Genomic DNA, 915,457 nt, shown 5'->3' on the forward strand with positions numbered 1-915,457 from the left:
CTTCGATTCGCGACGTGACCGCTTCGACCGAGCATGCGCGGAAATGCACCTCATATTGCGGACACGGGTGCGGTCCGACCGGGCGATCGGTCATCGGGCCGACGAGCAGGATCGCCGGATCGCCCGCCAATGCGTCGCGCAGCGCAGCGGCGGCGGGGCGCTCGGCGGGATCGTAATAGATGTGGGCGTGATAGGGGGCGTCGGGATCGGTCATCCCATGCAGCTAGCAAATAGTTTCCGCAAAAGGGAGGGCATCGTTCGCAAAGCCTTGCCCAGTCGCGCTGCGCGCCCTTGTATCCGCGGCCAAATCCGCTAAGGCCGCGCCGGGCCGGCGCTGGTCGTTTCGTGGCCCGAATCTGCAGGACAGCATCATGGCAAATGTTACCGTCATCGGGTCGCAATGGGGCGACGAGGGCAAGGGCAAGATCGTCGACTGGCTGGCCAGCCGCGCCGACGCCGTGGTCCGCTTCCAGGGCGGGCACAACGCCGGCCATACGCTCGTCGTCGGCAACCAGACCTACAAGCTGTCGCTGCTCCCGTCGGGCATCGTCACCGGCACGCTGTCGATCATCGGCAATGGCGTCGTGCTCGATCCCTGGGCGCTCAAGGACGAGATCGCCAAGCTGCGCGGCCAGGGCGTGACGATCAGCCCCGACAATTTCGCGATCGCCGACAATTGCGCGCTGATCCTGCCCTTTCACCGCGACCTCGACGCGCTGCGCGAGACCGCGGCGGGCGCGGGCAAGATCGGCACCACCGGGCGCGGCATCGGTCCCGCCTATGAGGACAAGGTCGGCCGCCGCGCGATCCGCGTCTGCGACCTCGCGCATCTCGATCATCTCGAGCCGCAGCTCGACCGCCTGACCGCGCATCACGACGCGCTGCGCGCCGGCTTCGGCGAGCCGCCGATCGACCGCGAGCAACTGGTCGCCGAGCTGCGCGAAATCGCCGACTTCGTGCTCGAATATGCGCAGCCGGTGTGGAAGCGGCTGAAGAAGGTCCGCAAGGCGGGCGCCCGCATATTGTTCGAGGGCGCGCAGGGCGTGCTGCTCGACATCGACCATGGCACCTATCCCTTCGTCACCAGCTCGAACACGGTGAGCGGCACGGCGGCGTCGGGATCGGGCCTCGGCCCGTCGGCGGTCGGCTTCGTGCTCGGCATCGCCAAGGCCTATACGACGCGCGTCGGCAGCGGCCCCTTCCCCACCGAGCTTGAGGACGAAACGGGGCAGCGGCTCGGCGAGCGTGGGCACGAATTCGGCACCGTCACCGGGCGCAAGCGCCGCTGCGGCTGGTTCGACGCGGTGCTGGTGCGGCAGAGCTGCGCGGTCGCGGGGGTGACGGGCATCGCGCTCACCAAGCTCGACGTGCTCGACGGCTTCGAAAAGGTCCGCATCTGCACCGGCTACCGGCTGCGCGGCAAGATCCTCGACTATTTCCCGAGCCACGCCGCCGATCAGGCCGCGGTCGAGCCGATCTATGAGGAAATGGACGGCTGGAGCGAATCGACCGCGGGCGCGCGCAGCTATGCCGACCTGCCCGCGCAGGCGATCAAATATATCCAGCGCGTGCAGGAACTGATCGAGACGCCGATCGCGCTCGTGTCGACGAGCCCCGAGCGCGAGGACACGATCCTGATCCGCGACCCGTTCAGCGATTGACGTCAATAACATCGTCATTGCGAGCGCAGCGAAGCAATCCGGAGCCTGCGTAGAACGCCCTGGATTGCTTCGCTGCGCTCGTAATGATGGACAGGGCGGCTACCGCCCTTTCCAATTGCCGTCGGCCATGGCACCACTGCCGCCATGACCCGCTCGATCCTCATCCTCTATGGAAGCTATCGCCGCGACCGGCAGGGCATCAAGCTCGCGCGCTGGCTGGTCGACGCCATCAACGACCGCGGCGACCGCGCCGAGCTGATCGACGCCAGGGCGGTCGATCTGCCGATGCTCGACCGGATGTACAAGGAATATCCGAAGGGCGAGGCGCCGCCGGCGATGGAGGAACTGGCCGGCAAGATCCGCGACGCCGACGGCTTTCTATTCGTCACCGGCGAGTATAATTGGGGACCGCAGCCTGGCCTCAAGAATCTGACCGACCATTTCCTCGAGGAATGGTTCTGGCGCCCCGCGGCGATCGCCTGTTACTCGGCCGGTCCGTGGTCGGGAGTGCGCGCGATGATGGGCTGGCGCGACATACTCGGCGAAATGGGGATGGCGGTCACCTCGTCGATCCTCCCGGTCGGGCGGATCGGCGGCGCGTTCGACGCCGACGGCCGGCCGGCGGGCGAGGATGGCGCGCGGCTGGAAAAGGCCTTCCCGCGCTTTGCCGATGATCTGGGTTGGTGGATCGACGCGGCGAAGGCGCAGCGGGCCAGGCAGGCGCCGCCCTATTAGACCATCGCTCCATAAATCTGCACCGTTTCCCCGAGCGGAGACGAGGGGCCATGCCGAGCGAAGTCGAGGCTGCGACGGTACGGTTCTCGCTTCGCTCGAAAATGCCCCTCGTCTTCGCTCGGGGAGACGGAGTGATTCCGATTCCCTGCGATTGGCCCTATCCCGATTTGAGTTCGCTGCCGAGCCGCAGGCTCGCGCGCCAGAAGAAGAAGGCCGGGATCAGCCCCAGCCATCCCGCGCCATAGAGCACATAGCGCACGCTTTCCTCGCCATAGGCCGGCGCGAGCGCGTCCGACAGCACGCCGAACAGGAACGGCCCGAAGCCGAGCCCGATCAGATTCTGCCCGAACAGCATGATCGACGCGGCGACCGCGCGCGCCTGCGGCCGCACCAGCCCCTGCACGCAGGCATAGGCGGGGCCGTAATAGGCCGAGTTCAGGATCGTCGGCAGGACCAGCATGGCGACCGCGACGCGCCAGTCCTCCATGGCATAGCCCAGGAAGAGGATCGGCGCGCCGATCGCCATGCCGAAGGCCGGGAGCGAGAGAATGTGGCGCTTGTCGCGCTTGCCGAAGATGTCCGCGCACTTGCCGCCGAGCCAGGTTCCGAACACGCCGGCAAGCCCGAGGACGATCGCCATCGACAGCCCCGCCTCGGTCGTCGAGAGGCCGTGGCTGCGGATGAAGAAGCTGATCGTCCAAAGCGCCTTGCCATAGCCGAGGAAGGCGGTGACCGACGCCGCGATCAATATATAGACGAACGCGCGCGAGGCGAAGATTTCCTTGAACGCGGCGCGCGCGCCCAATTGCGGGGGCCGCGCCGCGACCGCGCCCTCGATGGCGTGGCGATGGCGCGGCTCGCGCATGAAGAACAGCACCGCGAGCGCCAGCAGCAGCCCCGGCGCCCCGACGAGCATCAGCGCTATGCGCCAGCCATAAAGGTCGTTGACCACGCCGCCGAGGATCAGCCCGAGGAGCGAACCGATCGGCACGCCGAGGCCGTAAAAGGCGATCGCCGACGAGCGCTTTTCGGCGGGCACGCTGTCGGTGATCAGCGAGTGGGCGGCAGGCGTGCAACCCGCCTCGCCGACCCCGACGCCGATGCGCGCAAAGAGCAATTGCACGAAATTCTGCGCGAGCCCGCACACCGCGGTCATCGCCGACCAGATGGCGAGCGCTCCGGCGATCAGGCGGACGCGGTTGGTGCCCTCCTTGTCGGCATAACGCGCGATCGGAATGCCGAGCAGCGCATAGAAGACCGCAAAGGCCGGTCCGGCGAGCAGGCCGAGTTCGGTGTCGCTGAGCTTCAGGCTGTCCTTGATCGGTTCGGCGAGGATGTTGACGATCTGCCGGTCGAGGAAATTGAAGATATAGACGATCAGCAGGATCCACAGCATCACGCGCGTCTGGGCTTTGACACTGTCGGCTGAGGGTGGAGCGACCCCCGCGGCAAGGGCAGGTTTTCCGTTCATTTTTCTCTCCCGGGCAACGAAGGTGCAGAGCCAGGGAGAGGCTGTCAACGCCGTTGCGGCGCCCCGAAAACCGCCGCGTGCGATTGCCGCTACGGCTGCCGCGGCAAATCCGGCGCAAAAATTTTCGCCCGGCGCGGCGGTCGCCTATTCATGCTCGAGAAATTCGGTGGGCACCTTGATCGCGTGGGTCGCCAGCCGGACCTCATAGAGGAACAGGCCGAGCGAGAGCAGCAGGAAGAGCATCGCGAGGACGAACACGCCCGAAATCGCCAGCCCGATGTGTAGTCCGGCCGCATATTGCAGGAAGAGCAGCGACACGAGGACGCACACGACGAGCCCGCCGCAGACCGCGCAGAGGATCGCATTGTTGATGACGCGCATCCGCTTCACGAGCAGGCGCAGCTCGTCGACGAGCCGCGCATGTTCGATGCCGCTCGTCGCGCCGTGCCGTTCGGACAGCTTGCGCGAGCGGTCGATCACGCGCGCCAGCCGGCCGGTGAAGACGTTGAGCAGATTGCCCATCGCGACCAGCAGGAACACCGGCGCGACGGACAATTGGATCGTCTGGGCGATCGTCGGCGCCCCGTCGAGGATGGAAGTCAGCGCCTAGCTCCCGCTACCGGCGGCGACCGAGGGTGTGTTGACGCCGTGCATCGACAGGAATTTGCGGATGTTGCGCGCCGCCTGGCGGATGCGCTGCTCATTCTCGACCATCGCGATGCGGACGAAGCCCTCGCCGTCCTCGCCATAGCCGACCCCCGGCGCAACCGCGACCTTGGCATGGGTCAGAAGCTGCTTCGAAAATTCGAGGCTGCCCATGTCCTTGAGCGCAGGCGGCAGCGGCGCCCAGGCGAACATCGAGGCGGGCGGACTCGGGATATCCCAGCCGGCGCGCGCGAAACTTTCGACCATCACGTCGCGGCGCTTCTGATAAAGCTCGCGGTTCTTCGCGACGATGTCCTGCGGCCCGTTGAGCGCCGCACACGCCGCCGCCTGGATCGGGGTGAAGGCGCCGTAATCGAGATAGGATTTGACGCGCGTCATCGCGGCGATCAGCCTTTTGTTGCCGACCGCAAAGCCCATGCGCCAGCCCGCCATCGAATAGGTCTTCGACATCGAGGTGAACTCGATCGCGACATCCTTCGCGCCCGGCACCTGCAGGATCGAGGGGGTCGGATTGCCGTCGTAATAAAGCTCCGAATAGGCGAGGTCCGAAAGCACCCAGACCTTATTCTCCTTCGCCCAGGCGACGAGCCGTTCGTAGAAGGCAAGATCGACCGCCTCGGCGGTCGGGTTCGACGGATAGTTGACCACCAGGATCGACGGGCGCGGCACGGTGAACGCCATCGCGCGGTCGAGCGCACGCCAGTAATTCTCGTCGGGCGTCGTCGGCACGCTGCGGATCGTCGCCCCGGCGATGATGAAGCCGAAGGTGTGGATCGGATAGCTGGGGTTCGGCGCGAGCACGACGTCGCCGGGGCCGGTGATCGCGGTCGCGAGGCTCGCGAGCCCTTCCTTCGACCCCATGGTCACCACGACCTCGCTTTCGGGGTCGAGCTCGACGTTGAAGCGGCGCGCGTAATAGTTCGCCTGCGCGCGGCGGAGGCCCGGAATGCCCTTCGACTGCGAATAGCCGTGCGCATCGGGCTTTTGCGCGACCTCGCACAGCTTGTCGATCACATGCTGCGGCGGCGGCAGGTCGGGGTTGCCCATCCCCAGGTCGATGATGTCCTCGCCCGCGGCTCGCGCGGCCGCTCGCATCGCATTCACTTCGGCGATGACATAGGGCGGCAGGCGCTTGATGCGGTAGAATTCATCGTCGGACATGGGAAACTAGAACAACTCCTTTTCGTTAGGTAATAAAATGTCGCGAACGGCGCCTCGCCAGCCACGACGTGACTTGTTATACGCAACAGACGAGAGGCTTACCAGCGGGAACCAGCATGAGCGAGCGAGGCCAGGACGGAACGGACGAAGCCGGCAACACACCGAACCCCTTCATGCCCGCACCCGAGGATTTGCAGCACTGGACCAGCGTGATGGCGCGCGCTCAGGCGATGATGCTCGAATATGCGCTGGGGCAGGCGGACGAGGAAAAGGACGCCCAGCCGCTGTTCGACCCGTCGAAGTGGCTCGGCAGCGACGGCGCGCAAATCTGGGCCGAACAATCGGCGAAGATGTGGGAACAGGGCGCGCGCTTCTGGTCTTCGCTCGCGGCGCTCACTCCCGGCCTCACCCCCGGCCTCACCCCCGGCACCGCCGCCGAAGCCCCCAGGGACCGGCGCTTCTCCGATCCCGACTGGACGCAGAACCCCGCCTTTGCGCTGATCCGCCAGACCTATGGCCTGCTCTCCGATCAACTGCTCGAAACCGCGCGCCAGCTGCCCGGGCTCGACGCCGAAGCGCGCGCGAAGATGGAGTTCGCCGCGCGCTCGATGGCCGAGGCGCTGTCGCCGACCAACCTTGCCGTCACCAACCCCGAAGTGATCAAGCGCGCGATCGAGACGCGCGGCGAAAGCCTGCTCAAAGGGCTGAAGCACATGCTCGCCGACCTCGCGCGCGGGCAGTTGAGCCATGTCGACAGGGATGCGTTCGAGCTCGGCGTGAACATCGCGACGACGCCGGGCAAGGTCATCCACGAAACCGGCCTCTATCAGCTCATCCATTATGCGCCGACGACGAAAGAGGTGCTGACCGTCCCGCTCGTCATCTTTCCGCCGTGGATCAACCGCTTCTACATCCTCGACCTCAATCCGGCGAAAAGTTTCGTCAAATGGGCGGTCGAGCAGGGATTGTCGGTGTTCATGGTCTCGTGGAAATCGGCCGACGAGACGATGGGCGACGTCGTGTGGGACGATTATGTCGCGGCCGAGGTCGACGCGATCGACACGGTTCGCGAGTTGCTCGACGTGCCGCACGTCCATACGATCGGCTATTGCGTCGCGGGCACCACGCTTGCGGCGACGCTCGCGATGCTCGCCGCAAAGGGCGAAGCCGACAAGGTGAAGTCGGCGACCTTCTTTACCGCACAGGTCGATTTCGAGCGGGCGGGCGACCTCAAGCTGTTCGTCGACGAAAGCTATCTGGCGCTGCTTCAGCAATTGTCGTCGCAAGGCTTTCTCGACGGCCGCTACATGGCCGCGACCTTCAACGCGCTGCGCGGACGCGACCTCATCTGGAACTATGTCGTCAGCAATTATCTGCTCGGCAACGACTATCCGCCCTTCGACCTGCTCTATTGGAACGGCGACGTCACCAATCTGCCGGCGAAATGGCACCGCCAATATCTGGTCGACCTTTATCGCGACAACCGGCTGGTGATCCCGAACAGCCTGTCGGTGCTGGGCACGCCGATCGACCTCAGAAAGATCCGCACCCCCGCCTATATCCAGGCCGGGCGCGAAGATCATATCGCGCCGCTCGCGAGCGTCTGGCGGATGATGGATCATCTGTCCGGCCCCCGGACTTTCCTGCTTGCAGGTTCGGGACATATCGCCGGCGTGGTTAATCCGCCCGCGGCGGGCAAATATCAATATTGGACCGGCGACAATGCCGCCGGGAGCCTGGAGGAGTTCATCGCCTCGGCAAGCGAGACCAAGGGCAGCTGGTGGCCGCACTGGATCGGCTGGATCGCCGGACAGGATGCCGGAAAACGTCCGGCCAAGGGCGCGCGCGTGCCGGGCAAGGGCGCGAAGAAAGCCATCGAGGACGCCCCCGGCCGCTACGTCAAACAGCGGTAATATCGCTGCCCTATACGGAGGCCGCGCGATTGCGGCTTTCTGACTTTTGTGCGCCGCACAAAAATCTCTTGCAATCCGCGATTCGCTCCTATATTGTGCAGTGCAACATAAAGGAGTTGTCCAATGGCTAGCAAGATGGACAGTGCTGAAAAGGCTTTCGAAGCCGCGACGCTGGAAACGGCCGCCAAGCCGGCGACTCCTGCGGCAACGGCAGCGACCGAAGCCGCCGTTCCGGCCCCCGCGAAGGTCGAAGCGCCAAAGACCCCGACCGTGAAGGCAAAAGCCAAGCCGGTCCAAAAGAAGGCCGCAAAGCCGGCCGCGAAAAAGGCTGCTCCCAAGAAGGCGGCCGCAAAGATCATTGCCCCCAAGCCCACAAAGGCGGCGCCGAAGCCGGCCGCTGCCCCGACCAAAGGATTCAAGACCATGAACGACACCGTCAAGAAGTTCGCTGACGAAGCCAAGACCCGCACCGAAGCGCTGACCGCCGAATTCAACGAAAAGGCGAAGGAAGCGATGGCGAAGAGCAGCAAGCTCGCCGAAGAGGCCGTCGAGTTCAACAAGGCGAACCTCGAAGCGCTTGTCGAATCGGGCAAGATCGCGGCCAAGAACCTCGAAACACTCGGCCAGGAAGGCGTCGCCTTCGCCCGCAAGAGCTTCGAAGACACGACCGCCGCGATGAAGGGCTACACCGCCGTCAAGTCGCCGGCCGAATTCTTCAAGCTCTATGCCGAGAACAGCAAGAAGGCGTTCGACGCCGCGGTTGCGCAGACCTCGAAGACCAGCGAGCTCTTCGTCAAGATGACGAACGACAGCTTTGCGCCGATCTCGAACCGCGTCTCGGTGATCACTTCGAAGATGAAGGCAGCCTGAGGGCCTTCCTCTTTCCCGAACGTCGGCGCGGGCCTCTCTCCCCTCCTCCCCGCCTGCGCCGACGCTCCCAAGGCCGCCCGCTTCCCCCCGAAGCGGGCGGTTCTTGTTTGCCCGGCACCTGCAAAAGGGGGTTAATGGACCGGCACCCTCTTGCGAATCCCCTTACGCGTGCGATATTCTGTCGATGATGCTTCCCGCTTCGATCCCCTATGCGGTCCGCCTGATGGCGGACAAGGACGAGGATACGCCCGGCGCACCCGGCGTGGGCATTGCGACGCGCACGCGCGCGAAGCCCAAGAAGCCGTCGATGTACAAGGTGCTGCTGCTCAACGACGATTATACGCCGATGGAATTCGTCGTGATGGTCCTCCAGCGTTTCTTCAACATGGACATCGAGCGTGCGACGCAGGTGATGCTGCACGTCCACCAGCAGGGCGTCGGCGTATGCGGCGTGTTCAGCTATGAAGTCGCCGAAACCAAGGTCAATCAGGTGATGGACGCCGCACGGCAGAACCAGCACCCGCTGCAATGCACGCTCGAAAAGGCGTGATCTAGCCCGCCTTCGCCAGCCGCTCGGCATCGAGCGCCGGCGATCTTTGCCCTCGCAAGTCCCCGAAACCGAGTTCGGCCCCGCACCCCGGGCAAACGGTGGCCGTGCCGACGTCGGCCCCGCACGCCTTGTGGATATAGCCGATCGCATAGTCGGCTCCGGTCTCGCCCGGCGCATAAACCCAACGCTCGGCCCAGCCGCGCAGCGCATAGAGGACGCCGAACAGATCCTTGCCTTTGTCGGTCAGCCGATAGTCGTAACGCGGCGGGCGCGGCTGATATTCGTGGCGCGTGACGACGCCCTCCGCCACCAGCCGCTTGAGCCGCGCCGAGACGAGTTGCGGCCCCAGCCCGGTATTCGCGGCGATCGCCTCGAACCGCCGGACGCCGAAGAACAGCTCGCGCAGGATCAGCAGCACCGCGCGGTCGCCGAGCAGTTCGGCGGCACGCCCGACGGGACAAAAGGTTTTCGACAGATCGGTGCGTCGGGGCATCTGTGCTCCTTGCCGTGGCGGGACGTCGCGGACATTTTCATCTCGCGGAAAAATCGCTTGCAACTATGATTATCATATCTACTCTTGGCGGCCAAGAGGAGAGTCGCGATGCCCAACCCCGCAGCCGTCATTATCGGAGCCGGCGATGCCACCGGCGGCGCGATCGCCCGCGCCTTTGCCGCCGAGGGGCTGACCGCGTGCGTCAACCGCCGCGAGCGCAATGCCGACGCGCTCGAAGCGCTCGCCGCGTCGATCCGCGAGGCGGGACATGACGCGCGCGCCTTTCCGGCCGACGCACGCAGCGAAGAGGCGATGATCGGCCTCTTCGAGCGCGTCGAGGCCGAGGTCGGGCCGGTCGAGGTCGCGGTGTTCAACATCGGCGCCAATGTGAACTTTCCGATCGCCGAAACCACGCTGCGCGTTTACACAAAGGTCTGGGAAATGGCCTGCCTCGGCGGTTTCCTGATGGGGCGCGAAGCCGCGAAGCGCATGGCCTCGCGCGGCCGCGGCTCGATCCTCTTCACCGGCGCGACGGCCAGCTTGCGCGGCGGTTCGGGCTACGCGGCCTTCTCGGGCGCCAAGGCGGCGCTGCGGATGCTCGCCCAGTCGATGGCACGCGAACTGGGGCCGCAGGGCATCCATGTCGCGCATGTCGTGATCGACGGCGCGATCGACACCGACTTCATCAAGGGCCGCCATCCCGATTTCGACAATGCGAAAGCGCAGGATCTGATCCTCAGCCCGCACGCGATCGCCGCCAATTATGTGATGCTCCACAAGCAGCAGAAAAGCGCCTGGACGCACGAACTCGACCTGCGCCCCTGGGGAGAAAAATGGTGACCAAAAGCCTCGAATTCATCTTCGATTTCGGCAGCCCCAACGCCTATCTGGCAATGAAGGCGCTGCCCGACCTGCTCGAGCGCACCGGCGCCGATCTCGTCATCACCCCCTGCCTGCTCGGCGGCATTTTCAAGGCGACGGGCAACAAGGCGCCGATGCTGCAATTTTCCGGCGTGCCGGCGAAGCTCGCCTATGAAAATCTCGAGATGCGGCGTTTCATCGAGCGGCACGGGCTGATCCGCTTCCGGCTCAACCCGCATTTTCCGGTCAATACGCTGCTGATCATGCGCGGCGCGATCGTCGCCGAAGACGAAGGCCTGCTCGACGACTATGTTGACGCCGTCAACAGGGCGATGTGGGAGGAGGGCCTGAAGATGGACGATCCCGAGGTTGCCACGGCTTTCCTCTCGGAAAGCGGCTTCGACGGCCCCGCCCTCCTCGCCCGCACGCAGGAACCCGCGATCAAGGCCAGGCTCGCCGCCAATACCGAGGCCGCGGTCGCGCGCGGCGTGTTCGGCATCCCGACTTTCTTCGTCGGCGAGGCGATGTTCTTCGGCAAGGAGCGGCTGGGCCAGGTCGAAGAGGCCTTGCTCGGTTGAGAATATGCCGGGACGAGGTCGGCTTTGGGGTGGGGAGCGGCCGGTCCTCCCCCTTGGGGGAGGGGGACCACCCGCAGGGTGGTGGAGGGGCACAGGCGGTTTGCCTTTCCCTCTTTGAACGCAGCGTAAACCGAGGGTGCCCCTCCACCATGCTTCGCATGGTCCCCCTCCCCGTGCCGGGGAGGACCCTTATGACCGCAATCGGTCACCACCGGACATCGCCTTGAGCACCGCAATCACCGCCCCCGCTTGCACGTCCGCGCGCATCGGCTAAAGACGCCCGATGGATCAGATCGTCATTCGCGGCGGCCAGCGACTCAAGGGCCGAATCCCCATCTCGGGTGCCAAGAACGCCGCGCTCACCCTGTTGCCGTGCGCGCTGCTCACCGACGAGCCGCTGACCTTGCGCAACCTGCCGCGGCTCGCCGACGTCGACGGCTTCGGCCATCTGCTCAACCAGCTCGGCTGCTCGACGACGATCGAGGGGTCGCGGCCCGAGGATTTCGGGCGGGTGATGACCGCACGCGCGACGACGCTCACCTCGACCGTTGCCCCCTATGACATCGTGCGCAAGATGCGCGCGTCGATCCTCGTCCTCGGCCCGCTGCTCGCGCGTGCGGGCGAAGCGACGGTGTCGTTGCCCGGCGGCTGCGCGATCGGGAACCGCCCGATCGACCTGCACCTGAAGGCGCTCGAGGCCTTCGGTGCCGAGATCGAGCTTGCCTCGGGCTATGTGAAGGCGAGCGCGCCCGGCGGGCGGCTCGCGGGCGGAAAATTCACCTTCCCCGTCGTTTCGGTCGGCGCGACCGAAAATGCGGTGATGGCGGCGGTGCTCGCCAAGGGGACGTGCGTGCTCGAAAATGCCGCGCGCGAGCCCGAGATCGTCGACCTGTGCAACTGCCTCGTCGCGATGGGCGCGCAGATCGACGGCATCGGCACCGAGACGCTGACGATCGAGGGCGTCGACCGGCTGCACGGCGCGACCTATCGCGTCATGGCCGATCGCATCGAGGCGGGCAGCTATGCCTGCGCCGCGGTCATCACCGGGGGCGACGTCGAACTCGTCGGCGCCAAGGCGAGCGAGATGGAAGCGACGCTCGCCGCGCTGCGCGAGGCCGGCGCGACGGTCGAAGAGGTCAAGGGCGGCATCCGCGTCGCCATGTCGGGCCGCGCCGGACCCGTCACCTTGTCGACCGCGCCCTATCCGGGCTTCGCGACCGACATGCAGGCGCAGTTCATGGCGATGGCGACGCTCGGCACCGGCGCGTCGCTGTTCACCGAAACCATCTTCGAAAACCGCTATATGCACGTCCCGGAGCTTGCGCGCATGGGCTGCGACATTCAGGTCAAGGGCCGCACCGCGATCGTTCGCGGCGTCGATCATCTGATCGGCGCGCCGGTGATGGCGACCGACCTGCGCGCCTCGATGAGCCTCATCATCGCCGGGCTCGCGGCCGAGGGCGAGACGCAGGTCAACCGCGTCTATCACCTCGATCGCGGCTACGAACGGCTCGAAGAAAAGCTGCAGGCGGTCGGCGCCGACATCGAGCGGATCAGCGCGGGCTGACCTTCGCGGTCAGATGCTCGGCGCGGCCGTAGCGGCCCGCGACATCGCCCTTCATCCAGTCGCCGAGCAGCTTCAGATAGCCGTCGGTGATGCGCGTGATGTGCCGCTCGCCAGCCGCATCGGTGGTGAATTCGACCATGCCATGGTCGGTCTGGGGGAAGAGATAGACATCGACCGGCCGCCCCGCGGCGGCAAGATCGGTCAGCGCGCCGCGCGTCGTCTCGATCGGCGCTTCGCGGTCCTCACCGGCGAGCACCCACAGCAGCGGGCTCTCCAGCTTTTTCAAGGCCGCGACCGCGTCATAGTCCCAGATCAGCTCCAGATTGTCGAAACGCGCGCGGCCGATGCGCCGCAGCGTCGCATCGTCCATCCGCATCATCGCGCCGCTATATTCGCCCTCGATCGCCTTCGCCCATGGCTGGCCGGCGAGCGCCGCGCGCGCCGCGTCGAGCTCGGCATAGCCTTCGGTGAAATTCGACAGCAGCAGCTTTGCCGTCGCCTGCGACAGCCGGTTGACCTTTGCCTCGGCATCGGCGCCGAGCCCCGCGGCGCGAACCTCCGACACCAGCTGCTCGCGATCTTCCTCGATCGGCGAGGCGACGAGCCCGAAGCCGACCGCAACGAAATCGGCGGGCGTCAAGGTCGCGGCGAGCGGGGCGACCCAGCCGCCCTGGCTGCCGCCAAAGAAGCCCGCGCGCCCGAACCGGCCCTGCGCCATCGTCCGCGCCTGCCCGAGCGCCGCCGCGGCATCGCTCGCCAGCAGCTCGAAATTCTGCGTATATTCGCCCTCCGACGATCCGGTTCCGCGCTTGTCATAAACGAAGACCGTCAGCCCCTGCGCCGCCATCGCATAGCCATAGATGCCCCCGATCGGCGAGCTTCGCTCCGACCCGTGCACCATCACGACCAGCGGCCGCTTCGGACCGGCATCGACGGGTTCGATCAGCACGCCGGCCAGTTCGGTGCCCGCGCTGTCGAAGGTCGCGGGAGTTTCGCGAAAGGCGATCCGCGTCCATTGTTTTGCCGCCGTGCCCTCACCGACCCGCATTCCCTCGCCGGTGCAATGGACCGGCGAGCCGGCGTCGCCCGTAGCGCCGCGCCGCCCGTCGCGGAACAGGTAGCGCAGCCCGCCGGCGGGGTTCAGCGTCGATTTGGCGAGCGCGACGAAATCGCCATCGGAACCGCGATAGGCGCCGGCCTGACAGGCCTCCTCGGCAAATGCGGGGTGCGCGGTGGCCGCGAACAGTGCGAGCGCGAATAATTTCCTTATCATATCTGTGACTCGAGCCTCTTCTTTGAACCAGGCAAAGGCCGTTCGATCAACCGTCGGATTCGACCGGCAAAGAGACCATATTGCCGCTGACCGACGGCTTCTCGGGCCGCTTCGCCACCGCTATCACCAGTCCGACGAGCGCCACCGCGCCGCCCGCGATCGACAGCGGCGCCCAATGATAGCCCTCGAAGACGGTCGAAAAGCCCATTGCGATGATCGGGATGAGCACGCTCGACCACGCCGCCTGCCCCGGCCCGACCGCGCGGATCACCCCGAAATAGAGCGGGAAGGTCACCGCGCTTGCGACAACACCCAGATAGAGCACGCCGCCGAGGTAGGAAAAGCGCGTCTCGATCACCGGCGGCCCGGTGGTGATCCACGCGAAGAGCGCATCGCCGAGCGTGCCGAACAGCATCGCCCACGCGATCATCACGATCATCGACTGCGCGCGTGCAAAGGCGGTGCCCTGCATGATATTGGCGGTCGACGCGCAAAGCACGCCGGTCAGCGTCAGCGCGGTCCCGGCGACGACCGCCGCCGGACCGAGTGCCGCGGCGCGATATTCGTGGACGATCATCAGCGCGACGCCGACGATCGCGATCCCCGCCCCGAGCAGGAAGCGCCCGGCGAGCGGCGTCTTGAGCATGGCCCGCCCGAGCAGCGTATTGGGCACGATCAGCAGCGCGAACAACACCGCGACGAGCCCCGAGGTGATATGCTGCTCGGCGCGATAGACGAAGTTGAAGTTGAGCGCGAATTGCGCGATGCCAAGCACCGCGGCAAAGGCAAGCGCGCGCGGTCCGGGCCACAGCCGTTCGCGGCGCAGCAATGCAAAAACGAACATTGCGGCCGCCGCGACGCCGAAGCGATAGGCGACCGACCAGCTCGGCGGCACGATGCCGAGCTGCCCCTTGATGACGATCCACGTCGATCCCCAGATCAGGGTGACGAGTGCGAAGGGAAGGAAGACGCGCGGGCTGAGCAGCGTCGGCGGCGTCTCGCTCATAGCGCCGCGATCGCCGCGGCGAACGGCCCCACGGCGGCGGCGTCCTGATCCCAGCTGACCACCAGGCGAGCCGCGCCCTCGCCCCAGTCATAGAAATCGAAGCCGGCCGCGCGCAACCGTGCGGCTTCGTCGGCGGTCAGGCGCACGAACAGCTCGTTCGCCTCGACCGGATACATCAGCCGTCCCTCGCACGCGCGCGCGAGTTCGGCAGCCCCCGCGTTCGCCGCGCGCGCGTTGGCGAGCCACAGATCGTCCTTCAGCATCGCGCGGATCTGCGCGGCGACGAAGCGCCCCTTGCTGAGCAGATGCCCGCCGCGTTTCTTGAGCTCGCGCACCCCCGAACCGCCGCTGCCGCCGAAAAAGACGATCGCCTCGGCCATCATCGCGCCATTTTTGGTAAAGCCGAACGACAGCGCGTCGACCCCGGCGCGCCAGGTCACGTCGGCGGGCGCGCAGTCCAGAAAGGCGACGGCATTGGCGAAGCGCGCGCCGTCCATGTGCAGCTTCAGCCCTTCGGCCTTCGCCACCTCGCTGATCGCGCCGATCTCCTCGGGGCGCCACGACAGCCCATATTCGGTCGCGTTGGTGATGCTGATCGCCGCGGGTTGCACCTGATGCACATCCTTGCTGATGCCCGCGAGCCGCGTCTTCAGCGCGTCCGCGTCGATCTTTGCGCCGCGTCCCGGCAGCGGCATCAACTTGGCACCGCCCGAATAAAAGGTCGGCGCGCCGCATTCGTCGACCTCGATATGCGCTTCCTCATAGCAGAGGATGCCCTGCCACGGCCGCACGAAATGCGCGAGGATGATGCTGTTCGCCGCGGTCCCGGTCGGGATCCACACGACTTCGCAGGTCGTTTCGAACACTTGCGAAAAGGCCCCGTCGAGCGACTGGCTGAGCGCGTCGCCGTCATAGGCGGTATCGACGTGATTGGCCGCGGCCAGTGCATCCATCACCGCCGGATGAACGGCGGCGGCGTTGTCGGAAAAGAAGCGGGTGGCAGTCATCGGCCGCCCTTAGCGCAGGTCGCGGGGCCGCGCTAATCCTTCATTGCATTTTTGGGAACGGCCGCGCTCAACGCGCAACGCGATAGATCCGGTCACCCCGCGACCGCGAGCGGCGAACAAAATAGCTGCCCGGCAGCAACAATCGCGTATGCACCCCCTGTCGATTCATCAGCTTGCCGATACGTGGGAAAATCAGCGAACAGGGTTGCCAATCATATTCATCAAGACCGGCATTCGAAGGCTCGTCCATGCGTACTATCCCGCTTGGCCGCCGCCCTGCGAGCGACGGGTTCCGTTGGCACATCTCGACCCTGTTGCGGCCAGTCGGGTAGCAAATTTTCCGATTCGCGTCACGCGCCAAATCGCGATGATTCCAGAGCGGAACCTCTATATTCAATATCTTGTCTTGCTCGGCGTCACGAGGCCGGGTGTCCCCGGCCGAACGATCACCGGTCGCGCCGGGCGAGCAGTTTCAGGCGCAGCGCGTTCAATTTGATGAAGCCCGCGGCGTCCTTCTGGTCATAGGCGCCGGCGTCGTCCTCGAAGGTCACATGGCGTTCGCTGTAGAGGCTGAACGGCGACTTGCGGCCGACGACGCCGGCATTGCCCTTGTAGAGCTTGAGCCGCACGGTGCCGCTGACCTTTTCCTGACTATGGTCGATCGCGGCCTGGAGCATCTCGCGCTCGGGCGCGAACCAGAATCCATTGTAGATGAGCTCGGCATATTTGGGCATCAGCTCGTCCTTCAGATGCGCCGCGCCGCGGTCGAGCGTGATGCTTTCGATGCCGCGATGCGCGCGCGCATAGATTTCGCCGCCCGGCGTTTCATACATGCCGCGCGACTTCATGCCGACGAAGCGGTTCTCGACGAGGTCGAGGCGGCCGATGCCATGCTTGCGGCCGAGGTCGTTCAAGGCCGCGAGCAGCGTCGCGGGCGACATCGCCTGCCCGTTCAGCGCGACGCCGTCGCCTTTTTCGAAGTCGATCGTGATATATTCGGGCGCGTCGGGCGCGTCCTCGGGGTTCACCGTGCGCGAATAGACATAGTCGGGGGTCTCTTCCCACGGGTCCTCGAGCACCTTGCCTTCCGACGAAGTGTGGAGCAGGTTCGCGTCGGTCGAGAAAGGGCTCTCGCCGCGCTTGTCCTTCGGCACCGGAATCTGGTTCTTCTCGGCAAAGTCGATCAGCGCGGTGCGGCTCGTCAGATCCCACTCGCGCCACGGCGCGATCACCTTGATGTCGGGATCGAGCGCATAGCAGGACAGCTCGAAGCGCACCTGGTCGTTGCCCTTGCCGGTCGCGCCGTGGGCGACCGCATCGGCGCCCGTCTCGTGCGCAATCTCGACAAGCCGCTTCGAGATCAGCGGGCGCGCGATCGAGGTGCCGAGCAGATAATCGCCCTCGTAGCGGGCATTGGCGCGCATCATCGGGAAGACGAAATCGCGCACGAATTCCTCGCGCAGATCGTCGATGAAAATATGATTCGGCGCAATGCCCATCAGCTCGGCCTTGGCGCGCGCCGGCTCAAGCTCCTCGCCCTGCCCCAGATCGGCAGTGAAGGTCACCACCTCGCAGCCATAGGTCACCTGCAACCATTTCAGGATCACGCTGGTGTCGAGACCGCCCGAATAGGCGAGGACGACGCGCTTGATGGACTCGGACATGGCGGGAACCCTTGGCTGGTGTGAACGCGGGCGCGGCTAGCAGGGCGCCACGCGCCGCGCAATGGCAATCACGGCTGGGTGCCAAGCCTGACGCGCCGAAAGAAAGCGGCTAGAGATACGCTGCTTCCGCCGCCGCCATATAATCGCGCGTCAGCGGCAGCGCGTGGCGGCTGCGCGCGAACTGGATCTGGTAATTGCCCATGCCGCCGCTTTCGAACGCCGCGGTCGCGCCCGCCAGATAGAAGGTCCACATGCGGAAAAAGCGATCGCCCATCATCGCGACGATCTCGTCCCGGTGCGCGAGCGTGCGTGCATACCATTGGCGCAGCGTGAAGGCGTAGTGCAGGCGGAGCGTTTCGACGTCGGTGACGATCAGCCGGCTCTTTTCGCTCGCCGCCAACGTCTCGCTGAGCGCCGGGATATAGCCGCCGGGGAAGATATATTTGCGGGTGAAGGCGTCGGTCGATCCGGGGCGGCCGAAGCGGCCGATCGTGTGGAGCAGCATCACCCCTTCGGCGGTCATCAGATTGGCAGAGGCGCGAAAGAAGGTGTCGAAATTATGCGCACCCACATGCTCGAACATGCCGACCGAGACGATGCGGTCGAAGCGTCCGGCCTCGCGCTCCGCGAGGTCGCGATAGTCGATCAGCTCGAAACGCACGCGGCCCGCAACCCCCGCCGCCGCGGCGCGTTCCCTAGCGAGCGCGAGCTGTTCCTCGGACAGGGTGATGCCCAGCACCTCGACGTCGGCGAGCTTGGCGAGCGTGATCGCCATCCCGCCCCAGCCGCAGCCGATGTCGAGCACGCGCTGTCCCGGCGCGAGCGCCAGCTTCGCCGCGATATGCGCCTTCTTCGCCTCCTGCGCCTCCTCGAGCGTCATGTCCTCGCGCGGCCAATAGGCGCAGCTATATTGCATATCCGCGTCGAGGAAGAGGCGGTAGAGATCGTTGCCGATGTCATAATGGTGCGCCACGTTCGCGCGCGAGCGGCTGCGGCGGTTGATCGAATTGATCCGCGTCTTGATCCAGTCCATCGCCTCGCCCACCGGACCGCGGTCCTTGAGCTTGCTGCCGCGATCCCATGGCGTATTGGCGCGCAGCAACTGGATCAGCTCCATGATGTCGCCCTGTTCGATCGCCATCTCGCCGTCCATGAAAGCCTCGGCAGCGCCGAGGCGCGGGTCGAGGACGATCCGGCGCATCCCCTTCCGGCTCGCGAAACGCACCGTCACGTCGGGGAAACCGGCCGCGGGCGTCCCGAAGACTTCGCGCGATCCGTCGGGGGCGATGACGGTCAGCTGGCCCTGGCGGATGACGCGCGAAAGGAAGGGGCGGAGAATGGACATAGGCGATCTTTCCAATCGTGAAAGTTGGAGTCAGATACCAGCATACCATTCATAGTCCACGCGATCTTCCCAGTAACCCCCCTTGCCCGCGCCGATCCGGTCGAGGCTTGCGACCGCCTCGATCGCGGTCAGATATTTGGCGTGCTTGTAGCCGAGCTGGCGTTCGATCCGCAGGCGCAGCGGCGCGCCGTTGGCGATCGGCAGCACCTTATCATTGAGCGCCCAGGCGAGGATCGTCTGCGGATGCAGCGCATCGACCCTGTCGCAGCTTTCGTAATAATCGGCGTCGCCGATCCGGTCGGCGCAGCGAAAGACGATATAGCGCGCGCCGTCGCGAAGCCCCGCCGCTGCAAGCACGCGGTGCAGCGGCACGCCCGTCCACTCGCCGATCGCGCTCCAGCCCTCGACGCAGTCGTGGCGCGTGATCTGGGTGCGCTGCGGCATCGCGCGGATGTCGGCCATCGACAGCGACAAGGGCCGCGCGACCAGCCCCGTCACCTTCAGGCGCCAGTCGGCGAAGCCGCGCGCGACATGCGCGGCATAGTCGGCACCCGCCGGCATCCGCGTTCCGTTCGAGCGGAACACCGGCGACAGGTCGGCGCGGGTGAATTCGCGCGCGAGGGCGTCACGGTCGGTCAGCGCGCGCTGGCTCGCGAAGTGCATCTCCTCGCCGAGCGAGAGGATCTTGCGCACCGGTTCGGCATCGTTGATCGCATCGCAGCCCGAAAGCAGCGGCAGCGCGCCCGCCGCGGCGACAAGGCCGCCGGCGCGCAGGATGAGGTCGCGGCGCGGAAGGATCAGGTCGCTCATTCGGCCTCGCCCTTCGCTTTCGGCAGGCGGAACCAGCCGGTCAGCATCGACCGCACCTCGTTCACCGGCCCTGCGAGCAGCACCATTGCGATATGGACGAGGAAGAAGGCGACGAGCAGCCATGCGACGATGAAATGGATCGAGCGCGCCGATTGCCGCCCGCCGAACAGGTCGAGCAGCCACGGCGCGGTCGCGTTGAAGCCCGGCGACATGGTGAGCCCGGTCGCGACGATCAGCGGCAACAGGATGAAGATCACCCCGATATACGACAGCTTCTGCAGGATATTATAGCGTGCCGCCGCCTCGCCGGCCGGAAAGCGCAGCCGTGCATGATCCTTGATGTCCTGCCAGATGTGCCGCGGCGACCATTCGCCGCGCCGGACGTGCAGATCCTTGCGCAAATGCCCGCCGAACGCGCTCCACAGCATATAAAGCGTCAGCGCGATCGCGAGCACCCACGCAAAGCTCAGATGCCAGCGCCGCGCATCGGCGAGGCTGTAGCGCGTCGGGATCGTCGCCCAGCCGGGAAAGGCCCAGGTCTGCTCTACCCCATCCTTGTCCGTCCAGCGCCCCAGCACCCCCGTCGTCTCGACCCGCAGGCTGCCGACGCGCAGAAAACCCGTCGTCTCGGTCGCCCCGATCGCGAGCCACGCATGATCGTAGTTCGCGCCATATTGTCCCCAATAGAGGCGCGGGTGCGCGTTGAAGATCATCAGCCCGCTCATCAGCAGGACGAGCAGGGTCAGCGCGTTCGTCCAATGCCAGATGCGCGTCGGCAAGCGGTGGCGATAGACGCGGCGCGGCGCGGCGCGATCGTGCGAAACGGTCGACCCCGCCGGCGGCGACTGGGGGGGAGCGTCGGGGGTATCCGGCGGGGCCATAATCCCTGTTCGCTCCCTTGCGGCCTTTGGTTACGCGGCAAGCTCCGCCGCATATTCCTCGCGATAATGATTGCGCAGGCTCACCTTGTCGATCTTTTCGCTGCCGAGCTTGGGCAGCGCCTCGCTCGCCATCCAGATTTTCGCGGGCACCTTGAACGGCGCGAGCCGCTCGCACAGAAATTCGTGCAGCATCGCCGCGTCGGCCTTGCTGCCCGGCGCCATCCACACCACCGCGCCGACGACCTCGCCGAATCGTTCGTCGGGCAGGCCGAACACCGCGCATTCCTTGGCATCGGGATGTTCGTAGATAGCCGCCTCGACCTCCTGGCAGCTGATATTCTCGCCGCCGCGGATGATGATGTCCTTCTTCCTGTCGACGATGAACAGATAGCCGTCCTCGTCGAGGTAGCCGAGGTCGCCGGTGCGGAAATAGCCATTGTCGAAGAAGGCGGCCTTCGTCGCTTCGGGATTGTTCCAATAGCCTTCGAAATTGCAGATCGAGCGGATGCAGACCTCGCCCACCTGCCCCTGCGCGAGCGGCTTGCCCTGTTCGTCGAGGATCGCCAGGTCGACCAGTGGCTTCGACGCCGGCCCCGTCGAGGTCGGCTTTTCGAGATAATTTTCGTTGATGATCCCGCAGCCGACGGCGTTGGTTTCGGTGAGGCCATAGCCGAGCAGCGGCTTGCCCTCGCCCATTTCGGTCGACAGCCGCTTGACATGCTCGGGCGGGCGCGGAGCACCGCCGCCGGCATAGCTTTTGCACGTCGACAGATCATATTTCGAACGGTGCGGATGGACGAGGATTTCATAGCTCATCAGCGGCACGCCGACGAAATAATTGACCTGCTCGTCCTGGATCAGCCGCATCGCCTCTTCGGCATTCCATTTCGGCATCAACACCAGCTTGCGCCCGAGCGCGAAGCTCTGAAGGAACACCGGGATTTCGGCGGTGACGTGGAACAGCGGGGTGCAGATCAGCGTCGCGGGCTGGATGTCCGACATCAGCCCGTCCTCGGTGAGCAGATGGACGATGCTCGCGGTCTGGGTGACATAGTTGAAAATGCCCTGCACCACCGCCTGATGCCGCGAATAAGCTCCCTTCGACTGGCCGGTCGAGCCCGAGGTGAAGAGAATCGTCGCAAGGTCGTCGGGGCCGAGTTGCGGCAGCGCGGTCGCCTCGCTGCCGCCGGCGCTCGTGATCGGCGCGATCGCCTCGTCGATCGGGCGCGTGATGTCGAGCGTGACGACCTTCGCGCCATGCGCCACGCCGGCGAGACGTTCGGCGCGCTGCGGGTCGGCGATGACCAGCTTCGCCTCGCTGTCCTCGATCCCCGCGGCGAGTTCGCCGCCCTGCCACCAGCCGTTGAGCAGGGTCGCGCAGCCGCCCGCCATCAGGATGCCGATATAGGCGACGCACCACGCATTGGCGTTGCGCATCGCGATCCCGACGCGGTCGCCGCGCTTCACGCCATGCCCCTCGACCAGCCCCGCGGCGACCTTGCGCGCCGCGGCATAGACCTGTTTGAAGCTCAGCCGCTCATGCCCTTCGACCAGGAAGGTGGCGTCGCCATGCTGCGCACAAAAATAGGCGACATAATCGACCAGATTCGACGGCGCATTGGTGATGAAGGGCAGCTCGCGCCCGTCCTTTTCGATGGTTCCGACCTGGATCGGCCCGCCCGGGCCGGTGATCAGTTGGTACGCGGCTTCCAGGCGCAGATCGAGCGCGGATGGCATGGAATATCTCTCCTCTTGGTCTCGCAGCACTTACCCCTTATGGGGAAGGCCTCTCCTGGGGAAGGTCCGAGACTTTATGACATTTTCTGCGCTCCTAGCGGAAGCAACGCAATATGTGAACTTCAACGATCTGATGGGCGAAAACAGCAGCATCGCCTTCAGCGTCTTCGGCTGGCCCATCCGCTGGTATGCGCTCGCCTATCTCGCGGGAATCTTCGTCGGCTATTGGTATTTGCTGCGCCTGATCGCCCAGCCCGGCGCGCCGATGGCGCGCCGCCACGCCGACGACATGATCTTCTATGCGATGCTCGGCATCATCGTCGGCGGACGCCTCGGCTATGTCCTCTTCTACAACCTCGGCAATTATGTCCGCAATCCGATCGAGATATTGCGGCTGTGGGACGGCGGCATGTCGCTCCACGGCGGCGTCGCCGGAGTGCTGATCGCCATCTGGTATGTGACGAAGAAGGAAAAGCTCAGCTTTCTGCGCTTCTGCGACTATATCGCCTGCGTCGTCCCCTTCGGCCTCTTCTTCGGCCGCCTTGCCAATTTCGTGAACGGCGAGCTGTGGGGGCGTCCGACCAGCGTGCCATGGGCGATCATCTTTCCGCACAGCGGCACGCTCGATCCGCGCCACCCGAGCCAGCTCTACGAAGCGGGGCTCGAAGGCCTCGTGATGTTCGCGATCCTCGCCTTCTTCTTCTGGCGCACCGATGCCCGCTACAAGCCCGGCTTCCTCTTTGGCATGGCGGCGATCATCTATGGCCTCAGCCGCTTCGCGCTCGAATATGTGCGCGAACCCGATGCCCAGCTCGGCACGCTGCCGTGGGGGCTGACGATGGGGCAGACGCTGACCATCCCGATGCTCGTTGCGGGCGTCTGGCTCGTCGCGACGGCCAAGAACCGCCGCCAGCGCGTCGAGCCCGTCGCGGGGACCGACAGCGTTGCCTGACGGTCCACCGACGCCGGCCGACCTCATGTTCCAGATCGCCGCGCAGCGCGCGATGAGCGTTGCCGACTATATGGCGGCGGCGAACGCGCATTATTACGCGACGCGCGACCCGCTCGGCGCAGACGGTGACTTCACCACCGCGCCCGAGATCAGCCAGATGTTCGGCGAAATGGTCGGCATCTGGATCGCCGACCTGTGGCAGCGCGCAGGCCAGCCCGCCTTCCGTTATGTCGAGCTCGGCCCCGGACGCGGCACGCTCGCCGCCGACGCGCTGCGGACGATGGCGCGCTTCGGCTGCGTCCCGCAGGGCGTCCATCTGGTCGAGACGAGCCCGGCGCTGCGCGCGGCGCAGGCATCGCGCCTTCCCGAAGCCCGGCATCACGCCGATCTTTCCGAGCTCGACGACGATGTCGCGCCGATCATCGTCGCCAATGAATTTTTCGACGCGCTGCCGATCCATCAATATGAAATGACGGACGGCGGCTGGCGCGAGCGGATGGTGGCGCGCGAGGCGGGACGGCTCGCGGCAAGGCCCGGCGACGTCCCCGCCGACGAAGCCGTCCCCCCCGGGCTGCGGCACCAGCCCGTCGGCACGATCGTCGAAACCGCGCCGGCCGCCGCCGCGGTCATGCAGAGCTGCGCCTTTCGTCTGTCGCGCCGCGGCGGCGCGCTGCTCGCCATCGACTATGGCTATTGCGGCCCCGCGGCGGGCGACACGCTGCAAGCCGTCAAGGCGCATCGCTTTGCCGACCCCTTCGCCGATCCGGGCGAGATCGACCTGACGGCGCATGTCGATTTCGCCGCGCTCGCCTTTGCCGCGCGCCACGCCGGCACGCGCGTCCTCGGCCCCGTCGGGCAGGGCGAATGGCTTCGGCGGCTCGGGCTCGACGCGCGGCTCGCCGCGCTCGCCAAGGCCGCGCCCGGCCGCGCCGACGACCTTCGCGGCCAGCGCGACCGGCTGGTCGAACCGCAGCAAATGGGCGAACTCTTCAAGGTGATGGCGGTACACGCATCGGGCTGGCCGACCCCCGAAGGCTTCCCCAATCTGAGAGGTGCCGCATGATCGCCGTCGAAACCGCCACGCTTGCCGACGCCGAAGCGCTGTCGGCCTTTGCCGAAGCCTCGTTCGTCGACACCTTCGGTCATATCTACGATCCCGCCGACCTTTCGGCCTTCCTCGCGGAGTGGAACCCGCCCGACCGCATCGCGGCGCAGATCGCCGATCCCGACTGGACGATCGCGCTCGTCCGCGATGCGGAAGGCACGATCCTCGGCTTCGTCAAGCTCGGCCCGATCGACTTCGCCCTGCCGCCGGGCCAGCCGCACGACGGCGCGACCGAGCTCCACCAGCTTTATGTCGGCGAAGCGGCGAAGGGCACCGGCGTCGCGGCGGCGCTGATCCTATGGGGCATCGCCTGGGCGCGTGAGCGCGCGTCGATCCTCTATCTGTCGGTGTTCAGCGAAAACCACCGCGCGCAGGCCTTCTATCGCCGCTACGGCTTCGTCGACGTGGGGCGTAACGCCTTTCGCGTCGGCAATCATATCGACGAGGACCGGATCTGGAGACTCGACCTGTGAGCCCGCCCTTTACCACCGCGGCGCCGCTCGGGGGCGTGCCGCACGGCTTTTTCGGGCGGCGCGGCGGTGTGTCGACGGGCGAGCTCGCCTCGCTCAATTGTGGGCTCGGCTCGGGCGACGATCCGGCGCTGATCGCCGAAAACCGCGGCCGTGTCGCCGATGCGGTGCTGCCGGGCGCCGCGCTCGCCGGACTCTATCAGGTGCATGGCAACCGCTGCGTGATCGTCGACGAGGCGAGCGATCCGTCCGACCGCCCCGAAGCCGACGCGCTCGCGACGCGCACGCCGGGCATCCTGCTGTCGATCCTGACCGCCGATTGCGTCCCCGTGCTGTTCGCCGACGTCGAAGCCGGCGTCGTCGGCGCCGCCCATGCCGGCTGGAAGGGCGCGATCGCCGGTGTCACCGACGCGGCGCTGACCGCCATGGAAAGCCTCGGCGCCCGCCGCGATCGCGTCGCCGCCGCGATCGGTCCGTGCATCGGCCGCGCCTCCTACGAAGTCGACGACGGCTTCGTAGAGCGCTTCCTGTCCGACAACCCCGCGAACGAGCATTTCTTCGCCGCCGCCCGCCCCGGCCATGCGATGTTCGACATCGCCGCCTATGTCGCCGCGCGGCTCGCCGCGGCAGGCGTCGGCACCGTCGCGATCGGCGGGCAGGATACATGCGCCGAAGCGGATGATTATTTCAGCTATCGCCGCGCCTGCCTGCGCGGCGAGGCGGGCTATGGCCGGCAATTGTCGGTGATCGGCCTGGGGAATCCACAGACACCATAGGTTCGTCAGCCCGGAGTTGAATGGTAATTATCCCTTTGCACCCCTGTTCCCGTCATTGCGAGCGAAGCGAAGCAATCCAGAGCGGTTTACGCACACTCTGGATTGCTTCGCTTCGCTCGCAATGACGGGACAAGGGGCGCGAAGGGGATAGTCGCCGACTTGATCCGGGGGCCGCCTTCCTTGAGTAAGGGGCGCCGGCTCGGTCGGGCATGACGCTGCGGGATAGGGGGAGCGATGACGCGCACACGGTTTTTCGGATTGGTCGGCGGCCTGATCATCTTTCTCGTCATGCTTATGCTCCCCGCGCCCGAAGGGATGGCCCTCCCGGCGTGGCGCATCGCCGCGCTGACCTTGCTGATGGCGGTGTGGTGGATGACCGAGGCGCTGCCGCTCACCGCCACCGCGCTATTGCCCTTTCTCGTCGCGCCCTTTGCCGGCGTGATGTCGGCGAAGGACATCGCCAACGAATATTATGATCCGATCCTGTTCCTGATCCTCGGCGGCGCCTTCCTCGCGCTCGCGATCGAGCGGGTCGGCCTGCACCGCCGGCTCGCGCTCGCACTGCTCAAGCTCGCGCCGCCGACGCCGACCGGGCTGCTTTTCGCCTTCATGGGCGCGACCGCGATCCTGTCGATGCTGATCTCGAACACCTCGACGACGCTCATCATGGTGCCGATCGCGCTGGCGGTGCTGCGCGCCGGGGGCGTCGAGGCGGCCGAGACGCGCGGCTTTGCTGGCGCGGTGATGATGGGGATCGCCTTTTCGGCCTCGATCGGCGGTCTCGGCACGCTCGTCGGCAGCCCGACCAACGCGATCGCGGCGGGGCTGATCGAACGCGCGCTCGGCCTGCACATCGGTTTCGCGACCTGGGCGCTTTACGGCATTCCCGTCGTCGCGCTGTCGGTGCCCGCCGCCCTCGTCATTCTCGCGCGCGTCCAGCGGCTTGCCGATCATCCCTTCGACGGCGCCGCGGCATCGAAAGCGCTCGGGCATCAGGCAATCTGGTCGACCGCCGAGCGTCGCGTCGTCCCGATCGTCGCGCTCGTCGTCGGGTTGTGGATGCTCCAGCCGCTGCTCGCGCCGCTGGTGCCGCAGGGTGCGCTCACCGACGGCACCATCGCGGTCACGGGGAGTCTGCTGCTCTTCATCGTCCCCGACGGCACCGGCCGCCCGCTCCTCGTCTGGAAGGAGGCAGACCGCGCGCCGTGGGGCGTCATCATGCTCTTCGGCGGCGGCCTCGCGCTCGCCGCTTCGATCACCGCGAGCGGGCTTGCGGCGTGGCTCGGCAGCGTGCTGGCGCCGCTCGGGTCGATCCCGACGATCGCGCTTGCCGCGATCATCGTCGCGCTCACCATATTGATCACCGAATTTGCGAGCAATGTCGCGACCGCGAGCGGCATCACCCCCGTGCTCGCCGCGCTGATCGCCGCGACCGGCGCCGATCCGATCCTGCTCGCCTTGCCCGTCGCGATGGCGGCGAGCTGGGGCTTCATGCTCCCCTCGGGCACCGGCCCCAATGCGATCGCGTGGGCGACCGAGCATATCGCCCTTCCCCGGATGCTGACCGCGGGACTGGCGCTCGACATCATCGGCGTGCCGCTGCTCATCGGAACGATCTGGATCATCGCATCGTTGGGGTGACGGACGGGGCGAAGCGCGCTAGTTACAGCAGAAACCAAATCAGCTCGCGAGGAACCCATGCCCACCATCGACAATAACGAACTCACCGGCGCACCCGTTCGCCGCAAGCCCAAGCAGGACGTCACCGAAATCGGCGGCCATCCCCTGTCGCCCTCGACCTTGATGATGGGCTATGGCTATGACCCGATGCTCTCCGAAGGGTCGCTGAAGCCGCCGATCTTCCTCACCTCGACCTTCGCCTTCGAAAGCGCCGCCGCGGGCAAGCGCCACTTCGAAGGGATCACCGGAAAGCGCCCCGGCGGCGCCGAAGGCCTCGTCTATTCGCGCTTCAACGGCCCGAACCAGGAGATATTGGAAGCACGGCTGGGCGTCTGGGAAAAGGCGGAGGACGCGCTCGTCTTTTCGAGCGGCATGTCGGCGATCGCGACGCTGCTCCTCGCGCATGTCAGCATGAACGACGTCATCGTCCATTCGGGGCCGCTCTATGCCGCGACCGAGACGCTGATCGCGCGCATATTGTCGCGCTTCGGCGCTTCCTACGTCGATTTCCCCGCCGAAGCGTCGCGCGCGGACATGGACGCGATTCTGGCCCGCGCGAAGGAGATGGCGGAACGGCAGGGCGGCAAGGTCGCGATGGTCTATCTCGAAAGCCCGGCGAATCCGACCAACGCGCTCGTCGACGTGCAGGCGATGCGCGCCGCGGTCGAGGCCGCGTTCGACGCCGATGCGCGCCCGCCGATCGCGATCGACAACACCTTCCTCGGCCCGCTCTGGTCCGCCCCGCTGCGGCACGGCGCCGACATCGTGCTCTACAGCCTGACCAAATATGCCGGCGGCCACAGCGATCTCGTCGCGGGCGGCGTGCTCGGGTCGAAGCAGTGGCTCGGCCCCATTCGCATGATGCGCAACACGATCGGCACCATCTGCGATCCCAATACCGCGTGGATGCTGCTGCGCAGCCTCGAGACCGTCGAACTCCGCATGACCCGCGCCGGCGAGAATGCCGAAAAGGTCTGCGCCTTCCTGCGCGATCATCCGAAGGTCGAGGGGCTCGGCTATCTCGGCTTCCTGAAGGACGGACCGCAAAAGGATGTGTTCGACCGCCATTGCACCGGCGCCGGGTCGACCTTTTCGCTGTTCGTGAAGGGCGGCGAGGCGGAAAGTTTCCGCTTTCTCGACGCGCTCAGGATCGCCAAGCTCGCGGTCAGCCTCGGCGGCACCGAAACGCTCGCGAGCCACCCCGCGGCGATGACGCACCTGTCGGTCCCCGACGAACGCAAGAAGGCGCTCGGCATCACCGACAATCTGGTGCGCATTTCGATCGGGATCGAAGCCGCCGACGACCTGATCGCCGACTTCGACCAGGCGCTGGCGGCGGTGTGATATACGCCCAATTGGCGAGGTGAATGACGGTTTTCGGACGGTTGCGATCATTCTTAAGCCCCTCCTCTTGAGAGGAGGGGTTTGGGGTGGTGGCGCGCGATAGCGCGCAAGAGGTCAAACACCACCCCGCTGCGACTAGGCCAGCAAGCTGGCAAGTCTCGCTGCCCCTCCTCTGAAGAGGAGGGGTTGAGCCAATTATGCTATCGCCGCCGCCAGTCCACGACCTGCCATCCCATTTGCGGCGCCAGACGTTTCAGCTTGCGCGACGGCGTCGTCGCGACCGCCTCGTCGGCGAAGCGGAGCATCGGGTGGTCGGAAACATGGTCCGAATAGGCCCGGATATGCGCGCCCTCGCGGGTGATCGCATTGTCGGCGAGCCAGCCGCTGATCCGCGCGAACTTGGCCTCGCCATAGCAATTGTCGCCCGACAGCCGCGCGTGGATATGATCGCCGCCATCGGGTTCGTCGAGCCGCGTCGCGAGCACATCGTCGATCCCCAGCCGCCGCGCGATCGCATCGACATAGAGGTGGAAAGAGGCGGTTGCGAGGAGCAGCCGGTATCCCGCCGCGCGGTCGGCCGCAATCTGTTCGAGCGCCGCGTCGTGCAGGCCGCGCGCGACGACCCTGTCGGCGTAGCTTTCGGCGAGCGGCGCGATCTCGGCGCGGCTGAAACGCTTGCCGACGAGCAGCCGCAGGTTGATCGCCTTGAGCTGCGAGCGGTCGATCAACCGCAAGGCATAGGCGAGTCCGGCCAGCCCGACGAGCGGCAACAGCAGCAGGCGCCATTGCTGGCGCCGCCGCGCGACGTGCATCAAAAAGCCGCTGTAGGTGCCCGCGCGCGTGATCGTGCGATCCATGTCGTACATTGCGACGCGGTGGGCATAGTCAGGCGGGCCGGGTTCGCTCATCGAACGCTTCTTAGCCCCGCCACATGACGCGGCCAAGGCTTGGCCGCCATGCCACGGATTCGCTTGAGCTTGTTCGGCAAATCATCCAAGGTCCGGCTCGATGGCGGCCAAGGCGGATTTCGAAACGAGCGATGGAGCCGGGGGAGCCGAGGTGCGCTTCACGGGGCGCCTGACGCTCGCGCGGCTCGGCGACCTGCCCGCGCGGCTCGACGCGCTCGGTCCGATAGCGGCGCTCGACCTGTCGGGCGTCGAGCGGATCGACACGGTCGGCGCGTGGATCGTCACCCGCACCGCGAATGCCCATGATGCACGGATTTCGGGCGCCAGCGAGGAAGCGCAGCGGCTTTTGCAGGCGCTCGCCGACGACAAGAGCGAGTATCGCGTTCATCGCGACCGCCGCCCGATGTGGGCGCGGATGCTCGAACAGCTCGGCACGGCGAGCGCGGGGGTTTGGCACGAACTCGTCGGCATCGTCGACTTCTTCGGTGCGATGCTCATCGCGCTCTTCATCCAGATTCGCGCGCGGCGGCGCATCCGCTGGAACGCGATCGTCACGCGGTTCCAGGCGGTTGGCGTCGATGCGCTGCCGATCATCGGGCTGATGAGCTTTCTGATCGGGATCGTCATCGCGCAGCAGGGGGCGGTCCAGCTCGAACAATTCGGGCTCGATGTCTTCACCATCAACCTCGTCGGGCGCGCGTCGATCCGCGAGCTCGGCCTGTTGATGACCGCGATCATGGTCGCCGGCCGGTCGGGATCGGCCTTTGCGGCACAGATCGGGACGATGAAGCTGACCGAAGAGGTCGATGCGATGCGCACGATCGGCGTGTCGCCGATGGAGGCGATCGTGCTGCCGCGCGTCGCGGCCTCGACGATCGTCATGCCGTTGCTCGGCTTCTATGCCAGTATCTGCGCGATCGCCGGCGGTGGCGTCTTTTCGTGGATCGGGCTCGACATCCCGCCGCTCACCTATATTCAGCGGCTGCGCGAGATCATCCCGATGACCGATTTCTGGGCGATGCTGATCAAGGCGCCGGTGTTCGGCATATTGATCGGCGTCACCGGCTGCTATTCGGGGATGCAGGTGCGGCAAAATGCCGAGGAAGTCGGCCGCCGCACGACCTCCGCAGTCGTCGCTGCGATCTTCCTCGTCATCGTCCTCGACGCCTTCTTCGCCGTCTTCTTTTCCTCGATCGGATGGAATTGATGAGCGAAGACGAGGAACAGGCCGAAATCCGGCACGAACTCGCATCCGCCGAAGCGGTGCGTCCCGAAGAGTTCGACGTCGCGATCCGCGTCCGCGGCCTCGTCAACCGGTTCGGCGACGCGGTGGTCCACGACCATCTCGACCTCGACGTGCGCTCGGGCGAGATTTTGGGCGTTGTCGGCGGGTCGGGGACCGGCAAATCGGTGCTGATGCGCTCGATCGTCGGGCTGCAAATCCCGCAGGCGGGCGAGATCGAGGTCTATGGCAAGTCGCTCGACACGATCGCCGACGAAGAGGAATCGCGCGACCTGCGCCGGCGTTGGGGCGTGATGTTTCAGGGCGGCGCGCTCTTCTCGACCTTGAGCGTCGCGGAGAATATCCAGGTCCCCTTGCGCGAATATTATCCGCGCGTCGACCAGCAGTTGCTCGACGAGATCGCCGCCTATAAGGTCGCGATGGTCGGCCTGCCGCCCGATGCCGGACCCAAATTTCCCGCCGAGCTGTCGGGCGGCATGGTCAAGCGCGCCGGCCTTGCGCGCGCGCTCGCGCTCGACCCGGCGCTGCTCTTCCTCGACGAACCGACCGCGGGGCTCGACCCGATCGGCGCCGCGAAGTTCGACGCGCTGATCCGCGAGCTGGCCGACACGATGGGGCTCACCGTCTTCCTGATCACGCACGACCTCGATACGCTCTACGCGACGTGCGACCGCGTCGCGGTGCTCGCCGAAAAGAAGGTGATCGCGGTCGGCACGATCCCCGAACTGCTTGCCACCGAGCACCCGTGGATACAGGAGTATTTCAACGGGCCGCGCGGCCGCGCTGCGGCAGGATGCAACCAAATTGCCGAGCGGCGATAGGAAAAGCTGATGGAAACACGTTCGAATAATGTGCTGGTCGGCGCCTTCGTGCTCCTTTTCACCGCCGCGCTCGCCTTTTTCGTCGTCTGGATGGCGAACGACAGCGGCGGCGCGAAGCGCGAATATGACATTTTCTTCAAGCAGTCGGTCGACGGGCTGAGCAAGGGCGCGCAAGTGCAATTCTCGGGCGTGCCCGTCGGGCAAGTGACCCAGATCGAGCTGTGGCGCGACGACCCGCAGTTCGTCCGCGTGCGCATCGAGGTCGAAGAGCGGGTGCCGATCCTGCAGGGCACCACCGCCGCGCTCGAAGGCGTCGGTTTCACCGGCGTCTCGCAGATCGCGCTCGATGGCGCGGTCAAGGGCGCGCCGCCGATCACCGACAAGGGGCCGGCGGGCAAGCCGGTGATCCCCAATCGCGTCGGCGGGCTCGGCGAAATCCTCAACACTGCGCCGCAATTGCTCCAGCGACTGTCGACGCTGACCGAACGGCTCGCCGAACTCGCCGACGATGAAAATCAGGCGAGCATCCGCGGCATTTTGAAGAATGTCGAACAATCGACCGCGATCCTCGCGCGCAACGGCCCCGCGCTCGAAAAGGCGCTCGCCGACACGCGCGTCGCGATTCAGCAGACGGGCCAGGCCGCCGAACAGATCGGCAATCTCGCCGCCGCGACGCAGGGAACGATCGACCGCAACGTCGATCCCGCGATGCGCAATCTGCGTGATACGCTCGCCTCCGCGAACGAGTCGATGAAGACGCTCGAAGCCGCCATCGCCGATGCGCGGCCGGGGCTGCAGACCTTCAGCCAGACGACGATTCCCGAAGCCAATGCGCTGATCCGCGACCTGCGCCGCACCTCCTCCTCGCTCTCCAGCCTGACCGACAAGCTCGATCAGCAGGGTGCAGGCGCGGTGATCGGCGGAGCCAAGCTGCCCGACTATAAACCATGAGGTATCCGACCATGCTTCGCCGCCTGCCCGCTCCGCTGCTCGCCGCGCTCGGCGCCGCGACCCTGTCCGCCTGCGTCAGCTTCGGCAGCGAGCCGCCCCCCTTCCTGCTCACGCTCGACGCCGACGCGGCCCCCGCGGCGGGACAGGCGCGCACCGCGGGCGAGGATCAGGCGCTCACCATCCTGATCCCGACCGCACCGCAAAAGCTGCGCACCCAGCGCATTCCGGTGCAGCAGGACGATGCGAGCATCGCCTATGTCAAGGATGCGCAATGGGTCGAGGCGCCGCAACGCCTGTTCCAGCGCCTGCTCTCCGAAACGGTTGCCGCGCGAACCAGCCGCGTCATCCTCGACGAAGGCCAATATCTGACCGCGCCGGGCGAGCAGCTCGCCGGGCAGTTGATGGAATTCGGCGTCGACGAGGCGACGAACGAGGCGGTGGTCGTCTATCAGGCGATGCTCGTCGAAGCCGGCGGCAAGACCGTCACCCAGCGCCGCTTCGAGGCGCGCGAGCCGATCGGCGGCAAGATCGAGGCAAAGCCGGTCGGCACCGCGCTGAGCGCGGCGGCTAACCGCGTTGCGGGCGACGTCGCTGGGTGGCTCGCGGGATAGCGCCGATTGCTATAGTATCGGCCGCTGAACGGAGGCGGCCGTGGCATATCGTTTCAAGCTGAAGGACCGGTCCGTCGCCGACGGCATGCGGCGGATCGCCGGCGAGCAGATCGAAAAGGCACTCGCCTCGGTCGAGGCCCGCGATCGAAGCGACGCGATCCACGACATCCGCAAGCGATGCAAGAAACTGCGCGGACTGGTGCGGCTCGTCCGCCCGGTGTTCGACGGCTATGCGCAGGAAAATGCCGGGTTTCGCAGGCTGGCCGACAGCATTTCGGCGGCGCGCGACAGCAAGGTCATGCAGGACACTTATGATGGGCTGGTGAACGAGTTCGCCGACCGGATCGACCGCCGCGCGCTGGACTCGATCCGCCGGCAGTTCGCCCTGCAACGGCGCGCCGAAGCCGGAACCGACGGCGAAGCGCGGATGCGCGACGTGCGCGACGGGCTGCGCGAGGCGCGGGAGCGGGTCGCCATGTGGAATTTGAGCGCCGACGGCTGGGAGGCCATCGCCGACGGGCTTCGCAAGACCTATCAGCGCGCCTGCGCGGCGTCGGCACAGGCGCGGTCGTGCCCCGACAGCCGGAATTTCCACGAACTGCGCAAGCGGATCAAATATCACTGGTATCATTGCCGCCTGCTCGAAAATCTCTGGCCCGACCTGATGGAGGCCCGCCAGCGACCCGCCAGACGGCTCTCGGACCTTCTCGGCGATCATCACGACCTCGGCCTTTTCATCGCCAAGCTGGAGGGCGATCGGCGCGCATTCGGAGACCAACGCGACGTCGAAGTGGCGATCGGCCTCGCGCGCGAGCGCCAGGCGCGGCTCGAAAAGGCGGCCTGGCCGATGATCGACCGCCTGCTCGCGCAGCAACCCAAGCCGCTCGCGCGGCAATTCGGCGCTCTGTGGGCCGTCTGGCGGCAGGAAGACTGAGCGGCGCTATTGCCAAAGCGCCGCGGTGGAGCTAACGGCGCCCGCACGACATCCAGTCTTTTGTGCAGCGCCTCTTTCCGGGTTTCCGGCCTGCACCATCCCGACGAGCCCGCCAACAGCAAAGGACTCGCCTATGGGATGGATCATCCTCGCCATCGCCGTTTTCACCGAAATCATCTGGGCGCTCAGCCTCAAATGGGCCGCATCGCAGGGGACGTGGCAGGCGTCGGCGGTGCCCGTGTCGCTGAGCTTCCTCAACATGGCGCTGCTCGCCTTTGCGATGCGCGAAATTTCGGCGGGCACCGCCTATGCGATCTGGACCGGCCTCGGCGCGGTCGGAGTGATCGTCGGCGGCGTCATCCTGTTCGGCGAAAAGGTGAGCGCGGTGCAGGTCGGCTTCATGGCGCTGATCGTCATCGGCGTGGTGGGGACGAAGCTGTTCGCGGCAAGCTGACCACCCAGGAGAGCCGCACGGCCGTTAACGACCGGTTGCGGTCATAAGGGTCCTCCCCGGCACGGGGAGGGGGACCATGCGAAGCATGGTGGAGGGGCACCCTCGGTTTACGCTGCGTTCAAAGAGGGAAAGGCAAACCGCCCGTGCCCCTCCACCACCCTGCGGGTAGTCCCCCTCCCCCAAGGGGGAGGACCGGCCGCTCCCCACCCCAATGCGGACATCCGCCGCAAAAAACCGCTGTCCTACATTATCCGGCTGTGCCAGCCTTCGTCTCGGCTCTTTCGATATGTAGATACAAGCGGTCACGGCCCGGCTTTGCGGATGCGGGAACCGGCGCGACAGGTTCGCCGAACGCAGCCCATCGGCGGCTGCACAAGGCTGACCTTTGCTGAACTTTGAAACGCCACCGCCAAGCGGTCGCTCGCTACCCCATCAAACTCTTCGACGCCTGCTCGGTCGTATCGCGCGACAGGCCGGGCTGCGCCAATATCCGCTCGAGTTGGGCTTTCATCAGTTCCTGCCGCGCGACGTCGAAGCGTTTCCAGCGGCCGAGCGGCGGGATCATCCGCGCGGCGGTCTGCGGGTTCTTCGGATCGAGCGCGATCACGAGGTCGGCGAGCAGGCGATAGCCCGCGCCGTCGGCCTGATGGAACGCCGCCTGGTTCGCGGCGAAGGCGCCATAGAGCGAACGCACGCGATTGGGGTTGGCGAGCGTGAAGTCGGGATGCTGCGCGAGGGCCGCGACTGCGGCAACGGTGTCGCTGCGCAGCGACCACGCCTGCACCTGAAACCATTTGTCGAGCACCAGCGGATCGTCGCGATAGCGCTGGTAGAAAATGTCGAGCGCGTGCGCACGCTCGTCGCTGTCGCCATGCGCAAGCGTCGCGAGCGCCGCCTGCCGTTCGGTCATCCCGTCCGCCGACGAAAAAATGCCGAACGCCAGCGCCGCCACATCCTCCTTGCCGGTCGCGGCGAGATAGGCGAGCGCGACGCCGCGCAGGCGCCGGCGCCCCTTGGCGGCGGGCGAAAGGTCGGTCGCCGCGGGCGCGGGGTTGCCAAGGATAGCGCGCCATTGGCCTTCGAGCGCGTCCCCGATCGCCCCCTGCAAAGCCATGCGCGCGCTGCGGATCGCGTCGGGGTCGACCGTCACCATCTGGTCGCCGATAAACGCCTCGCTCGGCAACAGCACCGCTTCGGCGACGAAAGCCGGATCGTCGGCCGCGCCCGCCAGCGTCCGCGCGACGGCGCCGATCACCGCGTCGCGATTCCCCGCCTCACCCGAGACGGCCGCGACCAATGTGTCGAGCATCAGTTGCTGGAGCGCTTCGTAGCGTGCGAACGGGTCGTCGTCGTGCGCCGCGAGCCATGCGAGTTCGCCCGGTGCGCGTTCGTAATCGACGATCACCGGCGCCGAAAAGCCGCGGTTGACCGACAGCGCGGGCCGCGCGGCAAAGGCGCCGAGCGGCACGCGCTGCGCCGCCCCGGTCAAGGTCACCAGCGTATCGGGCAGCGCCGCGCCGCCGCCGTCCATCGCAAAGGCGGCGAGCCTGAGCGGCATCATCATCGGCGCCTTGTCGGGCTGGCCGGGGGTCGGGGGCACCGTCTGCACGATGTCGAGAAACCATTCCCCACCTTCTTGCGCCAGCGTCAAATGCAGCTTCGGCGTTCCCGCCTGCTCGTACCAGCGGCGGAATTGCGTCAGGTCGATCCCGCCGCCTTCCTCCATCGCGCGGATGAAATCCTCGCAGGTCGCGGCCTCGCCGTCGTGGCGGTCGAAATAGAGGTCGGTGCCGCGCCGGAAGCGTTCGGGGCCCAGCAGGGTCGCCATCATGCGGATCACCTCGGCGCCCTTGTTATAGACGGTGGCGGTGTAGAAGTTCGAAATCTCCTGATAGGAGTCGGGGCGGATCGGATGCGCGAGCGGACCCGCATCCTCGGGAAACTGCGCCGCGCGCAGCACGCGGACATCCTCGATCCGCTTGACCGCGGGCGAGCCCATGGCGGCCGAAAAACTCTGGTCGCGATAGACGGTGAAACCCTCTTTCAGCGAGAGCTGGAACCAGTCGCGGCAGGTGACGCGATTGCCCGACCAGTTGTGGAAATATTCATGCGCAACGACGCCCTCGACCCCGTCATAATCCATGTCGGTCGCGGTGTCGGGATCGGCGAGGATGTAGCGGGTGTTGAAGATGTTCAGCCCCTTATTCTCCATCGCGCCCATGTTGAAATCGCTGACCGCGACGATGTTGAAGCGGTCGAGGTCATATTCGCGGCCATAGACCTCCTCGTCCCACTTCATGCTGTGCTTGAGCGCCGCCATCGCGTGATGCGTGCGGTCGAGGTCGCCGTCGCGCACCCAGATGCCGAGATCGACCTTGCGGCCCGACATCGTCGTGAAGCTGTCGCGGTTGACCACCAGGTCGCCCGCGACGAGCGCGAAGAGATAGGAGGGCTTCGGCCACGGATCCTCCCACAGCGCCCAGTGCGTGCCGTCCTCACCCTCCCCCGACGCGATACAATTGCCGTTCGAGAGCAGGATCGGGAAGCACGCCCTGTCGCCCGCCATCCGCACCCTGTAGCGGCTGAGCACGTCGGGGCGGTCGGGGTGGAAGGTGATGCGGCGGAAGCCTTCGGCCTCGCACTGGGTACAGAGCATTCCGCCCGAGGCATAGAGGCCCATCAGCTGGGTGTTGGTTGCGGGATGGATCAGCGTATCGACCTCGACCGTCGCAGCGGTGCGATCGCCCAGGTCGACGACCAGGTCGCTCCCCTCCATGCGCCAGTCGTTCCACACCGCGCCGTCGACGCGCACCTCGGCCGGGGTCAGCGCGTCGCCGCGAAGCAGCAGCGGCGCCGGTGCATCGGCCGCGCGCACGGCCGACAGCGCCGCGGTGACGCGCGTTTCCTCGATCCCGAGCGCGAAATCGAGCGCGATGTCGGGGATCTGCCATTCGGGCGGGCGATAGTCGTCGCGGTGGATGGTGACGGGCACGGCGGGAGCGGAAGAGGCATCGGTCATGCGAATGATCTAGGCTTGGCGGCTGCGCTGCGCAATAATACCATATCCCGGTGATCCCGACCGATGAGGATTGGTGGTCCCGTTTGCTGGCGAGGAGCGGCGGCAGCGGCGATGTGGTTCATCGTCGCGACGCCGCGACGGCGTCCAGCGGGCGGGACCACCAACCCGAAGGGCCGTTTCTGGTGGCCCTCGGACCGCGTCGCCTTCTGGCCCCGATGAACCACATCGCCGCTTCGAAGCCTCCTTGCCGAGAACCACCAGAAACGGTCCTCATCGGTCGGGATCACCGGGATATGGTATGAGGCCACCGATGGGCATGATGCTGATTTTCGGAATGGGCTATAGCGCCCGACATATCGCCGACCGCCTGCTCGCGCGCGGCTGGGACGTGGTGGGCACGACGCGCGACGCGCGCGCCGGCACGATCGCGTTCGACGATGAGGCCGCGGTGCTCGCCGCGCTGCGTTCGGCAACGCATATCCTGTCGTCGGTCCCGCCCGCGGAGGGAAGCGACCCCGTGCTCGCGCGCTATGGCGAGGCGATCGCGCTCGCGCCGGCAGGCTGGGTCGGCTATCTCTCCTCGACCGGCGTTTACGGCGATACCCGCGGCGCGTGGGTCGACGAAAGCGCGCCCGTAAAGGGCCGCCGCGAAGCGCGCAACGCCGCCGACGCGGCGTGGGCCATGCTGCGCACCGGGGTGCGGGTCTTTCGACTCCCCGGCATCTATGGACCCGGCCGCTCGATCCTTCAGCGTATCGAAGAGGGCCGCGCACACCGGATCGACCTATCCGAACAAGTGTTCAGTCGCATCCACGTCGAGGACATCGCAGGCGGGGTCCTCGCCTCTTTCGCCGGACCGCCGGGCATCTATAACCTCGCCGACAACGAACCCGCGCACCAGAACCGCCTCGTCGAATGGGGTTGCGCACTGCTCGGCGCGCCGCTGCCGCCGCTGCAATCGCTGGACGAAGCCGGCCTCTCCCCCGCCGCGCGCGCCTTCTATGCCGAGAACCGCCGCGTCGCGAACAGCAAGGCAAAGCGGCTGCTCGGCTGGACGCCGCACTATCCGACGTTTCGCGAGGGGCTCGCCGCCTGCCGCTAAAGCAACACGTCGACCGAGTGGATCGCCACCCCGACGAGCCCGCCGACCAGCGTGCCGTTGATGCGGATATATTGCAGGTCGGCGCCGACGGCATTTTCGAGCCGGTCGGTGATCGTCTTGGCGTCCCAGCCACGGATCGTGTCGGACACGAGCCGCAGCGCGGTCTCGCCATAGCTGTCGACGACGCCGACCACTGCACGCCGCGCATAGCGGTTGAGCGTGCGCTTGATGCCGCGGTCTTCGCCGAGCATCGTCCCGAACTGGGTGATCAGCTCGCCGAGCCGCCCCGCGAGCATCGTGTCGGGATCGCGTGCGGCGCGCAAGAGCGCGCTGCGCCCCTGTTCCCACAAGCCGTCGAGCCAGCGCTTGACCGCCGGATTGTCGAGCAGCTCGGCCTGCACCCGCGCGACCTTTGCCTGAACCTCGGGATTTTCCTGCAGGTCGAGCGCGAGCTTCGCCATTCCCTCCTCGACGCGCAGGCGGATCGGATGGTCGGGCTCGGCCGCCATGTCGGCGAGCAGCTTCGCAAGCCCCTTGACGATGCGGTTGGCAATGCTTTCGTCGAGCCCCGTGAAGCGGACGATCGCGTTCGAATTGTCATGCACCATCTGGTGGATCAGATGCTCGTTGAGATCGAGCGTCTTCGATCCCCATTGGACCGCGGCGTCGAGCAACGGCTGATGCCGCCCTTCGGCGAGCGCCGCCTGTAGCGCCTGACCGAGCAGCGGGGCGAGATCGAGTTCGCGCAGGCGATCGGCAATCGCCGATTTAACCATGCCGCCCAGCCTTTTCTGGTCGAGCGCGCCGAGTGCATCGGCGATGACCCGCGACGCGCCGAGCTTCAAACGCCCGCCGCCTTCGGCCGGCTGCGACAGGAACTTGCCGACCGCGCCCGCGATGTCGACGTCCTGCATCTTGCGCGCGATCAGCCGCGGCAGCAGGAAATTGGTGAGCAGGAAGCGCGCGAGCGTGTCGCCGATCCGGTCCTTGTTGCGCGGGATGATCGCGGTATGCGGAATCGGCAGCCCCATCGGATGGCGGAACAGCGCGGTGACCGCGAACCAGTCGGCCAGCCCGCCGACCATCGCCGCCTCGGCAAAGGCGCGCACGAACCCGACCGCCGGGTGGACGTCCTGAAAATTTTTGGCGGTGATGAAGATCGCCGCCATGACGACGAGAAGCCCCGTCGCGACGATACGGATGTTGAGCCCGCCCGTCGGAAGCGAGACCCCGGCCCGCGAATAAAGGCCGCGCCCTCCGATCGACGGGGAAAGACGGTCGTTCATGTGCTTCAAATGGCGCGCCGCGCCAAAGGTTGCAACCGGCGCAGCGTCAAAGCTGCGCCGGTTGCCCGATCACTCCGCGGGATGCGGCACCGGGTCGGCGTGCGGCTTCGTATCGTCGCCGGGGCGATAGGTCAGCAGATTGCTCGAGAAGAAGCGACCGAGCCGTTTCTCGATGCTGTCGGCCAGGCTGAAACCCGCGGGGACGATCAGCAAGGTCAGCATCGTCGACAGGATCAGCCCGCCGATCACGACCACGCCCATCGGCGCGCGCCACGCGCCGTCGCCGGACAAGGAGATCGCGGTCGGCACCATGCCCGCCACCATCGCGACGGTCGTCATGATGATCGGCTGCGCGCGCTTGCGCCCGGCGTCGATCAGCGCCTCGACCTTGCCGATCCCCTTGTCCATTTCCTCGATCGCGAAATCGACGAGCAGGATCGAGTTCTTCGCGACGATGCCGAGCAGCATCAAAAGGCCGATATAGACGGGCATCGAAATTTCCATGCCGGTCACGAGCAGGCCGAGCAGGCCGCCGAGCGGTGCGAGCAGCAGCGACGACATGTTGACCAGCGGCGACAGGAAGCGGCGGTAGAGCAGCACGAGCGTCGCGAAGACGAGCATCAGGCCCGACACGACCGCGATCATGAAATTCTGGATCATCTCGGCCTGCCACTTGGCATCGCCCTGGATCACCTTGCGGATGCCCTGCGGCATATTCTTGACCGCGGGCAGCGCGTCGATCTTGGCTTGCGCGTCGCCGGTGACCAGGCCGGGCGCAAGATCGGCGCCGATCACGATACGCCGCGTCTGGTTATAGCGGCGAAGCTCGGTCGGGCCCGAACCGAAGCCGATCTCGGCGACCGACTTCAGCGGCACCGTGCCGCCGTTCGCAGTCGGAACCGGCAGATTTTCGAGCGTCGCAAGGCTGCGGCGCGAGTCTTCGGACAAGAGCACCCGGATCGGAATCTGGCGGTCGGACAGCGAGAATTTCGCCGCATTCTGGTCGATGTCGCCCAGCGTCGCGATACGGATCGTCTGGCTGAGCGCCGCGGTCGTCACGCCAAGGTCGGCGGCAAGGTCGAGCCGCGGCTTGAGGATGATTTCGGGACGCGGAATATCGCCCTCGATCCGCGGCGCGCGCAGTTCCTTGAGTCCCTTCATCTCCTCGACGATCCTGTTCGCGTGCTTTTCGAGCGCGACCGGATCGTCGCCGCCGATGATGAACGTAATGTCGCGGCCCGAAAAGCCGCCCGACTGGCTCTGGAACGACACGCGCGCGTCGGGGATCGCCGCGAGCTTGGGTTGCAGGCCGCGCTCCCAATCGACGCTCGAAATCTCGCGATCCTTCTTGAGCGTCAGGAAAGCGTTCCCGCCGCCGACATTGACGTCATAGAAGGCGGTCTCGACCACCGGGCTGTCGTCGAGGATCGCCGAAATCTGCCTCGCGATGACCTCGCTCTGCTCGAGCGTCGAGCCCGGCGGCAGTTCATATTTGACCTGGCTGTAATCGCTGTTGGTCGTCGGCTGGAACTGCTGCGGCAAGGTCGCGAACAGCACGAGGCTGAGCACGAAGGCGCCGACCCCGATGCCGACGATCCACACGCGATGGTCGAACAGGCGCGCATAAGCGCGGCGCAGCATGAACGCCGCCCATTCCATGAAGGCCCAGCGCCGCACGTTGAACGCATAAGCGACGCCGCCCAGGACGATCGCGACAAGTTCGCCGACAAGAAAGGCCATGACCGCCGTCAGCGGCATCAACAGCATGAAGTGCAACGCCGGGTTGGGCGCATCCTGCCCCGCGGGAACGGGCTGGAAATATTGCGCGATCGACGCGAGCACGGAAACGCCCGCGACCACGAGGCCCGGCGCCATGAACGCCAGCCGCGTCGGCACCGCGTCATAGCGCGCGCGCACCGCCTTGTGCTTGCCGCTGTTGAGCGTCCAGCCGAGCACGCGCTCGTAACGGTCGATCCACGGTCCTTCGGCGTGGCTCTGCTCGCCCTGCGCCGAGAGGAAATAGGCCGCGATCATCGGCGTGATCATGCGCGCGACGGCCAGGCTCATCAGCACCGCGAACACCACGGTCATGCCGAACTGGATGAAGAATTGCCCCGACACGCCGGGCATCAGCGCGACGGGCAGGAACACCGCGACGATCGACATCGTCGTCGCCACCACGGCGAGGCCGATCTCGTCGGCGGCGTCGATCGCCGCCTGATAGGCGGTTTTGCCCATGCGCATGTGGCGGACGATATTCTCGATCTCGACGATCGCATCGTCGACGAGCACCCCGGCCACGAGGCTGAGCGCGAGCAGCGACAGGCCGTTGAGCGAAAAACCCATCAATTCCATGAACCAGAAGGTCGGGATCGCCGACAGCGGGATCGCCATCGCGCTTATCAGGGTCGCGCGCCAGTCGCGCAGGAACAGGAAGACGACGACAACTGCAAGCACCGCGCCCTCGATCATCGCCTCCATCGAGCTGCGATATTGTTCCTTGGTATATTCGGTGCGGGTGAAGAGGATCTTGAACTTCACCTTGGGGTTGTTCTTCTGGATCTCGTCGAGCTTCTTTATCGCCGCGTCATGCACGGTGACGTCGGATGCGCCCTTCGCCTTTTCGATCGAGAAGGACAGCACCTGCCGCCCGCCGATCTTGGCGAGGTTGCGCTGTTCGGCGAAGCCATCGGACACGCGCGCGACGTCGGACAGTCGGATCGTGCGGCCATTGCCGATCGAGATCCGCGTTTGTCCCAGTTCATAGGCGCTGCCGGCATTGCCCAGCACGCGCACCGCCTGTTCGGAGCCCGCGATTTCGGTGCGCCCGCCCGCGGCGTTGACGTTCACCTGCCGCAACTGCTGGTTCACCTGGCTCGCGGTCAGGCCATAGCTTTGCATACGCGCCGGATCGAGGATGACCCGGATTTCACGATCGACGCCGCCCGAGCGGCTGACCTGCGCCATGCCGGGGATCGACAGCAATTCCTTCGCCACCGTGTTATCGACGAACCAGCTGAGCTGCTCGAGCGTCATATCGGCGGCTTCGACCGAGAAATAGGTGATCGGGCCGCCGGCGATGTCGACGCGCATGATTTGCGGTTCGAGAATGCCGTCGGGCAATTCGCTGCGGATCTGCGACACCGCCTGATTGACGTCGTTGTAGGCGCGGTCGATCGGCGTGCCGATCGCAAATTGCACGAAGGTTCTGCTGCTGCCCTCGCTGACATAGGAGGACATTTCATCGACCCCGCTCACCCCGCGAACCGCCGCCTCGACGCGCTGCGTCACCTGCGTTTCGAGCTCGGTCGGCGCGGCGCCCGGCTGCACGACGATCACCTGCACCGCCGGGAATTCGACGTCGGGATTGTCGTTGACGTCCATCCGGTTGAAGCTGACGAGGCCCGCGAGCAGCAGCAGAATGAACAATACGATCGGCGGCACCGGGTTGCGGATGCACCAGGCGGAGATGTTGCGGAAATTCATGGATCAAACGCCTCTGTGCAGTGCCGGTGCGATTATTTCGATGCCTTCTGGACGACGGGCTTCACCTTGTCGCCGGGGTTGAGGAAGGCGCCCGCGAGCACGACCACCCTCTCCTGCCCCGTCAGGCCGGACGCGATCGACACGCCGTCGTCGGTGACGGTGCCGACCTTCACCGGCTTCTGCTCGATCTTGTCGTCCTTGCCCACGATCAGGACATAATTGCCCTGCGGACCGCTCTGTACCGCGCTTTCGGGAAGCAGCGGCGCTTCGTCGGCACCGGCGATCAGCCGCGCATCGGCGAAACCGCCGGGGCGCAGCGCCTTGCTGTAGGGCACCGCGATGCGCACCGTGCCCTGCCGCGTGTCGGGATTGATGACCGGCGAAACCTGCCACACCTGCCCCGCGATCTCGAGATTGGTGCCCACCGGCGTGACGATTGCGCGCGTGCCGACCGATATGCGCTGCAGGTCCGCATCGGCGAGCTGCGCGAGCATTTCCATCTCGCCGCCTTTCGCCATGCGGAACAATACGCCGCTGCCCGCGCCGACAACCTGCCCGGGTTCGACCTGGCGCGTCAGGACCAGGCCCGCCGCGGGTGCGACGATGTTGAGCCGCCCGTTGCGCGCGACCGCTTCCTGATATTGCGCCTGCGCGACGCGGACGCGCGCCTGCGCGGCGTCGCGGGTGGCGCGCTTGCGGTCGATGTCGGCCTTCGACACGAAGCCGCGCGCGACGAGGGCCTGCGCGCGGTCGAGTTCGGACTGCGCGAGTTCGGCATCGGCCTGCGCGACGCGGATCGACGCGGCGAGGCTCGCCGCCTGCTGCGATTGCACCGACCGGTCGATCACCGCGAGCGGCTGGCCCGCGCCGACCCATTGGCCGGGTTCGACGAGCACGCGGACCACCTGCCCGCCCTCGCCCGCCACGCCGACGGGCATTTCGCGCCGCGCGGCGATCGTACCGTTCGCGGCGATCGCCGCCTGCACCGACTGCTGGCCGGGGATCATCACCGTAATCGTCGGAACGGTGGCGCCGTCCTCCTCGCCCGCGGCGCCGCCCGCCGTCGCGGCGTCGCCGCCCTTGGCCGCCGAGAAGGCATACCATGCCGCAGCGAGTATCAGTGCCACCAGGACGAGCCCGATGATCAGCCGCATCCGCTTGCGGCGATTGTCCGCCGCCTCATAGCTTTCCGCCTCTTCGTAAAAGCCCTGGGTCGAACCCGCCACGCTGTCCATCGAATCCACTTTCCGCTCGTAGTTCATACCCGCATCCCTTTCTGCCGCTTTCGGCAGCCGGAACCCCGATCGCCCTGCGACCCCGCCCCCCGATCGGCATGACGAGACCTCTGGAAAATCCTCGAAGGTGTATTACCGAATTAAATCACCCCTGACAAGGGGAAACGAAAGGCGTCTATAGCGCCTCCGCCCAAAGCCTCGGGGTGCCGTTCATAAGCCTTTTCGTCAGCGCTTTCCAGCGTGCTGGACGCAAAAAGGACGACCGGCCTTTCGCCGGTCGCCCGTTGCTTCGGTGGGCCGCGAAGGCCCCAGCGACCTTGAACCTAGCGCACCCGGCCGCGACGGATCAGGTTGACGATGGCCAGCAGGATGATCGCGCCAAGAAACGCGGTCAGCAGTGTCATCGGATCGTACCACGCGCCGTCGGACATCTTCCCGCCTTGTAGCCAACGACCCAAAAGGAAGCGGCCCAGAATCGAGCCGACGCAACCGACGATGATGTTGAGGAATATGCCTTGCTGCGCATCGGTGCGCATCACGATGCTCGCCAGCCAGCCGATGATGCCGCCCACGATGAGTGCCATTATGAAATCAAGCATGTCTGTGACCCCCTACGATCAGTAGTACTGCCCGCCATTGCGGACGGGACAACGCTAAAGCAGATCGTCTGATTTACCTAGCGGAATGGCGGCAGCGCTGGGCCGCTGCCGCCATCCGGTCCGCCTTGCGGACGCGCAATCCTTAGCGCACGCGGCCGCGCCGCACGAGATTCACGATCGCCAGAAGGATGAGCGCCCCGACCAGCGAGGCGAGAAAGCTGTAGAGGGTGATCCCCGCATTGATCGAACCGCCGAGCAGCAAGCCGCCGATAAAGGCGCCGACGATACCGACGATGATGTTGAGGAAGATACCCTGTTGCGCGTCGGTGCGCATGATGATGCTGGCGAGCCAGCCGACGATGCCGCCGATGATAAGCCAGATGATGATACCCATGGTTTTGCTCCCTTCGTTGCACCGGAGCGATGGGCGCGCGACGCGTGCTTTCGCAAACGCCCGGTCGCTTCCGACCATCGTTTCGCCGAGTATCAGCACAATGCCACGATGAAGCAAAAGGTTCCCGGCCGCACCGCGAGCGATCCGGCCGGGAGAGTGGGATCAGTTCCGGTCGGGGAACTGCTCCGGGTCGCAAGGCCGGGCATAGGGTGCGATCGGCGGCCGCGATGTGACCGCGATCACAGAGCCGGGATTTTCGGGACGGGCGCCGATGGCTGCGCGCATACGAAATGGGGGCCGGCATCGCTGCCAACCCCCACTATCCGGAATTTGCGCTAGGCTTCTCTGCTTCGGGTCATCCCGGTCCGCTTCTCTTGCGATCGGCGGCCCGCCAAACGATCCGTCGCGGTAGCAGGCAACGCAGTCCGGCGACGGTTTGGTCGGCCCCCTTGCGGGGGCCGGCCGCACCTGAAAAGCCCTTCATCATCTTGTCCGAGCGTCTGCCGAAGCACACAATCTTCAAAAGCGATGGACTGCTTTTCATCCGATCGGGTCGGTTGCAACTCGTGGGAATTGCGGCCTTCCGTGATCGGCTATCGGTCCGTTTCCTCGTCGATCCGTTCCGTTTCAATCGGGCTGGTCTTGCAACGAGCCTTCCTGTCCCGGGGGTTCGACGTCTCTGCCGTCCCGATGAGTTGAAGCTGTCACGAAGCGGGACGCGCGCCAACAAAAAAGCGCGCGAAACCGCGCGTGGTTGTGGATAAGTCGGGCATTAGCAATTTGGCTTTGCCGCGCAGCATTTTTGTAACGCCGCCGCAACATTTTCGGATTCGGATTACGGCCCGAGCCAGCCCTCGCGGAGCTTCGACTCGGATCACCGATCGCGACTCGGACTCACGCCCGCCCCAGATCGCCCTTGCCCACGGTCCCCGACGCCATCTCGAGCATCCGGTCGAGGCTCTTCTTGGCGCCGAGGCGCAATTCCTCGTCCATCTCGATCCGCGGCTGAAGATCGCGCAGCGCGACGTAGAGCTTTTCCATCGTGTTGAGCGCCATATAGGGGCAGATGTTGCAGTTGCAGTTGCCGTCGGCGCCCGGCGCGCCGATGAAGGTTTTTTCGGGCAGCGCCTTTTCCATCTGGTGGATGATGTGCGGTTCGGTCGCGACGATCAGCGTGTCGCCGGGGAAGCTCTTCGCGAACTGCAATATGCCGCTCGTCGAGCCGATATAGTCGGCGTGGTCGACGATATGCGCCGGACATTCGGGGTGCGCCGCGACGGGTGCGCCCGGATGCTGCGCCTTCAGCTTCAGAAGCTCGGTCTCGCTGAACGCCTCATGGACGATGCACACGCCGGGCCACAGCAGCATATCGCGCCCGAACTTGCGGTTGAGATAGCCGCCGAGGTGCCGGTCGGGGCCGAAGATGATCTTCTGATCCGCGGGGATCTGGCTGATGATCGTCTCGGCGCTCGACGAGGTGACGATGACGTCCGAGAGCGCCTTCACCGCCGCCGAGCAGTTGATATAGGTCAGCGCGATATGGTCGGGATGCGCTTCGCGAAAGCGTTTGAACTGTTCGGGCGGGCAGCTGTCCTCGAGGCTGCACCCCGCGTCCATGTCGGGCAGCACGACGATCTTCTCCGGCGACAATATCTTGGCGGTCTCGGCCATGAACTTGACCCCGCAAAAGGCGATGACGTCGGCGTCGGTGTCGGCCGCCTTGCGCGACAGTTCGAGCGAGTCGCCGACGAAATCGGCAAGATCCTGAATCTCGGGCTTCTGGTAATAATGCGCAAGGATCACCGCATTGCGCTCCTTGCGGAGCCGGTCGATCTCGGCGCGCAGGTCGAGGCCGGCGAGCGTTTCGCGGACGGGAGCAGTCATGGCTTTTCCTTATCTGGCCTTTGCCTTGAGCGCCCTCCTACACAGGGGGTCCGGACAGGGCAATTCGGAACCTCAGCCGCCGGCGAGCCTCGCCGCGAGCGCCGCGACGGGGGGCGTCAGCGACAGGCCATAGATGGCGATGCGCGTCGCGATGACAACCCCCGCCACCGCCCGCGTCGCCGGATGGATGCGCCCCAGCGTGCGGCGATCGTAAAGCGCGACGATCCCTACCGCGACCAATTGGCATAGCGCGACGGGGATGTCCGACCAGCCGATCATCAGCGGCAACGGCAGGATGCGCCCGAGCGCGGGTTCGAGGATCACGATCGTCGCGCCGATCATCAGCCGGCGGTGCCAGTCGGTGCGGCGCCGGTTCCGGATCGCGGCGGCGACCATCGCGCCGAAGACCAGCGCTTCGACCGTCGTCAGCGCGAGGAAATAGGGCGGCGTGAAGAAGGGCGGATAGCGATGCAGCACCAGCGACGCGACGCCGGTGAAGATGCCGAGCGCGACGATGAAGGCCGCGAGCGCGGCGGCGATCCAGCCGAGCCGCCGGTGCCGCGCCATGTCATCCCTTATGACGAAGGTCGGCTGCACAACCAGCACGCCCAGCCAGGCGAGCATCGCCAGCCCGTGCAGATGCACCCATGGCGGTGCGCGCAGCGGATCGACGAAACCGCGCGCCGCAAATTGCAGGAAGCCGAAGACGATGAAAACGGCAAGGCCGATCGCCATACGCTGCCAGAACCGTTCCGCGCGCACCGCGCCCGCCACCGTCGCCATGCCCCACCCTCCTGAACCGAGGAGGTGCTGTTTACCCCAGTTCGCGCGCCGCCGGAAGCCGGATTCAGCCGGCGGGCGCGCCCGCAAAACGCGCCGTGACGGTCGCGTCGATTCCGGCGGCCCTCAGCGGCATGGCGAAACTCTGTTCGATGGCATTGCGCGCAGCGCCCTCGGCAAGCCGCATCGGCGTTGCGCCCCTTGCCTGCTTGATCAACTCGGCCTGTGCGGCCTTGCGGTTGGCGGCGTCGAGCACCGCTTCGGCGTCGGTGAGCGTCAGCAGGATTGCGCCGTCGCGAAACTCGCTGATCGCGTCGATGTCAATCTCGGGTCCGGCGAGTCGCAGCGGCGGCAGGGTCACCGTCAGCGATTTGGTCGCCGCGTCCCAGTCGAGGTCCGACGGCTCGAGCTTCGCCAGATCGACCTCGTAACGCACCGTGCCCGGCATGATCAGCGTCTTCTTCGCACTGAGCCCCAGGCGGCTTTGTGTCGAGGTCACCACCGCGACATAGCGCGCGGTGAAGGGGACGAGCACATTCTGCTCCTGCAGCCCCTGCAGGCTCGCCGCCACGACCGTCTGCGGGTCATAGCTTCGCTGCCAGCCATCCCATGCGCGCCAGCCGAGGAACAGCGCGAGCGCAAGGAGCGCGACGACAAGGATGCGAAACGCGCCGCGGGTCATGCGACCAGCCTCCACGCCTCGTCGTCGCGCGCGACGCGGCCGCGCTGTTCGAGATCGAGGAGATGCGCCAGCACCGAGCGGCCCGCAGCGCCGGTCAGGCGCGGGTCGAGCCCCTTGTACATATGCTTGACCATATCGGGGATCATCGCCGTCCCGCGCTCAAGCTCGCGCAAGATCTGCCGCTCGCGCTGCTTGCGATGGCCGAGCATCCCGCGCACGAGCTGGCGCGGCTTGGCGACTGCGGGGCCGTGCGCGGGATAATAGACGCGGTCTTCGCGCTCATGGAGTTTCGAAAGGCTGGCCATATAGGCCGCCATGTCGCCGTCGGGCGGGCTGACGACGCTTGTCGACCAGGCCATGACATGATCGCCGGTAAACAACGCCCCGCTTTCGAGGAGCGCAAAGCAGAGATGGTTCGACGTGTGCCCCGGCGTCGCGACCGCCTCGAGCGTCCAGCCGTCGCCCGCGACGCGATCGCCGTCGGAAAGGATGCGGTCGGGCGCATAGTCGGGGTCGAACGCCGAATCGGCGCGCGGGCCGTCGTCCTTGAGCACCAGCGGCGCGCAGCCGACGATCGGCGCGCCCGTCGCTTCCCTGAGCGGCGCCGCAGCGGGGCTGTGGTCGCGATGTGTATGCGTGCAGAGGATCGCGGTCACGCGCTGCCCCTCGGTCGCGCGCAGGATCGCGTCGACATGGCCCGTGCCATTGGCGTCGGGCGGGTCGCCGATGCTCATGCCCGATCCGGTCGGGCCGGGGTCGATCACCGCGACCTCGGCGCCGGCGCCGACGATCCACGTCTGGGTGCCGGTGAAAGTATAGGGCGATGGATTGGGCGCAAGCACACGGCGCACCAGCGGCTCATGCTGCTCGCACTCGCCGGCGCGGATCGTGTCGGGCCAGGGCTTTTCTTCGGTCACGCGCCTCATGTGGCATCGCCGCCGCCAAAGAAAAAGGGGGGGCGCAACGGAAAAGGGAGCGGGTGAAGTGTCCGCTCCCTTTCCCCGCCCCTGCCGCCGATCCCAACCGGGGACGTGGATCGGCGTCGTAAACCGTCGCGACTCTTAGTGTTTCGTGCGCTCCATATCGGCGATCGCGCGGTCCATGTCGGCGATGACCTTGGCGCGCATTTCGGCCGACAGCTGCGACGACGCCGCGCCGCGCGCAAAGCGATCGCGCGCCTTTTTGAGCGCGTCGATCTGGCCCGAGAAATCGGCCTTGCTGTCGCAGCGGACCATCAACACCTGACTGTGCGAATGGTCCTCGCGATCGACGATCGGCACCGCATTCCCACCGTCGGCACAATGGGCGAACGCCATCGCCTTGCCATCCTTAGCGATCCACGCCGCTTCGGGCGGCATCGGAGGAATCGGCGGCATCGGGGGCAGCGGCGCCAACGCGACGCGGAAGCTCTCGCGGCGCTTCGCCTCCAGCTTGTCGGCGATCGCCTCGGCCTGCGCGCCCGAAATACCCTGTTCGGTCAGGGTGGCGAGAATGTCCGCGCGCGACAGGCGGCCGGAGACGCGAAATTCCATGGGACGAGCGTTGGGTCTGTCCTCGCCGCCTTCGTCGCGGACGACGACGCGCGTCACCTCGCGGCGCTGGTCGCCCGCCGCTTCATCGCCTTCGCGCGTGACGATCATCGTCCTATACACGCCTTCGATGGGTGCGGGCGGCGCGGGGGGAGCGGGCGGCGCGGGAGGTGCCGGAATATCGCTGACTGCGGGAGGGGCCGGCGGCGCCGGAACATCCTGCGCTTGCGCTTTCGCGGTGCCCGCCGGAACGAGCGTCGCAGTCGCGGCGAGCACGCCGAGCGCGGCACCGCCGACGAGCAGGCGCCCGACGAGGCCGCGCGTGGGCGAAATATCCTTCTGCATCAGCATCGTCAGTCTCTCCTGCAAATTGTCGTGCGAGGCCATCGGCGCGGCGAGCGCGAGGCGCGGGCCCACCGCGGTCTTGGCGATCGCGGTCGCATAGCTGGCCGTCCGCGCGCGCCGCTCGCCTGTCGCCGCCGCCATCGTCAGCACGCGCGCGTCGCACGCCGCCTCCTGATCGAAGCGAAAGGCGCGCAGCGCACGCCAGGCAAAGGGATTGAACCATTGCGCCGCGAGCAGCAGCAGCGCCGCGGCATTCGCCCACAGGTCGCCGTGCCGGTGGTGCGACAGCTCGTGGTCGATCGCCAGCGCCCGCTCGTCCGCGGCATAGCGGGCGAAAAAATCGCGCGGCACCGCGATGAAACGGCGCCACAGGCCAAAGGCGACCGGCCCGTCGACCGCATCGGTCATCACCAGCCGGATCGACCCGAACGGATCGAGGTCGGCACCCCCCGCCAGCACCTCCGCCTTGAACCGGCGATGCGCGGCCAGCGCCCGCACCAGCACGAACAGCGTGCCCGCGAGCCAGAGCGCGAAGAGCGGCGGCAAGGCGTCGGCAAACGCCCAGCTCGCGTCCGGCGCGGTCGCCGGGGTTGCAATCGCGTGCGCCGTATCGGCCATTCCGATCAGCACCACATCGGCGGGAACCGCGGGCGCTGCGACGGGCACGGCGGCCGGGTCGCCGAAAGGCAGCGGCGGCAGCACGAGGCGAAGCGCGGGAATCGCCCACAGCGCATAGGTCAGCCCCGGGCCGAAGCGCCGCGCAAAGGGCTTGCGGACGACGAGCACTGCCGCGACGAGCAGTGCGGTCGCGAGCATGGTATCGCCCCACGCCTCGAGCATCAGCGCGGCGCTCACGACTTCAGCCTCTTCAGCAGCGCCTCAATCTCTTCGATATCGGCGTCGGACAGCGCCTCGCGCTCGGCGAGATGCGCGATCAGCGGGCTGACGCGGCCGCCGAACAGGCGGTCGACGAAGCGCTGCGATTCCTCGCCCACAGCCTCGGCGCGGTCGATCGCGGGGCGGTAGAGATAGCGGCGCCCGTCGGCTTCGGCGGTGACCGCGCCCTTTTGCACCAGCCGCGCGATCAGCGTCTTGACCGTCGCCTGGGTCCAGCCGTTCGCGGCGCCGATGCGCGCGGTAAGGTCGGCGGCGGTCTGCGGCGCCTCGTCCCACAGGGCGCGCAGCACCTGCATTTCGGATTCGCTTGCGCGTTCGGCCATGGAACCCCTCCTTCGCCTTCATCCTGCAATACGACTACATGTGTAGTCAATTCCCTGAACGCTGGCTGAATGGCGACAGCAAGGGTCAATGTGTCGGGATTTTTGACAGGCAGAGAGGATGGTAAGAAATCAATAACCATCGAACGGGCCCCGAATGCGTGCGACGCGCCATTTGGCACGCGCCTTGTATGGTGTGATGCGTTCCCGAGTGTTCCGCTCAACTGAGCGGCAGGGGATATCGGTCTGGTCCCTGATATCCCCTGCCCTCACCGGGAAATCCCCACTTACCCCCCGAGGCAAATGGGGGGCGAGCGGCCGAAAGGCCCCGCCCCCCGATGCTGCGTCGCTGCGGAGCCATTTTGCCCGGTCCGCTCTCTACGCGCATGTCTGCCACCTTATCGGGCTGAAGGTCCGCGAGCGCCCGATGAGGCCTTGGGTGTCGGCGAAAATCTGCCTATCGTCATCGGGATACTCGCTACGGCGACGCGGCTGACGGGGAAGGATATTCGATGGGCGGCCATAACCAGGGCCATTCGCATGCAGGGCACAGCCATGCGCCGCGCAGCTTCGGCATGGCATTCGCGGTCGGTATCGGCCTCAATGTGGCGTTCGTGGCAATCGAGGCGGTCTATGGCGTCCTGAGCAATTCGCTGGCGCTGCTCGCCGATGCCGGGCACAATCTGAGCGACGTTTTCGGGCTCGCCATCGCATGGGCGGCGGTCCTCGTCGCGAAAAAGAGACCGACGCCGCGCTTCACTTATGGGCTTCAGGGAAGCACCATCCTCGCCGCGCTGGCCAACGGCGTGTTCCTGATGCTGGCGGCGGGCGCGATCGCGTGGCAGGCGATCCTGCGCTTTTCCGACCCCGAACCCGTCGCCGGCAACACGGTCATGACCGTCGCCGCGATCGGCATCGCGATCAACACCGGCACCGCCTTGATGTTCCTGCGCGGCCGCAAGGGCGACATCAACATCCAGGGCGCCTTCCTGCACATGGCGGCGGATGCGGCGGTGTCCGCAGGCGTGGTGATCGCGGGACTCGCGATCCGCTACACCGGCTGGAACTGGCTCGATCCCGTTACCAGCCTGCTGATCGTGGCGGTGATCGTCTGGAGCACATGGGGCTTGCTTCGCGAAGCCGTCGCCATGTCGCTGGGGGCGGTCCCGTCGGGGATCGACGCCGAGGCGGTCGAGCGCCATCTGGCCGCGATCGAGGGTGTCGATGCGGTCCACGACCTGCATATCTGGGCGATGAGCACGACCGAAACCGCGCTCACCGCGCATCTGGTGGTGCCGATCGAGGGCGACCGCGACATTTTTCTGCATCGCGTTGCGGGCGAGATGCACGATCATTTCGGGATCGGCCACACCACGCTCCAGATCGAGCGCGATGCCGAAGCCTGTGCGCTCGAGCCGATCAACGGCAGCGGCTGTCGACCGCCGGGCCATCGGCACCGGCCGGACGGGCTGTGCGAGCGGGAAGGAAGCGCGCAGGCGCACCGCGGCGCTGGACATTGACGCCGCCGCCAGCCAAATTCGCGCGCCATGCGGGAAAGAGAATAGCGAAAATGAAGGCCTGGCGCTTTGCGGTGGATCGCGGGGGCACGTTCACCGATGTCGTCGCGACGACCCCCGGCGGGCAGTTGGTGACCGAGAAGCTGCTATCCCAAAACCCCGGTTTCTATTCCGATGCGGCCAGCGAGGCGGTGCGGCGGCTGATGGCGCGCCACGGCGCGGGGCCGATCGCCGAGCTTCGCATCGGCACGACGGTGGCGACCAATGCGCTGCTCGAACGCAAGGGCGAACGGCTGGCGCTGGCGATCACGCGCGGCTTCGGCGACGCGCTGCGGATCGGGACACAGGCGCGGCCCGAAATCTTTGCGCGGCATATCGTGCTGCCCGAGCAATTGCCCGCGCGGGTAGTCGAGATCGACGAGCGGGTCGGGGCCGATGGCGCGGTGCTGCGGCCGCTCGACGAGGTGCAGGCGCGGGCCGACCTCGCAGCCTTGCGCGGCGAGGGTTTCGATGCGCTGGCCATCGTCCTGATGCACGGATGGCAGTATCGCGATCATGAGGCCCTGCTTGCCCGGATCGCGCGCGACATCGGCTTCGCGCAGGTCAGCGTGAGCCACGAGGTCGCGCCGCTGATCCGCCTCGTCCCGCGCGGCGACACGACGGTGGTCGACGCCTATCTCTCGCCGGTGCTGCGGCGTTACACCGACCAGCTGCAAGCCAGCCTTCCGCCGAGCGGAACACTACGCTTCATGCAGTCGAACGGCGGCCTGGCCGAAGTCGGCGCGTTTCGCGGCAAGGATGCGATCCTCTCCGGCCCGGCGGGCGGCGTGGTCGGCATGGTCGCGGCGAGCGCCCCGCTGGGCCACCGCAAGCTGATCGGCTTCGACATGGGCGGGACCAGCACCGATGTCGCGCATTATGCCGGAACTTACGAGTTGACCGGCGACAGCGTGGTCGCGGGGGTTCGGATCGCCGCGCCGATGATGCAGATTCACACCGTCGCGGCGGGCGGCGGCTCGATCTGCCGCTTCGACGGCTCGCGTTTCCGGGTCGGGCCGGAGAGCGCGGGCGCCGATCCCGGCCCGGCTTGCTATCGCAAGGGCGGGCCGTTGACCGTGACCGACTGCAATCTGTTCCTCGGCCGGATCGACCCGGCCTTCTTTCCCGGCGTCTTTGGCCCGAACGGCGACGAGCCGCTCGACCCGGCGGCGGCGAAGGCGCGGCTGGCCGAGGTCGCGGCGATGCTGCCCGAACCGAAGTCGCTGCACGAAATCGCCGAGGGCTTTCTGGCGATCGCGGTCGATAATATGGCCAATGCGATCCGCAAGATCAGCGTCGCGCGCGGGCATGACGTGACGACCTATGCGCTCGCCTGTTTCGGCGGCGCGGGCGGGCAACATGCGTGCAGGGTCGCCGATGCGCTGGGGATGGAGACCGTGCTCGTGCATCCGCTGGCGGGGATATTGTCCGCCTATGGCATCGGCCTCGCGCCGGTTAAGGCGATCCACGAGGTCAGCCTCGTACGACCGCTCGGGGAGGACTTCGCCGACGATCTCTCGACGCTCGAAGGTCAGGCGCGGCAAGCGTTGCTCGATCAGGGCATAGCCCCCGAGGCCATCGTCCTCGAAAGCCGCGCGCGCCTGCGCTTTGCGGGCAGCGACAGCGCGCTCGCCGTCGCGTGCGGCGACCGGGCCGAAATGGATGCGACCTTCCGCACGCTCCACCGCCGGCGCTTTGGCTATTCGGACGCCGAGACCGCCATCGTCGTCGAGGCGCTGAGCGTCGAGGCGAGCGGGCATTCGGGCGGCCTCGGCGCCATCGTGCCGCAACCCGTCGCCGCGCTTGGCAAGGCTTCGGGCGATTGGCCGACCATCGAGCGTGCGGCGATGCAATCCGGCGAGACGGTAAGCGGGCCGGCGCTGGTGATCGACCCCGGCTCGACCACCGTGGTCGAGGAGGGCTGGCAGGCGCGGCGCGAGCAGGAAGGGAGCCTGATCCTGACGCGCGCCGCCGCGCTCGTGCGCGACCGCGCGGTCGGCACGAAGGTCGATCCGGTGCGCCTCGAGATATTCAACAATCTGTTCATGGCGATCGCCGAGGAGATGGGGGTCGTGCTCCAGTCGACCGCCACCTCGGTCAACATCAAGGAGCGGCTCGACTTTTCCTGCGCCCTCTTCGACCGCGCCGGCGCGCTGATTGCGAACGCGCCGCACATCCCGGTCCATCTCGGCAGCATGGGCGACAGCATCGCCCGCGTGGTTGAGGCGCGCGGCGCGCGCCGGGACGGGCGCGGTTTCCGGCGCGGCGACGCCTATGTGCTCAACGATCCCTATCGCGGCGGCACGCATTTGCCCGACATCACGGTGATCGTGCCGGTCTTTTATGGCGAGGAAAGCGCCGAGCCCGATGCCTTCGTCGCCGCGCGCGGCCACCACGCCGACATCGGCGGCATCGCGCCGGGGTCGATGCCGCCCGAGAGCCGCACGATCGAGGAAGAGGGCGTGCTGATCGACAATGCCCTGCTCGTCGACGAGGGACGTTTTCAGGAGCGGGCGACGCGCGAATTGCTCGCTGCGGCGGCATTCCCGGCGCGCAACCCCGATCGCAACCTGTCCGACCTGCGCGCCCAGCTCGCCGCCTGCACGCGCGGCGCCGAACTGCTGCAAGGCGCGGCGAAGGAACAGGGCGCCGAGGTGGTCGCGGCCTATATGGACCATGTCCTCGCCAATGCCGAGGAAAGCGTCCGGCGCCTCCTCGACCGGCTCGACGAGGGCAGCTTCGCCTATGAAATGGACAATGGCGCGGCGGTGAAGGTCGCCATCCGGATCGACCGCGCCGCGCGCTCGGCGGTGTTCGACTTCACCGGCACCAGCGGCCAGTTGCCGGACAATTTCAACGCCCCGCGCTCGATCACCCGCGCCGCCGCGCTCTATGTGCTGCGGACGCTGATCGACGATGCGATCCCGATGAACGACGGCTGTCTGCGGCCCGTCGAACTGGTCGTGCCCGAAGGGTCGATGCTGAACCCGAAACCCGGCGCGGCCGTCGTCGCGGGCAATGTCGAAACGAGCCAGGTGGTCACCGACGCGCTGTTCGCCGCCACCGGGCGGCTCGCGCCGAGTCAGGGGACGATGAACAACTTCACCTTCGGCAACGAACGCCATCAATATTATGAGACGATCTGCGGCGGCTCGGGCGCCGGGCCGGACCATGACGGGACCAGCGCCGTGCAGACGCACATGACCAACAGCCGCCTCACCGATCCCGAAATCCTCGAAACCCGCCTGCCCGTGCGGCTCGACCGTTTCGCGATCCGCCGTGCCTCGGGCGGAGCGGGGCGGCACCGCGGCGGCGACGGCGTGGAACGGCGGGTGACATTTCTCGAACCGATGCGCGCCAACATGCTCGCCAATCGCCGCCGGGTCGCACCGCGGGGCATTCGCGGCGGCGGCGACGCGCAGCCGGGGCGCAACTGGATCGAGCGCAGCGACGGGTCGCGCGAGGAATTGGGGGCGACGGGGTCGGCGGACATGCGACCGGGCGACGCCTTCGTGATCCTGACGCCCGGCGGCGGCGGATTTGGCGAGGAAGCCCAATGAACTACTGGCCGCTCCTCGGCATCGCCATCGTCGTCGTCGGCTTTGCGCTGCGGTTCAATCCGCTGCTGGTGGTGGTCGGCGCGGCGGTGGCGACGGGCGTGCTCGCGGGGCTCGATCCGCTTGCTGTGATCGAGGCGCTGGGCAAGGCCTTCAACGACAATCGCTATATATCGGTCACCTGGATCATCCTGCCCGTGATCGGCCTGCTCGAACGCTATGGCCTGCAGCAACGCGCCCGCGCGGTGATCGAGGGGATGCGCGGCGCGACCATGGGCAGGCTGCTGGTCGCCTATCTGGCCTTCCGGCAAATCACATCGGCGCTGGGCATGAAGGACATCGGCGGCCATCCGCAGGCGGTGCGCCCGCTGGTGGCGCCGATGGCCGAGGCGGCGGCGATGAAGACCCACGGCGAGTTGTCGGGCGACGAGCGCGACAAGGTCAAGGCCATGGCCGCGGCGACCGACAATGTCGGCCTGTTTTTCGGCGAAGACATTTTCTTCGCCATTGCCTCGATCCTTCTGATCCAGGGCGTATTCGAGAGCGCGGGCTATCGCCTGACGCCCCTGCAGCTTTCGATCTGGGCGATCCCCACCGGGATCTGCGCCTTCCTGATCCACGGCTCGCGCATTCTCGCCTTCGATCGCAGGCTGGGGAGCGTGTCCCGGTGATCACCTATGAATGGCTCTATGGGCTTGCGGGCGCGGCCTTTACCATCTGGTCGCTGCTGTCGCTGCACGACCGGCGCTGGGGCAATGCCGGCTTCTGGGCGCTGCTCGCCGCGAGCTTCCTGATCGGCAGCCATGTGTCCGACCTCGTCAACGGGCTGCTGGTGCTGGCGATGGTTGCGATCGCCGGGCTCGGCGGGCTGAAACGAAGCGATCCGCCGACCACGGGCGCCGAGGAACGGCAGCGCCTGTCGGCGAGGCTCGGCAACCGGCTTTTCCTTCCCGCGCTGATCGTGCCGCTGACCGCGGTCGCGGGGACCTTGCTCTACAACTACACGCCGCTGGGGCAGACCGGACTGTTCGAGGCGCGGCGCGAGACGCTGATCCTCTTCGGGGTCGGCGTGGTGGTGGCGCTCGGGGTCGCGATGCTATGGCTGCGACCGCCGCTGCTCGCGCCCGCGCAGGAGGGACGGCGGCTGCTCGACTCGATCGGCTGGGCCGCGATTCTGCCGCAGATGCTCGCCGCGCTGGGCGCCGTCTTTGCGCTGGCGGGCGTGGGTGAGATCATCGGCGGACTGGCGAGCGCGGTCATTCCCCAGGGCAGCGTGTTCCTCACCGTCCTCGTCTTTGCGCTCGGCATGGCGCTGTTCACGATGATCATGGGCAATGCCTTCGCCGCCTATCCGGTCATGGTGGCGGCGATCGGCATTCCGCTGCTCGTCCAGCAATATGGGGGCAGGCCGGCGGCGATCGGCGCCGTGGGCATGCTCGCGGGCTTTTGCGGGACGCTGATGACCCCGATGGCGGCGAACTTCAATATCGTGCCCGCGGCGCTGCTCGAGCTCAAGGATCAGAACGGCGTGATCCGCCAGCAGATCGGGACCGCGCTGGCGCTCTGGGTCTGCAATGTCGCGATCATCTATGTGGGAGCCTTTCTGCTGTGGAACTGACCGGGGATCTCGCTCGCCGTTTCGCCAGCGTCGCGCTCGGCCATGTGACGCGGCCCTATCCCTATAAGGACGATCATGTCTTCGAAAGCGACGCGGACGTCCGGCCGCCGCGCGCCGCGCATCCCGTTTTTTTCGGCAGCTTCGACTGGCACAGCTGCGTCCATGGGTGGTGGACGCTGCTGACCTTGCGGCGGCGCTATCCGGACATGCCCGAAGCGGCGCCCATCGAAACGCTCGCGGACGAAAGCTTCACGCCCGCCAAGCTCGCGGTCGAGCTCGCCTATCTCGACCGGGCGACGTCGCGGGGGTTCGAGCGGCCCTATGGCTGGGCCTGGCTCCTCTACCTGCATCGCGAAGCCGAACGGCACACGGACCGCGAATGGGCGGCGCATCTCGGGCCGCTGGCACGGGCCTTTGCGATGCGCCTGCGCGACTATCTGAATATCCTGACCTACCCGATCACCGTCGGCACGCATTTCAACACGGCGTTCGCGCTCGTGCTTGCGCGACGCTGGGCCTGCGGCCGCGATGCGGCGCTGGTGGCGCTGATCGACGCGTGGGCAGAGCAAGCCTTCGGCGATCGCAGCGACTATCGCGGGTGGGAGCCGGGGGGCGACGAATTCCTGTCCCCCGTTCTGACCGCCGCCCTGCTGATGGCCGAGGTCCGTCCGCGGCCCTCTTTCGCGCCCTGGTTCGAAGCGCTGGTGGTGGCCAATGGCTGGCTTGCGCGCGAATGCCGGCCGGTTTTCGTTTCGGACCGCAGCGACGGTAAGATTGCCCATCTCGACGGCCTCAACCTCAGCCGTGCGTGGTGCCTGCGCGCCATCGCCGGGGCGCTTGACGACGAGGGGTTGCAATGGCCGCTGGCGCAGCTTGCGAACGGGCACCTCGAAGCGGCACTGCCGCATGTCGCAGGCGACTATATGGGCGAGCACTGGCTCGCGAGCTTCGCGCTGCTGGCGTTGCTCGTGCCGGAATGAATCGAGCCGAAGAGCAGGCCATCGGGCTACCCGCGTGGCCCGCCGCCGCTGCCGGTTTCCCGGACTATTGCCGGGGCGCTCGCCAGCCGGCGTCGCGCGCCGCGCGTTCCGCGTCGGCGTCGAGCGGACCATCCGCCGTCATCATGGCGGCCGCCGTCGCCGCCAACTCGCCCGAGGACGCCTGGCGATAGGCGCCGCCAGCTTCGCTGCGCGCCGTCCGTTCGAGCTGCCAGCGTCCGTCGTCACGGCACCCTATGCCCGCCAGCGCGCCGCTGTCGAAGCTGCGGCAATAGCGCCCTTCGCGGTCGCGGAAGCTGAGGCCGATGCGAACCTCGGCATTTTGCGGCTGGTTCGAGGCAAGCTGGCTGTCCAGCGCCTTCGCCAGCGCTCCGGATGCAACGAGCCGGCCCTGCTCGGATGCAATGTCGGCGGCAGGCGCCCAGGGCTTGAGGCCGATCGTCAGCCCCAGCGCGAGCGAGGCCGCGATCGCCCCCCAATGGATTGCGGCAAACTGCGATCGCTTTGCCTCGCGCCGTGCGGCAAGGCTGGTGTCGATCTTGCCATCGGCCGCCAGGAGCGCGCGCAGCCGTTCGGGCACGGGCTCTTCGGCAATCGGTGCATAATGTGCGGCCAGCCTGCCCCTGAGCGCCCGATGCCGGGCTATTTCGGCGGCCAGCGCCGGGTCGGCTTCGGCCTCGCGTTCGATCCGGCGCGCGGTTGGACCGTCGAGTTCGCCGTCGACGAACGCCGCCACGGTTGCAGGGTCAAAGGTCATGCCGCCTCTCCCAGTAGATGCATCAGCGTCTCGCGCCCCCGTGCGAGGCGCGACGTCACGGTCCCGATCGGCACGCCCAGTATCTCCGCCGCTTCGCGATAGGCATAACCCTCGACAAGAACCAGCATCACGACCTCGCGCTGCTCGTCGGGCAGACGTGCCATTGCGCTGTCGACATCGCCGCGCATCGTGCCGGCCTCGACCTCGGCCGCGCCGTCGCCCGCGATCTGGACAACGGCATCGTCGATCGGGACATGCGCCCCGCGCCGGCCCGCCGCGCGGCGTTCGTCGATCCAGAGGTTGCGAGTGATGCGATACATCCAGCTATCCAGTTTCGTCCCTCGTTGCCATTGGCCCTGCGACTTCAGCGCACGTTCAACCGCCGCCTGGCACAGATCGTCCGCACTGCCGGCGTCGCGCGCCAGCCCACGGGCAAAGCGGCGCAGGCGCGGCAAAAGCTCGACCAGTTCCTCTTCGAAGCGCATCGTCGCCTTTTCGTCCGTTCGGGGAAGAAACGACAGCCTTTTACCGTTTCTTCCATATCGTGCTAAATTTTTGCGCCGACGGGGAGCGAAGGTCAAACAGGACAGGATATGCGATTACCGACCGCCCTATTGCTCGCCGCAAGCCTGCTGCTGACCGGGCCGGGCGCATCCGCCCAGATCGGATTGCCGTCGGTGCGGCTTCCCGATCCGACGCAGACATTGCCGCCGCTCCCCTCGATCGGTGCCGAGCCATTGGCGACGGTGGACGATATGCTGGCCGGCTTGCGGCTCGACCGGATCGCTACCTTGCTGCGCCAGAATCCGGACCGCGTCGAACTCGACGAGCGCGGCGAGCCGGCGGTGCGCGCTGTTCTGATCGCAAGCGGCATCGACGACGCGATGGTGTCGCGCGCGGCCGGTGAGGGTTTCGCGCTTCTCCACCGCGAGCATATCGAAGGCCTTGGCCTCGACCTCGCACGCTTTCGCGTGCCCGACGGACGCAGCCTTGGCCGCGCGCGCAAGCAGCTCGCGAAGCTGCTTCCGGACGCCGAGGTCGATGTCGACAATCTCTATTTTGCAAGCGGAGGCAACGCCGCCGCCGGCCATGCGCCGCTATCGGCGGCGCTGGCGGCCACGAGCGGCGCCGGGACGGCGGCGCTTGGCCTGATCGACGGCGGCGTCGCGGCGCATCCCTCGGTCGCCGGGCGGGTCGAACAGCGCGGCTTCGCAACCGGCGCCCCTGCGCCGAGCCGTCACGGCACCGCCGTCGCATCGCTGCTGATCGGCGAAGGCAGTGTGCGCGGATCGGCGCCGGGGGCACGGCTGCTGGCCGCCGACGTCTATGGCGTCGATCCTGTGGGCGGCAGCGCCAGTGCGATCGCCCGCGCACTCGGCTGGCTTGTGCAGAATGGCGTTGCGGTCACGACGATCAGTCTCGTCGGCCCCGACAACAAATTGCTCGCCATCGCCGTCACCCGCGCCCAGCAGCGCGGGATGCTGATCGTCGCGGCGGTCGGCAACGACGGCCCCGCCGCGCCGCCCGCCTACCCCGCCTCCTATCGGGGCGTATTCGCAGTCACCGGCGTCGATACGAAGGGACGCGCGCTACCCGAGGCCGGCCGGGCCCTGCATGTCGATTTTGCCGCACCCGGCGAGGCCGTGCTCGCCGCGACCGGGGTGGCCGGGACCGACAGGATGCGCGGAACCTCCTTTGCCGCGCCGCTCGTCGCGGGGCGGTTGGCGCGACGCTACCCCGCGCCCGCGGTCGACCGCATCGGCCCGGCCATCGCGGGACTGGTTCTGGAAGCCCGCGACATCGGCAAAAGGGGTCGCGATAAAATTTATGGCCACGGCCTGATTTGCGGAACGTGCGGCCGCTGACCATCACCCACAATCGGTCCGGAAGAAATTCCCGGCCACCATCGTTCTCTCCTCAGGCCCATCCCCTCGCGGCCGCAAATTCAGGAGTAGGACAAATGGCAAATCATATTTTCACCTCGACCATGGTGCTCGCGGCGTCGGCTCTGGCCTTCTCGGCTCCGGCCTCGGCGCAGCTGCTCGGCGGCGGAGGCGGACTCACCGGCGGGCTCGGCGGCACCTTGGGCGGCACGCTCGGCCACCCGGCCGGTCCCATCGGCGGCACGCTGGGCTCCGCGGGCGAACTTGCGGGGTCGGGACGCGGCGAAGCCCATGTCGACCGCCGCGCGGGCCGCGTGCAAGGCCGGGGAAGCGGCGACGCGAGCGGCAGCGGATCGGCCGTTGGCGGCAGCGACCTGATCGGCAACGCGATCGGCGGCAGCGCTGAAGGTTCAGGACGTGCCCAAGGCGGCGGCAGTCTCGATGCGCAACTCATCGGTACCGACCATGTCCGCCAGGCGGGCAGCAGCGCGGCCGGGACCGCGAAGGGCGCCGCCTCGACCGCGACCGGAACCGCCAGCGGCGCCCTTGGCGGCGTTCGCGACCAGGCGGGCGGCGCGCCTTCAGGCGCGGCGGGCGCTGCGAACGGCGCCGGATCGGCGGCTGGCAACTTCGAAGGCAGCCTCGGCGGGCTCGCCGCCGCCGGCACCGGCGCGGCGAACGGGGCCGGCATGTTCGCGGTCGAACCAGGCATGGCGGTCACCGACGCGCGCGGCAAGGTGATCGGCCATGTGCAAGCCGTCCGCCAGGCCGGCCGCGGCCTTGTGCAATCCGTCACCGTCAAGGCCGGCGATCGCTTCGCGACGCTTCCCGCGACCAGCTTCACGGGATCCGGCGATGTCCTCGTCACCGGCATGACCAGGGGCGAGCTCAGGAAGACCGCCAAACAGCAGGAAGAGGCATCGGCCGAACCCCGGCCGCAGCGTAAGGGCCAGCCGGCGCCCGAATCCGCCGCGGCGCGCGGCAACGCCGCCGAACGCCGCGGCGCGCACGCCGACTGACCATTGGAAATCCGGAAAGGATAATGCGCCGGCCTTCGCGCCGGCGCATATTTTTGCCGTCGCGGCAAGCGGAGAGAAAACCGGATGACGGGCGAAGATGACGCATTTTCGAGCCGATCGCCGGGAAAGCCGATGCGCCCGCGTCCTGCGCCGCTTGCAGCGCCTCCCCGCTCGCGGAGTTGGGGAGCGGCGGCAAACCCGCTATGAGCCCACCGCCAGCGCGCTCGCATGGCGGCGACAACAAAAGCTCGTCAGTGCTTGTCATGCGCCAATCACGCTGCTAGGGGCGCCCCTCGTTGCCGCTTTAGCTCAGTTGGTAGAGCACATCATTCGTAATGATGGGGCCACAGGTTCGAGTCCTGTAAGCGGCACCAGTCCTCCCCCTGAAAATGGACCGCTGCTGCTGGATTCGGCGACTGTCCTTTCGCGTCCGCGCCTATCTGCAGGAGCGAAAGACCGTCCAAGCGGCCCCAACATGGCAAGCCTACCTGATTCCGAGGATGTTTGATTAAATCATTTATGCCAAGCTGACGATTGTGCCGCCGAGCGGTGGCGCTTTGGTAATTTGCTTGATCGGACCCGCGGTTGAACAAGGAAGAATCCGGCCACCTCGGCGCCGATCTGCCAGCGCCGCTTCTGCTCGTCGAAGATGAGCAGATCATGCATGTTCGTCTGCGATCGATTCTGGGCGCGCTGGGTTACACCGAAGAGGTGCTTTCCTTCGCGTCGAATCTTGCCGAGGCCAAAGCGCTGCTTGCCGCCCAGCCTTTCGCCATGGCCTTTGTCGACATCGGGCTGCCCGACGGCAACGGCGTCGACCTGATCGGCGAAATGCACAGAAATGACCGCGCGTTGCCGATCCTCGTCATCTCGGCGTGGAGCGACGAACAGATCATTCTCCGCGCGCTTCAGGCCGGCGCGAGCGGCTATCTGTTGAAGGAACGCGACGATATCGAGATCACGCTTTCGATCCGCAGCGTCCTGCGCGGCGGCGCCCCGATCGACCCCTTTGTCGCGCGCCATATTCTGGCGATGATCGGCCCGTCCGAAGCCCCCGCCGAGGCCCCGCCGCCGCCCGCCGCCGGTCCACCTCTCACGCCGCGCGAGATCGAGATATTAACGCTGGTCAACAAGGGCTTCACCAACAAGGAAATTGCGGAACTCGCCGGATTGTCCCCGCTCACGGTCGAATGCCATATCCGGAATATCTACAAGAAGCTGGCGGTGCGTTCGCGTACCGAAGCCGTGTTCGAAGCGCGGGCGCATGGCTTCCTGCCTTAGGTGGTTCGCCTGGCTCGCGATCTTCCTGTTCGTGCCAAGGCCCGCGGAAGCGCGCCCGGCCCCGCTATCGTTCGCAAGCGTCGAAGCCGCGAAAGCGGACTGGGATTCGCAAGCGCCGCCGATCGCAGGCTGGCACCGCGTGGCGTTGCCCGACGACTGGTCGACGCGCTGGCCCGGCCATGACGGTGTCGTCTGGTATCGGCTGACCTGGACGCAGGGGAACGCGGCGCAGCCGGTCGGGGTGGCGGTCGATTACTGGACGCTGGCGGGGGCGGCCTTTCTGAACGGGCAACCGATCGCGCGCGATGCGCAATTGACCGAGCCGCTGTCGCGTTCGTGGAACCAGCCGCGACACTGGCTGCTCACCGCGCCGGCGCTGCGCGAAGGCCGCAACACGCTTCTTTTCCGGGTTTCGGGCTATGCCCGATATCAGCCGGGGCTCGGCCCCGTCACGATCGGCGATCCAACCCGCGTGCAGGCGCATTATGAGGCGGCGCGCAAGATGCGGCGCGTGCTGCCCCTGTTCAATATGGGGATCACCGCCGCGCTCGCCATCTTCTTCCTCGCCATCTGGCTGCTTCGACGATCGGAGACCTCCTACGGCTGGTACAGCCTCGCGCTGCTCGGATGGGCGGGATATTCGCTCAACCTGGTGGCCACGCGGCCGTGGCCGTTCGCCACGAGCGATGGCTGGGCGCGCGCGACGCTGAGTATGCTGATCCTCTTCGCGGCGAGCTATTGCATGTTCGTCATCCGGTTTCTCGAACAGCGCTCGCCCCGCATCGAACGGCTGCTGTGGGTGAGCGTCGCTTGCGCCATCGCCGCAATGTGGCTCGTGCCGCACCATCTGATCGGCGTCACGCGCACCATGCTCGCAATCGCGAGCGTCGCGCTCTATTTCGCGACCGCCGCAATGTTGTTCGCCAAAACCTGGCGCAGCCCCCGCGTCGATTATTGGGTGCTGAACCTGACGCATGGGCTCATGCTGATCGCGGGCGCGCACGACCTGCTGGTCTTCATCGGAATATCGCGCGACAATGTCTATTATTCGTCGATCGTCTCGCAGGTTCTGATCGTCTGCATGGCGGTCGTGCTGGCCCGGAAATTCGTTTCGGCGATGCGGCGCGTCGAGCATTTCAACGAACAGCTGAGCGCCGAGATCGCGGTCGCCCGAAACGAACTCGCCGACATGCTCAATCGCGCACATGCGCTGGAACTCGAACGGACCAAGCTGGAAGAGCGGATGCGGCTTGCCCATAATCTGCACGACGGCATGGGGGCGACGCTGGTCAACAATATCGCGATGCTGGAACATGACGGACGCGCGGTTTCCACCCCCCGTTTTCTGTCGATCCTGAAGGAATTGCGCGAGGAACTGCGGCTCGTCATCGACATGTCGGCAGGGGTTCGTCCGGCCGACCAGCCGCTGGCGGGATGGCTCGCACCGCTGCGTGCCCGGCTGACCCTGTTGTGCGAGAATCGCGACATCCGGTGCCGCTGGGACCTCGACGACCTCGACGGTTTCACGCTGCCTGCCGCGAACAGTCTCGATATCATTCGCATCGTTCGCGAGGGGTTGACCAATGTCATCAAGCACAGCGGCGCCAGCGAGGTGGAGGTTGCCGTCAGGCAGGGGGACGCGGCCCTTCGCATCACGATCGTCGACAATGGACGCGGGTTCGAGGAGCGGTCCACCGGCGAACGCGGAATCGGACTTCAGAGCATGGCCTCGCGCGCCGCGCGGCTGGGCGGAACGTTCGACATCGCCTCGGCTCCCGGCCGAACCGCTCTGACCGTCACCATCGCCCGGCCGGCGGAGCAATAGGGCCGCGAAATCCTTGCAAGCGATGCGGCGCGGGTGCCGTCACCACGAGAGGGTCAGGCCGACATGCGTGCCATAGTGGCGCCCGCGCGGATCGGTTCCGGGATCGCCGATCTGCACCCCATGGTCGAGCCTGAAATCGAGATGATTGCCGAGCTGGTACCGCACGCCGAAGCCGACACTGGCGAGCGAGTAGCGCGCGCGTTCGTCGGGCAGCGGCGAATGCACGAAGCCGAGCCCGTAGTCGACGAACCACAGCAGCTGCATCTGGTCGGCGAGCTTGCCGCCCAGACTTCTCAGCACCGCCATGGGCGGGTGACGAAGCTCGTTGCGCAGGACGAAGCCTTCATCGACATAGACCTGCCCCTCGTCGAAGCCGCGCAGCGACCCGGCGCCGCCCATCGCCAGCTGCTCGCTGCCGAGCAGATTGGTACTGGTCACCTGTCCCCTCAGATCGAACACCCAGGTGAAATCGCCGGGCAGCCGCGTGTGGCGATTCAGCCCGGCGTTCAAATAGGTGTAGCGCGCCCGTGCCCCCGCGCGTTGGGCCTGAAAGGCGGCGTCGGTGTTGCGATCCGAAATGTCGCCGGGGCTCAGCACCAGCGTCACGTCCATCGCGGTCACGCCGCCCGCGTCTTCGAGGCTCGCGCTATAGCCGACACTCGCCTGCATGATGTCGGTGGCGGCACCGAAAACCGGGGCCTCGGCGAACAGCAGATTATTGTCGCTGCGCTTGTAGTCGAGCCCGAGCGTCAGTTCGTGGTGAAAATTTCCCGTGCCCGCCAGCGGGGTCAGATATCGCAGCGAGAAGGCCGACGATTTGCCGCGCTGATCGAGCGGTTCGGGCACCCGGCTCTTGACGTGCCCCACCGAGACGCTGGCGGTGAGCAGGTGCCGCCAGGGCAGCGGCACCGTGTAGTTCACCGAGTCGCTGCGAAACAGATCCCAATCGTCGATCGAATGGGTGTGCTGATAGCCGAGCTGGTGCCCGAGCCCGAAGACATTGCCCCAGTTGAGACCGACGAAGGCGCGGCCATAGCCGGTGCTGCTCGTGCCGCTGTTGTTGATGCCGCCATAGACGCGCAGCGGACGCTGCTCGGTCGTCTGGAGCGTCAGATCGACCTCGCCTGCCGTCGCGCCGGGCCGGGTGACCAGCTGCACGCGGCGAAAGGGGTTGCGGTTCAGCCAGTCGATGTCGGCATCGAGCGCCGCATGGTCGATCGGATCGCCCGGCTCGATCCGCAGCTCGCGGCGATAGCTGGCTTCGGAAAAATATTTCGCCCCCGCCACTTCGATCGTGCCGGCGCGGCCGCGCAGCACGAGCAACTGCACCGCGCCGCCGGGCACCTCCTGCGCCGGCACGACGACGCGCGCAAAACGCTCGCCGCCGTCGAGCAGCGCCTGGGCAAGCGCGGCGCGCATATCGTCGAGCAGCGCCAGATCGAGAGGCTTGCCGATGAAGGGCGCGAGCGCTGCCCGAACGGACGCACCGGGAAGCGCGGCGGTGTCGTCGATCGCGATGCCTTCGACGGCGGCCCCTTGCTTTTGCAACTGCGCCGGATCGGTCAGCACCCGAACGCCGCGCAGAACGCCGTAGCTTTCGGTCGCCGTGTCCGGCGGAGCGGGCGCATCGAGCGGCGGCGGGACCGGCTGCGGCTGTACCGTCCGCAGATCCTGCGCGAACGCGGGGAGCGGCGAGACCAGGGCCAGCGCGGCGGAGAGCGCGCCGAGCGGCCATGTCCGGGCGGCGGGCGATTGCCGGCGATCTGCTGTCACGGCTGCGTCTCCGGCCCGCCCGAAGGCTGGGCGACGGGTTCGGGCGGCGCCACGACGATCGGCGCCATCGGGGTGCCCTGGACGGGCGTCGAGGTCATGGTGATGGTTCCGTCGGGATTGGTTACCGTCGTGGTCTCCAGCGTCATGATTTTCGAAGGATCGAGCACGATCGGCGGCTGTTCGATCACCATGCCGCCGCCCGGAAGGGGGCCGATCTCGGTCGAAGTCGTCGACACCGCGCCTTCGGTCGTGCCGCCCGACAGCAGCGCCGCCAGATTGGCGACCGTGCCCATCTGCAATGCCGGATTGTCGCTGCTGCCCAGCATCTGCGTGATCGACATGTTGCTCCGCGATTGCTCGGCCGCTTCGTAGAGCTTGTCTTCGAACTGGCTGTCGTTCACGACCTTGACTATGCCGCTCACGGCAATTTGCAGCGCCGTGGTGACGATGACCAGCGGCCCCGCAAAGGCGCTGCCGGCCGCCCCGGTCGTGCTTGCGCCATAGCGCGCGACCTGGGTAGCGAGGCCTACCGAGATCTCGGTTATGTTGGCGGCCGCAACCCCGCCGACGCCGGCCCCGACCCAAGCCGAGCCGGCGGCACCGAGGACGCGCGCCATGATTTCCGGATTCGCATCGCCGGGGTTGGCGCCGCCGCCTGCCGCCGTCATCAGCTCCTGCGGCGGACTTTCGCCCAGGTCGAACAGGCCGAGCAGCGTGGGCAGCTTGTCCGCCTTCTTCTGCTCCGACGCGACCTTCCAGTCCTTATAGGCCTGGACGGCGGCATCGGCGGCGGCAATGCGCTTGTTCTGCAGATCGGTCATGATGTAGTCATAGAGCGCGGCATCGCTCGCGCTCGGGACGGTCGTATAGCTCTTCAGATCGGCCAGCCGCTGGCGGAGTTGCCATTCCGATCCGCCATAGTTGAACTGCACCAGAGCCCGCTCGGTAGGCGAAGCCGTGCCATCGAGATAGCGCTCGATCATGCCGATCCGCTCCGCATTGAAGCTGTTGCGTTCATAATCCTGCATCCAGCTCAGGATAAAAGGCAGGATCTGGCCATAGGCATCGGGATTCTGCGCGTTCGCGAGCAGCCAGTTGTTGACGCTGGCGGCGTCGCTGGGCTGGCCCGCGGCGGCCAGAAAGCGTCCGACGATCGTGTCGAGCTGCCCGGTGAAATTGGCGGGCAAGCCGAATATCTTTGGAACGCCGGTAAAATTATAGAGCGGCACCCGTTTCGGGCTGGCATTTTCGACGAGCAATTGCGTCACGGGCGCGAACAGGCATTTCTTGCCTTCGCACTCGCCCGGCAGATGATAGAGGCTGCCGTCTTCGTTGAGGACGGTCAGCGTTCCGCCGCTATATTCGACGTCATAGGGACCATAGCCGTCGCGCACGCCGTCGAAGGTCGCGGGGCCGGTCGGGGTGATCGGATAGAGCCCCGGCGTTCCTATGGTGGCGGTGGTCGTCCAGCCGAACTGGTCGTCGTGAAAATCCTTGCCCTCGCGTTCGGCGGCCTCTGGGCCGCGAAAACCCCTGAAGACGTAGCGCGGGCTGAAAACCAGATCCTGCGCCATCGCATAGAGGTCGGCGATCGACACCGTCAGCGTCGGATTGTGGACCGTCAGCCAGCCGATCCCCACGGGCTGCGCAAGCGTGATGCGATAATTGGGCGACGCGCTGAGCGTCCCCAGATCGAGCCGATAGGCGCCGTTCACCCCGTCGCCGGTAAAGCTGGGGGCACCGCTCAGTCCGAAGTCGGTTCCGGCGAAGCCCGAAACCTGCCATTCGAACTTGTCCTCGGTTCCATATTGGCTCGTGAAGCGCGACCGATAGGTCACCGCACTGCCGGGATTTTGAGCATCGAAATCGCTGGTCATCGACACCAGATCAACCGGCGTGTCGCCGCGCACGACATCGCCCGACAGCAGCCGCACGATCAGCTCGGCGGGCGAAATGGTCAACGTACCGTCCACTTCCCCGGCGAGCTTGTAATTGCCCGAAAGCAGCGTCGCGTTGGGTGCGATAGCGTAGCTGCCGACGTTGCTGCCGACGGCCGCGGTGGTCGTCGGTGTATAGCCGACGACATCCGCGGCGCTGTCGCCATTCTTCAAGCCGGTCACGTTGGCGGTGAAGGCCGGATTGGCTTCGCCATAGAGGCGGCTCGCATCGGCAGCGGTCACCATCAGCGGCGCCGGGGTGATGGTCAGTGTGCCGTCGTTCTGCGCCGCGAGCACATAATTGCCCGAGAGCAGCACCGCGTTGGGTGCGATGCGATAGCTGCCGACATTGCTGCCGGCGGTTGCGGTGGTGGTCGGCGTATAGCGGATGACGTCCGCCGCGCTGTCGCCATTTTTGAGGCCGGTCGCACTCGCGGTGAAGGCCGGGTTGGCGTCGCCATAGACGCGGCTCGCATCCGCGGCGCTCACGGTCAGCGGCGCCGGGCTGATGGTCAGCGTGCCGTCGGTCTGTGCCGCGAGCACATAATTGCCCGAGAGCAGCACGGCATTGGGCGCGATGCGGTAGCTTCCGACGTTGCTGCCGATGGTCGCAGTGGTGGTCGGCGTATAGCTGACGACATCCGCCGCGCTGTCGCCATTCTTCAAACCGGTCACGCTGGCGGCGAAGGCCGGATTGGCATCGCCATAGAGACGGCTCGCATCGGCGGCCGCGACGGTTAGCGGCGCGGGGGTGATCGTCAGCGTGCCGTCGGTCTGGCTCAGCGTGTAATTGGCGGACAGCAGCGTCGCATTGGGCGCGATGCTGTAGCTGCCGACATTGCTGCCAATGGTCGCGCTGGTCGCGGCGTTGTAGCCGACCACCTGTGCGGCATCATCGCCGTTCCTGAGACCGGTGACGGTGACGCCGAAAATCGGGTTGCTGCTGCCATAGAGGCGGCTCGCATCATTCGCGACGACATGGAGCAGCGCCGGATTGATTGTCAGCACGCCATCGACATAGGTGACGTCATAATAGGAAGGCGCGCTCGCGCCATAGGGGCGAATCCAATAGGTTCCGGCATTGCTGCCCAAAAGCGCATTGGTGCTGAACTGCAGTCCGGTAACGTCGCTCGCATCGTCGTCGCCGACGAAGCCCGCATAGCTGGCGGTAAACGCCGGCAAGGCGCTCGCGCCATAGGTCATCGCCTTGTCGTCGGCGGTGATGGTCAGCGCATAGCTCGTCGGCGTGCCGCTGCAGATCAGCTTGCAATGCACCCCCAGGTCCATGAAATTGCCGCCCTCGCCGCGCCATTCGGCGGCGGTGCCATAGCCGCTCGGCACCCAGCCGCCGAGATCGACCAGCGCATCGGACACGCCCCAGATCGACACGCCGGCGGCGGAGGCGAGATTGGTGTCGACCAGCCGGATCGCGCCCTCGCCCACGGCGAGGCGGGTCGGGAAATCATTGTCGGCGATCAGCAACAGGGGGATGCCCGATGCACCCGCCGAAGCGAAACTGCTGTTCTCGAGCAGCACATGGCGGCCCGCCTCGAGGACGACGAGATCGGCGGAATCGACCTGCGTTCCGCCTGGCGCCGTGACGATGTCGCGCCCGGCGTGATATTCGAATCCCCCGCCGCTCAAGCTGCCGCCTGCGCCGCCCACCGAACCGCCGGAGCCGCCATGATCGGCGCCCGTGAATTGCTGGCGAAAACCGGTGGCCGTCCCGCCGAGCTGGATGTCTCCGGTGGAGCGGATCACCAGATCGCCCGCCCCGACGAAGCCCGCATCGACCCCCGCGGTGCTGCCGGCAATCGCGCCGTCGCCGCCGCGCGCGGTCGCCGACAGCATCGTATCGCCGAGCAAAAGGACATCGGCCGCATCGACCTGAAAGCTGCCGGCGGTGGCATTGCCGGCGCCGCCCGAGCCCCCCGGAGCGCCGCCATCGTCGCTTCCCGATTGTCCGCCGATGCCCGTCGCGTCGTTGGAGAGCTGCGCGCCCGCGGCAAGCGTGAAGCGATTGCCGGCGACGAGATCGAACTGCCGGGCCACGGCGGTGGCGATGCCTCCACTGGCTGCTGTGCCCGCGCCGCTCGACGCCCCGCCGGCACCGCCCTGCGCTTCGACGATCTTGGACATCTGGGCGCCCGCCGCGACGGTGATGTCGTTCGCGGCGTCAAAGCGAAAGCCGGACCCTGCCCAAATCTGCGCCGCACCGCCCGCGCCCGCCGTGCTTGCGGCACCGCTGCCGAGTCCCGCCGCGCCACCGGTCGAGCGCACCGACATGGTGACGTCGGCGTTGACCGCGATGTCGCGCCCCGCTTCGAACAGGGTCGACCCCGGGGTCAATTGCACGGTCCCGCCTGCCGTCCCGGTCGCCCCGCCCGAGGCATCGCCGCCGCGTCCGCCGGTCGCCGTAAGCGAGACGGAAAAGGCCTCGTTCAGCACGATGTCGTTCCCGGCCCGAAACAGAAGATCGCCGAGCGTCATCGCCGAAGACCCACCCCCGGCAGCGCCATCCACGCCGGTCAGAACGGCCGACACGTCGAACCCGGTGTCGAAGACGATGTTGCGCGCCGCGTCGAACGTCAGCGCGTTGGGCAGGCTGGTCGCGAAGGGCGTGCTGCCCCGGAAAATGATGTCGCCATTGCCGCCGCTCACCGCGGCGTCGGTCTCGACGGCGATCGCGCCGAACGCCAGCTGGCTGTTGATCCACTCGTCGGTGAGCGTGCTCGTCGAACCGCTGACGCCATTGGCCAGGGCGTCGGTGTCGACGACGATGTCGTTGGGATCGAGCAACAATTGGCCGGCGACCCCATGGGGTGCGCGCAGATCGGCATGACCGTTCATCGCCAGCTGCTTGCCCGACACTTCGGCAAAGCCGCCGTCGCCGCCCAGGCTGCCGCCGCGCGCCGAAATGCTGCCCGAAAAATCGGTGCGGCCGTCGGACCATACCACGACCCGGCCGCCGTCGCCGCGTTCCGAACCGGCGCCGGCGTCAATGACGGCCGAACCCGTCACGCGGACATTGGCCGCATGCGCGACCGCGGGATCGTCGCCGCGCACCCCGCCCCCGATCAGGATCGTCCCGCCGCTTCCATCGGCGTCGCGGGCCGTGATGGCGCCTTCGACCGCGACGTCTCCGCCATCGGCGGTGAGCACCACCCGGCCGTCTCGCTGGCCGATGCCCGACGCCTCGATCACCCCGCCGGCGCTGACCGCCAGGGCATAGACGTTGCCGCCGGCTGCAACCAGCTCGGCCTCGGCCGCGCGGATGGTTCCGGCATTGTCGATTCCGGTGCCGCCCCCGGGCAGCGCGGTGCGCACCAGGACGCGCTGGTCGCCCGACGATTGCAGCACAATGTCGTTCCCGGCGGCCAGCACCGCGCTCCCCCTCGGCGCCTCTATCGTTCCGCCGTTGACGACATGACGCCCGACGAGCACGACATCGCCCGAAGCCGCGCGAATAAGGCCGAGATTCTCGACCGACGCCCCCGACGCGCCGCGGAAGTTCAAGGCATCGCCCGCCATGAAGGCGGCGTCGTCGACGTCGAGCGTCGATGCGACGAACGACGCGGTCCGGATCATGCCATCGGGGCCGACGAGCACGCCATTGGGGTTGATCACAAAGACGCGCCCGTTGGCCTTGATCTCCCCCATGATGCGGCTCGGGTCGCCGCCCAGCACGCGATTCAGGATCGCGCTGTCGACGCCCGGCTGGACGAACTGCATCCATTGGCCCGCCGCGACCGAGAAATCGCTCCAGTCGATGATCGCGCGCTGGCTGGCCTGCGTGATCGTCGTATTGCCGCCGTCGCGAACGATGCTCGCCTTGCCCGCCACCACCGCGGCATCCTGAGCGTGGGCCGCGCCGAAAGCGAGCATGGTCGCCAGCGCGATGGCGCCGCGGCTCGGCCGCGACAGCCAGACAGTGGATGTGCGCATTTCAGTACCCCCGCAAGCCCGATGAAATCTCCATTTCATCCTACCGCGGCGAGGCCTCCAAAGGGCATCCATGAAATCAGGTAGTTGCGAAGCGCGATGGCGAGGGCGGCGGCAAAGGGCGCCAGCTGCCCGGTCGATGCTTTCCGCCAGGCCGGCGCATCTTCAACATCGACGCCAGGTATCGGACCGCATTTTCAATCCTGTTGCGATCAAGCAGAATTTGCGCAGCGCACAAATTGAACCAAATAATCAGGACAAGTCAGTTGCGGCGGCGATTAACCGGCTGGGAAAACTTAGTGTAAATGCGGCGCCGCCGTCGGGATGGTTGGCGGCGGCGATGTCGATGTTCAGTGCGTCCGCAAAACCCCTTGCGATCGCCAGCCCCAGGCCGCTGCCTCCGTGACGGTCGCTCCCCTTTCCCTGCGCGAACGTGTCGAAGATCGTCCGTTCGGTTCCCGGCTCCAGCCCCTCGCCGCGATCGCGCACGGTCAATGTCACGGCATCGGGGGTCCGGCGGCCGACGATGTCGATCGGACCGGCGCTGCCGCCGTACTGGATGGCGTTGGCGAGGAGATTGAGGAGAATGTGATGGAGCAGCCGCTCGTCGACGCGGACCAGCGGCAGGCCGGCGGGGACCTGGAAGTTGATGTGATGACCGCGCAGGGGTTCTTTGAGATCGTCGACGACGGCGGCGACGACGTCGGTCAGATCGACCGGCGTCAGATCGAGCCGGACGCCGCCGGCGTCGAGACGCACCAGTTCGACGAGATTATCGAGAAAACGGCGCAGTCGCGATACTTCGGCGCGCGCGACGGGCAAGGCGGCAGTGTCGGGATGCTCGTCGGCGATCGCCTCGATCGCCGCGGTCACGCCGGTGAGCGGGGTGCGCAGATCGTGCCCGATCGACGAAAGCAGCGCCGCGCGCAGCCGATCGCGTTCTTCGAGTACCGAGAGGCTGCGCATCTCGTCCTCGAGATGGAGTCTTTCGTGCGCGAGCGCGGCCTGGCCGACGAGCGCCGACAACAGCGCCGCGCGGTCGGGCGCGATCGGATTGCCGCCGTCGTCGCTCGCGATGCCGAGCACCGCGAGCACGCCGAGCCCCGTCTTGAGCGGATGGAATTGCCAGTCGGACGCGACGAGCGTGCTGGTGCCGCGCCCTGCGGGCTCGCCGCTCGTCCACGCCCATTCGGCGGCGGCCTGATCGACCGGCGAAATGCGCGCGTCTGCGGGTCGCGCGACGATCGGGCGCAGCAGGCCGTCGCGTTCGCCGAGCACGACGCTGCGCACGCCGAGCAGGCGCGAGACTTCGTCGCAGGTAGCGGTAGCGGTGGTTTCGCGGTCGGATGCGCGCGCGAGCATCTGCGCGAAGGCCGCGAGCGACGCATTCTCCTGCGCGCTGCGCACCCCGATCCGCGCGCGTGTCCGGAGGCGCCCCGCAAGGTTGCTCGTCACCGCGGCAACGCCGGTGAGGATCAGGACCGTGAGCACGCTCTGCGGCTCGGCAATCGTGAAGGTGTAGAGCGGATGCAGGAAGAAGAAGTTGAACGCCAGCGCCGCCGCGACGCTCGCGAACAGGCCGGGCCGCAGTCCATAGAGCGTCGCCGCGACGATCACCGGAACAAGATAGAGCAGGTCGACCGTCCCCGTGCCGATCCACGGCTCGGCGAGCTTGGCGAGGCCCGTCGTCATGGCGATCAGCAAGAGGGCGACCGCATAGTTGCCCGACCGCCCCCAGCCGCGCGTCCAGCCACCGCGGCGGTGCGTCGTCATGGCGGTTCCGGGCGACGGAATGACATGCACCGCAAGCCCCTCCCCCTCGCGGATCAGCGCCTCGACGATCGACCCGTGGCGCAGTTCGAACCACCAGCTGCGCTGCGAGCGGCCGATGACGAGCTGCGTCGCGCGCAGCGCTTCGATCTGTCCCCGCAGCCCGACGATCACATTTTCGGACGGGACGGTGGCGATCGTCGCGCCGAGCGTAGCGGCGAGCGCGAGCGATGCGGCGATGCGGCGCTGCGCTTCCTCGTCGAAACGCTCGCTGCGCGGCGTTTCGATATGCACTGCCGTCCACGGCGCATTGAGCCCGTCGGCAAGGCGCTTCGCCGTGCGCACCAGCGTGTCGGTGCCCGGCTGCTCGCTGATCGCGACGAGGATGCGCTCGCCCGCGGCATAGGTGCCGGCCAGCCCGGTCGCGTCGAGATCGTGAAGCATCTGCCGGTCGACGCTGAGCGCCGCGCGGCGCAGCGCCATTTCGCGCAAGGCCGACAGATTGGGCTTCGAAAAGAAATGGCCGAGCGCGCGGCTCGCCTCGTGCGGCACATAGACCTTGCCGTCCTTGAGCCGCTCGATCAGCTCGTCGGGGGGCAGGTCGACGAGCTTGATCTCGGCGCCCTCGAACACGCTGTCGGGCACGGTTTCGCGCACCCGGACGCGGGTGAAGCTCGCGACGACGTCGTTCAAACTTTCGACATGCTGGATGTTGAGCGTCGTATAGACGTCGATCCCCGCGTCGAGCAGTTCGTCGACGTCCTGCCAACGCTTGGGGTGGCGGCTGCCCTCGACATTGCTGTGCGCATATTCGTCGACGAGCGCGAGCGCGGGCCTGCGCCGCAGCACCGCGTCGAGGTCCATTTCGGCGAGGCGGTGGCCGCGATAGTCGATCTCGCGCCGCGGAACGACCTCCAGGCCGCGCATCAGCGCCTCGGTCTCGGCGCGGCCGTGCGTTTCGGCGACCGCGACGACGACGTCGGCGCCCTCGCGCGCGAGCGCGGCGCCCTCGGTCAGCATCGCATAGGTCTTGCCGACTCCGGGTGCGGCGCCGAGGAAAATCTTGAGCCGCCCGCGCGCCTCGCGCTTCGCCTGGCGGAGCAGCGCGTCGGGCAAGGGCCGCTTGTGCTCAGAGGGTGGCGGGCTGGGCATGGGCGAGGGTTCGGCGTCCGTTTGAGACAAGGAACTATCCCACTTCCGCCGCCCCGAGCGAAGACGAGGGGCTAGGCCGAGCGAAGTCGAGGTCCGGTGCGGGTTCTCGCTTCGCTCGAACGGCCCCCTCGTCTTCGCTCGGAGCGGCGGAAGATTGGGGAGTTGTTCTTCAAACAAGCCATAGCCCAGCATGATGATGCACGCCAAGCGAAGCCGGTTCGACTTTACGGAAACTTTACGCAAACCGCGAAATTCGCCCGCGAAACTTTACGGCGAAGGGGCGTAGCGGCCGCCACATCCTATCCCGGCCCGTTCACCATCCGGGCCTTTGCCGGAGACCCGCCATGTCCGATCTTTTGTGGCTTGCCCTGCTCGGCGCGCTGTTTGCGCTGACGCTCGGCTATACGCGCCTGTGCGAGCGAGGGTGATGCGATGACGACCCCGATGCTCCTCGCCGGCCTCACCGCCGCCGCCCTGCTCGTCTATCTGCTCGTCGCGCTCTTGCGCCCCGAACGTTTCTGAGAGGAGACGCGACCATGACCTTGTCCGGCTGGGCGCTGATCCTGCTGTTCATCGCCCTCACCGCCGCGCTCGCCAAACCGATGGGACTTTGGCTGTTCGCTCTCTACGAAGGGCGCGCGACCCCGTTCCATCGCCTGCTCGGCCCCGTCGAGCGCGGTTTCTACCGCCTCGCGGGGATCGACCCCACCGAAGAGCAGGGTTGGCGGCGTTACGCGCTCCACTTGCTGCTCTTCAACCTCGCGCTGCTGCTCTTCACCTATGCCATCCTGCGGCTGCAGGGCGTGATGCCGGGCAATCCGCAGGGCTTCGGCGCAGTCGGCGCCGACGGCGCGTTCAACACCGCGGTCAGCTTCACCACCAACACCAACTGGCAATGGTATGGCGGCGAGGCGACCTTGTCGAACCTGTCGCAGATGCTGGGCCTCACCATCCAGAATTTCCTGTCGGCTGCGACCGGCATCGCGGTCGCCTTCGCCCTGTTCCGCGGTTTCGCGCGGCGCGAGGCGAAGACGATCGGCAATTTCTGGGCCGATATAACGCGGATCACCCTCTATCTGCTGCTCCCCATTTGCGTGGTCTTTGCGATCTTCCTGATCGCCAGCGGCGTGCCGCAGACCTTTGCCGGGTCGGTTGATGCGACGACGCTCGAAGGCGCGCGGCAGACGATCGCGCTCGGTCCCGTCGCGAGCCAGGAAGCGATCAAGATGCTCGGCACCAACGGCGGCGGCTTCTTCAACGCCAACAGTGCGCATCCGTTCGAAAATCCGACCGCGCTGACCAATCTCGTCCAGATGCTGTCGATCTTCTCGATCGGCGTCGGGCTGAGCTGGTGCTTCGGCAAGGCGGTTGGCGACACGCGCCAGGGCTGGGCGATCCTTGCGGCGATGGGCGTGCTGTTCGCCGCCGGCGTCAGCATCGCCTATTGGCAGGAAGCCGCGGGCAATCCCGTCCTCCATCAGCTCGGCGTCGCGGGCGGCAATATGGAAGGCAAGGAGGTGCGCTTCGGCATCGCCGCCTCGGCGCTGTTCGCGGCGATCACCACCGCGGCCTCGTGCGGCGCGGTCAATGCGATGCACGACAGCTTCACCGCCTTGGGCGGCCTTGTCCCCCTGTTCAACATCCAGCTCGGCGAGGTCGTCGTCGGCGGGGTCGGCGCGGGCATCTATGGTTTTCTGCTCTTCGCGATCCTCGCGGTGTTCGTCGCGGGCCTCATGGTCGGGCGCACCCCCGAATATGTCGGCAAGAAGATCGAGGCGCGCGAGGTCAAGCTCGCGGTGCTCGCGATCGCGGTGCTGCCGCTCGTCATCCTCGGCTTCACCGCCCTTGCGAGCGTGCTGCCGCAGGGGCTCGCCGGGCCGCTCAACAAGGGACCGCACGGTTTCGCCGAAATCCTCTATGGCTTCAGCTCGGCCGCGGGCAACAATGGCTCGGCCTTCGCGGGCCTGTCGGCGGGCACGCCCTTCTACAACGGCCTGCTCGGCGCGGCGATGTGGCTCGGGCGCTATTTCGTGATCGTCCCCGCGCTCGCGATCGCCGGCAGCCTCGCCGCCAAGCGCCATGTCCCGGCATCGAGCGGCTCCTTTCCCACCACCGGCGGCCTGTGGATCGGCCTGCTCGTCGGGATCATCCTGATCCTCGGCGGCCTGACCTTCCTCCCCAGCCTCGCCCTCGGCCCGATCGCCGACCATCTCGCGATGGTCAGCGGCCAGCGCTTCTAGGAGCCTGATGTCATGACCGCACCAACCTCGATGTTCAGCACCGCGCTCGTCGTCCCCGCGATGCGCGACGCGGTGACCAAGCTCAAGCCGCGCGAACTGGCCCGCAATCCGGTGATGTTCGTCACCGCGAGCGTCGCCGCGCTCCTCACCCTGCTCCTCGCGCTCGGCGAGCCCGGCCTTTCGACGGGTTTCCAACTCCAGCTCGTCCTGTGGCTCTGGTTGACCGTGCTGTTCGGCACCTTTGCCGAAGCGCTGGCCGAAGGCCGCGGGCGCGCGCAGGCGGCCTCGCTGCGCGCGACCAAGGCCGAGTTACGCGCCAAACTGATGCTTGGCGTCGGCGACACCTATGAACTCGTTCCGGCGAGCCAGCTCGAAAAGGGCGAGATCGTGCTTGTCGAGACGGACGACCTGATTCCCGCCGACGGCGAGGTGATCGAGGGTGTCGCCTCGGTCAACGAAGCCGCGATCACCGGCGAAAGCGCGTCGGTGATCCGCGAGGCCGGAGGCGACCGTAGCGCGGTAACGGCGGGCACGCGCGTCATTTCGGATCGCATCAAGGTTCGCGTCACCGCCGAACCCGGCCAGGGCTTCCTCGACCGCATGATCGCGCTCGTCGAGGGCGCCGAGCGCCGCAAGACACCGAACGAGATCGCGCTGACGATCCTGCTCGTCGGGCTGACGATCATCTTCCTGATCGCGGTCGCGACGATCCCGAGCTTCGCCTCCTATGCGGGCGGCGCGATCCCCGTCGCATTGCTCGCGGCATTGCTCATCACGCTGATCCCGACCACCATCGCCGCGCTGCTCTCGGCGATCGGCATTGCGGGGATGGACCGGCTCGTGCGCTTCAACGTCCTCGCCAAGTCGGGCCGCGCGGTCGAGGCAGCGGGCGACGTCGACGTGCTGCTGCTCGACAAGACCGGCACGATCACCATCGGCGACCGCCAGGCGAGCGAGTTTCGCGCGCTGACCGGCGTGGAGGTCGACACGCTCGCCGAAGCCGCGCTGCTCGCGAGCCTCGCCGACGAAACGCCCGAAGGGCGCTCGATCGTCGCGCTCGCGCGCGAACGCTATGCGATCCGGGTCGAGGCGCTGCCCGCGGGATCGGACGTCGTCCCCTTCTCTGCGCAGACGCGCCTGTCGGGCGTCACCGTCGCGGGCGTCACGATCCACAAGGGCGCGGTCGATTCGGTGCTGAAGGCGCATCCGCAGGACGAAAGTGCGCCCGCGGTGCAGGAATTGCGCCGCATGACCGACGAAATCGGCCGCTCGGGCGGCACCCCGCTCGCGGTGATCAAGGACGGGCGGCTGCTCGGCGCGATCCACCTGAAGGATGTGGTCAAGGCGGGGGTGCGCGAACGCTTCGCCGAGCTTCGCAAAATGGGCATCCGCACGGTGATGATCACCGGCGACAATCCGCTCACGGCCGCGGCGATCGCCGCTGAAGCGGGGGTCGACGATTTCCTCGCCGAAGCGACCCCGGAAGACAAGCTCGCGCTGATCCGCCGCGAACAGGGTGAAGGCCGGCTCGTCGCGATGTGCGGCGACGGAACCAACGACGCGCCCGCACTCGCGCAGGCCGACGTCGGGGTCGCGATGAACACGGGGACGCAGGCGGCGCGCGAGGCGGGCAATATGGTCGACCTCGACAGCGATCCGACCAAGCTGATCGAGGTCGTGGGGCTCGGCAAGCAATTGCTGATGACGCGCGGCGCGCTGACCACCTTTTCGGTCGCCAACGACGTCGCCAAATATTTCGCGATCATCCCCGCCATCTTCGTCGCGCTCTATCCGGGGCTTGGGGTGCTCAATATCATGGGGCTCGCGACGCCGCAAAGCGCGATCCTGTCGGCGATCATCTTCAACGCGCTAATCATCCCGTGCCTCGTTCCGCTCGCGCTCCAGGGCGTTCGCTATCGGCCGATGCCCGCCGGGCCGCTGCTCGCGCGCAATCTGTCGATCTATGGCCTCGGCGGCCTCGTCGCACCGTTTGCCGGCATCAAGCTGATCGACCTCGCCGTCTCCACCCTTCATCTTGCCTGAGGACAAGCCGATGCTTTCCGATCTCAAAACCGCCGTCCGTCCCGCGCTCATGTTCACCCTGCTCTTCGCGACACTGCTCGGTCTCGCCTATCCGTTCGCGCTGAGCGGTGTCGGCCAGGCGCTGTTTCCCGCCCAGGCGAACGGCAGCCTGATCCGCGACGGGAGCCGCATCGTCGGCTCGGAACTGATCGGCCAGAAATTCGCGAGCGACGCCTATTTCCATGGCCGCCCCTCGGCTGCCGGCGCCGACGGCTATGACGCCGCGGCTTCGTCGGGATCGAACCTCGGCCCCGCGAGCCAAGCGCTCGCCGCCCGCGTCGCCGCCGACGTCGAGGCCCTTTCCGAAACGGCACCGGGCCGCCCTGTCCCGCCCGACCTGGTGACGACCTCCGCCTCGGGGCTCGACCCCCATATCAGCCCCGAGGCGGCCTTTTTTCAGGTCGCGCGCGTCGCAAAGGCGCGCGGCGCGCCGGAAAGCGACGTCCGCTCGCTGGTGCAGCAAGCGGTCGAGCGCCCGTTCCTCGGCTTCCTCGGCGAACCGCGCGTCAATGTGCTCGGGCTCAATCATGCGCTCGACGCGCACTACAGGGCGCAGTAGAAAGCCGCGATGCCGCAGGTTTCGAAAATCCTCATCGTCGAGGACGATGTACACATCCGGCGGCTGCTGAAGGCGACGATGCAGCGCGCCGGGCACGACGTGGTCGAGGCGGCCGACGCGCGGCAGGCACTCGCCCTGCTCGACATCGAGCATCCCGACATCGTGCTGCTCGATCTCGGCCTGCCCGATCGCGACGGGCTCGAGCTGATCGAGCCGGTGCGCCGCCGCTCGACCGCGACGCTGATCGTCGTCTCGGCGCGCGAGGACAGCGCCGAGAAGGTCGCCGCGCTCGACCTTGGCGCCGACGATTATGTCACCAAGCCGTTCGACACCGACGAGTTGCTCGCGCGGATCCGGACCGCGCTGCGCCATCAACGCGCCACGAGGGACGAAGAGACAGGCGTGGTCGACGTCGGGGCGCTGCGCATCGACCTCGATCACCGCCGGGTTTTGCGCGACGGGGAGGAGGTCCATCTGACGCCGAAGGAATATTCGGTGCTTGCCGAGCTTGCGCGCCGTCCGGACCGCGTGCTGAGCCACACGCAGCTGTTGAAATCGGTATGGGGGCCCGCACAATCCGATCGCGTCGAATATCTGCGGATCGCGATACGCGGGTTGCGCCAGAAGCTCGAAGCGGACCCGTCACGACCGAAGCTGATCGTCAACGAACTGGCCGTGGGATACCGCCTTCGAACTTGAAAGCCGCGCACCGGTGAATCAAGATCTCTCAGCGGGCGTCACCGAAGACCATCCTGCCGTCGATCCAGGTCCGCCGAACCCTGCCTTCCTCGTCAAGCGCTGCCAGATTGGCTCGAAGCCCTGGCGCGATGCTCCCCATTTCGGCCTCCAGTCCGATAAATCGCGCCGGATTTCGCGTCGCCAGGCGGATCGCATCGTCGATCGTCAGATCCAGGAGCGCGGAGGCGTTGCGGACCGCCGATGCCATCTCCAGATCGGCGCCCGCGAGCGTACCGTCGGCCCGCCGGCAAACGCCGCCGGACGCGAATATGGTTTCGCCGTTGAGTTCGAACTCCTTCCGGTCGTGCCCGACCGGCGGCATCGCGTCCGATACCAGAAGGAAGCGATCGAGGCCGCCCTTGGCCTTGATCGCCAGGCGCAGCGCGACCGGATCGACGTGAAAGCCATCGACGATGATCCCGCACCAGCATTGCGGATCGGCCAATGCCGCCCCCACCACGCCCGGCTCGCGCGGCGTGATTTGCGACATGGCATTGAACAGATGGGTCACCCCGGTAACCCCGGCAGCAAAGGCCCGCTCCATTTGGGCGAAGGTCGCGTCGGTATGGCCGGCGGAGACGACGACGCCGCATTGCCGGAGCTGGCCGATCCGCTTTTCATCGGTCACCTCGGGCGCCAATGTCACCAGCGTCCTGCCCCGGCGCAGCCCGGTGATCGCCGCAAAGCCTTCGTCGTCGAGCTTGCGGATCGCCTTGGGGTCGTGCGTCCCCTTGCGGTCCACATTCAGAAAGGGCCCCTCGATGTGGATGCCCGCAATGCCCGGGACGCCCGCCGCGATCGCGGCATCGACCGCCTGCACCGCCTCGCGAATCTTGGGGATGCTGTCGCTGATCAGCGTGGGCATCAGGGCTGTCGTTCCGAAACGGTGATGGGCGGCGGCGATCCTTCGCAATGTTTCCACCGACGGATCGTCGTTGAACAAGGCGCCGCCGCCGCCATTGACCTGCACGTCGATGAGGCCGGGCACCAGCATCGCGCCCGCCAGATCGACCGTGTCGATCGCGGCATCGAGATCGGCCACCGGGACGATGGCCTCGATCCGCCCGTCTGCAATGACGACAGCGCGCCCGTCGAGCATCCGGCCATCGGCAAGGACGGGACCGTTCGAAATGGCAAAGCGCATCAGACGGTTTCCGTCACTTTGCGCAGCAAGGGCGGGCGGTCCGGATCATGCCCCCGCGAAATCGCGAGGCTGCTGATCGCCTTGTAGAAGGACTGGATTTGCAGCATCGGTTGCAGCGCGGCCGGAGCATCGACGACGGGCAGGTTGATCGCACCCCCGCAGGGGCCGGGGCCCGCAACCAGCAGCTTCGCGCCGATGGCCAGCAACTCCTTTATCAACGCATCGACGCCCGATGCCGATTCATCGTCCTGGCGGAAAATCAGCATCGGCAACCCCGTCGCGGCAAGCGCCATCGGGCCGTGCCGGACCTCGGCGGTGCTGAACGCTTCGGCATGAATGCCGCAGGTTTCCTTGAATTTCAGCGCCGCCTCCTGCGCGATGGCGAGGCCCGGCCCGCGACCGAGCACGAACAGGCCCTGACTCTCGTTGAACGCGGCGACCATCGGCGACCAGTCGAGCCGCCAGGCGGCACGCAGCAAGCCGGGCAGAGCAGCGAGATCGGGCGCAATCCCGCCGTCGTTTCGCTCGAGCGAGCCGACGATACGGGCGATCGCGGCGAGCGAGGCAATATAACTCTTCGTCGCCGCGACGCTGTTCTCCGGTCCTGCGCAGAGCGGCAACGTCCAGTCGGCGATTTTCGACAGCGGCGTATCGGGTGCATTGACCAGCGCCAACGTTCGCGCGCCCTGACGCGACGCGCGCTCGACGGCTTCGAGCAGGTCAGGGCTCTTGCCCGACTGCGAGATTGCGAGGAACAGGCTGCCGCCGAGCTTCAACGGTGCTTGATAGATTGAACTGATCGACGGGGCTGCGGACGCCGTGACCCATCCCAGCTGTCGCTCGAAGGCATATTTGGCGAAGGTCGCGGCATGATCCGAACTACCGCGGGCGCAGGTGACGACCATCGACGGCGGATCGGCGGCGAGCGACCGCAAAATGTCGATGATGACGCCTTGCGCGCAGCCAAATTGCCGCTCGACGGCGTCGCCCGCGCTGGCGGCTTCCTGAAACATCAATGTGCGCTCGGCGGATGTCGCCACGTTCATCCCTCCACCAGCTCGGCGATGAAATCATAGGCGTCGCCGCGATAGAGGCTCTCGGTCATCTCGACGATCCGGCCGTCGGCAAGGAAGCCGCGGCGTTCGATCAGCAAGCCCGGCGCCCCCGGCTCGATATCCATGATCGCCGCCGATTCGGCGTCGACCAGAATCGCGCGCAGCTTTTGCAGCGCGCGCACCGGCCGATGCCCCGTCTTGTCGAGCGCCGCATAAAGCGAATCGACGACCGCATCGGGGTCGGTGAGCGCATAGCTTGCAATCGTCGATCGCTCGATTGCCATCGCGATACCGTCGGCACAGCGCAGGCGCGCGAAGCGATAGATACGCGACCCGGGGCTGAGCCCGAGGGACAGCGATTCGTCGGGGGTGACGAAACTTTCGATCCTGTCGAGCCAGCGGCTCGACGGCACGCGGCCGCGCGAAATCATGTCTTCGGAAAAGGAGCTGAGCTTCGCGAACTGCTTTTCGACGCGGTCGACCACGAAGGTTCCGGCCCCGTGCCGCCGCACGAGCAGGCCTTCGCTCACCAGTTCGTCGACCGCGCGGCGCACCGTGACGCGCGACACACCATAGCGCTCGGCGAGCATACGCTCGGGCGGAATCGCGCCGCCGGGCGCGAATTCATGGTTCGCGATACTCGCGCGCAGCATGTTGCCGAGTTGCTGATAGCGCAGCCCGGCCGGCTCGGTGTCGGCCGGTTTGGATTCGTCGCCTGCGATGACCATGGAACGCGTGCCCTCACTCCGATTTGATAGACCAATTCAACACCAATTTTCGACGCAACGCAAGAAAAATTCACAAAATGTCCTATAAATCTTGGAAAATCTCGCTAATTGGCGACGGATACGATTTTTTGGTTGATATTGGTATTTTCTCTATGTTACCAAATTAGGACCATTACATAGAGGGGGACTCGCATGTCTGGATCGAAGCCGCTTTTGGCCACCGCAAGCGCCATCGCCTATATCGCCTGCATCTCGCCCGCTGCCGCACAGGACAGCGCCCCGACCGGAGACGGCCAGGAAATCGTCGTCACCGGCTATCGCGCCTCGATCGCGCAGTCGATCGACGCCAAGCGCGACCTGTCGGTGATTGCCGACGTGATCACCGCCGAGGACATCGGCAAATTCCCCGACCGCAACGTCGCCGAAGCGCTGCAGCGCGTCCCCGGCATCGTGATCAACCGCGAATATGGCGAAGGCGAGCGCGTCTCGCTGCGCGGCACGGCGCCGAACCTCACGCGCACCACCGTCAACGGCCATGCGATCGCGACCGCCGACTGGTTCATCCTCGACCAGCTCGCTTCGACGCGCAGCTTCAACTATCTGACGCTGCCGTCGGAGATCGTCGGCAAGATCGAAGTATACAAGAGCCCACAGGCCGATATCGAGGAGGGCGGCGTCGGCGGCACGATCAACGTCAACACGCGCAACCCGCTCGACCTGCCGAGCTTCACGGTCAGCGGATCGGCGCAGCTCGTCTATTCGGACCGGTCGGACAAGACCAATCCGCAGTTTTCGGGCCTCGTCAGCTGGAAGAACGACGCCGAGACCTTCGGCATCCTGATCGGCGGCGTCTATCAACGCCGCGAGATCCGCCGCGACGGCGTCGAAGTGCTCGGGTATCAGACCGTTCCGGGCGCCGCGGCCGATTCGCCGCTGGCGCCGTCGCTGATCGGATCGGCGCTGTTTCAGCAGGACCGCGAGCGCTATGGCGGCAATATCGGCATCCAGGTCAATCCGTCGGATGCGGTCGAGATCAACGTCACCGGCCTCTATGCGGTGTTCAATGCCGACAATTTCAACCAGAACTACCTCGCCTGGACCGCGAACGCGCTCGGCGGCGGCGGGACGCTGACCGACACGACCGTCGAGGACAACACCTATGTGAAGGGGACGGTCACCTCGACCCCGGGCGGGCGCGCGGTCGTCTATGACGCGATCGACCGTTTCGCCAAGGCGAAGACCGCCTCGGCGGACTTTGACCTCAACTGGCATCCCACCGACGGATCGACGCTCCACTTCAAGGCGGGCTGGACCAAGGCGAGCGGCGACACGACCTCGCAACCTTTTTACGAGGGCGGCGCGCCGGGCGGCTTCACCTATGACCTCACCGGCCGCGCGCCGCAGGTCAGCTTCACCGGCATCGACCCCGACAATCCCGACGACCTCATCTTCGACTTCGCCTCGCTGCACCAGATCACGAACGACGACGAAGAAAAATATGTCTATCTCGATTACGAACATGCGCTCGACCTCGGCCCGCTCCAGGCGATCAAGGTCGGGGTGAAATATACCGACCACGACCGCGAAACGGGCTTCCTCGCAACGACCTATGGCGGCTTTTTCCTGCCGCTCGCTGCCGAAGGCTGCGGCGGCCCCTGCCTGTCGTCGGACTTTGCGGGCGGGTCGCTGCCCTCCGACTTCCTCAAGAACATCGCTTCTCCGGGAACGCTCACGAGCTATTTCAACATCGACCGCAAAAAGCTCGAACAGATCTTCTTCAGCCAGCCCGAATCGGTGCGCGCGCGAATCCTGAACCCGCCCGAAAATTTCACGATCAACGAAAAAACCTATGGCGGCTACGTCATGGCCAAGCTCGGCGGCGACCGCTGGAGCGGCAATTTCGGCCTCCGCATCGTGCGCACCGACCAGCGTTCGTCGGGCAATATCCTCGGCGTGCCGCCCGGACCGGGCACGGTCGACGACAATGCGTTCGGCGTCTATCTGCCGGTCACGATCGACCGGTCGTACACTGATTTCCTGCCCAGCGTGAACCTCAGTTACGACCTCACCGACGCGGTGAAGCTGCGTTTCGCCGCGGGCCGCGTGGTCGCGCGTCCGGACTATACCGACATCGTGCCGCGGGTCAGCCTGAACCCCGGGGCGCTGACCGCGAGCGGCGGCGACCCCTTCGTGAATCCCTTCCGCGCCAATCAATATGACCTGTCGCTCGAATGGTATCCCGAACGCGATACGATCGTCGCGGCGGCGCTCTATTACAAGGATATCCAGTCCTATATCGTCAACCGGACGATCCAGGAGACCTTCCCGGTCGAAACCGCGACGCCCAATCTGTCGCGCTGCACGCCGTCGGGCGGGAGCAATCCCAATCTGTACGACTGCGTCTTCGACGTGAACCGGCGCTCGAACGGCAGCGGCGGCACCAACAAGGGCATCGAGTTGCAGGTGTCGCGGCCGCTGTGGGGCGGCTTCGGGGCGCTCGTCAACTACACCTATTCGGACGCCAAGTCGGAAGATGGCGACCCGATCCCGGGCAATTCGAAACATGCGCTGAACCTGACGGGCTATTATGAAAGCGACCTTTTCTCGGCCCGCCTGTCGTATAATTACCGGTCGAAATTCTTCATAGACATCGACCGCGCCTCGCCGCTCAACCAAAAGGCGACCTCGTCGCTCGACGCCTCGCTCAGTGTCCATATCACCGAAAATGTATCGCTCTTCGCCGATGCGGTGAACCTGACCAACGAGAAGATCGAGCAATATTCGGGAACGACGGCGCGGCCGCGGGCCATTTACGACAACGGCCGCCAGTTCTACTTCGGGGTGCGGGGCAAGTTCTGACCGCCCGGCCCCGGACGGCCCGTCCGGGGCTCGTCCGTCCGAACGGCGGGCGAGCCCCGAGGGGCGCCCGGCTATTGGGGAGATATATGGCACTCGGGCGATCTCTATCCTGTGCGCTGGCCTGTCTGATCGCCTTGCCCGGCGCGGGCGAGGCGCAGCCCGCGGGCACACCGCCGGCCGCCGCCACCGTGTCTGCGACCGGCCAAAGCCAGGCGATCTTTCCGACCCCCCGCCATGTCGAAGCCGCCAAAGGGCACCTCGACCTGACCGCGGGCATCCGGATCGTCGCGCAGCCCGGCGACGCGGCGGCAGGCAGGATCGCGGGCATATTCGGCCAATGGACCGCCGGCCGCTTCCAACCCGCCGGCGGCGCGGGAGCGGCTCTGCACCTTCAACGCGCCAAAGGCATGGCGCCCGAAACCTATCAGCTCGACATCGGCCCCGCGGGCGCGCGGGTGACCGCGAGCGACGACCGCGGGCTATTCTATGGGCTCGTCAGCTTCTGGCAGCTGGCGACCGCGTCCGACGGCCGCTCGATCGCCGCGCAGCGCATCGACGACGGCCCCGCGCTCGGATGGCGCGGCGCGATGCTCGACAGCGCGCGCCATTTTCAATCGCCGCGCTATGTCCGGTCATTCATCGACTGGATGGCCGCACACAAGCTCAATCGCCTGCATTGGCATCTGGTCGACGATCAGGGCTGGCGCATCGAGATCAAGGCGTTCCCGAAGCTGACCGGCATCGGCGCGGCGCGCCGCCCCGCGAGGGCGCCGGGCGCGCCGCCCCTCCCCGACTATCGCGGCTTTTATACCCAGGCCGAACTCCGCGACATCGTCGCCTATGCCGCCGACCGCGGTATCGAGATCGTGCCCGAAATCGACGTGCCCGGCCACGCATTGAGCGCGATCCGCGCCTACCCCGAATGGGGCATGGGCGTGCCGGTTCCGCCGGGCACCGAGGCCGATTGGGGCGTCTTCCCGTGGCTCTACAACAGCGACGCGGCGACGCTCGCGGCGCTCGAGACGATCCTCGCCGAAGTCATCGACATCTTTCCCGGCCGCACCATCCACATCGGCGGCGACGAGGCGGTGAAGAACCAGTGGCGCGCGTCGGCGGCGACGCAGGCGCGCATCGCCGCGCTCGGGCTGAAGGACGAAAATGCGCTGCAGGGCTGGATGATGAGCCGGCTCGCGCGCTTCCTCGAAGCGCATGGCCGCACCGCGATCGGCTGGGACGAAATATTGGAGGGCGACGTCCCGCAATCGGTGGCGGTCATGTCGTGGCGCGGCATCGACGGCGCGATCGAGGCCGCGCGAAAGGGGCATGATGCCGTGCTCAGCCCGTCGCCCGACCTCTATCTCGACCATATTCAGGCACAGCACCCCGGCGATCCGCCGGGGCGCGGCGGCATCATCTCGCTGGCGTCGGTGCTCGCCTTCGAGCCCCGGCCCGCCGAACTGTCACCCGCCGAGCGCACGCATATATTGGGCGTGCAGGCGAATATCTGGACCGAGCATATCCGGACCGAGGAGCGCACCTCCTTCATGGCCTTCCCGCGCCTGTCGGCACTCGCCGAAGTCGCGTGGACGGGACATGGCAGCAAGGATTATCCGGCGTTCCTGCGCCGGCTGATGCCACAGCTCGATCGTTTGCGCCCCTTGGGGTTGGAGCCCTCGTCCAGCGCATGGACACCCGCCATCGCCATCGAGCCTGCCGGTGCGCGCGCGCGCGTCGCGCTGTCGGTGCAGGGCGGCCTGCCCGTGCAATATTCGGTCGATGGCGGCCCTCCCCTCCCCTACAATGCTCCCTTCACGGTCGATGTGCCGGCCGAGGTCGCGGCATGGGCACTGCTCGACGGCCGCAAGCTCGGCGTCGGCACGACGCGCCGCCTGACTGCCGACGGGTTGCAACGGCGCGACAGCCGCGAGCTCGAAACCTGTCAGCGCAAGGTCGATCTGGTGCTCGAGGATGATTTTCCCGCAACCGGTCGACGCGCGGCCTTCCTGATCGACATCCTCGAACCATGCTGGATCTATCGCGGGGCAACGTTCGACAGGGTGACGGACATCGAACTCGGAGTCGGACAGCTCCCCTTCAACTTTCAGGTCGGCAAGGACCGCGATGCGATCCACTTTCGCACGCCGAAAACCCCCGCGGGCGAGTTCGAAGTGCGGTTGGACGACTGCGACGGCCCGGTGATCGCGACCTTGCCGCTCGCCCCGGCCGTGAGCAATCCGGGGGTGACGAGGCTGACCGCGCCGGTCGCGCCGACGACGGGGCGCCACGACCTTTGCCTGACCTATACGGCGACCGGGCCCGACCCGCTGTGGGCGATCGAGACGGTCGACTTGCTGCAACGGGAGCCGAGGTGACGACCCGAATTCATGCGCCGATCGCCGGAATCGTCTGTGCGCTCGAACAGGTCCCCGACCCCGTATTCGCGCAGAAGATCGTCGGCGATGGCCTCGCAATCGAGCCCTTGGCAGACCGTTTGCTCGCCCCTTTCGACGGCGAGATCGTCGCGGTGGCGCCGACCGGCCACTCGGTCACGCTGCGGTCGGACGGCGGCATCGAACTGCTGATCCACATCGGGATCGACACAGTGGCACTGGGCGGCAAGGGCTTCGTGCCGGTGGTTGCGGCGGGCGACCGGGTTGCGGCGGGCGACGCGCTGATCGGCCTCGATCTCGACCATATCGCGCTGGCCGCACCCAGCCTCGCCACCCCGATCGTCGTCACCACCGCCGGCGCCGCGATAGAGTTCAGGGCCGGGCCCGGGCCGATCGCCGCGGGCGAATTGCTGCTCGAAATAGAAGCTCCCGCGGCCGCCGATGCCGCGGCGCCGCGGGGCGTGCAGGCGACCGCGCATGTGCGCGCGATCCTACCGGGCGGCCACGGTATCCATGCGCGGCCCGCGGCGCGGATTTCGGCGCTCGCGCGCGCATTCGGCGGCGAGGTCCGGGTCGCCTGCCGCGATCGCAGCGCCGACGCCAAAAGCGTCACCTCGCTGCTGGCGCTCGGCGCAATCGCGGGCGACGAACTCGATATTCGCGTCGTCGGCCCCGAGCCGCGCGCTTTTGCCGTGCAGCTCGCCGAGATCATCGCGCATAGCGGTGCCGACGACGGCGATGCCGTCACCCCTGCCCGTCCCGACGAGGACGCGGCCGACACGCCGCTCCGGCCCGGCGAATTTCGCGCCGTGCGCGCGTCGCCCGGCCTCGCCGTGGGACCAGTCTTTCGTATCGAGGGCGCCGATGCGCCGATTGCGGTCGAAACCGGTGAACCGCGCGAAGAGCTGGCGCGCCTGACGGCCGCGAGGGAACGGTTGGTGCAGCGGCTCGCCGCGCGCGCGTCCGATCCGGATGCCGGACCCGCCGCTGCCATTGCACAGGCACATATTGCGCTGGTCGAGGATGTCGCGCTGGGTGAGCGCGCCGCCGCGCTGATTGCGGGCGGCGCCTCGGCGGCCTTCGCCTGGCGGCAGGCGTCGCGGCAAGAAGAGGAGGCCTTGTGCAGCACCGGGGTCGCGCGCCTCGCCGAACGCGCGATCGACCTGCGCGATATCGAGCGGCAGTTGCTCGCCGAACTCGCGGGGACCGTCCCCGATGCCGTCGAGGTGCCCGCGGGCGCGATCATCGTCGCAGCGGACCTCGCTCCGTCTTTCCTGCTCGAGCCCGCGCGTGCAAACATCGGCGGAATCCTGCTCGGCGCGGGCGGCGCGACCTCGCATCTCGCCATTCTGGCGGCGGCAAGGGGCGTGCCGATGCTCGTCGCGGCGGGGGCCGGCGCTGCGGCGCTGGCACAAGGCGCGACCATCGTCCTCGACGCCGACCGCGCGCGGGTCGAGACCGCGCCCGATGCCGCGCGGATCGCCGGCGTTCGCACCGATCTCGCCGCGCGCCGTGCGCGGGCCGCCGATGCGCTCGCCGCGGCCGCGCAGGATTGCGTGATGGCCGATGGACGGCGGATCGAGATCTTCGCCAACCTCGCTTCGGCCGACGATGCCCGCCACGCCGTCGCGATGGGCGCCGAGGGATGCGGGCTGCTGCGCACCGAGTTTCTCTTCGCCGAATGCGACACGCCGCCCGGCGAGGATTGGCAGGCCGGCGTCTATGCCGACATCGCCACGGCGCTGGGCGGCAGGCCGCTGATCGTCCGCACGCTCGACGCGGGCGCCGACAAGCCGCTGCGTTGCCTGCCCTTTGCGCCCGAAGAGAATCCCGCGCTGGGGATGCGCGGCATCCGGTTCTCGATGCAGCGGCCGGACGTCCTCGCAACGCAATTGCGCGCAATTTTGCGCGGCGTTCCGGCGACGCAACTGCGGATCATGCTGCCAATGGTCGTCGAGCCCGGCGAGCTTCGCGCCGCCCGCGCGCTGCTCGACGACGCCCGCCGCGACCTCGGCATCGCGGCGCCGGTCGAGCTCGGCGCGATGATCGAAACCCCCGCCGCGGCGATATTGGCCGACGCGATCGCCGTCGAGGCCGACTTCCTGTCGATCGGCAGCAACGACCTTGCGCAATATGCGCTCGCGATGGACCGCGGCAACGCAGGGCTGGCCGCGCGCATCGACGCGCTTCACCCCGCGGTGCTGCGCCTGATCGCCGCCGCAGCGGAGGGCGCACGCAAGCACGGCCGCTGGTTCGGCATCTGCGGCGGGATCGCGTCGGACCCCGACGCCGCGCCGCTGCTGATCGGGCTCGGCTGCCGCGAGTTGTCGAGCGTCGCGAACCCGATCCCTGCGATCAAGGCGCGCGTCCGCACGCTCGATCTCGTGGCGTGCGAGCATCTCGCGCGCCGCGCCTGCGCGCTGGACAGCGCCGAAGCGGTGCGGGCGCTGCTCGAGGAGGAAAAGCCATGAGCGTCAGAACCGTCGTCCAGAACCGCCTGCAACCCATCGGCCGCGCGCTGATGCTGCCGATCGCGGTCCTGCCCGTGGCGGCGCTGCTGCTTCGCTTCGGGCAGCCCGACCTGCTCGGCCTTGCCTTCGTCGCCAGCGCGGGGTCGGCGATCTTCGCCAATCTCGGCCTGCTCTTCGCGATCGGGGTCGGGGTCGGGCTGTCGAAGGAAAATCACGGATCGGCAGGGCTCGCCGGCGCGGTCGCCTATCTCGTACTGACCGAAGGCGCGCGCGCGTTGATGGCGGTGCCGCCCGGCGCGGTGCCGGCGGCGATCGCCGACCCCGCGATCCGCGATACGCTGACCGCGGCGTGGAAGAGCAAGGAACTCGCCAAGCTCAGCGTCCCGGCGGGGATTATCGCGGGCCTCGGCGCGGGTTATCTCTATAATCGTTTTCACGCGATCCGCCTGCCCGAATATCTCGCCTTTTTCGGCGGCCGGCGCTTCGTGCCGATCGCCGCGGGCCTGTTCGGCCTGCTCGCGGCGCCGTTCTTCGGGCTCGGCTTTCCCCTGATGGAAAGCGCGATCGACCATCTCAGCCAGTGGGTGATCGGCGCCGGTTCGGTCGGCCTGTTCCTCTATGGCGTGCTCAACCGGCTGTTGATCGTCACCGGGCTGCACCACATCCTCAACAATCTCGCCTGGTTCGTGCTCGGCGATTTTCACGGCGCATCGGGCGACCTCAATCGCTTCTTCGCCGGCGACCCGGCCGCGGGCGCGTTCATGAGCGGCTTTTTCCCGGTGATGATGTTCGGCCTGCCCGCCGCCTGCCTCGCCATGTATCGCGCCGCGCCGCGCGAACGGCGTCCGGCGGTGCTCGGCATGATGTCGTCGATGGCGCTCACCAGCTTCCTCACCGGCGTCACGGAACCGATCGAGTTCAGCTTCATGTTCGTCGCCCCGCTCCTCTATGCGCTGCACGCCGTGCTGACGGGGGTGTCGATGGTGGTGATGGACCTCATCGGCGCGAAGCTCGGCTTTGGTTTCTCGGCGGGGCTGTTCGACTATCTGCTGAACTTCCGCCTCTCCACACGGCCGCTGCTGCTGCTGCCCGTCGGGGCGGTCTATTTCGGCATTTATTATGCGAGCTTCAGCTTCGCCATCCGCCGCTTCGGCATCATGACCCCCGGCCGCGATCCGGCGGAAGTTGCGGCAACGGGTGCAGGCAACGAAGGGCCGCCGGCCGACCGCGCCGGAGCCTTTGTCGCTGCGCTCGGCGGCCGCACGAACCTGCTCGGCATCGAGGCATGCACCACGCGCCTGCGCCTGACCCTGGCCGACCGCGCGCTCGCCGATCCGCACCGGCTGACGGCCTTGGGGTCAAAGGGCATGATCGCGGTCGGCGACCAGGGCGTGCAGGTCGTGGTGGGACCGGAGGCCGACCTGATCGCGAGCCAGATGCGCGCCCATTGCGACGGAGCTTCGCGCGCCGTCGCACAGCCACCGAAGATGGCGCCGTCCGAAACGCTGCCTTCGGATATCGCGGCGATATTGGGCGGAATGGCCAATATCGCCTCGGCGCGGCGCATGGATCGACGCTGGGTCGTCACCCTTCGCGATTGGCAGGATCGGTATGCGGCGCCCCTGAACGCCAACTGGTCGAACCGCTGGACTCGAACTGCCGCCGGAGCCGTTCACCTGATCCTGGACTGATCAACCTGGCGCAGCTTTCGATCATTCCGCGGGCCTCGCCCTTTTTGCGCTTGGGCAATCCGCTTCGCATGTTCACTTTCGTCGCTCGGGCGCCCCCGATAGGGACCGGCGCGACGCGGCATTGGCCTGGGCGAGCAGCTTGAGGCGCCCCGCGTCACGCAGCCGGTCGACCACCAGCAGCGCGCCTTCATAGGTCAGATGCCCATAGTCGAACTGCGCCGGCGCGCCCGATCGCGTCTGCGTCACGCAGCGCCCCGCGTCGCACATCGCCCGGAGCACCGAGACGTAGCGCACATTGCCTCCCGCTGCACCGACCGCGGCCTCCATCGCGTGGTCGATCCGCTTCACACGCTCGAGTTCGCGCGCGTCGGCGACCATCCGCCCCTCGCCCCGCGTTTGAGCAAGCGCAAGCAGGCGCGGCAGCGGCATCCGGTATTCGACCGGCGGACCGACGACATAGACGCGCCCGGTGCGCCGCTTCAGATAGCGAACCGTGCGCACGAGCGCCCCCACCTCCTCCTCGCGCCAGCGCCCCGCGAGAATGATCGCCGCGAAATCCCGCCGGCGCACCAGTCGCTTCAGCCCCATGCGGATCAGGCCGACGCAGCGGTCGGCGCCTTCGGCGGCGAGAAGCGGGCGGCACCCCGTCGCGGTCACTTGCGCGATCTGCAGCCGGGGGAAGGTCGCGTGCAGCGCCTGATAATATTGCGCGGCATAGCTGTCGCCGATCAGCAGCACCTGCTCGCGCCCCGCCACCGGCGGCGGGATGCAGTGGCGCGCATCGAACGCATCATCCTCCTTGTCGGCCTCGGCGTTGATCAGGCAGGTGCCGGCGCGAAACCGCGTCTGGGCGTCATAGTCGAGATAGGCGATCAGCCGGCTCGACTGCCGCTCGCGCTTGTCGGCAAGCCCCCCGTTCGAAAGCAGCACCACCGCAAGCACCGCAACCAGCGCAGTCGATCCCGCGCCGAAAGTGAAGATCTGCTGCCGATAGCGCGCGATCGGCAGCCGCCGAGCGGGACATTCGACGAAGCGATAGAGAAGCCACGCTGCGACCAGCGAGCCCGCGAACATCGCCGCGAGCCCGAGCGGCGCCGTCTCCGGCCCGTAATTCGCCCGCACCAGCACAACGATCGGCCAATGCACCAGATAGAGCGAATAGGAGATGCGCCCGACGAAGACCAGCGGCGGCAGGCTCAGCCAGCGCCCCGCGACGATCGGCGAGGACGCGCCGGCGTGGATCACCAGCGCCGAGCCGAGCACCAGCGGCAGCGCGACCGGCCCCGGCACCGGCGATACCTCCGACAGCAGCAGGATCGACCCGCCCACGGCCGCCAGCCCCGCAAATGCCGCGCCATCGGCGACGCGCGGCGCCAGCACCCGCGGCCGGGCCAGCGCCAGCAGCGCGCCCGCGCCGAATTCCCAGAAGCGCGTGACGCTGAAAAAGAAGGCCGCGTCCGAATCGCGCTCGACCAGCCACCCGGCATAGACGAGCGAGACCAGCACCATCCCCGCGACCGCGGGCAGCTTCCAGCGCGGCGCATAGCGATGGAGCGCGAACAGCAGGACGGGGAAGACCAGATAGAATTGCTCCTCGACCGCCAGCGACCATGTGTGGAGCAATGGCCGGATATCGCCTTCGGAAAAATAATCCGCCGCCTGATAGAAATAGAAATTCGACGTATAGGTCATCGTCGCGACCGCCGCCTTGCCGACGCGCATGACTTCGGTCGGGAACAGGAGCGGCACCGACGCCGCGAGGGTTATCAGCACGGTGACGACCAGCGCCGGATAGAGGCGCCGGATGCGCTTGGCGTAAAAGCTCGCCATCGAAAAGCGCCCGGCGGCAAGCCCCGCGTCGATCTGGCCGCCGATCAGAAAGCCCGAAATGACGAAGAAGATGTCGACTCCGGCAAAGCCGCCGGTCAGCTTGACCGGATCGAGATGAAACAGCACGACGGCGAGCACTGCGATCGCGCGCAGCCCGTCGATGTCGGCGCGATAGAAGCGCGTCGGGTCCTCGCCCGCAGCCGATGGTCCCACACCGCTCACCCTCGCTGCTCGCCCGCCGTCGGCTGCGCTGTCATGGAATCGCCTCCGAAGGCCGCAGTCATGGCGCCATCATCGCAAGGCCCGGCCCCTCCCGCCATGGCGCATCGGGCTTACTCCGTCCGGGCGGAGACACGCCCTCGCGCAAGACATGCTATCCGGATTGACTTACCGGGTATTGCGAGATTTTCTCGAATGCCCTGAAAAAGGCGAATGGCCGGAGGCGGGATCGAAAGGAGCGCTATGCAGTTGGAATAGTGCAGTTCTTTTTCGGGGGGGGGATTTTCAAGTTACCGCAATTCCGTGCAACTTTCGGGGGCTCGATGCCAGAATTCCATGATCTGTGCTCGTCTTGCGATGAATGAATTACGTTCGCCCCTGGCGCGTCGTGGACTGCCCAGTCCCATCTCTTGCTTACAAGCCGCTTTCACCAATGGGCTGCTGGCTATTTCTGAGACCGATGGCGATCGCTATCAGCCGCTTGTAAAGCTTCGCCGTTTCGGAACCGATTTTATCGATCATTCGGGATTCTCGCGCCTTACTCTCGCCTTGCAGCGTGGCGCGGAATTCCAGGGAAACACCCTCCGATATGGAGGACTCGAATTGTAGCGATAGCCTGCGGCTATGAGGGCGGAAACTGTTTGCAATCGCTGCCAGGGGCGGCGTTGGTATTTGTGCACGCTCAGCTTTGGAGGAACAGAATTCACGATGATACGGGCATGGTTTCGACTGTCGCTTTGGAAGCGGGTGCTCCTTGCTCTCGTTCTCGGCCTGGTTGCTGGGATAGCCCTCGGAGAGGATGCCGTATCCATCAAGTGGATCGGAGATTTGTTCATTCGCTCGATAAAGATGCTGGTCGTACCGCTGATCTTCTTTTCGCTGATTTCGGGCATTACTGCGGTTGGAGACATAGGGCGCCTTGGACGGGTCGGCGGTCGCGCCTTGCTGATCTTCATGGCCACGGCCCTGATCGCCGTATCGTTGGGCATGACATTGGCCGCGATCGTGCAGCCGGGGGCCCATCTGTCAATCGAGCTGCCCGTCGGCAGCGTGGTTCCGTCGGCGCCCGATCAGTCCCTCGTCGCCATGATCATTTCGCTCGTTCCGGACAATCCGATCATGGCGATGGCCCAAGGCTCGATCCTCCCCGTCATCCTGTTCTCGGTGTTGCTGGGTATCGCGATACTCGCCTCGGGCGAAGAAGGTGCGCCGCTGGTCAAGGCCATGCAGGCCGGCTCGGTCGTCATGCAGAACATGACCATTCTGGTGATGGAGCTAACCCCATTCGGCGTTTTTGCGCTGATTGCATGGGTCGTGGGCACATTCGGATTCGACGCTCTGGTCCCCTTGGCCAAGCTGGTCGCGCTGAACTACGTCGGATGCGCCATCATTCTGGCAATCATCTATCCGTTGATCTTGCGCCTCGTTGCCCGTCTGCCCGTACTTGACTTTTATCGAGGCATTATTGACGCACAGGCCGTTGCCTTCTCCACGGCTTCGTCGAATGCCGCTCTGCCCGTGACGCTGCGCTGCGTCGAGCGCAATCTGGGCGTTTCAAACGCCGTCGCGAGCTTTACCGTCGCGCTCGGCGCTACGATCAACATGAACGGCACCGCCATGTATCTTGGCGTCATCGCACTGTTCGGTGCCCAAGCTTACGGCACAGAGTTGAACTGGATGTCCTATGCACTGATTGCACTGACATCCACTTTGGGAGCGATCGGCGCGGCCGGTGTCCCCGGGTCCGGCCTCGTCATGATGAGCCTGGTCCTGTCCTCCATCGGAGTGCCGCTTGAAACCATCGCGTTCGTCGCCGGCATTAATCACATTCTCGACATGGCCCGCACGATGACGAACGTGACGGGAGATGCTGTCGTCGCGGTGGCAGTCGGGCGTTTGGCGGGAGAGCTCGACGTCGACGAATATGTGTCGGCCGACGACATATAGGCAGGTGTGACGTTGCCCTGGCCGCGTTCCACGCGGTGCCCTTCGCTTTCATTTCGCGACGCGAAGCAAAGATCATTCCAGCCACGCGACCGCTTCAATCTCCACATCGCCGGCGACCAGGCCGGAAACCACCGTCGACCGAGCAGGAAAGGGTTCTGCGAATACTTCCCGGTAAACTTCGTTGAAGCCCGGCATCCGGGCGGCATCGGTAAGCCAGGCGGTGACTTTGACCACCTGGTCCATCCGCGCGCCGGCCTCTGCAAGCACGGCTTCGAGGTTCGCAAGCGCCTGCCGGGTCTGGACCTTGATGTCTCCGGCAACAATGCTCCCGTCCGCGCCCCGCGGAAGCTGACCTGACGCGAAGACGAAATTGCCGGCCCGGCGGAAGCGACTGAGCGGGGGACGAACGAAATCTGTCATTTTCACCGGACCTTTCGTGCCGTCATCGTGTCATTGTCGGCAGACTCGACCAGGGCAGCGAGGCGTTCTGCACTGCCGCATGCGAAGGTCCAGCCCAGCATGCCGTGACCGACGTTCAGGAATAACCCTGGCGCGGCCTGCTTGATGATCGGGCGGGAATCGGGCGTCATCGGCCTCAGTCCTGCCCAGTGTGCGCCGGCGCGTTCGTATCTCGCGGCGTGGGGCAGCGCAGCCTTTGCGTCATCGAGAAGCGTCTGCATCCGTGCCGGTTCGATGCTGCGGTCGCGGGCATCGAGATCGGCAAGGCCGGCAACGCGAATGGCGTCGCCGAGCCGACAGAAGACGATCTTGCGCGCCGTGTCGGTAATGCTCACGGATGGAGCATGCCGGCCCGGCGGGGCCGTAAAACTATAGCCTTTCATCGGCAGGATAGGTACGCCTATGCCCATATCACGGAGGAAGTTCGCCGCCTCGGCGCCAAGGCAGATCACGGCACGTCTGGCCGTCAAGGTTTCTCCCGTAGAACTGGTCGCAGAAAATCTGTCCTCGTGGCTTGTGAGGCTGATAACGTCGAAGCCGAATCGCTGATCCACGCCATATTCGTTGCGGAGTATCGAGAGCAGTTCCCGGCAAAAGCGATAAGGATCGCCTATTTCTTCGCCCGGCGTCCAGAGCGCCCCCTCGAACGGGTCCGTATCCTGTAGAGCCGGCTCTATTTCGAGGGCTTGTGACGGCGATAAGAATTCCTGCTCCACGCCGAAGGGACGTTTGATCGCCGCGATCTTGCGGGCGCATTCCATGCCCGATGCTTCCCTGAAGATATGAAGCTTGCCCGGGGTCGCGTGACCGAACTCGAAGGAGTGGCGATACCGCAAGTCGGCCATTGCAGACTGGGACTCCAGGCCAAGTTCAAGCGTGGCGCGCGTGTTCGCAGAGAAGCGGGCCTTCGTACAGTTGCGCAGGAACGCCAGTATCCACCGCGCAAAGTCAGGATCCGCTGAAAGATGGATTCGAAAGGCATGGTCCCGTCCAGCCAGCAGGGCCGGCATCTTTACGAGCAGCCCGGCCTGAGCCAGGGCATCGGTGTAGACGTAGCTAAGCTGCGCCCCGTTGGCGAACGAGCTGCCCTTGGCTGGCCCCTCCGCCCGGTCGGCCACGATGACGGAATAGCCTCTGCGCGCGAGGGCATAGGCTGTCGTAACGCCGATGACGCCTGCGCCAAGGACGAGCACGTCTGCATCGGGACCCGTCCTCCCCGGGGGCTGGAGGCAAAGGCCTCCCTTCGCTGGACGCGAATCTGTCATGTGTTCCTCGAAATTTACCTGCCAGTCGGCGTACGAACCGAAAGCGATGAGTTGGCCTCTACACGCCGACGACAATCATGGCGGACAGGTGCCCGGCGGCGGGCGGTGGCGGATGGCCCTGCCGGCGGCAATTCCGGTCGGTTTCCCGTCAAGAATGGCTGTTTTGCCGTTGACGAACAGCGCTTGGACACCCACCGCAAGTTCGCGGGGCTGAACATATGTGGCCACCGGACGATATTTTACCGGATCCAGTACGACGACGTCGGCTTTGTAACCGGGTTTCAGGTGCCCTCTGTCGGACAAGCCGAACATATCCGCAGTGCGTCCAGTGCTACCGTTGATGAAAGTGGCCAGATCGATCACGTCCAGTTCATTGACATATCGAGCATATTTCTGCGGAAAGGTCGCATACATTCGCGGGTGACCCTCGGACCCGTCGGAACTGGTCACAACCCATGGTTGCTTCATGAAAGCGGCGATGTCAGTTTCCGCCATGTTGAAAGAGACCAGTTTGCCGCTGTGATCCCCGTCTTGGATTATGCGGACGGCGGCGACGATCGGATCGACGGACCAGCTCTTGGCGATTTCATCGAGTCGCTTCGCGGTCCATTCGTGGCCCGGATCGGTCAGCAGCAGCGCATGTGCTCCGCCCCTCCGACGCAGGTTTTCTTTCATCTCCGCTTCGATCTTTTCGCGCGTCGCCGGAGAGTCAAACCGCCTCAGCAAGGCCTCGCGTCCGCCGTCCTGGGCCCAGCCGGGAAGAAGCGCCGCCTGCAGGCTGGTTCCGGACGCATCCCAAGGATACTGATCTGCGGTGACCTGCACCCCGTCAGCCCGCGCGCGCTTGATCTGATCGATGATCTCCCCCGCCTTGCCCTGCACGTCGACGCCAAGTACCTTGATATGGGCAAAGTGGACCGGGATGCCCGCCTCGCGACCTATCGTCAGTGCTTCCTCGACCGATTTGCTTACGCCGATGGTGTATGTCGCCTCGTCGCGCTGATGGGTGTCATAAACACCGCCGCGTACGGCAGCTTCGCGGGCAAGAGCCACGACTTCATCCGTCTTGGAAAAGCTTTGCGGAGCATAAAACAGGCCGGTGGAAAACCCCAGGGCTCCTTCGCACATGCCTTCGGCGACAAGGGCCTTCATCCTGGCCAGTTCAGCATCATCGGGAGCCCTCGCATCGTCCTTCAGGACGGCGCGACGGACCGGCGCGAATCCGACGTAGGCCGCGACATTGGTCCCGAAACTGCGGCGTTCGACATCGTCCAGAAAACCGTCGATCTCAGGCGTGCCGCCGCCGTCCACTCCGGCAAAGATCGTGGTTACGCCCTGCATAAGCCAGGGCAGGTTAAGGCGGTCTTCGCTTGCGTTGCTTTCCAGAAAACGCCTGGCATGGGTATGGGGATCGATGAACCCCGGGGAAACGATCATGCCCTTGGCATTTATGATACGCGCACCGCGCGGGACCTTTCGCCTCGGTCCGACATAGGTGATCTCGTCGCCGTCGATGACCACGTCGCCGATGACGGGCGCTTGCGCCTCCCCGTCGTATATGGCGCCGCCTCTGATGACGATCATTTGGGATTTTTCTGCCGCCGCAACATTCGACGTGTTTCCTGCCACGGCGAGCGACACGAGCACGGCGACCATCGATCTTCCGGACATCAGTTTGCTCCCCCTTCGCCAACGCGCGTGAACAGAAGCTCACCGATGTCTCCGCGCTTCACGAGAATTCGCGACGCATCGTCGGTCGGCGTGACTGTCATTGTGCCGGCGTGGAAGCGCCCATCGTCTTTCGGAACGAAATGCAGCGTGGTCGTGCTTTTCGAGATCGAGGAGGAAATGTCCGCTCGCAGTCCATCACCCTCGGGCTTCAGTCGATAGTCGGCGTCGAGTTCATCCGAATGGAAAAGACCGGTCGGTTGGATGAGCGGCATGCCGGGGTACGAACTGCCGCTGGCCACGACAATCCTTTTCAGCTTTTCGCTGGCCGTCCAGTCACCACGATTGCAGAAGACGACAAAAATTTCACCCCTGTCGGGAAATCGGAGGAAAGCGTGCTTGAACGCTTCTGCCGAACCGGTGTGCTGAACGATGCGCTCGCCGCCCCTTTCTCCCAAATGAAGCCCTCCGCCGTAACCAAGCCCGGCGCCATCCTCGACGGGAGAGCCGTCGGTATATCGGCCCGGCGTAAGCAGGATCTTGGCGATTTCCGGCGTCCACACGCGGTGGACGCGGTCAATATCGTCCACATAGCGGGCAAAGTCGTTCATTGAGATCATGAGCCCGCCTGAACCGCTGAAACGCGGAAAGGTGTCGCGCATTGCAAAGCCGCTTCCTTCGGGAACATAGCCATGCGCGAATGCACCCGGTCGAGGAGCACCGCCGTTCAGAAAATATGCGCTGCGCATGCCGAGGGGCTTGAAGATCGCTTGATTTGCATAGTCGGCAAACGCCATGCCCGAAACGCGCTCGACGATCTCAGCGAGCAGCAGGTAGCCGCCATTGGAATAACGATAGGCTGTGCCGGGAACCAGCGAGGTGTCATTCTGCCTGAATAGCAACTGCAGCGCCTCTTCCTTCGAAGCCTGCCCGACGTTGTCCATTCCTGTCATGCGCAGCAAACCGAGAGAATCCCGAATGCCGGAACTATGATGCATCAGCATGCCCACCGTTACGGGCGCACGATAGGCGGGCAACTCGGGAAGATAGCGCCGGACGTCGTCATCAAGCGAGAGCTTGCCATCGACGATCAAGGTCGCAGCCGCGAGCGCAGTGAACTGCTTGGAAATCGACGCGGCATAAAACTGCGTGTCGGAATCGATCATCCGGCGGGCGTCGAGATCCGCATAACCCTGAGCGACGATGCTGGTGGGGCGACCATGGGCAAATGAACCGGCGATGCAGCCCGGCGCATCTTGATGACTCGGGTCGCTAATGACCGCACGGACAGAATCCTCCGATTGTGGGGATTGCGAATTGCCCCAGGCCGGAAAAGACGACAAGGTCGTTGCCGCAGCCACCCCGAGCAAGAGGAGACAGTAGCGGGGCTTTCGGATTCGAAGAGAAACAGACAAGCGCATTCCTTTGGGCAAGCCGGCTCGCAAGGCATCATCAGGGAGGAATTGTTTGGAGTTCCCGGACACGCAAGGCAATGTCGAGTTCTTGCCCCGCCTATAACCCCAGACTATGGATTGAGCCCCTGACCCGCCCTGACAGCAGCGTATTCCGCCATCACTTCGCGGACCGCTTCGACAAAAAGGCCTGCCAGATCTGCCGACGGGGAGTTTTCCAGCGCCAACGCATAAATGGGGGCCTGGACATCGGGTTCGAGCCGATAGCAGGATAGGCTAGGGGTCGAAAGGGCGGCAGCGGTATATTCGTCGGTTACGGTCACGCCGACGCCTTCGCGCACCAAGGCAAGGGCCGCATAGTAGGTATGCGAAGTGACGATTTCGCGCGGCGCAATTTCCAGCCTGTTCAATTCGTTGACGAAGGCATCCGCCAACGGGCCGCTGTCGCGCAGACCGATGAAGGGAACTTCGTGGAGTGCTTCCATGGATATGGGACGGTCATCCGCACCGAACCGTCCCCGGGGTGCGACGAGCACCATGCTGACGCTGCCGAGTTGAGCATGCCTGAGACGATGCTGCCGCGAAGGACGAAAGCCGATGGCCACGTCACATTCGCGTTCGTGCAGACCGCGTTCCATTTCGCGACTGTGCAGGGTCGTGATTTCCGACGTGACCTCTGGGTGCTGGGAACACAGTCGGGCAAGCGCCCGCGGCGCGGCAGCCAGGGCAATGGCCGGAAGGACAGCTATGCGCAAATGCCCTCCCTTGCGCGCGCCAAGGTTGCGGGCCGTCCGCGCCAGCCGGCTGAGGCTCGTATAAACTTCGGCCACCTCGGCGAAGAGCTCGTGGGCCTGCTCGGTCGGGATCAGCCTCCCCTTTGTCCGGCGAAACAGATCGTAGCCCAGCTGATCCTCCGCATGTCGCAGAACCTTGCTCACCGAAGGCTGGGAAACATTGAGCGCCCGCGCCGCCTCGCTAATCGAACCATGCTCGTAAACGGCGTGAAAAATCTCGATATGGCGTAAGCGCATGCCTCGTTCCAATGTTGAGCGAACCGCCTCGCCGATGTCTGCCGATCGGCGGCGACCGGAATTTTCGCACCTCCCGACATCCACATGCGCAACATGGACAGCCGGAAAGGATTGCAATCCTCCGATTTGCCACCCACGGGGCCGCCCTTGAATCGAACCGGAGATTCGAACCAACCCCAAAAGGCATAACGTCAGGTTATGAACATGCAATCGCTTATTACTTCGCACACGCCGTCTTCATTGCAAGATTGTGACATCACGCAATCAGAGGTGAAGGGGTATATCGTGCGGAACAAATTTGACGAACAGGGGAAGATTGCAGGGAAATCCCGGCAGCGGCGGTCGGGGCTGTTTTGCGGCACCGCGCTCGCTCTGTGCAATGTTTCGCCCGCCCTTGCCCAGCCTGCCGCTCCGGCGGAACCCGCAGAAACGGCTGCCCAACTGGCTGACGACATCGTCGTTACCGGTTCGCTCCTTTCGCGCAATGGCTTCGATGCGCCCACCCCCGTCACGACCATCAGTTCTGACGAGCTTATCCGCACTGCTGCTCCGGACATCGCCGACGTTATAAATCAGATGCCGTCGGTCAGACCGTCTTTGACGCCGGCCAGCACCGGCAATCTCAGCAGCATGGCCGCCGGCAACTATCTTGACCTCCGCGGCCTGGGATTCCAGCGTACGCTGGTCCTTGTCGATGGTCGTCGGTACGTGCCGAGCACTCCGGACGGCGGCGTAAATATCAGCTCAATCCCTCAGGCTCTTGTCAAAAGCGTTGATATCGTGACCGGAGGCGCTTCGGCCGCCTATGGTTCCGATGCGGTAGCGGGTGCCGTCAACATCAAGGTCGACGACGAGTTCCAAGGCCTGAAGGGCAAACTTCAGGGCGGCATCACCGATCACAATGACTATCGCAACTTCCTGGCCTCGATAGCCTATGGCACCAATTTTGCCGGCGGACGTGTCCGACTGACCATCGCTGGAGAAGCCACCCAGAACAGCGGCATCGACTTCATCGGCGATCGCGGCTGGGGCAACAATCCCGCCCGTATTGCCAATCCTGCATACACCGCCGACAACGACGAACCGCGCTATCTCCTCGTGTCCAACGCTCTCGCATCCAATGCAAGCTACGGTGGCGTCATCAACTCGCCCGGCGTCCTGAAAGGCATCCAGTTTGCACCGGATGGTTCGGCCATTCCGTTCGAATATGGCTCGCAGGTTTCGTCCTCCTCCATGATCGGGGGAGACGGGAGCGCGCTCACGGCGGACAACGTCGGTTCAGTGCCGTTGAAGCGCTACAGCGGTTTCGGGCGTCTGACTTTCGAGGCGAGCAGCGCGCTGTCGCTTTTCACCGAATTCAACTATTCGAAGACTACTTCGAACTACCCTACCCTTGCCCGTTCGCGGCAATACACCATTTCCGTGGATAACGCGTTCATTCCGCAATCGGTTCGCGATGCGATGATCGCGCAGAGCATTTCCAGTTTCGTTCTGGGTCGCAATCTGGGCGACTTTGCCAGAAACGACCTGAACATCGAAATCGAGACGATACAGGCCCTTGCCGGAGCTGAAGGCGGGTTCGGCGACGGGTGGTCCTGGGACGCCTACTATAGTTACGGGCGCACTAAGAACACTCTGAATCTGGAACAGTACGTCACCGACAGGTTCAATCTGGCGCTGGACTCGATCGTCGATCCCGAAACGGGCGCGGCCGTCTGCCGCTCCACCCTGACCGACCCGGACAATGGATGCGTTCCCATCAACCTGTTCGGCGAAGGCAATGTCAGCCAAGCCTCGCTAAACTACATCAACGGAATTTCCCGTCGCAAATGGGACCTTCGGCAGCACGTCGTGGCAGGCAAGGTCCGCGGTGAGCCCTTCTCCACCTGGGCCGGCCCGGTGGGCATTGCGGTGGGCGCAGAGTATCGCCGCTCAAGCGTCGACACGACCTCCGATCCCATTTCGCAGGCACAAGGCTATCTTAGCGGCGGTACGATACCCTTCTCCGGCAAGGTGGAAATCAAAGAGGCTTTCGGCGAAATCCTGGTGCCCCTGGCCAGCTATGAAAGCTGGGCGAAAGACCTCAGCCTCAATCTCGCTGGTCGTGTCACCGACTACAGTACTTCCGGCACCGTCGAAACGTGGAAAGCAGGCGTCAGCTATACGGTAAACGATGCGATTCGGTTCCGTGCGACCCGTTCCCGCGATATCCGCGCTCCCGGCCTCGACGAGCTCTTTGCCGTGGGGTCGACCAGTTCGCTGAACGTGCAGGATCCGGAACTGAACGGCGCAACCTATTCGGTTCGCGCACTCAATACCGGCAATCCCCACCTTACTCCCGAAAAGGCCGATACATTTACGGCGGGCGTGGTCTTGAGGCCGGAATTCGCTCCCGGCCTCAACGTCTCGATCGACTACTATGATATCAAGCTGAAGAACGCGATCATCAACCTCACTCCGGCGACGATCGTCGATAGATGCTATTCAACAGCGCCGCAGCTGTGTTCGCTCATCACGCGCGGTCCGGACGGACGGATCGTGACTGTTTTGAACGGACCCGTCAATCTGCAGCGCGTGCAGGAACGGGGAGTCGATGTCGAAACTTCATACAGCACGCCCCTTGGCGATGGCGACCTCGGCCTTCGAGCGCTCGTAACATATATCGACAAGGCCCAGATGAACGACGGCATCACGACGACCGATCTGGTCGATGCCGTCAATCAGCCCACCATCGCTGCTCTGGGCGGAAATCCTCGCTGGAGATTCAACAGCAGCGCAAGCTATTCGACGGACGTCTGGCGCCTGAGCATGGCGGCGCGATATGTCGGCGGAGGGCGCATCGACCCCAGCTATACGGAAAAGGATATCAACATCCTGCGCGTAAGCGGACGCCTCTATTTCGATCTTTCCGGCGAATATACGATCATCGAGAGGGGCGACAGCAAGGTATCGCTCTACGGCAGCATCCGGAACCTGCTGGATCAGGATCCGCCGATCACCGGCGTTGGCGGCTACGGCACCACCCGATCACTCTACGACACTATCGGGCGCGTCTATAATATTGGCGTCCGATTCCAGTTGTAACGCGAGAATCCCGGGCGGGCCAGTGCGCTCGCCCGCGGATCCCGAACCGGGCCGGGGGTGAAGACGCCCAGCGTGGCGGCAATCTGTGCTTCGATCACTTGCGGCTTCTTCCCGAAAATGACTCGCGAACCACGCCCCCCTCCCCCCGCCGGGATACAAGCCAGTCAGCCCGACTGGATTCTGGTACCGATACTTGCGAATAATCTCGCGCAGGGACGCTGGGCGCATCGCCAGGCGCTTGCCATCAGCGAGAACGCGCAGTCCCGTTTCGTCGGGATCACGAGCTGACACGGCCCGGGCTGGATTCAGAGCTTCGTCGGCGCAGCGCCGGTCGACGGCGGCGATGATTGAACATCCCAAACGAGCCTTCATGCATTCTGGCCGGTTGGAGACAGTCCGCTTTCAGAATTTATCTGTCCCACAGTGCATCCTTCCATTCCCGGCTCAATAATGCACCATCAAATGCTGGGACCAAACACCTAGTACAAGACCGGGTCCCATGATCGCACCAAGGTCGCCCTTGAGCAAACCCGCTCGTTTACTCAGCTCCTGCGGGTCCCGTCGGGATTGAGCAGGATTGTTCGGCCCGTCTCGGCCGAGCCATAGATCGCTTCGATCAGACGCAGATCTCGCAGACCCATCTCTCCTGGCGTCCTGATCTGGGCGCCATCGCGGATCGCATCGGCAAGATGATCGAGTTGGCGCGCGAACTGAACGGTCGAGTCACCCGGTGCGAACTTTCGACGATCGCGCCCGGCTTCCAGGACCATCTCGTTACCCGAGTAGGCGGTTGCCGGCTGCATCATCAGCGCCCCCTCAGTGCCACGCGCTTCGGCAGCATTGATGCCGGCCGAATCATAAGAGGTGACCAGCTGAGCAACCGCGCCCGACGGGAAGCGCAATTGCGATGAGACATGGGCGAAGATTTCGGCAAAGCGCGGGTCGTTGGAAGGCCGGAAAGCGGTGGCGCTGATACTTTCCGGCATCTCGCCGGACAGATAGAGTGCGGCCTGAAGCCCGTAGATCCCATAATCCTCGAGCGGACCGCCGCCGGCCAAGGCTCGGTTCGCGCGCCAGTTCTCCATCGGGCTTGTCGGCCCCATCCGATAGGATTGCTCGGTGCGTATCAGCCGGAGCTGGCCGACGGCCCCCTGGCCCATCAGGTCCATGGCCTGCAGGTTGTACGGCTCGAAATGACAGCGATAGGCGATCATCAGCTTTCGGTCAGCTCGGCGCGCCGCGGCGATCATTCGTTCGCATTCGGCGCTGGAAAGCGCCATCGGCTTCTCGCAGAGCACGTGCTTGCCAGCGGCGAAGGCGCGCTCGGTCCATTCGGCGTGAAGCCCGCTCGGCAATGCGATGTACACGGCATCGATCCCGCGATTCGAAGCAATGTCAGCGAAAACCTCGTAGGAGTAGCGGGATTGAGGCGGAACGCCGTAGGCGTCCGCTACCCGCTGCAACTTGTCAGGATTCCCGGACACGAGAGCCGCAACATGCGCGCGCTCCGCTTGTTCGAAGCGCGGCATCATCTGATTGAGTGCGTAACCACCCAGACCGACTATGGCGAAGCCGACGCTGTCCGGCCGCTTGGCGCGCTGCGGGTTATCGGGAAGCTTGACCCCATAAGGCATCGGCTGTCCAACGGCAGCGGTGCCCCGCGCTTGCCCGAGCGCGGCCCGGCTGGACAGCATCAAGGAAGCGGCCGCCGCACTCCCGCCGACTTCCAATACCCGGCGTCTTGTAACCCAGTTTCCAATCATCGGTTCTTTCCCGGTCTGCCACTGAAAGCACTGGTCTTGTTTCGCTCGACGAGCTCACCTCATAGCCTGCCACTCCAGCAAACCGAACGGGGCACAATCGGCGTTGCTGAGCAACCGCGAAACCCGAACAGTGCGATAGCAGAAGTTCCACTATTCGACGAGGATGGCTTCCCCTCAGCTTGGCCCGTTGGCCTGGGACCCCTGCGAACACTCCGCATGTTCGACTGCTCCACGGCTCAAGTTGGGCGGCCGCGGACCGGCAGGTTCCGACGTTGGCCGAGCTTCAAGGCGCGCCGAACATTCACAAAAATGGGTTGGAGTTTCCTCGGTGAATACCTCGCTTGCATAGCTGGCGACCTATGACCGACAAAGCGCGATCGATCGCTGCGTCGTCCGTGCGCCACGACGAAAGGCTGAGGCGCCACGCGGGACGCCCTTGCCAGACACTCGCACCAAACCATATTTCCCCGTCGGCGATGATTTGCTCGCGAAGCGCCCTTGTCGATCGGTCGTCGGGCAGCCGCACCAGAACCTGATTCAGGCATGTGCGGTTCAACCTTTCGAATCCCATCGCTTCGAGGCCATGGGCAAGACGCCGCGCAAGCCGGCAATGCTCGTCGACCAGTTGTTCGACCCCGTCGCGCCCGAGCGACCGCAACGCCGCCCAGATCGCTATGCCGCGGGCGCGCCGCGAGAATTCCAGTCCCAGATTCTTCTGGCTGTCCGCCGCCGCGGCCGAATAGGCCGCGTCGCTGTTCATCGCCCCCGCGAGCGCCGCGGCATCGCGCACGATCGCCATCGCGCCGTCATAGGGGGTGTTCAACCATTTATGCGCATCGACAGTCCAGCTGTCGGCGCGATCGACCGCGTCGGTCAAGGATCGAAGGTTGCCGCTGGCACGCGCCCACAAGCCGAAAGCCCCGTCGACATGGACCCAGCTTCCGGCTTCGCGCGCGCGGTCGACGATGGCGGCGAACGGGTCGAATTCGCCGGTGTTGACCTCGCCTGCCTGCAGGCAAATCATCGTCGCCCCATCGAGCGGCGGCAGGCGCTTCGGATCGATCCGGCCGTGGGCGTCGACCGGCGCGACGGTCAGATCGTCGAGGCCAAACCCCAGCACGCGCAGCGATTTCTTCACCGTGATGTGAACGAGTTCGGAGACCACGACCCGCACCCGCGGCGCACCCGCCAGCCCGCGCCGGTCGATATCCCAGCCGCTACGCGCGAGAAGCTCGCGCCTTGCCGCCGCAAGACACGCGATGCCGCACGCGGTCGCCGAGGTTCCGAAGTTCACCGCGCTCGCACGCGGTAGGTCCAGAATTTCGAGGATCCATCGCGCGGCGACCGCTTCGATCCGGTCAGCGGCGGGCGAATTGTCGAAGGAGGAAGCGCATTGGTCCCAGGCGATCGCCAGCCGCTCGGCGGCGGCCGCCACCGGCAGGGTTGCCCCGATTACGAAGCCATAATAGTCGGGACCGTTCGACGCGACCGTCGCCGGCGAGCCATAGCTATCGAGCATGGCGATCGTGTCGGCCGCGCTCGCTCCGGTGGCGGGTAGCGGTTCGTCGAAGGCCGTCAACGCTTCGATCGCCGCCGGATCGGGAAAGGCGCGCCGGTTGCCTATGCCGGCAAGATAGGCGCGGGCGCGCCGGTCGGCCTCGGCCGCCAGTTCGAGTTCGGTCGCGGGATCCGGGTCAACGGCCACAGGCGTCCTCGAAGCGCGGCGTCCCGCAAAGGGCAAATCGCTCTGCGGCCTCACGCATCAGCGCCGCGACGATGTCCGCTGCACCGACGATCGCGTCGATATTGCCGGCGCCCTGCCCCGCGGTCAGGCAGGCGAAATCGAGATCACCCTCGAAATCGGGCGTGGGCAATATCGCGCTGTAACGCGGCAAAGGAACGCGCGCTCCCCCGACGGTCGCGTGCCCCATGGGCACATCGTCGATCGCGACCTGCCCGCCGTGCCGGACGCGCTCGAGGCCGGGGTTGACGATAGCCCGCACCGGTTGGTCGGGCCATTCGGGGCCATAGATCCTCGTAATCGCCGTATCGCCGACGTCGGCGGCGAGAACCGCTGCCTTGTATCCGCTGTGCGCCGACGCTTCGCGCGACGCGAGAAAACGCGTGCCGCACCAGACCGCATCGGCCCCGAGCATCAGCGCCGCCGCCATCGTCGCGCCATCGACGACGCCGCCCGCCCACAGCATGGCCAGCGCCGGATAGCGGCGCCGCAGCCGCGGAAAAAGCGTGAAGATGGACGCTTCCGACCGGTTGTGCCCGCCGGCCTCGGCGCCTTGAACGATGAGCGCGTCGACCCCGGTTTCGACCGCGGCATCGGCCTCTGCGACGCTGCCGACCTGCATCCAGACCTCCGCGCCCACGCCGTGCAGCCGGGCCACCTGCGCCGGCGACGGCAATCGCCAGAAGAAGATCGCGACGGCGACGCGCTCGTCGACGAGGACGTCGACATGGGCGTCGGTCGCGAAATCGCCGATCAGGTCGACGCCGAACGGACGATCGGTCCGGCGCGCGGTCTCGCGCACCATCGCGCGCAGCGCATCGGGGCCTTCGATGTCACAGCCGATCGTTCCGAGACCGCCGGCATCGCTCACCGCCGCGGCGAGCGCGGGGCGGGCGACCATGGCCATGCCGGCATTCGCCACCGGCGCCGTCAATCCCAACCGGCGCGTGACCCGTGTGTCGAACATCCTCACCTCCTCTATACTTCGCATCGCGCCGAATGCGGCGCCAGCGCGCCAATCGCGGTGAGCAATCCGATCTCGTCGATGTGCAGCCAGCATTCGGCAATGCGCCCGCCGTCGATGCGATAGAGAACCATGCCGTCGAAGCCGATGCGCCGGCCACTCGCCGGCACGCCGGCAAAGGCGCCGCAGTGCGTCGATTCGATCCGCCAGCGCGCGGCAACATGCCGCTCGTCGGCGACGAGCGCGCCGACCGTCCAGTCCATTTCGTCGAACGAACGGCGAAAAGTCCGGAAGAAGTCCTTATAGCTTTCGCGGTCGTGCGGATTGCCGCCGGGGAAACCGTGGCAGACGACGCGCTCGGCCACGGTCTCGTCGATCACCGCCAGATCCGAAAGGTCACGCGCATGTGTTCCCGCAAGGAAACGCTCGACGAGCACCCGGTTGGCAGCGCCGTGCAGATCGCGGGTCATGCTGCGGCTCCCTGCCTTGCCGTGAAGGAGTCGCGGGCCGGAACCAGCGCACGGCGCGCAAGGTCGAGCAGGTGCAGGACCTCGTCCTCGCCGGTCGCCGCGGGGAGGTGGCCCGAAAGCAGGCGGGTCGCATCCAGTCGTCTGAGCCGCGCGAGCGCTTCGGCAAGCCGGCACGGCTCGACATCGGCAAGCCACGGCGCATCGATCGCCGACCAGGCGGCGAGGCCGTCGGATAGCGCCGGCGGGTCGACCTCGGCGAGCCGCGCACAAACCCGCGGCAAGAGCGCTCCAAAGCTGTCGACGGCGAACAATGTCCGCGAATTCGAATCGAAAAATCCCATCGATTCGGGCGCGTCATAATAGGGTGGGCGCAGCGCGATCAGCCGCATAGCGCCGATCCTGAGGCTTTCACCCGGGATGACGAGACGGAGCCGATCGGGCCGGATGCCCGCCATGTCCAATTTACCCGCTCCCAGGAAATTGGTGACGAGGGTCGCACCGGGCGCGCGTTCGAGGATTGCGGCCAGATTGCCGGCATGGTCGGCATCGGCATGGCTGAGCCAGATCCATCGCAGTTTCGCAAGGCCGACCGCTTCGTCGATCAGATCGAGCATCGGTTCGCGCAGCGCTGCGAGCCCGGTATCGATCAGGACCGGCTCGCGTCCGCGCAGCAGAAAGGCATTGACCGCGAGCATCCCCTGGCCCGCGACCGGCAACCAGCCGGTCAGGCTCGACCAGCCGCCACCGAGATCGCTCGATCCGGCGAAATGCGGCTTCGGGTTCGCAACGGCTTCGGGTTTCGCATTCATGATCTGCCTCCGTCCAATGAGGCAGCCCATATGTGACAAGTAAAACCATCCCTCAAACGATATGATATTGCTCTGAGAGCAAGTAAATCTTATGCTTAGAGAATGTCGTCCCCGCCGCTTGCCTATTTGCGGACGTTCGAAGCCGCCGCGCGACACGAGAGCTTTGCGCGCGCCGCCGCGGAACTGCACGTTACGCCCGCGGCGGTGAGTCAGCAGATCCGCCTTCTCGAAGACCGGCTCCAGACGCGCCTTTTCGTGCGCGGCGCCCGCAATCTGCGCATCACGCGCGAGGGGCGCGACTATGCGGCGTCGGTGGGTGCCGCACTCGAGCGTATTGAGGAAGCCACCCGCGCGCTGTCGTCGCAGGCGGTCACCGGCCCCTTGCGGATCGGCACCTTTCCGTCCTTTGCGCTGCATTGGCTCTTACCGCGGCTGACCGACTTTCGCGCCCGCCATCGGGGCATCGATCCGCAATTGTCGCTGAGCACGGCGATCGAACCTCTTGGCGCGGGCGGCGTCGACGTCACTATTCGCTTCGGCGCCGGCAAATATCCCGGCTGCAATGCGGAACTTCTGATGCGCGAATATGTCTTTCCCGCGTGCAGCCCGGCGCTGCTCGAAGGGCGTCCCGTTCCCGCTCGGCTCGAAGACCTCGCGGCGCTGCCGCTAATCGACGACAAGGGGCTGGCCGCGGGCGAGCAACGCATGGCGTGGGAAGACTGGCTCGGCGATCATTATACGTCCGCGATGCCCCGCATCTCGCTTCCCGACGGTCTCTTCACGATGCAAGCGGCTCTTCTCGGCCAGGGTGCGGCGATCGTCCGGCAATCGCTCGCCGGCCCCTATCTGCGCGAGGGAAGGCTGGTGCGCCTGTCGAAAGAACGGCGCGCCACCGACTATTCCTATTGGCTGGTCACGCCCCAGGGTGAAATCGACCCGAAAACCGAGCGATTCAAACATTGGTTGTTTGATACGCTTTCCGCGTCCTCGCCGTCCTGAACGCGAAGGTTCGCTATGTGGTTTGCCGATAGGTTAACCGTGCCAATGCCCGGCCTGGCGGATTCAGGATCGCAAAGGGGCGATAGCGGACAAAGCAACACGCGCGGCCGGCAATCGTGGCTATCTGTCGCTATTCGATCACTCACGCCGATTTTCGGCGTTCGGATGGCGGGTGGGGCAACGCTATCAGGAATTTGTGGAACGCTGGCTCTGCGCCCTGCCCGTTTGGCCATCGAGCCAGTCGGCCAGATTCACCGGAAATGGAAAGATAATCGTCGAGTGGCTGCGTTCGTTGGCGAGCACGTTGAGCGTCGAAAGATAGCGTAGCTGCATCGCTTCGGGCACTTCGCTCAGGATGCGCGCGGCTTCCAGCAGCTTGGCCGCAGCCTGATGCTCGCCTTCGGCATTGATCACTTTCGCCCGCCGCTCGCGTTCCGCCTCCGCCTGACGCGCGATCGCCCGGATCATCGATTCGTCGATATCGACATGCTTGATCTCGACATTTGCGACCTTGATGCCCCAGGCGTCGGTCTGTTTGTCGAGGATTTCCTGAATATCGGCGTTGAGTTTATCGCGCTCGGCCAGCATTTCGTCGAGATCATGCTTGCCGAGCACCGAGCGCAAGGTGGTCTGCGCCAACTGGCTGGTCGCCTGAATGAAATTTTCAACCTGAATGATCGCGTTGTTGGGATCGAGCACCCGGAAATAGACGACCGCATTGACCTTCACCGAAACATTGTCGCGCGAAATCACATCCTGCGTCGGGACATCGAGCACGACCGTGCGCAGATCGGTACGGACCATCTGCTGGACGAAGGGAACGAGAAGGATCAGGCCCGGCCCCTTCACGCCGGTGAACCGGCCGAGCGTGAAAACGACCCCTCGCTCATATTCTCGCAGAATCTTGATCGCCGCCCACAGAAAGACCATGCCCAGGATGATGAGGGGCACGAAAAATCCGACGCTTTCCAGATTATCCATCTTCGCCTCCGTTCGCTTGCGTCTCCGATGTCTTCGCTGACGAAACCTCCAATGTGAGGCCGCTGATGCCGTCGACCACGATCGCCTCTCCCCGCCGCAAGGATTGCGGCCCCCGCGCGTTCCACCTCTCGCTGCGCACGAACACATGCCCCTTGCCGGCGGCCCAATCGAGAATCTCGCCGCGCGCGCCGATCATGTCCTGCATTCCCGTTTCGACACGTCCGCGGTGCGACCGCAGCCCGAGACGGGCGATCACGACGAGAAGGCCGACGCTGAACAGCGCCAAGGCCGCGATGACCGACCAGTCGATCTGGAAGGCCGGAACGTCGGTGTCGATGAGAATGGCCGACCCGAGGATGAAGGCTGCCAGCCCGCCCATTCCCAATATTCCGAAGGAGGGCGCAAAGGCTTCGCCGATCATCAAGCCGATGCCCAGCAGGATGAGCGTGACCCCGACGATGTCGACCGGCAGGACGGCGAGAGCATATAGACCGGTCAGAAGCGAGATCGCGCCCACGGTGCCGGGAACGAAGGAGCCGGGATTCATGAACTCGAACAAGAGGCCATAGACGCCGATCATCATCAGGATCAGCGCGACATTGGGATTGGTGATCGTCGCCAGAATCCGCGTAAGCCACCCCGGCTCCACCTTCGTGAGCGCAAGATCGCGCGTATCGAGCCGATGCTCACGGCCGGCCATGACGATCCGCGTCCCGTCGATCTGTGCGAGCAGCGACGTCATGTCTTTCGCGACGAATTCGACAACGCCATTTTCGAGTGCCGCCTTGGCGGAGAGGCTCGCGCTCTCCCGAACCGCCTTTTCCGCCCAATCGGCATTGCGTCCCCGTAGCTCCGCCAAGGCGCGGATATAGGCGACCGCATCGTTGACCGCCTTTTGCTCGCCGGCGTCCCTCGGCGCCGCCGCCTCGCCCTTTTCGCCGGCCTCGTCGGGCACGGCGGGTGCTGCCCCCACCTGTATCGGCGTTGCTGCCCCCAGATTGGTGCCCGGCGTCATCGCCGCCACATGGCTGGCATAGAGAATATAGGTGCCGGCGCTCGCCGCGCGCGCGCCGCTGGGATGGACATAAGCTACGACGGGTATCGGCATCGCCAGAATGTCCCGAATGATCTCGCGCATCGACGTATCGAGCCCCCCGGGCGTATCCATCTCGAGGATGACGAGCACAGCCTTCTCATCGCGCGCATGGCGCAGGCCATCGCGTATATAGGTTGCGGAAGCCGGTCCGATGGCGCCGTCGATTTCGAGAATGACGGCGCTCCTGAGCGACGCACTCGCGGCAGGAAACGCATTCCCGAGATAGACAAAAGCGAGCACACAGCATAAGGCCAGCCGGCGGAAAACCGATAGATCGATTGGGAGGGTAACCATTTCCCCTCCTTTCCGGTGCAGCCCGTCGCTGCGTGTAGCTCGCTCTCCACGTTCAGAATTCGCGTGGGCGAATAGCTATAGCATAGTTTCGGTCAAACGGGAAAATCGTCCCCATCCATCGCGCAGGTTCATTCACTTTCCAACGGGCCGAAATTTCCAGCAAACAAACAAGTGCTGCAATAACGCGGCTGGAGGGAACAAGCGCTGTCGGCCGCTTGGAGATGATCAGCTTCCAGGCGGGGAAGCTAGAGTGCGTTCGGTTTTGATGGAATCAAAACCGGCACTCTAGATTCTTGTTTTGCCGTGATTTCCGAGCCGTGAAATGTTCCATTTCACTCGAAATCACTCTAGGTGTTTAGTCCCAGCATGTGCTGGCGTTGAAGATATCCGGCTTGGATTTCCAGCGCTCTTCGATGGCTTCATAGCCACCTTCGTAGCGCAGCTTGGCGATGTCGAGGTGGAAGTAGCCGATCTCATACGCCTTGAACTTCTTCGGCTTCTCGCGATCCGCCTTCGGCAACCGGCTGATCCCGTGCCGCTGCAGGCAGCGGTGAAGCGACGAGCGCGTCAGATGTGGGATCACGGCCTTCAGGGCGATAAACACATTATCGAAAGGCAATCGGGCCTGAACCCGGAGCGCCACGATCGCCGCTTCTTCCATCGGCGACAGCACGGTGCTGCGCCGTTCCTTCGGCCCCATCGGCATATCCTCTACCGACTGCCGGCTGCGCCACTTGATCCCCCTCTTCGCGCTGCTCGTTCTTGCCGAGAGACTTGGCCCGATCGGCGTCGTCGATCTGGCTGGCCGTGTCGGTCGCGACTACACCACCGTCAGCCGGCAGGTTGCTCAACTGGAGGCGCTGGGCCTGGTCACCCGGCGTTCGAGCGCAGCTGACGAGAGATTTCGCGAAGCCATTGTCACACCGCAAGGAAAAGCGGCGACAGACGCGCTCCATGCGGCGCGGGAGCAAATGGAGGCGCGGCCATCTGGCAATAATCGGCGCTTTCTCAATAATATGCTGCATATGTCGCGGGTTGGCTGCATCCCGACCGGTAGCGATGCTTCCGATTGCACCGCTGCCGGAACCGCTGATCGCAGTTTCTCGTCGCCACACCCGATCTGCCCGAACGTACCGCGACGAAAAATTGTCAATGAAATTGAAAATAAAATCATTAGCGACATTTTGGTTGTGCCAGCGCCGCTTTTGGCTTTCCTTGTGCATCACCGGCACAGATCGGATGAACTGGGAGTGATAGAAATGACGAAGGCACGTTCGGCAGGTCTGGCAAGTCTGATCAGCCATATTGCGGCAGGTGTTTCGCTGGCTGCGCTGATATCGCCGCCGGCCATGGCACAATCCGCCGAGGCGCAAGGCGATAATTCGGGCGATGAAATGGAAGCGCTTCCATCGCCGGCGGAAATCGTCGTGACCGGTAGCCGCGTCAGCAATGGCGCTCCCGTTGGAGCCACCGCGATCGTGCTGGGCAGGGAAGAGATCACCGAGTCGGGAGCCATCACGATCGACCGCGTGATCAAGGAACTGCCCCAGAATTTCGACCTCGGCGTGTCCGAGAATTCGCGCGGCCAAGCAGGGGGGTCGGGCAATATCGTCTATGGCAATACCGTCAACCTGCGCGGTATCGGCCCATATGCGACGCTGGTGCTGATCGACGGGCACCGGGTCGTCAACAATAGCCGCTCCACCGACCCGTCGGTGCTACCGACGCTTGGCGTCCAGCGGGTCGAGGTGGTCGCCAACGGCGCGTCGGCCATCTATGGCTCCGACGCGGTGGCCGGCGTCGTCAACCTGATCCCGCGCCGAAACCTCGACGGCGTGGAAGCCTTCGCTCGCTATGGCACGGCCGAGGATGGCGCCTTCCACGAATGGTCGGCCGGAGCGGCGCTCGGCAAGACGTTCGACCGCGGCCAGATCATGATCGCCTACGAACATGTCTATCGCTCGAACCTCAGCGGAGACGACCGGGATTTCTTCACCTCCGACCAGCGCCGCTTTGGCGGCAACGACTATCGCATCACGGGATGCGCGCCGGGCAACCTGACCTATGACGGCAATAGCTATGCTCTGCCCGACCGCTACACGCAGGCCAATGCCGGCGAAATCCAGGCAGGCACCCTCAACCGGTGCGACAGCAATCCCGGGCAGGACCTCTTTCCGCAGCAGCAATATGATTCCGTCAACGCGACCGCCACCTACGACATTGCCGACTGGCTGACGTTCTCGTTCGACGGCTTCTATTCCAAACGCAAGTTCCGCAGGCTCGGCCCGGTGATCAACACGCGGCTTACGGTGCCGGATACCAACGCCTTTTTCGTGACCCCGCCGGGCTTCACCGGTGACAGCTATACCATCGACTACAGCTTCATCAACGACGTGCCGACCACGCAAACGACCGGCTTTGCGGAAAGCTGGCAGGTCGCCCCCGCCCTGCGCGTGCAACTGCCCTTCGACTGGGAGTTGAACACGCTGGTCAGCTATGGCGAGACCAGCGATTTTTCGGGCAGCTACGACGGATTGAACCGCGCCGCGCTGACCGCCGCGCTGGCCAGCAGCGATCCCGAAACCGCCCTCGATCCTTATGGGTTGGGCCGCACCCGACAGGCTGTGCTGGACGAGTTGTTCAACCAGATCTTCCTTGCCCCCACAAAGGGCCAGCTGACCTTCTATGAGGCTTCGGCCAATGGCCCGCTGTTCGCGCTGCCGGGCGGCGACGTCATGCTGGCGGCGGGATATGAACGGCAGGATTTCGACGCACAGCTGGGACTGGCGCGAGGCAATCCCGATACGCCGATCACCTTTCGCAAGTTCGGCCGTAAAGTGGATTCGGTCTATGGTGAAATGCTGATCCCGGTCTTCGGCCCCGGCAACGCGATTCCCGGCTTCCGCGAACTGAAGGTCACCGCGGCGGTCCGCTATGATAGCTACAGCGACGCGGGCAGCACGACCAATCCGCAGTTCGGGGTCAATTGGCGCCCGTTCGACATGCTGACGCTGCGCGGGAGCTATGGCACTTCGTTCCGTGCGCCAACCATTCCCGAGATTTATGGCAATAGCTCGGCCTTGTTCGGGCAGAGCTACCAGAACCCCGATGGCGGTCCGCCGTTGCTCGGTTTCGCGCAATCCGGCGCGAATACCGACCTCCGCCCCGAAACCGCGACGACATGGTCGGTGGGTGCGGATCTGGACCCGCTCGACAATCTGCGCCTGTCGATCACCTATTTCGACGTGGCGTATGACAATCAGGTATCCGCCAACCTGTCGAACCTCGCCATTCTCGCGTCCGAGGATCAATATGCCGGTACCGGCGTCATCCTGCACGGCCAGGAAGCGCGCGACAGGGTCCAGTCGCTCATCGACCAGGGCTATGCCGTGCTCAATCAGCCGATCCCCGGCGGCGACATCAACAATGTCGATCTGTTCGTCGACGGCCGCAGCCTCAATCTCGGCAAGTCGATCACACGCGGCATCGACTTCAATCTGCGCTATCTTCTGGACCTCGGCACCGACGACCGGCTGACGCTGACCGCATCGGGCACCTATCTGACCGATTACAAGGTCGCCGTGGCGCCTGCGGGCGACCTGCTCGACCAGCGCAACCTGATTTTCCAGCCGCTGAAATTCAAGGCTCGCTTTGCGGCGAACTGGGATCACGGGCCGATATCGATGCGCGCCGCCGCGACCCATGTGGGCGGCTATACCAATATCGCGGTCACGCCTTCGGAAAAGGTGGACTCATTCACGCCGGTCGACCTGTCCGTGACCTGGCGAGTCGGCGAGAGCTTTCCTGGCGGCATGATGAAAGGACTCGAACTGGTCGCGGAGGCGCGCAACGTCTTCGATACCGATCCGCCCTATGTGAATATCGCGCCGAGCGGCAATGGCAGCGGCGGCTATGACGCCAGCGCGGCCAATCCGATCGGCCGCCAGTTCGCGATCGGCGCGCGGGTCAGCTTCTGAACGGAACCCGCAACCCAGTGTGAAAGCGCCGGTCAGGCGCTTTCGCGCGCGATAATTCGAAAGCCCACGTCGATGGCCTTGTGCGAGATTTCCTCGCCTGCGCCATGGCGGCGAAGGACGGCCATCACCTCGCGCGCGATGCGCGAGCCGTCGATGTCGACCGTGGTGATCGTAGGGCGCATCTCGCCCGCGATGAGGCTATTGCCGAACCCCATGACGGCAAGGTCGTCCGGTATTCGCAGGCCCGTCGCCTGCGCCTCGACGATGATGCCCTGGGCAAGATAGTCCGAACCGCATACGACGACGTCGGGCATGGCATCCAGCCGGCGCATTTCGGCAAAGGCGCGGCGCGCGTGACCGAAACGGGAGGGGATGTCGACCAGCGTCTCGTGCGGTTCGCCGCCACCGCCCAGATTGCGCCATTCCTCCAGGAAACTGTCGCGTCGAAGGCGCGCCCTGCTGCCGTCGGCGGTGACGAGAAACGGCCTGCTGTACCCACGCGAGGTAATAAAACGTGCCACGTCGCGGCCCGCATCGCGATGGGAAAAGCCGATCGCCATACCCACCGGGTCTTCCGGCAGTTCCCAGATCTGGATGAAGAGTGTGTGGCTGCGCCGGATGACATCCACAATCTCTTCGCTGATCGGCCCGGTCGAGATGATCGCATCCACCCGACGCGCCAGCGCCGCGCGGATAAGGTCCTCCGTCCGCGCAACCGACGTTCCGGTCAGGCCCAGCATCACATTGCTGCCGCTGACGGTCAGGTCCTCGGTCATGCGCTCGATGGTGTCGTTGAAGAGCGAGTCGGTCAGATGGGGGATCAGGACCGCGACCATACGGCTCTTGCTCGATGCCAGGCCGCCGGCCAGCGCATTGGGAATATAGCCGACCCGTTCCACGGCTTCGCGGATCCGTTCAGCCGTCGCCTCGGCCACAATCTTTGGATTGTTCAGGAAGCGGCTTACCGTCGCAGGAGATACCCCCGCATACTGCGCCACATCGTCCAGGGTCGGCACGCGAGCGGTGGGCGCGGCCATGTCGGGATTATCGCTCATGTCGATCTATTGCCCCAGCGGAAACGCAAGGGCAATCGCTGCTATTCGAAGCGGAGCGGTACCGACAGGGCGCCGATTTCAGGCCAGCGGGTCGGCACAACCGGACCCGATACCTCGAATCCGTGCGTTGCCGCCAGCAGTTCCTCCAGCGCGACGCGCAGTTCCATGCGCCCGATATGCAGGCCGGGGCAATTGTGCGGGCCGCGTCCAAAGGCGAGGTGATCGGAGATATTGGGCCGGTCCATCACGAAGCGGTCACCATCGGGAAAGACCTGCTCGTCGCGATTGGCCGAGGCATATAGCAATGCCACCGCCTCTCCCTTGCAGATCGTCCGTCCGCCGATCTCGACATCGCGGGTGGGCGTGCGGGCAAAGCCGCGATACGGGGAATAGAGGCGCAGGAACTCTTCGACCGCGCCAGGGATCATCGACGGGTTTTCGCGCAACCGGGTCTGCAACTCGCGATGACGCGAAAGGTGGACGCAGATCGACCCCACCATGACCATGGGCGCAACCATGCCGACCACCAGAATCTGACGGACCGTGCCCACGACCATCTCGTCGTCGAGGGGTTCGCCATTGACCCGCGTCGCCAGTAGCGCGCTCGTTGGATCGATGGCGGGATCGTGCGGATCGACCCTGCGGCGGGCGATCAGTTCGCGGGCCATCTCATAAAGCGCGAGGCTCGTTTCCTTCATCGCGTCGGGCTTGGTCGAATGAACCGCGAGGATGAAGGCGCGCCCGGCGTCGTGCAGCGTATCCAGCCAGTCGTCGGGCACGCGCATCCATTCGCCGAATACATGCACGGGCAGGTAGCTGGAAAACTCGGCGCAAATATCGCCGCCGCCCTTGGCCACCATGGGGGCGAGCAGTTCGCGGGCCAGTTCGCGCGTGCGCGGTGCAAGCGCTTCCGACCGCTCCTGCGACAGCAGCGGATTCAGCGCGCGGCGATAGGGCGTATGATCGGGCGGATCGAGATGCAGGGGCGGTCGCCGACCGGTAAAGGCGACCTTGGGGATCACGTTCTGGACCGTGGTCGTAAATGTGCGGGGGTCGCTGGCGGCCCTCTGCACGTCGTCGTAACGGGTCAAGGCCCAGAAGCCGCCCAACCTGTCGGTATGGGCGACCGGACATTCGGCACGCAGGCGCGCGTAATCCTGATGGGCGCTGTCGAAATTCTCCGGCAGGTCGGGATCAAAGTCTCGTTCGAGGTCTTTCGCGCTCATTTCTTGTCCATCATTGGTGGGAAGCCAGTCCGCGCCCGGCCAGCGCGTGCCTGAGGGCACGGCCACGCATCGAACAAAGTCCGGCAGCCGCTGCGGGGACTGATAGGGTCGGAAAACGGATTACGCAAGCGCTTTCATTTGCCCTTTGGGCGCGTTATCAAAGCGCTGGAGGTCACGCCAATGACGACGACAGACATAGAAAGCGCCATCGGGCGCAAGGTGCTGTGGCGGCTTGTCCTGCCAAGCGCGTTGTTCGTCCTCATCGGCGCGATCGACCGCACGAATGTTGGCTTTGCCGCCCTGCAGATGAATGAGGCCATCGGTCTCAGCGGCGTGCAATACGGCTTTGGCGCGGGCGTGCTGTTCATCGGCTATCTCGCGGCCAAATATCCCAGCGTGCTACTCTATGAGGCAGTGGGCATGCGGCGCTGGCTGGGCATCATCACCTCGGTCTGGGGGATTGCAGCCTGCCTGATGTCACTGATCGGCAGCGAGTGGGAGTTGTATGCTCTGCGAGTCCTGATCGGCTTTGCGGAGGGCGGCCTGTCCTCGGGCTTGATGATCTATCTCAGCGGCTGGGCGACGGAGCGTTATCGCGCCTCGATCCTTGCCATCCCGATCATGTCGATCTCCATCGCGCAGGTCGTCGGCGCGCCGGTCTCGGGCTGGTTGCTGACGGTCGATAACCCGCTGGGGATCGAGGGGTGGCGTTTCATGTTCATCGCGGAGGGCCTGCCCGCGGTGCTGCTGGGCCTGTTCGCCTGGTCCTATTACCCCGACAGCCCGCGCGACGCGCGCTGGCTTTCCGCCGATCAGCGGACATGGCTGGCCGCCCATGTGCAGGGCGCGACCAAGCCGGTCACGACAGCAGACCGAAGCGAACGCTGGGCCGCGATCAAAAGCCCCATCGGATGGACTTGCGCGCTGATCTGGTTCTGCATCCTCGCGGGCAATTATGGCGTGATGTTCTGGCTGCCCCAGATCGTCGAGGGGATGGCCGGACTGACTCCGCGCGAAACGGGATGGATTGTGGCCCTGCCGTGGGCGGGCAGCGCAATCGGGCTCTATTTCAACGCGCGCCATTCCGACCGGACGCAGGAGCGCTTCTTCCATATTGGCGTGCCCGCACTAATCGGGGGAAGCGGATTGATTTCGGCCTATCTGCTGGGGCCTGGCCTGCCGGGATTGGTCGCGCTGATCCTGGGCGGGGCCTGCACGGGCTGCACCGTTGCCGCATTCTGGGCCATCCCGACACGGTTGCTCAAGCCCGGCAGCCTCGCAATGGGCATCGTGATGATCAATATCGTCGGCAGCATGGCTGGCGCGACGATCCCGCCGCTGATGGGCCTTCTGGCCGAACGGTCCGGATCATATCTGCCCCCCACCCTGCTGCTGTTCGGCCTTGCCGTGCTTTGCGCGTGCCTGTGCCTGTTCGCCCGGGCTCAGGACCGGCAGCTGGCGGCCGCGCTGCAGCCAGCGTGAAAGGCCGGGCGCGCCCCGCCGTGAGGCGCAGCACGATCGTTGCGCTGGCCGGGATTTCGGCGATGGGGTCGATGGCCACGCACATGATCGTACCCGCATTGCCGCGCATTTCCGATGATCTCGGAATCGGTATCGGCACGGCACAGAATGTCATCGCGGTCTATCTCATCGGGCTGGCGGTCGGCCAGCTGATCGCGGGGCCGATCGTCGACCGCGTGGGTCGCCGCCCGGTGCTCCTTGCCGGTCTGGTTCTGTTCGTCGTGGCGGGCTTCGCCTGCACCTTTGCGCCGGGCGCGGCCTTGTTGCTAACCGCCCGTTTCGCGCAGGGGGTGGGCGCGGCGGCCGGGATCGTCACTTCTCGCGTGATGACCGGCGATCTGTTCGACAAGGCGGAGGGCGGCCGAAGGCAGGCCAATCTGATGAGCGTGGTCATGCTGTCTCCCGCCATAGCGCCGGTCGTGGGCGGCATGCTGGCCGACACGGCGGGATGGCGGCCGATCTTCGCGCTGGTTGCAGCGGCAGGCGCCGCGGCTCTTGTTGTGGTGTGGCTGACCGTGGCCGAATCGATGCCGGCCACCATGCACCGCCATCGTGCCACGCACCTTTTTCATCGCCATGCACGCCTTGTCCGCAATCCCCGTTTCCTGCGCACCGTCGCCGCCATCGCGGGAGGGAGCACCGCGCTCTATATGTTCCTGTCGGTCGCGCCGTTCCTGCTGATCGACAATTGGGGCCTTAGCGAACGACAGGCAGGTTTCTGCCTTCTTGCTGTGGCGTCGGGCGGAATCCTCGGCACGCTGCTCGTGGGCTGGATCGAGCGGCGGTCCGATGCCCTGCGCGCCGGACTTTCGTGCAGCGTGCTCGGCGCCGGATTGGCGGTGGCCCTGGCGCTCTATGCGCAGGGCGGCGGCAGTTGGGCGATGCTGATCGGTCCGATGATCCTTGTAGCGCTGGGAGCCGGGATTGCGGGCCCGTCCGGCATCGCGGCCATCATCCACATAGAGGAAGGCGTCGCGGGCACCGCCGTCAGCCTGTCCGGCTCGATCCAGATGGCCGCGAGCAGTGCCGGCGCGATCGCGCTGGGACATGTTGCGCATCCTGGCTTTCCCATCCTTTCGGCCGCCTTGCTGGCCGTCAGCCTCCTTTCGCTGGCCATCGCTCCCCGAAAACCGTTCGAATAAGGGCGGCCGCCCTCATGCAAGCCCTTTCATAACGTCCTTGCAAGGGCTTTCATCGTTGATATAAGCCTCCCAAACAAATTGGGAGGATGAGCATGTCCATGCGTATCACAGCGCGGCTCGCGGCTTTTCTGGCTGCGGGCGTCTCGACTGCAGCGATAGCTCAGGAGCGAGCGGCAGATAACGGGCCCGTCGCGAGTAGCGGTCTTCAGGAAATCGTCGTCACGGCCGAACGGCGGGAACAGAGCCTGCAGGACGTGCCTATCTCGGCCACGGTTCTGACCGGCGACGATCTCGAGAAGAAGGGCGTCGTCAACATCAATGACATTCAGCAAGTTGCGCCGTCGATTGCGATCAATAGTTTCAATCGCTCGACCTTCATCAACATTCGCGGGGTCGGCATTGCCCAGTCGGCGCCTACGTCCAATCCCGGCGTTGCCTATTATATCGACGGGCAATTGATCCCGCACGAACAGTTCATCGGCCAGAGCTTCTACGACATCGGCACGATCGAGGTCCTGCGCGGGCCGCAGGGTACGCTGACCGGACAAAATTCCACCGGCGGCGCGATCTATGTCCGCACGCCAGAACCCGAATTCGGTGCGAACTTTGGTTCGGGTGAACTGACTGTGGCGAACTACGACCAGTATCGCGGCGTCGTCACCGCGAACCTGGGCGGCGATACAGTCGCCCTGCGCATCGCGGCCGTCCATGACGAGCGCGACAGCTTTACCGCGAATATCGGCCCCGCTCCCAGCCAGCCGGGCAATTCGAACCTTGACGCCGCACGATTCAACCTGCGGATGCTGGGCTTCGATGGCCGGCTCGAGCTTCATGTGCGCGGCGAATATTTCAATCTCAAAACCGACAATAACGCCGTCAAGAACCGCAATGACGCAGTAACGGACGATCCCTTCGTGATCGAGGAGGATGGCCGTTCCTATATGAACCAGCAGGGCTATCGCCTCTCTACCGAGGCGCGCTACAACCTGTCCGACGCCGTTCAGCTGCGCGGCCTTGTTTCGTGGCAGGATGGCTATACCCACGACCAGACCGATGGGGACCGTACAGCCACCGCCTTGCCCGTGCCCGCGGGGCTGCCCGCCACCGGAGCCAATCGCTCAATGTATCCCGGCCGCGTCAGCCGTGCGAGTACGGATTTCCGGACTCTGATTACCGAAGTCAATTTGCTGTCAAGCGGTTCGGGGCCGCTCCAATGGGTCGTCGGCGGATTTTACATGGACGAAGATGTTCCCGTTACGCTGGAGCGCGACAATTACCACACCGACGATTTCTATTCATCGAGCAGCGACATTATTACGCTGGCCGAAAACACCAGCAAGTCGCTGTTCGGGCAGGTCAATTATTTCGCGACCGACCGCCTGGAACTGCTCGTCGGCGCGCGGCACAGCTGGGACAAGCAGGTCTATACCCGCTATGCCGTGCCGGGACCGCCGCTGCCCGAACCCTATGTCAGCGATGAGACGTCGAGCGAATGGACCGGAAAGCTAGGCGCAAACTATCATTTCGGCGACGACAATATGGTCTATGCCTCCGCCTCCAAGGGCTACAAGGCGGGGGGTGTGAACCTGACGCCGGGGCAGGACCCGTTCGGCCCGGAAACGAACTATGTCTATGAAATCGGATTCAAGACGGAGTTGCTCGACCGGCACCTGCGCGTGAACGGTGACCTCTTCTATTCCGATTACAAGGATATCCAGTTGGCGAGCCTGTTGAATGGCCTGCCCATTACGCAAAACGCGCTGTCCGGCGAAGCCAAGGGCGCAGAGGTCGAGGTGATGGGTCAGTTCGGCGGCCTCGCGTTCAACGCGGGCGTCGGCTATCTCGATGCGAAATTCGCCAATGCGGATTGCATCACCGACACCAATGCTCCGGGCACCGACGATGGTTGCCCCACCAATTTGCGCTTCGTGCCCAAGGGGCGCGTGCTGCCATTCAGCCCGAAATGGACGATCAATGCAGGGGCGCAATACACCATCGACCTGACAGGCTTCAGCCTGACGCCGTCGATCACATGGTCCTATCTGTCGAAGCAGAACGCCACGCCCTTTCCCAGCGAAAACACGCTGGTGCCGGGCCGCAATGTCGTGAACGCGCGCCTCACCGCCGAAATCGGCGATCGCTACACGATCGAGGGCTTCGTCAACAATCTGACCGACAAGACCTATATCGCCACGCAGATCCAGAACAGCTCCAGCGCCGATGGTGGGATCATCTATGGCGCGCCGCGTACCTATGGCGTGCGAGTCAAAGTGACGTTCGGAAACTGAATTGAGACGCGGCCCCGACTCCCGCCGCCCTTCTCCCCGGGCCATGCGCCTCGCTACATTCGCCGCGGCGGCGCTGGTTTTCGCGGGGTCCGCCGTCGCCAGCGGCAACGGAGCGAGCGATGCGCCCGGCCGCTGGTGGCAACCCGGGGAGGGCCGCGTCATGCCGGCCGAGCTGGACTATGAAAACGATAGGGGCGTGCTGCGAACCGTCCTGATCGACGGGCCGATGGAAACCGCGGGACATCCGTTCTTCGAGCCCATCGGCCCCGACGGACGCGCCTGCGTCACATGCCACCAGCCTGCCGACGCCATGGCGCTTTCGGCGCGGAGCGCGCGCGAACGCTGGGACGCGACGGGCGGAAGAGACCCGCTGTTCGCCGCCTATGACGGCTCCAACTGCCCGATCCTGCCGCAGGGCCAGCGCGCCTCCCACTCCCTTCTGCTCGACCGCGGGCTGATCCGCATCCAGCGCCCCTGGCCCGTCACCAAATGGAACGGCCGCCCGGTAACGCCCGACTTCACCATCGATGTCGTGCGCGATCCCAATGGCTGTAACAGCGCGCCCGGCTATGGCCCCGATGCGGGCAATATTTCGGTCTATCGCCGCCCTCGCCCGGTGGCGAATATGAAATATCTGCTCGCGGTGGGCTTCCCCTTCGATCCCAAGCAGGGGCTGGCCCTGCCGCGCGATCCGGACACCGGCCGGATGATGTCGGGCAATCTGACGGCCGACAACCGCACCGGCTCGCTGCGCCTGCAGATGGACGATGCGGCCAGGACCCATCTCGCCTTTGCCCAGCGGCTCACGCCCGAGCAGCGCGATCGGATCCGCGATTTCGAGATGCGCGTTTTTACCGCGCAGCAATCGGGTCCCGGCGGAGCAGCGGACAGCGATGGCGCAAGTGGGGGTCCGGCGGTGCTGCGGGATTCGGCCGCCGGCGCATTGGGCAGCATCGGCGTTCCGGTCTGGAGCGAGTTCGAGGCGTGGGAGCATATGTCCGACGCCGAAAAGGCGAAACTGACGCCGGAACAGATCGCCTTTCGCGAATCCGTCGCGCGCGGTGCGCGGACATTCCGGGAAAAAATGTTCCTGATCACCGACACTTCCGGGATCAACACCCCGATCGGCTTCGGCAATCCGGTACGTAACAGCTGCGTTTTCTGCCACAACATGACGCGGATGGGGAATGACGTGGCGCCCGGTCAGGTCGATCTGGGCACCACGACCCTGCCCTTTGCCGATCCCTGGGACGATCTTCCGCTGTTCCGCATCACCTGCCTGAAACAGCCGCATCCCTATTACGGGCGGGTAATCTATACCTATGACCCCGGTTTCGCGTTGACGACGGGCCGCTGCGCGGATGTGGGCAAGATCACGCTGCAATCGATGCGCGGGCTCTCGGCGCGCGCGCCCTATTTCTCGAATGGCCTCGCAAAGGATCTCCGCGGCGTCGTCGATTATTACGAGCGGCGCTATAACATCGGCTATACCGAACAGGAAAAGCAGGACCTCGTGAACCTGATGAGCATGTTGTGAAGCGCGCCGCCCTCACCCTTGCCGCGTTGGCGGCGCCACTGTCCGCCGCCGCGCAGGACACCGGCGAATTGGTCCGTTTCGTCAGCTGCCCCATCTATCGCGATACCGATGCGGGCCGCAAATCGGGGTGCTGGCTGGCCGACGATCGCGAAAGCGGGCGTCGCTATGACGTGACCAATTCGCCCTACAAGCCGGACTGGAACCGTGCCGTTCTGGTGGAGGGCCGCGTGTCCGACGCCCCGTCCGATCCATGCGGATCGCCGGTGCTGGACCCGGTACGGACATCGACGCTGATGGACCAGAACTGCCCGAGGCACATGATCCCGGCAGAGGGTTTTCCCGGTCACCCCTATTCGCTGCCCCCGCGCAATATCGCCCCGCTGAGTGTGGAGCGAAAGGCACCCGAGGGACCGTTTTCGGAAACGACCTTCCACCTTTTCTTCGAATTCGACCGTAGCTTCCTCGTCTATCAATATGACGATTATCTGATCGACCGCGCGGCGACGTGGATCAGGGCGGCAAGGCCAAAGAGGCTTGTGGTCACAGGCTTTGCCGCAGCCCAGCCCGAAACCGTGTCGGGCCGGACGCTGGCCGAACGTCCCGACGTCGCACGCGAGCGCGCCGAAGCCGTCGCCCTCACACTGGAACGGCTGATCCCGGGCATCGCGATCGAGACGCGCTGGGAAACGGAAAGTCCGCCCGTCGACTTGCCCGATGCCGATACCATCCCCGGCCAGTCCCAACGCCGGGCCGACATCAGAGCCGTATTCTGAAGCCGGATCAGGCCAGCACTTCTTCGTGAAGCATCGACAGAACGCCAAGCCCTGCGCTGATATGCGCCTGCATCTCCGCATTGGCGCGCACCGGGTCATTCGCCTTGATGGCGGCTATCACGCGATGATGGTCGGCATTGGCTGCGCTCAGGCGATCGGTGCTGTAGAAGCTTTCGAACATCAGCCGATGGATCGGGACATGCAATCGTTCCAGCAGGCTGGCAGCGACTTCATTGCCCGCCCCCTCGATCAGCTTGCGGTGCCACGCCAGGTTGAGCCGACCGAACTGCTCCGGTATGTGCTTTTCGACGCATTCGTCGAGCTGGCGCTGGATTTCCATCAGTTCCTCGCGCTGGTCATCGCTGGCATTGGCGATGAACTCTGCGGCGCACAGCCCCTCGAGCGCCGCGCGGCAGTGATAGATCTGGCGCACTTCATCGATGCCGGCGTCGCGCACCGATGCCCCGCGATATTCCTCGATTTCGACAAGGCCTTCCACTTCCAGTCGCTGGAATGCCTCGCGAACCTTGGCCCGGCTCGCGCCGGTCTGGCGAATGATCTCGACCTCCACGAGACGCTGCCCGGGAACCATACGACCCCGCCGAATCCGGTCGCGAATCCAGTCGGCTACCTGCAACGCACCGGGCGCCTTGGAGTTCGATCCCAATGTGAATTCCATGCAATGACCTCCCATTGATCCGCGCTCTAGATTGTTGACGATATTATTTATGATAAAGAAGTTGCAAGCGGATTCGCCAATCGCGATGGTCCCCTGCAAGAAAGGACGGGAGAGCATCGATGCGTATCACCAATGCCATCCGCGCGGGCGCGCTGGGCCTGATGGTCACGTCATGCAGTCCGGCCGCCATTTCGGTCGCGCCGACCTCCGCGCCAGCTCCGGTCACGGCAGGAACGGCGACAACCGCCTCTTATCCCGATACAGTCCGCACATCATTGTATGTGCCCGTGCGCGACGGGACGCGGCTTGCCGTCAATATCTATCGCCCAGCGACCGGCGAAACGCCTGCAGCGGAAAAACTGCCCGGCATCTTCGTCGCCACGCCCTATCGCGCGCGCTTTAGAGACGACAAGGGCGAGGTCGTCGAACTGGCCGACAGCGACCGTCTGGCCGTGCAGACCCTGCTCGAGGCGGGCTATGTCGTCGCGGTGGCCGATATTCGCGGCAAGGGCGCATCCTTCGGCACCCGGCGCGGATTTCAGGATCGGACCGAGGCCAGGGACAGCTACGACCTGATCGAGTGGCTGGCGAAGCAGGATTACACCACCGAAAAGGTGGGCATGATCGGCTGCTCCTATCTGGGCGGCACCACTTTTCATGCCGCGACCGCGGCGCCGCCGTCGCTGAAGGCGGTGTTCGTGGGCGCTTCCGACCTCGACAAATATGGTTTCGTGCGCCGCGGCGGCATTCCCGCGCAGTTCAACACGCGCCCCGACGAACCGCCCGAGGTGGATCTCGCCAGCATTCCGGTCGATGCCGACACCGACGGATCGCAATTGAAGGCGGCCGTTGCGCAACATGCCGGCAATACACCGATGGCCGGGCTGTGGTACGGCATGCCTTATCGCGACAGCGTTTCCGCCTATACCGGCAACCGCTTTTGGGAAGAGGTCGCGGTATATCGATATCTCGATGCGATCAGAAAAGCCGGCATCGCCACTTATTTCTGGGGCAACTGGCATGACGAGCCCACGGCGCAGTCGATCCTGAGCGCGGCCAATATGCCGGGTTCGAAATTCCTCGCCGGTCCGGGCGATCATTGCGTCCCGCCGCCGGGTTTCGACTTTACCGGAGAGATCCGCCGCTATTTCGACCATTATCTGAAAGGCGTCGACAACGGCATCGAAGGGGAGGCACGCGCCAAATTCATCGTCGAGAACCAGGGCTGGATGCAGTCGGACAAGCTGCCCGGCGAATTCGCGACCGCAGTGCCTTTCTATCTTGCAGGCGGCAAGTCCGGCACCGCGAAATCGGTCAATGACGGGACGCTGCTCGCGTCACCGTCCGTTGCCGGGAGCGACCGCTTCACCGTCGATTATAATGTGCCCGACAGCGAATATTTCGCCTTCTGGGCACCGCCGATGGACGCGCACGGACTGAGCTATACGAGCGCGGAACTGGATGCGCCGATGACATTGGTGGGCTATCCGGTGGTCCATGTGCCGGTATCGTCGAGCACAGCGGACGCCAACGTGTTCGTCTATCTCGACGAAATCGACGCGAGCGGAAAGGACGAGGTTATCGCCTTCGGCCGGCTGGCGCTGTCGCACCGCAAGACCGGCAAAGCGCCGTTCGATACGCTGGACCTGCCCTGGCACTCGGGAATGGAGGCCGATGTCTCGCCGCTACCCGCCGGACAGAAGGCCGATCTGGCCATCGATCTCACTCCGATTTCACGGGTCGTCCCCGCGGGACACCGCCTGCGCGTCACCATCACCGGGGCCGACCCGCGGCAACGCAATCTGGCCGAGATCAAGCAGAATCCCGCGCCGGTGCTGACGGTGTGGCGCCGCGGCGGTGCGGAGTCCGCCCGCATTGACCTGCCGGTTGCCAATCCGGGCGCGATGGAGCCGCTGGATTGAATGACAATGCCCCTGACGACCCGCGTGAAAAACCGGACATGAGCGCGCACGACCCGATCCGTATCATCGTTACCGGCGACCTGGTGCTGGACGAGCCCGACGGCGATCACTGGCTGTCGGGAATTGCGCCCGCATTGCGCGGCGCGGACCTCGTCATCGGCCATCTGGAAGTTCCGCATGCCGAGGGCGCAGAGGAATTGGCGGGCGATGTCCCCGCCCCCGCGGCTCCGCCCGAAAACCTCGCCGCCCTCGCTCGCGCAGGCTTTGGCATGGTCAGCCTTGCGGGCAATCATATCGCCGACTGCGGGGCACGCGGCATTGCCGAAACGCGCGCCGGGCTGGCAGCGCAGAATATCGCCTTTACCGGTGCGGGAGCCGACATGGTCGAGGCGAGCGAGCCGGCCATCGTCACGATCAAGGGCTGGCGCGTCGGTTTCCTCAGCTATAATTGCGTGGGTCCGGAGGCCGGGTGGGCCACCGATAGCCGCGCAGGCTCCAATTATCTGCGCGTCGACACCGCCGATGGATCTCCCGTCGCACCCGCCGCGCCGCTGGCGCATGTGCCGCAGTCCGAACTGGACCGGTTGACGCAGGACATCGCCGCACTGCGCAAACGCGCCGACATCGTGCTGGTCGCCCTGCACAAGGGCAAGGTGCATACACCCGTCCTGATCGAACCCTATGAGCGGGCGCTGGCCGATGCGGCCATGGCGGGCGGCGCCGACGCCGTACTCGGCCACCACTCCCATATCGTGCGCGGCATCTCGTTCGCGGGCGACCGACCCATCTTCCACGGTCTCGGCAACGGCTGTGTCGTGACAAGCGCACTCGGCCCGGTGCAGGATCACCCCGCCCGGCGCGAATGGGCGGAACGGCGTAAGCGCCTGTTCGGCTTCGAACCCGATCCCGCCTACACGTTGGCGCCATTTCACCCCGAAGCGGTCAATGCCTTCATGGGCGAACTGATGTTCACCGGGCACGCTCCGGTGCAGACCTCCATCATAGCCGTGCGGGTAGAGCCGCCCGGCCGCCCCGTACTGGCCAAAGCCAGTGAGTGCGGGCCGATTTTCCGCTACGTCGAGGCAATCACCGAAAAGGCCGCACTGCCGCCGATCGCCATCGCTGCAAACGGCAAGGTCGCTCCGGCATGAACCGCGCCCTCCGTTGGCTCAGCTGGCTGGGCGGGATCGGCCTGCTTCTGGTCACCGCCGTCGATACCGCGGGGGTGATCGGCCGCCATATCGGCCTGCCGCTGCACGGTTCGATCGAGTTGATCCAGCCCGCGATCCTGCTCGCGGGGGTCGCGGGGCTGATCGCAGCGACCGATGCCCGTTCACATGCGAAGGTCCATCTTGTCATCGACCGGCTGGGCGAAAAGGCTAAGCACCGGGCGCGCCGCACGGCCGATATGGCTGCCCTGCTGTTCTTCGCGGGCCTGCTGGTCGGCAGCGGCTGGATCCAGATCGACATGTGGAACAGCCACGAACGCAGCGAGCTGCTTGGCGTACCTTGGGCCGCCATGCGCGCGGTGGCGACGGCGGGACTGTTTGCCATCACCTGCCTGCTCGCCTGGCGCGTCGTGCGGAGGCAGCCATGATCTTCGCCAATGCCCCGACCGGGCTTGTGGGCGTCGTCCTGCTGTTCGCACTGCTGGTGGCAGGCATGCCGATTGGCGCGGCGCTCGGGCTGGTCGGACTGGGCGGGCTGATGCTGATCCTCGGTATCGAGCCCGCGCTGATCAAATCGGGCGTGATTGCGATCGACACACTCACGCGGTACGAGCTGGGCACGCTGCCCCTGTTCATCCTGATGGCGCAGCTATTCTTTGCCGCCCATGCCAGCCGCGACCTGTTCGACGCCGCTGCCAAGTTCATGGGGCACCGCCGCGGCGGACTTGCCTATGCCGCGGTCGGCGGCTGCGCGGGATTCGGCGCCATCAACGGCTCCAGCCTCGCCACCGCCGCTACCATCGGCATGGTCGCGCTGCCGGAAATGCGCAAGCGCGGCTATTCCGACGCGCTGGCCACCGGGACGGTCGCGGCGGGTGGCACGCTGGGGCAGATGATCCCGCCATCGGGCGCGCTGATCGTGTTCGGTATCATCGCCGAACAATCCATCGGATCGCTGTTCACCGCGGCCATCATCCCCGGCATCACGCAGATGCTGTTCTATGGGCTGGTGATCTGGCTGCTTGTCCTGTTCCGCCCCTCCATCGCCCCGCGCAGCGAGCGCGCCAGCTGGCCCGACCGGTTTCGCGCCCTGCCGCGCATCCTCGACATGCTGGTGCTGATCGCGCTGGTTATCGGCGGAATCGCGCTGGGCTGGGTGAGCCCGACGGAGGCCGCCTCGCTCGGCGTGTCGGGGGCATTGCTGATCGCGCTGCTGCGCCGCCGCCTCTCGCTCGCCATGCTGCAGAGCGCCTTTGCCGAGACGCTGCGCACCAGCGGCATGATCCTGCTGGTGGTAATCGGGGCGCTGATATTTTCCGTCTTCGTCAGCGTTACCGGACTCGCCGATGCCTTGGGCACCCTGGTCACGGCGTTCGACCTCGGCCCCGTTTCGACGCTGCTGCTCGTCGCACTGCTGCTGCTCTTGCTGGGTTCGGTGCTCGACGGGCTTGCGCTGATGCTGCTGACGACGCCGATCCTGCTGCCGATCGTGCAGCAAATGGGCATGTCGCCGATCTGGTTCGGCATCTTCATCTGCCGCGCGATGGAAATCGGCTTCGTCCACCCGCCGCTTGGGATGAACCTGTACGTCATTCAGGGCGTGGCCAAGGACGTGCCGATCTCCCGCATCTTCAAGGGCGTCACGCCCTTCCTGCTCAGTGACCTGCTGCATCTGCTGCTGCTGATCCTGTTTCCCGCCATGGCCCTGTGGCTGCCAACGATATTGGGATGAACGCTATGATCGCCTCCGTCGGGCCGGTGCTGCCCCTTCCCCTGCTGCGCGCGACGGGCCGGTATCGCGGCCCGCTCGCCTGGAACGTCGATCGCGCCATGCCCTTCGCCGATCGATGGCTCGAAACGAAATTCCCGCCATGGGCCTTCTCGATCCTCGAAGACTGGGCTGCGGGGAAGTTCGACAATCTGGAGGCTGTGGTCTTCTCGCGCGCGGAAGATGCCGCGCAGCGCCTCTATTACTATGTCTGCGAATTGCAGCGTCGCGGCATAATAGGCGGGCCGCAGCCGCTGATCTGCGACGTGTCGCTTATTCCGCGCCCAGAAAGCATGGCCCATCTCGAAGCGGCGCTGGCAAGACTGGCAGAAATACTGGGCATCGGCGACGATGCGCTGATCCGCGCTCTGGGGAATGCGGGAACCGATACACCCCCCTCCGACGCCGGGACCGGCGCGCTGTGCCTGCTGGCTGGAACGCCTCCGCCCGACCGCCGGCTGCACGATGCCGCGACGCAGGCCGGCTGGCGGATGCACGGCCCCACGCTGGCCGAAAGCTGGAGCGAAATGGCGCCCGTGACGCTCGAGCCGGACGAAAGCCCGTTCACCGCGCTCGCCCGCGCGATGCGCGGCACCGCGGCGGGCAACCGGGATTTCCGGGACCGCAAGGCAGCGCTCGCGCGCGAAATCCGCCAGACCGGGGCCAGCGCCGCGGTGCTGTGGTTCACCGAAGACGACGAAGCCCGTATCTGGGATCTGCCCGGCCAGCTGCGCGTGCTGGACGAAATGGGGGTGCCGGCACTTGCGCTCACCCGCCGCGACTGGGCGGCGCGCGACGGCGCGGGCAGCGAAATCCGTCAATTCCTGAAGGAGCTATCCGCATGAAGCCGCTGGCCGGACACCGTGTTGCGACGCTGGGCGCCATGCAGGATCGCCCGCTCGCCCGCTATCTTCTGTCCCTGGGTGCGCAGCCTTGCGACCGGGTGGAGGATGCCTCCTTCGTCATCGACGATCTTGGCCTCGAAGCGACACGCGACCTGCCGATCTCCGCGAGCGCGGTCCATGTCTCGGTCACGCCCTTCGGATCGGGCGGACCGATTTCCGGCTGGAGGGCGGGCGAGCTCGTCGCCTCGGCCATGGGCGGGGCGCTAAGGGTCACGGGCGAACCGGGCTTGCCGCCGGTCAAGGAAGCGCTCGACGCCTGCACATTTCATGCCGACATGGTGGCCGCATGCGGCGCGATGGCGGCGCATTATGCGCGTGGAAGTGACCGGCACGGGCATGGGCGCGGGCAGCATGTCGACGTTTCGATCCAGGAGGTCGCCTTCAGCCGTAATTTCAACGGCGTGCTGGTCTGGCAGTTCGACCGGCGCAAGCTCGAACGCGTCGGCGGCGCCCTCGCCTATGGCAAGGCCAAGGTGCGCGCAATCTGGAAACTGGCCGATGGCTGGTGCTTCCATTCGCTGATGACCGGTCGGCTGGGCGCGCCCGCGAACCAGGCGCTGTCCGACTGGATGGACGATGCGGGCATGCCCAATCCGCTGGCCGGCACCGACTGGCTTTCGTACAACCGCTCGACGCTGCCTGCCGAAACGCGCGCCATCTGGGAAGCCGCCATCGCGGCCTTTTTCGCCAGCCGGACCAAGCTGGAAATCGCCGATGAGGGACACCGGCGCGGCATCAATGCATGCGTCGTGAACGAACCGGCGGACGTGCTGGCCGACCGGCACCTCCAGGCCCGGGGCTTCTTCGATACGCCCAGCGGCCTGCCCGAACGTTTTGCCGTCCTGCGTGAAGGAGCGGCGGCATCGCCCCCTGCCCCCGCCGTGCAGACCGGCGACAGGCCCGGCCCGCTGGCAGGGGTGAAAGTGCTGGATTTCGCCTGGGCGCTGGTGGGATCGATCACCACCAAGACGCTGGGCGACATGGGGGCCGAAGTCGTCAAGATCGAAAGCCGCACCCGGCCCGATCTCGCACGCCTCGACGTGCAGGTATCGGCGTCGGAACACGGCAACCTCGACGACAAGCCATGGTTTGCCCATCTCAATAGTTCCAAGCGCAGCCTCTCGCTCGATATGAAGAACCCGCGTGCGCGCGAAATTCTGAACCCGCTTATCGAATGGGCCGACGTGGTGGTTGAGAATTTCTCACCCGGCACGATGGCAAAGCTGGGGCTCGACTATGAGGCGCTCGTGCAGCGCAACCCCGGCATCGTGATGGTATCGGGCAGCGTGTTCGGCCAGACCGGACCGATGGCGCAGGAATGGGGCGTGGATGGCACCGGCGGCGCATTGTCGGGGCGTACCTATCTCACCGGCTACCCCGATCGCGATCCGGTGATCCCCGGCGCGGTGCCCTATGGCGACGTCATCGTGCCTTTCGTGATGGCTGCTAGTGTCGCTGCCGGGCTCCAGCACCGGCGCGAGACGGGACGCGGCTGTCACATCGACGCGTCGATGTACGAGATCTGCGTCCAGCAGATGCGCCCCAGCCTTGCCGCCGCGCTGGCGGGCGAGCGTCCGCAGCGCATGGGCAATGCCGACCCGCAGGTCCATTTTCAGGACGTGTTCCCCGCCATGGGCGAGGATCGCTGGGTCGCGATCAGCGCGTTCACCGCTGCCGAATATGAAAAGCTGACCGCGATCACAGGCAGCGACATCGCCGCGTGGACCGCCGTGCGCGAGGATCGCGCCATTGCCGAGCAGCTTCAGGCGGCGGGCATCGCCTGCGGTGTCGTGCAGGATGCCGAGGATATGATCGAACGCGACGCCCAGATTGCCGCCCGCGGTGCTTTGATCACGCTCGACCACCCGATCCTTGGCCCGTTCGGCCATATCGCTACCCCGATCCGCTTTTCGCATGATGAGCTTGCCCCGTTCCGTGCGCCGCGCATAGGCGAGCATTGCCGGGAGATCGCCCGCGACATTTGCGGCCTGGACGATGCCGCCATCGACGAGCTCACACAGGCCGGAGTATTCCAATGAGCAACGCCCCATCACCGTCCGCTACCGGACAGCGCATGCGCAAGACGCTGGCCTGCACCGCCGAGGCCAATGCCTATCAGAAGGCTTATGGCATGGACCTTCGCCGCCGGGTGGTGGACGAAGGCGAACCCTTCGCCATCGTGCAGGCCGACACCCCGCACGAGATTTTCCACGCCATGGACATCCCGATCATCACCAACCAGTGGTGGTCGGCCTATATTTCGGCCAAGCAGTTGTCGGGCCATTATTTCGAGGTGCTGGCGGACAAAGGCTATCCCGGCAACAGCTGCAAATATTGTTCGCTGGGGCTCGCCTGCACGCTCGCGAACGATCCCGCCACCGCGCCCTGGGGCGGATTGCCGCGCCCCACCGTGCTGGTCGCGCGCCTGACCTGCGACTGCATCCAGCACGTGTTCGGCCAATGGGCAGCGGCGATGGATACCGAGTTTTTCCCGATGGAAGCCCCCGCGTGGGAGCATAAGGACCCGTGCTGGTTCGAAAAATCGCGCGACAGCTGGGAAGAAGTCTATGGCCCGGCCCGCATCGACCTGATGGTTGCGGAAATGCGCGAGTTGATCGCCATTCTGGAACGGCGCACCGGGCGGCGCTTCGACGAGGAGAAATTCCGGCACCTGATGGAGCAGATCAATGTGCAGGAAGGCTATATCTGGGAAGCGAACCAGGCGCTGGCCAAGGCGCGCCCCTGCCCCGTTTCCATCGGCGAGCAGATGTCGAACACGATGATCCCGCAGTGGCATCGCGGATCGGACTGGGCCGTCGCGCATGCGAAAAAATTCCGCGACGAGGTGCTGGAGCGGATCGCGCAGGGCGAAGGCGCCGCGCAGACCGAAAAGGTTCGCCTGATGTGGATCGGCGCCGGCGTGTGGCACGACCCGGGCTTCTACCAGGCGCTGGAGGAGACGATCGGCGCGGTCTTCGTGTGGTCGATGTACATGCCCTTTGCCGGGCCGCAATATATCCGCGAACTGAAAGGCAGGCCGATGGAGGCGCTGGCCAGCCGGATCTGTTCGATGAACGAGGTTCTGCACTTGCCGCCATGGATGAACGGCTGGATCGGCAACGAGGCCCGGCGCTGCGACATCGATGCCGCGCTGGTGCTGCTGCCGCCGGATAATCGCCTGTCGCAATCGGGCACGAAGATAACCGCGCACACGCTGGAGGAAAGTGGCGTGCCGGTGCTGATGCTGGATGCCGACATGGTCGATGCGAATAAATGGGACCATGACCGCATGGTGGCGATGGTGTGCGACTTCCTGAAGGAAAAGGGCGTGGCATGACCGCCGCGCGCGCAACGCTTGGCTCATGGGCTGCAAGATGGCTGCTCGTGGCGCTGGCCGCGCTGCTGGCGGGTTGCGCCCGTCCTGCTCCGCCGGGGGTGACCGTGCTGACCTATGCCAGCCCCTATGGCCCCGGCCACCCGTTCAGCCGCGCCGACCGGGCGTGGATCGACTGGGTGGAAAGGGAATCCGGCGGCAGCATCCGGATCCGGCCCAACTGGTCCGGCCAGCTACTGTCGTCCGACATGTCGCTGGAGGAACTGCGCCACGGGGTAGCCGATATCGGTCTTATCACGCCGATCTATTCGCGCGGCGGCACACACCTCACGCGCATCCAGACAGGGTTCTACTCCGGCGCGGACAGCATGCCGCAGCAGCTTGCACTCTATCGCTGCATGCTGCGCAACAGCCCCGCACTTGCCTCTGAAACCGCCGGACTGAAAGTGCTGGCCGTGCAGGGCGGGCCGACCGTCGGCATCGTCACGCGCAATCGCAGGCTGAAAACGCTGGACGATCTGAAAGGCCTGCGCATCCGCGCGCCGACCGAGCTTTTGACCGTGCTGGGGACGCTGGGCGCCGACCCGGTCAACATGCCGATGGGCGAGGTCTATTCCGCGCTGGCCAAGGGCGTGATCGACGGGGTCGTCGCCCCGGCCGACACCTTTCGTTCGCTGCATTTCGCCGAGGTGGCGAAGCATTTCAACACGCTGGTCATTCCGCGCGGCGCCTATCCCGCCCGCGCGATGTCGCAGGCGCGTTGGGACCGACTGACGCCGGAGCAGCAGGCGCTGCTCGAACGCGGCATCGGCGTGTGGGAAGCGGCGATGATGGCCGAATTGAAGACCGCCTGGCAGCAGGGCTATGACGAGGCGGTGGCGCAGGGGATCGAGATTTCGGGCATGTCCGAAGCCGACCAGGCCCGTTTCGACGCGCTCTACCTTGCAGATGCAGAGCGCAATGCGAAGGCGCTGAACCGGTTCGGCATCGACGGTGAGGCGGTGTTGCGCATCGCCCGGCGCAGCCTGCGCGGAACCGGTGTGATCTCATGCGAACAGGGGAGTTGACGATGGCGCGGACACGAGCGGGCCTGCGGCGAACGGCCGCGGCAATCGCGATGGGCGTGGCAGTACTGACGATGGGCGTGCCCACAATAGCAGCAGCAGACAAGGAAGCGCCCGCTCCGCCGGGACCGATCGGCGATCCGACGGGCAATGGCGCGTGGCCCGCGATCGCGGAATCGCGCGCCGATGCGCCGGGCTATACGATCTATCGCCCTGCGGACATGCCCGCGGAGCCCTTGCCGCTCGTGCTCTGGGGCAATGGCGGCTGCCGTGATGCGGGGCTGACGGCGAGCCATTTTCTGCGCGAGATCGCCAGCCACGGCTATGTCATCGTCGCCAATGGCGCCCCGCGCGGCGAGCGCCCCGTCAAAACGGGCATCCCCGGCGAGGATGCCGTCGGAGCGCCTGCTCCCACCCTGCCCCTCACGCCTCCAAGGCGGGAGCCTGACGAGACCAGCACCGACCAATTGCTGGCCGCGATCGATTGGGCCGCGGAGGCCAATGGGCGGACGGGCGACGATCTGGAAGGCCATGTCGACACCACTCGCATCGCAGTGATGGGGCACAGTTGCGGAGGATTGCAGGCATTGCAGGCCGGCGCCGACCCCCGCGTCGATACGGTGGTCGCCTTCGCCAGCGGCGTCTATGTCCGCCGCGGTTCCGGGCTGAGCGGGGTCGATATTACCAAGGCGGATCTGGTCAGGCTGCACACGCCCGTGGCCTATGTACTCGGCGGGCCGACCGACATTGCCTATGCGAACGGCATGGACGATTTCGACAGGATCGGTCACGTGCCGGTGATGGCCGCCTCGATCCCCGTCGGGCACGACGGCACATTGTCCTATGCCGCGGGGGGCGATTGGGCCTTGGTCGGAACCGCGTGGCTCGACTGGCAGCTCAAACAGGACGAGGCGGCGCGGCACTGGTTCGTCGGCCCCGATTGCCGCCTTTGCGTATCGCCGGAATGGACCATCCAGCGAAAAAACTTCCCGGAGACCCCATGAGCCAACCCCTAACCGGTATTACGATTGCCGATTTCAGTCATGTCATGGCAGGCCCTTATGCCACGCATCTACTGTGCATGCTGGGCGCCGACGTTATCAAGATCGAGCCGAAGTCCGGCGACAATTTCCGCAACTATGGCGGCGATCGGCGCTATGACGGCATGTCGCCGGCCTTCATCGCCGCCAATGCGGGGAAGCGCTCGATCGCACTCGACCTGAAAGAGGAAGGCGATGCGGCCATCGCACAGCGCCTTGTCGCGCGCTGCGACGTGGTGGTGGAGAATTTCCGCCCCGGCGTGATGGCGCGGCTGAACCTCGGCTACGACCATGTACGCACGGTCAATCCCGACGTGATCTATTGCTCGATTTCAGGCTATGGGCAGGAGAGTCCGCAGCGGGACTGGCCCGCGATCGACAATATCGTGCAAGCCACCAGCGGGATGATGCTGCTCAGCGGAAGCGAGAGCGACGATCCGGTGCGCGTAGGCTTTCCCATCGTCGACACGCTGACCGGCCAGTCCGCGGCCATCGCGATATTGAGCGCGGTCCTGCGCAAACAGAATGGCGGCGGCGGCAGCCATATCGACGTCGCCATGTTCGATGCCGCGCTGGCCTTCATGACCTCCGCGCTCACGCCTTTCATGGTCACGGGCCAATCCATGCCGCGCATGGGCAATACCGGCTATTCTGGTCTTCCCACGGCCTCGCTGTTCACCGCCCGCGACGGGCGCGAGATTTCATTGGGCGTCGTCCAGCCCAATCAGTTTACCGCCTTGGCCCGCTTTCTGGACAGGCCGGACTGGCTCGACGATCCGCGCTTTGCCACCCCCGATGCACGGCGGGCCAATTTCGCAGCCATGACGGAGGAACTGGCCAGGATGTTCGCCGCCCGTGACGCGGCCGAATGGGAAGCCGAAATGAGCGCCGCCGGGATTCCATGCGGCATGGTGCGCAAGGTGGACGAAGCGGTGGCAATGGCCGGACCCGACGCGCTGCTGAACATTGCGATAGAGGGGATTCCGGGCGCGGGTACGGTGTCCATTCCCAATGCCGGTTTCCGCATGACGCCCGATGGTCCGGGCACCGCGGCGCCCCCGCCCAGGCTCGATGCCGATCGGGCCGACATTTTGGCATGGCTCGACAGCGATTGAACGATTGCTCGCCGGTCTTGGATAGCGCTCATCCAGCGCCCGCCAGCCGGCGCCGCATCAGGACCATCCGTCCTGCGCCTCGAGGCTGGCGGCGAGCTCGCCGATCACGCGATAGCAATCGAGAACGTCGGAAACCGAGCTGTTGGGGTGCCGCCCTTCCTTGATGGCGGCGACGAATTCGCGGTCCTGCAATTCGATGCCATTCATCGACACATCCACGTCCGAGACGTCGATCGGCTCCTCACGTCCCGTCACCAGATCGTCATAGCGGGCGATATAGGTGCCGGTGTCGCCGATATAGCGGAAGAAGGTGCCGAGCGGTCCGTCGTTGTTGAACGAGAGCGCCAGCGTCAGGATCTGGCCCGCCTCGGTCTTCAACTGGATCGACATGTCCATCGCGATGCCCAGTTCCGGATGTTTCGGGCCCTGCAGCACATTGGCGGCAACGACCCTGGAGCCGGTCATATACTGGAAAATATCGATCGAGTGCGCCGAATGGTGCCACAGCAGATGGTCCGTCCAGCTGCGCGGCTGCCCCTTGGCGTTCATGTTTTTGCGGCGGAAGAAGAAGGTTTCGATGTCCATCGCCTGGATGTTGAACTCGCCCGCGTCGATCTTTTTCTTCACCCACTGGTGGCTGGGGTTGAAGCGACGCGTGTGGCCGACCATGCATATCAGCCCTGTTTCCTTGGCTTTGGCCTCTACCGCCAACGCATCTTCCCAGCTGTCGGCCAGCGGGATTTCCACCTGCACATGCTTGCCCGCTTCCATGCAGGCAATCGCCTGGCCGGCGTGCATCTGCGTGGGGGTGCACAGGATCACCGCGTCGACGTCGGGCAGCGCGAGCGCTTCGGACAGATCGGTGCCCGAATGCGGCGCTCCGTATTTGGCGGCGACTTCGGCGGCCTGCTCGGCCTGCCGGGAAATCACCGAAGCAATTTCGACCCGTTCGATGTTCTTGAGGCCGTCGAGATGCTTTTCGCCAAAGGCGCCTGCGCCGACGAGTGCGATTTTCATGGGATAGTCTCCTGAATGATGTTTTTGCGAAGGGATCAGGCGATCCGCGCCTGTGCCGCTGCACTGTTTCCTTCGAGCGTCGGGCTGGGCGGCACCGTTCCATCCACCGGTTCCAGCACCATATGGCCCAGCGCTGTATTGCTGACGGGCACGTGGTAATGGCGGTGCAGCGCTTTCGTGCTCTTGCCCAAGGCGCCGCGCATGATCAGCCACATGACCATCTCGATCCCCTCGCTGCCGGTTTCGCGCAGATATTCAATATGGGGGATATGGCGCAGTTCCTGCGTATCACCGACCAGCCGGTCAAGGAAGCGGTTGTCCCACTCCTTGTTGATCAGCCCCGCACGCGGGCCCTGTAACTGGTGACTCATGCCGCCGGTGCCCCAGACCTGCACCTTCAGATCCTCGGGGAAACTCTCCACCGCACGGGCGATCGCCTCGCCCAGCGCCCAGCAGCGGTTGCCCGACGGCGGTGGATAGGTGACGACATTGACGGCGAGCGGGATCACTTTCGTCGGCCATTTGTCGACATGGCCGTACATCATCGACAGCGGCACGGTCAGGCCGTGGTCCACTTCCATCTCGTTGATGATGGTCATGTCGAATTCGTCGAGGATCAGGCTTTGCGCGATATGCCATGCCAGATCGGCATGGCCCTCCACCGGCGGCACGGGCCGCGGGCCGAAACCTTCGTCGGCGGGCCCGTAAAGCTCGCCGCAGCCGATGGCGAAGGTCGGAATGATCTTCATGTCAAAGGCAGAGGCGTGGTCGTTATAGACCAGGATGACGACATCGGGCTTTTCTTCCGCCATGAACTGCCGCGTCCACCCGAAGCCGTCGAAGGCGGGTTTGAAGTAAGCCTCGCCTTCCTTGCCGTGATCGAACGCATAGCCCAGCACGGGAATGTGGCTGCAGGCGATGCCATGGGTAATGCGGGCCATCAGTTCTTGTCCTTGATCGAGCGCACGCCTTCGGGCGAACGTCCGCCGGCGTTCATCATCGCCTGATAGTCCTCGACGCTCATGCCCGTCATCGTCGACACGGCCTGCACGAAGGACAGTCCGTCCGACGAGAACAGCTTGGAGAGGAAATAGATATTGCCGCCAAGGTCCAGCAGCCGGTTATAGTCGCGATCGAGAACGGCCTGCTTCTGCTCGTCGGTGATCGGCCATTCGTCGAGATAGGCCCGCTCGTCAGCGTGGAAACGCTTGCGGTTTTCTTCCTTCATCAGGCTCATCGCGAACTGGTTCAGCTGATAGCCCTTGCGCGCACGGGCGGCGGTATAGACCCGCGTGCCGGGGATATCGTCGAATTCGGCGAGATAATCGTGGATGTCAGTCACAATCCGTCCCCCCCTTACAAATTCTTGGCCTTGAGCATCGCGTCGAGGCGCGGAAACACCTTGCGCGCATTGCCTTCGAAAATGGCGGTACGCTCCTCGTCGGAAATATCGAGCGCGTCGATATAGCGCTTGGTGTCGTCGAAATAGTGGCCGGTCTGCGGATCGATCCCGCGCACGGCGCCCACCATCTCGCTGCCAAACAATATGTTCTTGTTGTCGATCACGTCGACCAGCAGGTCGATGCCCGGCTGGTGATAGACGCAGGTGTCGAAGAACACATTATTCATGATATATTCGTCGAGGCCGGGCTTCTTCAGCATGTCGGCAAGCCCGCGATAGCGACCCCAGTGATAGGGCACCGCCCCGCCCCCATGCGGGATAATGAAGCGCAGCTTGGGGAAACGGCTGAACAGGTCGCCCTGCATCAGCTGCATGAAGGCGACCGTGTCGGCGGCAAGGTAAAAACCACCCGTCGCGTGCATCGCGGGATTGCAGCTGCCCGACACATGGATCATCGCGGGCACGTCCAGTTCGCACATCGCCTCATAGATCGGGAACCAATATTCGTCGGTCAGCGGCGGATGCTCGAAATGGCCGCCGCCCGGGTCGGGATTCAGATTGCAGCCGATGAAGCCCAGCTCCTCGACACAACGGCGCAGCTCCTTCACGCTAGCGGCAAGGTCCGCCTTGGGGCTCTGCGGCAACATGCAGACGCCGACGAAGCTATCGGGGAACAGCTTCGTCACGCGATAGACCAGATTGTTGCAGTGCCGCGCCCATTCCTCGGACACGGCCTGATCGCCGACATGGTGCGCCATGGCCGAGGCGCGCGGGGAAAAGATCGTCAGGTCCGCGCCGCGTTCCCGGATCAGGCGCAGCTGGTTGTCCTCGATGGTCTGACGGATATCGTCGTCCGAAATCTCGGGATAGGGGGGCGGCGCCTCGCCGCGCTCGAAGGCGGCCTTCTGCTCCTCGCGCCATTGGTCGTGACCCTTGGGCAGCACCGTGTAATGGCCATGGCAATCGATGATCAGGCTCACGCGGGTTCACTCCTCTGCGCATCACATATCGGCGCGGCGCCCGCCATCTCGCGCTGGCGGCGCACGGTAGCGCTGGTCATGGCCGGATCGACGCCCAATGCCGCCAAAGTCTTGGCGCTTTCTTCCATTTCGGCGGCGCGGCGCAGGCCATGGGTGGCCATGCGCTCCAGATTATAGGCGGCGCGCTTGCTCCAGCCCCAGTCCTTCTCGCTCGCGTCGAGCGAGGCGAGCACGTCGTCGACCACGCCCGCACGTGTCGCGGCCAGCATCATCTCGGCCGTCAACGCCTCGATCCCCTTTACCATGACCGAGCGGAGCATCTTGATAGCAGAAGCGCGGCCGACTTCGGTTCCGACGATCCGGATATCGGCGAAACCGGCCCGCGACAGCGCCGTGGCGGCATCCGCCGCAGCTTCGCCCGACAGCAATAGCGGCACATTCAGCCGACCCGGTTCGACGGGGGCCATCACCGCGACATCCACATAGCGCCCGCCCGTCGCATCGACGGCAGCGGCAGCCTCGCGCTTCGTTTGCGGCGCGATGGAATTCATGTCGCAATATAGTGCGCCATCGGTCAACAGCGGCGCGGCGGCGCGAGCCACATCGGCCGCCGCGTCGGCCGTCACCAGCGACAGCACAAGGCTCGCACTCGCCAGCGTATCGCGCAGGTCGGCGCCACAGGCCACGCCAATGTCGTGCATGACGGACGCACGCTCGGGCGCGACGTCATAGGCGCAGGCGTCCGCTTCCCAACCGGCAGCGGCCGCAAAGACCGAACCGGCCTCTCCAAAGCCGATGATGGCGATCGTCTTGCTCATGGGCCCTGTCCTGTCCCAGCCGGACCGCACAGGCCAATGAATTGATTGACCGCCGCATTAGAATTTACGAAAGATCGAGTCTTCCCTTTTCGCGCAACAGGTCGAGCATGGCCGCTTGCGGCTCGGTCGGACGCCAACCGATGCGCGTGGTGATCCCGATCCGCCGCATCACGGGAACGGGCGGCTCGATCGCCACCAGCAACCCTGCCTGCAGCTCGACCCGAAGCTGCGCAGGCGAAGCCATGCTCATCATGTCGCTGGCGATCAGCAGTTCGCGGATCGTCAGGATCGAACCGCAGGTGATCTTCACTTCGGGCGCGTCCAACCCCAGCGCGGCGAACATATCCTGCCAGTAATGCCGAAGCGGCGTATCGGGTCCGGGCATCACCCAGTCATATTTGGCCAGTTCCTGCGGGTCGCAGCACTTCGCAAGCGGATGACCGGTGCGACAGACGAGCCGAGGCCGGTCGTCGAAAACCGCTTCCTGGACAAGGTCCTCGACCCCCGGCCCGTCCCGCACTGCGCCCAGAAGCATGTCGATCTCACCATCGCGCAGGGCCGGAGAGAGATCGGAGTGGCTCCCCTCTACCACGCGCACGCCGACATCGGGATAGGCCCGTGCAAAGATCAGCAGCACTTGCGGCAGCCAGCGTGAACGCGACAGCGGCATGGCACCGATCGTCACCGATCCCGCCGCCTTGCCCTGCCAGCGCGCAACCTCGTCCAGGCCGCTGCGCAATTCGGCGCGTGCCAGTCCGAAGGCCCGGGCGCGGCGCAGGCCCGCAGGCGTCAGCGCAATCGTGCGCCCGCGCTTTTCGATCAGGCGCTGGCCCAGTGCGACCGTCAGGTCGGAAACCGCACGATGCAGCGAAGCCGCCGCCAGCCCGGTCTCTTCCGCCGCCCCCGCATAGCCCCCGGCGCCCGCGACGGCGAGAAAGGCGCGCAGCTGGGTCGACGTGACGCGCCATGATCCGATCAGCGCCAGCGCCGTTTCGGCGCGCGCGATCAACAATAATGCGGGTTCGGTGGGCTTCATTCCGTCCGGGGCACGTTCGAACAAGGTACAGTCCAGCTCACGCTCCAGACCTGCGATGGCCTGCGTCAAGGCCGGCTGGGTCAGATTGATCTGGCGGGCGGCCCGCGTGACGCTGCCCGAGCGGGCTGTGGCGACCAGCGCGGCCATGTGCCTGATGTTGGGAAAGGACCAGTCCATCCATTGATGATTAGCATTAATTTATTCCCCGCGCCAAATTCGGATTGGTCCCGCTCGCTCCCGCGCGCGCATGACGCGGCCTCAATGCAAAAAGGAGATCGCGGCATGGGTGGCATCGTCGTACAGAATATCGAGCGCGCACCGCGCGACATCATCGACGGGCTGGCCGAATGCGGGGTCGCCACCGTTCACGAGGCGCAGGGCCGAACCGGCCTGCTCGCCAGCTATATGCGTCCGATCTATGCGGGCGCGCGCATCGCGGGCAGCGCCGTAACCATCAGCGCCCCGCCGGGCGACAACTGGATGGTCCACGTCGCGATCGAGCAGCTTCAGGAAACCGACATTTTGCTGCTCGCTCCCACTTCTCCTTGCGAGGATGGCTATTTCGGCGATCTGCTGGCCACCAGCGCACAGGCGCGCGGCTGCCGGGGACTGGTGATTGACGCGGGCGTGCGCGATGTACGCGACCTGACCGAAATGGCCTTCCCGGTCTGGTCCAAGGCGATCTTTGCGCAAGGGACGGTAAAGAACACGCTGGGCAGCGTGAACGTGCCGGTGGTCTGCGCGGGCGCCGCGGTCAATCCCGGCGATGTGATCGTTGCCGATGACGACGGCGTGGTCTGCGTGCCCCGGGAGAAGGCGGCCGAAGTGCTGAAAGCCGCGCGCGCGCGCACCGCGAACGAGGACGAAAAGCGCGAGAAGCTGGCTTCGGGCGTGCTCGGCCTCGACATGTACAAGATGCGCGAGCGGCTGGAGAAGGAAGGGCTGAAATATGTCTGATCGCGCTCCTTCGGCGGAAGCGGGCACCGGCCCCGCCCTTCGAAGGGACGGAGGAACGACCGCATCCGCTCCCGTTATGTGGATGCGGGGAGGAACGTCCAAGGGCGGCTATTTCCTCAAGTGCGACCTGCCCTCCGACAAAGAAGCGCGCGATGCCTTCCTGCTCCGCGTCATGGGCTCGCCCGATCCGCGCCAGATCGACGGCATGGGCGGCGCCGATCCGCTGACCAGCAAGGTCGCTGTCGTGTCCAAGTCCGATCGCGCGGGGATCGACGTCGATTATCTGTTCCTGCAGGTCTTCGTCGATCAGGCGATCGTGTCCGACGCGCAGAACTGCGGCAATATTCTTGCCGGCATCGGCCCCTTTGCGATCGAACGCGGGTTGGTCGCGCCCGCCGGCGAGACAACTAGCGTGTCGATCTATATGGAGAACACGGGACAGGTCGCGGTCGCCACGGTGGAGACGCCCGGTGGCATGGTCAACTACACGGGCAATGCGCGTATCGACGGCGTGCCCGGCACCCACGCGCCTGTCCCGCTGGAATTTCGCGACACGGCAGGCTCCTCCTGCGGCGCACTGCTGCCCACCGGCAATGCGGTCGACGTGATCGAGGGCGTGCCCTGTACGCTGATAGACAATGGCATGCCCTGCATCGTCTTCAAGGCGGAGGACGTAGGCGCGACGGGCTATGAAAGCCGCGAGGAACTGGACAGCGACACTTTTGCTCCGATCCGCCAGAAGATCGAGGCAATCCGGCTTGCCGCCGGGCCGCTGATGAACCTTGGCGACGTCAGGGATAAGAGCGTGCCCAAGATGACGCTGGTTGCCCCGCCGCGCAACGGCGGCACGGTCACCACGCGCGTGTTCATTCCGCACCGCGCCCATGCCTCCATCGGTGTGCTGGGCGCAGTGACCGCCGCAACCGCCTGCCTCGTCGAAGGGTCGCCCGCTGCCGAAGTGGCCGAGACTCCCGACGGCCCCCGCAAGATTCTCTCCATAGAACATCCCAGCGGGGAAATGAGCTGCATTCTCGAAGTGGGCGAGAGCGGCAATGTTACCTCGAGCGCCCTGCTGCGCACCGCGCGCAAGCTGATGGATGGGATCGTCTATGTCTGACCGTATTACCTCGTGGCATCCGACCCCGTCGAAGCCGAACTTCACTCCGCCCAAGGGCGCGGTCGACGCGCATTGCCACGTGTTCGGCCCAATGGCGCAATTTCCTTTCAGTCCGAAGGCCAAATATTTGCCTCAGGATGCGGGGCCGGACATGCTGTTCGCGCTGCGCGATCACCTGGGTTTTTCACGCAATGTGATCGTGCAGGCCAGCTGTCACGGCACCGACAATGCGGCGACGCTCGACGCGATCGCAAAGTCGAACGGAAAAGCCCGCGGCGTGGCCGTGGTCGATCCCGACATTTCCGAAACCGATCTTGCCGCGCTGCACAACGGCGGCATTCGCGGCATCCGCTTCAATTTCCTGAAGCGCCTTGTCGACAACGCGCCCAAGGACAAGTTTCTGGAGGTGGCCGCGCGCCTGCCCGCCGACTGGCACGTGGTGATTTATTTCGAAGCCGACATCCTTGAGGAAATGCGCCCCTTCGTTGCCGCCATCCCCGTGCCCGTCATAATCGACCACATGGGCCGCCCCGACGTGACCCAAGGACCCGACGGGGCCGACATGACCGCATTCCGCTCGCTTCTCGACAGCCGCGAAGACATCTGGTTCAAGGCCACCTGTCCCGAACGGCTCGATGCGAAGAAGGAAGGCGGCATGGGCGACCCGTGGGACAATTTCGCCGCCGCAGTCGCGCCGCTGGTCGCCGATTACCCCGACCGCGTGATCTGGGGCACCGACTGGCCGCACCCGAACATGCAGGACGAGATTGCCGACGATGGCCATATCGTCGACATGATCCCGCGCATCGCGCCGACGGCCGAATTGCAGCGCAAGCTGCTCGTCACCAATCCGATGCGGCTTTACTGGCCAGAAGACCTTCAGACGGGCAGCCCGACGTAATTCTCCGCGATAGAGGTCTGCGCTGCGCGGCTGGAGGCGATGTAATCGAGTTCGGCCACTTGCATCGCGCGTTCGAAGCGACCGTCTTCGGGGAAACGGTGCATCAGGCGGGTCAGCGACCAGCTGAAACGCTCCGATTTCCACACGCGGGCAAGTGCCTTGTCGGAATAGGCCGCGATGGCCCCGCCGTCATTCTTGCCGAAGAAACCGATCAGCGCTTCGACCGCGTAATAGACGTCGCTCGCCGCAAGGTTCAGGCCCTTGGCGCCGGTCGGCGGTACGATATGCGCGCTGTCGCCGCATAGCAGCAGCGATCCGTACCGCATCGGTGCGAAGACATAGGATCGCAGCGGCGCGATGCTCTTTTCAATGCTTGGCCCGCGGGTGATGTTGGCGGCAGCTTCGGGGCCGAGGCGGATCGCCAATTCGTCCCAGATGCGTTCGTCCGACCAGTCCTCGACCTTCTCGGTCAGCGGCACGTCCACATAATAGCGGCTGCGCGTCGCCGAGCGCATCGACGCCAGCGCGAAGCCGCGTTCATGATTGGCATAGATCAGCTCGTGATTGCAGGGCGGCACATCGGCCAGGATGCCCAGCCAGCCGAACGGATAGACACGCTCGAACTCCTTGCCTTCGCTGGCCGGAATCGCCTGACGGCTGGGACCGTGGAAACCGTCGCAACCGGCGATGAAGCGGCAATCGACGCGCTGCTCCAGACCGTCCTTCACATAGGTGACATAGGGGCTGGCGCTGTCCACGTCGTGGAGCGCGACATCCTCCGCCCCATACACCACCTGAAGATCGCGTTCGGCGCTGGCATCCATCAAATCGCGGGTCAACTCGGTCTGGCCATAGACCATGACGTGCTGGCCGGTCAGTTCTTCGATGTCGATACGGATCAGCCGCTCGCCGTCGGCAAGGTTGAACCCGTCATGCGGCAGGCCTTCACGCTTCATGCGGCCATCCAGCCCAAGGCGCCGCATCAAGCCGACCGTCACCTGCTCGAGCACGCCGGCGCGAATACGGCCCAGCACATAATCGCCGGTGCGTCGTTCCAGCACCACGCACTCGATGCCCTCTGCACGCAGAAGATGACCCAGCAACAGCCCGGCCGGCCCGGCCCCGATAATGCAGACCTGTGTTTTCATGGCTTTGCTCTCCCGCGTTCGCCTGTCGCCTTGCAATGCCAGCAGCAGCGCGAATTCGAAGGGACAGAAGCGAAATAATCTGGTATTTTCCGGACATGACCAAACCATCCCCGCAAATTCCGCGCTATGCGCTTCTGGGCGAGGCGCCCAGTGGGGACAGCGAGGAACTCGTGCATTGCGAGACGATCGCCGCGCGCAGCCTTCGCTACGACTGGAATATACCGGCGCACCGTCATCCGGCCTTGTGCCAGTTGCTCCTGGTATTTGACGGACAGGCGGCGACGACGCTCGGCTCGCATGTCGCACGGCCGCAAAGCCCTTTTGTCCTCGTAGCGCCCAGCGGGATCGTCCATGCCTTTCAATTCCAGCCGGGCATCGACGGGCTGGTGCTGACCTTGTCCAACCCGCTGGTGCAGACGCTGTCGAAGGACGAGCTTTTGCGCGGTCTGCTGGCCGAACCGCTCGTCCTGCCTGTCAGCGCGGCCATTGCGCAGCGCATCAGGGGAGTCGGGCAACAGATTCTGCTGGCATCCGGCCAGGACAGCGGGCGAGAAAGGTTGCGCCGCACGCTGGCCGAAGCCCTGCTGCGCATTGCGGCAGAGGCAGTGGAGGAACCGGCGCGCCATCATGGCGATCGGCTCGTCTCGCGCTTCCAGGCGCTGGTCGACGCGCATTGCCGTAGGGAACGGCGCTTGGGCTTCTATGCGGACGAACTGGGCTGCACCGAACGCACCCTGTCCCGCCATGTGCGCGAAGCGCTGGATGTGACGCCGCTGGCCTTCATCAACCACCGCGTCGCGGTCGAGGCGACACGCCTGCTGCGCTTTACCAATGCCGGGTGCGCCGACGTGGCCGACGAGCTGGCCTTCGAAGATCCGTCCTATTTCTCCCGCTGGTTCCGGCGCATGACCGGTCGGCGCCCGAGCGAAATCTCGGGCATGGAGACTGGCTGAATACGGCCACGGCTAGGCGTTCTCCTGCTGCCGGATCGCGCGGTCTATTGCTTGCCGCGCGCGAACGCCGCCCTGATCGATGGCATAGGCGTTGAGCTTCAGGTCGGGATTGTCCCGGATCGCCCGCTGCTGCGCTTCGAGGATGACCTTGTCCTCGGCAAAGACGCCGCCCTGCTGGCTGCGAAAACGCGCGGTGAAACCCTTGTCGTCGATGTCGAAATTGCGCGCCATGCCCCAGAAATAATGATGGCTTGTTTCGCTCTCCGGCGTCATGAAATCGATCACCATCCCGCGCACGCCCTGATCGTGCTGCTCCAGCGTGGCGCCCGCTTCAACCGGCGCCACGCCGACGTCGATCATCACCAAGGACGGCAGGTTGAACTGGCAGACCTGCCAGCGGTCCACCGGCCCCGGCTGCTTCAGCGCGCCGCGCCAGAACGGGGGCGCGTCGATACCCGGCATCCAGCGCGAGAGCCAGACGGTCGATCCCTCCACCCGGCATTGCAGCGGCGCCTCCAGGATTTCAGGCTGCCCGATGGAGCCGGAATGCACATAGGTCTCGTGCGTCAGGTCCATCAGATTGTCGATCATCAGTCGGTAATTGCAGGCGACGTGGTAATAGCCGCCGTCATGGGTCCAACCCTCTTTCTCACAGGGCCACATGTCGGGAATGAGCGCGGGATCGGCCTTTTCCCTGTCGCCCACCCAGATCCAGACGAAACGATAGCGTTCGTGGACGATGAAAGTCTCGGCGCAGACGCGGCGGTTCACCGCCTCGCTTTTCATCGGCATTTCCTCGGCCACGCCGTCGGGGCCAAGCTTCAGCCCATGATATTTGCAGCGTATGGAATCGCCTTCTCTCATGCCCATCGACAGGGGCAGCATACGATGCGGACAGGCATCGCGCATCGCCACGACCGAACGGTCGAGCTTGCGATAGAGCATGACGGGCACGCCGCAGATCGTGCGTGCCAGAGGTGCACTGTCGACCTCGTAATCCCAGGCCGCGATATACCAGCTGTTGCGAAGCCAATCACTCATTCACTCTCTCCGAACGCCGCATCTGCGGCCCTGTTATTTTTCAGCGCCGGCGCCGCCTCAACGCCCGAACAGCAGGTCCAGCGCATTGGTCTTCAGAATCGGCTCGTGAAGCTCCGGCTTGAACCCGGCCTCGCGAAATGCCGCGATCCATTTTTCCGGCGGCAGCAGCGGATAGTCCGACCCGAACAGGAATTTGTCGCCCAGCTGGCCATTGGCATAGCGCACGATCTGCGGCGGGAAATATTTGGGGGACCAGCCCGACAAGTCGATAAACACGTTGGGCTTGTGCAGCGCCATCGACAAAGCCTCGTCGGTCCAGGGCCAGCTGGGATGGGCCAGGATGATCTTCATGTTCGGAAAGCGCACCGCAACATCGTCGACCAATATGGGCTGGCCCCATTTCAGCCGAATTCCGCCGCCGCCGGGCATACCGGTGCCCATGCCCGAATGGCCGGTGTGGAAGATTGCGGGCAAGCCGTAATGGTCGATGATCTCGTAAAGCGGCCACGCCATCGGATCACCGGGATCGAAGTCCTGAAGCGGCGGGTGGAACTTGAAGCCCCTGACCCCATAATCCTCGATCAACCGGCGCGCCTCGAGCGCACCGGCCTTGCCCTTGTGCGGGTCGATGGAAGCGAAGGCCATCATGATATCGGCGTTTTCGCCCGCCGCCTCGGCGATTTCCTCGTTCGGGATGCGAGTGATGCCGGTTCCGCTTTCCATGTCGACGGTGAACATGACGAAGCCGATGTTGCACTGACGGTAATAGGCGATGGTCTCGGCAATCGTGGGTCGTTTTTCGGGGATACCGAAATAGGTCGAGGCATGGGCGTTGAATTCGGCCTGGATCGGATCGAGCGGCTGACGGCAACTGATCTCGGCATGCACATGCACGTCGATGGCCGCCAGCTTTTCCGCTTCTTCCCGGTTTCGCATGACCTATCCTGCCTGCATCAGCGCATCCAGCGCAACACATCCCTCGCCTTCCGGGAAAACGACCACGGGGTTGAGATCGATTTCCCTTATTGCGGGCGTGCCGCGCACGACGGCTCCCAGCCTTTCGACGAGCGCGGCGAGCGCCGCAATGTCGAGGGGAGCCGAACCGCGAAACCCGGTCAGCAGCGCCGCGCCCTTGAGCGCGAGCAGTTCGGCCTTGATAGCCTCGGCCGACAGATCGGGGGTAATAAGGCGCACGTCCTGGTGCAATTCGGCCTGCACGCCGCCGAAACCGGCAAGGATCACCGGACCCCAGTCGGGATCATTCCTGGCGCCGACGATCATTTCCACGCCGCGCCGGCCCATTTTCTCGATCAACACGCCGTCGAGCGTCAGCGCCGCGTCATAGGCCGCGACATCGGCGTGGAGCTTCGCCCAGGCTTCGGTCATAGCGGCATCGTCGACAATATTCAGAATCACACCGCCCGCGTCGCTCTTGTGGCTGAGCCGGGCCGACTGGGCCTTCAACGCGACCGGATAGCCGACCCTTGCCGCCACCGCCTTCGCTTCCCCGGCGGTGGTGGCAAAGCCCCGGGGAGGGAATGGGATGCCAGCGGGCGCCAGCAAGTCCTTGGCGCGATATTCGGCTATGGTGCCTGCCATCGGGACGTCGAGCGCAAGCGGAGCCATTGCCGAGCGCGAGACGCTCTTGCCCGCCGCCTCGCCGTAGCGCCTTATCGCGCGGAATGCGCGATCGGGTGACGGGAAATAAGGCACGCCCAGGTCCCGCAGTCGTGCAATATAGGCGGCCGGAACCTCCGCTCCGTCATCCATTCCGGCGAAGATCACCGGCGTATCGGGGCGCAATTCCTCTATCGCGGCGATCACGGCGGGGAATTTGCGTTCGCTGGTCGGCACGTCGGTCTGGATCAGCGCAAACACCACGCTGCCATATTGCGGATCGGCCAGCAGTGCCTGCAGCGCGCGGCGATAGAGATCGGGATCGACCAGCGCCTGCGCCGTCAGATCCATCGGGTTCGAAACAGGGATGAAGTCGGGCATGGCTTCACGCAGCCGGGCACTCGCCTCGTCCGATGGATGCGGCAATTCCAAACCGATCTGTTCGCCCAGATCGAGCGTGAGCGCCTTGAACGCGCCGCTTTCGGTGAGCACGGCCGCCGCACCCACAGGAGGACGGGGGACACGAGCCGCAAGGTCGAGCACGTCGCCCAATTCCTCCAAACTGTCGACCAGCACCACCCCCGCATCGCGCACCTTGGTCCGCATCAGGCTGTAATCGCCCGCCATCGCCCCGGTATGGGTGGCGGCGGATTCGCGCGCCGCCGCGGACTTGCCGGGATGCAGCAATATGACGGGCTTGCCGATCTCCGTCGCGCGGCGCGCGAGCGAGAGGAAGCGCGCCGGATCGCGAAACTGCTCGACGATCATGCCGATGATGTGCGTGTCGTCATCGTCCAGCATCTGTTCCACATAGTCCTCGACGCCCGTCGCCGCCTCGTTCCCGGTCGAGATAAAATAGGACAGGCCCAGCCCCTTGGCGATCAACGTCGTCGTCTCGACGATGGCCATCGCGCCCGATTGCGACACCAGCGCGATGTTGCGGCCTTCGCGGCGCGGAACCGGCGGGATTTCGACGAAGGTCAGCGGAATCCCGTCGATGAAATTGGCCATGCCCAGGCAATTGGGCCCTTCGATCACCATGCCCGATTGGCGGGCGATCTCGCCGATCTCGGCCTGCGCGGCCATCCCTTCGTCGCCGCCCTCGGCAAATCCGGCGGCGAATATGATCACCGCCCCTGCCTTGCGCCGGGCCAGCGCGCGCACGCTGTCGAGCACGGCTGGCCCCGGAATGGCCAGCACCGCCGCGTCGACGCCTTCGGGCAGATCGTCGATGGAAGCGACGCAGGGCCGTCCGTCGATCTCCGCCCGCTTGGGATTCACCAGATGCAGATCGCCCGCAAAGCCGAGACGGTCGAGATTGCGCATCACCGAATTGCCCAGCGCGCCCGGCGTGGGCGACGCCCCCACGATCGCGACGGATCGCGGTCTCAACAACCGCGACACGTCGGGCGCACCTGCCGTTCCATCGGCACCGGCGGCGGACAGGCTGTCGGTCGCCATGGGGATCAGCTCTGCTTGCTCAGGTCATAGGCGCCAAGGCCCGGTTTATAGGTCTTTTCGTCGATGAACTGCCTGATGCCTTCCTTGCGACCTTCATTGTCGTAGCTATTGGCCGCTTCCTGCGCTCGCACGAGAAAGTCCTCGGCATTGTCGTATGTCATCTCGCCCACGCGGCGGATCGCATCCTTGGTGGCCTTGAGCGCCACCGGGTTCTTCTGCAGCAGCACCTGCGCCACGTCGGACACGCGCTGCTTCAGCGCGGCGCCGGGCACCGCTTCGTTCACCAGCCCCCATTCGGCGGCGGTCTTGCCGTCGACATTCTCGCCCATCATCGCGTGATACATCGCGTTGCGGAAACCGGTCAGCTCGCGGATGATCTTGGTCGCGCCGCCGCCGGGCAGAATGCCCCAGTTGATTTCCGACAGCCCGAACTGCGCATCCTCTGCCGCAAAGGCCAGGTCGCAGGCGAACAGCGGGCCATAGGCGCCGCCGAAGCACCAGCCGTTGACCATCGCGATGGTCGGCTTCTGATACCAGCGCAGGCGCCGCCACCAGCCATAGGACGAGCGCTGCGCCGCGCGCGTCGCGCCAAGGCCCTTCGCCTCGGTCTCCCGGAAATATTCCTTCAGGTCCATGCCCGCGGAAAAGGCGGTGCCCTCGCCCGTCAGAACCAGCACGCCGAAATCGTCGCGAAATTCCAGCTCGTCCAGCACCGCGTTCATGTCGTCGTTGAGCGTCGGATTCATGCAATTGCGCTTATCGGGGCGGCTGAAATAGAGCCATGCAACCCTATTGACGATCTCATAGGCGACGGTGCCGCTCGCGGTGGTAATTCTGCTCATGCAATGCTCCTTGGGTAAAACGGTCCGGCCTATTCGACCGAGTAAAAATCGATGATCACGCGATCGGGAAAACGCACGCCGCGCGCGACGAAAACCTGCCGCTCGAGCCATTGGTGCGGGCCGTCGGCCACGCGAAAGCGCGGTTGCGTACGGAAGTAATAGCTTTCCTGCTCCACCGGTTCGCCGATACGCAGCTTTTCGATGGTCGCCTCGTCCGCGACGCGCACGCCGGGATTATGGACCTCGATCACGGTGCCGTCCTCGGCCTTCAGGAAATAGCGCGCCTCGATGTCGGTCAGCCCGTCATTCCGGATGACCTGCCAGTCGCCGCCGCCGGGCAGCACCGTGCCCTTCAGCCTTGGACCATAGACCTGGCCTCCGGTAATCGGAATGAAGCGCGCGGCGCCGCCGTCGATCTCGCCCTGCTCGATCGTCGGGCCAACCTCGACCCGAACAGCAAAGACCCATTTCAGTTCGGGCATGGGGGCGACCGGGCCGGACTGGCCCTGTGCCGCCGCACCCGATGCCAATCCTGCCGCTGCGGCGGTGGCCATGATCATTCTGCGCATTGGACTAGGCCGTAAACTCATAACCATCGCCGTCGAGGCGCCCAAATGGCGAACAGCTCGGGGCGAAAGACGCGCCGGGAAGGCTGGTTGCCTTTCCAAGCGGCTTGCGCCCCGAGATGGAAGCCATTTGGGCGTCCCGAAGGGATTTGACCAAAATGGCCCATTGCTTCGTCAAGAAGCCTTGAAATATCGACATATTACTGCGCCTTCTCTCCTCGCACTGGGCCATTTTGCTTCAAACCTCGATGGCGATGGTTATGAGTTTACGGCCTAGGCTCGTCGATCAGATCGGGAAATGGCCGGGCTGGGTTTCCATCGTGATCCAGCGCGTTTCGGTAAAACTGTCGACGCCCTGCCGCCCACCGAACCGGCCATAGCCGGACGCGCCAACGCCGCCGAAAGGCATTTGCGCTTCGTCATGCACGGTGGGCCCGTTGATGTGGCAGATACCCGACTTCACCTGTCTGGCGACGCGCAGACCGCGCGCTGCGTCCTTGGTGAAGACCGCAGCCGACAGGCCGTATTGCGTATCGTTCGCCAGCTCGATCGCGTGCGCCTCGTCCCGCGCGCGGATCATGGCGACGACGGGTCCGAAGCTTTCGTCGCGATAGAGCTTCATCGCATCGGTGACGCCGTCGACCACCGTGGCAGGCATCAGCACGCCATCGGCAGTGCCGCCGACCAGCAGCTGCGCACCCTTGACTTCGGCGTCTTCGATCAGCGCATTGACGTGATCGACGGCCTTACGGTCGATCACCGCGCCCAGCGGCGTATTGCCCTCACGCGGGTCGCCGGTCGCCATCGTGCCGACCTTGGCCGCGAATTTGTCGGCAAAGGCGTCGGCCACGGCATCGACCACGATGATCCGTTCGGTCGACATGCAGATCTGGCCCTGGTTCATGAAGGCGCCGAACGCCGCGGCCTTCACCGCCTCGTCCAGATCGGCATCGTCGAGCACGATGAAAGGCGCCTTGCCGCCCAGTTCCAGCAGGCAGGGCTTCAGATGCTCGGCCGCGCGTTTGGCAATGATCCTGCCGACGGCGGTCGATCCGGTGAAATTGACGCGCCTTACCTCGGGCGCGTCGATCAGCGCGCCCACGACTTCGGCGGCATCCTCCGGCGCATTGGTCACTACATTGACGACGCCGTCGGGGAAGCCCGCTTCGGCAAAGGCCTCTATAATCAGCGCATGGGTGCGCGGGCAAATCTCGCTCGCCTTCAATATGACGCTATTGCCGCAAGCCAGTGGCACCGCGATTGCGCGCACGCCCAGGATGATCGGCGCGTTCCACGGCGCAATGCCCAAGATGACGCCGACCGGCTCCTTCAGCGCCATGGCGAGGCAGCCCGGTTTGTCGGAGGGGATGACCTCGCCCGCGATCTGGGTGGTCAGGGCCGCCGCCTCGCGCACCATGCTGGCAGCGAGGCCCAGGTTGAACATCGCCCAGCCCGCGGTCGATCCGGTTTCGCTCATCATCGCCGCGACGAAATCATCCTTGCGGGATTCCAGCGCATCGGCGGCCTTGGTCAGCACCGCGCGGCGGGCATTGGGACCCATTTGCGACCATTCGATAAATCCTGCCTGCGCCCTGGCAGCGATGGGCGCAATGTCGCCGGTCTTCATGGCGGTCGCGGTGGACGCGACTTCCCCCGTCAGCGGATCATGACGCGAGAATTGTTCGGCGGTGGATCGTTCGGACGCTGTGGCCATTCTTCCTCTCCTCAGTTGTTATGGACCATAACAATAAGAGGCGTTGGGTGCAAGCGGTTGCATCCGGAAATTCTCGCCGCCCGATAAATGTTGTGCGAAATAACAATATCAGTATGACCGGACCCGACAACAAGGACTGCATGACAGCCCGCAAAGAGAGGATTTTTGCAAGATGGATCCCCGCAGGACAATCGAAACAGGCGCCATGTCCCGCTTTCAATGGTCTGTGGTGGCGATCATGGTCGGGCTGCTCGCGCTGGACGGGTTCGATGTGCTGTCGATCAGCTTCGCTTCACCCGGCATCGCCGCAGAATGGGGCATCGATCGGTCGGCACTGGGTCTCGTGTTGTCCATGGAGCTGATCGGCATGTCCGGCGGGTCGATTCTGTTCGGAAGGCTGGCGGACAGTTTCGGCCGCCGCTCCACGATTCTTGCCTGCCTTGGCGTCATAACGTTCGGGATGCTGGGCGCTTCAACGGCGACCGGGATCGTCTCGCTGTCGGCATGGCGCGTCGGCACCGGACTGGGCCTGGGCGGTATGCTGGCGGCGACCAACGCGGCTACGGCAGAGGTCGCCAATGGCCGCTTCCGCGCGCTGTGCGTGGTGATGATGGCCGCAGGCTATCCGCTGGGCAATGTGATCGGCGGCAGCGTGGCGGCGCAATTGCTCGCGGTGTACGACTGGCGGGCGATCTTCCAGTTCGGCGCGATCGTCGCGGTGCTGTTCATCCCGCTCGTGTGGTTCTACGCGCCGGAATCGATCGAATTTCTGATGCACCGCCGCCCCGCGGGCGCCCTTGCCAAGGTGAACCGCACGCTGACCCGCATGGGCAAGCCCGCGATCGACACGCTGCCCGACTTGGAATTGGAGCGTGGAAAGGCGGGGCTGCGCGCACTGATGAAGGGCCAGCACATGGTCCCCACTCTGGCGCTGACTTTCGTTTATTTCGCCCATATCATGACCTTCTATTTCATCCTGAAATGGATCCCGAAGATCGTCGCGGACATGGGCTTCGAACCGTCCGCCGCAGCCGGCGTGCTGGTGTGGGCCAGCGTTGGCGGGCTGCTGGGCAGCGCCTCGCTGGGCCTTTTGACCATCCGGGTCCGGGTGTTCTGGCTGACGGTTGTCGCGATGGCCGTCTCGTCGCTGATGGTGGTCTGGTTCGGACAGTCGCAAAGCGATCTCGCCTCGCTCTCCCTAACGGCAGCGGCGGCGGGCTTTGCGACCAATGCGGGCGTGGTGGGCCTCTATGCCGTGGTCGCCTCTGCCTTTCCCACGGCGCTCCGCGCATCGGCGACGGGCGTCGTCATCGGGATCGGGCGCGGCGGTTCGGCGCTGGCCCCCGCTCTGGCCGGCTTCCTGTTCGCCGCTGGCTATGGCCTTGGCGTGGTTGCGCTGTTGATGGCGCTGGGTTCGCTCGCGGCAGCTCTTGTGCTGCTGCTCGTCGTGCGCCATGCCCTCGCGACATGACCGACCAACGCGACAATCTCGGCCCACTCGATCATCTGGCCGGTTATCATTTCCGCCGCACCTCCAGCGCGATGCGCAAGGATTTCGAAAAGGCGGTGGAGGGACTTGGCGTCGGCCAGGTTTCCTTTGCCGTGCTGTCGGTCATTTCGGCCAATCCGGGCGTCCGGCAGGGTGAAGTCGGCCGCATGCTGGATATCCAGCGCGCGAACATGGTCGCCGTGATCGGCGATCTGGTCAAGGCCGGGCTGGTCCAGCGCGGCTGCGACGATTCCGATCGCCGGGCGGTGACGCTGTCGCTGACACCGCGCGGCGACGAGCTTCTCGCGACCAGCCTCAGCCGCATACAGGCGCGCGAGGCGAAGGCGTTGGCGGGGCTTGACGCGGAGCAGGTCAAAACGCTGATCGCGACGCTGACCGCCATCCGACGCAATTGCGAGAATTCGGACTGATACCAAGGAGCCGCCGGAGACCGGTGCGAGAAGCGACCAGCCTCCGGACGGCGCGTCTTGCGTCAGAACTCCGCTGAAAGCTGGACGTACCAGTTCCGCGGGCGGGCATAGATTTTTTCGGCATAGCCCAGCGTGCCCAGCGATGCGTTGCCCTGGATCAGATAATCCTTGTCGAACAGGTTGATCACGCCTGCCTGCAGGCGATAGCGATCGAGGAAACCCAGTTCGATCGAGGCATTGCCGACGAAATAGCCACCCTGTTCGATCTCGGGCACGCTGCCGGTGATGAAGACGAGGCTGGAGGTGTAGCTGCCGTCGAAGCGCGGCGTCAGCGTATAGCCGTCCCCCAGTTCGAATTCGTAGCCGATACCGAAATTGCCCTGGAACGACGGCGTCAGCGGCAGGTCGTCGCCCGGCTGCACCGTTGCCGTCGCGCCCGGCACTTCGGTGATCGATTTGATCTTGTCATCCAGCAGGCTCATCCCCGCGTCGAGCCGCAAACCGGTATCGAACGGGTGATAGCTCACCTCAGCCTCAAATCCACGAATGCGCGCCTTGCCGGCATTGAACAGCAGCGGCACCACGCCCTGCCGGAAGACCAGTTGGATATCGCTGTATTCCGCGTTGAACGCCGCGAGGTTCAGGCGCACATCACCCAGCTCCATCTTGGCGCCGACCTCAAAGCTGTCCACCGTCTCCTCACCGAAGGGAACCGGCTCGAAATCGGGTGGCGGCGCGTTGTAGCGCGTGTTGAAGCCACCCGACTTGAAGCTGCGCGAGTAGGAGACATAGGCGTTCAGCCAGTCCGTAAACCGGTATCTGGCGCTGGCCGATCCGGTCAGCGCGCTGAAGGTGTCGCGAAACGGCTCGTCATAGATGAACAGCGGGCCGCCTTCGGGAATGGCCTTCGTCGGCAGGGGGTCGGGATCGGGCAAGGTCGCGGGGAACAGGTTCAGCACCGTCCCCGCATAAGTCTTGCGATCCTCGGTATAGCGCAGGCCGCCCGTCAGTTCGAGATCGGTGACGACCTCGACCGATGCCTCGCCGAACACGGCGATGGAGCGGGTTTCCAGCGTCGAATATTGCAGATCCCGCGTGCCCGGCCCGCCGGACAGGATCGAACCGACGACCGGCGGCGACGGCGGGAACGACAGCGGCACCGTCGCCCGCTCGCTCGTATCCTCGTCGAAATAATAGACGCCCAATATACCGCTGAGCGGGCCGGAATCATATTGCAGCTGCAGTTCCTGGCTGAACTGGTCGGACTGCGATCCGACATCGGTGGTGATCATCAGGAACGGCGTATTGTCCGCATCCCGAATCCCGCGGGAATCGGTCGAGCGATAGGCGGTGATGCTCTTGAGCGTGATGCTGTCGGACAGGTCCAGCGTCACCGTGCCTGACAGGCCCCAGACTTCCGACGAGCTCATCACATCGGCGGTGCCGCCATTGGTGAACTTGCCCAGCGCCTGAAAGTCGTTGGCACAGCGCGGATCGTCGATGCTGGGCACGAAGGGCGCACCGAAGTTCGGATCGCCGGGCGCGACCGGCGCAAAGGGGATCGTCGCGCCCGGACAGCCAGCCGCCACGCTGACGATGGCAGGCACGGGCGCGGTCTCGTTGATGCCGGCAAAGACGAAGGGTGCGCCATGCTCCTTGCGCTTCGTATAATCGCCGCGCAGCGAAATCTTGAGATTGTAGGCCGGTTCCCAACGCAGCGCGGCGTTCAGCGTGCGGCTATTGTCATTGCCAAGGTCCAGCCCGTCATAGGCGCGGATGACATAGCCGTCGCGCTTGCGGAAGCCGCCGGATACGCGCGCCGCGATGCTTTCGCCAATGGGAAGGTTGAGCGCGGCGAACCCCTCGATCAGATCGTCCTCGCCGGTGCGGAACCGTCCATTGCCGGAAAATTCGCCGAACTCCGGTTCCTTGGTGCGGACCAGGATGGCACCGCCAATGGTGTTGCGTCCGAACAGCGTGCCTTGCGGACCGCGCAGCACTTCGACGCCGGCGATGTCGCCGAACTCGATCGTGCCCCCGACGGCCCGGCCGACATACACCTCATCGATATAGATGCCGACGCCCGGATCGACCGCCGCGGTCGGATCAAGCTGTCCGACGCCCCGGATGAACACCACCGAAGACGCGCTATTGCCCGAGAGTTGCCCGGCGGGCTTGAACTGCAGGCTGGGCGTGATGCGTTCAAGGTCCTGCGTCTGCGTGATCAGCCGCTCCCGCAAGGTTTCGGCGCTGAAGGCGGAAATCGCGATGGGCGTTTCCTGCAGGCTCTCCTCGCGCCGACGGGCGGTCACGATGATGGTATCGTCGGGTTGCTGGGCGCGTTCGGCCTGCTCCGCACCCGAACCGGCGGCGCCTTCCGCGTCCTGCGCGGCCGCCGGACAGGCGTACATGGCGGCCATCATCAGCAAGGCCGAACCGCCCAGCAAATGCAGCTTGCGCACATCTGATGTCGTGAAAGTCATCGTCAATCTCCCCCAATTCTGTCCCCGCCTTTGCGTCGAGTCAGACTTTTCTGGCATTTTGTTATCAAGGATAACAGATATAGCCAACAACAATATTCCTCCGCGTAAAGCGAACGCGAAGCGCAACATGTCCGTTCTGAGGGGGGAGCGGCTTTCGAACAGCATTGCCGGTCAGCCGGAGCGTTCAGGTCAGGGGCACGAAAAGGCTCCTTACTTCCTTGATTTCGTGAATATTCTTGGCCGCATCGGCCAGCCGGTCGATCCGGTCGGCATCGGGGCGAATGGCGGCACGCGATGCGCAATCGACAAACTTGGCAACCAGTTCGTCGTCGCCAAGCGGACGCGATGGCGCACCGCGCGCGACGGGAATCGTATGACGCTGGCGCGTACCATCCGTCAGGCGCACGCTGGCCGCGCCGCCGGCGCCGCTGTCCAGGACTGAATTTTCCACGACTTTGGCAGAGATCCGCCTTGCCATCGCCCGTATCACAGGGTCCTGCAAGGAGGCCGGCGCGAAATCGTCCAGCGTCACCCTGCCCCGCACGATGGCCAGCGCCATCACGAAGGGAATCGAGAATTTCGCGTCGATGACGACGTCCGGCGCCCGCTTGCGGTCCAGCGGATCGACCAGCATCTGCTGGACGGCACTGACTTCGACCTCGATGCTTTCGATCATGGATGGATCGGTTTTCGCCAGGGCCAGCCCGATCTCGATGAACGGATGCGTGCCCCGGCAACTGGGCCAGGGCTTGAAGGTCAGCTCCTCGATAAAGAAACGCTCGCCTATGCCTTCCACCAGCCGCTCGGGCGAAAATGCGCCGCCGGCGAACAGGGCATAGAAACCGCTTTGCCCTTCCAGCGGCGTCTCGAACCCGGCCACACCGCTTGCGGCCAGTTCGGCGCTGGTGACGGCCGCCTGCGCAGGAAACGCTTCGCGCACGGCCCGCAGCACCGTGCCGCGCGAATATTTGATCTCTCCGGGCATAACGGCTTGGCACAGCATCATCGAAATCGCGTCGCGCAGGCCGCGCGCATCCAGACCCAGCATATGCGCCGCCCCTAACGCAGCGCCGAACGCGGCGTTGATCGGTGGAGGATACCATCCCCCCTCCTCCATACGCCGGTCGAGCGCGAGGCCGATGCGGCAGGACAGATCGCAGCCCAAAGCAAGGGCCGTCACCAGACGCTTGCCGTCCACGCCGCCCCGATCCTGCGCCAGCGCCAATAACGCCGGAACCAGCGAGGCATTGGGGTGCGCTGGCGCGGCGTCGAACGCATCTTCGTAATCCAGTGCATGGGCCAATGCCCCGTTGGCGAACGCCGCCTGCGGTGCGGCGGCGGTCAGCCCGGTGCCGAGAATGGTGCAGGGGCCGGGCGATTTCGCGGCGAGGTCGATGAAAGGCCTGGCTTCCGGCGCCATGCCGCTTGCCGCCATCATCACTCCGCTTGCATCCAGCAGCACCCGGCTGCACGCCGCCACCGTGCTTGCGGGCAAGTCGTCAAACCCGATGGCCGCATAGGCTGCGCACAGCCTGTCGGTGACGTCGGCGTACATCGCTCAGGCCGCCTCCGCCCGTGCCCGCCGCGTCGAGACATCCAGGCGCGGCGCCACCGACAGCAGCACGATCGCCGCGATCAATATGCCTGCGCCGATCAGTTCTGCCGAGCGCGGCTCCTTGAGCCCCCAGAACCATGCCAGCAATAGTGCCGCGCCGACGCCCGCGACCAGACTGGCGGCGCGCTCCAGTGGCACGCAATAGGCATTCTCTCGCGGGTCGAGCAGGATGATGATCGCCACCACCGAAATCGCCGTCAGCGTCAGCCCGATCCAGAAGATCGGCCACAAGGCGGGATCGGTCCAGATCTCGACGAAGCCCCATTCCAACTCTCTCGGCTGGCCGCCGATCCCGGTGGCCGACAATATCGCCAGCGCAGCGACGGAAAGCGGAAGCGCGACGAGCTTTTCTTCGACGAAATAGCGGCGCACCATGCCGGGGTCGCCGTTCTTCGCCGTCTTGTTCATCACCACCAGCCGCAGGAAATAGCCCGCCGTATAAAGCACGATCGTTGCAATCGCGATCGGCGGCAGCTTCAGCCCGCCGCGGTCGAACAGGGTCAGCGCCAGCGCCGCCAGCACCATCACCAGCGCGGTCCAGCTCCACCAGCGCACCCTGCGCCCGAACATCAGGTCGACGATCGGCGCGATGATCAGGATGTCGCCGCGCATCAGCAATTGCATGAAGGGGATCGAAACGCCCTCGATCGTGAACGACATCGGCACGGTGAACAGCACCAGCGCGGTCCCGACGCCCGACAGCGCGGTGTAGCGCGTCGGTAGCGGCACCCGAAGCCCCCCCAGCTTCACACCATGCGCATCGCGGTGCCAACCCGAAAGCCAGATGAACAAATAGGTCAGCACCAGCGACACGGTCAGCGAAGCCGGCAGCGTTTCCAGACCCGTCAGCGGTCGGCCAAGGCCGGGATGTGGCGTGCTGGTGATCAGCTTGGTGATCATCGCATTGGGAAGGTAGAGAAGAAGGTAGAGGACGATCCACCCTTCGATCGGCAGCGCCGCGATCAGGCTTTTGCGACCGGTCATGACAGCAGCACCATATGGTCCCCCGCACTGTAGCGCGCGTTGAGTCCGGCCTCCTGCGTCACGGCGCTCATATATTCGACGATCTCCTGATATTCGGCGCTGCCGGGGACGGCGAAGCGCGGCACCGCGTCGCGCCCTATGGTGACCGGCAGGAATCCGGCGCGCAGCAGTTTGCCGTCCGCGATCTCCAGCCGCGCGACGATATTCTTGCGGCTTTCGGCCGGAAAATTGAACAACCCCTCGAAATCCGGCTCCCACTCCTCGGCCAGCACGCGAATCTCGTTCCAGCTCTTCGACTTGGCGTGCGCCTCGTCCATGCGCAGGTCGACCGCGAAGTTCGACAGCGAGTAGAATACGGGCTTTCCGTCGATCATCTCGCAGCCCTTCAGCACATGCGCGTGCGTGCCGAGGATCGCGTCCGCTCCGGCGCCAATCGTCGCGCGGGCCACGTCGCGCTGATAGTCGGCTATGGTCGCGCGCACGAAATGGATGCCCCAATGATGTGACACGATGACGAGGTCGGCGTGTTCCTTCGCCGCACGAATGTCGTCCTGCATCGCCTGAAGATCGCCCTGATGCGGCCAGGTGTGGATGCGGGCCGGCGTGCCGGGCTGGTCATGCTCGATCTGCTCATAATGGGTGAAGGCGCGCATCGGGGCGCAGCCGGGGCGGCGCTCGTCCGCCCAATAGGCCTGCGGCAGGATCGAGGAATAGGCCAGCATCGCAAGCCGCGTGCCATCGCCCAGGGTGAAGATCGACGGAGTGCGCGCCTCGGCGATATTGGCGCCCGCCCCGACCACGCGAATGCCCGCGGCCTGCAGATTGTCGCGTGTCTCGAGGAGGGCTTCGTTGCCCCAGTCGAGGCAATGGTTGCCCGCCATCGACACGCAATCGAACCCCGCCCGGCCCAGCGCGGCGGCTCCTTCGGGCCGCGCCATCACCGCATGGCGGGCCTGCGGCATGCGCGTTCCGCCCGAAGCGAAACTCGTCTCGATCTGCCCGAATGTCACGTCGGCGGCGCGCAGAACGTCTGCCGTCGCGACGAAGCTTTCGTCATAATTGTCCCGGTCCATCGCAAGGTCGCCGGTCGCCAGCAGAATATGGGGGGCGCTCATGCGCGGTCCCTCAGCGGTCGAAGGGTGGTAAAAAACATATCCGGGTCATCTCGCATTGGAAGGGAAAGGGAAGCAGAGCGTTTCACGAATTGTCCAGCATCGCGCGCAGAACGGGATCTTCCGCGCAAGCGAAGGATTCGGCGTCATCGGTCGACGCGCCGCTGCGGTGGCGGGCGCTTTGCGGGAACGGGCACAGCCGGCGGGTCAGCCCCGGCGTACCATCGGGATCGCGCGCCGCCACAATGCTCTCAGGCTTGCGTCCCTCCTCCACCCAGCGGATCAGCGCCCACAGCATGTCGCGCGTGGGATCGGCACCAGCGGCAATAGGAAGCTGGCCCGAACCGCCAAAGATGTCGGCGCCCGACCCGCCCCGGCAATGGTACATCCCCGGCACCATGAACAGGCGCACCGTGTCCGACAGCGGACCGATGCCGCCATTGTCGCGGGCGAGCGCGCGATAGAAGTCGATCGTCGGTCCGGCATTGGTCGATGGATCCTGCCAGCCCTGATAGATGATCGCCTTGTTGCCGCGCGCGATGAAGGGACCGATCGCCGTCCTGTCGGCGCGCAATTCGGGCATGGCGGCATTCGCCTTGGCCAGATCGCCGCTGCGAGAGAAACGCATCGCATCCCAGTCGGGATCGTCATAGACGCCATCAGCCCACATCGCGCGCAGCAGCGGCGATGGCGGTCCGGGGCGCGTGCGCACGCCGGGGAACAGCCCGCCATCCATCGGCGCGCCCTGTTCGTCCGGCATGGGCGCGATAATGGCGTCCAGCATGGCAAGACGCGGTGCGGTCAGGCAGCCGCCGATTTCGCCGGGCTTGCACAGCAGCTTTGCGGTATCGAATTGGCAAGCGGCCGGATTCTCGACGATTCGGTCCCGCACCCCGTCATTGGCATCGCAGGTCCTGGTCACGCTGGCTTCATAGAGCGCCCAATCCTCTTCGCGCAGCGACCCCTGCGGGGTGCGCTGCTGCTCCAGCGCAAACCATAGCATACGCACCGACTGCAGCGGCATATAGGGGCCGGGCGCGCCCGCGAGTACGCCGTCATAATCGTCCGGGTAGTTCTCCATCTCCTTGAGCGCCTGTCGCCCGCCGCCCGAACAGCCGGTGAAATAGGCGTGCAAGACCGACTGCCCGTAATATCGGTTCGCCAACGCCTTTGCGGCGACGGTCGCGAGATGGACGGCGCGATGCTCATAATCCACGCGAGCCTTGGCATCGGCCATCCAGCGCGCGTCCGCGGCCTTGTGCCCGCCATCGGTGGTGACGGTGGCAAACCCCTGCGAAAGCCGGGCCGCCATGTCGGTATAATTATAGACGCCCGCGGGGCCGCCCACGCCCGCGCCCAAAAGTCGCCCGTTCCAGCTGCGCGGCAGCCAAAGCTCGAAACCGATATTACCTTCGATCCGCCCCGCGACGCGGCAGAACACATCACGCACCGGCACAGCGCGGATACCGGCTTCGGGGTTGGCGACGAAGAAGGGGTCGGGGACCACCGGCGTGGCGCTCGACACCTCGACCTCGCCGCGACGTCCGGCCAGTGCGGAGCACTCATCCTGCCACCGATCGGCCGGGGCGGCGGCAGGGGCCGCGGCGCTCGTGTCAGACGGTGCCAGCTGCGCAGCCAGCAGCGTCAAAATTGCCAGGATCATGCCATTCTCCACTTGCGAGGATGGACGGGGACATGGACGATCGCCCCATGAGGCGGGCCAAAACAGGCGGGCCTGTCCGCCCGCGCCATTGCCGGGGTGCCTGTCACAGCTTCAGGCCTGCCCTGATCGCGATGGTGCGCGGCAGCGGGTTGGACGATTGCGGATCGTAGCCGCGCTCGACATCGACGAAGGGCGGCTTTTCGTCGAACAGATTGCGCACATCGACGCCGAAGCGGAATTTTTCGCTGACGTCCCAACCCAAGCTGAGGTCGAACGTGTTGTAATCGGAAACCTTCTGCACCGGATCGACCGTATCATTGTCGTAACCGGGCAAGTAGTTCCACGTCAGCCGCGCGCTGAACGAGTCCCACGTCCCGCCGATATCGGCGCGCAGACGATATTTCTGCGGATTGTTGACGGTGCCAAGGACGTCGTCCAAGCCAAGTCCCGGCACGGATTCGAACTCATATTTGGTATAATATGTGCCCTGCAGGCTGCCATCCATCATCACCGAACCGAGATTCCACGCGCCCAGAATGCCAAAGTCAAAGCCGCGGACGATGGTCCGGCCCAGATTCTGGCGGCGGCCGTCTGCAATGAAGCTGACGTCCGACGTATCGATCGGCGAGTTGATCGGCAGGCCCGAAGCGATCAACGCGGCCACCTGCTCATCGGTGGGATCGAGAATACGGAACGGCGCATAGGCCGGATTGGTCAGATAGCCCGGCGTGCGGCGCAGGGCGATGATCTGGTCCTTATAGTCGATATCGAAATAGGTGGCCGTGAGGCGCAGGTCGCGGGTCGGTTCGAATTCCGCGCCCAGCGACCAGGTCGTGGCAGTTTCCGGCTGCAGGTCCGGATTGCCACCCGCAATGCCGATACCGTTCAGCAGCGTGCCGTTCGGTCCTGGCTGGTTGCGATCGTAGTACAGCCCCGCGCCGCCCGCGATTTCCGACACCTCGGTAAAGGTCGGAGCGCGAAACGACGTGCCATAGCTGCCGCGAAGGACGAGTGCGTCGACCGGGCGATACGTCACGCCGATCTTGGGATTGGTCGTCGATCCGAAGTCGCTGTAGTCCTCGTAGCGCCCCGCGACCGACAGCGACAGTTCCGCGATCCCGGGCATGGCATTGTCGACGCCCACGATGGGCACATAGAGCTCGCCGAAGATGGCCTTCACATTACGCGATCCGCCATCGGCGACGTCGTCATACGCCGCGCTCGACCCGATCTTGAGGCTGGTGAAGGTATATTCGTCGCGATACTCGCCCCCCACGGCAAGCCGCACCGCGCCGCCCGGCAGGTCGAACAGCGAACCGTCGGCTTGCACGTTGAACACGTCCAGCTTGGTCTTGCCATAGATGACGAACAGCCGATCGCGGATCGCGGCGATGGTGTCGAGATTGTTCGGCCCGCCGAACACGTTTAGCGCGGTGGCCGGATCGGTGTCAGCCAGCGCCGCATTGAGGGCATCGCCGTTGAGCCCGATACGGCGATCAGCGATGTCTTCGGATTCGCCGTGCTGGTAATAGGCCGTCGCGCGCCAGTCGGAAAAGGCGCTTGCCTCGACGCCGCCCGCGATATTCCAGAAAGTGCCTTCATAGGGGTTGACGTCCGGGCCATATCGGGGCGTCAGCGAATAGGCGACATTCACCGAGGTCGCGCCGGCCACCGGTGAAACGAAGAATGGATTGGTGTTGGGCACGACCGCGTTGATCGCGCTCGTCGCCGCGATCTTACCCTTGCGGTGCGAATAGAAGCCATCGGCAAAGAGACGGACGCCGGGCCCCAGATCCTGTGAGAAATTTCCGGCGAAACTGTAGCGGCTTTCGGAAGGGATGACCGTTTCCTGCCCGGTGTAATCGCATCTATTGGACGTTCCCGCCACCAGCGTGCTTTCTTCGCCCGGCACGACGCCGCCATCCGGAATGGCATATGTCTGTCCGCCTGCGGTGATCGTGCCCGGGTCGCAGTTGGTCGTGCGGAAATCGCGGCCGCCGCGGTCGCTATTGTCCAGGCGATAGAAATCGAGATCGCTGCCCCGCAGCATCGAGTTATGGGTGTATTCGCCCGCAATCGTCAGCGAGCCGCTGCCCCACGTCTTGCCGACGATGCCGGACAATTGCTGCTCGGCGTAATTGCTGTCGCTGAAACCCGAACGCGCGCGGAATTCCGCCCCATCCATGTTGCGGCGAAGGATGAAGTTGACGACACCCGCGATGGCGTCCGATCCATAGATCGCCGATGCGCCATCGGCCACGACCTCCACCCGCTCCAGCGCGATGGTCGGAATGACGGAGGGGTCGGTATATTGCCCCTGCGTGCCCTGCGGCGGAAAGCGGCGGCCATTATACAGCAGCAGCGTCGCGTTGGTCGAAATGCCGCGTAAATTGACGCCGCCGCCGCGCGTGGCGTTGGCCGCGCCGTTCTGCGCGCTGCCGCCCTGCTTGTTGGCGCCCAGCGACACGACCTGCGGCACCCGGCGCAGCAGGTCGCCGGTCGACATGACCGGTTCCTTCGCGATCTCGTCAACGCCGATCGCGATGACATTCGAACCGACAGCGTCGACGCCGCGAATACGGCTGCCAGTGACGATGATTTCGTTGTCCGGATTGCCCGCTGTCGGCGCCGGAGACGCTGAATCGGTTTCGACCGGGGTATCCTGCGCCCATGCGGGGGCCACCATGCCTGTGATCGCGAGAACCGAGGCAGCGCATGCCAGGCGCTTGATAGTTTTGCCGTTCATGTTTCTTCTCCCAGATATTATGTGTCACCTTGCGCCCAGTTCGGACGCAGGTGGCGGAGTTTGATCGATGCAAGCCCTTTCAGGAGCTCGCGCGCGACCGCTGACGCCAATGTTGAATGCCCCTAATCCGTGGCCCTGCCCCCATTGCGCTTGAGGGGAAGGTCCAGTCGCGACGGGTGCTGCGCGTCGCGCCATATGCTGATCGTGGCCCCATTTCCCGCGAGCGGCGCGGCCTGGTAGGCATTGCCCACATCGGTTGCGATGCTCAGCCGGATGCGATGCCCCGCGCGGAACACATAGGAGATGGGGAAGAAATCGAAGGTCAGTTCGGCGGGGACGCCGGGCTGCAGCGGAGCGATGTCCTGCTCCAGCCCGCTGAGCCAGCGCAGGTCCCCCTGCCCCCAGTCGGGTGTCCGCAAGCGGCGCCACGAAGCGCGGGCCATGCCGTCGGTCACATAGTACGCGCTGCCGTCCGGGGCCACGTCCTCGATTACGGCGAAGACATTGGTGTCGGGCTTGTCCGCGCTGATCCACAGATGTGCGACGGGCGTGCCCGTCATCTCGACCGCCTCGACCAGCGGGGCGCCGGTATGAACGAGACTCTTGGCATCGGCAGCGCCCATGTCGCCAGGCCACCAATGCGCAAGCGGCGTATATTTTCCGTCGAACCAAAGCACGGTCCGCGGCGCATATTCCGCCGGCGTTCCGCGCTGCGGGCGCCGAGATACCAGGGCGCCATCGGCCAGAAACAGCGCGCTGTTCGAAGCGACGACCGGCCAGGATTCCACAGTGCGCCATTCGTCGCCTGCCGGGGCGTTCATGGTGTAATAGGTGATCCCGTCGGCGTTCACGCCATTGTCGGCGCCCTTCAGGAAATGGTCGAACCATCGCAAGGTCAGCGCCTTGAGATCGAACTCCGCATTGGGGAAGGCGCTGCCTTCGGGCACATGATTCCCGTGGAACCACGGCCCCATCACGACGCGCCCGCCGAACAGGCGCTGCGCCTCGATCTGCCCGGCGACGGCGGCGTCGTACCATCCGCCAAGCTGCAGGATCGCAATGTTGGACGCCGCGATGTTGCGCCAGCGGGTCATTGGCGTATCGTCGACCCCGGGATGCCCGCCGGTGAAGCCATTGCCCCCGTCGCGCGGCATGTTCAGCCAATATTGCCCCAGCATCGGCGCGGTGCAGCCGCGCGTCGCCAGAGCCTCGGTCAGAAGCGAACCGTCGCTGTCGCTCTGAACGGGTTTCGGTGGCGAGGGCGGCAAGCCGGGCGCGGCGCCTCCACGCGTCCCTTCGGGACAGGTGCCGTCATAGGGTGCGGGCTTCGCCGGAAAGATGGGGACGCCGTTGCGGGTGACCGCATGGTCAAAGAACATCGGGCTGGCGCAGGCAGGCGCAATGGCCTTCAGCGATGCAGGTTGCAGCGCGGCGACGCCATATTGCCAGATGCCCTGGTTCGAGCACCCCATCGCGCCGGCCTTCCCGGTCGAAAAATCCTGGCGCGCCAACCAGTCGATCACGGCCTTCGCGTCGCGGCGATCGGCATCGTTCACGAATCCGGCTTGGGTGCCGAAAGAGGCCCCGGTCCCGCGGCGGTCTTGTGACACTACAATATAGCCGCGAGTGACGAAATATTTGCGGATCGGATCGAACCGTTCGGGATCGGAGCTGCGATCCTGCGTCACGATGACCGGCAGCCGTTGCTGCTCGACCTGTCCGCCAATCGTCGGGCGATAAATGCTGACGGCAAGGCGCGTGCCGTCATAAGACCGGATATAGAGCGAGGTTTCCTCCACGCCGTCATAGGCCGGCGTTTGTCCCGACGCGGCGGGCGCGCTGGCCACGGCAGTTTCAAGCGCGGTGGCGCTGCCACCCGCCAGCGCCGCGCTGACACCGGCAAGGCACGATGCGACGATGGCGGTCGTGCGCAAGCTCATTCGCCCTGCGCCTTCGTATCGGCCAGAAAGCCCTGTTCCCCCAGCCATGCGATCAGCCGGTCGCCCCAGAGAGAGATATTCATCGCATCGGTGGGAACATCATAGACATGCAGTTCCACAGCGGCTCCCGCGGCCGCCCAGATGCCACGCAACGCAATGATGCCGTCGGTCACCGGACCGTGGTCGGCGTCCACCGCCAGGAATAGCGGCGGCGCATCGTCCGTTATCGCCACGTCCTGAAGGGCCGGCCCGAAGTTCGAGACAATGAAGTCGGGGCGCGTGGCGGCGTCGCCCGCCAGCAAAGCACCAAAGGCGACACCGCCGCCCGCCGAAGTGCCGATCATGCCCACCCGGTGCGGATCGACGCCCCATTCGCCAGCATGGGTGCGCACATAACGCATGGCGGTTTCGGCATCATGCGTGGCGAATTCCAGCACCTCGTCCATCGCCGGATCGCCGCGGGCGGGATTGGCGTTGCCCTTCACGATCTCAACCGCTGGAAGATTGCCGGGCGATGGTCCGCGCTGCGGCGGAGCGTCCGGGTCGACCTGCAGGATGCGGTATTTTAGCAAAATCGCCGTGATGCCATGCGCGTTCAGCCGCGCGATCATCGCCTGCGTATCGTCGCCCACGCTCAGGATGCGGAGGCCGCCGCCGGGAAGGATGACGACGGCCGCGCCGTTCGCCACTTCGGAATCGGCGGGATAGACGCTGAGTTCGGGATTGCGGACGTTATGGATGATGCGGCGCGGGCCGGATTCCTCGATCCGCTCGGCATAGGTCCAGCTTTCCGATCCGGGCGCTGGTCCCTCATAGAGGCGAACGATCCGATCCTGCGCACATAGCGTCGCCGACGTCAGCAGGCTGCATGCCAGCAGCATTTTCGAAATCTCGCGTGCCATCGCCGCCCTCCTCTCCGCGGCGCGCCTCTTCCAGGGCGCGTTTCTCTGGTTGGCGCATCTCGCCTCAGGAGAGTTTGTTATCAGGCACAACAATTTTTTGCAAGCGCTTGCACAGGAGTTGTTCGTCATTGCGCAACTCGTTGCGTAGCGACGCTTTTCGCGGATATCAGAACGCGAACTCGGATCGGCGGGTGCAGCGGACGCAAGGGGCCTCGCGCTTATCGCGCGCCATCGCGAGGCCGGTGTCGGGATAGACACCCAAGGAAATCGTCTTTCGCTTGCCCGCGAACCTGTAGCTGAAGCGCCAGTAGCGGGCGCCGTTCGGCATCACGAGAAGATAGAGCCCGCGCTCGTCCCAGAGCTTGTACTGAAGGGCCTGCGGACGGGCGTGCGCAACGGCTGTGGCGCTGAGCATTGGCGGTAACTCCTTTCGCTCACCTGCGATAGTTACCGCAAATCTGTGCGAAAAGAGGCTGGGATGCAAAGCGACGCCCCGAGACGAGGCGAGCGGATAAATCATTTATTCGGAATGACTTACCGGACGTTCTGGGATTATTTGGAATGCCCTGAAAAGGCTAATGGTGCCCGGGGGCGGGATCGAACCACCGACACTGCGATTTTCAGTCGCATGCTCTACCAACTGAGCTACCCGGGCACGGGATTTGCGAGGCCGAGGCCTGTTCGCGAGCGGCGGCTATAGGCAGCGTGCCGCGCCGTGTCCAGCGTCTTTTCGGACCAATTTCATGCCCCTCAATCCTGGGGTCAGGACCCATTAATTGCACGTTCGAGGTTTGAAGCGATTTTGCTCAGGGCGAGGAGAAAAGGCGCAGGAATATGTCGATATTTCCAGACTTTTCGACGAAGCCATGGGCAAAATCGGTCAAATCGCGAAGCGACGCCGAAATGGCTTCGATCTCGCCTCCGCACGGCCTTGCGGGTAGCGATGCTACCCGCTGCACCCGCCCGAACCCGATCTCTTCGCCATTTCGACGCCTCGAACGTGCAATTCATGGGTCCTGACCCTAGTCGTAGCGGTCGGTCTCCATCGTGCCGTCGGGCGCCTGTTCGGCGGGAACGCGATAGTCTTCGTCGAACCAGCGATTGAGGTCCCGGTCGCGGCAACCGCGGCTGCAAAAGGGTTTATAGGCCTCGTCGCGCGGCTTGCCGCACAGCGGGCATTTGCGCGGTTTGGCGCGCGATTCACTGGGCATGGCCCGCTCCTTTGACTTGCGCGTCGGCGACGATCTCGACGCGGCGGCCGACGCGCGCCTGCAAGGCATCGACCCAGTCGCGGCGCGCGGCGATATGATCGGCAACGGCCGGACGCGCGACGAGTTGCAGCGTTCCCGTGCCGACCGCGCGCCCGGCGTGCCGCAACAGCTCGGCCGCGTCGGTCGCCACCGCATCGAATCGCACCTGCTCGATCAGCGAGGGGCGGCTGCGGCGACGGACGATCTGCATGAAGCCGAAGCCGTTCGTCGCGGTACGCTCGAAAGGTTGCGGCAGCAATGCATCGACGAGCGCGTCGACCGCCTGCCGCTCGGCGCGCCCCGCGAGCGAAGGAAAGTCGATACCGATCGCGCCGCCGACATCGCAGCAGCGCACGACCTCGATCGCCGCCGCGGCGCCGGCCTTTGCGAGATCGAGCGGATCGCCCTCGCCGTCGATGTCGATCAGCAGCATCGCCGGGGTCGGGTCGATCCACAGCGCGCCGCCGGCGAAGGGCCAATGCCCTTCACGAATCCGCTCGATCAGGTCGGACCAGCCTGCCGCTTCCAGCCGATCGGGTCCGTTCGGCGACAGCTCGACGACCGGCGCATCCGTCGCCGCGATCCGTGCCCGCAGATCGGGGCCGTCGGTGAGCGCCGCGCCCTCGCCCGCGAGGCGCGCGCGCGCCGGCTTGGCGCGGCCACGCTCGCGCAGCGCCATGCGGGTGATTTCGACGATGAGGCGGCTGCCGAGCGACAGGCCGCGCGTCCCGGACAGCGTCGCGATCGGCTCCCCGGGCGCATCGAGCGCGACCTTGCCCGGCTCGACCAGCCGCGCAGCCAGCACCGCACCGACGCGCGGGCCGTCGCTTGCGCGTTCGATCCGCGCCTCGATGATCCGACCATCCTCGGCCAGCGCCGCGCGCGTCTCGCCGATGCCGGCATCATATAGCCATTCAGCCAAGCGGCACCCCGACGCTGGTCAGCAGCGCACGCGTTTCGAACAGCGGCAGGCCGACGACGTTCGAATGGCTGCCGGACAGGAAACGCACGAACATTTCGGCGCGCCCCTGGATGGCATAGCCGCCCGCCTTGCCCATCCCCTCGCCGCTTTGGACATACCAGCCGATCTCGGTCTCGGTCAGCCGCTTGAAGGCGACGACAGTGTCCGCCACGCGGACGCGCGGCTTGCCGTCAGGGCCCACAACGCAGACCCCCGACCAGACATGGTGCCGACGCCCCGACAGCAGCGCGAGCATCCGGCGCAGATCGGCCTCGTCGGCGGGTTTTTCGAGGATGCGGCGTCCGACCGCGACCGTCGTGTCGCCCGCGAGCACGACCTCGTCCGCGGCACGCTCGACCGCGAGCGCCTTGCTTGTCGCAAGACGCGCGACATAGGCGCGGGGAAGCTCATCCTTGTGCGGCGTTTCGTCGATGTCCGGGGCCGCGATGCGGGCGGGCTCGATTCCGATCCGCGCCAGCAACTCGCGCCGGCGCGGTGACGTCGAGGCAAGAACGAGCGCGGGCATGATCGCCGCGCCGCTCACTTGAAGCGATAGGTGATCCGACCCTTGGTCAGGTCATAGGGGGTGAGTTCGACGAGCACCTCGTCGCCCACCAGAACGCGGATGCGGTTCTTGCGCATCTTGCCGGCCGTGTGGCCCAGAATCTCGTGGTCGTTTTCCAGTCGCACGCGGAACATCGCGTTGGGCAACAGCTCGACCACCTGGCCGCGCATTTCGAGAAGTTCTTCTTTCGCCATCAATCCTCTATGGGCTCGAAAAATCTGGATGCGCGCCCATAGCGGCAAATGCGCCCAATTGGAAGCGATCTGTCGCGCTTCAGTTGACCAGACGCAGCCTGCGCGCGATCCGCCAGCCGACGGTCTTGATCCGCGCATGGCCGGGCCAGCGCGGCGGCATGGCCGGGTCCATCCCCATCCGGCGCAGCAGCGCATTGGCGGCATGCGCCTCGGACTCGCGATAGCTCCATTCGCTGCGCCAGGTGATCGACAGCGAAATCGACGGCGCATCGCCATTGGCGACGAAGTGCGGCGCCATCACCGGGACGAGCACCGCGTCGCCGGGGGCGAGCGGCACGCGCTGTTGATGCCCCTCAAAGGCCTGTTGCCACGGCAGGTTGCGGTGGCCGCCGCTGTGATAGCGCTCATGCTCGATCCGGTGCGCGAAACGCTCGTCGCCCGCGGGCCAGACGTTCATCACCTTGCTGCCCCTCAGCTGCAGCAGGATATTGTGCTCGGGGTCGAAATGATAGGGCGTGATCGAGCCGGGCGAGGAGACGAAGATGAAGCCCTGCGGCGTCAGCATCGCGCCGGTGCGCGGCTCGACGACCGGTTTCAGTTCGCCCAGCAACCGCATCAGCAGGTCGCGATAGGCGGGCTCGCTCTCGATATTCTTGAGCACCGCCCAGCTGCGATTGCTGTCGATCGTGCGGATCGTCTCGCCGATCGACAGGCCGTTCGAGGGAACATCTTCGGGCCGGATGCCGACCGGCAGATCGCCCGGATTATATTCGACCTGACTGGCAGGCAGGCCTTCGCCGAGCGCCGCGAGCGCGTCGAGCGACAGCAGCGGATGGTCGGGCAGGCCGTGGCGCAACGCCCCCGCCTGCGACGGGTAGAGCGCCGCCACCCGCTCGAGCGTCTCGGCGGGAAAGACGGGGGCAGTGATCGGCTGATGCATCGTCATGACGGGTCCTGTTCCTGCCCCACCTTAGCCGCGGGACGCTTCCAGCGCCGCCACAATTTTTCGGCCCGCGCCAGCGCGTGAAAGCGCCAGCGATCGCCTGCCGCCGACAGCGGCACATTGACCCAGACGAGCCGGCGGCGCTCGCGCCAGATGCTGTCGATCATCGGATGGCCGGGCGCGGCGCAGCTGTCGACCCAGTCGATACGATCGTCGCCCAGCAGGTCGAGATTGGCCTGCTGGAGCAGGACGCCCGGCGAAAAGCGCGCATACTCCTCGTCGAACGCGGTCTTGAAGGAAAAGCCGCCCGGCGGGCAGAGGAAGTTGATCAGCATCGCGAGCGGCCGCTCGCCCAGATAGAGCGCGCGCATGTCGAGCTTGCCGGCCTCGGCAGCGCCCGCCGATATGGCGCGGAACCAGGCTTCGGTGTCGCCATGGCTGGCGAGCGCCGACCCCGCGCGTCCCTTCCACCCGCGTGCTTCGAGCGCCAGGAACGCGTCGAGCCACGGATCGAGCGCCTCGCCCGCCTGCCGGCGGCGGATGACGATCGCCCCCTCTTCGGCCAGCCGGTTCGCTTGCCGCCGGAGTTCCTTGCGCTTCTTGGCGCGCATCGCCGCGTCCCAATAGGCGTCGGGTGAGAGATCGCTTTCGAGCAGCGCGCGTTCTTCGTGGTGAACCACTTCGGCGTCGCCGCCGCGCATATGCGCGACCTCGATCAGCTTGCGGTGGAGCGGGCCGTCTTCGGTCAGCCGCGGGATATGGACGAGCGTCTTCGCCCAGGTCGCGGCGTCGCACCAGCCGAGGAGGATCGACCAGAACAGGCCTTCGAACCCCGCGCGCACGAGCGGCGCACCATGGAAATGATTGGGATGCGCCCAGCCTGCGACGTGTCGCAGCGGCAGACGGCCATAATGGAGCGCGGGGGCGAGCGGCATCACGCCGATCACCGCCCCGCCCTCGCCGTCGCGCACCATCACGAGCCGCGCCTGCCGCTTGGGATCGAGCAGGTGCAGCGCCGATTGCAGGCACCAGCGCTCGGCAAAGGGATTGGGCTCGCTCGCATCCGCGGCCAGCGCGTCCCATGCAGCGGCAAGCTCGTCCGAGAGCGACAGGGGATCGACGACACGCACCGCCAGCGGCGCGGCAGGCCCGGCGGCCGGGAAAGCAGGATGGACCGTCATCGGATGCAGCCTAGCCGCGAAGCGTTAAAAGGTGGTGGCGATTTTGATGGGACCTTCCCCTTGTGGGGGCTGACGGTAGGTCGCTGCCATTTTTAAAGCCCCTCCTCTGAAGAGGAGGGGGTGGGACAAGGCTTCAAATCCCGAACAATTTCGCGAGCGATTTTTCGAGCATGAAGAATTGCCAGATCAGCCGCCCATGGTCGCGCCGCCCCGACTGATGCGCGGCGACGATCCGTTCGATCTCGGCCATGTCGAACCAGCCCGCGCGCGCGAGCGTCGATGAGGTCGAAAGCGCACGCGCCTGAGCGGTCAGGGCCCCACGGAACCACTGCGACACGGGCGTCACGAACCCCATCTTGGGCCGATAGAGAATATCGCGCGGCAGATAGGGCTCCATCGCCCGCTTGAGGATCGCCTTGCCGGTGCCGCCCTTGACCCGCATCGCGGCGGGAAGCGCCGCGGCGAATTCGACCAGGCGATAGTCGAGCAGCGGCTCGCGTGCCTCGAGGCTGACGCCCATGCTCATGCGGTCGGTCTTGGTAAGGATGTCGCCCGGCAGCCAGATCTTGAGGTCGGCATATTGCGCGCGGTCGAGCCGCTCGCGCGCCGGGGCCTCGGCCATCGCGCGCCAATAGCGCCCCTCGGCGACATGATCGCCGAGCGCCGCCTTCGCCGCGCCGTTGAACAGCCGCGCGCGCTGTACCGGGCCGGTGACGCCGACCGCTTCGGCATAACCCTCCGCCCCGCTCTTCGAGAGGCTCGCGAGCGTCGCGCGGGCGCGGAGCGGGCGCGGCGCCCAGTCCATCTGCGGCCAGACGCGCGCGAGCGGGCCGAGCAGGCCGCGCCGCAGCACCGGCGGGATCATCGCGCGCAGCCGCTCTTCCTGATGCTGGAAGACGAGCCGGCGATAGCCCGCGAACGCCTCGTCGGCACCGTCGCCCGACAGCGCGACGGTCACCGTCTCGCGCGCGAGTTCGCACACGCGGTAGGTCGGGAGCGCGCTCGCGTCGGCGAAGGGTTCGTCGAACAGATCGGCGATGCGGTCGATCAGCGCGAAATCGGCGGCGGCGACGGTGCGCGTGCGGTGGTCGGTCGCGAAACGCTCGGCGATCGCCTGCGCATAACCGGTTTCGTCGAGCGCCGCCTGATCGAAGCCGATCGTGCAGGTCTTGACCGCCTTGCTGCTCGCCTCGGCCATCAGCGCGACGACCGCGCTCGAATCGACGCCGCCCGAAAGGAAGGCGCCCAGCGGCACGTCGGCGACCATGCGGCCGGTCACCGCGGCGCGCATCAGGTGGACGAGATGCTCGGCCGCTTCGCCCTCGCTGGCGCGGATGCGGTTCGAGAAATCGGGCGCCCACCAGCCGGTCGGGGCGGGCACCCCCTTGCCGCGTTCGAGCAGCAGAAAATGTCCCGCGGGCAGCTTTTGCACGCCCGCGACGATGCAATTGTCGTCGGGGACATAGCCGAGCGCGAGGAAATCCTCGACCGCCGACAGATTCGCCTCTTGCCGCAACAACGGGTGGCGGAGCAGCCCCTTGAGTTCGGACGCAAAGGCGAGCGAGCCGTCGGACAGCCGCGCATAGTGGAGCGGCTTCACGCCCAGCCGGTCGCGCGCGAGGAACAGGCAGCCGCGCCTATGGTCGTGGATCGCAAAAGCGAACATGCCATTGAGCCGGGGCAGGCACTCAGGCCCCCATTGCCGCCACGCCGCGATGATCACCTCGGTATCGCCGCTGGTGCGGAAGCGGTGGCCGCGATCCTGCAATTCGGCGCGCAGCTCGCGATAATTATAGATTTCGCCGTTGAAGCTGATGGTGACGGCCTCGTCGTCGCTCGCCATCGGCTGCGGGCTGCCCTCCACGTCGATGATCGACAGGCGGAGATGGCCGAAGCCGACGCCGGGCGCGGTCCAGGTGCCCGATCCGTCGGGACCGCGATGCGCCATCGGATGCAGCATCGCGCGCAGCCGCGCCGGATCGACAGGCTTTGCTGTTTCGAGGTGAAAGATGCCCGCGATGCCGCACATATCAGAGCGACGATCCAGGCTTGATCCGCATCCCCGAGCGAAGACGAGGGGCCGGGCCGAGCGAAGTCGAGGCTGCGACGGCGCGGCTTCTCGTTTCGCTCGAAGAAGCCCCTCGTCTTCGCTCGGGGAAACGGAAATTTGATGCACCAATCATAGATGATCGAAGGCCTAGCGCAGTTTCAGCGCGCGGTCAGCCATCGCCTGCGCACCGCCCGATGCAGCGACGAAATCGGCGATGGCGCCGCGCCCGCCCTGCCCCGCTTCGCTCGACACGATCAGCGAGAGTGCGCGCGGATCGCCGCCGATCAGGCGCGCCCTGAGTTCGGCGAGCTTTGCCGCGCGCGGATCGCCCGTCGCCCGGCCACCCACGACATACCAGGTCGCCGCATCGCGCAGCAGCGGCCCCGGATGGAGCAGCCGCTCGGTCTTGCCGCCGTCGACGCCGGGCAGCGACGCGCTCCACATCCATCGGCCGTCGGGATCGGCGGCGCCCTGTCCGAAACCGACGACCTCGCGCCCTTCGTCCTGCCGTTCATAGCCGCCGATCGCGACCGTGACGCGGCGCCCCTTCGCATCGACGAAATCGCGGATCAGCCGCTGGTCGGCGCCGTCGAAGCGCGGGTGCCACGGCGTCCCCTCGCTGGGCGCCTCGCTCCAGCCCGGCGGCACCGCGAGCGGCATGGTCGCCGGCAGCTGTGCCGAACGCCCGCCGACGAGCACCGCCCAGCCGGCGAAGAGGAGCGGGATCGCCAACGCCGCCGGCACGATCGCAGACCCTCGGCCAGCGTGGCGCGGCAAGGCTTTCAGACCGCCAATGTCCACCGCCGGATCGTTCGCCGGCCGGTCGAACCAGCGCCGCGCGACCAGCATGACGAGCAGGATGACGAGCCCGAAGAAAATCCAGCCATAAAAGATATGGTCGATCCCGCCGGCGCGCTCGATGCCCCAGATTTCGGCCGCGACCATCGTGCCATAGGCGCGCAGCGCATTGGCGAGGATCGTCGTCGCGAGCGCCGCGATGACGAAGACGATCCGCCGCGGCCAGCTTTTGAAGCATAGATGCGCGGCGAGCACCGAATAGGCGAGCATCGCGATCAGGAAATTGATCCCCGAACATTCCTCGGCGACTTCGAAAAAGCCGGCGCGCGTGGTGATGAAGACGCCCTCGACCGCCGCTTCGAGACCCGACAAATGGAGCAGCGCGACGCTGATCCGCGCGGTGAAGGTCTGAAGCAGGGGCACCAGTTCCTCGCCGAAGGGCACGAGGAGCAGCGCATAGGCGAGCGGGAAGAGCAGCGCGCGGACGAACTGTCCGCCGAGCGCCGCGCCGACGACGCCCTGCAGCATCAGCACCAGCCCCAGTTGCCGGAACAGCGCCACCCCCGCCGCTTCGCCGACGAGCCACACCGCCCCCGCGCCGGCGAGCCAGAACAGCGCGGGCCACCACCAGACGGGCGTCAGCGCGCGGACGAGCGGCACGCGCAGCGACACGAGCCAGCCGATCATCGGCACCATGAGCAGGCAATGGGTGAAGGTCGAACTGTGCCACCAGATGCCCGCCATATCGGCGGCGTCGCGGTGGAACAGCGCGAGGATCGCCACCGCCAGCACCGCGAGCGCGGCCAGATGCCGCTGCCAGACCGACCAGTGCCGCGGGCGCGCCGGGTCGAAGACCGCCGCCATCAGTCCGCCAGTCCCAAAAGCTGCCCGAGCGGGGCGAGCCGCGCGTCCCAGCCGTAGCGCGCGATCATCCGCGCCCGCGCCGCCGCGCCCATTGTCGCCGCCGCGGCGGGATCGTCGAACAGGCGGCAGACGGCCCGCGCCATCGCCTCGGCACCCTCGGCGACAAGCAGATGCTCGCCATCGCTTGCGTCGATACCCGTCGCCGCGGCCGAACTCGCGACCACCGGCCGCGCCATCGCCATGGCCTCGAGCAGCTTGTTCTGCACCCCGCGTGCGAGCAGCAGCGGCGCCACCACCGCGTCGGCGGCCGCCAGCCACGGGCGGACGTCGGGCACCTCGCCGGTCACGACCACCCCCGGCAATTCGCCGAGCACGCGCACCTCTTCGGCCGGAGCGCGCCCGACGATCGCAAAGCGTGCGGCCGGGTGCCGCTTGCGGATCAGCGGCAGGATGTCGGCGGCGAACCAATGCACCGCGTCGATGTTCGGGCGATAGTCCATCTGGCCGGTGAAGACCGCGAGCGGCCCATCGCCCTCCCCGACCGGCGCGAAGGTCGCATCGGGGTCGAAGCGATCGGTGTCGATGCCGTTTTCGACCGCGAAAACAATGTCGCCGCCGAGCCCGCTTCGCTTGCGGAACAGCGCCGCCTCGGCCTCGCTGACGAACAGGCTCGCGTCGACCTCGCGCGCCACCTTCGCTTCATGGGCCGCCAGTTTCACCGCCTCGCGCGCGTGGACCCAGTGCATCGGCTGGCTTTTGTCCTGCTCGGCATAGGTCGCAAATTTCGCCGAATCGACATCGACGAAATCCATGATCACCGGGCCGTCGAACCGCGACGGCAGATATTGCGCCATCTGCCCCGAAAAGGCGACGATATGCGTGATTGTCCCGAGCGCGAGCAGCGCGCCGACCTGCTCGGCAAGCGCGGCGCTGCGGAAAAGCCGGTTCGAGATGGGCTCGCCATGCAGAACCGCTCCGGCGAGCGCGACGGGTCGCGAGACATCGCGAACTTCGATGCACAGGCTCTTGCAAAGCGGCGCCATTTTCTCCCGCGCCGCCCTCGCGTCGGCCGCATTATCGGCGAGCGCGGCGACATGCACGGGCGCGAGCTTCGCCAGCGCCTCGAACATATGCCAGCTGCGAATGCGGTCGCCGCGGTCAGGCGGCCATGGCGCGCGATGCACCAGAAACAGGATCTCGGCCATCAAAACGCATCCGTCATTGCGAGCGCAGCGAAGCAATCCAGAGCGGCCTTGCCTAGCTCTGGATTGCCGCGCGGCTTCGCCGCTCGCAATGACGAAAGTTGATGGTGCACCACAGGATCTTAACCCAGCCCGCGCGCGATCAGCGGCCCGATGCGGTTCGCGGCCCACAGCGGCAGCCTTTTCCACAGGTCGACCTGCAATCTGTATTTGGTGCTGTTCGGGTTGGTGTCGCGCGGGCGTTCGCCCGGCGCGAGCCACCGCGCATAGACGAGCGGCTGCGGCTCGAAACCCCAATTCTTCTTGTAGGACCAGGGGCCGGTTCCGACCTTCGACCGGCCGAAGTCGAAGCGGCTGCACCCCTTCGCGCGGGCATGGTTCATCAGCGCATAATACATCAGCTCGTTCGCGCGCAGGCCGCGCGCGGCAAAGGTGCCTCCGCCCCAATAGGGCATGACGGTGCCGCGCCAATAGAGGCTGAGCACGCTCGCGACCGGCGTTCCGGCGTGGCGCACCGTGAGGATGTCGGCGTCTTCGCCGAAGGCGTCGAGGACGGCGTCGAACAGCGCCTTCGGAAAGACCGGCGTGCCAAGGTTGCGTACGCTTTCAGCATAGACGCGGTAATGATCGCGCCGCTCCTTCGCGTCCGTCCCCACCGTCACGGTCAGGTTGCTCGCCAGCGCCTTGCGCACCTCGGCGCGCTGCTTGCGCGGAATGGCGAGCAATTCGGCTTCATCGTCGGCGGCGAGATCGCGCGCGAAGCCGGCATAGACGCCGTCTTCGCGCTGCCAGCCGGTGCCGCCGGGAAGCACGCCGCCGCGCAGTTCGACCGAAGGCGCGCGCAAGGTTCCGGCAAGCGTAACCGCCGCGCCTGCAAGCGCCTCCGCCGCCGTGTCACTATTCGCGAGCAACCCGCCATCGACCGCAAAGCCACTCGCGACCAACGCCTGGCCGAACAGCGGCGAGCGGATATGATGGAGCGGCAGCAGCCCGACGAGCGCCCCGCTGGCGTCGCGCGCCGCGAGCGGGTGGCAGCCGTGTCCGGTCGCGCGCGCGATCGCCTCGCACCACGCTCGGCTGTGAAAGGGCGTCGCGGAGGGATGCGCGGCAACATAGCCGTCCCACGCAGCGGGGTCGCCAAGCGGCGCGACCGCGATCTTCGCGGCCGCTGGATGCACCGGGGCGTTCACGCCGCCGCGCGCCACGGCCGGGCGCGCTCCTGCTGCGCCGGAACCAGCACGTCGGCGCGGGTCCAGTCGAATTCGTCGAGCAATTTCTTCAGCTTGCCGGCCATCGCGGCGAGACCGCTGTAGTGGCGGATCTTCGATTTGAGCGGCGCATCGGCGACGCGCGGCTGGCCGGGGTCGATCTCCCACGGATGGAAATAGAGGATCGCCGGATGCCCTTCCTCATTCATGCGCGCGATGGCCCAGCGCGTGAAACGATAGGGCAGCAGCCGCATGAACCCGCCGCCGCCCGCCGCGAGCGTGCGCCCGGCGACCCGCGCCGTCGCGACCGGCCATTCGACGAGGTCGCTGCCCGCCACGGGGCGCCACGCGGTGCGCGGGCTTTGCGGCCAGCCATAATGATCGTGGACAACGGGCGCCACGCTCGACGAATAGGCATAGCCCTGTTCGGCAAGGATCGGGTGTGCCCACGGCGTGCGCGCGTCGATCGAAAAGCTCGGCGCGCGATAGCCGCGCACCGGCACGCCGCCCAGATCCTCGAGGATTGCACGCGATTTTTCGAGGTCCGCGGCAAATTCTTCGGCGGTGAGCGTGAAGACGCGCTTGTGGTCGTAGCCGTGACTCGCAAGCTCGTGCCCCGCCGCGACAATGCGCTTGATCAGTGCCGGGAAGCGCTCGGCGACCCAGCCGAGCGTGAAGAAGGTGCCCGTGACGCCGGCATCGGCGAAAATCTGGAGTACGGCATCGCAATTGGCCTCGACCCGGCTTTCGAGCGCCGGCCAGTCGGCGCGGTCGATCGTCCGCTCAAAGGCGCCGACCTGGAACCAGTCCTCGACATCGACCGACAGGCCGTTCCGCATCGCCGCTCACCTCCGCGCGCCTTTCCATAGCCGAAAAGGGGTCAGGCCGCCCACACCTTTGATTTCGTGGGGTTCGGCGCATTTTCCGGGTCGCGTTCGACCCATTCGATGAGCAGGTCGAGCACGCGGCGCAGCGCCGCATCCTGCTCGACGAGCCGCGCTTCGAGGTCGGCGATCTGCGCCTTCAGCTCGGCGACCTCCTCGGCAGCGACCGGCGGCTCGGAATGGCCTGCCTCTTCGGCCGCCGGCGCTTCGGCGACGGCGGGCGCGCCCGCCCGGCGCTCATCGCCCGCACCGCCCAGCCTCGCTCGGCTCAGGTCGAGCGGCTTTTCAGGCACCTCGGGCGCCGCGAAAGGCGGACGGCTGCCGGCGCGGACTTCGGGCTCGGCGACCGGCCATTCGAGAGCGGTTTCGGCCTGAACGGGGGCTTCAAATGCGCGCGCCACCTCTTCGACCGGCGCCGCCAGCGCGGATTGATCGAGCCCGCGGTCGGCCTCGATCTCGCCGATCACCTCGCGGACATGCTGCGCGGTGATGCGGCTCAACTGCTCGACCGCGCCAAAGAGCAGCAGCCGGCTCACCAGCACGTTCAGCTTGCGCGGCACGCCTTCGCTATAGTCGAAGATTTCCTCGAACGCGTCGGGGCTGAAGCTGGGGTTTCCCGTCCAGCCGACCTTGCCGAGCCGGTGGAGGATATAGGGCTCGACCTCCTCGGGCTCCATCGGATCGAGGTGGTGCGTCGCGATCACGCGCTGGCGCAGCTGTTCGAGCGTCGGCGTATGAAAGAGCGTCTGGCGGAATTCGGGCTGGCCGAGCAGGAAGATCTGGAGCAGCGAATGGCCGCCGAGCTGGAAATTCGACAGCATGCGCAACTCTTCGAGCGCCGAAATGGCAAGATTCTGTCCCTCGTCGACGATCAGCAGGGTGCGGCGCCCGGCGCGGGCCTGTTCGCGCAGATATTGCTCCATCGACCGCAAAAGCTCGGCCTTGCTCTGCCCTTCCCATTCGATCCCGAACTGTTCGGCGACGAGCCGCAACAGGTCGTCGCCCTCGACCTGCGTCGACACGAGCTTCACCGCGGTCAGGCGGTTGGGGTCGATCGTGTTCATCAGATGGCCGACGAGCGTTGTCTTGCCGGTGCCGATGTCGCCGGTGATGACGATGAACCCCTCACCCTGCGCCAGCCCGTAGCCGAGATAGGACATCGCCTTGCGGTGCGTCCCGCTCTCGAAATAGAAGCTGGGGTCGGGGGTCAGCTGAAAGGGGCGTCCGGTGAAGCCGTAGAACTGATCGTACATCGGAATATCCTCTTGTCTGGATCAGAAATTATAGCGCAGGCCGAGCAGCGCCGAGCCGATGAGCTGGCTGTTGAACCCGTCCTGGTCGAAAGCGTTGATCGAGGCCGCCGCGGTGCCGGTCAGGCCGCGCCACAACCGCCGCGAATAGGAGCCCGAAAGGCCCGCCGACTGCGCGTCGGACGCGCCGGGCGCACCATTGTCGAAATAGTTGACGAAGCCGGTCACGCTGACGCTCGAATCGGCATCGAGCTGGCGGCCAGCGGTCAGGAAGAGATAATAGCTCTCGTCGACGACGCCGTTCAGATCGGCGAGCACCGACGTCTCCGGAACGAGCAGGCGGCGGCGGTCGTAGCCGATACCGACGCCATAGTTCCAGCGGCCGTAGCGCGACGAGAGCAGCGCCTGCACGCCGCTGCTCCGATACTGCGCCGCGGTCGCGCTCGCGAGTTGCGGCGAGAGGCAGCCGCCGCCCTGCTGCCCGAAGACGCACGGGCTGATGCTGCCGTCGACCGGGTTGCGCGTCGGGTCGAACTGCGTCGGCAGCGCCGAAAGCCCGCTCGACAGCCCGCGGCCGAAGCTCGACAGCCCGTCATAGACGCCGATCTGGAGCATTGTCGCATGATCGGGGCGATAGGCGAAGCTGCCGGTGTAGATGGTATCGCCATAGCGGCGTCCGACGCGCGCGGTCAGCGACGTGCGCCGGCTCGGCCGCCACATGACGCCGGCGTCCCAGATCAACCCCTCGGTATCGAAGGCGAGCTGGCGCGGCTGCGATTTGTCGGTGACATAGCGCCCGTCCGAATCGATCACCGGCCGCCCGTCGGCGTCGAGCACGGGGTCGCGCTGGCTGATCTCGATATCCTCATAACCGACGCCGCCGAGCAGCGCGACGGTCGGGCTGATCGGCACGGTCACGTCGGCGCGGACATATTTGCCGTCGTAGCGCTGGTCGAGCTGGCTTGCATCCTCGCGCTCCCAGCCGCCCGAAAGCTGCCAGCCGAACGGCAGGTCGCCCGGCCGCGCGCCGACGCTCGCCCAGGCGACATGGTTGGTCGAGCTGTCGAAAATGCCCTCGGGGATGCCGGCCGTCGCCGCGCCCGGCGTGTCGATGTCGGTCTTGGTATAGCCGAAGCGATAGCCGGCGCCGACGTCGAGCCCCGCGATGCGGCGCGCGAAGGTCGGGCCGGCGTAAAAGGAATAGACGTCGGCGATGTTCGTCGCGTCGGCGAGGAAGATGTCGGCGCTGCCATAGCCGTCGGCGCGGGTGCGCGTCGCGAGCGCGCCGGCCTCGAGATTGAAGCCGCGCGCCGCCTCGAGCCGCGCGCGGAGCAGGCCGCTGATCAGGTCCGAATCGCCGAGACCGCCCGATTCGCCGATGCGATGCTCGTAGCGCAGCGACGCGGCGACCTCGGCGCGGCGCGTCACCACCGCTGCATCGACCCCCGCGGCGAGCGTCGTATAGGTCAGGACATCGCCGCCATTCTTGAGGTCGGCGTTCAGCACCTGTCCGATTTCGAGATAGGGGGTGACGTCCACCGTCCGCTGGCGCTGCGCCTGGCCCGCATCCGCCTCGCCGCCGCCATAAGGGGTTGCGGGGCCTGTCGCCGGCGCATCCCTGTCGCCCGCGCCCTCGTCGCCCGACCATTGCGCCTGCGCGCCGCTCGCCGCCCCGGCGAGCAGGAGCGCGGCAAGCATCGCGCTGCGGCGTGCAAGGCGGAAGCGCGCACTCATTCGGCGGGGCTTCCCTGTCCGTAATAGGTGCCGAAGCGGCGGCCGCCGGGGGAGAATTTCACGCCGTTGAGCAGCAGCTGGATATGCGGGCACGCCCCCATCAGTCCGACCGCATCGCGCAGCGAGGATTCGAGCGTTTCGTCGGCGCGCACGACGATGACAAGCTGGCCGACATGCCCCGCGAGCACCGCTGCGGGCGACGCCGCGAGCACCGGCGGCGAATCGAAAATGAGGATTCGGCCCGGCGCGCCCTGCTCGAGCGCGGCGAGCAGCGTTTCGGTGCGCGCCGATGCGAGCAATTCGGTATCGTGCATGTGCTGCGCGCCGGCGGGCATCACCTTCAGCCCGGCTATGTCGGTCTGGATCATGCAATCGCCGAGCGGCAGGTGCGGGTCGGCGAGCGCGTCCATCAGCCCCGGCCCTTCGTCGAGCCCCAGCACCGAAAGCACGCTCGGCTTGGCAATGTCGGCGTCGATCAGCAACACGTCGTGATCGGCCTCGACCGCAAGGCTGAGCGCGAGATTGACCGCGGTGAAGGTCTTGCCCTCGCCGGGGTTCGCCGACGCGATCAGCACGCGATGCCCGCGCGGGACGACCGGGCGGTTGGCGGCACCCGAAAAGTTCCGGATCAGCTCGCGTTTCACGATGCGATATTCTTCGGCGATTCCCGTCACCGGCGCCCCCGGCACGACCATGCCGTGCGCTGCGAGCCGGTCGCGGTCGATCTTGCCCTGGCGCGCCGGAACGATCGCGGGGGCGGCCCTCGCCACCTCCTTGCGCGGCGACGGCGCGGACGCCAGCTCGATTTCGGGCGCGGCGGGTTCGATCTTCCCGGGCACGGGCGCCTGTTCGGCCGCCTCGATCTTGCTCCTGCTCTTCTTCTTCTCGGGCTCGGGCGGCAGCTCGGCGGGATCGATCGTCGGCCCGCTCGACGCATCTATGCCGAATATGTCGGCGGCGCGTTCGAGGAGCGACGGCTTGCGCTTGAAGGGGCGGTGTTCGTTCATGTCCTTGTCCCCCGTCACGCAACCAGGCCGCGTTGCACGAATTCGGCGACGAGCAGCAGCGCATAAAGCGCGACGAGTGCGCCCGCGCCGCTCGCCAGCCAGACGAGGCGCTTCTTGCGTTCGACCTGACGCTCGGGCGTCACGACCTCGGTGATCGAGCCGATCACCGGCAGCCCGCTTGCCCGCTCGAGCCGGGCGGCGGTCGGATAGCTGGTCCGTATCTGCGCGAGGCCGAAGGCCGCGCCGATCCCCCCCGCGATCCCTGCGAGCAGCACCGCAGTCAGGAACAGCGGCCGGTTCGGCGCCGAGGGCGTCGTCGGCTTCGATGGCGGGTCGAGCAGCTCGACCTTGATCGCGTCGGTTTCGGTCTGCACCTGCCCGCGCAGCCGCACCTGTTCGCGCTGCGCGAGCAGCTTGTCATATTGCGCCTTGAGCGCGGTATATTCGCCGTTGATCCGGTCATATTCGGCCGCCACGCCGGGGTTCTGGATCTGCTGCGACGTGATCCTGGCGATGTCGCCGGTCAGTTGCGCCTTGCGCGCACCGAGCGCGCTAACCGTCGCCTGCCGCTCGGCCCGCATCGCCGCGAGCGAGGCATAGGCCGGGTTCTGCGCATTGCCGCCGCCCCCGCCATTGCCCTCGCGCTCGGCCTGCGCCTTCAGCGCCGCGATCTGGCTCTTGACCGCGATGACGTCGGGATGCGCATCGGTCAGCCCCTTGGCGCGCATCTGCGCCAATTCGTTCTGCGCCCCCGCAAGCTGCTGCCGCGCGACCCCCGCGCCGGTCGCCGGCGCGCCGGGGACGTTGATCGTCGCCGGGGTCTGCGCGAGCTGGCCGTTCGCCGCCGCGAGCGCCGCCTGTGCGGCGACCAGCTGGCTGTCGATCTGGTTGATCTCGGCGCGCATCGCATCGACGCGCTGCGCCGGCGATCCGGCGCCGCCGCCGACGAGGCCGATGTTCGACGCCTCGAACGCCGCGCGCCGCGCCTCGACCTCGCGCAGCGCCTTTTCGCGGTCGGCGATCTGCGCGTCGAGGAATTTCAGCCCCTCGCGCGCGTCGATCCGGCCCCCGCGCAGCTGGTCGTCGCGAAACACGGTTATCAGGCTGTCGAGCACGCCCGAGGCGAGCTTCGCATTGTCGGCGTCGGACAGGCTGCCGACCCCGATGCTCGAGGTGATTTCGAAGATATTGTCCTGCTGCGGCACCACCTTGATATTCTGTTGCAGCATCGCGACCGCGCCTGCCTTTTCGCGCTCGCCCGCTGCCGCCGGCAGCAGGCCGGTGGTCACCGCGACCTTTTCCATGTTGCGCGCGCTGGTCAGCGTCGCGCGGATCTGGTCGACCTGCTGCTGCGCGCCGAGCCCGCCGGGGGTGTCGTCCGGCAATATCTGGTTGACGTCGACGAGCAGGCGCGCGCGCGAATCATAGCGGTTGGGGATCGACGCGATCGCCAGCCAGCCGAGGATGCAGATGCCCCAGGCGACCGCAAGCACGAGCCACCGGCGCGTCCAGACGCTGTGCAGCGCCACCCGGAATTCGTCGTAGAGGCTGTTCATCGGCGGGGGTCGTTCCTTGGAAGATGGCTCGGTCGCGTCGGTTCGTCAGAACATGCTTTCGGGGATGATGATGACATCGCCCGGCTGCAGGCGGACATTCGCCTTGATGTCGCCGCGCTTGATCAGGTCGTTGAGGCGCAGCGCATATTCGTGCTGCTTGCCCGTCCCCTTGTCGAAGCGCACCAGCCGCGCCTTGTTGCCCGCGGCATATTCGCCGAGCCCGCCGACCGCGATCATCGCGTCGAGCACGGTCATGTTCGCCCGATAGGGGATCGACGCCGGCTTTTCGGTCGCGCCGACGACGCGCACCTGCTGCGAAAACGTGCTGTTGAAGCTGGTGACGATGACGCTGACGATCGGGTCCTTGATATATTGGCTGAGGGCGAGCTTGAGATCCTGTTGCAGCATCGTCGGCGTCTTGCCGACCGCAGGCAGGTCGGTGATCAGCGGCGTCGTGATGCGCCCGTCGGGCCGCACCTGAACCTTGCCGCCGAGTTCGGGGTTGCGCCACACAAAGATCTGCAGCTCGTCGAGCGGCCCGATGATATATTCCTCGCCCGGCCCTTCCTGGTTCGCGACGAAATTGGCGCTCGGCAGCTGCGGCGCATCGGCCACATTGCTGCAACCGGCAAGCAGGGTCGCCGCAATGCCGGACACGAGCGCGGCGCGGGCGGCGCGGAGCGCGGGAGAGGACGTCATAATCAATTACCTTTCGACCGGCCGGGGTGAGGCCGCCCCGGCGCGGAAGCCCGTGGCGACAGCCATTGCGTCGGGCTCAGCCATGCTCGGAAAGGGTGAACATACCGTTAGTATTGGGTTATGTTCAAACCTCAGCCCGCCGCAACCTGTCCCGTTATGAAACGGAACGTGGCTGGTTCAAACAAGCATTTCGCGCGCGGGCCCCTGTCCCAGAAAGGCCGACGGGCTCGCCGACGCGCCATAGGCGCCCGCCTGGAAAATGGCGACGAGATCGCCGGCCTCGGCGCGCGGCAGCGCGACCTGATCGCCGAGCCGGTCGAGCGGGGTGCAGAGACAGCCGACCACCGATACGCTTTCGACCGGATCGGCGCCGAAGGCATTGGCGATCGCAATCGGATAGTTGCGGCGAATGACGGTGCCGAAATTGCCGCTCGCGGCGAGCTGGTGGTGGAGCCCGCCGTCGGTGACGAGGAAGGTCTCGCCATGGCTGGTCTTCCGGTCGATAATCCGCGTCAGATAGACCCCCGCCTCGGCGACGAGCCAGCGGCCGAGTTCCATCGCAAAGCGGCTCGGCCCCAGCACCGGATCGCGCGCGGCGAGCGTTTCGGCGAGCCTTGCCCCGACCCGCGCTGCATCGACCGCCGTATCGCCCGGAAAATAGGGAACCCCCATGCCGCCGCCCAGATTGACGAGCGGCGGCGGCGCGCCGACCGCATTTGCGAGGCGCGCCGCGAGCGCGACGGTCTGCGCCTGCGTATCGGCGATCGCGTCGGCGTCGAGCGCCTGCGATCCGGCGAAAATGTGAAAGCCCTGCCAGTCGGCGCCGGCGTCGATCAGGCGCCTGACGAGCCCCGGCACCGCCTCGGCATCGACCCCGAAAGGCTTGGCGCCGCCGCCCATCTTCATCCCCGACCCCTTGAGGTCGAAGTCGGGATTGACGCGCACCGCGAGCCGCGGCGCGATCCCGAGCCGCGCGCCGATGGCGAGCGCCCGTTCGGCCTCGCCCGCCGATTCGAGGTTGAGCGTCGCGCCCGCGGAAATCGCCGCCTCCAGCTCGCGGTCGCGCTTGCCCGGCCCCGCGAAGCTGATGTGCCCGGCCGCCATGCCGCTCGCCAGCGCGGCGGCGAGTTCGCCCCCCGATGCGACATCGAACCCGTCGACGATACCCGCCATATGCGCGAGCAGCGGGGCAAAGGGGTTCGCCTTCATCGCATAATGGAGCTGCACCCCCTCGGGCATCGCGGCGCGCCATTCGGCGGCGCGCGCCTCCAGCATCGCACGGTCGTAGACGAAGAGCGGCGTATCCCCTGCCCGCTCGGCGAGTTGGTCGGCGCGCGCACCGCCGATCAGCAACATGCCGTCGGGGTCGGCCGAAAAGCCGGGCGGGATCGGGCCGTGCGGCTTCACGCCGTCACCTCCGCCTGCCAATCGGCCGCGATCGCGACGCGGTCGAGCTTGCCGTTCGGATTGCGCGGCAGCGCGTCGCGCCATTCGATGAGCTTGGGCTGCATGAAATTGGGCAGGCTCTGCCTCAGATGCGCCGCCAGCGCCTCGCGGTCCGCGGCGCCCTTGCCGCGCACGATCAGCACGATCGCCGCGCCGAGCCGCGTGTCGGGGACGCCGAAGGCGACGGCTTCATAGACCAGCCCCGATGCCGTTGCCGCCTCCTCAATCTCGGTCGGGCTCACCCGATTGCCCGCCGTCTTGATCATCGCATCGTCGCGTCCGACGAAATACAGCAGCCCCTCGGCGTCGCGCCGCACCGTGTCGCCCGACCACACCGCAGTGCCGCCATAGGCCGAAGCGGGCGGCGCCGGCCGGAAGCGCTCGGCCGTGCGTTCGGCATCACGCCAATAGCCTTGCGCGACGAGCGGGCCGCAATGGACGAGCTCGCCCGGCTCGTCGTCCGCGGTAATGGTTCCGTCGGAGCGGCACACCAGAATCTCGGCGTGCGGGATCGCGCGGCCCATCGAGGCCGGATGGTCAGCGACCAGCGCCGGATCGAGGAATGTCGAACGAAAGGCTTCGGTGAGCCCGTACATCGGGTAGATGGCCGCTTCGCGAAAGGTCGCGCGCATCGCGTCGATCAGCGACGGCGTCAGCGCGCCGCCGCTGTTGGTCAGCCGCTTGAGCAGCGCCGCGACCTCGGCGGGCCAGTCGCTTTCGACGAGCTGGACCCAGAGCGGCGGGACGCCCGCGAGCGTCGTCGCGCGGTGCCGCGCGACCGCCTTCACCACATCGCGCGGCGTCAGATAGTCGAGCGGCGCGACCGCACCACCGGCATACCAGGTCGAAAGCAGCTGATTCTGGCCATAATCGAAACTCAAGGGCAGCACCGCGAGCACCCGGTCGTCGGAGATGAGTTTCAGATAGGAGGCGACGCTCTCGGCCCCGAGCCATAGATTCGCATGGCTGAGCATCACGCCCTTCGGCCGCCCCGTCGAGCCGCTGGTGTAGAGGATCGCCGCCAGATCGTCCGGCTGGGCGAGCGACGGCGGAAGGCCTTCGCCGCCCGAATCAATGACTTCTTCGGCAATCTTCAGATCCTGCACCGCGCAGCTTTCGGGTCTCCCCTCGCCGAGAGAGTCGGCACGCGCTGCGTTGGTGACAATCAATCGGGCGCCGCTGTCGGCCAGGATATGCGCGGCCTGCGGCGCCTTGAGCAGCGGGTTGACCGGCACATGGATCAGCCCCGCGCGCGCCGCCGCGAGCGGCATCAGGCAGGCGGTCCGCGTCTTCGCGCTCCAGCTCGCGACGCGCTCGCCGGGGCCGCCCGCCTGTTCGAGCAGCCACGACGCCAGCCGGCCGACGCCCGCGTCGAGTTCGGCAAAGCTCGTGATCCTGTCGCCGATCAGCAGCGCAGGCGCATCGGCCGCGCCGCGGCGGGCGAGATGGTCGATCGGATACGACGGAGGGCTTAGCGGTTCGGTCATCGGCTGTTAGGAGAGTGGTGATAGAGGGCCGCACGATGCAAGGGAACGGTGAAGATCGCGCTAATGATGCCGTGCTGCCCGCCGCAGCACGCGGCACGGGCTTCGCTTCGCCCTTCGACCGCGCGCAATGGTTCGACCTGCTGACCGCGCACGGCTTTGCAGGCGAAGGCCGCGAGGACGCCAGCGGAAGCGCGGGCGCCACGGCTGCCTGGCTACCGCTGCGCCGCGAGCGGGCCGGCCATTATTCGGGCCTCGCCAATTGGTACAGCTTCGCGATCCGGCCGCTCTACACCGGCGAAGACGAACGCCCGGCGGCGCTGGCCGACCTGTTTCGCCGGCTGCGCAGGCGCGCGGCGCGCTTGACGCTCTATCCGGTCCCCGATGCCGAAAGGGAGCCCGTTGCCGCCGCGCTCCGCTCCGCGGGCTGGTGGGTGAACGCCGCACCCAAGGGCGACCGCCACTGGCTCGACCTTGGCGGCATGGACCATGAAGGGTGGTGGGACAGCCGCCCCGGCGCGCTCAGGAATACGGTGAAGCGCAAGGCGAAGAGGGGCGTTGTCGCCATCGAACTGCGCACCGAATTCGACGCTGGCGCATGGGCCGCCTATGAACGCATCTACGCCGCGAGCTGGAAGCCCGAAGAGGGCGACCCTGCGCTGCTTCGCGCCTTTGCCGAGGCCGAAAGCGCGCGCGGCACCTTTCGCATGGGGCTGGCGCGGATTGCGGGCGACCCCGTCGCCGCGCAGTTCTGGACGGTCGAAGACGACACCGCCTTCATCCACAAGCTCGCGCATGTTGAGGACAGCCTGAAAGCCTCGCCGGGCACCTTGCTGTCGGCCGTACTGTTCCGCCATGTGATCGAGGTCGACGGCGTCCGGCGCGTCGATTTCGGCACCGGCAACGACGGCTACAAGCGCGACTGGATGAACCGGCACGAACCGCTGTGGCAGATCGAGGCTTTCAATCCGGCGCGCATCGCGGCATGGGGACCCGCGTTGAAGGCTTTTGCGCGCTCGGCACTCGGGCGCGAGTGAGGACATGAGTGTGACCGATACCGTCGATGCCAATCTCCGCGCGCTGCTCGCCGATGTTCTGGGGCTGGGCGAGGAGCGCGCCGCCGCGCTGACCGCCGACAGCGGCCTGTTCGGCGAACTGCCCGAATTCGATTCGATGGCTGTCGCGACCGTGCTGACCGAAATGGAAGACCGGCTGGGCATCCTGATCGACGATGACGAGGTCGACGGCGAAATATTTGAAACCTATGGTAATCTTCTCGACTTCGCCGAGCGGAAAGTTCGCGGCTGAGGCGGGAAGCGGGGGCGCATGGACGAACAGCTCTTTCGCCTCTCCCCCGCAGGAGCGCCGCGCGCCACCGTCCTTTTCGTGCCCCCGCTGTTCGAGGAAGCGAACCGCACGCGGCGCACGCTGGTGCTCGCGATGCGCGCGCTCGCGGCGCAAGGGTTCGCCGCGCTGCTGCCCGACCTGCCGGGGCAAAATGAGAGCCTCGTTCCGCTCATAGAGGCCGATCTCGAGCGCTGGCGAAGCGCCCTCGCCGAGATCGCACGCGATGTCGATGGTCCGCTGATCGTCGCCTCGCTGCGCGGCGGTTGCCTGATCGATCACGGCGCCGCGGCCGATGCATGGTGGCGCCTCGCTCCGGCAAGCGGCGCCTCGCTGCTCCGCACGCTGCTGCGCGCCCGCATGTCGGCCGACCGCGAGGCGGGAATCGCCTCGTCGATCGAGGGTTTGCAGGCGGCGGCGGCGAGCGAAGCCCTGCTGCTCGCGGGCAACCGCCTGTCGCCCGCGATGGTTGCCCAGCTTGGCGCGGCCGAAGTGCAGGCGGTCGAGCCTTTGCGCACCGTTACGCCCGGCGGCGGCGAGGGGCAGATCGCCGGCACCCCGCTGTGGCTGCGCGCCGAGCCCCGCGAGGACGCCGTGATGGCGCGCGCGATCGCCGCCGATCTCGCCCTGTGGAGCCGGTCATGCGGCGTCATCTGAGCTTTGCCTGCGAAGGCGCCGCGCTCGCGGCGACGCTCGATGACGCGCCAGGCACGACGGGGCTCCTCATCGTCTCGGGCGGCAACGAGATTCGCAGCGGCGCACACCGCAGCATGGCGATGCTCGCGCAGCGGATCGCGGCGGCGGGCCATCCGGTCTTCCGCTTCGACCGTCGCGGCATCGGCGACAGCGAGGGCGAGAATCGCGGCTTCGAGGCAAGCGGCCCCGACATCGCCGCCGCGATCGCCGCCTTTCGCGCGGCGGCGCCACAGCTGACGCGCATCGTCGCTTTCGGCAATTGCGACGCCGCGAGCGCGCTCTTGCTCCACCAGCCGCTCCCGCTCGACGCGCTGGTCCTCGCCAACCCCTGGACCTATGAGGGCGACGAACAAGACGCCGACGAACCCGCCCTGCCCCCGGCCGCCGCGATCCGCGCGCGCTATTGGTCGCGGCTCAAGGATCCCGCCAGCCTGCTGCGGTTGCTGCGGGGCGACGTGAACATCCGGAAACTCGCGCAGGGCCTCTCGGCGCTCGGCAAGCGCAGGACGCCCCTCGCGGTCGAGAGTCTGGCCGCGCGGCTCAACGCCGCGATGGCGTCGCTGTCACTCCCCGCGACCATCCTGCTCGCGACCGGCGACCGGACCGCGCAGGCCTTTGCGGAGGCCTGCCACTGCGGCACGATCCCGGTCGAACGGCTTGCAAGCCCCTCGCACAGCTTCGCGGGCGACGATGCGGACTGGCTGGCCATGCAGATCGTTAAAAGGCTGAGATAGCCACCGGACGGGCCATCGGCGGCTTTGGGTGGAGAGCGGCTATTGAGGGGCAGGTCGCCCCGCGAAGGCAGTTCCCCGCCCGAAACCCGCCGGTCAATAGCCCATCAGGCTCAGCACTTCCTTGCGGCTGCGCTCGTCGTCGAGGAAGCAGCCGAGCAGGCGGCTGGTCACCATGCCGACGCCGGGGGTGCGGACGCCGCGGCCGGTCATGCAGCCGTGCTGCGCGTCGATCACCACCGCGACGCCCTGCGGCTGGAGATTGTCCCAGATGCACCGTGCAACCTCGGCGGTCAGCCGTTCCTGCACCTGCAACCTGCGCGCATAGCCGTTCAGGACGCGCGCCAGCTTCGAAATGCCGACGACGCGATCCTTGGGCAGATAGGCGATCGACGCCTTGCCCGTGATCGGCGCCATATGATGTTCGCAATGCGACTGGAACGGGATGTCGCGCAGCAGCACGATCTCGTCATAGCCGCCGACCTCCTCGAAGGTGCGCGACAGATGCACCGAGGGATCTTCGGAATAGCCCTGGCAATATTCCTTCCACGCCCGCGCGACGCGTTTCGGCGTATCGCGCAGTCCTTCGCGCGCGGGGTCGTCGCCGGCCCATTCGATCAGCGTCCGGACCGCGTCGGCGACGTGCGCGGGCACGACGAGCTTGCCGTCCGCGTCGTAGCGATCGTCCACCAGATCGCCGTCCCCCGGCGTGCCTTCTGCCTGCGTCATATCCCCGCTTTCACTGTTGCCATCATGCCGCACATTTCGGGCACGCGAGGGCGATGCGCAACCCTCGGCCGGCAAGAAAATCAATGCCCGGGCCAAGTTGACGTTGCGGAATCGGACCTTTTTTATCCCTAGGAGTTGCGCGACTTTCGCAGCCTTAGCTTTCGAAACAAGTGACTTGACGCTTTCGTCAACTCGGCGCAACTTTAGCCCTTACAGAGCTCGCCGAAGCGGGCCGTAATCCGGAGAGGCCGGCGTATTCCCCGACGCCGGTGGGAGAGGACGATGACCAGCACCGCTGGCGAGAGGGATTACCCGTGGCGCTCGGCCGACCAGGCCCGGTGCCCTTTGCCATGTCTGGTCGAAGCCCCTCCCCTGACCACAAATTGATCATTTGGGCGGCCGCGCATTCGCGGGGCTGAAAAAGGGAGGCATAAATGAAGTTCAACGCATTGATCGGTTCGTCGATTCTGGCGGTGGCGGTGGCGACGCCGGCTTTCGCGCAGGACGAGGGCGCCCCGCAACGGGATGCCTTCGGCGGCGAGATCGTCGTCACCGCGCAGCGCCAGTCGGAACGGCTTCAGGACGTGCCGATCGCGGTCAGCGCCTTTTCGTCCGAAGCGCTCGAGGCGCAGCAGATCAAGACCCCGTCCGACCTGCAGCTGACCCTGCCGAACGTCACCTTCACCAAGACCAACTTCACCGGCGCGAGCTTCACGATCCGCGGTATCGGCGACCTGTGCGTCGGCACGACCTGCGACAGCGCGACCGCGATCCACCTGAACGGCGACCCGCTGTTTTCGACCCGTCTGTTCGAGACCGAATTCTTCGACCTGGAGCGCGTCGAAGTGCTGCGCGGGCCGCAGGGCACGCTGTTCGGCCGCAACGCGACCTCGGGCGTGGTCAACGTCATCACCGCCAAACCCAAGCTCGGCGCCTTCGAGGCCGCAGCCGAGGGTGAATATGGCAATTATGATTCGATCAAGGGCAAGGCGATGGTCAACATCCCCCTTGGCGAAAATGCGGGCATCCGCGTCGCGGGCATCTACCTCAACCGCGACGGCTATACCAAGAATACCTTCCTCAACACCCGCATCGACGACCGCGATCTCTATTCGGTCCGCGGATCGTTCCGGTGGGAACCCACACCCGATACCACGATCGACCTCATGGGCTCCTATTTCCGGGAAAAGGATCGGCGCACGCGTATCCAGAAGCAGCTGTGCCAGCGCGACCCGACCGGCATCCTCGGCTGTCTCAACACGCGGCTCGACAGCTCGCCGTTCAACGGCAACGCGACCTTCACCGCGGCGCTGACGTCGCAGGAGTTCCTTGCCACCCAAGGTATCCCCGCGGTCTTCGCGCTCGGCAGCCTCTATGGACCCGACGTCTATGCAAACACCACGGTGCCCAGCGATCCGCGCACGGTGAACACGGCCTATACGCCGAGCTATTTCACCAGCGAGCTGATCCTGCAGGGTCAGATCGACCATAATTTCGGACCGGTTTCGCTGCAGGTTTCGGGCCAGTATCAGAAGGTCAAGCTCGACGCGTCGCAGGACTATAACAGCAATGTCGGCGACCGGTCGCTCTATGCCGGCGGGCTCACGACCTTGCAGGCAGCAGCGAATGGGGCGTTTGGCCCAGGGCTCCAAGCCTATTTCGCTCCCATTGCCGCGGCAATCATTCCGGACGGTCCCGATGGCGTGCTGTGCACGTCGCTGGCCGAGGAAACCGGCACCGGCTCTTTCGGCGGCAACAGCATCTGTAGCGACCAGTCGCTCCAGTTCGACCGGTCGAACCAGTATAACAGCAGCTGGTCGACCGAAGCGATCCTGACCAGCGATCTCGACGGGCCGTTCAACTTCCTGCTCGGCGGCATCTATGCCGATTATCACCTGACCGAGAACAGCTATTATGTGAACGCCTTTCCGATCGACTATCTGACAGGCGTCCTCGGCGCGTTCACCGCAGCAGGCAACGGCCTTCCGCCGTCGTTCCTCGGCACGCCGTTCTTCCGCAACAACACCGACGATCTGAAGATCAAGTCATACGGTATTTTCGGCGAAGCCTATTACGAGTTCGACGACCGGGTGAAGCTGACGTTGGGCTTGCGATACAACAATGACAAGAAGTCCGTTGTCGCACGGTCGACGCTGGCCAGTTTCCTGGTCCCGATCGGCCAGACGGGTTCGGCGTTCGATTCACCTACGGCAGCGGGTTTCGACGCCGATCCGGCGACGGTTTGCCCGACACCGGGAAGCGCGATCGTCGGCGGCATCGGATCGGTTGCCGGGTGCGAAGCCTTTCAGGAGCGCAGCGTCAAGTTCAACAAGCTGACCGGTCGCGCCGTGCTCGACTTCAAGATCACGCCCGACAATCTGATCTATGCATCCTATTCGCGCGGCTATAAGTCGGGTGGCATCAATCCGCCGCTCCAGCCGATCTTCGAAGTGCCCGAATCCTTCCGCCCCGAGCAGGTCGATGCCTTCGAAATCGGGTCGAAGAATGCTTTCGACAACGGCAGGTTGCAGCTCAACCTCACAGCCTTCTACTACAAATACAAGGATTTGCAGCTCAGCAAGATCGTGGCCCGCACCGCGGTCAACGACAACGTCGATGCTGATATTTATGGTCTTGAGATCGAAGGCGTCGTGCATCCCGATCCCGACTGGCTGATCAACCTCGGCTTCAGCTATCTGCACACCAAGGTCACGTCGGACAAGTTCACCAGCAACCCGCGTGATTTCGGCGGCGGACGGTCCGACGCGGTGATCATCAAGGACATCACCAACGCCGCCAACTGCGCCGTCGCGCCGGGCACGGCCGGCAATGCGGCGGGCAGCAACGGTTTCGTTAATTTCGTCAACAGCGAGATCAACGCGGGCAATGTTCCGGGTCTCGCCGGCGGAGCCGGGTTGCAGCCGACAACCAGCTTCCCGGCCGACGGCGGTATTGCTTCGACCGGCGCGTTCAGCATTTGCCAGGTGCTACAGGGCTATGCGGATGCAGCGGGCGCCCTCTTCGATCCGAACGGGATCGAAGTCTATTCGGCGGGTATTCCGGTCAATCTGAAGGGCAACAAGTTGCCGCAGGCGCCGAACTACAAGTTCAGCGCGGGCGTGCAATATACCGCGCATCTGGGCGGCGACATGACGCTCGTCCCGCGCTTCGACCTGGCCTACACCGGCGACAGCTATGGCAGCATCTTCAATGGCAGCGTCAACAAGATCGAGGGCTATGCGCAGGTCAACGCCCAGCTGCAGCTGAACGGCGCCGACGACAAATGGTTCGTGAAGGGGTTCATCCAGAACATCTTCGATTCGAACAGCGTCACCGGCCTTTACATCACCGACCAGTCGTCGGGCAATTATACCAATATCTTCACGCTCGAACCGCGCCGCTATGGCATCGCGGCCGGCGTGCGCTTCTGACGACAGCGGCATAGCGCCAAACAAAAACCCCGGTCTCTCGATCGAGAGGCCGGGGCTTTCTTTTGCCCGGGCGCAGGTGGCTGCTCCGCCGGCGATCCGGGTGCTCCCGCGAAGGCGGGAGCCCATCTCCGGCCGGTGCCATTCTGACACGGCAGGTGATGGGTCCCCGCCTTCGCGGGGACACAAGTCTTCAAAAGCCAGCGCGTTATCGTCCCGCGCGCTCGGATCAGAATTTGAAGCGGCCGGTCACGCCATAGGTGCGCGGCTGGCTGGGGTAGCCCGAGACGCTGCCCGACTGCGCGACGGCGGGAAAGATCGTCGTCAGATAGTGCGCGTTGGTGAGGTTGCGGCCCCACACGCCGAGCTCGAGGCCGTTGTTCAAGGCAAAGGTGAACGACGCGTTGAGCTGGTTCACTTCGCGCTTGAACTGGTCAGAGAAGCCGTCGGGGAAGCCCTGCAACCCGTCAACGAGGCGCGTCGGGCTTTCATAGAGATAGTCGACGTGGAAGATCGCGCGATTGCCGCCGTCGAACTCGTGCGTATAGGTCGCGCCCATCGCGGCCGACAGCTCGGGGATCGTCGAGGGCTGGGTGCCCGAAATATCGCCGAACGACGAGTTGGTGAAGCTGTCGTATTTCGGGTCGAGCCACGTCACCGCGAGCGTCAGGTTGAGCCCGCGAACCGGCCGCACCGATCCGTCGAACTCGACGCCCCAGGTCGACTGCTTTTCCGCGTTCACCAGCTCGAAGCCGGTGCCGTTGAAGACATTCGACTGGAATCCCTTGATCGACTGTTTGAACACCGCGACGTTCGCGGCGGCGACCGACCACTGACCCTTCAGGCCGATTTCATAGACTTCGGATTCCTCCGGCCCCGCAAAGCGCGAACCCGCGGCGAGGTTCGGTGTCGTCAGGCCCGCGGCGTCGATCGCCGGCAGGTCGGATGCGAGCGGGCGGCTGTCGCGCGACAGGTTGATCGAGCTTGCCTTGAAGCCCGTCGCATAGGTCGCATAGACGTTGACCGTATCGGTCAGCTCGTAGGCGAGGCGCGCGCTCCATGCGAGGTCGTTGTCATGCGTCTTGCCCGGTTCCACCGCGTTCGGAACGTTGAGGAACGGCGGCAGGAACTGGAACGCCTTGAGGCCTGCGAGCGGGTTGGCGCTGCTGCCGTCGGGCAGGACGATCGTCGGGTTCGCCGCGAGATAGGCGGCGGTCGCCGGATCGACGCCCCCGCCGATCAGCAGCGCCTCACGGAACGGCGTATAGGCCGGCGAATCGAGATCGACCGCCGAGAAAGTGTCGGTGCTCACCACGTCGGTCGAGAAACGCTTGCGGTCCTGCGTATAGTTGGCGCCCGCGGTGAAGGTCAGACGGTCGGTGATTTCGAAATCGACGGTGCCGAAGATCGACCAGCTCGTATTCTTGAGCTTGTACGCCTCGTCCATTCCGTCGCCGGCGCGGAAGAAGGTGCCCAGATATTTGGCCGGATCGCCTTCGAGCGTGCCGAGCGTTCCTTCGAGCGTCGCGACATCGAGCGCGCCGCCGCTCGCCGCCTGGATCAGCGCATTGCCATAGGGGCGGAAGTCGTCGCCGAAGAAAAGCTGGTTCTTCTGGTCGATCTTTTCGTTGAAATAATAGCCGCCGACGAGGAAGTTGACCGGTCCGTCGAAATCGGACGCCAGACGAACTTCCTGCGTGAAGGTGTCGATGGCGACGTCGGCGGACTTGCGGCCGATCAGGTCGGCGGCGGTGAAGTCCGAATCCTGGTTCGCGAACGAACGCACTTCGCGATAGGCGGTGATCGAGGTCAACGCCATATTGCCGAGATCATAGTCGATCTGCGCCGAACCGCCATAATTCTCGATCCGGTTCTCCGACAGGAAATTGTTGTACACGTCATAGGAGAAGGGATTTTCGCGATCGACGCTCGGCCCGCCGACGATGAAGTCGGTGATGTCGACCGTCGGCCCCGCGACGACATTGCCGGCGATGCAGCAATTTTCGTCGATCTTGTCATAGTCGCCGATCAGTCGGATCGACAGCGCGTCGCTCGGTTCGAAGAGCAGCTGCCCGCGCACGCCCCAGCGGTTGCGGTCGTTGACGTCGGTGTCGAGGTAGAGGTCGCGCGCATAGCCGTCGTTGCGGTTGAAATTGCCGCCGAGCGAGAAGGCGATCGTGTCGCTGATCGGGCCGGTGATGTCGCCCTTGACGACGACCGCGTCATAATTGCCGTAGCTCGCCTCGATCGAGCCGCCGAAGTCGAACTGCGGCTTTTGCGTGATGATGCTGATGACGCCCGCCGATGCATTCTTGCCGAACAGGGTCGACTGCGGCCCGCGCAGCACCTCGATGCGCTCGACATTGGGCAGGTCGCCGATCTGGGCGGCCGAGCGCGAACGATAGACGCCGTCGATGAACACACCGACCGACGGCTCGATGCCGGCATTGTTCGCGCCGTTGCCGAAGCCGCGGATGACGAAATTGGTGTTGGCGCTCGACTGGAGCTGGCTGACGCGCAGGCTGGGCACCGACGATTGCAGGTCGATCAGATCGCGAATCGCCGAATTTTCAAGGTCCGCGGCCGTGGCTACCGACACCGCGACGGGCGTATCCTGCAGCGTCTGCGAGCGCTTCGAGGCGGTGACGATGATCTCGCCGCCATAATTATCTGCGGGTGCCGCCGCATCGTCGGCGGGCGCGCTGTCCTGGGCAAAGGCGTAGGCGGGGGCGGTTACGGCGCACAGCATCGTGGCGCCCAACAAAATGTTGCGCAAGGTCATCATCTCTCTCCATCCCGGGGAGCCGGCCCTATGGCCTGAGGAGGGGATACTCCGCCGGTAGCGGGCCGATGTAACGAGGCCGCCGGGGGCGTCAACGAAGACGCTGAGCAAGCTCAGCTTTTTCTTGAGGCAAGTGGCCTATTGGCAACAGTCCACCGATGCGGCGGCACGCCCTGGACCGTGGCGGCCGCCGAAATCGCGCGGAAACTCGGTAGAACGCAGGAAACCAACGGTCTGGCTCGCGCGATAATTGACGCCGGGGGCGCCAGCCAACATGCCCGGGCGAGGCCTCCCCCCGCCCACGCCAGTTGAAAGCCCGAACCCCTTCCATGAGTTTTTTCGACCGTTTCGCGTCCAGCGCGCACGACATCGCCATCGACCTCGGCACCGTGAACACCGTCATCTATGTCCGCGGCAAGGGGATCGTGCTCAACGAGCCGTCGGTGATCGCGCTCGAAACGCGCGACGGGGTGCGGCACGTCAAGGTGGTCGGTAACGACGCCAAGCTGATGATGGGCAAGACGCCCGCGAATATCCAGGCGCTGCGCCCCTTGCGCGACGGGGTGATCGCCGACATCGAGATCGCCGAGCAGATGCTCAAGCATTTCATCGAGAAAGCGCTCGGCGGGTCGAGCCGTCTCAGGCGCCGCAGCAATGTCGTCGTCTGCGTCCCGTCGAGTTCGACGATGGTCGAGCGCCGCGCGATCCGCGACGCCGCCTCGAACGCCGGCGCGCTCGGCGTGCAACTGATCGAGGAACCGCTCGCCGCCGCGATCGGCGCCGGCCTGCCGGTCACCGAGCCGCGCGGCGCGATGGTGATCGACATCGGCGGCGGCACGACCGAAGTCGCGGTGCTGTCGCTCGGCGGCGTTGCCTATTCGGGGTCGATCCGCATCGGCGGCGACAAGATGGACGACCAGATCGTCTCGCACATCCGCCGCAAGCACAATATGATGATCGGCGAAATGACCGCCGAACGCGTCAAGCTCGCGATCGGCTGCGCCGTGGCGCCGCAGGGCAAGGGCATCGTGATGACCGTCAAGGGCCGCGACCTCGTCAACGGCCGCCCGTCGGAGGTCGAGGTGACCGAAGCCGAGATCGCCGACGCGCTCGCCGAGCCGGTCGGGCAGATCATCGGCGCGGTGCGTCAGGCGCTCGAGCAGACGCCCCCCGAGCTTGCGGCCGACATCATCGACGAGGGCATCACCCTGACCGGCGGCGGCGCGCTGCTGCGCCGCATGGACCAGGCGATCGCCGAGGCGACGGGCCTGTCGGTGCGCGTCGCCGAGGACGCGCTGATCTGCGTCGCGATGGGCGCGGGCATGGCGTTCGAGGACCGCGTCTATCGCGGCGTCCTTCTCGCCGCCTGACAAGCCTCAGCCCTCGCGCAGCACGAAGGGGATTTCGACCAGTCCCCTGACGCGCACCGCCTGACCGCCGCGGATCGTCGGCGCCCAGCGCCACTTGCTCACCGCGCGCAGCGCCGCGTCGTCAAGGCGGTCGAAGCCGCTGCTCCGCGCGATCGAAATCGTCTCCACCGTGCCATCGAGGTCGAGCGTCAGCGCGAGCACGACCGTCCCCTGCTCGCGGTGGCGCCGGCTTTCGCGCGGATAGCGCGGCGGCGCGCCCGACAGCATCCGCGTGCCGAGATCGTCGGCCTGAACCGTAGCGGGCGGCGCGGGCGGCGCAGGGGGAGCGGGCGGGACCGCCACCGCGACAGGCGGCGGCGGCGCGGAATCGGGCGGCGCGAGCAAAGCGGGCTTACCGTTGGGCAGCGCGACCAGCGGGCGCGGCGCGGTGACGGGCGCCGCAGGCTGCGGCACCGCTTTGGCGGGCGGGGTCGGCGGCGGCGCGGGGGGCGGCGCGACCGACAGGTTGACGACCGTGAGCTCGGCCGCCGCGGCCTGCTTGTGCCGATAGCCCGCCTGCGCCAGCACCGCGAGAAACAGCCCCGACAGGAGCAGAGTGAGCGCCGCGGCGGGCAGACTGGGCCGGCGATCCTCGCCATAGCGGCCGATCGGCATGGCGGCCGCGGGCCGGACGAAGCTGCGCGGCTCCGTCACCTCCGCCGCCGGGCACCTCGCCGCTTCGTCAGGTCTCCGACCAGCGGCGGAGGAGATTGTGATAGACGCAGGTAAGTTGGAGGACAGCATCGTCGTCGGCCCCGTCTTGGGTGAGTTTCTGGATTGCAGTGTCGAGTTCGAACAGCATCCGCCGCAGCTCGGCGTCGCGCACGAGGCTCTGTATCCAGAAAAAGGAGGCGAGCCGTGCGCCACGGGTCACCGGCTCGACGCGGTGGAGGCTGCTGGCGGGATAGAGGATCGCGTCGCCCGCGGGCAGCGCGACCGCATGTTCGCCATAGGTGTCGCTGACGATCAGCCGCCCACCCTCGTAAGCGTCGGGGTCGTTGAGGAAGAGCGTGCAGGAAAGGTCCGAGCGCAGATGCTCACCGTCCGCCAGATGCATCACCGCGCCATCGACGTGAAAACCATATTCGCCGCCGCCCGCGTAACGGTTGAAGCGCGGCGGCAAGATCCTGCTCGGCAGGGCCGCGGCAAAGAACATCGGGTTGCGCTTCAGCGCCGCGAGGACCGCGGCGCCGAGTTCGGCCTTCACGGGCGAAGCGTCGGGCAATTGTTCGTTGCGCTTGACCTTCGCCCCCTGCGCCCCGACCGTCTCGCGCCCGTCGGTCCAGTCGGCGGCGTCGAGGCGGCGGCGGAATTCGGCCGCCTCTTCGGCGGTCAGGACGTTCGGAATGTGCAGCAACATGCCGGTGTTCCCATCATCTCCAAATGGCGAAGGCGGGAGGCACGCCCCCCGCCCGGCCCCGGTGCCGCTGTGCCCTAGAAACGGACATCGGCGCTAAACAGGAAGGTTTGCGGCTGCCCCGGAACATAGCGATAGCCGCTCTTGTTGATCGCCGCGACATAGTCTTCGTCGAACAGATTATAGGCGTTCACCCGCAGCGTCAGATTGTCGGTCACCGCATAGCCGAGCAGCGCGTCGACCACGGTATAGCCTTCGGTGAAGGCGGGCGTGCCCTGCGCCCCGTCGGTGCCGCGGTGCAGCCCGCCATTATGCCGCACCCCGCCGGCAAGCTCGAGCCCGAAGGGGAAGCGGTAATTGGTCCACAGGGTAAAGGAATCGCCCGGAATATAGGTCAGGTTCGGCGTCCCGTCGCTGGTGATCGGCGCGCCTTCGGTAACGCGCGTCTTCAAATGGCTGTAGCCGCCCGAGATCGACCAGGCGTCGGTGATGCGCCCGACCGCCGACAATTCGATGCCCTTGACGCGCTTCCTGCCCGTCTGCGTCGGATTGCCGTCGTCGTCGAGAATCTCGCTGTTGATCTCGTTGGTCACCGTGGTCTGGAAGATTGCCGCGGCGAGCGCGAGCCGCTCGCCGAGCGCGTCCCATTTGATCCCCGCCTCTATCGTCTTCGCCTTTTGCGGGTCGAACTTCGGGTTGCTCGCGCTGCTCGCCGACGAACTCAGCGTGAAATTCTCGCCGCCCGGCGGCTGCTGCGAGATCGCGTAATTGACATAGAGGCTGACCGGTTCGGCGGGCTTGAACACCGCGCCGAGCTTCCAGTTGAACAGCGTGTCCTTGTCGTCGAGGTCGGCGGTCGTGACGACCGTCCCCTCGGGCGCACCGTCGCACGGAACCGCGCGGCGTCCGGTGCCACCGCACGGCGTGCTGCTGAAAAAGCTCGTCTTGTAGTGATCGACCCGGATGCCGCCGGTGACAAGGAACAGGCCGTCCGCGAACTTCGCGGTGTCGAAGAGATAGACGGACTGGGTATCGGTCTTGCCCCTCGCAATGCCCCCGTTGCGAGCGACGCTGAGCGTGCCTGCGTCGGTCCAGTCGGGATTATAGAGGTTCGCCGGCGGGCGCGCACCCGACGCCGTCTGGCCATAGGTCACCTGCTTTTCGCTGGTGATCTCGATCCCGGCGCTCAGATTATGCTCGACCGCGCCGGTCGCGAAATCGGCGCGCAGGTTGAGCTGGTCGGTGAGGATGCGGTTCGTGACGTCCTTCAGCGTCGGAAGGCTGCGCGCGATCGTATAGGTCGACAGGTCGTTCGGATCGGTCCATTTGATATTGCCGCCCATCGGATCGTCGGCGCTGCCGCCCGTCGACATGAAGGCGGTGAGCAGATAATCCTGCTTCGTCTGCCCCCAGCGCGCGATGTTCGACAGCGTCACATTGTCCGAAAAATCATGTTCGACGCGCAGCGTCGCCATTGCCGCGCTGACATTGTCGCGATCGTCGCGGGTGCCATAGAAATTGGTCGAGGCGACGGGATGGCCGGCGAGCTGTTCGAGCCCCGGCTGCGGTTCCCAGCCCGGCAGGCCGATCGTCGGGACATAGCCGTCGGGGATATTGTCCTGATAGACATAGAGAAGGTTCACATAGGCGCGCGTCGAGGTGTCGAGGCCGAGGCCGAGCGATGCCGCGATGCCGAGGCGCTGATCCTCGACATGGTCGCGGCCCGGAACGTCGCTGTCCTGCCACAAGAGGTTGAGGCGAAGCGCGTTGCTGCTCGCGCTGCCGAGCGTCTGGTTGACGTCGGCGGTGACGCGCTTCTGCCCGTCGACGCCGAAGGAGGCGATCCCCGACACCGCGGTTTCCAGCATGGCCTGCTTGGTCACCATGTTGATCGCGCCGGTCGGCGCGGTGCGGCCGTTGTCGGTGCCCGCCGGCCCCTTTTCGACCTCGACCGCCTCGGTGTTGAAGATGTCGCGCGAAATCGAGCCCAGGTCGCGGATCCCGTCGACGAAAATACTGCTCGACGTGTCGAAGCCGCGCATACGGATCGAATCGCCGGTCGTCGTATTGCCATTCTCGCCGGCATAGAAGGTGCCGACGCCGGGGCTGTTGCGCAGCACTTCGGTCAAGGTCGTCGCGCCCTGTTCGGTGAACAATTGCTTGTCGATCACCTGAATCGTCTGCGGCGTATCGCGCAGCGGCTGGGTGAATTTGGGCGAGGAGGCACGGTCGACCTTGTAGTCATCCTCGTCGATCGCGCTGTCGGTGACCGTCACGCCGCCGAGCATCGGCAGTTTCGCTTGCTCTCCACCATCCTGCGCCGCGGCGGGCGCCGCCGCGAGGCCGAAACAGCTCAATGCCAGATAGGCCGGAGCCGCCGCCGAGATGGAGTCGCGCAAACGCAAGAATGACATGATTTTCCCCTGTTGTGGTTGATGCCCGAATAGTGCCGAAGCGCTATTGCGAGTCGTTCTCATAAATGCAAGCGAATTTGTCGCATTGTGTCGCGAAACGAGCTTTCCGGCTTTCTCGGAGCACGGAAAAGTGCGGATTTCGGGTGGCGAGCCCGCATCGCCTTCGAGAAGGATCGCAGCCTCTTCGACAATATTGTTGTATTTGCGAATCATTCGCGATACTGGCGCCCGACCCAAATCGACCGGACACCCATGCACCAGCCCCGCATCATCCAGCCCAAAGCACGCAAGAGCCCCAAAGCCTTTTGGCTGAAGCAATTGCATATGTGGCACTGGATGAGTTCGGCGCTGAGCCTCGTCGGATTGCTGCTGTTCGCGGTGACGGGCTTCACGCTCAACCACGCCGCCGACATCGAGGGCGCGCCCGCGGTATCCGAACTCAGCGCCCGGATGCCGCCCGCGCTGCGCGCGGCGCTGGCCTCGGCGCCGGTGAACGGCACCGCACCCCTGCCAGCGCCCGTCGCAGCGTGGGTCGAGGAACGCTTTGACGTGCGCGCGTCGGGCGATGCCGAATGGTCCGAAGCCGAAGCCTATCTCGCGGCGCCGCGCCCCGGCGGCGACGCATGGGTCGCGATCGACCGCGCGACCGGCGCGGCGACGGGCGAGGTCACCGACCGCGGCTGGATCTCCTACCTCAACGATCTGCACAAGGGGCGCAATGCGGGCGGCGTGTGGAGTTTGTTCATCGACGTCTTTGCCGCCGCCTGCCTGATCTTCGCGCTCACCGGGCTGCTGCTGCTCCAGCTCCATGCCGCGAAGCGCAAGAGCACCTGGCCGCTCGTCGGCGCCGGACTGATCCTGCCCGCAGCGCTCGCGATCTTCTTCATCCACTAGGGAGGATATTATGCCGAACCCCCGCACCATCGCCATCGCCGGCAGCGCCGCCGGCATCGGCGCGCTGCTCGCAGCGCCCGCCGCCGCGGCGCCGCGCACGATGGACGTGATCGTGACGATCCCGCGGCTGAAGGTCGCCGAATATCACCGCCCCTATGTCGCGATCTGGGTCGAGAAGGACGGCGCGAGGGCGAAGACCGTGGCGCTTTGGTACGACCATGACATGAAGGGCGACGAGGGCACCAAGTGGCTGCGCGACATTCGCCAGTGGTGGCGCGCCGCGGGCCGTTCGATGCGCCTCCCCGCCGACGGCATCACCGGCGCGACGCGCGCGCCCGGCACGCACAAGCTGAGCTTCTCGCGCGCGCAGCTCGGCGCGGCGGCGCCCGGCACCTATACGCTGGTGGTCGAGGCGGCGCGCGAGGTCGGCGGCCGCGAGCTGCTGCGCATCCCCTTCACCTGGCCCGCGGCGCCCGGCGTCGGCGGAAAGGCGGTGGGGAAGACCGAACTCGGTTCCATTTCCATAGCATTTCGCTGATCGACGAAGGGGTTAGACGATGAAAAAACATATTCTGGGTTTCGCCGCGACCGCCGCGTTCGCCATCCTCGCCGCCGTGCCCGCCGAGGCACATCGCCAGTGGCTGCTGCCGTCGGCGACGGTTCTGTCGGGCGACGATGTCTGGGTCACGGTCGACGCCGCGGTGTCGAACGACCTTTTCTATTTCGAGCATTTCCCGCTGCGCCTCGACGATGTGAAGGCGTGGGCGCCCGACGGCAGCGAGGCGAAGATCGAGAATGCGGCGACCGGCCGCTATCGCAGCACTTTCGACGTCCATCTGACGCAGAAAGGGACGTGGCGCATCGCCTCGGTCGCGGAGATGCTGACCGGCAGCTATGCGCTGAACGGCAAGCGCGAGCGGCTGCCGCGCGGCACCACTGCCGCCAATCTCGCCGAAAAACTGCCCGCCGGCGCAACCGATGTGCAGACCGCCGAAGCGAGCAACCGCAACGAGATTTTCGTGACGGTCGGCGCCCCGACCACCACCGTCTTCGAGCCGACCGGCAAGGGGATCGAGCTGGTGCCCGTCACGCATCCGAACGACCTTTATGCGGGCGAAAGCGCGACCTTCCAGTTCCTGCTCGACGGCAAGCCCGCCGCCGGCCTGCCCGTGACGGTGATCCCCGGCGGCATCCGCTATCGCGATCAGCTGAACCAGATCGACCTGACGACCAACGCCGAGGGCAAGGTTGCGGTGACCTGGCCCGAACCGGGGATGTATTGGCTCAACGTCACGACTCCGCGCGGGCCGCGCGGTGCGGCGGGCGAGGATGCCGCGCCGGCGCGCCGCGCGAGCTATGTCACGACGCTCGAGGTGCTGGCGCCCTGACCGGGCATGTCCTCATCCCGCTCGCGCTGACCCCCGCCGCCTTCGCCGCGCGCGATCCTTCGGCGGCGGTCCAGCGCTTTGCGGGCGAAACCATGGGCACCAGCTGGTCACTGCTCGCGGTCGCCCCGCCCGCCGGTGTCGAACGGGGCGTGCAGGCGACGCTCGACCGCGTCGTCGCGCAGATGAGCCAGTGGGAACCGGCATCGAATCTGTCGCGCTTCAATCGCAGCGCACGGGGCGAATGGCAGGAGGTGCCCGAGGAATTTGCCACGGTGCTCGACGCCGCGCTCGCAGTCGCGGCGGCGAGCGAAGGTGCCTTCGATCCCTGCCTCGGCCGGCTCAGCGAGCTATGGGGCTTCGGCAGCGCCGGGCCGGTCGGCGCGGTTCCGAAGGCGGAGTCGATCCATGCGGCGCGCCGCGCGCCCGCCGCAATCGAGTTCGACCGCGAAGCGTGCCGCGTCCGCCGCACCGGCGACGCGATGCTCGACCTGTCGGGGATCGCCAAGGGCTTCGGCGTCGACCATGCCGCCGAATGGCTGCTCGGCCAGGGCGTGCGCCACTTCCTGATCGAGGTCGGCGGCGAACTGCGCGGCGAGGGCGTGCGCCCCGACGGCCAGCCATGGTGGGTCGACGTCGAGGCGCCGCCGGACGCGCCGCATGACCCCTTCCGCATTGCGCTCCATGACCTGTCGGTCGCCACATCGGGCAGCTATCGCCGCGGCTTTGCGGTCGATGGCCGGCACTATTCGCACAGCCTCGACCCCGCGACCGGCTGGCCGATCGTTCACGGCGTCCAGTCGGTCACCGTGATCCACCGCAGCTGCATGATGGCCGATGCCTGGGCGACCGCGCTGACGGTGATGGGCGCCGAACGCGCGATGGCGACCGCCGACCGGCTGGGCCTTGCCGCCCATGCAAGCGCGGGCGAGCGCCAGCATATGTCGCAAGCGTGGCGCGCGATGCTCGGCTGATCGGCCGTTATTCGGCGCGGGTCGGGACGCCGTCCATCAGCTGGTGCAGTTCGCCGGCTTCCCACATTTCCATCATGATGTCGCTGCCGCCGACGAACTCGCCCTTCACATAGAGCTGCGGGATCGTCGGCCAGTCCGAATATTCCTTGATGCCCTGCCGGATTTCCATGTCCTGCAGCACGTCGACGGTGCCATATTCGATGCCGAGCCGGTCGAGCATCGCGACCGCGCGCGACGAAAAGCCGCACTGCGGAAAGAGCGGCGTGCCCTTCATGAACAGCAGCACGGGATGGTCCGCAACCAGCTTGGCGATGCGGTCCTGAACATTGGGGTCACTCATAATCAATCTCCGGTGGCGCGCGCGGCGCCGAAAATTTCGCTGATGCCCCTATGAAGGGACGGCGGTGGTCAATTGCAAGGCGTGAAGTTCGCCGCCCATCCGCCCGCCGAGCGCGGCATAGACCGCCTTGTGCTGCGCTACCCGGCTCAATCCGCGAAACTCCTCGCTCACGACATGCGCGGCATAATGGTCGCCGTCGCCGGCAAGGTCGGTGATCGTCACCTCGGCGTCGGGAAACGCCGCCGCGATCATCGCCTGCAAATCCTCCTCGCGCATGGCCATTCCGCAGCCGCTCCTCAATTCTCTTTGTCGATGAACTGGCGCCGCGCCTCGGCGGTCTTCTGGTTCAGCGCCTCGCGAATCTCGGCATCGCTGATCTCGATGCTCGCCGCGGTCAGGTCGCCTGCGAGCTTGCGGATCACATCCTCGTCGCCCGCTTCCTCGAAATCGGCCTGGACCACCGCCTTCGCATAGGCGTCGGTTTCCTCGGGCGTCAGTCCCATGCGCTCGGCCGCCCATTCGCCGAGCAGGCGGTTGCGCCGCGCGGTGATGCGGAATTGCACTTCCTGATCGCGCGCGAACTTCGCCTCGAAAGCGCGTTCCCGGTCGTCGAATTGGCTCATTTTGTCCTCGCCTGGTGAAAGCCCGAGCCTTGCAGATAGGTCGCGCCTTGCCCCCGCGCAAGCCGCCTGTGCGCCAGATCACTTCCCATTTTGTCTATAAGGGGTTAGGGTTCGCACCAACGGGATGGGTCGCATTGCAGCACGGGAAACTGCACCATGCCGCTACGCCGCTGCATGGCGCCACGATGCACGGGTTTGGGGGAATTGCGCCGATGATCGTTCGAGTTTCATTTGGCATGCCGATTCTGGCGGGGCTGGCGCTCGCCGCAGCGCCGGCGGGCGCGGCGCAGGCGGGCGACCCGACGCTGCGCGACCGCTTTGCGATCGGCAGTCAGGGCGGCGCGCTGTGCGAAGTCCAGGCGACGGTGCGCGACCGCGTGGTTGCCGGCATGTTCGACCGCGCATGGCTGATCCTGTGCCGCGATGCGAGCCAGCCCGTCGGCACCGTCCGCATGCTGCGCGCGAGCCCCGATGCGGCACGCGAGCGAATCGAACGGGGCCGCGCGGACACCATCAACTGCCCTGCCCCCGACGCCTGCACGGTGAAGGGCAGCGACGTCGCGTGGCGCACCCGCATCGAAGCCGACGGCGACACGAGCTATGCGGTCGAAGGCTTCGCCGCCTATGGCGACGCGCTCGACCTCGCGCTCGAATCGATCCGCCAGCGCCGGATCGTCCCGGGGGTGATCGACGTCGCCACCACCTCGGTCGGCGGGGATGACAGCTTCGCGCGCACGCTCGCCGGGACGGTCGACCTCGACAAGGCGCTCGCCGAAGGATATCGCCGCAATCACAGCGGCGACTATGCCGACGCCGCCGAATTTTTCGAAGCCCTGTCGCGCCGCGCAGAGGAAGAAAGCGGCGTGACGGGTCTCGACCCAACCGAATTCACGCTCAACCGCGCGCTGCAGAAATCGAACCTCGGCCAGTTCGCCGAGGCCGAGCGCCTGTTCACCGAGGCCGAGGCGGTGCCGACAAGCGATCCGGTGCAGCTGCGCCTGCGCCGCAATTTTCGCGCGATCCACGCGCTCAACCAGCAGGATTACGACGCAGCGGCGACGATCCTGCAGACACCGATCGCGCCGCTCGCCAACCCGATCGAGACCGATGGCGCGAGCGTGACGCTGACGCCGCAGATCGCGGCGGGACTCAACAGCGGCGGCGCGGGCGTGGTCCAGCAGGCCGCAGACAGCGAACGGCTGACCCCCGCCGAGCGCGCGACGATCATCGACGCGCAGGCGACGCACCTGCTCGGCGTCGTCGAGCGGCTGCGCGGCGATGCGGCGGCGGCGAAAGCGGCGCAGCTCAAGGGTTTGTCCGACGCGCTCGCGGTTCGCGAGGGCCGCGTGACGTCGATCATCCGGCTGCGCTCGCAGATGCTCGGCGAACTCGCGATGAGCGAGGAGGATCTGGGCGACGAGGCCGGGGCCGACGCGCGTTTCCGCGGTTCGGTGGCGCTGCTCGCGGCCGAATATCCCGAAACGACCGCGCTCGCTTCGGCGCGGGCGCGCTATGCCGCCTTTCTGGCGCGCCACGGGCGCGAGGACGAAGCGCTCGCCATCTATCACGACGTCGTGACCGCGCTCGCCGGGTCGCAACGCGCACTGACCGGCATGGCGAACCGGATGGCTCCCTATTACCGGCTGCTTGCCGCGCGCGCCGCGACCGACCGCCAGGCGATCGCCGATTTCTTCGTCGCGAGCCAGATTCAGGTCCGGCCCGGCGTCGCCGACACCCAGGCCGTGCTCGCACGCGAACTGTCGAGCGGCAGCGACGACGGCGCACGCCTGTTCCGGCAGGCGACCAATCTCGACCGCGACATCGAGCGCGCGCGCATCGAGGACGCCCGCCTCGCCCAGCTTCCCGCGACGCCCGAGATCGCCGCGCTGCGCGCCGACCTCAAGACGCGGCTCGACAATCTCGGCTTCCAGCAGGCGGAGACGCTGGCACGGCTTTCGGCCTTTCCGCAGTTCCGCGTCGTCGCGCCCGGCACGCTGGGGCTCGCCGACCTGCAGGCGGTGCTGCGTCCCGACGAAGCCTATCTGAAGATGCTCGTCGTCGGCGACGCGGTCTATGCGATGCTGGCCGGTCCGGCCGACGCGCAGCTCTGGCAGGCCGATATCGGGGCTGCGGACCTCGAAGGCGCAGTCGACAAGATCCGCGCGACGATCTCGACCGTCGAGGGCGGCCAGCGGGTCACCTATCCGTTCGACGCGGCGACCGCGCGGGCACTTTATGCGCAGCTGTTCGGCCCGGTCGCCGATCGCCTGCCAACGATCGCGCATCTGATCTTCGAGCCCGACGGGGCGATGCTGCGCCTGCCGATCAACCTGCTCATCACCTCCGACCAGGGGCTCGCCGACTATCAGCGGCGGCTCGCCGATCCTGCCGCCGATCCGTTCGACATGCGCGAGATCGCGTGGCTCGGCCGGACCGTGCGGCCGAGCACGTCGGTCTCGGCGCTCGCCTTTCGCAACGCACGGCAGGCGGCGCCGTCGCGCGCGGCGCACCAATATTTCGGCCTCGGCCAGAACCAGCCGGTCACGGGCACACTGCCCTCGCTCGGGTCGCGCGGCGGTGTGCCGGGCACGGTGGACGACGACTGCCAGTGGAGCCTTGCCCAGTGGAGCCGGCCGATTTCGGCGGACGAGTTGCGCATCGCGAGCAGCGCGATGAAGGGCGACGCCGCGGCGCTGCTGACCGGAAGCGCCTTCACCGACACGGCGGTAAGGACACGCGCCGACCTCGATCAATATCGCATCATCCATTTCGCGACGCACGGCCTCGTCACCGCGCCGCGGCCGTCCTGTCCCGCGCGTCCGGCGCTCGTCACCTCGTTCGGCGACGCGAATTCGGATGGGCTGCTGACCTTTCAGGAGATTTACGATCTCAAGATCGACGCCGATCTCGTGATCCTGTCGGCGTGCGACACCGCGGGCGCGGCGACCGTCGCCGCAACGCGCGAGGCGGGGATTTCGCAGGGCGGCGGCAATGCGCTCGACGGGCTGGTGCGCGCGTTCGTCGGCGCCGGGGGGCGCTCGGTGATCGCGAGCCACTGGCCTGCGCCCGACGATTTCGACGCGACCAAGCGGCTGATCGGCGGGCTGTTCGCGGTGCGGCAGGGCGAAAGCGTCGCCGACGCGCTGTGGGCGACACAGCAACGGCTGATGGACGACCGGCTGACCTCGCACCCCTATTATTGGGCGGGCTTCGCGATCGTCGGCGACGGCGCGCAGGCGCTCCTCCACAATGGCGGGACGACCACCGCGGCGGCGGCAGAAGTGGCCGGCGGGCACGCCGGGGGCTGACCGATGGCGCGGGGGGATAGCATCGACGACACGCGCGAGACGCCGGCGACCGACACGGTCGAGGCGGTGCCGCTCGGCAAGCGGGTGCGGCAGCTCGCGACGCAGCTTGGCCCCGCACGGCTGATCGCGACGGTCGTCTTCCTCTGCCTTGCGGTGGTCGTCGCGCGCTTCGGGTGGGAACTGCCGCTGACCAACGCTGCCGAGCGCGCGCTCTACGACGCCCGCGCGACCGCGATGGCCCCATATGTCGGACAGGACAAGCGCATCGTCCTCATCACCTATAATGACGAGACGCTGTTCAACACCGGCATCCGCTCGCCGCTCGACCGCACGACGCTCGCGCGCGCGCTCGCCAATATCGACGCGATGGGGGCGAAGGCGATCGGGATCGACATCGTCTTCGACTCGCCGCGCCCCGACGACGATCTCTTGAAAACCCAGCTGCGCGCGATGCGGACGCCGACGTGGCTCGCCTATGCCGAGCATGGCAGCAATCCCGACGCGATCCAATATGCGCAGCAAAGGTTCCTCGAGGGTTTTCTTGCCGACGTCACGACCGCGCGGACGCGGTCGGCGAGCGTCTTTTTCCTCACCGATCCCGACGGGGTCATCCGCAACTGGCCGCCGCGGCCGAAGGGGCTGCCGCCGCTGATGGCGAACGCGCTGGCGCCGGTCGACGCCGCATATGCCGACTTTCAGGGCAATATCCGCTTCCTGCTCCCCGCGCGCGCCGCCGAAGGGCAGGAAGAGCCGGTGTTCGCCAATATCCCCATCGACAGCTTCGCGATGCCGATGGACGCCGACCTGCGCGCAGGCTTTTCGGAGCTGGTCAGGGACCGCTATGTGCTGATCGGCGGCGACATCATCGACAATGACCAGTTCTATACGCCGTTCAGCCGCTTTCCCGATGCGCAGACGGGGCGCCTCGAAACGATGATCGGGCTCGAGGTTCATGCCCATATGCTCGCGCAGCAGCTTGACGATGCGTGGACCAACCGCATTCCCGGCCCCGCCCTGTGGGTGCTCGCGCTGCTCGTCGTCGCGGCGGGCGGGCTCACCAGCCTGATCGACCTGCGCGCGCGCTGGGTCGCGCTGGCTTTCCTGGGGCAGATGGCCTTTTTCGTCGCCTTTCCCTTCTGGCTGCAGGGTCAGGGGCTCGACACCACGACCCTGCCCGCCGCCGGCTGGGCGCTCGGCTGGCTGTTCGGCTATGCCGCGGTCGGCACCGCCGCGCGCACGATCGGGTCGCGCCAGCGCGCCTTCGCCCAGTCGGCGCTCGGCAAATATCTGCCGGTCGACATCGCCGCCCAGATCATGCGCGACCCCGACCGCCTGTCGCTGTCGGGCGAGAAGCGCGAGATTTTCTGCGTTTTCACCGACCTCGAAGGATTCACCCAGCTCAGCCACGCGATCACCCCCGAAACGGTCGCGCGGCTGCTCAACGAATATCTCGACCGCCTCTCCGACGTCGTGCTCGACCATGGCGGAACGATCGACAAATTTGTCGGCGACGCGGTCGTCGCCTTCTGGGGCGCGCCGATCGGGCGGCCCGACGACGGCGAGCGCGCGGCGGCGGCGGCGGTCGCCATGTATCTGGCCGGCGAGCGCTTTCGCGTCGAACTCGCCGACGGGGTGCCGCCGATCGGCATGACGCGCGTCGGGCTGCATGTCGGCGACGCGATCGTCGGCAATTTCGGCGGCGAGGACCGCATCCAATATACCGCGCTCGGCGACAGCATGAACACCGCCTCGCGTCTCGAATCGGCGAACAAGGCGCTCAAGACGGGGGTGCTGATTTCGGCCGAGGCCGCCGAGCGATCGGGCCGCCGCGATCTCGTGCCGATGGGCCGCGTCACCCTGCGCGGCCGCGCGCGCGCGGTCGATATCTTCACCCCCCGTCCCGACCTGACGCCCGACCAGCGCGCACGCATCGCTGCGATGGTCGCCGCGCACGCCGCGGGCAAAAAAGAGACTTATGTGACCTGCGCCACAGCGGTGCGGGCCGAATTCGCGCAGGATGCCGCCATCCAGTTTCTGGTGGAACGCCTGAACGAGACCGAAGAGGGAGAAAGCTATGTCCTGTCCTGAAGCCCCCACGCGCCGCCTGTGCCTGACCGCGGCGGCCGCGATCATGGCGGTCGCGCTCGCCGGCACCGCCGCGGCGCAATCCTTGGTCGTCCGCTCGACCGGCCCTTCGGCGAGCCAATATCCGACGGGCGCCAGGCTGAAGGCAAATGCGCGGGTGACACTCGTCGCCGGCGACCGCGTCATATTGATGCAGGACGGCAAGACCCGCACGCTGAGCGGCCCCGGCACCTATAGCGCCGGCGGCACGGTGCAGGCGAGCCAGTCGATGGGATCGACGGTGGCGCGGATGCTGTCGCCCGGACCGCAGGGCCGCGCCCGCGGCGGGTTTTCGCGCGGGGACGCGCCCGAAGAACCGTCGGCGCCGAACATCTGGGTGCTCGACTATCGCCAGAGCGGCACCTTCTGCGTCGCGAACCCCGCGACGCTGCTGTTATGGCGCCCCTATATGGAGAGCGACCAGCTGCTCAAGATCGAAGCCAAGGGCAAGAGCGAGACCGTCGCTTTCGTGTCCGGCGCCAACTACCGCAAATGGCCGACCGAGGCGATCCCGGTCGAATATGGCATCGACTATCGCCTGTCGGGCGCCGGGCTGAGCGCGCCGGTGACCGTCCGCTTCGCCGCGATGGACGCGGTGCCCGAAGAGGCCGAAGGCGCGGCCGAAGCCCTGATGGCGAAAGGCTGCACGCCGCAGCTCGACCGGCTGGTCGACGCGATGTCCGAAGCCGAGGCGACGGGCGGATAGGAGTCCGGGCCGGCATTGAACCGGCCCGATCTCTCTGATAATAGGGAAGGAAAGCCGCCAGTCGAGCGGACTCTCCTTTCCTTGGGTCGAAAAACTGGCGGCGCCGCGCCCATGCGGCATGGCCCGCCGAACGGGCGCCGACGCAAAGCGCGGCGGCGCCATTGGGCAAGGGGTGGTGATGAGCGACGTCGGGGCTATTGTCATGGGCCGCCATCCGCGATGCGGCGTCCGCACCGCGCTGGGCTGGTCGGCCGGCCTGATGCTGGCGACGCTGCCGGGCGCGGCATGGGCGCAGCTCCCCCGCCCGGCCCCGACGCGCGAAGAAATCCAGCCGCCGACACTGCCCCCGGCCGCGCCGCCCGCCGAGCGGGTGGTCGCCGCGGACGACAGTGTCGAACGCGCACCCTGCCCGCTCGCCAGCGGCGAATTCGCCGACGTCCGCTTCACGCTGCGCAGCGTCGAATTTTCGCGCGTCGAGGGGATCGACCCGGCGATGCTCGACGCCGCCTGGCACGACCGCGTCGGGCAGGATCTGCCGATCGCGGTAGTCTGTGATATTCGCGACCGCGCTGCGACCTTGCTGCGCGAAAAAGGCTATCTCGCCGCGGTGCGCGTGCCGCCGCAGCGGATCGAGGACGGCGTCGTCAGGCTCGACATTCTGGCCGCGCGTATGAGCCGGGTCGAAGTGCGCGGCGATGCCGGCGCCAACGAAGATCTCCTCCAGCGCTATCTGGCGCGTCTCGATGACGGGACGATCTTCAACATCCGCGATGCCGAGCGCTATCTGCTGCTGGCGCGCGACATTCCCGGCATGGACGCGCGGCTGACGCTGCGGCCCGGCGGCGAACCCGGCGAAGTCGTCGGCGAGGTGCTCGTCACCCGCACGCCGGTAATCTTCGATGCCAATATCCAGAATTTCGGATCGAAGGACGTCGGCCGCTGGGGCGGCATCGCGCGCGCGCGCTTCGCCGGGCTGACCGGCCTCGGCGATCTGACGACCGCCAGCCTCTATTCGACCGCCGATTTCGACGAGCAGCAGGTCGTCCAGCTCGCGCATGAATTCCGCGTCGGCGGCGAAGGGATGCGGCTCGGCGGCAGCTATACCTACGCGTGGACGCGGCCCGACCTGGCCGGGCTCGCGATCAGGACGACCACCCAGGTCGTCAGCCTCTTTGCTTCCTATCCGGTGACGCTGACGCAGGCACACCGGCTGACCGTGGGTGGCGGCTTCGACATCATCGATCAGGATGTGCGGCTCGCCGGGATACCGCTCAACCGCGACCGGCTGCGCGTGCTCAACCTGCGCGCCGACGCGAGCTGGATCGACCCCGCCTCGATCGCCGGCCGCGCCGGTTATAATCCGTCCGAGCCGCGCTGGTCGCTTGCGACGTCGTTCGAAGCGCGGCAGGGTCTCGACATGCTCGGCGCCAGCGACGATTGCGGCCCGACCGGCACCGCCTGCTTCGCGCCGGGCCGCGTGCCGCTGTCACGTATCGAGGGGAAGCCCGACGCCTTCGTGCTGCGCACCGAGGCCATCGCCGAATGGCGGCCGGTCAAGACCTTCACCCTTTCGGTGGCGCCGCGCGCCCAATGGGCGAGCGATCCCCTCCTCTCCTATGAGGAATTTTCGGGCGGCAATTTCACGACCGGTCGCGGCTACGACCCCGGCACGATCATCGGCGATAATGGTATCGGCGTCGCGCTCGAGGCGCGCTACGGCTCGCTCGTTCCCGCCAATACCAAGGCGTTCGCGGTGCAGCCCTTCGTCTTTTTCGACGCCGCCTGGGTGTGGAACAAGGACAGCGCCTTCGACGGGTTCAACCCGCAAAAGCTCTATTCGGCGGGCGGCGGCGTGCGCGTCGCCTATGGCGACGTCGCGCGCCTCGACGTCGCCGTCGCGGCGCCGCTCAACCGTCCCGACCTGCTCGCCCGGCGCCCCGACCCGCGGCTGCTCGTCACGCTGACCACCCAGTTCGGCGTGCGGGCGCGCTGAGCCATTGAGGATGACTGCCATGCGTGCCTCCGATGCCAATCCGCCGATCCGCAGGGGCAAGCACCGCCTGCTCGAAAGCTGCGCGATCGCCGCGGGGCTGATGGCGCTGATGCAGGGCGGCCCGGCGCTGGCGCAAGTGGCGGGCACCGGGCAGGTGGTGAGCGGCAGCGGCAGCATCTCACCGCCCGACCCGCTCGGCCCCACGGCGCCGCCCAATTCGACCCAGGTCGAAGTTTCGACACCGCAGACGATCATCAACTGGACGCCGACCGACGATGCGCCGACCGGCGGCACGATCGACTTCCTGCCCGCTGGCAACACGCTCGAATTCTACGGGACCGGCGACTACACCGTCCTCAACCGCTTCGTCGACGCCGGGGGCGGCTCGATCGGACGGCAGGTTGCGCTCAACGGCACGGTGAACAGCTATGTCGGTTCGCGCTTTGCGAGCAGCGGCAATGTCCAGGGCGGCAATATCTGGTTCTATAATGCCGGCGGCGTGCTGATCGGCAATGGCGCCGCGATCAACGTCGGCAGCCTGCTGCTGACCGCCAACGACATCGACACGACCGGCGGCCTGTTCGGCGCGGGCGGCGAGATCCGCTTCCGCGGCGCCGCGGGCACCTCGCGCGTCGAGATCGCCAATGGGGCCACGATCAACGCCGCGATCGCGGGCAATCCGGGCGGCAGCTATGTCGCGCTCGTCGCGCCGCGCATCGTGCAGAGCGGCGCGGTCCGCGTCGACGGGTCGGCCGCCTATGTCGCCGCCGAACAGGCCGACATCCGCATCAACGGCGGCCTGTTCGACATCGACGTGCTCGTCGGCGCCGACGGCGGCAATGCGATCGTCCACGACGGCAGCACCACCGGCCCCACGCACGAGCAGGGCGATGTCGACCAGAGCCGCATCTATATGGTCGCGATTCCGAAGAATGACGCGGTCACGATGCTCGTCTCGGGCGAGGTCGGCTATGACGATGCCGTCGTCGCGCAGACCGACCCCGATGGCGCGATCGTGCTGTCGGCGGGCTATGGCGTGACGGCGGGCCAGATCGACGCCAGCCCCGCAAATGGCACCGCTGCGAATATCGCGGTCAGCGACACGATCTTCCGCAGCAGCGTGCGCACGCACGCGAGCGGCGCCTTCACCGGCGCGCCGGCCAATCCGGTGCCACCCTCCCCCATCCCCGGCGCGCCCGCGCAGGGTATGCTGGTCACCGAAGGCGATGCAACCTTCATCGGCGATGCGAGCGCCAGCCTTACCGCCGGCATCGGTCAACAGGCGGGCGCGACGGGCAACCTCTCGCTCCAGTCGGGCGGCGCGGCAAGCATCGCCGTCGCCGGCGGGCAGCTGACAACCGGCGGCACGCTCGATCTCGCATCGACCGGACAAGTGCAGGCCGACGGGTCGAGCGTCGGCGGCGACGTCACCCTTTCGATCATCGACGGAACGGTCCAGGCGGCAAGCGTCACCCTCACCTCGACCGGGAACGCCGGCGTCGGAGGCACCGGACAGGCCGGAAACGGCACCGGCGGCGCTGCCTCGCTGCTCGTTTCGGGGACGGATGCGTCGCTGACCGCCGACGACATCGCCGTCCAGTCGGTCGGGCGCGGCGGCGGCCTGACCTCTTCCAGCGGCTTCGTGGTGAGTGCCGCCGACACAGGGGGCGACGGAACGGGCGGCAGCGCGACGCTGCGCGTCGAAAACGGCGCCAGCCTGGCCGCCAGCACCGTCATTTCGGTCGGATCGACCGGCTATGGCCAGACCGGCAATATCCAGTCGGGCACCGGCACGGGCGGCACTGCGCTGCTCAGCGTCAGCGGCTCGGGATCGACCTTGACCGCGGCCTTCACCAGCGTTTCCGCCGATGGTTTCGGCGGCGAGAATTATCTGCAATCGCCGGCGCCCGACTTTCTGACGCTAAATGGCGGCGACGGCATCGGCGGCACCGCGTCCGTGAGTTTCACGGGCGATGTGCCGACCGACACGAATTTGGGGAAGGCGACCGTTTCGGCGAGCGGCTTCGGCGGCGGCGCGAGCGCGGGCGAGAATGCCGTCGGGGGCGACGCGCAAGGCGGATCGGTCGCGATGACCATCGACGGCACGCTCACCATCGAGGCTGCCGAGCTCGACCTGATCGCGACCGCGAACAGCGGCTCGGCCGCGTCGCCGAGCCTGACGACGGCTCTGTCGGGCGACGCGCAGGGCGGGTCGGTCGCCTTCACCGCGACCGGCGGCGCCCTTTTCTCCACAAGCACCGACATCATCCTCTCGGCCGATGGCGCCGTCGGCAGCGGGGAAAGTTTCGGCAGCGGCGCCGGCGGCGACATCGCCGTGACGGCGACCGGCGGCGGAACGATCGGCGGCCAGGGCTTGTCCGCATCGGCCAGCGGCGGCAGCGATGCGCTCGACGCAGCACGCGGCTCGGGCAGCGGCACCGGCGGTCATATCGGCTTCACCGCCGACGGCGGCACGATCAGCAGCATCGCACATAACCTCTATGCCGAGGGACGGACCCCCGACGCCGATGTCGGGGGCGTCGCACAGGGTGGCACGATCGACCTTCTCGCCTCGAACGGCGGGTTGATCGAGGTGAGCGACCCCGCTTCTTTCAGCGATTTCAGCGCCGACGCGCAAAGCGGGCAGAGCATCGACGGCGCGGCGGCGACCGGGGGCGCGATCCGGTTCATCGCCGATGCCGGCACGATCAGCCTGCCGGGGTTCGCCTCGGTTTCGGTCAACGGCATATCGGGCGGCGCCAGCCCTTCCAGCGGCGCGGTTCCGCTCGGCCGCGGCGGCACCTTGCTCTTGCGCACCGTCGCCGAAGCCTCGGACAGCAGCGCGCTCCTCTTCGGCTCTCTCTCGGGCTATGTCGACGGGAGCGCGGGTTTCGGCTCGGAGGGGTCGCCGGGTTCCGGAATACCCGTGGGCAACGGCCTCGGCGGCGACATCAGCGTCGACGTCCAGGGCGGCAGCTTCACCGTCACCGGCCTGCTAAGTCTCGGCGCCACCGGCTATGGCGGCGGCGTCGGGTCGAACGGCGGCACCGGAACCGGCGGGACGGTCGGCTTCACCCAGACCGGCGGCGCCACGATCGGCGGCGACATCGGGATCAGCGCCGACGGCTATGGCGGTTATGATCCGAACGGGGCGGGCGACGGCTTCGGCGGCACGGCGACGATGGACCTGCTCGCCGGCACGCTCAACGCGGCCGAAGTCAGCGCGTCCGCGCGCGGTTATGGCGGCTATGGCTTCGAAGGCGACGATTTCGATCCGGCGAACATCATCCCGGCGGCGTCGGGCGGCGATGGTGCGGGCGGGGTCGCGACCATCACCCTTGCCGGGACGATCGCCGAAACGAGCAGCCTTGCCGCGGTCGCGACGGGGAACGGCGGCGACGGCGCCGGCTTCTATGTCTATAACGGCACGCCCGCCGTCGCGGGCGATGGTGGCGACGGTGCCGGCGGCCTGGCGACGGTCAACATGATCGCGGGCACACTCATCACCACCTCGCTGACCGTCGATTCGCGCGGCATCGGCGGCACCGGGGGCAGTGTCCTCGATTCATCGAGTCCGGGTGCAATCGCCAGCATTGGCGTCGGCGGGACCGGCGGAAACGGCGGCGGCGGAATTTCGACCCTTGCACTGGCCACCGGCGTCGAGCCGGGCGCGGAAGTGACCGTGGTGTCGCAAGGCACCGGCGGCGGCGGCGGCTCGGCGGGGACGGGCGGCGATGCCGGCAGCGGCAGCGGCGGCACCGCGCAGATCGTCGTGACCGACTATGACGCCGACCTGCTGCGAGCGACGGTCGACGCCTCGGCGACCGGCGGCGCGGGCGGCTATGGCGACGATGGCGCCGGCGGCGACGGCGGCGCGGGCGGCGGCGGCACCGCGCGGGTGCAGGCCGACGGGCCGAACGCGCGCGTGACGGTGAGCCAGGCCAATTTCGTCGCGAGCGGCACCGGCGGCGCCGGCGGCGCGGCGCACGGCTATGCCACCTCGGGCTTTGTCACGGGTCCAAGCGGCGGCGACGGCGGAGCCGGAACGGGCGGCACGCTCGAAGTGGTCGCAACCAACGGCGGCGCGCTCTCGGTCGGACCGATCCCCGACACGACAGGAACCATAGCACTCAGCGTCGGCGGGACCGGTGGGACCGGCGGCACTGGCGCCGACAATGATTTCGGCGCCGGCCTTAGCGGCGGCGACGGCGGCGACGGCGGGATAGGCGCGGGCGGCACCGTCCACCTTTTGGCCGATGGCGGGACCGTTGCGACGACCGGCGAGCCGGTCGATATTGCGGTGAGCGGCGTCGCAGGCGCGGGCGGAACGGGCGGCGCGGGTACCGCCGGCGCAGGCGCGGCGGGAGCGCCGGGCACCACCGCTGGCGGACGCGCGGTGATCGAGGCGCGCACGACGACCGTTCCGACGGCTGCGATCAACCTCGGCGACACCAGCATCGGTGCCAATGGCGATGCCGCGGGCCGCATCGAATTCCTCGGCAACGGCGCCATCACGATGGCCAGCCTGACGGCAGAGGCGCTGGGCAGCGCCGCGCCGACGAACAATGACACCGATACCGCGGCAAGCGGCATCTTCTTCGGTGTTTATGGCGGAACGGTGCAGACGGCCGGCAACGCGACACTGACCACCGACGGCTCGATCGGCGTCCATGGTCAGGGGGGCGGCATCGTCGCGATCGGCGGCGACCTGAGCCTCCAGGCGGGCGACCAGATCGACATTCGCCACGACTTCCGCGCCGGAACCGCGCCAACGATCCAGGCGGGCGGCAATCTGATAGCGACCGCAGGAACGGGCATCAGCAGCGCCGCAGGCAGCCTGCTCGCCGCGAACGGCACGCTGTCGCTCACGGCGACCACCGGCCTAATCGGGGTCGACCAGCTCCATGGCGCCGACATCATATTGAACAGCGCAGGCGCGACGCGCGTCGAACATGCCGAAGCCGACACGGATTTCACCACGCAGGCGGCGAGTTTCGCGACCGGGCCCAACTCGATCATCACCGGCGGCAATATCGACATCAACGTCCCGGGGGTCGTCGACCTCGGCAATTCGAGCGCGGGCGGCTATGTTTTCGTCGTCGGCCAGTCGATCAGCTTCAACGCGATCGACGCCGGCACCACGATCGGGCTGAACGCGAATGGCGCAGGCGCGGCCGACGGGATCGACGGCGGCGACCTGACAGCGGCGGGCAATATCGTCCTGTCGGGCAATCATGTCGCGGTCGCCGGCACGATCACAACACCCGCGACCCTCGCGATCAATGCCGGAAACGGCAGCGCCGCAGCCAGCCTCGCCGATGTCGGCGGCTCGATCAGCGTCGTCGCGGCGGGCGACATCGACGGCATATTTCGGGCCGGCGGGAATGTCGTGCTGACAGCGGGCGGCAATATCGCCGCCGAGGCCGATGCGGCGGGCGGCTATGTCGATCCGAACGGCATTCCCGCCGAAGGCTATGTCTTCGCCGACGCCGATGGCGAGGCGTTTCTGACCGGCAGCAGCGCCGCGACGATGCTCGCGGTGCGCGCGGGCGGCGCTGCGGGCATCGACGGGGGGGCGGCGGGCGAGGATATCTTCCTGCTCGCCGGTACGACCGCCACCCTCGCGAACCTGACCGCAGGCGACGACATCGACGCGACGGCGGGCGGCGCGATGACGATCGCCGATGCAGCGACGACGGGCAGCGGCAGCGACACGCGCAGCGTCGTCTATGCACCCGGCGCCTCGGTCCCGACGCCCTTCCTGCAAATCCAGGCGAGCCCCGCCGACCTGTCGAACATCACCCTCTCGGCGCCGACCGCGACGATCGCCGCCGCCGACCTGTCGGCGTTCGACAATCTCACCGCAACCGCGGGCGGCGCAGTAGCGGGAACGGGTTTGCTTCAGTCGGGGCTCGCGACGAGTATCAGCGGGAGCGCCCTCTCCTTCGCTGCGATCAGCGCCGGCACCGACCTCGACCTGACCGCGACGACGGGCGGCATAACCTCGACCGGCGTGTTCGCCGCGGGGTATGACGCGACGCTCGACGCGGCAGGCGGGATCGACCTGTTCGAGGTCGACGCGGGCGACGATGCGATGCTGACCGCCGCGGGGCCGGTCGCGGTCGGCGCGGCCTATAGCGGCACCGGCAGCTTCGACGACGAAGGCGACGGCGGCAATATCACTATCGCGGGCGGCGCCACCACGGTGGGCCATGCCGAAGCCGCGGACGATTTCACCGCCGATGTCGCGAGTTTCGCGACCGGAACCAGCACGATCATCGCCGGCGGCGATATCGACATCCGGTCTACGGGCGCCGCCGACCTCGGCAATTCGACCGCGGGCGGTTATATCGCAGTCGACGCCCGGTCGATCGCCTTCGCGGCGCTCGATGCCGGAACGACGGTCGATCTGACCGCCGCCAATGCGATCGCCGGTGACTCGATCGCCGCGGGGGGCGGCATAGCGCTTGCCGGCGGCAGCATCGCGGTCGGAAGCCTCGTCGGCGATGCGGCGCTCTCGGCGACCGCAACGGCTGGTTCCGTGACGGTCAATCAGGCCGATCTGGCGGGATCGGTTGCCGTCGATGCGTCGGGCGATATCGCGGGCAGCTACGCTGCGGGCGGCGATATCGCGCTTTCGGCCGGGGGCGCCATCGACGTGGCGAGCATCGCGAAACAGGGCGCGGGCAGCGTCACGCTGAACGGCGCCGGCGGCATCGCCGCCGATACAATCGTCAATCAGGGCGCCACCAGCCTGACGAGTGCGAACGGCGCGATTGCGGTCGCCTCGCTCGCTTCGGCGGGCGCGGTCGATGCCACGGGCGCGAGCGTCGCGATCGGCGGCAGTGGCGATCTGGTCTTTACCAGCCTCGTTGCCACCGCGGGCGATGCCACGGTCGGCACCGCCGGCACGCTGTCGGTCGCCAGCGCCACCGTCGCCGGCCTCGCCGATCTCGGCGGCGATCAGGGGCTGACCGTGGGGACGCTCGACGCAGGCGAGGCGCGGCTCGCCGCGGCGAACGGCGATATTCTGTTGACGGGCGCCAGCGTCGCGAGCGGCCTCAGCGCCGACGCGGGCGGCGCGATCGCGATCGACGGCACCGTGACCGGCGCGGCCATCGCCCTCGCCTCGCGCGACATTGCGATCGGGGCTGCGGGACAGGTCGGCGCCGCCGGGACGACCGCCAGCCTTTCGATCGCCAACAGCGGGACCCAACAGACCTTCGTCGGCGGCGACGGCAGCGGCGACGGCTATAACATCGACGCCGATGAAATGGCGCGCCTCTATGGCAGCGACATCCGCATCTTCGCGCCGGTTGCGGCGGGCGCTGCCGGCGGGCCCGATCTGGTCGTCGGCGATTTCACGATGACGGGCGGCAGCGACACCTCGAACCTCGGTCCCGCGGGATCGCTGATCCTCGAAACCGCCGGCCGCGCCGAAGTGGCGGGCGCCGTCGCGCTGACCGGCCTGTCGAACGCGAATCAATTGTCGATCATCGCGGCGAGCACGCTCGACATCGTGCTCGGCGAGGGGTCGATCCGGCTGACGGGAGCAAACGATAGCGCACCGGGCGGCCGGCTGTCGCTCGCCGCCGACCGGATCGCCGTCGCGACGCGCACCGCGATCGCCGACGTCGATGCCGCGACCTCGACCGATGCGATCGAGGGCCGGCTGGCGCAGAATGACGGCGTCGCCAGCGACGAAGGCGCGCTGTTCGCGCGCGGCATCGACGTCGGCGCCGTCAGCGGCTTCTATGTCCAGAACAGCGGAACCGGCGTGGATTTCGACCAGCGCCGCGGGCTGACCTTCGGCGACGGCGGGTTCAACGTCGACACCGCCGGGTCCGCCACCCGCCTCGTCCTCAACGGCGTCTATCTCGGCCCGCAAGGGCAGGTCGTCGGGCTCGACGCGATCCCGCTGCTGACGGTCAACGGCAGCGCAGCGACCTTCGGGAGCTTCGAGGCGCGGTCGCGGTTCAACGGCTGCCTGATCGCGGCTCCCGTGCTGTGCGGCCGCGGGTTCGACAGCATTCCGACCTTCCCCGTGCAGGATGTGATCGAAGAGGAGGTCGGAACCGACGGCAAGCCCGACGAGGGCATCACCCTGCCCACCGCGCTGATTATGATCCGCGACATCGACCCGCCGACCGGCGCGCCGCTGCTTGACGACCCGGTGACGGGCGCGGGCAACGACGATCTGTGGACGCCGCCGGCGGAGGACGACGGAAACGAATAGGCTTTCGGTTGACGCGCGCCCCCGCGTCGCGGCATGGGCGCGGGGATGACCGACGACCTCCCCGCCCCCGGCGCGCCGCTGATGCTGTTCGACAGCCTGACGCGCAGCCTTCAGCCCTTCGCCCCCGTGCATCCGGGCGAAGCGCGCGTCTATTCGTGCGGGCCAACGGTCTATAATTATCCGCATATCGGCAATATGCGCGCCTATGTCTTCGCGGACACGCTAGGGCGCACGCTGAGCTACAAGGGCTACCGGCTTACCCACGTCATCAACATCACCGACGTCGGCCACCTGACCGACGATGCCGACGCGGGCGAAGACAAGCTGGAGAAGGCGGCCGCCGAGAAGGCGCAGTCGATCTGGGACATCGCGCGCCACTATACCGAGGCCTATTGGCAGGACGTCAAGGCGCTCAACATCCGCCAGCCCGCGCATTGGTCGATCGCCACCGACTATGTGCCGCAGATGATCGAATTCGCAAAGGCGATCGCCGACAAGCATTGTTACGAACTCGACAGCGGCCTCTATTTCGACACGGCGACCGTCGCCGACTACGGTCGCCTCGCGCGCCACAGCACCGACGAGGGCGAGAGCCGCATCGACCCCGTCGACGGCAAGCGCCATCCCGCCGATTTCGCGATCTGGCGCAAGACCCCGCCGGGCGAAAAGCGCCAGATGGAGTGGGATTCGCCGTGGGGCCGCGGGGCGCCGGGCTGGCACCTCGAATGTTCGGTGATGTCCGAAGCCCTGCTCGGCTTTCCGTTCGATATCCACACCGGCGGCATCGACCATCGCGAAATCCACCATCCGAACGAGATCGCGCAGAACCAGGCGCACAGCTGCTCCGACGCGAGCGGTGCGCGCATCTGGATGCACAATAATTTCCTCGTCGAGCGCAGCGGCAAGATGAGCAAGAGTGCGGGCGAATTTCTGCGTCTGCAACTGCTGATCGACAAGGGCTATCACCCCCTCGCCTATCGCCTGATGTGCCTGCAAGCGCATTACCGGTCGGAACTCGAATTTTCGTGGGAGGGCCTCGGCGCGGCATTCACCCGGCTCAAGCGGCTGGTGATGGCGGCGGCCCCGGTGCGCGAGGCGCAAGCGGCCGATGTGTCGGACAGGCGGCTCGCCGACCTGCTCGCCAAGTTCGATGCGGCCATCTCGGACGACCTCAACACCCCGATCGCGCTCACGCTCATTGAAGAGGCGGCGGCGATGAAGAAGGTCGATGCCGGCCAGAAGCGCGCCGCGATGGACGCGATGGACGCGGTCCTTGGCCTCGACCTGCTCACCCTCTCGCGCGAAGCGCTCCGCATTCGCCCGAAGGCGGCGGTGATCGGCGAAGCGGAGATCGAAGCCCGCCTGACGCGCCGCAGGGAAGCGCGCGCCGCCAAGGATTTCGCCACCTCCGATGCCCTCCGCGACGAACTGAACGCCGCGGGGGTCGAGGTCATGGACGGCGACCCGCTGGGCTGGGACTGGCGGCTGGACAATTGAGTTCCCCTCCCGCTTGCGGGAAGGTTTAGGGGAGGGCATGTTAGGCTGACCCCGTTGCGCGTGGACAGGCCCTCCCCCTGCCCCTCCCGCAAGCGGGAGGGGAGAATTATGACCAAAACCGTCACCGTCCTGTCCGGCCTTATCCGCCCGCTCGTCGAAAATCGCCTGCCCGAATGGGTCGAACCCCGCTTCTTCCAGTCGAAGGACGAAGCGATGGCGCTCGCCCCCGAGGCCGAGATCGGCTGGTTCGACATGTACGACAAGAAGGATATGGCGGCGGCGATCGGCGCGGCGACGCGGCTCAAATGGCTCAACTCGATCTATGCCGGGGTCGACGGCATGCCGCTCGACCTGCTGCGCGAGCGCGGGACGGTCGTCACCAACGGCGCGGGCATCAATGCGATAACGATCGCCGAATATGTCGTGATGGGGATGCTCACCGTCGCCAAGGGCTATCGCGAGGTGGTGCGCGCGCAGGAGCGGCACGAATGGCTGACGGACTCGCCGGGCAAGGTCGAGCTTTACGGATCGAAGGCGCTGCTGCTCGGCTATGGCGCGATCGGCAAGCTGGTCGAGGAGCGGCTGAAGGCGTTCGCGGTCGACGTCACCGTCGTGCGCCGCTCGCCCGGCCCCAACACGCTGAGCCCCGACCAGTGGTGCGCCCGGCTCGGCGAGTTCGATTGGGTCATCCTCGCGGTTCCGGCGACGGCGGAAACCGACGGGATGATCGGCACCGACGAGCTTGCGGCGATGAAGCCGAGCGCCACGCTGATCAACATCGCCCGCGGCACCGTCGTCGATCAGGCCGCGCTGGTCGAGGCGCTGAAGGCGAAGCGCATCGCCGCGGCTTTCCTCGACGTCACCACGCCCGAGCCGCTACCCGCCGGCGACCCGCTGTGGGGCCTCGACAATGCGCATGTCACCATGCACCTGTCGGGGCGCGCGCAGGACAAGATGTTTATGCGTTCGGCGGCGCGCTTCCTCGAAAATCTGGACCGCTGGCACCGGGGCGAGGCGGTCGAGCCGCGGGTCGATCTGGCGCTGGGATATTAGCTTGGCCGCTCGCCTTTCAACTCCTTCACCAGGGGCTGCAACCGCTCGTCATATTTGGCGAGCATCGTGTGTGCGCCGGCATGGTCATAGAAGCTGACGAGTTCGCGCCCGTTCCAATGGTGGAGCGCATAGGCGGGGTCTTCGGCGACGATCATGGGCCGATCGTCGGGATGGTTCTCGTCGATCGGGCGCAGGTCGAGCGATACCTGCGGCGCGGTCGACGAGCAGATCGCGACGGTGCGCCCTTCCCACGCGACGGTGACACTGCGGTGCAAATGGCCGCAGATCAATCCGCGCACCTGCGGGTGGCGGCGCACGACCTCGGCAAAGCGGTGGACCCAGGGTTCGTCGGGGTGGGTGTTCATCCAGTCGATACCGCTTTCGACCGGCGGATGGTGCATCACGATATAGGTCGGCTTTGCGCTGTCCTTTGCCAGTTCGGTATCGAGCCATGCGGCGCGCGCGGTGCAAAAGGCGCCGCCGTGGCGCCCTTCTTCGAGCGTATCGACGGTGACGAGGCGCAGTTCGGGCAGGTCGAGCGCATATTGGACGAAGCCGTTGCCGTCGTCGAACCCTGGGAAGTGCGCGTGGAAATTGTCGCGCAGATCGTGATTGCCGACACTCGGCCAGACGGGAAAGGGGCAGCGCGAAAAAGCGGTGACGAGGCGGCGATAGCTGTCGGCGTCGCCGCGATCGGTGATGTCTCCGGTCGCGAGCAGCAGGTCGGGGCGGTTCGGTCCCTCGATCAGCCGGTCGAGCACCTCGTCGAGGCGCTTGCGATTATATTCGGCCGGATTGTCCGGATCGAAACCGATGTGCAAATCGGTGATCTGGGCGATCAGCATCTCCGTCCCCTGCTCCGCGCCGCTGTCGCGGCCGCGCGATGATTATCCACCCCAATCCGCGTGCCGCAGCGCCGGTCGGCGCCATGCCACAGCGTAAAGGCCGTGCCGAGTCGGCCCTGTGATCTTGCTCACAGCATAGGCATGGGCCGGCGGCGGCTCTGTGATCGCGGTCACAGGCTTCTTGCGCTGCCGCGCCGGCACCCACGGCTTGCCGCCGTCGCTGTGATATTCGTGGCACATCGCGCAGGGCGAGGCGGTCGCGGTCTCGACCTTGACCAGCGTCGCCCCGCCCTCGCCGACGTGGCAGGTGCGGCACTGCGTCAGCCCCGGCACGAGCAGATCGCTCGCCTGCTTCGACCCGCGCGCCGCGGTGTGGCAGCCGGCGCACGCCGTTTCCTTGTGCGCGTCATGGTCGAACCAGCCTTTTTGCAGAAAGCGCGGCGTCTGATGCACCGGCATAACGCGCCAGCCGCTCCCCGATTCCGGCGCACGGATCGTGTGGCAGTCATAGCAGGCGCCACCCTTTGAAAAGACCGCACGCACCGCGTCGGCGGCGCGGCTCGGCCGCACCGCAGTTTCGCGGAAATAGATGTTGTAGACCTGCCCCTCGGCATATTGGCCGGGCCGCCGCCGCGCCATGCCGCCGAGCTGAAGCGGGCGCGCCGGTCCGGTCGAGCGGTAATAGGCATAGAGGTCGGCGACGACCTGATCGGGTTCGCCATGGCGCAGCGTGCGGGTGACGCCGCCGACGGTTTCGAAGGCGAGGCTGTGGCACATCGCGCAGTCGCGCTCCATCTTCACCGGCGCGATGCGAACGCCATCGGCTTCGGGCCGGTGGCAATTTTCGCATTCGAGCTTTTTGCCAAAGTCAAAGCGGCCGCGGAAGCTCGCCGCCATGCGCGCGACACCGCCGTTCGCCGCGAGATGCAGGTCGTGCGGAAATTTGAGCCCGTCGAAATCGGCAACCGGCGCTTCCCCGAGCTTCGCGCGCAGCGGCTTCGCGCCCGGCGCGGCGCGGACGAGCGGGCGAAAGTCGGGGTGGCTCGTCCCGAAGTCGCCGGCGTCGGCAAGCCGCGTCTCGAACCCCGCCGACGTCAGCCGCGCCGCCATGCCGTCGTGGCAATCGGTGCAAAAGGCCTGCGGCGTCGCGGGCATCGGCCCCGCGCCCTCATGTTCGGTGTGACAGCCGACGCAGCGTCCCTCAGGCTTGTTGAACGCTTTGGCAAAGCCCGCCAGCAGCTTGCCCCCCGGCCCCGGCGGCGCCCGCGCGGCGAGTAGCATCGCGGTCGAAGCGCCCGCATGGGCCTGGCTCATCGCCTTGTGCTCGCCGGTGTGGCAGCCGACGCACGCTTTGTCGGTCACCGCGACGAAAGGCTCGACGTGGCAGGCCTGACAGTCGTTCTTCAGGCTCGCGTGCGCGCTCGACAGCGGCCCCGACAGCCACGCCTGGTCGGCATGATAGCCCTGCGGCCGCTCGTCGACGCTCTTGTAGCTGTGCCACGCCCAGATCGGCCCGATCAGGAAGGCGAGCAGCAGCAGCGCCGCGAAGCTCCACGCCCCGATGCGCTTGCCGGGCATCACCCCGGCGAGCGAAAAGGCGCGCGCCTCGTCGACGTCCTTCGACGCCTGCGACAGCTCGTCGATCCGTTCGACGCGCAGGATGACGTCCTCGCCCTCGCGCGCGATCGTCAGCCGGTGCCCGCCGAAGCGCAGCTCGGCGCCCGCCGCGCTGTCGATATCGGCGATGTCGAGCGTGCGTCCGTTGAGGTCGAAGCCGAGCCCTTCCTGCGCCACAATGCGGACGTGGCGCCCGTCGGCGCTGCTGATCGTCGCATGGTGCGGATTGACCGCGAGGTCGGCGACATGGATCGCGTTGCCTGCGTCGCGCCCGAGCGTGATGCTGTCGCCGTCGAGCGGCTGGTCGCGGACGATCTCTTTGCCCGTCTTGGTCGTCGCGATCCGGCGCAGGATGAAGCTCATCGTCCCCTCCCCGCCTTACCAATAGAAAAAGACGCTGATGATGTGCGCCGACAGCGCCGCGATCAGCGCAAAGGTCAGCGGCACATGCACATAGAGCCAGATCTCGAGCAGCGCGCGGAGCCGGAGGTGCCGGCGCAGCCGCGCCAGCGCCGCTTCCTTCTGGGTCAGCAGCGCGATCACCTTCGCGCGCGCCTCGGGCTCGCTGCCCTGCGACGCGGCGAGCGCGCGGTGCGCCGCGGCCGTCGCGCACTTCGGATAGCGGCCCGAAAGCCGCGCGCGGATGCCGCCCGCGAACGGGTCCTCGTCGAGCGCCGCAAGCACCGGTGCCGTATCCGCGGGACCGAGCGGCTGCGCGGCGGCGTGGAGCTGGCGGTCGAAGGCGCGGATCGCCTCGAGCATCTGCATCTGCGTCATCTGTTCGCGATTGTTCGACAGCGCCGCGGGCAGCGTCGCATAGACGGCCACCCCGAACATCCCCGACAGGATGACGAGCATCATCAGCGCCCAAGCGAGCGTGTGGACGTTCCAGCCGAGCTGAAAGCCCGTGTGCCAGGTGCCGATGACGATCAGGCTCAGCCCCAGATAGACATGCGCCGATGTCCACGCCTTCAGCGACCAATAATCGCGCGTCATCCGCCGCTTGCGATAGCCGAGCGCGGTGAGCCACAGGATCAGCAGCGCGCCGATCGTGCCGAGCGTATAGCCGTACCAGCTGCCGCCATTGGGGCGCGGCTGAACGTCGATCAGCGAATAGCTGACGATGACGAGCAGGCAGAGGCCGCCCGAAATCTTCGCCCAGCGGAAATCGGCGTAGCGCAGAAAGCCCTCATGCTTGCTCTCGCGCACGCGTTCGGTCTGCGTGGCCTTGCTGCGGCGGCGCTTGAAAAGGCTCGCCATCAGCCGGCATCCTCCTCGAGCCGGGCGATCGACAGGAACTCCTCGGGCGAGACGCGGATCGCGGCGCCGGTCGGGCAGGCACGGACGCAGGCGGGGCCGCCGGCGATCCCCTTGCACATGTCGCATTTGACCGCGACCTTCTTGGGCTTCTCGTCGCCCAATTGCTTCTTCGTCCATTTGGGCGACGGCTCGCCCGGCCCCGGGCCGCGGCCGAGCAATAGCCAGCTCAAAAGCCCCGGCTTGGGCGGCGGTGCCGCCTCCATGCGGATCACGCCATAGGGGCAGTTGCGCATGCAATTGCCGCAGCCGATGCACCCCGGTTCCATGAACACTTCGCCGTCGGGGCCGCGGTGGATGACGTTGGGCGGGCAATCGGCCATGCAGTGCGGATGCTCGCAGTGGCGGCAGCTCGTCGGCACGTGCAGATGCGCAAAGGTCTTGCCCGCCTCGCGGTCGAGCCGCGACAGGCCTTCGTGGCTGTCGGCGCACGCCTTTTCGCAATTGTCGCAGCCGACGCACAGATTTTCGTCGATCAGCAGCGCGTCGGTCGCCTCGCCCAGCCCCTCCTTCATGATGAAGCCGGCGGTGTCCGAATAGAGGTCGACCGCGCTCGAATAGCTCGCCTTGCGCGATTCGATGAAGTCGTTCATCGCGGCGCGCTCGGCGACCGCGGCCTCGGTGGCTTCGCGCACCTGCGGCCGCGCCGCGAGCATCGCCTTGAAGCCCGCGCCGGTCAGCCTGATCACCTCGCTGCCGACCGCGGCTTTCACTGTCGCATTGCGCTTTTCGCCGCTCAATACCGCCATTTCGCCGAAATAGCTGCCCGCGGGCAGATAGCGCAGGAAGATGGGTTTGCCGCCGATGTCCTTTTCGACGACCATCGAGCCCGATCGGATGACATAGACGTCGTCGCCGTCGTCGCCCTCCTCGACCACCGCCTTGCCTGCCGGAACGTGGATCACCTCGGCCTCGTCGACCACGGGTGCGAGGTCCTCCACGGTCAGTCCGCCCTTGAAGATCTGCAACAGCTGGCGTTCGAGCGAGATGCGGTTGATCGCGCGCTTCGCCCCCGGCACCGCCGCCATCAGCTTGAGCGCCGCGGTGCGCGATAGTTCGACGAAGATGCTGTCCGCGCCCGCGCGGATCGTCGCGCCGCGCTTGCGCCCCGAAATCAGGCCGACCTCGCCAAATATCGACCCCTGCTCGATCGGCACGGTGACGCCCGGCCCTACCTCGACCAGCGCCTCCCCCTCGGCGATGGCGAACAGCGACGACCCCGGCTCGCCCTTCTCGAACACCACTTCGCCCGCGCGGTAGAAGGCGACCTTCGAATCGAGCATGAATTCGCGCATCTGGAGCGGCGAGACGTCGGCGAAGATGCGGACGTGACTGCGCAGGAATTCCAGCCACTCGCTGACCGGCATGTCATAGGGCAGGCTGGCGAAGATCGCCGCCAGATCCTTTTCGTCGGCGGGGGTCAGCGCGTCGTTGCCATTGATGAACTCGGCGACGTCATAGCCCTGGTTCATGCAATGCTTGATCAGCGGATAGCCCGCGAGCGCGCCGATAACATAGATGCCGGGCACCGTCGTTTCGAAGGTTGGCGACAGCTTCGGAAAGGCTTCGCGGTCGGGGCCGGTGAACGCGATCCCCATCGCCTCGACGAAGGCGCGCGGCGCAACCGACCCCAGCCGCGCGACGATGGTGTCGCAGGCGATGCGCTCCTCGCCATTCGGCGTGTCGAGCGTCAGCCACCCCTCCTCGACCAGCTTGGGCTGCGTTTCGGTGCGGATGTCGATCAGCCCGTTTTCGCCCGCGTCCATCAGGTCGGCGACATTCTTCGCCTTCGCGCGCGCGAAATCCTTTGACCGGTTGAGGATGGTCACGCGGTTGCCGAGCGCTTCCTCGGCGACGCCCAGCGCATTTTCGATCCCCGCATCGCCCGACCCGACGACGGTGATGTGGCGGTCACGGAAATCCTCGGGGTCGTCGACCTGATAGATGATGTGCGGCAGCTCGTTTCCGGGGCAGCGCAGCCGGTTCGGATTGCCCTGCGTGCCGATCGCGAGGACGATCGTTTCGGCCGCGATCGTCTCGCCCTTCGCAGTCTTGATGAGAAAGGCACCCTTGGCGCCCGACACCTCGACGACCTCCGCATTGTAGAGGATGTTCAGCTTGTTCGCGGCGGCATCCTCGTCCCAATTGGCGAGGATCGTCTCGCGCGCGCCCTCGCCGAAGCGGCAGTCCGACCGCAGGTCGAGCCGGTCGGGGGTCGCAAGCACGCGCTTGCCCTTCTGATATTTGAAGATGGTATCCGACAGATGGTCGGTCTTTTCGAGCAGGACGTGGCTCAGCCCGAGCTGCGCGGCGCGCGCGGCCGCACTAAGGCCCGCCGGGCCCGACCCGATGATCGCGACCTTGACGGTTTCGCTCATCGCACCGCCGCTCCGATCGCTGGCGGCGGCCTGTATCTGCGCGCGGGCATCCCAACCCCCATCGCCCTTCCCCCTCGGCGACCAATAACGGATGCGACCCGGACTTACGTCCTGAAAATACAGCTATGCCCTTGAACGCAAGGCGAGGTCAACCGGCGGACTAGAGTGCGTTCGATTTTGATAGAATCAAAACCGGCACTCTAGATTCCTGTTTTGCCGTGATTTCCGAGCCGTGAAATGTTCCATTTCACTCGAAATCACTCTAGTGTTTTTGGCGCGGCGTCAGGCGAGTTCGAAGATCGCCGCGACGCGATCCGACGCGATCGGTTCGAAGCGCGACCAGCCGTCGGGGCCCAGTTTTTCGAGCGGGCGGAAGCGCGCCTTGTACGCCATGCGCGCCGATCCCTCGATCCAGTAGCCGAGATAGACATAGGGCAACCCCGCCCGCGCGGCGCGCTGCACATGGTCGAGGATGATATAGGTGCCCAGCCCCTCGCGCAGCGGATGCTGCGTGTCGAAGAAGCTGTAGATCATCGACAGCCCGTCGCCCTGCCGGTCGGTCAGGCAGCAGCCGACGAGCCGCCCGCGGCTGCCGTCGCTCGTCGGCTCGCGATATTCGATCATATAGCTGTCGACCGGGGTCTGCTCGACCATGTCGGCGAAATCCTGCTCGTCCATATCGGCCATGCCGCCGTTCGGGTGGCGCGTCGTCAGATAGGAGCGCAGCAGTGCATATTGTTCCTCGGTCGCCCACGGCCTGCACGCGGTGACGACGAGGTCGCGGTTGCGGCGGACGTTGCGCTTCTGCGACTGGCTGGGGGCGAAGTCATTCGCGCACACGCGCACCGACACGCACGCCGAGCAATCGGCGCAACTCGGGCGATAGGCGACCGACTGGCTGCGGCGGAAACCGATGCGCCCGAGCGCGTCGTTGAGGTCGTTCGCATTATTGCCGCCGAGTTCGGTGAACACCTTGCGCTCGGTCTTGCCTTCCAGATAGGGGCATGGCGCCGGGCTGGTCACAAAGAAGCGCGGGAAACGAAATGGTGCGGACACGCGAGCTGGACCTCCGGATTGGCAACGCGCCCTCCCACGCGGGCGCCGACGCTTCACTGACAGCGACTATGCCGCGCGCCGTCAATGGTTCAAAGCCCATTTACCATTTTTCCCCGTCCCGATCTGAATCAGGCCCGAAATTTTCTGAATCGCCCGGTAACTTTTGTGCCGATTTGAATCGATTCGCGCCGGCGCTCGCGATCGGCGCGCGGAATCGGCGGCTCAGCTATAGCCTTTCAGCTCGTCGCCGGTCAGCGTCGCGACGTGGAGCACATTGGTCGATCCCGGCGTGCCGAAGGGAACGCCCGCCATCATCACCAGCTTCGACCCCGCCTGGCCGATGCCATGGCGCAACGCCATGCGCTTGCCCTTGGCGATCATCTCCTCGAAACTGCCGATGTCCTTCGTCGGCACGGCATGGGCGCCCCAGAGCAGCCCCATCCGCCGCGCCGCCTCGCGCTTCGGCGTCAGGACGAGGAGCGGCGCGCCGGGGCGCTCGCGCGCGACCCGGCGCGCGGTCGAGCCCGACGCGGTGAAGCAGATGATCGCATCGGCGCCGATCGTCCCGATGATGCTCCCCGCCGCCTCGGCGAGCGCGTCGGCGGTCGTCGGATCGGGAAAGGTTTCGGTGAAATGGAGGCGGCGGAAATAATCGGGGTCGCTTTCGACCGAGCGCGCGATCGAATCCATCATCGTCACCGCCTCGACCGGCCAGGCGCCCGCCGCGGTCTCGGCCGACAGCATGATCGCATCGGCGCCGTCGTACACCGCGGTCGCGACGTCGGAAACCTCGGCGCGCGTCGGCGACGGCGAGACGATCATCGATTCGAGCATCTGCGTCGCGACGACGACCGGCTTGCCCATGGCCCTCGCGGTGGCGACGATGCGCTTTTGCAGCGGCGGCACCGCCTCGGGCGGCAGTTCGACGCCCAGGTCGCCGCGCGCGACCATCGCGGCGTCGGCGATCTCGAGAATTTCCTCCAAGCGCGCGACGCCCGCGGGCTTTTCGAATTTGACGAGCAGCGCCGCCTTGCCGCCGATCAGCCGCCGCGCCTCGGCGACGTCCTCGGGGCGCTGGACGAAGGAGAGCGCGATCCAGTCGACATGCTGTTCGAGCGCGAAAGAGAGGTCGCGGCGGTCCTTTTCGGTGAGCGCCGCGAGCGGCACGACGACATCGGGGACGTTGACGCCCTTGCGGTCCGAAATGCGGCCGCCGACCTCGACGAGCGTCTCGATGCGATCCGCCGTGACCTGCTTGACGCGCAGCACCAGCTTGCCGTCGTCGACGAGCAGCCGCGTCTCGGGCTCGAGCGCAGCGAACAGTTCTGGATGCGGCAGGTAGACGCGCGTCGCATCGCCCGGCGTCTTGTCGGTGTCGAGGACGAAGCTCGCGCCCTTCGCAAGCTCGGCGGGTCCGTCCTTGAAGGTGCCGACGCGCAGTTTCGGCCCTTGCAGGTCGACGAGGATCGTCGACGGGCGGCCGGTTTCCTTTTCGAGCGCGCGGATCGCCGCGATCACCTTCGCATGGCCCGCATGGTCGCCATGGCTCATATTGACGCGGAAGGCGTCGGCGCCGGCGCGGTGCAGCGCCGCGATCATCTCCGGATTGGCACTCGCAGGGCCGAGCGTCGCCAAAATGCGCACCTTGCGCTGGCGGGGGGAAAAACTCTGGACCACGATTGCTCCGCTTGCCTGTTTGCCGTTACGGTGAGCGTGGCATGGCGCGTCGCGCCTGCCAAGGCAACCGCCGTATAGCTATTCAATTACCACCAGGAGGCGAAGAATGTCGTGCAGCGAAGATCAGGGGGAGAGAAATGATGCGGTCGACACGCTCGACGATGCCGTCGCCGCTGCGGCCTTTCGCCGCCTCGTCCGCCTGCTCCGGCATCGTCACGACGCCGCGAACATCGACCTGATGGGCCTTGCGGGCTTTTGCCGCAACTGCCTCGGCGACTGGATCGCCGAAGCGGGCGGCATCGACAAGGAAGCGGGCCGCGCGATCGTCCACGGGATGCCGACGGCCGACTGGAAAGCGCGCTATCACGTCGCCGCGACCCCCGAACAGCTTCGGCGGATGGAAGAAAGCATGGCCAAGAATCCCTGACCCGGCTACGGACGCGCCGGGGCGATTCTCGCCAGACCACATCCAATCCAGCGGAGCATAAAATGAGCGAAGCCACCACTGCCGACGAACAACTGCGCCTTTTCATCGAGCGCATCGAGCGGCTGGAGGAAGAGAAAAAGGGTATCGCCGACGATATCCGCGACGTTTACAACGAGTCCAAGTCGCAGGGTTACGACCCAAAGATCATGCGGCAGATCGTGCGCCTGCGGAAGATGCCGGTCCACGACCGCAAGGAAATGGAAGCGATCCTCGACGTGTATAAATCGGCGCTCGGTATCGACTGACGCGGGGGCGCACCGGCAAGGAGACGGAAGGATGTTCAGCACCACCACCAATGTCGTCGAGGGCCGTCCGGTCCGCGAATATCTGGGGATCGTCACCGGCGAGGTGATCGTCGGTGCGAACATCTTCCGCGATCTGTTCGCGAGCATCACCGACATCGTCGGCGGGCGATCGGGCAAATATGAGGACGTGCTCGCCCGCGCGCGCAAGGAAGCGCTCGGCGAGATGGAGGCGGAGGCGGCGAAACTCGGCGGCAATGCCGTGGTCGGCGTCGACATCGACTATGAGGTGCTCGGCCAGAACGGGTCGATGCTGATGGTCTCGGCGAGCGGCACCGCGGTCGTGCTCTGACGCCGCGGTTGTGCGCCGCACGCAGGCGCGCTAGGGGCGGCGCACGATTTTCCGCATCCGATGGAGGTAGGCCGTGGCCGGCCATAGCAAATTCAAGAACATCATGCATCGCAAGGGCGCGCAGGACAAGAAACGCAGCGCCCTTTTCTCCAAGCTCAGCCGCGAAATCACCGTCGCGGCGAAAATGGGCCTGCCCGATCCCGACGCCAATGCGCGTCTGCGCGCCGCGGTCAATGCCGCCAAGGCGCAGTCGATGCCCAAGGACAATATCCAGCGCGCGATCGACAAGGCCGCGGGCGGCGACGGCGACAATTACGAGGAAATCCGCTACGAAGGCTATGGCCCCGGCGGCGTGTCGCTGATCGTCGAGGCGCTGACCGACAACCGCAACCGCACCGCGACCAACGTGCGCACCGCCTTCAGCAAGAATGGCGGCAATCTCGGCACGTCGGGCAGCGTCAGCCACGGCTTCGACCGCCTCGGGCTGATCAGCTATCCCGCCGCGGCCGGCGACGCCGACACCATCTTCGAAGCGGCGCTCGACGCGGGCGCGGACGATGTCGAATCGTCCGAGGACGGGCACGACATCTGGACCAGCATCGACAGCCTGCACGAAGTCGCGAAAGCGCTCGAAGCCAAGCTCGGCGAGGCCGAGGGCGTGAAGCTCGCGTGGCGCCCGACGCTGAAGAGCGAGGTCGGCGACGAAGCGACCGCGCAGACCTTGTTCAAACTGATCGACACCCTCGACGACGACGACGACGTCCAGGCCGTGTGGGGCAATTATGAGATCCCCGACGCGGTGATGGAGAAATTGGGGTGACAAAGCCCTCCCCTCCCGCTTGCGGGAGGGGCCGGGGGTGGGCCGATGCACGGCGCGCCGCTTGCCCACCCCAAATCCCTCCCGCAAGCGGGAGGGGCTTCTGACATGATCGTCCTCGGCCTCGACCCCTCCCTGAGCTGCACCGGCTGGGGCGTGATCCGCGTCGAGGGCAGCCGGATCAGCCATGTCGCCAACGGCCAGGTCAAGACCGACGCAAAGGCGCCGCTGCCGGGCCGGCTCGCGCATCTCGACACCGCGCTGGCCGCGGTGATCGCCGATCATGCCCCGGCGTGCGCCGCGGTCGAGGAGGTGTTCGTCAACGACAATCCGCAATCGACGCTGAAGCTCGCGCACGCGCGCGGGGTCGCGCTGCTCGCCTGCGCGCGCGCCGGCCTGCCCGTCGCCGAATATGCGCCGCGGCTCGTCAAGAAAGCGATCGTCGGCACCGGAGGCGCGGCGAAGGAGCAGGTGCAGGCGATGCTCCGCATCCTGCTCCCCGGCGCGAAGATCACCGGCGCCGATGCCGCCGACGCGCTGGCGGTCGCCATCGCGCATGCGCATCACCGTCCGCGCTGATCCTCGAAGCGTAGAGGGAACTCCTTCGCGCTGTCGCGGTTAGAACAGCGAAAGGGAATGATCATGCCGAACCGCTTCCAACGCTTTCCCCTGCTCCCTGCGCTCGCCGCGTCGCTTGCGGCCGGCGCCGGTCTCGTCGCGCTGTGGCGGAAACACCGCAATACACGGACACCCGCGCCCGCGCCACGCCACGGCGCCGCCTTCGCGGACCACGAAACCGATCCCGAAAACGCCACCCAGACGCGCTCGGCCGGCCCCGGCGCGATGCGCGACGGGGCGCAGCGGCGCTGGGACAATGTCGACGAAGCAAGCGACGAATCCTTCCCCGCGAGCGATCCGCCCGCCTATTGAGCGTCGAAGCGGCCGGGACCGAGCGCTATTGTCCGATCCCGGCCGCGCGGATCAGCGTCCGACCGGCGCCGAAACCTCTGGCAGATTCTTCTTGGTCCAGTTCGACCGCTCGATCACATAGGCGCGGATCGCTTCGGCATCGGCGGGCGTCAGCACCTTCGCAAAGCTCACCATGCCGCGGTCTTTCAGCGCGCCGTCGAGCAGCACGCTCTTCCACGCATCGGCATTGCCGAGCGTGCCCGAGACGCGCAGGTCGGGGGTGAAGCCGTTGCCGATCGCGCTGTCGCCGTGGCAGACTTGGCAATAGCGGCCGAAATGCGCCTTGCCCGCGGCGATCTGTTCGCCCGTACCGATCGGGGCCGGCGGATTCCACGCGAGCTTGGTCGTCGGTGCCGGCGGCAGTTCGACCGTCCCGCCGAGCTTGAGCACGACGAGGCGCGGAATATTGGGCACCTTGCGCGCCGCGCCGCCGGCAATTCCTCCGGCGAGCGGGAAGGCCCCGCCCTTGCTGGTCATGAAGGCTACATATTGAACGCCGCCGACGCGGAAGGTTGATGGTGCGCCGACGATTCCCGACTGCATGTCGAGGTCGAGCAACTGCTTGCCCGTATCGGCGGCATAGGCGCGGAAGCGGCCGAGGCTGGTGCCCTGGAACACCAGATTGCCCGCGGTCGTCATCGTGCCGCCGTTCCACGCCGCGGGATAGTCGACGCTCCACGCCACCTTGCCCGCGCGCGGATCGAAGGCGACGAGACGGCCGGTGGTCGCGGCGATCGCCGCCTTGAACGCCGCGGCGTCGTCGGGGAGCATCGTCCCCGAAAGCGAGGTGCCGACATTGAAACCGAGCACCTTCCTCTTGTCGAGCTCGGTCATGTCCTGAAGATAGCCCTGCGGCACCTGCTGCGCGGGGATATAGACGAGGCCGGTCGCCGGGTTGAAGCTCATCGGATGCCAGTTGTGTGCGCCGAGCGCGCCCGGAATCGCGATGAACGGCTTGCCGGTCTTGTAATAGCGCGCCTCGGGGTTCTCGATCGGGCGGCCGGTCTTGAGGTCATAGCCCGTCGCCCAGTTGATCCCGTCGACGAAGGGTTCGGCACCGACCAGCTTGCCGGTCGTGCGGTCGATGGTGAAGAAAAAGCCGTTCTTCGGCGCATGGTAGAGCACTTTGGTCGGCCGCCCATCGACCTGCTGCTCGGCGAGGATGATCGGCTGCGTCGCGGTATAGTCCCACGTCTCGGCCGGGGTCTCCTGATAGTGCCATTTATAGGCGCCGGTGTTGGCGTCGAGCGCGACGATCGAGGAGAGGAACAGATTGTCCCCGACCCCGTTCGAGCGCGTGCCATGGTTCCACGGATTGCCGTTGCCGACGCCCAGATAGATCTGGTCGAGATCCTTGTCATAGACGATCGCGTCCCACACCGTGCCGCCGCCGCCCGACGTCTTCCACTCGCCCTCGTCCGACCAGGTCGGGGCCGCCTTCGATGCCAATATATCGTCGCTCGCCGCATTGTCGGGGCGCCCGTTCGGGTTGGGCACGGTGTAGAAACGCCATTTCTGCTTTCCGGTGTCGGCGTCATAGGCGGTGACATAGCCGCGCACGCCGAATTCGGCGCCGCCGTTGCCGATCAGCACCATATCCTTCACCACCCGCGGCGCGCCGGTGATCGTATAGGGCTGGCGCACGTCGAAGGTCTGCGTCGACCACAGCTCTTTGCCCGTCTTTTTGTCGAGCGCGATCAGGCGGCCGTCGATCGTGCCGACGAACAGCTTGTCGCCCCACAGCGCGACGCCGCGGTTGACGACGTCGCAGCAGGCGTTGACCGCGCGGTCGCCGGGCACCTGCGGGTCGAACGCCCATAATTTCTTGCCGGTCGCCGCGTCCCATGCATCGACCTTCGACCAGGCGTGGCTGACATAGAGCACCCCGTCGACGACGACCGGGGTCGCTTCCTGCCCGCGCGCATCGTCGAGGTCGGCGTACCAGGCGATGCCAAGCTCGCCCACATTCTTGTCGTTGATGTCGGTGAGCGGACTGAATCGCTGCTCGTCATAGCCATAGCCGATACCGGCCCAGTCGTCGCCATTGCCGCCGGTCTTGAGCAAGGCTTCGCTCGCCTGCTCGGCGGGGTCGAGGGTCGAAACGCTGCTCGTCGCGTCGCTGTCGTCGGTGGTCGATGCGTTGCAACCAGCCAGAATCAGAGCCGCACCGCCCAGCAGCGCGGCACTCCACACCCGTTTCGCCATGTCTCTCTCCCTCGGCGCCTTACTTGACGTTTACGTCAAGTCTGCGCGCAAAGGAGGGCCGGTGCAAGCGGGAAATGGGGGAGGGAGGCAATCCCCTATCGTCACCCCGGACTTGATCCGGGGTCCACGAAGGTCAGCCCTGCGCTGGAAGTTCATGGATCCCGGATCAAGTCCGGGATGACGAAAAACAGTCGGGCTGATCAACTTTGCCAGGGCGGCGCGTTCAGCCCCTTCGGACTCGCGGTGAAAATCTCGCAGCCGTCCTCGGTAATGCCGATGCTATGCTCGAACTGCGCCGAAAGCGAGCGGTCGCGCGTCACCGCGGTCCAGCCGTCGGACAGCATCTTCACGGCATATTTGCCGGTGTTGATCATCGGCTCGATGGTGAAGAACATGCCGGGGCGCAACTCGGGGCCGGTGCCGGGGCGTCCTGCGTGGACGACCTCGGGCGCGTCGTGGAACATCTGTCCGACGCCATGGCCGCAGAAATCGCGCACCACCGAATAGCGGTGGCGTTCGGCGTGACTCTGGATCGCGTGGGCGACGTCGCCCATCGTGTTGCCCGGCTTAGCCTGCTCGATACCGAGCATCAGGCACTCATAGGTCACATCGACCAGCCGCCGCGCCTTGATCGGCACCTCGCCGACGAGATACATACGGCTCGTATCGCCGTGCCAGCCGTCGACGATCGACGTCACGTCGACATTGATGATGTCGCCTTCGCGCAGCGGCTTGTCGTCGGGGATGCCGTGGCAGACGACATGGTTGATGCTGGTGCAGCAGCTGTGGGTGAAACCGCGATAGCCCAGGGTCGCGGGGATGCCGCCGCCCGCGAGCATCATCTCGCGCACCTTGTCGTCGATCGCGCCGGTCGTCACGCCGGGCTGGATGAAGGGAACGAGCGCGTCGAGAATCTCGGCCGACAGCCGCCCCGCCTTGCGCATCCCGGCAAAGCCCGCCGCGTCGTGCAGCTTGATCGTGCCGTCGCGCACCGCGGCAGGGGCGCCGGCGTCGTCGGCGGTTACGGAGATATAGTTATACATGGGGCCAATATAGGTGCGGGGGCGGCAAAAAGCGAGGGTGGTAAGCCCCTCCCCTTCAGGGGAGGGGTTTGGGGTGGGGCCATCGGCCTTGCGCAAGGCCTGTAAGCCCACCCCGCTGCGACCAGGTCCGGCTTCGCCGTACCAAGTCTCGCTGCCCCTCCCCTGAAGGGGAGGGGCGTGGCGATGACCCTATTCGGCCAGCTTTTTCAGCGCAGATTGCCGCTTCTTCATAACGGCCCGTGCAACCGTCAACTGCTGATCCAATTCCGTTGACGCCAAGGCGCGCAAGATGTCGCGGTCCTCGGCCATGCGCATCTTGTCGCCTTGATTGATCGCGCCTTTCCTCACTCCGCCGCCTTCTCGGCCTTGCCCTTGGCCTTGCCCTTGCCCCCCTTGGGCGGTGCGGGGGTGATTTCGAAGGTCAGCGGGTTGCCGACCTTGGCATCCTCGCCCGCCTTCATCTTCACCTTGACCTCGCCGCCGTGGACGAGCTTGCCGAAGAGCAGTTCCTCGGCGAGCGGCTGCTTGATCTTTTCCTGGATCAGCCGGCCCATCGGGCGCGCGCCATAGAGCTTGTCATAGCCCTTCGCCGTCAGCCACTGACGCGCCGGATCGTCGAGCTGGATATGGACGTTGCGGTCGGCGAGCTGCAATTCGAGTTCGAGGATGAACTTGTCGACGACGCGCGCGACGACCTCGGGCGGCAGATAGCCGAAGGGGACGATCGCATCGAGGCGGTTCCTGAATTCGGGGGTGAAGAGTGACTTCACCGCTTCCTCCTGCACATCCTCGCGCGTCGACTGGCCAAAGCCGATCGATTCGCGCGCCATGTCGCTCGCGCCCGCATTGGTCGTCATGATCAGGATGACGTTGCGGAAATCGACCGTCTTGCCGTGATGGTCGGTCAGCCGGCCATGGTCCATCACCTGCAGCAATATGTTGAACAGGTCGGGGTGCGCCTTTTCGATCTCGTCGAGCAGCAGCACGCAATGCGGATTCTGGTCGATCGCATCGGTGAGCAGCCCGCCCTGGTCATAGCCGACATAGCCCGGCGGCGCGCCGATCAGGCGGCTCACCGAATGGCGCTCCATATATTCGCTCATGTCGAAGCGCTGGAGCGGAATGCCGAGCAGGCTCGCGAGCTGCTTCGCCACTTCGGTCTTGCCGACACCGGTCGGGCCGCTGAACAGATAATTGCCGATCGGCTTTTCGGGATCGCGCAGCCCCGCACGCGACAGCTTGATCGCCGAGGCGAGCACCTCGATCGCGGTATTCTGGCCGAACACGACGCGTTTCAGGTCGGTTTCGAGCGTTTCGAGCACCTTCTTGTCGTCGCTCGACACCGATTTGGGCGGAATGCGCGCCATCGTCGCGATGACCGCCTCGATCTCCTTCGCGGTGATCGTCTTGCGGCGCTTCGACGGCGGCACCAGCATCTGCATCGCGCCGACCTCGTCGATCACGTCGATCGCCTTGTCGGGCAGCTTGCGGTCGTTGATGTAGCGCGACGACAGCTCGACCGCCGCGTTGATCGCGTCGCTCGTATATTTGACATTGTGGTGGTTCTCGAACGCTTCGCGCAGCCCCGCGAGGATCTTCTTCGTATCCTCGATGCTCGGCTCGATCACGTCGATCTTCTGGAACCGGCGCAGCAGCGCGCGGTCCTTTTCGAAATGATTGCGAAACTCCTTGTAGGTCGTCGATCCGATGCAGCGGATCACCCCGCCCGAGAGGGCGGGCTTCAACAGGTTCGACGCATCCATCGCGCCGCCGCTCGTCGCGCCCGCGCCGATCACCGTATGGATCTCGTCGATGAACAGGATCGCGTGCGGCAGGCCTTCGAGCTCGGAGACGACCTGCTTCAGCCGTTCCTCGAAATCGCCGCGATAGCGCGTGCCCGCGAGCAGCGCGCCCATGTCGAGCGAATAGATCACCGCTTCCCTCAAGACCTCGGGCACGTCGCCCTCGACGATCTTGCGCGCGAGCCCTTCCGCGATCGCGGTCTTGCCGACGCCGGGATCGCCGACATAGAGCGGATTGTTCTTGCTGCGGCGGCAGAGGATCTGGATCGTGCGATCGACCTCGGCGCCGCGGCCGATCAGCGGATCGACCTTGCCGCCTTTCGCCTTTTCGTTGAGATTGACGGTGAACTGGTCGAGCGCCGTCTCCTTCTTGTTCTTGGCGTCCGACTTTTCCTTCGCTTCCTCCTTCTCCTCGGGCTCGGCCTGCGGCGAGGGCTTGCCGCCCTTGCCGACGCCGTGGCTGAGGTAGGACACGGCATCGAGCCGCGTCAGATCCTGCTGCTGCAGGAAATAGACGGCATAGGATTCGCGTTCGGAAAACAGCGCGACGAGGACGTTGGCGCCCGTAACCTCGTCCTTGCCAGACGACTGGACGTGCAGGATCGCGCGCTGGACGACGCGCTGGAAACCGCTGGTCGGCGAAGGGTCGCTGTGCCCTTCGACCTTCAGGCTGTCGAGTTCGGTGTCGAGATAGTGGACGACCGCCGATTGCAGGTCGTCGAGCGCGACGCCGCACGCGCGCATCACCTCGGCGGCGTGCTCGTCGTCGATCAGCGCATTGAGCAGATGCTCGAGCGTCGCATATTCGTGATGCCGCTCCGACGCGGCCTTCAGCGCATTGTGCAGGGTCTTTTCGAGGGACTCCGAAAAGGACGGCATGGGTCTTTCTCCTTGCGGGGACCGAGCCGGGGAGAGGCGGCCCCCTCTAGGAACATAAGGTGGCGATGCCACCGCCCCGCCGCAAGGGAAAAGCGGTCGGCGGTGTGAAATTACGATGACAGCCTTGCTTCATGGTTAACGAAGGCTTGTCATTTTTCGAGCGGAACCCGGCGCAACCCACAAAAAGACGGTCGCCGCAAGGGACTGCGGCGACCGTCACCATACTGATCGTCGGGAGGGAAGCGATCAGAAATTGGCCGAAACGCCGAACTTCGCGGTCCAGCTATAATCCTCATATTGCAGCAGACGGCGGCGGCCCTCGAACTGCTGATAGGCGAAATAGGGCGCATCGGTGACATTCACCCATTCGACGAAGACGCGCACGCCGGGCGTGACGCGATATTTGGCCGACAGGTCGAGCCGGAACTGGTCGGCGACGATCCGGTCTTCCTCGGCCACGCCGCCGATCTCGTCGAGATATTTGTCGCGATAGGTGCCGGCGGCGCGCAGCGACAGCGGCCCCTTTTCATAGCCGAGCACCGCGTTGAACGTGTTCTTCGACGAAGAGGGCAGCATGATCTCGCGCGGGTCCTCGATGTCGCCGTCGGCGAACACCGTGCCCTTCGCGTCGGTGTAGGTATAGTTGAACTGCGCTTGCAAACCGTCGAACGGTGCGGGCAGGAAATCGAAAACCTGATTATAGCTGAATTCGAAGCCCTTGACCGTCGCCTTGTCGCCGTTGATCGCGGTCGTCGCCTCGTCGAGCGTCACGCCATTGTAGACGACGTCCTCGAGCGTCTGGTCGACGATATAGTTTTTGACGTCCTTGTAGAAGACCCCGGCCGAGACGGCAGCGTTGCTGCTGAAATAATATTCGGCGGCGAAATCGAGGTTCCAGGATTCATAGGGCTTGAGGTCGGGGTTGCCGAACTCGCCTTCATTATCCTCGATCACCGCGCGCGGCGCCAGCTTCGAAAGCTTGGGCCGCATCAGGCTCTTCGAACCGCTCGCGCGCAGCACGAGGTTCTGGACCGGTTCGTAGCGCACCGTCAGGCTGGGCAACCAGTCGGTATAGCTGCGGCGGAAGGTCTGCGGGGTGATCAGCACATCCTCGTCCTGGATCACTTCGCCTGCATCGTCCTCGATTTCGGGAATGAAGGTCAGGATGTTGCCGGTGATGCGGTTCCTGGTGCGCTCCATGCGCACCCCGCCGATGACGCGCAGCGTGTCGCTGTCCCAGCGGCCGAGCAGATAGGCGGCGGTCACATCTTCGTCGACGCTGTAATCCTCTTCGGCCGACGCCGATTTGGTGTCGAGCGGGTCGAGTTCGAAACTGCCGATATTATCGTCGAAGAAGTCGCGGAAGCCCGTCTTCGACAGTGTGGGCTCGATGATCGCAAGGTCATAATCCTGCTCGCCCAGGAAATCGGCGAGCGTGATGTCGCCGTCGAACCCCTTGTAGATGTCGAAAGTGCCGTTGTAGGATTTGGTGCGCCAGCGCTGCTTGGCGCCCGCCTGGATGGTGAAGTCGCTATTGTCCATCGCAAAGCTGCGCGCGATGTCCGCTTTCAGCGCGAATTCCTCGTCCTCCGAGTCCGACAGCGTGGTGCGCTCGACCTTGTCGAATTCATATTCGGTCGGATCGAGGAAGGCCGCCTGCCCCGCGGTGATCGTGTAGGGGACGTGCATGTCGCGCGCATAGTTGAACGACACGCCGAAATCGTCGCCATTCTCGAACACGCGCTCAAAACCGACGGGGTCGATCGAGCCATGTTCGGTCTCGCTCGATTTCGCCCAGCTGCCCGAATATTCGAGCTTCCACGGGCCGGTTTCGGTCTTGCCGCCGAGAACGAGCGAGCGGATGCGCTGCCGCTCGAAGCGATCCTTGAGGTCGCGCTGGACCGAGATTTCCTGATCCTCGTCCTCCGACGAGAAGCCGACTGCATCGGCGTTGCCGCCGCGCGGGCCTTCCTCCATTTCGAAAGTCAGCCGGCGGCGATATTCCTGATCGTCGAACTGGCTGTAGAGGCCGCGCGCATAAAGCGTCGTCGTGTCGGCCGGACGGAAATCGAGGGACAGCGACCCGCTGATCCGTTTCCGCTCGACGTCATAATCGCGATATTCGACCGTGTCGGCATAAACGAGCCCGTCGTCGGTCGTATCCCAGCCGTCGACCTCCTGATTGTTGGTCGCGAACTTGCGGCGATAGAAGCTGAGACCGCCGGCGATGCCGAAATTGTCGCCGAGCTTCTTCGAGAAATCGACGCTCCCCTTCGGCGACACGCTCTCGGTCAGGTCGTTGTAGCTGCCCTCGGCCTTGACCGCGAACAGGTCCTTCTTGCGGTCGAAGGCGCTGGTCGTCTTGATCTCGATCGACCCGCCCACCGCGTCGGCGTCCATGTCGGGGGTCAGCGACTTCTTGACCTCGATCGATTCGATGATGTCGCTGCTGATCACGTCGAGCGCGACCGAGCGAACGTCGCTCTCGGGCGCCGGCAGGCGGACGCCGTTCACCGAAGATGCGTTGAGCTCGGGGTCGAGGCCGCGGATCGAGACGAAACGGCCCTCGCCCTGGTCGTCGAGCACGTTGACGCCCGGCAGGCGGCGCAGCGATTCGGCGACATTCTGGTCGGGGAATTGCCCGATCGCGTCGCGGGTCAGCACATTTTCGACGCCGTCGGCGGCGCGCTGGCGCGACAGGGCGCTCGCCTGATTTGCCGCCTGGCCGATGACGAGAATATCGCCGCCGCCGGCGCCCGACAGCGCAATATTGACCGTGATCCGGCCCGTTTCGGGAACCTCGACCGTCTGGCGCACCGGTTCGGCGCCGACATAGGTCGTCTCGAGCGTATAGGTGCCCGCGGGAACGTCGGCGAAACTGTAGCTGCCGTCGCGCGCGGTCGTCGTCGCGCGCCCGAGTTCGACGATGCGCACATTGGCCGCCTGCAGCGAGCGCGTGCCCGACGCATCGGCGACATTGCCCGCAAGCTCGCCCGCGTGCGCGATCGTCGCGATGGAAGTCCCCGCCAGCAACAATGCCAGCCCGCGCACGACGCCGAATCCCTTGACCATGAAAGCCCCCTTTTTGAGTATCAATGGCGGGCTCGCTAGGGACGCTCGGTGACAGGGTGGCGTCGCACGGTTGACAGGTTGATGACGCTTGAAGGTCATTTCGGTGACAAGGCGGCCAAGCCCATGCCGCAGCGCAGCATTTCGGCCGGTCGATTTGCAGCGAAGGGTCGGGGAGGCCGAGAAAAGACAGGCCCATTTCCTTGGAGATTGGGGCGCCGATGTCGCGTTTCGGCCGGTTGCTGCCCTGTTGATCATCGTCACCCCGGACTTGATCCGGGGTCCATGACTTCCGCGCTGCTGTGGATCCCGGATCAAGTCCGGGATGACGAAAGAGAGCAGGCGAACGTCCGCTCCCCACCCCAAGCCGGACATCCGCCGCAAAAAAACCGCTGTCCTACATCATTCGGCTGTGCCAGCCTTCGTCTCGGCTCTTTCGATAGGTGGATAAAAGCGGTCACGGCCCGGCTTTACGGATACGGGCGCGAGCCGGCGTGGCATGTTCGCCGAACGCGACCCATCGGCGGCTGCACAAGGCTGAACTTTGCTGAACTTTGAAGCGACGAGGCGGACCCGGCCCGCGATTACCAAAGACGGGCGATGGCAACTGGACACCCCAAAGCCGCCACAGCCGCCGACGCGCGATCGCGTCCTGCCGCATCGAAACACCGCCACAAAAGAAGGAAAGGTGGGACGATTCTGTTGCCCGGCTCGTCCCCAGCCGCTGGTATCCGATTCTGTTGCCCGGTTCGGTCCGAACCGCGTTCTATTTGTCTAACCTTAGGCCGTGAGGCTTATCGGTTAGGCAGCAAGAGCGAGTGCTTCGTTATCGTTAGCACTTATAGGTTTGAGCCTTTTACGGGTTACTCAGCCCGGAAGAAAACATCGTCTTTGAACACACGTCGATCCTGGTTCGGCCCCGTCAGAAGCCCGCGCGCCCCTTCTGGCAAACGCGGGTTTGTGGTGGAGCCGCCGGGTACTGCCCCCGGGTCCGCTGTGTCTATTCCACGACACCATTTATCCTCATAGCCGGCCGAAACCGGCACGACCCATATAGGAAGCCCGACCGCGCATGGAAAGAGCGCAGGCGGGCTTTTTGTCGCGGATACGCCACCGGCGCGGGGCGAGCCGCGCGGGCAAAACGGCTATTTCCTGCGCAGTTCGTCGCGAATCTCGACGAGCAGGTCGACCTCGCTCGGCCCCGCGGGTGCCGGTGCGGCTTCCTCCTGCTTGCGCGTCATCCGGTTCACCGCGCGCACGAGCAGGAAGATGATGAAGGCGAGAATCAGGAAATTGATCACCGCGGTCAGAAAGGCGCCATAGCCGATCATCGCGACCCCCGCCTCTTTGAGTGCGGCATAGTCGCCTGGCGCGACACCCTCGGGAAGCGGGCCGAGGCGGATGAACTGGTTCGTAAAATCGGCACCACCGAAGATCGCGCCGACGATCGGCATGATGACATCTTCGGTCAGCGATTTGGTGATCGTCGCAAAGGCGCCGCCGATGATCACCCCGACGGCAAGGTCCATGACATTGCCCTTTGCGATGAATTCCCTGAATTCTGCCAGCATGTTAAAGCTCTCCTGCGCTTGGCTGCCGAGGCCCAAGGGTGCCGCGATGATTGCGCAAAGGCAAGCGGCATCCTATGTCCTGTATTGTTGCGGCAAAACGCCGCCGGAGGGAGATAAATCCATGAGCTTTCGTTCCGCCCGCTGGATGATCGTGCCCGTCGCGGCAGTGTCGCTGTCCGCCTGCGGCATCAACAGCGTTCCGACCAAGGAAGAGGCCGCCAAGGCGCAATGGGCGAATGTCGAGGCCGCGTACCAGCGGCGCGCCGACCTGATCCCCAACCTCGTCGAAACCGCAAAGGGCGCCGCGCAGATCGAGCAATCGACGCTCGAAGGCGTGATTCAGGCCCGCGCCTCGGCGACGCAGGTCAAGCTGTCGCCCGACGACCTCGAAGACCCGGCCAAGGTGCAGGCATTCCAGCAGGCGCAGGGCAATGTGTCGAGCGCGCTCGGCCGCCTGCTCGTGACGGTCGAAAAATATCCCGACCTCAAGAGCCAGGGGCGCTTTGCCGACCTGATGACCCAGCTCGAAGGCACCGAAAACCGCATCAACATCTCGATCCGCGACTATAACGCCGCGGTGCAGGATTATAACACGACGATCCGCACCTTCCCCGACATCATAGGCGCCAAGATCGTCCATGGCGCGAAGCCGATGACCCCGTACAAGGCGACCAGCCCCAACGCCAACGAGGCGCCCAAGGTCGACTTCGGGCAATAAGGTGGGCCTGAACGCCCTCACCCGCCCCTTCGCAGCAGTGGCGCTCTCCGTGGCGCTGCTGCTGCCGGGCGCACCCGCGGCGGCGCAGGATTTTCCCAAGCTGACCGGCCGCGTCGTCGATCAGGCGGACATCATCCCCGCCGACAAGGAAGCGAGCCTCACCGCGCAGCTCGCCGAGCTCGAAAAGACCAGCGGGCACCAGCTCGTCGTCGCGACGGTGAACAGCCTCGAGGGCAATGACGTCGCCGACTATGGCTACAAGCTCGGCCGCGCGTGGGGGATCGGCGGCAAGGCGGAAAATGACGGAGTCGTCTTCCTGATCGCCCCGAACGAGCGGCGGATGAACATCTCGGTCGGCTACGGGCTCGAACCGGTGCTGACCGACGCCATGTCGGGCCGGATCATCCGCGACGACATCACTCCCAAATTCAAGGACGGCGACTATCCGGGCGGCATCCAGGCCGGGGTCGATGCGATCGCCGAGCAGATCCAGCTTCCGCCCGAAGAGGCCGCCGCGCGCGCGCAGGCCGCCGCCGCCGAAGAACGCGACCGGGCCGACGACGGCAATATCGGCGGGCTGTTCTTTCTGGGCTTCATCGTCTTTTTCTTTTTCATCCTGCCGATGCTCACCGCCTTCGGCCGGCGCGGCAAGCGCCATCGCCGCCACCGGCCGTGGGGCGGCGCGCCGATCATCATCTGGGGCGACGACCATTGGGGCGGCGGTGGAGGCGGCGGCTCCTCGTGGGGAGGCGGCAGCTGGGGCGGCGGCGGTGGCGGCTTCGGCGGCTTTTCGGGGGGCGGCGGCAGCTTCGGCGGCGGCGGCGCCTCGGGCGGCTGGTAGGAGATCGAAGCGATGGCATTGAGGAAAGTCAGCCACGTCAGCGAAGCCGATCATCAGCGCGTCACCGACGCAGTGGCGGCGGCCGAGGCGCACACCGATGGCGAGATCGTCACGGTGATCGCGCGGCAGTCGAACGATTATGACGATGTCGCGCTCGTCTGGGCGAGCGCCATCGCCTTTCTCGCCATGTCGCTCGTTGCGCTCTGCCCCGAATTCTTCCGCGCCAAATATGACTGGCTGACCGGCGGCTGGGGGCACGAACTCACCGCGAACGAATGGCTCGGGATCGTGATCGGGCTCGGCGCGCTCAAATGGATCGGCGTCTGGCTGGTCCTGCTGTGGCGCCCGCTGCGCCTCGCCCTGACCCCGCGCGCCGTCAAGGCCGGCCGGGTGCGCGCCCGCGCGATCGACCTGTTCAAGGTCGGCACCGAGGCAAAGACGCTCGGGCGCACTGGCGTGCTGCTCTATGTCAGCCTGAAGGAGCATCGCGCCGACATCGTCGCCGACGAGGCGATCGCGTCCAAGGTCGCGCCGACGGTTTGGGGCGAGGCGATGGAAGCGCTAATCGACCGCATCCGCGCCGGCGAGCCCGGCGCGGGCATGGCGGAGGCGGTCACGCGCATGGGCGCCGTGCTCGCCGAACATTTCCCCAAGAGCGACGGCAATCCGAACGAATTGCCCGACCGGCTGATCGAACTGTAATACCAAGATGCAATGATCGCAACCTATGAGGACGGCCTTCTGGCGGTTTCCGGCAAGGAACGGCCGAAGGGGGCGATGGGTTCATCGGTCCGAGGGCGTGACGCTGTCCGGGAGCCGCCAGAAGGCCGCCCGCAGGGTTGCCAGTCCCGTCCGCTGGACTTCGTCGCAGCGTCGCAACGATGAACCACATCGCCGCTTCCGCTGCTCCTCGCCAGCAAACGGGACTGGAAATCCTCATAGGTTGCGATCATTGCATCTTGGTATAAGCCCTTCGTCATTGCGAGCGGCGAAGCCGCGCGGCAATCCAGCGTTGGCGCGCACCGCTCTGGATTGCGTCGCTTCGCTCGCAATGACGGATAGGAGATACCATGACCCGCCCCTCCCCCGACACCCCCATCGAAACGCCATGGGAAGGCCGCTTCATCACCGTCAGGCAACAGGGCACATGGGAATATGTCGCGCGCTCGCGCGGCATCCACGCCGCGGTCATCCTGCCGATCGACGATGCGCCCGACGGCCGGCACGTCATTCTGGTCGAGCAATATCGCGTGCCGCTGAAGATCAATTGCCTCGAGCTGCCCGCGGGCCTCGTCGGTGACGAAACGAGCGGCGAAGCGGCGGAGATCGCGGCGACGCGCGAGCTGGAGGAAGAGACGGGCTATGCCGCCGCGCACTGGCGCACGGTGGGCGAATTCTACAGCTCGCCGGGGATGGTGAGCGAGAGCTTTACATTGCTCGTCGCGACCGGGCTCACCCGGATCGGCCCCGGCGGCGGAGTCAGCGGCGAGGACATCATCGTCCACCGCGTCCCGCTCGACGGCATCGCCGACTTCGTCGCGGCGAAACGCAAGGAAGGCTGCGGGATCGACGTGCGCGTCGCGATGCTGCTCGCGGGCGGGTTGCTCGAAACCGCCCAATGATCCCGCGTCCCCGAGCGAAGACGAGGGGCTCTGCCGAGCGAAGTCGAGGCTGGTGGCAGCACCGGTTCTCGCTCCGCTCGAACGGGCCCCTCGTCTTCGCTCGGGGATGCGAGGGAGTTGAAGTCGTCAGGCGATCAACGCCCCCCGAAACGCCAGCGCAGCAGCGGGCGCGCCAGGGCAAGCCCCGCGACAAAACCGCCGACATGCGCCCATATCGCGATCGAACCGAAACCGCCGCTCCCTGCGAAGCCGAGCAGCAATTGCACCCCGATCCACGCCGCGGCGAGCCACAGCGCGCGCACCCAATGGCTGGGGATCGGGCCGATCGCGCGCGTTTCGGACCGGCTGAAGATCAGGGCGAAGACCGCGATCAGCGCCGAAATCGCTCCGCTCGCGCCGATCATCGGCACCGCCGACTGCGGCCCCGACAGCCAGTGCGCAAGCGCGCCGGCATAGGCGCCCGCGACGAGCAGCACCGCGGTCGCCTTCGACCCCAGCGGCGCTTCGAGCTGACGCCCTATATAGAGCAGGACGACGAGGTTGAAGGCGATGTGGAGCACGCCGCCATGCAGGAAGGCGGCGGTGAGCGGCGTCAGCGCGAAGGGCACGAACGTCCCCGGCGGCAGGACCAGTTCGCTCCCCGCGCGCGCCGGAATGAAACCCGCGCGCACGATCGCGTCGACCTGAAATCCCGTGATCGACAGCAGTATGAAAAGGACGACGCAGGCGAGCGCATAGCCCGTGACCAGCGGCGCGGCCTGCGCTTTCATCGCCTGCCGTCCCTCAGAGGAACTCGATCTTCGTCACCAGATAATATTTGTCGCCCGCGGGCACGGTGACCTCGATCTCGTCGTCGACCTTGCGCCCGATCAGCGCGCGGCCGAGCGGCGAGTTGTAGCTGATCTTGCCCGCCTTGGCATCGGCTTCGGCCTGTCCGACGATCTGATATTTGACCGGCTTGTCGTCCTCGTCGGCGAGCGTCACGGTCGCACCGAACACGATGCGGTCGCCCGACAGCGTCGAGGGGTCGATGATCTGCGCGCGCGACAGCTTGTCCTCGAGGTCGCCGATCGAGGCTTCGACCTGGCCCTGACGCTCTTTCGCGGCGTGATATTCGGCATTTTCGCTAAGGTCGCCGTGCGCGCGGGCTTCCTCGATCGCATCGACGATCTGCGGTCGCTCGGCCTTGAGAGCGGCGAGCTGCGCGCTCAGCTTCTCATAGCCTTCTGCCAGCATCGGCACCTTTTCAACGCTTGCCATTATCCTGTTGTCCTTCGTCAATAATCCAGCACCAGCGAAGCTTCGCCGGGCGGCCAGGCCGCTGTTTCCGTCAATGTCGGGGAGTGGAGCGGTGCCTCAATAATAGTCCTGAAGCGGCTTCACTTCAAGGGACCGTGCGCGCAGCGCCCCGATCGCCTCGGCCGCCGCCTCGCTCGCTGCGGCGGTCGTATAATAGGCGATGTCGGCGGCGAGCGCCGAAGCGCGGATCGACTGCGAATCCTGCAAGCTCTGCCATCCCTCGGTGGTGTTGAAGATCAGCTGGACGTCGCCGTCCTTGATCCGGTCGACGATGTGCGGGCGCCCTTCGGCGACCTTGTTCACGCGCTCGACCGCGATTCCCTGCCCGGCCAGATAGTCGGCGGTGCCGCCGGTTGCGATCACCTGCCAACCCCGGTCGGCGAGCTTCCTCACTGCGGGCACGATGCGCGGCTTGTCGCTGTCCTTGACCGACACGAACAGCCGCCCGTCGGTCGGCAGGCGGTCGCCCGCGCCGAGCTGCGCCTTCGCAAAGGCGAGGTTGAAATCGCTGTCGATTCCCATGACTTCGCCGGTGGACTTCATCTCGGGGCTCAGCACCGGGTCGGTGCCGGGAAAGCGCGCGAAGGGAAAGACCGCCTCTTTCACCGCAACATGCTTGATGTCGCGGTTGATCTTCGGCAGGTCGGCGAGCTTCTCGCCCGCCATCACCCGCGCCGCGATCTTGGCGATCGGCGATCCGACCGCCTTGGCGACGAAGGGCACCGTGCGGCTCGCGCGCGGGTTGACCTCGATCAGATAGACTTCGCCGTCCTTCACCGCATATTGCACATTCATCAGCCCGCGCACGCCAAGCGCGCGCGCGAGCGCGTCGGTCTGGCGCTCGATCTCGGCGATGATGCCGGCGGGCAGGCTGTAGGGCGGGATCGAGCAGGCGCTGTCGCCCGAATGGACGCCGGCCTCCTCGATATGCTGGAGCACGCCCGCAACGACGACATCGGTTCCGTCGCACAGCGCATCGACGTCGACCTCGATCGCGTCGCGCAGATAGCGGTCGATCAGCACCGGCGAATCCCCCGACACCTGCACCGCGGTCTCGATGTAGTTTTCGAGCTGCGCCTGGTCGTCGACAATCTCCATGGCGCGGCCGCCAAGGACATAGGAGGGCCGCGTGAGCACCGGATAGCCGATGCGCGACGCGACCGCGATCGCTTCCTCGCGGCTGCGCGCGATGCCGTTCTCGGGCTGCTTCAGGCCCAGCCTGTTGACGAGCGCCGCAAAGCGTTCGCGGTCTTCGGCGAGGTCGATCGCGTCGGGCGAGGTGCCGAGGATCGGGATACCCGCTTCCTCGAGCGCGCCCGCGAGCTTGAGCGGCGTCTGGCCGCCGAACTGGACGATCACCCCGGCGAGCGTGCCCTTCGACATTTCGACGTGCAATATTTCGAGCACATCCTCGACGGTCAGCGGCTCGAAATAGAGGCGGTCCGACGTGTCATAATCGGTCGACACCGTTTCGGGGTTGCAGTTGACCATGATCGTTTCATAGCCGACCTCGTCGAGCGCGAAGCAGGCGTGGCAGCAGCAATAGTCGAACTCGATCCCCTGCCCGATCCGGTTCGGCCCGCCGCCCAGGATCACGACCTTTTTGCGGTCGGACGGATTGGCTTCATTCTCGGGCTCGCCAAAGCTCGGCGCTTCATAGGTCGAATAGAGATAGGGGGTCTGCGCACGAAATTCGGCGGCGCAGGTGTCGATCGTCTTGTAGACGGGGCGCACGCCGAGTTTATGACGTAGCGCGCGCACCTCTGCCTCGGTGACACCGCCGGTCATCGCCTTGACCGTTTCGTGGATCAGCCCGGTGCCGTGCGCGACGCCGCGCCCGCCGTTCCGAAGATGCGCCGACTGGAGCGCCAGATAAGCGAGCCGCTTGTCCGAAAAGCCCATGGCCTTGAGCTTGCGCAAGCCTTCGGCGTCGCGCGGCAAGCCATCCTTCATCACCGCATTTTCGGCGGCGACGATTTCGGCGATGCGTTCGAGGAACCACATGTCATAGCCCGCGATGCGGTTGATCTCCTCGAGCGCCAGCCCTTCGCGGATCGCCTGCGCCGTATTGAGCAGCCGGTCGGGAGTGCGCCGCGCGAGTTCGCTCTTCAATTGCTCGTAGCTCGCGCCGGCGAGCCGGTCGACGAAGTTGAAGCCCGAGAGGCCCGTCTCCAGCCCGCGCAGCGCCTTTTGCAGCGATTCGTGAATCGTGCGGCCGATCGCCATCACCTCGCCCACCGACTTCATCGCGGTCGAGAGCAGGGGTTCGGACCCCTTGAATTTTTCGAAGGCGAAGCGCGGGATCTTGGTGACGACATAGTCGATCGTCGGCTCGAACGACGCCGGGGTCACGCCGGTGATGTCGTTCATAATCTCGTCGAGCGTGTAGCCGACCGCGAGCTTCGCCGCGACCTTGGCGATCGGGAAACCCGTCGCCTTCGACGCCAGCGCCGACGAGCGCGACACGCGCGGGTTCATCTCGATCACGATCAGGCGGCCGTCCTTGGGATTGACCGCGAACTGGACGTTCGACCCGCCCGTCTCGACCCCGATCTCGCGCAGCACCGCGATGCTCGCGCTCCGCATGATCTGATATTCCTTGTCGGTCAGCGTCAGCGCAGGGGCGACGGTGATGCTGTCGCCCGTGTGGACGCCCATCGGATCGACATTCTCGATCGAACAGATGATGATGCAATTGTCGTTGCGGTCGCGCACCACCTCCATCTCATATTCTTTCCAGCCGAGGAGCGATTCCTCGATCAGGACTTCGGTGGTCGGCGAGGCGATCAGGCCGCCGCGGACGATATGCTCGAATTCCTCGCGGTTATACGCGATGCCGCCGCCGGTGCCGCCCAAGGTGAAGGACGGACGGATGATCGCGGGAAGCCCGGTGCGTTCGAGCACCGCGAAGGCTTCGTCGAGCGTGTGCGCGACGCCCGAGCGCGCGCTTTCCAGCCCGATCTTGTCCATCGCGTCGCGGAACTTCTGCCGGTCCTCGGCCTTGTCGATCGCCTCGGCATCGGCGCCGATCATCTCGACGCCATATTTGGTCAAGGTGCCGTCGTTGAACAGCGCGAGCGCGGTGTTGAGCGCGGTTTGCCCGCCCATCGTCGGCAGCACCGCCCAACCACCCGGAAACGCGGTGGTCTCCTTTTCGATGATCTTCGCGACGATCTCGGGCGTGATCGGCTCGACATAGGTGGCGTCGGCGAGGTCGGGATCGGTCATGATCGTCGCCGGGTTGGAGTTGACGAGGACGATGCGATAGCCCTCCTCCTTCAGCGCCTTGATCGCCTGCGTCCCCGAATAGTCGAACTCGCACGCTTGACCGATAACGATCGGGCCGGCGCCGATGACGAGGATGGATTGGATGTCGGTTCTTTTGGGCATTATTCTTTTTCCGTCTGGGCCACGCAGCCCCAACCGTCGCACTCGACGCCGAAACTGTCCTCGATTTGCAAATAAGTCATCGTCAGGTCGCGAATTGCTTCATTGTCCGTCGTTTGCGTTCGGACCAAAAACAACCAAGGCTCGCCCTCCTCGTCGGCCTCGATGAACTCCTGCACGGTAAAGCCGAAATTCTCACACGCCGCTTGGAGCCGCCGGAGCGCGTCCATCGGACCGCGAAAGGAAACGTCAATCTCGCGCGGGACGTCCGGTAAATCGCCATTCTCGCGCAAATTTTGCAGGACATCGAGATCCGCCGCCCAGACCTCATCCCACTTCTCGGGAAGACCCATCTCAGAGTTCACTTCAGCCCGCCCACGAACTTCTCGAACAGATAGAAACTATCCTGTGGCCCGGGGCTCGCCTCAGGGTGATATTGGACGCTGAACGCCTGCTTCCCCGTGATCGCGATGCCGCAGTTCGATCCGTCGAACAGGCTCTTGTGCGTCTCGACCACGCCCGCGGGCAGCGTCGCGGCGTCGACCGCGAAGCCGTGGTTCATGCTGGTGATCTCGACCACGCCGTCGGCGAAATCGCCGCCGACGCGCTGTACCGGGTGGTTCGCGCCGCGGTGGCCCTGGTGCATCTTCACCGTTTTTGCCCCCGCCGCGATCGCGAGCATCTGGTGGCCGAGGCAGATGCCGAAGATCGGAATGTCGCGCTCCAGCAGCCCCCGGATCACCGGCACCGCATAGGTGCCTGTCGCCGCGGGGTCGCCGGGGCCGTTCGAGAGGAACACGCCCGCGGGCTCCAGCGCCAGCACCTCGTCGAGGCTCGCGGTCGCGGGCACCACGGTGACGCGCGCGCCGGCCTTTACCAGGTTGCGGAAGATATTGTCCTTCGCGCCATAGTCGATCGCGACGACATGGGGGCGATCATCTCCCCTCCCGCTTGCGGGAGGGGGTGGGGGAGGACCTGTTTCGGTGGAGGCGGAGGTCGACATGCCCTCCCCCGCCCCCTCCCGCAAGCGGGAGGGGGACTGGTAGCCCTTGCCCAATTCCCATGTCCCAGCATCCCACTCGCCCGTATCTCCTCGGCTGACCTCCTTCGCCAGATCCATCCCCTCGAGCCCCGGCCAGCCGCGCGCCATGGCGAGCAGCTCGTCGATATCGAACTTGCCGTCGGGGCTGTGCGCGATCACCCCGTTCGGCGCCCCCGCATCGCGGATGCGCCGCGTGAGCGCGCGCGTGTCGATGCCGGCGAGGCCGATCAGCCCTTGCGATTCCATCCATTCGGGCAGCGGCATATGGCTGCGGAAATTGCTGGGCGCGGTCGGCAGCTCGCGCGTGATCGCACCGATCGCCGCACGCCGGTCGCGCTCGACATCCTCCGGGTTCGCGCCGACATTGCCGATATGCGGAAAGGTGAAGGTGACGATCTGCCCCGCATAGCTCGGATCGGTCAGTATCTCCTGATAGCCGGTCATCGAAGTGTTGAAGCAGATTTCGCCGACCCCGGCGCCGGTCGCGCCATAGCCCTGCCCCCAGACGATCGTGCCGTCGGCAAGGACAAGGACGCCCGTGGCGCCGGCGGGCTGGGTTTCGGGCGTGGCTTTGGGCGTGGCGGGGGCCATTTCTCGTGCTCCGGTCGGAAGGCTAAACGGCCGACCAACTAGTAGGCAAAAAAGTGATTCACAAGCTATCGGATTATGAATCTTGTCGCTAAAGAGACTTCTTTCCGAAATGGCAGCGCATGGGGACACGCATGATTCGCGATGACATCAAGGCTGCGCAGGTCGCCGCGATGAAGGCCGGCGACAAGGCGCGGCTGGGCACGATCCGGCTGATGCTGGCGAAGATCAAGGACCGCGACATCGAACTCAGGACCGGCACCGCGCCCGCCGACGACGATGTGCTGGTCACCGATGTCCTGCAAAAGATGGTCAAGCAGCGCCGCGAATCGATCGCGATGTACGAACAGGGCGGCCGCCAGGAACTCGCCGACGCCGAAGCCGCCGAGGTCGCGGTGATCGAGGATTTCCTGCCCGCGCAGATGGGCGAGGACGAAGCCAAGGCCGCGATCGCGGCGATCGTCGCCGAACTCGGCGCAACGAGCGTCAAGGACATGGGCCGCGTGATGGCGGCGGTGAAGGAACGCCACGGCAGCCAGCTCGACATGAGCAAGGCGAGCGCGTGGGTGAAGGGGGCTTTGGGCTGAGCTTCCGGCAAGCGCTGTCCTCCCTTGGCCCTGCTCGCAAGCGGGAAGGGAGCAACGGCAGCGATCTTACTTCTCCCCTCCCGCTTGCGGGAGGGGTCGGGGGTGGGCATACGCCCTAGGATGGACGGACAGTTTCAGCCCCGCGACACGCCGCGCGCCAGGGAGTTGCGCAACGCCGCCACGCCAGCCGAGCGAACGCTGTGGCGCTGCCTATCGCGACGAAAAGTCGCTGGTTGGAAATTCAGCCGCCAAATGCCCGTCGGCCCCTATTTTGCCGATTTCCTTTGCCGCGAAGCCCATTTGGTCATCGAACTGGACGGACATTCGCACGACATGCGCCAAACCCATGACGTACATCGCGACAATTGGCTGACGGAAAGCGGCTACCGAGTCCTTCGCTTTACGAACAGCGATGTGATGGGAAATATAGACGGCGTGGTGCGCGAGATCGAGCGGCAGCTTGCCCATCTGCCCACCCCTAACCCCTCCCGCAAGCGGGAGGGGGACATATGACCGCGAACGTGACTCTTCTCCCCTCCCGCTTGCGGGAGGGGTTGGGGGTGGGCATGCCACGCTGATGACCCTCACCCCCCAATGGCTCGACGAACTGCGTTCGCGCATCACCCTGTCGACCCTCATCGGTCGCACGGTGAAGATCACCCGCGCGGGCCGCGAGTATAAGGCGTGCTGCCCCTTCCATAACGAAAAGACGCCCAGCTTCACGATCAACGACGAGAAGGGCTTCTATCACTGCTTCGGCTGCGGCGCGCATGGCGATGCGATCCGCTGGATGACCGACCAGCGCGGGCTGTCGTTCATGGATGCGGTGAAGGAACTCGCCGGCGAGGCGGGGATGGAGGTTCCCGCGCCCGACCCGCGCGCGGCGAAAAAGGCCGAGGCGCAGGCGAGCCTGCGCGACGTGACGCAGGCGGCGGCGGAATGGTTCGTGCAGCAGCTGGATAGCGCGAACGGCGCGCCCGCGCGCGACTATTTGGCGAAGCGCGGCATTTCGGAGGCGACGCGGCGCGCCTTCGGCTTCGGCCTTGCGCCAGGCAGCCGCACCGCGCTCAAAGAGGCGCTCAAGAAATTCCCGACCGCGATGCTCGTCGAATCGGGCATGCTGATTTCGGTCGACGACAAGGAGCCCTATGACCGCTTTCGCGGGCGCCTGATGATCCCGATCCGCGACGCGCGCGGCCGGGTGATCGCCTTTGGCGGGCGCATTCTCGGCGATGGCGAGCCTAAATATCTGAACTCGCCCGACACCCCGCTGTTCGACAAGGGACGCACCCTCTTCAATCTCGACAAGGCCAGCCCCGCGTCGCGGCAGACCGACCGCGTGATCGTCGTCGAAGGCTATATGGACGTGATCGCGCTCGCCGAGGCGGGGATCGCCGACGCGGTCGCGCCGCTCGGCACCGCGCTTACCGAGAACCAGCTAGGAATGCTCTGGCGGATGGTGCCCGTCCCGCTCCTTTGCTTCGACGGCGACGCCGCGGGGCAAAAGGCGGCGATGCGCGCCGCGATGCGCGCGCTCCCCCTCCTCCGCCCCGGCTTCAGCCTTGCCTTCGCGACGCTGCCGGCGGGGCAGGACCCCGACGACCTCGTCCGCGCGAAGGGTGCCGAGGGCTTTGCCGCGATCCTCGAGGAGGCGCAGCCGCTCGTCGAGCGCCTGTGGGCGCACGAGGTCGCGGCGGCGCCGCTGACGACGCCCGAGGAACGCGCGGCGCTCAAGACGCGGCTGCTCGCCCACGCCGATGCGATTCAGGACCCCGACGTGCGGCACCATTATCGCGAGGCGTTTCGCGAACGGCTCGATGCGCTGTTCGCGCGCGCCCGGCCCGAGCGCGGCCCGCGCGTGCCGTGGGCGCCTTCGGGACACCAGCGCGGCGGCGGACGGCGCTTCCTTCCCGACCCGCGATTGCAACCTCCGGGGGCAGAAACGCGTTCGATCGGCGAAGCCGGCATCGCCGCGCCTTATATCGCGGCGCTGATCGGCGGATTGCTGCGCTATCCCGAAGCGCTGGCGCGGCACGAGGAGGACTTGTCGCGGCTGACGATCGGCAATCCGGCCGACGCCGAACTGCTCGCGGCGATGCTTGACAACGCAATCGCTCAGGAAGGGCTTGATTGCGAGGGGTTGCTTGCCATATTGGAGCCGATGAAAGTGTATAATAGGGCGACGACGCTGCTCAGAGCCGATGGAATGCACTTCTCGTTCACTCGACGGCTGGAAGACGGCGAAGGGGCCGATGCGGCGCGGGAAACCGCGCTTCGCGACCTCGACGAATATATCGGCGTGCTGGTGACCCAGCCGGAAATCCGTGCGCGGCTCGCAGAAGCAACCGCGGATTATATGCGCACGATGGACGACGAAGGCCATGCGCGACAGCAGAAACTGCGCGCGATGGACGAGGATTTGACCCGCCGGCTGGCTGCGCTGACCGAAAACAGCCAGCGCTGATATTTGAGTTTATGCCCTTTAGGCAGGAAGAATAGATGGCCACCAAGACCAACGCCGAAACCGATGCTCCGCTGATCGACCTCAACGAAGCCGACGTCAAGAAGCTGATCGCGCGCGGCAAGAAGCGCGGCTACCTCACCTATGACGAATTGAACGAGGCGCTGCCGCAGGACCAGATGTCGTCCGAGCAGATCGAGGACATCATGTCGGCGATCTCCGACATGGGCGTGAACATCGTCGAAAGCGACGAGGACGTCCAGGAAGAGGCCGAGCAGGAAACCGACGACGAGGTCGACGTTTCCGCCGGCACAGGGTCGGTGTCGAACCCCGCGGTCGAGAAGAAGAAGGAAACGGTCGACCGCACCGACGACCCGGTGCGCATGTATCTGCGCGAGATGGGCGCGGTCGAACTGCTCAGCCGCGAAGGCGAAATCGCGATCGCAAAGCGCATCGAGGCGGGCCGCGACACGATGATCCTCGGCCTGTGCGAAAGCCCGCTGACCTTCAACGCGATCATCGAATGGTCGAACGCGCTCAACAATGGCGACATGCAGCTGCGCGAAATCGTCGATTTGGAAGCGATGCTGACCAAGGATCCGGCGCCCGAAAACCTCGACGAAGAGGAAGAGGACGACGGCGAAATCAGCGAAAAGAACGCCGGCGTCTCGTTCAAGGACGACGACGAGGTCGAGGACGAGCCCGAAGCCGATGGCGACGACGAGGATGGCGAAGGGTCGGCCAAGAAGCGCGAAGGCTTCGACGACGACGATGAGGACAATACGCTGAGCCTCGCCGCGATGGAGGAATTGCTCAAGCCCGACGCGCTCGAGAAATTCGCGGCGATCACCAAGAGCTTCAAGGCGTTCCAGAAGCTGCAGGACGCGCGGCTCGAGGCGCTGTCGGCGGGCGAGGAATTTCCCGCGGCGTCGGAAAAGAAATATCACAAGCTGCGCGAAGAACTGACCGCGCAGGTCGAAAGCGTGCAGTTCCACGGCACCAAGATCGAATATCTGGTCGACCAGCTCTACAGCTACAACCGCCGTCTGACCGCGCTCGGCGGCCAGATGCTGCGCCTCGCCGAGCGCCACAAGGTGCCGCGCAAGTCGTTCCTCGACCATTATATCGGCCGCGAACTCGAAGAGAATTGGCTCGACGAAGTCGGCGGGATCGACAAGAAATGGGCCGCCTTCGCCGAAAATGAGGCCGCCGCGGTCGACCGCATCCGCACCGAGATCAGCGAGATCGCGCAGGCCGCGGGCATGAGCCTGGCCGAATTCCGCCGCGTCGTGAACATGGTCCAGAAGGGCGAGCGCGAGGCGCGCATCGCCAAGAAGGAAATGGTCGAGGCGAATCTGCGCCTCGTCATCTCGATCGCCAAGAAATATACCAACCGCGGGCTGCAGTTCCTCGACCTGATCCAGGAAGGCAATATCGGCCTGATGAAGGCGGTCGACAAGTTCGAATATCGCCGCGGCTACAAGTTCAGCACTTATGCGACCTGGTGGATTCGTCAGGCGATCACCCGCTCGATCGCCGACCAGGCGCGCACGATCCGCATCCCGGTGCATATGATCGAGACGATCAACAAGCTGGTGCGGTGCAGCCGCCAGTTCCTCCACGAAAGCGGCCGCGAGCCGACGCCGGAGGAAATGGCCGAGCGCCTGTCGATGCCGCTCGAAAAGGTGCGCAAGGTGATGAAGATCGCCAAGGAGCCGATCAGCCTCGAAACGCCGATCGGCGACGAGGAAGACAGCCACCTCGGCGATTTCATCGAGGACAAGAATGCGATCATCCCGGTCGACGCCGCGGTGCAGTCGAACCTCAAGGAAACGGTGACGCGCGTTCTGGCTTCGCTCACCCCGCGCGAGGAGCGCGTGCTGCGCATGCGCTTCGGCATCGGCATGAACACCGACCATACGCTCGAAGAGGTCGGGCAGCAGTTCAGCGTGACGCGCGAGCGCATCCGCCAGATCGAGGCGAAGGCGCTGCGCAAGCTGAAGCACCCGTCGCGGTCGCGCAAGATGCGCAGCTTCCTCGACCAGTAGGGGCGCGCGGGCGCAGCGTCGCCCTGCCGCCCTTCGCCCATTCATCGAAAATCAAGGGTGGCCGGTCTAATCGGCTGCCCGCATCGCCATGCGGCCTTGTAGGGACGGCACGCGCGTTCCCTAAGGGGCCGCGTTGCACTCTCCCGCCTTTCGGCGCCTCATGATGAAGACAGGATTCGATGGTGTCATTTCCCGAATGATGGGGAAAATTCCCGCCCCGCCCGCGTGCCAAAAACCGGACGCAGGCCTAAAATCATCGGAAAATCGGGCATCTTAGAATTTGGCACATCCCTTGCGGAGAAGGGGACATGAGCGCGGGAAGGCCCGCCGCCAAGACGAAAGACGAAACCATGGACAACGAAACCACCAATCTCTTCCGCCGCCGCGACACCTTCTTCGGGATCTGCGAGGCCGTGGGCCAGGACTTCGGCTTCAACCCGCTGTGGCTCCGCCTCGCGTTCATCGCGCCGCTCTTCTTCTTCCCCGTGCAGACCTTCATGGCCTATTTCCTGCTCGGCGGCGTCGTGCTCGCCGCGCGCCTGCTCTTTCCGGCGCGCAAGGCCGAAGCCGCGCCCTCGGCGATGACCGCGATCGAAGGCGACGCACCCGCCGAAAAGCGCGACGAAATGGCGCTCGCCGCCTGACATTATTGCCGGATTGCCGGGGCCGGCGGGCATCCCTCTCCCCGCTACGCCGCCCCGGCCTTTTTGCGGCCTTCCATCCGCGGGCCGCATCGAAAGGACCGGCTGGCCAGACAAGGCCCGCCGGTCCTTTGTCGCATTTTTCCCCCGGCCCGTCCCCGACTGGCACAGCGACGACGCAATTCCGTCCGGCGCATAAACGCGACGTTTACGACGTTGGCCTAAAGCCATCCCTTGCCATTATCGCGCGCGGTCCGACCATGCTGCGACCAGTGAGGAAGAAGCGTTGAGCCAACCGATCCCGCTCCAGACCCCGACGCGCGGCGTCGCCGACCTGCTCGATGCACTCGTCGCCAGCGAGGGCACCGGTGCGCATCCGCACGTCAAGTCGGGCGCGCTGTCGAGCGGCGCCGACGCGATGCGGAATCTGGCGGACGCCGTTCACTTTATCTGCCTGCTCCACGGCCGGTACCCAGGCGTGATCGACGGCGCCGCGCGCAAGGCGGTCGACAGCCCGGCGCGCCGCTGGCTCGACGAGGCCGCGCAGGCCTTTGCGCAGGAACGCGCCTTCCTGTCGAAGATCGCCGCGGCGGTCGGCCCCGTCCCGAGCACGCCCGGGCAGGACCAGTGCGAAGCCGCGGTCGCCGCCCAGTGCAAGGCGCTCGACATGCTCGCCGAATCCGATCGCCACGGCTGCGCGATCGGCGCCGCGATCGCCCTGACGCTCGACTGGCGCACGATCCGCGTGCTGCTCGACATCAGCGCCCAGCGGCTCGACCTGTCGCCGCAGCGCTGCGCCCTTCCCGACCTGCGCGACACCGCGCGCCTCGCCGCCGCCGTCGCCGACGGCCCCGCGACCGAGCGCGCGATGAGCTTCGGCGCGCAGCAGCTGATCGCGCAGCACAGCGGCCTGTGGGACCTCCTCGCCGCACGCGCCGCCGCGCGGGCGCATAGCTGACAAGATTTCCCCTCCCGCTTGCGGGAGGGGTAGAGAGGCTTGCGAGCTTGCTCGCTAGCCGCAGCGGGGTGGGCCAGCCACACCGCGATCATGCCCACCCCGCTGCGGCTAGGTCCGGCTCCGCCGAACCAAGTCTCGCTGCCCCTCCCGCTTGCGGGAGGGGTGCCAGCCCATGCTTGCGCCCTCCCCCTCCCGCCGCTATGCCGATCCCGAGTTGACGTTCACGTTAAGGGAAAGGTTCTCCGCCCATGCGCTTCGAAGGCACCAGCGCCTATATCGCAACCGAGGATCTGAAGGTCGCGGTCAACGCCGCGACGATGCTGCGCCGCCCGCTGCTGGTGAAGGGCGAACCCGGCACCGGCAAGACCGTGCTCGCCGAAGAGGTCGCGAAGGCGTTCGACGCGCCGCTGATCAGCTGGAACATCAAATCGACGACCAAGGCCCAGCAGGGCCTTTATGAATATGACGCGGTCGCGCGGCTGCGCGACGGCCAGCTCGGCGAAGAGCGCGTCCACGACATCCGCAACTATATCAAGAAGGGCAAGCTGTGGGAGGCTTTCACCTCGCCGCAGCTCCCGGTGCTGCTGATCGACGAGATCGACAAGGCCGACATCGAATTTCCGAACGACCTGCTTCAGGAACTCGATCGCATGGCGTTCCATGTGTACGAGACCGACGAGACGATCACCGCGAAGGAGCGCCCGATCGTCGTCATCACCTCGAACAATGAAAAGGAACTGCCCGACGCTTTCCTGCGCCGCTGCTTTTTCCATTACATCAAATTCCCCGACCGCGACACGATGGCTGAGATCGTCGAAGTCCATTTCCCGGGCATCCAGAAGACGCTGGTGAGCCGCGCGATGGATATTTTCTACGACGTGCGCGACGTCCCGGGGCTCAAGAAAAAGCCCTCGACGAGCGAGCTGATCGACTGGCTCAAGCTGCTGCTCGCCGAGGACATGCCGCTCGAAGTGCTCCAGAACCGCGATGTCGGCAAGGCGATCCCGCCGCTCCACGGCGCGCTGCTCAAGAATGAGCAGGATGTGATGCTGTTCGAAAAGCTCGCCTTCATGGCGCGGCGTCAGGGGAGCTAGGGATGGCCTATACGGGAAGCTGCGCGTGCGGCGCGGTGCGCGTTGAAATCGCCAGCCCCGCACTTGCGGCACGCCAGTGCTGGTGCAGTCATTGCCAGAAACTCGCCGGTGGCGGCCCGATGCACAACGCCTTCTTTCGCACCGATGACATCATTCTCACCGGCGAGCTGGCGTCGAACAGCTACATCGCCGATAGCGGGACCGAGATACGGTGGTATTTCTGCCCGGCCTGCGCGACGCATGTGTTCGCGGGCGCCGATATCCGTCCGCATATGCGCGCCGTGCGCATCGGGATATTCGACCGTCCGCACGACCTGAAGCCAGAGATGGCAATCTGGACGCAGGAAGCGCCGGCTTGGGCTGCGATCGACCCCGCTCTGGAACGATATCCAGCAGCGCCCCTTCCGCCGCCGGCTTTGCCTCAGAGCTGATAGGCGACCTCGACATCGCCCCAACGGCGTCCGCCAATGACCGCGGGCATATAGACGTTGCGCACCGTGATATAGTTGATACCGTCGCCCTCCTGCCGATAGACGGTCATGAAGAAGGGCGCAGTGCTACGCTTCGCCGCAGCGTCGGTCTCGTCGAACAGGATGCGGCCGTTGCGGCAATGCGCGGTGTCATGCTCGATCTCGCCGGTCGGCGTGCGCGAGCAGTCGGTGATATGCGTCGGCAGAAAGCCGTTCATGTCGCCCGCCGACGACATCTTGATTTCAGGATGGTTGGCAACGACGCGGTCGAACAGTGGTCGCCAGTTGGCGTCGGCCCAGTCGCAAAGCGTCGTACGGAAGCGCTCGGGGTTCGAGTTCGGAACGCGCACATAATTGGTGTCGAAGAGCTGCTCCATCGTCAGCTCCCCCTTGGCGAGTGCGGCTTCGGCTAGGGCGACGAACTCGTCGCGAACTGTCGAAGCAAGGTCAACGATCGCCGAATCGCGCGGACTGACCCCTGCGGAGATCACCGCGTTGAACATGCGGTTCGACACATGCTCCATCGACAGGATCGAATCGCGCGTGGCGTTGAGGGTCGCGCCATTTTCGCGCACCGACGTCACGACGCGGTCCATCGCCTCGCGCACCTTCGCGCCATTGGCATGGACCATCGCGCTCGATTGCGCGATGCGGTCGCTCTGATCGTCGAGCAGCGCGACGAGGTGCGTCGCGTCGTGCAAGGCATCAGTGATCGTTTCGAACTGCGCCTCGGCGCGGCTCGATTGCTCGACCCCCGACTGGATCTCGGTGACGAGCCCGCTCGCTTCGGTCGCGAGACTGCCGATCGAGCGGCGAATTTCGTCGGTCGCGCCGCGCGTATTCTGCGCGAGCTTCTTCACCTCGGCGGCGACGACCGCGAAGGTGCGCCCGGCGTCGCCCGCGCGCTCGGCCTCGATCGCGGCGTTGAGCGCGAGCATGTTGGTGGTCTTCGCAATCTGCTCGATCGACTGGCTGACCTGCTGCACCTGCTCCATGACCGCGGCGAAGTTGGTGACATGGGTGCCGAGCCGTGCGACGAGGTCGATAACCGAACGGAATTCGGTGACCGCAGCGTTGACGCGTTCGGCCCCCGCGTCGAGCTGTTCGCACGCCCGCGCCGAAAGCAGCTTCGCCTCGTCGGTCGAATCGGCGATCTGGCGCTGGTCGGCCTCCAGGCTGACGACATAATCCTCGAGCCGTCCGAGTTCGGAAATCTGGCGGTCCATCTGGTCGGTCGCGCGCTTGATCCGGCCCGCGGCTTCGCTGCAGCCAACGGCGAGCTCGCCGCAGTCGCTCGCGACCGACTGGTCGAGCACTGGCTGCGCCGGATTGATCGGATCATGTTTCATTGCGCCACCCACGTGATTTGATCGCGATGCTATGCCCGACATTGGTTAACCGGGCGTCAATGGACCGGCCTGCCGCGCGTCGTCCGCCCGGCCAAAGCGCTTGCACTCGTCCGGCGAATCGGCCACAACTTTACGTGAACGTAAAGGTAAAGCAGCTCGCGAGAGGATTCTTCCCCATGACCGACATCCCGACCTTCGACACGATCAGGCTCGACGTCGCCGACAACGTCGCGACGATCACGCTCAATCGGCCCGAGCGGCTCAATTCGATGCCGCCCGCGATGGCCGACGACATCCGCGCGGCGCTCGACTGGATGGGCGTGCTCGGCGCGCGCGCGCTGCTCATCACCGGCGAAGGCCGCGGCTTCTGTTCGGGTGCCGACCTCGCGGGCGACCGCACCGCGTCGGCCGTCGGCGGCGGCGCGAACAGCCGCAAGGCGCTGCGCAACCACTACAACCCGATGCTGCTCGCCCTCGCCAATCTCGACATTCCGGTGGTCACCGCGGTCAACGGCCCGGCGGCGGGTGTCGGATGCAGCTTCGCATTGTCGGGCGATTTCACCATCGCGGGCAAGAGCGCCTATTTCCTGCAGGCCTTCGTCAACATCGGGCTGATCCCCGACGGCGGCTCGTCGTGGCTGCTGCCGCGCCTCGTCGGCCTGCCGCGCGCCGCGCAGATGATGATGCTCGGCGAAAAGATCGGCGCCGAACAGGCCGCCGATTGGGGCCTGATCTACAAGGCGGTCGATGACGAGGCGCTGATGGACGAGGCGCGCGCGCTGGCGAAACGGCTCGCGAACGGCCCGACGGTGGCCCTCGGCACGATGCGCAAGGTGCTGCGCGGCGCCCTCACACAAAGCCTTTCCGACACGCTCGACGCCGAAGCGATGGGGCAATATGTCGCGGGCAACAGCGCCGACGCGATGGAAGGCATCATGGCCTTCCAGCAGAAGCGCAAGCCCGCGTTCAAGGGTCAATAAGCCCGAAACGAACAAGACCCCGGCGCAAACCGGGGTCTCGACGAGTTCCTAAGGAACTGGGCCCCGGCCGTATCGGCCGGGGCCTGTTTTTTATTCGGCCGGCTCTTCGGTCATCACCTTTTTATAGATGCTCTGCTTCGGCCGCGCGCACAGCCGCATCACCATCGGCTCGAAAAAATCGAGCGGAAGCGTGTCATAGTCGGGATCGAAGGCGGGCTGATCGTATTTCTCGCAGAATTCGGCGCAGGCGGCGGCATAGGGATGGCCGGCGAACTGGTCGCGCATGTCGCGGTCGAGGCCGATATAGTGGAAGAAATAATGGCCCTGGAAGATGCCGTGATGCTGGACGATCCAATGATTCTCTTCCGACAGGAAGGGCTTGAGGATCGCCGCGGCGATATCGGGGTGGTTGAAGGCGCCGAGCGTGTCGCCGATGTCGTGGAGCAGCGCCATCACGACATATTCCTCGTCGCGCCCGTCGCGATGCGCGCGCGTCGCGGTCTGCAGGCAATGCGTCAGCCGGTCGACCGGAAAGCCGCCATAGTCGCCCGCGAGCAGCTTCAGATGCTGAAGGATGCGCGCGCCGTTGTCCGGAGCAAACGCCTTCTGCTCGGCGGCGATGATGTCCCAGTCTTCCTGCGTGCCTTCGGTCATCGCGCGGAATTTGGCGCGCGGGTGCGTCATGTCGTTCATTTGCGGCTCTCCCGATTTTCCAGATCAGTCTAGGCCTTCCGTTGCACTTTGCAACCGGCGTGATCGTCATTCGGGCGCGTAGGTCACGCCATATTTGAGCGCCTCGTCGAGCGTCAGACAGCGGCGCGTCGACTTGTTCTCCTCGGTCGCCACCGCGCTCTGGCGATACATGATGTCGGTCAAGAGCTTGCGCGAAATGCCCATCCGGATCAGGAAATCATTGTCCTCGCTCGCGAGCAGCGCCGAATCCTGCTCGATGTCACCGATCAGTTCGCGCGTCGCGTCGGTCCCCATCGCGACGCTCATGTCGATCGCGCCGCGGTCGCCGGTGCGCGTGAACATATGGACGATGAACAGCCCGCCGGGCTCGATCATCCGCGGCTGCCCGCCCATGAAGACGAAATTGCACGCGCTGAAACACGCCCAGCCGCCGGGGATTCGGGTGCCGAGCCCGAAGTTCGAGCGGATGATCCGCCCCGCGGCATTGCCCGCGCGCGCATCGCCGCCAGGCGAGCGCAGCCAGATTTCGGACACGTCGGGATTGGCCTTGAGCGCGGCGGTCAGGCGATCGGGAAGGCCGGCATCGACCCGCCCTTCGGCCAGCATGACCTTCATATTGCCACGCTTTTCAACGGTCAGCTTCATTTCGGGATAGGCCGACCAGTTGGGCTCGAGCGGACAGGTCGGGTTCGCCGGGTCCATCACCGTCGCCCCCGTCAGGCCGGCCAGCGCAAGCGCGGCGACGAACAGGCGCGCAGGCTTAGGTCGCAAGGACATAGCGCGCATCGCCCGGCCCCTTGCACATGCGTTTGGACACGCGCGTCTCTTCGCCCTCGACGATGATGAAATCATTGACCGTCATGCACCGGCGCCCATCCGATTCATCGTTTCTCGCGACGACGGTCGACGATCCGCTGACATTCTCGCGCGTTTCGCTGGTCCAGCTCGACGATGCGCCGACCTCTTCGCCGCGCACCACCTCCTCGGTCGCCGCCGCCGCCTGCTTCTGCTCTTCGGGATCGAGGCGGCAGGCGATCGCGTCGGTCAGCGTGTCGCTGACCTCGCTGATCGGGACATAGCTATATACTCCGGCCTTGCTCGCCGCATCGCCGACGACATCGCGCAGCACCCCGCCCAATATCCCGCGCCCGACGCTGCTGCCCGACTTGCCCTTGGGGCAGCCGCCATTGTCCTCGCCGTCATTCGAGCTTGGCGCAGGAGCAGTCGCCTGGCGCAAGATGCTTCCGAACTGCGCCGTCGCCGGAGTCGCCGTAAGCCCCGCAACCGCCGCCCACGCGGGAAGCCATAACCATCGTCGCATCGCCTGCTCCAAAAAAGTCAATCTGTTGGCGACCCTTGTTTAGCCGCGAAGCTACCCCCCGCAGTGATTTCGATCAATGGCGCAAAGATTGTCATGCTGACAGGTTGAAATTGTTTTCGAAAGGGCTCAGACAGCGGCCATGCTGTCGCAAAAGACCCGCTATACGATCCGTGCCTTCCAGCACCTTGCCGATCATTGGGGCAAGGGGCAGGTGCAGCTTGCGGACATTGCGGAGGCACAGAATATTCCGCCGAAATTCCTGACCGTGATCCTCTCCGAAATGGCGCGCGAAGGGCTGCTCATCTCGCAGCGCGGACGCGACGGGGGCTATCAGCTCGCGCTGCCTCCGATCGACATCAGCTATGGCGATCTCGTCCGGCTGACGCGGGGTTCGCTCGCACTCGTCCCCTGTGCGAGCCGCAACGCGCACGAGACCTGCAAGAACTGCCTTCCCGAAGCCGAATGCCGGATGCGCAGCCTGATGTTGAAGGTGCGCGACGACACCGCCGCTATCCTCGACAAGATATCGCTCGCCGACCCGATTCGCATGGAACCGGTGTTCGAAAAGGACGAGCTGGCACTCTGAGGCTGGCACCGCGAACGAAAGCCGGGGCCGATTGATCCGTCGCCGGGGGGCGGGCCGAACAACCGATAGCGCAACGGAATTCGCCGTCCCGCGTTTCGATGGGGTTCGAGCATAAATGTCTCGCTCGCGCGCCGAAGGGACGAAGGCCATGGCGACACCCGACGGAATCGAAGAGCCTGCCGAAAAGGGCGGCTTATGGGACCGTCATGCCAGCCCGATCTCGATATTGTTGCTCGGCGCGCTGATGCTGGCCGCGCTTTCGGGGGTAGCCGGAGGACAACCGGGCGAGCGCCGGCTGGCCGACTTCGGCGAAGCAAAGCTGCTCGTCAAATCGCCCTCGGTCATCCGTAACGGCGAATTTTTCGAAATGGAGATCGCGGTCGAGGCGAAAACCGATCTCGACGCCCCGGCGATCGAGGTCAGCCCCAGCCTGTGGCGTGACATGACGATCAACACGATGATGCCGGCCCCGGCCGAGGAGCTCTTCGAAAAGGGCGGCTATCGCTTCGCCTATGACCGGATGCCCCGCGGGAAGCGCTTGCTGATCAAGATCGACGGGCAGATCAACCCGCCGCTCTTCGCCGGCACGCGCGGCGATATCGCGGTCTATGATGGCGGGCGCCGGCTGGGTGCGATGCCGCTGGCCATAGAGGTCCTCCCCTGATGGATATCGTGCTGCGCGCCACGGTCATGTTCGGCCTCCTCTACCTGCTCCTGCGCTTGCTCGGAAAGCGCGAGCTGGGGCAGATGACGCCGTTCGAATTCGTCATGCTGGTCGTCATGGGCGACCTGATCCAGCAAGGCGTGACCCACAACGACTTCAGCCTGACCGGCGCGATGCTCGCGATTTCGACTTTCGCCTTCTGGGCGCTCGTGCTCAGCTGGATCACCTATCTCTTCCCGCGCGCCAAGGGACTGCTTGACGGCGAGCCCCGCGTCGTGGTGCGCGATGGCCGTCTCGTCGAAGCCAATCTTCGCCGCGACCGGCTGACACGATCCGAAATCGAGTCCGAAATGCGGCTCGCCGGAATCGCCAGCCTCACGTCGGTCGAATGGGCCATCCTCGAACCGCAGGGCAAGATCAGCTTCATCAAAAAGGACGGCGGCCCATCGCGGCAGCGCGACGAAGAGCAGTCGGCGACATAGACGCGGCCGCTGCTTCGGCCCTTCGCTCAGCGCCGCGCTTTGCCGGCGCCGACCGGGTCGCCCGGCCAACCATGCTCGCCGATCAGGGGAACGAAGACGACCGCGCCCAGATCGTCTTCGCGGAAATCGGACGCGCCGGTGCGCGTGACGCGCAGCAGCCGCTGCGATCCCCCTTCGCCGACGGGAATGACGAGGCGGCCGCCGGGCGCCAGTTGGTCGAGCAGCGGACGCGGAACGCGGGGGCTGCCGGCGGCCACGAGTATGACGTCGAACGGCGCCGCATCCGCCCAGCCCCGCGTTCCGTCGCCCGTGCGCAGCGTCACATTGTGGCAACCGAGCGCGGCGAGCCGCTCGGCGGCCCGATCGGTGAGTTCCGGGTGCCGATCAATCGCATGAACGGCGCGGCCCATGCGGCTCATCACCGCAGCGGCATAGCCGGAGCCCACGCCGACCTCCAGAACCCGATCGTCGGGGCCGATCGCCGCGGCTTCGATCATCAGCGCGACGATATAAGGCTGCGAGATCGTCTGCCCCGCCTCGATCGGCAGCGCCGAATCTTCGTAGGCGAATTCGACCATGTTTTCGGGCACGAACCGCTCGCGCGGCACCGCGCGCAGCGCGGCGAGCAGCCGGTCACCGCCGATGCCTCGAGCGACGATCTGATAATCGACCATGGCATCGCGGCGGCTCGCAAAGTCCGACATCGCCCCCGCGTCAGACGTTGAGGCAGCGGCGCCGACCTCGCCCTGTTGTTCGCCGGCATGGCACGACCTGCCGCCTCCGGACATGATGACTCTCCTCGCCGCCCACACCCTATGGAAAACCGCGCGAGACTCCCAGGGTTCCCTCTGTTCGTCCGATCGAACCGGTGACCTCTAATATGCCATAAGCAGCGCTCTGCCGCGCCGCAAAGGAAAATGGTGGAGCCTACCGGGATCGAACCGGTGACCTCTAATATGCCATGAGCAGCGCTCTGCCGCGCCGCAAAGGAAAATGGTGGAGCCTACCGGGATCGAACCGGTGACCTCTAATATGCCATGAGCAGCGCTCTGCCGTGCCGCAAAGGAAAATGGTGGAGCCTACCGGGATCGAACCGGTGACCTCTACAATGCCATTGTAGCGCTCTCCCAGCTGAGCTAAGGCCCCGTGCCATTTCGTGCGATCGCTCTGGGTGATGCGACCGGGACGCCGCCTTTACCAGCGAACGCCCATGATGCAAGGGGCCAAATGCATCGCGCGATGCTTTTTTGGCCCCTCGCCGATACGATCAGCTCTCGTCGTCTTCGTCGTCGCCGGTCGCGACACCAAGGTCGTCGTCGCCGCCCAGATCGACGTCGTTGTCGGGCGAATCGCTGTCCTCGTCGACATCGACGTCCAGATCCAGATCGTCGTCGCTCGACTCTTCCTTCGTCTTGGCGGGCTTGGCCGCCTCTTCGAACGGCATCGGCTGCTTCGACTTGAGCACCGATTCGGGGATCCAAGCGTAGCCGCAATTGATGCAGGTTACCGGATCGTCGTTGGTCAAATCATAGAATCGCGTGGCGCATTTCGGGCAGCTGCGTTTCGTGCCCCATTCAGCCTTTACCATATAAGCCTCGTAAACCTTTGGAAACGGGTGTAGAATTTCGGAAAACAAACGGCGCCTCGCGGCCGATCCGTCAAATCGGCGTGCGCCTTGCCAGATTGTCGGGCCGCTGTCAAAAGCCGCACGCCATGAATGACCCGATCGCCACGCCGCGCGCCTTTTCCGCTTCCGCTCCACTCAAAGGTAGGATCGCCATTCCCGGCGACAAGAGCATTTCGCACCGGTCGCTGATGCTGTCAGCGCTCGCGGTGGGAAGGAGCCGGGTTACCGGGCTGCTCGAGGGCCATGACGTGCTCGCCACCGCGGCCGCGATGCGCGCGATGGGTGCGCAGATCGAGCGCCGCGAAGGTGGCGAATGGGTGATCGACGGCGTCGGTGTCGGCGGCCTGCTCCAGCCCCGCGAAGCGCTCGACATGGGCAACAGCGGCACCTCGACCCGGCTGCTGATGGGCCTCGTCGCGAGCCACCCGATCACCGCGACCTTCGTCGGCGACGCCAGCCTGTCGGGCCGTCCGATGGGCCGGGTGATTGATCCGCTGAGCGCCATGGGCGCCGATATTTCGGCCTCGCCGGGCGGCCGTCTGCCGCTGATGGTGCGCGGCCTCGCGCCCGCCATCCCGCTCTCCTATCGCCTGCCGATGGCGTCGGCGCAAGTGAAGAGCGCGGTATTGCTCGCGGGGCTCAACACGCCGGGCATCACCGAGGTCATCGAGCCGGTGCCGACGCGCGACCACAGCGAGCGGATGCTGCGCGGCTTCGGCGCCGACCTGACCGTCGATACCGACAGCGACGGGACGCGCCACATCCACATCCGCGGCGAGGCCGAATTGAAGCCCCAAGTGATCGACGTGCCGGGCGACCCTTCTTCGGCGGCCTTTTTCATTGTCGCGGCGCTGATCGTCCCGGGATCGGAGGTGACGATCGCCAACGTCGGCCTCAATCCGACGCGCGCCGGGCTGGTTGCGGTGCTCCGCGCCATGGGCGGCGACATCGAGGAACTCGACCGCCGCGACGTAGGCGGCGAACCCGTCGCCGACCTGCGCGTCCGCCACAGCGCGCTGAAGGGCATCGACGTCGATCCGGCGGTCGCGCCGAGCATGATCGACGAATTTCCGATCCTCTTCGTCGCCGCCGCGCTGGCTGATGGGCAGACCACGACGGCCGGGCTCGACGAGCTGCGCGTCAAGGAGAGCGACCGGCTGGCGGTGATGGCGGCGGGACTGCGGGCGATCGGCGCGCGCGTCGAGGAACGCGAGGACGGGCTGATCATCGACGGCAGCGGCGGCGATACTCTGCCCGGCGGCGCGACGATCGCGGGGCATCTCGATCATCGCATCTGCATGAGCTTCGCCGTCGCGGGGCTCGCCAGCAAAGCGCCGGTGACGGTCGACGATATCGCCCCGGTCGCGACGAGCTTCCCCAATTTCGAAGCGCTGCTCGCAGAGTTGCAGGCATGATCGAGGGGCTGTCGGGCACCGCCGCGAATGTCATCGGGCTGGTCGGCACGGCCTGCGTGCTCGCAGCCTTCGCCTATATCAACCTGACCGCAAAGCCCAACGGGGTGCTGTTCAACGCCGCGAACCTGATCGGTGCGCTGCTGCTGATGATCTCGCTGCTCGTCCACTTCAACCTTGCCTCCTTCCTGCTCGAGATCGCGTGGGCGAGCATTGCGCTCTGGGGTCTCGCGCGGGCCCTCTGCAAAAAGGATAATGGAGGCGCGGCATGATCATCGCCGTCGACGGCCCCACCGCATCGGGCAAAGGCACGATCGCCCGCGCGCTCGCCGAGCATTACGGCTTGCCGGTGCTCGACACCGGTCTCCTCTATCGCGCGGTCGGCTATCAGACGCAGCTCAACCACGGCGACGCCGACAAGGCCGAGGATGCCCTTTCCGCGTGCGAGTTTCCCGACAGCCTGCTGGGCGACCCGGCGCTGCGCTATGAAACGACCGGCGGGCTCGCGAGCCGCGTATCGGTGCATCCCGCGGTGCGCAAAGCGCTGTTCCAGCGGCAGGTCGATTTCGCGAACCAGCCCGGCGGCGCCGTGCTCGACGGGCGCGACATCGGCACCGTCATCGCGCCGCACGCCGACGCCAAGCTGTTCGTCACCGCCAGCCCCGAAGAGCGCGCACGGCGGCGCCATGCCGAGATGCATTCGCGCGGGGTCGAGGTCGATTATGCGACCGTGCTCGCCGATATCCACGCGCGCGACGCGCGCGACAGCGGGCGCGCCGACGCGCCGCTGACGCAAGCGCACGATGCGGACTTGCTCGATACGGGCGAAATGACTATAGACGCGGCCGTCCAACGGGCGATTGCGCTGGTTGAGGCACGGACAGGCCGCCGCTCCACCTGAGCGTCGGGCGTGACGGGGCGCACTCGTCGCGCCTTTTTTGCTTTGCCCGCTCCTCCTTCCTCGCCGCGTCTTTGCGGATGTTCCGTTTCGCATTCGGCGAACGGGACGGATCGGCCACAAGACCAGCGGAACCAACCGCTTGGCCGGAACAAATGAAGTAAGGAAGAACTCTCTATGGCCTCTACGGCTTTTCCGACGCGCGACGATTTCGCCGCGATGCTCGATGAATCGCTGGGTGGTGCCGAGGGCGGCTTTGAAGGCCGCGTCGTCAAGGGCACCGTAACCGGCATCGAAAACGACCTGGCAGTGATCGACATCGGCCTGAAGAGCGAAGGCCGCGTGCCGCTTCGCGAATTCGCCGCACCGGGCCAGAAGGCCGACCTCAAGGTCGGCGACGAAGTCGAGGTCTATGTCGACCGCGTCGAAAACGCCAATGGCGAAACCATGCTCTCGCGCGACCGCGCCCGCCGCGAAGCCGCGTGGGACCGCCTCGAAGAAGAATTCAACAAGGAAGCCCGCGTCGAAGGCGTCATCTTCGGCCGCGTCAAGGGCGGCTTCACCGTCGATCTCGGCGGCGCCGTGGCCTTCCTGCCCGGTTCGCAGGTCGACATCCGCCCCGTGCGCGACGTCGGCCCGCTGATGGACCTGCCGCAGCCGTTCCAGATCCTGAAGATGGACCGCCGCCGCGGCAACATCGTCGTCTCGCGCCGCGCGATCCTCGAGGAAACGCGCGCCGAACAGCGTTCGGGCCTGATCCAGAACCTCGAAGAGGGCCAGATCATCGAAGGCGCGGTGAAGAACATCACCGATTACGGCGCCTTCGTCGACCTCGGCGGCATCGACGGCCTGCTCCATGTCACCGACATGAGCTACAAGCGCGTCAACCACCCGAGCGAGATCATCAACATCGGCGACACGGTCAAGGTGCAGATCATCCGCATCAACCGCGACACGCAGCGTATCAGCCTGGGCATGAAGCAGCTCGAAGCCGATCCGTGGGAAGGCGTCGCCGCCAAATATCCGGTCGGCGCGAAACTTACCGGCACGGTCACGAACATCACCGACTATGGCGCGTTCGTCGAACTCGAACCGGGCATCGAAGGGCTGGTCCACGTCAGCGAAATGTCGTGGGTCAAGAAGAATGTCCATCCGGGCAAGATCGTCTCGACCAGCCAGGAAGTCGAAGTCATCGTGCTCGAGGTCGACAGCGAAAAGCGTCGCATCTCGCTGGGTCTCAAGCAGGCGCAGTCGAACCCCTGGGGCGCCTTCGCCGAAGCGCATCCGGTCGGTTCGGTCGTCGAGGGCGAAGTCAAGAACGCCACCGAATTCGGCCTGTTCGTCGGCCTGCCCGGCGACGTCGACGGCATGGTCCACATGTCGGACATCGCCTGGGGCATCTCGGGCGAGGAAGCGCTGCATCTCCACCGCAAGGGCGAGACGGTGCAGGTCGTCGTGCTCGACGTCGATGTCGACAAGGAACGCATCAGCCTCGGCATCAAGCAGCTTGAAAAGGGTGCGCCCGCGGTTGGCGCCGGCGCTGCCGCCGGTTCGCTCAAGAAGAACGAGACCGTCACGGTCACCGTTCTCGAAGTCCGCGACAACGGCCTCGAAGTGCAGGCCGGCGACGACGGCGCGACCGGCTTCATCAAGCGCGCCGACCTTGGCCGCGACCGCGACGAACAGCGCCCCGACCGCTATCAGGTCGGCCAGAAGTTCGACGCGATGGTCATCGGCTTCGACCGTTCGAAAAAGCCGAACTTCTCGGTCAAGGCGCTGCAGATCGCCGAAGAGAAGCAGGCGGTTGCGCAATATGGCTCGTCCGACTCGGGTGCGTCGCTCGGCGACATCCTCGGCGAAGCGCTGAAGGCAGGCAAGAAGGACTGACCCTTCGCGCCACGACGAAGTGACGGAAAGGCCCGCCGAATGTCCCTCGGCGGGCCTTTTTGCATCCGCGATATGTTTTTGATCGCTTCCTGATTCATGTTAGTCTCGCCCGCGCGTTGGGAGGGGTCTCACGCACGGGTGCCGGCAACGACCGGAGGCCGCATCGTCGCGATGCGCGTGACACAGAGGGGAAGCACATGATCCGGTCGGAACTGGTTCAAAAAATCGCGAGTGAAAACAGCGATCTACGCGTCGAAGAGGTCGAACGGATCGTCGACGCTTTTTTCGATTCCATCGTTGACCAGCTCGCCGCCGGCGGCCGCGTCGAACTGCGCGGCTTCGGCGCCTTCTCGACCCGCGCGCGCGAGTCGCGCACCGGTCGCAATCCGCGCACCGGAGCGCCGGTTGCGGTGAAGGCGAAAAACGTTCCCTATTTCAAGCCCGGCAAGGAAATGCGCGAGCGGCTGAACGATTGAACGCCCGATCGGTTTGGAGTGGAACGGGTTCGGGTATCTTCTCCTCCGCTATTGAAAATGCTGTGTGCTCCCGCGAAGGCGGGAGCCTATCTCCGGTCGGAACGATTTCGAGCCGGCGGGAGATGGGTCCCCGCCTTCGCGGGGACACATAATCAATCACGGACGATTATGTTCCGCCTCAATTTTTGAGCCGGTAGCCCGTGCGGAACATCCAGAAGATGACGCAGAGGCACAGCGTCAGGAAAAAAGCGACTGCGCCCATGCTGACGCCGATACCGACGTCGCCCTGCCCGAAGAAGGTCCAGCGGAAACCGCTGATCAGATAGACGACGGGGTTGAACAGCGTCACCGCCTGCCACGCCGGCGGCAGCATCGAAAGCGAATAAAAGGCGCCGCCGAGGAAGGTCAGCGGATAGACGACGAGCAGCGGGATCACCTGCAATTGCTCGAAACTCTGCGCCCAGATGCCGATGATGAAGCCGAACAGGCAGAATGTCACGGCCATCAACAGCATGAAGCCGACCATGAAGAGCGGGTGCGCGACCTCTACGTCGACGAACAGATGCGCGGTCGCAAAGATGATCGTGCCGATGATCACCGATTTGGTCGCCGCGGCGCCGACATAGGCGATCACCATCTCGAGCGGCGACAGCGGCGCCGACAGCATCTCGTAGATCGTGCCGGTCCATTTCGGCATATAGATGCCGAAGCTCGCATTGCTGATGCTTTCGGTGAACATCGTCAGCATCATCAGCCCCGGCACGATGAAGGCGCCATAGGGCACGTCGCTGACCGAACTCATCCGGCTGCCGATCGCCGAGCCGAAGACGACGAAATAGAGCGTCGTCGTGATGACCGGCAGCATCAGGCTGGTCCAGAAGGTGCGCCCGAAGCGCGCCATTTCGAAGCCGTAGATCGAACGGATCCCGCGCAGGTTCGAAATCATGCCGCGCGCTCCTCTTCCCGCTTCTCATGCACCAGCCCGACGAAGATGTCCTCTAGCGAGCTCTGCGTCGTGTTGAGGTCCTTGAAGCCGATGCCGAGGTCGCTCATCCGCCGCAGCAGCGACGGCACCCCCGTCGCCTCGGCCTGGCTGTCGAATTCATAGACCAGCTCGTGCCCCTCGCCCGCCAGCGCGAGATTCCATTGCGCCAGCTCGTCGGGAACGGTCGCGAGCGGCTCGGCGAGGTTGAGCGTCAGCGTCTTGCGGCCGAGCTTCTTGATCAGCGCATTTTTTTCCTCGACGACGATCAGCCGCCCCTTGCTGATCACCCCGACGCGATCGGCCATTTCCTCGGCCTCCTCGATATAGTGGGTGGTCAGGATGATCGTCACGCCGCGTTCGCGCAGACCGCGCACCATGTTCCACATGTCGCGGCGCAGCTCGACATCGACCCCCGCGGTCGGCTCGTCGAGGAACAATATCTCCGGCTCGTGGCTCAGCGCCTTGGCGATCATCACGCGGCGCTTCATTCCGCCCGACAGCTCCATGATCTTCGCGTTGCGCTTGTCCCACAGCGACAGGTCGCGCAGCAACTGCTCGATATAGGCGGGGTCGCGCGGCTTGCCGAACAGGCCGCGCGAAAAGCTGACCGTCGCGATCACCTTCTCGAAGGCATCGGTGTGCAGTTCCTGCGGGACGAGGCCAATCATCGAGCGCGCGGCGCGAAAGTCGCGTTGGTGGTCGTATCCCGCAACGGTCACGGTGCCGCCGCTGGGTGTGACGATACCACAGACGATACTGATGAGCGTCGTCTTGCCCGCGCCATTGGGGCCGAGCAGCGCGAATATCTCGCCCTTGTCGATCGTGAGGTCGATGCCGCTGAGCGCCTGGTGGCCGCTTTTATAGGTTTTCGCCAGGCCAGCGATGGAGAGCACTGGTTGCATGGCGCCCTCCTCTAGCCGACACGAGCAGCCGGGTGAAGCCGCAAACAATCCTTGACCTCTTCGGGGTCATCCGCTTGACCGTCCCCCGGTGCGCGGACGTGGCGGAACCGGTAGACGCAGCAGACTTAAAATCTGCTATCCATATGGGTGTGCGGGTTCGAGTCCCGCCGTCCGCACCAGCGACGGGAGCAGCAGCGATATGACGGCAGGACGCATCGGCGCGCGGATTCTCGCTGCCGGATTGCTGGCGCTGTCGGCGACGAGCTGCGGTCTGTTCGGCGAGCGGGGGCCGGTGCGGATCGCGGCGATCGGCCCGCTCTATCCCGCCGCCAACCCCATCCGCGGCGAGCTTTCGGCGACCAATGCGGCGCTGCTCGAAGCCACCGCGCAGGGGCTCGTCAGCTATGATTCACTCGGTCAGATCGACGTCGGACTCGCCGAACGCTGGACGGTCACTGCCGACGGGCGCAGCTATATCTTCCGCGTCCGCGAAGCCAAATGGTCGAACGGCGACAAGGTCACGGCGGCTGAGGTTGCCGCCATCCTGCGCGGCTATCTCGGCCGGCGGAGCAAGCATGTCCTGAAGGACGATTTCCCCGAGGTCGAAACGATCAAGGCGATGACCGACACGGTGATCGAAATCCGCCTGTCGGTACCGCAGCCCCATTTGCTCGAGCTGCTCGCCCAACCGTCGATGGCGATCGTCAAGCGCGGGATGGGCTGGGGGCCGATGCGGCCGAAGAGGATCGGCGCGGCGATGCTGCTGACGCCCGTTCCCGACCCGCTGGCCGACGACCCCGAAGAAGCCGAGGCGGCCGCGGCCGATCCGGCGGCCTCGATCGAACTCGTCGGCACCGACGCCCCCCGTGCGCTGGCGCGGTTCAAGAACGGCTATGCCGACGGCGTGCTCGGCGGGCGTTTTTCGACCCTGCCCTATTTCGTGGCGTCGAATATCGGACGCTCGCGGCTCGTCGTCGATCCTGTGCCGGGATTGTTCGGGCTTTCCTTCGTGCGTGCCGAAGGCTTTCTCGCCACCGATGCCAATCGCGAGGCGCTGTCGCGCGCGGTGCGGCGGCAGCGCCTGGTCGACGCTTTCGGGCTCGCCGAATGGCAACCGCAGGTGACGCTGCGCCCCGCGCTTTACGCCCGCGACGGCGGCCCGGTGCCGCTGCTTCCCGCCTGGGCCGACTATGACGACGCCTCGCGGGTCGCGCAGGCGAAGCGCGTCGTCGATGCGTGGAAGGCCACGGGGCGCGAAATCGAACCGCTGCGCATCGCAGTGCCCGATTCGCCCGGCGGGCGCATTCTCTATGCCTATGTCGCCGCCGATTTCGAACGCATCGGGGTGCCGAGCAGGCGCGTCGCCATCGACGCCGAGGCCGACCTGACGCTGATCGACGAGGTCACGCCCAACGACGACCCCCTTTGGGGCCTGCGCCGCCTGTCGTGCCGCACCGACACATTGTGCAACGGCGAGGCGCAGCGCAGGATCGACGAGGCGACGGCGGCGACCAGCCCGACCGATCGCGCGCGCCTGATCGGCGAGGCGGAAGCGATCCTCGGGCGCTACGCGCCCTTCATCCCGCTCGCGACGCCGCTGCGCTGGTCGGTCGCATCGCAGCGCCTGTCGGGCCTCACCGCCAACGCGCGTGCGCAGCACCCATTGAATCACCTGCGCGACACTCCCAACTAGGGGGAAGCGTACGCATTCTGTGCGCTCAGAAAAAGGACGCCAATGGCCCCTTCGACTCCCGATACCGACGCGATCTTCGATGCACTGATCCCGAATCGCAACGACCCCGCCGCGCTGCGCAAGCGCGTCGAGACGCTGGAATTTCTGCTCGAACGCAGCTTCACCATCCCCGGCATCAACCGCCCGGTGGGGCTCGATGCGATCGTCGGCCTCGTCCCCGTCGTCGGCGACGTCGTGACCGCGGCGATGGGCGCCTATCTGATCTGGGAGGCGCGCAACCTCGGCATGCCGAAATGGAAGCTGTGGCGGATGATGGGCAATCTTGGCCTCGACACCGCGCTCGGCGCAATCCCGCTCGTCGGCGATGCCTTCGACCTGGTTTTCCGCTCGAACAGCCGCAACCTCAAGATCATCAAGCGCCACCTCGACAAGCATCATCCCGGCACGATCACGATCGACCAATAGCCATGGGCAGCAGCGCCACCGCCCGAACCGGTCGGGCCTGTCTTCGCGATGTCGAAAGATGGGAGGCTGTGTGTCGAACCAATATACTACTACATGGAATGATGCGCGATAACCCTATCCGGGGTCGATCATCGGACAATCGGGACGTTTCCGCCATGAAGATGCTGATATCCATTCTCCTTGCCTGGCTTTTCCAATTGCCGCTATCCGCCGTCGCAAAGGAGCGCGCGGACCTGCTGATACGCCACGCGACGATTGTCGACGTCGCGGGCGCCCGGTTGGTCGCCGACCAGACGGTCGCCACGCGGGGAGACGTGATCGTCGCAGTGGGCGGCGATGCCGAGGTCGCGAAGGCATGGACCGCCAGGCGCGCGATCGATGGCGGCAATCGCTTCCTGATCCCGGGCCTTTGGGACATGCACGTCCATTTCGGCGGCGGCCCCGCGCTGGTCGAGGAGAATCAGGCGCTGCTGCCGCTCTATATCGCGCACGGCATCACGACGGTGCGCGACGCCTCCGGCGACCTGCCGAACGAGGTGCTGGCGTGGCGCGGCGACATTGCGAGCGGCAGGCTTTTCGGCCCGACGCTGCTGAGCTCGGGTCCCAAAATCGAGGGCATCAAGCCGGTCTGGAAGGGCACGATCGAAACCGGTTCGAAAGCCGACGTCGATGCAGCGGTGGCGAGGCTGAAGGGGCTCGGCGTCGATTTCGTCAAGATCACCGACAGCACGATGAAGCCCGACCTCTTCCTCTACGCGATCCGCAAGGCGCGCGCCGCGGGGCTGTGCGTCTCGGGCCATATCCCGCTCGCGCTGACGGTCGATCAGGCGGTCGATGCCGGGATCAGCTCGATCGAACATATCGGCTATGCCTATAAGGCGGGGGTCAAGGACGAAGCGACGATCGCCGCCGACTTCGCGGCGGGGCGCATCGACCGCGCCGAGGCCTATCGCCGCATCGACGCGGGCTTCGACCCCGGAACCGCCATGGCCGCCTATCGCAAGCTCGCGGCGAAGGGCGTGTTCGTGACCCCGACGCTGAACGGCAGCCGCGTCATCGCCTATCTCGACCAGGACGATCACAAGACCGACGATTACCTCGGCCTGATCGGCCCCGGCCTGCGCGCGACCTACCAGTGGCGCGTCGACCGCGCCGCCAACGCCGACGCTGCCGGAATCGCCGCGCGCCACGCCGAATATGAACATGAGGCATCGGTGCTGCCGATGCTGCAAAAGGCGGGCGTGACGATCATGGCGGGAACCGATGCGGGCTTCCTCAATTCGTTCAACTATCCCGGCATCGCGCTGCATCAGGAACTTGCGATCTTCGTCGACAAGGGGCTGACGCCGGCAGAGGCGCTTGCTTCCGCAACGCGCGCCGGTCCCGCGTGGTTCGGCAAGCTCGACCGTTATGGCGCGGTCGAGGCGGGCAAGGCCGCCGATCTCGTGCTGCTCGACCGCAACCCGCTCGAAGACATCGGCGCAACACGCGCGATCCGTGCCGTGGTGCTGCGCGGCGCCGTCTACGACCGCGCAGCGCTCGACAAGATGCTCGCCGACACGCGCTCCAAGGTCGCCGCGTGGGATGCGGCGGCGGCGAAGTAGGCGGAAAGGTTGGATGATGGACGCGCCGGCCGTCTGGTTCGGGGTGGCCATAGCTTGGCATCGCCGCGTCGCGGCGCGCGTTGGAATGCCGACCTGGCACGCCGATTATCGCCGATGCTGTTGGCAATGGCGGCATTGGAGAGCGAAGCAAGGGGTCGTGTGGGACCGAAAGCTCTCCGGGGGCTGCGCACGAACCAGGCAGCGTCAGCCGTTTTTTCCGAGATCGCGGGCGAAGGCGGCAAAGCCCGCGGTCAACAGGATTGCGGCCAGAGGCAGCGCCACGCCCGTCACCAGCGCGATCGAATAGCGCAGCGCGGCATCATCGCCGAACAGGTGGTCGGTGAGCAGCGCGATCAGCATCGGGCCAAATCCGAGACCGGTCAGATTGACGACAAAGAAATAGAGCGCGGTCACGCGTGCGCGATACGCATTCGGCGTAATCAGCTGCAGCGCTACGGTTCCGACACCATGCATCGTCAGCATCGGAAAGGCGCAGGCGAGCATCGCAAAGGCCAGCAGCGCATCGGGCATCAGTGTCGCCGCGAGCAGCGGCGGCCCGCCGAGCAGGATCGACAGGCGCATCACGCGCAGATGCGCATCGGCGACGCCGCGGGCAAAGGTCCGGTCGGCGAGCGTTCCGCCCATCACCAGCCCGGCCGCACCGCCGATTGCCATGATGATGCCGAACCACAGCCCGGCTTGCGACACATCCATGCCATAGGTGCGCGCGAAGAAGGTCGGCACCCATGCGATGACCCCGTACATGACGAGCCCGATCAGCGACATGCCGGCGAACAACGCGCCGAGCGCCGCGCGCTGCTGTTTCAGATGGGCGATAAAACCCGGGGCGGCCCGGTTGCCGGTATCCGCCTGACGCAGCCCGCGCCGCAACGGCTCGCGCACCGTCAGCAGCAGCAGGCAGACGAGGAGCCCCGGCGCGGCGACCCACAGGAAGATCGTCCGCCACGCCGCGACCGGCCCGATCAGCGGCAGATCGACCATCGGTGCAGCAAGCACCGACTGGACGACAAAGGCGCCGAGGACCATCGCGACGCCCGAGCCGAGCGGCACGCCGATCGAATAGACCGCCATCGCCCGCGCCAGCCGGTCGCGCGGGAAGATGTCGCTGAGCATCGAATAGGCGGCGGGCGACAGCGCTGCCTCGCCCACGCCCACGCCCATACGCGCGGCGAACAGGGCCGCATAGCTGCCCGCGAAGCCGCAACTCGCGGTCATCGCACTCCACAGCGCGACCCCCACGACGATCAGGTTGCGCCGGTTCCAGCGGTCGGCGATCCACGCGATCGGGAGCCCGAGCAGCGTGTAGAAGAGCGCGAAGGCGAGCCCGATCAGCAGGCTGACCGCCGTATCCGAAATGTCGAGCGCGGCGCGAATCGGCGCGACGAGAAGACTCAGGATCATCCGGTCGACGAACGACAGCGTATAGGCGAGCAGCAGGACGCCAACGACATACCATCCATAGAGCGGACGAGGCCAACCCGGCGCTTCGCCATCCGTGCCGGAAACCGGTCCCGCCTGCGATCCGCCGTTCGCGGTTCCCATCGACATCCCCTCCATCGCCCGGTTGCGCCCGGTCTTGCGTCGCGGGTCGGCCTGCTATATAGAAATACTTACTTAGCAAACTAAGTATGTAGACGATCCTGTCAAGTATGAACGGGACGCGCGAAAAACATAACAGGTGGGAGAAGCGAGATGGCACAAATCGGAAGGACCCGGTCCGCCCTGTTTCTGACCGGAGCGGCGATCGCGGCTACGCCCGTCGCGGCGATCGCGCAGGACGCTGCCGAAGGCATGAGCGGCGACATCATCGTCACCGCGCAGCGGCAGGAACAGCGACTTCAGGATGTCCCGGTGTCGGTCACAGCATTCGGCGCCGACCAGCTGCGCGAAAGCAGCATCGAAACCGTGCAAGACATTGCGACGCGGACGCCGGGCCTCGCGATCACCGCGGTCGATCCGATCAACACCAATTTCGCGATGCGCGGTATCGGCAGCGCACCGGGAATCAGCCAGAATGCCGGCGGCGATCCGTCGGTCGTCGTCTTCGTCGATGGCGTCTATGCCGGGCGCGGCGGCACCCCCGATCTCGATACGCTCGACCTCGAGCGGGTCGAGGTGCTGCGGGGGCCGCAAGGCACGCTGTTCGGCAAGAATGCGATCGGCGGTCTCGTCCAGTTCGTCAGCCGCAAACCTGACGACGAGACCAGCTTCTATTTCGACGGGACCTATGGCAACTATAGCCGCGTCGGCATAACCGCGCGGGGCAATCTGCCGCTCAGCGACAAAATCTTTCTGTCGGCGGGCGTCGCGCACAAGCAGCGCGACGGGTTCGAATATAATGAAACCACCGGCAATGACGTCAACGACCTCAACCTGACGACCGGCCGCCTCGCGCTGCGCTTCGTGCCGACCGACACGCTCGGCATCATCCTGCGCGCCGATGTTTCGCATCAGGACCAGAAAGGCAATCCGCGCCACAATAATTGCGACGCGACCTTCGACGGCGGTATCCACTGCGTCGGCATCAACCCCGACCCGCGCGTCGTCGATGCCTATATCGACGGGCAGATCAAGCGGACGATCCAGACCTATTCGGCCGAGGTCAATCTGGACCTGCCGTTCGGCACGCTGACCTCGCTCACCGCGCTGCGCAAGGTGACGTTCGATTTCGTCACGCCCTTTTTCAGCAATCCGGTCAATCCGCCCGCGCAGATCGAGTCGACGAGCTTCGGCGACGAGGACGACAGCCAGTTCAGCCAGGAACTGCGCCTGTCGTTCGACGCATGGAACGGGCGGCTGAAGGGCCAGACCGGCCTCTATTTCCTCAAGGAGAACAACGACCGCGTCGAGGGCCAGATTCAGGATTTCCCGTCCCCTGCCATCTCGGGCACCGGCATCTATCCGCAATCGGTCAATGCCCGCAGCTTCGCGGTGTTCGGCCAGGTCGATGCGGAGATCGTGCCGTCGCTCACCGCCACGCTTGGTGCGCGCATGACGTGGGAGCGCAAGAGCGGCCGCTTCGCCGGTTTCAAGGTCGACGATGGCCCGGGCGTTCCGCCGCCACTCGGTTCCGCCGACGGCTATGACGTGACGAGCAGCAAGAAGTGGAACGCCTTCACCCCGCGCTTCGCGCTCAACTGGAAGGCGAACGACGACGTGCTGCTCTATGCCTCGGTCGCGCGCGGCTACAAGAGTGGCGGCTATCAGGGGATTTCGGGCACCGCCGCCGGGGCTTCGACACCCTATGATCCCGAATTCGCCTGGAGCTATGAGGTCGGGGCCAAGACCGACTGGTTCGACCGCGCGCTGCGCGTCAATCTCGCGGCATTCCGCACCGATTATTCGGACCTGCAAATCTCGCAGCTCGTCCCGCTATGCTGCGTCGTCGTGACCAATGCGGCCAAGGCACGGATCAAGGGGTTCGAGATCGAAACGGTCGTGCGTCCGGCAGCTTGGCTCCAGCTCGACGGCAGCTATGCCTATCTCGACGCCAAATTCACCGAATATGCGATCCCCGGCCAGGATTATACGGGCAACCGGCTTCCGCGCTCGCCAAAGAACAAGGTCAATGTCGGCGGCCAGATCGAGGCGCCGGTCGGCGCGCTGGCGGCAAAGCTGCGCGTCGACTACAGCTGGGTGGACGACGCCTATTTCGAGGCGTCGAACATCCCGCAGCAGCTCTGGCCGGCGCATCAGAATCTCGATGCCCGGCTGTCGCTCGCGGGTCCCGACGACCAGTGGGAGCTGTCGGTTTGGGGCAAGAATCTGACCGACGAACTGGTGCCGACCTATGTCACCTATTTCGCGCCCTATCGCCAGATACTGACGCCCTATGCGCCGCCGCGCACCTATGGCGTGACCCTGGCGTTCAAGCTCTGACCAGCGCACGGCGACTTCGCGTCGCCGCCGCCATTTCGAAAGGATGACGATGCAGGAACCGGCTTTTCGCTATCTCTGTTCCTACCGCGCCGCTTTCACCGAGCCACAACAAATGGTCGGGCGCGCGCATTTCGGGCGCCGCATGATCGCCGCGCTGACCGGCGGGGAAGTTGAGGGCGAGCGGTTGCACGGCCGCGTGATGCCGAGCGGCGGCGACTGGGCGACGATCGACGACAGGGATACGCTGCGGCTCGACGCCCGCATCACGCTTGAAACGCATGACGGCGCGCTGATCTATGTTTCCTATCGCGGTGTCCTGCGCCCGCTATCGGTCGCGCACAAACATGCGCGCAACGGCGGGCCGCAGACCCCTGAAGAATGCGCCGAGGTCTATTTCCGTACCACGCCGATGTTCGAAACCGGAGATGAGCGCTATCTCTGGCTCAATGACATCGTCGCAGTCGGTCTCGGTGCCAGCATCGGCGGCGCGGTGCGTTACGACGTGTTCGAACTGCTGTAGGAGCCTCGTTTAGACCGGCGCATCGCCGGCTTATACCAGTTCGCCCCGACGCCGATATCCGGCGGTGGCGACCATCCCCCTCAGCAACGACTGGAAAACTCTTCCTCCGCCAGATTGGCGACGATGCGGAACAGAAGGCCGCGCAGCCGCTCCACCTCTTCGGGCGACAAACCGCGGGTCGCCGCTGCCTGCACCTCCCGCGTGACCGGCAGGAGCGTGCCGGCAAGAGCGCGCGCGTGCGGGGTCAGATAGACGAGCGTTTCGCGGCGGTCGCGGCGATTGACGCGGCGATGGATCAGCCCTTCCTTTTCCAGCCCGCGAAGCGCAACCGCCGTCGTCGCGTCCTGCATCACCAGCCGGCGGCTGAGCTCGTGCTGGCTGACGCCGTCCTCGCGCCACAATTGCCGCAGGAAAGGCCAGTGCCCGGCCGACACGCCATGCTCGCGCGTTTTCGCCTCGCGCAACATTGAAAAGGACCGAAAGACCAGGCGAGCGAGATAGCCGAGGCTGTCTTCGAAAGCCCAATAGGCGGCAGTGCGATCCGCTTCGCTGCTCGTCGGCATTGTCCGCTTCCTACGCCCGCGCGACCTCCATGACCGACCGCACCAGATCGGCCAGCAATCCGGCGAGCATGGGATCGGCGAGGCGCCCGCGCGCGTCGAAGGCGCGGTGCGCGTGCGGCACGCTGAGCTGCTCGGGCACGACGAGCGCCTGCACGGTCGTCAGGATATGGCGGAGCTGCGAAAGCCCCCGGAGACCGCCGAACGGGCTCGACGAAGCCGACACCAGCCCGAAAGCCTTGCGCCGGAATGCGCCATAGGTCTGTGGCGCCTCTCCACGGCTGGGGCACGACATCCAGTCGATCGCATTTTTGAGCATCGCCGTGACCGAGCCATTATGTTCGGGACTGGCGAGGATGACTCCCCCGTGGCTGCGAAACATCGCCTTGAGCGCGAGCGCTTCGGGCACCTCGTCGATCGTCAGCGCCTCGGCGCCGAACAGCGGTAGCGGATAATCGGATAGCGATAATCTGGTCGTCCGCAGCCCCAGATCGTTCGCAATGTCGGCGGCGCAGCCGATCAGCCGTTCGTTGAGCGATCCGGATCGAATGCCCCCCGCCATCAACAGCAGATCGCCCCGCGCCGCCGCCATGTTCAAAAATCCAGCGAGAGCTGCACCGTCACCGTCCGCGGCGCGCCGACCATCGCCATATGGCTGTTGCCGCCGAACACCGGGGTGTTGAAGCCCTGCGTCGTCGTGACCTTGTCGGTCAGGTTACGGCCGACGAGTGCTAGTTCCCACCGCCCGTCTTCGCGTCCGACCGCCAGCCGCGCGTCGAATTTGGTGAACGCACCCTGCGAGTTGAGCGGGTTCATGTCGGGCTGAAAGAAGGAGCGTGACTGGTGGTTCGCCGAAACATGCGCGAGCGCATAGAGGCGATCGGACACCGGATATCTGGCCTCGATGAAACCGCTCGCGGTCCACTCGGGCGCGCGCACGAGTCTCTCGCCGGCCAGATTGTTCGTCTGCGGCGTACAGGTCGGCGGGGCGTCATAGAGGCAGGCGCCGCCCGGATAATCCTTATAATGCGCGTCGAGATAGCCGAGGCTGCCGCCGATCCGCCAATAATCGCCGAGCCCGATGTCGGTATCGACCTCCACCCCCTGCGCGATCGCCGAGGCAGCATTGCCGGTGACGAAGGCGGTGCCATTATATTCGGACACCTGAAGATTGCTGAAATTGGTGCGGAACAGCGCGACGTTCAGATTCCCCTTTCCATCAAGGAAGCGGAATTTGCCGCCGACCTCCCACGACCGCGCGCGCTCGGAATCATATTGGAAGGTCGCGATGCCGTTCTGGATATTATAGAGCAGCAGGGCGTCGTTGGAGACGAAGCCGCCGCCCTTGGTCCCCGTCGCATAGCTCAGATAGACATAGGCGTCGGGGCTGAATTCGTAACGCGCGCGCAGCGAATAGTCCCACAGGCTTTCCTTGCGCGTTTCGGTGAGGTCATAGGGCAGATAGGTCGGCGGAAAGACCCCGTCGTTGAACGAGCGGGCGCGCCCGGTCCGCTTTTCGTGCGAATAGCGCAGGCTGCCGCTGAGCATGATCTGCTCGCTGACCGGCACCTCGAGCGAGACGAAGGGCGACAGCGATTGCCCCGTCTGGTCGAACTGGCGCGTCGACAGGCCATTGAGCGGCGCAGGGCTGCCCGCGCTCGCCGCATTGAACAGCGACGCCTGCTGGATGTGCAGGTCGGTGTCGATATAGGTCAGGCCCGCGATGAACGCGCCGCCGTCGCCTATCGGGCGCTGTGCGCGCACTTCCTGGAACAGCGAACTCGATTCTTCGGTGATGTCCGATTCGAGGAAGGTCAGCGGCCCATCATAATCCGAATTCACCCCGCCATCGAGGTCCTGCCACGCGGTCACCGAGGTGAAGGTCCAGTCGCCGACGTCGAGGTTCATCGTCAGCTCGGCCATCGTCGTGTCGGTGTCGTCATATTCGGGATTCACGGTCCGCGCGGCGCGGCGATAGCTCGGATATTCGGGGACTTCCTCCCCCGAATTGCGCACCGCGTCGCACAGCAGGCAGCCGGCATCGCCGATATAGTTGAAGACCGTCGTGCCGCCGTCGATCCGGTTCGAGCCATGCTCGACCTTGACCAGCGCCTCGAAATTGTCGGTCGGCTCCCACAATATCTGGCCGCGCACCGCTTCATAACGCGATCCGTTTTCGTCGCGTCCCGTGATCGTGTTGCTCATCGTGTCGCCGATCGCGCCGACGCGGCCGGTCAGGCGGACGCTGAGCGTGTCCGATACGGGACCCGATACCGCGCCTTCGAGATTCCAGCCGCCGTGCTCGACCTCACCGCTCGCCCGCGCAAAGCCTTCGAAGTCGCGCGTCGGGCGGCGGGTGACGACGCTGATCGCGCCGGCGTTCGTATTCTTGCCGAACAGCGCACCCTGCGGCCCGCGCACCACCTCGACGCGCTCGATATCGAGCAGCGGGTTCTGGAAGGCGCGCGAACGGCTGAGATAGACGCCGTCGATGAACAGGCCGACCGATTGTTCGAACGACAGATTGCCCGTTCCGGCGCCGAGTCCGCGCATGGTGATCGCGAAATTGCCGTTGGTGCGGTCGATCTGGAGGTTGGGGACGCTGTCCTGCACGTCGTCGAACAGCAATATGCCCTGCTTTTCGATCTGATCGCCGCCGACCACCGCGACCGAAATCGGCACTTCCTGAAGCGTCTGTTCGCGGCGCGTCGCGGTGACGATGATCGCTTCGGGATCATCGAGCGTCCGCGCGCCGGCTTCCTCCGCCTCCTGCGCGAGCGCAGGCGTCCCCAGGGCGAGCGCGAGCGCGCTCCCCCACAACAGTCTCGCAATGGTCATTTCCCTCTCCCCAACTGGATGGATCAGGTCAGCTTCAATGTCCTGTATTGCGAAGCCGGACCCGGATATTCGGCGCCATTATCTTCACCGATTTCGTCTGCAACGAGCGCATTGATCTGGGCATTCAGGCGCTCGATCAGCATCTTGTGCGCGTCCGGCCGCCACGCGAGATTGTCGATCTCGTCGGGGTCGGTCGCAGTGTCGTAGAGTTCGAGGTCGTTATAAGCGACCAAGTCTTCCCAGCGCCGCGGCACATGGTGCTGCGCCGGCGCGAAATAGCGCGCGAACTTGTAGCGCCCGTCGTGAACGCCGCGATGCAGGCGGCGCAACATCAGGTCGTTTTCGGCGAGCGGCTTCGCCTCGGTCACGCCCGGCGCGACGTCGGGCGCGTTCCAGCCATAGCGCACGGCATAGTTGAACAATATCCCCGCCGCGTCGCGCCCGGTGCGCACCGTCGGCATTGCGATCGCCGCCGACAGATCGTGCCCGACGAGCGCCGGATGCCGCTCGCGCCGCTCGGCGTCCGAAACCCCCGCCAGCGCCAGGATCGTCGGCACGAGGTCGACCGAACTGCCCAGCGCCTGCGTCGTCCGTCCGCCCGGCAGGTCGGGATGGACGACGATCAGCGGCACGCCGACATCCTCCTTGTAGATCGTCCCGCCCTTTTGCCGCATCCCGTGCGCGCCCGCGCGTTCGCCATGATCGGACGTGAAGAGGATGATCGTATTGTCGAGCTCGCCCGACGCCGCGAGCGCGTCGAGCACCGTCTTCATATGGCGGTCGGCGTCGCGGACGCAGTTCAGATAATAGTTGAGGTTGCGGCGCCACACCGCCTCGTCGCCGTGCGGCATCTTGCCGTAAAAGGCATATTCGCTCGCGTTGATCGCGGCGTGCGCGCGCGGCTTGCGCGACAGGTCGTCGGCGTAGAAGCTGCGCGGCAGATCGAAACCCCAGTCGCGGTCGTAAACCGGGTCGCCGGGCGCAGGCAGCAGCGGCGCGACGAGGTTGGGGCGCATCCGCGTCGCTTCGCCCTCGCCCGTCGCATCATAGAACATGATGTCGTGCGGATTGACGAAATTGACCGCCATGAACCACGGCGCATCCTCGCCGTCGTTGGCATAGGCGCGGAGCTGGCCGACCGCTTCGGCAGCGGTCACGCCGTCGTTGATGAAGCCCTCCCACGTCAGCCCGACGCGCTCGCCGTCGAAATTATACTGGCCGAAACCGAAGGGTTCGAGAACGTCGACCGTATTGGGAAAGATGCCCCCGGCGACCCCGCGGAAGTTCAGCCCCTTGTTGATGTTCGAAAGATGCCATTTGCCCTTGTAGGTCGTGCGATAGCCCGCCTGTCGCAGCATCGTGCCGATCGTCGGGATGGCGGGACTGAGTTCGGGATAGGGCGGCGAATTGGGGTTGGCATAGACGCCGGTATGCTGGGTGTGCAACCCCGTGTAGATGCTCGATCGCGACGGCCCGCAAGGCGTCGTGTTCACATGGAAACGGTCGAACGACAGGCCCCGTTCGCGCAGCCAGTCGTGCGCTGGAAGCGGCAGCGACGCGGGAATGTCGGCGAGTGCGCGCTCCTGGTCGTTGACGATCAGCAGGATATTCGGCCGCCCTCGCCGCCTCCGCGGCTTTGCCGGCGCCGGTACGGCGGCCTCGGCAGACGCGGCCGGCGCCGCGACGATGGCGGCCGAGCCCCCGGCGAGCAAGGTCCGCCGGTCCATTTCCATTCTCTCCCGCATCTTCGCGCCTCCCAAAAGCCGGACCGATGCATCTTCTTAGTATACTAAGATAATGCTCGCATCTATTTTTTTGTCAAGCATCTTGCGTATTATTTCGCCGCGATCAGAACACGGGCGTGTTCGGCGGCAGCCCGATCAGCGAGCGGCCGAGCAATTCGGTCGCGGCATCGAAGTCGTAAACGACGTGGCTCGCCATCACGTTGATGTCGCGCATCGCGCGCTGCAGCGGGCTCGACAGCATGTGCGCACTCGACCCCGCGCCTTCGACGAGCAGGCGCACCGCGTCGCGGCAGAGATCCATCGCGAGCGCGACCTGCGCGCGCAGCGCGATACGGTCCTCATTGCTCACCAGCCCCGTACCCGCCGCTTCGGTGAGCGCGACGTTGCGGCGCCCGACGTCGCGCAGGATCATTTCAGCGGTCTGTGTCTTCGCCGCCGCCTCGCCTAGCCGCATGTGCGCCGACGCCTTTTCGACCTGCTTGACCGTCGTGCCCAGCATCGTGCGCACACCGATGCGCTCGCGGAAATTCTCGACCGCCGACCGTGCAACGCCGACCGCCGCGATCGCGGCGGTGATGGCGAGGAACGGCGTCATCGGCATCCGGTAAATCGGATTGTGTGCGTGGATCGTCGCGCCAGGTGCGCAGCCCATGCGCATCTCGCCCATGTCCATCACGCGATGCTCTGGGACGAAGACATCCTCGCAGCGAATGTCGTTGCTGCCCGTCCCGATCATCCCGTCGACGTGCCAGGTATCGAGAACCTCGACCTCGCCCGCCGGCACCGCCAGGAACAGCTGGCGCGGCGGATTTTCCCCCGGGATCATGCCGGTGATCATCACCCAGTCGGCGTGCATGATGCCCGTGCCCCATTTCCAGCGCCCGGTCAGCCGGTAGCCGCCGTCGACCGGCTGCGCGACGCCGGGGGGATTGGTCGCACCCGGCGCGATGATGTAGGGAAAATCGCCGCCGAAGGTTTCGTCCTGCAGCGTTTCGGGGAATTGCGCGAGCATCCAGTTATGCTCGACGCAAAAGGCGGTAACCCAGCCGGTCGAGGCGCAGCCCTCGGCGATCGGCAGCATCGCGTCGATGAAGCTGTCGATGTCGAATTCGAGCCCGCCATAGCGCCTGGGCACGAAGTGATAGAAGACCCCGGTCTTGCGGATCGCGTTCCACACCGCGTCGACCGGGCGCCGCAGCGCCTCGCACTCGGCGGCATGCGCCGCGACGAGCGGCTTGAGCGCAGTGGTCCGCCGCACCAGCTCCTCGGGAGTCAGCGCCGCGAGCTCCTCGCGCGACAGCCAGTCCTTCTCCTTGGGAATGCGCCGGTCGGCGAACGCCTCTTCGTCCGCCCGACGCGTCTGAACCGCTATATTCATGCCTCGTCTCTCCCAGCCGGCCCGAATCGGCCTGTCGAGACAAGAATAGTAAGAGGTCTAATTATGTCAAGAAACTTGACTAAAACTGGTCGGCGGCGTGCCCGGTCGGTTGGTCGGCTTCGGCGTCCACGATCACCTCGGGCGGCACGGCGGGCGGATCGCCCCAGTCCATCCGCATCGCGTCGCGAAGGCCGTGATAGGCCGGCAGGCCGATGCGCTCGACGAGCTTGAGCTCGAGGTAGTGAAGGATTTTCGACGCCGCGCGCCGCGTCTCGTTCGCCTCCTCGGCGAAGCGCACGATACGCGCCCGGCGGTCGTCGGGGTCGGGCACGATTTCGACGATGCCGCGCGCTTCGAGTTCGCCGAGCATCAGGCTGATCGCCTGGCGCGTCACCCCCAGATTGCGCGCAATCCGCGTCGCGCGGTGCTCGCCGGCCGAGATATTCGCGATCAGCATCGACTGCGCGCGCGTCACATTGGGAATGCCCGCCTCCCTGAGCGCGGCCTGGAGCGCCTCGTCGAACCAATAGAGCGCGCTTAGCAGATTCATCATCAGATAGGGACTGTGCATCGACGGACCTTCGGCAGACCAGGTCAGCGGCATAATACGTCCGCGGCCGTCAGGGCAACCTGCGGCGAAGGCAAAGGGCGGCCGGCACAGCTTCCTGCCGAATGCGATGGCCGCCCCGAAGTTCAGTGATCGCCGCGAACCGCCCCGGCCGGCGAACAGGTAGCGGCGACAGGCTTGCCCGCGATCGCCTGGCGCGCGAATATTCGCGAGTCCGCAAAGGAGCGATTGAGCGTCGCCGAATGGTCGAGCCCGGGATAGACATGCGCCTCGATCGTCGAACCGGCGGCGCAGGCGCTTTCGACGAGGGCTCGCTGCATCGGCGCGGGGGTATCGACATCCTCGCTTCCTGTGCCGATGAACACCGGGGTAGTGATCTTGAGCGTCGGATAGCCGGCATGTTTCAGCACCGGCGCATAATAGCGCCAGAAATCGCCCTTGAAGCTGTTCGCACGCGTCAGCCCGGCATCGACCACCGCCTTGAACATATCGACCACGCAGGTGTCGGCCGCCTCGGCGAAAGCGGGCATCGCGCGATCGGTCAGGACGGCCGCCGGGTCGTATTTCGGGTCGATCTGCTGCGCTGCCGAGGCGATATAAAGCAGATAGGCGATGATCCGGTCGACCTTGTCGGCCGCGTCGGGGTCGGTTCCGGCCGAGGCCGCCGCCGTGAGGTTCGGGATGCCGGTCGCTATCGTCCCGCGAACATCGACATCGGGCGCATAGTCGGGGGCATAGCCCGCCGTGGCGAAGGCCGCGCCCGCGCCCTGCGACTGGCCGACGACCAACACCTTGCCCGACAGGCCGAAGCCGCCCCCCTGCACCGCACGGACCGCATCGAGCGTCGAATAGGCGGCGGCGCGGCTGTCGAGATAGGGATGCGGTCCCGGCGAGCCGAGTCCCTGATAGTCGGTCGCGACGACCGCATAGCCTTCAGCGAGCCAATGATTGAGATAGGTGCGGTCGCGCAGCGAACGGACGTTGCGCGACGGCGCGCAATCGTCGCCGATGCCGACGGTGCCATGCGCCCAAGCGACGAGCGGCCAGCCGCCTTTCGGCGGGGCGCCCTGCGGCAGGAAGAGCGCACCGGTCACCTCGATCGCGCCCTGCCCCGCCACGCCGTCGGTCGAACCATAGCGGATCGCCAGCGCCCGCCCGGCCTCTTCGAGGCCGAGTTCGGGCGCGAGCGGCCGCGCATCGAGCAGCCGGCCCGGCGCGGCGGCGGTCGTCTCCGCCGCCAGCACCGTCTGCGCGGATACCGCGAACGGCACCGCCAACAGCCCGAATGCCGCGAGCATCGCAGCAGATCGCAACCGGTTCGCCATCATCCTCTCCTTCATCCCGTGCCTCAGAAGCGCGCCGTCGCCGACAGATAGTAGGTCCGGCCGAGCACATCATAGGTGCCCGCATCGGTGGTTCCGGGAACCCCGCTGACGACGGGGGGCGTCTTGTCGAACAGATTGTTGACCCCGAACCGCACGCTGAAGCGCTCGGCGGGATCGACGCGCAGCGACAGGTCGAAATAGTCATAGGCTTTCACGCCCGGCGTCGTGCTCGCGGCGTTGGTGACCATCGACGCATCGTCCATCGCGCCGATATGACGCCAGCGCAGCAACGCGTTGAAGCTGTCGGTGCCGTAGGTGAACGACGTAGTCGAACGCCAGCGCGGCAGGGTGGTGCCCGATCCGATCGTGTCGGCGAAATCCTGGAAGGGCGAACCCGGCAGGTTCTGGATCTCGAACTTGTCGAGATAGTTGATCACCGACGAAATGCCGAAGCGTCCCGATCCGTCGCCGAGCCCGACGTCGGCGAGGCGCACCGACCAGTCGAGCTGGATGTCGACCCCCGCGGTGCGATAGCCGCCGAGGTTCAGATAGGGCTGGAGCGCATTGGTGATGCCCCCGGTCCCCGCATCGCGACCGATCAGCGCGCAATAGAAATTCGCGGCGTCATAGCCCGGATTGCTGCCGTCGCCATTGAAGCATTTGTTGAGCGAGACCGACACCGGGATCACCGCGATCGCATCGTCGATCGCGATATTATAATAGTCGACCGACGCCCGAAAACCCGAGAGCCAGGGCGAAGCCGCGCGCGGCGAAAGCACCGCGCCGATCGTATAGGTGTCGGCCTTTTCGGGTTTCAGATTTTCGTTGCCCGACAGATAGGCGGCGACCTGCGCGACATTGTTGACGTAGACGTCGGCGATCGCGTCGGGCATCCCCTGCGCGACGCAGATGTCGCGCACGTCGCCGCCGTTGCTGCCGGTACGGAAGCTGCTGCGGATATCACACGGGTCGCCGCCGCCGTTCGCGATCAGACCGATCGTCGGATAGAGGCCGGTGGTCGCGGTATAAAGCTCGCCGACATTGGGCGCGCGGATCGCGCGCTGATAGCCGCCGCGCAGCCGCACCCCGTCGGTCACGGTCCAGTCGACGTCGACCTTGTAAGTCGAGACCCCGCCGCTCTGCTTATAGTCCGAATAGCGATAGGCGAAGTCGAGGGTCAGGTCCTGCACCGCGAACATGTCGTGCAGCACCGGGACGAGCAGTTCGGCATAGCCCTCGATCGCGCGGGTCGAACCCGCGGTCGGCGACGTGCGCGCGATCGCGACGACATTGCCCGTCACCTGTTGCGCGTCGGGATCGAAGCTGAACTCGTTGCGGCGATAGCCCGCGCCGACCGCGAAGCGCATTTCGCCTGCGGGAAGCTGCGCCAGCCCGCCCTGGATATTGAGTTCGACCACGTCCTGCTTCGTTTCGGTGCGGTTGCGCGTCACCCCGCTGATATAGGCGACGCATTCGGGTGAATTGGTCGCGCTGAACGGATCATAGCCGCCTGCGCAGATCGACGCGCCGCCGTCGGCCGCCGACACGAGCGTCTGCACGCGGTCGGTAAAGACCGACCCGTTCGCAATATCGTCGACGACGCTCTTGCCGGTCGAACCGTAAAGCTCCCAGCTGATGCCGCTGTCGCCGAACTTGCCCGACGCGCCGCCGAGCAGCTGCCAGGTCGTCGCTTCGTGATCGGTGCGGCGCGGCCCCACTTCACTGTAGCGCTTGGTCACCACGACCGGCGCCGCCGGATTGGCGCGCGCGTCGATCAGCGGGCGCAGCGCGTCGGGGATGAAGGGGCTCGTGACCGGAACGCGCATCGTCCACAGCCCGGCGTTGGGCGCGGCGTCGGCGATCGTCGTCGACGTATAGTCGGTATAAAGGCCCTGCACGAACAGCGTCAGACTGTCCGACGCTTCAAAGGTCGCGCGGCCGAAGGTTGAAATACGCTCGAGCGGGATTTGCGAATAGGTGAGCTGCGGCGTTGCGAGCAGCGCGGTCCCGGTGTTCAGCACATAGGGGACATCATCGCGATAATTATAGACGCCGCGTCCGGTCGAAAAGAGCGTGCCGTCGGGATTGATACCGATCGACGAACTAGCCGGAACCGAGCCCGGCGCGACGCCATAGGCGGCAAAGGCGGCATCGACCGCCGCCTGGTCGGGGGCGTTGGCGCCGGGGGTGAAGAGACCTAGCGGGATGGTGCTCGATACACCGCGGTTCTCGCGGAAAAAGGCGCGCGAATTGACGTTGATTGCGTCACGGTCGGTGTAGGAGACCCCCGCCGTCACCCGCCCGCGACCGTCGGCGAAGCGCGTGCCCGCGCCGAGTGATATTTCGCGAATGCCGCCGTCGCCCCGGCTCGTGATCGTGTTCTGCCCCGAAATTTCAACGCCGTCGATCTGGCGCAGCTTGAAATTGACCACGCCCGAAATCGCATCCGATCCATAAACGGCGGAGGCGCCGCCGCTGATGATCTCGGTCCCGCCGATCAGGATCGTCGGCAAGGTGTTGATGTCGATGACCTGGCTCGAATTGGAGGGCTGCAGGCGCCGCCCGTCGAGCAGCACGAGATTGCGCTGAGCGCCGAGGCCGCGCAGGTTGAGCGTCGCCTGTCCCGTCGAATTGAGATCGTTCGAAAAGGCGGTCGAATCGGCTGTGAACTGGGGAAGCTGGTTGAGCGCGCCTTCGAGCGTGACGCTGCCGGTCGCGGACACCGCGTCGCTGCCCAGCGTGACGATCGGACTCGACGCCTCGAAGTCACGCCGCGAAATGCGCGATCCGGTGACGACGATCTCCTGCGCCGGCGCTGCTGCGGCGGCTTCGCCGTCCGATTCGTCCTGCGCCGATGCCGGCGCGCTCAAAAGCGAAATGACCGAGGCCGAAATGGCGAGCGTCAGCTTGCGATTGTCCAACATTTTCAAGAAATCTTCCCCTTTTGCCCTGGCGCGGCGGCGACGCGGACGATCGGCCCGAAGCGCCGCCTCATTATCTGTCGTCGCCCCTTAAAATTACGATACAATCATGCATCGAAATAGGCCCTTGGCGCAAAATGGGTTCGCCTGTCAATCGCCGCCTGGCGGCCCCCGCGAACCGCGCGGCGATCGCGTCGAGGTCGAAACGCTTGACCCTGCATCATATTTCGATACATATTTGTATCGTATTTATTTGCTGTCGCATGCGGCGACCCGTTGGGGCATGAGGAACGGGGCAAGATGGACGTCATTATCTTGGGCGATGAAAAGGAAACGGCGGTCGGGCGGCCGCGGCAGGCCGATCTCGACGAGCGCATCAAGCTCAGCGCCGTCGCGCTGCTGGGCGAGGAAGGCTTTGCCGGGCTGTCGGTCAACCGCATATGCCAGCGCGCCGGGGTTCCGCGCCCGACCTTCTATCGCCGCTGGCCGTCCGCGGTCGCGGCGCTGGTCGACGCCTTCAACGACCGCTTCCATGATGCGCTGCTTGTCGACACCGGCGATGCGAAAGCCGATTTGCTGGCGTTCGCGACCAGCGTGCGCAACCGCTATGACGATCCCGTCGTCAGCGTCTGCCTGCCCGCGATCTACGAAGCGCGGCGCCGCGAACCGGCGCTTATCGCACCGATCATGGAGGCGCAGCGGGCGCGCCGCCGGTCCAACGTCGCGACGCTCGAGCGCGCGCTGAAGGAACAGCGGATCGAACCCGTTCTCGGCCCGTTCGAGATTCTCTTCACGCTGACCGCCGCGATCGACCAGGGCTATCTCGCCGGCCGGCCGCTCGCCGACGATTTCCTCGACCGCCTTGTCACCGTAGCGCTGCGATAATCCGGCGGCCGACCCGCGCCGATGGTTTTCCGAGCCGGCGCCCCGTTCCCAGCAAGAAGGACATGAGAATGATGCACAGGAAGCTGCTGACGCTGACCACCGCGCTGATCGCCCTGCCGGCGCTCGCCCAGGCGCCGGACGGCGCGCCGCCCGCCGCCTTCGACGTCGCCGCAGCGAAAGCGCGGATCAACGCGACGCTCGACCGGCAATATCCGCATCTCGACGCGCTCTACAAGGATCTTCACGCGCATCCCGAGGTCGGCTTTCAGGAGACGCGGACCGCGGCGCTGCTGGCCGGCGAGATGCGCAAGCTCGGCTTCACGGTCACCGAAAAGGTCGGCAAGACCGGCATCGTCGCGATCTACAGGAATGGCGATGGCCCGACCGTGCTCGTGCGTACCGAACTCGATGCGCTGCCGATGGAGGAAAAGACCGGCCTGCCCTATGCCAGCCGCGCGCAGCAGGAGGTGAACGGCGAACTCAGCTATGTCGCGCACAGCTGCGGCCACGACAGCCATATGGCCTGGTGGGTCGGCACCGCCGCCGCGCTCGTCGCGATGAAGGATCAATGGCACGGCACGCTGATGTTCATCGGCCAGCCGTCCGAAGAGACGGTCAGCGGCGCCGAAGCGATGATCGCCGACGGCCTGTTCACCCGCTGGCCCAAGCCCGATTTCGGCTTTGCCGCGCATGTCGCGCCGATGCCGGTCGGAACGGTGCTGGTGAAGGACGGCGTCGTCAGCTCGGCCTCCGACGCGATCCACATCACCTTCCACGGCGTCGGCGCGCACGGATCAATGCCCGACAAGAGCATCGACCCCGTGATGATGGGCAGCCGCTTCGTCACCGACGTCCAGTCGATCATCAGCCGCGAAAAGGACCCCAAGGCGTTCGGCGTCATCACCGTCGGCAGCTTCGTCGCCGGAACGGTGAACAACATCATCCCCGATCACGCCGATCTGAAGCTGACGCTGCGCTCGCACGACGATGCGACGCGCAAATTGCTCGTCGAGGGCGTGGAGCGCACCGCGCGCGCGGTTGCCGAGATGGCGCATGCCCCTGCGCCCACGATCGAACATCCCAACGGCACCAATGCGGTCCACAATGACGCAGCGCTTTCGGCGCGGTCGGCGGCGGTCCTGAAGACCGCCTTTGGCAAGGACGTTCTGTTCGTGCCCGCGAGCGAGGCCGGCGGCAACGCCAGCGAGGATTTCTCCGAGTTCATCGACGCCGGCGTGCCCTCGATCTTTTACGCGATCGGCGGCTATGACCCCGCGATGATTGCCCGCTGCAAGGCGGACGGAAAGCCGCTGCCGGTCAACCACTCGCCCTATTTCGCCCCGGTGCCCGAACCGACGATCAAACGCGGGGCCGAAACGCTGGCACTGTCGGTCCTGATGGCGATGGCAGGCAACGAGCAAGAGAAATAGCCGGACCATCGGCGGGCTTCGAAGGAAGCCCGCCGATGGTTCGAAACGCCGCAAAGGCGCCTCGTGGACCTGCTGTTCGCCTTGTGCTCGAAGCGATTGGCGTCGGTCCCGGCGCCGGGATGGCTGCGGCTTTCCGTTACAGGCCGAAATCCTCGTTCCGGAACGCAAAGCGCTCGCGCGAAGGAAAGGCCGCATAGGCGGTCATTTCGCCGCGCTCGAACCGGAAATGCCACGTCTGCGCATTTTTGGGTACAGGGCCTTGAAAGACCGCCGGATCGAAAAGCGCGACATTGGCGCGGTGCTCTGGATCGCGCACCGATGCGTAGCGGATCGCCTGGGTGCCGATGGTCCGGGCTTCGGCCGCGAAAGCCTGGCAGGCCGAATAATCGCCGGGGTCCATCCACAGCGCCTTCGCTGCATCATAGGGCGGCGCGCAAAGATCGAGCAGCCGTTCGATCGCGACCGTCACGCTGATCGCCGTATGCTCGACGATAGAGGCCGGCGGCTGGAAGCCCGGCGAGCGCGAATAGAAGCGCAGCCGCCAGTATGCGGTCTCGGCGAGCGCGGTCGCGACCGTTTCGGCCGCATAGAAGATGCCGGGCTTTTCCCCGGCCTTGCGAAAGCGCGAACTGCTCTTGTGTCCGTAGCGAAACGGCGTCGCGAGCAGGTAATGGAGATGCCGTGCGGCGACGGGCTGTACCGGCTTCACCTCTTCGACGAGTTGTTCGAGCAACGCCTGATCGTCGGCGCCCGACGCGAGACGGTTCGTCGAGATCCGGTGCTGCGCCTCGACGATCCGCCAGAGCTTGCCGCGATAGTCGCGAAACGTCTCGGCCTTGGGCGTGCGATCAGACTCTGGCGCGATAGTCATCGACATAGTCGGCGACGTCGCCGAGGCCGCGGATCGTTCGAATGAGATCGATCGGACGACCGCCCAGATCGAGATTTTCGGCCTTTAGCCAGGACATTGAGGCTGCATCGTCGCTGCCCATCAGCGCGTCGAGGCTACGGAACAACCGCACGAGAAACTGGCCGAGTTCGAAGGCCTTGTCAGGCCTTTCGAGCCGATAGCTGCCCGAACGAAGCCGCGAGGCCGTGGCGGCCGAAATGCCGAGCACCAGACCCAACTGCTCGTTTGTGAACTTCCAGCAGGCGGCCACGCGGGCGACAGCTTCCGAAAGCACCCGCCCCTGATCGACGGCGGAAGCATATTGTGTGGCCATATCATTCTCCTGAACAAATGATAGAAATATCATTCATAGTAACGGAACGAGGGTTTCACAAGAGTAGATGCCTCCCGTCCAGCACAAGATGCCCGTCGCCGCCAAGCCGTGCCACCGCCCGGTTCCCGAAAGGCGTGGTTTTCGAAACCGGCGAGCCATTGACGCGCATAGTTGCAGCCGCAGAAGCCAATATGCCCCGCCTGATGCGACAAAAGCATCGCGACCGTGACGGCAGCCTTCCCGTGTGCCGCAAACTCCGGCCAATAATTGGCGACGGGCTGGTTGTAGTCGATGAAACCGCGGCTCGCCAGCATCGCAAAGCAGATCGCCGCGACGCCCTTGGTCGTCGACCAAACACTTAGGGTCTTTGGCTCGTCCCGATGTCGCGTGCGACAGTCCGTCGAAACGTTCGGTGGTTCTAATTGCGGCCGTCGCCGAACGGTGCCAGTTGGAGACAGAAACGGGGCACCACCAAGCCCACGGTCTCTATTATGTGTCCAATCGGCGCAAATACACCTCCATACGGGTGCAACGAGTCGAGAGCTACAGTATTGAGCTAAGGAGAAAAATGGAGACGTTCGTAGACGATGCAGACGATTTTGGTATGCGACGATGATGAGCTGTTGGTGGAACTCCTCACGCATCGGCTTGGAGCCCGCGGCTACCACGTCGTCGTAGCCGGAGACGGCGGCGCGGCTGTCAGGCAGGCATCGGAATGCGATCCGGATGCCATCGTACTCGACATGATGATGCCCGTACTCGACGGCCAGCAGGTATTGCGACGATTGAAGGCGGATCCGGCCACGGCCGATATTCCGGTTATCATGCTGACCGCGCGGCGCCAGGAGCGGGACATCGTCGGCGCGCTCGATCTTGGCGCCGACGATTATCTGGTGAAACCGTTCATTCCGGAGGAACTGATGAGCCGCCTGAACCGCTTGATGACGACACGCAGATGATCCGCACCTGCTTGTTTGCCTTGGCGCTTAGCTGCGCGACGACCGTACAGGCACAGAATTCCGCGCCCACCGACTATGAGCTCGCCGTACAAGCCCGGCTTGCCGGCGATGCTGCCCGCGCCGCAGACTTGCTCGAACCGTTGGTCGCAGCCGATCCCCACAACAGCGACGCACAGGTCCAACTGGGGCTTGCACGTATGGCTTTGGGCGAGCTGGATGCAGCGGAGGCCGCATTCCGGGCCGCGCTCGCCGTCGCGCCCGGCTATACCGACGCGCATGTCGGCCTCGCCAGGATTGCGCAGCGGCGGGGCGATAACGCCGCGGCGCTTCGCGCGCTGGATGCGGCGGGTGTGCAAAATGCGGAGATCGCCGAGCTCCGCCGCCAGCTTGCCGACGCGCCTTCCGATCCGCGCTGGAAAATCGATGTGGACGCCGCGTATAGCTGGATTGACGGTCCGCAACCCGACTGGCGCGAGCTTGCTTTTCAGCTCCGCCGATCCGAAGGCCGGGCCGCTATCGGCGCCCGGGTCGAATATGCCCGCCGCTTCGACAGGGACGACGTCTATGGCGAAGCACAAATCGATTATCGCCTGTCGGACGCCGCCCGGCTGTACGCGACGCTGGGGGGAACGCCGGATGCCGATTTTCGGCCCAAATGGCAACTCGGGCTGGGCGGCTCGCTTCGCGTCAACGGTGGTCTCAACGCAACGGTCCTGACGCTCGACGGCCGGCAGGCGCGTTTCGTGACCGGCGATGTACAAAGCCTGAGCCCCGGCATCGAACAATATCTCGGCGGGCGCTTCTGGCTTACAGGCCGCTGGATCAACCTGTTCGACGAACGGGGCACGCACCGCTCAGGCTACTTCGTGCGCGGCGATGTCCAGGCCAGCGAAGCGCTACGCCTCTTCGCCGGCTACAGCGATGCTCCCGATACCGATGAGGGTGTCGTCGTCGATGTCCGGAGCCTATTCGGCGGCGTATCGCTCGACCTCGGACGCCGCCATTCGTTTCGGCTGGCGATCGCGCACGACGACCGTGCGACGGGAGCGGACCGGACCCAGCTGACGGTGGGTTTCGGGCTGCGCTTCTGACAATGTTGCGGTTGATCTGGGACCTTTCGTTGCTGCTCGCCAGCGCGGCCCTCGCCTTGATGTCGCTGCTGGTCCTTCTTCGCGCTGTCTCGACCTGGCGAGGCGAGCGACTGCTCGCCGCGCGACGGCGGCTCGCTCCTCTTCTGCTCGAAACTTCCACCGGATCGGACGCGGGAATTGAAGGCATCGCGGATTCCGTCGTGACGCAATTGACCCTCGACCTTATCCAGCTCGTCCGCGGCGCCGAGCGGACACAATTTATCGGGAAGGCGGCAGAACTCGGCGTGCCGGATCGGCTGAGGCGTCAGCTTCGGTCGTTCTCGCGGCGGCGGCGCATGATTGCGGTCCAGGGGCTTGCCCTGTTCGACGATGCCTTATCCCGCGAGGCCTTACTGGACACGCTCGGCGACCGCGACGACGAAATCCGGCTCGCGGCGGCTTTGGCACTGGGACGTGGCGATGACCGCCCCGGGCTCGACGAGTTGGTCGCCCGCCTCGGGCTGCGGGACGATCGATCCTCGCTCCTGACGATCAGTCTGTTCCGGCATTATGCCAATGAGGCGCCCGACGAGGTACAAGCCTTGGTGCTCGATAACGACCTGCCGCTCTCCGTCCGCCTTGCCGCGATTGAGGCGCTGGCCGTCTCCGGCGATTATCGCCTCGTCCCCGCCATCGTCGAACTCGGCCTTCGCGCGCCCCACGATAGCGAAGAATTGCCCCGCTATTTGCATGCCTTGGGACGTATCGGGCACCCTGCCGCACGCGAGGCCGTGCTTGCCGGTCTTGCCAGCAGCTCAATGCCCGCACGCGTTGCCGCTGCTGGCGCGGCAGGCCGGATTGCGCTCCTCGAAAGCGCCGATCAGTTGGCGGGCCTGCTCGACGCGCCGGAATGGTGGGTGCGCTTCCGATCGGCCGAGGCTTTGCTCCAGCTCGGCGACGCCGGCATCGCCCGCCTGCGGGAAGCCGCGGCATCGGGCAGCGAACTAGCCCGCGAGGCGGCCGGAACAATGCTGGCGGAACGGGGGCTCGCACCATGACCGACATTCCGGACTGGTTGTTTCGCGCGGCCGAGATCGTGACGTTGTTCGTGATCGCGTGCGGACTCATCCAGATATTATTCTACATCGTCCAGCTGCTCTTCGCTGCGCTCGCGCTCCATCGCCGGCCGGCCTACGCCTCGACCAGCGCCTTGTGGGACCGCTTTGGCGATATCGCACCTTCGATCGCCATCGTCGCCCCTGCCTATAACGAGGAACTCACCATCATCGAGAGTGTCGAGGCCCTGCTCGCGCTCCATTATCCCGATTTTGAAGTCATTGTCGTCAACGACGGGTCGAAGGATGCGACGCTCCAGACCCTGATCGACCATTATTCGATGCGGCCCGTCGCGCGCTATCACGATCGCGCGCTTGCGCATCAGCCGATCCGCGGCCTCTACGCAGCGCCCGATCGGCCGCGCCTGTTCCTCGTCGACAAGCAGAATGGCGGCAAAGCCGATGCGATGAATGCCGGCATCAATGTCGCCCGGACGCCGCTCGTATGCGTGATCGACGCGGACACGCTGCTCGAGCCTGACGCGCTGATGCGGGCCGTGCGCCCCTTTATCGACGATCCGGCGCGCACGGTCGCCGTTGGGGGAACGATCCGCATCGCCAACGGCTGCCGCGTCGAAGGGGGACGCGTGGTCGAGGCACGCCTGCCCCGCAACTTCTTCGCCCTGATGCAGGTCCTCGAATATCTGCGCGCTTTCCTGATGGCGCGGCTCGGACTGAGCGAGATGCAAGCGCTCTTGATAATCTCCGGCGCGTTCGGTCTCTTTCGACGCAACAGCATGATCGATGTCGGCGGCTTCAGCGCGGACACGGTGGGCGAGGATATGGAACTCGTGGTCAAGCTCCATCGCCGGATGCGCGACTTGAAGCGCCCGTACCGGATCGTCTATATCCCGGAGCCGGTCAGCTGGACCGAGGCGCCCGAGACGGCGAGCATACTCGGCAATCAGCGCGCACGCTGGCAACGCGGATCGCTCGAAACCTTCCGGACACACAGGGACATGTTCCTCAATCCCCGCTACGGTCGGATCGGCCTGGTCGGCTTCGGACAAGTGTGGGTCGTCGACGTCATCGGCCCGATCGTCGAGGTGGCGGGCTATCTGCTCGTGCCGCCGCTGTGGATGCTCGGACTCATTTCGTTCGACTATCTGCTGGCGTTTCTGGCGGTCATTTTCACCTTCGGAGTCTTCATCAGCGTCGCGACGCTCATCCTCGAGGAAGTGCAACTGCGCCGTCTGCCGCGCGCGCGCGACCTGGTAATTCTGACCGCCCTCGCCGTGCTTGAAAATTTCGGCTACCGGCAGCTCAACAATTTCTGGCGGCTGCGTGGCTGGTGGCAGTTTCTGCGCAAGAAACAAGGCTGGGGAGACATGGTCCGCAAGGGCTTTCAGCGATCCTGACGCAGTCCATTCAGGCAATCGAGCAATTCCGTGGCAAGACGTTCGATTTCGCCCGGCGAGGCCTGATCGTCGATCGCTTCCTCCACCGCGCGGGCCGCGTCGCCGATCGGGGCGTGGCCGAACATTCCGGCGCGTCCTGCAAGACTGTGGCAGGGTATCGCCAGCTCCGCCCACGCGCGGCGCGCAAGGCACGCTTCAATGGCATCGGCGCTTTCTATCGCTTGTTCCACGAATCGCGCGCCCAAGGCGGCGAGGCGTTCATCCATTCCGTTCATCTAGGAAATCCCGCACCTGACCTGCCAGCGCCATCGGATCGAACGGTTTGGCAATCACCCCGCAGGCGCCGAGCGCGCGCAAATGGGCGACTTCCTGCGCCTGCGTACGGGCGGTGATGAAAACGACCGGAATACCGGCGGTCATGGGATCCTCTCTCAACAAGCCGAGCACGGTCGGCCCATCGAGTTCGGGCATCATCACGTCGAGCAGAATGAGCGCGGGGTCCCAGTCGCGCGCGGCGGCGATACCTTCGCGGCCCGATCCGCGGGTTTCGACCGCGAAATCCGGATCGAGCTCCAGCGCCATCTGAGCGATTTCCCGAATGTCCGCTTCATCGTCGATGTAGAGGATCCGTATGCTCATCGGTCTTTCTCCAGGTCACTCGCGGCGCCGATCCGTTCGAGCATCTCGCGAACCAGAAGATCGAGGCTAGCCCTCGATTTGACCAGTACGAGGTCGATTTCCTCCGCCGCGTCGACCTCTTGCGCCGTAAAAAGGATGATCGGGATCGCGCCCGATTGCTTGCGCAACGGTATGGCGAGATCGGTCCCGCAGCCGTCGAGCAACCCGACATCGAGGATTGCGCCGTCATAACGATGACGCCGCACGAGCCCGCGCGCTTCCGCCACGCTGGGGGTCGAATGGACCTGTGCCTTGTCCTCGAACATGCCGGCGACGACGGTCAGCATATCGGGATCGTCATCGACATGGAGAATGGTCGGCAGCGACGCATCGTGCGCGTTGGTCTGACCGCCGTTTTTCTTTGGCGCCGCGCCCGGGAGTTCAGCCGTCGGCAGATCGACGTGGAAGACCGTCCCCTTGCCCTCCTCACTTTCGAAGCTGACCGAACCGCCAAGCCGGACGACGATTTCACGCACAATGCTGAGGCCCAGGCCCGTGCCGCCCTTTTGCCGCGAGTCCGAGGCGTCGGCCTGCGCGAACTTTCCGAAAATCCGGCTCCGGAAAGCCTCCGGAATGCCGGCGCCGCGATCGATTATGCTGATGCGGCTGCGCCGGTCCAGCGCAGTCACCCGGACTTTCACTGTCTCTCCGCGCGGCGAAAATTTGATCGCGTTGGAGAGGAGGTTCGACACGACCTGCATCAGCCGATCCTCGTCGGCGAATACCGCTGTGTCCGAGGCCAGAGGCTCGATGTGAATGGACACGTCATACTCGCGCGCGAATCCCGCCATCTGATGCATCGCCTCGTCGAGGATCGGACCGAGCGCCAGGGGCCGGATGTCGAACGGCATTCGTCCCGCCTCGATCTTCTCGATATCGAGGATATCGTTGATCAGCCGTACGAGCCGCGCGGCATTGCTGTGCGCGATCTCGACGAGGCGTCCAATCTTCGGCGGCACCTCGCCGGCCGCGCCGCCGCTGATCAGCCCGAGCGATCCGGCGATCGACGTCAGCGGGGTCCGCAGTTCGTGACTTACGGTCGCCACGAATTCGCTTTTCATCTGCTCGACCTCGCGCCGCTCGCTGATGTCGCGGATCACCGCGAGAAACAGTGTTGCATCCATGAGGTCAACCGGACTGACGGAAACTTCGAGCGGAAAGCTGGTTCCGTCGCTTCGGCGCCCGATGAATTCCTGAATTTGCCCGGGATTTGCTTTCCGGTTCGCGGAGAGGCGGCGAAGGAAGGTTTCGATCTGGCCGCGATCAGGCGCGATCTCGAACAGCGAGCCGATGTCGCGGCGAAGAAGCGATTCCTGCGTTACGCCGAACATCGCTGCCGCGGCCGGATTCAGGCTTTCGATGCTGCCGCTCGGATTCAGGACGATCATGCCGTCCTTCGCGCTGTCGAAAATCGCCTCCTGCCGGGCCGCGAGATCCTGCGCGCGGCGATAAGCCTTGTTTCGCGCCGCCTGGCTGCGCGCGATCAGAACAGTTGAAAGGGCAAGCAGGAATATTAGGCCGACCAACAAGACGACGGTGCGCTGGCGGAGAGATTGGCGCGCGGCGTCCGCGATCGCGGTGCGTTCTCGAAGGCGCTCGCGCTCGGCTTCCGATATCTGCGCCACTAGTGCGCGAATCCGGTCCATCGACGCTTTGCCCGCGCCGCCGGCGATCAGACTGATAGCAGCGACGCGCTCCCCGGCTTCCACTTCGCCGATCGTTCGCGAAACGAAACGCCGCTTTTCGGCCGACTCCCGGCGAAGCTCGGTAACCAGCGCCGCCTGCCCCCTGCCCGCGCGCTTGGCGAAGGCATCGAGATTCGCGTCGATGCTTTCCTCAGCATTCAGATAGGGCTGCAGAAACCGGGTGTCCCCCGTGATGACATAGCCACGCTGGCCAAGTTCGATATCCAGATGCCGGTTCAGGACCGCCTGCAACGCGGCTCTAGCGTCGTAGGAGTCGGAGACGTCCTGCCGCAGACGCGCATTCTCCTCGAAGCCCCTGTTGATGTCGATTGCGAGGAAAAGAAGGATTAGAAGCGCCGCGGCGCATGTGCCGGCAAGCAGACCGTTCGCGATGATAGCGCGATGCCAACCCGACATGGAAATCCGTTCTAAATCAAATCGCCAACTGCAAGGTCGAATAGATACCATGCCCTTTCGTCGACTGCACGCCATGATACCACGACGCGCCAGAAACACCGCCGATCCGGAAGCCGCGATGGGAATTGGCCGGTTGCGGTCTGGCAGCTTTTGGCGCGAATATCGCTAACGCTGACATATGCATTGCCGGTCTGGGGTGATATAAATCAAGCGCACCGGTGTCGTGGGTCGGTCTCGTCCTAACACTGCTCGACCGGGGCGAGGAACGACTGCTTGCCGCCGTCGAGACCGGGCTCCTTCCGGTGAGCTTGGCGGTCGAAATCTCGCGCGCGGAAAGCGACGAAGCGCTCACCCGCCGATGCGTCGCATGGCGCGAGCGGAGGTTCAGAACTGGATGACCGAGCGGTTCGGCGAGCGGGCGGGCAATGCCGGCGCTGAGCGGCAGCAATTTGGCGCTGCCCAGGCCGATGTCATGACGCTTGCCATCACGTTGCGGGCGCAAAAGCCAATAAGCCCCACCCCGTTTGTCGACCTTCAGGAAGAGCCCGTCCCCGTCCTGGTAGGTGCCGGGATTTGCCAATCCCGCCTTGACCGCCAAAGCCGTGAGCTTTGTCATAGGGTTAACCTACTTTTTTGCCCCCACACTCGGAAGCCAGATTTTAAGGGTCGAAAAATTTACCCCCACATTCCCCCCAACAGTTTTCACTGCGCTGCAATGATATCGAAAGAGACGCAGAGGGCCGAACCGTGCGACGATACGCCAGGGTTTTCTGCCATTTCTAGGGATTCTAGGGGATGCCCTCGGACCTGAGGGTGGTGGACAGGGCTGGATTCGAACCAGCGTACGGGAAACCCGGGCAGATTTACAGTCTGCTGCCTTTAACCACTCGGCCACCTGTCCATGGGGTCCGCGTCGGGAAGCGGTGCCATGGCGAAACGAGGCTTGCCTGTCAATGGCAGTCGTGGGAAAGGCGCCGGCATGAGGCAATTTTCCCGACATCGCCGTCCGCAGGGCGGGCAGAATCGCGGCCAGGGCATACGTTTCTGGGGCCGCCACGCCGTGCTCGCCGCGCTTGCCAACCCCGATCGGACCGTCAAGCGTATCTGGGGGACGCGCGAGGCGCTGGGGCAGCTCGATCTGCCGCCCGTCGTTCCCATTTCCTATGCCGACGTCGCCGACCTCGCGCGACTCGTCGCGCGCGACGCGCCGCATCAGGGACTGGTGATCGAGGTCGATCCGCTCGACAGCCCCTTCCTCGGCGATATTTTGCAGGAAGAGGTCGATGCGGGCAGCAAGCGCCCGCTGATCGTCCTCGACCAGGTCACCGATCCGCATAATATCGGCGCGGTGCTGCGCTCGGCGGCGGCCTTCGACGCCGCCGCGATCGTCACGCAGGACCGGCACAGCCCGCCCGAAAGCGGCGTGATCGCGCGCTCGGCATCGGGCGCGCTCGAAAGCGTGCCATGGGTGCGCGTGGTCAACCTGTCGCGCGCGCTCGAGGAAATCGCCGAAGCGCAATATTGGCGCATCGGCCTGACCGGCGACACCGAAACGACGCTGGGGGCGACACTCGACGGCAGCAAGGTCGCGCTGGTGCTCGGGTCGGAAGGCGAAGGGATGCGCCACAACGTCATGGAGCATTGCGACGTGCTCGCGCGGCTGCCGATTTCGCCGCGCATGGAGAGCCTGAATATCTCGAATGCCGCGGCGATCGCGCTCTACGCGGTGGCGACGGCAGGATGATCTTCAAAACCTCGTCATTGCGAGGAGCGTAGCGACGCGGCAATCCAGCGTGGCGCAAACCGCTCTGGATTGCTTCGCTTCGCTCGCAATGACGCTTTCGGACTCAATCCTCTTCGGCGATCCGCACCTTCAGCCCGTCGAGCGCGTCGCTGAAGGGAATCTGGCACGACAGGCGCGAATTTTCGTCACGATCGCTGGTCGAATCGAGCAGGTCGTTCTCGTCCTCGCTCATCGCGGGAAGCGCGTCCGTGTTGCCGGCCTCGACATGGACGTGGCAGGTCGCGCAGGAACAGCAGCCGCCGCACAGCGCGAGCAATTCGTCGAACCCGGCGTCGCGGATATTTTCCATCACGGTCAGGCTGGTGTCGCCCTCGATCTCATGCTCGGTCCCGTCGCGCGTCACCACAATCAGCTTGGCCATGCTTGTCCCCAATATCGTTTGATTCGCGAGGGGCTATGTCGCGCGTTGCGCCGCAAATCAAGCATTGCTAAGGATGGCACAACGGAACAAAAGGGGAATATGCGATGGGCTTGAGCCAGGAACAGCTGAACGCGGGAATCGACGCGCTCGCGGGGCTCGAGCCCCATTTCGCGCGCGCGCTCGGCCATGCCGGCTATCCCGAACCGCGGATTCGCGAGCCCGGCTATACGACGCTGCTGCGCACGATCGTCGGTCAGCAGGTCAGCGTCGCGGCGGCCAATTCGATCTGGAACAAACTCGAAGCCGCGTTCGGCGCAGGGTGTCCGGCGGAGGTGATGGCCGCCGCCGAATTCGACGCGCTGCGCGCGTGCGGCCTGTCGGCGCAGAAGCAGGGCTATGCAAAGAGCCTCGCGCAGCTCGTGCTCGACGGCGAACTCGACTTCGCCGCGCTGCCCGCCGACGATGAGGAGGCGATCGCGCTGCTCACCAAGGTCAAGGGCATCGGGCGCTGGTCGGCTGAAATCTATCTGCTCTTTGCCGAGGGACGCCCCGACATCTGGCCCGCCGGCGATCTCGCGGTGCAGGAAGCGGTCGGCCGCATCCTCGGACTCGAAGCGCGCCCGAGCGAAAAGCGGGTCCGCGAACTCGCCGAAGGCTGGCGCCCGCACCGCGGCGCCGCGGCGATCTTCAGCTGGCATTGCTATAATATGGACGTAATCTAGGCGGGTCGGATCGGGTCCGGTCGAGTCACGAGCGGCACAATATTTCCAAAGTTCAGGGAAGTTCAGCCTTGTGCGCCCGCCGATCCGGGCCTGATGGCGGGGCCGGAGGCCTCCCGTCCGCCTCGCCGGGGCGGTATCCCAAGCGGGGCAGCGACCGCTGTTATCCACCAAATGAAAGAGCCGGATGAAGGTTGGCACAGCCGGATAATGTAGGACAGCGGTTTTTTTGCGATGGCGGTTTTGGGGCGGGAAGTTGTCGTCCCTCACTCTTTGTCATTCCCGCGAACCCGGGGGCACCGATGTTATAACTCGGCTTTGGCCCGGTTGCGGATTGTCGTTTGCGAAGTCAAGGATGCCCATGAGCGAGCCGTGGAGCGTGGCGCCGATCTCGCCGCGCTTATCGCCGGGATGGAGGACGATCTTGCCGACGAGCGACCGGATGTCGGATGAGGCGTCGAGCCGCGCGTCGGGGTCGCTGAGCACATCGGTGAGCGCTGCGACCTTGCGCTTGTAGATTTCGGCGATGCCGGGATGAACGTCGGGAACGGCGGGCGGCACTTCGGCGAGCCGCGCGGTGATTTCCTTGCGTTCGCGCTCAAGCTCGGCCATGCGCGCCTTCATCGACGGCTGATAAAGCCCGTCCTCGATCGCCGCCATGATGCCAGCAACCGCACGGTCGATCTTGGCGAGCGCACGCTCATCGGCATCCGCCTGGATACGTCGCTCGCGGTTTTCGCGGTTAATATGGGCGGCATAGGCGGCAACCGCCGCCTCGATCTTGTCGGGCGACACCAGCCGGTCAACCATGCCCGCGAGCGCACGGCGTTCGAGCAGTTTGCGCTTGATTGTCCGCCCATTGGTGCAGGTGCGCTTGCGGTGATGTCCGGTGCAGCCGTAGCGGTCCTGGACGACGACAGCATAAGGACCACCACAGACGCCGCATTCGAGCAGTCCCGAGAGCAGATAGGCCGGGCGCCGCTTGGCATGCAGCGTGCGCGCCTGTGCCGCTTGTTTGACCGCCGCGTAGCATCTGGCGATGTCCTCCTGTTGGCGCTTGACCGCCGCCCACAGCTCGTCGCTGACGATGCGCAGCTCGGGAACCTCTTTCCTGATCCATTCGGATTCGGGATTCAGGCGCGTGACGCTCTTTCCCGTCGCGGGGTCTTTGACATAATGTTTGTGGTTCCAGACGCGGACGCCGACGTACAGCTCGTTGTTGATGATGCCGGTGCCGCGCCGCGCATCGCCCCGGATGCTGGTATCGCGCCATGCGATGCCTTTCGGGCCGGGGATACCATCGGCGTTGAGATCGCGCGCGATGGCGCGCGGGCTTTTGCCACTCGCGAACTCGCGGAAGATGCGCTCGACGACAAGCGCTTCGGCCGGATCGACCTCGCGTTCGCCGCGCACGAGCTCGCCCTCGCCGTTGAGGCGCCGGACGATGCGATAGCCATAGGCATTCGGCCCGGCGGAAAAACCCTTCTCGACCCGCCCGCGCAGCCCGCGATGGGTCTTTTTGGCGAGGTCTTTCAGGAACAGCGCGTTCATCGTGCCCTTGAGCCCGACATGCAGCTCGGAGATTTCGCCTTCGGCCAGGGTAACGAGTGGCACGCGCGCGAACTGGAGATGTTTGTATAATGTCGCGACATCGGCCTGATCGCGCGATACGCGGTCGAGAGCTTCCGCGATCACCATGTCGAACTTTCCCGCCTGGGCATCCGCAAGCAACGATTGGATGCCCGGTCGCAGGATCACGCTCGCCCCCGATATGGCGGCGTCTTCGTAGCTCCCCGCGATCACCCAGCCTTCACGCTCCGCGCGCTCGCGGCAGAGACGGAGCTGATCGGCGATCGATGCAGCATTCTGTTGGTCGGACGAATAGCGGGCATAGAGCGCGGCGCGGATCATGGCATTGTCCTTCTGCAAAGGGCGGACTGGAAGTCCGCCCGGCCGGACTAGACAGTCTCGCGCGGAATTACCCTAACCTCAACGCTTGGGGGCCGACGGATTCTTCGAGATCGGTTCATTGTCATTCGCCGCTTTGCAGATACCGATATGCTCCCGTGCGATATGGCGTCCGATGGCTTCGGCGATGCGCGTTAGCGCCGCATCGACGGCGGTGGATTCGAGGACGGACGGATTGTCGTTCGCGGCTTCGAGCGACCGCGAGCCAGGCGCCGCATCGCCTTTCATACCGGTTCATTTTCCGGGTCCCGGTTGTCATTGTCGGCGCGGTAGGCAGGCGGATTTGCGATCCAACGATTGACCGCGGATTCGTGCCATCCCGCGCCGTGAACGCTGATCTTCACCTGCTCCGGAAAGGTGCCGTCGGCAATCTTGCGATAGAGCGTCGAGCGTGAGAGCCCGGTACGGGCGAGAACGGTCTGGAGGCGGATGATCCGTTCGGTCACAGGCATGGGTTTACTCCTTCGGCTGGGGTTGGCTGGGCTCCCTTGGGCCTAGAATTGGTGATCCCGCCGCGGGGAACAACTGTCTCTTCGTGGTGTCTCAGGCTGCGCAGGGTGGCGTGTCGTCTCTTGTCGTTTCCTGGCGTCCGCTGTCGTTTGACGGCGGGGCCACAATTTTTTTCCCATGCCGTCCCAGCCACGGATTTGGTGTCGCGCAGGGCAGCCGACGCTTGCCTTTGTGGCCGCGCGAGCGCGCCGAATCGAGTGGGCGGAGCGATTGCCGGCACCATTTCGCTTTCGGCGATCGCCTAGGTTGCGAAAAGATCATTTCATGAGGTCATGCGCCAAGGATTGGCCGAACCGCGCCTCCCGGAAACTACAGTTTCGGCGCGTCTGAGCGCATTCGACGGAATTCAGCGCACAATGTTCGGCGGAAATTACTGACATCACGCCGCAAACCCGTTCACGCCGGACCGTGCTTCAGCTCGCGCCTGATAAGCGGCGTCAATGGTGTTGAGGCTTCGCTATGGGAGTGTGATGGCTCCCGGCCTTATTCTGGTGATCACTAGAACGATCGGTCGGCCATCAGAATCACGGCGGAGATTAGCTTGTTGGAATAGTATTGGCGGAAATTTCGCCGGATCGTCCTTGGTGTCGGTTGGGGGCCAGTACTTTTTGAGGAAGACTATGGTTTCGGACGCCGAGACTGCCAACGGATCCGGCAGCCCGGGAGACCGCGGCAGCTTTGTGAGCCGGTTCGAAATGTACCACACCCGCATCCGACCAACCGCGGTACCTCCGCACGCGAGGCGAATGTCCTGGACCACGCCAGCGTCATTGGTGACTGGTTGCAAAACTGCGGGAATTTTTGACGTCATCGCCACGGTTGTGGACGCGACTATCAGCGGAGCGCGGGCGGCCTTTGGGCGCCGACAGTTCTTGTCGAGCACCATCCAGGCCGGGCTGGTTTTGAGCTGTGCAGCGAGATTGTCGATCTCGGCAACAGCGGCGATCGCTTGCGTGGGAGTCGTCAGCATCTGGTCGTGGGCGGGCCACCAAATCTTCATCAGCAGGCCGGCGAGATACCAGCCGATATTTACGAGCAGCAACAAAGAGAAGGTTAGGAAGGCGCGCAGCAAATATTCATGCGCCATCTTGATGCAGGTGACCTTCCAATTGACCCCTTTGCTGTTGCGGCGAGTATGGAGCAGCAACCGCCGCGCGAGCGTTTGTCTCGGGTGCGGAACCGCCCAAGCCTTCTCGAAATCGGATAGGCCCGGTTCGTGCGACACAGATACCTTCAGCTCTCGGAAGGCCCAGTGGCCCGCGCTTGCCGTATAGGCGACTGCCAGCCCGAGTAACACCATGTTGAGCCAAATCGGTGCGCTGCCGGCCTTCTTCTCCCACAACGCGCTGACCAAAGTCAGTACGAGCGGGATCAAAGCGGCCACCAGCGGCAGGTAGGTCGCGGCCTTTTGGTCAGTGCCGCGGCGGCGCTCCGTCTCACTGTCGGCAAGGCGACGCGCTTCTTCCAAAGCTGCCTCGGGATCCTTGCCGAAATCGAGCGCATCGATCCGCGCCTCGTCGCGCGTGAGATCGTCCTCAAGTTTCTTCTTTTGCGCGGGTGTCAGATCTTCGAGCCACGGCCAGAAGAACTGGCCGGTCGCGAAAAGCCATTTGACGAGCTCTTGCCTCGCTTGCGCGGCGCGCGCCGCGATCCCTGTCATCATTGGATGATCGCTTCGAGTTCATCGACGATGGCGGCGGCGAGCGGCAAGCCGGTGCGGCGCTGGATCCAGGCCCACTGGCCATTGGGGTTGATCTCAAGGAACCAGTACTGCCCGTCTTGGTCGGCGATTAGGTCAATCGCGCCGTAGCGCAGGTCGAGTTGTTTGGTGAGTGCCAGGCATTTGTCGACGATGGCGGCCGGCAGCTCGATCGTCTCATGGCGTAGGTCGAGCCGTGTACCCGACCGCCAATCCACCTCGGTCTCACCATGGTCCTGCGAATGAATCGCCGCGGCAAAGACGCGGTCGCCGATCACGGTCGCTCGGATGTCAAAGGCCTTGCGCACCTCGCGCTGATAGATGACCGGCGCGAGCGACACCGCCGTCTGATCCATCGGGTTGAGTGGATCGAGCCGCGCGGTGAACAGCACCTCGCCGGCCTCTCCACGTTCGACAAGCGAATGGCGGAGTGGTTTGCCAATCACGTTGCCGTCCGCGACGAACGAGCTGGCCGCCGCGAAGTCGTTCGAGATCAGCGTCTCGGGGACACCCAGCCCCAGCTGCGACGCGAGGGTCAATTGACGTGGCTTATCCTCGGCGCGCAGGATCGCGAATGGCGAACTCAGCCACCGGCCTTCCAGCGCATTCCACAGCGCCTTGGTCACCGCCGACCATTCGTCGGTCAGGTATTTGGTTGTGGCCTCATCCTTGGCCACGACTGGCTCGGGTGCACCGGGCCGACGGTAATACGCCGCACCGACGTCGTCGAGGCGGAGGGTGAGGTCGGGCGTCTCAATCTCCCAGCCATGCCCGGCGCGCGGATCGAACCGGACCTTCGCTTGTGGTAGGCTTTCGGTGTTGAGGCGATGAAAGGCGCGACCCCGGCGCCGCAGTTCGACGACGATGAAGTCGGTCGTGAGGTCGCGCTTGTTGGTGACGAGCAGAATCACGGCTAGGACGATCCGATCAATGGATCATCGAAAAGTCGTCATCGTCTCCCTCGACATCGGCTGAGGTTTTGGTCTGGAGTTCGAGCAGCAAGGCGGGAAAATCGTCATCAATCCCCTCCTGATTGTTGAACGACCGGGTCTCGAGTTCCAGCGTGCCCGCGCTCATCTGATCATCGCTTTCCTGCTGCACGTCCGTCTTGGTTGCGAGTTCGGCGAGCATGTCGAGAGGGCGACGCGGCATTCCCAGTGTCTCGTCGCTGGTCAGATCGTCGTCCGCACTTTCCTGACGGACCTTGGTCAACGTGCTGGTGTCGAGCAAAGCATCGAAGCTACGAAGGTCGGTCGACGCATCCTGATCGTCGGCTTCCATCCGCACCAATGTGATCGTCGTCTCGGCGAGCGCGATCGCGGCCAGTTCGGTCATGTTCGAGTAATCTTGATCGTCGCCTTCCTGGCGCACGCGGGTCGAGGTGTTGGTCTCGACAACGGTCGACGCCGCCATTTCTATCACCGGCACGAGCCCGGCCTCGGTCTCGATCACCCAGAGCTGCCGGGCTGGATCGTAGTGACCGGGAAGATCCGCCGACGACGTGCGGGGGGTTGCATGTCGAAAGAGGAGCGGCGCCGCGTGCGCTGTTTTGCCTGGCTCTGGCAGCATCGTCAAATCCCTCCACTGGACGGCAAGCCGTCCTTCCTTTGTTCTATGCCTAGGTCCAAAAACGCCCAAATTCAAATTGTATTGTAATCGACCTGAAGCGCCTCGAGTCACCTGTTCCTCCACATTTTGCCCGGCGCAAAGCGCCGGGCAATCTGCTCTTGCCAAGTGACGGGCATTGCCCGAAGATTCCTGCGCCCATGCGAACCGACGTCGATCATCTTCCCGCCGCCAAGCAGCGCGAGCTTGAGCGCATCGTCGAAATCATCTTCGACGAGTTCGGTGCCGCGACCGAGAATGCGACCGGACGCCGCAAGGGCGCGCGCATCCTCAAGATCATCCTGTTCGGCAGCTATGCGAGGGATGATTGGGTCGATGCCCCGGCATCCGCCAACCAGTATAAATCCGATTATGATATACTGGTCATTGTCAGCCAGAAAGAGCTGACCGACCGCGCCGCATATTGGTCCAAAACCGAAGAGCGGCTGATCCGCGCCTATACAATCGAAAAGACGCTGCGGACGCCGGTGAACTTCATTGTCCATTCGCTGCACGAGGTAAACGACGGGCTTGCGCACGGCCGGGTCTTCTTCATGGAGGTCGCGAAGGACGGCATCGCGCTTTACGAGGCCGATGACCGCGAATTGGCGACGCCGAAACCGAAGACTTCGGAGCAAGCTTTGGCGACCGCGAGAGAATATTTTGAGGACGGATTCCCGTCTGCGATGAAGCGGTATGAATTTGCACGGTTTGGAATCGACAAGGGGTATTTGAAGGACGCTGCCTTCGATATGCACCAGACCACCGAGCGTCTTTATGCCTGCCTACTGCTGACGCTGACCTATTACACGCCGTACAACCACAACATCGCATTCCTGCGTTCGCTCGCCGAGGGGCTGGATCGTCGTCTCTATGGCATCTGGCCCGAAGCTAATCGCCGCGAACGTGCAATGTTCCAGAAGTTGAAGGAGGCCTACACCAAGGCCCGCTATTCCAAGCACTACCGGATCAGCGAAGAGGAACTGACCTGGCTCGGCGAGCGCGTCGAAGAACTCGGCCGCGTCGTCCATCAGGTCTGCACCGACAGGATCGCCGAACTCGAAAGGGCGGCGCGCGAATAAACGCGGTCGTCCGCCCGGCTTGCCGGGACTCCGCGCTTCTGGCATAATCCCGCGCACGGGATGGAATGACTGGCGGCCATCTCCGAGGATTATCCTGCCAGCATCATGCAGGTCCGGCCGAGGGTCGGGCAGTTGCTGTACGCCGCTCGATCGGCACGCAGCGGACACCGCTTGCACATTCGCGCGATGACGCGCGGACCGCCGCTGTGCGAGCTCAACATGCATACCCCCAAAGCGAACGACGTTTACGCGCGCGAAGTCGTGATGGCGCGCGTCGGCCATCTGATCCGCCGCAAGCAGCAGGAGGTCGAACGGATCACACGCATCCTGCGCGCCTGCTTCGATCCCACCCGCGTGCAAGCGCCCCAGCCGGGCGAAATCCGCCGCATCGTCCTGATCGGCCCCTATGCGCGGAAGACTTGGTATGAAGACGACGAGACGATCAACTTTTCCGATTACGAATTCTGGATCGTCGTCAATCATCCGCTGTTCAAGGAAGCCGAATGCTGGACCCGCGCCCGCGAGGTCATCGACAGCGAACTCGGCAACCGCTGCGCTGTCAGCCTCGAACTCTATTCGAAGGCCGACATCCGCGTCGCCAAGGCCGAGCGCGACACCTTCATCCTCGACCGCATTGAAGCGGGCATCACCCTCTATCGCGCCTCGCGCGATGCACCGCTGAATGACCGCGAGCGGAAGGCGGTGCGGTCGTGACCGCGCCGGCTTCGGCGGTCGCCTTCGACGCCTTCTATCGGGCCGAACATGCGCGGGTGAATGGCTTTTTCCGGCGAAAGGTCGGGCGCGACGAGGCGGCCGATCTGACGCAGGAAGCGTTCATGCGCTTTTATGGTAGCGGCAGGTTCGCGACGCTAGAATGTCCCCGGGCCTATCTGGCGACGGTCGCGCGCAACATATGGCTGAACCGGATACGTCAGCAAAAGCGGCGCGGAATCCTCTATCCGCTGGACGAGGAGCGAGAGGCTGCCACGCCGCCCGAACAGGAGCGGCGGTTCGAGGGAAAGGAACTGCGGCGCGCCTATTGGCGGGCGCTTCGCCCCCTGTCGCGAAAGACACGGCGCATCTTCCTGATGCACCGCCTACGCGGCATGACCTACCGGGACATTGCCGACGAACTCGGAATAAGCTGCAAGGCGGTTGAAAAGCGCATCGAGCGCGCGTTGGCGCGATGCCGAAAGGTCGCCGCGCGCCATACTTGAAGCAGAACCCTGATGCGTGCATGTCGATAGCCAACAACAGTGCGGTTCATTCCGCCGGGTCGAGGGAGTATGAAAATGGAAGATGCCGAAGCGCTCGTATCGCTGACCGCAGACATCGTCGCGGCGCATGTCAGCAACAATAATGTCGCAGTTTCCGATCTGCCGCTGATCATCCAGTCGGTGCACGATGCACTCGCCGGACTGGGCAAGGCCGACGAGCTCGAAGTTAAACAGGAACCGGCAGTGTCGATCCGCGCATCGGTGAAGCCCGATTACATCGTCTGCCTCGAAGACGGCAAGAAGCTCAAGATGCTGCGGCGTTACCTGCTGACGCATTACAACATGACGCCCGACGACTATCGCGCCAAATGGAATCTGCCGAAAGACTATCCGATGGTCGCGCCCGCCTACGCCGAGAAGCGCCGCGCGCTCGCGAAAGAGATCGGGCTCGGCACCAAAGGCCGCGGCGGCGGGCGCAAGAAGACCGTCACGCGCCACGCGAAATAGCCGTCAGGCCTTGGCGTCTGCCTTTTGATCAAGCGCATCGGCGATCATCGCTGCGAGCGATTCTTCGGCGCGAATGCGCGCGACCGGGTCTTTGGCGTCGAGATCGCGCCGCACCCATTGCGGCGCGCGCTCAACCACCCGGAGAATGGTGTCGGTCAGTTCCCGCGTCATGGCGCGCCTATGGCATTGGGGTGGTCGTCGGGCAACGCCTCTGCAGCGAATGCCCGCTTGCCGCGCCGCCGCCAGAGCGCAGAAGCATCGGCGCCACCATCGCTCCTGATCTTGTTCGCCATCCACAGGAAAGCGCCATAAAGCATCGCGCGGTCATCGTCGGTCAGCTCGACCAGCCCGGCTTTGACGATGAGTCCACCGAGTTCGATGAGCCTGCGCGTCCGCTCGCGGCGCTTGACCTGCCAGTCGCGCATGTCGCTTCGCGCCTTCGCCGCCTCAAGCCGATGGCGCATTGTTATCGCCCGGCGCAGCGCCTTCGTTATCGCGACCAGCTCGCGGCGCAGGCTTGCGGGCCGAGCGTTGAAAGAAGCGCGCGCCCGCCTTGCGCCAGCCCTCCTTCACGCTTGTATCCTTGGCCGCGACGGCGCCGAGCAATGCGCCGGCGAACATATCGGCATCGAGCGCGTCGGCGCCCGTTGCAATGACGAGTTCGCCAAGCTGGCGAACGCGGCGTTCCTTGAGGGCCTTTGCTTTTGCTTCGAGTGCCTTCAGTTCCGAATCGATATCGCGCGGTTTACGCATGACCAAGTCTCCATTGAGTGACGATGCGGCCATGATAGAAGAAGCGCGGCGCCAGCGCAGTAGTGTCGCCGGGACAGTCTGACACCGCCTAGTCCCGTCCGAGAATTTATTCGAGAAGGGCGCGCTTATACGTCGTGCCGACGTGCGCTTCGCAGTGTAACTGAACGATCGCTATGGCGATCTTCCATTTCAGCGTGCAGGTCATCGGGCGCACTTCGGGCCGCAGCGCGGTCGGCGCAGCCGCCTATCGCGCGGGCGAGCGCCTGCACGACGAGCGCCTCGACCGCGACCATGATTTTCGCGCCCGCTCGGGTGTCGAGCATAGCGAAATCCTCCTGCCCGAAGGTGTGCCGGACCGCTTCTCCGATCGCGAAACCCTCTGGAATGAAGTCGAGGCGGTAGAGCTACGCAAGGACGCGCAGCTCGCGCGCGAAGTCGAGTTCGCGATCCCGCGCGAGATGACGAAGGAACAGGGCATCGAGCTTGCCCGCGATTTCGTCCAGACCGAGTTTGTCGACCGCGGCATGATCGCCGACCTCAATGTCCATTGGGACATCGGCGCGGACGGGCTCGTCAAACCCCATGCCCATGTCATGCTCACTATGCGCGAGGTCGGCGAAGACGGGTTCGGGGCGAAGGTTCGCGAATGGAACGAGCACGCGCATGTCGGCCAGTGGCGCGAACGCTGGGAGGCCCATGTCAATGCGCGGCTCGCCGAACTCGACATCGATGCCCGCATCGATCACCGGTCGCTGGAAGCACAGGGCATCGCGCTTGAACCGCAAGACAAGATCGGCGGCCCCGCGCAGCGCATGGAGCGCGAGGGACAGCTTGCTGACCGCGCAGAAATCCACCGCGAGATTGCGCGCGAGAACGGCGAGCGGATTATCGCCAATCCGGGCATCGCTCTGGACGCCATCACGCACCAGCAGGCCACATTCACGCAGCGCGATATGGCGATGTTCGTGCATCGCCATTCGGACGGACAGGAGCAGTTCAATGCGGCAATGAGCGCAGTGCGCGGCTCACCCGACCTGATCGCGCTTGGCCAGGACGGACGCGGCGAAGATCGGTTCACCAGCCGCGAGATGATCGAGACCGAGCAACGGTTGCAGCGCGCCAGCGAGCTGATGGCGGAACGCGATCGGCACCGCACGTCGGATGCCGACCGGGAGGGCGCGCTGGCGCGCGCGGAGGCGGGCGGGCTTGTGCTGTCGGGCGAGCAGCGCGCGGCGTTCGACCATGTGACCGACAAGCAGGGTCTCAGCGTCGTTATCGGCTATGCCGGAACCGGCAAGAGCGCGATGCTCGGGGTCGCGCGCGAAGCGTGGGAGGATGCCGGGTTCCGTGTGCGCGGTGCGGCGCTGTCGGGCATTGCCGCCGAAGGCCTGGAGAATGGCTCGGGCATCGCGTCGCGCACCATCGCGAGCTTGGAACATGGCTGGGCGCAAGGCCGCGATTTGCTCACCGCTCGCGACGTGCTCGTCATCGACGAGGCGGGCATGGTCGGCACGCGGCAGATGGAACGCGTTTTGTCCCATGCCGCCGACGCCGGCGCGAAGGTCGTGCTGGTCGGCGATCCGCAGCAATTGCAGGCGATCGAGGCGGGCGCGGCGTTCCGCTCGATCCACGAATGGCACGGCGGCATCGAGATTACCGAGGTGCGCCGCCAGCACGAAGGCTGGCAGCAGGATGCGACCCGGCACCTTGCCACCGGCCGCACAGGTGAGGCGATCGACGCCTATGCCGGGCGCAGCATGGTTCATGCTGCTGACACACGCGAGACGGCGCGAGCCGAGCTGATCAATCGCTGGGATCGCGACCGGCGGGCGAGCCCCGATGCCAGCCGGATCATTCTGACCCACACCAATGCCGAGGTGCGCGAGCTTAACGACGCCGCACGCGAGGCGATGCGCGCATCGGGCGATCTTGGCGACGATGTGCGCGTGAAGGTCGAACGCGGCGATCGGGATTTTGCCGTCGGCGACCGCATCATGTTCCTGCGCAACGAGCGTAGCCTGGAGGTGAAGAACGGCACGCTCGGCACGATCGAGCGTATGAGCGAAAGCAGCATGGCGGTGCGCACCGATGACGGGCGCAGCATCGCATTCGACACCAAAGATTATCGCGACTTCGATCATGGCTATGCCGCCACGATCCACAAGGCGCAGGGCATGACCGTGGACCGCGCCCATGTTCTCGCCACCCCCGGCATGGATTGCCACAGCGCTTATGTCGGCATGTCGCGCCATCGCGAGGGCATGGCGCTGCACTATGGCCGCGATGACTTCAAGGACGACGGGCGCCTTGTCCAGACCCTGTCCCGCGAGCGCGCCAAGGATATGGCGAGCGATTACGAGCGCCGTGATCCGGCGCGAGACTTCGCCGAGCGGCGCGGCATCAGCTTCCGCGAGCGGGTTGCCGAGATCGTCAAGGCCATCCCCGAGACGACGCGCGGGATCTTCGACAATTTCCGGCCCAAGGCCGAAACGCAGCGCAAGCGCGACATGTTCGCGAGCTTTCGGCCAGCGCCCCGGCCGCACCAACCGGAACGGAGCGACCGGCTCGCGCGCAGCCCGCAGCCCGCTTCCGCTGGCGGGCTGCGCAGCGCGGTGGCGCGCTATGCGCGGGCGCTCGACGCCGTACAGCAAACCCATGCGCAGGGACTTGAGGCGATGCCTCATCAGCGCATAGCGCTCGACCGGGCCAAGGAGTCGCTGGACGCGATCCGGCCCCACGCCTCCACCGATCTTGGCGCCGCCTTCGAGCGCCAGCCCGAGCTTGTCCGCGAGGCAGCCGAAGGGCGCGGACAATCCGCGCTCCGGGCAATGCAGCTTGAGGCGGAAATCCGCATCGACCCATTCCAACGCGCCGACCGCTTCGTCGAGGGCTGGCAGCAATTGCAGCGCCAGCGCGAAGAGCTGGTGCGTGACGGCGATCTACGCGGCGCGAAGCGTGTCGCGCAGAGCATGGCGGGCATGGCGAAGAGCCTCGAACGCGATGCCCAGCTTGAATCGGTGCTCGGCGGGCGCAGCCGCGAACTCGGCCTCGAGATCAGCCGCGACATGGGGCGCAGCCTATCGCGCGACCTCGCGAACTCCATTTCCTTCGATCAGGTCCGCGACCTCGGGCGCGGCATGGGTATCGGTCATTAGCCAGGAGAATAGAGATGGACGAACAACGATTGCCGTCGAATGCGCCGGAGCCGGAACCCCGAGAGGAAACGGCGGCGGAAGCGTTCGCGCGGCTCGACGACCGGGTGGCGGGACTCGATGGGCGCATAGCGCTCATGGCCCGCGCCGTCGAGCATATGGCGACCGAGCGGCTGAACATCGAGATTCCCGACTATAACCCGACGCTGGAAAAGACGAACGCCTACCTCGCAGCGATCCACAAGCGGATGAAGGCTATCGAGGATGCGCCCGCACTCGACATGACCCCGGAAGATATGGGCGCGCGCATCGCGGCAGCGGCGCACAAGGCGCGTGAGACCGACCGGGCCAGCGTCCAGCAAGTCCAGCAGAGTCAGGCGGAAGCCGTGCAGGCATTACATCGGATCGTTGGTAACGCTCGAACGCGGGGGCAGCAACGCGAGCATCTATGGTGGAGCATCGGCGGCGGAGTCCTTGCCGGGTGCCTGCTATGGTCGTTCCTTCCCGGCACTGTGTTGCGCGTGTTGCCGCAAAGCTGGCACATGCCGGAAAGCATGGCGGCACATATCATCGGCGAACCGACCTTATGGGAAGCAGGTGCTCGGCTTATGCAGGCGGACAGCCCGCAGGCTTGGGCCGCACTCAATCAAGCCGCCGAGATACTGCGCGATAACCGGGAGGTTATCGAGAAATGCCAAGCGACGGCCAAAAGGACAAAAAAGGCTACGCGCTGCGCCATTCAGATAAGCCCCCTACCGTGATGCGAAGGCAGAACTGGACGCGCGCGGTTCCGTTTGCACACTTTGCCGATAGGGCCTCAGCGGCTATGGATCGGAACATACAGGGGGTGCCTTTTGTCTGATTCCGTTTTGTTTATTTCCGGCGCGCTGTTCACGTCATGGGAAGCAAGGCCGGCAATGACGTGATCGGACAGGCCCGGCAGCCGCTCACCCTTCCGGCAGCTGGGGCCGAAAGGGCCGCAGGGCCACAAATCCATGCTGCCGTCTGCCCGTTCACGCTAAACACGGCGCCGGAACAGGGTAAATCAAGGTGTCCGGCTGATTCCATTGGTGGAGCCATGTCTGGGCTTCCTCTTCGGTGCGCGCCCAAACGCCGGTGGCGACGATCCGGGGGATGGCTCTACGGCCATCATCGCACAGCTAAGCTACGCTGGTGCAGGGGCCGTCCATCCCATCACGTCAAATTTGTAGTCGCCAGGTTCTGCCGGATGAATCGATGCTTCCAATCATCTCGAAGCATGAAGCCGGCATTGCTCCTGCACAGCTCCTCTGTCCTTTGCAGAATGGATTCGTCGCTTTGGTCGAGATCCAGAGGGTCTCCGTAAGGCTGCGGAATGTAAAAGGGAGTCTCGTAGTAGATTTCGAGCCTGTTCCCTTCAGGGTCGTCGGCATACACGGAGAGCGAGGTTCCGTGGTTCAAGCACAAGAGGCTTTTTGCCCCATTGCTCTTTGCTCTGTCACGGACGTCGCGTAGAATCTGTATGGAAGGGACCAGGAATGAGATCTGCATGATCGTGCTGAACGTCGTGTCGCGGGGCCGGCCAGTCGCAAGTACGAGTTGATGATGATGTTCCGGGGAACTGCTGAGAAATACGAGCTCGGCACCAATCGACCGTCCAATCCCCCTGTCTGTGACGATCATACCAAAAACATTCTGGTAGAATTCAACCATGAGCGGAAGATCCCAGACATAAACTCCTAGGTGGGAAAGAAGTGGTTGTTGCACATTAGTCATCTCAGTCTCCTGATGGTTGTGATTGACCGTGGGGCAGCCTTTCACGCCGCACAGTTCTGAACCCAACGTGCGAAGTGGCGATTTCGGTTTCTTGCGGCACCGCCGCCGAAGGCCGAAAATTTGCACAGGCATTGAATGAACAAAGATATGACCCGCCCTTCAGGACCGGGGTTCCATCAGCGACGCTGCGTGTCAGCTCCCAGACGTTTCCAATCATATCGTAGAGTCCGTAGCGGTTCGGCGGAAAGGACCCGACCGGCGCAACGCCGGCAAATCCGTCCTCGGCGGTGTTAAAATCCGGGAAAAGTCCTTGCCAGGTATTGGCCAGCGGAGTTCCGTCCACAGCATAGGCCCATTTCAACGAGGACGTGGAAGCGGAATCGCCGCCTGTCGCTGCGCGTTCCCACTCGACGTCGGTCGGCAGATCCCTTCCCGCCCATTTGGCGAATGCAAGTGCGTCGTCGTAAGTAACTTGGGTAACCGGTTCGCATCGGCTTGCTTCTGGCTGACCGGGGCCCAAAGGGTGGCGCCAATCTGCTCCTAGTACCGCGACCCACCAGTTTCCTGTCAATCGGGCAGCATCGGAGCGGCGATGGAAGACGGCCGACCAGCCGACGCGCTCGGCATGGGTACGGTAACCAGTCGCTTTGACGAACGCCTCGAACTGGGCAACGGTGACCTCCGTCCGATCGATAAGGAATGCACGACCAGCTGGTGCCGAACCCCCACTGCCGTTGGGGCCAGCCGCAGGCACGTGCACTTGCCCGGGTTTGCCGGCACAAGTACTCACCGGCGGGGTAGCCGGTCCGCTGCTCAGCGACGCGAGAAGTGCCGTCACGACAATCGCCGAACCAGACGCGAACGCCTTGGCGAATGGCAGTTTCAACGTGTGTCTCCGCTGGTTTTGGCAAACGCGCGCCCAGGTAAGACTACCGAGTTCCGTGCTGCATAGCGTTCCCACTCACGCCGCATGGCGTTAAGACGCTGAGGCTGCTCTGCCGCAAGGTCGTGAATTTCGCCCGGATCATGCTTCAGGTCGAATAGCTGCCAATGGACTTGGTCGAGCGGAGTATGTTCCTTGAACAGCGGAATAAGGCTGGGTTGGAACACGGCCTTCCACCGACCAACGCGGACGGCGCGCCGATACAGCAGTTCCCATCCCACCATATCTCGTTCGGAACGGACTTCCGACACACGGCCCGCCAGCAGGTCGATCCAGGATCGTCCTTCGGGGGCGATGACTGGCTTTCCCTTTACGACACGTTCCACTGAAGCATGCACTAAGTCGAGCACGGTAGAAACGACGTCGGTGACATGAGTCACCGTTCCGTTCAGCTTTGCGCTCCGGACGCCCGGGCCGGCGATGATCGCCGGAGTGTGGATTCCGCCCTCCGTCATATCCAGTTTCACTCCGCGGAATGGTGTCGAGCTGACCTGCGCCCAAAGATGCCCCGTTCCTGTATAGGATCGCGCCGTGCCGACGCTCTCCAGGCTGTTGTCTATCGACGTGCCGGCGACTTTACCTGGTTGCGGCAGATCGAATGGATGCTCGATCGGGTATCCTTCCGCACCGTTGTCAGACAGAAAGATAATGATCGTGTTGTCGAGCTGGCCCGACCTTTTCAGATAATCAATGATCCTTCCGACATTCTGATCGAGGCGATCCACCATCGCGGCATAGACTTCCATCTTTCGCAATTGGATCGATTTCTCAAGCGGACCCATGCGGTTCCACGCCGCGGCATCCACGGGATAAGGTACCACGTCGTCCTTAACGATGCCGAGCCGCTTCATCCGTTCCAGCCTGGCCTTCTGGACGACGACAGGGCCGGCGTCATAGTGATGGCGATAGCGGGCGATATCTTCGGCGGGAGCCTGAAGCGGCCAGTGAGGACCTGTGAAGGCGAGATAGGCAAAAAACGGTCGCTGGGCCTGCCTCTGCTTAAGGAATTCGATCAGCTTCGTCGTAAAATAATCGTCACCGTAAACGCCCAGCGGGAAGTAGGCAGGTTGGCCATTCAAAACGTAATCCCTTCCTGCACCCACCATCCGGTAAGCAGGCCCTTGGTCATATCCAAAGTGATTATGGTCTCCCTGCAGCAGGGCAAAGGAACGGTCGAAGCCGCGGTCACTGGGAAACTGGCCGCGCCTTCTTCCAAGATGCCACTTGCCGGTCATCATCGTGTCGAAGCCAGCCATCTTGAGCCGTTCAGCGAGTGTCGCCGCGCGCTCATTGAGGTATCCCTCGTAACCCAAGGCGCCGCGTTGCTCCGGCGTGAGCAACTCCGCCATGCTGCCTAGGCCGACCTTGTGATTGTCCACTCCTGTCAGAAGCATGGCCCGTGTCGGCGAACAGGTCGACGATGTGTAGAACCCTGTCAGCCGAACGCCGCGGCGAGCGATTGCGTCCAGATGGGGGGTGCGGATTTCACCGCCGAACGAGCCCAGGTCGGAGAAGCCGAGATCGTCGGCAACGATCAGCAGGATGTTGGGCGGGCGAGTCGTCTGCCGCGGCCTGTCCGCCGTGCTGGGCGCGCCGCCGAGAAGGGCAGCGGCAGCGACCAGCAGACGAAGAAGAGCCCGCCGAACGCTCACCTCTATTGCCGCCACGACAGCTGAAGTCCCACGGAGCGGCCGGGATCTTCAAGGACCTGGAAGCTGCCCGGGCTCGCGATATTCTGGCGCCAGTTCGCCGTCCGCTTGTCGGTCAAGTTCTTGCCGACGACCGCCAATTCCCAGCGGCGGTTGCTCGGGCCAATGGCGAACCGGGCGTCGATCTTCGCATAGCCGGGCTGACTGAGGTTCTTGTCGGCAATCGGCTGCTGATAGTACCACGACGTGAAATAGACATTGGTGTCGAAACGGAAGTCGAGAGCAGCATTGAGCGGCCGGTCCACGGATAACGCTACGTTCCCGCTCCACTCCGGAGCAAAGGCCCGGCGTTTCCCTGAGAGGTCCTGAGTGCAGGGATTCGCGAAAAGCGACTGCAGAGCCGTGCACGGCGCATTTTCGTAATCCTTATAGCGCGCGTCGAGGTACGCAACATCCGTGGCCAGCGAGATTCCGTCGGCAATCGTGAACCTTGCAGTCAGCTCGACGCCCTTGCTCGTCGACTTCGCGACGTTCCCGACGATCTGCCTGGTCGTTCCAAGCTCCGTGAAAATCGTCGTTGTCTCCTGCAAATCGTTATAGTCGCTGTAAAATGCCGCGACGTTCACGACACCCCTGCCGCCAAGGATTGTCGATTTCACACCCGCTTCGAATGCATCCACGGTTTCGGGATCGAAGATCGACTTGCCGGCGTATCCGGCGAAGCCACCGGCCTTGAATCCTTTGGCATAGGACACATAGGCCATCACGTTTGGGCGGACGTCGTACTCGACGCTGACAGCAGGCATGAATTTTTTGTCGGTTCGCGAAGTGTCGTCGAACTGTCCTGGCTCCACGCCCACGATCGGAAACAAGATCGCTTGTCCGCCAGGCGGGCCAGGAGTGAAGTCGTCGGGGTTTGGCAGAGAGTCAGCGACGGTTCCAAGAACAGTCTCTCGGGAAGCCTTCTTTTTCACGATTGAATAGCGGCCGCCAAGATTCAGTCGCGAGTGCGGCAAAAGGCGTAGCGTTGCGGACGCAAAGGCAGAATAGGTGTCATTCTTTTCCTGGTTGCGGATCATGAAGGCGATCTTGTCCGCTGGAGTGAAAAAGCCGGGGGCGAAAGCGCCGAAGGGCAGGAAGAACTCTCCCTGGTAAGTGCTCGCGTCCAGGCTGCTGTTGTAATAGTACAGGCCAGCCATATACTCGAGAGTGCCACCGGTGGGTGATTGGAACCTCAGCTCCTGACTGAACAGGTGGAAGTCCTCTAAGATCAGGTCGGGGAGGGATTGCGTGGTGTTGAACACGCTACCGCCCTGGTCGGGTGGAAAGGGCAGCACATCATTCAACAATTCATACTCGTGCTCGAAATATCCGGTGGTCAGGGTCAAGGAGTGCTGACCGATGCCGATCGTTGTGGTCTGCGCCGCCTCCAGATAATCGTAGTTGAAGAACGAGCCCGCGGTTGACGAAACGCCGTCGAGCTCGTCGTCGGCATCGCCTCCGGCGGCGGCAAGGTAGCGCTGGCAAACAACAGCCCGGGGCAGAAACTCGGGCGGTGGCGGACAGCTGACGAGTTGAGTCGACCAGACGCCATCGTTGCGCATGCGGCCGACGTCGACACGCGCATCGACGGAAACGCTTTCCGCCGGTTCCCATGCCAACGCGACACGACCGATTTTCTCCCGCGTCCGCGGCGACGTGTCATCGAGATACTCGTTCTTGATGTAGCCATCCATGCCGTTCGCTCGGCCGGCAACACGAACCGCCAGGCGCGGCGTCAAGGGGACTGAGATCCCGGCTTCGACGCTATATTCTCCGAAATTGGGAGCGTAGAACGCTGTCGCGTTGGTCTCCAGCGACTGCGATGGCTTTCTCGTCGTGATGTTGATCGCGCCGGCTATGGTGTTGTTTCCGAAGAACGTTGTCTGCGGACCTTTGAGGATTTCGACCTGCTCGACGTCGAACAACGCAGCACGGATCGCTCGCGACCGCGGCCGATACACGCCATCGACGAATACCCCGACTGATTGCTCGAATCCAAGATTGAGCGATGAGCCAACTCCTCGAATGTTAATCAGATCCGATAGAGGCCCCGGGGAGATGCGGACGTTGGATACTCGGGAAGCAACTGTTTCGACGCTTTGGATGTTATAAACGTCCAGTGATTTTCCGCTGACCGCCGAGACGGAGATGGGGACGTCCTGAAGCCGCTCCGTCCTCCGCCTCGCAGTCACGACAATGTCGCCTACAGCCAAATCTTTATCTTTGGTTTCCTGCGCTACCTCATCGGCCGACGTCGCGGCGGGTGACGGTGCGTTTGGCTGCTCGGTTTCGGGCGGATTGACCGGCTGAACCGCCGGCTCTGCGCCAGTCTGGACCATCGCGGTTTCCGCCATCGCCGCCGAACTCCAGACAGCAAGCACGGAAACCCCTGCCGTCAAAACGGCAAAGGATGCCTTCATCATGTCTCTCCCCTCAACGGTGCTCGTCTGACCGCACGATCGAGTCCCACAATCATTTCACAGCCCCACTTTTCATGAGTTATGGAATCCCGGCGCCTGCTACGGAGATTTCGATCGTCTCTATCGAACAGGATGACTCGCCTCTCATGAATCTCTCCGGCGTCGTTTCCGACAGGACCAGGAACAACGTGCGCCGGTCAGCCCCCCCGGTCACACATGCGGCCGCGAAGCGGCCATCGACGTCGACCACCACGGCGATTTCGCCGCCCTCGCGCGCGCGCAAGACTTCGCCAGTTTCTGCTGAGGCCACCCACACTGCGCCTTCGCGGTCAAGGCAGATTCCGTCTGGCGTGCGGCCATCAAGTCGAGCAAATTCGCGGCGGTCCCCAAGTGAACCGTCCGGCCGGATTGAAAATGCGGTCAGACGATGCGCGAAGGTTTCGGCAACGATCAGCGTGTCGCCGTTTTCGTTTATGGCCATGCCGTTCGGAAAGATCAGACCGTCGGCAACCTCGCTGGCCTTCCCATCCTCAACCAGAACGAGGTTCGTCGGTTTGGGATCGACGCCCTTGAAGAGATTGCACCCGGCATTGCCCACATAGGCGCGGCCATGTCGATCGATCACCATGTCATTGGGCGTACCGCGGCAAATCGACGAAAGATCCGCGTAAGCATCCATCTTTCCGCCGGCGACCGAGAGAAGCATCGAATCTGTCATCGAAACGACGATCATCCGACCGTCAGGCAGCCAGCCGAGGCCGGACGGCGCACCAGGAACTTCGATGATGGTTTCAACCGTCGCGTCGGCTCCGATGCGCACCACCCTTTTGCCAAACATGTCCGAAACGAAGAGGGCGTCATCGTGCCAGCGTGGGCCTTCGCCGAACTGAAGACCGGTCGCATAAACGTGTCTCGGCTGGGCAATCCGAGTCGGACCTTCGGCTTCGACCCGCCCGCTCATTCGAGTACTCCGTCGATGTCCCAGCGGGCACCTTCTTCCCCACGCATATCTGGCAACACGCGGCCGCGTTCTTGACCGATCGGCTTCTTCGCCGTCGCGCAGAAAGCTCGCCCACTGGTCGCGCACTTCACGATTGATGCTTCCGCAGCAGTCACATTCATGCCTTGATCACCCCCCCCTCCTTCCGAAGTCCGACGCATGACAAGTATGCCCCACGGGATATATAAAGGCAATAGAGAGATATCATGTGGCTTAAAATATTTTTTCGGTGGACGGCAGATGCAGACCATTGTAATATCCTGTCCATCGACTTGGCAGTGCCTCAGGTACGTTGTGTGCTAAAAGCTCATGAGGAGTGGGCAAGTGTCCTCACCGTTGCCGTCAGTGAATCGCAACGTTCCACGTATCACGAGGCTGCTTGCGCAGGCTACGCGCGCATTCGCCAACAAAGATGCGATTTCCACTCCTGGGGCCAAGCTTTCCTATGGCGGCATGTTCGCCAGAATGTTGGCGCTCTCGGAACGGCTGTCGCAGCTTGCGCAGCCCGGCGCGCGGATCGTCGTTTTCATGCACAACGGCATTGACGCAGCCCTGCTCCCGCTATCCTTGCGTGACGCCGGTCTGGTCGGCGTTCCCGTGAACTGGAGGATGTCGCCTCTCGAGCTTGCTAACGTTGTCAAGGCGAGCGAGGCGGAACTGGTTCTTCACGACTCGGCTTCGGCCGGTCCGGTCCAGGAAGCACTGGCAAGGTTGTCCGAAACACGCGTGCGGACTGTGCCGGTCGAACAGCTCGACCTCAACTCGATTGCCCATGCTGATCCGGGCGCACGGCCTGACGCGGATGAAGGCGCGCTTGCTTCGATTCACTACACATCGGGCACACTTGGAGCGCCGAAAGGCGTGATGCAGAGCCACCTCAACTGGGAGACTGTGTGGCGCAACCTGATGACCGTGAGGGACTTCAGGCGAAGTGACGTCGTCGCTTTGACCGGACCACTCAGTCATGCTGCCGGCACCTATGTCGTCCCCCTGCTGCTGTCCGGTTCGACCATCTTCCTGCCGGAAAACACTGATCCCGATTCGCTGGCGCGCGAGATCCGAGACCATTCAGTCACGGTTCTGCAATGCGTCCCGACGCTCATGACCCGACTGATTGCATCTGACGCTTTTTGCGCCGCTGCCCGGCAGTCGCTTCGGCTCATCGTCTACGGTGCCGAAAGCATGCCTTACGCAACGTTGCGGGCGGCGGTCGAAAGCTTCGGCCCGATCATCGCGCAGAACTATGGGTTGACCGAGGCGATGATGACTTGCGCAACCTTGCCACCCGACGAGCACGCTGTGTTCAGCAACGGCAAGCTTGTGGAGCTTCGGCATGGTGTGGTCGGCAGGCCGTATCCCTTCGTCGAACTCATGGTTCGGCGCAAGGACGGCAATCCGGTCGAGGGGGACGAAATCGGCGAGATCACGGTTCGCTCACCCCACATCATGCTCGGCTACTGGCGCGACCCGCAGGCGACCGCGGAGGTCCTTCGTGAAGGATGGCTGTGGACAGGTGACCTCGCCCGCTGGACCGCAGATGGCTATCTCTCGCTCGCCGGCCGAAGAAAGGACATGATCATCTGTGGCGGAATGAACATGTACCCCGCCGAGGTCCAGTCGTTCCTTTGCCAGCTTCCCGACGTTCGACAGTGCGCGGTCTTCGGCTTGCCCAGCGCAGAGTGGGGTGAGGAACTCGCAGCGGTCGTAGTCCTGGCCGCTGACGACGAAGAACGACGAGAAAGCTTTCGCCGGAAGGCCCGCTGCGATCTCGGAATCCGAACGCCCAAGCGGTGGATCTTCGCGCAGGACCTGCCACGAACAGCCAACGGGAAGATCGATGTATCGGCTCTGAAGGCGCTCGCGGAGCGGGAAGCTGCACAATGATTCGCTCTGGCGTTTTCATTTACGCCGTTGGTCGAACGCCTTTCGGCAGGTTCCTTGGACGCCTGGGGGGATACAGCCCCGCCGAGCTCGGCGCGTTGACCCTAGACACTCTGCTGGAACGGACAGGCGTCTCGCCTGATGCGGTCACCCGAGTGGTTGTCGGTACTGCGATGCCGGGCGGTGGAACACTCACGGCTGCGAGGCAGACCGTGCTGCGCTCCCGCGTTCCTTTCTCGACGCCGTCGCTGGGAGTCGACCGCGCCTGCTGTTCAGGAATGTCGGCAATCGCCCTGGCAGCGACGGAGGTCGCCGCGGGCGCAGCGGGACTCTTCATCGCGGGCGGCGTCGAAGTGCTCAGCCGCACTCCACGCCTGTTCGAGCGCTCGTTTCACAGGATGGGGAGCCTTGAGCTGAAGGATCCGCTGCTGCTCGATGTCCCGTTCGGCGAGGGCTCTATCGCGGGTTACACGAGCGAAGAGGCGCTCAAAGCCGGAGTAGATCGCGAGACTCAGGACGCCTGGGCCCTGCAAAGTCACGAACGTTACTTCAAGGCGGAGCGGGAAGGCTTCTTTGCGTACGAGCGGTTTGCCGTCCCAGCCCGCCCGGCGACAGGCGGCCCGTCCGGGGATGCGGTTACCACCGACGAAAGCCCCCGCAGTGACACCAGCGCCGAGTCACTCGCGGGACTGCCCGTTGTACGGGGCAGCTCAACGATAACGGCCGGCAACGCGCCGGGCCTGAACGATGGAGCGGCCTTCGTGTTGCTCGGCAATGAGGAGGCCGGGCGCAACAACAATCTCGAACCCATAGCCGAACTGGTCGGGACGACCTCGGTCGCGGAAGGGCCGACCTCCGGCACGCGAACACCGGCGCTTTCAATCCTCAAGATGCTCGAAGAGCAGCGCCTGAGCATTGCGGACGTAGACGTTCTTGAGATCAACGAGGCCTTCGCGGCGACACCGCTCGTCAGCACGCTGGTGCTTGCGGAATTTGACACGACGTCGGCCGAGCGCCTTCGCCGCAAGACCAACCCCAATGGCGGCGCGGTCGCGATCGGCCATCCGATGGGCGCCAGCGGTGCGCGGCTGGTCATGACCGCCATTGCGGAACTGCGCCGGCGCGGTGGTGGCAGGGGCATTGCAGCAATCTGCGGCGGCTTCGGACAGGGCGAGGCCATCATGGTCAACGTCTAGCGGCACATCTTTCGCCTGTGATCATTGAGGACTGGGGAGCACATGAAAATTGCACGATTGAGCAGCGGTGGATTCGGGGTCGTGGAGGGTGATCGACTCCTGGATGCAAGCCACCTCGCAGACGCGATGGAACGGACCGACCATTGCGATCGCATGGTCGATATCATTGTCGGCTTTGACCGGTTCAGATCCGAATTCGACCGGGCCAGGGCCTCGCTGCCTTCACTGCCCCTGTCCGAAGCCGCGCTGGATTCCCCAGTGATGCGGCCGGGCAAGGTGGTGGCCATGGGGTCGAACTATCTCGAAGGGACCGATGGTCCGCCCCTTCCAATCTGGGCCTTCGTGAAATCGCCGCAATCGATCACCGGGCCAGGAGGCACCATTCGGTTGCCGCCGGTGGCGGCGAAAGTCTTTCACCATGAAACAGAGCTGGTCGCCGTCATCGGCAAGACGGGGAAGGACATCAAGGCGCAAGACGCCCGGTCTCATGTCTTCGGCTATATGGTCGGAATAGATGTCTCAGGCCGCCGCGATGTGCTTCCGCAAAGCCTTTTCAACAAGTCGCACGACACCTTCTCTCCAATCGGCCCGGTGATCGCGACCGCCGACGAAATTCCCGATCCGCACCGGCTCGGCGTTCGTCTGTGGGTCGACGGCGAGCTTCGCCAGGATTTCAGTACGTCGGACATGGGGCACAACGTCTGGGAGAGCATCTCCTACGTGTCGTCGGTGACCACGCTCAATCCCGGCGACCTCATCTTCACCGGCACCAACCATCAGGGACTTGGACCGCTTCAGGACGGGGAGATGGTCGAAGCCGAGATTGAGGGCATCGGTCGGCTCGCGCTTCGAGTGTCGGATCCGCTGAAGCGCAGCTGGCCCAAGGGTGTGGATACGGAAATTGGCCAGCGGGTGCTGCGCATGTTGAGAGAGGGGAAAGCCGTTGGAAGCGTTTGAGGAGATCATGCCGGATTCGAGGGCCGACAACGCCGCGGACAGCTCCGACATAGCTGCCGGATGGGTCGAGCGGTTCAACCGGGCGCTTGCTTCGGGCGAGGAAGCGCAGCTCGCGAACGTTTTCCTGCCGGAGGGCTATTGGCGAAATGTGGCTGGCCTCGAGCGCGGAATCCGAACCATAAGCGGCGCGCCGCGCATTGCGCGCGAGCTATCCGCAGCCGCCAGGCGGTCCGGCACGAGGGCGGTCCGCCTCGATACGCAACTTGCTCCCCCGATGCCTGGCGAATTTGCCGGGCGGCGAACGATCGATGCCTGGCTCCGCTTCGATACCGCCGTCAGTACCGGGGTCGGCCAGGTCAGGCTGGATATTGCCGAAGGCCCCGAGGCGCCTCGCGCCTGGACTTTGATGACGGCGATCGACGAGCTCAAAGGACATGATATCGAGACCGAGCGCCGAAAGCGCGACGGCACTGCCTTTGAGCGCGACTGGAAGCGGCCGAACTGGACCGAGCAGCGAAAGTCGAGCGCGGCATTCGCTGACCGCGAGCCCAGAGTGCTGATTGTTGGGGCCGGACACGGCGGACTGACGGTAGCCGCCTGGCTCAACGCACTCAACGTGGACAACCTTGTAGTCGATCGCCACGCGCGCATCGGCGACAGCTGGCGGAAGCGCTACAACAGCCTCAAGCTCCACAGCCCGACGGCCAGCGTGCATTTTCCTTTTCTCAGCTATCCGCCCACCTGGCCCAAATACATTCCGAAGGACAAGATCGCCAACTGGATGGAATTTTACGCCGACGCCATGGAGATTAACTTCTGGCCAGAGACGGAGTTTGTGTCGGCGACCTATGACCGCCCCTCTCTATCATGGGAGGCTCATCTCAAGACCGGTATATCCGCAGAACGCGTTGTGCGACCGGCCCACATCATACTCGCCACCAGCCAGATCGGCGCGCCCTACATCCCGGATATCCCGGGCATTGCGAACTTCAAGGGGCCAGTGATTCACTCCAGCCAGTTCAGCGGGGGAGCGGCCTGGGCAGGAAAGCGAGTGCTGGTGATGGGGACCGGGACGAGCGCACACGACATTGCCCAGGAACTGCACGCGCATGGCGCGCAAGTCACCATGGTGCAGCGGGGGACGACCGAAGTAATCAAGATCGAACCAAGCGCGCATGTATATCTCGACGCGCTGTACGAACTCGATGGGCCATCCCTTGCACTCAAGGACCTCATTGCCTGCTCGGCTCCGATCGAGATCGTCAAGGCCGAGCACCGCCGTTTGACAAAGCTCGTGCGAGCTAATGATTCCGATTTGCTCGACCGTCTCGAACAGGCTGGGTTCAAGGTCGAGCGCGATCCCGAGAGTGGCGGCTGGCCGATGAAATACTTCACCCGGGGAGGCGGCTATTACATGAATGTCGGCTGCTCGGACCTCATCGCCGACGGCGAGATTTCAATCGTCCAGTTCGACCAGATCGAGTCCTTCGAGACGGGCGGACCCGTTCTGTTGGGCGGGCGCAGGATTCGGGTCGACCTCGTCGTGCTCGCAACCGGGTACAAGGGCTATGATGATGCCCTCCCCCGCTGGTTTGGCGATGACATTGCTGAAAGGGTGGGCCAAGTCTGGGGTATTGACCCCGAAACCGGGGAACTACGAAACATGTGGACGCCTACCGCACAGCCTGGCCTGTGGTTCGCTGGCGGTTCGTTCGTCCACAGCCGAATCTATGCAAAATATGTTGCCCTCCAGATCAAGGCAGAGGAAGAGAAGCTTTGCCCCGCTAGCTAGATGAGTAGATGAAGCTCGACAGCGAGACGGCGCGGCAGCAGCATGAGCTCTTGAATGGGGAGATCTTCTATACACTGGCCGAGGCGAAATCCTGATCGAGGCCTGGCGGCAGCACTACAACAACACCGTCAAGCCGCACAGCTCGCTGGGCTACCGGCCGGCCGCCCCAGAGACTGCGACGCCGCCACGGCCGCCCTCCTGTTTCCGTGCGGCCGGCCATGGCACCGGAGAGGACAATGTGCTAACAATCAAACTGGACCACTCGGTGGGGGCCGATCACCTTGAAGGGGTGCGCAGCGCCGAACCTGCGCTGGTCTGATTTTGTTCTATATGGAGGCGTAGTGAATGCGAACGAGAGTTGCGGCGCCTTCAACTGCGCAGTCGAATGGCGCGCTTCCGAGGCGATCGATGGAGCAGTTCTCAGCGGCCAACTTCTCGATGAGCCAGAGCTCATATGCCTATGCGCAGATCAGGAGCGGCATTCTGGCGGGCGAGATTAGCGCAGACGAACGACTCAAGATCCGGGGCCTTGCTGAAGAACTTGGAATCAGCCCAGGCGCGGTACGGGAGGCGCTTTCGCGGCTTGTTGCCGAACGGCTCGTCATTTCGAGAGACCAGAAGGGGTTCGTCGTTACTCCTCTCAAGATCGAAGACTTGACAGACCTGACTGACCTCCGCTGCGAACTTGAAGGAATTGCGCTGCGGCGTTCGGTCCAACGAGGCGGGCTGGAGTGGGAAGCGAACGTGATTGCCGCCGCGCATCGCCTGCGCGGAACCGAGCAATTCGTGCCTGGAACTGATCGCGTTCTGCACCAGCCGTGGGCCGATCTCCACTCCGCCTTCCACACCGCATTGATAAACGCCTGCGGCAGCGAGCGCCTGATCGCGCTTCATCTGGATCTGTTCGAACAGTCAGCCAGATATCAACGTCTCGCCGTGTATGTCAGCTCGAAGCGGGATGGTGCCGCCGAGCATCAGGCACTGGTTGACGCGGCGATCGAGCGGGATGCCGACCGGCTCGTCGAGCTTGCCACTACGCACATACGCACGACCACGGACTTGATCGTTCAAGCCATGCGCTACGCGCCCGAGGCTTGCTGAAAAGAAGGTATGTCAATTGCTTATTTGTTTTTAATCCGAAACTCGCCAGTTCGGCCGCGAAGGTCCCGATCGTCGAGCGCTGGTTGTTCGGGCGTCTGCGACGCCGGACCTTCTACAGCCTGGCCGAGTTCAATGCCGCGATCGCCGAACTGCTTGCCGAGCTGAACGATCGGCGCGTGCTGCGCCCGGGTTGGCCGTAAGCATACGCCGAGTACCGCGGCGCAGTTTGGATCAGGCGGCGAGCGCGACTTGGGCGGCCTTCCAATTCCACGGGAGCAGTTCGTCGAGGCGGCTGACGGGATGGTCGGCGATGCGGGCGAGGACGTAGGCGAGCCATGCCTGCGGATCGACGTTGTTGAGTCGACAGGTCAGGATCAGCGAATAGGCGACCGCCGCCCGCTGGCCACCGCGATCCGAGCCGCAAAACAGCCATGACTTGCGCCCGAGAGGCACGCAGCGCAGTGAACGCTCGGCGGCGTTGTTTGAGAGACAGACCTTGCCATCGCTGAGGAAGCGGGTCAAAGGTCATAGCATTTCAGAAATCGCGGTCCAGCTGCAACTCGGGCGACCAAAAGCTGCGGGGGGGACTTGAATCGCAACCGGGTGCCCGAAAATGAATGCGCGACCGATCATCGACACGGCATCATCAATGAGTCTGCAACGGCGTCCCAGCAAGATCCGAACCATACCATCAAACCCCACACAAAACGTGGGAACATATGTGGGGCTGGCTTTCTCGCCTCACCACTTTATCATGCAAAAACAACACGATAAAGTGGTTGACTGGTGCCCAGAAGAGAACTGAACTGGGCATCAAAGCGGCGGAAATCCGATGCAATCAACAACGAGATACCGCTGAAACCATCATAGAAACCATCACACAATTTGGCAAGGGCTGGACGATATCGGAAGCCGATTTTTGGTTGCCAATTCGCTCGCGATCGCAGTCGCAGCTTTTCAAGTGTGGATCAGCGTTGGCGCGCGCCCCTCCTCTTTCACGATCTATCATTTTGAATTATCGTAAAAAGGTGGTTTTGACCGGGGTCCCGATAGGCGCCGCCCGGGACCCCGACACGCGCCAGTATAGGCATAACAATCAACGCCTATGCTTTCGTGAAGCGTGGCATCACTCTGACGCTGATCGACAATTCTCCGTCTCGAAGACCGCAGCATCCGAGCATTGTCGCTGGCCGCGAATTTGCTCAGTCTTCGATCGGAAGGGTCGTGCCTCTGCTCAAGGTTTTTGCACAATCTGACGCTGTGTCGGCTGATGGATCGGAAGCCTGAGGTGCGACAAGCGTGTCGGGAATGACGATTTCGGGCTGGCCTGCCCGATCGCGACCCTTGCCGCGCAACACGTCAATTTCCCGCTGCCGCATCTCAAGATACAAGCTGCGCGTCTCCACATAGGGATCAGCGCTTTCCTCTTGCAAACGCTCGATTTCCGCGTCCCGCGCGACACGATCGTTCAGCCTGTTGATGACGGTGGTCGGGACAGCATAGGCGGTCTGGTTGAAAGGCTTGCCAACGGAAACGGGCAAGACGAGCAGGTCGATGCCGTCGCCGACCATATCGCGCAATGTCGTGGGCCCCACCAGCGGAAGGAAGAAATAGAGCCCGGGCTCCACCCCATAGAAGCCAAGCGTGTTTGCGAAGCCGTTGGATCGATAGGGCAGATTGACGGGCGCCTTTTTGGCGACGTCGAATACACCCGCGACGCCGATCGTCGAGTTGATCGCGAAGCGGCCGACCGTTTCCAAAGCCTTTCCTATCTTGAACTGGAGCAGGAAGTTCACAAAATTGATCGGCTCGCTGAGATTGCGCAAGGCGTTGCCAAGACCATCACGGATCGGCTTCGGAACGCCCCCCTCATATCCCTTGGCGATCGGCCCAACGAGCGCCTTGTCGACCGACTGAGCCACCTGGAAGGCCTCAATATTAACATTCTGGAGTGGGTCGCCCGGCGGCGCTTCGCCCCGCGCGGTTACGATAATCTCGTCCGGCGCTGCTTCAGCCGTATTTTCAGGATTCGCCGGCACATCGATCGATTGTCCCGTTTCCACCGGCTCTTCGCCGATCATGACAGGGGTCTGCACTTCGCCCTGTGAATCCACAATCATCGGACATGGTTCGGCAGAAGCTGCCTGAGCTTGATCTGTCCGGACCAATGGCTCATTCTGGTGAACAACGCCTATTTCTTCGGGCTGCGTTCCGATCAGAAGGAAAGCGGCAGCACTGGTTACGACGCTCATTTTGCGGTTATCTCCGATATATCGAACATCTTTGGCGTCCAATCTTCTGCCAACGTCTTTAGGCTGGATACGCCCTGGTCAGCGGGAAATCAGTAGCGGAACCCGCGCGCTCGACAGCAGCGATCGAGTGACACCGCCGAAGAGTATCTCGGTGGTGCGCGGGTGGCTGTAAGCCCCGATCACGAGCAGGTTTGCGTCGCGTTCCGCCGCCTGGTCGAGGATCACATCCGCCACCGGTGCGCCCTCGGACGTGATGTTGGCGATCTCGACACGTGCGCCGTGTCTGGACAAATGTTCAAGGAGATTGGCACCAGGCTCTGTTCCAAAACGTTCGGGGTTCCGGCCGCTGTCGATGGTGAGTATCGTCACGTTGGACGCGGAATTGATGAACGGAATTGCGTCGTTCACCGCCCGCCGCGCTTCTCGGCTGCGATTCCATGCGATCAGCACATTTTCGCCGATCGTCTCACCGCCCCATCCCGCAGGGATCATCAGCACGGGAATTCCGGTGGCCAGCAACAGTCGCTCGGCCGACCAGCCTGACGGGAGGTCTGCCGGTTTGGGATGCGCCGCGACGATGAGATCGCAGTGCAGCGCCCGCAACATGCTTTCGTCGCGCAGGTCATCGCGCCACACGATCCGGAATTCGGAGCCGATGCCATATTCGCGGGCCAGCTCTCCAAAATGGCGGGCGGCGGCAATAATTTTCTGTTCGTCGGCAAGCCGTTGCCGCGTCAGCACGTCTCGAATCGCCGCAGTGCCCCTTGCATAGGTTTCGGTGGGATGCGCGTTTTCGTGGGACACGCCATAGACGCCCACCAGATGCGCATTATGACGTTGCGCGATCGCAACCGCACGGCGACCTATGTGTTCGCCCTCGGGCGTGGCGGCGAGGAAAACGGCGATATCTCTCCAGATAGGCAACAAGGGTTACGATCCTCCAGTTTACGGTTGTCCTCTATCAGATCAGCGGCGTCCTGGCCGAACTGCAGACCAAGACACCGAAAGGCTTCAAGACGGGGATTTGAGAGAGGTTGAAGGTTTGCTTGCGCGGTCCATCGGCAAAAACGCCGATAAAGTCGCCTGATCCAGGTTGATCCAGAGGGCAGAGGTCCATAACCGGCAGCCGCATCTTGCATGCCGATCCAAATCGCGCGACGTTCCAACAGGGAGGGTGAAATCCCGCGGTCGGCTAGCCCGTCTGCGGGGCCATCGACTGACGGGCTAGCAGACAGGAGGTAGGCCTCACAGGAACCTTCGCCTGCCAAGGACAATGGCTGCAAGAACAATCGGCGAGCAGATTCATCCTGAGCACGCGACGCATTCGGAAATTGGCCGAAGGCTCCTTCCACTTCACGACCCTCCCTCATTTCTCGTTGGAATGAGCCCTCACTCCAACATCGAACGAGTAAACCTTCCAGGAAAGGCAGTCAAGACAGCCCATCGCCTCATCTCTCATTTCAGTCAGCCGTCTGTCAGTGGGCGTGTAATTCTCCGCGAAAGTGGGCATTGAAAATTCCCTGATTGTTGGAGCTGGTTCCCCAATGCGCCGGGGTTAACCCCGGCGCATTGGGGAACGCCAAAATTGGCGCGAGAAGGTCTCCCGACAGGAGGCGACGCCGATGATCCGACTTGGAGAAGCCATGATGATATTGGAGCTGCACCGGCAGGGGCTGTCGGTAACTGCGATTGCCCGCCGCACAGGCCGCGATCCCAAGACTGTTCGCAAGTATATCGAGCGCGGTGTGGAAGCGCCGGACTACGGCCCACGGAGAATAGGGCGGCCCTGTAAGATCGCCCCGTACATGGAGTTCCTGCGCGAGCGCGTAAAAGCGTTCCCCGACCTGACGGCGTCGCGCCTGACCCGCGAGATCCGGGAAATGGGCTACATGGGCGCCTACACGGCGGTGAAGCGCTATCTGGCGGCGATCCGGCCCGAACATGATGTCAGACCTTACGAGGTCCGCTTCGAGACCAGGGCGGGCGTCCAAGGCCAGGTCGACTTCGCGCGCTTCGTTGTTGAGTTTACCGACGAGCCTGGCGTGGCGCGCATCGTCTGGCTGTTCAGCATGGTGCTGGGCTACTCGCGCTTTCTGTTCGCCCGCTATGTGTTGCACCAGGATCTGCAGACGCTGCTGCGCTGCCATATGCAGGCGTTCGAGGCGATGGACGGCGCGCCGATCGAGATCCTCTATGATCGAATGAAGACGGCAGTGACCGGCGAAGATGACCAGGGTCATATCGTTTACAACAGCTCGCTGCTGGCGCTGGCGAAGCATTACCGCTTCCAGCCGAGGGCGTGCCGGCCCTATCGCGCCAAGACCAAAGGGAAAGTCGAGCGGCCGTTCCGTTACATCCGTGAGGACTTCTTCCTGGGGCGATCCTTCCGCACCATGGAGGACCTCAATGCCCAGCTCATCGTCTGGCTCGACACGGTCGCCAATGCACGGGTCCATGGCACGACCCAGCGCGTGGTCGCTGAAGCCTTTGCCGAAGAACAGGACGAACTGCAGCGCCTGCCTGAGCACCGCTTCAATGCGGTGTTGAAGCTTGAGAGGCGGGTCAGCCATGACGGGCTCGTGGCGGTTGGTGGAAACTACTACAGCGTGCCCGGCCGGACACGTCGGGTCGTCGAGATCGAGCAGCTGCCGGACCTGATCCGCATCATCGACCGCAGTATCGTGGTTGCCGAGCATCCCGTACTTGAAGGGCGCCGACAATATCGCATCGACCGGCGCCATCGCACCGGGCGGCCGCAAGCGCGCACGCCCGATCGGCCGACGATGATGATCGGTCGGATCGGCGATCATGTGCCGCTGCGCTCGCTGGCGATTTACGAGGCAATCGGCGCGAGCCTGGCAATGGAGGGGCGGCCATGAACGGCGCGGCTCCTTCTGCGCGCGTGGACTCGATCCGCCGGAGTCTCGTGAGCCTCAAGATGCCCAGAGCGCTCGAAATCCTTGATGCGACCTTGCGGCGCATCGAGCAGGGCCAGATCGACGGCATCGAGGCGCTCGACGAGTTGCTGGGCGAAGAGCTGTCACTGCGCGAGAACCGCCGGATCAAGGCGGCCCTGCGCATGGCGCGGCTGCCTGTGGTCAAGACGTTGGCCGGCTACGACTTCTCGTTCCAGCCCTCGCTCGACAGGAATCGCATCCTGGCACTGGCGGGGCTCGACTTCATCGAACGCGCCGAGGTCGTCCACCTGCTCGGACCGCCCGGGACCGGAAAAAGCCACATTGCCACAGCACTGGCGGTCGAGGCTGTCCGTGCCGGCAAAGCGGTCTACTTCATCCCGCTCGCCGATCTGATCGCGCAGCTCGCCAAGGCTGAGCGCGAAGGCACGCTCCGGGAGAAGATCCGCTTCCTCACCAGGGCATCGCTGCTCGTTGTTGACGAAATCGGATATCTGCCGGTCACGCCGGGCGGCGCCAACCTGTTCTTCCAGCTCGTCAACGCCCGATACGAAAAGGGCGCCATGATCCTGACATCCAATCGCGGCTTCGCCGAATGGGGCGAGGTCTTCGGCGATCCCGTCGTCGCGACCGCGCTGCTCGACAGGCTCCTCCATCACGCCGTCGTCATCCAGATCGAGGGCTCCAGCTACCGCATGCGTGAACATGCCGCGCTCGTGCCCGAAAACCTGCGCAGCGGCACCGCGTTCAATCCGCCAACGCCAAAGCGGCGCGGCCGCCCGTCAATGAAAGGAAATCAAGATCCAGCTCACGGCTGATCACCAAAACCCCGCAACCACCAACATAGGGAATTTTAACCGCCCACTTCTGCGGAAACTTCGGTGCCCATTGACAGCCGTCGGCACGCAATACTCGACGATGTGAAGTGATATGCAGCCGTTCCTGGTACCCTCCTTCTGAAGCGGTGCGTGCACATCCGGCTACCATTGCGTGATGCGGAGGTTGTGTTGGCGCAGGGCGCCATGACCGCGGAGGCGCGTCGGCGGATCGCGACGGTCGTACCCGGCGGCCTGAGTTAATGGGCAGGCCACATACGTTTGCTAAAGCAACTATTGCCGATTGAATAAATCGCCGAGAGTGCTAATGCTCGCGCCATGTCAGTAACCTCTGGTAGCCCCGCTGCGGCCGCGCTGTTCGCGCTCACCAACACTCTGCAGCCGATCAGGCGCTCCTGGGTGCAGGCGGTCATGATGGTCCTTGCGGAGCTCGGGCTGCCCAGTTCGCTCACCACTGCTGTCATCCTGGCTTCGCGCGGCGGCGACGCGGGGATCAGGCAAAATGTCCTCGCCGAGGAAGTGGGCGTTAATCCCGGCGCAATGGTGCGGATTCTGGACCAGGCGGAAGCGGCTGGCCTGCTTGAGCGACGTGCGTCGGCCGAGGATCGGCGCGTTAATACCGTTCACATTCTTCCCAAGGGACAGTGTCTTGCTGGAAAGATGGAAGCGGCTGTCGCAGATTTGCGCGAGGCGCTGCTCGGCGATCTACCGGTCGAGGACATCGAGACCGCCACGCGCGTCCTGCGACTGTTCGAGGGACGGATCGGCGCGTTCCTGCAGGCGGAGCGCGTCAACCGGTGAAAGTCACGTCCGATCAGATACTGTTCTCGGTCAAGCTGTTCATCGCGGCGATGCTGGCCTTCGCGGTAGCGGTCCGGATCGGGCTCCCGCAGCCCTATTGGGCGCTTGTCACCTGCTGCGTGCTGATGAACCCCGCCACAGGCGCGATCCGCTCCAAGGCGGTCTATCGCTTCGCCGGCACCCTGGGCGCCGGCATCGTGACACTCGGCATGGTGGCGCTTTTCGCCAGCGTACCGCTCCTGCTGATCATCTCGTCAGGCATCGTTGCGACGATCGCCTTTGGCGTATCATTCCTCGATCGGACCCCGCGGGCTTATGGGTTCCAGCTCTTCGCGGTGACGCTGATGCTGGTCGCCGTTGCCGGCGTGGACCATCCCGAGACGATGTTCGACACGGTTGTCGCACGCGTCACCGAGATCAGTCTCGGCGTGCTCGCGACCACATTAGTCGACAGTGTCGTAGCGCCTCGATCACTTGGCGGCTTGATGCGCTCAAACCTGCGTCGCTGGCTGCCCGACATGGAACGCTGGGCGAATGATGTGGTCGATGGCCGCGAAACGGGCGCACAGGAAGCACATGACCGTCTGAAGATCCTCTCGGACGTCACCGCCCTGTCACAGATGGTGGTCTGGTTGCGCTACGATCCGACCGTCGACCGCGGCGAACTGCGCCACGTCCTCGCCATCCAACAGCGTTTGCTGAGCATGGTGCCGCTCCTTTCCGCGATCGCCGCTCGCATAGCGGGACTGACGCAGGCGGACCGCGCCGCGCTTGCACCATATCTTGCCGAGGCGCGCGATACTTTCCGAACCGGAGCAATGCCTTCTGCGCGCCTGGCCGATGGCGTGCGCAGCCTTCCGCTAGAGGCCGGGCGTGAACGACCCTGGCAGCAACTGGTCCATGATGCCCTCGCCGACATGCTCATGGATCTCTTGACGCTCTGGAGCGAGATCTGCCGAATCGACAGGGCGTTTGAGGGCGGGGCCGAGCTCGATCAGGAGCTCGCGGGTCAGGTTCGGCGGACGGCAGCATTCCCGCTGGCGTCCGATGTCGATCATGCAGCGCGCTCAGCCGCCGGCATTTTCGTAGCCTATATTCTGCTCTCCGGCCTGTGGCTGGCCACCGGATGGCACCAGGGACCTAATGCGGTGCTGATGGGAACCGTCGCGGTGGCCTTCTTCGGAGGGGGCGATGAACCGGGCAAGGCCATAGCCGCGTTCGGCCGCTTTGCGGTCCTTTCACTCTTCCTTGCCGCCATTCTCGCCTATGGACTGCTTCCCCTGACCAACGATTTTCCGACATTCCTGATCGTCATGGGCCTGTTCATGCTTCCGATCGGCATGTGGGCGGCGGCAAACCCGATGGGCGTTCTCGTCCTTGCCTTCGGCCTCAGCAACATCAACCTGCAAGGTCACTATATGCCGTACGATTTTGCCTTCTTCCTCGAGGTCGGCTTCGCGAGCCTGATCGGCATGTATGTCGCCTTCCTGGGCGCGGGCTTGTTCCGCCAATGGGGCGTCTCGCATCAGGTGCATCGTTTCCTGCGGAGGGAAGCACAGGAGATTGCCCGCCTCAGCCATTCGGCGACCCGGCGCGCTCGCGACCTTTATATGCAGCGGGCTCTCGATCGCATTGCCGGGATGACCATGCGGCTTGCCGCAAGCGGCCAGGTGGAGCGCAGCGCTGCGCTGCTCGCGCGCTTGCGCGTCGGCGTCAATATTGCCGACCTACGGATCATCGGGACCATGCTTGATCCCGCGGTGCGGGACGCAACCGTGGGAGTACTCGAGCAGTTTCGCAGGGAGTTCGATGCAGCGCAGCCATCACCCCGCCTGCTTGCCCTGGTCGACGAGGCGCTCAACCAGCTGTGGCCCCGACGAGACAGCCAGAAAAGCAGTCCGGTGACCCAGGCGATCCGTTCGCTTGCCGGACTGCGCATTGCGCTGTTCGAGCGCGCGCCGGCATGGATCCCCGCGTCGTGATCGGTGAGATCAACCTCGCCGGCGTGTTCTTCTCGCCGTTGCTGTTCTGCATGGCCGTCGCTTTTATACTCCGGATCCTGCTGTCTCGCCTCCTTGAGACCGTCGGTTTCTATCGGGCCATATGGCAGCGTCCGCTCTTCGATACCGCCCTCTTCCTCATCCTCACCGGCGCGGCCTTCCTCGCGCTGCGTGGGCTCACCCATGGTTGAAAATCGATGATAGCATTAAACCGCGCCACGCTACTCCGCCTTCTCAAGCCGGTACTGACCATTCTCGCCGCCGCCCTTGCCGCGCTCGTGCTCTGGCATCTCTACACCTACTATACCTATGCGCCGCAGACCCGGGACGGAAAGATACGCGCCGACGTAGTGCCGCTGGCCGCCGATGTGTCCGGCCGGGTTGAGGAGGTGCATGTCAGGGACAATCAGGTGGTCCGCAAAGGCGAGTTGCTCTTCACCATCGATCGTGTGCGTCTTCGCAATGCCCTGGCCCAGACGGAGGCGGCCGTCGCGGTGACGCGTGCGACACTCGATGCGGCCGAGCGGGAGAACAGACGCTATCGGCAGCTCGGAGATATCGTGTCAGACCAGCAGCGCGACGAACGACGTTCGCAGGCCGAGGAAGCGCGCGCGCGTTATACGCAGGCGCTCGCCGACCGCGACCTCGCGCGTATCAATCTTGAACGATCTGCCGTCCGCGCGCCCGTCAACGGCATCGTCACCAATTTCTCGCTGCGCCCTGGCGCTTATGCAACCGCCGGCCAGCCGGTGATGGCGCTGGTCGACTCCGACAGCTATTATGTCGCGGGCTATTTCGAGGAGACCAAGCTCTCCCACATCCATCCGGGCGCACCTGTCACGATTCGCGTGATGGGCGAGGACCAGCCCCTCTCGGGGCATGTCGAGGGCCGCTCCGCCGGTATCGACGACCGCGAGCGGACCACCGCTGCGGGGAGCCTTCTCGCCAATGTCAACCCCACCTTCAGCTGGGTCCGCCTCGCCCAGCGTGTCCCCGTTCGCATTGCGATCGACAAGGTTCCGACAGGGATCGATCTTATCGCCGGGCGCACGGTCACCGTGACGGTCGAGGGCGCGGAGGATGCCCTGTTGATCGGAGGGGGCAGCCGGTCGTGAGAGCGATCCGGTTTCACGCGCTGGCCGTGCTTGTATCGGCCAGCCTCATCGCCGGCTGTACAGCGGTCGGACCTGAATACAGAGCACCCGCCCTTCCCGCTCACGTCGGAGAGACGCCCACCGGCTTCAAGGAAGGGCGCTCCCCAGCCTATTCGCCCGCCCCCCTGCCGGCGCACTGGTGGCAACTCTATGCCGATCCGCAGCTTGATGAACTGGTCGAGGAGGCGCTCAAGGTCAATACCGATCTTCGGGTCGTCGCCGCCAACCTTGAGCGGATGCGCGCCGTGGTGAACGAAGCGCGGGCACGAGCCGATGTGAAGACCTCGCTGGACGGCGTTGCTTCCGTGGGGGAAACCTCCAATCTCGGCATTGGCTCACCGGCCGGCATGCATGCCACGCTCGATGCCGGAATCGGCATCTCTTACGAGCTCGACGTAGTCGGCCGCATCAGGCGGACCATCGAGGCCGCCCAGGCTGACGCCGACGCACAGTCGGCGGCTTATGATCTGGCGCGGATCACCGTGGCCGCAAATGTCGTCGGCGCGTACAGCGATGCGTGCGCTGCCGGCGCGCGAATTGCGGTCGCGACCCGCTCGGTCGATCTTCAACGGCGGAGCCTGGCGCTTACCGAGCGCGGGATGCGTGCAGGCCTCTACACACCGCTCGACGCAACCCGGTCGCGGGCCATCCTTGCACAACTGGAAGCCGCCGTGCCCCCGCTTGAAAGCAGCCGCAATGCTGCCCTTTACAGCCTCGCCGTCCTGCTCGGCCGGGCGCCTGGAGATTATCCGGCACAGCTCGATGAATGCGCTGTCATCCCTACAGTCCGGCAATCGCTGCCCATCGGCGACGGCGCCGCCCTCATCCGTCGCAGGCCCGATATCCGCGAAGCGGAGCGCGCACTCGCCGCTGCAACCGCCCGGGTCGGGATCGCAACCGCCGACCTCTATCCCAGCGTCAGCCTTGGAGGCTCGCTTGGCACGACGTCGCGAAGCGTTGAAGGGCTCGTCGACAGCTCGGCATTCCGGTTCAGTGTCGGTCCGCTGATCTCCTGGAGTTTTCCCAATCGCAGCGTCGCGCGCGCGCGCATAGCACAATGGGACGCGACAGCGCGGGCCGCGCTCGCGCGCTTCGACGGCAGCGTGCTGTCAGCGCTCCGCGAAGCAGAGACCGCGCTTGGCACTTATGCCCGCGATCTTGAAGAGAATGCGAAGCTTAAGGTCGGGCTGGATGAAAGCCGCAAGGCTGCGGCTCTTCAGTCGCGGATGACGCGGGGTGGGTTGACGTCCAGTCTTGAACTGCTGGATGCCGAGCGAAGCCTTGCCAGTGCCGAAGCCGCTCTGGCCGTCTCCAATGCCACGATCGCCGCAGACCGTGTCCGCCTTTTTCTCGCTCTTGGTGGTGGATGGGAAACGTCTTCCGCCGGGCAGACGGGGGAAGCTGAAAAAATGGAACAGGCTTGCCGTCAGATCGGTCTATCGACCACCAGCACCCGAAACGATCAAAATGCCAGCCTGGCCGCTCGGCTCCGCTGCGCTCCGCCTCCCGCCAAGGCTGGCATCGGAGGCGATCTCCAACTAACTATGCAACCGGACCAGTCATCGCGGGCAGTCCATAGGCACGACCATCGTCTCTCCCGCGCATCCTCTACATGCGCGTCTCGTCATTTGCACTGTCTGATTTTCTTTCCAGGCCCGGTCAGGGTGATCCCGCTTGCGTCTACTGTCATGGTCACTCCGCCGCCTTGGAACGGTCCGCCTGTTTCAGTCGCCTTGAGTTGGGCAAGATTGCCATCTGTTCGGAGCGTGGCCGTTAGACCGTCATTCAGGAAATCCACCGAGACTATGCCGTTGTCCTGGCAGCGATAGGTCATACTTTTCTCGATTGCCGGTGGCAGCTTTGCGGGAGCGATCGGTTTCGCGACGTTGGTTGTGTTGCTCGCGTTTGTCGTGCCGCTATCGCAGGCTGACAGGAGAACAGCAGACGCGAGCGCCAATCCGCCAAGTGTCCGCACGACTGACGACGATAGGTTGTCCATGTGCTTCCTTTTATTCTTCCGAACATACAGCTCAGTTGCGGTTGATTGATCCGCTCTTCTTCAGGCGCAGCCGAGGGTGCTCCGCGCTTGTGTCCTCCGAGGTCCGCTCGTTTTCCCCGTTCGGCTCGTCCTGCCAGCCCCGGAGACGAAGGATGGGTCGCCGACCGCCACTCGTTGGTGTTTCCAAGGTCATCATACCAGCCTTTCGCGGCGTTCGCCTCGACGGACGATGCTTTCATTGGTCCTGCCAGCCGGCGCGACGCGACCCGAAGGGCTTCGACCAGTGGACAATGGTAGCCGGTTCAGGGAATACCGGCTGGCAGGTGGCGGGACCCGGCGCCTAGGGTAGGGAGAAATAGCGCAAACGGGCCCGTCAAACCGAACGGAAAAAACAATGCTGCGGAGAACCCCATGATCGCGAGCGACCGTGCCGGCTTCCACAGGGGAATGAATGCGCTGGTTCCCATTATCTCTCCGGAGCACATTATGGAATGAGCGCTCATTCCAATTTCCAATAGGCAACCCCGTTTCTCTGGTCAAGCAGTAAATTCAATTCTGGTCAGCGTCTGTGCTGCGATCATACGCCTCGCGCTTCCGGTCTTTAAAGGGCAGATCCCAGCGGACACAGCTCAATCACCCGATGATAGCCGCTGCTCAGCTGAATCCAGCGGCATCATCGCTTATACTCGCCGCAAGTCAGGGCTGCGGTCTAAAAGCTTCACCGTCACCGATGTCACGATGGGTCCTTCCCCGCTTACGGCCTTGCGCGCATTTCGGAGTCGTCACGGCTGGGCTTGCACGCGACCGCTTTCCAGTCCCGCTAGACCGAGCGCGCGCATCATCAGGCAAGCAGTGCTGTGGCTTGTCGCCTCGGCATCGACGGGTGGCGACATCGCCGTGCGATGGCCGAGGCCGATGAAGCAGGCCATCATGACATCTCCATAGGAGTCGAGCTCGGCCGCGGGCACATCGGGCCGCGCAAGCGCAGCGAGGCGGCGTATGCCATCGCGGTAAAAGGCGGTCTGCGTCTCGAACCGCTCCGCGACTGTCGGATTTCGGCAAGCCTCCGCCAAAATCTCATAGAACAGGCTGCTATCCTCATTGTGCAACGAACTGGCAGCGATTGCCTTGATCGCCTCGAACATCGCAAGCTCGCGCCGTTCCACAGCGTCGAAAATCGAGTGCATCTCGGCTAGGCGAACGCGCACATTTTCTTCTACTATTGCGAGGATGACGTCGTCCTTGTCGGTAAAGAGTCGATATATCTGGCCGACGCTGACCGATGCTTCTTCCGCCAATTCCGCCGTTGTCGTCGCATAAAAGCCCTTCGAACCGAACAATCTGCGAGCAGCATCGACTATTCTCTCGCGCGGCGACTCTCCCTCGACATAATTTCTTGAAGAACGTTTCATTCGAACCTTTCCCTGCGTCCTCTGTTTGACGATCTTTGGACGCGACACATGCCGGTCCATCCGGGTCTATCCCGCAGGCCTACATTTCATATGGATGAGGGGGAAGCACTAACAGCTTGCTGAAATGGGCTTCATCGCGCGGTCGACAGGATTCCGTTCCCGCCATTGGACTAGGTGTTTAGTCCCAGCATGTGATGGTGTAAGCTTGTTATCGTCACAGCGGGAGGGATTATGGGGCAGCTTTTACATGGGAGCGCCAAGACCACGCACGCCGTTCGAGCGGAGCTACAGCGATCGCAAGCTCCGGTCGCGCAGCTCGCGAAGCGGTGCGGGATCAACGAGAAGACGGTGATCAAGTGGCGTCGCCGACAGTCGGTCGAGGATATGCCGATGGGGCCGAAGGAACGGCGCAGCACCGTGCTGTCGCCGATGGAAGAAGCCGCGATCGTGGCGCTCAGGGTGCAGGCCCGGCTGCCGCTCGATGACGTCTTCATCGCGTTGAAGGACGTGATCCCGAACCTGACGCGCTCGTCGCTTCACCGCTGCCTGCAGCGGCACGGGATCAGCCGATTGCCGAAGGCGGATCGCGAGAAGCCGAAGAAGTTCAAGAAGTACGAGATCGGCTATTTCCACATCGATATCGCCGAACTGCGCTACGAAGGCGGCAAAGGATTCCTCTATGTCGCGGTGGACCGCACCTCGAAGCTGGTGTTCGCCCGCATCTATCGACGGGCGACCAAGCTCGCCGCGGCAGCCTTCCTGCGCGTGCTGATCAAGACGGTTCCCTACAGGATCCACACCATCCTGACCGACAACGGCGTGCAGTTCGTGCAGCGTGACCAGGGCGGCACACTGGGATGGATCGGCCATATCTTCGGCCGTGTCTGCGAGCAGAACGGCATCGAGCATCGCCTCACCAAACCCTATCACCCATGGACCAACGGTCAGGCCGAAAGGATGGTGCGCACCATCAAGGAGGCCACCGTCAAATCTTTCCATTACACGTCGATCAACGAGCTGCGCCGCCATGTCCGCGACTGGTTGGTCGCTTACAACTTTGCCAAGCAGTTGAAGGCACTGCGCTTCAAGACACCCTATGAGGCCATCGAAGAACTCTGGAAATCCAAGCCGGATATCTTCAATATGGAGCCACACCATCACACGCTGGGACTAAACACCTAAGCAGACCGTAGCGGTTGCCAGCCCATTGAATGACGGCGTTGCCGATCGAGGCAATTGAATGGGGGTAAGCAGCGCCGCATCGGCACGCCGCGAGCACCGAATTCCAAGGTAACGGAGGTCATCAATTCGATCAGGCTGCATGCGACATCAATTCCGACCAGCAATCTTCCCGATTAGAGCGTCGTGCGTTTAATCTGCAACATATCCAGCTTCCTTGAGGTAATTCCGGCATTCTTCTGGTGAGTAGAGTGCGCAGATCGAGCCGACGGCTTGCCAGAGGGCCTCGATGGTTCGAGCCTGGGCTTTTCGCAGATGGGCCTTGAGCTTGGCGAAGGCCATTTCGATGGGATTGAGGTCGGGGCTGTAGGGCGGCAGGAAGAGGAACCATGCGCCGCGTTCCTTGAGGATGGCCTTGGCCTTCTCGCTCTTGTGGCTCGATAGATTGTCAAGAATGACCATGTCGCCGGGCCTCAGCGTCGGCGCGAGCTGGGTTTCGACATAGGTCTCGAAGAGACGCCGGTTCATCGGGGCGTCGATCACCCAAGGCGCGGTGAGCCCATCATGACGCAGCGCGGCGATGAAGGTTTGCGTTCCCCAATGACCGAAGGGCGCGGTCATCCGCAGCCGTTGCCCCCGGCGCGACCGGCCGCGCAGCCGGGTCATCTTCGTCGTCGTCCCGGTTTCGTCGATGAACACCAGCCTTTCGGGCCGTTTCTTCATCCAGGGCTGGCGATATCCGCTCCATACCCGCCGCGCGCGGGCGACGTCAGCGCGATCGGTTTCGCTCGCCAGCAGCGTTTTTTTTGACGGTAAAACCGTGCCGGAGCAGCAACCGCGATAGCGATGCCGGGTGCGCTTTCACCCCCCGTTCCGCAAGAAGACGCGCCGCCAACTCGGGCATCGTGATGTCTCCATTCGCCTCGACCCAACCGATCAGAACATCGGCATGGCGATCAAGCATACCGCTCCCCCTCGGACGGCCCTGACACGCAGGTGCCACCGAACCCGTCTGCGCCTTGCGCTGCGCCAGGCGAACCGCCGTCGCCGCGCTCACCCCAAAGCGACGCGCCGCTGCACGGCGCGAACTTCCTCGCTCTATCTCGCCAACGATCCGATCCCGAAGATCAACCGAACTGCTCTTGCCCATGATCCACCTCCAACAACGGTGAATCATAAATCCGCACCAAAGGGAATCCCCGCGATTCAGATTAATAACGCGACGCTCTAAGGTTCAAATGGCTATTTCCAACGAGTTATAACAAAGCTGTGCCCGGGAAAGCGGGAATCCAGTGTGGAGTCAGCCGACGCACGCTCTGGATTCCCGCTTTCGCGGGAATGACAAGGTTATGAAATGCCGATCGTCGCCTACCGGTCGATAACGGACAACACCCCACCGTCGTCATCGCGGGCCAACCATATGGAGCCGCCGCCCGCCCCCGACCACGAATAGCAAAAGGCCGGGCGGAGCATCCTCCACCCGGCCTTTCGATTTCCAGGCTCGCGAAGATTATTTCTTCGCGGGCGCAGCCTTTTTGGCCGGGGCCTTCTTCGCAGCCGGCTTTGCGTCGGCGTCGGCCTTTGCCTTCGCGGGCGCCTTCTTGGCAGCGGCGGCGGGCTTGTCCTCCGCTTTCGCAGCCGCGGCCTTCTTGGCCGGAGCCTTCTTAGGCTCGGCGGGTTCGGCCGCATCGTCCTTGGGCCCGGCCGCTTTCTTGGCTGCGGGCTTCTTGGCCGCCGGCTTCTTGGCGGGCTTTTCGTCGTGATCGTGGCCGCAGCCCGGACCGTGGACATGCTCCTCGTCGGCTTCGATCGCCGCTTCGAGTTCTTCGCGGGTCACTTCGCGGTCGCTGATCTCGGCCTTGTCGAACAGGAAGTCGACGACCTTGTCCTCATAAAGCGGTGCGCGCAGCTGCGCGGCGGCGAGCGCGTCCTGCTGGACATATTCGACGAAGCGCTGGCGATCTTCGGGGCGATATTGCTGCGCGGCCTGCATGATCAGCCGCTGCATTTCCTGGTTCGACACCTGGACGCCGTGCGCCTGGCCGATTTCGGAGAGCAGAAGCCCCAAGCGGACGCGGCGCACCGCGATGCTGCGATATTCGTCGCGATCCTTTTCAAGCTCGGCCTTCGCCGCCTCGGGATCTTCCTCGTGGCTGGCCTCGTGCTCGAGCTGCTGCCAGATCTGGTTGAATTCGGCCTCGACCATCGTCGGGGGGACGTCGAAGTCGTGCGACGCGGCGAGCTGGTCGAGCAGCTTGCGCTTCATATAGGTGCGCGTCAGCCCGTTATGCTCCTGCTCGACCTGATCCTTCATCAGTTCCTTGAGCTTGTCGAGACTTTCGAGGCCGAGCGACTTGGCGAACTCGTCGTCGATCTTGCTGTCGGCGGGCACCTTGACCGTCTTCACCGTCACGGCGAATTCGGCATCCTTGCCCTTCAGATTTTCGACCGGATATTCCTCGGGGAAGGTCACCTTGACGGTCTTTTCGTCGCCGGCCTTCACGCCGACGAGCTGATCCTCGAAGCCGGGGATGAGCTGGCCCGAGCCGATTTCGACCGCCATATCCTCGCCGGTGCCGCCGTCGAAGGGGGTGCCGTCGACGCTGCCCGCGAAGTCGATGATCACCTGGTCGCCGGTCGCGGCTTTCTTCGTCTTCGGCGCATCCTCGAAACGCTTCATCTGCGCGGCGAATTCCTGGATCTTGGCCATCACCGCCTTGTCGTCGGCGGGGACGGTCAGGCGCTCGAGCGTCAGGCCGTCGATCGAGGGCGCCTCGATCTCGGGCAGCACTTCCAATGCGACGGTGATCTCGGCATCCTTGCCGCGCTCATAGCCCTCGCCGAGCGACACCGCGGGTTGCAGCGCAGGGCGCAGCTTTTCCTGGTTCATCAGGTCGCGAACGCCCTGGTCGATCGCCTTGTTCAGCGCGTCGGCCGACAGCGCCTCGCCGTGCATCTTGCGGATGAGGTTCGGCGGCACCTTGCCGGGGCGGAAGCCGGGCATGCGCACGGTCGGCGCGATGCTCTTGACCTCGTCGTCGACGCGCGCGTCGATATCCTTGGCGGTGATGGTCAGGCGATATTCGCGCTTCAGGCCTTCGTTCAGCGTTTCGACGGTCTTCATTGCCTTGGTCTAATCCTTACTCAAAATCTCGTAACGTCCCGGCCTGCGCTGCTGCGGGGCTGGTGCGGGCGAAGGGACTCGAACCCCCACATCTTGCGATACTGGTACCTAAAACCAGCGCGTCTACCAATTCCGCCACGCCCGCTCAGAGCTTTCGGCCGGGCTGCACGAAGTCATGCGCTGTACCGCACACGCCCGTGCGGGCCGGGCGGCGCTATAGCAGACGGGGCGCCGAGGGCAAGGGCGAACGCCGCGAAACGCACCGGCCGGAACGAGGTGCGCGTCCGAGCGTTTTGAGGCGCGAGGAGACAGACGATGGCCGACCCCTATCCCAAGCCGCAGCCCGACAAGATCGAACCCCAGTCGCCGCCCGAAACCCCCGCGCGTCCCGCCCCGCCCGAAGGACCGCCCGGACAGCCCGCCGAGGTCCCCGGCCACCCCGGCGGCGGCGACGTGGACGAGCCCGGACGCGGCCCCGACGAACTGCCGCAGCAGTCGCAAATTTAGTATTCTAACCACTTGACCGGCGACCTCTCCCGCCGCCAGAGTTGCGGCAGGGAGAGAGAATGATGCTGAAATGGTCGGGGGCGCTCGCTCTGCTGGGCGCCGCATGGGCGCTGCCCGTGGCGGGACAGGATACGACGCTCTATCGCGGCGGGCCAATCGTCACGATGGACGGCGACACACCGCAGACGGTCGAGGCCGTCGTGACGCGCGGCGACCGCATCCTGTACGTCGGCAGCGAGACGGGCGCCGAGGCCGCCGCCGGCAAGGACGCCGCGATCCACGAGCTTCACGGCGCGACGATGCTCCCCGGCTTTATCGACGCCCATTCGCATTTTGCCGTCGCGATGCAGATGGCGGGCGGGCTCGACCTGTGGGACAAGTCGCTGCCTCCTGTCACCGACATCGCCGGCCTGCAGCGCGTCATCGGCGATTTCATCGCGCGCGAGGCGATCCCGCCCGGCGGCTGGGTGATCGTGTGGCAATATGACAATGAAAATCTCGCCGAAAAGCGCCACATTACCCGCGCCGAACTCGACGCGGTGGCGGCCGACCGCAAGATCGTCGTGCTCCACCAGTCGCTCCACGCGCTCGTCGCGAACAGCGCCGCGCTCGCCGCGGCGAAGCTCAGCGACGCGAGCGAGCCGCCGCCGGGCGGCATGATGCTGCGCGATAGCGACGGCCACCTGAACGGCGTTCTGCTCGAAAAATCGACCTTCCTGATGCTCACCGCGATGCCGCAGCTGACCCCCGAACAAAAGCTCGCGCGGCTCGACGCAGCGCAGCAGCGCTATTTCGCCGAGGGCTATACCCACGCGCAGGATGGCGCGACGCAGCCCGCCGACCTCGCCTTCTTCACCAGTCCCGAGGCGCGCGCGCATCTGAAGATCGACCTCGCGCTCCTGCCCTTCTACACCGGGCTCGACGCGTTGCTCGCCGATCCGGGCATCCGCTTCGGAACCTATGACGGGCATGTGAAGCTCGCCGGGGTGAAGTTCATCCTCGACGGCTCGCCGCAGGCGCGCACCGCCTTTTTCACGCGCGATTATGCGCGCGGTGATCCCGCCGGCCATCATCCGTGGCACGGAAAGCCGATCATCAGCCAGGACGAATTCAACCGCCTCGCGCGCAAGGTCAATGATCGCGGCTGGCAGATTTTCGTCCACGCCAACGGCGACGCCGCAATCGACATGGCGATCAGGGGATTCGATGCGATCGGCATCAAGGCGGCCGACGACCGCCGCCCGATCGTCATCCACTCGCAGTTCCAGCGCCCCGACCAGCTCGCCGACTATGCGCGCATCGGCGTCGGCCCCGCCTATTTTTCGAACCACACATGGTTTTGGGGCGACGTCCACCGCAGCAATTTCCCGAAAGAAGTGGTCGATTTCATCAGCCCCTTCCGCTCGGCGCGCGCCGCGGGGCTGATCCCGTCGAACCATAGCGACTTCAGCGTCACGCCGCTCGACACGCGCTTCCTGCTCTGGACCTCGATGGCGCGCGTCTCGCCCACCGGCGTCGTCAGCGGCGAGGGCGAGCGGCTGACCGCCTATGAGGGGCTGCAAGCGCTCACCACCGGCCCCGCGTGGCAGATATTCGAGGAAGACCGCAAGGGCCGGATCAAGGCCGGCCTGCTCGCCGACTTCGTGATCCTCGACAAGAACCCGCTGACGACGCCGACGGGCGGGATCAGGGACATCAAGGTGCTGGAAACGGTGAAGGAAGGGCAGACGGTGTGGAAGGCGAAGGGCGACTGACAAGGGCCGCCCTGCTCCACTCCTTTACGACAGCGCCTTCTTCAGCAGTTCGTTCACGACCTGCGGGTTCGCCTTGCCCTGCATCGCCTTCATCGTCTGGCCGACGAAGAAGCCGAACAGCGCTTCCTTGCCGCCGCGATATTGTTCGAGCTGGCCGGGATTCTTCGCCAGCACCTCGGCGATCACCGCCTCGATCGCGCCGGTGTCGCTCGTCTGCTTGAGGCCTTCGCGCTCGACGATCGCCGCGGCGCCGTCGCCGGTTTCGAGCATGATCTCGAACACCTGCTTCGCGATGCTGCCCGAAATCGTGCCGTCGGCGACGAGGCCGAGCAGTTCGCCCGCCTGCGCCGGGGTCACCGGGCAGTCGGCGATGTCCTTGCCGAGCCGGTTCAAGGCACCGAACAGTTCGCTCGTCACCCAATTCGCCGCCGCTTTCGGCTCGGCGCCGGTTTCGAGCAGCGCGTCGAACCAGCGTGCGCTTTCGACCTCGGCGGTCAGCACCCCGGCGTTATAGGCCGAAATCCCCGCCGCCTCGTAACGCGCGCGCTTGGCGTCGGGCAGTTCGGGCAAGGATTCGCGGCACTCGGCGAGAAACGCATCGTCGAGTTCGAGCGGCAGCAGATCGGGGTCGGGAAAATAGCGATAGTCGTGCGCGTCTTCCTTCGACCGCATCGTGCGCGTCGTCCCGGTGTCGGGGTTGAACAGCCGCGTTTCCTGGTCGACCGTGCCGCCGCTCTCCAGCAGCTCTACCTGGCGCTTCGCCTCATATTCGATCGTCTGCATGACGAAGCGCACCGAATTGACGTTCTTCGTCTCGGTGCGCGTGCCGAAGGGGTCGCCGGGCTTGCGGACGCTGACGTTGACGTCGGCGCGCATCGAGCCTTCCTCCATATTGCCGTCGCACGAGCCGACATAGCGCAGGATCGACCGCAGCTTGCGGACATAGGCGCCGGCTTCGGCGGGCGAGCGCATGTCGGGCTTCGACACGATTTCCATCAGCGCGACGCCCGAGCGGTTGAGGTCGACATAGGACATCGTCGGATGCTGGTCGTGCATCAGCTTGCCCGCATCCTGCTCGACATGGATGCGCTCGATCCCGATCACCTTGTCGGCGGCGATGCCGGCCTTTTCGTCGGCCTCGATATGCAGCGAGCCTTCGCCGACGAGCGGATGATAGAGCTGCGAAATCTGATAGCCCTGCGGCAGGTCGGCATAGAAATAATTCTTGCGGTCGAAGCGCGACCATTTGTTGATCTGGGCCTCGATCGCCATGCCGGTGCGCACCGCCTGGCGGATGCATTCGCGATTCGGCACCGGCAGCATCCCCGGCATCGCGGCGTCGACGAGGCTCACCTGCGTATTGGGCTCGGCCCCGAACGCCGTCGCGGCGCCCGAGAACAGCTTGGCGTTGGAGGTGACCTGCGCATGGACCTCGAGGCCGATCACAACCTCCCACTCGCCGGTTTCGCCCTTGATGCGATAATCAGTCATTTCAAATCCTCAGTGTGTCCCCGCGAAGGCGGGGACCCATCTCCTGCCGCCTCAACCGGAACCATCCCGAGATGGACCCCCGCCTTCGCGGGGGAACACCTCATTTCATCACCACCACTTCTCCGCCCGCGCGGTAAAGCCCGCACGCTCCTCGATCGCCAGCCCGGCGTTGAGCACGCCCTGCTCGTCGAACGCCTTGCCGATGATCTGCAAGCCCAGCGGCAGCCCTTCGCGGTTCAGCGCCGCGGGGACCGACATCGCGGGCAGCCCGGCGAGGCTCGCGGGCACCGCGAACACGTCGTTGAGATACATCGCCAGCGGATCGGACGTCTTTTCGCCCAGCCCGAACGCCGCCGACGGCGCGGTCGGCGCGAGGATCACGTCGCACGTCCCGAACGCGGCCGTAAAATCGCGCGAGATCAGCGTCCGCACCTTTTGCGCCTGCGTGTAATAGGCGTCGTAGAAGCCCGCCGACAGCACATAGGTGCCGATCATGATGCGGCGCTTGACCTCCGGCCCGAAGCCGTCGGCGCGCGTCGCGGCGTACATGTCCTGCAACCCCGCGCCCTGCGGCAGGTCGCGGAGCCCATAGCGCACGCCGTCATAGCGCGCGAGGTTCGACGAGGCCTCGGCGGGCGCGATGATATAATAAGCCGGTAGCGCATATTGCGTATGCGGCAGGCTGATCTCGATCACCTCGGCGCCCGCATCCTTCAGCATCGCGATGCCGGCGTCCCACATCGCGTCGATGTCGGGATCGATGCCCTCCAGCCGATATTCCCTGGGAATACCGACCGTCTTGCCCTTGAGATCGCTCGACAAAGCCGCTTCCCAATTGGGCACGGGCATGTCGAGGCTGGTCGCATCCTTCGGATCGAAGCCCGCCATATTTTCGAGCATGATCGCGCAATCGCGCACGTCGCGCGCCATCGGCCCCGCCTGGTCGAGCGAGCTTGCGAACGCCACGATGCCCCAGCGCGAGCAGCGGCCATAGGTCGGCTTGATGCCCGAAATGCCGGTGAACGCCGCGGGCTGGCGGATCGAGCCGCCGGTGTCGGTCCCCGTCGCCGCGGGGCACAGCCGCGCCGCGATCGCCGCCGACGATCCCCCCGACGACCCGCCCGGCGCGAGCGCGGCATTGCCGCCGTCGTTGCGCTTCCAGGGCGAGATCACATTGCCGAAATAGCTCGTCTCGTTCGACGATCCCATCGCGAACTGGTCGAGGTTGAGCTTGCCGAGCATCCCGCAACCCGCGTCCCACAATTTCTGCGACACGGTCGATTCATAGCGCGGCACGAAACCTTCGAGCATGTGGCTCGCCGCGGTGGTCTGGACGCCGTTGGTGCAGAACAGATCCTTCATCCCGATCGGCACGCCCGACAGCGGCTTCAGCGTCCCCGCCGCGCGGTCGGCGTCGGCCGCCTTCGCCGCCGCGAGCGCATGGTCGGGCGTCTCGACGATGAAGGCGTTGAGCGCCTTGGCGCCCGCGACATTGGCGCTGAACGCTTCGGCAACCTCGACGGCCGAAAAATCGCCCGCGCGGTGGCCGTCGCGGATCTGGGCTACCGTTAGATTCGTAAGGTCGGTCATACTTCAAAAACCTCGTGCCCCTGCGAAGGCAGGGGCCCATCTCCAGACGCGTCGTGATGGATCCCCGCCTTCGCGGGGATGATCGAATGATCCGCTACGCTCCTCATTCGATCACCTTCGGCACGCCAAAGAACCCATGCTGCGGCTCGGGCGCATTGGCGAGTATGTCGTCGCGGCGATTGCCGCCGGTCAGCGGGTCGGCGTCGATCACATCGTCGCGCAGCCGCAGCTGGTTCGGGATCACCGCGGTCATCGGCTCGACCCCGCTCACATCGACCTCGCCGAGTTGTTCGACCCAGCCGAGGATGTTGTTGAGTTCGCCTGCGAGTCCGTCGGCTTCCGCATCGCTGATCGCGATGCGCGCCAGCGACGCGATTTTCCGTACCGTTGCCTGATCGATTGCCATTCTTATCCTGCCTTTGCGGGAGACGCCGCGCCGCTAGCACCCCGCCCCGCGTCCATCAAGCGCGCGCTATTCGAAAGGCGCCGATTCGGGCACTCCGTCGACGGTGATCCGGCGGCGCGCGACCGTCTCGACGTCGATGCGGGCCTTGGACAAGTCGACGCCAGGCCGGTCGGCGGGCTTGGGAAAGACCCCGTCATCCTGTCGCCAATCCCCCTTGTCGCCGCGGACGAGGATATAGGAATCGACCGCCGCGCCGGGTTCGTCCTGCCCCAGCACCCCGATCCGGCCCTCGCCGAGCCGGACGGCGACGCAGGCCGCGACGCGGCGACACATATAGCCGCTCTCGATCGCTTTCAGCGCCTCGGGCGGCAAAGCCTGCCCCTGCGGGACGACGCGCAGCCGCTCGGCAAAGGGTTTGAGCAGCACGGGGCCGCGCGGCCCGGTCAGATCCCAGCGATTTTTCGCCTGCAATGCGGCCTTCGCCTTGTCGGCGCGCGCGGCCCCCGGCGAATTCGCGAGCGCCTTCAGCCCCGCACGCCCCGCCGGACCGAAATCGAACGCCATCGCCGCCCAGTCGAATTTTTCTTCCGTCACCGCCCCCGACTTCAGCCGCGCCAGCTGATCGCGTGCCGAAATCGCACCGAAATCGAGGATCGGCAGCGCGAGGAAAGCCGCGAGCAGCATCAGCCCGATCGCGAGCTTCTGTTGCAGCGGGCGCAGCCGGTCGTCGAATGCCTCCCGCCCCTTCGCGACCGCCCACAGCCCCGACACTCCATAAGCGAGCGCCACCCCGACCGCGATCACGCCCCAGATGCGCTCGGGCGTCCAGCCATATTGCCCGATCCTGAGCCCCATCGACACCGCGGCGATGATCGCGAGCGGCAGCACCGCCACCGCAAGCACCGCCGCCGCGCCGTGCAGCGCGCGGCTTCCCGACCGGTCCTCGGCGCCATTGCCGATCACCGCATTGGCGAGCAACACCGCAAAGGCCGCAACCCCGAGCATCAGGCCCGCGGTCGAAAAACCCGCGTCCCACAGCTTTTGGAGGCCGGTGCCGAGCAGCGACAGGAGGAAGAGGATCAGCGCCACGGCGAGCACCGGCGCGAGCACCGCGAGCACGGTCATCACCAGCCGCTGCAAGGTCGCTACGAGCCTGTCGCGTTCGCGCAGCAGCCCGACCGCGCCCCCGAACGCCGCGCCCGCAAGCATCCATCCGAACCATTCGTCGTTCAAAAGGTCGCGGATCACCTCGATGCCGATCAGGTGGAACATTTCGCCGATCAGCACGGTGAGCAGGAAGGTCACGCCGACGAAGGCGAGCGCGGCCGCGCCGATCACCGCGTCGGTCCACGCATGATCGTGCAGCCGTGCATAGGGCATCCGCCACAGCGTCCAGAAGCGCCAGTCGGGCGCGACGTCACGCCGCGTCTGGAACAGCGGGGTCGCGACGAGCACCGCGAGGATGCCCGACCAGAAGGACCATTCCACCGGCGAATGGCTTGCGTTGTAACCCGCCGAATGCCAGGTGATGAGCCCGATCACCGCCCCCCACAGCAAGGCGAAGCCCGCGGCCCAGTGCCAGCGGCGCAGCTCGACCCCCAGCACGAAGACGATCGTCGCGACGGCAACGAAAGCGGCGAGCGCATTGCGCCCCGGCGCGTCGGGCGCGTCCCAGGCGCGGTCGATCAGATGGTGAAAGATCAGCCCCGCAACGGCGCAGATCGCCGCCATGATCCAGGGGCGCAGCGGCCAGGGCGCGTCGGCGGCGTCGAGCCGTGCCGACACGGGGCGTGCAGGGACGGAACGGGGCGACTCGGGGGCGGGCGGAGTTGCAGGTGCATCGGTCATGCCCCACATCTGGGCTTGTTTCATGCGCGCGCGCAAGCCAGATAGCGCGACGCCGTCCCGCCCATGGAGCGCCCCTTGGCCCGCAAGTTTCTTTACCTCGTCGCCGCAATCATCCTGATCGTCCTCGGTTTCGGTGTCGCCTATCAGCTCAATCCGGGCTGGTTCGGCCGCGTCGCCTTCGTCCCCAGCGCCGAGTTCGAGCCGCAGGAAGCGATCGCGCCCAACGCCTATGACGAAGCGGGCATGTGGCTCGCGCGGCCGGGGATGGAGGATAATCCGTCGGACTGGCGCCCCGTCGTCGCCGACGCGCCCGCGCCGCCGCCCGACAGCGCCGCGGCGCAATCGCGCGACCAGCTCATCCCGCCCGCAAACGCCGCCGAACGCCTGCTTGCAACATCGGCCGTTGAAAAGGGCGACGCGGCTGTCTTTTTCGTCCACCCGACGAGCTATTACAGCAAATCGAGCTGGAACGCGCCGCTCGACGACGCCGACGCCAATTACCGCGCGGGCCTGTTCATGCGCGGCATGGCGAGCGCCTTCGCCGATGCGGGCGAGGTCTGGGCGCCGCGCTATCGCCAGGCGACGCTCGGCGCCTTCCTCGCCGAAGACCGCGTCACCGCAGGCAAGGCGATCGACGCCGCCTATCGCGACGTCGAACAGGCATTCGACGCCTTCCTCGCCGCCCAGCCGAAGAACAAGCCGATCATCCTCGCGGGCCACAGCCAGGGCGCGCTGCACATCGAGACGCTGATCAAGAACCGCATCGCCGGCACCCCGCTCGCGAAACGCATCGTCGCGGCCTATATCGTCGGCTGGCCGATCAGCCGCGAGACCGACCTCGAAGCGCTCGGCCTGCCCGCCTGCGAAACCGCCGAACAGGCGAACTGCATCCTCGGCTGGGCGAGCTTCGCCGAACCCGCCGACACCTCGATGGTGACGCAGGCCTATGACGGCACGATCGGCTATGACGGCCGCCCGCGCCGCGACACGCGGATGCTCTGCACCAACCCGATCACCGGCGTCCCCGATACCCAAGCCCCCGCCGAGGCCAATCTCGGCACGCTGAAGCCGCGCGAAGGTTTCAAGGGCGGCGAGCTGGTCGCGGGCAAGGTCGGCGCGAAATGCGACGATGCGCGTGGCTTCCTGATGATCGGGGAAGCCGATGCGGTGAAGCAATATGCGCCGAACTATGTGCTGCCCGGCAACAATTACCACGTCTTCGACATCACCCTCTTCTGGGCCGACGTCCGCGCCGACGCGCTGCGCCGGCTCGCCACCTTCGAGGGGAAACCGTCACCCGTTCCGCCGGCGGCGGTGCCGGTGGCGGCGCCCGCGTCGGACACCGCTCCCCAAACCTGACCCGTCATTGCGAGGAGCCGAAGGCGACGCGGCAATCCAGGGCGCCCGTAAACCGCCCTGGATTGCTTCCCCCGGCTTTCGCCGGGGTCGCAATGACGTTCTTTTGCGATTAGAGGCGAGGAATGATCACCGCCGCCGCCCCCGACTTCGCCGCTGCGCTGCCGAACGGCGGGCGCCTTGCCGGGCTCGACGTCGGCACCAGGACGATCGGCGTGGCGCTGTGCGATGCCGGATGGAGCTTCGCGACCCCCGACAGGACGATCCTCCGCAAGAAGTTCGCCGCCGACCTCGAAGCGCTGAAGGCGCTCGTCGCCGCGCAGTCGGTCGTCGGCCTCGTCGTCGGCCTGCCGCTCAACATGGACGGCAGCGACAGTCCGCGCACCCAGTCGGTGCGCGCCTTCGCGCGCAACCTTGCGCCGCTTGCGCTCCCCGTGCTGCTGTGGGACGAGCGCTGGTCGACCGCCGCGGTCGAGCGCGCGATGATCGCCGCCGACGTCAGCCGGGCGAAACGCGCCGAACGCATCGACAGCGCGGCCGCGGCGTTCATTCTGCAAGGCGCGATCGACGCGATGGTGCGGTGATCCTCCCCGGAAGCGGGGAGGGGGACCGCCGAAGGCGGTGGAGGGGGCTGGCGGCCTCACACGACGTTGAAGGCCGATAACCCCCTCCGTCATCGCTTCGCGATGCCACCTCCCCGCAGGCGGGGAGGATCAAGACTTGCGAAAATCGCAACGCCCTCCTAAACGCTGCCCTTTAATGACAAGCGCAACGATCCGACCCGCCAGCGACTATCCGCCCGGCGGCGATGCCTTTCGCCATCGCCACCTGACCGGTATCGCCCAGCTCACGCCGTGGGAGATTTCCTACATTCTCGACGCCGCCGAACAGTGGGTCGAGCTCAACCGGGCGGGCGCCGCCAAACATGACGACGCGCTGCGCGGGCTGACGATCATCAACGCCTTTTTCGAAAATTCGACGCGCACTTTGCTGTCGTTCGAAATCGCGGGCAAGCGGCTCGGCGCCGATGTCGTCAACATGCACGCCGCGCAATCGAGCGTGAAGAAGGGCGAAACGCTGATCGACACCGCGATGACGCTCAACGCGATGCGCGCCGATGCCATCGTCATCCGCCATCAAAGCTCGGGCGCGGTACAGCTGATCGCCGACAAGGTCGACTGCCCGGTGCTCAACGCCGGCGACGGGCGCCACGAGCATCCGACGCAGGCGCTGCTCGACGCGCTGACCATCCGCCGCCGCCTGGGACGGGTCGAGGGACTGACCATCGCGATCTGCGGCGACGTGCTCCACAGCCGGGTCGCGCGCTCGAACATCCTCGCGCTCACCCTGCTCGGCAACGAGGTGCGCGTCGTCGCGCCGCCGACGCTGATCCCGCCCGCGATGGAGCGGATGCACGTCCGGGTCTTCACCGACATGGACGCGGGGCTCGACGGCGCCGACGTCGTGATGATGCTGCGCCTTCAGAATGAGCGGATGGACGGCGCCTATCTCCCCAGCCCGCGCGAATATCATGCGCTCTATGGCCTGACGCCGCAGCGGCTGGCGAAGGCAAAGCCCGACGCGATCGTCATGCACCCCGGCCCGATGAACCGCGGGGTCGAGATCGACAGCAGCGTCGCCGACGACGCCGACCGCTCGACGATCACCGAGCAGGTCGAGATGGGGGTCGCGGTGCGCATGGCCTGCCTCGACATATTGACCCGCCGGACGCGGAAGGTGCCGGGATGGAACTGAAACCGCTCCTGATCGAAGGCGCCCGCCTGCTCGGCGGCGATACCCGCCGCCTGCTCGTGGCCGAGGGCAGGATCGCCGCGCTCGATCCCGCCGATGTACCGGCAGCTGCCGAACGCATCGATGCCAAGGGCCAGTGGCTCGCGCCCGGCATCATCGACCTCGGCGTCTTCGCGACCGACAAGCCCGCCTTTCACTTCGGCGGCATCACGCGCGCCGCGCTGATGCCCGACGGCGGCCATCCGCTCGACCATCCGGGCCTGGTCGAACGCGCGGCAAAGGGCGGCAAGCCCGACCTGTGGGTCCACCCGCTCGCCGCGGCGACCAAGGGCCTTGCGGGCAAGGAACTGGCCGAAATCGGGCTGATGAAGGCCTCGGGCGCGCGCGCGGTCGCGACCGGCCGCGCGCGGATCGCCGACGCGGGCGTGATGCGCCGCGTGCTCGTCTATGCCGCCTCGCTCGGCCTGACCGTGATCGCGCATGCCGAGGACGAAGGCCTGACCGCGGGCGCGGTCGCGACCGACGGCGAGATGGCGACGCGCCTCGGCCTTGCCTCGGCGCCTGCGATCGCCGAGGCGATGGCGGTCGCGCGCGACCTGATGCTGGTCCGGGAAACCGGCGCCCCGCTGCATTTTCGCCAGATCACGACCGCGGCGGCGCTCGACCTGATCCGCGAGGCGAAGGCGGCGGGACTGCCCGTGACCTGCGGCATCACGCCGGCGCATCTCTTCCTCTCCGACACCGCGATCGGCGATTTCCGCACCTTTGCGCGCCTGTCGCCGCCGCTGCGCAGCGAGCACGACCGCCACGCCTGCCTTGCCGCGATCGCCGATGGCACGATCGACGTCCTCGCCTCGGGCCACGACCCGCGCGGCCCGGAGGACAAGCGCCTGCCCTTCGCCGAAGCGCTGCCCGGCATGGCGGGCGCCGAGACGTTGCTCGCGATGGGGTTCCAGCTCGTCCGCGACGGCCACGTCACGCCCGCACGGCTGTTCGACCTTCTCGCGGCGAATCCCGCGAGGCTGCTCGGCCTCGACGCCGGAACGCTCGCCGAGGGCATGGACGCCGACCTGATCCTGATCGACGAAGGCACGCCTTGGCAGGTCGATGCCAAGAAGATGGCGGCTTGGGCGGGCAACACCCCGTTCGATGGCATGCCGGTGCAGGGCCGCGCGACGGCGGTGTGGAAGGGCGGCCAGCGGATACGCTGACGCCGCCGGCGCAGGTCCTTTACCCGATCGCCGCGAGCATGGCTTCCAGCGTCGGCCGCAGGCGCCGTATTTCGTCGCGATGCGCCGAGGAAAGCGCCGCGAGCACTTCGTGCGCTTTAGCGGTCAGGCAAAGCAAGGCGCGCCGGCGGTCGTCGGGCGCGGCGGTCCGCTCGATAAGACCAAGGCGTTCGAGGCGGTCGATCAGGCCGGTGGCGCTGTGCGGCTTGAGCGACAGGCGTTCGGCGACATGGCCGACGGTCGGAGCGCCGGGCGCTGCGCGGATGGCCAGCAACGCCTGATGCTGCTGCGGCGTCAATCCCTCCGCACCGGCGCGCGCCTCGCTGAACGCCTGAAACTGACGCAGCGCATGGCGGAAATCGGCGAGCGCGGCATAATCGGCGTCGGTCAGCGCGGAAGGCGGCGCAGGGGTGGGGGCGGACATCGGCAATGGCTCCATTGAAATATATCGTATTGCGATATATTGGCGCGAACGCCCGTTCAACCCAACCATGGAATCGCGATGACCGCCACCCCCGCCCGCGCCCCTCGCCTCGCCGATCACAGCGCCGACCGGCGCATGTTGCTTCTTGCAGCCATGGCTCTGGTCGTGGGCGCCGGCGGCGCGGTCGGCGCCTGGGCGCTGCTGGCGCTCATCGCGCTTGCGACCAACCTCTTCTGGTTCGGGCGCCTCTCGGCCGCGCATGTCGCGATGACCGATTCCTCGGTCGGGCTGGCGGTCGTCGCTATTCCCGTTGTCGGTAGCCTGATCGTCGGCGTGATGGCGCGTTTCGGGTCGGACAAGATTCGCGGTCACGGCATTCCCGAGGCGATCGAGGCGATCCTCTACAATCAGAGCCGCCTGTCGCCCAAGGTAGCAATTTTGAAGCCGCTATCCTCGGCCATCTCGATCGGCAGCGGCGGGCCGTTCGGCGCCGAAGGGCCGATCATCATGACCGGCGGCGCCATCGGGTCGCTGTTCGCGCAATGCTTTCGCTTGAGTTCGGCGGAGCGCAAGACCCTACTCGTGGCGGGCGCGGCCGCGGGGATGACCGCGATTTTCGGCACCCCGCTCGCCGCGATCCTCCTCGCACTCGAAGTGCTCCTGTTCGAATGGAAGCCGCGCAGCTTCGTGCCCGTGGCGGTCGCGGTGCTCGTCGCGGAGGCATGCCGGCCCGCGCTGGTCGGCGCGGGGCCGATGTTTCCCCTCGCGGCGCCGCTGCCCGCGATCGGACCGGCGCTGCCGGCGGCTGCCGCACTCGGCATCGCGGTCGGCTTGCTGGCCAGCCTGCTCTCGGTTCTGCTCTACCGGATCGAGGACGTCTTTCACCGCCTTCCGCTGCACTGGATGTGGTGGCCGGCGGCCGGCGGGCTCGTCGTCGGGCTCGGCGGGCTGATCGACGCGCATGTGCTCGGCGCGGGCTATGCGAGCATCCAGGCGCTGCTCGACGGTTCGCTCGCCCTGCGGGTCGTCGTCGCGCTGCTCGTCGTAAAGGCGATCGTCTGGCTCGTCGCGCTGGGATCGGGCACGTCGGGCGGCATTCTGGCACCCCTCCTGATCCTCGGCGGCGCGGCGGGCGCGCTCGCCGGACAGCTCTGGCTCGGTCATCCGGGCGTGTGGGCACTGGTCGGCATGGCCGGAATATTGAGCGGGGCGATGCGCGCGCCGCTGACGGGTGCGCTGTTCGCTGCCGAGGTCACGGGCCTGTTCGGCGCGCTGCCGCTGACGGTCGCCAGCGCGGGCGCGGCCTATGCGGTAAGCGTGCTCGTGATCCGCCGCTCGATCCTGACCGAAAAGATCGCCCGACGCGGCCGCCACATCCGCCAGGAATATGTCGTCGATGCGATGGAGCTCATGCAGGCGCACGATCTGATGACGCCCGATCCCGCGACCCTGCCCGGAACGATGACCGTCGGCGAGGTCCTGACCCATTTTGCGGGCGAAACGGCGCATCGTACCTACCCGGTCGTCGACGATCGGCAGCGGCTGATCGGGCTCGTCTCGCGCGGCGACGCGCTCGCATGGCGAACCGCCGACATGCCCCCGGACCGCTTGTTGTCCGATATGATATCCGATGCGGCCGGTGCAGTTGCCTATCCGGAAACGCCCGCGGGCACAGTCGCCGACATGATGGTCGAAACGGGCGTCGGGCGTATCCCCGTCGTCGATCGGACCTCGCGAAAAATCGCCGGCATATTGACGCGCCACGATCTTTTGAAGGTGCGCGGCGACGGGCGCCGCGCCGAAACGGACCGGTCCCGTTTCGGAACTGCCGACGGTCGATAAATGCCCGGGCCTTAAGGAAAGTTTCGCTCGCTCGCCGCCAGGTGTGGATTTACAGAGCGATTTCCATGACGGCAGCCTTCATCCTTGCGATCAACCTCTTCATCGCCGGCATCTTTGCCGTGGCCTTCGGTGTGGTCGCGGCGACGAACCGCACCGCGCGCGGGGCGGGATGGCTGGCGGGCGGTTATGCGCTGGGGATCGTCGATGTCGTGCTCGAACTCGTCCTGCCCGAACAGGCCGATCCGACGCCGGTCGCGGTCGGTATCTTCCTCGTCTTTCTGATCGGCCAGACCTTTTGCCTGATCGGCGTGGCGCGCCATTATCGCGTGCTGCCGCCGTGGATCGCGATTGCGGCGATCTCCACGCTCAGCGTCCTCGCGATTCCGCTGATCTTCACGCTCGACTATGGTTCGCCGCTGCGCAGCCTCGCCTATCAGCTTCCCTATTTCGCGATGCATTCGTTGATCGTTTTCACCATCTTTCGCTCGCGGTGGCGACAGGCGCTCGACGTACTGCTGATGGTGCTGACCGCGATTACCGCCCTGCTCTATCTCGTTCGTCCGCTGATCGTCTGGATCGTCGGCACGGCGAACGCCCCGCAGGGCTATATGGCGACGACCTATGCCGCGATTTCGCAAAGCGTCGGCGCGGTCACGCTGATCGCGATGGCGCTCGTGCTGTTGCTCGTAATCATGCGCGATACGGCAGCCGAAATGAATATACGGTCCGAAACCGATTCGCTGTCGGGCGCGCTCAATCGTCGCGGCTTCGACGCCCACGCCGAACGCCTGTTGGCGCAGGCGCAACGAACCGGCGCGCCGCTGGCGCTGGTGACCGCCGATCTCGACCATTTCAAGGCGATCAACGACGGCTTCGGTCATGCCGCGGGCGATATGGTGATTGCGCATTTCGCGTCGCTTTTGCGCGGCTCGGCTGCCGCGGCGGCGATCGTCAGCCGGCTCGGCGGCGAGGAATTCGCGGTGCTGATGCCGGACGCGACTATCGCGGAGGGACGCCGCTACGCCGAAACCGTACGGACCGCACTCGCGGCCGCGCCGCTTTCGGGGCTGGGCGTCGATCAACGCGTCACAGCTTCGTTCGGCGTCGCGCAGGCGATGCCCGGCGACACGCTGTTCGACCTGTCGCGCCGTGCCGACGCCGCGCTCTATCGCGCCAAAGCGAGCGGGCGCAATCAGGTGAGCGCCGCGCTCGCCGACCTCTCGCCGACCCCGACGCCGCAGCGCGGACTCGCCTGAGGCAAGCGGCATCGCCGGCGGGCATTGCCTTCGCCGGCCATTCGCGCCATAGGGCGGCGGCCCTTTCCTCCCCGGGTCCATTGCGCAATCCGCGCGACCAAAGGGTGTTTGCATGACTGATTTCCTCGACCGCCACGGCCTGTCCGTCGATTCGCGCCTCGTCGCCTTCGTCGAGGAAAGGGCGCTTCCGGGCACTGGCGTCGATACCGATAAATTCTGGGCCGATTTCGCGGCACTGCTCGGCAGGTTCGCGCCCGAAAATGCGGCGCTGCTCGCCAAGCGCGAAGCGTTGCAGACGAAGATCGACGCATGGCACGAAGGCCATGCGGGTCAGCCGCATGACGCAGCCGCCTATGAAGCCTTTCTGCGCGAGATCGGCTATCTGGTGCCCGAGCCGGCACCCTTTGCGGTCGGCACCGACAATGTCGACGCGGAGATTGCGACGATGGCGGGGCCGCAGCTCGTCGTGCCGGCGCTCAATGCGCGCTTCGCGCTCAACGCCGCCAATGCGCGTTGGGGCAGCCTTTACGACGCCTTCTATGGCACCGACGCGCTCGATGCTCCGCCCGCGAAGCCCGGCGGCTATGATGCCGAGCGCGGCGGCGCCGTCATCGCGCGGGCGAAGGCCTTCCTCGACGAAGCAGTGCCGCTCGCATCGGGCAGCTGGGCCGACTGGCAGGGCGGCGACCCGGCGCTCGCCGATCCGTCGCAATGGGTGGGCAGCAGGCCCGGCGGCATCCTGCTCCGCCACAACGGCCTGCATATCGAACTGATCGTCGATCCCGAGAGCCCGATCGGCAAGACCGATCCCGCCGGAATCGCCGACGTCCTCCTTGAAGCTGCGCTGACGACGATCATCGACCTAGAGGACAGCGTCGCCGCGATCGATGGCGAGGACAAGGTGCTCGGCTACACCAACTGGCTCGGGCTGATGCACGGCGACCTGGTCGAGAGCTTCGACAAGGGCGGCAAGACGGTTACCCGCCGCATGGAGGCCGACCGCGAATGGACCTCGCCGGACGGCGATCCCTTCACGCTGCACGGCCGCAGCGTGATGTTCGTGCGCAACGTCGGTCATCTGATGACGACGCCGATGATCCGGCTTACGGGCGGCAGCGAGGCGCCCGAGGGGCTGTGCGATGCCGTCATCACCAGCCTTTGCGCGCTCCACGACCTCAAGGGGCTCGGCGCGCTGACCAACAGCCGCGCGGGCAGCATCTATATCGTCAAGCCCAAGCAGCACGGGCCCGAGGAGTGCGGCTTCACGAACCGGCTGTTCGACGCGGTCGAGGATATGCTGGGCCTCGCACGCCACACGATCAAGGTGGGGGTGATGGACGAGGAACGCCGCACCAGCGCGAACCTTGCCGCGTGCATCGAAGCGGTGAAGGACCGCATCGTCTTCATCAACACCGGCTTCCTCGACCGCACCGGCGACGAGATCCACACCTCGATGCGCGCGGGGCCGATGATCCCCAAGGGCGAGATGAAGGCGTCCGACTGGATCGCCGCCTATGAGGATCGCAACGTCCGCATCGGCCTTGCCTGCGGCCTCAGCGGCAAGGCGCAGATCGGCAAGGGCATGTGGGCGATGCCCGACATGATGAAGGCGATGCTCGAAGCCAAGATCGGCCATCCGAAATCGGGCGCGAACACCGCCTGGGTGCCCTCGCCCACCGCCGCGACGCTCCACGCGCTGCACTATCATAGGGTCGATGTGTTCGCCCGGCAGCGGGAGATTGCCGGCGAGGCGGTGCCAGCGCTGTCGCGCCTCCTCACCATTCCGGTGGCCGAAGGACGCAACTGGAGCGAAGCGGAGGTGACGCGCGAACTCGACAATAATTGCCAGGGCATTTTGGGCTATGTCGTGCGCTGGATCGACCAGGGCGTCGGCTGCTCGAAGGTGCCCGACATCGACGATGTCGGTCTGATGGAGGACCGCGCGACGTTGCGCATTTCCAGCCAGGCGCTCGCCAACTGGCTCCTCCACGGCGTCTGCACCGGCGAACAGGTCGATGCGGCGCTCGCGCGCATGGCGAAAAAGGTCGATGCACAGAATGCCGGCGATCCGCTCTACGAGCCGCTGACGCCCGGCGGCATCGCCTGGCAGGCGGCGCGCGCGCTGATCTTCGAAGGGGTGACGCAGCCATCGGGCTATACCGAGCCGCTGCTGCACAAATATCGGCAGGCGAAAAAGGCGGCGGGTTAGCGCGCAACGGTGGGCCGACGCCGGTAACGCGGCCTTCGCCAAGGCGGCGGCGACGTCCCACCGCGTCGCCGGCTCGCCATGACGCGCGCGCCCTTTCCCTTCTGTCGGATTAACTTACAGTTTACCATCGCTGCCGCGCACCGAATCGCGGTTTCGCGCCACTGGCACACCTCTTGCTGATCGGTGAGTGATGCTGAAAAAAATCGGACGCCTCTTCGTCATCAAGACGCGCTTCGAAGCCTGCCTGATCATCTACGCGCTCGGCGTCGGCGCGATGGCGCGCGGGACCGCCTATCTGCACGAATATCCCGGCGTCGGCGGCAAATTGCTGCTCGTCGCGTGCAGCGGTTCGGTGTTTCTCGCCGGCGCCAAGATTTTCGATAGCCTGCGCCACGAACGTGCGGCGCAGTCCGATAAAGCGTCCCGTTCCGCAACATAGGCCCGCGCGGTCTTTCGCAGCGCATCGCTTTGTGCCAAGGCCCCCGCCATGAGCAGGATCGGCGGCAATCCCGACATCACTCTGGAGCATGTGTACGGCCTGACCCTGCGCGTCGCGCGCTGGCGGGCAGGTGCCGCCGGGACGCCGCTGCTCTTCCTCAATGGCATCGGCGCCGACATCGCGGCCGCGGCGCCGCTTCTCGCACAGATTCACGGGCGCGAGGTGTGGACGCTCGACATGCCGGGGGTCGGCGGCTCGCCCGACGCGCTGATGCCCTATGGCGCGGCGACGATGGCGGCGACGGTGATGGAGATCGCCGACCGCTTCGGCCAGGCTACGCTCGACCTCGCCGGCTTCAGCTGGGGCGGCGCGCTCGCACAGCAGATCGCGGTACAATTCCCGGGGCGCATCGGGCACCTCGTGCTGATGGCGACGACCCCGTCGGTCAATGCGCCGGGGATCGGCTGGGCAGCGCTGCTCGACGACGACATGCTCGCGAGCGGGCTCAAGCTGCCGACCGCGACGCCGCTCGGCCTGGCCTATCAGGCGGCGGCGATGGCGGGCTGGACCAGCGCGGCGATGCTGCCCTCGCTGAAGAATGTGCCGACCCTGATCCTGATGGGCGAGCGCGACGGCGTCGTCCCCACCTGCCACGGCCAGTCGATCGCCGACCTGATCGACGGCGCATATCTCGAAACCATGCCCGGATCGCACCTCTTCCCCTTCACCCATGCGGCGAAGGTCGCGGCGCGGATTACGGCGTTTCTGGATCAGCCGGCGATGCGCCAAGCCGCCGCTTGAGGAAGCCGGCGATCGCCGACGCGGTCGCATCGGGCGCTTCCTCCATCGGCAGATGGCCGACCCCGTCCAGCAGCACGACCTCCGATCCCGTAATCCGCTCGTGAAAGGTCTGCGCGGCGCTGGGGTTTATCAGCCGGTCCGCTTTGCCGAACAGGATCAGCGTCGGCGCCTTGATCTCGCCGATCCGGTCGGCCATAGCGGGTTCGCGGTCCTGCGTTGCGCGCAGCGAGGTCGCCTCGCGGTTGCCCGGAAAGCGCAGCAACTCCCAATAGCGGTCGATCATCGCGTCATCGACGATCGCCTGATTGGCGACCGAACCGCGCAGCGATTCCTCGATCAGCCCGCGCGGCGTGATCTGGCTCGCGAGCCAGCGCCCGAACGGATATTCGAGCAGGCGGAAGCCGACGTTCGACGGCGGCGGCTTTTCGCCCTTGCGCAGCGGCATCCCCGCGGCGTCGATCAGCAGCAGCGCATCGACCGGGTGCGCGCCGGCGAGCGCATAGCGCCACGCGACCCAGCCGCCCATCGAATTGCCGCCGAGGATGAAATGATCGAGCCCGAGCTTCGCCGCGACGACGTCGACCGCCGCGATCATCCCGCTCGCGCCATAATCCTTGTCGGGGGTGCCGCCGGTCAGGCCGTGGCCGGGCAGGTCGAGCGTGACGATGCGATAGTCGCCGCCCAGCCGCCGAACGAGCGGCTCCCACGTCTGAAGGCTGCTGTTCGAGCCGTGGAGGAGGATCATCACCGGCGCATCGCGCCGGCCCTGGTCGCGATAGTGGATATTCTGCCCCGCCGGCCCGGCGGCGAACTGTGCGTTCGGGCCGCCATATTTGGCGATCATCGCGTCGCGATCGGTATCGGGGGTGCGCAGCGCCAGGAAAGCGGCGAGGATCGCGAGCAGTGCAGCGAGCGGCATAAGCACGCGCTTGCGCCGGAAGAGCGGCCGGCGCGGCGGCGGTGCCTCGAAATCCTCGTCGTCGATCATCTGGCCCTCCCCGACCGGTCGCTCGCAAATCTAGCGGGCAAGGCCGCGCGGTCAATGCGCGGTCAGTGATGAATCGCGCGGCGAAAGGTTTCGGGCAGGAACAGCAGGCCGACCACCAGCGTCAGCAGGGCGACAGCGACCGGATACCAGAGGCCGTAATAGATATTCCCGGTCGCCGCGACCATCGCGAAGGCCGTCGTCGGCAGGAAGCCGCCGAACCAGCCATTGCCGATATGATAGGGCAGCGACATCGCCGAATAGCGGATGCGGCTGGGGAAAAGCTCGACGAGCAGCGCCGCGATGGGGCCGTAAACCATGGTGACCAGCAGCACGAGCCAGAAGAGGATCGCGACGACGCGCGGCTTGTCGATCGCGGCGGGGTCGGCCTTTGCCGGATAGCCGGCGGCGGCCAGCGACCTGGAAAGGGCGGCATCGAAACTCGCCTTGCCGGCAACGGGAACCACGCGTTCGCCGACCCGGACAACCGCTCGGTCATCATAGGCCCCATCCGCATTGGCATAGGGAATCCCCGCTTTGGCCAGCGCGGACTTGGCAATATCGCAGCCGGTCCGGTCGAACGCGGTGCGACCGATGGGATCGAACTGGAACGAACAACTGTCCGCATCGGCGAACACGACGACCGGCGCGCGAGCCTGGGCCGCGGCCAAGGCGGGATTGGCGGCAGCCGTCAGCATGTGAAACGCCGGGAAATAGGTGAGCGCGGCGAGTGCGCAGCCGGCGAGGATGATCGGCTTGCGCCCGATCCGGTCGCTGAGCCAGCCGAAGAAAATGAAGAAGGGCGTGCCGAGCGCGAGAGCGAGGGCGATCAGGATGTTCGCGGTCGCGCCATCGACCTTCAGCGTCTTTTCGAGAAAGAACAGCGCATAAAATTGCCCAGTGTACCAGACCACCGCCTGCCCCGCGACGGCGCCGAGCAGCGCGACGAGCACCCATTTGAGGTTCGCCCATCGCGCGAACGCCTCGGTCAGCGGCGCCTTGGAGGTCTTTCCCTCGGCCTTCATCTGCCGGAAGACCGGGCTCTCCTCGAGCTGGAGGCGAATCCACAGCGATACGCCGAGCAGGATCACCGAGATCAGGAAGGGAATGCGCCAGCCCCAATCCGCGAACGCCGCTTCGCCGACGAGAAAGCGCGTCGCGATGACGACGAGCAGCGCGGCGAACAGGCCGAGCGTCGCGGTGGTCTGGATGAAGCTGGTGAACAGCCCGCGCCTTCCCTCGGGCGCATGTTCGGCGACATAGGTTGCGGCGCCGCCATATTCGCCGCCGAGCGCGAGGCCCTGAACGAGGCGGAGCGCAACGAGCAGGACCGGTGCAGCGACCCCGATCGACGCATAGCTCGGCAGGACGCCGACGAGGAAGGTCGACAGGCCCATGAGACCCATCGTCACAAGAAACGTATATTTGCGCCCGACAATGTCGCCGACCCGGCCGAATACCAGCGCGCCGAACGGCCGTACCGCAAAGCCCGCCGCAAAGGCGGCAAGCGCGAAAATGAAGCCCGTCGTCTCGTTGACGCCCGAAAAGAACTGCGCCGAGATGATCGTCGCCAGCAGGCCGTAGAGGTAGAAATCATACCATTCGAAAATGGTCCCGAGCGACGAGGCCAGGATGACCTTGCGTTCGCTCTGGGTTCGCTCGAGAGGTAGCGCTACCACTGCACCATCCGTCATCCGCCCTGCTCTCCCCCCATATACATTCTTTGATTGCGCACAAAATAGGCCCCTCCTCTGGAGAGGAGGGGCCGGGGGAACCTAGCGGCCAGGCGGCTGACGTCAACCGACGCGTGTCACGGCGCCCTTGTGTGCGCCGACGCCGCCGCGACGCGGGCGGAAGCGGCGCTTGCGCTGCGGCTGGGCGCCATCGCCCGCACCCTCGCGGCGCGGCTGGCCGCCGTCGCGATGGCCGCCCGCCTTGCCGCGCAGCGCTTCCTCGCGCTGGCGCTGGGGGTTGCGGCCCTTGCCGCCGGTGTTGCGCGGCGGATTGACCGGCTTGGGCAGGTTGCGGACCATCTCGCCGAAACCGTCGGGCAGCTTGACCGGCTCGGCCTTCGTCCGCGTCACGCGCTCGATGTCGCGCAGATAGGGGCGCTCGTCGGGCGCGACGAAGCTGATCGCGATGCCCTCCGCCCCGGCGCGCGCGGTGCGGCCGATGCGGTGGACATATTGTTCGGGGACGTTCGGAATCTCGAAGTTGATCACATGGCTGACCCCCGACACGTCGATGCCGCGCGCGGCGATGTCGGTCGCGACGAGCAGCCTGACCTGCCCCGAACGGAAGGCCTGGAGCGCGGTGGTGCGCTGCGCCTGGCTCTTGTTGCCGTGGATCGCGAAAGCGTCGATACCCGCGCCCTTCAGGTGGCGCACGACGCGGTCGGCGCCATGCTTGGTGCGCGTGAAGATCAGCGCCCGGTCGATGTCCTCGATCTTCAGCACATGATGGAGCAGCGCCTGCTTCTCCTTCTGCTCGACGAAGGTCACCTGCTGGCGGATCTTTTCGGCGGTCGTCGCTTGCGGCGCGACCGAGACGGTGACCGGATCGTGCAGGAACTGCTGCGCGAGCGCGGCGATTTCCTTGGGCATCGTCGCCGAAAAGAAGAGATTCTGCCGCTCTTTGGGGAGCAGCTTCGCGACGCGGCGCAGCGAGTGGATGAAGCCCATGTCCATCATCTGGTCGGCTTCGTCGAGCACGAAGATTTCGACGTCGTCGAGGCGCAGCGCGCGCTGGTCGACAAGGTCGAGCAGGCGGCCCGGCGTGGCGACGAGGATATCGACGCCCTGCCCCAGTTCGCGGATCTGCTTGTTGATCGGGACGCCACCGAAGACGGTCATCACGCTGAACTTCGTGAAGCGGCCATAGTCGCGGCAGCTCTGCGCGATCTGCGCGGCGAGCTCGCGCGTCGGAGAGAGCACGAGCATCCGGCAGCCGCGCGGGCTGCGCGGTTTCGGGTTGTTGAGCAGATAGTCGAGCGAGGGCAGCGAGAAGGCAGCGGTCTTGCCCGTCCCGGTCTGCGCGATGCCGCACAGGTCGCGGCCCTCGAGCAGCACCGGGATCGCCTGTTGCTGGATCGGGGTCGGCTGGCTGTAGCGCTTGGCCGTCAGCGCACGCTCGATGTCGGCGTGGAGGCCGAAGTCTTTGAATTCCATTATAATTTACTCACATATGGGCCGTGAACGCGCCGAAAGACGGCCGCGCACGGCGGGCGGGTTCGAAACGACCCGCGTGAAAGGGTGCCTCTGGGGACAAAGCGCATGTCCGGCTCGTCCCGCGCCTGGTTCGGGCGGGAAAATCACGCTGCCGGTGGTTGCGGCGGACCAGTCCGCCATGCTGCGCTGGCGGGCATATGGCGAATGTTACGCGAATTTGCAAGAAGATTGCTTTTGTCGATCGAACTTCGGGATCGGGTAGAGGGAGAGGATTCGCGCAGAGATCGCAAAGGCGGAAGAAGAGGATTCACGCGGAGACGCGGAGACGCGGAGAAGTAGTAAGGTGCCGCGAAGCGGCCGTTATCATTCTTCGGCGCGCCATGAGGCCCCGTCGATTGGAGAAGGGCCTTTCGGCCCAAATCATCATCTCCGCGCCTCCGCGTCTCCGCGTGAACAAAGTCTTTGCGATCTCTGCGGCCTCTGCGCGAAATAGTATCGTCTCGCGTTCCGGCGGCCTTGTTCGAAGGGTGCAGCTTTGGCAGGCTGATGGTAACGGACAGGGGATGCGCATTGGCCGAAAAGATCATCGTCATCGACGCGGGAACGACCTCGACCCGCACGATGCTGTTCGCGGCCGACGGCACCCCGCTCGGCAGCGCGCAGCGCGAGTTCCGGCAATATTACCCCGGCCCGGGGCTCGTCGAGCATGATGCCGCCGAAATCTGGACCGCGACGCTCGCCTGCACGCGCGCGATGATCGAAAAGGCGGGCGGCGCCGACCGGATCGCCGCGATCGGGATCACCAACCAGCGTGAGACGGTGGTGTTCTGGGACCGCGCGACCGGCGAGCCGCTCGCCCCCGCGATCGTCTGGCAGGACCGGCGCACCGCGGCCGATTGCGCGGCGCTGAAAGAGGCGGGACATGAAGCGGCGGTGCGCGCGAAGAGCGGGCTGCTGCTCGATCCCTATTTTTCGGGGACCAAGATCGGCTGGGCGCTCGAAAACTGGCCGCAGCTGCGCGAAGCGGGCGATCGGCTCGCGATCGGCACGGTCGAATCCTGGCTGGTCTTTCGCCTGACCGGGGGCGTGCATGTGAGCGACGCGACCAACGCCGCGCGCACCCTGCTGATGGACATCGGACGCGGGGGCTGGGACGCGGGGCTGTGCGATCTGTTCGGTGCGCCGATCGGACTGCTTCCCGAAATCGCCGGCTGCACCGCGACCGTGGGCGCCACCGCCCCCGACCTGTTCGGCGGCGCGATTCCGATTTCGGGCATGGCGGGCGACCAGCAGGCGGCGACGATCGGCCAGGCGTGCCTGTCGCCGGGCCAGACCAAGGCGACCTTCGGCACCGGCGCCTTCATCCTGTCGGCGAGCGGAACGCGGCGGCCGGCATCGGACAACCGGCTGTTATCGACGATATTGGTGCAGGAGGGCGACACGCGCCTCTATGCGCTCGAAGGATCGGTGTTCGTCGCCGGCAGCCTGATCAAATGGCTGCGCGACGGGCTGGGCCTCTTGTCGAGCGCGGGCGAGAGCGAGGGGCTGGCGCGGTCGATCCCCGACAATGGCGGGGTCTATCTGGTCCCGGCGCTTGCCGGGCTCGGCGCGCCGCACTGGCGGCCCGATGCGCTCGCAGCGCTATCGGGCCTCAGCTTCGCGAGCGGCAAGGCGCATGTCGCGCGTGCCGCGCTCGAGGCGCAGGCCTATCAGGCGCACGACCTCAAAGCGGCCTTCGCCGCCGACGGGGTCGATTGGGCCGAACTGAGGATCGACGGCGGTATGGCCGCGAACGACTGGATGGCGCAGGATCTGGCGGACATGCTGGACCTGACCGTCGAGCGCCCCGATTTCGTCGAAAGCACAGCCTTGGGCGCGGCGATGCTCGCCGCGACCGGCGCGGGGCTCTATCCGGATCTCGCGAGCGCCGCGGCCGCGATGCGCGGCCGCACGACGCGCTTCACCCCCGCGCTCGATGCCGCCAAACGCGAAGCGCGCCTTGCCGGCTGGCAAAGCGCGCTTGCGAAGGTGCTGGAATGACGTCGTCCCAGCGGAGGCTGGGACCGCTTTCGTCCCGAAACCGCCAGCGATCCCAGCTTTCGCTGGGATGACGGGTTCTCAGCGCTTGAGGGTGAGGCCGCCGAAGCGCTTGTTGAACTTGGCAACCTGGCCGCCCTGGTCGAGCATACGGCCCTGGCCGCCGGTCCAGGCCGGGTGTGCGGTCGGGTCGATTTCGAGCGTCATCGTGTCGCCCTCGCTGCCCCAGGTCGAGCGCGTCTGATATTCGGTGCCATCGGTCATCTTGACCGTGATCATGTGATAGTCGGGGTGAATGTCTTTTTTCATCTCATAAGCTCCTGTGCCGCTGGTTTCCGACCAGCAGCGTGAGTCTGCATCCGGGGACGCGAAGTGGCGGCCTTTAGGCAGGAACGGAGAAAAATGCAACACCATCCCGTTTCCCCGAGCGAAGACGAGGCCGCACCGTTGCTGGTTCTCGCTCCGCTCGAACGGGCCCCTCGTCTTCGCTCGGGGGAGACGGAATGGAATCAATCGCTCGGCGGATCGGCGATCATCGCGGTGAACTGGCACTCGGTCGCAAGCTGCTCCCCCAGCATCGCGCGTCCTTCGAACTTGCAGATGTTCCGCTTCGCCTGAAGGATGGTGACGTGGAGATCGAGCAGATGGCCGGGTTCGACGGGCTTTCGGAACTTCACGCCGTCGATGCCCATGAAATAGACGAGCTTGCCGGAGCCCGCGAGGCCGAGCGATTCGATCGCCAGCACGCCGCCGGCCTGCGCCAGCGCCTCGACGATGAGGACGCCGGGCATGATCGGCCGGCCGGGAAAATGCCCCTGGAAGAAGGGCTCGTTCATCGTCACCGCCTTGACCGCGTGGATCGACTGGTCCTTGACCATCGAGACCACCCGGTCGACGAGCAGCATCGGATAACGATGCGGCAACAGGCTGAGAATCCGGCGGATGTCCGCCGGCCCAAGCGTTTCGCCCTGCCCTTCCCCAGCGGTCATCGGCTCAGCGCGTCGTCGGCTGGTTGCCGGCGGCCGGGGCCGGGGTCGCCGCCGCGCCCTGCTGCGAGCGCGCCGCGTCGATCAGCTGCTGGTTGCGCTGCTGAACGAGCTGGCCGGGCTTGTAGCCCGCCGGCACCACGGTCGAGACCGACGGCAGGATGCGGTTGAGTTCGGTGACGACCGCATCGGTGATGTCGGCGTTGTTTTCCCGCGCGAGGACGGCGTCGGGCTGGAGCAGCAGATCGACCTTCTTGGCCGTCATCGCGGCCTTGATCGCCTCGTTCATGCGCACGCTGATCTGGTCCTCGACATAGGCGAGCGCGAGTTCGACGGGCGCGCCGATGCGGTTCAGTTCTTCCGAAGCCGACTGGCGCTTGTCCTGCACCGCCTTGGCAGCGGCCTGAAGGGCGGCCTGATTCTGCGGCGTCTTTTTCGCCTCTTCATTATATTTGGCGACGAGCACGTTCAGTTCCGCCTGCAGCGTCTGGCCGCGCGATTCCTGTTGGTCGATCTGCGCCTTGTAGGTCGTCTGGATCTGCTGCGACGCGGTCTTGAACGCGTTCGACTGGGCGGCGGCGGCACGCACGTCGGCGACGGCAACCGAGCGCGCCTGCGCAGCGGCGGGAGCGGCGAGCATCGGCGAAATCGACAGGCTGGCGATCGCCAGCGCCGAGGCAGTGAAAATTTTCTTCATCAGAATTGGGTTCCTACGTTGAATGAGAAGCGTTTGGTATCATCGCCCTCTTCTTTGCGAAGGGCGTAAGCGAAGTCGATCCGGAAGGGACCGAAGGGGGAGTTCCAGTTGACGCCGGCGCCGATCGAAACACGCGGCTTCCAGCTGTTTCCGTAAAAGCGTTCCTCGAACGGAGCCAGCGCCGAATAGCCGGTGGGACATTGGTTGTAGAGGCCGGTGGGGTTGCCGTTCGAATCGGTTCCCTGCGTCGCGAACTGGCTCGTTCCTTCCGCCGAGTTGCGGCAGAGATATTTGGTCAGGCCATCCGACGGGTCCGTGAAATTGGCCAGGGTCGTCAGCTCTGGCTTGACCACGCTGAACACCGAGCCGACGTCGACGAAGATCGACGGACGCAGGCCCATTTCCTTGGCACCGGCGCCGAGCGGGATGTCGAGTTCGAGGCGCCCCTTGTAATAGGCCTTGCCGCCGAGCGCGTCGTCGATCAGCTGTCCGCGGTCGGTGGTCAGATCGAGCACCGGATTGGCCGGATCGGTGAGGTCGACGCCGGTGTAGCGGATGACGCGCGGGCCGACGCCGCGAATGTCGAAGCCGCGCAGGTCGGGTTCGCCGAGCTGGAAGCGGTCGGTCAGCCGCACCGCGTCGGTGAAGGGATCGGGCTGATCTTCGAGCGGATAGATGTAGCCGCCCTCGAGATAGGCGTTGAGAATGAAGCGGCCGCCGAGGCTGCGATGCTTGCTGGCCGTGGCGCGCGTGCGGAGATATTTGACGTCGCCGCCGAGGCCCGCGAAATCCTGACTGAGGGTGAAGGACTGGCCGCGCGTCGGCCGGATGCGGTTGTCGCGATCGTCATAGGCGAGGGTGAAGCCGATCAGCGAGGTCGTCCGCTTGCCGATCGCATCGCACAGATAGCGCCCGGCGATCAGGGGATCGCACTCGTCGCCGAAATAATAGACGCTCTTGTCGAGCGTCACATCGTCGAAGTTGAGACTGTAGCGCCCGAACGCCGACATGAACTCGGTCAGCGGAACGCCGACGTTCATCTGGAAGCCGGTCGTCGTCTGCTCGAACGTCGTCTGGCGGTCGTTGTTGATGAAGTTGAACGAATTGAGATCGCGGCGATAGACGCTGCCGCCGATCGAAATGTTGCGATCGAACAGATAGGGTTCGGTGAAGCCCAGTTCGATCGACTTCGAATAGCTCGAATAGTTGACCGACGCCTGCAGCTGCTGGCCCATGCCGCGGAAGTTGCGCTGACGCACCGACGCCTGGACGAGGAAGCTTTCGATCGACGAGAAGCCCGCCGACAGCGACAGTTCGCCGGTCGGTTTCTCCTCGACATTGGTGTCGAGGATGATGCGGTCGGGGGTGCTGCCTTCCTTGCGCTCGATTTCCAGATTCTCCTGGAAATAGCCGAGGCTGTTGATGCGGTTTTCGGTGCGCTTCAAGGCGAAGCTGTTGAACGCGTCGCCTTCGTTCAGGCGGAATTCGCGGCGGATGACCTTGTCCTGTGTCAGCGTGTTGCCGTTGACGTCGATCCGCTCGACATAGGTGCGCGGGCTTTCGCCGACATTGAAGGTGATGTCCATCGTCCGGTCTTCGGGATTGCGATGGAATTCGGGGTTGATGTCGGCAAAGGCATAGCCGAACAGACCTGCGGTTTCGCTGAGGCTTTCGACCGTATCCTCGACCTGCTTGGCGTCGTACCAGTCGCCGGTCTTCATCGGCAGCAGCTTCTGCATCTGCTCGGGCTTGAAGTCGCGCAGGCTGCTCTCGATCTTCACATCGCCGAATTTGTAGCGCTCGCCCTCTTCGACGACATAGGTGATGATGAAATCCTGCTTGTTGCTCGTCAGCTCGGCGACCGCCGAAATGACGCGGAAATCGGCATAGCCGTTCTGCAGGTAAAAGAGGCGCAGCTTCTGCTGGTCATAGGCGAGGCGGTCGGGATCGTAGGTCGTGTTCGACGACAGGAAAGAGAGCAGGCCGCCGGTCGTGCGCGTCGCCATCTCGTCCTTCAGATCGCCGTCGCTGAATTTCTCGTTGCCGATGATATTGATCTGGCGGACCTTCGACTTCGGCCCTTCGGTGATCTCGAACACGACATCGACGCGGTTCTGGTCGAGCTGGACCATTTTCGGATCGACGGTCGCGGCGAAACGGCCCTGCCGCTTGTAAAGCTCGATGATGCGCGCAACGTCCGCGCGCACCTTCGACCGGGTGAAGATCTGGCGCGGTGCGAGCTTGATCTCGGGCCGGATCTTGTCTTCCTTGAGCCGCTTGTTGCCCTCCAGGATCACGCGGTTGATCACCGGGTTTTCGACGACCTGGATCGTCAGCGCCCCGGCATCGTCGGTGATCTGGTAATCCTTGAAAAGCTCGGTCGAAGCGAGATCCTTGAGCGCCTGGTCGAGCGTCGCGCGATCATATTCCTGACCGACGCGCAGGCGCAGATAAAAGAGGATCGTCTGGGTTTCGAGGCGCTGGTTGCCGGTCACGGCGATCGACTTGATCGTCGATGCGGTCGGCACGGCCTCGGGCGTCGGCACCGGCACGGTCGGCACCGTCTGCGGCGGCGCGGCCTCCTGCGCAAAAACCGGCCCGGTCAGCATCGTTCCCGCCAACAGGAGCGCCGACAGCTGCATCCGCGCCGTAAATTTGTGTGAAACCACGCTGTTCATCCCGCCAATAATATCGTCCCAGCGCCCGGACCCCCGTAAAGTCCGAGCGCGCTCTCCCTGCCCGACTCCGGCTATCCAATCAAGCGGGCGATCCCGTCCCACAAACCGAATGAGCCCAAATCGTTGAAAGTCACGACCAGCATGAGCGTCACGATCGCGGCAAAACCGAATCGGAACGCCCATTCCTGTGCCTGCGGCGGGGCCGGGCGCCGCCTGATCGTCTCATAGGCGTAAAAAAGCAAATGACCGCCATCGAGCATCGGCAATGGCAACAGGTTGATGAACCCCAGATTGATGGAGACGAAGGCGATAAAGGAGATCAGCGCCACGGGGCCGAGCGTCGCCACTTCACCCGATTGCTTCGCGATCCGAAGCGGGCCACCCATATCCTTGACCGAACGCTGGCCGGTGACGAACTGGCCGAGCACTTCGCCCGTGAGCCGCACCATGTCCCACGTCTGCCTGGCCCCGGCCTCGACCGACGCGATCGGTCCCGCCGGGGTGAGCGTCGGGGCGCCGGGCATGATGCCGATGATCGCCCGCTCGGACGTGTTGCCGAACCGGTCGGTTTCGGACACGATCCGCGGCCGCAGCGAAATCGTCCGCTGCTCGCCGCCGCGCTCGACCGAAAGGTCGATCGGCCTGCCGAGGTCGAAGGCGACCGCGATGCGGATGTCGTCGAAGGTTTCCATCGTCCGGCCGTCGATCGCCGCGATGCGGTCGCCCTCGCGCAGCCCCGCTTCGGCCGCGGCGCTTTGCGGTTGCACGCCGGCGATCACCGGCGGGGTCGTCGGTACGCCATAAGCGAGGTTGAAAGCGGCGAAGATCAGAATCGCGAACAGGAAATTGGTGAAGGGCCCGGCCGCGACGATCAGGGCGCGTTTCCACACCGGTTGCGCCGGAAAGCTGTGCGACCGTTCGGCGTCAGGAAGCGACTGCCAATCGGCGTCGGGCTGGCTCACCGCATCGCGGTCGCCCGCGAACTGGACATAGCCGCCGAGCGGCAGCCAGCCGATCTTCCATTCGGTGCCGCGCTTGTCGGTCCAGCCGACGAGCTTGCGCCCGAAACCGATCGAGAAGGCGTCGGCTTTCACCCCGCACCAGCGCCCGACGATATAATGGCCATATTCGTGGACGAAGACGAGCGGTCCCAGCACGAGGATGAAGGCGAGGATGGTGAAAGGGATACCGGGCGTCTCAAGCATGTACGAGTTGGTCCACAAATATCTGCGCGGCCGCGCGCGATGCGGCATCGACGCTGAATATGTCCTGAAGCGAAGCCGGCACCGCCGGCGCCTCGGCGTCGATCACGCGCCGCACCGTATCGACGATCGCGGGAAAGGCAATGCGTCCCGACAGAAAGGCGGCGACCGCCACCTCGTTCGCGGCGTTGAGTTGCGCCGGGCGCGCGCCGCCCTCGGCGATCGCGGCGCGGCAGAGCGCGGTCGCGGGAAAGCGCGCTTCGTCGGGCGCTTCGAAATCGAGGTGGCCGATGCTCGCCAGATCGAGCGGGGCGCATGGCGTCGCCATCCGTTGCGGCCAGGCGAGCGCGCTCGCGATCGGGATGCGCATGTCGGGCGAGCCGAGCTGCGCGAGGGTCGAGCAATCGACGAATTCGACCATCGAGTGGATCACCGACTGCGGATGGACGAGGATTTCGATGCGGTCGAGCCCGACGGGGAACAGATGATGCGCCTCGATCAGCTCGAGCCCCTTGTTCATCATCGTCGCCGAATCGACGCTGATCTTCGCGCCCATCGACCAGTTCGGGTGCGCGACCGCCTGTGCTGGGGTGACCGCCGCCATCGCTTCGGCCGCCATGGTGCGGAACGGGCCGCCACTCGCGGTCAGCACAATGCGCCGCACCTCGTCGATGCGCCCGCCGGCAAGGCACTGGAAAATCGCATTATGTTCGGAATCGACGGGCAGGATCGTCGCGCCCGATGCGCGCGCCGCGGCCGTCATCAGCTCGCCCGCCGACACCAGCGCTTCCTTGTTGGCGAGCGCGACGTCGTGCCCGGCCGCCAGCGCCGCCATCGTCGGCGCGAGTCCCGCGGTGCCGACGATCGCCGCCATCACGAGGTCGGTCGGGCGCTGCGCCGCCTCGACGAGCGCTTCGGCGCCCGCCGCCGCCTCGATCCCCGTCCCCGCGAGCGCGTCGCGAAGCGCGCCATAGCGCGCGGGATCGGCGATCACCGCAATGTCGGGGCGGAATTCGTGCGCGAGCTTCGCCAGTTCGGCGACGTCGCTGTTCGCGGTGAGCACGGTGACGCGCCACGCCTCGCCGTCGCAGCGGACGAGATCGAGCGTCGAGCGCCCGACCGAGCCCGTGGCGCCGAACAGCGACAGGCGCCGCGTCATCTCAGCCGCCCGCCCGCACGGCCAGCGGCCCAAAGGCCGCGAGCGCACCGATGACGAGCGCGACGGGGAGCAGCCCGTCGACGCGGTCGAAAATCCCGCCATGCCCGGGGATCAGCCTGCCCGAATCCTTGACGCCTGCGCGCCGCTTCATCCAGCTTTCGCCGAGGTCGCCGAGCTGCGCGAGCAGCCCCATGAACAGACCGATCCACAGCGGCACGCCGATGATGCCGGCACGGTCGCCGATCGTCGCGCTGGCGATCAGCGCCGCGACCATCCCGCCGGTCAGCCCCGACCAGGTTTTCGACGGGCTGATCGCCGGCGCAAGCCGCGCGCCGCCAAAGGCGCGGCCGGCGAAATAGGCGCCGATGTCGGTCGCCCACACCATGCCGAACAGCCACAGCGCCGCGGTCACCCCCAGCGCATCGCGCACGAACCAGAGTCCGCCGACCGCCCCGGCGACGAGGATCAGGCCGAGGGCGATGAAGCCGCCCCGCCCCCCGCTCCCGAGCGGCATCGCGCGGACGAGTGCGGTCCATTCGACGAGCGTGAGCGCCCCGCCGACGAGCAGCAGCAGGCCATAGGCGATGCCGCCGAGCCAAAGCGCGACCCCGGCGATCGCGAACAATATGATCGCCGAAAGGATGCGCACCCAGAGGTCGGACTTCGCCGCGGTCGCCATGGCCTATAATCCTCCGAAACGGCGTTCACGCCGCGCAAAATGATCGAGGGCCGCCTGCAGGTCGGCGGGCGTGAAATCGGGCCACAGCCGGTCGGTGAAATAGAGTTCGGCATAGGCCGCCTGCCAGAGCAGGAAGTTCGACAGCCGGACTTCACCCGAGGTACGGATGAGCAGGTCGAGCGGCGGCAGGCCGGTGGTGTCGAGATGCGCCTCGATCGTCTCGGCGGTGATCCCGCCCTCCTCCGCCGCAGCGGCGCGCGCGGCGCGCACCAGCTCGTCCTGCGCGCCATAGTTGAGCGCCACCGCGAGCGTCGTGCGCTTGTTGCCCGCGGTGCGGTCGAGCGCATTTTCGATCAGCGCGACGACGTCGGGCGCAAGCGCGCGCCAGTTGCCGATCACCTTCAAGCGCACATCGTTGGCGGCGAACTCGTCGAGGTCGGAGAGGATGAAGCGCTTCATCAGCCCCATCAGGTCGCTGACCTCCGCTTCGGGACGTTTCCAGTTCTCCGACGAAAAGGCATAGAGCGTCATCGCCTCCAGCCCCATGTCCCCCGCCGCGCGGACGATCGTGCGCACCGCCTCCACTCCCGCGCGGTGGCCGGCGACGCGCGGCAGATGGCGCTTCTTTGCCCAGCGCCCATTGCCGTCCATGATGATGGCGACATGACGCGCGCCGTGGTCGAGGGTGGTCATCAATCCTCCCCGCTTGCGGGGAGGTGGCAGCGCGAAGCGCTGACGGAGGGGGGGGGCAGCATCAAGCGAAGCTCAAGGCTGTGACTCCCCTCCACCATGCTTCGCATGGTCCCCCTCCCCGTGCCGGGGAGGATCGCAATGACCTCTGCGACGCCCATCGACTTAGCCCAGGATTTCCTTTTCCTTTGCACTCGCGGCTTCGTCGATGTCGGCGATCACCGAATCGGTCAGCTTCTGCACTTCGGTCTCGGCGCGCTTGCGCTCGTCCTCGCTGATTTCCTTCTTGTTCTCGTCCTGCTTCAGCGCGTCCATGCCGTCGCGGCGGACGTTGCGGACGGCGACGCGCGCCTTTTCGGCATATTGGCCGGCGAGCTTCGACAATTCCTTGCGGCGTTCCTGCGTCATGTCGGGGATCGGCAGGCGCAGCATCTGGCCGTCGACGATCGGGTTGAGCCCGAGCCCCGCCGAGCGGATCGCCTTGTCGACCGGGCCGACGTTCGCCTTGTCCCACACCTGCACCGACAGCATCCGCGGCTCGGGCGCGCTGATCGAGGCGACCTGATTGAGCGGCATATGTGCACCGTAAACCTCGACCGTCACCGGGTCGAGCAGCGCCGAATTGGCGCGGCCGGTGCGCAGGCCCGCGAGGTCGTGCTTCAGCGATTCGAGTGCGCCGTGCATCCGGCGCTCGAGATCGGCCTTGTCATATTTCGCCATTGTCTTTCCTCTCTGTTCGATCAGGCGGCATCGCCGACGACGGTGGCGACGCCCTCGCCCGCCAGCACGCGCGCCAGATTGCCGGGTTCGCGGATGTTGAACACGACGATCGGGATATGATTGTCGCGGCACAGCGCCACCGCGCTCGCGTCCATCACCTTCAGATTGTCGGCGAGCACGCGGTCATAGCTGAGGCTGTCGTAGCGCACCGCGTCCGGGTCCTGCTTGGGGTCGGCGTTATAGACGCCGTCGACGCTCGTGCCCTTCAGCAGCGCATCGCACTTCATTTCGGCGGCGCGCAGTGCGGCGCCGCTGTCGGTGGTGAAATAGGGCGCGCCGACGCCCGCGGCAAAGATCACCACACGGCCCTTTTCCATATGGCGTTCGGCGCGGCGGCGGATCACCGGCTCGCACACCTTGTCCATCTCGATCGCCGACTGGACGCGCGTCTCGACGCCGAGTTGCTCGAGCGCATTCTGCATCGCGAGCGCGTTCATCACCGTCGCGAGCATTCCCATATAGTCGGCCTGCGCGCGGTCCATCCCCTTCGCCGCCCCCGCCATGCCGCGAAAGATATTGCCGCCGCCGATGACGAGGCAGAGTTCGAGGCCGCGATCCTTCGCCGCCTTCACTTCGGCCGCCATGCTGGCGACGGTTTCGGGGTCGATCCCGAAGGGGCTGGCGCCCATCAGCGCCTCGCCCGACAATTTGAGCAAGATGCGTTTCAGGCCGGGCAATGCCATGTCTGTGGGAACCTTATTATATGGGTCGATATGCGAATGGCGCGCACCCTAGTCAGAGTGCGCGCCATTGCCAAGCGGACTGCCGCACCGGAGGCGCGGCAGTCGCGATCCAGTTTAGCGGCCGGCGGCAGCGGCGACTTCGGCGGCGAAGTCGCTTTCTTCCTTCTCGATGCCTTCGCCGAGCTGGAAGCGCACGAAACCCTTGAGCGTGATCGTCGCGCCGACATCCTTGCCGGCGGCGGCGACGACTTCGGCAACCGGGGTCTTGCCGTCGATCACGAAGGGCTGCGAGAGCAGCGCATTTTCCTTGCGGAACTTGGCGATCGCACCATCGACCATCTTCGAGACGATGTCGGCGGGCTTGCCCGACTGCGCCGCCTTTTCCTCGGCGATCGCGCGTTCGCGCGCGACGAGGTCGGCATCGAGATCGTCGCCGTTGAGCGCGAGCGGGTTCGCGGCGGCGACATGCATCGCGAGCTGCTTGCCGAGCGGTTCAAGGACGTCGGCGCCGGCGCTCGATTCGAGCGCGACGAGCACGCCGATCTTGCCGAGGCCCGGCGCGACGGCGTTGTGGACATAGCCGGTGACGACGCCCGATTCGACGGTGACGACTTCCGAACGGCGCAGCGACTGATTCTCACCGATCGTCGCGATATTGTTCGTCAGCTTTTCGGCGACGGTGCCGCCCGACGGATAGGCCGCGGCGCCAAGCGCTTCGATGTCGTTCAGCGAACCGGCGAGCGCAACCTCGGTCACGTCGCGCACGAAGTCCTGAAACTGCTCGTTCTTCGCGACGAAGTCGGTCTCGCTGTTGACTTCGACCACCGCGCCGCGGGTGCCGTCGGTCGACACGCCGACCAGGCCCTCGGCGGCGACGCGGCCGGCCTTCTTCGCGGCGGCGGCCAGCCCCTTGGTGCGCAGCCAGTCGATCGACGCTTCGATGTCGCCGCCGGTTTCGGCGAGCGCCTTCTTGCAGTCCATCATGCCCGCGCCGGTGCGTTCGCGCAGTTCCTTGACGAGAGCGGCCGTAATCTCAGCCATGGGTCATTCCTTTCCATAGGGGCGGTTCGCAATGTCGAACCGCTGCTGCGCCGCGCACATGGCGGCGCGATAGGTCAAAACGATGACCGGGACGGCACCCCGTTCAAGGCAGGGCGCCGTCCCGTCATTGCAGCCGGCGCGGATCAGGCGTCGCGCTGAACTTCGGTTTCGGCAGCGGCGGCGGCCGGAACCTGTTCGTCTTCGGTCACGACGGCGGGCTCGGCCGCCGGCTCGACGGCTGCGCCCAGATCTTCGCCGGCGTCGGCGCGCGCCTGCTGGCCGCCGCGGGTCGCCGCCTGGGCGACCGCTTCGCAATAAAGGCGGATCGCGCGCGCGGCGTCGTCATTAGCGGGGACCGGGAAGGCGATGCCGTCGGGCGAAACGTTCGAATCGAGGATCGCGACGACGGGGATGCCAAGGACATTGGCTTCCTTGATCGCCAGCTCTTCCTTGTTCGCGTCGATCACGAACATCACGTCGGGAATGCCGCCCATGTCGCGGATACCGCCGAGGCTCAGCTCGAGCTTGTCGCGCTCGCGCGTCTTGTTGAGCACTTCCTTCTTGGTCAGGCCCGAGGTGTCGCCCGAGAGTTGCTCTTCGAGCGCCTTCAGGCGCTTGATCGAGTTCGAGATCGTCTTCCAGTTGGTGAGCATGCCGCCCAGCCAGCGGTGGTTGACGAAATGCTGGCCCGACGCGCGCGCCGCATCGGCGATCGGGCCCTGCGCCTGGCGCTTGGTGCCGACGAACAGCACCTTGCCGCCGGCGGCCGCGGTCGACGCGATGAAGTCGAGCGCGCGCGCGAACAGCGGCACGGTCTGCGACAGGTCGAGGATGTGGATGCCGTTGCGCGCGCCGAAGATATACGGCTTCATGCGCGGGTTCCAACGGTGGGTCTGGTGGCCGAAGTGCGCGCCGGCCTCGATAAGATTCTGCATCGTGACGACAGGAGCCGCCATAGCCTTTCTCCTTCCGGTTGGTCCTCTGGAAGGCAAGAACCGGGCTATCCTCAAAGGACGATCCCGGCACCGGTATGTGCGCCTTCCATGTGGAATGGGCGGCCCGTTAGCGTCCGGAGCGCGCAAATGCAAGGGGGGAATGGCGCCCGGCAAGCGGCCCAAGGCGCAGCACATCGCAGGCGCGGCTCAGTTCATCGGCGAAAACACTCGCTTCGCCGCAAGCGGGTTGAGAACAAATAGGGAACATGGAACGAAGAACAGAGCGGAAACGTCGTTCGGACGACGGTTTCGCACAAAGCTGCCGAAAGGACAAGATCATGGGTCAGGTCGCCGCCGCTCTCCTCTTCGCTCTCGCCGCCGGGTTCGGCCTGATGGTGATCGTCGCCATGGTCCGCAGCAATGGCGATGCGATCCTGTCGGCGCTCGCTGGCGACGGCGCCTTCCCGGCCGCAGCGGGGCCGAGCCCCTCGCCCGCGCCGCAGATCGTCAGCGTGCGACGTTTGGCACCACGCGGCGCGCGGGTCCCTAGCGCTCTGCGCCCGCAGCTGCGCCGCGCCGCCTGACCTTTGCATAGCTTGCGATGCCGAAGGGCAGCAGCGCGACATAGACGATGCAAATGGCGAGCAAGCTATGCCACGGCGCGGTCACCAGCGCCGCGCCGAGCAGGCCGACCCCGGCGAGCGCGAACAGCCGCCACGAACGCCGGAGCCGGATGGACGACCAGCTGTAGGTCGGGATCGCCGAAATCATCAGCATCGCGATCGCCAGCGCCCACGGCATGACGACATACCATTCGCGGAACAGCGTATTACCTGTCGTCAGCCACAGATAGACGGGAACGAAAGCGAGCCCTGCCCCGGCGGGTGCGGGGATGCCCGTCATGAAGCCTGCCGACTTGTGCGGCTGGACATCGGCATCGAGGCGCGAATTGAAGCGCGCGAGGCGCAGCGCGCAGCAGACGGCGAGCGCAAGCGCCGCGGTCCAGCCGAACTTCGGCGCATCGGCGAGCGACCAGAGGAAGAGGATCATCGCCGGCGCGACGCCGAAGGCGATGACGTCGGAGAGCGAATCGAGCTCGGCACCGAACTTGCTCTGCGCGCGCAGCAGCCGCGCGATGCGCCCGTCCATCCCGTCGAGCACGCCGGCAAAGATAATCGCCGCGAGCGCCTTTTCCCACTCCGCCCCGATCGCGAAGCGCACCCCGGTCAGCCCGAAGCAAAGCGCGAGCGCGGTGATCGCATTGGGAATGAAGGCGCGCAGCGGGATGCTGCCAAGGCGCCGCCCCGGATCGCGGGGCGAAGGCTGGGCCGGCTCTGTCACCCTATTGCCCGACGCCGTCGAGCGCGCCGTTCTCGCCGATGCGCGCGACGATCGTCTCGCCGGCGAGCGTGCGCTGGCCAAGCAGCACCTGCGGCGTCGTGCCCGCGGGCAGATAGACGTCGACGCGGCTGCCGAAACGGATCAGCCCGACGCGCTGCCCGGTCTCAAGCTGGGTCCCCATGCTGACGAACGGCAGGATGCGCCGCGCGACGAGCCCCGCGATCTGGGTGAAGCCGACGCGCAGCCCGTCGGCGCGCTCGACGACGAAATGCTGGCGCTCATTGTCCTCGCTCGCCTTGTCGAGATCGGCGTTGAGGAATTTGCCCGGAATATAGGCGAGCTTGCGCAGCGTCCCCGCGATCGGGGTGCGGTTGATGTGAACGTCGAACACGCTCATGAAGATCGACACGCGCAGCAGCGGCGCATCGCCGAGCCCGTCGGGTCCGGCGATTTCGGGCGGCGGGGGCACCTCGGCGATCTGGGTCACCAGCCCGTCGGCGGGCGCGACGATCAGGTCGGCGCCGACCGGGGTGATGCGCACCGGATCGCGAAAGAAGGCACCGACCCAGATCGTCAGGCCGAGCATCAGCCACCCGGCGATTTCCCAGCCGAGCAGCCAGAAGCACAAGGTGACCACGGCGGCGATGAGCAGGAATTTCCGGCCCTCGGGATGAACCGCGGGCCAGCGCCACTTGATGCCGCCGCCCGGACGGTTCGAAGAGATGGTTGTCGACATGCGGTTCTTCTACGGTGCGCCTCCGGGACTGACAATGGATAAGCGCGGTCGCGGTTCCGTCAGGGCAGTTGATCAATTCGGCCGCATTGCCTAAGGCGCGCTCAACTCAACTCCCCGCAGGAAAAGGCACGCACATGGGCAAGATCAAGGTAGCGAACCCCGTCGTCGAACTCGACGGCGACGAAATGACCCGGATCATCTGGCAATGGATCCGCGAGCGCCTGATCCTCCCCTATCTCGATATCGACCTGCATTATTACGACCTCGGCATCGAGGAACGCGACCGCACCGACGACAAGATCACCGTCGAAGCCGCCAATGCGATCAAGAAATATGGCGTCGGCGTCAAGTGCGCGACGATCACCCCCGACGAAGCGCGCGTCGAGGAATTCGGCCTGAAAAAAATGTGGAAATCGCCGAACGGCACGATCCGCAACATCCTGGGCGGCGTCGTCTTCCGCGAACCGATCGTCATCAAAAATGTTCCGCGCCTCGTCCCCGGCTGGACCGACCCGATCGTCGTCGGCCGCCACGCCTTCGGCGACCAGTATCGCGCGACCGACTATCGCGTTCCCGGCCCCGGCAAGCTGCGCCTGGTGTTCGAGGGCGAGGACGGCACGATCATCGACGAGGAAGTCTTCCAGTTCCCCTCGTCGGGCGTCGCGATGGCGATGTACAACCTCGACGATTCGATCCGCGACTTCGCGCGCGCCAGCATGAACTATGGCCTCGCGCGCGGCTGGCCGGTTTACCTGTCGACCAAGAATACGATCATGAAAGCCTATGACGGCCGCTTCAAGGATCTGTTCGAGGAAATCTATCTGGACGAGTTCAAGGCGAAGTTCGACGAAGCGGGCATCACCTATGAGCACCGCCTGATCGACGACATGGTCGCCTCGGCGCTCAAATGGTCGGGCAAGTTCGTCTGGGCCTGCAAGAATTACGATGGCGACGTCCAGTCGGACACCGTCGCGCAGGGTTTCGGTTCGCTCGGCCTGATGACGAGCGTGCTGATGACCCCCGACGGCCAGACCGTCGAGTCCGAAGCCGCGCACGGCACCGTCACGCGCCACTATCGCATGCACCAGCAGGGCAAGGCGACCTCGACCAACCCGATCGCGTCGATCTTTGCCTGGACCGGCGGCCTCAAGCATCGCGGCAAGCTCGACGGCACGCCCGAGGTGACGAAGTTCGCCGAGGACCTCGAGCGCGTCTGCATCGAGACCGTCGAAAGCGGCAAGATGACCAAGGATCTCGCGCTGCTGATCGGCCCCGACCAGAACTGGCTGACCACCGAAGGCTTTTTCGAGGCGATCGTCGAGAATCTCGAAAAGAAGATGGGCGCCTGAGGGCGGGCGGCTTTAGGGTGGATAGGAGACGACCGCCTGAACCCCTCCTCTTCAGAGGAGGGGCAGCGAGACTTACGCGCTTTGCGCGTTAGTCGCAGCGGGGTGGTGGCCTCGGCCGAACGCCAAGCCGCTGCACCACCCCAAACCCCTCCTCTGAAGAGGAGGGGCTTACCATGGTCCCCGGCCCCACCCCCCTTCTCACCCAAGCAAGTGATTTAGTTGACAAAGGTGGCTAGCCAAGCGCGGGCCGCCTTCGTAAGACCGTTTCATGGCGATTGAAGCGGAAACCTCGAGCCTTGGTAACGCCCTCGTCGTGTTGGGCGCGGCGGGGATCGTCATTCCGGCGTTCGCGCGCTTCCGCATCACCCCCGTGATCGGCTTCATCCTCGTCGGCCTGCTCGTCGGGCCATCGGGGCTCGGCGCGCTCACTGGCGATTATCCATGGCTGCGGCACGTCACGATCCGATCGCCCGAGGATATCGCGCTCTTCGGCGAATTCGGCATCATCCTGCTGCTCTTCTCGATCGGCCTCGAACTGTCGTTCCGGCGGCTGTGGCAGCTGCGCAAGCTCGTCTTCGGCGTCGGCGCGGCGGAGCTGCTCGTCAGCGGGCTGATCCTCGGCGGCGTGCTGCTGATGATCGGGACGCTGACGCCGCCCGCGGCGTTCGGGCTCGGCATCGCGCTCGCGCTCTCCTCGACCGCGCTGGTGCTGCCGATCGCGGGCACGCGCTCGGCGGTCGGCCGCGCCTCCTTTTCGATGCTGTTGTTCGAGGATCTGGCGATCGTCCCGATCATCTTCATCCTCGGCGCCTTTGCGCCCAACGCCGCCGGCGACAACGCCCAGCTGCTGCTCACGACATTGTGGCAGGGCGCTCTGGTCGTCGCGGTCCTCGCGGTCGCGGGCTGGTTCCTGCTGCCGCGCATCTTCGCGCAGGCCGCGCGCGCGAAGGACCCCGAGCTGTTTCTCGCGGCGAGCCTGCTCGTCGTCATCGTCGCCGCGCTCGCGACCGCGACGGTGGGCCTTTCACCGATCGTCGGCGCGCTGCTCGCCGGGCTGATGATCGCCGAAACCGAATATCATGGCGAGGTCGAGGCGATCACCGCGCCATTCAAGGGGCTCGCGCTCGGCGTGTTCCTGATCAGCGTCGGCATGGGGCTCAACCTCGCGACCATCGCGCGAAACTGGTCGACACTCCTCCTCGCGGTGGTCGCGGTGGTGGTCGTAAAAGCGGTCGTCACCGCGCTGCTGCTGCGCTTTTCGGGCGCGCGGCGCGGGACGGCGGCAGAGGTCGGATTGCTGATGTCGAGCCCGTCCGAAACGACCCTGATCGTGCTCGCGACGGCCTATCAGGCGCAGCTGATCAGCCGCGCGACCGCCGAATTCTGGCAGCTGGTGACCGCGATCGGCCTGACCATCACCCCGCTGCTCGCGCGCGTCGGACACGACGTCGCGCGCCGCATCGAGATGAAGAGCGCCGACGGCGAAAGCGACGACGAAGCGCCGGTCGCGCGCACGGTCATCGTCGGTTTCGGGCGCGTCGGGCACACCGTCGCCGAGCTGCTGCGCGAACATCGGCAGCCCTATGTCGCGGTCGATGCCGACATCGACACGGTGGCGGCGGCGCGGCGCGACGGCTTTGCCGTGCGCTTTGCCGATGTCGTGCGGCCGAACAGCCTCGACAGGCTGGGGCTCGAACATGCCAATGCGATCGTGCTGACGATGGACGATCCGGTGCAGCAGCTGCGCATGACGCGCAAGCTGCGCGAAAAATATCCCGACCTGCCGATCATCAGCCGCGCGCGCGACGCCGATCATGCGGGCGCGCTCTACAAGGCCGGAGCGAGCGACGCGGTGCCCGAAACGCTCGAAAGCTCGCTGCAACTCGCCGAGGCGGTGCTGATCGACCTCGGCATGGCGATGGGTCCGGTGATCGCGTCGATCCACGACGTGCGCGCGAAGATGCGCCACGACATCATGACCAAGGGCGCGCTCGACCGCGAACCGCGCATCGAGCGGCTGCGGTCCAACCCCGCCGGCGAAGACGCCTGATAACATATCCCGAAGGCTGATCGTCTTTGGATGGAGCGCTCATGCAAGTTCGTGTGTCCCCGCGAAGGCGGGGACCCATCTCCGGTGGGCGCAAAATGGAGCGGCCGGGAGATGGGCCCCCGCCTTCGCGGGAGCACACGGTCTGTTCGGCAAAGATGATCGCGCTTTAGAGCATCTTGCCGGAAATCTGCACCGTTTCCCCGAGCGAAGACGAGGGGCATTGCCGAGCGAAGTCGAGGCGGCGACGCTGCGGTTCTCGCTCCGCTCGAACGAGCCCCTCGTCTTCGCTCGGGGATGCGGATGATTCAGATTTCGCGCAATTTGCTCTAACGCCCGCCCGCCACCGGGGCGGGAGCATTCAGCGCCGCCGCCCCGGCAAGCGTCATGCCCTGGGGCAGGATCGCCAGCGACCATTGCTTGTCGGGGGTCAGATACTGGCGCGCGAGCCGCTGGATATCGGCGGCAGTCACCGCCGAAATATCGTCCTCGATCGACAGCGCCGCGGCGGCGACGCGGGGGTCACGTGTCGCGCCTTCGAGCAGGAACATCCAGTAGACGTTGCCGGTCGATGCGCGCGCGACCTGTTCGCGGATCGGCCCCGCGCTGCGCGCCAGCTCGTCGGCGCCGACCGGCCGCGCGACGAGATCGGCCGCGATTTCCTTTGCGATGGCATAGAAGCGATCGACATCCTTGGGCGCGAGCAGGCTGCCCGCGAGCAGATAGCCGCCGCTCCCCTCGAAGCCCGTCGGCCAGTGGCTGTCGACCGACGGGCCATAGCTCGCGCCATCCTCGGCGCGCAGCCGGTCGAACAGGCGGTCGTTGAAGATCGCCGCGAGCACCTCGAGCGCGCGGGCATCGCGCGGCGCGGCGAGCCCGCCGCTCGTCGGCCAGGCGATCATCGCCGCCGCCTGTCCCTTCTCGCCCTTGTGATAGGCGAGCTGCGGGCTGGCATTATGTTCGGCGAAATGGACGCGCTGCCCGTCCGGCGGCGCGATCGCGCGGCGCGGCGGCAGCGCGCCGAGCGTTTCGGCCAGGATCTTGCGATAATCGACGCTCGCAAGATCGCCGAAGATCTGCACCTCGATCGGCCCGCTCGCGAGCCGGGGCGCCCAGAAGGCCTTGAAGGCGGCCGGCGTCAGCGCCTCGATCGCAGCGCGGTCGGGCGGCGCCCAGCGCGAATCGCCATCGGCGAGCCAGCCCTGCAAATTGCGTTCGATGACGGCGTTGGGCGTGGCATCGTTGAGGTCATAGCCGGTCAGATAGCCGACGCGCAGCCGCTCGACCGGCGCCGTATCCCAGCGCGGAAAGGCGAGCTTGCCGGCGATCAGCTTCATCTGGTCGGCGAGGTCGGCGGGCCGGCTTTCGGCCGAAATTTCGAAGGCGTCGTCGTCGATGTCGAAATTCAGCTCGATCTGGCGGCCGTTGGTGAGCTGGTCGATCGCATTCTGGCCCCATGGTCCGATCCCGCTCGCCATCAGCGCATAGTCGCCGGTCCACAGCAGATTCGGTGCGTCGGCGGCAACGCTGCGATTGCCGCTGCCGAAGCGGACGTTGACGCGGACCTTGCCGGGTTCGACCTGGTTGTTCGAGATGAGCGCCGTCACCCCGTTGGCGAATTCGATGCGCTCGGCGCGCAGGCCCGGGATCGCGGTTTGCGACACGATGGTGCCCGGATCGCCGATCTTCGGAAGCTGATCGAAGTCGGCCTTGACCGCTGCGAGCCGGTCGTCCTTGATCGTCGCCGGGCGCGCGAGCGCGGCGAGCAAGGCCTTGTCGCCGCCGGGCACCGGCTCGGGCGTGGTCAGCACGAGCCGCGTGACCGGTCCGGTGAAGATCGCGCGGCTGATGTCGAGCATCACCTGCGGCGTCGCCGACGCGCGGATCGCCTTGAACATGTCGACCTGCCCCTGTGGGCTGGTGACGGTTTCGCCGATATCGACCGCGCGCACGAGGTCGTCGGCGAGCCGCGCGCCGGGTTCGTTGCGCGCATTCTGCAGCTCCTTCTGCAAAAAAGCCTCGATCTCGTTCGCCTCGCGGTCGATGTCGGCCTGCGACGGCGGGGTTTCGAGCGCATCGGCGATCACCCCGCGGACGTCGGCGAGCGCCGCCTGCCAGTCGCCCAAAGGCACGATCTGCGCCATGGTGATGTCGGCGCTGCGGCTCAGATATTCCTGGTCGATCGTCGCGACCAGATAGCTGCCACCGCTGCGCGCCCGATTTTCGAGCCGGCGGTTGACCAGCGAGATCGCAAGGAATTCGAGATAGAGCCGCCGCGTATTTTCGACCGTGTCGATGCGCTTTTTCCACGGGCGGATCGTCGCGAGGGTCAGCGAGAGCGGCTGGTTCGCCTCGACGATCTCTTTGGCAACCGGCGCGCTGGGGTCGGGTTTGCCGAAATCGGGTTGCTCGGGGTTCGATCCGCCGGCCTGCCAGTCGCCATAATATTTCTCGATCAGCCGCACGAATTCCGAAGGATCGCCGTCGCCGACCATCACGACCACCGCGCGATCCGGGCGATACCAGCGGTCGTGAAACGCCTGTACCGCGCCGGCGCGCGCTGCGGCGAGCGATTCGGGCGTGCCGATCGGCGAGCGCTCGCCGAGCAGCTGGCCCGCGAACAGATGCGCAGTCGTCGCGTCGGCGATGCGCTTTTGCGGCCCGTCATTCTCGCGCAGTTCGGACAGCACCACGCCGCGCTCGGCATCGACCGCGGCAGCGGAAATGCGCGGTTCGCGGACCATGCCGGCGAGCAATTTCATGCTCTCGTCGAGGCTCGTCGGCGTCACGCTCGGCAGGTCGAGCTGATAGACGGTCTGCGTCGGCGTCGTCTGGGCGTTGGAATCGCTGCCGAAGGTCACCCCGAAGCGCTGCCAGATGCGCTTCGCCTCGCCGTCGGGAATATGTTCCGACCCGCGAAAGGTCAGATGTTCGAGGAGATGCGCAAAGCCGCGCTCCTCGTCGGTCTCGAACATCGAGCCGACGTCCATCCGCACGCGGATCGACACCTGCCCCGGCGGCACCTGATTATTGCGCACCGCATAGCGCAGCCCGTTGGGCAGTTCGCCGAACCGCCATGCCGTGTCGCGCGGAATGTCGCTGCCGGCATAGAGCCAGCTGTCGTTCTTCGCGCGCGCGGTGACCGACGCGTCCTGCGCCGGCGCGGGCGCCGAGGGAACGAGCAGCAGTGCAGCGGCGGCACAGGCAGAGAGAATCGAACGGCCGAGGCGCAGGGGGCGCGGCAGGGGGGAATAGCGCATCGCGCGATCTTATCCTGTTCGAACCTTGCTGGCCACTGAACTATCCAGGGTCAGGCCCCAAAGCGCTTGCCCCGATCGCGGGACCGCCCTAGCCCGGGATCATGGCTGCACCCGCCCCTATCGCCGCGCTCGTCCAGATGACGAGCAGCATCGACCCCGACGCCAATCTGGCGGCGATGGACGCCGCGCTTGCCGAGGCGGCGGCGGCGGGTGCCGCGATGGCCTTCTTTCCCGAAATGTCGGTGCTGCTCGACCGCGACCGCGCGCGCTCCGCGCCGCATATCGTGCGCGAGGCCGACAGTGTCTGGCCGGGCCGTCTGCAAACAATGGCACAGCGCCACGGCCTGTGGCTGCACACGGGATCCATGCCGCTGTTGTCCGACGACGGCGAACGCCGCGTCAACCGCAGCCACGTCATCGCCGCCGACGGCAGCATCCGCGCGCGCTACGACAAGATTCACATGTTCGACGTGACGCTGCCCTCGGGCGAGAGCTGGCGCGAATCGGCCGCCTTTGCGGGCGGCGATGCGGTCGTCGTCACCGACACGCCGCTCGGCCGGCTGGGGCTCAGCATCTGCTATGACCTGCGCTTTCCCGAACTCTATCGGGCATTGGTCGACGCGGGAGCGACGCTGCTCGCCGTGCCCGCCGCCTTCACCGTCCCGACGGGGCGTGCGCACTGGCACATCCTGCTCCGCGCCCGCGCGATCGAGACCGGCTGCTTCCTGTTTGCCGCGGCGCAGGCCGGCGCACACGCCGACGGCCGGACGACCTATGGCCACAGCCTAGCGGTCGATCCGTGGGGCGACATCCTGTCCGACGGCGGCCCCGGAGTTGATGCGCCTGCGATGGAGGGGGATGCCGCGCCGTCCCGGGTGGCGCTGGTCTCGGTCGACGCGTCGGCGGTCGAAACGGCCCGTCAGGCCATCCCGCTCGCCGAATCGCGCGCACTGCGCCGCCTCAAGATCTGATCGGCGTCGCGGGGAGGCCTGTTGCCGCAGATTGGGGATTCGCCAGGCGACCGCCCAAGCGGAGCCGCCGCGCGCAGAACGGACGCAAAGAGAGCAGGTTGCTTGCACGAGAGAGGCAATCCGCTTTGGGGCGGCCAGTGGCCATCGCCCGTCTTTGGTAATCGCGCGCCGGGTCCGCCTCGTCGCTTCAAAGTTCAGCAAAGTTCAGCCCTGTGCAGCCGCCGATGGATCGCGTTCCGCGAACATGCCGCGCAGGCTCCCGTCCGCATCTGCAAACCGGTGTGTGGCCGCTTTTATCCACTTATCGAAAGAGCAGGGGCGAAGGCTGGCACAACCGAATGATGTAGGACAGCGGTTTTTTCGCGGCGGGTGTCCGACTTGGGGTGGGGAGCGGACGTTCGCCTGCTCTCTTTCGTCATCCCGGACTTGATCCGGGATCCACAGCAGCGCCGACGTCATGGACCCCGGATCAAGTCCGGGGTGACGATGATCAACAGGGCAGCAACCGGTCGCTTCCGGTCATTCGGCGCAGGATCGCCCGAATAGCCACACCCGCCCTAAAAGCCGTCATCCTCGCCTGCCGGGCACGCAAAACAAAGGGCCCCGGATATAATCCGGAGCCCTTTGCTCTAACTCGGAACCGAGCGCGGCTTAGGCCGGGCTGGTCGGGGTGTCGCTGTCGTTGTCGGCAGCGATGATGATGCCGCCGATGATCGCGGCAGCAGCGAGAACGGCGATGATCCAGCTCGAACCTTCGAGGCTGTTCTGGCCCGAGGCGGTCGAGGTCGCACGCGCGCCATCAACGGCGGGAGCAGCGGAAGCCGCAACCGGCGCCGCAATCATCGAGGTCGCGGCGAGAGAGACCGCAGCTTTGGTGAGCAGATTCATCATTTTCTCCATCCACTGGAACTTTAGATATTCTCGAATCGCGCCGAAGGCTTTTGCCCCCCGACCCGCTTCAGCAATGCCGTTCTATGCATAGCAGCCAGTAATTGCAATGCCTTTTCGTCCGATAGCGACCAATTGCGACCAACGTCTTAACGTAAAAAGCGACCATATTGAAAGCATCCTACCCCCGCCGCACACGCTCGAAGGGTTCGCTCGTCACCGGATAGCCGAGGTGCGAGGGGATGCAGAGGTGCGTTTCGCCGCCGCGCGTTTCGATCCAGGGGGTAACCAGTTCGACCGGGTGTGCGGCAGCATGTACCGAAAAGGAAAGGAAATTATCCGCCTGCGCGAGCCGCTCCAGATTGCGCCGCGTCGGAAAGATGATCGACACGTCGCCGCGATCGGCCATCGCCAGCGTCTCGCGTGCGCTTGCCCAGAAAATATGGCTGTGCTCGGCGACTTCGACGGTCAGTTCGTGCCGGTGCGGCGGCGCCTCGACCGCGAAGAAGCGCGTGTCGAACGTCCGCGCTTCCTTGAAATTGGGGCACCAGCGCGCGAACGGAACGAGCGAATCGAGCGCCAGCCGGTCGCCGCGCCGCGCCAGAATGTCGGACAGCAGCGTTTCCGACAGCAGCGCGCGGCGCACCCTGTCGACCTCTTCCTCGGCCAGCGTCGGCCAGCCGACCGCGAGCCCTGTTTCCTCGAGCGTTTCGCGCAGCGCCGCGACGCGCGCCGCAGCCTCGGCATCGTCGGGCGCAAAGCCATGCTCGGCCGCGACCCGATAGTCGTCAGGGTCGATCCGGCCGCCCGGAAAGACGACCGCCCCCGCCGCAAAGGCCATCGTCCTGGAACGCTTCACCATCAGGATTTCGTCGGCGCCGCCGCTTTCGCAAGGTCGCATGATGACCAGCGTGGCGGCGGGAATGGCGCCGTCGGGCAAGGCCTGCGAACTGCCTGGCTGCACGTTGTTATCCGTCATGAGAAACAGCGATAGCCAGCGCCGCGGCGCTTGTCATCCACCATTGCGGGCGGAGCGATCGCGGTGCAGGGTGGCGCCGCGGCGCAATGGGCAGGAGCGGATCTTGTGGGCATCGTCGAGATATTGGGCGTGGCGGGCAGCCTGAGCCTGCTCGCCGGATGGCGGCTCTATCTGACGCTGCTCGCCGCCGGGGTCGCGATGCACTTTGGCTGGCTTCCGCTTCCCGAACATCTGAAAGCGCTGCAGGTGCTCGCCAATCCGTGGATCCTCGGTATCGCGGCGATCGGCACCATCGCCGAATTTCTGGCCGACAAGGTCGCGTGGATCGACACCGCCTGGGATACCGTACACAGCGTGATCCGGCCGCTCGGCGGCGCGCTGCTCGCGCTCGCGCTGGTCGATTCCTCCGATCCGGTCTGGCAGGCCGGCGCCTTTCTGCTCGGCGGCGGCGGCGCGCTGCTCAGCCATGGTGCGAAGGCGGCAACGCGCGCGGTCGTGAACATCAGTCCCGAACCCTATAGCAACGCCGCGGTATCGACCGGCGAGGATGTCGCAACAAGCAGCCTCCTTGCGCTGGCGATCGCCTTCCCGCCGCTCGCGATCGCCATCGCGATCCTGCTCGCGGTCGCGGCGGTCGTCGTCATCGTCGCGCTGCGCCGGCTGCTCCGCAACATAAAGGCGGGCCTGAAGCGCGCGCTCGGCGATGCGCCGCCCCCCGGTTCCAGCGGCTCGCCGTGACGGCGGCGCCCTTCAGATTTCGGCGAACGATCGCGAGGGTTCCGGCCGGGGCCGTATCGCCGCGCGCGCCGAATAGATGGTGTAGCCGCACAGCAGGCCGTAAAGCGCCAGCCCCTCGACCTGCCAAAAGGGCATCGTCGCCATGTTGAGCACAAAGAAGGAGGCATGCGCGGCGAGCAGCAGCAGGCGTTCGCCCCGTGCCGATGCCGCGGCGGCGGCCATGACCGTCCACAGCATGACCATCGCCGCGACGCCGAACCAGCCGAGTTCGTAGAGCGTTCCGACCAGCGTGTTGTGCGGATAGACTTTGAACACCCCTTCCCAGCTTTCGGGGCCGAGGCCGAACAGATGCTGGAGCGGGGTCGCGTCGGCCCAGGCGTAGAGATAGCTGCTCCAGATCAGCGGACGCGCCGACATGATCTGCCGCTCGATCAGGTCGAACTCGCGCGGCGGCTTGATGAGGCTGCCCGGATGGGCGAGGAAGGCGGCAAGATCGGCGAAGCGGTCGCCGTACGACAGGACGGCGACCGACGCGAGCATCAGCCCCGCCACCGCCGCGACCGCCGCCATCGCGGCGCGCTGATCGCGCCGCACGGCCATCGTCAGTCCAATGAGGAAAATGGCGAGCGCCAGCGGCGCCAGCGCGAGGATCGTCGTGCGATAGCCCGCAAGGAAAATGCCGAGGGTCGCGGCCAGCAGAAAGGCGACGCGCGGCGCGCGCGGCGCCGAGCGCGCAAGGCACCCGACCAGAAAGCCGGTCAGCAACGCGACCGAAAACGCCGCTTCGTGATTATAGCCGCCGATCCACACCAGCCCGCCGCCGTCCTCCGACCCCTTGGGCAGGTTGAGCGCCAGCGACAGCGCTTGAAAGACGAGAAGCGGAAGGAAGGACACCATCGCCCAGCTGAGGAAATGCGCATCCGGGTCGCAGCGCAGCGCCTGGAACACCGCGATCAGCATCACGATCATATAGGCATATTTGACCGCGGCATTGACGCCGCCCGCCGCGTCGCCGTTCAGGCCGGCGCTCAAGAGCGCCAACAGCACCAGCGCATAGACCGGCAGCAGCCATTTCAGCGCCAGATTGGGTGGGCGCACGACGAAAAGCAGCCCGAATCCGGTTACCGCGATCGAAAGCAGCGCATTGCCCGACAGGCCCGCCGCGAGCGGCTTGAACATATAGAGATGATAGGCCCCGGCGATGCAGCGCAGCCACAGCGCCACGATCACGAAGGCGCCGGCAAGGCTGCCCGCCCGCCGCGCGGCGATGACGAGGGGGACGACGAGCAGCGCCGTCACCGGCAGCAATATGGCCGGCCCGAAGGCCGGACCATAGGGCAGCGCCTGCGCGGTCACCGCGCCGCCCCGTCAATCGGCATAATAGGGGCGATAGGCGCGCAGCGAGGTGCCGCCATGCGCATAGCCGCCGCGCTCCTCTTCGCGGACGTCGACGAGGGTCAGCACCGCGCCGAGCACCTCGGCGTGAACGTCGTACAGCCGCCGCAGCGCGACCGACGCCGCCTTGGCGGGGGTTCGGCGCCACCGGACGAGGAACACCACGCCGTCGGCCATGCTGGCGATCACGCGCGCGTCGTCGACGGGCAGCACCGGCGGCATGTCGAGAAGGACCAGGTCGTAGCGGTCGCGCACCTGCTCGATCAGTTCGGCGAAGCGGGGGTTTTCGGCGAGGCCGGGCCCCTTGGAATCGAGGCGCTGCGGCAACAGCCAGGCGTCCGACAGGCCGTCCTTCACGATCGCCTGCTCCAGCGTCGCCGCGCCGCTCAGCACGTCGTCGAGGCCGAGGGCAGCGCCTTCGGCGAACTGCCGGCTCGACGCACGCCGGCGCGCATCGGCGTCGATCAGCAGCACCTTGCCGCCCGCCGCCGCGGCGGCGCGCGCCAGGCCCATCGCGGTCGTGGTCTTGCCTTCGCCGGGCACGGCCGAGGTGATCGCCACGACCCGCACCGGGCGCGCCGCCTCGGCGAACTGGATCGACGTGCGCAAGGTGCGGAACGCCTCGGCATAGGCGGATTGCGGGCGCTTGACCGGAAGTTCGGCCGGCGGTGCGGGCAGGCCCGCCTTGCGATAGCCCGGCATGGTCGCCGCGTCGGGGATCGCGGCGAGCGTGGGCAAACCCAGCGTCGCCTCGATCGCGTCGCTCGTCTCGAGCCCATGTTCGAGCAGCTGGAGCAGCACCACGAGCAGCACGCCCACGCCCAGCCCGCCGACAACGGCCATCGCCGCATAGATCAGCGCATTGGGTGAACTCGGCGCACCGGGCACGCGCGCGCGGCTGACGATATAGGAATCGCTCTGCTCGAGCCCCGACTGCGCGACAGTCTGGCGATAGCGGTCGAGAAAAGCCTGATAGAGCGTCCTTGCCGATTCGGCGTTGCGCTCCAATTCGCCCAGCCGCACCGACGCCTCATTGTCGCTGGCGAGCTTGCCTTGCGACTGCGCAACCGATCCTGCGAGCGAGGCAGCGCGTTGATTGGCGATGCGCGCCTGGATCGAGGCATTGGCGACGATGCGCTTCACCTCGGCGGCGATCTGCTCGTCGGCCGTGCGAAGCTGGTTCTGCGCGCGGATCAGCTCGGGATGGCGGGGGCCATAGCGCTTCTCGAGCGCCGCGACTTCGCGTGCCGCTTCGGCACGCTGGGCACGGAGCTGGCTGACCACAGGTGAATCGAGCGAATCGCCAAGCTCTTCGCCGCTGCGCCCGCGGCGGAGTTGCTCGCGGGCGGCCGACAGGCGCGCCTGTGCCGCGGCATTTTCCGCCCTGGCTTCGGCGAGCTGGGTCGAAAGGCCCGACAGTTCCTGCTGCGTGGCCGTGCTCGCGTCGGAGACGGCGAAAAGATTGTGCGCCGCGCGATAGTCGGCGACCTCGCGTTCGGCACTCAGCACCTGCGCGCGCAGCTGCGTCAGCCGCTTCTCGAGGAAATCGCGCGCGCGCCTGGTCGCCTGAGCCTTCGAACCCGCCTGGCCCGAGACATAATCCTCGACCAGCGTGTTCGCGACCTCGGCCGCCTGCACCGGCGTGCGGCCTTCGAACGACACGCTGATCGCATAGGAGAGGCCGTCGCGCTTGACCGTCAGGCCGCTTAACAGCGTGCTGATCGCGCGCTGGCGCCCGATCGGGTCGGGCTGCCGGGGCGCGGGGCCGTCCGCCGCCGCTTCGTTGAAAGCCGGGTCGCGGTCGAGGTGCAGCCGGTCGACCACCCGCCCGATCAGTTCGGGCGAGCGCAACGCTTCCACCTCAGTATCGACCGCCGCCGAATCCGGATCGACGGTCGGCACCACCGAATCGACGTTGATGACCTTTTCCGCGGTTCGTTCGAGCGCGACCTGCGCGGTGGCGAGATAGCGCGGCTCGGCGGCGAGATAGGCGGCCGCGGCGATCACCACCGCCGCGACCATCGCCGCGCACAGCACCATCCATCGCCGCCGCAAAATCGCGCCGACATGGCGCAGGTCGATCAGCGCGCCGCGATCGACCTGCGGGTCCGGATTCCGCCGGGGCGGCGGGCGCCGTGCCATCCTGTCCATGTTACGCGGCGGCCAGAAAGGCGCGCACCGCCGGCGCGATGTCCGGCCGCGCGAGCGCGAGCGCCAGCGTCGCGGTCACGAAGCCGCTCTTGTCGCCGCAGTCATAGCGCTTGCCGGCGAAGGTGACGCCGTGGAACGGTTGCTGCCCGATCATCCGCGCCAGCGCGTCGGTGAGCTGAATCTCGCCGCCCGCGCCTTCTTCCTGACTGCTGAGCACGTCCATCACCTCGGGCTGAAGGATGTAGCGGCCGATGACCGCCAGCCGCGACGGCGCGGCGTCGGGCGCGGGCTTTTCGACCAGCCCCTTCACCTCGGTGATCGTTCCGGCGCGCGCGCCGGGCGTGACGATGCCATATTTGCGGGTGTCCTCCGCCGGCACTTCCTCGGTGCAGATCAGATTGCCGCCGAGTTCGGCATAGGCATCGACCATCTGCTTGAGGCAGCCGGGTTCGCCGACCATCAGATCGTCGGGGAGCAGCACCGCGAAGGGTTCGTCGCCGACGATCCGCCGCGCGCACCACACCGCATGGCCAAGGCCGAGCGGTTCCTGCTGGCGCACGATGCTGATGTCGCCTGGCGACGTCCGCGTGCCGTCGAGCGTCGCGAGCGACTTGCCGCGCCGCGCCATCGTCTCCTCGAGCTCGAACGCATGATCGAAATGATCGTCGATCAGCGATTTGCCGCGGCTCGTCACAAAGATGAACTGGTCGATCCCCGCCTCGCGCGCCTCGTCGACGGCGTACTGGATCAGCGGCTTGTCGACGACGGGAAGCATCTCCTTGGGCATCGACTTGGTCGCCGGAAGAAACCGGGTTCCAAGACCGCCGATGGGGAATACGGCCTTGCGTATTTTTCGCATTTTCCACCCTTTCCTGGTTTGCTGGGTCCCCCCCAAAAAACCAGCATCGGCAGCAGACGGATTGTTCACAGAGAGAGAGCCGACCGCCGACCAACGGTTCGTGCGCCTCTACGCTGCATCGCAGCAAGAGCCCGGCGTCGAAGCGTGTCCAAAGTGAGGCCGGGCTGGGGCCCAGTCCCGTTCAGGCGGAATCGATTCTCACCGTAGCCCCGAGCCTGTCGAAGAGCCTTCTCGTCGATAGGCGGCCTTCGACAGGCTCGGGGCCACGGTTCAATCCAATCGGGACAGACTTGAAAGGCTGTAGATCAGAGCTTTGGCGGCTCGCCTGCGAAGGAGACGCCGCCGGGAACCGAACCGCCGCCGCGCGAGCGAACGAGCGGCGTTCCCGGCGGCACCTGAATGTCGTGCGAGCCGATGATGATCTTTGCCGGCCCGTCGTGAACGTCGAAGATCGGCCAGCCCCGGTCGCTCTTCACGGTCAGATGTTCGATATAGATGACCAGCGGCTCGCCCCCCGCCTGCCTCGACATGATCGAGAAATGGTTGGTATCGCCGGTGCCGCCGATCTTGACCGGATCGAGGCTGATGAGCCGCGTCGCGCGGATGCTCGACCAGAGGCGGAAATTGCGCGCGTTGCGGCCGCTGATGCAGTCGTCGAGCAGCGATTCGGTCGATTTGAGGTCGAAGCCGCCGTCGCTATTGTCCCAGGCGGCGCATTGGCGGAACATGATCCGCGCATTGCCGCGCTCGGTCGAAAAGCCGTCGCCGTTCCAATATTTACCCTCGCCGCGGTCCCAGCGAAAGCCGCGCATCGAACAGCGCTCGACCCGGAAGTCGTGCGCGGTGTCGGCGAAGCCGATCCCGACGGGCAGATTGCCCGACCCCGTGGTGAGCATGCCGCTGGCGCTGACGTCCTCGATCACCCCGTCGTGGCTGTCGTAGCGGATGCGCGCGAAGCCGCGTTCGAGGCCGCTCGCCCTCGCCTGGCGCACGCGCAGCCCAACGCAATCGGCCCCAACCAGATCGGGCCCTGCCGTATTCTCTATGACGCGATAGCCGCCCGCAACCCGGACGTCGATAATCTGAACATCGTGGACCGGCTCGCGGAACACGAACAGACCGTTGCCGACGTTGCGCGCGCGCACCCCGCGATAGACGGCGCCCGAGCGGACGAAATAGACGGATTCGCCTTCCGCGTCGATCAAAACCGCCCCCCGGGCGAAGCTGGAAGACATGTCGGCCATGCCCGTGCGCTAGTGGAAGACGCCCGGCCGTGCGAGCTTGCTGCGGTGCAGCGTGGCCCCCGCGCGATCAGCGAAGCGCGGGCGCGGCCTCTCCCACTCCGTCGCCGGCTCGGCGCCCGGCCCGGCCCAAAAAACCGAACAGCCGCGGCCGGCAGACGCGCCGGATTCGGCTGAACCGGCGGAAATCCGCTTCGCCGCGGCCGATGTCGCGCCCCGCGTCGAGCCCGGCCTTGGCCAGCGATGGAACCGCCCCGTCGATCGCGATCGCCGAGGACAGGCTCTGCTCCAGCACATGACGGCGCTCGGCCGCGTCGCGCCCGAAATAATAGATGGAAAGCGGCGGCGGGCGGCGGCGGATCGCCGCGATCGCGTCCTCGATCCGCGCATAGTTGCGGATCGGCAGGATGGGGCCGCGAATATCTTCCTGCATCAGCAGCATATCGTCGCTCGCATGGCGGACGATATGGAACGGCATCCCGCCGCGACGCGGCTCGGCGGTCCTCACCTCGCCCCCGCGCGCGCGCGCGTCGTCGAGCAGGCGGGTCAGGCGTCGCTGTTCGGTCCCGGACAGCAATGCCCTGTCCCCTCCTGCGCGCGCTGCCGCGCGCCACAACCAGTCGGCAATCGCCTCTTCCTGATCGTCGGGGGCGAGCAGAAAATCGGGGGCGAGCGGCGCTCGCCCGCCGTTCGCGCGTTTGTGCGCCACGATCGTGCCGGCGATCTTCGCAAAGTCGGCCGAGCGGCCGACGATCACCGGCGACTTGCCCGAGCGCGCGGCCATTGCTGCATGATCCTCCTGCGGCTCGTGCGTCAGCAACAGGTCGAAAGCAAGCTCCGCAAAGCCGCCGTCGGTCACGACCGCCAGTTCGAGCGGGTCGAAGAAATGCGGCGCCAACTCGCCAACCAGCTCCGCAAGCCGCGGCGAGGCGGCATCGAATTGCAGCATGACCCGATTGCCCGCCGCGAATATGCCCGCGAGAAGGCCCGCGATGCGGAACAGAGGGAGCGACGCAGGCAGGGCGACGCCGATCACCCCGATCGGCTGATATTCGACATGATCGCCGCGCAAGCGAGCGAGCAGCCCGCGCGCCTTTTCGGGCTGCATCCAGCGCTCGACGCCGTCCAGCGCCGCCCGCAGCGCCGCGAGCGCTGGTTCCACTTCGGCGGCCCGCGCCGACTCGGCATCCGGAGCCGTCCCGTCGGCGACGAGCGCGCGGCAAAGCGCCTCGGCATTCTGCCCGATCATCTGCATGGCGCGCTGCAACCGGTCGCGCCGGCTGGCCGGCGAGACCGGCAAGCCGGCGTAAAAAGCCGCGCGTTGCGCTTCCAGCATCCTTGCCCTCCCCACAGCTTATCGCTCCCAGCTTCTAGTCCGCCGTCGATCCGTGGCAAGTTCAAGTCGAATCGTTTCATCGCACGGGAGCCAATGGGCGTTTCCGCCGTTTAGGCGAAGGCGCGAGCCATCTTCAAATAAAAAACGAATTATTTCATCTTGTTAGCCAAATATCGGCTCGATCGGAAACCCATATCGCTTCGCCTTCGAATTGGCTCTGTTCAAAGCGGGCAAGTTGACGCCCCCGCTCCCGCAAGGCGATTGTTCGCAGGCGCACAATAAATCGCCTTCATAAAAGGGAGCAACGCGTCATGCGTATCGTTATGATCGGGTCCGGCTATGTCGGGCTGGTTTCGGGCGCCTGTTTTGCCGACTTCGGCCATCATGTGACCTGCGTCGACAAGGACGCGAACAAGATTGCGCGCCTGCACGCCGGCGGCATCCCAATCTATGAGCCGGGTCTCGACGATCTGGTCGCGCGCAACGTCGCGGCGGGCAATCTGGCCTTCACCACCGAGCTTTCGGAGGCCGTCGCCGCCGCCGATGTCGTGTTCATCGCGGTCGGAACCCCCAGCCGCCGCGGCGACGGGCACGCCGACCTCTCCTACGTCCACGGCGCCGCGCGCGAGATCGCAGGGGCGCTGAGCGGCTTTACCGTGATCGTCACCAAATCGACCGTGCCCGTCGGCACCGGCGACGAGGTCGAGCGGATCATCCGCGAATGCAATCCCGCCGCCGACATCGCCGTAGCATCGAACCCCGAGTTCCTGCGTGAAGGCGCCGCGATCGAGGATTTCAAGCGCCCCGACCGGGTCGTGATCGGCATCGAGGACGAGCGTGCGCGCGCGCCGATGGAGGAAGTCTATCGTCCGCTCTCGCTGAACAAGGCGCCGATCGTCTTCACTCGCCGCCGCACGAGCGAACTGATCAAATATGCCGCGAACGCCTTTCTTGCGATGAAGATCACCTACATCAACGAGATGGCGGACCTGTGCGAGCATGTCGGCGCCGACGTTCAGGAAGTCGCGCGCGGTATCGGGCTCGACAACCGGATCGGCGCCAAATTTCTCCACGCCGGTCCCGGCTATGGCGGCTCCTGCTTCCCCAAGGACACGCTGGCGCTGATGAAGACCGCGCAGGATCACGACGCGCCGCTGCGGCTGATCGAAGCGACGATCGCGGTCAACGAGCAGCGCAAGCGCGCGATGGGCCGCAAGGTGATCGCGGCGATGGGCGGCGAGGTGCGCGGGCGCACGGTCGCGGTGCTCGGCCTGACTTTCAAGCCCAACACCGACGATATGCGCGACGCACCCTCGATCGCGATCATCCAGGCGCTGCAGGACGCGGGTGCGAAGATCCGCGCCTATGACCCGGAAGGCATGGCTGCGGCCAGGGCGGTCCTCGAAGATGTGGACTACGCCGCTTCGGCCTATGCCGCGGCGGAAGGGGCATCGGCGACGGTGATCGTCACCGAATGGGACGCCTTTCGCGCGCTCGATCTGGCGCGCCTCAAGGCGGTGATGGCCGAGCCGCTGCTCATCGACCTGCGCAACGTCTATCCGCCCGCTCAGGTCGCCGAAGCGGGCCTGCGCCATGTCGGCATCGGCCGCCCCGGAACCGCGGACGCCGGCCCCTCCCTGAACGCGAGGGAGGCAGCGTGACCGGCGGCAATCCCATATTGGTGACCGGCGCCGCGGGCTTCATCGGCCATGCCGTGTCCGAACGGCTGCTCGCGCGCGGCGAGCGCGTGATCGGCGTCGACAATTTCACCGACTATTACGATGTCGCACTGAAAAAGGCGCGCATGGCGCGTCTGGCCGATAGTCCCGATTTCCGCCTGATCGACGGCGATATCGCGAGCCCCGGCCTCGTCGCCGAGCTGGTCGAAGCCAACGGCGTGCGCCGCATCGTCCACCTCGCCGCACAGGCGGGCGTGCGCTACAGCCTCGAAAACCCCTTCGCCTATGAGCACAGCAACTTGAAAGGGCATCTCGCGGTGCTCGAAGCGGTGCGCCACACGGGCGACATCGAGCATCTCGTCTATGCCTCGTCGAGTTCGGTCTATGGCGACCGTCCGCTCGGTGGCGCGGGATTTCGCGAGGACGAGCCATGCACCGCGCCGGTCTCGCTCTATGCCGCGACCAAGCGCAGCTGCGAGCTAATGAGCCAGAGCTATGCCACGCTCTATCGACTGCCACTCAGCGGCCTGCGCTTCTTCACCGTCTATGGCCCGTGGGGGCGGCCCGACATGGCCTATTACGGCTTCACGCGCAAAATCCTGCTCGGCCAGCCGATCGAAGTTTATGGCGAAGGGCGGATGGCGCGCGACTTCACCTATATCGACGACATCGTCGACGGGGTGGTGGGCGTGCTCGACCGCCCGCCCACGCGCGGCGATCACCGGCTGCTCAATATCGGCGACTGCAATCCGGTCGGTCTGATGGACATGATCGCGATGATCGAGCGCGCGCTCGGCCGGCCGGCGATCAAGCTGATGCGGCCGATGCAGCCGGGCGACGTGACCGCGACCTATGCCGACATTTCGGCGATCCACGCGCTCACCGGATATAGTCCCAAAGTCCCGCTCGCGCGCGGGATCGAGCGGTTCGTCGACTGGTATCTCAGTGAAATCGAACGGGGTGGGAGAGGCCCGATGGCAGCGGTGGCCTGAGCCGGAAAACCGGCCGGACGCATGTGGAGGTTCAAATGCTGCAACGGACGACTATGCCCGCCAGCGATCCCGATGGGTCGCCCGTCATCTGCGTCACCGGCCTGCGCGGCTTTCCGCATGTGATGGGCGGGGTCGAGAGCCATTGCGAGGAACTGCTGCCGCGGATCAAGGCGTTATGGCCCGGCCACCGCTCGGTGGTGCTGGGCCGCGCGCCCTATCTGCCCGAGCCGGCGGGCGAGCATCGCGGGGTCGAGATCATCGGCATCCCCTGCCCGCGCTCCAAGCATCTCGAGGCAGTGGTCTCGACGCTCCTCGCGGTCTTCGCCGCGCGGCGGCGCGGCGCCGGGCTGATCCACATTCATGCGATCGGCCCCGCATTGATGGCGCCGGTCGCGCGCCTGCTCGGCCTGAAGGTGATCGTGACACACCATGGCGCCGACTATAACCGTGCCAAATGGGGCGTGCTCGCGCGCAGCGCGCTGCGCGCCGGCGAATGGCTGGCGCTGACCTTCGCCGACCGGATCATCGCCGTGTCGCCCTCGCTCGCATCGCAGCTCAAGCACAGCTTTCCGAAGCGGTCGCAGGCGATCGCCTATATTCCCAACGGCACGTCCGAATTGCCCGACGATGCCGATCCCGCGCTCGTGCTCGAGCGTTTGGGCATCGCCGACGACGAGTTCGTCCTCGCAGTCGCGCGGCTGGTTCCCGAAAAGGGACTGCATGATCTGATCGAGGCGTATGAGCGGTCGAACTGCCGCGCGAAACTGGTCATCGCCGGCTCGGCCGATCACGAAAGCGACTATGCCCGCGACCTGCTCGCGCGCGCCAGCGACCGGATCATCTTCGCCGGCGTCCAGTCGCGCGCGACGCTGAAGCGCCTCTATGAACGCTGCGCGCTGTTCGTGATGCCCTCCTATCACGAAGGCCTGCCGATCGCGGCGCTCGAGGCGGCGAGCTGCGGCGCGCGGGTGCTGCTCAGCGACATCCCGGCCAATCTCGACATCGGTTTGGACGCGGCGAACTATTTTCCGGTCGGCGATGTCGCCGCGCTCACCGAACGGCTCGACGCCGATTGCGCCAATTTTCAGGTCGATGCCGAAACGGTGCGCGAACGGTTCAGCTGGGACCGTGCGGCCGAGGATACACTGAAAGTCTATCGCGACGCGCTCATGCGGGGACGGCCGGCGCGGCGCCCCTCTACCCGCCCCCGGATCGTCGAAGGCTAGAGCATCGTGCCGGAAATCTGCACCGTTTCCCCGAGCGAAGACGAGGGGCTCTGCCGAGCGAAGTCGAGGCTGCGACGGTGCGGGTTCTCGCTTCGCTCGAACGAGCCCCTCGTCTTCGCTCGGGGAAGCGGATGATTCAGATTTCGCGCAATTTGCTCTAGAGCAAGATCAGCTTTGACTGAATAAGCCGTGTGCTCCCGCGCAGGCGGGAGCCCATCTCCCGGCGGCGGAATCCTGCACCGGTCGGAGATGGGTCCCCGCCTTCAGCCTCTGGCTGAAGTTTATCCTGAGCGCCTGCCAAGGCAGACGAAGGGCGGGGACACACGAACACGCACAGGTGCTTCATTCAAAGACGATCAGACTCTAGGAATCAGGCGTTCAGGCGGGTGACCACCTCGGCCCGATCGGCGGCGGCAATCCTGCCGCTGAACCGGATCTTGGCACCGACGCGCGTTGCGTGGGCGACGACGGGCCGCCAGGCGCCCGCCTGCCACTGCCAGCTGCGGATGCGCCAGCGCCCCGCCCCCTCCGATGCGATCGCCAGCGTCGGCCGGCCGGCGTGTTCGGCACCCGCCTCGCGTGCGGAGCATCCACCGACCGCCGCGGTGCCGGCCATCGAGGCCAGAAGTGTTCGCCTGTTCATCGCTCTATCCTCTTCGTTGGCCATCCACACATCAACACTTCCGGCGCCCATCGGTTCGCTCGCGGGGTCAAAAGACTTCAGGGCGCGGCGATCGTCTCGGGCGCGGTCTGATAGGCACGCGGGCCGCTGCGCCCGGTCGCCCGCTTGATCAGCGCCTTGCCGAGCCGCTGTCCGGGCAGTTCGACCAGCCGGTAGGTGGCAAAGGCGAGCGCATAGGTCGCCGGCGCGACGATTGCCCCGGTCAGTGCGAACCGCCCGGCAGCGCCGAGACCGGTTCCGAAGCGCCCGATCACCGCCGCCGCGACGGGCTGGAGGATCAAAAGGTGGATCAGATAGGTGCCGTAGGACAGCTCGCCGAGCCAGAAAAAGGGCCGGCTGCCGAGCAGCCGGGATACCCAGCCGACGGGCGCGAGCGCGCGCCAGTGAACGAGGGCGAAAAAACCGAGCAGGAGCAGTTCACGCACGGCAAAGTGCAAGAAGTCTTGCTCGCCTCCGATCGGGATCGCGGCGAGCAGCATTCCCGCGCCGAGGCGACCACCCAGCCGCGCACGACTTTCCCCAGGGTCGGCCGAGATCAGCATACCGGCCAGGAAAAGCTGCAGCTTGAGCGGCAGGAAGGAGGGCATCGGATAATCGAGCCCGGCCGCCCAGGCGAGCAGGGCGATCGCCACGCCGCCGCCCGCCGCCACCAGCGCCGAAGGCACCCAGCCGATCCGCCGTCCGAAGAGGATAAGGAAGGGGAAAAGCAGGTAGAATTGCATTTCGAGCCCAAGGCTCCAGTCGGGAAGCGGCGTGCGAAAGGCATAGTCCGGAAGCAGTCCGAAGGCGAAGCTAAGATGCGCCGCGATATTGACCAGCCCCGCGTCGGTATAGCGTTCGGGCGGCTGAAGCGCTTGCCCGAGGAAGCTGTCGATGGCCACCCGGTCGGCATAGATCAGCGGCCCCGCGATCAGCGCCGCCGCGAGCGTCACATAAAAGAGCGGCGCGAGGCGAAAGAAACGGCGCGTCCAGAAGGCGGCCCAGGTGCCGGGCGCGCGCCAATCCTCGCGCTCGGCGCGCAGCCGGTACTGGAACATCATCAGAAAGCCCGACAGCAGGATGAACAGATCGACCCCGAGGTCGGGCTTGCTCACCAACGGCAGACGAAAGCCCGTGAGGATCATCATATGCCCGACGAGCACCCAGAGCGCCGCGAGCCCGCGTAAGCCGTCGAGGCACTCGACCCGCCGGACGTCCATGTTCGATCTCCGCAATCGTTCGTCGAGACCCTCGTGATAGAGGTGCAGCGCCGCAAAACCACCGCGCGCGGGCCCTGAATCGGTCAGCCGCCCCCCGGGGGCGATGAAGCGGGCGCCCCTCCTGTGCACTGCAGCAAAGGTGCGTGGTAGACAGGTCGCGAACCGACGGTCGGACGAGAATCCAGCGAGGGACGATGCCGCACAAAAGGCGGATATTATTCGCGATCAATTCGCTCGCGGGCGGCGGCGCCGAGCGCGTTCTCGTCACGCTGCTCGACGCGTCCGGTCCGTGGCGCGAGCGATTCGACATCCATCTTGCGCTGCTCGACGACGAAGCGCGCGCCTACGCGATGCCCGACTGGGTTGCGGTCCATCAGCTCGACGCGCGGCACAAATTGCTGCCGAGCCTGATACAGCTTCGCGCGCTCGCGGGGCGGCTTTCGCCCGATGCGACGCTCAGCTTTTTGACGCGCGCCAATGTCGCCAACGCCTTTGCGATGGCGGGGCGCCGCCGGCCGTGGCTGATCAGCGAGCGGGTCAACACCAGCGCCCATCTGGGCGACGCACGCGCTGCAAAGGCCATGGTCCGCCTCGTCTATCCGCGCGCCGCGCATGTCATCGCGGTGTCCGAGGGGGTGATCGACGATCTCGCGGCCCATTTCGGCGTCGCGCGCGCGCGCCTGTCGGCGATCGCCAATCCGGTCGACCATCGCCGCATCGCGGAACTCGCCGCAGAAGAGCCCGCCTTCGCCGTCGAGGGTTCCTATATCGTCGCGGCCGGACGGCTGATGCCCAACAAGAATTTCGCGCTGCTGTTGCGCGCCTATGCAAAGGCCGCACCGGCCGAGCGCCTTGTCATTCTGGGCGAAGGGCCCGAGCGGGAGGCGCTTGCGGCGCTCGCGGCGTCGCTCGGTATTGCCGATCGTGTCGATATGCCCGGCTTCGTCGCCAATCCCTTCGCGATCGTCGCGCGCGCGCGGGCCTATGCGATGCCTTCCAATGCGGAGGGGTTTCCGAACGGGCTGGTCGAGGCGATGGCATGCGGCGTGCCGGTTGTCGCCACCAATTGCGCCTCGGGCCCGTCCGAAATTCTGGCCGACCGGCCGCGCGATGCGATCGCCGGCGGGATCGATGTCGATGCCGGTGCGTTGGTTCCGACCGACGACGTCCCGGCCTTTGCTGCGGCGCTCGAACATGTGCTTGCCGAACCGCGCCGGAGCCTTTGCGGCGCGCGCGCGCGCGAACGCTCGCTTGCCTATGGCGTCGAACGGGCGGCGCAGGCCTATTGGGCGCGTATCGAAGCGGCGCTCGCTGCGCCGTCCGCAGCGCTCCGGCACAAAGAGATTGCAGCATTACAGTCAGGAGTAAGCCGATGAAATGGCCCATGCAGATCGCGCTCGCGGGCGCGCTCGCGCTCGGCGGGTGCAGCGGTCAAACCCCGCTCGCGGGCAGCGGTGCCGCGCCGCCGCCCGCCGCGGCGTTCAGCCTCTCGCCCGGCGACAAGCTGAAGATCGCGACCTATGGCGAAGAAGCGCTGACCGGCGAGTTCGAAATCTCGCCCGCGGGCACGATCGCCTTTCCGCTGATCGGCGACGTCAAGGCGGCGGGATTGCAGCCCGAGGAACTGTCCAAAGCGATCGAGGCGAAGCTCGGCGACGGCTATCTGCTCGAGCCGCGAGTGACGGTGCAGGTCGCCAATTTCCGTCCGGTCTATGTGCTCGGCGAGGTGAACAAGCCCGGCGAATATCCCTATACGCAGGGGCTCACCATCCGCGGCGCGGTGGCGAAGGCCGACGGCTTCACCTATCGCGCGAACGAAAAGCGCGTCTTCCTGAAACGCGCGGGCGAAGCCGACGAGCGCGTCTATCCGATGACCGCCGATTTCCCGGTGCTGCCCGGCGATACGATCCGTTTTGGCGAGCGCTATTTCTGATGGAGATGGCCAGCATTCCCGCGGCCTCCGCGCCCGCGGCCGAAGCCTCTGACGAGACCGGCAAGCCGCATCGGCGGGGCTGTGCGGTCAGCTTTGCCAAGCTCAGGGCGCTGCTCGCCGCGGACCTTTATCGCTACGCCGGGCGGGTCGGCGCCGGCCCCTTCCTGCGCCACTATGCCTTCACCCCGGGCTATAAATATACCGTGCTGATGCGCACCGCCGGCTGGCTCAAGCTGAAACCCGCCAAGGCGCTGGGCCTCTATTATCTCGCCAAATGGCTGCTGCTGCGCGCGCGCTACAAATATGGCTTTGCGATCCCCGAATATATGGAGATCGGACCGGGGCTGTTCCTCAACCGCTTCGGCGGTTTCTATTTCCATGGCGACGCGGTGCTCGGCAGCAATGTCAACGTCACGCACGGTGTCGTGCTCGGTTATATGAACCGCGGCGGACGGCGCGGCGCGCCGGTGATCGGCCACCGGACCTTTCTGGGATCGGGCGCCAAGGTCATCGGAGGCATCCATGTCGGCGCCGAGGCGGCGATCGGCGCCAATGCGGTGGTGACCAAGGATGTGCCGGAGCGCGGCGTCGTCGGCGGCATCCCCGCGAAGCTGCTCTCCGATCAGGGGTCGGCGGGCTATATCAACCGCCTCGCACCGCCCGAACTGCTCGCCGCCTGCGAAGGTGCGCTTCTGGGATGGTGCGAGGATGCGGCGAAGGCGAAGCGCGGCTGATCGCCCGGATCGCCCGGCCGGCTTTGTATGAGGCGCTTATGAAAGCTGGTGTGTCCCCGCGAAGGCGGGGACCCATCTCCGGTGGGCGCAAGATGGAGCGGCCGGGAGATGGGCTCCCGCCTTCGCGGGAGCACACGGTCTTTCACAATGGCTACCCTTAGAGCCCCGAAAAGGTCACGCCCACCGACACGCGATTGTCGGCGAAACCGCGTCCCGCATCGACACCGTCGCTCGACTGGGTGCGCCGCTGGACGTCGAAGCGTAGTGCGATCCGCTTGCTCACCAGATAGGAGGCGTTGGCGCGCCACGTCCAGCGGTCGTCGCGCCGGTCTATATCGTTGAAATCGCGCTGCTCCAGATCGACGCCTGCGCTCAGGATCAGGTTGCGCAGCAGCTCGTAATCGGCGCGCAGCGTCATGTCGGTAGCGAGATAGCCGGTCGCGCCGTTGACGCCGGTTTCGCGCACGCCGCGGTCGATCGTGCCGGTGATCGTCACGAGCGGGGTCAGGAAATAGGCAAGCTCGCCGCGCACGAGGAGGCCCGAGACATCCTCGAACTGGTCCGACCGGTAATCCTGACGCAGATAGCCGAGCCGGAGCGACCCGCGCGCCTTGCGTCCAAGCTCGAAACTCGCACCGCCCGCGACGTCGAAACCCGTTGAATCGCGCGCATCGACCTCGCCCGTGCGTTCGCGATAATCGCGCTGGTTGACCGAGCCCGCGACGAACAGCGCGATGCTGGGGTTCAGCGCATATTCGCCGATCGCGGTGCCGGTGTAGATGGTGTGATCGCGGAAATCCTGATCGATCGGATCGCCGGTGGGCGTCTCGCTGTCGCTATAGTTGCGATTTTCGGCGTCGACCACGGCGCGCAGGCGCAGCCGGTTGAAGACATGGGTATAGGTCGCGGTGCCGCCGGTCAGCATGAAGCGGATCGGCCGTGCCGCCTGCGTCGGAGAGTCCGGCGAAACGCGCTCCTGGCTATAGCGTCCGTTGCGCAGCGTGACGTCGAGCGTGTCCGATGTGCTGATCGTATAGAGCGCGCCGGCATCGACGCGATATTGGGTGGCGTTCTCGCTCGACCGGTCGGCGTAGCGCAGCAGGTCGAGTTCGCCGTCGAGCGACAGTTTCAGGTTCGGCGATGGCCGCACCAGCGAAAAGCGCGGGCGGATGCGCAGATAGGCGTCGCCGATGCGATCGTCCGGCTGCGCATAGAGATTGTCGTCATAGCCCGCGCCGATCGCGATGCGCGGCAGCAGTTCGAGCGCGCCGACATGGATCGGCTCGGGCGAATAGTCGGGCCGGCGCCGCTCGAGCACGCTGATATTGCGGTCGCGCCCGAAGGGATTTTCGGTCGAAACCGATCCCAGGCCGTCGGTCGCGTCCGATTGCTGGGCAAGTGCTGGCGAGGCAAGGCCGCAGCCGAGCAGCACAAGGGGAATGACGCGCTTCATCGACGGGCGACCGTCACGAGGATCGGCCGGTGATCCGATCCGGTCGCCGGCAGCCGCCGCGCCGATACCAGCCCCCAGCGGGGCCCGGCATAGAGATGGTCGATCGGCAGGACCGGTAGGGCGCGCGGCCAGCTCGGCAACGCGCGCGTCATGCGGACGAGGGGCGCGAGGGCGCGGTCCTGTTCGCGCATCGCCGCGGCCCACGGTGTCAGGTTCATGTCGCCTGCAACGATCAGCGCGTCGCGATCGATCCGTGCCAATGCCCGCGCCACGTCGCGTCTTTGCACCGCCTGGGCCCGCGACGTGGGGTGGGTATAATGGAGTGTCGCCGCCGTGAAGGCGCGTCCATCGGGGCCTGCGATCCGCGCCCACAGCACCGGCGGACCGAATTTTCGCCCCTTCGAATCCCTGAAAAAATATCCGCTGTCGACGATCGGCCAGCGCGAAAAAATCGCGAGATCGCAAACCGCGGGGCATTTTGTCGCATAGGGGAGATGCTCGCCCAGCGCCGCGAGCAGGGGGCGGAAGCTTCCGCCCGCTTCCTGCAGCATCAGGACATCGGGTCTCGCGTCGATAATCGCCTGCGCCGTATCCGCCGGATTGGGGTTCTTCCGCCAGACATTGTGCGTGAGCAGGCGGATCTTCGGGGCTTCCTGCGGCGCGACCGGTATCGTGCGCGTGAGTTCGGGCCACAGGCCGATCATCACCGGCGCCAGGCCGAGCAGCGCGGCAATGATGGTCGAGATCAGCCGCCGCCGTGCAAGCAGCAAACCGAAAAGGATGATCGAACCGAACAGCGGTAGAAACGAAGCGAGGGGATCGAGCAGCGGCACCACGCCGCCGGCGAGCGACAGCCAGGCAGCAAAGCTCCCGCCACCCGCCAGCAGGATGCCGAGGGTGCGGACCGCTCTCACGCGCGAGCGAGCAGCCGGTTGCGCAAGGCATGGGTCGATTGCCGGAGCGGGGCGGGGATCAGCTTGGCGGCGAGCAGCAGCGCCGCGGTGCCCGTTCCCTCCGGCAAATAGAGGTCGCCCAGCCGGATCGACATGCGCCCCGGATATTTCATCGCATAGCGCGCATAATGCCCGATCTCCTGATTCACCAGCCGCCGCAGCAGCGCGGCCTCGCGCCCGGCCGTCCGTGCGAGCATCGCCCGCGCGGTTTCGACCAGGCAGGGCAGCTCGAGCGTCGTCGTCGATTTACTGACCTTGTTCTCGCTGTCGCGATGGAAGACAGCAGTGACGCGCGGATCGTAGCGCAGCGTTCCGCGGGCGAGCACGCGCAGCCACAGATCCTTGTCGCCGCCGCGTACCGCGCGCCCTTCGGGAAAAAGCCCGGCCTCGATCAGCGTGTCGCGCCGGATCGCGATCGCGCCGGTCCACATCGGACATTCGCGCACCGCGAGCCAGGCGGTCAGAAAGCCGGCGAGGTCGAGGCTTCGCGGCCGCGCGAGTTCGGGCGCGATCCGCTGGAGCTGCGACCGGTCGCCGAACCTATGGTCGAACCGGGTCGCCGCAGCGCACGCACCGGGGTCCGCGGCTATCGCTTCGGCAAGCACCGCAAGGTGGTCGGGCTGCCACAGGTCGTCGGCGTCAAGAAAGGCGATCCAGTCGCCGCGCGCCGCATGGATGCCGAGGTTGCGTCCGGCATAACCGCCGGGGCCGGGTGCCGGCAGGTCGAGCAGCCGAATCCGCTCGTCGTCGATTGCGGCCACCAGTTCGCGCCCGCCGTCGGTCGAGCGATTGTCGATGACCAGTATCTCATGCGCAGGCAAGCTCTGCGACAGCGCACTTTCCATCGCCGCGCGAACATGCGCCGCCTTGTTATAAAGCGGCATCACCACCGAAAATCGTGGGGAGGAACGGGTAACCGTCATCAATCGCGCGCTGCCTTTCGTCCGCCGGCAAGGCTGAAAAATTCGAGGACCGCGACGCCTGCCAGTTCCAGCGTCAGGATCATCACCGCCAGCCGCCGCTGCAACGGCAAATCGCGCGAGACCGCCACCCGGCGAAGTCGCCGAAGCGTGTCATAGGCGGTCACGCCGAGCACATGGAGGAGGCGCGGGCGCCGCGTCGTGCGATCCCAGCGCCCGCCGCTCAGCCGCTGGCGCTTGCGGACGAGTTCGGCCCGGCTGGCGCGCACCGGATGGCGCACCACCATCGCGGGGACATAGACGAGCGGGCGGCCGGCGCCCCTGATGCGCAGCGCCATCTGCCGGTCGCCGCCCGACTTCAGCGCCGCGTCGAACCCGCCGAGCTGCCGAAGCAGCGCCGTCTCGCTCGCCCAATTGGCGGTCGCGCAATTGCCGCGCGCGGCGTGCGCCTGCGGGAAGCTGAACAGCCGCTCATAATCGCCGAACACCTCGCGCTCCTCCTCGATCTCGTCGAACAGCTCGATCCGTCCGGCGAGCACGCCGAAACCGGGATTCGCCTCCGCCGCGCGCACTATCTGTTCGAGCCAGTCGGGCGCGGGTTCGCAATCGGCATCGGTGAAGGCGGTGATCGGTGCCCGGACACGCTCGATCCCCCGATTGCGCGCCGCATAAGAGCCGGGGGCGGGTTCTTCAAGCAACTCGACGCCGGGACAGGAGCGCGCGATGGTGCGCGTCGCGTCGCTCGATCCATTGTCCACGACGATGATCTGGATGGCGTCATGCGGAAGCGTCTGACGCGCGAGGGCGTCGAGGCAGCGGCCGATCACCGCTTCGCCGTTCCACACCGGTATGACGACTGCGATTTGAAACATGGTAACGCCTGTTCGAAGGTGCCGGTCGCCGCTCAATCGGCTTCCCGCGCGGCCCAGGTCAACCGCATGCTGCACCTGCGAAGATGAGCCGCCCCGTTGGCCGGACGACCGGAGCCGCAGCACCTTCGCTGCCGGGGAAATGCCCGCTACCAAGGGATGGTTCCGGTCGCTGGTGCGCGGCGCACATCATTTCGACCCAAAGGAGGCGCAAAGACGTGGGCCACCCCCTGCCCCAAGCGACCGAGGCCGCCGAAGTCGTCGTGGTGTCGCTCGACTCAGCGCGCGCGCGGCGCGCGGCCTTTGCCGCACATGCGGCGGGCACGTCGCTCGCCTGGCGCTTCTTCGACGCATGTACCGGCCCGGCACCGGGCATGGTCATCGACGAGGCCGCGATCCGCCGCAACAAGGGACGGCCGCTGAGCAAGGGCGAGATCGGCTGCTATGCGAGCCATGTCTCGATCTGGCAGGACATGATCGCGCGCGGGGTGAAGCAGGCGATCGTCCTCGAGGACGATACGCTGGTCGACTGGGCCTATCTCGAACCGCTCGCGCGTACCGACCTTCACGCCGAAGGCATCGACTATCTGCGGCTCTACGCCAAGCGGCCGACGTGGCAGCGCGTCGTGCGCCGCGATTTTCTCCAGCATTCGCGCGCGATCGTCGAACTGGTCGGGCTCGCCTACGGCACGCAGGGCTATGCGATCACGCTCGACGGGGCGAAACGGCTCGCCGGACATTGCCGCACCGTCCGCCGCCCGATCGACGACGAGATGGACCGCTCGTGGGCGCATGGCCTGCCCAATCTGGCGCTCTATCCCGCACCGATCCTCGAAGCGGCGATCGTTTCGGAGATCGGCGCTTCGCGCTTCGGACCGAAAGCCGATCCGCTCTATCATTCGGTGCGGCAAAAGGCGTGGCGTCATGTCGAGCGCGCGCGAATGCGGTTGCTGAAAGCGAGACGCCTGCTTGAACGCTGAACCTCCCGCCCGCTTCGACAAGGGGCTCCGCGCACGCAGCCGCAGCTCGATCGGCTGGACGGTGCTGCGCTTCCTGTCGGACCAGATCTTCTCCTTCATCGTCTTCGTGGTGCTCGCGCGCCTGCTCGCGCGCGCCGACATCGGCGCCTTTGCGATCATGGCCGTGACCGCCGAGGCGTTTCGCATCATCGCCACCGCCGGCCTTGTGCAGACGATCGCACGCAAGAGCGAATTGAGCGCGGCGTTTCTCGATACCATCTATCGCTCGCAACAAGGCTTTTCCTTCCTCTCCGCCCTCACGATCATCGCGCTCGCCCAGCCGATCGCCGCGTGGATGAACGCGCCCGACATCGCCCTGCCGCTCGCGGTGATGAGCCTCGTGCTGCCGATCTCCTCCTTCGGCGCGACGCACCTGGCGCTGCGCCTGCGCGAATTCGGCCACCGCACCACCGCGCTGCGCTCGGTCGTCGGCGGGCTGATCGGCGGCACCTGCGCGGTCGCCGCCGCTTTTGCCGGGCTGGGGCTGTGGAGCCTCGTCATCCAGCGCCTCGTCACCGAAATCATCGGCGTCGTCCTGTCGCGCGCCTCCTATGACTGGAAGCCGGGCTGGCGGTTCGATTTCGCGATCCTGCGCGGCAATCTGGCGCTCAACGCGACGCTGATCTATGTCCAGCTCGCCTCGCTCGCGACGGTGCGCGTGCAGGAAATGGTGATCGGCGCCGGCATCGGGCTTGCCGCGGTCGGCGTCTATCGCACCGCGTGGCGGACCGTCGAGCTGATCGGTCGCGGCGCCATCCAGCCCTTCACGCAGGTGGCGGTGCAGACGCTCGCGCGGGTCAAGGACGATCCCGTCGAGCTGCGCCGCGCCTATGGCTGGATGATTTCGCGCGCCGCGGCACTCGCCTTTCCCGCGCTCGTCGGCTTCGGCGCGCTGGCGCCGATCGCCATCCCGACCGTCTTCGGCGCCAAATGGGCCGAGGCCGGGCAACTCGCGCAGATATTCGCCTTCATGGCGCTGCCCTTCACGCTCAACTTCTTCGCCTCGCCCTCGCTCAGCGTGCTGGGGGCATCGCGCAGCCTGATGTCGCTGTCGACGACGCAGCTGGTGCTCGGCGTGATCCTGACGCTCGCGGCGCTGCCCTATGGGCTGCTCGCGATCGCCATTTCCTATGTCGGCCGCGCCTATCTGACCTTGCCGCTGCAGATCCTGCTGCTGCGCCGCACCTCTGGCATCCGGCCCGTCGACAGCCTGCGCGCGGTCGGCGCGCCGCTCGCCGCCTCGACCCTGATGGGTGTGGCGCTCGCGGTCGCGATGCGGTTGCCGGGCGCGCATCTTGCGGGTTGGCCGGCGCTCCTGTCACTCACCGCGGGCGGCGCGCTCATTTACGGCCTCGCGCTGTTCGCGCTTTCGAAAGCGTGGCGCACCCGCCTCCTCTCGCTCCCCCTCACGCTCAGAAAGAGCCGCATATGACCCAGAAAACCGCCGATCAGCTCGTCGGCGAACTCGCCCGGCGCTTTTCCGCCACGCTCGACACCGTCTTGCCTTCGGGCAAGCTCGCGCTGGTCGATTTTCCCGACCACTCCAATGTCGGCGACTCCGCGATCTGGCTCGGCGAAATGGCCTATTTGCGTTCGCAGGGGCGCCTTCCCGTTTATTATTCGGCGATCGCCGATTTCGACGATGCCGACTGCCGCGCGGCGACCGGCGGCGGGCCGATCCTGATCCACGGCGGCGGCAATATGGGGACGCTCTGGCCGAAGCATGAAGCGTTCCGCCTGCACCTGCTTCGCGCGCATCGCGGCCGCCCGATCGTCCAGATGCCGCAGTCGATCCATTATGCCGATATCGCCGCCGCCGCCGAAATGGCCGACGCGATCCGCGCGCACGGTCAGTTCACCCTGCTGGTGCGCGACGCGCGTTCGCTCGCCTTCGCACGCGCGCATTTCGACTGCCCGATCCATTTGTGCCCCGATGCCGCGCTGATGCTGGGCCGCCAGCAGCGCGGGCCGGCGACCGCGCCGGTCTTCGCATTGCTGCGCACCGATCATGAGCGCGCGGCGGGCGCGACCGATCCGCTTCCGCCCGGGGTTATCGCCGACGATTGGCTCGAAGAGGATGCCGCACAAAAGCGCTATCTGCGCCTCTCGCTCAAGCTCGACCGCCTGCTGATCCGCGACCCGATGGCGCAGCGCGCGGCGCGGCAGCGGCGGCTCGCCGAATGGCGGGTGCAGCGCGGCCTCGCGATGCTTTCCACCGGAGAGCGGGTCGTCACCGACCGGCTGCACGCGCATATCCTCTCGCTGCTGCTCGATATTCCGCACGTGCTGCTCGACAACAGCTATGGCAAGGTTGCCGGCTTCGCCGACCAATGGACCGGCGACTACGACGGCCTCGCCCGCGCCGCCACCCGCGCCGCCGCATTCGAGGCCGCGCAGGTTCGGGCACCGGCACTCTAGGTCACCGACTCATTATGCCGCGACCAAATCCTGATTGATGCGAGTTGGACGGAGGCGAGGAAATTGTCGTCGCGCTTGTCGTATCGTGTTGCCACAGCCCTGAAATGCTTGAGTTTGTTGAAGAAGCGCTCGATGAGGTTGCGGTATCTATAGAGGAAGGGGCTGAAGGCGGGTCGGCGGACACGCTGGGGCATCGGCGGGATGTTGGCGAGAGCGCCTTTGTCAGCGATCGCTGCGCGCAACTTGTCTGCGTCATAGGCACGGTCGGCCAGCAATACCGAGCCGGGCGTCAAGCTGTCGAGCATCCGGTACGCACTATGCCCGTCATAGGCCTGGCCTTCGCTCAGCACGAGGCGGATCGGCAGGCCGTTGGCATCGACCACGGCATGGACTTTGGTGGTCAAGCCGCCGCGCGAGCGACCCATGCAACGGGATCGGCCGTCTTTTTTTGGGCGTTGGCAGCGTGCTGGTGGACGCGGATCGACGAGCTGTCGATCATCTGGATGTCGCCTGCATAAGCTTCTGAAACAGCATCCAATATCCGCTTCCATACACCCGCCCTACGCCAGCGGTTGAAGCGGTTCACGCAGGTCGTGCAGGGGCCGTAGCGTGAGGGAATATCGGCCCATGGCGCACCAGTCCGCAGCCGCCAGAATATCCCGTTCAGCACCCGCCGGTCATCAACCCGCTTCACTCCGCGAACCTTCGTCGGCAGCAACGGCTGGATCACCGACCACTCAAAATCCGTCAGATCAAAGCGTGCCATCGGCGTCTCCCTTCCCGGAAAACACTGAATCACAACTCATCCCGCTTGGGAATCCCATTTATGAGTTTACGACCTAGTGACATCGGTCACAGCCACGGCGGTAGAATCTGTCATCCAGGTCTGCAAATATTCCTGCAGGGCGGCCTTGCCGACAAGTCGCTCAATGCCCTGCCCCTTGATTGTTCGTCGGAAATGACGAAGCTATGATGTTGGAACGAATAGGAAAAGGATCGCATATGGGAAAGCTGAGGGGCGCACTGATCCTGCTGACGCTGGCGGCGTTGCCGGCTGACGCCGAAGAGCGGGGGAAGCCGCCCCTCTTCGAAATAGCCGATGTCGATCGCGACACCGTTCCGGCCGGGACGCCGGCGGCATTCGAGGCGATATTCGGCCGCGCGCCGCACAATGAAGCGCGTCGCGAGGTGGGGGATTCGGCATATCTGTTCGTGCCGTTGACGCTGATCCCGCTCGCCGACGGACGGACCGCGCTGGTCAGCACCGGCAGCAGCGAATGCACCGGTCACGCCTGTTCGGGCGTCAATGCAGTGCATTATCTGCAAAGCGCGAGAGGCAGCTATACGGTCGAAGGCGAATGGCTGGATGTCGGTGCCAGCGGCACCTTCGGCAATCCGGCGCGGCGCTGGGGATGGAGCGACGCCATCGCCGGCGACCCGGTGCTCTACACCGAAGGCGGCGGGGTGTGGCAGGGCTATGCCTGTTCCCATGCCGCGCTGACCGCGCTGACGTCCGGCGGGCCGGTCGAGATTGCCGCTATCCCGGTCTATTATTCCAGCGAAGGGGCGCTCGATACCGGCGGCACCGTGCTGGAGGGCACGATCACCGCAGCGGAAAAGGGCCGCAGCTTCACCGTCAGCTACAAGGGGTCGCGGGCCTTCAGCGAGCGCTATGTCCGCGGACCCGACGGCCGCTATGCGGTGCGCGGCGGAACCAAAGTGCCCGGTTGCTGACAGCGGAACGTGAACAAGGCATCGGCTGAAGGAGGATATGGGTGAGGTTTTCCACGACATTATGCCTGGGGGCCGCAATAGCGATCACGGCAATCTTCGCTGCGGGCGACGGGCGGGCGCAGATGACCCATGCGCAGAACCAGCAGATGCAGCAGCGGCACGCCCGGGACATGAATGTGCAGGGGTGGCTGAACCAGCAGCGCCAGATGCAGGGGCAAGGGCCGCAGCAACAGTCGCCGCAGCCCGACCCGATGGAAGGCGCGGTGAACAATATGCGGGCGCTGATCGACTTGCGGCACAAAAGCCTGACCGCCGCGGCACAGGGGCTGCAGGCGCTGGCGAGCGACCCGCGCTATCAAAAGCTGCGGCAGGGCTATTGGACCCAGTATCAGGAAGGCACGGCGCCCGAACCCGGCCGGAATTGCGCGGCGACCTTCATGAACATGGACGGCATGCTCGGGATCACGGCGCTCGGCGGCTACCGCGATCCCGCGCTGCTGCTGCTCAGCGGCGCGGATGTCCCCAGCCCGGAGCAGATGGCGCGGGTCACCGCGACGCTGCATCAGACCGGCGAGCGCCCGCAGACCGTGCCGGTCTATAATTTCACCGCGCCGGGCACCGATGCCGGCACGGTCGCCTTTGCGGTCCCGAGCCTCGAGGCGGCCGCGCAGGGCCTTGCCGACAAGGCGGAGATTGCCGTCGATATCGGCGGCAAGCGCATTTACGCGGTGGAATATCACAATGGCCGCAAGGCGAGCAGCGACATCATCCGCTGCGCCGGGGCCAAAGATAAGGGCAAATGAAAATGCCTTCGCTATCCGCCGTATTTGGGAAAAGCTGCCCGGCCATTCTGCTGCTCGCATTGGGCTGGTGCTTCTGGCCCGAACCGGCCGCCGCGCAGCATGTCTGTTCGGGTCGGCCCGACGAAGTGATGGTTGGCGTGGGACGTGGCGGTCCCGGCGTGGCCGGCCCGCCGCTGTGTCAGTGGGTCGCGCAATCTGGCCAGGGTCAGGCGCCCGCACCGGCAAGGCCGATGCCCAATTTTTACATGGCCGTCGCCACGCACCGCGACAGTTCGGACATCTGGGCGACATGGGGCCATGGCAGTAACGGTGCGGCGGAGCGCGCCGCGCTGAAGGGCTGCGAGCGCGCAATGGGCACGGGATGCGAGATTGCCGCCGCATGGAGCAATCTCGCCGAAATCGCGGTCGCGCGCGACGTCGCCGGTACGCTGTGGGTCGAGGGCGCGGCCAAGGAAAGCGGCAATGCAAAAAGGCTCGCGCTCGCCGCTTGCCGCGAAGTTTCGACCGGCTGTCAGGAGGCGGGCACCGTTACCAACGGAACGAACCGCGGCGAATATTTCCCGACCGCGCCTGCCGCGCGAAGATATTTTGCGATTGTCGCCTGGCCAAAGAAGGATCCGGGACCGCAATGGCAGGGCAAGGTCTGGCTGGTCAGCGGAATGCGGGGCTATCAGGCCAGCGAGCAGGCCGTTCTGCAGCGCTGCAAGGCAGAGAGCGGCGCGGAATGCGAGGTTGGCAAATGGGACGCCGGCGGGGCGCTGGTCCGGGTCATGGACGATCAGCGTCAAAGCTCCTGGCTTCGCACCAGCGACGCCAGCATCGCCGACCAAAGGGCAAAGGTCACCTGCGCGAAGGGCCGCACTTGCCTCGCGGTCGAGCTCTATGACGCGCAGACACCCCGCGCGCTCACCCTCGACCTGTCCGGGGATTCACAAAATCCGATCAGGGGATTTTTCTCTATCGCCTGGCCCAAGGCCAAATCGTCATGGAACAAGCTGGCGATCGTCACGGGGCGCAAGAACCGCGCAGAGGCCGATGCGGCGGCGATCGCATTGTGCGAAAAGGATAGCAGGGAAGCCTGCGAACCCTATCTGGACAATGGCGACCGCGGGTTCGATCGATTTGCTCTCATCCTTCAGGACAGTGGCGGGAATATCCGCGCGCACTTCGGCATTTCGCCGGACGATGCGCAAGGGAGAAAGCGGCAATCATGCGCCGAATATGGCGTCACCTGTCCCGAGGGCCGGTTGATCGATCTCGCCGATCGCGCCGACCTGGTCGTGAGCTACTGACCCTGCCCCGCGACCACTTCCATGCCGCAAACCACCGAAGGATGAAGACGATGAGGACCATTCGACGCAGCCACAAGGCCATGCAAGCGGCCGTCCTGCTTGCCCTGTTTGCCGCCTTTTCGCCGACGGCCGGCCAGGCCCAGTATCGCGTGGTCGAGAACGGCCCGCCCCGTATCAAGCTGCCGGGGATGCCGACGCGAAGCCAGATCATCCGCGACATCTATTTCGAAAAAGGCGCCGGGACACCCTCTGGCGGACCCGTTGCCTTTGATCTGGGCGACGGCCGCGAGGCTGTCTGGTGGTATGGCCATGGCTTCGATTTCGATGACAGGGATTATATCACCGCCTTCGTCTATCTGGCGCGCGGCGGCGATAGTCCGGACGGCGGCGATGATCTGGCGAGCGTTGCGCAGGCGACCTACAGGATGGGCAGCGCCGGATGGGAGCTGATCGACAGCGACGGCCATATCGGCGGCTTCGCGCTGGGGCGCATCAACGAGCGCGCCGCCGAAATCGACACCGAGGCCCGGGAAATCGTGCGGCATGAAACCGCCGACGGCCGCCTGTTGCTGGCGGTGCCGGTGCGGACCTTCGCCTATGGCGTCGAACAGCTCGAATATGAGCTGTTCCTGTTCGATCCCGCAAAGGTGGACCCGATCCGCAACGGATTATGGGCCGCGCTCGGCCCGGTTCATGCGGGCGAAAACAATGCCGCCGATTGCGGCGAGGAGTTCGGCCGCGCCTGCTGGGCGATGACGGGATCGCTGTCCTTCGTTCCCCGGCCCGGCGGCCTGCCCGATGTGAAGATAAGCTATCGTGGAAACCGGCTCGAAGGGCCGGACCATATCCGCAAGCTCGGCCCGGACGACTTCATGTCCTACCGCTATGATCCCGACGAACGCGGATATGTGATCGCGGCATCGACGATCGCGGCCAGCTGAGATCATATCCATCGAACGCGAAAAGGCGCGCTCCTGCCCGGAGGCGGAAGCGTATGAAAACCGAATGTCATCAGGAGACCGAATTTGCGACCTGCCATATTTCCCTTCGCCCTGATCCTGGCTCTCTCCGCCTGCGGACCCAAAGAAGGCGGCGAGGAGAGCGCCCCCGGCAAAGAAGCCGTCGCCGATGCCTCCGCTCCGGCTACGACCGCAAAGGACGCCGCCCCGGCCGGTTTCGACATCGCCGCCATCCCGGTCTCCGAAGCACCGCTGGGGGCGTTCCCCTATTTTTCGCTCCCTGCGGGCTATGAACCGGTCAACAAACCCGAAACCCAGGATTTCGGCCACTTCATGTTCTGGACCGGCAAGGAACTGCGGGACGTGGAGGGCAAGGTCTATTTCTCAGGCATCACCTCGGCGGACGACAAGACCTACTCGGCCTATGAACTGAAAAAGAATGTCGAAGCCGTCATTCGCGAAGCGGGCGGGGTCCTGCTGACCGAAAGCAAGATCCCGAGCGAGCTTCGCGACCGGATTCCGCGCGACATCCGCGTCGGCATGGTCGATGGCCTTGGCGACATATATAATGATCCGGTCAGCACCTGGCTGATCCGGCGCAACGACCGCCAGATCTGGGTTCATTTCACGAGCACGAGCGCTGGAGCCAGCTGGACGATCGTCGAGACCAGGCCCTTCGAGCAGACGGCGAGCCTGCTGCCCGCCGCGAAGCTGCGCGATACGCTGGCCAAAGACGGAAAGGCGACGATCCAGGTCAATTTCGCCACCGACCGCGCCGACATTCTGCCGGCTTCCAAGCCGCAGATCGGCGAAGTCGCGGCGCTGCTGAAGCAGGACCCTTCGCTCCGGCTGGCGGTGAACGGTCATACCGACGACAGCGGTGGGGCGGATCATAATCGCGCTCTTTCGGACGCCCGGGCGAAATCGGTGGTGGCCGCGCTTGTCGCCGCGGGCATCCCTGCTTCACGGCTCGAGGCGAAAGGATTCGGCGCCGATCAGCCCGTTGCCGACAATGCGACCGAAGAGGGCAAGGCCAGGAACCGGCGCGTCGAGCTCGTGCGCCTTTGAGGCCAGGCGTCGGCGGCATGGGGGGAGCGAAGGGAGTCCGCTTTGCCGTTTGCGAGCGTAGACGGTGGGAAGCGCCGTCCTTTGCCGGCGAAATCGGCTTTGGCAAACATCCGCCGTGCGTCCCCGGGCGATGCCGGGCAGCGCCATGCCGTCGCCGGAGCGGGCGTGGTCCGCGTCCGACAGACGTTCAAACTCTTGTGCGAGACCCGGCGAGTGGGCGCAGCATAGCCTTCAGCGCCGCCGTGAGCCGGGCGATGTCGCCGGCGCCATTGAAAAGTGCGGGCGTGATGCGCACACAGGCGCCGCGCGCCGGGCCGGTGCGATGGACCGAAAAGATGCGGTAATCATCGAGCAGGCGCCGGGCGATCGCGATATTGTCGGCGTCGCTGGTCCGGCCCGAAAAACGAAAAGAGGTGATGCCGCCGTGCAGTCTCGGGTCCGACGGGGTCAATATCTCGATCCCTCGCGCGTTGCGAAGCGGCTCCGCCCAGAGATCGCGCAGGTAGCGAAGGCGCGCTGCGCGCGCCGCGTCGCCAATAGCGTCCTGAAAATCGAGCGCCGCCGGGACGCTGAGCTGGGCCGCGAAATCGACCGTTCCGGTGTGAATACGCGCATGGGCGTTCGCCCCGAAGGGCGGCGCGTTGGCGATATCGGGGTCGATCAGATCGACCTTCTCCCTTCGGATATAGAGCGCGCCGACGCCGAGCGGCGCGCCGATCCATTTGTGCAGATTGAGTCCGACGAAGTCGGCATCGAGGTCGGGCAGCGCGAAATCGAGCTGCCCCCAGCTATGCGCCGCATCGACGATGGCATCGACGCCGCGTGCGCGCGCCATCGCGACGATCTCGCGCACCGGGATCACGAGTCCGGTGCGGTGGCTGAGGTGGGTCAGCAGGATCAACCGCACGCGCGGATGGGCGTCGAGCGCCGCCGCATAGCAATCGATCAGCCCCTGATGCGTCGCCGGCTCGGGAAGCGCGATGCGAACGACATCGACGCCGCGGCGTGCCTTCAGCGATTCGCAGCAGGCCTGCATGCTGTCGTAATCGAGATCGGCATAAAGCACGGCATCGCCGGGACGCAGCCGGTTGTAACCGCCGATCAGCGCCTTCAGCGCTTCGGTCGCATTGCGCGTGAAGGCGATTTCTTCGGTCGAAACGCCCAGCTTCGCCGCGACGCGCTCTTGCACCGCGATCAGATCGGGGACGAGGCCGCGCCGGGCATAATAGCTGGTTTCGCGGTTCACGCGCCGCACCGCCGCTTCATATGCCTCGAGCACGGGGCGCGCCATCATGCCCCAATTGCCGTTTTCGAGCTGGGTGATCCCCGCCACCACATCATATTGCGCAGCGACGGCTGCCCAATAGGATTCGTCGCCGGGCCGGGCCGGATTTCCGGCCGACGCCGCCACCGGCAGTGCCTCGACGCGCCCCGCCACCGGCGCCGTCGCCGCCGCCATCAGCATCTGCCTGCGGCTGAACTCCATATTCCTCGCCTTTCGCCTCAGAAGGTGATGCCGAGCCGGACATAATATTGGCCGCCGTCGGTGTCATAGGGCGCATTGCGCGAATAGATGAGGCCCCGTACCGCCTGGTTCGTCGCTTCGTCGGGATAGGCGTCGAAGATATTCTCGGCGCCGGCGCGAACCGTCAGATGGTCGTTCAGCTTCAGGCTCGCCGACAGATCGAACAGCAGCATCGACCCGAAACGCTGAAACATCTCCCCGGTCGCATTGCCGCTGACGTCGGTCCATGCACCATAATAGCGCGCCCGCGCCTGCAAGCCGAATGCGCCCACGGTATAGCCGAGCGACGCGGTGGCATTATGCTTTGGCAACCGGTCCTCGAACAGCACCCGCTGCGTTTCGTTGGCAATCGCCGCGGTCGTCCCGCTCGTCACCTTTGTCTCGTTGTAGTTATAGGCCAGATTGATGTCGGCACGCCCCGGGCCGACATCATGCGCATAGCCCAGTACCACGTCGACGCCGCGCGTGCGCGTGTCGAAATCATTGGTGAAATAGGTGACGGCGGTAAAGCGTTGCGGATTGGGCAAGTCGCCGGGGACCGTGAAAGTTGCCGATTGGCCGAAACGATCGCGCAGCTTGATCTGATAGACATCGACGCTGCCCGTCAGGCCGAAGGCGGACTGGAAGGTCAGGCCTGCGGTCAGGTTCCGCGATTTTTCCGGTTTAAGCGGCTGCGCGCCGAGTGCGATCGCGATCGGATCGCTTGGCGACAAACGGCCGCGATTGAAGATTTCCAGCGTCGTCGTGTCGAGGCCCTGCGTCGTGTTCACGGCGTTGAGCTGACCCGGCGTCGGCGCGCGGAATCCGGTCGAATAGGTCGCGCGCAATGCAAGCCCGCGAACCGGCTCGAGACGCGCCGACAGCTTGTAGTTGAACGTGTCGCCGAACTCGGAAAAATCTTCGTAGCGGCCGGCGGCACCCAGCGTCAGCATTTCGACCGGTCGCAGTTCGACGTCGACATAGCCCGCATAGCTCGTCTGCGACCATTCGCCGGCGTTCAGCGGACTGAAGCCCGGAAAGCCGTTGCTGTTCGGCGCCAGACCCGACGCTGCGCCCGGCCCGATCGCATAGGATGCGGGGTCGCCGGGATAGATGGCATAGGTTTCCTTGCGCCGTTCGGCTCCGAAAGCGATGTTCGCGGGCTCGACGAGACCGAGCGGCAGGCGATAGACGAAATCGGCGTTGAGATTGAATTCGCTCTGCCGCTGCCGCCCCAAATAGAAGCTGGTCGGGCTGTCGGGGCCGAGCGACGCGTTGAGCGATTCCTGCATATTGTAATCAATGCGGCTCCGGCCGGCCGACGCACTGAGGTCGTAGGTGAAGGCATCGCCCGCTTCGCCGCGAAATCCGCCCACCGCCTGATAATCGTCATAGTCGGTGCCAAAGCGCGGGGTGAAGCCGGCAGGATAGATGTCGGTGAAGCTGAAATCGGGAAAGGCGGGGCTGGGATTATAGACATTCCCCGTATTCGCGGGATTGCGCCAGTTGAAATCGGTGACGCCTTCGCCATCCGTTATCGTCCCGAAAGCGTAAACGGTCACGCCCTCGGCGATCTGATAGCCGGCGTTGACCGCTCCGCGCACCGAGCGCAGGTCGGGCTGGCCCCAGCGCTGGACCGGATCGGGAACGTCGAGTTCGGGGTGCGCAGCCTGAAAGGCTTCGGCATCGGGACGCTGACGCGTTCGCGAGGTCGCGTCCGATTTGGTGAATTCGCCGGTGAAGACGAGCGCGCCACGGTCCCCGAGCGCGATGCCGCCCTGTGCGCCGCTCTGATAGCTCGCCCCGTCGCCTTCATAATATTGCGAAAATTGCCCGAAGGCATCCATCCCCGGCTGATCGTCGAGGATGATGTTGATGACGCCGGCGATCGCATCCGATCCATATTGCGCCGAGGCGCCGTCGCGCAGCACTTCGACGCGCTTGATCGCCAGATTGGGAATAGTGGCAAGATCGGCAGCCTGGGCACCGCGCGTTCCAAGTAGCGCCGACCGGTGATAACGCTTGCCATTGACCAGCACGAGCGTCTGGTCGGGCGACAGGCCGCGCAGCGTCGCCGGGCGAACGAAAGCGAGCCCGTCGGCGGCCGGCAGACGCTGGACGTTGAACGACGGGAGCAACTGCGCGAGCGTGTCGGACAGATCGTCGGAGATGCTGCCGTCGATTGTTCTGGACGGCAACACGTCGATCGGCGCCAGCGTGTCGAACTGCGTGCGCTGCGCATCGCGCGTGCCGGTGACGATGATCGTGTCAACGTCAACCTCCCCTGCATCGGCCCCTGCATCGGCCGAAGCGAAATCCTCGGCATAGGCTGCCGAGGGCGCAGCAAATTGCAGCGCGACAAGCGCGCAGGCGGTAAGGCTTTTCATGAATGCTCCTTGGAACGCGACGGGAGAGTTATGGTCTGGTTCCCGGGCGCCCTAGTTATGCAATGTGACAGAGGCATGTCGCCGGCCTCGTGGCAGGCGCTGGCCGATAGCGGCCGGCAATCCGCGCAACAATGATTACGATACCGGCTTCGATAGCGGCGTCCATGCCGGCGCCCTCATCAGTGCCCCCCAATCTTTTTGATGGAATGGTTTGAGTCCCAACACACTCCGTTGAGGCACCGAGCAACCTGATTGGGGCTTACCGAAAACCTGCTTGTTGACCGAACGGTCCTTCAAGATATCGATAGCCTCGGGCGCGATGCCGTCGAGAAGGTTACGAGATCGCGACCTTCGCGCCGAGCATAACCACGCTGATGTGCTCCGCGGTGCCTTGATCGTTCCGAAGGTCACACATCGTCCTGCGCCAGCCATTCGACGCCATAGAAGGTCGCCATCTTGCAGCCCATTGCGTCGCCGCGCGCGCCTCGGCGGGATCCAGCTTCCGATGACGGCTCGGCCCCTGGTGGCGCGGAGAACGATGGCATCACCCCGGCACGCGCTCGAACTTCCGGCGCGGCGGATGGTTCTCCATATCGTGGTCGCAGCTCGTGAGGCCGCGTACCAGCGAGCGCAGTTCGCCCAACCGCTCCTCGTAGAGCCCGCGCGGGGTCGTCGCGTGGAGATTGCAAAGATAGGCCGCCGCCGCCACCGCAACGCCATGCTGCGCCCCATTGCCCATCAGCTTCGTCGCCGAGCCAGCGACATGGGTAACGCTGATATGCTTCCCCGCCGCTAGCAGGTTCTCGATGTTCGCCGAATAGAGACAACGATACGGAATCTCGTAGGACGACCGGTCGCGTTCGTCGAAGATCCAGTCCTTGAGGCGGAAATCATATTCGCCCTCGCCGGGCTCCCACGCGCAGTGGATACAGAAGGCTCCGTCGTTCGCGACCAGCGTGTCGTCGAAATGGACATTGTCGCGAATATCGTTTTCTGTGAGCACATAGTCGCCGCGATAGCGCCGGAATTCGCCCTGCGCGGCGACAAACGCCATCCACTCCAGTTCGAGATTCGCATATTCCTCGGGCGCCATCCTTTTGACGTTCGAGAAGGTGCCATAAAGCGCCCGCATGAGATAATCCCTGACTTCCTCACCCGAAGTGTAAGGGTCGAGCCATTGGCCATATTCCCAGAAATGGGTCGCAGGAAAACTGCCCCCATCGGGCCGGAACTTGAATTCGGGTGTGTTGGGATTGTCGCCGGCCTTGGGGCCTTTCCCGTTCTCCAGGCCGGGGCGGATCAGCTGGCCGCTGAGGTTGGCATAATCCTTCGCCACCTCGATCGCCCAGGGAACGTCCGGAAAGTCGACAGGATTCTCCGCCATCCTCGTGCGGAAGAACAATGTGTTCCCGTGGTGCATCGCATCGGCGGTTTCGGGAGCATAACCTTCGTCGAACTCGGACCGCGCTTCGCGGCCGAACATCGTTTCGGCGCCCGCGAGAAGGCCGATGATCGCAACACCGCTCGCGTCAATGAACATTTTGCCGGCAAAGCGACTTTCCTTACCGCCGCGCGCCGATACCGTGTCCACGGACACGACCCTCTTGTCGTCGGTCCTGGCCGCAACGAGGCGGTGTTCGAGAAACACCGATGCAAGAGGTTCGGCTTCGAGCAGCGATATCGCAGCCAGGTCGCCATCGGGCGTGCGTTCGGAAAGCTCCTTCAGGAGCGCGCCCTGCGCTCCGCGCGGCATCAGACCGATTTCCTTGCTGGCGTTCCCTCCCAATACCGGGCGATCGTGGAGGAGCGCGACGCATTGTCCCAGTCTCGCCGCGGCAAGCGCTGCAGCACAGCCGGATATCCCGCCACCGACGACGACCACATCATATTCGCCCATATCGACCGGATGGTCCGGAAGGCCGCGAAGCCGCCGCCGCCAGGCCCGGCTCTCGTCGTCGACGGCGTTGGGTGGAATATCATCGCCAGTGGTGAAATAAATCGCATCGCACCGTCCGTCGAAACCGGTCAGATCCTGTAGCCGGAGCGTGAGCGCGCCCTCCGCGAGATCGAGCCGGTCCGCCGATACCCACGACCAGTCGTTCCCATCTGCACCAAATACGGTTTCGAGCGGCTTGCCATTCACGACGAGCCTGAAGGTGCCGGGATGATGCGCGGGAACCCAGTCCTTGCAGCGAACCCAGACCTTATATTCTCCGGCCTTCTCGACCCGGACCTCGGTGACGGCGTCGGCTACGGGGCGTCCGAGTCCGTGTGCGAGAAGATAAGGGGATCCCATTTGCGTTTCGAACTGCGAATCGAGCACCCAGCCGCCGTGATCGGCGAAATCCTCCGCCTCTACCAGGAAGGCGGGAAAGGCGTCCTCTACTTGCATATGTCCTGACATGGCGAGGCTCCTTCCTGCTGTCTGCGCTCGATCTCGAAGGGCGGTTCATAGCCTTCGAGACCCGGGCAAATGGTCTTCTTGTCAATCTTGCCGGTGGCCCTCAGGGGATATGGTCGACGAACAGGATATCGCCCGGGAGTCACGCGGGATGAGCCACCCACCACCGCGGCGATCGCCACTGCTTCTGGCCGAAGGCGATATTCTCGATCTCTATCGAGTTGCCCCTTCCGTCGCCCGATCCTTGGCGCGATCAAGGAAGGGCGGCGGCAGGCCGCGACGCCCCCCGCACGCCTTATTGTCAGGCTGCGACCGGCTCGCCGAGGCTTTGGACCGCCCGCTCGGCCGCGCGCTTGCCCATGATCACGCCAGATTCGAGCGAAACGAGATTATAGTCGGCATTGGCGTAAGAGAGACCCGCGTGCCGCACGGCATCGTCGCGGAACTCGAGAAGCCGCTTGCAATCACCCGGAGCCTGCCGCGCATAGGCCCAGTCGTGCCGCACCACTTCGGCATGTTCGACCCATTCGGCCGAAAGCCCCGGGTAGAAGAGCTTCAATTCCTCCAGCGCACGCGCCAGAACCTCATCATCCGACTGCGCGAGCAGGTCGGATGCATCGGGATATGCGGACCAGCCCGAAATAATCGCCTTGCCGCTCGGCACGAGGAACGGGCGCATGGCGGTATGGTTGATCGACAGGTTGAAGTAGCGCTTTTCGGGATAGGCGATGCCGAAGCTCACCCCGGCACTCTCGACCGGACGATCGAGATAGAAATAGGCCAGCGCCAGACGGGTGTGATGGAAGTCCTTGAGAAACGCCTTGGGACGCGCGAACTGTTCAGGGGTGATATGTGCGGCCGCATTGGGCGTCGTGCAGAGAATGACGTGACCGGCTTCGACGCTGCGACCGTCCGCCAGGGCGACGCCCGTGACCTTCTCATTCTCTACCGTGAGACCGCTGACTTCGGCGTTGAGGAGCACCGGGACATGTTCGGCCAGCTTTCGCGGCAACGACAGATTGCCGTGGCGGAAGCCATAATGTTTCGGCTTCTTCAGATTGCTTCTGAACAGCCGGACCGCATCGAACAGGCTGAGGTGATCGAGAAAGGTGCCCGCGCTGCCGTAGCACATCGGACGCAGGACGAAGTCGCGGAACTTTTCGCCGGCCCAGTCCAGTCCTTCCTGCGCGGTGACAGCGTCATATTCCTCGACGCAGGTTTCGAGGTCGTACGTGGGATAGGATTTCCCCAACGTCCCGAGTTGCAGCGTGGCCCGGGCGAGATCGGCAGCGCCTCGGACTCCCAGGAACCGGAGCAGATCGGCATCGCCTTCGACGATGTGCGATTTGCCCTTCTTGTCGATATATTGAATGGCCTCGGTCTTCTCCTCGATCAGGTCGCCTGTCAGTCCGAGTTCGTCGATCAGCGCCAGCGCATTGTCGTATGTCGACAAGACATATTGCTGCCCGACCTCGACCTTGTCGCCGCCGCGCTCGCGGGTCATGATCCGTCCGCCGACATGGCCGGATGCCTCGAGCACGAGCACGCTGCGCCCGGCCTTCTGGACGGCATAAGCGGTGGAAAGCCCGGTAATGCCCGCGCCGACGACAATCACGTCGGCCTTGTTGATTTCGGTAACGATCGGCATTTTTTCCTCCCGGGCATTTGAAAGCGGAGCGCTCGTCATGCGGCGCGGGTCGCGGCTCCGCGGGGTGTGCGACGGCCGGCCCGGCTCAGAGCAACTGGTCGGAATATTTGGAGCGATAGGGTTCGCCGGGCGTCAGCGAGGGATCATTGATGCCGCTGATGTCATATTCGTAGCTGCTGCCGCCTTCGACCGGCAGCGGTCGATAGAAGGTCTGGTCGCCATGGAAGCGGTAGACCAGCGTGTGGCGCGTGGGACAATCCGGGGTGACCGGCGCTCCGCCGTGCAAGATTCCCGAATGGAATATGAGCGCATCACCGATATCCAGATCGAAGGTGAACACATCCCAGGAATTCGGATCTTTGGCGCGCTCGGCCTCGATGTCGGGCAGCCGCGGCCAGTCTGTCTTGTGCCAGAGCGGCTTCGTATGGTCGTTGGCGTCGTTGTACGATGTGCCATTATACTGGATTCCGCGATGCGATCCACGGACGAACTCCAGGGCATTCTTGCGCGGAATCTTCTCGAATGAAGTCCAGATGTTGAGAAGGTGCGGACCTTCCACCGGCGAATAGGAATTGTCCTGGTGCCGCGGCGAACGGCCCCCGAGGCCACCCTTTTTAACGAAAAGCTCCTCGCCGACGAACCAGACATGCCTGGAGCCCCAGAGCGACGCCACCAGCTCGCCGAGGCCTAGATCCTTGACGGTCTGAAGGTGAACGGCGCGGTTCTCGTAATTGCCATAGTCGTTGAAGGTTTCCTGGTCGGTTCCCCTGTAGGCATAGCCGTGCAGCGGGCTCGGATGAGCAATCCCATAGTCGAAGGCCTCGCGAAGACGCTCAAGCCGTTCGGGCGAGAACAGGCCGCGAAGAACGATCGCGCCGTCGATGGCCAGATCCTGCTTCTGCTGCTCGGAAACCTGCACGCCATCCTCCCTGCCGGACATTTGATTCATAATAAGATAACATTTGTTTTCTATATGTCAATTGGGGTGAGCGACCGCATAGATCGATCGATATTCCGACCGGAATGCGTCCGCCCGACTGCTGCGGCAGGGACAAATCAGCGGGCGATGCGACAGGGAAGCCCACGCATCAGCCACGACCCCATGATCGGATCGACATCTCCCGGATCGTTACTGGTGCAAACATTGATGCTCGTTGCGAGCACGCCGAATGAGTCTTCCGGGGTCGCTTCCCCTTCGGGATACCACCAGCGATCCGCATGGACCACGTCTCGCTGATGGCGATCGTCGAAACGCACCATCTGCCGCACATGGCCGACCGGCGTTTCGATCGTGACCCATTGCCCTTCGTCGACCCCAAGGTCGCCGGCGAGATCCGGATGCAGCGAGACGAACGGGTGCGGGTTCTTGCGGCGAAAGGCGTCTGTCTGCTGCGCGCTCTGGTGAAATCCCTCGATCTGTCGGCCGCCGGTCACAAGAATGAGAGGATAGGCCGCCGCCCGTTCGAATATGTGCGGGCGCCGAAAATAGGGCAAAGAATCCTGCCCCCATTCTTCGAGCAACCCGCTTCGTAACTCGACCTTGCCGGAAAGTGTCCCATAGGCGGTGGCGGAAGGCGCCGGCGGACCGGCGTGGTCCGGATGACGCGCGGCTGCGCCCGACAAGGGACCATGATGTGCGGCGACCTGATCGAAACTCATCCCGGCCGGCGCGAGCGCCTGCCCAAAAAATTCCTCTGCCCGTTCCGGCCAATGCTCCCTCTGCCCGCATCGCCAGCCGAGGTCGCGGAAGAAATCATAGTCGCTGCGATGTTCGAATTGGGGAGCGATCACGGCGTAATTGGCCTCGACATAGTCGCCTGACCACGCAAGCGAGGCGCCGCCCATCGAGAAATAGGGCTTCTCCATCCAGTGCGCCGCGGGCAGCACATAGTCCGCCAGTGCGGACGTCGCGTTCAGGAACAGATCATGCGCCACCAGCAATTCGAGCTTGTCGCTCAGCAGCGCCTCGCGAACGCGCGCCGTATCGGGGCTTCCCCCAACCGGATTATGTCCCTGAACGATCAGCGCCCGCACCGGATAGGGATCGCGAACGAGTATGGCTTCCCACAAGGTCGGTTCATGCGCGCTGGACAGCCAATGCGCGACTCCGCGCTTGCCGTACCACGCCCGACCGACCAGCTCGTCAAGCCGGTCATGTTGGCCGATGCTCGCGAAACGGTCGGCCCCAAGGGCCTTGGCACGCTGCGCTGGCGGAAGGGCATCGGTCGCCATCCATTCGCCATTGGCGAGAATGTCGCGCGGCGGGCCTGCCAGAAAATTCCCGCCCCGACGGTTGAGGTTTCCCGTGATGGCAATCAGGCAGGCGAGAATCCGGCCATGCTGGACGGCCGTAACGCCCGCCTGGCACAAACCGTTTCCGGCCATGAAAGCGGTCGGACCGCTTCCCGACATCATATAGGCGGCCTTGCGGATGTCGTCGGCGGGCACCCCCGTGACGGCGGAAACCCGCTCGGGCGAATATTCGGACGCCCGCTCCGTGAGTTCCGCATATCCCACCGTCTCGCGGGCGATGAAGTCGGCATCGATCCGGCCCGCGTCGATGATCGCGTTCAGAAACGCCATGCCCAGCGCCGCGTCGGTGCCGGGGCGCGGCTGGAGCCAAAGGTCGGCGCGGCGGGCTTCTTCAGTCCGAGCCGAATCGATGACAAGGAGGCGCGTGTCCCCGGCCAGGGCCGCTTCCTTCGATCTCCACGACGGCCGCGCGGATTGCATCGGGCGCGAGCCCCAGAGCACGAAACATTCCGTTATGCCTGCTTCAAGCGCCGGCAAGGAGGGACCAAAGCCATAGGTGAGAAACTCGCCGAGCGCGGTCGGCCCGACGCAGATCTTGTCCTGCGCGACGGCGTTGGGACTGCCCAGAAGGTTCATGAAGCGCGTGCCGATGGCGCAATCCGAACTACGGATCGTGCCAAAAGAATGCGCAATCGTTTCAGGGCCATGGGTTTCGGCAAGCGCGAGAATCTTCGCGGAGATCTCGTCCAGCGCCTGATCCCAGGAGATTCTCTCCCATTCGCCGGCGCCGCGCGCGCCGCGCCGCTTCAGCGGATAGTGGAGCCGATCGGGCGAATTATGCAGTTGCGGCGCCTGCGCGCCTTTGGGGCAGATGAAGCCGGCTGTTCGCGGGTGTTGGCGATCACCCATCAATCGCACCACCTCTCCACTTCGCACAACGGCGATATGGCCGCATTGTTGAGCGCAAGCGAAGCAAATGGCGTGCTTCTTTACCGTGTCATCGTCCGCCATCGTCGATCGCTTTCATAGCAATTCACCGTATCAGCAATTAAAGATGACATATGTTATTTTTAATTACAATGAGACTTCCGGTTCGGCAGTCGATTCGTTTGAAGAACGTTGCCGATCTCGGTCTCATCGGTTGGCCTCGAACGGCCGTTGGTGGCCGTTGCGCGAACCGCTTCGCGGACTGATGCGGCACTGTTAGCGAAGGTCGACGCCCGCCAGCGCGCGGTCGAACGTCAATATCCCGTCGTCGACCGGGCTGTTCTTCATCCAGCGGCGGTCGGTCAGATAATCCTGCTCGAGACGCCAGGGCAGGCAGGATGCACTTTTCGGCATCACCCCGCGCGCGCGTTGCAGATAGCCCGAGGTCATCTCAAAGGGTTCGATTGCGGCGGGCTCTTTGCCGGGGAGGAGAGTCGGCGTTGCGATATCGGCGCCGACGCCGCGCATCATATCGAGCAGACGCGAGACATAGTCGGCGACGAGCGAAAGGCGCAGCGTGAAGCTCGCGTTGAAATAGCCCAGCGACAACGTCATGTTCGGGACGTTGGAGAGCATGCAGCTCTTGTAGAAATAATGCTGGCTGAAATCGAGCGGCCGTCCGTCGACCGACATCGCGATCTTGCCGCCCAGAACCATCTTGAGGCCGGTCGCGGTGACGATGATATCCGCCGGCAACCGGCGCCCCGATCGCAGCAGGATGCCGTCCGCCTCGATCTGTTCGACATGATCGGTGACGACATCGGCCTTCCCCGCCTTCATCGCCGCGAACAGGTCACCGTCGGGCACCACGCACAGGCGCTGGTCCCAGGGATCGTAGGGAGGGGTGAAGTCGGCGGCGCGAAAACGGGTGCCGAGTTGCGCGGAAATTCGTTTCAGAAGAAATTTCCGCGCCTTGTCCGGACGATTGCGCATTCGCCTGAACATCCAGTCCTGGAAGCGCGTGTTCTTGAAACGCGTCAGCGCATAAGCCAGTTTCGCGGGCATCAGCTTGCGCATCGCGTTGGCGAGCGCATCGCGCGACGGAAGAATGGCGACCCATGTCGGCGTCCGCTGAAGCATCGTCACATGCGCGGCCCGTTCGGCCATCGCGGGAACGAGCGTCACCGCGGTCGCGCCCGAACCGATGACGACGACCCGCTTGCCCGCATAATCGAGATCCTCGGGCCAGAATTGCGGGTGGATCAGCGCGCCCTCGAAAGCTTCGCGCCCGGGCAGCGCCGCGTCGTAGGGCTCGTCATGATCATAATAGCCCGCGCCCAGATGGAAGAAGCGTGCGCGCACGAGTTGCCGGACGCCCGCCTGATCCTCGAGAAGGACGCGCCAGCGCGCTTCCCCGCCGTGCCAGTCGGCCGACACGACGCGGTGGCCGAACAGGATTTTCCGGCGCAGATCATATTTGTCGATGGTGTGGTTCATATATTGGAGAATGGCGTCCGCTCCCGCGATAGCCCTGTCTTCGCGCCATGGCTCGAATTCGAACCCGAGCGTGTGCATGTCGCTGTCCGACCGAATGCCCGGATAGCGGAACAGCGCCCAGGTCCCCCCGACATCGGAGCGGCGCTCGACGATGAGGATATCTTCGCGCGGATTCTTCTGGCGGAGCGTTGCCGCCATGCCGACGCCCGAAAGGCCCGCGCCGACGATCAGCACATCGAGGTTGCGGCACGCCACATTCAAGTCCGCTTCGGCCATTGCCTCTACCCTTCCCGGTCCGGCGCAGCAGCGACCGCGCACTTTCTTCTTTTCATCATAGGCGCATTCGACATTTAACGCAACGACTGTTACTTAAATTTTCCATCTGCCGGCGCGCCTCTTCCGGACGGTCCCGGCCCGGAGGCGCGCGGGCAGCCGGCCCGGTTCGCCGTCCCCGATGCCGCCGTGCTTTACGGGCACGGCGACCGTCGCCTCCGCAGGACGCCGCCGAAGGCCGCCGGACGGGCTGCGACCTATTCGCCTTGCGTCGCAGCCCGACCCGGCTTATTAAGATAACAATCGATATTATAAATTATCGCGGAGAAGGGAAGGCGGGGATATGAGTATGCACCGAGAGATGGAAGCCCGGATTTCCCGCGCAGCCGATGTCTATCGCCCGATCGGAGGATGGATCGAGCGGCCGTCCGATCCTCAACCCGCGCTCGAAGGCGAGGTCAGCGCCGATGTAGTCATCGTCGGTGCCGGGTTCGCCGGGCTGTCGACCGCGCTCGAACTGACCGCGCGCGGCGCGCAGGTCGTCGTTCTCGAACGGGAATTTGCCGGTTTCGGAGCGAGCGGGCGAAACGCCGGCTACCTCGCCGGCGGACAGGGTCTCGACTATCATCTGTTCATGAAGCGCGTAGGCCGCGAACAGGTCTCGCGGATCGTCCGCTATTTCGAAGACGGCGTTGCCTATGTCGAGCAGAAACTCGATCAATATGGCATCGATTGCGATTATATTCGCTCGGGGCTGATCCGCGCCGGCGTCCACGCGTCGCAGCAGAAGGTGCTGCGCGCGAATATGGAACTCGGGATCGAGCTCGGCGCCCCTGCCCGCTATCTCGACGAGGCCGAGATGCGCGCGCGCGGCATCCCGCCCGCCTTCCTCTTCGGTTATGCGACACCCGGGGGAGGCACGCTTCATCCAGGGAAATATGTCTCGGGCCTGCGGCGCGCGGCGATAGCGGCAGGCGTAAAGCTCTACGAAAGCAGCCCGGTCCGCTCCTTCAGCGAGGGCGCAACGATCGCGTGCAGAACCGACCGGGGCGTCGTTCATGCCCCGCACCTCGTGCTCGCCTCCAACGCCTACACGCCGCAACTCGGGCTGCTGCGCGACAAGGTCGCCCCGCTTCGCGTTTCCGCGATCGAAACCGAGCCCCTTTCCGATGCCCAGATTGCGAGCCTCGGCTGGCACGGCCGCGAGGGCATCACGACCCAGCATCTCGTGATGGAAAGCCATCGCCTGACCGCACACAACAGCCTCGTCATCACGACGAAGCGTCTCGACTATGCTTATGGCTCATCGACGCCGAACATCGCGGCCAAGCCGACCTACCGCGACCTCGCGGTCGCGCTCTACGAGCGATTTCCCACGCTTCGCGACGTTTCGATCCGGTCGAGCTGGAGCGGCTACATCAGCTTCGCCTACGATGGGCTCCCGGTCGTCGGCGCAACGGGCGACCATCGCAACATCCATTATACCGCAGGTTGCTCGGGGCATGGCGTCGGCACCCAGTCCTTCGTCGGCCTGCTGCTGGCGGAGCGCATCAAGGGCGAGACGCACCCCTATTATGCGGCGCTCCAGCACAAGACGCCGTCGACCTTACCCGAACCGCTGCAGTGGGTGGCGATCAAGTCGCTGCTCGGCGGCGCGCATTTCATGGATGAGCGCGTCAATCGACGCGTGCGCCGGAACAGCTAGTCCGAAGGCAGGCGAGCCCGCCGGGGGTCTGCTCATTCCTGCCTGGATAGCGGAGGCGTTCGGCGCAAGCGGCATGATTGCCTCACCCGCGTTGCGGGGTTTTTACCGACAGGAATGAGGGACGGACCCATTGCGATCCGCCCCTCCATTCCCCGCAGCGGATGCGCGGCGTCAGACCAGCTGTTTGAACACCGGCGAGCGGAACCGGTCGCCGTCCTTGAGCTTGGCCATTTCCTCGACGAAGAGGATGCCTTGCGTGGGGAAGCCCGACTCGCTGTGCTCGGGAAGCGGACGATAAAAGGCATCGTCACCGAAGAAGCGCAACACCAGCGTATGGCGCTGCGGAAAGTCGGCATCGACATGCGCACCGCCGTGCAGCGAGTGCGGGTGAAGCAGGACGACATCGCCGGGATCGACCGCCCAGGAGACGACCTCGAAGCTGCCGGGATCGCGTTCGCGTTCGGCATCGATGTCGGGAAGCCGCGGGAGGAAGGGAACCGCCGTTTCGCCGTGCAGCGGCTGGGTCGGATCTTTCGGATCGACGAAATTCGGGCCGTCATACTGGATGCCGCGATGCGATCCTTTGACGATCTCGAGCGAGTTTTTCTTCGGTACCGACTCGAAGCTGATCCAGGCGTTCCCCCAATGCTTGCCGGTCCACGGCAGGTAGGAGGTATCCTGGTGGAAGGACGTCCGCCCGCTCTTGCCGCCGGCCTTCAGGAAGACCTCCTCGGCGAAATACCAGACATGCTTCGAACCCCAGAGCTCCGAGAATATCTTGCCGAACGGAAGCTTGGTCACCAGCTCGTCGAGCCGCTCCTTGGCATTGGGATTGGCGTTGTCGACATGCGAGCTCTGCTCGGTGCCTTCGAACATCATCGTGGCATTGGGGCCGTGATTCTCCACTGCCCAATCGAACGCCTCGCGGCATAACGCCAGTTGCCCTTCGTCGAGGCAGTTTTTCACGAGGACCGCACCATCCTCCTCAAAGCTTTGTCGCAGCGCAGAATTCATTTTGCAGCACTCCCAGTCTTGATCGCGACTCGTGCTTTAACATCTCCGTCACTTTTACACAACGATTGTTATAATAAATTGAGAGAAGCTGCGTCCTCCCGGTCGGCGAACCGGGCCTTCAGTTCCTTTTTCAATATCTTGCCATTGGCGTTGCGCGGCAGTGTTTCGGCGACGAAGCGGATCGCGACCGGAACCTTGAATGCCGCGAGTCGCGCGCGCACCCAGTCCTGCAGTTCGGCTTCGGTCGCGGTCATACCGGGCGCGAGATGCACGACCGCCGCGGGTTCCTCGCCGAGCGTGCGGTGCGGAATGCCGACGATCGCGCAGTCGGTCACTGCGGGATGCTCATAGAGCGCATTCTCGACCTCGGACGAATAGATATTCTCGCCGCCGCGCAGCACCATGTCTTTGGCGCGGTCGACGATGTAGAGAAACCCTTCCGCATCGAGCCGCGCAAGGTCGCCGGTGCGCACCCAGCCATCGACGAAGGTTTCGGCGGTCGCTTCGGGTTTGTTCCAATAGCCCTTCACGATCATCGGCCCGCGCGCCCACAGCTCGCCCACCGCGCCGGTCGGCAGCACCGTCACCCCGTCGTCGGCACGGATTTCGAGGTCGGCGACCGCGACCGGCGGCCCCGCGCTCGTCGGGCGGTTCAGATAATCCTCCGACGAATGGTGCGTGACGGTCGCCATCGTCTCGGTCATCCCCCAGCCATTCGCCGGAAGAGCGCCGAACTCCTGATAGATACGGCGGACCAGTTCGGGGGCCGAGGGCGCGCCGCCGTAGATGATCGCTTCGAGAGAGGAGAGATCATAGCTCGCGCGATCGGGATGCTCGATCAATTGCCAGGGGATCGTCGGCACGCCCCCGGTGACATTGACCCGTTCGCGCTCGATGATCTCCATCGCGCGCACCGGCTCCCATTTTCGCATGAACACCGTCGTGTGGCCGATGGTCATCGCGCTCATCAGCATCGCCGAACAGGCGGTGACGTGGAACATGGGAATGACGGTCAACATCGTCCGCGGGGCAGGCTCGGGCAGCGGGTCTCCGCGGCGCAGCGCGCTGCGCGCCGAAGAGAAGCCGCCCGACAGGACGTTGGTCACGAGATTGCGATGGGTCCCGAGTGCGCCTTTTGGATTCCCCGTCGTTCCGCTCGTGTAGAAGATCGTCGCATCGTCATCGCCCGCGAGTTCGACCCGGGGCCGGTCGAACGCAGGAAGGTTCGCCCAGTCTTTCGGGGCGCTGACGATCGCCTCGAGCGCGACCGCGCCTTCGGGCACGGCGTCGGCGCGCGCCACGATCAGCTTTTCGACTGCCGTCAGCTTGGCCAGATGGTCGGCAATACGGGCATGACGCTCGGCATCGACGATCAGGATCTTCGCCCCCGAATCGCCGATTCCGTATGCGAGTTCGCCACCGGTCCACCAGGCGTTCAGGGGCACCGCGATCGCGCCGATCGAGGTAATCGCGAAAAAGATCATCGGCCATTCGGGAAGGTTGCGCATCGCAAAGGCGACGCGATCGCCCTTGCCTACGCCCATCTGCTGCAAGGCCCGCGCGAAAGCGGCGGCCGCGAGCCAGTTTGCTTCGAAGCTCACACGGTCGTCATCGAGGATCGTGAACGAACGCTCGCCATGCGCGCGCGACAGGTCGAGCAATTCCCCGAGGTCATGCGGCGCATTTTTCCAGACCCGGGTCGCAATACCCCCTACGGTGATCGTTTCCATTTCGAACGGCGCGCCCGGTGCGGTCAGGGCGGCGGTTGCTTCGGCGAGCGACATCTTCGGCCACTCGGGATCGAGCGGCACGACGGGTCCGTGGCTGAGATCATCGGTCAAGGCAAACTCTCCATCGATATGGCGGCCGGCTTCGCCGGTCCGGTGCTGAAGCGGCCATGAAGGCGCGAAAGCCGGCCGCCGGCAACCCGCACATCCCCCTCTCCAGCACCCCTCAAATCCGGGCATTGCATTTTATATAACACTTGTCATTATAAAAACTGTTTGCCGAACGGGAGCAGGACAAGACCCGACGGCTCCGCAGAGAGAATCGCATGATCGTCAGTTGTTTTGTGGCCCCGGGCGGCGTCGGCGCGCTTACGCGCGACGGATGCGGCGGGAGCCTTCCGGACACCCTCCGGCCATGGACCTTCTGCCGCCTGATAGTATTGGGCAGCGGCAAGGACGATCTTGCCGCGGTCCGCCTGATCCGGCGTCAGGGCTACTGCCTGTTCCGCTACGCTGGATAAAGTTCCTCACGCCGAATCCGACAGCCCGCAAATTATAGCAACATATGTTGCGTAAAATTGCGGGAATTGGTATCCGCTCCCGGGCGACAGCAACTCCCGTGACCGGAGTACGCACGCCCGATATCAATTTCCAATGGGAGCAGACGATGAGCGCAAGCAACGGAATGCAGCAGTCCTTCAATCCGCCCGGCACCGAGGGGGCCGCGGACCAATATCGTCTCTCGCAAGCGATGCGGGTGGGTGACATGATCTGGGTGTCGGGTCAGGTCGGGGTGACGCCCGATCGGACGGTGCCCGACGGGATCGAAGCGCAAACGCGCCTGACATTCGAGAATCTCAAGACCGTGCTCGAATCGGCGGGCGCGACGCTCGACGATGTCGTCGAGCTGACCCTCCTCCTGACCGATACATCGATCGATCTCGAGCCCTTCTACCGCGTGAAGGACGAATATATCCGGCCGCCCTACCCCGCGATCACCGGTTTCGGCGTGTCGAGCCTCGCCTTGCCGGGGCTGCTCCTCGAGGTTCGGGCCGTCGCGGTCGCCGGGTCCGCCGCGAACAGATGAGCGACCTCGACATGGAGGGGCTGTCGCGCTGGCTGCGCGGCGCCCTTCCCGCCCTGCCGCCGGTCGCGCGGCTCGAGAAATTTCCCGGCGGGCAGTCCAATCCGACCTATCGGCTCGATGCCGGCGACCAAAGCCTTGTGCTGCGCCGGCAGCCATTCGGCCAGCTTCTGCCTTCGGCGCACGCCGTCGACCGCGAGTACCGCCTTCTCGAAGCGCTCGCGCCCGCGGGTTTTCCCGCGCCGCGCCCGGTCGCGATGTGCGACGACGCCGATGTCATCGGTTCCAAATTCTATCTCATGGAGCGGGTCGAAGGCCGGACCTTCTGGGACGGCGCTCTGCCCGACCTCGCGCCTGCAGACCGGCGTCCACTCTACCACGCGCTGGTCGATACGATCGCGGCGCTGCACATGATCGACCATGAGGCGGCGGGTCTCGGTGATTTCGGCGCCCCCGGCAACTATCTCGAACGGCAGGTTCATCGCTGGACGAAGCAGTATCGCGCCGCGCAGACCGACGAGATTCCCGAGGTCGAGCAGCTGATCGCCTGGCTGCCGCTCACCATCCCGGCGCAGGACCGCAAGGCGATCATCCATGGCGATTACCGGATCGACAATGTGATCGTCGCGCCCGACGCGCCGCGCGCGCGCGCCGTGATCGACTGGGAACTCGCGACGATCGGCGATCCACTCGCCGATTTCGCCTATTTCGCCATGGCGTGGGTGATGCCGCATGAAGGCGGGTCGGGCCTCGGCGGGATCGATCTCGACGCGGAAGGCATTCCGTCGCTTGCCGGGATCGTGAAGCATTATTGCGAACGCACCGGCCGCAGGAGAGAACCCGACCTGCACTGGTATTTCGCCTTCAACCTCTTCCGTCTCGTCGGGATCCTGCAGGGTATCAAGCGCCGCATGCTCGAAGGCAATGCGTCGAGCGCGACGGCCTCCGAGAAAGTGGCGCAGCTTGGCACACTCGCGCAGCTCGGCTGGCAGCAGGCAAGGCTCGCATGCGGCCTGCGCCCGATCTGAACTCGTCGGGGCAGCTGACTGCCCGATGTCATCCGGCGAAGGCCACGCCGATCTTGAGGAGAATAAGATGTTTGCAGCGATCATGGTCGACAAGACCGAAGGCGGACAGAGCGTCGCCGTGAAAAGCCTTGCCGAGGATGAACTCCCCGACGGCGACGTGTCGGTCGACGTCGCCTATTCGACGCTCAACTTCAAGGACGGTCTCGCGATTACCGGCCGCTCGCCGGTGATCCGGAAATATCCGATGATCCCGGGAATCGACCTTGCCGGGATCGTCACCGAGAGCCGTCACCCCGACTGGAAGGCCGGCGACATGGTCGTGCTCAATGGCTGGGGCGCCGGCGAGGTTCACTGGGGCGGGCTCGCGCAAAAAGCGCGCGTGAAAGGCGACTGGCTCGTTCCGCTTCCCGCGGCATTGACGGCGGCGCAGGCGATGGCGATCGGAACTGCCGGATATACCGCCGCGCTGTGCGTCGATGCGCTTGTCGAAGCCGGCGTAGCGCCGGGCGACGGCGAAATACTGGTCACAGGCGCGACCGGCGGCGTCGGGTCGGTCGCGATCGCGCTTCTCAAAAAGGCCGGGTTCCACATCGCGGCGCTGACCGGAAAGATGGATCAGCAGGCCTATCTCGAGCATCTCGGCGCGGACCGCGTGATCGACCGCGCAACGATGGATCAGCCCGGCAAGCCCCTGCAGGAAGAGCGCTGGGCAGGCGTGATCGATGCCGCGGGCAGCCATACGCTCGCCAATGCCTGCGCGCAGACGCGCTACGGCGGAGCGGTCGCGGCGTGCGGGCTTGCGCAGGGCATGGATTTTCCCGCGACGGTCCTGCCTTTCATCCTGCGCTCGGTTCGCCTGCTCGGAATCGACAGCGTCATGGCGCCGAAGGCTCTGCGGCTCAAGGCATGGGACCGGCTGGCGCATGACATCGACGCGGATGTGCTCGATGTCATTGCCGAAGAGATCGCGCTCTCCGAGGCGGTCGACGTCGCCGCGCGGTTCATGTCGGGCGAGGTGCGCGGCCGCTTCATCGTCGACGTCAATCGCTGAGCGAAACCCGGCGCATATATTTCGCAGATATATGCCGCCGGGCTTCCCCTGCCCCCGGCACCGCCGGATCGCTACCCTCCCGCAGGTTCGGCAGCATGTCGTCAAGAGGCCGGGACACGCGCCGCGCGCCTTTCAAAATGACCCTTTCATTTTATCGATACGACCGTTATCAAAATTCGCTCGCCGTGGCGGCGAGGCACGAGCGGACGGCCGAACGCGGACCGGCGCACAGCAGGGACCGGCTATGAACCACGACGTCCGACGACCATCCCTCCCGGCGACCGGCGCCCGGCCGGGCCGCGAAATCCTCCCGCGGATACGCGGATACCGCCGGGCATGACAGCAGACCGCTTCGGGACGGCCGCCGCGGCGCCGTTGACGACAGGTACCGGTTCGATGCCGCGATTTTCAGGTCTTTCCGCCGGGACGCTCTGGTCGATCGGCATTCTTCTCCCGAACATTCTCTCGATCATTTTCCAGGCAACCCAGCAGAGCCGCGGGATCGGCGAAAGCGAGCTCGGATCGCTCGGCGCGGCTTTCGTCCTCGGCCGGGGCATCGTTATCGGCCTCGCTCCCTTCTGGGTGTACCGGACCAATCCGCGCTGGACGAGCATCGCCGCCATCGGCGCGACCGTCGCCGCGCTCCTCGCGGTCGCCTTCCTGATCGGCACCGACCATCTCAGCTATGGTTGGTTCCTCGTGGGGCTGACGAGCGGCTGCGTCGCGACGCCGGCCTTTACCGCGCTCGGAAATGCTCCCGACCCCTTGCGCGCCTACAGCATCGCGCTGTTCGGATCGTCGCTGATCGCCGCAATCATCGCCTATCTCCTGCCGACCGCCATTCTGCCGCATTATGGCGAGAAGGGCGCGCTGATTGTCATCGCGGCCCTTTTCCTCGCGGTCATTCCCTGCGCCGCCGCGCTGCGCGACGCGCAGTTCATCGGCAAGAATGCGCGGCCCGCCGAAGCGGAGGTTCCACCGCGTCCGGCGATACAGCCCGCCGATCTGGCGGCACCGCTTATCGCCGCTATCGCCGGCGCTGTCTTCACCGGCGTGTTCATGGGCGGGGCTGGCGCCTTCGTCGCCTCGATCGCCACCGCCAACGGCATCGCGGCGAAGTCGGTCGGCCTCTTCGTCGCCTTCGCGTTGATCGCTTCGCTCGCGGGCGCGCTCGTTCCGTCGGTTCTGCGCGAGCGCGTCTCGCCCACGGCGATGATCGGGGTGGCCACCGGCGGCATTCTTGCAAGCTATGTCGCCATGACGAGCGGCTCGGCGCTGATCTTCGGCGCCGGCTATGTCGCCCACGCGATCTTCGCGACGATCGGCTATGTCTATTTTCTCGGGCTCGTGCGTTCGCTCGACTTCACCGATCGCATCTATGTCGCCTATCCAGCGATGGATGCCGCCGCCTTCGCGGCGAGCGCCGAACTTGCCGGCGCGCTTCTGTCGCGGTCGACGCCGCTCGCCCTGTTTCTGGTTTCAGGGACGGTCCTCACCGGCTGCTGGCTCGCGGCGACGATCGCCAGCCGGATGGCGCCGACGAGCAGTGCTGCCGCGCGCCCGGGAATGCAGGCGACGCCGGACCGGCACGCCGCCACCGATACTTCAGGCGCCGATGCCATCGAGATTTCCGCTTTCTGATTGCAACAACACAGGATTGACGACGCCGTGATCACGCCACCCTTTCCCCTTGAGACCCTCAATCTCGCCGCGCCCTTCGATGTCTTCCGCGGCACGGTCCCCAATGCATGGACCGACTGGAACGGCCATATGAACGTCGGCTATTATGTTGTCGCCTTCGATCATGCGACGGGCCAGATCTTCAACAATCTGGGCCTCCCCTACGAATATACCAGCAACCGGATCGGCATGTATTTCGTGCTCGAGGCGCATGTGAATTATGTAAGCGAGATGAAGGAGGGGGACGGATTTCGGGTCGAGAGCCAGATTCTCGACCATGATCATAAGCGCGTCCATCTGTTCCACACGATGTTCGCGGCCGACGACGGCCGGCTCGTGGCGACGAACGAACTGATGCTGATGCATATCGATTATGCGACGCGCCGCTCGGCACCCTGGCCCGAATGGGCCATGGCCCGGATCGGCGCGATGGCGGCCGCGCACGGCGAACTGCCGCGTCCCGGACAGGTGGGCAGCCGGATCGGCATTCGAAAGACCTGAGCGGCGGCACCGGCCGCCCGCTCTGGACGGAACCGGGCGGCCAGCGGTCTAGCGTCCGACGGGAGCGGCGTCCTTCGCCAGATTGGCCTTGGTCCAGTTCGAGCGGTCGACGACATAGGCGCGGATCGCCTCGGCATCGGCGGGCGTCAGCACCGGGGCGAAGCTCACCATGCCGCGATCCTTGAGCGCGCCGTCGATCACGACCGATTTCCACGCCTCGGCGTTGGCGAGGGTGCCCGAGACGCGAAGGTCGGGGGTGAAGCCGTTGCCGATCGCGCTGTCGCCGTGACAGATATAGCAATAGCGGCCGAAATGCGCCTTGCCCGCGGCAATCTGGGCGGGCGTGCCGAACTGCGGCGGCGGGTTCCATGCGAGCGTCGTCGTCTCCGGCGGCGCGGGAAGCTTCGCGGTGCCGCCGACCTTGAGCACGACGAGCCGCGGGATGTTGGGTACCTTGCGCGCCGCGCCGCCCGCGATTCCCACGACGAGCGGAAAGGCGCCGCCCTTGCTGGTCATGAAGGCGACATATTGGATACCGTTCACGCGGAAGGTCGATGGCGCGCTGACGATCCCCGACTGCATGTCGAGGTCGAGCAATTGCTTGCCGCTATCGGCGGCGTAGGCGCGGAAGCGGCCCGTGCTCGTTCCCTGGAAGACGAGATTGCCCGCGGTGGTCATCGTGCCGCCGTTCCATGCAGCGGGATGGGCAACGCTCCACGCGACCTTGCCGGCGCGCGGGTCGAAAGCGACAAGGCGGCCGGTGGTCGCCGCAACCGCAGCCTTGAATGCGGCCTTGTCGTCGGGCAGCATCGTCTTGTTCAAGGAGGTGCCGACGTTGAAGCCTAGCGCCTGCCTCCGGTCGAGATCGTCCTGGTCGCTGAGATAGCCCATCGGAATCTGTTGCGCGGGGATATAGACGAGGCCGGTCGCCGGGTTGAAGCTCATCGGGTGCCAGTTATGCGCACCGAGCGCGCCGGGGATCGCGATGAAAGGCTTGCCGGTCCTGTAGAAGCGCGCCTCGGGGTTCTCGATCGGGCGGCCGGTCTTGAGGTCATAGCCCGTCGCCCAGTTGATCCCGTCGACAAAGGGTTTGGCATCGATCAGCTTGCCGTTCGTGCGGTCGATCGTGAAGAAGAAGCCGTTCTTCGGCGCATGGTACAGCACTTTGGTGGGCTTTCCGTTCACCGTCTGCTCGGCGAGAATGATCGGCTGGGTCGCGGTATAGTCCCACGTCTCGGCAGGGGTTTCCTGATAGTGCCATTTATAGGCCCCGGTGGTCGCGTCGAGCGCGACGACCGATGAGAGGAACCAGTTGTCGCCTTCGCCGTTCGAGCGCGTGCCATGGTTCCACGGGTTGCCGTTGCCGACACCGAGATAGATCTGGTCGAGATCATGATCGTAGACGATCGCGTCCCACACGGTGCCGCCGCCGCCCGAGATCTGCCATTCGCCCTTGTCGGACCAGGTCGCGTTGCCTTTCGACGCGAAGATGTCGTCGCTGATCGCGCCGTCCTTTTCCTTCTTCGGATTGGGCGCGGTATAGAAGCGCCAGCGCTCCTTGCCGGTGTCGGCGTCATAGGCGGTGACGTATCCGCGCACGCCGAATTCGGCGCCGCCGTTGCCGATCAGCACCATATCCTTCACCACCCGCGGCGCGCCGGTGATCGTATAGGGTTTCGACGCGTCGAAGGTCTGCGTCGACCAGATCTCCTTGCCCGTCTTCCTGTCGAGCGCGATCAGGCGGCCGTCGAGCGCGCCGACGAAGAGCTTGTCGCCCCACACGGCGACGCCGCGGTTGACGACGTCGCAGCAGGCGTGGACCGCACGCTCGCCGGGCACCTTGGGATCGAAGCTCCAGAGCTTTTTGCCGGTCGCGGCGTCCCATGCGTCGACCTTCGACCAGGCGTGGCTGACATAGAGGGTGCCGTCGACGACGACGGGCGTTGCCTCCTGCCCGCGCGCATCCTCGAGGTCGGCGAACCAGGCAATGCCGAGCTGCCCCACATTCTTGTCGTTGATGTCGGTGAGCGGGCTGAAGCGCTGTTCGTCATAGCTGTAGCCGATGCCGGGCCAGTCGTCGCCGTTGCCGCCGGTCTTGAGCAACGCCTCGCTCGCCTTCTCGGCATCGTCGAGCGATCCGCCGCCCGAGGCGCTGTTGTTCTTCGAGGCGTCGCACGCCGCCAGCGCCAGTGCCGCGCAACCCAGAAGCGCGACCGAAAAGACCTTCTTCGCCATATGCCTCTCCACCAATTGGTGCCGCCCTCTTCCGGGCGGTCGCCCTTACCAAAACCAGTGCCGATCAGACGTTCGCCCGTGTCGTCATCCCGCCGTCGACGATGATCCCTTGCCCGTTGACATAGCGGCCGGCGTCCGAAGCCAGGAACAGCGCCGTCCCGGCGATATCCTCGGGTTCGCCGATGCGGCCGAGCGGAACCGCCTGCCGAAGCGCGGCCTCGGCGTTCGGGTCCTCCCAGAGGGCACGCGCGAAATCGGTGCGGATGACGCCGGGCGCGATCGCGTTGACGCGGATGTTCTGCCGGCCGAGTTCGAGCGCGAGATTGCGTACGAGCTGAAAGTCTGCGGCCTTCGAGATATTGTAGGCGCCGATCGTGTCCGAGGCGATCAGCCCGCCCACCGACGACACGATGATGACCGCTCCCGCGCCGCGCGCGGCCATTTCGGGAGCGACCATCGTAACCAGCCAATGGTTCGAAAGCACATTATTGTCGAAGATCTTGCGGAACTGCTCGTCGCTGATCCCCGCCATCGGGCCATAATAGGGATTGGTCGCCGCGTTGCAGACGAGGATGTCGATCGGTCCGAATTCCTCGCGCGTGCGGTCGACGAGATGCTGGAGCGCCTCCTTGTCGGAGATGCTCGCGGCGACGGCGAGAGCGCGGCCCGCTCCGAACTTCGCATTGATCTCGGCGGCAACCGCTTCGCAGGCATCCTGCTTGCGGCTCGAAATCACCACCCGCGCGCCGGCTTCGGCGAAAGCCTCGGCTATCGCGCGGCCGATGCCGCGGCTCGAACCGGTGATGATCGCCGTTTTGCCGCTGAGGTCGAATAATCTCATGGCCTGTCCTTCATGGTTGGGCGCCGGAAAATGGTGCGGAGCGGCGTGCCCTGCCGCCCCGCACACTCCGGGTTGAGAGAAACCCGGGAGTCGATGGGGTCAGGACTCGCCGGAGCCGGCGACGGCGACAACGCGGATTTCGACCTTATATTCGGGTGCCGCGAGCTGGGTGACGCCCACTGCGGTCCAGCATGGATAGTCGTTCGGGAAATAGGCATCCTTCACCTTGACGAAATCGGCTATTTCACCGCGCAGATCGGTGTGGAAGCTCATCAGTTCGACGACATCGGCAAGACTGGCACCGGCGGCCGCAAGCGTCGCCTTGATCGCCTCGAAGGCGAAGCGCGCCTGCTCTTCCATATCCTTGCCCGCGACGAAGTCGGCGTTGATCCCTACCTGCCCCGAAAGCCAGATCCGGTCCCCGACACGGATCGCCGGTGCGAAATGATAATTGTCGTAAAGGGGCTGCGTTCCCTCCGGGACGATCCTCTGCATCTTGTCGTTCATATCCTTCTCCTCGACTCGCTGCATAAACGGGTCGAAATTTTTGCGCAACTATTGTTATGTGAATTATGAGCTCCGCGCGGACAGGCCCTCAGCTTCGCCTCGCGCAGGGTCGGGTCCGCACCATCGATCAAGAGGCGAAGGCATCAACAGGGTGGCGAGACACGCGCGCTGCTCTTCCTGTCCCGAAGTGCCAAAGATTATTTCGCGAGGCTGTTATGATAATTGAGTATGGGGCAAATATTGCTACGGTATCCGCATGAGTGAACTTGAGACCGCAAAGCGACCGGCCACCGAAGCCGCGTCCCCGAAACCACAGAAGCGCGCCAGCCGGGGCCGGCCCGTCGGCGATCGCGACGCGCAGCGCAGAAAATTGCTGCGCGCCGGCATCAAGGTGATCGCCGAGGAGGGCTACTCGGGCGCTTCGCTGCGCAAGGTGGCCAAGGAAGCCGGGCACACCACGGGGGCGATCACCTATTATTTCGCCGACAAGGAAGCGATGGTCAGTGCGATCATCGAATATATGTTCGACGGCTTCGACGAGATGCTCGACCTCGGTGACGAGGTGGTCGATCATGCCAAGCGTTACAAGCGCTGGGTCGAGCTCAATTCGAACTCCGACGGCTGGCTTGCCGGCTTCCAGTTGCTGGCGCGCGCGCGCCACGAGCCGAAGTTCGCGGCCATATATCGCGAACGATACGAAAGCTATCGCGCACGCCTCGCGGAGATCATCAAGAAGCAGCAGGAAGCCGGCTCCATTCGTGCCGACATCCCTGCAGAACTGCTTGCCGACACCGTCGGGTCGATCGGGGACGGCTGGATGATCATGCTGCCCATCGAAACCGAGCGCTTCGCACCGGAGCGGCTCGATCGGCTCATCGATTCGATCATGCAACTCCTCCGACCGGTCCCGACTGCTCGCAGCAGTTGAGACGGCGCCAGGCCGCCCGCACCCGGGCGCCGATGAGAGTGAGATGGTAGAAAGCCCGTCACCATCGCATCCGAAACAGGCCGAACTCGAGACCGAGCTCGCGCGTCGTCTTGCCGGGGGAGACCGGCGAGGTTTCGCATCGGACGACCATGCGGCCGCGGTGCGAATATTGCGGGCCTTGGGGCGTCATGGCGAAGCCCTGGCGCTGATCGATCGCCTCGCGGCGATGCCTTCAGGCGGCGCCGAGGACGATGAGGCGCTCGCCTTCGCCGCGTTCGAGGCGGGGGCGCACGAGCGATCGCGCGACTGGTACGCGCAGGTCGTAAAGGCGCGGCCGGCCGACGCGCTGGGATGGTATAATCTGGCGTCCGGGGAACAAACCGTCGGCCGCCTCGATGCGGCCGAAGCCGCCTGCGACCGGGCCCTCCGTCTTGCGCCCGGGATGGTCGAGGCAGCGCTGCTTCGTTCGCAGCTTCGCACCCAGTCTGCGGATCGCAACCATGTCGATGCCCTGCAGGCCATGCTCAAGCGAACGTCGGACGCGGGTGCGAGGGTCTTTCTGCATTATGCGCTGGGAAAGGAGTATGACGATCTCGGCGATTACGACGCAGCCTTCGGCCATTTCTCGAGCGGGGCGCGAACGCGGCGGCGAACGCTCGAATATGATGTCGCCGACGACGCGGCGAAGCTGCGGCGGATCATCGAGAGCTTCGATGCCCGGCGTCTGATGCAGGCGCCTGAACTGACGGCACCGGCCTACGGGTTCATCGTCGGGCTGCCGCGTTCGGGGACGACGATGATCGAGCGCATCCTGACCGGCAGTCCCCGCGCGCGCAGCAACGGCGAAACCGACAATCTGTTCGGCGCGCTGGCCGAGGGCGCGGCGGCGACCGGGACCGATATCTTCGAACGCGTTGCGGACGCCGACCCCGTTCGGGTGCTCTCGGGCTATACGCGGCGCGCTGGCGTGCCCGATGCGGGCGATGTGATCATCGAGAAGCTGCCGTTCAATTATCTCTATGCCGGCGCCATTCGGTTGACGATGGCAAGCGCCCGCACCCTGCTCGTCAACCGGGCGCCCGCCGACAATCTCTTCGCCATGTATTCGACACTCTTCGGCAGCGCCTATCCGTTCAGCTATTCGCTCGACGATCTGGCGTCCTATTATATCGCCTACGACAAATTGCTCGATCACTGGCGCGCCACGGCGGGTTCGCAGTTGCTGGAAATCGCCTATGAGGATGTTGTCCGCGAACCGCAGGAGATCGGCCGCGAAATTGCCGGGCATATGGGCATCGCATGGAACGATGCGATGGTACGGATCGAAAAGAACAAGACGGCGTCCGCCACTGCCAGCGCGGCCCAGATCCGCCGTCCGATCTACCGGACCGCCGCAGGCCGCTGGCGCCGTTACGAGCGGCATCTCGGCCCGCTGATCGGCGCGCTGGAAGCAGCCGGTATCGATCCGTTCCATGCACGCAGCAAGGGGGAAGGCCGGAACGGCGCGCGTTGACCGCGCGCCGTCCGATATCGCGTCAAAAGGATAGCCTGTCCCCGGAGGACCGCCGCGGCCACCTGAAGCAGCGCGGCGATCCCCGGGATCACCAACTCTTGCTCAGCCGGATGCCGACCTCGCGTGGGCGCGAGACCGAGTAGCTGTTACCCCAGTTCCCGAGGGTCGCGATCGAGTTGAGGGTGCGGAGGTTGGCTGCATAGACCGCCCGCTTGTCGAGAAGGTTGGTGCCGTAAAGCTCGATATTCCAGTCATCGATCGCATAGCCGATGCTGCCATTGAGCATGACATAGCCCGACTGCTTGCTGGCAGGCGTATTGGTGCTCTGGCTGCGAAGCTGGTTCCACGTCCCGCTGCGGAAATCGAAGCCGAGGTTCCAGGTCATTTCCCCTTTTCCGGCCGCGTGAGTGTAGATCAGCGACCCCGCGCCGCTCCAGTCGGGCGCGCCCGGCAGCTGGTCACCCTTTACGCCTCTGATGGCATTGGGGACTTCGCTGCCCGCGCCATCGCCGGCGGGCAGACCAAAGTCCTCGCTGAGCCGCGCCCGCGCATAGGCGAGGCCGAGGTTGAAGCTCAGCCCGTCGATCGCGATCGGCCCCGACAGTTCCACCTCGAACCCCTTCGATTCGGCGGCCGAGCCGTTCACGACCGCGGGAAAGAGGTTGTAGGGCGTCTGGAGGTCGATCTGCGGATCCTTCCAGTCGATATAGAAGGCGCTCAGCGAATAATAGATGCGCGACATCGATCCCTTGATACCGACCTCGAAATTGTTGGTGCGGTCGGGCTTGTAGACCACGAGCGCTTCAGGCTCGAAAATGATCGGGTTGATCTCGGGAGTCGAAAAGGTGTTCGTGCCCCCGCGACGAAAGCCCTGCGAGAAGGTCGCATAAATCTGACCACCGCCCTCCAGCTTGTACGAGGTGTTCACCTTGAAAATCTGGTCGGTCCCCTTGGTGGAGCTGGCCGAATTGGTGAGCGATACGCCGACGCCATCGACCTCGGGCGACCCCGGTGGGGCGAACAGGGTGCTGAGCAGATCCTGATCGGACGAGAATTTCTGCTTGAAGACACGCGCGCCGCCGGTGACCGACCAGGCGTCGGTAAGGTGGAAGGTCACATCGCCGAAGAAGGAGACTTCGCGGAACCGCTGCGACGTAACCTGGCTGTAGGTGAGCGAGTCGCTGAGCGTCGGGATGTAGGTGGCGTCAGGTTCGCCGAAAAAGCCATGATAGATCGGCGTCCGGCTGCCGCCCGCCGCGAAGCTCTGCTCGGCAGCGCCCGGCGCATAGACGAACAGATCGATCTTGCGGCGCTGCTGCTGGAGGAAAACGCCCGCAGTATAGTCGATAAAACCGCCTTCCTTCGATACGATCCGCAGCTCCTGGGTCCAGGACCGGTCGCGGTCGTTGTTCGCGACCGGAATTACCGCACGCGGATTGGCGGGCGCGCCGGTGTAGAAGAAGCCGTAGGGCGAGCCGAGCAGGCTGATGGTGGAATCGTTCGACGATTCTCCTTTCGTCTCGCCATAGGCGACCGTCGCCGCAACGGTCGCGAAGCCGAGGTCGTAGCTCGCATCGAGCGACGCCAGTTCGGTCCGCCGTTTCCAGGGTTCGAGCATGGGGATCGAGCGTTCATAGTCGCCCGTCGCCTCGAGCTGGATGCGGGGGTCAAGCGGCGAGGCGCCGCCTTCGAAGCTGTTGTTGTCGATATTGCCGCCGACGCCCTTGGACTTGGCGAAATTATAGGCGAGGCTCAACGAGAAATCCTCGGTCGGCTCCCAGCGGAGGGCGGCGCGGGCCGAGGTCGTGTCGGCGTAGTTATAGTCCTTCTCGTTGAAATAGACGCCCGGGCTGTTCGCGACATCGGACGTATCGGCCAGAAGGGGGGCTCCGTTGATATAGCTGTCGCCCTGGCGCTTCAGCACGTCGTGCGCATCGATGAAGCCGCCTTCGCGCTGTTGCCGGGCGTAGAAACGGACGGCCAACGTATCGCCGATCGGCAGGTTCACGATGCCGCCGAACGAATAGGATGGGTCACTCGAATGCGATGTCGTCCCGACCGAGGCGGCAACTGTGCCGCTTGTTTCGCCGAGCTGGGGATCGGTCGGCACGACGCGCACGGCGCCCGACAGCGAGCCGGCGCCATAGAGCGTGCCCTGCGGGCCGCGCAGCACCTCGACCCGCGAAATATCATAGAGCGGCAGCGCGCCGGTGACGGGCGCATTGCCGAGATAGAAGCCGACGGGCGACTGGAAATAGCGCGCCGCGTTCGAGGTCGTCTGCGAGGCGTTCAGGCCGCGGATGATCGGAATCTGCGCCGCGGCCGTCCGCGCGCCGGCGTCGATGATGTTGAAGTTGGGGACCTGGCGCGTCAGCGAAGCCACGCTGCTGATGTTCGCGCGCTCGAGCTGCTCGCCGCCATAGGCGGAGATGTTGAAGGGCAGGTCGGTCACGCGCTGCTCGCGGCGGCTCGCCGTCACGATGATATCGCCGCCACTGTCGGCCGTCGCTGCCGATTGATCGGGCTCGGCGGCGGCCTCCTGCGCCGATGCCGGAACGGCGGAAAGAACCGCCGTCAGCGCCATCATGCAGCCGGTCGTGCCGAGCATTGCCTTCCGGCGGCGCGCCATGAACGCAAATTGATTGATCACCGCTAGTCTCCCTCTTTGATACGTTAGTCCCGTCCTGCCTGCGGAGGCGCACGACGCCGGTGAATCGGCCATTCGTAACGATCGTTTTCTTTTTGTTATCGCACACCCATACACTTAAAATAACAAATGTCATTATAATAATCGAGCCTTGCCCTATCGCGCCACCGCGAGCGGCCCGGGACGACGGCGCCAATCGGACCAGCGGGTCGCCCGCCATGCTGAGAAAAGGGGAGTCGCCGCGAAAGCCACCGCCGCGACGAGGAGGAATCCGACGGCGCCGAAATGCGTCAGCGTCCAGCCGCCGACGAAGCCGCCGGCCGCGTAACCGACCTGGATCGCGAAGTACCAGGCACCGTACACGGCAGAGAAGCGCGGCCCGCTGGCCTCGCGCTTGAGCAACCCGATCCAGAGCACTTCGGCTGCCCCGCCGCCAAGCCCGACGAGCACCGCTGCAAACATGGCCACCGCCGCCAGCGGAGCGGCGGTAAGGAACAGATAGATCGCCACGCCGGCGAGATAGCAGCCGCCCACAGCCACTCCAGGCCAGGCCAGTCCGAACCGGTCGGTCAACCAGCCGATCAGGAGGGCGCCGATCATCGAGGCCGCGGCATTGACGCCCACGATCAGCGCGACGGTGCGGGAATCGATTCCGAAGCTTCCGAGCAATTGGGGCTTCAGAGCGAGAAACGAGACGTTGGCGCAGCCCAGCGCAATCGTCGCCACGACGATGCCGGAGATAAGGATCCAGCCCGTTCCCGCCGGACCCGCAGCGTCCGCGGAGGGCGTCTGCGCGGCCCCCTCACCGTCCTTCGCGGGAGCCTTTGCCACGCTCTGTTCCGGCGGCCTTGCCCGCGCCATTGCGGCGGCGATCACCGCGACGACCGCGATCCCGCCTGCCAGCGCCAGCGCAGAAAACCCGAAGCCCGCAGTCCGATCGAGATATTCGACGAGCGGCGCGACGAGAATGCCGCCGGCGCTGCCGCCCGCCCAGACGATCGAGATCGCTGTGCCGAAGCGGAGATCGAACCAGCGCGCGACGACCACGGGCACCGACACCATGATCGCGATCTTGCCGAACCCCATGAGGACGCGCAGTGCATAGACATGCCAGAATTCGTTGGCGATCGCGAGGCCGGCGAATGCGATCGAAAGGAGGAGCAGGCCTCCCACGATCAGCCCCCACGGGCCGAAACGCCTGATAGCCGGTGCGCTGAAAAGCGCGAGCGGTGCAACGAGCCACATCGCCGATACGAGGCCGCCCGCAGCCATGTCGGACCATCCGTGCGCGCGCGCCATCGTGTCGGCGATCATGATGAAGCCGTAGATCGAAGTGCCCATCAGCGACGCCGTGCACAGGAAGAGGACCGCGACGATGTTCCAGCCGAAATCATATCCCGGGAAGGCTCGCGCGCTGCTCATAATGCTCGAATCCGAATTCCGCCGGACCGCGCCGGACACCAGCCTTGCGCGCCGCAACATGACATCGTCGATCGCCTGAACTTCATGCCGTCGCCCGATCAGATAATTATAATAACAACAGTTGTTATTGTTATGGATGAGCCCGCGCGCTTGTCAACCCGCGACGCCGGCGGCGTTGGGGAGAGCGACAGACCCAAAGGGGACAGGATGGAAAATCACAGGCTTTTACAACCGGATGACGGGTTCGGTAATCGTTATGCGCGCGGCGTCGAGACCATCCCGTCCTTGGCGACGCGACCCTTGCCCGGACGAGGGGGCGTGTATATGACAACTGTTGTCATGCGAACATGGTCGAATCTCCGGCGAAGTTCGACCGGCAGATTCGCTGCCCGTCGACGGAGGAGGTCCCTTGAAAAGCGAGCGCCAGCCCGGAAATGCCGGCGATCACCGCCAAGGCAGCGGGAAGGACCCCGACGAACGGAGGATCGAGGTGCTTCGCGCGACGCGCCGGGTGATCGCGCGCGAGGGCTTCGACAAGGCGTCGATGCGCGCGATCGCCCGCGAACTCGGTACGACCACGGGTGTCCTCACGCATCATTTCCGGAACAAGGAAGAGATACTCGATCTCGTCCTTCACGCGACACGGCACGGGAAATATGACGGGCGTTTTCCACCCGACGCGCAGATGTCGGACCTTGTCGATGCGCTCACAACCACCCTTCCGCACAACGAGGAGAGTCTCGACGGCTGGAAAGTGTTTTTCGCCTTTCTCGCCTATCTGTTTCCCAGGCCGGACAAGGCCGAGAGCTACGCTGGCGACTTTGAGCGCTGGCGCAGGACCTGGGCGGCGGTGGTCCGCTCCTTCGTCGAGCGCGGTATCATTCGGAGCGACATCGATCCCCAGCTGGCCGCCGATACGCTGCTCTGCCTCTTCGAGGGTGCCGGCGTCCATGGTGTCGTCTCGCCCGAAAGTTTCGGAGCCGAACGCCAGAAGGCCGTAATGCTCGGCTATTTCGAAACGCTTCTCGCGCAAAAGCCCTGAGCGGTGCCAGCCGCCAATGCGGCGAGTGCGGGCGCCCGATCACGCAGCGGCGGCATCAGGGCACCGCGGTGTTCCTCAAACCACCTGCGCGAAGATCGGCGACCGGAACGGTTCGCCGTGGTTCAGCACCGCCATTTCCTCGCGGTACAGATTGCCGTTGCGCGCATAGCCCGACCGGCTGATTTCCGGGAGCGCATGGAAGGTCGCGTCGTCGCCGAAGAAGCGGAAAACGAAGGTGTGGCGCTCGGGGCAGTCGGCGTCGATCGTCGCGCCGCCATGCAGCGAAGCTGGGTGGAGGAACAGCACGTCGCCCGGCTCGGTCGCCCAGGAAAGGATCTCATAGGCGTCGGGATTGGCCGCACGTTCCGCCTCCACGTCGGGCAGGCGCGGCAGCGCGTCGCCGCCGTGCAGCGGATCGGTCGGATCGTCGGGGCTGAAGGTCGTGCCGTCGTAGCGCGGCCCGCGATGCGACCCGCGCACGATCTCGAGCGCGTTCTTCTTGGGAATGGATTCGAAGCTGATCCAGGCGTTGCCCCAATGGTTGCCCGCCCACGGCAGATAGGAGGTGTCCTGGTGCCAATAGGTGCGCGTTCCCTCGCCGCCCGCCTTGAGGAACACTTCCTCGGCGAAATACCAGACGTTCTTCGATCCCCAAAGATCGGCGAACATCCGGCCGAGCGGCAGCGTCGGCATCAGCGCGTCGAGCCGCTCCTTGGCATATGGATTGGCATTGTCGACGTGCGACTTCACATGCTGCTTCTGGTCGCCGCGATACAGCGCATGACCATTGGGTCCGGGGTTCGCGACGATCCAGTCATAAAGTTCGCGGCACTGCGCGAGTTGCTCGGCATTGAGAACATTCTTCATGAGGACGGCGCCGTCCTCGGAATAGGCCTTGCGTATCGACTCATCCATGATCCGCTTCTCCCAGACATCGATTCCCAATCCCGGAATAGACGATCAAATTATTTTATGCAACATCTGTTGTGTTAAATATAGCGGGCGGAACCGGACAAAGCGTCCCATGACCGGGTTGCGCGGAGTAGCGACAACTGAAGCAATGGCGCGGCCCTTCACGCTCCCGTGAAATGCTCCGCCCGCAGGTTGAGGCAGGTCGTGTCGAGCGCGCGGACGAGCGTGAAGCGCGGATGCACGTGCGGCAGCTCGTAGCGGAAGAAATAACGGCACGCCGCGACCTTGCCTTCGTAGAAGGCGGCATCGCCGCGCGCCTCCCCCAGCGCGGCCGACGCCGTCATCGCCTGCCGGAGCCAAAGCCAGGCGATCACCACATGGCCGAAGGCGTCGAGATAGGTCGTCGCATTGGCGAGGCCGCAGTTGAGGTCGCCGCTCGCGACGACAGTCTCGGTCGTCGCGGCGAGCGCCGCCATCGCTGCCTGCAAAGCCGCGGCTTCCTCCGCCAAGGCGGCGGGAGCCTCGGCGATCGTGTCGGTCATCCGCCCCAGCAGCAAGTGAAGCGCGCGCCCATCGTCCATCCGCACCTTGCGACCGAGCAGGTCAATCGCCTGGATGCCGAATGTCCCCTCATGGATATGGTTCAGGCGGTTGTCGCGATAGTGGCGCTCGACCGGATAATCGCGCGTATAGCCATAGCCTCCAAGCACCTGGATCGCCCATTTATTGGCTTCCAGGCAATGTTCGGACGGCCAGCTCTTGGCGATCGGCGTCAACAGGTCGAGCAGCAACTCCAGCTCCGCGACCTCGGCGGCGTCCGCGCTCGCCTTCTGCCGGTCGACAAGCAGCGCGCAATAGGCCGTCAGCGCGAGCGCGCCCTCGACCGCCGCCTTCTGCGCCATCAACATGCGCTTGACGTCGGCATGCTCGATGATCGGCACCTGTGGGTCGCTCGGCGATTTCGCCTGCGGCAGCCGGCCCTGCGCGCGGGTTCGCGCATAGTCGAGCGCGTAGAGATAGCCCGCGAGCGCCGACATCACCGAGGCGTGGCCGACCCCGATCCGCGCCTCGTTCATCATATGAAACATGTAGGAAAGGCCCTTGTTCGCCTCCCCGACCAGATGGCCGATGCTCGGACCGTCCTCGCCGAAATTGAGCAGGCAATTGGTCGTGCCGCGATGCCCCATCTTGTGATTGAGCCCCGCAAGCGCGATGCCGTTACGCTCGCCCGGAACGCCGTCGTCGCCGACGCGATATTTGGGCACGATGAAGAGCGAAATCCCCTTCACCCCCGGCGGCGCGTCGGGAAGACGCGCGAGCACGAGATGCACGATATTCTCGGCAATCTCGTGGTCGCCGCCCGAAATCCACATCTTGTTGCCGCTGATGCTGTAGCGGCCGTCGCCCAGCGGTTCGGCGCGCGTCCGGACGTCCGAAAGCGACGATCCCGCTTGCGGCTCGGACAGACACATGGTCCCGAACCAGCGCCCCTCCAGCATCGGCGGCAGGAAGCGCCGCCTTTGTTCCTCGTTTCCGAAGGCGGCGAGGAGGTTGGCGTTGGCGATGGTCAGGAAGCTGTAATTGGCAACGCCGAGGTTCGCGGCGGTGAACATGCCGTTGATCGCCATGGTGACGACGTGCGGCAATTGCAGGCCGCCTACCTCCTGATCGGCGCCCGCGGCGAAGAAGCCCGCCTCGGCATAGGCGCGCAGCGCGGTGCCCACCTCGGGCATGATCTCGACCTTGCCATCGACGAACCGCGGCTCGTTCGCGTCGAGGCTCGCCGCGAACGGCAGATATTGCTCTTCGGCGATCGCCTGCGCGGTATCGAGGATGCTTTCGACCATGTCCCGGTCGAGCGCACTATAGCGCCCGGTCGCGAACAGCGTGTCCGCGCCAAGACATTCGAACAGCAGGAAATCGATGTCGCGGCGGTTCACGATCAGGGACATGGAGCGGATCTCCCAAAGGAATGGAGGTCGGGACAGGGCCAGAGGCCTGGACCAATGTGACCGTTGTCGATGCGCGTCAATCGAACCAGGGATAGAAATCGGGCATCGCCGACGCCTTGCCGGCAAAATCGGGCGCGCGCTTTTCGAGGAAAGCCGCGACGCCTTCCTTCCCGTCGCCGATGCTGGTGTAGAACATCGCCAGCGAGTCGACGCGGTGCGCCTCGATCGGATGGCGCTGCGCGGCGTTGCGCCACAGCATCTGCCGCGCGAGCGCGACTGCGACGGGCGAGCGGTTCTCGGTGAATTTCCGGGCAAGCGCCCTGGCATCGTCGAGCAGCGCTTCGGGTGCGTGCACCGAGCGGAAGAGGCCGCCGCGCAATCCTTCGGCGGCATCGAAGATGTCGGCCGAGAGCACCCATTCGAGCGCCTGCTGCGGCCCGACCAGGCGCGGCAGGAACCAGCTCGAACAGGCTTCGGGCACGATCCCGAGGCGGCCGAAGACGAAGCCCATGCGCGCCTTCTCCGATGCCAGCCGGATATCCATGGCGAGCGTCATCGTCGCACCGATGCCGACCGCCGGGCCATTGATCGCGGCGATCACCGGCTTCTTGCAATTGAAGATCGAAAGGGTGACGCGGCCGCCGTCATCGCGGATCCGGTCGCGCACCGAAAGCGGGCCGAGCGCATCGCGCATATACTCCATATCGGGCGAGCGGCTTTCGTCGAGCCCGAAGACATTGCCCTCGCCGTTCAGGTCCATGCCCGCGCAGAAGGCGCGGCCTTCGCCGGTCACGATCACAGCGCCCACATCATCATCCTCGCTGACCCGTTCGAACAGATGGACGAGTTCGCTCGCCATCTCGACGGTGAAAGCGTTGAGCTGGTCGGGCCGGTTCAACCTGACCACCAGGATATTGTTCTCGAGCTCGCACACGAGAGTCGCGTAATTCATCCCCTTCTCCTGTCGGAAAAATGCACCGCCGTCTGGGCGAGCATCACAATCTTGCTTTTACATAACGACAGTTATAATAAATGCGCGCGGGCGACAAGGCCTATATGACGCAAGATAGGCTATGCCTGCGCAACCGGCGAAGGACGGGCGGACGGGAGAAGGAAGATGGCGGGTTTCGGAGGGTATCAGAACGAGATTTACGGCGCCGGCCTGCAGGGCGTCCTTCCGACGATCCCGGTCGACGCCGCGACCCTCGAGGCCCGCGCGACCGCGGCGATGTCCGAGAGCCTGCGCAACTATGTTCAGGGCGGCTGCGGCGACGAGCACACGCAGAACCTCAATTCGACCGCCTTCCGCCACTGGGGACTTGTCCCGCGGATGATGGTCGACACGACCGTTCGCGATTTGTCGATCGAACTTCTCGGCCTGTCCCTTCCCACCCCGCTGTTCATGGCGCCGATCGGCGTCACGGGAATGTGCACTCCGGACGGGCACGGCGATCTGCACGCGGCCCGCGCCGCGACATTGACGGGCGTGCCGATGATCGCCTCGACCCTCGGCAACGACCCGCTCGAAGATGTGGCGGCAGCGATGGGCGATACCCCCGGCCTGTTCCAGCTCTACACCCCGAAGGACAAGGAGCTTGCCGAGAGCCTCGTCGGCCGCGCCGAGCGCGCGGGATACCGCGCGATTGTCGTCACCCTCGACACCTGGGTCACCGGCTGGCGCCCGCGCGACCTCAACAGCGGAAACTTCCCCCAGCTTCGCGGACATGTGCTCCAGAATTATTTCGTCGATCCCGTCTTCCAAAAATTGCTTGGCAAGCCGGTCGATGACAATCTTCCCGAGGCCATCCAGCTATGGGGCCGGCTGTTCGGCAAGGTGCTGACGTGGGCCGACATGGCGTGGCTTCGCTCGATCACCTCGCTGCCGATCATCCTCAAGGGCATATGCCATCCGGATGACGTCCGGCGGGCGATCGACACCGGTGCAGCGGCGATCTACTGTTCGAATCACGGCGGCAGGCAGGCGAACGGCGGCATCGCGGCGATCGACATGCTGCCCGATGTCGTCGCCGCGGCGGGTAACACGCCGGTGCTGTTCGATTCCGGCGTACGCTCCGGAAGCGACGTCGCGAAGGCGCTCGCGATCGGCGCGCGCGCCGTGGGGATTGGTCGCCCCTTCGCCTATGGCCTCGCGCTCGGGGGCGCGGAAGGCGCGGCGCATGTGCTGCGCTGTATTCTTGCCGAAGCGGACTTGCTGATGGCGGTGAATGGCTATCCGACGATCGCCGATCTCAAAGCTGCGGAAATCAGGCGGGCGGCGGGCGGCTGGTAAGCGTGATCATGCCGAGCCATAGTCGCGAGGCGCGCAGCCGACGCTGTTGCGAAACACGCGGCTGAAGTGGGCCGGATCGCTAAAGCCCACGGCATAGCCGACCTGCGACACCATTATACCTGACGATCGCCGCGAACCGAGCAGCAGCCGGGCCTCGCGTATGCGCCTGTCGCGGAGAACTTCCGAGCATGTCTCGTTGTGCGCGGCGAATATCCGCTGAAGATAGCGGTCGGAGAGTCCCATCATCGCAACGAGGCGCTCGACGTCGAACATGGGATCGGCATAATGCCGGTCGATCAGCCGGAGCGCGCGCCGGCGATGCGCGCTGATCACCGAGGTCTCGCTGCAAGAAATGTCGGCGCCCGACAGCACCAGCCCGAGAAGATCGATAAGCCCGGCCGTGACTTTTGAAATTTCGTCTGAATTGAGATTGGCGGCATTGCTCCAGAAAACCCGGGCGCAGCACCTCCTGTGCGGTGATCTTCGAGATCGACCGATTGCCGATACGCGAATAGGCCTTGTCGAGAAGCCAGCGGATCTTGCTGAGTGTGATCTCAGCCATGCCTTCGCGCTCGTTCTTCTTCAACCATTCCTCTGCGACGAGCTTGAAACTATTGTCCTCCGAGATCGCAGCGCGGGCCTGTTCCGGCTTGCGCTCGTGCGAGATGTCGAGGCCTGCTGCAATCTGGCGGCGGGCTTCCTCGCGCTTTCCGCGCGCGTCGGCGAGGCTCACTTCCGGCCAGGCGCCGAATGATAGCGTCCGGTACCGGCCCAGATATTTGTAGTTCATGCGCCACAGTTTGCTTCCGTTCGGCCGGACCAGGAGAAAGAGGCCCTCGCCATCGGTAAGCTCATAATCGCGCTCGCTCGGCCTGACATTGGTGACGGTAGTGGCAAAGAGTCGGTTCATGAGGGTATCGCCCTTCGAAAAGGGGCCGGAACGATACCCTCCATGATACTCTCTTTGTTCCCGATTGGTGCCGTATTCGCCCGGATTTGGTCGGAACGATACAGCAGAAAAAACGGCTTAAATCAGCCGTTTTCCGGACGTTCCCGACGTGCTCGGAAGAACAATGGTGCCCAGAAGAGGAAATTAATACTACTCCTATGATTCTGATAAGAAAAAATCAAATATTTTTGCAGATACAATATGGCTCCATAGATGACACCATAAGCTTAGAGATGTCGTGTTTCGTTTACCAATAGTGCCACTGCGTCTCAAAAATCTCTGTACATTCTAAAGATGTCTCATGCAATACTTTTAATGAGTCCTTCATCTAGAGTGCCTTTGCATCGTTGGGGTGCAACTTTCCGCGCGGCGCGATCGCTCCCAGCTTCCCAACCCAAACCAGTCGTTCAGGATTTTGCGATACTGCGGCCGAATGAGACAGCCCCGACGCTATCATGAACCCCCTCGGCACTACCGGGGACGCCAGTATCACCCACGACGCGGCTGGTCGCCGGGAGTCAGCCTTTTGGGAATTGGGTTGCTAGCGGCGATTCTCGGAGGTGGTTGGGCGGTAGCCACTCCCAAGCAGAAGGACACTGCACTTAGGGCGGCAGAGCGCTTCACGATCGACACCGGCGCCGTAAGGGCACGCGCCCCGCAGGAAGGCGACTATTGGCGCGGCTGCGATGATGCGCGGGCGGCCGGCACCGCGCCGATCTACCGAGGGGAGCCAGGCTATCGAGAAGGCATGGATGGAGACAACGATGGGATCGCTTGCGAGCCTTATCACTGACCGTGACGAATGGCCGATAGCGGTCAGGCAACTTTCAGAGCAGAATCGGAAGAAGCGGACTTTCGCGGCGATGTGATCTTAACGCCTAATGGTTCCGCGCTGTTGAACATTGACACCTCGCGCGCGAGGCGGGCCGATGCCTGCAATATCTTGAGGAGCCGGCGGTCAGGGTCGCCGATCGGTAGAAAGCTCATTCCTTGTCCGGCCCCTCTCTCTGCTCTTCGGGCGGCTCCTCATCCTTGCGGCGGTGCAGATAGGCAAATTGTTGGGCGATCCTGCGGTCATCGTCCCCGGTGTAATCCTCCGCATCGTACCATTCAGCCTTGTCGAGCTCGCTACCGAACGATGCACGCAGCTGATCGTAGAGGAGGTCCGTGTCGAAAATGACGGCGAGTACGTCATATGTATCCCGATCGAGGTCCGCGATCCTGGTCACTCCATCGCCGCCCTGCGACCGGTTCGCGAAGGCTTTGATGAATTGAATCGCGCTCGCGGATTTTTCCGCGAGGATTTCGCCAAGCAGCTGACGAATGCCCAGGCGGGTCTCGTGGGACCCGCCAGCATGGATCGCGTTCACCACTCGCCCCAACCGCTCGCCGACGCATTCGAAGATATCGCCCTTAGCGGCCTCCGAACGGACGCGACCGAGGAGGACAGCGGCAAGAGGTTCGACCCGCTCGGGCGGTAGCGATGCACGGTCATTGGGGCGCTTCGCACGGGCGCGTGCTCGTCCGATCACATGGACCGCGAAAAGAAAGGAATCGGTTTCCTCGATCGCGGATGTCAACCAGATATCCTGCTCCTCGGGCGTTGCGCGGCCGGAAAGCCTCGCAACGAAAGTCGCGGCCTGCGCCAAGGCGAAATCGCCAAGCATGAGATCCCGGCCGATCGGTATATCGGCTGCGTTCGCGGCTATCGCCCGGATCAGGGGATGGGCGGCGGCAAGCGGCAGCTGTTCCTCCCGGCTGCGAAGCCGCCGAACGAGAAGCTCTGCGGATCCGAGCGTGAAGGCGTCCGCGACGAGAACGCGGGCCGCGCCGACGTCGCCGGCTTCGGCGCGGGCGATCAGTTCGTCGACGAGATGATCGGACACGTCGCCCTGCGGCACCGCATAGCCGAAATATCGGGGAAAATAGTCGCGGCTGCAGATCCGTTTGTCGGCAGTCCACGGTGCTTCCCAGTCGGAGCCATATCCCATCGTGCCGAAACGGGGAAACAGCCCGACGAGAAGATCGCGCACCGCTTTCTTTTCTCCGGCCGTTGCCTGCAAGGCCTCGATCGCAGTCTCGACCGGCGATTTCGCCTCGTCATCGCCGTCGCGCTCACGCAGCAGGCAATCCGGATTCTTGCGTACGGCCTCGTAGATTTCGGGATAGAAGATGCGTAGCGCTTCAATCTGGATCTGGTCGACGACGCGCACTTCGCCTTTCAGAAGAGGCACGGCGAAGGTGACCGCATTGTCGAGGAGCTTGACCTGCCGCGGCGTTTTCAGCGCAAAGGAAAAGCCTTCGGACAGCGCATTGCCGAGCTCGCTTCCCTCTCCCTCCTTGAGTTCGATCTTGTTCGCAAGAAGGGTCCGGTCGCACGCGGCGAACATCAGATCCCGCAGTTTTTCGGGCCGTACCGGCGGCAGATGCAGCGGCACTTGCACGATCTTCTCGAGGAAACGCCTTCCAGCCAGGCTGTCCCCCGAACCATATGCCTGTCCAAGCGCCTCCGCGACGACGGCATCGTCGAAGGCGAGAATATAGGTTGTGTGGTCGAAGCCGCCAGAGAGCCGGACGAGCTTGAAAAGCGTCTGAATATCGCCGCGATCGAGACGGTCGATATCGTCGACGAAGATGACGACCTTCTTGCCGTGCCGCCGCAGAATTTCGCCGAGCTTGTCGCGTGCGTCGGCGAGCGCCTCGCTGCTCAGCGCCTGGCCGATCCGTTTGAAGCTGTCGCCTGCATAAGGGATGCCGCCGAGCCCTTCCATCACGGCCCCGATATTCTCGCGGTTGAAGTAGCCGCTCTTCTCGAGTTTTTCCCTGATGGAGGCAAAGAAGCTGCGCGTGAGCTGTTCTGTGGTGTCGCCATAGAACCAGGGATTATAATCCATCGCGATGATATCGGGATCGACCTCGAGGGCCTCGCGGATCATCGTCAACGTCGAGGTCTTGCCGTCACCCCACGGCCCGTAAAGCCCGATGACGAGGCTCGACTTCTCGCTTCTTCCGGCGATGATCCCGGCGATCTGCTCGGCAAATGGCGCGCGGTCGAAGATATCCTCAGACCTGCCGTCAATCGGTCGATCCGCCTGCATCGACGATTCCGCCGGCAAATCTCCGCCGGTTTCCGGTGACGACCCGTGGCCGACGTCATCCGCCGGCCGTGCTCCGCCCTTGCCCCCAGACACCCTCTTGAGCCAGTCCCACATCCTCATTCGCCCCCGTCAAATCTATCCCCGGTTTATTGGGGTATCTCCACATGGCCGCCGAATCCCGCCCGCATCGCAGATAGCAATTTCTCGCCGAACCTGTTGTCGCTTCGCGATCTGAAACGCGCGAGCAGCGCAGCCGACAGCACATAGGCCGGGACAGCCTCTTCCATCGCGGCATCGATCGTCCAGCGTCCCTCGCCGCTGTCGTTGACCCGGCCGCTATATTGCGCGAGCTCCGGATTTCCGGCGAGCGCCGTAGCCGAGAGATCGAGCAACCAAGACGAAAAAACGGAGCCGCGCCGCCACACTTCGGCAATATCGGTCAGATTGAGATCGAACCGTTCCTCGGGTGGCAGATGGTCGGAGTTCTTGTTCTTCAGGATGTCGAAGCCCTCGGCATAGGCAGCCATCAAGCCATATTCGATGCCGTTATGCACCATCTTCACGAAATGCCCGGCCCCCGCCGACCCCGCATGAATATAACCCTTCTCCGCGCGTCCGTCATATTCCGGGCGCGCGCGTCCGGGCGTCCGGTCGATCGTGCCATATCCAGGTGCCAGTGCGTCGAAGATTGGATCGAGCCGGTCGATAACGCGCGCATCGCCACCGATCATCATGCAATAGCCGCGCTCCGCGCCCCAGATGCCGCCCGAGGTACCCACATCGACATAATCGATCCCGAGCGCCCGTAACTCCGCCGCGCGGCGAATGTCGTCCTTGTAGAAGCTGTTTCCGCCGTCGATGATCGTATCGCCCGCACAAAGCCGGTGCGACAAGCGTCCGATCGTCTCCTCGGTGGGCTCGCCCGCGGGCAGCATGATCCAGATCGTCCGCGGTGCGAGCAGCCGATCGACCAGATTGTCGAGCGACGCTGAACCAAGCGCGCCGTCGGCCGCGACCTCCGCGACGGCGGATTCATTGCGATCGAACACAATCGTCTCGTGCCCGGCGCGAAGCAACCGCCGCGCGATGTTGCCGCCCATCCGACCGAGGCCGACGATTCCGATCTGCATGTAATTGCCTTTGCTGAAGCTTCGCGCACAATCGACTACAACAGCTTGGATATGACAACCAGACCAGAGCCGATGGCAGGCCCCGTGCGCGACCTCGCCTGAGGAGCGTCCTTTGGCCGATTTCGGACTGGCAGGTTTCGGGGAGACGCGAGGCTATAGCTGCCATTCCCGCTTCATCCTCGTGAGGCTGGGCCGGCCGCCGTTACGCTCACCTTATTCGAATTCGTCAGAACGTGCCCAGACGCCGGTCGCGCCAAAGACAGCGATATCCCATCCTATGGCGGAACCCACCCTCAAAGACGAGAGGTGGATTTCACCTGAGCGGCCGCCTCTCTGGCGAATTTGCCGGGTGGACAGCCCTGTCGCTTACGAAATGCGGTACTGAACGCACTTGCCGATTCATAGCCGATCTCGTCGGCAATCTGGTCGAGCGACTTTGCGCCTTGCGCGAGTGCCTGTTTTGCGATCGCCATTCGCCAGCGCGCCAGATATTCGATGGGTGGGCAGCCCATAACCTCTCCGAACCGGGCAGAGAATGCGGAGCGCGACATGCCGGCGACGGCAGCGAGCCCGCCGACCGTCCAACCCGCGCGGATGTCAGCGTGGATCGCCCCCAGCGCGCGCGCGAGTCCCGCATTGCGCATCCCGTTCAATAGACCCGCAACCGCGCCGTCGCTGCTTTCGCTCTGCCAACGCAGCGCCTCGATGAGCAGGGCCTCCAGCATGCGCCGAAGAAGTAGATCCTTGCCAGGATGATCGTTGGCGCATTCATCGGCAAGGAGGTCAACAAGCCGACCGAAGCGCGTTGCCCTGCCCCTCGACGCAGGAATATGGATGCGGCCCGGAAGCAGGGAGAGAAGCAGCGGCGCGTTAACCCGATCGAACGCGAAACTGCCACCGAGTGCAACGAAATCGGGGTCACCGTCCGGCTCGCCATGCCGGACGTCTTCGACACGCGGTTCAACCGGATCGCACCGGATGCCCGGTTCGCTGCTCAGCGAAAAGGCAGGCGTCGTAGGGAGGAGAAGGAAATCGCCCTGCGTCAGGGCGAGTGGCTCTTCGCTTTCGAAGCTTAACCAGGCTCTCCCGGCTAGAACGATGGTGAAGCCCGGCGCATCATGCGCTGCGTAGCTTACTCCCCATGCCCCCTTGCCGGAGATCGGCTTGGAGATGGCCGCGTCTGGTCGCAGCAGGGCGATGATATCGCTCAAAGGATCCATCTGGACGATCCATAAATATATTTGGATATTTGATTATATATTGTATCGAATTGTCTGTCTATCGGTCGATCATCGACACCATGGAGAACGACGATGACTGATACGATCCTCATCACAGGCACCTCATCGGGCTATGGCAAGGCCATCGCCGAGCATTTCTTGCACGAAGGCTGGCATGTCATCGCGACGATGCGCCGCCCGGAAGCCGCTGCGTTCGAAGGCGAGACCAGCCGGCTTCACGTGCTGCCGCTCGACGTGACGGATGCCGACAGCATTGCATCGCTGATCAAGGCCGCCGGCCCCATCGACGTGCTGGTCAACAATGCCGGCATCGGCGCGGTCGGCGCCTTCGAAGCGACACCTATGGCGCTGGTGCGTCGGCTCCTCGAAACCAACACGATCGGCGTGATGGCTATGTGCCAGGCAGTAATTCCGCAAATGCGGTCGCGCCGCGCGGGCACGATCGTCAACGTGACCTCGAGCGTCACGCTTGGCGCCTTCCCCTTGGCCGCGGCTTATACGGCAAGCAAACAGGCGATCGAGGGGTTCACCGGTTCGCTAGCGCATGAACTCGCTCATTTCGGCATCCGCGCGAAATTGGTGGAGCCCGGTTACGCACCGACCACGCGGTTTGGCGCCAATGCCATCATGCCGGTCGAGCAGCTCATCCCCGAAGCCTATGCCGCCTTCGCCCATCCTATCATGGAAGCGTTCGCCGCGCCGACCCTGACGACGCAAGAGAGCGATGTCGCCGAGAGTGTGTGGAACGCCGTTCATGACACCGGAGAGCAAATGCGCTTTCCGGCAGGCTCCGATGCCCTGGCGCTCGCCGGAGCGCCTTGAGCGAACAGAGGTATGTTTGGGACCGCGTCACCCCCATCAGGGTTCCGGAACACGCGAGTTTCCGCTCGTTTTCTCGATAGGTTAGCTGCAGAATCTATCAACTGGCTGCTTGCGGACCGGCCACTTTCGAGTTCAATCTTCAAGGAGCTGACATTTACCAGCCATATTAGTTGGATGGCCGGATAGGCTGATTTGAGGCGATCGGACCGCTCGTTGCGTTACCTATCAGCGGAATTTCGACGGATCCTTTGGCCAAATGCCGGTGTTGTCCGGCGCCGCCAGTCTTTCCATCGCGTCGGGCGACGCCGCCGCGCTTGAAAGCAGCAGTCCTAAAACGCAGCATCCGCTTAAGAACCCAGAACGCATTATGGAATACCATTTTCATTATGCCTTTATATAGAATTATGTTCCAACTCGCTTGCTCCGCCGCTATGTCGTTGATGCCGTGTCAGGGAGGGGGCGGCACATCATGCTGACATTGGCATCATTTCTGTTCTTCACGGCTTTGGTAGGCGGTCTGGTCTACGCAATGACGCGCAACGACAAGATGGGCGATTCCGACGCCTATTTCCTTGGGGGGCGCTCACTTGGGGCGTGGGTGATTGCTGGATCGCTCGTCCTCACCAACCTGTCGACCGAGCATTTGATAGGGCTGAACGGCGACGCTTATCGTCACACGATCGCGGTGATGGCCTGGGAAACGACCGCAGCCCTCGCCATGGTGCTGATGGCGCTCTTCTTTCTCCCACGATATCTACGCAGGGGGTTCACGACGATCCCGCAGTTCCTCGCCGAACGCTACGATCAGCAGACCGCGACGATCGCGACCATGTTGTTCCTGCTCTCCTATATTCTCGCCATATTGCCCGTCGTTCTGCTGTCGGGGGCGACGGGGCTCGAAAGCCTGTTCGACCTTTCCGGCCATCTCGGCATCACCCGCGCACAAGGCGTGTGGCTGTCGGTCTGGGGCGTGGGAACGATCGGCTCGCTCTACGCTATCTTCGGCGGCCTTCGCGCCGTCGCCCTGTCCGATACGATCAATGGCGTAGGCTTCTTGGTCATCGGGCTGCTGGTTCCCGTTCTGGGTTTGATGGCGATCGGCGACGGCAACCTGTTCGCCGGCACGACCAAGCTCTATGCCAGCGAATATCGCAAGTTCGATATTACCGGCGACGAGCCCGGCTCTTTCCTGCCCTTCGGCGTGCTGTTTACCGGCATGATCGTCAACCAGATCTTCTTCTGGTGCGCCAACCAGCAGATCGTCCAGCGAACCTTTGGCGCGAAGAGCCTGAAGGAGGGTCAGAAGGGCGTACTCATCGCGGCCGGTTTCAAGCTGCTGGGGCCCGTCGCGGTCGTACTGCCCGGCATCATCGCCTTTCATATGTTCAGCGACACGCTGACCGGGGAAGACGCCTATCTGAGGGCTTATCCCGAGCTCGTGAAAGCGGTCCTGCCGCCCTATCTCCTGGGCTTTTTCGCGGCGGTCATGGTCGGGGCAATCCTGAGCACCTTCAACAGCGTACTCAACAGTTCGGCGACGCTGTTCAGCAAAGACATCTATGCCACGATGATCAATCGCGATCCCACCCAGCGCCAGCTGGTCGTTACGGGCCGGATTTGCAGTATCGTGCTCGCGATCGGGGCCATGGCCACGGCGCCGCTCATCGATTCCGAAGGCGGGCTCTATAATTATCTGCAAAAGATCAACGCGACTTTCTTCGGGCCGCTGCTCGCAGTGCTCCTGCTCGGCTTCTTCACCCGTTCCGTATCGTCGCTCGCTGCCAAATTCGGGCTGATCGGCGGGCCGCTCGCATTTTACCTGCTGGTGTTCGAGTTCGGCGATACCGTTCAATCTCTGCTCCGCGCCATCTTCGGCAATGCCGACGATGTCCACTTCCTGCATTTCCTTGCCCTGATCTTTATCGCAACGGCGGCCGCGATGCTCATCATCAGCCGTTTCAGGCCGGCGCAAAAAATCTATGATCCGCCGTCCGCAATGGTCGTCGACCTTGCGCCCTGGCGCTATGCCAGGCCGGTCAGCGCAATCCTCGGCCTACTCACCGTCGGATGCTACTGGATACTCGCGCAATGACGCGATCGCGGTGCGCGGCCTGAACAATGTGGTCGGCGAGGACGCCCGTCCCCGCCGGCTTCAGATCCAAAGTAGCGGTTGAGCGGACGGCAAGCGCGCGCCCGATCGGGCTGTACGCCGGCTATTCCAATCCGAGCGCTTCGGCTATGCGCGTCCACGAGACCAGCTTGAAATTCTGGTTCTCGGGTGGCGAAACGTTGCGACCGTCCTGCGCCACCATCAAGCCCTCGGGAAAGGCAGGACCCGCCGCCATGCTCGTGACGTCGAGCCCGTCGGTTTCGGACACCCCGTCGATGCCGGCTGCCATATCGGCCCCGATCCGGAAGGAGCCGACATACGCATTGTCGCCTTCGCGGCGAAAGATCGCATAGCTGTCGTTGCCCTGGCTCGACACGACGAGATAGCCAGTCCCGTCGGGCTTTGCGTAGAGGCTCATACCCTCGACATCGTCTTCAAGCGCCGGATTGTCGGCGACCGTCGCCAGCACCGTGCGGGGCGGACCGCCGCGCGGCTCCGCGCCTTCGCGCCAGATGCCGACGTCCTCTTCGCCAACGTAGAGAATGCCGGTCGCATCGTCCGCCACGCATCCTTCGACCTGCGTTGCGAAAGGGAGATCGCGCATCAACTTGGCGCGTACCTTGCCGGCCGGGCTCGCGACCAGTTCCCATTGGCGCATCTTTCCATCGGACTGATTGACGAAGACGAAAGTCTTGCCGGACCGCGTGCTGCGATACATGCAAAGTCCGTAGGGATCGTCGAAACCGGTATCCTGCAACCCGTCGGCGACATCGGTGAGTTTGCGCGTCGCCGAATCGAGCGCATAGATCGAGATTCCCTTCGTCGTGCGATTGCTCGCGGTGACCAGCGTCACGTCGCGGCCACCGAGACGAAAGCCGCTGCGCAGATCGACATTGTTCATCCGGCCATCGGGCAGGAACTGAATTACCTTGCCGTCGAGGTCATAGACATAGAGGCCCGACTTCTTTTGCGTTCCGATCACGACCGACCGCGCGGGGTCGGCGGGGTCGATCCATATCGCCGGATCGTCGGCGGCGTCGCCACCCGTTTCGACGGGCGCCGTCTCGACCGAGGGTCGCGCGAGCGGCATCGTTTCGGGTGCCGGGACCGGCGAACGCTCGGACAGTCCGGCAGCTGCGAAAACCGAACTCCATGTGGCAATCTTGAAATTGGGGAGATCGGGGGAATTATCGTCATCGGCCACGACGACCGTCGGCCCGGCGATTGTCACGCTACCGCCATCTTCGACACGATCATCGCCAGCAGCGAGCGTCACCGAACCACGATAGGCGTAGTCCTCGGCGGGGTCGTAGATATTGAGGCGATTAGCGCTCGCATCCGACACCAGCAACCGGCCGTCGGGGGCCACGGCCACGCCTTTCGCTTCGTCCGCGATATGCCCGAGACGGACGATGTCGACGATTTCGGGCTTGATCTCGGCTTCGGGCTCGGCGGCGAAACGCCACACGCCCACTGCCTCCTGCGAGACATAGATCGATCCGCGATCGTCGGCGGCGCAATAGCCTGCTTCGGACCCGAGCGACCAGCGGCGTGCGATGCGGCCCGTCATCCCGCCCGCATCATTGGCAAAGAGGCCCCATTGCTCGATCGCGCCGGTGTCGCCAGTGAGAAAAAGATAGAGAGTGCCGTCACGATGGCTGCGCGCGAAGCAAAGACCGGCAATCGTCATTTGCGGCTCGATCCCGGTCAGCGCGAGCGGTTCGGGAACGCCATTGCCGCGAATACGAAAGAGGCGCGGTGCATTCTGCTTGCCGTCAAGGCCGACAAGAAGCGGTCCACCCGCCCCATCCCCTCGCACGTCGAGCGCGCGAATGTCCCCGACCTTGTGCGACGCGATACGCTTTCCGGAAAGGTCGAAGACGTCGATGCCGCCCGATTCGGCTCCGGCCAGGATGAGCGATCGCGAAGCATCGGCGGGATCCGCGACCACGACAGCACCGTCCGCACCCGAACCCAACGTAGGCTGCGTCTCCGCGAGAGCCGCTGCGGCCGGCGTGGCGCCGGGCGGCTGCGCCGCCATGGCGGTCGGAAAAGCGGCCAATACGGCTGCAACTGCGAATAAACTGGTTTTCACTCAGCCCTCCCTTGTCATATCCCTGTGCGGACCGTCGACTAGAGCGTCCGCTTTCGTTGAGATCTTGGCCTCTCGCTTTGGGCCACAGACCGGAATCGATTTTCGGAACAATTTTTCTATCTTTATTTGAAAACAGAATGTATATTCATTCCATGCCTATGTCACCCCTTATTTCCGCCATGACCGCTGCGGCGCGTGCCGCCGGCAAGGGTCTCCTCAATGACCGTGCGCGTCTCGAGACGCTCACGGTCCACAGCAAGGCGGGCGCAGCCGACATGTTCACCGAGGCGGACCTCAGAGCCGAAGCGACCGTGCGCGAGCAGTTGCTGACCCACGCCCCGGACTTCGGCTTTCTCGGCGAGGAAGGCGGGCTGGTCCCCGGCCGCGATACCGATTATGTCTGGATCGTCGATCCCCTCGACGGTACGACCAACTTCCTGACAGGATCCCCTCTCTTTGCCGTCAATATCGCGCTCGCCAAAGGCGGCGAGGCTATTGCTGGCGTGACCTACGTCCCTGCGATGGAAGAGCTATTTTGGGCCGAAGCAGGCAGCGGCGCATGGCTTGGCGATCGGCGCATCCGAATTTCTTCGCGTGCCACGCTCGAAGAGTCCGTTCTAGGGGTCGGCATCCCTTTCGCGACCAAGGACCGCCACGAACAATTTTATGCGGAGATGGAGCGCCTGACACGCCGCGTGACGGGCATTCGCCGTCTCGGCGCAGGCGCGATCGACATGGCATGGGTCGCATGCGGCCGCCACGATGCCTATTGGGAGCAGAGCGTCAGCGCGTGGGACATGGCGGCCGGCGTCGCGATCGTGCGCGAGGCCGGCGGCCTGGTAACCGACACCCGCGGCGGCGCGCTCGATCTCATGAACGGCACGGTACTGGCGTCGACTCCGGCCATTCAGACGCAATTGCTGGAGGCCCTAACACCAGTCGAGAATGGCTAGCCTAAGGCTTTGCCCACAGACCCTCGCGGTGGGATCGGCGGATAGCGTCGGCCACACGTTCGACCGCCAGAGCTTCGGCAAAGCTTATGGCGGCAGACGGTAATCCCGCCGCCGCCTCCACGGCCGCGCGGGCTTCGATTGTCTTGAGGTCGTTATAGCCGAGTTGATGGCCGGGAGCCGGACAAAAAGCCGCATAATCGCCATGCTCCGGACCCGCGCAAATCGTCGTGAAACCGCTGGTAAGCGTCGATCCTTCGCGATAAAGCTTCAGTTCGTTGAGCCGTTCCTGAGAGAATAGGATCGAGCCGCACGTGCCGGTGATCTCGAAAGCCAGCCCCATCTTTCGGCCGCTCGCGATCCAACTCGCAGACAGAGTTCCTGCGGCGCCGTTGGCGAATGCTACGACAGCATCCATCTGATCGTCGATCACGACGACACGGTCTCGCCCCTGTGCGTCGCGCCGCATCGGGTGAGCGGTATGCAGGCGCCCCGAAACGGCAGCAATGTCCCCGACCAGATAGTGCGCCATCGCAATGATGTGGCTTCCGATGTCAGCAAGCGCTCCGCCCGCCTGACCCGCTTCGCAGCGCCAACTGAACGGCGCATCGGGCGCCGCCATGAAATCTTCGGCGTGGACACCGCGAAATCCCGTTACATCCCCGATTTCACCCGCGGCGACCAACTCGCGCGCCAGCCCGATCATGGGATTGTGGAGGTAGGTAAAGCCGACCGCGGTCGGCCGCCCCGTCCTGCCGGCTATGGCGACCATGGCTTCGGACTCGGCGATCGACGTTGCCAGCGGCTTTTCGCAATAGACGGCTTTGCCAGCCTCGAGGGCAGCGATGGCAATCGGAGCGTGTAGGCTGTTCGGAGCCGCAATCGCAACCATGTCAATCGCGGGATCGCTTATCGCATCGCGCCAGTCGTCGGTTGCGCGATCAATTCCGAGGCTCGTTGCCGCAGCCGCGGCCGTTTCGGGATCGCGATCTGCCAGCAGCACAATCTCGGGCCGGCGAGGAAGATCGAACGTCCGCTCTGCAGCCGCAAAGGCGAGCGCGTGCGCGCGGCCCATGAAACCGCTGCCGATCAGCGCGATATTGAGTGCCGGCCGGCTCATGCGCCCGCGACTTCGCGATATCGCTCGCGCAGTCGTTCGAGCGTCTTGCGTTTCACTGGCTGCCCGTCGCGCAGCTTGTACCAGGTATTCTGGCTGATCCGATAGGTTTCGAACAAGCCTTCCGACGTTGCTCTGGGCAGGCGCGCCTTCATCTCCTCGAACTCGTCACGCGGCATGGCGATCATTTCGAACCGCATCTGTCAGTCACCTCCATAATAGCTTCCGCCGCGTTCCTTTCGTTCGCGCCGTTCCAGTTCGTCCTTGTCGATCACCGAGCGCCAGCTCTGCCGGCCGTTGACGAGGTCGGCGGCGCGCAGGACGACCGGGTCGCCCGAAGCGGGCGCACCGCTGACGTCGCGAATGCTCAGTTCGACACGCGGCTCGGAATCGAAGCTGAATTCCAGAAGGCCAAAATTGGCGCTGCGCACCCAGGGTTGACGCAAGCGCACCTCGGGATCCTGATCAATGAATTTCGGCGACAGATATTGGGCGAGGCCTGAACTCACGAGGTCATAGAAATCATAGCCGCCATGCTCCGACCAGGGAACGCAGTTCACCTCGCCCTGGTGAACGTCGCCCGAAATGCCGAAACAGCCCCCGACACGATTGTCGCGAATGAAATCGAGGATCTCATTCCGTTCGTGGACATAGGAAGCCCAGCTGTCGCCGCCTCGTTCGGCCATCGACCAGCCGGTCCCCGACGCGAGGATTTTGAAGGGCGCGCGCGAAGCCATCAGTTCGCGCTTGAGCCATGCCTTCTGGGCCGAACCGAGCATCGTCTTGCCCGATCCGTCCGGCTGTTCCGACGGGTCGCGGTAATAGCGTCCGTCGAGCATGAAAATGTCGACGGGTCCGAAGCTGTGGCGAAAGAAGACACCGGGCGTATCGGCGGTCCCGGCCGACGGGTTCGCCCACCAGCGCCCGAAAAGCCGGTGCGTCATCGCCTTGGCGGGGTTGTGCCGGTCGGAATCATTATATCCGAAGTCATGGTCGTCCCAGATTGCCAGCTGCGGAACCGAGCGCAGGAAAGGCACGAGACTCGCGACGTTGCGCTGACGCGAATACATTGCCGAGAAGGCCGTCTCGCTGTCGCTGTCGGCATAAATATTGTCGCCCAGCCACAGGAAGAGGTCGGGCTCCATTGCCGCGATCGCTTCGAAGACGGGCTGCTCGGGATAGAGCTGCACGCGCGCGCACGAACCGAAGGCGATACGAATCGGGCGCGCCGAGGCGGGTGCGGTGCGGGTCCGGAACGGCAGCGGCCGATGACGGTCGTCGATCCCATCGGTCTTGATCCGGTAATAATATGCGGTGTCGGGTTGCAGGCCATCGACCCGAATCCGGGTACACAGGTCGTTGTCCTGAACCGCGGCAACCGGTTCCGATATCCGGGCATCGGCAAAATCGCGCTGCGTCGCATATTCGACTGCGACGTCGAACGCACCGCTCGCGCGCGACCAGATGGTGAAACTCTCGGGGGTCGTCGCCCCGACCATCGGTCCGTCGAGAAGACGCGGATATCCTGTTGCGGCTGCGAAGAGACGGCGCGGCAAGGCCGCGAGTGCGGTCAGGGCTGCGGTGCCCCGCAGCAACGTACGGCGGTGCATATTCTTCTCCTCAGTCGCGCAATTTGGTGTTCCACAGGGCGGTGGCGAGCAGCGTCGCGAGCAGCGAGCAGCCGATCCAGAAGGCGATCGCGGGTCCGAAATCATAGATGCGCTCGCCGGCAACCATATGCATGTTCGCATCGATCAGCGCCCCCGATACCTGCTCCTGGATGGCAGCGCCGATGTAGCTGAACACTCCGACCATACCGAGCGCGGCGCCGGCAACGCGCTTGGGGCAGATATCGATCGCGAACAGGCCGCCAAGCGACGTCACGAGCCCTGTCATGCCGAGCCCGAACAGAATGACCGCGATCAGGACGATGGCTCGATTGTCCGGCCCGAAGAAGAGAAGGAGCAGCCCGATCAGTTCGAGAATGCCGAACAAGAGATTTGCAGGCGGTCGGCGGGCACCGAAAAATTTATCCGACACGAAACCGAACGCCACCGCTCCGACGATTCCGGCAAGCGTGCTTGCGGTCAGCATCGCCCCCGCTTCGGCGAGCGAATAGCCGCGCGCTTCCTGAAGATAAAGGATTCCCCAGCTGTTGATCGCATAGCGCGTGACGTAATTGGCAGCACTCGCGAGCGCGAGGATCCAGACCGCCGGGATCGCGAGGATCGACAATTGGGTCGCGAACACCCCGCGCTCGGGCGTTCCTGGCGCGGTCGGTGCGTAGTGATCGCCTCGCCAGTCGCCGACAGTCGGCAGGCCGAGTGTCCGGGGGCGGTCGGCCATCGCAAAATAGGCGGCGATCCCGGCCGCGACCGTGGCGATACCCGGTCCCCAAAATCCCCAGCGCCAGCCGCCGAACGCCACGAGCGCTGACACGATCGCAAAGGTCAGCCCCTCTCCCATCGAATGCGCGGTCGACCATATGCCATAATAGCGCCCGCGCTCGCGATTCGAAAACCAGCTCGCGAGCGCGACGACGCATGCTGGAGCACCATAGCTCTGGAACCAGCCGTTGAGGCCCCAAAGCAGGAGATTGACCCAGAACAGCGTCGAAAAGCCCATGGCGATGTTACACAGCGCCGAGAGAATCAATCCTGCAGCTAACAGACGCTTCACATTGCTGTGATCGGCCACGAACCCGTTGATCAGCTTGCCCGCGGCATAGGTGTAGAAGAGCGCCGACCCGATCATGCCGAGCTCGAGCGGACTGAAAATCCCCGCGTCGATCAGCGGCTTCTTCACGATGTTGATAGCGAGGCGGCACGTATAGCCGACGGCATAGGCAAGCGTGATCGCCAGGATGATGCGCATTCGGTACCGGCGGAAGGTGGCATCGACGTCGACATCGCCGCGCAGAGGCGCGTCGGCACCCGCAGCAAAAATTCTGAACATCGATCCCTCCCTGGCCCGCTTGATCGCAGCCTTATGAATTCAAGTGTATTCTATTGCTATATGATATGGAAGATTTGTTTCATCATGCCATGGTCGGAATAACGAAGGCGCTATCCCCCGCGCCGCCATCGGGCCATCGCTGCGTCACCGTCTTCACCTTGGTCCAGAAGCGGACGCCTTCCATCCCATATTGATTGGTGTCGCCGAACGCTGAGCGTTTCCAGCCCCCGAACGTATGATAGGCGACGGGCACCGGGATCGGCACGTTGATGCCGACCATGCCGACGTTGACCCGCGCGGCGAATTCGCGCGCGGCGTGGCCGTTGCGCGTGAAGATCGCGACGCCATTGCCATATTGATGCTTCGAGGGCAGTTCGAGTGCGGTTTCGAAATCGGGCGCGCGAACGATCTGGAGCACGGGGCCGAAAATCTCTTGCCTATAGCTTTCCATGTCAGGGGTGACATGATCGAAGAGGGTCGGGCCGACGAAGAAGCCCTGCTCGTGTCCCTGCAAGCTGAAACCGCGGCCGTCGACGACGAGCTCGGCGCCTTCCTCGGCGCATCTGGCGATCCAGTCTTCGACCTTTTCCTTGTGCGCGGCGGTCACGACCGGGCCGTAATGCGCTTCGGCATCGGTCGAGACCCCGACGCGCAGCGCCTCGATCGCGGGCACGAGCTTGGCGCGCAGCCGTTCGGCGGTGTCCTCGCCGACCGGGACGACGACCGGCAGCGCCATGCAGCGTTCGCCCGCCGAGCCGAAGGCCGCGCCGGTCAGGTCGCTGACCACCTGGTCGAGGTCGGCGTCGGGCATGACGATGCCGTGATTCTTGGCGCCGCCCATCGCCTGCACGCGCTTGCCCGCGCGCACGCCGCGCTCATAGACATAATGTGCGATGTCCGACGAGCCGACGAAGCTGACCGCGCCGATGTCGGGGTGGTCGAGGATCGCGTCGACCATTTCCTTGTCGCCGTGGACGACCTGCAAGATGCCCTCGGGCAACCCTGCTTCACGGAACAGCTCGGCAAGACGAACCGGAACCGACGGGTCTCGCTCGCTGGGCTTCAGAATGAACGCATTGCCACACGCGATTGCCGGACCGAACATCCACATCGGGATCATCGCAGGAAAGTTGAAGGGGGTAATCCCGGCAACCACACCGATCGGCTGGCGCATCGAATAGACGTCGATGCCCGGACCGGCGCCTTCGGTAAACTCGCCCTTCTGGACGTGCGGGATGCCGCAGCAGAATTCGATGACCTCCAGGCCGCGCTGAACATCTCCGCGCGCATCGGCGACGACCTTGCCATGTTCGCTCGCAAGGAGCGTAGCGAGCGCGTCCATATTATCCTCGAGAAGCTGCCTGAAACGAAACATCACACGCGCGCGGCGCTGGGGATTGGTCGCAGCCCAGCTCGGTTGCGCTTCGCGCGCAGCTGCGACCGCCCGATCGAGATCGGCAGGCGACGAAAAGCGCAACTGCGCCTGCACCGCGCCCGTCGATGGGTTATACACGTCGCCTGCGCGCACGGAAGCTGTGCCGCCGGACGTTCCGGCGACCATCTGGTCGATCTGTCTCATGTCTCTTCCTTACTGGCGCACGATCCAGTCGTGCGCGGGGTCGTTGCGGAACACCCAATTGCGGCGTGGCCCGGCCATCACGTTCAGATAATAGAGGTCATAACCATGTGGCGCGCCCACCGGGTGATAGCCGCGCGGCACCATCACCACGTCGCCGTCCTCGACCGCCATGGTTTCGTCGATGTCACGCGAATCTGTGTACACACGCTGAAATGCGAAGCCCTGGGGCGGCGACAGCCGATGATAATAGGTTTCCTCAAGGAAGGTCTCCTCGGGAAAAGCGTCGCGGTCGTGCTTGTGCGGCGGATAGCTCGACCAATGGCCGCCGGGCGTCACGACCTCGACGACAAGTAGGCTTTCGGCCGCATCGGAATCGGACAATATATTACGAACATGGCGCGTATTGGTGCCTTTGCCACGCACCTCGACAGCATCCGAACGGATGAGCCGGACAGCCCCCGCCCCGCTTCCCGGCGCGGTACAGATTGCGATTTCCGCATCGGAATCGGCCGCGATCGAATAACCGATCCCCGCCGGTACATAGACCGAGGTCGCCGCGCCGTCGAAAACCGACTTGCGCCCGCCGATCGCTTCGAAACGCTGCCCCCCTGCGACCACGGTGACCTTGCCCGTCAGGATGACGAGACAGGCTTCGCGTCCCACCTCCACATGCTCATAGCTTCGGCCCTCGTCGAGCCGGACGACGCGGAAACCGACGTAGCGCCAGCTGGCGCTTTCCGGCGTAATGTCGAGCACCGTCCCATCGCCGGCCGGTTCGTGCGGACGAACGCGAAGCGACATCAGACGAGCTCCTCCTGCCGCGCCAGCCGCTTAAGCGTATCGAGCCCGAGCTGGCTATAGTCGCGCGGATTGGCAACGGCGGGGTCCTGCTCAGCCTCGATCACGATCCATCCCGAATAGTCGATGTCGGCAAGCGCCCGCATGAACGGCGCGTAATCATAGTCGCCGTCTCCCGGCGTGGTGAACATTCCTCCGACGACGCCGTTGAGAAAGCTGGTCCCGTTGGCCCGATATTCCGCAAAACGGGGCGTGCGCACATCCTTGCAATGGACGTGTGTCACCCGCTCGGGGCGGCCGCGAACGATATCGACCGGCTCTATTCCACCGCACAAAGCATGTCCCGTGTCGAGCACCAGCCCGACATGGTCGTCGGTCGCTTCGAAAAAGCGATCGAGCTCGTCCGCCGTTTCGACAATCGTCCCGAGATGGTGATGATAGGCAAAGCGCAGTCCGCGATCGTTGATGAAGCGCGCGACCGTGTTGAGCCTTTCGCCGAACCGCTTCCACTCTTCGGCCGGAAGAACCGGATGACTGTCGAGACGGCTGCCATAGCGATCGCAATGCACGGCGTTCGAGGTTTCGGCGAGAATGAAGACGCCCGATTCCATATATTCGAGCAGCGCCAGGTGCGGCGCCAGCGCCGCAATTTCGGCCTCGGCGTCGCGCTGCAGCAAGCTCGACGAATACCAGCCGCCGACGATATCGAGGCCGTAGCGCGCCATGATGGGCGCTAACACCTCCGGATCGCGGGGGAATTTATTCCCCAGCTCGACGCCCTCGAAGCCGATATCGCGCGCGTCGGTGAGCAATTCGTCGAGCGTCGTGTCGCCACCCAGTTCGCGCATATCGTCGTTGCACCACGCGATCGGGCTTACGCCCCAGCGGATCGTCATGTCCGGTCTCCCTTGAGCTTGTCTTCATAGGCGCGCCGCGCGGCGCGCACTTCCGGTCGGTTTGAAACTTCGGGAACCGCGACGTCCCACCAGTGCCCGCCCGCCTCGGTGGTTACCGCGGGGTCGGTATCGATCACGATCACATAGCTGCGTCGCGACTCTTTTGCCCGATCGAGCGCCGCCTCGAGTTCGGCGATCCCACACACTTTCTCTGCATCGGCGCCGAGGCTGCGCGCGTGACTCGCAAAGTCGATGTCGGGCAAGAGGTCGTGCGCCGTATCGGTGAGCAGATTGTTGAACGGGCGGCCGCCTGTTCCCTCCTGCAACCGGTTGATGCAGCCGAAACCGCGATTGTCGAGGAGGATCACCGTCAGCTTGAACCCGAGCATGACCGAGGTCGCGAGTTCGGAATTGAGCATCAGATAGCTGCCGTCTCCGACCATGACGTAGACGTCGCGATCGGGTTCCGCCATTTTGACGCCCAATCCGCCCGCGATTTCATATCCCATGCAGGAGAAACCATACTCGACGTGGTAGCCGCCCGGCCGATGACTGCGCCATAGCTTGTGCAACTCACCAGGAAGCCCACCCGCGGCGCACACAACGGTCGCATCCTCGCTTGCCTGCCGCCACACCGCGCCAATCACCTGCGCGTCCGACGGTAGCGCGTTCGATGTCGCCGTGGCGGCCGCCCAGGCGGCGTTCCACTCAGCCACCGCCGACGCATTGGCGTCGCGCCATACGGCACCGGCCTGCCAATCCGGCAGCGCCTTGTCGAGGGCGCTCACGATCTCCAGCGCGTCGCCGACGACCGCTTCGGCGCCCTGCTTGATCGCGTCGGGCGCGGCGATGTTGACCTGAATCAGGCGCTTGCCGGAGAACAGGGTCCGCGATCCCGTCGTGAAATCCTGCAATCGGGTACCGATCCCGATGATCAGGTCGGCTTCCGCCGCAGCGCGGTTTGCCGCGCTCGTGCCCGTGACCCCGATGCTGCCGAGCGCCTGCGGATGATCCCAGGCGAGCGCGCCCTTGCCGGCCTGCGTTTCGGCGACGGGGATCGCCGTGCGCGCCGCAAAGCGCGCCAGCGCTGCCTCGGCGCCGGCATAGAGCACGCCGCCGCCAGCCACGATCAGCGGCGCGTTGGCACCGCGCACCGCGGCCACCAGCCGGTCGAATTCCGCGCGGTCCGGTCGGAGCCGGCGCGGCGCCCATAGACGGGACTGGAAGAATTCGGCAGGAAAATCGTAAGCTTCCGCCTGCACATCCTGGCAGAGCGCAAGCGTCACCGGACCGCATTGCGCCGGGTCGGTCAGAACACCCATCGCGCGCGGCAGGGCGTCGAGAAGTTGCTCGGGTCGCGTGATGCGATCGAAATAGCGCGATACGGGACGGAAACAATCGTTCGCGCTGAGTGTCGCGTCGGCGAAATCCTCGATCTGCTGCAGCACCGGGTCGGGCCGACGGCTCGCATAGACGTCGCCCGGCAGAAACAGCACCGGCAGACGGTTGACATGCGCGAGCGCTGCGGCGGTCACCATATTGGTGGCGCCGGGGCCGATCGAGCTGGTGCACGCCATGGCACGGCGGCGGCGGCTCGCCTTGGCGAACGCGATCGCCGCATGCGCCATGCCCTGCTCGTTATGCGCGCGATAGGTCGGAAGGTCCTCCGCCAACTCGGCGAGCGCCTCGCCCACCCCTGCGACGTTGCCATGACCGAAGATCGCCCAGACGCCAGCGAAAAATGGCAGGGCGGCGCCGTCGACCTCGACCTGCTGCGCCGACAGCCACCGCGCCAGCGCCTGCGCCATCGTCAATCGCACCGCCTTGCTCATGCCGCCACCCTAGCACGACGCGCACCGCGCCAGCCATCGACCAGGACGCGAAGATTTTCGCATAGTCTGGCCACTGCAACGTCGTCGTCGATCGTGCCTGACATCCAGGCATGGGCCACGTCGTGAAAAATGGTGCGCCCCACCGCGAACCCCTTGACGAGCGGAAAGGGAGCAGCTGCGACGATGCCGGCCAGCACCTCGTCCTGCGGCGCCGAAAGGCCGAGCAGGACGATACCGCGGCACAGCGGATCGTGACGAAGGATCGCCGCTTCGCTCGCTTCCCAGGCGGCCGCATCGGTCGTCGGCTCGAGCTTCCACCAGTCGGGATAGATGCCCAGCGCGTAAATATGATCGATGACCTGTGCGATCGTCTCGCTCCCGACAGCTCCATTCTTCGAAGCGATGATTTCGAGCAGGAATTCGTGCCGCGTGCTTCGGCACGCATCGAAGAGACGCAGGAGCTGGCGATCCTGCTGCGCCCGCAGCTCCGGCTCGTCGTCGGGATGATAGAAGACGAGGCATTTCACGACGTGGTTCACGGGCCAGTCGCGCAGCGTCATCCCGACGTCGGGCGAGCCCTCGAAGCGGAGTGGGCGCGATCCCGGCACCTCGATCGGCCTGCCGATCCAATAGGGAAGATCGGCTGCCGCTTCGAGCGCCCGCGCGCCGAAGCGTCCGTCGAGCAACATGCCGTAACAGCTATCGCCGTCCGCCAGCTCGTGCAGCGCGCGGAGCGAAAGATCCTTGAAGCGGGAGACGCGCTGGGCATCGCTGCTGCCAAGGTCGGCAAGCAGATCGTCGAACTGGCTGCGGTGGTCGATCGCAAGAACCGTCAGCTCGTCGCGCTCGCCGTGCCGATTGGTTGACCAGTGCAACTGTTCGAGGTCCTGACTCTCGCGCAGGCGGTGCGGCCACTTGCCGGCAAGGAAGCGCTGCAATTCCTCCCACGATGCCATGGCCGGCGCGCAACCGTGCCGCGATACGACAAGTGCGCCGCAGGCATTGGCGATCTCGCAGCATTTTTCGAGCGGCATATCGCGGAGCCATCCACGCAGGAAGCCCGCCATGAAGGCATCGCCCGCGCCAAGAACGTTGAAGACCTCGATCGGAAAGCCGCGCCCGACAATACCTTCGTCGAGGCTCGCCGGGATGGATCCCGGATAGGCGATACAGCCCCCGGCCCCGCGCTTGCACACCAGCAGCGCCGGGCTGATGGCGCGAATGGCGCGCAAGGCATTCAATGTCTCCGTGGTGCCGCCGAGGATGTGGATCTCCTCCTCGGTCCCGACGATCAGGTCGCACAGCGGCAGAATCTGCTGCAGCGCCGCGGTCACTTCGGCACTGGCGACGAAGCGATCTTCTCCATTTGCCTTTTGCGCAAGACCCCACAGAACCGGGCGATAATCGATGTCGAAAACGATGCGCCCGCCCGCCGCCTTCATCACCGACGCGGCCTTGAGGCTCGCCGCGAAAACGCCGGGCTTCGACAAATGCGTGCCGTTGATGAGAAGCGCGTCGGCCGAGGCGACAAAATCGGGATCGATATCGTCGGCGCAAAGCGCCATGTCGGCGCAATTTTCACGGTAGAAGATGAGGGGAAAGCTGTCGGGATCGCGTATTCCCAGAATCGCGAGCGCGGTCAACCGCTCGGGATCTTCGATTACGCCCCGCGTCTCCACTCCTTCGCGAGCGAGTTCCTCTTGGATGAAGCGGCCGAAATGATCGGCGCCGACACGCGTGATCAGGCCTGCCCGCAAACCTAGCCGCGATACACCGACCGCCGTATTGGTCGGGCTGCCGCCGATATATTTCGCAAAACTCGCCATGTCTTCGAGGCGCCCGCCGACCTGTTCGCCGTAGAGATCGATTCCGGCGCGTCCCAATGTGACGATGTCCAGCCGGCCCTCTCCGTAATTTTGATCGTATCGTTGCGCCATCGGTTGTCAGACCATCCTTCCTTGGTCTGTAACGCATATTCCAATGTTAGAATGTTTGCAACATATGTTTCAGAAAATCGGAACGCCTGCGATCGCCTACCCCTGGCCGCCATCGCGAACCGACCCGTCGGTCCGCGTCGCCTCGAAAGCGAAGTTGATGACAAGCGCCTGAGCCAGACACATCGAGGCGGAAAGCGAGCGAAATTTGCGGACTTCAGCCTCGCGCACCTGCAGGACATGTTCCGCCGGCTTGGCGACCGGGCTGACCAGGCTGTCGCTGATGGCAAGGATCGGGCTGCCGTTCGATCTGACGGCGTTGACGAGTGCGACCGTCTCTTCGGAATAAGGGTGGAAGCTCACGGCGATCAGCAGATCATCGGCCCCGACCGCATGGGCCTGCTGCAGTCCGAGTCCGCCGACGCCGTCGATGAAGACCGCACGTTTGCCCGCCTGCAGCAACGAATAGGCGAGATAGGATGCCACGGGAAAGGAGCGACGAAAGCCGGCGATATGGACCGTATCGGCCGCCATGATCAGATCCACCGCCGTCCGCATGTCCGAGCCGCTGACCGTCTGGAGCAGATTCTGGATCGCAAGGCTGTTGCCCTCGACGAATTCGGACAGGAGATCGGCCGGCTCCGCATCGTCGGCGCTGGTCGCCTCGTCGAGCTGGCGAACGCGCTCCGAATATCCGAGCGCGGCATTGTTGCTGAGCAGCCCGTCGCGGAAAAGGCGCTGCATCTGGCTCGCGCCTTCGAAACCGAAACTTTTCGCGAAACGGACGATTGCAGACGGCTGGACCCCGCAACGCTCGGCGATCACCGCCAGCGTTTCCAGCGCGATGTCGTTAGGCTCGTCGAGAATATAGCGCGCGATCTGCTTGAGCCGCTTGCTCAACGACTCGTAGCGGGCCACGATCTCGGCCCTCAGTTCCTCCGCAGAAGCAGGGGCGCTCGCCACCTCGTCCAACATCATTCTCCCCGACCAAGCTCGAAAACGGAATATCTGTTCAATTCTTGTAACGCAACTATCGCCCGCGACGAGAATATCGTCTATAGAATAGATGTTCCATAAAAATTGCATGTGGAACACAATTCCAGCTGGAGAGGCCTTAATGCATAATATCGCCCTGATCGGTGCCGGCAGAATCGGCAAAATTCACGCAGCAAACCTCGCCGCGAGCCGACGCGTGCGGCTTGCCCGCGTCGTTGATCCCTTCGGAGACGCCGCCGCAGCATTGGCGGGCGAGCATGGCGCGCAGGTCTCGACGCTCGAGGATGCGCTCGCCGACCCGTCGATTTCAGGCGTGCTTGTGGCAAGTTCGACCGATACGCATCTCGACTACAGCCTCGCGGCGGCGGAAGCCGGCAAAGCGGTATTCTGCGAAAAGCCGCTCGACCAGGACCTGGCCCGCGCGCGCGCGGCGACAAGGCGCTTTTCCGAGGTCGATGCCCGCCTCTTCCTCGCCTTCAATCGCCGCTTCGATCCGAATTTTGCCGCGCTGCAAAGCCGTCTTGCATCGGGCGAGGTGGGCGCGATCGAGACGCTCCATATCATCAGCCACGATCCGGCGCCGCCGCCCGTCGACTATGTCAAGGTTTCGGGCGGAATCTTCAAAGACATGGTGATCCATGATTTCGACATGGCGCGCTGGCTGCTCGGCGAAGAGATCAGCGAGGTCTTCGCCAGCTCCTCCGTGCTCGTCGATCCCGCGATCGGCGATGCTGGCGATGCAGATACCGCAAAGACCCTGTTGCGGACAACGTCCGGCCGCCTCTGCATGATCTCCTCGAGCCGCCGAAGCGGCTATGGCTATGATCAGCGGATCGAAGCCTTCGGGTCGAAGGGCATGATCCGGGCGCAGAACCAGCTTGAATCGACAGTGGAAATCTGGGGCGAGACGGGCGCGGCGGCCGACCGGTTCCAGAATTTCTTCCTCGATCGCTACGCCGTCGCCTATGCGCGCGAGATCGACCATTTTGCCGATATTCTCGATGGCAATATGACACCGCTCGTCGGTTTCGAGGACGGTGTCGCGGCGCTGGCACTGGCCGAAGCTGCGGCCCGGTCGGCGCGCACCGGCGAGCGCGTGCTGCTTTAGCGCGGTTGGGCGGCGCCCCTCGCAGGGTGCCGCCGGTTCCGGATCCAACATGGCAAAAGGGCCGGGGAAACCCCGGCCCTTTGATTTCGGCTTCGAGTCCGTCAGAATTTGAACTGGATGCCGGTCTTGACCGAATATCCGTAGCGTTCGACCTCGTCTATGCGCGAAGGAATCCCCTGATAGGCGCGATAGGGCTCGTCGTTGAGATTGGACCCTTCGAGGAAGATCGTCAGGTTCTTCACGACATCATAGCCGATCCGCGCATCCCACTGGTTGAACGCGCCGACATAAAGATCGCTATTGGTGTCATCGCCGGGCTCGAGCAGATAGGCCGAACGATAAGTGTAGGCGATACGCGCCGACAGGCCATATTTCTCGTACGAAAGATAGGCCGAAGCGACCCGGTTCGACTGATTGGCCAGCGGCAGGCGTTCGCCATCGCGCCCGGGGATGCCCTTCGCGCGCGATTTGACGAAGGTGATGCTGCCGCCAATGCTGAATCCGTCGAGCGGCGAAGGCAGGAAGCTGAGCTCGGTCTGTGCGTTGAGTTCAAGCCCCTTGACGAACGCACTGTCGGCATTGACTGGCTGGGTAACCTGCGCATCGACCAGCGCCTGTCCGGCGAAGGTTCCGGTCTGGACCGTCGTTGCCGAATAGATCGGATTCGATATCGTCTTGTAGAAGCCGGCAATGCTGATGATCCCCTTGCTCCCGATGTAATATTCGGCAGCGACGTCATAGTTCGTTGACGTAAGCGGCTGCAGGTCGGGATTGCCGCTATCGACTTCATTGTCGCCCGTGTTGACGATCGTTGTTGGCGCAAGCTGCTCGTAGTTCGGGCGGCCGATCGCGCGCGTGACCGCCGCGCGAAGCACGAGCGAACGGCTCGCATCCCAACGCAGGTTCAGTCCCGGAAACCAGTCGGTGTAATTTTGCGAGCCGAAGCTGTCATAGTCCTTGTCGAGGTCGGCTACGGTCGAGGAATCGAGTACGGACTTCGCCGCATAGTCGCTCTTGGTCTTTTCCATGCGAACGCCGGGAATGGCGGTGAAGTCGCCGGCCTTCAGTGTCGCCATCGCATAGGCCGCAAAAATCTTTTCGCGGATGAGATAGTCTCCAGCCAGGCTGTCCCCGACGGTTCCTTCTTCATCGAGTTCGAAATTGTCGAAATTGGATGCAAAAAAGGCATCGGCGCTGGGCCGATCGATCGTCGGACCAAAAGGATAGCGCCCGTCGAATACGCTGCTAATCGGCACGCCTTCGACTTCGTCCATGGTGAAATCGCCATCATAGCCGTCATAGACCACCGCGTCGGCGTCGTTCGTCTTGCGACGCTTGGTATATTTGACGCCGATCTTGATCGAGGAGTCGTCGCCGATCGCGATCGGCGTGCGAAAATCCGCGCGTGCCTGATAAAGATCCTCGCGCGCGCGCCGATGCTCATAGCTCGTCTCGTCGAACTCATAACCCGTCGGGTCGAAAGCACTGGCATCGGCGTGGAACACCGGCATGCTTTCGGACAGGTCATAGGATCCGGTGAGACCTTCGCCAGTGAAGGAGATTTCGTCGCGATGCGGATCGCGCTTGTTGGCGCGCGTATAACTACCCTCCACGCTCAGCCAGTTCGGTCCCAGATCGAACTCGCCACCAAAGGATGCGGTCAGCGTATCCGAATCCTCTTCGCGCGAGCGAAGCGCGCGCTCGGTCTCGGCTTCGGCGAAATCGCCGCTCGTGGCCGTCTGGTTGGTGATCTCGTCTTCGTCGAGTTCGATAGTGAAGCCGGGGCGGCTCTCCCGATCCTTGTATTTCGAGTAGAGAAAGCGCGCGAAGATTTTCGCTTCGTCGGTCGGGCGCCAATCGAAATTGGCAACGGCGCCATAGCGTTGGCGCCGCGTATGATAGTCGCGAACAGTCTGTTCGAGCGGAACGAATTCCCCGTTCACCTCTTCCCAATGGCCGCCCGACTGCACGTTCTGCGCCTCGAATTCGCGGTTCGAATAGTTGAACGCCAGCACGATGCCGAACTGGTCGTACGCCCCAAACTTGGTCCCGAGCGATGCATCCATTTCATAGGGATGCTTTCCGTTGAGATCATATTTCCCAATCGCCCCACGCACGCTGCCGAAGGTGCCCTTGCGATCGAATGCCGTCACCGTTTCGATGTTGGCGGCCCCGGCGATCGCATTGGCGTCCATGTCGGGGGTCACCGTCTTCGACACCGTGACCGCGCCGATCAGGGCCGACGGAATGTCGTCGAGCTTGACCTGCCGCGAGTCCGGCTCGGGTGCGGCCGCCGTCTGGCCGTTGAGCGTCACGTTGAGAAGGTCGGGTGACACGCCGCGGACGGTCAGATAGCGCCCCTCGCCCTGATCATTGGCAACGCTAAGACCCGGAAGCCGGCGCAGGGTCTCGGCCACATTCTGATCGGGCAGCCTACCGACATCGTCGGCACGGATCTGGTCGACCTGCGCATCGGAATCGCGCTTCGACTCCAACGCCGCGCGATCGGCGGCGCGTCGGCCGCTGACCACGATCGTCTGGTCCTGCACCGCGGCGTCCGGCGAATCGGATGGCTGCGAAGCCTGCGCCCAAGCGCTCGCCCCCGGCAGCGCCAGACAGGTTGTGAGCAAAAGTCCCCGCGCGAACGACCGTGTCATATTCATGCCTCTCCTCCCCGGCGCGATTCTCTATCGCGCTCAATCACGAGAGATAATGACACAATTATTCCATATTGCAAGCTAAATAGAATATCTCTTGCACTGAATCGTCGAATTCGCCGGTTTTCTGAGCCACTCTGGCAGGAGTCTGACGAGACACCCAGACGGGATCAGGTCGAAAGCAGCCAGCTCACACGGACTTCGAGGCCACCGAGCGAAGAGCGGACAAGCGCGAGCCGGCCGCCGGTCGCTTCGGCCAGTTCGCGGGCAATGGCAAGCCCGAGTCCATGGCCCTCGCCGGCCGAATCGAGCCGCGCCCCGCGCAACACCGCTTCATCGCGCTGCGCCGTGTGGAGACCCGGTCCGTCATCGCCGATGGCCAGCGTCCGCTGGCCGTTCTGATCTTCGACCCGAATCTGAACGAGACGACGCGCATGGCGCGCCGCATTTTCAAGAAGCGGTCCGATGAGTTCGGCTGCATCGTCGCTTGCCAACGGCAGGGTCAGCTCGTCGTCGAAGGAAAGGGAAAAAGCAATCCGCTCGCCGGCCTCGGTCTGTTCGATCACCGCCACAAGCCGCTCGACGAGCGGGAGCGCCCGCGTGCTTCGACCATCGTGAACGAGACTTATCCGCGTTCGCGCCAATTCTCCGTCAATCGCCGCCCGCATGGCTGCAATCGAAGAATCGAGCCCGTCGGCTATCGACGGCGAGCCTCCGACGCGGACGCGCGCGCTCTGCGCCGCGAGCGCGGAAAGGGGGGTCTTCAGGCCATGGGCGAGATCCGCGGCCCGGCGCCGCGCCCGCGCGACATCGGCCTCGCGCGCATCCGCGAGAGCGTCGATCGATTCGATCAGCGGCGCGAGTTCGCGCGGATATCGCCCGGACAGGCGCGCGGTAGCGTCGCGTCGCAGTCGCTCGACATCGTGCTCGACGCGCCGGAGCGGTTGAAGCCCCAGGCCCACTTGCACCCATGCGGCCAATGCAAGGACGCCCCATAGAAGAGCGAGGAAGAAGCCCATTTCGCGAGCGAATTCGCGCTGCGCGGGGACCAGCGCGGCAAGGTCGTATCCGAGCTGGACGAGGACCACGGGATCGCGCGGCTGCAGACGGATCGTGCGTTCGACAAGCAGCAACCGCTGGTCGAAAGGCCCCCGAGCCTTTCGAATGCGCCATTCGTCCGACGGAGGAGCATGAGCGCCGGGCAGACGGCTATCCCAGAGCGAGACCGAGCGGGCCGTCCCGGCTGATGTCGACAATTGCCAATAAAGGCCGCCCGCAGGCACGGCAAAGCGGGGATCGGCGGGTTCGGCGCCGACGGACGGCGCGCCTTGCGACAGTCGCAGATCGGCGAGAAGCGGACGCATCTGGACGAGCAGGTCGTCCTCGACGCGCCGTTCGACATGCGCATTGAAGAGCCAGGTCATGGCGAACCACGCCACCACCAGGGCGACGCCGATGGCGGCCCCGGCTCCCGCAATCAAGCGCAGCCGGAGCGAACGGCTCACGTGCCGCCCGCCGCCAGCAGATATCCGAAGCCGCGGCGGGTCTCGATCGTCTCGGCACCGAGCTTGCGTCTGAGCCGCGCAATCAGGGCCTCGATCGCATTGGCATTTTCGCTGTCCGCATCCCCGTAGAGATGGTCGGACAATTCCGTCGCGGGCACGGCGCGCCCGACATGATGCGCAAGATAGTCGAGCAACCTATATTCCAGCGGAGACAATTTGACCGGTATGCCGTCGAGCGTCGCGCTCATACGCAGCGTGTCGATGCGCAGCCCTCCGGCTTCAAGCGTCGGGCTCACCCGCCCCGCAGACCGACGGATCAGCCCGCGCACACGCGCAACCAGCTCCGCCATTGCCCAGGGCTTGGTCATATAATCGTCGGCACCGATCTCGATCCCGGCGACCTTATCAGTCCACTGGCCGCGCGCCGACAGGATCAGCACCGGAAAGCTCCTCCCGGCCTCCCGCCAGCGCTTGACGACCGACAGGCCATCGAGCCGCGGAAGCCCCAGATCGACGATAGCCACGTCATAGTCTTCGACATCGCCGTTGAACCAGGCTTGCTGCCCGTCCCCAGCCAGATCGACCACGAAGCCGGCCGCGTTCATGCCGCGCACCAGTTCCGAGGCAACGACCGGATCGTCTTCGACCACCAGCGCGCGCATCAATCCTCCTCGATCTTCATGATTCGGCCGGTCCGGGCGTCGACTTCCACTTCGCGCACCCGGCCGCTGCCCGTGAGGATTTTGACCTCATATTTGAACCCGAAGGATTCGCGCTCCAGTTTCACCTTGAGCACGTCGCCCGCCACCCGCCCGGTCGCGATGGCGAGGACCCGCCCGATGGGCAGAATCTCTCCGCGCGCGAGCGCCGCGCTCGCAGCCCGCTGATCGGCTTTGTCATCCCCCGCCAGCGTGATGGCCGGGAGCGCGAGAGCGACGGCGGCGAGGGCCGCAAGGAAAACAATCTTCATCTCCTCCACCTGCCACAGCCGCGCTGACACCGCGCTGACACGCGAGCGGGAGATCGCCTTTTGCACAATTGACATTGATAGAATGTATATTTCGTTTTACGCTGTGTCGACATTAATATTCCATCGGGAGGGATTCGGTGAAGATCGCGCTGCTTTCGTCGACGCTGTTGCTGGCGGCTTGCGCCGCTCCAGCGCCTGCAAGTCAGGCCGCCGCCTCCACGACGGATTCGCTCAAGCTCGAGCGGGTCGTCATGCTGATGCGCCACGGCATCCGCCCTCCGACCAAGGCCGTGGTGGTTCCGCCCGGCTACTCGGCGGAGCAGTGGCCAGCCTGGCCGGTCGATTTCGGCGAACTCACGCAGCGCGGCGCGGCCGGCGCCACGCTGCTCGGCGAAAATGATCGTGCGTGGTTCAAAGCGCGCGGGCTGTTTCCGGGCGAATGCCCTGTTTCGGGCACGATCCGGATCAAGGCGAGCTACAAGCAACGCACTATCGACACTGCACAGAGTTGGTTGGAGGGATTCATGCCCGGCTGCGCGGTCGACATCTCGCATCCGTCCGCATCACACGACGACGCCCTTTTTCATGGCTTCTCAAGCGACATCGCGTCCTTCGACGGAGAGCGGGCGCTCGCCGCGGCGCTCGCGCAAGCCCCTACGGGGGGACTGGCGACCGAAACCCGGCGCTATGGCGGCGAACTGAAGCTGCTTGCCAAGGTGCTGGATTGTCCCGAGCCCGCCTGCCCCCTCTTGACCGAACCGAGCCGGCTCGTCGCACAGCCGCACGATCGTCCCGATCTTGAGGGGCCGCTCGACGCGGCATCGACCGCCAGCCAGACACTGTTGATGGAATATCTCGAAGGCAAGCCGATGAAAGAGGTCGGCTGGGGTCGCGTGACCCGGGAAGAAATCGAACAATTGCTCCGCTTCCACCCGCTCAAATTCCGCTATTCCAACCGTCCGGGCTATATCGCCGCGACGGCCGCCGCTCCGATCGCGAAGGAAATACTTGCGGCGCTCGGCGATAATCAGCCCGCTCGCCTGACGCTGCTTGCGGGACACGACACCAATGTCGCTGACCTTGCCGGCTTCTTCGATCTTCACTGGCAGGTGCCGAGCTATCCGGCCGACGAAGTTCCCCCCGGTAGCGCACTCGGTTTCGAACTCGTCAGCGACGCCGCGGGGCAACGCTTTGTCCGCGCCTTTTATCGCGCGCAGACCATGGATCAGCTGCGACAGCTCGAACCCCTGAAACCGGTCGACCGGCTGTTCCGCGAATATCTTCCTATTCCGGGGTGCGGCAATTCGGCCGATGCAAAGGCCTGCGCCTGGAGCGATTTCGTGCGGCTGGCAGCGCCGCGGGGCTAACCCGTTGCCCCGAAGCTCCGCTCGATCGTCAGCCCGACATAGCGGCCGCTGCGCAACAGACGGAGCTCACGGAAGCGCAAGGGATTCCGCCCCCGAACGCCGTCATAGATGTTGCGCGCCCGCGTCGCCGCGCTGTCGGTCAAATTCTTGCCGAACAAACGAAAGGTCCAACGCTGGTCGGGGCGATATTCGGCGAACAGGTCGAGCCGCCCGCCCAGGCGCTCGGTCTCGATTTCGTCGACCTTGAAACGGGTTTCGCTCCGGGCGAAGGAATAGCTCCCGCCCCAGCGCAGCTTCCATTTCGTAATATCGTGCGCAAACGACACGCGACCTTCGAAGGGCGCATCGTCGGAGATACGGCGCGCTTCGCCTGTCGATGGATCCCTGGCCCGGCTTCGCCGCGCCAACATATCGGCGGTAACGACGACACCGCGGGCCCCGAGGCGCTCGAGCGGGAATTTCAGCGAGGCTTCGAATTCGAGGCGGCATGCCGCCCCGATATTGCCCACCGCATCATAGACCACGCCATTCGCCACAAGCGGCAACTGGTCGACGAGATCGGATATCCATTCCCGGCGCACCACCGCCGTCAGTGAGCCGCTACCGAAGCGGCGCTCCCAACTCAGTTCGAGCCGCCACAAGCTGTCGGGTTCAAGATCGGCGTTGCCGGCGCTTATCGTCCCGCTGGTAAGCGAGGCCGCGCCGACGAAATCCCCGAAATCGAGCTGGCCAACCTCGCGCTCGACCAGAAGGCGCAAGGTCTCGGTGGCCGTCGGCGTCCAGCTCAGACGAATGCGCGGCTTCAAAAAGGCGAGCGATTTGACGCGATCGGTGTCGCCGGTCTGGGTCAGCCGGGACACTTCGTAGCGAATGCCGAACTGGGCACTGGTCCGCGCAGCGAGCGGCCGGCTCAACGTCGCGAAAAATTCGGCACGGCGCTCGGCGACCTTGATGGCGGCGTTCGGGAGCGGAACCTCGATGCCGTCTTCGGTCAGGCCGTTTCGGCCATCGAGACTGTTGATCGCGCCCTCCGCACCCAAGTCGATCGTCGAGCGCCCACGCTGGCCACGCAGCGCGGCGCGGAAGATGATTTCGCGGGCCGTCTCCCGCTCCTCGGATAGGCTGCTCTCCGACGGCGTCATTTCGCGATCGACGCCGATGTTTGCTTCGGACCGATAGCTTCCGACGATCTCAAGGCCCGTTTCGGGTCCGAGGGCATGCTCATAGCGCAGCCCCCCTTCATGGGTCCGCACATGCTTGCGCTCGCTGCCGACGACCGCCTCGACCGCGGGATAATAGATCGCATAGTCGATATCGGCGAACTTGCGCTTGTCTTGGACAAGGCCGTTCAGCTGTAGCGATCCACCCCACACCGGTTGCCGATAGGCGACCGTCGACTGCACGACGTCGGCGCCTTCGGGCTGGGCATAGCCGGCCAATCGCATCGCTGTGCCGTCCGCCGCATATCGGTGCCGGACGCCGAATCCATGTTCATCGTCGATCTCGCGATAGACGGTGCCGAACAGGTCGAGGCCTCGCATTTCGTTCCCGATGCTCGCCTGCGCTGCCAGGCGCGGCGCGCTTCGCCCGTGGCGATAGAGCGCCTGTTCGGCTTCGATCCGGCCGCTGACACCGCCGGTTTTGGTAAGAATGATATTCGCAAGCAGCGCATAGCCCTGCATGTCGTAGTGCGAAGAGCCGGCGTGTATCAGCTCGATCTTCGCAACCCGCGCAGCAGGTATCCGCTTCAGCATCGCTTCGAGCGAAACCGTCTTTCCTGCAGGGCGCTCTCCGTCGATCAGGACGTTCCCGGCGGCCCCCGAATAGCCCCGGACTTCGCTATCGCCTTCAACCAGCGCAAAGCCCGGCAACAACAAAAGCATCTCATAAGCGTTGGCCGGTTGCGTATCGCGAAAAAAGACCGCCTCGAACTCCGTTCGGCGTTCGGCGTCCTGAGCGGCGGCAGGTGTCATCGCGCAAAGACCCGCACCAAAAAGCAAAGCAATACGAAGTCCGATTGTCACCGTGGCGCGCCCCTCTCCGAGCAGCAGCAAGGTCTGCTCGATGAACGCTATCCACGACCCGCCCTGACGAGAGAGCGGCGGTGACCGTCAGCGAAATGTCAGCAAATCGCTTTACCTCCGAGCAAGGACCACCGAGCCGCTGCGATTGGCCGTTTGGAGAACGGCAGGTTTCGGCGAGGCACCCGGCTATAGCTGTCGTTCCCTCTCTATTTTGGCAGGTCAGCTATCGCCGACAAAGCCGACATCTAGCGTCCAAGATTGATTCACCAAAAGCTGCCGCTGGCTCAGGCGCACGGGGAGGGCGGCAATGGGGCTGTTTGCAGACAGACCGGCATATACGCGAGACGAGCATCAGCCGGCCGTTGTCAATCAAGTCCGATTACAAGCTGAAGCGAAGGAGGGGCGGACTAATGCTCTGCGCCCCCGACCGCGCAATCAGGCATCACAAATTTGAAACCCCGGATTGAGCGCGAGCGGATTGGCGTTCGGCACTGCGCGACGTGCATCGAGTGCTCGCAGATCGAGGTCAATCACTGCATCGACCTGGTCGCCGTGCAGCAGCCGCAGGATCTGACCGAGCATCAGCACGCCGGCCACGGTCCCGACGAAAGGGGCGCCAACCGCAGTGCCCGCAAGCCGAGCCAGGCCGCATTCGTCGACGCCGCGCTCCCGCAGGCGCTGATATCCCTGCGTTTGGGCGACCACCCCCGTCGCGTCCACCATCTCTGTATTCCAGAGTGCGGCCGCTTTTCGACGAGACGGAAAGGTGTGGAGCCGGATTGCCTGGAAGTCCTGCGCGGACCGACCGATCCCGGCCTCGACGATGAGTGGAAATCCGGGCGCTTCGAGTTGGCTGCGGGCATGGGCATTGTCGACGCCGCAGATTAGCACCGATGGATCCTCCGGCCGCCGCTTGAACTGGTCGTCGAATGGCCGCTCTATGATCACCGTTGAGAAGCCCATCGCCTCCAGCGTGCGGGCGACATCGCGGGTCTTGCGGCCCCGCGCCGCCTTCATAGTCAAGATAGAGGTACTCGCCGTCGATTCGGTGATGTCGTCCATGTCCTGAAGGACCAGGCTCACCTGGGCCCGATCGGCATAAGGGCACATGGCAAGCGACCAGAGAAAGGCCTGTCCAAGATGGCCGAGTCCAAGGATCCAGAGCCGGTTCGGCAGAAGAAGAAGCGGTGGCCCGTCGCCTACCGGCGACAACCAGTCCTGATCACCGTCCGGCCGCCAGATCGACAGTCCGCGCGGGCGACGGCCGGACGCGACCTCTTCGCGCAGCATGGCGAAGATCTCGGCCGCGCCGATCGCCGCCGCGAGAACGGCGGACATTGCCGTCCCCTTTGCCTCATTGAGCCGGGCGGCGCCTGCAGGGACGATGCCCCCGCGCCATCCCTCGAAGGTCAGCTGGATTGCGCGGTCAACGACGTCGTCGGCGGTGCCAACAATGGCGGTGGGGCAATCACCGGCCGGTTCGCCAGCTGCCCCACCCAGCGCATCGACCGCCGCCATCAGGGTCCGACCAGGCCAAGGTGCCAACATCGGTACGTCGAGCATACCGGACAGGGTCACGCCGCCGAGCGCGAAGCGCGACAGGATGTTTACCAGCGTCAGCACGGCAATCTGATGCGCGGCACTGCCGGAGACTTCAGCACCGACCCGGACATGAGCGGCATAGCCCTTCAGCCGCGCCATGGCCGCTTCCGGGTCGGCTGCCTCGCCCAGGTCGAGATCGAGCTTGGCGAGCCGGTTGGGCGAAGATGCCAGCGAGATGCTGTTCCGTTCTTTCGACGCCTTGCGCATCGTCGGGATGCTGGACGATATCGGCATCGCCATCACGCTGGAGGGTCTGGAGGTTTCCGAGCTGAACCATTTCAGCGATGGCCAATTTCAGTCGGTGTATGTCTTTGCAGTCTCCGAGATATTCAAACGCCGCAACTGTCTAACCCTGCTGGATGAACCCGACGCTTTCTTGCATCCCGAGTGGCAATTCGATTTTCTCAATCAGGTCACTGCAATTTCGGCTGAGGCGGCACGCACAAACCACATCCTCTTGAGCAGCCACAGCGCTTCCACTGTGGCCGCCCAATGCGACAACCGCATCCGGCTGTTCTCGGCGGGCGCTGGCGGAGTGACGACCGAGCAACAGGACAAATCCACCATCGTCCACTCGCTCTCGGCTGGGCTGATCACGTTTTCGGAGACAGAGGCCGGCCTAAATATCGAACAATTCCTCGCTAACACTTCAGGCTCAGTCCTGTTTACTGAAGGCGTGACAGACGCTGAAATTGTCAAGACAGCGTGGAAGAAACTCAACCCGGGAGTGAATCCACCCTTTGAAATCGCACAGTGTTTTGATTGCGGTCACCTTCGCAAGCAAATGGGCCGAGAGGAGCTCTACCAAGGGAATCCAGGCCGAACGTTTTTTGCGCTATTCGATTTTGACAATGCCTATGGCGATTGGGCTGCGGTAGGGAAAGTGAAGGCAGCGCAGATTGCCAACGGGGGTCTGGAAGAGAATGATGTTTCGAACGGCCTTGCCTGCAAACGTGACGGCCAGCCAGGTTACGCCATCATGCTCCCTATTCCAGCAGGGCTAAGCGTACGTAATCAGGTCTGCAATGCAACTACCGGCCGAACGTTTGGCGATCAATCCAGTCTTACTATTGAACTGTTGTTTCACGATGTTCCTGGACTTGAAGCACATTTCGCTGCTGATCCCGAGCACCCCGCTGGCTGGCGACGGTTCGTTGGCGGTAAAGTTCACTTTGCTCAAGAAGTAGTGCCTGGTCTTGATGCGGTGCATTTCGAGCCCTTTCGCCCGGTTTTCAACTTCATCTTGAACAAGATTGGAGCGGTGTAGCGAAGGAACGGCGACGGGTGAACAACCTAGTGGAATATCTGATGCGCTAGGCTGAATTCGTGCCTGGTTGGACAGGGTCCGTGGATGGGCGCGGGCAACTGCCGGCCCCCGTTTGCAGATTCTGCCGTTCCAGAGGCGTCGTGATTACGTCTGCGATCGCCACAGATCAGCCAGCACCCAGCCATCTTTGCTTTGCAATTCCCAATCGTTCCAACCGTTTCGGCTAGTTTGCGTCACGGCAACCGACGCACCTGAGAATGAACTGAATGCCCCGTCAATGCCGTCGACCTCAAGTTTTCGTACTTTAACGATACCCTGATAAGTGTTGCCGCCGTAGTTGAACCGACAGATGGTTCCCTCGCGCGGGAGGTTACCGTTCTCTCCCAGTCGTCCAAGGTCAGGGAAGGCGGTGCCGATCTCTTGCGGCGGCGTCCAAAGCTTTCGGGCAATCTCGAACAGGGCTGCCCCTCGCTCCTTAACGCATTCCTCATCCCAACGGTCAAAATTATTGAGTTCGCGATTCAAGGCAAGGCTCGTGAAGGCTTTGATCTGAGGCATCTTGGTCGCGAACGGCCCGTTCGAAACCGATGAGTTCAGCGGCTGCGTGATCAGCGTCAAGTTACCGAGCTTGTCGATGCAGCCGTCGCGCTCGACCTCGGCTACGAGCTGATCAGTGTCCAACTCCCCGTCCGCAACGTGCTCGAAGCCGGGAACGGGCCAGTTTTCCCGCCACCGCTGAGGCATAATGTGTTCGATCGTCAGCGCAGACCTGATTTCTATATCTTCACTGAGCGCAGTTCGTTTCGCCTGCTCTAGATGCTCGAAAATATATCGCAACCTCGGCTGCCTGGCATTCTTGTACTGATCACGACCAAGCCAACCTTGGCGAAACTCGGTGTCGTTTGGCCAACGGTCAGTGTCGTTGGGACGAGTAGATAACCAGCGCGCGAGCGCTTCAACCTTGCACCCTTCGCTTTCACGGAGGCGGTCAATCGTACCAACGAAGAGACGGTTATAGCTTTTGGTAGATAGACCGACGATGTCACGCCGCAGGATGAAGCTTTCCAACATCGCCAAAGCTTCCGGGAGCTTTTCGCCAACATCCGCTTCAGTCGCAAGGTAGACGACAAGGGGGAATGCGGTGCTGACATCAAAGGCCTCAGCGAAAAGGCCAAACTTTCCAATCGGATCAGCCTTGTTCTGCTGGAAAATCTTGTGCTCCACCGCCGCGGATGCGGTTATCGACTCAAGCTCCTCTTCGACGGAAGCGAATGGCTGCCTTTCGATTATCCATCGTCTGTAGTTGTCGAAGAGATTTTCCTTCGAGACGATGTCGGCCTTTTTCATCGAAAGGTGATCTGTCAACATCCAATCGAGCTTGGGGGCACCTTGGCGGCCGCGGTTAACGCCCTGAGTCCAGAGGGGTCCGTCAAGCGGAAGCCAGTGTTTCTCGTAAAGCTTATCAACAGCGAGAGAGGCTTCGGCGTCTTGGCCCAGCCCCTTCGCTCGCTGGAAAATGAAGTTGCGCATGAGATCACCGGGCGTGAGATCGACGCCTCGGCTGTTAAGGGTCTCGAAAATGGTCTGGGGATCGTCGCCGCCTTCAAGTTCAATAGAAACGACGGCGAGCCCGTCCTTCATGGCTTCGAACAGCTTCTCCATCTTGAATTCGTCGTAATTGTCGCCGATGCCAACATGGGCGGTGATCTGTGAACGGAACCACTCATAGGCCAACGTAGCCTTCCGCGCATTTCCATCCTCGCCAGGGAACGGCTGCGCGATTTCGTCGAGATCGACCTTCGCATCCACAACGCAAGCGAATGCTCGACGGTCCATTCGCGACGGCCAGACCTTGAACCGCTCAATATGCGGCCTCTCCATGATTCCGTCGTTGAGGAGGTACCTCTGAAGATGTGCAGCGTAACGGGATCCGTTCGCTGCGGCAACGTCTCGAAGCGAGGCGAGCAGAAGCTGAAACGTGGTCAGACGCTGCTGGCCATCGATCACTTCGTAAGCCTGGACCTCCTTCCCGAATGTTTTCATCTGGGAAATGACCATCGCCCCCATGAAGTGGGGCACCAACGACGCACGATCAGTAATCACCCGATCATATGCACGTCCGATGTCATCCCATAGGAGTCGGAGCTGCGGTTCTACGTTCCAGGCATATTGGCGCTGATAGAGCGGAATGAGGTAGCGCTTCTCACCGTCGAACAGGTCAATGATTGAACGAGTAAATGGCTTCACGGCTGCCCCAGTCCCCTTGTCACCTGTCGGGCAGGAACATTGCCGACCGGTTTCAGCGGGTCAACCATCTCAATCCGGACAAGGCCGGCACGCAGGCTCGCTGCGCAACTGGCTGGGGAGACGAGTACCTCTCCGCAGCTCGTCCCCGATGCTCCAAAGCAGCGATGCGCAGGACAAAGTAACTGGCTGGCTGTCGAGCCAAGCTCACCAAGTAGACAAAAGCGGGCCATCTGGGGCCATTTTGGCCTTCATGATGGCCCGTTTTGAGGTGAGATCGTGTGAAATGCCCTCGGACAATCTGAAACAAAACCCACTGAAAACTAACATTTTTTCGGGATTTTGTCGATTCCCCTGAGAGGAGCAAATGGTGCCCAGAAGAGGACTCGAACCTCCACGACCTTGCGATCGCCAGCACCTGAAGCTGGTGCGTCTACCAATTCCGCCATCTGGGCACGGGGTAGGAGCGGGCGCTTAGCGGCGGGGGGCGCCGCTTGTCAACCGCGCGCGGCCGCGGCGCGTATAAAATCTTTCGCGCGAACGGATTTGCGGGCGCGCGGGCGGGCTTGGCCCTTGCCCCGCCCGGTGCTTCGCGGCATGGGAGGCGCAGGCCGCCCGGACGGCGGCGATACGAGACTCAGGTTACGGACAGACATTATGCGCAACCTCGAAGGGCAATTGATCACCGTGCTGGGCGGCGGCGGCTTCATCGGCCGCTATGTCGTGCAGCGCCTTCTGGCGCGCGGCGCGCGCGTTCGCATCGCACAGCGCGAGCCGCGGCAGGCGACCTTCTTGAAACCGCTCGGCGGGCTCGGCCAGACGCAATTCGTTGCCGCCGACGTGCGCAACCCGGCAAGCGTCGCACGCGCCGTGCGCGGCAGCGATGCGGTGATCAATCTCGTCGGCAGCTTCGACGATATGCAGGCGGTGCAGGCCGCGGGCGCGAAACATGTCGCAGAGGCGGTGCGCGATGCGGGCGTCCGCCGCCTCGTCCACCTGTCGGCGATCGGCGCCGACACGAACAGCCCCTCGGCCTATGGCCGCAGCAAGGGCGAAGGCGAAGCCGCGGTGCGCGCGGCCTTTCCGGGCGCGGTCATCCTGCGGCCGTCGATCGTCTTCGGCCGCGAGGATAAGTTCATCAACCGCTTCGCGACCATGATCCGGATGATGCCGGTGGTGCCGGTGATCGCGCCCGCGGCGAAATTTCAGCCCGTCTATGCCGGCGACGTCGCCGATGCGGCGGTTGCGGGGCTCGACGCGTCGGCCGCTGGCCGCACCTTCGAGCTCGGCGGCCCCGAAATATTGACGATGACGGCACTCCAGCACTGGATCGCCGCCGCGATCGGCCGCAAGCGCCTGTTCGTCGAAGTGCCCGACGCGGTCGGCGCCGCGCTGGCTAGCGCGATCGGCTGGCTGCCCGGCGCGCCGATCACCAGGGATCAGTGGCTGATGCTGCAGGTCGCGAACATCGTCGCCGGCGGCAGCGAGGGACTCGCCCAGCTCGGCATCGTGCCGACCGCGCTCGCCGATGTCGCCGAGGGATGGCTGGTCCAGTATCGCCGCCACGGCCGTTTCGCCCAGGCTGCGGCTCAGTGAGGCTTTGCCACGGCGCAGCGTGGACGCGCCGGCTGGAAAAGGCGACACGAGCCGCCTAAACATTCTTCCAAGGGCGTCCGGCCTTTCGCCGGGCGCCTTTCCTTTGACCCGACGACCCGGAGCCCGCCGATGAGCCCCCTTCCCCACGTCCCGATGCCCGCGAGCCGCCGCGCATGATCTGGCTGACCGCGATCATCCTCGGCATCGTCGAGGGCCTCACCGAATTCCTTCCCGTTTCCTCGACCGGGCATTTGATCCTCGCGACCGAGCTGCTCGGCTATGACGCGGCGAAATGGGCGGTGTTCAACATCGCGATTCAGCCGGGCGCGATCCTCGCGATCGTCGTCCTTTACCGTCATCTGTTCTGGGACATGTTCGTCGGCCTGTTCCGCGGCGACCGGCAAGCCATCGCCTTCGTTCGCAACCTGCTGCTCGCTTTCTTCCCCGCGGTGATCCTGGGGCTCGCTTTCGGCGATTATATCGAGATGCTGCTCGAAAATGCGGTCGTCGTCGCCTGGGCGCTGGTGATCGGCGGTTTCGGCATATTGCTTGTCGAACGCTTTGCGAAGCCGGAGGAAAGCGGCGGCGTCGCGGCGATGTCGGTGCGCCAGTCGATCGTCGTCGGCATCGTCCAGTGCCTCGCGATGATCCCCGGCGTCAGCCGCTCGGGCGCGACGATCATGGGCGCGATGGCGCTCGGCGTCGACCGCAAGACCGCGGCCGAATTCAGCTTCTTCCTCGCGCTGCCGACCTTGACCGGCGCGACGGTGCTGCAGCTCTTCAAGCACCGCGACGCGATCACCTCGAACGACCTCGGACTGATCGCAGTCGGCGCCTTTGTGTCCTTCATCGTCGCCTGGGCGGTGATCAAGGCGTTCCTCGCCATCGTGACCCGCTATGGCTTCGCGCCCTTCGCCTGGTACCGCATCCTCGTCGGCGGTGCGGCGCTGATCTGGCTCGCCATGCGATAGGGCCGTTCCGGTATTAAATATGAAAGATAATTACGTGTGATACGGAATGGAGAAAAATGGCGCCGAATTTAGGTCATATATACTGACCTTATTGCCATTTTGTCCGTGACAGCCGCCGGCCAGCCATGCATTTGCCCCTTCAACGAAGGGAATCATCATGGCTGCCGAACGGATGCTCCAATTTGTGGGGCGCGACCAATCCTACCCCGACAAGCGCTCGCCCGAAGAGCGCGCGCGCGACTTTCGCGAGATCGCCGAGCGCTACGCCGCGCCGGACGCCGATGCGCAGGCGGCGCGCTGTTCGCAGTGCGGGGTTCCCTATTGCTCGGTGCATTGCCCGCTGCACAATCACATTCCCGACTGGCTGCGCCTGACCGCCGAGGGGCGGCTGCGCGAGGCCTATGAGCTGTCGAACGCGACCTCGACGATGCCCGAGATCTGCGGCCGCATCTGCCCGCAGGATCGCCTGTGCGAAGGCAATTGCGTCATCGAATTTTCGGGCCATGGCGCGGTGACGATCGGCAGCGTCGAGAAATATATCACCGACACCGCCTGGGCCGAGGGCTGGGTCGAGCCGGTGGTCGCGGGCCCCGCGACCGGCCAGTCGGTCGCGGTCATCGGTGCCGGCCCCGCCGGGCTGACCGCCGCCGAATATCTGCGCGTCATGGGGCACGAGGTGCATGTCTATGACCGGCACGACCGCGCGGGCGGGCTGCTCACCTATGGCATCCCCGGCTTCAAGCTCGAGAAGGATGTCGTGATGCGGCGCGTCGAGCGGCTCGAAGCGGGCGGCATTCAGTTCCACCTCGGTTTCGAGGTCGGCAAGGATGCGACGCTCGACGAATTGCGCCAGCGGCACGACGCGGTGCTCATCGCGACCGGCGTTTACAAGGCGCGCGAGATCAATGTGCCGGGCAATGGAGCGGAAGGCGTCGTCGCCGCGCTCGACTATCTGATCGCGTCGAACCGCAAGGGGTTCGGCGACGACGTGCCGGCATTCGACGACGGCCGCCTCGATGCGAAGGGCAAGCATGTCGTCGTCATCGGCGGCGGCGATACCGCGATGGACTGCGTGCGGACCGCGGTGCGCCAGGGCGCGAAGTCGGTGAAGTGCCTCTATCGCCGCGACCGCGAAAATATGCCGGGATCGCAGCGCGAGGTCGCCAACGCCGAAGAGGAAGGCGTCGAATTCGTGTGGCTGTCGGCCCCTGAGAGCTTCACCGCCGACAAGCGCGTCAAGCAAGTCGCGGTCGCGGGAATGCGGCTCGGCTCGCCCGACGCGAGCGGCCGCCGCAGCCCCGAGCGCGATCCGGGCCGCACGTTCGACGTGCCCGCCGACATGGTGATCAAGGCGCTGGGCTTCGACCCCGAAGAGCTCCCCAACCTGTTCGGCGCGCCCGACCTCAGCGTCACGCGCTGGGGCACGCTGCGCGTCGATCATCAGACGATGATGACCAGCCTGCCCGGCGTCTTCGCCGCGGGCGACATCGTGCGCGGCGCGAGCCTGGTCGTGTGGGGCATCCGCGACGGCCGCGACGTCAGCGAACAGATGGCAAAGTGGTTGAAGGCGAAGGCGAAAAGCGAAAAGAAGGCGGCCTGACCAACAGGGAAGGAATCACCAATGTCGACCTGGAAATCCATCTTGCTTGCCGGCACCTTTGCGCTGACGCCGCTGGGCAGCGCAATCGCGCAGGAAGAGGCGCCGAATGCGGACGTCGTTCACCCGCACGACGACAGCGTTCTCGATGCCGACGCCGGCATCGCCGAAGCGAAGGCGAAGATGCAGAAGGAGATGGACGAGGTCATCGCGCTGATCGAACAGATGTTCGGCACCGACGACCTGCCGCCGATCGAGCCCGCGCGCCTGGCGCTCGCCGAGCAGACGACCGCGGCGCTCGTCCCTTCGGGCAGCCTCGAGCGGCTGATGGACAATCTCTATGGCAAGATGTTCAAGACGATCATGGATCAGGCCGACGGTTCGTCCGACCTGATGCTGTCGATCAAGACCGGGGTCGAGAGCGACAAGATCGCCGAACTCGACAAGGACACCAAGACCGCGATCGCCGACCTGTTCGACCCGCACCGCAAGGAACGCGAAGAACAGATCACCAGGGTCGTGAAGCCGCTGATCAGCGAAGCGCTCGCCGATCTCGAGCCGCCGATGCGCGAGGGCATGGCAAAGGCCTATGCGCGCAAATTCTCGGCCAAGCAGCTTGGCGAACTCAACGCCTTTTTCGCGACGCCCACCGGCCGGGTCTATACCGAAGAATGGATGGCCGCGCAGGCCGATCCCGAAGTGGTGCTGGCGATGGCCAAGGCGATCCCGCCGATGGTGCTCAAATTCATCGACCGCGCCCCGGAAATCTCAAAGGATTTCGAGGATCTGCCCAAGGAGCGCGCGCTCGCCGACCTCAGCGATGCCGAGATGAAAAAGCTCGCGAAGATGATGAAGGTCGACGTCAAGACGCTGCAAGATAATCGCGACATGTGGAGCGAGACCGCCATGGACGCCATAGAGGCGGACGAAGAGTGGAGCAGCGACGACCAGGCCGTCGATGCCGCGGCCGACGCCGCCGAGGCTGCCGAAGCAGCGGCCGATGCAGCGGCGGACGCGGCCGAAGACGCCAGCGACCCCGCATTCGACCGCGACAATTGGTCCGACGCCGACCGCCAGCGCGTCGAGGAACTCGAAACCGCGGCCGCGAACGCATCGGCCGCCGCCTATGAAGCCGAGGATGCCGCGATCGCCGCCGCGCGCGAACGCCTCGGCCAAACCGATCCGTCCGAATAGGGCGATACCCGTCAGGAACGAAGACATGACCCATTATCCCACCCCCGAGCATCGGCGCCTTGCCGAAGAGGGCCTCTATCGTCCCGATCTCGAATCCGATGCCTGCGGCGTCGGGCTGGTCGCGGCGACCGACGGCAAGCCGTCGCGCCGCGTCGTCGAGGCGGCGATCGAGGCGCTGCGCGCGGTCTGGCACCGCGGCGCGGTCGACGCCGACGGCAAGACCGGCGACGGGGCGGGGATCCATGTCGACCTTCCCGAACGCTTCTTCGACGATGCGATCGCGGCGTCGGGGCACAAGGTGCTGCCGAACCGCCTCGCCGTCGGCATGATCTTCCTGCCGCGGACCGATTTGTCCGCGCAGGAAGCGTGCCGCACGATCGTCGAGTCCGAGATCATCGAGGCGGGCTATACCATCTATGGCTGGCGCCAGGTGCCGGTCGACGTGTCGGTGATCGGCGACAAGGCGCAGCGCACGCGCCCCGAGATCGAGCAGATCATGATCGCCGGCCCGATGCCGGGCGAATCCTCGCTCGCCGAATATGAAAAGCAGCTCTATCTGGTGCGCCGCCGTATCGAAAAGAAGGTGATCGCGGCGCAGATCGCCGATTTCTATATCTGCAGCCTGTCGTGCCGCTCGATCATCTACAAGGGATTGTTCCTCGCCGAGAGCCTGGCCGATTTCTATCCCGACCTCGCGAACAAGCTGTTCGAAAGCCGGGTCGCTATCTTTCACCAGCGCTATTCGACCAACACTTTCCCGCAATGGTGGCTCGCGCAGCCGTTCCGCACGCTCGCGCACAATGGCGAGATCAACACGATCCGCGGCAACAAGAACTGGATGCGCAGCCACGAGATCAAGATGGCGAGCCTTGCCTTCGGCGAGCATAGCGAGGACATCAAGCCGGTGATCCCGGCGGGCGCGTCGGACACCGCCGCACTCGACGCGGTGTTCGAGACGCTGTGCCGCGCCGGGCGCGACGCACCGACCGCGAAGCTGATCCTCGTCCCCGAAGCCTGGGCGAACGATCCCGACGTGCCGCCCGCGCATGCGGCGATGTATAGCTATCTCGCCAGCGTCATGGAGCCGTGGGACGGCCCCGCCGCGCTCGCGATGACCGACGGCCGCTGGGCGGTCGCGGGCATGGACCGCAACGCGCTGCGCCCGCTGCGCTATACGCTGACCGCCGACAATCTGCTCGTCGTCGGCTCCGAAAGCGGCATGGTGGTGCTGCCCGAGGCGAGCATCCGCAAGAAGGGCCGCCTCGGCCCCGGCCAGATGATCGCGGTCGACCTCGACGAGGGCACGCTCTACGAAGATCGCGCGATCAAGGACAGGATCGCCGGCGCGCACGACTATGCCGCGCGGGTCAAGGGTTTCCGCACGATGCGCGACCTGCCGAAGGGCGGCAAGTCGAGCCTGCCCGAGTGGGACCGCGCCGAACTGCTGCGCCGCCAGGTCGCGGCGGGGCTGACAATGGAGGATATGGAACTCATCCTCTCCCCGATGGTCGAGGATGCGAAGGAAGCCGTCGGCTCGATGGGCGACGACACGCCGCTCGCGGTCATTTCGGACAAGCCGCGCCACGTCGCGCAATTTTTCCGCCAGAACTTCAGCCAGGTCACCAACCCGCCGATCGACTCCTTGCGCGAACGGCATGTGATGAGCCTGAAGACGCGCTTCGCCAATCTCGCCAATATCCTCGACGAAAAGGGGCAGAGCGAGCACGTCCTCGTAATGGATTCGCCGGTGCTCGTCGGCGACGATTGGGACCGGCTGCGCGCCTATTTCGGCGATGCGGTCGCCGATATCGACTGCACCTTTCCAGTGGGCGGCGACGCCTCGACGCTGCGCGACGCGATCGCGCGCATCCGCCGCGAGGCCGAGGATGCGGTGCGCGCGGGGCGCAGCGAGCTGTTCCTGTCCGACCAGAATATCGGCGAGGGCCGCGTCGGCGTCGCGATGGTGCTCGCCGCCGCCGCGGTTCACACGCATCTCGTCCGCAAGGGGCTGCGCAGCTATGCCTCGGTCAACGTCCGCTCGGCCGAAGTGCTCGACACGCACGGCTTTGCGGTGCTGATCGGCGTCGGCGCGACGACGGTTCACGCCTATCTGACCGAGGCGACGATCGCCGACCGTCAGGCGCGCGGGCTGTTCGGCACCCTGTCGCTCGACGATTGCCGCCAGCGTTTCCGCAAGGCGATCGACGACGGGCTTTTGAAGATCATGTCGAAGATGGGGATCGCGGTGATCTCCAGCTATCGCGGCGGTTATAATTTCGAGGCGGTCGGCCTGTCGCGCGCGCTGGTCAACGACCTCTTTCCCGGTATGCCGGCAAAGATTTCGGGCGAGGGCTATCAGTCGCTCCTCATCAACGCGACCGAGAAGCATGAAGCCGCCTATGACAGCCGCGTCACGACGCTGCCCATCGGCGGCTTCTATCGCCAGCGCGCGGGCGGCGAGGCGCACGCCTATTCGGCGCAGCTGATGCACCTGCTTCAGACCGCGGTCGCGACCGACAGCTATTCGACCTATCTGCAATTCGCGCGCGGGGTCGCCGACCTGCCGCCCGTCTATCTGCGCGATCTGATGGAGTTCAACTATCCGGCGCAGGGCGTGCCGCTCGACAGCGTCGAGGCGATCACCGAAATCCGCAAGCGCTTCGTCACCCCCGGCATGTCGCTCGGCGCGCTGTCGCCCGAGGCGCACGAGACGCTGGCGATCGCGATGAACCGCATCGGCGCCAAGGCGGTGTCGGGCGAAGGCGGCGAGGACAGCTCGCGCTATCGGCCCTATGCCAATGGCGACAATGCCAACAGCAATATCAAGCAGATCGCGAGCGGCCGCTTCGGCGTCACCGCCGAATATCTCGGCGCGTGCGACGAGATCGAGATCAAGGTTGCGCAGGGCGCCAAGCCCGGCGAGGGCGGTCAGCTTCCGGGCTTCAAGGTCACCGAGTTCATCGCCCGCCTGCGCCATTCGACGCCCGGCGTGATGCTGATCAGCCCGCCGCCGCACCACGACATCTATTCGATCGAGGATCTGGCGCAGCTCATCTATGACCTCAAGCAGATCAACCCCAAGGCGCGCGTCTGCGTCAAGCTGGTCAGCTCGGCGGGCATCGGCACCGTCGCCGCGGGCGTCGCGAAAGCCCATGCCGACGTGATCCTCGTCTCGGGCAACACCGGCGGCACCGGCGCCAGCCCCCAGACGAGCATCAAATATGCGGGCACCCCGTGGGAAATGGGCCTGTCCGAAGTCAATCAGGTGCTGACGCTGAACGGCCTCAGGCACCGCATCCGCCTGCGCACCGACGGCGGGCTCAAGACCGGGCGCGACATCGTGATCGCCGCGATCCTCGGCGCCGAGGAATATGGCATCGGCACGCTGAGCCTCGTCGCGATGGGCTGCATCATGGTGCGCCAGTGCCATTCGAACACCTGCCCGGTCGGCGTCTGCACGCAGGACGAGAAGCTGCGCGCGAAGTTCACCGGCAGCCCCGAGAAGGTGATCAACCTGATGACCTTCATCGCCGAGGAAGTGCGCGAAATCCTCGCCAAGCTGGGGTGTCGCAGCCTCGACGAGGTGATCGGCCGCACCGAGCTGCTGCGACAGGTCAGCCGCGGCGCCGAGCATCTCGACGACCTCGACCTCAACCCGATCCTCGCGAAGGTCGACGCGCCCGACGACCAGCGCCGCTCGAAGGGCCCGCATTTCCGCAATCCGGTTCCCGACAGCCTCGACGCGCAGATTTTGAACGACGCGAAGCCGCTGTTCGAACGCGGCGAGCGGATGCAGCTGACCTATAATGTCCGCAACACGCACCGCGCGGTGGGCACCCGCCTGTCGGCCGAAGTGACGAAGCGCTTCGGCATGAAGGGCCTCGCCGACCGCCACGTCGAGATCCGGCTGCGCGGCACGGCGGGGCAATCGCTCGGCGCCTTCCTCTGTCAGGGCATCACATTGGAGGTGTTCGGCGACGCGAACGACTATGTCGGCAAGGGCCTGTCGGGCGGCCGCATCATCGTGCGGCCGACCGTGTCGAGCCCGCTGGTCAGCCAGCACAACAGCATCGTCGGCAACACCGTCCTCTATGGCGCGACGGCGGGCACGCTGCTCGCCGCGGGTCAGGCGGGCGAGCGCTTCGCGGTGCGCAACTCGGGCGCCAATGTCGTCGTCGAGGGCTGCGGCGCCAATGGCTGCGAATATATGACCGGCGGCACGGCGGTGATCCTGGGGCCCGTCGGCTCGAACTTCGGCGCCGGCATGACCGGCGGCATGGCCTTCGTGCTCGACGTCGATGGCGCTTTCGAGCGCCGCGCCAACGGCGAATCGATCCAGTGGCAGCGCCTCGCCAGCGCGCATTGGGAAGGTGTGCTCAAGGAATTGATCGCCGACCATGCGCAGGCAACGGGCAGCAAATGGTCGGAGGAAATCCTGTCCGACTGGGATCGCCGCAAGGGCGAATTCTGGCAGGTTTGCCCCAAGGAGATGGTCGGCCGCCTGATGCACCCGCTGAGCGACGCCGAAGCGCCCGAGGTGGTCGCGGCCGAATAGTGCAGGATCCTCTCCGTGCCGAAGGCATGAGGAGGGGGACCGCGAAGCGGTGGAGGGGCCGAGCGCGTCGCGCTCGCTACGTTCGCGGCCCCTCCGTCAGCCCTGCGGGCTGCCACCTCCCCATCGCTGCGCGACGGGGAGGACCGATTGTCGCGCGAGCGATGCGGTTCGCCGTATCGCCCGCAGCGTTCAGCGCAGCGAAAGCGTCGGTCGGTTAAAAGACGCGCGCCAAAACTCCGCGTCCGCGCCCGAAAGGAATGACGCCATGTGCCGCCTGCCCCTGATCGCCCTTCCCCTGCTCGCGCTCGCTGCGCCGCTGCCCGCGTCGGCGGGCGAGGGCTCGCTCGGCGACGCCGCCGCCACGCTCAGCGATCCGGCGGCGCAGGACCGGATGGCCGACACCGTCGCCGCGCTCGTCGGGGCATTGATGCAGATGCCCGTCGGCCCGCTCGCCGAAGCGGTCGCACGCATCGACCCCGAATCCGACGCTGCCTATATCCCGCCCGACGCCACGCTCGGCGAGATCGCGGGGAGCGACCCCGACTATGGCGAGCGGCTGGGCGACGACGTGCGCGCCGGCACCCGCATGGCGGGCAGCATGGCCGCCGCGCTCGCGGCCTATGCGCCGGTCCTCAAGGATATGGCGCGCGACATGGCGGCGCAGTGGGAACGCGAGCGCGCCTCCGCGCGGCGATAACCGTCCCCACTATAGCCGTTGCACCCCGCGCCCCGCTGCCGCTAATGGGTGAGCATGTGGCAGCTTTATCAATTCCCGCTATGTCCCTTTTCGCGCAAGATCCGGCTTTTGCTGGGCGAAAAGGGCGTCGGCTATGAATTGCTGCGCGAGTCGCCGTGGGAGCGGCGCGACGAATTCATCGACCTCAATCCCGCCGGGCGCACCCCGGTCATGGTCGATCAGGATCGCGGCCAGGTGCTGATCGACAGCACCGCCATCGCCGAATATTTCGAGGAAACCGTCGAAGGCAAGGCGATGATCAACGGCACCGCGGCGAACCGCGCCGAGATCCGCCGCCTCGTCGCCTGGTTCGATCAGGATTTCTATTTCGAGGTCACCGGGCCGCTGCTGTTCGAGCGGATGCAAAAGCGCATCGTCCACCGCCAGCCCCCCGACGGCGGCGCGCTGCGCGAGGCGATGAAGGCCGCGAACAACCATCTCGACTATATCGACTATCTGATCGACCACCGCACCTGGCTCGCCGGTGCGACGATGAGCCTCGCCGACCTGGCCGCCGCGGCGCATATCTCCGTCGCCGACTATCTGGGCGGGATCGACTGGACCGGGCACGAACAGACGAAGGGCTGGTATTCGGGCCTCAAGTCGCGCCCGAGCTTCCGCCCGCTGCTCGCCGAGCGGATGGAAATTGTGTCGCCGCCGAAATATTATGAGGATGTCGATTTTTGACGCGCCACGGAATGCGAAGCGTTCCGAAGCGTCAACCCCCGCAAAGGCGGGGGTCGCCTGCGGCCCGATGCCGCCATCTCGGAATAGCCCGACAGCGCCCCCCGCCTTCGCGGGGCGACGTCTTGTTAAATAGGGACAGTCCCTATTTTTTACGCCGCGCCGCGATCAGATAGTTGAGCGCCTCGCTGCCGCCGAGCTTGAAGCCGCGCGTCGGCGAGGGCGCGAGGCCGGTGCGGTCGACGACTTCGAGCCCGGCGTCATCGAGCAGGGTTTCGAGTTCGGCGGGTTTCAGGAACCGGTCCCAGTCGTGCGTGCCGCGCGGCACCGCGCCGATCCGCTCCGCCGCTTCGACGAGCAGCAGCTTCGACAGCGTGGTGCGGTTCGGCGTCGAAAGGATCATCAACCCCTCCGGCGCAAGCCGCGCCGCGAGTTCGCCGATGAAGGCCGCCGGATCGGCGACATGCTCGACGACCTCCATCGAGGTGACGAGATCGAAGGTCGCGGGCGGCAGCGCCGACAGTTCCCCGGCATGATAGGCGATCGCCAGCCCCTGCCCCGCCGCATGATCCTTTGCAGCGGCGATATTCTCCGGCGCCGCATCGACCCCGGTGACCGCCGCGCCGAGCCGCGCGAGCGGCTCGCACAGCAGGCCCGCGCCGCAGCCGACGTCGAGCGCGCGCTTGCCGGCGAGCGGATGACGCTCGCGCGCATCGAGATGCCAATGCGCGTCGATCTGCGCGCGGATGTAGGACAGGCGCACCGGATTGAGCCGGTGGAGCATCGCCGACGAGCCGTGCGGGTCCCACCAGTCGGCGGCAAGCGCCCCGAAATGTGCGGCTTCGTGCGGATGGATCGTGGCTGTCGTCATAGGCAAGAATTGGCACCGCGCGCGCGCCGACGCAAGATAATTGCCCGGCGGCGGCCACCGATCGGGCGAAACACCGCTTTGGATTGCGCCGCGCGAAGAAAATATATCGCCGCGCATCATTCGCCGCCTTGCCTTCGCCCGTCCCCTTCCCTAACAGCGCGAAGCTCGCGGAAAACTCCGAAAAAGTTGCCGCTGAAACCAGGGAAAGAAGGCAGGCGAGATGGCGCGGATAGTGATGAAATTCGGGGGCACGTCGATGGCGGGCACCGAGCGGATTCGCACCGTCGCAAAGCTCGTCGCGCGCGAAGTCGCGCAGGGTAACGAGGTCGCCGTCGTCGTGTCGGCGATGGCGGGCGAAACCGACCGGCTGGTGAATTTCTGCCGCGAGGCGAACCCACGCTACGACCCGGCCGAATATGACGTGGTGGTCGCGAGCGGCGAACAGGTGACGTCGGGCCTGCTCGCCCTGACCTTGCAGGCGATGGGCGTTCCGGCGCGCAGCTGGCTCGGCTGGCAGATGCCGATCCGCACCGAGGAAGCCCACGCCCGCGCGCGCATCGCCGATATCGAGACCGGCGCGCTGCTCGCGGCGATGGGGCGCGGCGAGGTCGCGGTGATCCCGGGCTTTCAGGGGATGATGGACGACGGCCGCGTCTCGACGCTCGGCCGCGGCGGGTCGGACACCAGCGCGGTCGCGGTCGCGGCGGCGGTGAAGGCCGACCGCTGCGACATCTACACCGACGTCGACGGTGTCTATACCACCGACCCGCGTATCGTCGCGCGCGCGCGCAAGCTCGATTATGTCACCTATGAGGAAATGCTCGAGCTCGCGAGCGTCGGCGCCAAGGTGCTCCAGACGCGCTCGGTCGGGCTCGCGATGAAAGAGGGCGTGCGCGTGCAGGTGCTCTCGAGCTTCGTCGACGGCGACGAGGCGCCCAAGACCGGCACGATGATCGTCAGCGACGAGGAAATAGAGGAAGTCCAGATGGAACGGCAGCTGATCACCGGCATCGCCCACGACAAGAATGAAGCGAAGGTCATCGTCACGCGCGTGCCCGACCGGCCGGGCGGGGTCGCCAACATCTTCGGTCCGCTCGCCGCGGCGGGGATCAACGTCGACATGATCATCCAGAACGTCGGGCGCGACAAGGGCGAGACCGACGTGACCTTCACCGTCCCCGCCGCCGACCTGCTGCGCTCGATCGACCTGCTCGAATCCGAAAAGGAAAAGATCGGTTTCAACCGCATCCTCAGCGACGACAAGGTTGCCAAGATCAGCGTCGTCGGCGTCGGCATGAAGAGCCACGCCGGGGTCGCGAGCACGATGTTCCGCGCGCTTGCCGACCGCGGCATCAACATCCAGGCAATCTCGACCAGCGAGATCAAGGTCAGCGTGCTGATCGACGAGGACGAAACCGAACTCGCGGTGCGCGTGCTGCATACCGCCTATGGGCTCGACGCGGAATAAGCCTCATTCCGCTTTTGCTGCCGAACGGCCGGAATCGGCCGATAGGCGGTCATAAGGGTCCTCCCCGGCACGGGGAGGGGGACCATGCGAAGCATGGTGGAGGGGCACCCTCGGTTTACGCTGCGTTCAAAGAGGGAAAGGCAAACCGCCTGTGCCCCTCCACCACCCTTCGGCCTCGCGGGAAGCAACGCGCCCCGCGCGTTCCTTTATCCCGCTCGCTCCCCCTCCCCCAAGGGGGAGGACCGGCCGCTCACCACCCGAAGCGGCCGACACACACCAGGCAAAAAGAAGACCCGCCCCCGGGCCCATGTCCCCGGAGGCGGGTCGCGACCCGTCGTCTGGCCGGGCGGGCGCGCCGCCGCTACGCGGCCGGCGCGCCCGCTCCGTCAAACGAGGTCGAAACGGTCAGCGTTCATCACCTTCGTCCACGCCTTGACGAAGTCGCGCACGAACTTTTCTTCATTGCCGTTCTCGGCATAGACTTCGGCGACCGCGCGCAATTCGGAATTGGAGCCGAAGACCAGGTCGGCGCGAGTCGCGCGCCAGGTCTCGCCGCCGCCCGCACGGTCGGTGGCGACATATTCCTGATCGTCCGATCCCTCGACCGCCTTCCACACATTGGTCATGTCGAGCAGGTTGACGAAGAAGTCGTTGGTGAGTTGCCCCGACCGTTTGGTGAAATGGCCATGCCCGCGCTCGCCATGATTGGCGCCGAGCACGCGCAATCCGCCGATCAGCACCGTCATCTCGGGCACCGAAAGGCCGAGCAGCGAGGCGCGATCGAGCATCATTTCCTCGACCTTCACCGCCAGCTTCTTCTTGCCCAGATAGTTGCGGAACGCATCGGCCTCGGGCTCCATCACCTCGAAGCTTTCGACGTCGGTCTGCTCCTGGGTCGCATCGCCGCGGCCGCCGGTGAAGGGCACCGCGACGTTGAAGCCCGCATCCAGAATCGCTTTCTCCAGACCCACGACGCCGCCGAGCACAATCGCATCGGCCATCGACAGGCTGCCGCGCAGCCCGTCGAGCGTATCGAGCACCTTGGCCAGCATCGCCGGTTCGTTGACCTCCCAGTCCTTCTGCGGCGCGAGGCGCACACGCGCGCCGTTGGCGCCGCCGCGGAAGTCGGACTTGCGGAAGGTGCTGGCCGAGGCCCAGGCAGTCTTGATCAGCTGGCTGACCGTAAGACCGCTATTCGCGATCCTGTCCTTCACCGCCTTCACCTCGGCGTCCGACGGCATGGTGCCGGCGGGGATCGGGTCCTGCCAGATCAGGTCTTCGGCCGGAACTTCGGGACCGAGATAACGGACCTTCGGCCCCATGTCGCGGTGCGTGAGCTTGAACCAGGCGCGCGCGAAGGCGTCCTTGAACGCTTCATGGTCGTTGCGGAACCGCTCGCTGATCGCGCGATAGGCGGGATCGCGCTTGAGTGCCATGTCGGCGGTGGTCATCATGGTCGGAACCTTGATGCTCGGGTCCCACGCCGCGGGAGCCATATCCTCCTCTTTCTGGTCGATCGGCTGCCACTGGTAGGCACCGGCAGGCGACTTCACCAGTTCATAGTCATAGTCGAGCAGCAGGCGGAAATAATTCTCGGACCACTCGCGCGGCGTGTTGGTCCACGCGCCCTCGATGCCGCTGGTGACGGCATGTTCGCCGATGCCGCCGCTCTCGTGGCTGCTGACCCAGCCGAAGCCCAGCGCGGCGAGGTCGCCGCCCGCGGGCGCCGGACCGAGCAGCGCGGCGTCGCCATTGCCGTGCGCCTTGCCGAAGGTATGCCCGCCGGCGGTGAGCGCGACGGTTTCCTCGTCGTTCATCGCCATGCGCTTGAAGGTTTCCTTCATGTCGCGCGCCATGCCCGCGTCATCGTGGGGATTGCCCTGCGGCCCTTCGGGATTGACGTAGATGAGGCCCATCTGGATCGCGGCGAGCGGCCCTTCGATCGTCTCCATTCCCTTGGCGGGGTCGATGCGCGTCTGGACGCCCTCATTGACCCACTTGTCCTCGCTGCCCCAATAAATGTCGCGCTCGGGCTCGTAAACGTCGACGCGGCCGCCGCCGAAGCCGAAGATCGGTCCGCCCATGCTCTCGATCGCGACATTGCCGGCGAGGATCAACAGGTCGGCCCAGCTGATCCTGTTACCATATTTCTGCTTGATCGGCCAAAGCAGGCGGCGCGCCTTGTCGAGATTGCCATTGTCGGGCCAGCTGTCGAGCGGCGCGAAACGCTGCTGCCCGCTGTTGGCGCCGCCGCGGCCGTCGGCGGTGCGATAGGTGCCCGCGGCGTGCCACGCCATGCGGATGAAGAAGGGACCATAATGCCCATAGTCGGCCGGCCACCAGGGCTGGCTGTCGGTCATCAGCGCCTTGAGATCGTCCTTCAGCGCCTGATAGTCGAGCGACTTGAACGCCTTGGCATAATCGAAATCCTCGCCCATCGGATTCGACGATCCATTGGGGGTCAGGATTTCGGTCGCCAGCATGTCGGGCCACCAATCCTTGTTGGTGCGGCCGAGCAGCGCGCGGACGCCGCCGGGCTGGTGGATCGGACATCCCTTTTCGGGGTCGATGGGGGTCGGGTCGTTCATGCTGTCTCTCCTCTCTTGATCCGGCTGATTTGCGTGGCGCGCAGGGATGACGGGTGCATGACGAGCGCGCGAATGCCGGCGTCTCTGGCTGGAACCGTCATGGAAAAGCGTGAGTCGATGGCGCGCATCCTTTCGCTTTGGCCCGGGCAGGATAGGCGCGCGGGTGCGTTTCGCCAAAACCGAATAAGATGGATTGAGTGATTGACCGGGCCGATTAGTCGGGCAGCGGCGGCAACGGCCGGCGCGCACGCGCAACGCCTTGCCGCATTGCCGGAAACATCGCCCTGCTCTCGCGGGTTTCCCAGGCGTCGCGACCGTGATGGCATGGCCGCGGCACTTTGCAGGAGACGGAAAAATGGCCAATCAGAATCAGCAAGGCCAGAACCCCCGGAAGACGGACCGCAATCCGGACCGCCAGCAGCAACAGCAGGGCGGACAGAACCGCCAGCAGGGCGAACAGCCCCGCCGCGATCAGCCCGACCGCGACCGCGACCAGCAGCGCTGACAGGGCTGCATCGAAAAAGGGGCCGCCCCGCGCCGGGACGGCCCCTTTTTCGTGCGCGCGATCCGAAGCGCGCCTTGATCGAACCCGCCGACCGTGTTGCCGCAATGAAACGGGCGGCAAAAAAATTGACCGCGCCCCTCTCGCTTTGCCGAGACCCGATTGCGCCCGCCGCCCGGTGCTGGCAAAGGCGCATCAATGAGCAAATTACATGATCTGATGGCGCGCGGGACCGAGTTGCTCGGCAGCGACCACGCCATCCTGTGCGGGGCGATGAGCTGGGTCTCGGAACGCCATCTCGTGAGCGCGATCAGCAACGCCGGCGGCTTTGGCGTGATCGCGTGCGGGGCGATGACGCCCGAGCTTCTGGACACCGAGATCGCCGCGACGAAGGCGCTCGCGACGCGCAATTTCGGCGTCAACCTGATCACCATGCACCCGCAGCTGTTCGAGCTGATCGACGTGTGCGCGAAGCATGGCGTCGGCCATGTCGTGCTCGCGGGCGGCCTGCCGCCGAAGGGCAGCCTCGAGGCGATCAAGGCGTCGGGCACGAAGGTCATCTGCTTCGCCCCGACGCTCGCGCTTGCGAAGAAGCTGATGCGTTCGGGCGTCGATGCGCTGGTGATCGAGGGGATGGAAGCGGGCGGCCACATCGGCCCCGTCTCGACGAGCGTGCTCGCGCAGGAAATCCTCCCCGCGCTCGCAGCCGAACTGCCGATCTTCGTCGCCGGCGGCATCGGCCGCGGCGAGGCGATCGCCGGCTATCTGGAGATGGGCGCCTCGGGCGTCCAGCTCGGCACGCGCTTCGTCTGCGCGAAGGAGAGCATCGCGCATCCCAATTTCAAAAAGGCGTTCATCCGCGCCTCGGCGCGCGACGCGATCGCGAGCGTCCAGATCGACCCGCGCCTGCCGGTGATCCCGGTGCGCGCGCTCAAGAACGCCGGCACCGAAGCCTTTACGATGAAGCAACGCGAGGTCGCGAACAGCCTCGACGCGGGCGATGTCGACATGGCCGAGGCGCAGCTCCAGATCGAACATTATTGGGCGGGCGCGCTGCGCCGCGCGGTGATCGACGGCGACGTCGAAAATGGTTCGTTAATGGCCGGGCAATCGGTCGGTATGGTAACAGGCGAAGAGACGGTCGCGGAAATCGTCGCATCGCTGGTGCAACAGGCCGAAGCGGCCTTGAACAATCGGGGTTGAGGCCGCATGACATTTGCGGTCGGGGAGAGCATCATGAATTTGTCGCGCAAGATCGTCGCCATAGGGCTCTTGGCAAGCGTCGCTGCCTGCGCGCCCAAGCCGGTCGCACCGCCGCCGCCGCCGCCCGAACCGGTTGCGGTCGTCATCCCGCCGCGGCCGACGCCGCCCAATTATGCTTCGCTGACGCAGATCCTGCCGATGCGCGGGCTCGACGGGCGTTTCCAGACGCTGAACAGCAATGTCAGCGGCGACCGTGCCTTCTGGCAGCTCAAGATCGCGCTGAACGTTGCGGCGATCGGTTGCCGCGGGACCGAAGAGCCGACGCTCGTCGCTGCCTATAACAATATCATCAAGAACCACGCCAAGCCGATCCGGTCGACCGAAAAGACGGTGATCGCCCAGCTCGGCAAGGAAAATGGCACGAACGGCATCGCGGCGCGCGACAAATTGTCGACCCAGCTGTTCAACTATTTCGCGCAGCCCCCCGCGCAGCGCGACTTCTGCGCGCGCGCCAACGAGGTCGCGCAGATCGTGTCGTCGACGCCGACCGCGCAAGTGATCGAACAGGCGCCCGCCAATCTCGCCAGGCTCGATCAGCCCTTCCTCGATTTCTACGAGGCCTATGCCAAATATCAGGCCGACGTCGCGGCATGGGACGCCCAATATGCGGCGAGCCCCGCGATCTATGCCCCTTCGACGGCAGTGCCCGCCGCTCCGGCGGGTCCGGCCGATACGGCCGCCACCGCAGGCGTGAATCCGCCGGCGACCGGAAGCTGATCCGGCAAGCCCTTTCCCTCCCGGCCGCCCGCGCGACGGGAGAAGAGGCAAAGGACGCGCGGGAGCGATAGCGCTCGTCCCCGGCTTCTGTTAGCAGGGTGGCGATGACCAACGCGCCTCCTCCGCCGACCACCGCCGCGCAGTCGGCCCGCACCATCCTCACCCGGCTGCACGAGGTGATGGCGTCGCGCACCAACGCGCAGGGCAAGCTCAACCAGGTCGTCGGGATCATCGGCGAATGCCTGCACAGCGAGGTCTGCTCGATCTATCTGCTGCGCGACGGCGCGCTCGAACTCTATGCGACGCGCGGGCTGAAACAGGAAGCCGTTCACGTCACCCGTCTCGCGCTCGGCGAGGGCCTCGTCGGCACGATCGCGCAGCAGATCGAGACGCTGAACCTCGATGAAGCCGCGGCGCACCCCGACTTCTCCTATCGCCCCGAAACGGGCGAGGAACTGTTCCACAGCTTCGCCGGCGTCCCGATCATCCGGCGCGAACAGGCGGTGGGGGTGCTCTGCGTCCAGCATTCGGACCCGCGCCGCTATGAGGAAATCGAGATCGAGACGCTGCAGACGGTGGCGATGGTCCTGTCGGAGCTCATCGCCAACGCCGACCTCATCGACACCGCGGCGCGCGCGCACGCCGCCGAGGCCGATCAGACCTCGCAGCGGCTGACCGGGCAAAAGCTCGTCGATGGCATGGGCGAGGGCGTCGCGGTCTTTCACCAGCCGCGCGTCACCATCGAACATACGATGGCCGAGGACATCGAGGCCGAGCGCCACCGCGTCTATGCCGCGTTCGACAAGATGCGCGAGCAGATCGACCGCATGGCGAGCCAGGCCGAATTCGGCATCGGCGGCGAGCATGAAGAGGTGCTCGAAACCTACAAGATGTTCGCCTATGACGAAGGCTGGTCGCGGCGGATCAACGAGGCGATCGACAGCGGGCTGACCGCCGAGGCGGCGATCGAGCGCGTCCAGCAGCGCACCCGGATGCGGATGCGTCAGATCGACGACCCGCTGCTGCGCGACCGGATGCACGATCTCGAGGATCTGTCGAACCGGCTGATCCGCATCGTGTCGGGGCAGATGGGCACCGCGGCGCAGCTTGGCCTGCGCCACGATTCGATCCTGATCGCGCGCAACCTCGGCCCCGCCGAACTGCTCGAATATGACCGCCGCCGCCTGAAGGGCGTGGTGCTCGAGGAAGGGTCGCTGACCGCGCACGTCATCATCGTCGCGCGCGCGATGGGCGTGCCCGTGCTCGGCCGCGTCCGCGACGTGCGCACTTCGATCCGCGAAGGCGATCTGCTGCTCCTCGACGCGAGCGCGGGCGCGCTCCACGTCCGGCCGACCCCGGCGGTGCAGGAGGCGTTCGACGCCAAGCTCGAACTCTCGCAAAAACGGCGCGCCAACCTCGCGGTGCTGCGCGACCTGCCCGCGGTGACGAAGGACGGCGTGCCGATCGAGCTGATGATCAATGCGGGCCTTCGCGAAGACGTCGCGGCGCTCGACCTGACCGGCGCGCGCGGCATCGGCCTCTTCCGCACCGAATTCCAGTTCCTCGTCTCGGCGACGCTGCCGCAGCGCGAGCGCCAGCAGCGGCTCTATCGCGACGTGCTCGACGCGGCGGGCGACCGGCCGGTGATCTTTCGCACGGTCGACATCGGCGGCGACAAGGCGCTGCCCTATATGACCGTCGACGACGAGGCGCTCGAGGAAAATCCCGCGATGGGCTGGCGCGCGCTGCGCCTTGCGCTCGAACGCGAGGGCCTGCTGAAAGTGCAGGCGCGCGCGCTGATCGAGGCTGCGGCGGGGCGCACGCTCAACGTCATGTTCCCGATGGTTTCCGAGCCGTGGGAATATGAAGCGGCGCGCCAGCTGTTCGTCGGCCAGCGGGCGTGGCTCGCGAGCCGCGGCAAGAAATTGCCCGCGGCGATCCGCTATGGTGCGATGCTCGAGGTGCCGGGACTGGTCGAGACGCTCGACCTGATGCTGCCGCACCTCGATTTCCTGTCGATCGGCACCAACGACCTCACGCAATTCCTCTTCGCCGCCGACCGCGCGCATCCGCGGCTCGCCGAGCGCTACGACTGGCTGTCGCCGATCGTGATGCGCTACATCGCGCGCGTCGTGAAGCTGGTGTCGGGCACCAAGGTCGCGCTCGGCGTGTGCGGCGAAATGGGCGGGCGTCCGCTCGAAGCCATGGCGCTGCTCGGCGTCGGGATCGAACGGCTGTCGATCACCCCGGCCGGCGTCGCCCCCGTAAAAGCGATGATCCGCTCGCTCGACCTCGCCGCGCTGCGCACCGACATGCCCGCCATCCTCGCCCGCCCGTCGTCCGACCCGCGCGGCCAATATCGGGCGTGGGCGAAAGCGAACGGGGTTGATTTGGGGGATTGAGCGGGAGACGCCGGAGTCGGTCTGCTCAAAGCAGCTCTACATGACATCCCATCCGGCGCAGATTCCCGGCGAGCCGCAGGTTTTCACCGTCGAGCGAGGGCGATATCATGACACCGAAATAGTCGCTGACCGGTTTCAGCGTCGCCGGACCGACAAGCGCGACCGACGGGTGTGTCGCGCAGAGCCGTTCCTGCAGGCCCGGATCTAAAGCCTCGCGCAGCAAACGGATCGGGTGATTTGTCAGGAACGGATCGTTGCGCACCAGATCGCTTGAGAAATGCGTATCGCTGGCGCCGACCACCACATAGTCTGCGGAAACCGTATCCATGCGATCGGACACCTTCGCATAGGATGCATAGAAATCGTGGGCCATCCACGCCTGCAAAGGCAGGATGATAAAACATGACGCGGCGGTGGTCCGCAGCAGCAGCGATCGCCAGCGGCCGACATCATCGCCGAGCGAAACCCATCCATAGACCGCAAGCAGAATGAAATTGCCGATCAGTCCGTGGATCGAGCGATAGCCGAGTCCGTGTCCCTGATAGGGTTGGAACGCGATCCGGACCAGCAAGGTCAGGACAATGCCGCCCAGCAGCGCAGCCGCGAGCCTGTCGCGGCGGGCCGCTCTTATGCCCAGCACGACCAGCGGCAGGAGCAACAGATGCTGCCACGCGATCATGCGCAGGAGATTGGCGGTCATATTGGAAAGCCGCAAACCATCAATCCTGTCGAGATTGGTAATTATCCGGCTGAGATAATCAGTCCTTGCCGCATCGGCCATGAGCGGTCCGCCGGCCACCAGCGTCGAACTCCAATAGTGCCACCATTCCCAGAACAGCGCGATCGCCAGATAGCCGATGACGTAGAAGGCGACGCGACGCCAATCCCTCTCGAGGATCAGGAGAAACAATATCGGTGCCGCGAATAGCGGATGATAATGGAGCTGGTGAAGGCCCACCGCCAGGAACCCCAGCATCAGCGCTCCGGCATCGGCCCACCAGATGCGCCGCAATACAAGCCAGAGCCAGGCCAGGTTGACGGCCAGATGGGCCGGCATCGCATAGGCGGTCATGCCATTGAGCCATATCTGACCGGCTCCCGCATAGAGCAGCACCGCAATGACCGGAGCTTCTCGGTTGGCGGGCCATATCCGGCGCGTGCAAGCCCACAAGCCGAGAGCGCCGGCCAGCGTCATCAGCGGCCCGGTAAGCGAACGGGTGCCCAACAGGCCGATCAACGCGCGCAAAGCCGCATGGCCGGGCAAATAGTTCGATGCCCATGCTTCGCGGGGGTCGGCGCGATACATGAACATCGTATTGAGCGCGTCGCTATGCGCCTGCCACTGCATCGGAAGCGGCGCCACGACATGCCCTCGTGCAAATATCGCCGCGTCGAAATTGGCAAGCCGTTCGTCGAGGCTGAGATCGTATCCCGACAATATCCCGTAGTGGCCAGCCAGTGTCCCGAGCGCCATCACACCGCCCACGGCAAGCGCGAGCCGCCAGGTCGCGGCGAGAGATGCCGAGCGATCAGGCAGGTCGCGAACACAGCAAAGCAGGGCTATGGCGCCGAAGATCAACAACCATTGATCCTGTCGCCGCAAATAGAAAGGCCCCAGACCCGATCCCGGAATCCAAGCTGCTGCGACGACACCGAGCGTCGCGAGAAGGAGCGCATAAAACGGCAGTTGCGAGAGCAACAGCGAGCGTTCGGGCGCGCTGGGTGTCCTTGTCGCGAGGCGGTCCATTTCGGGCCTGTTGTGCTCCTTCATGCTTTATTTTTCGTTAAGCTTGCGAATGCCGGTATCTCCTTGGGGGTTGCACGAAGCAGTATGTTCATATTATGTTCCTTCCCGCTCCAACGAAAAAGGAACCGATCATGTCCGACGTTTCCCCCCGCGCCTCCGGCCAGTGCCATTGCGGCGCCATTCGCTATTCGATGCCGACCGCGGTCGAACATCACGCCCTTTGTCATTGCAGCGACTGCCGCCGCCACGCGGGCGCGCCGATGGTCGGCTGGGGCCTCGTGAGCCGCGACGCGCTCGAGGTGAGCGGCACGCCCAAAATCTATGCCTCGTCGGAGCATGGCCGGCGCCACTTCTGCGGCGACTGCGGCACTGGGCTCTTTTACACCAACGAGGCGATTTTCCCCGGCCAGATCGACGTCCAGACCGCGACGCTCGACGACCCCGACCTGATCCCGGCGCAGGTGCAGATCCAGACGGCCGAGCGCATCGGCTGGATGGAAAAGCTCGACGAAATGCCGAGCTTCGAACGCTATCCGGGCTAGCCTTGTCGACTAGGGGCGCGGACCGAACGCGGCGCGCTGTGCCTTTTTCGCGCGGTCCCACCAGCCGCGGCGGATGACGTCGGCGACCCGCTCGGGATCGTCGGAACCATAGCGAACGAGCAGCGCGTGCCAGCCTTCATAATGCGGCGTCTGCCAGAAAGTGCCGGGGTCGGTTTCGAGGAGCAACAGCTTTTCGTCGGGCCTGCACATCACCGCGAAACTGCCTGCCTCGCGCCCCGGCGACGCCAGCGCCTTGCCGTTGAGCTTTGGGCAGGGCGTGCCATAGAAGGGCAGCATTTCGACATCGGGAAGCGCGCAGGCGAAAGCGACGACATCGTCCCAGCTGTCGAAGCGCGGCGTCATTCCCCTTCCCTGCGCTCTTTCCGCCGCGCGTCCCACCAGGCGAGGCGTTCGGCGATGCGCGCTTCGAAGCCGCGGTCGACGGGGCGATAGAAGGTCGCGGGCATCATGTCGTCGGGCCAGTAATTGTCGCCCGAAAAGCCCTCGGGCGCATCATGGTCATAGCTGTAGCCCGCGCCATAGCCCAGATCCTTCATCAGCTTGGTCGGCGCGTTGAGGATGTTCGCGGGCGGCGCGAGGCTGCCCGTCTCGCGCGCCGCCGTCCACGCCGCCTTCTGCGCGGCATAGGCGGCGTTCGACTTGGGCGCAGTCGCGAGGTAGAGGCACGCCTGCACGATCGCGAGTTCGCCCTCGGGCGAGCCGAGGAACTGATAGGCGTCCTTCGCCGCGAGGCACTGCACGAGCGCCTGCGGGTCGGCGAGGCCGATGTCCTCGCTCGCGAAGCGGGTCAGGCGGCGGAGCACATAGAGCGGCTCCTCGCCCGCGACGAGCATCCGCGCGAGCCAATAGAGCGCGGCCTGCGGGTCCGACCCGCGCAGCGATTTGTGCAGCGCCGAGATCAGATTATAGTGCCCGTCGCGATCCTTGTCATAGACGGGCATCCGGCGATGGAGGAAGGCCGTGAGTCCGGCCGCATCGAGCGGCGCGTCGATCGCAGCGGCGAACAGCGTTTCAACCTGGTTGAGCAGGAAGCGCCCGTCGCCGTCGGCGCTCGCGATCAGCGCGGTGCGCGCTTCGCCGGTGACCGGCAGCGCGCGCCCGACCTCGGCCTCGGCACGCGCGAGCAGCGTTACGAGCGCCGCCTCGTCGAGCCGGTGCAGCACCAGCACCTGCGCGCGGCTGAGCAGCGCCGCGTTGAGCGCGAAGCTGGGGTTTTCGGTGGTCGCGCCGACGAGCACCACCGTGCCGCGTTCGACGAAGGGCAGGAAACCGTCCTGCTGGGCGCGATTGAAGCGGTGGATCTCGTCGACGAAGAGCAGGGTGCGCTTGCCCGCCGCGGCCATTTTCTCAGCGTCGGCGAAGGCTTTCTTGAGGTCGGCGACCCCCGAAAACACCGCCGACAAAGGCGCGAAGCGCATTCCCACCGCCTCGGCGAGCAGCCGCGCGATCGTCGTCTTGCCGGTGCCCGGCGGCCCCCAGAGGATGATCGACGCGAGTTGCCCCGCCGCGACCATGCGGCCGATCGCGCCTTCGGGGCCGGTCAGATGCTCCTGCCCGACGACGTCGGCAAGGCTCTTCGGCCGCAGCCGCTCGGCGAGCGGCACCGCGCCGGCGGGAGCGCCTTCGGGCTGCGCGGGCGCGTCGTCGCCGAACAGGTCCGCCGCCATTGCGTCAGCCCACGCGCTGTTTCTGGCGAATGAGGCGCAGATAGGTGTCGGCGACCGACTGGTTGATCGTGTCCCAGCGATAGGCGCCGCTTTCCTGCTCGGCCGCCGCGCCGTGCGCGGCGCGCAAATCCGCATCGCGGCAATATTGTTCGAGATCGTCGGCAAAGAGGCTGATCGCGCCCGGCGCGACGAGATAGCCGGTCTGGCCGTGCTTGACGATGCTCGCGCTGCCCGTCGCGCGCGCCGCGACGACCGGCAGGCCGCACGCCATCGCCTCGAGCGTGACATTGCCGAAGGTTTCGGTGACCGACGGGTTGAAGAACATGTCGCACGAGGCGAGCGCGCGCGCCAGATTCGCACCGCCCTGGAATCCGACGAAATGCGCGCGCGGCAGGCGCGATTCGAACCAGTCGCCCGCCGGCCCCTCGCCGATCACCACGACCTCGTGCGGGACGCCGCGGCGGCGCAGCACGTCGATCGTGTCGGCGAAGACGTCGAGCCCCTTTTCCATCACCAGCCGGCCGAGGAAGGCGATCACCGGCACATCGTCGGCGATGCCGAGATCGCGGCGCCAGCCCATGTCGCGGCGCCCCGAATGAAAAATGTCGCGCTCGACGCCGCGCGTCCAGATGCCGATGTCATAGTTCATCCGCTGCTCGCGCAGCACCTGCGCAAAGCTTTCTGACGGCGCGATCAGCGCGTCGCAGCGGCGGTAGAGGCGGCGGAGCCAGGCGACGCACACCGGCTCGAGGAAGGACAGGTTGTAATAGCGAAAATAGGTTTCGAAGCGCGTGTGGACCGAACAGGCGACGGGAATATGCCGCCGCCGCGCCCAGGCCGCGGCCTGCCGCGAGACGCGGTCGGGGCTGGAAATGTGAAGGACGTTCGGCGCAAAGCGCGCAATGTCCTGACGGACGCGCGAGGAGAAGGACAGGGGGATGCGATATTCGCTGCGTCCCGGAATCGCCATCGACGGCACGCTGACCAGATCGCCGGTGGGCTCGAAATCGGGATTCTCCACGGTCGGCGAATAGACGCGCACCGCCGCCCCCTGGCTGAGCAGATAGCCGACGAGCCGGTTGAGCGCCTTGTTCGCGCCGTCGACCGTCATGTTGTAGTTGCCGCTGAACAGCGCGATGCGCAGATCGGAAATGTCCATTTCCCGCCCGCTAGTCGCATCGCGCGGCAAAGGCAATCGGGGGGCGCCCGGCGTCAGAAATCCTCGCCGCGCGTCGACGGCGCCTCGAGGTCGGCCTCGACCGGCGGGTGCAGCCGCAGGCGGTGGACGCGCTTCTCGTCGGCCTCGGTCACCTCGATGCGCCAGCCGCTCGGGTGGAGCAATATCTCGCCGACCTCTGGCACATGGTTCGCCAGCACCGCGGCGAGCCCGCCCAAAGTGTCGACATCTTCCTCGACCTCGGCGAGCCGCGGGTCGATCGTCTCGCCGATGTCGTCGAGTTCGGCGCGCGCATCGGCATCCCAGCAGCCGTCCTCGCCCTGCGAAAACAGCAGCACCGGCTCGTCGTCATGCTCGTCCTCGATCTCGCCGACGATCTCCTCGACCAGATCCTCGATCGTCACCAGCCCCTCGGTGCCCGAATATTCGTCGATGACGATCGCGAGGTGGGTGCGCTGCGCGCGCATGTCGGCGAGCAGGTCGAGCACCCCCATCGACTGCGGCACGTAGAGCGGCTGGCGAATGAGGTCGAGCAGAGGCGGCGGGTCGCGCCCTTCGGCGAGCACCGCAAACACATCCTTGACGTGGATCATCCCGACGACCTCGTCGAGATTTTCGCGATAGACCGGCAAACGGCTGTGCCCCGCCTCGGCGAAGAGTGCGACGACCTCCTCGAAGCGCGCGCTTTCGTCGATCGCGACGATGTCGGCGCGCGGCACCGCGACGTCGTCGACCGTCTGTTCGCCGAAGTGGAGCAGGTTGCGCAGCATCTTGCGCTCGATCGGCGACAGGTCGCCGACGATGCTGCTGCCGCGGCGTTCGGGACCGTCCTCCTCGGCCTCGTCGATCGCCTCCTCGATCTGCTCGCGCAGGCTCGGCTCGCCATTGCCGCCGAACAATAATGTCTTGAGGCCGGCCAGCAGGCCGGATCTACTGTCCTCTTCCGATCGGTTCGAAGACCCCTGGTCGTCGGGCATGATGGCGCGTTTGTCCTTGTTCAATCCTGATCGTCATATGGATTGGCGATGCCCAGCGATGCAAGGGCTTTCGCTTCGAGCGCCTCCATCGCGCTCGCCGCGACATCGTCCATATGGTCATAGCCGACGAGGTGCAGCGCGCCGTGGACGATCAGGTGCGTCGCATGGTCTTCGACGCTGATCCCCTTCTCCCCGGCCTCGCGCGCGCAGGTCTCGCGCGCCAGCACGATGTCGCCGAGCAATATTTCGCCGTCGTCGCTGTTGTCGAGGCTTTCGAGCAGGTCGGGCTGCACCTGCGGAAAGGACAGCACATTGGTCGGCTTGTCACGCCCGCGAAAATCGCGGTTGAGCGTCTGCACCTCGGCATCGTCGGTCAGCCGCACCGCCACCTCGACGAGCGGCGCCGCGTCGACGAGTTCGGCGAAGGGGGTGAGCCCCAGCGCCGCCGCGACCGCTTCGGACGCGCGCGCGTCCCAGTCGAGCCGGCTCGGCCACGGCGCGGCCTGATGCGTTTCGACGGTCAGCATGGGGGCGGGCTCTGAACGAAAATGGCCGAAATCTGCGCAACTTCACTGTGGAATCGCATGGTCGGCACCGGATGAGGAAAGGCGGGTGTCATATATCGGACGCTACCGCGCCGGGCCGATGCAGGACAGCGGAAATTGCAGACACTCGCGTTCGGTTGCAGCCGCGCTCCCGGTCGACAGGCCAACATGTGTGCTCCCGCGAAGGCGGGAGCCCATCTCCGAAGGGTTCAAAATAGCACCGTCCGGGAGATGGGTCCCCGCCTTCGCGGGGACACACAGAATTTCACAGGCGCTGCATTCCAGAGACGTTAGTCCTACGGCTGCGGCGCCGGCGGGGGTTCAGGCGCCGGCCCCGCTTCGGGCTGCGGCTCGGCCGACCGGTCGCCGAGCGGCAGGCGGAGGTCGATCGGCGTGCCGTTGATCTCGGTCCGCACCACCGCCTGCCCGTCCTGCACCCCCACCGTCGTCTTCTCGCCGACCGGAATGGCGCCGATGTCGGGGACGTCGAGCGGCTGCACCGGCCCCTCGGGGTCGACCGCGGGCGCGGGCCGCTTCGGCGCGCTTTTCTGCCCCAGCGCCTGCGTCATGAAATCGCGCCACACCCGCGCGGGCAGGCCGCCGCCCGAAATGCCCTTGAGCGGCCTATTGTCGTCGTTGCCGATCCACACCCCGACGACGAGCCCGCCGGCATAGCCGACGAACAGCGCGTCGCGATTGTCCTGGCTGGTTCCGGTCTTGCCGTAATTGGGGACGCTCAGCATCGCGGCGCGCCCGGTGCCGCGGTTCACCGCGGCGCGGAGCATCTGTTCCATGTCGCCATGAACGCGCGAGGAAAAGCTGTCGGGCCCCGAAAAGATGCGCGCGAACCAGCCCGGCTCTTCGGCCGCGAAGGCGCGCGGCTCGACCGGATAGCTGTCCGCGGCGACCGCCGCATAGGCCGATGTGAGTTCGAGCAGCGACATGCTCGACGTGCCGAGCGCGAGGCTCGAATCGCCGCGCGCGAGCGGTGCGGTCACGCCAAGTGCGCGCGCCATCGCGATCACCCGGTCATCGCCGACCCGTTGGAACAGCCGCACCGCGGCGACATTGCTCGACGTCGCAAAGGCGCGTTCGAGCGTGATCGCCGGCGAATAATGGCCCCCCGAATTTTTGGGCCGGTAGCCGCCGGTCTCGATCGGCCGGTTGTCGATCATGTCGTCCGGTTCCCACCCGGCGCGCAGCGCGGCGAGATAGACGAACAGCTTGAAGGTCGATCCGGGCTGGCGCCGCGCCTGCGTCGCGCGGTTGAACGGGCTGTCCGCATAATCCTTGCCGCCGATCATCGCGACGACCTCGCCGTTCGGGCGCATCGCGACGAGCGCGATCTGCGCCTTGCCGAGCGGCGCGCGCGCCACCGCGCGGCGCGCCGCGGCCTGGAGCCGCGAATCGAGCGTCGTGCGGATCGTCTGGCGCGCATAGCCGACGTCGCTCAGCTTGCGTGCTTCGGGCAGCGCCCAGTCGGCGAAATAGGTGCCGGTCGGCAGGTCGGCGCGCGAGCGCGGGTCGATCCGCGGCGCGCGCAGCGTCTTCGCCTGCCCCGGCGTGATATAGCCCTCTTCGGCCATCGCATCGAGGACGAGGTGCATCCGCTTTGCGGCGAGGTCGGGATTGCGCGTCGGCGCGAGGCGCGAGGGCGCCTTCACCAGCCCCGCGAGCATCGCCGCCTGCGCAGGCGTCAGCTTTTCGGGCTGGCGGTTGAAATAATGGAGCGAGGCGGCGCGCAGGCCATAGGCGTTGTCGCCGAAATAGGCGTTCGACAGATAGCGTTCGAGGATCTCGTCCTTGCTCAGCCACGCCTCGAGCCAGAAGGCGATCAGCGCCTCGCGCGCCTTGCGCCCCAGCGTGCGCTTGGGCGAGAGGAAGGTGAATTTGGCGAGCTGCTGGGTGATCGTGCTGCCGCCTTCGGTGCGGCCCGAGGTGATGTTCGTCCACAGCGCGCGGCCGATGCTGCGCGGGTCGATGCCCCAATGGCTGTAAAAGCGGCGATCCTCGATCGCGAGGAAGGCGCCGCTGACATGCTTCGGCAATTTCGCGACCTCGACCGGCTTCTCGACGATCGCCCCCGTGCGCGCGATCGGCGTGCCGTCGGACGCGAGCAGGGTGATCTCGGGCGGCGCGATCGGTTCGAGCGATTTCGACAGCGGCGCGGTGATCGCGAGCCATGCGACGAGCACCACGAACAGCAGCGCAAGCCCCGCAAAACCGCGCCCGGCCCACCGCAACCGCCGCCGCCACCGCGACTCGGGGCCCGACGCCCCCTCGCCCGGCGGGACGAGCGGCACTTCCTCGGCCGGCGGCGGCGGCGAGGTGAAAAGCGGATGGTCGAACGCGGTCATGCCGGCGGCCGTATTACACTTGCAATACAGGCGAAGCAAATGCGTTCGGTGGCGGTTGTAGTGTGGTGGCAATGGGGTGGGACGCGGACGTTCGCCTGCTCTCTTTCGTCATCCCGGACTTGATCCGGGATCCACAGCAGCGCCGAAGTCATGGACCCCGGATCAAGTCCGGGGTGACGATGATAAATAGGGCAGCAACCGGTCGATTCCAGCCGTCGAGCGCAATCGGCCGCACGACCGACATGGAATGAAGCATGAGGCTTGCCTCCTCCCCCCTTGCCTTTCGCGCCGCGCATTGCTTCGGTCCGCGGCGATGACGAGCAAACCGACTCACCTCGACGACAGCGGCGCGGCGCATATGGTCGACGTCGGCGCCAAGCCCGCGACCGAACGGCGCGCCGTCGCCGGGGGGCGTATCGCGATGTCCGCCGACGCACTCGCCGCGATCCGCAGCGGCAACGCGCCCAAGGGCGACATACTCTCGACCGCGCGCATCGCCGGGATCATGGCCGCCAAGCGCACCGCCGAGCTGATCCCGCTCTGCCACCCGATCGCGCTGACCAGCGTGGCGGTCGATTTCGCGTGGGAGGAGGACGGCATTTCGGTGCGCGCGGCCGCGGCAACGACCGGCCCGACGGGGGTCGAGATGGAAGCGCTCACCGCGGCGTCCGTCGCGCTCCTCACCCTCTACGACATGGCGAAGGCGCTCGACCGCGCGATGCTGATCGGCGATATCCGCCTGCTCGAAAAGAGCGGCGGCCGCTCGGGCGACTGGCGCGCCGAATGAGCGCGCTCCTCCCCGTCGAAGAGGCGCAGGCGCGCCTGCTCGCGCTTCGGCCTCCGCTTGCGGGCGAGAATGTCGCTTTTTGCGACGCACTCGGCCGCTATCTGGCGGAGGATGTCGTCGCGCTGCGCGATCAGCCCGCCGCGCCGTTGTCGGCGATGGACGGCTATGCGGTCCGCTGTGCCGATCTGCCCGGGCCGTGGACGATCGCCGGCGAAAGCGCCGCGGGCGGCCCGCCCGCCCATGCGCTGGCGGCGGGCGAAGCGATGCGCATCTTCACCGGCGCGATGCTTCCCGAAGGCGCCGATACCGTCGTCATTCAGGAGGATGTCGCGGCCGAGGGCGGGCGGCTGGCACTCACGACCTCCGACGCCATCCGCGAGCGCCAGCACGTCCGCGCCCGCGCGAGCGATTTCGCCGCGGGCGAGCGGCTGCTCGCCGCCGGAACCCGCCTCACCCCCGGCGCGATCGCCGCCGCGGTGATGAGCGGGGCGAGCCAGCTGCACGTCGGCGGCCGCCCGCGCGTCGCGATCCTGACCACCGGCGACGAGCTTGTGCAACCGGGCCGCCCGCTCGCGCCCGGCCAGATCCCCGACAGCAACGGCGTGATGCTCGCCGCGATGCTCGCGGGCGAACCCGCGCGCACCGGCCTGCCGCTTCACGTCGGCGATGCGCGCGCGCGGATCGCCGCAGCGCTTCAGGATCTCGCGCGGCATCACGACGTGATCGTCACCGTCGGCGGTGCGTCGGTCGGCGACCACGATCATGTGCAGGGCGCGCTCGGCGACGCCGGGGGCCGCGTCGATTTCTGGAAGGTCGCGATGAAACCCGGCAAGCCGCTGATCGCGGGGACGCTCGGCGACGCGCTGCTGCTCGGCCTACCGGGCAATCCCGCCTCGGCCTTCGTGACCGCGACGCTGTTTCTCCTGCCGCTCGTCCGCCATCTCGCCGGCGCGGCGGCGCCGCTGCCGCCGGTCCTCTCGGCGCCGCTCGCAAAGCCGCTTGGGCCGGGCAAGACGCGGCGCGACTATCTGCGCGCACGGCTCGATCGCGGCGCACTGCATCTGTTCGACGGGCAGGACAGCGGCCGCACCTTCCCGCTCGGCGGCGCCAACGCGCTGGTGATCCGCGACATCGGCGCCCCGGCGCGCGCGGCGGGCGAGCCGGCGGACTATATCGCCATCGCTTGACAAGTTCCGCTCTGTTCCTCTATCGTTCTCCATATGTCCGGATATGGCAGCATGGAGACCTAAGCGATGTTGACCGCGAAGCAGCATGAACTGCTCCACTTCATCCAGCAGAAACTCGACGAAAGCGGCATCTCGCCCTCGTTCGAGGAGATGAAGGAGGCGCTGGGCCTCAAGTCGAAATCGGGCATCCACCGTCTAATAAGTGCCTTGGAAGAAAGGGGTTTTCTTCGCCGCCTGCCCAATCGCGCGCGCGCGCTCGAGGTGATCCGGCTCCCCGAGGGCGCGAAGAGCGCGATGCACGACCATCGCGACAATGTGACCCCGCTGCGCAAGGCGCCGCCGGCGCTCAAGCCGGTCGCCGCGAACGACATCGTCGAAGTGCCGCTCCACGGCCGCATCGCCGCGGGCGTGCCGATCGAGGCGTTCGAGGATCACAACCAGCTCGCGGTCCCCGCGGCGCTGCTCGGTGCGGGCGATCATTATGCGCTCGAGGTCTCGGGCGATTCGATGATCGAGGCGGGCATCCTCGACGGCGATTATGCGCTGATCCAGAAGGCCGACACGGCGCGCGAGGGCGACATCGTCGTCGCGCTGGTCGACGGGCAGGACGCGACGCTCAAATATTTCCGCCGCGAGGGCCGGATGATCCGGCTCGACCCGGCGAACAGTTCCTACGAGCCGCAGCGCTACGAGGCCGAGCGCGTCATGGTGCAAGGGCGTTTGTCGGGACTGCTTCGTCGTTACCACTGACCGCAAGCGGGCGCCGCCACGGATGTTCGTCGCCGCGGCGTAGCGCGGTGGCAACCTGCGGCGCGCTTCCGAGATAGAGCGCGAGCCCGCCGCTTTCGGCCAGGCTGTCGCGGTCGACCGTCAGCCAGCGTGCGCGGCATTCGCGCGGCAGCCAGCGGTGGCTGATCACGACATCGGCCGCAGCGCAGGCGGGCGCCATCGCCGCGCCGTCGATGCGGTCGTAGCCGCGCTGCGCGAGGATCGTGCGCCCGCGCTGGCGCCAGCGGCAGAAATCGCGGTTGCACGCCACATGGTCCAGATCGGTGAGCGCGCCGAGCGGTTCGTCGACCCCCGCCGCCTCGGCCATCGCATCGCGCACATAGTCGCCCGCCCGCCCGCGCAGCAGCGCATAGCCGCCGCCCGGCACCGCTGCGGCGATGTGCCGCCCGTCGCCGCTGACCAGCAGATCGGGACGCGGCTGCGCGAGCAGCGCAGCGCCGCCGGCGAGCAGAGGGAGGAGCCCGGCAAAGCGCCAGCGCCGCTGCCACAGCAGCAGCCACAGTCCGCCGAGCACGGCGAGCGCGAAACCCCAGGCGGGAAAGATCGGCAGCGCCGCGACCGCGCCCGGCGCCGCCGCGACGTGATGCGCGAGCGCGATCAGCGCGGCGAGCGCCTGTCCGGCGACCCACCAGAAGAGCGCACCGATCCCCGCCGCGTCGAACAGCAGCGCCAGTGCCTCCGCCGGCATGATGACGAAAGTCGTGAGCGGAATCGCGACGACGTTGGCGAGCGCGCCATAGAGTCCCGCCTTGTGGAAATGGAAAAGCGCGATCGGCGCGAGCGCGACCTCGACGACGAGCCCGGTTATGACCAACCCCGCGATGCCGCGGCCGAAGCGCACGACCCACGGCTCGTCGCCCCGGCCCACGAAATCGCGCATCCAGCGGCTCTCGTGCAGCGCGATGATCGCGGTCACCGCGGCGAAGCTGAGCTGAAAGCTCGGTCCGACGAGCGCCTCGGGCCGCCAGACCAGCACGAGCAGCGCCCCCGCCGCGACGAGGCGCAAGGTGATCGCCTCGCGCCCGAGCAGGAACGCCGCGAGCACGAGCAGCGCGGCGATCAGCGAGCGCAGCGTCGGCACCTCGGCCCCCGCGAGCCAGGTATAACCCGCACCGGCCAGCGCGCCCGCCGCCGCCGCGAGCGGCAGCACATGGCCCGCAAGCGCGAGCCGCCGATTGAGGCCAAGCAGACGCATCGCGAGCAGCATCGCGAAACCGACCACCGCGGTGACGTGCAGCCCGCTGATCGACAGCAGGTGCGCAAGCCCGCTGCGCCGCATCGCCTCGGCATCGTCGTCGCTGATCGCGCCGCGATCGCCGGTGACGAGCGCTGCGGCGACCCCGCCGGGCGATCCCGGCACCGCTTGATGAATATGCGCGCTCAGCCGTGCGCGCAGCGGCGGCCGCCCTTCCCCGGCGCCCGGCGCGCGGGCGATCTCGCCAAGCGCCGTGCCGACCGCGCCGATCTGGTCGAACCAGGCGCGCTGCGCGAAATCATAGCCGCCGGGCAGGCCTGCGGTCGGCGGCGGCATCAGCCGCGCGCGCAGCGCGATCGCCTCGCCGGGCACGATTCCCCGGCCCTGCTCGCCGCGCAAGGTCACGCGCAGTCGCGGCGGCAGGTCGCGGCGCCCCGCGGGGCGCAGCACCAGCCGCACCTGCCCGCGCGCGGGCAGCGGTTCGACGCTTTCGACGACCGCCGAAAATTGCGTCGTCACGGGCCAGGCGAGCACCGGCGCCGCGACCCACGCCGCGCGCGCCCAGATCAGGAGGAACCCTGCCGCAACCGCGGCGCAACCGATCGCGACGACGCGCCCGAAGCGCCGCTGCCAGCCGATCAGCCATCCGGTGAGCGCGCCGCCGCCGAGCAGCAAGAGCAGCCCGATCCAGTCGATCTCGCGCGGCAAGGCGAACCAGCTCGCAATCCCCGCACCGAGCGCGACGGGCAGCCACAGCGCGATCCGTTCGCGGTCGGCGTCGAGCCGCGCCTCGACCCAATCGGCGATCCGCCGCGGCGCCCGCATCGGCGCCCCGGCAATGGGCGTTTGAAGCGGCCATGTTGCCATGCTAGGGGCACCCCCGATCCCTGCGGCGCCGGCTCTCGCGGCGCGGGCAACCTGATTGAAAGAGTCGCCAGTGGCAACCCAAAACCCCACCGATCCGGTCGAAGCGACCGGCGCCGATGTCGTAACGCGCTTTGCGCCTTCGCCGACCGGTTTCCTTCATATCGGCGGCGCGCGCACCGCGCTGTTCAACTGGCTGTTCGCCCGCCATCACGGCGGCAAATTCCTGCTGCGCATCGAGGACACAGACCGCGCGCGCTCGACCGAGGCGGCGATCGAGGCGATCCTCGACGGGATGCGCTGGCTCGAACTCGATTGGGACGGCGATGCCGTCTATCAGTTCGCGCGCGCCGACCGCCACGCCGAGGTCGCGCAGGAACTGCTTGCAAAGGGCGAGGCCTATCGCTGCTATCTGACGCAGGACGAGCTCGCCGCGATGCGCGCCGAGGCGCAGGAAAAGCGCAAGCCCTTCCGCGTCCGCAGCCCGTGGCGCGACCGCGACGACGGCGACCCCGCGCTCCCCCACGTCATCCGCCTGCGCGCGCCGCAGGACGGCGCGACGACGATCGACGACCGGGTGCAGGGCGAAGTGACCGTGCAGAACGCCGAGCTCGACGATTTCATCCTCCTGCGCTCGGACGGCACGCCGACCTATATGCTGAGCGTCGTCGTCGACGACAACGACATGGGCGTGACGCATGTGATCCGCGGCGACGACCATCTGAACAATGCCTTTCGCCAGCTCGCACTGCTCCGCGCGATGGGGTGGCGCGAACCCGTCTATGCGCATGTCCCGCTGATCCACGGCGCCGACGGGGCGAAGCTGTCGAAGCGTCACGGCGCGCTCGGTGTCGATGCCTATCGCGACGAAATGGGCTATCTGCCCGAGGCGGTGAACAATTATCTCCTGCGCCTTGGCTGGGGGCATGGCGATGCCGAGATCATCAGCCGCGAGCAGGCCGTCCAATGGTTCGACCTCGCGCACATCGGCCGCTCACCGTCGCGTTTCGACTTCAAGAAGCTCGAGAATCTGAACGGCCATTATCTGCGCGAGGCCGACAACGACCGGCTCGCCGCGCTCGCCGCACCGCGCGTCGAAACGCTGATCGGCCGTGCGCTTACTGGCGACGAGCACGCGCTGCTGGCGCAGGCGATGGAATCGCTGAAGCCGCGCGCCAGGACGCTGATCGAAATCGCCGAGGGTGCGACCTTCCTCTTCGCGCCGCTCCCGCTGGCGATGGACGAGAAGGCGGCGAAACTGCTCGCCGATGCGCCCGAGGGGCTGCTGGCCGCTGCGGCCGACAGGCTGCGCGCGCTGGACGACTGGTCGGCCGAGGCAATCGAGGCCGCGGTGCGCGAAACCGCCGAATCGGCTGAACTCGGCCTCGGCAAGCTCGCGCAGCCGCTGCGCGCCGCGCTCACCGGTCGCGCGGTTTCGCCGGGGATTTTCGACGTGCTCCTGCTTCTCGGCCGCGACGCGAGCCTGGCGCGACTTGACGCAGCGCACAATTATCCGGCAGGGGCGTAGCCACATCGCCTTCGGCCTCTAGCACAGGGAACAAACCATGACCGACAAGACCGCCACCATCACCCTGGGGGACAAGAGCGTCGAGAGCCCGATTCTGTCGGGAACCGTAGGGCCCGACGTCGTCGACATCCGCAAATTCTATGGTCAGACCGGGGCCTTCACTTACGATCCCGGCTTCACCTCGACCGCGAGTTGCGAGTCGAAACTGACCTATATCGACGGCGACGAAGGCGTGCTGCTCCATCGCGGCTATGCGATCGGCGAGCTTGCCGAACATTCGAGCTTCATGGAAGTCGCCTATCTGCTGCTCAACGGCGAACTGCCGAGCGCCGACGAGCTCAAGACCTTCGACAATACGATCACCCGTCACACGATGCTGCACGAACAGCTCGCGACCTTCTATCGCGGATTCCGCCGCGACGCGCACCCGATGGCGATCATGTGCGGCGTCGTCGGCGCGCTGTCGGCCTTCTATCACGACTCGACCGACATTCAGGACCCGCACCAGCGGATGATCGCGAGCCACCGGCTGATCGCGAAAATGCCGACGATCGCGGCGATGGCGTATAAATATTCGATCGGCCAGCCCTTCATCTATCCGAACAACGAGCTGAGCTACACGGGCAATTTCCTGCGCATGACCTTTGGCGTGCCGGCCGAGGAATATGAAATCGTCCCCGCGGTCGAACGCGCGCTCGACCGCATCTTCATTCTCCACGCCGACCATGAGCAGAACGCCTCGACCTCGACCGTGCGCCTCGCCGGCTCGTCGGGCGCGAACCCCTTCGCGTGCATCGCGGCGGGTATCGCCTGCCTGTGGGGTCCGGCGCACGGCGGCGCGAACGAAGCGGCGCTCAACATGCTGCGCGAGATCGGCCGCCCCGAGCGCATCCCCGAATATATCGCGCGCGCGAAGGACAAGGATGACCCGTTCCGCCTGATGGGTTTCGGCCACCGCGTCTACAAGAATTACGACCCGCGCGCGACCGTGATGCAAAAGACGGTGCGCGAGGTGTTCGCGGCGCTCAAGGTCAGCGACCCGGTATTCGACGTCGCGCTCCAGCTCGAGGAAATGGCGCTCAGCGACGATTATTTCGCCGAAAAGAAGCTGTTCCCGAACGTCGATTTCTATTCGGGCGTGATCCTGTCGGCGATCGGTTTCCCGACGACGATGTTCACCGCGCTTTTCGCTCTCGCCCGCACCGTTGGCTGGGTCGCGCAGTGGAACGAGATGATTTCCGACCCCGCGCAGAAGATCGGCCGCCCGCGCCAGCTTTACACCGGCCCGGCGCAGCGCCCCTATGTGCCGGTCGACAAGCGCTGAACCGCAGCACCATAACCATGGTCGAAGGAAGGGGTCGCTCGCGGCCCCTTTTTTTGGTTCAATGCAAATGGACGAGCTTGTCGGGATTGCGCACGACATAGATGCCGACGATGCGACCGTCCTCGATCTCGAGCGCGGTCGTCTGCACCTCGCCATCGGACTCGCGCGTAACGAAGCCCGGCAGGCCGTTGATCATGCCGGTGTGGAGCAAGGTCGAGCCATATTTGCCGAACAGCACCGCAAGGCTGCGGTGGACCTTCATCACCGTGTCGAAGCCGAGCACCGGAACGACCGCCGCGGGGCGCTTGCCGCCGCCGTCGGACCACATGCCGACGTCGGCGGCAAGGAGCGCGCCGAGTGCCGCCATGTCGCCGCTGCGCGAGGCGGCGAAGAAGGCCTCGGCGATTTCGAGTCCGCGCGCCTTTTCGAGCTTGTAGCGCGGGCGCGCCTCGCGGACGTGGGTGCGGGCGCGCGCGGCGAGCTGGCGCGCTGCGGCGGCGTCGCGGCCGATCGTCGCCGCGACCTCGTCGAAACCGACGCCGAAAACGTCGTGGAGCAGGAAAGCCGCGCGCTCCAAGGGGGAGAGCCGTTCGAGCGCGAGCATCAACGGCAGCGTCACGTCATCCGCAGGCTCGTCCTCGACGAGCGGTTCGGGAAGCCACGGGCCGACATAGGTCTCGCGCCGCGCCCGCGCCGATTTCAGCTGGTCGAGGCACAGCCGCGTCACGGTGCGGCGCAACCACGCCTCGGGCACCGCGATCGCGTCGCGATCGGCGCCGAGCCAGCGGATGAAGGCATCCTGCACGACATCCTCGGCATCGGCGACCGACCCCAGCATACGATAGGCGACGCGGACGAGCAGCGGACGCAGCGGGTCGAAACGCGCCGCCGCGTCCGCCGCGTCACGGGTGCCTCGCGCCTCCTCCATCAGGCAGCCTTGGCCGGGGCGCCGCCTTCGTACCAGAGGCCGAAGCCGACCGCGATGCGGTTCCAGCCGTTGATGATGTTGATCATCAGCGTCAGTTTCATCTGTTCCTCCGGCGTGAATTCAGCCTCGATCGCCTCCTTGGCAGCCTTGTGTGTGTGCCCCTGCGACAGCCCCGTCAAGGCGTCGGTCCAGGCGAGCGCGGCACGTTCGCGCGGCGTGTAGCAGGGCGCCTCGTGCCACGCGGCGAGCAGGTAGATGCGCTGTTCGCTCTCGCCTGCGGCGCGTGCTTCGGCGGTGTGCATATTGATGCAATTGGCGCAGCCGTTGACGATCGACGCGCGAATCTTGACGAGTTCGATCAGGCTCTTCTCGAGGCTGTCCTGCACCGCGAGCGAAGTCGCCATCCACTGCTTCATCAGCTGCGGCGCGGCGGCGAAGGGGTCGGTTACCTTGGTCATGTCCATGCTCCTTGGTTTGGGTTGCACCGATATGACGAGGCGGGATGCGCCGCTGTGACATGCGCCGCGAAAAAAATTCGCGCCGAGGGAGAAATCGGGTAGTTTGCGCCACCGACAGTAAAGGAAGGGGCGTGCCATGAAGTTTCTCGATGGTTTCACCGAACAGGCCTATGCGTTGCTGCGTATCGTTTCGGGCCTGTTGTTCCTCGCGCATGGCGTGCAGAAATTCCTGAACTTTCCGACCGATTTTCCGATGCCGCTCAATCCGATGCTCTATGCGGCGGGCACGATCGAGCTGGTCGCGGGCGCGCTCATCGTCCTCGGCCTGTTCACGCGCCCCGCTGCCTTTATCGCGAGCGGCATGGCGGCGGTCGGCTATTGGGTCGTCCACGGCAGCCAGAGCCCCTATCCGATCGTCAACGGCGGCGAGACGATCGTCCTCTACTGCTTCCTCTTCCTGTTCATCGCGACGCGCGGCGCGGGAATCTGGAGCGTCGACGGCGCGCGCAAGGCATAGAAGGCCGGCAAGTTTAGAAAGGCCGGTAGCGACCGATGGACGACGATCGGCATTTCATAACCTTGTCATTCCCGCGAAAGCGGGAGTGACAAAGAGAGAGGGACGGCCGCTTCCCACCCCAAAGCCGACATTCCCATAAATGCCGCGGCCTCTACGCCCCCGGCCCCTCATAGGCTTCGACGATCCGCCCGACGACCGGATGGCGAACGACGTCGGCGCTGGTGAAGCGGCTGACGCTGATCCCCTCCACACCCTCGAGCCGCGCGACCGCGTCGGCAAGACCCGAGGTTGCGGGCGCGGGCAGATCGACCTGCTTGGGGTCGCCGCAGATGACCATGCGGCTGTTCATGCCGAAGCGGGTCAGGAACATCTTCATCTGCGGGATCGTCGTATTCTGCGCTTCGTCGAGGATGATGAAGGCATCGGCGAGCGTGCGGCCGCGCATGAAGGCCAAAGGCGCAATCTCGATCTCGCCGCTCGCGATACGGCGCTCGACCTGCTCGGCGGGCAGACAGTCGTGGAGCGCGTCGTAGAGCGGACGCAGATAGGGATCGACCTTTTCCTTCATGTCGCCGGGAAGGAAGCCCAGCTTCTCCCCCGCCTCGACCGCGGGGCGCGACAGGATCAGGCGCTGGACGCTGCCGGTGATCAGCTGCGCGACTGCCTGCGCGACCGCGAGATAGGTCTTGCCGGTGCCCGCGGGGCCGAGCGCGAAGATCACATCGTCGCGCGCGATCGCCTGCATATAGGGGATCTGTGACGGCGCGCGGGGGACGATCGTCTTCTTGCGCGTGCGGATCATCACCGGCGGCGCCTCGGTCGCCTCGTGGCGGATGATGCCGTCAAGCGTCGGCTGCGCCGACATCGCGATCACCGCATCGACGAGCCCAGCGTCGACCTCTTCGCCGCGCTCGATGCGGGCATAAAGGTCGGTGAGCACGTCGCGGGCGCGCGCCGCCGCCTCGGCCTCGCCCTCGATCTGCACGCGGTTGCCGCGCGCCGAGATATAGACGCCGAGGCGGTTTTCGATCGCGACAAGATTGCGGTCGAATTCGCCGAAGAGGATGCCGAGAAGCTGTGTCCTTTCAAATTCGGCCGTCAGTCGAACGCGGTCGCCGGGTTCGGCGGGGGCAGCGGCGGTCATCGGGCGTTTGGACACGTGGGCAGGGCTCCTCAGCTGGCAATATATTCTGTGTACTCCCGCGAAGGCGGGAGTCCATCACTGATGCTCTCCAAATTCGGCGGACGGAGATGGGTCCCCGCCTTCGCGGGGACACACGAACCCCGAACCGGCATCAGGCGACCGTCTCCAGCACCGGCTCGGCGCCGAGGCTGTTCGGACCCGCCGAGATGATGCGCACATCGACCATATCGCCGATGGCGAATCCCGGCGCAGTGACGTGGACTGACTGGAGCCACGGCGACTTGCCGATCAGCTGGCCGTCGTGCTTGCCTGTGCGTTCGAGCAGCAGGCGCGTCGTGCGGCCGACGGTCGCCTCGTTGAACGCTTGCTGCTGTTCGTTGAGCAGCGCCTGGAGCCGCTGGAGGCGGTCGTTCATCACCGCTTCGCTGACCTGACCTTCCATCGCCGCGGCGGGGGTGCCGGGGCGGCGCGAATATTTGAAGCTGTAGGCCATCGCGTAGTTGGTCGCGCGGACGATATCGAGCGTCGCCTGAAAATCCTCTTCGGTTTCGCCCGGAAAGCCGACGATGAAATCGCCCGAGATCGCGATGTCGGGGCGCGCGGCGCGGACGCGCTCGATGACCTTCAGATAGGATTCGACGCTGTGGCTGCGGTTCATCGCCGCAAGGATGCGGTCGCTGCCCGCCTGCACCGGCAGGTGGAGGAAGGGCATCAGCTTCGCGACCTCGCCATGTGCGGCGATCAGCCCGTCGGTCATGTCATTGGGGTGGCTGGTCGTATAGCGGATGCGTTCGAGCCCATCCTCCTTCGCGAGTTCGCGGATCAGCCCGTCGAGCCCGATCGCCCGCCCCTTGTCGTCCTCGCCGTCCCACGCGTTGACATTCTGCCCGAGCAGCGTGATTTCGCGCACCCCGCCTTCGACGAGCGCGCGCGCTTCGGCGATCAGGTCGGCGAAGGGCCGGCTGATTTCGGCGCCCCGCGTATAGGGGACGACGCAATAGGTGCAGAATTTGTCGCAGCCTTCCTGCACGGTCAGAAAGGCGGTCGGGCGCTGGCCGCCGGCGCGCTTCGGCAGCGCGCCGAACTTGCTCTCCGCCGGCATGTCGAGATCGACCGCTTTCTCGCCGCGCCCGGCGCGCGCGATCAGCTCGGGCAGGCGGTGATAGGCCTGCGGCCCGACAACGACGTCGACGCTCGGCGCGCGGCGCGCAATCTCGGCGCCCTCGGCCTGCGCGACGCAGCCCGCGACGGCGATCGTCGGGCGGGTGCCGTCGTCGCGCTTCAGCCGGCCGATGTCCGAATAGACTTTCTCGGCCGCCTTTTCGCGGATGTGGCAGGTGTTGAGCACGACGAGATCGGCATCGGCGCCGTCGGCGGCGGGCACATAGCCCTCGGCGCCGAGCATCTCGGCCATGCGCTCGCCGTCATAGACGTTCATCTGGCAGCCGAAAGATTTGACGCGATAGGTTCTGGGGGAGTCGGATTTCATCGCGCCGCTATAGGCGATGCGCGTGACGGGCGGAAGGGCGGTCCGCCACAGCCTGCGTTGCGGCGATCGCGCGGCGCGCCGCTTCGCTGATTGCCTTGCGGTCGTGCGTCGTTTCATAGGGCAGCGGATCGAGATAGTGGATCGTCAGCCAGATCGGACGTTTGCGCGCGATCAGCCGCTTGAAATTGTCGAGCCCCGATTCGGGGTCCTGCCACGAAATGTCGGTCGCATCCTCGCCATAGTCGAGGAACACCGGCTGGACGCGCACCCCGGGCGGCGGCGGCGTCACCGCGGCGAAGAGCGAGGCGCGGAACGGCAGCAGCCCGTCGCCCGGCCCCGTCGTGCCCTCGGGAAACAGCGTGACCGGCTGGCCGCGCTTCAGCGCGCCGCGCAGGCTGCTGGCCTGATTGTGGATGTCGCGCCGCGCCTCGCGCTCGACATAGACGGTGTTGTTCTGGTCGGCGAGCCAGCCGACGAGCGGCACCGTCTCGATATCGGCGCGCGACACGAAGGCCGACCGCGCCGCGCCGCCGAGCGCCAATATATCGAGCCAGCTCAGATGATTGGCGGCGAACAGCACATTGCGCTTCAGCCTTTTGCCCGTCGTGCGGATGCGCAGGCCCGCGATCCAGCCGGCGGCGTTGAGGAACGCCATCACCATCGGCGAGGGGCGCCCGGCGGCGCGGTAGCAGAGGTGCGGAACGATCAGGAAGAGCAGCGCCAGCACCATCGCGGTGAAGCGCAGGACCGAACGCCAGGTGACCGGAGCGCGATCAGTCGCGCTTGCGATCGAGGGAGACACCATAAAGTTCCATGCGGTGGTCGACGAGCCGGTATCCGAGCCGCTCGGCGATCACCTTTTGCAGCGCTTCGAGTTCGGGATCGACGAATTCGACGACCTTGCCCGTCTCGACGTCGATCAGATGGTCGTGATGCGCCTCGGGTGCCGCCTCATAGCGCGAGCGGCCGTCGCCGAAATCGTGGCGGTCGAGAATCCCCGCCTCCTCGAACAGGCGTACGGTGCGGTAAACGGTGGCGATCGAAATGCCGCTGTCGATCGCCGAGGCGCGTTCATAGAGCGTCTCGACGTCGGGATGATCCTCGGAATCGGAGATCACGCGCGCGATGATCCGGCGCTGTTCGGTGATCCGCAGACCCTTTTCGTGGCACAGGGCTTCAAGGTCGATCGTTCCGGACATGCGGGCCTTTCCTGCTGATGCGCAGTCGTGTCGTTTATGACACCTGTATAAGGTCGCTCAGCGCATAGAACAAGGGCGGCACCCGCTGCGCCGTCCCCGTTCCAAATCGTTGAAAGCCGGTCCTATACGACCTTCTTGCGCTTCCGTCCGCCACCGCGACCCTTGGTACCGAGGCCGATTTCCTTGGCCAGCGCGCGGCGCTTTTCGGCATAGTTGGGCGCGACCATCGGATAGTCGGCGGGCAGCCCCCATTTGGCGCGATAATCGTCGGGGGTCATCCCGTAGTGCGTCATCAGGTGGCGGCGGAGCATTTTCAGCTTCTTGCCGTCTTCCAGACAGACGATGTGATCGGGCTTTACCGACGCGCGGATCGAGACCGCCGGCACCGGCTTTTCTTCCTCGACCGGCTGATTGCCCAGTCCCGACAAGGCGCTGTGGACATTATTGATCAGCATGGCGAGATCGGAAATCGCGACGCTGTTGTTGCTGACATGCGCGGCGACGATATCTGCCGTCAAAGTGACGAGCATTTCATTGGTATCAGATTGTTCCGACATTTCGGAGATTCCTTATTGGGCGACCCGGAGAACACAGACAGGAAATAGTGATGTCATTTCTTGCCCGTGATACATTCATGCCATTATGGCACCAGTTTCGCAATGGAGGATTGGCGCGGTTCGGGCGTTCACGCGCGCCGCATCGTAATCGCATCGCGAACGACACCGTCGCGGCCGCGATAATATTGCCGCCGGCGTCCGCACTCCGCGAAACCTGCGGTTTCATACAGATGAACTGCCTCGTTATCGGCACGCATTTCGAGAAAATATTCATTTACGCCCTTATTGGCGGCCCAACGCATCCAGTCGTCGAGCAGGCGGCGGCCGACCCCGCGACCGCGCCACGCGGGATCGACCGCGAGCAGCAGCAGTTCGCTCTCCGGCCCCGCGATCCGCGCCGCCGAAAAGCCGCACGGCACCTCGCCGTCCCAAGCCAGGCACACGCGCGCCGTAGACAGCGCGAACAGGGTAGCAAGCTGCGCGGTGCTCCACGCTTCGCCATAGGCGGGATCGAAGGCCGCCTCCATCACCCGCATCACCGCGCCGGTGTCGGCGATGCGCGCGTCGGAAAGGCGGATTTCGCCGCTCATCGCGCCGCCATCGGTCTGGCGTCGGGAGCGCGCCCGTAAATCGGGCTGGGATCGTCGAACAGCGCGCTATCGGGCAGCGCCGCAAAGCTGCGCGCATCGGGAAGCAGGGGCAGCGCCCGTCCCGCGCCGCGGCGCGCGACGAAGGCCTCGGCGCGGTTGCCGATCACGAGCGGATCGGCCGCCGCAACCGCCGCGTCGGGAAGCAGCGAGCGCACCGCTCCGCGCGGGGCCAGGTCGGCAGCAAAAGGCTGGACGAACCATTGCCCGTGCCCGCCCTCCATCGCGACGAGCGCACCGCCCGCCTCGCGAATCGCATCGGCCGCCCCCGCCGCGACGAGCGCGAGGGTCGAAAAGCCGCGGACCGGCACGCCCCAGCCGAGCGCGAGCGCACGCGCCGCCGCGACCCCGATGCGCACCCCGGCAAAGCTGCCCGGGCCGCAGCCGACCGCGAGTCCGTCGGCGCGCGCGCCATCCGCCAGCTCGGCGATCAGCGGCACCAGCCGCTCGGCATGGCCGCGGCCGATGACTTCGTGGCGATGGTCGGCGAGCAGCCCGTCGTCGAACAGCGCCACCGAACAGGCCTCGCTTGCCGAATCGACGACCAGGGTTCGCATCGGTGCCCGCCCGCGGCCTCAGTCGATGCGATTGAAGCGCGCGAAATCGGGACGCGGGCTGCGCTCGAAGATGCTCGCGGGGTCGCCATAGCCGAGCGTCGAGATGAAATTGCTCTTCACATTCGGCGTGTCGGCAAAGAAGGCGGCGTCGACCGCGGCATTGTCGAAGCCCGACATCGGCCCGGTGTCGAGCCCGAGCGCACGCGCCGCCAGGATGAAATAGGCACCCTGCAGGCTCGAATTGCGAAAGGCGGTGACCTCGGCGAGCGGCGCATTGCCCGCGAACCAGCTGCGTGCATCGGTGTGCGGGAAAAATTCGGGCAGATGCTCGAAAAACTCATGATCCATCGCGATGATCGCGGTGACCGGGGCTTTCAGTATCTTCTCGCCGTTCGCGGGCATGGCGAGCGCGGCGAGCTTTGCCTTCGCTTCGTCCGAGACGCACCAGACGATCCGCGCCGGCAGGCTGTTCGCGCTCGTCGGGCCGAACTTCATCAGGTCCCAGATCGCGCGCAGCTGCGCCTCGCTCACCGGCTTGTCGAGATAGCCATTATAGGTGCGCGCGGTGCGAAACAGCTGGTCGAGGGCGCCATCGGGCAGCGGCTCGCTCATCGGGCAATCTCCTGTTGCTGGGATGGAAATCCGCGGCGATCAGACGGCGTGAACCGCGGTCACCTCGGGAACATAATGTTTGAGCAGCGCCTCGATGCCATTCTTCAGCGTCGCCGTCGAGGACGGACAGCCGGCGCACGCACCCTGCATCTTCAGATAGACATTGCCCTTGTCGAAACCGCGATAGACGATGTCGCCGCCGTCGTTGGCGACCGCAGGGCGGACGCGCGTTTCGATCAGTTCCTTGATCTGGTCGACGATGTCGGCGTCGGCGGGATCGTCGGCGAAACCGCCCTCCTCCTCGGCCGGAACCGCGAAGCCGGCGCGCGCGGGGTGAAAGAGCGGCATATCGGCGAGAAAATGATCCATCACGATGCCGAGCACGTCGGGCTTCACATCGGCCCATTCGGCACCCGGCGCGATCGTCACCGAGACGAAGTCGCGGCCGAAGAAAACGCCGGTGACGTCGCCGAGCGAAAAGAGCGCGGTCGCAAGCGGCGAAGCCTCGGCCTCTTCGGGGCTCGCAAAGTCGCGCGTCCCCGCTTCCATCACCGGCCGGCCGGGCAGGAATTTGAGCGTCGCCGGGTTGGGCGTCGATTCGGTTTCGATCAGCATGGGCTGCATGTGGGGCGCCAGGCGACTTTGTGCAAGGCACCGCACATGCGCTAAGGCGATGCGATGCGCCGCTTCACCCATTTCGCCGCCCTCGACTGGTCGGGCGCCCGCGGCGAGCGGCAGCGCGGGATCGCGCTTGCGGTGGCGAGCGGGGCGGCCGCGCCGGCGCTCATCCGGCCGGGACATGTCTGGTCGCGCGCCGAGATCGCCGCCTGGCTGGAAGAGGTCGCGGCCTCTCGCGCCGACATGCTGATCGGCTTCGACTTTTCCGCCGCCTTCGCCTTTGCCGACCGCGGCGCCTATTTCCCCTTATGGTCCGAAAGTCCCCCGGACATCCGTGCGCTCTGGGCGCTCGTCGAGCGGCTCGCGGGCGGCGATCCGCACCTCGAATCCGGCGCTTTCCTGGCCCACCGCGAGGCGCGCCGCCATTTCCGTCACGCGGCGGGCGATGTCGGCGACCTGTTCGAACCCGGCGCCGGGCGATTGCGGTGCGTCGAGTGGCATCAGCGCGCGACGCGGCAGGCCGCGAGCGTCAGCAATTTCAACCTCGTCGGCGCGGCGCAGGTCGGCAAGGCAAGCCTGTCGGGGATGCGCCTGCTCCATCGGCTCGGCGGCCGTATCCCGCTCTGGCCGCTCGATCCGGTGCCCGCGCGCGGCCCGCTGCTCGTCGAAATCTACACCAGTCTCGCCGCGCGCGCCGCCGGCGTGCCCCACGGACGCAGCAAGATTCACGACGGCGGCGCGCTCGACGCCGCGCTGGCGCAGCTCGGATCGCAGCCGGTCGGAATGAAGGGGCCGGTAAGCGACCATGCGAGCGATGCGCTGCTGGCCGCGGCGTGGCTGCGCGCGATCGCGGGCGAGGCGGCGATATGGACCCCTGCGCCCCTCACGCAGGCGATTGCCGACACCGAAGGCTGGACCTTCGGCATCATTTGACGCAAAGGGCCACAAGCGCCACGCCGGCTTAGCTCAGTTGGTAGAGCAACCGCCTTGTAAGCGGTAGGTCGTCGGTTCGAGTCCGACAGCCGGCACCAGCTTCCCGCACGGCCCCTGCCCGCCGCTCAAAGCGACGCGATGGGCCCCCGGACCGCGTCGAACTGCGCGGCGACATGCCGGCTATAGGGCAGGCCCGCCTCGCGGACCACCAGCTCGTCTCCCTCCCATTCGACGATGCCGCGCCGTTCGAAATCGCGAAAGGTGGCGCGAATGTCCGCGGGCTCGGCATCGTCGAACCGGGATCGGCCGCGGCACAGGATGTCGCGGATGTGCCGCCCGCGACGCTGCTGCGCCGGACCGACCCGAACGCCGCGCACGGCGGCCAAATGCCCCGCGCCGACAAGATCCCGATAAAGGCCCGAGCGCTTTTCGTTCTGGACGATCAGGTCGGGAAAGCCGCTGATCGCGCTGGCGCCGAAGCCGATGAGCACTGCGGCATCGTCTTCGGTAAAACCCTGAAAGTTGCGATTCACCCTGCCCTCGCGCGCGGCGATGGCGAGCGGGTCGCCCGGCCGTGCGAAATGATCGAAGCCGATCGCGGTATAACCCGCGGCGGTCAGGCGGCCGTGGCCGTGCGCGGCCTGGCGAAAGCGCTGCTCGTGGCCGGGCAGGCAGCGCGCGTCGATGCGGCGCTGGCGCGGGATCATCGCGGGCAGATGGGCATAGCCGAACAGCGCGATGCGGCTCGGTGCGAGGCGGACCGTTTCGTCGAGCGTCGCGTCGAGATCGGCGAGCGTCTGCCCCGGAAGCCCATACATCAGGTCGAAATTGATCGCCTCGATTCCGCGCAGCCGCAGCGCCGCCACCGCCGCCTCGATCTCGGCGAGCGGCTGGATGCGCCCGATCGCCGCCTGAATCTGAGGCGAAAAGGTCTGCACCCCCATGCTGACGCGCGTCACCTTTGCCGCGGCGAGCACGAGCGCCCATTCGGCGGTGAAGCCGCGCGGGTCGATCTCGATCGAAATATCGGCGGTGCCGACGTCGAAGACGGTGGTAATGCGGTCGAGAAGGCGCACGAAATCGACCGGCGCGATCGCGTTGGGGCTGCCGCCGCCAAAGGCGATGCGCCGCACGCGCGCGCGGCCGCCGAGCCGCCTGGCGACGACCGCAATCTCGGCGCGAAGCGCGGTCAGATAGTCGGCGAGCCGTTGCCTGCGTCCCGCCGCGCCGGTGTTGCAGCCGCAATACCAGCAGATCTGTTCGCAATAGGGGATATGGACATAGAGCGACACCGGCGTCGCGGGCGCGACGCGGTCGAGCGCGGCGGCATAGTCGTCCGCACCGACATCCTCGGCGAATTCGAGCGCGGTCGGATAGCTCGTATAGCGCGGCACGGGCCGGGCGAGCAGGTCGGGATAATAGCTCCACATGGCATCGGACTAGGCGTGCCGCCCCGCCGCTGCATTGACCGGGATCAAGGTCCAGGGCGTGTCAGCAGCAACCGCCGCGCTTGCCGTCCTTTGCCTTGGTCCGCCGGTCGGTCACCGCATGGCACGCCTTGGCGCATTGATCGCCCTTGCCGCCCGGCGCCGCCGGATCGCCCGGAACGACGAGCAGATGCGCCCCGCCACCGCAGGCCGGGAGCAACAGCAGCTGCGCGTCGGCGGTGAGCGGCGCGATGGCGAGACCCGTCGCGGCGCCGAGCGAGGCGAAAGCGCGGCCGATCATGGTGCGGCGTCCGGTTCGTCATCGACGAAAATGCGCAGTGCGGCGCCGTCGAGATCGTCGAACTGGCCGCTGCGCAGCGACCAGAAGAAGGCCGCGAGGCCGAGCAGCCCCAAGCCGAGCGCGATCGGAATGAGGAGCAGCAGGCCGTTCATCGCAGGGCTCGTTTCAATCGCATCGCATTGCCGACGACGATCAGCGACGATCCCGACATGGCGATCGCGGCGATCAGCGGCGTGACGAGGCCGAACAGCGCGAGCGGCACCGCGACGATATTATAGCCGATCGCGAGCGCGAAATTCTGGCGCACGATCGCCTGCGTCCGCCGCGCCATCCGCAGCGTCTGCACCACCGGCATCAGCCGGTCGCCGAGGAAGATGCAATCGGCGGCATTCTTGCCCGCGTCGCTCGCCGACCCCGGCGCCATCGAGGCGTGTCCGGCCGCGAGAGCCGGCCCGTCGTTGAGCCCGTCGCCGATCATCAGCACCTTGTACCCGGCCGCGGTCTGGCGCGCAATTGCAGCGAGCTTGTCCTGCGGGCTCATCCCCGTCTGCGCGAGCACGCCGAGTTGGCGCGCGACGGGCGCCACCGCTTCGCCGCGATCGCCCGACAGGATCGTCGGCTCGATCCCGTCGCCGCGCAGCGCCGCGACCGCCTCGCGGGCGTCGGGGCGCAGTTCGTCGGCAAAGCGCACCAGTGCCAGCCGATCGCCATCGACCGCGAGTTCGCTGGCCAGCGCATCGTCGGCAAGGGCGTGCCGCGGTCGCCCGAGCGTGACGCTGTGGCCGTGCCATCGAGCCTCGACCCCGAAACCGGGTGTCTCGCGGGCGATCTCGATCGTTTCGGCATGGACGCCGCGCGCGACGAGGCTCCGCGTCAATGCCTCGCTGAGCGGATGACGGCTCGCCTGCGCGAGCGCGAGCAGGAGCGGGCCATAGACCGGGTCGACCGCGTCGAGATTGATCGCCACCGGCCGTCCGAGCGTCAGCGTCCCGGTCTTGTCGATCATCGCGCGGTCGACCTCGGCAAGCCGTTCGAGCGCCGAACCGTCCTTGACGAGCACGCCGATACGCATCAGCGCGCCCGCCGCGACGATCTGCGCCGCCGGCACGGCGAGGCCGAGCGCGCAGGGGCAGGTGATGATGAGCACCGCGACCGCGATCAGCAGGCTCTGGTGCCAACCCGCGCCTGCGACCATCCAGCCCGCGAAGGCGGCGAGCGCGAGCCCGTGCACCGCCGGCGCATAGAGCCGCGCGGCGCGGTCGGCGATACGGACGTAACGCGACTTGCCCTGCGCTGCCTCGCCCATCAGCCGCGCGATGTCGGCGATCGCGGTGTCGGCACCGGCAGCGGTGACGCGCACGCGGATCGGCGCGCCCAGATTGAGCGTGCCGGCGTGAACGGGGTCGCCGACATGCATCGCCTGCGGCGCGCTTTCGCCGGTGAGCAGCGACAGGTCGATCTGGCTCTCGCCCGCGGTGACGAGCCCGTCGGCGGCAAGCCGCTCGCCCGCGGCGACGAGCATCGCCATGCCGGGGACGAGCGCGGTCGCGTCGACCCAGCGCGGCGCGGCATCGCGCTCGATCACCATCGCGCCGGTCCCCATGTTGCGCAGCAGCGCGGTGACGCCGCCGCGCGCGCGGTCGCGCATCACGCTGTCGAGCCAGCGCCCGCAGAGGAGGAAGAAGAGCAGCATGACCGCGCCGTCGAAATAGGCGTGCACCCCATGCGTCGCGGTCTCGTAGAGGCTGAGGCCGGTCGCGAGCAGCACGCCGATGCTGATCGGCACGTCCATATTGGTATGCCGGTGCCGCAGCGCGCGCGCCGCCGAGCGGAAGAAGGGCCGCCCCGCATAGGCGATCGCCGGCAGCGCGATCGCCGCCGACAGCCAGTGAAACAGGTCGCGCGTCGCCCCCGCCGCACCCGACCAGACCGCCACCGACAGCAGCATGATGTTCATCGTCGCGAAGCCCGCGACCGCGACCGCGCGCAGCAGGTCGCGGCTGTTCGCCGCCCCGGGGTCCACCTCGCCCGCCGCATCGCCGATCGGGTGCGCCTCGAATCCGAGCAGCGAGAAGGCGCCGATCAGGTCGGGCATCGCCGCGTCGGGCGTGTGCGTCAGGTGGACACGCTTTTCGGTGAAGTTGACGCGCGCGGCGGCGATCCTCTTGTCGCGCACGAGCCCCTGTTCGAGCTTGGCGATGCAACTCGCGCAGCGGATGTCGGGAACCGCGAAATCGCGCTCGATCAGCGGCGTGGCGGCGGCGGCTGTCATTGCAGGTCGACCCGGTAGCGCGCTTCGTCGCCGCCGCGACGGACCGAGAGGTCGAGCCGCCAGCGCCCCGCCGGAACGCGCTCGCGCGATATAAGGACCCCGCCCGCGGCCGGAACGAAATGCACCGCCGTCGGCGGCGTGCGGCCGAGCGGATGGCTGAGCGTCGCGGTCACCGCCACCCCCGCGAGCGGGCGCCCCTCCTTGCCGATCGTCAGCTGCACCCGCCGGTCGGCGCCGAGCACGATCGTCGGGCTCCAACCGAGCCCGTCCTGCGCCGCGGCGCGCTGGAGCCATTCGTTATAGTGCTGGCTCGCGACATAGCTGTTCTCGACTACCGCACCGCCGAAGGTCGACAGCGCGAAGCGCGCCATGACGAAATTCACCGTCACCACCACCGCAAAGAAGGCGACGAGGATCGTCGTCATATGCCAGCCGGTGAAGGCTTTGTGCGCGCGCTCGGTCATTGTCCTGTCTCCGGCCGGTCGAACTGGATGGTTTCGCTGTCGCCGCGCGGGTCGCCGTCAAGGCCCCGCGTCGAAAGCGTGAAATCCTGCCGCGCCGGTCCGGCGCCGGGCGCCGCGACGAACAGCCGCGCGCGCGTGACGCTGTTGGCGGGCAGCGTCAGCTCGATACGCTGTCCGGCGCTTTCGCGCGCGCCGTCCTCGCTCCACAGCTTCGCGTCGCCGAGCCCCGTCATCGCGACTTCGACCCGGCGTGGGCGCGTTTCCATGTTGCGCAGCTTCACCGTATAGCTGTTGCGGATATGCCCGTCGGAAAGCTGGACATAGAGCGGGCTGCGATCGTGCTGGACGGCGAGGTCGAGCCTTATCCGCTGGCCGAGCGAAAACAGCATCGCGGCGCCGATCGCGCACCAGATCGAGAAGTAGACGATCGTGCGCGGGCGCAGCAGCGTCTGGCGCACCGGCCGCGCCGCACCGCCCGCCTTCTCCGTCGCCGCATCGTCGAGCGTGCAATAGTCGATCAGCCCGCGCGGGCGTCCGACCTGCGCCATCACCCCGTCGCACGCATCGATGCACAAGGCACAGGTGATACAGCCGATCTGCGGTCCTTCGCGAATGTCGATGCCGGTCGGACACACCGCGACGCACTGGTTGCAGTCGATGCAGTCGCCGAACGCGCCGGGATGCTTCTCGGCCTTCTTGACGCTGCCGCGCGGTTCGCCGCGGCAGTCCTTATAGGTCACGAGCAGCGATTTTTCGTCCATCATCGCGGTCTGGATGCGCGGCCAGGGGCACATATAGATGCACACCTGTTCGCGCAGGAAACCGCCGAGAATGAAAGTCGTCGCGGTGAGCAGCGCGACGGTGCCATAGGCGATGGGCGCCGCCTGCCCGGTCCAGAAATCGCGCGTCAGCGTCGGCGCGTCGGCGAAATAGAGAATCCACGCGCCACCGGTCCAGAAGGCGATCGCCAGATAGACCGCATATTTGAGCCCGCGCTTCACGATCTTTTCCGCCGTCCACGGACCGTTCGCGAGGCGGATCTGCGCGTTGCGATCGCCGTCGATCAGCCGGTCGACATGCTGGAACAGGTCGGTCCACACCGTCTGCGGACAGGCATAGCCGCACCAGGCGCGCCCGACGGCGCTGGTGACGAGGAACAGCCCGATCCCGGCCATGATGAGCAGGCCCGCGACATAATAAAATTCGTGCGGCCAGATTTCGATCTGGAACATGTAAAAGCGCCGGTGCGCGAGATCGACGAGCACCGCCTGATCGGGCGCGTATGCGCCGCGGTCCCAGCGCAGCCACGGCGTGACGTAATAGATCGCGAGCGTGACCGCCATCACCAGCCATTTGAAGCGGCGAAAGCGGCCGTCGACCTTCTTGGGATAAACGCCCTTGCGCGCTTCATAGAGCGAAGCGGGGCCGCCGGTCAGGTCTTCAGGGCTGGCCATCGGCTCCCTGCCCTTGCGCGGCGGCAACCGTCGCCGGTGCCCTTTCGCCGCCGCCGAGCGAATAGACATAGGCGGCGAGCATCTTGATCGTGACGGGATCGAGCCGCTCGCCCCAGCGCGGCATCACGCCGTTGCGCGGGTTGGCGACGGTCGCGGCGATGCTCGCGCGGTCGCCGCCATAGAGCCAGATCGCATCGGTCAGCTTCGGCGCGCCGACCTGCCGCCCGCCCCCGCCGTTCGCGCCGTGGCAGACGGCGCAATTCGCCTCGAACAGCGTCGCCCCGCGCGCCGAGGAGACGCTCGGCTTTTCCTGCCCGCTGATCACGCGCACATGGCTGACCACATCGGCGATCTGGCGCGCGCCGAGAATGGCGTCACGGCCGAAGGCGGGCATCAGGCTGGTGCGCGTCTCCGGATGCTCGGGGTTCCGGATGCCGTGGGTGATCGTATAGTCGATTCGATCGAGATCGCCGCCCCACAGCCAGTCGTCGTCGGTCAGGCTGGGGTAGAGTGTCTGCACTCCCGCGCCGCCCGACCCGTGACACTGGACGCAATGGACGCGAAACGCCGCCCCGCCGCCCTGCACCGCCGCCTGCATCAGCTCGGGCCGCGCGGGGAGTTCGGCGATCGGCGTCGCGGCGATCGCGTTCACCACGGGCGCGCGGCGCGTCGCATCGGCGGCAAGCTCCTGTTCGAGCTGGCCGCGGCTCGACCAGCCGATTACGCCCCTGGTCGCGCTGTTCACCATCGGCCACGCCGGATAGAGGACGACATAAACCGCCGCCCACGCGATGGTCAGATAGAAGGTCCACAGCCACCAGCGCGGCATCGGCGTGTCGAGTTCCTCGATGCCGTCCCATTCGTGACCGACGGTGCGCGTGCCCGTCGCTTCGTCGATACGCTGCTGCTCAGCCATGCTCGTCGTCCTTGAAGATCATCGTTGCGGCTTCGCGGTTGCGGTCGCGCGCGCCGCGGCGGAACGGCCAGGCGACCAGGCCGAGGAACAGCAGCGCCATGCACAGAAGGCCCCAACTGTCGGCAAAATGGCGAAGCTCGTTGTAGGTCATTGCGCCGCTCCCGCAGGGGCGGGCTCGACATGCGCCTGTTCCTGCGGCGCCGCCTTGTCGACGTCGACGAGGGTGCCGAGCATCTGGAGATAGGCGATCAGCGCATCCATTTCGGTCACGCGATAGGGGTCACCGTCGAAATCGCGCACCTGCACCTTCGGATAGCGCGTCGCGAGGTCGCCGGCGCCGGCATCGGGATCGGCCTGCGCGCGGATGTCGTCGTTCGCCTTGGCGATGTCGTCCTGCGTATAGGGAACCCCGACGCGATAGAGCGCGGTCAGATCGTTCGCCATGTCGCCGGTCTTCAGCTCGCGCTCGCCAAGAAAGGCATAGGGCGGCATGATCGATTCGGGCACGACGCTGCGCGGGTCGATCAGGTGCGCGCGGTGCCATTCGTCCGAATAGCGTCCGCCGACGCGCGCGAGGTCGGGCCCGGTGCGCTTCGACCCCCATTGGAAGGGGTGGTCGTACATGCTCTCGGCGGCGAGGCTGTAGTGGCCATAGCGCTCGACCTCGTCGCGGAACGGACGGATCATCTGGCTGTGGCAGGTATAGCAGCCTTCGCGCATATAGATGTTGCGCCCCGCCAGCTCGAGCGGGGTGTAGGGCCGCATTCCGTCGACCTTCTCGATCGTGTTGTCGATCCAGAACAGCGGCGCGATCTCGACGATGCCGCCGATCGCGACCGCCACGAGCGCGAACAGGCCGAGCAGCGAGACATTGCGTTCGAGCTTCCTGTGGCTGAAGCGTGGTTCGGCAGGTTGGGTGGCCATCGACTAGGCGCTCCTCATTCGGCGGGAACGGGCGCGAGCGGGCGGTCCGCCGCGGCGTTGTAAGGGGTTTCGGTCATCGGCTTTTCGGCGCGGACCTTGCCCGCGAGCGTCGCCCAGACGTTGACGAGCATGATCACGAAGCCCGCGAGATAAAGCGCGCCGCCCGCCGCGCGGATCAGATACATCGGGTGCATCGCCGCGACGCTTTCGGCAAAGCTGTAGACGAGGTAGCCGTCGGCGCCATATTCGCGCCACATCAGCCCCTGCATGATCCCCGCCACCCACATCGAGGCGGCGTAGAAAACGATGCCGACGGTCGCGAGCCAGAAGTGCCAGTTGACCATGCGCAGGCTGTAAAGACGCGGACGGCCCCACAGGCGCGGCACCAGATAATAGAGGCTGGCGAAGGTGATCATGCCGTTCCAGCCGAGCGCGCCCGAATGGACATGGCCGATCGTCCAGTCGGTATAGTGCGACATCGAATTGACCCATTTGATCGACATCATCGGGCCTTCGAAGGTGCTCATCCCGTAGAAGGCGAGCGCCATCACCATCATGCGGATGATCGGGTCGGTGCGGATCTTGTCCCACGCGCCGTTCAGCGTCATCAGCCCGTTGATCATGCCGCCCCAGCTCGGCATCCACAGCATCACCGAGAACACCATGCCGAGCGTCTGCGCCCAGTCGGGAAGCGCGGTGTAGTGAAGATGATGCGGCCCCGCCCAGATGTAGAGGAAGATCAGCGACCAGAAGTGGATGATCGACAGGCGATAGCTGTAGACGGGGCGTTCGGCCTGCTTGGGCACGAAATAATACATCATCGCGAGGAAGCCCGCGGTCAGGAAAAAGCCGACCGCATTGTGGCCGTACCACCATTGGGTCAGCGCATCCTGCACGCCTGCGAAGGCGGCATAGCTCTTCGATCCGAAGAGGCTCGCGGGCATCGACAGATTGTTGACGATGTGGAGCATCGCGATGGTGATGATGAAGCTCAAATAGAACCAGTTCGCGACATAGATATGCGGTTCGCGCCGCTTGACGATCGTGCCGACGAACACCGCGAGATAGGCGACCCAGACGATCGTCAGCCACAGGTCGACATACCATTCGGGCTCGGCATATTCGCGCGCCTCGGTAACGCCCATCAGATAGCCGGTCGCCGCGAGGACGATGAAGAGCTGGTATCCCCAGAAGACGAAGCGCGCGAGCGCCGGAAAGGCGAGCCGCGCGCGGCAGGTGCGCTGGACGACGTAAAAGCTCGTCGCGATCAGCGCATTGCCGCCGAAGGCGAAGATCACCGCCGAGGTATGGAGCGGCCTCAGGCGCCCGAAGGTCGTATATTCGAGATTGAGGTTGAGCGCGGGAAAGGCGAGCTGGAGCGCGATATAGAGCCCCGCCGCCATCCCCGCGGTTCCCCAGAACAGCGTCGCAATCGCCCCCCAGCGGATCGGGTCGTCGTCATAGACGCCCTCGTCACCGGGCATCTTCAATATCCCGCGCGCGATCGCGTCGAAATCGGCGCGCGACACCGTCGCCCACAGCGCGATCAGGCAGGCGGCAGCGACAATCCCCATATGGACGGCAAAGGGCGCGTCGGCCGCGGCCGCGGCCATGACGAGCGCGAGCAGCGCCAGCGCCATCCATCCCCCCGCCTTTGAAACCAGACTGTCCATGTACGAATCCCCGCTCGGCGCGGCCGCGCGGGGCCGCCTGTCGGGCCCGCCATGGACGCACGGGCGCCGCGAAACATTGATACCGATCAACGAAAGTTTTGCGCCGCATCAATGTCGTGCAATTGCGGCGGGCGCAGAGGGGTTCCGGCAACAGAGGAGCCCGAGAAAAATGAAAACGCCTGTTCTTCCCTTATTCGCCCTCGCCGCTGCGGCGGCGGTTCCCGGTCAGGCCGCTGCAAAGCAGGGCGACGTCCAGCTCAAGCTGCTCGCGACGCTCGTCGCGCCCGACGGCAAGATCAGCGACGTCGAACTGGACGCGATCGGTCTGCCCGCGGGAACGCAGACCAGGGCGAACGACAATGTCACCCCGACGATCGCGATCGAATATTTCGTCGCCGGCCATGTCTCGATCGAGACGATCGCGGGGGTGACGCAGCACGACGTCGACGGGCGCGGGGCGCTCGATGGCGCCGAGCTGGTGTCCGACGCGAAGATCGTGCCCGCGACCTTGACGCTCAAATATCATTTCGGCGCCGACGGCGGCATCCGGCCCTATGTCGGCGCGGGTCCGAGCTATTTCATCTTCATCGACGAAAAACCCGGTGCGGCGGCCGTCGCCCTCGGCGCGACGCGGCAGAAGATGGACGACAGCTTCGGCGTCGCGCTGCAAGCGGGGGTCGATGTTCCCCTGAACGCCAAGGGGCTGGGGCTGACGCTCGATGCCAAGCGCTATTTCCTGCGCCCGACCGCGCACTGGTATGCCGGAACGACCGAAGTGCTGCGCACCGAGCACAAGCTCGATCCATGGGTGATCAGCGCGGGCGTCGCGTATCGCTTCTGAGGCGGGCTTCAAAGCCGCCTGACCCATCGCCGCGCGGTCGCCAATCGCGATCGCGCGGTGCGCTGGGGGCGGCGAAAGTCCGGAAATCGCGCGGTGCCCGATGTCGTGGATGAGAACCCCGAGCAAACGTCCGTGATCGACGCGCGACCCTATGCGTGCGGCTTTTATTAGCGCGTGGGAGACGCGCAGCCCCCCGCATCGCGACGTTCGCATATAATTGCGGATTCGCGGGCCAGCAAGCGGAGTCGTGAGGACGTCATCGACCGCGATTCAATCCGATCTGTCGACCCAACGGCGTTCGACGATGCGCAGCAAGGTCAGCATGATCAGGCTGACGATTCCGCCGATCAGCACCAGCGGCCATTGCGCCGCGCCGCACGCGATCCCGAGCACCGCGGCGAGCCACAGATGCGCCGCGGTCGTCAGATTATGCACCTCGCCGCGGCTGAACACGATCAGCCCTGCGCCGATGATCCCGATGAAAGCCCCCGTTGCTTCGTAGAGGCGCAGCGGGTCCATCCGCGCGCCCTGGAGCTGGCCGTAGAGCGCGATGATCGAGACCGTCATCGCGGCCGCGGCGAAACAGATCAGCCCATGCGTGCGCAGCCCTGCCGCATGGCCGCGCATTTCGCGATCGAGCCCGAGCAGCAACCCGAGCACCGCCGCGCCCCCGAGCCGCACCAGCAGGTCGAGGTCGATCGAGTGAACCAGAGTTGGCGCGTTGAGCTCCATCGCCGATAGAGCGCGGCAGCGGCGAAAGGGTTCCGCGGCCGCCGCGACGCCGAAAAGTTCTCCCCCTGTTCTCTTTCCTTGCCGCGGCGCCCCGTGCGCGCTAACCCTGCCGCCATGATCGCGAAACTGACGGGGCGGCTGGATTCGAGCGGAGCGGGCCATGCGGTGATCGACGTCGGCGGCGTCGGCTATCTGGTCGAAGCCTCGGCGCGCACCCTCGATGCGCTCGGCGCGGTCGGCGGCGAGGTGACCATCCACACCGAGATGCTCGTCGGCGAGGATTTCCTGCGCCTGCTGGGCTTTGCGCGCGCCGAGGAGCGCGACTGGTTCCGCCTGCTCACCAGCGTGCAGGGGGTCGGCGCAAAGGTCGCGCTGGCGATCCTCTCGGCGCTCGAGGTCGCCGACCTGCAACGCGCGCTCGCCAGCGGCGACAGCGCGATGATCGCGCGCGCCAACGGCGTCGGGCCGAAACTGGCGCAGCGCATCGCGCACGAACTGAAGGACAAGGCGGGCGCGCTCGGCGGGATCGCGGGCGGCGGGACGGTCGCGGTCCCGGCGGCGGGTCCCATGGGCGACGCCGTCGCCGCGCTCACCGGCCTCGGCTTCAAGCCCGGTGAAGCCAGCGCGGCGGTCGCGGCGGCGAGCGACGAACTGGGGGCCGGAGCAAGCCTCGATGCGCTGGTGCGGGTGGCGCTCAAGAAGGCGGCGAAATGACCGAAACCACCCGCCACGCCTCCTGCCGCTGCGGCGCGGTCCGCATCGCCTGCACCGGCGAGCCGATCCGCGTGTCGGTGTGCCACTGCCGCGAGTGCAAGGCGCGCAGCGGCAGCGCCTTTGCCGCGCAGGTCCGCTTCCCGGCCGAGCAGGTCCGCACCGAAGGCGAGCCGAAGCTGTGGCAATATACCGGCGACAGCGGCCACACCGCCGACTTCTTCTTCTGCCCCACCTGCGGTTCGGGCGTCTGGTACCGCGCGCGGCCCTATCATGACGCCTTTGCGATTCCGCTCGGCAATTTCGAGCCCGGCCACGGCTTCGTGCCCGACTATTCGGTTTATGAGGAGCGCAAGGAGCCGTGGGTGTCGATCACGGGCGACGGGATCGAGCATTATGACTGAATGCACCACAGCGCGGGTTCGGATGGTGCCCAGACAGGCCGCACGATAAGATGGCAGGCGAAAGGAATGCGCGATGCAAGTGACCGCTGTATTGACGCCGGCGAAGGAAGGCGGCTTCGTCGCCTATAACCCCGAAACCGGCACCACGAGCCAGGGAGAAACGATCGAGAACGCGATCGCCAATCTGCGCGAAGCCGTGGAACTCTATCTCGAAATGTTTCCCCTGCCCGCGGGCGGCCCCCCGCTCGTCACCTCCTTCGACGTCGATGCACACGCCGCCTGATGCCGAAACTCCCGGTCCTCTCGGGTCGCGAGGTCGTAGCCGCGCTAGAACGCCTCGGTTTCGTCCAGATGCGCCAGCGCGGCAGCCACGTAATCCTTCAGCGCGAGGGGGTTGGCGTCGTGGTGCCGCTGCACCGCGAACTGAAGACGGGAACGCTGGCCGGAGTGATCCGGCAGGCCGGACTGTCGCAGGATGAGTTTCTGAAAGCGGTGCGGTAAGGCTCGCGGGGAATGGAGATGGGACCGGCAGGTCGAAACAAGTTCAGCATGACGAGATTTACAGGTATCGCGACACCGTGACCGACCTCACCACCCCGATCCGCACCCCCGAGGATGCCGATGCCGCGCTGCGGCCCAAGTCGCTTGCCGAATTCGTCGGGCAGGCGGCGGCGCGGGAGAATCTGCGGATCTTCATCGAGGCGGCGAAGGCGCGTTCGGATGCGCTCGACCATGTGCTCTTTTTCGGGCCGCCGGGGCTCGGCAAGACGACGCTCGCGCAGATCGTCGCGCGCGAACTGGGAGTCGGCTTTCGCTCGACCTCGGGGCCGGTGATCGCCAAGGCGGGCGACCTCGCGGCATTGCTCACCAATCTGGAAGACGGCGATGTGCTGTTCATCGACGAGATCCACCGCCTGTCGCCCGCGGTCGAGGAGATCCTCTATCCCGCGATGGAGGACCGCGCGCTCGACATCATGATCGGTGAGGGACCGTCGGCGCGCAGCGTGCGCATCGACCTGCCCAAATTCACCCTCGTCGGCGCGACGACGCGGCAGGGGCTGCTCACGACGCCGCTGCGCGACCGCTTCGGTATTCCGGTGCGGCTCAATTTCTATACGCACGCCGAACTCGAACAGGTGATCGGCCGCGCGGCGCGGCTGCTCGGCCTCGGCATCGCGCCCGACGGCGCGCTCGAGATCGCGAAGCGGTCACGCGGCACGCCGCGGATCGCCGGGCGGCTGCTGCGCCGCGTGCGCGATTTCGCGACCGTTGCCGGCGCCGCGACGGTCGATGCGAAGGTTGCCGACGCCGCGCTCAACCGGCTCGAGGTCGATGCGCTCGGGCTCGACGCGATGGACCGCCGTTACCTGACGATGATCGCCGACATCTATCGCGGCGGGCCCGTGGGGGTCGAAACGCTCGCGGCGGGGCTTTCCGAACCGCGCGACACGATCGAGGATGTGATCGAGCCCTATCTGCTCCAGATCGGCCTGATCGCGCGCACCGCACGCGGGCGGATGCTCAATGCGAGCGCGTGGAAGCACCTTGGCCTCAACCCGCCCGCGGGAGTGCAGGACGGGCTGTTCGACCAGGGCAAATGACGCTGAATAGCTAGTCAGGCGTCCATCAGCCGCCGCTTCGCCGCGACGAACCGATTTAACCCTCTTTGCGACGAGTCGTGCAGCCGCTATCGCTCGTCGCGATGGATGACGTCCCACCCCCCTTCGTCCCCGGTGCCTTCGCCGGCGCCGCGCACCATTACCGGCTGCGCGTCTATTTCGAGGACACCGACCTCAGCGGCATCGTCTATCACGCCAATTATCTGCGCTATATGGAGCGCGCGCGGTCGGACATGCTGCGCCTCGCCGGAATCGACCAGCGCGCGGCGATGGAAGCGGGCGAAGGCGCATGGGCGGTCACCGACCTTGCGATCAAATATCTGAGGCCCGCGAAGCTCGACGACGACCTGCTCGTCGTCAGCCATGTCGAGGCGGTGCGCGGCGCGAGCGTCGTCATCGCACAGCGCATCCTTCGCAGTCATGGTGCGTTAAGCGACGACTTGCTGACGGAGGGGCGCGTCACGGCGGCCTTTCTGTCGCCCGAAGGCCGGCCGCGCCGCCAGCCCGCGGGCTGGGCCGACCGTTTCACCGCCGTCATGAATGGAGAGACCATCCCTTGCTAGACAATATCTCGCTGGCCGCCGACGCGGCGACCCTGTCCCCGATCGCGCTGTTCCTGCACGCCGACTGGATCGTGAAGGGAGTGATGATCGGCCTGCTCGCCGCGTCGATCTATGTCTGGGCGGTGATCTTTACCCAGGGGCGCGGCACCACCAAGCTGATGCGCGCATCGGAGCAGTTCGAGCGCGATTTCTGGCGCGCGGGCAATATCGACAAGTTCCACGACGAGAACGCGCGCGATCCGCTGCCGAGCGCCAAGATCCTCGCCGCCGGCGTCTCCGAATGGCGCCGCTCGACGGCGGGCAAGACGGTGGACCGCGACGGCACGCGCGAGCGGCTGAGCGTCGCGATGAACAGCGCGATCGAGGGCGAGGTCGACCGGCTCGCCGAAAAGATCGGCACGCTCGCGACGATCGGCGCGGTCGCGCCCTTCGTCGGGCTGTTCGGGACCGTGTGGGGCATCATGCGCAGCTTCACCGCGATCGCGGCGGAAAATAACAGCAGCCTCGCCGTCGTCGCGCCGGGCATCGCCGAGGCGCTGTTCGCGACCGCGATCGGGCTGTTCGCAGCGATTCCCGCGGTGATCGCCTACAACACCTTCTCGCAGCGGCTGAACCGGCTCGAATCGCGGCTGGGCCGCTTCGCCGACGGGCTGCACGCCACGTTCAGCCGCGAGCTGGAGGTCGAGGCCTGATGGCGATGACCGGCCCTTCGGGCGGCACCCAGCGCCGGCGCGGGCGCGGCGGGCGCCGCTCGCCGATGGCGGAAATCAACGTCACGCCGCTCGTCGACGTGATGCTGGTGCTGCTGATCATCTTCATGGTCACCGCACCGCTGCTGACCGCGGCGGTGCCGGTGAACCTGCCCGAAACGCGCGCCAAGCCGATGGACAATCCCGAGCGCGAGCCGGTGCAGTTGAGCGTGACCGCCGACGAGACCATCTATATCGGCGAGGAACCGGTCAGCGCCGCCGAGCTGCCCGCGCGGCTCGAGGCGATCAAGCGCGCCGACGAGGGCGCCGACCAGCCGCGCCAGATCATGCTGCGCGCCGACAAGAGCCTGGTCTTCGGGCGCGTCGCATGGGTGATGGGCGAACTCAATCGCGCCGGACTGACGCGCATTTCGATGGTCACCACCGGTTCAGACAGCGCACCCTAGGTTGAGATGATGGCGGCAACGCAGGCGAAACAGGGAGTGGAACGACGTAACATCGCCATCGCGGTGGCGCTGCATATCGTCGTGATCGGCCTGCTGTCGATCCAATGGACCGCGGGCGACCGCCGCTTCGACAGCGCGCCGATGGAGGTCGATCTGATCGCCGAAAGCGCCGCCGAATCGACCGCACCGGTGCTCAGCCCGCTGCCCCCCGCCGCGCGGCTCGGCGACGAATATGCCGACGACATCGCCGTGTCCGAACAAACCCCGACGCCGCCGGCGCCCGAACCGGTGACGCGCACCGAGCCCGCCCCGGCACCGAAGCAGGTCGCCGAGCCGAAAACCTCTCCGCCGAAGAAGCGCACGCCGCCCGCCCGGAAGGAACAGCCCAAGCCGACGCCGAAAGCCACGCCCAAGGATCGCCCGACGCGCCCGACCGGGCGGCTCGACGGCATCGCCGAGGGGCTGTCGCGATCGCAGCCCAAAAATGCGTCGAGCGAAGGCGCGCCCGCGCAGGCGACCGCCGCCGAGGTGAAGCAGGCGATCGACGTCAGCATCAAGGCCGCGGTCCGCCCGCGCTGGAACAGCTGCCGCGTCAGCGGGGTCGACGTCGACCAGCTCAAGACGGTGATCCGGTTCCGCCTGTCGCGATCGGGCGCGCTCGCGGGCTTCACCAGCGTCACCACCACCGGCGAGAATGACAGCAACAAGTTCCAGGTGCAGCGCCACCAGGAATGTGCGAAGCGCGCGGTCGAACTCGCCTCGCCCTTCGACCTGCCGGCCGACGAATATGACGTCTGGCAGAATTACACCCTCGATTTCATCAAGAGGTAAGAGAGATGCCCTTTCGCACCGCCCTGTCGCTCGCCCTGCTGCTGACCGCAGCGCCCGTATTCGCGCAGGAAAGCCCGACCGGCCCGCCGCCGCCCGCAACGGTCGAAACGACCCCGCGCGAAACGATCGAAGGCCAGCTGTCGCAGGACCGCACCGTGATCGCGGTGCCCGCCTTCGCAACGCCGTCGGTGACGACGGTGGCGGGGCTGCGCACCGACAGCCTCGGCCGCCAGATCGGCGAGGTCGTCGCCGCCGACCTCGAGCGCAGCGGGCTCTACGCGCCGCTCGGCCCGGGCAGCGTCCGCGCGATCACGATGGACGAGGTCACCGCGCCGCGCTTCGCCGACTGGAAGGCGCGCAATGCGGAGAATGTCGTCCACGGCTTCGTGCGCGCGACGGCCACCGGCGGCTTCATCGTCGGATGCTATCTCTACGACACCGAGCTCGGGACCGAGCTGGTGCGGCAGGGCTATGAAATCGTGCCCGGCGACTGGCGCCGCGCCGCGCACAAATGCGCCGACGCCATCTATTCGCGCCTGTCGGGCGAGGCGCCCTTCTTCGACAGCCGCATCGCCTATATCGCGGAGAGCGGGCCGAAGGGCAACCGCGTCAAGCAGCTCGCGATCATGGATTCGGACGGCGGCAACCACAAGTTCATCACCAACGGCCAGGCGCTCGCGATCAGCCCGCGCTTCTCGCCCGATTACAAGAAGATCGTCTACGTCAGCTATTTGAACAACCGCGTCCGCGTCTTCATCTATGACGTCGCAAGCGGCACGCAGAAGCTGGTGACCGAAAGCAGCAATGCCACTTTTGCACCGCGCTGGTCGCCCGACGGCAGGCAGATCCTCTATTCGATGGCGGTCGGCGGCAACACCGACATCTATCGCATCTCGGTCGACGGCGGCACGCCGGTGCGGCTGACCAACACGCCGGGGATCGACGTCGGCGGCAGCTTTTCGCCCGACGGCAGCAAGATCGTGTTCGAAAGCGACCGGTCGGGCGGTCAGCAAATCTATACGATGAACGCCGACGGGTCGAACCAGCGCCGGATCAGCTTTGGCGGCGGGCGCTATGCGACCCCCGAATGGTCGCCGCGCGGCGACCTGATCGCCTTCACCAAGATGGGCGGCGGCGAATTCCGCATCGGCGTGATGACCCCGTCGGGCGGCGGCGAGCGCATGCTGACCAACAGCTGGCAGGACGAGGCACCGACCTGGTCGCCGAACGGGCGCGTAATCCAGTTCTTCCGCACCACGCCGGGCAAGAGCGGCAAATCGACGATCTGGCAGGTCGACCTGACCGGCGTCAACCTGCGCCGCCTGCCCACGCCGCGCGACGGATCGGACCCGAGCTGGGGGCCGATCCTGCCCTGATTTCCGCGCGGAACCAAAATCTGCAACCGGGGTATAATCAACTTAGGTTAGCCTCGATTCGGACTGAACCAAAGGCCACAACAGAAGAAGAGGACCTAATATCATGACGATACGCACAACGACCGCAACGATCGCGGCCATCGCCATGCTGGCGGTCGGCGCGTGCGCGAAAAAGGCGCCCGAAGAACTGCCGCCGCCGCCCGCGGGCACCGACACCCCGACGGACTCCGGCATCAGCAACGCGCCGATCCCCGGGTCGCAGCAGGACTTCATCGCCAACGTCAGTTCGGACCGTATTTTCTTCGACTTCGACCAATATAATGTCGATGCGCAGGATCAGGCGACCTTGCAGAGCCAGGCCCAGTGGCTGCAGCGCAACCCCGCGGTGCGCGTGACGCTCGAGGGTCATGCCGACGAACGCGGCACCCGCGACTATAATATCGCGCTCGGCGAGCGCCGCGCCAACGCCGCGAAAAACTATCTCGCGTCGCTCGGCATCGACCCGTCGCGGATCAACGTCATCAGCTATGGCAAGGAACGCCCGGCGGCGCTCGGCTCGAACGAGGAAGCCTGGGCACAGAACCGCCGCGCGGTGACCGTCGTCATCGAGCGCTGATCAGCGGCCAGAGGGGCACTGCTGCGAAAGCGGCGGTGCACGCAAAGACACCAAAGGGGACCGGTCGCAACGCCAGCGGCCGGTCCCCTTTTCGCTGCGCGACGACTGCCCAGCCAATGCCGCCGAGGCTGGCGAGCAGCAGTACGAGCGGCAGCGGCTGCCAGCCGAGCCAGCAACCGATCGCGGCGACGAGCTTGGGATCGCCGCCGCCCATCCCTTCGCCGCCGCGCACGCGCCGATAGGTCCAGGCGACGAGCGCGAGCAGCGAACCGGCCGCAAGCGCGCCGATCCAGCGATCGAGCAGGCTCATCTCGAGCATCGGACCTGCAAGGAACAGACCGGAAATCGCGAGCACGGCATTGAGGCGGTCGGGAAGCCACATATGGCGCGCGTCGAGCAGCCCGAGGGGCAGCAGCAGCCAGCCGAAGAGCGCCCACAGCCAGCCGGTGGTGCCGGGCGCCCATGCGAGCGCGAGCACGCCGATCAGGCCCGAAACAAGTTCGACCCGGCCGTGGAAAGGGTCGATGCGCGCACCGCAGGTGCGGCAGCGTCCACGCGAGACGAACGCCGACACCAACGGCACGAGATCGCGCACGCCGAGCGCGCGGCCGCAGCCGTCGCACCGCGACCGGCCGCCGAGCGCGCGCCCCGCCGGCCAGCGCAGCACCAGCGTCGCGATGAAGCTGCCAAGGATGAGGCCGATCAGCGCGGCCAAAGCGACGCCCGCGCCAAAGGGCAAGGCGTCGAGCAGGGGCATGTCAGAATCGGCCGTTCGTCGTCAGCGCGAACCCGCCCGGACCCGACTGGAAACCGAGCGCGGCGAGCGCCGCCGCCATCGCCGGGTCATCGTCGACATTGATCGCGAACTGCGCGCGGTACGCGCCTTGGCCGTCGAACGACAGCGTCAGCCGCTCCATCCCCGACTGGCTCGCGAGCGCAGCCTGCGCGCGGCCACCGGCGCAGCGCAGCGGACCCGACAGGCCGCGCGAGAGATCGAGCCCCGCGATGGGCGCGGTGACCATCAGTTGCAACCGCCCACTCGCCTCGACGCATCGGCCGTCGGCGCCGAAGCGGATCGTCGCGCCCTCGAAGCGCACCGTATCGACGGGAATCGGCCCGAGCCCGCCCGCAAGCGTCGTGACGCCATCGACGTTCGATATGCCGCGCGGGCTGCTGCCGTGCAGGCGTCCGGTGAGCGCCCCCAGCCGTTCGTCGCTGCGCGAGAAAGCAAGCTCGGTCTGGCCGAGCAGCAGCGCAAGCGGGGAAAGGCTGGCCTCGACGGTGCCGAGCGGGATCGCGCCGAGCCGCGCATCGACGAGTTCGCCCGACCAGATCGAGCCGCGCACCGCGCGCGCGGCAACACCCGCATCGCCGGCGCCCGACCAGCCGAGCGCGAGCCGCATCGGAAAGGTCGCGACGATCAGCAGCAGCGCAAGCGCCGCCGCCGCGATCGCCCACGTCCGCCGCGCGCGCATCACGACCCGGCCCTGCGCAATTCGGCGGTCATTCCGACCGTGCCGTCGGCGGCGGGGGTGATCGTCAGCTGGTCGACGACGAAGCCCTGCGCTTCGAGACCGGCGAGCCAGTCGATGAGCACCGGCGCCTTCGCCGTCGCGATCGCGATCGTCGCCTGACCCGATCCGCGTGCGTCGTTGCGGTCGAGCGTCAGCCCGATCTCGCCCGCCGACTGGGCGAGAAACTGATCGACCGCGACGGCGCCGGATGTCGCCGCCGCCTTGGCGGGACGCTTCGCGAGGAGCTTGACCTTCGCCGCGACCCGGCCCTCGCGGTCGATCGCGGCCCGATGCGCGTTATCGAGGTCGACGAAGGCGGCATAGGCGGGCCGGCCGAGCGCCCAAGCCAGCACGCCGAGCGCAAGCGCCCCGGCGACGCCGACGAGCCAGCGCTCGCGGATCGACAGTCCGGCCCACCAGTTTCGTATCCGTTCGATCATGGCACCGCCCGAACCGTGATATTCGCCATCTGCTGCCCGTCGGCCCCCGCCATCGGCTGCGCGGTGACGCGGTAACCGCGCGCCTGCAGCGCGAGCAGCACCTTGTTGATATCCTCGGCGCGCGGCGCGGCGAGCGTCGTCGTCAGCGTCCCGTCGGTGCGGTGCGACAGCGTTTTCGTCGTCACCCCGGCGGCATCGCGCATCGCCTCGAAGAGCGCCGAGGCGGGCACCGAGAAAGCAAGCGGCCCGCCGCCCGCCGCGGCGAGGCGGCGGTCGATTTCGGCCTCGGCGGCTTCGGCGTCGGGCGCGGTGACGCCGGCGTCCTTCGCCATCGCGACGACCGCGGCATCGGCACGGCGGGTGTCGGCGGCGAGGCGGATCAGGTGAACGAGCGGGATGGCAAGGCTGACGATCAGGAGCGCGACCAGCAGCTTCCTGCCGAGCGCGACGAGCGCGGGATCGACCGCCCAGCGCCGCTTCGGCTTCCACGCGCCGCTGAGCAGGTCGAGCGGCGGCGCGCCGAGCGAAAGAAGCAGCGCCTCGCGCATCCGCTCGGGATCGAGCGGGGCGATGTCGCGCCCCGCGGCGATCAGCGGATCGAGTTCGGGGTCCGAAACGAAGGCGCGATCATCGGTGCGGACGATCGCCTCGCCGCCGGCCTCGGCGAGCCACAGCGCGCCCGCCTCGGGGGGCGGCACCGTCGCTGCAGCGGGCAGGATCGCCGACGCGTCGAGGCCGCGCGCGGCGAGCCAGCCGGTCCACGCCGTCATCGCCGCGTGCGTCGTCACCGCGACCGGAACCGCCTGCCCCGCCGTCGCGGGCTGCCCGGCAACGATGTGCAGGCCCGCGGGATCGCCCAGACTATGCTTCAGCGCCTCGATCCGCGCCGCCGCGGCAGCCTGCGCGGGGGCGGCGTCGGGGAAATGATACCAGCGCAGCGGCACGTCGGCGGCGGGCGCGAGCGCGACCAGCCGCGCGTCCGCCTCCTCGTCCTCCCCCGGCCGCTCCCACATGTCGACCCAGCCGTCGTCCTGCCCCGCATCGACGACCACACCGTCGTCGACGCGCAGCCATGCGACGCCCGTATCGTCCGCAGCGCCGAGCGCCTCCAGCCGGGGCAACCATATCAGCAAGGTTTGCGTCACTTAGAGTCTGTCTGATGGATATTTACGCACTGTGATTGCCGCAGGAAGCGTCCCCGCAAGAAGCGTTGCGCAGGCCGGGCTGGTGGCCCGGACCAGCAACGCGACGCCGTCCGGGGCGCTTCCTGCGGCAACCCCAAAGGGCGGGCCGCTTTTGGCCGAGCGCCGCGTCCTTCGTCGGTCCCTATGCTTCGGCATGGCTCCCTCCTCACTCCTCGCGCTCGGCCAAAATCGGCTCCGTCACAGCGCGCAAATATCCATCAGACAGACTCTAGTCGCTCTCGCCCCAGTCGCGGCGCACGATCGCCGGCGGCGCGCTTCCCGCCGCGGGGGCGCCGCCCCAGGCGTCGATCAGCGAATTGGCCGTCAAATTCCCATCCCCCAGCGTCACTTGCGTCCTCAATGCGAGCCAGCGGCTCGTCACGCCGACCTGCCGGTCGACCCCGCTCGGCGGGTCGATCCGCGCGAGCGGACCCGACTGCCAGAATCGCACGCTGCTGCCATAGCCGTCGGCGGGCCGCGCCGCCAGCACCGCGCGCGCATCGGCAAGGCTGAGCTTGCCGGGCAGCAGCATCGCGATCAGCGGCGCCTGCGCGGGGAGCAGCGTATTGGCGTTGAGCGTCACCGGCTCGGCGACCGGCAGCACGCACAGCCACGGCTTCAATCGCGCATAGATTTTGGGGGTCATGCCGCGCACCGCCCTGAGTTCGCTGACGTCGGCCATCTTGCGATTGCCGGGCAGATAATTGCCGTCGTTGGTGCGATAGGCGCCATCCTCCGCGCCCGAGGGGCCGTCGCGGCTGTCGCTGTCGATCCAGTCGGCCGCGGCGCCTGCGATGCCCTGCGCCTCGCCCTGCCCCACACCCAGGAGCAGCATCAGCTCGGCGAACTGCCCGACCGCGGCGGGACGCTGGCTGAGCTTTCCCGGCGCGGCTTCGGTGACGAGGCTGTTGAGGTTGAAGCAATTATTGGCGTCGGTCAGCTTCGCGCTCCCCTGTCCGCCGGGCAACGGCAGGACGAAGTCGCGCCCGAGCCAGTCGCCCGCCAGCGTCAGCTTGGCGGGATCGCGCGACACGAGATCGCCGACGCGACGCAGCGCGATCTGTTCGGCGGCGAAGCTGTAGGCGCGCCCCTGATCGACCGTCGCGGCGCTCCCCGCGATGCGCGTCGCGAGCGTCAGCCTGTCGAGCGCGGTCGCGGCAATCACCGCCATCACCGACACGAGCAGCAGCACGCTGAGCAGCGCCGCGCCGCGTTCTTCGGATATGGCGCGCGTCACGGCGCCTCCTCCTCGCTGCCGGGCGGCGGCGGCGGGGTCGGCGCGGTGAGGAAGAGCATCGTCAGCGGCGCGCGCCCGCGGCGCGTCAGCCGCACCTCGACCGCGCGCGGCAATTGGTCATTGACCCCCGACGACCATGTATCGCTCCAGCTCCCGTCGAGGCTGCGATAGCGCACAGCGGCGCTGTTCACGTCGCCGATCAGCCGGTCGCCCGCGCCGAGCGCGGTGCCGTCGAGCATCGGCTGCGACGCGCGCCGCCATTCGCCGCCCATCAGCGCATAGCCGACGCGCTCGATATCGGGGCGCGGCCCGGCGCCCGCCCCGCCCGCGCCGGCGTGGACGAAGGCGAAGCTCGTCGACGTGCCGATAAAGGCAGGCACCTCCTCGCCCGAAGGCCCGCGCGTCGCACGCGGCAGCGCCTGCGCGAGGTCGTTCGCCATCACCGCGCGCAGCCGGTTGACCCCGCCCATCGCCTGCAACCGCCCCTGCACCGCGTCCTGCGTGTCGATACTGCTGCGCAAGAGCCCGACCCCCATCGCCGCGATCGCCGCAAAGATCGACAACGCGACGAGCATTTCGACGAGGGTGAAGCCGCGTTGCCGCGTATCTGCGATCACGGTCGACGAATGGCACTTCACCGGCTTGGCCTGATGATCGTCAGCACCGCCTGCCCGCGCCCGCTTTCGGGACGGACGGTCAGGTCGATGCGCAGCAGGCTGTCGTCGGCGGTCCGGGCGACGCGCTGTTCGACACGCCAGTTGCGTCCGCCGTTGGTCACGGCGGTTACGGCATTGCCGATCGTTGGCGGCGCGGGGTCGGTCCACAGTTCGACCGCGCGGTTCTGTGCGACGATCCCTGCCATCGTGCTTTCGTCGAGATCGCCCGCGGTGCGCACCGCATAGGCGTCGAGCCGCACGAGCGTCAGCGCCGCGATGCTGATGATGCTCAAGGCAACGAGCATTTCGAGCAGGGTGAAGCCAGCGTCGCGCGAGAAATCGGAACCACGGGCCGCCAATATAAACCGCCTCCCCGAGCGAAGACGAGGGGCATGTTCGAGCGAAGCGAGAAGCCGCACCGCCGCTGCCTCGACTTCGCTCGGCAAAGCCCCTCGTCTTCGCTCGGGGAGGCGGATCGATTCGGATTTCGCCCGACTGTCGTTAGCGGTCACGGCTGACCTCCCCCGTCGCCGAGACGCGCACGACCTCGCGCGCCTCGCCGCCCGACAGCATGACCGCCAGCGGCGTCGGGCTGGTGCCGACGCGATCGAAGAGGATGCGCGCGACGCCTTCGCCGCCCGCCGCGAAGCGGACGTCGCGCGGCCAGTTGCGCCGCTCGAACGCGCGTCCGGGCAGGGGCTGCCATTCGCCATCGACGCGCCGTTCGAAGCCATAGCCCGAGGGCGCGAAATTCACCGCGACGCTACGCCCCTCGATCACCGCGACGTCGCGCGCCGCCGCGAGGCGCGCGGCGAGGCGGTCGGCCTCGCTGCGCACGCTGCGTTCCTCGCCGGGAAGCGTCAGCACGACCGCCGCCGCGGCGAGCCCGAGGATCGCGAGCACGACCATCAGCTCGACCAGCGTAAAGCCGTTCGCCTTCGTCCCGCGGGGATCGGGCGCTGGCGCCCTAGCGGTCTCCACCGTGAATATCCGCATTTTCGTTGCTGCCGCCGGGCGCGCCGTCGGCACCGAGCGACCAGATATCGAACGCCTGCCCGTTCGGCCCCGGCGCCTGATAATTATAGGGGCGCCCCCACGGATCGGCGGGCAGCTTCTTGATATAACCGCCGCGGCGGTATCGTTCGGGCTGCGCGAGCGACGGCGGCGCGGTGACGAGCGCACCCAGCCCGTCGGTCGAGGCGGGATAGGTCAGATTGTCGAGCCGATATTGTTCGAGCGCGCTTTCGAGCGTCGCGATATCGGCCTTTGCCTTGGTGACCATCGCGCGGTCCTGGCTGGGCAGCACGTTGATCATCACCACCGTCGCGAGCAGCCCGATGATGAAGATGACGACCATCAATTCGGTCAGGGTGAAGCCGCGTTCGCCCTTCTTGCGCCGCGGTGCGGCGGAGCGGGACGGATCGAGCATCAGGCGAAGGAAAAGCTGCATCAGCGACATGATATTATAGCCCTGCAAGACTCTGCAACTGGAGGATCGGCAAGAGGATGGAAAGGATGATAAGAGCCACGCATGACCCCATGACGACAATGATGACCGGTTCGAGAAGCGCCATCGAAGCCGCGGTGAAGCGGTCGAACTCGCGCTCGAGATAATCGGCGGCGCGTTCGAGCATCGCTTCGAGCCGCCCCGCGCTCTCGCCGCTCGCGGTCATGTAGACGAGCAGCGGGGGAAAGACGCCGGCATCGCGCAGCCCCGACGACAGGCTGCCGCCCGCGCGCACCTGGTCGATCAGATTGGCGGTCGCCGTCGCAAGCGCGGCGTTGCGGATCGTCGGCACCGTCAGCCGCAATCCTTCGACCAGCGGCAGGCGGCTCGACACCATCGTCGACAGCGTGCGCGCAAAGCGCGCGGCATAAAGATCGCGGAGCAGGCGTCCGAGCAGCGGCAGCCTGAGCAGCCGCGCATCGACACGCGCCTTGAAGGCGGGGCGGCGGATCGCGCTGACCCAGCCGAAGGCCGCGGCGGCGATCAGGATCGCGATCAGCCACCACCAGCTCGCGGCGAAGCTCGAAATCGCGATCACCGCGCGGGTCAGGAAAGGCAGTTGCTGGCCGACGTCGGTGAACTGCTCGACGACGCGCGGGACGACGAAGATCATCAGCGCCGCGACGACACCGATAGCGACGAAGGTCAGCACGATCGGATAGGCGAGCGCGGCGATCAGCTTGCCGCGCACTTCGGCCTGGCGTTCGAGCAGGTCGGCGAGGCGCGCGAGGATGACCGTCAGGCTGCCCGTCGTCTCGCCTGCCGACACCATCGCGCGATAGAGCGGCGGGAAGCTGGGCGATTGCCGCGCCATCGCGTCGGACAGCCGGCGCCCTTCGAGCAGCCCGGCGTGGACGTCGCCGATCACCGCGCGCGCCGTCTCGGCCTCGCTCTGGCGCGTCAGCGTGCGCAGCGCCTCTTCGAGCGGCGCGACTTCGGCGAGCGTCGCGAGCTGGCGCGTGAAGAGCGCGAGATCCTTGCTGCTGAGCCGCGTGCGCCGCCAGCCGAACAGCGCACGCCCGCGCGCTTCGCGCGAGCCTGCGGGTTCGACCGCGACGATATGGAATTTGCGGCGGACGAGGTCGGCGCGCGCGGCATCGTCGTTCGCGGCGGTCAGCCGTCCCGTCCGCTCGCGGCCCCTGGGGTCGATCGCCACATAGCGAAAATCAGGCATCGACGTCCTCGCGCCGCGCGACGCGGATCGCTTCCTCGGCGGTGGTCAGGCCCTTCGCGACCATCGCGCGCGCCGAGCTCGCAAGCGTTGGGGCTTTCAGAAACGCATGTTTGGCGATCATCGCCTCGTCGCCGCCGGCGTAGATGTAGCGGCGGACGGTCTCGTCGATCCTGATCGCCTCGAACACGCCGATGCGGCCCTTGTAGCCGCTGTGGTTGCACTGGTCGCAGCCCCTGGGCTTCCAGATCACCGTGCCGATGTCGAGGCCGAGCATCGCGGCGATGCTGTTGTCGGCCTGGACGGGTTCGCGGCAATTTTCGCAAAGTTTGCGCACAAGCCGCTGCGCAATCGCCGCGCGGAGGGTCGAGGCGAGGAGAAAAGGCTCTACTTTCAAGTCCTTGAGGCGCGTGATCGCACCCACGGCATCATTGGTGTGGACGGTCGAGAGCACGAGGTGGCCGGTGAGCGACGCCTGCACTGCGATGTCGGCGGTCTCGCGGTCGCGGATTTCGCCGACCATCACGACGTCGGGGTCCTGGCGCAGGATCGCGCGCAGCCCGGCGGCGAAGTCGAGCCCGACCTTGGCATTGACCTGCGTCTGCCCGACCCCGTCGACCGCATATTCGACCGGATCCTCGACGGTCAGGATGTTGCGCTGGCCGTCGTTGAGCTGTTTCAGCGCGGCATAGAGCGTCGTCGTCTTGCCCGATCCCGTCGGGCCGGTGACGAGGATGATGCCGTTGGGCTCGGCGAGCGCTTCGCGCAATATGCGATCGGTTTCGCCCGTCAGGCCGAGGACGTCGAAGTCGATCCCCGCCGTATCCTTGTCGAGAATACGCATCACGACGCGCTCGCCGGCGCGGCTCGGCAGGGTCGAGACGCGGACGTCGACCGCCTTGCCCGCGAGCGTCAGCGCGATGCGGCCGTCCTGCGGCACGCGGCGTTCGGCGATGTCGAGCCGCGCCATCACCTTGATGCGGCTGACGACGACCGGCGCGACGTGCGGCGGCATCCTCAGATGCTCGCGCAGCACGCCGTCGGTGCGCATCCGCACGACGAGCCCGCTTTCATAGGGTTCGATATGGATGTCGCTGACCCCCTGGCGCACCGCTTCGGCGATGATCGCGTTGATCAGGCGGATCGCGGGGGCATCGTCGGCGCTGTCGAGCAGATCCTCGGCGCTCGGCATCCCGCTCGCGATCAGGTCGATGTCGCCGCCCTCGAGCGAGCCCGCCATCGCGCTCGTCGCATCGACGGCATAATGGTCGGAGAGCAGCCGGTCGAAATCGGCGACGTTCGCGGTCGCAACGCGCAAGGGCGCGGAGAGGTAGCGCTTGACCTCGATCAGCACCGCCGGATCGGCGCCGTCGCGCAGCGTCGCGAGCCAGCGTCCTTCTCCGTCGGGGGCGATCACGACGCCGTGCGCGCGCGCGAAGCCATAGGGAATGTCGACCGGCGCCGCGGGCGGCGTGCCGGCCGGGTCGCCGTCGGTCACGGCTGCTCTCCTTGCGGGGTCGAAGGCGGAATATCGACGGGCGCCGGCGGCGCGGGGCTCACGGTGACATCGGCCGCGGTCGGCGCGCTCGGCGCGGGCGGCACGGTGCCCAGATAGTCGCGCACCAGCGCGTCGATCGCGGGTTCCTGATCGGGATTCCGCTGGAGCTGGAAGTTACGGATATAGCCGTAGCGGCGCGCGGTGAGCGCGGCATTGTCCTCGCGGCTGCGCAGGATGGTCGGGCGAATGAAGACCATCAAATTGGTCTTGGCGCGGCTGCGCGTGCGCGATTTGAACAATTCGCCGATCAGCGGAATGTCGCTCAAAAGCGGAATGCGCTCGATCGTCCGCCGCTCATCGTCGTTGAGCAGCCCGCCGATCGCGAACATCTCGCCATCGTCGACGGTCAGCACCGTTTCGAACGAGCGCTTGTTGAGGATGAGGTCGCTGTTGCGCGACGACACCGGGCCGGCGACGCTCGACACTTCCTGCCGGATGAACATCTTGACCTCGCCCGCGGCATTGACCTGCGGCGTCACCTCGAGCTTGATGCCGACTTCCTCGCGCTGGACGGTGCGGAAGGCATTGTCGAAATTGTCGGACAGCGCCTCGCCGGTCGTGATCGGCACTTCCTGCCCGACGAGGAATTTCGCCTCCTGATTGTCGAGCGTGACGATGTGCGGCGTCGCGAGCAGGTTCGAGGTGGTGTCCGACTTCACCGCGTTGATGATCGCGCCGAAGATCGTATTCTTGCCGATGTCGCCCGCGAAGCCCGCAAAGCCGCCCGTTGCCGACAACAGCGACGCCGCCGCCGCGTCCTGAAACGCATCGCCCAGCGCGCTCGACGTCGTCGTGACGACGGTGGTGCCGTCGGTCGTCGTCGTTTCTTCGGAGATTTGCGTCGAGGCATAGGCCCCCGCGAGCGTCAGGATATTGGGTTCGGCATTGCTGTAGCTCGTCGCGACGAAGGGGATATTCTTGCCACCGAGCAGGAACTGCACGCCCAGCTTTTTCGCGGCATCGTCGCCGATCTCGACGACGATCGCCTCGACCAGCACCTGCGGCCGCCGCGAGTCGAGCTGGCGGATCAGTTCGCCGATCTTGCGCTGCACGTCGGTGTTGGCGGCGACGATGATCGCATTGGCGCCTTCGTAGCGCGTGATGATCGCGGGGCCGCGCGTCGCGATGCTGCCGCCGGTGCCGCTGACCGTGCTCGGCGTCGATGCCGGCGCCGGAGCGGGCGTCGCCTGGCCGCCGTCCATCGACGAGGAGGACGAGGAAGAGGGCGACAGGCCGGCCTTCGGCGCCGGATCGCTGCCGCCGCCGACGAGCTGCTGCAAGGTCGGCAGCAGCGTTTCGGCATTGGCATGTTCGAGCCAGTAAACGCGCAGCTCGGTGCCGCCCGCCGCGCGCTGATCGAGGTCGTTCGCCATGGCGACGAAGCGCGCGACCATCGCCTGGTCGCCCCTGAGCGCAATCGCGTTGCTGCTGTCGATCGGGACGATCGCGACCGGCGACTGCGCGCCTTCGCCCGCCGCGGGGACGAGCGCCTGCAGCGCGGAGGCGATTTCGCGCGCACCGGCGTTCTTGAGCGTGACGATCTGGCTGGTCGAAGTATCGCGGTCGATGCTCGCAGCGAGCGCGCGGATGCGGCGGATATTGTCGGCGAAATCGGCGACGACCAGACTGTTGGCGTTGCGGTTCGCGGTGAGCGAGCCCTGCGGGCTGACGAGCGGGCGCAGCGTTTCGACCGCGGCGACCGCGTCGATATGCTTCAAACGGATGATCTCGGTCACGAACTGGTTCTGCGCCGCGCTGGCACTGCCGATCCGGCCGGGCTGCGACGCGGCGCCGTCGATCGGCTGGATGCGGTAGCTGCCGTTGGGACCGGGCACCGCGACAAGCCCGTTCGAGCGCAGCGTCGCTAGGAAAATCTCGAAATATTCGCTGCGCGACAGCGGCCGGTCGGTGACCACCGACACCTTGCCGTTCACCCGCCCGTCGATGACGAAGGTGCGCCCGGTAATCCGCGCCGCGTCCTGAATGAAGGCGCGGATGTCGGCGTCGCGGACGTTGAGCGTATATTGGGCGTGCGCGGGGCTGGCGGAGATCAACGCAGCGGCGAGCATCAGGGACAGTCTAAGGCGCATGAAAACCTATTGTTTCGAGAGAAAGATGGCGACGGGCACGATATTGGCTCCCCGCTCGACCTCGAGCGCGATGCGCGCGCCCGGGGTGAGCTGGCCCGCGAGCGACGCCGCATCGCCCGCCGAGGCGATCGGGCGGCCGTTCACCGCACGGACGACGTCGCCGGGACGCAGCCCCGCGGCGCGGAACACCGCGCCGTCGCCCTTGGGCTGAACGAGCAGTCCGGTGACGCGGCCCTCTTCGGTGCGCGGCGCAAAACCAATTCCCGCCTGCAGCGCCGCGGGCGACATTTCGCCATTGGCGCTGCGGCCGTCGGCCGGCGCTTCACCCCCTTCGGGCGCGCCGCCGGGGACGCTGGCGATCGGCGCGGCTCCGCTCTGATCGAGGAACAGCGTCTCCTTCGCCCCGCCGCGATCGAGCGTCACATGATCGAAAGCGACGGCAGCAAGCGTCACGCCGGGGACGATCTCGTCGCCGATCGCATAGCTGTTCTGCACTTCGTCCTCGCCGGCGATGATCGCCGAGCCGCCGCCCGTCGCTTCGTTGATATTGACGCCATAGAGCGTGAGTCCGAGCGCGGTGACCGTCGCGGCCGCTGGCCCCTGCGAGCTGGTGCGGAAGAAGGGATCGAAGCTCGCAAAGAGCGCGCGGCGCTCGGCGGGCGAGGCGATCACGGCGGTCTGCGGCTGCCACGCGCCGAGCGGCGAGAGCGGGACGATCAAGGCCCAGAGGAGCCGCACCGCCTGCCAGACGAGCAGGCCTGCGAGCAGGGCAACGACGATCCGCGGGGCGAGGTCGCGCGCCGAACGCGGGCGCACACGCAGCCAGACGGGCAGCGCGCGCGGCAGCCTGAAGGCCGATCCGGGCATCAGCGTCGCCATGGATTATCCGCTACCCCCGACTGAAATTGCGTCCTCGCGAATCGCCTAGGGGCGATTGATGACAATCAGTTGACGGGGAGATTACAGTTTTTTGTCAGCGGGGCGAGTCCGGGGAGGGTGGCTGTTCGAAGAAGCGTCCGTTCCCGCTCTCTCCCCTTCGGGGGAGAGATACGAAGGCTTGCCGGTTTGCCGGCTGGCCGCAGTCGAGAGGGGAAAGTCCGCATACCGGCCCTGCCCCTCTCCAAGCTTCGCTAGGGTCGCGCTATCCTCTCCCCTGAAGGGGAGAGGGCATTTTACGATCAGAATTTCACCGACGCGCTGAGCGAGAAGAGGCGCCCGAGCTTGTAGCGGTTGAAATAGATCACATTGTCGCCCGACTTCTGCAATTCCTTGTAGGTCCGGCCGGTGAGGTTGCGCGCCTCGAACTTGAGTTCGATTTCCTTGCCCGACAGCATCACGCCCTGGCGCGCGACGAAGTCGAGCGAGATGCCCGGTTCTTCCTTGATGTCGGGCTGCCCCGACGGACCGCGGCTGGTAACGCGCGGGCTGGCATAGGTGAAGAGCAAGGTCTGCTGCGACAGGCTGTCGGTATCCTCGAGCCCGATCTGGAAATTGACCAGATGGTCCGACTGACCGGTGAGCGGCGCGCCGTCGAAGAAGAACACATTCGCCGGACGCGTGACGCCGTTGATGATCGTCGTGTCGCCGTCCTGCACCTTCAACTCGGATTGGGTATAGGTGTAGTTGCCGATCAGCACGAGACGCCGCGACTGCCAGAACGGGGCATCCGATATGGTATCGAGGGAGAAATATTTCTGCACCTCGACCTCGGCGCCATAGAGCGTCGCCTTCGGCGCGTTGGCATAGCTCGTCGTCACCAGATTGTCCGACGCCGACGTATAGGCTTCGATCGGATTGTCGATCGACTTGTAGAAGGCCGCCGCCGTAAAGCGTTGGTCGCGATCGAAATACCATTCGTAGCGAAGCTCGGCGTTCCACAATTCGCTGTCGTTCAGGGACGGGTTGCCGCGATAGAGGCGGTTCGATTCGGGGTCCTGATAGACTTGCGCGACGAGTTCGCGGAACTGCGGCCGCGCGATCGTCTTCGACCCGTTGGCGCGGATCTGCATGTCGGGCGCGACTTCCCAGGTCAGCGTGACCGCGGGCAGCCAGTAATCATTGTTGAGATTGGTCGGGACGAACACCGACGAACCGGTTCCGAACAGATCGACCGGAGCGACGGTCTGCTTCGCATCTTCGTAGCGCACGCCGGCGTTGATGTTCAGGCCCGGGATGATTTCAGCCTGCAGCTGTCCATAGCCCGCGTTGGTGCGCAGCTTGGCGTCGAACGCCGCGGTGCCGTCCTGCGCCGAGGTTTCGAGCAGCACAATATCATAGAGCTGGATCGACGCGTCCGAAAGCAGATAGTCGGGACGCAGCTGCTGGACCGCAATCGGCAGATTCTGGGCACGGAACTGGAACGCGCGGCGAACCGACGTGCGATGCGTGTCGCTATAGGCATAGCCAACCGTGGCGGTGATGCGCGGCGCCAGCTCATAGGAAAGATCCACACCCCCCGACCACAGATCTTCGTTCAGGTCCGAAAAGGCGATGGTCGCATCGCCCTTGTTGCCGCCAAGGTCGTTGACGAACTTGTCGCCGACCGGGTCGAGGTCGGTCGACAGGTTCGACCGGACATAGGTGAAGCTGCGCTCGTAGGGTGCCTCGCGCTGCGAATTGGCGTACCCGCCACGCAGGTCGATTTTGAGCGGATCGAAGTCGAGCTCGGCGACGAGCTGGCTGTTGATCAGCTGGCGCTCGTACCAGGCCGTGTCCTGCTGCATCACGTCGCGATTCGGCTGGTTCTGGTTGCGGCCAAGACCGAGCCGCGCCTGCTTCAACGTGTCGCGGATATAGAGGTTGGTCCAACGGAACTTGTGATCGCCGAGTTCGAGGCCGAAGCCGAGGAGACCGTTCACGACGATGCGGTTGTCGGTGATGACGCGCTGAAAATCCGACTGCGGCGTGCCCGAAAGGTCATCGTTGAGCGAACTTTGCTGCAAGGTGTCGCGCGTGCGCCACTTGTTGCTGATTCCGGCGGTCGCGATGATGCCGAGTTCGCCGTCGGACAGCTGGATCGTCGTGCCGCCGGTGAGGCCCGCCGACCAGTTGATCGGCATATGGTTGTTCTGCTGGAGCAATGTGGTCGGCGCGTTGACCAGCTGCATCTCCATCGCCTCGAGGTCCTCGGCGGTGAAATCGGCGCCTTCGAGGATCGGCTTGCCGCTGTCCATCGCCGTCTTGAGCAGCGGCGGAATGTCGCGCGTGCCGTCGTCGAAGCCGGTCCAGTCGGTGTCGCTGCCATAATAGGTATAGCCGAGCTGGTTCGTCGTCTCGCTGTCCCAGCCGATGCCGCCCGAGAACGTCAGGAAGGATTCGCGGGGACTCGCCTTGGTCGTGAGGTTGATGACGCCGCCGCCGAATTCGCCGGGGAAGTTCACCGAATAGCTTTTCTGAACCAGCGTCGAATCGATGACGTTGGTCGGGAAGATGTCGAGCGGAACGACGCGCTTGAGCGGCTCGGGGCTCGGCAGCGGCGAGCCGTTCAGAAGCGCGAGCGAATAGCGATCGCCGAGGCCGCGGACATAGACGAAACCGCCGCCGACGACGCTGAGGCCGGTAACGCGCTGGAGCGAGCCCGAAATGTCGCCCTCGCCCGTGCGCGCAATGTCGGCCGACGAGAGCACCGAAACGACTTCCGGAGTGGCGCGCACGGCATTGGGGACATAACGACCCGTGACGACGATCTCCTGATCGGCACCGCCGGGGATCGAGACGTCGACATCGTCTTGCTGCGCGGTGGCCGCATCGTCCGCAGGCGGCGTTTCGGTCGCGGGTCGGGGCTCGTCGGTCTGGGCGAGCGCCGCGGGCGACACCATCGCCGACGAAAGGAGCAGGAGGCTGGCGAAAAGCGACCGCTTGGTCATGATGGAAAACCCCTATTGGAGGTGGAAATGAGGGCGGGGCGCTCCATCGCTGGTGCGCCCCGCCCCTGCATTGGACGCCGGCGCGTCAGGTGACCGGAATGTCGGTGCAGTTGCCGCTGGTATCGCCGAACGAAGCCGTGGCCGAATTACAGGTCCAGCCCTGATACCAGCTGTCGTTGGCATCGGCGACGGCGCCGACATAGGCCGTGTCGTCGAAGAAGGCGTTGATCGCGCTCGCCGCGAACGGCGTCAGCGCCGTTTCATTCGCTCCGTTGACGAAGATGCCGGTCAGGCTCGACGTATAGGCCGCGTCGTTGTTCGTGCCCATGTTGAAGATCGCCTCGACCTCGGCATTGGTAACACCGCTCGTGCCGAGGAACGGCGTCGCACCGCACTGCAACGCGACCGATTCGAACACCGGCGGACCCTGTTCGTCGGTTCCGGTTTCCTGCACCGTCGTCGCGCTGTTCAGTCGGACGCACGAGGCCGGCGTGACGATCAGGCCATTCGCGAAGGTGTAGTCGGCACCGCCGCGCACCAGGATCGCCGCCTCGTTGCCGGCCGCCGCGTTGCGGTGGATGAAGGTGAAATTCGAGATGGCGACGCGCTGACGCGGCGATGCGTCCTCATTGCCGTTCGAGTCGATTTCCATGATCGAGTCGCCAACGGCGCCACCGTCGCGCTGCACGGCGATCAGATACTGCATATAGCCCTGATAGCCGACGTCCGTATCGAAGCTGTCGTCTTCGGCGCCGGTCATCACCATATATTTGAAGTTCGGGCGGCCGCCGAACACTTCCATGCCGTCGTCCGAGCTGTTGTGGATCTGGATATGGTCGAGCTGCGTCGCCGAGCCGACGCCCGACGGAGTCAGACCCTGAAGCTCGCTGTTTTCAGACAGGACAAAGCCCGAATAGCGGATCTGGACATAGCTCATGCTGCCCGAATTATCGTCGGCGGTCGCGCCGCCATAGAGCGCGTTCGACGTGCCTTCGGTATCGCGTTCGCAATCGACCGTGCCCGGGGTGGCGCCGGCCGCATCGCAATCGGTGATCGGCGCGCGGCCGAGCAGGACGACCCCGCCCCACAGCTGCGAGGTCTGGTCGGTCGCATCACCGACGACGTTGCCGTAGCCCGTGAACACGATCGGCTGGGTCGGCGTGCCGACGGCGTTGATCTTGTTGCCGCGGTTGACCACCAGGAAGGACGTGCCGCTCGCTCCGAAGATGGTGACGCCCGGTTCGATCGTCAGCGTGACATCGGCGGCATCCGACGCCTCTTCGGTCGGCCCCTGGTCGCTGCCGACATCGACGCGGCCGAGCAGCGAATAGATGACGCCCTCCGCTTTCGGAATTTCGGTCGACGAGTTGAAGCGCGTCGGAAAACCGCAATTGCGCCACGTGCCCTGCGGGCCTTCGATCGTGCCGAGATCAATGAGTTCGTCGCTCCCCGCGATGTTCGGACAGCTCGCGGCCGGCGTCACCCCCGTCGGCGTGGGCGTCGGCGTCGGGGTCGGCGTGGGGGTCGGAGTCGGCGTGGGGGTCGGCGTCGGGATGACGATGACGCCCTCACCCGGCGACGCGACGCCGTCGGCACCGCAGGCCGCAAGGATGGAACAGGCCACGCCGCTGAGCATGACCAAACGAACGCGTGCGAAAGCCGCCATGAAAATCTCCGTTCCCGGTGTGCGCCCGCTGGCGCCCCTGATGAAAAATACACCGCGGGCGAGAACGGGATTCGCCCCTCACCCCCGGTGACGCCGCCACTAGGGTGATTCGATGACGCTCTGACGGTAGAGCGATGACAGTTCGGAGACTCCTTTGCGTCATAACGATGACAAGCGGCGGGAACGCTCGCTCGCCCCGCAAGGGTGGCGAAAATAAAATGTGACGAAGCTCGCTTGCATCGCCGCAGGCGCTTTGCTAAGCGCCCGCTCCTACCTGGTGCCGGACCCGTTTCGGCCCTTCATGATGTGCGGTCGTGGCGGAACTGGTAGACGCGCAACGTTGAGGTCGTTGTGGCCGAAAGGCCGTGGAAGTTCGAGTCTTCTCGACCGCACCATCCGCCCGCTCGCGGGCTCCGATAATCGGCAGAACAGGCAGGCGGCTCCATTGGGAGATCGCCCCTCCTCCCGTCGCGGTTCGTCGGCTGCAACCTTTGTCGCGGGCCGGCGAATAGGATAAGGGAAGGCGTCGGGGTGCCCGGCCGGCCGAGCAGGAGCTATGCAGATGACGATGCGAAAGACGATGGCGACGATCCTGGGCCTCGGCCTGTTGCTTGCGGCGCTGCCCGCGCCGGGCATCGCGGCGCTTCAGCAGGGTGCGAAGGCGCCCGATTTCACGCTGAGTGCGGCGCGCGCCGGCAAGCCCTTCAGCCTGTCGTTGAGACAGGCGCTGAAAAAGGGGCCGGTCGTGCTCTATTTCTTTCCCGCCGCCTTCACCCCCGGCTGCACGGTCGAAGCGCATCTGTTCGCCGAAGCGGCCGACGACTTCACCGCGCTGGGCGCAAGCGTCATCGGCGTCACCGCCGGCAACATCGACCGCGTCGCCGAATTCTCGCGGTCGGAATGCCGCGACAAATTCGCCGTCGCCGCCGATCCGGGCGCCAGGGTCGCGGTGAAATACGACACGACAATGCGCAGCGGCGATCAGACTTTGCTGTCCGACCGCACATCCTTCGTCATCGCGCCCGACGGCACGATCCTGCTGAGCTACACCGACCGCAATCCGCAGGCGCATGTCGAAAAGACGATGGCGGCGGTGCGCGCGTGGAAGGCCCGGCGCCGCTGATCCCGACGCAGAAGCGGGCGGCGCGGCAAGGAGCGTCGTCCTGCTTGACTCCGCATCATCGCGCCCCAATGTCTGCCGCTCCAAAAATCCCCTCATGCGAAAGGATGCCGCGATGACGATCAAGACCGGAGACAAGCTCCCGGAAGCCACGCTGGTCAAGGTGACCGAAAATGGTCCCGAACAGGTGAATAGCGCCGATTATTTCAAGGGCCGCAAGGTCGCGCTCTTCTCGGTCCCCGGCGCCTTCACCCCGACCTGTTCGGCCAAGCATCTGCCGGGCTTCGTCGACAAGGCCGACGAACTGAAGGCGAAGGGCATCGACGAGATCGCCTGCACCGCGGTCAACGACGCCTTCGTCATGGGCGCGTGGGGCAAGGGCGCACACGCCGACGGCATCACCATGCTCGCCGACGGCAATGGCGATTTCGCCGAAGCGGTGGGGCTGACAATGGACGGCAAGGCATTCGGCATGGGCAAGCGCGGCCAGCGCTATTCGATGGTCGTCAACGACGGCGTCGTCGAACAGCTGAATGTCGAAGCGCCCGGCGAGTTCAAGGTGTCGAGCGCCGACCATATGCTCGAGCAGCTCTAAACTCGCACCAAGCCCCTCCCCTTCAGGGGAGGGGCTTGTCGCCCCCTTCCCTTTTGTCACAATTTCGTGCAAGAGCGCCGCGATGACGACCTCATCGACCGCCAACGACATCGCCGATCCCACCGCCCGCGTCGAGGCGATCCTCGACGAGCTCAAGGCGCGCTTCAAGGCTTCGGTCTCGGCGCTCAAGGCGGCGATCGCCGCCTATGTCCACGACGGCACCCTGCCGCCTGCCGACGCCGCCTCGACCGGCCTCTTCGACTATCCGGCGCTGCGCCTCACCACCTCGGGCGAGCTGCTCGCCGGCCAGGGCCATAATCTCGCCTTCGGCCATTTCGAGCGCGCGGGCGAATATGTCACCACGGTCACCCGCCCCGACCTCTTCGAAAATTATCTGCGCGACCAGCTGAGCCTGCTCGTCCGTCATTACGACGTCGAGATCGAGGTGACGCGCACCGGGCAGCAGATCCCCTTTCCCTATGTGCTCGACGCGAGCGACGGGTCGGACATGGGGCGCGTCACCCCGCTCGACCTCGCGCGCCATTTCCCGACGACCGAGCTTGCCGACATCGGCGACGAACTCGCCGACGGATTGTTCGGGCTCGACCCGACCGCGCCGCTGCCGCTCGCGCTGTTCGACGCGCTGCGCACCGATTTCAGCCTCGCGCGGCTGCGCCACTATACCGGCACCGCGCCCGAGCATTTCCAGCGCTATATATTGTTCACCAACTATCACCGCTATGTCGACGAATTCGTCGCCTGGGCGGGGTCGCAGGTCGGCCAGGGCCGCTATACCGCGCTCGCCGGCGCGGGCGGCCTCTATGTCGACCGGTCGGGGGTCAATGCGAGCGCGCTCGTCGCCGACAGCGCGTGGCGGCGGCACCAGATGCCCGCCTATCATTTGATCGCGCCGAACGGCAGCGGCATCACTTTGGTCAACATCGGCGTCGGGCCGTCGAACGCCAAGACGATCTGCGACCATCTCGCGGTGCTGCGCCCCGAGGCGTGGATGATGATCGGCCACTGCGGCGGGCTGCGCCCCAGCCAGCGGATCGGCGACTATGTGCTGGCGCACGCCTATCTTCGCGACGACCATATTCTCGATCAGGTGCTGCCGCCCGAAATCCCGATCCCGCCGATCGCCGAGGTGCAGCAGGCGCTGGCGCGCGCCGCCGAGGCGGTGTCGGGGACGAGCGGCGCCGACCTCAAGAAACGGATGCGCACCGGCACCGTCGTCACCACCGACGACCGCAATTGGGAGTTGCGCTTCACCGACTCGGCGCTGCGCTTTTCGCAGTCGCGCGGCATCGGCATCGACATGGAATCGGCGACGATCGCCGCGCAGGGCTATCGCTTCCGCGTGCCCTATGGCACCCTGCTCTGCGTGTCGGACAAGCCGCTGCACGGCGAACTCAAGCTGCCCGGGCAGGCGAACCGCTTCTATGAGGAGGCGATCGCCGCACACCTCCAGATCGGCATCCGCACCTGCGAGATATTGCACGACGAGGGCGCGAAGCTGCACAGCCGCAAACTCCGCGCGTTCAACGAGCCGCCGTTCCGGTAGGTGGCCGAAGATGGACGCAGATCCTCCCCGCTTTGCGGGGAGGGGGACCGCCGAAGGCGGTGGAGGGGGATCGCGGCTGAAGCGCCGCCGCGTAAGGACGCCAGCCCCCTCCGTCAGCGCTCCGCGCTGCCACCTCCCCACAAGTGGGGAGGATTTCTTCGTCCGCCCCCCGCCCCGGAGCGGGCATCCCGGTCGCCCCGGAAACCGCGCGCTACTTATACATATCGGCGCGCAGGTGGATGCCGTGCTCGATCCAGACCTTGAGCGCGCAGAGCATCTGCGACCAGCCCTGGCAATTGCCATAGGAGGCGCCGAGCGCGCCCTGATTTTCGCGCCAGCCCTCTTCGGCGATCTCGACGAGGGTGCGGCGGCCGTCGTCGAGCGGCTTGAACGCCATGGTGACGCGGGTGCGATAGTCGGCGTCCCTGGGCTCGCTGCCTTCGACATTGTGCGCCTCGCCCTCGCTGGCCTGCCATTCGAGGATGATCCGCTCGTCGGGCACGACCTCGATCACATGAACCGGAAAGGCGCCGGGGAAATCGTGGAAGTCCCACGTCACCGTCGCGCCGGTTTCGAGCCGGCCCTTGGCGCCGCCGGTCGTGAAATATTCGCTGAGCTGCGCGGGGTCGGCGACCGCCTCGAACACCTCATGCACCGGCTTCGCAATCCGCGCCGCGACCCTGAATTTCAGTTCCATGATCCGTCTCCGCTTGAGTCGCACCCGATTATGTTGTAAATTCATAACATGTCAATCCACGACGATTTCGACCGCCTTTTCAAGGCGCTCGCGCACGCGGTGCGGCGGCAGATCCTCGACGACCTCAGGGATCAGCCGCTGACGACGGGCACGCTGTGCGCGCATTTCCCCGAACTCGACCGCTGCACGGTGATGCAGCATCTGAAGGTGCTGGAAGATGCCGATCTGGTGATCGCCGAACGCCGCGGGCGCGAGCGCTGGAATCACCTGAATGCAATGCCGATACAGGACATCCACGACCGCTGGATCGGCCCCCACGCCGCCGCCGCGAGCGCACGGCTGGCGCGGTTCAAGCAGAAGGTGGAGGCGGCGTCCCGAGAGGATGCGAATGGCGATGACTGAAAGCGACCGGTTGCGGACTTTCTTAAGCCCCTCCTCTTCAGAGGAGGGGTTTGGGGTGGTGCGCTGGCTGGGCGTTCGGTCGAGGCGACCACCCCGCTGCGACTAACGCGCAAGGCGCGTAAGTCTCGCTGCCCCTCCTCTGAAGAGGAGGGGTTGGGCCAATGTCTCGAATCCACCCCAAGTCGGACATCAGCCGCGAAAAAAGGCTGTCCTACATTGTCCGGCTGTGCCAGCCTTCGTCTCGGCTCTTTCGACGTGTGGATAAAAACGGTCACGGCCCGGTTACGGATGCGGGCGGGAGCCGGCTCGGCATGGTCGCCGAACGCGGCCCATCGGCGGCTGCACAAGGCTGAACTTTGCTGAACTTTGAAGCGACGAGGCCGACCCGGCCCGCGATTACCAATGACGGCGATGGCAACTGGCCACCCCGAAGCTGCCGCTCCATAAAAAAGGGGCCGGGAAATACATCCCGGCCCTTTCGCAAAACCCAAGGCGGCTTACCACCCCGACGGATGCCCCTTATTCTGTTCGTCGAGCCATTTCTTGAGCGGCGCGAAATACTCCATCATCGCCTTGCCCGACATTTCGCGCGTGCCGGTGAAGGCCTGGAGCGCATCGGGCCACGGTTTCGACGCCCCCATTTCGAGCATCGCGTTCAGATTGGCGCCGACCTTCTTGTTGCCATAGAAGGAACAGCGGTGGAGCGGCCCCTTCCACCCCGCCTGCTTGCACGCCGCCTGATAGAATTGGAACTGCAGGATGCGCGCGAGGAAATAGCGCGAATAGGGCGTGTTGCCGGGGATATGATATTTGGCGCCGGGATCGAAGGCGTCGGCGCCCCGCTCGACCGGCGGCGTGATGCCCTGATACTGGCGGCGCAGATCGGTCCACGCCTTGTTATAGTCGGCGGGCTGGATCGTGCCGTCGAACACGCCCCAGCGCCAGCGGTCGACGAGCAGGCCGAAGGGCAGGAAGGCGACCTTGTCCATCGCCTGCCTGAGCAGCAGCCCGATATCCTTGTCGGCGCCCGGCACCTGCGATTTGTCGAGCAGCCCGATGTCGACCAGATATTGCGGCGTGATCGAGAGTGCGATGAAGTCGCCGATCGCCTCGTGGAAGCCGTCGTTGGCGCCGTTGAGGTAGAGATAGGGCTGCTTGTTATAGGCGCGTTGGTAATAATTGTGGCCGAGTTCATGGTGAATGGTGACGAAATCGTCGCTGTTCACCTTGATGCACATCTTGATGCGGATGTCGTCCTTGTTGTCGACGTCCCACGCCGAGGCGTGGCACACGACCTCGCGGTCGGCGGGCTTCAGGAACAGGCTGCGCTTCCAGAAGCTGTCGGGAAGCTTCGCGAAACCGAGCGAGGAATAGAAATTCTCGCCCGCCCTGACCATGTCGAGCGGCCCCTTGCCCTTCGCCTTCAGCAGATCGCCGATGTCATAGCCGAGGTCGCCCGAACCCGCCGGCGCGACGAGCGGATAGATATTGCCCCATTCCTGCGCCCACATATTGCCGAGCAGGTCGGCGCGGATCGGGCCGGTCTTCGGCTGCACCGCATCGCCATATTTCTCGTTCAGCTTCCAGCGGACATAGGTGTGGAGCGCCATGTAGAGCGGCTTCACTTCCTGCCACAGCCGTTCGGTGGTCTTGGCGAATTCCTCGGGCGGCATGTCATAGCCCGATCGCCACATCGCGCCGACGTCGCTGAAGCCCAGCTCCTTCGCGCCTTCGTTGGCGATGCCGACCATGCGCGCATAATCGTCCTTCATCGGCGCGCCGACATTGTCGTGCCAGCTCGCCCACATTTCGGCATATTCGGCGGGCGTATGGTCGAGATTGCCCATCTCGGCCTCGATGTCCGAGCCCGAGATCGGCTTGCCGCCCAGCGTGCCCTTGCCCTTGCCATATTGCGACTGAAGATCGGTCGCGATCGTGTTGAGTTCGGTCGCCGCGCCCGGCGTCGTCGGCGCGGGAAGGACGAGGCCGGTGCGCAAAATGTCGAGCTTGCGCTTCGTGTCGGCGCTGAGCCCCGGCACATTCATATATTTCGCGGCTTCGAGCGCATATTGCACCGATTTTTCGGTGCCGACGGCGTTGATCCGCGCCGCCATCGCGTCGGTGTCGTCGGTGATATAGGTCGCGTTGACCCAGTTCACCTGGCTCGCCTCGACGCTATAGTCGAACAGATCCTTTTCGACGGCGGCGACGAAGGCATCGGCATCGGCGGCGGTCGGCGCGGCCGCGGGCTGGCTGGCGGCGGCGGGTGCGTCCTGCGCGAAGGCGGGGGCGGCGAGCGCAAGCGACATCGCAAGCGACACGGTCGAAATCATGGCTTTCATGGGGTGCTGTCCTCTGGGTGTGGGGTGCGCTCTCGACGGCGCGATGACCCCAGCTTGGCGCGAGCGCGCCACAGGGTCAAGCGGTGAGGAAGGCCGCGATCGCCTCGCCGAGCTCGGGCTCGGTCACGCTCGACATATGCGTGCCGGGGATCGTCCTGAGCCGCGCATCGGGCAGCGCCGCGACCAGTTCCTCGGCCGACCCATTGTCCTGGTCCTTGTCGCCGCACACGACGAGCACCGGCATCGTCAGCGCCGCCAGCGCTTCGGGCGGCGTGTCGGTGAAGCTGTCGAGCAGATGGCCGGCCGCGATGCGGTCGACCTTCATCGTCTTCATGAACTGGATCGACAGCCAGGTGTCGTCGCCGCGCTTCGCGCTGTCATATTCGGCGATGGCGCGCTTGAAAAAGCGCCCGCGCCGCTGCCAGCCGGCGAGCCCCGCGAGCCCCATGCCGCCGAGGATCAGCCGCCGCGGCCGCATTCCGGCAACAACCGCGCGGACGCTGGTGCGCGCGCCGAGCGAGAAGCCGCCGAGGTCGAAATCGGCAAGGTCCAGATGCGCGACCAGGTCCTGCAGGTCGTCGACGAGCACGTCGGGCGGGTAATGCTCCGCCCCGTGCGGCGCGTCGCTCGACCCGTGGACGCGCAGATCGGGCATGATGACGCGGTAGCCCGCTTCGGCGATCCGCGCCGCCGTCCCGAACTTGATCCAGTTGACCTCGGCGCTCGAAAACAGGCCATGAAGCAGCACCAGCGGCGCCCCCTCGCCCATTTCGCGCCACGCCAGCCGCACGCCGTCGCGCGCCTCGAAATAATCGGGTTCGATGCTCATGGCCTGATTCCTTACGCGCGCGGCGGCGCCCGGCGCAATGACCGGCGCAGCGCGAGCGCGCTTATTTTCGCGCCGCAGCGCTCCGGTCGCGGATCGCCTTGAACTCGCTGCCCGCTTTCCATTCGGGCCAGCGCGACGAGTGCGCGAGTTCGTCGCCGATTTGGTAGAAGAGCGCGATGTCCTGCACCGCGCCGCCCAGGTTCCAGTCGGGGCTCCAGGCGTCGCACGCCTGATGATAGCATTGGCCGGTATAGGCATCGACCCACGCCTGTCCCGCTTCGCGGCCGCCCTCGACGAGGTCCGACGCGCCGGCGATTCCCATCATCAGCAGGACGGGAACGCCGCGCTTGGCGAGGCTGAAATGGTCGGCGCGAAAGAAGAGGCCGCGCTCGGGCAGGCTTTCCTCCGCCACGCTACGCCCCTGCTTCGCGGCGAGCCGCGCCAGATCGTCCTCGAGCGTCCCCTGCCCCTTGCCGACGAGGATGACGTCCTTCGCCGGGCCCGCGGTCTGGAGAATGTCGAGGTCGAGGTTGGCGACGGTCTTTTCGACCGGATAGACGGGGGCGGCGGCATAGGCTTCGGAGCCGAGAAGCCCGCGTTCCTCGGCGGTCCAGAAGGCAAAGACGATGCTGCGATCGGGCGGCGGCGCCGCCTTGAAATTGCGCGCGATCTCCAGCAATCCCGCGACGCCGAGCGCGTCGTCGTTGGCGCCGGCGCGATAGATGCGGCCCTGCGCGTCGGGCGGCCCTTCGCCATAGGCATCCCAATGCGCGCCATACATCACCACTTCGTCCGGCCGCTTGGCGCCCGGAATTTTCGCGAGGACATTCTGGCTTGGCAAGACTTCGTGGCGAACCGGGATTGCCGCATCGAAGGTCGTGCCAAGGTCGACCGGTTTGAAATCGCTGCGCCGTGCTGCCGCGCGCAGCCGGGCAAGATCCTGCCCTGCGCCCGCGAAGAGCTTTTCGGCCGTCGCGCCCGAAATCCAGCCCTGCAATGCCAGGCTGGTGAGCTGATCGGGCGCGCGGACGATGTCGTAATTTTCGCCGCCCGGGCTTTCGACGACGTTCCAGCCATAGCCCGCCGCCTCGGTCTCGTGAACGATCAGCGCGGCGACCGCGCCGCGGCGGGCGGCCTCCTCGAACTTGTAGGTCCAGCGGCCATAATAGGTCATCGCCCGCCCGCCGAAGCGGCCCGCGACCGCCTCGCCCGGCTGCGCCGCGAAATCGGGATCGTTGACCAGAAAGACCGCGACCTTGCCCTTCAGGTCCTGGCCCTTGAAATCGTCCCAGTCGCGTTCGGGCGCGCTCACGCCATAGCCGACGAACACCAGCGGCGCCTTGTCGACGACTGCGCGGTCGCTCGGGCGAAGCGTCGAGAGATAGATGTCGGTGCCGAAAGTCAGCGGCATTTTCGCGCCTCCGCGCTCGAAGGCGAGCGTGTCGGGCACGCCGAGCCGCGTGTGAAGCAAAGGCACCGCCTGCGTCCAGCCGCCGCCGGTGCCGCCGGGTTCGAGCCCGAGCGCCTGAAGGCGGCCGATCAGATAGCCGATCGTGCGATCCTCGCCGGCGGTGCCGGGCGCGCGCCCCTGAAACTGGTCGGAGGCGAGCGTGCGGACCGTCTGGACGAGATTATCCGCGTCGATCCCGCCCGCGGCATCGGGCGTCGATTGCGCCGCGGCAGGCGCGGCGAAAGTGGCAAGCAGGGCAGCGAAAGCAAAGCGCATGGACATGAAGCAAGGATTTCCCGGTTGTTGACCGGCCTAGCCTAGAGACTTTTGCCCAGCGATTGAAGGCGGTTGCCCGAAAACAGGCGGTCGGCGTGCCCGATTGCTGCCGAGCCGCCGCGCTCAGCGCGGCTTGAGCCCCTTTTGCGCCATGCGCCACTTCGCCATCTCGATCCGGTCCTGACCGAAGAAGGGCTCGCCGTCGAAAACCAGCGTCGGCACGCCCCAATGGCCGGCGATTTCGAGCGCGACCTGGTTCGACGCGATTTCGGTGTCGAGCGCCTCGGCCTCGCGCTCGACTTCGGCATCGAGTTCGGCAAGGTCGAGCCCAGCCCGTCGCGCGGCGCCCGCGAGATGGTCGCCGAGGTGCCAGTTTTCCGCCCCGCCCCAGATCAGCTGCGCGACCTCGTCGCAAAAGGCGAGACTCTTGCCGCGCCGCGACGCCGCCTGGCCGAGCCGGGTCAGGCGATAGATATAGGGCTGATCGGCCGCGATCTCGCGCGTCATGACATTCTGGACGATCGGGTCGGGGCGCGGCGGGCCGAAGGGGATGCCGTGGAACTGCGCGACGCGGATCATGTCGCGCATCGTATAGCTGAGCCAGTTCGGATGGTTACGTTCGAAAAAATCGGGCTGGCGGATCGCGAGCGGATAGACGGGGCGCAGGTTGATCGCGATGTCGTGGCTCGCGCTGAGCGCGCGATAGCGGCCGATCGCCAGATAGCTGTAGGGCGAGCGAAAGGACCAGAACAGATCGGCGGACAGGGTCATTGGCGCCATCCTGCCGAAAATGCGGCGTAATTCAAGCACCCGCGCGGCAATCGCCACCGCAATGGATATTTTGCTGCGACGCAGCATTGTTTATAGTAGCAATTGCTATTATATGCAGCGCCATGAGCGAGACGATCGGCTTCCTCTTGAACGACACCGCGCGGCTGTTCCGCCGTGCCTTCAACGCGCGCACCCGCGACAGCGGTATCACCGCGCTGCAATGGCGGCTGCTCGTCTATCTCAGGCGCCACCAAGGCATCAGGCAGGGGCCGCTCGCCGATCTCATCGAGGTCGAGCCGATCACCCTGTCGCGCATGGTCGACCGGCTTGCGGAGTCGGGCCTCGTCGAGCGCCGCGCCGATCCGACCGACCGCCGCGCCTGGCTGCTCTATCTGACGCCGCGCGCCGACGCGCTGCTCGACGGGATGCGCCGCACCACCGACGCGCTCGCCGAGGAAGCGACCGAGGGGCTGAGCGATGCCGAGCGCGCCCAGCTGATCGCGCTTGTCGGCCGCGTCCGCTGCAACCTGTCGCGCCGCGATGCGATCCCCGAATCCGAACGAGAAAAAGAGGCCATATAATGGACCAGCTCTCCCCCGACCGCCCCGGTGCCGCGACGCGCGCCGAAGGGGTGAAACCGCCCAAGGCGGCGCCGAAGGCCGATCCGGTGCCCGCGCCGGCACCGCCTGCGGCCGCCGAAACCGAAGCCAGGCCGAACTGGCGCACCCGCGCGCTGATGTTCGGCATGCCGCTGGCACTGGCGCTCGCGGGTGGTGCCTGGTGGCTGCTCAGCGGCGGATCGGTGTCGACCGACAACGCCTATGTCCAGATGGACAAGGTGTCGGTCGCGGCCGAGGTCGGCGGACTGATCACCGAGGTCGCGGTCGACGAAGGCGAGCTCGTCAAGAAGGGCCAACTGCTCTTTCGCATCGACCCGCAGCCCTATGCGCTGACCGTCGCGCAGGCGAGCGCGGCGATCGCTTCGGCCCGGGTCGATGTCGGCAATCTGAACGCCAGCCTTGCGGCGACCAACGTCGACATCAAGGCGGCCGAGGAGGACATCGCCTTCGCTCAGTCGCGCTTCGAGCGGCAGGCGGCGCTGATGGCCAAGGGCTTCACGACCAAGGCCGATTATGATGCGGCGAAACATGCGGTCGAACAGGCGCGCGCGCGGCTCGGACAGGCCCGCGCGGACGCCGCCGAAGCGCGCGCCAGGCTGGCGACCGGCGGCAGCGGCACCAACCCCGAGGTCGAAGCCGCGCGCGTCCAGCGCGCGCAGGCCGAGGTCAATCTCGGCCGCACCGAAGTGCGCGCGCCGAGCGGCGGCCGCGTCGCCGAATCGGACCGGCTCCAGATCGGCCAGATGATGGTCGCGGGGCTGCCCGCGGTGACGCTCGTCGATACCGAGCATCCGCGCGTCGAGGCCAATTTCAAGGAAACCGACCTTGCCGACATGTGCGTCGGCCAGCCCGCCGAAATGACCTTCGACGCCTATCCGGGGCTGAAGGTTCGCGGCCATGTCGAGACGATCGGCGCGGGCACCGGCAGCGAGTTTTCGGTCCTGCCGGCACAGAATGCGACCGGCAACTGGGTCAAGGTCACGCAGCGCGTCCCCGTGCGCATCGCCTTCGACGAAGTGCCCTCGCGCGCGATGATCGCGGGGCTGTCGACCGACGTGAAGGTCATCACCTCGGGCGGCTGCAAGTAACGGAGCGGTCATGGCGAGCCGCGCCTTCCCCCGCCGCGCCGCGCCCGCGGCGACGCAGGTCAGCGACGACCGGCCGCTCCACGAGCAGGTCCAGTTTCGCGGGCTGCTCACCGTCGCGGTGATGGGCGCGTCGGTGATGCAGATCCTCGACACGACGATCGCCAACGTCGCGATCCCGCACATGCAGTCGAGCCTCGGCGCGACGAGCGAGACGGTGAACTGGGTGCTGACCAGCTATATCATCGCGACCGCGGTCGCGATGCCGATCACCGGCTGGCTCGCCGACCGCGTCGGGCGGCGCAGGCTGTTCCTCCTGTCCGTATTCGGCTTCATCATCGCCTCGATGGCGTGCGGCGCGGCGCAGAATCTCGAGGAAATGGTCCTGTTCCGCTTCCTCCAGGGGATCAGCGCGGCGTTCATCGGCCCATTATCGCAGTCGGTGATGCTCGACATCAATCCGCCCGAGCGCCACGCGCGCGCGATGTCGATCTGGGGCATGGGGATCATGGTCGGGCCGATCCTGGGGCCGATCATCGGCGGCTGGCTGACCGAGAGCGCGAACTGGCGCTGGGTCTTTTACGTCAACCTGCCCGTCGGCGCGGCGACCTTTGCCTTGATGTGGGCGCTGCTGCCCGCGACGGGGCGCAAGAGCCGCAAGTTCGACCTGTTCGGCTTTTCGATGCTCGCGCTCGGCCTCGCCTCGCTGCAATTGATGCTCGACCGCGGCGCACAGGAGGACTGGTTCGACAGCATCGAAATCTGGATCGAGTGCGGCGTGTCGGTCGCTTGTTTGTGGATGTTCGTCATCCACCTGCTTACCGGGCGCAACACGCTGTTCGATCGAAAGATGCTCGCCGACCGCAACCTGCTGACCGCGCTCGGATTCATGGTGGTGATCGGCGTGGTCATGTTCTCGTCGATGGCGCTGCTTCCCCCGATGCTCCAGCGGCTGTTCGACTGGCCGGTGATCGACACCGGCTGGGTGCTCGCGGTGCGCGGCATAGGGATTTTCATCAGCATGGCGATCGCGGGGCGGCTGCTCGGCAAGATCGACGCGCGCTGGCTCGTCGGCAGCGGCCTCGTCATCGCCGCCTATTCGCTGTGGCAGATGAGCCACTGGTCGCTGACGATGGGGGCGTGGCCGGTGGTCGTCAGCGGGCTCGTCCAGGGCCTCGGCATGGGTCTGATCTTCATTCCGCTCAATACCATGGCCTTTGCAACGCTCGGCCCGACGTGGCGCACCGATGGCGCAAGCCTGCTCAACCTGCTGCGCAGCGTCGGCGGGTCGGTCGGCATTTCGGTGGTGACGACGCTGCTCGGAACCAACACGCAGGTCAGCCACGCCGACCTCGCCGCGCATATCACCAGCGGTTCGGTGCCGCTGATCGACCCGTCGACCGCCGACCGGTTCGGCGCGCTCGGCGGTGGCGCGCTCGCGATCGTCAATGCCGAGATCAACAAGCAGGCGGCGATGGTCGCCTATATCGACGATTTCTGGGCGATGATGTGGGTGACGCTGATTTCGGTGCCGCTCGTCATCCTGCTCCGCCCGCCCGGAGCGAGTGCGGCAACGGCATCGGCCGCCGACATGGGGCATTAGCCAAAACCCTTGAGCGGCGTGCCGCCGCCCGTGCTATGCGAACGGCATTCAAGGGAGAGCAGATTGCGCCGGCACGATGGCAAAGCCCGTATCGACATGGCACCCGGCGCGGGCGACGGGGCCAGCGAGGAACTCGCGCTGCTGATCGACGGCGCGCAGGGCTATGCGCTCTATCTCCTCGATGCGGCGGGCCGGGTGTCGATCTGGAACCGCGGTGCGCAGCGGCTGCTCGGCTGGACCGAGGATCAGGTCATCGGGCGCGACGCCGCGATCTTCTATCCCGCCGATGCCGTCGAGGCGGGACGGCCCGGCAAAGATCTGGCCGAGGCCGGCCAGAGCGGGAAATTCACTACCGAGGATTGGCGCGTTCGCAAGGATGGGGCCGAATTTCTCGCCGAGGTTTCGATCACCGCGCTGCGCCACGCCGACGGCAGGCTGCGCGGCTTTGCGACGGTCGTGTCCGACATCACCGCCCGGCGTGCGACCGAGGATGCGCTGCGCGCGCAGGAAAGCCATTTGCGCTCGATCCTGTCGACCGTCCCCGACGCGATGGTCGTCATCGACGACCGCGGGCTGATCCTGTCGTTCAGCGCCGCCGCCGAGCGGCTGTTCGGTTATGACGAAGCCGAATTGCTCGGCGCCAATGTCAGCATCCTGATGCCCTCGCCCGACCGCGAGCGCCACGACGGCTATATCCAGCGCTATCTGCGGACGGGCGAAAAGCGGATCATCGGGATCGGCCGCGTCGTGTTCGGCCAGCGCAAGGACGGATCGACCTTTCCGATGGAATTGTCGATCGGCGAGGCGGCGAACGATGCGCATCCGCTGTTCACGGGCTTCATCCGCGACCTCACCGAAAGGCAACAGACCGAAGCGCGGCTCGAATCGTTGCAATCCGAACTCATCCATGTGTCGCGTCTCAGCGCGATGGGGACGATGGCATCGACGCTCGCGCACGAGCTCAACCAGCCGCTCACCGCGGTCGCCAACTATGTCGAGGCGATCCGCGACATGCTCGCCGACCCCGACCCCGACGACATGCCGATGATCCGCGAAGCGCTGGACGACACGGCCAGGGAAGCGCTGCGCGCCGGGCATATCGTGCGCCGGCTGCGCGATTTCGTCGCGCGCGGCGAGGTCGAGAAGACGATCGAGAATCTGCCGGTCCTGATCAACGAGGCGGCGGTGCTCGGCCTGATCGGCGCGCGCGAAAAGGGCGTCGAGCCGCGCTTCGACCTCGACCCCTATGCCTCCCCCGTGCTCGTCGACAAGGTTCAGATCCAGCAGGTGCTGATCAACCTCATCCGCAATGCGGTCGAGGCGATGAGCGATTGCCCGGTGCGCCGGCTGACCGTATCGAGCCGCCCCGACCAGCCGGGTTTCGTCCGGGTGGTCGTCGCCGATACCGGTGCCGGCGTGCCCGCCGACCTTGCCGGACGATTGTTCACCGCCTTCGTCAGCACCAAGGCGGGGGGCATGGGGCTGGGCCTGTCGATCTGCCGCACGATCGTCGAAGCGAACGGCGGCCGCATCTGGATGGAGGCGGGCGACGACGGCGGCACCCAATTTCATTTCACGCTGATGAGCGCGAACGGGGAAGAGCGCGATGACGGATAGGAAGCTGGTTCACATCGTCGACGACGAGGACGCCATTCGCCGGTCGGCGGGGTTCATGCTCAAGACCTCGGGCTATGACGTTCAGACCTGGCCGCACGGCGCGGCCTTTCTGAAGGAGGTTCGCCACGCCCCCGACGGCTGCATCCTGCTCGACGTGCGGATGCCCGAGATGGACGGGCTCGAAGTGCAGCAGGCGCTGCTCGACCGCGGCGTGACGATGCCCGTGATCGTCCTCACCGGCCACGCCGACGTGTCGATCGCAGTGCGCGCGATGAAGGCGGGGGCGGTCGATTTCCTCGAAAAGCCCTTTGAAAAGGCGGTGCTGCTCGGTGCGATCGAGGCGGCTTTCGAGCGGATGAGCGCCGCCGGCAGCGCCGCCCGGCGCGCCGCCGAAGCCAATGTCGTGCTCGGCGTGCTCACCCCGCGCGAGCGCGAAGTGCTCGAAGGGCTGGCGCAGGGCCTGCCGAACAAGACGATCGCCTATGACCTCGGCATCTCGCCGCGCACCGTCGAGGTGCATCGCGCCAATCTGATGGCGAAGCTCGAGGTGCGCAGCCTGTCGGACGCGCTGCGCCTCGCCTTCGCCGCCGGGCTCGGTGCATAGGGAGCAATACGTAGCGACCCTGTCGCCGCGCGCGGTAAAAGGACGGCATGTCAGTCGAACGCCCGCCCGTGAGCCCCCGCGCCTCTCATCCTTCGATCGACGCGCTGACCGAACGCGAGCGCGACGTCGTCGCGGGGCTGGTGCGCGGCTTGACCAACAAGCGGATCGGGGAGGAACTGGGGATCAGCCACCGAACCGTCGAAGTGCATCGCGCGCACGTCATGCGCAAGCTCGGCACGCCGACGCTCGCCGCGCTGTTGACCGCCGTACTGCCTCAGCGAAACAAGCTGTCGGACCGCTGAGCGTCAAAGCAGCAGCGCCGCCGCCGCCAATGTCCCCGCAATTGCGCTGGCGACCAGCGGCAATGCGGCGGTCCAGCCGCGGCGCGTGCGCGCAAGCGCCGGCGGAATGATCGCCTTGAGCAAGGTGTTCGCCAGTACCGACGCGGCGATCGCCATCCCCGCGGCGCGCGCACCCAGCACCCCTGCCGGCAGACCGCCGATCGTGATGATCGCCGCATCGACGTCGGCAATTCCCGACAGCGCGAGCAGCGCCGCGATGGCCGTGTCGTCGACGCGCTCCATCAACCAGCGCACGAGCAGCGCCATGACCATCACCAGCGCGGTCAGACCGAGCGCCGGTCCGAAGTTGAGCGGATTGCGCAATTCCACCGGCGCCGCCGTCGCGCCGTCGCCGCGCCGCGCCGCGAGCAGCGCCCAGCCGGTCGCGGCGAGGCTGACCAGCAAGGCCGGCACGACAATCAGCGCCAGCGACTCGAGCGCGCGCGGCGCGATCAAGGCGACGAGCAGCATCACGCGCAGCTGCATCACGACCGATGCGGCCGCGATGCCGGCGATCAGGATGGGCGCATTTTCGGCTTCGTCACGCAAGCGGGTCGCGAGCGCGGTCGTCACCGCGGTCGACGACACCATCGCCCCGGTCGCCGCCATCGCCAGCGTTCCGCGCGTCGCGCCAAAGCGCTTGCCGGCGATATAGCCGGCGAAGGAAAAGCCCGAAACGAACACGACGACGAGCCAGAGCTGCCGGGGATTCCACGCATCATAGGGGCCGAGCGCGCGGTCGGGCAGCAGCGGCAGGATCACCGCGGCGATCAGGGCGAAGCGCGCGATCGCCCCGACCTCGGCTTCGGTCAGCGTGCCGACCCAGCGATGCAGTTGCGGCCGCAGCGTGAGGAGCAGCGTCGTCGTCACCGCGGCGATCGACGCGATCCGCGCTTCGCCGCGCGTCGCAAGATAGCCGCAGGCGAGCGCGATCAGCGCCGCGATGCCCGCCGTCCCGCTGACGCTGCCGCGCGTCCGCGCGGTGCGTGCATAGCCGAAGAGGATGAGCAGCGCGGCACCGCCGAGGAGCAGGACGGCGACGGGGCGGTCGATCGGCTCGATCACCCCGGCGATGCCGCCGGTCAGCCCGAGCAGCCCATAGGTGCGGATGCCGGCAAAGCGGCTGCCCGCCGCTTCGTGGCGCAGCGTCCAGCCGCGCTGGACGCCGATCAGCAGCCCGAGACCGAGCGACAGCGCGAGCTCCGCGAGCAGCGGCACATCGCCGATCGCGCTCATCCTTTCTCCTCTCGCTCGCCGCAGACCAACGGCCTTTTCGTGCGTCCAATCGGCGCCGCGGTCGTTACGCAATTTTCCTTACACGCGGGCAGCCGCGGCGGAGACCCGCTCGCTGCGCCAGCTACGTACTCTTCCCTACTCCCATCGGCGCCCGGCTCGCATAAAAGCAGGCCACAGATATTTGTCCAATCCGGGGTACGCCGATGAGCAATTGCCAGTCCTGTCCGGTGCGCGGCCGCGCGATTTGCGCGAGTCTCGACGGCGACGAACTCGCCGCGTTCAGCCGGATGGCGCGCCATCAGCGCGTGCCGGCGGGCCATACGCTGATCTGGGAGGGCGAAGACGTCCCGCTGATCGCCAATGTGATCGGCGGCGTGCTCAAGCTCGTCGTCGCCGCCGCCGACGGGCGCGAACAGATCGTCGGGCTGGTCTTTCCATCCGATTTCATCGGCCGGCCGTTCGGCAAGGAAAGCCCCTATCGGGTGACCGCACTGACCGATGCCGAAGTATGCATCTATAACCGCAACAGCTTCGACGCCTTTGCCGCGGCGCACCCGCATCTGCAGCACAAGCTGCTCCGCCGCACGCTCGATGAGCTCGATCGCGCCCGTTATTGGATGCTGCTGCTGGGGCGCAAATCGGCCTCGCAGAAGGTCGCCTCCTTTCTCCTCGAAATGTCGGATCGGCTTGCCCGGCTCGACCGCAAGGAAGCGGGCTTCGAACTCCCCTTCGGCCGGCAACAGATCGCCGACATTCTGGGCCTGACGATCGAGACGACGAGCCGCCAGCTGACGCGCCTGCGCGCCGACGGCATCGTCGACCTCCCGTCGCGCCGCGCGGTCGTCATCCACGACCGCGGCGCGATGGAGCGGATGGCGGGCTGACCGGCCCCGCGGCGAAGCTTCGCGCCGTCCGCCGCCTACGGGAAAATGCGGATAGGCGATGCCGCGGCAAAGGGTTCAGACAGCGGGCGCCTGGCCGGAGGTCATCGCGTTTTCGAACCTTTGGAGGGGCTTTGTGCGCCGTCGATCGGTTCGCGATCGCAGCCGCCGCCAGCTCCTCGAGCGCGATCCGGACCTCGGCCGGAACGATCGGGGGGGCGGCGGTGCCGCGGGGCGCCTGCGACCCGCTTTCCGCGGCACCGCCTGCCCGGCCCGGGCGCTTCGCGCATAGCGGGCGACACCGCCGCGCCCGGGCGTCGGCCGGATCGTCGACCGCGCCGATGCCGCGCTTTCCCGCGGCCGTGCCAAAACCCGAAGCAGCCGGGGCGGAGCGCTTCGAGGGTCCGGCGAAGTCATATCCGGCGAGAACGATGCAACCGCCCTCGGCGCCGGCGGGCACGGAAACCGACCGGCGGACCGCACCAAAAAAATTCGAGGAAGTATGTTGCTAATGCGATTGACTCTCATTAGTTGCCCCTCTCCGTTGCTTATCCGAATTGGGGGTCTTTCATGAGAGTCGCGCGTTTCACCTTGTTCCTCTGCACGGCGCTCGCGAGCGGCCAGGCGCTGGCCGAAGAGGCTGCATCGGCCGACGAACTGGCTCAGGACCAGATCGTCGTCACCGGCTATGCCGGGACCAAGACCGACACCGCGCTCACCGAACTGCCGCAACCGGTCAAGGTCATCACCGCCGAACAATATGAGGCGCAGGGCGCGATCAGCATCAGCGACACCGTGAAATATGCCGCCGGCGTCCTCGCCAACCCCTATGGCCGCGACACGCGCGTCGACGGCTTCAACGTGCGCGGGATCGACGCGCTGCAATTCCGCGACGGGATGCGCGACATCTTTTCCTATTACGCCAGCATCACGTCGGACCCCTATAATTTCTCGCGCGTCGAAATCGTCCGCGGCCCCGCCTCGGTGCTCTTCGGCCAGGGCTCGATCGGCGGCATCGTCAACCTCGTCTCCAAGACCCCCGATTTCGTCACGCACGGCGAGGTCAGCGCCGTCTATGGCAGCTACAACCGCAAGGAATTGCTGGCCGACGTCAACTATGCCGTGTCGGATACGCTGGCAGTGCGCGGGGTCGGCCGGCTGCGCGACGCCGACACCTATGTCGACCATGTTCCCGACGATCGCGTGATGTTCGCGCCGTCGATCCGCTGGCAGCCGACCCCCGACACCGACGTCGTGCTGACCGGTCTCTATCAGGAGGACGACGGCGGCTCGACCTCGCAATTCCTGCCGATCGTCGGCACCTTCAAGCCCAACCCCGGCGCGCCGGGGCCGCTCGACCGCTTCACCTTCGTCGGCAAGCCCGGCTTGGATCGCTATGCGGGCCGTTCGCTGCAAGGGATGGGCAGCGTCACCCACGACTTTTCGGACGCGGTGCGGCTCAGCCTCAAGGCGCGCTATATCGACAGCGACCTCGAATATTTCACCCATTATACGAACAGCTACAGCAATCCGACCGATCCCTATGGCCCCGACCATCGCACGATCGGCCTCTATGCCGACGCCAGCGACGCGCGGATGAACGTCTTTTCGACCGACAATAATCTGCAGTTCAACTTCAACACCGGCGCCAATATCGAGCACAAGCTGCTCGTCGGCCTCGACTATAGCTGGAACAAGGTCGGCAAGCGCTATGCTGGCGGATATGAGATCATCGACCTCTACGACATCGACTATGACGCGCTGTTGACCTACGATCCGTCAGGCCCCTTCGCCGAAGAGTCGCAAAAGCAGCTCGGCGTCTATGTCCAGGACCAGATCCGCTTCTACGACCGTGTCTCGGTCGTGCTCGGCGCACGGCGCGACCGGGTCACGGGCTCGTCGGGACAGAAGGACAATGCGACCACCTTCCGCGCCGGCATCATCGGCGAGATCGGCGCGGGGCTGTCGCCCTTCTTCAGCTACACCGAAAGCTTCCTGCCGATCGCCGGCTCGCTGACCGATGTCGACGGCACCATTGGCGACCCCTTCAAGCCGCAGACCGGCAAGCAGTTCGAAGCGGGCATCAAGTGGCAGCCCGATCCGGGCACGCTGGTCACGATCACCGCCTTCCACATCAAGGAACGCAACCGCGTTCTCTATGGCGAGGGCAGCTCGACCACCCAGTCGGGCGAGCTCACGACCAAGGGCATCGAGTTCGAGGCGAGCCACACGCTGCCCGGCAATTTCGAGCTGCTGGTCAACTATGGCTATAACAAGCTCAAGTCGGAGACGAACACCGATCTCGACTATCTGCCGCGCCACATCGCCTCGATCTGGTCGACCAAAAGTTTCGGCCTGCCCGGTGAGGCACAGCTGCGCCTCGGCGCCGGCGTCGTGTATAACGGCAAGCGCCGGTCGGACGGTCCGGCGTGGAACATCACGACGCCGAGCAACACAACGGTCGACGCACTCGCCGAGATCAGCTGGGATGACTGGCGCTTCGCCGTCAACGCGACCAACCTCTTCGGCAACGACTATTACGCCTCCTGCCTCGCACGCGGCGACTGCTTCATGGGCGCGCCGCGCAACGTGATGGCGACCGTCGGCTACCGCTTCCGGTGAGCACCGCCTCGCCCCTCGTCTGGTTCGGGTCGGCGGCGGCGGTCGCGGCGATCCTGCTGCTCCGCCGCGCCTGGGGCCTGCCGAGGCGGTCGGCGGCGCAGAATGGCGCGGCGTGGGCGCTGCTGCTCGTCGCGGCCGCGCTCGGTATCGCCGGCAATGGCGCGTGGGGCGCCGCGATCGTGTCGCTCTTCGCGATGGGCACCGCGGCGCTGCTCCTCGTGCACGCCGCGGCGACGGCGCGCGCGGGCAAGGCGCGCGCCTCCGACCGCAAGGCGCATATTCTTCCCGAAGCGGGCGAGCCGCGCCGCATCGGCCGCCGCATCACCACTTTCGCGATCACCGTGCCGCTCGCGCTGATCGCGTCGCTGCTCGTCGCGCTCGGCGCGCGGGCGCTGGCGGCGCTCGCCGGCTGGGCCGACGCCGACAGCAACGCCCTCGCGCTGCTGTTGCTGCCGCTCGTCTGGGGAATGCTCGCCTTCGTGCTGCTGATGCTGCCAAGCCGCCGCGCGCAATTCGTCTGGCTCGCGCTTCCCGCGGCGGCGAGCCTCGGCCTGATCTGGGGCCTGATCTGGATCGGAGGCGCAGCATGACCCAGCCCATCGCCAAGACCACCGTCCAGCGCGCGCTCCACGCGCACGCCGCGATCGGCCTCATCGCCTCGGCGCTCCTCTATCTCGTCTGCCTGACCGGCACGGTCGTCGTTCTCTATCAGGAATGGCAGCGCATCGAGCAGCCGGACGCACCCGAAATGCTGACGATCGCGCCCGACGCGGTGCAAAAAGCCGCCGCCGTGGTGCTCGCGAGCGAAAAGGGCAAGCCCGGCACGACGCACCTCTATGTCCATATGCCGGTCCCCGGCCTGCCGCGCACGACGATCACCACCGACAGCCAGGCGGTCCATGCGAACGCCGACGGCACGATCGCCGGCCCCGAGGAAAACGCCTGGTCCGAATTCCTGCTCGCCGCCCATTATGCGCTCAACATTCCGGGGCTCGTCGGCATGATGATCGTCGGCATTCTGGGCGTGATGATCGTCGCGCTGTCGCTGTCGGGCGTGATCGCGCACCCGCGCATCTTTCGCGATGCCTTTCGCCTCCGCGCCCGCGACAATCAGGGCGTCGGCCTCGCCGACTGGCACAACCGGCTGAGCGTCTGGACGCTGCCCTTCGCGCTCGCGATCGCGCTCACCGGCGCGATGATCGGGCTCGGCTCGGTCGGTGCCTATGGCCTCGCCACCGCCTTCTACAAGGGCGATCTCGAGGCCGCCTATGCCCCGATCTTCGGCGACGAAGCCGCGCCCGACCCCAGCCCCGCGCCGCTCGCCGACATCGCAAAGCCGCTCGCCTGGATCGCCGCCGAACACCCCGAAGTGCGCCCGACCTATGTCATCGTCCACGATCCGCAGACGCGCGGCCAGCATGTCCAGATCATCGCCGAGCATCCGCAGCGCCTGATCTATGGCGAAAGCTATAATTTCGGCGCCGACGGGCGCTTCGAGGGGAGCGTCGGCCTCGCCGACGGACACCTCGGCCAGCAGCTCGCGGCGTCGACCTATAATCTTCACTTCGGCAATTACGGCGGCCTGCCGGTCAAGCTCGCCTATATCGTCTTCGGGCTCGCGCTCACCGTCGTCGTCGCGACCGGCACCTCGATCTGGCTCGGCAAGCGCGCGCGGCGCGGCCTCCACGAGCCGCGGCTGCGCAGCCTGTGGGACGGGGTGATCTGGGGCGTTCCGCTGGCGCTCGCCCTGACTTTCCTCGCGCGGCTGCTGATCGGCAACGATGCGCCGCTGACGGCGATCTTCTGGACCCTTTCGGTGCTGGTTCCCGCCGCCGCGATCGCCCTCCCGGCGCGGCGCCCGAAGCGCCTGCTGCAATATCTGCTCGTCGCGGGCCTGGTTGCGGCGCCGATCGTGCGGGTCGCTACGCTTTGACATCGGACCGGATGCGCCGGTTCAGGCTGTGGCATTGCAGGATATCGCACAAAGACACGAAGCCACAAAGCGGCGCGATCCTCCGTCGTCGCTTGCCGCCGCAGAAGGCGATGAAGAGGAAGGGCGCTTCGCGCGGCTTGGAAAGCAAGCGCAGCGCCCTGCGCGACGTCTTCGTGGCTTCGTGCGAGGCTTTGAAACGGCGATGAAACCGTCGACGTGTCGTCCCCCAAAGGACGATCCCATATTGCTCCGCCCTCACGGCTGTGGAATGACCGCGCGCAACTGGAGAGGGGTTTCCGCGTGCAAAAAGCGATCGCCGGCAAGGAACGCCGGACCTGGATTTTTCTGATCGGCGTCGCCGCGGTGACGATCGGCGTGCTCCTTCACCTGCCGATGTTCTGGATGGGCCGGTCGATGGGTTTCCACATGGCGGGCATGGCGATGGACCCCGGCATGATCGCCGGCATGTGGCTGATCGTCGGCGGAATCGGCGTCGCCGCCTATGGCCTGCTGCCGCGCAACCTGACGCGGCAGCTCGCTGCGTCGGGCGAACTCGCGGTCACCGCGCCCGAAGATGCGCCGCTCTCGCCCGCGCATTGGCGGCTGATGTTCGTGCTGGTCGTCGCGCTGATCATCGACGTGATGAAGCCCGCGAGCCTCGGCTTCACCATCCCCGGCATGATCGACGAATATCGGGTGCCGCGCGAAACCGTCTCGCTCGTCCCCTTCTTCGCGCTGATCGGCACGGTGCTCGGCTCCTTTCTGTGGGGCGTCGTCGCCGACGTCTATGGCCGCAAGGCGTCGATCCTCCTGTCCGCCGTGATGTTCGTCGGCACCTCGATCTGCGGCGCGATGCCGTCGCTCGCGTGGAACATCGGCATGTGCTTCCTGATGGGCGCCGCGGCAGGCGGGATGCTGCCCGTCACCTATGCGCTGCTCGCCGAAATGATGCCGAGCCGCCACCGCGGCTGGAGCCTCGTGCTCGTCGGCGGCCTCGGCGCGGTCGGCGGCTATGCGGCGGCGAGCCTGATGTCGGCGTGGCTGGTGCCGACCTACAGCTGGCGCATCCTGTGGCTCGCCAATCTGCCGAGCGGGCTCCTCCTCGTGATGCTCGGCGCCTTCATCCCCGAATCGGCGAAATTCCTGATGGCGCGCGGCCGGCACGAGGAGGCGCGGGCCGTGATGGCGCGCTTCGGTTCGAGCGTCCGGCGTCTGGCGCCGGCCGAGACCGGGGGGACACCGACTCCGTCGCAGGCCGCACCGATGGCGCGTGCCGCGAAGGCAAAGCTCGCCGCACTCAGCCTGACCGCGATCTGCTGGGGCCTCGTCAATTTCGGCCTCTTGCTCTGGCTGCCGATCGAACTGGTCGCGCGCGGCTACAGCATGGCGGTATCGAGCAAGCTTCTCGCCGCATCGGCGCTGATCGCGCTGCCGACCGTCTTCCTCGTCGCGTGGATCTATAGCGCGTGGAGCACGAAAAAGTCGGTGCTCGCCGCGATCGCGGTGACCCTGCTCGGCCTCGCCGGCGTGCTGTGGCTTGCGATCACCTCCGGTGCCAGCCCCGTTCTCCCCGTCGCGCTGCTGATCGTCGGCAGCAACGGCATTATCGCGATGCTGCTTCCCTATGCCGCCGAAAGCTTCCCCTTGCGTATCCGCGCCCGCGCCACCGGTCTCGTCGCGGCGTGCAGCAAGCTCGGCGGCGTGCTCGCGCAGGCGCTTGCCATCCTTGCGATCATCCCGACGCTGGCGGTCAGCGCGCTGATGATCGCGCTTCCGACCGCCCTGTCGCTGATCCTCGTCGCGCGCTTCGGCCGCGAAACGCGGGGACTGGACCTGCGCGACCTCGATCCCGAGGGCCATGTGTTCGACAAATCGGGCTATTAGAGAGTGATTGCGAGTGAAGCGAACCATTTCACGGCTCGGAAATCACGACAAAACAAGAATCTGGAGTGCCGGTTTGATTCCATCAAAACCGAACGCATTCTAGGCCAGCGTCGAGCCGCTTCAGCCGGGACTCGTTGCACTCGGAACTCTACATCCGGGAACACGGGAAGGCCGGAGTCGAACTGGTCTCGATCACGCAGGAGGCCCCCTCGGCTGCAAGGGTCTGCGCATGCCGATGGACAAGCTCGATGGCATCGCGATCGGTTAGGCGACGAAGCAGATATGGCAGCCCGATCATCTGAAAGAGTTGCTGGGCAGCTATCTGCGCACGGCAATCGAACGCAAAGATCGCAACCGCGATCGACCGCAGCAGATGCGCCAGGACCGCAAGGAACCCGAAGCAGGCATCGCCCGGCTGCTGGAACTGGTCGAGAAAGGGCTGATGGATGCCGAGGACGCTTCGATGCGCGAGCGGTTGGTCAACCTCCGGTTTCGGCGGGATGAGCTTGCCGAGCAAGTTTCCGATCTCACCCGCCGCCTCGCCATGGCCGAGCCGATAATCACGCCTGCCAAGATCGAGAAGCTGGCACTGCTTCTCCGTGATAAGCTGCATCACGGCCAGCCTGATCTGCGTCAGGCTTATGCCCGGCTGCTGCTCAGCGAAGTGCGCGTGAACGATCGGGAAATCCGTATCGGCGGCTCCGTCGCCGCGCTGGCCCGGAGTGCTGCAGCGGGCGTGGCCAAAACCACGCCCGCAGTTCTCTCTTTTGTTCGAGAATGGTGCGCCCGGCAGGATTCGAACCTGCGACCACCCGCTTAGAAGGCGGGTGCTCTATCCAGCTGAGCTACGGGCGCGCGGCACCGGAGTGCGCCCGCGCAGATAGCGTGGTTTGCGCGCGACGCAAAGCGCGTTAAGCAGCACGCCATGACCGAGCCCGCTTCCGCCGCGTTCCGCGCGCCCGCCCCTGCGCATGTCAACGCCGCGAGCGTGCGGCATTTTCGCTATTACGACCTCGTCATGGCGGCGTTCGTCGCGATCCTGCTCCTCAGCAACATCATCGGCGCGTCGAAGCCCTCCTATATCCCGATGCCGGACGGCGGCCAGTGGGCGTTCGGCGCCGGGGTGCTCTTCTTCCCGATCAGCTACATCATCGGCGACGTGTTGACCGAAGTCTATGGCTATGCGCGGGCGCGGCGCGTGATCTGGACGGGCTTTGCGGCGCTGATCTTCATGGCGTTCATGGCGGCGGTGGTCGTCGCGCTGCCCCCCGCCGACGGCTGGCCGGGACAGCCGAGCTATGAATTCGTGTTCGGCAACAGCTGGCGCATCGTGCTGGCGTCGATGACCGCTTTCTGGGCCGGCGAATTCGCCAATTCCTATGTACTGGCGCGGATGAAGCTGGCGACCGGCGGGCGCTTTCTGTGGATGCGCACGATCGGATCGACGATCGTCGGCCAGGGGCTCGACAGCCTGATCTTCTATCCGCTCGCCTTCTATGGCCTCGCCGGCTGGCCGCCCGAGCAGCTGGTGCAGGTCGTGCTGTCGCAATGGGCGATCAAGACCGCGTGGGAAGCCGCGCTGACCCCGGTAACCTATGCCGTCGTCGGGCTGCTCAAGCGGCGCGAAGGCGTCGACGTGTTCGACGAAGACACCGACTTCTCTCCCTTCCGCGCCAAGGTTTGACCCCCATGACCCTGATCGAACTCGCCTCGCTGTTCGAGGAGCGCAAGCTGTGGATCGTCACAGCGAGCGGCCTCGATAAGGACGCGCTGCACATCTATTTCGGCATGGCGCTGTTTCTCGCGGTGCGGCTCGTGTGGCGCGGGCCGCGCGGCTGGCTGGTCGCCTGGCTCGCGGTGGTCGCGATGGCGTGCGGCGGCGAATGGCTCGACCTCACCGTCGAGGCGAGACACGCCGCGATCCAGCCCGACGCCGCGCATTGGCATGACATCTGGAACACCTGCTTCTGGCCGACCGTGATCCTGCTCCTCAGCCGCTGGTTGCAGCCGGCGCGGCGCGAGGTGCCTGCGCTGACGTCAGGCGAGGGCGCCGAGCGCCGCTTCGAACAGGCGTAGCCCGTCGGTGCCGCCGTGCGCGGGGTCGATCGCGCGCTCGGGGTGCGGCATCATGCCGAGGACATTGCCCGCGTCGTTCAGAACACCGGCGATGTCGCGCGCCGAGCCGTTGACCGGTTCGGCGTAGCGGAAGGCGACGCGCCCCTCGCCCTCGATGCGGTCAAGCGTCGCGCTATCCGCGAAATAATTGCCGTCGTGATGCGCGACGGGAATGCGGATCGTCTCGCCCTTCGCATAGCTTGCGGTGAACAGCGACTGGCTGTTCTCGACCGTCAGCGGCACGGTGCGGCAGACGAAGTTGAGCCCGGCGTTGCGCATCAGCGCGCCGGGGAGCAGCTGCGCCTCGGCGAGCACCTGAAAGCCGTTGCACACGCCGAGCACCGGAACGCCGCGCCCCGCCGCCTCGACCACCGCGCGCAGGATCGGCGAGCGCGCCGCCATCGCGCCCGAGCGCAGATAGTCGCCATAGGAAAAGCCGCCGGGCAGCGCGATGAAGTCGGTTCCGTCGGGAAGCGCGCTCTCGCGGTGCCACACCATCGCGGGGGCGCGGCCGGTGACCGTCTCGAGCGCGACGGCCATGTCGCGGTCGCAGTTGGAGCCGGGAAAGACGATGACGGCGGTCTTCATGGGGAGGCTCCCTTCGTTCGCGTCAGGCGCGTTCGATGCGGTAGTTTTCGATGACGGTGTTGGCGAGCAGCTTCGCGCACATCGCATCGAGATCGGCGTCGCTGACGTCGTCGGCAACCTCGAGCTCGATGAAGCGCCCCGCGCGGACATCGTCGACCCCGGCAAAGCCCAGTCCTTCGAGCGCATGATGGATCGCCTTGCCCTGCGGGTCGAGAACCCCTGGCTTGAGCGTCACATAGACATTCACTTTCATGGCTGCGGACCTTTGCGGATGGGCGGGGGAAGATGCGCGCGCCTATGCCCGCGAATCGCGCGCCGGGCAAGGGGCGGGCGCCGCCTTTTTTCGCGCGTTCGACCGTGCGAGGCGTTCGCAACTTTCCTGTTGCGAATCGCTCGCACTATCCCTAGATCATGCTTGTTGAGAGGGATTCGCATATGGTCGTCTGTGTCTGCAACGCAATAAGGGAAAGCCAGCTGCGCGATGTCGCGCGGAACGGCCAATTGCGCTGCGCCAAGGCCGCCTATGCGCAACTGGGTCGCAAACCCAAGTGCGGCCAGTGCCTGTCATTCGCTCGCAATATCATCAGCGAGGCCGTTGAGGCCGCCTGATTTTTCGCAGAAATCCGCCATTTTCACCCTTGGCCTGAACGGGTCCGGGGCGGTATAATGCCGCCCGGCTTCCCTACCCGAGAACAGACAGGACAAGAGACATGAAGGGCGACGAAAAGGTCATCGACTTCCTCAACGAAGCGCTCAAGAACGAGCTGACCGCGATCAACCAATATTGGCTGCATTACCGTATGCTCGACAATTGGGGCGTCGCGCGGCTCGCGCATTTCGAGCGCGAGGAATCGATCGACGAGATGAAGCACGCCGACAAGCTGGCGGACCGCATCCTCTTCCTCGAAGGCCTGCCCAATTTCCAGCTGCTCGGCCGGCTGCGCGTCGGCGAGACGGTCGAGGAGATATTGAAGGCGGATCTCGCGCTCGAAGAAGAGGCGATCCCGCTGCTCAAGGACGCGATCGAACATTGCGAGAAGGTGCGCGACTATGTCAGCCGCGACCTGTTCGCCGACATCCTGGAAAGCGAGGAACATCATGTCGACGAGCTGGAAAAGCAGTTCGACCTGATCGAACGCATGGGCCTCCAGAATTATATCCAGTTGCAATCCAAGCCGGTCGGCGACGACTGATACCAAGGTGCGGCCGGGGACGAATCACGGCCTTTCCTTCGTCATCCCGGCGAAGGCCGGGATCTCGCCGGTGCATCGTAAAGCCAGGTCGAGATCCCGGCCTTCGCCGGGATGACGCAGACTGGCGAAGCACGGTTTTCCGGCATATTCAGAGGCACTTTCGGGTGCCTCTCTTTTTTGCTTGTATTTGCGATTAATTCTCAATAGCACGGTCGAGCAGTCCCCTCCTGCCGGCTGCTGCTCGATGCGGCGGCCGGCATCTTTTTCGAAGCGAGAGGCCCGGCGGGACTGCGTATCGAGCCGGGCGCGCGGGAGGATCGACGTTGGAGAGCAGCACCCTGATCCGCGAGTTGACCCGCCAGCCGCTCGTCCGCGAGTTGCCGGTCGACGCGGCACAAGCGGTGCTCGCGCTGCGCTATTGCATCCTCTGCCGCCGCGCCGGCCGCGATCCGATGCCCGAACTCGAGCGGCGCTGGGGCAACATCCTTGCCGCGCGCCGCTACCGTGTCGTCGTCGAGGCGATCGCGCACGTCTGGCCCGAAGCCTTCGCGGTCGCGCCGCCCTGTTGCCCGCGGGTCAGCCACGACGAGGCGCTGCTCGCCGCGATGGTCGGCGCCGCGGCGCACGGCAATCGCGTGCATTTCGACTGGCTGCTCGCCGAAATGCTGGGCGGCGACGCGCGCGAGATGCTGTTCGTCGCGCTCGGCAATTTCCTGCGCGCGCGGATATCGGGACGCGTCTGACCCGCCCAAACAAAAGCCCCGCCGGATCGCTCCGACGGGGCCTTGTTTGCCACCAGAACCGCGATGCCTACATCGCATGTCCCGCGAGCGCCGCGAGCAGCAGCAGCGCGACGATGTTGGTGATCTTGATCATCGGATTGACCGCCGGACCGGCGGTATCCTTATAGGGATCGCCGACGGTGTCGCCCGTGACCGCGGCCTTGTGGGCCTCGCTACCCTTGCCGCCGTGATTGCCGTCCTCGATATATTTTTTCGCGTTATCCCACGCGCCGCCGCCCGAGGTCATCGAGAGTGCGACGAACAGCCCGCCGACGATCACGCCGAGCAGCAGCGCGCCCAATGCCGCAAAGCCCGCCGCGCGGTCGCCCGCGACCCAGCTGATCGCGAAATAGACGACGATCGGCGCCAGCACCGGCAGCAGCGAGGGGACGATCATCTCCTTGATCGCCGCCTTGGTCACCAGGTCGACGGTGCGCGCATAGTCGGGCTTCGAGGTGCCCGCCATGATGCCCGCGTCGTTCGCGAACTGCTCGCGCACGTCTTTCACCACGTCGCCCGCCGCGCGGCCGACCGCGGTCATCCCCAGCGCCCCGAAGAGATAGGGTAGCAGCGCGCCGAGCAGCAGCCCGACGATGACATAGGGATTTTCGAGGCTGAAATCGACCGACAGGTCGGGGAAGAATTCCCTGAGGTCGGTCGTATAGGCCGCAAAGAGCACCAGCGCGGCGAGCCCCGCCGAACCGATCGCATAGCCCTTGGTCACCGCCTTGGTGGTGTTGCCCACGGCGTCGAGCAGGTCGGTCTTTTCGCGCACGCTGTCGTCGAGCCCCGCCATTTCGGCGATGCCGCCGGCATTGTCGGTCACTGGACCATAGGCGTCGAGCGCGACGACCATGCCCGCAAGCGCGAGCATCGCGGTCGCCGCATAGGCGATGCCGATCAGCCCCGCGAGCTGATAGGCGATGATAATGCCCGCAACGATCACCAGCGTCGGCAGCGCGGTCGCCTCGAGGCTGATCGCGAGACCCTGGATCACATTGGTGCCATGACCCGTTTCCGACGCCTTGGCGATCGAGCGCACCGGGCGGAAGCCGGTGCCGGTATAATATTCGGTGATCCAGATGATGAGGCCCGTGATGATGAGCCCGAGCAACGAGCACCAGAACAGGTCCATGCCGGTGAAACCGCCATTGGCGCCGTCGCCGCCGATCGCGGCATCGAGGTTACCCCCAAGCCCCCAGTGCAGCGCGCCATAGATGCCGATCACCGAGGTGATCGCGGTGACGAGGAAGCCCTTGTACATCGCGCCCATCACATTGTTCGATCCGCCGAGGCGGACGAAATAGGTGCCGATGATCGAGGTGATGATGCACACGCCGCCGATCAGCAGCGGCAGCGCCATCAGCACGCCGAGCATTTCGCCCGCGCCCTTCAGGAGCAGCGCGGTCAGCACCATCGTCGCACCGACGGTGACGACATAGGTTTCGAAGAGGTCGGCGGCCATGCCCGCACAGTCGCCGACATTGTCGCCGACATTGTCGGCGATCACCGCGGGGTTGCGCGGATCGTCCTCGGGGATGCCCGCCTCGACCTTGCCGACCAGGTCGGCGCCGACGTCGGCGGCCTTGGTGAAGATGCCGCCGCCGAGACGCGCGAAGATCGAGATCAGCGAGGCGCCGAACGCCAGTGCGACGAGCCCGTCGACCACGGTGCGATCCTCGCCGCCGACGCTCTTGCCCATCTGCGTCGTCAGCACCCAGTAAAAGACCGAGATGGCGAGCAGCGCGAGCCCCGCAACGAGCAGCCCGGTGATCGCGCCGGCGCGGAACGCCAGCGTCAGCCCCGATTGCAGCCCCTTTTGCGCGGCCGCGGCGGTGCGCACGTTCGAGCGCACCGAAATATTCATGCCGATGAACCCGGCGACGCCGGAAAGAATTGCGCCGATGACGAAACCGGTCGCGGACACGCCGCTGAGCGTCGCCGCGATGATGATGGCGACCACGACACCGACGACGGCGATGGTCGAATATTGACGCTTCAGATAGGCCTGCGCCCCTTCCTGGATGGCGGCGGCGATTTCCTGCATCTTCTCATTCCCCGCCGGTGCGCCGAGCACTTGCCGCGAGGTAATGAAGCCATAGAGCACGGCCAAAAGGCCGCACGCTATCGCGATCAGAACCGGATCGTTCATGCGTGTCTGTTCCTTCCCCATTGAACGGGATGGCCACAGCTTAGCAGTCGAGCACGTCCGACCTATTGTTGCCGGTTCGCCCTCTCCCCTGATGCGACCGCCCCAAATTTGGACCGCCGGGTTATGGGAAGAAAGGCTTTCGAGGGCAAGCCCGCAATGGCCGTCATCCCGGCGAAAGCCGGGATCTCGACGTTCCGTCATGGCGCATCGGCGAGACCCCGGCCTTCGCCGGGGTGACGACAAGGCCGATCAATGCATGAAACCGAGCCGGTCGGGCAGCGCGACGCGCCGCGCATGGTCGGTCAGCACGATCCCTTCGCCGACCGCCGCATGGCCGACCGGCGTAACCGCGACGTTCAGCCCTTCGGCGATTTCGCGGATATGGTCCGCCTCGCCCGCATCGGCTGCAAAAAGCAGTTGATAGTCGTCGCCCGCGGTCGCGGCGGCGAGGCGCGTGTCGAGCACGTCGGGCCGCACCGCGAGCAGCGCGGCCGACAGCGGCAGCACCTCCATCGCCAGCGCGATCCGGCAGCCGCTCGCCGCCGCCATCCGTTCGGCGTCGATCAGCAGGCCGTCGGAGATGTCCATCATCGCGTGGACGTGCGGCACCAGCGCCTGCCCGAGCGTCAGCTGCGGCTGCGGGCGGCGATAGGCGGCAAGGCACGTCTCATTGGGCTCGAGCTCGCCGAGCCGCATCGCGAGCCCGACCCCGGCGTCACCGATCGTTCCGCTGACCCATATCCGGTCGCCGGGTCGCGCGCCGCCGCGCGAGGGGACGTCGCCATCGGGCGCGCGGCCGATCGCGGTCAGCCCGAAGCTGCGCGGCGCACCCGCCGGCACGCGCACCGTGTCGCCGCCGAGCAGCGGCACGCCGAAACGCCGCAGCGCCACCGCGAGCCCCGACGCGAACGCCTCATCCCACGCCGCGTCGCCGGTCAGGCTGTAGCCGAGCAATACGCCGAGCGGCGCCGCGCCTTTCGCCGCGAGGTCGGACAGGTTCACCGCGACGAGCTTCCACGCGACGTCCTGCGGGGCCTCGTCGGGCAGGAAATGCACGCCCTCGACGATCATGTCGTGGGTGAGCACCAGTCCTTCGAACAGCGCCGCATCGTCGGCGAGCCCGCGCGCCGCGGGGTCGGTCGCGATGTCGCGCAGGCGGGCGATGAAATCGGCTTCGTTCATTGGGAAATCGTAATGGATAGCGCTATGGTATGAAAGATGCCGTAGCGGCGTGTCCCGGCGAAGGCGGGGACCCAGAGCGCATTTGCGCCACCGTTCGGCTCATCCGCTCTGGGCTCCCGCCTGCGCGGGAGCACACGGCTTTATTCTTCATGGCCGCTACTTTCGGACATCCTTGCCGATCGCGTCGAGCAGGCCATTGGCGAAGCCCGCTTCGCGCCCGTCGAAGAAGGCCTTGGCCACATCGACATATTCGCTCACCACCGCGCCCACCGGCACGTCGCCGCGCGCGATCAGTTCATAGGCGCCGGCGCGCAATATCGCCTTCATCGTGCGGTCGAGCCGGTCCATCGTCCAGCCGCTTGCGAGCCGCGCGGTGATCGCGGCGTCGAGCTCGCCCGCCCGCGCGAGCGTGCCCTTGACGATATCGTCGAAGAAGGGGACGTCGGCCTCGGCATATTCGGCGTCCTCGATGATCGCCCCGATGCGGTGCTGGTGGAACTCGTGAATCAGCTGCGCGACCGGCGTGCCCTCCATCTCGTGCTGATAGAGCGCCTGCACGGCGGCGAGGCGGGCGGCGGAGCGGGATTGGGCGCGTTTGTTCATGGTTTCTGCTTTTATCTCAAATCGTCATCCCGGCGAAGGCCGGGATCTCGACCTCGCGTCATGAGGCACCGGCGAGATTCCGGCCTGCGCCGGAATGACGAACATGGGGATCAAGGATGGTTTGGCTTCAATCTGTTCCGGACGCTGAGCGCATGGGCGGGAAGCCCCTCGGCTCCCGCGAGCGCCACCGCGGCGGGTCCGATCGCGGCGAGGCTCGCTTCGTCGAGCGCGAGGAAGCTGGTGCGCTTCATGAAGTCGGTGACCGACAGCCCGCTCGAAAAGCGCGCGCGGCGTCCGGTGGGGAGGACATGGTTGGGACCGGCGACATAATCGCCGATCGCCTCGGGGGTCTGGCGGCCAAGAAAGACCGAACCCGCGTGGCGGACCAGCGCGAACAGCGCGTCGGCCTCCACCGGGTCGACCGCGAGTTCGAGATGCTCGGGCGCGAGCCGGTCGCACAGGGGGATCGCGTCGGCCAACTTCGGCACGACGATGATCGCGCCATTATCGGCCCAGCTCGCCTGCATCGTCGGTGCGGTCGCGAGCGTCGGGATAACATGCGCGACCGCCGCCGCGACGGCATCGGCGAAGTCACTATCGTCGGTGAACAGGATCGACTGGCTCGTCGGGTCGTGCTCGGCCTGGCTCAAGAGGTCGGCTGCGATGACATGCGGTTCGTTCCTGGCGTCCGCAACGACGACGATCTCGCTCGGCCCGGCGACCATGTCGATGCCGACGACGCCATAAAGCTGGCGCTTCGCTTCGGCGACCCACGCATTGCCGGGGCCGGTCACAACGTCGACCGGCGCGATTCTCCCGGTGCCATGGGCGAGCGCGGCGATCGCCTGCGCGCCGCCGACGCGCCAGATCTCGTCGACCCCGCCGATATGCGCCGCGGCCATCACCACCGGATTGACCTCGCCGCCCGGCGTCGGAGTGACCATAACGATCCGTTCGACCCCCGCGACCTTCGCGGGCAGGATGTTCATCAGCACCGACGAGGGATAGGCGGCGCGCCCGCCGGGGACATAGACGCCCGCCGCATCGACCGCGCGCCAGCGCGCGCCGAGCCGCGCGCCGGCGGCGTCGCGATAGTCGCGGTCCTCCGGCAATTGCGCGGCATGATAGGCGCGGATGCGCTCCGCAGCGAGGGTCAGCGCGTCGCGCAGCTCGGGCGCGAGCGCCTCATGGGCCGCGGCGCATTCCGCCTTCGAAATCGTCCAGCCGCGCGCATCGAGGTCGAAGCGGTCGAACTTCGCCGTATAGTCGGCGAGCGCGGCGTCCCCCTCGGCCTTCACGCGCGCGACGATCGCGGCAACGTCGGCCGACACGTCGGACGCGCTCTCGCGCCGGTCGTTCACCAGCGCGTCGAAATCGGCCGCGAAGCCGGGCGCCGAAGCGTCAAGCCGCCGCATCGCCCTGCCCCACGATCTCGCGGAACCGCTCGACGAGCGCCGGCACTTCGGCCGAGCGCAGCTTGAACGCCGCGCGGTTGACGATCAGCCGCGCCGACACCTCGCTGATGATTTTCTGCTCTTCGAGCGCGTTTTCGATCAGCGTGCGCCCGGTCGAAACCAGGTCGACGATGTGCGAGGCGAGACCCAGCTTCGGCGCAATCTCCATCGCGCCGTTCAATTTGATGCACTCGGCCTGGATGCCCTGCCCCTCGAACCAGCGGCGGGTCGTCGCGGGATATTTGGTCGCGACGCGGATGTGGCTTTCGCCGAGCCCCGGCGGCGCGCTGCCCGCCGGTCCCGCGAGCGACAGGCGGCAATGCCCGATGCCGAGGTCGACCGGCGCATAAAGCTCCGAATAGCCGAACTCGTCGACGACGTCCGATCCGACGATACCGAGCTGCGCCGCGCCATGCGCGACGAAGGTGGCGACGTCGAAGGCGCGCACGCGGATCAGCGAAATATGCGGCTGGTTCGTCCCGAACACCAGCGCGCGGCTCTTTTTGTCGAAGAAATCCGCCGCGGGCTCGATCCCGGCCGCCGCGAGCAGCGGCAACGCCTCGTCGAGTATGCGTCCCTTGGGGATGGCAAAGATGATCGGTTCGGGCATAAGCACGCGCGCACATAAGCGCCAGCGGGAGAAAGGGCAATGAGCGACCGGTACCAGTTTGTGGACATGGCCGAAACCGGACGCGCGGCGGTCGATACCGCCTTCGCCAACCAGGTCGCCTATTGCCGCAGCGCCGAGGCCCCCGTGACCGCGCGGATCGTCGCCGCGCTCGCCGCGCTGCTGAAGCACCCCGACAGCGAATTCGCGCGCCGCATCGCGGCGTGGGAGGGCGCGCCGCTCGCCGACGCGCTGCCGCTGCGCGCCGCGGGCGGGCTCCACGCGCTGCACCTGTCGGGCGAAGCGCCCGAGCTCGCGCCCATCTATGCCGACAGCGAAGACATCAACGACGCCGCGGTGGTCGCCGGCGTGGTGCGGCGGCACGACGCGGCGCTGCTGCCATGGCTCGACGGCCCGCCGCAAACCAATGAGGCGGGCCGCTCGGCGAATTTCATCGCCGCGATGCTCTGGCTCGTCGATCAGGGCTTGCCGCCGCATTTCGAATGTCTCGAAATCGGGTCGAGTGCGGGGATCAATTTGATGCTCGATCGCTATCACTATGACCTCGCCGGCGTGCAGGTCGGACCGCAGCCCGGCGCGATGGATTTCGCCCCCGAATGGCGCGGCCGCCACCCGCCGCAGCACAAGATCGACTTCGTGGGCGTCAAGGGCTGCGACGTCGCGCCGGTCGACCTCACCGATCCCGCGCAGGCGCTGCGCCTCAAGGCCTATATCTGGCCCGAGCATCATGTCCGCTTCGGCCGCATCGAAGCGGCGATTGCCGCCGCCGAGGCCGACCCGCCCGACCTCGTCCGCATGAGCGCCGCCGATTTCGTCGAGGCCGAGCTGGCAAAACCGCAGGCCGCTGGGACGACGCGCGTGCTGATGCACTCGATCGTCTGGCAATATGTCCCCGCCGACCAGCAGGCGCGCATCACCGCGGCGATGGAGGATGTCGGCGCACGGGCCACGCCCGACCGCCCGCTCGCGTGGATCGCGCTCGAAGCCAATCGCACGCTGCATCTTCACGAACTGGTCGTGCGTCACTGGCCCGGCGGCGCCGAACCGAAGATGCTCGGCCGCTCGCACCCGCACGGCGCGTGGGTGGAGTGGACGGTTTAGAGCGGCGGATTCCCCACTATCCGCCCGCCTTGTCGCTGATCGCCTTGATGACCAGCGCCTTGTCGTCGACCAGGTAGCGCACCGCGAGCGCCTGCAACTCGGCGGGCGTCGCGGCCTCGACCTCCTCGATCGCGTGGCGGCTGCGGTCGAGGCGATCGGGGCGCGTCGAGGCTTCGGCGACATAGTTCATCCAATAGCTGTTCTCGCGCCGCGCCTTGACGAGCGCCTCGACGAAGGGGCGGCGCGCGCGGTCGAGCAGGTCGGTATCGACCGGACGATCACGCAGGTCCTTCGCGATGCCGAACATCGCCGCACGCGTCGTCGCGATATCCTGATAGTCGACATTCGCCGCCGCGAAGAGATGGCCGAAATGCGGAAACTCGTCGGACAGGCTCGCCGCGGCGCCGGGGCTGTAGCTTTCGCCGAGCCGCTCGCGCAATTCCTCGGTCAGCTTGAGCTGCATCACGCGCGCGAGCAGGTTGAGCCGCATCGCTTCGCCAAGGTCGCTATCGTCGCGCGCCGGCCAATAGACGCGCAGCTCGGCCTGATCGGCCGGCCCCTTGTGGATCAGCGTGCGTTCGCTGGTGTCGGCCTGATATTCGCGCACGCGCGATGCCGCGCGCGGGTCGAAGGCGGCGCGGCGTTCGGGCAGCGCGCCGAATGTCGCCGCGATCGCGTCGATCGCCGCAGCCTCGTCGATGTCGCCGACGACGCCGATCTCGATCGCGCCATGCGCCAGGCTGTCGGCGATGACGGGCTTGAGCTGGCCCCAGTCGAGCGTCAAAAGCGTCGCGAGCGGCGGCGTCTCGGCCCGCGGATCGTCGTTGGCGAGGATGCCGCCGACATCGCGCCCCATCACCGCCGCGGGGGTCGCATCGTTCGCGGCATAGCGCTGCGGCAGCACGCGGCGGATCAGCGCGAGCCCGTCGGCGCGATAGCCCGGATGGGTGACATAGGCCGCCATCAGATCGGCCTGCAGCCGGAAATCCTCGGGCGAGGTCACGACCCGGCCGCCGAAGGCGTCGATGTCCGACCCGAAGCTCGGCGCCACCGTCTTGCCCGCAAAGATCGTTCGCAGATCGTCATAGCTGTGCGCCTCGAGCCCGCCGACGCCGAGCGAGCCCGCGAGCGCGACCTTCGTCGGATCGTCGCGCGTCGCGAGCAGCGTGCCGCCATCGACGCGCACCGACAGCCAGACCTTGTCCTTCTGGAAATCGGTGCGCTTGATGTTGAGCATCACATTGTTCGCAAAGCGGATGCGGCGGATACCCAGATCCTCGACGCGCTCGTCCGACACCACGCGCCCCGGCGTGCCGAAGCCGGTGTATGCGAAGGCGGTGCTTTCAGTCGCTGCGGGCGGCGCGACCGCGACCGCCTGCGACGCCTTCAATTCGGCGAGGATCGCGCCGGTGCCGCCGTCGATCGGCGTCTTGCTGGTCACCCGCGCGAGCGGCGGGCTCATCCCCGAAACGCGCTGGCGGAAGGCGTCGGAGACGGTCGCGGCGTCGAGCGACGGTTCGGCCGCCGCGAACAACGCCGCGGTCGTTTCGGGGCGCACGAAAACGAAATCGCCGTCGGCGGCATTGACGAGCCCGTCGGCGAGCGCCTCGCTGCGCCGCGTCGCCGCCCCCGCCACCGCGGTCTTGAGCGCGTTGCGCCGCCGCGCGAGCTGTTCGTCGACCTCGGACTGGGTAAAGCCATGCTCGACCGCGCGGCGATATTCCTGCTCGACCAGCGCGAGCGCATCCTTCCACGCGCCCTCTTTCGCTACCGCGCCCGCGGTGACAAGGTCGAAGGTCTTCCACCCTTCCAGATCGTTCACATAGCCCGACAGGATCGGCGAATCCTCGGCGAGCGCCAGCCTGGCAAGGCGCCGGTCGACGATCGCCTCGCCGACTTCTTCGGCGAGGTTGCGGATGCGCTTCGCCCTGGTATCGGGTTCGTCGGCCCACGGCTTGAAGCGCGCGATCGTCACCCCGTCGTTGATCGCGGGATCGACGAAATCGTCGGCGGCCGACGCGCGATCATAGTCGATCGAGCCGAGGCCGGGCTCCGGCCCCGCAGGGCCGCGCCCCTGCCAGTCGGCAAAGCGTGCCTTGATTTTCGCCTCGACCGCCGCGGTGTCGAAGTCGCCGACCATCACAAGGGTCGCGCGCTCGGGACGGTAATAGCGATCATAGAGGTCGCGCAGCCGCGATGCGGGCGCGGTGCGGATCACCTCTTCGGTGCCGATCGGCAGCCGATCGGCGACGATCATGCCCGGCATCGCGAAAGCAAACTGGTCGGCAAGGTTACGCAGTTGATAGCTATCGCGCGCACGGCGTTCGGAGAGGATCACCCCGCGCTCGCGGTCGATCGCGGCGGGATCGAGCGTCAGCTCGCTCGCGGTCTCGCGCATCAGCATCAGCCCGGTGTCGATCAGATCGTCCGACGCGCTGGGCAGGTCGAGCTTGTACAGCGTCTGGTCGAAGCCGGTCGAAGCATTGGTGTCGGCGCCGAAGGCGAGCCCCTTCCGCTCGAGCAGCTTGATCATCTCGCCTTCGGGCACATGCGTCGAGCCGTTGAACGCCATATGCTCCAGGAAATGCGCGAGCCCGCGCTGGTCGTCGGCCTCGTCGAAGCTGCCGACGTCGAAACGCATCCGGATAATCACGCTGTCCCTGGGCGTTTCATTGTGGAGCAGCGCATATTTCATGCCGTTCGGCAGCACGCCGAAGACGATGTTCGGATCGACCGGCACGTCGCTGTCGGCATAGTTCCAAGCGCGCGCCGCCGGGGTCTGCGGATTGACGGGGGCCGACGGTGCGGGCTGGGTTGCTGCGGTTGTGGCGAGGATAAGCAGCGGCGACAGCGCGATCGCGACGCGCCGGAACGGGAAAATGGTCATGCAAGCGGTTTGGCTTCCCCCGCCAAGGGGGTCAAGCTGCGCCGCCGATGCTTTCGACGGACGACGTTTCGAGCCGATCGGCGGGCTTCGCGGCGGCCGACGACATCGGGGAAACCCCCTCCTGTTCAGAGGCGACTATCCCCCAGATATTCGTGGACGCCCCATACTCCGTCATTGCGAGCGAGCCGAAGCAATCCAGAGTAGGCGTAAACCGCCCTGGATTGCTTCGCGCAGTTTATCCTGAGCGCCTGCAAGGCAGTCGAAGGGCTCGCAATGACGAGATCAGCGATGCGAACGGGTCAATCGCCAACCTGTTTCAGAGCGACGAAAGGCCTTGGGTGTCGTTTCCTGTCGAAAGCGGTCGTGCTTGCAAAGGATATGACCCCTCCGAAGAGGAGGGGCTTATATGCTCAGCTGCCCTTTTTCTTGCGGTGGGTTTCGAGGTCGAGCACCGCATTGTCGCCGCCCTCGGGCATCAGGCCCAGCCGTCGCGCCACTTCCTGATAGGCCTCGACCTCGCCGCCCAGATCGCGGCGGAAACGGTCCTTGTCGAGCTTTTCGTTCGTGACCATGTCCCACAGGCGGCAGCCGTCGGGGCTGATCTCGTCGGCGAGGATGATGCGGCTGTAATCGCCGTCCCAAAGCCGCCCGAACTCGAGCTTGAAGTCGATCAGGCGGATACCGACCGCGGCGAACAGGCCGCACATGAAATCGTTGATGCGGATCGCCATGTCCTGAATATCGTGCAGCTCTTCCTGGCTGCACCAGTTGAAGCAAGCGATATGCTCCTCGGCGATCAGCGGGTCGCCGAGCGCGTCGTCCTTGTAGCAATATTCGATGAGGGTGCGGGGAAGCTGCGTCCCCTCCTCGATCCCGAGCCGCTTCGACAGCGAGCCCGCGGCGACGTTGCGCACGACGACCTCGATCGGCACGATCTCGACCTGGCGGATCAGCTGTTCGCGCATGTTGAGGCGGCGGATGAAATGATGCGGCACGCCGATCTGGCCGAGCAGCGTGAACACATGTTCCGAGATGCGGTTGTTGAGCACGCCCTTGCCGTTGATCGTCCCGCGCTTCTGCGCATTGAACGCCGTCGCATCGTCCTTGAAATACTGGATCAGGGTCCCCGGTTCGGGGCCTTCGTAGAGGATCTTGGCTTTGCCTTCGTAGATCTGGCGGCGACGGGCCATGGCGTGCAACTTTCTGCCGGAACGAAAAGAATGACCCCGGCGACTGGCGACTCAGGAAGCGGCCGGCGCCGGGGCGAAGGAGCGCCCTATAGCGGCAAAGCCACGGCGCGTCATCCTTCACTTCGCCGGGTGCGGGAAGCTGAGACCCCGCCCCGTTTCAATCCTCGTCACCCTGACTTGTCTGGCGATTATCCCTATTGCATCCATATGCCCCGTCATTGCGAGCGAAGCGAAGCAATCCAGAGTGTGCGTAAACCGCTCTGGATTGCTTCGCTTCGCTCGCAATGACGAAATCCGGAATACGGATGCGAAGGGAATAATCGCCAACTTGTTTCAGGGTCCATGGCCCGAGACGCAGCTTACGCTTACGTCCACGTCAACTTATGCTTGCGCTCGCGTGCCGCGCTTGCGACGATAACCGCAATATAGACGGGAGAGTGTGTGATGAGCTTCGACCAGATTCGCCTCGACAAGCAGGAAGGGATCGCGCTGCTGACGCTGCACCGGCCCGACCGGATGAACGCCTTCACCACCGAAATGATGCTCGAGATCGTCGCGGCGCTCGACGAATGCGACGCCGACGACGGCGTGCGCGCGGTGATCTTCACCGGCGCGGGCGACCGCGCCTATTGCGCCGGCGCCGACCTCGGCCAGGGCGCCGCAACCTTCGACTATGACAAGCGCAGCGACAAGGCGGCGACGCTGCCCGACGGCGTATCGGCGAGCCCGGTCGCCGAGGATGGCACGATCGATTGGTCGCACCCGCTGATCCGCGATTCGGGCGGGCGCGTGTCGATGCGGATATTCGAAGCGAAGAAGCCCGTGCTCGGCGCGATCAACGGCGCGGCGGTCGGCATCGGCGCGACGATGACGCTGTCGATGGACGCGCGGCTCGCGAGCGAGACGGCGCGCTATGGCTTCGTTTTCGCGCGCCGCGGCATCGTGCCCGAAGCGGCGTCGAGCTGGTTCCTGCCGCGGCTCGTCGGTATCCAGAACGCGGTCGACTGGTGCTATTCGGGCCGCCTGATCGACGCGCGCGAGGCGCACGAAAAGGGCCTCGTGCAGTCGGTCCACGCGCCCGGCGCGCTGATCGACGCCGCGATCGCCAAGGCGCGCGAGATGACCGAACAGAGCGCGCCGGTCTCGGTCGCGCTCACCCGACACATGCTGTGGCGGATGCTCGGCGCGCCGCACCCGATGAGCGCCCACCGCTGGGACAGCCGCGCGATCTTCGCGCGCGGCCGCAGCCCCGACGCCGCCGAGGGCGTGACGAGTTTCCTCGAAAAACGCGCCCCCAATTTCACCGCGAGCGTCGCGAACGACTATCCGTGGTTCGGCGAGTTCGAGGATGCGCCGCCCTATTCGTGAGGCGGCTTTGGGGTGGGGAACTGCCATTCGACCGACCCCTCCTCTTCAGAGGAGGGGCAGCGAGACTTACGCGCTTTGCGCGTTAGTCGCAGCGGGGTGGTGCAAGGGCACCCGCGCGCTGACGCGCGCCACCACCCCAACCCCTCCTCTGAAGAGGAGGGGCTTAAGAACAACCGATACCGCCCGCTATCCGCCGTCCTACCGCCGCGACGCCTTCGATGCGTTCGCCGCGACCGCTTCGCGCACCAGCGCCTTGAACGCCTCCGCGTCGACTTCGTCGCCCTCGAACAGGTCGATCGCGCGGCGCGTGCCGCCATCGAGGCTCGCATTGAACAGCCCCGCCGGATCATCGAGCGCCGCGCCGCGCGCGAAGGTCAGCTTGACCTTGTCCCTATAGGTTTCGCCGGTGCAGAGGATACCGCCATATTCCCATACCGGAACGCCGTGCGGGTTCGACGGCTTGCGCCACTTCACCGTCTCGACGACCTCGGGTTCGGCGGCATGGATCAGCGCGCGCATGTGTGCGAGCGTCGCGCCCCGCCAGTCGCCGAGCTTGGCGATCTTCGCGTCGATCGCTTCGGATGCGCTCTGGTCTTCGTCGGTCATAATCCTCTTTTTCCTCATCAGCGGCCGGTGATCCAGCCGGGAATCGCGGCGGCCTGTTTCAGCCAGCGCGCAAGCTGATCTTCATCAACGTCCTCGCCTTCGTGGATGTGGAGATAGCGCACATCGGCGTCCTTCGATGCAACGGGCGGCGGCGGGTCGAGCGCCGCGCCCTTGAAGAAGGTGATTTTGATGTAGCGCGTGAAGCAGTGAAAGCTCGCGAACCATCCCTTGCCCTCGACGCCGTAGAAGGGCGAGTTCCAGCGCACCGCCTTTTGCACGTCGGGCACCGCCTTTTCGATGAGCGCGTCGAGCCGCTCGCCCGCGGCGCGCTTCCAGTCCGGCATCGCGGCGATATAGGCCCGCACCGGCGCATCGCCGTCGCCCTTCGGGATCTGCGGGTTGCCGCCCGAGAGCAGCTTGGGGGTCTTGTCGGCCATGCCGCTATCCCTCGGCGCGGCGCGCCCGCGCCACATAGGGCAGGACGAACATCCACAGCCCGGTCAGCGTCATCAGCGCGAGCGGGCCGAGCGGCAGATAATAGACCCATTGCACAGGCTCGCGGCCGAGCGCGAGGGTCAGGAAGATCGCCCCGACCACCAGTGTGAAGAGGATCGAGAGCCAGCGGTGAAGCTGGCGGATCGCGCCATTCCAGTTCATATCGTCTCCCTTCGTCAATCGATCCGCGCGAGCAGGTCATCAAGCGCGCCCAGGAAGCGCGGCCAGCCGGCCTTCGCGCCATGATAGGCGAGTTTCTGGTCGGGCTGGAACCCCGTCTGCTCCATCCGCAGATGCGTGCCCGCCGCGGTCGGGGTGAGCGTCCAGGTGACGGTGCTTTCGAGCCCCATGCCGTCCCAGCTGTAGGCAAGCGTGCGTTCGGGCTCGACCTCGACCACTTCGCAATCGACATGGCCCCAGTCGGCGCCGAAGGCGAAGCGGTGGCCGAGCGTCGGGGCGACGTCGCCCGCCATCAGCCATTCGGCGACCAGCTCGGGCCGGGTGAGCGCGCGCCAGACCTTTTCGGGCGGGTGCGCGAATTCGCGCTCGACGACGATGGTGCGCGTTGCGGCGGCGGCGTCGGTCATTGATCCATCCTTTTCAAAACATCGTCGAGATCGTCGAAGCGCGCCTCCCAGAAACGCGTCATCCGCCCGGTCCAGTCGACCAGCGGCGCGAGCGCCGCGGGCTGCGCGCGATAATAGGACTGGCGCCCCGCATGACGCCCCGCGACCAGCCCCGCCTGCCGCAGCACCGCAAGATGCTTCGACACCGCGGGCTGCGAAATGCCCGACGGTGCGGTGAGCGCGCCGACGCTCTGTTCGCCGCCCTCGCACAAGCGCTCGAACAGCGCGCGGCGGGTCGGGTCGGCAAGCGCCCGGAAGAGGAGGTCGCGACTCTCGATCATGTCAATCCATAACCTCTTGGCTATGGTTTACCCATAACCAGATAATTATGGATTGGTCAAGCAGCCACCCGATCAGCCAGCATCATAGACGTTGCGCCCCTGCTGCACCGTCATGCTGTGCGTGCCCGCAAGGGCGCGCGACGGCTGCGCCACCGTGTCGAGGAAATGCCAGCTCGCGGTCATCCTGTCGGGCGTCAGCGCGACGGTCGCATAACCGCGCCGTTCGGTATTCGCCCAGCGCAGCTGCGGCGACGAGCGGCGCAGCGCCGCGACGCGATCGGCGTCGCTCGCGCCTTTCGCCGCCGACTCGATCCCCGGCGAGCTGACGCTATGCCCCGCGACCTCGACCCCGGCGGGGTGGCCGCCGTGCGGCAGGTCGAACGCCCAGCCATTGTGGCTGTCGCCCGCCAGCGAGACGAAATTGGCGCCCGCCGCCTGCGCCGCGCCGAGCAACCGGTCGCGCGCGGCGGGATAGCCGTCCCACGCATCGAAGCTGTAGGGCAGCCCGGCATCGGCGACCAGACGTGCGGTCTTCACGCGCTCGATCACATAGTCGGGCAGGTCGCCCGCATACCAGTTCGCCGCTTCGCGCGGCGTATAGGTGGTGCCCATGATCAGCTGCTGCGCGCAGACCTGCCAGCGCTTGCCCGCCTTCGCCGAGGCGCGGATGGCGTCCAGCAGCCAGCGTTCCTGGTCGGCGCCGAGCATCTGGCGCGCGGGGTCGATATAGTCGGTCTCGCGGAAACGCTTGAGCGCTGCGACCGGATCGCTCGCGCCTTCGATGATCGCGGCGGGCGAATATTGCCTGTCGCGCCCGGTGAGCCGCGTTTCGGGAAGGAAGATCGTCGCAAGCTCGCCGACCTCATAATGGCGCCAGCGAATGTCGGCGACGGGCATCCATTCGCGCCAGGCGCGCTCGGCCGCCGCCGAGCGCACGCTCCAGTCGCCCTCGTCGGGCTGATGGTTCTGCGCCCCGCCCTTCCACGCGTCGTTGGCGAGTTCGTGATCGTCCCACTGCGCAAGCATCGGGAACAGCGCGTGGAGCCGCTGAAGATCGGGATCGCTGCGATAGGTGGCGTAGCGCAGGCGATAATCGGCGAGCGCGACGAGTTCGTGATCGGGCTGGATCGTCCGCCCCGGAATCGCTTCCTTCAAGGTCGGATATTGGCCGACCTGATATTCGTAGAAATAGTCGCCGACATGGACGCACAGGTCGATGTCGGCCCGCGCCGCGGCATGGCCATAGGCGTTGAACCAGCCGAAGGGCAGGTTCGAACAGGAAAAGAGCGCGAGGGTGAAGGCCGCGGTCGGCCCGGCGGGCAGCGTGCGCGTCCGGCCGACGGGCGAAGTCGTCCCGTCGGGTGCGACGAAGCGATAATAATACCAGCGGCCGGGATGCAGCCCGTCGACGACGATCTTTGCGGTGTGATCGCGCTCGCCCGCCGCGATCACGCTGCCGCCGCCGACGATACGCGCGAAGTCGGCGCTTTCGGACAGCTCGGCGGTCAGCGCGCTATCCGACGGCGCCGCATAGCGCGTCCACAGCAGCACCGAATTGGGGCCGGGCTCGCCGCTCGCGACGCCGTGGGTAAAACCCTACGCCATCATCGCCGCCGCCGCGCCGGGGATGGCCAGCGCCGCGAGCCCGCCGGTGCCGAGCGCGATCAACCGCCGCCGGTCCAGTTCCGCCCATAGTCCGTGCATCGCGCTCCTCCTCCATATCGCTCCCGGTCTGACCGGTCATTGTTACGATTTGGCGCGCCGCTTTCCTCAGCCCATCGCTCCCAGCGTGAGCAGCAGCAGCAGAAAGGCGATCATCGCGAACAGGCTGAACAAGAGCAAAAGGCTCGTGCGAACGAGCGCGCCGGCGCGCGACGAGCGATAGGCGCCGCGCAGCTGGCGATACATGTGAAAGGGCATATAGAGCATCGCAAAAAAGGTCGCGAGTTCGCCGAATATCGTCAGATTGAGCAGCCGCACGACGACGAACAAGAGCAGCACGAAGCTGATCGAATAGGTGACGAAGACGAAATGGTCATAGGTGTGGAAGCGCCGGCTGAACGGAAAGAGGAGCCACATGAAGGGCAGCGACAGCGGGATCAGCGCCCACGCGAACTTATAGGCATTCGCCTGTAATTTATAGAGAATCAGCCCCGGATTGGCGAGCGCCTTCTTGATCCCGTGATCGATGAAGGGCACCCCCGTATCGACCTTGTTGACCGCCACGAACTGCGCGCTCGTCGTCACCTGCTCCACGGGATCGGCGAGCACCGGCGGACCTTCGGCGCGCGCCGCCTCGCGCTCGGCCTTGCTGCGGCTGCGCGCGACGCCCAGATAGTCGGCGCTCTTCTGCAACGTCTCGCGCTCATCGAGCAGCTTGCGGCGATCGTCGGCGGACAGATTCTTGCTCGCGAGCCGCGCGTCGACGCGGTCGACCTCGTCCTGCAGGCTCGACTTGACCGCATTGGTCCGCGTCTGCTCGGCGGCGGCCTTGTTCAATTCTTCGCCAAGGCCGCCGCCCGCGCCGACCGCCGTCAGCACCGCATAGGTCAGGAACACCGCGAACAGGAACAGCGCGAGCGGCGAAATGAAGCTTGCACGCTCGCCGTGGATATAGCGCCGGGTCAGGTCGCCCGGCCGCCACGCGAGCAGCGGCAGCGTGTTCCACAGCTTGCCCTCGAAATGGAAGATCGCGTGGACGAGATCGTGGCCGATCGCGGCGAAGCTGCGATGCACGTCGGCGCGCTGGCCGCAATGGTGGCAATGCGATCCGGCGAGCACCGTTCCGCAATTGAGACAGCGGGTGCCGGCATAACCCGGTCCGCCCTCGCCGCGGTGCGATTCGACCGCGCGTGCCGCCAATCCCGCGGTGACCGCCGCGCCGATGCCCTCGATATCCCCGCTCATGCCGCCCTGCCTAAAGCGCTGCGCGCCGCCGCGCAACGGGGCTTCGTCACTGCCGCAAAGCATGATAGGGCCAGCGCCATGACGACCGATACGCTCTCGCCCCCGCCGCTCCGCGATGCCGATGCGCTGATCGCCGACATGGGCGCGCGCGCGCGCGCCGCGGCAAAGCGCATGGCGACCGCCCCGACGGCGAAAAAGGCCGCGGCGCTGAAGGCTGCGGCGCAGCAACTGCGCGCGCAGGCGGCGGAGATTCTGGCGGCGAATGCACAGGACATGGCTGCGGGCGAAGCGGGCGGGCTGACGTCGGCGATGCTCGATCGGCTGCGGCTCGACGAAGACCGGCTGAGCGCGATCGCCGGGGCGGTCGATGCGGTCGCCGCGCTTCCCGATCCGATCGGCGCCGAGATCGACCGTGTGGAGCGCCCCAACGGGCTGGTGCTCAGCCGCGTGCGCGTGCCGCTGGGCGTGATCGGGATCATCTATGAAAGCCGTCCCAATGTCACCGCCGACGCCGCGGCGCTCGGGCTGATGTCGGGCAATGCGGTGATCCTGCGCGGCGGCAGCGAGGCGGTGCATTCGAACCGCGCGATCCACGCCGCGCTGGCGGCAGGCCTTTCCGAAGCGCAGCTGCCCGCCGATGCGGTGCAGCTCGTCCCGACGCAGGACCGCGCCGCGGTCGGCGCGCTGCTCCGCGCGCAGGGGCTCGTCGACATCATCATTCCGCGCGGCGGCAAGGGGCTTGTCGCGCGCGTGCAGGACGAAGCGCGTGTTCCCGTGCTCGCGCATCTCGACGGCATCTGCCACACCTATATCGACGGCGCCGCCGATCCCGCGACCGCGGTCGCGCTCGCGGTCAACGCCAAGATGCGCCGCACCGGCGTCTGCGGCGCGACCGAGACGATATTGATCGACCGCGCCTATCCGGGTCCCGCCGCCATCGTCGACGCGCTGACCGCCGCTGGCTGCGAAGTGCGCGGCGACCGCGACATCGCGGCGCTCGCCGCGCACGTCACCCCCGCCGATGCGAGCGACTGGGACAGCGAATATCTCGATGCGATCGTGTCGATCGCGATGGTCGACGGCCTCGAAGGCGCGCTCGCGCATATCGACGCCCATTCGAGCCGCCACACCGACGCGATCGTCACCGAGGACGCCGCCGCCGCCGACCGCTTCCTCGCCGAAGTCGACAGCGCGATCGTCATGCACAATGCCTCGACCCAGTTCGCCGACGGCGGCGAATTCGGCCTCGGCGCCGAAATCGGCATCGCGACGGGCCGCCTCCACGCGCGCGGCCCGGTCGCGCTCGAAGGGCTGACGACCTATAAATGGCAGGTGCGCGGGACGGGGCAGGTGCGACCTTGAATCATTTGTATACAAGTAGTATGTCTGTCTGATGGATTCGACGTCGCCCATTACGACACGGTTGGACGCAGCCACGCTCGAAACGCTCGACCGGCTGGGCGAGCGCTATGATCGTTCGCGGTCCTGGTTGGTTGCGCAAGCGGTTCGGCAGTTCGTCGAACGCGAAGCCGAGATGCTCGCGATCATCGAAGAAGGCGAGCGGTCGGCGCGCGAGGAACCGCTGATCTCCCACGAGGAAATGCTGCGCCTGATCGACGCAAAGCGTGCCGAGCTGCGCGCGCGCCGAGACAAAGCGGCAGCGTGATCAATGTCCAATGGTCGCAGGCCGCGACCGAAGACCTCATCAAGAACGCCGACAGCCTTTTTCCGATCGATTTCGATATCGCCGACGCGCTTTTGGCCGAAGCCAGAGGAGCGAGCGATTTTCTCGCCCTGACGCCCTACGCCGGGTCGCCCGTTGACGCGACGGGGCTTCGCAAATGGCGCCTCGGGCAATTGCCTTTTGCCTTGCTCTACAATGTCAACGCCGAACGGCTCCTCATCCTGCGCATGATCCACCTTCGCAGCGACTGGCAAAGCCTGCTGTGATCACCACCGGCCTCCTCGGCGGCAGCTTCAACCCGGCGCATGGCGCGCATCGGGCGATCAGCCTGAACGCCATCGCTGCGCTCGATCTCGACGAATTATGGTGGCTCGTCTCGCCGGGCAATCCGCTCAAACCGCAGGCGGGGATGGCGCCTCTGGCCGCGCGCCTCGCCTCGGCGCGCGCGATGGCGCGGCGCTCGCCGATCCGCGCGACCGCGATCGAGGCCGAGCTCGGCACGCGCTACACCGCCGACACGCTGAAAAAGCTGATCCGCCGCTACCCGAATCGCCGTTTCATCTGGATCATGGGCGCCGACAATCTGGTCCAGCTGCCCCGCTGGCGCGACTGGCGGGGAATCGCGCGCTTGATGCCGATTGCGGTTGTCGCGCGTCCGGGCTATAATGGCCGCACCCACGCCGCGCAGGCGATGGGCTGGCTGCGGCGCTTCGTCCGGCCCGCGGACCAGAAAGCTCATTGGACGGACTGGAGACCGCCTGCCCTCGTGTTCCTGCGTTTTTCGCCCGACGTGCGATCCGCAACCGCTATACGGCAGGCCAATCCCCGCTGGTACGAATGCTATGCTGGCCGCGCGCTGCGCGACCCGCTGACGCATTCGCGTATCGGCGACAGCGAAAGGAAAGGACCCGCTTGATAGCCGCCAGTCAGGATGCCGCGCCCAGCGCCGCACCCGCCAACGACAGTGTGGACGCGCTCCACGCGCTGATCCTCGATCAACTCGACGAGGATCAGGCCCAGGAAATCATTTCCATCCCGCTCGCCGGAAAAAGCAGCATCGCCGATCATATGGTGATCGCGAGCGGCCGCTCGACGCGCCACGTCTCGGCGATCGCCGACAAGCTGGCGCAGCGGATCAAGCAGGAGGCGGGCCGCAGCGTCCGCGTCGAAGGGCTGCCCAACGCCGATTGGGTGCTGATCGACGCCGGCGACGTGATCGTCCACCTGTTCCGGCCCGAGGTGCGCAGCTTCTACAACCTCGAGCGCATGTGGTCGTTCGGCGACGCGCCGCCGGTCGCAGCCGCGAATTGACGTTTTTGGTCTGTTCGGCCTAGAGCCCGAACAGAAGCGGCACCAGCCCGCTCCCCCTCCTGGCCTCCCATAGGCTACTGTTGTGAGGGAGGCCGGGAGGGGGAGCGGGCTGGTGCCGCTTTCACCGAGGGTGAACGAAAACGTCATGTTGCTGCACATCATCGCGCGGGGGCGCATCGGGCGTTCGCCCGAGGCCGATCTGGTCGCGCGCTACATGAAGCGCGTCAATTGGGCGCAAAAGATTTCGGAACTCCCCGACACCGGTGGACGGGTTCCCGCGGCGCCGGACAACAGCCGCACGATCCTGCTCGACGAGGGCGGCGAGCAGATGTCCTCGCTCGAATTCGCAAAATTGCTCGAAAGCTGGCGCGATGCCGGAGTGCGCGAGGCGCGCTTCTGCCTCGGCGCCGCCGACGGCTTCACCCCCGACGAACGCGAAGGCGCCGACAAGGTGATCGCCTTCGGCCGCGCGACCTGGCCGCATCTGATGGCGCGCGCGATGCTCGCCGAACAATTGTGGCGTGCGACCAGCATCATCGCGGGCCACCCCTATCATCGCGAGGGGCGCCAGTGAGGCGCGCGCTCGCAGCGCTTGCCGGTCTCGCCGCGCTCGCACTCGGCGCGCTGGCGCTCGCGCAGTCGGATGTCTTCGACCCGCAAGCGATCGCCGCGCGCGAGCGGGCGCAGCTAGTCAACGCCAAGCAGCAGTCGGCCGACGCGATGGCGCGCAGCGCGGCGCTCGAGGCGCAGGCGCAAAAGGCGACGAACACCGCCGATCGCCTGAAGAAACGCAGCGCCGCGCTCGCCGCGCGCATCCAGTCGGCCGAGGCCGACATCGACGCGGGCGAGGCACGCGTCGCGCTGGTGAACCGCCGTCTCGCGGCGCAGCAGGCGCGGCTCGCCGAGCAGCAACAGCCGCTCCTGGAACTCGCCGCCTCGCTCCAGCAGCTGTCGCGCCAGCCGCCGGTCACCGTGCTCGCGCAGCCGGGATCGCTGCGCGACATGGTCCACGCCCGCGCTGTGCTCGACGCGGTGATGCCGGTGATCGAGCGGCGCACCGCGGGGGTGCGCGGCGAACTCGCCGATCTGCGCCGCACCCAGCGGCAACAGGCGGTGGCGCTGGGCGCCTTGTCGGCGAGCAAGACCGCGCTTTCGCAGCGCCGCGACGAGCTGACCCGCCTCGAAAACGAGGGGCGTATCCACGCGCGCGAGTTGATGAGCAGCGCGCGACTCGAAGCCGACCGCGCGCTCGGCCTTGGTGAGAAGGCGCGCGACATCGTCGACCTGATGGACGCGGTCGAGGCCGACGCCGCGGTGCGCGCCGAGCTGGCCGAGCTCGCCGGCCCCTTGCCCCGACCGCGCGACCCCGAAGCCGCAGACGCCGCCGTGCAGCCGCTCACCGTGCGCGAAGCCGAGCTGACGCGCGGCGCCTATCGCCTGCCGGTCGTCGGGCGCATCGTCGAGGGGTTGGGCGAGGTCAACGACAGCGGCGTGCGCTCGCGCGGCATCACCGTCGCGGCTCGCCCCGGCGGCCAGGTCGTCGCCCCCGCGCCGGGCCGCGTCAGCTTCGCGGGCGATTACAAAGGCTATGGCAAGATCGTCATCATCGACCATGGCGGCGGCTGGACCACGCTGCTCACCGGGATGATCGCGCTGTCGGTCGACGTCGGCGACACGATCGAGGCGGGCACGCCGCTCGGCCGCGCCGGATCCGACGACAGCCGCATCACCGTCGAACTGCGCCGCGCGGGCAAGCCGGTCGACGTCGCCGCGATGCTGGGGTGAGAGTAGCGCCAGTTCGGTTTAGAGCATCGTGCCGGAAATCTGCACCGTTTCCCCGAGCGAAGACGAGGGGCTCTGCCGAGCGAAGTCGAGGCGGCGACGCTGCGGTTCTCGCTCCGCTCGAACGAGCCCCTCGTCTTCGCTCGGGGATGCGGATGATTCAGATTTCGCGCAATTTGCTCTAGATCGAAACCCCTCCTCTTCAGAGGAGGGGCAGCGAGACTTACGCGCTTTGCGCGTTAGTCGCAGCGGGGTGGTGGTTGACGTCTTGCGCGCTAATCGCGCGCCACCACCCCAACCCCTCCTCTGAAGAGGAGGGGCTTGAGAGGAGAGGTTTGATGGGTTCAACCCGGACAGGAGCAAGCCCAGGCGAAACACCCCGCTTGACGCCGCCCGAAAGCCGTTGGAGGATGGCGCGCCGGGGCGTATAAAGTGATTTTCCTGCTGGACTGAAAGACACGCATGACCGACTCGACCAAGATCGCCGCCTCGCGCAAGCGCCGTTTCGCCCTGTGGCAGGGCGCCGCCGCGCTGAGCACCCTCGCGCTGGTGCCGCTCGCGACCGGGGCGATGGCGACGGTCGATGCCTCGACCACCGACGAGATTTCGCGCTTCATGGACGTGCTGCTCGAGGTGAAGGCCAATTATGTCGAGCCGGTGAGCGACGCAAAGCTGATCGACGGCGCGATCAATGGTATGCTCGCAAGCCTCGACCCCCATTCGGGCTATCTCGACGCGAGCGACTATTCGAACCTGCGCACGCAGACCGACGGCGAATATGGCGGGCTCGGCCTGTCGGTGACGATGGAGGACGGCGTCGTCAAGGTGATCGCGCCGACCGCCGACACCCCCGCCGCACGCGCGGGCATCAAGGCCGGCGACTATATCACCCACATCAACGGCCAGCTCATCTTTGGCCTGACGCTCGACGAGGCGGTCGAACAGATGCGCGGGAAGCCGGGCACAAAGATCGACATCACCGTGGTGCGCGAGGGGCAGGACAAGCCGATGGAGCTGTCGCTGACGCGCGAGATCATCGACCTGAAGCCCGTCAAATGGGAAGTGAAGGACGATGTCGGCGTGCTGACGATCAGCAGCTTTTCGGCCGACGCGACCGCCGACCTGAAGGGCGCGATGGTCGCGGTCGAAAAATCGCTCGGCCATACCCCGCGCGGCTGGATCCTCGACCTGCGCTCGAACCCCGGCGGGCTGCTCGACGAAGCCGTGGGGGTCAGCGACATCTTCCTCGACCGCGGCGAAATCGTCTCGCAGCGCGGGCGCCGCAAGGGCGACATCGAACGCTATTTCGCCGAAAAGGGGGATTTGGCGCACGGCGAGCCGCTGATCGTGCTGATCGACGAAGGCTCGGCCTCGGCCTCGGAAATCGTCGCGGGCGCGCTGCAAGACCAGCATCGCGCGCTGATCATGGGCGAACGCAGCTTCGGCAAGGGGTCGGTGCAGACGGTGCTGCCGCTGTCCGACACCACCGCGCTGCGGCTGACCACTGCGCGCTATTACACGCCCTCCGGGCGCAGCGTGCAGGAAGGCGGGATCGACCCCGACATTCGCGTGCCACAGCTTTCGGACCCCGATTACAAGGACCGCCCGAGCTTCCGCGAAAGCGATCTGCGCCGCCACCTGATCAACGAGAAAAAGGTCGACAACAGCCTGCTCGAAAAGGACGACAAGCCCGATCCGCGCTTCACCGCGACCGCCGAGGAACTGAAGGCCAAGGGGATCGAGGACTTCCAGCTCCACTATGCGCTCGAAACGATCGGTCGCATCGGGCCGAACGCGGCGCGCATGGCGCAGGGCGGCAAGCCGCCCGCCGCCAAGCCGACACGCCGCAACTGATCGCGCTTGCGATTGAAAAAGACATCGTCATTGCGAGCGAAGCGAAGCAATCTCCAGCCCGCGTTCTTTCGGGACGATAGCTGGAGATTGCTTCGTCGCTACGCTCCTCGCAATGACGATCCGCTGCTTCTCGTCTGTCCCCCCATCCCCAGGATCCGCCCATGCTGAATTCGCGCCTCGCCGCGCCCGTCGCCGCGCTGCTCGTCCCGCTGCTCCTCTACGGCGGCGCGCTCGTCTCGCAGTTCGGCTTCGGCCTCTATCCGTGCGAAATGTGCCATTGGCAGCGCTGGCCGCATCAGGCGGCGATCGTGCTGGCGCTGCTCGCGCTGCTGCTGCGCGCGAACGACCGCGCGATGCGCGTGCTCACCCTGCTCGCCGCGCTCGCCATCGCGATCAGCGGGCTGATCGGCATTTTTCACGCCGGAGTCGAATATGGCTGGTGGGAGGGTCTGACGACGTGCAGCACCAGCCAGAGCGGACCGGTGACGCTCGACAGCATCATGGCCGCACCGCTGATCCGCTGCGACGTGCCGCAATGGACGCTCGCCGGGGTCTCGCTCGCGGGTTTCAACGCGATCTTCTCGCTCGCCGGCGCGGGCCTCGTGTTGACCTTGCTCCGCCGCGGGCGCACGATGGCGGCATGAGCACGCCGCCCGAAAAGACCGACCGCCGCACCGCGTCGATGATCCGCGTCGATCAGGCCGGCGAATATGGCGCGACGCGCATCTATGCCGGGCAGCTCGCGGTGATGGGCGACCGTCATCCGATGGCGCGCGACATCGCGCATATGGCCGAACAGGAGGAGCGTCACCGGCAGTTTTTCGACGCCATGGTCGCGCGCCGCGGCGTGCGCCCGACCGCGCTCCAGCCGGTGTGGGACGTCGCGGGCTTCGCGCTTGGCGCGGTCACCGCCGCGATGGGACCGCGCGCAGCAATGGCGTGTACCGCCGCGGTCGAGACCGAGATCGACCGCCACTACCGCGAGCAACTCGCCGAACTCGGCGACCGCGATCCCGAGCTTTCGGATGCCGTCGCCGATTTCCGCGCCGAAGAACTCGAGCATAAGGAGGCGGCACTCGCCGCGGGCGCCGAAAGCGCACCCGGCTACCCGCTGCTCAGCGTCGCGATCCGCGCCGGCTGCCGCGCAGCCATCGCGCTCTCCAAGCGTATCTGATAAGGGCCGCCGAAAGCCCGTGGCGTTCACCGCGCGTGCAGGCTAACGATGCCAGGCTCTTGAGCGAACCAGTGAAGGAAAAGAGATGACCCGCCTGCCCCTCCTCGCCCTGACGTTCGCCGCCGGGGCCTTTGCAGCCCCCGCGCAGGCGCAGGAAGGCTCCGCCGAGGCCGCGAACGACAAGGTCAATCAGGTCATCGTCTATGGCGACGACAAGTGCGAACAGAGCAGCCCCGACGAAATCGTCGTCTGCAACCGCCTGCCCGAAAGCGACCGCTATCGCGTCCCGCAGATCTTCCGCGGCGGCGACCCGCTCGACCCGCGCAATCAGGCGTGGCTCAACCGCGTCGTCGCGATGGAGCGCGTCGGCCGTTTCGGCACCGACAGCTGCTCGCCCGTCGGGCTCGGCGGCTTCACCGGCTGCACCCAGCAATTGCTCGAAGGCGCGAAGGCCGAACGCCAGGCCGCCGACAAGACCGACTGGGAAACGATGATCGCCGAAGAGCGCGCCAAGCGCCTCGCCGGCATCGACGAGGCGGCCGCCGAGGTGCAGGCGGCGGTCGACGCCGAGCAGGAGGCGCTCGAACAGCGCCAGCGCGCCGCCGAGGAATTGCAGCGTCAGGCGAACGGCGAAACCGCGCCGCCCGCGGCCGACGCCGCGGGCGACCCCGACGCCGAACCGCTGCCGGTCCCGCCGTCCGCGACTCCGCCGCCGCAAAACTGAGTTCCGCCCCCCAAAAACCTCCGCACAACGGCCTCCAGAGGCACTCCGACGCAATTTTGTTCCGATTTTGCGGTGAATCGACGCAGAATTTTAACGAATCGGTGCGACGGTGGCTTGACTTGGGGATGAACGGCTGAAACCCTCGGATTTCTTCTGGGAACGCCAGCCGGGGAGGCTGAACAATGGCATCGACATTCGGGGCGCGTCCGATCGGACGCACGACGCACAGCGTGCCGCCGGCACGAAGTCTGGGGCGCCGAATGACCGTCCATGCCGCCGCGGCGCTGATCGTCTTTGCCGTCCTGCAGGTGTGGCTGGTGTCGAGCGCGATCGCGGCCGGGGCGCCGTCCGCCCTCACCGTCGCCGCGCTGGTCATCATTCTGGCACTTGCGGTGCCGACGGTCCGCATCGTCGAACGCCATTGGCATCATCTGAGCCGTCAGGCGCTCGCCAGCTGGGGCCTGCACGCGCGCTTCCGCCGCGACGTCCGCCGCCTGTGGCTCGCCGCGCTCGCGCTGCCCTTCCTGTGGGTCAGCGGCGCGATGGCGGCAACCGACGCGATCGCCGCGATCACCGGCTGAGCGCTCGGGTTCAGCGAGTTCAATTGCCTCGACTTCGCCCGAAGGGGCGGTTCATATTTTGCGCATGATCGGCATCGACTGAGCGGCCAATTGAAGATTTTGTGTCCCCGCGAAGGCGGGGACCCATCTCCGGCCGGTCAAAGATGAAACGGACGGGAGATGGGCTCCCGCCTTCGCGGGAGCACACCGCTTATTCAGTCAAACATGGCTACGTCCCTCGCTCCGCCACCCCATCTCTCCCGACTTTAGATTTTGACGGCCCCGCCCGCGCGGTCTAGGGCGCGGCGATGCTGACCGTTTCCGAAGCCCTCAACCGTGCGCAGCTGCTCTGCGACGCCGCGACCAAGGCGGGCGCCGACGCCGCCGACGCGCTCTATTATTGCAACGCCGCGACCTCGGTGTCGATGCGGCTCGGCGAGCTCGAGGATGTCGAGCGCTCCGAGGGGCAGGATATTTCGCTGCGCGTTTTCGTCGGACAGCGCAGCGCGAGCGTATCGACCGCCGACATGGACGCGGGCGAGCTCGAAAAGCTCGTCGCGCGCTGCGTCGCGATGGCGCGCGAAGCGCCCGAGGACCCCTATGCCGGCCTGGCGCCCGAAGAGCTGCTGTTCAACGGCCCGGTCCCCGACTTCGACCTCGACGACGGCAGCGAAGCCGATCCGCAAGCGCTGCGCGAGGCGGCGCTCGCGGTCGAGGACGCGGCGCGCGCGGTCGCGGGCGTCACCAACAGCGAGGGCGGCAGTGCGAGCCACAGCCGCACCCGCTTCGCGCTCGTCACCAGCCACGGCTTCGCCGGCGGCTATGGCGCGAGCGGTCACAGCCTGTCGGCGAGCGTGATCGCCGGCGAAGGCGCCGCGATGCAGCGCGATTACGACTGGCACAGCGCGCATCACCTGTCCGACCTCGAAAGCGCCGAGCAGATCGGCGCGAGCGCCGGCGCGCGTGCGGTGCGACGGCTGAATCCCGGCAAGGCGCCGGTCGGCAAGCTGCCCGTCGTCTTCGATCCGCGCATCGGATCGAGCCTGCTCGGCCATCTGCTCGGCGCGATCGGCGGCCCCGCGATCGCACGGCGCACCAGCTTCCTGCTCGGCAAGGAAGAGGCGCAATTGTTCGACCCCGCGATCCTGATCCGCGACGAGCCGCACCGCTCGCGCGGACTGCGCAGCCGCGCCTTCGACGGCGAGGGGCTGCCGACCGCGGCGCGCGACATCGTCGCGGACGGCAAGGTCACCGGCTGGCTGCTCGACACCGCCTCGGCGCGCCAGCTTGGCCTCGCCCCCACCGGCCATGCGAGCCGCGGCGGCGGCGCATCGGGGGTCGGCGCGAGCAACCTGCATCTCGCCCCCGGCACCGTCACGCCCGAAGTGCTGATGGCCGACATCGAAACCGGCGTCTATCTGACCGAGCTGATCGGCCAGGGGGTCAATCCGGTCACGGGCGACTATAGCCGCGGCGCGTCGGGTTTCGTGATCCGCGGCGGCCAGCTCGCCGAGCCGATCGCCGAATTCACCGTCGCGGGCAATCTGATCGACATGTTCGGCGCGCTCACGCCCGCCGACGACCTCGTCTTCCGCCAGTCGGTCAATGTGCCCACGCTGCGCATCGACGGCATGACCGTCGCGAGCAGCTAGCGAGGCGAACCATGAATATGATCCGCATCCCCGAGCGAAGACGAGGGGCATTTTCGAGCGAAGCGAGAACCAGCGACGCCGCTGCCTCGACTTCGCTCGGCATGGCCCCTCGTCTTCGCTCGGGGATGCGGATTGATTTTCCGCAATCAGCTCCGGCCATGCCATGACCGCCACCCACAATCTCGAAGCGGTGATCGCCGCGACGCGCGAGGTCGGCGACATGGCGATGGCGCGCTGGCGCGGCGAGGGCAAGGCGGTCGACGTCTGGCACAAATCGCACAACAACCCGGTCAGCGACGTCGATCTGGCGGTCGATGCGCGGCTGAAGGCGGTGCTCGGCGCGATGGTGCCCGAGGCGGGCTGGCTGTCTGAGGAGACCGCCGACAGCGACGAGCGCCTGTCGCGGCGCGCGATCTGGTGCGTCGATCCGATCGACGGCACGCGCGACTTCATCCGCGGCCGCCCCGGCTGGGCGGTGTCGGTCGCGCTCGTCGTCGATGGCGCCTCCGAACTCGGCGTGCTCTATGCCCCCGCGCTCGACGAGCTGTGGGTCGCACAGCGCGGCCGCGGCGCGACGCTGAACGGCGAAACGCTGCGCGCAAGCCGCCGGATGATCTTCGACGGCGCGCGCGTTCCCGCCGACAGCCTGCCCAAAATCGACCGCGACCTGATCATGGTGACCAAGCCCAACAGCATCGCGCTGCGCATGGCGCTCGTCGCCGATGACCGCGCCGACCTTGTCGCGACGCTGCGCTGGGGGTTCGAGTGGGACGTCGCCGCCGCGACGTTGATCGCAACCGAAGCCGGGGCGACGGTGACCGATGCCTTCGGCCAGCCGCTCGTCTTCAACACCCCGCGCGCACAAGCCTTCGGTGTCATCGCCTGCGCCCCCGGCATCCACCGCGCCGTCGTCGGCCGCCTCCACGACCGGGCGGTCGAGTTAACGTCTCCCGCCAATAGATAGGGACAGTCCCTTATTTACCGTCGCGCAGAGATGACTGCGCCGGGTAGAGAGCTACCGCGCAAATTTTGCGTAATATTTACGTAACTCTTGATCACGACCGATCGGTGTGTATATAACTACACATGGAGCGGGACAGCAGAAAGATCGTCAGGCGCCTCGAAGCCGAAGGTTTTCTGCTCGTCGGAACGAAGGGTTCGCATCACAAGTTCCGCAAGGGCACCGTCACGATCATCGTCCCGCATCCGAAAAAGGATTTGCCGATCGGCACCGCCCGCAGCATCGCCCGGATGGCGGGCTGGCTTTGAAAGGAAGAGACGATGACCCACTATATCGGGATCGTTCACAAGGATGCAGGCAGCAGCTATGGCATCAGCTTTCCCGACCTGCCGGGCTGTTTTTCGGCGGGCGAAGACCTGATCGAGCTCGAGCGCAACGCGATCGAGGCGATCGAATTGTTCCTCGACGATCAGGATGCCGCCGACTTTCCGGCGCGCGACATGAACGAGATCGCCCGGAGCCGCGAGGCCGACGGCGATGACCACATGCTGATGGCGATCCCCTATATCCGCTCGGGCGGCCGCGCGGTGCGCGTCAATGTGTCGATCGACGCGCATATGCTCGCCGCGATCGACGCTGCGGCCAAAAGGCGTAAGCTGTCGCGCAGCGCCTTCCTGGTCAGCGCCGCGCAAAATGAATTGGCCGGCGTGCATTGATGCCGGCCTCGGTCCGCCGCAAAACCCGCGGCTTCGCTTGACAATCGGGGCGACTCGCCCTAACTGCGCCCTATTCCAACAGCCCGACCGGACGGCGAAGCGCGGAAGCGTGTTCGTGGTCCGTTTTTTGCGTTGGAAAACAGACGCTTTGAGATAGGGCTCGTTTGCCAGCGAACCCTGTGGAGCAGGAGAAAGAATCACATGGCACGTATCGCGGGCGTCAACCTGCCCACCAACAAGCGCGTGATCATCGCGCTCACCTATATCCACGGTATCGGTCGCAAGACCGCCGTCGACATCGCCGACAAGCTGGGGATCGACCACAGCCGCCGCATCCAGGATCTTTCGGACGCCGAAATCCTGCAGATCCGCGAAGCGCTCGACGCCGACCACACCGTCGAGGGCGACCTGCGCCGCGAAACGGCGATGAACATCAAGCGCCTGATGGACCTCGCCTGCTATCGCGGCCTGCGCCATCGCAAGGGCCTGCCGGTCCGCGGTCAGCGCACGCACACCAATGCGCGCACCCGCAAGGGCAAGGCAAAGCCGATCGCAGGCAAGAAGAAGTAAGGGTCGAGCGCGTCCGCAAGGGGCGCGCTTCCTTTGTTTCGCTGCCCGGTGCGCCGACATATCGCCGCCGGCCAGCTTTTCGGATTTAGGTAGGATAGATCACAATGGCTCGTGAACCGCAGCGCCTTCGCCGGCGCGAACGCAAGAATATCTCGTCGGGTGTCGCGCACGTCAACGCGACCTTCAACAACACGATGATCACCATCACCGACGCGCAGGGCAACGCCATCGCCTGGTCGAGCGCCGGCATGATGGGCTTCAAGGGCAGCCGCAAGTCGACGCCCTATGCCGCGCAGGTGTGCGCCGAAGACGCCGGCAAGAAGGCCGCCGAACATGGCGTCCGCACGCTGGAAGTCGAAGTGAAGGGTCCGGGCGCGGGCCGTGAATCGGCGCTGCGCGCGCTGCAGGCCGTGGGCTTCCACATCACGTCGATCCGCGACGTGACGCCGATCCCGCACAACGGCGTCCGCCCGGCCAAGCGCCGCCGCGTCTGACGCCGCTTTTCGGACGGCGCCCCGCCGCGGGGGCGCCGGCCGACCACCTCTTTAACGCCGGACCGGCCGGAACCCGCCCCCCGCCCGTCCCGCCAAAAGCAAAGGGAAGTCCATGACTGTCAACATCCGGAACTGGCAGGAATTGAAAAAGCCCAGCAACCTGGAAATCAAGGCCGGCAGCGACGGCAAGCGCAAGGCGACCTTCGTCGCCGAACCGCTCGAGCGCGGCTTCGGCCTGACGCTCGGCAACGCGCTGCGCCGCGTGCTGCTCTCCTCGCTCCAGGGCGCTGCGATCACCTCGATCAAGATCGAGAACGTCCTCCACGAATTTTCGAGCCTCGCCGGCGTCCGCGAGGACGTCACCGACATCGTCCTGAACGTGAAGCAGGTCGCGCTCAAGATGGAAGGCGACGGCCCGAAGCGGCTCCAGCTCTCGGCGACCGGTCCTGCGACCGTCAAGGCCGGCGACATCATGGTGTCGGGCGACATCAAGGTGATGAACCCGAACCATGTCATCTGTCACCTCGACGAGGGTGCGACCCTGAACATGGAACTCGTCGCCGACACCGGCAAGGGCTATGTCCCCGCGACGGGCAACCGTCCCGCCGACGCGCCGATCGGGCTGATCCCCGTCGACTCGCTCTATTCGCCGGTGCGCCAGGTCGCCTACAAGGTCGAGAACGCCCGCATCGGGCAGGAACTCGACTATGACAAGCTGAACCTGACCGTCGAAACCGACGGCACGGTGACCCCCGAAGATGCCGTGGCCTACGCCGCGCGCATCCTCCAGGACCAGCTCCAGGTCTTCGTCCACTTCGAAGAGGCGATGAACGACAGCGGCCTGATCGGCGTCGCCGCGCCGAGCCAGGCGAGCGACGAGTCCGACGTCAACCAGCTCAACCGCTTCCTGCTCAAGAAGGTCGACGAACTCGAACTGTCGGTCCGCAGCGCGAACTGCCTGAAGAACGACAATATCATCTACATCGGCGACCTGGTTCAGAAGACCGAGGCCGAGATGCTCCGCACGCCGAACTTCGGCCGCAAGTCGCTGAACGAGATCAAGGAAGTGCTCTCGTCGATGGGCCTGCGCCTCGGCATGGACATCCCCGGCTGGCCGCCGGAGAATATCGAGGAAATGGCCAAGAAGCTCGAACAGGAGCTGCTGGGTTAAGGAATTTGCGTCGCCCCAGCGCAAGCTGGGGCCGCTATCGTGGCAACACGCCGCAGGCGATCCCAGCTTTCGCTGGGATGACGATATCGGGAATGGGCTCCCCCGCAAGCGAGCCTGGCTTGGGGTTCCGTGAAACGGCCCCTCTGACAAACGAAGGAAGAAACCATGCGTCACAAATCGGGTGGCCGTAAGCTCCAGCGCACCAGCGCGCACCGCATCGCGATGTTCCGCAACATGTCGGCGTCGCTCATCAAGCATGAGCAGATCACGACGACGCTCGCGAAAGCGAAGGAACTGCGTCCCTATGTCGAAAAGCTGATCACGCTCGCGAAGCGTGGCGGCCTCGCCAACCGCCGTCTCGCGCAGAGCCGCCTGATGGACGACGCCCAGCTGGCCAAGCTGTTCGACGTCCTCGCCGAGCGCTACAAGGACCGCAACGGCGGCTACACGCGCGTCATCAAGGCGGGCATCCGCGCCTCGGACGCGGCGCCGATGGCGATCATCGAATTCGTCGACCGCGACGTCGAAGCGAAGGGCCAGGATTCGGGTCCGGTGCTGACCGACGAGGAACTGGAAGACGCGTAAGCCGCGCTTTTACCAGCGAAAGACAAAGGGCGGCGTTCGCAGGAACGCCGCCCTTTTTCGTGGATCGTTTAAGTCGGATCGACTTTGAATGAAGCGCGTGTGTCCCCGCGAAGGCGGGGACCCATCTCCGATCGGCTCAAGATAGAGCGGCCGGGAGATGGGCTCCCGCCTTCGCGGGAGCACACAGGCTTATCCGGTCAAAGATGATCTCATGCTTTGGGGTCCTGAGCCTAATCCGACAGCAACCGCTTCAACCCGTGCAGCGCGACGACCTCGTCGCCGACGCAGACCGGCGCCGCGATCAGCCGCACCCAGCGCGGCCGCGCCAGCGCCGGGCCGATTTCGACGTCGAGGGTGAAGCCGCGCCGATGCGCGATCGCATGTGCGCGCAGCCGCTCCATCGCGGCGCGCGACCCTTCGCAATATTGCGCAACCGCATAGGGACGCGTCGCCGCGACGCCGCGCGCGAGGCCGAACATGTCGTGGACCGCGTCCGACCAGCTCAGGCGGTCGTTCAGCAGGTCGCAGTGCCACGTTCCGATCCCCATGGCGGCCGCCACCTCGGGGTTCAGGTCGGACGGCGTATCGGCAGTTCCGGGCGGGCGCCCCCCGTCGCGCTCGACCCAGCCGAGATCGAAGTGCCGCGCGCGTTCGAACAGCGGCCAGCTGTGGTGCAGCGGCAGCGGATAGCGATGCGGTATCACGTCCATGACAGGCCCCCCGCGCCCGACTATCGCCGATCGCGCCCGGCGATCAAGCCTGTTCGCGCAGCTTCGCCATCATCCGCTCTTCCTTCGCGATCCACGGCGCGAGGCTCGGCCGCGCGAGGATCGCCTCGCTCCACGCGGCGATCTTCGGATAGCGCGCCGGGTCGGCATCGGCGCCGCAATGGCGGATGTTCATCAGCGGCGACACCGCGGCGAGGTCGGCGAGCGTCAGCCGGTCGCCGACCAGGAAGCCCGACGCCGGGATCGCGCTTTCGAGATAGTCGAGCAGCTTCGGCAATTCCTCGGCCTCGGCCGCGGCCGCGGCGGCAAGGTCGCCCTCGCGGCCCAGAAAGCGCGGCGCGACGATGCGGTTGAAGAACATCTTGCCGCCGCACGCGGCGAACACCGTATCGCCGAACTCGTCCCACCAGATCACGCGCCCGCGCTCCTGCGGATCGGCGGGGATCAGCGCGGGTTCGGGATATTTGGCCTCGAGATAATGGATGATCGCGCTCGAATCGGCGAGGAGAAAGCCGTCGTCGTCCATCGCGGGCATCTTGCCGAGCGGCGATGCGGCCCGGAAACCCGGGTCGGGATCGCCGATGCCGACCCCCTTCAGCTCGAACGCGATCCCCTTCTCGCCCAGATAGCCGAGCAATTTGCGCACGAAAGGCGACACCACCGAACCATAGATAATCATCGCGTCCATCCTTTTGCCATTGTGCAGGCACCATAGGCTTCGGGTTGCGATTCACAACCCATGCCGGCGCGCCCCTTATGCGGGCCGAAACGAGTGCAAAGCCGCTTGCTATCAGCCGCTTGGCGTGAAACAATTTGGTCCCAAGGGGCGGTACTGGGGCGGCCTTCGGACAGGATTATTTTATGCGCCCATCCGCTTGGGCAGACCGGCTGATGGCCTTTTCGGTCCGCGCGATCGGATTTGTCATCATTCTCGCCGCCCTCGCCGGCGCGACCGCCAGCTTCATCTACAACAAGACCCAGGAAGCCGACCAGGCCGAGCGCGTCGCGATGCTCGTCAACGGCCGGCTGCGCGATCAGCTCGCGGTGCTCGAGGGGGTGCGCGCGCTCTATCAGTCGGACATGATCGACGGCGGCCCCGGCATCCGCGCCTATCTTGCGGCGCTCAGGCCGCAGGAGCGCGCGCCGGGGATGCAGGGCGTCGGCATCGCGCTCGCGATGCAGCCGGGGAAACCGGCTCCGGTCGAGGACCGGCTGCGCGAAAATTACGGGCAGGTGCTGCGCGTCTGGCCGCAAACCGATCAGGCGATCGGCTTTCCGATCATCCTCATCGAACCCGACGATCCGCGCAATCATCGCGCGCTCGGCTATGATATGTACAGCGAGCCGGTGCGGCGTGCGGCGATGCGCCGCGCGTGGCACTCGGGCCAGCCCGCGGCGAGCGGCGTCGTCGAGCTGGTGCAGGAAGGCCGCATCGCGAAAAAGCAGCCCGGCTTCCTGATCTATGTTCCCATCTATGCCCGTGTCGCGACATGGGAGGACGCGCTGCGGCCCGCGCCCCTGCCGCGCTTCGACACCGACGCCGAGCCCGCCGATGTCGTCGCGACCAGGCAGGGCGCCCGGCCGATCGAGGGCTTCGTCTATGCGCCCTTCCGCATCGGCGACTTGATGGAGGCGGTGCTCGGCCCCGAACTCGAACATATCGACGGGATCGAGATACTGACCGGCGACGGTCCGCAGGCGAAGCGCATATTCGCCCACGGCCGCATCGGCTGGGACGCGCATGAGGAGCGACTGCGGGTCGCCGACCGGCAGTGGGTGATGCGCATCTCCTATGGCCGCTTCATCGACCGGCTCGGACGGCCGCTCGCAATCCTGCTCGCCGGCTTCGCGCTCGCCTTCCTCGCGATCCAGCTCCACAAGCTCCAGCAACGCCGCCTCGGCGCCTTCAAGGCGCTTGCCGAGGAACGCGCGCGCCACGCCGAGGACCGCGAGCTGATGATCGGCGAGATGGCGCACCGGATGAAAAACGCCTTTGCGCGCATCGGCGCGCTCGCGCGCATCACCTTACGCGAATCCACCGATCTTGCCGATTTCGAAACGCGCTTCGACGGTCGGCTGCGCGCCCTGTCCGATGCCAAGCAGATGCTCGTCACCGGCGCGGTCGACACCGTCGACCTCGGCGCTCTGGTCCGCCGCGAACTCGAACTCGCGGGCTGGTCCGCCGAACGCCGCGCCGCGCTCGACGGCCCCGAAGTCCGCCTCCATGACGACGGCGCGCAGGCCTTCGCACTCGCGATCCACGAACTCGTCACCAACAGCGTCAAATATGGTGCGCTCGCCGGCAAGGGCGAGCTGGCGGTCGCATGGCGCCGCGACGGCGACACGATCGAATTCGCCTGGACCGAAAGCGCCCTCCCCCAAACCCCGCATTTCGACACCGAAAGTTTCGGCACCCATTTCATCCGCACGATGATCGAGCGCCAGCTCGGCGGCAGCTGGCGGCGCAGCGCCGCCGACCACGCCCTGTCGGTGGTCATCCGCTGGCCGGCGCCTACAGATTGACAAGGCACCGCCCCGCGGCAAGAGAAACCGCGAGGGAGAATGACCAGGTGAGCGGAAAATTGATGCGCCCCACATCGTTCGACGTCGCCGAGCGCGCGGGCGTGTCGCAATCGACCGTGTCGCGCGCGCTGAGGAACAGCCCCGGCGTCAATGCCGAAACGCGCGCGCGCGTGTCCGCCGCGGCGCGCGAGCTCGGCTATGTCGTCGACCGCCACGCCTCCAGCTTGCGCCTCAAGAGCAGCGAGACGATCGCGCTCGTCACCATCTGCCGCCCCGGCGAGGACCGCAGCGCGATCAACCCCTTCTACTTCGCGCTGTTGGGCAGCATCGCTGCCGCGACCTCGGCGCGCGGCTTCAACCTGCTCGTCAGCTTTCAGGAGAGCGAGGCAAATTTCCGCGCCGATTTCGTCGCCTCGGGCCTCGCCGACGCGATGATCGTCATCGGCACGACCAGCAACCGCGCCGCATGGGATTATTTCGCCGACGCGCAAGCCGCGGGCTTCGACTTCACCTGCTGGGGCAGCCCCGGCGACCCCTTCCACTGGATGCGCAGCGACAATGACATCGGCGGCCGCCTCGCCGCCGAGCATCTCGTCGCCAAGGGGCGCCGTACCCTCGCCTTCGTCGGGCCGCAGCGCTCGCCGCAGCGCCAGTTCGACGAGCGCCGCGACGGCTTCATCGCCGCGCTCGAAGCGCGCGGCATCACCCCCCTGATCGCCGAACCGCCCGCCGGCCCCGACCGCCATGCGCAGGGCGTCGCCGCGGCGCGCGAACTGCTCGCCGCGCATCCCGACATCGACGGCATATTCGCGGCGAGCGACATGCTCGCGCTGGGGGTGCTTCAGGGGATCAAGGAAACGGGGCGCAGCGTCCCCGGCGACGTCGCGCTGATCGGCTTCGACGGCATCCGCGCCGGCACCCTCGCCGACCCTGCGCTCACCACCCTCGAGCCCGACCTCGACGCCGCCGGCGAAGCGCTTGTCGCGATGGCGCTCGAAGATGCCGACCACAGCCGCAGCGGCACGCGCATCCCCGTCCGCCTCGCGGTCCGCGGCACCGCCTGAGCGCCAACCGACCCTCCCGACCCCCTTGCATTTCCCGCCCTCCGGCGTAGGGAGGCGCCGAACATAAACCGCGCGCGCGACTCCCCTTTGCCCCGCTCTCCCGGCCGGGCTTGCGGGCGGTCATTCCCCGCCGCGCCCGACAAGGGAACTGCACATGACCAGCACCGGCCACGACACGCTTGGAACCCGTTCGACGCTCGACGTCGGCGGAAAAAAATACGCGTACTATTCGCTCGACAAGGCGGCGGCGAAGCTCGGGGACGTGTCGCGGCTGCCCTTCAGCATGAAGGTGCTGCTCGAAAATCTGCTGCGCTTCGAGGACGGCGGCTTCACCGTGTCGACCGACGATGTGCAGGCACTGATCGACTGGCAGTCGGACCCGCGCTCGGCCCGCGAAATCCAGTATCGCCCGGCGCGCGTGCTGCTTCAGGATTTCACCGGCGTTCCCTGCGTCGTCGACCTGGCTGCAATGCGCGATGCGATCGCGAAGCTCGGCGGCGACACGTCGAAGATCAACCCGCTCGTCCCCGTCCACCTCGTCATCGACCATAGCGTGATGGTCGACGAATTCGGCACGCCGAAAGCGTTCGAGCGCAATGTCGAGATCGAATATTATCGCAACGGCGAACGCTATGACTTCCTGAAGTGGGGGTCGAAGAGCCTCGACAATTTCAAGGCGGTGCCGCCGGGCACCGGCATCTGCCACCAGGTCAACCTCGAACATATCGCGCAGGCGGTGTGGTCGAGCGAGGACGGATCGGGCGAAACCGTCGCCTATCCCGACACCTGCGTCGGCACCGACAGCCACACGACGATGATCAACGGGCTCGGCGTGCTCGGCTGGGGCGTCGGCGGGATCGAGGCCGAGGCGGCGATGCTGGGCCAGCCGGTGTCGATGCTGATCCCCGAAGTCGTCGGCTTCAAGCTGACCGGGCAATTGAAGGAAGGCGTGACCGCGACCGACCTCGTGCTCACCGCGACGCAGATGCTGCGCGCCAAGGGCGTCGTCGGGCGCTTCGTCGAATATTACGGCCCCGGTCTCGACAGCCTCAGCCTCGCCGACCGCGCGACGCTCGCCAATATGGCGCCCGAATATGGCGCGACCTGCGGCTTCTTCGGCATCGACGACAAGACGCTCGACTATATGCGCCTGACGGGGCGCAGCGAAGAGACGGTCGCGCTGGTCGAGGCCTATGCCAAAGCGCAGGGTCTGTGGCGCCACGCGGGTATGCCCGACCCCGTCTTCACCGACACGCTCGAGCTCGACATGGGCAGCGTCGTGCCCAGCCTCGCGGGGCCGAAACGCCCGCAGGACAAGGTCGTGCTCACCGAAGTCGACGACGTGTTCAACGCCGACCTCAAGAAACTCTACAACAAGGATGCGGCAAAGCGCGTGCCGGTCGCGGGCAAGGATCACGACATCGGCGACGGCGACGTCGTGATCGCCGCGATCACCAGCTGCACCAACACCTCGAACCCCGGCGTGATGATCGCCGCGGGACTCGTCGCGAAAAAGGCGAACGAGCGCGGGCTGAAGCCCAAGCCGTGGGTCAAGACGTCGCTGGCGCCGGGGTCGCAGGTCGTCACCGACTATCTGGCCAAGGCGGGGCTGCAGGATCATCTCGACGCGATCGGCTATAATCTCGTCGGCTATGGCTGCACGACCTGCATCGGCAATTCGGGGCCGCTCGCCGAGCCGATCTCCTCGGCGATCAACGGCAACGACATCGTCGCCGCGTCGGTGCTGTCGGGCAATCGCAACTTCGAAGGCCGCGTGTCGCCCGACGTGCGCGCGAACTTCCTCGCCTCGCCGCCGCTCGTCGTCGCCTATGCGCTGAAGGGCACGGTGACACAGGATTTCACCACGACCCCGATCGGGCAGGACAAGGACGGCAAGGACGTGTTCCTCGCCGACATCTGGCCGACCAATCAGGAAGTCAGCGACGCGATCGCGGGCGCCGTCGACCGCGACATGTTCCTGGGCCGCTACGCCCATGTCTACAAGGGCGACGAGCATTGGCAGAAGATCGAGGTCGAAGGATCGGACACCTATCAGTGGCGCGCGGGCAGCACCTATGTCGCGAATCCGCCCTATTTCGACGGCATGGAAATGACCCCGGCGCCGGTCGCCGACATCGTCGGCGCCAAGCCGCTCGCGATTTTGGGCGACAGCATCACCACCGACCACATCAGCCCCGCGGGTAGCATCAAGGCAGACAGCCCGGCCGGAAAATGGCTTATGGAACATCAGGTCAGCAAGGCCGACTTCAACAGCTACGGCTCGCGCCGCGGCCACCACGAAGTGATGATGCGCGGCACCTTCGCCAACATCCGCATCAAGAATGAAATGGTCCCCGGAATCGAAGGCGGCATGTCGCGCTACAAGGGCGAAGTCATGCCGATCTATGACGTAGCGATGCGCCACAAGGCCGACGGCACCCCGCTCGTCGTCGTCGCGGGCAAGGAATATGGCACCGGCTCGTCGCGCGACTGGGCGGCGAAAGGCACCAACCTGCTCGGCGTCCGCGCGGTGATCGTCGAAAGTTTCGAGCGCATCCACCGCTCGAACCTCGTCGGCATGGGCGTGCTGCCGCTCCAGTTCAAGGACGGCGACACGCGCGAGACGTTGGGCCTGACCGGCGACGACAGCTTCACCATCACCGGCATCGCCGACCTGAAGCCGCGCCAGACGGTGACGGTCGAAGTCACGCGCCCCGACGGCTCGACCTTCGCCTTCGATACGCTCTGCCGCATCGACACCGCGAACGAGCTCGAATATTATATGAACGGCGGGATCCTCCACTATGTGCTGAGGAAGCTCGCTGCGTGAGCGAAAAGACGGCGGAGCCGGCGGCCGGAGAGGCCGCCGACGAGGTCAAGGACACGGTTTCCGAAAAGGTGACCGAAACCGCCAGGCACTGGCGCTGGACCCTGCTCCGCCGTATCGTCCACTTCCGCGAGCGCTGGGCCGAGGAAGTCGCGCAGATCGACCAGGTCGCGGTGATCGACAAGATCGCCCACGACGGCGACTGGTCGAACCGCTTCGCCTTCATGACTTCGATGTCGGCGGCGATCGCGATCCTCGGCCTGCTTCAGAACAGCGTTGCGGTGATCATCGGCGCGATGCTGCTCGCTCCGCTGATGGGCCCGATCGTCGCGCTTGGCTTTGCGATCGCGACGGTCGATTTCCGCTGGATGAAGGATTGCGTGCTCACCCTGCTCGGCGGTGTGCTGCTCGCACTGCTGCTTTGCGTCGTCATCGTCAAGGCATCGCCGCTCGAGGCGGTGACGAGCGAAATTGCCGCGCGGACGCGACCCAATCTCTTCGACCTCGGCGTCGCCTTCTTCTCGGCGCTCGCGGGCGCCTATGCGGTGGTGCGGGGGCGCGAGGGGACGATCATCGGGGTGGCGATCGCCACCGCCCTGATGCCGCCGCTCGCGGTCGTCGGCTTCGGGCTCGCGACCGCGCAGTGGAGCATCTTCGGCGGCGCGCTGATGCTCTTCTTCACCAACTTCATGACGATCGCGCTGTCGGCGGCGATCGTTGCGCGCGCCTATGGCTTTTCGGCCACCTTGTCGCCCGACCAGACGCGCTGGCAGACCTTCATCATCGTCGCCTCCTTCCTGCTTCTCGCGGTGCCGCTCGGCTTTTCGCTGCGGCAGATCGCGTGGGAAGCGACGGTGCAGACGCAGGCGCGCGCCGCGATCCGCGACATCTTCCCGAGCCCCAGCCGGATCACCGATTTCGCGGTCGATGCGACGGGATCGCCGATCGTCGTCCAGGCGTCGGTCCTCACCCGCGCCGCGCAGCAGGGCGCCGACGCCAAGGTCGAAGCGGCAATCGAGAAGCGGCTGAACCGCGATGCGAGCGTGACCCTCGACCAATATCTGATCGGCGCCTCGGTCGATCTTGCCGCGGCGCGCAGCAGCATGGAACAACTGCGCGACGTCGCGGCGCGCGCAGAGCGCGACAATGCGGCGATCAGCCACGATCTCGCGCTGCTCGCCGGGGTCGCAGAAAGCAATGTCACCGTCGACAATGAAAAAAAGCGCGCCACGGTCCGCGCGGCGCGCCTGCCCGATACCGGGCTCGCCGCCTATCGCGCGCTCGAACGGCGGCTGCAGGCCGCGCGCCCCGGCTGGACGATAGAACTCGTCCCGCCCGCGCTGCCGCTCCCGTCCGTCATGGTCGCCGACGACAAGATCGTGGACGGCTCGGCCGCCGACTATCAACTCCTGCGCTGGGCCGCGACGCGCGGCATCCTTCCGGTCGAACTCGGCGGCCCGGGCGCGGCGATGTTGCAGAAAATTCTCGAAGGCGACGGCACATCGGTTACGGTCGCGGACGACGCGGCGAAAGGCGGCGGCACCGTGACGGCCAAATGGCAGATGCCGGACGCGGGTGATGGTTCCGCTGGTGGGCGCTGACGGGCTCGAACCGCCGACCCTCTCGGTGTAAACGAGATGCTCTACCAACTGAGCTAAGCGCCCGATAGCCGGGAAGCGCGCCCCTGCCACAGCTTTGCGGCGCTGACAAGCGTCCGCCTCTATTCCTCGAGCGCTTCGAAGTAGCGGGCCATCGCGTCGCACGCGCCCTCGGCAAGCGCGATGAAGATGCGGCGGCCGTCCTGCGGATCGGCTTCGCGCACGAAGAGGCCGGCCTCGGTCATCGTCTTGATCCAGCGCAGCGCGGTCGTCGCGGGAACCGCCGCGGCGATGCACAGGCTCGACACCGAAACCGGCCGGTGCTCGAGCCGCGCGGCATAGAGGTCGAGCAGCATGTCCCATGCAGGGTCGGCGAACAGGTCGGCGGGGAAATATTGCTCGCGCATCCGCCGCTGGCGGAGCATCCGCCGCACATTCTTCGCGCGCTGGCGGTCGAGCGCACGTTCCCCGGATTCGAAGCTGCGCGGCGCCAGGGCGAAGTCGCGCACCGGCGCGCGCACCTGCCCCGGATAGCCGACAGACCGATGGCCGCCGCCCCCGTGATCGTGCGGCGTCCCCGGAAGCCCGCCCGGCCCGGCGAAATCGCCGAGCAAGCGCGCGATGCGCGCAACCTCCTCCTGCAGGCGATCAATGCGCGCCATGGCCTCGTCGCGGGTTACGTCATTCACTTCGAGCGGCCGCACGCGCGTCATCGCGGCTACGGCCATGGCGCGATCGAGCGGATCCGCATCGACGAGCCACTGCGTCGGGATCGCGTCGGCAAACAGCGCATCAATCCGGTCGAGCGCCGCGAGTGTCGTTTCGCCTATCAGGCTGCAGCGCCGTTCCGCCAGGGCGGTGCAAAGCGTGGACAAGAGCGCGTCGTCGAGCGATTCGGCGCTCCGCAACCAAATGATCCCGGGTCGCGCCATGGCCCGGATATGATCGGCGGCGCCCTGCGGCGAGACTGTCGCGGCCGGGCGCATCCCTGCGATCCCTTCGCCCACCGATTGCGACGGGGGCGCAGCCACCGCCACCAGCAGCGGACGCTCATCGTCGAAATGCGTTGGGAACCGGGCCGGCTCCGGGCTGTCCGCACGGCCGGGTTCGACGGCCTCCTCGTGCGACGAGCGGTTTACGTCGATATAAATCATCGCCTTGCCCCCCTTCTCTGTCCGTCCTGGCGCAACTATCCCGTCACAATGGCTGGATTCACCTTATGTTCGTTCGCATATGCCGCCAATTCGGACCAATGTTGCTTTTCATGCCCGATCGTCGCGCCCCGACTCTCCACTGGCAGGTCCATTCTGGACACTATTTGTTCTCATCGTCAAGCCCGTTGACCGGATAGATGCAGCATTCCGCTCGCGGGCGCTCGACGCGAGGCGAATGCCGCCGCTTTGCCTCGCTGCCGTTTCAGGCTAGTGCGGGCGCCATGAACACGCTTTTTCCCGTCATGCTCGGCGGCGCGCTCGGCGCCGGGTGCCGGCACCTGCTCGGCCAGATCATGCTCGCGCGGCTCGGCCCCGGTTTTCCGTGGTGGACCTTCACCGCCAATATCGCCGGCAGCCTCGCGATGGGGCTCCTCGTCGGCTGGCTCGCGCGCAGCGGCGGCAGCGAGACGACGCGACTGTTCCTCGGGGTCGGGCTGCTCGGCGGCTTCACCACCTTTTCCTCGTTCAGCCTCGAATTCTGGCTGCTCTTCGAGCGTGGCGCAATGGGGCAGGCCTTGGCCTATGTCCTGTCGTCGGTGATCGTCGGCATTGTCGCCTGCGGGCTCGGCATGGTCGCGATGCGGCAGCTTCCGGCATGAACGGCGACGCGCACGACACGGCGGTCGTCGCCGAAGACGATGACGGCATCCGGCTCGATCGCTGGTTCAAGCGGCACCGGCCGGGCACGCCGCACGCGCTGATCGCGCGCTGGGCGCGCTCGGGCGAACTGACGCTCGACGGCAAGAAGGCCGACGTTTCGGACCGCATCGAGGCGGGGCAGCGCATCGCGATGCCCGTCCCCCCCGCCGCGCCGAGCGGCCCGCGCCCGCGCAAGGACAAGCCCCTGTCGCCCGCCGATATTGCGCTCGCCGAGGCGATGGTGATCCATCGCGACGCGAGCGCGCTCGTGCTCGACAAGCCGCCGGGTCTCGCGACGCAGGGCGGGACGAAGACCGAGAGCCATGTCGACGGCCTGCTCGGCGCATTGCAGGGCGATGCGCCGGTCCGCCCCAAGCTCGTCCATCGGCTCGACAAGGACACCTCGGGCGCGCTGCTCGTCGCGCGCACCCCGCGCGCCGCGGCGTGGTTCGCCAAGGCCTTTTCGAACCGCAGCGCGAAGAAGACCTATTGGGCGATAGTCGTCGGCGTGCCCGACATCGCGCAGGGCGAAATCGACCTGCCGCTCGCCAAGCAGCCGGGTTCGGGCGGCGAAAAGATGCACGTCGACGAAAAGGGCCTGCCATCGAAATCGCGCTATCGGATCATCGAGCGCGCCGGGAACAAGGCGGCGTGGGTCGAGCTGCAACCGCTGACCGGGCGCACCCATCAGCTCCGCGTCCATATGGCGGCGATCGGCCATCCGATCGTCGGCGACGGCAAATATGGCGGCAAGGACGCTTTCCTGACCGGAACGATCAGCCGGAAATTGCACCTGCACAGCCGCCGCCTGCGCATCGACCATCCCGACGGCGGCGCGCTCGACGTGTCGGCGCCGCTTCCCGACCATTTCGCCGCGAGCCTCGACGCGCTTGGTTTCGATCCGATCCTCGGCGACCTGCTCGTCGAGGACGAACCGCGGACGCCGCCCAAGGCGGCGCAGAAAGCGAAGGCCAAGGCCCATGCCAAGCAGGTCCGCAAGGCACGGCGCGGCGAACGGCGCGGGCGAGCCGAAGCAAAGGCCAAGCCTGCCGGTAAAGTCGGGGCGAAGCGCGGGCCTGCCAAGGCCGGCGCGCGCAAACCGTCGAAACCTGCGCCACGCAGGCCGCGCTGATGCATCCCAATTCCGCTTTCCGGCCGCAACAGGACGAGTTGCCCGCGCTGCTGGTGCGCGAGATCGGCTTTGCCGCGATTTTCGCGGCGACCCCCGACGGCCCGCGCGTCGCGCATACGCCGGTGCTGATGAGCGAAGACAATGCGACACTGCGCTTCCATCTCGCGCGCGGCAATGCGCTGACCCGGCACCTCGACGGAACGACGGCGCTCGCGGTCGTGCAGGGCCCCGATGCCTATGTCAGCGCAGGCTGGTATGCGGCAACCGATCAGGTGCCGACGTGGAATTATGTCGCGGTCGAGATGGAAGGCATCGCGCGCAAGCTGAACGACGACGCCTTGCTCGATCTGCTCGATGCGCTTTCGGCACATCATGAGGCGCGCATCGGCGCGACGCCGCCGTGGACGCGCGACAAGATGAACCCCGCGCTGTTCGGCCGGATGACAGGTGCGATCACCGGATTCGAGATGCGGATCGCTGCGTGGCGCCCGACGATCAAGCTGTCGCAGAACAAGAGTGCCGACGAGCGCGAGCGCGTCGCGGCGGGGCTCGATGCCACCGGCCATGGCGCGCTCGCTCGGTTGATGCGTCACCTCGGCGGCGATAGGGAGCAGCCATGACCGACGCCGCCGACGCCCTCGCCAAAAAGCGCTTCTTTGCCCTCAATGCCATCCGCATCACCGGCGCGATCTTCGTGCTCGCCGGCTTCGTGCTGATCCGCGGCGGCTGGGCGCTCGCCGGGCAGCCGGCCGACCGCTGGATCGGCGTCGCGATCGTGCTGGTCGGCCTGTTCGACTTCGCCGTGATGCCGAAAATCCTCGCGCGCCGCTGGCGGTCGCCCGGCGCGCGATGAAGCGCTTCTGGAAGACCGCCAAGGCCGCCCGGCAGGACGGCGGCTGGGGCATCGCGCTCGATGGCCGCGCGGTGCGCACCCCGGCGCGCGCGCCGCTCATCGTCGCGAGCGAGCCGCTCGCGCGCGCGATAGCGGCCGAATGGCAGGGGCAGGGCGAGACGGTCGATCCCGCCGCAATGCCGCTCACCGGCATCGCCAACGCCGCGATCGACCTTGCCGCGCCCGACCCCGCCGCCTTTGCCGCGCCGATCGCGGCCTATGCGGAAAGCGACCTCCTCTGCTATCGCGACGACCGCGATGCCGCCTTGCAGGCCGAGCAGGCGGCGGCATGGAACCCGCTGCTCGCCTGGGCCGAGGGACGCCACGGCGTCGAGTTCGCGCTTGCGCAGGGCGTGCTGCCGGTCGACCAGCCGAAGGCCACGGTGGCCGCGCTGAAAGGCGCGGTACATGCGCTCGACCCGTTCCGGCTCGCCGCGCTGTCGCCGCTGGTCACGATCGGCGGCTCGCTCGTCGCGGGGCTGGCGCTCGCCGAGCGCGCCTTCGACGCCGATGCCTTGTGGCAGGCCGTCAGCCTCGACGAGCGCTATCAGGAGCGCCGCTGGGGCACCGACGGCGAGGCCCAGGCAATGCGCGCGCGCCGCGAAGCCGACTGGCACAATGCGGCGCGCTTTCTGGAATTGCTCGAATAATTATCGCCCCCGCCTGCGCGGGGGGCGACGATCAATCGACGAAATTCGGCTTGCGCTTCTGCATATGCGCCATCACCGCCTCCATCTGGTTGGGGGTGCGGATGACCTTCACCTGCTCGTCGCTTTCGGCCTGCAATATTTCGGCATCGCTTGCGTCGGCGAGCATGTTGCAGAGGCGCTTGGCGCCACGGATCGCGTGCGGATTCCTGTCGGCGATCACCGCCGCCAGCTCCATCGCCTTCGCCAGCGGGTCGTCGGCGACATGCGTCGCAAAGCCCAGCAGCTTCGCTTCGGATCCGGTGAATTCGCGGTTGGTATAGATCATCTCGCGCAGCACGTCGTCGGCGACCTGCGTGCGCCACAGCGCCATGCCCGCGACGTCGGGGACGAGGCCCCAGCGCATCTCCATGATGGCGATGCGCGTGTCGGGGTGGACGATGCGGATGTCGGCGGCGGCCATGATCTGACTCCCCGCGCCGAATGCGACGCCGTGGACCGCGGCGATCACCGGCACCGGCAACTCGCGCCAGCCCCACGCGGCATATTGGGCGTTGTTGGCGATCCCCTTCGTGCGGTCCGACAGACTGCCGCCGGCGCTGCTCGCACCCGGCTCGCGCTCGCCGCCGAGGCTCGAGAGATCAAGCCCCGCGCAAAAGGCGCGCCCTTCGCCCGACAGGACGACAACGCGCAGCCCCGCGGTCGCCTTGAGCTGGTCGATGGCCTGCGCCAGCGCCTCCCACATCGCGGCGTCGAGCGCGTTCATCTTGTCGGCGCGGATCAGCCGGACGTCGGCGATGCCGCCTTCGAGCATCGTGATCGAGATACGGTCCTTCATGGGGGTGTCCTTCTGAGCGCGGCTTCGACGAGCGGGAGCTGGTCGTTGCCGAAATACATGTCGTCGCGATCGACGAAGATCGTCGGCGAGCCATAGCCGCCGCGCGCGATGACTTCATCGGTGTTGGCGCGCAGCCGCGCCTTGACCGCATCGCTCACCGCCGCCTCGGCGATCGCGCCGCCGTCGAGGCCTTCGGCGTCGGCGACCGCGATCAGCACCGCCGGGTCGTCGAGATTTTCCTGGCGGTCGAAATAGCTCGCAAAGGCCGCGCGGGCAAAGCGGACGAGGGCGGGCTGGTCGTCTTCGAGCGCCGTGCAGAAACGCATCGCGGCGATGCTCTTCGCCGGATGCCACTGCGACGGGAAGTTCATCGGCACGCCCGCGAGCCGTGCCCAGTCCTTCAGTATCTTCCAGCTATGGTCGAGCTTGCGATTGTCGGCCTGCTCGCGCGCGGCATAGACGGCGGGATTGACCGCGTTGAACACCCCGCCAACGAGAATCGGGCGATAGATCGCCCCCGCACCGGTGCGATCGAGCACGGCGGGCAGGTTGTGAAAAGCAAGGCAGGTCCAGGGCGAAGAGAGATCGAAGAAGAATTCGACGCGGGTTTCCATCACGCCTTTTCCTTCGCCTTCTCCCAATATTGATCGCGCAAGAGGCGTTTGTAGAGCTTGCCCGTATCGTGGCGCGGCAGCGCGTCCATGAAGTCGATGCGGCGCGGCACTTTCACGCCCGACAGTTTTTCGCGCGCGAAAGCGATGATCTCGTCGCGGAAGGCGTCGGTGGCGTCGGCCATGTCGGCGGGCTGGATCACCGCGATCACTTCCTCGCCCATTTCCTCGTGCGGGCCGCCGACGACCGCGACATCGGCGATTCTGGGGTGGGTGACGAGGTGGTTTTCGATCTCCTGCGGATAGATGTTCACGCCGCCCGAGATGATCATGAAGCTCTTGCGGTCGGTGAGGTAGAGGAAGCCATCTTCGTCAACTTTGCCCACATCGCCCAAAGTGGACCAGCCCTTCGAGTTGCGGCTCGACGCGGTTTTTTCCGGATCATCATGATATTCAAAGACATTTTCGCTTTCGAAGAAGACCCCGCCCTCTTCGCCCGCGGCGAGTTCGGTTTCATTGTCGGGGCCCATGATGTGGACGGTGCCGTGGATCGCGCGGCCGACACTGCCCTTGTGCGCGAGCCAGTCGGCGCTCGTCGCGAAGGTCATGCCATTGCCCTCGGAACCCGCATAATATTCGAGCAGGACCGGCCCCCACCAGTCGATCATCGCCTGCTTGACCGGGATCGGGCAGGGCGCGGCGGCGTGGATCGCGCTCTTCATCGAGGAGACGTCGTAGCGCGCGCGCACCTCCTCGGGAAGCTTGAGCATCCGCACGAAATGGGTCGGCACGAATTGCGCGGCGTTGCAGCGATATTTTTCGATGGCCGCGAGCGCGCCCTCGGGATCGAATTTCTTCATCAGCACGACGGTTCCGCCGAGGCGGTGGATCGTCATCGACCAGCGCAGCGGCGCGGCGTGATAGAGCGGCGCGGGCGACAGATAGACGCTGTCCGGACCGATGCCGAAAGCCGCCGCGGCGAGCATGACGAGGCTGTTCGGCGCGTCGATCGCCCGCTCTTCGGGCAGCGGCACGCGCACCCCCTTGGGCCGCCCGGTGGTGCCGGACGAATAGAGCATGTCGACCCCGGCGCGCTCGTCGGCGATCCGCGCGGCGGGCATCTTCGCCAGTTCATCTTCGATTCGCGGCCAGTCGGCGATCGCGCCGCCCATCGCAAAGCGCTCGATCCGCGTTTCGAGCCGTTCGGCGGCGGGCGCGAGGCTCGCCGAGACGATGAGCATCTTTGCCCCCGAATTGTCCAGGATATAGTCGGTTTCGTCCTGCGTCAGCCGCGACGAGATGCAGACATAGCGCAGCCCCGCGCGCTGCGCGCCCCACGTCAGGCCATAATAATGCGGCGTGTTGTCGAGCATGAAAGCGACGACATCGTCATGCCCCAGCCCATGCGCGCGAAAGAGCTGCGCCGCGCGGTTCGAGGCGGCGTCCATTTCGGCATAGCTGATCGTTTCGCCGGTTTCGGCGACGATCACCGCCGGCTTGTCGGGATGGGCATGGGCGTGGACTGAGGGGTGCATGGCAATCATCTCCGCGGCTTTGTGGTTTGTTTATGCCGCAAATCAGTAGCGACTTGAAACTTTCGGTCAAGCGAGCTTCCCGTGCCGGGCGCGGCGTTGCACGCCGAGCCGGCTGTGCTAACCAAAGGCCCATGACCAGTTCCGACCTGCTCGCCGGCGATTTCGCTACCCTCTCTGACCTGGTGCGTGCCCACGCCGGCGAACGCCCCGATGCCGTAGCGGCGGCCGATCCGGTCCGGCGGCTGACCTGGGCCGAACTGGACGCGATGGTCGACCGAATCGCCGCGCGCCTGCAGGCCGAGGGACTCGCGAAAGGCGACCGCACAGCGATCGCGGGGCTGAACAGCGTCGAGCAGATGGCGGCGATTTTGGGCACGCTGCGCGCCGGCGGCGTCGCCGGGCTGATCACCAACAGCGCGACGGGCGAGCAGATGGCGGCGATGATCGCCGACACCGGCGCGCGCCACCTGTTCCTCGACAGCGCCGCAGCGGCGAGCCTCGAAGGCCAGAGCGTCACCGCCGGCGAGCGCATCGCGATGGACGACAGCACCGTCGGCGCGGCGCTGGACGACTGGATGGCGCCCGAAGGAACGGCGCCCGAGCCGGTCGCGATCCTGCCCGAAGACGGGTTCAACATCATCTATTCGTCGGGAACGACGGGCACGCCCAAAGGGATCGTCCACAGCCACGCGATGCGCTGGCAGCATATCCAGCGCGGCGTGCCCGCCTATGGCCCCGCTGCCGTGACGATCCTGTCGACCCCGCTCTATTCGAACACGACGATGGCGAGCTTTCTGCCGACGGTCGGGTCGGGCGGGCAGGTCGTCTTGATGAAGAAATTCGACGCGCGCGGCTTCCTCGAGTTGGCCGAGCGCGAGCGCGCGACGAATACGATGCTGGTGCCGGTGCAATATCGCCGCATCATGGCGCTCGAGGATTTCGATCGCTTCGACCTGTCGAGCTTCGTGATGAAATATTGCACCTCGGCGCCCTTCCCCGCGGCGCTGAAAGCCGATGTGCTGAAGCACTGGCCGGGCGGGCTCGTCGAAATATATGGCATGACCGAGGGCGGCGCGGCCTTCATCCTCGAGGCGCATCAATTCCCCGACAAGCTGCACACCGTCGGCAAGCCGGCGCCGGGCCATGTCGCGAAGGTGATCGACGAGGCGGGCAACGAACTGCCGCAGGGCGAGATCGGCGAGGTCGTCGGCCGATCGCCCGCGATGATGACCGGCTATAACAACCGGCCCGAGGCGACCAGAGCGATGCACTGGTACGACGCCGAAGGAAATCTTTTCTATCGCCACGGCGACATCGGCCGCATCGACGAGGACGGTTTCCTGACCCTGATGGACCGCGCGAAGGACATGATAATTTCGGGCGGCTTCAACATCTTTCCGAGCGACCTCGAGGCGATATTGATCGCCGACGAGCGCGTCGTCGAGGCGGCGGTGGTCGGGATGCCGAGCGAGGAATGGGGCGAGACCCCCGTGGCCTTCGTGGTGCTGAAAGCGGGGGCCGACCCCGAGGCCGTGCGCGCCGACTGCAACGCCAAGGTCGGCAAGACGCAGCGGCTGAGCGCGATCCGCGTGGTCGAAGAGCTGCCGCGCAGCCCGATCGGCAAAGTGCTGAAACGCGAACTGCGGGACGCGCACGCGGGGTAGCGGGGGCGGCGGTGAGGTGAGGTCTCGCGGATGAACCGATGGCCGAGAGCGGCTAAATGCCGACCCTTCCTCTTTTCGTCACCCCGGACTTGATCCGGGGTCCATTAAGCGCAGCGCCGGGAAAATGGATCCCGGATCAAGTCCGGGATGACGAAGAAGGCAAATATCGGCTCTCGACTGATTGCGGCCGCACCCCGAAAAACGACTACTGTTTTACGCAGCCTTGGCTGCGGGTCATAAATCCAACGGTGATACCGCCCTTGTCTGAACATTTGTCAGCTCGAAGGATAGCAATCGTCACGCTTCCAAGGAATAATGCCACGACAGCGGCAAACAAAAATATGTAACGATAGCGCCTCATTGGAGCGGGCTTATCTTCCTTTGGCCCAGCAGCGTCAATGACTGCTTCCTACCCAACAGCCGGCCTTCGGTCCGGCCGGGCGGCGGGTCAGGCGGCGGTGCCGCGGGCCGAGCCGGCGACGAGGTTGGCGACCAGTTTCGGCAGGCTGCGATAATTCGCCCGGTGATATTGCGAATCGGCGGGCAGCGCGGCCTTCAAGCGGCGGTGCGCCTCGGGAAGCGCATGGTAGGGCACGCCGGGCAGCAAATGGTGGAGCGCGTGATAGCGCAGGCCGACCGGCGCCCATAGTTCGGGCAGCAGCCCCGGCGGCGGGACGTTGACGCTGTCGAGAAACTGCGCGGTCACGGTCAGCACTTCGCCGTCATTTTCCCACAGATGCGCGACGAGGGTGCGGATCTGGTTGAGCACCACCGTCGCGGAGGCGATCGCGCCGAAGATGACGAGGGCGCGCAGCGGCACCCAGCCGAAGACGCCGGCGGCGATCAGCAAGGTCGACCACGCCCAGGCGCCGCCTTCCTGCCATGCCCACTGGCGGCGGAATTCGCCCTCGGGCGGCTTGCGGCGGAACAGCGGGTTGATGATGAGCCCCGAATAACGCTCGCGCACCAGCCGCCGCAGCGGCGGGATCAGGAAAGAGAGCGGGGTGAGCACCGCATAGCGAAAGACGAGCGCGAGCGGCGCGAACGCCGCCGCGACGACGAACAGCGGCACGGTCCACGGCTTCATCAACGCGAGCGGCAGATATTCGGGGTCCTCGACCGTGCCATATTTGGTGCGGTTGTGGTGCAGGCTGTGGATGCCTTCATACATGAAGGACGGGATCAGCAGCGGCACGCCGATCAGCATGTTCCACACGAGGCGAAAGCCCGGCAGCGCATTTTTGCGGATATGCGTGATTTCGTGGATGAAGCTGCCCGCGCGATAGAGGGCGAGCACCGCGACCAGCGCCGCGACGAGCATCCAGCCGGTCGACGGCGCGAGGATCGCCGCGGCAACGCCGGCATAGCCGACAAAGGCCGAGGCGAGGAAATCGGTCCAGTAGATGCGCGCGCCTGGCGTCACGAGGTCGCGCGTCAGCTCCGACGCGGCGCGGATCATCGCCATATCGTCGGCGATCGCCGACTTCGGCGTCTTGACCGTCGGTGCTGCAGCGCGCGTTGCGGCGCGATCGGCAGGAGGAGTCATCGTCGTCATATCGGGCGTTTCACCATGATTTCGTGGCAGCAAAATGGCCGAATGCGGGTCGCCAGCGCCGCATCTATGCCCTAATGCCTCGCCACAAAATATAGGAAGCTCCAACCAGGAAACCAGAGATGGCCGCACACGCCCAGGGTCCCGTCAGCATCATTCCGGTCAGGACGAAAGCCGACAAACGCGAATTCGTCGAGCTGGCCTTTCGGCTGAACCGCGGCGACCCGGCGTGGGTGCCGCCGCTCAGGAGCGAAGCCTTCGACCTCCTCACCCCCGGCAAGAATCCGTGGTTCGAACATGGTCGGGCGCAGTTGTTCCTCGCGCGCCGCGACGGGCGCACCGTCGGCCGCATTTCGGCGCATATCGACGAACTCGCGCTCGCCCAGCCCGCCGGGCAGGGGATGGGGCCGGGGACCGGAAACTGGGGGCTGCTGGAGGCCGAGGACGAAGGCATCGCGCAGGCGCTGCTCGCGCGCGCCGAGGCGTGGCTGCGCGATCAGGGGATGACGCGCTCGCTCGGCCCGCTGTCGATCTCGATCTGGGACGAGCCGGGTCTGCTCGTCGAGGGGTTCGACACGCCGCCGACGATCATGCTCGGCCACAACAGCGCGCTCTATCGCCCATGGGTCGAGGGCGCCGGCTATCGCCCCGTCAAGACACTGCTCAACTATAAGGTGCCGATCGCCGACGGCTTCCCGCCGATCGTCAACCGCATCGTCGCGGCGGGCGAAAAGAATGAGCGCATCCGCATCCGCCGCGTCGACAAGCGCCGGTTCGACGCCGAGGCGCGGCTGATCATGGGCATCCTCAATGACGCCTGGTCGGACAATTGGGGCTTCGTCCCGCTGACCGACAGCGAGATCGCCTTTGTCGGCAAGAAATTGAAAGCGCTGGTGTTCGAGGATCTGATCCGCGTCGCCGAACTCGACGGCGAGCCCGTCGCCTTCATGATCGTGCTGCCGAACATCAACGAGCTGCTGATCGACATGGACGGCTCGCTGCTCCCCTTCGGCTGGGCGCGGCTGCTCTGGTGGCTCAGGAAGCCGAAGAGCCGCACCCTGCGCGTGCCGCTGATGGGCGTGGTCAAGAAGCTGCAGAACAGCCGCATGGCGAGCACCCTCGCCTTCATGATGATCGAATTCATCCGCCGCGACGGCGTCGCCACCTATGGCGCCGAATATGGCGACATCGGCTGGGTGCTCGACGACAATCAGGGGATGATCGCGGTCGCCAAGGCGATCGAGGCGACCGAGAATCGCGTCTATCGCATCTACGACAAGGTTCTGGCCTGAGACGCAGGGCAGCAGGACGAGCACTGAATCGCCAAGCCCGAAGCCCGCCCCTGTCGAATGTGCCGAAGGGTCATCATGCGAATCGCCGGTCAGGACGGATTGCGCGCGGTGACGATCCACGCGGCGCCGTCGATCATCACCGACCGCTCACCCGGCCGCGCCGCAAAGGCGCGCCGGACCGCCTCCGCCGCGCGCGCGCGGACGGCGTCGGGCTGATCGGACAGCGCGCGTGACAGCGGGCCGACCTGAAAGGCCATGTCGACCGCATCGTCGATCGCCGCCGCGCGCGTCGCGCCCTCGCCGAACGGAAGCTCATGGTCGAACGGCGCGATCGCGACATCGGCGAAGCCCGCGGCCGTCAGGATGCGCGCGACGCGATCGCGGTCGCCGAAGGAAAAGGGTCCGGGCGCCTCGGGATCGGGGGACGGAGGTGGAGGCACGAGGTCACGGATCGCCCCCATCGGCAACCGCACCCAGTCATTCTCCGCCGCCGCGCGCCAGCACACGAACGCCAGCCGTCCGCCGGGTCTTAGCGCCCTGCGCATATGCGCGAACGCCGCCGCCGGATCGTCGAAGAACATCGTCCCGAAGCGCGAGAAGAGCAGGTCGAAGCTCTGCGCCGGCAGCGCGGTGCGGCCGGCGTCGGCCAGTTCGAAGGTCAGCGGCGTCCCGGCCGGCGCCCTGCTGCGCGCATGCCGGATCAGCGGCTCCGAAATGTCGACGCCCAGCACGCGCCCCCGCGACCCGACGCGGGCGGCGAGCGCGATGCTGGTCGTGCCCGCGCCGCAGCCGACGTCCAGCACCCGGTCACCGGCGGCCGGCGCCGCCGCCGCAATCGCGGCGTCGCCGAAGACGGCGAGCATTTGGTCGAGCCGCGCCTGATTGGCGACCCATTGCTCGCCGTTCCGGCCGTTCCAGTCCGCGACCTGATAGGCGCTTGTTTCCGGCATGAAAAACTCCTGTTGCGAGTCGTTCTCAATTAGACCGGAACGTCCTTCAAGACAAGGAGCGGCGCGACTATCGGAACTGCGCCCAGGTCGGCGCGTGGTCGCTCGCCTTTTCGCGGCCGCGATAGTCCTTGTCGACCCGCGCGTCGATCAGCCGGTCGGCCATCGCCGGGCTGAGCAGCAGATGGTCGATGCGGAAACCATGGTCGCGTTGCCAGCCGCCCGCCTGATAGTCCCAGAAGGTCCAGACATGCCCCGCGGGGTGGCGGCTGCGCAGCGCGTCGGTCCAGCCGTCGCCGAGGATGCGAAAATATGCGTCGCGCGATTCGGGCTGCATCAGCGCGTCGGCGGCCATGGCGCGCGGGTCCCAGACGTCGTCGTCGTGCGGGATGACATTGTAGTCGCCCGCGAGCACGGCGGGGATTTCGGCGGCCAGCAAGGCCTGCGCGCGCGCGCGCAGCCGCGCCATCCAGCGCAGCTTGTAATCGAATTTGGGGCCGGGCTGCGGATTGCCGTTGGGCAGATAGATCGACGCGACGCGCACGCCGAATATATCGGCTTCGAGATAGCGCGACTGCTCATCCTCCTCGCCGGCGAGGCCGCGCTGGATCTCGACCGGCTCGGCCCCGCGCGCGAGGATCGCGACGCCGTTGAACCCCTTTTGCCCGTGATAGAGCGCGCCATAGCCCGCCGCCTCGATCTCCCTGGCCGGGATCGTCTCGTCGCTCGACTTGAGTTCCTGAAGGCACACGATGTCGGGCTGCGTCTCTTCGAGCCATTCGACGAGGCGCGGCAGGCGTGCCTTGATGCCGTTGATATTGAACGTCGCGATTTTCATGCGCCCCCTATGACAGGAAGCGCGCGCCCAAGAAAGGCGTCAGATCGCGAAGCTCGACCCGCAGCCGCAGCCGGCCGCGGCGTTGGGGTTGTCGACCTTGAACGAGGAGCCGCCGAGCGAATCGACGAAATCGACCGTGCAGCCGCGCACGAGGTCGATGCTGACCGGATCGACGACGAGCTTTACCCCGTCGGTTTCGGTGACGATGTCGTCGGCGTCGATGCTGGTCGCAAGTTCGAAGCGATAGGTGAAGCCCGAACAGCCGCCGCCGTCGACCGCGAGGCGCAGCGCGGGCTGTGCCCCGCCCTTGCGCTCGGCGATCCAGCGGACGCGGGTCGCCGCCGCGGGCGACAGGGTGATGTCGGAAAGCTGCGTGGCCATATGGTCAAGATAGGGAGCGGCAGCGCAAAAGAAAAGGGCGCCTCGGCCGCGGGCCGGAGGACGCCCCCTCCTCTCCGAACCCTTGAAGGATTCCTATTCCTCGGGGCCGCCCATCGCCATCCTGGCCTGGTCGCCCGACAGCGCAGCGACGGCCATCTGGTCCGACCGCACAAAGGGCAGCGGGTTGACCGGCGATCCTTCGATGCGGACTTCGTAATGGAGGTGGTTGCCCGTCGAGCGGCCGGTCGAGCCGACATAGCCGATGACCTCGCCCTTCTTCACCCGCTCGCCCGCATGGACGACGAAGCGCGACATATGGCCGTAGCGCGTCTGGATTTCGTTGCCGTGGTTGATTTCGACATAATTGCCATAGCCGCCGAGGCGCTGCGCGCGGCCGACGATGCCGTCCGCGGTCGCATAGATCGGCGTGCCATAGGGCGCCGGAATGTCGATGCCGTTGTGGCGCGCGACCTTGCCGGTGATCGGATGGACGCGCATGCCGTAGGACGAGGAGAGCGACATCTGCTCGATCGGGCGGCGCGACGGCACCGCGACGCCGAGCGAGGCGGTGAGGCCGGTGTCGAGGCGCTTCCACGCCTGAAACACCGCGCGCGCTTCGCTGTCTTCGCCGACCGACGGCGCGACGCCCGCGTCGAAGCTGTCGTCATCGGGTTCGTCGGGGACGATCACGCCGGCATCGGCGCTGTTCTCGACCGCATGGGCGGCCGGGGCGGCGGCGCCTGCGAGAGCCATTGCACAAAAAATGAATCCGAGACGGAACTTCTGCGTAAAGCTTTCGTTTCGCACGTATCGACCCCGCTATTCGCCATGTCGCCGGCGACGCATTCGCGCGCGTCACCGGTGCCGGTTGCTTGTCTGAATGGGTTCATTCCCCGCTCGCGAGCCTTGGTGCATGGACAATGGTTACTAAGCAATAACCGCGTAGTATTCTTGCGTTAAACCGGCGTCCCGGCGCGCCGAGTCGTTGAACGGCGGCTTCAAACTCCCGCGAAAGCGCGCTTTTACGAGGCTTTGCCACGTTGCGCGCGGTTCGACCCGCCGTTCGTCGCACAGCCATTCGAACCAGTTCGTCCCCGCCCCGACGTGCCGAATCTCGTCGCGATAGATTCGTTCGAGGATCTTCGCCGAGGCTTCGTCGCCCGCGCCGCGAAAGCGCGTCACCGTCGCCGGGGTGACGTCGAGCCCGCGCGCTTCGAGCACCATCGGCACGATCGCGAGCCGCGCCAGCGCGTCGTCGGCGGTCGCCTCGGCAGCTTCCCACAGGCCGGCGTGCGCGGGGAGCGCGCCATAATGGCTGCCGAGCGCGCGCAGGCGGCGGTCGAGCAGCGCGAAATGCATCGCCTCGTCGGCGGCGACGTTGAGCCAGTCGTCGACGAAACCGCGCGGAAATTCTCCCCCGAAGCGCCCGACGAGATCGACCGCGAGGTCGATCGCGACAAATTCGATATGCGCGAGCGCGTGGAGCATCGCGATGCGGCCGCGTTCGGACCCGCCCTTGCGGCGGCGCGGCATCTGCGCCGGCGCGAGCAGTTCGGGCGCCGCGGGCCATGCCGGCCGGTCGGGGAGCGGGACGTCGCAGCGATGCGCGATGTCGCCGCGCCGCCAGCCGCGCGCGAGCGCCCGCGCCGCGCGGCGCTTGGCGTGCGGGTCCGGCGTCAGCAGGACCGCGCGCGCAGCTTCGCCGAGCGTGGTCATGATCCGACCCGTTCGTCCTGAGGAGGGGCTGAGCCTGCCGAAGCCCCGTCTCGAAGGACAGAGGCGCAGTGCTGACGTCCTTCGAGACGCCATTTCGTCAAGCTCAATGGCTCCTCAGGACAAACGGAAGGGCAAAATGGCACGGTCAAAGCGCCTTCGCCGCCTCCAGCACCGCCTCGGCATGGCCTTTGACGCGGACCTTGCGCCATAGCTTCGCGAGCTTTCCGTCGGCGCCGAACAGGAAGGTCGAGCGCTCGATCCCCATATAGGTCCGGCCGTAGTTCGTCTTTTCGACCCAGGTGCCAAAGGCTTCGCACACCGCCCCATCCTCGTCCGAGGCGAGCCGCACGGTGAGCCCATATTTGTCGCGGAATTTGCACAGCTTTTGCGGTGCATCGCGCGACACCGCGACGACATGCGCGCCGAGATGCGCGAAATCGGGCGAAAGCCGCGTGAAATCCTGCGCCTCGACGGTGCAGCCGGGCGTATCGGCCTTGGGATAGAAATAGACGATCAGCGGCGCGCCCTTCAGGCTGGCGAGGTCGATCGTCGCGCCGTCGGCATCGGCGAGCTTTACCGGGGGAATCGCATCCCCGAGGGCGATTGCGCTCATCATTTCGTCTCCTGCTGTTCGTCGGCGGGGCGAATCGCCGCCCACCAGCCGGCGACCTCCTGCCGTGCGGCGTCGTGCGCTTCAAGCAGCGCCGGCCAATTGTCGCAGCCGCACGCCGCCGCGACAAGCTGCCGCGCCGCCGCCGCCTGCGGCTCGCCGTCGGGCGCGGTCAGCCGCAGCATCACGAGCAGCCGCGCGAGGAGGCGGTGCGCCGCGACGATCGCGTCCGGCGCAAGCCCCGCCGCCGCAAGGCAGGCGAGCGCGGTCGGGATATGCGGATCGTGGCAGCGGCCCGATTGCAATTGCACCACCTGCATCGCGAATTCGAGGTCGACGAGCCCCCCCGCCCCCGCCTTGACGTCGAGCGGCCCCGCCGGCGGCTTGTGCGCGGCGATCCGCGCGCGCATCGCCGCGGCTTCGGTGGCGACGCTGCCGCCCCGCGGACGGGCGAGCACGTCGGCGATCACGCGCGCGACCTCGCCGCGCGCCGCGTCGCTGCCATAGACCGGGCGCGCGCGGAGCAGCGCCATATGCTCCCACGTCCAGGCCTCTTCGCGCTGGTAGCGTTCGAAACTGTCGACGGTGACGACGAGCGGCCCCTGCGCGCCCTGCGGCCGCAGGCGCACATCGACATCATAGAGCTTGCCCGCCGCGGTCGGCACCGACATCGCCGCGGTCACGCGCTGCGCAAGGCGGTTGTAATAGGTTGTCGCGCCGAGCGGGCGCGGGCCGTCCGATTCGGCGAGATGGTCGCCGGTGAACAGATAGATGAGGTCGAGGTCGGAGGCGTGGGTCAGCGCCTGCCCGCCGAAGCGCCCGAGCGCGAGGATCACGAGTTCGCTGTCCGGCACGCGCCCGTGCGCCTCGACGAATTCGGCGACCGTCGCGTCGGCGAGCAGCTGCAACGCCGCTTCGGCGAGATCCGAATAGCCGCGCGCGACGATCAGCGGGTCGGCGGCGCCTGCAACAAGCTGCGCGCCATAGGCGAAACGCCGTTCGCCGACGCGGTCGCGCACGCGGTCGAGCAGCCGTTCATAGTCGAGCCCGGCGAGCCCCGGCGTCCATTCGGCGATCAGCTCCGCCTTGTCCGCCGGCGCGTCGAAGGCGCGCGCGTCGATCAGCCCGTCGATCAGTTCGACGCGCGCGGCGAGCGCGTCGGCGAGCGTCGGGGCGAGCGACAATATGCGCGTCGCGACTCGGGCGAGCGCGGGCTGCGCCGCGAGAAGATGGAAGAAATTGACCGCGCTCGGCAGGCCCGCGACCAGCTTGTCGAAGCGGATCAGCGTCGCCGCCGGATCGGGCGCGGCACCGATCGCCTTCATCAGCTCGGGGAGCATCGTTTCGAGCGCTTCGAGCGCCGCGGGACTGCGCAGCGCGCGCAGCTTGCCGCTGCGCCATTCGGCGATCGTGCGCAGCGCGGGATCGGGCGGCTCGAAGCCCGCCGCGGCGAGCGCCGCCGCCAGCTCGCTTTCGTCGCGCGGCAGGCCGGTCGCCACCGCGCGGTCGGCGACGAGCCTGTCATAGCAAGCGCCGACATCGCTCACGACGGGGCGCAGCGTGTCGAGGAGCGCCGCACCGTCCGCCTCGCCGTCGAGGCGCGCGACCGCGTCGAGCGCGTCCGGCTGGACGGGCAGGCTGTGCGTCTGCTGGTCGTCGATCATCTGCAAGCGGTGCTCGATACGGCGCAGCGTCGCATAATGGTCCGACAGGCGCGCCGCGACGTCGGGGGCAACACGGCCCGCGCCGGCAAGCGCCGCGAGCGCATCGACCGTCGCGGGGGCGCGCAGCGCGGGGTCGCGCCCGCCATAGATGAGCTGATGAACCTGCGCGAAAAATTCGATCTCGCGGATGCCGCCGCGCCCGCGCTTCAAGTCATAGCCGGGGCCGAAGTCCTGCCCCTGCGCGAAATGGTCGCGGATGCGGTCGCTCATCGCCCCGATTTCCTTGAGCTGCCGGAAATCGAGGCTGCGCCGCCAGATGAAGGGCTGAATCGCCTCGAGGAAGCGCGTCCCGAGCGCGCGGTCGCCCGCCGAGGCGCGGCTGCGGATGAACGCCGCCTGCTCCCATGCGAGCGCTTCGGATTCATAATAGGAGATGGCGGCGTTCACCGGCAGCACGATCGGCGTCACTTCGGGATGCGGACGCAGCCTGAGGTCGACGCGCAGCACATGGCCGTCGGCGGTGCGCGCCGAAAGAATCTCGACGAAGCGCCGCGCGATCCGCACTGCGGCCTCGTCCGGATCGTCGCGCTCGCGGCGCGGCAGCGTTGCGGGATCGAAGATCAGGATCGGGTCGATGTCCGACGAATAGTTGAGTTCGAAGCTGCCGAGCTTGCCGAGCGCGATCACTGCGAGGCCCTGCGGCGCGGCGTCGGGGACGCGTTCGGCAAAGGCGGCGGCGAGCGCGAGGTCGCAGGCGGTATCGGCAAATTCGGACAGGCGCCGCGTCGTCGCCGCGACATCATGCTCGCCCGAAAGATCGCCGAGCGCGAGCAGCAAGGCGGTGCGGCCGCGCCAGCGGCGGAGCGTGCGCATGACCTCTTCGTCGACCGCGGGCGCTGTCACGGCGGCCAGCGCGGTGTCGGTGCCGTCGGCGAGGAAACGCGCGACATCCTCAGGAAAAAGCTCGGCGAGCCGCGCGAGGAAAGGCGCGTCGGCGGTGAGCCGGTCGAGCGCCGACCGGCGGGTGGAGGGCGGCAGGGTCATCGCCGGCCGCTATCGCCCGCGCCGCGCGCCTTTACAAGATGCACGGCGTGCCGCGAAGAACAGGGGTGATCGCTTACCCCCGTGCGAACCGATTATATATATTATGGCAAGGCTTTGCGGTGCATGGCCGGGGCCGCGCCGGGGCTAGGACGTCGACCCATAAATTGGCCGCTCGAGGTTTGAAGATCAAGATCGACCAGAGCTTCGTGCGCGGCGCGACCGCGAAGGGATCGCGCAACGCCGCGATCGTCGCGCTCGCCGAGGCGCTGGCGATGGAGACGGCCGCCGAAGGCATCGAATCGCTCGACCAGCTCGACCTCATCCGCAAGCTGTCGCCTCCCCGCCTTTACGACGACGACCGGCTGGCGGGCCGCCTGACCGGAACCGTGCCGCCGATCGGCCGTTCCGACCTGCGAACTTACTCGCAGAACGGAGCATATCATGGCCGAGACCAAAATCTTCGCCCGGCTGAAGGCCGATCACGACCGCCACCGCAAATTGCTGCGTCAGATCGACGAGACGCACGGCGACAGCCCCGAGCGCGAAAAGCTGTTCGAGGCGTTCCGCGTCGAGGTGACCGCGCACGCCGCGTCGGAGGAAATGTCGCTCTATGCGACGATGCTCGCCAAGCCCGGCCTGCGCGACGACGCGCAGCACAGCGTCTCCGAGCATAAGGAGATCGAGGATATGCTGACCGAACTCTATGAGATGGACTTCGCCTCGACCGGCTGGCTCACCCGCTTTCGCACGATGAAGGACCGCTATCTCCACCATATCGACGAGGAAGAGGACGAGATGTTCCCCGCGGCCGAAAAGGACCTCCCGGAGGCCGAAAAGTCGAAATTGCTCGCGACCTTCGAAAAGCAAAAGCCGAAGGAGAAGGTCAAGGCCGCCGAGGAGGAGCCGTCGAGCGACGACGAGCGCGAATAGGGCCGGCGCTCGACTTTCGGGCGCCCGCCCGCCATAGGCGCGCCCGATGACGACACGATTCGCCTTCTCGATCGCCGCGACCGACGGCGCGGCGCGCACCGGCACGATCCGCATGATGCGCGGCGACATTCGCACGCCGGCCTTCATGCCGGTCGGGACCGCCGCGACCGTGAAGGCGATGCGCCCCGCCGAAGTACGCGCGACCGGTGCCGACATCATTCTGGGCAATACCTATCATCTGATGCTGCGCCCCGGCGCCGAGCGCGTCGCGCGGCTCGGCGGGCTGCACGGCTTCATGGGGTGGGAGCGGCCGATCCTGACCGACAGCGGCGGTTATCAGGTGATGAGCCTGTCGGCGCTCACCAGGCAGAGCGAGGAAGGCGTCGCCTTTCAGAGCCACCTCGACGGCTCGCGCCACATGCTCACCCCCGAACGATCGATGGAGATTCAGCGGCTGCTCGGCAGCGACATCGTGATGGCGTTCGACGAATGCCCGCCCAACGGCGTCGACGCAAAACGGGCGGAGGCGAGCATGGAGCGCTCGATGCGCTGGGCGGCGCGCAGCCGCGCGGGCTTCGACGCGGGCGAGGATCATGCGGCGCGGTCGGCGCTGTTCGGCATCCAGCAAGGCTCGCTCGATGAAGCGCTGCGCCAGCGGTCGGCCGACGCACTGATCGACATCGGCTTCGACGGCTATGCGATCGGCGGGCTGGCGGTCGGCGAGGGGCAGGAGGCGATGTTCGGCGTGCTCGACTATGCGCCCGCGCAGCTACCCGCCGGCAAGCCGCGCTATCTGATGGGGGTGGGCAAGCCCGACGATCTGGTCGGCGCGGTCGCGCGCGGGGTCGACATGTTCGATTGCGTGCTGCCGACGCGCTCGGGGCGCAACGGGCAGGCGTTCACCTGGAACGGACCGGTCAATATCCGCAACGCCAGACATGCCGAGGATCCGGGCCCGCTCGACGCGGCGTGCGACTGTCCGGTGTGCAGCAGCTGGTCGCGCGCCTATCTGCATCATCTCGTCCGCTCGGGCGAGATGCTCGGCGCGATGCTGATGACGCAGCATAATCTGCATTTCTATCAGGCGCTGATGCAGGCGATGCGCGAGGCGATCGCCGCAGGGCGTTTCAAGGAATTTCAGAGCGATTTCGCGGCGCGCTATCGCCGCTGAGGTCAATCGAGCTTGGCGAGCAGATCGAGCATCGACTTCGGAATCGATTCGTCGAGCGCAGACTCATAGGCACGGCGCAGGGCGATGTTGACGTCCCGCCCCTTTCCCGACACCTTCTTTTTGGCGTCTTTTCCGGCAGCCTTATGGTTGGGCGAACCGGATTCAGACGACATTATCGCGACATCCGTTGGACATGGGGCCTTCTGCTAACCGCGCCTTTACCAAATCGCAATGGCACTTGAACCTTTTATATGAAACCATTTTATCGCCGAATCGTTCCACTTCGGTAAAATTATGCCGAACGCGGATGGATTTTTTATTGCCATCTGCGGGTTTCTGCGGATTTCAAGCGGGCGAACCGTCTGCATCAGGAGGGTAATTTCTATGTCACTGGGCCAGGCGATCGCGCCGCATCTCCCCTATCTGCGGCGCTATGGCCGCGCGATTTCGGGAAGCCAGGCGAGCGGCGACGCGCTCGTCGCGAAATTGCTCGAAACGCTCGTCTCGCATCCCGACGCAATCGACGCGGGCGGCGACCTTCGAATCCAGCTCTATCGCATGATCCACGACAATTTCGGGGTGATCGCCGAAGCCGCCGCTGCCGACGAAGCGGCGGCTCCCGACGCGCGGATCGCCGACGCGCGGCTTCGCCGCATTCCTTCGCTCGCGCGGCAGGCGCTGCTGCTGACCGCGGTCGAAGGCTTCAGCGAAGCCGAAACCGGCCGGATCATCGGCCGCGACGTCGATGATGTCCACAAGCTGGTCGCCGACGCGATGGACGAGATCGACCGCCAGACGCGTGCGCGCATCCTGATTATCGAGGACGAGCCGATCATCGCGATGGACATCGAAATGATCGTCCGCGACCTGGGGCACGAGGTCGTCGCGGTGGCGACGACGCACCGCGAGGCCGTCGCCGACGCACAGACGCACCAGCCGGGCCTGGTGCTCGCCGACATCCAGCTCGCCGACAATAGTTCGGGGATCGAGGCGGTGCAGGAAATATTGAGCGAGACGAAGGTGCCCGTGATCTTCATCACCGCCTTCCCCGAACGGCTGCTCACCGGCGATCGGCCCGAGCCCGCCTTCCTGCTCACCAAGCCCTATCAGCCCGCGACGCTGCGCGCGGCGATTTCGCAGGTGCTGTTCTTCGACGAGAGCACGGTGCCGGCCTGATCGCCGGCGCCGCGGAAGGGCATGGTCGCCGCTATCGCTCCGGCAGCAGCAGGCTGGAATCGCCATAGCTGTAGAAGCGGTAACCTTCCGCGATCGCGTGGCGGTACGCCGCGTGCATCACGTCCAATCCCATCAGCGCGCTGACCAGCATGAACAGGGTCGATCGCGGCAGGTGGAAATTGGTCATCAATCCGCCCACCGCGCGAAAACGATAGCCCGGCGTGATGAAGATCGACGTGTCGCCCGCGAAGGGCGCGATCGTGCCGTCGGTCCGGGCCGCGCTTTCGAGCAGGCGCAGGCTGGTCGTGCCGACCGCGATAATCCGCCCGCCGGCGGCGCGCACCGCGTTAAGGCGCGCCGCGGTCTCGGGCTCGATACGGCCCCATTCGGCGTGCATCACATGATCGTCGGTGTCGTCGGCCTTGACCGGCAGGAAAGTGCCCGCGCCGACGTGCAAGGTCAGCGTTTCGGTGGCGATGCCGGCGGCGGCGATCGCGTCCAGCAGGCCAGGGGTGAAATGCAGCGCCGCGGTCGGCGCCGCGACCGCGCCGTCATGCTGCGCGAACATCGTCTGATAGTCGGCGCGGTCGGCGTCGTCGGTGGCGCGTTTGCCCGCGATATAGGGCGGCAGCGGCATCGTGCCGGCGCGTTCGAGCAGCAGCTCGACGGGCTCGTCGCCCGCGAAGGCGAGTATGAAGCTGCCGTCGGCGAGCCGCTCCTCGGCGACCGCCTCGACCCCCGAACCGAAATCGACCGTTTCGCCGACGCGCAGCCGTTTGGCATTGCGGACGAACGCCTGCCAGCGGCGCAGGTCGACGCGCTTGTGCAGGGTGGCGCCGATCTTGGCCCCCGGCGCGCTCGCCGCGCCGTCACGTCGAACGCCCCGTTGGCCTTCGAGCTGCGCGGGGATGACGCGCGTGTCGTTGAAGACGAGGCAGTCGCCCGCGCGCAGCAGCGCGGGCAGGTCGCGCACCCCCGCATCGCGCATCGCGCGGCCTTCAACGACGAGCATCCGCGCCGCATCGCGCGGCCGCGCCGGGCGCAGCGCGATCCGCTCAGGCGGAAGGTCGAAGTCGAAATCGTCGACGCGCATCGGCTGAAGTCCGTTCGGCAGATTGAACCGTAGCCCTGAGCTTGTCGAAGGGCGCCTATCGACGAGAAGCGCCCTTCGACAAGCTCAGGACTGATTTCGATTGGGGCAGGCCCCGCGGAGCCCTCCCCTGCGCCTCGCTTACCGGATCGGCGCGTTGAGATCGTCGGCGGAGATGTCAGGCGCGGCCGGCTTGTCCTCGACCAGCATCGACGCGGGCGGCACGGGCTTCTGGTCGGCGGCGACCGACACCTGGACCATGCGCGACATCACTTCGGGCGGCTCGCCCTTATGGATCGCATCGACATATTGCATCCCCGACACGACGCGCCCGAAGACGGTATAATTATGGTCGAGCGAGAAGCGCGGCTGGAGCATGATGAAGAACTGGCTGTTGGCGCTGTTCGGATCATTGGCGCGCGCCATCGAGACGGTGCCGCGCAGATGCGGCTTGTCGTTGAATTCGGCCTGAAGGTCGGGCAGGTCCGACCCGCCCTGCCCGGTCGCGGTCGGATCGCCCGTCTGCGCCATGAAGCCGTCGATCACGCGGTGGAATTTTACGCCATTGTAAAAGCCCGAGCGCGCGAGCTGCTTGACGCGCTCGACATGGTGCGGCGCGACGTCGGGATAGAGCTGGATCACCACGCGGCCACCGGTCGAAAGGTCGAGGTTCAGCATATATTCGGGGTTGCCCATATATTGTTCGGGCGTGATCGTCGGCGCGGTGGGGGGTACCTCGGTCGGCGCGGCATCGGCGGCCTCGGGTGCCTCGGCGGGCGGTGCCTCGGTCAGCGGCGGCGGGGCCGGCTCGGGCGGTTCGGCGGGCGCTTCGTCCGGGTTCGGCGAGGGCGCGGGCGGCACCTCCTGCGCGACGGCCGCTACCGTCAGTCCGAGCGCCATCGCGGCCAGAAGCAAGGGGCGGAAACTGAATGTCATATCTCGTCGACCTTTGTCACTATATCCGTCTGGCGCCCCGTCCGGCGCGGCCTAGCGGGAAAAAGCTGAATGCTCAATGATCGGCTTAGCCCTCGCCCTGCCGTAGCCCGCGTTCGGCGATGCGGCGCTCGACCGCCTCGCGCACCGCTGGGGTCACGAACTTGTGGATCTCGCCGCCGAAGATCGCGATTTCCTTGACCAGCCGCGACGCGATCGGCTGAAGCCCGACGTCGGCCATCAGAAAGACGGTTTCGATGCGGTCGTTGAGTTGCTGGTTCATCCCCGCCATCTGATATTCATATTCGAAGTCGGCGACCGCGCGCAGCCCGCGCACGATCACCGTCGCCCCTTCGCGCTCGGCGAAGTCCATCAGCAGCGAATTGAAGCCGACGACGTGAATGTCGCCCTCGATCGCCTCGACCTCGCGCCGCACCATCGCGATCCGCTCGTCGTCGTCGAACAGCGGCGATTTGGCGATGTTGGTTGTCACGCCGATGACGAGCCGGTCGACGAGCTTCGCGCCGCGCCGGATGATGTCCATATGCCCGAGCGTGATCGGATCGAATGTTCCGGGATAAACCCCAATGCGCATCAACGGTCCCTTTCCACCACATAGCGCGCGATGGCGCGCAGCAGCGCGGCCTCTTCGCCGAAATTCGCGAGATGATCGACCGCCTGCTCGACGAGCAGCCGCGCCTGTTCGCGTGCGCGGCCCAGGCCCATCAGCGTCACGAAGGTCGCCTTGCCCGCCGCATCGTCCTTGTGCAGCGCCTTGCCCGCGAGCGCCTCGTCGCCTTCGACGTCCATGATGTCGTCGGCGATCTGGAAGGCGAGCCCGATGTCGCGCGCATAGCCGCGCAGCGGCCGGCGCCCTTCCTCGGGGATGCGCGCGAGGATCGCCCCCGCCTCGACCGAAAAGCCGATCAGCGCACCGGTCTTGAGCTGCTGGAGCCGTGTCACCGTGCGCAGGTCGAATTCGGCGGTCTCGGCCGCGAGATCCATCATCTGCCCGCCCGCCATGCCCGCCGGTCCCGCGGCGTGCGCGAGTTCGCGGATCAGCTCGGCGCGCACGAACGGATCGCTGTGCGTCGCGGGATCGACGAGCCATTCGAAGGCGAGTGCATGCAGCGAATCGCCCGCGAGCACCGCGGTCGCCTCGCCGAACGCCTTGTGTACCGTCGGCTTGCCGCGGCGCAGATCGTCGTCGTCCATGCAGGGCAGATCGTCGTGGATCAGCGAATAGACATGCATCGCCTCGACCGCCGCCCCGACGCGCAGCGAAAGCGCGCGATCGACGTGATAGAGATCGCCCGCCGCGCGCGCGAGGAGCGGGCGCAGCCGCTTGCCGCCGCCGATCGCGGCATAGCGCATCGCTTCATAGAGCGTGCTGCGCGGATCGGCGGGGATCGGGAGGAGCTGGTCGAACAGCGCGTCGATACCCGATGCGACGTCGGCCTGCGCCGCGCGCAGCAACAACGCCGCTTTCGCCGAATCATCCCCGACGAGCTCCGCCACCGGTCAGCTTTCGCCGAAGAGCGTGGTTCCCGCCGGCGCGCCGTCGGCGCCCAGGCTGACCTGTTCGATCCGCGCCTGCGCGGCGGCGAGGCGCGCTTCGCAATGCGCGCGCAGCGCATGGCCGCGCTCGTAAAGCGTCACCGATTCCTCGAGGCTGACGTCGCCGCTTTCGAGCCGCCGCACGATCGATTCGAGCTCGCCCATCGCGGCCTCGAACGACAAGGAGGCGATGGCGGGGGCGGCGGGGGCGTCGGGCAGATCCGTCATGGCCCCTGCTTTGGCCCCTTCGCCCCCATGCGGTCAAGCTTGACGTCGCCAGCCGGGGCGATAGCTTCCGTTCATGTTCATCGGCCATTTCGCCCCGGCGCTGGTCGCCGCTTCGCGCCCGCGCGCCGCGGGGCTCGGCACGCTGTTCGTCGCGGCGCAGCTCGTCGACATCGGCTTTGCGGTGCTGCTCGTGCCGGGGGTCGAGGCGATGCGCATCGTCCCCGGCATAGCCGCGATGAACCCGATGGACCTCTATCATATGCCCTATACGCACAGCCTGCTCGGCGCGATGCTGTGGGGCTTGCTGTTCGGCGCCGCCGTCTGGTTTGCGACGCGGCGGCGCGAGGCGGCGATCGGCGCGGGGCTCGTCGTGCTGTCGCACTGGCTGCTCGACCTCGCCGTCCACATCCCCGACCTCACCCTGTTCGGAGCGCCGCCCAGGCTCGGGTTCGGGTTGTGGAACCATCCGGAAATCGAAATGCCGCTCGAGATCGGGCTCGCGGGCGGGGCGCTCCTCTATTATGCGCGCCGCACCGGCAGCGAGCGCGGCAACGGCCGGCTGTGGGTGCTCGCGGCGCTGCTCGCGCTGTTTCAGGCGATCGACTGGTTCGGGCCGAAGCAATCCGCCTATTCGCTCGCGATTCCGGCGACGATGCTGTTCGCCTATGCCGCGCTCGCGCTCGCCGCCTGGTGGGCAGGACGCGGACGCGCCGCCGCCGCGCGCTGAAGCCAGAGCCTGTCCGGTTCAAGTGGAATCAATTCTCACCGTAGCCCTGAGCCTGTCGAAGGGCGCCTCCCGACGAGAAGCGCCCTTCGACAAGCTCAGGGCTTCGGTTCAAGCTGAACAGGACGGTCTCCAGCACAATCCCGTTTCGACTTTTTGCAATTGCCTCGCCGGCCAAAGCGGGTCATGTTGCACTGCACAACACAAGAGGGGCTTAAAGGCAAGTTTTGTTCTCAAAGACAAGGACTTGCATCATGAAAACCATTTTCCTCCCCATCGCGCTCGGCTTTGCAGCGCTGGCGCCCGCCGTCCATGCCGAAGAGGCCGCGCCGCAGCGGTTCGAGCATGACGGCCACATCTACAGCTACACGGTCGAAGAAGCCGACGGCTACCGCGTGATCCGCGGCGTCGAAGAGCGCACGGGCAAGACGTTCAAGCTGCGCGTCGGCGAACATCGCGTGCGCGGGACGGTCGGTTCGCAGCAGGTCAGCTTTTCGCTGCGCGACGTCCAGCCGCTCGACAAGCCCGCGACGACGCTCGCCTCGCGCTGAGCCGGACATATTTGGACCCCATGCGGCCGGTTTCGGCCACATGGGGTCTGTTCCTATCGCGCGCGCGACGCTAAAGGCGCGCCATGACTCAGCCCGCGCCCGCCATCACCCCCGAAATCGTCGCCGACCATGGGCTTTCGCCCGAGGAATATGAGCGCGTCCTCCACGCGCTCGGGCGCGAACCGAATCTCGTCGAACTCGGCATCTTCTCGGTCATGTGGTCCGAGCATTGCAGCTATAAAAGTTCGCGCATCCACCTGAAGAAGCTCCCGACCGAGGCGCCGTGGGTGATCTGCGGCCCCGGCGAGAATGCCGGCGTGATCGACATCGGCGAAGGGCCGGACGGCAAAAGACTTGCCGCCATCTTCAAGATGGAGAGCCACAACCATCCGAGCTATATCGAACCCTATCAGGGCGCGGCGACGGGCGTCGGCGGCATTTTGCGCGACGTCTTCACCATGGGCGCGCGGCCGGTCGCGAACCTCAACGCGCTGCGTTTCGGCCGCCCCGACCATCCCAAGATGAAGCATCTGATCTCGGGCGTCGTCCACGGCATCGGCGGCTATGGCAATTGCGTCGGCGTGCCGACGGTCGGCGGCGAGGTCAATTTTCACAGGGCCTATGACGGCAATATCCTGGTCAATGCGATGACCGTCGGCGTCGCCGAGCAGGACAGAATCTTCTATTCGGCGGCATCGGGCGTCGGCAATCCGATCGTCTATGTCGGCTCGAAGACCGGGCGCGACGGCATCCACGGCGCGACGATGGCGAGCGCCGACTTCGGCGAGGATGCCGAGGAAAAGCGCCCCACGGTGCAGGTCGGCGACCCCTTTACCGAAAAGCTGCTGATCGAGGCGTGCCTCGAGCTGATGGCGTCGGACGCGATCGTCGCGATCCAGGACATGGGCGCCGCGGGGCTGACCAGCTCGTCGGTCGAGATGGCGTCGAAGGGCGGCGTCGGCCTCCACCTCAGGATGGACGATGTGCCGCAGCGCGAGACCGGCATGACGGCCTATGAGATGATGCTGTCGGAAAGCCAGGAACGCATGTTGATGGTGCTCAAGCCCGGCAAGGAAGAGTTCGCCAAGGCGATCTTCGAGAAATGGGAGCTCGACTTCGCGGTCATCGGCACCGTCACCGACACCGGCCGCATGGTGCTCGAACATCATGGCGAGATCGTCTGCGATATTCCGCTTGGCCCCCTCGCCGACGACGCGCCGCTCTATGACCGGCCGCATGTGCCGACACCGAAACAGGCACCGCTGACCGACGTTCCCGAAACGAAGAATGTCGCCGCCGACCTCAGGACGCTGATGGGCACCCCCGACATCGCGAGCCGCCGCTGGATCTGGGAGCAATATGACAGCCAGGTCGGCGCCGACACGGTGCAGACCGGCGGCGATGCCGCGCTGGTGCGTATCCACGGGACGAACCGCGCGCTCGCGATGACGACCGACTGCACCCCGCGCTATTGCTATGCCGATCCGTTCGAGGGCGGCCGCCAGGCGGTCGCCGAAAGCTGGCGCAACATCAGCGCGGTCGGTGCGACGCCGCTCGCGATCACCAACTGCCTGAACTTCGCCAACCCGCAGCGGCCCGAGATCATGGGGCAGATCACCGGTTGTCTCGACGGCATGGGCGAGGCGTGCCGCGCGCTCGACTATCCGATCGTGTCGGGCAATGTGAGCCTCTATAACGAGAGCAAGGCGACCGGCGGCGGCAGCGCGATCCTGCCGACCCCCGCGATCGGCGGCGTCGGGGTGATCGACGATCTGGGCAAGGCGGTCGGCATCGGCTTCAAGCGCACCGGCGACATCGTCCTCGCGGTCGGCGAGCGCATGGGCCATCTCGGCCAGTCGATCTGGCTGCGCGAAATTTTGGGCCGCGAGGAAGGCCCGCCGCCGCCCGTCGACCTGAAAGCCGAAAAGCGCACCGGCGATTTCATCCGCGACGCGATCAATGCCGGCTGGATCACCGCCTGCCACGACGTGTCCGACGGGGGCGTCGCGGTGGCGCTCGCCGAAATGGCGCTGAAGTCGAACATCGGCGTGCTGGTCAGCGAGGAGCAGCCCTTCGGCGTCGCCGAGAGCTTCTTCGGCGAGGATCAGGGCCTCTATCTCGTCACCGTCTGCGACACCTGCCTCGCCGACTTCCTCGATGCCGCGGGCCGCGCCGACGTGCCGGTCGACCCGCTCGGCCGCACGATCAAGGACCGCATCGTCTTTGAACTGCCCGAAAGCGATCATCAGGTGACGCTGGCCGAACTGCGCGAGGCGCACGAAGGCTTTTTCCCGAATTTGATGGGGGCCGACGCGGCGCTGGCCTGAGATGCCTGCAAGAACGACTCGCACAAAGCCACGAAGCCACAAAGGGGTGCGTAGCTGCGACGTCATGCGCCGATGCGCGTAGCACTATAACGGGCGGCCCTCGCAAAGGGCGATGAACGTCGGATCGGCCCACCCCCTTTGTGGCTTCGTGGCTTTGTGCGAGATTAGGAGACAAGCACAGCCGTTCGCGGGAGAGAACCGAGTCATGAGCATCCATATCGGCATCGGCGGCTGGACCTTTGAGCCGTGGCGCGGGACCTTCTACCCGCCCAAGCATCCGCAGAAGCGCGAACTGGAATATGCCGGGCAGCATCTGACCGGCATCGAGATCAACGGCACCTATTACGGCAGCCAGAAGCCCGAGACCTTCGCGGGCTGGGCGGCATCAGTCCCCCACGGCTTCCAATTCAGCGTCAAGGCGTCGCGTTTCTGCACCAACCGCAAGCAGCTCGCCGATGGCGCCGCCTCGGTCGAGAAATTTCTGACGCAGGGGCTGACGCGGCTCGGCGACCGGCTCGGCCCGATCCTGTGGCAGTTCATGGCGACGAAAAAGTTCGAGCGCGACGATTTCGCCCGCTTCCTCGACCTGCTTCCCGACACGCAGGACGGCCTGCCGCTGCGCCATGCGCTCGAAGTGCGGCACGAAAGCTTTCGCGATCCGGCGTTCGTCGAACTCGCGCGCGAGCGGAACATGGCGATCGTCTTTGCCGACAGCGACGAATTTCCGTGTATCGACGAGCAAACCGCCGACTTCACCTATGCCCGCCTCCAGCGATCGCAGGACGATGTCGAAACCGGCTATGCCGGCGAGGCGCTCGACCATTGGGCGGAGCGCGCGCGCGGCTGGGCCGCGGGCGGCCGCGACGTCTATCTCTTCTTCATCGCCGGCGCCAAGGTGCGCAACCCCGCCGCGGCGCAGGCCTTGATCGCGAGACTCGAGCGCGAGCCATAAAGGATCGCGCGTTAAATCGGGATTCCATAGTTTCCGTTCGTGTCGAGCGAAGTCGAGACACCCATCGACCTTGCGCTATCGCGAGGGGCATCTCGACTTCGCTCGATGCGAACGGATAAAATTCAATGTCCGATGGCCCGATCAGGCCGCCTGCGCGAGCTCTGGCACCGCGCCCGCCTCGGCCGCTTTCTTGCCGAGCAGATCATAGGGGTCGATGCCGTCGGCGCGCATCATCGCGTGGACCTGCTTGTAGGTCGCGGGGTCGGCGATGCCGAGCCGCGCGCGCGCCGCATCGAGCGGTTCGGCGAGCAGCGCCGCAATGTCCTGATGCGCGATCGGCTGGGCCGCGCGGCCGATGCGCTGCCCCTCCCGAACCGCGGCGTAGATCGGATAACGGCTCCCGAGACCCTTGCGGATCTCGCGCGCGCCCGCCCAGGCGATGAACAGCGTTCCCCAGCCGGGGTTCTGGCTGTACGAAAAGGCGAGCACGCACTGTTCGCCGAGCGCGTCGCGGCCATAGCCGGTCAGGATGTGGAACAAGTCGTGCGTGTCGCGCAGCCGCTCGCCATAGAGTTCGAGCTGGTCGTCGTACCGCGGCTTGCCGTGGCGGAATTTCAGCGATTCATCGACCAGCCCCTGCGCGGTCAGCCCTTCGCGCTCCATGAAGTCGACATAGACGCGCCCGACGCTGCCCTCGGGCAGCTTGCGCAGCGCGTCATGGTCGTCGAGCATCGCGGGCAGACAGGGACGCTCGGCGAGAATCTTCCTGCCCTCCGCGGTCGCGAAAAACGCCCGCGCCGAACGATCGAAACGCCTGTCGCGCAGCGCGTCGATGATGTGGAACACCTGTTCGGTGTCCTCCTTGTCGGCGATCAGCTTGCGGAAATAGTGCAGCGCCTTCAGCGGGCGGAAACCCGTGTCGATGCGATCGGGGTGAGAGAAGGGGAGCGTGGTCATGTCGGGTCTCGCGCAGAATCACATTGCACTCAATCTATCACTACTGACATAAATGTCAATACATCTTTGCAGCGGCCCGCAAAGCGCTGGACCGCGCGGCGCTCAAGGCGTAGTGTCGCAGCAATACAGCAGGGGAAAGACCATGGCCGCATCGCCGCAGCCGACGCGGTATCAGAGCCTTGATGCCATTCGCGGCGTTGCGGTGATGGGGATTTTGGCGATGAATATCGTCGCCTTTGCCCTGCCCTTTTCAGCTTATGCGAACCCCGCCGCAGGCGGGCCGCCGGGCAGCGCCGACGTCGCGACATGGTTCTTCAATTTCGTGTTCGTCGATTCGAAGATGCGCGGGCTTTTCTCGATGCTGTTCGGGGCGAGCACCTTGCTCGTCATCGACGGCGCCGCCTCTGCGGGCCGCAGCGCAGCAGGCACCCATTATTCGCGCATGTTCTGGCTCGCGCTTTTCGGCCTCGCGCATTTCTATCTGATCTGGTTCGGCGACATCCTCTTCCTCTATGCGATGTGCGGGCTGCTGCTTTTCCTGTTCCGAAACCTTTCGGTGAGGGCGCTGCTTCTCTGGTCGATCCCCTTCTTCCTGATCGGCATCGGCCTGCCCGCCAGCCTGTGGTCGATGCTGTCGATGGCGCAGACGGGCAGCTTGCCGCCCGAAGCGGCCGCGGGAATGAAGGAGGCGCTCGCGCAGATGAACGCCGACATGGGCCCTTCGACGCCGGCCTATGCGAAGGACATGGCGCTTTATCTCGGCAGCTATTCCAGCATCGTCGCGCATCGCACCAGCGAAATGGCCGGCGACCCGCTTTTCTTCCTCAGCCTGTTCCTGTGGGAAACAATGGGGTTGATGCTGATCGGCATGGCGCTGTTCAAATCGCGCATGCTGACCGGCGAGTGGGAGGCGGCGCGCTATCGCAAATGGGCGCTGATCTGCTTCCTGGTCGCCGCGCCGCCGCTGGCGGGCCTTGCCGTCTATCAGATGCGGGCGGGTTATGATGCGGTGGCGATCTTCGGCTCGACGATCGCGCTATCGGTGCCGTTCGACACGCTGATGACCGTCGGCTGGGCGGCGCTGATCATGCTGCTGATCCGGACAAGGGCGAGCGCGTCCGTGCGCGTGCGGCTCGCCGCGGCGGGGCGCATGGCCTTTACCAACTATCTGACGACCTCGATCGTCATGACGTCGATCTTTTACGGCTATGGCCTGGGCCTGTTCGGCAGCGTCGGACGCGCGGCGCTCTATCTCTTCTGCCTCGGCATGTGGGCGGCGATGCTGCTGTGGTCGAAGCCGTGGCTCGACCGCTTCCATTATGGCCCGTTCGAATGGCTATGGCGCAGCCTGGCGCGTGCGAAGCTGCAACCGATGCGGCGGCGCGCGCTTCAATAGCTGGGAGCAGCGCGGCCGAAGCTGGCCGGGCGGCGCTGGACGAGCGGATTGGCCTCGCGTTCGAGCGCGCCGAGCGTTTGCTCGAACAATGTGCGCAGTTCGACGACGCGCGGCAGATATTCCTCGGGGCTGACCTGGCTTTCGACGCAGCGGCGCGCGAACATTTCGATGTCTTCGGACAGCGCGCCGAGCCGTTCGGCGCCGAACTGGCGCGCCTCGCTCTTCAACGTATGCGCAGGCATGACGAGGCCGCGCGCGTCGCGGGCGCGCATCGCCTCCTCGATCGCGGCGACCGACTTGGTGCCGTCTTCGCGAAAATAGCCGAGAATCCGGATGAACGCGGCGCCCAGCTGGCTACGCGTCGCGCGGAATTCCTCCCAATCGACCAGGGTCTCGTCCAACGTTGCGTTCCTCGGTGTTCAAAATCGGTCCTTGGTCCCGGCGCCTTCATGCCGAAAGGGGGTAAAAAAGGCGTTACAGCCGAAGCGGCGCACGCGCGCCGAGTCCCGAAATGGGTCAGCGGCGAACGCGCCAGCGCTCCGCGCCCTCGGATTCGACCGTCCATCCCTGCTCGGCGGCGAGCGCGGCGATTTCGCGCCCCGCCTGCGGATCGTCGGCGATCAGCCGCACGTCACTGGCGCCGCGCATTGCGCGCGCGAGCCGCAGCGCCGGCCACGGGCAGCGCATCCCGCGCGCGTCGACGATAACCGGTCCCGCCTCGTCGGCGCGGTCACTCGCCATAGGGGTTGCGCGTGTTGCGGAAGTTGATGCGGATCGGCACGCCCTGAAAGCCCAGTTCCTTGCGCATCCCGTTGACGAGATAGCGATGATAGCTCGCGGGCAGCGCGTCGGTGCGGCTGCCGAAGATCACGAAGGTCGGCGGGCGGGTGCGCGCCTGCGTCATATAGCGCAGCTTGATCCGTTTGCCGCCCGGCGCCGGCGGCGGATTGGCGGTGACCGCGCCCTCGAACCAGCGGTTGAGCTTTGCGGTCGATACGCGGCGGGTCCAGATGTCGCGCTGTTCGAACGCGACGCGCACCAGCGTGTCGATCCCCTTGCCCGTCGCACCCGAGATGCTGAGCAGCGGCACGCCCTTGATCTGCGACAGCCCGTCGTCGAGTGCGGCGCGCACGCCATTAAACAGTGCCGATGGATTGTCGGCAACGTCCCATTTGTTGAGCGCGACGATCAGCGCGCGTCCTTCCTCGAGCACGCGGTCGGCGATGCGCAGATCCTGCGCCTCGAGCCCCTTGGTCGCATCGAGCAGCAGCACGACGACTTCGGCGAAATCGACCGCGTGCAGCGCGTCGGCGACCGACAATTTCTCGAGCTTGTCCTGCACCTTCGCGCGCTTGCGCATTCCCGCGGTGTCGAACAGCTGGATCGGATGGATCGCGCCATCCTTTTCCCATTGCCAGTCGACGCGGATCGAATCGCGCGTGATCCCCGCTTCGGGGCCGGTGATCAGCCGGTCCTCGCCGATCATCCGGTTGATCAGCGTCGATTTGCCGGCGTTCGGCCGGCCGACGATCGCGAGCTTCAAGGGCCCGAGCGGTTCCTCGCCCTCCTCGTCGAGGTCCGCGGTCTCCGCCTCTTCGGCTTCCATGAAGGGCTCGACGATCGGGCGCAGCGCGTCGAACAGCTCGACGAGCCCCTCGCCATGCTCGGCGCTGAGCGCGAGCGGATTGTCGAAACCGAGCGCATAGGCCTCCATCAGCCCCGCCTCGCCCTGCTTGCCCTCGGCCTTGTTGGCGACGAGGATGATCGGCGTGTCCTCGCTGCGCAGCCAGCGCGCGATTTCCTCGTCGAGCGGAGTGACGCCGGCGCGCGCGTCGATCATGAACAGCGCGGCGTCGGCCTCGCGCACCGCCTTTTCGGTCTGCACGCGCATCCGTCCCGGCAAGGTCGCGGCGTCGTGATCCTCGAACCCCGCGGTGTCGACGATGCGGAAATTGAGCCCGAGCAGCTGCCCGTCGCCCTCGCGCCGGTCGCGCGTCACCCCCGGCTGGTCGTCGACGAGCGCGAGGCGCTTGCCGACGAGCCGGTTGAACAGCGTCGATTTGCCGACATTGGGCCGGCCGACAATGGCGACCGTCGCGGATCGCGCCATGCTTTTATCCTATCTTCCTTGCGGCATCGCAGCCGCACAAGACCACAGCCGTTCGTCCTGAGGAGCCATTGAGCTTGTCGAAATGGCATCTCGAAGGACGGTAGCGCAACTCTCGCGTCCTTCGAGACGGGCCTTCGACGGGCTCAGTCCCTCCTCAGGACGAACGGTGTGAATCCAATTCAGTCGTTACCGCCAGGCGGTGATCCGCCCGTCGTCCGAAAGGATATAGAGCGTCTGATTGGCGACCACCGGCGTCTGCGACAGGGGCGAATCGAACTCCTGCGTCGCGATCGTCGAGCCGTCGGCCGGCGAGATTTCGGCAAGCTCGCCAAGGCTGTTCACCGCAATCAGCCGCCCGCCCGCAAGCACCGGGCCGGTCCAGCGCACGGGGTCCTCTTTCTTCTTTTCCTTGTCGACGCGGTAGCGGCGGAGCTGCCGGATCCAGCGGATCTTGCCCGACGCGCGCGCGACGCAGAGCAGCTTCGCATCGTCGGTGAGCGCATAGACCCATTCGCCGACGACATAGGGGGTCGAAATGCCGGCGATCGAGATTTCCCAGCTGCGAAGCCCGGTGTTGAGCTCGTAGCTCGCCATGCGGCCGCCCTGCCCCAGCGCGAAAACGCGGCCGCGGTCGATCACCGGGTCGGCGTCGACGTCGGTCAGCGTCGAGACCGACAGCGCGATCGAGGTGCGCGCAAGCGCGTCCTCCCACAGATCGCGGCCATTCTCGTAGCGATAGGCCTGCACCTCGCCCGACGAGAAGCCGGCGACGATCGTCGCTTCGCCCGCCGCCGGCGACGCCGCGCCAAAGACGCTGCCCGCCTCGAGCGAGGCGGTCGCCTGCCACAGCACCGCTCCGTTGGCGGCGCCCAGCGCGATGATCTGATTGTCCTGCGTGATGACATAGACGCCGCCGAAGGCGATCGTCGGCGCGCCGCGCAGCGGGCCGGCGGGCTTCACCTTCCAGATCACCGATCCGTCGGCGGCATTGAGCGCGGCGACGTCGCCGACCCCGCTCGTCGCATAGACCACGTCGCCTTCGACCGCGGCGCCGCCGCCGAACAGCGAATCCTTGAAATCCTTGCCCGTGCTGCCGATCGCGGTGTTCCAAAGCTTTGCGCCCGTATCGGCGGCAAAGGCGGACACGACCGCATCGGTGTCGACGACGAACAGCCGGTTATCCGCAATCACCGGCGACGCGGCGAGGCGCTGCGCCTTGGTGCTGCCGGCGACTTCCGCGCTCCAGACCAGACTGCGCGAGGCGGCGAGCGCGAGGTGGCCCATAGATTTCGAGGCATTACCCCCCGACTGCGACCAGCTGGCGTTGACCACCGGTTCGGGCAGCACGACGGCGGTTTCGGCGAGCGACGGGTCGACCTTGATGCTGTTGTCGTCCGACAGGATCGAGACGCGCTCCCCGACTGTCGGGGTCTTCTTGGGGCCATCGCCCTTGAACACGCTGCATCCGGCCAGCGGCAGCGCGAACAGCGCCGCGGTCAGTACAAACTGCCTTTTCCGCATATTATTGGACTTCCTCGCTTTTCGCGGCGGCCGCTGCCTTGGGCGCGGCTTCGCCTTTCCGGTCCCTGGCGGCGCTGTCGTCGGCGCGGTCCGCGACGGCGTCGACCCCCAGCATCCCCGCCATCTGCACGCTGCGCGACTGGAGCGACTTCGGAATGTCGGGCAGCTTGGCGATGCGGCCATAGAGCGCGCCCGCCTGATCGAACTGGCCGAGCTTGTAGTGGGCGATCGCGGTCAGCTCGGCAGCGCTCGCGAACCACGGCGAGGCCGGGTCTTTCGCATCGACGAGCGGCTTCATCCGCGCGATCACCGTTTCGGGCTTGATCGTGCCGAGTTCGAATGCCGTCTGGCGCACCAGCGCCATGTTGCGCAGCGCCGGGTCGATGTCCTGGTCGGCGGCAACTTTTGCGACAAGCGCCGCGGCGCCCTTCATGTCGCCCTTTTCGGCCTGCATATTCGCCTGCTGGATCAGCGCGATCGACCGATAGGCGGCGTCGTCGCCCGCGGCGATCTTTTCAAGATCGGCGGTCGCCCCGCGCGGCTGATTGGCGTCGAGCTTGTCGAGCGCGGCGACCAGCGCCTCGGCGCGCTCGCCCCGTGCCTCATTCTGCCGGTGCTGCCAGAAGAGGTAGCCCCCAAAGGCGAGCAGCGCCGCGACCACCGCCGCGACGATCAGGCGCCCGTGGGATTTCCAGATCGAATCGAGCCGGTCCCTGCGGACGGCCTCGTCGACTTCCTGCAACAGCGCGGCATTGTTCGTCGGGCTCAGGGCCAATCAATCCTCCATCTCGTCGTTCGGACGCCGGGCGCACGGCGCGCCGCTGGGTTCCTTAGCGACGGCACGGCAAAAGGCCAAGCGTTTCACTCGGCCGCGCCCGTCCGGCGACGCGACGGTCAGCCGGCGTAGATCTGATCGGGGGTGGGAAATGAACGGGACCTGACCTGATCGGCATATTCCTTGACCGCGCCGCTGATCACGCCCGACATGTCCTGATAGCGTTTGACGAATTTGGGGACGCGCTCGAACATGCCGAGCATGTCGTCGGTGACGAGCACCTGCCCGTCGCACTGCGCCGATGCGCCGATGCCGATCGTCGGACAGTCGACCTTGCCGGTGATCTCAATCGCGATCGATTCGAGCACGCCTTCGATCACGATCGAAAAGGCGCCCGCCTGCGCAACCGCGAGGGCGTCGTCGACGATCGCGCGCGCTTCCTCTTCGCTCTTGCCGCGCACGCCATAGCCGCCGAGGATATTGACCGCCTGAGGGGTCAATCCGACATGCCCCATCACCGGGATGCCGCGCTGGGTCAGAAATTCGATCGTCGGCGCGAGCACCCGCCCGCCCTCGACCTTCACCGCCGCGGCGCCGGTTTCCTTGAGCAACCGCGCGGCATTGTCGAACGCCTGTTCGGGGCTGCCCTCATAGCTGCCGAAGGGCATGTCGACGATGACCGCGGCGTGATAGCTGCCGCGCACCACCGCGGCGCCGTGCAGCGCCATCATCTCCATCGTGACGCCGACCGTGTGCGGCAGGCCATAGATCACCTGCGCGAGCGAATCGCCGACAAGCAGCATGTCGCAATGCGGGTCGAGCAGCTGCGCCTGCCGCACCGTATAGGCGGTCAGCATGACGAGCGGCTCGCCGCCCTTGCGCTGGCGGATGCGCGGCACGGTAAGCCGCTTCATCGGCTGCGGCGTCGGATTGGCGCGGCTGGTGGAGGTGTCGAGGGTGAGCGTTTTGGGAAGCGTGGACATGGCGCCGGGGTAGCCGCCGATGTTGCAGTGCAAAAGCAGTTCCGCCGTTCTTGTTATATGGATTTGACTCGATGTTAAGTTTATATGACATTGGCTCGGAAGCATTGGCGAGGAGATGCGAAGCCGTGACGAAGCCGCCGTTCCTCAATGACATCCGAACGCTACGATTCCACGCCGCAGAAATGACGCAGACCGAGCTGGGCAAGCGCGTCGGGGTCACCCGCCAGACGATCGCCGCGATCGAGCAGGGCAGATATTCCCCGTCGCTCGAGGTCGCGTACCGCCTTGCGCGCGTCTTCGGCAAGCCGATCGAGGCGGTGTTCCGGTGGAGCGACGAATGACGCCGCCACGAGATATGTGCGGCAATGCCGGGGGCGAAGCGGGGCCAGCCCCTATGCGCGGCCCGCCTGGTCGAGCGCCGCAATCTGTTCGGCGGTCAGCATCGCGTCGAGGCTGCCGATGATCTCGTCGAGCTGCGCCACCGACGTCGCGCTGGCAATCGGCGCGGTGACGCCGGGCTGCGCCGCGACCCAGGCAAGCGCGATCTGCGACAGCGTCGCACCCGTTTCGGCGGCGATCCGGTCCATGACGGCGAGCACCGCCGGCCCCTGGCCCTTCATATAGGGTGCGACGCGGCCGCCGCGCGGGCTTTTGCCGAGGTCGCCCGCGTCGCGATACTTGCCGGTCAGATAGCCCGAGGCGAGGCTGAAATAGGTGACGACGCCCAGCCCCTCGGCGATGCAGAGCTGTTGCAACGCCCCTTCATATTGCGCGCGGTCGATCAGGTTGAGTTCGGGCTGCATCGCGGTGAAGCGCGGCAGTCCCTTTTCGGCCGACACGCGCAGTGCCTCGGCAAGCCGGTCGGCCGAATAGTTGGACGCGCCGATCGCGCGCACCGTGCCCGCGTCGACGAGTTCGCCGAACGCGCCGAGCACTTCGTCGAGCGGCACGTCGGGATCGTCCTTGTGCGCGAAATAGAGGTCGATCGTGTCGATGCCGAGCCGGTCGAGCGAGCCCTGCACCGCGCTGCGGATGCGGTCGGGCTTGAGGCCGCCCTCCATCATCCCGACCTTGGTCGCGATCAGCACCCGGTCGCGCGCGCCGCTCTCCTTCAGCCAAGCCCCCATCATGCTTTCGGACTCGCCGCCCCTGTGCCCCGGCACCCACGCCGAATAGACGTCGGCGGTGTCGATCATCCCGCCGCCGAGTTCGACGAAGCGGTCGAGCACCGCGAAGCTCGCGGCCTTGTCGGCGGTCATGCCGAAGACGTTGCCGCCAAGGACGAAGGGACGGATCGAGAGGCCGCTCCGGCCCAATGCGCGTTCGGTCATCGCTTTGCTCCTTGCTTCGCCGCGGGCACCGCTTCGCGCGGATTGTCGCTGAACAGCCCGTCGACGCCCGTCGCCAGATAGGCTTCGATCTCTGCCGCGAGGTTGCCGTGCCCGGCGGGGTCGAGGCCACCCTTGCCGGCAAGCGGAAGGAAATAATTTTCGCGGCGAAAGGTCCAGGGATGAACCTTCAGCCCCGCCGCATGGGCATCGCCGACGAGACGCGTCGGCTGCCCCAGCGTTCCGAGCGCGCCGCGCGGGATCACCATCGTCTTGTTGGGCCCGATGCCGTCGGCATAGGTGGCGATCGCCTTGAGCCCCGCCGGAGTCGCCATTGCGGCGTAGCTCATGTCCGGATCGTCGGCGGGACCGCCCTCGCCGTCCATCAGCTGGATCAGCGGCAGGTCGCTCTTTGCGCGCAGCGCCTTCAGATTGCCGACCTCGAAACTCTGGATGAACACCGGCGCCGCGCGGCCGCGATAACCATATTTATCGAGCAGCGCGAGCAGCGGCGCTTCGTGCGGCAGGCCGATCGACGCGAAATAGCTCGGGTGCTTGGTTTCGGGATAGACGCCGACCGGATGCGCGCGCCCTTTGTTGACGCGGGCGAGCAGCTTCAGAATCTCCTCGAAAGTCGAAATTTCGAACCGGCCGTCATAGGCGGTGCCGCGCAGCTGCGGGATGCGCTCCTTCGCGCGCAGGGTCTTGAGTTCGGCGAGCGTGAAATCCTCGGTGAACCAGCCGGTCACCGCCTTGCCGTCGATCGTCCTGGTCGTCTTGCGTCCCGCGAACTCGGGATGGTCCGCGACGTCGGTCGTCTCCGAAATCTCATTCTCGTGCCGCGCGACGAGGATGCCGTCGCTGGTCAGCACGAGATCGGGTTCGATGAAATCGGCACCCTGCTCGATCGCGAGTTCGTAGCTCGCGAGCGTATGTTCGGGCCGTTCGCCCGACGCGCCGCGGTGCGCGATGACGATCGGCGGCTGGCCATCGAGGGTCGGCTGCGCGGCCATCGGCTCAGCGCTGCATGCCGTGGGAAGCAGCAGCGCGACGAGCGCGGCGCGCCAGAGCGTCATGCCGCAAAGCGCGCGGACCAGTCATCGGCCGAAAAACCGACGCTCACCCCGCCGGGCGCCTCGACCACCGGGCGGCGGATCATCGCAGGCTGACCCAGCATCAGCGCCTTCGCCTTTGCCGCGTCGAGACCGGCCTTGTCAGCATCGGGCAGCTTGCGAAAGGTCGTGCCGCTCTTGTTGAGCAATTTGTCCCAGCCGAGCGCGTCGATCCAGCCTTGCAGCTTTTCGGGGTCGAGCCCGTCCTTGCGGAAATCGTGGAAGCGATAGGGCACGCCGGCCGCGTCGAGCCAGCGCCGCGCCTTCTTCACCGTGTCGCAATTGGGAATGCCATACATGGTCACCGTCATATCGCTTCCGATTTTCCTTCTTTCCGTTCCCGACGCGTCATTGCAGTCAAACTAGGATACCGGGCGCACCGGCGAAATGGTTTCGCTGCTATCCGCCCAGTGAAGAAGCGCCGAAGCAAGCCACCGAGCCTCATCTGCCTGTAGTCTGACCGCGACACGCCGACCATCGGCAACCACAACAAATTGCAGACGACCGGGCGCGGTCGCCCCGATTTCCAGCCCGTCGAGCGTTGCTGATAGGTCTTTACGTTTGAACATCAAATAATGGTGCCATTCAGTCGGTCCGTTGTTGCCCCGCCGGTCAAAAAGCAATCAAAGTGCATCAGCTTTGGACTCCCACAATTTTCGCGCCCACGCGTGCGATATTGCTCGTGACCCGAAATGCCGTAAAGAATCAGGTCCATGCGGTCAGGATAGCGGCGGCATATCGGCAATGCGAGTGTTTGCGCTCGCCAATTTGCCGCGCAGCGCGCGCGCGAAGCCTTCGTGCAGCACCGCGGCGATGTCGGGGTTGGCGGCGAGATAGGCACGCAGCGCCGCGGCGGGGACGAACCACAGCCGCGCGTTGCTGGTCAGGATCACCGTTCCCGTCGCATGGCTGCCGTCGAGCACCGTCGCTTCGCCGATCAGCGCGCCGTCGGCGAGCGTGCCGACGTCGGCGCCGTCGCGCTGGATCAGCGCGCGCCCTTCGGCGAGGTAGAAGAGGCTCGGCGCCGCCTGATTCTCGCGGATCAGCACTTCGCCGCGCTTCGCCGAGATCCAGTGCCCCTGGTCGATCAGCCGGCGCGCATCATTCGCGCCGAGCCGGTCGAAATGCAGCCCGCGCAGCGCAAGCTCTTCCGCCGTGAAATGCGTGCCGACGTCACGATACCAGCCGCGCGCGGCGAGCGCGAGATTGAGCGCCAGAATCGCGACGAGCAGCGCCGCCGCGCCGATGCTGTGCCATTCGAACAGCGCAAAGGGCAGCGCGAGCAGCGCCGCGATCGCGAGCGCCAGCCGGATAAACTCGATTCGGGCAAGGAAACCCATCGCCAGAAGCGACAAAAGGGCGGCATAGCCGAACCAAGCCGGGTTCAAATTCCCCATAGCAGCCCATCGTTTTTCGCGTTGCGGTCCCGCTTAGGGGCCTAAGTAAATTGCCTTAACGATTGCCGAACATCGGACGCCGCCCCCGGATGCGTGCCCTCTATGATCCATAGCAAACTATCAGTTTTGCAGGCCCAAGAAAAGCATAGGTGCGCAAAACCGCCGACGATGCTAATTTCCTTGCCCTTGCCTCGCGCGCCCAATCGCGCCAAGGCAGCGCGCGATTCGTTAATGGACAGCAAAGACCCGATTATGACGCAGAATTGGCAACCGCAAAGCTGGCGCTCGCATGAGGCGAAACAGCTTCCCGCCTACAAGGACGAAGCCGCGCTCGCCGCCGCCGAGCGCGAGCTCGCCGACTATCCGCCGCTCGTCTTTGCCGGCGAGGCGCGCGAGCTGACGAGCGAGCTGGCGCGCGTCGCCGAGGGCAAGGCGTTCCTGCTTCAGGGCGGCGACTGCGCCGAGAGCTTCGCCGAATTCCATCCGAACAATATCCGCGACACCTTTCGCGTGCTGCTCCAGATGGCGGTCGTGCTGACCTTTGCCTCGAAAATGCCGGTGGTGAAGCTCGGCCGCATGGCGGGGCAATTCGCCAAGCCGCGCTCGGCCGACATGGAAGAGGTGAACGGCACGTCGCTGCCGAGCTATCGCGGCGACATCATCAACGACATCGCCTTCGAAGCCGAGGGGCGCGAGCCCGATCCGAAGCGGATGATCAAGGCGTACAACCAGTCGGCGGCGACGCTCAATCTACTGCGCGCCTTCGCGCACGGCGGCTATGCCAATCTGCACCAGGTCAATGCGTGGACGCACGACTTCATGGACCGCAGCCCGTGGGCCAAGAAATATCAGGAGACCGCGGCGCGCATTTCCGAAGCGCTCGCCTTCATGGAAGCGTGCGGCGTGACGCCCGAAACGGTGCCGCAGATCAAGGGCACGAGCTTCTATACCAGCCACGAAGCGCTGCTCCTTCCCTATGAGCAGGCGCTGACGCGGCAGGACAGCCTGACCGGCGGCTGGTACGACACCTCGGGCCATTTCCTGTGGGTCGGCGACCGCACCCGCTTCGAAGGCTCGGCGCATATCGAATATCTGCGCGGCATCGGCAATCCGGTCGGCATGAAGTGCGGCCCGACCCTCGAGCCCGACACGCTGCTGCGCCTGCTCGACACGCTCAACCCCAATCATGTTCCGGGGCGCATGACGCTGATCACCCGCTATGGCCACGACAAGATCGAGGCGCATCTGCCGAAGCTGGTGCGCGCGGTGAAAGCGTCGGGCCATCCGGTCGTCTGGTCGTGCGATCCGATGCACGGCAACGTCATCAAGACGGGCAACGGCTACAAGACGCGCCCGTTCGAGCGCATTCTCGCCGAAGTGCGCGGCTTCTTTGCCGTCCACCGCGCCGAGGGCACGCACGGCGGCGGCATCCATATCGAGATGACCGGGCAGAACGTCACCGAATGCACCGGCGGCGCGATGGACGTGACGCAGATGGACCTTGCCGATCGCTACCACACGCATTGCGATCCGCGGCTCAACGCCGGACAGTCGCTCGAACTCGCCTTCCTGCTGGCCGAAATGCTCAATCAGGAAATGACCGAGCGCGCGAAACAGGCGGCATGACCGAGCGGCGGGTCATCGTGCAGAAAGAGGTGATCCGCAACGGCGTCGGCTTCGGCAGCGCGCTTGCGATCGCAATCAGCTTTACCACGCACAAATCGGTGCTGTGGGCGATCATCCACGGCCTGTTCAGCTGGTTCTACGTCGCCTATTTCGTGCTGACCCGCTGATCCTGGTTACTCGCCCGGCCAGCGCTTGCGGTCGGCGAAGGCGCGCCCCAGCGCGACGTGCAGATCGGCGTCCTCAGCCGCGCCGCCGAGCGGGATCTTGTCCGAGAACTCGTCCGCCGGCCGATGATAATCGCTGCCGAGGAAAGCCTCGAGCAGCCCCATGTCCGAAAAGCTGCCCCCGACCATCAGCGCGGTGACTCCCTTGGCGCCGAGCGCCCAGCCGTCCTGCCGCTGCGCGAAGGCATCGGCCTCGCCGTCGTCGTCGATCGTGCGGCCCAGCCTGGCCGCGACCTTGCTCACCAGCGCGTCATAGGCCGGCTTGCCGCGCCCGATCGTCGCGACCGGCGTTCCGCGCGGCGCGATCGCGACGGTGTCGAGGTTGAGCGCGACGGTGATGTCGCCGAGCGGCACCACCGGATGATCGGCGAACCAGCGCGCGCCGAGCAGCCCCTTCTCCTCGGCGGTCGTCGCGAGGAAATAGATGTCGCGATCGGGCCGCGCGCCCGCGGCGAGCCGCTTCGCGACCTCGATCAGCACGGCGATGCCGCTCGCATTGTCGACCGCGCCGTTGCAGATGCGGTCGGCGGCGGCGTCGGGGCGGCAGATGCCCAGATGATCCCAATGGCCGAGAAACAGCACCGCCTTGCCGTCGGGATTGGCGCCGGGCAGCCGGGCGACGACATTGTGGCTCGCGAAGGACCGCACCGCGGTGCGCGTTTCGATGTCGGCGGTCACCGGCAGCACCACGCCGCGATAATCGGCTGCGCGCGCCGCCTCGCGCAGCGCCGCGCCGTCGAGGCCGGCGCGCGTAAACAGCGCGTCGGCGGCTTCGAGCGATATAAAGCCGCTGACCTGCGGCCCCGCGCCGGCGTCGCCGCCGAGGCGCACCGTCTTGCCGCCCAGCGCGTCGCGAAGCTGCGTCCACGGCACCGCGTCGGTCGCGACCACCAGCACCCCGGTCGCGCCGGCATCGGCGAGCATCTGTCGCCGCTCGCGATAGCGCGGCTGCGCCTCGCCGAAGGGCGGCGTGTCCATCAGCATGATCGCGAGCTTGCCGCGCACGTCGGCATTGGGCCGGCCCGCGGCATCGACGCCATAGCCGACGAAAAGCGCCGGGAGGTCTTCGAGCGACACCGATGCGTCGCGCCCGCTGACGATGATTCCGTCCTCCTCGAGCTTCGCATCGCGGCCGCGCACCTTGAACTTTGCCGTGCCGCCCAGCGCCTCGCTTTCGACGAGCGGCACCGGCTGCAGCCACGGCGTCGCGCTGCCCGGCACCGCCTCGAGCCCCGCCTTCGCCCATTCGCCGACGATATAGGCGATGGTGCGATCCTCGCCTTCGGTGCCCGGGGCACGCCCCTCGAAGGCGTCGTTCGAGAGCGTGCGGATATGCGCGGCGAGATCGGCTTCGGCGATGCGCGTATCGGCGCCCTTGGCATGAGCAGCGGGCGCGGCGAAGGCGAGGAAAGCGACGGCCGCGACCGCGGCGCGAAAAGCGGATTTCTGCATGGACCGGCCGCATGGCACGGCGGGGTGGGCTAGGCAAGGCGCGTTCGACGGGCGGCGGCGGGATTGGATTCGCGCAGAGACGGCAGAGAGCGCAGAGATTTCGGTTCACGCGGAGACGCGGAGAATTGGAGCATGCCGCGGAGCGGCCTTTTTCCGATTCCCGCGTTCCAGATAAGGGCCGCAGAGATGAAGAGGCCTGTCGGCCGGGCCATCTCCGCGTCTCCGCGTCTCCGCGTGAACAAGATTCAGCCCCTCTGCGCTCTCTGCGGCCTCTGCGCGAAATCAGCCAGCGTCCCTCGCCCGATTTACGAGCGCCCCGCCCGCGCGAGCAGCGCGCGCGCCGCCGCGACGTGCATATCCTCGATCATCCGGCCTTCGTGCCGCTGCGCCCCGCCGGTCGCGGCGGCGACGAGGGCTTCGGCCGCGGCGACCTCGCGCTCGGTCGGCGCGAAGGCGCGGTTGCACGGATCGACCTGCGAGGGGTGGATCAGCGTCTTGCCGTCGAAACCGAGCCGGTGCCCGTCGGCGGCCTCGGCGGCGAACCCCCCGGCATCGTCGATCGCATTATAGACGCCATCGAAGCACCAGACGCCGCCCGCGCGCGCGGCGAGGACGATCGCCTGGATCGAAAGGCTCATCGCGCCGCGATCGCCGCCGGGCAGCCGGAGTTCGTGCGCAAGGTCGTTGAGCCCGGCGATCAGCCCGCGCACCGCCGGATCGGCGGCGATGTCGCGCGCGGCATAGATCGCCGCGGGCGTCTCGATCATCGCGAGGGTCGGCACGCCAAGGCCGCGCGCGGGATCGAGATCGGCCTGCCGCTCGACCTTCGGCAGCACCACCGCGTCGAGCGCGAGGCCTGCGACGGCGCCGAGATCGGCCGCCTGATGCGCGCTGCCGCTGGCGTTGATCCGCACCGCGACGCGCTTGCCCGGATAGCCCCCCGCCACCGCGGCGCGCATCGCGGCGCGGGCTTCCTCCTTGCGATCCTCGGGCACCGCATCCTCGAGGTCGATGATCAGCATGTCGGCGGCGAGGCCGCGCGCCTTTTCGAGCGCGCGTGCGTTCGAGGCGGGGACGTAGAGCAAAGAGCGGGGAGCGAAATCGGCCTGGGTCATGCGCTTTTCTGTGGCGCAGCGCGGCGGTTGCCGCAATAGTGGGCGGGCAATCTGCAAGAGGGGATGACCATGTATTTCGCGCTCGCGCTGGTGCTGCTCGCACTCGTCTTCCTGATCTGGGCGCTGACGCCCGTGCGGCAGGGCTTTGCCTATACGATCGAACGCTTCGGCCGTTACACGCACACCGCGCAGCCCGGCCTCAACTTCATCATGCCGATCTTCGACCGCGTCGGTCGCAAGGTGAACATGATGGAACAGGTGCTCGATATTCCGGGGCAGGAGATCATCACCAAGGACAATGCGATGGTCGCGGTCGACGGCGTCGTCTTCTTTCAGGTGCTCGACGCCGCGAAGGCGGCCTATGAGGTCAGCGACCTCTATCTCTCGATCATGAACCTGACGACGACGAACCTGCGCACCGTGATGGGCTCGATGGACCTCGACGAGACGCTGTCGAAGCGCGACGAGATCAACGCGCGGCTGCTCCACGTCGTCGACGATGCGACGACGCCGTGGGGCGTCAAGATCACCCGCGTCGAGATCAAGGACATCCGCCCGCCCGCCGACATTTCGAACGCGATGGCGCGGCAGATGAAGGCCGAACGCGAAAAGCGCGCCGCGATCCTCGAGGCCGAGGGGCTGCGCGCCTCCGAAATCCTGCGCGCCGAGGGCGAGAAGCAGGGCCAGATCTTGCAGGCCGAAGGCCGCCGCGAAGCCGCCTTTCGCGACGCCGAGGCGCGCGAGCGCGAGGCCGAGGCCGAGGCCAAGGCGACGCAGATGGTGTCGGACGCGATCGCGAGCGGCAATGCGCAGGCGATCAACTATTTCGTCGCGCAGAAATATGTCGAGGCGGTGAGCCAGTTCGCGACGAGCCCGAACAGCAAGACGATCCTCTTCCCGGTCGAGGCGACGCAGTTGATCGGCACGCTGGGCGGCATCGGCGAACTTGCCAAGGATGCGCTCGGCAAGGGCGGCGAGGCGGGAGCGCGCTGACATGCCCGACTGGATCGCGAACATGGAACCGCATTGGGCGTGGCTGTCGCTCGGCGTGCTGCTCGCCGCGGCCGAGATCGTCGCGCCGGGCTTTTTCCTGATCTGGCTCGGCGGCGCCGCGGTCATCACCGGCATCGTCGCATGGGTGCTGCCGATCGGCGTGCCGCTTCAGCTCGGCATCTTCGCCGTGCTGGCGGTCATCATCCTCTATGGCGCTCGCAAATGGCTGCGCGACAATCCGATCGTTTCGACCGATCCGCTGCTCAACCAGCGCGGCGGCCGCCTGATCGGCGAGGTGTTGACGGTCACGCAGGCAATCGAGGACGGCCGCGGCCGCGCGAAGGTCGGCGACGGCGAATGGCCGGTGCGCGGCCCCGACGCCGCCGAGGGCACCAAGGTCCGCGTCGTCAGTGCCGACGGCGGCGTGCTGGTGGTCGAGGCGGTGTGATCCAAGTCGTCATTGCGAGGAGCCGAAGGCGACGCGGCAATCCAGCGTAGCGCAAACCTCTCTGGATTGCTTCGCTCCGCTCGCAATGACGACCAATTCAGCCGCCCCGCGGCCGTGAATAGATCGCCACGACATGCCCCAGCGCATCGCTGTCGCCGATGCGGGCGAAGCCCAGTTTCGCCGCGACGCGTTCGGACGCGGCATTGCCGGGGTCGATGATGCAGCGCACTTCTTTGGCGTCGAGATGCGCGTCGGCCCAGCCGAGCGCGGCGGTCATCGCTTCGGTCGCGAGCCCGCCGCCCCAATGGTCGGCATCGAACGCCCAGCCGGCTTCGGGCAATCCTTCGAGTTCGGCTATGCCGCGGCAGAAATAGGACAGACCGCCCATGCCGATCAGCGCGTCATCGGCCTTGTCGGCAAAGACCCAATAGCCGAACCCCATCACCGGCCACAGCCCGGCGGCGCCCAGGAATTTTCCCCAGCTGACGTCGGGCGCGCGCGGCTCGCCGCCGATGAAGCGCGTCACGCGCGCGTCGGCCCACATCGCGATATGGTCGTCCTTGTCGGCGAGGCGGGGTTCGCGCAGGCGCAGGCGCGCGGTTTCGATGACGGGGGGCGAGGCGGGCATGATGCTGCGCTATCAGCGCGCCCCGCGGGCGGCAAGTAGGCCCGAACTTGATATTATTTTCAGTTCGCGCAAAGGCGCAAAGAACGCAAAGAGGTTGCGCGAGCCCGCGAAGCGGGTTTGCCGATCGACGGTGCGGATGCCGCAACGAAGCTGGAAATGGGGCCTGCCGGCCCGAACCGGCCTCTTTGCGCTCTTAGAGCATCGTGCCGGAAATCTGCACCGTTTCCCCGAGCGAAGACGAGGGGCCTTGCCGAGCGAAGTCGAGGCGGCGACGCTGCGGTTCTCGCTCCGCTCGAACGAGCCCCTCGTCTTCGGCCAAAGGCCGAAGTTCATCCTGAGCGCCCGCCAGGGCAGTCGAAGGGCTCGGGGATGCGGATGATTCAGATTTCGCGCAATTTGCTCTAGCGCCTTTGCGCGAAACCCATCGGAACCGCCCTCGTACCCCGACCCCGCCGATGCGGGGACAAGCCGTCAGGCCGCGGCCGCCACCTTGTCGCCGGGCATCAGCGCGTCGGCGTAATCGCCTTCATATCTGCCGATCAGCGCGCGGTCGTCGTGGTTCCACGGGTGGAAGCCGGGCAGGAAATAGGCGAGCCAGGGGAAGAAACTCTTGCGCAGCACGCCGGGCGAGCCGAGCAGATACCACCAGATGCGCGCCGTCACGCGCCAGCCGGTGAGCCCGTCCTGCGCGAGCAGCGCCTTCATGCCCTTGACCCGCCTCGGCCAGAAGCGCGTGGTGATGACCAGCATCATCAGCGATTTCGCCTTCCAGCGCCGCCAGCGGCTCCAGTCCTTCGTCGCATGGAGCCAGGTGTCATAGGCGACGCCCTTGTGCTCGATCTCCTCGATCGCGTGCCATTTCCACAAGGCGCCCCATTCGGGCTCGGCGCCTTCGTACATCCTGGGGTTCGACAGCATGATCGACGCGAGCATCGCGGTATAATGTTCGAGCGCGATCGTCGCCATCAGGTTGACGATCGGCGGACGCTGCTTGATCAGTTCCATCACCTGATCGACGTCGCCCTCGAGCTCCGAAAGATCGTAACCCGCCTCCGCCGCCTTGCGGTTGAACACGACATGCTCGCGGCTGTGGATGACTTCCTGCTGGGTGAAGGCGCGGATTTCGCGCGCCAGCTTGTCGGGCACGCCGTCGCGGTGCGCCTTCACCGCCTCGATGAACATCGCCTCGCCCTTTGGAAAGGTCACCGACAGCGCGGTGTGGAAGGCCGAGGCGACGGGGTCGCCGTTCAGCCACCAGCGCCCCTGCCTGTCGTCGCGGCCGAAGCGGCGGTCGCGCGGCGTGATCGAAAGGTCCTGCGGGGTCGGCGTGTGCGAAAGGCTGGACATATGTTCCTCGGCAGCGTTTAGGTGTGGCAGGCGCGGGAAAGCCTCAGGGTCGAATATCTAGGAATTACTTACAGTGGTGTCAATAGCCAAGAAGCGTCTGAGCCCGGAAGAGAGCCGGTCGGTCGCGCTCGAAGCGGCGCGGCAGATCCTGATCGAAATGGGGCCGCAGGCGGTCACGCTGAAGGCCGTCGCGGCGCGAATCGACCGCACGCACGCGAATCTCCTCCATCATTTCGGCAGCGCCGCGGGACTGCAAAAGGCGCTCGCCGCCTATCTCGCCGAAACGGTGTGCGACACGATCGCGGCCAAGATGACCGGATCGCCGCCCGGCGAACGCAATGTGCGCGAGATCGTCGACCTCGCCTTCGATGCCTTCGACAGCGGCGGAGCCGGCGCGCTTTCGACATGGATGGCGGCGACGGGCAACGACGATGCGCTCGACCCGATCATCGGCGCGATCCACCGCCTGATCGACGGCATGACCCCCGACGCGCACGAAAAGCGCCTGATGCACGAGGATACGCTGGCGCTGGTGCTGATGGCGATGGGCGATGCCCAGCTCGGCGGCCCGATGGCCGAAGCGCTCGGCCTGCCGCGCGACACCGCGCGCGCGCTTGCGACCGAGCTGATCACCGGGCGCATCACCGCCTTCTGGGCGGAGCAGGGCGGGAAGGCGGACTGCTGAAAGTATAGCGCGAGTGACGGGCCTTGAACGGCTGCAAGTATAGTAAGCCCCTCCTCTTCAGAGGAGGGGTTGGGGTGGTGGCGCGCGACAGCGCGCAAGGCTTCGAGCACCACCCCGCTGCGACTAGGGCGCGAAGCGCCCAAGTCTCGCTGCCCCTCCTTTGAAGAGGAGGGGTTGGGATATGGCCGCTCCCCCTACCTCAAAAATCCCCATACCGACGCTTGATCCCGCCGCCTGCGAAATCCGGCGCCACCTAGCCAAATCCCCGCCTTCCCCCTAAAGGGCGGCGATGCACTTCCTCGACCAGGCCAAGATTTTCGTGAAGTCGGGCGACGGCGGCCCCGGCGCCGTCAGCTTTCGGCGCGAGAAATATATCGAATATGGCGGTCCCGACGGCGGCAACGGCGGCAAGGGCGGCGATATCGTGTTCGAAGCGGTCGCGGGCCTCAACACGCTGATCGACTTTCGCTATACCCAGCATTTCAAGGCGAAACGCGGGACGCCCGGCGCGGGACGCGACCGCACCGGCGCGGGCGGTCCCGACCTCGTCATTCAGGTGCCGATCGGCACCCAGATCCGCGCCGACGACGAGGAGCGCACGCTGCTCGCCGACCTCACCAAAGCGGGCGAGCGCGTCGTCTTTCTGCGCGGCGGCGATGGCGGACGCGGCAATGCGAGCTACAAAAGCTCGACCAACCGCGCGCCGCGCCAGCACGGTCCCGGCTGGCCGGGCGAGGAGATGTGGGTGTGGCTGCGGCTGAAGCTGCTCGCCGACGCGGGGCTCGTCGGCCTGCCCAACGCCGGCAAGTCGACCTTCATCAACGCGGTGACCAATGCGCAGGCGAAAGTCGGCGCCTATGCCTTCACGACGACGCGCCCGCAGCTCGGCGTCGTCAGCCACAAGGGGCATGAGTTCGTCATTGCCGACATTCCGGGGCTGATCGAAGGCGCCGCCGACGGCGCCGGGGTCGGCGACCGTTTCCTCGGCCATATCGAGCGCTGCCGCGTGCTGCTGCACCTCGTCGATGCGAACGACGCCGACGTCGCGACGAGCTATCGCATCGTGCGCGACGAGCTCGAAGCCTATGGCGCCGATCTGATCGACAAGCCGGTGATCGTCGCGCTCAACAAGATCGACACGCTCGACGACGAGCTGATCGCGGCGCTCTCGGCCGAACTCGCCGAAGCGAGCGGCGCGCCGGTGATGGCGCTGTCGGGCGCGAGCGGCGCGGGGGTCGAAGCGGTGCTCGACAAGCTGCTCGAAGCCGTCGGCCAGCCCGAACCCGGCGCCGACGAGGAGGCCGAAGACGAGGCGCCGGGCGACTGGTCGCCGATTTAGGCGAATGCAGAAAATTCAGAGGATTCCGTCTCCCCGAGCCCTTCGACTGCCCTGGCGGGCGCTCAGGATAAACTTCGGCCATTGGCCGAAGACGAGGGGCTCTGCCGAGCGAAGTCGAGGCTGCGACGCTGCGGTTCTCGCTCCGCTCGAACGAGCCCCTCGTCTTCGCTCGGGGAGACGGTGGAGTTTGCTTCGGCTCAGCGCGCCTCGAGCACCATGTTGAACGGCCCTTCGGTCGCGCGCCGCACGGTTTCGAAGCCGCCTTCGCGCACGATCTGCGACAGCCGTGCCTCGCCCGCCTGCGCGCCGAGCCCCTCGCCCACTTCCTGATCGAGCGAGGTGGGGACGCAGATCATCGTCGAAGCATTGTAATAGAGGCGGCCGACCGGGTTCATATTTTCCTCCGGATTGTCGCCCGCGATCGGCTCGACGATCATCCAGCTTCCCTCGGGCGCCAATATCTGCCGCATATGCCGGGCGCAGCCGCGCGGGTCGCCCATGTCGTGCAGGCAGTCGTACATGGTGATCAGGTCGAAGCCGTCCTCGGCGATCTCCTTGGCCGTCGCGACCTCGAAGCGCACGCGGTCGCCGTAGCCATGGCCTTCGGCGTGGCGCCGCGCCTCCTCGATCGACGGTTCGTGGAAATCGAAGCCGACGAATTCGCTTTCGGGATAGGCGTCGGCCATCAGCAGGGTCGAAAAGCCGACGCCGCACCCGACGTCGGCAACGCGCGCGCCTTTTTTGAGCTTCGCCTCGACGCCGCCCAGCGACGGGATCCACGCCTGGACGATATTGTTGACATAGCCGGGGCGGAAAAAGGCGCCGGTCGCGCAGAACAGGCAGCCCGCATGATCGCCCCAGCGCACGCCCGAGCCGTGCCGGAAACATTCCTCGACCTTCGCCTCGGCCTCGATCATCGCCGCGATGATCTCGAACGCGCCGGCCAGATAGACCGGGCTGTCGGGGTTCACGAACACCATCGCCTGTTCGGGCGAGATGCTGAAACGATCGGCGTCCGCATCATAGTCGATATAGCCGTTCGCCGCCTGCGCGAGCGCCCATTCGCGGACATAGCGTTCGTGCAGCCCGCCCGCGCGCGCCGCGAGTTCGCGCGCCGTCGCCGGTCCTTCGGCGAGCGCCTCGAACAGCCCGAGCCGGAAGCCCAGCCGCACCGTGGGCACGCTCATCCCGCCGCCGACGTCGCCGAGCATCTTGCCGACGAAGGCATGCAGCTTTTCTTCGTTCAGTTCGGTCGTCATCGTTCCGCTCCTCCAAATGGGGTAGCGCGACTCTCCAGAAGGGCTCGATGAGAGCGACAGCATAGCATATCCCGGCCACCAGTGCAGACATTCGCATTGGCACTCCCCCGATGCCGCGCTATCGGCGCAGGCATGAGCCTTTTCGCCCCCGCCTCCTGCCCGCGGCTGATCGTCAAGATCGGGTCGGCGCTGCTCGTCGACGAAGGCGGCGCGGTGCGGCGCGACTGGCTGGCAGGGATCGCCGCCGACATCGCCGAACGCGCCCGTGCGGGGCAGCAGGTCGCGGTGGTATCGTCGGGCGCGATCGCGCTCGGCGCGCGGCGGCTCGGACTGCCGAAGGGCGGCCGCGCGAGCCTCGAGGATGCGCAGGCGGCCGCGGCGACGGGGCAGATCGCGCTGAGCCAGGTGTGGGCCGAGGTGCTCGGCGCCGAGGGGCTGACCGCGGCGCAGATGCTCGTGACGCTGGACGACCTCGAGCATCGCCGCCGCTACCTCAACGCCGCCGCGACGCTGGGCCGGCTGCTCGGCCTTGGCGTGGTGCCGGTGATCAACGAGAATGACAGCGTCGCGACCGAGGAAATCCGTTTCGGCGACAACGACCGGCTCGCCGCGCGCATCGCGCAGGCGGCGGGGGCGCAGGGCGTCGTGCTGCTGTCCGACATCGACGGGCTTTACGACCGCAACCCGGCGCTGGCGGGCGCGCAGCATATCGCGCGCGTCGAGCGCATCGACGCCGAGATCGAGGCGATGGCCGATGCGGGATCGGCGTCGGGCATGGGATCGGGCGGCATGGTATCGAAGATCGCCGCAGCGCGCATCGCCGGCGCGGCCGGCGCGCATCTCGCCATCGCCTCGGGCCGCATCGAGCGGCCGCTGTCGACCGCGGCGCGGCACACGATCTTCGTCGCCGAAAAGGGCGCGAGCGCGCGCAAGGCGTGGCTCGCCGGCGGGCTGACCGCCAGGGGCCGGCTCGTCATCGACGCGGGCGCGGTCAAGGCGCTGCAGGGCGGCGCGAGCCTGCTCGCCGCGGGGATCACAAGCGCGAGCGGCGAGTTCGCGCGCGGCGACATCCTCGACATCGCCGGCCCCGACGGCCGCACCGTCGCGCGCGGCCTGTCCGAATATCCCGCCGCCGACGCCGCCGCGATCCTGGGCCTCGGGCGCGAGGCTCAGGCGGCGGCGCTCGGTTATGCGCCGCGAGCCGCGGTGGTCCACCGCGACCATCTGGTGCTGCTGTGAAGGCCAGCCGATCTTTTGAAGCCCCTTCCCTTCAGGGGGGCGGGCAATCGCATAGGCACAGGGCGGTGCTTCCCCCCTCCCGCTTGCGGGAGGGGTTGGGGGTGGGCAGCGACGTTGCAGCGGCCCACCCCGCTGCGACTAGCGAACAAGTTCGCAAGTCTCGCTGCCCCTCCCGCAAGCGGGAGGGGGGAAGATGACCCCCACCCTCGCGATGACCGGCGCGACCGGCTTCGTCGGCGGCGCAACGCTGGCGCGGGCGGTCGCGGCGGGCTGGCACGTCCGCGCGCTCACCCGCCGCCCCCAGCCCGAGCGCGAAGGCGTGACCTGGATCGCGGGCGCGCTCGACCGGCCCGACGCGCTCGCCGCGATGACGCAGGGCAGCGACGCGGTGATGCATATCGCGGGGGTCGTCAACGTCCCGACGCGCGCCGATTTCGAGGCCGGGAATGCGACCGCAACGCGCCATGTCGTCGATGCCGCGCGCGCGGCGGGGGTCGCGCGCTTCGTCCATGTCTCCTCGCTCGCCGCGCGCGAGCCCGAACTGTCGAACTATAGCTGGTCGAAGGCGCGCGCCGAAACGATCGTGTGCGAAAGCGGGCTCGACTGGACGATCGTGCGCCCGCCCGCGGTCTTCGGACCCGGCGATACCGAGATGCTCGACCTGTTTCGCATGGCGCGGCGCGGCATCGCGTTGTTGCCCCCTGCCGGGCGCATGTCGGCGATCTACGTCGACGAACTCGCGCGCCTGCTCGTCGCGCTCGCCGCCGACCGCGGGGCGAGCGTCGGGCAAGTCTATGAGCCCGACGACGGCGAGCCGGGCGGCTGGACGCATCGCGCCTTTGCGCGCGCGATCGGCCGTGCGGTCGGGCGCAGCCGCGTCTCGACGCTCGCCATTCCGGCATCGCTGCTCAAAGCCGGCGGGCGGCTCGACCCGCTGCTGCGCCGCGGCCGCGCCAAGCTGACCCCCGACCGCGCGCGCTATATCGCGCATCCCGACTGGGTGGTCGCCGATGGCGCCTGTCCGCCGTCCGATCTGTGGCAACCCGAAATCGCGACCGACGACGCGCTCGCCGAAACCGTTCGCTGGTATCGACGCGAGGGCTGGCTCTAGGTCCGGTCCCAAACGTCGTCCGTCGAAGCGTGCATTGCCAAGGATGGGCGGCACGACTAATCCTTTTGCCATGACCGACACCACCGCCACGCCGCCGAACAGCCAGGGTCCCTGGGCCATCCCCGTGCGCGCCGCGCCGCCGGGCGCCCCCGCGCCGCGACCGACCACCAGCTTTCCGCGCAAGGTCTGGAACCTGCTCGTCGCGATCAAGGACGGGCTCGCGCTGATCTTTCTGCTGCTGTTTTTCGTCGTCCTGTTCGGCCTGCTCACCGGGCGCCCCAATGCCGCGCTGCCGGTAAGCAAGGGCGCGCTCGTGCTCGAACTCGACGGGGTCGTCACCGAGCAGCCCGCCGAGGTCGATCCGCTCGCCGCGCTGTCGGGCGGGCAACAGCTGCGCGAATTTCGCGTCCGCGACGTCGTTCATGCGATCGAGACCGCGGCCGACGACGACCGGGTGAGCGCGGTGGTGCTCGACCTCGACCGCTTCCTTGGCGGCGGGCAGGTGTCGCTGTCCGAGATCGGCGCCGCGATCGACAAGGTGCGCGCGAAGAAGAAGCCGGTGCTGGCCTTTGCCACCGCTTACACGACCGACAGCTATCAGCTCGCCGCGCACGCGAGCGAAATCTGGTCGGACCCGATCGGCGGCGTTGCGATCGCCGGGCCGGGCGGATCGCGGCTCTATTACAAGGGGCTGATGGACCGGCTCGGCATCACGGCGCACATCTATCGCGTCGGCACCTTCAAGAGCGCGGTCGAACCCTTTCTGCGCAGCGACCAGTCGCCCGAGGCGCGCGAAGCCAATCTGGCCTATGCGGGCGTGTTGTGGGACGATTGGCTGGGCGAGGTGAAGAAGGCGCGTCCCAAGGCAAAGCTCGACGCCTTCATCGCCGACACGCCCGGGCTGGTGAAGGCGGCAGGCAACGACCTGTCGAAAGCCTCGCTCGATGCCGGGCTGATCGACAAGCTCGGCAGCCACATGGCGTTCGACGAGCGCGTCGCCGAGATCAGCGGCGCGTCCGACGACAGCAGGCCGTGGGACTATAACGCGATCCCGCTCGACACCTGGGTTGCGGCCAACCCGCCCGAAGAGAAGGGCAGCACGATCGGCGTCGTCCCCGTCGTCGGCGAGATCGTCGATGGCGAGGCGTCGAACGGCACGGCGGGCGGCGAGACGATCGCGAACCATATCCTCGACGCGGCGAGCGACGACGATGTGAAAGCGATCGTGCTGCGCGTCGACTCCCCCGGCGGTTCGGTGATGGCGTCCGAACAGATCCGCCAGGCGCTGCTCGCCGCGAAGGCGAAGAAGAAACCGATCGTCGTGTCGATGGCGAATGTCGCCGCGTCGGGCGGCTATTGGGTCTCCACCCCCGCCGACCGCATCTTTGCCGAGCCCGACACGATCACCGGTTCGATCGGCGTCTTCGGCATTTTGCCGAGCTTCGACAAGGCGCTCGCCAAGATCGGCGTCAACGCCGACGGCATCGCGACGACGCCGCTGTCGGGCCAGCCCGACCTGCTCGGCGGGGTGAACGAGACGTTCAACCAGCTCGCGCAGGCGAGCGTCGAAGATATCTACGCGCGCTTCACCGGCCTCGTCGCCAAGAGCCGCAAGCAGCCGATCGAAAAGGTCCGCACGATCGCCGAAGGGCGCGTGTGGGCGGGCGGCACCGCGCGCCAGATCGGCCTCGTCGATCAGTTCGGCGGGCTGCCCGACGCGATGGCGGCGGCGGCGAAGCTCGCGAAGATCGACGGCGACTATCACGCCGAATATTTCGAGGACGAGCCGAGCGAATTTTCGAAGATGCTGGCCGAGCTGTTCGGTCCCGACAAGGACCAGACGGCGCGCGCGCCGCGCGGCTGGTTCGGTCTCGCGGCGCTGAACCGCCAGCTGACCGAGCGGCGGCTGGTGCAGGATCTGTCGCTGCTGACCGATGCGGGGTCGGTGCAGGCCGCGTGCCTCGACTGCCGCGCCTATCAGCCAGCACTGCCGCGCCGGGCGGCCGGGACGAAGGGCTGGCTTGCCAGCATCGCGCTGCTGCTCAACTAGCGCGGGGTCAGGTTTGATTGAATGAACCGTGCGCTCCCGCGAGGGCGGGAGCCCATCTTCGGACGGCCCCGGGTTGAATCGTCAGAAGATGGGTCCCCGCGTTGGCGTGGCTTCTTTCAAAAGAGTGCGTCGATCCAGAGCCTTTCGGACCGCATCCGGATGCTCGACGTCCGCGACCGAAGGATCCTCGCCGCAAGGCTGCGCCAATGTGGCATCAATGCGCGTCCGGCGAACCAGAGGAGCGTCAGCGCCGACAGCAGGACCAGCGCGGACACCGCGAACCCGTCATTCGAGCATGATCCGGTGCAGGGGGGTGCCTCCACGCCGGCACCGAAGGAAAGCAAAAGGAAATTCATGAACCCGGGAGGATGGTTGCGACCCTCGATCAGTTTCTTTCACCGGGGCGTCATCCCGGTATCATTAGGTTCCTGCTTAACGAAAAATATGACAATTTAATACTCTTTATCCTCGCCCGCGCGATAGACGGGGAGCGCGAGCGACCAGCGGATTGCCGCGCCGCGCAGCGCGAAGCCGGCGAGGGCGCCGGAGGCGGCGGCGGCGGCGGTACTCGCGCCGGCCCACAACAAGAGCAGATAAAGACCCGAAGCGAGCGCCGCCGCGGTCACATAGATTTCGGGGCGCAACAGGATCGACGGCACGCTCGCGAGCACGTCGCGGATGATGCCGCCGACACAGCCGGTGATGATCCCCATCAACAGCGCCGGCACGACCGGCACCCCCCAGCTGATCGCCTTCCACGTGCCGAACACGCTATAGGCCGCGAGTCCCACCGCGTCGGCCCATTCGAGCAAGTCCCCCCGCCACCAGCGCTCGGGGGTCACCCAGACGATCAGCGCGATCGCGATGCACACCGCGGCGACCGCGCCGTCCTGCACCCAGAACACCGGTGCGCCGATGAGCAGGTCGCGAACGCTGCCGCCGCCGACCCCGGTGACGAGCGCAAAGAAGCCCGCGGTGACGAAGGTCTGGCGAAGGCGCACCGCCATCAACGCGCCGGTCAGCGCGAAGACGCCGATGCCGGCAAGGTCGAGCAGGCGAACGAGGGTTTGCGCATCCATCGCCTGCGGCGCTATCATCGCGCGCGTCGGCGCACAACGGAGAGGAGCGGGCGATGGAAGGCGGATGCAGCTGCGGCGCGGTCCGCTACCGGATGACCGACGCGCCGATGATCGTTCATTGCTGCCATTGCCGTTGGTGCCAGCGCGAGACCGGCAGCGCCTTTGTTGTCAACGCGGTGATCGAAAGCGACCGGCTGGAGGTCGAAGGGACGCCCGATTATGTTCCGACCCCTTCGGAAAGCGGCAAGGGACAGGAAATCGCGCGCTGTCCGATCTGCCGCGTCGCCCTGTGGAGCCATTATGCGACGTCGGGACGGCGCTCGTCCTTCGTCCGCGTCGGAACGCTCGACGATCCGGCGCCCTTCCCGCCCGACGTCCATATTTTCACGAGCAGCAAGCAGCCGTGGGTGATCCTCCCCGACGACGTGCCGGTCTTCGCCGAATTCTATCCGTCGGCCGAAGGCGTGTGGAGCGATGCGGCCCGGATGCGCTGGCGCGCGTTGATGCAGCGCTGACCGTCGGTCGGGCCGAGGCCGTTCGGTCCGATACGAACGACCCGCCGCACGAATCGAGGCATCCGTCCCACAATGAAAGCGGAGCCGGCGGCGGGCCGGAACCATGGCGGAGGCGGGCACGTTGCGGCCCACGGCTTGCGGAAAAAGGCAAGCCCGGCGCGATCGAGGCGGTCCGGTTCCGACCTCATCGCTCAACTCACAGGAGATATCATGCGTAAGATTGCGATTATGTCCGTCATAGCGGCGAGCTTCGTCGTTTCGCCGCTGGCTGCGATGGCCCAGGAAACCCAGCCCCCGGCACCGACCGAAGAGCCGGCTCCGGCCCCCGAACCGACGACCGATCCCTCCAGCGATCCGACCACCGAGCCGGCTCCCGCGCCCACCGAAGAGCCGGCGCCGGCGCCGACCGACGATCCGGCACCCGCTCCGACGGAGGAACCGGACTCCGAACCGCAGGCCTAGAGCAAATTGCAGGAAATCTGAATCGACTCGTCTCCCCGAGCGAAGACGAGGGGCTCGTTCGAGCGGAGCGAGAACCGCAGCGTCGCCGCCTCGACTTCGCTCGGGGATATGGTGCAGATTTCCGGCACGATGCTCTAGTCTGCATTCGGCGTCCTGCCGAAAACAAAAGGGCGGCAGGGGTGACCTTGCCGCCCTTTTTCTATCGTTCCCGCCGGAGCGCCCCGATCAGATGTGGATCGGCTTGCCCGTGACCGCCATCGCGGCTTCCTTGATCGCCTCGCTGTGCGTCGGATGCGCGTGACAGGTATAGGCGATGTCCTCGCTCGTCGCGCCGAATTCCATCGCCTGCGCGGCCTGCGCGATCATCGTGCCGGCGACGCTCGCGATGCACCAGACGCCGAGCACGCGGTCGGTCTTGGCATCGGCGATCACCTTCACGAAGCCGTCGGGCTCGTGGTTGGTCTTGGCGCGGCTGTTGGCGAGCATCGGGAATTTGCCGACCTTGACCTCGCCCTTTTCCTTTGCCGCCTCCTCGGTCAGGCCGACACCGGCGATTTCGGGCATGGTATAGACGACCGACGGGATGACGTCATGGTTCACGATTCCGGTCAGCCCCGCGATATTCTCGGCGCAGGCGATGCCTTCGTCCTCGGCCTTGTGCGCGAGCATCGGCCCCGGCACGACGTCGCCGATCGCCCAGATGCCGTCGACCGCAGTGCGGAAATCATGGTCGACCTCGATCTGGCCGCGCTGGTTGGTCGCGAGACCCGCCTTGTCGAGCGCAAGGCCGTCGGTATTCGGCCGCCGCCCGATCGACACCAGCACGACATCGGCCTCGAGCATTTCCGCGTCGCCGCCCGCGGCGGGTTCGAGCGTCAGCACCGCCTTCCTGCCCTTCACCTCGGCCTTGGTCACCTTGGTCTTGAGCTTGAACTCGATACCCTGCTTTTTGAAGATCTTGTTCGCTTCCTTGCGGACGTCGCCGTCCATGCCAGGCAGAATCTGGTCGAGGAACTCGACACAGGTGACCTTGGCGCCCAGCCGGCGCCACACGCTGCCAAGCTCCAGCCCGATCACCCCGCCGCCGATCACGACCATATGCTCCGGCACCTTGGCGAGTTCGAGCGCGCCGGTCGAATCGACGATCACCTGCTTGTCGTTATCGACCTCGACTCCGGGCAGCGGGGTCACCGACGATCCGGTCGCGATGATGATATTCTTCGCGCGAACGCTCTTTTCCGTGCCATCCTGAGCCTGTCGAAGGACGACCGTGTCGGCCGAAGTGAACTTGGCATAGCCCTTCAGCCAGTCGACCTTGTTCTTCTTGAACAGAAACTCGATGCCGCCGGTCAGGCCCTTGACCGCGTCCTTGCGCTGGCCGTGCATCGTGTCGAGATCGAGCTGGGGCTTCACCTTGATCCCCATCTTCTCCATCGCGCCGTTCGCGGCGGCGTCATAATATTCGGAAGCGTGGAGCATCGCCTTCGACGGAATGCAGCCGACGTTGAGGCAGGTGCCGCCCAGCGTCTCGCGCCCTTCGGCGCACGCGGTCTTGAGCCCGAGCTGCGCCGCGCGGATCGCCGCGACATAGCCGCCGGGACCGGCGCCGATCACCAGCACGTCATAATCATAGTCAGCCATCATTCACTCCGTTTCGAGCCCCGGCGCCGCGACATAGACCCAGGCCGTGCGGCCCGATTCCAGCGTCACCCGCCTTCGCTCATAATCTTCGGCCTCATAGGCGTCGGCCGCGGCCAATTCCGTCTTCGTCAGCCAATATAGGGTGCCCGCGACGCGCTGCGAAGCCGCGGCGTCCTCGGTGAGCACCGGATAATGCGTCTCGCCGCTCCGCCGCACGACCTCGGGATCGTCGATCGCGATGCGCCCGAGGCGGAAGCCCGCGAGCGCGTCCGCCGTCCCGACCAGCTGCCGCCCGATCTGCTCGCGCTGCACGTCGGCGCGTTGCAGGCTGCCATAGGCGAACAGCGGTTCGTGCGCCGCGACCATCGGTCTAAACCTCCAGCCCCGCCTGCCGCGCGCAGCCCTGCATCACCGGCAGCGCTTCCTCGTCCGACAGCGACAGCAGCTCGCCCGGGCCATATCTGGCGACCAGTTCGTCCGCCGCGCATTGGCACACGCTTGCCGCGACATCGGCCGGCGCGCCGCCCTTGGTCGCGCTCGACTGACATGTCTTGGTGAAGGATTCGACGAACTGCGTCTTGTAGCCGTCGTCGAACGCCTTTTCGGCCTCGCCGCACCCCGTCAGCGCGGCGAGCCCGGCAAGCGGAAGCAGGGCGCGGCGCGCGGCGAACGACTGCAAGCTCATGCCCTTCTCCTTTGCGCCGACGCGCCCAGCCATCCTTAAAGGTCGATCAGCAGCCGCGTCGGATCCTCGATCGCTTCCTTGATCGTCTTCAGGAAGGTCACCGCCTCGCGGCCGTCGATCAGCCGGTGGTCATAGCTGAGCGCGAGATACATCATCGGGCGCACGACGACCTCGCCGTTCACGACGACCGGGCGGTCCTCGATGCGGTGGAGGCCGAGCACCGCCGACTGCGGCGGGTTGATGATCGGGGTCGACATCAGCGACCCGAACACCCCGCCGTTCGAGATGGTGAAGGTGCCGCCGGTCATGTCCTCCATCGTCAGCGTGCCCTCCTTGGCGCGCTTGCCGAAGTCGCCGATCGTCTTTTCGATTTCGGCGAAGGACAGGGTTTCGGCGTTGCGGATCACCGGCACGACGAGGCCCGCGGGGCCGCTGACCGCGACCGAGATGTCCATGAAATTGTTGTAGACGATCTCGTCGCCGTCGATCCGGCCGTTGACCGCCGGAATATCCTTGAGCGCGAGGCACGCGGCCTTGGTGAAGAAGCCCATGAAGCCCAGCCGCACGCCATGCTTCTTTTCGAACAGATCCTTGTAGCGGGTGCGCGCCTCGATCACCGCCGACATGTCGACGTCGTTGAACGTCGTCAGCATCGCCGCGGTGTCCTGCGCCGATTTCAGCCGCTTGGCGATCGTCTGGCGCATCCGCGTCATCTTGACGCGCTCTTCCTGGCGGCCGGGGGCGCTCGCCGGCGCGGGGGCGGCGGCGGCGGGGCTCGGCGCGGGCGATGCGTCGGGCGCCGCGTTGGCCGCGGCGAGCACATCTTCCTTGGTCAGCCGGCCATCCTTGCCGCTGCCCTTGATCTTCGTCGGGTCGAGCCCATGCTCGAGGACGAGGCGGCGCACCGCGGGCGACATGGTGGTGACGGTGTCGACGCTCTCGCCGCCGGTCGCGGCAGGCGCGGGCGCCGCTGCCTCGGCCTTCGCTTCGGCCTTGGGCGCCGGAGCCGGGGCGGCCTTGCCTCCGGCCTCCGCCGGGGCAGGCTTGCCCGCCTCGATCGTCGCGATCACCGCGCCGACATTGACCGTATCGCCGACCGCGGCGACCTGCTGCCCCATCACACCCGCGACGGGCGAGGGCACTTCGACCGCGACCTTGTCGGTTTCGAGGCTGGCGATCGGTTCATCGACCGCGACCGCCTCGCCGGGCTGCTTCAGCCATTCGCCGATCGTCGCTTCGGTGACGCTTTCGCCGAGGGTGGGAACTTTGACTTCGGTGCTCATGGGGTTCGTTCCTTGGGGATCAGGCTTTGTTCTTGGTGCGGCGGATTTCGGCGCGGACGCTGAGGCCGAGCGCGTCGGCGACGAGCGCCGCCTGCTCGGTCTGGTGGCGGCTCATCAGGCCGGTCGCGGGCGAGGCGGCGGCGTGACGGCCGGCGTAGCGCGGGCGCATACCCTTGTGCCCGGCTTCGTCCAGCGATTCCTCGATCAGCGATTCGACGAAGAACCAGGCGCCGTTGTTGCGCGGCTCTTCCTGCGCCCAGACGACCGTTTCGAGATTCGTCATCCGCTTCAGCCGCACCGCGAGCGCTTCGCCCGGGAAGGGGTAAAGCTGTTCGATCCGCACCACGCTGACATCGTCGAGGCCGGCGCTGTCGCGCGCTTCCATCAGATCATAGGCGACCTTGCCCGAACAGAGCACCAGCCGCCTGATCCTGTCGTCGGCGGGGGGCGTCATGTCGGACTTGATGCGCATGAAGTGGCTGTCGCCGAGGAACTCGTCGCGGCTGCTCACCGCGAGCTTGTGGCGCAGCAGCGACTTCGGCGTCATGATGATCAGCGGCTTGCGGAAGTCGCGGAGCATCTGGCGGCGCAGGACGTGGAAATAATTCGCCGGCGTCGTGATGTTGCACACCTGGATATTGTCGCCCGCGCACAGCTGCAGGAAGCGCTCGAGGCGCGCCGAGCTGTGCTCGGGGCCCTGCCCTTCGTAGCCGTGCGGCAGCAGCAGGACGAGGCCGTTGGCGCGCAGCCACTTCGCTTCGCCCGATGCGATGAACTGGTCGATCATGATCTGCGCGCCATTGGCGAAGTCGCCGAACTGCGCTTCCCAGAGCACGAGGCTCTTCGGATCGGCCATCGCATAGCCATATTCGAAACCGAGCACGCCATATTCGCTAAGCGGGCTGTCGAGCACTTCGAAGCGGCCGTGCGGCAGCGTCTTCAGCGGCACATATTTCGCCTCGGTCGTCTGGTCGACCCATACCGCATGGCGCTGGCTGAAGGTGCCGCGGCCCGAATCCTGACCCGACAGGCGCACCTGATAACCTTCGCTGAGCAGGGTGCCGAAGGCGAGCGCCTCGCCGGTCGCCCAGTCGAAGCCCTCGCCCGACCGGAACATTTCGGCGCGCCCGTCGATCACCCGGCGCAGCGTCTTGTGGACATCGACATCGTCGGGGATCGTCGTGATCGCGCGGCCGACCGCATCGAACAGCTTGCTTGTCACCCCGCTATCGACGTTGCGGCGCGTATTGCCTTCGTCCTTCGGCGCATAGAGCCCCGACCAGCGGCCCGCGAACCAGTCGGCCTTGTTCGCCTTGTAGCTCGCGCCAAGCTCGAACTCTTCTTCGAGGTGCGCGACGAATTCGCGGCGGTGCGTCGCGACATAATCGCCGTCGATCACGCCCTCATCGACCAGCCGCGCGCCGAACAGCTCGCTGACCGGCGGATGCTTGCGGATCGTCTTGTACATCAGCGGCTGGGTGAAGCCCGGCTCGTCGCCCTCATTGTGGCCGAAGCGGCGATAGCACCACATGTCGATGACGATGTCGCGCTTGAACTGCTGGCGGAAGTCGATCGCGAGCTTGCACGCAAAGGTCACCGCCTCGGGATCGTCGCCGTTGACGTGCAGGATCGGCGCCTGGACGCCCTTCGCGACGTCCGACGGATAGGGGGACGATCTGGCAAATTGCGGGCTCGTCGTAAAACCGATCTGGTTATTGACGATGAAGTGGATGCAACCGCCGGTATTATAGCCGGGAACGCCCGAGAAGCCGAGACACTCCCACACAATCCCCTGCCCCGCAAAGGCCGCGTCGCCGTGAATGAGCACCGGCAGCACCTGCTCATGCTTTTCGAGGTCGTCGCGATGCACCTGCTGCGCGCGCACCTTGCCGAGCACGACCGGATCGACCGCTTCGAGGTGCGAGGGGTTGGGGACGAGCGACATATGGACGCTGATCCCGTCGAATTCGCGGTCGGTCGAGGTGCCGAGATGATATTTGACGTCGCCCGACCCGCCGACGTCGTCGGGGTTCGCGCTGCCGCCCTGAAATTCGTGGAAGATCACGCGATAGGGCTTCGCCATCACATTGGCGAGCATGTTCAGGCGCCCGCGATGCGCCATGCCATAGACGATCTCGCGCACGCCGAGCGCGCCGCCATATTTGATGATGCTTTCGAGCGCGGGGATCATCGCCTCGCCGCCGTCGAGCCCGAAGCGCTTGGTCCCGACATATTTCTTGGCGAGGAATTTCTCCCATTCCTCGGCCTCGATCACCTTCTTGAGGATCGCCTGCTTGCCCTCGCGGGTGAATTCGACGCGCTTGTCGGCGCCCTCCATCCGCTCCTGCAGGAAGCGCCGCTCCTCGACGTCGGCGATGTGCATATATTCGAGGCCGACGTGGCCGCAATAATTGGCCTGCAGGATCGAAACGATCTCGCGCACCGTCGCCTTTTCCAGCCCCAGCGCGCCGCCGATGAACACCGGGCGGTCCTGATCGGCGCCGACGAAGCCGTGATATTCGGGGGTGAGATCGGCCGGAAGCTCGCGCGTCGACAGATTGAGCGGATCGAGATTGGCGGCAAGATGCCCGCGCACGCGATAGGTGCGGATCAGCATCATCGCGCGGATCGAATCGTCGGCGGCGCGCTCGACCTCGGCGTTCGAGAGCGGCGCGCCCGCCTTTGCCGCCGCGGCCTTCACCGCGACCTGCATCTGCTGCGGGTCGAGCGCGGCGGTCCAGTCGTCGCTGTCGACGGGCGGCCAGTTCTTCGGCGCCCAGCTCGGCCCCGCCTGCGGCTCGTCGATATCAAAGCTCTGTCGTTCGAGGTTCATGTCTCTAAACCCTTCGTGCCCCTGCGAAGGCAGGGGCCCATCTCCTGGGGACTAAACAAGCGTCTCGAATAGATCGGCCCAATCGGGATTTCGTTCCTCGATTCGCTTGATCTTCCAAGCCCGCTTCCATTTCTTCATTCGCGCTTCAAACTGCCGGGCGTCATATATGCTCTCGAACACCTCGAACCAAACCAGCAATTTGCAGCCATAATCCTTTGTAAAACCTTCGATCATGCCTTCGCGATGTTGCCATGCCCGTTGGGGCAGATCGCTCGTCGCGCCGATATAGATGGTACCGTTTTTCTGGCTCGCCATGATGTAAACATAGCCGGGTCGAACCATCTTCAGCCTCGCTTTCCGTGTGTCCCCGCGAAGGCGGGGACCCATTCGACGTGCCATGGGTCCCCGCCTTCGCGGGGACACACGAATTGGCAGACCGCTCCAAAATCAAACGCGTTCCTTCAAAACCTCCGCCAGCGTCGTCCCCAACTCCGACGGCGACGCCGACACGGTGATGCCCGCGGCTTCCATCGCGGCGATCTTGCTTTCGGCGTCGCCCTTGCCGCCCGACACGATGGCGCCGGCGTGGCCCATGCGGCGGCCCGGAGGTGCGGTGCGGCCCGCGATGAAGCCGACCATCGGCTTTTTGCGGCCGCGCCTGGCTTCGTCGATCAGGAACTGCGCCGCCTGTTCCTCGGCGTCGCCGCCGATTTCGCCGATCATGATGATGCTCTTCGTCGCCTCGTCGGCGAGGAAGAGTTCGAGCACGTCGATGAAGTTGGTGCCGTTGACCGGGTCGCCGCCGATGCCGACCGCGGTGGTCTGGCCGAGCCCGGCATTGGTGGTCTGGAACACCGCCTCATAGGTCAGCGTGCCCGAGCGCGAGACGACGCCGACGCTGCCCTTCTTGAAGATGCTGCCCGGCATGATACCGATCTTGCATTCGTCGGGGGTCAGCACGCCGGGGCAGTTCGGGCCAATGAGGCGCGACTTGGAGCCCGACAGCGCGCGCTTCACCTTGACCATGTCGAGCACCGGAATACCCTCGGTGATGCAGACGATCAGCTCCATCTCGGCGTCGATCGCCTCGAGGATCGAATCGGCCGCGAACGGCGGCGGGACATAGATGCAGCTTGCGGTCGCGCCGGTCGCCGCCTTGGCCTCGGCGACGGTGTCGAACATCGGCAGCCCGATGTGCGTCGTGCCGCCCTTGCCCGGCGTCACGCCGCCGACCATCTGCGTGCCATAGGCGAGCGCCTGTTCGGTGTGGAAGGTGCCGGTGGCACCGGTCATCCCTTGCGTGATGACCTTGGTATTCTTGTCGATGAGGATGCTCATGATCTCGTTCCGTTTCTCGTGCCCCTGCGAAGGCAGGGGCCCATCTCCAGACATTTTGCTCACCCGCCGCCCGCTCTGTCGAGCGCAGGTGATGGGCCCCTGCCTTCGCAGGGGCACAAGCTAGTTACGCGAGGCTGGAATCCAGATTCTTGCACGCCTCCAGCAGTTCCTTGACCGCATCGACCGAGACCTGCAGGCCCGCCTTATCTTCGTCGTCGAGTTCGATCTCGACGATCTTCTCGACGCCGCCCGCGCCGATCATCACCGGCACGCCGACATAGAGGCCGTCGACGCCATATTGGCCGTCGACATAGGCGGCGCAGGGCAGGATGCGCTTCTGGTCGCCCAGATAGGCTTCGGCCATCGCGATGCCGCTTGCGGCCGGGGCATAGAAGGCCGAACCGGTGCCGAGCAGCGCGACGATCTCGCCGCCGCCGCCGCGCGTGCGCTTGACGATCGCGTCGATCTTGTCCTGCGACGACAGGCCCATCTTGACGAGGTCGGGAACGGGGATGCCGTTGACGGTCGAATAGCGGACCACCGGCACCATCGTGTCGCCGTGACCGCCGAGGACGAAGGTGTTCACATCCTTCACCGAGACGTCGAATTCGGCGGCGATGAAGTGGCTGAAGCGCGCCGAGTCGAGCACGCCGGCCATGCCGACGACCTTGTTATGCGGCAGGCCCGAGAATTCGCGCAGCGCCCACACCATGGCATCGAGCGGATTGGTGATGCAGATGACAAAGGCGTCGGGGGCGTTGGCCTTGATGCCCTCGCCCACGGCCTTCATGACCTTCAGGTTGATGCCGAGCAGGTCGTCGCGGCTCATGCCCGGCTTGCGGGCGACACCGGCGGTGACGATGATGACGTCGGCGCCCGCGATGTCCTTGTAATCGTTCGAGCCGGTGATCTTTGCGTCGAAGCCCGCGATCGGGCCGACCTGCGACAGGTCGAGCGCCTTGCCCTGCGGCACGCCTTCGACCACGTCGAACAGCACGACGTCGCCGAGTTCCTTTTGCGCGGCGAGCAGCGCCAGCGTTCCGCCGATATTCCCGGCGCCGATCAGCGCGATCTTCTTACGTCCCATGGTGCGCGGCACTCCCTTCGTGGCAAGCCCGGCAATTAGGTCACAGACCGGCGGGGGCACGGGCCAAAGCCTCTTGCCGGTCCCAAGGATGGCGACGCCCCTACGCCGATTCCCTTAAGGAAACAACCGCGAAAAGGACGAAATTCCGGCTTTCTTTGCAAATAGTTCGCAATATCCTTTACTCACGGAGCCGGCCGATCCGGGTCGCGCCGCCGCTTCCGCCGTCGCCGGCCGAGCGATGCGCTTCCGAACCTTGGGCGTGGCTTAACCGTCCCTTATCCTGCCCTTGCTACGCGTGCGCGACATGACGCGGGCGATCATCAGCTTTGACACCGAATTGTCGGCTGCCCTTTTTCAGCAGGGCGCCGATGCGCGTGCCAATTTCGAAAGCTCGGTGCTCGGCCGCTGCCGCGACGGCGATTTCGGGATCGAATATCAGATGGACGTGCTCGAGGCGCACGGGATCAAGGGCGTTTTCTTCGTCGATCCGATGCCCGCGCTCGTCTATGGCCCCAAGATCATCGAGGCGATCGTCCGCCCGATCGTGTCGCGCGGGCACGAGGTTCAGCTGCACATCCATACCGAATGGCTGAAGTTCGCGCGCTTCAATCCGGTCGGCAAGCAGACCGGCCGCAACATCGCCGACTTTGCCCTGCCCGCGCAGAAGAAGCTGATCGGGCTCGCACGCGACATATTGGTGAGCGCGGGCGCGCCCGATCCGATCGCCTTTCGCGCGGGAAATTTCGGCGCGAACGACGATACGCTCGCCGCGCTCGCCGCGCTCGGCTTTCGCTACGACAGCAGCTTCAATGCCGCCTATCTGGGCCGCGAGTGCAGGATCGGGCTCGATGCCGACAATCTCGGTATGCGCTTTCACCACGGTGTGTGCGAAGTACCGGTGAGCGGGCTGATGGACCGTCCCGGCAGCTTTCGCCCCGCGCAGCTTTGCGCGATGTCGAAGGAGGAAATGCGCGACGCGCTGGATCATGCGGCGGCGAGCGGCGCGATCCAGTTTTCGGCGTTCAGCCACAGTTTCGAATTGATGAGCCGCGACCGCGCGGTGGTCAACCGGCTCGCGGTCGCGCGGCTCAAGGCGCTGTGCCGCGCGGTCGCCGACGATCCGCGCGTGTCGAGCGGCGGCTTTGCGGGACTGCCGCTGCCGCCCGCCCAGCCCGGCCGCATCGAAGCCGCCGCCCCGCGCCCGGTGCGCACCTGGAAACGTATCGCCGAACAGGCGATCGGCCACCTCGCGCACGAGGTGCGCTATGTCCGCAGCCTCACCTATGTCGCGGCGAACTCATCGCGCTGGGGCAAGGTCGTCGGCGGCATCATCCTGGCCATGGCCTAGGCCACGGACCCGGCGACAGCACCCGCGAGGCGTCGAAATGGCGAAGATATCGCCTTCGCGCGGCCACAGGGGATAGTGGCTCTATCCGCAAGGCCGCGCGGAGACGAGATCGAAGCCATTTCGGCGTCCCTTCGGGATTTGACCGATTTTGCCCATGGCTTCGTCGGGAAGTCTTGAAATATTGACATATTCCTGCGGCTTCCCTCCTCGCCACTGAGCAAAATCGCTTCAAACCTCGCGGGTGCTGTCGCCGGGCCCGTGGCCTAGCGCGAGATACGCATCGGACTGCATCTCGGCGAGGCGGCTTGCCGTGCGTTCGAATTCGAACGCGCCGTCGCCCGCGACATAGAGCTGGTCGGGCTCGGCCGCGGCACTCGCGAGCAGCTTGACCTTATATTCGTAGAGCGCGTCGATCAGCGTGACGAAGCGCGCCGCCTCGTTGCGGTTCTCCGGCCCCATACGCGGAATGCCGACGACGATCACGCTGTGAAAATGGCGCGCGACGGCGAGATAGTCCGCCGCCCCCCGCGCCTCGCCGCACAGCCGCTTGAACGAAAAGACCGCGACGCCCTTCAGCGCCTTGGGAACATGGAGCACGCGCCCGCCGCCGACGTCGAGGTCGAGCGAGGGGACATGCGCGCGGTCCTCGGGCGGATAGTCGGTGAGGCGGAAGAAGGCGGCCGACAGCGCCTCGGTCGCCGCGGCGTCGGCGGGCACGAACCAGCGCCTGCCGTCGCCGAGCCGGTGGCGGCGATAGTCGGTGGGGCCGTTGAGGCTCATCACGTCGAGCCGTTCCTCGATCAACGCGATGAAGGGCAGGAAATGCTCGCGGTTGAGCCCGTCCTTGTAGAGATCGGCGGGCGGACGGTTCGAGGTCGCGATGACGGTCACGCCATGCTCGATCAACGCGGTGAACAGGCGCGACAGGATCATCGCGTCGGCGCTGTTGTTCACGACCATTTCGTCGAAGGCGAGGCAGCGGACATTGTCGGTGAGCATCGCCGCGACCTGCGGGATCGGGTCGCCGCTCTCGGTCTTGCGGACCTCGCGCATTTGCGCGTGGACCTGTTGCATGAAGGCGTGGAAATGGACGCGCCGCTTCCGCTGGATCGCGAGGCGATCGTAGAAGAGATCCATCAGCATCGACTTGCCGCGCCCGACCGCGCCCCACAGATAGACGCCGCGCGGCGACGGCGGCTTGCGGCGGGCGATACGCCAGAGCAGGCTGCCGCGCGGCGGCGCGGCTTCGAGCTCCTGCTGCAACAGGGCGAGCCGTTCGGCCGCCGCGCGCTGCTCGGGGTCGGGCTTCAGCTCGCCCGCGGCGACCAGCGCGTCATAGGTCGCGAGCAGCGGCACTCAGCGTTTGCTCGCCTTGCGGATGGTGCCGGCGAAGCTCAGCACGATATGCTCGTCCCCGGCGCCCTGGACGACGAGCCCGCGCAGGAAGATCAGCCGGCCGGTCTCGCGCACCAGCTCGACGACCGCGTCCATCGGCTCGCCGGTCCGCCCGGCGCCGACGAACTGCGTCGACAGATCGAGCGTCACCGAATGGCCGGCGTCGAGCGCACCGAACTGGTGCGAGGCGGCAAAGAGCGCGATGTCGACGAGTGCGAGCGTCACCGCGCCATGGACATTGTCGCCGAGGTTGCTGTGCTTGCGCTGCGGCAACATGCGCACGCGCGCGCACGGGCGGCCGTCGGGCGTCGGCGCCTCGACGCGCACCGACAAGGGCTCGATGAAGCTGTTGAAGCGGCTCGGGTCCTTGAGATTCCAGCTGACCCAGCCGTCGCCGACCTCTTCGGCGCTGAAATTGTCGCGCCGCTTCGGCTCCTCGATGCTGTCGTTCATTGTCGATCGTCCGCGAAGGCGGAGCGGCACCGGCCCGCTCCCCCATCCCTGGCGTCAGCCGCCATCAAACCTGCCGCTCGGCTTCCAGCTTCTTGATCTCGGCGATCGCGCGCGCAGGGTTCAGGCCCTTGGGACACGCATTGGCACAGTTCATGATCGTGTGGCAGCGATAGAGGCGGAACGGGTCCTCGAGCTCGTCGAGGCGTTCGCCGGTCAGCTCGTCGCGGCTGTCGGCGAGCCAGCGATAGGCCTGGAGCAGGATCGCCGGGCCGAGGAACTTGTCGCTGTTCCACCAATAGCTCGGGCAGCTCGTCGAACAGCAGGCGCAGAGAATGCATTCGTAGAGACCGTCGAGCTTCTCGCGCTCCTCGGGCGATTGCAGCCGCTCCTTGCCGCTCGGCGTCGTCGTCTTGGTCTTGAGCCAGGGCTCGATCGACGCATATTGCGCATAGAAATGGGTGAAGTCGGGGACGAGATCCTTGATCACTTCCATGTGCGGCAGCGGGGTGATCTGGATGTCGCCCTTCAGATCCTCGATCGCGGTGGTGCAGGCCAGGCCGTTCTTGCCATTCATGTTCATCGAACAGCTGCCGCAAATGCCCTCGCGGCACGAGCGGCGGAAGGTGAGCGTCGAATCCTGCTCGCTCTTCATCTTGATGAGCGCGTCGAGCACCATCGGCCCGCATGTGTCGAGGTCGATCTCGAAGGTGTCGAAATGCGGATTTTCGCCGCTGTCGGGATTATAGCGATAGACCTTGAACTTTTTGACGTTGGTCGCGCCCTCGGCGGTGTGAACCGTGCCGTTCTTCTTCACGCGGCTGTTCCTGGGCAGGCGAAATTCGGCCATATCGCGGGCTCCCTTGTGCAATCGCGCCGACGCCTAGACCCGATGAACCGCGACGGCAAGGGGGTGATGTCCCCATCGAATCTCTTTGGCCCTATCCCTTTCGTGTGTCCCCGCGAAGGCGGGGACCCATCTCTCTCCGGCTCTATTTTGCGCCGTCGGGTGATGGGCACCCGCCTCCGCGGGTGCACACAGCTTTTTTTTGCGGCGAATGATGCTACTTGCGCAGCGATGAGCGAAGAGCCCGCCCCAGTGCCAGCCGTCACCAGTCGCCATGTTGCGAAGGGGCTTGGCACGACCGTGCTCGCGCGGCTCGGCGCGGTAGTCGAGATCGTCGCGCAGCCGCTCTATGTCGCGATGTTCGGGCTCGCGGGCTATGGCCTCTATGCGGTGCTCTGGGCGGCGATCAACCTGATCGAAAATATCTTCGACCTCGGCATGACGAGCGCGATGCAGCGCACCGTGCCGCAATCGGCGGGCGATGCCGAAGCCGCAGCCGCACTGCGCACCGCGATGCTGTTCGGCGTCGGCCCGTGCCTGGTCGTCGCCGGCGGGATCGCACTGTTCGCCGCCGACCTCGCCCCCTTCCTCAACGTCGCGACGCGCGACCGGCCGCTCGTCGTGCCTGCGATCCAGCTCTTCGTCTGGGCGCTCCCCCTCTGGGCGTTCGTCGAGATTGCGACGTCGGCGATGCGCGCGCGCATGGTGTTCGGCGCCGAGATCCGCCTGCGGATCGTCTGGGAACAGATTTTGCGGCTCGTCTTTGCGGGCCTGTTCTTCGCGGGCGGGCTCGGGCTCAAGGGGCTGTTCATCGCGCACATCTGCTCGCTGGCGGTGACCGCCTTCCTCTGCGTCCGGCTGCTCGCGCGCTATTACAGCTTCGCCGAGCTGCGCCGCGCGCCGCGCGGCAGCGCGACCGCGAAGAACACCTTCTGGGCGGGACTTTCGATCCTGCCCTCGAACGTCATCGCCCGCCTGTTCGGCGATGCGCCGGCGCTGATCCTCAACCTGTTGATCCCCGGCGCGGGCGGCGCCGCGGCGGCGGGCCTGTTCACCATCGCCCGCAAGCTGTCGAGCGTCGTCCAGCTCGTCCGCATCGCCTTCGTCTATGTCCTCGCGCCGCTCGCGGCGAGCGCCGAGCGCGCCGACCGCGCACAGGTCGCCGCCATCTATGCCTATGCGACGCGCCTGATTTCAGCCGTCGCGCTGCCGCTGGCGGCGGTGCTGGCGGCGGGCAGCTCGTCGCTGCTCGGGCTGTTCGGCGCTGAGGCGCATGTCGCGCAGGGCGCGGTCATCATCCTGTTCCTCGCCCGCGCGGCAGAGGCGGTTCTCGGCATTTCGCAGCCCATCCTGCAAGTCGTGGCGGCCTTTCGCCACCAGCTCACCGCCAGCATCGCCGGTGTCCTTGTCGCCATCGGGGCGGGTTCGCTGATCGTCGGTCATATGGACGCGCTGACCGGGGTTACGCTGGGCATGGCGGCCGGCCTGATCGTGATGGCGGGCATTCCGATGCTCCAGCTCGCCCTGACCGAGAAGCTGCATCCCTTCGACGGGCAATTTCTGTCGGTAGCGTTGCGCGGCGGGCTGGTTGCGCTGGTGGCGGGCCTGTTGGCCTTTGTGGCAAGACGGCTGCCCGACGCCGCGGCGTTGCCGTTGATCATCCTGCTGGCCATGGCCGCCATCTGGCTGTCGGTGCGGTTCGCCTTGCCCGACGCCGACCGCGCCTCACTCGGCAGCGTCGGGCGACGGCTGCGCCTCCAAGGCGGAACCCTATCGGAAGCGTCATGACTCCAACGAATCCCGCCAAAAGGACCCGATCCGCGTGACAGACCCCACAGCGACGCGCGTCGCCATCTATGACCTCGACCGCACCCTGCTGCGCCGGCCGACCTTCACCCTGTTCCTGATCTGGGCGGCCTGGCACGAAGCCCCCTGGCGCCTGCTGCTGCTGCCCGGCCTCGCAGCGCTGGGTCTCGGCCATGCGCTGCGGCTTTATGGGCGCGATCGTTTCAAGCCCGCCGCCATTCGATTGATGCTGGGGCCGCGCCTGACCCCGGACCGCGCCGCAAAGCTGGCGGAACGCTTTGCAGGCTGGCGCGTCCCCGCCGATGTTCCGCCGGGCGCCAGCGCCGCCGTGGCGCGCGATCGCGCCGAGGGGTTTCGCCTGCTGATGGCGACCGCCGCGCCTGAATTCTATGCTCATGCGATCGCCGAAGCGCTGGGATTCGACGCCGTCGTCGCCACCCGCCACCAGCGCGATGCCGCGGGCAACTGGCTGCCCGCGCTCGACGGGGGCAATTGCTATGGCGCGGAAAAGGCCCGGCGCGTGACCGAATGGCTCGATGCCAACGTCCCCGGCGGCGCCCGCCGCATCCGCTTCTATTCGGATCATGTCAGCGATGCCCCGACCTTTGCGCTCGCCCACGAAGCCTGGTTGATCGGGCGGGGCAAAGGGCCGGCCGCGCACGCGGCGCGGCACGGCTGGCGGACGGCGGATTTCGAAACCGATACCGCGGCCTGCTAACTTCGATTGCGCCCTTGTCGCAGCTCCATATTCCCGGCTAATTCCGCGCCTCCCGGAGTCTATCCTTGCCGACCTCCATCGCCTTTCTCGCCATCGCCGAAGCGCAGCAACTCTATCACTGGCTGCCGACCGCGCTGGAACTTGCCCGCCGCGACGATGTGCGGATTTCGGTCCTGTCGCCGTCGGAGCGCATTCTCGATCTGATCCGAAGCCGCGATCCGCAGGGATTGCTCGATCCGGTGCGCCTGCGCCGCCCGCCGGGCCCCGACACGCTCTTTCGCCAGCCGTCGCGGCTGGCCACCCTGCTGCTCAACTATCGCACGCTCACGCGCTTCCCGGTTCTCGTGACGACCGAGATCACCACCGCCTGGCTCTCCCGCGTCCCCGGATTTCCTTCGCGGACGATTCTCATCAAGCATGGGGCGGGCGATCGCGAAGGCGGATATAAGCAACGCCACCGCTATTTCGACCTGACGCTGGTCGGCGGGATCAAGGATCGCCGCCGAATGATCGAGCGCGGCCTCGGCACGGAGCAGAATATCGTCGTCGCCGGCTATCCCAAATTCGAGCTCGACACGGAGCCTCAGCGCTTTTTCCCCGACGACCGCCCGGTGCTTCTCTACAATCCGCATTTCGATGCGGAGCTGTCGTCGTGGATCCGCCACGGCCCCGCCATTCTCGCGGCGCTGGAAGCGCTCGACGGATGGAACGTCATCGTCGCACCGCATATCAAGCTGGCGCGCCAGGTGCCGCCGATCACGTCGCGGGCCCCCCATGTGCGCGTCGACATGGGCAGCCACCATTCGATCGACATGAGCTATACGACGAGCGCCGACGTCTATCTGGGGGACGTATCGAGCCAGATCTATGAATTTGTCGTGCGCCCGCGCCCCTGCATTTTCCTGAACCTCGACCGGCGGGCATGGCAGGGCGATCCCGCCTTTGCGCATTGGCGGCTGGGGCAGGTGATCGAGGATCTGGCCGACCTGCCCCGCGCGCTGGCCCGGGCGGCGGACTTGCAACCCGGCTTCATTGATGCTCAGGAAACGGCCATGCGCGATTCCATCGACCAGTCCCCGATCCCCGCCTCCCGGCGCCAGGCCGACCTCATCCTCGACTTTGCGAGGGCGAACGGATGAGCGGCACGATCGCGACAGCCGCCGGGCCGGTGCGCCTGATCGGCGACAACGCCACGCCCATCTGGGGCATGACCAACGCCGAACGCTGCCGCCGGCTGGCGGAGAGCGCCGGAAAGGACGGCGCGGCGGTCGCGCCGGGGCACGAACTGCTGTTCAACCTCGACTTTGTTTTCGACCCGATGCTGCTCCGCGAAGTCCTGGGCCAGCCCGGGCTGGTTTTCGCGTGGAACGGCGTACCGGTGGTCGGACAGGCGCCGCAGGGCCGCGATCCGATGACCGCCTCGGTCGTCGACCTGGCGGACGGGCGAAAGCTCTACAACCGCCAGCTTCGCAAACTCGAACAACCTTTCGTGCGCGATCTGACCCCTGCCACCCGGCGCGAAATCGAACGCCGCAGCTATTTCGGCGCCTATAAGGGCGTCACCGACCTGCTGACCAAATATCTCTGGCCCGAACTGGCGCTGTGGCTGACGCGCGGCGCAGCGAGCATCGGCATGACGCCGAACATGGTGACGGCGATCGGCGCGGCGCTGTGCATCTATGCGACCTATCTCTTCGCCCATGGCCAATATTGGACCGGGATGCTCGCGGGCTTTATCTTCATGGTGCTCGACACCGTGGATGGAAAACTCGCACGCTGCACGATCACCTCGTCCAAATGGGGCAATGTCGCCGACCATGGCGTCGACCTGATCCATCCGCCCTTCTGGTGGTATTTCTGGGGCGTCGGCCTGGGCAGCTGGGGGCTGGCGCTTTCGACCCAGACATTCGCACTGGTGATGGTCGGGGTGATCGCAGGCTATATTCTCCAGCGGGTGATCGAGGGCCTGTTCCTCAAGGACTTCGGCATGGACATTCATGTCTGGCGGCGGTTCGACAGCGATTTTCGCCTGATCACCGCGCGCCGCAATCCGAATATGGCGATCCTGTTCGTCGCGCTGCTCGCCGGGCGTCCCGACGTCGGCCTTGTCGCGCTCGCCTGGTGGACCGTCATCTCGCTGGCCGTCCATACGGTGCGTTTGGCCCAGGCCTATCGCACACACCGTTCGGGGCGGCCGATCGTCAGCTGGATGGAGGAGCCCGTTCCATGAACGAAACCATCGAAAAATTCGGCTATCCCGCGACGTTGATCGCCGAATTCGACCATTGGCTCGTCCTGCTGCGCCCGACCCAGCCGACATTGGGCGCGCTGGTGCTGGCCGCAAAATCACCCGCAACGGCGTTCGGCGACCTGCCGGCCGCCGCCCATGCCGAGCTCAAGGCGGTCACCTCGGCGATCGAGGCGGCGCTGTCGGCGGCCGTGAGCTACGCCAAGATCAACTATCTGATGCTGATGATGGTCGATCCGCATGTGCATTTTCATGTGATCCCCCGCTATGAGGGGAACCGCACGGCGGCCGGCATGACGGTGACGGATGCGGGCTGGCCCGGTCAGCCCGATCTCGGCCAGGCGGCGAAGCCGGACGCGGCACAGGTCGCGGCGCTCGTCGCCTGGCTGAAACCCTATTTCGCGTAGCGTTTTTCCGCGGCCCATCGCGCGGTCAGCGCGTCGGCGGCCTCGACGTCCCCGGGAAAATCGACTTCCTGCCATTCGAGGCCCTCGATCGACACGGTCCCGACCCGGTTGCCCTTGGCGATGATGTCGATCGCGCGCAGATACCAGCGCTCGACGCCGTCGGGCGTGCGCATCATCTGATCGACCTGATTGCGAAAGATCGCCGGCCCGTCGCCGGCGAACGCCAGCATACCGATCGATTCGGCGTCGGTGTCGGGGGGCAACAGCCGCTTGCCGATGGCGTGGAGCCGCCCTTCGGCATCGCGGGTCACCTTCATGTCGTCGTCGTCATAGCTGTCCTTGACATCGACGGTCACGGTGATCGGATCGACCGCGCCGGCGATCAGCCGGGCGACGATTTCGTCCGAGACGATGGTATCGCCGTTGAGGATGATGAAATCCCGGTCCATTTCCGCGCGCGCGATCCAGCAGGTGCCCAGATTGTCGGCGACCTGAAAGAAGGGATTGAACAGCGTGCGAACGCGCGCGCCGGTGTCGCGATAAAGTTCCAGCGCGTGATCCTCGACGCGTTCGGTCCGGAAACCGGTCACGACGACGATATCCTTGATCCCGTTGGCAACGAGGGCCGCGACCTGCCAGCCCAACAGGCTGCGGCCGTTGAACTCGATCAGGCATTTGGGCAGGTCGCGGGTCAGCGGCAACAGGCGCGACCCTTGCCCGGCGGACAGGATGATGGCTTTCTTGATGCTCATGGCTGACGCCCTAGAGCCGCTTGACGTTCGTTTCACCAAAAAAAGCGCATCGCACCGGTCACGGCCGGGCGGCGAGGATCCGTTCGATCAATTCGACGTCGGCGGGCTTGTCGGCGTCGATGCACGCCTCCGGCTCGGTCATCGGGACGATTTTCGCCTTGAGGCCGAAGCGCAGCCCGGCGCGCGCGACGCCCTGCTGGATGGTGATCAGCCGCAGCACCACCGCGAGCAGCAGCGCCGGACCGAAGGCCGCGACGATCTTCATGCCCCGCTTGCGGTCGCGCTCGATCCGGCCCCAGAAATCGAGCAAGGGCAGCACGCGGCGTCCGCGGAGGCGAAAGAGGTTCGCGCCCGACCACCAGCCGCCGCGGAATTTGAGCCAGGTGCGCTTCGATTCGGGATAGCGCGCGAGCAGCACACGCTTTTCGACCATCGCAACCGCGACGTCGCTATCCTCCGCACCGGCCAGAAATTCGGCGATCATCGCAGGCGTCAGGAGCACATTGTCGGCGGTCGTCACGAGCACCGGCGCATCGCCCTCGGGCAGCGCGGCGGCGAGCGAGGCGCTGATCCCCTGCCCCGAGTCGGCGAAATGGAGGTCGGCGAAGCCCACGAGCGCAGGGTCGGCGGCGAGCTCGGCGCTGCGCTGCGCGAGGATGGTGATCGGCCCCACTTCGGGCGCCGCGCGCAGCGCCGCGACGACATGCGCGAGCATCGGGCGGCCCGCGATGGGGAGCAGCGCCTTGGTCGAGACGCCGCTGCCCGAGAGCAAGGGGTCGGGACCCGGACGGCTGCCCGCCATGACGAGGACGCGGATCGGTCCGTTCACTGCGCGGCAGCCCCGATCGGCGCGATGCGGCGCGCGGTGACGCCGCGCAGGAAATCGCTCGCCTCTTCGAGCACCGGCCCCTTGCCGCGGAACGGCGCCGACAGCGCCATGACGATGGCCGTGTGCCCCATGCCGGGATAGACGCGCAGCGTCGCCGCGCCGCCCGCGCGCAGAATCGCCGCCGCCAGATTCTGGCTGTTGCGCGGGCGCACCACATCGTCGGCGTCACCGGTGGCGAGCCACAGCGGCGGCGCATCGCCGCGCGCGAAGGCGACCGGCTGTGTCTTTTCGAGCGGGCGGACCTTGCCCATCGCCTTGTCGGCAAAACCGCCCTTTTCGAGGGGCAGGAAATCATAGGGGCCGGCGAGCCCGGCGACGCCGCGGATCACCGAAGGATCGCTGCCCGCTTCGCGCAGCCAGCTCGGATCCAGCGCGAGCATCATCGCATTATAGGCGCCCGCCGAATGGCCCATCAGCGCGATCCGGTCGGGATCGCCGCCGAGGCTCGCGATATGCCGATGCACCCACGCGACCGCGGCGGCGCTGTCCTTCAGGAAATCGGGCCAGTGCGCGCGCGGAACCAGCCGATAGTCGGGGATGACGGTGACGAACCCCTGCTGCGCGAGCGCGCGGCCCGCAAAGCCATAGCTTTCGCGCGCGCCGCTGTTCCAGCCGCCGCCATAGAAGAAGACGACGACTGGCAGCCGGTCGTGCGGCTGGGCGGCTTCGGGCACCCATATGTCGAGCGACTGGCGCGGCCCCTGGCCATAGGGCTGATCGGCGAGCAACAGCCGCGCGCCGTCGCCCGGCCCGAGCAGGCGATCGGCAAGATTCAGCGACCTGGCGCCGCCACGCAACACCGCCTTCGCGCCGCCGCCGAACAGCAGCAGAAGCAGGATCGCCACGAACAGAAATTTGACCAAGCCTCGCCGTCCTTGCTGCGCGTCTCGCGCGCCCTACCGCGCGCTGCGGGTCGCGACAAGCGCCGCGATCCTTTCGCGCCATCGCGGCCGCCGTGCGGCCCGGCCTCACCGGTAACATCCGCGCCATGTCGCCCGCCGCCTCGCGGCCGGATTGACGCAGCCCATCCTGCCGTTAGGTTGCAAGAAAAAACGGGATGAGGATGATGCTGACAAAAGGCGACGAATATCCGCTGCACCAGACGAGCGAGCCGGTGGCCTTCGCGGGCACCGACCGCAATTTCTACGACCGCTATTTCTTCAACGGTTACAGCGCCGACGGGTCGCTCTTCTTCGCCGCGGCGATGGGTCTTTACCCGCAGCTCGGCATCGTCGATGCGAGTTTCAGCGTCGTCGTCGATGGCGTGCAGCATATCCTCCATGCGAGCCGCCGCTCGGGCGGCGAGCGGCTCGACCTGGCGGTCGGCCCGATCGCGATCCATATCGACGCCCCGCTCGAGCGCCTTGCTCTGACCATCGCGGCGAACGACGGCCTGCTCGCGGGCGAGCTGCTGTTCACCGGGCGTCATTTCCCGATTCTGGAGCCGCGCTTCGTCCGCCGCAACGGCACGCGATTGTTCATGGACTATACGCGCATGACGCAGAACGGCCGCTGGTCGGGCTGGCTGTCGGTCGACGGACAGCGGATCGACCTCGATACCGGCTGGACCGGCACGCGCGACCGCAGCTGGGGGATACGCCCCGTCGGGGCCGCCGAATCGCAGCCGCCGCCGCAGGGCAATTTCAGCCAGTTCTTCTGGCTGTGGACGCCGTGCAATTTCGCCGGCCGCTCGCTCTTCTTCCACAGCAACGACGACGGCGAGGGCAGCCCGTGGAACCGCCGCGCGGTGATCGTCGGCGATGGCGGCGTCGAACGCCATTTCGATGGCGCGACCTTCGCCGCGACGTGGGAATCGGGAACGCGGCGGCTCGCGCGGCTCGACGTCGATCTCGGAGCCCGCAGCACGCTGGCACTCGTGCCGTCCGGGCCGGTCTTCGCGATGAGCGGCCTCGGCTACACGCATCCGGTCTGGGGCCATGGCTTCGATCACGGCGCCGATCCGGTCGTCGCGCATGACGCGCTGACCGAGGAGGAACGAAGCTGGGCCAATCCGCTCGCGATGCACATCCAGGCGCTCGTCACCGCCGAACTGGCCGACGGCGATGCCATGCATCGCGGCACCGGCGTACTCGAACAATTATTCGTCGGCCCGCACGCGCCGACCGGCCTTACGGGCCTGATGGACCCCGCGCGATGAGCTTTCCGACGTCGCCGGAGGCGATGACCCCGGCCTGGATCGCGGCGCGGCTGGGGCAACCCGCGGGCGCGCTGCGCGGCTTCACGACCGCCAAGGTCGGGACCGGCCAGATGTGCGACAGCTTCCGCCTGACGCTCGACTGGGCGGAAGGCATCGACGACGCGCCCGCGAGCATCGTCGCCAAATGCCCGAGCCACGACGCGGCGAGCCGCAATATCGCGGCGCTGACCGGCACCTATGTCAAGGAAGTGAGCTGGTATCGCGAACTGGCGGCGGACAGCGGCGTCGCGGCGCCGCATTGCTATCATGCACAGATTGCGCCGGACGGCGTCGACTTCATCCTGCTGCTCGCCGACCTTGCTCCCGCGCAGCCGGGCGATCAACTCGCGGGGATGGGTCTCGACGCGCTCGGCCCCTGTATCGACGCGGCGGCGGGGCTGCACGCGCTGCTGTGGAACGATGCGCGGCTCGACGCGCTGCCGTGGCTTTCGCGCGATAGCGGCGATCTGGTCCGCGCGCTGTTTCCGCAGCTCTATCTCGGTTTTCGCGAGCGCTATGCCGGACGGCTCGCGCCCGACATTCTGGGCGTCGGCGCGGCGCTCGTCGAACGGCTCGAAGCCTGGCTGACGCGCACGCCGGCGGCGCGGACGATCGTCCACGGCGATCTTCGCCTCGACAATATCCTCTTCGCGCCCGGCCGGCGCGAATGCTGGCTGGTCGACTGGCAGACGCTTGGCCGCGGCAGCGGCGCCGCCGACCTTGCCTATCTGGTCGGCACCAGCATCGCCGATCCGGTCGAGCGCGCGTCCGCCGACCGGCCCGCCTTCGACCGCTGGCTCTCGGCCTTGCGGGCGCAGGGGATCGAAGCCGACGCCGACGCGCTGTGGGACGATTATCGCGTCGGCGCGCTCAGCGGCTATTTCATGGCGGTCTTCGCGTCGATGAACGTCGAACGCACGCCGCGCGGGGACGAGATGTTCGCGGTGATGGCCGAACGCCCGGCGCGGCAGGCGCTCGCGCTGGGAAGCCTCGATTTGCTCTAGGCCGGCAGTTCGCGGATCGTCTGGAAACGGGCGATACCAGTCGTAGGGATAAGGAAGCCCCTCCCCTGAAGGGGAGGGGCTTAAAGGCCGCAACGTCCGCTCCCCACCCCGAAACCGACATCCCCGCTCGTCCGCCACGAAAAAGGGCGGCCCGTCGCCGGACCGCCCTTCCTTTTCTCCACCCGTCGGCGGAAAAATGATTAGCGCTTCGAGAACTGGAAGCTGCGGCGGGCCTTCGCCTTGCCGTACTTCTTACGCTCGACCGCGCGGCTGTCGCGGGTCAGGAAGCCCGCGGCCTTCACCGCGGTGCGCAGCTTGGGCTCGTAACGGGTCAGCGCCTGCGCGATGCCGTGCAGCACGGCGCCCGCCTGGCCCGACAGGCCGCCGCCCTTGACGGTCGCGACGACGTCATACTGGCCGACGCGATCGGTCAGGCCGAAAGGCTGGTTGATGACGAGGCGCAGCGTCGGGCGCGCGAAATAGACTTCCTGATCGCGGCCGTTGACGGTGATCTTGCCCGAACCGGGCTTGACCCACACGCGGGCGACGGCGTCCTTGCGGCGGCCGGTCGCATAGGCGCGGCCCTGCTTGTCGAGCTGCTGCTCGCGCAGCGGCGCCGACGGCGTTTCCGGGGTCTCGACGCCTTCGACGGCGCCGGCGAGATCCTTGAGATCGGTCATGGTCTGTTCGTCAGCCATTATGCACCCACCTTGTTCTTGCGGTTCATCGACGCGACGTCGATCACTTCGGGGTTCTGCGCGGCGTGCGGATGGTCGGTGCCCGCGAAGATGCGCAGGTTGCGCATCTGCTGGCGGCCGAGCGGGCCGCGCGGGATCATGCGCTCGACGGCCTTTTCGAGCACGCGCTCGGGGAAGCGGCCCTCGAGGATCTTCGCGGGGCTGGTTTCCTTGATGCCGCCGGCATAGCCGGTGTGCTTGTAATAGCGCTTGTCGGCCATCTTCTTGCCGGTGAACTGCACCTTTTCGGCATTGATGACGATGACATTGTCGCCGCAGTCGACATGCGGGGTAAAGCTCGGCTTGTGCTTGCCGCGCAGGATGTTGGCGATGATCGTCGCGACGCGGCCCACGACCAGGCCGTCGGCGTCGATCAGCACCCATTTCTTTTCGACCGTCGCGGCGTTCGCCGACTGGGTCGTCTTGGTCAGCGCCTTCATGGCACGCTCCTTGACAGAGATGGACTTGGGCATAGGGCTTGCCGCCAGCCGCCCGGAAACAAACCGCGCCGCCTGATCCGAACGGACGCGGCGGCGCTTCGATGCGGCCCAATGACGAGTGACGCGCCGAAAGTCAAGCTCAGCGCGCGATTGCTGACAGGTAATATGATACCTCGCGTCAAATTTTGGGGGCAGCGCCCTGTGCGTCGCGGCGTCCCAGCCGGTGCAGCGCCGCGGCGGTGGTCGCGACCAGCAGCGCGCCCGTAACCTGATGCAGCACCGCGACCCACATCGACACGCCGGTGACGACGGTCGCGATGCCGAGCGTCATCTGCGCCGCGACGACGAGCAGCAGCAGCCGCGCCTCGGTCCGGCCGCCGCGCCGCCACAGCGCGCGCGCGAGGAGCAACAGCGCGAGCGCCGCGACCCACGCCCACCAGCGATGGAGGAAATGGATCAGGAAGGGGTCGTTGGTGATCGCCATCCACGCGCCCGACGACCAGTCGATACCTTCGGGGAAGAAATGGTCGTTCATCAGCGGCCATGTGCTTGCGACATAGCCGGCGTTGAGCCCGGCGGTCCATGCGCCGAGCAAGAGCTGGACGACGAGCACCGCGATCACCGCGATCGCGCCGCCGGTCAGCCGCGCCGGACGCGCGCCGGGATCGCGCGCCAGTTGCGCCAGGTCGCGCGCGGTCCAGACGAGGCCCGCGAGCAGGAACAGCGCGGTCAGCAAATGGGTCGCGAGGCGGAAATGGCTGACGTCGGTGCGCTGGACGAGCCCCGAGGCGACCATCCACCAGCCGATCGCGCCCTGCAGCCCGACGAGCGCGGCGAGCGCGAACAGCCGCCAGCCGTAGCCCGCGGGGATCGCGCGGCGGAAAGCGTACCAGACGAGCGGCACGAGCAGCGCGAGCCCGACGAGCCGCCCGAGGATGCGGTGCAGCCATTCCCAGAAGAAAATGCCCTTGAACGCGGCGAGCGACATGCCGCGATTGATCTGCTGATATTCGGGAATCTGCTGGTATTTCTCGAACTCGGCCTGCCATGCCGCATCGCTCAGCGGTGGCAGGATACCCGACACCGGCTTCCACTCGGTAATCGACAGGCCCGATTCGGTCAGGCGGGTGATGCCGCCGACCGCAACGATGGCGATCACGAGCAATGCGACGACCCACAGCCAGCGCGACAGCGCGGCGGGGCGGGTTCTGGCGGACGGAGCCTCGGTCATCGCCGCCCTATCGTCGCTCGCCCCGCGATAGGCAAGAGGCCGGTGCGTTGCACGCGGGTCGATCAATGCGGACGGCCGCTGTTTATCGGCGGATCCTGTCCTTTGCAGACGCGCGGCGGCTTTGGGGTGGAGAGCGGACGGTCCTCCCCCTTGGGGGAGGGGGAGCGAGCGGGACAAAGGAACGCGCGGGGCGCGTTGCTTCCCGCGAGCCCGAAGGGTGGTGGAGGGGCACAGGCGGTTTGCCTTTCCCTCTTTGAACGCAGCGTAAACCGAGGGTGCCCCTCCACCATGCTTCGCATGGTCCCCCTCCCCGTGCCGGGGAGGACCCTTATGACCGCCTAACGCCCGAAAGCGGTTGCAATTTCCAGCGATACGGCCGCCTTTCGCGTCGCGAAATTCATGGTCGCGACAGGCGGAGCTTGATAAGCCCGCGCCGATGCCCCCGCTCGTCCGTCCGCTCTTCGCCTTGCTCACCGCCGCACTCACCGCTCCCGCAGCGGCCGTGCCCGCGGAGGCTGCATCGCCCGCCTCGCCCTATCGCACTCTCGCCGCGCTCGAAGCGCGGGTCGCGGCGATCGGCTTTCGGCTGACCACCGCCAACGCCGGCTGGTGCCCGGAGAAACAGGCGCAATATGGCTGGATCTGGGGCGATCCGCGGCTTTACGGCGCGGACCGGCGCGGCGAAGCGCTTGCCGCCTATGGCGCTGCCGCCTTCGACCTTCCCTTCCTTGCCGCGGTCGCCCCGGGCTCGCCGGCTGCCGAGGCGGGCCTTCGGACCGGCGAGACGATCACCGCGGTCGACGATGCGGCGATCCTCGTCCCGGCCGATGCCGACGATCCCTTTGCGCGCATCACCGCGCTCGAAACGCGGATGGCGGCGACGCCTCTCGATGCCGCGACGATCGTGTCGAACGCCGCGACGCGCTTCGCGCTCCACCCCGTCGCCGGCTGCGCGAGCGATTTTCGCGTCGAGGCGCGCGATACCGAAAGCGGCGCGGCGGACGGGCGGCTGGTGCTGATCAGCGCCGGCCTCGCCGCCTTCGCCGCCGACGATGACGAGCTTGCCGCAGCGGTCGCGCACGAGCTGGCGCATAATATATTGCGCCACCGCGAGCGGCTCGACGCCGCCGGCGTCGATCGCGGACTGTTCCAGAATTTCGGGCGCAGCGCACGGCTGTTCCGCCAGACCGAGGTCGAGGCCGACCGGCTCTCGATATGGTTGATGCGCGGCGCCGGCTATGACCCGCACGCCGCCATCCGCTTCTGGGAACGCTTCGGCACGCGCAACGGACCGGTGCTCATCCAGCCCGGCACGCATCCGCGCTGGGGCGACCGGGTGAAGAGCTTCGAGCAGGAGATTGCCGCCATCGAGGCGGCCGACGCCGCGGGCCGACCGCTCCGCCCGCCGCTGATCGACGCGCCGCCGCCCTTGGAATAGCGCCGCCGCTTCCTATTTTGGGCACCGGACGAACTTTTCCCGCAAAGGACAAACGATGACCCGTGAGACCGCGATTTTCGCCGGTGGCTGCTTCTGGTGCACCGAGGCCGTGTTTCAATCGCTCGCCGGGGTCGAAGGTGTCGAGAGCGGCTATATCGGCGGCAGCGTCGCCGACCCGACCTACAAGCAGGTGTGCGGCGGCGATACCGGCCATGCCGAGGCGATCCGCATCAGCTATGACCCCGCGGTCATCTCCTACGACGACCTGCTCGACGTCTTCTTCGCGACGCACGATCCGACGCAGCTCAACCGCCAGGGCAATGACGTCGGCACGCAATATCGCAGCGCGATCTTCCCGCTGGACGACGCGCAGGCCGCTGCGGCGCGCGCGGGCATCGAACGCGCGCAGCCCGGCTGGCCGGCGCCGATCGTCACCAGCATCGAACCCGCGTCCGACTGGTATCCGGCCGAGGATTATCACCAGGCCTATTGGGACGGCGAAGGCCAGCGCAACCCCTATTGCCTTGCGGTCATTCCCCCCAAGCTCGCCAAGCTGCGCAAGGGATTCGGCGAGCGTCTGCGCCCGGCCTGACCGGCAAAACTGTCTCCATTCGGGACATAAATTGACGTCATGGCGCCAATTTTCTTGACTTTTACATAGGTTAAGCTAGCGGACGCGGCCGCAGCCGGGCGCTGGTTTCCCGGCGCAAGCTGGGGTTTTTCGGTTGTGCTGGCATCCTTGTTCCTGATCGGCGCCGCGCTCGCCACGCCGGGCATGACGGTGCAGCAGGCAAGCCAGGCGATCGTCGACGAAAGCGGCGGCGGCCTGACCGAAGCGGTCAACCGGATGGTCGGCGGGATCATCAGCTATGTCGGCTGGCCCGGCCGGCGCGCGGGCGACGATTTGACGCTCTGCCAGGTCGGAGCGCCGCGCCTCACCGGCTTGCTCGCGCCCGATATTCCCGGCGACCGGCCGCTGAGCCTGCGAAAGACCTCTGCCGGCGCGGTGATCGCGAACGGCGGCTGCGATATTCTCTATCTCGGCCGCGTCTCGTCAGCGGACCGGATGCGGCTGGTGCAATGGGTCCGCGCGCGCCCCGTCCTGACGATCACCGACGACGATCCGGCGTGCCTCCATGGGGCGATGTTCTGCCTCGCCCATCGGGAGGCCGGGCTCAGCTTTTCGGTCAATCTCGATGCGATCGCGCGCGGGCCGCTTCGGGTCGATCCGCGCGTGCTCCAGATCGGGCGGAGCGTATCATGAGCGACCGCAAGCCGCCCCGCACCACGTTGCAAAAGCTGCTCTCGCGCTTTCACTTCGGCGTCACCCTGTTCGCGGTCGCGCTCTCGGGCCTCGCGATCATGCTCGCGGGCGTCGCCGCGCTGCGCGGCTATGCCGATCGCAATATCGAGCTTGCGGCGCAGCTCGGCGCCTATGGCGTCGAGCCCGCCCTCGTCTTCCGCGACCCGCGGGCGGCGCGCGAGGGGATCGAGCCACTTACCCATATTCCTGGCATCGCGCAGCTGCGTATCCTCGACGATCGCGGCGCACCGCTCACCGAATGGGTCTCGCCGCAGCCCGATCCGGCGCCGCTGCTCACCCGCATCTTCTTTCCCGAACCCTTTGCGCTGCCGGTCAGGCGCAACGGATCGCGCATCGGCACGATCGAAATAAGCGGCGATTCCTCGACCCTGCTCGACTATGTCCGCATCGGCCTGCTCGCCGGCCTCATCTGCCTGATCGTCACCGGTCTCGGCACGGTCGCGCTCGCGCGGCGCTTCGAATATGAACTGGTCAAGCCGCTCGGCGAAATCGCGAGCGTCGCGCACGACGTGCGCCTGCACCGCCGCTTCGACAAGCGCGTGCAGAGCCTCGGCATCGCCGAACTCGACCGGCTCGGCGGCGACATCAACGCGCTGCTCGACGAGCTTCAGGGCTGGCAGGGCCATATGGAAAGCGAACATGCGATGCTCGCGCACCGCGCCTCGCACGACATGCTCACCGCGATGCCGAACCGCGCGGCCTTCGACGAACAGCTCGCCGCGCGCATCGAGGGCGCCGCAACGCGCCGGTCGCGCTTGGCGCTGCTGTTCATCGACGTGGACAATTTCAAGGCGGCGAACGACGGTTTCGGCCATGCGGCGGGCGATGCGGTGCTCGTTGCGCTCGCCGCGCGGATCAGGGCCGTCCTGCGCCGCGCCGACTTCGCGGCGCGGATCGGCGGCGACGAATTCGCAGTCATCGCCGAACCGGTGGACGCACGCGCCGATGCCGAGGAGTTGGCGCTGCGCATCTGCAACGCCGTGGCCGAACCCGTCGCGCTGACCGATGGCGAAGACTATCGCCCCGCGGTCAGCGTGGGCGTTGCGATCTACCCCGATGACGGCGGCGACGGCACCGCGCTGCTCACCGTCGCCGATTCGGACATGTACGCGCACAAGCTGTCGAACCGAAACTGATCGAAAGCACGGAAAGCCCCCCATGACCCAGCCCCTTCTTGCTCCGCTGCGCAACCTGTCGCTGTTGCTGCTGCTTGCGACGCTCGCCGCGTGCCAGAGCCTGCCGCGCCCCGCGGGCTTCACCGCCGAACAAATGGCGGTGCTGAGGGCGGAAGGCTTTGTCGAGGGCGATCCCGACTGGTCGCTGACCTTTCACGACCGGCTGCTCTTCCCCTTCGACGAGAGCAAGCTGCCGCCCGAACAGGAGGATCGCATCGCCACCATGGCCCGGCATCTGGTCGCGGTGGGGATCGGGACCGCGCGGGTCGAGGGACATACCGACTCGGTCGGCACCGACGCCTATAATCTCGCGCTGTCGCAGGAGCGTGCCGAAACGGTCGCGCGGCCGATGCGCGCGGGCGGCATGAATTTCGCGCCGGGACAGGTGGTGGGCCGCGGCGAGGCGCTGCCCGTTTCGAGCAATGCGACCGCCGAGGGGCGGCAGGACAATCGCCGCGTCGTGATCATCGTCACGCCATAATAGTCGTCGAGCCAAGATCGGCGGACCGCTATATCGACGGGACGCAGGGTCGAGAGGTTTCGTCGTATCGACGATCTTGCCCATTGATTTCGATCTCGCCGCCAATAGGACCGTTCCCATGAAACCGATCCGCAAAGCCGTTTTTCCCGTCGCCGGCCTCGGCACCCGCTTCCTGCCCGCGACCAAGGCTATTCCCAAGGAGATGCTGCCGGTCGTCGACCGCCCGCTGATCCAATATGCGGTCGACGAGGCGCGCGAGGCGGGGATCGAGCAGATGATCTTTGTCACCGGCCGCGGCAAGAGCGCGATCGAGGACCATTTCGACATCGCCTTCGAACTCGAAAAGACGATGTCCGAACGCGGCAAGAATCTGTCGGTGCTCGCACCGACGCGCCTCGGCCCCGGCAATTGCGCCTATGTCCGCCAGCAGGAACCGCTCGGGCTCGGCCACGCCATCTGGTGCGCACGCGACATCGTCGGCGACGAACCCTTCGCCATCTTCCTGCCCGACGAATTCATGCACGGCTCGCCCGGCTGCATGAAGCAGATGGTCGATGCCTATGCCAAGGTCGGCGGCAATCTGATCTCGGTGCTCGAAGTCCCGCAGGACAAGGTATCGAGCTATGGCGTGATCGCGCCGGGCGCGCGCGACGGCTCGCTGACCGAAGTCACCGGCCTCGTCGAAAAGCCCCCGGTCGCCGAGGCGCCGTCGAACCTGATCATTTCGGGCCGCTATATCCTCCAGCCCGAGGTGATGCGCGTGCTCGAAGGGCAGGAAAAGGGCGCGGGCGGCGAAATCCAGCTGACCGATGCGATGGCGTCGATGATCGGGCAGCAGCCTTTCCATGCCGTGACCTTCGACGGCACCCGCTACGACTGCGGATCGAAGGCGGGCTATATCCAGGCCAATCTCGCGCTCGCGCTCGAACGCCCCGACATGGCGGACGAGGTGCGCGCCTTTGCGGTCGACCTGTTGAAATAGGCGGCGCCGACCGGGGACTCCGGCCGGCGCGCCGCCCCTATTGCCCCTCGATATCGGGCTTGGGATGCGTGTCGGCGCCCACGGTCCGATAGAGCCAGCCGCCGACCGCGCCGCCGATCAGCGGGGCGACCCAGAAGAGCCACAATTGCTGGAGCGCCAGCCCGCCGACGACGAGCGCCGGGCCGGTGCTGCGCGCCGGGTTGACCGAGGTGTTGGTCACGGGAATCGAAATCAGGTGGATCAAGGTGAGCGCAAGTCCGATCGCGATCGGCGCGAAACCCGCAGGTGCGCGGCCGTCGGTCGCTCCCATGATCACCCAGACGAATCCCGCGGTGAGCACGATTTCGATGATCAGGCCCGACCAGAGATCATAGCCGCCCGGCGATCCCTCGCCGACCCCGTTGGCGGCGAGACCGTTGGTCGCCAGATCATAGGCCGGGCTGCCGCTGGCGATGTAGAAGAGCAGGAACGCCGCGACGATCGCGCCGAGCACCTGTGCAACGACATAGAGCGGGATGTCGCGCGCCTCGAAGCGCCCTCCGGCCCACAGGCCGACGGTTACCGCCGGATTGAGATGGCATCCCGAAATATGGCCGATCGCATAGGCCATGGTGAGAACGGTGAGACCGAAAGCCAGCGCGACCCCCAGCAGGCCGATGCCGACGTCGGGAAATCCCGCCGCGATCACCGCGCTGCCGCAGCCACCGAAGACAAGCCAAAAAGTGCCGATAAACTCGGCCAACCCCTTTTGCATATTGCTCATATGACCCTCTCCTTCCGCCGGATGGCCATAAGCGCCGCCGGCGCAAGCGGCATCCTAGCGCCGGGGCGGCGCACCGCAAGCTTTTCCGAAGACGAGCCATTTTCGTTCATCATGGTCCGGGCGACGGGCGCGATGCGCCCGTTTTGCCGCCATCGCTCACCTCGGCAATCTCCCCCGGCCGGTCGCCGAGCAGGTAGCGCGGCCCCGCGCCGCGCTGCGCCGCCTTGTCCTGCGCATTATAGAGCCTGCATTTCTTCAACGACAGGCAGCCGCAGCCGATGCACTGGTCGAGCAGCTTGCGCGTGCGTTCGAGCGCGGCGATCCGCGCGTCGATCCGCGCGCGCAGGTCGGTGCTGATCCGCGCCCAGTCGGCGGCGTTGGGCGTCCGCCCGGCGGGGAGGCGCGCCAGCTCGCCGGCGATTTCCTCGAGGCTCAATCCCAATTGCTGCGCGATCAGGATGAACGAGACGCGGCGGATGTCGGCGCGCAGGAAGCGGCGCTGGCCGCCGCGCGTGCGCAGCGCCTCGACCAGTCCCTTCGCTTCGTAAAAGCGGATCGCCGACACCGCGACGCCGGTGCGCGCGGCCAGTTCGCCGATCGCGATCAGGTCGGTCCGGTGCATTCTCGTCTCCGTTCGGCTTTCGCTTGATCTCAACCTCAGTTGAGCTTTCATATGGCGCGACGTCAACCCGAATCAGGAGCGAAGACCGTGACGTCCCCCTTTATCGAACATGTGAACCTGACCGTCAGCGATCCCGACCGGACCGCGGGCATATTGTCGGCGATCTTCGGCTGGCACGAACGCTGGCGCGGCCCGGCGCGCGACGGCGGACGCACCATCCACCTCGGCAGCGAGGCCGCCTATGTCGCGCTCTATACCGGACCCGGCGGCGAAGATGCGGACGGGCGCCATCCCAAGGGCGCGCCGCTCAACCATGTCGGGGTGCAGGTCGACGACCTCGACACGATCGAGATGCGCGTCAAGGCGGTCGGCCTGACCCCGTTCAACCACGGCGACTACGAACCCGGGCGCCGCTTCTATTTCCTCGACCCCGACGGCATCGAATATGAGGTGGTGAGCTACGCCGAGCCGCGCGGGCGTTGAGCCGGGCAAGCCGGCACTGCATCAGCGCGACGGCGAAGGGGGTGAGGCGATGACGGGTGGAAGCGGCCATTCGTGCCAATCTGGACGCAATGACCGGAAACGACCGATTGCTGCCGTCAGGCCGTCGCCAGATTCGCGCAGAGACGCAGAGAGCGCAGAGGGCAAGCGTGAAAATCTCTGCGTTCTCTGCGTCTCTGCGCGAAATGTTTGGAAGGCGGCATCCGAGCGATTGCGGACCTTCTTAAGCCCCTCCTCTTCAGAGGAGGGGGGTGTCGGGTCGGTCGGTCCCCCGGACCGACCTGAACAGTCCGGGGGACTGTTCACCCGACGCCGGTGGTGGCGCGCGATAGCGCGCAAGACGCCATGCACCACCCCGCTGCGACTAGGGCGCGAAGCGCCCAAGTCTCGCTGCCCCTCCTCTGAAGAGGAGGGGTGCAGCCAATGTCTCAAACCCACCCCAGCGCGGACGGTCATCCTACCCGCGGCCCCACCATCCCCTCGCGAAACTCGAACCCTTCCTCGCGGTCGCGTGCGAGCAGCGCGGGGCCGTCGAGGTCGACCCAGCGCGCGCGCTGCGCGAGGACGAAGGCGGGGGCGATCGCGAGGCTGGTCGACAGCATACAGCCGACCATGATCGCAAGCCCCGCCGCGTCGGCGGCATCGGCGAGCCGCAGCGCCTCGGTCAGCCCGCCCGCCTTGTCGAGCTTGATGTTCACCCCGTCATAGAAAGCGCCGATCCGCGCGACGTCGGCGGCGGTGTGACAGCTTTCGTCGGCGACGAAGGGGACCGGCGCATAGACGCCGTCGAGCAGCGCGTCGGTGCCCACCGGCACCGGCTGTTCGATCATCTCGACGCCAAGGTCGGCGAGTGCTTCGGCCTCGGTCAAAAGATCGACCTGCCCCCAGCTTTCATTGGCATCGACGATCAGCCGCGCTTCGGGCGCGCCCTTGCGCACCGCCGAGACGCGCAGGCGGTCGTCCGTGCCGGTCAGCTTGATCTTGAGCAGGCGATAGCCGTCGGCCGCCGCGGTCGCCGCCTGCTCGGCCATCGCGCCGGGTGTGCCGAGCGAAATGGTGAAGGCGGTGACGCGCGCGGTCGGGGCACCGTCGCAGCCGACGAGCTGCCAGAGGCGCAGCCCGCGCTGCTTCGCCTCGAGGTCCCACAGCGCGCAATCGAGCGCGTTGCGCGCGGCGCCCGGCGGCATCAGCTCCTGAATCGCCGCGCGCGCCTCGGCCGCACCCATCGCCGCGATATGCGCCGCGGTGTGGAGGATCTGGTCGCGGCACCCGGCCGCATCCTCACCGAGATAATAGACCGGCGTGCCTTCGCCGCGGCCCAGCGCGCCTTCGCCTTCGATCTCGGCGACGACGACGTCGACATGGTCGGTCGCGCCGCGACTGATGACGAACTGCCCCGCGACCGGCCAGCGTTCGACGCGCGCGCTTTTCAGTTGGATAGCCATGCAAGTGAAGTAATGCTGTCGGCCATGCCGGGCAAATCCCTTTCCGAACGCATCGCCGATCTGGGCCATCGGCTGAGGATCGAGGCGCACGCCGCGTGGCTCGCCGCGCGCGACCCGCGCGTGCCCATGGCCGCGCGGTTGCTCGCGGTCGCGGTCGCCGCCTATGCGCTGTCGCCGATCGACCTGATCCCCGATTTCGTGCCCGTCCTCGGCTGGATCGACGATCTGATCCTCGTCCCCGCGGGCCTGTGGGCGGTGCGGCGCCTGATCCCGGCAACGCTGTGGGCCGAATTTCGCGGGGCAGCCGAGGCCGCAAGCGAGCGCCCGTCGAGCCGCGCCGGCATGATCGCCATCCTGCTCATCTGGGCGGGCCTGCTTTATATCCTCTATTGGAGCGTGCGGGTCTCGCCCGCGCATTGATTGCCTCCCCCAAACCCCCTTGCCCGTCCCCCACCGATGCTTACAGTGCCGCGCACGATTATTACCCAAGCCATGAGGATCGCCTTGCCATGCTTCGACCCAAATATCGCGCGCCGCTGGCGCTTGCCCTGCTGATGACCGTACCGGGAGCGAGCCAGGCGGCGGAAAGCGCGGCCGCGGCGGCGCCGGCGAGCGGGCTCGCCTATCCGGCGACCGCGCGCGGCGACACGGTCGATACGCAGTTCGGGGTCGAGGTCGCCGATCCCTATCGCTGGCTCGAGAATGACGTGCGCACCGATCCGAAGGTCGCGGCGTGGGTCGCCGCGGAAAACAAGGTCACCGACGCCTATCTGGACACGCTGCCCGGGCGCGACGTCTTCGCCAGGCGGATGACCGAGCTTTACAATTACGAGCGCTTCGGCCTCCCTGAAAAGGCCGGAGAGCGCTATTTCTATACACGCAACGACGGGTTGCAGCCGCAATCGGTGCTCTATGTCCGCGACGGGCTGGGCGGCGAGGGCCGCGTGCTGATCGACCCCAATGCGTGGGCCAAGGACGGCGCGACCGCGCTCGCCGAATGGACCCCGTCGAAGGACGGCACGCACCTTCTCTATGCGGTGCAGGACGGCGGCACCGACTGGCGCATCGTGCGCGTCAAGGATGTCGCGACCGGCGAGGATCTGCCCGACGAGATCCGCTGGGTGAAATTTTCGGCGCTCGACTGGGCGAAGGACGGCAGCGGCTTTTACTATTCGCGCTTCCCGGCGCCCGAGGACGGCGAAACCTTTCAGTCGCTCAACGAAAATCAGGCGGTCTATTTTCACAAGCTCGGCACGCCGCAGAGCGCCGACGTGCCGATCCACGCGACCCCCGACAAGCCCGCGCTCAACCACACTGCACAAGTGACCGACGACGGCCGCTATCTGCTGGTCACCTCGTCGCAAGGCACCGACGAACGCTATGGCCTGACGCTCTACGACCTGTCGAAACAGGCGCCGAAGCCCCAAATCCTCGTCGACGATTTCGCGAACAATTGGGAATATGTCGGCAACGACGGCTCGCGCTTCATCTTCCTCACCAACAAGGATGCGCCGCGCCAGCGGCTCGTCGCGATGGACATCGGCAAGCCCGACGCGATCGCCCCGCTCGTCGCCGAAAGCGAGGCCACGCTGGTCGGCGCGTCGCAGGTCGGCAGCCGCATCATTCTCTCCTATCTCGGCGATGCCAAGTCGGAGGCGCGGATGGTGACGCTGGACGGCCAGCCGGTCGCCGAGATCAACCTCGCCGACATCGGCACCGCGTCGGGCTTCGACGGCAAGCTCGGCGACCCCGAAACCTTTTATGCCTTTTCGAGCTATGCGCGGCCGACGACCATCTATCGGCTCGACACGGTGACCGGAAAGACGACGATCTTCGCCGAGCCCAAGCTGACCTTCGATCCGAAGCAATTTTCGGTCGAGCAGCGCTTCTACAAGTCGAAGGACGGCACCGAAGTGCCGATGTTCGTGGTGATGAAGAAGGGGCTCGACCGCAGCAAGGGCTCGCCGACGCTGCTTTACGGCTATGGCGGCTTCAACATCTCGATGACCCCGGCCTTTTCGCCGACCAAGCTCGCCTGGGTCGATCAGGGCGGGGTGCTCGCGATCGCGAACCTGCGCGGCGGCGGCGAATATGGCAAGGCGTGGCACGACGCCGGGCGCCTTGCGAACAAGCAGAATGTGTTCGACGACTTCATCGCCGCGGGCGAATATCTGATCGCGCAAGGCATCACCGGCAAGGGCCAGCTCGCGATCGAGGGCGGGTCGAACGGCGGGCTGCTCGTCGGCGCGGTGACCAACCAGCGCCCCGACCTTTTCGCCGCGGCGCTGCCCGCCGTGGGCGTGATGGACATGCTGCGCTTCGACCGCTTCACCGCCGGGCGCTATTGGGTCGACGATTATGGCTATCCGTCGAAGGAGGCCGATTTCAGAAATCTGATCCGATATTCGCCCTATCACAACATCCGCGACGGGGTGGAGTATCCGGCGGTGCTGGTGACGACCGCCGACACCGACGATCGCGTCGTGCCGGGGCACAGCTTCAAATATACCGCGGCGCTCCAACACGCCGACGCGGGCGACAAGCCGCACCTCATTCGCATCGAAACGCGCGCCGGCCACGGATCGGGCAAGCCGACCGACAAGATCATCGACGAGGCCGCCGACAAATATGCCTTCGCCGCGAAATGGACCGGCCTCGCCGTCGAATAGGCCCTATCGGTTCCGACCCTCGTTGAAAGACGCCCATGTCCTATGCTTTGACCTTCACCGCGACCGAAACCGACGCCTTGTGGGCCGAAGCTGCCGACGCCGCCGAGGCGCTCGTCGCGGGCGAGCCCGACGCGATCGCCAATATGGCGAATGTCGCGGCGCTGATCTGGCAGGCGATCCCCGATCTCAACTGGGCGGGCTTCTATCGCTTCGACGGCGAGGAACTGGTGCTCGGCCCCTTTCAGGGCAAGGCGGCGTGCATCCGCATTCCGCTCGACAAGGGCGTGTGCGGCGCCGCGGCGCGTCTGCGCGCGAGCCAGCGGGTCGAGGACGTCCACGCCTTTCCCGGCCATATCGCGTGCGACGCCGCGAGCCGCAGCGAACTCGTCGTGCCGATCGTCGCGGGCGACCGGCTGATCGGCGTGCTCGACCTCGACAGCCCCCGGCCCGGGCGCTTCGCGGCCGAGGATCAGGCGGGCGCCGAAGCGCTCGTGGCGCGGATCGCCGCGGCGCTCGCGGGCGCCTGACCCGCCCCAAAATGGGACGTAAGGCAAAAGGTTAACGGATTCGCGCAATCGTTCGGAATTTGCTAACAGGCTGTAACCCAAGCGGTTGTCGCCGGACGCGGCAGTCGCGCCAGCAGGGAGGTCGGCCATGCGCACCCTTTTGCTCCTGAGCACTGCCGCCGCGTCGCTGTTCGGCGTGGCTCAATCCGCGAGCGCCTTTACCCAAAATCCGGCGCCCGCGCTCGACTATGGCGCACCCGGCGCGCCCGATGACCGGGTCTATGCCGGCAATGCCGACCGGGCGCCGGCCGCGAGCGAGGCGCCGCCGTCCGCGCAGCCCGACGCGGTTTATGGCGGCAGTTACGACGCGGAGGGGCGCTGGGCCGGCGCATGGGACGGCAGCGGCCAGCCGTCGGCGACCCCCTACAACGGCAATTACGATGCCAGCGGACGCTGGACGGGCACCTGGGACGGCACGTTTCAGGCGTCCGACGGCCGCTTCTATCGCGGATATTATCAGGGCACGGTCGAGGGGCGCCCGGGGACGAGCTATGCCCCGCCGCCGCCCGCACCTGCATCCGCTCCGGCGCCGCCGGGCACCTATTATTCGACCGCTTATCCGGGCGGCGGCCGCGGGCAGGGATACAGCTATGGTTATGGCGGCTATTCGCCCGGCAGCGTGACCATTACGACTTCGCCGCCGGTGGTGACCGAAACGGTCGAGACGACGACCGAGACTTTCTACGAATAGGCGCTGCGGCTGCTGGGGGGTGCCGCGCGCGCGGAAGGCCCGTCATCCCTATGATGGCGGGCCTTTCTTCCTTCGAGCGGTTCACGCTCGCGAAAGCCTGACGGGTCTATCGGACAACATGATGCGGGCCCGGCCGACACGCCCGCCGCACAGGACCACCGCACGATGCGCACATTGACCGGCTTCGCCGCAGGCACCGCTCTTCTCCTCGCCACGCTCGGCGCCGCGCCCGCCGAAGCGCGCGGGCGCCATCACGGCGGCGGTCATCACGGCGGCGGCTGGGGGCATCGCCATGACGACGGCATCGACGCCGGCGACGTGATCGGCGGGCTGTTCCTCATCGGCGCGATCGCCGCGATCGCGAGCGCGGCGGGCAAGGATGGCCGCGACGACGACTATCGCGACGAACCGCCCTACCCCGACGCGCCGCGCGACGCAGGCTATCGGGACGAGCGCGATGCGCCCGACATGCCGCGCTATACGAGCAACGAAATCGGGCAGCGCGCGACCGACGCCTGCAGCTGGGCCGCGGAGGCCGAGGCGGGCGAGGGCGCCCGCGTCCAGAGCATCGGCGGCACACGCCCCGACGTCGGCTATGGCGTCTATGTCACCGGCGACCTGTCGCGCCCAGGCGAGCCGACGCGCAGCTTCGGCTGCACCTATAGCAATGGCCGCGTTACCGACGTCCGCGTCGACTGATGCGGCGGCGCGCCCGCTTGCTGAACCGCAGATAAGCGAGGGGTTCAGCCGCATGTCACCCCGCCCTTGCTATTAACTCTGCAACAGGCCCGCGATGGTGCAGGCCGCATTTGCAGGAGAGCAGAGCATGGCTCGCACGATCCCTCACACCCTTGGCAAGGCCGCCATCGGCGCGGCCGCCGCCGGCGCGATGCTGAGCGCCGCGCCCGCGATAGCGCGCGACCGCTATGACGACGACGGCATCGACGCGGGCGAGATCATCGCCGGCGCGGTCGTGATCGGCGGCCTCGCCGCCATCCTCGCCTCGGACAATGATCGCTACGATCGCTACGATCGCTACGACGACCGCTATCGCGGTCGCTACGACGATCCGCGCTATGGCTATCGCTACGACTATGCCCGCTATGGCGGCGGCCGCAGCGCGGTAAACCAGTGCGTCGGCGCGGTTCAGCGCAGCGCGAGCCGTTACGGCCGTGCCGAGGTTACCGAAATCACCGACATCGACCGCAAGCGCGACGGCTACAAGGTCAAGGGTCGCCTCGTCGTGCGCGACGGCTATCGCGGGCGCTGGGACCGCGGCGGCTATTACGACCGCGGCAAGTTCAGCTGCGAGGTGCGCTACGGCCGCATTCGCGACATCGACTTTTCTGGACTCCGCTAAGCCGCGGCACCCCGACACACAGCCCCGTCGACCCCGTGTCGGCGGGGCTGTGCCGTTCGGGTTGCGCGCCGGCGCATTGAGCCCCAAGCTGCGCGGATGATTCGTTCGTCATCGCTGCTCGCCCTGCTGCTCGTTGCCGCCCCTGCCGTCGCCCAGGACAAGACGGCACCCGCCACCGCCGACCCGGCCCGTCTCAAGATGCTCGTCGAAAAGCTCGTATCTTTCGGCACCCGCCATACGCTCTCGTCGGCCAGCGATCCGAAGCGCGGGATCGGCGCGGCGCGTGATTGGGGCACCGCCGAATTCGAGCGGATCGGGCAGGCGTGCGGAGGCTGCCTGTCGGTCATGTCGACCGGCGGCCGGTTCGAAGGCCCGCGCGCGCCCGGCGGGGTGGTGGTCGAGGATGTGCTGGCGATCCAGAAAGGAACCGGCGAACCCGATCGCGTCATCATCATCGCCGGCCATATCGACAGCCGCGTCTCCGACGTGATGGACGCCGAAAGCGACGCCCCCGGCGCCAACGACGACGGATCGGGCACCGCGCTGGTGCTCGAGGCCGCGCGCATCCTTTCGCAGAAGCCGCATCGCGCGACGATCGTCTATGCCCTGCTGTCGGGCGAGGAGCAGGGGCTGTGGGGCGGCGAGCTGCTCGCCCGCCATGCCCGGGACGAGGGCTGGCGCGTCACCGCGATGCTCAACAACGACATCGTCGGCGGCACGCGCGGCACCGACGGCGCGATCGTCGAAGACCGCGTCCGCGTGTTCAGCGAAGGCATCCGCGCGTCCGAAGACCTGCCGGCGCAAATGGCGCGCCGCGCGATCGGGGGCGAGGACGACGGCCCCTCGCGCGCGCTCGCCAAGGCCGCAGTGCGCGCGGCATCGGATGCCCCCGGCATCGGGCTCGAGGTGGTGGCGGTCCGCCGCCCCGACCGCTTCAGCCGCGGCGGCGATCATCTGCCTTCGCTCAAAATGGGCTATCCCGCGATTCGTTTCACCGCCGGGGTCGAAAATTACGACCATCAGCATCAGGATCTGCGCACCGAGAACGGGCATTTCTATGGCGATACCGTCGATTATATGGACTTCCCCTATCTGGCGCGGGTGACCGACCTCAATGTCGCGCTGGCCAGCGAACTCGCCGACGCGCCGGCCGCCCCCGCCCATGCCAGCATCGAAGGCGCGGTCAGTTCGAATACGACCGTGCGCTGGACCCCCGTGAAGGGCGCCGCCGGTTATCGGATTCGCTGGCGCCGGGCCGATCGGACCGATTGGACCGAGAGCCGCGACGTTCCCGCGGACAGCGCGCAGCTGATGCTTCCCGGCGTTGTCATCGACGACCATTTCTTCGGCGTTTCAGCGCTTTCGGCCGACGGCAGCGAAAGCCTGGTCACCTTCGCCGGTTTGCCGAAGCCGGCCGAATGATCGCCCGACGCTATTTGATTATTTACCTTCTTCCTTTAGAGCCTGTGATGGGACCACGATAACCGCCTGGCGTGGGTGACGGGCGGCAAGAATTGGGTCGCGCATGTCCAACCCCGAGGCCGATACCGCCTCACCGGCCGAAGCCGAGAAACGCCAGCCGCGCCAGGCGCGTCTGGTGAAGGCGTCGCTCGGCTGCGAGCGGCTCGGCCGGTTCGACGTGACGATTCGCAATGTTTCGAAAACCGGCGTCGGCGGAAAGGCGCCGCACATGCTGCAGATCGGCGAGCGAATGACGCTCTTCATGCCGGGGCACCAGCCGATGATGGGTACGGTGCGCTGGGTCGCCGATACGCGATTCGGCTTCGAAACCGACGAGCCGATCGAAACCGTCCGCCTCCGGGCGTCGCACGGCGACGATCTGGTCACCGCCGACGCCAAGGTCGATTTCCAGCTCGTCCCGGCGCCCAAGCTCACGACCTGGCGGCCGGGGCTGAACCACACGCCGACCCTGCCCGGTCACTACGGGCAGAAGCGGAAGACCTAGTGCCCGATCATCTTTGAATGAAGCGCTTGAGAAAGCGCGTGTGTCCCCGCGCAGGCGGGGACCCATCTCCGGCGGGTTCAAGACAGAAGGGTCGGGAGATGGGCTCCCGCCTGCGCGGGAGCACACGGCTTATTCAGTCAAAGGTGATCTTGCTCTAATGGCTCAAGTGATTAAATTGTCACTACAGCCTAGAGCAAATTGCGCGAAATCTGAATCATCCGCATCCCCGAGCCCTTCGACTGCCCTGGCGGGCGCTCAGGATGAACTTCGGCCTTTGGCCGAAGACGAGGGGCTCGTTCGAGCGGAGCGAGAACCGCAGCGTCGCCGCCTCGACTTCGCTCGGGGATATGGTGCAGATTTCCGGCACGATGCTCTAAGCGGCTGCCACCTCCCCATCGCTGCGCGACAGGGAGGATCGGATGCATCTCCTTTCCCCCCGAAACCGCCATCCAACCCGCCACCCTCACTCGGGCCGCGTCCAGATCCAGCTTCCGGTCACCGCCGCCGCGATCACCGGCGCCATCACCCACGGCCATGGCGAAAAGATCGCGGCGAGCGCGATGCTGACGGCGAAGGCGATCGTCGCGGCGATCTTGCCCTTGCGGCTGATCGCGCCCTTCTCGCGCCACGCGACGATGTAATGGCCGAACTGCGGATGGGTGACGAGCCACGCCTCGAGCCGCGGCGACGAGCGCGCGAAGCAAAAGGCGGCGAGGATCACGAAGGGCACCGTCGGCAGCAGCGGCAGGAACGCCCCCAGCGCCCCCAGCGCCAGCGACGCCCAGCCGCCGACCAGATAGAAATGCCGCTTCATCGCTGCGGGCTTAGCGGAAATCGCGCACAACAAAACCCCTCCCCTTCAGGGGAGGGGCAGCGAGGCTTGCGAGCTTGCTCGCCAGCCGCAGCGGGGTGGGCATCGCGGCCTTGAGCTTACGCCGATAGCCCCACCCCAACCCCTCCTCTGAAGAGGAGGGGCTTAGTACCTCGTCACCCCCGCCCGATCAGCTTCTGCGCCATGCGGTCGGCGACCACCGACGCGGGCGTGCCGCTCGCGCGGCTCTCGGTCCAGATTTCGGTCAGCCGGCCGGGGATCTGCGCGATCCTGCTCTCGACCTCTTCGCGGCTCCCCTGCCCCAAATATTCGAGCGCGACGTTGATGATGCCGCCCGCGTTGATCACATAGTCGGGGGCATAGACGATGCCGCGGTCGTGGATGCGCTGGCCGTCGGCGGCGGTCGCGAGCTGGTTGTTTGCGCCGCCCGCGACGATCGGCACCTTCAGTCGCTCGATGCTGCGTTCGGTCAGGATCGCACCCAGCGCATTGGGGCTCAGCACATCGGCCTCGACCTCCATGATCGCTGCCGAATCGGCAAGTTCGGCGCCGAGTTCTTCGGCGAGGGCCTTTGCCTTCGCGATGTTGACGTCGGCGAGGGTCAGCTTCGCGCCCTCGGCCGCGAGCCGCCGCGCGAGCCCGCCGCCGACGCTGCCGACGCCCTGGATCGCGATGCGGACGTCCTTCGCGCTGTCGGTCTTCAGCCCCTCGGCGATCGCCGCCTTGACGCCCAGATAGACGCCGAGCGCGGTCAGCGGGCCGGGGTCGCCGCCCGCTTCGCCGCTCGCCACCGGCAGGCCGCTGACGTGGCGCGTTTCCTTGGCGATCGCGACCATGTCGGCGTCGCTCATCCCGACATCCTCGGCGGTCACGTAAGCGCCGCCGAGCGATTCGACCGCGCGGCCGAACGCCGCGAGCAGTTCGGGGGTCTTCGCCTGCCCCTCGTCGGCCAGGATCACGCCCTTGCCGCCGCCCATCGGCAGCCCCGCCATCGCATTTTTATAGCTCATGCCGCGCGACAGGCGCAGCGCGTCGGTGATCGCCGCCGCGCGCTGCGGATAATGCCAGTATCGCACCCCGCCCGCGCCGGGGCCGAGGTGGGTCGAATGCACCGCGATCACCGCGGTCAGCCCGCTCGCGCGATCGCGGAACATGTGGACATGCTCGTGATCGTCGAAATCGGCGAAATCCCAGACAGCGGACATGGCTTGACCCTTCACGTTCAAAAATTACGCGAAGGCGTAATAATACAACAGGCCCGGCGAGTCACGCCCAAAGCCGCGATATGCGCGAAGATCGAGAAAATGGGGCGACCGATGGGACTTGAACCCACGACCCCCGGTACCACAAACCGGTGCTCTAACCAACTGAGCTACGATCGCCACAGGGCCGGACGGACGCGCCGCCGGCAGCGGGCGGGCGATAGGCGGCACGCCAGCTTTCGTCAAGCATTGTTCGCGCGGGCGGCCCGCTCTAAAGAGGCGCCATGGCCGCCCCCAGCTTCGTCGATCTCGCGACCTCGCACGCCGACCGCACCGCCGATCGGCTCGCCGCCGTTCCCGGCATCCGCCGCGCCCCGACACCGAAGCTCCAGCAGTTCATGCTGCCGCGCTTTCTCGACGCCGAAACCTGCGCCGGGCTGATCGCGCGGATCGACCGCGACGTCCACCCCTCGACGATCGCCGATCCCAACGGCGATACCGCCTTTCGCACCAGCACGACCTGCGATCTCGACCATCGCGATCCCTTCGTCCATGCGGTCAACCAGCGGCTCCACGACCTCACCGGCATCCCGCTCGAATATGGCGAGCCGCTGCAGGGCCAGCGCTATGACGTGGGGCAGGAGTTCAAGGCGCACACTGACTATTTCGACCCGCACGGAGAGGATTGGGAAACCTATTGCGCGATCCCCGGCCAGCGCAGCTGGACGCTGATGGTCTATCTCAACGAGCCTCCCGCCGGCGGCGCCACGCGCTTCCTTGCGACCGGCAAGATGCACCAGCCCGAAGCCGGCAAGCTGCTCGCCTGGAACAATGTCCGTCCCGACGGCGAGCCCAACCCCGACACGCTCCACCACGGGATGAAGGTGCGCAAGGGGCGCAAATATATCATCACCAAATGGTTCCGCGAGCGCCCCTGGCCCTGGGCCGAGGGGGAGCTGGGTTAGGCGGCAGCGGACAAAGAGGAACCAACATCCGCTTCCCCGAGCGAAGCCGAGGGGCTCCTTCGAGCGAAGCGAGAAGCTCCCACGCCGGAGGCCTCGACTTCGCTCGGCCGCCTCCCTCGTCTTCGCTCGGGAATACGGACTCGTTTCTCCTGAAGCTCTACCGCACCAGCCGGTACTGGAAACTCAGCGTCAGCGTGTTGCCGACCTGCCCCGGCTCGACCGGAGTCGATTTGGCGTCGGCCGCCATTTCCATCCGCACCATCGGCATCGGCGGCTGCGGACCGCCGAAGCTGCCTTCGCCGATCGACACCAGCTCGACCCCGCGATAGCCGGCGAGCTTCGCATAATCCTGCGCCTTCGCCTCGGCCGCCTTGATCGCCGCGCCGCGCGCGCCGACGAGCATCGCGTCGGGGTCCTTCATCGCGAACCACGGCCCGTCGATATTGGTCCCGCCCGCCGCGACCAGCGCGTCGAGCAGCGGGCCGATTCCGGCAATGTCGTTCGTCGTCGCGCGCACGCTGTTCGTCACCTGATAGCCCAGAAAACGCGGCGGCTGCCCGTCGCTCCGGTTGCTGTAATCATATTGCGGCGACAGGTTGATGCCGCTCGTCTGGATATTCTCGGCCTCGATGCCTTGCTTTTTCGCGGCGGCGATCAGCTTGTCCATCGCCGCAGCATTGGCGCGCATCGCCTCGACCGCGGTCGGCGCGGTCGTCTGCACGCCCGCGCCAACCGTCGCCTGGTCTGGCCGCGCGCGAACCTCCTCGCTCACCGAAAAGCTCAGGATCGGCCCCTGTGTCGTCGCCGTCGTCACCGTCGTTCCTCCCTGCTGCGCAATGGCGGGCGTCGCTGCGATCAGCGCCAGCCCGGTCGCCATGGCGGTGAACATCTGCGTTTTCATAAATATCTCCTGTCGGCCGGAAATCCGGCAATGCTTGTGCCCGTCCCCGTAACGCCGACGGAGCGGACCCGTTCCGCCCTTTGCCCGAACGCCGCTTGCATCGCGCTGAACGCGCCGGTAGCGAGCCGTTCATCATGGCTGCTCCCATTCTCTCTTATGAAGGCCTGGGTCTCGTCCAGGGCAGCGGCTGGCTGTTCCGCGGGCTCGACATCTATATCGGCGCGCGCGACCGGCTCGCGCTGATCGGCCGCAACGGGGCGGGCAAGACGACCCTGCTCAAGCTGCTGGCAGGCCGCATCGAACCCGACGAGGGCAAGCGCACCATCGTCCCCGGCACCCATGTCGTGCTGCTCGAACAGGAACCCGATTTTTCGGGCTATGCGACGCTGATGGACTATGCCGTCGGCGGAACCAACCCGCCCGAAAGCCATGAGGTCGCGGCGATCGCCGACCAGCTCGGCATCGACATGAACCGCGAGGCGGCGAGCGCGTCGGGGGGCGAGCGCCGCCGCGCCGCGATCGCCCGCGCGCTCGCGCAGAACCCCGACGTGCTGCTGCTCGACGAGCCGACCAACCACCTCGACCTCGCGGCGATCGACTGGCTCGAAGGCTGGCTGGCGCGTTTCACCGGCGCCTTCGTCGCGATCAGCCACGACCGCACCTTCCTGACCCGCCTGACGCGCCAGACGCTGTGGCTCGACCGCGGCAGCATCCGCCGCAAGGAGATCGGCTTCGGCGGCTTCGACGCGTGGACCGAGGCGGTCTATGCCGAGGAAGCGCGCGCCGCCGAAAAGCTCGACGCCAAGCTGAAGCTCGAAGCGCACTGGCTCCAGCGCGGCGTCACCGCGCGCCGCCGCCGCAACCAGGGGCGGCTCGAAAAGCTGGTCGAGATGCGCGCGCAGCGCGCGGCGATGATCGGCGGCCCCGGCGTCGCCAAGCTCGGCCTCGCCAACGACGATGTCCGCTCGAAGTCGGTGATCGTCGCCGACCATATTTCCAAACGCTTCGGCGACCGGACGATCATCCGCGATTTCGATTTCCGCATCCAGCGCGGCGACCGCATCGGCATCGTCGGTGCCAACGGCGCGGGCAAGTCGACGCTGCTCAAGCTCCTGACTGGCGAAATCGAACCCGACGAGGGCAAGGTCACGCTCGCGCCGACGCTCGACGGGATCGTCATCGACCAGCAGCGCAGCCTGTTGTCGCCCGAAAAGCGCGTGCGCGACATCCTCGCCGACGGCGGCGACTGGGTCGAGGTGCGCGGGGTCAAGAAGCATATCCAGGGCTATCTGAAGGACTTCCTCTTCGACCCCGGCGTCGTCGAGGCGAACGTCGGCGCGCTGTCGGGCGGCGAGCGCTCGCGCCTGCTGCTCGCGCGTGAATTCGCCCGCGAATCGAACCTGCTCGTCCTCGATGAGCCGACCAACGATCTCGACCTCGAAACGCTCGACCTCTTGCAGGAAGTCATCGCCGACTATGACGGCACCGTGCTGCTCGTCAGCCACGACCGCGATTTCCTCGACCGCACGGTGACGGTGACGCTCGGCCTCGACGGGTCGGGAAAAGTCGACGTCGTCGCCGGCGGCTACGCCGACTGGGAGGCGAAGCGCAGCAAACCCGCGGCCGCGAAGGCGAAAGCCGATGGAGCGACCGCCACGCCGCCGCCGCCACAGCAGCAGCGCAAGAAACTTTCCTACAAGGACCAGCGCGACTATGACCTCCTCCCCGGCCGGATCGAGGCGATCGACGCAGAGATGGCGGGCATCGAGACCGAACTTTCCGACGGCAGCCTGTTCACCCGCGACCATACCCGCTTCACCGCGCTGACCGAAAAGCTCGAAACGCTGCGTCAGGAAAAAGCCGCCGCCGAAGACCGCTGGCTGGCGTTGGCCGAAGAGGTCGAGGCGCTCGGATAACGTCAACCTCGGGGCGAGAAGCGGCCGTTTGTCATTCCCGCGAAAGCGGGAATCCAGAGCGTGCGTCGGCTGACTCCACACCGGATTCCCGCTTTCGCGGGAATAACAAGGTTATGAAATGCCGATCATCGCCTATCGGTCGTTTCCGGCATTGCATGAAAATCGGCGACGAGGGGCGCAAATGGAGTGGAAAGACGAAGGGCACCTTTCAATCGAGGTGCTGTGAAAGGCGGACCTTGGATAAATATCGGCGGTGCGGCTCTCCACCTCCGCCGTACGATGTTCCGCCGGCAATTTATCGCATCAATACCTCTCATTTACGAACGCAGGCACATAGTGCTTTTGAGCGGCACGGCCGGGAGGGGCGTATGCGGGTTTTTCGTCTTGGGCTTTCGCTAGCGGCAGTGATTGCCATGTCGGGCATTCTCCAAGCTGCAACGCGCGTCAGGACCTTTCATCCCGAGCGTATAGAGATGTCGGAATCAAGGCGGCGAGACCTTGTTCTCGGCGACCTGATATCGGTCCTTACCGGGCCAACTTCTCCGACGACCATTGCTACAGAGCCATACGCTTCTTCCGAAGCGGGGCTTTGCCAGCGCGATGTGATCGAACTGAAATATGCAAGCAAAAGGTCCGACAGGGCGGACGCTCCGTTTCAGCCTATCGGTATACGGGCTGTCTCCGTGCAGTATCATTATCTTGGTCATGAGAATGAGAAGAGCCAATCACGCCTGCAAAAGGCGTGTGAACAGCTATCGGATAAAAAATCGTATTGGGCGTATGGCGACAGCGAGCACTATTCGGCAGGCGCGCTCGCCACACTGAAGTTCACCGAGGACGACGTGCGCAATGGCCAGAGATATACGATCGATTGCGCAGATCTGTCGAGCGATGCGATCCAGACAACATGCGAAAATACATTCCTATCCGCTGCAACGCAGATCACTGCGATATGGCGATGCCCCGACCAAAAAGACGGCTGCCATGAATTCACATCGCGGCCTTATCGGTTCACGATAATCAGAACCTACCCGCCCTCTCTCGGGGGTTGGCCTTTGACCGCAATCAAAATGGGATATGAGCCAATCGTGGTAACGTAATCGCTCGATGTTCCTGTTGCCCTATCGATCCATTGTAGATCGTGTCGGCTTTTGAATGCGATACGAAATATGTTCATTGGCTAATTTCGGTTGATTCCAGCCACCGTCATCATTCACCCCGTCCCATAGAAGCGCGCCAGCCGGTCGAGCGCCAGCGTCAGCACCAGCTTGCCCGACCGCACGGGCCAGCCGAGCGTCTTTTCGGCGCCGCCGATCCCCTCGCCCGCACAAATCACTCGCCAGCAAATGTCCGCAAGCCCCGGTCCCGCGGCGTCGAGCGCGGCATGGAAGCGCCGATGCGCGTCGAGCCGCGCCAGCGAGGCGTCGGCCGCACGCGCGCCGCCACGGCTCTTGCCCGGTGGCGCCGCATCCCACCGCATCGTGACCCGCGCGGCCAGCCCCGCGCGCTCATAATCGGCGCGCAGCCGCTCGCCCGCGCCGAGTTGGGCTTCGGTCAAATGCCCGCGCGCCGCGAGCCAGGCGAGCGGGCTTTCGGCCGCATTGACCGTCACATGCCGCATCACCTGCGGTCCCGCCTTGCCCGGATCGACCCGGTCGTCGGGATGAAGGCGGGTTTCAAGACGGCGTGCGGTCATCGGCGATCTCCTGCTGCTCGGCGAATCACTCTTGACATTGGATCGCCATGTAGGAAAGAAGAAACCAAATTGGTTATGAAGGGCAGGCGATGATCAACAGCATCCGCGCGGTGCGCCGTGCCAAGGGGCTGACGCTCGACGAGGTCGCGCAGCGCTGCGATCCGCCGACCACCGCGCAGACGATCGGCCGCCTCGAAACCGGGACGCGCACCCTGTCGCTCGGCTGGATGAACCGCATCGCCAGGGCGCTCGGCGTCGATGCCGCCGAACTCGTCCAGCTGCCGCAGGATACGCAGCTCACCATCACCGCGCTGCTCGGCGCCGACGGCGCGCAGGCGCCCACCCGCACCGAACAGGCACTCACCGCCCGGCCGAGCGAGGATATGGTCGCGGTGCGCGTCACCTCGTCGATCGGCGACTATCGCGCCGGCGACGAAATATGGTGCCGCCGCATCGAAGGCGACTGGGGACAGGCGCTCAACCGCGACCTCCTCGTCCCGCGCCCCGCCGGGCGCTTCTTCTTCGCGCGACTGCTCAACGTCGACGGGGAGAAGCTCCACCTCCTCCCGCTCGGCACCGGCCAGCGGCAACAGGTGGTCAGCAACCCGCCATGGGCCGCGGTCGCGGTGCGGCTGATCCGCACCCTCTAAGGTGGACCCCGCTCCCAATTTGCGCGTCCTGTCGATCGCGACGCTCTTTCCCGACGCGGCGCGCCCGAACTTCGGCCTCTTTGTCGAGCGCAGCCTGCGCGCGCTCGCGGCGCAGTCCGACGTTGAGCTCAGCGTCGTTGCGCCCATAGGCCTGCCGCCCTGGCCGCTGTCGCTCCACCCGCGCTATGCGGCGCTGCGCCATCTGCCGCGGCGCGAGACGTGGAACGGCCTCTCGGTCCATCGCCCGCGCTTCAGGCTCCTTCCCCGCATCGGCACCCGCTTCAATCCCGCCGCGATCGCCCGCGCGGTACTGCCGATCGCGCGCGCGTTCGAGCCCGACATCATCGACGCGCAATTCTTCTACCCCGACGGTCCCGCCGCGATGCGCGTCGCGAAAGCGCTCGGCCTGCCTTTCTCGATCAAGGCGCGCGGCGCCGACATCAGCCATTTCGGCCATGATCCGGCGAGCCGGCCGCAACTGCTCGAAGCCGCCCGCGACGCCGCCGGGCTGCTCGCCGTCTCCGAAGCGATGCGCCGCGACATGGCGGGCATCGGCATCGACGCTGCAAAGATCGCGGTTCACTATACGGGAATCGACACCGACCGCTTCATGCCCGGCCCCGGCGATCGCGCCGCGGCGCGCGCCACGCTCGGCATCGGCGACGCGCCGACGATCCTCACCGTCGGCGCGCTGATCCCGCGCAAGGGGCAAGCGCTGGTGATCGAGGCGCTCGCTGCGCTGCCGGGGGTCCGCTATCGTCTCGTCGGCGCGGGCGAGGAGGAAGGCCGCTACCGGGCGCTCGCGCAGCGGCTCGGCGTCGCCGACCGCGTCCATTTCGAGGGACCCGTCGCGCACGCCGACCTCGCCGCGCACTACCGCGCCGCGGATGTCGTCGTCATGCCGTCGGAAAGCGAGGGTCTGGCCAATGCGTGGGTCGAGGCGCTCGCGTGCGGAACGCCGATCGTCATCAGCGACGCGGGCGGCGCGGCCGAGCTCGTTACATCCGATGCAGCGGGCCGGATCGCCGCGCGGACCCCCGACGCGATCGCGGCCGCGATTTCCGCCATCCTCGCCGCCCCACCGCTACCGTCGGCCGTCGCCGCGAGCCTCGCGGGCCGCTTCAACTGGGACCGCAACGGCCGCGAACTCGCCGAGCATCTGCGACGCTGCGCGGTCACTACGGCCGGCACCGGAAGAATTAGCGCGTCTTCGAAAGCGGGCGAAAGGGGCGAAGCCCCTTTGTCCGGTGTCGGAAAACGACCGATTGCGGACATCTTCAATTAGTGCACAAGGCCTGCAATGGCTAACGACGAACAACCTTCCGAACGACTGGTCGCGCAACGCGTCCGCAACCGCATTATGGAGAGCCTACTCGGCCTTTCTGAGGGTGATCGGGGTGTTGAAGAGTCTGGTCCGGTCGAATGGTTCGAGTCATTTTTTGACTGGTTCCCGTATGAGGGTGAGCCTGACTGGTATCCTGCGATGACGGACAGCGAGGCCGAAGCGGTACGGCAAGTATGCAAGCTTATGCAGCAGGCTATCGCAGATGAACGTATCCCGAAGAATCCCACCGCTGATCAGGTAATCCGTAGCGACTGGCCCGAGAACATTGCGCCAGTCGCTCGTGGCGCTCTCGCACATCTGATGGAAAGAGGCAGGTTTTCGGAAGAAATCGAAGAAAGCGAGCCCTCCAATCCTATCGCTTGGCCTTAATCTGGCACGGCCGCGTCCCACCCCAAGCCGGACATCCGCCGCAAAAACCGCTGTCCTACATCATTCGGCTGTGCCAGCCTTCGTATCGGCTCTTTCGACATGTAGATAAAAGCGGTCACACCCCGGTTTATGGATGCGGGCGGGAGCCGGCGCGGCATGTTCGCCGAACGCGACCCATCGGCGGCCGCACAAGGCTGAACTTTGCTGAACTTTGAAACGACGAAGCGGACCCAGCCCGCGATCGCCAAAGACGGCGATGGCAACCGGCCACCCCAAAACCGCCATCCGCCCGAACGGCATACTCCCCAAAAAAGAAAACCGGCGCGGATCGCTCCGCGCCGGTCTTCACTACCAGACTGTCGAGGGAAAGCCGGCGCGTCAGGCGACGCGGCGCACCTCATTGCCTTCGTCGTCGATATCGCGCAGCACATAGCCGCGACCCCAGACCGTCTCGATGTAATTTTCGCCGCCGCACGCGAGCGCCAGCTTCTTCCTGAGCTTGCAGATGAAGACGTCGATGATCTTCAGCTCGGGCTCGTCCATCCCGCCATAGAGATGGTTCAGGAACATTTCCTTGGTCAGCGTCGTGCCCTTGCGCAAGCTCAAAAGCTCGAGCATCTGATATTCCTTGCCGGTCAGATGCACGCGCACGCTGTCGACCTCGACCGTCTTGGTGTCGAGATTGACCGCGAGCTTGCCCGTCTTGATGACGCTCTGGCTGTGCCCCTTCGAGCGGCGCACGACCGCATGGATGCGCGCAATCAGCTCGTCGCGGTGGAAGGGCTTGGTGACATAATCGTCGGCGCCGAAGCCGAACGAGCGCACCTTCGAATCCATTTCCGAAATGCCCGACAGGATCAGCACCGGCGTCTGCACCTTTGCGGTGCGCAGCTTCTTGAGCACGTCATAGCCGTGCATGTCGGGCAGGTTCAGGTCGAGCAGGATGATGTCGTAATCATAGAGCTTGCCCAGATCGAGGCCTTCCTCGCCCAGATCGGTCGTGTAGACGTTGAAGCCCTCGGTGGTGAGCATCGTGTCGATCGCTTTCGCGGTCGTCGGCTCGTCCTCGATCAGCAATACGCGCATTGGCCGCCCCTATTTTGTTTCGCCCGATGACCCCGCGACCCGTCCGCACGATCATTCCGCGATATGCCGACGCGCCCCCGTTTCGGGACTGCCGGAATATTAACCATGAAAGCAATGAAGGGGAAAGGTTAATTTTGATTTAATCGCCTGATTCCGGCGAGTCGCGGCCCGCGCAGCTGCGTTTCAGCGTCTCGACGAGGTGATCGGCGAGCGCCCTGACCCGCGCCGGACGGAGCCGCGAGGGCGGCGACAGGAGGTGAAGAAAGGCCTGCGGCAGCGACCAGTCGGAGAGGATAGGCACCAGCGCGCCCGACGCGAGTTCGGCCTCCGCAATGAAGTCGGGCAGGACCGCGATGCCGCCGCCCGCGACGAGCAGCGGGATCATCACATCGCCATTGTTGGTGAACAGCGGCCCCGCCGGAACGACCGTCGCTTCCTCGCCCTTGCGTTCGAACCGCAGCGGGCGTGCGCGTTCGCGGTGGCCATAGCCGATCAGCCGGTGCGCCGCGAGGTCGAGCGGATGGCGCGGCGTGCCGTGGCGCTCGAGATAGGCCGGGCTCGCGATCACCGACGCCGCGACCGGCGCGATCGTCCGTGCGAGCAGGCTCGAATCGTCGAGCGGCGCGATACGCAGCGCGAGGTCGATCCCCTCGGCGACCAGATCGTGCCGCGCGTCGCTCAGCGTCAATTCGACCTCGACCGCGGGATGCTGCGCCATGAAGGCGGCGAGCGGCGCGCCGAGCACCTTGATCCCGAAGCTCATCGGCGCCGCGAGCCGGATCGGCCCGGCAAGGTCGTTCCGGTCGCCGCGCGCCGCCTCGGTCGCCGCGGTCGCCGCCGCGACCATCGCGCGTGCATCGCCGAGCAGCCGCTCGCCCGCGGTCGATACGGTGACGGTGCGCGACGTGCGGTGGAGCAAGGTGACCCCCAGCGACGCCTCGAGCCGCGTCACCGCTTTCGACACGCTCGCCTTCGACAGCCCGAGCGAGCGCGCCGCGGCGGTAAAGCTGCCGCTCTCCGCCACGGCGACGAAACAAGCCCAGCCTTCATAATCGGGAAGCGCCATCCTTGTTACTCCTTCGTCATTGCGACCCCGGCGAAAGCCGGGGGAAGCAATCCGGGGCGGTTTACGCGCGCTCTGGATTGCCGCATCGCCTTCGGCTCCTCGCAATGACGAGCATAATGGAAACGATCAGTTTCTATCTACGCTATTTTCGAAACGACCCCAATCGCTATCTTGGCTGCAACGAGAGAGCGCCGCCGGCAAGATCGCCAAAGGCGGCGCGTGCGAAAGGCTATCCGATGATCGACATCCGCAAATTCGATACGCTGGGTCATGCCAACCACGGCTGGCTCGACGCCCGCCACCATTTTTCCTTCGCAAACTATCACGACCCGGACCGCATGGGCTGGGGGGCGCTGCGCGTCTGGAACGACGACGCGATCGCCGCACAGTCGGGCTTTCCGCCGCACCCGCACCGCGACATGGAGATCATCACCTATGTCCGCACCGGCGCGATCAGCCATCGCGACTCGATGGGCAACGCCGGCCGCACCGCCGCGGGCGACGTTCAGGTGATGAGCGCCGGCACCGGCGTCACCCACAGCGAGTTCAACCTCGAGGACGAGGAAACGACGCTGTTCCAGATCTGGATCATCCCCGACCGTGCGGGCGGCAATCCCGGCTGGGGCGCACGCCAGTTCCCGAAGGCCGATCGTTCGGGGCGCTTTGTGACCCTGGCAAGCGGTATCGAAGGCGATGATGCCCTGCCGATCCGCGCCGACGCCCGCGTCGCCGCAGCGACGGTGAATGCAGGCGACCGCGTCGCCTATGACCTCGGCGCCGGCCGCCACGCCTATCTGGTCGCCGCCAAGGGCCGCATCCGCGTCAACGGCGAAGACGCCGACCCGCGCGACGGCATCGCGATCCGTGACGTCGAACGGATCGAGGTCGAAGCGCTCGACGACGCCGAACTCGTGCTCGTCGACAGCCTGTGACGAGCCCCGGGCCGCCGCCAAATCCCCCTCCCTTGCGGCGGCGGCCCACCCCCTTCCCCTCCCGACTGAAAGGAAATTCAACATGGCAAAGGTTCTGGTGCTCTATTATTCGAGCTATGGTCATATCGAGCAGATGGCCGACGCCGTCGCCGAAGGCGCGCGCGCCGCGGGCGCCGAAGTCGATATTCGCCGCGTCGCCGAAACCGCCCCCGAGGCGGTGGTGAAGGCGGCGGGTTTCAAGACCGACACCGCACATCCGCTGCTCAGCGATCCCAAGGAGCTGACGAACTATGACGCGATCGTCGTCGGCTCGCCGACGCGCTTCGGCCGGATGGCCAGCCAGATGGCGAGCTTCTGGGATACCGCCGGCGGCGTCTGGGCGCAGGGGCTGCTCACCGGCAAGGTTGGTGCAGCCTTCACCTCGACCGCCTCGCAGCATGGCGGGCAGGAAGCGACGCTGTTCAGCATCCTCACCAACCTGCTCCACTTCGGCATGACGATCGTCGGACTCGACTATGGCTATGCCGGCCAGATGGGCGTCGACGAGGTCAAGGGCGGCGCCCCCTATGGCGCAACGACGCTCGCCGACGGCGATGGATCGCGCCAGCCGAGCGAAGCCGACCTGGGCGGCGCGCGCTACCTTGGCGAACGCGTCGCGAAGACCGCGGCGAAGCTTTCGGCGTAGTTCCGGAACGGACCGCGTGACGTCCGCTGACGGGCGATACCGGTCGTAGGGACAAGAAAGCCCTTCCCCTTCAGGGGAGGGGCAACGAAGACTTGGCAGTCCTGAGCTTGTCGAAGGGCTGCCTAGTCGCAGTGGGGTGGGGCCTATCGACCTCGCGCAAGGTTTCGAGGCCCCACCCCAACCCCTCCCCTGAAGGGGAGGGGCTTAACAGGCCGAAACGTCCGCTCTCCACCCCAACCCAGCCGTTCAGGCAAGAACCGAACGCTTGGGTATCAACCCTGACGAGGGTTCTGGCCCCGGGATCCATACTCAATCGGGGCGCCGTCGAGACGCCCAGTAATCGAAGGCCAACTGCTGCTGTTCGGCGATAAAGCGCGCCGCAGCGGCGCCTTCCCACGGGCCGTCATAACCGAGGAGCAGCGCGGTGCCGCCGGCCCACCAGCCCTGCCCGGGCAAGCGGTCGCTCTCGCGCACCACGAGCACCGCCAGATCGGGTTCACCGTCCAGGGCGCAGAGCCGGTCGACCTCGCCCAGCGTCTTGCACAGCGCCCGCATCTTGGGACGCGTGAAGCGAAATCCGAGGTCGCCGAGCAGTTCCGAATAGCTGACGCTGCGTCCCTCGCGTGCCGCATTGGTCAGGATCGCGCGGATGCGCGGCGCATCGCCGAGCGCGCGCGCGTCCGCCGCAACCGGCGCATCGCCTAGGCCTTGATCGCGCGCGGCTTTGGCAGCCATGGGACGAACCCCGAGGTGCGTTCGACATAATCGGCATAGCCGGGACGCGTCTTGTGCAGCCCCTTTTCGAGCAGCGCCTTGCCCGACCAGCGCGTCAGGGTGAAGGTCAGGAAGACCGGACCGATCAGGCTGGCGAGCGCGGCCCACAGCCCGGCGTCGGCGGCGATCAGCCATAGCCCCCACCAGGTCAGCGCATCGCCGAAATAATTGGGATGGCGGGTGTAGCGCCACAGGCCGGCGTCGAGCACCTTGCCCCGGTTCGCCGGATTGCGCCGGAAGGCGGCGAGCTGTGCATCGCCGACGCTTTCGAAGACGATGCCGGCGATCGCGGCAAGCGCCCCGATTTTCGCGAGTGCCCCGATCGGGCCGGCGATCGCGGTGGCGCTGGCATAAAGGCCGATTTGCGCGGGCAGGCAGGTGACGAACAGCAGCGGCGCCTGAACCAGAAACACCGCAACGAGCGCCGCGGTGTCCCAGCTCCAGCCACGCGATTCCATCGCGCCGGCCAATATCCTGCGATAGCGCAAATCTTCGCCCTGCGCGCGCCAGCGCAAAAGCAGGTGGGTCGCAAGACGCAGCCCCCAGAGGGTGACGAGCAACAGCAATATCTGCGTGCGCTGCCCCTCGATTCCGGCTTGCAAGACCGTGCCCCAGGCGAGCAGGACCATCCCGAAAGGCCAGAAGGCGTCGACGAACGACACGTCGCGAATCTCGCGCGCGCCGAGCCACAACCCGACGATCACGATCGACAGGCAGACGAAATTGACCGCCAGGACCTGCCAGACGCCGATCATGTCATCGCTCCTTCCGCATCGCCCACTATATCCGAAATCGAGCGGACAGCACGATCGGGATATTTTGGCGTGCAATCGCGATAGACGGCAAGTATCTTTTCCATGTCGGCGCGAAAATCACCGGTCGGCCAGATCAGCGGACCGAGACCGCCGGCTTTCCGGCCATAATCCATCAATCCGACCACCATCGGCACCTTCGCCGCGACCGCGATGTGGTAAAAGCCGGTGCGCCATTTCTTCGTCTTGCCGCGCGTCCCCTCGGGCGCGATGGTCAGCATGAATTCGTCGCGCCGCGCGAATTCGGCGACCATCTGCCGGACATGGTCGAGCCCGCCGCGCCGGTCGACGGGAATGCCGCCCATCTGCCGCATGAAGCCGCCGATCGGCCAGCGGAACAGCGAATGCTTGCCCATGAAATGCGCGCGAATGCCGAGGTCGGCGGTGAGGCCCAGATAATAGAGGAAATCCCAGTTGCTCGTGTGCGGCGCGGCGATGATGACGAAGCGTCGCGGCGCGGGCACCTCGCCCACCGCGGTCCAGCCCCGGCGGCGATAGAAGCGCAGCATCGCGGCGCGCACCAGCCGGGCGAGCCGACCCGGCGGTTGGTCTTCGATCGTCGTCACCCGCTCTCCTCTCCCGCGCCGGGCTTGCGCGAAACGCGAATGGTGCGCAAGCGAAAGCGATAGCGCTTGCGGCGTATCGGCCGTTCTGCTTCCTTAGGCACCTAAGGGAGATCGACGAAGATGAAGACATTGACCGCGCTGCTGACCTCGACCTTGCTGCTGGCAACCCCGGCGATCGCAGCACAGGCGTCGCCGCGCCCCGACCAGCTCGCCTTTCGCGACCTCTATCGCGAGCTCGTCGAGACCAACACGACGCTGTCGTCGGGCAGCTGCACCCTCGCCGCCGAGCGCATGGCGGCGCGGCTGCGGACGGCCGGCTTCACGGAAGATCAACTCACGCTGTTCGCGGCGCCCGACCATCCGAAGGAGGGCGGCCTCGTCGCCGTCTATCCGGGCAGCGACCCGGCGGCGAAGCCGATCCTGCTGATCGCGCACATCGACGTCGTCGAGGCGAAGCGCGAGGACTGGCAGCGCGATCCGTTCAGGATGGTCGAGGAAAACGGCTATTTCTATGGCCGCGGGACGGGCGACGACAAGGCACAGGCGGCGGTGTGGATCGACACGTTGATCCGCTTCAAGCAGGAAGCCTATCAGCCGAAGCGCGCGGTGAAGGTCGCGCTGACCTGCGGCGAGGAGACCAACGGCGCGTTCAACGGCGCCGAGTGGCTCGCCGCCAACAGGCGCGAGCTGATCGACGCCGAATTCGCGCTCAACGAGGGCGGCGGCGGCGACAGCGACGGCAAGGGGAAGGTGCTCGGCCAGACGGTGCAGATCGGCGAAAAGACCTTCGCCAACTTCCGCCTCGAAACGCGCAACCCCGGCGGGCACAGCTCGGTCCCGGTCCCCGACAATGCGATCTATCAGCTCGCCCACGCGCTGACGCGGATCGAGGCCCATGAATTTCCGCTCGAAATGACCGACACGACGCGCCGCTTCTTTGCCGAGGCGGGCGCGGTGCGCGGCGACGCGATCGGCGACGCGATGGCGGCGCTGGCGCGCGACCCGGACGACAAGGAGGCCGAAGCGCTCGTCAACAGCGACCGCTTCCTCCATTCGAACCTGCGCACCACCTGCGTCGCGACCCTGCTCGACGGCGGCCACGCGGCGAACGCGCTGCCCCAGCGCGCGGGCGCGAACATCAATTGCCGCATCTTCCCCGGCCATCCGATCGAGGAGATCAAGGCCGAGCTCGAACGGATCATCGACGATCCGGGCGTCACCGTGACGCAATTGCCGCCGAAGCGCCCGGCGCCGCCCGCGCCGCCGCTCGACGCCAGGGTGATCGGCCCGATGCAAACGCTCGTCGACAAATATTGGCCCGGGTTGAAAGTCATACCCTCGATGGCGAACGGCTATACCGACGCGACCTTCCTCGGCGCCGTCGGCATCCCGGCCTATGGCGTTCCGGGCATGTGGGGCGACCCCGACGGCAACGGCGTCCACGGCCTCGACGAACGGATGGAGGTGCGCTCGGTCTATGTCGGGCGCGACTATCTCTACGACCTAATCAAAGCCTATGCCGACAATCCCTGACGGCGGGCGCAACAGTCCCTTTGCCATGTGACGCGTGCCTTGCTATCCGCCGCGAACAATGGCGACGAACGACGACGACTTTCCTTCTCCGCAGCCCGGCGACAGCATAGACACTCCCTTCGACAGCGCGCTGTCGGAGCGCTATCTCGTCTATGCGCTGTCGACGATCACCGCGCGCTCGCTGCCCGACCTGCGCGACGGGTTGAAGCCGGTCCACCGCCGACTGCTGTGGGCGATGCGCGCGATGCGGCTCGACCCGAGCCAGGGCTACAAGAAGTCGGCGCGCGTCGTCGGCGACGTGATCGGCAAGTTCCACCCGCACGGCGACACCGCCGTCTATGACGCGATGGTCCGCCTCGCGCAGGATTTCTCGCTGCGCTATCCGCTCGTCGACGGCCAGGGCAATTTCGGCAATATCGACGGCGATAACGCCGCCGCCTACCGCTATACCGAAGCGCGGCTGACGCGCGTCGCGATCGACCTGATGCAGGGGCTCGACGAGGGCACCGTCGATTTCAAGCCCACCTATAACGGCGAGGACGAAGAGCCCGAGATCATGCCGGGGCTGTTCCCGAACCTGCTCGCCAACGGCGCGAGCGGGATCGCGGTCGGCATGGCGACGAACATCCCGCCGCACAACGCCGCCGAAGTCATCGACGCCGCGCTCGTCCTGATCGACAATCCCCGCGCCGAGCTCGCGCAATTGCTCGAGCATGTGAAGGGCCCCGATTTTCCGACCGGCGGCATCATCGTCGACAGCGCCGAGGCGATCGCGCAGGCCTATGAAACCGGCCGCGGCGGTTTCCGCGTCCGCGCGCGCTTCTCGACCGGCAAGGATGCGGACGGCGTCTGGGAAGCGAGCGGTGTCGAGAAGCTCGCGGGCGGCACCTGGCAGCTCGTGATCAGCGAAATTCCCTATGGCGTCGCCAAGGGCAAGCTGATCGAACAGGTCGCGCAGCTGATCGCCGACAAGAAATTGCCGATCCTCGAGGATGTCCGCGACGAGAGCGCCGACGACATCCGCATCGTGCTGGTGCCCAAGAGCCGCAACGTCGATCCCGAAATATTGAAGGAAAGCCTGTTCCGGCTGACCGAGCTCGAAACGCGCTTCGCGCTCAACCTCAACGTTCTCGACGCGACGCGCACGCCCAAGGTGATGGGGCTGCACCAGCTGCTCACCGAATGGCTGCAGCATCAGATCGTCGTCCTCGTCCGCCGCGCCGAGCACCGCATCGGCAAGATCGACGACCGGCTCGAACTCGTCGCAGGCTATCTGATCGCCTTCCTCAACCTCGACCGGATCATCGAGATCATCCGCACCGAGGACGAACCGAAGGCGGTAATGATGGCCGAATTCGAGCTGACCGACCGCCAGGCCGAGGCGATCCTCAACATGCGCCTGCGCTCCTTGCGCAAGCTCGAGGAAATGGAGCTGAAACGCGAGCAGACCGACTTGATCGCCGAGCGAGAGGACTTGGCGAAGCTCGTCGCGAGCAAGGACCGCCAGAAGACGCGGCTGCGCAAGGATCTGGAAAAGTTGAAGGCCGTCTATGGCCTCGACACGCCGCTCGGCGCGCGCCGCACGACGCTCGCCGAAGCCGCGCCGGCGCGCGATATTCCGCTGGACGCGATGATCGAGAAAGAGCCGGTGACGGTGATCCTCTCGAAACGCGGCTGGATTCGCGCCCAGCGCGGCCATGTCGCTGCTGACCAGTGGGGCGAGTTCAAGTTCAAGGAGGGCGACGACCTCGCCTTCGCCGCCCATGCGCAAACCACCGACAAGCTGCTCGTCGCGGCGAGCGACGGGCGCTTCTATACCGTCGGCGCCGACAAGCTGCCCGGCGGGCGCGGCTTCGGCGAGCCGCTGCGGCTGATGGTCGACATCGACCCCGACGCGCGGATCGTCGCGCTGATTCCGGCGCAGGCCGACGGGCGGCTGCTCCTCGCCGCGACGAGCGGGCACGGCTTCCTCGTCCAGATGGGCGACATCATCGCCGAGACGCGCAAGGGCCGGGGTGTCGTCAACCTGAAACCCAAGGCGCAGCTTGCGGTGGCACGCCCGGTCGGCGCGGGCGACGACAGCGTCGCGGTGGTCGGCGAAAACCGCAAGCTCGTCGTCTTCCCGCTCGCCGAAGTGCCGGCGATGGCGCGCGGCCAGGGCGTGATGCTGCAACGCTATCGCGACGGCGGCCTCTCCGACGCCACGACCTTCGCCTTCGCCGACGGGCTCAGCTGGACGATGGGCGGCGACAGCGGCCGCACGCGGACCGAGACCGACCTCGCTCCCTGGCGCGTCGCGCGCGGTGCCGCGGGGCGGATGCCGCCAACGGGATTCCCCCGGAACAATCGTTTCAACTGATGGCAATTTCCTGTTGCCGTAAATAGCTTCTTTACCCCCGGTGTCCTAGCCATGGGCCAATGGGGAAAGGTCGCTTGAAACCCTCTATCATGCCTATTGATCGAACCGGCGAAGACCGGCCACTGCTTTTCGTCGGCTGGATCGACGCCCTTCCGGTGCCCGCGGCGCTCATCCGGCCGCTCGCGCGCGGCAATTTCAGCCTTCATGCGAGCAACACCGCCTTCGACCGGCTCGGCCTCATCCCCGCGGGCGTCAAGGCACCGCTCGAACTGCGCCGCGCGATCGAGCGCGCCGCGCAGCACCCCGACGATACGCAGGAATTTTCGTGCCGGCTCGGCGACGGCCCGGCGGCGCGCGACCTGCGCGGGTCGATCGGCCCGCTCTCGGGCGAATATGGCGACGAATCGCTCTTCCTGCTGACGCTGATCGACCGTACGCAAGAGATGATGACCGAGCGCAACCTGCGCCGCGAACTCGTGTCGGACAGCCTGACAGGCCTTCCCAACCGCGCCGGTTTCGAAGAGCTGGTCGAACAGCGCGCGCGCGGCGACGAGCCCGCCGACCATGCGATCCTGCTGCTCGACCTCGCGCGCTTCAGCCGCATCAACGAACATATCGGGCCGCTCGCCGGCGACGAGCTCATCATCACCGTCGCCCGCCGCCTGAAATCGAGCCTGCGCAGCGGCGACATTTTGGCGCGCAGCGGCGGCGACGAATTCGCCATTTCGACGCGCGTTACCGGCGGACGCGCCGACGTGCGCGAAATGGCGCGCCGCATTCGCGGCTGCTTCGACCACCCTTTCCGCATCGGCGACCTGAAGGTCAGCGTCGATTGCGCGCTCGGCTGCGCGATCCAGCCGGTGAACGAGGGCGAGACCGCCAACCAGATCCGCCACGCGCAGATCGCGCTCAAGCGCGCCAAGCAGACCGACCGCATCGAAATCTACGAACCCGAAGCCGCGATGCTGTCGGACAATCGCTTCGGCCTTGAAACCGCGCTGCGCAGCGCGATCGAGGAGGACCGGCTCACCCTTGCCTTCCAGCCGCTGATCGAGCTGTCGACCGGCAAGGTCGCGGGTTTCGAGGCGCTCGCGCGCTGGGACAATGGCGAAGGCCAGGCGATTTCGCCGACCGAATTCATCCCCGTCGCCGAAGATTCGGGGCTGATCGTCCCGCTCGGCCAGTGGGTGATCGGCAAGGCGGCCGAGGTGATCGCCGATTGGGACCGGATCAACGGCGGCACGCCGGTCGATTGCTATTTCTCGCTCAACGTCTCGACGATCCAGCTCGTGCGCGACGATGTCGCCGCGGTGGTTCGCGAGGCGCTTCAGCGCAACCGGATCGGCGGCGAACGGCTGATGATCGAGCTCACCGAAAGCGCGATCATCGGCGATCCCGACCTCGCGCTGTCGGTGCTCAGCGAATTGAAGGCGCTCGATGCCCGCGTCGCGATGGACGATTTCGGCACCGGCTATTCGAACCTCGCCTATCTGCAGCGGCTGCCGATCGACGTGCTCAAGATCGACCGCAGCTTCGTCGACCATATGGTCGAAGACCGCGACAAGGCGGCAATCGTCCGCACAATCCAGAGCCTTGCCGAAGTGATGGGGATGAAGACCACCGCCGAAGGCGTCGAAACCGCCGATCAGGCGCGGCTGCTCTCGGCGCTCGGCTGCGATTTCGGGCAGGGCTATCTGTTCGCGCACCCGATGGGCTGCGAGGCGGCGTTCGATTACTGGCGTCAGTCGCTGGTGCGCCCGATCATCTGATCGAGCAACGCGCGGACGCGCGCTGCGTCCGGAAAATCCTCCGCGACCCATGCGGCCTCGACCGCGCGCAGCAGCCGTGCGATCTCCGGCCCCGCGCTCACCCCGCGCGCGATGATGTCGCCGCCCTTGAGCGGCAACACCGGCACCTCCCAGCCATCGAGACTCGCCACCGTGGCAGGGCCGTCCCCCGCGAGCAGGTGAATATCGCGCGCCGCATCGGTGCCGACGCCATAGGCGAGCTGGCGCACCGGCCGCGCGACGTCGCCGCGATGCGCGGCGAGCGCGGCGAGATGCTTGCGCTGCCGCGTCGAGAGGCGAAGGCGGCTCGCGACCTGCTCGGCGATCGCGGCATCGGCGGGCAGCAGCGCCGCCAGCCGGCGCAGCGGCGCGGGCGCGGTCCCGGCCGCCGCTTCGGCCGCGATCAGCCGGTCGAGGTGCGCCGCGAACCCGGCATCGACCTCGGGAACGATCTCGGCGAAAATGCCGTCGCACGCCATCTGATCGACGATGGCGCGCGGATCGGGCAGCGCCAGGATTTTGAGCAACTCGTCGGCCACGCGTTCGCGCGACAGGCTGCGCAGCGAATGGCGCGCCGCGACCGCCGCCGCATGGCTTGCCGGGTCGAGCCCGTCCTTCCCGAAACGCGCCGCAAAGCGATAGAAGCGCAATATGCGCAGATGATCTTCGGCGATCCGCGTCGCGGCATCGCCGATGAAGCGGATGCAGCCCGCGTCAAGGTCGGCGAGCCCGCCGAACCAGTCGTCGACTTCGCCGCTTTCGGGGTCGGCGTAGAGCGCGTTGATCGTGAAGTCGCGCCGCGCCGCATCCTCGCGCCATTCGCTCGCAAAGGCGATCGTCGCGCGGCGCCCGTCGGTCGCGACGTCGCGGCGCAAGGTGGTGATCTCGTGATGATCGCCGCTCGCGATCGCGGTCACCGTGCCGTGCGCGATGCCGGTCGGGATGACCTTGATGTCGGCCGCCTCGAGCCGGCGCGTCACCGCATCGGGGTGCAGCGGCGTCGCGAGGTCGATGTCGGTGACGGGCAGGCCGAGCAGCGTGTCGCGCACCGCGCCGCCGACGATCTTCACCGCGCCGCCATCGGCCGACAGCGCACGCACGATGCGCCGCAGCCCCGGCCGGGCGCGCCATTCGGCCTCGGGAAGCCGCGTCGCCCCGGTCACCGGTGCCATCCCGCGGGCATCCGCCGCGCCAGATTGATGATGATCCCCGCCGTCACGCCCCAGATCCGTCGCCCCTGCCAGTGGAGGTCATAATAATGCCGCGCCTGCCCCTGCCAATGCGCCTCTTGCCGCGCGTAATTGGCGGGGTCGAACAAGATGTCGAGCGGCACTTCGAACCATTCCTCCACCTCGTCGGGATTGGGGTCGAGCGGAAGGTCGGGCGGGATCACGCCGAGCACCGGGGTGATATGATAGCCGCTGCCCGAGCGATAGGGATCGGTGACCCCCGCAATCTCGACATCGCGGCGGTCGAGCCCGATCTCCTCCTCGGCCTCGCGCAGCGCGGCGTCGACCACGTCGCGGTCGCCGGGGTCGACCTTGCCGCCGGGAAAGGCGACCTGCCCCGCGTGCGCGCGCAGCCATTGCGGACGCTGGGTCAGGATCACGCCGGGGTCGGGGCGGTCGGTGAAGGCGATCAGCACCGCGGCGTCACGCAGCGTCGGCTTCGCCCCGACGAGATAGGTTTCGTCCTCGCCCGTATCGGGCAGCAGATTGCCCAGCGCATCGCGCAGCTTGGCCGAGAGCATCAGCCGTCCGCCAGCACAAAGCGCGCGCCGTTCGACCAGAGGGCCGGCGGATCGCCGCCTTCGGCAAGCGCCATCTCGGCAAGCTCGTAATAGAGGGCACGGCCGATCCGCGCTTGGAGCCCGCACGCGATCGCGCCGCGCACATGCAGCCGCGGGTCGGGATGATCGGGGTCGCCGCCGAAGCGCAGCGGGTGATCGCCGCCGGCCATCACCAGATCGTCGGTGTCGAGCCGGAAGACGAGCCTGCGCGCCTTGCCCTCGCCCTCGCTCTTCATCTCGACCGCGCGAAAGGGCATATCCTCGACGGCGATGCGCAGCCTCTCGGCCGGGGTGACGAGCACATGGCTGCCATCGGGCTCGCGGCGGAGGATCGTCGAAAAGAGCCTGACCATCGCGGGGCGGTCGATACGGCCGCCTTCGTGATACCAGCTGCCGTCGGCGCGAATCTCCATCGCGCTGTCGCCGGTGCGCTCGGGGCGCCAGCTTTCGACCGGCGGCAGCTTGTGCGCGCCGAGAAGCGCGACCGTATCGGCCAGCGAAAGCTGCGAAAAATCTGCGAGATGCGGGGGCGTCGGACGGGCCATAAACCCGACATAGGGCCGCAGGCGCGGTGCGCAAGGCGGCTGCGGAAAGGATTCACGCGGAGACGCGGAGGCGCGGAGGCGCGGAGGGACTGGGATGGCCGCAAAGCGGCTTCCCATTTCAATGGCGCGATTGGTCGCGCCGGCACGGGACCAGAGAGCCTATCGGCTCGTCGCTCCTCTCCGCGCCTCCGCGTCTCCGCGTGAACCCATTTTCCTTCGCGTCTTCGCGTGAAACAATCTCACCGCGGCCCGATCATCCCGGCGTCCGTTGGCAGTCCATGCCCGTTCACCGCCCGCGCGAGCAGGCGGCGTTTCTCGAACGGTCCCGGCAGATCCCAGGCGGCCGTCGCATCCGCCGTGAAGCCGAAGAAGCGGCCGTAATATTCGGGGTCGCCGATCATCATCAGCGCGCCGTCGGCCCCCGTTTCGGCGGCAGCCAGCATGTGCGCCATCAGCGTGCGCCCGTGCCCGCCGCGTTGCAGGTCGGGGCGCACCGCGACCGGTCCCACCATCACCAGCGGCGTCGCGGTGCCGCCCGCCGCGCGGTGCATCACCGGCCAGCACTGGATCGTGCCAACGAGCGCGCCGCCTTCGCGCAGTGCAAAGCTCAGCGCGGGAAGCGCCGCCAGCCCCTCGCGGATGCGATAGGCGGTTCGCGCAAAACGGTCGGCCCCGAAAGCGGCGTCGAGCAATTGCTCGACTGCCTGCGGTTCGATTTCCGACAGTGGAAGTAACTCGACCAACGCGCACCCTTTCGCTAATGCGGCGGCGCTTTAGGGTTCGGGACCGGCATTGCAAAGCCGAATATCGCGCCCGTTCGACAGGATTTTCTTGTGACCGATCAATTGTGGCTCGAGGTGGACGGGCTGACCGTCGATGTTCTGACCGGCATCTATTCCGAAGAAACGCATCTGCCGCAGCCGCTGCGTATCTCGGTGCGCGCGCGGTTGAAGATGGCGGCGCATTATGAACCGACGACGCCGCTCAGCGCCTCGAAAAACTATATGAACCTGAAATTCGCCGCGACCGACGGCATTCCCAAGGACGTCCATTTCGTGCTGATCGAAAGCGTCGCCGACCATATCATCGACACGCTGTTCCTGCAGGACGAAAAGGTCGAGGAGGTCGAGGTGAAGATCGTCAAGCTCGCGATCGCCGAGGAGGGCGAACAGATCGGCATCACGATGCGGCGCGCGCGCAAATGACGCAAAGGCTGGCGCTCGTCACCGGCGGCCTGCACCGCGTCGGCGCCGCGATCGCCGCCCGGCTCGCGCGCGAGGGCTATGCGCTGGCGCTCCACAAGCATAGCCTCGCAGAGCCCGATGCGGTGCTCGTCGAGGCGCTCGCCGAAACCGGCGCCGGGAACCGTCACTTCACCGCCGACCTTTCCGACCCCGCGGCGGTCGATGCGCTGGTGCCGCAGGTCATCGACGCCTTCGGCCGCGCCCCCGACCTGCTCGTCAACAATGCTGCGCTGTTCGCCGAGGGCGAATGGCAGGGCCTGACGCAGCCCGGCCTCGCGGCGATGATGCAGCTCAACCATCATGCGCCGGTGATGCTGGCGAAGGCGCTCGTCGCGCACGCCGGCGAAGGCCAGCGGCCCGCGATCGTCAATATCGTCGACCAGCGCGTCGCGCATCCGGTGCCCGACCAGATCGCCTACAGCCTGTCGAAATCGGCGCTGTGGCAGGCGACCGCGACGCTCGCGGTCGCCTTCGGCGGCGCCGCGCGGGTCAATGCGGTCGCCCCGGGGCTCACCATCCCGACCGACGATTACAGCGAGGCGCAGGTCGAACGCCTCGCCGCGCTTATGCCCCTGGGCGCGCTGCCGACCCCCGCCCAGATCGCCGACGCGGTCGCCTGGCTCGCGCGTGCCGAGGCGGTGACGGGGCAGACGATCTTCGTCGACGGCGGCGCCCACCTCGCACCGATGGGACGCGATTTCGTCCGGCTGGGGCGCGATTGATCGCCGCCATCGCGTAATGGCCGGAATCGACCGATAGCGGTCATAAGGGTCCTCCCCGGCACGGGGAGGGGGACCATGCGAAGCATGGTGGAGGGGCACCCTCGGTTTACGCTGCGTTCAAAGAGGGAAAGGCAAACCGCCTGTGCCCCTCCACCACCCTGCGGGTGGTCCCCCTCCCCCAAGGGGGAGGACCGGCCGCTCCCCACCCCAATGCGGACATCCGCCGCAAAAAACCGCTGTCCTACATTGTTCGGCTGTGCCAGCCTTCGTCTCGGCTCTTTCGATATGTGGATAAAGGCGGTAACGGCCCGGTTTACGGATGCAGGCGGGAGCCGGCGCATGTTCGCCGAACGCAAGCCAGCGGCGGCCGCGCAAGGCTGAACTTTGCTGAACTTTGGAACGACGACGCGGACCACCCCGCGATAACCAAAGACGGCGATGGCAACTGGCCACCCCGAAGCCGCCATTGCGGCGCCGGTTCAGTAAATATGCACCGCCTTGGTGACGAGGTAGCTCTCCAGCCCCTCGGGCCCGCTTTCGCTGCCGAAGCCCGACTCCTTGATCCCGCCGAACGGCGCGTCGGGGGTCGAGATGACGAAGCTGTTCACTCCGACCATCCCGCTTTCGATCCCGTCGACGATGCGGTTGATGCGGCGGCCGTTCTCGGTGAAGGCGAAGGCGGCGAGGCCGTAGGGCAGGCGGTTCGCCTGTTCGAGCGCTTCCTCTTCGCTTCCGAAGGGCCGCATCAGCGCCATCGGCCCGAACGGCTCATTGTTCATCGCATCAGCGTCGAGCGGCACGTCGGCGAGCGCGGTCGGCTGAAAGAAATAACCTTCGCCCGTCGCTTCGCCGCCGGCGACGACGCGCGCGCCCTTCGCCTTCGCATCGGCGATCATCGCTTCGAGCGCCGGCGCGCGGCGCTTGTTCGCGAGCGGCCCCATCTGGGTGTCGGCGTCGAGCCCGCTGCCGATCTTCACCTTCGCCGTCCGCTCGGCGAAGCCTTTGACGAAGGCGTCGTAAATCCCCTCCTGCACATAGAAGCGCGTCGGCGAGATGCACACCTGCCCGGCATTGCGGAATTTCTGCCAGACGACGCGATCGAGCGTCGCCTCAAGGTCGCAATCGTCGAAGATCAGCACCGGCGCGTGGCCGCCAAGCTCCATCGTGATCCGTTTCACCCCGTCGGCGGCAAGGCGCATCAGATGCTTGCCCACCGCGGTCGAGCCGGTGAAGCTGACCTTGCGGATGACGGGGCTTGCCAGCAGGTGCCGGCTTATCATGTCGGGCACGCCATAGACGAGCTGCGCGACGCCCGCCGGAATGCCCGCATCGTCGAGGCAGCGCATGATCGCGCTGGTGCAGCCCGGCGTCTCCTCGGGCGCCTTGGCGATCACCACGCAACCCGCGGCGAGCGCCGGGGCGATCTTCTTGACCATCAGATTGACCGGGAAGTTCCACGGGCTGAAACCCGCCGCGGGACCGACCGGCTGCTTGAGCACCATCGTCCGCTGCCCCGCCGGGCGCTGGAGCACGCGGCCCTCGATGCGTTTGCCCTCTTCGGCGAAATAGGCGAGCAGCCCCGCCGCCGAGGCGACTTCGCCGCGCGCTTCGGCGATCGGCTTGCCCTGTTCCAGGGTCAGCAGCGTCGCGATCGGTTCGATCCGCTCGCGGATGATCCCCGCCGCCTTGTGCATCAGCGCGGCGCGCTCGTCGGGCGTTTTCGCGCGCCACAGCGGCCACGCCCTGTCGGCGGCGCTCAGCGCCTCGTCGAGATCGGCGGCGGTCGCCACCGGCAGCTCGGCGATCGGCGCGCCGGTCGCCGGATTATAGACCGGCGCGACATCGCGCCCCTCACCGCTCCGCCACGCGCCCGCGATGAAGAGTTGCAGGTCGGCGTTATAGTCGGCGGTGGTGGTCATGGCGCACTCCTTCGTATGAAGCCCCTCCTCTTCAGAGGAGGGGTTTGGGGTGGTGGCGAGCTTGGAACAAGCTCGCCCGGGCATCGAGCCCGACCGAGCTTCACCACCCCCGTCCCCCTCCTCCGGAGGGGCTCAACAGGTGGCGACGCCGCCCTATGGTTCGTCCATATAGGCCCGTTCAGCTGTAATTGAAGCTGACGCTGATCCGCTCGCTCCTGGCGGCATTGACCACCACCTCGTGCCGCAGCCAGCTTTCCCACAGAAAGACGCGCCCCGGCGCGGGTTCGGCATAGATGAAGGGATGCAGATGCTCGGGCGCATCGCCGGTCCGCCCCGGCGCCGCCATCAGCATCGGCAGGCGCGGGTCTTCGAGCTTCAGCGCGCCCGACCCCTTGGGCACGGTGACATAGAAGGTGCCCGACACGACGCTGTGCGGATGGATATGCCCGCTGTGCGTGCCGCCGGGTTTCAGGACATTGACCCACAGGCTGTCGAGCCGCAGCGGCTTCGCAAGGTCGAAATGGCACGCTTTTGCGAAGCGGCGCACTTCTTTGTCGAGCAGCCGCTTGAGGTCGGCAAAGGCGGGGTCGCGCTGCGGCAGATCGTCGAGGCTCGCATAGCTCGTATAGCCCTTGTAGCCGTGCGCGCGGCTCCATCCGCGCCCCGCGCCATCCTCTTCGGCGAGCAGGCGGCAGCTTTGTTCGAGCTCCTCCAGCAAGTCGGGCGAGCCGATGTCGGCCTCGTAAAAATGGGTGGCGAAGAGCGTGCGAACGGGCATGATGGGCGGGAAAGCACAGCAGCATCGCAAGAGCAAGGGAGACGAGGATGGCCGACTATGAACTGATCGCCGACGGATTGCGCTTCCCCGAGGCGCCGGTCGTCATGGACGACGGCAGCGTGATCGTGGTCGAGATCGCCGAGGGGCGCATCACGCGCTGCTGGCCCGGCGGGAAGAAAGAGGTCATCGCCACCCCCGGCGGCGGTCCCAACGGCCTGGCGATCGGTCCCGACGGCAAGCTCTATTGCTGCAACAACGGCGGCTTCGAATATGTCGAGGCGAACGGCTATCTGGCCCCGCACGGCATCGCGAAGGACTATTCGGGCGGGCGGATCGAGCGCATCGACATCGGGACCGGCGCGGTCGAGACGCTTTACAAATCGGGTGACCATGGCGTGACGCTGCGCGGCCCCAACGACATCATGTTCGACGCGCACGGCGGCTTCTGGTTCACCGACCATGGCAAGGTCGATTATGAAAAGCGCTGCCACGACATCGTCGGCATCTTCTATGCAAAGGCCGACGGCAGCTTCATCGAGGAAGTGATCTTCCCGTCGAACAATCCGAACGGCGTCGGCCTGTCACCCGACGGCAAGTCGCTCTACGCCGCCGAAACCTACACCTGCCGCCTGATGAAGTTCAACATCGTCGCGCCCGGCAAGGTCGACGACGCGGCGGGCCCGGGCGGCCCCGGCATCCCGCTCTATCGTCCCGCGGGCTATAAATTCTTCGACAGCCTCGCGATGGAGGCGAACGGCAATATCTGCGTCGCGACGATCGGCGAATGCGGGATCAGCGTCGTCTCGCCCGCCGGCGAGCTGGTCGAATTCGTCGAAACCGACGACATCTTCACCACCAACATCGCTTTCGGCGGCGCCGACATGCGCGACGCCTATCTCACCCTGTCGGGCAGCGGGCGGCTGGTGAAGACGCGCTGGGCGCGGCCGGGGCTGACGCTGCGATATTGACCGGAGCGAAGGGACCGCCATGCACAGGGAAAGCCACGCGATCGAACGAGTCGGCTGGCTGCGCGCCGCGATTCTCGGTGCCAACGACGGCATCGTATCGACCGCGAGCCTGATCGCCGGCGTCGCCGCGGCGGGAACCGCGCCGCAGGCGATCCTGCTCACCGGCACCGCCGGACTCGTCGCCGGGGCCATGTCGATGGCGGCGGGCGAATATGTGTCGGTCAGCTCGCAGGGCGATGCCGAAAAAGCCGACATCGCGCAGGAAAAGCACGAACTCGCGACCGATCCCGATTTCGAGCTCGAGGAGCTGACGCAAATCTATCAGCAGCGCGGCCTTTCCCGCCCGCTCGCCGAGGAGGTCGCCCGCGAACTCACCGCGCACAATGCGCTCGACAGCCATTTGCGCGACGAACTGGGGCTCAACCATGCGATGCGCGCGCGCCCGGTTCAGGCCGCCGCGGCTTCGGCGGCGAGCTTTTCGGTCGGCGCGGCGCTGCCGCTCGGGGTGGTGTTCCTCGTCTCGGGGCCGTCGCTGCCATGGGCCGTTTCGGGCGCCTCGCTGACCTTCCTCGCGGCGCTCGGAGCGCTCGGCGCGTGGGCGGGCAATGCCCCGGTGGCGCGCGCGGTCGCGCGGGTGAGCTTCTGGGGCGCCTTCGCGATGGCCGCGACGATCGCGATCGGGTCGCTGTTCGATGCCGCGGTCGGCTGATCGGTCGAATCGCTTGATCGACGCCGCCCCCGCAGGCCATGAAGCCGCCATGTCTTATTCGACCGTCCTATTCGACTTCGGCGGAGTCATCACCGCCTCGCCCTTCGAAGCCTTCAACCGGCTCGAGGAGGAACGCGGGCTGCCGCGCGATTTCGTGCGCCGCGTCAACGCCGCCGATCCCGACGGCAATGCGTGGGCGAGGTTCGAGCGCGCCGAAATCGACGCCGCGACCTTCGACCGCGCCTTTGCCGAAGAGGCGCGCGCGCTGGGGCACGCGCTCGAAGGCGAAGCGGTGCTCGCGGTGCTTGCGGGCGCGGTGCGTCCCGCGATGGTCGCGGCGCTCGACACGCTGAAGAGGGAAGGCTTCACGATCGGCTGCATCACCAACAACGTGCCCTCGGGAAAAGGCGCGGGCATGGCGCGCAGCGAGAGCGCGGCGGCCGAGATTGCGGCGATCATGGACCGCTTCGATCATGTCATCGAATCGAGCAAGGTCGGCGTCCGCAAGCCCGACCCGCGCATCTATCAAATGATGTGCGAGACGCTGGACGTCGCCGCGGCCGAATGCGTCTATCTCGACGACCTCGGCATCAACTGCAAGCCGGCGGCGATGCTCGGCATGCACGCGATCAAGGTGACGAGCGGCGAACAGGCGCTCGCCGACCTGTCGGCGGCGCTGGGGACAGTGCTGCCCTAGAGCAGCGAGCCTTAAATCTGCACCGTCTCCCCGAGCGAAGACGAGGGGCTCGTTCGAGCGGAGCGAGAACCGCAGCGTCGCCGCCTCGACTTCGCTCGGCAGAGCCCCTCGTCTTCGCTCGGGGAGACGGGTCGATTCAGATTTCCTGCAATTTGCCCTAAGGCGCATCGTCTTCGACTGAAAAAGCCGATCCATCTTCCGCCGATTTCCATATGGAACCGTCGTCAGATGGGCTCCCGCCTTCGCGGGAGCACACGGGCTTACTCAGCAACGATCACGATTTAATGCGCCAGCAGCAACGGCACGCTGCTGTTCGTCAGCAGATATTGAGTGACGCCGCCGAAAATCGTCTCGCGCAACCGGCTGCGCCCGAAGGCGCCCATCACGATCAGCCCCGCGCCCATGGCGAGCGCTTCCTTTTCGAGCCGCTCCTCGACCGTCTCGACCCCGCGCTCGACGATCTCGAGTTCGGCGTGGACGTCGTGCCGCGACAGATAGCTGAGCGCGTCGGTCGCGGGGAAGCCATCCTCGTCCTTCCCCACCGTCACCAGCGTCACCGCGCGCTCCTTCATCAGCGGGATCGCGGCGCGCAGCGCGTGCGCGGCTTCGGCGCTGCCGTTCCACGCGACCATCACCGGCGCGTCGAAGTCGAACGTCCGGGTCGCGCGCGGCAGCGCAAGCACGGGCGCGGCGGTCGATAGCGCGACATCGCCCGCGAGCAGCGGCGGCGGCCCCGCCTTGGCGCCGGCCGGCGGCAGGCTGACGACGGCGAGGTCGGCAAAGACGGCGGCGGCCGAAAGCGCGCCCGCGATCTCGCCATCGGCGAGCGCGATATCCCATGGCACATCCTCGTCCTTGAGCCGGTCCTCCAACCTGCTTTCGAGCGCGAGGTCGTCGGCCTGCGCCGCCGCGAGCGCCTCGGTGGCGAAATAGGTGCCGCCGAACGGATCGAAGCTGACGAACTGCTGGAGCGGCGTGGCGATCAGCAGGGTCGCATGTCCCTCGAACCGCCGGGCGAGATCGAGCGTCGCCTGCAGCCGCCCTTCGAACGCGGCGTCATTGTCGGCGTGAACCAGTATCGAGCGCATCGTCGGTCTCCTTACCTATGCAGTCCTTTATACACAGAATGCACGGCCCGCGGGACCGGTTCATTGATCGGCGTCAACGGGCGCGACGGCGCCGATGTGCAGCGTCGCCGCCTGGTCGAAGATGCGGGTGAGCACGGGTTCGGTATCGGCGACGCGCATCGCGACGTGAAAGGCGACCGGCGCGAGCGGCGGCAATCCTGCGAGTTCGACCAATGCTCCGCCCGCGATCTCCCCCTGCACCATCGGTTCGGGGAAAATGCCGACGCCGCCGCCCGCCTTCGCGATGTCGATCATCATCCGCGCATTGTTGCACAGGTTGAGCGATTTGGCGGCGATCCGCGAGGCGGCGATCGCGTCGCGCATCCGGCCGTGGATCGGCGAATGGCTGGCGAGCGACCAAACGGGCAGCGCGGCTTCGGTGCCACGCGCGAAAGTAGCCGCGACCGCGGGGCTCGCGAGCCAGAGCAGCGCGACGCTGCCGATCGGGCTGGTGCGGAGCGACGGATGCGCGACCGGCCCCGCGGCAAAGGCGAGGTCGGTCCGCCCGGTGAGCAATTGCTGGATCAGGTTCGCGGTCAGGTCGATCTCGATCTCCAGCCCGACGCCCGGCATTTCGGCCTTCAGCGCCGCGATGAAGGGCGGCAGGCAGCTCGCCGCCGCAATCTCGCCCGCGCCGATCCGCACGACGCCGCTCGCCTCGCCGAAGCCGCCGCTGCCGAGCAAAGCCTGCTCCATCTCGCGCAAGAGCGGCGCGCAGTCGCGCACCAGCTTGCGTCCCGCGGGGGTCAGCGCCATGCCGCGCCCGTCGCGGCGGAACAAGGTCGAGCCAAGCCGCTGCTCGAGCTCGCGCATCCGCGCCGATACCGCGGGCTGGGTCGTATTGAGCCGCTCGGCGGCGGCCGAGAAGGTGCCGAGCCGGTCAATCCACAGCAGCGTTTCGAGATGATAGATGGCGATTCGATTGATCGACATTGCTTATGAATAATCGAAAATCACTATGATTAGAATTGATATGTGCGATGCGCCAAAGTCGCGCCCACCAGCAGCAGGAGGCCCGATTCATGGCGAACAAGCGATATTCCGACGCAGCCGCAGCGCTCGAGGGCCTTCTCTTCGACGGGATGCACATCTGCGCGGGGGGCTTCGGACTCTGCGGCATTCCCGAGCGGCTGATCGACGCGATCCGCGACGCGGGGGTCAAGGACCTCACCGTTGCGAGCAACAATGCAGGCATCGACGGCGAAGGCCTGGGCAAGCTGCTCCGCACGCGGCAGATCAGAAAGATGATCTCCTCCTATGTCGGCGAGAACAAGGAGTTCGAGCGGCAATATCTGGCGGGCGAGCTCGAGGTCGAATTCTGTCCGCAGGGCACGCTCGCCGAACGCTGCCGCGCGGGCGGCGCGGGCATTCCCGGCTTCTATACCAAGACCGGTGTCGGCACCGCGGTCGCCGAGGGCAAGGAGGTCAAGACCTTCGACGGGCAGGACTATATCCTCGAACGCGGCATCTTTGCCGACCTTGCGATCATCAAGGGGTGGAAAGCCGACGAGGCGGGGAACCTCGTCTTTCGCAAGACCGCGCGCAATTTCAACCAGCCGATGGCGACCGCGGCCAAAATCTGCGTCGCCGAGGTCGAGGAGATCGTGCCGACCGGCAGCCTCGATCCCGACTGCATCCACCTGCCCGGCATCTATGTGAAGCGCATGATCGTCGGCGCGCCCTATGACAAGAAGATCGAGTTCCGCACCGTCCGCCCGCGCGAGGCGGCGTGATGGCCCAGCCATGGTCTCACTATCAAAGGGTCATTGTTGAAACCTACACTGCCGTTAAGGCAGGCAAATCGTCTAGGATTCATTGCAGACCGGTCGAGGGGCAACCTTATCCTACTTCCATGGATGTTGAATGCTCGCGAGATATGCGCAGGCGATATCCCGTAGGAACGAAATTTCGTATCTATGCGAAAGAAACCGACCGAGAGGGGGGGAAGCCCTTTCTATATTCTCACTTCAGTTGGCCCTACGAGGTAGTCGAATAGTGAGCAGGCAGACGAGACTACCGATAGTGGCGCTGTGCGTGTTTCTCGCGGGCTGCGCCGCCACGCCACCGGCCGCATCCCCGCCGCCCGCCGAAACCGCGAAACCGGCGACGGCACTGCAATATCTCTATGGCTCGGCCGAGGCCGAAGTCGCCGTGCGCGCGACCAACGCGCGCATCGCCGACTATGCGGTCCGGCGCATCAAGGCGCGGCCGGCCGACAGCGTTATCCTCGCATCCGGCGCGACGCTCGACGCCCCGCGCTTCGAGCCGTGCGGCGACAAGCCCTTCGCGGCCGTGTTCGACGCCGACGAGACGCTGATCTGGAACCTCGGCGCGACGCGCTATATGGGCGAGCGCGGTATCGGCTTCGATCCCAAGATCTGGGACAGCTGGGAAAAGACCGGCGCCGGCGCCGCAAAGGCGATGCCCGGCACCGTCGCGATGGTGAGCGCCTTGCGCGCCGCGGGGATCACCGTGATCGCGAATACCAACCGCAGCGCCGCCAATGCTGCGGGAACCGAAGCGACGCTACGCGCCGCCGGGCTCGGCGAGTTCAAGCATGGCGAGACGCTGTTTCTCGCCGGCGACGATGCGGACGGATCGAGCAAGGACGGCCGCCGCGCCACCATCGCGGCGCGCTGGTGCGTGATCGCGATGGCGGGCGACCAGCTCGGCGATTTCAGCCAGCAGTTCAACGACAAGGCGCTGGCGCCCGCCGCGCGCACCGCGCTCGCCACCGGCCCCGCCGCAGCCAGGCTCTGGGACAAGGGCTGGTTCCTCTTCCCCAACCCCGTCTATGGTCCGTGGGACCGGCTGGGCTGGGACGATCTTTTCCCCTCCGACACCAATTGGGAGCCGAAATAATGCCCTGGACCCGCGACGATATGGCGGCGCGCGCCGCGAAGGAATTGAAGGACGGATTTTACGTCAACCTCGGCATCGGCATCCCGACGCTGGTCGCGAACCATATCCCCGCGGGGATGGAGGTCACGCTCCAGTCCGAAAACGGCATGCTCGGCATCGGCCCCTTCCCCCTTGAGGGCGACGAGGACCCCGATCTGATCAACGCGGGCAAGCAGACGATCAGCGAGCTGCCGCAGTCGGTCTATTTCAGCTCGGCCGACAGTTTCGCGATGATTCGCGGCGGGCATATCGACCTGACCGTATTGGGCGCGATGGAGGTCAGCGAGGGCGGCGACATCGCCAACTGGATGATCCCCGGCAAGATGATCAAGGGCATGGGCGGCGCGATGGACCTCGTCGCCGGGGTCAAGAAGATCATCGTCGTGATGGAGCATGTGTCGAAGAGCGGCGACCCGAAATTCATCCCCGCCTGCACGCTGCCGCTGACCGGCAAGAATGTCGTCGACATGATCGTCACCGACCTCGCGGTGTTCAGGCGCGCCGATCACGGCAGCCCGTTCAGGCTGGTCGAACTCGCACCAGGGGTGACGGCGGACGAAGTCGCCGCTAAAACCACTGCTCGATATGAGGTCGCCATCTAAACAGGAATCCGCGCTGCGGATCATTTTCGGACTCGTCGCGCTCGCCGTGCTGGTGGCCGCCAGCTGGTTCGGCTTTCATGGCGTCGGCGAAAGCCAGCCGCTCGCGAGCGTCCCGATCCCGCTCAAGGCCGAAAATCTGCCCGACACGCCCGCCAAATGGCACGGACGGATCGACTATCGCGCGCTCGACCGGCGATTGGCGGCGCTTGCCCAGCGCCCCGAAATGGCGGGGCTCGCGGTCGCGGTCGTCGAAGACGGCAAGCTGCGCTTCGTGCGCACCTATGGCGTCGCCGACCGCAAAACGGGCGCGCCGGTCACCCCGCACACGCTGTTCCGCTGGGCCTCGGTGTCCAAGACCGCGACGGGCGCGATGGCCGCGGCGCTGGCCGGGGACGGCGCGGTGAATCTCGACCGCCCGGTCGCCGACTGGCACACTTCGCTGCGCCTGCCCGGCGGCGCCGAGGCGCGGCTGACCGTCGCGCAGTTGCTCGCCCAGCGCACGGGGCTGACCAAAAACGCCTATGACGAGAAGCTGGAGGCGGGGCAAAATCCCGCGTTGCTGCGCACCAGCCTTGCCGGAGCGCCGCTGCAGTGCGAGCCGGGCACCTGCCACAGCTATCAGAATGTCGCCTTCGACACCGCGAGCGAGATCGTCGCGCAGGCGGCAAAGAAGCCCTTCGCCGATGCCGTCGAGGACCGGCTTTTCCGCCCGCTCGGCATGGTCAGCGCGGGCTATGGCATGAAGCGGCTGACCGGCGCGCGCGACTGGGCGCGCCCGCACGCGATCTGGGACGCCCATCCGCTGAAAGAGGCCTATTGGCGCGTGCCCGCCGCCGCGGGGGTCGAAAGCGATATCGTCGATTTCGCCACCTGGATGCAGGCGATGATGGGAAACCGCCCCGACGTGCTGCCCGCCGCGACGCTGCAGATCGCTCACCGCCCGCGCGTTCCCACCGCCCGCCTTTATGGCGGCGCGCTGCGGCAGGCGACAAGCGACGCCTCCTATGGTCTCGGCTGGCGCAGCTTCACCTATGACGGGCACCGGCTCGAAGGCCATTCGGGCGCCGTTTCGGGCTATCGCTCGACGATGATCTTCGAACCCGCGACGCGAACCGGCGTCGTCGCGCTGTGGAACAGCGACTGGGGGCGGCCGTTCCGCATTCCGTTCGCGGTGATCGACAGCTATTACCAGCGCGACGGCGGGCGCTGGCTCGACCTCGGCGACCTGCCCCCGGCACGCGCACAGCGGACGGTTGCCGGCGCGGTCGCCGCGGCTCCCGAAAGCTAGAGGTTTCTCACCGGCGCGCTTGCTCGCAAACCCGCTGTCGGTGTATCGGGCGCGCGTCCGAGGCCGAGGGAGAATCACCGATGCGCGTGCTGCTGACCGGTTCGTCGGGCTGGCTCGGGCGCTATCTGGCGCCGCTGCTGACGAAGGCGGGGCACCGTATCACCGGGCTCGACGTGGTTCCGGGGCCGCATACGCAGCTGCTCGGCACGGTCGCAGACCGTATGTTCGTCGAGCGCGCCCTTGCCGACCATGGCATCGAGGCGGTGATCCACGCGGGCGCGCTGCACAAGCCCGACATCGCGCGTTATCCGCGCCAGGCCTTCGTCGACGTCAATGTCACCGGCACGCTCAATCTGATCGAAGCCGCGGTCGCGGCGGGCAACGACCGTTTCCTCTTCACCTCGACCACCTCGCTGATGGTGCGATCCGACGTGCGCGAAGGCGCCGGCCCCGAGGGCGCATGGTGGATGGACGAGGATTTCGCGCCCCTGGAGCCCCGCAACATCTATGGCATCACCAAGCTCGCGGCCGAGCAGGCGTGCCGCCTCGCTCACCGCGAGCATGGTATCGCCGCGTTGATCCTGCGCACGGGGCGCTTTTTCCCCGAGGATGACGACACGCATACTGTCCCGAGCGGCGAGAATCTCAAGGCGAACGAGTTTCTGAATCGCCGCCTGACCGTCGAGGATGCCGCCGCCGCGCATCTCGCCGCGCTGGAAGCCGCGCCCGCGATCGGCTGCGACACCTTCATCCTCTCCGCGTCCCCGCCCTTCGCGCGCGCGGACGCCGCCGAACTGGCGCGCGACGCGCGCGCCGTCATCGCGCGCTATCATCCCGAAGCCGCAGCGCTTTATGCGCGGCGCGGCTGGGTGCTTCCCGAGCGGATCGAGCGCGTCTACGATCCCGCGCGCGCCGAGCGGCGCCTCGGCTGGCGCGCCGAAACCGACTTCGCCGCGGTGCTCGCCGCCCTGGCGGCCGAAGCGCCGCTGCCCTTCGCGCACGACCCCGATTACACCTCACCCATCATCGCCCAGCGGGAGACCGACCCATGTACGAACTGATCACCGCCAACCGCAATTATTCGAGCTGGTCGCTGCGCCCGTGGGTGCTGATGAAGGGGCTCGGCATCGCGTTCGAGGATCGCATCGAGCCCTTCACCAAGCCGGTCAACTATGACGATTTCCGCAGCTTTTCGCCGACCGGGCAGGTGCCGGCGCTGCTCGACGACGGCCGCACCATCCATGATTCGCTCGGCATCGCGCTCTATCTCGCCGACCGGCACGAGGGCGTCTGGCCGGCGGGTCCCGACGCCCGCGCCTGGGCGCAGTGCGCGGTGTGCGAGATGCACAGCGGCTTTGCGGCGCTGCGCAACGATTGCACGATGAATGTCGGCGTGCGCGTGACCCCCAAGCCGATGTCCAAGGCGCTCGAGGCCAATATCGCGCGCATCCGCGAATTGTTCGAGGAAGGGCTATCGCGCTTCGGCGGGCCATGGCTCGCGGGGTCCGATTTCAGCGCCGTGGACGCCTTCTTCGCGCCCGTCGCCTTCCGCATCCGCACCTATGGCCTCGACGCCGGCGCCGGACAGGCTTGGGTCGATCATATGCTCGCGCATCCGGCGATGCAGGAATGGGAACGCCAGGCGCTCGCCGAAGAGTGGCGCGAGGAAAGCCATGAGGCCGAGCTGGCAGCGGCGGGGGTCGTTACGGCGGACTACCGGACCGCCTGAGCGTCCCATTTTCGTCATTGCGAGCGTAGCGAAGCAATCCAGCGCGGTTTACGCAGGCTCTCGATTGCCGCGTCGCCTTCGGCTCCTCGCAATGACGGGGACTAGTCCGCCAGCGCCTCGCGCACCACCGCAATGCCGTCCGCGCGCTGCGCCTTCAGTTCGGCTTTCAGCTTCGCCGGATCGCGCGCCAGCACGAAGCCGAAGCTCACCCCGCCCGCCTTGCCGACCGTCGCATGGTGGAGCTTGTGCGCCTGCACCAGCCGCTTCGCATAGCCGCGCCGCGGCACCCATTTGAAGTAGCGCTGGTGAACCAGCCCATCGTGGACGAGCGTGTAAATGATGCCGTAGAAAAAGATGCCGAGCCCGATCCACGTCCCCGGCTCCCATGCAGCGGCGCCCATGACAAGCGGGCTGCCGATTGCGAACATCGAAATGCTCATCGCCGCGCCGACGAGCGCGAACAGGTCATTCTTCTCGAGCGCCTTGGCGTGCGGTTCGTGATGGTCGCGATGCCACGCCCAGCCGAAACCGTGCATGATATATTTGTGGCTCGCCCAGGCGACGCCTTCCATCGCGGCGACGGTGGCGAACACAAGCAGGACGATAGCGAGCGGGGACATGCAATTATCATACGCCGGTTGCGGACCGGTGACCACCTTCTCTCCTTCGTCATGCCGGACCCTTCGACAAGCTCAGGACAGGCTTGATCCGGCATCCATCCCTGCAAGCGGTGCATGGATCCCGGATCAGGTCCGGGATGACGACAAAGGGAGCGTCCACGAACCCCACGACCGAAAATTGCGTTTTGGATCGCCACTCGCTTGCAAAGTTGTCGTATCGGCTTAAGTGAGCGGCATGACTCGCCCCCGCACGCTTTACGAGAAAATCTGGGACGCGCACGTCGTCGAACGGCGCGCGGACGGCACCTGCCTGATCTTCATCGACCGCCATCTCGTCCATGAAGTCACCAGCCCGCAGGCCTTTGCCGGGCTTCGCGCTGCCGGGCGCACGGTGCGCCGCCCCGACCTGACGCTCGCGGTGCCCGATCACAACCTGCCGACGACGCCGCGCAGGGATGCGGCGGGGAACAAGCTGCCGATCGCCGACCCCGAAAGCGCGGCACAGCTCGCCGCGCTCGAGAAGAATGCCCCCGATTTCGGCATCCGCTATATCGACGCGACCGCGCCCGAGCAGGGCATCGTTCACGTCGTCGGCCCCGAACTGGGCTTCTCCTTGCCCGGCACGACGATCGTCTGCGGCGACAGCCACACCGCCTGCCATGGCGGCATCGGCGCGCTCGCCTTCGGCATCGGGACCAGCGAGGTCGAGCATGTGCTGGCGACGCAGACGCTGCTGCTCCAGCCCGCGAAGACGATGGAAGTGCGCGTCGAAGGCGACGTCGGTCCCGGCGTCGGCGCAAAGGACATCATCCTCCACATCACCGGCACGATCGGCGCCGCGGGCGGCACCGGTCATGTCATCGAATATACGGGCAGCGCGATCCGCGCGCTCAGCATCGAGGGCCGGCTGACGATCAGCAACATGGCGATCGAGGGCGGTGCGCGCGCCGGACTGATCGCGCCCGACGCGATGACCTTCGCCTATCTGAAGGGCCGCCCCTATGCGCCGAAGGGCGCCGATTGGGATGCGGCGGTCGAATATTGGAAGAGCCTCGCGACCGATCCGGGCGCGACCTACGACAAGGTCGTTGTCATCGACGCCGCCGACATCGCGCCGAGCGTCACCTGGGGCACCAGTCCCGAGGATGTGGTGCCGATCACCGGCGTCGTTCCCGACCCCGCGAGCTTCGCCGATCCGTCGAAGCAGGCCGCCGCCGCGAAGAGCCTCGCCTATATGGGGCTCGAACCCGGCACACGGATGCAGGATGTCGCCATCGAGAATATCTTCATCGGCAGCTGCACCAACAGCCGCATCGAGGACATGCGCGCCGCCGCCGCGGTCATCAAGGGCCGCAAGAAGGCCGGCAATGTCAAATGGGCGATCGTCGTTCCGGGATCGGGGCTGGTCAAGGCTCAGGCCGAGGCCGAAGGGCTCGACCGCATCTTCATCGAGGCGGGGCTCGAATGGCGCGAGCCCGGCTGCTCGGCCTGCCTCGCGATGAATCCCGACAAGGTGCCCGCGGGCGAACGCTGCGCGTCGACGAGCAACCGCAATTTCGTCGGCCGCCAGGGACCGGGCAGCCGCACCCACCTCGTCAGCCCCGCGATGGCGGCGGCGGCGGCGGTGACGGGCAGGCTGACCGACGTGCGGGAGTTGATGGCATGACCCCGATCGAAAAAGTCGAAGGCCGTGCAATCCCGTTGGGGCTCAAGAATGTCGACACCGACGTCATCATCCCCGCGCACTGGCTGAAGACCACGACGCGCGAGGGCATGGGCAAGGGCGCGTTCGAGAGCCTGCGCGCCGACCCCGGCAATCTGTTCGACCGGCCCGAGAACAAGGGGGCGCCGATCCTGATCGCGGGCGATAATTTCGGTTGCGGGTCGAGCCGCGAGCACGCCGCCTGGGCGCTCGGCGACCTCGGCATTCGCGTCGTGATCGCGCCCTCTTATTCGGACATCTTTTCCGGCAATGCGGTCAAGAACGGCATATTGCCCGTCGTGCTGCCGCAAGCGGCGATCGACCGGCTGATGGAAGTCGCCGAGACCGATCCGATTCACGTCGACCTCGACACCCAGACGGTGACGACGCCCTTTCAGGACCGCTTCGCCTTCGAGATCGACCCGTTCCGCAAGATGTGCCTGCTGGAAGGGCTCGACGAGATTTCGCTGACCGAGAAGAGCGGCGCGGCAATCGACGCCTATGAAAAAAGGCTCGACGCCGAGCGTCCCTGGATGCGCCCGGCGGCATGACGACCCGAAAAGGAGAAGGATGATGAAGGCTCTTCTGTCGACCGCCACCGGCGGCCCCGAAACGCTGACGCTCGGCGAGCTGCCGCGCCCGAGCGCGGGCAAGGGGCAGATCGTGATCGACGTAAAGGCCTGCGCGGTCAACTTCCCCGACGTGCTGATCATCGAGGATAAATATCAGTTCCGCCCCGAACGCCCGTTCGCGCCGGGCGGCGAGGTCGCGGGACTGGTCGCCGAAGTCGGCGAAGGCGTGACCGAATTCAAGGTCGGCGACCGCGTGATTGCGGGCTGCGGCAATGGCGGCATGTCGGAGGCCGTCGCGGTCGGCGTCCACAATGTCTATCATCTGCCCGAGGGCCATGATTTCGCGGAAGGTGCCTCGCTCTTGATGACCTATGGCACCAGCATCCACGCGCTCGTCGATCGCGGCCACATCAAGGAAGGCGACACTTTGCTCGTCCTCGGCGCGTCGGGCGGCGTCGGCATCGCCGCCGTCGAGCTGGGCAAGGCGTTCGGCGCGCGCGTCGTCGCCGGCGTGTCGAGCGAGGCGAAGGCCGGGATCGCGCGCGCGGCGGGCGCCGACGAGGTCGTCGTCTATGGCTATCAGCCGTTCGACAAGGATGCGTCGAAAGCGCTCGCGAACAAGTTCAAGGACGCCGTCGGACCCGAGGGCGCGAACGTCATCTATGATGCGGTCGGCGGCGACTATGCCGAACCCGCGCTGCGCTCGATCGCGTGGGAAGGCCGCTATCTCGTCGTCGGCTTCCCCGCGGGCATCCCGCGCCTGCCGCTCAACCTGACGCTGCTCAAGAGCTGCGACGTCGCCGGCGTCTTCTGGGGCGCCTTCGTCGCGCGCGAGCCGGAGCGCAACCGCGCCAATATCGCGCGGCTGTTCCAGCTGTGGGAGCAGGGCAAGATCAGACCGCGCGTCACCGAACGCTTCGCGCTCGCCGACGGCGGCAAGGCGATCGCCAAGCTCGGCGACCGCAGCGCGGTCGGCAAGCTGGTGATCACGATCTGAAATATCGCCCCGACCCCGCGCTGACCGAAGCGCTGCGCGCACTCGCGAAGCCCGCCGGGCGGATCGAGCTGCGCGTTACCCCCGGCGCCGGACGCGACGAGGTGCGGATCGTCGATGGCGCCGTGCTGGTCCGCGTGACCGCCGCGCCGGCCGACGGCGCCGCGAACGACGCGGTGCTGAAATTGCTCGCCGCCGCGCTGGGCCGCCCGCGCCGCGATCTGACGCTGCTGCGCGGCGCCTCGGCGCGCGTCAAGCTTGTCGGCATCGCACTCGACTGATCGCAAGACCGACGCCGGGTTAACCCTTTATCAGCCCATCGGCCCTATGGCGAAATGCACGAAAACAGGGACCGCAGGATAGAGAGATGGCGACTCGTCGTTCGACCAGCGATGTGCAGGCCGTGAGCCTCGCGAACATCTCGCGCACCCGCCGCGCACAGCTCGTCGCCGAGTTCGAGGGTGAGCTCGGCATCGACCACAAGGAGCGCGCCCGCCGCGCCTATGAGGAAAAGCGCTGGCGGATCATCAAGACGATCATCGTCTGGACGATCGCGCTGATGTTCTTCGCGATCGCGTGCAACAAGCTGTGGATCATGGGCCAGGACGTCGACAAGCCCTTCTCCGACCTCAATCCGGCCAAGAGCCTGTTCGGGGAATAGGCTGCCGGGAATTGGCGCGCCGCCGCTACCGCCCGAACTTCCCCGCCATCCCCAGAATATCGTCGAGCGGATTGCCGTCGCCGTTGCGGTCGAGGAGCGCGCCCAGACCGCCAAGCCCGCCGCCCGGCGCGCTGCCGCCCGACACGCCGCCGAGCAGCCCGCCCAGCATCCCGCCGAGACCGCCGCCGCCATCCTGCCCGCGCTGCTTCGCCATAGTGCCGGCGACGATCATCGCGAGCATCGGCAGCATCTTCTTGAGCAGGCCCGCGTCGATCCCGGTCTGCGCCGCGGCATGACCCGCGACGGTGCGGCTGACATCCTTCGACCCGAAAATCTGTCCGAGCACTTCATTCCCCGGTTCGACCGGCGTGGGTTGCGGCGAAAGCACCGCATCGAGCAGCCCGCTGCCGCCGAGCCCCGCGAGCAGGCCGCCGATTCCTTCATTGCCAGCCTGCTTCTGAAAGCCGCCGAGAATTGCGGGGAGCAAGGCGTTGGCGCCCTGCTGCGCGATGGCGGGCGAAACACCGAGTTCCTTCGCCATCGCTTCGACACCACCCGCCTGCTGCAAAATATCGTTGAGGTCCATCGCCTGTCTCCTTCTGCGCGCGGATCGAAACGCGCCGATGGACGTTGTTATAGCAGCCGAGGAGCGGAGGACGAGATGTTCATTCAGCTGTCATCGCACCGTGGCTTATTCGACGGTGCGGTCGTGCGCCGCTTTGCGGTCGGGCCGGTCGCCCGATACAATGGGAGCTTGTGACATGGGTATTTTCAGCAAGATCAAGGACGCGATTTTCGGCAAGAAGGCAGCGGCGGCCGAGCCCGCTCCCGCCGCCCCCGCGACACCCGCCGCCCCGGCCGCGCCGCAGCCGGTTCCCGTCGCGATCAGCGAAGTCGATGTCGAGGCGATTCTTGCCGCCGAAGCCGCGAACGCCGGCCAGCCGCTCAACTGGCGCACCTCGATCGTCGACCTGATGAAACTGCTCGACATCGACCCGAGCCTCGCCAACCGCAAGGAGCTCGCGCAGGAACTCGGCTATACCGGCGAACTCAACGGCAGTGCCGAAATGAACATCTGGCTGCACAAGGCGGTGATGCGCGAACTCGCTGCGAACGGCGGCAAGGTGCCCGCCGACCTGACCGACTGAGCCATTTTTCCGCCCTCCCCTTCAGGGGAGGGCGGCGAGACTTGCGAACTTGTTCGCTAGTCGCAGCGGGTGGGGCCATGAGCCTTGTGCAAGGCCGCGAGCCCCCACCCCAACCCCTCCCCTGAAGGGAAGGGGCTTTTTCCAGCGCCCACCATTGACCCCGGCGCGCTCCCCCTCCAGAACCCGTTTCAACCGAAACCAAGGGTCGCGAGGGAGCCGCCGCATGTCCGAATTCTTGTCCAAGCCGATGAACCGCCGCCAGACGCTCGCGGCGCTGAGCACCGGCGCGGCGAGCCTGACGCTCGCGGCGTGCGGCGGCGGCATCCCCGACGATATGGCGGTGATCCCGCCGCCGCCGCCCGGCACCGGCGGTGCGCCCTCGGGGGCTTCGGCTTTGCTCGACAGCGTCGCCGAAAATCTGCTCGTCCATTCGCCCGAGGGCGCGACCGCGCTCGGCATCGACACGGGCGCGCGCGCCGCAATGCGCGGCCAGCTTTCCGATCGTTCGCCCGCCGGGGTCGCGGCGCTCGCCGAAACGCTGAAGGCCGACCTCGCCCGCGTTCGCACGGTCGATACCGCGGGACTCGACCATCAGGCGCGCACCAGCCTCGCGGTGGTCGACAGCGCCTATAGCACCGCGCTCGACGGCTTTGCGCTGCCCTATGGCGACGTCGCGGTCGGCGGCTGGCGCAACACCCCCTATGTCGTGATCCAGAATGTCGGCGCCTATCTCGACGTGCCGCGCCTGCTGGGCAGCGATCAGCCGGTTAAATCCACCGCCGATGCCGAAGCCTATCTCGCGCGGCTTGCGGCCTTCCCGGACGTCCTCGACGGGGAAACCGAACGGCTGAAATCCGCAGGCGCGCAGGGGCTGATCGCGCCCGCCTTTCTGATCGACAAGGCGATCCCGCAAATGGAAGCCACGCTCGCCGATGCGCGCGGCGGTGGCACCCTCGCCGACAGTCTGGCGTCGAAGGCGCGCGAAGCCGGGCTCGCCGGCGACTGGGGCGCACGCGCCACCGCCATGGCGCAAGGCCCCGTCGCCGCCGCGCTCGAACGGCAGATCGCGGCGCTCAAGGCCCAGCGGCCGCAAGCGACGATGGACGCCGGCATGTGGGCGCGTCCCGGCGGCGACGAATGGTATGCGTGGGGGCTGCGCGCCTCGACCACGACGCGCATGACCCCTGACGAGGTCCACCAGATGGGGATCGACCAGCTTGCCGAGCTGCACGGACGGATGGACCCGATCCTCCGGAAACTCGGTTATACGCAGGGCTCGGTGGGCGCGCGGATGCAGGCGCTCGCCAACGATCCGCGCTACAAATTCCCCGAGGGCGACAAGGGGCGCGAAGAGATCAAGGCCTATATCCAGACCTGGCTTGCGAAGATCCGCGCCGAACTGCCGCGTGCGTTCCGTACCCTGGTGAAGGGCAATGTCGAAGTGAAGCGCCTGCCGCTCGCCGAGGAGCCCGGCGCGCCCGCGGCCTATGGCGGCGCGGGGTCGATCGACGGGACGATCCCCGGCAAGATGTGGATCAACCTGCGCACGACCGACCTGCACAGCAAATATTCGCTGCCCGACCTCGTGATGCACGAAGCGATCCCGGGGCATGTCTGGCAGGGCGAATATGCCAATCAGATGCCGCTGATCCGTTCGATGCTGGCGTTCAATGCCTATAGCGAGGGCTGGGCGCTCTATGCCGAGCAGCTTGCCGACGAGCTGGGGCTCTACGACGATTTCGAGGTCGGGCGCCTGGGCTATCTCCAGTCGCTCGCCTTCCGCGCCTGCCGCCTCGTCGTCGACACCGGCATCCACGCGAAGCGCTGGACGCGCGAGGAAGGCGTCAAATTCTTCGTCGAGCGCAACGGATCGAACCCGCTCGAGGTCGCGAGCGAGGTCGATCGCTATTGCAGCTGGGCGGGACAGGCGTGCGGCTACAAGGTCGGCCACAGCGAGATCGTCCGCCAGCGCAGCCGCGCGCAGGCCGCGCTCGGGGCGAAATACGACCTGCGCGACTATGACAATATCGTCGTCGAGGGCGGCAATGTCCCGCTCGACGTGCTCGCGAAGAATGTCGACGAATATATTGCGGAGGCGAAGGGGTAGGCCGCGCCGTCTCTTTCCTGACTCGCACGAAGCCACGAAGCCACAAAGATTTCCCAAACCCATTCGCCCAGAGCTTGTCGAAACCTGTCCTGAGCGCCTGCAAGGCAGTCGAAGGGGGCCGTTCTTTCTTTCAACGCCGGGGGGGGGGGGGGAGGACGGTGCTTCGACAAGCTCAGCACGAACGGAAGTCGGGAGCCCCCCTTTGTGGCTTCGTGGCTTTGTGCGAGAGTTCTTCAAGTCCGCGGCAATGGCATCAGATCGGGCTCCACAAACCCCCGCCGCGCCGGCACCGAAAACAGCAGCTCGCGGCTGTAAAAGCGCAGCGGCCAGTCGCGGCGGCCCATCTCGGAACGCAGCAGCGCGTTGACGCGCGCGGTCAGTCCCGTCTCCCGCGTCTCCGACAGGAACAATCGCACGCCGGCGACATAGGCGCGCGTGATGCTGTCGTGATAGCCCTGCGTGTCGTCGTTCACGCCGCCGACGCTTTCGTTGAAGGCGCAGATCAGCGAGGCGATCCGGGCATCGACGTCGATGTCGGGACGCTCGGTGAGCAGCCACAGGCAGGCTGCGAGATGCGCTTCGTGCGTCCACGCCGCACGCGGCAGGCTGCACGCGAGCAGCCCTTCGCCGAGCGCGCGGATGTCATGGTCGCCTGCGAACAGGCGCGGCGAATATTCGGTGGTCATATCCGGTCCTTCCGGGTGAATGAGCACCCGGAGGAACCGGGTGAGCCTATGCGGCGACGGCGACCTGCGGGGCCGCCCGGCGGACGCCTTCGTCGACGTGATCCGCGAATTGCGCGAAATTGTCGATGAATTGCTGCACCAGCACCTGCGCGGTGCGGTCATAGGCGGCCTTGTCGGCCCACGCATTGCGGGGGTCGAGGATCGCACTGTCGACGCCCGGTACCGCGACCGGATAGTCGAAGCCGAAGTTCGGGTCCCTGCGGAATTCTGCGTCGTTGAGGCTGCCGTCGAGCGCGGCGTTCAAAAGCGCGCGCGTCGCCTTGATCGGCATCCGCTCGATCCCCTCCATCGTCGCCATGCCGCCGGTCCAGCCGGTGTTGACGAGCCAGCACTGCACCCCGCCCTTCGCGATCCGCTCCTTCAAAAGATTGCCATAGACCGACGGGTGGCGCGGCATGAAGGGCGCGCCGAAACAGGTCGAGAAGGTCGCCTCGGGCTCGGTCACGCCGATTTCGGTCCCCGCGACGCGCGCGGTATAGCCCGACAGGAAGTGATACATCGCCTGTTCGGGGGTCAGCTTCGCGATCGGCGGCAGCACGCCATAGGCATCGGCGGTCAGCATGATCACATTCCTGGGGACCGGCCCCATATTATGCTCCGACGCGTTCGGGATGAAGTCGATCGGATAGGAGCCGCGGCTGTTTTCGGCGAGGCTGTTGTCGTCGAGGTCGAGTTCGCGCGTCGCCGGGTCGATCACGACATTTTCGAGCACCGTGCCGAATCGCTTGGTCGTCGCATGGATTTCGGGCTCGGCCTCTGCGGACAGGCGAATCATCTTCGCATAGCAGCCGCCCTCGAAATTGAAGACCGCGGTGTCGGACCAGCCATGCTCGTCGTCGCCGATCAGCGTGCGCGAGGCGTCGGCCGACAGCGTCGTCTTGCCGGTGCCGGAGAGGCCGAAGAAGACCGCGGTGTCGCCCTTCGGGCCGATATTCGCCGAACAGTGCATCGGCATCACCCCCTGCACCGGCAGCAGATAGTTGAGGATGCCGAACACCGACTTCTTCATCTCGCCGGCATAGGCGGTGCCGCCGATCAGCACGAGCTTTTCGGTAAAGTTGACCGCGATCACCGTTTCGCTGCGCGTGCCGTGCCTTGCCGGGTCGGCGCGGAAGCTCGGCAGGTCGACGATCGTATATTCGGCCGCGAAGCCCGCGAGTTCGTCGGCGGTCGGGCGGCAGAGCAGGGTGCGGATGAACTGGCTGTGCCACGCATATTCGGTGAGCACCTGCACCCCGACGCGATACTCCGGCTGCGACCCGCCGAACAGCTGCTGGCGATAGAGGCGGTCGCGCGACGCGAGATGCGCGAAGAAATCCTCCTTTAGCGCTGCGAAATGCGCCGGCGTCATCGGAACATTGGTCTTGCCCCACCAGATCGTGTCGCGCGTCTCGTCATCCTCGACGATGAACTTGTCCTTCGCGCTGCGCCCGGTGTGCTTGCCCGTCGCGACGACGAGCGGGCCGTCCTTGGCGAGCAACCCTTCGCCATGACGGATCGCGGCCTCGACGAGCTGCGGCGTGCCGAGATTCCCGGCCACCTCCGCCTGCGTTTCGATGGCCCGATCGCCGATCACCACCTTCGTCATCATCTCGCCTTTCCTGTTCGCGCCCGCCTCTTGCATACCTATGCAGCGCCTGCCGAACGAAAGGACAGGCCCGCATTCGCATGGGTGCCGACGGTGCCGCCGATTCCGAAATATGGCTTCGCGTTAGCGAGGAAGGCGAAGCGCGTCAAAAGATTAAAGGGATAGCCGTGCAGCTCTTGCGACGGAGCGTCGCGAGCCCCTTTGCTCTTCACGCCCGGTTGTCGACCTCGACCCAATGGGTTAGGAACGGGACGGATTTGAGCCGATCCTTTATGACCGTTCGTGTCGATGCGAACGGAAACCGAGAGTCTGCTTTGAGCCTTCCGTTCGCGGCCGCTAACGACGAAAAGAGCATGACGGCAACCATCGCGCTGGTCGACGACGACCGCAACATCCTGCAATCGCTGTCGATCGCCCTGCAGGCCGAGGGCTTCGTCACGCGCGTCTATTCGGACGGCGAGGCGGCGCTGAAGCCGCTGCTCGACAACCCGCCCGACCTTGCCGTCTTCGACATCAAGATGCCGCGGATGGACGGGCTCGAGCTCTTGCGCCGGCTGCGCGAGAAGAGCCAGCTTCCGGTGATCTTCCTGACCAGCAAGGACGACGAGATCGACGAGGCGCTGGGGCTCGCGATGGGTGCCGACGATTATATCTCGAAGCCCTTTTCGCAGCGGCTGCTGATCGCGCGCATCCGCGCGATCCTGCGCCGCGTCGAGCTCAACAAGGGGCCGGTCGACGATGACGACGAGCCCGTTGCCGACCCGATCACGCGCGGGCGGCTGACGATGGACCCCGCGCGCCACAAGGTGAGCTGGGACGGCAAGGACGTCACGCTGACCGTCACCGAATTCCTGATCCTCGAAACGCTCGCGGCGCGCCCCGGCATCGTGCGCAGCCGCAACCAGCTGATGGACGCCGCCTATCAGGACGACGTCTATATCGACGACCGCACGATCGACAGCCACATCAAGCGCCTGCGCCGCAAGTTCCGCGAGGTCGATCCCGATTTCGACGCGATCGCGACGCTCTATGGCGCAGGCTACCGCTTTTCGGACGATGGTTGAGACCACGCCGCCCGATCAGGAGGACGCGCCGCTCGTCTGGTCGGCGCGCTGGTCGCTGACGACGCGCATCCTTGCGGTCAACATCCTTGCCGTCGCGCTGCTCGCAGGCGGCTTCTTCTACCTCGACACCTATCGCACCCGCCTCGTCGACACGCGCATCGCGGTGATGGAGGACCAGCTCGCGATGCTCGACAGCGCGCTCGAGGCGGCGCGCCCCGACCAGCGCGAGCGGCTGATCGGCGAATTCACCCGCGCGACCGAATCGCGGCTGCGCTTCTATGACGCGAGCGGACGCAAGATCGACGACAGCTTCGCGCACGCGCCGCCGACCTATACGCTGCGCGATCCCGACCTGCAGCCGTGGAAGCGCGACGTCGCGCGGGCGATGGACCGCGGCATCGACTGGGTCGTCGGCGCGCCCAACTATCCCGAATTCGAAGAACCCGCGGTCGATCGCGCCGCCGCCTGGCCCGAGGTGGTCGAAGCGATGAAGAGCGGCGGCGAAGCGGCGCGCTTCCGCTTCGCCCCCGAGCGGACCCCGCTCTTGAGCGCAACCCGTGTCGTCGACCTTGAAGCCCCCGAGGTGATGCTGATGACGCTCAACGCGCGCGACATCACCCGCACCGTGCGCGCCGAGCGCTTCCGCCTCGCGGTCGTGCTCGCGATGGTGCTGGTCGTCTCGGTGCTGCTCTCGCTCTTCCTCGCACGCACCATCGTCCGCCCGCTGCGCAAGCTCGCCCGCGCGGCGGTGCGCGTCCGTCTCGGCCGCGCACGCGAGGTCGTCGTGCCGCGCCTGCCGAGTCGCCGCGACGAAATCGGCACGCTCGCACGCGCGGTGAGCGACATGACGCAGGCGCTGCGCGAGCGCATCGACGCCGGCGAGCATTTCGCCGCCGACGTCACGCACGAACTCAAGAACCCGATCGCCTCGGTGCGCTCGGCAATCGAGGGGCTGGGGCGCGTCAAGACCGACGAACAGCGCGCGCAGCTGCTCGCCATCGCCGACGAGGATGTTCGCCGGCTCGACCGGCTCGTCACCGACATCAGCGACGCGAGCCGCATCGACGCGCAGCTGTCGCGCACGCTGTTCGAGCCGATCGACATCGGCTTGATGATCGAATCGATGCTCGCCTCGCGCGCGGCGCGCGCGAACGCCGACACGCCGCACCCACGCATCGCCTTCGCGCGCCCGCGCAAGGGCACCGCGACGGTGATGGGCGACGGCCACCGCCTCGAGCGGGCGATCGACAATGTCATCGACAATGCGCTCAGCTTCTCCCCCGCGGGCGGCCTCGTCTGCATCGCCGCGACGCGTCTCGGCGACGAGGTGCATATTCGCGTCGACGACGACGGCCCCGGCATCCCGGAGGCGCAGCGCGAAGCGATTTTCCGCCGCTTTCACAGCGCGCGCCCCGACGAGGAAGCGTTCGGCCGCCACAGCGGCCTTGGCCTCGCGATCGCGCGGACGATCGTCGAGGGCCATGGCGGAACGATCGCCGCGGGCGACCGCGAGGACGGCAAGCCGGGGGCGAGCCTGCTGATTACGCTGCCCGCGGCGGACGAGGGGCGAACCGGCGGCTGACGGGGCGCGGCGGCCTTCGGGCGGAAGCGGCCGTTCTTAAGCCCCTCCTCTTCAGAGGAGGGGTTGGGGTGGTGACGCCGGTGAAGGAGCACCACCCCGCTGCGACTAGGGAGCAAGCTCCCAAGTCTCGCTGCCCCTCCTCTGAAGAGGAGGGGTTGGCCAATGTCTCAATTCCACCCGGAAGCCGCCCCACCCTCCATCCGCCTTGCGGCGCCGCACGCGCCTAGCTAAGCCTGCGCGATGCTTCCGAGCCGGACCGCCATCGAGATTGTCAACATCCATGCAAGCTGCGTCGCGGCGGGCAATGGCGGGGTGCTGATCCTCGGCCAATCGGGGCAGGGCAAGTCCGACCTTGCGCTGCGGCTGATCGACCGCGGCGCGCGGCTCGTCGCCGATGATCGCTGCGACATCTGGCACGAACGCGGCCGCCTGTGGTGCCGCCCGCCCGAAAATCTCGCCGGCAAGCTCGAGGTGCGCGGCATCGGGATCGTCGAGCGGCCGTGGACCGCGCCGGTGCCGCTCGCGCTCGCGGTGCGGCTGACCGACCGCTACGACCGTATGCCTGCGGTGAATCAGGTCGAAACGGTCGCAGGGCATCCGCTGCCCGCGCTGCTCCTCTCGGCCTTCGAAGCGTCGGCGCCGATCAAGATCATGCTCGCGCTCGAACGACTGGCGCCGGACGCATGACCGCGCCCGCATCGCCGCGCCTGCTGCTCGTCACCGGTCTGTCGGGCGCGGGAAAGTCGACCGTTTTGAAGGTGCTCGAGGATCTGGGGTGGGAAGTCGTCGACAATCTGCCGCTGTCGCTGCTCGAACCCTTGATCGAGGCGCCGGCGCCGCGCAGCGAGGCGAACCGACCGATCGCGGTCGGCATCGACAGCCGCAGCCGCGGCTTCAAGCCGTCTTTGCTCGTCAAGCGGATCAAGCAGCTGCGCGAGGCCGACGGGCGCGCGATCGAGACGCTGTTCCTCGATTGCGCGGGCGCCGAGCTTGAACGGCGCTTTTCCGAAACGCGGCGGCGCCACCCGCTCGCCGAGGATCGTCCGGCGACCGACGGCATCGCGCGCGAGCGCGAGATGATGGAGCCGGTGCGCCGCTGGGCCGAGCATGTCGTCGATACGACCAACTATTCGAGCAACGACCTGCAACAGGAAATCCGCCACCGTTTCGCCGACGCGGGGGGCGACGAACCGGCGCTCAACATATTGAGTTTCGGCTATTCGCGCGGGCTGCCGCGCCACGCCGATCTGGTGTTCGACATGCGCTATCTGCGCAACCCGCACTGGGATTCGAAGCTGCGTCCCGGAACGGGACTCGACGCCGATGTTTCGGCTTATATCGCGGCCGATCCGGCCTATGAAGCGACGGTGTCGCGGATCGAGGCGCTGTTGCTCGCGCTGCTGCCCCGATACCGCGCCGAGGGGAAAAGCTATGTCACCATCGCCTTCGGCTGCACCGGCGGGCGCCATCGCTCGGTGCATGTCGCCGAGCGTGTCGCCAGGACGCTGCGCGCGGCGGGCCACACCCCCACCGTCGGCCACCGCAACCTTGACTCGGCCCCGCAAGATGGGCTTGAGGGCAAGCCCCCGCCCGCTTCTCCCGCGCCAGGCGGAAAAAAATAAGGGTCCTCGACTGCATGCCCAGCGATAAAGCATTGCCGCTGCTTGGATTGGTTCTCGTCACCCACGGCCGACTCGCCGAAGAGATGGTGACCGCGATGGAACATGTCGTCGGCCCCCAGCGCGCGGTCGCGACCGTGTGCATCGGTCCCAACGACAATATGGAGATGCGGCGGCAGGAAATCGCCGACGCGATCCGCGACGTCGACGAAGGGCGCGGCGTGATCATGCTGACCGACCTGTTCGGCGGCACCCCGTCGAACCTTGCGATCAGCCTGCTCGAAGCCGGGCGGACCGAGGTGATCGCCGGGGTCAATCTTCCGATGTTGATCCGGCTCGAAAGTGCGCGCAAAACGATGGAACTGCGCCCCGCGGTGATCGCGGCGCGCGAGGCGGGCCAGAAATATATATCGGTCGCGTCGGAAATGCTGGGAGTGGGCCTTTGAGCGAATTGTCGGAGACCGTCGAGATTACCAATCAGCGCGGTCTTCACGCGCGCGCCAGCGCCAAATTCGTCACCTTCGTCAGCCGCCTGCCCGAAAGCGTCTCGGTCGAGGTCGAGCGCAACGGCAGCCGTGTAGCGGGCACCTCGATCATGGGGCTGATGATGCTCGGCGCCGCGAAGGGCGACAGCATCACCATCCATACGAAGGGCGACGGCGCCGACGCCGCGCTGCTCAAACTGGTCGGGCTGGTCAAGGACAGCTTCGGCGAGGATTGACGTCATGTCCGGCCGTCGCAGCCGCATCGAAAGCGTATCGAACCCGCTGGTCAAGCGGATGCGCGGCTTGCGCGAAAAACGGCACCGGCGCGCCGAGGGGCTGTTCCTTGCCGAAGGGCTGCGCATCGCGACCGAGGCGCGCGAGGCGGGCGTCCTGCCGCAATGGCTGTTTCTCGCCGACGAAGGCGCGGCGCATCCGCTCGCCAAGGCGCTCGTCAACGCGACGCTGGCAAGCGGCGGCGAAGTGATCGACACCACGCCCGCGATCCTCGCAAAACTGTCGGGAAAGGACAATCCGCAGACGATCGTCGGCATCTATGCCGAGCCGCGCACCACGCTCGCCGACCTCGACCGGAGCGCGGCCCCCATCTGGCTCGTCGCCGAGCGGCTGCGCGACCCCGGCAATCTCGGCACGATGCTGCGCACCGGCGACGCGGTCGGCGCGGGCGGGCTGATTCTGCTCGACGAATCGACCGACCCCTATGGAGTAGAGGCGGTGCGCGCGAGCATGGGGGCGATCTTCACGCAAAGGCTGGTGCAGGCGCGCTGGGACGACTTCCTGCCGTGGCTGCGCGGCGGACCGGGGCAGCTCGTCGCGACCTGGCTGGGGGACGATACGCAGGATTATCAGGCGGTGCGCTATGCGGCGCCGACCTTCATTCTCGTCGGCAATGAATCGCAGGGGCTGCCCGAAGCCTATGCCGCCGCTGCCGACGTGCGGGTGAAGATGCCGATGATGGGCAAGGCCGACAGCCTGAACGCCGCGGTCGCGGGCGCGGTGATGGCCTATGAGGTATTGAACCAGCGGCGGAACCGATAGCGGGGGTTCGGCGTGCTGACATCTGGCCGGCCCCGAATGTCGATGCAATAAGGGCCGACATCGTTAGTTCGTCATGCCGGACTTGATCCGGCATCCATTTGCACCGCTTTGCGTCCATGGTGGACCCCGGATCGAGTCCGGGGTGACGAAAGGAGGAGAAGCCCGCGATGACCCGTTTCCTGCCCCTGCTTGCCCTGCCGGCGCTTGCCGCCTGCACCGCCGTCCCGCCGCAGGCGCCGGGCGACAAGCCCGCATCCTATATGGCGATCGGCACCGAACCCGGTTGGACGCTCGAGATCACGTCGGGCCTGCTCAATTATAACGGCGACTATGGCGATACGAAGATTCTTCAGCCCAACCCGGGCGCCCGCCCGAGTGCGGGCGGCGAACGCTATGTCACCGACCGGCTCACCGTCGACGTCACGCACGCCGAATGCAGCGACGGGATGAGCGACCGCCGCTACCGCGACACGGTGACCGTCACCGCCGACGGCAAGACGGTGAAAGGCTGCGGCGGCGCGATCCTCGCGCCGGATCAACTCGCGGGCACCGACTGGACCTTCGAGTCGATCGGCGGCACGCGCGTCGCGGCCGACCGCCCGACCTCGCTGAGCTTCGCCGCCGACAGGCTGAGCGGCAGCGCGGGGTGCAACCGCTTTTCGGGCAGCTGGTCGAGCGACGGCACCACCCTTACCGCCGGTCCGCTGATGACGACCAGGATGGCGTGCGCGGGCGCCGCGATGGCGCAGGAAAGCGCCTTCTTCAAATTGATGGAAAGCCCGGTGCGGATCGAATTTCCGTCCGACGGCACGCTGCTGCTGACCGGCGCGGACGGACAGACTGCGGTGCTCAAGCGGGCGATCTGAACATGATGGCCTTTGGATCAGTGTGTCCCCGCGAAGGCGGGGACCCATCTCCTGACAAATCAACATAGAGCCGGCCGGAGATGGGCTCCCGCCTTCGCGGGAGCACACAGGAGTTCAAGAAGGTCCGCTATTCCCCGCCGTCGTTCACCGCGCTCGGCGCCGCCGACAGCTTCGCGAGCGGGCGCGCCGCCTGTTCGGCTACCGGCAGCGAGGCGATCTCCTTGCCGCCGGTCTCGACGTCGAGCGCCTCGAAGCGTTTGGCCTGCGTCAGCACCTGGCTTTCGAAGCTGCCGACGAAGGCATTGTAGGCCCCCGTCGCAGAATCGAGATTCTTGCCGACGCGCGCGATATGCGACCCCATCGTCGCCATGCGCGCATAAAGCTCCTTGCCGAGCGCCGCGATCTCGCGCGCCTGCCCCGCGAGCTTTTCCTGCCGCCACACCGCCGCGACGGTGCGCGCGATCGCGATGAGGTTGGTCGGCGTCGCGAGCAGCACCTTGCGCTCGAACGCATGGTCCCAGAGGCTGGCGTCGTGGTCGAGCGCCGCGGCGAGAAAATGCTCGCCGGGGACGAACATCACGACATAGTCGGGGGTGTCGTCGAACTGGTTCCAATAGCTTTTGGCGCCGAGCGCGTTGACATGCGCCTTCATCGCCGCCGCGTGCGCGGCGAGATGCGCCGCCTTCTCGGCCTCGTCGACGGCGCCGAAGGCATCCTGATAGGCATTGAGCGAGACCTTGGCGTCGATCACCAGGCTCTGCCCGCCGGGGACTTTCACCACGACGTCGGGGCGCAGCCGTCCGCCGTCGCCGTCCGCGACGCTGACCTCGGTTTGGAAATCGGCATGTTCGGACAGGCCGCAGCTTTCGAGCACGTTGCGCAGTTGCTGCTCGCCCCAGCGCCCGCGCGCCTTGGGCGCATTGCGCAGCGCGTTGACGAGCTTTGCGGCCTCGCTCGACACACGCTCGGTGCCCTCGCGCATCGCGGCGATCTGGCCCGAGAGCATCCCGAAGGCGTCGCGGCGTTCGGCCTCGACCTTGCCCACCGCCTCCTCATATCTGGCGAGCCGCTCATGCACCGGCTGGAGCAGTGCCTTCAGATTCGCGCCCGCGCTTTCCTCGCTCTGCTTGAAGCGGTCGGCGGCGCGGGTCAGGAAATCCTGCTGCGCCTTGTCGAGCATCGCCTGCCCGACCTCGCGAAACTGCGCGGTGAGCGCCGCCTGCGCGTCCTTCAATTGCGTGATCTGCGCCTCGTGCGCCGCATCGCGCGCCCTTTGCTCGGCACCGAGCGCGGAGAGTTGCAGCTCGGCCGCCTTGCGCGCCTCGGCCTCGGCGGCAAGGTCGGTCACCGCCGCCCTGAACCGCTCGGCAAGCCCGTCGCGCTCGGCCCTGAGCCCGCCCGCCTGCCGGCCGGCGAACAGCCAGCCGATCAAGGCACCGAGCAAGAGAGCGACGACGGCGACGAGCAGCGAGACCATATCCATCCGCGGAACATAGGACGAACGCTGAGGAGTTGGCTAGGGCTTAATTGGCGGGGAGATCGGAATGGCGGCTTTGGAATGGTGAGCGGACATAGTTTCCCAACCATGAATCGTCGCCCCAGCGAAAGCTGGGGCCGCCATCCTCTGGTCGCAGCGCCGGAAGAACAGGCCGATAGCGGCCCCAGCTTTCGCTGGGGCGACGGCTGGTAACGCCAGAAAGCTATCATCCACCCACCCCACAGCCCCAGAACGGCAGCACCGCGCGATACGCCTCGACCCCCGGCGCGCCGCCGATCGTCACGCCCTGGGTGAGCAGCCAGTAATGCCGCACGATCTCCGCCTGTTGCTCGAGGCCATAGCGTTCGAGCCGCCACCCGGGTTTCAGACTGTAGCTATAGGTCGCAAAGGGATGCCGCATCAGCACCAGATACCAGCGGCCGCGCGTCTGCGCCTGCCACACATGCGTCATTTCGTGGACGAACAGCCCCTGCATCGCCTGCGATGCGGTGCTGAAATCGTCGCAATAGAGGTTGCCGTGCGGGTGGAAATGGAGCGCGCCCATCGGCGCCATCACGACGCGGCGCGGCTGAAAGAATATCCATTTATGATGGCGCACGCGCACCCGGTCATAGGCAATCGCGTCGCCGAAGACCGAGCGCGCGAGCGCGATCTCGCCGGCGGTGAGCGGTCGCGAAGGCCGCGCCATGCCCGCCTATTTCTTCGCCGCGTCCGTCGCGCCCTTGTCCGCGCTCTCGTTGCCCATCTCCATCGCGCCATGGTCCATCGCCGGAGCATCGGCGCTCGCCGCGCTCGACGCGCCCTTGATCGTCATGTCGAAGATGATGCGTTCATTATTGTTGTTCGAAAAGACGAAGATCATCGGCAGCTTGCCCGCACGCACCGCGGCGCCGTTGATGTTCCAGATCATCAGATGCCTGCCGCCGGGCTTGAACTCGAGCTTGCCCTTCGCGGGCACGGGCGCGCTGGTGAGCGGCTTCATGGTCATCACGCCGTTTTCGCGCACGCTTTCGTGCATTTCGACGCGCTGCGCGAGGTCGGCGGTCACCGCGACGAGATCGACGTCGCGCGGTCCGCCCTCGATGGTGAAATAGCCTGCCGCCGGCCGGTCGGGGGTCGCCCCCATCTCGATATAGCCGCTTGCGACGTGGAGGACCGGCCCCTCGCCCATATTCTCGCCGCAGGCCGAAAGGCCGAGCGTGGCGACGGCAAGGGCGGCGATTGCAAAGGGCTTCATGGCAGGACTCTCCCGAAAGGCTCGAAATTTCCCGCTACAGATAAGCGTTCGAAGGGCTTGTGCCAAGCATCGGCGCACCTATATCGCCCCCAGAAACCCTTATGGGGACCCATGGACAGGCGTGCCTTTTCAGGGCGCCGACGAAGCAACAAGGACGTTTACACTATGGCCAAAGTCATCGGGATCGACCTCGGCACCACCAACAGCTGTGTCGCGGTCATGGAGGGCGGTAAGCCCAAGGTTATCGAAAATGTCGAGGGCACGCGCACGACGCCGTCGATCGTCGCCTTCGCCAAGGACGGCGAGCGGCTGATCGGCCAGCCGGCGAAGCGGCAGGCGGTCACCAATCCCGAGAACACGATTTTCGCGGTGAAGCGCCTGATCGGCCGCCGCTTCGACGATCCCATGACCAAGAAGGACATGGAACTCGTCCCCTATACCATCGTCAAGGGCGCCAACGGCGACGCGTGGGTCAAGGCGGGCGGCGAGGATTATTCGCCGTCGCAGATCAGCGCCTTCATCCTTCAGAAGATGAAGGAAACCGCCGAAGCCTATCTGGGCGAAAAGGTCGAGCAGGCCGTCATCACCGTCCCCGCCTATTTCAACGACGCGCAGCGTCAGGCGACCAAGGACGCCGGCAAGATCGCCGGCCTCGAAGTGCTGCGCATCATCAACGAGCCGACCGCGGCAGCGCTCGCCTATGGCCTCGACAAGTCGGAGAACAAGACGATCGCGGTCTATGACCTCGGCGGCGGCACCTTCGACATTTCGATCCTCGAGGTTGGCGACGGCGTGTTCGAGGTGAAGTCGACCAACGGCGACACCTTCCTCGGCGGCGAGGATTTCGACAGCAAGATCGTCGAATATCTCGCCGATGCGTTCAAGAAGGACGAAGGCATCGACCTGCGCAACGACAAGCTCGCGCTGCAGCGGCTGAAGGAAGCCGCCGAAAAGGCGAAGATCGAGCTGTCGTCGGCCGCGACGACCGAGGTCAACCTGCCCTTCATCACCGCCGACGCCAACGGGCCGAAGCACCTCGTCAAGACGATCACGCGCGCCGACCTCGAACGCCTTGTCGAAGACCTCATCAAGCGCACGCTCGAGCCGTGCAAGAAGGCGATCAAGGACGCCGGCGTCAGCGCGGCCGACATCGACGAAGTCGTGCTGGTCGGCGGCATGACCCGTATGCCGCGCGTGCGCGAGGTCGTGAAGGATTTCTTCGGCAAGGAACCGCACACCGGCGTCAACCCCGACGAGGTCGTCGCGATCGGCGCCGCGATCCAGGCCGGCGTGCTGCAGGGCGACGTCAAGGACGTGCTGCTGCTCGACGTCACCCCGCTGAGCCTCGGCATCGAGACGCTGGGCGGTGTCTTCACGCGCATGATCGACCGCAACACGACGATCCCGACCAAGAAGAGCCAGGTCTATTCGACCGCCGACGACAATCAGTCGGCGGTGACGATCCGCGTCTTTCAGGGCGAGCGCGAAATGGCGGCCGACAACAAGATGCTCGGCCAGTTCGACCTCGTCGGCATCCCGCCGGCGCCGCGCGGCGTGCCGCAGATCGAGGTGACCTTCGACATCGACGCCAACGGCATCGTGTCGGTCCACGCCAAGGACAAGGGCACCGGCAAGGAGCAGCAGATCAAGATCCAGGCTTCGGGCGGCCTCTCCGACGCCGACATCGACGCGATGGTCAAGGACGCGGAGAAATTCGCCGACGAGGACAAGAAGCGGCGTGAGGCGGCCGAGGCGAAGAACAACGCCGAAAGCCTGATCCACACCACCGAGCGCCAGCTCGAAGAGCATGGCGACAAGGTCGACGCGGGCCTGAAGTCGGAGATCGAGGCGGCGCTCGGCGAAGCCAAAAGTGCGGTCGAGGGCGGCGATCCCGCTGCGATGACCGAAAAGGCCCAGGCGCTCGCGCAGGTCGCGATGAAGCTTGGCCAGGCGATCTACGAAAAGGAACAGCAGGCCGCGGCTTCGCCCGAAGCCGGGGCCGGCGAGAGCAAGGCCGACGAAGATGTCGTCGATGCCGAATTCTCCGAAGTCGAAGACGACAAGAAGTAAGACGAAGGGAATGCCCTTCGAGACGCCATTTCGACAAGCTCAATGGCTCCTCAGGGCGAACGGTGTTTTTCCATCCGTTCGCCCTGAGGAGGGACTGAGCGAAGGCGAAGGCCCGTCTCGAAGGGTTACACCCTCGGGGGCGTGAACGAGCCATGAGTCTCGACATCGACTATTATGAACTGCTGGAAGTCGAACGCACCGCCGACGACAAGGCGCTGAAGGCCGCCTATCGCAAGCTCGCGATGCAATATCATCCCGACAAGAATCCGGGATGCGGCGACAGCGAGGCGCGCTTCAAGGCGATCAACGAGGCCTATGACTGCCTGAGGGACCCGCAGAAGCGCGCGGCCTATGACCGGTTCGGCAAGGCGGCGTTCCAGAATGGCGGCGCGAACGGTTTCGGCGGCAACGCCGATTTCGGCGACATCGGCGATATCTTCGAATCGATCTTCGGCTCGGCGTTCGGCGGCGGGCGCCAGCAGCGCGGTCCGGCGCGCGGCGCCGACCTGCGCTACGACATGGAAATCCGGCTCGAGGACGCCTTTGCCGGCTGCACGCGCGAGATCGAGGTCGATGTCGCCGCGCGCTGCGACGCGTGCGACGGATCGGGGGCCAGGCCCGGCACGCAGACCCACCGCTGCACCACCTGCGGCGGCATGGGCAAGGTGCGCGCGCAGCAGGGTTTCTTCATGGTCGAGCGCACCTGCCCCGCCTGCCAGGGCGCGGGCGAGGTGATCGCCGACCCCTGCCCCACCTGCCTCGGCGAAGGCCGCGTCGACCGGCGCAAGACGCTGACCGTCACCATCCCGCCGGGGGTCGACGAGGGCACGCGCATCCGCCTGTCGGGCGAGGGCGAGAGCGGCGCGCGCGGCGCGGCGCCGGGCGACCTTTACATCTTCCTCCACATGGCGCGGCACCGGGTCTTCGAGCGCGAGGGCACGACCCTGTTCACCCGCGCGCCGATCAGCTTCACCACCGCCGCGCTGGGCGGCTGCATCACGATTCCGGGGCTCGATGGAACGCGCCACGAGATCAGCATCCCCGCCGGCATCCAGTCGGGCAAGCAGCTGCGCCAGCGCGGCGCGGGTATGCCGGTGCTCAACGGCCGCGGCCACGGCGACCTCGTCATCCAGATCGACGTCGAGACGCCGACCAGACTCACTGCACGCCAGAAGGAATTGCTCGCCGAATTCCGCGAGACCGAGACCGGCGAGGAATGCCCCGCGAGCCAGGGCTTCTTCGGCCGCATCAAGGATATGTGGGACGATCTGACCGATTGATCCTGAACCCGCCCCTCCTCTTCAGAGGAGGGGCAGCGAGACTTGGTTCGGCGCAGCCGGACCTAGAGTGATTTCGAGTGAAATGGAACATTTCACGGCTCGGAAATCACGGCAAAACAAGAATCTAGAGTGCCGGTTTTGATTCCATCAAAACCGAACGCACTCTAGTCGCAGCGGGGTGGTGTTTGAAGTCTCGCGCGCTGTCGCGCGCCACCACCCCAACCCCTCCTCTGAAGAGGAGGGGCTTCTGTGATCAGCCAATCTCCCCCCTGATCTCCGCGATCAGCGCCTGCACCTTCGGCAGCCGCCCCTCCTCCTCGTCGAGGATCGCGTGGAACGCCTGCCGCTTGATCGCCGCCAGCTCCTCCTTGACAAGCGCCCCCTCGCCCGTGACGCTCGACGCGACGATGTCGACCAGCCGGTCGGCGCCGTGGAGGCGGCCCCACAGATAGTCATTCTCGCGATAGGTGCGGCTGAAAAAGGCGCCGAAGCTGTTGAACTCGATCCCCTTCAGCATCGCCGCCGCGCCGCCGGTGCGGATCGCGGTCGCGTCCGACGGGGAGATGCGGTCGACCTTGACCGGGTCGAACTCGTCATATCCCTCGCCCTGCAACAGCGGCAGGGTCGCGATGTCGTAGAAGGGATAGCCGAGATAGGCGAGCAGCAGCTGCCGCCGGTCGTCCTTGGGGAGGCCGGCAAGCCCCACGGCGAGCAGTCCGTCGCCCTCGCGATCGACTGCGGGCAGGTCGCGCCGCTCGGCGATCGCGTCGATCCACGCGCCGACTCCCGCATCGACGGCGACGTCGAGATCGCCGAGCCAGCTGTCGCCCTCGCGTTCGAGATAGAGGCCGAGCGCTGCGAAGATCGCCCCGCGCATCGCCTCGCAATCGGCGTCGCGCGCGTCGCGCGTCGCCTCGACCGCATCGAGTTCGCGCGCGAGAAAGCGCAGGCGGCGGATACGAAAGGTCAGGTCGTGGGTGCGGAAAAAAGCGATCGCATCGCGGCTCGCTCCCGCGCCCTTCTTGCCCGAAATCCGGTCGAGCCCGCGCGCGCGCACTTCGTCCCACAGCAAGGCCCGGCGATGCTCGCGGTGGATCGCGCCTTCGGGCGGCGCGAGGCGGTCGATCAGCGCCGCAATCTCCTCGACGATCGCCGAGAGCTTCAAATGGCCATAGGGCGGATAGGCGAAACCCGCGCGCGACGCCGCCTCGCTCTGCGCCTTCGCGCGCCAGCGGTCGAGCCGCGCCGGGGTCGGGGTGTCGAGGAAGAAGGTGGAGCCGAACAGCGCCGCGACCTGTTCCTCGACCTCGACCTTCATCGCGTCGACGATATGCTGCATCCGGCGGATACGCCGCGACATCGCCTCGATCGCCTCGACATTCTCGCGGATCGGCTGTTCGCGCGGGATTTCGGAGAGCGCGCCGAGGATCGTGGTCAGAAAGCCGGGCAGCGGCGCCGCATCGCCCTCGACCGGTTCGCCGGATGGTGCGAAACTGATCGACCGATAATCGGGCTTGGGGTCGATATAGACGAAGCGCCGGTCGATCTCGCGCCGCGCCGGCCGCTGCTTGAGCGCCGCGATCGCGGGGCGGAAGGGCGCGTTGGCGAGCACCGATCCGTCGATCAGCACGCGGTCGGCGGGATCGGCCTCTTCGCCCGCGGGCAATTGCACGCGGATGAAATCGGCGCGGCCGGGCCAGTCGATCTTGCGCTTTTCAAGCACGCGGTCGATCTCGCGCAGGGTGAAGGGCGGAAAGGCGCCCGGAAAGCTCGCGGTCGCGCGCGCCGCGACCGCCAGCGCGGGCATGTCGTCCAGCCCCTTGCCCGCGCGCCCGTCCTGCCGGAAATGCAGGATCAGCCGATGCTCCTGCTCGGTCACGCGCGGCGGGCTGTGGAGCGACAGCGGCATGCTGTGGCCGGCGAAATCGGTGACCGACACGAACAGATCGACCGGCTGCCCCGCGGGGACGAGCACCGGCCCGCGCGGCCCGCGGTCCATCGCATCGAAGGCGTCGAGAATCAGCTCCGAAAAGGTCTCGCCGCCGAAGGGCGGTTCGAACCAGCGCGCGCGCACGAAGCGCGACAGCTTCGCGCGCACCTCGTCCTGCGCCGGACCCGCGACGGTCCGGTCGATCACATTGCCGCGCCGTTTCATCGCCCAGCCGGCGATCGGCACCGCCCAGAATTTGGTCGCCGCCGAGATCGGGCGGGCATCGGGGTCGAGCAGATAGTCGACGTCGGCATCCTCGAGCCACAGGTCGGTCAGCGGATCGAGCGACTGGCCGGTCGCGAGCGCGCGCGCGAGGAAGATCGCGTTGATGCCCCCCGCGCTCGCCCCCGCGACGATGTCGGCGAGCACGCGCAGCCGCAACCCGCTCTTCGCCTCGATCGCCGCGAGCAGCTTGCGATAGATGGCGCCCGACCCGTCGATCGCGCTGCCGTCGTGCCACGCGCGCGATGCCGCCGCGAGGCGCCAGATCTCCTTGGTGATTCCGTGCATATAGACGGCAAGGCTGATGCCGCCGTAGCAAATCAGGGCGAACCGCAGTTCCTTTTCGCGCATGGCAGGCGTGATAGCGTGTCGCTCGTGGCGATGCCACCCTCGCCCTCTCTCCTTCAGGGGAGAGGATAGCGCAGCTTGCTCCGTCAGGAGCTAGCGAAGCTTGGAGAGGGGGATGGCCGCCAGCGCTGCTCCCCTCTCCGACTCCGGCCAGGCGCTACGCGCCAAGCCTCCATATCCTCTCCCCTGAAGGGGAGATGGCGGTCTTTTCCCTTGCATCTGCAAATCGCTCTCATTAGCGGCGCTCGCGAACAGGGAGATAAGAATGATTCGCAAGTTTGCCGTCGCGATGCTGCTCGGCACCGCTCTTTCCACCCCAGCGCTCGGCCAGCCGGGCAACGCGAACGCCGCGCCCGACGGCGAAGATACGATCGTCGTCACCGCGGCGCGCTCGATCCTGCCGGCGAATGCGCTGCCGCTCACCATCGACGTGATCGGCAAGGAGGCGCTCGACCAGCAGCTCGCGATTTCGGGTTCGGTCACCGACGCGGTCGCGACGCTCACCCCCAGCTTCTCGCCGACGCGGCAGAAATTGTCGGGCGCGGGCGAGACGCTGCGCGGCCGCTCGCCGCTCTATGCGATCAACGGCATTCCGCAATCGACCCCGCTGCGCGACGGCAGCCGCGACGGCTTCACGATCGACGGCTTCTTCATCGACCGGGTCGAGGTGATCTTCGGGTCGAACGCGCTGCAAGGCATCGGCGGCACCGGCGGCATCGTCAACCAGGTGACCGTCGGCGCGCCGGCCGAGGAGGGGCTGTCGGGCCGCACCTTGCTCCAGGCGACCGCCGACAACGACTTCTCGCGCGCCGGCATGGGCGGCAAGGTCGCGGGGCTCGTCCAGTATAAGGCGGGACGCTTCGACGCGAGCGTCGGTGCCGCATGGGAGCGCCGCGGGGTCTTTTTCGACGGCGAGGGCCGTCCGGTCGGCATCAATCTGACGCAGGGCGAGACGCAGGATTCGGAGACCCTCTCGCTCTTCGGACGCTTCGGCTATGCGGTCACCGACACGATGCGGCTCGACCTGATCGCGAGCCGCTTCGAACTCAAGGGCGACGGCGATTATGCCGCGGTCGCCGGCGACAAGGACGCCGGCCTGCCGACGAGCGCCGAGCGCGGCACCCCGCCCGGAGCGCCTGCACAGGGACGCACCGAAAGCGTCGCGCTGTCGCTGACCGACAGCGACCTTGGCGGCGGCAATTTCGTCAGCCAGATTTTCTGGAACCGCAGCCGCGACACGTTCGGCGGCGAGCCCAACCCGATCGCGAGCTTTCAGGACCCCGCGATCGCGCCCGTCGGCACGCTGTTCGACCAGTCGCAGAACCGCAGCCGCAAATATGGCGGCAAGATCAGCTATGAGCGCGCGGTCCCCGGCTTCGAGGCTTTGACCTTGATCGCAGGTTTCGACGCGCTGTGGGATTCGACCGAACAGCGGCTGATCGCGACCGACCGCGCCTGGGTGCCGCCGACCGATTTCCGCAGCCTCGCCCCCTTCGGCCAGGCGAACCTCGAACTCGCGGGCGGCCTCGTCCGCCTCGCCGGCGGCGCGCGCTATGAAAATGTGAAGATCAGCATCGCCGATTATCACACGCTCGCCGCGACCACCTATGACGGCAGCGACCCCGCGACCTATGGCGGCGTCGATGTCGCGGGCGGCAGCCCGAGTTTCGACGACCTGCTCCTCAACGGCGGCGTGATCGTCGAGCCGCTCGCGGGCATCCGCGCCTATGCAAGCTATGCCGAGGGCTACACCGTTCCCGACGTCGGCCGCATCACCCGCGCGGTCGCCGACACCGGCGTCGATGTCGACGACTTCCTCGACATCTCGCCGATCGTCTCGAACAACCGCGAAATCGGCGTCGAGGTGAAGCGCGGCCCGCTCGATGCCAGCGCGAGCTATTTCTGGTCGACAAGCAAGAACGGCCAGCGACTGCGCGCCGGCAGCGACGGCATCTTCACCGTGGTGCGCGAGCGCGTCGAGATCGAGGGGCTGGAAATCAACCTTGCCGTCCGCATGCCGATCGACGGGCTGACGCTGTCGACGGGCTATGCCCATATCAAGGGGCGGTCGGACACCGACGGCGACGATGTGGTCGATACCGACCTCGACGGCGCGAACATCTCGCCCGACCGGCTCAACCTCGCCGCCGCCTATGCGAACGGCCCGGTGTCGGCGCGCATCCAGACGCAATTCTATCTGGCGCGCAGCTTCCGCGGTCTCGTCCGCGACCCGCGCAACGATTTCGAAGGCTATAATCTGACCGACGCCTTCATCCGCTATCAGACGAGCCTCGGCGGGGTCAGCCTGTCGGTGCAGAATCTGTTCGACAAGCAATATATCAGCTACGCGAGCGACACCCAGCGGCCGACCGACGATTTCTTCAACTTCGCGGGCCGCGGACGCACCTTCACGCTCGGCTGGGATTATCGGTTCTAACGATGGCCTGGCTTTTTCGTCATTGCGACCCCGGCGAAAGCCGGGGGAAGCAATCCAGGGCGGCCTTGCGCAGCTCTGGACTGCCGCGCGCCTTCGGCGCTCGCAATGACGATCGTTTTGGACTGAAGCGCCGCCGATGAAGCTGCTCGACACGCTCCACCGCTGGACGGGCGGGCTGATCGGGCTGCTGCTCGCGCTGCTCGGCCTCAGCGGCACGATCCTGCTCCACAAGGACGCGTGGATCGGCGTGCCGCATGCCGGCGATCCGCTCCGCGCCGACCTCGCCGGCATCACCGCCGCGACCGAAAGGATCATGGCGCTGCCGGGCGCCCCGCAGGGCATCATCTATGCCCGCGACGGCTTCGGGCTGCATCAGGTGCGGTTCGGCGAGGGCGCGGGGCTTTACGCCGACCAGTCGGGCGAAATCGCGGCGCGCTGGGCGAGCCAGTGGGGACGGCCCGAGCTGTGGCTCTTCGACTTTCACCATCATCTCTTCGCGGGCGACAGCGGCGAATGGGTGATCGGCATCGCGGGGCTTTGCGGGCTGTTCTTCGTGATCTCGGGCGTCATCCTCTGGTGGCGCACGCGCGCGACCTTTCGCCCGCGGCTGTGGCCAAGGCGGATGAGCCGTCCCGCGATCGTCACCCATCACCGCGACCTCGGCATCGTCGTCGCGCCGCTGCTGCTGCTCTCGCTCGTCACCGGCACGATGATGATCTTTCGCCCCTTCGCAATGGGTGTCGTCGCGCCCTTCGGCCCGGTCGCCGAGACGGTCAAGTCGATGGAGCCGCCCCAATATGAAAGCGGCCCGCTCGCGGCGAAGCCCGGCTATGCCGCGATGCTCGCCGAAGCGCATCGCCGCTTCCCCGCCGCCGAATTCCGCATCCTCAGCCTGCCGCGGGGGGCGGGCGATCCGATCAGCCTCAGGATGCGCCAACCCGCCGAATGGCTTCCCAATGGCCGCACGACGCTGTGGTTCGACGCCGCCACCGGCCGCCTGCTCGGCGCGCGCGACGCGCTCGCGATGGCGCCGGGCGCGCAGGCGTTCAACAAGGCCTATCCGCTCCACGCGGGCAAGGTCGGCGGCCTGCCCTATCGCCTGCTGCTGACAGTATCAGGCCTGTCGCTGACGATGCTCGGCAGCTTCGCGGTCTGGACCTTCTGGTTCCGCCGCCCGAAACCGGCGAAGCGGCAAGCAAAGGCGGCGCTGGCGCCATCGTAAATCGTCGGGGCGTCTTTTTTGGATTCACGCAGACTGCGTCCTGAGCTTGTCGAAGGAGGCCGCAGAGCGCGCAGAAGGTTCGGTTCACGCGGAGACGCGGAGACGCGGAGAAACGATCCGGGCCGACAGGCCCCTTTCTCGCGCCTCGGTGGCGTTCATCGCAACGCCGCAGAAGGAAGGCCGCTTCGCGGCAACTCCAATCTCTCCGCGCCTCCGCGTCTCCGCGTGAACTTTATCCATTCCTCCTCTGCGCCTCTGCGCGCATTTTCCTTCCCCGCTTTCCTATTTTGCTCCCACGCCTATATCCTGCCCGATCCATGACCCGCGCCCGCGTCCTCCTTTTGACCGCCGCCCTCGGCCCGCTCGACTATCGCGTGCCCCATGGCAGCGAGGCGCCGCTCGGCAGCGTCGTCGTCGCGCCGCTGGGGCCGCGGCGGATGGGCGGGGTGGTGTGGGAGGACGCAAGCTTCGGCGCGCCCGAACCCGTCGGCGACAATCGCCTGCGCAACCTTTACGAAATCGTGGGCGTCCCGCCGATCAGGGCGCCCTTGCGCCGCCTCGTCGAATGGACGAGCGACTATTATCTCGCGCCCCCCGGCGCGGTGCTGCGCATGGTGCTGCCCGGCGCCGCCTTCGCCGACGCGCGCCGCCCGATCGTCGAGTATCGCGCGACCGGCGAATTGCCCGCGCGGATGACGCCGCAGCGCATAGTGGCGCTGGAAAGGATCGGCGCGCGGCAGGGCATGGTGCGCGAACTCGCCGCCATGGCCGAGGTCAGCGAGGCGGTGATCCGCGGGCTCGTGCAGGCGGGGGCGCTCGAAGCGGTCGAGGTTTCGGCCGACGCGCCCTGTCCCGAACCCGATCCGGCCTTCGCTCCGCCCGACCTCTCCGACGAACAGGCCGCCGCCGCCGGACAGCTGCGCGATGCCGTCGCGGCGGCAAGGTTCGAGACGCTGCTCCTCGACGGCGTCACCGGATCGGGCAAGACCGAAGTTTACATGGAGGCGATCGCGGCGGCCGTCGAGGCAGGCAAGCAGACGCTCGTGCTGCTCCCCGAAATCGCGCTGACCGAACCGATGCTGACGCGCTTCGCCGCGCGTTTCGGCTGCGAGCCGGTGCCGTGGCACAGCGGGCTGCGCTCCACCGAGCGCCGCCGCGCGTGGCACGCGATCGCGAGCGGCGAAGCGAAGATCGTCGTCGGCGCGCGCTCGGCGCTGTTCCTGCCCTATGCCGATCTGGGGCTGATCGTCGTCGACGAGGCGCATGAGACGAGCTTCAAGCAGGAGGATGGCGTCCATTATCATGCGCGCGACGTCGCGGTGATGCGCGGATCGTTCGAGGGGCTGCCGGTGATCCTCGCGAGCGCGACCCCGGCGCTCGAGAGCCTGGCCCAGGTCGAAGCGGGGCGCTATCGCCATATCGTCCTGCCCGCGCGCTACGGCGGCGCGACCCTGCCCGACCTTGCCGCGATCGACATGCGCCGCGACCCGCCCGACCGCGGCCGCTGGCTCGCGCCGCCGCTCGTCGATGCGCTCGCCGGCCGGCTCGGCAAAGGCGAGCAGAGCCTGCTCTTTCTGAACCGCCGCGGCTTCGCGCCGCTGACGCTCTGCCGCACCTGCGGCCACCGCATCCAGTGCCCCAATTGCACCGCGTGGATGGTCGAGCACCGCCTCGTCCACCGCCTCGCCTGCCACCATTGCGGCCACGTCATGCCGCCGCCGCGCCTCTGCCCCGAATGCGAGGACGAGGACAGCCTCGTCGCCTGCGGCCCCGGGGTCGAGCGCGTCGCCGACGAGGTCGCGCTGCGCTTTCCCGAAGCGAGGACGGCCATCGTCACCTCGGACACTTTATGGTCGCCCGCGAAAGCCGCCGAATTCGTCGAGGCGGTCGAGGGCGGGCTGGTCGACATCATCATCGGCACCCAGCTCGTCACCAAGGGCTATCATTTCCCCAACCTGACGCTCGTCGGCGTGGTGGATGCCGACCTCGGGCTCGACGGCGGCGATCTGCGCGCGTCCGAGCGCACCTTTCAGCAGATCGCGCAGGTCGCGGGGCGCGCGGGGCGCGGGGTCAAGCCCGGCGAGGTGCTGATCCAGACGCGCGTTCCCGACGCGCCGGTGATGGCGGCGCTCGTCGCAAACGACCGCGAAGGCTTCTACGCCGCCGAGGCTGCTGCGCGCAGATATGCCGGCGCGCCGCCCTATGGCCGCTTCGCCGCGCTCGTCATCTCGTCGGAGGATATCGAGGTCGCGCGCGGCGTGGCGCAGCGGCTCGGCGAAAAGGCGCCCGCCGCCGACGGGCTCGCCATCTATGGCCCCGCCCCCGCGCCGCTCGCGATGCTGCGCGGCCGCCACCGCTTCCGCCTGCTGCTCCACGCGCCGCGCAGCTTCGACCTCCAGGGCACGATCCGCGACTGGATCGCGCGCATCGACTGGCCCGCCAAGGCGCGGCTGGCGATCGACGTCGATCCCTACAGCTTCGTTTAGAGCCGCAATTCGGGTTTACAGCAGTCAAGCCTTGATTAGGGTCCAGACCCATGCTCGATCTTGCCCCGCGCCGCGCGCTTTCGTTTTTCCTCCCCATCGCGCTGGCGCTTTCGGCCCCGGCCGCCGTCCTTGCCGATCCCGCGCCGATGGCGGCGCCGGTCGTTACAACACAGGATCTCGGCGGCGATGCAAGCGGGCGGCTGCTTGTCTTTGCGCAAAGGATCGAACCCGGCGCGCCGGCGCAGGAGGAGGTCGACACCTCGGCCTTCAATCCCACCGGCACCGCGATCGCGGCGCGCGAGGTCGCGCATCTGGCGCCAGGCACACCCGCGCTCGTCGGGACCGAGGCCGACGCTTTCCCGACCCCCTGGTCGAAGCTGCCGCCCGGCACCTACCGGCTGCAGGCGGTGTTCGACCGCAATCACGACTATAATTATGGCGGCCGCGGCGCAGGCGATCTCGTCTCGGCGGTGGTCGAAGCGAGCTTGCCCGGTCCGATCCCGACCTTGACGCTCGACCGCGAGCTTCCGGCAAAGCGTTTCGGGGACCGACTTGTCCAGCTTCCAGCCAATCGCCGCGCCGATGTCGAGATGGGCCTCAAGAGCGTCGAGGCGGTCGACATTCCGTCGCGGCTGATGACCGGTTTTTCGGGCCGCGCGACCGCGATCAAGGGCTGGGTCGCGCTGCCTCCCGACTATGCGGACGGCAAAGGCAGCTATCCGACCGTCTATTCCGACGGCGGCTTCGGCAGCACGCTCGATAGCGCGAAGATGAGCGCCGCAGGTGTCGCGGCGATGATGGCGAAGGGCGAGATGCCGCCGATGATCTGGGTTTTCCTCGACCATCATATCGCGACCGGAACGCACGAATTTGCCGATTCGGCGAACAACGGCCCGTGGGGGGCGGCCTTGACCACCGAAGCGATCCCCGCGCTCGAGGCAAAATACCGGATGGATGCCCGCGCGTCGGGCCGCTTCCTGACCGGCCACAGTTCGAGCGGCTGGTCGACCCTGTGGCTGCAGGTCGCCTATCCGAAGATTTTCGGCGGCACCTGGCCGACCGCACCCGACCCGAGCGATTTCCACGACTTCACCAATATCGACATCTACGCGCCGGACGCCAACGCCTATGTCGGCGCCGATGGCCAGCCGCTGCCGCTGATCCGCGACAAGGGCAAGGTGATCGCGACGCTGAAGCAGTTCGCGCAGCTCGAAGCGGCGCTCGGCGCCTATGGCGGCCAGTTCGCGAGCTTCGACTGGGTCTTTTCGCCGCGCTGCCCCGACGGGCGCCCCTGCCCGCTGTTCGATCGCGCGACCGGCAAGGTCGATCCCGCGGTCGCGGCCTGGTGGCGCGAGCATTACGACATCGCGCATATCGTCAAGCGCGACTGGCCGAAGCTGAAGCCCGACCTCGACGGCAAGATCCACCTGATCGTCGGCACCGCCGACACCTTCTACCTCGACGGCGCGGCGCGGCGGCTGAAGGCGGTGCTCGACGAATTGGGGGCGCAATCCTCGTTCCGCTTCGTCCCCGAACGCACCCATTTCGACCTCTATGCCGAGGGCGAGGACCGGATGGCGCTGCTCAAGACGATCGCGAAGGAAATATATTCGGTGGCGCGGCCGGAGGCGAAACCCGGAAACTGAAGTCCGTTCGTCCTGAGGAGGGGCTGAGCTTGTCGAAGCCCCGTCTCGAAGGACCGGGCGTTGCGCATGGTCCTTCGAGATGCCATTTCGACTGGGCTCAATGGCTCCTCAGGACGAACGGGTCGGAAGGGGTCTTGCTCAATAATCGGGTTCGTCGCCGCCCAGCACCTGTTCCGCCTGCCCGGTGAGCCACGCCATCGCCGCCGCCCACGGTTGATGCCCGTGGCTGATCCGCGCGACGCCGAGCGCCGCCAGTTCCCGATGCGTCGGGCCGCCCTTGCCGCGCAATATATTGACCGGCAGCGGCGAGGCGTCGCAGATCGCGCCGACGCATTTGGGATCGAGCAGGAATGGCACGAACAGCGATCCCGCCCCGGCATCGGCATAGGCGCGCGCGCGTTCGAGCGTCGCGGCGACAAGCGCCTCGCCATCCTTCGCCGCGTCGCGCCCGCGAAACATGTCGCAGCGCGCGTTGATGAAAATCCCGCTGTCCGCCGCCGCGCGATAACGCGCCTGCGCTTCGGCGAGCGGGAGCAGCTCGGTCACGCCGGGGAGCCGATCCTCCATATTGATCCCGACCGCGCCGGCCTCCCTGGCACATCCGACCGACACGCCGACCGCCGCCGCATCGGCGCCATAGCCCGATTCCATGTCGATCGTGACCGGCAGGTCGGTCACCGACAGGATGCGGCGCAGATTCTCGAGCGCATCCTCCAGCGGAAAATCCTCGCCGTCGCTGCGCCCCTGCGCCCCGGCAACGCCATAGCTGCCCGTCGCGATTGCCTTCGCGCCCGCCGCGGCGACCGCCTTCGCGCTCCCCGCATCCCAGATGTTGACGAGGATCAGCGGATCGCCCGGGACGTGCAGAGCTCGAAATTCGGCAACTTTATCGGTCATCATCGGGCCTCTCTCTTCAGCAATTCTTCCTTGATCGGCAGGCCATAGGCATAGCCGCCGAGCGATCCGTCGCTGCGCACGACGCGGTGGCACGGGATCAGCACCGCGACATTGTTCGCGCCGTTCGCGCTCCCCGCCGCGCGCACCGCCTTCGGCTTGCCGACCGCGGCGGCGATCTCGGCATAGCTGCGCGTTTCGCCGGCGGGAATTTTCCTCAGCTCGCGCCACACCGCTTCCTGAAAGGCGGTGCCCTTCACGTCGATCGGAATATGGTCGAAGCCGAGCGCGGGGGTTTCGACCGCATCGACGACCTGCTTGAGCAGGCCCGCGAATTCGGCGCCGCCCTCGACCAGTTCGGCCGCGGGAAAGCGTTCTTCCAGCGCCTCGCGTCCCTCGGCGAAGGAGAGGCGGCACACGCCCTTGCCGGTCGCCGCGACGAGCATGTCGCCCAGGCTCGTCGGCACGACCGCCCAGTGGATCGTCGCGCCCTTGCCGCCGTTCGCCCACGCCGAAGCCGTCATTCCCATCCGTCCCTCCATATTTTCGTAAAAGCGCGACGGCCCCGAAAAGCCCGCGTCATAGATTGCGTCGGTCACCCGTCCCGCCTCGCTCAGCGCTTCGCGCGCGCGTTCCTCGCGCAGCGCGCGGGCATAGGCGGCGGGCGACAGGCCGGTGTGGCGGGTGAAGACGCGCTGGAAATGCGTCGGCGAATAGCCGGTGCGCGCGGCGAGATCGGCGAGCGCGAGCGGTTCCTCGCTCGTCTGGATCGCCTTGATCGCCGCGAGCACCGCCGCCTCGTCGCGCCCGACATCGTCGGGCAGGCAGCGCTTGCACGGCCTGAGGCCCGCCGCGCGCGCATCCGCACCATCGCGAAAGAAGCGGACATTCGCGCGCAGCGGCTGGCGCGCGGCGCAGCTCGGGCGGCAATAGATGCCGGTGGTGAGCACGCCGACTATGAAGCGCCCGTCAAAGGCCTTGTCGCGGCGCTGCATCACCGCCCAGCATTGATCGTCGGTCATCGTCTCGAAGCTCATGCCGCGTCCCTTTCGACCCGCGCCGCGAAGCAGCCGTGCGCCGCATTATGCGCGTCGATATAGGCAATCGCATCGTCGGCGAACAGGTCGCGGATCGCACGGTCGGCCTCGCCCGGCGCCGCGAGCCTGGCGCTGCGCAGCATACCGTCGATGCCGAAGGCGCGCAGCGCGAGCGGGCGGCCCTCGAACACCGGCGGCACCGCGTCGCGCCACGTCCCCGCCGCGACGCCCTGCCGAACATAGATGGCATAGGCGCTGCGATAGGGGGTTTCGACGTCGTGGCTGACATGGTGGAGCAGGATCAGCTCCTCGCCGGCGCGCGCATCTTCCAGGCTGATGCGGCACGGAAAGCCGCGGTCGGCATCGGCAGTGACGCGCCGCGCGCCGCGCGCCGCCAGTTCGGCATCGCTCATCTCGAACAGCGGTGCAAAGGGCTCGGGGTCGAGCCCGGTGATCGCATAGGTCATCAAACACGTCCTTTCATTCGTCCGCCCCCCTGTTGCCATGCCCCGCCTTCGCGCGCGTCCCGATGCTTGCGTTCAAAGCGCGCGCCTCTAAGCTGCGCGCCCATGACCCGCCTGATCGCGCTGCTCGCCCTTGTCCTTGCCAGCCTTTCCGTCGCCATGCCGGCGCGCGCCGCCGACGACATCAGCGCCGTGTCGCGCAGCGTCGTGCGCGTCGTCACCGTCGCGATGGTCGATGGCGAGGTCGTCGGTTTCGGCCACGGCAGCGGCATCGCGATCACCCCGACGCGCATCCTGACCAACGCGCATGTCGTCGAATCGGCGGCCAAATATCCGCAGAATGTCGCGCTCGGAATCGTCCCGTCAGAGGGGCAGAAAAGCTATGCGGGCAAGCTGATCGCGATCGACACGACCCGCGACCTCGCGCTCGTCGAAATGACCGAAGGCCGCGTTCCCGCCGCGGCGATCTACACCGGCCCGCTCGAATCGGGGGCCGACGTCGTTGCCTTGGGCTACCCCGGCAACGTCGATCTCGCGACCGCGCGCAGCGCGGCCGACTATATCACCCCGCGCACGCCGGTGCGCAGCGAGGGCAATATGTCGAACCGCCAGTCGGTCGACGGCGTCGCGATGCTCGTCCACACCGCGAAGATCTCGCGCGGCAATTCGGGCGGACCGCTCGTCGACCAGTGCGGCCGCATCGTCGGGATCAACACCGCGATCACCCGCGCCGACGATGGCGATTCGCCCTTCGCCTTCGCGATCTCGGTGCCCGAAGTCGGCCGCTTCCTCAGCGATTCGCGGCAGGAATATCGCAGCGTCGGCACCTCCTGTCTGACGATGGCCGAAGCCGCAGCGCGCGACCGCGCGCTGACCGATGCCGAAGCGCGTGCCGAAGCCGCCGCCACCGCGCAGAAAGAGGCGAAGGCTGAGCTCGAGCGCGAGCTGAAGCTCCAGCGCGCGAACGATGCCGCGCTGTCGGCGCGCGAGAATCGCATCGCGATCGCCGGGGTGCTGTTCGTGCTCGGCGCGCTCGGCGCCGGCGCGGGGCTGCTCTTCTACAATCAGCAAAAGCTGCGCAATGCGAAGATCGCGGGCGGCGGCGGCGGCGCGCTGATCCTGATCGCGGCGATCCTCTTCCTCACCCGCCCCGACGCGCACGCCGATCTGTCGGATCTGGCAGATGAAGCCGACGAATCCCCTGCGGCGGGCACCGAGACTCCCGAAGTCGCCGCGGGCGATTTCCTCTGCACGATCGAGCCCGAGCGCAGCCGCATCACCGTCTCGTCGACCGACGACGTCCCGGTCGATCTCGCCAAGGGCGGCTGCGTCAACGACCGCACCCAATATACGCGCGGGGCCGACGGGCGCTGGCAGCGCATCCTGGTGCCCAATGAGGAGGCGACGGTGACGATCGCCTCGATCGACCCCGAGGCGCGCGAATATCGCGTCGAACGCTATCTGCTCGATGCCGAAACGATGGCGAAGGCGCGCGAGATCCGCGCCGCATCGGACATCAAGGGCTGCACCGCCGACGCGCAAGCACTCGCCGCCTTCACGACGCAGCAGGACGCGGTGAAGGCGGTACTGCCGCCGACCCCGAACGAGCGGCTGGTCTATCGGTGCCAGCAGGTCGCACGGCGTTGACATGACCAGTTAAAAGACCTATTAACAGGTCATGGGAAAACCGCTTCTCGCCGATTTCGGCATCAGTATTTCGGAACTCAAGAAAAACCCGTCGGCCGCGATCCGTGCTGCGGAAGGCGCCCCGGTGGCAATTCTCAACCGCAACACGCCCGAAGCCTATCTGGTCCCCGCCGACGCTTGGGAAGAGATACTGGAGACCCTCGACGATCTGCGGCTCGCTGAGATCGTCCGCCAGCGTCAGGGCCAGAAACGGATCAGGGTCGACATTGACGACCTATAAGCTCGAATTCTTCGAAGACGCGAAGAAGGAATGGGACAGGCTGGACAGCACGATCCGCTCGCAATTCCGCAAGAAGCTTCAGCAACGGCTGGAGCATCCGCACGTCGCTTCGGTCCGGCTGCACGGCCTTGCGCATTGCTACAAGATCAAGCTGCGGTCAGCGGGTTACCGGCTCATCTATCAGGTCGAAGACGACATACTGATCGTCGCCGTCGTCGCGATCGGCAAACGCGAGCGCGACGAGGCCTATAAAGCCGCGGCCCGCCGGCTTTGACCTTCGATCCCCGTCATGCCCTTTGACATCGTCGACCTCGACCAAGGCAATGCGGACTGGCTGAAATGGCGGGCCGGCGGCATCGGCGCATCCGACGCGCCGGCGATCATGCGCGAAAACCCCTGGAAATCGCCCGCCGCGTTGCGGCACGAGAAATTGCGGCCGCATGGGAGCCGCCCCGTCAATGCGGCGATGGCGCGCGGCACCGCGCTGGAGCCCGCCGCCAGAGCCCTGTATTGCGACCGGCGAAAGGTCGAGGTCAGCCCGCGATGCATCCAGAGCCGGGCGCGCCCGTGGATGCGCGCGAGCCTCGACGGCATCTGCGCCGAACACCGGATATTGGTCGAGATCAAATGCGGCGAATCGGCCTATCGGACGGCCAGCCGCCACCGCGCGGTGCCGCGCTATTATTATGGGCAGTTGCAACATGCGCTCGCCGTCTCGGGCTGCGACGCGATCGACTTCTGGTGCTACCTGCCCGGCAAACAGCCGCTGCTCATCGAAGTGCCGCGCGACGAGCCCTATATCCGCAGAATGATCGACAGCGAATATCGGTTCTGGAGCGCCATCGAGGCGGATGTGCTGAAGGCGCTCTCCGAAATGCCTTGAGCATGATCGTTTTTGACCAAAGATTTGATAGGCTCGTGTATCCCCGCGAAGGCGGGAGCGCACAGCTTTTGTTCGAAATTCGCTCTACCCCCCGCACGCCTCGAACAGCATCAGCGTCCGCTCTTTGGCGAGGTCGGCGCTCGCTTCGTGATAATCCTTGCGGCGGTCGCTGTTGAAGCCGTGCCCCGCCTCATAGACGAAGATCTGCGCGGTCGGATGATCCTTCGCGATCAGCGCTTCGACGCCTTCCATCGGGATGCCCGCGTCGAAGCGGCCGAAATGGGCGATCGTCGCGCATTGCGGCGCCGCGTCCCCGAACGTCGTCGGGACGAGGCTGCCGTAATAGGCCGACGCGGCGGCGAGGTCGGGGCTGATCTGCGCCATCCGCCACGCGACCGACCCGCCGTAGCAATAGCCGGTGATGAAGACGGGGCCGCGACCCTTGAGCGCGTCGATGCAGGTCTGCGCATCCTTCAGGCTCTGCTCGAAGGGATGAAGCTCGCGCGCCAGCTGCACCGCACGCTCGAACTGCGGCCCCGAATAGTCGCTCTCGAACCCCGGATGCTCGCGGTCGAACAGCGCGGGGGACAGCACCTCATAGCCATCGGCGGCATAGTCGTCGCACAGCTCGCGGATATGATCGGTGACTCCGAAAATCTCCTGAATCAGCACCAGCCCGCCGCGGCGCTCGCCCTCCGGCATGGCGTGATAGACCGCGATTTCGGCCCCATCGTCCATCGTCATCCGGATCATCTCGCCCATGTCCTGTTCCTCTTCGCCGTTGGGACCGCGCGTGTCGAAGCCCCTCATTCCTCGCGGCGGTTTTGAAGAAAGAAGCGCACTTCGACAACCTCGGCGCGAACGGGGTGAGGAAAGGCGCACCGCGAGTCCTTCCCGCCGCCTTGCATTGCTGCAAAATCGTTGCTACGCGCGCCCCGACTTTGCAGCGGGGGTGTCTTCGGAGACCGGAAAAATCCGCGCAGCCATCCCCCCCAGGGATCGAAGAGAAGGACTTTCGCGCGTGGAGAATTCCGGCGGCATTCAGGGCAACATCACGGCGGGCCTCGCGGGCCGCTATGCGGTCGCGCTGTTCGACCTCGCCCGCGAATCGAATCAGATCGACGCCGTCGCGGCCAGCCTGTCGGCCCTGCGCGCGGGCCTGACCGAATCGGCCGACCTCAGGACGCTGACCCAAAGCCCGGTGATCAGCCGCGCCGACGCCGAAAAGGCGATCGACGCGGTCGCCAGGGCGATGAAGCTCGACCCGCTCACCGCGAAGTTCCTCGGCGTCCTCGCCGAAAACCGCCGCCTCGCCGAGCTGCCCGCGATGATCGACGCCTATGACGCGATCGTCGCCGCACACCGCGGCGAAGTGACCGCGCAGGTCACGAGCGCCCACCCGCTCAGCGCCGCGCAGCTTAAGGAGCTTGCCGCCAATCTGAAGACGCGCGTCGGCCGCGACGTCCAGATTCAGGCGCATCTCGATCCCGCCATCCTCGGCGGCCTCGTCGTCCAGCTGGGCAGCCAGCTGATCGACGGCAGCATCCGTACCCGTCTCAACAGTTTCGCCCAGGCGATGAAGGGCTGAAAGCCCGCACGCCCAATGCCCCGACGAAAGGCTGAATAATGGAAATCCGCGCCGCTGAAATCAGCAAGGTCATCAAGGATCAGATCGCCAATTTCGGCACCGACGCCACGGTCAGCGAAATCGGCACCGTGCTCTCGGTCGGTGACGGCATCGCCCGCGTCCACGGCCTCGACAATGTCCAGGCCGGCGAGATGGTCGAATTCGCCAATGGCGTGAAGGGCATGGCGCTCAACCTCGAGGCCGACAATGTCGGCATCGTGATCTTCGGGTCGGACTCGGAGATCAAGGAAGGCGACACCGTCAAGCGCACCGGCACGATCGTCGACGTCCCCGTCGGCAAGGGCCTGCTCGGCCGCGTCGTCGACGGCCTCGGCAACCCGATCGACGGCAAGGGGCCGATTCTGGCCGACAAGCGGATGCGCGTCGAGGTCAAGGCGCCGGGGATCATCCCGCGTCAGTCGGTCCACGAACCCGTCCAGACCGGCCTCAAGGCATTGGACGCGCTCGTCCCGGTCGGCCGCGGCCAGCGCGAGCTGATCATCGGCGACCGCCAGACCGGCAAGACCGCCGTCGCGATCGACACCTTCATCAACCAGAAGGAGGTCAACAAGGGCGACGACGAATCGAAGAAGCTCTATTGCATCTATGTCGCGGTCGGCCAGAAGCGCTCGACCGTCGCGCAGATCGTCCGCCAGCTCGAAGAAAATGGCGCGATGGAATATTCGATCGTGGTCGCCGCGACCGCCTCGGAGCCCGCGCCGCTGCAATATCTCGCGCCTTACACCGGCGTGACGATGGGCGAGTTCTTCCGCGACAACGGCATGCACGCCGTGATCGTCTATGACGATTTGTCGAAGCAGGCGGTCGCCTATCGCCAGATGTCGCTGCTGCTCCGCCGCCCGCCGGGCCGCGAAGCCTATCCCGGCGACGTTTTCTACCTGCACAGCCGCCTGCTCGAGCGCGCGGCGAAGATGAACGCCGACAATGGCTCGGGCTCGCTCACCGCGCTGCCGATCATCGAAACGCAGGCGGGCGACGTGTCGGCCTATATTCCGACCAACGTGATTTCGATCACCGACGGCCAGATCTTCCTCGAAACCAACCTCTTCTATCAGGGCATCCGTCCCGCGATCAACGTCGGCCTCTCGGTCAGCCGCGTCGGCTCGGCCGCGCAGACCAAGGCGATGAAGAAGGTGTCGGGCTCGATCAAGCTCGAGCTCGCGCAGTATCGCGAGATGGAAGCCTTTGCGCAGTTCGGCTCGGACCTCGACGCCGCGACGCAAAAGCTCCTCAACCGCGGCGCGCGCCTGACGCAGCTTCTGAAGCAGCCGCAGTTCCAGCCGATGCCGTTCGAGGAACAGACCGCGTCAATCTTCGCCGGCACCAACGGCTATCTCGACAGCGTCGCGGTCGGCGACGTCACGCGCTACGAAGCGGGGATGCTCGCCTATCTGCGCAGCGACCACCCGCAAGTGCTGAAGACGATCCGCGACACCAAGGATCTCGGCGACGACGCCAAGAAGGGCCTGATCGCGGCGCTCGACGCCTTCGCCAAGATTTTCGCGTAAACACCCACCTCGTCATCCCGGCGAAGGCCGGGATCTCGACGGTAAGACCCCGGCCTTCGCCGGGGTGACGAAACAAAGGTAAAAGACGGGACTTATGGCCAGTCTGAAGGAACTCAAAGGGCGGATCAACTCGGTCAAATCGACCCAGAAGATCACCAAGGCCAAGAAGATGGTCGCCGCCGCAAAGCTGCGCAAGGCGCAAGCGGCCGCCGAAGCCGCGCGCCCCTATGCCGAGCGCTTGGAAGGCGTCGTCGCGAGCCTCGCGTCGAAGGTCGGCGCCGCCGACAGCGCCCCCGCGCTGCTTTCGGGCACCGGCAAGAGCGACACGCACCTGCTGCTCGTGCTCAACAGCGACCGCGGGCTTGCCGGCGCGTTCAACTCGAACATCGTCAAGGCCGCGCGCGACAAGGCGCTGGAGTTGCAGGCGGCGGGCAAGAAGGTCATCTTCTTCCTCGTCGGCCGCAAGGGCCGCCCGGTGATCAACCGGCTGTTCCCCGGCCAGACGAACGAGAATTACGACACCACCGGCATCCGCGACATCGGCTTCGACCAGGCGCACGAAATCGCCGCGAAGGTGATGGAGCTTTACGAAGCCGGCGCGTTCGACGTCGCGCACCTCTTCTATTCGAAGTTCCGCTCGGCGCTCGTTCAGGAAGCGACCGGACAGCAGCTGATCCCCGTCCCCGCGCCCGAAGAGGCCCCGGCCTCCAGCGGCGCGGCGGTCGAATATGAGCCGGGCGAGGAAGAAATCCTCGCCGACCTGTTGCCGCGCAACGTCACGATACAGGTCTTCAAGGGCCTGCTCGAAAACGCCGCGTCGGAGCAGGGCGCCTCGATGACCGCGATGGATAACGCCACGCGCAACGCGGGCGACCTGATCAACAAGCTGACCATCCAGTATAACCGCAGCCGTCAGGCCGCGATCACCACCGAACTCGTCGAAATCATTTCCGGCGCCGAAGCGCTGTAAGCAGGAAGAAGCACATGGCCACCGCACCCGCCCCTGAAAAGAAGGCTCCCGCCAAAAAGGCCGCGCCGAAGAAGCCGGCTGCGCCGAAGAAGGCCGCCGCGACCACGCCGGCCGCGACCGCCGCCGGCACCGGCCGCATCGCGCAGGTCATCGGCGCCGTCGTCGACGTCCAGTTCGACGGCGAACTGCCCGCGATTCTGAACGCGCTCGAAACCGACAATGGCGGCAACCGCCTCGTCCTCGAAGTCGCGCAGCACCTCGGCGAGAACACCGTCCGCACCATCGCGATGGACGCGACCGAGGGGCTGACCCGCGGCCAGGCGGTGGTCGACACCGGCGCGCAGATCTCGGTCCCCGTCGGTCCCAAGACGCTCGGCCGCATCATGAACGTCATCGGCGATCCGATCGACGAACGCGGCCCGGTGAACGCCGAAATGACCGCGCCGATCCACGCCGACGCGCCCGAATTCGTCGACCAGTCGACCGAGGCCGCGATCCTCGTCACCGGCATCAAGGTCATCGACCTGCTCGCGCCCTATGCGCGCGGCGGCAAGATCGGCCTGTTCGGCGGCGCCGGCGTCGGCAAGACCGTGCTCATTCAGGAACTCATCAACAACATCGCCAAGGGCCACGGCGGCGTGTCGGTGTTCGCGGGCGTCGGTGAGCGCACGCGCGAAGGCAACGACCTCTATCACGAGTTCCTCGACGCCGGCGTCATCGCCAAGGATGCCGACGGCAACCCGACCCCCGACGGGTCGAAGGTGGCGCTGGTGTTCGGCCAGATGAACGAGCCGCCGGGCGCGCGTGCCCGCGTCGCGCTCTCGGGCCTCACCATGGCCGAATATTTCCGCGATCAGGAAGGGCAGGACGTGCTCTTCTTCGTCGACAATATCTTCCGCTTCACGCAGGCGGGTTCGGAAGTGTCGGCGCTGCTCGGCCGCATCCCGTCGGCGGTGGGCTATCAGCCGACGCTGTCGACCGACATGGGCGCGCTGCAGGAACGCATCACCTCGACCACCAAGGGCTCGATCACCTCGGTGCAGGCGATCTACGTCCCCGCGGACGACTTGACCGACCCGGCGCCGGCAACCAGCTTCGCCCACCTCGACGCGACGACCGTGCTCAATCGCGCGATCTCGGAACTCGGCATCTATCCGGCGGTCGACCCGCTCGATTCGACCAGCCGCGTCCTCGAACCGCGCGTCGTCGGTCAGGAGCATTACGACACCGCGCGCCGCGTTCAGGAAACGCTGCAGAAGTACAAGTCGCTGCAGGACATCATCGCGATCCTCGGCATGGACGAGCTTTCGGAAGAAGATAAGCTCACCGTCGCCCGCGCGCGCAAGATCCAGCGCTTCCTGTCGCAGCCCTTCCACGTCGCCGAGGTGTTCACCAACATCCCCGGCAAGTTCGTGCAGATCGAAGACACGATCAAATCGTTCAAGGCGGTGGTCGACGGCGAATATGACCATCTGCCCGAAGCCGCCTTCTACATGGTCGGCGGTATCGACGAAGCCGTCGCCAAGGCCGCGAAGCTGGCCGAGGAAGCGTAATAACCCAAACCCCTCCCCTTCAGGGGAGGGGCAGCGAGACTTGCCGGCTTGCCGGCTAGTCGCAGCGGGGTGGGTCTGAACGGCAGCGCCACGCCGATGGCCCCCCACCCTCCCCTCAAGGGGAGGGTCTATAGGAATAGACGACATGGCCCTGAAGTTCGAACTCGTAACCCCCGCCCGCCTCGAACGGTCGAGCGACGTCTATATGGTCACCGTGCCGGGCAGCGAGGGCGATTTCTCGGTGCTCGAAGGCCACGCGCCCTTCATGGCGACGCTGCGCAACGGCCCGCTGACCATCTATGACCGCCAGGGCGGCGAGCCCGAAACGATCGAGGTCGAAGGCGGCTTCGCCGAAGTGAACGAAGCGGGCCTCACCGTCCTCGCCGAACATATCGCAAGCTGACGCGCGGCTATCCGCGCTTGGGCGTCAAAAGGGGGTTTCGGCCCCCTTTTTCGTGGCGGCCATGTCATCCGGGAGAATTGGTCGGATTGGGGTGGGAAACGGCCCTCCCTCTCTCTCTTCGTCATTCCCTCGAAAGCGGGAATCCGGTGCGGAGCCAGCCGACGCACGCTCTGGATTCCCGCTTTCGCGGGAATGACAAGGTTATGAAATGCGGAGCGTCCGCAACCGGTCGATAGCGGCCCCTTCGCCCGCCCACTCGGCCGTCCGACCGCGCCCGCTCCGCTCCCGCCATTAGGAGATTATCAAAGTTTCCCTTTTATTCACCCTGCTTGATGGGGGTTCGTCGGTGAAAGCCGCGCATTCCCTGCCCAGACCGAATCAAAGCAGGATGAAGCGATGAGTGCATTCGGACGCCGCCCCGGAACCGCAGGCCGCCCCGCCTTTGGCGTCGCGAAGCCGATGCAGGGCGGCCCCGGCGCCGCCGGCGGAAGCCAGTTTCCCGCGATCGACACCGCCCCGCCCGCCAACGAGGCGTCGCCGGCCGCAGGCGCGCCCGAGATGGAAGCGATGGACCGGCTCAACGCGCGCTCGACCGCCGAGGCGATGGAGCCCGAAAAGGCGCAGGGTTTCGAAGCGAGCGTCCACAAGATCAAGGAACAGGTGCTGCCGCGCCTGCTCGAACGCGTCGACCCCGAAGCCGCGGCGACGCTGTCGAAGGACGAGCTGACCGAGGAATTCCGCCCGATCATCCTCGAAGTGCTCGCCGAGCTGCGCATCACCCTCAACCGCCGCGAGCAGTTCGCGCTCGAAAAGGTGCTCGTCGACGAGCTCCTGGGTTTCGGCCCGCTCGAGGAATTGCTCGCCGACCCCGACATCAGCGACATCATGGTCAACGGCCCCTATCAGACCTATGTCGAGCGCAAGGGCCAGCTCGTCATCGCGCCGATCCAGTTCCGCGACGAACAGCATCTGTTCCAGATCGCGCAGCGCATCTGCAACCAGGTCGGCCGCCGCGTCGACCAGACCACCCCGCTCGCCGACGCACGCCTCAAGGATGGCAGCCGCGTCAACGTGATCGTGCCGCCGCTGAGCCTGCGCGGCACCGCGATCTCGATCCGTAAATTCTCGGCCAAGCCGATCACGCTCGACATGCTCTGCCAGTGGGGCGCGATGAGCCAGAAGATGTGTACCGCGCTCAAGATCGCGGGCGCCAGCCGCTTCAACATCGTCATCTCGGGCGGCACCGGCTCGGGCAAGACGACGATGCTCAACGCCCTCTCCAAGATGATCGACCCCGGCGAGCGCGTGCTGACGATCGAGGACGCCGCCGAGCTTCGCCTGCAGCAGCCGCACTGGCTGCCGCTCGAAACGCGCCCCGCCAACCTTGAAGGGAACGGCGCGATCCACATGGGCGACCTTGTGAAGAACGCCCTGCGTATGCGGCCCGACCGCATCATCATGGGCGAGGTTCGCGGCGCCGAATGTTTCGACCTGCTCGCCGCGATGAACACGGGTCACGACGGCTCGATGTGTACGCTCCACTCGAACAGCCCGCGCGAATGCCTCGGCCGTATGGAGAATATGGTCTTGATGGGCGACATCAAGATCCCGAAGGAAGCGATCTCGAAGCAGATCGCCGATTCGGTCGATCTGATCGTCCAGATCAAGCGCCTGCGCGACGGCTCGCGCCGCGTCACCAACGTCACCGAAGTGATCGGCATGGAAGGCGACGTCATCGTCACCCAGGAACTCTTCAAGTTCGAATATCTCGACGAGGACAAGGACGGCAAGATCGTCGGCGAATATCGCGCGATGGGCCTGCGCCCCTATACGCTCGAAAAGGCGCGTCAGTTCGGCTTCGACCAGCCGTTCCTCGAGGCGTGCCTCTGACCGGAACCGTCGCCCCAGCGCATGACGATGTTCGATTGACGCACCTCGTCATCGCGAGCGAAGTGAAGCAATGACGATTCCGACCTATGTCAGCCCTGATGCAACCACACCGCCGCGCTCGATAGCGCGACCGCGACCGACAGCATCGCGATCGCGCGCCACGGCATGAAGCCGACGTCGTCGACGTCGCGGCGGTTGCGGCGGCGCCAGTCGGCCACTTCGGCCAGCACGAAGAGCGTGGCCGCGGCGATACTCACCGACAGCATGGACACTTGCATCCGGGCCCTTCCCTCCGCACTATGGCGGGCGTCATCCCCCCATTTCGCGAGGTGCCCGATATGCGTGCTTACCCCCTTGTTGCAAGTGCCGCGCTGATCGCGCTTTCCGCTGCGTGCAGCGCATCGCCCGACAAGGCGAACGCCGGCGAGAGCGCGGCCGCCGCCGATCCGATCGCTTCCGCGGTCGCCGCGCCGAGCCGCACGCCCGCGAACACGGCGCGCGACACTTATCGCCACCCCGCCGAAACGCTCGCCTTTTTCGGGGTGAAGCCCGGCGACACGGTGGTCGAGCTGTGGCCCGGCGGCGGCTGGTACACCGAAATCCTCGCGCCGCTGACCCGGGCCGGCGGCGGCACGCTCTATGCCGCGGCCCCCGAAGGCCGGCTCAAGACGATCGAGGCGTGGCAGGCGGGCAAGCCCGACGTCTATGGCGCGGTCAAGCTCGCCGAATTTCCGAACAAGGGCGGCGCGAAGGTGCCCGACGGCAGCGCCGATGTCGTGCTGACCTTCCGCAACGTCCACAACTGGCGCTTCGCGGGCACCGACAACACGGCCGAAGCCTTCAGGCAGATCTATGCGATGCTCAAACCCGGCGGCACGCTCGGCGTCGTCGACCATCGCCTGCCCGAAGACATGGATTCGGCGCTCGAGGAAAAGAGCGGCTATATGAAGCGCTCGTCGATCGTCGGCTTTGCCGAGGCCGCGGGCTTCAAGCTCGCCGGCGAGAGCGACGTCAATGCGAACCCCAGGGATACGCACGATTATGAAAAGGGCGTGTGGACGCTGCCGCCGACGCTGACGAACAAGGATGTCGACAAGGCCAAATATCAGGCGATCGGCGAATCGGACCGCATGACGCTGAAATTCGTGAAGCCCGCAAGCTGACGAAGCATCCGGACACGATCGACCCCGCGCTATTGCTCAGTGCCTATGCGCAGGGGCTGTTCCCGATGGCCGACGGGGCCGACGACCCGTCGGTGCATTGGGTCGAACCGCGGCTGCGCGCGATCCTGCCGCTCGATGGCTTCCGCCTGTCGCGCAGCCTGAAAAAGGTCATCGTCTCCGACCGCTTTCGCGTCACCACCGACACCGCCTTCGCCCGGATGATGGCGCTGTGCGCGGAGCCCGCGCCCGACCGGCCGACGACGTGGATCAACCCGCTGATCGAGGCGAGCTATGCGCGGCTCTTTCGCCTCGGCCATGCGCACAGCATCGAGTGCTGGCAGGATGGGCAACTCGTCGGCGGCCTTTACGGCGTCTCGCTCGGGCGCGCCTTCTTCGGCGAATCGATGGTCAGCCGCACGCGCGACGCATCGAAGGTCGCGCTCGCGCATCTCGTCGCGCGGCTGATCGCGGGCGGCTGGCAATTGCTCGACTGCCAGTTTCTCACCCCGCATCTCGCCAGCCTCGGCGCGGTCGAAATCCCGCAGGCCGACTATCTCGCGCGGCTCTATTCGGTGCTGTCGTCCGCGGACGGCGCCGCCTTGGGCGCGGACGAAGGGACGGGCGCCGGCGCCGGGGTCGCCGCCTCCGAACTCCCCTCGCCGCCGTTCGTCGCCGGCGACTGGGGCGCGCTCGACGCCTTGGGCGCCGCCGGACGCGATGCGGGCGTTTCGACGGGCTCGCCGCCCGGATATGTCATCGCACAGCTTTTGACGAACACGTCATAGATCGGATGCTCGATCACATTGCGGTCGGGTCGCTCCTTGAACAGCCAGCCCGAAAAGACGCGATACCATTTGTCGTCGCGCTGGTCCTGCACGGTCAGCTGGACGAAGGCGCCGGTCTCGGGCGGCGCTTCCCACGGCGCGGTCGTCTCGCACGCGCGCAGGCGCACGATCGCGCGGCCGACGCGCGCCGTGTCGCCGGGCTTCATCTCCAGCTCCTGAACGATGCCGTTGCGCTTGTTGAGCAGGCCGAGCATCGCGACGCGCTCTTCCATCGGCGTCGCGCCCTCGATCCCGCCGACCTCGCGCGGGACGTCGCCGCTGCGCTCGATCGCGGGCGCCTTCGATGCGCCGCCGCCCTCGCCGCCGGTCCGGTCGCAACCGGTCAAGAGGCTCGCGGCGACGAACGCGGCGAGCGCGGAAACGGGCAGGCGCGGCACCGCGCGGCTCACTCGGCGCCGGGCCGCCAGGCCTCATAGTCGCCGGTCGCCGCGGCGCGATGGCCGCCGCGTTCGAGCGCGCCCGCCGGACGATAGGCGCCAAGGCTGCCGGTCAGGTTGGGCGTCGGCTCGGCGAGCCACGGACGCGGCGCGGGCAGCACCTCGGACGGCAGTTCGTCGAAGGTGCCGTGCAGCCAGCCGTGCCATTCGGGCGGCACGCGGCTCGCATCGTTCGATCCCTTGTAGAGCACCCAGCGGCGCTTGCCGTCGCGCGAACGGAAATAGCGGTTGCCGAGGCCGTCCTCGCCGACCTGCTCGCCATTCTTCCAGCTGTTCAGCAGCGTCCCGACGGTCGCGCCGTCCCACCAGGTGAAAATCTTGGCCAATATGCTCATGGCCGCCGCGTTTACCCGCAAGCCCGCGCGCTTCGCAATATGAATCGTCACGGCGAATCCGGTGAACGATGGTCCATCCGCCATTGGCGCGCTTCTTCTTTGCGCCTTGCTGCCTTCGCGTAAGAAAAAATGGCCTCACACAAAGGCACGAAGGCACGAAGGGTGCGCGCGGGCGCCGGTCTGGATCAGACCTTTGCCAGAAGCGTCATGGCCGCCTCGGGATCGGCGTCGACCATCCCCAACAGCGTCCGCGCCGGGCCGTCGGGCGATCGCCGACCTTGTTCCCAATCCTGAACCGTCGCCTTGCTGATGTGTAGTGTTTTCGCGAAAACCGCCTGCGACAGCTTGGTCTTGCTGCGGATCGCCTTGACATCGACAGGCTGGTGGACGCCGAATCCCTTACGCGCGCCGGCCTTGAATTCTTCCACCTGCGCGAGTCCCCGCTTGAGGCTCGCAAAATCTTCCTCGTTCATCGTCCTTTTCCTTTCCGAAGCTCATTCTTCTGAGCTTCCGTCAAATTCGCCTGCTGGCCCTTCGATATGACGGTCAACAGGAACACGGGCTGATCGGCCGTCGAATAATAGGTGATGACCCGATAGCCACCCGACTTGCCCTTGCCTTCCTTGGCGATGCGGACCTTGCGACATCCGCCCGTGCCCGGCATTACGTCGCCAGCGTCGGGATTGCTCGCGAGGAACGTCACCGCATATTCGCGTTCGATGTCGGTCATCCCGGCCTTCCTCGCTGCGGAGAGATATTCGGGAGTCTCGACGACCGTTTGCATAGCAATTCTATACGGCATTGCCGCACATTATGCAAGAAAAAGTGCGGCAGAGCCGCATAGCTCTGGCGCGCGTGCCCGACGGCTCAGTCCGCCCACTTCACCTTCGCATCCTCGTCGAGCCCCAGTTCGGCCGCGGTGCCGCCCGCGACCTCGAGCACCGCCGCGACCTCGCCGCCGCTGACCACGGGCTCGAGCGATTCGGGGATGGTGTTTTCGGCGATGCGGTCGATGCTGCCGTCGCTGCGGATGAAGATCATGTCGAGCGGGATCAGCGTGTTCTTCATCCAGAAACTCGCGATCTTGGGCTTGGGAAAGGGAAAGAGCATCCCCGTGCCCGCGGGCAGGTCGGTGCGGAACATCAGCCCCTTGCGCTGTTCCTCCTCGCTGCGCGCGACCTCGACGGTGAAGCGGTGCGTCTTGCCGTCGGCCGCCGCGATCGTCAGCGGGATCGTCTGCGCGCTATCGGCGGCGGCATCGGCGCCGCCCGAACAGGACGCCAGCGGCGCCGCGAGCGACAGGGCGAGAGCGGTGAAGACTGCGCGCATGATCAATTCCTTCCCCGAAGACAGACCCTGCTTAGAGCGAATTGCGGAAAACCAATCAATCCGCTTCCCCGAGCGAAGACGAGGGGCATTGCCGAGCGAAGCCGAGGCAACGCCGCCGCTGGTTCTCGCTTCGCTCGAACGAGCCCCTCGTCTTCGCTCGGGGAAGCGGGCCAGGTCGAAAGCAAATCGCGCTAATCGACCGCCATCTCGGCGTCCAGCGCCGCGAGCGCGTCCGCGTCGCCAGGCGCAATGGCCAGAATCCGCCGCGCGAGCCCCGGCGCGTGCCCCGCGCGCACGAAGGCGGCGACCTGCTTTTCGCGCAGGCCCGGATCGTCGGCGCGCGCCGCCGCGAACGGGCCGAAACGCCGCCGCCGCGCGAAGCCCAATGCCGACCCCAGCGCGGCCGCGGCGGCGCTCTCCATCGCGTCGCCCGCGTCGGCCTCGTCGATCCCGTCGACCCACAGCTGCGCCTTGATCCGCCGCGCGCCGAGCCCGCGCCGCGTCATCGCCGCGCCGCGCATCGCGGCATATTGGCGGTCGTCGACAAAGCCGAGCTGGTCCATTTTCGCGACGATTTCGGCGCACGCCGCCATGGCGTCACGCGGGTCCGTCCACTCGGATTCGCCTATCTTTCGAGAGAGATAGCGCCCCAGTTTCGCGCGGCTGGTCGCGAATCGCGCCACATAGGCGAGCGCCAGTTCGTGGAGCCGCGCCGCATCGAGGGTTCTGCGCGATGAAGGACGGCGATTGGCCATATGCCATGTTTATGCCACAGTCGGGCCTGATTGAGAACGACCAGCGCCGCCATATCGGGTATCAGCACCTCCACTGAAGGCCCGAAATGGCCGATTTGTTCCACTTGCAAGGGATCGACGAGCGCAGACATGGCCACGAAAGATGACATGCGTGTTGCCGCGACCCCCGCTTTCCGGGACTTTGCACCCCTTATGACCGAAAAAAACAACGTCGCACCGGACGAACTCGTCCCCACGCCCACCGAATGCGCGCAGCCGCGCCGCTTTTCGGATTTCGCCACCGTCGGCGAAGCGCTCGAATATGCGGCGCAAGGCAGCCGCGGGCTCAATTTCCACGATCCGCGCGGGCGTCTCGTGCGCGCCTACAGCTATCGCGAGCTCAAGGACGATGCGCTCGTCGCCGCCTATCGGCTGATCGCCGCGGGCGTCCAGCCGGGCGACCGCATCGCGCTGATCGCCGAGACCGGGCCCGAATTCGCCGCGCTCTTCTTCGGCACCATCTATGCCGGCGCCTGGCCGGTGCCGCTGCCGCTGCCGACGAGCTTCGGCGGGCGCGAATCCTATGTCGGCCAGCTCAGCGTCCAGCTCGCGAGCTGCGACCCCAAAATGCTCTTCTTCCCGCCCGAAATCGCCGCGATGGCGAGCGAGGCGGCCGAGGCGAAGGGCGTCGAGCCGATCGACTGGAGCGCCTTTGCGACGCGCGCCGCGCCGATCGCCGCGCTGCCGCCGCAAAAGACCGACGAGACCTGCTATCTGCAATATAGCAGCGGCTCGACGCGCTTCCCGCACGGCGTCGCGGTGACCCATGGCGCGCTGCTCAACAATCTGTCGGCGCATTCGCACGGCATGGAACTGCAGGACAGCGACCGCTGCGTCAGCTGGCTGCCCTGGTATCACGACATGGGGCTCGTCGGCTGCCTTCTGTCGCCGGTCGCCAACCAGGTGTCGGTCGATTATCTGAAGACCGAGGATTTCGCCCGCCGCCCGCTCGCCTGGCTCGACCTCATCAGCCGCAATCAGGGCACGACACTCAGCTATTCGCCGACCTTCGGCTATGACATTTGCGCGCGCCGCATTTCGAGCCAGACCAATGTCGCCGAACGCTTCGACCTGTCGCGCTGGCGCGTCGCGGGCAATGGCGCCGACATGATCCGCCCCGACGTGATGCAGAGCTTCGTCGACGCCTTCGCCGATGCGGGCTTCAAGGCGAGCGCCTTCCTGCCGAGCTACGGCCTCGCCGAAGCGACCCTCGCGGTCAGCATCATGCCGCCGGGCGAGGGCATCGTCGTCGAACTGGTCGAGGAAACCGAGCTGTCGGGCGCCGCGGGCGACGCCGACCGGCCGACCCGCTATCGCGCGATCGTCAACTGCGGCCGGCCGGTCAAGGACATGATCGTCGAGGTCCGCGACGAGAATGGGCGCGTCCTTCCCGACCAGACCGTCGGCAAGGTCTGGTGTACCGGCCCGTCGCTGATGACCGGCTATTACCGCGACCCCGAAGCGACCGCCGCGTGCATGGCGGACGGCTGGCTCGATACCGGCGACATGGGCTATATGTCGGACGGCTATGTCTATATCGTCGGCCGCGCCAAGGACATGATCATCATCAACGGCAAGAATCACTGGCCGCAGGACATCGAGTGGGCGGTCGAGCAGCTGCCGGGCTTCAAGTCGGGCGACATCGCCGCCTTCGCGATCACCGCGCCGGGCGGCGAGGAGACCCCCGCGGTGCTCGTCCAGTGCCGCACCAGCGACGACGCCGAGCGCGCCGCGCTGCGCGAGGCGATCCGCGACCGCGTGCGCGCGATCACCGGCATGAACTGCCTCGTCGAACTGATCCCGCCGCGCACCCTGCCGCGCACCAGCTCGGGCAAGCTCAGCCGCTCGAAGGCGCGCGCCCAATATCTGGCGGGCGAGATCCAGCCCTTCGCGATCGCGGCTTAGGGGGCGGGCGGCAATAGCGGTCGTCGCCCCCGCGCAGGCGGGTGGTAAAGCTGGCAGGCGCATTCGGTTGCGGTCATAATAAGCCCCTCCTCTTCAGAGGAGGGGTGGACTCGTTGCCCCCAACCCGTCCCGCGGCGGCACGAAAATTTCTCGCCGCCAGAGGGGCATGGTTACCTTCGGGTAACCCCGACGCGCTAGACCGGCGATCGTGACTAGCCTGTTGACCGACCCTCGCTCGGCCGATGATGTTTCCGTGCGCACCCTGATGGGGCTGGGGTCGCAAAAGGACGACATCGGGGACCTCCGCCAGCTCCAGCTCGCGCCGCTTCGCGGCAAGGGATCGCTGCGCCTGTGGATGAGCGTCGGCATGGCGCTCGTCGCCGCCTTCACGATGGTCACCCGGCTGCCGTGGACGATCGCCGGCGGCTGGCTCACCGCCGCGCTGCTGTTCAGCATCTGGTCCTATCGCTCGATCGCAAAGCTGCCGCTCGGCGAGGCGAGGCTCAGCGGCGCGATCGAGTTTCGCCATTGCAACCGCCACGCCCTCTATTCGGCGCTGCTCTGGATGCCGACCTTCTGGCTGCAGGGCTGGACGCCGGGGCTCGACCATGTCCTTTCTATGTGGACGATTTCGCTGCTGATGATGCTGACGCTCGCGATGGTCGCGCACAGCGTGCCGATGGCGTGCGCGCTGTTCATCGCGCCGGTCAGCGTCGCGGCCGCCGGGGCGCTGGTGCGCGCCGGCGCACCGCAGCTCGCGTCGGTCGCGCTCGTCGCCGGATTTCTGCTCTGCGCCTTCTGCGTCCGCTTTGCCCAAAATTACGTCCGCTTCCGCCGTGCCGAGGAAATCCTCCACGAAAAGACCGAGACGGTCAGCCTGCTGCTGCGCGAATTCGAGGAAACCTCGGCCGACTGGCTGTGGCAGACCGACAGCAACCGCCGCCTTGTCCACGTCTCGCCGCGCCTCGCCTATGCGCTCGGCGCGCCTGCCGACGCGCTCGAAGGGATGCTGCTCTTGCAGGCGCTGTCGGGCGACAGCTGGGAAACCGGACAGTTCCCCAAAAGCCTCCACGACCTTGCCGAACGGATGAAGCGGCGCGAGAGTTTTTCGAACCTGATCGTGCCCGTGTCGATCGGCGGCAAGCCGCGCTGGTGGGAATTGTCCGCCTCGCCGCGCCTCGACGACCAGGGCAAATATCTCGGCTTCCGCGGGGTCGGGTCGGACGTCACCGAACAGCGCGCCTCGGCCGAACAGATCGCCAAGATGGCGCGCTTCGACAATCTGACCGGCCTCCCCAACCGCCTCCACCTCAACGAGGATCTCGGCCGCGCGCTCACCCATGCGATCGAGGCGAAGGCGCGCTGCGCGCTGCTGATGATCGACCTCGACCGCTTCAAGGCGGTCAACGACACGCTCGGCCACCCGACCGGCGACAAGCTGCTCGCGCAGGTCGCGGCGCGGCTCAAGAGCATGATGGAGCGCGGCATGAGCTGCGGCCGCCTCGGCGGCGACGAATTCGCCGTGGTGCTTCAGAATGTCGCGTCGGCGGATGCCGCCGAGGAGCTCGCGCACCGCATCATCGCCGCGCTCAGCCGTCCCTATGTCGTCGACAACCACCAGCTCTTCGTCGGCGCCAGCGTCGGCTATGCGATGGGCCCGCATGACGGCGCGACGGTCGAGACGCTGACCCGCAACGCCGACCTTGCGCTCTACAAGTCGAAGGACAAGGGCGGCAATGTCGTCGCGCCCTATGTCGCCTCGCTCCACGCGCAGGCCGAGGAGCGGCGCGTGATGGAGCAGGAGCTGCGCGGCGCGCTCGATCGCGGCGAATTCGAGCTCTATTACCAGCCCGTCGTCACCGCCGAGGACGGGACGCTGAACGGCTTCGAGGCGCTGATCCGCTGGACCAACCAGAAGCTCGGCAATGTCTCGCCCGGCCGCTTCATCCCGCTCGCCGAGGACAGCCGCCTGATCGCGCCGATCGGCGAATGGGTGCTGCGCACCGCCTGCGCCGAGGCGATGCGCTGGCCCTCGAACCTCAAGGTCGCGATCAACGTCTCGGCCGAACAGCTCACCGATCCCAATTTCGCCTCGGTCGTCGTCTCGGCGCTCGCGCAGAGCGGGCTGCCGCCGCAAAGGCTCGAGATCGAGGTTACCGAAAGCGTCTTCCTGCGCGACGGCGGCGGTGCTGCGCAACTGCTCGACCAGCTGCTCGCGCTCGGCATCCGCCTCAGCCTCGACGATTTCGGCACCGGCTATTCGTCGCTCGGCTACCTTCGCAAGACGCATTTCTCGACGATCAAGGTCGACCGCACCTTCGTGCAGGGCGCGGCGAAGGGCGCGACCGAATCGATCGCGATCATCCGCGCCGTCGTCGCGCTCGCCGACAGCCTCGGCATGGCGACCACCGCCGAAGGCGCCGAGACCGAGCTCGAGGTCGAAACGATCCGCACCCTCGGCTGCAGCAATATCCAGGGCTATTATTACGGCCGCCCGATGCCGTCGGACGACGTGCTCGCGCTGTTCCGCCAGCCCGAATCGCGATCGAGCGCCGCGGCTTGAAGACTGTCCTGTTAAGCGGATTCAAAGTCTCCCGTTCGTCCTGAGGAGCCATTGAGCCCCGTCGAAATGGCGTCTCGAAGGACCATGCGCCGCGTCGGTCCTTCGAGACGGGGCTTCGACAAGCTCAGTCCCTCCTCAGGACGAACGGGTTTTAGGGTCCAGACCCTAATCCAGCCGATCAGGACAGACTCCGCAAACGCGTTCTGCTACCGAGGACACCCGGCCGACGAACCGCTTTCCCCGCGCGACGAAAGGAAAGTCTTACCAAAAGGTTCCGCAACTTACCGCACCGCCAAAGCGCTTCGTCGCGCGGGGCTGGCGCCCGCCGGCCGCCGTGGCAAACAGCCTCCAGCGCTTGAAGACAAGCCAATCGGGGGGTCGCTTTCATGCCCGTTCGCCGCTTTTTCGGTGCCTTTCTGGCATCCACGCTGATGCTCGCCGGGCTGATCGCCACCCCCGCCGCCGCGCGCGGCTATCTGCAATGCGTCCCCTTCGCGCGCAGCGAATCAGGCATCGACATCCACGGCAATGCCAAGACCTGGTGGGCGCAGGCGGCCGGCGACTATGCCCGCGGTCAGGAACCGCGCGCAGGCGCGGTGATGGCGTTTGCGAGCACCCCCGGCATGCCTTTCGGCCATGTCGCGGTGGTCGAAAAGATCGTCGGCGACCGCGAAATCCTGATCAGCCACGCCAATTGGTCGCCGATCCGCGGCCGCCGCGGCCAGATCGAGCGCGACGTCCGCGTCGTCGACGTCAGCGAGCGCGGCGACTGGAGCCTCGTGCGCGTCTGGTATGCGCCGATCGGCGACCTCGGCACCCGCGCCAACCCGGTCCAGGGCTTCATCTATCCCAATGCGGACGACTCCGGGCCGGCACTCGCCGAACCCGTCTGGGCCAGGAACGATTGGAAACCGGGCAACGGCCTCGAACTCGTCGCGGCTTCGCTCGACAACTGATCCGCTCGTCCCGGTGATGCCATAGTGAATTGAAGAGCCGTGTGCTCCCGCGGAGGCGGGAGCCCATGTCCTGTCGGCGCCATATTGAGCCGGTCGAAGATGGGTCCCCGCCTTCGCGGGGACACGCCGCTATTGCTTTGAGGCTGGATCGCACTCCGGCCAGGGAACCGACGGGATCAGGCCTCCTCGCCCTCACCCTCGCCGGCGCCATCCTCGAACCACGCCTCGACCGGGCCCGACAGCTTGATCGTCATCGGCTGGCCGAAACGGTCCTTCGACTTGCCAGCGGCAACGCGGATCCAGCCTTCGGAAATCGAATATTCCTCGACGTCGGTGCGCTCCTGCCCCTTGAAGCGGATGCCGATGCCGCGCTGCAGCACCTCCATGTCGAAATGGGGCGAGCGCGGGTTGGTCGACAGGCGGTCGGGGGGCGTATCGGTCATCGTCAAATTCTCCACATCGGTGCCGCGCCGCTAGGCGAGCCGCGACGGCAAATCAAGGGGCGCGGCGGGGAACTCCGCGCCGCTCCGATCATTTGGACTCGCATGGGGGCAGCGTAATCGAGGTGAAGCATGGCCGCGCGCGCCTATTGGAAGGGACAGATCCGCCTCGCCCTGGTGTCGATCCCGGTCGAAATCTATCCCGCGACCAGATCGGGCGCGAGCGTCAGCTTTCGCCAGATCCACGAACCGAGCGGCAAGCCGGTCAAATATGAGAAAATCGTCCCCGGCATCGGTCCGATCGACAAGGACGACATCGTCAAGGGCTATGAGCTGTCAAAGGGCAATTATGTCCTGCTCGACGAGGAGGAGATCGAGGCGGTCAAGCTCGAGAGCAAGCGCACGCTCGAACTCGTCCAGTTCGTCGAGGCGAGCGACATCGACATCCTCTATTATGAAAAGCCCTATTATGTCGTCCCCGCCGACGAGCTCGCCGAAGAGGCCTATATCGTGCTACGCGAGGCGCTCCGCCGCACGAAAAAGGTCGGGCTCGGCCAGCTCGCGCTGCGCGGGCAGGAACAGCTCGTCGGTCTGCGCCCGTGCGGCAGGGGCCTCGTCCTCGAAATGCTGCGCTATGCCGACGAGGTGAACAAGGCGGCGAGCTATTTCCGCGACATCCCCGCCTCGAAACCCGACGCCGACCTCCTCGACCTCGCCGAAACGCTGATCGACAGGAAGACCGGCAAGTTCGACGCGAGCGATTTTCACAACCATTATGTCGACGCGATCAAGCGCGTGATCGCCAAAAAGGCGAAGGCAAAGGGCAAGCGCGTGCTCGAGGATGTCGAGGAGCCCGCCGACATTCGCGAGGGCTCGAACGTCATCGACCTGATGGCCGCGCTCAAGGCGTCGGTCGACGGCAAGAAAAAGACCGCGACCGCGTCGAAGAAGGCGCCGGCGAAAAAGGCGCCGGCCAAAAAGCGGGCATAGCCTCGTGAGAGCCGGATCGCCTTTCGCTGCCGTGTGCCCCTGCGAAGGCAGGGGCCCATCATCCGGCCTCGCGCCATTTGCCTATGGTTCGGCTCGTATCGCCCGCATCGGTGATGGGCCCCTGCCTTCGCAGGGGCACGGAAAAGCGGGCGCGCGATGACCCGTGCCGATCCCCTCGCCCAATATAACAAAAAGCGCGATTTCAAGCTGACCCCCGAACCCGCGGGCAAGGTCGCGAAAGGCTCCGGCAACCGCTTCATCGTCCAGAAGCACGACGCGACGCGCCTCCATTACGATTTCCGGCTCGAGGCGGGTGGCGTGCTCAAAAGCTGGGCGGTCACCAAGGGGCCGAGCGCGAACCCCGACGACAAGCGGCTCGCGGTGCGCACCGAAGATCATCCGATGGCCTATGCCGATTTCGAGGGGGTGATCCCCAGGGGCGAATATGGCGGCGGCACGGTGATGCTGTGGGACCGCGGCACCTGGGCACCGGTCGAAGGCAAGAGCGCGAAGGACATCGAGCGCGGCCACCTCCATTTCACCCTCGACGGCGAGCGGATGAAGGGCGAATGGCTGCTCGTCCGCATGAAGCCGCGCCCGCGCGAAAAGCGCGAGAACTGGCTGCTCCGCAAGATCGACGATGCCTATGCGGGCGGCAGCGACGACCTGACCGGCCGCTACCTCACCAGCGTCCTCACCGACCGCCCGATGGCGGAGATCGCGGGCGACGAGGGCGGCGAGCAATCGCTGAAGGGCGCGAAGGGCAAGCTCTTCGCGAAGAAGATGGCCGCCGCCGCGGCGCATAACCGCAAGGTCGCCAAAACCGCCAGGCCCGACGCCAAACCGCCCGAATTCCGCAAGCTCCAGCTCGCGACGCTCGTCGACAGCGTGCCGGCGGGCAACAACTGGTTCCACGAGATCAAGTTCGACGGTTATCGCGCGCTCGTCGCCGCGGCGGGGGAGCGGGTCGTCGTCTATACGCGCAGCGGGCTCGACTGGACCGGCAAGTTCGCGCCGCTCGCGCGCCACATCGCCGCGCTCGACCTGCCGCCCTGCCTGATCGACGGCGAGATCGTCGCCTATGGCAAGGACGGCAACCCCGACTTCTCGGCGCTTCAGGCGGTCCTGAAGCGCGGGCACGGCGCGCAGGACGAAGCGACCGATCTTCGCTTCTTCGCCTTCGACCTGCTCGAAGAGGGCGGCAAGCCGCTCACCGCGCTCGGCAATCTCGAACGCAAGGAACGATTGGAAGCGCTGCTCCGCGACGCGGCGCCGCCGGTCGCGGTCGCCGATCACGTCATCGGCGCCGGCGAAAAACTCTACGAGGCGATGTGCGGCGCGGGGCAGGAAGGGATCATCGCCAAGCGCGCCGATGCGCCCTATGCGGGCCGCCGCTCGAAGAATTGGGTGAAGATCAAATGCACCCGCCGCCAGGAATTCGTCATCGTCGGCTGGAAGGAGAGTTCGGCGAAGGCGCGCCCCTTTGCCTCGCTGCTCCTCGCGCAGCGCGAAAAGGACGAGCTCGTCTACAAGGGCAATGTCGGAACCGGCTTCGACGCCGATACGATGGCGACGCTCGCGGCGAAACTCGCGCGCCGCGCGCGCAAGACCGCGCCGGTCGAAGTCGACAGGGCGGCGGCGCGCAAGGTCCATTGGGTAAAGCCCGATCTTGTCGCCGAGATCGCCTTCGCCGAATATACCGCCGGCGGCGCGGTCCGCCACGCGAGCTTCGTCGGCCTGCGCGCCGACAAGGAGGCGAAGGACGTGACACCCGAAACCAGGGCGAAAGCCCCCGCCGCCACGAGCGACGTCCGGATCAGCAGCCGCGACCGTATCATCTTCCCCGAGGCAAAGGCGACCAAGGGCGATCTCGCCGACTATTATGCCGCGGTGGCGCCGGTCATGCTCCCGCACCTCGCGCGCCGCCCGGTCAGCCTCGTCCGCTGCCCGCAGGGGCGCGCAAAGCAATGTTTTTTCCAGAAGCATGATTCGGGCAGCTTCGGCCCCCACGTCCACCACGTCCCGATCGAAGAGAAGGACGGCGCGGTCGAGGATTATCTCTATGTCGAGGATGCGGACGGCATCCTCGCCTGCGTCCAGATGGGGACGATCGAATTTCACGGCTGGGGCAGCCACGCCGACGCCGTCGAACGGCCCGACCGCATGGTCTTCGACCTCGACCCCGACGAAGGGCTCGATTTCGCCGATGTGAAGAAGGCCGCCGCCGACCTGAAGCGCCAGCTCGCCGACATCGGCCTCGTCAGCTTCGCGATGCTCTCGGGCGGCAAGGGGGTGCATGTCGTCGTGCCGCTGAGCCCCGGCCACAGCTGGGACGCGCACAAGGATTTTGCCAAACGCTTCGCGGAAGCGCTCGCGCTGTCGGAACCCGGCCGCTTCACCGCGACGATGAGCAAGGCGAAGCGCAAGGGCAGGATCTTCATCGACTATCTTCGCAACCAGCGCGGCAGCACCGCGGTGATGCCCTATTCGGCGCGCGCGCGCGAAGGCGCGCCGGTCGCGGCGCCGATCGGCTGGGACGCGCTCGCCGAGGTGGACAGCCCGCGCCGCTGGAGCATCGGGGACGCCGAAGACCTGCTGGAGCGCGCCGCGAGCGCCGAACTCAAGGGCTGGGGCTTTGCCCGCCAGGCGCTGCCGGATTTCTGAGCGCCGCCGCGCGCGCGCGCGTTTCCGACGGCAGTTCGCCGAACAGCGACCGATAGAGCCCCGCGAACCGCCCGAGCTCGCTCACCCCCCAGCGATTGGCGATCATCGTGATCGTGCATCGCGCCTCGGCTTCGCTCGCCAGATCCTGGCGGATGCGGTTGAGGCGCCATTTGCGGACAAAGGTCTGCGGCGTCTCGCCGAAGAGCTCCAGAAACGCGCGATGCAGGGTCGCCTCAGAGGTAAAGGCGGCGCGCGCGATCGTGCGGTTCGACAGCGGCGCCGCCAGATTGGCCTCGATATAGTCGAGCGCGCGCGCCACGATCCGGCCATAGCCGACCGGCATACGCGCGCCCGGAACCGCCCGCGGCTCGCGCGCGAGAGCGCCGATCACCGTTTCGAGCGTGAAGCGACCGAGCACCGGCGAGCCCGGCACGCCGGGGTCCCGGCGATGCACCCGCTCGAAACCGCTGCGCAGCATCGCCAGCGGCCCGTCGGCGGCGCGGTGGGAGCTGACGCCCGATCCGCCGAGCTGCCGCGCGTCGAGCACCAGCCCCATCTCCGCCGAAAATTCCTCGAGCTGATCGGCCGAGAGCCGCGCGGTGACGTAGAGGCTTCCCGGCATGAACAGCCCGCGATGCTCGTCGCCGGGGTGGACGACACAGATGTTGCCGGTGCGCACCTCGCTCAGCCATTGGCGCGATCCGGGGTTCAGTCGAAGACCCAGCCCGATCGTGATCAGGCTTTCGGACAGGGGTCCCAGCAAAGCCAGCGGGCCGCCGACGCTGCCGCTCGCATAGCTCACCCCGTCGCTCACCGCGAGCGCCAGGCCGTCGACCGGCTCCCCGCGCGCAAAATGGATCGAGTCGAGGTCTGCGCCGAGCACCGCCTCGCGCGTGCTATCGACCGCATGGGCCGGCACCAGGGTCCAGTCGCCGCCGACGCTCGACGAAGAAATCATGGTATCGCTCCCACAGGCGGCCATCCGGCGCTTTCGAAGCACTCGCTGGTCCGCTGCTTCGTCCGGTCCGTTGTCCGGGCGTCACCCTAAAGGGAAATCCCGCACCCGGCATCAGGAATAACCCCGAAAAACGCCGCCGCCATCGGGGCCGGCCCACCCCGATTCCTCGTCATTATCACGGAATCGACGAATTGCGCCCCGCCTTTCAACATTTTGACAGAATCTGCATAGCCCGCGCCGCTTAGGTATCCATACTTAGGGGCAACCCCCCGACTCCGGCGACAGGCGACCGCCAGGCCGCGCTGGCGAACAGAACGGCGCGGGGAAACCGGGTCGCCATTCGCATCGCAGGGGAGCAGCGTGATGGAGTCAGCGATAACATCTCCGCCGGATCGGCCCACGTCCGATTCGCCCCTCCCCACCGATGCCTTTCTCCACGAGGCCCTCCTGCTCGCCGAACAGGAAGAGCGGCGGCGCATCGCTTGCGAACTCCACGACGACATGGCGCAGCAACTCGTCGCGATCCAGTTCAGCCTGCTCGCGCTCGGCCAGGTCGAGCGCCCGCACGAGGCCGAGGCGCTCTGCCGCTCGATCGCCGAATCGGTCGCGTCGATCCGCGTCCAGATGCAGACGCTCGACCAGGTCGTCCCGCCCGAGCTGCTCGGCGCCGGGCTGCGCACCGCGCTGGCGATCTTCGCCGAGGGCTTCGAACGGCGCACCGGGCTCAGCACTCGCTTCCGCGCACCGCACGGCCCGCTCGAGCTAGCCCCCGCCGCCGAAGTCGCGCTCTACCGCGTCGCGCAGGAAGCGCTCGCCAATGTCGCGCGCCACGCCCGCGCGCGCCGCGTCGACGTCGATCTCGTCGTGCAGGCGGACCGGCTGATCCTTACGATCAACGACGACGGCATCGGCATCTGCCCCGTTCTCGCCGCGGGCAAGACGGTGCGCAATCGCGGCGTCGGCCTCGCCAGCATGCGCGAACGCGTCGCGCAGCTCGGCGGCACCTTCGCGATCGCGCGCACGAGCCGCGGCACGATGGTCAGCGCCGAGCTTCCCCGCGCGGCCTGACCGCCGCCGCCTCGCGGCGTGTCCCGCGCCGCCGCGGCGGCCGCTTCTTCACCGCCGCCACCCCGTCGCCGCCCTCCGGCCGCGCCGCCACGGGAAGCACCGGCACCGCCTCGCCGCGCGCCTCGGCGGCCTCGATCCATTCGCGATACCCCTCGGGCATGTCGGCCCCCGCCTGCACCCAGTCGGCCTCCCCGCCGAAGCGCGCCGGCGGCTCGAGGTCCGCGAGCCCTTCGTTCATCTCGAGCGCACCCCAATAGGGCGAGTCCCTTTCGCCCAGCCGCACCAGCCCCGTCGCCTCGTCGTCGGCCTCGGCCGCGACCCGCTCGGCCCCGCCCGCCGCGACCGCCCCCTCGATCGCGCGCCGCCGCGCCGCGAGCGCGTGCAGCGCCGCGTCGATCTCGGCCATTGCCTGCGCGTCGAGTTCGACCCCCGCAAACCCCTCGACCGCCCCCGCCGCCGCGTCCTGCGCCGCCGCCGCATCGCGCCCCGCGCGCTCGCCGTGGATCACCGTGCGCACCGTCGTCGTCGAAGCCTCGGCCACGGCGCCCGCCGCGGCCTCGCCGGCTCCCGCTCGTCCCGAGGAGCCGCGAAGCGGCGTCTCGAAGGACCCCGCGCTCGCCCGCGTCGAAAAATAGTTGACCGTCGTGCGCCGCCCGCCGCCGTCCTGCCCATAGTGGCGCAGACAGAACATCAGCAGCGCATCATTATATTTGCGCCGAAAGCCCATCAGCTTGCCGCCGACGAACACCGGCACCTGATAGCCCTCGATCGCGCGCTCGAAGGCGATGTCCTTCAGCCGCGCGACCCCGAAATCGAGCGCCGCCTCCCACGCCCGCCGAAAGCTCTCCGCACCCGGCGCGCGCCGCAGCGTATAGCAATTGCGCTGCGCCATATTGACCATCGCCGCCGCCCGGCTGACCGACCCGGTGTCGGCGAGCGCGGCAATAAACGCCCGCTGCCGCTCGGGCGTCCACCCGTCATGCCGCAACTTGCGCGGCACCGGCGTGAAGTCGGGAAGCGCCGGCCGCGCCTCCGCCGCAATAGGTGTCCGGTTCTGCATGGCTGTCCCTCCCGTTTCCCAAGACCAAACCCGTCAGGCTATGGCTGATTGGAGGAATGTAGGAAAGGATTTTGTTTATGATTTGTTCTTTGCGCTTCTGCGAGAGATTGATAAGGTCGGCTCGGCTTGCGGCCCAATCGTGAGACGATCGAAATGCTGGAAATTGATATCCTTCGATGCTCGGCATATTTCTTGCGGCTACTGTTTGCCCTCGTCGATGAGCAGGGAAATCCGTCTCCCAGCGGCTCGTTCCCCGGCTTGGAAACTCCGACAAGCGGCACCTTGCGTTCCCCATCGACATCCGCCGGGACTATGATGTGACATTCGGCGAAAGCCAAATATTCCAGACATCTGCAGCACTAGAGCGTCGAGCGCGAAATCTGAATCATAAGGGGATTCCCTTGGGCTTGGATTTGTGATTCACCCTGATTGGAGGTGGATCATGGGCAAGAGCAGTTCGGTTGATCTTCGGGTTCGGATTGTTGGTGAGATTGAGCGCGGTCGCTCGTGCCGTTCAGCGGCGCGTCGATTTGGGGTGAGCGCGGCGACGGCGGTTCGTCTGGCGCAGCGCAAGGCGCAGACGGGTTCTGTGGCGCCTGCGCGTCAAGGCCGTCCCAAGGGCAGCGGTGTGCTTGACCGGCACGCCGATGCGCTGATCGGCTGGGTCGAGGCCGATGGCGACATCACGATGCCCGAACTGGCAGGGCGGCTTTTGGCCGAGCGGGGGGTGAAGGCGCATCCCGCTTCGCTGTCCCGGCTGCTGATCCAGCGCGGTTTTACCGTCAAAAAAAACGCTGCTGGCGAGCGAAGCCGATCGCGCTGACATTGCCCGCGCCCGGCGGGTATGGCGCGCGCATCGCCAGCCATGGATGAAGAAGCGCCCGGAACGGCTGGTGTTCATCGACGAGACCGGGACGACGACCAAGATGACCCGGCTGCGTGGTCGGGCGCGGCGTGGGCAGCGGCTGAGGATGACGGCGCCCTTCGGCCATTGGGGCACCCAGACCTTCATCGCCGCGCTGCGCCATGACGGGCTCACCGCGCCCTGGGTGATCGACGCCCCGATGAACCGGCGTCTCTTCGAGACCTATGTCGAAACCCAGCTCGCCCCGACGCTCAAGCCCGGCGACATCGTCATCCTCGACAACCTCTCCAGTCACAAGAGCGAGAAGGCAAAGGCCATCCTCAAGGCTCGCGGCGCATGGTTCCTGTTCCTGCCGCCCTACAGCCCCGACCTGAACCCCATCGAAATGGCCTTCGCCAAGCTCAAGGCCCACCTGCGAAAAGCCAAAGCGCGAACCATCGACGCCCTCTGGCAAGCCGTCGGTTCCATCTGCGAACTCTACTCTCCAGACGAATGCCGGAATTACCTCAAAGAGGCTGGATACGTTGCAGATTAAATGCACGACGCTCTAATCCTTTCAACCAGCCGTTCGGTTGAGCCGCGCCTATGGATGGCAGTCGGCAGGTCAGCTTCATCCACAATTGAGATTGAAATGAACTCATGCCAGCAATGATCAGCATCGGTCGGCGCATTCCCGCTCCAACGAAATAACTGATCACAGAGCGGAGGCAATCCGATCTGCTCCGCGACAAAATAGATGCCCTCGTCGAGCTTGGAGAGCGCAGCTTTCCAACGCTCGTCGCTCACGACGCCCTCAAGGGCGACCTTTCCATATGCTTTGTGATTGTCGGCGTCGCGATAAAGATACTCGAACACCGTCCACTTCATCGAGCCAACCATCTATCCAGTGCCAGAAAGGAACGCGCGACAGACTCAGCCTCTTTGTGGCTTCGTGTCTTTGTGCGAGATTATCTTAGTGTCGCACAAAGACACGAAGCCACAAAGAAAGGAACAGCTCACCCGGCCGGCACAATCGAATTTTCTACAGCAATGGTAGCAGAAAAAGCGGCAGAATGACGGGCGACCCAATCCGCTCTGGATGCAATTATTTCCTCACGATCATCGCAGAGCCGCACGATAATTGATCGGTTGGAAAGCAAGGAAATCACCCAGCGGCGGCCGCAATTCGAAACCGCTCGGCCGCGTCGAAAAATCGTGGAGGCGCATCAAGCGAAATGCTTCCGGCCGTTCTTCGCTGAACAGCCGCTCATTCTCGCTCATATAGAAGGGCGTCTTTGCCGGCCCATTGGTCGTCTTGACCTCGATCAGCCGCGATGCGCCCTCGGGCGTGAACGAAGCAATGTCATAGCCTGCACCATCGCCCCGCTCCTGCGAGGTCCATTCGACCTTTCGCGCAAGGTCTTCGCGCCCCGCCGCGATGAGCAGTTCGCGCTCATGGTGGAAAACACGTTCTTCTCCACTCCGCCCCAACTGCCGATTGCGCGCATCGCGTGCGGCTGGGTCGAATTTGCGCACCAGCCGGTCGAGCGCATCGGTGGTCTTCCTATCGTCAGGAGACACCGAAGGCGGAGGACCGATCCACAAAGAGGATCGGTCGCTGACGGCGACCGCACCGGTCGTCGTTTCCGGTACGTTCGGTACCAATGAATCGAAGGACAATTGCCGTTCGATCGCGGCGATCAGACTGTTCTGAAAATTGGCGAGCGGCGCATAGCCTTTGATGCGTGGCAGCCCGAGGCGTTCGAGCACCGCGCTGATATTCATATGCTTATATTCGATCGACTTCTTCGAACGTCCGATCGTTTCGGTGAGCGTTTGATTGTGATGCGCTTTGACAAAGGGCTGACCGCTCAATTCCTTCGCCAGCATGGCAAAATAATCGGCGACGACCATGACGTTCTCAGCGTCCGACCACGCCTTGCCTTCCTGCCCCTCGTTCATATCGCCATCATACTGAAATTAGGACGGCGGCAAAGGTTCATCGTCACCCAACCTCCCGCCATTCCCCCACCGTCAAATCCCCGATCTCCCACGCCCCGATCCGCCACCGCACCAGCCGCAGGGTCGGAAACCCCACCGCGGCGGTCATGCGGCGGACCTGGCGGTTGCGGCCTTCGGTGATGGTGAGTTCGATCCAGCTATCTGCCACGCTCTTGCGGTATCGCACCGGCGGGTCGCGATCCCACAGGGCAGGCGGGTCGATGCGGCGGGCCTGCGCGGGGCGGGTGCGGCCGTCTTTCAGCTCGACGCCGGCGCGCAGCGCGGCGAGCGCCGCGGCGCCCGGCTCGCCCTCGACCTGCACCAGATAGGTTTTGGGCATCTTGTGCTTCGGCGACGCGATGCGCGCTTGCTGCGCGCCGTCGTCGGTCAGGATCAGCAGGCCTTCGCTGTCGCGGTCGAGCCGCCCGGCGGGATAGACGCCCGGGACGTCGATATAGTCCGACAGCGTCGCGCGCGCGGTCTCGCTGCCGCGGTCGGTGAATTGCGACAGCACGCCGTAGGGCTTGTTGAAGAGGATCAGGCGGGCCACGGGTCAGGCTTCCACAGGGTGAAGGCGCGCCAACCGATGCGGAGGACAGACGTGCATCGGACCGGAGCGGCGGACGACTCCCCGCCGCTGACGCGAAGCCTTAATGCGCCACGCGCCGGCGAGGTTCAAGCGCCGCCGTTTCTCCCTGATCGTGTATCCCCGCGAAGGCGGGGATCCATCTCCTGCCGGTGCCATTTTGCACCATCCGGTGATGGGCCCCCGCCTTCGCGGGGGCACACGGCATCTTTCAGGGCGAAGTTACGCCGCCTCTTTCTTCCGCGACGCCTTCTTGCGCTCGTGCGGGTCGAGGATCGCCTTGCGCAGCCGGATGTTCGCCGGGGTCACCTCGACCATCTCGTCGTCGTCGATATAGGCGATCGCCTGTTCGAGCGTCATGCGGCGCGGCGGGGTCAGGCGGATCGCGTCGTCCTTGCCCGTCGAGCGGAAGTTGGTGAGCTGCTTCGACTTCATCGGGTTGACCTCGAGGTCCTCGGGCTTCGCATTCTCGCCGATGATCATCCCTTCATACAGCGCCTCGCCGGGTGAGACGAAGAGGATGCCGCGCTCTTCCAAGGGGCCGAGCGCATAGGCGACCGCCTCGCCCGCGCCGTTCGAGATGAGGACGCCATTCTTGCGGCCCTCGATCGCGCCCTTGTAGGGGCCATATTTCTCGAACAACCGGTTCATGATCCCGGTGCCGCGCGTGTCGGACAGGAATTCGCCATGGTAGCCGATCAGGCCGCGGCTCGGCCCGCTGAAGGTGATGCGCGTCTTGCCGCCGCCCGACGGGCGCATGTCGGTGAGTTCGGCCTTGCGGATCTGCATCTTCTCGACGACCGTGCCCGAATGTTCGTCGTCGACGTCGATGACGACGGTTTCATAGGGTTCGGTGCGTGCGCCCGTCTCGTCGGTCTGGAACAGCACGCGCGGGCGGCTGATCCCGAGTTCGAAGCCCTCGCGGCGCATCGTTTCGATCAGCACGCCGAGCTGCAACTCGCCGCGGCCCGCGACCTCGAAGCTGTCCTTGTCAGCGCTTTCGGTGATGCGGATCGCGACATTGGTTTCGGCCTCGCGGAGCAGGCGGTCGCGGATCATGCGGCTCGTCACCTTGCTGCCCTCGCGCCCCGCCATCGGGCTGTCGTTGACCGCGAAGCGCATCGACAGCGTCGGCGGGTCGATCGGCTGCGCGGCGATCGGTTCGCTGACGCTCGTGTCGGCGATGGTGTTCGCGACGGTCGCATTGGTCAGGCCCGCGATCGCGACGATGTCGCCCGCGCGGGCTTCCTCGACGGGAACGCGGTCGAGCCCGCGAAAGGCGAGCAGCTTGGACGCGCGGCCGGTCTCGATGACCCTGCCGTCCATGTCGATCGCGTGGATCGGCTGGTTGACCTTGACCGTCCCCGACTGGACGCGGCCCGTCAGCACGCGGCCGATGAAATTGTCGCGGTCTAGCAGCGTCGCGAGGAAGGTGAAGGGGCCGCTCTCGTCGAGGCCGGGGGTCGGGACATGATTCACGATCGTCTCGAACAGCGGCGTCAGGTCGCCTTCGCGCGCCTCCGGATCGGGCGAGGCGAAGCCCGCGCGGCCCGAGGCGTAGAGTATGGGAAAATCGAGCTGTTCGTCGCTCGCGTCGAGGGTGAGGAACAGCTCGAACACCTCGTCGAGCACTTCGGCGGGGCGTGCGTCGCTACGGTCGATCTTGTTGACGACGACGATCGGCTTCAGGCCGAGCGCGAGCGCCTTGCCGGTGACGAACTTGGTCTGCGGCATCGGGCCTTCGGCGGCGTCGACGAGCAGGATGACGCCATCGACCATCGACAGGATGCGCTCGACCTCGGCGCCGAAGTCGGCGTGGCCCGGCGTGTCGACGATGTTGATCCGCGTCGCCAGGTCGCCCTCGCCCCACTCGACGCTGGTGCATTTCGCGAGGATGGTGATCCCGCGCTCTTTTTCCAAGTCATTGGAATCCATAGCTCTTTCCTCGACGCGCTGGTTGTCGCGGAAGGTGCCCGACTGGCGGAAGAGCTGGTCGACGAGGGTGGTCTTGCCATGATCGACGTGCGCGATGATGGCGATATTGCGCAGAGACATGCGGGTTTCGGCCTTTTGGGAGCACAGCGGCGCAACAGGCGCCGCAATCGGCCGCGCCCCTAACAGAAGCGCCGCTGCGCCGCAACAAAATTGCCGGTGGGCCCGCTTGGCCCTCGGGCGATTTGTCCAAGTTCGCCCGCGGCGCGCCTTGTGCTAAGGAATGGATGCGATCTGACGACAGGGGACGACAGCGATGGACGGACTCGACCCGCTGATGCTCGCGCGCATCCAGTTTGCCGCGAACATCAGCTTCCATATCCTTTTCCCGACGATCACGATCGCGCTCGGCTGGGCGCTGCTCGGCTTCAAGCTCGCCTATAACCGCAGCGGCGATACGGCGTGGATGGACGCCTATCGCCTGTGGGTGAAGGTCTTCGCGCTCAGCTTCGCGATGGGCGTCGTGTCGGGCATCACGATGAGCTTTCAGTTCGGGACCAACTGGCCGGGCTATATGGAACGCGTCGGCAATGTCGCCGGCCCCCTGCTCGCCTATGAAGTGCTCACCGCTTTCTTCCTCGAGGCGGTCTTCCTCGGCATCATGCTGTTCGGTTTCAGCCGCGTGCCCAATTGGGTGCATACGCTGGCGACGGTCCTCGTTGCAGGGGGCACGACGCTCTCGGCCTTCTGGATCATCGCCCTGAACAGCTGGATGCAGACTCCGGCGGGGTTTGAGATTCGGGGCGGCGTCGTCCATGCGACCGACTGGTGGGCGATCGTCTTCAACCCCTCGATGCCCTATCGCCTGGCCCACATGCTGCTCGCCTCGGCGCTGACCGTCGCCTTCCTGATCGCCGGGATGAGCGCGTGGCGCTGGCTCAAGGACGGCGGCGGCGAAGGCGTGCGGCGGACGCTGAAGGCTGCGGTCTATGCGGCCGCGATCCTGATCCCGGTGCAAATTTTCGCCGGCGACCAGCACGGACTCAACACGCTCGCGCACCAGCCGCAGAAGGTCGCGGCGATGGAAGCCAATTGGGAAACGCAGCCCAATACGCCGCTTCTGCTCTTTGCGCTCCCCGACGAGGCGGCGCGCACCAACCATGCCGAGATCGGGATTCCGTCGGGCGCGAGCCTGATCCTCAAGCACCATGCCGAAGGCGTCGTTCCCGGGCTCAACGACTATGCGGGCAATCATCCCCCGGTCGCGCCGATCTTCTGGGGCTTCCGCCTGATGGTCGGGCTCGGCGTGCTCATGCTCCTGGTCGCGTGGAGCGGCGCGTGGCTGATCCGGCGGCGCGGGGTCGACGGGCTGCCGCGCTGCTATGCGCGCGGCCTCGTCGCCATGACCTTCGCGGGCTGGCTCGCGACGCTCGCGGGCTGGTATGTGACCGAGATCGGGCGTCAGCCGTGGCTCGTCACCGGGGTGCTGCGCACCGCCGACGCGGTCGGCCCGACGGGCTCCGCGATGGTGACCACCTCGCTCGCGCTCTATCTGGCGGTCTATGCCGCGCTGCTCACCGCCTATGTCGCGGTGCTCTATCGCCTCGCCGGGCTCGGCCGCCGCGCCCCCGGCGGCAAGCCGATGTTTCCGCTTCCCGGCGTCGCGCAAGGCCCCGCCGAACCGCTCGAGGACCCCGCCGCATGACGCCCTTGTTCGACCCCTGGTGGCTGCCCGTGATCTTTGCCGGGCTGATGGGCCTCGCGATCCTCCTTTATGTCATCCTCGATGGCTACGACCTTGGCGTCGGCATGCTGACGCGGCTCGAGACGGGAGCGAATCGCGACCTGATGATCGCCTCGATCGGGCCTTTCTGGGACGCGAACGAGACCTGGCTGGTGCTCGGCATCGGGCTGCTGCTCGTCGCCTTCCCGGTCGCGCACGGACTGATCCTGACCCAGCTCTACCTGCCCGTCGCGCTGATGCTGATCGCGCTGATCCTGCGCGGCGTATCCTTCGAGTTTCGAGCCAAGGCTGCGCCCGGCCACAAGCAGCGCTGGGACGACGCCTTCTTCGCTGGCTCGCTGCTCGCCGCACTGTGCCAGGGCTATATGCTCGGCGCCTATGTCCTTGGCTTCGACCAGAGCCTTGCGTCGGTGCTCTTCTGCCTGCTCGCCGCGCTCGGCCTCGTCGCGGGCTATCTGTTCGTCGGCGCCTGCTGGCTGGTCTACAAGGTCGAAGGCGAGCTTCAGAAACGCGCCGTGCGCTGGGCCCAGGTTACGCTGTGGGCGACCGCGCTCGCGATGGCGGTCATTTCGATCGCGACACCGCTGCTGTCGACGCGCATCTTCGACCGCTGGTTCCACCTTCCCGAAATCATTGCGCTGCTGCCGATCCCGATCGCCGCGGCGACGCTGTTCGTCGGGCTCGCGATCTTCCTGCGCCGCCCCTTGCGCGAAGGGGACGCACTGTCGTGGGTGCCGCTCGCGACCGCGGGAATCCTGTTCGCGCTCGGCTTCGTCGGCATTGCCTATAGCTTCTATCCCTATCTGATCGCCGACCGGCTCGACATCTGGCAGGCAGCGGCGGCGCCCGAATCGCTGACGATCATCCTCGTCGGCGCGCTCGTCGTGTTGCCGGTGATCCTCGGCTATTCGATCCTCGCCCACTGGATTTTCCGCGGCAAGGCGACGCATCTCAGCTACGAATAGTCAGATCCGTTCGATCAGCCGTTCGACCTGGACCGCCGCAAGCCGCGCCGCGCGCTCAAGGTTCGCCTGGAAATCGCCGCCGCTCTTGCCGTTGGCTTCGTCGGTGACCGCCTTGATCGCGCCCCAAGGCTTGCCGAGCCGCGCGGCGGCTTGCGCTACCGCGCCCACCTCCATGTCGACCAGCGTCGCGCCGAGGTTCGCCGCAAGGTCGGCGGCGGCGTCGGGGCAGGCGACGAAGCTGTCGCCGCTCGCGATGCGCGCGTGGGGCAGCCCGAGCCCGGGATCGGGCATCGCCGCGAAATGCGCTTCGCCCGCATCGCCCATCGGCCAGTCGCCGGCGCGATAGCGGCGAAAGAGGCCCGGATGCACCGCGCCATAATCATGCTGCACCGCCTGGGCGATCCAATAGGCGCCGGGCGCGGTCCCGCCGAGCGCGCCGCAGGTGCCGCTCATCAGCAAGAGGCCGGCGTCGTCGCCCAGCAGCCCCGCGGCGAGCCCCGCATTGACCTTACCGAGCCCGCAGACCGCAATCGCGACGGCGTGACCGTGTGCGGCAAGCCGGCGGAGGGCGAAGACGCCATCCTCGCGCGCACCCGCACCGGGGAACAGGGCATCGGCCTCTTCGGGGAGCGCGGCGAGGATCAGGATGGCGGCCATGGCGTCTCTCTATCGTCCCTTCGCCGCTTGCCAAGCCGCGATGTGCGCGCCATCGCTGCATTCGATGCTCGCGCGCCTCTTTCCCGACCGTTTCGTCCCCGTGCTGCTCGCGACGATCCTGCTCGCCAGCCTGCTGCCGGTGCGCGGAACCGCCGTTCCCGTCGCGCAGGGCATTTCGACCGCCGCGATCGTGCTGCTCTTCTTCCTCAACGGCGTGCGCCTGCCGCGCGACGAGGTTCTTCACGGCATCCGCAACTGGAAGCTGCAGGGCGGCGCCTTCGCCTTCTGCTTCGGCGCGATGGCGCTGCTCGGTGCATGTGCGCACGCGCTCGCCGCCCTCTTCCTGCCGGCAACGCTCGCGCTCGGCTTTCTCTTTCTCGGCATCCTGCCCTCGACGGTGCAATCGGCGACCGCGGCGAGTTCGATGGCGGGCGGCAATGTCGCGGCGAGCGTCGTCGCGGCGGCGCTGCTCAACCTTGCCGGTGTGATCCTCTCGCCCTTGCTGTTCGCGCTGCTCGCGGGCAGCGCCGGCGAAATCCACGGCGCGGCGGCGCTGCGCATCGTCGCCATCCTGCTCCTGCCCTTCATCGCCGGTCAGCTCGTCCAGCGCTGGCTGCGCCCATGGGTCGTCGCGCATCGCGGCCTCGCCACGCTGATGGATCGCAGCGCGATCGCCACCGCGGTCTATGTCGCCTTTTCGGCGGCAGTCGTCGGCGGCATCTGGCACCTGCTCGACGCGCGCGAGATCGCGATCGTCTTCGGCGCGGTGGCGATCCTGCTCGCGCTCGCGTTCGGCGGCGCCTGGATGCTCGGGCGCCTGCTGGCGCTCGCTCGCGCCGATCGCATCACGCTGCTCTTCTCGGGAGCGCAAAAGAGCCTCGCGGTCGGCGCGCCGCTCGCCGCGACGCTCTTTCCGTCCGCGACGGCCGGCATGGTGCTGCTGCCGATCCTCGTCTATCATATGGCGCAGCTGATCCTGTCGGCGTGGATCGCGCCGGCGTTGAGCGGTGACTAGCGGCACGGCCGGCGCGTGCGCAATGCGGTGTAGTGCTTGAATAACACAGGTCCGCATGCCATATAGGCAGAAGGACCCAGGGCAAGGGGTTGGAAGGAAAGACATGAGCGAACAGACGGCGACCGCAACCGACGAGCTGAAGCTGACCCCGCCCGAGCCGCTGAACCCCCTCGCCCCCGAAAAGGCGGCAGGGCTCGTGCCGCTGTCGGCCGAGCAGAAATCGAAGCTCGAGGAGCGCGTCGACGGCTTCATCGACGATCTCGTCGCGCAGGATGAAAACTCCCCCGAATTCGGCAAGCGCATCGACCAGATCACCAATATGGGCCGCAAGGAGATGCTCGACGCGGCGAGCCATTCGAACCGCTTCCTCGACCGCCCGGTCAAGGCGATGGAGCGCGACAATGATATCGGCCAGAATCTGATCGAACTGCGCTCGACCGTCGAGCGGCTCGACCCGTCGGCGAACGGCAAGCTGCTGTCGAAGCGCGGCCTGCTCGACAAGATTTTCGGCAGCAAGATCAGCAATTATTTCGCGCAGTACCGCAGCGCCCAGACGCATATCAGCGGCATCCTGACCGCGCTCGCCAATGGCAAGGACGAGCTTTTGATGGACAATGCCGCGATCGACGTCGAGCGGCGCAAGATGTGGGAATCGATGGGCAAGCTCGAGCAGATGGTGCATATCGCCAAGACGCTCGACGAACGGCTCGAGGCGAAGGCGATCGAACTCGACGGCACCGATCCCGCCAAGGCAAAGATTCTGCGCGAAAACGCGCTCTTCTATGCGCGCCAGCGCACGCAGGACCTGCTCACCCAAATGGCGGTGACGGTGCAGGGCTATCTCGCGCTCGACCTCGTCAAAAAGAATAATGTCGAGCTGGTGAAGGGCGTCGACCGCGCCTCGACCACCACGGTGGGCGCGCTCAAGACCGCGATCACCGTCGCGCAGGCGATGACCAACCAGAAGCTGGTGCTCGAACAGATCACCGCATTGAACACGACGACGGCGAACATCATCGACGGCACATCGAAGATGCTCAAGGACAACACCGCGCGCATCCACGAACAGGCGGCGTCGAGCACGATCCCGATGGAGACGCTGAGCCGCGCTTTCCAGAATATCTATGACACGATGGACGCGATCGACAGCTTCAAGCTCAAGGCGCTCGACACGATGAAGACGACCGTTGGCGCGCTCGAGGGCGAGGTTGCGAAGTCGAAGGGCTATATCGCGCGCGCCGAGGGCGCAGCGCAGGCGCAGGCAAGCGTCGGCGGCGAAGCGAGCCCGCTCGCCGCACTCGAAGGCTGAGGCGGACAATGGCGATGAGCGAGACCGACCAGACGATCATGCTCGGCAGCGCCGCGATCGAACGGTCGCGCGAGCGGCGGCGTCCGATCGGCACCAAGAGCCTCGCGCTGCGACGCCAGCATCTGTTCAAGAAGATCGGCCGTATGTTCATGGCCGGCGGCGCGGTGCTGATCGCGGCGGCGATCTTCGGCGCGGTGATCCAACCGCTCGGCTTCACGGGGGTGATGGCGGTCACCTTGCTGCTGATCGGTGTCGCGGTGCTGTTCGGCAAATGGCCGCCCTTCCCCGAGCCGCGTCAAGCCGACCTGCCGAAGGCCGACCTCAGGCAGCTCGCGGGGCGCACCGAAATCTGGCTCGAGGCGCAGCGCCCCGCACTCCCCGCCCCGGCGCGCCAGCTCGTCGACGGGATCGGCGTCCAGCTCGACCTGCTCGCGCCGCAGCTTCAGACGCTCGACGCCGCGACTCCGGCCGCCGCGAATATCCGCAAGCTCGTCGGCGAGGACCTGCCCGAACTCGTCGCGGGCTACCAGCGCATCCCGGCGGGACTGCGCGGCGAAGCGCACGGCGGACGCACCCCCGACGACACGCTGCTCGGCGGACTCAGGATGCTCGAGCGCGAGATCGGCGACGCGGCGCGCAGCCTCGCCGCGGGCGAGATCGACAAGCTCGCGACGCGCGAGCGCTATCTCCAGCTCAAATATGAAGGGCTGGAGAGCGACGACGGGGCGGCGCCAACCTCCTGAGGCCGTCCGGTCAGTTCAGAAGGGCGACGTCGCGATCGGGCGGGCCGTTGCCGCCGCGACCGTAGCGCTGGACATCGACGCGGTCGCGTCCGGCGCGCTTCGCTTCGTAAAGCGCCGCATCGGCGAAGCGATAGAGCTGCTGGAAATCGACTGCGGGTTTCGCCTCGGCGACGCCGACGCTCGCGGTCACGCGACGGTCTCCGATGATGTCGCGATGATCGCAGGCGGCAATCTCGCGCCGGATGCTTTCGGCGAAGCGGTCGAGCATGATCCCCTCCATTCCCACCGTCAGCAGTCCGAACTCCTCGCCGCCGAGCCGCGCGACGGTACACATCGGCCCTTCCCAGCGGTCGATCCGGCGCGCGATGCGGCAAAGCACTTCGTCGCCGACCTCGTGCCCGTGGCCGTCGTTCACCGATTTGAAGCGGTCGATGTCGACGAGCAGCAGCGCGGCGGGCAGATCGCCGGCGCGCGCCTCGGCGAGCAGCGGCGTGACGCGCTCGACGAAGCCACGCCGGTTGGCGAGGCCGGTCAGCGGGTCGCGCCGCGCGAGCGCCTGCGCATGCGCTTCGGCGGCCCGTGCATGGTCGCGTTCGACGCGCAGGTGCGACAGCCGACGCGTCGCCGCGGCCGAGAGCCATAGCGCCTGCCAGGTTGCCGCGACGAGCACAGGCAGCTTCGATCCTGCGCCCCAGAAGCCGTCTTCGACATCGACGATATGCACCAGCGCGAGCATCGCCATAGGCAGGCCCCACGCCAGCGCGAAGTCGCGCGCTTCGACCGAACCGCGCCGCCAGCCCCTGCCGAGGCAGAGTGCGACCGCAAGCAGATCGACGATGATCGCGACACCCAGAATCTGCCCCCAGAGGCCGAGGTCGCCGCTTTGCGTGAGTGCCAGCGGAATGCCGGCGAGCCCGATGCCGAACCCCAAAACCAGTGTCGCGCTCTGCAACCCGCGCGAAATATGATCGCGGCCGATCGCCGTTACGGCGCTTGCGGTGGCGACTGCGATCGCGAGGCAGGCGAGCAGCGTCGCCGCCCGCGCAGAAGGGGTCCCCGCCGCCGCCGGCAGAATCGCAAGATGGATCTGTGACCAGAGCGCCCCCCAGACAATCATCACGCCCGACCAGGCAGCCTGCCAGACGAGATATTGGCACCGCGCCGCGACGGCGAGGGACAGGCTGTAGATGCCGCTGACGAGCAGCAAGGTCAGCGACGCTCCGATCATCGCCGCCATGCCCGCGGCCTGCAGCCCCGCCTCGTCCGCGGAGATCAGGCGCGGGTGCAACAGGCTATGGTCGGTGAGCCGGTCGAATCGCATCGCCACCGCGACCAATGGCGCGCTACGGTCGGGCGCTTCGAAGAGAAGCTGGCCGCCGATCCGCCAGTGCGCGCCATAATCGCCGCGCCGGACCCGCTGCCAGCGAACGGCGCCGTCGGCATAGACGAAGGCGACCGCGAGCCGCTCGAAGCGCGTATAGCGGACCGCGATCGCCTGCGCCTGAACGCCGGGCGAGCGGTCGATCGACGCGCGCAACCACAGGCTTGCGCGCTGATAGCCGGCGGGCTCGTCGCCGCAGGAAAACGCAAGCGATGTCAGTTCTCCATCGGCAACAGACAGGCTGGTTTCCGCATGGCACAAGACCGCATCGTCGCGCAGCGGCACCGCGCCGGCGGGACGCGCCACGCACGCCGCGATGACGCAGGCGAGCGCGAACAGCATCGCGCCCCATCGTCGCACCGAATGGCTTTGCGCAAAGGTCATGAAGTCCCCCATGCCCGGAATATCTTTGGATATCTTTACCGGTCAAACGGAAAACCGGTGTGACGGCAGTCACCCGGCATCGGGGCTCCTTCGGTATCGGCCGGACAGGCAAAGGCGCGCGGGCCGCGAGATCAGGCGGCGGCGGCCTCGCGATCGGCGAACAGCGTTTTCAAATCCTTCTTCAATATCTTGCCATTGGCGTTGCGCGGCAGCGTGTCGGTGACGAAGCGCACGGCAACGGGGACCTTGAACGCCGCGAGTCGCGCGCGCACCCAGTCCTGCAGTTCGGCTTCGGTCGCGTTCATACCGGGCGCGAGATGCACGACCGCCGCCGGTTCCTCGCCGAGCGTGCGGTGCGGAATGCCGACGATCGCGCAGTCGGTCACTGCGGGATGCTCATAGAGCGCATTCTCGACCTCGGACGAATAGATATTCTCGCCGCCGCGCAGCACCATGTCCTTGGCGCGGTCGACGATGTAGAGAAACCCTTCCGCATCGAGCCGCGCAAGGTCGCCGGTGCGCACCCAGCCATCGACGAAGGTTTCGGCGGTGGCTTGCGCCTTGTTCCAATAGCCCTTCACGATCATCGGCCCGCGCGCCCACAGCTCGCCGACGCTACCCGTCGGCAGCACCGTCACGCCGTCGTCGGCACGGATTTCGAGGTCGGCGACCGCGACCGGCGGCCCGGCGCTCGTCGGGCGGTTCAGATAATCCTCCGACGAGTGCGAGGTCACCGTCGCCATCGTTTCGGTCATCCCCCAGCCGTTGCCGGGCAGCGCGCCGAATTCCTCGTAAATGCGCTTGACCAGCTCGGGCGCCGAGGGCGCGCCGCCATAAGCGATCGCTTCGAGCGACGAGAGGTCGTATTTGGCCCGGTCGGGATGCTCGATCAGCTGCCAGGCGATCGTCGGCACCCCGCCGGTGACATTGACCTTTTCGCGCTCGATGATCTGCATCGCCTCGACCGCGTCCCATTTGCGCATGAAGATCGTCGTGTGCCCCGCCGCCATCGCGCCCATCAGGCTCGCCGAACAAGCGGTAACGTGGAACATCGGAATGACGGTCAGCGTCGTTCGCGGCTGCGGCTCGGGCACCGGCTCGCCGCGGCGCAGAAAGCTGCGCGCCGCCGAAAAGCCGCCCGAGAGGATGTTCGACATCAGATTGCGGTGCGTCCCGAGCGCCCCCTTGGGCTGGCCGGTCGTGCCGCTGGTGTAGAAAATCGTCGCGGCATCATCGCTGTCGATATCGGCGCGCGGGCGATCAGTGTCGGCCAAGGCGCTCCAGCTCGGCGGTGCTCCGGCAAGGGTTTCGAGCGCGAGCGTTCCCGCCTCCCCGTCGCCGCGCGCGACGATCCACTGCTCGACCAGGGGCAGCTCGCCGCGATGCTCGCGCAGCCGCACATAACGCTCGCCGTCGACAATGACGATCTTCGCGCCCGAATCGGCGATGCCATAGCTGAGTTCGGCGCCCGTCCACCACGCGTTGAGCGGCACCGCGATCGCGCCCAAAGTGGTGATCGCGAAAAAGACCATCGGCCATTCGGGCAGGTTGCGCATCGCAAAGGCAACGCGGTCGCCCTTCGCCACTCCCATCGCCTTGAGCGCATGTGCAAGCGTCGCGGTGGCGCGCCAGTTGGCTTCATAGCTCACGCGCTCATCGTCGAGGATCGTGAAGGGCCGCTCGCCATGGGTGCGCGAGAGATCGAGGAGTGCGCCGAGATCGGACGGCGCATTTTTCCAGACGCGCGTGGGGACACCGCGAATCTCGACGGTCTCCATCTCGAACCTGGCGCCGGGCGCGGTGAGCAGCGCGGTCGCCTCCGCAAGTGACATTTTCGGCCATGCCGGATCGAGCGGCACCACCGCTTCGCCTGCCGGATCATTGGCGCTCATACCGCTCTCCCATCCTCGTTCTTGCGCCGCTCGCACGGCGGATTCCGCAGCAAGGTTAGGGTCGCGCGCGGCGCTCGACAAGATGATGATGGCGGCGCGCCACGCGACGCTACGGCAAGGCGGCAGTCCCATCTCGCCATGGAGGGACGCCGGATGATTTCCGCAAGGATTCGCACCCCGATCGACGAATCAAAAGCCGAAATTGGCGAAATCCCTGACGCCATGTTCGGCCAATGCAGGGTCGAGCGAGTCGAAACCCACTCGTTCCGACGGGCTCGCGGTCTGGTCTTTCAGAGAGATGGCGGTCGCTCCCATTGCGGCTGCCCGTATCGGGAGAGCAAGAGGGGAGAAGGGCCGCGGCAGCGACCGCCAGAGTGTCGACCGGGAGGCTGCCCGCAAGCCGCCCCCCGGTCGTCAGGGATCAATCGAAGGTGAAGCGCGCGCCGATCGCGAAGGTGCGTGCCAGCTGCAGCGTGCCGAGGTTGAACTGATCGGCGTTGCCGACATTGTCGAACCTGTAATAATTCTGCTGCTTCGACTTGGTCAGGTTGGTCGCATCGAAGGTCAGGCCGATACGATCGGTGACATTCCACGTCAGCTGAACGTCGAGGCTTTCTTCCGGCCGGTACCAGACGCCGATCGGATTGGCGAACAGGCGCGCTTCGTTGTTGTGCAGAAAGCCCTTGCGCCAGACATAGGACACGCGCGCATCGAACGGCCCGCGGTCATAAGCGAGCGTGGCGTTGTAGGAGAATTTCGACACGTTGAAGAATTGCGACGTCGCCTCGCCGGTGATGTTCCCCGCCGAGTCCGTCATCGGAATATTCTGCTTGGAATCGAGGATCGTCACGCTTCCCTGAAAACCGAGGCCGTCGAGGATGCTCGGCAGATAGGTGGGGAAATAGGTCAGGCCGATTTCGACGCCCTTGAGCACGCCGTCGGAGGCATTGACCGGCCGGGTGATGGCGAAATTTTCGGTCGCACCCGCGACGATGCCATTGTCCGGAATATGCTCCATGACCGTCAGCGGAACGACAAGGCCGTCAATCTCGCGCCGGAAGCCGGTGACATAGATCGCGCTGTTGCGTTCGAAATACCATTCGAGCGCGAGGTCGTAATTCTTCGAATGCGTCGGCCTCAAATCCGCGGTGCCCGCCGATCCGCTGCCATAGCCCACGTTGGTGAGATCGCCGGTCAACGAATAATTCGGATTGATGTCCGTGAAATTGGGACGGCGGAGCGTTTCGCCATAATTGAAGCGCAGCCGCAGATTGGGCGTGATCTCATAGCGCGCGGTGAAGCTGGGCAGGAATTTCGACGACTGGCTGCCGCCACGGGTCAGCGCACCGTCGTTGTAGCGATCGAAGAAATTCGAATCGGTCGTGACCGAGACGTAGCGAACGCCGCCTTCGAGACGCAGCGGCCGGCCGAAGATCGAAAGCTCGCCATCGGCCATGACATAGGCCGACATCGTCACTTCGTCGATGTCGAAGGTCTTGACGAGCGACAGCGCTTCCGAGGTCGGCAGGCCATAAAGGTCGCGGACCATGTCGGCATTGTCGTGCAGCCAGCCGCCGTCGGCAAGGACCCAGCTGCGCGGCACGTCGGCGATGCCCTTCATAAAGTCCGAATTGGTGAACAGCGCGTCTTCGGGCAAGGTCGAAAGCGCGACGCCCAGGACGCCGGCATCCTGTGTCCGCACATAGCTTTTTGCCTTGCGGTCATCGTAACGCAGACCCGCCTTGACCCGGCGGATGAAGCCCTCGTCCCACTCATAATAGCCGTCGAGCGTGGCGGTGATCGCGCTTCCCTTGTCCTTGTTCGCATTGTCGTAAAGCTGCGCAACGGTCCAGACGTCGGGATCGGTCAGCAGGCTGTCGTCCGCGAAGTGATAGGAGGGAATTCCGCCGCCGGCGTTGAAGTCGGTGGTGATCTGGTTTGCGACGCGTTCGGTCCGCATCGCGATGAACGAGCCCTTGTTGGTGCTCGTCTGATAGGCGACGTCGCCGATGATCTTGCCCCGATCGCCAAGGTCCCATTGCCCGTTGAGGGCATAGACGAAGCTGTCGGTCTTGTTCGTCGCATAGTCGCCGCTGTTGAAGCCATAGACATCGTCGACGGTGCGCGCCTTGACGATGTTGGTGCCGTCATAGAGCTCGACCGGTCCCGGGTTGCCCCACCAGTCGACGAAGCTGAACTGCAGCGAGTTGAACGTCGTCCCGCGGAAGCCCGCGTAAAACATTTCGGCGGTATAGACCGAGCTCGAATTCGGCGCCCATTGCAGCGCGACATTGACCGACGGGCGTTCGCGCTTGCCATAAAGGTCCGAGCTGAAGACGGCGTCGCGCGAGAGATAATAGGGAACGGCGACGCCATTATAGTCGATCGTCGAGCCCGATGCGGTAGGCAGGCCATAATCGAGGCCGGGCTGCCAGCCGGAGAATATCCGCTCGAGTGGGGCGAGGCCCGATCCGGCGGGCGGATTTTCCGTTGCGAACGGAACGAAGGCGCCCGCGGTCGTCGACATGTTCCGGTATTTGGTCCGGCTCCAGCTGCCGTTGACCAGCAGGCCGATGTCGCCGATGCCGGTTTCCCAGCGGTCGCTGACGAGCAGCGCGACATTGGGGTTAAAGCTGTCGGCCTGTTCGTTATAGATGCCGCGCGCGAGACCCGAGACCGTGAAGCCGTCGAAATCGAACGGACGGCGCGTCTTGACGTCGATCTGGCCCGCAAGGCCGGTTTCGATCTGATCGGAGGAACGGGTCTTGTAGACGTCGACCTGCCTGACGAGGTTGGCCGAAATGTCCTGCAACGCGAACGACTGCCCCGCCGCGGTAAAGATGTTGCGGCCGTTGAGCGTCGTCAACGGATCGGGAAGGCCGCGAATCGTCACCGTGGCAGCTTCGCCGCCGGCGCGGTCGGTCACCTGCACGCCGGTCACGCGCTGGAGCGCTTCGACGACATTATTGTCCGGCAATTTACCGATATCCTCGGCTACGACAGAGTCGACGATCTGCACCGATTCCTTGCGCACATTCAGCGCGCCGACGATCGAGGCGCGAACGCCGGTGACGATGATATCGTCGGCCGCGGGCTGGCCATTGCCTTCGGAAGCCGCGGAAGCGCCCTGATCGCTCTGGCTTTGCGCATGGGCAACGCCGGCGAGGCTCAGGGCCAGAATGGATGCTGTGCAGAATGCGATTGGCTTGATCGCCATAGTCTATCCTCCCGTTGAGGCTGGCCGATACCATGCCTCGTGAACCAGTGAGGCCTATAATTTGTCGGAGTTAAAATTTGCAAGCCGATTCTGCTAGCGCGCGGAATTATACCCGATTTGTGCGACATCTGCGCCACACATGGCCTTCATGGACCCGAAGCGGATATTATTTAGTCTGATTTATCAAGCCTATGAAATATCCCAGATACTGGCCGCTTCGCCTGCGGGAGCCAGTCGGAGCGAGCCCGCATCGTGCGCAAGCGCCTTGCCGGGATAGGCGGCCGATTCGAGAATGACGCAGTCCTTGCGCGGGCCGGGCCGGCGCTTGAACAGGTCGCCGCCGGGTGCGCGATCGCCCGCGGCGGACGGCCGGATCTCGACGCCGCCGCTCGCGGTGGCAGCAAGGCAATGATCGCGCAGGAAAATGGGCGAGAGGCGCAGATCGCCGTTTGCATCGGGCAGCGAACGGAACTGCGTCTGCGCGAGCGGCGCGGAGCCGACGAAGGCCCGCGTGCCGGCATGGGCGAGCCAGACGCCGGACCGGCCCGCCGGCGCGAAGCGTTCGGGCAACGGGCCGTTGCCCACGGGCACGCCGAAATCGGGATTGCCCTGCGCGTCGAAGTAAAGGCGCTGCACCCGCGTATGACGATCGGGGTTGAACAGCGGGTCGCCTTCGATCGCCTCATAATCGCGGCCATGATAGACGAGCATGTCGCGGCCCTCTTCGTCGACGGTGAAGCTGTTATGGCCGGGCCCATAGACCGAGGTTTCGGGGCATGTGGTAAAGACGGGTTCGGGCGACTTGGTCCAGGCATGCGGGTCCATGATGTCGGCATCGGCGTCCGCGGTGAGCAGGCCGAGGCAATAGCGCGCATCGGTTGCGCTCGCCGAATAGGTCATGAACAGCTTGCCGCCCCGTTCGAGCACGGCGGGGGCTTCGTTGACCTTGAACCCCCGCACTTCCCAGTCGAGCGCCGGCACGGTCAGCCGCGCGGCGGGCGCCGCCAGCGTCAGCGGTGTGGCCAGCGGGGCGATATAGAGATTCGAATTCGTCTCGATGCCCGGCTCGCGCTGCGCCCAGGCGAAATATTGCGTCCCGCGATGCGTGAAGATCGTCGAATCGAGATTGAAGCTGTCCCAGGGCGCGTCGAACTGGCCGAGCACCGTCCAATTCCCCGTCATCGGGTCGGGGCCGTCGCATATCACCGCATAGGTACGGATGCGAAAGACATCCTCGCCACCGCCGCTGGGACCGGCCGCGAAATAAACGATCCAGCGCCCGCCGACGAAATGCAGTTCGGGCGCCCACAGGAAGCCCGACATCGGCCCGCTCGCCTCGTGCCGCCACAGGACGCGTTCTTCGGCGTCGGCCAGCCCGGCAAGCGTGCGCGAGCGGCGCAGGATGAGGCGGTCATATTCGGGGACCGACCCGGTCATATAATAGTTGCCGTCTTCGTGCCGGAAGATCTGGGCGTCGGCCCGCTGCTTCACGAGCGGATTGGAAAGGGCGGGAAGCGGCGCCGCGGAGCCGCCGGTGGCGGCGGCCGGCAAGGCACTGCCAGCTCGCGAGCAGGCGACAGGCAACAGAGCGGCACCGGCCGCGAAAGCACGACGCGAAATTCCGAATTGCATCTTGTCCTCTCCCAAGTTGAATGGCCGCCCGCTGGGGATTGCCCTATTCGGCGACCGGCCAGCCGTCCGCGCTCCACCGGATGCGCGCGATACGCAGGGTCGGGGCACCGTTCCGCTGCTTGTCATAGGCGTGATAGACGACGTAGGTCGTCCCGTCCGTGTCGGTGAAGGCGCCGGCATGACCGGGGCCGCGAAACCGCTGCTGTTCCTGCAGGTCGGCCCGCAGGAAGATCGTCCCCCCGCCTGCCATCATCTCGCTGCCGTCCTTGCCCCGATAGGGACCGGTGATCCGCCGCGAGCGCGAAACGACCGTATAATAGGTGCTGTTCGCGCCCTTGCAGCAATAATCATAGGAAACGAGCAGATAGTACCAGCCGCCGTGGCCGATGATGAACGGCGCTTCGATCGCCGCCGGTCCGCCGGCGGGCGCGATCCGCCGCGCGATCGAATAGGGCTCGCTTCCCGGCGCCGGCTTGCCCGTCGCCGGATCGAGCGCGAAGAGCTTGATCCCGCTCCAAAAGCTTCCGAGCGCCAGCCACTGGCGTCCTTCGGCATCGACGACGAGGTTCGGATCGATCGCGTTGAAATCGTCCTCGGCCGTGGACATGACGACGAGCCCATGATCCTTCCAGCCGTAATCCGGGGCGTTCGGATCGAGCGTGGGGCTGGTCGCAAGGCCGATGGCCGAGCGGTTGGAGCCGAAGGTCGAGACCGAATAATAGAGCCGATATTCGCCGTTCACATAGGATATGTCGGGGGCCCATAGGCCTTCGGCGCCGGGGATGGCCTGCCTGGCCCACGCCGGAATCTCGGCGAAGACCGCGCCGGCGTCCTTCCACTGCGCGAGATCGCGCGAGGTCTTGATTCCCACATATTTGCCGATCGTGCTGAACACATAATAGGTGTCGCCTTCGCGAATGATCGCCGGATCGTGCGCGGTCAGATCGCCCGACAGCCGATCGTTCGGACCAGCCGCGACCTGCTGCCCGGCGGCGCCGGAAGCGGGCACGGCCAGGCCGAGCGCCGCGGCGAGGAGAAGCGTCCTCCTCATTGCAGTTCGAGCACGACCACCGACTTGGCCGGCAAGGTCACGACAAGCTTGCCGCCCTTGATGCTCGCCCCCGAGAAGGGCGCGGGCCGGACCGCCTGCGGGGCATCGAAGCTGTTGTGCGCGTCGATCGTGGCGGCGGTCAGGATGCGGCCCGAAACCTGCCGGGCGGCCACGCCGTCGAGCGCGATCGTCACGCTGTTGGGCTCGGTGGGATCGGCGTTCGACAGTCCGATATGGACCTTGCCGTCCCGGCCCTTCACCGCCGAACCGCTGACGGCCGGCAGGCTATATTGACCCTTGGTATAGGTCGGCGTGTCGATGTCGATCGGCAACACGGTGGCGTCCTGCCAAGGCTTGTACATCTCGAAGACATGATAGGTCGGGGTCAGGACCATCTTGTCGCCGTCGGTCAGAATCATCGCCTGCAACACATTCACCATCTGGGCGATGGCGGTCATGCGGACGCGGTCGGCGTGCCGGGCGAAAATGTCGAGGTTGATCGCGGCGATCAGCGCGTCGCGCAACGTATTCTGCTGACGCAGGAAGCCCGGATGCGTTCCCGGATCCTGCGCATACCATGCGCCCCATTCGTCGACCGCGAGAAACATGCGCTTTTCGGGATCATATTTGTCCATGATCGCGCTGTGCCGGGCGATCAGCTCGTCCATGCGCCAGGCCTGATGAAGCGTATCGGCCCAGGCGCTTTCGTCGAAGCCGGTCGCCGGCGCGCGCGGCGGCCAGCCGCCGCCGGGAAGCACATAATAATGGAGCGACAGGCCGTCGAGCGTCGACGCGGCGACGCGCATCATCGTCTCGGTCCAGTTATAATCGTCGACGTTCGCCCCCGCCGCGATCTTCAGGATCTTCGTGCCCGCCGGCGCCTTGATGAAGGTGGCATAGCGGCGCGTCACATCGGCCGCATATTCGGCACGCATATTGCCGCCGCAGCCCCAAAGCTCGTTGCCGACGCCGAAATAGGGAACCGACCAGGGCCCCTTGTGGCCGTTCCTCGCGCGTTCGTCGGCAAGGCTTCCGGCCGGCGCCGTCATATATTCGACCCACTCGGCCATCTCGCGCGGTGATCCGTTGCCGACATTGCCCGCGACATAGGCCTGGGCGCCGACCTGGCGGACAAGCTCGAAAAATTCGTGGGTGCCGACGCTGTTGGATTCGGTCACGCCGCCCCAATGGGTGTTGATCTTGACCGGACGCTCGCCTTGCGGGCCGATGCCTTCGCGCCAGTGATATTCGTCCGCGAAACAGCCGCCGGGCCAGCGGATGACCGGGACCGACAGATTGCGCAGCGCGCTGACGACGTCGTTGCGAAAGCCGTTGGTGTTGGGAATCTTGCTGTCCGTCCCGACCCACAGGCCGCCATAAATGCCGTTGCCCAGATGCTCGGCGAATTGCGTGAAGATCTCCTTGTTATAGACCGGCCCGGGCGCATCGGCGTGGATCACCGCCGTCGTCGGCTTTCCTCCGGTATCGGCCTGCGCCGCCCCCGCGAACGCGGCGGCGCCCAACAGCAGAAATGTCGCCGTGTGGCGAAGCGTCCTCAGCATCATGGTCTCTCCTCCCCGCAAGGGGTCAGTCGTTGAAGGGTTCGACGCTCTCGCGCCGTCCGCGCAGAAAGGCGTCGGCAACGAGGCGGAGCGGGTCGATGTCGACATCGCTGCGCCCGCCGCGGATCAGATTGGCGAAGCGCGAATAGAGGCCGGGATATTCGAGGTCCTCATTATGCTCGGTCCCGCCGGGCAGGGTCAGCACCGCGCCGCCGCTCGACAGCTTGAGCGTTCCCGCGTCGGTTTCGACCGTGATGTTCCAGCTTTGCGGCCCGGTCTGGCGCCAGTCGAGATCCATGTGAATGTCCGCCCCCGCGGTGTCGCGAAAGCGCAGTTCGGCTGCGATCGGCGCGGCCCGATTTTCCGGAATGCTGAGCGCGGCGTCCTCGAGGAAGACCGGACGCGGCAGAATATGGGTGAGGATCGACAGGGCGTTGATCCCCGGATCGAATACGCCGAGGCCGCCGGGTTCCCAGATCCACGCCTGCCCGGGATGCCAGACGCGCACATCCTCGCGCCAGACGATCGAGACCTTCTGGATCGTGCGTTCGGCAAGCCAGGCCCGCGCCGGCGCCACGCCTGCGGCAAAGCGCGAATGCCAGGCGGCGAAAAGCGTGACGCCGACCTTGTCGGCCCGCTCGCGCAGCGCGACCACCTCGCTCAGCGTCGCCCCCGGCGGTTTTTCGAGGAAGACGTGAACGCCGCGCTTCAGCGCCAGCGCCGCCAGATCGTAGCGCACCTGCGGCGGGGTGCAGAGGGCGACGGCATCAATCGCCGGTCCGCCATAGAGCAGGTCGCCGAGGCTGGCGAAATGGGCAACGCCCTCCCTGCCCGCATCGTGCGGGCTCACGGTCGCCGCCAGGCTGAAGGCGGCGTTGCCGGCGATGGCGGGCAGATGCTGGTCGCGGGCGATCTTGCCGAGACCGACGACGGCGATGCGGATCGGGTCCATCGTTCAGAGCGCCTTGACCGCGACCGCGGGGGCATCGGCGCGCACCAGCGGATTGGCGAGCGGCAGCGCGAAGGGGAAGGCCGAAATCTCGAAGACGTCGCCTTCCTGCGTCGTCACCCCGTCACTGAACGACAGCGTCGCGGTGCCGAAGAAATGGACGTGAATGTCGCCCGGCCGGCGAAAGAGATCATATTTGAAATGATGATGCTCGAGGTTGGCGATCGTGTGCGACATATTCGCCTCGCCCGACAGGAACGGCTTTTCCCAGAGCAGTTCCCCGCCGCGCCGGATACGGCTGGTGCCCTCGATGCCCGCGGGCGGCGTGCCGAGCAGCAGTTCCGCGCCCAATGCGGCGCGGCGCAGCTTCGAATGCGCGAGCCAGAGGTAGTTGTGCCGCTCGGTCACATGGTCCGAATATTCGTTGGCCAGCGCAAAGCCGAGCCGATAGGGAGTGCCGTCCTCGCCGACGATATAGATGCCGGCGACTTCGGGTTCCTCGCTGCCGTCCTTGGCAAAGGCGGGCATCGGGAGCGGGTCCCGGGGGCCGACGAGCTGCGAACCGTCGCCCTTGTAGAACCATTCGGGTTGCTGCCCGACTTCACCGGGAGCAGGCTTGCCGCCTTCGAGGCCTTCCAGAAACATGCGCATCGAATCGGTCTGCTTCTCGCTCGCCGCGGCCTCGCGGTGCATCTTGTCGCGGCCCTCGGCCGAGCCGAGATGCGTCAGGCCGGTGCCCGACAGGATCAGGTGCGCCGCGTCCGCATGGTCGATCGGCGCCAGCAGGCGGCCCGCGTCAAATTCGGCGCGAATGTCGACGTCTGCGCCCTGTCCGCAGGCCCGGGCAGTGTCGGCCAGCGTTTCACCCGCCGCGATCGCCCGCTGCGCCAATTCGCGGACCGACGTCACGCCCGGAAGGAAATGCGCCGTGTCGCCTTCGGCAAGAATGACCGACCGCGAGCCGTCGGCCGCGCGATGCTGAAGCAGGCGAAGATAAGTCATGTGTCTCTCCCGGATCGCGGCGCATCCCTTTCGCCGGGCGCGCCGCGGTAAGATGGCTGGTGTCAGTCGAGCTTGAGCGTGCCGTCGATCAGGCGGGGGGCGCCGTCGCCGATGGCGCTGTCGCGCAGTTCATCGGGCAGGACGTCCTGGGCGATATTCTGATAGCTGACCGGGCGCAGGAAGCGGTCGATGGCCAGGCTGCCCACCGAGGTGGTACGCGGATCGGACGTGGCCGGAAACGGGCCGCCGTGAACCATCGCATGACAGACTTCGACGCCGGTCGGCCAGCCGTTCGCGAGGATCCGGCCCGCCTTGCGCTCGAGTATCGGCAGAAGGCGCGCAGCCATGCCTGCGTCGGCGGAGTCCATGTGGAGGGTGGCGGTGAGCTGGCCTTCGAGTCCGGCAACGACCCTGGCGAGTTCGGCTTCGTCCTTGCAACGCACGACGATCGAGGCCGCGCCGAAAACCTCGTGGCCCATCGCGCTGTCGGCCAGGAAGGCTTCGCCGGTCGTCTGGAACAGGACGGCGTCGCCGCGGGTGCGGTCGCCTTCTGCGCCGCGCGCCACCGTCTCGACGCCCGGACATGCGGCGAGGGTCGCGACGCCTCTCGCATAGGCATCGCGAATGCCGACGGTCAGCATCGTCTGCGGCTGCGCTTGCGTCACGGCTTCCGCAGCTGCGGCGATAAAGGCGTCGAGCCCCTCGCCTTCGACCGCCAGAACGAGGCCGGGGTTGGTGCAGAACTGGCCGGCCCCCATGGTGAGCGAGCCGACGAACGCCGCGCCGAGCGCCTCGCCGCGCGCCTTCAGCGCCTCGGGCAGCAACAGGACGGGATTGATGCTCGACATTTCGGCGTAGACGGGAATCGGAACGTCGCGGGCCTGCGCGATTCCGATGAGCGCCAGGCCGCCGGCGCGCGAGCCGGTGAAGCCGACCGCCATGATCCGCGGATCATCGACGAGCGCCGCACCCAGATCGTTCGAGGGGCCGGAAAGATGCTGGAAAACGCCTTCGGGAAGCCCGCAGGCGGCCACCGCGCTGGCGATCGCCTGTGCGACCAGCCCGCCGGTGATCGGGTGAGCGGGGTGCCCCTTGACGACGACGGGGCAGCCGGCGGCCAGCGCCGAAGCGGTGTCGCCGCCGGCCGTCGAGAAAGCGAGCGGAAAGTTCGAAGCGCCGAATATGGCGACCGGACCGACCGGAATCATGCGAAGGCGCAGGTCCGGCCGCGGCAGCGGCTGACGATCGGGCATGGCGGGGTCGATACGAAGCTGTTGCCAGCGGCCCTTGCGCACCACATCGGCGAACAGGCGAAGCTGGCCGACGGTGCGCCCGCGCTCGCCTTCGAGGCGCGCGCGCGGCAAGCCGCTTTCGGTCATGGCCGCCTCGATGAGCGAATCGCCGATGGCGAGTATTTCCTCGGCGATTCGCTCGAGAAAGGCGGCACGCTCCTCGCGGCCGGTCGCGCGATAGGCGTCGAACGCGGCGTCGGCTTTCCTGCAGGCTTCCGCAACATCTGCGGAACTGTCGACCTTGAGCGGCTCGCCATGGGGTTGACCCGTTTCGGCGGCGATGGAATGGAAATCTGACATTTGAGGGGCTCCTTATTTACTCCGACATATTTCGAGTGAGCGCCAAACGCAATCTTTGTCGTTCCTTCCCTGCGGGCGGGCTGTTAGGGTCTGGTGGCGGAGGTAGCTGAAATCGTGACAAAGGCTGAACCGGGCAAGGAAAAGGAAATGGCGAAGCCGGGGGAGGAACGCGGCCCCGGCCGGCGCCTGCACGGCGCCATCGCACACAGGCTGGGCACCGACATCTTGTCGGGCAAATATGCGCCCGGCGATGTCCTGTCCGGCGAAGTGGCCTTTGCCGAAGAGCTGCAGGTCTCCCGCAGCGCCTATCGCGAGGCGATCCAGGTGCTCACCGCCAAGGGACTGGTGGCGAGCCGCCCGAAGGCCGGAACGCGCGTGCTGCCGCGCGAGCGCTGGAACCTGCTCGATCCCGAAGTGCTCGGATGGGCCTTCGCCGGGGAGCCCGACATCGAGTTTGTGCGCAGCCTGTTCGAACTGCGCGCCATCGTCGAACCGGCCGCCGCCCGGCTGGCGGCGCAGCGGCGGGACAAGGCCGACCTCAAGATCATGAAGACCGCGCTTGCCGACATGCGCCGGCACACGCTGACCACCGAGGCCGGGCGCGCCGCCGACAGGGATTTTCACAATGCGATTCTGCATGCCACCGGCAATCAGGCGTTGATGGTGCTGAGCGCAAGCATCAGCGCCGCGGTGAATTGGACGACGCAGTTCAAGCAACGCGCGCGCGCGCTGCCGCGCAATCCGATCCCGGATCACGTCCGCGTGTATGACGCCATCGTGTCCGGCGACGGCGATGGCGCCGCAGAGGCGATGAATTCGCTCATCGACCTTGCGCTCGAAGATACGCGCAGCGCCATGGCCGGCTGAAGCGGACGAAGCGAGAGCCTTTCCGGCCCCGGCGACGGGCCGGCGACGGCGCCGCCGGCCCGCTCTGGATCAGCTCTCTGCAAGCCGCACGTCAGGAGGCGGGCGTCTCCAGCACCTCGCCAGGCAGGGCGTTGGTGGGTTTTGAGCCCCACAAGGCGTAGAAGAGGACGTAGAGTTCGCAGGCGACGGTGAGCCAGAAGCTGTTCTGGAGGCCGACGGTGTCGGCGAGCCAGCCCTGCACGACGACGAGCGCGCCGCCGGCGATCGCCATGATCAGCAGGCCCGAGCCCTCTTCGGTCAGCGGACCGAGGCCCTTGATCCCCATTGCGAAGATCGCCGGGAACATGATGGAATGGCACAGTCCGACGAGGATCAGGCACCACATCGCGACCGGCCCATGCAGGGTGGCGGCGCCGATCATCACCAGAAAGGCGGCCGAGGCATAGACGGCGAGCACCTTGTTGGCGGGAAAGGCGCGCATGATGAAGGCCCCGGCAAAGCGGCCGACCATCATTCCGCCCCACAGCAGCACGAGATAATTGGCTGCCTTGGCGGGGGTGATGCCCGCGATCTCGGGCAGGATGGCGAAATTGATGAAGAGGTTCGCGACGCCGATTTCGGCGATCAGGTAAATGAAGATCGCAGGGATGCCGAAGGCCAGATTGCGATGCTTGTAGATCGGGTGCGCCCAAAGCTTCCACAGCGGGACGGTCGTGCGCTCGGAGGCATGGGCGCGGCGGGTTGCCGCTCCCAGAGCGGGCAGCTTCGCGCGCCAGAAGACCAGGGCGATGATGACGAGCACCGCCGCGACCATGACATAGGGCAGCTGCGTCGCCTGCGCGTCGGCCAGCCGCTCCGCCGCGGTGAGCTGCGCGCCCTCGAGCGAATTGCCCCCGGTCGTCCGGCTGAGAATGAGATAGCCGCCGAAATAGGGCGCGAAGAAGGTCCCCATCGAATTGAACGCCTGCACCAGCGTGAGGCGCGATTCCGACGATTCCGGCGGTCCGATCACCGCGACATAGGGGTTGGCCGCAACCTGCAAGAGCGCGATGCCGCACGCGATCACGAACAGCGCGAGCAAGGTGATCTCGTATGACGGGATGCGGGCCGCCGGGACCATGCCCAGCGCACCGGCCGCCATGATCAGGAGCCCGATGATGATCGCCCTCTTATAGCCGACGCGCTCGATCAAAAAGGCCGACGGCATGGAGGCGACCGCATAGGCGATGAACCACACCGATTCGATCAGCGTCGTCTGTGTATAATCAAGCTCGAACACGCTGCGCAGATGAGGAAGCAGCGTGTTGTTGATGACCGTGATGAACCCCCACATGAAAAAGAGGCTCGCAAGCAGAGCAAGCGGCCTTCCGTAACGGATTCCGGGCTCCTGCGCGTTTTCGGCGGCATCGCCGGACGACGAGACAAGTGTGGGCATGATTATCCTCTCGATCGGGTACGCATGAATTCGTTTGCGAACCGGCTTGCACCTTTTCCATTTGTCGGACTATATCGCGGTGCAGGTCCCGTCAATGGGCCGCGATGTTTCCACCGGGGGTTTGGAGCGATCAGCTATGAGAAAACTGGAAAAGGCGCTGGCCGGCGCAGCCATGGCAGCGATGGTGGCAGGACTTTGTCCGGCCGCCCATGCCGCCGAGGTCAAGCGCGAAATCGCCGGAACTCTGGCCGATGGCACCCAGGTCAGCGCGATCACGCTGACCGCCGACAATGGCATTTCCGCCACGGTCCTCTCCTATGGGGCGACGCTGCAGAAGCTCCTCGCGCCGGACAGCAATGGCAAGATTGCCGACGTCCTCCTCGGCTATGACGAGCTGTCGGACTATGTCGAGCATCCCAATTATTTCGGCGTGACGGTCGGCCGCTATGCCAATCGCATCGCCGGCGGGCGCTTCACGCTCGACGGAAAAACCTATCAGCTCCCCCTCAACGACGGCCGGAACAGCCTGCACGGCGGGGATCATGGCTTCGACAAGACCGCCTGGGATGTCGTCTCGACGAAGTCCGGCCCGACCGCGAGCGTCGTGCTCCGGCATGTCAGCCCCGACGGCGATTCGGGCTATCCGGGCCGCGTTGTCGCGACCGTCACCTACACCCTCGATGAAGCCGGAAATCTGGGCATCGCTTTCGAAGCGAAGACCGACAAGCCGACGGTCATCAACATGACGAACCATGCGATCTTCGACATGGCGGGCGAGGGGTCGGGCAACGGAGCGATGGGTCAGATGCTGACGATTCCCGCCAGTCACTTCACCCCCGTCGACGCCAATCTGATCCCGACCGGCGAATTGCGCCCGGTCGAAGGAAGTGTCTTCGACTTCCGCCAGGCGCGCCGCGTCGCCGACGGATTGCGCGACGGCACCGATCAGCAGATCGTCTATGGCCGCGGCTACGACCATAATTTCGCGCTCGACAAGGGCGTGACCGCCAGGCCGGAGCTCGCGGCGCGGCTCGAGGATCCGGCGTCCGGCCGCGTCCTCGAAGTCCTGACGACCGAACCCGGCGTGCAGTTCTACTCCGGCAATTTCCTCGACGGGACGCTGATCGGCAAGCAGGGACATCTCTACCGGATGGGCGACGGCATCGCGCTCGAACCGCAGAAATTTCCCGATGCGCCCAACCATCCCGATTTCGTTTCCGCCCGCGTCGATCCCGGCAAGCCTTACCGACATGTCATGATCTATCGTCTTTCCACTTCGCGCTGATCGAAACGGACTTTCATGACAAACCGCAAATCACCCGGAACGCCGTCAGCGAAGCTGCGATCGCGCGCCTGGTTCGACAATCCCGACAATATCGACATGACGTCGCTCTACCTCGAGCGATATCTGAATTTCGGGCTCAGCCTCGAGGAATTGCGGTCGGGCAAGCCGATTATCGGCATCGCCCAGACCGGCAGCGACCTCAGCCCGTGCAACCGGCATCACCTCGTCCTGGCCGAACGCATCCGCGAGGGTATTCGCGAGGCCGGGGGGATCGCCATCGAATTCCCCGTCCATCCGATTCAGGAAACGGGCAAGCGCCCGACCGCGGGCCTCGACCGCAATCTGGCCTATCTCGCGCTGGTCGAAGCGCTCTATGGCTATCCGATCGACGGCGTGGTGCTGACAACCGGCTGCGACAAGACGACCCCGGCGCTGCTGATGGCCGCCGCCACGGTGAATATTCCGGCGATCGCCCTGTCGGTCGGGCCGATGCTCAACGGCTGGCACAAGGGCGAGCGGACGGGATCGGGCACGATCGTGTGGAAGGGTCGCGAGTTGCTCGCCGCCGGCGAACTGGACGAGGAAGGCTTCATCAAGCTGGTCGCATCGTCCGCGCCCTCGACCGGCTATTGCAACACGATGGGCACCGCCACGACGATGAATTCGCTCGCCGAGGCGCTGGGCATGATGCTGCCCGGTTCGGCCGCCATTCCGGCCCCCTATCGGGACCGGCAGGAATGCGCCTATCGCACCGGCAAGCGCGTGGTCGAGATGGTCCACGAGGATCTCAAACCCTCCGACATTCTGACGCTCGATGCGTTTCACAATGCGATTGCCGTCAATTCGGCGATCGGCGGATCGACCAATGCGCCCATCCATCTGGCCGCCATCGCGCGCCATATGGGCGTCGACCTGCCGCTCAAGGACTGGGAGACCATCGGCCACAGGATTCCGCTGCTGGTGAATCTGCAGCCCGCCGGCGAATATCTGGGCGAGGATTATTACCGTGCCGGCGGCGTGCCCGCGGTGGTTGCACAGTTGATCGGGCAGGGGCTGATCCGCGAGCAGGCGATGACCGTGAACGGCCGCACGATCGGCGACAACTGCCGCGACGCGACCATCGAGGACGATCGCGTCATCAAGCCGTTCGATGAAGCGCTGCGCAAGGACGCCGGTTTCCTGGTCCTGAGCGGCAATCTGTTCGATGCCGCGATCATGAAGACCAGCGTCATCAGCGACGAGTTCCGCGACCGCTATCTTTCGAACCCCGATGATCCGGACGCTTTCGAAGGACCGGCGATCGTGTTCGACGGGCCGGAGGACTATCACCGCCGCATCGACGACCCCGCGCTCGGTATCACGCGCGAGACGCTGATGTTCATGCGCGGCGCCGGCCCCATCGGCTACCCCGGCGCCGCCGAAGTGGTGAACATGCGCCCGCCCGCCTACCTCATCACCGAAGGCGTTTCGGCGCTGCCCTGTATCGGCGACGGCCGCCAGTCGGGCACGAGCGGCAGTCCCTCGATCCTCAACGCCAGCCCGGAGGCCGCGGCAATGGGTGGGCTCGCCCTTCTGCGCACGGGCGACCGCGTGCGCATCGACCTCGGCAAGGGCACGGTCAATGTGCTGATTTCGGACGAGGAACTGAACGAGCGGCGGGCCGCCCTCAAGGCGCAAGGCGGCTATCCTTATCCGGCTTCGCAGACTCCCTGGCAGGAGATCCAGCGCAATATCGTCGGCCAGATGAATACCGGCGCCATCCTCGAAGGGGCCGAAAAATATCAGCGCATCGCCCAGACGATGGGCCTGCCCCGCGACAATCACTGAGAAAGGGACCCCGATTGGGCCGGTGGCGCAAGATCGAACGCGAGGTTCGGGACAGTCTGGGCGAAGGCACGCTGTGGAGCGCACGCGAAAATGCGGTCTATTGGGTCGACATCCTCGCGCCGGCGCTCAACCGGCTGTCGCTCGCCGACGCCGCGATCGAGCGCTGGGACATGCCCGAGCCGCTGGGCTGGGTTGTGGAAAACCGGCAAGGCGAACTGATCGGCGGGTTCCAGAGCGGCTTCGGCCGGATCTCGCTCGCCCCTCCGGACATCGCGCCTATCTACGATCCCGAACCCCACCTGCCCGGCAATCGCATGAACGACGGCAAGGCCGATCGCATGGGCGCGATCTGGTGCGGCACGATGGACATGGCCGAAGAAGAGGCGCGCGGATCGCTCTATCGCCTATCGCCCGATGGCGCCTGTCATGTCGTGGACAGCGGCTATATGGTCCCCAACGGCCCGGCCTTCTCCCCGTGCGGCCGGTGGCTCTACCACGCCGACACGGCGCTCCGTACCGTCTATCGGTTCGAGGCCGACGAAACGAAGATCGGCGGAAAGACGCCTTTCATCCGGTTCGGGGAAAGCGACGGCTACCCCGACGGAATGACCTGCGACGCCGAAGGCTTTCTGTGGGTCGCGCATTGGGACGGCGCGCGCATCAGCCGCTTCGCGCCCGATGGCCGGCTCGATCGGACGATTCCGCTCCCCGCTCAGCGCGTGACCAACATCACATTCGCCGGTGACCGGCTCGACCGCATGTTCGTGACGTCGGCGGCTACCGGTCTCCCCGCCTCGGAATTCGATGGCGCGCTCTTCGAAATCGACAGCGGCGTTCGCGGCAATCCCACGGGCATTTATCAAGGGTGAGGCCTGCGTCGCGTTTCCCTTGGACAGCCGCCGGGAATCGCCGCCACTGACCAGAATGCGCCGGAAACGCGGCGCGTTCCCACAAACCGGAAACGCAGCGCACACACCGCATCCCACGCATTAAGATATTGAAAATAGATGAAAAATCTGGATGCCCCGCGAGGATTCGAACCTCGATAGACGGAATCAGAATCCGTAGTCTTACCATTAGACGACGGGGCAGTGAGGGGCGCCAGATAGTCGGCGCGATTGCGCCGGTCAAGGGGGTAGCGGGCGCCATCTGGAAGGGAACCGCCGGCTTGTCGCACATGCCCGCTTGCCCTGATGTATTTCGCCGCTAGCATCGACGGTTACAAGAAAAGGGGCCGCGCGCCCGCGCGCAGGCACCCGGGATGGAGGTGGACTGATGCGTCATGTCGCGATCGTCGGGTCGGGTCCGGCGGGCTATTATACCGCCGAAACCTTGCAGAAGGCCGACGAAATCACGGTGGACGTGATCGACCGCCTGCCCGTCCCCTATGGCCTGATCCGCACCGGCGTCGCGCCCGATCACCAGTCGATCAAGGCGGTGTCGCGCCGCTATGAGGGCGTCGCGCTGACCGACAATGTCCGCTTCGTCGGCCATGTCGCGGTCGGCGAGGACGTGTCGATCGACGAATTGCTGTCGCTCTATGACGCGGTCGTGCTCGCGACCGGGGCGCCGAACGACCGCCCGCTCGGCATAGCCGGCGCCGACCTGCCGGGGGTGATCGGTAGCGCCGCTTTCGTCGGCTGGTACAACGGGCATCCCGATTTCGCCGATCTCGACCCGCCGCTGGGCGCGCCCGGCGTCGCGGTGATCGGCAACGGCAATGTCGCGCTCGACGTCGCGCGCATCCTTGCCAAGTCGCCCGCCGAGTTCGCGGGGAGCGACATCGTCGCCCATGCGCGCGACGCGCTAGCGCATAGCGGGGTGCGCGAAATCCATATCCTCGGCCGCCGCGGGCCGCATCAGATCGCGATGACGCCGAAGGAACTGGGCGAACTCGGCCATCTCGACCGCGCGAGCCCGCGCGTCGACCCCGCCGACCTGCCGCCCGAGGGCGACGATGCGCTGCTCGAGCCCGGAATGCGCAAGTCGGTCACGCATCTGCGCGACTTTGCCGCGAACCCGGTCGCCAAGCCGGTGACGATCGACTTCGACTTTTTCGCCAGCCCCGTCGCCATCGAGGGCGACGGCCGCGTCGAGCGCGTGATCGTCGAGAAGACCGAACTCGACGCCGATCTGCGCAGTCGCGGCACCGGCGAAAC

812 protein-coding genes, 13 tRNA genes, 1 other RNA gene and 6 pseudogenes (2 of these 832 only partly in view) are annotated in these 915,457 nt (G+C 66.1%); 398 read left to right on the forward strand and 434 right to left on the reverse strand.

Going from position 1 to position 915,457, the window contains the following annotated elements; all coding sequences use genetic code 11:
* On the reverse strand, positions 1–214 hold the 5' portion of the coding sequence (locus KNJ79_RS13325; protein WP_317151434.1) for a DOPA 4,5-dioxygenase family protein. 185 nt of this gene lie to the left of the window's left edge; 214 of the gene's 399 nt are visible here — the first part of the coding sequence; the start codon lies at positions 212–214; its stop codon lies beyond the left edge, outside the window.
* A gap of 157 nt (positions 215–371) precedes the next feature.
* Between KNJ79_RS13325 and KNJ79_RS13330 the strand changes: the two genes are divergently transcribed.
* Entirely contained in the window at positions 372–1,661 is a 1,290-nt protein-coding gene (locus KNJ79_RS13330) for an adenylosuccinate synthase (protein WP_089214829.1), read from the forward strand.
* Positions 1,662–1,805: 144 nt separating this feature from the next.
* Positions 1,806–2,396: an NADPH-dependent FMN reductase gene (locus KNJ79_RS13335; RefSeq protein ID WP_317151435.1), complete on the forward strand. Its 591-nt coding sequence runs from the start codon at positions 1,806–1,808 to the stop codon at positions 2,394–2,396.
* A gap of 157 nt (positions 2,397–2,553) precedes the next feature.
* On the opposite strand, the gene KNJ79_RS13340 is transcribed toward KNJ79_RS13335, so the two are convergent.
* The 3 genes from KNJ79_RS13340 to KNJ79_RS13350 form a co-directional block, all read right to left on the reverse strand.
* Positions 2,554–3,867: a spinster family MFS transporter gene (locus KNJ79_RS13340; protein ID WP_317151436.1), complete on the reverse strand. Its 1,314-nt coding sequence runs from the start codon at positions 3,865–3,867 to the stop codon at positions 2,554–2,556.
* A gap of 144 nt (positions 3,868–4,011) precedes the next feature.
* Positions 4,012–4,422, reverse strand: coding sequence for a DUF2721 domain-containing protein (locus tag KNJ79_RS13345; RefSeq protein ID WP_317151437.1), 411 nt, complete (start codon positions 4,420–4,422; stop codon positions 4,012–4,014).
* 51 nt (positions 4,423–4,473) lie between these two features.
* On the reverse strand, positions 4,474–5,694 hold the full coding sequence (locus KNJ79_RS13350) for an LL-diaminopimelate aminotransferase (RefSeq protein WP_089214833.1): 1,221 nt from the start codon (positions 5,692–5,694) through the stop codon (positions 4,474–4,476).
* 116 nt (positions 5,695–5,810) lie between these two features.
* Between KNJ79_RS13350 and KNJ79_RS13355 the strand changes: the two genes are divergently transcribed.
* On the forward strand, positions 5,811–7,607 hold the full coding sequence (locus KNJ79_RS13355) for a PHA/PHB synthase family protein (RefSeq protein WP_317151438.1): 1,797 nt from the start codon (positions 5,811–5,813) through the stop codon (positions 7,605–7,607).
* Here the strand turns inward: KNJ79_RS13355 and KNJ79_RS13360 are convergent.
* The gene (locus KNJ79_RS13360; protein ID WP_317151439.1) at positions 7,589–8,032 is read right to left on the reverse strand and encodes a hypothetical protein; all 444 of its coding nucleotides are present in this window, start codon (positions 8,030–8,032) and stop codon (positions 7,589–7,591) included. The genes KNJ79_RS13355 and KNJ79_RS13360 overlap by 19 nt on opposite strands.
* Here KNJ79_RS13360 and KNJ79_RS13365 point away from each other — a divergent pair.
* Both KNJ79_RS13365 and clpS read left to right on the forward strand, forming a co-directional pair.
* Positions 8,031–8,477 carry a phasin family protein gene (locus KNJ79_RS13365; RefSeq protein ID WP_245836534.1) on the forward strand — a complete coding sequence of 149 codons (447 nt, stop codon included), beginning with the start codon at positions 8,031–8,033 and terminating at the stop codon, positions 8,475–8,477. The genes KNJ79_RS13360 and KNJ79_RS13365 overlap by 2 nt on opposite strands.
* Positions 8,478–8,700: 223 nt before the next feature.
* Positions 8,701–9,027 carry an ATP-dependent Clp protease adapter ClpS gene (gene clpS / locus KNJ79_RS13370; protein ID WP_245836567.1) on the forward strand — a complete coding sequence of 109 codons (327 nt, stop codon included), beginning with the start codon at positions 8,701–8,703 and terminating at the stop codon, positions 9,025–9,027.
* Between the two features lies 1 nt (position 9,028).
* On the opposite strand, the gene KNJ79_RS13375 is transcribed toward clpS, so the two are convergent.
* The gene (locus KNJ79_RS13375; RefSeq protein WP_317151440.1) at positions 9,029–9,520 is read right to left on the reverse strand and encodes a winged helix-turn-helix transcriptional regulator; all 492 of its coding nucleotides are present in this window, start codon (positions 9,518–9,520) and stop codon (positions 9,029–9,031) included.
* Positions 9,521–9,628: 108 nt separating this feature from the next.
* Here KNJ79_RS13375 and KNJ79_RS13380 point away from each other — a divergent pair, with 108 nt between their 5' ends.
* The 3 genes from KNJ79_RS13380 (at position 9,629) to murA (ending at position 12,526) form a co-directional block, all read left to right on the forward strand.
* Positions 9,629–10,360, forward strand: a complete 732-nt coding sequence (locus KNJ79_RS13380; RefSeq protein ID WP_317151441.1) for an SDR family oxidoreductase — start codon at positions 9,629–9,631, stop codon at positions 10,358–10,360.
* On the forward strand, positions 10,354–10,959 hold the full coding sequence (locus KNJ79_RS13385) for a 2-hydroxychromene-2-carboxylate isomerase (protein ID WP_317151442.1): 606 nt from the start codon (positions 10,354–10,356) through the stop codon (positions 10,957–10,959). The genes KNJ79_RS13380 and KNJ79_RS13385 overlap by 7 nt, the downstream gene beginning before the upstream one ends.
* A gap of 283 nt (positions 10,960–11,242) precedes the next feature.
* Positions 11,243–12,526, forward strand: a complete 1,284-nt coding sequence (gene murA, locus KNJ79_RS13390; protein ID WP_317151443.1) for a UDP-N-acetylglucosamine 1-carboxyvinyltransferase — start codon at positions 11,243–11,245, stop codon at positions 12,524–12,526.
* Here murA and KNJ79_RS13395 read toward each other — a convergent pair.
* From KNJ79_RS13395 to KNJ79_RS13435, 9 genes are all read right to left on the reverse strand, one after another.
* Entirely contained in the window at positions 12,513–13,799 is a 1,287-nt protein-coding gene (locus KNJ79_RS13395) for an alpha/beta hydrolase family protein (RefSeq protein ID WP_317151444.1), read from the reverse strand. The two genes, murA and KNJ79_RS13395, sit on opposite strands and share 14 nt — an antisense overlap.
* 46 nt (positions 13,800–13,845) lie before the next feature.
* The gene (locus tag KNJ79_RS13400; RefSeq protein WP_317151445.1) at positions 13,846–14,805 is read right to left on the reverse strand and encodes a DMT family transporter; all 960 of its coding nucleotides are present in this window, start codon (positions 14,803–14,805) and stop codon (positions 13,846–13,848) included.
* Positions 14,802–15,812 (reverse strand): threonine aldolase family protein, encoded by a 1,011-nt coding sequence (locus KNJ79_RS13405; protein ID WP_317151446.1) that lies wholly within the window; start codon positions 15,810–15,812, stop codon positions 14,802–14,804. The genes KNJ79_RS13400 and KNJ79_RS13405 overlap by 4 nt, the downstream gene beginning before the upstream one ends.
* A 67-nt stretch (positions 15,813–15,879) precedes the next feature.
* Positions 15,880–16,062 carry a hypothetical protein gene (locus tag KNJ79_RS13410; RefSeq protein ID WP_141133913.1) on the reverse strand — a complete coding sequence of 61 codons (183 nt, stop codon included), beginning with the start codon at positions 16,060–16,062 and terminating at the stop codon, positions 15,880–15,882.
* 196 nt (positions 16,063–16,258) lie between these two features.
* Positions 16,259–17,476 (reverse strand): argininosuccinate synthase, encoded by a 1,218-nt coding sequence (locus tag KNJ79_RS13415; RefSeq protein WP_317151447.1) that lies wholly within the window; start codon positions 17,474–17,476, stop codon positions 16,259–16,261.
* A 109-nt stretch (positions 17,477–17,585) separates the two neighbouring features.
* Positions 17,586–18,821 (reverse strand): cyclopropane-fatty-acyl-phospholipid synthase family protein, encoded by a 1,236-nt coding sequence (locus KNJ79_RS13420; RefSeq protein ID WP_317151448.1) that lies wholly within the window; start codon positions 18,819–18,821, stop codon positions 17,586–17,588.
* A 30-nt stretch (positions 18,822–18,851) separates the two neighbouring features.
* A complete protein-coding gene (locus tag KNJ79_RS13425; protein ID WP_317151449.1) occupies positions 18,852–19,631 on the reverse strand; it encodes a molybdopterin-dependent oxidoreductase in 780 nt (259 codons plus the stop codon).
* Entirely contained in the window at positions 19,628–20,512 is an 885-nt protein-coding gene (locus KNJ79_RS13430; protein ID WP_317151450.1) for a cytochrome b/b6 domain-containing protein, read from the reverse strand. The genes KNJ79_RS13425 and KNJ79_RS13430 overlap by 4 nt, the downstream gene beginning before the upstream one ends.
* Positions 20,513–20,542: 30 nt before the next feature.
* Positions 20,543–22,249 carry a class I adenylate-forming enzyme family protein gene (locus KNJ79_RS13435; RefSeq protein ID WP_317151451.1) on the reverse strand — a complete coding sequence of 569 codons (1,707 nt, stop codon included), beginning with the start codon at positions 22,247–22,249 and terminating at the stop codon, positions 20,543–20,545.
* A 76-nt stretch (positions 22,250–22,325) separates the two neighbouring features.
* Between KNJ79_RS13435 and lgt the strand changes: the two genes are divergently transcribed.
* The 6 genes from lgt (at position 22,326) to KNJ79_RS13465 (ending at position 28,576) form a co-directional block, all read left to right on the forward strand.
* On the forward strand, positions 22,326–23,201 hold the full coding sequence (lgt, locus tag KNJ79_RS13440; protein ID WP_317151452.1) for a prolipoprotein diacylglyceryl transferase: 876 nt from the start codon (positions 22,326–22,328) through the stop codon (positions 23,199–23,201).
* A gap of 25 nt (positions 23,202–23,226) precedes the next feature.
* Positions 23,227–24,264 (forward strand): class I SAM-dependent methyltransferase, encoded by a 1,038-nt coding sequence (locus KNJ79_RS13445; RefSeq protein ID WP_394357182.1) that lies wholly within the window; start codon positions 23,227–23,229, stop codon positions 24,262–24,264.
* Positions 24,261–24,779: a GNAT family N-acetyltransferase gene (locus KNJ79_RS13450; RefSeq protein ID WP_317151454.1), complete on the forward strand. Its 519-nt coding sequence runs from the start codon at positions 24,261–24,263 to the stop codon at positions 24,777–24,779. Before KNJ79_RS13445 ends, KNJ79_RS13450 begins: the two co-directional genes overlap by 4 nt.
* On the forward strand, positions 24,776–25,552 hold the full coding sequence (gene pgeF / locus KNJ79_RS13455; protein ID WP_317151455.1) for a peptidoglycan editing factor PgeF: 777 nt from the start codon (positions 24,776–24,778) through the stop codon (positions 25,550–25,552). The genes KNJ79_RS13450 and pgeF overlap by 4 nt, the downstream gene beginning before the upstream one ends.
* Before the next feature lie 234 nt (positions 25,553–25,786).
* Positions 25,787–27,193: an SLC13 family permease gene (locus KNJ79_RS13460; protein WP_317151456.1), complete on the forward strand. Its 1,407-nt coding sequence runs from the start codon at positions 25,787–25,789 to the stop codon at positions 27,191–27,193.
* 57 nt (positions 27,194–27,250) lie between these two features.
* Positions 27,251–28,576: a cystathionine gamma-synthase family protein gene (locus KNJ79_RS13465; protein WP_317151457.1), complete on the forward strand. Its 1,326-nt coding sequence runs from the start codon at positions 27,251–27,253 to the stop codon at positions 28,574–28,576.
* Positions 28,577–28,776: 200 nt separating this feature from the next.
* Here the strand turns inward: KNJ79_RS13465 and KNJ79_RS13470 are convergent, their stop codons facing one another.
* Positions 28,777–29,484 (reverse strand): HAD family hydrolase, encoded by a 708-nt coding sequence (locus KNJ79_RS13470; RefSeq protein WP_245836535.1) that lies wholly within the window; start codon positions 29,482–29,484, stop codon positions 28,777–28,779.
* A 100-nt stretch (positions 29,485–29,584) separates the two neighbouring features.
* Here KNJ79_RS13470 and KNJ79_RS13475 point away from each other — a divergent pair, with 100 nt between their 5' ends.
* From KNJ79_RS13475 to KNJ79_RS13500, 6 genes are all read left to right on the forward strand, one after another.
* Complete coding sequence (locus tag KNJ79_RS13475; RefSeq protein WP_089214855.1) at positions 29,585–30,691, forward strand: ABC transporter permease; 1,107 nt, start codon at positions 29,585–29,587, stop codon at positions 30,689–30,691.
* Entirely contained in the window at positions 30,691–31,548 is an 858-nt protein-coding gene (locus KNJ79_RS13480; RefSeq protein WP_089214856.1) for an ABC transporter ATP-binding protein, read from the forward strand. The genes KNJ79_RS13475 and KNJ79_RS13480 overlap by 1 nt, the downstream gene beginning before the upstream one ends.
* A gap of 9 nt (positions 31,549–31,557) precedes the next feature.
* The gene (locus KNJ79_RS13485) at positions 31,558–32,499 is read left to right on the forward strand and encodes an MlaD family protein (RefSeq protein WP_089214857.1); all 942 of its coding nucleotides are present in this window, start codon (positions 31,558–31,560) and stop codon (positions 32,497–32,499) included.
* A gap of 11 nt (positions 32,500–32,510) precedes the next feature.
* Entirely contained in the window at positions 32,511–33,110 is a 600-nt protein-coding gene (locus tag KNJ79_RS13490; RefSeq protein ID WP_317151458.1) for an ABC-type transport auxiliary lipoprotein family protein, read from the forward strand.
* 40 nt (positions 33,111–33,150) lie between these two features.
* Positions 33,151–34,044 carry a CHAD domain-containing protein gene (locus tag KNJ79_RS13495; RefSeq protein ID WP_317151459.1) on the forward strand — a complete coding sequence of 298 codons (894 nt, stop codon included), beginning with the start codon at positions 33,151–33,153 and terminating at the stop codon, positions 34,042–34,044.
* A gap of 133 nt (positions 34,045–34,177) precedes the next feature.
* Positions 34,178–34,498, forward strand: coding sequence for a DMT family transporter (locus KNJ79_RS13500; protein ID WP_317151460.1), 321 nt, complete (start codon positions 34,178–34,180; stop codon positions 34,496–34,498).
* Between the two features lie 424 nt (positions 34,499–34,922).
* Here the strand turns inward: KNJ79_RS13500 and pepN are convergent, their stop codons facing one another.
* Positions 34,923–37,517, reverse strand: coding sequence for an aminopeptidase N (gene pepN, locus KNJ79_RS13505; RefSeq protein ID WP_317151461.1), 2,595 nt, complete (start codon positions 37,515–37,517; stop codon positions 34,923–34,925).
* Between the two features lie 310 nt (positions 37,518–37,827).
* On the opposite strand from pepN, the gene KNJ79_RS13510 reads away from it, so the two are divergent.
* Positions 37,828–38,619, forward strand: a complete 792-nt coding sequence (locus KNJ79_RS13510; protein ID WP_317151462.1) for a Rossmann-fold NAD(P)-binding domain-containing protein — start codon at positions 37,828–37,830, stop codon at positions 38,617–38,619.
* Here the strand turns inward: KNJ79_RS13510 and KNJ79_RS13515 are convergent.
* From KNJ79_RS13515 to KNJ79_RS13565, 11 genes are all read right to left on the reverse strand, one after another.
* Positions 38,616–39,788 carry a DUF445 domain-containing protein gene (locus tag KNJ79_RS13515; protein WP_317153923.1) on the reverse strand — a complete coding sequence of 391 codons (1,173 nt, stop codon included), beginning with the start codon at positions 39,786–39,788 and terminating at the stop codon, positions 38,616–38,618. The genes KNJ79_RS13510 and KNJ79_RS13515 overlap by 4 nt on opposite strands.
* Before the next feature lie 186 nt (positions 39,789–39,974).
* A complete protein-coding gene (locus KNJ79_RS13520; protein ID WP_317151463.1) occupies positions 39,975–43,391 on the reverse strand; it encodes an efflux RND transporter permease subunit in 3,417 nt (1,138 codons plus the stop codon).
* A gap of 32 nt (positions 43,392–43,423) precedes the next feature.
* Positions 43,424–44,653 carry an efflux RND transporter periplasmic adaptor subunit gene (locus tag KNJ79_RS13525; RefSeq protein WP_089214864.1) on the reverse strand — a complete coding sequence of 410 codons (1,230 nt, stop codon included), beginning with the start codon at positions 44,651–44,653 and terminating at the stop codon, positions 43,424–43,426.
* A 296-nt stretch (positions 44,654–44,949) separates the two neighbouring features.
* On the reverse strand, positions 44,950–45,225 hold the full coding sequence (locus KNJ79_RS13530) for a GlsB/YeaQ/YmgE family stress response membrane protein (RefSeq protein WP_317151464.1): 276 nt from the start codon (positions 45,223–45,225) through the stop codon (positions 44,950–44,952).
* A gap of 142 nt (positions 45,226–45,367) precedes the next feature.
* The gene (locus tag KNJ79_RS13535; RefSeq protein ID WP_089215075.1) at positions 45,368–45,619 is read right to left on the reverse strand and encodes a GlsB/YeaQ/YmgE family stress response membrane protein; all 252 of its coding nucleotides are present in this window, start codon (positions 45,617–45,619) and stop codon (positions 45,368–45,370) included.
* Between the two features lie 894 nt (positions 45,620–46,513).
* Positions 46,514–47,503, reverse strand: coding sequence for a quinolinate synthase NadA (nadA, locus tag KNJ79_RS13540; protein WP_317151465.1), 990 nt, complete (start codon positions 47,501–47,503; stop codon positions 46,514–46,516).
* Between the two features lie 72 nt (positions 47,504–47,575).
* Positions 47,576–48,286, reverse strand: a complete 711-nt coding sequence (locus KNJ79_RS13545; RefSeq protein WP_089214867.1) for an adenylate cyclase — start codon at positions 48,284–48,286, stop codon at positions 47,576–47,578.
* Positions 48,287–48,350: 64 nt separating this feature from the next.
* Positions 48,351–48,965: a DUF4230 domain-containing protein gene (locus tag KNJ79_RS13550; RefSeq protein ID WP_317151466.1), complete on the reverse strand. Its 615-nt coding sequence runs from the start codon at positions 48,963–48,965 to the stop codon at positions 48,351–48,353.
* Positions 48,962–49,891, reverse strand: a complete 930-nt coding sequence (locus KNJ79_RS13555) for an MBL fold metallo-hydrolase (protein ID WP_170935437.1) — start codon at positions 49,889–49,891, stop codon at positions 48,962–48,964. The genes KNJ79_RS13550 and KNJ79_RS13555 overlap by 4 nt, the downstream gene beginning before the upstream one ends.
* 135 nt (positions 49,892–50,026) lie before the next feature.
* On the reverse strand, positions 50,027–51,694 hold the full coding sequence (locus tag KNJ79_RS13560; protein WP_317151467.1) for a M56 family metallopeptidase: 1,668 nt from the start codon (positions 51,692–51,694) through the stop codon (positions 50,027–50,029).
* The gene (locus KNJ79_RS13565) at positions 51,691–52,059 is read right to left on the reverse strand and encodes a BlaI/MecI/CopY family transcriptional regulator (protein WP_089214870.1); all 369 of its coding nucleotides are present in this window, start codon (positions 52,057–52,059) and stop codon (positions 51,691–51,693) included. Before KNJ79_RS13565 ends, KNJ79_RS13560 begins: the two co-directional genes overlap by 4 nt.
* Positions 52,060–52,568: 509 nt before the next feature.
* Here KNJ79_RS13565 and KNJ79_RS13570 point away from each other — a divergent pair.
* From KNJ79_RS13570 to KNJ79_RS13590, 5 genes are read left to right on the forward strand one after another with little or no spacing between them, the layout of a single operon-like run.
* Positions 52,569–53,576, forward strand: coding sequence for a cation diffusion facilitator family transporter (locus tag KNJ79_RS13570; RefSeq protein ID WP_089214871.1), 1,008 nt, complete (start codon positions 52,569–52,571; stop codon positions 53,574–53,576).
* Positions 53,577–53,626: 50 nt separating this feature from the next.
* Complete coding sequence (locus KNJ79_RS13575) at positions 53,627–57,172, forward strand: hydantoinase B/oxoprolinase family protein (RefSeq protein ID WP_317151468.1); 3,546 nt, start codon at positions 53,627–53,629, stop codon at positions 57,170–57,172.
* Positions 57,169–57,840 (forward strand): DUF969 domain-containing protein, encoded by a 672-nt coding sequence (locus KNJ79_RS13580; protein WP_317151469.1) that lies wholly within the window; start codon positions 57,169–57,171, stop codon positions 57,838–57,840. The genes KNJ79_RS13575 and KNJ79_RS13580 overlap by 4 nt, the downstream gene beginning before the upstream one ends.
* Positions 57,837–58,787, forward strand: coding sequence for a DUF979 domain-containing protein (locus KNJ79_RS13585; RefSeq protein WP_317151470.1), 951 nt, complete (start codon positions 57,837–57,839; stop codon positions 58,785–58,787). Before KNJ79_RS13580 ends, KNJ79_RS13585 begins: the two co-directional genes overlap by 4 nt.
* Positions 58,778–59,767 (forward strand): DUF2891 domain-containing protein, encoded by a 990-nt coding sequence (locus KNJ79_RS13590; RefSeq protein ID WP_317151471.1) that lies wholly within the window; start codon positions 58,778–58,780, stop codon positions 59,765–59,767. Before KNJ79_RS13585 ends, KNJ79_RS13590 begins: the two co-directional genes overlap by 10 nt.
* A 64-nt stretch (positions 59,768–59,831) precedes the next feature.
* Here the strand turns inward: KNJ79_RS13590 and KNJ79_RS13595 are convergent, their stop codons facing one another.
* Together KNJ79_RS13595 and KNJ79_RS13600 are read right to left on the reverse strand one after the other, a co-directional pair.
* Entirely contained in the window at positions 59,832–60,542 is a 711-nt protein-coding gene (locus KNJ79_RS13595) for an anti-sigma factor family protein (protein WP_317151472.1), read from the reverse strand.
* Positions 60,539–61,027, reverse strand: coding sequence for an RNA polymerase sigma factor (locus KNJ79_RS13600; RefSeq protein ID WP_317151473.1), 489 nt, complete (start codon positions 61,025–61,027; stop codon positions 60,539–60,541). The genes KNJ79_RS13595 and KNJ79_RS13600 overlap by 4 nt, the downstream gene beginning before the upstream one ends.
* A 108-nt stretch (positions 61,028–61,135) precedes the next feature.
* On the opposite strand from KNJ79_RS13600, the gene KNJ79_RS13605 reads away from it, so the two are divergent.
* The 5 genes from KNJ79_RS13605 (at position 61,136) to KNJ79_RS13625 (ending at position 66,550) form a co-directional block, all read left to right on the forward strand.
* The gene (locus KNJ79_RS13605) at positions 61,136–62,407 is read left to right on the forward strand and encodes a S8 family serine peptidase (RefSeq protein WP_317151474.1); all 1,272 of its coding nucleotides are present in this window, start codon (positions 61,136–61,138) and stop codon (positions 62,405–62,407) included.
* A gap of 95 nt (positions 62,408–62,502) precedes the next feature.
* Positions 62,503–63,444 carry a hypothetical protein gene (locus KNJ79_RS13610; RefSeq protein WP_317151475.1) on the forward strand — a complete coding sequence of 314 codons (942 nt, stop codon included), beginning with the start codon at positions 62,503–62,505 and terminating at the stop codon, positions 63,442–63,444.
* Between the two features lie 298 nt (positions 63,445–63,742).
* Positions 63,743–63,818 (forward strand) — tRNA-Thr (locus tag KNJ79_RS13615).
* Between the two features lie 211 nt (positions 63,819–64,029).
* Positions 64,030–64,725, forward strand: a complete 696-nt coding sequence (locus tag KNJ79_RS13620) for a response regulator transcription factor (protein ID WP_317151476.1) — start codon at positions 64,030–64,032, stop codon at positions 64,723–64,725.
* Positions 64,709–66,550, forward strand: a complete 1,842-nt coding sequence (locus tag KNJ79_RS13625) for a sensor histidine kinase (protein ID WP_317151477.1) — start codon at positions 64,709–64,711, stop codon at positions 66,548–66,550. Before KNJ79_RS13620 ends, KNJ79_RS13625 begins: the two co-directional genes overlap by 17 nt.
* Before the next feature lie 39 nt (positions 66,551–66,589).
* On the opposite strand, the gene KNJ79_RS13630 is transcribed toward KNJ79_RS13625, so the two are convergent.
* From KNJ79_RS13630 to KNJ79_RS13640, 3 genes are all read right to left on the reverse strand, one after another.
* A complete protein-coding gene (locus KNJ79_RS13630; RefSeq protein WP_317151478.1) occupies positions 66,590–68,323 on the reverse strand; it encodes a ShlB/FhaC/HecB family hemolysin secretion/activation protein in 1,734 nt (577 codons plus the stop codon).
* Positions 68,320–74,205: an MBG domain-containing protein gene (locus KNJ79_RS13635; RefSeq protein ID WP_317151479.1), complete on the reverse strand. Its 5,886-nt coding sequence runs from the start codon at positions 74,203–74,205 to the stop codon at positions 68,320–68,322. Before KNJ79_RS13635 ends, KNJ79_RS13630 begins: the two co-directional genes overlap by 4 nt.
* Positions 74,206–74,454: 249 nt before the next feature.
* Entirely contained in the window at positions 74,455–77,124 is a 2,670-nt protein-coding gene (locus KNJ79_RS13640; RefSeq protein WP_317151480.1) for a sensor histidine kinase KdpD, read from the reverse strand.
* 432 nt (positions 77,125–77,556) lie between these two features.
* On the opposite strand from KNJ79_RS13640, the gene kdpF reads away from it, so the two are divergent.
* From kdpF to KNJ79_RS13665, 5 genes are read left to right on the forward strand one after another with little or no spacing between them, the layout of a single operon-like run.
* Positions 77,557–77,646, forward strand: a complete 90-nt coding sequence (kdpF, locus tag KNJ79_RS13645) for a K(+)-transporting ATPase subunit F (RefSeq protein ID WP_089214882.1) — start codon at positions 77,557–77,559, stop codon at positions 77,644–77,646.
* A gap of 14 nt (positions 77,647–77,660) precedes the next feature.
* On the forward strand, positions 77,661–79,364 hold the full coding sequence (gene kdpA, locus KNJ79_RS13650) for a potassium-transporting ATPase subunit KdpA (protein WP_317151481.1): 1,704 nt from the start codon (positions 77,661–77,663) through the stop codon (positions 79,362–79,364).
* Between the two features lie 12 nt (positions 79,365–79,376).
* Positions 79,377–81,407, forward strand: a complete 2,031-nt coding sequence (kdpB, locus tag KNJ79_RS13655; RefSeq protein WP_317151482.1) for a potassium-transporting ATPase subunit KdpB — start codon at positions 79,377–79,379, stop codon at positions 81,405–81,407.
* Positions 81,408–81,417: 10 nt separating this feature from the next.
* Positions 81,418–82,005 (forward strand): potassium-transporting ATPase subunit KdpC, encoded by a 588-nt coding sequence (gene kdpC / locus KNJ79_RS13660; RefSeq protein WP_317151483.1) that lies wholly within the window; start codon positions 81,418–81,420, stop codon positions 82,003–82,005.
* A 9-nt stretch (positions 82,006–82,014) separates the two neighbouring features.
* Entirely contained in the window at positions 82,015–82,704 is a 690-nt protein-coding gene (locus tag KNJ79_RS13665) for a response regulator (protein WP_089214886.1), read from the forward strand.
* A 28-nt stretch (positions 82,705–82,732) separates the two neighbouring features.
* Here the strand turns inward: KNJ79_RS13665 and nagA are convergent, their stop codons facing one another.
* From nagA to KNJ79_RS13680, 3 genes are read right to left on the reverse strand one after another with little or no spacing between them, the layout of a single operon-like run.
* On the reverse strand, positions 82,733–83,887 hold the full coding sequence (gene nagA, locus KNJ79_RS13670; RefSeq protein ID WP_317151484.1) for an N-acetylglucosamine-6-phosphate deacetylase: 1,155 nt from the start codon (positions 83,885–83,887) through the stop codon (positions 82,733–82,735).
* The gene (locus KNJ79_RS13675; protein ID WP_317151485.1) at positions 83,887–84,933 is read right to left on the reverse strand and encodes an SIS domain-containing protein; all 1,047 of its coding nucleotides are present in this window, start codon (positions 84,931–84,933) and stop codon (positions 83,887–83,889) included. The genes nagA and KNJ79_RS13675 overlap by 1 nt, the downstream gene beginning before the upstream one ends.
* On the reverse strand, positions 84,930–85,670 hold the full coding sequence (locus KNJ79_RS13680) for a GntR family transcriptional regulator (protein ID WP_089214889.1): 741 nt from the start codon (positions 85,668–85,670) through the stop codon (positions 84,930–84,932). The genes KNJ79_RS13675 and KNJ79_RS13680 overlap by 4 nt, the downstream gene beginning before the upstream one ends.
* 192 nt (positions 85,671–85,862) lie before the next feature.
* On the opposite strand from KNJ79_RS13680, the gene KNJ79_RS13685 reads away from it, so the two are divergent.
* The 4 genes from KNJ79_RS13685 (at position 85,863) to nagE (ending at position 95,081) form a co-directional block, all read left to right on the forward strand.
* Entirely contained in the window at positions 85,863–88,529 is a 2,667-nt protein-coding gene (locus tag KNJ79_RS13685; RefSeq protein ID WP_317151486.1) for a TonB-dependent receptor, read from the forward strand.
* Between the two features lie 86 nt (positions 88,530–88,615).
* Positions 88,616–90,901, forward strand: coding sequence for a family 20 glycosylhydrolase (locus KNJ79_RS13690; RefSeq protein ID WP_317151487.1), 2,286 nt, complete (start codon positions 88,616–88,618; stop codon positions 90,899–90,901).
* Positions 90,898–93,390: a phosphoenolpyruvate--protein phosphotransferase gene (gene ptsP / locus KNJ79_RS13695; RefSeq protein ID WP_317151488.1), complete on the forward strand. Its 2,493-nt coding sequence runs from the start codon at positions 90,898–90,900 to the stop codon at positions 93,388–93,390. The genes KNJ79_RS13690 and ptsP (KNJ79_RS13695) overlap by 4 nt, the downstream gene beginning before the upstream one ends.
* Positions 93,387–95,081 carry an N-acetylglucosamine-specific PTS transporter subunit IIBC gene (gene nagE / locus KNJ79_RS13700; protein WP_317151489.1) on the forward strand — a complete coding sequence of 565 codons (1,695 nt, stop codon included), beginning with the start codon at positions 93,387–93,389 and terminating at the stop codon, positions 95,079–95,081. Before ptsP (KNJ79_RS13695) ends, nagE begins: the two co-directional genes overlap by 4 nt.
* Before the next feature lie 72 nt (positions 95,082–95,153).
* Here the strand turns inward: nagE and KNJ79_RS13705 are convergent, their stop codons facing one another.
* On the reverse strand, positions 95,154–97,124 hold the full coding sequence (locus tag KNJ79_RS13705) for an acyltransferase family protein (RefSeq protein WP_317151490.1): 1,971 nt from the start codon (positions 97,122–97,124) through the stop codon (positions 95,154–95,156).
* 714 nt (positions 97,125–97,838) lie between these two features.
* Between KNJ79_RS13705 and KNJ79_RS13710 the strand changes: the two genes are divergently transcribed.
* Positions 97,839–99,077, forward strand: coding sequence for a dicarboxylate/amino acid:cation symporter (locus tag KNJ79_RS13710; RefSeq protein ID WP_317151491.1), 1,239 nt, complete (start codon positions 97,839–97,841; stop codon positions 99,075–99,077).
* Positions 99,078–99,149: 72 nt separating this feature from the next.
* Here KNJ79_RS13710 and KNJ79_RS13715 read toward each other — a convergent pair whose 3' ends face one another.
* The 5 genes from KNJ79_RS13715 to KNJ79_RS13735 form a co-directional block, all read right to left on the reverse strand.
* Positions 99,150–99,497 (reverse strand): RidA family protein, encoded by a 348-nt coding sequence (locus tag KNJ79_RS13715; protein WP_317151492.1) that lies wholly within the window; start codon positions 99,495–99,497, stop codon positions 99,150–99,152.
* Positions 99,498–99,499: 2 nt separating this feature from the next.
* Positions 99,500–100,729 (reverse strand): FAD-dependent oxidoreductase, encoded by a 1,230-nt coding sequence (locus KNJ79_RS13720; RefSeq protein WP_317151493.1) that lies wholly within the window; start codon positions 100,727–100,729, stop codon positions 99,500–99,502.
* A 147-nt stretch (positions 100,730–100,876) separates the two neighbouring features.
* Positions 100,877–102,457 (reverse strand): N-acyl-D-amino-acid deacylase family protein, encoded by a 1,581-nt coding sequence (locus KNJ79_RS13725; protein ID WP_317151494.1) that lies wholly within the window; start codon positions 102,455–102,457, stop codon positions 100,877–100,879.
* Between the two features lie 14 nt (positions 102,458–102,471).
* Positions 102,472–103,830 (reverse strand): serine hydrolase domain-containing protein, encoded by a 1,359-nt coding sequence (locus KNJ79_RS13730; protein WP_317151495.1) that lies wholly within the window; start codon positions 103,828–103,830, stop codon positions 102,472–102,474.
* Positions 103,831–103,994: 164 nt separating this feature from the next.
* On the reverse strand, positions 103,995–104,912 hold the full coding sequence (locus KNJ79_RS13735; RefSeq protein ID WP_317151496.1) for a LysR family transcriptional regulator: 918 nt from the start codon (positions 104,910–104,912) through the stop codon (positions 103,995–103,997).
* A gap of 198 nt (positions 104,913–105,110) precedes the next feature.
* Between KNJ79_RS13735 and KNJ79_RS13740 the strand changes: the two genes are divergently transcribed.
* Complete coding sequence (locus KNJ79_RS13740) at positions 105,111–107,996, forward strand: TonB-dependent receptor domain-containing protein (RefSeq protein WP_317151497.1); 2,886 nt, start codon at positions 105,111–105,113, stop codon at positions 107,994–107,996.
* Between the two features lie 542 nt (positions 107,997–108,538).
* Here the strand turns inward: KNJ79_RS13740 and KNJ79_RS13745 are convergent.
* The 5 genes from KNJ79_RS13745 to KNJ79_RS13765 form a co-directional block, all read right to left on the reverse strand.
* Positions 108,539–109,690, reverse strand: a complete 1,152-nt coding sequence (locus KNJ79_RS13745; protein WP_317151498.1) for a Gfo/Idh/MocA family protein — start codon at positions 109,688–109,690, stop codon at positions 108,539–108,541.
* A 370-nt stretch (positions 109,691–110,060) separates the two neighbouring features.
* On the reverse strand, positions 110,061–111,464 hold the full coding sequence (locus KNJ79_RS13750; RefSeq protein ID WP_317151499.1) for a pyridoxal phosphate-dependent decarboxylase family protein: 1,404 nt from the start codon (positions 111,462–111,464) through the stop codon (positions 110,061–110,063).
* A complete protein-coding gene (locus tag KNJ79_RS13755) occupies positions 111,454–112,467 on the reverse strand; it encodes an NAD(P)H-dependent flavin oxidoreductase (protein ID WP_317151500.1) in 1,014 nt (337 codons plus the stop codon). The genes KNJ79_RS13750 and KNJ79_RS13755 overlap by 11 nt, the downstream gene beginning before the upstream one ends.
* Positions 112,468–112,478: 11 nt before the next feature.
* Positions 112,479–112,934, reverse strand: coding sequence for an ester cyclase (locus KNJ79_RS13760; protein WP_317151501.1), 456 nt, complete (start codon positions 112,932–112,934; stop codon positions 112,479–112,481).
* Entirely contained in the window at positions 112,931–113,743 is an 813-nt protein-coding gene (locus KNJ79_RS13765; RefSeq protein ID WP_317151502.1) for an MBL fold metallo-hydrolase, read from the reverse strand. Before KNJ79_RS13765 ends, KNJ79_RS13760 begins: the two co-directional genes overlap by 4 nt.
* Positions 113,744–113,845: 102 nt before the next feature.
* On the opposite strand from KNJ79_RS13765, the gene KNJ79_RS13770 reads away from it, so the two are divergent.
* Positions 113,846–114,742: a LysR substrate-binding domain-containing protein gene (locus KNJ79_RS13770; RefSeq protein WP_317151503.1), complete on the forward strand. Its 897-nt coding sequence runs from the start codon at positions 113,846–113,848 to the stop codon at positions 114,740–114,742.
* 186 nt (positions 114,743–114,928) lie between these two features.
* Here the strand turns inward: KNJ79_RS13770 and KNJ79_RS13775 are convergent, their stop codons facing one another.
* The 3 genes and pseudogenes from KNJ79_RS13775 to KNJ79_RS13785 form a co-directional block, all read right to left on the reverse strand.
* Positions 114,929–115,723: a slipin family protein gene (locus KNJ79_RS13775; RefSeq protein WP_317151504.1), complete on the reverse strand. Its 795-nt coding sequence runs from the start codon at positions 115,721–115,723 to the stop codon at positions 114,929–114,931.
* Positions 115,716–117,113 carry an NfeD family protein gene (locus tag KNJ79_RS13780; RefSeq protein WP_317151505.1) on the reverse strand — a complete coding sequence of 466 codons (1,398 nt, stop codon included), beginning with the start codon at positions 117,111–117,113 and terminating at the stop codon, positions 115,716–115,718. Before KNJ79_RS13780 ends, KNJ79_RS13775 begins: the two co-directional genes overlap by 8 nt.
* 424 nt (positions 117,114–117,537) lie before the next feature.
* Positions 117,538–117,861, reverse strand: a pseudogene (locus tag KNJ79_RS13785) (IS481 family transposase); the annotation flags it as partial.
* Between KNJ79_RS13785 and KNJ79_RS22525 the strand changes: the two are divergent.
* Positions 117,788–117,955, forward strand: a pseudogene (locus tag KNJ79_RS22525) (hypothetical protein); the annotation flags it as partial. The pseudogenes KNJ79_RS13785 and KNJ79_RS22525 overlap by 74 nt on opposite strands.
* Positions 117,956–118,372: 417 nt before the next feature.
* Positions 118,373–121,090 (forward strand): TonB-dependent receptor, encoded by a 2,718-nt coding sequence (locus tag KNJ79_RS13790; protein ID WP_317151506.1) that lies wholly within the window; start codon positions 118,373–118,375, stop codon positions 121,088–121,090.
* A gap of 32 nt (positions 121,091–121,122) precedes the next feature.
* On the opposite strand, the gene KNJ79_RS13795 is transcribed toward KNJ79_RS13790, so the two are convergent.
* Positions 121,123–122,145, reverse strand: a complete 1,023-nt coding sequence (locus tag KNJ79_RS13795) for a LacI family DNA-binding transcriptional regulator (protein ID WP_317151507.1) — start codon at positions 122,143–122,145, stop codon at positions 121,123–121,125.
* A gap of 41 nt (positions 122,146–122,186) precedes the next feature.
* The gene (locus tag KNJ79_RS13800; protein WP_317151508.1) at positions 122,187–123,371 is read right to left on the reverse strand and encodes a cytochrome P450; all 1,185 of its coding nucleotides are present in this window, start codon (positions 123,369–123,371) and stop codon (positions 122,187–122,189) included.
* 138 nt (positions 123,372–123,509) lie between these two features.
* Between KNJ79_RS13800 and KNJ79_RS13805 the strand changes: the two genes are divergently transcribed.
* From KNJ79_RS13805 to KNJ79_RS13825, 5 genes are all read left to right on the forward strand, one after another.
* On the forward strand, positions 123,510–124,853 hold the full coding sequence (locus KNJ79_RS13805) for an MFS transporter (RefSeq protein WP_317151509.1): 1,344 nt from the start codon (positions 123,510–123,512) through the stop codon (positions 124,851–124,853).
* A 20-nt stretch (positions 124,854–124,873) separates the two neighbouring features.
* On the forward strand, positions 124,874–126,034 hold the full coding sequence (locus tag KNJ79_RS13810) for a Bcr/CflA family efflux MFS transporter (RefSeq protein ID WP_317151510.1): 1,161 nt from the start codon (positions 124,874–124,876) through the stop codon (positions 126,032–126,034).
* A gap of 92 nt (positions 126,035–126,126) precedes the next feature.
* Positions 126,127–128,322 carry a TonB-dependent receptor gene (locus tag KNJ79_RS13815; RefSeq protein WP_317151511.1) on the forward strand — a complete coding sequence of 732 codons (2,196 nt, stop codon included), beginning with the start codon at positions 126,127–126,129 and terminating at the stop codon, positions 128,320–128,322.
* Between the two features lie 43 nt (positions 128,323–128,365).
* On the forward strand, positions 128,366–129,859 hold the full coding sequence (locus KNJ79_RS13820) for a hypothetical protein (protein WP_317151512.1): 1,494 nt from the start codon (positions 128,366–128,368) through the stop codon (positions 129,857–129,859).
* Positions 129,856–130,632 (forward strand): hypothetical protein, encoded by a 777-nt coding sequence (locus KNJ79_RS13825; protein ID WP_317151513.1) that lies wholly within the window; start codon positions 129,856–129,858, stop codon positions 130,630–130,632. Before KNJ79_RS13820 ends, KNJ79_RS13825 begins: the two co-directional genes overlap by 4 nt.
* 7 nt (positions 130,633–130,639) lie before the next feature.
* Here the strand turns inward: KNJ79_RS13825 and KNJ79_RS13830 are convergent, their stop codons facing one another.
* Positions 130,640–131,410, reverse strand: coding sequence for a GntR family transcriptional regulator (locus KNJ79_RS13830; protein WP_317151514.1), 771 nt, complete (start codon positions 131,408–131,410; stop codon positions 130,640–130,642).
* Between the two features lie 20 nt (positions 131,411–131,430).
* Between KNJ79_RS13830 and KNJ79_RS13835 the strand changes: the two genes are divergently transcribed.
* Genes KNJ79_RS13835 through KNJ79_RS13880 form a run of 10 tightly spaced genes read left to right on the forward strand, consistent with a single transcriptional unit; the run spans position 131,431 to position 143,628 of the window.
* Complete coding sequence (locus tag KNJ79_RS13835) at positions 131,431–133,233, forward strand: CocE/NonD family hydrolase (protein ID WP_317151515.1); 1,803 nt, start codon at positions 131,431–131,433, stop codon at positions 133,231–133,233.
* A gap of 38 nt (positions 133,234–133,271) precedes the next feature.
* The gene (locus KNJ79_RS13840; protein ID WP_317151516.1) at positions 133,272–134,384 is read left to right on the forward strand and encodes a CapA family protein; all 1,113 of its coding nucleotides are present in this window, start codon (positions 133,272–133,274) and stop codon (positions 134,382–134,384) included.
* Positions 134,381–134,830 carry a TRAP transporter small permease gene (locus KNJ79_RS13845; protein WP_317151517.1) on the forward strand — a complete coding sequence of 150 codons (450 nt, stop codon included), beginning with the start codon at positions 134,381–134,383 and terminating at the stop codon, positions 134,828–134,830. Before KNJ79_RS13840 ends, KNJ79_RS13845 begins: the two co-directional genes overlap by 4 nt.
* Before the next feature lie 26 nt (positions 134,831–134,856).
* Positions 134,857–136,134: a TRAP transporter large permease gene (locus tag KNJ79_RS13850; RefSeq protein ID WP_317151518.1), complete on the forward strand. Its 1,278-nt coding sequence runs from the start codon at positions 134,857–134,859 to the stop codon at positions 136,132–136,134.
* A gap of 5 nt (positions 136,135–136,139) precedes the next feature.
* The gene (locus KNJ79_RS13855) at positions 136,140–137,015 is read left to right on the forward strand and encodes a hypothetical protein (RefSeq protein ID WP_317151519.1); all 876 of its coding nucleotides are present in this window, start codon (positions 136,140–136,142) and stop codon (positions 137,013–137,015) included.
* Positions 137,012–139,114, forward strand: coding sequence for a CaiB/BaiF CoA-transferase family protein (locus KNJ79_RS13860; RefSeq protein ID WP_317151520.1), 2,103 nt, complete (start codon positions 137,012–137,014; stop codon positions 139,112–139,114). Before KNJ79_RS13855 ends, KNJ79_RS13860 begins: the two co-directional genes overlap by 4 nt.
* Before the next feature lie 35 nt (positions 139,115–139,149).
* Complete coding sequence (locus tag KNJ79_RS13865; RefSeq protein ID WP_317151521.1) at positions 139,150–140,412, forward strand: 2-hydroxyacyl-CoA dehydratase subunit D; 1,263 nt, start codon at positions 139,150–139,152, stop codon at positions 140,410–140,412.
* Positions 140,409–141,476 carry a TRAP transporter substrate-binding protein gene (locus tag KNJ79_RS13870; protein ID WP_317151522.1) on the forward strand — a complete coding sequence of 356 codons (1,068 nt, stop codon included), beginning with the start codon at positions 140,409–140,411 and terminating at the stop codon, positions 141,474–141,476. The genes KNJ79_RS13865 and KNJ79_RS13870 overlap by 4 nt, the downstream gene beginning before the upstream one ends.
* 2 nt (positions 141,477–141,478) lie before the next feature.
* Entirely contained in the window at positions 141,479–142,477 is a 999-nt protein-coding gene (locus tag KNJ79_RS13875; protein WP_317151523.1) for an alpha/beta hydrolase family protein, read from the forward strand.
* On the forward strand, positions 142,438–143,628 hold the full coding sequence (locus KNJ79_RS13880) for a CaiB/BaiF CoA transferase family protein (RefSeq protein WP_317151524.1): 1,191 nt from the start codon (positions 142,438–142,440) through the stop codon (positions 143,626–143,628). The genes KNJ79_RS13875 and KNJ79_RS13880 overlap by 40 nt, the downstream gene beginning before the upstream one ends.
* A 57-nt stretch (positions 143,629–143,685) precedes the next feature.
* Here KNJ79_RS13880 and KNJ79_RS13885 read toward each other — a convergent pair whose 3' ends face one another.
* The 6 genes from KNJ79_RS13885 to KNJ79_RS13910 form a co-directional block, all read right to left on the reverse strand.
* Positions 143,686–144,645, reverse strand: coding sequence for a Gfo/Idh/MocA family oxidoreductase (locus tag KNJ79_RS13885; RefSeq protein WP_317151525.1), 960 nt, complete (start codon positions 144,643–144,645; stop codon positions 143,686–143,688).
* A 35-nt stretch (positions 144,646–144,680) separates the two neighbouring features.
* Positions 144,681–145,586 (reverse strand): class III extradiol dioxygenase subunit beta, encoded by a 906-nt coding sequence (locus KNJ79_RS13890; RefSeq protein ID WP_317151526.1) that lies wholly within the window; start codon positions 145,584–145,586, stop codon positions 144,681–144,683.
* Positions 145,586–145,990, reverse strand: coding sequence for a protocatechuate 4,5-dioxygenase subunit alpha (gene ligA, locus KNJ79_RS13895; protein WP_317153924.1), 405 nt, complete (start codon positions 145,988–145,990; stop codon positions 145,586–145,588). The genes KNJ79_RS13890 and ligA overlap by 1 nt, the downstream gene beginning before the upstream one ends.
* An 11-nt stretch (positions 145,991–146,001) precedes the next feature.
* Positions 146,002–147,027: an amidohydrolase family protein gene (locus tag KNJ79_RS13900; protein ID WP_317151527.1), complete on the reverse strand. Its 1,026-nt coding sequence runs from the start codon at positions 147,025–147,027 to the stop codon at positions 146,002–146,004.
* The gene (locus tag KNJ79_RS13905; protein ID WP_317151528.1) at positions 147,024–147,845 is read right to left on the reverse strand and encodes an NAD(P)-dependent oxidoreductase; all 822 of its coding nucleotides are present in this window, start codon (positions 147,843–147,845) and stop codon (positions 147,024–147,026) included. The genes KNJ79_RS13900 and KNJ79_RS13905 overlap by 4 nt, the downstream gene beginning before the upstream one ends.
* Before the next feature lie 64 nt (positions 147,846–147,909).
* Complete coding sequence (locus KNJ79_RS13910; protein WP_317151529.1) at positions 147,910–149,028, reverse strand: LysR family transcriptional regulator; 1,119 nt, start codon at positions 149,026–149,028, stop codon at positions 147,910–147,912.
* Between the two features lie 135 nt (positions 149,029–149,163).
* Between KNJ79_RS13910 and ligK the strand changes: the two genes are divergently transcribed.
* From ligK to KNJ79_RS13925, 3 genes are all read left to right on the forward strand, one after another.
* Positions 149,164–149,838, forward strand: a complete 675-nt coding sequence (gene ligK / locus KNJ79_RS13915) for a 4-carboxy-4-hydroxy-2-oxoadipate aldolase/oxaloacetate decarboxylase (protein ID WP_317151530.1) — start codon at positions 149,164–149,166, stop codon at positions 149,836–149,838.
* A gap of 76 nt (positions 149,839–149,914) precedes the next feature.
* Entirely contained in the window at positions 149,915–150,955 is a 1,041-nt protein-coding gene (locus tag KNJ79_RS13920) for a 4-oxalomesaconate tautomerase (protein ID WP_317153925.1), read from the forward strand.
* Positions 150,948–151,856 (forward strand): amidohydrolase family protein, encoded by a 909-nt coding sequence (locus tag KNJ79_RS13925; RefSeq protein ID WP_317151531.1) that lies wholly within the window; start codon positions 150,948–150,950, stop codon positions 151,854–151,856. Before KNJ79_RS13920 ends, KNJ79_RS13925 begins: the two co-directional genes overlap by 8 nt.
* Here KNJ79_RS13925 and pobA read toward each other — a convergent pair.
* On the reverse strand, positions 151,835–153,004 hold the full coding sequence (gene pobA / locus KNJ79_RS13930; RefSeq protein WP_317151532.1) for a 4-hydroxybenzoate 3-monooxygenase: 1,170 nt from the start codon (positions 153,002–153,004) through the stop codon (positions 151,835–151,837). The genes KNJ79_RS13925 and pobA overlap by 22 nt on opposite strands.
* 35 nt (positions 153,005–153,039) lie before the next feature.
* On the opposite strand from pobA, the gene KNJ79_RS13935 reads away from it, so the two are divergent.
* A complete protein-coding gene (locus KNJ79_RS13935) occupies positions 153,040–153,957 on the forward strand; it encodes a helix-turn-helix domain-containing protein (protein WP_317151533.1) in 918 nt (305 codons plus the stop codon).
* A 12-nt stretch (positions 153,958–153,969) separates the two neighbouring features.
* Here the strand turns inward: KNJ79_RS13935 and KNJ79_RS13940 are convergent, their stop codons facing one another.
* From KNJ79_RS13940 to KNJ79_RS13960, 5 genes are read right to left on the reverse strand one after another with little or no spacing between them, the layout of a single operon-like run.
* Positions 153,970–154,998, reverse strand: coding sequence for an aromatic ring-hydroxylating dioxygenase subunit alpha (locus tag KNJ79_RS13940; protein WP_317151534.1), 1,029 nt, complete (start codon positions 154,996–154,998; stop codon positions 153,970–153,972).
* 57 nt (positions 154,999–155,055) lie between these two features.
* Complete coding sequence (locus tag KNJ79_RS13945) at positions 155,056–155,934, reverse strand: amidohydrolase family protein (protein WP_317151535.1); 879 nt, start codon at positions 155,932–155,934, stop codon at positions 155,056–155,058.
* Positions 155,935–155,937: 3 nt separating this feature from the next.
* Entirely contained in the window at positions 155,938–158,076 is a 2,139-nt protein-coding gene (locus KNJ79_RS13950; protein ID WP_317151536.1) for an acetate--CoA ligase family protein, read from the reverse strand.
* Between the two features lie 5 nt (positions 158,077–158,081).
* Complete coding sequence (locus KNJ79_RS13955; RefSeq protein WP_317151537.1) at positions 158,082–158,918, reverse strand: p-hydroxycinnamoyl CoA hydratase/lyase; 837 nt, start codon at positions 158,916–158,918, stop codon at positions 158,082–158,084.
* Positions 158,919–158,947: 29 nt separating this feature from the next.
* On the reverse strand, positions 158,948–159,472 hold the full coding sequence (locus KNJ79_RS13960) for a DUF3237 domain-containing protein (protein ID WP_317151538.1): 525 nt from the start codon (positions 159,470–159,472) through the stop codon (positions 158,948–158,950).
* Between KNJ79_RS13960 and KNJ79_RS13965 the strand changes: the two genes are divergently transcribed.
* Entirely contained in the window at positions 159,471–159,761 is a 291-nt protein-coding gene (locus KNJ79_RS13965) for a hypothetical protein (RefSeq protein WP_317151539.1), read from the forward strand. The genes KNJ79_RS13960 and KNJ79_RS13965 overlap by 2 nt on opposite strands.
* Positions 159,762–159,770: 9 nt before the next feature.
* Here the strand turns inward: KNJ79_RS13965 and KNJ79_RS13970 are convergent, their stop codons facing one another.
* Positions 159,771–161,198: an aldehyde dehydrogenase gene (locus tag KNJ79_RS13970; RefSeq protein WP_317151540.1), complete on the reverse strand. Its 1,428-nt coding sequence runs from the start codon at positions 161,196–161,198 to the stop codon at positions 159,771–159,773.
* Between the two features lie 238 nt (positions 161,199–161,436).
* Here KNJ79_RS13970 and KNJ79_RS13975 point away from each other — a divergent pair, with 238 nt between their 5' ends.
* Both KNJ79_RS13975 and KNJ79_RS13980 read left to right on the forward strand, forming a co-directional pair.
* The gene (locus tag KNJ79_RS13975) at positions 161,437–162,669 is read left to right on the forward strand and encodes an MFS transporter (RefSeq protein ID WP_317153926.1); all 1,233 of its coding nucleotides are present in this window, start codon (positions 161,437–161,439) and stop codon (positions 162,667–162,669) included.
* The gene (locus tag KNJ79_RS13980) at positions 162,666–163,118 is read left to right on the forward strand and encodes a MarR family winged helix-turn-helix transcriptional regulator (RefSeq protein ID WP_317151541.1); all 453 of its coding nucleotides are present in this window, start codon (positions 162,666–162,668) and stop codon (positions 163,116–163,118) included. Before KNJ79_RS13975 ends, KNJ79_RS13980 begins: the two co-directional genes overlap by 4 nt.
* Positions 163,119–163,180: 62 nt before the next feature.
* Here KNJ79_RS13980 and KNJ79_RS13985 read toward each other — a convergent pair whose 3' ends face one another.
* The 28 genes from KNJ79_RS13985 to KNJ79_RS14120 form a co-directional block, all read right to left on the reverse strand.
* Positions 163,181–165,601, reverse strand: coding sequence for a TonB-dependent receptor (locus KNJ79_RS13985; RefSeq protein ID WP_317151542.1), 2,421 nt, complete (start codon positions 165,599–165,601; stop codon positions 163,181–163,183).
* A 184-nt stretch (positions 165,602–165,785) separates the two neighbouring features.
* Complete coding sequence (locus tag KNJ79_RS13990) at positions 165,786–167,156, reverse strand: MmgE/PrpD family protein (RefSeq protein WP_317151543.1); 1,371 nt, start codon at positions 167,154–167,156, stop codon at positions 165,786–165,788.
* Between the two features lie 3 nt (positions 167,157–167,159).
* Positions 167,160–168,200 carry a hypothetical protein gene (locus KNJ79_RS13995; protein ID WP_317151544.1) on the reverse strand — a complete coding sequence of 347 codons (1,041 nt, stop codon included), beginning with the start codon at positions 168,198–168,200 and terminating at the stop codon, positions 167,160–167,162.
* Entirely contained in the window at positions 168,197–169,315 is a 1,119-nt protein-coding gene (locus KNJ79_RS14000; protein ID WP_317151545.1) for a CapA family protein, read from the reverse strand. The genes KNJ79_RS13995 and KNJ79_RS14000 overlap by 4 nt, the downstream gene beginning before the upstream one ends.
* A gap of 82 nt (positions 169,316–169,397) precedes the next feature.
* Complete coding sequence (locus KNJ79_RS14005) at positions 169,398–170,975, reverse strand: tannase/feruloyl esterase family alpha/beta hydrolase (protein ID WP_317151546.1); 1,578 nt, start codon at positions 170,973–170,975, stop codon at positions 169,398–169,400.
* Positions 170,976–171,078: 103 nt separating this feature from the next.
* Positions 171,079–173,721: a TonB-dependent receptor plug domain-containing protein gene (locus tag KNJ79_RS14010; protein ID WP_317151547.1), complete on the reverse strand. Its 2,643-nt coding sequence runs from the start codon at positions 173,719–173,721 to the stop codon at positions 171,079–171,081.
* Between the two features lie 122 nt (positions 173,722–173,843).
* On the reverse strand, positions 173,844–175,661 hold the full coding sequence (locus KNJ79_RS14015) for a CocE/NonD family hydrolase (protein WP_317151548.1): 1,818 nt from the start codon (positions 175,659–175,661) through the stop codon (positions 173,844–173,846).
* Positions 175,658–176,692: an alpha/beta hydrolase gene (locus tag KNJ79_RS14020; RefSeq protein ID WP_317151549.1), complete on the reverse strand. Its 1,035-nt coding sequence runs from the start codon at positions 176,690–176,692 to the stop codon at positions 175,658–175,660. Before KNJ79_RS14020 ends, KNJ79_RS14015 begins: the two co-directional genes overlap by 4 nt.
* A gap of 37 nt (positions 176,693–176,729) precedes the next feature.
* Complete coding sequence (locus KNJ79_RS14025) at positions 176,730–176,978, reverse strand: Arm DNA-binding domain-containing protein (RefSeq protein ID WP_317151550.1); 249 nt, start codon at positions 176,976–176,978, stop codon at positions 176,730–176,732.
* 164 nt (positions 176,979–177,142) lie between these two features.
* A tRNA-Phe gene (locus tag KNJ79_RS14030) sits at positions 177,143–177,218 on the reverse strand.
* 367 nt (positions 177,219–177,585) lie between these two features.
* Positions 177,586–177,774, reverse strand: coding sequence for a DNA gyrase inhibitor YacG (locus KNJ79_RS14035; RefSeq protein WP_317151551.1), 189 nt, complete (start codon positions 177,772–177,774; stop codon positions 177,586–177,588).
* Complete coding sequence (locus tag KNJ79_RS14040; protein WP_317151552.1) at positions 177,764–178,735, reverse strand: ribonuclease E/G family protein; 972 nt, start codon at positions 178,733–178,735, stop codon at positions 177,764–177,766. The genes KNJ79_RS14035 and KNJ79_RS14040 overlap by 11 nt, the downstream gene beginning before the upstream one ends.
* Complete coding sequence (locus KNJ79_RS14045; protein ID WP_089215078.1) at positions 178,728–179,300, reverse strand: Maf family protein; 573 nt, start codon at positions 179,298–179,300, stop codon at positions 178,728–178,730. Before KNJ79_RS14045 ends, KNJ79_RS14040 begins: the two co-directional genes overlap by 8 nt.
* 14 nt (positions 179,301–179,314) lie before the next feature.
* Entirely contained in the window at positions 179,315–179,533 is a 219-nt protein-coding gene (infA, locus tag KNJ79_RS14050; RefSeq protein WP_003049127.1) for a translation initiation factor IF-1, read from the reverse strand.
* A gap of 79 nt (positions 179,534–179,612) precedes the next feature.
* Positions 179,613–180,479, reverse strand: coding sequence for a cupin domain-containing protein (locus KNJ79_RS14055; protein WP_089214898.1), 867 nt, complete (start codon positions 180,477–180,479; stop codon positions 179,613–179,615).
* Positions 180,476–181,657 carry a GNAT family N-acetyltransferase gene (locus KNJ79_RS14060; RefSeq protein ID WP_317151553.1) on the reverse strand — a complete coding sequence of 394 codons (1,182 nt, stop codon included), beginning with the start codon at positions 181,655–181,657 and terminating at the stop codon, positions 180,476–180,478. Before KNJ79_RS14060 ends, KNJ79_RS14055 begins: the two co-directional genes overlap by 4 nt.
* A 133-nt stretch (positions 181,658–181,790) precedes the next feature.
* Complete coding sequence (locus KNJ79_RS14065) at positions 181,791–183,686, reverse strand: XrtA/PEP-CTERM system amidotransferase (RefSeq protein ID WP_317151554.1); 1,896 nt, start codon at positions 183,684–183,686, stop codon at positions 181,791–181,793.
* Positions 183,687–183,854: 168 nt separating this feature from the next.
* Positions 183,855–185,369, reverse strand: a complete 1,515-nt coding sequence (xrtA, locus tag KNJ79_RS14070; protein WP_317151555.1) for an exosortase A — start codon at positions 185,367–185,369, stop codon at positions 183,855–183,857.
* Entirely contained in the window at positions 185,369–186,574 is a 1,206-nt protein-coding gene (locus tag KNJ79_RS14075) for a TIGR03087 family PEP-CTERM/XrtA system glycosyltransferase (protein ID WP_317151556.1), read from the reverse strand. Before KNJ79_RS14075 ends, xrtA begins: the two co-directional genes overlap by 1 nt.
* A 119-nt stretch (positions 186,575–186,693) precedes the next feature.
* Positions 186,694–187,776, reverse strand: coding sequence for a FemAB family XrtA/PEP-CTERM system-associated protein (locus tag KNJ79_RS14080; protein WP_394357125.1), 1,083 nt, complete (start codon positions 187,774–187,776; stop codon positions 186,694–186,696).
* Positions 187,758–188,618 carry an XrtA system polysaccharide deacetylase gene (locus KNJ79_RS14085; protein WP_317151557.1) on the reverse strand — a complete coding sequence of 287 codons (861 nt, stop codon included), beginning with the start codon at positions 188,616–188,618 and terminating at the stop codon, positions 187,758–187,760. Before KNJ79_RS14085 ends, KNJ79_RS14080 begins: the two co-directional genes overlap by 19 nt.
* A 41-nt stretch (positions 188,619–188,659) precedes the next feature.
* Positions 188,660–189,916: an XrtA/PEP-CTERM system-associated ATPase gene (locus tag KNJ79_RS14090; protein WP_317151558.1), complete on the reverse strand. Its 1,257-nt coding sequence runs from the start codon at positions 189,914–189,916 to the stop codon at positions 188,660–188,662.
* A gap of 21 nt (positions 189,917–189,937) precedes the next feature.
* On the reverse strand, positions 189,938–191,647 hold the full coding sequence (locus tag KNJ79_RS14095) for a hypothetical protein (protein WP_317151559.1): 1,710 nt from the start codon (positions 191,645–191,647) through the stop codon (positions 189,938–189,940).
* Positions 191,644–192,654 (reverse strand): AAA family ATPase, encoded by a 1,011-nt coding sequence (locus KNJ79_RS14100; RefSeq protein WP_317151560.1) that lies wholly within the window; start codon positions 192,652–192,654, stop codon positions 191,644–191,646. The genes KNJ79_RS14095 and KNJ79_RS14100 overlap by 4 nt, the downstream gene beginning before the upstream one ends.
* 14 nt (positions 192,655–192,668) lie before the next feature.
* Complete coding sequence (locus tag KNJ79_RS14105) at positions 192,669–194,210, reverse strand: XrtA system polysaccharide chain length determinant (RefSeq protein ID WP_317151561.1); 1,542 nt, start codon at positions 194,208–194,210, stop codon at positions 192,669–192,671.
* 45 nt (positions 194,211–194,255) lie between these two features.
* A complete protein-coding gene (locus KNJ79_RS14110; RefSeq protein ID WP_245836538.1) occupies positions 194,256–194,909 on the reverse strand; it encodes an XrtA/PEP-CTERM system exopolysaccharide export protein in 654 nt (217 codons plus the stop codon).
* Positions 194,910–195,086: 177 nt separating this feature from the next.
* The gene (locus KNJ79_RS14115) at positions 195,087–196,316 is read right to left on the reverse strand and encodes a pyridoxal-dependent decarboxylase, exosortase A system-associated (RefSeq protein WP_317151562.1); all 1,230 of its coding nucleotides are present in this window, start codon (positions 196,314–196,316) and stop codon (positions 195,087–195,089) included.
* Positions 196,313–197,842, reverse strand: coding sequence for an acyl-CoA ligase (AMP-forming), exosortase A system-associated (locus KNJ79_RS14120; protein ID WP_317151563.1), 1,530 nt, complete (start codon positions 197,840–197,842; stop codon positions 196,313–196,315). Before KNJ79_RS14120 ends, KNJ79_RS14115 begins: the two co-directional genes overlap by 4 nt.
* Before the next feature lie 35 nt (positions 197,843–197,877).
* Between KNJ79_RS14120 and KNJ79_RS14125 the strand changes: the two genes are divergently transcribed.
* The 4 genes from KNJ79_RS14125 to KNJ79_RS14140 are packed head-to-tail and all read left to right on the forward strand — an operon-like array spanning position 197,878 to position 200,613.
* Positions 197,878–198,876 (forward strand): GNAT family N-acetyltransferase, encoded by a 999-nt coding sequence (locus KNJ79_RS14125; RefSeq protein ID WP_317151564.1) that lies wholly within the window; start codon positions 197,878–197,880, stop codon positions 198,874–198,876.
* Between the two features lie 4 nt (positions 198,877–198,880).
* Entirely contained in the window at positions 198,881–199,147 is a 267-nt protein-coding gene (locus tag KNJ79_RS14130; protein WP_317151565.1) for an acyl carrier protein, read from the forward strand.
* An 18-nt stretch (positions 199,148–199,165) separates the two neighbouring features.
* Positions 199,166–199,840 (forward strand): alpha/beta hydrolase family protein, encoded by a 675-nt coding sequence (locus KNJ79_RS14135; protein ID WP_317151566.1) that lies wholly within the window; start codon positions 199,166–199,168, stop codon positions 199,838–199,840.
* Positions 199,825–200,613 carry a hydrolase 1, exosortase A system-associated gene (locus KNJ79_RS14140; protein WP_317151567.1) on the forward strand — a complete coding sequence of 263 codons (789 nt, stop codon included), beginning with the start codon at positions 199,825–199,827 and terminating at the stop codon, positions 200,611–200,613. Before KNJ79_RS14135 ends, KNJ79_RS14140 begins: the two co-directional genes overlap by 16 nt.
* Positions 200,614–200,706: 93 nt before the next feature.
* Here KNJ79_RS14140 and folE read toward each other — a convergent pair whose 3' ends face one another.
* Entirely contained in the window at positions 200,707–201,339 is a 633-nt protein-coding gene (gene folE, locus KNJ79_RS14145; protein WP_317151568.1) for a GTP cyclohydrolase I FolE, read from the reverse strand.
* 434 nt (positions 201,340–201,773) lie between these two features.
* On the opposite strand from folE, the gene KNJ79_RS14150 reads away from it, so the two are divergent.
* Positions 201,774–204,770, forward strand: a complete 2,997-nt coding sequence (locus KNJ79_RS14150; RefSeq protein WP_317151569.1) for a TonB-dependent receptor — start codon at positions 201,774–201,776, stop codon at positions 204,768–204,770.
* Between the two features lie 226 nt (positions 204,771–204,996).
* Here the strand turns inward: KNJ79_RS14150 and KNJ79_RS14155 are convergent, their stop codons facing one another.
* Positions 204,997–207,552 carry a TonB-dependent receptor gene (locus KNJ79_RS14155; protein WP_317151570.1) on the reverse strand — a complete coding sequence of 852 codons (2,556 nt, stop codon included), beginning with the start codon at positions 207,550–207,552 and terminating at the stop codon, positions 204,997–204,999.
* 326 nt (positions 207,553–207,878) lie between these two features.
* Between KNJ79_RS14155 and KNJ79_RS14160 the strand changes: the two genes are divergently transcribed.
* Positions 207,879–208,919, forward strand: coding sequence for a rod shape-determining protein (locus KNJ79_RS14160; RefSeq protein ID WP_317151571.1), 1,041 nt, complete (start codon positions 207,879–207,881; stop codon positions 208,917–208,919).
* A 6-nt stretch (positions 208,920–208,925) separates the two neighbouring features.
* Here KNJ79_RS14160 and KNJ79_RS14165 read toward each other — a convergent pair whose 3' ends face one another.
* From KNJ79_RS14165 to KNJ79_RS14175, 3 genes are all read right to left on the reverse strand, one after another.
* Positions 208,926–209,612 carry an energy transducer TonB gene (locus tag KNJ79_RS14165; protein ID WP_317151572.1) on the reverse strand — a complete coding sequence of 229 codons (687 nt, stop codon included), beginning with the start codon at positions 209,610–209,612 and terminating at the stop codon, positions 208,926–208,928.
* Between the two features lie 28 nt (positions 209,613–209,640).
* A complete protein-coding gene (locus tag KNJ79_RS14170) occupies positions 209,641–210,318 on the reverse strand; it encodes a Fe2+-dependent dioxygenase (protein WP_089214917.1) in 678 nt (225 codons plus the stop codon).
* 74 nt (positions 210,319–210,392) lie between these two features.
* Positions 210,393–212,729 (reverse strand): catecholate siderophore receptor Fiu, encoded by a 2,337-nt coding sequence (locus KNJ79_RS14175; protein WP_317151573.1) that lies wholly within the window; start codon positions 212,727–212,729, stop codon positions 210,393–210,395.
* 252 nt (positions 212,730–212,981) lie between these two features.
* Here KNJ79_RS14175 and KNJ79_RS14180 point away from each other — a divergent pair, with 252 nt between their 5' ends.
* The 4 genes from KNJ79_RS14180 (at position 212,982) to KNJ79_RS14195 (ending at position 215,982) form a co-directional block, all read left to right on the forward strand.
* Complete coding sequence (locus KNJ79_RS14180; RefSeq protein WP_317151574.1) at positions 212,982–213,623, forward strand: PepSY-associated TM helix domain-containing protein; 642 nt, start codon at positions 212,982–212,984, stop codon at positions 213,621–213,623.
* Between the two features lie 10 nt (positions 213,624–213,633).
* Positions 213,634–214,161, forward strand: a complete 528-nt coding sequence (locus tag KNJ79_RS14185) for a DUF2271 domain-containing protein (RefSeq protein ID WP_317151575.1) — start codon at positions 213,634–213,636, stop codon at positions 214,159–214,161.
* A gap of 19 nt (positions 214,162–214,180) precedes the next feature.
* Positions 214,181–215,011 carry a DUF4198 domain-containing protein gene (locus tag KNJ79_RS14190; RefSeq protein WP_089214920.1) on the forward strand — a complete coding sequence of 277 codons (831 nt, stop codon included), beginning with the start codon at positions 214,181–214,183 and terminating at the stop codon, positions 215,009–215,011.
* Between the two features lie 92 nt (positions 215,012–215,103).
* Complete coding sequence (locus KNJ79_RS14195; protein WP_317151576.1) at positions 215,104–215,982, forward strand: FAD:protein FMN transferase; 879 nt, start codon at positions 215,104–215,106, stop codon at positions 215,980–215,982.
* 7 nt (positions 215,983–215,989) lie between these two features.
* Here KNJ79_RS14195 and grxD read toward each other — a convergent pair whose 3' ends face one another.
* From grxD to KNJ79_RS14210, 3 genes are read right to left on the reverse strand one after another with little or no spacing between them, the layout of a single operon-like run.
* Positions 215,990–216,322 (reverse strand): Grx4 family monothiol glutaredoxin, encoded by a 333-nt coding sequence (grxD, locus tag KNJ79_RS14200; RefSeq protein ID WP_089214921.1) that lies wholly within the window; start codon positions 216,320–216,322, stop codon positions 215,990–215,992.
* 48 nt (positions 216,323–216,370) lie between these two features.
* On the reverse strand, positions 216,371–216,604 hold the full coding sequence (locus KNJ79_RS14205; RefSeq protein WP_089214922.1) for a BolA/IbaG family iron-sulfur metabolism protein: 234 nt from the start codon (positions 216,602–216,604) through the stop codon (positions 216,371–216,373).
* A gap of 14 nt (positions 216,605–216,618) precedes the next feature.
* The gene (locus tag KNJ79_RS14210; RefSeq protein ID WP_089214923.1) at positions 216,619–216,945 is read right to left on the reverse strand and encodes a DUF1476 domain-containing protein; all 327 of its coding nucleotides are present in this window, start codon (positions 216,943–216,945) and stop codon (positions 216,619–216,621) included.
* Positions 216,946–217,181: 236 nt separating this feature from the next.
* Between KNJ79_RS14210 and KNJ79_RS14215 the strand changes: the two genes are divergently transcribed.
* The 7 genes from KNJ79_RS14215 to KNJ79_RS14245 all read left to right on the forward strand — a co-directional run bounded on the left by KNJ79_RS14215 (position 217,182) and on the right by KNJ79_RS14245 (position 235,862).
* Complete coding sequence (locus tag KNJ79_RS14215; RefSeq protein ID WP_317151577.1) at positions 217,182–220,253, forward strand: CHAT domain-containing protein; 3,072 nt, start codon at positions 217,182–217,184, stop codon at positions 220,251–220,253.
* Positions 220,254–220,256: 3 nt separating this feature from the next.
* Positions 220,257–222,341 carry an adenylate/guanylate cyclase domain-containing protein gene (locus KNJ79_RS14220; protein WP_317151578.1) on the forward strand — a complete coding sequence of 695 codons (2,085 nt, stop codon included), beginning with the start codon at positions 220,257–220,259 and terminating at the stop codon, positions 222,339–222,341.
* Positions 222,328–223,083, forward strand: a complete 756-nt coding sequence (locus tag KNJ79_RS14225; protein WP_317151579.1) for a hypothetical protein — start codon at positions 222,328–222,330, stop codon at positions 223,081–223,083. The genes KNJ79_RS14220 and KNJ79_RS14225 overlap by 14 nt, the downstream gene beginning before the upstream one ends.
* 118 nt (positions 223,084–223,201) lie before the next feature.
* A complete protein-coding gene (locus KNJ79_RS14230; RefSeq protein WP_317151580.1) occupies positions 223,202–225,076 on the forward strand; it encodes a ShlB/FhaC/HecB family hemolysin secretion/activation protein in 1,875 nt (624 codons plus the stop codon).
* 19 nt (positions 225,077–225,095) lie between these two features.
* Entirely contained in the window at positions 225,096–233,312 is an 8,217-nt protein-coding gene (locus KNJ79_RS14235) for a hypothetical protein (RefSeq protein ID WP_317151581.1), read from the forward strand.
* Between the two features lie 45 nt (positions 233,313–233,357).
* On the forward strand, positions 233,358–234,809 hold the full coding sequence (cysS, locus tag KNJ79_RS14240; RefSeq protein ID WP_317151582.1) for a cysteine--tRNA ligase: 1,452 nt from the start codon (positions 233,358–233,360) through the stop codon (positions 234,807–234,809).
* A 108-nt stretch (positions 234,810–234,917) separates the two neighbouring features.
* Positions 234,918–235,862: a D-2-hydroxyacid dehydrogenase gene (locus KNJ79_RS14245; protein WP_317151583.1), complete on the forward strand. Its 945-nt coding sequence runs from the start codon at positions 234,918–234,920 to the stop codon at positions 235,860–235,862.
* Here the strand turns inward: KNJ79_RS14245 and KNJ79_RS14250 are convergent.
* The 6 genes from KNJ79_RS14250 to pyk all read right to left on the reverse strand — a co-directional run bounded on the left by KNJ79_RS14250 (position 235,859) and on the right by pyk (position 244,752).
* Positions 235,859–236,707 (reverse strand): metallophosphoesterase, encoded by an 849-nt coding sequence (locus KNJ79_RS14250; protein ID WP_317151584.1) that lies wholly within the window; start codon positions 236,705–236,707, stop codon positions 235,859–235,861. The two genes, KNJ79_RS14245 and KNJ79_RS14250, sit on opposite strands and share 4 nt — an antisense overlap.
* A 42-nt stretch (positions 236,708–236,749) precedes the next feature.
* Positions 236,750–238,687, reverse strand: a complete 1,938-nt coding sequence (locus KNJ79_RS14255) for a cytochrome c3 family protein (protein ID WP_317151585.1) — start codon at positions 238,685–238,687, stop codon at positions 236,750–236,752.
* Positions 238,688–238,702: 15 nt separating this feature from the next.
* Positions 238,703–239,584 carry a hypothetical protein gene (locus KNJ79_RS14260; RefSeq protein WP_317151586.1) on the reverse strand — a complete coding sequence of 294 codons (882 nt, stop codon included), beginning with the start codon at positions 239,582–239,584 and terminating at the stop codon, positions 238,703–238,705.
* A complete protein-coding gene (locus KNJ79_RS14265) occupies positions 239,584–242,019 on the reverse strand; it encodes an FAD-dependent oxidoreductase (protein WP_317151587.1) in 2,436 nt (811 codons plus the stop codon). The genes KNJ79_RS14260 and KNJ79_RS14265 overlap by 1 nt, the downstream gene beginning before the upstream one ends.
* 282 nt (positions 242,020–242,301) lie before the next feature.
* Positions 242,302–243,075, reverse strand: coding sequence for an arginyltransferase (locus KNJ79_RS14270; protein ID WP_317151588.1), 774 nt, complete (start codon positions 243,073–243,075; stop codon positions 242,302–242,304).
* A gap of 222 nt (positions 243,076–243,297) precedes the next feature.
* Positions 243,298–244,752 (reverse strand): pyruvate kinase, encoded by a 1,455-nt coding sequence (gene pyk, locus KNJ79_RS14275; protein WP_317151589.1) that lies wholly within the window; start codon positions 244,750–244,752, stop codon positions 243,298–243,300.
* Between the two features lie 106 nt (positions 244,753–244,858).
* On the opposite strand from pyk, the gene KNJ79_RS14280 reads away from it, so the two are divergent.
* The 6 genes from KNJ79_RS14280 to KNJ79_RS14305 all read left to right on the forward strand — a co-directional run bounded on the left by KNJ79_RS14280 (position 244,859) and on the right by KNJ79_RS14305 (position 247,580).
* Positions 244,859–245,179 (forward strand): DUF1244 domain-containing protein, encoded by a 321-nt coding sequence (locus KNJ79_RS14280; protein WP_317151590.1) that lies wholly within the window; start codon positions 244,859–244,861, stop codon positions 245,177–245,179.
* 62 nt (positions 245,180–245,241) lie between these two features.
* Positions 245,242–245,484, forward strand: coding sequence for a DUF2312 domain-containing protein (locus KNJ79_RS14285; protein ID WP_089214936.1), 243 nt, complete (start codon positions 245,242–245,244; stop codon positions 245,482–245,484).
* A gap of 31 nt (positions 245,485–245,515) precedes the next feature.
* Positions 245,516–245,833 carry a YbjQ family protein gene (locus KNJ79_RS14290; protein WP_089214937.1) on the forward strand — a complete coding sequence of 106 codons (318 nt, stop codon included), beginning with the start codon at positions 245,516–245,518 and terminating at the stop codon, positions 245,831–245,833.
* 73 nt (positions 245,834–245,906) lie between these two features.
* The gene (locus KNJ79_RS14295; RefSeq protein WP_089214938.1) at positions 245,907–246,653 is read left to right on the forward strand and encodes a YebC/PmpR family DNA-binding transcriptional regulator; all 747 of its coding nucleotides are present in this window, start codon (positions 245,907–245,909) and stop codon (positions 246,651–246,653) included.
* Between the two features lie 105 nt (positions 246,654–246,758).
* On the forward strand, positions 246,759–247,229 hold the full coding sequence (gene ruvC / locus KNJ79_RS14300; RefSeq protein WP_317151591.1) for a crossover junction endodeoxyribonuclease RuvC: 471 nt from the start codon (positions 246,759–246,761) through the stop codon (positions 247,227–247,229).
* A 63-nt stretch (positions 247,230–247,292) separates the two neighbouring features.
* Complete coding sequence (locus tag KNJ79_RS14305) at positions 247,293–247,580, forward strand: hypothetical protein (protein WP_089215087.1); 288 nt, start codon at positions 247,293–247,295, stop codon at positions 247,578–247,580.
* A gap of 51 nt (positions 247,581–247,631) precedes the next feature.
* On the opposite strand, the gene KNJ79_RS14310 is transcribed toward KNJ79_RS14305, so the two are convergent.
* From KNJ79_RS14310 to mscL, 7 genes are all read right to left on the reverse strand, one after another.
* On the reverse strand, positions 247,632–249,824 hold the full coding sequence (locus KNJ79_RS14310; protein ID WP_317151592.1) for a PQQ-dependent dehydrogenase, methanol/ethanol family: 2,193 nt from the start codon (positions 249,822–249,824) through the stop codon (positions 247,632–247,634).
* A 200-nt stretch (positions 249,825–250,024) separates the two neighbouring features.
* A complete protein-coding gene (gene map, locus KNJ79_RS14315) occupies positions 250,025–250,867 on the reverse strand; it encodes a type I methionyl aminopeptidase (RefSeq protein WP_317151593.1) in 843 nt (280 codons plus the stop codon).
* Between the two features lie 189 nt (positions 250,868–251,056).
* A complete protein-coding gene (locus tag KNJ79_RS14320; protein WP_317151594.1) occupies positions 251,057–251,215 on the reverse strand; it encodes a hypothetical protein in 159 nt (52 codons plus the stop codon).
* Positions 251,212–253,548, reverse strand: a complete 2,337-nt coding sequence (clpA, locus tag KNJ79_RS14325; RefSeq protein WP_089214944.1) for an ATP-dependent Clp protease ATP-binding subunit ClpA — start codon at positions 253,546–253,548, stop codon at positions 251,212–251,214. The genes KNJ79_RS14320 and clpA overlap by 4 nt, the downstream gene beginning before the upstream one ends.
* A 246-nt stretch (positions 253,549–253,794) precedes the next feature.
* Positions 253,795–256,620 (reverse strand): TonB-dependent receptor, encoded by a 2,826-nt coding sequence (locus tag KNJ79_RS14330; protein WP_317151595.1) that lies wholly within the window; start codon positions 256,618–256,620, stop codon positions 253,795–253,797.
* Between the two features lie 723 nt (positions 256,621–257,343).
* Positions 257,344–257,700: a transfer-messenger RNA gene (gene ssrA / locus KNJ79_RS14335) on the reverse strand.
* 62 nt (positions 257,701–257,762) lie between these two features.
* Positions 257,763–258,188 carry a large conductance mechanosensitive channel protein MscL gene (gene mscL, locus KNJ79_RS14340; RefSeq protein WP_089215088.1) on the reverse strand — a complete coding sequence of 142 codons (426 nt, stop codon included), beginning with the start codon at positions 258,186–258,188 and terminating at the stop codon, positions 257,763–257,765.
* 121 nt (positions 258,189–258,309) lie between these two features.
* On the opposite strand from mscL, the gene KNJ79_RS14345 reads away from it, so the two are divergent.
* The 4 genes from KNJ79_RS14345 (at position 258,310) to KNJ79_RS14360 (ending at position 261,369) form a co-directional block, all read left to right on the forward strand.
* The gene (locus KNJ79_RS14345) at positions 258,310–258,906 is read left to right on the forward strand and encodes a LemA family protein (protein WP_089214946.1); all 597 of its coding nucleotides are present in this window, start codon (positions 258,310–258,312) and stop codon (positions 258,904–258,906) included.
* A 1-nt stretch (position 258,907) separates the two neighbouring features.
* Complete coding sequence (locus KNJ79_RS14350; RefSeq protein WP_394357126.1) at positions 258,908–259,747, forward strand: TPM domain-containing protein; 840 nt, start codon at positions 258,908–258,910, stop codon at positions 259,745–259,747.
* A 12-nt stretch (positions 259,748–259,759) separates the two neighbouring features.
* On the forward strand, positions 259,760–260,449 hold the full coding sequence (locus KNJ79_RS14355; RefSeq protein WP_170935445.1) for a TPM domain-containing protein: 690 nt from the start codon (positions 259,760–259,762) through the stop codon (positions 260,447–260,449).
* Between the two features lie 368 nt (positions 260,450–260,817).
* On the forward strand, positions 260,818–261,369 hold the full coding sequence (locus KNJ79_RS14360; protein WP_317151596.1) for an NUDIX hydrolase: 552 nt from the start codon (positions 260,818–260,820) through the stop codon (positions 261,367–261,369).
* 134 nt (positions 261,370–261,503) lie between these two features.
* Here KNJ79_RS14360 and KNJ79_RS14365 read toward each other — a convergent pair whose 3' ends face one another.
* From KNJ79_RS14365 to carA, 5 genes are all read right to left on the reverse strand, one after another.
* Positions 261,504–262,139, reverse strand: a complete 636-nt coding sequence (locus tag KNJ79_RS14365) for a rhomboid family intramembrane serine protease (protein ID WP_317151597.1) — start codon at positions 262,137–262,139, stop codon at positions 261,504–261,506.
* 13 nt (positions 262,140–262,152) lie between these two features.
* On the reverse strand, positions 262,153–262,629 hold the full coding sequence (greA, locus tag KNJ79_RS14370) for a transcription elongation factor GreA (protein ID WP_089214949.1): 477 nt from the start codon (positions 262,627–262,629) through the stop codon (positions 262,153–262,155).
* A 96-nt stretch (positions 262,630–262,725) separates the two neighbouring features.
* Complete coding sequence (carB, locus tag KNJ79_RS14375; RefSeq protein ID WP_317151598.1) at positions 262,726–266,058, reverse strand: carbamoyl-phosphate synthase large subunit; 3,333 nt, start codon at positions 266,056–266,058, stop codon at positions 262,726–262,728.
* Positions 266,058–266,408, reverse strand: coding sequence for a ribonuclease E inhibitor RraB (locus KNJ79_RS14380; protein WP_317151599.1), 351 nt, complete (start codon positions 266,406–266,408; stop codon positions 266,058–266,060). The genes carB and KNJ79_RS14380 overlap by 1 nt, the downstream gene beginning before the upstream one ends.
* 8 nt (positions 266,409–266,416) lie before the next feature.
* Positions 266,417–267,688, reverse strand: coding sequence for a glutamine-hydrolyzing carbamoyl-phosphate synthase small subunit (carA, locus tag KNJ79_RS14385; protein ID WP_317151600.1), 1,272 nt, complete (start codon positions 267,686–267,688; stop codon positions 266,417–266,419).
* Between the two features lie 131 nt (positions 267,689–267,819).
* Here carA and KNJ79_RS14390 point away from each other — a divergent pair, with 131 nt between their 5' ends.
* The 8 genes from KNJ79_RS14390 (at position 267,820) to KNJ79_RS14425 (ending at position 275,905) form a co-directional block, all read left to right on the forward strand.
* Positions 267,820–268,272: a GatB/YqeY domain-containing protein gene (locus tag KNJ79_RS14390; RefSeq protein ID WP_317151601.1), complete on the forward strand. Its 453-nt coding sequence runs from the start codon at positions 267,820–267,822 to the stop codon at positions 268,270–268,272.
* Positions 268,273–268,392: 120 nt separating this feature from the next.
* Entirely contained in the window at positions 268,393–268,785 is a 393-nt protein-coding gene (locus tag KNJ79_RS14395) for an endonuclease domain-containing protein (RefSeq protein ID WP_317151602.1), read from the forward strand.
* A 64-nt stretch (positions 268,786–268,849) separates the two neighbouring features.
* Positions 268,850–270,736, forward strand: a complete 1,887-nt coding sequence (dnaG, locus tag KNJ79_RS14400; protein ID WP_317151603.1) for a DNA primase — start codon at positions 268,850–268,852, stop codon at positions 270,734–270,736.
* Positions 270,737–270,771: 35 nt separating this feature from the next.
* Positions 270,772–272,781, forward strand: coding sequence for an RNA polymerase sigma factor RpoD (rpoD, locus tag KNJ79_RS14405; protein ID WP_317151604.1), 2,010 nt, complete (start codon positions 270,772–270,774; stop codon positions 272,779–272,781).
* Positions 272,782–273,089: 308 nt separating this feature from the next.
* Positions 273,090–273,425, forward strand: a complete 336-nt coding sequence (locus tag KNJ79_RS14410) for a PspC domain-containing protein (protein ID WP_317151605.1) — start codon at positions 273,090–273,092, stop codon at positions 273,423–273,425.
* A 283-nt stretch (positions 273,426–273,708) separates the two neighbouring features.
* The gene (locus tag KNJ79_RS14415) at positions 273,709–274,380 is read left to right on the forward strand and encodes a DUF6975 family protein (RefSeq protein WP_317151606.1); all 672 of its coding nucleotides are present in this window, start codon (positions 273,709–273,711) and stop codon (positions 274,378–274,380) included.
* A 248-nt stretch (positions 274,381–274,628) separates the two neighbouring features.
* Positions 274,629–275,474 carry an AAA family ATPase gene (locus KNJ79_RS14420; protein WP_089214961.1) on the forward strand — a complete coding sequence of 282 codons (846 nt, stop codon included), beginning with the start codon at positions 274,629–274,631 and terminating at the stop codon, positions 275,472–275,474.
* A gap of 2 nt (positions 275,475–275,476) precedes the next feature.
* Positions 275,477–275,905, forward strand: coding sequence for a GFA family protein (locus KNJ79_RS14425; RefSeq protein ID WP_317151607.1), 429 nt, complete (start codon positions 275,477–275,479; stop codon positions 275,903–275,905).
* On the opposite strand, the gene KNJ79_RS14430 is transcribed toward KNJ79_RS14425, so the two are convergent.
* Positions 275,896–277,293 carry a methyl-accepting chemotaxis protein gene (locus KNJ79_RS14430; RefSeq protein WP_245836548.1) on the reverse strand — a complete coding sequence of 466 codons (1,398 nt, stop codon included), beginning with the start codon at positions 277,291–277,293 and terminating at the stop codon, positions 275,896–275,898. The genes KNJ79_RS14425 and KNJ79_RS14430 overlap by 10 nt on opposite strands.
* Before the next feature lie 176 nt (positions 277,294–277,469).
* Here KNJ79_RS14430 and KNJ79_RS14435 point away from each other — a divergent pair, with 176 nt between their 5' ends.
* On the forward strand, positions 277,470–278,273 hold the full coding sequence (locus tag KNJ79_RS14435) for an enoyl-CoA hydratase-related protein (RefSeq protein WP_317151608.1): 804 nt from the start codon (positions 277,470–277,472) through the stop codon (positions 278,271–278,273).
* Positions 278,274–278,363: 90 nt separating this feature from the next.
* On the opposite strand, the gene KNJ79_RS14440 is transcribed toward KNJ79_RS14435, so the two are convergent.
* From KNJ79_RS14440 to KNJ79_RS14450, 3 genes are all read right to left on the reverse strand, one after another.
* A complete protein-coding gene (locus tag KNJ79_RS14440; protein WP_317151609.1) occupies positions 278,364–278,966 on the reverse strand; it encodes an HD domain-containing protein in 603 nt (200 codons plus the stop codon).
* A 66-nt stretch (positions 278,967–279,032) separates the two neighbouring features.
* Positions 279,033–279,752 carry a COG3904 family protein gene (locus tag KNJ79_RS14445; RefSeq protein WP_317151610.1) on the reverse strand — a complete coding sequence of 240 codons (720 nt, stop codon included), beginning with the start codon at positions 279,750–279,752 and terminating at the stop codon, positions 279,033–279,035.
* Positions 279,727–280,287 (reverse strand): hypothetical protein, encoded by a 561-nt coding sequence (locus KNJ79_RS14450; RefSeq protein WP_317151611.1) that lies wholly within the window; start codon positions 280,285–280,287, stop codon positions 279,727–279,729. The genes KNJ79_RS14445 and KNJ79_RS14450 overlap by 26 nt, the downstream gene beginning before the upstream one ends.
* Before the next feature lie 139 nt (positions 280,288–280,426).
* Between KNJ79_RS14450 and KNJ79_RS14455 the strand changes: the two genes are divergently transcribed.
* The 3 genes from KNJ79_RS14455 (at position 280,427) to KNJ79_RS14465 (ending at position 282,019) form a co-directional block, all read left to right on the forward strand.
* The gene (locus KNJ79_RS14455) at positions 280,427–280,873 is read left to right on the forward strand and encodes an RrF2 family transcriptional regulator (protein ID WP_089214966.1); all 447 of its coding nucleotides are present in this window, start codon (positions 280,427–280,429) and stop codon (positions 280,871–280,873) included.
* Positions 280,874–280,988: 115 nt separating this feature from the next.
* Positions 280,989–281,537 carry a hypothetical protein gene (locus KNJ79_RS14460; RefSeq protein WP_317151612.1) on the forward strand — a complete coding sequence of 183 codons (549 nt, stop codon included), beginning with the start codon at positions 280,989–280,991 and terminating at the stop codon, positions 281,535–281,537.
* Entirely contained in the window at positions 281,537–282,019 is a 483-nt protein-coding gene (locus KNJ79_RS14465) for a DUF421 domain-containing protein (protein ID WP_089214968.1), read from the forward strand. Before KNJ79_RS14460 ends, KNJ79_RS14465 begins: the two co-directional genes overlap by 1 nt.
* A 26-nt stretch (positions 282,020–282,045) precedes the next feature.
* Here the strand turns inward: KNJ79_RS14465 and KNJ79_RS14470 are convergent, their stop codons facing one another.
* The 3 genes from KNJ79_RS14470 to KNJ79_RS14480 form a co-directional block, all read right to left on the reverse strand.
* Positions 282,046–282,807: a protein-L-isoaspartate(D-aspartate) O-methyltransferase gene (locus tag KNJ79_RS14470; RefSeq protein WP_317151613.1), complete on the reverse strand. Its 762-nt coding sequence runs from the start codon at positions 282,805–282,807 to the stop codon at positions 282,046–282,048.
* Between the two features lie 282 nt (positions 282,808–283,089).
* Positions 283,090–283,165, reverse strand: a tRNA-Ala gene (locus KNJ79_RS14475).
* Positions 283,166–283,286: 121 nt separating this feature from the next.
* Entirely contained in the window at positions 283,287–283,607 is a 321-nt protein-coding gene (locus KNJ79_RS14480; RefSeq protein WP_089214969.1) for an FYDLN acid domain-containing protein, read from the reverse strand.
* Between the two features lie 125 nt (positions 283,608–283,732).
* Here KNJ79_RS14480 and aroA point away from each other — a divergent pair, with 125 nt between their 5' ends.
* The 5 genes from aroA (at position 283,733) to KNJ79_RS14505 (ending at position 288,319) form a co-directional block, all read left to right on the forward strand.
* Complete coding sequence (gene aroA / locus KNJ79_RS14485; RefSeq protein ID WP_317151614.1) at positions 283,733–285,061, forward strand: 3-phosphoshikimate 1-carboxyvinyltransferase; 1,329 nt, start codon at positions 283,733–283,735, stop codon at positions 285,059–285,061.
* Positions 285,058–285,330, forward strand: a complete 273-nt coding sequence (locus KNJ79_RS14490) for a CBU_0592 family membrane protein (RefSeq protein WP_317151615.1) — start codon at positions 285,058–285,060, stop codon at positions 285,328–285,330. The genes aroA and KNJ79_RS14490 overlap by 4 nt, the downstream gene beginning before the upstream one ends.
* The gene (locus KNJ79_RS14495) at positions 285,327–285,959 is read left to right on the forward strand and encodes a (d)CMP kinase (RefSeq protein ID WP_317151616.1); all 633 of its coding nucleotides are present in this window, start codon (positions 285,327–285,329) and stop codon (positions 285,957–285,959) included. Before KNJ79_RS14490 ends, KNJ79_RS14495 begins: the two co-directional genes overlap by 4 nt.
* A gap of 174 nt (positions 285,960–286,133) precedes the next feature.
* The gene (rpsA, locus tag KNJ79_RS14500; RefSeq protein WP_089214972.1) at positions 286,134–287,843 is read left to right on the forward strand and encodes a 30S ribosomal protein S1; all 1,710 of its coding nucleotides are present in this window, start codon (positions 286,134–286,136) and stop codon (positions 287,841–287,843) included.
* Between the two features lie 116 nt (positions 287,844–287,959).
* Entirely contained in the window at positions 287,960–288,319 is a 360-nt protein-coding gene (locus tag KNJ79_RS14505; protein WP_281252651.1) for an integration host factor subunit beta, read from the forward strand.
* A gap of 178 nt (positions 288,320–288,497) precedes the next feature.
* On the opposite strand, the gene KNJ79_RS14510 is transcribed toward KNJ79_RS14505, so the two are convergent.
* Together KNJ79_RS14510 and KNJ79_RS14515 are read right to left on the reverse strand one after the other, a co-directional pair.
* A complete protein-coding gene (locus KNJ79_RS14510) occupies positions 288,498–289,265 on the reverse strand; it encodes an ABC transporter permease (RefSeq protein ID WP_089214974.1) in 768 nt (255 codons plus the stop codon).
* Positions 289,262–290,206, reverse strand: a complete 945-nt coding sequence (locus KNJ79_RS14515) for an ABC transporter ATP-binding protein (protein ID WP_317151617.1) — start codon at positions 290,204–290,206, stop codon at positions 289,262–289,264. Before KNJ79_RS14515 ends, KNJ79_RS14510 begins: the two co-directional genes overlap by 4 nt.
* A 92-nt stretch (positions 290,207–290,298) precedes the next feature.
* On the opposite strand from KNJ79_RS14515, the gene KNJ79_RS14520 reads away from it, so the two are divergent.
* The 4 genes from KNJ79_RS14520 (at position 290,299) to KNJ79_RS14535 (ending at position 293,968) form a co-directional block, all read left to right on the forward strand.
* Positions 290,299–290,385: transfer RNA gene (locus KNJ79_RS14520), tRNA-Leu, on the forward strand.
* Between the two features lie 20 nt (positions 290,386–290,405).
* Positions 290,406–291,899: an ABC transporter substrate-binding protein gene (locus KNJ79_RS14525; protein WP_317151618.1), complete on the forward strand. Its 1,494-nt coding sequence runs from the start codon at positions 290,406–290,408 to the stop codon at positions 291,897–291,899.
* Positions 291,900–291,941: 42 nt separating this feature from the next.
* A complete protein-coding gene (locus KNJ79_RS14530) occupies positions 291,942–292,364 on the forward strand; it encodes a DUF4112 domain-containing protein (RefSeq protein WP_089214977.1) in 423 nt (140 codons plus the stop codon).
* A gap of 155 nt (positions 292,365–292,519) precedes the next feature.
* Positions 292,520–293,968 carry an amidohydrolase family protein gene (locus tag KNJ79_RS14535; protein WP_317151619.1) on the forward strand — a complete coding sequence of 483 codons (1,449 nt, stop codon included), beginning with the start codon at positions 292,520–292,522 and terminating at the stop codon, positions 293,966–293,968.
* A gap of 204 nt (positions 293,969–294,172) precedes the next feature.
* Here the strand turns inward: KNJ79_RS14535 and KNJ79_RS14540 are convergent, their stop codons facing one another.
* Complete coding sequence (locus KNJ79_RS14540) at positions 294,173–295,531, reverse strand: spinster family MFS transporter (protein WP_170935446.1); 1,359 nt, start codon at positions 295,529–295,531, stop codon at positions 294,173–294,175.
* Positions 295,532–295,681: 150 nt separating this feature from the next.
* Here KNJ79_RS14540 and KNJ79_RS14545 point away from each other — a divergent pair, with 150 nt between their 5' ends.
* Positions 295,682–297,868 (forward strand): TonB-dependent receptor, encoded by a 2,187-nt coding sequence (locus KNJ79_RS14545; protein ID WP_317151620.1) that lies wholly within the window; start codon positions 295,682–295,684, stop codon positions 297,866–297,868.
* Positions 297,869–297,917: 49 nt separating this feature from the next.
* Positions 297,918–298,388 (forward strand): DUF3237 domain-containing protein, encoded by a 471-nt coding sequence (locus KNJ79_RS14550; protein ID WP_170935447.1) that lies wholly within the window; start codon positions 297,918–297,920, stop codon positions 298,386–298,388.
* Positions 298,389–298,468: 80 nt separating this feature from the next.
* Here the strand turns inward: KNJ79_RS14550 and KNJ79_RS14555 are convergent, their stop codons facing one another.
* The 8 genes from KNJ79_RS14555 to KNJ79_RS14590 all read right to left on the reverse strand — a co-directional run bounded on the left by KNJ79_RS14555 (position 298,469) and on the right by KNJ79_RS14590 (position 309,726).
* The gene (locus tag KNJ79_RS14555; protein ID WP_317151621.1) at positions 298,469–298,951 is read right to left on the reverse strand and encodes a MarR family winged helix-turn-helix transcriptional regulator; all 483 of its coding nucleotides are present in this window, start codon (positions 298,949–298,951) and stop codon (positions 298,469–298,471) included.
* A 10-nt stretch (positions 298,952–298,961) separates the two neighbouring features.
* Positions 298,962–299,540 (reverse strand): NADPH-dependent FMN reductase, encoded by a 579-nt coding sequence (locus KNJ79_RS14560; RefSeq protein ID WP_089214983.1) that lies wholly within the window; start codon positions 299,538–299,540, stop codon positions 298,962–298,964.
* Positions 299,541–299,542: 2 nt separating this feature from the next.
* Positions 299,543–301,786 (reverse strand): TonB-dependent receptor, encoded by a 2,244-nt coding sequence (locus KNJ79_RS14565; RefSeq protein ID WP_317151622.1) that lies wholly within the window; start codon positions 301,784–301,786, stop codon positions 299,543–299,545.
* A gap of 23 nt (positions 301,787–301,809) precedes the next feature.
* Positions 301,810–303,531, reverse strand: coding sequence for a sulfatase-like hydrolase/transferase (locus KNJ79_RS14570; protein WP_317151623.1), 1,722 nt, complete (start codon positions 303,529–303,531; stop codon positions 301,810–301,812).
* A gap of 103 nt (positions 303,532–303,634) precedes the next feature.
* Entirely contained in the window at positions 303,635–304,909 is a 1,275-nt protein-coding gene (locus tag KNJ79_RS14575; RefSeq protein ID WP_317151624.1) for an acyl-CoA dehydrogenase family protein, read from the reverse strand.
* Positions 304,910–304,988: 79 nt separating this feature from the next.
* A complete protein-coding gene (locus KNJ79_RS14580; RefSeq protein ID WP_317151625.1) occupies positions 304,989–305,462 on the reverse strand; it encodes a MarR family winged helix-turn-helix transcriptional regulator in 474 nt (157 codons plus the stop codon).
* A 140-nt stretch (positions 305,463–305,602) separates the two neighbouring features.
* Complete coding sequence (locus KNJ79_RS14585) at positions 305,603–306,805, reverse strand: alpha/beta fold hydrolase (RefSeq protein ID WP_317151626.1); 1,203 nt, start codon at positions 306,803–306,805, stop codon at positions 305,603–305,605.
* A 20-nt stretch (positions 306,806–306,825) separates the two neighbouring features.
* Positions 306,826–309,726, reverse strand: coding sequence for a TonB-dependent receptor domain-containing protein (locus KNJ79_RS14590; protein ID WP_317153929.1), 2,901 nt, complete (start codon positions 309,724–309,726; stop codon positions 306,826–306,828).
* A 297-nt stretch (positions 309,727–310,023) separates the two neighbouring features.
* Between KNJ79_RS14590 and KNJ79_RS14595 the strand changes: the two genes are divergently transcribed.
* Together KNJ79_RS14595 and KNJ79_RS14600 are read left to right on the forward strand one after the other, a co-directional pair.
* Complete coding sequence (locus tag KNJ79_RS14595) at positions 310,024–310,608, forward strand: TetR/AcrR family transcriptional regulator (RefSeq protein WP_141133920.1); 585 nt, start codon at positions 310,024–310,026, stop codon at positions 310,606–310,608.
* A 68-nt stretch (positions 310,609–310,676) separates the two neighbouring features.
* A complete protein-coding gene (locus KNJ79_RS14600; RefSeq protein ID WP_317151627.1) occupies positions 310,677–312,038 on the forward strand; it encodes an amidohydrolase in 1,362 nt (453 codons plus the stop codon).
* Between the two features lie 136 nt (positions 312,039–312,174).
* Here KNJ79_RS14600 and KNJ79_RS14605 read toward each other — a convergent pair whose 3' ends face one another.
* The 3 genes from KNJ79_RS14605 to KNJ79_RS14615 are packed head-to-tail and all read right to left on the reverse strand — an operon-like array spanning position 312,175 to position 313,575.
* A complete protein-coding gene (locus KNJ79_RS14605) occupies positions 312,175–312,915 on the reverse strand; it encodes an RES family NAD+ phosphorylase (protein ID WP_317151628.1) in 741 nt (246 codons plus the stop codon).
* The gene (locus tag KNJ79_RS14610) at positions 312,887–313,261 is read right to left on the reverse strand and encodes an MbcA/ParS/Xre antitoxin family protein (RefSeq protein ID WP_089214991.1); all 375 of its coding nucleotides are present in this window, start codon (positions 313,259–313,261) and stop codon (positions 312,887–312,889) included. The genes KNJ79_RS14605 and KNJ79_RS14610 overlap by 29 nt, the downstream gene beginning before the upstream one ends.
* 29 nt (positions 313,262–313,290) lie before the next feature.
* Positions 313,291–313,575, reverse strand: coding sequence for a serine hydrolase domain-containing protein (locus tag KNJ79_RS14615; protein ID WP_317151629.1), 285 nt, complete (start codon positions 313,573–313,575; stop codon positions 313,291–313,293).
* Positions 313,576–313,848: 273 nt separating this feature from the next.
* Here KNJ79_RS14615 and KNJ79_RS14620 point away from each other — a divergent pair, with 273 nt between their 5' ends.
* From KNJ79_RS14620 to KNJ79_RS14635, 4 genes are read left to right on the forward strand one after another with little or no spacing between them, the layout of a single operon-like run.
* Complete coding sequence (locus KNJ79_RS14620; RefSeq protein WP_317151630.1) at positions 313,849–314,220, forward strand: response regulator transcription factor; 372 nt, start codon at positions 313,849–313,851, stop codon at positions 314,218–314,220.
* Positions 314,217–315,311, forward strand: a complete 1,095-nt coding sequence (locus tag KNJ79_RS14625; RefSeq protein WP_317151631.1) for a YaiO family outer membrane beta-barrel protein — start codon at positions 314,217–314,219, stop codon at positions 315,309–315,311. Before KNJ79_RS14620 ends, KNJ79_RS14625 begins: the two co-directional genes overlap by 4 nt.
* Before the next feature lie 2 nt (positions 315,312–315,313).
* Positions 315,314–316,348, forward strand: coding sequence for a HEAT repeat domain-containing protein (locus KNJ79_RS14630; protein ID WP_317151632.1), 1,035 nt, complete (start codon positions 315,314–315,316; stop codon positions 316,346–316,348).
* Positions 316,345–317,763, forward strand: coding sequence for a glycosyltransferase family 2 protein (locus KNJ79_RS14635; protein WP_317151633.1), 1,419 nt, complete (start codon positions 316,345–316,347; stop codon positions 317,761–317,763). Before KNJ79_RS14630 ends, KNJ79_RS14635 begins: the two co-directional genes overlap by 4 nt.
* Here the strand turns inward: KNJ79_RS14635 and KNJ79_RS14640 are convergent.
* From KNJ79_RS14640 to KNJ79_RS14660, 5 genes are all read right to left on the reverse strand, one after another.
* On the reverse strand, positions 317,751–318,029 hold the full coding sequence (locus tag KNJ79_RS14640; RefSeq protein WP_317151634.1) for an Hpt domain-containing protein: 279 nt from the start codon (positions 318,027–318,029) through the stop codon (positions 317,751–317,753). The genes KNJ79_RS14635 and KNJ79_RS14640 overlap by 13 nt on opposite strands.
* Positions 318,022–318,402 (reverse strand): response regulator, encoded by a 381-nt coding sequence (locus KNJ79_RS14645; RefSeq protein WP_317151635.1) that lies wholly within the window; start codon positions 318,400–318,402, stop codon positions 318,022–318,024. The genes KNJ79_RS14640 and KNJ79_RS14645 overlap by 8 nt, the downstream gene beginning before the upstream one ends.
* Positions 318,399–320,642, reverse strand: a complete 2,244-nt coding sequence (locus tag KNJ79_RS14650) for an ATP-binding protein (RefSeq protein ID WP_317151636.1) — start codon at positions 320,640–320,642, stop codon at positions 318,399–318,401. The genes KNJ79_RS14645 and KNJ79_RS14650 overlap by 4 nt, the downstream gene beginning before the upstream one ends.
* Positions 320,560–321,159, reverse strand: a complete 600-nt coding sequence (locus KNJ79_RS22530) for an Arm DNA-binding domain-containing protein (RefSeq protein WP_394357127.1) — start codon at positions 321,157–321,159, stop codon at positions 320,560–320,562. The genes KNJ79_RS14650 and KNJ79_RS22530 overlap by 83 nt, the downstream gene beginning before the upstream one ends.
* A gap of 198 nt (positions 321,160–321,357) precedes the next feature.
* A tRNA-Tyr gene (locus KNJ79_RS14660) sits at positions 321,358–321,444 on the reverse strand.
* 78 nt (positions 321,445–321,522) lie between these two features.
* On the opposite strand from KNJ79_RS14660, the gene rlmB reads away from it, so the two are divergent.
* Positions 321,523–322,287, forward strand: coding sequence for a 23S rRNA (guanosine(2251)-2'-O)-methyltransferase RlmB (rlmB, locus tag KNJ79_RS14665; RefSeq protein WP_317151637.1), 765 nt, complete (start codon positions 321,523–321,525; stop codon positions 322,285–322,287).
* Positions 322,288–322,390: 103 nt separating this feature from the next.
* On the opposite strand, the gene KNJ79_RS14670 is transcribed toward rlmB, so the two are convergent.
* Entirely contained in the window at positions 322,391–322,708 is a 318-nt protein-coding gene (locus tag KNJ79_RS14670) for a 2Fe-2S iron-sulfur cluster-binding protein (RefSeq protein WP_089215015.1), read from the reverse strand.
* Positions 322,709–322,812: 104 nt separating this feature from the next.
* Here KNJ79_RS14670 and KNJ79_RS14675 point away from each other — a divergent pair, with 104 nt between their 5' ends.
* Entirely contained in the window at positions 322,813–323,430 is a 618-nt protein-coding gene (locus KNJ79_RS14675) for a DNA-3-methyladenine glycosylase family protein (RefSeq protein WP_317151638.1), read from the forward strand.
* A gap of 273 nt (positions 323,431–323,703) precedes the next feature.
* Here KNJ79_RS14675 and KNJ79_RS14680 read toward each other — a convergent pair whose 3' ends face one another.
* From KNJ79_RS14680 to KNJ79_RS14705, 6 genes are all read right to left on the reverse strand, one after another.
* Positions 323,704–325,338, reverse strand: coding sequence for a recombinase family protein (locus KNJ79_RS14680; protein ID WP_317151639.1), 1,635 nt, complete (start codon positions 325,336–325,338; stop codon positions 323,704–323,706).
* A 78-nt stretch (positions 325,339–325,416) separates the two neighbouring features.
* A complete protein-coding gene (locus KNJ79_RS14685; RefSeq protein WP_089215999.1) occupies positions 325,417–325,623 on the reverse strand; it encodes a hypothetical protein in 207 nt (68 codons plus the stop codon).
* Positions 325,620–325,847 (reverse strand): helix-turn-helix transcriptional regulator, encoded by a 228-nt coding sequence (locus tag KNJ79_RS14690; protein ID WP_089216000.1) that lies wholly within the window; start codon positions 325,845–325,847, stop codon positions 325,620–325,622. The genes KNJ79_RS14685 and KNJ79_RS14690 overlap by 4 nt, the downstream gene beginning before the upstream one ends.
* 515 nt (positions 325,848–326,362) lie before the next feature.
* The gene (locus tag KNJ79_RS14695; RefSeq protein ID WP_089216001.1) at positions 326,363–327,568 is read right to left on the reverse strand and encodes a hypothetical protein; all 1,206 of its coding nucleotides are present in this window, start codon (positions 327,566–327,568) and stop codon (positions 326,363–326,365) included.
* Positions 327,565–328,515, reverse strand: coding sequence for an MvdC/MvdD family ATP grasp protein (locus KNJ79_RS14700; protein ID WP_317151640.1), 951 nt, complete (start codon positions 328,513–328,515; stop codon positions 327,565–327,567). Before KNJ79_RS14700 ends, KNJ79_RS14695 begins: the two co-directional genes overlap by 4 nt.
* 16 nt (positions 328,516–328,531) lie before the next feature.
* Positions 328,532–329,173: a hypothetical protein gene (locus tag KNJ79_RS14705; RefSeq protein ID WP_317151641.1), complete on the reverse strand. Its 642-nt coding sequence runs from the start codon at positions 329,171–329,173 to the stop codon at positions 328,532–328,534.
* A 197-nt stretch (positions 329,174–329,370) separates the two neighbouring features.
* Between KNJ79_RS14705 and KNJ79_RS14710 the strand changes: the two genes are divergently transcribed.
* From KNJ79_RS14710 to KNJ79_RS14725, 4 genes are all read left to right on the forward strand, one after another.
* Complete coding sequence (locus tag KNJ79_RS14710; protein ID WP_089216004.1) at positions 329,371–330,291, forward strand: HEPN domain-containing protein; 921 nt, start codon at positions 329,371–329,373, stop codon at positions 330,289–330,291.
* 186 nt (positions 330,292–330,477) lie between these two features.
* The gene (locus KNJ79_RS14715) at positions 330,478–331,005 is read left to right on the forward strand and encodes a hypothetical protein (protein ID WP_245836710.1); all 528 of its coding nucleotides are present in this window, start codon (positions 330,478–330,480) and stop codon (positions 331,003–331,005) included.
* Positions 331,002–331,508 carry an RNA polymerase sigma factor gene (locus KNJ79_RS14720; protein WP_089216005.1) on the forward strand — a complete coding sequence of 169 codons (507 nt, stop codon included), beginning with the start codon at positions 331,002–331,004 and terminating at the stop codon, positions 331,506–331,508. Before KNJ79_RS14715 ends, KNJ79_RS14720 begins: the two co-directional genes overlap by 4 nt.
* A 75-nt stretch (positions 331,509–331,583) precedes the next feature.
* Complete coding sequence (locus KNJ79_RS14725) at positions 331,584–332,015, forward strand: MucR family transcriptional regulator (protein WP_089216006.1); 432 nt, start codon at positions 331,584–331,586, stop codon at positions 332,013–332,015.
* 3 nt (positions 332,016–332,018) lie between these two features.
* On the opposite strand, the gene KNJ79_RS14730 is transcribed toward KNJ79_RS14725, so the two are convergent.
* From KNJ79_RS14730 to KNJ79_RS14740, 3 genes are read right to left on the reverse strand one after another with little or no spacing between them, the layout of a single operon-like run.
* Positions 332,019–332,186 (reverse strand): DUF6771 family protein, encoded by a 168-nt coding sequence (locus tag KNJ79_RS14730; protein WP_170935517.1) that lies wholly within the window; start codon positions 332,184–332,186, stop codon positions 332,019–332,021.
* Positions 332,183–332,440: a conjugal transfer protein TraD gene (locus tag KNJ79_RS14735; protein WP_089216124.1), complete on the reverse strand. Its 258-nt coding sequence runs from the start codon at positions 332,438–332,440 to the stop codon at positions 332,183–332,185. The genes KNJ79_RS14730 and KNJ79_RS14735 overlap by 4 nt, the downstream gene beginning before the upstream one ends.
* 22 nt (positions 332,441–332,462) lie before the next feature.
* On the reverse strand, positions 332,463–332,768 hold the full coding sequence (locus KNJ79_RS14740; RefSeq protein WP_089216007.1) for a conjugal transfer protein TraD: 306 nt from the start codon (positions 332,766–332,768) through the stop codon (positions 332,463–332,465).
* A 173-nt stretch (positions 332,769–332,941) separates the two neighbouring features.
* Here KNJ79_RS14740 and traA point away from each other — a divergent pair, with 173 nt between their 5' ends.
* Entirely contained in the window at positions 332,942–335,923 is a 2,982-nt protein-coding gene (gene traA / locus KNJ79_RS14745) for a Ti-type conjugative transfer relaxase TraA (protein ID WP_317151642.1), read from the forward strand.
* Positions 335,924–335,937: 14 nt separating this feature from the next.
* Entirely contained in the window at positions 335,938–336,681 is a 744-nt protein-coding gene (locus KNJ79_RS14750; protein ID WP_089216009.1) for a DUF6118 family protein, read from the forward strand.
* A gap of 433 nt (positions 336,682–337,114) precedes the next feature.
* Here the strand turns inward: KNJ79_RS14750 and KNJ79_RS14755 are convergent, their stop codons facing one another.
* The 5 genes from KNJ79_RS14755 to KNJ79_RS14775 form a co-directional block, all read right to left on the reverse strand.
* On the reverse strand, positions 337,115–337,675 hold the full coding sequence (locus KNJ79_RS14755) for a VOC family protein (protein ID WP_089216010.1): 561 nt from the start codon (positions 337,673–337,675) through the stop codon (positions 337,115–337,117).
* A gap of 1 nt (position 337,676) precedes the next feature.
* Positions 337,677–338,561, reverse strand: coding sequence for an SUMF1/EgtB/PvdO family nonheme iron enzyme (locus KNJ79_RS14760; RefSeq protein WP_212541917.1), 885 nt, complete (start codon positions 338,559–338,561; stop codon positions 337,677–337,679).
* Positions 338,558–340,285, reverse strand: a complete 1,728-nt coding sequence (locus KNJ79_RS14765; protein ID WP_245836711.1) for an arylsulfatase — start codon at positions 340,283–340,285, stop codon at positions 338,558–338,560. Before KNJ79_RS14765 ends, KNJ79_RS14760 begins: the two co-directional genes overlap by 4 nt.
* Positions 340,273–342,732: a TonB-dependent receptor gene (locus KNJ79_RS14770; protein WP_089216011.1), complete on the reverse strand. Its 2,460-nt coding sequence runs from the start codon at positions 342,730–342,732 to the stop codon at positions 340,273–340,275. The genes KNJ79_RS14765 and KNJ79_RS14770 overlap by 13 nt, the downstream gene beginning before the upstream one ends.
* A 76-nt stretch (positions 342,733–342,808) precedes the next feature.
* The gene (locus tag KNJ79_RS14775) at positions 342,809–343,690 is read right to left on the reverse strand and encodes an SMP-30/gluconolactonase/LRE family protein (protein ID WP_089216012.1); all 882 of its coding nucleotides are present in this window, start codon (positions 343,688–343,690) and stop codon (positions 342,809–342,811) included.
* A 384-nt stretch (positions 343,691–344,074) separates the two neighbouring features.
* On the opposite strand from KNJ79_RS14775, the gene KNJ79_RS14780 reads away from it, so the two are divergent.
* From KNJ79_RS14780 to KNJ79_RS14810, 7 genes and pseudogenes are all read left to right on the forward strand, one after another.
* On the forward strand, positions 344,075–345,613 hold the full coding sequence (locus tag KNJ79_RS14780; protein ID WP_170935518.1) for a class I adenylate-forming enzyme family protein: 1,539 nt from the start codon (positions 344,075–344,077) through the stop codon (positions 345,611–345,613).
* A complete protein-coding gene (locus tag KNJ79_RS14785; protein ID WP_089216014.1) occupies positions 345,610–346,806 on the forward strand; it encodes a thiolase family protein in 1,197 nt (398 codons plus the stop codon). The genes KNJ79_RS14780 and KNJ79_RS14785 overlap by 4 nt, the downstream gene beginning before the upstream one ends.
* 126 nt (positions 346,807–346,932) lie before the next feature.
* The gene (locus KNJ79_RS14790) at positions 346,933–347,763 is read left to right on the forward strand and encodes a fumarylacetoacetate hydrolase family protein (RefSeq protein WP_170935519.1); all 831 of its coding nucleotides are present in this window, start codon (positions 346,933–346,935) and stop codon (positions 347,761–347,763) included.
* Entirely contained in the window at positions 347,750–349,555 is a 1,806-nt protein-coding gene (locus KNJ79_RS14795) for a flavin-containing monooxygenase (protein WP_212541918.1), read from the forward strand. Before KNJ79_RS14790 ends, KNJ79_RS14795 begins: the two co-directional genes overlap by 14 nt.
* 41 nt (positions 349,556–349,596) lie before the next feature.
* Positions 349,597–349,800 (forward strand): annotated as a pseudogene (locus tag KNJ79_RS14800) (integrase core domain-containing protein); the annotation flags it as partial.
* 163 nt (positions 349,801–349,963) lie between these two features.
* Positions 349,964–350,656: a GntR family transcriptional regulator gene (locus KNJ79_RS14805; RefSeq protein WP_170935520.1), complete on the forward strand. Its 693-nt coding sequence runs from the start codon at positions 349,964–349,966 to the stop codon at positions 350,654–350,656.
* Positions 350,650–350,856, forward strand: coding sequence for a hypothetical protein (locus KNJ79_RS14810; protein ID WP_170935513.1), 207 nt, complete (start codon positions 350,650–350,652; stop codon positions 350,854–350,856). Before KNJ79_RS14805 ends, KNJ79_RS14810 begins: the two co-directional genes overlap by 7 nt.
* A 31-nt stretch (positions 350,857–350,887) precedes the next feature.
* Here KNJ79_RS14810 and KNJ79_RS14815 read toward each other — a convergent pair.
* The 3 genes and pseudogenes from KNJ79_RS14815 to KNJ79_RS14825 all read right to left on the reverse strand — a co-directional run.
* Positions 350,888–351,175, reverse strand: a pseudogene (locus tag KNJ79_RS14815) (transposase domain-containing protein); the annotation flags it as partial.
* 683 nt (positions 351,176–351,858) lie between these two features.
* Positions 351,859–352,908: an MlaA family lipoprotein gene (locus KNJ79_RS14820; RefSeq protein ID WP_089216017.1), complete on the reverse strand. Its 1,050-nt coding sequence runs from the start codon at positions 352,906–352,908 to the stop codon at positions 351,859–351,861.
* 78 nt (positions 352,909–352,986) lie between these two features.
* The gene (locus KNJ79_RS14825; RefSeq protein ID WP_141133965.1) at positions 352,987–353,835 is read right to left on the reverse strand and encodes a universal stress protein; all 849 of its coding nucleotides are present in this window, start codon (positions 353,833–353,835) and stop codon (positions 352,987–352,989) included.
* 695 nt (positions 353,836–354,530) lie between these two features.
* On the opposite strand from KNJ79_RS14825, the gene istA reads away from it, so the two are divergent.
* From istA to KNJ79_RS14860, 7 genes are all read left to right on the forward strand, one after another.
* The gene (istA, locus tag KNJ79_RS14830) at positions 354,531–355,787 is read left to right on the forward strand and encodes an IS21 family transposase (RefSeq protein ID WP_089216018.1); all 1,257 of its coding nucleotides are present in this window, start codon (positions 354,531–354,533) and stop codon (positions 355,785–355,787) included.
* Positions 355,784–356,641, forward strand: a complete 858-nt coding sequence (gene istB / locus KNJ79_RS14835; RefSeq protein ID WP_089216019.1) for an IS21-like element helper ATPase IstB — start codon at positions 355,784–355,786, stop codon at positions 356,639–356,641. Before istA ends, istB begins: the two co-directional genes overlap by 4 nt.
* A 336-nt stretch (positions 356,642–356,977) precedes the next feature.
* Positions 356,978–357,460 (forward strand): MarR family winged helix-turn-helix transcriptional regulator, encoded by a 483-nt coding sequence (locus KNJ79_RS14840; protein WP_170935521.1) that lies wholly within the window; start codon positions 356,978–356,980, stop codon positions 357,458–357,460.
* Positions 357,457–359,442 (forward strand): FUSC family protein, encoded by a 1,986-nt coding sequence (locus tag KNJ79_RS14845; protein ID WP_089216020.1) that lies wholly within the window; start codon positions 357,457–357,459, stop codon positions 359,440–359,442. Before KNJ79_RS14840 ends, KNJ79_RS14845 begins: the two co-directional genes overlap by 4 nt.
* Entirely contained in the window at positions 359,439–359,651 is a 213-nt protein-coding gene (locus tag KNJ79_RS14850; RefSeq protein ID WP_089216129.1) for a DUF1656 domain-containing protein, read from the forward strand. Before KNJ79_RS14845 ends, KNJ79_RS14850 begins: the two co-directional genes overlap by 4 nt.
* 6 nt (positions 359,652–359,657) lie before the next feature.
* On the forward strand, positions 359,658–360,575 hold the full coding sequence (locus tag KNJ79_RS14855) for an efflux RND transporter periplasmic adaptor subunit (RefSeq protein WP_089216021.1): 918 nt from the start codon (positions 359,658–359,660) through the stop codon (positions 360,573–360,575).
* A complete protein-coding gene (locus tag KNJ79_RS14860) occupies positions 360,572–362,443 on the forward strand; it encodes an efflux transporter outer membrane subunit (protein WP_089216022.1) in 1,872 nt (623 codons plus the stop codon). Before KNJ79_RS14855 ends, KNJ79_RS14860 begins: the two co-directional genes overlap by 4 nt.
* 952 nt (positions 362,444–363,395) lie before the next feature.
* On the opposite strand, the gene KNJ79_RS14865 is transcribed toward KNJ79_RS14860, so the two are convergent.
* Complete coding sequence (locus KNJ79_RS14865; RefSeq protein WP_081997339.1) at positions 363,396–364,025, reverse strand: TetR/AcrR family transcriptional regulator; 630 nt, start codon at positions 364,023–364,025, stop codon at positions 363,396–363,398.
* Positions 364,026–364,256: 231 nt separating this feature from the next.
* Here KNJ79_RS14865 and KNJ79_RS14870 point away from each other — a divergent pair, with 231 nt between their 5' ends.
* Positions 364,257–365,207 (forward strand): IS481 family transposase, encoded by a 951-nt coding sequence (locus KNJ79_RS14870; RefSeq protein ID WP_089216024.1) that lies wholly within the window; start codon positions 364,257–364,259, stop codon positions 365,205–365,207.
* A gap of 189 nt (positions 365,208–365,396) precedes the next feature.
* On the opposite strand, the gene KNJ79_RS14875 is transcribed toward KNJ79_RS14870, so the two are convergent.
* The 3 genes from KNJ79_RS14875 to KNJ79_RS14885 form a co-directional block, all read right to left on the reverse strand.
* Positions 365,397–366,354, reverse strand: a protein-coding gene (locus KNJ79_RS14875; RefSeq protein WP_394357128.1) for an IS630 family transposase whose coding sequence is annotated in 2 segments (ribosomal slippage) — positions 365,397–366,011 and positions 366,013–366,354 — 957 coding nt in all. Because the reading frame shifts where the segments join, the coding sequence is not laid out codon by codon here.
* 360 nt (positions 366,355–366,714) lie between these two features.
* Positions 366,715–368,328 (reverse strand): trigger factor, encoded by a 1,614-nt coding sequence (gene tig / locus KNJ79_RS14880; protein WP_317151643.1) that lies wholly within the window; start codon positions 368,326–368,328, stop codon positions 366,715–366,717.
* A 60-nt stretch (positions 368,329–368,388) separates the two neighbouring features.
* Positions 368,389–368,473: transfer RNA gene (locus tag KNJ79_RS14885), tRNA-Leu, on the reverse strand.
* Positions 368,474–368,643: 170 nt separating this feature from the next.
* Between KNJ79_RS14885 and KNJ79_RS14890 the strand changes: the two genes are divergently transcribed.
* Positions 368,644–368,835, forward strand: a complete 192-nt coding sequence (locus KNJ79_RS14890; protein WP_089214017.1) for a hypothetical protein — start codon at positions 368,644–368,646, stop codon at positions 368,833–368,835.
* A 59-nt stretch (positions 368,836–368,894) separates the two neighbouring features.
* On the forward strand, positions 368,895–370,589 hold the full coding sequence (locus KNJ79_RS14895) for an amidohydrolase (protein ID WP_317151644.1): 1,695 nt from the start codon (positions 368,895–368,897) through the stop codon (positions 370,587–370,589).
* 24 nt (positions 370,590–370,613) lie between these two features.
* Here KNJ79_RS14895 and gatB read toward each other — a convergent pair whose 3' ends face one another.
* From gatB to KNJ79_RS14915, 4 genes are all read right to left on the reverse strand, one after another.
* Positions 370,614–372,080 (reverse strand): Asp-tRNA(Asn)/Glu-tRNA(Gln) amidotransferase subunit GatB, encoded by a 1,467-nt coding sequence (gene gatB, locus KNJ79_RS14900; RefSeq protein ID WP_317151645.1) that lies wholly within the window; start codon positions 372,078–372,080, stop codon positions 370,614–370,616.
* A gap of 108 nt (positions 372,081–372,188) precedes the next feature.
* Complete coding sequence (gene gatA / locus KNJ79_RS14905) at positions 372,189–373,670, reverse strand: Asp-tRNA(Asn)/Glu-tRNA(Gln) amidotransferase subunit GatA (RefSeq protein WP_317151646.1); 1,482 nt, start codon at positions 373,668–373,670, stop codon at positions 372,189–372,191.
* Between the two features lie 103 nt (positions 373,671–373,773).
* Complete coding sequence (gene gatC / locus KNJ79_RS14910) at positions 373,774–374,076, reverse strand: Asp-tRNA(Asn)/Glu-tRNA(Gln) amidotransferase subunit GatC (protein WP_317151647.1); 303 nt, start codon at positions 374,074–374,076, stop codon at positions 373,774–373,776.
* Between the two features lie 66 nt (positions 374,077–374,142).
* On the reverse strand, positions 374,143–375,924 hold the full coding sequence (locus KNJ79_RS14915) for a DUF4153 domain-containing protein (protein ID WP_317151648.1): 1,782 nt from the start codon (positions 375,922–375,924) through the stop codon (positions 374,143–374,145).
* 75 nt (positions 375,925–375,999) lie between these two features.
* Between KNJ79_RS14915 and KNJ79_RS14920 the strand changes: the two genes are divergently transcribed.
* From KNJ79_RS14920 to KNJ79_RS14935, 4 genes are all read left to right on the forward strand, one after another.
* A complete protein-coding gene (locus KNJ79_RS14920; protein WP_317151649.1) occupies positions 376,000–377,283 on the forward strand; it encodes a DUF3089 domain-containing protein in 1,284 nt (427 codons plus the stop codon).
* Positions 377,284–377,405: 122 nt separating this feature from the next.
* Entirely contained in the window at positions 377,406–377,864 is a 459-nt protein-coding gene (ruvX, locus tag KNJ79_RS14925) for a Holliday junction resolvase RuvX (protein WP_317151650.1), read from the forward strand.
* A gap of 175 nt (positions 377,865–378,039) precedes the next feature.
* Entirely contained in the window at positions 378,040–379,035 is a 996-nt protein-coding gene (locus KNJ79_RS14930; protein WP_317151651.1) for an aspartate carbamoyltransferase catalytic subunit, read from the forward strand.
* Complete coding sequence (locus KNJ79_RS14935; RefSeq protein WP_317151652.1) at positions 379,026–380,243, forward strand: dihydroorotase; 1,218 nt, start codon at positions 379,026–379,028, stop codon at positions 380,241–380,243. Before KNJ79_RS14930 ends, KNJ79_RS14935 begins: the two co-directional genes overlap by 10 nt.
* A 19-nt stretch (positions 380,244–380,262) precedes the next feature.
* Here KNJ79_RS14935 and KNJ79_RS14940 read toward each other — a convergent pair whose 3' ends face one another.
* Positions 380,263–380,685 (reverse strand): MarR family winged helix-turn-helix transcriptional regulator, encoded by a 423-nt coding sequence (locus KNJ79_RS14940; protein ID WP_317151653.1) that lies wholly within the window; start codon positions 380,683–380,685, stop codon positions 380,263–380,265.
* A 78-nt stretch (positions 380,686–380,763) separates the two neighbouring features.
* On the opposite strand from KNJ79_RS14940, the gene KNJ79_RS14945 reads away from it, so the two are divergent.
* From KNJ79_RS14945 to KNJ79_RS14965, 5 genes are all read left to right on the forward strand, one after another.
* The gene (locus tag KNJ79_RS14945; protein ID WP_317151654.1) at positions 380,764–382,527 is read left to right on the forward strand and encodes a chloride channel protein; all 1,764 of its coding nucleotides are present in this window, start codon (positions 380,764–380,766) and stop codon (positions 382,525–382,527) included.
* Between the two features lie 65 nt (positions 382,528–382,592).
* On the forward strand, positions 382,593–383,783 hold the full coding sequence (locus tag KNJ79_RS14950; protein ID WP_317151655.1) for a GGDEF domain-containing protein: 1,191 nt from the start codon (positions 382,593–382,595) through the stop codon (positions 383,781–383,783).
* Between the two features lie 112 nt (positions 383,784–383,895).
* Complete coding sequence (locus tag KNJ79_RS14955) at positions 383,896–385,992, forward strand: malate synthase G (protein ID WP_317151656.1); 2,097 nt, start codon at positions 383,896–383,898, stop codon at positions 385,990–385,992.
* A gap of 190 nt (positions 385,993–386,182) precedes the next feature.
* Positions 386,183–386,431, forward strand: a complete 249-nt coding sequence (locus KNJ79_RS14960) for a hypothetical protein (protein WP_317153930.1) — start codon at positions 386,183–386,185, stop codon at positions 386,429–386,431.
* Positions 386,432–386,479: 48 nt separating this feature from the next.
* Positions 386,480–387,232, forward strand: coding sequence for an alpha/beta fold hydrolase (locus KNJ79_RS14965; RefSeq protein WP_317151657.1), 753 nt, complete (start codon positions 386,480–386,482; stop codon positions 387,230–387,232).
* On the opposite strand, the gene KNJ79_RS14970 is transcribed toward KNJ79_RS14965, so the two are convergent.
* The 3 genes from KNJ79_RS14970 to KNJ79_RS14980 all read right to left on the reverse strand — a co-directional run bounded on the left by KNJ79_RS14970 (position 387,186) and on the right by KNJ79_RS14980 (position 391,384).
* The gene (locus KNJ79_RS14970) at positions 387,186–388,220 is read right to left on the reverse strand and encodes an alpha/beta fold hydrolase (protein ID WP_317151658.1); all 1,035 of its coding nucleotides are present in this window, start codon (positions 388,218–388,220) and stop codon (positions 387,186–387,188) included. The genes KNJ79_RS14965 and KNJ79_RS14970 overlap by 47 nt on opposite strands.
* Before the next feature lie 62 nt (positions 388,221–388,282).
* Complete coding sequence (locus KNJ79_RS14975) at positions 388,283–389,911, reverse strand: MFS transporter (protein ID WP_394357129.1); 1,629 nt, start codon at positions 389,909–389,911, stop codon at positions 388,283–388,285.
* A 102-nt stretch (positions 389,912–390,013) separates the two neighbouring features.
* The gene (locus KNJ79_RS14980; protein ID WP_317151660.1) at positions 390,014–391,384 is read right to left on the reverse strand and encodes a DEAD/DEAH box helicase; all 1,371 of its coding nucleotides are present in this window, start codon (positions 391,382–391,384) and stop codon (positions 390,014–390,016) included.
* Between the two features lie 570 nt (positions 391,385–391,954).
* Between KNJ79_RS14980 and KNJ79_RS14985 the strand changes: the two genes are divergently transcribed.
* Positions 391,955–393,424, forward strand: a complete 1,470-nt coding sequence (locus KNJ79_RS14985; protein ID WP_317151661.1) for a glycerol kinase — start codon at positions 391,955–391,957, stop codon at positions 393,422–393,424.
* A 78-nt stretch (positions 393,425–393,502) separates the two neighbouring features.
* Here the strand turns inward: KNJ79_RS14985 and rpmE are convergent, their stop codons facing one another.
* The 12 genes from rpmE to rpsB form a co-directional block, all read right to left on the reverse strand.
* On the reverse strand, positions 393,503–393,730 hold the full coding sequence (gene rpmE, locus KNJ79_RS14990) for a 50S ribosomal protein L31 (RefSeq protein WP_089213999.1): 228 nt from the start codon (positions 393,728–393,730) through the stop codon (positions 393,503–393,505).
* A 200-nt stretch (positions 393,731–393,930) separates the two neighbouring features.
* Positions 393,931–394,410, reverse strand: coding sequence for a 3-hydroxyacyl-ACP dehydratase FabZ (gene fabZ, locus KNJ79_RS14995; protein ID WP_317151662.1), 480 nt, complete (start codon positions 394,408–394,410; stop codon positions 393,931–393,933).
* A 4-nt stretch (positions 394,411–394,414) separates the two neighbouring features.
* Positions 394,415–395,104 carry an OmpH family outer membrane protein gene (locus KNJ79_RS15000; protein ID WP_317151663.1) on the reverse strand — a complete coding sequence of 230 codons (690 nt, stop codon included), beginning with the start codon at positions 395,102–395,104 and terminating at the stop codon, positions 394,415–394,417.
* Positions 395,104–397,782, reverse strand: coding sequence for an outer membrane protein assembly factor BamA (gene bamA / locus KNJ79_RS15005; RefSeq protein WP_317151664.1), 2,679 nt, complete (start codon positions 397,780–397,782; stop codon positions 395,104–395,106). Before bamA ends, KNJ79_RS15000 begins: the two co-directional genes overlap by 1 nt.
* Before the next feature lie 71 nt (positions 397,783–397,853).
* Positions 397,854–398,987, reverse strand: coding sequence for an RIP metalloprotease RseP (gene rseP, locus KNJ79_RS15010; protein WP_317151665.1), 1,134 nt, complete (start codon positions 398,985–398,987; stop codon positions 397,854–397,856).
* Positions 398,980–400,143 (reverse strand): 1-deoxy-D-xylulose-5-phosphate reductoisomerase, encoded by a 1,164-nt coding sequence (locus tag KNJ79_RS15015; RefSeq protein WP_317151666.1) that lies wholly within the window; start codon positions 400,141–400,143, stop codon positions 398,980–398,982. Before KNJ79_RS15015 ends, rseP begins: the two co-directional genes overlap by 8 nt.
* A 1-nt stretch (position 400,144) precedes the next feature.
* Positions 400,145–400,822 (reverse strand): phosphatidate cytidylyltransferase, encoded by a 678-nt coding sequence (locus tag KNJ79_RS15020; RefSeq protein ID WP_317151667.1) that lies wholly within the window; start codon positions 400,820–400,822, stop codon positions 400,145–400,147.
* Between the two features lie 3 nt (positions 400,823–400,825).
* Positions 400,826–401,515 (reverse strand): polyprenyl diphosphate synthase, encoded by a 690-nt coding sequence (uppS, locus tag KNJ79_RS15025; RefSeq protein ID WP_317151668.1) that lies wholly within the window; start codon positions 401,513–401,515, stop codon positions 400,826–400,828.
* Positions 401,516–401,677: 162 nt separating this feature from the next.
* Complete coding sequence (frr, locus tag KNJ79_RS15030) at positions 401,678–402,232, reverse strand: ribosome recycling factor (protein ID WP_089213992.1); 555 nt, start codon at positions 402,230–402,232, stop codon at positions 401,678–401,680.
* 20 nt (positions 402,233–402,252) lie between these two features.
* The gene (pyrH, locus tag KNJ79_RS15035; RefSeq protein WP_317151669.1) at positions 402,253–402,975 is read right to left on the reverse strand and encodes a UMP kinase; all 723 of its coding nucleotides are present in this window, start codon (positions 402,973–402,975) and stop codon (positions 402,253–402,255) included.
* A gap of 114 nt (positions 402,976–403,089) precedes the next feature.
* Positions 403,090–404,016, reverse strand: a complete 927-nt coding sequence (gene tsf, locus KNJ79_RS15040; RefSeq protein ID WP_089213990.1) for a translation elongation factor Ts — start codon at positions 404,014–404,016, stop codon at positions 403,090–403,092.
* 143 nt (positions 404,017–404,159) lie between these two features.
* Positions 404,160–404,972 carry a 30S ribosomal protein S2 gene (gene rpsB / locus KNJ79_RS15045; RefSeq protein ID WP_317151670.1) on the reverse strand — a complete coding sequence of 271 codons (813 nt, stop codon included), beginning with the start codon at positions 404,970–404,972 and terminating at the stop codon, positions 404,160–404,162.
* A gap of 317 nt (positions 404,973–405,289) precedes the next feature.
* Between rpsB and KNJ79_RS15050 the strand changes: the two genes are divergently transcribed.
* On the forward strand, positions 405,290–405,535 hold the full coding sequence (locus KNJ79_RS15050) for a hypothetical protein (RefSeq protein ID WP_317151671.1): 246 nt from the start codon (positions 405,290–405,292) through the stop codon (positions 405,533–405,535).
* On the opposite strand, the gene KNJ79_RS15055 is transcribed toward KNJ79_RS15050, so the two are convergent.
* Both KNJ79_RS15055 and KNJ79_RS15060 read right to left on the reverse strand, forming a co-directional pair.
* Positions 405,498–406,292: a CDP-alcohol phosphatidyltransferase family protein gene (locus tag KNJ79_RS15055; RefSeq protein WP_317151672.1), complete on the reverse strand. Its 795-nt coding sequence runs from the start codon at positions 406,290–406,292 to the stop codon at positions 405,498–405,500. The two genes, KNJ79_RS15050 and KNJ79_RS15055, sit on opposite strands and share 38 nt — an antisense overlap.
* Position 406,293: 1 nt before the next feature.
* Positions 406,294–407,028 (reverse strand): phosphatidylserine decarboxylase, encoded by a 735-nt coding sequence (locus KNJ79_RS15060; protein ID WP_317151673.1) that lies wholly within the window; start codon positions 407,026–407,028, stop codon positions 406,294–406,296.
* Positions 407,029–407,162: 134 nt separating this feature from the next.
* Between KNJ79_RS15060 and KNJ79_RS15065 the strand changes: the two genes are divergently transcribed.
* Positions 407,163–408,377, forward strand: coding sequence for an NADP-dependent isocitrate dehydrogenase (locus KNJ79_RS15065; RefSeq protein ID WP_089213986.1), 1,215 nt, complete (start codon positions 407,163–407,165; stop codon positions 408,375–408,377).
* 268 nt (positions 408,378–408,645) lie between these two features.
* Complete coding sequence (locus KNJ79_RS15070; protein WP_317151674.1) at positions 408,646–410,427, forward strand: cation:proton antiporter domain-containing protein; 1,782 nt, start codon at positions 408,646–408,648, stop codon at positions 410,425–410,427.
* 326 nt (positions 410,428–410,753) lie between these two features.
* Here KNJ79_RS15070 and KNJ79_RS15075 read toward each other — a convergent pair whose 3' ends face one another.
* Positions 410,754–413,684, reverse strand: coding sequence for a M16 family metallopeptidase (locus KNJ79_RS15075; RefSeq protein ID WP_317151675.1), 2,931 nt, complete (start codon positions 413,682–413,684; stop codon positions 410,754–410,756).
* A gap of 101 nt (positions 413,685–413,785) precedes the next feature.
* Here KNJ79_RS15075 and KNJ79_RS15080 point away from each other — a divergent pair, with 101 nt between their 5' ends.
* The gene (locus KNJ79_RS15080) at positions 413,786–414,655 is read left to right on the forward strand and encodes a carbon-nitrogen hydrolase family protein (protein WP_089213983.1); all 870 of its coding nucleotides are present in this window, start codon (positions 413,786–413,788) and stop codon (positions 414,653–414,655) included.
* Between the two features lie 651 nt (positions 414,656–415,306).
* Here the strand turns inward: KNJ79_RS15080 and KNJ79_RS15085 are convergent.
* Together KNJ79_RS15085 and KNJ79_RS15090 are read right to left on the reverse strand one after the other, a co-directional pair.
* Positions 415,307–415,546 carry a hypothetical protein gene (locus KNJ79_RS15085; RefSeq protein WP_245836420.1) on the reverse strand — a complete coding sequence of 80 codons (240 nt, stop codon included), beginning with the start codon at positions 415,544–415,546 and terminating at the stop codon, positions 415,307–415,309.
* Between the two features lie 178 nt (positions 415,547–415,724).
* On the reverse strand, positions 415,725–416,522 hold the full coding sequence (locus tag KNJ79_RS15090) for an NUDIX domain-containing protein (protein WP_317151676.1): 798 nt from the start codon (positions 416,520–416,522) through the stop codon (positions 415,725–415,727).
* A gap of 105 nt (positions 416,523–416,627) precedes the next feature.
* Here KNJ79_RS15090 and KNJ79_RS15095 point away from each other — a divergent pair, with 105 nt between their 5' ends.
* Positions 416,628–417,260, forward strand: coding sequence for a DUF4126 domain-containing protein (locus tag KNJ79_RS15095; RefSeq protein ID WP_317153931.1), 633 nt, complete (start codon positions 416,628–416,630; stop codon positions 417,258–417,260).
* A gap of 12 nt (positions 417,261–417,272) precedes the next feature.
* Here KNJ79_RS15095 and KNJ79_RS15100 read toward each other — a convergent pair whose 3' ends face one another.
* The 5 genes from KNJ79_RS15100 to KNJ79_RS15120 all read right to left on the reverse strand — a co-directional run bounded on the left by KNJ79_RS15100 (position 417,273) and on the right by KNJ79_RS15120 (position 424,242).
* Positions 417,273–418,616, reverse strand: coding sequence for a hypothetical protein (locus KNJ79_RS15100; RefSeq protein ID WP_317151677.1), 1,344 nt, complete (start codon positions 418,614–418,616; stop codon positions 417,273–417,275).
* Between the two features lie 12 nt (positions 418,617–418,628).
* Complete coding sequence (locus KNJ79_RS15105; protein ID WP_317151678.1) at positions 418,629–420,806, reverse strand: GumC family protein; 2,178 nt, start codon at positions 420,804–420,806, stop codon at positions 418,629–418,631.
* A 1-nt stretch (position 420,807) separates the two neighbouring features.
* On the reverse strand, positions 420,808–421,665 hold the full coding sequence (gene galU, locus KNJ79_RS15110) for a UTP--glucose-1-phosphate uridylyltransferase GalU (RefSeq protein WP_089213979.1): 858 nt from the start codon (positions 421,663–421,665) through the stop codon (positions 420,808–420,810).
* A 305-nt stretch (positions 421,666–421,970) separates the two neighbouring features.
* Positions 421,971–422,909, reverse strand: coding sequence for a hypothetical protein (locus KNJ79_RS15115; protein ID WP_317151679.1), 939 nt, complete (start codon positions 422,907–422,909; stop codon positions 421,971–421,973).
* Between the two features lie 67 nt (positions 422,910–422,976).
* Positions 422,977–424,242, reverse strand: coding sequence for an aldehyde dehydrogenase family protein (locus KNJ79_RS15120; protein WP_317151680.1), 1,266 nt, complete (start codon positions 424,240–424,242; stop codon positions 422,977–422,979).
* Positions 424,243–424,553: 311 nt separating this feature from the next.
* Here KNJ79_RS15120 and KNJ79_RS15125 point away from each other — a divergent pair, with 311 nt between their 5' ends.
* From KNJ79_RS15125 to KNJ79_RS15135, 3 genes are read left to right on the forward strand one after another with little or no spacing between them, the layout of a single operon-like run.
* Complete coding sequence (locus KNJ79_RS15125) at positions 424,554–425,903, forward strand: UDP-glucose dehydrogenase family protein (protein ID WP_317151681.1); 1,350 nt, start codon at positions 424,554–424,556, stop codon at positions 425,901–425,903.
* Positions 425,900–426,913, forward strand: coding sequence for an NAD-dependent epimerase/dehydratase family protein (locus KNJ79_RS15130; protein WP_317151682.1), 1,014 nt, complete (start codon positions 425,900–425,902; stop codon positions 426,911–426,913). Before KNJ79_RS15125 ends, KNJ79_RS15130 begins: the two co-directional genes overlap by 4 nt.
* Before the next feature lie 35 nt (positions 426,914–426,948).
* The gene (locus KNJ79_RS15135; protein ID WP_317151683.1) at positions 426,949–428,139 is read left to right on the forward strand and encodes a glycosyltransferase family 4 protein; all 1,191 of its coding nucleotides are present in this window, start codon (positions 426,949–426,951) and stop codon (positions 428,137–428,139) included.
* A gap of 370 nt (positions 428,140–428,509) precedes the next feature.
* Here the strand turns inward: KNJ79_RS15135 and KNJ79_RS15140 are convergent, their stop codons facing one another.
* Together KNJ79_RS15140 and KNJ79_RS15145 are read right to left on the reverse strand one after the other, a co-directional pair.
* On the reverse strand, positions 428,510–428,782 hold the full coding sequence (locus tag KNJ79_RS15140; protein WP_317151684.1) for a hypothetical protein: 273 nt from the start codon (positions 428,780–428,782) through the stop codon (positions 428,510–428,512).
* A 77-nt stretch (positions 428,783–428,859) separates the two neighbouring features.
* The gene (locus tag KNJ79_RS15145) at positions 428,860–430,020 is read right to left on the reverse strand and encodes an acyltransferase family protein (protein ID WP_317151685.1); all 1,161 of its coding nucleotides are present in this window, start codon (positions 430,018–430,020) and stop codon (positions 428,860–428,862) included.
* A 194-nt stretch (positions 430,021–430,214) separates the two neighbouring features.
* Here KNJ79_RS15145 and KNJ79_RS15150 point away from each other — a divergent pair, with 194 nt between their 5' ends.
* The 3 genes from KNJ79_RS15150 to KNJ79_RS15160 are packed head-to-tail and all read left to right on the forward strand — an operon-like array spanning position 430,215 to position 432,687.
* Entirely contained in the window at positions 430,215–431,396 is a 1,182-nt protein-coding gene (locus tag KNJ79_RS15150; RefSeq protein ID WP_317151686.1) for a glycosyltransferase, read from the forward strand.
* The gene (locus KNJ79_RS15155; protein ID WP_317151687.1) at positions 431,393–431,953 is read left to right on the forward strand and encodes a polysaccharide biosynthesis/export family protein; all 561 of its coding nucleotides are present in this window, start codon (positions 431,393–431,395) and stop codon (positions 431,951–431,953) included. Before KNJ79_RS15150 ends, KNJ79_RS15155 begins: the two co-directional genes overlap by 4 nt.
* 5 nt (positions 431,954–431,958) lie before the next feature.
* Positions 431,959–432,687: a serine O-acetyltransferase gene (locus tag KNJ79_RS15160; RefSeq protein ID WP_317151688.1), complete on the forward strand. Its 729-nt coding sequence runs from the start codon at positions 431,959–431,961 to the stop codon at positions 432,685–432,687.
* Positions 432,688–432,844: 157 nt separating this feature from the next.
* Here the strand turns inward: KNJ79_RS15160 and KNJ79_RS15165 are convergent, their stop codons facing one another.
* The 4 genes from KNJ79_RS15165 to KNJ79_RS15180 are packed head-to-tail and all read right to left on the reverse strand — an operon-like array spanning position 432,845 to position 436,885.
* On the reverse strand, positions 432,845–434,140 hold the full coding sequence (locus KNJ79_RS15165; RefSeq protein ID WP_317151689.1) for an outer membrane beta-barrel protein: 1,296 nt from the start codon (positions 434,138–434,140) through the stop codon (positions 432,845–432,847).
* Positions 434,137–435,054, reverse strand: a complete 918-nt coding sequence (locus KNJ79_RS15170) for an endonuclease/exonuclease/phosphatase family protein (RefSeq protein ID WP_317151690.1) — start codon at positions 435,052–435,054, stop codon at positions 434,137–434,139. Before KNJ79_RS15170 ends, KNJ79_RS15165 begins: the two co-directional genes overlap by 4 nt.
* Complete coding sequence (locus tag KNJ79_RS15175) at positions 435,051–435,977, reverse strand: glycosyltransferase family 2 protein (protein WP_317153932.1); 927 nt, start codon at positions 435,975–435,977, stop codon at positions 435,051–435,053. The genes KNJ79_RS15170 and KNJ79_RS15175 overlap by 4 nt, the downstream gene beginning before the upstream one ends.
* Positions 435,978–436,015: 38 nt before the next feature.
* Positions 436,016–436,885 (reverse strand): glycosyltransferase, encoded by an 870-nt coding sequence (locus tag KNJ79_RS15180; RefSeq protein WP_317151691.1) that lies wholly within the window; start codon positions 436,883–436,885, stop codon positions 436,016–436,018.
* A gap of 215 nt (positions 436,886–437,100) precedes the next feature.
* Between KNJ79_RS15180 and KNJ79_RS15185 the strand changes: the two genes are divergently transcribed.
* From KNJ79_RS15185 to KNJ79_RS15195, 3 genes are read left to right on the forward strand one after another with little or no spacing between them, the layout of a single operon-like run.
* Complete coding sequence (locus KNJ79_RS15185; protein WP_317151692.1) at positions 437,101–437,862, forward strand: glycosyltransferase family 25 protein; 762 nt, start codon at positions 437,101–437,103, stop codon at positions 437,860–437,862.
* On the forward strand, positions 437,852–439,333 hold the full coding sequence (locus KNJ79_RS15190; protein WP_317151693.1) for an oligosaccharide flippase family protein: 1,482 nt from the start codon (positions 437,852–437,854) through the stop codon (positions 439,331–439,333). Before KNJ79_RS15185 ends, KNJ79_RS15190 begins: the two co-directional genes overlap by 11 nt.
* A complete protein-coding gene (locus KNJ79_RS15195; protein WP_317151694.1) occupies positions 439,330–440,319 on the forward strand; it encodes a polysaccharide pyruvyl transferase family protein in 990 nt (329 codons plus the stop codon). The genes KNJ79_RS15190 and KNJ79_RS15195 overlap by 4 nt, the downstream gene beginning before the upstream one ends.
* Here the strand turns inward: KNJ79_RS15195 and KNJ79_RS15200 are convergent.
* Positions 440,316–441,085 (reverse strand): IS5 family transposase gene (locus KNJ79_RS15200; RefSeq protein WP_317151695.1). Its coding sequence is split into 2 segments (ribosomal slippage): positions 440,316–440,768 and positions 440,771–441,085, totalling 768 coding nucleotides; the frame shifts between segments, so codons are not numbered across the junction. The two genes, KNJ79_RS15195 and KNJ79_RS15200, sit on opposite strands and share 4 nt — an antisense overlap.
* A gap of 236 nt (positions 441,086–441,321) precedes the next feature.
* Here KNJ79_RS15200 and KNJ79_RS15205 point away from each other — a divergent pair.
* The 5 genes from KNJ79_RS15205 to KNJ79_RS15225 all read left to right on the forward strand — a co-directional run bounded on the left by KNJ79_RS15205 (position 441,322) and on the right by KNJ79_RS15225 (position 446,175).
* Complete coding sequence (locus tag KNJ79_RS15205; RefSeq protein ID WP_317151696.1) at positions 441,322–442,053, forward strand: hypothetical protein; 732 nt, start codon at positions 441,322–441,324, stop codon at positions 442,051–442,053.
* Positions 442,054–442,094: 41 nt separating this feature from the next.
* A complete protein-coding gene (locus KNJ79_RS15210; RefSeq protein ID WP_317151697.1) occupies positions 442,095–442,856 on the forward strand; it encodes a hypothetical protein in 762 nt (253 codons plus the stop codon).
* A complete protein-coding gene (locus tag KNJ79_RS15215) occupies positions 442,853–444,148 on the forward strand; it encodes a DUF4189 domain-containing protein (protein WP_317151698.1) in 1,296 nt (431 codons plus the stop codon). The genes KNJ79_RS15210 and KNJ79_RS15215 overlap by 4 nt, the downstream gene beginning before the upstream one ends.
* Before the next feature lie 50 nt (positions 444,149–444,198).
* Positions 444,199–445,089 (forward strand): hypothetical protein, encoded by an 891-nt coding sequence (locus KNJ79_RS15220; RefSeq protein ID WP_317151699.1) that lies wholly within the window; start codon positions 444,199–444,201, stop codon positions 445,087–445,089.
* An 84-nt stretch (positions 445,090–445,173) separates the two neighbouring features.
* Positions 445,174–446,175, forward strand: coding sequence for an OmpA family protein (locus KNJ79_RS15225; protein ID WP_317151700.1), 1,002 nt, complete (start codon positions 445,174–445,176; stop codon positions 446,173–446,175).
* A 187-nt stretch (positions 446,176–446,362) separates the two neighbouring features.
* On the opposite strand, the gene KNJ79_RS15230 is transcribed toward KNJ79_RS15225, so the two are convergent.
* The 7 genes from KNJ79_RS15230 to KNJ79_RS15265 all read right to left on the reverse strand — a co-directional run bounded on the left by KNJ79_RS15230 (position 446,363) and on the right by KNJ79_RS15265 (position 459,068).
* Positions 446,363–447,661 (reverse strand): aminotransferase class V-fold PLP-dependent enzyme, encoded by a 1,299-nt coding sequence (locus tag KNJ79_RS15230; protein ID WP_317151701.1) that lies wholly within the window; start codon positions 447,659–447,661, stop codon positions 446,363–446,365.
* A gap of 17 nt (positions 447,662–447,678) precedes the next feature.
* Entirely contained in the window at positions 447,679–450,066 is a 2,388-nt protein-coding gene (locus KNJ79_RS15235) for a TonB-dependent receptor plug domain-containing protein (RefSeq protein WP_317151702.1), read from the reverse strand.
* Positions 450,067–450,610: 544 nt separating this feature from the next.
* Positions 450,611–452,470, reverse strand: a complete 1,860-nt coding sequence (locus tag KNJ79_RS15240) for an FAD-dependent oxidoreductase (RefSeq protein WP_317151703.1) — start codon at positions 452,468–452,470, stop codon at positions 450,611–450,613.
* 298 nt (positions 452,471–452,768) lie between these two features.
* Positions 452,769–454,115: a protoporphyrinogen/coproporphyrinogen oxidase gene (locus KNJ79_RS15245; RefSeq protein WP_317151704.1), complete on the reverse strand. Its 1,347-nt coding sequence runs from the start codon at positions 454,113–454,115 to the stop codon at positions 452,769–452,771.
* Between the two features lie 85 nt (positions 454,116–454,200).
* Positions 454,201–455,034, reverse strand: coding sequence for a phytanoyl-CoA dioxygenase family protein (locus tag KNJ79_RS15250; protein WP_317151705.1), 834 nt, complete (start codon positions 455,032–455,034; stop codon positions 454,201–454,203).
* Between the two features lie 137 nt (positions 455,035–455,171).
* On the reverse strand, positions 455,172–457,379 hold the full coding sequence (locus KNJ79_RS15255) for a molybdopterin-containing oxidoreductase family protein (RefSeq protein WP_394357130.1): 2,208 nt from the start codon (positions 457,377–457,379) through the stop codon (positions 455,172–455,174).
* A gap of 192 nt (positions 457,380–457,571) precedes the next feature.
* Positions 457,572–459,068, reverse strand: coding sequence for a flavin-containing monooxygenase (locus tag KNJ79_RS15265; protein WP_317151706.1), 1,497 nt, complete (start codon positions 459,066–459,068; stop codon positions 457,572–457,574).
* 340 nt (positions 459,069–459,408) lie between these two features.
* On the opposite strand from KNJ79_RS15265, the gene KNJ79_RS15270 reads away from it, so the two are divergent.
* Positions 459,409–460,770: an NAD(P)/FAD-dependent oxidoreductase gene (locus KNJ79_RS15270; protein WP_317151707.1), complete on the forward strand. Its 1,362-nt coding sequence runs from the start codon at positions 459,409–459,411 to the stop codon at positions 460,768–460,770.
* A 171-nt stretch (positions 460,771–460,941) separates the two neighbouring features.
* Here the strand turns inward: KNJ79_RS15270 and KNJ79_RS15275 are convergent, their stop codons facing one another.
* A complete protein-coding gene (locus KNJ79_RS15275; RefSeq protein WP_317151708.1) occupies positions 460,942–461,784 on the reverse strand; it encodes a phytanoyl-CoA dioxygenase family protein in 843 nt (280 codons plus the stop codon).
* A gap of 68 nt (positions 461,785–461,852) precedes the next feature.
* Positions 461,853–463,568, reverse strand: a complete 1,716-nt coding sequence (locus KNJ79_RS15280) for a class I adenylate-forming enzyme family protein (RefSeq protein ID WP_317153934.1) — start codon at positions 463,566–463,568, stop codon at positions 461,853–461,855.
* 610 nt (positions 463,569–464,178) lie between these two features.
* Here KNJ79_RS15280 and KNJ79_RS15285 point away from each other — a divergent pair.
* From KNJ79_RS15285 to KNJ79_RS15305, 5 genes are all read left to right on the forward strand, one after another.
* Positions 464,179–464,598, forward strand: a complete 420-nt coding sequence (locus tag KNJ79_RS15285; RefSeq protein WP_317151709.1) for a RidA family protein — start codon at positions 464,179–464,181, stop codon at positions 464,596–464,598.
* Positions 464,595–465,623, forward strand: coding sequence for a phosphotransferase family protein (locus tag KNJ79_RS15290; RefSeq protein ID WP_317151710.1), 1,029 nt, complete (start codon positions 464,595–464,597; stop codon positions 465,621–465,623). Before KNJ79_RS15285 ends, KNJ79_RS15290 begins: the two co-directional genes overlap by 4 nt.
* Before the next feature lie 67 nt (positions 465,624–465,690).
* Positions 465,691–466,674: an acrylyl-CoA reductase (NADPH) gene (gene acuI / locus KNJ79_RS15295; protein ID WP_317151711.1), complete on the forward strand. Its 984-nt coding sequence runs from the start codon at positions 465,691–465,693 to the stop codon at positions 466,672–466,674.
* A gap of 336 nt (positions 466,675–467,010) precedes the next feature.
* Positions 467,011–468,315 carry an MFS transporter gene (locus tag KNJ79_RS15300; protein ID WP_317151712.1) on the forward strand — a complete coding sequence of 435 codons (1,305 nt, stop codon included), beginning with the start codon at positions 467,011–467,013 and terminating at the stop codon, positions 468,313–468,315.
* Positions 468,316–468,342: 27 nt separating this feature from the next.
* The gene (locus KNJ79_RS15305) at positions 468,343–468,855 is read left to right on the forward strand and encodes a thioesterase family protein (protein ID WP_317151713.1); all 513 of its coding nucleotides are present in this window, start codon (positions 468,343–468,345) and stop codon (positions 468,853–468,855) included.
* A gap of 48 nt (positions 468,856–468,903) precedes the next feature.
* On the opposite strand, the gene KNJ79_RS15310 is transcribed toward KNJ79_RS15305, so the two are convergent.
* The 3 genes from KNJ79_RS15310 to KNJ79_RS15320 form a co-directional block, all read right to left on the reverse strand.
* Positions 468,904–471,090, reverse strand: a complete 2,187-nt coding sequence (locus KNJ79_RS15310; RefSeq protein WP_317151714.1) for a PQQ-dependent dehydrogenase, methanol/ethanol family — start codon at positions 471,088–471,090, stop codon at positions 468,904–468,906.
* Between the two features lie 64 nt (positions 471,091–471,154).
* Positions 471,155–471,931 (reverse strand): SDR family NAD(P)-dependent oxidoreductase, encoded by a 777-nt coding sequence (locus tag KNJ79_RS15315; protein ID WP_317151715.1) that lies wholly within the window; start codon positions 471,929–471,931, stop codon positions 471,155–471,157.
* A 99-nt stretch (positions 471,932–472,030) separates the two neighbouring features.
* Positions 472,031–472,438 carry a RidA family protein gene (locus KNJ79_RS15320; RefSeq protein ID WP_317151716.1) on the reverse strand — a complete coding sequence of 136 codons (408 nt, stop codon included), beginning with the start codon at positions 472,436–472,438 and terminating at the stop codon, positions 472,031–472,033.
* A gap of 256 nt (positions 472,439–472,694) precedes the next feature.
* Between KNJ79_RS15320 and KNJ79_RS15325 the strand changes: the two genes are divergently transcribed.
* A complete protein-coding gene (locus KNJ79_RS15325) occupies positions 472,695–473,366 on the forward strand; it encodes a TetR/AcrR family transcriptional regulator (RefSeq protein ID WP_317151717.1) in 672 nt (223 codons plus the stop codon).
* Positions 473,367–473,409: 43 nt separating this feature from the next.
* Complete coding sequence (locus KNJ79_RS15330) at positions 473,410–474,879, forward strand: tetratricopeptide repeat-containing sulfotransferase family protein (protein ID WP_317151718.1); 1,470 nt, start codon at positions 473,410–473,412, stop codon at positions 474,877–474,879.
* An 88-nt stretch (positions 474,880–474,967) separates the two neighbouring features.
* Here the strand turns inward: KNJ79_RS15330 and KNJ79_RS15335 are convergent, their stop codons facing one another.
* Both KNJ79_RS15335 and KNJ79_RS15340 read right to left on the reverse strand, forming a co-directional pair.
* Entirely contained in the window at positions 474,968–477,529 is a 2,562-nt protein-coding gene (locus KNJ79_RS15335; RefSeq protein ID WP_317151719.1) for a TonB-dependent receptor, read from the reverse strand.
* 153 nt (positions 477,530–477,682) lie between these two features.
* The gene (locus KNJ79_RS15340) at positions 477,683–478,840 is read right to left on the reverse strand and encodes an MFS transporter (RefSeq protein WP_317151720.1); all 1,158 of its coding nucleotides are present in this window, start codon (positions 478,838–478,840) and stop codon (positions 477,683–477,685) included.
* A gap of 517 nt (positions 478,841–479,357) precedes the next feature.
* Between KNJ79_RS15340 and KNJ79_RS15345 the strand changes: the two genes are divergently transcribed.
* On the forward strand, positions 479,358–479,990 hold the full coding sequence (locus KNJ79_RS15345) for a TetR/AcrR family transcriptional regulator (RefSeq protein WP_317151721.1): 633 nt from the start codon (positions 479,358–479,360) through the stop codon (positions 479,988–479,990).
* 75 nt (positions 479,991–480,065) lie between these two features.
* Here KNJ79_RS15345 and KNJ79_RS15350 read toward each other — a convergent pair whose 3' ends face one another.
* The 3 genes from KNJ79_RS15350 to KNJ79_RS15360 form a co-directional block, all read right to left on the reverse strand.
* Positions 480,066–480,905, reverse strand: coding sequence for a phytanoyl-CoA dioxygenase family protein (locus KNJ79_RS15350; RefSeq protein WP_317151722.1), 840 nt, complete (start codon positions 480,903–480,905; stop codon positions 480,066–480,068).
* Positions 480,906–481,063: 158 nt separating this feature from the next.
* Positions 481,064–482,854 (reverse strand): acyl-CoA dehydrogenase, encoded by a 1,791-nt coding sequence (locus KNJ79_RS15355; RefSeq protein ID WP_317151723.1) that lies wholly within the window; start codon positions 482,852–482,854, stop codon positions 481,064–481,066.
* A 76-nt stretch (positions 482,855–482,930) separates the two neighbouring features.
* A complete protein-coding gene (locus KNJ79_RS15360) occupies positions 482,931–483,806 on the reverse strand; it encodes a crotonase/enoyl-CoA hydratase family protein (protein ID WP_317151724.1) in 876 nt (291 codons plus the stop codon).
* Positions 483,807–483,971: 165 nt separating this feature from the next.
* Here KNJ79_RS15360 and KNJ79_RS15365 point away from each other — a divergent pair, with 165 nt between their 5' ends.
* Positions 483,972–485,144, forward strand: coding sequence for an alpha-hydroxy-acid oxidizing protein (locus KNJ79_RS15365; protein WP_317151725.1), 1,173 nt, complete (start codon positions 483,972–483,974; stop codon positions 485,142–485,144).
* 6 nt (positions 485,145–485,150) lie between these two features.
* On the opposite strand, the gene KNJ79_RS15370 is transcribed toward KNJ79_RS15365, so the two are convergent.
* Both KNJ79_RS15370 and KNJ79_RS22535 read right to left on the reverse strand, forming a co-directional pair.
* A complete protein-coding gene (locus KNJ79_RS15370) occupies positions 485,151–485,477 on the reverse strand; it encodes a helix-turn-helix transcriptional regulator (protein WP_317151726.1) in 327 nt (108 codons plus the stop codon).
* A gap of 184 nt (positions 485,478–485,661) precedes the next feature.
* Positions 485,662–486,054 (reverse strand): annotated as a pseudogene (locus KNJ79_RS22535) (Arm DNA-binding domain-containing protein); the annotation flags it as partial.
* A gap of 472 nt (positions 486,055–486,526) precedes the next feature.
* Between KNJ79_RS22535 and KNJ79_RS15385 the strand changes: the two are divergent.
* Positions 486,527–486,886, forward strand: coding sequence for an excalibur calcium-binding domain-containing protein (locus tag KNJ79_RS15385; RefSeq protein WP_317151728.1), 360 nt, complete (start codon positions 486,527–486,529; stop codon positions 486,884–486,886).
* Between the two features lie 190 nt (positions 486,887–487,076).
* Here KNJ79_RS15385 and KNJ79_RS15390 read toward each other — a convergent pair whose 3' ends face one another.
* The 3 genes from KNJ79_RS15390 to KNJ79_RS15400 form a co-directional block, all read right to left on the reverse strand.
* Positions 487,077–489,311, reverse strand: a complete 2,235-nt coding sequence (locus tag KNJ79_RS15390) for a KAP family P-loop NTPase fold protein (protein ID WP_317151729.1) — start codon at positions 489,309–489,311, stop codon at positions 487,077–487,079.
* A gap of 26 nt (positions 489,312–489,337) precedes the next feature.
* Positions 489,338–490,321: a phosphogluconate dehydrogenase (NAD(+)-dependent, decarboxylating) gene (gene gnd / locus KNJ79_RS15395; RefSeq protein WP_317151730.1), complete on the reverse strand. Its 984-nt coding sequence runs from the start codon at positions 490,319–490,321 to the stop codon at positions 489,338–489,340.
* 293 nt (positions 490,322–490,614) lie between these two features.
* On the reverse strand, positions 490,615–491,541 hold the full coding sequence (locus KNJ79_RS15400) for an AraC family transcriptional regulator (protein ID WP_317151731.1): 927 nt from the start codon (positions 491,539–491,541) through the stop codon (positions 490,615–490,617).
* Between the two features lie 93 nt (positions 491,542–491,634).
* On the opposite strand from KNJ79_RS15400, the gene KNJ79_RS15405 reads away from it, so the two are divergent.
* Together KNJ79_RS15405 and KNJ79_RS15410 are read left to right on the forward strand one after the other, a co-directional pair.
* Positions 491,635–492,384 carry an SDR family oxidoreductase gene (locus tag KNJ79_RS15405; protein WP_317151732.1) on the forward strand — a complete coding sequence of 250 codons (750 nt, stop codon included), beginning with the start codon at positions 491,635–491,637 and terminating at the stop codon, positions 492,382–492,384.
* 469 nt (positions 492,385–492,853) lie between these two features.
* Positions 492,854–494,476 (forward strand): solute:sodium symporter family transporter, encoded by a 1,623-nt coding sequence (locus tag KNJ79_RS15410; protein WP_317151733.1) that lies wholly within the window; start codon positions 492,854–492,856, stop codon positions 494,474–494,476.
* Positions 494,477–494,597: 121 nt separating this feature from the next.
* Here the strand turns inward: KNJ79_RS15410 and KNJ79_RS15415 are convergent, their stop codons facing one another.
* Positions 494,598–496,589 (reverse strand): phytase, encoded by a 1,992-nt coding sequence (locus KNJ79_RS15415; RefSeq protein WP_317151734.1) that lies wholly within the window; start codon positions 496,587–496,589, stop codon positions 494,598–494,600.
* A gap of 77 nt (positions 496,590–496,666) precedes the next feature.
* Between KNJ79_RS15415 and KNJ79_RS15420 the strand changes: the two genes are divergently transcribed.
* Positions 496,667–497,542, forward strand: coding sequence for an inositol monophosphatase family protein (locus KNJ79_RS15420; RefSeq protein ID WP_317151735.1), 876 nt, complete (start codon positions 496,667–496,669; stop codon positions 497,540–497,542).
* A gap of 1 nt (position 497,543) precedes the next feature.
* On the opposite strand, the gene KNJ79_RS15425 is transcribed toward KNJ79_RS15420, so the two are convergent.
* The 10 genes from KNJ79_RS15425 to KNJ79_RS15470 all read right to left on the reverse strand — a co-directional run bounded on the left by KNJ79_RS15425 (position 497,544) and on the right by KNJ79_RS15470 (position 509,628).
* A complete protein-coding gene (locus KNJ79_RS15425; RefSeq protein ID WP_317151736.1) occupies positions 497,544–498,659 on the reverse strand; it encodes a Gfo/Idh/MocA family protein in 1,116 nt (371 codons plus the stop codon).
* Positions 498,656–498,856 (reverse strand): hypothetical protein, encoded by a 201-nt coding sequence (locus tag KNJ79_RS15430; protein ID WP_317151737.1) that lies wholly within the window; start codon positions 498,854–498,856, stop codon positions 498,656–498,658. The genes KNJ79_RS15425 and KNJ79_RS15430 overlap by 4 nt, the downstream gene beginning before the upstream one ends.
* Positions 498,857–498,859: 3 nt before the next feature.
* The gene (locus KNJ79_RS15435) at positions 498,860–500,266 is read right to left on the reverse strand and encodes an alkaline phosphatase D family protein (RefSeq protein ID WP_317151738.1); all 1,407 of its coding nucleotides are present in this window, start codon (positions 500,264–500,266) and stop codon (positions 498,860–498,862) included.
* A gap of 10 nt (positions 500,267–500,276) precedes the next feature.
* Positions 500,277–501,611: an MFS transporter gene (locus tag KNJ79_RS15440; RefSeq protein ID WP_317151739.1), complete on the reverse strand. Its 1,335-nt coding sequence runs from the start codon at positions 501,609–501,611 to the stop codon at positions 500,277–500,279.
* A gap of 82 nt (positions 501,612–501,693) precedes the next feature.
* Positions 501,694–503,190 (reverse strand): CoA-acylating methylmalonate-semialdehyde dehydrogenase, encoded by a 1,497-nt coding sequence (locus KNJ79_RS15445; protein ID WP_317151740.1) that lies wholly within the window; start codon positions 503,188–503,190, stop codon positions 501,694–501,696.
* 9 nt (positions 503,191–503,199) lie between these two features.
* Entirely contained in the window at positions 503,200–503,991 is a 792-nt protein-coding gene (iolB, locus tag KNJ79_RS15450; protein WP_317151741.1) for a 5-deoxy-glucuronate isomerase, read from the reverse strand.
* Entirely contained in the window at positions 503,991–504,884 is an 894-nt protein-coding gene (gene iolE / locus KNJ79_RS15455; protein ID WP_317151742.1) for a myo-inosose-2 dehydratase, read from the reverse strand. Before iolE ends, iolB begins: the two co-directional genes overlap by 1 nt.
* A complete protein-coding gene (gene iolD, locus KNJ79_RS15460) occupies positions 504,881–506,716 on the reverse strand; it encodes a 3D-(3,5/4)-trihydroxycyclohexane-1,2-dione acylhydrolase (decyclizing) (protein WP_317151743.1) in 1,836 nt (611 codons plus the stop codon). The genes iolE and iolD overlap by 4 nt, the downstream gene beginning before the upstream one ends.
* Positions 506,713–508,653, reverse strand: coding sequence for a bifunctional 5-dehydro-2-deoxygluconokinase/5-dehydro-2-deoxyphosphogluconate aldolase (locus KNJ79_RS15465; RefSeq protein ID WP_317151744.1), 1,941 nt, complete (start codon positions 508,651–508,653; stop codon positions 506,713–506,715). The genes iolD and KNJ79_RS15465 overlap by 4 nt, the downstream gene beginning before the upstream one ends.
* Before the next feature lie 96 nt (positions 508,654–508,749).
* Positions 508,750–509,628 carry a MurR/RpiR family transcriptional regulator gene (locus tag KNJ79_RS15470; RefSeq protein WP_317151745.1) on the reverse strand — a complete coding sequence of 293 codons (879 nt, stop codon included), beginning with the start codon at positions 509,626–509,628 and terminating at the stop codon, positions 508,750–508,752.
* Positions 509,629–509,767: 139 nt separating this feature from the next.
* On the opposite strand from KNJ79_RS15470, the gene iolG reads away from it, so the two are divergent.
* Entirely contained in the window at positions 509,768–510,754 is a 987-nt protein-coding gene (gene iolG, locus KNJ79_RS15475) for an inositol 2-dehydrogenase (RefSeq protein ID WP_317151746.1), read from the forward strand.
* A 101-nt stretch (positions 510,755–510,855) separates the two neighbouring features.
* On the opposite strand, the gene KNJ79_RS15480 is transcribed toward iolG, so the two are convergent.
* The 4 genes from KNJ79_RS15480 to KNJ79_RS15495 form a co-directional block, all read right to left on the reverse strand.
* Positions 510,856–513,417: a TonB-dependent receptor gene (locus tag KNJ79_RS15480; RefSeq protein ID WP_317151747.1), complete on the reverse strand. Its 2,562-nt coding sequence runs from the start codon at positions 513,415–513,417 to the stop codon at positions 510,856–510,858.
* A gap of 164 nt (positions 513,418–513,581) precedes the next feature.
* On the reverse strand, positions 513,582–514,916 hold the full coding sequence (locus KNJ79_RS15485) for a sensor histidine kinase (RefSeq protein ID WP_317151748.1): 1,335 nt from the start codon (positions 514,914–514,916) through the stop codon (positions 513,582–513,584).
* Positions 514,913–515,578, reverse strand: a complete 666-nt coding sequence (locus KNJ79_RS15490; RefSeq protein WP_317151749.1) for a response regulator transcription factor — start codon at positions 515,576–515,578, stop codon at positions 514,913–514,915. The genes KNJ79_RS15485 and KNJ79_RS15490 overlap by 4 nt, the downstream gene beginning before the upstream one ends.
* On the reverse strand, positions 515,578–515,961 hold the full coding sequence (locus KNJ79_RS15495) for a PepSY domain-containing protein (protein ID WP_317151750.1): 384 nt from the start codon (positions 515,959–515,961) through the stop codon (positions 515,578–515,580). The genes KNJ79_RS15490 and KNJ79_RS15495 overlap by 1 nt, the downstream gene beginning before the upstream one ends.
* Positions 515,962–516,023: 62 nt before the next feature.
* Between KNJ79_RS15495 and KNJ79_RS15500 the strand changes: the two genes are divergently transcribed.
* On the forward strand, positions 516,024–517,253 hold the full coding sequence (locus KNJ79_RS15500; protein WP_317151751.1) for a histidine-type phosphatase: 1,230 nt from the start codon (positions 516,024–516,026) through the stop codon (positions 517,251–517,253).
* Here KNJ79_RS15500 and KNJ79_RS15505 read toward each other — a convergent pair.
* A complete protein-coding gene (locus KNJ79_RS15505) occupies positions 517,250–518,794 on the reverse strand; it encodes a TonB-dependent receptor (protein ID WP_317151752.1) in 1,545 nt (514 codons plus the stop codon). The genes KNJ79_RS15500 and KNJ79_RS15505 overlap by 4 nt on opposite strands.
* On the opposite strand from KNJ79_RS15505, the gene KNJ79_RS15510 reads away from it, so the two are divergent.
* The gene (locus tag KNJ79_RS15510; RefSeq protein WP_317151753.1) at positions 518,741–519,361 is read left to right on the forward strand and encodes a hypothetical protein; all 621 of its coding nucleotides are present in this window, start codon (positions 518,741–518,743) and stop codon (positions 519,359–519,361) included. The two genes, KNJ79_RS15505 and KNJ79_RS15510, sit on opposite strands and share 54 nt — an antisense overlap.
* A 351-nt stretch (positions 519,362–519,712) precedes the next feature.
* Here KNJ79_RS15510 and KNJ79_RS15515 read toward each other — a convergent pair whose 3' ends face one another.
* Positions 519,713–521,119, reverse strand: coding sequence for a hypothetical protein (locus KNJ79_RS15515; protein ID WP_317151754.1), 1,407 nt, complete (start codon positions 521,117–521,119; stop codon positions 519,713–519,715).
* On the opposite strand from KNJ79_RS15515, the gene KNJ79_RS15520 reads away from it, so the two are divergent.
* On the forward strand, positions 521,094–522,146 hold the full coding sequence (locus KNJ79_RS15520; protein ID WP_317151755.1) for an AAA family ATPase: 1,053 nt from the start codon (positions 521,094–521,096) through the stop codon (positions 522,144–522,146). The genes KNJ79_RS15515 and KNJ79_RS15520 overlap by 26 nt on opposite strands.
* Before the next feature lie 144 nt (positions 522,147–522,290).
* On the opposite strand, the gene KNJ79_RS15525 is transcribed toward KNJ79_RS15520, so the two are convergent.
* Both KNJ79_RS15525 and KNJ79_RS15530 read right to left on the reverse strand, forming a co-directional pair.
* Positions 522,291–524,393 (reverse strand): DUF262 domain-containing protein, encoded by a 2,103-nt coding sequence (locus KNJ79_RS15525; RefSeq protein WP_317151756.1) that lies wholly within the window; start codon positions 524,391–524,393, stop codon positions 522,291–522,293.
* A 365-nt stretch (positions 524,394–524,758) separates the two neighbouring features.
* Positions 524,759–524,845, reverse strand: a tRNA-Leu gene (locus KNJ79_RS15530).
* A gap of 202 nt (positions 524,846–525,047) precedes the next feature.
* Here KNJ79_RS15530 and KNJ79_RS15535 point away from each other — a divergent pair.
* The 7 genes from KNJ79_RS15535 (at position 525,048) to KNJ79_RS15565 (ending at position 535,726) form a co-directional block, all read left to right on the forward strand.
* Positions 525,048–525,986, forward strand: a complete 939-nt coding sequence (locus KNJ79_RS15535) for a complex I NDUFA9 subunit family protein (protein ID WP_317151757.1) — start codon at positions 525,048–525,050, stop codon at positions 525,984–525,986.
* 173 nt (positions 525,987–526,159) lie between these two features.
* The gene (locus KNJ79_RS15540) at positions 526,160–526,957 is read left to right on the forward strand and encodes an undecaprenyl-diphosphate phosphatase (protein ID WP_317151758.1); all 798 of its coding nucleotides are present in this window, start codon (positions 526,160–526,162) and stop codon (positions 526,955–526,957) included.
* A gap of 157 nt (positions 526,958–527,114) precedes the next feature.
* Positions 527,115–528,557 (forward strand): NAD(P)-dependent oxidoreductase, encoded by a 1,443-nt coding sequence (locus tag KNJ79_RS15545; RefSeq protein WP_089217364.1) that lies wholly within the window; start codon positions 527,115–527,117, stop codon positions 528,555–528,557.
* A gap of 21 nt (positions 528,558–528,578) precedes the next feature.
* Positions 528,579–529,748 (forward strand): DUF2059 domain-containing protein, encoded by a 1,170-nt coding sequence (locus tag KNJ79_RS15550; RefSeq protein ID WP_317151759.1) that lies wholly within the window; start codon positions 528,579–528,581, stop codon positions 529,746–529,748.
* Positions 529,749–529,773: 25 nt separating this feature from the next.
* Positions 529,774–534,303: a glutamate synthase large subunit gene (gene gltB, locus KNJ79_RS15555; RefSeq protein ID WP_317151760.1), complete on the forward strand. Its 4,530-nt coding sequence runs from the start codon at positions 529,774–529,776 to the stop codon at positions 534,301–534,303.
* A 265-nt stretch (positions 534,304–534,568) separates the two neighbouring features.
* Complete coding sequence (locus tag KNJ79_RS15560) at positions 534,569–535,000, forward strand: hypothetical protein (protein WP_089217366.1); 432 nt, start codon at positions 534,569–534,571, stop codon at positions 534,998–535,000.
* A gap of 54 nt (positions 535,001–535,054) precedes the next feature.
* A complete protein-coding gene (locus KNJ79_RS15565) occupies positions 535,055–535,726 on the forward strand; it encodes a glutathione S-transferase family protein (protein ID WP_089217367.1) in 672 nt (223 codons plus the stop codon).
* Between the two features lie 142 nt (positions 535,727–535,868).
* Here the strand turns inward: KNJ79_RS15565 and ubiG are convergent, their stop codons facing one another.
* Complete coding sequence (gene ubiG / locus KNJ79_RS15570) at positions 535,869–536,594, reverse strand: bifunctional 2-polyprenyl-6-hydroxyphenol methylase/3-demethylubiquinol 3-O-methyltransferase UbiG (protein ID WP_317151761.1); 726 nt, start codon at positions 536,592–536,594, stop codon at positions 535,869–535,871.
* 220 nt (positions 536,595–536,814) lie between these two features.
* On the opposite strand from ubiG, the gene KNJ79_RS15575 reads away from it, so the two are divergent.
* Entirely contained in the window at positions 536,815–538,062 is a 1,248-nt protein-coding gene (locus KNJ79_RS15575; RefSeq protein WP_317151762.1) for an aspartate kinase, read from the forward strand.
* Positions 538,063–538,448: 386 nt separating this feature from the next.
* Here KNJ79_RS15575 and katG read toward each other — a convergent pair whose 3' ends face one another.
* Positions 538,449–540,650, reverse strand: coding sequence for a catalase/peroxidase HPI (katG, locus tag KNJ79_RS15580; protein WP_317151763.1), 2,202 nt, complete (start codon positions 540,648–540,650; stop codon positions 538,449–538,451).
* A 355-nt stretch (positions 540,651–541,005) separates the two neighbouring features.
* Here katG and KNJ79_RS15585 point away from each other — a divergent pair, with 355 nt between their 5' ends.
* The 4 genes from KNJ79_RS15585 (at position 541,006) to ptsP (KNJ79_RS15600) (ending at position 545,534) form a co-directional block, all read left to right on the forward strand.
* On the forward strand, positions 541,006–541,155 hold the full coding sequence (locus KNJ79_RS15585; protein WP_212541949.1) for a hypothetical protein: 150 nt from the start codon (positions 541,006–541,008) through the stop codon (positions 541,153–541,155).
* Positions 541,156–541,350: 195 nt separating this feature from the next.
* Positions 541,351–542,355 (forward strand): NAD(P)H-dependent flavin oxidoreductase, encoded by a 1,005-nt coding sequence (locus KNJ79_RS15590; protein ID WP_317151764.1) that lies wholly within the window; start codon positions 541,351–541,353, stop codon positions 542,353–542,355.
* A gap of 33 nt (positions 542,356–542,388) precedes the next feature.
* Positions 542,389–543,132 (forward strand): hypothetical protein, encoded by a 744-nt coding sequence (locus KNJ79_RS15595; RefSeq protein WP_317151765.1) that lies wholly within the window; start codon positions 542,389–542,391, stop codon positions 543,130–543,132.
* A gap of 104 nt (positions 543,133–543,236) precedes the next feature.
* Complete coding sequence (gene ptsP / locus KNJ79_RS15600) at positions 543,237–545,534, forward strand: phosphoenolpyruvate--protein phosphotransferase (RefSeq protein WP_089217374.1); 2,298 nt, start codon at positions 543,237–543,239, stop codon at positions 545,532–545,534.
* Positions 545,535–545,559: 25 nt separating this feature from the next.
* On the opposite strand, the gene KNJ79_RS15605 is transcribed toward ptsP (KNJ79_RS15600), so the two are convergent.
* Complete coding sequence (locus KNJ79_RS15605) at positions 545,560–547,281, reverse strand: hypothetical protein (RefSeq protein ID WP_317151766.1); 1,722 nt, start codon at positions 547,279–547,281, stop codon at positions 545,560–545,562.
* Positions 547,282–547,412: 131 nt separating this feature from the next.
* Here KNJ79_RS15605 and KNJ79_RS15610 point away from each other — a divergent pair, with 131 nt between their 5' ends.
* Complete coding sequence (locus KNJ79_RS15610; protein WP_317151767.1) at positions 547,413–547,823, forward strand: GFA family protein; 411 nt, start codon at positions 547,413–547,415, stop codon at positions 547,821–547,823.
* A 9-nt stretch (positions 547,824–547,832) separates the two neighbouring features.
* On the opposite strand, the gene KNJ79_RS15615 is transcribed toward KNJ79_RS15610, so the two are convergent.
* The 6 genes from KNJ79_RS15615 to KNJ79_RS15640 all read right to left on the reverse strand — a co-directional run bounded on the left by KNJ79_RS15615 (position 547,833) and on the right by KNJ79_RS15640 (position 554,567).
* Complete coding sequence (locus tag KNJ79_RS15615; RefSeq protein ID WP_317151768.1) at positions 547,833–548,186, reverse strand: hypothetical protein; 354 nt, start codon at positions 548,184–548,186, stop codon at positions 547,833–547,835.
* Complete coding sequence (locus tag KNJ79_RS15620; protein WP_317151769.1) at positions 548,183–549,511, reverse strand: replication-associated recombination protein A; 1,329 nt, start codon at positions 549,509–549,511, stop codon at positions 548,183–548,185. Before KNJ79_RS15620 ends, KNJ79_RS15615 begins: the two co-directional genes overlap by 4 nt.
* Positions 549,512–549,515: 4 nt before the next feature.
* Positions 549,516–550,670 (reverse strand): glycosyltransferase family 4 protein, encoded by a 1,155-nt coding sequence (locus KNJ79_RS15625; RefSeq protein WP_317151770.1) that lies wholly within the window; start codon positions 550,668–550,670, stop codon positions 549,516–549,518.
* 53 nt (positions 550,671–550,723) lie between these two features.
* The gene (locus KNJ79_RS15630) at positions 550,724–551,665 is read right to left on the reverse strand and encodes a hemolysin family protein (protein ID WP_317153935.1); all 942 of its coding nucleotides are present in this window, start codon (positions 551,663–551,665) and stop codon (positions 550,724–550,726) included.
* Positions 551,666–551,685: 20 nt separating this feature from the next.
* Positions 551,686–552,192: an rRNA maturation RNase YbeY gene (gene ybeY, locus KNJ79_RS15635; protein WP_089217379.1), complete on the reverse strand. Its 507-nt coding sequence runs from the start codon at positions 552,190–552,192 to the stop codon at positions 551,686–551,688.
* A gap of 314 nt (positions 552,193–552,506) precedes the next feature.
* Positions 552,507–554,567 (reverse strand): transglycosylase domain-containing protein, encoded by a 2,061-nt coding sequence (locus KNJ79_RS15640; protein WP_317151771.1) that lies wholly within the window; start codon positions 554,565–554,567, stop codon positions 552,507–552,509.
* Positions 554,568–554,880: 313 nt separating this feature from the next.
* Here KNJ79_RS15640 and moaC point away from each other — a divergent pair, with 313 nt between their 5' ends.
* From moaC to lexA, 3 genes are all read left to right on the forward strand, one after another.
* Positions 554,881–555,354, forward strand: coding sequence for a cyclic pyranopterin monophosphate synthase MoaC (moaC, locus tag KNJ79_RS15645; RefSeq protein WP_089217330.1), 474 nt, complete (start codon positions 554,881–554,883; stop codon positions 555,352–555,354).
* Complete coding sequence (locus tag KNJ79_RS15650; RefSeq protein WP_317151772.1) at positions 555,351–556,541, forward strand: molybdopterin molybdotransferase MoeA; 1,191 nt, start codon at positions 555,351–555,353, stop codon at positions 556,539–556,541. The genes moaC and KNJ79_RS15650 overlap by 4 nt, the downstream gene beginning before the upstream one ends.
* A gap of 66 nt (positions 556,542–556,607) precedes the next feature.
* Positions 556,608–557,291 (forward strand): transcriptional repressor LexA, encoded by a 684-nt coding sequence (lexA, locus tag KNJ79_RS15655; RefSeq protein ID WP_317151773.1) that lies wholly within the window; start codon positions 556,608–556,610, stop codon positions 557,289–557,291.
* Here lexA and KNJ79_RS15660 read toward each other — a convergent pair.
* Complete coding sequence (locus KNJ79_RS15660) at positions 557,245–559,350, reverse strand: ComEC/Rec2 family competence protein (protein WP_317151774.1); 2,106 nt, start codon at positions 559,348–559,350, stop codon at positions 557,245–557,247. The two genes, lexA and KNJ79_RS15660, sit on opposite strands and share 47 nt — an antisense overlap.
* A gap of 112 nt (positions 559,351–559,462) precedes the next feature.
* Here KNJ79_RS15660 and gltX point away from each other — a divergent pair, with 112 nt between their 5' ends.
* Positions 559,463–560,917, forward strand: coding sequence for a glutamate--tRNA ligase (gltX, locus tag KNJ79_RS15665; protein WP_317151775.1), 1,455 nt, complete (start codon positions 559,463–559,465; stop codon positions 560,915–560,917).
* Positions 560,918–560,954: 37 nt separating this feature from the next.
* On the forward strand, positions 560,955–562,241 hold the full coding sequence (locus KNJ79_RS15670; protein WP_089217325.1) for a citrate synthase: 1,287 nt from the start codon (positions 560,955–560,957) through the stop codon (positions 562,239–562,241).
* 58 nt (positions 562,242–562,299) lie between these two features.
* Here the strand turns inward: KNJ79_RS15670 and KNJ79_RS15675 are convergent, their stop codons facing one another.
* Together KNJ79_RS15675 and KNJ79_RS15680 are read right to left on the reverse strand one after the other, a co-directional pair.
* Positions 562,300–563,169, reverse strand: a complete 870-nt coding sequence (locus KNJ79_RS15675) for a sigma-70 family RNA polymerase sigma factor (protein ID WP_317151776.1) — start codon at positions 563,167–563,169, stop codon at positions 562,300–562,302.
* Positions 563,169–563,627, reverse strand: coding sequence for a carboxymuconolactone decarboxylase family protein (locus tag KNJ79_RS15680; RefSeq protein WP_317151777.1), 459 nt, complete (start codon positions 563,625–563,627; stop codon positions 563,169–563,171). Before KNJ79_RS15680 ends, KNJ79_RS15675 begins: the two co-directional genes overlap by 1 nt.
* Positions 563,628–563,763: 136 nt before the next feature.
* Between KNJ79_RS15680 and KNJ79_RS15685 the strand changes: the two genes are divergently transcribed.
* Positions 563,764–564,144: a DoxX family protein gene (locus KNJ79_RS15685; protein WP_317151778.1), complete on the forward strand. Its 381-nt coding sequence runs from the start codon at positions 563,764–563,766 to the stop codon at positions 564,142–564,144.
* A gap of 151 nt (positions 564,145–564,295) precedes the next feature.
* Here KNJ79_RS15685 and KNJ79_RS15690 read toward each other — a convergent pair whose 3' ends face one another.
* From KNJ79_RS15690 to KNJ79_RS15730, 9 genes are all read right to left on the reverse strand, one after another.
* On the reverse strand, positions 564,296–565,288 hold the full coding sequence (locus KNJ79_RS15690) for a PhoH family protein (protein WP_245836946.1): 993 nt from the start codon (positions 565,286–565,288) through the stop codon (positions 564,296–564,298).
* A gap of 151 nt (positions 565,289–565,439) precedes the next feature.
* Positions 565,440–566,777 carry a tRNA (N6-isopentenyl adenosine(37)-C2)-methylthiotransferase MiaB gene (miaB, locus tag KNJ79_RS15695; RefSeq protein WP_317151779.1) on the reverse strand — a complete coding sequence of 446 codons (1,338 nt, stop codon included), beginning with the start codon at positions 566,775–566,777 and terminating at the stop codon, positions 565,440–565,442.
* Between the two features lie 7 nt (positions 566,778–566,784).
* Positions 566,785–567,582: a lysophospholipid acyltransferase family protein gene (locus KNJ79_RS15700; protein WP_317151780.1), complete on the reverse strand. Its 798-nt coding sequence runs from the start codon at positions 567,580–567,582 to the stop codon at positions 566,785–566,787.
* Positions 567,551–567,976: a Fur family transcriptional regulator gene (locus KNJ79_RS15705; RefSeq protein ID WP_089217320.1), complete on the reverse strand. Its 426-nt coding sequence runs from the start codon at positions 567,974–567,976 to the stop codon at positions 567,551–567,553. The genes KNJ79_RS15700 and KNJ79_RS15705 overlap by 32 nt, the downstream gene beginning before the upstream one ends.
* Before the next feature lie 122 nt (positions 567,977–568,098).
* Positions 568,099–568,533: a MucR family transcriptional regulator gene (locus KNJ79_RS15710; RefSeq protein WP_089217319.1), complete on the reverse strand. Its 435-nt coding sequence runs from the start codon at positions 568,531–568,533 to the stop codon at positions 568,099–568,101.
* A 128-nt stretch (positions 568,534–568,661) separates the two neighbouring features.
* Positions 568,662–569,123, reverse strand: a complete 462-nt coding sequence (locus KNJ79_RS15715) for a GNAT family N-acetyltransferase (RefSeq protein ID WP_245836940.1) — start codon at positions 569,121–569,123, stop codon at positions 568,662–568,664.
* On the reverse strand, positions 569,120–569,737 hold the full coding sequence (gene tsaB / locus KNJ79_RS15720; RefSeq protein WP_317151781.1) for a tRNA (adenosine(37)-N6)-threonylcarbamoyltransferase complex dimerization subunit type 1 TsaB: 618 nt from the start codon (positions 569,735–569,737) through the stop codon (positions 569,120–569,122). Before tsaB ends, KNJ79_RS15715 begins: the two co-directional genes overlap by 4 nt.
* Before the next feature lie 18 nt (positions 569,738–569,755).
* Positions 569,756–570,349: a malonic semialdehyde reductase gene (locus KNJ79_RS15725; protein WP_317151782.1), complete on the reverse strand. Its 594-nt coding sequence runs from the start codon at positions 570,347–570,349 to the stop codon at positions 569,756–569,758.
* Positions 570,350–570,388: 39 nt separating this feature from the next.
* Positions 570,389–570,964 carry a NifU family protein gene (locus KNJ79_RS15730; RefSeq protein ID WP_089217316.1) on the reverse strand — a complete coding sequence of 192 codons (576 nt, stop codon included), beginning with the start codon at positions 570,962–570,964 and terminating at the stop codon, positions 570,389–570,391.
* 63 nt (positions 570,965–571,027) lie between these two features.
* Between KNJ79_RS15730 and KNJ79_RS15735 the strand changes: the two genes are divergently transcribed.
* Entirely contained in the window at positions 571,028–571,900 is an 873-nt protein-coding gene (locus KNJ79_RS15735) for a hypothetical protein (RefSeq protein WP_317151783.1), read from the forward strand.
* A 22-nt stretch (positions 571,901–571,922) separates the two neighbouring features.
* Positions 571,923–571,998 (forward strand) — tRNA-Thr (locus KNJ79_RS15740).
* A gap of 27 nt (positions 571,999–572,025) precedes the next feature.
* Here the strand turns inward: KNJ79_RS15740 and hemN are convergent.
* From hemN to ccoN, 10 genes are all read right to left on the reverse strand, one after another.
* Entirely contained in the window at positions 572,026–573,330 is a 1,305-nt protein-coding gene (gene hemN / locus KNJ79_RS15745) for an oxygen-independent coproporphyrinogen III oxidase (protein ID WP_317151784.1), read from the reverse strand.
* A gap of 61 nt (positions 573,331–573,391) precedes the next feature.
* Positions 573,392–573,628 (reverse strand): hypothetical protein, encoded by a 237-nt coding sequence (locus KNJ79_RS15750; RefSeq protein WP_317151785.1) that lies wholly within the window; start codon positions 573,626–573,628, stop codon positions 573,392–573,394.
* The gene (gene ccoS, locus KNJ79_RS15755) at positions 573,625–573,780 is read right to left on the reverse strand and encodes a cbb3-type cytochrome oxidase assembly protein CcoS (RefSeq protein WP_317151786.1); all 156 of its coding nucleotides are present in this window, start codon (positions 573,778–573,780) and stop codon (positions 573,625–573,627) included. The genes KNJ79_RS15750 and ccoS overlap by 4 nt, the downstream gene beginning before the upstream one ends.
* A complete protein-coding gene (locus KNJ79_RS15760) occupies positions 573,777–575,900 on the reverse strand; it encodes a heavy metal translocating P-type ATPase (protein WP_317151787.1) in 2,124 nt (707 codons plus the stop codon). The genes ccoS and KNJ79_RS15760 overlap by 4 nt, the downstream gene beginning before the upstream one ends.
* Positions 575,897–576,364 (reverse strand): FixH family protein, encoded by a 468-nt coding sequence (locus tag KNJ79_RS15765; RefSeq protein ID WP_317151788.1) that lies wholly within the window; start codon positions 576,362–576,364, stop codon positions 575,897–575,899. Before KNJ79_RS15765 ends, KNJ79_RS15760 begins: the two co-directional genes overlap by 4 nt.
* Positions 576,361–577,818: a cytochrome c oxidase accessory protein CcoG gene (gene ccoG / locus KNJ79_RS15770; protein ID WP_317151789.1), complete on the reverse strand. Its 1,458-nt coding sequence runs from the start codon at positions 577,816–577,818 to the stop codon at positions 576,361–576,363. Before ccoG ends, KNJ79_RS15765 begins: the two co-directional genes overlap by 4 nt.
* Positions 577,805–578,734 carry a cytochrome-c oxidase, cbb3-type subunit III gene (gene ccoP / locus KNJ79_RS15775; protein ID WP_317151790.1) on the reverse strand — a complete coding sequence of 310 codons (930 nt, stop codon included), beginning with the start codon at positions 578,732–578,734 and terminating at the stop codon, positions 577,805–577,807. The genes ccoG and ccoP overlap by 14 nt, the downstream gene beginning before the upstream one ends.
* The gene (locus tag KNJ79_RS15780; RefSeq protein ID WP_089217307.1) at positions 578,727–578,885 is read right to left on the reverse strand and encodes a cbb3-type cytochrome oxidase subunit 3; all 159 of its coding nucleotides are present in this window, start codon (positions 578,883–578,885) and stop codon (positions 578,727–578,729) included. The genes ccoP and KNJ79_RS15780 overlap by 8 nt, the downstream gene beginning before the upstream one ends.
* On the reverse strand, positions 578,882–579,658 hold the full coding sequence (gene ccoO / locus KNJ79_RS15785) for a cytochrome-c oxidase, cbb3-type subunit II (protein ID WP_317151791.1): 777 nt from the start codon (positions 579,656–579,658) through the stop codon (positions 578,882–578,884). Before ccoO ends, KNJ79_RS15780 begins: the two co-directional genes overlap by 4 nt.
* 14 nt (positions 579,659–579,672) lie before the next feature.
* Positions 579,673–581,331, reverse strand: a complete 1,659-nt coding sequence (ccoN, locus tag KNJ79_RS15790; protein ID WP_089217305.1) for a cytochrome-c oxidase, cbb3-type subunit I — start codon at positions 581,329–581,331, stop codon at positions 579,673–579,675.
* 169 nt (positions 581,332–581,500) lie between these two features.
* Between ccoN and KNJ79_RS15795 the strand changes: the two genes are divergently transcribed.
* Entirely contained in the window at positions 581,501–582,172 is a 672-nt protein-coding gene (locus KNJ79_RS15795; RefSeq protein WP_317151792.1) for an OmpW/AlkL family protein, read from the forward strand.
* Between the two features lie 270 nt (positions 582,173–582,442).
* On the opposite strand, the gene KNJ79_RS15800 is transcribed toward KNJ79_RS15795, so the two are convergent.
* Positions 582,443–582,904 (reverse strand): MgtC/SapB family protein, encoded by a 462-nt coding sequence (locus KNJ79_RS15800; protein WP_317151793.1) that lies wholly within the window; start codon positions 582,902–582,904, stop codon positions 582,443–582,445.
* A 114-nt stretch (positions 582,905–583,018) separates the two neighbouring features.
* On the opposite strand from KNJ79_RS15800, the gene ruvA reads away from it, so the two are divergent.
* From ruvA to pal, 11 genes are all read left to right on the forward strand, one after another.
* Positions 583,019–583,618 carry a Holliday junction branch migration protein RuvA gene (gene ruvA / locus KNJ79_RS15805; protein ID WP_317151794.1) on the forward strand — a complete coding sequence of 200 codons (600 nt, stop codon included), beginning with the start codon at positions 583,019–583,021 and terminating at the stop codon, positions 583,616–583,618.
* Positions 583,615–584,019 carry a GFA family protein gene (locus KNJ79_RS15810; protein WP_317151795.1) on the forward strand — a complete coding sequence of 135 codons (405 nt, stop codon included), beginning with the start codon at positions 583,615–583,617 and terminating at the stop codon, positions 584,017–584,019. Before ruvA ends, KNJ79_RS15810 begins: the two co-directional genes overlap by 4 nt.
* 73 nt (positions 584,020–584,092) lie before the next feature.
* A complete protein-coding gene (locus KNJ79_RS15815) occupies positions 584,093–584,302 on the forward strand; it encodes a type II toxin-antitoxin system HicB family antitoxin (protein WP_089217300.1) in 210 nt (69 codons plus the stop codon).
* Positions 584,302–584,520, forward strand: a complete 219-nt coding sequence (locus KNJ79_RS15820; protein WP_089217299.1) for a type II toxin-antitoxin system HicA family toxin — start codon at positions 584,302–584,304, stop codon at positions 584,518–584,520. The genes KNJ79_RS15815 and KNJ79_RS15820 overlap by 1 nt, the downstream gene beginning before the upstream one ends.
* Positions 584,521–584,597: 77 nt before the next feature.
* Positions 584,598–585,620, forward strand: coding sequence for a Holliday junction branch migration DNA helicase RuvB (ruvB, locus tag KNJ79_RS15825; RefSeq protein ID WP_089217298.1), 1,023 nt, complete (start codon positions 584,598–584,600; stop codon positions 585,618–585,620).
* A gap of 101 nt (positions 585,621–585,721) precedes the next feature.
* A complete protein-coding gene (locus KNJ79_RS15830; RefSeq protein ID WP_317151796.1) occupies positions 585,722–586,201 on the forward strand; it encodes a YbgC/FadM family acyl-CoA thioesterase in 480 nt (159 codons plus the stop codon).
* Positions 586,195–586,893 carry a protein TolQ gene (gene tolQ / locus KNJ79_RS15835; protein ID WP_089217297.1) on the forward strand — a complete coding sequence of 233 codons (699 nt, stop codon included), beginning with the start codon at positions 586,195–586,197 and terminating at the stop codon, positions 586,891–586,893. Before KNJ79_RS15830 ends, tolQ begins: the two co-directional genes overlap by 7 nt.
* A complete protein-coding gene (locus tag KNJ79_RS15840) occupies positions 586,893–587,357 on the forward strand; it encodes an ExbD/TolR family protein (RefSeq protein WP_317151797.1) in 465 nt (154 codons plus the stop codon). The genes tolQ and KNJ79_RS15840 overlap by 1 nt, the downstream gene beginning before the upstream one ends.
* 36 nt (positions 587,358–587,393) lie before the next feature.
* Complete coding sequence (locus tag KNJ79_RS15845) at positions 587,394–588,188, forward strand: hypothetical protein (RefSeq protein WP_317151798.1); 795 nt, start codon at positions 587,394–587,396, stop codon at positions 588,186–588,188.
* Between the two features lie 5 nt (positions 588,189–588,193).
* Positions 588,194–589,564 (forward strand): Tol-Pal system beta propeller repeat protein TolB, encoded by a 1,371-nt coding sequence (tolB, locus tag KNJ79_RS15850; RefSeq protein ID WP_317151799.1) that lies wholly within the window; start codon positions 588,194–588,196, stop codon positions 589,562–589,564.
* Positions 589,565–589,667: 103 nt separating this feature from the next.
* Positions 589,668–590,180 carry a peptidoglycan-associated lipoprotein Pal gene (gene pal, locus KNJ79_RS15855; protein WP_089217294.1) on the forward strand — a complete coding sequence of 171 codons (513 nt, stop codon included), beginning with the start codon at positions 589,668–589,670 and terminating at the stop codon, positions 590,178–590,180.
* Here the strand turns inward: pal and KNJ79_RS15860 are convergent.
* From KNJ79_RS15860 to KNJ79_RS15930, 15 genes are all read right to left on the reverse strand, one after another.
* Positions 590,167–590,937 (reverse strand): prepilin peptidase, encoded by a 771-nt coding sequence (locus KNJ79_RS15860; protein ID WP_317151800.1) that lies wholly within the window; start codon positions 590,935–590,937, stop codon positions 590,167–590,169. The genes pal and KNJ79_RS15860 overlap by 14 nt on opposite strands.
* 1 nt (position 590,938) lies before the next feature.
* Entirely contained in the window at positions 590,939–591,655 is a 717-nt protein-coding gene (gspN, locus tag KNJ79_RS15865; RefSeq protein WP_317153936.1) for a type II secretion system protein N, read from the reverse strand.
* Entirely contained in the window at positions 591,655–592,134 is a 480-nt protein-coding gene (gene gspM / locus KNJ79_RS15870) for a type II secretion system protein GspM (protein ID WP_317151801.1), read from the reverse strand. Before gspM ends, gspN begins: the two co-directional genes overlap by 1 nt.
* Positions 592,131–593,279, reverse strand: coding sequence for a type II secretion system protein GspL (gene gspL / locus KNJ79_RS15875; protein WP_317151802.1), 1,149 nt, complete (start codon positions 593,277–593,279; stop codon positions 592,131–592,133). Before gspL ends, gspM begins: the two co-directional genes overlap by 4 nt.
* Positions 593,280–593,547: 268 nt before the next feature.
* Positions 593,548–594,555 (reverse strand): type II secretion system minor pseudopilin GspK, encoded by a 1,008-nt coding sequence (gspK, locus tag KNJ79_RS15880; RefSeq protein ID WP_317151803.1) that lies wholly within the window; start codon positions 594,553–594,555, stop codon positions 593,548–593,550.
* Complete coding sequence (locus KNJ79_RS15885; RefSeq protein WP_317151804.1) at positions 594,552–595,172, reverse strand: GspJ family type II secretion system protein; 621 nt, start codon at positions 595,170–595,172, stop codon at positions 594,552–594,554. Before KNJ79_RS15885 ends, gspK begins: the two co-directional genes overlap by 4 nt.
* A gap of 17 nt (positions 595,173–595,189) precedes the next feature.
* A complete protein-coding gene (gspI, locus tag KNJ79_RS15890) occupies positions 595,190–595,570 on the reverse strand; it encodes a type II secretion system minor pseudopilin GspI (RefSeq protein ID WP_281252667.1) in 381 nt (126 codons plus the stop codon).
* Positions 595,571–595,712: 142 nt separating this feature from the next.
* Positions 595,713–596,192 carry a GspH/FimT family pseudopilin gene (locus tag KNJ79_RS15895; protein ID WP_245836933.1) on the reverse strand — a complete coding sequence of 160 codons (480 nt, stop codon included), beginning with the start codon at positions 596,190–596,192 and terminating at the stop codon, positions 595,713–595,715.
* A complete protein-coding gene (gene gspG / locus KNJ79_RS15900) occupies positions 596,179–596,670 on the reverse strand; it encodes a type II secretion system major pseudopilin GspG (protein WP_089217333.1) in 492 nt (163 codons plus the stop codon). Before gspG ends, KNJ79_RS15895 begins: the two co-directional genes overlap by 14 nt.
* A 4-nt stretch (positions 596,671–596,674) precedes the next feature.
* Entirely contained in the window at positions 596,675–597,892 is a 1,218-nt protein-coding gene (gspF, locus tag KNJ79_RS15905; protein WP_317151805.1) for a type II secretion system inner membrane protein GspF, read from the reverse strand.
* On the reverse strand, positions 597,885–599,387 hold the full coding sequence (locus KNJ79_RS15910) for a GspE/PulE family protein (protein ID WP_317151806.1): 1,503 nt from the start codon (positions 599,385–599,387) through the stop codon (positions 597,885–597,887). Before KNJ79_RS15910 ends, gspF begins: the two co-directional genes overlap by 8 nt.
* A complete protein-coding gene (gene gspD, locus KNJ79_RS15915; protein ID WP_317151807.1) occupies positions 599,384–601,537 on the reverse strand; it encodes a type II secretion system secretin GspD in 2,154 nt (717 codons plus the stop codon). The genes KNJ79_RS15910 and gspD overlap by 4 nt, the downstream gene beginning before the upstream one ends.
* 6 nt (positions 601,538–601,543) lie before the next feature.
* On the reverse strand, positions 601,544–602,416 hold the full coding sequence (locus tag KNJ79_RS15920) for a type II secretion system protein N (RefSeq protein ID WP_317151808.1): 873 nt from the start codon (positions 602,414–602,416) through the stop codon (positions 601,544–601,546).
* A 299-nt stretch (positions 602,417–602,715) separates the two neighbouring features.
* Positions 602,716–605,403, reverse strand: a complete 2,688-nt coding sequence (locus tag KNJ79_RS15925; RefSeq protein WP_089217284.1) for a TonB-dependent receptor domain-containing protein — start codon at positions 605,401–605,403, stop codon at positions 602,716–602,718.
* Between the two features lie 85 nt (positions 605,404–605,488).
* Positions 605,489–607,069 (reverse strand): hypothetical protein, encoded by a 1,581-nt coding sequence (locus tag KNJ79_RS15930; RefSeq protein ID WP_089217283.1) that lies wholly within the window; start codon positions 607,067–607,069, stop codon positions 605,489–605,491.
* Between the two features lie 308 nt (positions 607,070–607,377).
* Between KNJ79_RS15930 and KNJ79_RS15935 the strand changes: the two genes are divergently transcribed.
* The 4 genes from KNJ79_RS15935 to KNJ79_RS15950 all read left to right on the forward strand — a co-directional run bounded on the left by KNJ79_RS15935 (position 607,378) and on the right by KNJ79_RS15950 (position 610,348).
* A tRNA-Leu gene (locus KNJ79_RS15935) sits at positions 607,378–607,464 on the forward strand.
* A 167-nt stretch (positions 607,465–607,631) separates the two neighbouring features.
* Complete coding sequence (locus tag KNJ79_RS15940) at positions 607,632–608,192, forward strand: peroxiredoxin (RefSeq protein WP_317151809.1); 561 nt, start codon at positions 607,632–607,634, stop codon at positions 608,190–608,192.
* A 112-nt stretch (positions 608,193–608,304) separates the two neighbouring features.
* Entirely contained in the window at positions 608,305–608,784 is a 480-nt protein-coding gene (locus KNJ79_RS15945; RefSeq protein WP_317151810.1) for a peroxiredoxin, read from the forward strand.
* 82 nt (positions 608,785–608,866) lie between these two features.
* On the forward strand, positions 608,867–610,348 hold the full coding sequence (locus KNJ79_RS15950; RefSeq protein WP_317151811.1) for an AMP nucleosidase: 1,482 nt from the start codon (positions 608,867–608,869) through the stop codon (positions 610,346–610,348).
* A gap of 211 nt (positions 610,349–610,559) precedes the next feature.
* Here the strand turns inward: KNJ79_RS15950 and KNJ79_RS15955 are convergent, their stop codons facing one another.
* Positions 610,560–611,045: an SRPBCC family protein gene (locus tag KNJ79_RS15955; protein ID WP_317151812.1), complete on the reverse strand. Its 486-nt coding sequence runs from the start codon at positions 611,043–611,045 to the stop codon at positions 610,560–610,562.
* Between the two features lie 48 nt (positions 611,046–611,093).
* Here KNJ79_RS15955 and KNJ79_RS15960 point away from each other — a divergent pair, with 48 nt between their 5' ends.
* Positions 611,094–611,447 (forward strand): ArsR/SmtB family transcription factor, encoded by a 354-nt coding sequence (locus KNJ79_RS15960; protein ID WP_317151813.1) that lies wholly within the window; start codon positions 611,094–611,096, stop codon positions 611,445–611,447.
* Positions 611,448–611,944: 497 nt separating this feature from the next.
* Here KNJ79_RS15960 and KNJ79_RS15965 read toward each other — a convergent pair whose 3' ends face one another.
* From KNJ79_RS15965 to KNJ79_RS15980, 4 genes are all read right to left on the reverse strand, one after another.
* Positions 611,945–613,789 carry a M2 family metallopeptidase gene (locus tag KNJ79_RS15965; protein ID WP_317151814.1) on the reverse strand — a complete coding sequence of 615 codons (1,845 nt, stop codon included), beginning with the start codon at positions 613,787–613,789 and terminating at the stop codon, positions 611,945–611,947.
* Positions 613,790–613,865: 76 nt separating this feature from the next.
* Positions 613,866–614,618: an alpha/beta fold hydrolase gene (locus KNJ79_RS15970; RefSeq protein ID WP_317151815.1), complete on the reverse strand. Its 753-nt coding sequence runs from the start codon at positions 614,616–614,618 to the stop codon at positions 613,866–613,868.
* A 61-nt stretch (positions 614,619–614,679) separates the two neighbouring features.
* Complete coding sequence (locus tag KNJ79_RS15975) at positions 614,680–616,344, reverse strand: M28 family metallopeptidase (RefSeq protein ID WP_317151816.1); 1,665 nt, start codon at positions 616,342–616,344, stop codon at positions 614,680–614,682.
* Between the two features lie 123 nt (positions 616,345–616,467).
* Positions 616,468–617,115, reverse strand: coding sequence for a 2-hydroxychromene-2-carboxylate isomerase (locus KNJ79_RS15980; protein ID WP_089217428.1), 648 nt, complete (start codon positions 617,113–617,115; stop codon positions 616,468–616,470).
* A 122-nt stretch (positions 617,116–617,237) separates the two neighbouring features.
* Between KNJ79_RS15980 and KNJ79_RS15985 the strand changes: the two genes are divergently transcribed.
* The 6 genes from KNJ79_RS15985 (at position 617,238) to KNJ79_RS16010 (ending at position 622,946) form a co-directional block, all read left to right on the forward strand.
* Entirely contained in the window at positions 617,238–617,696 is a 459-nt protein-coding gene (locus tag KNJ79_RS15985) for a MarR family winged helix-turn-helix transcriptional regulator (RefSeq protein ID WP_317151817.1), read from the forward strand.
* Positions 617,696–618,823, forward strand: a complete 1,128-nt coding sequence (locus tag KNJ79_RS15990; protein WP_317151818.1) for an HlyD family secretion protein — start codon at positions 617,696–617,698, stop codon at positions 618,821–618,823. The genes KNJ79_RS15985 and KNJ79_RS15990 overlap by 1 nt, the downstream gene beginning before the upstream one ends.
* A gap of 10 nt (positions 618,824–618,833) precedes the next feature.
* Positions 618,834–620,423 carry a DHA2 family efflux MFS transporter permease subunit gene (locus KNJ79_RS15995; protein WP_317151819.1) on the forward strand — a complete coding sequence of 530 codons (1,590 nt, stop codon included), beginning with the start codon at positions 618,834–618,836 and terminating at the stop codon, positions 620,421–620,423.
* 96 nt (positions 620,424–620,519) lie between these two features.
* Complete coding sequence (locus KNJ79_RS16000) at positions 620,520–622,040, forward strand: PAS domain-containing sensor histidine kinase (RefSeq protein WP_089217391.1); 1,521 nt, start codon at positions 620,520–620,522, stop codon at positions 622,038–622,040.
* Positions 622,030–622,644 carry a response regulator transcription factor gene (locus tag KNJ79_RS16005; protein ID WP_089217392.1) on the forward strand — a complete coding sequence of 205 codons (615 nt, stop codon included), beginning with the start codon at positions 622,030–622,032 and terminating at the stop codon, positions 622,642–622,644. Before KNJ79_RS16000 ends, KNJ79_RS16005 begins: the two co-directional genes overlap by 11 nt.
* 47 nt (positions 622,645–622,691) lie before the next feature.
* Positions 622,692–622,946, forward strand: a complete 255-nt coding sequence (locus KNJ79_RS16010) for a response regulator transcription factor (RefSeq protein WP_317151820.1) — start codon at positions 622,692–622,694, stop codon at positions 622,944–622,946.
* Between the two features lie 3 nt (positions 622,947–622,949).
* Here KNJ79_RS16010 and KNJ79_RS16015 read toward each other — a convergent pair whose 3' ends face one another.
* Positions 622,950–624,221: an MgtC/SapB family protein gene (locus KNJ79_RS16015; RefSeq protein ID WP_317151821.1), complete on the reverse strand. Its 1,272-nt coding sequence runs from the start codon at positions 624,219–624,221 to the stop codon at positions 622,950–622,952.
* Between the two features lie 203 nt (positions 624,222–624,424).
* Between KNJ79_RS16015 and KNJ79_RS16020 the strand changes: the two genes are divergently transcribed.
* The 5 genes from KNJ79_RS16020 (at position 624,425) to KNJ79_RS16040 (ending at position 631,541) form a co-directional block, all read left to right on the forward strand.
* Positions 624,425–625,105 (forward strand): Crp/Fnr family transcriptional regulator, encoded by a 681-nt coding sequence (locus KNJ79_RS16020; protein WP_317151822.1) that lies wholly within the window; start codon positions 624,425–624,427, stop codon positions 625,103–625,105.
* A gap of 567 nt (positions 625,106–625,672) precedes the next feature.
* Positions 625,673–627,724, forward strand: coding sequence for a TonB-dependent siderophore receptor (locus KNJ79_RS16025; RefSeq protein ID WP_317151823.1), 2,052 nt, complete (start codon positions 625,673–625,675; stop codon positions 627,722–627,724).
* A complete protein-coding gene (locus tag KNJ79_RS16030) occupies positions 627,721–628,314 on the forward strand; it encodes a hypothetical protein (RefSeq protein ID WP_317151824.1) in 594 nt (197 codons plus the stop codon). Before KNJ79_RS16025 ends, KNJ79_RS16030 begins: the two co-directional genes overlap by 4 nt.
* A complete protein-coding gene (locus KNJ79_RS16035) occupies positions 628,311–629,657 on the forward strand; it encodes a PepSY-associated TM helix domain-containing protein (RefSeq protein ID WP_317151825.1) in 1,347 nt (448 codons plus the stop codon). The genes KNJ79_RS16030 and KNJ79_RS16035 overlap by 4 nt, the downstream gene beginning before the upstream one ends.
* 300 nt (positions 629,658–629,957) lie before the next feature.
* Positions 629,958–631,541: an MFS transporter gene (locus tag KNJ79_RS16040; protein ID WP_317151826.1), complete on the forward strand. Its 1,584-nt coding sequence runs from the start codon at positions 629,958–629,960 to the stop codon at positions 631,539–631,541.
* Positions 631,542–631,689: 148 nt separating this feature from the next.
* On the opposite strand, the gene KNJ79_RS16045 is transcribed toward KNJ79_RS16040, so the two are convergent.
* Both KNJ79_RS16045 and KNJ79_RS16050 read right to left on the reverse strand, forming a co-directional pair.
* Complete coding sequence (locus tag KNJ79_RS16045; RefSeq protein WP_317151827.1) at positions 631,690–632,154, reverse strand: hypothetical protein; 465 nt, start codon at positions 632,152–632,154, stop codon at positions 631,690–631,692.
* A 165-nt stretch (positions 632,155–632,319) separates the two neighbouring features.
* Positions 632,320–632,396 (reverse strand) — tRNA-Arg (locus tag KNJ79_RS16050).
* Positions 632,397–632,466: 70 nt separating this feature from the next.
* On the opposite strand from KNJ79_RS16050, the gene KNJ79_RS16055 reads away from it, so the two are divergent.
* Together KNJ79_RS16055 and KNJ79_RS16060 are read left to right on the forward strand one after the other, a co-directional pair.
* Positions 632,467–633,225: a queuosine precursor transporter gene (locus KNJ79_RS16055; protein WP_317151828.1), complete on the forward strand. Its 759-nt coding sequence runs from the start codon at positions 632,467–632,469 to the stop codon at positions 633,223–633,225.
* A 5-nt stretch (positions 633,226–633,230) separates the two neighbouring features.
* Positions 633,231–633,617 (forward strand): hypothetical protein, encoded by a 387-nt coding sequence (locus tag KNJ79_RS16060; protein ID WP_317151829.1) that lies wholly within the window; start codon positions 633,231–633,233, stop codon positions 633,615–633,617.
* Here the strand turns inward: KNJ79_RS16060 and purQ are convergent.
* Positions 633,579–634,244 (reverse strand): phosphoribosylformylglycinamidine synthase subunit PurQ, encoded by a 666-nt coding sequence (purQ, locus tag KNJ79_RS16065; RefSeq protein WP_317151830.1) that lies wholly within the window; start codon positions 634,242–634,244, stop codon positions 633,579–633,581. The two genes, KNJ79_RS16060 and purQ, sit on opposite strands and share 39 nt — an antisense overlap.
* Before the next feature lie 22 nt (positions 634,245–634,266).
* Complete coding sequence (gene purS, locus KNJ79_RS16070; RefSeq protein ID WP_089217415.1) at positions 634,267–634,497, reverse strand: phosphoribosylformylglycinamidine synthase subunit PurS; 231 nt, start codon at positions 634,495–634,497, stop codon at positions 634,267–634,269.
* Between the two features lie 182 nt (positions 634,498–634,679).
* Between purS and KNJ79_RS16075 the strand changes: the two genes are divergently transcribed.
* The 3 genes from KNJ79_RS16075 to KNJ79_RS16085 all read left to right on the forward strand — a co-directional run bounded on the left by KNJ79_RS16075 (position 634,680) and on the right by KNJ79_RS16085 (position 636,180).
* Positions 634,680–634,853 carry a (2Fe-2S)-binding protein gene (locus tag KNJ79_RS16075; RefSeq protein ID WP_089217416.1) on the forward strand — a complete coding sequence of 58 codons (174 nt, stop codon included), beginning with the start codon at positions 634,680–634,682 and terminating at the stop codon, positions 634,851–634,853.
* A gap of 101 nt (positions 634,854–634,954) precedes the next feature.
* On the forward strand, positions 634,955–635,437 hold the full coding sequence (gene bfr, locus KNJ79_RS16080; protein WP_317151831.1) for a bacterioferritin: 483 nt from the start codon (positions 634,955–634,957) through the stop codon (positions 635,435–635,437).
* A gap of 323 nt (positions 635,438–635,760) precedes the next feature.
* Positions 635,761–636,180, forward strand: a complete 420-nt coding sequence (locus tag KNJ79_RS16085; protein ID WP_317151832.1) for an addiction module antidote protein — start codon at positions 635,761–635,763, stop codon at positions 636,178–636,180.
* A gap of 67 nt (positions 636,181–636,247) precedes the next feature.
* On the opposite strand, the gene KNJ79_RS16090 is transcribed toward KNJ79_RS16085, so the two are convergent.
* From KNJ79_RS16090 to hisG, 5 genes are all read right to left on the reverse strand, one after another.
* Positions 636,248–638,371: a sodium-translocating pyrophosphatase gene (locus KNJ79_RS16090; RefSeq protein ID WP_317151833.1), complete on the reverse strand. Its 2,124-nt coding sequence runs from the start codon at positions 638,369–638,371 to the stop codon at positions 636,248–636,250.
* 249 nt (positions 638,372–638,620) lie between these two features.
* On the reverse strand, positions 638,621–639,553 hold the full coding sequence (gene thiL, locus KNJ79_RS16095) for a thiamine-phosphate kinase (protein ID WP_317151834.1): 933 nt from the start codon (positions 639,551–639,553) through the stop codon (positions 638,621–638,623).
* Between the two features lie 156 nt (positions 639,554–639,709).
* Positions 639,710–640,156 carry a transcription antitermination factor NusB gene (gene nusB, locus KNJ79_RS16100; RefSeq protein WP_089217421.1) on the reverse strand — a complete coding sequence of 149 codons (447 nt, stop codon included), beginning with the start codon at positions 640,154–640,156 and terminating at the stop codon, positions 639,710–639,712.
* Positions 640,157–640,266: 110 nt separating this feature from the next.
* Positions 640,267–641,571 carry a histidinol dehydrogenase gene (gene hisD, locus KNJ79_RS16105; protein ID WP_317151835.1) on the reverse strand — a complete coding sequence of 435 codons (1,305 nt, stop codon included), beginning with the start codon at positions 641,569–641,571 and terminating at the stop codon, positions 640,267–640,269.
* A complete protein-coding gene (gene hisG, locus KNJ79_RS16110; RefSeq protein WP_089217423.1) occupies positions 641,558–642,220 on the reverse strand; it encodes an ATP phosphoribosyltransferase in 663 nt (220 codons plus the stop codon). Before hisG ends, hisD begins: the two co-directional genes overlap by 14 nt.
* A 39-nt stretch (positions 642,221–642,259) precedes the next feature.
* On the opposite strand from hisG, the gene KNJ79_RS16115 reads away from it, so the two are divergent.
* A complete protein-coding gene (locus tag KNJ79_RS16115; RefSeq protein WP_317151836.1) occupies positions 642,260–643,339 on the forward strand; it encodes a DUF2332 domain-containing protein in 1,080 nt (359 codons plus the stop codon).
* A 16-nt stretch (positions 643,340–643,355) separates the two neighbouring features.
* Here KNJ79_RS16115 and KNJ79_RS16120 read toward each other — a convergent pair whose 3' ends face one another.
* Positions 643,356–646,226: a M16 family metallopeptidase gene (locus KNJ79_RS16120; RefSeq protein WP_317151837.1), complete on the reverse strand. Its 2,871-nt coding sequence runs from the start codon at positions 646,224–646,226 to the stop codon at positions 643,356–643,358.
* 410 nt (positions 646,227–646,636) lie between these two features.
* The gene (purC, locus tag KNJ79_RS16125) at positions 646,637–647,416 is read right to left on the reverse strand and encodes a phosphoribosylaminoimidazolesuccinocarboxamide synthase (protein ID WP_089217426.1); all 780 of its coding nucleotides are present in this window, start codon (positions 647,414–647,416) and stop codon (positions 646,637–646,639) included.
* Between the two features lie 444 nt (positions 647,417–647,860).
* Here purC and KNJ79_RS16130 point away from each other — a divergent pair, with 444 nt between their 5' ends.
* Positions 647,861–648,784, forward strand: a complete 924-nt coding sequence (locus tag KNJ79_RS16130) for a crotonase/enoyl-CoA hydratase family protein (protein WP_317151838.1) — start codon at positions 647,861–647,863, stop codon at positions 648,782–648,784.
* Between the two features lie 198 nt (positions 648,785–648,982).
* On the opposite strand, the gene KNJ79_RS16135 is transcribed toward KNJ79_RS16130, so the two are convergent.
* From KNJ79_RS16135 to KNJ79_RS16165, 7 genes are all read right to left on the reverse strand, one after another.
* A complete protein-coding gene (locus KNJ79_RS16135) occupies positions 648,983–649,390 on the reverse strand; it encodes a DUF1801 domain-containing protein (RefSeq protein WP_317151839.1) in 408 nt (135 codons plus the stop codon).
* A gap of 17 nt (positions 649,391–649,407) precedes the next feature.
* The gene (locus tag KNJ79_RS16140; protein ID WP_317151840.1) at positions 649,408–649,827 is read right to left on the reverse strand and encodes a DUF1801 domain-containing protein; all 420 of its coding nucleotides are present in this window, start codon (positions 649,825–649,827) and stop codon (positions 649,408–649,410) included.
* Positions 649,828–649,831: 4 nt separating this feature from the next.
* Positions 649,832–650,047 carry a hypothetical protein gene (locus tag KNJ79_RS16145; protein WP_089217023.1) on the reverse strand — a complete coding sequence of 72 codons (216 nt, stop codon included), beginning with the start codon at positions 650,045–650,047 and terminating at the stop codon, positions 649,832–649,834.
* Between the two features lie 14 nt (positions 650,048–650,061).
* The gene (locus KNJ79_RS16150; RefSeq protein WP_317151841.1) at positions 650,062–650,472 is read right to left on the reverse strand and encodes an SRPBCC family protein; all 411 of its coding nucleotides are present in this window, start codon (positions 650,470–650,472) and stop codon (positions 650,062–650,064) included.
* Positions 650,469–650,792, reverse strand: a complete 324-nt coding sequence (locus KNJ79_RS16155) for an ArsR/SmtB family transcription factor (RefSeq protein ID WP_089217025.1) — start codon at positions 650,790–650,792, stop codon at positions 650,469–650,471. The genes KNJ79_RS16150 and KNJ79_RS16155 overlap by 4 nt, the downstream gene beginning before the upstream one ends.
* 72 nt (positions 650,793–650,864) lie before the next feature.
* Positions 650,865–652,343: an alkaline phosphatase D family protein gene (locus KNJ79_RS16160; protein ID WP_317151842.1), complete on the reverse strand. Its 1,479-nt coding sequence runs from the start codon at positions 652,341–652,343 to the stop codon at positions 650,865–650,867.
* A 219-nt stretch (positions 652,344–652,562) separates the two neighbouring features.
* Positions 652,563–653,699 carry a DUF3667 domain-containing protein gene (locus KNJ79_RS16165; protein ID WP_317151843.1) on the reverse strand — a complete coding sequence of 379 codons (1,137 nt, stop codon included), beginning with the start codon at positions 653,697–653,699 and terminating at the stop codon, positions 652,563–652,565.
* Positions 653,700–653,777: 78 nt separating this feature from the next.
* Between KNJ79_RS16165 and KNJ79_RS16170 the strand changes: the two genes are divergently transcribed.
* From KNJ79_RS16170 to rplQ, 20 genes are all read left to right on the forward strand, one after another.
* Positions 653,778–655,061 (forward strand): glutamate-5-semialdehyde dehydrogenase, encoded by a 1,284-nt coding sequence (locus tag KNJ79_RS16170; RefSeq protein WP_317151844.1) that lies wholly within the window; start codon positions 653,778–653,780, stop codon positions 655,059–655,061.
* A 31-nt stretch (positions 655,062–655,092) separates the two neighbouring features.
* The gene (locus KNJ79_RS16175; RefSeq protein ID WP_089217028.1) at positions 655,093–655,365 is read left to right on the forward strand and encodes a CopG family ribbon-helix-helix protein; all 273 of its coding nucleotides are present in this window, start codon (positions 655,093–655,095) and stop codon (positions 655,363–655,365) included.
* Positions 655,362–655,649, forward strand: coding sequence for a type II toxin-antitoxin system RelE/ParE family toxin (locus tag KNJ79_RS16180; RefSeq protein WP_089217029.1), 288 nt, complete (start codon positions 655,362–655,364; stop codon positions 655,647–655,649). The genes KNJ79_RS16175 and KNJ79_RS16180 overlap by 4 nt, the downstream gene beginning before the upstream one ends.
* The gene (locus KNJ79_RS16185) at positions 655,646–656,299 is read left to right on the forward strand and encodes a nicotinate-nucleotide adenylyltransferase (protein WP_317151845.1); all 654 of its coding nucleotides are present in this window, start codon (positions 655,646–655,648) and stop codon (positions 656,297–656,299) included. Before KNJ79_RS16180 ends, KNJ79_RS16185 begins: the two co-directional genes overlap by 4 nt.
* Positions 656,296–656,694 (forward strand): ribosome silencing factor, encoded by a 399-nt coding sequence (gene rsfS / locus KNJ79_RS16190; RefSeq protein ID WP_317151846.1) that lies wholly within the window; start codon positions 656,296–656,298, stop codon positions 656,692–656,694. The genes KNJ79_RS16185 and rsfS overlap by 4 nt, the downstream gene beginning before the upstream one ends.
* A 145-nt stretch (positions 656,695–656,839) precedes the next feature.
* Positions 656,840–657,268: a 23S rRNA (pseudouridine(1915)-N(3))-methyltransferase RlmH gene (locus KNJ79_RS16195; protein ID WP_317151847.1), complete on the forward strand. Its 429-nt coding sequence runs from the start codon at positions 656,840–656,842 to the stop codon at positions 657,266–657,268.
* Positions 657,265–658,479: a murein hydrolase activator EnvC family protein gene (locus KNJ79_RS16200; protein ID WP_317151848.1), complete on the forward strand. Its 1,215-nt coding sequence runs from the start codon at positions 657,265–657,267 to the stop codon at positions 658,477–658,479. The genes KNJ79_RS16195 and KNJ79_RS16200 overlap by 4 nt, the downstream gene beginning before the upstream one ends.
* A gap of 459 nt (positions 658,480–658,938) precedes the next feature.
* On the forward strand, positions 658,939–660,330 hold the full coding sequence (locus tag KNJ79_RS16205; protein WP_317151849.1) for a S41 family peptidase: 1,392 nt from the start codon (positions 658,939–658,941) through the stop codon (positions 660,328–660,330).
* A 161-nt stretch (positions 660,331–660,491) separates the two neighbouring features.
* Positions 660,492–660,974: a disulfide bond formation protein B gene (locus tag KNJ79_RS16210; RefSeq protein ID WP_317151850.1), complete on the forward strand. Its 483-nt coding sequence runs from the start codon at positions 660,492–660,494 to the stop codon at positions 660,972–660,974.
* Positions 660,971–661,504 (forward strand): demethoxyubiquinone hydroxylase family protein, encoded by a 534-nt coding sequence (locus KNJ79_RS16215; RefSeq protein WP_317151851.1) that lies wholly within the window; start codon positions 660,971–660,973, stop codon positions 661,502–661,504. Before KNJ79_RS16210 ends, KNJ79_RS16215 begins: the two co-directional genes overlap by 4 nt.
* A gap of 85 nt (positions 661,505–661,589) precedes the next feature.
* On the forward strand, positions 661,590–662,228 hold the full coding sequence (locus tag KNJ79_RS16220; protein WP_089217037.1) for a hypothetical protein: 639 nt from the start codon (positions 661,590–661,592) through the stop codon (positions 662,226–662,228).
* A gap of 182 nt (positions 662,229–662,410) precedes the next feature.
* Positions 662,411–662,809: a hypothetical protein gene (locus tag KNJ79_RS16225; protein WP_089217038.1), complete on the forward strand. Its 399-nt coding sequence runs from the start codon at positions 662,411–662,413 to the stop codon at positions 662,807–662,809.
* A 287-nt stretch (positions 662,810–663,096) separates the two neighbouring features.
* Positions 663,097–664,440 (forward strand): TldD/PmbA family protein, encoded by a 1,344-nt coding sequence (locus KNJ79_RS16230; protein WP_317151852.1) that lies wholly within the window; start codon positions 663,097–663,099, stop codon positions 664,438–664,440.
* 163 nt (positions 664,441–664,603) lie between these two features.
* Complete coding sequence (locus KNJ79_RS16235; protein ID WP_317151853.1) at positions 664,604–665,404, forward strand: inositol monophosphatase family protein; 801 nt, start codon at positions 664,604–664,606, stop codon at positions 665,402–665,404.
* A gap of 122 nt (positions 665,405–665,526) precedes the next feature.
* Positions 665,527–665,709, forward strand: coding sequence for a type II toxin-antitoxin system HicA family toxin (locus tag KNJ79_RS16240; protein WP_089217041.1), 183 nt, complete (start codon positions 665,527–665,529; stop codon positions 665,707–665,709).
* Between the two features lie 12 nt (positions 665,710–665,721).
* Positions 665,722–666,117 (forward strand): type II toxin-antitoxin system HicB family antitoxin, encoded by a 396-nt coding sequence (locus KNJ79_RS16245; protein WP_089217042.1) that lies wholly within the window; start codon positions 665,722–665,724, stop codon positions 666,115–666,117.
* Positions 666,118–666,318: 201 nt separating this feature from the next.
* Positions 666,319–666,687 (forward strand): 30S ribosomal protein S13, encoded by a 369-nt coding sequence (gene rpsM, locus KNJ79_RS16250; protein WP_089217043.1) that lies wholly within the window; start codon positions 666,319–666,321, stop codon positions 666,685–666,687.
* A 104-nt stretch (positions 666,688–666,791) separates the two neighbouring features.
* A complete protein-coding gene (rpsK, locus tag KNJ79_RS16255) occupies positions 666,792–667,181 on the forward strand; it encodes a 30S ribosomal protein S11 (RefSeq protein ID WP_003040416.1) in 390 nt (129 codons plus the stop codon).
* Positions 667,182–667,293: 112 nt separating this feature from the next.
* Complete coding sequence (locus KNJ79_RS16260) at positions 667,294–668,352, forward strand: DNA-directed RNA polymerase subunit alpha (protein ID WP_089217044.1); 1,059 nt, start codon at positions 667,294–667,296, stop codon at positions 668,350–668,352.
* A gap of 165 nt (positions 668,353–668,517) precedes the next feature.
* On the forward strand, positions 668,518–668,937 hold the full coding sequence (gene rplQ / locus KNJ79_RS16265) for a 50S ribosomal protein L17 (RefSeq protein WP_089217045.1): 420 nt from the start codon (positions 668,518–668,520) through the stop codon (positions 668,935–668,937).
* Positions 668,938–669,167: 230 nt separating this feature from the next.
* Here rplQ and KNJ79_RS16270 read toward each other — a convergent pair whose 3' ends face one another.
* Both KNJ79_RS16270 and KNJ79_RS16275 read right to left on the reverse strand, forming a co-directional pair.
* Positions 669,168–669,647: a hypothetical protein gene (locus KNJ79_RS16270; protein ID WP_170935607.1), complete on the reverse strand. Its 480-nt coding sequence runs from the start codon at positions 669,645–669,647 to the stop codon at positions 669,168–669,170.
* A 43-nt stretch (positions 669,648–669,690) separates the two neighbouring features.
* Entirely contained in the window at positions 669,691–670,344 is a 654-nt protein-coding gene (locus KNJ79_RS16275) for a glutathione S-transferase family protein (protein WP_317151854.1), read from the reverse strand.
* Positions 670,345–670,526: 182 nt separating this feature from the next.
* On the opposite strand from KNJ79_RS16275, the gene KNJ79_RS16280 reads away from it, so the two are divergent.
* The 4 genes from KNJ79_RS16280 to KNJ79_RS16295 all read left to right on the forward strand — a co-directional run bounded on the left by KNJ79_RS16280 (position 670,527) and on the right by KNJ79_RS16295 (position 677,680).
* Entirely contained in the window at positions 670,527–672,188 is a 1,662-nt protein-coding gene (locus KNJ79_RS16280) for a CHASE domain-containing protein (protein WP_089217046.1), read from the forward strand.
* Positions 672,189–672,250: 62 nt separating this feature from the next.
* Positions 672,251–673,252 carry a LacI family DNA-binding transcriptional regulator gene (locus KNJ79_RS16285; protein WP_317151855.1) on the forward strand — a complete coding sequence of 334 codons (1,002 nt, stop codon included), beginning with the start codon at positions 672,251–672,253 and terminating at the stop codon, positions 673,250–673,252.
* 154 nt (positions 673,253–673,406) lie between these two features.
* Positions 673,407–676,082, forward strand: a complete 2,676-nt coding sequence (gene acnA, locus KNJ79_RS16290) for an aconitate hydratase AcnA (protein ID WP_317151856.1) — start codon at positions 673,407–673,409, stop codon at positions 676,080–676,082.
* Positions 676,079–677,680 (forward strand): DUF389 domain-containing protein, encoded by a 1,602-nt coding sequence (locus tag KNJ79_RS16295; protein ID WP_317151857.1) that lies wholly within the window; start codon positions 676,079–676,081, stop codon positions 677,678–677,680. The genes acnA and KNJ79_RS16295 overlap by 4 nt, the downstream gene beginning before the upstream one ends.
* Here KNJ79_RS16295 and KNJ79_RS16300 read toward each other — a convergent pair.
* Positions 677,668–677,743, reverse strand: a tRNA-Val gene (locus KNJ79_RS16300). The two genes, KNJ79_RS16295 and KNJ79_RS16300, sit on opposite strands and share 13 nt — an antisense overlap.
* A gap of 56 nt (positions 677,744–677,799) precedes the next feature.
* A complete protein-coding gene (locus KNJ79_RS16305; protein ID WP_317151858.1) occupies positions 677,800–678,831 on the reverse strand; it encodes a MarR family winged helix-turn-helix transcriptional regulator in 1,032 nt (343 codons plus the stop codon).
* A 281-nt stretch (positions 678,832–679,112) separates the two neighbouring features.
* Here KNJ79_RS16305 and crcB point away from each other — a divergent pair, with 281 nt between their 5' ends.
* The 5 genes from crcB to KNJ79_RS16330 are packed head-to-tail and all read left to right on the forward strand — an operon-like array spanning position 679,113 to position 682,204.
* Positions 679,113–679,490 (forward strand): fluoride efflux transporter CrcB, encoded by a 378-nt coding sequence (crcB, locus tag KNJ79_RS16310; RefSeq protein WP_089215519.1) that lies wholly within the window; start codon positions 679,113–679,115, stop codon positions 679,488–679,490.
* A complete protein-coding gene (locus KNJ79_RS16315) occupies positions 679,487–680,662 on the forward strand; it encodes an RluA family pseudouridine synthase (RefSeq protein WP_317151859.1) in 1,176 nt (391 codons plus the stop codon). The genes crcB and KNJ79_RS16315 overlap by 4 nt, the downstream gene beginning before the upstream one ends.
* On the forward strand, positions 680,662–681,282 hold the full coding sequence (locus KNJ79_RS16320; protein WP_089215517.1) for an FMN-binding negative transcriptional regulator: 621 nt from the start codon (positions 680,662–680,664) through the stop codon (positions 681,280–681,282). Before KNJ79_RS16315 ends, KNJ79_RS16320 begins: the two co-directional genes overlap by 1 nt.
* Entirely contained in the window at positions 681,279–681,515 is a 237-nt protein-coding gene (locus KNJ79_RS16325) for a hypothetical protein (protein WP_317151860.1), read from the forward strand. The genes KNJ79_RS16320 and KNJ79_RS16325 overlap by 4 nt, the downstream gene beginning before the upstream one ends.
* Positions 681,512–682,204, forward strand: coding sequence for an ATP12 family chaperone protein (locus KNJ79_RS16330; protein ID WP_317151861.1), 693 nt, complete (start codon positions 681,512–681,514; stop codon positions 682,202–682,204). The genes KNJ79_RS16325 and KNJ79_RS16330 overlap by 4 nt, the downstream gene beginning before the upstream one ends.
* A gap of 31 nt (positions 682,205–682,235) precedes the next feature.
* Here KNJ79_RS16330 and KNJ79_RS16335 read toward each other — a convergent pair whose 3' ends face one another.
* Genes KNJ79_RS16335 through KNJ79_RS16345 form a run of 3 tightly spaced genes read right to left on the reverse strand, consistent with a single transcriptional unit; the run spans position 682,236 to position 685,185 of the window.
* Positions 682,236–683,039: a crotonase/enoyl-CoA hydratase family protein gene (locus KNJ79_RS16335; protein ID WP_317151862.1), complete on the reverse strand. Its 804-nt coding sequence runs from the start codon at positions 683,037–683,039 to the stop codon at positions 682,236–682,238.
* Positions 683,036–683,653 (reverse strand): 2-hydroxychromene-2-carboxylate isomerase, encoded by a 618-nt coding sequence (locus tag KNJ79_RS16340; protein WP_317151863.1) that lies wholly within the window; start codon positions 683,651–683,653, stop codon positions 683,036–683,038. Before KNJ79_RS16340 ends, KNJ79_RS16335 begins: the two co-directional genes overlap by 4 nt.
* Complete coding sequence (locus KNJ79_RS16345) at positions 683,653–685,185, reverse strand: acyl-CoA synthetase (RefSeq protein WP_317151864.1); 1,533 nt, start codon at positions 685,183–685,185, stop codon at positions 683,653–683,655. The genes KNJ79_RS16340 and KNJ79_RS16345 overlap by 1 nt, the downstream gene beginning before the upstream one ends.
* Before the next feature lie 131 nt (positions 685,186–685,316).
* Here KNJ79_RS16345 and KNJ79_RS16350 point away from each other — a divergent pair, with 131 nt between their 5' ends.
* Positions 685,317–686,849: a class I adenylate-forming enzyme family protein gene (locus tag KNJ79_RS16350; RefSeq protein WP_317151865.1), complete on the forward strand. Its 1,533-nt coding sequence runs from the start codon at positions 685,317–685,319 to the stop codon at positions 686,847–686,849.
* Between the two features lie 448 nt (positions 686,850–687,297).
* Here KNJ79_RS16350 and KNJ79_RS16355 read toward each other — a convergent pair whose 3' ends face one another.
* Positions 687,298–688,404 (reverse strand): fatty acid desaturase family protein, encoded by a 1,107-nt coding sequence (locus tag KNJ79_RS16355; RefSeq protein WP_317151866.1) that lies wholly within the window; start codon positions 688,402–688,404, stop codon positions 687,298–687,300.
* Between the two features lie 119 nt (positions 688,405–688,523).
* On the opposite strand from KNJ79_RS16355, the gene KNJ79_RS16360 reads away from it, so the two are divergent.
* On the forward strand, positions 688,524–689,693 hold the full coding sequence (locus KNJ79_RS16360) for an N-acetyltransferase (protein WP_317151867.1): 1,170 nt from the start codon (positions 688,524–688,526) through the stop codon (positions 689,691–689,693).
* Positions 689,694–689,782: 89 nt separating this feature from the next.
* Here KNJ79_RS16360 and KNJ79_RS16365 read toward each other — a convergent pair whose 3' ends face one another.
* From KNJ79_RS16365 to KNJ79_RS16395, 7 genes are all read right to left on the reverse strand, one after another.
* Positions 689,783–690,643 carry a class I SAM-dependent methyltransferase gene (locus KNJ79_RS16365; RefSeq protein ID WP_317151868.1) on the reverse strand — a complete coding sequence of 287 codons (861 nt, stop codon included), beginning with the start codon at positions 690,641–690,643 and terminating at the stop codon, positions 689,783–689,785.
* Positions 690,644–690,710: 67 nt separating this feature from the next.
* The gene (gene xth / locus KNJ79_RS16370; protein WP_317151869.1) at positions 690,711–691,478 is read right to left on the reverse strand and encodes an exodeoxyribonuclease III; all 768 of its coding nucleotides are present in this window, start codon (positions 691,476–691,478) and stop codon (positions 690,711–690,713) included.
* 39 nt (positions 691,479–691,517) lie between these two features.
* Positions 691,518–691,859, reverse strand: a complete 342-nt coding sequence (erpA, locus tag KNJ79_RS16375) for an iron-sulfur cluster insertion protein ErpA (protein WP_089215506.1) — start codon at positions 691,857–691,859, stop codon at positions 691,518–691,520.
* Between the two features lie 93 nt (positions 691,860–691,952).
* Positions 691,953–692,612, reverse strand: coding sequence for a M23 family metallopeptidase (locus KNJ79_RS16380; RefSeq protein WP_089215505.1), 660 nt, complete (start codon positions 692,610–692,612; stop codon positions 691,953–691,955).
* A gap of 174 nt (positions 692,613–692,786) precedes the next feature.
* Positions 692,787–693,575, reverse strand: a complete 789-nt coding sequence (locus KNJ79_RS16385) for a ferritin-like domain-containing protein (RefSeq protein ID WP_317151870.1) — start codon at positions 693,573–693,575, stop codon at positions 692,787–692,789.
* A 145-nt stretch (positions 693,576–693,720) separates the two neighbouring features.
* A complete protein-coding gene (locus tag KNJ79_RS16390) occupies positions 693,721–694,188 on the reverse strand; it encodes a peroxiredoxin (RefSeq protein ID WP_089215503.1) in 468 nt (155 codons plus the stop codon).
* A complete protein-coding gene (locus tag KNJ79_RS16395; protein WP_317151871.1) occupies positions 694,188–696,893 on the reverse strand; it encodes a bifunctional [glutamine synthetase] adenylyltransferase/[glutamine synthetase]-adenylyl-L-tyrosine phosphorylase in 2,706 nt (901 codons plus the stop codon). The genes KNJ79_RS16390 and KNJ79_RS16395 overlap by 1 nt, the downstream gene beginning before the upstream one ends.
* Before the next feature lie 441 nt (positions 696,894–697,334).
* On the opposite strand from KNJ79_RS16395, the gene KNJ79_RS16400 reads away from it, so the two are divergent.
* Together KNJ79_RS16400 and tgt are read left to right on the forward strand one after the other, a co-directional pair.
* Positions 697,335–697,823, forward strand: a complete 489-nt coding sequence (locus KNJ79_RS16400; RefSeq protein ID WP_317151872.1) for a hemerythrin domain-containing protein — start codon at positions 697,335–697,337, stop codon at positions 697,821–697,823.
* Between the two features lie 46 nt (positions 697,824–697,869).
* Positions 697,870–698,994, forward strand: coding sequence for a tRNA guanosine(34) transglycosylase Tgt (gene tgt, locus KNJ79_RS16405; protein WP_317151873.1), 1,125 nt, complete (start codon positions 697,870–697,872; stop codon positions 698,992–698,994).
* Between the two features lie 2 nt (positions 698,995–698,996).
* Here tgt and KNJ79_RS16410 read toward each other — a convergent pair whose 3' ends face one another.
* Complete coding sequence (locus KNJ79_RS16410) at positions 698,997–699,167, reverse strand: NepR family anti-sigma factor (RefSeq protein WP_317151874.1); 171 nt, start codon at positions 699,165–699,167, stop codon at positions 698,997–698,999.
* 211 nt (positions 699,168–699,378) lie between these two features.
* Here KNJ79_RS16410 and KNJ79_RS16415 point away from each other — a divergent pair, with 211 nt between their 5' ends.
* The gene (locus KNJ79_RS16415) at positions 699,379–700,170 is read left to right on the forward strand and encodes a response regulator (RefSeq protein WP_089215498.1); all 792 of its coding nucleotides are present in this window, start codon (positions 699,379–699,381) and stop codon (positions 700,168–700,170) included.
* A gap of 31 nt (positions 700,171–700,201) precedes the next feature.
* On the opposite strand, the gene queA is transcribed toward KNJ79_RS16415, so the two are convergent.
* From queA to KNJ79_RS16440, 5 genes are all read right to left on the reverse strand, one after another.
* Positions 700,202–701,263, reverse strand: coding sequence for a tRNA preQ1(34) S-adenosylmethionine ribosyltransferase-isomerase QueA (queA, locus tag KNJ79_RS16420; protein ID WP_317151875.1), 1,062 nt, complete (start codon positions 701,261–701,263; stop codon positions 700,202–700,204).
* 138 nt (positions 701,264–701,401) lie between these two features.
* Positions 701,402–702,196 (reverse strand): peptidylprolyl isomerase, encoded by a 795-nt coding sequence (locus KNJ79_RS16425; RefSeq protein WP_317151876.1) that lies wholly within the window; start codon positions 702,194–702,196, stop codon positions 701,402–701,404.
* An 85-nt stretch (positions 702,197–702,281) separates the two neighbouring features.
* Complete coding sequence (gene coaD, locus KNJ79_RS16430) at positions 702,282–702,788, reverse strand: pantetheine-phosphate adenylyltransferase (RefSeq protein WP_317151877.1); 507 nt, start codon at positions 702,786–702,788, stop codon at positions 702,282–702,284.
* Positions 702,788–703,711 (reverse strand): polyprenyl synthetase family protein, encoded by a 924-nt coding sequence (locus KNJ79_RS16435; RefSeq protein WP_089215495.1) that lies wholly within the window; start codon positions 703,709–703,711, stop codon positions 702,788–702,790. Before KNJ79_RS16435 ends, coaD begins: the two co-directional genes overlap by 1 nt.
* Before the next feature lie 3 nt (positions 703,712–703,714).
* Complete coding sequence (locus tag KNJ79_RS16440) at positions 703,715–703,978, reverse strand: exodeoxyribonuclease VII small subunit (protein ID WP_317151878.1); 264 nt, start codon at positions 703,976–703,978, stop codon at positions 703,715–703,717.
* A gap of 73 nt (positions 703,979–704,051) precedes the next feature.
* On the opposite strand from KNJ79_RS16440, the gene KNJ79_RS16445 reads away from it, so the two are divergent.
* The 4 genes from KNJ79_RS16445 (at position 704,052) to KNJ79_RS16460 (ending at position 708,532) form a co-directional block, all read left to right on the forward strand.
* Complete coding sequence (locus tag KNJ79_RS16445) at positions 704,052–704,705, forward strand: hypothetical protein (protein WP_317151879.1); 654 nt, start codon at positions 704,052–704,054, stop codon at positions 704,703–704,705.
* A gap of 251 nt (positions 704,706–704,956) precedes the next feature.
* Positions 704,957–705,253 carry a hypothetical protein gene (locus tag KNJ79_RS16450; RefSeq protein WP_317151880.1) on the forward strand — a complete coding sequence of 99 codons (297 nt, stop codon included), beginning with the start codon at positions 704,957–704,959 and terminating at the stop codon, positions 705,251–705,253.
* An 83-nt stretch (positions 705,254–705,336) separates the two neighbouring features.
* Complete coding sequence (gene purL, locus KNJ79_RS16455; protein ID WP_317151881.1) at positions 705,337–707,580, forward strand: phosphoribosylformylglycinamidine synthase subunit PurL; 2,244 nt, start codon at positions 705,337–705,339, stop codon at positions 707,578–707,580.
* Between the two features lie 205 nt (positions 707,581–707,785).
* Positions 707,786–708,532, forward strand: coding sequence for a DUF72 domain-containing protein (locus KNJ79_RS16460; protein ID WP_317151882.1), 747 nt, complete (start codon positions 707,786–707,788; stop codon positions 708,530–708,532).
* Between the two features lie 141 nt (positions 708,533–708,673).
* Here KNJ79_RS16460 and KNJ79_RS16465 read toward each other — a convergent pair whose 3' ends face one another.
* Positions 708,674–709,489, reverse strand: coding sequence for a Coq4 family protein (locus KNJ79_RS16465; RefSeq protein WP_317151883.1), 816 nt, complete (start codon positions 709,487–709,489; stop codon positions 708,674–708,676).
* 142 nt (positions 709,490–709,631) lie between these two features.
* Between KNJ79_RS16465 and KNJ79_RS16470 the strand changes: the two genes are divergently transcribed.
* A complete protein-coding gene (locus KNJ79_RS16470) occupies positions 709,632–710,885 on the forward strand; it encodes a DUF418 domain-containing protein (RefSeq protein WP_317151884.1) in 1,254 nt (417 codons plus the stop codon).
* On the opposite strand, the gene KNJ79_RS16475 is transcribed toward KNJ79_RS16470, so the two are convergent.
* The 6 genes from KNJ79_RS16475 to panB all read right to left on the reverse strand — a co-directional run bounded on the left by KNJ79_RS16475 (position 710,879) and on the right by panB (position 716,274).
* On the reverse strand, positions 710,879–711,286 hold the full coding sequence (locus KNJ79_RS16475) for an Hpt domain-containing protein (RefSeq protein WP_089215487.1): 408 nt from the start codon (positions 711,284–711,286) through the stop codon (positions 710,879–710,881). The genes KNJ79_RS16470 and KNJ79_RS16475 overlap by 7 nt on opposite strands.
* Positions 711,287–711,401: 115 nt before the next feature.
* Complete coding sequence (locus tag KNJ79_RS16480; protein ID WP_317151885.1) at positions 711,402–711,626, reverse strand: sulfurtransferase TusA family protein; 225 nt, start codon at positions 711,624–711,626, stop codon at positions 711,402–711,404.
* Positions 711,616–712,995, reverse strand: a complete 1,380-nt coding sequence (gene der / locus KNJ79_RS16485; RefSeq protein ID WP_317151886.1) for a ribosome biogenesis GTPase Der — start codon at positions 712,993–712,995, stop codon at positions 711,616–711,618. Before der ends, KNJ79_RS16480 begins: the two co-directional genes overlap by 11 nt.
* A gap of 186 nt (positions 712,996–713,181) precedes the next feature.
* Positions 713,182–714,516: an outer membrane protein assembly factor BamB family protein gene (locus KNJ79_RS16490; RefSeq protein ID WP_317151887.1), complete on the reverse strand. Its 1,335-nt coding sequence runs from the start codon at positions 714,514–714,516 to the stop codon at positions 713,182–713,184.
* Between the two features lies 1 nt (position 714,517).
* Positions 714,518–715,291, reverse strand: a complete 774-nt coding sequence (locus KNJ79_RS16495) for a tetratricopeptide repeat protein (protein ID WP_317151888.1) — start codon at positions 715,289–715,291, stop codon at positions 714,518–714,520.
* A 119-nt stretch (positions 715,292–715,410) separates the two neighbouring features.
* Positions 715,411–716,274: a 3-methyl-2-oxobutanoate hydroxymethyltransferase gene (gene panB / locus KNJ79_RS16500; RefSeq protein WP_317151889.1), complete on the reverse strand. Its 864-nt coding sequence runs from the start codon at positions 716,272–716,274 to the stop codon at positions 715,411–715,413.
* Between the two features lie 182 nt (positions 716,275–716,456).
* Between panB and KNJ79_RS16505 the strand changes: the two genes are divergently transcribed.
* A complete protein-coding gene (locus tag KNJ79_RS16505; RefSeq protein ID WP_245836623.1) occupies positions 716,457–716,615 on the forward strand; it encodes a helix-turn-helix transcriptional regulator in 159 nt (52 codons plus the stop codon).
* Between the two features lie 51 nt (positions 716,616–716,666).
* On the opposite strand, the gene KNJ79_RS16510 is transcribed toward KNJ79_RS16505, so the two are convergent.
* From KNJ79_RS16510 to KNJ79_RS16535, 6 genes are read right to left on the reverse strand one after another with little or no spacing between them, the layout of a single operon-like run.
* Positions 716,667–717,605: an aldo/keto reductase gene (locus KNJ79_RS16510; protein ID WP_317151890.1), complete on the reverse strand. Its 939-nt coding sequence runs from the start codon at positions 717,603–717,605 to the stop codon at positions 716,667–716,669.
* Positions 717,602–718,678 (reverse strand): glycerophosphodiester phosphodiesterase, encoded by a 1,077-nt coding sequence (locus KNJ79_RS16515; RefSeq protein WP_317151891.1) that lies wholly within the window; start codon positions 718,676–718,678, stop codon positions 717,602–717,604. The genes KNJ79_RS16510 and KNJ79_RS16515 overlap by 4 nt, the downstream gene beginning before the upstream one ends.
* Complete coding sequence (locus KNJ79_RS16520; RefSeq protein ID WP_317151892.1) at positions 718,675–719,025, reverse strand: ArsC family reductase; 351 nt, start codon at positions 719,023–719,025, stop codon at positions 718,675–718,677. The genes KNJ79_RS16515 and KNJ79_RS16520 overlap by 4 nt, the downstream gene beginning before the upstream one ends.
* 51 nt (positions 719,026–719,076) lie before the next feature.
* Positions 719,077–719,283 carry a hypothetical protein gene (locus tag KNJ79_RS16525; RefSeq protein ID WP_317151893.1) on the reverse strand — a complete coding sequence of 69 codons (207 nt, stop codon included), beginning with the start codon at positions 719,281–719,283 and terminating at the stop codon, positions 719,077–719,079.
* Positions 719,283–719,429 (reverse strand): hypothetical protein, encoded by a 147-nt coding sequence (locus KNJ79_RS16530; RefSeq protein ID WP_317151894.1) that lies wholly within the window; start codon positions 719,427–719,429, stop codon positions 719,283–719,285. Before KNJ79_RS16530 ends, KNJ79_RS16525 begins: the two co-directional genes overlap by 1 nt.
* Positions 719,430–719,433: 4 nt before the next feature.
* On the reverse strand, positions 719,434–720,111 hold the full coding sequence (locus tag KNJ79_RS16535) for a Crp/Fnr family transcriptional regulator (RefSeq protein ID WP_317151895.1): 678 nt from the start codon (positions 720,109–720,111) through the stop codon (positions 719,434–719,436).
* Between the two features lie 252 nt (positions 720,112–720,363).
* On the opposite strand from KNJ79_RS16535, the gene KNJ79_RS16540 reads away from it, so the two are divergent.
* Together KNJ79_RS16540 and KNJ79_RS16545 are read left to right on the forward strand one after the other, a co-directional pair.
* Positions 720,364–721,737: a class II 3-deoxy-7-phosphoheptulonate synthase gene (locus KNJ79_RS16540; protein WP_317151896.1), complete on the forward strand. Its 1,374-nt coding sequence runs from the start codon at positions 720,364–720,366 to the stop codon at positions 721,735–721,737.
* Positions 721,734–721,904, forward strand: coding sequence for a hypothetical protein (locus tag KNJ79_RS16545; protein ID WP_317151897.1), 171 nt, complete (start codon positions 721,734–721,736; stop codon positions 721,902–721,904). Before KNJ79_RS16540 ends, KNJ79_RS16545 begins: the two co-directional genes overlap by 4 nt.
* Before the next feature lie 6 nt (positions 721,905–721,910).
* Here the strand turns inward: KNJ79_RS16545 and KNJ79_RS16550 are convergent, their stop codons facing one another.
* Together KNJ79_RS16550 and KNJ79_RS16555 are read right to left on the reverse strand one after the other, a co-directional pair.
* Positions 721,911–723,413: a M28 family peptidase gene (locus KNJ79_RS16550; RefSeq protein WP_317151898.1), complete on the reverse strand. Its 1,503-nt coding sequence runs from the start codon at positions 723,411–723,413 to the stop codon at positions 721,911–721,913.
* Between the two features lie 305 nt (positions 723,414–723,718).
* Positions 723,719–724,528, reverse strand: coding sequence for an HpcH/HpaI aldolase/citrate lyase family protein (locus KNJ79_RS16555; RefSeq protein ID WP_317151899.1), 810 nt, complete (start codon positions 724,526–724,528; stop codon positions 723,719–723,721).
* A 63-nt stretch (positions 724,529–724,591) separates the two neighbouring features.
* Between KNJ79_RS16555 and KNJ79_RS16560 the strand changes: the two genes are divergently transcribed.
* Together KNJ79_RS16560 and KNJ79_RS16565 are read left to right on the forward strand one after the other, a co-directional pair.
* Complete coding sequence (locus KNJ79_RS16560; RefSeq protein ID WP_317151900.1) at positions 724,592–725,521, forward strand: SPFH domain-containing protein; 930 nt, start codon at positions 724,592–724,594, stop codon at positions 725,519–725,521.
* Position 725,522: 1 nt separating this feature from the next.
* Positions 725,523–725,969: an NfeD family protein gene (locus tag KNJ79_RS16565; RefSeq protein ID WP_089215557.1), complete on the forward strand. Its 447-nt coding sequence runs from the start codon at positions 725,523–725,525 to the stop codon at positions 725,967–725,969.
* 97 nt (positions 725,970–726,066) lie between these two features.
* Here the strand turns inward: KNJ79_RS16565 and KNJ79_RS16570 are convergent, their stop codons facing one another.
* Positions 726,067–726,597, reverse strand: coding sequence for a GNAT family N-acetyltransferase (locus tag KNJ79_RS16570; protein WP_317151901.1), 531 nt, complete (start codon positions 726,595–726,597; stop codon positions 726,067–726,069).
* On the opposite strand from KNJ79_RS16570, the gene KNJ79_RS16575 reads away from it, so the two are divergent.
* A complete protein-coding gene (locus KNJ79_RS16575; protein ID WP_317151902.1) occupies positions 726,596–726,976 on the forward strand; it encodes a hypothetical protein in 381 nt (126 codons plus the stop codon). The two genes, KNJ79_RS16570 and KNJ79_RS16575, sit on opposite strands and share 2 nt — an antisense overlap.
* Before the next feature lie 92 nt (positions 726,977–727,068).
* Here KNJ79_RS16575 and KNJ79_RS16580 read toward each other — a convergent pair whose 3' ends face one another.
* Positions 727,069–727,944, reverse strand: coding sequence for a metal-dependent hydrolase (locus KNJ79_RS16580; protein WP_317151903.1), 876 nt, complete (start codon positions 727,942–727,944; stop codon positions 727,069–727,071).
* 76 nt (positions 727,945–728,020) lie between these two features.
* Here KNJ79_RS16580 and KNJ79_RS16585 point away from each other — a divergent pair, with 76 nt between their 5' ends.
* Positions 728,021–728,629: a TetR/AcrR family transcriptional regulator gene (locus KNJ79_RS16585; protein ID WP_317151904.1), complete on the forward strand. Its 609-nt coding sequence runs from the start codon at positions 728,021–728,023 to the stop codon at positions 728,627–728,629.
* Between the two features lie 289 nt (positions 728,630–728,918).
* Positions 728,919–729,968, forward strand: coding sequence for a GTPase ObgE (gene obgE, locus KNJ79_RS16590; protein WP_317151905.1), 1,050 nt, complete (start codon positions 728,919–728,921; stop codon positions 729,966–729,968).
* A gap of 197 nt (positions 729,969–730,165) precedes the next feature.
* On the opposite strand, the gene KNJ79_RS16595 is transcribed toward obgE, so the two are convergent.
* Positions 730,166–731,227 (reverse strand): class I SAM-dependent methyltransferase, encoded by a 1,062-nt coding sequence (locus tag KNJ79_RS16595; RefSeq protein WP_317151906.1) that lies wholly within the window; start codon positions 731,225–731,227, stop codon positions 730,166–730,168.
* A gap of 132 nt (positions 731,228–731,359) precedes the next feature.
* On the opposite strand from KNJ79_RS16595, the gene proB reads away from it, so the two are divergent.
* From proB to sppA, 3 genes are all read left to right on the forward strand, one after another.
* Positions 731,360–732,466 (forward strand): glutamate 5-kinase, encoded by a 1,107-nt coding sequence (gene proB, locus KNJ79_RS16600; protein WP_317151907.1) that lies wholly within the window; start codon positions 731,360–731,362, stop codon positions 732,464–732,466.
* Between the two features lie 193 nt (positions 732,467–732,659).
* Positions 732,660–733,577, forward strand: coding sequence for an NAD-dependent epimerase/dehydratase family protein (locus tag KNJ79_RS16605; protein ID WP_317151908.1), 918 nt, complete (start codon positions 732,660–732,662; stop codon positions 733,575–733,577).
* Between the two features lie 70 nt (positions 733,578–733,647).
* Positions 733,648–735,627, forward strand: coding sequence for a signal peptide peptidase SppA (gene sppA / locus KNJ79_RS16610; RefSeq protein WP_317151909.1), 1,980 nt, complete (start codon positions 733,648–733,650; stop codon positions 735,625–735,627).
* Positions 735,628–736,079: 452 nt separating this feature from the next.
* Here sppA and KNJ79_RS16615 read toward each other — a convergent pair whose 3' ends face one another.
* Positions 736,080–736,724 (reverse strand): trimeric intracellular cation channel family protein, encoded by a 645-nt coding sequence (locus KNJ79_RS16615; RefSeq protein ID WP_317151910.1) that lies wholly within the window; start codon positions 736,722–736,724, stop codon positions 736,080–736,082.
* Between the two features lie 35 nt (positions 736,725–736,759).
* Between KNJ79_RS16615 and KNJ79_RS16620 the strand changes: the two genes are divergently transcribed.
* Both KNJ79_RS16620 and KNJ79_RS16625 read left to right on the forward strand, forming a co-directional pair.
* Entirely contained in the window at positions 736,760–737,221 is a 462-nt protein-coding gene (locus KNJ79_RS16620) for a GFA family protein (protein ID WP_089215466.1), read from the forward strand.
* A gap of 210 nt (positions 737,222–737,431) precedes the next feature.
* Positions 737,432–737,683: a hypothetical protein gene (locus tag KNJ79_RS16625; protein ID WP_317151911.1), complete on the forward strand. Its 252-nt coding sequence runs from the start codon at positions 737,432–737,434 to the stop codon at positions 737,681–737,683.
* A 225-nt stretch (positions 737,684–737,908) separates the two neighbouring features.
* On the opposite strand, the gene lpdA is transcribed toward KNJ79_RS16625, so the two are convergent.
* From lpdA to mdh, 8 genes are all read right to left on the reverse strand, one after another.
* On the reverse strand, positions 737,909–739,324 hold the full coding sequence (gene lpdA / locus KNJ79_RS16630) for a dihydrolipoyl dehydrogenase (protein WP_317153937.1): 1,416 nt from the start codon (positions 739,322–739,324) through the stop codon (positions 737,909–737,911).
* 3 nt (positions 739,325–739,327) lie between these two features.
* The gene (locus KNJ79_RS16635) at positions 739,328–739,690 is read right to left on the reverse strand and encodes a gamma-glutamylcyclotransferase family protein (RefSeq protein ID WP_317151912.1); all 363 of its coding nucleotides are present in this window, start codon (positions 739,688–739,690) and stop codon (positions 739,328–739,330) included.
* 4 nt (positions 739,691–739,694) lie between these two features.
* Complete coding sequence (locus KNJ79_RS16640; RefSeq protein WP_317151913.1) at positions 739,695–740,009, reverse strand: hypothetical protein; 315 nt, start codon at positions 740,007–740,009, stop codon at positions 739,695–739,697.
* A 35-nt stretch (positions 740,010–740,044) separates the two neighbouring features.
* A complete protein-coding gene (gene odhB / locus KNJ79_RS16645; protein ID WP_317151914.1) occupies positions 740,045–741,292 on the reverse strand; it encodes a 2-oxoglutarate dehydrogenase complex dihydrolipoyllysine-residue succinyltransferase in 1,248 nt (415 codons plus the stop codon).
* Positions 741,293–741,311: 19 nt separating this feature from the next.
* A complete protein-coding gene (locus tag KNJ79_RS16650; protein ID WP_317151915.1) occupies positions 741,312–744,125 on the reverse strand; it encodes a 2-oxoglutarate dehydrogenase E1 component in 2,814 nt (937 codons plus the stop codon).
* Between the two features lie 51 nt (positions 744,126–744,176).
* Positions 744,177–744,467, reverse strand: a complete 291-nt coding sequence (locus tag KNJ79_RS16655; protein WP_317151916.1) for a GIY-YIG nuclease family protein — start codon at positions 744,465–744,467, stop codon at positions 744,177–744,179.
* A gap of 105 nt (positions 744,468–744,572) precedes the next feature.
* Positions 744,573–745,463 carry a succinate--CoA ligase subunit alpha gene (gene sucD / locus KNJ79_RS16660; protein WP_317151917.1) on the reverse strand — a complete coding sequence of 297 codons (891 nt, stop codon included), beginning with the start codon at positions 745,461–745,463 and terminating at the stop codon, positions 744,573–744,575.
* A 124-nt stretch (positions 745,464–745,587) separates the two neighbouring features.
* Complete coding sequence (gene mdh / locus KNJ79_RS16665) at positions 745,588–746,550, reverse strand: malate dehydrogenase (protein WP_317151918.1); 963 nt, start codon at positions 746,548–746,550, stop codon at positions 745,588–745,590.
* 304 nt (positions 746,551–746,854) lie between these two features.
* Between mdh and KNJ79_RS16670 the strand changes: the two genes are divergently transcribed.
* Entirely contained in the window at positions 746,855–747,898 is a 1,044-nt protein-coding gene (locus KNJ79_RS16670; protein WP_317151919.1) for a polysaccharide deacetylase family protein, read from the forward strand.
* Between the two features lie 228 nt (positions 747,899–748,126).
* On the opposite strand, the gene zapE is transcribed toward KNJ79_RS16670, so the two are convergent.
* The 3 genes from zapE to KNJ79_RS16685 form a co-directional block, all read right to left on the reverse strand.
* On the reverse strand, positions 748,127–749,248 hold the full coding sequence (gene zapE, locus KNJ79_RS16675; RefSeq protein WP_317153938.1) for a cell division protein ZapE: 1,122 nt from the start codon (positions 749,246–749,248) through the stop codon (positions 748,127–748,129).
* 6 nt (positions 749,249–749,254) lie between these two features.
* On the reverse strand, positions 749,255–749,746 hold the full coding sequence (locus tag KNJ79_RS16680; protein WP_170935478.1) for a PaaI family thioesterase: 492 nt from the start codon (positions 749,744–749,746) through the stop codon (positions 749,255–749,257).
* 64 nt (positions 749,747–749,810) lie between these two features.
* Positions 749,811–750,593: a succinate dehydrogenase iron-sulfur subunit gene (locus tag KNJ79_RS16685; protein WP_317151920.1), complete on the reverse strand. Its 783-nt coding sequence runs from the start codon at positions 750,591–750,593 to the stop codon at positions 749,811–749,813.
* Positions 750,594–750,821: 228 nt separating this feature from the next.
* On the opposite strand from KNJ79_RS16685, the gene KNJ79_RS16690 reads away from it, so the two are divergent.
* The 5 genes from KNJ79_RS16690 to KNJ79_RS16710 all read left to right on the forward strand — a co-directional run bounded on the left by KNJ79_RS16690 (position 750,822) and on the right by KNJ79_RS16710 (position 755,769).
* On the forward strand, positions 750,822–752,378 hold the full coding sequence (locus KNJ79_RS16690) for a lipopolysaccharide biosynthesis protein (RefSeq protein WP_317151921.1): 1,557 nt from the start codon (positions 750,822–750,824) through the stop codon (positions 752,376–752,378).
* A gap of 34 nt (positions 752,379–752,412) precedes the next feature.
* Positions 752,413–753,114, forward strand: a complete 702-nt coding sequence (locus tag KNJ79_RS16695; RefSeq protein WP_317151922.1) for an HAD family hydrolase — start codon at positions 752,413–752,415, stop codon at positions 753,112–753,114.
* 65 nt (positions 753,115–753,179) lie between these two features.
* Positions 753,180–754,253 (forward strand): glycosyl transferase, encoded by a 1,074-nt coding sequence (locus KNJ79_RS16700; protein WP_317151923.1) that lies wholly within the window; start codon positions 753,180–753,182, stop codon positions 754,251–754,253.
* On the forward strand, positions 754,250–755,344 hold the full coding sequence (locus KNJ79_RS16705; RefSeq protein WP_317151924.1) for a CDP-alcohol phosphatidyltransferase family protein: 1,095 nt from the start codon (positions 754,250–754,252) through the stop codon (positions 755,342–755,344). The genes KNJ79_RS16700 and KNJ79_RS16705 overlap by 4 nt, the downstream gene beginning before the upstream one ends.
* On the forward strand, positions 755,341–755,769 hold the full coding sequence (locus KNJ79_RS16710; RefSeq protein ID WP_317151925.1) for an HIT family protein: 429 nt from the start codon (positions 755,341–755,343) through the stop codon (positions 755,767–755,769). Before KNJ79_RS16705 ends, KNJ79_RS16710 begins: the two co-directional genes overlap by 4 nt.
* Here the strand turns inward: KNJ79_RS16710 and KNJ79_RS16715 are convergent.
* Genes KNJ79_RS16715 through KNJ79_RS16725 form a run of 3 tightly spaced genes read right to left on the reverse strand, consistent with a single transcriptional unit; the run spans position 755,757 to position 758,273 of the window.
* A complete protein-coding gene (locus KNJ79_RS16715) occupies positions 755,757–756,521 on the reverse strand; it encodes a phosphocholine cytidylyltransferase family protein (protein ID WP_089215448.1) in 765 nt (254 codons plus the stop codon). The genes KNJ79_RS16710 and KNJ79_RS16715 overlap by 13 nt on opposite strands.
* Positions 756,522–756,579: 58 nt before the next feature.
* Positions 756,580–757,350, reverse strand: a complete 771-nt coding sequence (locus KNJ79_RS16720) for a nucleotidyltransferase family protein (RefSeq protein WP_317151926.1) — start codon at positions 757,348–757,350, stop codon at positions 756,580–756,582.
* A complete protein-coding gene (locus tag KNJ79_RS16725) occupies positions 757,347–758,273 on the reverse strand; it encodes an alpha/beta hydrolase (RefSeq protein WP_317151927.1) in 927 nt (308 codons plus the stop codon). The genes KNJ79_RS16720 and KNJ79_RS16725 overlap by 4 nt, the downstream gene beginning before the upstream one ends.
* 200 nt (positions 758,274–758,473) lie before the next feature.
* On the opposite strand from KNJ79_RS16725, the gene KNJ79_RS16730 reads away from it, so the two are divergent.
* Positions 758,474–759,568, forward strand: coding sequence for a hypothetical protein (locus KNJ79_RS16730; protein ID WP_317151928.1), 1,095 nt, complete (start codon positions 758,474–758,476; stop codon positions 759,566–759,568).
* Positions 759,565–760,611 (forward strand): phosphotransferase family protein, encoded by a 1,047-nt coding sequence (locus KNJ79_RS16735; protein WP_317151929.1) that lies wholly within the window; start codon positions 759,565–759,567, stop codon positions 760,609–760,611. Before KNJ79_RS16730 ends, KNJ79_RS16735 begins: the two co-directional genes overlap by 4 nt.
* A gap of 200 nt (positions 760,612–760,811) precedes the next feature.
* Here the strand turns inward: KNJ79_RS16735 and rpsI are convergent, their stop codons facing one another.
* From rpsI to KNJ79_RS16750, 3 genes are all read right to left on the reverse strand, one after another.
* Positions 760,812–761,309: a 30S ribosomal protein S9 gene (gene rpsI / locus KNJ79_RS16740; protein WP_317151930.1), complete on the reverse strand. Its 498-nt coding sequence runs from the start codon at positions 761,307–761,309 to the stop codon at positions 760,812–760,814.
* Positions 761,309–761,788: a 50S ribosomal protein L13 gene (rplM, locus tag KNJ79_RS16745; RefSeq protein ID WP_089215443.1), complete on the reverse strand. Its 480-nt coding sequence runs from the start codon at positions 761,786–761,788 to the stop codon at positions 761,309–761,311. Before rplM ends, rpsI begins: the two co-directional genes overlap by 1 nt.
* 178 nt (positions 761,789–761,966) lie before the next feature.
* A complete protein-coding gene (locus KNJ79_RS16750; protein ID WP_317151931.1) occupies positions 761,967–763,019 on the reverse strand; it encodes a COX15/CtaA family protein in 1,053 nt (350 codons plus the stop codon).
* Positions 763,020–763,455: 436 nt separating this feature from the next.
* Here KNJ79_RS16750 and KNJ79_RS16755 point away from each other — a divergent pair, with 436 nt between their 5' ends.
* From KNJ79_RS16755 to galU (KNJ79_RS16780), 6 genes are all read left to right on the forward strand, one after another.
* On the forward strand, positions 763,456–764,457 hold the full coding sequence (locus KNJ79_RS16755; protein WP_317151932.1) for a M48 family metalloprotease: 1,002 nt from the start codon (positions 763,456–763,458) through the stop codon (positions 764,455–764,457).
* Between the two features lie 55 nt (positions 764,458–764,512).
* Positions 764,513–765,049, forward strand: a complete 537-nt coding sequence (gene msrA, locus KNJ79_RS16760) for a peptide-methionine (S)-S-oxide reductase MsrA (protein ID WP_317151933.1) — start codon at positions 764,513–764,515, stop codon at positions 765,047–765,049.
* A 135-nt stretch (positions 765,050–765,184) separates the two neighbouring features.
* Positions 765,185–765,721 carry a YfiR family protein gene (locus KNJ79_RS16765; protein WP_317151934.1) on the forward strand — a complete coding sequence of 179 codons (537 nt, stop codon included), beginning with the start codon at positions 765,185–765,187 and terminating at the stop codon, positions 765,719–765,721.
* Positions 765,718–766,917, forward strand: coding sequence for a diguanylate cyclase domain-containing protein (locus KNJ79_RS16770; protein WP_317151935.1), 1,200 nt, complete (start codon positions 765,718–765,720; stop codon positions 766,915–766,917). Before KNJ79_RS16765 ends, KNJ79_RS16770 begins: the two co-directional genes overlap by 4 nt.
* A 22-nt stretch (positions 766,918–766,939) precedes the next feature.
* The gene (locus KNJ79_RS16775) at positions 766,940–767,437 is read left to right on the forward strand and encodes an OmpA family protein (RefSeq protein WP_317151936.1); all 498 of its coding nucleotides are present in this window, start codon (positions 766,940–766,942) and stop codon (positions 767,435–767,437) included.
* Between the two features lie 118 nt (positions 767,438–767,555).
* Positions 767,556–768,419 (forward strand): UTP--glucose-1-phosphate uridylyltransferase GalU, encoded by an 864-nt coding sequence (gene galU / locus KNJ79_RS16780; protein WP_317151937.1) that lies wholly within the window; start codon positions 767,556–767,558, stop codon positions 768,417–768,419.
* 37 nt (positions 768,420–768,456) lie between these two features.
* Here galU (KNJ79_RS16780) and aqpZ read toward each other — a convergent pair whose 3' ends face one another.
* A complete protein-coding gene (aqpZ, locus tag KNJ79_RS16785; protein ID WP_317151938.1) occupies positions 768,457–769,182 on the reverse strand; it encodes an aquaporin Z in 726 nt (241 codons plus the stop codon).
* 109 nt (positions 769,183–769,291) lie between these two features.
* Positions 769,292–769,804, reverse strand: coding sequence for a redox-sensitive transcriptional activator SoxR (gene soxR / locus KNJ79_RS16790; RefSeq protein ID WP_317151939.1), 513 nt, complete (start codon positions 769,802–769,804; stop codon positions 769,292–769,294).
* An 87-nt stretch (positions 769,805–769,891) separates the two neighbouring features.
* Between soxR and KNJ79_RS16795 the strand changes: the two genes are divergently transcribed.
* The gene (locus tag KNJ79_RS16795) at positions 769,892–770,287 is read left to right on the forward strand and encodes a VOC family protein (protein ID WP_317151940.1); all 396 of its coding nucleotides are present in this window, start codon (positions 769,892–769,894) and stop codon (positions 770,285–770,287) included.
* Between the two features lie 470 nt (positions 770,288–770,757).
* Here KNJ79_RS16795 and dgcA read toward each other — a convergent pair whose 3' ends face one another.
* The gene (gene dgcA / locus KNJ79_RS16800; protein ID WP_317151941.1) at positions 770,758–771,750 is read right to left on the reverse strand and encodes an N-acetyl-D-Glu racemase DgcA; all 993 of its coding nucleotides are present in this window, start codon (positions 771,748–771,750) and stop codon (positions 770,758–770,760) included.
* A gap of 24 nt (positions 771,751–771,774) precedes the next feature.
* On the opposite strand from dgcA, the gene KNJ79_RS16805 reads away from it, so the two are divergent.
* The 8 genes from KNJ79_RS16805 to KNJ79_RS16840 all read left to right on the forward strand — a co-directional run bounded on the left by KNJ79_RS16805 (position 771,775) and on the right by KNJ79_RS16840 (position 779,002).
* On the forward strand, positions 771,775–772,170 hold the full coding sequence (locus KNJ79_RS16805) for a YkvA family protein (protein ID WP_317151942.1): 396 nt from the start codon (positions 771,775–771,777) through the stop codon (positions 772,168–772,170).
* 89 nt (positions 772,171–772,259) lie between these two features.
* The gene (locus KNJ79_RS16810; RefSeq protein WP_317151943.1) at positions 772,260–774,419 is read left to right on the forward strand and encodes a prolyl oligopeptidase family serine peptidase; all 2,160 of its coding nucleotides are present in this window, start codon (positions 772,260–772,262) and stop codon (positions 774,417–774,419) included.
* 35 nt (positions 774,420–774,454) lie between these two features.
* The gene (locus KNJ79_RS16815; RefSeq protein WP_317151944.1) at positions 774,455–774,946 is read left to right on the forward strand and encodes a GAF domain-containing protein; all 492 of its coding nucleotides are present in this window, start codon (positions 774,455–774,457) and stop codon (positions 774,944–774,946) included.
* A 127-nt stretch (positions 774,947–775,073) separates the two neighbouring features.
* A complete protein-coding gene (locus KNJ79_RS16820; RefSeq protein WP_317151945.1) occupies positions 775,074–775,676 on the forward strand; it encodes a hypothetical protein in 603 nt (200 codons plus the stop codon).
* 165 nt (positions 775,677–775,841) lie between these two features.
* A complete protein-coding gene (locus tag KNJ79_RS16825) occupies positions 775,842–776,375 on the forward strand; it encodes a hypothetical protein (protein WP_317151946.1) in 534 nt (177 codons plus the stop codon).
* 127 nt (positions 776,376–776,502) lie between these two features.
* A complete protein-coding gene (locus KNJ79_RS16830; RefSeq protein WP_317151947.1) occupies positions 776,503–777,036 on the forward strand; it encodes a hypothetical protein in 534 nt (177 codons plus the stop codon).
* 96 nt (positions 777,037–777,132) lie between these two features.
* On the forward strand, positions 777,133–778,458 hold the full coding sequence (locus KNJ79_RS16835; protein ID WP_317151948.1) for a M28 family metallopeptidase: 1,326 nt from the start codon (positions 777,133–777,135) through the stop codon (positions 778,456–778,458).
* Between the two features lie 103 nt (positions 778,459–778,561).
* Positions 778,562–779,002 carry a PilZ domain-containing protein gene (locus KNJ79_RS16840; protein ID WP_317151949.1) on the forward strand — a complete coding sequence of 147 codons (441 nt, stop codon included), beginning with the start codon at positions 778,562–778,564 and terminating at the stop codon, positions 779,000–779,002.
* A gap of 463 nt (positions 779,003–779,465) precedes the next feature.
* Here the strand turns inward: KNJ79_RS16840 and KNJ79_RS16845 are convergent, their stop codons facing one another.
* From KNJ79_RS16845 to KNJ79_RS16855, 3 genes are all read right to left on the reverse strand, one after another.
* Positions 779,466–779,816: a YbaN family protein gene (locus KNJ79_RS16845; RefSeq protein ID WP_317151950.1), complete on the reverse strand. Its 351-nt coding sequence runs from the start codon at positions 779,814–779,816 to the stop codon at positions 779,466–779,468.
* A gap of 173 nt (positions 779,817–779,989) precedes the next feature.
* Entirely contained in the window at positions 779,990–781,039 is a 1,050-nt protein-coding gene (locus KNJ79_RS16850; protein WP_317151951.1) for a Glu/Leu/Phe/Val family dehydrogenase, read from the reverse strand.
* Positions 781,040–781,139: 100 nt separating this feature from the next.
* A tRNA-His gene (locus KNJ79_RS16855) sits at positions 781,140–781,216 on the reverse strand.
* A gap of 104 nt (positions 781,217–781,320) precedes the next feature.
* On the opposite strand from KNJ79_RS16855, the gene KNJ79_RS16860 reads away from it, so the two are divergent.
* Positions 781,321–782,001, forward strand: a complete 681-nt coding sequence (locus tag KNJ79_RS16860) for a prolyl hydroxylase family protein (RefSeq protein WP_317151952.1) — start codon at positions 781,321–781,323, stop codon at positions 781,999–782,001.
* A gap of 157 nt (positions 782,002–782,158) precedes the next feature.
* Here the strand turns inward: KNJ79_RS16860 and KNJ79_RS16865 are convergent, their stop codons facing one another.
* Positions 782,159–782,902 (reverse strand): SIMPL domain-containing protein, encoded by a 744-nt coding sequence (locus tag KNJ79_RS16865; RefSeq protein ID WP_317151953.1) that lies wholly within the window; start codon positions 782,900–782,902, stop codon positions 782,159–782,161.
* Between the two features lie 134 nt (positions 782,903–783,036).
* Between KNJ79_RS16865 and KNJ79_RS16870 the strand changes: the two genes are divergently transcribed.
* Together KNJ79_RS16870 and KNJ79_RS16875 are read left to right on the forward strand one after the other, a co-directional pair.
* Entirely contained in the window at positions 783,037–784,818 is a 1,782-nt protein-coding gene (locus tag KNJ79_RS16870) for an ABC-F family ATP-binding cassette domain-containing protein (protein ID WP_317151954.1), read from the forward strand.
* Between the two features lie 155 nt (positions 784,819–784,973).
* A complete protein-coding gene (locus tag KNJ79_RS16875; protein WP_141133933.1) occupies positions 784,974–785,918 on the forward strand; it encodes an RNA-binding protein in 945 nt (314 codons plus the stop codon).
* Between the two features lie 113 nt (positions 785,919–786,031).
* Here the strand turns inward: KNJ79_RS16875 and KNJ79_RS16880 are convergent, their stop codons facing one another.
* Positions 786,032–786,514 carry a DUF6456 domain-containing protein gene (locus KNJ79_RS16880; RefSeq protein ID WP_394357131.1) on the reverse strand — a complete coding sequence of 161 codons (483 nt, stop codon included), beginning with the start codon at positions 786,512–786,514 and terminating at the stop codon, positions 786,032–786,034.
* Between the two features lie 89 nt (positions 786,515–786,603).
* Here KNJ79_RS16880 and KNJ79_RS16885 point away from each other — a divergent pair, with 89 nt between their 5' ends.
* The 3 genes from KNJ79_RS16885 to KNJ79_RS16895 are packed head-to-tail and all read left to right on the forward strand — an operon-like array spanning position 786,604 to position 788,878.
* Positions 786,604–787,164, forward strand: a complete 561-nt coding sequence (locus KNJ79_RS16885) for a helix-turn-helix domain-containing protein (protein WP_089215422.1) — start codon at positions 786,604–786,606, stop codon at positions 787,162–787,164.
* A 1-nt stretch (position 787,165) separates the two neighbouring features.
* Entirely contained in the window at positions 787,166–788,449 is a 1,284-nt protein-coding gene (locus tag KNJ79_RS16890; RefSeq protein WP_317151955.1) for a glycosyltransferase, read from the forward strand.
* Positions 788,450–788,464: 15 nt separating this feature from the next.
* A complete protein-coding gene (locus KNJ79_RS16895) occupies positions 788,465–788,878 on the forward strand; it encodes a hypothetical protein (protein ID WP_089215421.1) in 414 nt (137 codons plus the stop codon).
* A 378-nt stretch (positions 788,879–789,256) separates the two neighbouring features.
* Here the strand turns inward: KNJ79_RS16895 and ctrA are convergent, their stop codons facing one another.
* Both ctrA and KNJ79_RS16905 read right to left on the reverse strand, forming a co-directional pair.
* Positions 789,257–789,964 (reverse strand): response regulator transcription factor CtrA, encoded by a 708-nt coding sequence (ctrA, locus tag KNJ79_RS16900; RefSeq protein WP_089215420.1) that lies wholly within the window; start codon positions 789,962–789,964, stop codon positions 789,257–789,259.
* Between the two features lie 139 nt (positions 789,965–790,103).
* Positions 790,104–791,030, reverse strand: coding sequence for a LysR family transcriptional regulator (locus KNJ79_RS16905; RefSeq protein ID WP_089215419.1), 927 nt, complete (start codon positions 791,028–791,030; stop codon positions 790,104–790,106).
* A 236-nt stretch (positions 791,031–791,266) separates the two neighbouring features.
* Here KNJ79_RS16905 and KNJ79_RS16910 point away from each other — a divergent pair, with 236 nt between their 5' ends.
* Together KNJ79_RS16910 and wrbA are read left to right on the forward strand one after the other, a co-directional pair.
* A complete protein-coding gene (locus KNJ79_RS16910; protein ID WP_317153940.1) occupies positions 791,267–791,962 on the forward strand; it encodes a pirin family protein in 696 nt (231 codons plus the stop codon).
* A gap of 82 nt (positions 791,963–792,044) precedes the next feature.
* A complete protein-coding gene (gene wrbA / locus KNJ79_RS16915) occupies positions 792,045–792,647 on the forward strand; it encodes an NAD(P)H:quinone oxidoreductase (RefSeq protein WP_317151956.1) in 603 nt (200 codons plus the stop codon).
* 309 nt (positions 792,648–792,956) lie between these two features.
* Here wrbA and KNJ79_RS16920 read toward each other — a convergent pair whose 3' ends face one another.
* Genes KNJ79_RS16920 through KNJ79_RS16930 form a run of 3 tightly spaced genes read right to left on the reverse strand, consistent with a single transcriptional unit; the run spans position 792,957 to position 794,799 of the window.
* Positions 792,957–793,382 carry a ribose-phosphate pyrophosphokinase gene (locus KNJ79_RS16920; protein ID WP_317151957.1) on the reverse strand — a complete coding sequence of 142 codons (426 nt, stop codon included), beginning with the start codon at positions 793,380–793,382 and terminating at the stop codon, positions 792,957–792,959.
* Positions 793,349–794,176: a DUF1295 domain-containing protein gene (locus KNJ79_RS16925; RefSeq protein ID WP_089215416.1), complete on the reverse strand. Its 828-nt coding sequence runs from the start codon at positions 794,174–794,176 to the stop codon at positions 793,349–793,351. Before KNJ79_RS16925 ends, KNJ79_RS16920 begins: the two co-directional genes overlap by 34 nt.
* Positions 794,173–794,799, reverse strand: coding sequence for a lysophospholipid acyltransferase family protein (locus KNJ79_RS16930; protein ID WP_317151958.1), 627 nt, complete (start codon positions 794,797–794,799; stop codon positions 794,173–794,175). Before KNJ79_RS16930 ends, KNJ79_RS16925 begins: the two co-directional genes overlap by 4 nt.
* 120 nt (positions 794,800–794,919) lie before the next feature.
* Between KNJ79_RS16930 and KNJ79_RS16935 the strand changes: the two genes are divergently transcribed.
* The 3 genes from KNJ79_RS16935 (at position 794,920) to KNJ79_RS16945 (ending at position 800,460) form a co-directional block, all read left to right on the forward strand.
* Positions 794,920–796,332 carry a M20/M25/M40 family metallo-hydrolase gene (locus KNJ79_RS16935; protein ID WP_089215414.1) on the forward strand — a complete coding sequence of 471 codons (1,413 nt, stop codon included), beginning with the start codon at positions 794,920–794,922 and terminating at the stop codon, positions 796,330–796,332.
* Positions 796,333–796,390: 58 nt separating this feature from the next.
* On the forward strand, positions 796,391–798,691 hold the full coding sequence (gene parC / locus KNJ79_RS16940) for a DNA topoisomerase IV subunit A (RefSeq protein ID WP_317151959.1): 2,301 nt from the start codon (positions 796,391–796,393) through the stop codon (positions 798,689–798,691).
* 89 nt (positions 798,692–798,780) lie between these two features.
* On the forward strand, positions 798,781–800,460 hold the full coding sequence (locus KNJ79_RS16945) for a putative bifunctional diguanylate cyclase/phosphodiesterase (protein ID WP_317151960.1): 1,680 nt from the start codon (positions 798,781–798,783) through the stop codon (positions 800,458–800,460).
* Here the strand turns inward: KNJ79_RS16945 and KNJ79_RS16950 are convergent.
* From KNJ79_RS16950 to KNJ79_RS16965, 4 genes are all read right to left on the reverse strand, one after another.
* Positions 800,433–801,650, reverse strand: coding sequence for a CCA tRNA nucleotidyltransferase (locus KNJ79_RS16950; protein WP_317151961.1), 1,218 nt, complete (start codon positions 801,648–801,650; stop codon positions 800,433–800,435). The two genes, KNJ79_RS16945 and KNJ79_RS16950, sit on opposite strands and share 28 nt — an antisense overlap.
* Positions 801,638–802,228 carry a CoA pyrophosphatase gene (locus KNJ79_RS16955; RefSeq protein WP_317151962.1) on the reverse strand — a complete coding sequence of 197 codons (591 nt, stop codon included), beginning with the start codon at positions 802,226–802,228 and terminating at the stop codon, positions 801,638–801,640. Before KNJ79_RS16955 ends, KNJ79_RS16950 begins: the two co-directional genes overlap by 13 nt.
* On the reverse strand, positions 802,228–802,812 hold the full coding sequence (locus tag KNJ79_RS16960; RefSeq protein ID WP_317151963.1) for a DUF1285 domain-containing protein: 585 nt from the start codon (positions 802,810–802,812) through the stop codon (positions 802,228–802,230). Before KNJ79_RS16960 ends, KNJ79_RS16955 begins: the two co-directional genes overlap by 1 nt.
* A 239-nt stretch (positions 802,813–803,051) precedes the next feature.
* Positions 803,052–803,555 carry a GNAT family N-acetyltransferase gene (locus KNJ79_RS16965; RefSeq protein WP_317151964.1) on the reverse strand — a complete coding sequence of 168 codons (504 nt, stop codon included), beginning with the start codon at positions 803,553–803,555 and terminating at the stop codon, positions 803,052–803,054.
* A gap of 90 nt (positions 803,556–803,645) precedes the next feature.
* Here KNJ79_RS16965 and KNJ79_RS16970 point away from each other — a divergent pair, with 90 nt between their 5' ends.
* Positions 803,646–804,017, forward strand: a complete 372-nt coding sequence (locus KNJ79_RS16970) for a dihydroneopterin aldolase (protein ID WP_317151965.1) — start codon at positions 803,646–803,648, stop codon at positions 804,015–804,017.
* Positions 804,014–804,778 (forward strand): SDR family oxidoreductase, encoded by a 765-nt coding sequence (locus tag KNJ79_RS16975; RefSeq protein WP_317151966.1) that lies wholly within the window; start codon positions 804,014–804,016, stop codon positions 804,776–804,778. Before KNJ79_RS16970 ends, KNJ79_RS16975 begins: the two co-directional genes overlap by 4 nt.
* A gap of 479 nt (positions 804,779–805,257) precedes the next feature.
* Here KNJ79_RS16975 and KNJ79_RS16980 read toward each other — a convergent pair whose 3' ends face one another.
* Together KNJ79_RS16980 and KNJ79_RS16985 are read right to left on the reverse strand one after the other, a co-directional pair.
* Entirely contained in the window at positions 805,258–806,697 is a 1,440-nt protein-coding gene (locus KNJ79_RS16980) for an NAD-dependent succinate-semialdehyde dehydrogenase (RefSeq protein WP_317151967.1), read from the reverse strand.
* Between the two features lie 178 nt (positions 806,698–806,875).
* A complete protein-coding gene (locus KNJ79_RS16985) occupies positions 806,876–807,475 on the reverse strand; it encodes a TIGR02466 family protein (protein ID WP_317151968.1) in 600 nt (199 codons plus the stop codon).
* Positions 807,476–807,522: 47 nt separating this feature from the next.
* Here KNJ79_RS16985 and KNJ79_RS16990 point away from each other — a divergent pair, with 47 nt between their 5' ends.
* From KNJ79_RS16990 to KNJ79_RS17000, 3 genes are read left to right on the forward strand one after another with little or no spacing between them, the layout of a single operon-like run.
* Positions 807,523–808,443 carry an SMP-30/gluconolactonase/LRE family protein gene (locus KNJ79_RS16990; protein ID WP_317151969.1) on the forward strand — a complete coding sequence of 307 codons (921 nt, stop codon included), beginning with the start codon at positions 807,523–807,525 and terminating at the stop codon, positions 808,441–808,443.
* Between the two features lie 19 nt (positions 808,444–808,462).
* Positions 808,463–809,152 carry a VIT1/CCC1 transporter family protein gene (locus KNJ79_RS16995; RefSeq protein ID WP_317151970.1) on the forward strand — a complete coding sequence of 230 codons (690 nt, stop codon included), beginning with the start codon at positions 808,463–808,465 and terminating at the stop codon, positions 809,150–809,152.
* 49 nt (positions 809,153–809,201) lie between these two features.
* Positions 809,202–809,849: an HAD-IA family hydrolase gene (locus KNJ79_RS17000; RefSeq protein ID WP_317151971.1), complete on the forward strand. Its 648-nt coding sequence runs from the start codon at positions 809,202–809,204 to the stop codon at positions 809,847–809,849.
* A 281-nt stretch (positions 809,850–810,130) separates the two neighbouring features.
* On the opposite strand, the gene KNJ79_RS17005 is transcribed toward KNJ79_RS17000, so the two are convergent.
* On the reverse strand, positions 810,131–810,937 hold the full coding sequence (locus tag KNJ79_RS17005; protein WP_317151972.1) for a universal stress protein: 807 nt from the start codon (positions 810,935–810,937) through the stop codon (positions 810,131–810,133).
* 60 nt (positions 810,938–810,997) lie between these two features.
* Positions 810,998–811,909, reverse strand: a complete 912-nt coding sequence (locus KNJ79_RS17010; protein ID WP_317151973.1) for a LysR family transcriptional regulator — start codon at positions 811,907–811,909, stop codon at positions 810,998–811,000.
* An 89-nt stretch (positions 811,910–811,998) separates the two neighbouring features.
* On the opposite strand from KNJ79_RS17010, the gene KNJ79_RS17015 reads away from it, so the two are divergent.
* The 6 genes from KNJ79_RS17015 to KNJ79_RS17040 all read left to right on the forward strand — a co-directional run bounded on the left by KNJ79_RS17015 (position 811,999) and on the right by KNJ79_RS17040 (position 817,496).
* Positions 811,999–812,709 (forward strand): CoA transferase subunit A, encoded by a 711-nt coding sequence (locus KNJ79_RS17015; RefSeq protein WP_089215398.1) that lies wholly within the window; start codon positions 811,999–812,001, stop codon positions 812,707–812,709.
* 262 nt (positions 812,710–812,971) lie between these two features.
* Positions 812,972–813,838, forward strand: a complete 867-nt coding sequence (locus tag KNJ79_RS17020) for an HAD family acid phosphatase (protein WP_317151974.1) — start codon at positions 812,972–812,974, stop codon at positions 813,836–813,838.
* Positions 813,838–814,479 carry a CoA transferase subunit B gene (locus tag KNJ79_RS17025; protein ID WP_317151975.1) on the forward strand — a complete coding sequence of 214 codons (642 nt, stop codon included), beginning with the start codon at positions 813,838–813,840 and terminating at the stop codon, positions 814,477–814,479. The genes KNJ79_RS17020 and KNJ79_RS17025 overlap by 1 nt, the downstream gene beginning before the upstream one ends.
* Positions 814,463–815,767: a serine hydrolase domain-containing protein gene (locus KNJ79_RS17030; RefSeq protein WP_317151976.1), complete on the forward strand. Its 1,305-nt coding sequence runs from the start codon at positions 814,463–814,465 to the stop codon at positions 815,765–815,767. Before KNJ79_RS17025 ends, KNJ79_RS17030 begins: the two co-directional genes overlap by 17 nt.
* Before the next feature lie 80 nt (positions 815,768–815,847).
* Complete coding sequence (locus tag KNJ79_RS17035; RefSeq protein ID WP_317151977.1) at positions 815,848–816,828, forward strand: NAD-dependent epimerase/dehydratase family protein; 981 nt, start codon at positions 815,848–815,850, stop codon at positions 816,826–816,828.
* Positions 816,816–817,496 (forward strand): glutathione S-transferase family protein, encoded by a 681-nt coding sequence (locus KNJ79_RS17040; protein WP_317151978.1) that lies wholly within the window; start codon positions 816,816–816,818, stop codon positions 817,494–817,496. Before KNJ79_RS17035 ends, KNJ79_RS17040 begins: the two co-directional genes overlap by 13 nt.
* Before the next feature lie 101 nt (positions 817,497–817,597).
* Here the strand turns inward: KNJ79_RS17040 and KNJ79_RS17045 are convergent, their stop codons facing one another.
* On the reverse strand, positions 817,598–818,116 hold the full coding sequence (locus KNJ79_RS17045; RefSeq protein ID WP_317151979.1) for a sterol desaturase family protein: 519 nt from the start codon (positions 818,114–818,116) through the stop codon (positions 817,598–817,600).
* Between the two features lie 235 nt (positions 818,117–818,351).
* Here KNJ79_RS17045 and leuC point away from each other — a divergent pair, with 235 nt between their 5' ends.
* The 5 genes from leuC (at position 818,352) to KNJ79_RS17070 (ending at position 822,045) form a co-directional block, all read left to right on the forward strand.
* Positions 818,352–819,782: a 3-isopropylmalate dehydratase large subunit gene (gene leuC / locus KNJ79_RS17050; protein ID WP_317151980.1), complete on the forward strand. Its 1,431-nt coding sequence runs from the start codon at positions 818,352–818,354 to the stop codon at positions 819,780–819,782.
* Entirely contained in the window at positions 819,779–820,369 is a 591-nt protein-coding gene (gene leuD, locus KNJ79_RS17055) for a 3-isopropylmalate dehydratase small subunit (protein ID WP_317151981.1), read from the forward strand. The genes leuC and leuD overlap by 4 nt, the downstream gene beginning before the upstream one ends.
* 22 nt (positions 820,370–820,391) lie before the next feature.
* The gene (locus KNJ79_RS17060; protein WP_089215539.1) at positions 820,392–821,387 is read left to right on the forward strand and encodes an NADPH:quinone oxidoreductase family protein; all 996 of its coding nucleotides are present in this window, start codon (positions 820,392–820,394) and stop codon (positions 821,385–821,387) included.
* Between the two features lie 68 nt (positions 821,388–821,455).
* A complete protein-coding gene (locus KNJ79_RS17065) occupies positions 821,456–821,665 on the forward strand; it encodes a DUF167 domain-containing protein (RefSeq protein WP_317153941.1) in 210 nt (69 codons plus the stop codon).
* 86 nt (positions 821,666–821,751) lie between these two features.
* On the forward strand, positions 821,752–822,045 hold the full coding sequence (locus KNJ79_RS17070) for a hypothetical protein (RefSeq protein WP_245836613.1): 294 nt from the start codon (positions 821,752–821,754) through the stop codon (positions 822,043–822,045).
* A 25-nt stretch (positions 822,046–822,070) separates the two neighbouring features.
* Here KNJ79_RS17070 and KNJ79_RS17075 read toward each other — a convergent pair whose 3' ends face one another.
* Positions 822,071–822,631 carry a DUF937 domain-containing protein gene (locus tag KNJ79_RS17075; RefSeq protein ID WP_317151982.1) on the reverse strand — a complete coding sequence of 187 codons (561 nt, stop codon included), beginning with the start codon at positions 822,629–822,631 and terminating at the stop codon, positions 822,071–822,073.
* A 175-nt stretch (positions 822,632–822,806) separates the two neighbouring features.
* On the opposite strand from KNJ79_RS17075, the gene KNJ79_RS17080 reads away from it, so the two are divergent.
* Positions 822,807–823,193, forward strand: coding sequence for a DUF3597 domain-containing protein (locus KNJ79_RS17080; protein WP_089215389.1), 387 nt, complete (start codon positions 822,807–822,809; stop codon positions 823,191–823,193).
* Between the two features lie 223 nt (positions 823,194–823,416).
* On the forward strand, positions 823,417–825,300 hold the full coding sequence (locus tag KNJ79_RS17085; protein WP_317151983.1) for a DUF885 domain-containing protein: 1,884 nt from the start codon (positions 823,417–823,419) through the stop codon (positions 825,298–825,300).
* Positions 825,301–825,533: 233 nt separating this feature from the next.
* On the opposite strand, the gene KNJ79_RS17090 is transcribed toward KNJ79_RS17085, so the two are convergent.
* Positions 825,534–825,986 (reverse strand): hypothetical protein, encoded by a 453-nt coding sequence (locus KNJ79_RS17090; RefSeq protein ID WP_089215387.1) that lies wholly within the window; start codon positions 825,984–825,986, stop codon positions 825,534–825,536.
* Positions 825,987–826,032: 46 nt separating this feature from the next.
* Positions 826,033–827,634 carry a phosphoenolpyruvate carboxykinase gene (locus KNJ79_RS17095; RefSeq protein WP_317153942.1) on the reverse strand — a complete coding sequence of 534 codons (1,602 nt, stop codon included), beginning with the start codon at positions 827,632–827,634 and terminating at the stop codon, positions 826,033–826,035.
* 353 nt (positions 827,635–827,987) lie between these two features.
* Here KNJ79_RS17095 and KNJ79_RS17100 point away from each other — a divergent pair, with 353 nt between their 5' ends.
* The 8 genes from KNJ79_RS17100 (at position 827,988) to KNJ79_RS17135 (ending at position 834,306) form a co-directional block, all read left to right on the forward strand.
* Positions 827,988–828,698 (forward strand): response regulator transcription factor, encoded by a 711-nt coding sequence (locus tag KNJ79_RS17100; RefSeq protein WP_317151984.1) that lies wholly within the window; start codon positions 827,988–827,990, stop codon positions 828,696–828,698.
* A complete protein-coding gene (locus KNJ79_RS17105; protein WP_317151985.1) occupies positions 828,691–830,280 on the forward strand; it encodes a sensor histidine kinase in 1,590 nt (529 codons plus the stop codon). The genes KNJ79_RS17100 and KNJ79_RS17105 overlap by 8 nt, the downstream gene beginning before the upstream one ends.
* Before the next feature lie 240 nt (positions 830,281–830,520).
* Positions 830,521–830,967 (forward strand): HPr kinase/phosphorylase, encoded by a 447-nt coding sequence (locus KNJ79_RS17110; protein ID WP_089215386.1) that lies wholly within the window; start codon positions 830,521–830,523, stop codon positions 830,965–830,967.
* Positions 830,964–831,902 (forward strand): RNase adapter RapZ, encoded by a 939-nt coding sequence (gene rapZ, locus KNJ79_RS17115; RefSeq protein ID WP_317151986.1) that lies wholly within the window; start codon positions 830,964–830,966, stop codon positions 831,900–831,902. Before KNJ79_RS17110 ends, rapZ begins: the two co-directional genes overlap by 4 nt.
* A gap of 38 nt (positions 831,903–831,940) precedes the next feature.
* On the forward strand, positions 831,941–832,345 hold the full coding sequence (locus tag KNJ79_RS17120; RefSeq protein WP_317153943.1) for a PTS sugar transporter subunit IIA: 405 nt from the start codon (positions 831,941–831,943) through the stop codon (positions 832,343–832,345).
* Positions 832,342–832,620, forward strand: a complete 279-nt coding sequence (locus KNJ79_RS17125; protein WP_089215384.1) for an HPr family phosphocarrier protein — start codon at positions 832,342–832,344, stop codon at positions 832,618–832,620. The genes KNJ79_RS17120 and KNJ79_RS17125 overlap by 4 nt, the downstream gene beginning before the upstream one ends.
* 4 nt (positions 832,621–832,624) lie before the next feature.
* Complete coding sequence (locus KNJ79_RS17130) at positions 832,625–833,440, forward strand: TrmH family RNA methyltransferase (RefSeq protein WP_317151987.1); 816 nt, start codon at positions 832,625–832,627, stop codon at positions 833,438–833,440.
* A 167-nt stretch (positions 833,441–833,607) separates the two neighbouring features.
* The gene (locus KNJ79_RS17135) at positions 833,608–834,306 is read left to right on the forward strand and encodes an META domain-containing protein (protein WP_317151988.1); all 699 of its coding nucleotides are present in this window, start codon (positions 833,608–833,610) and stop codon (positions 834,304–834,306) included.
* A 127-nt stretch (positions 834,307–834,433) separates the two neighbouring features.
* Here the strand turns inward: KNJ79_RS17135 and KNJ79_RS17140 are convergent, their stop codons facing one another.
* The 3 genes from KNJ79_RS17140 to KNJ79_RS17150 form a co-directional block, all read right to left on the reverse strand.
* On the reverse strand, positions 834,434–835,789 hold the full coding sequence (locus KNJ79_RS17140) for a DNA recombination protein RmuC (RefSeq protein WP_317151989.1): 1,356 nt from the start codon (positions 835,787–835,789) through the stop codon (positions 834,434–834,436).
* 220 nt (positions 835,790–836,009) lie between these two features.
* Positions 836,010–836,492, reverse strand: coding sequence for a vgr related protein (locus KNJ79_RS17145; protein WP_317151990.1), 483 nt, complete (start codon positions 836,490–836,492; stop codon positions 836,010–836,012).
* A 6-nt stretch (positions 836,493–836,498) separates the two neighbouring features.
* The gene (locus KNJ79_RS17150; protein ID WP_317151991.1) at positions 836,499–837,041 is read right to left on the reverse strand and encodes a copper chaperone PCu(A)C; all 543 of its coding nucleotides are present in this window, start codon (positions 837,039–837,041) and stop codon (positions 836,499–836,501) included.
* A 165-nt stretch (positions 837,042–837,206) separates the two neighbouring features.
* On the opposite strand from KNJ79_RS17150, the gene dnaK reads away from it, so the two are divergent.
* Both dnaK and dnaJ read left to right on the forward strand, forming a co-directional pair.
* Positions 837,207–839,111 carry a molecular chaperone DnaK gene (gene dnaK, locus KNJ79_RS17155; protein ID WP_317151992.1) on the forward strand — a complete coding sequence of 635 codons (1,905 nt, stop codon included), beginning with the start codon at positions 837,207–837,209 and terminating at the stop codon, positions 839,109–839,111.
* A 152-nt stretch (positions 839,112–839,263) separates the two neighbouring features.
* Complete coding sequence (gene dnaJ / locus KNJ79_RS17160) at positions 839,264–840,391, forward strand: molecular chaperone DnaJ (protein WP_089215376.1); 1,128 nt, start codon at positions 839,264–839,266, stop codon at positions 840,389–840,391.
* A gap of 253 nt (positions 840,392–840,644) precedes the next feature.
* Here dnaJ and KNJ79_RS17165 read toward each other — a convergent pair whose 3' ends face one another.
* Entirely contained in the window at positions 840,645–842,954 is a 2,310-nt protein-coding gene (locus KNJ79_RS17165) for a patatin-like protein (RefSeq protein WP_317151993.1), read from the reverse strand.
* 262 nt (positions 842,955–843,216) lie between these two features.
* Between KNJ79_RS17165 and KNJ79_RS17170 the strand changes: the two genes are divergently transcribed.
* The 4 genes from KNJ79_RS17170 to KNJ79_RS17185 all read left to right on the forward strand — a co-directional run bounded on the left by KNJ79_RS17170 (position 843,217) and on the right by KNJ79_RS17185 (position 850,742).
* A complete protein-coding gene (locus KNJ79_RS17170) occupies positions 843,217–845,388 on the forward strand; it encodes a TonB-dependent receptor (RefSeq protein WP_317151994.1) in 2,172 nt (723 codons plus the stop codon).
* A 136-nt stretch (positions 845,389–845,524) separates the two neighbouring features.
* Positions 845,525–846,610: a PepSY-associated TM helix domain-containing protein gene (locus KNJ79_RS17175; protein ID WP_317151995.1), complete on the forward strand. Its 1,086-nt coding sequence runs from the start codon at positions 845,525–845,527 to the stop codon at positions 846,608–846,610.
* Positions 846,611–846,927: 317 nt separating this feature from the next.
* Positions 846,928–849,096, forward strand: a complete 2,169-nt coding sequence (locus KNJ79_RS17180; protein ID WP_317151996.1) for a primosomal protein N' — start codon at positions 846,928–846,930, stop codon at positions 849,094–849,096.
* Between the two features lie 50 nt (positions 849,097–849,146).
* A complete protein-coding gene (locus KNJ79_RS17185) occupies positions 849,147–850,742 on the forward strand; it encodes an alpha/beta hydrolase (protein WP_317151997.1) in 1,596 nt (531 codons plus the stop codon).
* Positions 850,743–850,880: 138 nt separating this feature from the next.
* Here the strand turns inward: KNJ79_RS17185 and KNJ79_RS17190 are convergent, their stop codons facing one another.
* The 3 genes from KNJ79_RS17190 to KNJ79_RS17200 are packed head-to-tail and all read right to left on the reverse strand — an operon-like array spanning position 850,881 to position 853,140.
* Positions 850,881–851,642 carry an isocitrate lyase/PEP mutase family protein gene (locus tag KNJ79_RS17190; RefSeq protein ID WP_317151998.1) on the reverse strand — a complete coding sequence of 254 codons (762 nt, stop codon included), beginning with the start codon at positions 851,640–851,642 and terminating at the stop codon, positions 850,881–850,883.
* Positions 851,639–852,673, reverse strand: coding sequence for a bifunctional DNA-binding transcriptional regulator/O6-methylguanine-DNA methyltransferase Ada (ada, locus tag KNJ79_RS17195; protein WP_317151999.1), 1,035 nt, complete (start codon positions 852,671–852,673; stop codon positions 851,639–851,641). The genes KNJ79_RS17190 and ada overlap by 4 nt, the downstream gene beginning before the upstream one ends.
* Entirely contained in the window at positions 852,670–853,140 is a 471-nt protein-coding gene (locus KNJ79_RS17200) for a DUF1203 domain-containing protein (RefSeq protein WP_317152000.1), read from the reverse strand. The genes ada and KNJ79_RS17200 overlap by 4 nt, the downstream gene beginning before the upstream one ends.
* A 102-nt stretch (positions 853,141–853,242) precedes the next feature.
* Here KNJ79_RS17200 and KNJ79_RS17205 point away from each other — a divergent pair, with 102 nt between their 5' ends.
* From KNJ79_RS17205 to KNJ79_RS17220, 4 genes are read left to right on the forward strand one after another with little or no spacing between them, the layout of a single operon-like run.
* Entirely contained in the window at positions 853,243–854,784 is a 1,542-nt protein-coding gene (locus tag KNJ79_RS17205; protein WP_317152001.1) for a S1C family serine protease, read from the forward strand.
* 31 nt (positions 854,785–854,815) lie between these two features.
* Positions 854,816–855,064, forward strand: coding sequence for a type II toxin-antitoxin system Phd/YefM family antitoxin (locus KNJ79_RS17210; protein WP_089215365.1), 249 nt, complete (start codon positions 854,816–854,818; stop codon positions 855,062–855,064).
* On the forward strand, positions 855,051–855,338 hold the full coding sequence (locus KNJ79_RS17215; RefSeq protein WP_317152002.1) for a type II toxin-antitoxin system RelE family toxin: 288 nt from the start codon (positions 855,051–855,053) through the stop codon (positions 855,336–855,338). The genes KNJ79_RS17210 and KNJ79_RS17215 overlap by 14 nt, the downstream gene beginning before the upstream one ends.
* A 15-nt stretch (positions 855,339–855,353) precedes the next feature.
* The gene (locus KNJ79_RS17220) at positions 855,354–855,947 is read left to right on the forward strand and encodes a lambda-exonuclease family protein (RefSeq protein ID WP_317152003.1); all 594 of its coding nucleotides are present in this window, start codon (positions 855,354–855,356) and stop codon (positions 855,945–855,947) included.
* A gap of 84 nt (positions 855,948–856,031) precedes the next feature.
* Here KNJ79_RS17220 and KNJ79_RS17225 read toward each other — a convergent pair whose 3' ends face one another.
* On the reverse strand, positions 856,032–856,757 hold the full coding sequence (locus tag KNJ79_RS17225) for a dienelactone hydrolase family protein (protein ID WP_317152004.1): 726 nt from the start codon (positions 856,755–856,757) through the stop codon (positions 856,032–856,034).
* Positions 856,758–856,968: 211 nt separating this feature from the next.
* Between KNJ79_RS17225 and KNJ79_RS17230 the strand changes: the two genes are divergently transcribed.
* The 6 genes from KNJ79_RS17230 to KNJ79_RS17255 all read left to right on the forward strand — a co-directional run bounded on the left by KNJ79_RS17230 (position 856,969) and on the right by KNJ79_RS17255 (position 863,919).
* Entirely contained in the window at positions 856,969–857,535 is a 567-nt protein-coding gene (locus KNJ79_RS17230) for a F0F1 ATP synthase subunit delta (RefSeq protein ID WP_317152005.1), read from the forward strand.
* Positions 857,536–857,573: 38 nt separating this feature from the next.
* Positions 857,574–859,103 (forward strand): F0F1 ATP synthase subunit alpha, encoded by a 1,530-nt coding sequence (gene atpA / locus KNJ79_RS17235; protein WP_317152006.1) that lies wholly within the window; start codon positions 857,574–857,576, stop codon positions 859,101–859,103.
* Between the two features lie 94 nt (positions 859,104–859,197).
* Positions 859,198–860,073 carry a F0F1 ATP synthase subunit gamma gene (locus KNJ79_RS17240; protein ID WP_089215360.1) on the forward strand — a complete coding sequence of 292 codons (876 nt, stop codon included), beginning with the start codon at positions 859,198–859,200 and terminating at the stop codon, positions 860,071–860,073.
* A 14-nt stretch (positions 860,074–860,087) separates the two neighbouring features.
* Positions 860,088–861,626 (forward strand): F0F1 ATP synthase subunit beta, encoded by a 1,539-nt coding sequence (gene atpD, locus KNJ79_RS17245; RefSeq protein ID WP_089215359.1) that lies wholly within the window; start codon positions 860,088–860,090, stop codon positions 861,624–861,626.
* Between the two features lie 145 nt (positions 861,627–861,771).
* Positions 861,772–862,029, forward strand: coding sequence for an ATP synthase F1 subunit epsilon (locus KNJ79_RS17250; RefSeq protein WP_089215358.1), 258 nt, complete (start codon positions 861,772–861,774; stop codon positions 862,027–862,029).
* Between the two features lie 396 nt (positions 862,030–862,425).
* Positions 862,426–863,919 (forward strand): CpaF family protein, encoded by a 1,494-nt coding sequence (locus KNJ79_RS17255; protein WP_089215357.1) that lies wholly within the window; start codon positions 862,426–862,428, stop codon positions 863,917–863,919.
* 89 nt (positions 863,920–864,008) lie between these two features.
* On the opposite strand, the gene KNJ79_RS17260 is transcribed toward KNJ79_RS17255, so the two are convergent.
* Positions 864,009–864,197 (reverse strand): hypothetical protein, encoded by a 189-nt coding sequence (locus KNJ79_RS17260; protein WP_317152007.1) that lies wholly within the window; start codon positions 864,195–864,197, stop codon positions 864,009–864,011.
* Between the two features lie 60 nt (positions 864,198–864,257).
* Here KNJ79_RS17260 and KNJ79_RS17265 point away from each other — a divergent pair, with 60 nt between their 5' ends.
* The gene (locus KNJ79_RS17265; protein ID WP_317152008.1) at positions 864,258–865,082 is read left to right on the forward strand and encodes a class I SAM-dependent methyltransferase; all 825 of its coding nucleotides are present in this window, start codon (positions 864,258–864,260) and stop codon (positions 865,080–865,082) included.
* A gap of 32 nt (positions 865,083–865,114) precedes the next feature.
* On the forward strand, positions 865,115–865,867 hold the full coding sequence (aat, locus tag KNJ79_RS17270) for a leucyl/phenylalanyl-tRNA--protein transferase (protein WP_317152009.1): 753 nt from the start codon (positions 865,115–865,117) through the stop codon (positions 865,865–865,867).
* A 35-nt stretch (positions 865,868–865,902) separates the two neighbouring features.
* On the opposite strand, the pseudogene KNJ79_RS17275 reads toward aat, so the two are convergent.
* The 6 genes and pseudogenes from KNJ79_RS17275 to KNJ79_RS17300 all read right to left on the reverse strand — a co-directional run.
* Positions 865,903–866,139 (reverse strand): annotated as a pseudogene (locus KNJ79_RS17275) (DUF2155 domain-containing protein); the annotation flags it as partial.
* Positions 866,140–866,312: 173 nt separating this feature from the next.
* Entirely contained in the window at positions 866,313–866,699 is a 387-nt protein-coding gene (locus KNJ79_RS17280) for an NADH:ubiquinone oxidoreductase subunit NDUFA12 (RefSeq protein ID WP_089215356.1), read from the reverse strand.
* 185 nt (positions 866,700–866,884) lie between these two features.
* Entirely contained in the window at positions 866,885–867,172 is a 288-nt protein-coding gene (locus KNJ79_RS17285; protein WP_317152010.1) for a helix-turn-helix domain-containing protein, read from the reverse strand.
* The gene (locus tag KNJ79_RS17290) at positions 867,169–867,483 is read right to left on the reverse strand and encodes a type II toxin-antitoxin system RelE/ParE family toxin (protein ID WP_317152011.1); all 315 of its coding nucleotides are present in this window, start codon (positions 867,481–867,483) and stop codon (positions 867,169–867,171) included. Before KNJ79_RS17290 ends, KNJ79_RS17285 begins: the two co-directional genes overlap by 4 nt.
* 83 nt (positions 867,484–867,566) lie before the next feature.
* Positions 867,567–868,028 (reverse strand): DUF192 domain-containing protein, encoded by a 462-nt coding sequence (locus KNJ79_RS17295; RefSeq protein ID WP_317152012.1) that lies wholly within the window; start codon positions 868,026–868,028, stop codon positions 867,567–867,569.
* A gap of 191 nt (positions 868,029–868,219) precedes the next feature.
* Positions 868,220–868,783: a regulatory protein RecX gene (locus KNJ79_RS17300; RefSeq protein ID WP_317152013.1), complete on the reverse strand. Its 564-nt coding sequence runs from the start codon at positions 868,781–868,783 to the stop codon at positions 868,220–868,222.
* A 192-nt stretch (positions 868,784–868,975) separates the two neighbouring features.
* Between KNJ79_RS17300 and KNJ79_RS17305 the strand changes: the two genes are divergently transcribed.
* The 3 genes from KNJ79_RS17305 (at position 868,976) to KNJ79_RS17315 (ending at position 874,246) form a co-directional block, all read left to right on the forward strand.
* A complete protein-coding gene (locus tag KNJ79_RS17305) occupies positions 868,976–870,727 on the forward strand; it encodes a fatty acyl-AMP ligase (protein ID WP_089215354.1) in 1,752 nt (583 codons plus the stop codon).
* Between the two features lie 265 nt (positions 870,728–870,992).
* Positions 870,993–873,290 (forward strand): putative bifunctional diguanylate cyclase/phosphodiesterase, encoded by a 2,298-nt coding sequence (locus KNJ79_RS17310; RefSeq protein ID WP_317153944.1) that lies wholly within the window; start codon positions 870,993–870,995, stop codon positions 873,288–873,290.
* 386 nt (positions 873,291–873,676) lie between these two features.
* Positions 873,677–874,246 (forward strand): CHAP domain-containing protein, encoded by a 570-nt coding sequence (locus tag KNJ79_RS17315; RefSeq protein ID WP_089215352.1) that lies wholly within the window; start codon positions 873,677–873,679, stop codon positions 874,244–874,246.
* A gap of 176 nt (positions 874,247–874,422) precedes the next feature.
* Here the strand turns inward: KNJ79_RS17315 and KNJ79_RS17320 are convergent, their stop codons facing one another.
* Positions 874,423–874,689, reverse strand: a complete 267-nt coding sequence (locus KNJ79_RS17320; protein ID WP_089215529.1) for a DUF3297 family protein — start codon at positions 874,687–874,689, stop codon at positions 874,423–874,425.
* Between the two features lie 129 nt (positions 874,690–874,818).
* Between KNJ79_RS17320 and ku the strand changes: the two genes are divergently transcribed.
* Complete coding sequence (gene ku / locus KNJ79_RS17325; RefSeq protein WP_317152014.1) at positions 874,819–875,676, forward strand: non-homologous end joining protein Ku; 858 nt, start codon at positions 874,819–874,821, stop codon at positions 875,674–875,676.
* Between the two features lie 156 nt (positions 875,677–875,832).
* Entirely contained in the window at positions 875,833–878,340 is a 2,508-nt protein-coding gene (gene ligD / locus KNJ79_RS17330) for a DNA ligase D (protein ID WP_317152015.1), read from the forward strand.
* On the opposite strand, the gene KNJ79_RS17335 is transcribed toward ligD, so the two are convergent.
* On the reverse strand, positions 878,297–879,298 hold the full coding sequence (locus KNJ79_RS17335) for a helix-turn-helix transcriptional regulator (protein ID WP_317152016.1): 1,002 nt from the start codon (positions 879,296–879,298) through the stop codon (positions 878,297–878,299). The genes ligD and KNJ79_RS17335 overlap by 44 nt on opposite strands.
* 363 nt (positions 879,299–879,661) lie before the next feature.
* On the opposite strand from KNJ79_RS17335, the gene KNJ79_RS17340 reads away from it, so the two are divergent.
* Positions 879,662–880,366: a sensor histidine kinase gene (locus KNJ79_RS17340; protein WP_317152017.1), complete on the forward strand. Its 705-nt coding sequence runs from the start codon at positions 879,662–879,664 to the stop codon at positions 880,364–880,366.
* Here the strand turns inward: KNJ79_RS17340 and KNJ79_RS17345 are convergent.
* The gene (locus KNJ79_RS17345; protein WP_317152018.1) at positions 880,338–881,426 is read right to left on the reverse strand and encodes a hypothetical protein; all 1,089 of its coding nucleotides are present in this window, start codon (positions 881,424–881,426) and stop codon (positions 880,338–880,340) included. The genes KNJ79_RS17340 and KNJ79_RS17345 overlap by 29 nt on opposite strands.
* 442 nt (positions 881,427–881,868) lie before the next feature.
* Between KNJ79_RS17345 and KNJ79_RS17350 the strand changes: the two genes are divergently transcribed.
* A protein-coding gene (locus KNJ79_RS17350; protein ID WP_394357132.1) for an IS630 family transposase occupies positions 881,869–882,826 on the forward strand; the annotation gives its coding sequence in 2 pieces (ribosomal slippage) (positions 881,869–882,200 and positions 882,199–882,826; 960 coding nt in all).
* Here KNJ79_RS17350 and KNJ79_RS17355 read toward each other — a convergent pair.
* The 4 genes from KNJ79_RS17355 to typA all read right to left on the reverse strand — a co-directional run bounded on the left by KNJ79_RS17355 (position 882,823) and on the right by typA (position 886,912).
* Positions 882,823–883,170, reverse strand: coding sequence for a hypothetical protein (locus tag KNJ79_RS17355; protein ID WP_317152020.1), 348 nt, complete (start codon positions 883,168–883,170; stop codon positions 882,823–882,825). The genes KNJ79_RS17350 and KNJ79_RS17355 overlap by 4 nt on opposite strands.
* A gap of 219 nt (positions 883,171–883,389) precedes the next feature.
* Positions 883,390–884,232, reverse strand: a complete 843-nt coding sequence (locus tag KNJ79_RS17360) for a DUF3883 domain-containing protein (RefSeq protein ID WP_317152021.1) — start codon at positions 884,230–884,232, stop codon at positions 883,390–883,392.
* 43 nt (positions 884,233–884,275) lie between these two features.
* Entirely contained in the window at positions 884,276–884,821 is a 546-nt protein-coding gene (locus tag KNJ79_RS17365; protein ID WP_317152022.1) for a pseudouridine synthase, read from the reverse strand.
* Between the two features lie 258 nt (positions 884,822–885,079).
* Positions 885,080–886,912, reverse strand: a complete 1,833-nt coding sequence (gene typA, locus KNJ79_RS17370; protein WP_317152023.1) for a translational GTPase TypA — start codon at positions 886,910–886,912, stop codon at positions 885,080–885,082.
* Between the two features lie 193 nt (positions 886,913–887,105).
* Between typA and KNJ79_RS17375 the strand changes: the two genes are divergently transcribed.
* Together KNJ79_RS17375 and KNJ79_RS17380 are read left to right on the forward strand one after the other, a co-directional pair.
* The gene (locus KNJ79_RS17375) at positions 887,106–888,494 is read left to right on the forward strand and encodes a cytochrome ubiquinol oxidase subunit I (RefSeq protein WP_317152024.1); all 1,389 of its coding nucleotides are present in this window, start codon (positions 887,106–887,108) and stop codon (positions 888,492–888,494) included.
* Positions 888,491–889,498: a cytochrome d ubiquinol oxidase subunit II gene (locus tag KNJ79_RS17380; RefSeq protein ID WP_317152025.1), complete on the forward strand. Its 1,008-nt coding sequence runs from the start codon at positions 888,491–888,493 to the stop codon at positions 889,496–889,498. The genes KNJ79_RS17375 and KNJ79_RS17380 overlap by 4 nt, the downstream gene beginning before the upstream one ends.
* On the opposite strand, the gene KNJ79_RS17385 is transcribed toward KNJ79_RS17380, so the two are convergent.
* Positions 889,499–890,155, reverse strand: a complete 657-nt coding sequence (locus KNJ79_RS17385; protein ID WP_089215339.1) for a 5'-methylthioadenosine/S-adenosylhomocysteine nucleosidase family protein — start codon at positions 890,153–890,155, stop codon at positions 889,499–889,501. It abuts the gene before it with no gap.
* Here KNJ79_RS17385 and KNJ79_RS17390 point away from each other — a divergent pair.
* From KNJ79_RS17390 to KNJ79_RS17400, 3 genes are all read left to right on the forward strand, one after another.
* Positions 890,154–891,170, forward strand: coding sequence for a bile acid:sodium symporter family protein (locus KNJ79_RS17390; protein ID WP_317152026.1), 1,017 nt, complete (start codon positions 890,154–890,156; stop codon positions 891,168–891,170). The genes KNJ79_RS17385 and KNJ79_RS17390 overlap by 2 nt on opposite strands.
* Positions 891,171–891,273: 103 nt before the next feature.
* Positions 891,274–892,479, forward strand: coding sequence for a toxic anion resistance protein (locus KNJ79_RS17395; protein ID WP_317152027.1), 1,206 nt, complete (start codon positions 891,274–891,276; stop codon positions 892,477–892,479).
* A 14-nt stretch (positions 892,480–892,493) separates the two neighbouring features.
* Positions 892,494–893,222 (forward strand): hypothetical protein, encoded by a 729-nt coding sequence (locus tag KNJ79_RS17400; RefSeq protein ID WP_245836610.1) that lies wholly within the window; start codon positions 892,494–892,496, stop codon positions 893,220–893,222.
* 10 nt (positions 893,223–893,232) lie between these two features.
* Here the strand turns inward: KNJ79_RS17400 and KNJ79_RS17405 are convergent, their stop codons facing one another.
* The 10 genes from KNJ79_RS17405 to KNJ79_RS17450 form a co-directional block, all read right to left on the reverse strand.
* A complete protein-coding gene (locus KNJ79_RS17405; RefSeq protein WP_317152028.1) occupies positions 893,233–894,987 on the reverse strand; it encodes a GGDEF domain-containing protein in 1,755 nt (584 codons plus the stop codon).
* Between the two features lie 131 nt (positions 894,988–895,118).
* Positions 895,119–896,879 (reverse strand): class I adenylate-forming enzyme family protein, encoded by a 1,761-nt coding sequence (locus tag KNJ79_RS17410; protein ID WP_317152029.1) that lies wholly within the window; start codon positions 896,877–896,879, stop codon positions 895,119–895,121.
* Positions 896,880–897,068: 189 nt separating this feature from the next.
* Complete coding sequence (locus KNJ79_RS17415; protein ID WP_281252657.1) at positions 897,069–897,194, reverse strand: hypothetical protein; 126 nt, start codon at positions 897,192–897,194, stop codon at positions 897,069–897,071.
* Between the two features lie 106 nt (positions 897,195–897,300).
* Positions 897,301–900,096, reverse strand: coding sequence for a TonB-dependent receptor (locus tag KNJ79_RS17420; RefSeq protein ID WP_317152030.1), 2,796 nt, complete (start codon positions 900,094–900,096; stop codon positions 897,301–897,303).
* A 189-nt stretch (positions 900,097–900,285) separates the two neighbouring features.
* Entirely contained in the window at positions 900,286–901,728 is a 1,443-nt protein-coding gene (locus KNJ79_RS17425; protein ID WP_317152031.1) for a glycoside hydrolase family 43 protein, read from the reverse strand.
* 43 nt (positions 901,729–901,771) lie between these two features.
* Positions 901,772–902,779 (reverse strand): arabinan endo-1,5-alpha-L-arabinosidase, encoded by a 1,008-nt coding sequence (locus tag KNJ79_RS17430; RefSeq protein WP_317152032.1) that lies wholly within the window; start codon positions 902,777–902,779, stop codon positions 901,772–901,774.
* Positions 902,776–904,341 carry an alpha-N-arabinofuranosidase gene (locus tag KNJ79_RS17435; RefSeq protein ID WP_317153945.1) on the reverse strand — a complete coding sequence of 522 codons (1,566 nt, stop codon included), beginning with the start codon at positions 904,339–904,341 and terminating at the stop codon, positions 902,776–902,778. Before KNJ79_RS17435 ends, KNJ79_RS17430 begins: the two co-directional genes overlap by 4 nt.
* Positions 904,342–904,366: 25 nt before the next feature.
* Entirely contained in the window at positions 904,367–905,293 is a 927-nt protein-coding gene (locus KNJ79_RS17440; protein WP_317152033.1) for a Gfo/Idh/MocA family protein, read from the reverse strand.
* A gap of 3 nt (positions 905,294–905,296) precedes the next feature.
* Entirely contained in the window at positions 905,297–906,292 is a 996-nt protein-coding gene (gene araD1, locus KNJ79_RS17445; RefSeq protein WP_317152034.1) for an AraD1 family protein, read from the reverse strand.
* Positions 906,293–906,354: 62 nt separating this feature from the next.
* A complete protein-coding gene (locus KNJ79_RS17450; protein WP_317152035.1) occupies positions 906,355–907,884 on the reverse strand; it encodes an aldehyde dehydrogenase (NADP(+)) in 1,530 nt (509 codons plus the stop codon).
* A gap of 147 nt (positions 907,885–908,031) precedes the next feature.
* On the opposite strand from KNJ79_RS17450, the gene KNJ79_RS17455 reads away from it, so the two are divergent.
* On the forward strand, positions 908,032–908,751 hold the full coding sequence (locus KNJ79_RS17455; RefSeq protein WP_089215526.1) for a FadR/GntR family transcriptional regulator: 720 nt from the start codon (positions 908,032–908,034) through the stop codon (positions 908,749–908,751).
* A 91-nt stretch (positions 908,752–908,842) separates the two neighbouring features.
* Here the strand turns inward: KNJ79_RS17455 and KNJ79_RS17460 are convergent, their stop codons facing one another.
* Entirely contained in the window at positions 908,843–910,186 is a 1,344-nt protein-coding gene (locus tag KNJ79_RS17460; protein WP_317152036.1) for a sugar MFS transporter, read from the reverse strand.
* A gap of 136 nt (positions 910,187–910,322) precedes the next feature.
* Here KNJ79_RS17460 and KNJ79_RS17465 point away from each other — a divergent pair, with 136 nt between their 5' ends.
* From KNJ79_RS17465 to KNJ79_RS17475, 3 genes are read left to right on the forward strand one after another with little or no spacing between them, the layout of a single operon-like run.
* Complete coding sequence (locus KNJ79_RS17465; RefSeq protein ID WP_317152037.1) at positions 910,323–911,471, forward strand: aldose epimerase family protein; 1,149 nt, start codon at positions 910,323–910,325, stop codon at positions 911,469–911,471.
* A gap of 15 nt (positions 911,472–911,486) precedes the next feature.
* Positions 911,487–913,298, forward strand: coding sequence for an IlvD/Edd family dehydratase (locus KNJ79_RS17470; RefSeq protein ID WP_317152038.1), 1,812 nt, complete (start codon positions 911,487–911,489; stop codon positions 913,296–913,298).
* Positions 913,299–913,312: 14 nt separating this feature from the next.
* Positions 913,313–914,167, forward strand: a complete 855-nt coding sequence (locus KNJ79_RS17475) for an SMP-30/gluconolactonase/LRE family protein (RefSeq protein WP_317152039.1) — start codon at positions 913,313–913,315, stop codon at positions 914,165–914,167.
* A 148-nt stretch (positions 914,168–914,315) separates the two neighbouring features.
* Here the strand turns inward: KNJ79_RS17475 and KNJ79_RS17480 are convergent.
* Positions 914,316–914,389 (reverse strand) — tRNA-Gln (locus KNJ79_RS17480).
* Positions 914,390–914,573: 184 nt separating this feature from the next.
* On the opposite strand from KNJ79_RS17480, the gene KNJ79_RS17485 reads away from it, so the two are divergent.
* On the forward strand, positions 914,574–915,457 hold the 5' portion of the coding sequence (locus KNJ79_RS17485) for an FAD-dependent oxidoreductase (protein ID WP_317152040.1). It continues 409 nt past the right edge of the window; 884 of the gene's 1,293 nt are visible here — the first part of the coding sequence; it begins with the start codon at positions 914,574–914,576; its stop codon lies off the right edge, out of view.

Source organism: Sphingopyxis indica (assembly GCF_032879645.1).
Taxonomy (GTDB): Bacteria; Pseudomonadota; Alphaproteobacteria; order Sphingomonadales; family Sphingomonadaceae; genus Sphingopyxis; species Sphingopyxis indica.

Bases quoted from the DNA above. Each gene is read 5' to 3' on its own strand.
- KNJ79_RS14610 (WP_089214991.1), bottom strand. From the start codon at position 313,261: ATGGCCACACAATATGCTTCCGCCGTCGATCAGGGGCGGGTGCTTTCG.
- KNJ79_RS13640 (WP_317151480.1), bottom strand. From the start codon at position 77,124: ATGCCCAGCCCGCCACCCTCTGAGCACAAGCGGCCCTTGCCCGACGCG.
- KNJ79_RS15140 (WP_317151684.1), bottom strand. From the start codon at position 428,782: ATGAACAGGCGAACACTTCTGGCCTCGATGGCCGGCACCGCGGCGGTC.
- KNJ79_RS13735 (WP_317151496.1), bottom strand. From the start codon at position 104,912: ATGCGCTTACGCCATATCGAGATTTTTCACGCCGTTTACGAGCATGGT.
- soxR (WP_317151939.1), bottom strand. From the start codon at position 769,804: ATGCACCGGACCGACCTGATCGCGATCGGCGAACTGGCCGCGCGCACC.
- KNJ79_RS16730 (WP_317151928.1), top strand. From the start codon at position 758,474: ATGATGCTGACAAAAGGCGACGAATATCCGCTGCACCAGACGAGCGAG.
- KNJ79_RS16540 (WP_317151896.1), top strand. From the start codon at position 720,364: ATGACGCAGAATTGGCAACCGCAAAGCTGGCGCTCGCATGAGGCGAAA.
- gspF (WP_317151805.1), bottom strand. From the start codon at position 597,892: ATGCCTGATTTTCGCTATGTGGCGATCGACCCCAGGGGCCGCGAGCGG.
- ku (WP_317152014.1), top strand. From the start codon at position 874,819: ATGGCCGCGCGCGCCTATTGGAAGGGACAGATCCGCCTCGCCCTGGTG.
- rplQ (WP_089217045.1), top strand. From the start codon at position 668,518: ATGCGTCACAAATCGGGTGGCCGTAAGCTCCAGCGCACCAGCGCGCAC.
- KNJ79_RS13910 (WP_317151529.1), bottom strand. From the start codon at position 149,028: ATGGCCGCGCTGGTCGCCACAGCCCGCTCGGGCAGCGTCACGCGGGCC.
- KNJ79_RS13635 (WP_317151479.1), bottom strand. From the start codon at position 74,205: ATGCGCACATCCACTGTCTGGCTGTCGCGGCCGAGCCGCGGCGCCATC.
- KNJ79_RS14960 (WP_317153930.1), top strand. From the start codon at position 386,183: ATGCTGAAAAAAATCGGACGCCTCTTCGTCATCAAGACGCGCTTCGAA.
- KNJ79_RS15090 (WP_317151676.1), bottom strand. From the start codon at position 416,522: ATGACGGATAACAACGTGCAGCCAGGCAGTTCGCAGGCCTTGCCCGAC.
- KNJ79_RS17340 (WP_317152017.1), top strand. From the start codon at position 879,662: ATGGAGTCAGCGATAACATCTCCGCCGGATCGGCCCACGTCCGATTCG.
- KNJ79_RS14085 (WP_317151557.1), bottom strand. From the start codon at position 188,618: ATGCGGAACGGCCTGTCGGTCGATGTCGAGGACTGGTTCCAGGTCGGC.
- KNJ79_RS16120 (WP_317151837.1), bottom strand. From the start codon at position 646,226: ATGACCATTTTCCCGTTCCGGCGCGTCGCGATCGCGCTGTCGCCGCTG.
- KNJ79_RS16565 (WP_089215557.1), top strand. From the start codon at position 725,523: ATGCCCGACTGGATCGCGAACATGGAACCGCATTGGGCGTGGCTGTCG.
- KNJ79_RS17300 (WP_317152013.1), bottom strand. From the start codon at position 868,783: ATGGCCAATCGCCGTCCTTCATCGCGCAGAACCCTCGATGCGGCGCGG.
- KNJ79_RS15975 (WP_317151816.1), bottom strand. From the start codon at position 616,344: ATGCGCTTTGCTTTCGCTGCCCTGCTTGCCACTTTCGCCGCGCCTGCC.
- KNJ79_RS13510 (WP_317151462.1), top strand. From the start codon at position 37,828: ATGGGCATGATGCTGATTTTCGGAATGGGCTATAGCGCCCGACATATC.
- KNJ79_RS14125 (WP_317151564.1), top strand. From the start codon at position 197,878: ATGCAAGGGAACGGTGAAGATCGCGCTAATGATGCCGTGCTGCCCGCC.
- KNJ79_RS13770 (WP_317151503.1), top strand. From the start codon at position 113,846: ATGTCGTCCCCGCCGCTTGCCTATTTGCGGACGTTCGAAGCCGCCGCG.
- KNJ79_RS15760 (WP_317151787.1), bottom strand. From the start codon at position 575,900: ATGACAGCCGCCGCCGCCACGCCGCTGATCGAGCGCGATTTCGCGGTT.
- KNJ79_RS13430 (WP_317151450.1), bottom strand. From the start codon at position 20,512: ATGGCCCCGCCGGATACCCCCGACGCTCCCCCCCAGTCGCCGCCGGCG.
- KNJ79_RS13570 (WP_089214871.1), top strand. From the start codon at position 52,569: ATGGGCGGCCATAACCAGGGCCATTCGCATGCAGGGCACAGCCATGCG.
- KNJ79_RS15230 (WP_317151701.1), bottom strand. From the start codon at position 447,661: ATGGAGTTCAGCCGCAGGCAGATGCTGATGGCGGCGGCGACGGCGCCG.
- KNJ79_RS17250 (WP_089215358.1), top strand. From the start codon at position 861,772: ATGGCCCTGAAGTTCGAACTCGTAACCCCCGCCCGCCTCGAACGGTCG.
- KNJ79_RS15000 (WP_317151663.1), bottom strand. From the start codon at position 395,104: ATGAAGAAAATTTTCACTGCCTCGGCGCTGGCGATCGCCAGCCTGTCG.
- KNJ79_RS14100 (WP_317151560.1), bottom strand. From the start codon at position 192,654: ATGAACGAACACCGCCCCTTCAAGCGCAAGCCGTCGCTCCTCGAACGC.
- KNJ79_RS17140 (WP_317151989.1), bottom strand. From the start codon at position 835,789: ATGGATATGGTCTCGCTGCTCGTCGCCGTCGTCGCTCTCTTGCTCGGT.
- KNJ79_RS13395 (WP_317151444.1), bottom strand. From the start codon at position 13,799: ATGATAAGGAAATTATTCGCGCTCGCACTGTTCGCGGCCACCGCGCAC.
- KNJ79_RS16055 (WP_317151828.1), top strand. From the start codon at position 632,467: ATGACCGAGCCCGCTTCCGCCGCGTTCCGCGCGCCCGCCCCTGCGCAT.
- KNJ79_RS16975 (WP_317151966.1), top strand. From the start codon at position 804,014: ATGACGCAAAGGCTGGCGCTCGTCACCGGCGGCCTGCACCGCGTCGGC.
- KNJ79_RS16440 (WP_317151878.1), bottom strand. From the start codon at position 703,978: ATGACGGATCTGCCCGACGCCCCCGCCGCCCCCGCCATCGCCTCCTTG.
- KNJ79_RS17295 (WP_317152012.1), bottom strand. From the start codon at position 868,028: ATGCGCGCAGTCTTCACCGCTCTCGCCCTGTCGCTCGCGGCGCCGCTG.
- thiL (WP_317151834.1), bottom strand. From the start codon at position 639,553: ATGAACGAAGCCGATTTCATCGCCCGCCTGCGCGACATCGCGACCGAC.
- KNJ79_RS14895 (WP_317151644.1), top strand. From the start codon at position 368,895: ATGATGCTGAAATGGTCGGGGGCGCTCGCTCTGCTGGGCGCCGCATGG.
- araD1 (WP_317152034.1), bottom strand. From the start codon at position 906,292: ATGACTTATCTTCGCCTGCTTCAGCATCGCGCGGCCGACGGCTCGCGG.
- KNJ79_RS14285 (WP_089214936.1), top strand. From the start codon at position 245,242: ATGAGCGAAGCCACCACTGCCGACGAACAACTGCGCCTTTTCATCGAG.
- gltB (WP_317151760.1), top strand. From the start codon at position 529,774: ATGACCCATTATCCCACCCCCGAGCATCGGCGCCTTGCCGAAGAGGGC.
- KNJ79_RS16840 (WP_317151949.1), top strand. From the start codon at position 778,562: ATGTCCAACCCCGAGGCCGATACCGCCTCACCGGCCGAAGCCGAGAAA.
- coaD (WP_317151877.1), bottom strand. From the start codon at position 702,788: ATGCGCATTGGGGTTTATCCCGGAACATTCGATCCGATCACGCTCGGG.
- KNJ79_RS13740 (WP_317151497.1), top strand. From the start codon at position 105,111: ATGAACATGCAATCGCTTATTACTTCGCACACGCCGTCTTCATTGCAA.
- KNJ79_RS13475 (WP_089214855.1), top strand. From the start codon at position 29,585: ATGGCGGCCAAGGCGGATTTCGAAACGAGCGATGGAGCCGGGGGAGCC.
- KNJ79_RS15160 (WP_317151688.1), top strand. From the start codon at position 431,959: ATGGCCAGCATTCCCGCGGCCTCCGCGCCCGCGGCCGAAGCCTCTGAC.
- KNJ79_RS14255 (WP_317151585.1), bottom strand. From the start codon at position 238,687: ATGAGCTTCATCCTGCGCCGGATCGCGACGACCAAGACGGGCAAAGAG.
- KNJ79_RS17290 (WP_317152011.1), bottom strand. From the start codon at position 867,483: ATGCAAACGGTCGTCGAGACTCCCGAATATCTCTCCGCAGCGAGGAAG.
- tgt (WP_317151873.1), top strand. From the start codon at position 697,870: ATGACGACACGATTCGCCTTCTCGATCGCCGCGACCGACGGCGCGGCG.
- KNJ79_RS15020 (WP_317151667.1), bottom strand. From the start codon at position 400,822: ATGGCGACCGCGGCGAAGTCCGACCTCTGGGTGCGCATCCTTTCGGCG.
- KNJ79_RS15125 (WP_317151681.1), top strand. From the start codon at position 424,554: ATGCGTATCGTTATGATCGGGTCCGGCTATGTCGGGCTGGTTTCGGGC.
- KNJ79_RS13340 (WP_317151436.1), bottom strand. From the start codon at position 3,867: ATGAACGGAAAACCTGCCCTTGCCGCGGGGGTCGCTCCACCCTCAGCC.
- KNJ79_RS15425 (WP_317151736.1), bottom strand. From the start codon at position 498,659: ATGAGCCGGCCGGCACTCAATATCGCGCTGATCGGCAGCGGTTTCATG.
- KNJ79_RS14420 (WP_089214961.1), top strand. From the start codon at position 274,629: ATGCGCTTCGAAGGCACCAGCGCCTATATCGCAACCGAGGATCTGAAG.
- KNJ79_RS15800 (WP_317151793.1), bottom strand. From the start codon at position 582,904: ATGGAGCTCAACGCGCCAACTCTGGTTCACTCGATCGACCTCGACCTG.
- katG (WP_317151763.1), bottom strand. From the start codon at position 540,650: ATGAACGACCCGACCCCCATCGACCCCGAAAAGGGATGTCCGATCCAC.
- KNJ79_RS15925 (WP_089217284.1), bottom strand. From the start codon at position 605,403: ATGACCAAGCGGTCGCTTTTCGCCAGCCTCCTGCTCCTTTCGTCGGCG.
- KNJ79_RS15520 (WP_317151755.1), top strand. From the start codon at position 521,094: ATGCTGGACGATATCGGCATCGCCATCACGCTGGAGGGTCTGGAGGTT.
- kdpC (WP_317151483.1), top strand. From the start codon at position 81,418: ATGCTTTCCGATCTCAAAACCGCCGTCCGTCCCGCGCTCATGTTCACC.
- KNJ79_RS13855 (WP_317151519.1), top strand. From the start codon at position 136,140: ATGATCGCCTCCGTCGGGCCGGTGCTGCCCCTTCCCCTGCTGCGCGCG.
- pobA (WP_317151532.1), bottom strand. From the start codon at position 153,004: ATGAAAACACAGGTCTGCATTATCGGGGCCGGGCCGGCCGGGCTGTTG.
- KNJ79_RS17030 (WP_317151976.1), top strand. From the start codon at position 814,463: ATGAGGTCGCCATCTAAACAGGAATCCGCGCTGCGGATCATTTTCGGA.
- der (WP_317151886.1), bottom strand. From the start codon at position 712,995: ATGGCGCGATCCGCGACGGTCGCCATTGTCGGCCGGCCCAATGTCGGC.
- KNJ79_RS13555 (WP_170935437.1), bottom strand. From the start codon at position 49,891: ATGAGGCGCGTGACCGAAGAAAAGCCCTGGCCCGACACGATCCGCGCC.
- KNJ79_RS14215 (WP_317151577.1), top strand. From the start codon at position 217,182: ATGCCGATTCTGGCGGGGCTGGCGCTCGCCGCAGCGCCGGCGGGCGCG.
- KNJ79_RS16000 (WP_089217391.1), top strand. From the start codon at position 620,520: ATGGCACCCGGCGCGGGCGACGGGGCCAGCGAGGAACTCGCGCTGCTG.
- KNJ79_RS13335 (WP_317151435.1), top strand. From the start codon at position 1,806: ATGACCCGCTCGATCCTCATCCTCTATGGAAGCTATCGCCGCGACCGG.
- KNJ79_RS16620 (WP_089215466.1), top strand. From the start codon at position 736,760: ATGGAAGGCGGATGCAGCTGCGGCGCGGTCCGCTACCGGATGACCGAC.
- KNJ79_RS17110 (WP_089215386.1), top strand. From the start codon at position 830,521: ATGCTTCCGAGCCGGACCGCCATCGAGATTGTCAACATCCATGCAAGC.
- KNJ79_RS13535 (WP_089215075.1), bottom strand. From the start codon at position 45,619: ATGGGTATCATCATCTGGCTTATCATCGGCGGCATCGTCGGCTGGCTC.
- KNJ79_RS16935 (WP_089215414.1), top strand. From the start codon at position 794,920: ATGAAGACATTGACCGCGCTGCTGACCTCGACCTTGCTGCTGGCAACC.
- KNJ79_RS17265 (WP_317152008.1), top strand. From the start codon at position 864,258: ATGCGTGCTTACCCCCTTGTTGCAAGTGCCGCGCTGATCGCGCTTTCC.
- KNJ79_RS15515 (WP_317151754.1), bottom strand. From the start codon at position 521,119: ATGGCGATGCCGATATCGTCCAGCATCCCGACGATGCGCAAGGCGTCG.
- KNJ79_RS13995 (WP_317151544.1), bottom strand. From the start codon at position 168,200: ATGACCGGTCGCAAAAGCCTGATCGCGGCGCTGCCGATCGAAGGGTGG.
- sucD (WP_317151917.1), bottom strand. From the start codon at position 745,463: ATGAGCATCCTCATCGACAAGAATACCAAGGTCATCACGCAAGGGATG.
- KNJ79_RS13500 (WP_317151460.1), top strand. From the start codon at position 34,178: ATGGGATGGATCATCCTCGCCATCGCCGTTTTCACCGAAATCATCTGG.
- KNJ79_RS15810 (WP_317151795.1), top strand. From the start codon at position 583,615: ATGACCGAAACCACCCGCCACGCCTCCTGCCGCTGCGGCGCGGTCCGC.
- KNJ79_RS17045 (WP_317151979.1), bottom strand. From the start codon at position 818,116: ATGTCCCCGCTCGCTATCGTCCTGCTTGTGTTCGCCACCGTCGCCGCG.
- KNJ79_RS14365 (WP_317151597.1), bottom strand. From the start codon at position 262,139: ATGAAAGCGCAGGCCGCGCCGCTGGTCACGGGCTATGCGCTCGCCTGC.
- obgE (WP_317151905.1), top strand. From the start codon at position 728,919: ATGCACTTCCTCGACCAGGCCAAGATTTTCGTGAAGTCGGGCGACGGC.
- KNJ79_RS13360 (WP_317151439.1), bottom strand. From the start codon at position 8,032: ATGGTCTTGAATCCTTTGGTCGGGGCAGCGGCCGGCTTCGGCGCCGCC.
- KNJ79_RS15535 (WP_317151757.1), top strand. From the start codon at position 525,048: ATGCGCAACCTCGAAGGGCAATTGATCACCGTGCTGGGCGGCGGCGGC.
- KNJ79_RS14120 (WP_317151563.1), bottom strand. From the start codon at position 197,842: ATGACCGAACCGCTAAGCCCTCCGTCGTATCCGATCGACCATCTCGCC.
- KNJ79_RS13690 (WP_317151487.1), top strand. From the start codon at position 88,616: ATGGCACTCGGGCGATCTCTATCCTGTGCGCTGGCCTGTCTGATCGCC.
- KNJ79_RS15165 (WP_317151689.1), bottom strand. From the start codon at position 434,140: ATGAAGCGCGTCATTCCCCTTGTGCTGCTCGGCTGCGGCCTTGCCTCG.
- KNJ79_RS14715 (WP_245836710.1), top strand. From the start codon at position 330,478: ATGACGCGCGGACCGCCGCTGTGCGAGCTCAACATGCATACCCCCAAA.
- KNJ79_RS15620 (WP_317151769.1), bottom strand. From the start codon at position 549,511: ATGGCGGCGGACCTGTTCGGCGACGACGCGCCCGCGCAGCCCGAAGGC.
- KNJ79_RS16260 (WP_089217044.1), top strand. From the start codon at position 667,294: ATGACTGTCAACATCCGGAACTGGCAGGAATTGAAAAAGCCCAGCAAC.
- KNJ79_RS15365 (WP_317151725.1), top strand. From the start codon at position 483,972: ATGGCGGGTTTCGGAGGGTATCAGAACGAGATTTACGGCGCCGGCCTG.
- KNJ79_RS14155 (WP_317151570.1), bottom strand. From the start codon at position 207,552: ATGATGACCTTGCGCAACATTTTGTTGGGCGCCACGATGCTGTGCGCC.
- KNJ79_RS14260 (WP_317151586.1), bottom strand. From the start codon at position 239,584: ATGGCGAGCCTTTTCAAGCGCCGCCGCAGCAAGGCCACGCAGACCGAA.
- KNJ79_RS14445 (WP_317151610.1), bottom strand. From the start codon at position 279,752: ATGCGCGCTATGTCCTTGCGACCTAAGCCTGCGCGCCTGTTCGTCGCC.
- KNJ79_RS15550 (WP_317151759.1), top strand. From the start codon at position 528,579: ATGTCGACCTGGAAATCCATCTTGCTTGCCGGCACCTTTGCGCTGACG.
- KNJ79_RS14545 (WP_317151620.1), top strand. From the start codon at position 295,682: ATGGCACAAATCGGAAGGACCCGGTCCGCCCTGTTTCTGACCGGAGCG.
- rpsM (WP_089217043.1), top strand. From the start codon at position 666,319: ATGGCACGTATCGCGGGCGTCAACCTGCCCACCAACAAGCGCGTGATC.
- KNJ79_RS17315 (WP_089215352.1), top strand. From the start codon at position 873,677: ATGCCCGTTCGCCGCTTTTTCGGTGCCTTTCTGGCATCCACGCTGATG.
- KNJ79_RS13815 (WP_317151511.1), top strand. From the start codon at position 126,127: ATGTCCATGCGTATCACAGCGCGGCTCGCGGCTTTTCTGGCTGCGGGC.
- KNJ79_RS14735 (WP_089216124.1), bottom strand. From the start codon at position 332,440: ATGCGCGACTGGCAGGTCAAGCGCCGCGAGCGGACGCGCAGGCTCATC.
- KNJ79_RS16505 (WP_245836623.1), top strand. From the start codon at position 716,457: ATGACGCAGACCGAGCTGGGCAAGCGCGTCGGGGTCACCCGCCAGACG.
- KNJ79_RS14575 (WP_317151624.1), bottom strand. From the start codon at position 304,909: ATGAATATAGCGGTTCAGACGCGTCGGGCGGACGAAGAGGCGTTCGCC.
- KNJ79_RS14550 (WP_170935447.1), top strand. From the start codon at position 297,918: ATGCAGGAACCGGCTTTTCGCTATCTCTGTTCCTACCGCGCCGCTTTC.
- KNJ79_RS15135 (WP_317151683.1), top strand. From the start codon at position 426,949: ATGCTGCAACGGACGACTATGCCCGCCAGCGATCCCGATGGGTCGCCC.
- KNJ79_RS14065 (WP_317151554.1), bottom strand. From the start codon at position 183,686: ATGTGCGGCATCGCGGGCATCTTTCACCTCGAAACAGCAAAGCCTGTC.
- KNJ79_RS14775 (WP_089216012.1), bottom strand. From the start codon at position 343,690: ATGAGCGGGCGGGTCGAAGCCGAAGGTCCGACTCGGATTGCCCAGCCG.
- KNJ79_RS15595 (WP_317151765.1), top strand. From the start codon at position 542,389: ATGAATTTGTCGCGCAAGATCGTCGCCATAGGGCTCTTGGCAAGCGTC.
- KNJ79_RS14930 (WP_317151651.1), top strand. From the start codon at position 378,040: ATGACAAGCGCAACGATCCGACCCGCCAGCGACTATCCGCCCGGCGGC.
- galU (WP_317151937.1), top strand. From the start codon at position 767,556: ATGAAACCGATCCGCAAAGCCGTTTTTCCCGTCGCCGGCCTCGGCACC.
- KNJ79_RS13970 (WP_317151540.1), bottom strand. From the start codon at position 161,198: ATGGCCACAGCGTCCGAACGATCCACCGCCGAACAATTCTCGCGTCAT.
- KNJ79_RS16245 (WP_089217042.1), top strand. From the start codon at position 665,722: ATGACCCACTATATCGGGATCGTTCACAAGGATGCAGGCAGCAGCTAT.
- rpoD (WP_317151604.1), top strand. From the start codon at position 270,772: ATGGCCACCAAGACCAACGCCGAAACCGATGCTCCGCTGATCGACCTC.
- KNJ79_RS15980 (WP_089217428.1), bottom strand. From the start codon at position 617,115: ATGACCCTGTCCGCCGATCTGTTCTGGTCCTTTCGCTCGCCCTACAGC.
- KNJ79_RS16595 (WP_317151906.1), bottom strand. From the start codon at position 731,227: ATGACGACCGAACTGAACGAAGAAAAGCTGCATGCCTTCGTCGGCAAG.
- KNJ79_RS14055 (WP_089214898.1), bottom strand. From the start codon at position 180,479: ATGACGATGCATCAGCCGATCACTGCCCCCGTCTTTCCCGCCGAGACG.
- KNJ79_RS13920 (WP_317153925.1), top strand. From the start codon at position 149,915: ATGTGGATGCGGGGAGGAACGTCCAAGGGCGGCTATTTCCTCAAGTGC.
- KNJ79_RS14840 (WP_170935521.1), top strand. From the start codon at position 356,978: ATGTCAGTAACCTCTGGTAGCCCCGCTGCGGCCGCGCTGTTCGCGCTC.
- rpsK (WP_003040416.1), top strand. From the start codon at position 666,792: ATGGCTCGTGAACCGCAGCGCCTTCGCCGGCGCGAACGCAAGAATATC.
- KNJ79_RS14450 (WP_317151611.1), bottom strand. From the start codon at position 280,287: ATGCGACGATGGTTATGGCTTCCCGCGTGGGCGGCGGTTGCGGGGCTT.
- KNJ79_RS15510 (WP_317151753.1), top strand. From the start codon at position 518,741: ATGTTCATCGTCGATCTCGCGATAGACGGTGCCGAACAGGTCGAGGCC.
- KNJ79_RS16345 (WP_317151864.1), bottom strand. From the start codon at position 685,185: ATGCACCCCTCAGTCCACGCCCATGCCCATCCCGACAAGCCGGCGGTG.
- KNJ79_RS17075 (WP_317151982.1), bottom strand. From the start codon at position 822,631: ATGGACCTCAACGATATTTTGCAGCAGGCGGGTGGTGTCGAAGCGATG.
- KNJ79_RS13375 (WP_317151440.1), bottom strand. From the start codon at position 9,520: ATGCCCCGACGCACCGATCTGTCGAAAACCTTTTGTCCCGTCGGGCGT.
- KNJ79_RS17320 (WP_089215529.1), bottom strand. From the start codon at position 874,689: ATGACCGATACGCCCCCCGACCGCCTGTCGACCAACCCGCGCTCGCCC.
- KNJ79_RS15215 (WP_317151698.1), top strand. From the start codon at position 442,853: ATGAAAATGCCTTCGCTATCCGCCGTATTTGGGAAAAGCTGCCCGGCC.
- KNJ79_RS13480 (WP_089214856.1), top strand. From the start codon at position 30,691: ATGAGCGAAGACGAGGAACAGGCCGAAATCCGGCACGAACTCGCATCC.
- KNJ79_RS13610 (WP_317151475.1), top strand. From the start codon at position 62,503: ATGGCAAATCATATTTTCACCTCGACCATGGTGCTCGCGGCGTCGGCT.
- KNJ79_RS16045 (WP_317151827.1), bottom strand. From the start codon at position 632,154: ATGCAGCTTATCACGGAGAAGCAGTGCCAGCTTCTCGATCTTGGCAGG.
- KNJ79_RS16320 (WP_089215517.1), top strand. From the start codon at position 680,662: ATGCATCCCAATTCCGCTTTCCGGCCGCAACAGGACGAGTTGCCCGCG.
- KNJ79_RS13460 (WP_317151456.1), top strand. From the start codon at position 25,787: ATGACGCGCACACGGTTTTTCGGATTGGTCGGCGGCCTGATCATCTTT.
- KNJ79_RS13350 (WP_089214833.1), bottom strand. From the start codon at position 5,694: ATGTCCGACGATGAATTCTACCGCATCAAGCGCCTGCCGCCCTATGTC.
- gatB (WP_317151645.1), bottom strand. From the start codon at position 372,080: ATGACTGATTATCGCATCAAGGGCGAAACCGGCGAGTGGGAGGTTGTG.
- KNJ79_RS14025 (WP_317151550.1), bottom strand. From the start codon at position 176,978: ATGCTCAGCGCCACAGCCGTTGCGCACGCCCGTCCGCAGGCCCTTCAG.
- KNJ79_RS15325 (WP_317151717.1), top strand. From the start codon at position 472,695: ATGAGTGAACTTGAGACCGCAAAGCGACCGGCCACCGAAGCCGCGTCC.
- KNJ79_RS17360 (WP_317152021.1), bottom strand. From the start codon at position 884,232: ATGAACGAGGGGCAGGAAGGCAAGGCGTGGTCGGACGCTGAGAACGTC.
- KNJ79_RS14560 (WP_089214983.1), bottom strand. From the start codon at position 299,540: ATGGCGGCGGCGCGGGGCGATCTGCTGTTGATGGCGGGGGGCATTCGA.
- KNJ79_RS16210 (WP_317151850.1), top strand. From the start codon at position 660,492: ATGCTGAATTCGCGCCTCGCCGCGCCCGTCGCCGCGCTGCTCGTCCCG.
- KNJ79_RS16470 (WP_317151884.1), top strand. From the start codon at position 709,632: ATGGCCGCATCGCCGCAGCCGACGCGGTATCAGAGCCTTGATGCCATT.
- KNJ79_RS13565 (WP_089214870.1), bottom strand. From the start codon at position 52,059: ATGGCCGAACGCGCAAGCGAATCCGAAATGCAGGTGCTGCGCGCCCTG.
- KNJ79_RS16415 (WP_089215498.1), top strand. From the start codon at position 699,379: ATGTCACTGGGCCAGGCGATCGCGCCGCATCTCCCCTATCTGCGGCGC.
- dgcA (WP_317151941.1), bottom strand. From the start codon at position 771,750: ATGGCTATCCAACTGAAAAGCGCGCGCGTCGAACGCTGGCCGGTCGCG.
- KNJ79_RS15285 (WP_317151709.1), top strand. From the start codon at position 464,179: ATGAGCGCAAGCAACGGAATGCAGCAGTCCTTCAATCCGCCCGGCACC.
- KNJ79_RS14685 (WP_089215999.1), bottom strand. From the start codon at position 325,623: ATGAAAGGCGATGCGGCGCCTGGCTCGCGGTCGCTCGAAGCCGCGAAC.
- sppA (WP_317151909.1), top strand. From the start codon at position 733,648: ATGACCGACACCACCGCCACGCCGCCGAACAGCCAGGGTCCCTGGGCC.
- KNJ79_RS16750 (WP_317151931.1), bottom strand. From the start codon at position 763,019: ATGACCGAGGCTCCGTCCGCCAGAACCCGCCCCGCCGCGCTGTCGCGC.
- KNJ79_RS17025 (WP_317151975.1), top strand. From the start codon at position 813,838: ATGCCCTGGACCCGCGACGATATGGCGGCGCGCGCCGCGAAGGAATTG.
- KNJ79_RS13665 (WP_089214886.1), top strand. From the start codon at position 82,015: ATGCCGCAGGTTTCGAAAATCCTCATCGTCGAGGACGATGTACACATC.
- KNJ79_RS15255 (WP_394357130.1), bottom strand. From the start codon at position 457,379: ATGGCGGACGATGACACGGTAAAGAAGCACGCCATTTGCTTCGCTTGC.
- rpsI (WP_317151930.1), bottom strand. From the start codon at position 761,309: ATGGCTGACGAACAGACCATGACCGATCTCAAGGATCTCGCCGGCGCC.
- KNJ79_RS15330 (WP_317151718.1), top strand. From the start codon at position 473,410: ATGGTAGAAAGCCCGTCACCATCGCATCCGAAACAGGCCGAACTCGAG.
- KNJ79_RS14330 (WP_317151595.1), bottom strand. From the start codon at position 256,620: ATGGTCAAGGGATTCGGCGTCGTGCGCGGGCTGGCATTGTTGCTGGCG.
- KNJ79_RS15360 (WP_317151724.1), bottom strand. From the start codon at position 483,806: ATGAATTACGCGACTCTCGTGTGCGAGCTCGAGAACAATATCCTGGTG.
- KNJ79_RS13595 (WP_317151472.1), bottom strand. From the start codon at position 60,542: ATGACCTTTGACCCTGCAACCGTGGCGGCGTTCGTCGACGGCGAACTC.
- KNJ79_RS15710 (WP_089217319.1), bottom strand. From the start codon at position 568,533: ATGTCGGAACAATCTGATACCAATGAAATGCTCGTCACTTTGACGGCA.
- KNJ79_RS17220 (WP_317152003.1), top strand. From the start codon at position 855,354: ATGCCCTTTGACATCGTCGACCTCGACCAAGGCAATGCGGACTGGCTG.
- KNJ79_RS15685 (WP_317151778.1), top strand. From the start codon at position 563,764: ATGAAGTTTCTCGATGGTTTCACCGAACAGGCCTATGCGTTGCTGCGT.
- KNJ79_RS14310 (WP_317151592.1), bottom strand. From the start codon at position 249,824: ATGGCGAAACGGGTGTGGAGTGCCGCGCTGCTGGGCGGTGCGGCTCTG.
- KNJ79_RS15610 (WP_317151767.1), top strand. From the start codon at position 547,413: ATGTCCGACGTTTCCCCCCGCGCCTCCGGCCAGTGCCATTGCGGCGCC.
- KNJ79_RS15175 (WP_317153932.1), bottom strand. From the start codon at position 435,977: ATGCCGCTTTATAACAAGGCGGCGCATGTTCGCGCGGCGATGGAAAGT.
- KNJ79_RS13835 (WP_317151515.1), top strand. From the start codon at position 131,431: ATGCGTATCACCAATGCCATCCGCGCGGGCGCGCTGGGCCTGATGGTC.
- KNJ79_RS14305 (WP_089215087.1), top strand. From the start codon at position 247,293: ATGCCGAACCGCTTCCAACGCTTTCCCCTGCTCCCTGCGCTCGCCGCG.
- KNJ79_RS15750 (WP_317151785.1), bottom strand. From the start codon at position 573,628: ATGATCGGCCGCGCTTTCGCCTCGCTCGGCGCCGCGACGGGTCTCGCC.
- KNJ79_RS14805 (WP_170935520.1), top strand. From the start codon at position 349,964: ATGGAGCAGTTCTCAGCGGCCAACTTCTCGATGAGCCAGAGCTCATAT.
- ccoP (WP_317151790.1), bottom strand. From the start codon at position 578,734: ATGGCTGAGCAGCAGCGTATCGACGAAGCGACGGGCACGCGCACCGTC.
- KNJ79_RS13905 (WP_317151528.1), bottom strand. From the start codon at position 147,845: ATGAGCAAGACGATCGCCATCATCGGCTTTGGAGAGGCCGGTTCGGTC.
- hisD (WP_317151835.1), bottom strand. From the start codon at position 641,571: ATGCGGCGGCTTGACGCTTCGGCGCCCGGCTTCGCGGCCGATTTCGAC.
- KNJ79_RS16815 (WP_317151944.1), top strand. From the start codon at position 774,455: ATGTCCTATGCTTTGACCTTCACCGCGACCGAAACCGACGCCTTGTGG.
- KNJ79_RS17470 (WP_317152038.1), top strand. From the start codon at position 911,487: ATGACAAACCGCAAATCACCCGGAACGCCGTCAGCGAAGCTGCGATCG.
- KNJ79_RS16090 (WP_317151833.1), bottom strand. From the start codon at position 638,371: ATGAACGATCCGGTTCTGATCGCGATAGCGTGCGGCCTTTTGGCCGTG.
- KNJ79_RS15080 (WP_089213983.1), top strand. From the start codon at position 413,786: ATGGCTGCACCCGCCCCTATCGCCGCGCTCGTCCAGATGACGAGCAGC.
- KNJ79_RS16735 (WP_317151929.1), top strand. From the start codon at position 759,565: ATGAGCTTTCCGACGTCGCCGGAGGCGATGACCCCGGCCTGGATCGCG.
- KNJ79_RS14290 (WP_089214937.1), top strand. From the start codon at position 245,516: ATGTTCAGCACCACCACCAATGTCGTCGAGGGCCGTCCGGTCCGCGAA.
- KNJ79_RS14530 (WP_089214977.1), top strand. From the start codon at position 291,942: ATGGCCCCTTCGACTCCCGATACCGACGCGATCTTCGATGCACTGATC.
- KNJ79_RS14510 (WP_089214974.1), bottom strand. From the start codon at position 289,265: ATGATTTCGAACCTGCGCGGGATCCGTTCGATCTACGGCTTCGAAATG.
- KNJ79_RS13965 (WP_317151539.1), top strand. From the start codon at position 159,471: ATGATCATTCTGCGCATTGGACTAGGCCGTAAACTCATAACCATCGCC.
- dnaJ (WP_089215376.1), top strand. From the start codon at position 839,264: ATGAGTCTCGACATCGACTATTATGAACTGCTGGAAGTCGAACGCACC.
- KNJ79_RS14940 (WP_317151653.1), bottom strand. From the start codon at position 380,685: ATGTCCGCCCCCACCCCTGCGCCGCCTTCCGCGCTGACCGACGCCGAT.
- KNJ79_RS15290 (WP_317151710.1), top strand. From the start codon at position 464,595: ATGAGCGACCTCGACATGGAGGGGCTGTCGCGCTGGCTGCGCGGCGCC.
- KNJ79_RS16830 (WP_317151947.1), top strand. From the start codon at position 776,503: ATGGCTCGCACGATCCCTCACACCCTTGGCAAGGCCGCCATCGGCGCG.
- KNJ79_RS16480 (WP_317151885.1), bottom strand. From the start codon at position 711,626: ATGGCGAGTGACCGCGCCGACGAGGCGGGACCGGTTATCGTCGACGCG.
- KNJ79_RS17180 (WP_317151996.1), top strand. From the start codon at position 846,928: ATGACCCGCGCCCGCGTCCTCCTTTTGACCGCCGCCCTCGGCCCGCTC.
- KNJ79_RS15590 (WP_317151764.1), top strand. From the start codon at position 541,351: ATGAGCAAATTACATGATCTGATGGCGCGCGGGACCGAGTTGCTCGGC.
- KNJ79_RS15070 (WP_317151674.1), top strand. From the start codon at position 408,646: ATGGCGATTGAAGCGGAAACCTCGAGCCTTGGTAACGCCCTCGTCGTG.
- KNJ79_RS13980 (WP_317151541.1), top strand. From the start codon at position 162,666: ATGACCGACCAACGCGACAATCTCGGCCCACTCGATCATCTGGCCGGT.
- KNJ79_RS14160 (WP_317151571.1), top strand. From the start codon at position 207,879: ATGAGTTTTTTCGACCGTTTCGCGTCCAGCGCGCACGACATCGCCATC.
- KNJ79_RS15970 (WP_317151815.1), bottom strand. From the start codon at position 614,618: ATGAGCATCGAACCCGATTATTTCGAGGCGCGCGACGGCGTGCGGCTG.
- KNJ79_RS16850 (WP_317151951.1), bottom strand. From the start codon at position 781,039: ATGTCCGCTGTCTGGGATTTCGCCGATTTCGACGATCACGAGCATGTC.
- KNJ79_RS16925 (WP_089215416.1), bottom strand. From the start codon at position 794,176: ATGATCGGCGTCTGGCAGGTCCTGGCGGTCAATTTCGTCTGCCTGTCG.
- gatC (WP_317151647.1), bottom strand. From the start codon at position 374,076: ATGGCAATCGATCAGGCAACGGTACGGAAAATCGCGTCGCTGGCGCGC.
- KNJ79_RS17150 (WP_317151991.1), bottom strand. From the start codon at position 837,041: ATGAAGCCCTTTGCAATCGCCGCCCTTGCCGTCGCCACGCTCGGCCTT.
- KNJ79_RS15625 (WP_317151770.1), bottom strand. From the start codon at position 550,670: ATGGACATTTCCGATCTGCGCATCGCGCTGTTCAGCGGCAACTACAAC.
- KNJ79_RS15320 (WP_317151716.1), bottom strand. From the start codon at position 472,438: ATGAACGACAAGATGCAGAGGATCGTCCCGGAGGGAACGCAGCCCCTT.
- KNJ79_RS14060 (WP_317151553.1), bottom strand. From the start codon at position 181,657: ATGACGGTCCATCCTGCTTTCCCGGCCGCCGGGCCTGCCGCGCCGCTG.
- aroA (WP_317151614.1), top strand. From the start codon at position 283,733: ATGAATGACCCGATCGCCACGCCGCGCGCCTTTTCCGCTTCCGCTCCA.
- KNJ79_RS16650 (WP_317151915.1), bottom strand. From the start codon at position 744,125: ATGAACCTCGAACGACAGAGCTTTGATATCGACGAGCCGCAGGCGGGG.
- bfr (WP_317151831.1), top strand. From the start codon at position 634,955: ATGAAGGGCGACGAAAAGGTCATCGACTTCCTCAACGAAGCGCTCAAG.
- KNJ79_RS16425 (WP_317151876.1), bottom strand. From the start codon at position 702,196: ATGACATTCAGTTTCCGCCCCTTGCTTCTGGCCGCGATGGCGCTCGGA.
- KNJ79_RS17185 (WP_317151997.1), top strand. From the start codon at position 849,147: ATGCTCGATCTTGCCCCGCGCCGCGCGCTTTCGTTTTTCCTCCCCATC.
- nagE (WP_317151489.1), top strand. From the start codon at position 93,387: ATGAGCGTCAGAACCGTCGTCCAGAACCGCCTGCAACCCATCGGCCGC.
- KNJ79_RS16895 (WP_089215421.1), top strand. From the start codon at position 788,465: ATGGCTAACGACGAACAACCTTCCGAACGACTGGTCGCGCAACGCGTC.
- KNJ79_RS13685 (WP_317151486.1), top strand. From the start codon at position 85,863: ATGTCTGGATCGAAGCCGCTTTTGGCCACCGCAAGCGCCATCGCCTAT.
- KNJ79_RS16235 (WP_317151853.1), top strand. From the start codon at position 664,604: ATGACCGCCACCCACAATCTCGAAGCGGTGATCGCCGCGACGCGCGAG.
- KNJ79_RS16170 (WP_317151844.1), top strand. From the start codon at position 653,778: ATGACGACCGATACGCTCTCGCCCCCGCCGCTCCGCGATGCCGATGCG.
- KNJ79_RS17455 (WP_089215526.1), top strand. From the start codon at position 908,032: ATGGCGAAGCCGGGGGAGGAACGCGGCCCCGGCCGGCGCCTGCACGGC.
- KNJ79_RS16825 (WP_317151946.1), top strand. From the start codon at position 775,842: ATGCGCACATTGACCGGCTTCGCCGCAGGCACCGCTCTTCTCCTCGCC.
- murA (WP_317151443.1), top strand. From the start codon at position 11,243: ATGGATCAGATCGTCATTCGCGGCGGCCAGCGACTCAAGGGCCGAATC.
- KNJ79_RS15270 (WP_317151707.1), top strand. From the start codon at position 459,409: ATGAGTATGCACCGAGAGATGGAAGCCCGGATTTCCCGCGCAGCCGAT.
- KNJ79_RS17280 (WP_089215356.1), bottom strand. From the start codon at position 866,699: ATGAGCATATTGGCCAAGATTTTCACCTGGTGGGACGGCGCGACCGTC.
- ligK (WP_317151530.1), top strand. From the start codon at position 149,164: ATGGGTGGCATCGTCGTACAGAATATCGAGCGCGCACCGCGCGACATC.
- KNJ79_RS14955 (WP_317151656.1), top strand. From the start codon at position 383,896: ATGACTGATTTCCTCGACCGCCACGGCCTGTCCGTCGATTCGCGCCTC.
- KNJ79_RS15115 (WP_317151679.1), bottom strand. From the start codon at position 422,909: ATGGCCGACATGTCTTCCAGCTTCGCCCGGGGGGCGGTTTTGATCGAC.
- KNJ79_RS15640 (WP_317151771.1), bottom strand. From the start codon at position 554,567: ATGACCGCGTTCGACCATCCGCTTTTCACCTCGCCGCCGCCGCCGGCC.
- gspM (WP_317151801.1), bottom strand. From the start codon at position 592,134: ATGATCGAACGGATACGAAACTGGTGGGCCGGACTGTCGATCCGCGAG.
- KNJ79_RS15310 (WP_317151714.1), bottom strand. From the start codon at position 471,090: ATGGCGAAGAAGGTCTTTTCGGTCGCGCTTCTGGGTTGCGCGGCACTG.
- KNJ79_RS14670 (WP_089215015.1), bottom strand. From the start codon at position 322,708: ATGGCCAAGCTGATTGTGGTGACGCGCGACGGGACCGAGCATGAGATC.
- parC (WP_317151959.1), top strand. From the start codon at position 796,391: ATGGCGACGAACGACGACGACTTTCCTTCTCCGCAGCCCGGCGACAGC.
- KNJ79_RS16280 (WP_089217046.1), top strand. From the start codon at position 670,527: ATGCGCCCATCCGCTTGGGCAGACCGGCTGATGGCCTTTTCGGTCCGC.
- KNJ79_RS16315 (WP_317151859.1), top strand. From the start codon at position 679,487: ATGAACGGCGACGCGCACGACACGGCGGTCGTCGCCGAAGACGATGAC.
- KNJ79_RS16690 (WP_317151921.1), top strand. From the start codon at position 750,822: ATGAGCGAAGAGCCCGCCCCAGTGCCAGCCGTCACCAGTCGCCATGTT.
- KNJ79_RS14730 (WP_170935517.1), bottom strand. From the start codon at position 332,186: ATGACGCGGGAACTGACCGACACCATTCTCCGGGTGGTTGAGCGCGCG.
- KNJ79_RS14465 (WP_089214968.1), top strand. From the start codon at position 281,537: ATGGATATCGTGCTGCGCGCCACGGTCATGTTCGGCCTCCTCTACCTG.
- KNJ79_RS17400 (WP_245836610.1), top strand. From the start codon at position 892,494: ATGAGCGAGACCGACCAGACGATCATGCTCGGCAGCGCCGCGATCGAA.
- KNJ79_RS15815 (WP_089217300.1), top strand. From the start codon at position 584,093: ATGCAAGTGACCGCTGTATTGACGCCGGCGAAGGAAGGCGGCTTCGTC.
- KNJ79_RS16560 (WP_317151900.1), top strand. From the start codon at position 724,592: ATGACCATGTATTTCGCGCTCGCGCTGGTGCTGCTCGCACTCGTCTTC.
- KNJ79_RS15470 (WP_317151745.1), bottom strand. From the start codon at position 509,628: ATGATGTTGGACGAGGTGGCGAGCGCCCCTGCTTCTGCGGAGGAACTG.
- istB (WP_089216019.1), top strand. From the start codon at position 355,784: ATGAACGGCGCGGCTCCTTCTGCGCGCGTGGACTCGATCCGCCGGAGT.
- dnaG (WP_317151603.1), top strand. From the start codon at position 268,850: ATGACCCTCACCCCCCAATGGCTCGACGAACTGCGTTCGCGCATCACC.
- KNJ79_RS16615 (WP_317151910.1), bottom strand. From the start codon at position 736,724: ATGATAGCGCCGCAGGCGATGGATGCGCAAACCCTCGTTCGCCTGCTC.
- KNJ79_RS17130 (WP_317151987.1), top strand. From the start codon at position 832,625: ATGTCCGGCCGTCGCAGCCGCATCGAAAGCGTATCGAACCCGCTGGTC.
- KNJ79_RS15015 (WP_317151666.1), bottom strand. From the start codon at position 400,143: ATGACGCGGCGCCTGTCGCTGTTCGGCGCCACGGGCTCGGTCGGGCGC.
- rplM (WP_089215443.1), bottom strand. From the start codon at position 761,788: ATGAAGGCGCTGACCAAGACGACCCAGTCGGCGAACGCCGCGACGGTC.
- KNJ79_RS14360 (WP_317151596.1), top strand. From the start codon at position 260,818: ATGACCCGCCCCTCCCCCGACACCCCCATCGAAACGCCATGGGAAGGC.
- KNJ79_RS17040 (WP_317151978.1), top strand. From the start codon at position 816,816: ATGTACGAACTGATCACCGCCAACCGCAATTATTCGAGCTGGTCGCTG.
- rpmE (WP_089213999.1), bottom strand. From the start codon at position 393,730: ATGAAAAAAGACATTCACCCCGACTATCACATGATCACGGTCAAGATG.
- KNJ79_RS13950 (WP_317151536.1), bottom strand. From the start codon at position 158,076: ATGGCGACCGACAGCCTGTCCGCCGCCGGTGCCGATGGAACGGCAGGT.
- KNJ79_RS16075 (WP_089217416.1), top strand. From the start codon at position 634,680: ATGGTCGTCTGTGTCTGCAACGCAATAAGGGAAAGCCAGCTGCGCGAT.
- KNJ79_RS15715 (WP_245836940.1), bottom strand. From the start codon at position 569,123: ATGAGCGGCGAAATCCGCCTTTCCGACGCGCGCATCGCCGACACCGGC.
- KNJ79_RS15690 (WP_245836946.1), bottom strand. From the start codon at position 565,288: ATGACCGCCGCTGCCCCCGCCGAACCCGGCGACCGCGTTCGACTGACG.
- KNJ79_RS16115 (WP_317151836.1), top strand. From the start codon at position 642,260: ATGAGCGACCGGTACCAGTTTGTGGACATGGCCGAAACCGGACGCGCG.
- KNJ79_RS15675 (WP_317151776.1), bottom strand. From the start codon at position 563,169: ATGGAGGAGGCGCGAGGCACCCGTGACGCGGCGGACGCGGCGGCGCGT.
- KNJ79_RS15245 (WP_317151704.1), bottom strand. From the start codon at position 454,115: ATGCCGATCGTTACCGAAATCAACAAGGCCGACGTGATTGTCGTCGGC.
- KNJ79_RS16950 (WP_317151961.1), bottom strand. From the start codon at position 801,650: ATGGCACCGGTGACCGGGGCGACGCGGCTTCCCGAGGCCGAATGGCGC.
- KNJ79_RS13410 (WP_141133913.1), bottom strand. From the start codon at position 16,062: ATGGACGAGCCTTCGAATGCCGGTCTTGATGAATATGATTGGCAACCC.
- mscL (WP_089215088.1), bottom strand. From the start codon at position 258,188: ATGCTGGCAGAATTCAGGGAATTCATCGCAAAGGGCAATGTCATGGAC.
- KNJ79_RS14470 (WP_317151613.1), bottom strand. From the start codon at position 282,807: ATGTCCGGAGGCGGCAGGTCGTGCCATGCCGGCGAACAACAGGGCGAG.
- KNJ79_RS16575 (WP_317151902.1), top strand. From the start codon at position 726,596: ATGATGCTGCGCTATCAGCGCGCCCCGCGGGCGGCAAGTAGGCCCGAA.
- proB (WP_317151907.1), top strand. From the start codon at position 731,360: ATGAGCCTTTTCGCCCCCGCCTCCTGCCCGCGGCTGATCGTCAAGATC.
- KNJ79_RS16980 (WP_317151967.1), bottom strand. From the start codon at position 806,697: ATGACCACCACCGCCGACTATAACGCCGACCTGCAACTCTTCATCGCG.
- ccoO (WP_317151791.1), bottom strand. From the start codon at position 579,658: ATGGCCACCCAACCTGCCGAACCACGCTTCAGCCACAGGAAGCTCGAA.
- KNJ79_RS13875 (WP_317151523.1), top strand. From the start codon at position 141,479: ATGGCGCGGACACGAGCGGGCCTGCGGCGAACGGCCGCGGCAATCGCG.
- KNJ79_RS17205 (WP_317152001.1), top strand. From the start codon at position 853,243: ATGACCCGCCTGATCGCGCTGCTCGCCCTTGTCCTTGCCAGCCTTTCC.
- KNJ79_RS14935 (WP_317151652.1), top strand. From the start codon at position 379,026: ATGGAACTGAAACCGCTCCTGATCGAAGGCGCCCGCCTGCTCGGCGGC.
- KNJ79_RS16025 (WP_317151823.1), top strand. From the start codon at position 625,673: ATGAGAGTCGCGCGTTTCACCTTGTTCCTCTGCACGGCGCTCGCGAGC.
- KNJ79_RS15575 (WP_317151762.1), top strand. From the start codon at position 536,815: ATGGCGCGGATAGTGATGAAATTCGGGGGCACGTCGATGGCGGGCACC.
- KNJ79_RS13790 (WP_317151506.1), top strand. From the start codon at position 118,373: ATGACGAAGGCACGTTCGGCAGGTCTGGCAAGTCTGATCAGCCATATT.
- KNJ79_RS15700 (WP_317151780.1), bottom strand. From the start codon at position 567,582: ATGGTGTCTCCCTCGATCGCAAGCGCGACTGATCGCGCTCCGGTCACC.
- KNJ79_RS16230 (WP_317151852.1), top strand. From the start codon at position 663,097: ATGCTGACCGTTTCCGAAGCCCTCAACCGTGCGCAGCTGCTCTGCGAC.
- KNJ79_RS13680 (WP_089214889.1), bottom strand. From the start codon at position 85,670: ATGGTCATCGCAGGCGACGAATCCAAACCGGCCGACACCGAGCCGGCC.
- KNJ79_RS13865 (WP_317151521.1), top strand. From the start codon at position 139,150: ATGCGCAAGACGCTGGCCTGCACCGCCGAGGCCAATGCCTATCAGAAG.
- KNJ79_RS13435 (WP_317151451.1), bottom strand. From the start codon at position 22,249: ATGCCATCCGCGCTCGATCTGCGCCTGGAAGCCGCGTACCAACTGATC.
- KNJ79_RS17395 (WP_317152027.1), top strand. From the start codon at position 891,274: ATGAGCGAACAGACGGCGACCGCAACCGACGAGCTGAAGCTGACCCCG.
- iolB (WP_317151741.1), bottom strand. From the start codon at position 503,991: ATGTCGCTTCGCGTTCGTCCGCACGAACCGGCCGGCGATGGGACGGTG.
- KNJ79_RS16555 (WP_317151899.1), bottom strand. From the start codon at position 724,528: ATGACCCAGGCCGATTTCGCTCCCCGCTCTTTGCTCTACGTCCCCGCC.
- cysS (WP_317151582.1), top strand. From the start codon at position 233,358: ATGACCGACGACCTCCCCGCCCCCGGCGCGCCGCTGATGCTGTTCGAC.
- wrbA (WP_317151956.1), top strand. From the start codon at position 792,045: ATGGCAAAGGTTCTGGTGCTCTATTATTCGAGCTATGGTCATATCGAG.
- KNJ79_RS14725 (WP_089216006.1), top strand. From the start codon at position 331,584: ATGGAAGATGCCGAAGCGCTCGTATCGCTGACCGCAGACATCGTCGCG.
- KNJ79_RS16350 (WP_317151865.1), top strand. From the start codon at position 685,317: ATGACCAGTTCCGACCTGCTCGCCGGCGATTTCGCTACCCTCTCTGAC.
- KNJ79_RS14865 (WP_081997339.1), bottom strand. From the start codon at position 364,025: ATGAAACGTTCTTCAAGAAATTATGTCGAGGGAGAGTCGCCGCGCGAG.
- KNJ79_RS13450 (WP_317151454.1), top strand. From the start codon at position 24,261: ATGATCGCCGTCGAAACCGCCACGCTTGCCGACGCCGAAGCGCTGTCG.
- KNJ79_RS16240 (WP_089217041.1), top strand. From the start codon at position 665,527: ATGGAGCGGGACAGCAGAAAGATCGTCAGGCGCCTCGAAGCCGAAGGT.
- KNJ79_RS13940 (WP_317151534.1), bottom strand. From the start codon at position 154,998: ATGAGTGATTGGCTTCGCAACAGCTGGTATATCGCGGCCTGGGATTAC.
- KNJ79_RS17355 (WP_317152020.1), bottom strand. From the start codon at position 883,170: ATGGTTGGCTCGATGAAGTGGACGGTGTTCGAGTATCTTTATCGCGAC.
- KNJ79_RS17375 (WP_317152024.1), top strand. From the start codon at position 887,106: ATGGACGGACTCGACCCGCTGATGCTCGCGCGCATCCAGTTTGCCGCG.
- KNJ79_RS17170 (WP_317151994.1), top strand. From the start codon at position 843,217: ATGATTCGCAAGTTTGCCGTCGCGATGCTGCTCGGCACCGCTCTTTCC.
- KNJ79_RS14095 (WP_317151559.1), bottom strand. From the start codon at position 191,647: ATGAGTGCGCGCTTCCGCCTTGCACGCCGCAGCGCGATGCTTGCCGCG.
- KNJ79_RS13820 (WP_317151512.1), top strand. From the start codon at position 128,366: ATGCGCCTCGCTACATTCGCCGCGGCGGCGCTGGTTTTCGCGGGGTCC.
- KNJ79_RS16175 (WP_089217028.1), top strand. From the start codon at position 655,093: ATGGATTCGACGTCGCCCATTACGACACGGTTGGACGCAGCCACGCTC.
- KNJ79_RS16145 (WP_089217023.1), bottom strand. From the start codon at position 650,047: ATGAACTGGAATGGCGCGATCCGCCAGCTTCACCGCTGGCTCTCGATC.
- KNJ79_RS14455 (WP_089214966.1), top strand. From the start codon at position 280,427: ATGCTGTCGCAAAAGACCCGCTATACGATCCGTGCCTTCCAGCACCTT.
- acuI (WP_317151711.1), top strand. From the start codon at position 465,691: ATGTTTGCAGCGATCATGGTCGACAAGACCGAAGGCGGACAGAGCGTC.
- atpA (WP_317152006.1), top strand. From the start codon at position 857,574: ATGGAAATCCGCGCCGCTGAAATCAGCAAGGTCATCAAGGATCAGATC.
- KNJ79_RS13515 (WP_317153923.1), bottom strand. From the start codon at position 39,788: ATGGCGGCGATCTTCATCACCGCCAAAAATTTTCAGGACGTCCACCCG.
- KNJ79_RS14490 (WP_317151615.1), top strand. From the start codon at position 285,058: ATGATCGAGGGGCTGTCGGGCACCGCCGCGAATGTCATCGGGCTGGTC.
- KNJ79_RS14435 (WP_317151608.1), top strand. From the start codon at position 277,470: ATGACCGACATCCCGACCTTCGACACGATCAGGCTCGACGTCGCCGAC.
- KNJ79_RS16670 (WP_317151919.1), top strand. From the start codon at position 746,855: ATGACGCGGGCGATCATCAGCTTTGACACCGAATTGTCGGCTGCCCTT.
- KNJ79_RS14390 (WP_317151601.1), top strand. From the start codon at position 267,820: ATGATTCGCGATGACATCAAGGCTGCGCAGGTCGCCGCGATGAAGGCC.
- KNJ79_RS14870 (WP_089216024.1), top strand. From the start codon at position 364,257: ATGGGGCAGCTTTTACATGGGAGCGCCAAGACCACGCACGCCGTTCGA.
- KNJ79_RS16885 (WP_089215422.1), top strand. From the start codon at position 786,604: ATGATCAACAGCATCCGCGCGGTGCGCCGTGCCAAGGGGCTGACGCTC.
- purS (WP_089217415.1), bottom strand. From the start codon at position 634,497: ATGAAAGTGAATGTCTATGTGACGCTCAAGCCAGGGGTTCTCGACCCG.
- KNJ79_RS15920 (WP_317151808.1), bottom strand. From the start codon at position 602,416: ATGGCGACGCTGATGCCCGGATCGGCCTTCAGGCTGCCGCGCGCGCTG.
- KNJ79_RS14915 (WP_317151648.1), bottom strand. From the start codon at position 375,924: ATGACCGATGCACCTGCAACTCCGCCCGCCCCCGAGTCGCCCCGTTCC.
- KNJ79_RS13605 (WP_317151474.1), top strand. From the start codon at position 61,136: ATGCGATTACCGACCGCCCTATTGCTCGCCGCAAGCCTGCTGCTGACC.
- KNJ79_RS15545 (WP_089217364.1), top strand. From the start codon at position 527,115: ATGGCTGCCGAACGGATGCTCCAATTTGTGGGGCGCGACCAATCCTAC.
- KNJ79_RS15315 (WP_317151715.1), bottom strand. From the start codon at position 471,931: ATGAGATTATTCGACCTCAGCGGCAAAACGGCGATCATCACCGGTTCG.
- KNJ79_RS13405 (WP_317151446.1), bottom strand. From the start codon at position 15,812: ATGACTGCCACCCGCTTCTTTTCCGACAACGCCGCCGCCGTTCATCCG.
- purL (WP_317151881.1), top strand. From the start codon at position 705,337: ATGACTCAGCCCGCGCCCGCCATCACCCCCGAAATCGTCGCCGACCAT.
- KNJ79_RS16330 (WP_317151861.1), top strand. From the start codon at position 681,512: ATGAAGCGCTTCTGGAAGACCGCCAAGGCCGCCCGGCAGGACGGCGGC.
- KNJ79_RS16270 (WP_170935607.1), bottom strand. From the start codon at position 669,647: ATGGACGTGATACCGCATCGCTATCCGCTGCCGCTGCACCACAGCTGG.
- KNJ79_RS15765 (WP_317151788.1), bottom strand. From the start codon at position 576,364: ATGACCGAGCGCGCGCACAAAGCCTTCACCGGCTGGCATATGACGACG.
- KNJ79_RS15955 (WP_317151812.1), bottom strand. From the start codon at position 611,045: ATGGAACTGAAATTCAGGGTCGCGGCGCGGATTGCGAAGCCGGTGCAT.
- KNJ79_RS16220 (WP_089217037.1), top strand. From the start codon at position 661,590: ATGACCCGCCTGCCCCTCCTCGCCCTGACGTTCGCCGCCGGGGCCTTT.
- KNJ79_RS15930 (WP_089217283.1), bottom strand. From the start codon at position 607,069: ATGGCGGCTTTCGCACGCGTTCGTTTGGTCATGCTCAGCGGCGTGGCC.
- KNJ79_RS15945 (WP_317151810.1), top strand. From the start codon at position 608,305: ATGACGATCAAGACCGGAGACAAGCTCCCGGAAGCCACGCTGGTCAAG.
- KNJ79_RS15615 (WP_317151768.1), bottom strand. From the start codon at position 548,186: ATGACGCCGCGCTTCGACAGCTGGGACGATGTCGTCGCTTTCGCCTGC.
- KNJ79_RS16205 (WP_317151849.1), top strand. From the start codon at position 658,939: ATGACCGACTCGACCAAGATCGCCGCCTCGCGCAAGCGCCGTTTCGCC.
- KNJ79_RS14185 (WP_317151575.1), top strand. From the start codon at position 213,634: ATGCCGAACCCCCGCACCATCGCCATCGCCGGCAGCGCCGCCGGCATC.
- KNJ79_RS16400 (WP_317151872.1), top strand. From the start codon at position 697,335: ATGGCCGAGACCAAAATCTTCGCCCGGCTGAAGGCCGATCACGACCGC.
- KNJ79_RS13710 (WP_317151491.1), top strand. From the start codon at position 97,839: ATGATACGGGCATGGTTTCGACTGTCGCTTTGGAAGCGGGTGCTCCTT.
- lpdA (WP_317153937.1), bottom strand. From the start codon at position 739,324: ATGGCTGACTATGATTATGACGTGCTGGTGATCGGCGCCGGTCCCGGC.
- KNJ79_RS14600 (WP_317151627.1), top strand. From the start codon at position 310,677: ATGATGCACAGGAAGCTGCTGACGCTGACCACCGCGCTGATCGCCCTG.
- KNJ79_RS16880 (WP_394357131.1), bottom strand. From the start codon at position 786,514: ATGACCGCACGCCGTCTTGAAACCCGCCTTCATCCCGACGACCGGGTC.
- KNJ79_RS14705 (WP_317151641.1), bottom strand. From the start codon at position 329,173: ATGCTGCCAGAGCCAGGCAAAACAGCGCACGCGGCGCCGCTCCTCTTT.
- KNJ79_RS15155 (WP_317151687.1), top strand. From the start codon at position 431,393: ATGAAATGGCCCATGCAGATCGCGCTCGCGGGCGCGCTCGCGCTCGGC.
- KNJ79_RS13400 (WP_317151445.1), bottom strand. From the start codon at position 14,805: ATGAGCGAGACGCCGCCGACGCTGCTCAGCCCGCGCGTCTTCCTTCCC.
- KNJ79_RS17345 (WP_317152018.1), bottom strand. From the start codon at position 881,426: ATGCAGAACCGGACACCTATTGCGGCGGAGGCGCGGCCGGCGCTTCCC.
- KNJ79_RS13870 (WP_317151522.1), top strand. From the start codon at position 140,409: ATGACCGCCGCGCGCGCAACGCTTGGCTCATGGGCTGCAAGATGGCTG.
- KNJ79_RS15560 (WP_089217366.1), top strand. From the start codon at position 534,569: ATGTGCCGCCTGCCCCTGATCGCCCTTCCCCTGCTCGCGCTCGCTGCG.
- KNJ79_RS17100 (WP_317151984.1), top strand. From the start codon at position 827,988: ATGACGGCAACCATCGCGCTGGTCGACGACGACCGCAACATCCTGCAA.
- KNJ79_RS16680 (WP_170935478.1), bottom strand. From the start codon at position 749,746: ATGAACGACAGCATCGAGGAGCCGAAGCGGCGCGACAATTTCAGCGCC.
- KNJ79_RS15705 (WP_089217320.1), bottom strand. From the start codon at position 567,976: ATGTCCGGAACGATCGACCTTGAAGCCCTGTGCCACGAAAAGGGTCTG.
- KNJ79_RS14280 (WP_317151590.1), top strand. From the start codon at position 244,859: ATGTCGTGCAGCGAAGATCAGGGGGAGAGAAATGATGCGGTCGACACG.
- KNJ79_RS15950 (WP_317151811.1), top strand. From the start codon at position 608,867: ATGACGACCTCATCGACCGCCAACGACATCGCCGATCCCACCGCCCGC.
- KNJ79_RS15940 (WP_317151809.1), top strand. From the start codon at position 607,632: ATGACGATGCGAAAGACGATGGCGACGATCCTGGGCCTCGGCCTGTTG.
- KNJ79_RS15105 (WP_317151678.1), bottom strand. From the start codon at position 420,806: ATGGACAGGATGGCACGGCGCCCGCCGCCCCGGCGGAATCCGGACCCG.
- KNJ79_RS15180 (WP_317151691.1), bottom strand. From the start codon at position 436,885: ATGTTTCAAATCGCAGTCGTCATACCGGTGTGGAACGGCGAAGCGGTG.
- KNJ79_RS16355 (WP_317151866.1), bottom strand. From the start codon at position 688,404: ATGACGACGATGACTCCTCCTGCCGATCGCGCCGCAACGCGCGCTGCA.
- galU (WP_089213979.1), bottom strand. From the start codon at position 421,665: ATGCGAAAAATACGCAAGGCCGTATTCCCCATCGGCGGTCTTGGAACC.
- bamA (WP_317151664.1), bottom strand. From the start codon at position 397,782: ATGAACAGCGTGGTTTCACACAAATTTACGGCGCGGATGCAGCTGTCG.
- rpsA (WP_089214972.1), top strand. From the start codon at position 286,134: ATGGCCTCTACGGCTTTTCCGACGCGCGACGATTTCGCCGCGATGCTC.
- KNJ79_RS17165 (WP_317151993.1), bottom strand. From the start codon at position 842,954: ATGCGCGAAAAGGAACTGCGGTTCGCCCTGATTTGCTACGGCGGCATC.
- KNJ79_RS17085 (WP_317151983.1), top strand. From the start codon at position 823,417: ATGTCCGAATTCTTGTCCAAGCCGATGAACCGCCGCCAGACGCTCGCG.
- KNJ79_RS17465 (WP_317152037.1), top strand. From the start codon at position 910,323: ATGAGAAAACTGGAAAAGGCGCTGGCCGGCGCAGCCATGGCAGCGATG.
- KNJ79_RS15235 (WP_317151702.1), bottom strand. From the start codon at position 450,066: ATGAAAAGCCTTACCGCCTGCGCGCTTGTCGCGCTGCAATTTGCTGCG.
- KNJ79_RS16460 (WP_317151882.1), top strand. From the start codon at position 707,786: ATGAGCATCCATATCGGCATCGGCGGCTGGACCTTTGAGCCGTGGCGC.
- KNJ79_RS14630 (WP_317151632.1), top strand. From the start codon at position 315,314: ATGTTGCGGTTGATCTGGGACCTTTCGTTGCTGCTCGCCAGCGCGGCC.
- KNJ79_RS15965 (WP_317151814.1), bottom strand. From the start codon at position 613,789: ATGAAAGCCATGATTTCGACCGTGTCGCTTGCGATGTCGCTTGCGCTC.
- ligD (WP_317152015.1), top strand. From the start codon at position 875,833: ATGACCCGTGCCGATCCCCTCGCCCAATATAACAAAAAGCGCGATTTC.
- KNJ79_RS13955 (WP_317151537.1), bottom strand. From the start codon at position 158,918: ATGAGCAGAATTACCACCGCGAGCGGCACCGTCGCCTATGAGATCGTC.
- acnA (WP_317151856.1), top strand. From the start codon at position 673,407: ATGACCAGCACCGGCCACGACACGCTTGGAACCCGTTCGACGCTCGAC.
- KNJ79_RS13715 (WP_317151492.1), bottom strand. From the start codon at position 99,497: ATGACAGATTTCGTTCGTCCCCCGCTCAGTCGCTTCCGCCGGGCCGGC.
- KNJ79_RS17260 (WP_317152007.1), bottom strand. From the start codon at position 864,197: ATGCAAGTGTCCATGCTGTCGGTGAGTATCGCCGCGGCCACGCTCTTC.
- clpA (WP_089214944.1), bottom strand. From the start codon at position 253,548: ATGCCGTCCTTTTCGGAGTCCCTCGAAAAGACCCTGCACAATGCGCTG.
- KNJ79_RS16150 (WP_317151841.1), bottom strand. From the start codon at position 650,472: ATGACCGACGCCGCCGCCGCAACGCGCACCATCGTCGTCGAGCGCGAA.
- gspD (WP_317151807.1), bottom strand. From the start codon at position 601,537: ATGCGCCTTAGACTGTCCCTGATGCTCGCCGCTGCGTTGATCTCCGCC.
- KNJ79_RS13925 (WP_317151531.1), top strand. From the start codon at position 150,948: ATGTCTGACCGTATTACCTCGTGGCATCCGACCCCGTCGAAGCCGAAC.
- KNJ79_RS14480 (WP_089214969.1), bottom strand. From the start codon at position 283,607: ATGGTAAAGGCTGAATGGGGCACGAAACGCAGCTGCCCGAAATGCGCC.
- ybeY (WP_089217379.1), bottom strand. From the start codon at position 552,192: ATGCTGACCGTCGAAACGCATCAGGCCGCGCCGTGGCCGAGCCGGCTC.
- KNJ79_RS13860 (WP_317151520.1), top strand. From the start codon at position 137,012: ATGAAGCCGCTGGCCGGACACCGTGTTGCGACGCTGGGCGCCATGCAG.
- KNJ79_RS17060 (WP_089215539.1), top strand. From the start codon at position 820,392: ATGAAGGCTCTTCTGTCGACCGCCACCGGCGGCCCCGAAACGCTGACG.
- KNJ79_RS15780 (WP_089217307.1), bottom strand. From the start codon at position 578,885: ATGACCTACAACGAGCTTCGCCATTTTGCCGACAGTTGGGGCCTTCTG.
- KNJ79_RS14035 (WP_317151551.1), bottom strand. From the start codon at position 177,774: ATGCCCAGTGAATCGCGCGCCAAACCGCGCAAATGCCCGCTGTGCGGC.
- purC (WP_089217426.1), bottom strand. From the start codon at position 647,416: ATGGCCCGTCGCCGCCAGATCTACGAAGGCAAAGCCAAGATCCTCTAC.
- KNJ79_RS14430 (WP_245836548.1), bottom strand. From the start codon at position 277,293: ATGAAACATGATCCGATCAATCCGGCGCAGCCAGTGCTCGACCAGTCG.
- KNJ79_RS16285 (WP_317151855.1), top strand. From the start codon at position 672,251: ATGCGCCCCACATCGTTCGACGTCGCCGAGCGCGCGGGCGTGTCGCAA.
- nadA (WP_317151465.1), bottom strand. From the start codon at position 47,503: ATGACTGCTCCCGTCCGCGAAACGCTCGCCGGCCTCGACCTGCGCGCC.
- KNJ79_RS14615 (WP_317151629.1), bottom strand. From the start codon at position 313,575: ATGCTGGCGAGCCGCGGTTTCATCGACTACAACCAGCCCGTCGCCAAT.
- KNJ79_RS17435 (WP_317153945.1), bottom strand. From the start codon at position 904,341: ATGCTGAGGACGCTTCGCCACACGGCGACATTTCTGCTGTTGGGCGCC.
- KNJ79_RS17405 (WP_317152028.1), bottom strand. From the start codon at position 894,987: ATGACCTTTGCGCAAAGCCATTCGGTGCGACGATGGGGCGCGATGCTG.
- KNJ79_RS13840 (WP_317151516.1), top strand. From the start codon at position 133,272: ATGAGCGCGCACGACCCGATCCGTATCATCGTTACCGGCGACCTGGTG.
- traA (WP_317151642.1), top strand. From the start codon at position 332,942: ATGGCGATCTTCCATTTCAGCGTGCAGGTCATCGGGCGCACTTCGGGC.
- KNJ79_RS17070 (WP_245836613.1), top strand. From the start codon at position 821,752: ATGGCGACTCGTCGTTCGACCAGCGATGTGCAGGCCGTGAGCCTCGCG.
- KNJ79_RS17420 (WP_317152030.1), bottom strand. From the start codon at position 900,096: ATGGCGATCAAGCCAATCGCATTCTGCACAGCATCCATTCTGGCCCTG.
- KNJ79_RS13935 (WP_317151533.1), top strand. From the start codon at position 153,040: ATGCCAGCAGCAGCGCGAATTCGAAGGGACAGAAGCGAAATAATCTGG.
- KNJ79_RS13465 (WP_317151457.1), top strand. From the start codon at position 27,251: ATGCCCACCATCGACAATAACGAACTCACCGGCGCACCCGTTCGCCGC.
- KNJ79_RS17305 (WP_089215354.1), top strand. From the start codon at position 868,976: ATGACCGAAAAAAACAACGTCGCACCGGACGAACTCGTCCCCACGCCC.
- KNJ79_RS16870 (WP_317151954.1), top strand. From the start codon at position 783,037: ATGGCTGCTCCCATTCTCTCTTATGAAGGCCTGGGTCTCGTCCAGGGC.
- KNJ79_RS16805 (WP_317151942.1), top strand. From the start codon at position 771,775: ATGCCGGGCAAATCCCTTTCCGAACGCATCGCCGATCTGGGCCATCGG.
- KNJ79_RS13545 (WP_089214867.1), bottom strand. From the start codon at position 48,286: ATGGCGACGGTGGCGGGCGCGGTGCGCGCGGAACGGTTCTGGCAGCGT.
- KNJ79_RS16225 (WP_089217038.1), top strand. From the start codon at position 662,411: ATGGCATCGACATTCGGGGCGCGTCCGATCGGACGCACGACGCACAGC.
- KNJ79_RS14180 (WP_317151574.1), top strand. From the start codon at position 212,982: ATGCACCAGCCCCGCATCATCCAGCCCAAAGCACGCAAGAGCCCCAAA.
- KNJ79_RS14570 (WP_317151623.1), bottom strand. From the start codon at position 303,531: ATGCGGGAGAGAATGGAAATGGACCGGCGGACCTTGCTCGCCGGGGGC.
- KNJ79_RS13490 (WP_317151458.1), top strand. From the start codon at position 32,511: ATGCTTCGCCGCCTGCCCGCTCCGCTGCTCGCCGCGCTCGGCGCCGCG.
- KNJ79_RS16140 (WP_317151840.1), bottom strand. From the start codon at position 649,827: ATGGCCGACAAGACCCCCAAGCTGCTCTCGGGCGGCAACCCGCAGATC.
- KNJ79_RS14755 (WP_089216010.1), bottom strand. From the start codon at position 337,675: ATGACTAATGTGCAACAACCACTTCTTTCCCACCTAGGAGTTTATGTC.
- gspG (WP_089217333.1), bottom strand. From the start codon at position 596,670: ATGTCGCTGATGCAGCTTTTCCTTCGCCTGATGCTCGATCCGTCCCGC.
- KNJ79_RS15725 (WP_317151782.1), bottom strand. From the start codon at position 570,349: ATGAGCGAGCCGCTGCCCGATGGCGCCCTCGACCAGCTGTTTCGCACC.
- KNJ79_RS17415 (WP_281252657.1), bottom strand. From the start codon at position 897,194: ATGGGAGCGACCGCCATCTCTCTGAAAGACCAGACCGCGAGCCCGTCG.
- ccoG (WP_317151789.1), bottom strand. From the start codon at position 577,818: ATGGCCAGCCCTGAAGACCTGACCGGCGGCCCCGCTTCGCTCTATGAA.
- lgt (WP_317151452.1), top strand. From the start codon at position 22,326: ATGACATTTTCTGCGCTCCTAGCGGAAGCAACGCAATATGTGAACTTC.
- dnaK (WP_317151992.1), top strand. From the start codon at position 837,207: ATGGCCAAAGTCATCGGGATCGACCTCGGCACCACCAACAGCTGTGTC.
- KNJ79_RS14620 (WP_317151630.1), top strand. From the start codon at position 313,849: ATGCAGACGATTTTGGTATGCGACGATGATGAGCTGTTGGTGGAACTC.
- ptsP (WP_089217374.1), top strand. From the start codon at position 543,237: ATGACCAACGCGCCTCCTCCGCCGACCACCGCCGCGCAGTCGGCCCGC.
- KNJ79_RS15300 (WP_317151712.1), top strand. From the start codon at position 467,011: ATGACAGCAGACCGCTTCGGGACGGCCGCCGCGGCGCCGTTGACGACA.
- KNJ79_RS15350 (WP_317151722.1), bottom strand. From the start codon at position 480,905: ATGGATGAGTCGATACGCAAGGCCTATTCCGAGGACGGCGCCGTCCTC.
- KNJ79_RS14395 (WP_317151602.1), top strand. From the start codon at position 268,393: ATGGACGGACAGTTTCAGCCCCGCGACACGCCGCGCGCCAGGGAGTTG.
- KNJ79_RS16215 (WP_317151851.1), top strand. From the start codon at position 660,971: ATGAGCACGCCGCCCGAAAAGACCGACCGCCGCACCGCGTCGATGATC.
- KNJ79_RS15440 (WP_317151739.1), bottom strand. From the start codon at position 501,611: ATGTTCAGAATTTTTGCTGCGGGTGCCGACGCGCCTCTGCGCGGCGAT.
- KNJ79_RS14645 (WP_317151635.1), bottom strand. From the start codon at position 318,402: ATGAGCATACGGATCCTCTACATCGACGATGAAGCGGACATTCGGGAA.
- KNJ79_RS16195 (WP_317151847.1), top strand. From the start codon at position 656,840: ATGTTGCTGCACATCATCGCGCGGGGGCGCATCGGGCGTTCGCCCGAG.
- KNJ79_RS15220 (WP_317151699.1), top strand. From the start codon at position 444,199: ATGAGGACCATTCGACGCAGCCACAAGGCCATGCAAGCGGCCGTCCTG.
- KNJ79_RS13625 (WP_317151477.1), top strand. From the start codon at position 64,709: ATGGCTTCCTGCCTTAGGTGGTTCGCCTGGCTCGCGATCTTCCTGTTC.
- KNJ79_RS16450 (WP_317151880.1), top strand. From the start codon at position 704,957: ATGAAAACCATTTTCCTCCCCATCGCGCTCGGCTTTGCAGCGCTGGCG.
- KNJ79_RS16865 (WP_317151953.1), bottom strand. From the start codon at position 782,902: ATGAAAACGCAGATGTTCACCGCCATGGCGACCGGGCTGGCGCTGATC.
- KNJ79_RS14225 (WP_317151579.1), top strand. From the start codon at position 222,328: ATGTCCTGTCCTGAAGCCCCCACGCGCCGCCTGTGCCTGACCGCGGCG.
- KNJ79_RS14190 (WP_089214920.1), top strand. From the start codon at position 214,181: ATGAAAAAACATATTCTGGGTTTCGCCGCGACCGCCGCGTTCGCCATC.
- KNJ79_RS14440 (WP_317151609.1), bottom strand. From the start codon at position 278,966: ATGAACGACATGACGCACCCGCGCGCCAAATTCCGCGCGATGACCGAA.
- KNJ79_RS16530 (WP_317151894.1), bottom strand. From the start codon at position 719,429: ATGGACCTGATTCTTTACGGCATTTCGGGTCACGAGCAATATCGCACG.
- KNJ79_RS13960 (WP_317151538.1), bottom strand. From the start codon at position 159,472: ATGGCCACCGCCGCAGCGGCAGGATTGGCATCGGGTGCGGCGGCACAG.
- KNJ79_RS16490 (WP_317151887.1), bottom strand. From the start codon at position 714,516: ATGCGGAAAAGGCAGTTTGTACTGACCGCGGCGCTGTTCGCGCTGCCG.
- KNJ79_RS16060 (WP_317151829.1), top strand. From the start codon at position 633,231: ATGACCCTGATCGAACTCGCCTCGCTGTTCGAGGAGCGCAAGCTGTGG.
- KNJ79_RS15145 (WP_317151685.1), bottom strand. From the start codon at position 430,020: ATGGACGTCCGGCGGGTCGAGTGCCTCGACGGCTTACGCGGGCTCGCG.
- KNJ79_RS15050 (WP_317151671.1), top strand. From the start codon at position 405,290: ATGGGTCAGGTCGCCGCCGCTCTCCTCTTCGCTCTCGCCGCCGGGTTC.
- KNJ79_RS13355 (WP_317151438.1), top strand. From the start codon at position 5,811: ATGAGCGAGCGAGGCCAGGACGGAACGGACGAAGCCGGCAACACACCG.
- ruvX (WP_317151650.1), top strand. From the start codon at position 377,406: ATGATCACCGCCGCCGCCCCCGACTTCGCCGCTGCGCTGCCGAACGGC.
- KNJ79_RS13445 (WP_394357182.1), top strand. From the start codon at position 23,227: ATGTTCCAGATCGCCGCGCAGCGCGCGATGAGCGTTGCCGACTATATG.
- KNJ79_RS16410 (WP_317151874.1), bottom strand. From the start codon at position 699,167: ATGTCGTCTGAATCCGGTTCGCCCAACCATAAGGCTGCCGGAAAAGAC.
- KNJ79_RS15630 (WP_317153935.1), bottom strand. From the start codon at position 551,665: ATGCCCGACGACCAGGGGTCTTCGAACCGATCGGAAGAGGACAGTAGA.
- KNJ79_RS16020 (WP_317151822.1), top strand. From the start codon at position 624,425: ATGAGCAATTGCCAGTCCTGTCCGGTGCGCGGCCGCGCGATTTGCGCG.
- ccoS (WP_317151786.1), bottom strand. From the start codon at position 573,780: ATGAACGGCCTGCTGCTCCTCATTCCGATCGCGCTCGGCTTGGGGCTG.
- moaC (WP_089217330.1), top strand. From the start codon at position 554,881: ATGACGAGCAAACCGACTCACCTCGACGACAGCGGCGCGGCGCATATG.
- KNJ79_RS15860 (WP_317151800.1), bottom strand. From the start codon at position 590,937: ATGCCCCTGCTCGACGCCTTGCCCTTTGGCGCGGGCGTCGCTTTGGCC.
- KNJ79_RS13420 (WP_317151448.1), bottom strand. From the start codon at position 18,821: ATGTCCATTCTCCGCCCCTTCCTTTCGCGCGTCATCCGCCAGGGCCAG.
- KNJ79_RS15275 (WP_317151708.1), bottom strand. From the start codon at position 461,784: ATGAATTCTGCGCTGCGACAAAGCTTTGAGGAGGATGGTGCGGTCCTC.
- KNJ79_RS16875 (WP_141133933.1), top strand. From the start codon at position 784,974: ATGAAAATCGGCGACGAGGGGCGCAAATGGAGTGGAAAGACGAAGGGC.
- KNJ79_RS16165 (WP_317151843.1), bottom strand. From the start codon at position 653,699: ATGAGCGGGGATATCGAGGGCATCGGCGCGGCGGTCACCGCGGGATTG.
- KNJ79_RS16535 (WP_317151895.1), bottom strand. From the start codon at position 720,111: ATGGGGAATTTGAACCCGGCTTGGTTCGGCTATGCCGCCCTTTTGTCG.
- KNJ79_RS17380 (WP_317152025.1), top strand. From the start codon at position 888,491: ATGACGCCCTTGTTCGACCCCTGGTGGCTGCCCGTGATCTTTGCCGGG.
- KNJ79_RS16385 (WP_317151870.1), bottom strand. From the start codon at position 693,575: ATGACCACGCTCGGCGAAGCTGCGCGCGCGGTCCTGCTGACGCCGGAC.
- ruvA (WP_317151794.1), top strand. From the start codon at position 583,019: ATGATCGCGAAACTGACGGGGCGGCTGGATTCGAGCGGAGCGGGCCAT.
- KNJ79_RS14090 (WP_317151558.1), bottom strand. From the start codon at position 189,916: ATGTACGATCAGTTCTACGGCTTCACCGGACGCCCCTTTCAGCTGACC.
- KNJ79_RS13775 (WP_317151504.1), bottom strand. From the start codon at position 115,723: ATGGATAATCTGGAAAGCGTCGGATTTTTCGTGCCCCTCATCATCCTG.
- xrtA (WP_317151555.1), bottom strand. From the start codon at position 185,369: ATGGCGGCGGTCTTCGACCCGGCGCGCCCGCGGCACTGGTCGGTCTGG.
- KNJ79_RS14695 (WP_089216001.1), bottom strand. From the start codon at position 327,568: ATGATGACAGGGATCGCGGCGCGCGCCGCGCAAGCGAGGCAAGAGCTC.
- KNJ79_RS15060 (WP_317151673.1), bottom strand. From the start codon at position 407,028: ATGTCGACAACCATCTCTTCGAACCGTCCGGGCGGCGGCATCAAGTGG.
- KNJ79_RS16390 (WP_089215503.1), bottom strand. From the start codon at position 694,188: ATGAGCGCAATCGCCCTCGGGGATGCGATTCCCCCGGTAAAGCTCGCC.
- KNJ79_RS15430 (WP_317151737.1), bottom strand. From the start codon at position 498,856: ATGCGGTTCGAAATGATCGCCATGCCGCGTGACGAGTTCGAGGAGATG.
- leuD (WP_317151981.1), top strand. From the start codon at position 819,779: ATGACCCCGATCGAAAAAGTCGAAGGCCGTGCAATCCCGTTGGGGCTC.
- KNJ79_RS16550 (WP_317151898.1), bottom strand. From the start codon at position 723,413: ATGCAGAAATCCGCTTTTCGCGCCGCGGTCGCGGCCGTCGCTTTCCTC.
- KNJ79_RS15820 (WP_089217299.1), top strand. From the start codon at position 584,302: ATGCCGAAACTCCCGGTCCTCTCGGGTCGCGAGGTCGTAGCCGCGCTA.
- KNJ79_RS14220 (WP_317151578.1), top strand. From the start codon at position 220,257: ATGGCGCGGGGGGATAGCATCGACGACACGCGCGAGACGCCGGCGACC.
- KNJ79_RS13550 (WP_317151466.1), bottom strand. From the start codon at position 48,965: ATGACCCGCGGCGCGTTTCGCATCCTTGTCGTCGCGCTCCTTGCGCTC.
- KNJ79_RS13425 (WP_317151449.1), bottom strand. From the start codon at position 19,631: ATGAGCGACCTGATCCTTCCGCGCCGCGACCTCATCCTGCGCGCCGGC.
- KNJ79_RS14105 (WP_317151561.1), bottom strand. From the start codon at position 194,210: ATGAACAGCCTCTACGACGAATTCCGGGTGGCGCTGCACAGCGTCTGG.
- KNJ79_RS14045 (WP_089215078.1), bottom strand. From the start codon at position 179,300: ATGCCCGCGCTCGTTCTTGCCTCGACGTCACCGCGCCGGCGCGAGTTG.
- KNJ79_RS17015 (WP_089215398.1), top strand. From the start codon at position 811,999: ATGGCGAACAAGCGATATTCCGACGCAGCCGCAGCGCTCGAGGGCCTT.
- KNJ79_RS16705 (WP_317151924.1), top strand. From the start codon at position 754,250: ATGAGCGGCACGATCGCGACAGCCGCCGGGCCGGTGCGCCTGATCGGC.
- KNJ79_RS14195 (WP_317151576.1), top strand. From the start codon at position 215,104: ATGGGCACCAGCTGGTCACTGCTCGCGGTCGCCCCGCCCGCCGGTGTC.
- KNJ79_RS15585 (WP_212541949.1), top strand. From the start codon at position 541,006: ATGGCCAATCAGAATCAGCAAGGCCAGAACCCCCGGAAGACGGACCGC.
- KNJ79_RS13365 (WP_245836534.1), top strand. From the start codon at position 8,031: ATGAACGACACCGTCAAGAAGTTCGCTGACGAAGCCAAGACCCGCACC.
- KNJ79_RS14135 (WP_317151566.1), top strand. From the start codon at position 199,166: ATGGACGAACAGCTCTTTCGCCTCTCCCCCGCAGGAGCGCCGCGCGCC.
- iolG (WP_317151746.1), top strand. From the start codon at position 509,768: ATGCATAATATCGCCCTGATCGGTGCCGGCAGAATCGGCAAAATTCAC.
- KNJ79_RS15120 (WP_317151680.1), bottom strand. From the start codon at position 424,242: ATGCTGGAAGCGCAACGCGCGGCTTTTTACGCCGGCTTGCCGGTCTCG.
- pepN (WP_317151461.1), bottom strand. From the start codon at position 37,517: ATGACCGATGCCTCTTCCGCTCCCGCCGTGCCCGTCACCATCCACCGC.
- KNJ79_RS17210 (WP_089215365.1), top strand. From the start codon at position 854,816: ATGGGAAAACCGCTTCTCGCCGATTTCGGCATCAGTATTTCGGAACTC.
- KNJ79_RS14855 (WP_089216021.1), top strand. From the start codon at position 359,658: ATGATAGCATTAAACCGCGCCACGCTACTCCGCCTTCTCAAGCCGGTA.
- KNJ79_RS16445 (WP_317151879.1), top strand. From the start codon at position 704,052: ATGTTCATCGGCCATTTCGCCCCGGCGCTGGTCGCCGCTTCGCGCCCG.
- nagA (WP_317151484.1), bottom strand. From the start codon at position 83,887: ATGCGCTTTGCCATTTCGAACGGTCCCGTCCTTGCCGATGGCCGGATG.
- KNJ79_RS14595 (WP_141133920.1), top strand. From the start codon at position 310,024: ATGGACGTCATTATCTTGGGCGATGAAAAGGAAACGGCGGTCGGGCGG.
- KNJ79_RS13845 (WP_317151517.1), top strand. From the start codon at position 134,381: ATGAACCGCGCCCTCCGTTGGCTCAGCTGGCTGGGCGGGATCGGCCTG.
- nusB (WP_089217421.1), bottom strand. From the start codon at position 640,156: ATGAACAAACGCGCCCAATCCCGCTCCGCCGCCCGCCTCGCCGCCGTG.
- KNJ79_RS13580 (WP_317151469.1), top strand. From the start codon at position 57,169: ATGAACTACTGGCCGCTCCTCGGCATCGCCATCGTCGTCGTCGGCTTT.
- KNJ79_RS13755 (WP_317151500.1), bottom strand. From the start codon at position 112,467: ATGTTCGACACACGGGTCACGCGCCGGTTGGGATTGACGGCGCCGGTG.
- KNJ79_RS14750 (WP_089216009.1), top strand. From the start codon at position 335,938: ATGGACGAACAACGATTGCCGTCGAATGCGCCGGAGCCGGAACCCCGA.
- KNJ79_RS15405 (WP_317151732.1), top strand. From the start codon at position 491,635: ATGACTGATACGATCCTCATCACAGGCACCTCATCGGGCTATGGCAAG.
- carB (WP_317151598.1), bottom strand. From the start codon at position 266,058: ATGCCCAAAAGAACCGACATCCAATCCATCCTCGTCATCGGCGCCGGC.
- KNJ79_RS13975 (WP_317153926.1), top strand. From the start codon at position 161,437: ATGGTCGGGCTGCTCGCGCTGGACGGGTTCGATGTGCTGTCGATCAGC.
- KNJ79_RS16335 (WP_317151862.1), bottom strand. From the start codon at position 683,039: ATGAAGGACCGTATCTCGATCACGATGCTCGAAGGCGGCATCGCCGAC.
- KNJ79_RS17460 (WP_317152036.1), bottom strand. From the start codon at position 910,186: ATGCCCACACTTGTCTCGTCGTCCGGCGATGCCGCCGAAAACGCGCAG.
- kdpB (WP_317151482.1), top strand. From the start codon at position 79,377: ATGACCGCACCAACCTCGATGTTCAGCACCGCGCTCGTCGTCCCCGCG.
- ctrA (WP_089215420.1), bottom strand. From the start codon at position 789,964: ATGCGCGTATTGCTGATCGAGGACGAGCCGACGACCGCGAAAGCGATC.
- KNJ79_RS14585 (WP_317151626.1), bottom strand. From the start codon at position 306,805: ATGATGGCGAACCGGTTGCGATCTGCTGCGATGCTCGCGGCATTCGGG.
- KNJ79_RS14345 (WP_089214946.1), top strand. From the start codon at position 258,310: ATGAGCTTTCGTTCCGCCCGCTGGATGATCGTGCCCGTCGCGGCAGTG.
- rapZ (WP_317151986.1), top strand. From the start codon at position 830,964: ATGACCGCGCCCGCATCGCCGCGCCTGCTGCTCGTCACCGGTCTGTCG.
- KNJ79_RS15730 (WP_089217316.1), bottom strand. From the start codon at position 570,964: ATGCTGATCGAAACCGAATCGACGCCCAACCCGGCGACGCTCAAATTC.
- KNJ79_RS14515 (WP_317151617.1), bottom strand. From the start codon at position 290,206: ATGCAACCAGTGCTCTCCATCGCTGGCCTGGCGAAAACCTATAAAAGC.
- KNJ79_RS14970 (WP_317151658.1), bottom strand. From the start codon at position 388,220: ATGATCGACGACGAGGATTTCGAGGCACCGCCGCCGCGCCGGCCGCTC.
- KNJ79_RS14555 (WP_317151621.1), bottom strand. From the start codon at position 298,951: ATGCCGACGAGCAGCGAAGCGGATCGCACTGCCGCCTATTGGGCTTTC.
- KNJ79_RS14380 (WP_317151599.1), bottom strand. From the start codon at position 266,408: ATGGGTCTTCCCGAGAAGTGGGATGAGGTCTGGGCGGCGGATCTCGAT.
- KNJ79_RS16570 (WP_317151901.1), bottom strand. From the start codon at position 726,597: ATGCCCGCCTCGCCCCCCGTCATCGAAACCGCGCGCCTGCGCCTGCGC.
- KNJ79_RS16715 (WP_089215448.1), bottom strand. From the start codon at position 756,521: ATGAGCATCAAGAAAGCCATCATCCTGTCCGCCGGGCAAGGGTCGCGC.
- KNJ79_RS16640 (WP_317151913.1), bottom strand. From the start codon at position 740,009: ATGAGCTTGCAGTCGTTCGCCGCGCGCCGCGCCCTGCTTCCGCTTGCC.
- KNJ79_RS14565 (WP_317151622.1), bottom strand. From the start codon at position 301,786: ATGACCATTGCGAGACTGTTGTGGGGGAGCGCGCTCGCGCTCGCCCTG.
- tsf (WP_089213990.1), bottom strand. From the start codon at position 404,016: ATGGCTGAGATTACGGCCGCTCTCGTCAAGGAACTGCGCGAACGCACC.
- fabZ (WP_317151662.1), bottom strand. From the start codon at position 394,410: ATGACCGCTGGGGAAGGGCAGGGCGAAACGCTTGGGCCGGCGGACATC.
- KNJ79_RS14740 (WP_089216007.1), bottom strand. From the start codon at position 332,768: ATGCGTAAACCGCGCGATATCGATTCGGAACTGAAGGCACTCGAAGCA.
- KNJ79_RS16395 (WP_317151871.1), bottom strand. From the start codon at position 696,893: ATGACCCTGCCGCCCTCCACCCGCCGGTCGGCGCTCGACCGGCTCACC.
- kdpF (WP_089214882.1), top strand. From the start codon at position 77,557: ATGACGACCCCGATGCTCCTCGCCGGCCTCACCGCCGCCGCCCTGCTC.
- KNJ79_RS14000 (WP_317151545.1), bottom strand. From the start codon at position 169,315: ATGAGCGCCCCCCATATTCTGCTGGCGACCGGCGACCTTGCGATGGAC.
- KNJ79_RS16955 (WP_317151962.1), bottom strand. From the start codon at position 802,228: ATGCTCTCGGCCAAGCTGCGCGATGCGCTGGGCAATCTGCTGCCCGAT.
- gnd (WP_317151730.1), bottom strand. From the start codon at position 490,321: ATGCAGATCGGAATCGTCGGCCTCGGTCGGATGGGCGGCAACATCGCG.
- KNJ79_RS14525 (WP_317151618.1), top strand. From the start codon at position 290,406: ATGACGGCAGGACGCATCGGCGCGCGGATTCTCGCTGCCGGATTGCTG.
- KNJ79_RS16910 (WP_317153940.1), top strand. From the start codon at position 791,267: ATGATCGACATCCGCAAATTCGATACGCTGGGTCATGCCAACCACGGC.
- KNJ79_RS14010 (WP_317151547.1), bottom strand. From the start codon at position 173,721: ATGAACGGCAAAACTATCAAGCGCCTGGCATGCGCTGCCTCGGTTCTC.
- KNJ79_RS13885 (WP_317151525.1), bottom strand. From the start codon at position 144,645: ATGAAAATCGCACTCGTCGGCGCAGGCGCCTTTGGCGAAAAGCATCTC.
- KNJ79_RS16945 (WP_317151960.1), top strand. From the start codon at position 798,781: ATGCCTATTGATCGAACCGGCGAAGACCGGCCACTGCTTTTCGTCGGC.
- rseP (WP_317151665.1), bottom strand. From the start codon at position 398,987: ATGCTTGAGACGCCCGGTATCCCTTTCACCATCCTCGCCTTCATCCTC.
- KNJ79_RS16710 (WP_317151925.1), top strand. From the start codon at position 755,341: ATGAACGAAACCATCGAAAAATTCGGCTATCCCGCGACGTTGATCGCC.
- ruvC (WP_317151591.1), top strand. From the start codon at position 246,759: ATGATCGTCCTCGGCCTCGACCCCTCCCTGAGCTGCACCGGCTGGGGC.
- iolE (WP_317151742.1), bottom strand. From the start codon at position 504,884: ATGACGATCCGCTGGGGCGTAAGCCCGATCGCGTGGTGCAACGACGAT.
- KNJ79_RS14580 (WP_317151625.1), bottom strand. From the start codon at position 305,462: ATGATGAATCTGCTAAGCGCGCTCTATTGGTTCGACGAGGCGCTCCAG.
- pyrH (WP_317151669.1), bottom strand. From the start codon at position 402,975: ATGGCATTGCCCGGCCTGAAACGCATCTTGCTCAAATTGTCGGGCGAG.
- hemN (WP_317151784.1), bottom strand. From the start codon at position 573,330: ATGTGGAGCTATTATCCCGACCTGCTCGCCCGGCCCGTGCCGCGCTAT.
- KNJ79_RS16135 (WP_317151839.1), bottom strand. From the start codon at position 649,390: ATGACCGACGAAGACCAGAGCGCATCCGAAGCGATCGACGCGAAGATC.
- KNJ79_RS14535 (WP_317151619.1), top strand. From the start codon at position 292,520: ATGAAGATGCTGATATCCATTCTCCTTGCCTGGCTTTTCCAATTGCCG.
- KNJ79_RS14495 (WP_317151616.1), top strand. From the start codon at position 285,327: ATGATCATCGCCGTCGACGGCCCCACCGCATCGGGCAAAGGCACGATC.
- KNJ79_RS14605 (WP_317151628.1), bottom strand. From the start codon at position 312,915: ATGTCGATGACTATCGCGCCAGAGTCTGATCGCACGCCCAAGGCCGAG.
- KNJ79_RS15985 (WP_317151817.1), top strand. From the start codon at position 617,238: ATGAGCGAGACGATCGGCTTCCTCTTGAACGACACCGCGCGGCTGTTC.
- KNJ79_RS16510 (WP_317151890.1), bottom strand. From the start codon at position 717,605: ATGACCGAACGCGCATTGGGCCGGAGCGGCCTCTCGATCCGTCCCTTC.
- KNJ79_RS14635 (WP_317151633.1), top strand. From the start codon at position 316,345: ATGACCGACATTCCGGACTGGTTGTTTCGCGCGGCCGAGATCGTGACG.
- KNJ79_RS16325 (WP_317151860.1), top strand. From the start codon at position 681,279: ATGACCGACGCCGCCGACGCCCTCGCCAAAAAGCGCTTCTTTGCCCTC.
- iolD (WP_317151743.1), bottom strand. From the start codon at position 506,716: ATGAGCAAGGCGGTGCGATTGACGATGGCGCAGGCGCTGGCGCGGTGG.
- KNJ79_RS14690 (WP_089216000.1), bottom strand. From the start codon at position 325,847: ATGCCTGTGACCGAACGGATCATCCGCCTCCAGACCGTTCTCGCCCGT.
- KNJ79_RS16755 (WP_317151932.1), top strand. From the start codon at position 763,456: ATGCCCCCGCTCGTCCGTCCGCTCTTCGCCTTGCTCACCGCCGCACTC.
- msrA (WP_317151933.1), top strand. From the start codon at position 764,513: ATGACCCGTGAGACCGCGATTTTCGCCGGTGGCTGCTTCTGGTGCACC.
- KNJ79_RS16545 (WP_317151897.1), top strand. From the start codon at position 721,734: ATGACCGAGCGGCGGGTCATCGTGCAGAAAGAGGTGATCCGCAACGGC.
- carA (WP_317151600.1), bottom strand. From the start codon at position 267,688: ATGGCCCCCGCCACGCCCAAAGCCACGCCCGAAACCCAGCCCGCCGGC.
- KNJ79_RS16340 (WP_317151863.1), bottom strand. From the start codon at position 683,653: ATGGAAACCCGCGTCGAATTCTTCTTCGATCTCTCTTCGCCCTGGACC.
- KNJ79_RS14130 (WP_317151565.1), top strand. From the start codon at position 198,881: ATGAGTGTGACCGATACCGTCGATGCCAATCTCCGCGCGCTGCTCGCC.
- KNJ79_RS14410 (WP_317151605.1), top strand. From the start codon at position 273,090: ATGAGCGCGGGAAGGCCCGCCGCCAAGACGAAAGACGAAACCATGGAC.
- miaB (WP_317151779.1), bottom strand. From the start codon at position 566,777: ATGAAATCCGACTCCCCCAGAACCTATCGCGTCAAATCTTTCGGCTGC.
- KNJ79_RS13675 (WP_317151485.1), bottom strand. From the start codon at position 84,933: ATGAACGTGGCGACATCCGCCGAGCGCACATTGATGTTTCAGGAAGCC.
- KNJ79_RS15390 (WP_317151729.1), bottom strand. From the start codon at position 489,311: ATGAGGATGTGGGACTGGCTCAAGAGGGTGTCTGGGGGCAAGGGCGGA.
- KNJ79_RS14950 (WP_317151655.1), top strand. From the start codon at position 382,593: ATGACGGCAGCCTTCATCCTTGCGATCAACCTCTTCATCGCCGGCATC.
- KNJ79_RS14205 (WP_089214922.1), bottom strand. From the start codon at position 216,604: ATGGCCATGCGCGAGGAGGATTTGCAGGCGATGATCGCGGCGGCGTTT.
- KNJ79_RS13725 (WP_317151494.1), bottom strand. From the start codon at position 102,457: ATGGTCGCCGTGCTCGTGTCGCTCGCCGTGGCAGGAAACACGTCGAAT.
- KNJ79_RS17390 (WP_317152026.1), top strand. From the start codon at position 890,154: ATGGCGTCTCTCTATCGTCCCTTCGCCGCTTGCCAAGCCGCGATGTGC.
- KNJ79_RS14210 (WP_089214923.1), bottom strand. From the start codon at position 216,945: ATGAGCCAATTCGACGACCGGGAACGCGCTTTCGAGGCGAAGTTCGCG.
- KNJ79_RS15495 (WP_317151750.1), bottom strand. From the start codon at position 515,961: ATGTCAATTGTGCAAAAGGCGATCTCCCGCTCGCGTGTCAGCGCGGTG.
- KNJ79_RS14015 (WP_317151548.1), bottom strand. From the start codon at position 175,661: ATGAGCTTGCGCACGACCGCCATCGTCGCATCGTGCCTTGCCGGTGTC.
- KNJ79_RS14965 (WP_317151657.1), top strand. From the start codon at position 386,480: ATGAGCAGGATCGGCGGCAATCCCGACATCACTCTGGAGCATGTGTAC.
- KNJ79_RS14975 (WP_394357129.1), bottom strand. From the start codon at position 389,911: ATGACGGATGGTGCAGTGGTAGCGCTACCTCTCGAGCGAACCCAGAGC.
- KNJ79_RS14075 (WP_317151556.1), bottom strand. From the start codon at position 186,574: ATGGCCGAGATCCTGTTTCTGGTGCATCGCGCGCCATGGCCGCCTGAC.
- KNJ79_RS16005 (WP_089217392.1), top strand. From the start codon at position 622,030: ATGACGGATAGGAAGCTGGTTCACATCGTCGACGACGAGGACGCCATT.
- KNJ79_RS14250 (WP_317151584.1), bottom strand. From the start codon at position 236,707: ATGCTGATCGCCCAGATCACCGATTTGCACATCGGTTTCGATCCGGAC.
- KNJ79_RS13945 (WP_317151535.1), bottom strand. From the start codon at position 155,934: ATGCGAAACCGGGAAGAAGCGGAAAAGCTGGCGGCCATCGACGTGCAT.
- KNJ79_RS13520 (WP_317151463.1), bottom strand. From the start codon at position 43,391: ATGAATTTCCGCAACATCTCCGCCTGGTGCATCCGCAACCCGGTGCCG.
- KNJ79_RS16625 (WP_317151911.1), top strand. From the start codon at position 737,432: ATGCGTAAGATTGCGATTATGTCCGTCATAGCGGCGAGCTTCGTCGTT.
- KNJ79_RS17240 (WP_089215360.1), top strand. From the start codon at position 859,198: ATGGCCAGTCTGAAGGAACTCAAAGGGCGGATCAACTCGGTCAAATCG.
- erpA (WP_089215506.1), bottom strand. From the start codon at position 691,859: ATGGCCACGCAGCTTTCCGACATCACCCTGTCGCCCGCGGCGGCGACC.
- KNJ79_RS16130 (WP_317151838.1), top strand. From the start codon at position 647,861: ATGAGCTTCGACCAGATTCGCCTCGACAAGCAGGAAGGGATCGCGCTG.
- KNJ79_RS15995 (WP_317151819.1), top strand. From the start codon at position 618,834: ATGGCGAGCCGCGCCTTCCCCCGCCGCGCCGCGCCCGCGGCGACGCAG.
- KNJ79_RS14140 (WP_317151567.1), top strand. From the start codon at position 199,825: ATGCGGCGTCATCTGAGCTTTGCCTGCGAAGGCGCCGCGCTCGCGGCG.
- istA (WP_089216018.1), top strand. From the start codon at position 354,531: ATGATCCGACTTGGAGAAGCCATGATGATATTGGAGCTGCACCGGCAG.
- KNJ79_RS15400 (WP_317151731.1), bottom strand. From the start codon at position 491,541: ATGGATCCTTTGAGCGATATCATCGCCCTGCTGCGACCAGACGCGGCC.
- KNJ79_RS17425 (WP_317152031.1), bottom strand. From the start codon at position 901,728: ATGCAATTCGGAATTTCGCGTCGTGCTTTCGCGGCCGGTGCCGCTCTG.
- KNJ79_RS17450 (WP_317152035.1), bottom strand. From the start codon at position 907,884: ATGTCAGATTTCCATTCCATCGCCGCCGAAACGGGTCAACCCCATGGC.
- infA (WP_003049127.1), bottom strand. From the start codon at position 179,533: ATGGCGAAAGAAGAACTTCTCGAAATGCGCGGCCAGGTGGTCGAGCTG.
- KNJ79_RS17145 (WP_317151990.1), bottom strand. From the start codon at position 836,492: ATGGCGCGGCCTTCGCGACCGCTCACCGCCGGCGAGATCGCGCTCGCG.
- KNJ79_RS16775 (WP_317151936.1), top strand. From the start codon at position 766,940: ATGACCCAGCCCCTTCTTGCTCCGCTGCGCAACCTGTCGCTGTTGCTG.
- KNJ79_RS16360 (WP_317151867.1), top strand. From the start codon at position 688,524: ATGGCCGCACACGCCCAGGGTCCCGTCAGCATCATTCCGGTCAGGACG.
- tolB (WP_317151799.1), top strand. From the start codon at position 588,194: ATGCCCTTTCGCACCGCCCTGTCGCTCGCCCTGCTGCTGACCGCAGCG.
- panB (WP_317151889.1), bottom strand. From the start codon at position 716,274: ATGTCCACGCTTCCCAAAACGCTCACCCTCGACACCTCCACCAGCCGC.
- KNJ79_RS15735 (WP_317151783.1), top strand. From the start codon at position 571,028: ATGCGCCGCTTCACCCATTTCGCCGCCCTCGACTGGTCGGGCGCCCGC.
- KNJ79_RS14675 (WP_317151638.1), top strand. From the start codon at position 322,813: ATGGGCTTGAGCCAGGAACAGCTGAACGCGGGAATCGACGCGCTCGCG.
- kdpA (WP_317151481.1), top strand. From the start codon at position 77,661: ATGACCTTGTCCGGCTGGGCGCTGATCCTGCTGTTCATCGCCCTCACC.
- KNJ79_RS13600 (WP_317151473.1), bottom strand. From the start codon at position 61,027: ATGCGCTTCGAAGAGGAACTGGTCGAGCTTTTGCCGCGCCTGCGCCGC.
- KNJ79_RS13385 (WP_317151442.1), top strand. From the start codon at position 10,354: ATGGTGACCAAAAGCCTCGAATTCATCTTCGATTTCGGCAGCCCCAAC.
- KNJ79_RS15670 (WP_089217325.1), top strand. From the start codon at position 560,955: ATGACCGACAAGACCGCCACCATCACCCTGGGGGACAAGAGCGTCGAG.
- KNJ79_RS17285 (WP_317152010.1), bottom strand. From the start codon at position 867,172: ATGAACGAGGAAGATTTTGCGAGCCTCAAGCGGGGACTCGCGCAGGTG.
- KNJ79_RS17440 (WP_317152033.1), bottom strand. From the start codon at position 905,293: ATGGACCCGATCCGCATCGCCGTCGTCGGTCTCGGCAAGATCGCCCGC.
- KNJ79_RS13485 (WP_089214857.1), top strand. From the start codon at position 31,558: ATGGAAACACGTTCGAATAATGTGCTGGTCGGCGCCTTCGTGCTCCTT.
- KNJ79_RS15265 (WP_317151706.1), bottom strand. From the start codon at position 459,068: ATGGCCGAAGCGGACTTGAATGTGGCGTGCCGCAACCTCGATGTGCTG.
- KNJ79_RS16655 (WP_317151916.1), bottom strand. From the start codon at position 744,467: ATGGTTCGACCCGGCTATGTTTACATCATGGCGAGCCAGAAAAACGGT.
- KNJ79_RS17005 (WP_317151972.1), bottom strand. From the start codon at position 810,937: ATGCGCTCGATACTGGTTCACGCCGACAATGACGCCGCGTTCGAAGGG.
- KNJ79_RS16275 (WP_317151854.1), bottom strand. From the start codon at position 670,344: ATGATTATCTATGGTTCGGTGGTGTCGCCTTTCGTGCGCAAATTGCTC.
- KNJ79_RS14710 (WP_089216004.1), top strand. From the start codon at position 329,371: ATGCGAACCGACGTCGATCATCTTCCCGCCGCCAAGCAGCGCGAGCTT.
- KNJ79_RS17105 (WP_317151985.1), top strand. From the start codon at position 828,691: ATGGTTGAGACCACGCCGCCCGATCAGGAGGACGCGCCGCTCGTCTGG.
- KNJ79_RS16820 (WP_317151945.1), top strand. From the start codon at position 775,074: ATGCGCACCCTTTTGCTCCTGAGCACTGCCGCCGCGTCGCTGTTCGGC.
- KNJ79_RS14785 (WP_089216014.1), top strand. From the start codon at position 345,610: ATGATTCGCTCTGGCGTTTTCATTTACGCCGTTGGTCGAACGCCTTTC.
- KNJ79_RS13880 (WP_317151524.1), top strand. From the start codon at position 142,438: ATGGACCATCCAGCGAAAAAACTTCCCGGAGACCCCATGAGCCAACCC.
- rpsB (WP_317151670.1), bottom strand. From the start codon at position 404,972: ATGGCGGCTCCTGTCGTCACGATGCAGAATCTTATCGAGGCCGGCGCG.
- KNJ79_RS14540 (WP_170935446.1), bottom strand. From the start codon at position 295,531: ATGGGAACCGCGAACGGCGGATCGCAGGCGGGACCGGTTTCCGGCACG.
- KNJ79_RS17035 (WP_317151977.1), top strand. From the start codon at position 815,848: ATGCGCGTGCTGCTGACCGGTTCGTCGGGCTGGCTCGGGCGCTATCTG.
- KNJ79_RS16985 (WP_317151968.1), bottom strand. From the start codon at position 807,475: ATGCCCGTTCGCACGCTCTTCGCCACCCATTTTTACGAGGCCGACATC.
- KNJ79_RS17080 (WP_089215389.1), top strand. From the start codon at position 822,807: ATGGGTATTTTCAGCAAGATCAAGGACGCGATTTTCGGCAAGAAGGCA.
- KNJ79_RS13800 (WP_317151508.1), bottom strand. From the start codon at position 123,371: ATGAGCGCGAAAGACCTCGAACGAGACTTTGATCCCGACCTGCCGGAG.
- KNJ79_RS14460 (WP_317151612.1), top strand. From the start codon at position 280,989: ATGTCTCGCTCGCGCGCCGAAGGGACGAAGGCCATGGCGACACCCGAC.
- KNJ79_RS16635 (WP_317151912.1), bottom strand. From the start codon at position 739,690: ATGGTCGCGGCGCACGAACCGCTGTTCGCCTATGGCAGCCTGCAACGC.
- KNJ79_RS14150 (WP_317151569.1), top strand. From the start codon at position 201,774: ATGAAGTTCAACGCATTGATCGGTTCGTCGATTCTGGCGGTGGCGGTG.
- KNJ79_RS13415 (WP_317151447.1), bottom strand. From the start codon at position 17,476: ATGTCCGAGTCCATCAAGCGCGTCGTCCTCGCCTATTCGGGCGGTCTC.
- purQ (WP_317151830.1), bottom strand. From the start codon at position 634,244: ATGAAGACCGCCGTCATCGTCTTTCCCGGCTCCAACTGCGACCGCGAC.
- KNJ79_RS16835 (WP_317151948.1), top strand. From the start codon at position 777,133: ATGATTCGTTCGTCATCGCTGCTCGCCCTGCTGCTCGTTGCCGCCCCT.
- KNJ79_RS16990 (WP_317151969.1), top strand. From the start codon at position 807,523: ATGGCCGACTATGAACTGATCGCCGACGGATTGCGCTTCCCCGAGGCG.
- KNJ79_RS16920 (WP_317151957.1), bottom strand. From the start codon at position 793,382: ATGGCTGCCAAAGCCGCGCGCGATCAAGGCCTAGGCGATGCGCCGGTT.
- KNJ79_RS14770 (WP_089216011.1), bottom strand. From the start codon at position 342,732: ATGATGAAGGCATCCTTTGCCGTTTTGACGGCAGGGGTTTCCGTGCTT.
- folE (WP_317151568.1), bottom strand. From the start codon at position 201,339: ATGACGCAGGCAGAAGGCACGCCGGGGGACGGCGATCTGGTGGACGAT.
- KNJ79_RS16995 (WP_317151970.1), top strand. From the start codon at position 808,463: ATGCACAGGGAAAGCCACGCGATCGAACGAGTCGGCTGGCTGCGCGCC.
- KNJ79_RS15445 (WP_317151740.1), bottom strand. From the start codon at position 503,190: ATGAGACAGATCGACCAGATGGTCGCCGGAACGTCCGGCGGCACAGCT.
- KNJ79_RS17225 (WP_317152004.1), bottom strand. From the start codon at position 856,757: ATGAGGGGCTTCGACACGCGCGGTCCCAACGGCGAAGAGGAACAGGAC.
- KNJ79_RS17190 (WP_317151998.1), bottom strand. From the start codon at position 851,642: ATGATGACCGATAAAGTTGCCGAATTTCGAGCTCTGCACGTCCCGGGC.
- KNJ79_RS14640 (WP_317151634.1), bottom strand. From the start codon at position 318,029: ATGGATGAACGCCTCGCCGCCTTGGGCGCGCGATTCGTGGAACAAGCG.
- gatA (WP_317151646.1), bottom strand. From the start codon at position 373,670: ATGACCGACCTTACGAATCTAACGGTAGCCCAGATCCGCGACGGCCAC.
- map (WP_317151593.1), bottom strand. From the start codon at position 250,867: ATGTATAACTATATCTCCGTAACCGCCGACGACGCCGGCGCCCCTGCC.
- KNJ79_RS15065 (WP_089213986.1), top strand. From the start codon at position 407,163: ATGGGCAAGATCAAGGTAGCGAACCCCGTCGTCGAACTCGACGGCGAC.
- rlmB (WP_317151637.1), top strand. From the start codon at position 321,523: ATGAGGCAATTTTCCCGACATCGCCGTCCGCAGGGCGGGCAGAATCGC.
- KNJ79_RS13985 (WP_317151542.1), bottom strand. From the start codon at position 165,601: ATGACTTTCACGACATCAGATGTGCGCAAGCTGCATTTGCTGGGCGGT.
- KNJ79_RS14680 (WP_317151639.1), bottom strand. From the start codon at position 325,338: ATGATCCGCGCCGCGCTCTATGCCCGCTATTCGTCCGACCAACAGAAT.
- KNJ79_RS14790 (WP_170935519.1), top strand. From the start codon at position 346,933: ATGGAACGGACCGACCATTGCGATCGCATGGTCGATATCATTGTCGGC.
- KNJ79_RS22530 (WP_394357127.1), bottom strand. From the start codon at position 321,159: ATGACAAAGCTCACGGCTTTGGCGGTCAAGGCGGGATTGGCAAATCCC.
- mdh (WP_317151918.1), bottom strand. From the start codon at position 746,550: ATGGGACGTAAGAAGATCGCGCTGATCGGCGCCGGGAATATCGGCGGA.
- KNJ79_RS14175 (WP_317151573.1), bottom strand. From the start codon at position 212,729: ATGTCATTCTTGCGTTTGCGCGACTCCATCTCGGCGGCGGCTCCGGCC.
- KNJ79_RS17335 (WP_317152016.1), bottom strand. From the start codon at position 879,298: ATGATTTCTTCGTCGAGCGTCGGCGGCGACTGGACCCTGGTGCCGGCC.
- KNJ79_RS16810 (WP_317151943.1), top strand. From the start codon at position 772,260: ATGCTTCGACCCAAATATCGCGCGCCGCTGGCGCTTGCCCTGCTGATG.
- KNJ79_RS13470 (WP_245836535.1), bottom strand. From the start codon at position 29,484: ATGAGCGAACCCGGCCCGCCTGACTATGCCCACCGCGTCGCAATGTAC.
- KNJ79_RS13575 (WP_317151468.1), top strand. From the start codon at position 53,627: ATGAAGGCCTGGCGCTTTGCGGTGGATCGCGGGGGCACGTTCACCGAT.
- xth (WP_317151869.1), bottom strand. From the start codon at position 691,478: ATGAAAATCGCGACGTTCAATATCAACGGCATCAAGGCACGCCTGCCG.
- KNJ79_RS15990 (WP_317151818.1), top strand. From the start codon at position 617,696: ATGGACCAGCTCTCCCCCGACCGCCCCGGTGCCGCGACGCGCGCCGAA.
- KNJ79_RS14230 (WP_317151580.1), top strand. From the start codon at position 223,202: ATGGCCCGCCGAACGGGCGCCGACGCAAAGCGCGGCGGCGCCATTGGG.
- KNJ79_RS13795 (WP_317151507.1), bottom strand. From the start codon at position 122,145: ATGAGCGATAATCCCGACATGGCCGCGCCCACCGCTCGCGTGCCGACC.
- KNJ79_RS14265 (WP_317151587.1), bottom strand. From the start codon at position 242,019: ATGAGCGAAACCGTCAAGGTCGCGATCATCGGGTCGGGCCCGGCGGGC.
- greA (WP_089214949.1), bottom strand. From the start codon at position 262,629: ATGGCAAGCGTTGAAAAGGTGCCGATGCTGGCAGAAGGCTATGAGAAG.
- queA (WP_317151875.1), bottom strand. From the start codon at position 701,263: ATGCGCGTCGACGATTTCGACTTCGACCTTCCGCCTGAGCGGATCGCG.
- KNJ79_RS15465 (WP_317151744.1), bottom strand. From the start codon at position 508,653: ATGGCGCAACGATACGATCAAAATTACGGAGAGGGCCGGCTGGACATC.
- KNJ79_RS16905 (WP_089215419.1), bottom strand. From the start codon at position 791,030: ATGGCGCTTCCCGATTATGAAGGCTGGGCTTGTTTCGTCGCCGTGGCG.
- aqpZ (WP_317151938.1), bottom strand. From the start codon at position 769,182: ATGAGCAATATGCAAAAGGGGTTGGCCGAGTTTATCGGCACTTTTTGG.
- KNJ79_RS14355 (WP_170935445.1), top strand. From the start codon at position 259,760: ATGGCATTGAGGAAAGTCAGCCACGTCAGCGAAGCCGATCATCAGCGC.
- ada (WP_317151999.1), bottom strand. From the start codon at position 852,673: ATGAGCTTCGAGACGATGACCGACGATCAATGCTGGGCGGTGATGCAG.
- KNJ79_RS15205 (WP_317151696.1), top strand. From the start codon at position 441,322: ATGGGAAAGCTGAGGGGCGCACTGATCCTGCTGACGCTGGCGGCGTTG.
- KNJ79_RS16605 (WP_317151908.1), top strand. From the start codon at position 732,660: ATGACCCCCACCCTCGCGATGACCGGCGCGACCGGCTTCGTCGGCGGC.
- KNJ79_RS14945 (WP_317151654.1), top strand. From the start codon at position 380,764: ATGACCGCCACCCCCGCCCGCGCCCCTCGCCTCGCCGATCACAGCGCC.
- KNJ79_RS17000 (WP_317151971.1), top strand. From the start codon at position 809,202: ATGTCTTATTCGACCGTCCTATTCGACTTCGGCGGAGTCATCACCGCC.
- KNJ79_RS15355 (WP_317151723.1), bottom strand. From the start codon at position 482,854: ATGTCCCTGATCGTGAACCGCCGCGACATCGATTTCCTGCTGTTCGAA.
- KNJ79_RS13765 (WP_317151502.1), bottom strand. From the start codon at position 113,743: ATGAATGCGAAACCCGAAGCCGTTGCGAACCCGAAGCCGCATTTCGCC.
- KNJ79_RS15075 (WP_317151675.1), bottom strand. From the start codon at position 413,684: ATGCGCTATTCCCCCCTGCCGCGCCCCCTGCGCCTCGGCCGTTCGATT.
- KNJ79_RS13380 (WP_317151441.1), top strand. From the start codon at position 9,629: ATGCCCAACCCCGCAGCCGTCATTATCGGAGCCGGCGATGCCACCGGC.
- KNJ79_RS15840 (WP_317151797.1), top strand. From the start codon at position 586,893: ATGGCGATGACCGGCCCTTCGGGCGGCACCCAGCGCCGGCGCGGGCGC.
- KNJ79_RS15240 (WP_317151703.1), bottom strand. From the start codon at position 452,470: ATGTCAGGACATATGCAAGTAGAGGACGCCTTTCCCGCCTTCCTGGTA.
- uppS (WP_317151668.1), bottom strand. From the start codon at position 401,515: ATGACCACCCTCGACCACGGCGCGCGTCATGTCGCCATCATCATGGAC.
- KNJ79_RS14980 (WP_317151660.1), bottom strand. From the start codon at position 391,384: ATGGAATTCAAAGACTTCGGCCTCCACGCCGACATCGAGCGTGCGCTG.
- KNJ79_RS16770 (WP_317151935.1), top strand. From the start codon at position 765,718: ATGAGCGACCGCAAGCCGCCCCGCACCACGTTGCAAAAGCTGCTCTCG.
- KNJ79_RS16860 (WP_317151952.1), top strand. From the start codon at position 781,321: ATGGCCGCCCCCAGCTTCGTCGATCTCGCGACCTCGCACGCCGACCGC.
- KNJ79_RS14820 (WP_089216017.1), bottom strand. From the start codon at position 352,908: ATGAGCGTCGTAACCAGTGCTGCCGCTTTCCTTCTGATCGGAACGCAG.
- KNJ79_RS16015 (WP_317151821.1), bottom strand. From the start codon at position 624,221: ATGAGCGCGATCGGCGATGTGCCGCTGCTCGCGGAGCTCGCGCTGTCG.
- KNJ79_RS15660 (WP_317151774.1), bottom strand. From the start codon at position 559,350: ATGCGGGCGCCGCGGCGGATCGCCGATTGGGTCGAGGCGCGGCTCGAC.
- KNJ79_RS16520 (WP_317151892.1), bottom strand. From the start codon at position 719,025: ATGACGGTGACCATGTATGGCATTCCCAATTGCGACACGGTGAAGAAG.
- leuC (WP_317151980.1), top strand. From the start codon at position 818,352: ATGACTCGCCCCCGCACGCTTTACGAGAAAATCTGGGACGCGCACGTC.
- KNJ79_RS15605 (WP_317151766.1), bottom strand. From the start codon at position 547,281: ATGGACCGCCTCGCGACAAGGACACCCAGCGCGCCCGAACGCTCGCTG.
- KNJ79_RS14890 (WP_089214017.1), top strand. From the start codon at position 368,644: ATGGCCGACCCCTATCCCAAGCCGCAGCCCGACAAGATCGAACCCCAG.
- KNJ79_RS13760 (WP_317151501.1), bottom strand. From the start codon at position 112,934: ATGACCCGCGATCTGCACGGCGCTGCCAACCGGGTGCTCGTCGAGCGT.
- KNJ79_RS15680 (WP_317151777.1), bottom strand. From the start codon at position 563,627: ATGACCAAGGTAACCGACCCCTTCGCCGCCGCGCCGCAGCTGATGAAG.
- crcB (WP_089215519.1), top strand. From the start codon at position 679,113: ATGAACACGCTTTTTCCCGTCATGCTCGGCGGCGCGCTCGGCGCCGGG.
- KNJ79_RS14590 (WP_317153929.1), bottom strand. From the start codon at position 309,726: ATGTTGGACAATCGCAAGCTGACGCTCGCCATTTCGGCCTCGGTCATT.
- KNJ79_RS17095 (WP_317153942.1), bottom strand. From the start codon at position 827,634: ATGACGAAGGTGGTGATCGGCGATCGGGCCATCGAAACGCAGGCGGAG.
- KNJ79_RS16305 (WP_317151858.1), bottom strand. From the start codon at position 678,831: ATGATTTATATCGACGTAAACCGCTCGTCGCACGAGGAGGCCGTCGAA.
- KNJ79_RS16380 (WP_089215505.1), bottom strand. From the start codon at position 692,612: ATGGCTCTCGCAGGCGCCGCCGCCCCGGCCGCCCATGCGGTCGAGAAC.
- KNJ79_RS15830 (WP_317151796.1), top strand. From the start codon at position 585,722: ATGGATGACGTCCCACCCCCCTTCGTCCCCGGTGCCTTCGCCGGCGCC.
- KNJ79_RS16035 (WP_317151825.1), top strand. From the start codon at position 628,311: ATGACCCAGCCCATCGCCAAGACCACCGTCCAGCGCGCGCTCCACGCG.
- grxD (WP_089214921.1), bottom strand. From the start codon at position 216,322: ATGAGTGACCCCAATGTTCAGGACCGCATCGCCAAGCTGGTTGCGGAC.
- KNJ79_RS14005 (WP_317151546.1), bottom strand. From the start codon at position 170,975: ATGATCCTGGCAATTTTGACGCTGCTGGCTGCGCAGCTGGCACCGTCT.
- KNJ79_RS15435 (WP_317151738.1), bottom strand. From the start codon at position 500,266: ATGCACCGCCGTACGTTGCTGCGGGGCACCGCAGCCCTGACCGCACTC.
- pal (WP_089217294.1), top strand. From the start codon at position 589,668: ATGACGATACGCACAACGACCGCAACGATCGCGGCCATCGCCATGCTG.
- KNJ79_RS15385 (WP_317151728.1), top strand. From the start codon at position 486,527: ATGAGACAGCCCCGACGCTATCATGAACCCCCTCGGCACTACCGGGGA.
- atpD (WP_089215359.1), top strand. From the start codon at position 860,088: ATGGCCACCGCACCCGCCCCTGAAAAGAAGGCTCCCGCCAAAAAGGCC.
- KNJ79_RS14245 (WP_317151583.1), top strand. From the start codon at position 234,918: ATGACCAAAACCGTCACCGTCCTGTCCGGCCTTATCCGCCCGCTCGTC.
- KNJ79_RS15340 (WP_317151720.1), bottom strand. From the start codon at position 478,840: ATGATCGCCGACACGATGGCGCGCGCGCACGGATGGTCCGACATGGCT.
- KNJ79_RS16515 (WP_317151891.1), bottom strand. From the start codon at position 718,678: ATGACGCTCTGGCGCGCCGCGCTCGTCGCGCTGCTGCTTCCCACGGCA.
- KNJ79_RS13330 (WP_089214829.1), top strand. From the start codon at position 372: ATGGCAAATGTTACCGTCATCGGGTCGCAATGGGGCGACGAGGGCAAG.
- KNJ79_RS15650 (WP_317151772.1), top strand. From the start codon at position 555,351: ATGAGCGCGCTCCTCCCCGTCGAAGAGGCGCAGGCGCGCCTGCTCGCG.
- KNJ79_RS14235 (WP_317151581.1), top strand. From the start codon at position 225,096: ATGCGTGCCTCCGATGCCAATCCGCCGATCCGCAGGGGCAAGCACCGC.
- KNJ79_RS16365 (WP_317151868.1), bottom strand. From the start codon at position 690,643: ATGCCGGAAACAAGCGCCTATCAGGTCGCGGACTGGAACGGCCGGAAC.
- KNJ79_RS15480 (WP_317151747.1), bottom strand. From the start codon at position 513,417: ATGAATATGACACGGTCGTTCGCGCGGGGACTTTTGCTCACAACCTGT.
- KNJ79_RS17135 (WP_317151988.1), top strand. From the start codon at position 833,608: ATGACCCGTTTCCTGCCCCTGCTTGCCCTGCCGGCGCTTGCCGCCTGC.
- KNJ79_RS17200 (WP_317152000.1), bottom strand. From the start codon at position 853,140: ATGACCTATGCGATCACCGGGCTCGACCCCGAGCCCTTTGCACCGCTG.
- KNJ79_RS16465 (WP_317151883.1), bottom strand. From the start codon at position 709,489: ATGACCACGCTCCCCTTCTCTCACCCCGATCGCATCGACACGGGTTTC.
- KNJ79_RS13530 (WP_317151464.1), bottom strand. From the start codon at position 45,225: ATGCTTGATTTCATAATGGCACTCATCGTGGGCGGCATCATCGGCTGG.
- KNJ79_RS17255 (WP_089215357.1), top strand. From the start codon at position 862,426: ATGAGTGCATTCGGACGCCGCCCCGGAACCGCAGGCCGCCCCGCCTTT.
- KNJ79_RS15960 (WP_317151813.1), top strand. From the start codon at position 611,094: ATGTCAATCCACGACGATTTCGACCGCCTTTTCAAGGCGCTCGCGCAC.
- KNJ79_RS16685 (WP_317151920.1), bottom strand. From the start codon at position 750,593: ATGGCCGAATTTCGCCTGCCCAGGAACAGCCGCGTGAAGAAGAACGGC.
- KNJ79_RS17090 (WP_089215387.1), bottom strand. From the start codon at position 825,986: ATGACCACCGAATATTCGCCGCGCCTGTTCGCAGGCGACCATGACATC.
- KNJ79_RS17175 (WP_317151995.1), top strand. From the start codon at position 845,525: ATGAAGCTGCTCGACACGCTCCACCGCTGGACGGGCGGGCTGATCGGG.
- KNJ79_RS15195 (WP_317151694.1), top strand. From the start codon at position 439,330: ATGACCCAGAAAACCGCCGATCAGCTCGTCGGCGAACTCGCCCGGCGC.
- KNJ79_RS17010 (WP_317151973.1), bottom strand. From the start codon at position 811,909: ATGTCGATCAATCGAATCGCCATCTATCATCTCGAAACGCTGCTGTGG.
- KNJ79_RS16960 (WP_317151963.1), bottom strand. From the start codon at position 802,812: ATGGCCCGTCCGACGCCCCCGCATCTCGCAGATTTTTCGCAGCTTTCG.
- KNJ79_RS17310 (WP_317153944.1), top strand. From the start codon at position 870,993: ATGGGGCTGGGGTCGCAAAAGGACGACATCGGGGACCTCCGCCAGCTC.
- hisG (WP_089217423.1), bottom strand. From the start codon at position 642,220: ATGCCCGAACCGATCATCTTTGCCATCCCCAAGGGACGCATACTCGAC.
- ubiG (WP_317151761.1), bottom strand. From the start codon at position 536,594: ATGACGACAGCCACGATCCATCCGCACGAAGCCGCACATTTCGGGGCG.
- KNJ79_RS15085 (WP_245836420.1), bottom strand. From the start codon at position 415,546: ATGATGAATCTGCTCACCAAAGCTGCGGTCTCTCTCGCCGCGACCTCG.
- KNJ79_RS14625 (WP_317151631.1), top strand. From the start codon at position 314,217: ATGATCCGCACCTGCTTGTTTGCCTTGGCGCTTAGCTGCGCGACGACC.
- KNJ79_RS15280 (WP_317153934.1), bottom strand. From the start codon at position 463,568: ATGTCGCTCGCCGAAGCAACCGCCGCCCTGACCGCACCGGGCGCGCCG.
- KNJ79_RS16155 (WP_089217025.1), bottom strand. From the start codon at position 650,792: ATGATCGAGAGTCGCGACCTCCTCTTCCGGGCGCTTGCCGACCCGACC.
- KNJ79_RS17385 (WP_089215339.1), bottom strand. From the start codon at position 890,155: ATGGCCGCCATCCTGATCCTCGCCGCGCTCCCCGAAGAGGCCGATGCC.
- KNJ79_RS16580 (WP_317151903.1), bottom strand. From the start codon at position 727,944: ATGTCCAGCCTTTCGCACACGCCGACCCCGCAGGACCTTTCGATCACG.
- KNJ79_RS15540 (WP_317151758.1), top strand. From the start codon at position 526,160: ATGATCTGGCTGACCGCGATCATCCTCGGCATCGTCGAGGGCCTCACC.
- frr (WP_089213992.1), bottom strand. From the start codon at position 402,232: ATGGCGAAATATGACAAGGCCGATCTCGAGCGCCGGATGCACGGCGCA.
- tig (WP_317151643.1), bottom strand. From the start codon at position 368,328: ATGAAGACCGTCGAAACGCTGAACGAAGGCCTGAAGCGCGAATATCGC.
- KNJ79_RS15490 (WP_317151749.1), bottom strand. From the start codon at position 515,578: ATGCGCGCGCTGGTGGTCGAAGACGATCCGGTCGTTGCCTCGGAACTG.
- KNJ79_RS13990 (WP_317151543.1), bottom strand. From the start codon at position 167,156: ATGTACGCCGACGTCACCGACAGGCTGTGCGCAGCCTATGCGGCCATC.
- lexA (WP_317151773.1), top strand. From the start codon at position 556,608: ATGTTGACCGCGAAGCAGCATGAACTGCTCCACTTCATCCAGCAGAAA.
- KNJ79_RS13745 (WP_317151498.1), bottom strand. From the start codon at position 109,690: ATGCTGTCCAGCCGGGCCGCGCTCGGGCAAGCGCGGGGCACCGCTGCC.
- KNJ79_RS16845 (WP_317151950.1), bottom strand. From the start codon at position 779,816: ATGAAGCGGCATTTCTATCTGGTCGGCGGCTGGGCGTCGCTGGCGCTG.
- typA (WP_317152023.1), bottom strand. From the start codon at position 886,912: ATGTCTCTGCGCAATATCGCCATCATCGCGCACGTCGATCATGGCAAG.
- KNJ79_RS14110 (WP_245836538.1), bottom strand. From the start codon at position 194,909: ATGACGTCCTCTCCCGCGCTCCGCGCCGCCCGCGCCGCGCTCGTGTCC.
- KNJ79_RS16010 (WP_317151820.1), top strand. From the start codon at position 622,692: ATGTCAGTCGAACGCCCGCCCGTGAGCCCCCGCGCCTCTCATCCTTCG.
- KNJ79_RS17410 (WP_317152029.1), bottom strand. From the start codon at position 896,879: ATGAGCGCCAATGATCCGGCAGGCGAAGCGGTGGTGCCGCTCGATCCG.
- KNJ79_RS17430 (WP_317152032.1), bottom strand. From the start codon at position 902,779: ATGAGGAGGACGCTTCTCCTCGCCGCGGCGCTCGGCCTGGCCGTGCCC.
- KNJ79_RS14425 (WP_317151607.1), top strand. From the start codon at position 275,477: ATGGCCTATACGGGAAGCTGCGCGTGCGGCGCGGTGCGCGTTGAAATC.
- gspN (WP_317153936.1), bottom strand. From the start codon at position 591,655: ATGCGCGCGCGGCGGACGTGGGCGATCGCGGCGGCGGCGCTTGCGCTG.
- KNJ79_RS15505 (WP_317151752.1), bottom strand. From the start codon at position 518,794: ATGCGAGGCCTCGACCTGTTCGGCACCGTCTATCGCGAGATCGACGAT.
- KNJ79_RS15795 (WP_317151792.1), top strand. From the start codon at position 581,501: ATGAAAACGCCTGTTCTTCCCTTATTCGCCCTCGCCGCTGCGGCGGCG.
- odhB (WP_317151914.1), bottom strand. From the start codon at position 741,292: ATGAGCACCGAAGTCAAAGTTCCCACCCTCGGCGAAAGCGTCACCGAA.
- KNJ79_RS13890 (WP_317151526.1), bottom strand. From the start codon at position 145,586: ATGGCCCGCATTACCCATGGCATCGCCTGCAGCCACATTCCCGTGCTG.
- KNJ79_RS14020 (WP_317151549.1), bottom strand. From the start codon at position 176,692: ATGACGAACAACTCCTGTGCAAGCGCTTGCAAAAAATTGTTGTGCCTG.
- KNJ79_RS15150 (WP_317151686.1), top strand. From the start codon at position 430,215: ATGCCGCACAAAAGGCGGATATTATTCGCGATCAATTCGCTCGCGGGC.
- tsaB (WP_317151781.1), bottom strand. From the start codon at position 569,737: ATGCGAACCCTGGTCGTCGATTCGGCAAGCGAGGCCTGTTCGGTGGCG.
- KNJ79_RS15565 (WP_089217367.1), top strand. From the start codon at position 535,055: ATGTGGCAGCTTTATCAATTCCCGCTATGTCCCTTTTCGCGCAAGATC.
- KNJ79_RS13525 (WP_089214864.1), bottom strand. From the start codon at position 44,653: ATGAACTACGAGCGGAAAGTGGATTCGATGGACAGCGTGGCGGGTTCG.
- clpS (WP_245836567.1), top strand. From the start codon at position 8,701: ATGGCGGACAAGGACGAGGATACGCCCGGCGCACCCGGCGTGGGCATT.
- KNJ79_RS15410 (WP_317151733.1), top strand. From the start codon at position 492,854: ATGCTGACATTGGCATCATTTCTGTTCTTCACGGCTTTGGTAGGCGGT.
- ccoN (WP_089217305.1), bottom strand. From the start codon at position 581,331: ATGGACAGTCTGGTTTCAAAGGCGGGGGGATGGATGGCGCTGGCGCTG.
- KNJ79_RS14170 (WP_089214917.1), bottom strand. From the start codon at position 210,318: ATGTTGCTGCACATTCCGAACGTCCTGACCGCCGAAGAGGCGGCCGAA.
- KNJ79_RS13780 (WP_317151505.1), bottom strand. From the start codon at position 117,113: ATGGTTACCCTCCCAATCGATCTATCGGTTTTCCGCCGGCTGGCCTTA.
- KNJ79_RS16525 (WP_317151893.1), bottom strand. From the start codon at position 719,283: ATGTTCAAACGTAAAGACCTATCAGCAACGCTCGACGGGCTGGAAATC.